Here is a 731,514-nt window from a genome sequence, read left to right on the forward strand (position 1 = left end):
GAGCGGCTGTCGCTCCGAATCGAATCGACAGATAAGGAATATAGGTTGACTTGTTCCGAGGACGGACAGAACTGGACAGCCTTGGGTTCAGGCTCGGCACGTGCCATATCACCGGAGGACTTTGTGCACAAAATGTGTTTTACCGGAGCTGTGGTCGGACTATATGCTACCGGCTATGGTAAGGCAAGTAGCACACCTGCCCATTTTGGTTGGTTCGAGTACTCGGTCTGATTCAGTTGCTAATAAATCAATGTGAAGAAGGAAATTTAGAGGAGGGAAATTATGGGTTCGTTTCGAGAAGAGGCTTCACTGAAGGAATTGTACAAGGATGCATTCCACATTGGAGCAGCAGTGAGTCCGAAGACGATTGACAGCCAGCGTTCATTGCTCTCCTATCACTTCAACAGTCTGACGGCAGAAAATGAAATGAAATTCTCCAGTGTGCATCCAAAGCAGGAACGGTATACGTTTGAGGATGCGGATGTCATCGCTTTCTTTGCCAGAGAGCAAGGCATGGCGCTTCGTGGTCACACGCTGGTCTGGCACAACCAGACTCCGGATTGGTTGTTTGAGAATGAAACTGGCGGACTGGTGGAGCGCAATGTATTGCTGGAGCGAATGAAGGCGCACATTGAGACCGTTGTTGGCAGATATAAGGACGTTATCTATGCTTGGGACGTTGTAAACGAGGTTATTTCCGATGATGCGGATGATGCAAATGCATTCCTGCGCCCATCCAAATGGCTGGATATCGCCGGAGAGGATTTTATTGCCAAAGCGTTTGAATTCGCGCATGAAGCAGATCCGCAAGCGTTGTTGTTCTACAACGATTATAACGAATCTGATCCACATAAGCGGGAACGCATCTATCGGCTCGTCCGTTCATTACTCGATCAAGGCGTGCCAATTCATGGCGTTGGTCTGCAGGCGCACTGGAATCTGTATGATCCGTCCTTGGATGATATGCGCGCAGCAATTGAGCGGTATGCGCAGCTTGGACTGCAGCTTCAGCTCACCGAACTGGATGTATCGGTATTTCGCTTTGAAGACAGACGTACAGATCTCGTTCAGCCATCGCAAGAGATGCTGGAATTGCAAGCCGAGCAATACGAATCCATCTTCCGCCTGCTCCACGAATATAAGGAGCATATTAGCGCTGTGACATTCTGGGGGGCTGCCGACGACTACACCTGGCTTGACAATTTCCCTGTTCGAGGGCGAAAAAACTGGCCATTCCTGTTCGATGAGTTGCATCGTCCAAAGGAAGCGTATCAGCGTGTTGCGCGAATCATTGTACCCAAGTGACATGAAACGGATCAATATCGATTCGTTTAACCCACAGCATCTCGAAGAGATACTTGGGAGTACATATCTATTGGAAGGAGCCATTTGTATGTCTGAATTACCTAAACCGCATCAACCTATAGTTACCCATATATTTACTGCTGATCCGTCAGCGCATGTATTCGAGGATCGTATTTATATTTATCCTTCCCATGATCTGGATCACGACGGTCCGGTGAATGACAATGGAGATCAGTACAAGATGGAGGATTATCATGTACTCTCTATGGCGGACATGAATTCAGCCGTGACGGACCATGGCGAAGCTCTGCATGTGAAGGATGTCCCTTGGGCGTCCAGTCAAATGTGGGCTCCGGATGCCGCATACAGAAAAGGCACCTATTATTTGTTTTTCCCGGCTCGGGACCATGATGGCATTTTCCGCATCGGCGTGGCTACATCGTCTTCACCGACAGGGCCGTTCAAACCGGAGGAGCAATATATTCAGGGCAGCTTCAGCATTGACCCCGCTGTGTTTGTAGACGATGATGAGCAGGCTTATATGTTCTTTGGCGGGTTGTGGGGGGGACAGTTGGAGAAATGGCAGACAGGAAGCTACGTGGAACATACGGAAGGCCCTGCTCCAGATGCTCCGGCGATCGGCCCAAAAGTTGTAAAGCTGAGTGAAGATATGCTCTCGATGGTGTCGGAGCCGCTGGAGTTATCCATCGTGGATCAGGATGGAAAGCTGCTGACCGCTGGGGATGAGGATCGCAGATATTTTGAAGGCCCTTGGATGCACAAATATAACGGGAAATATTATTTGTCCTACTCCACAGGAACAACGCACAAGCTGGTGTACGCCATTGGCGACAATCCGATGGGTCCGTTTACATTCCAAGGTACCATTTTGCCGCCAGTCATGGGCTGGACAACGCATCATTCGATTGTACAATTTCGGGAAAAGTGGTATTTGTTCTATCACGATTGTTCCCTTTCTGGCGGCGTCGATTACAAGCGCTGCGTAAAGTTTTCTGAGTTAACGTACAATCCGGATGGCACGATTCGCATGATTGATCCGTATCCAGACAAGTGAAATGGATGTGAATAGGACGGTAACCCGTATCCTTTTACCTATAACTGTAGATCCTGAAGAGCCCTAGAGTGAATACGCATTTCAGGGCAAGGATACGGTTTTCAAAGAGGAAAATGCTTAAAACTCCGTGCCAAAGCACGGAGTTTTCCAATATATGGGCAGATAGAATGGGATTAAACTAGCTGCTGCGAACCATTAAACCACACGGATTTGATCGACAAGGTATCCGAAATAGTAGTTGTTGGATCACCGTCCACGAGAATAAGATCTGCGCGCGCACCTTCGGTAATACGGCCGCGATCGTGGAGACCAAAGCAACGGGCTGGTTTCGAAGTAGCCGATTGAAGAGCTTCGATTGGAGTGAACCCGGCTTTCACCAGCAGTTGCATTTCGTGGTGGACACTTGCCCCATGAGCAAGGCCACCAAGGTTTGGAACGGGAACCGGCGCGACATCCGTCCCTACCAGAATATCAACTCCGGCTCGGTGAAGGTCCATCACATTTTTAAAGCTGTTCTCCATATTGCCTTGTGGGAACGTATTGAAGCTTGAGTTCAAAATATCAATCCAATCAGAATTTAATTTGGAATGAACACGCGGATCATTGGCCAATTCGGATGCCGGATTTCCGATAATCGACGAATTCAACACCAAGCACGGTGTAACAAAAGCGCCTGAAGCTGCTATGGATTTCACTAACTCGGAGGTGTACTCGGGTCTGTCGATAAACAAGTGGCCCAAACCGTCGACTCCAAAATCGATGGCTTGTTGCGATGAAAGAGCCGTCAAGACGTGGGCGATGACCAGCTTACCGGACTCGTGGGCTTCTGTCACGGCTGTTTTTAGAATCTCGTCACTTAATACAGGCAGTCCAGGTGCACCCATGACCGTACCTTCTTCAATCATGATCTTAATATAGTCGGCCCCATTCTCGACTTGGGTATGCACATGTTTAATCGCTTCTTCGACGGTTGTCACTTGCGGAATTTCATCGTGATCGTGAGCGTATGCGGCTAACATTGCTTCCCGATCTGCCTCCGATAACTTCTCTAGTTCCTTTAATACGAATTCGGGTATTTCATCTCCATCCGGCAATAATTCATCCGGATGGCCACCCGGAGCGGTGATTGCTGTGCCAGCAGAACGGACATCTGCGATGTCATTCACATTTTTTAACTGAATTTCGCGCCCTCGTTTAGTAAAATCACCGTTCATTTCGAGTTCAGTGGTAACACCGAATTTTAGAGCATCTCGTAATCCGCCGATGGAAGTGTGGACATGTGCATCAATCAGACCAGGCATTAGAGTCGCATTTTCTCCATCGATAATCGTTGCATCCGCCGGAAGGTCTCCACCGACTGAAACAATAGATTTCCCTTTAATGACAACATGTCTAGGCGCAATGATTTGCTCCCCATCAAAGATACGTACATTTGTAATCACTGTAACTTGTTCTAACGCAGCATTTTGAGTTACCTTCTCCATTTGAATTCCTCCCAAGTGTTTGTTTCTCGAACAATTCGAATCATAACTGTTAGTCTTCTAACTGTCAACGAGCTAATATTTTTTTGACAAGCCAATAGGATCGCTGTATAGTTTACTTACTTACAATTAGATTCCTAACAATCACAGGAGGAAAGATTATGAAATCCCGAAAGGAAACACCTTATCTGGATTTATTTCAGATTATCGGTCTTAAGTTAAAGAAAAGAGCGGACGAGAGTATAAAAGAGCTGGGCTTAAACGCTCAACAAGGAAAAGTAATCAATTATATTTACGAAAACCAAAATAGTCATATTATTCAAATGGATCTTGCAGATCGGTTTCATCTAAGTCGGGCCAGCATTACAAGTATGCTTCAAGCTCTAGAGCAAAAAGGGTTAATCGAGCGTAAAATCCCGGCCAATAATGAACGGCAAAAAAACATATACGTATTGCCAAAAGCGATTGAACTGATTGAAGACTTTCAAGACTCTTTCCAAAAGGTGGAGGAAGAAATCGTCCAAGTCCTTACCGACGAAGAGAAGCAAGTATTAAAGAAATTGTTGATCAAAATTAATGAGAATATATAAAGAAGGCACTTCCCTATGAAATGATGGCTGATTAAAAGGTTTTAGTCCCACTGAAAGTCCCTATTTAATTAGCCTAATTCCAAAAATCGCTTTATATGACTATCTATAACGAGTGAATCCGCTTCGTTTGCACCGATTCCAAAGCAGTGTCCCCACTTGGATTCTATGGGTTGAAAAACAGCATTCGACATATGTTGAACGTCATACCTACTATCCTCTGGAGTGAAAAACAAATCACTTGATCCCGGCATAACGAGTGCAGGAGAGGAGATTTTACGTAATGCCTGTTCGAAGTTGTAATCGTCCATGGGATTATCGCTAATGTCTCCACTTATCCCTGTACGTAACATGGCAATCAAGTCATTCGCATCAAAAGATAAAAATACTTGATCCCAGTATTCTTCTGCGTAATGTTTCAATGAGCTGTATCCCTCGGATTGATACAATTTCTCCAAATAGTATGAATTTGAAAATCCCCAAGGGGCATAAACTCTTCCCATCGCTGCGAGACCGTCAACAGGTGGTTGCTTGTAAAGTCCTCTTTCCCATTTTGAATCCGCTTGTAGTGCTGCGATCATACTCTGGAATACCAGTTGTGCAAGTGGCCTCGTTCTCGCCGTTCCACCAAATGGTGCAATACGTTCGACCATATCAGGATAACTTGTTCCCCATTGAAAAACTTGCATTGCGCCCAGAGACCAACCCACAACTAGCTTGATTTTGCTGATACCGAATTTTTCAGTCATGAGTTGATGTTGAGCACGTACATTGTCATACATAGAGATGAGAGGGAAATTGGATTTATCAAAAGGAGCGGGAGTATTACTGGGAGAGGACGATAATCCGTTACCCAACATATTGGGCACAATGATAAAATATCGATTGGGATCTAGTGCCTTGTTCTCTCCAATTAACCATTCATTATCGGTGTGAAGACCAGCAAACCAAGTCGGATACACAATAACATTGTTTTTTTCGGCATTTAAGGTACCGTAGGTCTTATATGCAATAAATGCTTGAGGGAGTTGCTGACCAGATTGAAGCAATATATCTCCAAGGGGATACGTTTCATAATCTTTCATTGATGGATGCTCCTTCATAACCAAATTAGTAATAACTTGATTTTCACTCTACAATACGCTTATCATCAATTCAACGAAACGTTTTTGAAGGTAACATTCAATTTTTTTGAACAAAGAAGGTGTTCGATTATGGAAATACGCCAACTAAAAACCTTTTGGACTCTGGCTTCTACATGCAGCTTTAGTCGGACTGCTGAACTATTGAGCTATGTACCATCTACCATAACCATGCAGATCAAATCCTTGGAAGAAGAGTTGGGCGTAAAATTGCTGGATCGACTAGGCAAAAATGTCATGTTAACGGATGCCGGCCAACAATTCTTGCCTTATGCTACTAAAATCCTGAACGATGTAGAAGAGGCCAAGTGTGTATCAAGTCAGCATGGGGAAACGACAGGAACAGTTACTATCGGGGCAGACGAAGTTCTTTGTGCATACTTTCTTCCTGCGTTGTTTAAACGTTTCCGTAAAGACTTTCCAGACGTTCGTCTTTTATTTCGTCCCTTGTCCGGACAAGAGCTTAAAAATAGCCTAAGAGAAGGACTTACAGATGTGATATTTGTATTGGACGAATTCGTTGGAGGCAGAGACCTTCATTCAGAATTTTTGAAAGATGAGTATTTTAAAATGGTGGTTTCTCCAGATCATATGTTAGTAACTCGCTCCTCATTGATCATTGATGACTTTCACAAACAGCATTTTTTATTGACTGAAAAAAACTGTTCTTATCGCACTCCTTTTAACCAGTCCTTATTGAAAAAAGGCGCCGATGCTTTGACAGAACTGGAGTTTCATAGTGTAGAAGCAATTAAACAATGTGCTGTGGCTGGTCTTGGTGTTGCATTGTTACCTGAGATGGCTTTGAAGGAAGAATTAAGAGAGGGAAGACTAGTTGCTTTACCATGGGATTTATCGGGTGTATCCTTTTCCGCACAGATGCTCTGGCATCGTGAGAAATGGATTTCTCCTTCAATGGCTGCCTTTATTGATATCGCAAAGAGTGAGTTAAAAACAGTGGGGTAAAAACATGGTCATCTAGAAAGTCGCTAAATTAGCGATTTTAGTTCCATGGCCCAACTTAACATGAGAAAAGCTGTATTTATTAGTAAGTGTTCATTTGGATCGTTTAACTAAGCCCGTGTATGGAACCGCTGATCAGTGGTTCCATACACGGGCTTTTGTTATCTTTAGTTACTGTTTTGAAATACAGATTAAGAATGAACTACAAAGATTAATTTTATCTCATTTTTTACTGGAAATGTTTGCGCTACCATTGAGAATACAAACGGAAGTTGAGTAAGGGAGAGGTGAGAATAGGTGGGAGGCATTACTTTTGATCATGTATTTAAGCGGTATAAAGGCGAATCCCGCCCTGCCGTCAACGACTTTCATTTAACGATTGATGAAGGGGAATTTCTTGTCCTGGTAGGACCATCTGGATGCGGAAAGTCAACAACGCTGCGGATGCTGGCCGGGTTAGAGGAAATCAGCAGCGGAGAGTTATACCTGGATGGGAAATTCATTAATTATGTCTCACCAAAAGACAGGGATATAGCCATGGTATTTCAGAATTATGCCCTCTATCCCAATCTGTCCGTGCTCGAGAACATTGCACTTGGTCTGAAATTGCGCAAGACTGCGAAACATGAGATTGATACCCGTGTTAAACGAGTAGCCTCGATACTGGAAATCTCGCACCTATTGGACCGCAAACCAAGTCAGTTATCTGGCGGCCAAAAGCAGCGTGTGGCCCTTGGTAGAGCTATTGCAAGAGAACCACAAGTATTTTTGATGGATGAACCCCTTTCCAATCTGGACGCCAAGCTTAGAGCACAGACACGTGCAGAGCTGATCAAGCTGCAGCAGGAACTAAGACGGACAACCGTTTATGTCACGCATGATCAGGTGGAAGCAATGACGATGGGATCACGTATTGTTGTGATGAAAGATGGTGTTATTCAACAAGTCGCCCCCCCAAGAAAGCTCTATGATGAACCTGCGAATGTTTTCGTAGCAGGCTTCATTGGTTCTCCGCAAATGAATTTCATTAAGGGCACGATCGAAGTGAGCGATGGGTTCTATTACTTCTCCAACAAACGGATGAGGCTACTGCTTCCAGAAAACTGTGTCTCTCGATTAGAACGAAAATTTGGAGCGGTTAGAAACGTTATTCTGGGCGTGAGGCCAGAACACATCTCTCTTCGCCGTGGACGTATCGATGATCCTTCATTCCTACCAGGTATTGTACAGATGACTGAGGAGACTGGAGCCGATTCTTATGTCTACATCCAGCTTGGACATATCAGGCTAATTGTTAGAACAGAACCAGTCACACGATATGAATCGGATGAGATCGTATCGGTTGGACTTCAAATGAACAAGATACATTTTTTTGATGAGACTACGGAACTTGTATTTGGGAGAGATGAAACATGAAGAAGCGTTCATTGCCCCGCTATCTTCGCTTTCCGATACAAATATTGATTGTTGCTGCCCTGGTTGTTGGCGTTATCCGGTGGATAACCTCCGAGGAACAGGTTGTTTACTCTGGTAGTGTGACAGCTGATCAGCTACTTCAATTCCAGCCAGCAGGCGATAAAATCCCTTATGCCATCCTGATGCAGGGAGTAAGCGAACTAGAACGTTCTGGAGAAAACGGGAATGAAATACGGATCAATCCTAGTCAATATGACACAGCAGAACCGATAACCAAACTCAGTCAATCGAAGGAAGACGGAAAAACCGTGCTCAACTGGCATAACGAAGCAGGATCAGTAGATTGGACGTTTCATGTACCGAAAGCTGGCTGGTATGAATTTCATTTGGATTACAAGCCCTTAATGGGCAGTAACAGTTCCGTGATTCGGGGAGTAATGATTGATGGCAGTTATCCCTTCGAGGAAGCGGAACGTGTTGAATTGGAACGGATGTGGAAGGATGCTAAGTATCCGTATGATCGCAACGAACTAGGTATGCAGGTAAGACCGCAACAGACGGAACTGAACGAATGGATAAGTAAAGCAGTATCAGATTATTCGGTTTCCTCCCGTCCGCTGTTGTTTCGACTGGAGCGAGGGGAACACACGCTAAGATTAGTGGGCGAACGGGGTGGAGTTGCATTGCAACAAATGTCATTCCAAAGTCAGGAGCATGTCATATCGTACGAGGAATATAAGGGGGCATATCCTTCAGTATCATCTGATGCTTCCGACTGGTACATGGTGAGGGAAACAGAGCAATTTGAACGCAAATCACATTTATCGATTCAAACAGATCATTGGGCAGAGCCCTACATATCACCAGATCCCAAGGGACGGATCACCTATAATGTGCTTGGTGGAAACCACTGGAACTTACCAGGTGAATGGGTAGAATGGGATATTGAAGTGCCAACAAACGGTTGGTACGAGATTGATCTAAAGAACTTCCAGAACTATCGTCCAGGATTTAAAGCTTATCGTACCATCTCCATTGACGGCAAGGTTCCTTTCGAGGAGATGCTGAACTACGCAATTGACTATCATAAGGAATTTGAAATTACGACCTTATCCAATGTTTCCAGGGAACCCTTTAAATTCTATCTTAAACAAGGAAAGCACTCTATACGCATGACCGCGGATTCAACAAAGATGCAGCCAATATTGATTGCACTTAAGGATACTTTGTTACAGATCGCCGCTTTTGACCGTGAGATGAGGTTGATTACCGGAAACTATAGCAAGAGCGCGTCCGATTCCAATATCGACTCAACGCGGACATGGGAAATGAAAAAGTACGATCCGGAAGTTGAGAACAAACTTCAAGCTATTACAGACCGGTTGAACATGATTCGCCTTTATACCAATTCGGTCAATGAGAGGGATTCGGATCTATCACAGGCTATTAAAGCTTCGGTTACCATTCTGGAGGAGATGCTGAGCGATGTGAACGAAATTCCAAGCAAAATCAAAGAATTCTCCACGATCCAGGCCAATATCGGGACATGGATGTCGACTCTGACCAAGCAACCGCTACTTCTCGATTATCTGGTTGTGCGGACACCGGATGCTAAGACAGGCCTCAAAGAGCCTACTGCACTCTCACGAATACCTTATTCGTTAGCGGACTTCTCACGTTCCTTCTATGTGGATTATGATCTCGGAGGGCAAGAAGAAGAAGGTGCGTTAACGATCTGGGTCGGACGAGGGCGGGATTATGTTGATTTATTGCGCGAACTGGTTAGCCAGGATTTCACGCCCAAGACAGGGATTGAAGTCAATATCAATCTTATGCCAAATCCAAACATGTTAATCCTTGGAAATGCAGCAGGAGAGGTTCCTGATATTGCACTTGGAGTAGGAGAATCAATACCGGCAGATTATGCCATGCGGAATGCTGTCGAGGATTTATCACAGTATCCAGGTTTTGATGACATGATGAATCAGTTCATACCGGGTGTTACCAGAGCTCTGATGTATGATGGTGGAACTTATGGATTGCCAGAAGTACAGAATTTTCAATTGTTGTTTTACCGCTCGGACATACTTGAAAGACTGGATTTAGAAGTGCCTGATACCTGGGACGATGTGTTTGATATCTTACCCACTCTGCAAGAGAATGGGATGACCATGAACGTACCAAAAGCTGATTATTCCACATTGTTTCTGGAACATGGTACCGACCCTTATACACAAGACGGTCTGAAATCTAATATATTCAGCGACACTGGACAACAAGCATTTAAATTATGGACCGAGATGTTTACAAAATACAATTTGCCAATTGATATCCCGGCTTTCTTTCAACACTTTCGGGATGGGGATATTCCGATTGGGATATCTGATTTTAACACCTATGTTCAGTTACAAGTAGCTGCGCCGGAAATTACAGGACATTGGAAGGTCGCTCCGTTACCTGGAATTAAGCAGGAAAATGGTGAGGTTGTGCGCTGGTCTCCTCAAGGCCTAACTGGTGCGATGATCATGAAAAAAAGCGAGCAGAAAGATAAAGCTTGGGAATTTCTGAAGTGGTGGACTTCAGGAGAAATACAATCTCGATATGCTGCGGATATGGAATCATTTTATGGTATTGAATATCGCTGGAATACAGCCAATGTAAAAGCGATGGACTCTCTAAACTGGCCTGCTGATGATTTGAAAGCTATTCGGGAACAAGCCAGTTGGGCGTTGAACATGCCGAATGTACCGGGATACTATTTCTTGGGCAGGGAGATGGATTTTGCATGGAATCGAACCGTATTTGACGGCATACCAGCGGATGAATCATTGGAAGAAGCGCATTTGTCCCTGCAGCGGGAGATGGACCGCAGACAGCGGAACTTCGGCATCATGGGCAGAAGTTTGAATATTCCACAGATTACAGAGCCCTACGTATGGGAGGACACAGAATCGTGAAAACAGAGGTTGTTCCAGTGTTACACCCAACTAAGCCACCTTCACCTTTTGTATCAAAGTGGATGCGTTTTCTAAGAGAGCTTAGAAAAGATGCTTTCTGTTATCTTTTTCTGGCACCGTTTCTAATTTGCTTTCTCGTATTTATCGTCATTCCTGTCGTGATGGCGGCCACACTTAGTTTTACATCTTATGATGGATTTGGAAGTTTGAATTTTATCGGTTTTGACAATTTCATCGCATTATTTACGCAAGATATTATTTTTTTGACCAAGGCACTTCCGAATACATTTCTGTTTGCATTAATTGTTGGGCCGGGTGGTTATATTCTATCGTTCTTCTTCGCTTGGCTGATACATCAACTGCCTCTGCGGGTCAGGGATTACTATACATTAGTGTTCTATGCACCCTCTATGGCTGGTGGGGTAGCATTGTCGGTCGTTTGGATTGCAGCGTTCAGTGGCGATAGGGTTGGGTATCTTAATAATTTTTTATTACAAATGGGCTGGATTGACTCTCAAATCACTTGGCTGCAAGATCCCAAGTATTTGCTTCCTATTATGATTATGGTCTCCTTATGGATGAGTTTCAGCGTAGGTTTTCTGGCGATGCTTGCCGGATTACAAACGGTCAATCGCGAGCTGTATGAAGCCGGCCGCATCGATGGCCTCTCCAATCGGCTTCAGGAAGTATTCTATATCACTATCCCTTCGATGAAGCCACAGATGTTGTTCAGTGCCGTCATGACCATCGTGTCTACACTGAAGGCAGGCAGTATTTCGACCCAGCTTACGGGTATGGCGGTGACTCCTCAGTATGCCGGTCATCTGATCATTAATCATGTCGATGATTATGCATTCATCCGGTTCGAACTTGGTTATGCTTCTGCAGTGTCGGTCATGCTGCTGTTGTTCAGCTATTTTGTGATGAGGTTTGCATATCGGCTGTTCAACTCGAAGGAGGAGCTGTAAGTATGATAGCCAAATTACGAAAGCTCCGCTCAGTATCATCTTTCGATGTCATTCTGATTTTGTTGTTTACTTGCCTGGCAGTATTTATGTCTCTGCCCATTGTATTTATTTTCAATCATGCCTTTAAACCACAAAATGAATTGTTTTTGTTTCCACCTCAATTCTTTGTACAACAGCCAACACTAAATAACTTTGAAACGTTGTTTCTTCACGCTACCAATGCCTTGGTACCGTTCACCCGTTACCTGTTTAACAGTATGGTTGTTGTGTCATTTACACTCATCAGTGTAATCATGGTCAGTACAATGGCAGGTTATGTATTGGCAAAATATCAGTTCCATTTCAAGAAACTCATTATGGGGATGATCACACTTTCCCTTATGTTCGCACCTGAAACTGTTTCCATTCCACGTTATCTGGTCATCAGCGCTCTTGGACTGAACAATACGTATTTCGGACACATCTTACCTTCACTTGCATCACCGGTGGCGGTGTTCATGCTGGTCGGATTTATTTCCCAAATTCCAAATGATCTGATGGAGGCTGCAAAGATTGACGGAGCCAGTCATTTCGGTATATTCAAACGAATTATTCTGCCTTTATCCGTTCCAGCCATTGCAACGATATCCATTCTTACTTTTCAAAATGTGTGGGGTGATGTCGAGACCTCAACTTTGTTCATGCAAAAAGAGGCGATGCGTACTTTACCGTTCTATGTGAATAGCCTGCTTAGTGGGCTGCAGAACAATGTCGCAGGACAGAATATGGCAGCAGCAGCCGGACTGCTCATTTTTATCCCGAATTTGATCATCTTCCTGCTCTTCCAACGCAAGGTATTGGAGACGATGGTCCATTCCGGTATTAAGTAAAGTCATCAGTAAAGGAAGTAGAGTCGCGATGAAAAAATGGTTATCAATGGCACTCATAGGCTTGATTGCGTTAACCGTTCTGCCGAAGGCAGCTTCAGCAAGTCTTCCGTACTGGACGGCTTATTATGACAGTAACCAGTCAAACTGGTTCCAGATTCAGCCGATTTACAGACCAGCAGGTGCCTATTCTGCCGACTTTGGGGAACCGGTAGACCTTGACGTAGCCTCAGACGACAAGGTCTACATCGCAGATAAGAAGCAGAACCGAATCGTAGTGTTAGATCAGGATGGTAGTCTGCTACGTACAATCGGTGAAGAAGAAGGATCAGGACAGTTGTCTTCACCTGAAGGTGTGTTTGTCACACCGGACAATGCAGTGTATGTTGCGGATTCAGGTAATCAGAGGATCGCGGTATTTGATCAAAACGGGGTGTTTCAGCGTGATTTCAAAAAACCGAATACACCATTAATGGGGTCCGAGCACTTTGTGCCCGTCAAGTTGATCGTTGATCGTCGTGGTGTCATGTACATACAACTGAATTCATCTTATCAAGGGCTTGTTCGGTTAAATCCCCAAGGTGAATTCATGGGTTACTTCGGTGCTAACAAAGCCGATCAATCCATGCTCAACTGGTTGAAGAAACTGGTTCTCAATAAAGATCAATTGGCCAAGGAAAAGGCTGCGCTTCCTAAACCGATTACGAATGTCTCGGTAGACAAAGACGGCTTTATCTATACTTCGACTGCTGGCGGTGAGGGGAAGGGAGCCATCCGTAAACTGAATGCAGGCGGCGTGGATATATTCAAGAATAAGACGTTAGAGAACGGTCACGGTATTGTTGATGCTGCGATTGATGCTGATGCATTTCTCTACAATATTGACCTTGACTCTATGCACATCAATATGTACGACCGTAATGGGGAAGCGATGTTTGAGTTTGGTCTTGTCAATAAAGATACGCAGCAGTATGGCATATTGGGTTATCCGACAGGCATTGGGGTGGACAGCAACCATGCGATCTGGATCTCGGACAGCGGTACGAATACCGTACACAAATATGTGCGTACTGATTTGGGAAGAGATGTGCTGAAAGCGCTAGCTTTGTATGCAGAAGGGAAATACGAGCAAAGCAAGCCTTACTGGGAAGCTGTCTACGCCCGTAACGATATGTATAACGGCACCTTTCAAGGTTTAGGAAAAGTGCTTCTACATGAAGGACGCAACGAGGATGCGTTGATGTTTATGAAGGCAGCCTTTGATACAGAAGGTTACTCCAAAGCTTTCTGGAAGCTGAGGTTAGACTGGTTGCAGAACCACTTTATGATCCTGATATATAGCCTAGTAGGGGGTGGACTCTTCCTCCATTTTGGTATACGCGGAATACGTTTATACCTGCGGAAGCGGCCGCTTTCTGAGCGCTTGCAGCAACCTTTCGCTGATTTGAAAAATTTCAGTTATGTGATGTTTCATCCATATGAAGGATTCTACCGGATCAAGGAAGCGAGAATTGCACCATGGATTACGATAGCCCTGCTGTCTCTCGTGCTGGCCATCAAATTATGCACAATCTACTGGACTGGGTTCCTCTTTCATCCAGTTGAACTCTCAGAAGTTAATTTACTAAAAGAGATGGGGTTCTTCATCCTACCATGGATCACCTGGATTGTTGCCAATTACTTAGTTTGCAGTGTCAAAGACGGTGAGGGTAAATTCAGAGAAGTAATTCAAGGAAGTGTGTATGCGCTATCACCATACGTATTCTTCTCAATTCCACTTCTGTTATTATCCAACATCGTCTCACTAGATGAATCGATCATCATTCATGCCATGAATATGGTGATGGTACTGTGGCTTCTCTCCATGTTCTTTGTGATGACACAAGTAATTCACAATTTTGAATTTGTGGAAACGATCAAAAACTCGGCCGTTACTGTGTTTGCGATTCTGACGATCTGGATGTTTGGCTTCATTATATTCGGATTGTCCTTTAATCTGTATGACTTTTTCTATGAGCTTTACAAAGAGGTGAACATCAATCTATAACACACTCAAACGAAAATGGAATAGGGTAGGATGGACCGCCGTTATTGTGCTGGTGCTTGGTCTGATGCTCATCGTGTTGGTTATAAAACCATGGCAGCAGAGTACAACGGAGATTTTTGCCGCTACTGGAATACAAGTGCTGATACCAGAGAAAGCTTCCCTCTATCAAGGTGAAAGATGGAAGCCTGCTGCACAAGCAGATGGTTATGCAATTGCGGTAGATAACGATCAGTACGCCCTGTATGTGAATCCGCTCAATACGCAAATCTACGTTCTGGACAAAAGAAGCGGATACCGTTGGACCAGCAATCCGACTGAAGTTGAGCTCGCGGATGAGAGCGTCAAGGGGCAACTGTTGGATAATTTGCAGTCTCCGTTTGTATTAACCCATGTACGTACGCAAGGAGCAGACCAAACGGTTAGGGAAACATTGAACAGTAAAGCGCCCGGTTTAGAGACGACGATGATCCGTGATATGAAAGGACTTCAAATTCAATACTGGTTTCCTGACAAACGCATTGGTTTTGCTATTCAATACGAATTAACGGAATCCGGATTAAAGGTCAAAGTGCCGGCAGCAGGAATCCGCGAAGAAGGAGATCACGTGTTGTTTTCAATGGATGTCCTGCCTCATTTCGGCGCTGCTATGGCTAATGAAGATGGATATTTATTTGTGCCTGATGGTCCAGGCGGACTGATCCGCTATGATACGGCAAAGGCAAGCCTTTCCAAAGGGTACATCCATCAGGTGTATGGCCAGGAACTGACCAATGCAGGGAATATCAATTTAATGGTTCAGAACAGAGAGAATATCGCTTATCCGGTATTTGGGTTGAAACGTGGAGATCATGCTTATGTCGCTGTCATGAGGAAGGGCGAGGATTCTGCTAATGTAGTCGCAATGGCACCTGGACAACGCTCATCCTTCTACAATGTGTACTCGAGTCAAATCTACCGAGAAGAGTATTTATACAGAATGAGTAGGTTGGCTACTCCAAGCAAGGCTATTCAGAAGCAAAAATTGGACCTGGACCGTGAGGTAGAGTACCGCTTTCTGAATGGGGAGCAAGCTTCTTATATCGGAATGGCGAGTGCTTACCGAGATTATTTACAAGAATCCGGCCAGTTGGGAGAAGCTTTGGAACCGGTAGAACATGTTCCCCTCTACCTGAAATTGATGGGCGGAAATTATGAAAAGGCTTTTGGAAGAGTGCAGTATGTTGCTACCACTACGTTTGATCAAGCGACTGAAATTGTAGAGCGGCTGCAACAGCAGGGTGTCGCTTCGCTTAAGACCATATTTTATGGCTGGCAGAACGAGGGCGATTACAACATGGAGAAGCGTTTCCCAATTGAGAGTTCGCTCGGAGGTGAGACTGGTGCTAAATCCTTTGTCGCCTCGATGAAGAAATCAGGTATTGATGTTGCTTTCCAAGAGGACTTTTTATGGGTGGACAGCGAGTCATCATTCTCTGGCAAAACAGACGCCATTCGCGGTATTGATGGTACGGCTTATAACATTGATGGGTGGTATCTTGCTAAACCAGTATATACGGCAGTAAGTGCAGCAAAAACAATTGACAAGTTAAAAGATATTGGAGTAAACGGGATCCATTACAGCGGATTGGGCGAGATTCTTGTGCATGACTATGAGTTGTCCGGCATCCGTACAAGAGAATATACGAAGACCGTATACAATGGTTTACTTGATTACACCCGTAAGGAGTTGGGATCGACCAGCGTTGAACGCGGCAATGCTTATGTGCTTGGCAGCACTGATTTCATTGACGGAATGGCATCCTCCTCTAGTTACGATTTCATGATCGATGAGACCGTTCCATTTTACCCAATCGCACTGCACGGCAACGTACCTTACACATTTGAAGCAGGAAATCTGCGCGATGATGAGGATACCGAATTTTTGAAGGCGATAGAATATGGAGCGCTGCCATCCTTTTTCGTCACTCATGATGATTCCCGGAAGTTGAAAAACACACCTGTATATGGTCTATACAGCAGCAGATTCGACAAGTGGGAAAGCCGCATTGTAGAGGAATACGGACGATTTGATAGCTTAAGTGATCTTTATTCGCTTAGGATTGTTGATCACGAACAAATAAGTGATGAACGTTATATGACCACGTATGAGAATGGAACTCGCGTCATTGTGGATTATGCAGCCAAGAGCTTCAAGGTGGAGAAAGGGGCTGCCCGATGAGCCAGTTGCAAGAACACAAGAAGAAGGCGCTTCAATACCAATTCAAGCGCTATGGCGTTGGTTTGCTTTTCATGCTGCCCTGGATGATCGGATTCAGTGTGTTCGTAGCTATACCCATCGGTTGGTCAATGTTCATGTCACTACACAAGGTGGCGGTGGTGCCGGGCGGATTTAAATATGACTGGATCGGCATTCAAAATTACCGGGATGCTTTCCTAAAGGACAATGTGTTCCCGATCGAGATGATCACCTATTTTCAGCAAATGTTGTTGATGGTTCCGATTATCGTTATCTTCGCTCTGCTTATTTCGCTGCTGCTGAATCAGAAGTTTCCCGGAAGATTCATCTATCGCGCTTTATTCTTTTTACCTGTCATCTTCGCCACTGGTCAGGTGTTGTCGGAGCTGTTTACGCAGGGGGCAGGCGATATCCCCTTTCTGGATCAATACAATCTGGAACCGTTAGTGAAGCAATATGTCGGAGGCGAAATGGCGAAGATGATCATGGAAGTGCTGGGTCGCGTTGTCCTAATTCTCTGGTATTCGGGGGTACAGATCTTGATCTTTATCGCCGGATTTCAGACGATATCTCCATCTATTTATGAAGCAGTACGGATTGACGGTGCATCGCCTTGGGACAGCTTCTGGAAAATAACGCTACCTGCCAGCATTCCGTTTATAAGCCTTAATGTACTCTATACCATCATAGATCTCTTCACCTTCCCTCTCAATCCAGTGCTGAAGCATATTCGCGACAATATGTTCAAAGTGGATACCGGATACGGATATGCAAGTGCATTGGCTTGGATCTATTTCGGATTCATTTTTGTCCTGATCGCGATAGTACTCGGAATGTTCAGCCGCAGCATGCGCCAGAGGGGGAGAAGATCATGAAAGAAGAACTATGGTTTGATCGGGCCAAAAATAATGTAAGAGATCTGCTGTGGCGGAGAGAGTCGCAAAAGCTTAAAGCTCTGCTTATGGGCAGGAATTTGTCAGACGGGTTGTTAGCTAAACTGATCATTTATGTGCTGCTGTCTATTGTGGCGTATTTGTATCTACAGCCACTTCTCTACATGATCACCACGATGTTAAAGACGGTCAGTGACCTGTTGGACCCATCTGTGAAATGGATTCCCCGCGTCGTTACATGGGAGAACTTGACAAAGGCTTACGAGGGCTTACAATACCCGGAAGCATTGCGGAATACGGCGGTGATTGCTCTTACTTGTTCACTTGTTCAGGTGCTGATCTGTTCTATGACCGGATACGCACTTGCACGGCTGGCTATTCCCTTCAAAGGACTAATTACAGCACTGGTACTATTGACCTTTCTTATACCTCCACAGGTCATCATTATTCCGCTGTATGTTATTTTCAGCAAGTTAGGACTGCTAAATTCGTTGTTTGTATTCCTGGTACCTGCGATCTTCGGCCAGGGTTTAAAGGGAGCACTGTTTATTCTCATATTCCGCCAATTCTTCAAATCCCAGCCCCCTAGCCTTGAAGAAGCGGCAAAGCTTGACGGTGCATCTGCAGCCCGACTTTACTTCCGAATTATGCTGCCACTGGCTCAGTCCGCCTGTCTCGTCGTCTTTCTCTTTTCCTTCATCTGGTATTGGAACATGTATTATGAACCATCCATGTTTTTGGCCAAGGGATTCACACCGTTGTCGATACGTCTGGACAATCTGGAAGAAGTATTGAATCCCTCTCTGCTCAGCAGCCAGGAGTCGGTTAATAACCCGGTTACGGAAGGAACCAAAATGGCAGCGGCATTCCTCATTATTTTCCCGCCGATGTTGATTTTCATGTTCCTCCAGCGCTGGTTCATCACCGGAATTGAACGAACTGGAATTGTAGAGTAGATCACTACTGGGGAGATAAAGTGATTTTTGACTTCATTGGAAAGGGGGAATGCTGGCCGCTAGTGGCTGTGGACGGTCTGTATCTCTGAAGAAAAGAACACAAATAAGATCACAATGGGGAGGGAAAAGCTTGAAAAAGAAGCGGTTAGGAACATCAATATTGGCTGCAGTCTTGTCTCTGACATTTATGTTGGCGGGATGCAGTGGAAATTCAGGGACTAGCGGGAATAAGGAGAGTTCACCTCCAGCAGGGAATGACACTGTAGTAACGGAGACGGGTCAGGATGGGGATAGGGAGCCGGTTACGTTGAAGTTCATTTCCTGGAAAGAGGGCACTTATGACGAGTTATATGAACTCTTCCATCAGAAATATCCTTGGATAACCATTGAGCAAATTCCGGTCAATAAGCAACCGATCATGGAAATCATTGCATCACTTGAAGCGGCCGGCACGCCTGCCGATGTGACCGAGATCGATACCGATTTGGTGGCTTTTGAGCAGGGGGGTCTCATTGAAGATTTAACACCTTACATTGAGGAAAGCGAAATATTCCAGAATGCGAAATTTCCTGAGGGTTTCTTGGACACCATGACGTTCAACAGCAAAAGGCTGGCGATACCGATGGTTGATGTACCGATGTGGATCTTGGTGAACAAAGATTTACTTGCCAAGCATGGCGTCGATATGCCCTCTAATGATTGGAACTACGATGATTTCCGGAATATTGCTAAGCAGATTACCGATTCGAATGCAGGCGAGTATGGCGTGACTAGCCAACCAGAAATTCAAATGCGCATGCTCTCCAGTAAATCGATTGCGGATGGTTATGCTGCGAACCACCAATACATGAACGAAGATATGACACAAAGTTTGCTGAATACACCAGAGATCATGAACGAAGTGAAGTGGTTTCAGGAGCTGGTTACCAAGGATGGTTCCATGCAGAGCAACGCAGCCGCAGAAGCAGACGGAAATGTGACTAAGGATTTCATAAACGGTAAAACAGGTTTTGCAATTGGTGGCGACTGGGTACTTCCGACATTGAAGGAGAAGGCGCCTTTTCAATGGGATGTGCTTCCGTTCCCCAAAGGGAAAGTGAGCCAGCCGGGTTATTCCATTTATGGACCACTTGCCATGCTTGCGGGCTCCAAACAAAAGGAGGCGGCGTTCCTGTGGCTAAGCTTCCAATTCACGCCAGAAGCGCAGAAATGGAAGATTGACCAAGGGGCAAATGCGTCGGTTAACGATCCGGAAATTACCGCTTATTACGATGAAGCTCCAATATGGGAGGGGAAGAACATTGAAGCGGTAAAAATTGCACAACAAAATGCTAGAATCCAGTCAGGATTGACTGTCGTCGGATGGAGAGATTACAACTACAATAACCTCTTGAACGATATTATTTTTGGAGATCGAGATATTAACGATATTATTCCGGAAACCGAAGCCTGGAACAAAAAAACGCTAGAGTTACGCGAAAGTCTGAAGTAACCCGAAGGGGGAGTAATAACCGTTGGTCTTATGATCAGCGGTTATTCTACTTGATGTGATATAAGATAAAAGAGAGAACGAGATCGTTGAATTGACAGGAATTACTCCGCTTATACTTGAAGTAAGAATGAATGCTAGCTTACCAAATCATGTTATGGAGGGTACTCATATGATGCCAGATAGACAATTAGAACGGATGCTCGGGAAGTTAGTTCGATTTACCAAGACCATTGAACCGCTTATGTTTACCAAAGTGGATGAAGTGCCAATGAAAAAATACCATACAACAGAATCTCTATATACGATTCCAGACGAATCGAATTTTAAGGATTGCAAGAAGGGGGATATATGGGAAGGGGAAAAAACATACTGTTGGTTTAAAGGAAGCTACAAAGTACTCAGTAGTCTCGCCGGACAAAATTTATATTTGTATCCTCACATCGGAGGATATGAAATGATGATGTGGGTCGACGGTGTACCGTCTGGCATTTTCTGCTCGAAAATCATTGTGAACAGCCATGGTAACCATTACTGTGACATGTTAAAACAACAGGTAACAGGTGGCGAGAATATAGAGATCGCTTTGGAAGTCTATGCTCATCATGATTTTCCGGGTGTGGCACCTCTGGAAACTGAGAGTCAGGGTAACTTTACTTATGTGTATGAGAGCGTTGACATTTGTACCAAGAATGATGAAATTTGCGCATTTTATTTTGACTTAAAAACACTTAATCAAGTTGTTGCTAGATTGGACTCTAACAACTTCGTGAGAAGCAATATCGTTTCCCAACTGATCGAAGTGCATAAAGTATTGTACTACGATTACGACAATGTAGATTACGATACTTTTATGGGCGCTATACGAAAAGCACATCCGATCCTGCAAAAGTTACTAAAAAATCAAAATTCTATATCCGCACCAAGTGCCGGAATTATTGGACACTCTCACATGGATACAGCGTGGTTGTGGCATAAAGACGAGACATTGAAGAAATGTACTCGAACCTATGCCAATCAATTAAATCTGATGAAACAATACGATGAATATAAGTTTGTACAAAGTTCCGCATACCATACGGCAATGGTTCAGCGGCATTACCCTGAAGTATTTGAAGGGATCAAAGAACAGGTTATAAACGGCAGGTATGAACCCAATGGAGGGGTATGGATCGAAAGTGACTGTAATTTGCCTAATGGGGAATATTTAATCCGCCAATTTATTTGGGGACAACGATACACGCAGGAGAATTTTAATTACCGTTCGGATTGTTTCTGGTTACCGGATACGTTCGGCTATAGCGCTTCTTTGCCTCAAATTATGAAGGGCTGCGGAATAAAATATTTTTTGACAACGAAAATGGACTGGAATGATACGAATGTATTCCCGTATGACACCTTTATTTGGAAAGGACTAGACGGGTCGAGAATATTCGTACATTTTAATCGAACTCATATATGGCCTGATGCTGCAAGCTTGGTAGATTATGTTGCCGGGGGAGAGATGAGGGGAATTAAGGAAAAATCCGTTACAAACAAAAGGTTAATAGCCTATGGTTTTGGTGACGGTGGGGGAGGTCCACAATTTGAAATGATTGAAATGGCACGTCGTGTTCGGGATTTAGAAGGGATTCCTAAAGCAAATCACACTACAGTAAGCGAGTTCATGAAAGAACTCGAAGAAACTGCAATAGATCCGTCCATTTATAGCGGAGAATTATATTTGGAACTACACCGTGGAACATTAACCAGTCAACATAATATCAAAAGAAATAACAGGTTAGCTGAAATTTCATTAAGGAACCTAGAATATGTAACAGTAAGGGAAGCTATTAGGAAAAATACTATAGCCAGTGACGAGAAAATTCGTCCGCTGATGGAAGATATGCTAGTTAATCAATTTCATGATATTTTGCCAGGTACAAGTATCGCTCGTGTCCATGATGAATCCTTAGCTGAAACATCTGCAATCATTGAAAAATCGGCCGAGTACATTCAAGAATTGATTAAACCTAAGAACAAATCACTATCTAGAACGGTTATCAATACCTTATCTTTTGACCGGTGTGAAGTAGTGTATCTAGATTATACTGAAGGTTTAAAGGTGCAAGGAGATTATCTTCAACAAGTGACTGCCGACATTCACGGTAACAAGAAGCTAGCCGTAGAAGTCATGATTCCTGCTTTCTCTAGCATCGTATTAACACTGGAGGAAGGTGAGCCTGGAGGTGAAGCAGCGTTCGGTTTGGATGGGAATCAATTAGAAACGCCATTAATTAAAGTTACTTTTAATGATCAAGGTTATATTGAATCATTCTTTGACAAAAAAGCCAAGAGGGAACTCCGCGGTGAAGGCTATGCATTCAACACCTTCCTTATAGCTGAAGATGTACCAACTGCATGGGATAATTGGGATCTGGATGTGGATAGCCAGTATAAATTCGCGGATTCTGCTGCAATGATTTCAAGAGAATTGATTTCTAATGGTCCTATTGAAATACGTATTCGAAGCAAGTATCAAGTTACAGTGAAAACAACCATCATTCAGGATATGGTTTTCTATAGTGACAGTCTGCAAGTGAGGTTCGATACTTTGATTGATTGGCAAGACGAGCATCGTTTCTTGAAAACAGCTTTTGATACATCTATTTTTACAAATACTGCAAAACAGGAAATACAGTTTGGATATATTGAACGTCCAACAACAAGAAATAATTCTATGGAAAAAGCTAAATTTGAAGTGGTGAATCATAAATTTACGGATCTGTCCGAAGCAAGGTATGGAGCCGCCTTATTGAATGATTGTAAGTATGGAATCAGTGTGGAAAATTCAAGCATGCAACTCTCACTACATAAGGGAGGTAATCGTCCAGATCCTCGAGGGGATAAAGGCTTACATGAATGCAGTTATTCTTTCTTACCTCATGATGGTAGCTTTTGTGCGAAAAATGTTGTGCATCCTGCATATCAATTCAATATGAAGCCGCTTATTTTGGAAGGGGAATTTCAGCAAAACAGTCTTTTATCGATAGAGGCTGATAATATTCTCGTGGAAGCCATCAAACCGTTAGAGAATAATGATAGAGGATTTGTCATTCGAATGTATGAGGCAGAAGGAGCATATACAATCACCTCTTGGGATGTAAATATCTCTTTTGACAAAATGGAAATAACTAATATGTTGGAAGAAACGCTCGAAAGCCTGGATTCTAATATGGACCTTGTTTTCAAACCGTTTGAAATCAAGACCATTAAGGTGAGTTATTAAAATTTAAATAGATTTACAGAACGATAAATCCATCACTTGAGAAGCATTGTATTTTGTTTGACAGAAGGTGCATAGCCGAGAACCTTTTTATAAGCGCGGAAGAAAGATGAATAATCATGAAAACCTACGGCTGATGCTGCGGAATTGGCTGTTTGGCCCTGTGATATCAAGTTTTGCGCCATAATGACCCGTTTATGAATGACATAATTGCCAACCGTTGTGCCTGTTGCTCTCCGGAACATTTTGTTCAAATGATGTTTGCTGATGTAGAATGCAGCAGACAAATCGTCCAGCTTAATAGATTCGGTAATATGATCGTTTAGATAAGCTATGATTTTTGATACGGATTTAGTGGATGATGAAGATTCAGATGCCCCTTTGAGTGAATAGCTGCTTATCAATATTTGTGATAAAAGAGCTTCGAGACGCACGCGAAGCGACAATTCACGAATAGTTTCGTCAGCAAGTCTGGCGTCGATCAATTGTTTAAAAAAAGGAAACATAACCTGATTCCCATTATCCATGTAATAGATGTCAGCCGAACCGAAATCAGGATGGAACGGAGATAATAAGACTGACTGGTTTTCAAGAGGCAGAAAGCCAGGTACAAAATGTAGCGATATTCTCTCATAGGGAATGTCGCTTTCAATTTTGACCCCATGAAAAACGTGGGGAGCAATAAGCAGGAGGCTGTGGGGCTTGGGAACATAATTTTTGCCTTCTACAAGATAGCTCACATCACCGGCAACGAAATAGAACACCTCGTAGAAATTGTGACAGTGAAGAGCATATTGTTCAGTCTTCTTATGGTCTACAGCATGGTGAAGAATTAACGAGTCGGTATGGATATTGACAGTATTCATTCAGTCACCTCCTCCAATCGGTGTAAAGTTAGTCTAATAGATCGACGCTATATTTGCAATGTAATTGCTCCGATTTACAATGGAAAATCTACATGTCAGAACTATAATTAATTAATGTAGACACATTCCAAACGTAGAGAGGGAGCTGTTTTATGTGATTTTAGGTGCACAGTTGTACACAGTACGTTCTTTTCTTCAAACTGAAAAAGACATTAAACGTACATTGCAAAAAATTGCGGAGATGGGTTACACATCAATCCAGGTTTCTGCAATCGGTAAAAATCAAGCCGGAAACACTTAGAGCTATGTGCGACGAGTTATCGCTCCAAATTGCTCTGACGCATACGAGCCCTGAGCGGATATTGTATGAAACCGATCAAGTGATTGAGGAGCATAACATTCTTGGTTGCGATTATATCGGTATCGGAGCTATGCCGGATAAATATCGGTCACGGGATTGGTACGGATATTTCGCGAGTGACTTCCGGGAAGCGGCTCGGCGGATCGCCAGATCCGGAAAGCTATTCATGTATCACAACCATCATTTTGAGTTTGAGAAAACGGATGGCAAGCGTATGATCGAACGTCTTATCGAGGATTTCTCACCCGAGGAACTGGGAATTACTCTGGATACGTATTGGGTACATGCTGCCGGAGCTGACGTATGCGAATGGAGCGATAAATTAAAGGACCGCCTTCATTGCGTGCATTTGAAGGACATGGGTTCGGATAAGCAAATGGAACCGGTGATGGAAGGTAACATGAATTTCACAGGAATTTTGAAAGCGCTTGAAAATGCGAATACGAAATATTTGCTCGTAGAGCAGGACGTTTGTCAAACGAGTCCGTTCGATTGTTTGCAGACGAGCTACAACAATTTGGCTTCTCTTGGCTATCGCTAGAGGAAAAGGAGATCGATCATGAAAAAATTACGTATCGGTATTATCGGAATGGGAAATATGGGGTCGGACCATGCGAAAAAATTGATTAATGGCACCGTAACGGAGGTGGAGCTCACCACCGTATCAGACATGGATGAAAAGCGGATTACGGCTTCCAAGATGTATTTGCCGGAGACATTAGGCTATTTTAATAGCCCGGAAGAACTGATAGACAGTGGTCTTTGCGATGCTGTTATTATCGCTACGCCGCATTATGATCATCCAAGACTTGCGATACAAGCTTTCAGCAAAAGATTGCATGTCTTGTGCGAGAAGCCGGCCGGAGTCTATACAAAGCAGGTAAGAGAGATGAACGAGAAGGCGCAGGAAAGTGGCGTCGTTTTCTGTATGATGTTTAATCAGCGCACAAATCCAATGTACCGGAAAATGCGCGAGTTGGTGCAAGGTGGCGAGCTTGGGGCCATCAAACGGGTGAACTGGATCATTACTGACTGGTACAGAACTCAGGCTTATTATGATTCCGGGAGCTGGCGCGCAACTTGGGCTGGCGAAGGCGGTGGTGTGCTCATCAACCAATGCCCTCATAACATCGACTTGCTCCAATGGATCTGCGGCATGCCTTCGAAAGTACGTGCTTTTTGCCATGAAGGAAAGTGGCATGATATTGAGGTTGAAGATGATGTGACGGCGTATTTGGAATTTCCGAACGGTTCCACAGGCGTATTTGTAACCACAACCGCGGATTTACCAGGAACAAATCGTCTTGAGATTACGCTGGAGATGGGTAAGCTGGTCTGTGAACACGGTAAACTGACGCTGCATAAGCTCAGCCAGAACGAACGTGAATATTGTTTCGAATCGAAAGAGGGCTTTACATCGCCGTCGGTTGAAGTAACGGTTGTTCCAGCGGAAGGGGATAATAGCCAGCATATGGGGATCATCGCTTCATTTGCGAACGCGATCCTGGACGGAACACCCCTCATTGCGGACGGTGAGGAAGGCATCCATAGCTTAATGCTTTCGAACGCCATGCATTTGTCCAGTTGGACTGGCGAAACCGTTGAATTTCCAATTGACGAAGATTTGTATTTATCCGAGTTGAAGAAGCGGATCTCGACATCCAAACGAAAGATAGGGGAATCGGTACTATTTGATACAACAGGAAGTTTTGGTACATGAAATGGATGGAGAAAGAAATCTGATCGTTCGTAAATGCAGATGGAGGGGAGAATAACCCCTCCTTTTATTTGGCTGAAGAAGTACATCGTTTAAACTGGATGAGATATATAATTTCCATTTTTTTTACTAAAAAGAAGTGGGTATATTTAAACAGTGAACACGGGTGAATGCTTTTTTTGATATAGAAATCTTGAATGGATGGCGATATCCGTATTTCAGAAATGGAAGGGGAATAAATGAAGAGTTCCGTTTTCAGATTCCAGAGGTGGCTGGCACCCTATCTACTATGCATAGCTTTGGCATTGTCTGGATGCATGGGCAGCCCGGGGGCAGATATCAATGATTTTTTCATATCATCTAATCCTCCCAGTGAGCCGGAAGTGACACTCAAGTTTTATTTTGGCGGAGAGAAAAAAGCAGCGACCGATGAAGTATGGACGGCAGTCAGCGAGTACGTAAAAGACAAAGGACTGAATGTAAAGTTTTCTATTCATTTCATTTCCTGGCCTGAATATCCGGAGAAACTTCTAGTTATGGCTGCCGCCGGTGATCGATGGGACCTTAATTTTGATTCGGATTCTTCATTCAGAGAGATGGCTTCGCGGGGCTCTTATATGCCCTTGGATAAACTTTTACCCGAGTATGCGCCAAACCTCTATAAGAAATATCAGATGAATGGTAACCTGCGATCTACTACGATGAACGGAGATATTGTCGGAATGCCATGGTCTATCAAAATGAATCAACGTCCATATGCCGGATGGCGGGTAGATCTCGCAGAGAAAGCGGGGATTTATCGGGAACCGGAATCGGTACAGACGGTTCAAGATGTGGACGTACTCTTACATGAACTAAAGCGCGCTTATCCGAACAATAAAGTGACTCGTATAACAGCACTTCCATTCTATCTCGTGCGGGAGGAGTGGCTGGATTTGGGGTTTCATGGACTAGGTATTAATCTGAATGACCCTAATCATAAAGTGCAGGCCATTGAGCAGCAACCCTTCTATGTGGAAGCCGCAGCGATGAGCAAGAAATGGTATGAAGACAAGATTTTGAGTCCAGAATCACTGATTGACCGAGCAGACAGTTCCGATCAATGGCGCAATGGTAAAGTGTTATTTACACTTACCTCGCATGAATGGGCACATGCTACTGATCAGGGTTTTGTTGATCCAAACTATCGCCAGCAAATGTCTCTTCTGTACCCGGATAAGAAACAGGTCAACCGCAGTCCAATTTCGAACGTTGTTGCCATTAACCGTAACTCGGAGCATGCCGAATTGGTGCTGCAATTTCTCGATATGATGGAGACCGATCGAAAACTGTATGACTTAGTGATCTACGGCATTAAAGGCAAGACGTATCAGATGGACGGGGAACAGGTGGTTTATCCGCACAACTTAAGTGATTCGACAAGCAACTATATGGGCTGGGGCGGACAATGGGCGCTTTGGAATTCGCGATTCATCAGGTCCACGGAGACATACCCTGGGGATTTCTGGGGCGAGGAAGCACGGTTTGCCAAAATACCAGTCAATTTGGATTCGCCGTTAGAAGGCTTGCTGCTTAGTGATTATGCGATCAGCAAGGAAGTTGAAGAACGGGTTCAGTTGTATGAAGATATGGGTCGGTCCATTGAATTCGGATTGGTATCTGATGTTAAGGAGGCGGTATCGAATTACCGAATAAAACAACAGAACATCGGGCTTGATAAAATCATTGGCGAGGTGCAGCGGCAAGTCGATCTGAATCTGGCGTCGAATCACCCTGACTAACTTCCGGGAGGCTTACTTCATGATTAATGTGTTAATTGTTGATGACGAGTATGAAATTCGTGAAGGTCTTCGTAAGCGCTTTCCTTGGCATGAATATGGGGTTGGAACAGTCCGCTCTGCCTCCGATGGCGACGAAGCACTACAGATTGCACAGGAGTACAAAACCGATTTGATCATTACGGATATCAAGATGAACCGGATGTCGGGACTTGAACTGCTCAGTGAATTGCAGATGAGGGAACCTAAGGATTGGAAAGCGATTTTAATTAGCGGATATGATGATTTTTCCCTGGTAAAGCAGGCGATTCATCTGGGTGCTATCGACTACATATTGAAACCCATCAACATGGATGAAATGGAACGGATTGTGCGCAAGGCAACGGATCACATCAGGCGTGAGAGGTTAGAGGAGCAAAATAAAACGAATATTGCGTACCAGGTTCAATTCGCTGTTCCCATATTGCAAGAAGAACTCCTGCGTGAAGTGGTAGAAAACGAATATAATCCGTATCGAGAAACCCGCATCACTCATCGGCTGAAGTCCTTGCATTTGGACTGGATGAAAGAATCTCCCTTGCTGCTGATGGTCGTTGAAGGAGATGATCTGAAGGCGCTGGTCAATATGCAAATGCTGACGGCTGAGAAAGATCTTGTACTCTTCGGGATTGGCAATGTGGTCAGCCAGACACTGGCTGAAGAATTGAATGTACCCGCAGCATTGTTCAAGGATACCACGGACCGTTGGGTGGCAGTGATCAGTTGTTCTGATCCAAAAATACTGGAGTTATGCAAATCAGTGGCTGAGATCTGTTTGCAACGGATCAATCAATTCGTAAAAGTGAAGGCCAGTATTGCAGTAAGTGCTTTCCCGAAGGAGCTAAAGCATCTTAATGCCTTGTACGTTGAATGCGTTGAATCGTTAGAGCAGAAAGTCATTTATGGGGGCAATCGATTGTTCACTGAATCCGTTGATGGGATGGACGATACTGAGAATGAGAAGATGTCCATTCGCGAACCGGCGGCAGTGCTGGATCTGGTCAGGTATGGTACAGAGAAGGATATTACTGAATCCATGAAAGGTTTCGAAGACATGGTTAAATCATGGGAGCTCTTAAGTCTGAAGGACATTCAACAGCAAATATTCCAGTGGTTAATGGGCATCTATCGAACCGCCGCATCCGCTGGTTGGCCAGACCGTTCATGGGAACGCGATCCTATTGGGTTGTGGGAACGCTTGGAACAATATGACACTTTGGAATCCCTAAAGAAGCATGTAGAAAAAAACTTGCATCTGTTAGCAATTGATTTTCATAAAATGGATAACTCATCCAGCAGAATTGTGCAGGAAGCTGCAAAATTGATCCGAACCCGTTACAACGAGAATCTGTCGTTGCAATACGTCGCATCAATGGTTCATGTTACACCGATTTGGCTCAGCAAGCTGTACAAAAAAGAACGGGGTCATACCTTTCTGGAGGATTTAACAAGTATTCGGATGATACGAGCCAAAGAATTGCTGGGGGATATAAAATATAAGATTTATCATGTTTCATATGAAGTTGGCTATAAGGATCCGGTTCACTTTTCAAAATTGTTCAAAAAGCATGTCGGGGTGACACCGAAAGAATTCCGTAGATTACGGGGGATTTTGGATGATTAATGCTTTTCTTCGCCTGGCATCTTCCTTTCGTAACCGTATGATTTTGATCTTTCTCTCGATAACGATCATCCCCTTCATCCTATTCTCTGCATATGCCCATACCAAATCAATAGAAGGCATTCAGCAAGCCAATATTACATTCTCGATGAGTTATCTGGAGCAAGCCAAGATAAACGTGGAAACTTATTTAGCTCAGTTAAACGAAGGTATCAATAGCTTGATCGGTGACAAAACATTGCAGTATTTATTGGAGAGGCCGCCGTTAAGTCCAAAGGAAGAAGAGACGAACTCCGTTGATATGCTGAGTATCGTGTATGAAAAGAAAAAACAGATGGATGCGCTGCGGATTCGAGTATATCCACTAATTCCAGCAGATTATCCAACCTATATGAGAGCTTTGGAGGAATCTGCCTCGGTTGGTGAAGAAGAATGGTTTCGGCAAGCAGCGGACAGTAACGTGCCATATTGGCAATTATCAGTAAGTGATGGTCCGAATCGGGGCCCGTTGTTGTCTTATATCAAGACGTTCACAAGTCTGCACAGCAGGACGCCTCGCGGCATTGTGGTAACGGATCTGGCTGACAATCATCTAAGCCGATTCTTTTCACCTACCAAACGGCTGCAAAGGCAAAAATTTCTGATCATTGATGATAAAGGGGCCATTCTTTTTGATTCGGCCGGGAACGAATGGACAGGTGATGTTTTACCTTCTCCACAACTGCTGGCCAAGCGCAATCTGTATAACGAAGGCGTTGAGAAATTGTCGATCTATGATCAAGAGCATTTGATCACTTTCGTCCGGATGGACAGCCTCCCCTGGACGATTATCAGTCTGACTCCGATGGATGCTCTAGTGGAGCCCGTTATGGAGATGAATCGGCTGCTCCTTGTCATTATTATTGTCTATTTACTTGTATCCATTGGCGTCGTTATTTATCTTACCCGAAATTTCACACAGCCTGTCCTTCGATTGGTACGTCTGATGAAAAAGCTTGAAGAAGGCGATTTTGGAATGTACATCCCGCATCAGGAACGCAAGGACGAGATAGGGTGGCTGTTTCGTGGATTCGGCAGCATCGTACGTAAAATCGAGGATTTGATTGCGCAATCCACCCGAGCCGAACGGAGCAAGAAAGAACTTGAATTTCAAGTGCTCAGTCATCAAATCAATCCGCATTTTCTGTACAACACGCTGGAATCGATCCGCTGGAAAGCGGAGAATCATGGACGAAATGATATTGGTGAAATGGTGTCCGCATTAGGCAATTTATTGCGTCTCAGTCTCAATCAGGGCAAGGATATTACGACAGTTGGTCGTGAGATCGATCAGGTGAAGGCTTACGTGCAAATCGAACAGGCTAGAATCGGCATGCCACTGCGGGTGGTGTACTTTTTTGATGAGGATATGCTGAATATAACGTTCATGCGCCTTTTACTGCAGCCTCTGGTTGAGAATGCGATTCATCACAGCATACGTGGGAATTTCGAGCATGGCAAAGTTATACTCTCCGGACGAATAGAAGAGAAGAATCTGGTCATTGAAATTACAGATAACGGGAAGGGAATACCCGATTCAGTTATACAGGCATTGGAGGAGGAATCTGAGGATCAGAAGATGAATGGGCGATCTGGTGTCGGCCTGCGCAATGTAAATGAGCGGTTAAAGATTTATTTCGGTTTAGAGTATAAATTACAAATCGAATCCAAGGAGGGGATAGGCACCCGAATTACGATCCGGCATCCAATTATGAAGGAGAAACTAGAGAATGAGAATGGAGCATAAATCGGTTTAATTCTCCGTTTTACTTAAGCCATTTATGGCGCTTTTTCGATATGCTAGCGGAACTAATCCTATGTGTTTGCGAAAAAGGGATGAGAAGTAGCTCAGACTTTGAAAGCCACAGGCAAGTGCGATTTCACTTACAGATCTTTTGGTTTCCCTCAACATCTCACAACTTTTATGAAGGCGGTATCGAGTTAGATAGTTGTTGGGAGTTTGACCCACGTATTTATTAAATAAAGTACAGCAGCGGCTTCGACAAACGGCTCCTGAGGACGCAATGTCTTCAAGAGTTATTTTTTGCTCGTAGTTTTGATGAATGAATCGAGTCATTTGCTGAATATTTGTCCATAATTGCACATCGTGGCTATCTCCCACCTTCGGTTGCAAGTGATCTCCAATACCAGCACATAAAGATAAAGCCTGAGAAGTTAAGCGGAACGGATTTGGAGCAAAGCTATTATGCATTTCAGCATAGATCGCTTGAATGGATAACAATATCTCGTGCTGCCAGGAGATCTGTTCTGCTAGTAATACAAAATCATCCATGTTTGGACCAAACTTCTCTTCCCAGTAAGCTCGTATGAACGAACCTTCCCCGATGAGAGAGGAATGGATCACTATAACGATAAATGAACAATTACAATGACTGTGAGAAAAACCAAAATGCAAACGATGGCTATTCACAAAAATCCCATTTCCTTGCTCTAATTTAATGGTCTGTCCGTTAACAGAATACTCCATGGAGCCTTCCAGAATGTAAATGAACTCAACATCCGAATGCCAATGAGCGGCAGCTGCAAAATTATCAAATTCATTCAAGCTTCCTCTCCGGACATACAAGGGTAGGTCAGGTAGATTATAATTCAATCTTTCCGATAAATCAGAAAATACCTCTAAATTTTTCATCCAACAAAGCGCCTCCAATAAATATACGATTTTGACAAAAGTATAGCCAATATTTATGGAAAGGACAATGAATTTATCCTATCTTGATAATATGGATACCAACAGAGAGGAGTGGATGTACGTTAAAAAGAAAAAGCGCATACAGTTAACTACTCCTATGACGCGAGATTTTAATAAGGAATTAATCACGCTTGTCATTCCCATTGCATTACAAAATCTAATCTCAGCCACAGTCATATCAGCTGATGTAGTTATGTTGGGAATGATTAGCCAATCTACAATGTCGGCCGTATCGCTAGCGGGACAAATCACCTTCGCATTAACATTGTTTTACATGGGAATGGCTACGGGAGCAGGGGTTTTGACTGCACAATATTGGGGGAAGAAGGATGTACAAACCATACAGCGTATTCTCAGCACTGCCTGCTTGTTCTCATTTAGTATCTCTATTTGGTTTTTTTTAGTATCTTTTTTATATCCTGAAACGTTAATGCGTTTTTTTACAAATGATAGTGAATTAATTCGATTTGGTTCAATATTTCTAAAGATGAATTCGTTTTCTTATCTTGCAATGGGCATTTCACAAATGTATCTTAGCGTGATTAGAAGTATGGAAAATGCAAAACTAAGCGCTTGGATTAGTTCACTATGTTTAATGTTAAACATTTTGTTTAATGCGTTATGTATCTTTGTCCTTTTCCCAGACAGACCTGAAATGGCAATCATGGCGGTAGCTCTTGCTACAGTTTTAGCTCGATTTATTGAGTTGGGCTGCTGTGTTATATATTCAGTGACGAGAGGATCGATTCGTTTTCGTTTTCCCATATGGGATGGAATTCAGCGCAATCTCCTAAAGGATTTCCTGAAATACACCATGCCTGTACAAGGCAATTACATTGTTTGGGGAGGGGCACTAACTGCGACTGCCGCAATTATTGGACATGTAAGTGCTGATATGGTTGCAGCGAATTCTGTTGCATCCGTGGTTAAGAATTTAACCATTGTCCTGTGTGGAGGTATTGCTAGTGGGGGATCTATATTGGTTGGGAAATATCTAGGTAAAGGGGAGATCGACAAAGCAAAACAGGTAGGAAGCAGAATGAATCTTTATGCTTTACTATTTGGAATAATAGCAGGATGTACAATTATCCTGATAAAACCGCTTGTTTTCTCCGTAGTAAATCTAAATGTCATTTCTCAAAACTACTTGGATGGAATGTTATATATCAGTGCATTTTATTGTATTGCTAAATCCATTAATGCAACTAATATCTCAGGAATATTTACTGCAGGTGGTGACTCTAAATTTGGCTTTTGGTGTGATTCGATTGTAATGTGGGGTATTATTTTGCCGCTTGGTTATCTCTGTGCTTTTGTCTGGCACGTATCACCCCTGGTATTATATATCGTCATTAGTTTGGATGAGATCATTAAGTTGCCATTGGCATTTTACCGTTATCGCCAATTCAAATGGCTAAATAATATTACAAGGACTTTTTCACCAGTAGGTTAAGAAATAGACGGTCAAAGAATGTAAGGTCAACTAAAATAAATAGATTAGATTAAATTCAGAGGAGACTAAGGCATGAATATTACAGAACGAATGGCAAGCCGACAACTGTTTACGGATCACGATGCGAATTATCCACAGGAAGCTTCTGATCTGGCTCGGGCGCGTCAACGAGGAAAGGCACTATGTTATGAGATCAATCGCTTACATCCCGATGATATTGAAATGCGTAAGACTCTGATGGAACAACTTTTCGGTAGTATTGGTGAAAATGTTTGGATGGAACCTCCTATTCGGATGTCGTATGGATCAAACACTACAGTAGGCAACAATGTCTATATCAACTTTAATTTAACTGTTGTTGATGACTATAAAGTCACGATTGGAAACGATGTCATGTTTGGTCCGAATGTCACGATTGCTGTAACCAATCATCCAGTACATCCAGAAAAGCGCAAAGAAGGTGGAATGTTCGCCCTACCGGTAGTCATCGAGGATGGCGCATGGATCGGTAGCTGCGCTGTGATTGTGCCAGGAGTTACTATTGGTGCGGGTAGTGTGATCGGTGCAGGAAGCGTGGTAACCAAGGATATTCCTAGTAATGTTATCGCTGTGGGTAATCCCTGCAGGGTCCTTCGTGAAATCACCGATCATGACAGAGAGTATTACTACAAAAACATGCGTTTCGACCAAGTCGAATGGTAGTGGATAACCAAGCAAATAATCAAATCTAACGTGGGCCGACTTAGACGTTACCTGGTAAGGAGAGAATATGGAAGAATGATGCCATTCATTGTTGAAATCATTATATCTGTATGTATTTTGATTGGATTATATTGTGTAGTAGGTAGGTTATTGGAATCCCCACGAGTTGTCAGTTACGCAGAGCATCTAGAAGAAGAATTTGAAAGAAATCTTAATCTTTATGAAGACAACACAAATTGAATATTAAAGTATAAGATCTATAGATATAAATTGCTTTTATCCCCTTTTCGTAGACAAGAAAAAAAAGACATCTGTTAAGATGGACTTAATCTTGTCTACGAAAAGGGGATTTTTTCATGGATAAAAAAGGAAAATATTATCAATGGTGTGGCCAAAAGAGTCGACTTGTATATGGATTGAACTAACGCATTGGATAGTTTAAGCTTATTCACACTGGTTTATCATAGATCGTATTTAAATACATTAAAGAGCCGATTCTTTTCTTATGAGGAAATCGACGTTTCATTAGCCAAAAACACGATGACATTCAAATCACATTGAAATAGGGTGGAAACATGGATAAAGGATTTACATTAGCTAATCAACTATTAACGCTGCTTGATACGGAACAAAGATGGTTTACCTTAGCCGAAGTTGAGAAAAGTTTAGGTATCTCCGATAAAACCATACGTAAGATGGTTGAGGAAATCAGTAAGCAATTACCCCCTACGGTAACCATAGAAGTTTCTAGAGGAAAGGGAATCGTTCTTCTGCGTGATGGACGAAGTGAGACGATGAGTGAAGTGATTTCTTCAATGTTCAGACAAACCATCTTTTATCGACTGATGAATGTATTGTTCACGAATGTGGATCGACTGTCCGTGGAGGAGCTTGCCGGAGTCATGTTTATGAGTACCTCGTCATTGAAGAAACTGATCGTGCAATTAAATAATAATGATCTAAAAGCGTATAAGTTACGCATTACATATTCAACCCCGATGATCAAAGGGAATGAAATGAATATCCGATATTTCTATTGGAAGTTATATTGTGATGCGTATGAGTTCACAGGATGGCCCTTTGCGAATGTCGATTTTGCATATATCAATCAGTTAATCACAAATACAGAGAATGAGAAAAATATTGTGTATTTTATCAATTCCAAACGGAGATTATCCTTTTTGTTGGCCATTGTTGTGGAAAGAGTAGCTAAAGGGAAATACGTAAAAATCGACGAAAGTGCTTACCCTTGGGAAAAGGGGATGTTTTATATGCCTGTGAAGACCCTTGCCAAGAGTCTTGGAGAGAAGCTTTCCATTGATTTTCCCCATAGTGAAATTTACTTTATGCAATCCCTGGTCAGTCTCAGCCAATATCATTATTATGAAGGATCAGAAATAACGCCGATGAAAGAAGTTGAATTGCATAAGGACAAAGAAGAATATCAAATGGGTAATCTGCTTCTAAGGCTACTAGCCAAAATATACCCTAACTTGGAGATGGAAGAACGATTTCTATTGGAGATATACGCGTTCTTTGACAAGTTATTAATCGATAATGCAATTCCTGAATGGATGATGATTTCACAAAGTAATTTAACGGCTTATGTTCAAAAGGAATGCCAGCAGCTTTATCAAGAACTGCAAACCTGCATGCAAACGTGGAGTAAAGCTTATCCTGCCGTCTTGTACAATAATTTTCATTTAACCAAGCTAACCTTAATTGTTCGTTCCAATTTACGTTATAAAAGGAAAAGGGCCTTCTTGGTAATTGGAGAAGAATTTTCAATTCGGCATTACATAGCGGATTTGATCAAGAAGGAAATTGGGGATCAACTGATCATCAATACTTCCATAATGAAAGGGCTCTCCGACGAAATGATGCAGCAACATCAGATTGATTTTGTCATTAGTAATATCCCTGTTGCATTGCAGACCGTGCCTGTTGTTATTATCTCTACGATCCCGTCTAAAAGAGATCTGGACAATATTCGTAAAGAATTACTTTTATAATTTGATCAATTATTTCCCGTATCCTTCGTAAGATTTTGGTCTAGTTTGTTATGCTGAAAAATCTTATGCTCAATGTACTTTCCGAACAGATTTTCTTGAAGGCAAGCGGAAGAGATTTCGGTAAGCCTGAGTTCAACATTGAGAGTAGGAGGCAGAAATATGAGTAGGCATTTAGGCGCGAAAAAAGGAGAAATAGCGGACATCGTTTTGCTTCCAGGAGATCCTTTACGTGCAAAATTTGTAGCAGAACACTTTTTAGATGAGGCCAATTGTTATAACGAAGTAAGAGGCATGTATGGGTACACTGGATTATACAAGGGGATACGGGTATCAGTTCAGGGGACAGGGATGGGAAATCCATCGATGAGCATCTATGCAACGGAATTGATTGTCGATTATGAAGTGAAGAAATTGATTCGTATTGGTACATGTGGCGCGATGCAGAAAGAAATTAATATCCGCGATATTGTAATAGCCCAATCCGTGTCTTCAGATAGTAATATGACGGATAAGATCTTCCATGGCTGTAATTATGCACCTACAGCAGATTTCTCATTGTTAATGAAAGCGTATCAACAAGCACAAGCTAAACAAGTAAATGTCTTTGTCGGCAACATCTATAACTCCGATGAATTCTACCGTGAGAGCTTAGATCGACTTCACAAGTTTATGGATTTTGGTGTATTAGGAGTTGAAATGGAAAGCACAGCCCTATATACGTTAGCCGCTAAATATGGCGTGAAAGCGCTATCTATTTTGACAGTAGGTAGTCAATTGTTAACACAGGAGCACTTAACTCATCAAGAAAGTGAACAATCATTTTATGAAATGGTCGAAATCGCTCTTAACACAGCCATTGAGAGCTAATCTACCGATAAGAGTAGTGTAGTAAGAAAAGAGAGTGAGAAAGAAATGAAGGTAGTACTGTCTGGATTGCAGTGGATGATTTTTATGATCGCAGGTGCAATTGCTGCGCCAATTGCTATCGCAGATTTATATAACCTAACACCCATGGAGGCTTCTGGACTTATCCAGAGCACACTAATTACTTTAGGAATAGCTGGATTTTTACAAGGCGTCATCGGCCATAAATTCCCTATTCATGAAGGTCCAGCAGGGTTATGGTGGAGCATTTTCACTATTTACGCAAGTTTAGTGGGGGTATTGTATTCTTCGAATATTGCTGCCCTGCAAGCTTTAAGTGGGGGAATGATCTGTAGTGGAGTTTTATTTATCCTAATCTCAGCATTTAAGCTGATGGATAAAATCGCTCGTCTATTTACGCCAACGGTCACTTTTATATATTTGCTCTTATTGATCTTTCAATTAAGCGGTTCTTTTATGAAAGGTATGATGGGGATCACGTCCAGCCACACCTTGTTAGATGTTAAAGTGTTCGTGCTGAGTGTGATTGTGATTTGCATTACCTTTGGGTTAGGGAACAGTCGCTTTGTTTTGCTGCGCCAATTTTCAGTAATAATCAGTATATCGATAGGCTGCTTATTGTTTATCATATGCGACAAGATGCCGGTGATTTCACCGGCGGATACACTATTTAAACTGCCAAAACTATTTCCTTTTGGAAGTCCAAGATTTGATAGCGGGACAGTCACAACTGCCTTTCTATTAACACTATTGTTAATAACCAATGCGCTTGCGTCTATTCGGTTGATGGAGACCGTTATGAAACAAAAGAAATTGGACCATAACCGTTATTTGCGTGCCGGATTTACTTCTGGCATTACCCATTTTATTGGTGGCAGTTTCGGAGCGATTGGCTCAGTGCCTATTTCGGGAGCGGCGGGATATGTTGAACAAACAGGAATGAGGGAACGGAAATCGTTTTTAATTGGATGCATCTTAGTCAGCTCTGTATCCTTGTTTCCGCCAATAATGAACGTAATATCCGGTATTCCAGCGCCTATAGGCTATGCCGTTACATTCGTTATCTTTGTGAAGATGGTTGGATTATCGCTGAAGGAATTGAAGAAGGTTCTGCATGAAGAACGAACATTTGTTGTTAGCGGAGTTTCTCTTTTAGTAGGTGTGGGTTTAATGTTTATTCCTACATCCGCTACGAGCCATTTATCTCCGATTGTAATAGCCATTTTGAATAATGGGTTAATTTGCGGAAGTCTATTGGCGATTATTTTGGAACAAGGGTTAATGTGGAAAGATGCAAATCGATATGAGGATTCCAAAAAAAAGTATCGATAATTTGGAGGGTTAATTATGCATTATCTAATTTCTGTTGTTGGTCTGGTTATTGTTCTATTACTAGCCTGGCTTGCGAGTAATAATAAACGGAAAATCAAATATCGTCCAATCATCATAATGATTGTTATTCAGTTAGGTTTGGGATTAATTATACTAAAAACGAGTATAGGCGAATTCTTAATTAAAGGGTTTGCCGATAGTTTTTCGAAATTACTTGGATATGCCAACGAAGGAACGAACTTTGTTTTTGGTGGGATTGCCAATGAAGGAGCTCATACCTTTTTCCTGTTTGTGTTGATGCCAATTGTTTTTATGTCAGCATTAATAGGAATCCTGCAACATTACAAAATACTGCCGTTCATTATCAAGTATATTGGTCTGGTGCTAAGTAAAGTAAATGGCATGGGGAAATTGGAATCTTATAATGCGGTTGCAGCCGCAATTGTAGGACAGAATGAAGTATTTATTTCTGTGAAAAATCAGCTTGGATTATTGCCAAAACATCGCTTGTATACATTATGTGCATCTGCAATGTCAACGGTATCCATGTCCATTGTTGGTTCATATATGACGATGCTGGAGCCTAAATATGTAGTAGCTGCATTAATTTTAAACCTATTTGGCGGCTTTATCATTACATCCATCATTAATCCGTATGAAGTTACAGCAGAAGAAGATATCGTTGAAGTTAAGGAAGAGGGCAAACAAACGTTTTTTGAAATGCTGGGCGAATATATTATGGATGGATTTAAAGTAGCCATCGTAGTTGGGGTAATGTTAGTTGGTTTTGTTGGAATCATTGCTTTAATTAACGGGGTCTTTAGTGGCATATTTGGAATATCATTTCAGGGAGTTCTAGGGTATGTCTTTGCACCAATTGCCTTTATGATCGGTGTGCCATGGCATGAAGCGGTTCATGCGGGGAGTATCATGGCAACGAAGCTGGTTGCGAATGAATTTGTTGCCATGCTAGACTTTGTTAAGATTCAAGACGGTTTAAGTGGGCGTACTACAGCTATTGTTTCCGTTTTTCTAATCTCATTTGCTAACTTTGGGTCCATTGGTACTATCGTGGGTGCAGTAAAAGGGCTGAATGAAAAACAGGGGAATATTGTTGCTCGCTTTGGATTGAAGCTGTTATATGGCGCAACACTTGTAAGCGTTTTATCCGCTATAATTATCGGAATTATATTTTAGTTGAATCATTTCTATTTTGAATACCATTGAACTCGAAATGGAGCTGTTCCAAAAAGACAGTTGATGTCAGAGGGACATAAAAATTATCACATTAAAAGTCGCTAATTTTAGCGGCTTTTTTTTTCGTCTGTTTGCTCATATTCGGGACGACGTACCGGTTGCTGTCATATAGTCACGAGCGGTCAGACCGGGGTTTTCAACCTGAACTGTACATTGAATAATTACAGACTGTCAGTCCAATACGTCCGATCGAGGGAATCGGCTCACTCACCGATCAACACATTAAATTTAAGAAAGTATATATTGACAGCAGAAAAAATGTGTATTACATTTAACTCCGTACTTTTTAAACATTTATATTTAAAAAGTATCTTTGAATGAAAATAGGTACCATATGTTGGTTATTCTTCACTTCACAATGGGTTAGATCAGCGTCTACGGAAGTTACATATTTAGCATACATATTCAATATTTGATTTAGGGAGGACAATTTAGATGGCTTTATTATTTAAAAATCGGGGCGCTCTGCTGCTTCTGATGTTTAACCTATTTTTAGTTTTTGCTGGTATCGGTTTGGTCATACCAGTGATACCGCAATATATTACTATTTTAGATATTAACGGTACGATTGCTGGCATGCTTACTGCTTCCTTTGCATTTACACAGTTGATTTTCTCACCACTGGCGGGACGATTATCCGATTCCTTAGGACGCAAGCGAATGATTGTCGCCGGAATGCTAGTTTTCGCCTGTGCCGAAGTGATATTTGGGTTAGCCGACTCAGCTTTGCTGCTTTTTGTATCCCGGATGATGGGTGGCGTTAGTGGAGCACTCATCATGCCAACGGTTATGGCTTATGTTGCGGATGTAACCTCCGAGGAAGATCGTGCGAAGGGAATGGGATTCATTAATGCCTCGATCTCGACAGGCTACATCATTGGCCCCGGCATCGGGGGCTATATTGCCGAATTCGGCATTCGTGTTCCGTTCTATGCTGCGGGGGTTGCTGGTCTAATCGCTGCGATCCTTACTATGATTGTCCTGCCGGAATCTCTTTCATCCCTTGTAAAGGGTAATGGGAATAGCGACAAAGCAATACCTAATCTGGAACCCAAAAGAAGTCTAATTCAACAGTTGCGGTTTACATACCGCGAGCCCTATTTTATCAGTTTAATTATTGTGTTCGTCATGTCCTTTGGACTTGCCAACTATGAAGCGGTATACGGTCTGTTCGTTGACCATAAGTTTGGTTTCACACCAAAGGATATTGCCTTCATTTTCACATTCGGCTCTATTGGGGGCGCGTTGATTCAGTTAACCATTTTCGGTTGGATTATAAGCCGTTATGGTGAGAAAACAGTCATTACAGTCTGCTTGATCCTTGCCGGGGTATTTGTTCTGTTGACGTTGTTCGTACACCAATACTGGCTGATCTTCGCCGTCACCTTTGTTGTCTTCTTGTCCATCGATATTTTGCGTCCGGCCATCAGCACTCAAATGTCCATGGTCGCAAAAGAACATCAAGGATATTTGGCTGGACTTAACTCCGCTTTTACCAGCCTTGGCAATATCATCGGGCCGGTAGTAGCTGGACTGATGTTTGATATCAATGTTAACTACCCTTATGTGGTTGCCGGAATCATCCTGATTCTTTGCTTTGGGCTTTCACTGCGCACAGGAATAAAGCGCGTACAGCGTGTACGAACTTAATGAATTGAGCGGACTGTGGAGGATGGTCCAGAGATTAAGATTCGAATGTAAGGTTCGTTTAGTTGTAAGCAGGGAAACGATAGCTCAATATAACCACAAAAAGCATCCGATCAATGTGATCGAATGCTTTTTGTTTACTGCAATTTCGTGTAGGTTCAGTTCATTTTGCCTATACCTCACGATGTATGGTGCCATCCTCGTCGACTAAGGTCCCTAGAATATCAAAAACTAAAGTTTCGATCACCATACATTGATTTTGTTCGGGAAATAAGCTTTAGCTGAGTTTAAGCCACTTTCAAGCATGTTCACAAAAGGAGGACAATTCAGGAGGGCTGTGGAATAAATATACAAATTTACTGAAATTGGAGGTTATGAAATGACGTTTCCGACACATATTGTCTCATCAGGTGGAATTGTAGAAGATGGAAATGGAAATATCCTATTAGTAAAAGCCCATGATGATGGTTGGGTGTATCCTGGTGGTATAACTGAAGTTGGAGAAAATCTGATTGATGGTGTGATTCGTGAAATAAAAGAGGAAAGTGGAATTGACGCTGAGGTTAACCATTTAATTAATGTTGTTTCGAATACAGCGATACATAAGTGGTATGACGGTGTGACGGATGTTCCCACAAAGGTTATGTTTGATTTCGTGTGCAAAGCTGTAGGTGGAGAGTTAGCGACTTCTGATGAAACGAGCGAATGTAGGTGGGTTCCAAAGGAAAATGTTCTGGATTGGATTACATTACCCGCCATCCGCATGCGTTATGAAGCATATTTGAACTTTAATGGCTCTGTGAATTATATCGAATACGTCACTGGGAATATGTCAGAATGTGATGTCAAGCTTCAAAAGCGTGTTTAATTGTACGAGGGTTTGCGTTTAAAAAACTTTGCACTAACGAGTAACGATAGATCAATAAAATCAAGAAGGCAGCTAATCAACGTGATTAGCTGCCTAAAATCATTAAAAAATAATTTAAATTACCTAGTTCTATATCATACTAATTAACCATGTGATTGATGTATTGCTGTGATAATATGTCTAAATGTACTTACAACTGAATAGGCAAACCTATGGAAACGTAGGGACGCAAAGCTACAGGGACTAAAGTTTCAAGTTTTATGACAATGTCAGCCAGTTGCCAAAGAGTATATGATGCTTTTTGTTCTTTGAAGTTTATAAAAGGTGAAGTCTTCATCTTTTAATAGCTTTGCGTGCAATAAAACTACTCTTATGGGTAGTTTTTTTTGCGCATTTTAGGTCAGTTGTCATAACTATCATTCATCAGGAGGAAACAATTATGAAAAAAATGATTGCAATCGCTACATCTGCAGCACTACTCGTTGGCCTGTCAAGTGAAGCAGGGTATGCTGCAGCAAGTCAACTATCCAGTGTTTCTAATGCTACTGTGACAAACCAGGCAGGGGATCGTGGCACTATTGTACCCACTGTGGCATCCGTTAAACTGTTTGATTTATACGGAAAAGACATTTTAAATGCTTATAATGATGTCTTTAAAATGAACACTACTCATATTAAGTCAATCACTAATAATGGGGGGAACTACTCAAGTTCTACCATAAATAAGGCGATTGATGGAGATATAAATACACACTGGGAAACAGGTAAACCCAATTCTTCAACATTTACAAATGAGGTCGTACTTCTTTTGGATGAATCGACTACATTAAATAGAATCGTGTACGCAGCTAGACAAACTGGAGCTAAAGGGAAAGGATTCGCTCAAGAGTTTGAGATTTACAGTTCAATGACGGATGCAGGCGATGATTTCACGTTAGTATCCACGGGGGAGTATAAAGGCTCCACAGGTGACGTAGTTGAAATGAAATTTGCGCCAACAGCATTTAAGCGAATCAAGTTTGTCTTCAAGAAGGCAAATCAAGATTGGGCGAGTGCGGCTGAGTTTGCTTTTTATAAAGAAGATGCTCTGTCGGATAAGATGAACAAACTGTTTACGGATAATACATATAGTCAGGTTAGCGGAGAGTTTAACACAGTAGAGAAAATAACTGCTTTGGAAAATGAGGCAAAGTCCCATCCTTTATATTCACAGTTTAAAGCTCAGCTTGATGTAGCCCAAAAGATCGTGAGCGGTGAACTGCAAACCGCAGGAATGATCATTACAGCTGAACAACATGGCGATATGAAGAAGCATGCGCAGCAAAACTTAAGATTTAGCATGGGCACCAATAACCAGCCTACCGGACTTGTAGCTATGCCGGGCGATACGATTAACGTATATGTGGATGTCGATTCTACTGATAAAGTGCCTTCATTAATCTTTTCGCAGCAAGAAGGTGCTTGGAATAGCTGGGCAAAAGGAGTGCAATTGCGTCTTGGAAAAAATACGATCGTGGTACCTGAAAACCCTACAACCAGTGCTTACGCCCATGATGTAACAAAAGGTGGACCTATCTACATCGTTAATCCTTATACGTCTGAAGAACAAGGTCAAGCGCCTCTTATTCGTTTTGAAGGTGTAGAACGGTTCCCGATGATGACGCAGGACTCTGATCCGGCCGAATTTAAAGCTTTCTTGAACGATTATAAACAAAGATTAGATGCAGAAAAAGCAGCCCATCCGAACATTAAAGACCGTGAAATGATCGACGTAGTTGAAATGGTGAGTGATCGTATTATTTTTACAGGTACGGCTACACAAGCCTACAATGAGTTTATTACGAAGAGTCAAAATCCTGTGGCTACCTTAACGGGTTATGATGTATGGATTAATAGATTATTTGATTACTTTGGTCTAGATGGCCGCAGTGAGAACCATGATCCTAAGCTTATTCGAGAGAATATTAGATTAATGCAGCCGTATGGTGCGATGTATGCAGCAGGTGACCATACTGGAATTCAGGCTGAAACCGTACCTTTGATGCTACAAGATTTCAGCAAGGTATATCCAGGTTGGGGTTTATCGCATGAGATCGGGCACCGCATGGCTGTAGGTGAACGGGAGTATGGTGAGGTCAGCAATAACATGTTACCTATGTTGATGTCAGTAGAGCGTAATTCCATAGATACACGCATCCCATTTGAATCGGATATTTATAAATATGTTATTCAAGAAAATAAAGTAGCGATGGAACAGCAGGGTCTTTTTGCGAGACTCGGCGCATTCTGGCAATTAGAATTGGCCCATCCAGGGTACTGGGCGGAGTTAAATAGTCTATATCGAGATCGTAAAGTATCCCTTCCTAATGGGGAAAGCTCCAGACAACAATATTTAGTAGAATTCTCGTCAGAAGTATTAGGTCAGGATTTGAGCAGCTTTTTTGCTAGACACGGTTTTACAGTTAATCCCGAGACCAAAGTGAAGGTAAGCAAATACCCGGCGTCCAACAAGTTATGGTATTTAAATAATTCAGTCGTCCACTATGAAGGAACAGGGATCGCTAATAAAAATGTTCCTATCAACATCAATATTAGCTCGAATGCAGTAGCAAAAACGAATACGTTGACCTTTAATATGGATAAAGCCTACAAGGAAGATTTGCTGGGTTATGAAATATACCGGGACAATGTCTTAGTTGGATTTACGGGTACGGACCAATTTGTAGACACCAATGTCAATATGGCTCAAAACTATACCTATAAGATCATTGGCTATGATAAAAAATTGAATGCCCTGAGCCCGGTAGAGGTTAAGGCATTCAAACCAATGCTATCGGTTGAAGAGCATATTACGCTCAAGCTGAATCAGGCTTTTGATCCAATCAGCTACGTTAAGGCAGCGAATTATCAAGGGAAAGATCTTACCGATACTATCGCTGTAAAATCAAATAACGTGGATATCACGACAAAAGGAAATTATGAGGTTGTCTTTGAAATCAAGAATGAAGGAACTACCGAAACCAAAACGGCGCACGTAACCGTAACAAGTGATTATGTGTACGCCTCCGATCTGGATACGGCATCAGCTAGTGTAGGCTGGGGCTCCTTGAAGAAGGACAAGGCACCATCAGGTAGCGCAATTACTTTAGTAAGACAAGGTCTAGCTGCAATGTATACTAAGGGGTTAGGTGTTCATGCCAACTCTGAAGTTGTGTACAACATTGAAGGCAAAGGGTATGACTTTTTCGAGAGTTATATTGGTATCGATCAGGCTGTGAAAGGTAATGCAGCTTCCTCTGCAACGTTCGAAATCTACGTCGATGGGGAACAGAAATTTAGCAGTGATGTGTTCAAATCGAGTACAGAACATGAATTTGTACAGATCCCTGTAACAGGCGCAAGAGAAGTGAAGCTCGTCACAACCGATGCGAACCACAATGGAAATACAGCGGATCACACGGTATGGGCAGATGCAAAGTTCACAAATAATGCTAGCCTACCTACGTTAACGGTTCCTGAAGAAATGGCTACAGTAAAGTTAAATAGTGAGTTTGATGTGCTGAAGGGCGTAGAAGCATTTGATGCCGAAGATGGTAATTTAACATCACAAGTTGAAGTGAACTTGAATGGTTTCGATCCAGGTAAGTCTGGAACGTATCAAGTCCAATTCAAAGTGACTGACAGCGATGGAAATGCCATTACAAAGACACGACAAATCGTTGTTTACAGCGCCAGCCCCTATGCAAGCGATTTGAACTGGGAGTCGGCTAAAACAGATTATAATGTGGTTAGAAAAGATAAAGCCAGTTCGAACAATCCAATCAAGTTACTCGTCAATGGTGCAATTCAAGAGTTTGAAAAGGGAATTGGAACACACGCCAATTCGGAAATCGTATATAATCTTGCCCATAATAACTACGCCTATTTTGAAACGATCGTAGGTGTCGATCGCAATATTCCGGAGCAGAATAACTCTAGCGTGAAGTTCAGTATTCTGGCAGATGGCCAAGAAGTGTATAACAGTGGATTGATGAAATATGGTACGGAAGCCAAATGGGTTCAAATCCCGCTTGCGGGTGTACAGCAATTGAAGCTAATCGTAGATAATGCAGGTAACGGAAATGCTTCTGATCATGCTGATTTTGCAGATGCAAAGTTCCTTGTACTAAATAGTGTGCCAACACTTACGATACCGAAATCGATATCGATGAAAGTAGGACAAACCCTCCAGATCGATGAAAATTATAAAGCCGTGGATGCTGAGGATGGGGATTTAACTTCTAGTGTAGTGGTTACGGGAAGAGAGCAAGTGAATTTCAATCGAGTTGGAGAATATCCAATCACTTACACTGTAGCGGATAGCGATGGTAATGTAGTGACGCAAACACGTACGATCGCTGTCGTTAACATGGAGGATTACAAGTATCTGACAGATGTTGATTGGACTTCTACCCAAAATAGCTATGCTGCTCCGCAAAAGGATATTTCGATTAGTAATCATGCTTTGAGATTAACGGATGAGAATAATCGTGAAGTAATCTATGACAGAGGCATTGGAGCACATTCGAACTCTACGATTGTGTATGATTTAAGCGATAAGAATTATGATTACTTCACGTCCTATGTGGGTGTAGATCGGCAAATGTATGGTTCTGTCGGCTCTGTAAGCTTTGAGGTTTATGTGGATGGAGATAAGAAATTCGACAGTGGAGTTATGAACTCTAGAGATCCGCAAAAATTCATTGAAGTAGACATTAACGGAGCGAAAGAGCTTAAATTAGTCGTAACAGACGGTGGAAATGGCAATGGATCTGACCATGCCACATGGGGAGATACAAAGCTACATTTTGTCAACGCGGCTAGACTATATACTGAAGATCTGGAACAAGTTGTTACAGATGCTAAAGTGATTAATCTTGATGGGTACACAGAGGAGAGTGCTGCGGCGTTCACCGCTAGCTTATCCGCCGCCGGGGAGATCCTGGCTAATAAGGAAGTTAAGCAAGAAGAAGTGGATACAGCACTAGCGGCATTACGGGCAGCAATAGCTGGATTAACCGAAGTTGATTTAACTGCGTCGATTGTCATACAAGATGAATATTTAAGAGATTCTATTAAGACAACGCTAGGAATAACGGGAGATCTAACCCTTGGCGATATGCTGAAGTTGACAACATTTAATAGTAAATCTGGAAGAGTTAAATCCCTAGAGGGGTTGCAGTACGCAAATAACTTGGTGACGTTAGATATCACAGGCAATGCAATTACGGATTTCTCGCCATTAAAAGGGTTAACCAAACTCGCTAACTTGTTGGCAAATCCTCAAATCATTGAAGTAGGAGAGCTAACGGGCCCTAGCATTGAAGTCACAAATTTGGTTACAGGAATAGATGGTAATAAAGTGATCCCCTATTCAGCAAGTGTTAGAAACAATAAAACGTTTAAAGAGACACTGATCAATGTGAGCGAATGGGAACAGAACCCCGACAAGTTCACTATAGATATGTCCAATGAAGAAAAAGGATATTACACCTTTAACTTGGTATACGAGGTAAAAGGTAATCTTATAGGATTGATCTATATGATAAATCACCAATAAACTTTGCATGCATCCATTGAAAACCGCTAATTTAGCGGTTTTTTTTGTTTGAGGAGTCAAGTTCTTGCCCCCAACTGAGGACAAGAACTTGATTCTAATCATTAAACTCAACAAATACACACTGAAAAAATACCCTCAAAGGATAGTCTTAATATCCTACAGATCGGTCCTTAGATGTCCTTGATGGATGCCGTTTGCGAAATTCTTTCGCGAATGTCTTCTTCAGTTCGTGGGACTAGAAAATCTACCATCATTTCTGCGTTTGCTTGAACTTCCTCGATGAAAGGACGGAAACTCTGATTATATTCTTGGAACGCAAGTTTATAATTCCCATGGTTTTTTTGGAAAGCATCAGCCAAGGCTGCCGCTCCATCTATTGCGAGTGATCCACCCATGCCAGCAGCCGGAGAGGCGCAGTATCCAGCATCACCGACTAGCGCTACCCTGCCTTTTGTCCACGACGGCATTTTCATTTGGCACAGCTTGTCAAAGTAAAAAGTTTTTGAGTTCTTCACTTCTTCCAGCAATTCTGGCGTTCGCCAGCCTAGTCCGGAAAATTGATTCAAAATGATATCCCGCTGCTGTTCCTCGTTTCGGTAGTCGTAAGGGAGCTCCTTCTCCGAAGAAAAGCAGAGCACGATATCGGTTTTATTGTTATAAGAGTTCAGCATGACCGCCTTGCCCGGCTCGTTGTACATCTGTGTCGTATTCTCCCGGATCAACAACTTATCCACGATCGTGATAGAGAAATACGTTTTAAGAAAATGCGAAAATTCCGCTTCCTCGCCGAAGTATAATTTTCTGACGGCCGAATGAATACCATCACAGCCGAATACCAGGTCATACGAGCGCTTTTGTCCTCCTTTGAAAACTACTTCAACGCCATTACTTTCTTCCTTTAATGACGTAATGCTATCTCCGAAAATAAACTCAACGTCATCTTGGACAGCCTCGAACATGATATCCAGCAATACATCTCGCTCGATTTCATATTCATCTTCTGCAAGCTGCTCACGGATTTCGACTCTTTCAGTGACATCATCGGAATTTTTGAATTCCATCAATTCCATGTCTATTTTGTTCGACTGGATTTGGTCTAGAAGCCCCATACGTTTCGCGATGTCGGCGGTATTTTCGCGGATATTTACAGGTGTGCCGCCTTTTTTAAGACCTCCAGCGATCTCAACAACGGTCACGTTGTAGCCAAACTGCTTCATCCAGTAGGCTGTTGAAATTCCGGCGAAACTCGCCCCGCTAACTAGAATATTTTTTTTCATATTCGTTCCTCCCATGATCCATAATATTTCTAATGATGTTGTATAGAATAAAATAGCTTTGTGAACTGAATATGAATGTAGTTATGCAAAAGCAGCCGCTAAGCGGCTGCTTTTGTTTTTCAACAGCGCGGGGTACCTTCTGAAAAGAAATTTCGATTAGAAAGTATTAATGAAATTATCGGCAATTCCGATAAAAATACCTATGTGGATTATAGAATATTGCTCTGGGCAGGCTAGGTGCAAAGCGATTCATATACAGTTCATAAATGCATTTTAAAATAAGATGACTTCTTGTTAGAAACCTGTTTTACGAAAAGCTGCTTATTGCAGATAAATATGGAGGTAAGATACGTTTGGAATTGTTTGAATTTATTTTGTTGATGCTGGCGGCAGTCTCTTTATCCAATTTAGTAAACCGGTTTATCCCTTCGGTCTCCGTGCCTATTATTCAAATTGCGCTGGGGATGTTAATTACTTTGCTGCCCTTGCATTATGAACTGAAATTAAATCCAGAGTTGTTTTTGCTTTTATTCATTGCCCCGTTGCTATTCAATGATGGCAGGCATGCGGATAAAGAAGCGCTTTGGAAGCTGAAGAAACCGATCCTTTTGCTAGCGCTGGGTCTGGTGTTTGTAACGGTAGCCGTGATGGGATATTTCCTGAATTGGCTACTTCCGGTCATCCCGCTGGCGGCAGCCTTCGCATTGGCAGCTGCACTAGCACCTACCGATGCTGTGGCCGTGGGTGCACTGGAGCAGAAAGTGAAGATCCCCCATCAGACGATGCAAATTCTTGAGGGAGAGTCGTTAATAAATGACGCATCAGGGCTGGTCTCCTTTCAATTTGCCGTAGCCGCAATGGTCACGGGTGTATTCTCTTTCAAAACGGCCAGTATCAGTTTTATTGCCATTTCACTTGGCGGTGTGGTGTTAGGCCTTCTGCTTACCTTAGTAAAGTATGGTGTGGTGAAGTGGTTGCGCAAATTAGGGATGGAGAATGTCACGCTCCACATGCTGATTGAGATCCTGACTCCTTTTTTGATTTTCATGGCTGCGGAGGAATTAGGGGTCAACGGTATCCTGGCTGTTGTCGCCGCAGGAATCGCCCATTCTTTTGGTTACAAGAAAATGAACCCCGAGTTAGCCAAGCTGAGTATTGTATCCAAAAGCACCTGGTCGGTCATTATCTTTGTATTGAACGGACTGGTTTTCCTACTACTTGGAACACAGCTTCCTGATATTATCCAGACGATTTGGAGTAACCCGGACATAGGGAATTTTAAAGTCATTATGTACACACTATTATTGACTTTAGCTGTACTCGGGCTGCGTCTCATTTGGGCAATGCTAATGGATAATCCTGAAGGTGCCAAACCGCGCGAACCTTGGCGGCTCCGGTTGAAGAATGCGCTTATCCTCAGTCTATCGGGAGTCCGGGGAACGATTACACTGGCGAGTACCTTGTCACTGCCGTTTTTTCTGAATAATGGAACTGCATTTCCAGCCAGAGATCTGATCATTTTCCTCGCGGCTGGAGTAATCTTGTGGACTCTTCTGGCATCCAACTATCTGTTGCCGCTTTTATTAGGTAAAGAAACACAAACGGAGCAGGAAGAGGACGAAATTCAGGCAAAAATTGAGATTCTGAGGAATGTGGTTACCGGATTAAATGAACTGACCACGAACCAGAACCGGCTTGCGACCGCCCATATTATCAATATGTATACTTCCAGAATCCGAACACTTAGGAAAGATGAAAAGAAAGATCAGACACAGCGGTCCTTGGGTCTGTCTGTCATGAAATGGGAAAGAGAGAATACGTTGCTTGCTCTTGAAAAGAAAGAAGTAAATCCATATACAGCGTACAATTACCTTAAAAGAATTAACCAACTGTTGTTTATGCGCACAAGAGATGTCCGCTATAAAAAAGAGGTTTTTCCCATTAAGCAATGGGTCGAAATGTTCGGGATGCTGAATCCTGCCCGACTAAGCATTCGAGAAAGACGCGCTGAATTGACCAGACTCAAAATTCAAAATATGGCTTATGTCATTGAGCAGCTAAAAGGTCTGCTTTCAGAAGGCGAATCGGATATAGAGGCAATCAGCTCACTGATCTTGCAATATGAAAGTATACTGCTGCGTATGACCAGAAACGAATCGGACACATACTCCCGACGAGAGTTCGACCTGTCGATGCAGGATCTGGGCCGGGTCGGAATTCAACTGGAGCGAGACAACATTCAATCTATGTTTGAGACAGGGCGGATTTCAAGACAGGGCATGAAAGAAATGAAACGTGATATTCTCTTCATGGAGCATGATCTGCGAGAAGAGGCAATGGCTTAGAATTTATGAGAAGAGCATATGGAACAACATGTTAACCCGTTGAAAAACAAGTAACATCTGTGACAAAATATTGTGGAACAAAACCATTAAAGTCGCTATTATAGCGGCTTTTTTGTTGTATCGGCACATGTTCTTGTTCGAAGTCGAGGATGCTGAAATGGAATTTTACTATCCTATAAGTCCACTAATAACGATCACAAGACAGTTATAAAACGATTCTTTACCAATCGTTCTAGATATGTTATATTGTTGGCGTAGGAGATATAAACGATTACGAAGCAGAGAGTGATGGGGCTCGGTGTAAGATCTTACTACGTAGTTTTATGCCTATATTAGAATGCTCGTTCTCGATATATCAATATGTAGAAGGGATGAATTGAACATGGAGTATCGTGTATTAGGAAATACAGGTCTTAAAGTAAGCAGTTTTGTATTAGGTACAGGCACATTTGGTTTTTGGGGAAATAATACGGAAAAAGAGGCTGCAGTCATGTTGGATTAGGCTTTGGCTGGAGGCATTAACCTGATTGATACGGCGGACGTGTACTCCAGTGGTCAATCCGAAGAAATTCTGGGTAAGCTCCTACAGGGCCGCAGACAGGATGTTATTCTAGCCACAAAAGGCGGAATGCCCATGGGCAGTGGACTTAATCAATCTGGTAACTCGAAGTATTGGATCAAGCGTGCAGTCGAGGGAAGCTTGAGAAGGCTGCAAACGGATCATATCGATGTGTATCAACTGCATCAGCCAGATCTCCATACCGATATTGAAGAGAGTCTTGACGCGTTGACGGATTTGGTTCGTGAAGGGAAGATTCGCTATATCGGTACATCCAATTTTCAAGCATGGCAGGTAACCGAAGCACAATGGGCTAGTGAACGTAAAAATATGGCACGCTTCGTATCTGAGCAAGCCCCTTATTCCATTTTGAATCGGAGTATCGAATTCGATTTGCTTGCCGCGACCGCGAAATATGGAATGGGTGTCCTGGTTTGGAGCCCGCTTTCGGGTGGCTTATTAACTGGAAAATACCGCTCGGGAGAAGCGGCTGCTCCAGATTCAAGAGCAGCGGGATCACTAGGGAAACTTTCGGTTGTTGTCGACCCGAATCGAGAAGGAAATCGTACCAAGTTCGAAGCCGTTGCCAAGCTCCAAACCCTTGCAAATGAAGCAGGATTAACGTTGCCTCATCTTGCCATGGCTTTTACACAAGCTCATTCGTCGATTACCTCTGCAATAGTGGGGGCAAGAACAATTGAGCAACTGCGTGAAACATTAAAAGGCAGCGATATCCGGTTAAGCACTGATATCCTGGATGCAATCGACCCCATCGTTCCGCCGGGTGTGACCCTGGATGCTATGGAAAAAGGTTGGACACCGGATTGGCTACAAGCAAACAAACGAAGAATCCAGGCTTAATTCGACATGTCTTATCACTGAGATATGTTCAATTTAACTATCTCAGTTTGCCGAACAATCACTTAATGTATAATGATTATTTGAGGTGATGACGATGGCAAGATCCAAAGAATTTGAAGTTAATGAAGTATTAGATAAAGCAATGCATCTCTTCTGGACACAAGGATATGAGAAAACTTCAATGCAAGACCTGGTTGAGTTTATGGGTATTCATAGAAGAAGTATCTATGATACCTTTGGGGATAAACATGCTTTATTTATGAAAGCTCTGGAACGATATGAAACGAAGCAGACCAGCAGAATGAAGATTCTGATTGAAAAACAAAAACCAATCAAACAATTAATCCGTGAGATGTTTGAGTTTACTGTAAGAAACGAAGGAGAACCTCTGGGGTGCTTTTTGGTGAATTCAGGTGTGGAGTTAGGTGTATTAGACACTGAAGTTTCATGCTTCGTGGGTGAGAGTTATGCGCGAACCGAGGAATGTTTGACTAACCTTGTTCTGGAGGGGCAACAAACGGGTGAGATTAATTCTGATCTTGACTCGGTCGTTATTTCTCATTATCTAATGAACGCTTGGCTAGGACTGCGTACGTTGGTTAAGACAACAACAGATCAACAAAAAATAATGAATATTATTGATATGACACTGTCTGCTTTAGATTAAACAGCAAGTTAGATCTAACTGTTTTTTTACACATTAGAGAACGATCATTCTAAAAAAATATGTAGGAACCTAAGGAGAGATTATGATGAAATACACAGTGATTACTGGAGCAAGTTCAGGGATTGGATATGAAACGGCATTAGCATTTGCAGCACGTGGAAAAAACTTGATTTTGGTAGCTAGAAGATTGGATAAATTGGAGGAGCTTAAATCAACCATTCAGAGTATAGATCCCCAAGTAAATGTTATTGTTCAGACAAGTGACCTATCTGTTACAGATCAGGCTTACACACTATATAACAATCTGAAGGAATACCAGATTGAGACCTGGATCAACAATGCAGGGCTCGGTGAAGGTTCATTTATAGCAGAACAGAAATTAGATAAAGTTGAAACGATGTTACGAGTGAACATTGAATCCCTGACCATCCTTTCTACACTGTATGTGCGAGATTATGCTGAGGTTGAAGGTACTCAGTTAATTAACGTCTCTTCCGCACTCGGATATGCCATTGCTGTTGGTAGTGTTGCTTATTCTGCATCGAAATATTATGTTAGTGCCTTCACAGAAGGTCTTGCCAAAGAACTGGAACTGAAAGGTGCAAAACTAAAAGCGAAAATCCTGGCACCCGCGATAACGGAAACGGAATTCGTGAAGAGATCCATAGATGCTGAAGAATTTGACTACAAAGCAAACATGCCTAAGTACCACACGGCTAAAGAAATGGCGGGCTTTATGGTGGAACTGTATGATCACAACGAAGTGGTAGGGATCGTAGATCAGAACTATAATTTCAATCTGAGAGGTCCGATCTATCCAGTTATTTCAGAATTATAAATTCAATTCACATAGCTGTGGAATACATCAAAACAGCAGTGAATACCATTGGTGAAATTATTGACTACAACGAAAATCGGTAAGATAGAATTGCCCCATCGACTCGCAATGGCACACATGACAGAGAGGATACACCTCTGGGTGGAGTCCAAGATGGTGAATAAGGTCCTGAACTTTATATCTACCTTGTAAAAGAATTAGCTCAATTAGATTTAGCTTTCAACAGAGGAGCTACACTAACATCAAGCGTGAAACGTGGCGTACAACTGAACATTGTACGCCATATTTTTAGTCTAATAGCAGAGGAAGAGGAAGATGATGAGAGCAGCTCAAATACAGAAGTATTCCAAAACCATTCATGTAGAATTAAACCGGATGGACATCCCTCATATCGATAGTCGAGAGGTCCTTGTCAAAGTAAAAGCTGCGGGTGTCAATCCACTGGATATCATGAATATGAACGGCAGCGTTCGGATGATTGCCAACTATAAGTTGCCTTTAACTCTAGGGAATGAACTATCTGGTGTGATTGAAGCTGTTGGTGAAGATGTTTTGAATTTTAAAGTAGGGGACCATGTGTACACAAGGTTGCCGCTGAATAAAATTGGTGCTTTTGCTGAATATGCAGCTGTGAATGAAGATGCTTTATCCATGATGCCCGAGAATCTATCTTTTATTGAAGCTGCTGCCGTGCCGCTTACTTCCTTAACTGCGTATCAAGCGTTACATGATGTACTTCAAGCCAAAACCAATAAAAAGCTGTTTATTCCTGGAGGAACCGGAGGATTCGGTGCGATGGCTATCCCCATTGCTAAGTCCATGGGATTAACGGTTATTACAAGTGGCAGTGAAAGAGGCAGATCACGTACATTATCAATCGGGGCAGATCAATTCATTAATTATAAGGAAGAACATTATGCTGACATCTTGTCCGATATCGATTATGTGATAGACACCTTGGGTGCCGAAGATATCAAAGCTGAACTGGGTATTCTAAAACCACATGGGAAATTGGTATCCTTGAAAGCTGGCCCTAATTATCGCTTTGCCGTTGATAATGATTTTCCGATGTGGAAAAAAGCATTGTTTGGTCTGGCAGGTGCTCGATTGGATTCTTTAGCGCGTAAGAATCAGAATGAATACCGCTTTTTATTTGTACAAGCCAGTGGAATTCAATTACAAGAGATCACAAGCCTAATAGAAAAAGATGATATTAAGCCATCTATAGACTCAACCTACACGTTTGATGATATCGAAAAGGCATTGAATAAAGTGTCGACGGGTCACTCTCAGGGAAAAGTGATTCTGACCTTCTAAAGGTATTACGAAACCTGAGTCCCGTTACTAAGGTTGATGTTATTAATGAAGATCCCCGTTCTTCTTTAGATATTAAAGAAAGAACGGGGATAGATACATATATGACTTAAACAACTCCAACTTTTTATTGTTATTAATTGACCTGAATTGTTTGAACGTGTTATTTTGACAATAGAATTTAATTGTGTAACTTACAAATGGAAGAATTCCTAAAGCTTTAGAAAAGGCAGTATCGCAGTAAATGGTTCAAAATTGAAATGATAAAATAAAGGTATGGTGACAAAATGGAAAAGCAAAACTTGGACTGGAGTAATCTCGGATTCAATTACAGAAAGACAGAAAAACGATATGTTTCAAATTTTATAGAAGGAAAATGGGATGATGGAATTTTAACAGAGGATACCAATGTAGTGCTCAATGAATCGGCAGGCGTTCTCCAATATGCGCAGACATGCTTTGAAGGTTTAAAAGCCTATACCACCCAAGACGGACAAATTGCTATTTTTCGTCCCGATTTAAATGCACAGCGCATGGAGGATTCCGCTATAAGACTTCATATGCAACCCTTTCCAAAGGATAGGTTTATAGATGCTATTGTCGAGACAGTAAAAGCAAATGCATCATATGTACCACCGTATGGCTCTGGTGCTACACTATACATACGACCTACTCTATTCGGAAGTGGTCCTGTTATTGGGATTAAACCTTCTGAAGAGTATCAGTTTAGAGTATTTACTACACCAGTAGGCCCTTATTTTAAAGGAGGAGCCAAGCCCCTTACCCTCTGTGTTAGTGATTATGATCGTGCTGCGCCTTATGGTACAGGACATATCAAAGCAGGATTGAATTATGCCATGAGTCTTCATGCGCTAAGGACAGCCCAAAAAAATGGATTTGATGAAAATATGTTTTTGGATGCTGCAACCAGAACCAAGGTTGAAGAAACAGGCGGGGCCAATTTTATCTTTATAACCAAAGACAATAAAGTTGTTACACCTAAGTCAGAAAGTATTCTTCCGTCCATCACCAGACGATCTTTAATGGTCGTTGCTGAGAAATATCTCGGCCTTGAAGTTGAGGAAAGGGAAGTTCTTTTCGAAGAGGTAAAAGATTTTGCAGAATGTGGTTTATGTGGAACTGCAGCTGTTATTTCTCCTGTGGGTAAAATAGATGACCATGGTAAAGAAATATATTTCCCAAGTGGTATGTCAGAAATGGGACCTATTTCAAAGAAACTACTAGAAACTCTTACTGGTATCCAGATGGGAGTTCTCCCAGCGCCTGAAGGCTGGATTACAAACATTACTATTGGCGGGGCTTAATGCCCCGCTTTTTTCTATTGAAATGTAAGGGTGCATAGAGGGAAAATCAAGATACCTATTCGATTTCATCCTTTTTTTCGACACACATAAACGTATGCGAAGGAAATAACCATGTTGAATAAACATTGCCCATGAGATTCATTAAGTTCTCAATCACTATCTAACGATGTATTAAAACTTCATAAATTCCTTCGTTTTTATAGCAGAGATTTTTCATGTAGATTGTGTATGATGGTCTGATGAAAAGAAAATGGAAAAATGTATTCGCTTTACATAACTGGTGCCTCCGCAGAAAGTATTGTAGAGTTGTAGGAGCAATTACGCGATGAAGGTGAGAAATATGGAGATCAATAATATTCTTGTTGTAGACGATGAACCGGAAATTCGAGAAGCTCTCGTTATTTACTTAAAAAGCAATGATGTAGACGTATTTACGGCCTCTAACGGAGTGGAGGCACTGGAGATCCTTGAACAAGAAACGATTCATCTTATTATCATGGACCTCATGATGCCGCAGCTTGATGGAATCAAGACGACATTTAAGATTCGTGAAGATAAAAATATACCGATCATTATGCTCTCCGCCAAATCGGAGGATAGTGACAAGATTTTGGGACTTAATGTTGGAGCTGACGATTATATAACGAAGCCGTTTAATCCCTTGGAACTGATCGCAAGAGTCCGATCCCAGCTACGCCGGTTTACGAATTTAGGTTCCTTTCACTCCATTGGAGAAGAGATCATTCAAGTAAAAGGACTTGTGCTGAACAAAAGCTCCAAGACTGTTGAAGTGGATGGAGAGGACGTTAGACTGACGGCGAAGGAATACAAAATTTTGGAGTTGTTAATGGAAAACAAGGGCAGAGTTTTCTCGATTGAAGAGATTTATGAGCGCGTGTGGAATGAGCCGGTCTTTGCTTCAGAGAATACGGTTGCCGTACATGTGAGAAACATTCGTGAGAAAATTGAGATCAATCCTAAAGACCCAAAATATTTGAAGGTGGTATGGGGAATTGGATACAAAATCGAGAAAAAGTAAAGAAGATCGAAAGATTGGAATCGACCTTCTTGTCATCATAATCGCAGTTATTATAGGGATCTTTATACTTATAAACGAGTATTCATACCTGGGGTTGAGTCTGAGATTTTCAACTTCACGTTTCATCTGGGAATTGCTTTCCAGTATTATCTTGGGTTTGTTGGTAGCCAGACTGTTTCGTTATTTTAAGGCGCCGCATAATAAACGTTCCTTCTGGGATGGCAGTGTGTTGATAGATTATTTTCATATTTGGAGAACCGGCTTTAGAGCCAGTCTGCAAAATGGGAGACTAACGTTTGGCCTCATTCTTATGTTTCAGCTGACCGCCTTAGCCGGCATTTGTTTTTGGGAAGCAGTCACATATTACGGACAGGGATGGCTCATCCTTTATTTGTTGCTATTTGTGCTGTTTCTGGTTCCTTATATGCTCTCCAAGCTTGGGCGATTCATGGCCATCATCAATGGAAGTAAAGAGATTGCCAAAGGGAATATTCAGAACTCAATTCAAGATAACGGAAACGATTCCCTATCTGAACTTGCCGGCTATATTAACAATATGAAAGCCGGGTATCAAAGCGCGTTGGAACATCAAATGAAAAGCGAGCGGTTAAAAACGGAACTGATTACCAACGTATCGCATGATTTGAAGACTCCGCTTACTTCAATTATCAACTATGTCGATTTATTAAAAAAAGAAAATCATCCTTCGGAAACAACCCGAGCCTATATTGAAACGCTGGAACGCAAGGCGCTTCGACTGAAACTATTAATTGAAGACCTGTTCGATATCTCTAAGATGGCTAGCGGTACAATAGAGCTGGATATGGAGTATGTCGATGTGGCAACGTTATTGACACAAGCGATAGCAGAATCAAACACCCATATGGGACAAGCGTCGCTCGAAATTCGGGAGAGGATTGCCAAGTTTCCGATCCATGCGAATTTGGATGGTAATAAAATATGGCGTGTATTCGAAAATTTAATTAGCAACGCACAGAAATATTCGCTTCCAGGAACCCGCATCTATATTTATCTGGACGAGACGGATGATCTGGTAAGGTTCAAAATTCAAAACACCTCTGCCTATGAGATTGATTTTGATGCGGAAGAACTGTTCGAACGTTTCAAAAGAGCAGACGAATCCCGCCAGACAGAAGGCTCGGGACTAGGGCTGGCTATTGTGAAAAGCATCGTTGAGTTGCATGGAGGCAAGATTAAGGTCGAGATTCACGGCGATCAATTCAACGTTATTGTGCATTTACCCAAGAAGGGCTGAATGAATAAAAGATCACCAACATGATACACATGTTGGTGATCTTATTTTTTTGACGAACTAAATTCAAAGGTACTAACTCAATAACCCCCAACGAAAAGCATAGGCAACGACCTGTGTTCGATTTTTTGCACGCAGCTTAGTCATCAAGCTGCTTACGTAATCTCTTACTGTATACTCGCTGAGGAACAACAAGGAAGCGATTTTCTTGTTATCATAACCTTCCGCCAGAAGTTCGAGCACGGTAGACTCCCTTTCTGTTAAAGCGATGGCCATCGTTTTGGCGGTGTTTTCCTTCTCTTTCCTGGATAAAAACAAACCAATTCTCTTTCCCACTTGTTCAAGCAAATCCAGCTCATCCTTTGTGCAATTAAATGATTCTCCCATTTGGTCAAAAGTGACCCAGCCGTACAATTGATGATCGTGGGCAATCGGTATAAAAATAATCGAAGACAACTGAAATAACTGGATATGCTCGTCCCTTAAATAAGGTTTTGGGTCTTTCAAATAGATCGGTCTTTTAGAGTTGAAGATTAGATTTTGCTCAGTCAATTGTCCTTTCATGCTCTGAATTTTCGGAAGTTCTTCGCCAATGACCCCATAGAACTGGTTGGACCAAGGTACATATGCATAGAAGACACAGCGTTTATAATTGAAATACTTCTCACATTTTTTCAGGATAAAGGCGAGATCTGAAGCTCCCGAAGAACTGACTAGGAGTTGGTTTAATTGGTCCAGCAAACGCAGTTTTTTTAATTCTTCATTTTCCTCCGTTTCATGATTACCAGACACCGTATCAGCCCACTTATGAAAGCTATGCATCAGATACGAAAAGACAGATAACAGGAACATGAGCGGGTCCATCATCCGTTGATGTTTCAGTTGTATTAATAGTGTTATTAAAGCTTTTTCCAATATAATTTGAAGCCATTGTAAGCTTGCCATATTTAAAATGGTTAGCTGGGATTGAACCCAGGTATCCAAATAAGAAGAATAATGATTATCCATATGATCCAAGTCTGAATAAGTAAACATCTGAAAAAAGGATCTCATCAGTACTCCCGTTTCGTTCCGATGTGTCTCAGAGATGTTAGCTTCCGAGATCAGGTAAATATTTGTGTTTTCTTCGAGCTGTTTGCTATGCGTTTTGAAAAATAATACAAATTCCTGAAAAGTCATTTCAGTATATGGATGAAAATTTTGTGTCATAATAAGCCGTTCCCTTCAAGTGAAATACCCTACAAATGGGGGGTATACAATCCATTATTACACAGAACTTTATAGGATAGTATTTCAAAATTAAAGGAGTAAGATTGAGGAGTACAAGATCATGAATCTTACTATGAAGAAATGGAGCGGTTGAATCTTATGAAATTAAATGAAAAAGTAGCTATTGTTACAGGTGGTGCTAGTGGAATTGGTGAAGCCACCGTTCGCCTTTTCGCAAAAGAAGGAGCAAAAGTGGTCATTGCTGACTTCTCTGAACATGGTAAAGAACTAGCTGCCGAACTCAATGGGGAAGGTCATGATACGTTATTTGTCAAAACAGATGTGACTAAAGAAGAAGATATTAAACACATGATTAATGAAACCGTTGAGAAATATGGTAAGTTGGATATTATGTATGCAAATGCAGGGGTTGCCGATGACGAAGCCGCTGATGTATTGTCATATGATAAATGGAAACGAACCATCGATATTAACTTGTCAGGTGTATTTCTTTCCGATAAATATGCTATTGAGCAGTTCCTTAAGCAAGGAAATGGCGGCGTTATTGTTAATGCTGGCTCAATCCACAGCTTTGTTGCATTGCCTAAAACGACAGCTTATGCCTCGGCAAAAGGAGGCGTTAAACTGTTAACTCAGAATTTATGTACTGCTTATGCCAGTAAGGGAATCCGTGTTAACGCCGTATGTCCTGGATACATTGAAACGCCTCTCTTGAAGAACGTAGATGCAAAAAGCAAAGAATATTTAACTTCACTTCATCCACAGGGCAGACTTGGACGACCAGAAGAAGTCGCAAAAGCTGTGTTGTTCTTAGCCAGCGATGATGCTAGTTTCGTGAATGGTACGACCTTGCTTGTTGATGGAGGCTATACCGCACATTAATTCAGGTCAGATAAAAGATAATTTACCTGAAAACCAATTTTCAAATCGAAATAAACCTCTATATCATTGAAGACTTCTTCATTGATGTAGAGGTTTTCTTTTACATACGGCGGAGGCTATAGAAGATTCCTTAATTACCCTTTGACAGAGCATTAAGGTTTGCTGCATACTGACTTTATAAAGTTGTTTTATAAAGAAGGTTACAAAAAGCGCTGGCTAGATTAGAAGGATCTACGGAAATACGGGAGGTGAGGGTGTTGGTATATATAATTTTAGCAGTTATCATTTGGATTGGGGCATATGCGGCTTTGAAATTGTCGAATCAGCCTATAGAAGTGAAGCCAATTCGATCAATTAATGATTTCTTTGAATAGATAAAGGTTTTGCCATGAATACTTAATAAGCTAACTTTATAAAGACGAATAATAAATCCAACTTGAACTCGGAGGATTTTAAATGATTAAACTCGTAGTAACTGATCTGGACGGAACATTTTTGAATAATCAAGGTTCGTTTGATATTGAACTTTTTAATGAAGTACATGATGAAATGCAAAAGAAAGGAATAACGTTTGTAGCCTGCACGGGAAAACAGTGTGAACGAGTAGAAAAGTTGTTTGGTGACCATGGAAAAGGGATTTGGATTCTTGGAGATAGCGCAGCCAGAATCAAGAAAGATGGAAAAGTCGTCAAAGAGTTTAGCATTGATCGCACACTCGTTCTGCGAGCCATTGAAGAAATTCAAGGTTTTGATCCCCACATGACAATCATTGTATGTGCAAGCGATGCAGCATACGTACATTCCTCTATCTCTGATGATATGTACAACGTAGTTAAAGGCTCTTATGAACAAGTCATAAAAATGGATTCCTTCTCCGAAATCGATAGTGATTTTATCAAAATAACCGTATTTGATACAGAAGGCAGAAGCACAATGCTTAGAAAACATGTGGAACAGACGTTAAATGGCCAAATCTACATTGTCGACTCTGAAGCCAGGTGGCTCGATATTACTGCTCTTCATACCCATAAAGGCGAAACGGTAAAAAAATTACAGGATATGCTGGGGGTAACTGCGGAGGAAACGATGTCGTTCGGTGATGGAGAGAACGATGTTGAACTGATGGCAATTGCTAAATACAGCTTTGCTGTTAGCAATGCTTGCGAGAACACCAAAAAAGCAGCAAGTTTCATCACAAAATCTAATGAAGAAAATGGTGTTCTTATAACCATTCAAAAAATGATGGATTTACAGTAGGACTGCTCTAATCATTCAAATAGAAATTACTATATGACGAAGCCTGTGAAAAGGAGCGTGGGATATTTGCGTAAAAATGTATATTTGTCAGGCTCTGTACTTACTTCTGGGGAACGACGAAAGTTGGAACGGTTAAATACGATTATGGAAGCACACTTCTTAACCACACATCTACCACATAGAGACATAGAAAATCAATCTATATACTCAAAAAGTGGAGATGAAATGTTCAAATCTGCAGTTAAGGCAATAGAAGAATGTGATATGTTTGTCGCTGTTTTAAACAACAATGGCTTGAATTTAAGTAATACCTGCTGGGAGCTAGGTTATGCTTATGCGCATAAGAAACCAATCTTTTGTCTACATGAAGGTGAATTCAATATCAATCAATGGGGACATCTGATGTTGATGAATTCTTCAGTTGTTTGTCATAATGTGGAAGAACTCAAAGAACAATTAGATCTTACATTACAAAATGATAAATCTAAAGGAAGTAGTTCATATAACAAGAAATGATGTCATCTCAGAAAATGAACTAGCTGAACAAATAGGTGAGATAGAAGTATCCTCAATGAATGAGAGTGATCATGAAGGTCATAACATGATTAGTTCCAACACATATAAAGTAGGTACAAAACTATTTAAAATCAAAAACAAATGCTATAATAAAAAAATCTTTTTCAATTTGATCGGAGGCAGACCATTGTAGAATCTCATTCCTTTTCCTGAATACAACTGAATATTGAAAAGGATGAGTACAATGCTTACAAAATCATTTCATAGACTCTGGCTTAGTCAGGCTCTATCTACTTTAGGAGACATCTGGTACATTTTGGCGCTTGTCGTCACGCTTTACCATCTATCTGGTTCTGCTACCGTAACGGCTTTGTATCCCCTACTTAGAGTTGCTGGTATGACAATCGGCAGCATCACGGCTCCTCTTATCATGCGTAAGTTGCGCTTGAACCGCTTACTTGCATCTAGTCTTGGAGGGCAAACTCTTGGTTTGGCATTGCTCACCATATATATGTTTCTAATGGGCAAAGACAATCCTAATATTGCTATATTGATCGGAATGGTTTTTGGGATATCAATTCTGGAGGGGGTAGCGGGCCCAGTAAGATCTTCTCTTGTTGCTCTAACCGTGCCTGAAGCATCGTTGCTTAAAGCGAACAGCGTGCTAGTGGGTATTGTACAGTCTTGTTCTCTGGCCGGATGGGCGTTCGGATCCATGACAGTCAGTTGGCTTGGTGCAAGTCAAGTGCTGCTCCTTTCTACAATGTTATTAGGCGGTGCTTGGTTATCATCCTCCATGATATACGAGACCAGAAACAGCACACACCAAACACCAGTGGGTTCTTGGAGACGATCGCTTCAAGATGGATGGCAGAATTATTTTAGGTTACCGCAGTTACGTGTTTTGTTATGGATGGATGTATGGGAAGGCTTATTTAGAGGTGCATTCGCAGGGGCGCTATTGCTCGTGTTCGTAGGAGAACGACTACATGTGGGTGAAGTATGGTGGGGATGGATGAATGGCGCCAATTTAGGTGGATTCGTTCTCATTAGCATTCTTATGAGCCGTTTATCGAACGGAAACTGGAATCTAGGGGGCATGCTAGCGGTGGGCAGTGGATGCGTTGCTGCGCTAACACTCGCATTCAGTTTTTCTACTAGCCCGTTAGTGACACTCTTTATCATGTTCGCAATCGGGGCTTCTCAAGCCATAAAGGATTTAGCGGAACGTACTTCTTACCAAACAAGCGTTCCCGCTTCAGAGCTTCCACCGTTATTTGCAGCCCAATCATCACTTACCTCAATTCTATATGGTGTATCATTATTATTATCTGGTTGGTTAGCGGATACTGTAGGTATTCAAACGCTCTACATCTACGCATCAATTGGATTTTCTCTTTCCTTTATCGGTGCTCTTACGTATCGGAGGAATGGACCAAAAATAAATAGATACATCGATACGGAAGAAACGGTGAGTTAAGTATTCATGAAGTGAGATTTATATTCTATTTTGTCAGCTAAAAATGTTGAATCCTATGACGAGGCTATCCAGAACTTATGGATAGTCTTTCTTTATATAACATAGTCCCTTGATTTTTGAACAACAAAGCTTTCAAAATCCCCCTCTATCTCGATTATTGAGCGTCTACTTCAGATTCATTTCTTTCAGCAAAAACCTATCAATATTCACTTTGTTACTTTTTAAATATAAAAGTGTAAAATGTATGACGTAACTTTAATACACAATTATTTCAGTGTCAATACGCACTTTTAAGATAATTTATTTACGATGTGAATTGAGCATTCAGAATCCAACACTTTTTAAACAAAAATGTTGACAAAGTAAAGGTCCGAAAATAAGATAGAAGCATTCTAAAAATAAAATTAGTAAAAAAAGGATTTTGTTTCGATATTTTTTATGGAGTTGATGACTATTCATTCTACAGAAAAATTAATATTGCAGCAGCAGCAGAAATGGGCGGAGAAGGATATCCTGTTCGAAATGACATGTGATCGTACGCCAGAGGGGAATTTTCTCGATACATACATAGCCTTGTCCCAGCATGAAATGCTTATTGCAACAAGTCTCAAGGAACCGGATCACGAAAAGACCTTTAAGGGCTATTCGATCCCTGTCAAAAGTTATCCACGTCAGGATCCGCAGGAGGAGGGGAAATGGTCGGTTCAAACGTTGAAAATCAGTGAAATTGAATCCGTTTTCATTGTGAACCTTGTTGCATCCGGGATGCTTGTAATGAAGGCTCCAGACGAGCGAATCATAGCGGCGTTCACGAATGGACTGATGAGCAAGGCATCCAGGCTGGCAACAATCTTTACGAAGCTGAAACAGCAGGAGGAGGTGGACAGCGAGCTACTGGAGGATGAGGAGGCAAATGCCTCTTGTCCCAAATGCGGGAGGATTTACCCGGAAGAAGGTCGAGAGATTTGCCCGAAATGCATGAAGAAAAGCGCATTGATCCTCCGGCTGTTATCGTTTGCCAAGCCCTATAGAGCCTCTTTGCTGCTCATTATTGTGTTGATGCTTTTAAATTCCGTGACTGGGCTTGTTATTCCATATTTGACGGGTACGGCCTTATTTGATCAGGCGCTAAAAGGCGAAGGATATTTTGGCGGACAGGTAGGGCTAGTCATCTTGCTAGTCATTATTTTTCGCACTTTATCTCTATTATTTGGTGTCTTCTTCGGAATCATCAATGCGAGGCTGGCCGCAAACATTGTTTTTGATATAAAATCTGTCATTTTTACTGCAATGCAGCGCTTATCACTAAACTTTTTCAAGCGGAAGCAGACCGGACAGCTGATGACCAGAGTTAATTACGACGCCGCTGAACTGCAAATATTTTTCATTGATGTACTGTCCTATTTTGTTGTGAATGTAATGAATATCATCGGCATTACCGTCATTTTGCTGGTATTGGACTGGAAGCTCACACTGCTATGTTTTTTGCCGATGCCGATTGTTATTTTTCTGGCACGCCAAGTATTCCCCAAGCTGTCGAGGCTATCATGGCGGATGAACCGCCAGGTATCATCATTGAACTCCATCATTAGTGACTCGATCAAAGGTGTCCGGGTCGTCAAGGCATTTGGCATGGAGCACAAAGAAATGCAGCGCTTCCAGCAGGCAAATGCGAACTTCTCCGGCTCGGAGCAAAATTATAACCGTTTGAGCGGTACGATCTTTCCAGTACTTAATGGGCTGACTCAAATGGGCGGTATGCTCATCTGGGGATTTGGAGGATGGATGATACTCAAGGGTGAAATTTCGTTCGGGCTTATGCTGACCTTTGTCAATTATATGTATATGTTATATGGGCCCATTGAGTTTATGAACAATATTGTAGGCTGGTGGTCGCGTTGCATGACGGCTTCGCAGCGATTATTTGAAATTGTGGACGCAAGCCCTGATGTGAAGGAGAAGGAGAATGCGATTCGGATTCCAGTCATGAAGGGAGATATTCAAGTATCAAATGTTGTATTTGGCTATGAGCCGAATAAATCGATTCTGAAGAATGTTACGCTGCAGGTGAAGGCAGGACAAATGATTGGCGTCGTCGGACAATCTGGAGCAGGAAAATCAACTCTCGTCAACCTCATTTCCCGGCTATACGATGTGAATGAAGGTGCAATTACGATCGACGGAGTAAATGTGAAGGATTTGGCTGCTGAATCGTTGCGCTCCAATATCGGAATCGTATCGCAGGATGTGTACGTGCTATCAGGCAGTATTGCTGAAAATATTGCCTATGCCAAGCCGGATTGCAGTGTCATGGATATCGTTCATGCGGCGAAAATAGCCAACGCCCATGATTTTATTGAGAAGCTGCCGGACGGCTACGATACGATCGTGGGTACGGGCGGATACAATCTGTCAGGTGGTGAAAAGCAACGCCTCTCCATTGCGAGGGCAATTCTGCATAACCCAATAATACTGATTCTAGATGAAGCGACAGCTTCTCTGGATACGGAGACCGAGCTGCAAATCCAAGAGGCGCTGGATAAACTTATCAAGGGACGTACAACGATTGCCATTGCGCACCGGCTCTCCACGCTTCGCAATGCCGACTATCTGGTCGTGATGGATCAGGGCAAGGTTGTGGAAGAAGGAGCACATGAATCGCTAATGAGTACCGAGGGCGCTTATTATCAATTGGTGAAAAAGCATGATGAAGCATTAAAAATAAGCGAGGTGATTTCAGCATGAGTTCGTCTGCATCACAGAAGAAGACAACTCCAACCCAGGATACAGAGCTACAGGAGGAAAAGGGCGTGGCCGGTTCGCTGTCCGATGCCGCCGACATTCACTATCTCACAGAGGATAATGCAACATTTCATAAAACGGAAGGTCGGATGTTATCCGTAACGGTGGGGGAAAAGACGCATCCAGTCGTGTATGTACATTGCTCTTTCCCTCATACGAATAGACGCATGTATTTGTCCATCAGGACGGTTGAAAACAAGGAAATTGGTATGATCCACAGTCTTGAGGATTTTACGGAAGAGACAGCGCAGCTGTTAGAGGAGCAGCTGCAAATCCGTTATTTCACTCCAGAAATTAGCAGGTTGATTAACGTGAAGGAGGAGTTTGGCTACTCCTACTGGGAAGCAGAGACGACAGGCGGACTATGCCGATTCACAGTCAGAGGTGGTGGTGGCAACGCCAAGCTGGTAACCCCAGACCGACTGCTCGTCACTGACGTGGACGGTAATCGGTTTGTCATCCCAAATATAAATAAGCTGACAGACAAGGAATACCGGATGGTAGAGCTATGTATGTATGGTTAATCAAGTTGACTAGAGCGGACATGAAGGATGGTGAATGCCTATGGATTTGAATTTTTCGCTTGCAGAGCCGGATGTGAAAGCTGCTGTGCAGGCTGTCGGAACTGACATTGAATATTGTGTGCCCGCTAATCTGTCGCTACTTGGCTATCGTACGGCCGGATTTCTGGTTATCGGGCAGAATAAATGGGCTTACATTGAGCATGGTCAAGCGAAGGAAACCGGTATTATTGCTGACTCAAGGGAGTACAAAGTCATTCCGCTTATCGGAAATATTGTGCTGGAGACCGAAGATGAGCAGGGAAAGCGTATCCTCGTCCGCTCCTCCATGGAGCATGCTCCACGCTTCGGTTATATTGCACAAGTGCTGAATGATAAATCAGCAGCCCGCAAAGTTCGGATTTTCAATAATGATGAGGAAAACGTCTGTGTTAAGTGCGGTGATCGACTAGTGCAAGGAACCCGTGTATGCCCCAGATGCATGAGCAAGTCCGCGGCGTTCAAAAAGCTGTTCGGTGTCTCGAAGCAGCATTGGAAGGCGCTGGCGATGGGTCTTATTGTCATGATAGCGGCTTCCGCTATTGCACTGGCAGGACCTTATTTTCAGGAAATTCTGATTAACGGTGTCTTGCAGCCGTCTGACGGACATAGTCCGAGCATGAAGCTGTTCTATTTCGCACTTGCCGCCATGATCGGAGGACTTGTGGCCGGAGAACTGCTGGCGATTATTCGGGCACGGGTCATGGCGAATGTCAGCTCCAATATTGCCGCCGATCTGCGCAAAATGGTGTATGAACGAGTACTGAGCCTGCCGCTTGGCTTCATGACCTCTCAACGGGCGGGAGATATAATGAACCGGGTAACGGCGGATACAGACCGGATTCGGCAATTGATTCAAGAGCTATGCACAACAGCAATCTATCAAATGATTTTGCTGGTTGCGGCTAGTAGCTTACTCTTCAGCGCTGACTGGCGCCTGGCATGTGTTGTGCTGTTGCCTGCCCCTATTGTCGCCTACATGAATATGTACATCTGGAAACATGTGCTCTGGAAACTGTATCAAAAACAGTGGGCAATCTACGACCGGGGGAGTTCTTTTCTGCATGATGTGTTGAGCGGAATCCGGGTTGTCAAGGCATTCGGCAAGGAAGCCACGGAGATCAAAAAATTCCGGTCCCATAACAGTGATTTTGCTGCCGCTACGATAAGAACCGAGAGTCTGTTCAACATGCTGGCCCCGATAACGAATTATTTAATTCAGCTTGGCCAATATGTTGTGTTGCTGCTTGGCTCTAACATGATTTTGAACAATCAGATGAATGTAGGCGAACTGATCAAGTTCAGCATGTATGCGTCCATGGTGTTTGGACCGATCGCCTGGATGATGTTCATGCCAAGATGGGTCTCCAATGCGATGATTTCCATTGACCGCGTTTTTTCGGTCATTGACGAGCAGCCAGAGGTAGTGGAGACTGATAAAACAGTGAGACATACGATTCATGGCGAGGTTTCGTTCCGCGGTGTGTACTTTGGCTATAACTCCTATGAGCCGGTGCTGAAGGATGTGTCTTTTGATATTCGTAATGGGGAAATGATTGGGTTGGTGGGTCATTCGGGATCGGGCAAGTCCACCCTGATTAATCTCGTCTCCCGCTTCTATGATGTGAATGAAGGTCAAATTAAAATTGATGGTGTAGACATTCGGGACATCCAGAAGGATGACATTCACTCCCAGATTGGTGTCGTGCTTCAGGAGACCTTCCTATTCACAGGCACGATACTTGATAATATCCGTTACTCTAAGCCGCAAGCGACGGAGGAAGAAGTCATCCGGGCGGCCAGGATTGCTAATGCGCATTCATTTATTATCAATCTGCCGGATGGGTACGACACGCTGCTTCAGGAGAACGGGAACAATATATCCGGTGGTGAGCGCCAGCGTCTGGCAATTGCAAGAGCGATTCTGAATGATCCGCCAATTCTTATTCTGGATGAAGCGACTTCTGCACTCGATATTGAGACGGAAAGTGTCATTCAGACGGCGCTCCAGCAGGTAATGAGAGGAAGGACAACGATTGCGATTGCCCACAGGCTGTCAACTCTCCGCAATGCCGACCGGCTGATGGTACTGGAGAAAGGCAAGATTGCAGAAATTGGCTCCCATGCCGAGCTAATAGAGAAAAAAGGCATTTACTACACACTGATTACAGCCCAGAGGGAGATGTCGAAGAAAGAGCAGACGGGGTAACTCATCCATCTCAATCCATTTTGTAGTTTGTTCGTCACATGTATGCTCCGGCAGCTGCGTTGTACTTAGAAATAGGAGGAACGCCGATGACCTTAAACAGGTAACCGGCGTTTTCACTTATTTTTTCGGCATTTTGCTCTCATCCATGTAAAGCAGGTTCCAGCGGTGACCGTCCAGGTCGGCAAATCCTGCGCCGTACATCCAGCCGTCGATTTCACTCGGTTTGCCAAAGATGCTTCCTCCGGCAGACTCTACTTTTTGAATAAAGGTATCTACTTTTTCTCTGCTTTCAGCGCCAATGGAAAATATTACTTCAGCGCTATGGGAAGTATCTGCTGTTTTTGAACCTGTGAATTTCTCAAACGCCGACTCCGGGAACAGCAAAATCGTTGTTTGACCTATGGAAAGCTGGGCTCTCTCGTTCCCAACGCTCACCGCATGGAATCCAATTTCATTGAAAAAGGCAGTTGACTTCTCAACATCTTTGACAGGCAGGTTAATCCAGATCTCCTGTGACATGGTTGTAGCCTCCTAGAATATAATTTTAACTACGCCTACTATACTCTACTTTTGGCAGCAGATGCGAATCTTATCAAAGAAATAAATGAATGTTATTATTATGAATATTGAACAAATGGAGGGATTAACATAGATAAGAAAAAGTACTTTATCCTGATGCCACCGATGTTAATAATTGGACTGTTTATAATGTATTTTCTTCCAGTAAATCAGAGAGCTTATGTATTCTTAGTTCCTATTGTATTTTGGTTGATATACTATATCTGGGTATTTGTTGAAAGAAAAAAATATAAAAAAACAGAATAGAAATTATAGTTTGCGAGGTGTTAAAATGGTTTCGCATCAATTGCTTACTCACGATACAATTCTTGAATTATTGCCCCACATTAATACAGAACAGAATTTGCTTTTTTATAGTTATTTAACGCAACGTAAGGATAAGGCTCAATATGTTGGTCAATTTACGAATAGTCAACTTACAGCCGTATTAGCTTATTTTAGCGAACTATCCTTTCCTGCATTTTCTTTCTTCCGAGTTGAAGATCGTGATATCTTTTTTCCAGAACTCATTACTTTTACAAGAGAAACGATCCAACTTGACGAAAGTGCTGTATGTGGCACGATACTCTGTCAACGGGACCTTGAACTTTTTCAATCCTTCGGTCTCATCAAAGGAATTCCTCAGCGTTTTCTAACGATGAAACATCAGGATGAATCGAAACTCCTTGAAGCTCACATTGCAAAAAGGATAAATGAAAATGAATATTCTAAGGTAATTGATTTTTTACATAGTGGGGAAATGAGGTTTTTCACAAGAAGTGAGTTAGAGAATTACCCTTTTCTTGGAATTAAGGAAGGGGAAGATTTCATAGCTGTTGGTGGCTACCATTTTTATGACTCTCAGCTAGTAGAGCTTGGGAATATTGTTACCAGGTTAGATTACAGAGGCAGAGGATTAGCTAAACGCCTAACAAGTGAATTGACACACCTCGGTAAAAAACTGTCACCAGATGTTTATCTGGGCGTATTGGCAAATAACTTGCCTGCTGTTCGCTTATATGAAGGCTTGGGGTATCAAACAACAATGGAACTTTCTATTGTGAATTTTACTTTATCCACGACAAAAATATGGTTCTAATTATAGTCGCTATTTTAGCGGCTTTTTTGTTTTATGGGTATAAGTATTTAAAGGAATGGGCTTCTTTTGCCGTATATCGGCTTTTTCTTTGATCGCCGTAATTAAAAACATTTAAGCAAATACATGCGAATTGGGAATTAAATTCAGTATAACTTATTCTAGAAAAACGAATGAATACTTAATGTCATCTCTATATAGTTCGTAAATAACTGTGAACAATACGTTAATTCATTGACAATGAGTGTTATATTTATTAAAATTCGAAAGGGCATCAGGGTAAAGCAGATATGAATATCCTTATCATTGGTTTAGAATCTTAGCTTTTTAATCCTAATGACGAATATAGGAGCGGTAATATTACAATCCTATTACGATGATTAGGATTTTTTTTGTTTTTGCTCTGGAGAATAATTTGAAAGTTGGAGGCTGGCTTTAATCATGGACAATTGGTTCAAACTAAAAGAAAGAGGTACGACTGTTTCAACAGAGATCATCGCAGGGATCACGACTTTCTTCACAATGGTATACATAGTTATCGTAAACCCAGGAATACTCAGCAGCACAGGAATGGACTTTAACGGAGTATTCATTGCTACGGTGTTGGCGAGTATTGTGGCGACGCTGATTATGGGAATCGGGTCCAATTATCCGATTGTCATAGCGCCTGGCATGGGTCTGAATGCATTCTTTGCCTATAGTGTAGTTGCTGGATATGGGGTGTCTTGGCAGGTTGCACTAGGAGCTGTATTTATAGCAGGGCTTTTGTTTATTATTTTATCGCTTACTTCATTTCGTTACATGCTGCTTGATGCCATTCCTGCGAGTCTTAAGCACGCAATAACAGCAGGGATCGGATTGTTTATTACAACGGTCGGCCTGCAAAATTCCGGGATTATTGCCGATTCAGAATCAAATTTGATTACGATCGGGAACTTGGCAGAGCCTATGACTTACCTGACCATTATCGGTTTGATTATCACTGTTGTGCTTATGGCTTACAATGTAAAAGGTTATCTGTTCATCGGAATGGTGGTAACAGCGGTTCTTGCCTGGATCATGGGACTATTTCAAATGCCGGAGTCAATTGTATCCTTGCCTCAAGGCCTCACGTCAACGGCTTTCCAACTGGATTTGGCAGGCGTATTCTCTAATGGTTTGTATACCATCATATTCACGTTCCTGTTGATCACGCTGTTTGATACGACGGGGACAATGCTCGGCGTTGCGGAACAAGCTGGACTGCTGAAGGAAGGTAAATTTCCGCGCTCACGCGGCGCCCTATTGGCAGATGCCGTAGGGACTACCACTGGCGCTTTGCTCGGAACGAGCCCAACATCGGCTTATATCGAGTCCAGCACAGGGGTGGCTGCAGGAGGAAGAACAGGACTGACGGCGGTCACGGTAAGTGTGCTGCTTGCTCTTACTTTGTTCTTTACACCTATCGTAAGTGTCATATCAGGTATCCCGGCGATCACTTCTCCGGCACTGATTATTGTTGGTTACTTTATGATTAGCGTAATCAGCAAAATCAATTGGAAGGATCTCGAAGAAACATTTCCTGCCTTCCTGATTATCATACTTACTCCGTTGACGCACAGTATTGCGACAGGCATCGGCGTAGGCTTCATTTTCTATCCGGTACTCAAGCTGCTTCGCGGAAAGGGCAAGGATGTTCATCCGATATTCTACATTTTTGCGGTATTGTTCTTCATCCAGCTTGTATTCCTGGACCACTAAGAAACTGTTTAATCCAAAAAAGGAGAACTGCTTATAAAGGCAGTTCTCCTTTTTTATATGTAACCCTCGGTTTAATCCTTTAGAGAAGAATTCTTCTTCGTATTTAATACCTCAAATGCTTCTATTAAAAAATCCATAGTATGCTTAGGCAACAACGACTCATAGGGTTTTACGTTTTTATACAGTTCTTCGTTATTTACCTCGTCATTGAAAATGAGATTACGTAATGGAGTATCTGCAAATATACCGTGCAACTGCTGCTGTATGAAAGGATGGTCTGGTTTAAGATCCTTTACGATAGCTCGATGGACAAGCAATAACAAATTGTAAAGTTGTCCATCCAAGTACGTTTGCTTAGAGATATCCTCTGGAAACACCTGATCAATAATATCTATAGAGACATATTATACGTTCAATTAATGCTAAAGAACAATCGATTGCTTCTCTCCGCTGTCGAAGTGACTCTTCTTGAACTCTAATTATTTCATTGAAAGAATATTTCGGATTATGTTTAAAAAAACAAAGTTCTTGTCCCAAACAGAGGGCAAGAGGGCAAGAACTTTGTCTCATAACTGATTAGGTGTAAAAAATAATGAATATAATTAAACTTACTGGCAATTCTAACCTCAAGAAATGAATAAAGAAGTATCCAGGATGAGGAGGGGATAGTTTTGATTTACAAGCCAGCTTTATTGATCATAGATATACAAATCGGATCATTTATGAATCCTCTCTTTATACATAACAGTGAAAAATTATTAGATAATATCAAACAACTTATTACGTGGGCCCACATAAGTAAGATTCCAGTCATACTTACGCAGCATAATGGGAAATTAGGGACGCTTACCTCAAAAAAATCCTCAGGGTGGAGTCTTCATCCCGCCTTACCCTTGATCGCTCAAGATATGAAAATTGAAAAGGACTTTCCAGATTCATTTCAAGATACCACCCTTGAATCACATTTAAATCAGCTAGACGTTAATCAACTGCTGGTCGCAGGAATTCAGACTGAGATATGTGTTGATGCGACATGTCGTAGAGCATTTAGCTTGGGATATGACGTTATTTTAGCCAAAGATGGTCACAGTACTGCGGACTCTTCCTTTTTAATTGCAGATCAAATCATTACACATCATAATATCCTTCTACAAAACTGGTTTGTTTCTTTAAGCGATACCCAGGATATCATAATGTCGATTTCACGATGAGACCCTTCGTGAACACCTTTGTGAGACGGATCTAAAACTTAAGGACTTAGAGCAGTTTCGTGGAGAAATCCAGTCCTTTATTCATTATTTTGAGCAGTGGTTGCCGCGTTGGATGCTGGAATTGCTCATTTAAATACGGCTGATTTTTATAGCAGCGGACATAACGAAATGCTTATTGGCGAGGCACTTAAAGGCAGCCAAAGAGAGAAGGCTTTTTTATCTGTAAAGTTTGGAGCATTAGTGGCGCCAGACGGATTCATGTACGGCCTGGATGTTAGGCCTAAACATATAAAAAATTATCTGGCCTACACGCTAAAACGGTTAAACGTAGAATATATCGATCTTTATCAGCCTGCCAGGTCCGATTTGGATATCCCTGTTGAAGAAGTAATTGAAGCCGTTTCCGATATGGTTCAGGCTGGATATGTCAAACATATCGGATTGACTCAAGTTGATGCGGAAACATTAAGAAAGGCGAATTCTGTTTATCCAATTAGGATGGTAGAGTATCAGTATTCTCTGTTCAATCGAAAGATTGAACAGGACATTTTGCCAATTGCTAAAGAATTAGGCATTGAAGTTGTAGCATTTGGAACCCTGGCCCATGGATTGCTTGGCCGCACTTTTTCAAAAGATAAAGTTGATCCCAGCAATGCCCATATCACACTATTCTCCGAAAACAATATAGATAAAAACCTTTCTCTTGTTGAAGCTTTACTTGAAATATCTAAGGATTATCAAATGACAGTGGCACAGCTTGCTATTGTGTGGGTTTTAGCTAAAGGCGATGAGATTATTCCACTAATTGGTGCCAGGACAGTAAATCAGCTTAAGTAATCAATCCGGTCTCTGGATGTCCAATTTATTAAAAGTGACCTGAAAAGAATTGAAGCCGCAATTCCAGAGAATGAAATAGCAGGTGGGAGTTTCCGCAGATGAATTTTAAAAATGGTGTTGTGGTTCGTCCGTAAGTTAATAGATAGTTCCAGACCTTGAGGGTGGTAAACTCTCAAGGTCTTTCTTATATTCTCTCACCCAGTATCGATGTTAAATATACTGAAACCTATTGTTTTTTGACTATTATCTAACGTTTTTGATCTAGGAATCATCTGGTGATTTACATAGAATTACAACTAATCGAGGATAGGTTCTACAAGAAGGGAAGAATGATATGGGAGCAAAAGTCACCCGCAAAAGAGTACGAACACGCTGGCGCAAGCATGATACCGAGCTCACGCTGCTCGTGCTTCCGACCACAATCTGGTACATTTTGTTCAGCTTCTTGCCGATGTTCGGTGTCATTATCGCTTTTAAGAATTTCAAGATTCACGGGAATTTTCTCAGTAATGTTATAAACAGCGACTGGATCGGGTTCAAAAACTTTGAATTCCTGTTCAGTTCGAACGACGTCTGGATCGTAATTCGCAATACAATCGGTTACAACATGATTTTTATTATTCTGGGTATCATCGTGCCTGTGTCACTTGCATTGATGGTTGGACAGCTGCACAGCCGCAAGGCAGCCAAGATCTATCAGACGATGATGTTTCTCCCGTATTTCCTATCTTGGGTTGTCATTTCCGCGGTGCTTTGGGCATTCTTGAGCTATGACAAGGGGATTGCCAATCAAGTTCTGACCCATTTCAACCAGGATCCAAAAAATTGGTACATGGAACCATCGTATTGGCCTTATCTCCTTGTGTTTATGAACATGTGGAAGGGCCTCGGCTACGGGATGGTTGTCTATTTGGCGACAATCACAAGCATGGATTCAACATATTACGAAGCGGCCGTTATTGATGGCGCTAGCAAGTGGCAGCAGACACGGTATATTACGCTGCCCTTGATGAAATTTGTTATTGTGCTGATGTTTATCCTGTCTGTCGGAGGCATCTTTTCCACGGATTTCGGTTTGTTCTTCCAAGTGCCACGGGACTCCAATTCTCTCTATAACGTGACCACGACGGTCGATGTGCTTGTGTACAAACAACTCAAAACCGCGACGGTCGGTATGGCGTCCGCTTCTGCCTTCATGCAATCTGTACTGGGCTGCGGAATGATCCTATTCGCGAACTGGATCGTTCGCAAAGTTGATCCAGAAAGCGCACTGATTTAGAGAGGAGGCAGGAAGATGTCAACACAATCAAGCTACGATTCCGGTCTTGAAAAGTTTAACCGAGTCGGCAAAGGAACGAACATTTTTTTTCACCTCATCTTTATCATTTTAGCTTTGTTATGCGTAGTCCCTATCGTCGTGGTGCTATCTATTTCACTGTCTAGCGAAGCATCCATTCGAGAGACCGGTTACCAACTCCTGCCGTCGGCATTCTCGGCTGAGTCCTACAACTATATCGTTAAGCAGGGCTCGATGATTGTACGTGCGCTCGGAGTCTCCGTATTCGTTACGGTAATAGGCACGCTGATCGGCGTACTGCTCACCACTACGATGGGTTATGCATTGTCCCGTCCCCAATTTAAGCTAAAAGGACTTTTGACATGGATTGTGTTCATCCCGATGGTTTTTAACGGCGGTCTTGTCTCCAGCTATTACATCAATTCGACGATGTTGGGATTAAGCAATACAATCTGGGCGCTGATTTTACCATTAGCCGTTTCTTCCTTTAATGTCATCATCTGCAAAACTTTTTTCAAGACGACCATTCCGGACGGGCTGATCGAATCGGCTGAAATTGACGGAGCAGGTCAATTCCGCATCTTCTTCACAATCGTGCTCCCGATCTCACTGCCAGTTCTAGCGACGATTGGTCTGTTTCTCTGCTTCTCGTACTGGAATGACTGGTTTCAATCGATGTTGTATATTGACGACCAAAGCTTGTATTCGCTGCAGGCGCTACTGAACAGCCTGATGAGCAACGTTGATGCGCTGGCTAAAAACGCCTCGACGATGGGCATAAGCTACGCCGAGCTTGTCGCCACCATGCCCAAAGAATCGGCACGTATGGCTGTTGCGATCATTATTGTACTGCCCGTTGCTCTGGCCTACCCCTTCTTCCAGAAATACTTTATCTCCGGTTTGACGGTGGGTGCAGTTAAGGGATAAATCGAAATAAATCTGGAAATTTCAGGTTTATCATAATTTTTTCGCAGGATCGGTGCGTGTTAACTTAAGGGAGGGAATAGAGGAATGAGGACAAGGTTTAAAGCATGGATGAAAACTCCGCTTTTGATTGGAGTGGTAACGCTGGCTATCTTTGGTTTAACAGGCTGTTCCGGCTCAGACAACAATAACGCTTCAAACAACACGTCAGGGGAAAACTCAGGATCGAATGCAGGCGAAGGTTCCGGCGAGGTACCTACGCTGGTGTGGTGGACGATCGGCGGACAAGTGCCAGCCAATTTTGATAAGGCAATTGAGAAGATAAACGAATATACGGCAGAGAAGATTGGTGTGAAAATCGATCTCCGCGTTGCCAGTTGGGGCGATTGGGACACGAAGATCAATACGATTGTAAACTCCGGTGAAGCTTTCGACATAATGTTTACGAATAACGGAAAATACAGTCAACAGGTCAACATGGGCGCATTCACGGATATTACCAACCTTGTGCCAAGTACGGTACCGGACTTGCACAGCTATATCCCAGAATTGGTGTGGGATGGAACGAAAGTCGGTGGCAAGATTTACGCTGTTCCAACGTACAAGGATTCTTCATTAACCCAGTACTGGGTGTTTGACGATGCGCTCGTGCAAAAGTACAATGTCGACCTCGGCAGCATCAAGACACTACAGGATCTGGACAAGCCATTCCGTGATATCAAGGCTGGTGAAGGCAAAGGGTTCTATCCACTGTCCTTGACTCAGGGAGAGGGCATTAACGGTTTCTTTAATGACTATGACGATATGACTCTCGGCTTTCAGCCGATCGGCGTCAAGGCCGAAGATGAATCCCGCACAGTCGTTTCTGTTCTAGAACAACCGGATATACAGGAAAAGCTGAAGCTCATGCATCAATGGTACAAGGACGGCATTATCAATCCGGATGCGCCGACCAAGATCGAGGCCGACCCTTATCGCCCGTTCTTCAGTGCGCAGGCGTTCCCTGGTGCAGAAGTGAATTGGCAGATCTCTGCGGGTATTGATAAATACGACATGGTTCAAATTCTAGGTCCGATCTATACAACCAGCACAATCCAGGGATCCATGAACGCAATCTCTGCCAACTCCAAGTACAAGGAAGAAGCGCTTAAATATCTGGAACTGGTAAACACCGACTCCAAGCTGCGCAATATGCTTGCCTATGGCGAAGAAGGTGTCGATTTCGATTATGTAAACGATAATACAGTTGAACGGAAAACGGACTCGTGGCCGCTGGCGGCCTATACGCAAGGAACGTTCTTCAACATGGCTGTCACGAAAGGCGCACCCGAAGATCAGTGGGATCAGGTCCGTAAGCTGAATGAAGCAGCCACCTCATCTTCGATCCTTGGCTTTGCACTGGATATTAGCGAACTCGGCACTGAAGTAGCCAATGTGAAGGCTGTATGGAACAAATACAATTATGAGCTGATCACTGGCGCATCCGATCCGGAAAAAAAGATACCGCAAATTATAGAAGAGTTGAAGAAAGCTGGATTGGATAAGATTATGGAAGCCGCACAAGAACAGATCAACGCATATTTCAAATCATAATCCTTGAGACTTGCGACAATAACCCGAACGGAGCCGTTGTGGCCGTTCGGGTTTTCCAATCTTACTGGAGACATTTGCATTTAATTTGAGTTTATAACGGATTGATTTGTCCGACAAATAGCTATATGGTAAAACTATAAGTCTCAATATAATCCAACTGCTAAGGAGAGCTGCATGTTTTCCTTCTTTCAAATCAAAATCTACCGCCGCAAATTTATTGCTTACGCGATTTTTACGTTATTCATGGGTCTGATTTTAAGCCTATTGACCACGCTTGTTTTGCTGCAGCAGTGGTTAGAGAATGCGCAGAATCAAGCGGCAGATGCATTCTCCCGGGTTGAAAGCATTCTTCAAAACGATGCTGAGCGGATCGAAGCCTATTTACAGCGAGTTTACTCCAATAACGGTCTGGTGGCAGACGTTCGTTATTTTCTCGCCAACAGCGCGGAAGGTTATCTGACGGGAAGACTCCAGAACAGCCGCTATGATCAGCCTCTCGCATCGTTTCCAGAGGATGTGAAAGCTTTTCTCGGCAGTGGGCAGGAAGATATTATCCAGGTGAGTCTGCATACCGAGGAACGAGGCAACGTAGTACGTTTCGCCAGTAACGGTGCGACGAGCTTTTTGTTTAATCTGCCTAACACGGATGATATATTTCGAGAGACAATCCAAAGAGGTTTCGTCATCCGTAAGCAGCTGCTGGACGAAAATCAAATCTCACGCCAGCTCGGTGAGTTTCGTTTTTTGGTCAGCAGTGATGTATTATTCAAAGGCGTGCAGAACAATCAATGGATCGAAAACGGAGTCGTCAGCGCGGCTGGGGATGTCTATCTCATGGACGTTGGAGGCAGAGCCACCCAGGAATTATTCATAAAGGCTGCTTCAAAAGAACGTAGCAAGGGCTTTCTGCAGTTAGGCAAGCTGGACCGCGTGTTTTATGTGACCCATTCGTCCAATGCTTACGACTACCAATTCATCAGTATTGTAGACATGGCAGTGCTTTTCCGGCAAAAAGCCGGCATGCTGATTACCGTGTTCTTGATCTTTTTGGCAGCTATGGTCAGTTTTCTCCTGTTAATCGGATACAATCTTCGTGAAGACGCAGGTTTTTTGCAACGAATCATCTATTCCATCCAACGTGTAAAATCCGCCAATTTTACGCCAATCAGTCCGACCCGCTATCGAAAGAATGAGTACGGAATGATCGCGAGGGAACTCGACGATATGACGCATCAGCTCAACCAACATATTCGAACCGAGTACTTGCTAAAACTGAAACAGAAGGAAACAGAAATGAAAGCGCTTCAAAATCAAATTAACCCTCATTTTTTGTACAATACACTTGAAATTATCCGATCGTTTGCGTTGGCGGGCCGCGCGGTTGATACGGCTGAAGCGGTAGCTACACTGGGCTCGTTATATCGTGAAATCGTGAAGAACGAAGATATTATTCTGTTGGGCAGTGAGCTAGCTTTGCTTGAAAAATACTTAAAGATCATGGAATTTAAATATCCGGACAAATTCTATTATCAAATCAATGTGGACCTGGGACTGCTGTCTCTACCTACCGTTAAGTTCTGGATGCAGCCGCTCGCCGAGAACTTTTTCGTACACGGCTTCCATTCGGACCACGAATTTAATCTGCTTGTTGTGAATGGATTGGAAAATGCCCACTCATACGTATTGGAGATTGTAGACAATGGGAACTCGATCTCGGAAGAACGATTAGCTGATATCCGCCGCAATCTGTCTTTTGTCGGGGACTCGGCATCGGAGAGCATCGGCCTACGCAACGTTTATACACGGCTTCATTTTTTCTATGGGAAAGGCTTTACCATGCAAATTGAAAATAATGTGGAAGCTGGTGTCAAAGTTACCTTAACCATAGCGAAGGAGGCATAACGTATGTACAAACTTCTAATCGTTGATGACGAGCCGCTAATCCTGGAAGGAATCAAGCGAACGCTGGATTGGGAAATGCTTGGCTTCAGACAGATCGAGACCAGCGAAACCTATGGGGATGCGCTAACAAAGGCCGTGGAGTTTTGGCCGGACCTAGCAATCTTTGACGTTTGCATTGGCAAGGATCGCGGCTATAACGCCATTCACAAGCTTAATGAACTCGGGCTCCCGACTACCTATATTATGATGAGCGGTTATGGTGAGTTCGAATACGCCCTGGAGGCTATTCATTGTGGGGTTAAGGATTATCTACTCAAACCCGTTGAGCGAGCAAAGCTTCAAGCTCTGATTGAACGAGTCATCGTCGAAAATTTGAACGGTACGCTGGAGGGAAGAAATCTGAGCCACCGTGATATAGACCCCATATTGGAAGTGCGCTACGACAGTTTATCCAAGCTAACCAACCGCATTTTGCTAATGGTTAAGGCTGAATACAATCAAAATCTTAATCTCAAAGAGTTGGCGAGCCGTTTTCGCATGAACGGAACCTATCTTGGACAGTTGTTTCTGAAGGAAACCAAGATGAAATTTTCGGAGTACCTTATGGCTTACCGGATGTTATGTGCGCGAGATCGTATTCAGGCTACAAACGAGAAGATATCGACGATTGCGCTTTCCGTCGGTTACGCCAATCTAAACTACTTTTACACGCATTTCCAAGCCTACTTCAGCAAATCGCCTTCCGATCTGCGGAGAAAGGAGTAGTTCAGAAATGATAAATTCATGTATCTGGAATAGATTTATCAAGTCTGTCCTGATTACAATGATGTTGACGCTGCCTCTGTCCGGGTGTATCTCCATATCGGGCAAGAACGAGGAATTCGACAAAAATATCAACACAGTGAATCTGATTTATTATACGCTTGGCAATTCTGATCCGGATCTGAAGATGGTAAACGATAAAATCAATGAAGTGTTGGCTCAAAAAATCGGAATCACTATTACATATATCAAGATTGGTTGGCAGGAGTACAATGACCGGATCAATACGCTAATTTCGACGGGAACTCCTTTTGATATCGCTTTTACCACGGATTACTCAAGCTATGTTCAACGGGGAGCATGGCTGAGACTGGACAGCTACTTATCCAACTTCGGCAAGGATATGTACGACGCGATCGACCCCGTTCTATGGCAGGGCGTTCGCATGGAAGACGGCGGCATCTACGGTGTGCCCACGAATAAGGAGCTTGCGGTCCGTATGCAATGGATGTATCCGGAGACGCTTGTCCAAAAGTATGACATCGATATTACAAAGTACAACACCCTGGAGTCTCTGGATCCGCTGTTCCAAATGATCAAGGAAAAGGAACCCTCCTATCAGTTGATGGAGATGGACAAGGATTCCCAGAACTTCTTCGCCATGTACGGTTACGAATATGTGCTGGACAAACCGCTACCGCTCATGGTGCGTTCTCTGGATCCCGACGCGCATGTGATCAATATATTTGAGACCAAGGAAGCAAGGCAGGTGCTGGATACACTCCGCAGCTATTACGTCAAGGGTTACATCAATGAAGACGCGGCCCTGCGGGAGAGCCAAAATCTCAAACGCGAAGAAAGGGTTTTCTGGAAATCTGCGGGAGGGGGACCACTTTCGGAAAACAGCTGGAGCAAGGATCGCGGCTATAAAGTTGTTGCTTATCCTGTGACCCCGCCACTAATCACGACGGAATCTGTTCGCGGCGGGATTATGGCAATAAACGCAAAGTCAGCGCACCCCGTTGAAAGCGTAAAGTTTTTGAATTTGCTCAACACGGACCCGGAGATCCGCAATCTGTTTAATTACGGTATTGAAGGTGTGCATTATACGTTGGACAAGAACGGGCAGGTGCTGCTGAAATCTTCCGGAGACAGCGGCAATGATCCGGTATCAGAAGTCGGCTATGAAGGTGTGCAGTATACACAAGGAAACTGGTTCATTCTCAAAACGATCGGTGGAAAATATCCCGATCCGTTGGATAAGTGGGATCAGTACCGAGCAGCAAACGCGGAATACGTTACATCGAAGTTGCTCGGATTTACGCCGAATTTAACCAGTATGTCCATTCAGGTCAACCTCATAAAAATGGTTTGGGAAAAGTACTATCCAAGCCTGATGACCGGCAGTGTGGATGTGGACAGGGTACTGCCCAAATTTAATGAGGAGCTGAAGCAGGCAGGTCTGGACGAGGTGCGGACAGAAGTGCAGAGGCAACTTGACGTTTGGCGTGTTGATCAGATGAAGGAAATGCCTTTCGGTAAACCATAACAGCAACAGACATGCCGGAGGCACCCTCAAAACTATGTTTCAGAAATTCTTTCTTTATGCTAAAAGTAATGGCATTCACAGTGTTCGTCACAAAGCTCACTAACTTATTTGCCAATTGAAAGGGTGTTCAGAATGTGGTATATACTCCTTTGTAATCGAACGCTTGTATTTGTCTTTCATTGTCGAGTAAGATGTAAGAGATTTTAAAATACCCAAATTGCATATCGGAAACAGGTGTCTGGTCGCAAACATTACTTGTCGGCCAAACTTAAAAGGGAAGTCGGTGCGATGCCGACGCGGTCCCGCCACTGTGACGGAGGAGCAGGCAGCCTACTTAGCCACTGATTGAGATCAATCGGGAAGGCCGCTGCCATGTGACGATTCCGGAGCCAGGAGACCTGCCTGTTTCGACAGCACTGCTGTACCTACGGGAGATAGGAAGGTGTTAGATGAACCGTCATAATTTGCATAATTATGGAGGCGTCTTTCCCTATGCTTTTTCAGGGGAAAGACGCCTTTTTTGGTTGTCTACAGATGTCATGAGTACAGATGTCCACAAGGATGTGGGTTATGAGGAGGGAGTCCATCAATGCGGCATGAATTAGTCCATTTTTTGTCTCACGTAGAAAATGAACAAACGATGATCAGAGTCATTAGAAATTTAAATGCCGATGCATATGGCGACCTGCTTCATCATCTGGAATATACATCTCCAGACACACAAGAGCGCTGGCAGAAGATACTACGAAAAGTACTATGTTAGATTTGCTAGAAGTAGGACATTACAGAACATTCTGGCTGGTAAAATCGATGAGACAACGTTCCAAAAACAGCAACAAGACATTCGTCTGAAACATAATCATCTGCGAAAGTAACAGGAAAAAGGAATTGAACTCATTCTAGTCAATGATTCTAGTCATATTCTAAAACGCCAAAGTTTTGGGGACTAATTTCGATGCATAAAGAACGTAAGAAAAATCAATTGTCGAGGGAGAAAACGATTGTTCCAATTCAAAGTCGCTATATTATAGCGGCTTTTTGTATTACTACGGTTAGAAAGTAATGTTAATGAAGGCTTATACGTTTAGGCTATCTGCTCCTTAAAAAGCACCCTTTTGAAGACTCTTAAATGATTCTTTTATAATCCATTTGTTAAATGAATAGCATTTCCATTGAAAACAGCTGAACACGATCCATAATTTACAAGTTTACTAGAAACTTTTTCCTAAATCTAGCGTCTAATAGTATGACTTTTTGAGAGGATAACAATTACTTGGGAGCAGAAGGAGCCAAAGACAAAGCATGAATATGAAGAAGAAATTGTCCATTTTTACCGCTTTAGCCGTTTTTCAAGCATTTGCAGTCGGTTCAGTGAGTGCGCAATCAGCATCGCAAGATGACACAGCATCAGTAAATACGGCCAAAGTAGAATCGGTTGAGGTATTGAAGCAGGAGCAGCAGATCGCTGAGCGTGAAGTAAAGACAGGGAGCAATAATGCATCCACCAATACTCCGTCCACTAAAGGAAAAGAAACCGAAACTTTGACAGGCACTGAGGTAACACCTAAAACAGATATCGATAAATCCGCCATTGATGGCGAAGAGTCGACTACAAACGAAACGAGTACGAAACCTGTAAATCAAGAGGGAACCCCTGAGGATGTTGAAACGCCAGCTACGCCTGCTCAAATAGAGCAACCATCTATTGGTGGAAATTCTGCCGTTGCAGCAGGCGGCAATCTGACGTTGTACATGAATAGCAACAAAATGGAGCAGGATGGCAAAACGTATCTGGCTGGCCAGCCTATGACTGTAAAAAACGGCGTATCCTATGTTGCGATCCGTGCACTGGTGGACCGTGTGGGATACGGGGTCAAATACGATAACAAAACCAAAGAAACGATCATCATTAGTGGTGATAATGAGCTCCGATTCAAAACCAACAGCACGGTCTATACCGTAAATGGAGAGTCCAGAACGATGAAAGGCCCTGCTTATCAGCAAAAAAATACGTTCATGGTGCCGTTAACTTCCATTACTCAAGCTCTGAACATCACCTATAAAGTGAATCAGTCGGCTAAAACGGTTGTGCTGAATCTCAATACTAAACCCGTTGCAAGCTTTGTGATTTCCCAAAAGGAAATTTTTGCGGGCGATAAAGTGGACTATGTGACTTCTTCCAGTTCTCCAAATGGTCTGGATATCCTAGATGAACGCTGGACAGGTCGTCAGGAATCATTTGATCAAGCGGGTACATATACGATTTCATATCAAGTACAGGATTCCAATGGTCAATGGAGCGATCCCTATTCGATGACGATTCAAGTACTGAGTCCTAATCTTCCTCCTGTAGCCATGTTCACTACAGACAAGGAACAATATAAAATGGGCGAAAAAATAACATACATCGACCAAAGTACAGATGATGAAAACAGTATTGAAAAAACGGTATGGGAAAACAATTCGCTGGCCTTCTTTGAACCCGGTCCAAAAACGGTAACACTCACCGTTACTGACAATCACGGCGCGACGAACATGTACTCCAAAGTTATAACCATAACCAATGAGACATTATATTCATTTTCCGATTTCAATTTACTCTTCACGCCGGTAGGACAGAAATTCACCTTCAACGGTGGCGAAGTGACTTCTATGGAAAAAGTACCTTATACGTACAGGGATGAGCCAAGTCTGCTGATCCGCAGCAACAGTCCTGAAACGGTTAATACGGAAGGCATCGTATATAAAGAATCATCTTCAGGGCAGACCCGTTTCATGATTCATCATGTTAACAATACAGGCAAAAGAGTAAAAATGTATGTTATTGCAACCAATAACAACCCCAATCCGGTCGTATTCGAACAACAAAATATGGGCTTTGCCGGGCCTACACCGTATGCTACCGTAGCTGGGAAACTGTCGATTGATAAATGGTTCAAATCGATTCAGACCGGAGCCGATCAGAAGAAAGAAGTTATTCAACCTGGAGAAAGCAAACTGATTTTGACCGAGCTAAATAAAACTCCGATGAAAGAAGGACAAGTGATCTCACTCTATTCGGATGCTTATAGTGATTATTCCCTGGACTATAACGTTATCCTCGTCGAAGAAAATAAAGATCCGTTCGAGACTTTACCAATGCTGCCTGTGCTTGATCGTGACGGTGTGCACAATCGTGGAACGTACCCGAATGCGACTCGTATCATTACGTATGATCAGCAAGTGGGAGCCAAAGCAGCTCGTCTGCCACTGGGTGATAACGCAAGCGATCCCAATCTGGTTGGAACAGATCCAATGGCTTACACAGACGCATCCAACGCGGGTAATTTTGGCGTATTGTACAAAATCACGTTGAACAATGTGGCTCCACGTACGTTAATCTCGTTTAACCCTCGTGGAGGGAAGTACTCAGGAGTTGCTCTAGTGAACAATCAGGTTGTATCCATTGCCGAAGGTAACGTTGCTGTTAGCAATTCAAGTGAACAAAGCGTTCTTTACCGCACAGGGGCAACTGGAGAGGGCGTAACGATTCTTTTCTCTGCCGCGCCAGGAAGCAACCTGCCGGTCAATCTGCTCTTTACACCGCTCCCATCGGAGAAATGATGTAGTTGTCTCTCATAAGCTAGAACGGGAATGAATGATTGGGTTGGCGTATTAACTATCGAAAGAAGGACTCCATAAGGAGTCTTTTCTTTTCACTGGGGATATGAGGATATACGGAATGGATGCTGCTTAAAAAGCCATATTTAAAACCGCTTATTTCTACTGAGGAGGAATCAAATTCCGATGAATGTAGTCGTCAAGTTGATACGTGAATTCAAGGAGCGCGATACCCGGCGTTTGTTGAAAGATTATCGAGACAAAGTGGAGCTTATCAGGAAACGGAATTTGGAAGCTTGGGAAGATCAGCGTCTACAAGTGGAATCCCTTCGGCTGCAAGAAGAAGCACGATCAGGCACGCATTTGGATGAGCTGCTTGTTGATGCTTATGCGTTAGTCTGCGAGGCTGCGAAGAGAACACTCGGATTACAGCCTTATGATGTCCAGATTATGGCTGCTATCGCTTTGCACGAGAGATTTTTGATCGAGCAGCATACCGGTGAAGGAAAAACACTCTCTGCTGTTATGCCTGCTTATCTCAACGCGTTGACAGGCGAAGGCGTTCATGTACTCACTTTTAACGACTACTTGGCAAATCGAGATGCGGAGTGGATGGGTCCGATCTACCGCTTCCTCGGATTAACGGTAAGCTCGGTTCAAGCGGGCATGAGCCTGTTGGAGAAACGGGAAGCGTACGCCAAGGATATAACCTATGTTACGGCTAAAGAAGCAGGGTTCGATTATTTGCGTGACACAATAGCATTAAATGAAGCTGATACCGTACACCGTCCTTTCCACTACGTCGTCGTCGACGAAGCGGATTCACTGCTTCTTGATGAAGCGCGGGTGCCGCTAGTCATTAGTGGCGATTCGAGTGCTTCCAAGAATGACGGTATTCTTTTCGCAGAAGTGGCCCGGCAACTGCAGCCAGCAGAGCATTACGATTTTGACGAGTTCCAGCGGAACGTTTACTTGAATGATGCCGGTGCTGCGAAAGCGGAGTTGCTGCTGGGATGCGGCAATTTGTACGATAGTCATAATAGTCATTTGTTAACGTCATTGAATTGTGCACTGCATGTGGAATCAATACTAAAAAAAGACGTCGATTACATCGTCCGGGACGGAGAGATCGAGCTAATCGAAGAACATACCGGCCGTGTGGCCGAGAACAGGTATTTGCCGGACGGGCTGCAAGCCGCACTGGTGGCGAAAGAAGGGTTGCAGTGGAAGGCCGGCGGGAGAATTCTCGGTACGATCACTATTCAACATTTCATTAGCCTGTATTCGGGAATTTGCGGAATGACGGCTACGGCGTACGCTTCAGCAATGGAATTCGAAGATATCTATGCGCTGCAGGTCGTGCAAATTCCGCCAAATAAGCCAAACATACGGAACGACCACCAGCACCGGATTTACACCCATAAAGAAGTCAAATATAAGGCGCTTATACAAGAAATCTCTTCCGTCCATAGGGTGGGGCGCCCCATTCTTATTGGTACGTCAAGCGTCGAGGAGTCTGACATGCTGGCGGAGGCGCTGGCGATTTCCGGCGTACCTTGCCAGGTTCTGAATGCAAAAAATGATGCGAAAGAAGCCGAAATCATAGCTAAAGCGGGAGAAATCGGGGCTGTAACGGTATCTACGAATATGGCAGGACGCGGCGTCGACATTCGTCTGGGCGGCGGTAATCCCGCTCAGGCAGAAATGGTTGCCAAACTGGGCGGATTATACGTGATAGGTACACATGTGAACGAAAGCATGCGGATAGATAACCAGCTGCGCGGGCGTTCTGGCCGCCAAGGTGACCCGGGAGCTTCCGTATTTTATATAAGCCTGGAAGACGAGTTGATGCTTCGCTTCGGCATTCATAGACTGTTTCGCGCTCCCAAGCAGGATGAGGCTCTTGATGATGCGGCGCTCCGCAGCAAAATCGAGCATATTCAGCGCGTTATCATAGGCCAAAACTTCGATATTCAGCGGGAATTGAACTGTTATTCGGATATGGTGGAGGATCAGAGGCGAATTCTATACGAGGAGCGGCTGGAAATATTGAAAGGTGAGAGGAAGATGAGTCCTTCAGAGCAGCGGGTACGGCTTTTTTATATCGACGAGTTCTGGGCTGACCATCTGGCATACGTTTCTTACATTCGGGAAAGCATCCATCTCCTGAGTATTACCAGTCGCAACCCGATCGACGAGTTTCATACGCAAATCACCCAAGCATTCGAGCAAATTCCGGCTAAAATAGATCATGAGTCGGCGAATATGCTTAGAAAACTCGGAGGTTCGAATGATCCGGCGAAATGGGAACAGTTCGGTCTGAAGAGTCCTATTTCGACTCGGACTTATATGATCAACGATCAATACAGCCAAGATAAGCGCAGCTCATGGACCGGAACGACCGTATTGGCTTTTTGGGGCAGTAAGATTTTGAAGATGGTACTGTGGCCGGTACATAGGATGTCAAAATATTGATGGAAGCGTGACGATCGATGAACAGTAGAGAACGGTTTACGTGCGAACAGCAACATAGCAGACATCGGTTCAGGTACTGGGATCATCTCAAAGCTACTTCTGGAACGCGAAAGCTATGTAATCGCGGTCGAGCCAAATCAGGCAATGCGGGAAGCCGCTGAGCAAATGTTAGAAAGTAATCCGAAATTTCAGAGTACATCACGTTCTGCAGAATCACTGGGTTACCTGATCAGTCGGTTGATTTTATTGTCTGCGCTCAGGCATTTCACTGGTTCGATCGCTCCGCTGCCCAAATCGAGTTTCGCAGAATTCGAATTTACGTCCATAAAGCTTTTTCACGATTGTAAGCCTAGATGTTGATTTTAAGTCGTAATTCGGCCATCATAGACTCAGCTTGTTGTGGATCTTCATTCAGCAGCTTCCTGTATGTCAGCATCCAATTCAGCGTTACAAGCATATGATCGTATTCTTCCTTCTTGCGCTCGATCTCATTGATCTTCTGAAGAATCCATTCAATTACTTCTTGGTTCGTGCGTGCGTTCGTATCGTGATCCTGCAAAATCGTCTTCAGCTCGGCTAACGAGCAGCCGATACCTTGAAATTTCTTAATCAGCCGTAACCGCTCAATTGCTTCGTCTGAATAGTTGCGGTAATTATTCTTCTCTCGCTGAATATGCCTGCTATCAAGCAAGCCTTCCTTCTCATAAAATCGAATGGTGTGGGGAGTTAAATTCATCAAGTCTGCTAATTCTTGAATTTTCATATGAAAAATCATACCTCCAAACGCTTGCCTTAGAGTTCACTTCATAGTTTAGACTGAAGTCATATCTTCGTCAAATGCTTAAGGAGGCGTTAAAATATTATGCGTATATTTGTTACTGGTGCAGCAGGTTATATTGGTACAGCCGTTGTCCGCGAACTCATCGGTGCGGGCCATCAGGTAGTTGGACTGACCCGTTCTGAGAGTGGTGCTCACGTATTAGAAAGCTTGGGAGCTGAGGTGGCTCGTGGGGTGTTAGAGGATCTGGATATACTGCGCAGCTGTGCTGCCACTTCAGACGGTGTTATTCATCTGGCATTTAATCATGATTTCTCTAATTTCGCCGCATCACTGGCAACTGATCTTCGTGCCATCGAAGCAATGGGTGAGGCGCTTGTCGGCTCCGATAAACCCCTTGTTATCACAGCACATGCGAATGGCAAACCATCGGAGGATGCAGCACTTGCGTTTATAGAACAAGGCGTGAGAGCATCAATCGTCTCGCTTGCACCTTCCGTTCATGGAGAAGGAGATAAAGGTTTCGTGCCGCAATTAATCCGGATTGCTCAGGAAAGAGGCTCTTCGGCTTACATTGGAGACGGCTCTAACCGTTGGCCAGCGATTCATCGCTTGGACGCGGCACTTTTGTTCCGCCTCGCTGTAGAATCTGCGCCTGCAGGCTCACAACTGGATGGCGTGCAGGATGAAGGCATTGCATTTAGAGACATTGCCGAAGCCATTGGTCGTCATGTGGGTGTGCCGGTAGTAAGCATCCCGCCTGAATAAGCGCAAGCCATCTTCGGTTTTCTAGGCATGGTCGCGTCGCTTGACTTAGCCAGATCAAGTGAAGGGACGAAGGAGCTTCTCGGCTGGAAGCCTGTCCAGCATAGACTTCTGGCAGATCTGGAACAAGGACATTATTTCACAAAATAGCGTTAGATAAATGAAGTTCACAAAAATAATGATTGTATCTTGGCGTTTCGCAAGGGAATTTGAAGGAAGGAGAAAGAGATAAAGTTTTTGTCATTTATGACATCGTCATCTGAAAATGTGAGACGACAAGAACGTATATATAAAGAGAGCGTATTAATAGTCATAACCCAATCAACTAAGCACGAAAAAAGACAACTTAAGCTACGACCGTTTCCTGGTATTCTCCCGGGGAAGGGTCGTTTAGCTTCTCCTGAAATCAATGCTGGTTATAAAACAAAATTTACTCTCTCATTTGCACAAGAATTTGTAGCGATTGCAGAAAAGGATAAGAACAAGTCGCATTCATTTTAGTAGTGGGTTGGCCAAATAAATCCTGTTCGCTTATGCCCCATTATATAGACGATTTCCTCTCCAATACGGACTTTTATATTTCTGACTTTCCACTAATTACCTGATTACCTTGTCCAAGCGCAATGAACCCTCAATTCATATAGTTATAGCAAACCAAAAAAAGAGGTGAAGCTCATGGCAACCACAACAGGTATCCTAACGAACACAGGGACTACCCCAGCATCCACCGTGATCGTTAACATCGACAATGACAACCTTAGTTTTTCATCAAACGTGGTCTATCACATTTACGTATGGAATACAATTTTTAGTAAGGCTTTAATCTACGCCAACTCATTGAATATTAATGCGAACACTAGTCAGATTCTCAGTTTTAATATAGCAGGCAATTCAGCTTATGAAGTCCAATTCCTTGTCACTGGAAGTGCACCGACAGACACAATTATTACAGTATTCGGAACGGATTCGTCAGGGAACGTTATCCCCCATCAAAGAGTACTGCAATCCGAACTTACCTTTATAGCGCAGCTGAACCCGTAGGTTTTGCAGTCTGAAAGGATTTTGAGATGGTTAATATTCAAATTTCGCCTAGCACTAGCACTCAATTCGAGCCGACTATCGCGGTAAATTGGCTTAATCCTTCGGTTATGGTTGTTGTAGCCGTAGATCTTCGATCAGGTCCGCCCAATATAGGTTTATACAAATCTATTGACGCAGGTGCTACTTGGACAACAACGCTATTACCGCTACCCACAGGATTTGCAGGCATTGAAGCCCCACATATTGATTATATTTTTCCGAACACGTTCGTAGTGTTGGCCCATGCCTTCGATTCAGACGGTCTCAGCGGTTCGATCGTTTCCTATACTTCTGTCGACAACGCCTCTTCATTCGGAACGCCAGTCGTCGTGAACCAAGGGTTTGGACAGTTTGTGAATGATGATCAGGTGGTTGTTGTCACGGACAAGGCTGGATCAAGTCCCTTTTTTGGGAATGTATATACTGGTTATACGCATGATTACAACACACAATTCATACCAGGCAATACGATATTTTTCAATCGTTCCCTAAATAGCGGTAATACCTATTCCAGTCCTTCTCTGCTATCTTCGGTCGAGGAATTTGAAGAATTCCCCGGTATAGCAATTACATTAAATGGGATTGTTGTCGTGGGCTGGATCAATCAACCTCCCGGTAATACTGATCTTAAAATTCGCACATCCCCAGACGGCGGGGTCACTTTTACTCCTGAAACCATGGTTGATTCCGTTGTGGTTCCGCCAGACCCATTACCGGGATACCAATTTAGATGTCTGACATATCCTTCCCTCGCAGCGGATATTTCCAATGCACAGGCGACGCAAGGTAATGTCTATGCTGTATATCAAGATTTTCGGGAAGGTTATTCCGATATTTTTCTTGCTACTTCCACTAACTTTGGTGTGGATTGGGGGACACCAATACCCATTACGGGTAGCCCCGTGGGCTCTCAGAGCTTTTTTCCAGTTATCACCGTATCCCCTACGGATGGAGCAATATTTGTTACCTATTACACTAATCGGGTTAATCCCCTTAACATTGATGTTTATCTAGCTACATCGAGAGATGGCGGGATGACTTTTACGAACACCCGTATAACGACAACTTCCTTTGATATCACCGGCGATGTCTTGATTGGGGACTATATTGGCAATGCGATTGTCCCTCAAACAGGCCGTCTAGTGAGCGTATGGACGGACACGCGGACTGGTACGGAGAACATCTGGTTTGGTGATAATCAATGAGCTATTACCGCATGTAAATTAAGAATACCCTCATGTAATAAAGGATGCCGAGCTAACAAATGGCATCCTTTATCATTTTATATATAAAACTTAGCATTCTCCATCTCAAAGAACCTGATCGGTTACGATGCCAAGGGCGTACACACAGGCAATCTGCAGGGAATGTAATAAACTAATTTTATGCTTGTAGAGAAAGGGTGGGGAAATTGCCGGATGTAGGGATTGTAATGCCTGTGTATACGCAAAAACCAGACTTTTTGCGACAAGCTCTGGAGTCTGTTTTACAGCAGATATTCACCGATTATGAACTAGTCATTGTAATAGACGGTGACCCACAGATGGAGCCCATTGTCAAAGGATATACCGTCAGTGATCCGCGGGTATCCGTGATCTCATATCCGACTAATCAAGGTGTAGCTCACGCGCTTAATACTGGATTTAATGTACTTTTAAGTAATCCTGACATCAAATATTTAACTTGGGTATCAAGCGACAATATATATGATCCACACTTTCTGGAAGTTCTTCGTGCATCCTTAATTAAGGGACCGCAGTCATTAGGCATTGTATATAGTTCTTTTCAAAGCATAGATAATGAGGGGAACCTTCTAAGTGACGAGCACCATTTGGCTGCTCTTCGACAATATCAAGGCCAGTCCAAAGAGAAGCTGCTCGATTCTTCAATTATCGGTGTTTCTTTTATGTACAAAGCCGAACTCGCTAAAATTGTTGGTGAATACCGGATGCAGCCTGTTGAAGATTATGAATATTGGCTGCGCCTGGTGGAACACTGTGAGATTCGCTTTCTTCCGGTGGAGCTTATGAAGTATCGTGTGAATTCCCCTTTCAGTGTTTCGGCACAACTGCACACAACAGAGCATCATCGGAGATGGAGATATACCTATCACTTAGCCCGTTTACAGGCCCGTTGCCGTAGAGAAATCGCTCCTGTTTTAACGATCCTATATCCGGTACAGACCGCAGAACTTTCCCACATTAAAGCTGTGGAGGATATGTATGAACAGACTTTTAGCAACTATATTTTTCGGGTAATGGATTTGTCGCATGATGGCCAACCTACATCCGTACTTGCAGAGATTTCACATCCAATAACCGAGTTTATATGGATGCCAGGCGCATCTGTTCAGCATGCCGTATACCGAATGCTCTTAAGTGTAACTACACCGTACACTATAATCTATGGTCCTGAACCGTTTACATCCTATATGGATATCCAGTATTTGATGGAGAACCTGATTAAAAATGATCATTTGGCTATAAGTAATTATTATACTGAGGATCATACTCTAATCGGTTATCGTAATAAGGGTGTACCAAATGTAAAAAAAACAAATACTAACGAACTCTTCAAGAGCGCGGAACTGCTGGAGCTGTATAGTCAGATTATGATTACAAATACAGATGAAAAAGAGTGATAATATGAAAGTATTATTTACGTTCTTTAATCCAAGCGGGGGGATGGAAACCTTAAACCGGGTCCGCTGCGCAGCTCTAACTACAAGGGGAATTGAATGTCATATGCTGTACACTCATAATGGTGAAGGTCGGAGGAATATCCGCAATTTTCCTGTTCATCTAATCCACAGCAACGAGGATATTTCCAATTTACTATTTTCACAAAAGTTTGATTTGATTGTAGTCAACTCGGATATTGACCTGGCAGAGCAAATCAGAAATCTTGGTTATAGGGGCTTGATAGTGTTCGAGCTGCAAGGTCTGGGTGAATTGGAGGAAGCTAGAGCGGTTATCGCTAACTTTGCTGGCCGGATCAGTCTGTATACAGATGCTCTGCTGTATCCAGAGACTGCCCATTTGCAGCAGTTACTAGGGGAGTACCTTCCTACAATGCCGCATTACTGTTTTGATAATCCTGTTGGTCTTCCTTACTTCGAATATACAGTATATCCACCAAAAAATTACCCGGTTCTGGCGTGGATTGGGCGAATTCAAGCCAATAAAAATTGGAAGGAGTTTCTACAGATCGGAATACAGTTGCTGAGTAGCAAGCCAGGAATGTATTTATGGATTTTTCAAGATGACACTTTAGCTGATCCAGAAGAGAAAGCTAGATTTGATCAATTTATCGCTGAAACAGGAATTGCTTCCAAACTGATTTTGTATTCAAACATTCCGCATGAGCATATGGCCGACTACTTAAGTATTATCGGCGACTCCGGAGGTTTGCTGTGTTCCACCTCCATACTTGAAGGATTTGGATATGCGGTGGCAGAAGCCATGTTATGTCGTTGTCCTGTGTTGTCCACTGATTCGGACGGAATCCGCAGGTTGGTTATTCATAATCAAACCGGAAAAATATACAGCAGAGGGAATATTGAGGAAGCCGTTTCGGAGGCATTGTTATTGATGAATAATCAGGTTTTTAGAACTTCTGTTAGACACGAAGCCGAGGAGCATGTCCGAGTTAATCTGAACCCCGAACTATATGTTAGTAGATTCCTTACGATGTACACATCAATGTTAGATAAGATTGCCCATTAGAATTTATGGTTTAACTCAAAAAAATACGATTATTTGCAGTGGTTTAGAATGTGAAGTAAATGATGAATGTTTGTTTGATTACCCTGATTGATGCAATGTTCACTGCGTTCCCTGACTGGAATGAATCAAACGTTTGCTATCAATGGTATACTCAACAAAAAAAACGTTGCCTAAGTACGAAGTAGGCAACGACTTTTTGTTTTTAAATGTCTAACACCATTAATCTAAACTATCCAAGAAGGCTAATTTTCTCTGAATATAAGTTCGAGTTGCTTTAGTATCAATCGTGTTCATATATCCATGAACTTCTTTGCTCTCATGGATATCAGGAATATATAAATCTGTCTTGACCCCTAATTCTTTTAAGCGGTTATAATAATCTTCAGCCTGATCTGTGAATGTCCCCGTGTTTCCATCCGTTATAAAAGTTGGAGGGAAATTACTCGTCGCTCTTGGTATTACATTTAAGGATTGTAAGATATCTTTATCAGCGCTAACCACCGGCTGACCAATGTATGCACTTCCTGATTGAGCGAAAATATAGTCAGTCACGATGTCTTCGGTTACGGTTCTATGGCCCCGACTAAAGTCAAGAATGGGTACTTCTAATACTAAAGCTTTGATATCCGTAAGCTCTATGACAGGATTAATGTCGATTTCACTCGCATACTCAGCATTAGCTTGAATTGTCACAAAGTCTGCAGCGATAAATCCACCTGCGCTTCCCCCGCCAAAGATTACATTGTTCATATTAATTCCGTACTGTTTGCCATTTTGCTGCATATATTGCACCGCTTCTGATAATTGTTTTATGGGTGTAGGGTGTATATATTCAGGAGCTAAAGCATAATTTATGGTCACCACATTATAACCATGATCAACCATTAATTCATAATGATATAACATTGTATTTGAAGCCGCTCCTGCGTTAGGATCACCTCCAATTGAATCTCCCGCTATAAAGCCACCGCCGTGCACATAAAAGTATGTTGGACGTTCTTCATCCAATTGACCATCGGGTGTAATGATATTTAAAAAACTTCTTGGATACTTATCTCCATATTGAATATTCGTTGTTAACTGATATTTACCATCAATAGTTGTGGTAGTAGATGGTTCTGCTGTATAAGTATTTTCTGCTCCAGAACTGCTTTGCAAATATAAAGCAACTGGTTTTGGCGTAGCTGTAAATAATATTAATATGGATGTCCCCAACATTAAAACAAGGACGAGAACCCATTTGCTAATTCTCAACGTTAATGATTTGAAACTTCGATTCATTTTCTTATGCATGCCTAATGCAAAAATAATTAATGCAAACCCGGTTACTGCAAATGAAACTTGTGCAACTACAAATAATCCGATTTTATCAAATATCATCCAGAAGATTTCAGTAGCTATAAATAAAGCCGAGATACCTAACCAGGCACGATAGATCTTTTCATTTAAGTGCTTCTTAACGACTAGAATATTAACTACAGACACAACCATGGCTACGATTCCTAATGGGATAAGATAATTGATAAAAAATGACTGTGACCAAGACAATAAGATCGTAATTAACCCTACAATAACTCCGTATAACCTCATACTAAATTTCATTTTTAACCATATCCTTCTTTATATTATTTAATTGTGTATCAATCACAGATAAATATTGGTTTAATTCCTCCAGCTCTTTAACAGTGAGCTTATTTCCTAAAGGCATCAATACAGCCAGTATTTTCTGTCTCTCTTCCAACACAATGTGCTGTCCTTTTTCTGTTAATTCAAGCCAGACCACGCGTTTATCTTTTTCATTGTACTCACGTTTAATTAATTCTTTATCCGTTAATCGATTCACGATAGCAGTAATAGAACTTTTTTTGACATTAAGTGCTTTAGCTAAAAAACTGGCTGTGCAATGATCAGTCGTATTAATGACATTCAATAAATTAAACTGGTCTGGAGTAACACTGCTATCTTTTGAAATATTCTTTTGAATAGATTGCATACTGATTGAAATTGATATTGCTCTCTGAGTATACAGATCAATATGTTGTTCTAATTGCTTTCTATCCATATCCATAGTTAATTGCTCCTTTACGAAATTAGTTTCATTGTCTAATGGTTAGACTGTGAAACTAATATTAACAGCATGTTTTTTGTAAGTCAACAATTGAAAAAAAGGCAAATGTTATTGTTGGTTAAGATTCTCCGTTCTAAACACTTGTCGAGAGACAAGAACATAGCCCCATTTGAAAGTCGCTATTTTAGCGGCTTTTTTTATTTAGCGATACAAGTTCTTATCCCGCTTTCCTGGATGAGCTGTTGGAACGAGCCAAGGCACACTTCCTTAATATCTTATAAGAAATTCTTGAAATTTCAGAAATTTATCCGATAGGGGGGTGCTAATATACAAATACAAACAAAGACGAGGTGATGATATGCAAGTGAAATTGGCAGCGGACGCCATTCCCCTCTCCAAAAAGCGGAAGTCATGGATAAGGACGATCCAAAAATATAAAGTGATGTATGCTCTCTTATTACCAGCCTTAATTTACTTTGCCGTATTCAAATACATTCCTATGGCGGGAATATTGATTGCTTTTAAAAACTACAACCTGGCTTTGGGCGTATGGGATAGCCCGTGGGTGGGATTCAAAAATTTTACGGATTTTATGAACGGCGTTTATTTCTGGGACATCATGAAAAATACGATTGTTATTTCGCTCTATAAGCTATTGTTCGGTTTTTCCGCTCCCATCTTACTTGCTTTACTGCTCAATGAAGTTCATACCCAATGGTTTAAGAAAATCGTACAAACCATTACTTATTTACCCCACTTTCTGTCTTGGGTCATTGTATATGGATTGATGGTAGCCTTATTAGCCCCAGGTGATGGCCTTTTTAATATGATTTTGAAGGAAAGTGGTTTTCAGCCCATTTCATTTCTAACGGAGCCTACTTGGGGGAGACTGCTGGTCATCGCATCTGAAATTTGGAAGGACATTGGATGGGGAGCGATTTTGTACCTCGCCGCATTAGCAGGTATTGATCCAAGCTTATATGAAGCGGCTCGAATGGATGGCGCTTCCAAATGGAGACAGCTCTGGCATATCACTTTACCCGGCATTCGAGGAGTCATTATTCTGATGCTGATTCTTAAATTAAGCCATATTCTGGATGCTGGCTTTGACCAAATATTCATGTTTGCCAACACCTTTAACCAGGAGAAGATCGACATTATCGACACATGGGTATACCGTGAAGGGTTGGAGCGTCTTAAGATTGGCTTGGCTACTGCTGTAGGATTGTTTAAAGCTGTCATTGGATTTGGTTTAGTTTTGGCAGCCAATAAGCTCGCCAAAAAATTCGATGGGCAAATTTGGTGAGGTGGTTTTTAAAATGATCAATTTGACAATCGGGGAAAAAGTCTGGCAATCCGTCGTTTATGTGATTCTTATTTTCTTATCACTACTTTGCTTACTACCCTTTCTGTATGTGATTGCTGTCTCCGTGACGCCAGAATCGGAAGTGTTAAGAAGAGGGATTGTGATTATACCAGAATCTTTTACCTTTCTAGCCTATAAAGAAGTATTCATTTCTCATGGGATCTGGCAGGCGTATAAAATTACGTTGTTTCGAACGATTGTAGGCACGGTGCTTAATGTGTTATTTACGGTCTTAGCAGCTTATCCGTTATCCAAAAAATATTTGCCGGGACGCAGTCCGTTTTTACTATTCATTGTGTTTACCATGATGTTCAGTGGGGGGTTAATTCCGACTTATCTACTAATTCGCTCTCTGGGGTTGCTAAACAGTCCGTGGGTATTGATTATTCCAAATCTCATTAGTGCATTTAATCTGGTAATCATTAAAGGCTTTTTCGAGCAATTGCCTGGTGAAATCGAGGAATCAGCGAGGGTTGACGGTGCAAGTGAACTTCAATCGTTATGGCGGATCATTTTACCACTGTCTTTGCCCGTCATTTCCACCATTTCTTTATTTTACGCAGTGGGGCATTGGAACAGTTATTTTGATGCTATTGTTTATATCAATGATTCCAACCTCATGCCGCTTCAAGTAGTCTTGCGCAACATCCTTCTTAACGTCGCAACACAAAGCGCTGAGTCGCTCGCCAATTCCGGAGCTGTAAGTACATTCGCTGTGCAGATGGCTACAGTTGTTGTGACTACGATTCCGATTTTGATCGTTTACCCATTTTTACAGAAGCATTTTACCAAAGGTGTGCTCTTGGGATCCGTTAAAGGTTAAAAGTGTTCCAACCTAACTTATTACGGGGAAACCGTGATAATATACAAATACAAGTAAAGGAGAGGTCAATATGCAGCGTAAGAAGATTTCATTTGCTATTCTGTCGGCAATCTTAGGATTGGGAACGCTACTGTCAGGATGTGGGGGAAATGAAGAAGTTACATCGACAGCTTCGGGTAATTCTCAAGGGCAGTCTGGCCAGTTTGCAACCAAAATGAAAATCTCAATGTTTAACCAAGGCACTTTCAACGCTGCTGCTCCGGTACCTCCACGTGATGAAGATGTTCAACGTCAAATGTTGGAAAAAGAGATGAACATCGACTTGGATATGATGATTCCTCAAGCTGGGCAAGCAACAACCAAACTGAATACACTCATTGCAGGCGGAGATATTCCAGATTTGATCTTCTTGAAGAGTCGGGCTGATCTCGCGCAATATTACGACCAAGGCGTTCTTTCGGATTTGACACCGTATCTGGATCAATTCCCTGAATTAAAGAAACGGTTTGGCAACGACTCATGGGATGCAATGTCCTATCAAGGAAAAACGATTGGAGTTCCAGGCTATGATAATGTTAACGGTATCAGTCGAAGCTTCTTCATCCGCAATGATTGGCTGAAAAAGCTGAATATGGAGGTACCAACGACACCGGATGAGTTGTTCGAAGTTATGAAAGCCTTTACAGAGAAAGATCCGGACGGGAATGGTAAAAACGATACGTACGGATTTATCGGCGGTATGAATAAAGAAGGTAATCTGCAAACCTATGGCTTCGATAGCTTGATGTGGATGTTTGGTGTCAATCCTCCTTCGGCCGTTGAGATAAAAGATAATGAACCGGTATTTCTGTTTATCGATCCCAAAATGAAAGAGGCGCTTGCTTACATTAACAAAATGATGGCCGCCAACGTGGTAGACCCAGACTGGGTGACGATGAATTCACCTGATCTGTTGGACCAAAAGATGTTTAAGGGTAAAGTTGGCTTCATGATCAGAGATGCCCGTAGGCTGGAGCCGGATTATCAGCAGAAAATGAAAGAGATTAGTGGCGAGGTGCCGGAATGGATCGTCATTCCTCCGATGAAAGGTCCTTACGGGGATCAAATTGTAGAAAGAAAATCATTCCAAGGTAATTCATGGGCCATTTCCGCGAAAGCGGATAAGGACAAAATCATTCGGATCTTGTCCATGCTGAATTATCTCTTTACAGACGAAGAAGCTTATCCTAACTTTGCATACGGAATTAAAGGTATTCATTGGGATGTGGTGGACGGCAAGATCAAAAATAAAACCTCCGAGTTATCGAAGGAAATGAAAGAGAAGTACCTGTGGGTCGATCATTATAGAATGCCGCGCCGTGGTGATGATGCGGAGTACTTCAGCTTCCAGAATCCTAAGACGACGGAGGCTTTCAAGGACAATCAGCAATATGTGGGGCCAACGTTACCCGGAAATTTATTGACTCCAGACCCCAACGATACTTTGGATGCTGACCGAACTCGTTTCATTAATGAAAGCTTAGTTAAATTTATGACGGGCAAAGAACCTCTTTCGAACTGGGACAATTTCCTCCAAACGTTGGATACTAAGTTTGACATGCAGAAATATAAGGAAACAGCAATCAAACAATTTAAAGAGGCCGGCCTTATCAAGTAAAATAAACAAAGAGAGTGGCTATTCGTAGCCCCTCTCTTTATTAGCATATGCTATTCTTAGTTTACTATAGAATTAAAAGGAAGATGATGGATGCGAAGAAGAATCAGCTTGCCTTTAAAATTATTTTTTCTCGTGTTTGCGTTTGTATTAGGTTGCATCATCTTGATAAGCCAATTGTCTTATCGCTATGTCCAAAAGGAAATAAGAACCAATGACATTTTTTACACCAACCAAATCCTTGACAAGGTAGACCAGTACTTCACTGTTAATTTTTCTTCCTTCCAGACGATTCTCTTCTCAGTCGAAACATCAGTGAAAGCCAATATTGACAATGCGGAAGTGATTAAAAAGCAATTAAGAGAACTGTATGAACTCAATAGTAGTTACGTCAGTAATATATATTTGATCAAAAGCGATTTATCCATTCTAGGCGGAAGTACAGCTACCCGAATATTCGATGAACCTTTATCTGAAAGAGAACCTTTGTTTGATGCGGCTGACAAGAACAGAAGGACTACCTTTGTTAGTGAACCTTACAAATCGAAGTATTCCGGCTGGACCGTTACGATGGTTCGATATCTGAACGGTGCTCCGTTTCCAATGGCCATTGCGGTTGACTTGGATCTAAATGCCATTGAAGAAACCTTGTTCAAGATTAATAAACAAGAACAAATGAATCTGGCTCTGATCACAGCGTCAGGTAAAATCATTGCCGGATTTTCTGAAAATAAAGGACTACTGAATATTCAAGATCATACGTTTTCGATCGGGGAAACGTCAGCGGAACAAATTCTGGATACGACAGAAACAAGTCTCCAACTGCATACCATGGATGGCATTCCGGTCTCCCTTCTAAAAAAACCGACGGAGAAATTCAACTGGACCATCATCTCAATTAATGATGAATCACGCTTGAAAGCAGCTTTGTCCAGATTGGAAACCTATTATATTGAGCTTCTAGCTGCAGGTCTTCTCTTAAGTTTGATCATTTCTTTTTTGGTTGCCAAATATATAAGGAAACCACTGTATACACTCAAAACAAAAATGAAGCAAGTGGAGCAAGGCTTACTCACAACGACAATTACGGTTAATCGAAACGATGAGTTTGGAGATCTTTCACGAGCATTCGATCGTATGCTGCAGCAAATTGTGGAACTGATTCGGCGAGCGGAACTTCATAATGAACTTGAGCGGAAGTTGGAAATCCAGGTGCTACAGTCTCAAATTAACCCTCATTTTCTGTATAACACACTTGGTTCGATCAGCAACGTTATACGTCTCGGACAAATAGAGAAAGTAGATGTAGTCATCGGATCGCTTATTTCATTATTGGAATACGGGATAGACGATGCTTCAGAGAAGGTTTCCTTAAGTCAGGAACTACGTAATGTAGCGGACTATATTGAGATCCAGAACATTCGGTATAACCGAAACTTCCACTTGATTGAAAATATCGAAGCAGGGTTAATGGATTTTCCTGTTTTTCGAATGCTGCTGCAGCCTCTTGTGGAGAATAGCATCTTCCATGGTTATAACGGAGGGGGAATTGAGGGGCCTATTACGATTCATGCGTACAGGGAGGACAGTATCGTCATCATAGAAGTTGTTGATCAAGGCGAGGGAATTCCAGCTGATAAAATAAAGCATATTTTAACCTCAGAACCGAGTGAAATGGAACTAAAAAGGAAAAGAATCGGGCTAAATAATATTCATAGCCGAATAAGACTTCACTACGGAGAACAATTCGGGCTGCAAATCATTAGCATACCTAAGGAAATAACCCGTATACGCGCTTTATTCCCGGCCGAATTGCAAAAAGGAGATGCATAATGGTGAGAGATTATACCTGCTTCATTGTTGATGATGAAGACCTGATCATTCAAAGATTGGAATTGTTTTTTAATGAACTCTCTCATAGGGATAAGCGATTTGTTCTAGTGGGCAAAGCGAATAATGGGCTGAATGGGATCGAGGAGATCATAAAAATTAAGCCGGACATCGTCATATCCGATATCGTTATGCCGCGAATGGACGGAATCTCCATGATTGAGCAGCTCAAGGCGGAGCTCCCCCATACGCAATACATACTTTTGACCGCCTATTCATCCTTTGAATACGCCCAGCGAGCGATTCAAGCCAACGTATTGGAGTACATTGTAAAGGTTCCGCTGAGGGAAGCGGATTTGAATCGAGCTTTGGATAAGGCAGCTGGAATTTTAAATGAGTTTAAGAAAAAAGAAGCGGAATTTCAATCGTTAAACGTATCCGTGCTTGAAAATAAATATAGAGTGCGCAAGCAATTTTTTAACGAACTGATCAGAGGCGAAATTCCTTCTCATCGGGCATCGGATTTTGCTAATCGCATGCAGTTTCATTTCTTTCAAGCGAACTATTGCTGCTTCATCGTTGAGATGAATACGTATGAAAGTTTCCGCAACGAATACGCTGCCGCAGATCAAAACATCTTGAAATATGCGATTACGAATATCATCGAAGAAACGGTAATGAATGGTGGCAGTGGGGTAGCTGCGGATCTGTCCGATAATCGTTTTATTGGCTTTCTATCCTGGGAAAATAACCGCAGTGATATGGAAACGGAATATGCTTGCCTATCCTTGGGAGGGCAGATCGTCTCTCATTTGCATCAATATCTGAATCAAAGGGTATCCGTCGCTTTTGGTGGTCCACACCGAGGCTGGGAATCGATCAAACAGGCATACACGGAAGCTAAAAATGTGAGTGAGGATTTCTATTATCATACCGAGAAAGTAGTAAAAACACCGATGCATCGGTTCCAATACGATAATGACAAAAAAGCAGACTTTCAGCAGAAGCTGGCTGATTTTCTTATACGGATGAAAAGGAAGATTTCCAAGGAAGAGCTGGAGAATGCACTTGTCGATCTGTCTCAATTTGTTTCGGACCATAAAATCCACAAGTCCATCATGGCACCAATGATTAGAGACTTGTACAGAGACATTACCGTAAAGTTTAAATCAGGGAACAAGATGGCCACGGAAGTCCCAGACTTCCCCATGGAATTTATGGCTTTTCAGGAGCAGCTCGCTTATATTGGTGACTTCACATTCGAATACGTACACGCGGGCCAACTATTACATCGTGCAGAAATCATGAGTGCTATGCATTTTATCGAGAAAAACCTGAAACAACGCTTAACATTGGAGGCAATTGCGGAGGAAGTGAATCTAGCGCCATCGTATTTTAGCAGCTTATTCAAAAAAACAATGAGCGAAGGCGTGATCAGCTACATCAACCGTAAAAAAATCCATCTCGCTCTCGAGTTGTTAAACGTCCGGGATTATTCTTTATTGGAATTGTGTGAGGAAGTAGGCATCGTCAATGAAGGTTACTTTTGCAAACTGTTCAAAGAATATACGGGTGATACACCTAAGCAATATCGGATAAAAATGACACGGTACGAATCCAAATAAGGATACAAAAAATGTATGATTTTTTCGTGAAATCCTGTAAAAAAAAAGAGGCCAAAACCATTACCATGATAGGAGCATCTAATCATGGAGGTTATCAAAATGGAGCTTATGAAAGCAGATGTAACCGTCGTAGGTGGAGGTATTGCAGGGATATGTGCTGCCATTGCAGCTGCACGCCAAGGTCTGCAGGTTTCACTTATTAATGATCGGCCGGTGCTTGGGGGAAATGCGAGCAGCGAGGTCAGAGTTCATATCAACGGGTCGGCATATCTCGGAAATAGTCCATCCTATTATGCCCGCGAGGGCGGGTTGGTAGAAGAACTCAAGCTGAAGATCTTTCATTATAATCCGTTATATAACAAGAAGCTTATGCTTTCGCTTTCGGATACGGTCTTGCTCGACATGGTTTATGATGAGCCTAACATTTCTCTGTTTCTGAATACATGTGTACATGAAACGGGCATGGAGAACGGCAGAATTCAATGGGTGGAGGGCCTTCAATTAGCTTCTGAAAGAAAATTCCGTTTTGAAAGCCCAACCTATATCGATTGCTCCGGTGATGGAATTGTTGGATACCAAGCAGGCGCTCACTTCCGATGGGGAAGAGAAGCGAAGCATGAATACAAGGAGGAGCTCGCTCCAGAAGTGGCGGATCATTACACGATGGGCGATACGATTCTGTTTCAAGCCCGAGACGTAAACTATGCCGTTCCTTACAAAAGGCCTGGCTTTGCGTATGATATCACGAAGCTGGAGTTTTTCGATAGTATCAGAAAAGGATTAAACCATCGGTCTTTTCCAAGGAAAATCAACGGGCTTGGCGGATTGTGGTGGCTGGAATACGGCGGTCATATGGATATTATCAAGAATAATGAAGACATCGCATTGGAACTGCGGAAATTGGTGTACGGGATATGGGATTATATCAAAAATAGCGGTGAGTTTGATGATGTAGACAATCTCATCTTGGATTATGTATGCCCGATTCCGGGAAAGCGGGAGTCAAGACGGTTTATCGGGGAGCACATGCTGTCTCAGAACGATCTTACAGCAAAGACTCACTTCGAAGATGCTGTATCCGTCGGAGGCTGGTATATGGATCTGCATGCGAATAAAGGCATTTACGATGAAGGGCCGGCTACAGCTTGGAATTTTGTGCCGGGGTTGTATAATATCCCTTTCCGCAGCTTATTTTCACGTAATATTCCCAATCTCATGTTCGCTGGCCGCAATATAAGCGCTACCCATGTGGCTTTCGGGTCTACAAGGGTGATGGCAACCTGTGGTTGTATGGGGCAGGCGGTAGGAACGGCTGCTGCGTTATGCGTAAAATATGATACAGACCCCGCGGACATCGTCAAAGCGCATATGGATGATCTTCAGACGCAGCTGCTTCGAGACGGGCAAACGATTGTAGGGTTTCAAGAGCAGTTGGATCCTTATTTTGCTGACGGCTTAACGATACGTGCCTCGTCTCAGCGAAGCTATGATCATCTGCATCCTACCGAAGAGATCTCCTTGGAAAAAGCGTTATGTTTGGTCTTACCGATTCAGACATCCTTGGCTGAAAGCGTGCAGATCAAAATAAAAAATAGATCCGAGCAATCGGAAACGTTGCAAGTGAAGCTGTTTGGCGGGGAGCGGAAGGAAAACTATATTCCCGCCAGTGAGCTGAAAAGCTACAACTTGTTGATTTCAGCGGGTCACGATGACTGGATTACACTGGACCTCAGCTGCAAGAAGCCAGCTGATGACAAAATCTACATCGTATTGGAAGGTGCGGCGAGCCTTGCCGTACACGGCAATGTAGAGAAAATGACTGGAGCGGTGAGCTTCTATTATAGACCAGAAGAGCCCTCCAGACTGAAGAAGCTTAATAAGAGTATTTGCTTCAAAGACCTATCGCCATCCCAAAATATGTATAGCCCTGAGAATGTCGTCAATGGCTTCTCCAGACCTTATGGTCTACCGAACAGCTGGATTTCTGAACGTTCAGAAGGACAGGAGTGGTTGGAATTTGCTTTTGCAAGCCCCAAGAATCTGGATGAAATCCATCTTGTTTTCAATTCGCAGCTGAATTTGGAGCATTTCGACGATCCGATCGAGCCGTTGATTCAAGATTATGATGTGATCTTAACCTTAGAAGACGGAACCGAGAGTGAAATGAATATCCGTGGGAATTATCTTTCGTTGAATAAACATCAGGTGCATGCAAAAGGTGTAACCCGAGTCCGACTTGATTTCTGTGCAACGTATGGTTCGCCTTATTATGAAGTGTTTGCTGTCAAATTTTTTGCTCCTAAAAACGCTAAGTGAGGGCGGGTGAAGTCACGATGAAGGAATTTTTCCCTCGAAGAGGGCTGCCTAATGTCATTCAAAAGTTGGAAAATGGGGAAACAGTAACAATTGTCTATTTTGGCGGCAGTAATACACGTTCTAAAGGATATAGGGTCATGACGGCGGATTGGCTGCGAGGGCAATATCCCAATGCAGATATCCGCTCTGTGAACGCAGGCATTGATGGGACAGGATCGGACCTCGGCTGCGCCCGTTTGGAGATAGATGTACTGCGTCATCAGCCTGATCTCGTGTTTGTTGAATTTGTTGGTAATGATGGCGGAGTTCCCGAATCCAAGGCTCGGATCGAAGGTATTGTCCGACAGATTCGCAAGCACAGCCGGTTTACCGATATCCTGTTTGTGTACACGGTTAAGGAACGGGATTTGACCTCATTTCAATCCGGCCAATACCAGAAGGGCGCTCGTATGCAAGAGGAAGTCGCTGACTATTACGGCATTCCTTCGATTCATCTGGGCGTAGCAGTCAGTCAATTGGTTTTGGATGGAAAGCTCATTTTCACCTTAAGAGCAGACGTATCTATTCCCGGAGCCGTTATTTTTACGCATGATTCGATCCATCCAACGATTCCCGAAGGACATCAGATTTACACGGATACAATCACCCGGTCGTTTGAGAAAATCAGAGAGCTTCGAGATCACGTAGGAAAAGTCGAACATCACTTGCCGCAGGAGCCTTTGGTCCCGGCCAACCCTTGGGAGTATGCAACCATGCTACCACTGGATAGTCTTACTCATTTTTCCGCGGGGTGGTCTTACATGACCCCTGATGATTTTGCTTTAGTGCGCGAGTATGATTGGTTGTTCCCCGGTCTATGGCGAGCAGTCGATCCCGGAGAGACGATCACAGTGGAGTTTGAGGGAACTCACATCGGATTATTCGATATTGGGGGGCCGGATTCTGGCAGATTGAAGGTGACGGTGGATGAGGGTGAACCTTTTCTTATCGATCGATTCACTTCATATAACGATCATAATCGAAATCAATATGTTTACTTACCGGAGCTACCGAATGGGAAACATACGGTTCGCTTCGAAATCGATCACAAGAAGACAGACAAAGCGGCCGTGTTTGAGGCAAGTGGCAATGAAAGAGGTATGGAACATGTTCGACAACATCCGGCTTGGTATGATCAAACGGTCATTCAGCTTGGGAAGTTGCTATTGGTGCAGCCGCCATTATAATTGATTGGTCTACTTGGAAGACCTATATTCTATCTGACTGCAATGAGCGCTCAATTAGGATGTAGGTTTCTTTTTTTACTTAAAATCGTATAAGAAATTCTTAAAATGAAAGAAATTTCACGGTGATGTGACATGCTAAGATAGAAACGACAGAGCGGGATTAGCCAGAATGTTAAGGTTAATTGCTTTTTTACGATCATTTGATTAAAGGGGTATTACTTTTTGGAAGCGTTATCATTAATAGGAGAGGCTGTGAGTTGTATGGTCAAAAGGAAGCTGTTTTTCTTCATCGTTTTCATGTTGACGATAGTAGTTCCTTCCAGCCTGATCGGAATAAGGGCTGCTTATGCGGAGACCTTACCTTATCAGACCATTATCATCGATGACGGGAGCATTAAGATTAATGATGTTGTGACACCTGATGCGGGTAACGAGAACAATGGATATTCGGCTCCAAATTGGACCACAAGCACAGGGGTGAAGGGATATGATCTTTCCAGCACCAAATATACGAGTACAGCAGGCAGAACGATAACATGGAACCCACGCTTGGAAGCAGGAACGGCGAAAATATCATTCTACAAGCTGGATTGGGCGGATAAGGCTGATAGCAATGTGAAAATCGAAATTGTTCATAATGGAACGACGGATGTAGTCTTTATGGATTTAAGACCCTCATCTGGCGCTCCACCTGGTTGGGTTGATTTGGGAGAGTACTATTTTTCCGGAGTTGGTGAAGAATTCGTTAAATTGACCCGGTCTACCGGCACCACGAACACGATCCTTACGCGTGCGGATGCGGTCAAGTTCGAAGGGAATATAAGGCAGAAAGAACCACATAAGACGATCATCATTGATGATGGAAGCCTCACAATTGATAATGTCGTCACTGTTGATTCAGGCAATGTCAATAACGGGTTCTCTGCTCCTTATTGGACCACAAGCGCAGGAGTAAAGGGATACAATAATTCCAGTTCCAAATATACGGATGCTGTAGGTAGAACTATCACATGGAATCCGCGCTTGGAAGCAGGGACGGCGAAAATATCGTTCTATAAGCTGGATTGGGCGGATAAAGCAGATAGTAATGTGAAGATTGAGATTGTTCATAACGGGATTACGGATGTTAAGTTTATGGATCTTAGACCTTCGTCAGGTCCATCGGTTGGATGGGTGGATATGGGGGAGTATGAGTTTAGTGGTAATGATAGCGAATTTGTCAGGCTGACTCGAACGCAACCTACGACGGGTACAATTATTACACGAGCCGATGCAGTCAAGTTCGAAGGAAATATCCGGCAGCAAGCACCACCCTTGCCCCCGCTGCGGAGCCGCACATTAGCGAATCTCAGTTATACGGAAAAAGGCAGCATCGAAAATGCTAACTATAAGGCGACCTTCTATGAGGCAGCATGGGATGGGGGTAAATCCATCGTTCGTGACATGTTCTATAAGAACACGGACACGGGAAACTGGACGCCAATCAATAATGTATCGGAAAGACTTGAGGAGCAATGGGTTTTATTAGATGGGAATGCGGGCAGCCGAACCAATTACTACGATACGATGAACAAACGCTGGATTACATTCGATGGGGTCCATTTTCCCGACAGCCAGACGGCGGTATTAACTGATTCAGCGCATAACAGTGATTACGATTTTGAAGTGAACTGGTCCATGGCAGGGGATAAACCAGATGTTTCCTTTGCCTTTACGCCTCGCCGGGACGGCAATTATGTGATTGGATATCAGTCCTTCACAACAGAGGCAGTCTCGGGCATCAATGAAGTGTTAAATGGATTCAGGTCACATGCCAAAATGGTAGGTACAGTGGAATCAACAAGCTTGAGAGAGCTGAGCGCTCCGATGAGCCTGGTTGAGAAAAATGATGGTTCGGGAAATCCATTAACGTATGGTGTATTTGTACCTTCGGCAGAGCTTCCGGTTGAATTTGAACCGACGGGAGGCGTTACGAAACAACGGCTTGGCATGAGCCTGGTCAACAACGAAGGCAGCGTGCAGCCAATCTTGTATGCGCCTCAATTAGGAACTTATTCGCAAATGACCGCAGAGAGCACTTATCAATTTCATATGGGGCTAATCGCTCAAAAAAGCAATCTGTATGAATCCTACGCGGATATTCTTCGCAATGAGTACGGTTATTCAGCATACCGCGAAAATGTGTCAGATCAGTCGCTTACTGACGCGATGTTTAATATGATCGATTTACTTAAGATTGAGCCGCAAGGGGACGACTCTGTTAATTATGTCCCGTCACCCAGCGGGTGGTGGAGCCGTGCCAAGGGCTTTATTGATATCGAAAACGAGGATAGCGTCCGAACAAGCTCGAATGCGGTTCTTTTGGGGGCTTACTATTTGACTGGGGATGACCAGCTTTACGATACGAGAGCACTGCCGTCCGTCCAGTATGGCGTATCGCGAAATGGTATCGGTTGGTCGCCTACGCAGAAGAAAGTATACGGTGTGCCTTCCTTATGGAAAATGGCTACTCTGCCGTTCGATGTTTCAAGCGTAGCCGCCGTCAATCAGATGATGGGCACTTCGGCAGGAATTGGGGCGCTGGCACAGGAAGAGTACCTCATGCGAGACCCGGACCAGAAAGACCGGGGGCCTGTCATTCAACCCCTGATGATGTATCGTATGACGGGAGAGGCGCAGTATTTGCAGGCTGCCAAGGATGCAGCCGATAGTTATATCTTGCAATATATCGATACGCCTGCATCCGTGGATGTGAGTAAAAATGAGTTCATTTATTATTATAGCAAGCTGTGGATGGAGATCTTGGAGCTATATGAGGAAACTCAGGATCCCAAATACTTGAATGCCGCTTATAAGGAAGCCAAACGGTATGCAACCATGTTCGTTGCTCGTCCAGTTCCTGAAGGTAACGTTACGATTCCTCAGCCTGAGACGTATAATTACGCGGAGTCGTTCCATTGGCCGGAAAGTGGTAAATTTCAATATCCTAGGCTCAAGCTTCCAGAAGATATAGCCGGAGGCGTTCAAGCGGATCGTTGGCTTGTTTCACCGAGCGGATTGACGTTTGAAGCAGGAAGTACAACCGGCTATTATCGGATGAATGCTCAGGAAGCTCCATTCATGCTGAGATTGTCGCTCTATACAGGGGATAAACTGCTGCAGGATATTGCTCATAATGCGGTTATTGGCCGATATTCCAGTTATCCAGGTTATTACTATAAAGGCTTCGCCGTTAGCCAACTTGAACCGGACTTTCCTCTGGAAGGCCCCAGCGGGGCTACATCCATCTATTATCACCATATTCCGGGGCAGCTCGGGCAAACGATGGATTATTTGATCAGCGAACAATCATTAAAATCGAACGGGAGCATTACATTTCCTTCCGTATTTGAAACGAATTTTTTATGGTTCAAATATCACCTCTATGGGAATAAACCAGGTCAATTTTATGGTAATTCCGACGTTTGGCTTTGGATGCCCAAGGGGATTATTAAGACCAACCATCCTCAATTGAATTGGATAACGGGTGAAAGCGAGGATAAATTCTACATCGGGCTAAGCAATGCATCGTCAGATGAAGTTCAGACTCCGATCGAATTGAATGAACAAATCATTGGATTCAACCCGGCACAAGATTATACCGTAACGATCATCCGCGACAATGGTACACCAGAGCAAGCAGTTATGAGTGGCGGAATCATTCAAGCCACGGTTTCAGGTAAGGGAATCACCGCGATCATTGTAGAGGGTCTCGATATTGATGTGCCGCTGCATCAGGTCAGAACGGCTGATACATCGGATGCAAGTTATTTCTTTGATACCCACAGTCCAATTGATGCGGTTAAAGGCATGCTAATGGTTAAACCCGACGAAACGGTCTATGATGCTTATGTGCAGGCCAAAACGACGAAACCCGCGACCATTCATTATTCCTTGGATGGAGGGGCTACGTATACGACCGTCCCAGATACGATATACCCAATGGAATGGTCGATACGGGTGAATGATTTATCCCAAACTTTCACGTATTACGTGGAATCGGAGGGGAAACAGACCCGTAAGCGGACACTCTATCTGCCTGATGAGGTAACGGAAACTCCAGTCCAACCCGATGGGCAGGAGAGTTCATCTATCATAGTGGATAATACGGAGGCGGAGACAGAAGGCGTCTGGATAAGGGATACGACGGCTGACAACTATTACTATGATAACTATGTGTATGCCAAATCTACGGCTGGCACAGCGACAAGCAAAATGAGATGGCGGCCTGAGCTGCCGGAAAGTGTCACTTACAGTGTGTATTACAAGATTCCGCAAATCACCGCTGCAAGTGAAAATTGGGCAACGAATGCCTCATTTACCGTGTATTACAGCGGAGGCTCCGAGACGGTTACTGTTGATGAGACAACGGCGAATGGTACTTGGGTGCACCTAGGGGATTATCCTTTTGCTGCAGGCGATAGTGGGTACGTGGAACTAACCAATAAAGCCAACAAGTCCAGGGTCATTGCCGATGCGATCATGTGGGTGGACCCGAACAGGGTACCGCAATTGGAGTCTGCTGTGATCCTGTCTGATCGGAACGAGCTGCAGATGACTCAAACCGCACAGCTGAGCGTAACCGGCTATTTGGATAACGGTTTGATCGCTGATCTAACACAGGCCAATGTGCAGTATTTCGTTGATCGTACGGATCTGGCCGAAGTGGATAGCAATGGGTTGTTGACCCTTCTCAATCTCGATGGGGACACGGACCACATTGAGGTATGGGCTACTGTCACGATTGACGGAGTGACCTTAACCACACCACCTTTGAACATCACGATCAAGGACCTAACGGTTATCGTGGACAGTACAAATACAACTGGGTTATATACGACAGAAGGGTCTTGGAGTCAAAGCAATTTAGCCGGATACAAAATTGGGGTTAAGTCCCGTTACTCAACAGTTCAAGGATCATCAGCAACGTGGAAAGGCCAGTTTCCAGAGGGGACATATACAGTCTCGATCTACAAGCTCGTCCATACGACAGGAAACGATAATAATGTCAAAGTGGAAGTGAAGCATAAGACGGGTACCGAGGTCACCTATATCGATGCAACGGTCGGCTCATCGGGTTGGGTTAATCTAGGAACGTTCGACTTTACGGGTGACGGTAGCGAGTATGTCCGGTTAACCAGAGTTACTCCTACAACAGTAGACCCGCCAACGCTTCCTGCCGATATGATCTATACGAGAGTTGACGCAGTTATGTTCGAACGGCATTCCGATGGTTCAGAGCTGCTTGCAAATGAGGCGCCAGATGAACCGACACTTTCTGAATAATAGCGGTATAGCTGCTATGTGAAATACCAAAAGATCTCTTCACTATTGAAGAGATCTTTTGGTGTACAACAACTGTTTAATGAGAATCAGATTACATTACATAATGATGACAGATGAGTGCGTGAATCCATTTGCAAGGTACTGTTATGGTGTTTAATGTCCACCTGTATCGGAAGCCCAGACAGGATACCAGCCCAAGGCCGGATTTTCATTGTTGTACAGTACCAGATTGCCGTCATTTTGCATGATCAGCACATTGCCTCTAAGATTGGCTGGCACATTGTCTGTTCCATAATATGTCTTAGACCACGCCAGGTTATCCGACGTCCAATAAGGTGTGTTTTGCGGATCTGATATAACCAACTTACCGCTGAAATAATTAATCTGGAGTTTATGTATTCTTGTGTCCTTGGTTTTGCTGTTCCATATCATCTTGCGTGACTTGACGTCCCAGATCTGCGCATCACCATAATTATCAAATTGAAACGAAAACCTGATATTATTTGACACTAACCCTCCACCAGCGACGTTATACATCGTGTCATAAATCAGACGATCTCCACTGGCGGCGGAAGTCACAGGGGAAAATGAAATCAAAAACAAGAGCATGGCAATACATGATAAAAAGACTTTTTTCATAGAACATCCTCTTTTCCTGAATATGTTTTAAGTGACTTATCAAATATACCATATATTTTTCTTTAATGGATAAAATTTCAATAAATTGGCCACCTATCAAGAGACTGTCATGCGCAAACGGCCTGTTCTCTGAATGACCAGAACGCGATTCACTAACTTTAGCAGAGCTTCTGGCAACAAGGCGATATGAGGATAAAATAATGAAAAATGCTCGAAAAACGATACTTCTTTTTACGTTTTCGTCGAGATTGGAGCGACGGGCTATTAGGCTTCATGGTCGAGTACCCAACAGACTTACAAGACTGAGGAGAACAATATCAAGCACCTTACTCCATGTTTCATGCCCGCTTGGATCGTTGGTGAGTGAAGGAGGGTTCTGCCAATTTGTATGAAATATCGGGTTAGGTCAACTCTGGAGTCAAGTGTAGGAAATTAGGGGTTGCTGTGTTAAACATTGTTATTTACAAATCTTATTTCGTATATTATAGTTATTGGGGATAATGAATATCTGTAATATGCTCAGAGATGTAATTTCGGTGGTTAGAATAATATATGAACTAAAAAGCCTATAGAAAATCTCCTAAGCAGAACTTGTTGACCCCTTAGTCCCACAGGCAGGACTGAGACCTATCCCGACGTCAGCTGGAAAAAAAACAATATTCTTACAAATACGATTATAAAAGGAGTATAAAATGAATCCAAAACTACAAAGAAAAATTGAGCACTTGGAGAATATTGAGAGGTTCCCAGCAGAGGAGTTATTTAAGTTTATACAGCTTAATAAAGAGGACGAACTATTAGATCTTGGAGCCGGTACAGGTTATATAAGCTTTTCTTTTGCTAAATATGTGAAAAAGGTAGTTGCGTTTGATTACGATAATGATATTTTACAGTATCTAGAGCTAAAAGCTAAGGAAAAAGGGATAACCAATATTGAAACCACCGCTGCAAACTTTAAAGAAATGCCATTAGAGAACGAAAGATTCGAAAAAGCTGTTGCTTCAATCTCGTTACACGAGGTTCAACCTCTTTCATTGGTGTTGGATGAAATCCACAGAGTTTTAAAAGACAAAGGGATCTTTTTATGCATTGAATTAGAGAAGACGGAGATGACTAATGCTCCAAGGGTTTCATCGAAGGAGATGGAGGAAGAAATCGTTAAAGCAGGTTTTTCAGTTATTGATACGCTTCATCCACCAACACAAGTTGCTAATCAACCCGTCTATATCATTATTGCGCAGAAGAAGGGTTACTAGTGAATCTGCTTTCAATTGTAGTTGCCATAAGGGACGGCGAAGCCGTCCTTTTTGCTACATAATATTAAGTTCTTATTATGAGACAAGACAAGAAACTTGGTTGTATCCGGAAATAACAGAGGAGCTGAGAAACTTATCGAATTGATTATACAGGGTTTAATTGTAGATTCCTTTCTCATAATCGGAAACTATTACGAATGTCTTTTATTCTTTAAGTGAAGATCTTAATTCACTTTCATAATCGTCAAAGAAATTCATATATGTTCTGCGAGGCATTTCGATCATTCCCAGTTTCGTTCCGAGTGTCATAACCTGATCCGTTTTTGAATGCCCCTCCATGGATGTACTTATACTATCTACTGGATGGGATACCTTCAGATTATGTAGAGTATGTAATGGCTGCGAATGTTGGTTCATCGATTGGTGTGCTGATCCATTGGATTAAGAATAACAAACGCGAATCCCCGAAGATATGGCCGAAATAGTCATGCATCAACTATTGTCCAACTCCAACAGATAGATTAATTTGAAGTTCGGAATAAAAGTAGTGGGGCCTTCTTTAACCTGTAATTAATTCTTAATCTATCTTAAGATAGCTGTATATGCAGTTTGAATAGGATCAAGATTTGCATATTGATCAAATTTGGCGATGTACTAAAGATGAGGAGGACGATGTAGAATGGAATTCAAGTTTGGGAACGCCGCTATTCTTCTACCCCCTTTACACATTACAATTATCGCAATAATTATTATTCTCTTTTTAATAAAGTGGAGCAAGCAATTAGAAACAAGACGTTTTACGGTTTTCTTTTACTTTTTAATTAGTACTTTCATTACTTCCATTTATTCTCGTGCTACAACAGAAGGTGTCTTTCAGTTATGGATTCCCTTAGGATTTATAGTGGTTTTCTTTTACTTGTTTCGTAGCGAAAGAAATCATCCTTCTAAGATGAAAGCGAGTATTTTAGGTCTTTCTATAGCAATGTACCAGTTAATTCTTCAATATTTCGGATAGATTTTGATAATTATTGAACATAGTTCCAATACACGGTATAAAAAAGCGATGAAGCCGGTGACAGTGAGATGGAGATTTGAACTAGTTGTTCGACTCGACCATGGCTCCCTTACTTTTCATTATCGAGCGGTTAAAGTAGAATGCATATAGGTTGGGCGAAAATACGAAAATGATCACATTAAACGAAGTAAAAGAGAGGTTTGTACTTATGACAATGACGTTTAGGAAACTAAGTGAGCTATCGATGGAGGAAAATGTACGTATTTGGAATCTAGGATTCGAGGGCTATTTTATACAGATGGTCATGACGATTGATGCTTTGATGACCAGGATTGTTAACGAAGGACTTTCCTTGGAGAATTCACTCGCTATTTATGTGGATGGTGAACCTGCAGGGTTTGTCTTGAATGGATTTCGTGACGTAGATGGAAAGAAAGTGGCATGGAACGGTGGGACAGGTATTGTGCCTGCATTTAGAGGGCAGGGCATTGGCAGAGCACTCATGTTAAGAAATCTAGAGTTGTACCGAGAACAAGGCGTGGAACTTGCGTTACTTGAAGCGCTCACCCAGAATGAGAGTGCGATCAAGCTATATCAGTATGTGGGGTATGAAATTACGGATCGATTAATGATTTTACAACATACGGGTACAATAGATCCCCAATTATTGAAGCGATCTGTTGAGCATCCCTTTTCTATCACCAAAGGATTGCCCCGTGATGTATATGCGCTAGACTTCTATCGAGGTTTATCCGCTTGGCAGACACAATGGCCTAGCATGAAGGAGGGTGAATCTATAATCATTAGACAAGATAGCGAGCCTGTATGCTATGCGTTGTATAAGCGAACATTTGATCAAGAGGGTAAAATGGTAACCATTTCGCTCTATCAATGTGAGGTCCTTCCAGGGCGGGAAGATGCAGAGGAAATTTATAAGCTTGCTCTCAGTGAACTGTTCGCCCCGTTAGACTATGTTTGCAGACGAGGGACATCTAACCTGCGTAAATCCAATCAACCTCTAAACGATCTATTGATAAAATTAGGTTTCACAACAAATGTTGAGCAAGTGTTCATGATGCGAAATATGGACCTTAACTAAGATAAAAGAGAAACACATAGATAATAGTAATGTTGACTTACAAATTTTTTTAGCATTCGTTAAATACATGATACAAGAAATAAAGCAACACACATCATTAAGCAAACGGGACAAGATAGCGCAAGAAATAAGAAGACAGCCGATCACGATCGGCTGTCTTCTTGTTTAACTAACCGACAGGAGAGTTCATTGGCAATAGCGTCACTATGGTGCTCCAATATGCACAGATTTCCGAGAATATTTGCAAAATAGTATCGCAGGTCGCTACCTAAGATTAGAGATAAGAAGGCTGAAGAAGACCGTAACAGGAAGGAACTATAGGCTGTTTGTAGCCTTTTGACTAATGGACTGATGCGAAAAACCGTTAAATAGTGCAGTTTAATCATTGAAATGATTGAGATTTACTACATTTTTACATGTAGTATGAAGATGATTCAGGATGGAATTATTCATTCCGGAATCCCAGAAGTGCATAACTTGTCGTGCTTATGTTTTCTTAATTACATTCCAAGGAAGAGGTGTTTTTCATGAAAAAGTTAATGGATTTTAGAAAGAAAATGTCGGCCGTGTTAATGGCAAGTGGCCTGATATGCGCGATGCTGTTGCCCATTCAAGCGTCGGCGGCAGACATTGCTTTTAACGAACCTTTAAACGGCGTCAATCCTAATTTGTTCTATACCTCAGATGGATGGGCTAATGGTCCAGATTTCGGAGTGGGCTGGAAGGCGGTTAATCAGGAATTCGTGAATGGAATTATGGCTCTGCGACTTGACAATACTGGGTGTCCGGCCAGTTGCTCGGGGAAAAATTATGCTTCCGCTGAATATTCGACCCATGTGAAGTATGGCTATGGCCGGGTTGAAGCACGTTTAAAAGCGGCTTCAGGAGTCGGTCTTGTCACAAGCCTCTTCACGTATTCCGGGCAAGGAACAGGTACATCCAATGACGAAATCGACATTGAAATTTTGGGCAAAGACACGACGAAGATGGAAACTAATTATTTTACGAATGGCGTAGGCCAGCATAGCACGATTATCAATCTGGGGTTTGATGCCTCGCTCGATTTTCATAATTATGCGTTCGAATGGTCGCCATCATCCATTAAGTGGTATGTAGACGGTAAACTGGTCCACACGGAGAATGGATCACGTGGAACACTTCCGACCAGTCCTGGCTATATTATGGTTAATCTGTGGTCGGGCTCGGGACCGGCTGAAATATGGACAGGAAAATTCAATTACCCAGGTATGCCGGTACGTGCCTATTTTGATTGGATCAAATTTAAACCGGCCAACTGACGTTCGAAAGATGGAATTTATAACGAAACTTACAAATAAGGTGAAATAATCTGAATATAACTCTGAACGATATGGCAGAAGTTGAAGTCCTGAAGAATTAGCAGCGATAAGGTGTATATGAAAGGCACTACAGAGTTTACTCTGTAGTGACCTTTTAAAAAGCTGTCCCGGGTCAGTAGTGGCTCTTGGGATAGCTTTTTTATTTACAACAATGGAATATAGGTGATAGAGTTTTTTACAAGATATGTATTTGGTAGCGCTTACAAGAAAAGTTGTGGGGGGAGTTATGAATGCCATCTATCATGAGGGAAGAAGTGGTTCCGAAGGAAAAGGTAAAAATGAATAAGAATTATCCAGTTTATATCGGCGACACGATTGGTGTGACTATCCATTATCAAAAGCTTCATTGGCATAATGTTCTGGAGATTAATTATATCAAATCCGGCACGGGCTACTACATCATCAACGGTCAAAAATTTGATTTCCAGCAGGGAGATGTGCTGCTCATCAATTCGAATGATCTTCACTGCGCTTACGAAACGAAGGATCTTGTCATGACTGTCATTACGTTCGATTCGACCTGGTTTATTCATAATCTCCGATTCGATCCGGAGCTATTCAGCCCGTTCCGCGACATAGACAAACATTACACGAATCTAATCCACCGTGATCATCCGGCCATGGACAGACTGCGGTCACTTCTTCTTGAACTCCAATTGGAGCATGAGAGGGAGCAGCGTTCCTACGCTACGGTTGTATATTCGCTTATACTCCAGTTTCTGACTATAGTAAATCGGGAGTGTCGAATAGAGGGGATTTGCGGTAGTCAACACCTCATCAGTGAGAGACAGTATGAGAAAATACGTCAGGTGATTATGGTTATGGAACAAAACTTCGCCCATCCATGGACGCTGGAGGAGCTGGCCTCTCTTGTCTATCTCAGTCCTTCAAGGTTCAGCGAAATATTCAAACGCGCGGTCGGCATGCCTCCGATGCTGTACCTGATCCATATTCGACTGGAGCAAGCTGTCACAATGCTGGAGGGAGGCCATATGAAGGTAATGGATATTGCTCTGGAATGTGGCTTCCGCACGCTGACCAACTTTAATCGGCTGTTTAAAAAGCACATCGGCATGACGCCAAAGACTTCACAAAAGCAAAATCCCTAGAAATCAGTAATATAGTGCTATATTTTACTGGTTTTAGCAGAGAAATGAACTGGTGCAGGAGATACAATGAAGTGGCAAGCATCTCATAATTATGTTAATAAATCTAACACTAAATTAAAAAGGGGAGATGCCAATGCCGCAAGTGGAGATGAGCAGCAAAACGAAGCCGCTTGTTAAGAAAAGTCACCTGCACCGCTTTCTGAAGCAATGGGATATTCAACTTATGGTGCTTCCGGCCATGATGTTTATCCTGGTCTTCAGCTACATTCCCATGTACGGAGTGCTGATGGCGTTTCAGGACTACAGTTTATTCAAAGGGTTTCTGAACAGTCCCTGGGTAGGCTTCAAGCATTTTGACGCGTTTTTTGGGACGCCGGAGTTTTGGACCATTATGCGGAATACTCTCGTCATTGGCATGCTTAAACTGTGCATCGGGTTTCCTGCCCCCATCCTGCTCGCGGTGATGCTCAATGAAGTAGGGAAACATTCTTTCAAAAGAATTGTTCAAACAATCAGCTATTTGCCTCACTTTTTGTCGTGGGTCATCGTATCGGGTTTAGTGATCTCCATATTGTCTGCGGACAACGGCAGCCTAAACATACTGCTGCAGAAGCTGAGTCTTATCGATGAGCCGATTAACTTTCTATCGGAGCCAAAGTACTTTTGGAGTATTTTGACGGTAACGAATGTGTGGAAGGAGATTGGTTTCTCCTCCATTGTGTATTTGGCGGCAATTGCGGGCATCAATCCCCAACTGTATGAAGCCGCTTCCATTGATGGTGCGAGCCGTCTGAAGCAGATTTTTTCCATCACTATTCCGTCCATTATGCCAATTATCGTTGTGTTCTCGATTCTGGCTATCGGTAATTTCCTAAATGCAGGATTTGAGGACATATTGCTGCTGGGAGTCAACCCGGTTTTGCGAGATGTCAGCGACGTGCTGGACACCTATGTATATCGAATTGGCATTCAGAACAGCCGATACTCATATGCAACGGCGGCGGGGCTGTTTAAGGCCATCATCAGCGTTGTGTTATTGTCTGGAGCCAACTATTGGGCTCGTCGATCGGGGAACAGCCTTTGGTAGGGGAGAAGGGGGAGAGATACATATGAGGCTGTCGAATGGGGATCGATGGTTTGTTGGCATAATTTACGTCTCATTGGCTTTGTTTACATTTATTGCGCTATATCCGTTCTGGAACGCTGCCGTCATCTCATTTAACTCGGGGACAGATACGATGCAGGGCGGCATTACATTCTGGCCACGTGAATTCACGCTTGAAAATTATCTTGTTGTGTTTAAGGATGAGCGACTGATTGACGGTTTCATCATCTCGGTGCTCCGAACGTTGCTGGGTACACTGCTCTCCATTGTGGCAACAGCCATATTAGCTTATGGCATTTCTAAACGCGAATTGATGGGTCGCAACTTTTATATGGTAACTTGCATCATAACGATGTACTTTAGCGGCGGACTTATACCCAACTACTTGCTCATTCGGGAGCTGGGTCTGATGAACTCTTTTTGGGTTATGGTCATACCAGGCATTATCAGCGTGTGGAATATGATCATATTCCGGACGTTCTTTAAGGGAATCCCGCCCGGGCTTGAGGAGTCCGCCCGTATCGACGGTTCCTCGAACTGGGGGGTATTCATCCGAATCGTACTTCCTTTATCGGGACCGGTCATTGCAACGCTGTCGCTGTTTACGGCAGTGTATCACTGGAATGATTGGTTTGCACCAAGTATCTACATATCTAACACGGATCTTCTACCCATTCAGACTAAGCTTCAGCAGATACTTAATGCCAATATCATGATGGAACAGATGCAGAACATGGATGCTGCTGCACAGAGCCGGATGAGCGCGATGAAAACCGTAACTACCAAATCGTTGTCCATGTCGACGATGATGGTGGCAACCATTCCGATCCTCTGCGTCTACCCATTCGTACAGAAATATTTTGTGAAGGGCGTATTAATCGGTTCTTTGAAGGAGTAATTCAAGCAAATCCCGGCCAAGGATTTAAGCAACCGCTTTGACCATAGATGAATTGTGAAGGGAGCACTCATAATGAAAAAAGGGAAAAAGAACCTTCTCTCTGGCTTGTCAGTCACACTTATCATTGTCATGGCTTTAATGGGATGTTCGGGTTCAGGAGGTAATACTGCAAGCCAAGAGAAGAATTACCCAGTCTCGGGGGATACCTTTGTACTGGGAGAGAAACCGCTGGAATTCTCATTCTACGGCCATTATGACTGGTACACAATGCCGGAATGGGGTAAAGATGCTGCGACGAAGTGGATCAAAGAGAATAAAAAGATCGACGTCGTTCCGGTCAGCTCCGGTGGCGTTGCCAAGAACAAGCTCAGTACCATGATCGTGGCCGGTGAACTGCCGGATGTTATATGGATGGATCGTGGTGCGGATGTCGAAAAGCTCCGTTCTGAGGGGATGTTGGTCCCCATCGATGATTATCTGAATAAATACCCCAATCTGAAAAAGTGGGCTGGGGAGTCTACGCTCGAATTGCTTCGCTCACCTGACGGTAAGCTATATCAGTTCCCTAACTGGTATACGACGCAGCCAAACGGCAACGCAGGATATCTCGTCAATAAGAAGATTTACGAGGAACTCGGCTCGCCGAGCCTGGAAACACCAGAGGATCTGTACGTCTATTTGAAGCAAGTGAAGTCAAAGTATCCAGATGTCGTTCCGCTGGAGGTTGGTCAAACTGCTGCAGGAGTGGACATCATGGTATCGGCGTTTGCAGAAAATCGCCCACATACATTCAACAGTATGATCGCCGTTCCACAAGGGGATCAACTCGTATCCCTGTTCACGGATCCTGTCTATCGTGAGCTGCTGCAGTATATGAGCCGTCTGTACCGTGAAAAACTTGTCACTCAGGATGCCTTCACACAGAAGCTGGAGCAGGTCGAGCAGAAGGTTATAAACGGCAAAGTAGCCGTTTATGTAGCGTCCAGTCCCACCGAGTTTGGCTCCAAGGGCAACAATCTGCTTAAAGCGCAAGACCCGGATGCTGGTTACATCATGGTATGGCCTGTACACAAAGCCGAGTTGGATCGCAACAAGATTTTCCCTGGCGATTATAAACAGCTGGGCTGGAATGTCAGCGTCATTACGAAATCGGCCAAAGATCCAGAAGCCATCTTCGCCTTCCTGGATTGGTTCACAGGTCCTGATGGCCAACGTACGATTATGTGGGGTCCTGAAGGATTATATTGGGATGGAACGGACGAGGAGGATATGCCGCTGTTCACCGACAAATTCACAAGCGACGCTAAAGGTCGTGATGAGTTAATGAACGCAACGGTCAACTTTCAATGGAACGGCAACACGGTCTATGTGGACAATTCTAAGATGAAATTCGAGTCTACTCTTCCGCCAGAGAAGCGGAATTTTGAAACGTACTGGCAATCGGAGATTACATGGAAGACGCAGATGAACACAACGGAGTTCGCCAATCTGGATCCTGCAAGCGATTCGGAAGAAGGCATTATTGCGCAGCGCGTGTTTGAGATTTATGAGCAAGTTAGAGCTAAAGCGATAAGCTCCACGACCTCGGATCAGGAAGTGCTTTCGCTTCTGGATAAGGCTGAGGCGGATGCGCAAAAATCCGGTTATGACAAGTTGTTGAAGTACAAAACAGCGAGATGGCAGGAGAATAAGGCGAAAATGGCAGCAGCGAAATAAAAGTCATGGCTGGAAGCAGTCCTTTCGTTAAGATTTTTGCGCGAAGCTTTCGCCCCAAAGTCTTGGCTGGCGGCTTCATTAGCCGGGCGACATAGGAGAGATCATACTTGAACTTTTACTTGGGAGTAGACGGTGGAGGAAGCAAGACATTGGCTGTCGTGACGGACGAAACGGGACGAATATTAGGAAGGGGAATCAGTGGCTGCGGCAATCATCAGCTTGGTGCTGCCTTTGCAGAAGGCAGTATAATCCAGGCCGTTGATGAAGCGCATGCACAAGCGGGGCTTGGAAGAGAGAATATCACTTACGCTACATTCGGACTTGCGGGAGCCGATCGTGAGGCAGATTTTCGCATATTGCGGCCAATAATAGGCGCAATGGGTTTCAAGAAATACCGTATCGTATGCGATACTGTCATTGCCATGAGAGCCGGCACAAGACAGACAGATGGGGTCGTCCTTATATGCGGAAGCGGGACGAATGGATACGGTGTTAACGTTGCAGGCGAGGAGGTTCAGATTGGAGGATTCGGTTATGAATTCGGCGATTTTGGTGGAGGTGGTGAACTGGCCGTCGAGGTGTTTCGGACAGTCATTCGTTCATGGGAAGGTAGGGAGCAGCCAACTACTTTGACGTCGCTTACATTGAAGGAGCTTACCTTCGAGACCGTGGAAGAGATGTACCACCGATTTTTGGACGATGGAAGAAGGGCACCACATACCCTGGCGAAACTGCTGTTTCAGGCTGCGCCTGGGGATGAAGTCGCAAGAAAAATATTGGAGAGGCAAGGTTTGGAGCTGGGGAAAGTCGCCAGTGCGGTTATTCACAAACTTGGGATGGGCAATGATTCCTTTGATGTTGTATTGGCTGGCAGCGTGCTAACTCGTGGAGAAGGAGATTATGTGGTTCGGTATATCGAGTCTCAGGTTACTACAGCAGCACCGAATTGCCGGTTGCGAATCTTGGCCCTTGAGCCAGCAGCGGGTGCCATCCTGCTCGCCATGGATGAGGACGGGGTGAAACCAGATTCCACTGTATATGACCAATTGCACCAAGGACTTGCCGTGAAGGAGAGGAATGTGAAATGGGCAGAGGATTAAAGGTTGCTGTTATTGGGGGAGGCTCTTCCTATACCCCTGAGCTGATTGAAGGTTTCATCCGTCATTATGATAGCTTTCCGGTTAAGGATATCGTGCTGGTGGATATTCCGGAAGGTCTTCATAAACTCACCGTTGTTGGCGGGCTGGCGAAGCGAATGGTTGAACAAAGCGGACTGCCGATTAGTATTACTTTAACTTTGGACCGCAAGGAAGGACTGCGGGATGCCCATTATGTATCGACACAGATGCGAGTAGGGTTGTTGGAGGCCAGAGCATGGGACGAAACGATCCCGTTGAAATATGGAATGCTCGGGCAGGAGACGACCGGAGCCGGGGGAATGATGAAGGCTCTGCGTACCATACCTGTACTCTTGGAGATATGCAAGGATATGGAGATGTTATGTCCTGACGCCTGGCTACTTAATTTCACGAATCCTTCCGGAATGGTAACGGAAGCCATCATGAAGCATTCCAGCATACGTTCCATCGGTTTATGCAATTCCCCGATCGCCGCCTACAAGTGGCTGTCTGCACTCTATCAGGTGCCTGAGGAACGCATCTTTTGCGAGTTTGTCGGGTTAAATCATCTGCACTGGATCAGCCGGATCGAGATTGATGGAGAGTCCAAGCTGGAGGAGTTGTTGGACACAGGAGGGAGCTACTCGGCCAGCAACGTGCCGCAGCTTGCTTGGAACGAGACGCTGATTCGCGCGATTGGCGCCATTCCGTCCTATTATCTGAAATATTATTACCTTCACCGTGAGATGTTGGCGGAGCAGCAGGCTGCGGCAGCCATAGGCGAGACGAGGGCTGAGATGGTCAAGCGTCTTGAGGATGAACTATTTGAGATTTACAAGCGACCAGAGCTAGTGGAGAAACCGAAGCAGCTGGAGCAGCGTGGAGGTGCCTATTATTCCGAGGCGGCTGTCAATCTGATGAAGGCGATTCATACGGATAGCGGAGAGGTTCTAACGCTAAACGTCATGAACGGCGATACCCTGGACTTTTTGCCACAGGATGTCAGTATCGAAGTGAATTGCCTGGTAACGAAGAAAGGAGCTGTTCCGGTACCTATTACACGAATACCGGATGCCGCAGTTGGCCTGATTCAAGCGGTGAAGACCTATGAGAGTCTGGCCATCGAAGCGGCGGTCTCGGGAAGCAGGGAGAAGGCACTGCTCGCCCTTAGCTCTCATCCGCTAACCGATTCCGTGTGTATATCAGAAGCAATGCTGAATGAAATGCTGGAGCAGAACCGCAAATATTTGCCGCAGTTCTTCCATGGGAGGTAAGGATCCCAAATAAAAAGTGATCATGTTTGGACGATCTCAACACTGAAAACCGGAGTGAAGAAACGAAGAAAGAGACTTTTCGTCTGCGAGTGGAAGTAGATAAAAGGAGCTGTCATTAGCACAGCTCCTTACTCAAAATCTAAATCTAAATTTCTTTAAGGGTTATTTTAGTTCTTGTGATATAAATACTGGTTTCGCTTTCAAATGCAGAATCCGTGCCAAGGATAATCCACAATTCTCCCTTCGCATCCGTTTTCACGAGAAAAGGTCGGTTTTTATTATTGAACGTTTTTACTTCATAGGTTTGATCTGTAGATGTACTCTTCGATAAATTACCGAGCACAAAAGCATCCTTTCCTTCTTGAGACTGCTGGCCCTTATCGATATTCATTTGATAGAAATAATCCTTATTTAGAATCGATTTGGGTTCTTGCTTAGTTACTCCAGCTTTTACATACACACTCTCTCCTGGAGAACCACCAGCACCCATACTATCCTTCGCTGCGTTAGTCGCAATATCAAAATCAAAGGTTACAAGATAGGTCTGATTTGGCTTTAACTTAGATGTCTTATCTATTTTTTTCTTCACGAACATGAATAAATCATCACTACGGTTAACACCACTCAGGTATAGTCCCTTTTGATTCATATTGATTTCTTTCGGTAGTGACTTAAACGAATAATTCAGTTTATAGATTGAACGATCCTTTTTGGGATAATCTGCGAATCCGGCGAACCAATGCTCGCTATTATTAACAAAATCCGATGTTATGGTAATTTCTTTACCCAACGAAATCTTTGAATCTAAATCAATTAAAGACACGAATGAGACATTATTTAAAAGCTCAATTTGTCTTTTTGTGAGATTTGCAGAGAATCCTTCAAGAACGTTGCTATACGTATTTTTGATGTGGAACTTACCAATCTTCTTCTCTAAATCCTTATATTCTTTATCACTGAGATGTTTGTTGAAAATAACGATACTCGGAATTTGATATGAGAGCTTGACATTTTTTAGTTTATTGTTCAGTTGCTCTGAAATCTTCATAGGAAGAATGTGGATTTCCTTAGTTGAATTAAGTTCTGCCGCATCGGAACTGTTAAAGTTAGTAAATGACAAAGCTCCTCCTGCTATAATCGTTGCGGCTAAAGTTAAGGCTATTTTTTTGTTACGAGTATTCATATGTTTTCCTCCTAGGATGTATTCAGCACCTCTAACGGAGCAACATGTCAAATTGTTGCAAAAGAGAAAATAAAGTTAATTTCATTACAATTTTAAAATAAATAGTGTTAGTTTCTTGAGTGCAAAATGGCAAGGAATGGGGGGCACTTATATGTGTCTATCCTAATGTCTTAGTGAATTACTAATAATATGAGATTATATCTATATATATTGTATTCAAAAAAACGCTATGCTACAGTGGCTTAACGAACGTTCGTTAGGGAAATTGGGTATGACGTCATGCCAGAGATTAATCAATTCATAAATACTGATAAATTAATAAATAACTAAATACGAGGTGTGTGTATTGTAATGAAAAAACTTTTATATCTCTCCATAATTAGCACAATATTAAGTAGTTTTCTTTTATCACCGTGTAATGTTTCAGCGAGTTCCAACTCCAAAATAGTTTTGGGATACTATGCTCAAGATGAAAATGCTTATGACTCTCTTATTACTAATTATTCTCACCTCACTCAAGTTTCTACAGACTCATTTACATTCGACTCGAAAGGGAAAATTCTTGGTTCTGCACCCAAGGAAGCTATTTCTTTTGCTAATAAGAAAAATATCGAAACGTTCGCAGCGGTTTCCAATTGGCAAGGAGATTATTTCAATGCGTCACTAGCTCACAAAATTGTAGGCGATTCGAAAGTAAGGAAAGAGGCTATCAGGAGTATTCTTAACCTAGTTAAAACGAATCAATATAAAGGTATTAATATTGACTTTGAGAATATTGATGCTAAGGATCGTAAAGCTTTCAGTAGCTTTATAGGAGAGATTTCTCAAACGTTACGACCTAAGGGATATCTCACAATGGTATCGGTTCCAGCTGAGTTTGAAAATGATCCTACTAATAGCTGGTCAGGTGCCTTCGATTACAAGGAATTAGGCAAGCATGCTGATTATATTCAAGTTATGACTTATGACCAGAATGGTCCATGGGGACCTTCTGGACCAGTAGCAGGTAAAGATTGGATGGAGGCTGCCATTCAGTACACTATATCTGAAATTCCTCTTCAAAAAGTAATTATTGGAGTACCAGCTTATGGATATAGTTGGAATGAAACGAAGAAGAATGGAGATATTATAGCTTTAAAAGATATCCCTGCTTTGATTGCTTCAACAGGCGCTAAACCAGAATGGGATGAGTCTTCGTCTTCAATGTCTCTCCGCTATCAAGCAGATGATGGTTCAAAACATGTGGTTTGGTACGAAAATGCAGCAAGTATCCAGGAAAAAACTCATTTAACAATAAAGTATAACCTCGCGGGTATCTCCATCTGGTCTATGGGAACTGAAGATTCAGGGTTCTGGCAAGCCATATCAGCTGGATTGAAAAAGTAAAGTATAAGATGAGTTGGTATTGATCATCTAAGCTAATAGATGAATAGATTTTGATCCTTGCATATTCGCAAGCATCAAAATCTATTTTTTTTATAAATCAATTGATGGAGCAGTATTTAAAACAATTAAAGTGAATTAAACCAACGTATGATGTGGTATTCATAAGGCTAACAACAATGATTTATACACGTTTAACAGACTGTGTTCAAAGGGGAAAGTCGAGGGACAAGAACATTGTTCCATCTAAAGTCGCTATATAGCGACTTTTTTGTTGAACTGAAGTACAGAGTGAACAACACTGGAGATATTTAGCTAAGAAGTAATTCGAGCAAAAAATTAGAATGAACAGTTTTACCAAACCATTTAACACTTTCAAGCAATGCAATTATATCTTCATTCCCTATCATTATAAGTAAACGAAGTGACGCAGGCAGCCGGCAAAAATCCACTTTTCTTATTAAATCTTTCGTTTTGTATCCTCTTAATTAACTTGACAAAAGGTAACTGGTTAGATATTTTAATACATAACCAGTTACCTATTTTGGAGGTGGAAATATTGGAATTTCCAATCGAAAAAAAAATCACACCTAAAGCCTATGTTTATGGATCAATTTTCACATTGTCTAACCGTTTGCAACTTTTAGGTGATAGAAGATATAAGGATCTTTCATTAAAACAAGCTTTTGTGTTGTGGAATATTTCTCTTTATGATGATTACTTTCTTAACCTAAAAGATATTGCTCAAATTGTCGGTACTTCGAGTCAGAATGTGAAAAAAATCATAGATATTCTTGAGAAAAAAGGTTTTGCTACAGTAGGAAAAGATGAAACTGATAGAAGGAGTTTACGTGTTGCTTTAACATCTGAGGGTAAAAAGTATTACTTGGAAAGAGGTAAGGAGGAAGAACAGTATATAGAGGAGTTATTTACTGACTTCGATGATGAGATGCTTATGGGATTGTATCAAGGTCTATATAAACTTATGGAAAAAACAGCTCAAGAACAAGGGGGAAAATAATATGGCAGTTTATCTGAATGAAGTATCGCGCACCTTTGGTGAGTATTTACTAATACCAGGTTACTCATCTGTAGAGTGTATACCGGCAAATGTTAGCTTACAAACACCCTTAGTGAAATTTAAAAAGGGAAATAAACCTCCTATGTCTTTGAAAATTCCTATGACATCAGCAATTATGCAGTCTGTTTCTGATGATACAATGGCAATATCTTTAGCAAAAGAAGGTGGACTTTCGTTTATTTACGGATCACAATCTATTGAAAGTCAGGCACAAATGGTTGCTCGTGTTAAAAGTTATAGAGCTGGATTTGTTGTTAGTGATTCAAATATATCTCCTGAAGCTACTTTAGACGAACTGTTAATGTTAAAGAAGAAAACAAATCATTCGACTGTAGCAGTAACAATTGATGGAAGTTCTAGAGGTGAATTAGTAGGCATTGTAACTAGCAGAGATTATCGAGTTAGTCGGATGACTTTAGACACTAAAGTTAAAGATTTTATGACACCGTTCGAAGAAATAATCTGTGGTAATAAAGATACCACATTAAAAGAAGCGAATAATATTATATGGGAACACAAATTAAATTGTCTTCCAATCATTGATGATGAACAAAGATTGATTTCGATGGTGTTTCGAAAAGATTACAATACTAATAAGAATAATGAGAATGAGTTGATTGATGAATCAAAAAGATATATGGTTGGTGCAGGCATTAATACTAGAGATTATGCTGAACGAATTCCAGCATTACTTCAAGCTGGAGTAGATGTTCTTTGTATTGACAGTTCCGAAGGATACACAGAATGGCAAAAGATTGTTCTTGAATACGTCCGGAAGAATTATGGTGATACCGTAAAAATTGGGGCAGGAAATATAGTTGATAAAGAAGGTTTCCGTTTCCTAGCCGAAGCTGGTGCTGATTTTGTAAAAGTAGGAATTGGCGGCGGTGCAATTTGTATTACACGAGAACAAAAAGGCATAGGGAGAGGTCAAGCTACCGCATTAATTGAGGTAGCGAAGGCTCGTGATGAATATTTTAATGAGACAGGAATCTATGTACCAATTTGTTCTGATGGAGGTACTGTACACGATTATCATATTACATTGGCGCTAGCTATGGGAGCAGATTTTCTAATGTTAGGCAGATATTTTGCCCGATTTGATGAGAGCCCCACTAAAAAAGTGAATATAAACGGTAATTATATGAAGGAGTATTGGGGAGAGGGAAGTACAAGGGCAAAAAATTGGCAAAGATATGACTTAGGCGGTGACGAAAAACTTTCTTTTGAAGAAGGAGTTGATTCGTTTGTACCCTATGCAGGAAGTTTAGAAGATAATGTTGGACTTTCTTTAAGCATAGTACGTTCAACAATGTGTAATTGTGGTTACCTGACAATTTCTGAACTACAAAAAAATGCTAAGATAACCTTAGTTTCTTCTACAAGTATTGTTGAGGGTAGTGCACACGATGTTCTACTTAAAGATAGTCGTCAGATATTGTAACACATCATTGTTAGCGAATCGTTCACTGAATAAATTAGATTTTTATATAAATGAGATGTAGCTTATATATGTTAGAGAACTGTGATCACAGTTCCTTAAAGTGTCGAGAAAGTCTTAGGGACTTTCTCGACACTTTATTTTTTATTTGGGGGACTCGAGAGACCGTAGAAGAGTAATTAATCCAGAACCCCAACCATTTCGTGTCACGGGACAAGAGCATTGTTTCGTTATTTGGCAACATCATATAGTTGTATTGCGTTCATTTAAGTGAGTACTTTAAAGGGGAGGATTATAATAAAAGTAAAATATTTATATTTTATTCTCAACATTATACTGATTATTCTAACATCAGCTTGCTCCAGCAGTTTGACTAGTTCAGGTTCACAGGAGGATCTTACTGAACCTTATAGCGTAGCGTTGGATGAAGTGATTTCAAATGATACAGCTCTTAATGCCGATATGGAGTACATTTCTCTGGTTTGGGAAGATGGAGTTATTTTGAAAAGTTCTGATAAACAAGTTATTGAAGAATACTTACAAAAAGAATATAACATGAAGATTTATAACTACACCTATGAACAATTAATAGAGCAAAAGTTATATGAGCAGGGGAAAACGATGCTTAAAGGCATTCTTCTAACCATTGAAAAGCAGAAGCAATCGATCAACGTAGATGAGATGACTATTGAGGTTGGGAAGTATCGTGCAAACGAGGGATCAATCTCTTTAGACATGAAACTTGCTTGCCGGCAAGGGCAATGGAACGTCGTTGAATATGCTATGATCAGAGAAAGTTAGGGAGCACCTTATGTAAAGAGCTGTTCTTTGGGCCGTATTTAAGAGTGGATATATCTTTCCTGTCTTTCAGGGAGGTAGTAGGGAACTTTATGTAAATGTACAAAATGTACATACTTCACGCCATCCGATCTGGGAAAAAAGGAGAATACCCCCTATGAAATCATCACCGAAGGAGTTTTATGTGTCTCATGACACTCGCCTTACCCGCTATGCTATCGTGTCCACAACCGTAACATTGCTCAGTGATGAACAGCTTCGAGAACGAGTAGAAGATGCTACGGGTCTTGATACTGGCATTGGTGGTGCAACGGCTTTGATGCAGATTGAGGAAACGCCCATCTTCGTGAAAATAATACCACTTACGGAAAAAGAAAGGCTCACTGAAAATGCCATGTCCACGGAAAACGTGTTCAAACTTCCTCCATATTGCCAGTATGGCATAGGTTCTCCAGGTTATAGTGTATGGCGCGAGGTTGCAGCCCATACCATGACCACCAACTGGGTGCTGGCAAATCACTGTGCGAGTTTTCCGTTAATGTACCACTGGCGGGTGTTAAAAAGTCCAGAACGACGAACTCCAATCTCTGATGAACTGAGCGATGTTTCCCGTATGGTTGAGTTTTGGGATACTTCAAAAATGCGTGACCGTATTGAGGCACTTGAACAATCCGAGTACAGTGTTGTACTGTTCTGTGAGTACATTCCCTACAACCTGCACGACTGGCTTTCCGAACAGATTGCTATTGGTGAGAGTAAAGCCGCTTCAGCACTATCCATGGTGGATTTGAATCTGCGATCCGCTGTCTCCTTTATGAATGCAAACAAGTTACATCATTTCGATCTTCATTTTAAGAATGTTTTAACCGACGGAAACCGTGTTTATATTTCGGACTTTGGTCTTGCGACCTCTTCTCGGTTTGAACTGTCCGATTCCGAATTGAATTTTCTTGAAGCGAACAAGACTCATGATGGGTGTTATGTGGTAACAACGTTAGTGAACTGGCTTGTAACGGCATTGGTTGGCATGGTAAACCGAACTGAACGTATAGACTACATACGCCGTTGTGCTGAGCGCGACGAGTTGCCAGAGCTGATGGATTCAGCAGCAAAGATTATCATGCGGTACGCTCCAATAGCCGTAGTGATGAATGATTTCTACACCAATCTTGTTTCGATGAGCAGAACTACGATTTTTCCAGTTGAGGAGATTGAACGAATCTGTAGTAGTAAGACTAACTAGACCCGACGGAATTCCAAGAAGAGGTAGAGATGATGAATACATTAAAATGGCTTCAAAACTGGTATTATGAAAACTGTAATGGGGATTGGGAACATTCATATGGTGTGAAAATTGATACAGTGGATAATCCCGGTTGGTCTGTTGAAATCAATTTGGCGGAAACTTATTTAGAGGATACGCCATTTGATTCGATAGAAGAAGAGAGAAGTGATGAAGATTGGTTCTACTGCATTGTGAGGGATGGAGTATTTCATGGTGCAGGCGGAGCAACGAATCTAGAAGAGATACTAGTTTACTTTAAAAATTGGGCTTCAAGCATAGAAAGATGATAATTACGGAAGTTATCGATGTGTTCTATCGAGCTGCCCTAATCTTGTTTTAGGACACTAGTGCCATAATAAAAAAACAATAACTTTAATGTCAAGGAACAAGACAAGTCCCATTGAAAGTCGCTTTTTTAGCGGCTTTTTTATTTTATCGCTACAAATTTGTGTCCCGAATCTTGGACAAGAACTTGTACCGATTTATTTCCGTAAAGGATACGAACGTGGTTTGATTACTGATTTGATGATTATTTAATAAAGTTTCGGCTGCATTACACCCATACGGCTTCTACTAATAAAATTAAACTGACCCCTCCGCTATTTTCAGCGAGAGAGGCCCGTTACTTGTCAATTGCAGTACTTATATGTTGTGCATGCCATCCAAAACAGCGATCAAGATGAAGAGTCGTTACTAGGCGATCTGTCAATTTTTTTGGTTCGTTCCGCCAGTTCAGTTATTGACTTAATATCTTGATCAGTTAATAGATCTAGAAAATACTTGCGTATTGCCTTTGAGACTATGGGAAGGGCTTCATCCAAGGCTGACTTTCCGACGGGAGTAATAATGACTTGCACACCGCGATCTGTGTCCAGTGGTTTCCTCAGAACTAGACCTCGTTTTTCCATACGCGTTAGATGATGAGATAGTCGGCTCTTATCCCAGTCCATCGAGTCAGCTAATTCCTGTTGGCGAAGTTTTCCATCCCCAAATTGGACTAAACGATCTAATACTCCAAAATCACCTTCTGATAGTCCTGTATATTCAGACATTTCTTTTACAACGTGACCAAAGACTCGTTTAAAGGAGCCTTTCCACGTATTCCATAGTCGCATTTCGTCTTCGTTTAGTTCATTAATATCCATGCCAATATAATACCATGGTTGACACATCAACCACAAGGTGGTACAGTTTGTTTTGTTAGTTGATACATCAACCAAGGGAATTGAATTTGTCTTTAGGTTGATATGTCAACCTATGAAAATTATTAAGTTCTGCAAAGGATGTAAAGAAGGAGTGAAAAATGCATAAACCTGTCGCCTTGGTCACTGGGGCAAACAAAGGAATCGGGCTTCAAATAGCGAAAGATCTCGCGTCACAAGGCTTTGCGGTACTCATCAACGTTCTCAAATGAGATACGCCAGTTCCTTTGGTGATTTAATCTCTAGTACTGACTCACCAGAAGATCTACAGATAATATAAGGCGTAACGCCTACAAATATAAGGAGTGTGTTATTAAATGGAATATGTGAAACTGGGACAAAGCGGTTTGGATGTTTCGAAATTAAGTCTTGGAACCATGAGCTTCGGCGTACCTGAACGCGGCAATACCCCATGGTCATTGGATGAAGAGGACAGCAGAGCGATCATTAAAGAAGCAGTCGAAATGGGCATTAATTTTTTTAGTACTGCTAATATGTATTCGGATGGAACAAGTGAAGAATTTCTTGGACGTGCATTAAAGGATTTCGCCCGTCGTGATGAAACCGTCATTGCTACAAAGGTATTTGTTCCGATGCGCAAAGGTCCGAATGCAATGGGACTTTCCCGTAAAGCCATCATGACCGAAATTGATAACAGTCTAAAACGGCTTGGAACGGACTACGTCGATTTGTACCAGATCCATCGGTGGGATCCTAATACACCAATCGAGGAGACAATGGAGGCTCTTCACGATTTAGTTAAGGCGGGAAAGGTTAGATATATCGGAGCATCCTCCATGTTGGCATGGCAATTTGCGAAAGCGCAGCATGTCGCGGAGCGCAATGGCTGGACACGTTTCGTTTCCATGGAAAATAGACTCAACTTGCTTTATCGGGAAGAAGAAAGAGAAATGCTCCCCCTTTGCAAAGATGAGGGCGTTGGCATCACTCCTTACCTGCCTTTGGCGGCAGGCCGGTTAACCCGGGACTGGAATGAGCAGACCTCGCGATCCGAGAACGACCAAATAGCAAAAGCGTTGTTTATTAAAACGGAAGAAGCTGATCGCAAAGTTGCTGAAAGAGTAGCGGAAGTTGCCGCTAACCGAGGGATTCCGCGCGCACAAGTTGCTCTTGCATGGTTGCTGCAAAAGGAAGAGGTCACAGCACCAATAATCGGTTCGACCAAAATCAGCCATCTTGAAGATGCGGTTTCGGCGTTATCGGTTAAATTAACGTCTGAAGAAATTACCCGTTTAGAAGAACTTTATATACCACATGCATTAGTATAAATTGGACATTTATCCTTTACTGATATACCGTCCTGAATCGAAATGCTCACCAACATTGATTCTATAAGTTAAATCTTTTGTAATAAACTCTTCTTGGATACGATCCTTGAAGAGTTTATTCGCTTTTTCGATGTGAAAAGTAGTTTGAAGACACTTGGGAGCCGACTAAAAAAAGGTAAACATGGTTTCAGGCACACCTTATAGTCAAAATTTCGGGGAACTTTCTGGAATAACCCCTAATCTATTGAACATGGATTGAATGATCGATAGCGCAAAAAATACGGTTAACAATTAACACGAGGTCAGCTGTATTAGAGAGGGTTTTCCATTTTGCGGAGATTAGAAGTGAAAAGGATTGTATCTTTCGGGCATAGAAGGCACGCAATTACTGAGTGCCTTTATTTTATGATTGGGTGTCAATCTAATTGATGTCCCTAAACCAAAAAGTACATCAATAATTTTAGAAATTAATATTTTAAATTTTCAAATAATTTAACTTTTTGGACTAAAGCAGCACCTAAGTTGATTTATAGATCAAGTATATTATTATCAAGACCGTAAATGTTCGCGGCGTAAAGTCCGTTTAGCCGACCACAGCCTCCAACCCGTAAGTACTGCAGCTACTAAGCATATTAAAGCGGATGTCATGAAAACCACGTGCATGCCCGATAGAAAAAGATCGGGGCGGCCCGGCACAAGTCCTGTAACCCTACGACCAGCCAAGTTGCTCATAACACCAAATAGGGTGGTAGTAGCAACCGTAATTCCCACGACCATGCCCATATTGCGGACGAGCGAGTTAATGCTCCCTGCAATTCCGAGCTGGGTTTTGGGCACTTTCGACATTACCAACGAGTTGTTCGGTGATTGAAACAAACCGCTGCCGAGACCGAGCATACCAATCCAACTCCCAACCAGAATGATAGAGCTGCCGCTATGAAGTCGTGCAAGTCCGACTTGAGCGATAACCATCACAATGAGTCCTGCGAAAGTGAGCAGCTCGGAACCAATTTTGTCCGATAGTGCGCCACTGAGTGGAGCTACGATTACCATGACAATCGGAAACAGCATTAGCAGGAGCCCAGCGTGGGAGGGTGTAAGATTCAAAATACTTTGCGTATAGAACGGTGCGATGATGTTAAAACAAAAGTTGGCCACAAATACCAGAAAGCCGCATAAAATGCTTAAGCTGAACAGCGGATTTTTAAACAGGGTGAGCTTTAGCATGGGTTCTGGTTTACGAATCTCAACGAAAAGGAAAATAACAAAAACAATGGCGGAGATGATTAATGCAGCGACGATACGCATATCTCCATAACCGACCTGCTGCCCGAGCAGTAGACCTGAAAATAAAGCTATGATAAATAGAGGGAATAGCAACCCCCCTGCCTTATCGATACGGACCTTCAGTTTGGTGCGATCAGCAGGAAGTACCTTCCACCCAATCGCAATTGCGATCAGCCCAACCGGAATATTTACCAAAAATATATACTCCCAACCCAGTCCGGATACGATAAAACCGCCCAGGCTCGGTCCAGCTATACTGCCAAGGGAGACAAATGTCCCGATCAACCCCAATGCTTTTCCACGTTCTGTTGTTGGGAAGATGTCTGTAATGATGCCCTGGCTGTTGGCCATCGTCATCGCTGCGCCCAGGGCTTGGAGTAGTCGTGAACCCAGGAGAAGCGGCAGGCTGAAGCTGAAACCACACAGAAGGGAACCAAGCGTGAAAATAATCATACCCCATTTGAACACTTTAATTTTACCAACAATGTCTCCGAGCTTGCCGAAAAAGAGGATCGCTGCACAAATGGTCATCAGGTAAGCGGTGACTATCCATTCCGCTTCAGCGACTGTCAGATCCATCCGCTTCGCGATAACGGGCAGAGCAATATTGACGATGCTGCCGTCGAGCGTCGACATAAATGTAAATAAATTCAGGACTATCAGGATGATCCAACGTCTTTTCTGGATAACTGGGTCATCTTGATAAGTGATGAAACGATTCTCGTCTTCCAGTTTCAGTTTCACTAAATAATCACTCCTTACTATCGTCAAAAACAATTAGTTGCATTAGCAACTAATTTGGTTTTGATTATACTTTAAGTTAGTTGCGTACGCAACTTGCATGAGGTAAAATTTTTGGATACAAAAGATTTTAAGGAGGTACTGGGTTGAAGAAACCTTCGATTGGCAAAATGTTGTCCTACGTTCATCGTATTAACCAAAAAGAATTGGCTGGTATATTAAAACCATTTGATATCGGCGGGGGCGGGCACCACAGTTATCTTAAGGCGATCTTGTCGAATCCCGGGCTCAACCAGGACCAGCTCACAAATGAAGTGAAGTTCGATAAAGCGACTACAACCCGTTGCGTCAAGCAGCTAGAAGAGGCTGGATACGTTTACCGTTCGGTGGATGCTCGGGATCGTCGTTCTTACCTGCTTTATCCAACGCAAAAGGCGAAAGATTTCGAACCTGTGCTGAAACGGATTTTGGATGAGTTCAGCCTTCAGATGACGAATTGTTTGTCCGAAAGCGATAAACAGCAGTTTGCCGACCTGCTGAAAAAAATTTACGACAGCAAACAGGGCTAGATTATCAAGTTCATAGCAAATGACGCGGATATTGCCGGAAAGAATGGATCATAACCACGACCGGGTATCTGGGAATTTCCCGAGTGATCGGATCATGATCCCGGCTCTGTCAGTTGTAGCCACGATTTGCCTGATCGTACTGCTTGTCGGCATGTTGCCGGCTTGATTGAATGGGCTTGTATAAAAGCTGGGTTCGTCCGTTATACCCAGATTGGGTTTGTGGGTATATTAACTGCAATAGAGATAGCCCAAAATCCGCCCACACTAAATCCTAAAATGACTATGCTTGAGCTGAGCTTTTGGCGAGAAGGTAATATTAATGATGAAAGTATTCCTCGATTTCAATAAAAATATTTTATTTTCAGTATCGTACTCAACATGAAATTCAAACACAGTGTTCCAATATGTTGATTGCTCCGTCTCTTTAATTCCCTTTACATAGCAGCAGTTGATTCAGCTACATTGTTTTTCTTTGTCAGCGGCTTTTTCCTCAGTGTTCGATCATATAAATAAGGTTTTCCGTGATATTCCCATGCATTCTTTTGCTTCTCCTTTTTATGTATATCAACTTTTATCTCCAAATTAGCAACATGACTCTGGAATTCAGAAGCAATTCGTTTACACCATTTTAGCCCACTTTCTTCAGATGCACTAAAATGAACGCGTAAAAGAAATCCGTTAACCGTTAATTCAAACTTATATAAATTCATATTATGTATCCTTTCTAAGTAGAAATATAATCCAGAACAAAAACACTATAATTACATCATAACAGGAACGTACGTTCTGTTAAAGCGGTATTTATATTAGCTGCTAATTGTTGGGAATAGGAGCATCGTTATTTCTAATACTCATAGACACAATGCAGAAGTCAAATCGCATATTGACTTTCCTTGTTCTTTATTACCGGGTACTCAAGCATGTCCGATTTTTGTAGCGGCTGGGAAGATTAGGGTTGGTGAAAGAAGAGAACGGTCAGGGGCAGGTTAGTATAAAAATGGCTGATTTCTCCAAATGACGTTAGAATGGTTATAAGCCAATATTAGAGGAGGAAATCCATGCTTGATATTAATCGAATTAAAGAGCTTATTCCCCATAGATATCCCTTTCTTTTGGTCGATAGAATCTTAGAAATTGTTGAGGGAAAGAAAGCTGTTGGAATCAAAAATGTGACTTTCAATGAACCTTATTTCCTTGGTCACTTTCCCGATTATCCTGTCATGCCTGAAGTCTTGATTGTAGAAGCACTGGCACAGGTGGGTGGTATCGCTATTTCCAACGTAGAGAGCAATAACCATAAGATAGGGTTACTGACTGGTATTGATAATTGTCGGTTCAAAAAGCAAGTAAAACCAGGGGATCAACTCCATCTGGAATTCGAAGTGACCCGAGCCAAGGGACAGATTGTCAAAGGAATAGGCATCGCAAAGGTAAACAATGAATTGGTTTGTGAAGCAGAAATAATGTTTGCATTTAATTCTATTGAGGCATTCAACTAACGGGCTGGTTAGCGCAAAGATATGATAAAATGAAGTTTAAAGATATTTAAAAGCAAGGTGGGATGTATGATGATAATTCGCTTGGCCACGTTGGAGGATGTGCCTCAGCTTGTTCAAATGCGTTGGGACTTCTCGGAAGAGGAAAGTGTGGATACTGCGGTCACATTTGAGGAATTTAACCAGGTTTGTAGTGAGTTCTTGGTGAAAGCTATCAAAAGTGGAGATTGGTATATTTGGTTTGCAGAGATTAGTGGAAGTCTTGTCTCACATATGTATATGCAATTAATACATAAAGTTCCGAGGCCAGGGAAATCACCAGATCCTTATTACGGTTACGTTACGAATGTTTATACTCGCCCTGCTTTCAGGAATCTAGGTATCGGCTCAGAAATTCATAAAGCTATGGAAAAATGGTCAAAAGAAAATGAGGTTGAGTTTCTTATACTTTGGCCAAGTAGTGAGAGTGTAAAGTTTTATTCAAAAAATGGTTTTTCTCGATGTGAAGAAGCCATGGAAAAGCACTGGGATTGAGCAGTAGGTAAGAAAAATGAATAACAGCTGATCAAAAGATAGAGAGAATCCCTGACTGATTTTATGGAGGTGTAAGTATGGGATATAAAATTGAATTTTTCCGAAAACATTGACATGTGCACACGAATGCATATAATGAATTCAGGGGGTATGACAATGGGATTAAATCTTGATCCAAATAAATGTAAAAAGCTGATAGAAGACAATATTGATATTGAGTTTTTTCGAGCGGTACTTGATCCAGTGCGGAGTGAGTTGTTAATTTTCCTTTCTGCAAATGGTGAAATGACAATCGGTGGTATTGCAGAATATTTTCCACAGAATCGTTCAGTTATTTCTCGGCACCTTGACTTCATGAGTCGTTTTGGTATCGTTCAAAGGAGAAAAGAAGGGCGAGAAGTTTATTACAAAACGAATAACAATTTCATTGTAGATAAATTTGAACAAACAGCTAACAATATGAAAGCACTCATGAATTTGCAATAATGCAGTGCTTTTTATATTAATTTATATATGCATTTGTACACACGTATACACGATGAAGATGTTTATTTTAATTCAATCAAAGATGCATGATCTGGATTATCGGAATATGAAGTGAACTTGCAGGGTACTTTTATAACTTTTCCTCTGTTGATATTCAGATAACAGCGAACGCTACTTAGCGATTCGAGAGTGGGTGGTTTGTATCCGCAGCAGTTATAGCAAACAGCTAACAATATGAAAGCACTCATGAATTCGAAATAATGTAGTGCTCTTCATTTTAATATATATATGCATTTGTACGCACGTATACATGAGAGGAGTTTTTATTTTGACACAATCAAAAAGAAAATGGTGGGTTCTAGCCACGGTTAGTTTAACCGTATTTATGGCCATGTTAGACATTACAATTGTCAATGTTGCATTACCAGATATACAACAAGCTTTTTCATCGAGTTTTTCAAATCTACAATGGGTGTTGAATGCCTATACTTTAGTTTATGCGGCAATGTTGTTGCCAGTTTCAAAATTAGGCGACATTATCGGACGTAAAAAAGTCTTTTTATTAGGATTGGGTATTTTTATGATTGGCTCTTTAGCCAGTGGATTGGCAAACAGTGATATTTGGTTAAACATCTTCCGTGGATTTCAAGGAATTGGTGGCGCAGCTATGATGTCATTATCATTAACGATAGTTACTTCTTCATTTCCAGAAAATCAAAGAGGACTTGCACTAGGTATTTGGAGTAGTGCCGTTGGGCTTGCTATTGCCGGTGGTCCTTTGGTCGGTGGAGCATTAGTCGATGCTTTTGGTTGGAGATCTATTTTTCTTGTTAACATTCCAGTTGCGATTGTAGCAATTATATTAGGAATGTTTGTGATTAAAGAAAGTGAATCAAACAAAAATGGACGAATTGATATTTGGGGACTGATTTTCAGTACAGCGATGATTTTTACGATGATTTTAGCCTTAATTCAAAAGTCAGTGAATGGAGACTACGCATGGACTGATTGGCACATTTTAAGTCTACTTGGATTATCACTTATTTTACTTATAGCTTTTATCCTTACCGAAAAAAAAGTAGAACAGCCGATGATTGAATTATCTATTTTTAGAAATTGGACATTTAATGGGGCTAATATCGCAGCTTTTGTATTAGGTGCTGGACTATACGGAGGCTTTACCTATTTAACCATTCTTATGCAAAATTACATGGGTTACTCGGCTTTTGATACAGGTGCAAAAATGTTACTCATTAGTGGTTTTACGATAGTTCTTGGTCCAATTGCAGGAATTATCTCGGGGAAAATTGGTAACCGTTGGTTAGTTAGTGGAGCACTATTTATCGGTGCAATCGGAATATTTGTTATGCGTTATATGATCAAAGCTCCGTTTGAGTGGAGCTATCTGATGCCTGGTTTTATTCTTTTAGGTATTAGCAATGCTCTAGTTAATCCACCTATTACTAATGCTGCTATGAGTTCAGTTGATAAAGAGTATGTAGGTATGGCTTCTGGTATTTTAAATGTTTTTAGACAAGTGGGTATCTCCTTTGGTGTTGTAATGCTTGGAATTAAATTAACGGAAGGTTATAACGCTTCATTGTACACAAGTATCATGAATTTAGCCAATATTCCTACCGAGTTTAAAAATCAAATGCTGGATGTTTTCCATAAAGCTGGAGCTTTTGGGGGTTCACAAGTTTTTGATAGCAAGCAAGCTGAAGCATTTAAAGCTATGCCAGCTTTTGATGAAATGAAGTCGCTCGTGTTTAATGCTTTTAATTCAGGTATGCAAAATGTAACACTATTGATTGGTATTTTCTTAATAATTGGTACATTGGCGAGTGCAATTTTGATTAAAAACAAAAAGAATACACAGAACGGGAATTAATTTTCCTTCGAGAGACTCGCAAAGGAAATGATGAATCCTTAATTTTACTATATTAAGAGGGAGATTAGAAATGAGAACAATACTGAAGTTTAGATGGCTGGTACTTGCGGTCTGGCTGATTGCAACGGTGGGACTGATGGTTACCGCACCGGGGATGCAGGATCTGGTACGAACAAAGGGGCAGATTAATGTTCCAGATGGGTACTCTTCGACCGTAGCCCGCGAATTAGAAAAAGCCATTGGAGAGAACGACAGCTCTGGCACCAGCAGCGGAATGCCAACTGTGCTTGTATTCCATAAGGATGGAGGGTTGTCAGCTGAAGACCTTGCAGAGGTGAAGGGCGGTATCAACAAGCTTAAGAGCGATGGGAAATCGATCGGCGTGTTGTCGGTCACGACCCACTTTGATACCAAAGGGCTGGCAGAGCAGATGGTATCAAAGGATGGCAACACCATCATTGCCCTCGTGAATGTCGAGGCCGGCGACCGTGAGATCTCTGAGCTTCGCAATGGCCTATACGAGGCGATCTCGGACGTAAAAGTGGAGCATTATTATACGGGTAACTGGCTGATTTCCGAGGACGTTCTCCAAAGCTCGCAAGATGGACTTAAGAAAACAGAATTCATTACACTTGGTTTTATTCTAGTTATTTTGTTCGTAGTATTCCGTTCGGCCATCGCACCGTTCGTGCCGCTTGTAGCGGTAGGATTTACTTATTTAATTTCGCAGTCCATTATTGCTTTTCTGGTCGAATACTTCGACTTCCCGTTGTCTAATTTTACGCAGATCTTTTTGGTCGCCGTATTGTTCGGTATAGGAACCGATTATTGCATTCTGCTCATCAGCCGCTTCAAGGAAGAGCTTAACCATAATGGCGGTGATACGACGGAAGCGATCGTCAATACGTACCGTACAGCAGGAAAAACCGTATTGTTTTCTGGATTAGCTGTATTGGTCGGTTTTTCGGCTATTGGCTTCTCTACGTTTATGCTTTATCGTTCGGCGGTTGCCGTTGCGGTCGGCGTAGCTATTTTGCTCATCGCATTATTTACGATTGTACCGTTCTTTATGGCGCTGCTCGGAAGCAAGCTGTTTTGGCCGGCAAAAGGTTCTTTGGAGCATAAGCCAAGCAAGCTATGGGGAGCGGTCGGCAAATTTTCCTTGAAACGTCCATTATGGGCGCTCATTATATTAGCTGTCATTATTGTCCCGTTCTTAACAGCTTATAAAGGCACGATCTCTTTTAATTCGTTAGACGAGATTGGCGATAAATACGATTCGGTTAAAGCTTTTAACATCATATCAGACAGCTTCGGCCCTGGGGATTCACTGCCTACAACTGTAATTGTCAAAACCGATAAGCCGCTGGATACACCTGAGGGGCTTGCTACGTTGGAGCAAGTAAGCCGAGAACTGGCAAATACGCAAGGCGTAAAAGCCGTGCGCAGCGCTACTCGCCCTACAGGCGAGGTTATGGATCAATTTCTTGTCTCCGATCAAGTGGTGTCTTTGGAGGATGGCCTTGGCCAAAGCGGCGAAGGCTTAGGTAAAATTGGGGATGGGCTGTCAGAAGCAAGCAGCGCCTTGAATGAAAATGCAGTAAAATTAAATGAGGCAGCAGATGGCCCCGGGCAGCTCGTTGTAGGTACCAATAAGCTGAAGGATGGCATTGTGCAGCTTGGTGATGGCTTGAAACGAATCCAGCAAGGCTTGAAGGACGGCACGGTTGGTGCGGGCGAGCTTAGCAAGGGCCTGAAGCAAGCGCAGGCTAGTGCCGAGCAGTTGGCTGGCGCAAGCAAGCAGCTGCAGGTCAGCTATGATAAGCTGGGCGGAGGTCTTGGAACATTGACAGGTGCTTACACTGCCATTGCATCGGACCAAGCGAAGCTTGCGAGTGGTTTGTCAGGGGTCGAGCAAGGGATTTCAGATCTTCAAGAGAGCTACCCAGAGCTGCAAAACGATGCAAATTACAAACAAGCGCTAAGCACACTGGCTCAACTGCAAGTGGGAGCTTCAAGCATTAGCGGCCAATTGAAACAGCTGAACGAGCAGCTTGCCGGCATTTCATCTGGCATGACGCAGGCCAATGCAGGCTTCTTACAGGCAGTAGAAGGACAGTCGTCACTGGCTGCGGGTCTTGGCAAGCTGGCAGCTGGACTGTCCGAGCTGCAAAAAGGGATTGCGCAGGCCGCTACAGGCCAAGGACAAATCGTCTCTCAGCTACCAAGCGTAACACAAGGATTTAACGAGCTGACCGATGGCCAGAAAGAGTTGCAAGCGGGCTTTGCTTCACTTAATGCTCAGCTTGGCGGGCTTATAACCGGCCTTGATCAGAGTGTAGATGGCTTGACTGAGGTAAAAGATGGGCTCGCTTCGGCAGGAGGCTACCTGAATGGCCTTGCCGGATCGCCGAATAAACAAATGACGGGCTGGTACATCCCGGAAGAAGCCATTGCGAACGAGGAATTCCAAACGGCGCTTGATGTGTATATGTCGGAGGATCGTCAAACAGCTAAGTTCGATGTTGTATTTGGCAGCAACCCCTACTCCCAAGAAACAATGGCGCAAATCGACGGTCTTGAAGCGGCTGTAAATCGCGCAATTCAAGGCTCTGCATATAGCGGCGCGCAGGTGGCGAGTGGCGGTATAACGAGCATGAACAACGATTTGAGCAACATATCGAAACAAGATTATTCGCGTACAGTTATTTTGATGTTGATCGGAATATCGATTATTTTGATCATTTTGTTCCGGTCGATCGTCATGCCATTGTATATGATAGCCTCACTGCTGATTACCTTTTATTCCTCGATGGCGATTGCAGAGGTCATATTTGTACGGCTGTTAGGCCAATCGGGCATCAGCTGGGCGGTTCCTTTCTTCGGCTTCGTCATGCTGGTAGCACTCGGCATCGATTATAGTATCTTCCTGATGGATCGGTTCAAGGAGTACCGCCATCTCTCCCCGCAGGAAGCTATTCTTGAAGCGATGAAAAACATGGGAACAGTCATTATGTCTGCAGCGGTTATTCTGGGCGGTACGTTTGCGGCGATGCTCCCTTCTGGCGTAATGTCACTCCTGCAAATTGCAACAATTGTGCTTTGTGGACTGTTTATATACGCTTTGCTCATGCTGCCGCTATTCATTCCCGTTATGGTCCGTACGTTCGGACCAGCGAACTGGTGGCCTTTCATGGGCCGCGGGACGAATGAGGAGCAAGAGACTCGTGCACGCGACGGGCATCAACTGAAGGAGCAGCATGTCTCCCATGATTCCATGTACTAAATAAATAGAAAAGGATTACCTAGGGCATGTATCAACGGCTCGGAGGTAATCCTTTTGTTTAACGCTGCTCCTCATAAAGCATTTAGAATTTTGACTAGTTCCTGTTTTCAATCTATACTATAGCTAGTTTCAATATAAGGGGGAAGTATCAAGTGTCTGCTGTTGTTCTTAGCTAGTTAATTGCATTAGGTTTATTTCATTTAATTTGCAGAAATCCGCTTATTTAAGTGGTTTATTTCTTCATGTAATAAAATGGAATAACCCCTGCATTAGTTAAGAACATGGGACATCGACTACTTCTAGTTGACTGCGGAACCGTGCTCTCATGCATGGTTTTTTTACATTAAGCCTATTTTGACAAGTGTCATTTGTTTGACATTCGGTTGAATTGGACATCATGTTATCCGTTAGTCAATTCTCTACAGGGGCAGAAGATGAACAATTTGTTCATTTTCTGCCCTTTTTTTGTTTTGAAAAATAATGAGGAAGGAAGTGAGATCGAAGGCACGTCGGACACCTGTTTGCTTGAGATTTCTTAGGAGTTCAAAAAATTGCTCTATTGAGTAACCTATATTAACTAGATTGGTAGGTAGATTAATTTGGAACATAATATGATCATAATTGCTCAAGGTTTAGCCGAAGAACTACAACGTGGAAAGATCCGTCATCTAGAGCAAGGGTATATGACGGATGATGAACGTGGGTGGTCTGGTGCGGATGTACGTCGTATAGAGGTTACTTATGAAAATGGTCAAAAGGAGAGCGTAATATTTAAAGAAGCTGCTCTAAAAGAACGCATGGCAATGAAAACGTTAACTGACCAGGGCCATCAGAACACGCCCGCCACTTTTTCACTAGATCTAGAAACAAATGAGCCTAGATGGATGGCGATAGAAGACTTGGGTAGTGTTAAATCTCCTCCGCCTGGCGTAGACTGGTCGCCAAGAGTTTCGGAGGCATTAGCCAGAATCCATGCCCTTAATATGCATAGAGGTTCGGAGATGCTGTGGCTCCCCCATGCTGACCGTCATTATTGGGAAAATTATTTAGTTACACAAGTGTCTGTGGACCATTTTCAAACGCTTATAGAGCAGAACCCCGAATTTTACAGGGAATTTGGCGCGTATCTGCCATTATTACGTGAAAAAGCCAACGCTTTTGCACGTGATATGGCGGCTTTGTACGATGAGAAGGAAAGCCTGACTCTTACGCATGGAGATTTGCAATCGGTAGACGGTTCCCACATCCATTATTACAATGGAAAACCCTATTTTATTGACTTCGGGTGGTGTTATTATGCGCCCTTTTATATTGACTTGGCTAGTTATTTTAACCTTGAGGATGCCAAAATTTATTACAAGGAATTAATTGCAAACGGTATATTACTTAGCTATGATGATTTTTATGAAAGATTGAGGGCAGCATTTCGTTACTCGGGGTTGATATACTTATATCCCAGTATTAGACAATGGTCTCTCGGACCTACTGAACTAACGGGTAAACGTCTACTTCATATGTTGAAGATTATACTTACAGGCGAGTTTCCAGAGCGTAGGATTGATTACTCTAGCAAGCTTTTCTCAAAGCTGCTCAATGAACATAAGAACGGTACACTTCATAAGCTCAATTAAATTGTTTCATCATGAGATTGCTATTTAGTAGTACGTTTTCGTCCCAACAAGCGGGGAACCTACGGCACTCTCATCAAGATGAAACTGGACCCGTCCGGAGAAGGAATTAAAAGCTTTTGCCAAAAACGAGCTTGAGCCGGGCGGAAACGCAGAATCGTCTTCGAGCTTGAAGAGAGAGACTTCTCATTTTTTTTCACATCACTTCGTATGGTTATGGTTAGTATACTGATTCCCTCGTTTCACTGTGTCCTTCATCTTTCTTTTTGCGACAAGTATAGACAAAAACAGGAGGGAAGCTGAGGGGCACAAATTTAATTCTCTCAATATCGAATAAATCAGCCAATCGTTTCTTCATATGAAGTGAGTACTGGTACAACACTAACATCCCTCCAGGTCGAAGCGCTGTATGCATCTGTGAAAGGATGTTTTGTTTCATTTCTCTGGAAAAATTAAAAAATGGTAGTCCGCAAATGATACTATCCAACTGATGCACATGTTCTTGATTGATCCTTTTCAAAAGATAGGATGCATTCGAATGGAACATGAATTCAGGATATGTGTTCTTCAGATTACTCCTCATTTTAGGGTCTCTCTCAAATAAAAACACATTTGCAGATTTCGGTAATTCTGCTCTCATAAGACGTGTGATGACACCTGTTCCTGGCCCCAGCTCTGCAATCGTTTTAACTTCATCCCATTGTACAGACTGGACGATTTTATGGGCTAGAAATTTGGAACTGGGCAGGACACTTCCTACTCGTTTGGGGTTCTTTAAGAATCCTTGCAGGAAAAGAAACGGTTCGGATGTTTTCAATGCGGTATCCTCCATTGTTGAATTCAATAATGTTTCACTGGATGTTGGAAGGCAAGCTTAACTGGAACGTAAATACGTTATGTGAATGTTGAAGCGTTAAGGTACCCTGATGTAACTCCGCAATATTTCTTGCAATCGAAAGACCCAAACCAGACCCCGTTTGAATACCTTCGCTGCTTCTTGAATAATCAACCTTATAAAATCGATCAAACAGCTTACTTTTTTGCTCTATTGTGAGCGGCTCACCTTTATTTTCGACTTTAATGATAATGTACTCATGACGCATACTCATTCGAATATGAATCGCACCAGGTTTCAAGGAATACTTCAGGGCGTTCATAAGAAGATTATCGATGGCCCGAGCAATCTTATCACTATCCACGCAGGCCATGATTGGGGAATCGCCAATCTCTTTCTCAATATGAATTCCATTCTCCTGAGCTAAAGGTTCAAATTCAAACAGCAACTGGTCCAATAGCTGATATAGGTCAACCTTTTTCAAATCCAATTGGGTGTCTACTGAGGTTAGACGTGTGTATTCAAATAAGTCATCGAGCAGCTTCTTTAAATGCGTTGCTTTGTTATGGGTGTTCTGGATGAAGCGGTCATACTCTGCTTTGTCTTGAAATGATTCTGTTCTTAGAAGCTCAATATAGCCGATGATGCTGGTAAGCGGTGTGCGCAGGTCATGTGAGATACCCGTGATCATGTCCATCTTGGATTTCTCTAGCTCGCGCTCCTTAACCATCTGCAGCTGCAACTGTTCAGTCATGTGATTAATGTTGGAAGCGACTCGCCCAAGTTCATCTTGTCGATTAACGGGCACCCGGTAGTCCAGATTTCCTTCTGAAATGAATTGCAATCCTTGCTCCAAGTGAATAATATCTTTAACCATTCGACGTGTTAAAAATAGGAAGGTTAAGATAAAAGTTAATATAAAAATTGGAGTAATGACATACGGAAGCGAATTGCGAAACCAAGCCTGCTCCCAAGCTTTAAAAACATCTATAGATAGGTAAATGAGCATATTATTAAAGACAGCTGCAGCAATGGTACTCAAAATAATTCGGATCAAAATGTTAATCTGTATTTTCTTCTTTCGAGTTCGATGAGAAGGGTTAGATCGTCTAATCAAGTTTATAACCCACTCCCCATACCGTTTTGATATACTGAGGTTCTCGTGGATTCACTTCCAGTTTCTCTCGCAGATTGCGAATATGGACCATAACCGTATTATCCGAATACCCGTAAGGTTCTTTCCATACGGTTTCGTAGATCTTCTCGGAGCTGAATACTTGTCCAGGATGGCTGGCAAGCAGCACCAGAATGGAAAACTCCAGTGGAGTTAGTGGAATGTCATTCTCCTTTAACTTCACGGAATGTTTACTTGTATCAATGACAAGGTCCTTGATCAGGATAAGTGAATTGAATTCTGCTTTGCCAATCAGTGTTTGGCGTCGTAGCTGAGCCTTAACGCGAGCTAGTAATTCTAACGGATTAAACGGTTTGACCATGTAATCGTCAGCCCCGGTAGTCAGGCCTGTAATTTTATCTATGTCCTCTTCTTTGGCGGATAGCATAATAATGGGAGAGGTTGATACTTCTCTTATTTTGAAGCAGGCTTTGATTCCGTCCATAATGGGCATCATGACATCCAGTATAACGAGCTGGACCGATGTAGTTTTGATAATATTTAGTGCTTCTTCACCATTGGTTGCTTCAATGACCTGATATCCTTCGTTACGTAAATAGACATGAATGACATCACGGATGTCGGGTTCATCATCAACAATGAGAACGGTACTCACAATCCAACACTCCTTTTAGACTGTTTTAAATAAAATTTTAAATCCTTATAGAGAGGATAATATCAGTGTAAACCATAGCCTGAGTTGTTTAAATTGTTTCCTTTTTGCGACAGACATAAACGAAGGCAGGAGGGACATTCAAGGGCGCTAATTCTATCTTTTCGATGATAAACTTTTCGGATAGTGTTTTTTTCATTTGAAGTGAATATTGAAAGGCGATAAATAACCCCTCGTGTTTGAGCGCCTTATGGATCTGGTCTACCAACGAATTCCTTAATTCAGACTCAAAGTTGAAGAAAGGCAACCCGCTAAATACACAGTCCAGTTGCTCAACGCCCTCTTGCTTCATGGATTCCAATAATCGAGAGGCATCTGGATAACAGGGGAATGAAGGGTATTCAGTCTTCAGATTATTCCTCATCGTCTCGTTCATCTCAAACAATAACACTTGAGTCGAATCTTGTGCCTGTTGATGAATATAACGAGTGATGGCACCTGTGCCCGATCCGAGTTCGGCGACTGCTTTTACCTCTAGCCAAGGCGCTTGGTTCACCATTTTGTTAGCGAGAAACCGGGAACTGGGTATGATGCTGCCAACATGTTTTGGGCTTTGAAGAAAGCTTTTCAGAAATAAAATAGGTTCATTGGAATTCATTGTTTGTGGTTCCTCCGTATACGTGATGGTATGTTATCAAAATCGATCAAAATTTTAATAAATGAAGTATTGATAGAATGGGAGCGCCGAAGTAGATTCCCGCTGTAAAATACGTTATGGTCCAAAGCAAAGCACTGGAATATGAAATGAGAGCAAATTTCCGATACTGAACGCCGCTCAGTCCAATGACCAGAGGGAGAACATATCGCACGATTGGAATGAATAAACCGATGCACATCGCCCAATTGCCACTCTTATTCAGAATCAGTTCAGCCTTAACGAAGTGTTTATTATGTTGAAATTTGTGTTTTATCTTGGGCCCAAATAACTTCCCTGCAAAATAAGCAAAGGTAATGGCAGTTAATAGTCCTGTTAAAATGCAGAAGTATGTGATACATGAGCTGATAACACCCGTGTGACTCAAAATAGCACCACTGATAATCGTGATCTCATTCGGAATTGGAATGCCAAATGGCCCTAATGAGAAGGCAAAATAAAAAATCAGATATCCATACTGATGTAGTAGCTCTAAGATCGTATTACTGATCATTGTTTTGCCTCCTCTCTTGTCGATATAGAAATCATAATGAAAAAAACTAAGGAATTAATAAGCATAATTCTGAAGAAAATCTAAAGATTACATAAGCAAAGCGATACAACTACGGTACGTTCAAGACAAAAAAGCCTTGCCAACTTACTAGCAAGACTTGATAAGGTGGATATATTCAGGAGTGGTGATCAAGTGGCACAGTCACAACAATAATGTTGTTCGCATGATTTAATGTTAACGTGCCACCTTGCAGCTTAATCATATTTCTGGCGATAGCTGAACTACTTGCGTTTCTTTTAAATTCAACTGAGTATCATGGGAAGAGAGCCACGCATACCGGGAATAAAAGCGAGCTCAGTTTGATTACCAATGTTGAGGATAACGCAACGAACAGAAGTTGCCTGCGTCTAATAGCTGGTTGGAAAAATATGAAAGGAGTTGAATGAGGAAGATGACAGCATCATTTTCACATGAGCCCAAGGGATACGAATGTCCATTCTGTTGTGTTTGGGGTATCGAGCGACCTAATCAGGGAACAAAACAAAGGGATATCATCTATCAGAATGAAATGGTAACGGCATTTATAGCGAGCAAATGGTGGCCAAACAATAAAGGACATGTTCTTGTTGTTCCGAATCAACATTTCGAGAACATCTTTGACCTCCCTGCGGATTACGCTGTTGAAATTCACCGCGCGGCTCAGCTTACAGCATTTGCAATGAAAAGTACATATGGATGTGATGGGATTTCTACGCGCCAACATAATGAGCCTGCTGGCAATCAAGACGTGTGGCATTATCATCTCCATGTTTACCCTAGATATATGAATGATCAACTTTATCTGTCAAAGGGTTCTCCATCCGATCCAGATGAACGCTCTTTCTATGCTGATAAGTTGCGTTCTTGGATAAAGAAAAACATTTAAGATTTAGGATAGGATGATAACTCTAGTGGGAAATGAATCTAAGATTACGTGGGCCCTACAAGAGAAAAATAAGGTTGATTCAGTAAGCTAACAGGAAACGACATCTCAATAAAACTAATGAGCAGTCTGCAGTTCTGCAGGCTGCTCATTTGATAAAAAAAGAAACGATGTATGACTTCGCTCCTGGAGAGGGGCTAGGCATAAATCGTTATAATGGGGGATTACTCCAGCCTACATATGCTACTCTAGAACGTATTTGGCAATGGTTTCACTCATGTGGATATAGAATGTATTTGCATCGTGAAAACGAACATCGGCTTGGTGAAAAAGTGCGTCATCGATTACAAAAGAGTTTTTTATTTTTAGTGTATTAGAGTCCAGAATATAGTAGGCGGCTTTCTTAGGCTCCGGTTTAGATGAATCATACCAAGCTTGTGTTTTGTCGACGGCTCCGAAGACAATGCTCTGATCATTTAGTCGTTGTAACAGTCCTTGTGCAGGTAAATCAGTAAACGTCTTGGTCGCAATCAATTGATTGTTAGTATTGTACAGACTAAGCTTATTTTTCTCTTGAATCAGAAAGTTATTTCCTAAGGATACGTAAAAAGAATCGTACATATTATGCGCATACGTTGTACCGAAAACGGCATACTGTGCTGGCTTAGGCAATGGTCTGATCCATTTTTGTTCCCCGTTAGGCTTGTAGCCGTGCAAGGTTTCCACTTCCATCTTTGCATCGTAAATGGGAACAATCACAGTTCCGCCACTTAGAACTTCAAAGTCAGCATGCACAATATTGACGTGATCCTGCGGTTGGACAGCGGAAATAATCTTCTTTCCTGTAGGAATGGAGTAAATATCAATTGTCGTCGTGTTTCTCGGAGCATCAGAATTTAACAATCCGACGTAGTTCCCCTGAATATGTCGTACGTGGCCAGGAAACTCCCTTTTGATAAGCGGCTTGCCTTCCTTTGTATAAAGAGTAATCACACTGGTGTCTTTTGTGAAAGTAACCACGGCTATGCGCCCATCTTCTAGGACATTGAATTGAAAGTGCTCTTTGAATGTTTTTACCCAGCGTGGCTTGTTATTTGAATCCAGAGAGATCAACTGGTATACCTTCTTGTTACCGGAATTTACCTCATCGAAGTAGTAGACGTCACCGCTCTGATCTATTTCAAACGAATTGTAGGGCATAGGCGATTTATGAATCCACTTCTGTTTTCCAGTTTTGTCGTCTATCGCTAATAAGGAGTGTACGGATTTAGTTTTGCCGGTAGAGCGATCTGACTGATACAAGAATGTATATGCAGTTTGAGAGTTAGTCTGTTCTGACACGATAGGGTAGACGATATTTCCTGTGAAATAATAGTTCTTACTATGTATTTGGGCTGTCGTATCGGTAGGTAGGTCATAGGTCCACTCTGGCTTTGGAAGTTGCTTGTAATCAGAAGCGAGAGTGGGGATAGGGGCTAAGGAAATAGTAAGGAACGCTGTTAGAGTAGTGATTAGAAAAGTACGTTTGGTGATCCTTTTCATGATATGAGGTCCTCCTAGTCACGATGTAATAGCTGATATTCTTCTGAAAATTGGATGATCTTGTCTGGTTTATAGCATGTCGCCACATCAATGGGAGATTTACCTCTTAAATCAGTGACATGGATATCTGCTCCGCGATCTATTAAGTACCTCTAAATATCTACTGGTTCTTTGCATGGAACAACCACCTGTTTGGAATAGTTCCATAATACAGCTAAAATCTTAAGCGAAAACTATAAACCCTACAATGTTTTTTTACATCCCTCCTTACTTTTGGTAAAATTAACCTTTCGATTATAACATATAATGTACATGCTTCCCAATCCGGAACAAAAAGTGGTGATGATTTAAAAGAGGAGGGCAATGCAAAATGGAATTCAAATTTGGGGACGTTTCTATTCTTCTCCCCCCTTTATACATTACAATTATCGGAATCATTATTTTTTTCTTTTTAGTAAGGTGGAGCAAGCAATTAGAAACAAGACGTTTTACAGTTTTCTTTTACTTTTTGATCAGTACTTCCATTATTCCAATTTTTTCTCGTTATACAACAGAAGGTGTCTTTCAGCTGTGGATTCCCTTAGGATTTATAGTGATCTTTCTGTACTTGTTTCGCAGCAAAAGATATCATCCATCTAAAATGAAAGCGAGTATTTTAGGACTTTCCGTAGCAATATACCAGTTAATTCTTCAATACTTCGGATAGATTTTGATAGTTCTCCTCCACTATTCAGGCTCAAAAAAGCAATTTTGTAGCAATAATTCATACATTTTAATGGGATGGAGCGGTTGGTTGCATGATTTCCGAATTGTGTATAAGTATATTGAAGAGAAAAAGGCATGGACTATCCTGTGTATGCTTGTCGCAGGACAAGAGCATTATTACATTCAAAGCCGCTAATTATAGCGGCTTTTTTTGATTTAAGTAACTAAGTTCCTATCCAAAGATGAGCACAGTTACAAGGTAGAATTACAAAATTGTAAGGTAGATGTAAGTTGAATCGATAGCTCAGGCCAACCTGCCAGGATAATATTGGAACAAACAAAAATAGAAATTTTATAAGGAGAATCGAGATGAGGCTGTTTGAACTGTTGCTTTTATTATCAAACATCGGCTTGTTTGCATTAACATTCCTATTAAAGAAAGGACGGCGTACAGTATTCATTGCAAGCGGGATCGCCACATTTTTACTGGTCATTCATTGGACGGTGGAAGGATATAGAGTTCAGCTATTTTTCTCATATTGCATAACGATCATTTTTTTAGCCATTTCAGGTTATAGCTATTTTAGAAAAAACGGCCCCCAAAAAATCCCGCGATTCTTGTTGGGTTCAGCTTATACCGCTATAGCGATAATGCTGGTCGTAACAGCGGGTCTCATGTATGCTTTTCCAGTATTTAATCTACCTGAACCGACAGGCGAATTTAAGGTGGGAACGCAAACTTTTCATCTCGTGGATACTAATAGGGAAGAGATTTTCGACAAAGCCAGAGATGGTAAGAGAGAGTTGATGGTTCAGGTATGGTATCCGGTTAAATTTGGCACCGGTAAGTACGCCCCCTTTATTCCCGATACTCCAATTTTACGTTATATGGCCGCGAACTATGGCCTTCCTGAGTTTACTCTTCAGCACTTGAAGTACGTGTCCAGTCATGCTTATTCGGGCGCCGAAGTCTCCTCGGCACAGACTTCATATCCGCTGGTCCTTGCGAATCCGGGCTTTGGCTCGTCCAGGTTCCTCCATACGTCGCAAGCTGAGAATCTCGCGAGTCACGGATATATCGTGGCAGTGATTGATCACACCTACAATACATTTGCAACCGAGTTTCCGGACGGTCTAATCACGACCAGCACAACCAACGACTTATTCTCTCCCGACGATGATTACCGAACGGGAAGAGAAAATCGCGACAAGTTGGGAAAAGTGTTAACCGCCGATGTGGCGTTTGTGCTAGACCAATTCGAGCTCATCCACTCGGGACAGATTCCAAGTCCTTTAAAAGGGAGGATTGATCTCGGTCATGTCGGGGTGTTCGGTCATTCCATCGGCGGAGCGACGGCCTACGACGCTTCTTACGATCCACGAATCACAGTCGGAATAGACTTGGATGGAGGGTTGTATCGACTGCGTGACAGCGAGGATCTGCGAAAGCCGTTTTTGTTCATCAACTCTGAAAGCTATTTCGAAGAATTAAACAGGGTGATAAATAATCGGGTCTACACAGATGCAGAGCTTAACCGGATGGGATCAACAAGAGAGTGGATGGATCAAGTAACGGAAGATAAAAAGTTGGAGCTTGAACGGATGCGCGAAACGGTCGACGAAGGAGGACAAATCCTCTATATCGAAAATACAGAGCATTTGAATTTTACCGACGTACAGTTCATTTCTCCGGTTTTCAATATGCTGGGCATTACAGGAAAGATTGCTCCTGAAAGAGCGAACTCCGTTATCAATGCCTATATGCTGGATTTCTTCGATATGTATCTGAAGAATCAAGGCGGAATCTTAATTAAAGGACCGGATAGCCGTTTTCCGGAGGTGAAGTTCGTAACCTCGCTATTATAAATTACAAACAGGCTACCGATTTTGATGAATACAACAAAAAAGATGACTTCGATTTCCCGATAGTTATCTTTTTTTTTGTATTCAAAGATTGATTCCGTTCATCACCGGAATCACGTTATCGGAGTACATGTCCTCAATTCGAAATGTATTATGGAATGCCAGGGCATACACAACGGACAGGTTAGATCAATGATTAAAATCAACAGAAAGAAACCAAGGAAGTTGACTAACTAGATAGTTAAACTTCAATATGATACTATTATTTTCGAGTTTTTGAGATCGAACAATCTTGTTAGGTTGGAGGGAAACATGGATATTATTGAATTTCAACAATGAGTCAAGGAGTATTATAAGCATCGCAACTGGTCAGATTTAGATATCTTTGTTCGTATTGGATTTCTTGCTGAGGAAACCGGAGAAGTAGCCCGCGCAATTCGTGCACTAGAGATTGGTAGGGATCGTCCGGATGAGGTTGCAGGCACAGTTCAAGAAAAAAAATCTGAATTAACAGAAGAACTTGGAGATGTTTTAGGAAACCTTATTGTAATTGCAAATAAATAAGATATATCGCTTGAAGATATCCTAATGTCGCATAAACAAAAGCTTCAGGAACGTTACTCAGAAAATTAAAGTAAACGGGAGTGCAAGAACATTGTCCTATTGAAAGTCGCTATTTTAGCGGCTTTTTTTTTGGTACAAGTTCTTGTCTCCTAACGGGCAGGTTAGTCCAATACCCATCATAATAAAATAAAATTGACTTCGTGTACACACGAAGCCTTAGACTACCATTTAAGGTCAAACATGAACTTTTGATGCTGATTTGATATGTTCCGGTATATCGTATTTTTCTCCGCATTCGGGATTATTGTTAACTGGATTCCAGGTATCATTCAATTGACCAGCCAAGACACTTTTGTAGTAAGCCTTCTTCTCCTTGATGTGCATTAATTGAAGGTTGTACTCATGGATCTTCGTTTCAAGTTCTTTCTCTTGCTTTGCAACAAGTTCAGCCCTTTCAGGAATCGTCTCATCACCTTGCAAACACATTGCAATGTAATATTTAACTTCTGAAATCCGCAATCCTGAAATACGAAAGGAGTGTACCATTCGCAACCAATCCAGATCATGGTCTGAGAATAAGCGATTGTTCCTACTGTCTCTTGAAACGAAAGGAATTAATTGTTGGTCATCATAATAACGGATCGTATGTTTTGTAAGTCCAGTTATTTCAGATACATCTTTTACCGTATATTTTGGTTCATGTAATGTCTGACTCAAAATTTCGCACCTCCATACTATTGACTTCGAGTTACTCGAATACTTTATGATGTCATTCTACCAATGTTGTGAGAGCTCATCAACTGGTAATCTCCTTTTTTATTTCCAGTTATCAAACAAGAGCAATGAGTATTACTTGGTTGAGTCATTTGAGAATAGAATAAATGCTTTAACGTTAGATAACAATTACTAAAGTTTATAAATAAATAATTAGAAAGAGGTTTGAAAATGAACGAAAACTATAAGCACTTGCTTGAATCCTACACATTCAGGAATGGAATTACCCTTAGAAATCGGGTTGTAATGTCGCCTATGACCACTTGGGCAAGTAATGACGATTACACGATCTCAGATGGTGAAGTGAAATATTATAGAAGAAGAGTGAAAGGCGTAGGTCTAGTTATAACAGGATGTACGCATGTCCAACCTAATGGAATAGGTTTTACAAATGAATTTGCAGCTTATGACGATAAATTCATCCCAAGTTTACGTAAATTGGCGGATGCAGCAAAAAGCGGGGGAGCTGCTGCGGTACTTCAAATTTTCCACGCAGGCAACAAAGCACTCCCGAACCTTATACCAAATGGAGAAGTAGTTAGTTCCAGTGCTGTAGAGACGGAAGCAACTGGATTTGCTCCTTCTGTTTTGCCGAGACAACTTTCGCACGATGAAATATTGGAAGTGATTCATGCGTTTGGAGAAACAACAAGAAGAGCCATTGAAGCAGGGTTTGATGGAGTTGAAATTCATGGGGCGCACGGATTTTTACTTCAAAACTTTTTCTCTCCTTTCTTTAACAGACGTGAGGATCAATGGGGAGGATCACTTGAGAACCGCCTTCGTTTCCCACTAGCCGTGATTAAGGAAATGAAAAACGTCATCGAAAACCATGCTACAGAACCATTTATTTTGGGCTACCGAATCTCTCCTGACGAACATCAAGAAGGCGGTTTAAGAATGAAAGATTCCTACGTATTGATTGACCGAATGATTGAAGCTGGTGTTGATTACGTTCACGCTTCACTAGCTGATGCTCTTTCTTCAAAGCCAGTCGATAGCCACAATGAAAAAACGTATCTTGAGTTAATCGTTGAACATGTAAATAGCCGGGTTCCCTTACTGGCTGCGGGTTCAATGGTAACGCCGGATGATGTGGCAAAAGGATTAGAGCAAGGTCTTAGCCTAGCTGTGATCGGACATGCGTTAATTACAGATCCAGACTGGGTTGAAAAGGTTCAAAGTGGACAAGAGTCCGAAATTCAAACTGCTATTGTGGCTTCTAAGGTTAGTGAGCTTGAGCTTCCGGAAAAACTTTGGGGTGTCATTCAAGCTTCAAGTCCATGGTTTAAGATCGAAGAATAACATTTTTTATCTCTATCACGTCAAGCAGGGTATTCTTGTTAGATGAAATCTAATGGTTGATAAATTACAGATATTGTAAATGAAGAAGAACATGGTCCCATTGAAAGTCGCTATTTTAGCGGCTTTTTTATTTTATAAATAATCAGTCTTCTCCTCATTTATTCACTAAGTAACGGGCAGGATAGCAGACACTCGGGTGGTATTTGACGAGAAAACTAGAATCTTCACTTCAGACGAAAAGCAACTAAAGAGGCAATTTGGAAGCGATTAAATACCAGAGTAAGTAAAATTATGGTTAATTTTCGTTTCCTAAATTTATACAATAAATAGTTTTAATTCTGATATAATAGAAACTTCATGATTTAGATGCTGAAGGGAATGATAGATAAGAATGAGTAGGTGGGATGTTTCGTTTTATTCCGTTGTATTTGTATGTGTGCTGGTGATGTTGTGGAATGAACAATCTGTTTTTCTTATCGTAGGAACGGTGCTGGTCGCCATAGTTATTGCGTTTACGATTCACGTTATCTACCCAATGGCTTGGGAAACCAGGATGGACCGTGTGGAAGTTTTTTTACGTAAAAATCATCATACGGCCTATATTTATATTTATTATGTGACTGCGAACAGACTGGATGATGAAGTCGATATCACGATGGAGAAACTAAGAAAACAGACGACGAAAAAATCGAGGCAAGCGATATATCAGGCAGCTTACGGTGCTTACCGCAAGGACATGACTGCGGTTCGGCAAGCGGTACTCCAGATGCGCAGATCAGATTACCGTACATATTACGAGACGTTTTTGCTTTTGGATGAAGAGAAGAGTGAGCAAGCAAGGGAGCATCTGAAATCGATTAGAAGACAATGGATGCGATCTGCGCTTCTTGCTGAAATAGAACGCAAATTGGGTCGGCGCGAACTGGCTATCCAGCACACTAAGGAAGCGATGAATGCGTGCAAAGGTGTACAGCGATACATGCTGTTTAAAGAATATGAAAGGTATTATGCAGATGAACAACAAGCACAATAAATGAACTACACTCGCGGAAGGCGTTGTAGTTATTAATAGAATGATGGTGTAATTTACTTTACGGTCGGGAATAAATATCGATGGATATGAAACTGATCAACTTTGAAAGTGGCAATATTGGTGTTATCCCCTTCGTTAGGCAAGATAAGTCCATCTTAAAGATGTCTTTGATCCCTTGTCGACTAAAAGGGGGTAATACCAAATTCAGCTGCTTTTTTTTGTTAACGGGCAGGTTGGAGATTAGCAATCCATAAGAAACAACCCAACTTAAATTATGGTAAAATGTAGTAAATGTAAAATGTAAATATCCCTCTTGAAAAAAGGAGAACTGAAAATGAGAAAACTCGTTCTATTTCTGCACGCATCGCTTGACGGTTTTGTAGAAGGGCCGAACGGTGAAATGGACATTGGCTGGGTTTCCTACGATGCTGATTTGGAGAAACACGCGAAAGAAATTCTGAGTACTGCCGACACTGTCATTTGGGGGCGTGGGACTTATCAGATGATGCACAGTTACTGGCCATCTGTGCCTTCAAACCCATCAGCTTCGCAGCATGAACGGAATCATGCCGAGTGGATCGAAAACACAGCCAAAATCGTTTTTTCCACGACGCTGGAGAAAGTTGAATGGAATAATTCCAGACTCGTGAAAGAAAATGTCGAGGAAGAGATCAATAGTCTCAAACAGCAGCCAGGCAAGGATATGGTCATCCTCGGCAGTCCTAGGTTCGCACACCACCTTATGCAGCTTGATTTAATTGATGAGTATAAAATTACGGTTTCTCCTGTCCTGATCGGTAAAGGATTGCCGTTATTCCAAGGTCTCAAGGAGAAGATCAATCTTAAGCTAATCGAAAACAAGACCTTTGATTCTGGAGCCATAGGCCTCGTTTACCAGACGGTAAGATGACCTTGTCACTGAAAGTGATTACGCTAACGGGAACGATAGTTGAAAATAACCAGTCTAGTTCAATTAGTGGAGACAATAAGGGAGGAAATACAAATGGAATTAGGGTTAAAGGATAAAATAGCACTAATTACAGGCGGCAGCAAAGGGATCGGGCTAGAGACAGCAATTGTTCTAGCAGCAGAAGGCGCAAAAGTAGCAATCGTTGCCCGCAACGAAGAGGCGCTTCAAGCTGCGGCGAAACGTATTAATCAAACGACAGGGACAGATGCACTAGTCATCTCTGCAGATATTTCAGTAGAAGAAGAGGTGCGAGGTGTGGTAGAGCAGACTGTACAGCATTTCGGTGGATTGGATATTTTGATTAACAATGCTGGAACGGCTGCGGCTAATCCGTTTGAAGAGGTTAGCAGCGAAAGCTGGTATTCAGATCTGGATTTGAAATTGTTAGGAGCAGTCCACAGTTCTAAGGCAGCAGTATCTCATATGCGTCAAAGAGGTGGCGGTTCCATCCTTAATGTGACGGCGACTGTAGGGAAGACACCATCTGCATCGTCTTTGCCAACATCAGTCAGTCGGGCGGCAGGACTTGCACTAACGAAGGCCATGAGCAAAGACCTCGCCAAGGACAATATTCGTGTTAACGCCGTATGCATCGGTCTAATTCGTAGCGATCAGATTGAGCGGATGTGGAAGGCTTCAGCACCAGAGCAGAGTTGGGAGGAATTCGCTTCTAACCCCATTCACGGTATCCCACTCAAGAGAATAGGCCAAACAGAAGAGGCGGCAAAAGTGATTGCTTTTCTTGTGTCGGGTGCAGCCTCCTATGTAACAGGAACTGCTGTGAACATAGATGGTGGTACATCCCCTGTATTATAAAAATGTAGGGGTATATGTTGAAAAGCGTGACTCAAAAAAAGCCCTAAATGAGGGCTTTTTTTGCTTGGGAATTAGTGGCGAGGGACAAGAACTTGTCCCGATTACCGTATTGGACAACAACATGGGTAAACGTTGTTTTTAATGGATCTTCATTATCGTAAGCAATGGTTGATTCTGAGAATCGTTCAACAAGTCACCATCCTAAAGAAAGTACTAGAATTTCTAAGTGAGGGTAAGGGCTACAAATAGATTGAACTTGGGGGTAAACAGTGTTACTCTAAAAGTCTGTGTTTGACAATACATTTAATAATAGTCACCATTTTAGTTGTAAAGAAAGGTAACACTATGATAAAAGTTGATAACTTATCCTTCTCATTTCCACAAAAGGAACTATATAATAACATTTCATTTACGTTTGAAGAGGCACAACATTGCGCTTTTATCGGAACAAGTGGCAGTGGGAAAAGTACACTGATAGATATACTGATGGATCCGGAAAGATATTTGTTCGATGGCAAGTTAGAGATAGACCCAACTTGCAGAATTGGGTATGTAAGTCAGTTCTTGCAAGTCGAAAAAACGAAAGAAATGACCGTTTTTGAATATATCGGAGAAGAATTCATCAAGATACAAGATGAAATCACAGCCATTTATGCTGAAATGGAAACCACATCGGATATGGATTCCCTGATGGAAAAGGTTCAATTGGCTTTGGATGCCTTCGAGGCGATGGATGGGGATAATTTCGAAAACACCATTAATAAGCAGCTAAACCTGGCCAACCTCATGAAGCTCAAAGATCTTAGTATAACCGATGTGAGTGGTGGGGAATTCAAACTTATTCAAGTGATGAAGGAAATGCTCAGTCGTCCAGACTTAATGATTATGGACGAACCCGATGTATTTTTAGACTTTGAAAACCTAAATGCGCTTAAAAAACTTATTAATTCCCACAAGGGAATGCTGCTAGTTGTTACGCACAACCGATATCTATTGAATCATTGTTTCAACAAAATTATACACCTTGAAAACACGGAGATCCAAGAGTTTGATGGGCGGTATATCGATTATAACTTCTCGTTGCTTCAGACTAAGATCGAGCTGCAAGAAATCGCAGTTGCTGAAGCTGAAGAAATTGAGAGATACGATCACATCATCGACAATCTTAGAGAGATCGCTACGTATAATTCGGAAGCCTCCAGAGGCAGAGCGTTAAAAGCCAGAGTCAAGTTTCAAGAGAGATTGGAAGCACGTCGAATAAAAGAGCCATTTGTCGATATCAAGCAGCCGAATATCAGTTTTGGTATCAATAAGGAAATGGAAGACACCGTTGTGGTTAACGTCAATAATTATAGCGTTTCCTTTGACGAGTTGCTTTTGGAAAATGTGAACTTCGAGATCAAATCGACAGATAAAGTAGCCCTGATCGGTTCAAACGGTACCGGGAAAACGACTTTACTCCGAGAAATCTTTAAAAATAATCAGGATTCCATTAAAATAAATGCTGACGTTAACGTGGCTTATTTATCTCAGGTTCAAGGCGAAATGCTAAAAGATTCGAATACTATACTAAATGAATTCATAGATGCCGGGTTTAAAACTTATGATGAGATTAGATCGTATCTTTCAAACTATGGCTTTGAAGGAGAAATCCTGGATCAAAAGATCGAATCGTTATCTGGCGGAGAAAAAAACATGCTTCAATTGGCTAAAGTTTCTGCCAGTCAAGCCAACTTACTGCTTCTTGATGAACCGACAAGCCATTTAGACATCTATACACAAATCGCATTGGAGAAAGCTATTGAGGACTACAAAGGTGCGATTCTCATGATTTCTCATGATTTCTATTCTGTTGTTAATGGTATGGATTATGTTTTAATTATTGAGGACAAGACGATTAGTAAAATGAGTATACTAGAATTTAGACAGATGATTTATGCGAGTCATTTCAATGAAGACTATCTAGAAACTGAACAAAAGAAAAAGTCTGTTGAAATGAAAATAGAATTGGCTTTAAAAGATACTAATTTTGAACTTGCAAAAGTATTGGTTGATGAGCTAGAAGAACTGATTAAGCTGCTATGATGAACACATTAAAATGGCTTCAGAACTGGTATCTTGAAAACTGTAATGGTGATTGGGAGCATTCATACGGTGTGAAAATTGATACTGTGGATAATCCCGGTTGGTCTGTCGAAATCGACTTGACAGATACTTATTTTAGAAGATGTGCCGTTTGAGTCAATTGAAGAAGAGAGAAATGAAGAAGATTGGTTCTATTGTGTTGTGAGAGATGGAGTGTTTCACGGTGCAGGGGGAGTAACAAATTTAGAAGAAATACTAGATTCCTTTAAAACTTGGGCTTCGAGTATGGAAAGAAGTTAATTATGCAGTAACCGAGGATGAGACCTTGAATGGCTAAATGCCTTTCAAGGTCTTTTTATATTTTTATTAAGATATATCCAGTTTACTTCTCTATGGTTTTTTGTTTACTATGCAATATGTGGAAGAGATCCCCGAATGCTTATAAAATAAATAAATGAACATCTCTTGGAAAGTAAGCATATTCTAAAGCTGCTACGAAGGAGTTTGGAAAACCATGAAAAATACAAAACTCAAACGCATTAAATTGGGAGATCTATATGCCATACCTCTGCCTAATGGTAAATTTGCATTCGGAAGAAGATTTAAAGATGCAAATATAGCCATCTATAACTATATGGGAAACACCTTTGAGGATAAGCCTCAGCAAGAGAATTATCAATTTATTGTTGAGGTTTATGATGATGTTTTAAAATCAGGTGACTGGCCTGTCGTAGAAAACCGACCTTTTGTAAATGAAGCAGAGGCTTGGCCACCTCCTGCATGTGTCATTGATAAGCTTACAGGTGAGCATTCAATTTATTATATGGGTGAGATTAAACCTGCTGACATAAAAGAATGCGAAGGATTAGAGATCGCAGCAGTTTGGGAAGCACAACATATTGTTGATAGTATAATGGGGAATAATACATGGCATAAGGATCTCTCTAAATAAGCTGATTCTAAAATAGGCTTACGACCGATTCCAATTATTTCTACCTGGGAATCGTTTGTATAAATTTAGGCTTGGTAATTTAGTGGACCATGAAGTCCATGGAGATAGTGAAAGGAGACACAGATGTATAGTTACGACGAATTCACCGAAGATTTAAATCTAGGACATGAAATAGAATTTATCTTGAATGATACCCATTTCTTAATTAGTTATAATGAAAGTGGTTGGTACTGTATTAAGGAAAATGAAGAAGCACAAATTAAGTACGAATCGGTTGAACAACTATTAAATCAAGTTAAGATTAAAGGTATAACATTAAAAAGTTTATGGGGCAATATAATTGTGAGTGACGTATTTTGACTGAAATTATTCAACAACGTTATTTGTTAAAAAGCCGCTTGTGTCGAGGACAAGAGCATAGTCCGCTTACCGATTAGGCATATATCTAATCGACTTTCGTCTGTTAATTCGTTAACCAGGCAGGTTAGTGTAACTTTCAACTTTTAGATAACATATAATTTAAACAGGATTCTAGACATGAATACATTCAATGGAGGGGCTAGATTGAACAAGTATGTGTTACATATTGTTGCAAGTGTAATTTGTATATTGACACCTGCTGTTGGTCTCTTATATGGTTTGTGGGATAGCCACCAACCCAAAATAGGACCTGTAGGAGACGGGAAACCGAATTGTCCTACAATACCTCAATGGATATCTATTGTCTTTTCTTTTATCTGTGGAATAGTTAATCTACCTCTAGCCATAATTCGATACAGACAAAACATAAAGCCTAATAAAGATATTAAAAGTTAATGCCTGTTACGCTAACGGGAAAATCCTCAATAAGCTATCAGGCGGGTACGTTATAGTGAATGAAGCAAAATTATATACTTGACTCTAGTGCATTATAGTGGATATTATTTCCATACATTGATGATTAGGAGAATAGACGATGTTAATTTTAGAATTAAAACAATCTCACCATCACGGAAAACGTTAATCCATTCCTTTAAAAATTTGGGATGGGTTAACGCTATTTGCGCTTACCATCCTACGATATGCAACGCGCAGGACTTAGGTCTAGCGCGTTTTTTAATTTTTTGTTACAAAAGAAATGGAGGAGTAAAAATGGCAATCATGACAGATTCAAGAGGTAATATTTTTTTTGAATTTATTAATATCGAGTATGATAAGGTCACAACAATTACACTGTATGCTCCACTAACACATGCTCTAATCGTGGCGAGGTACCAAGGAAAGTATCTCTTCATGCATAATAAGTGGAGAAAGAATTGGGAACTGCCGGGAGGTATTATTGAAGCTGGAGAGAATGTTTAACAATGTGTAATTAGAGAATTATTTGAGGAACAAATCAAAATATTGATACGGTTGAATTCAAAGGTTTAATGAAGTTTAGACTTCAGTCAAGTTTTCATGGACCTGAACGGACAGAGTATGGAGCTCTGTTTGTGGGTGAACTGTACCAACTTGATGATTTTGTTGAAAACGATGAAGCTTCTTCAATTATCCTTTGGGATGGTACATCAGAGATTGGTGATATCGCTGAAATAGATAGGAAGTTAATTGAATTCGTGTGATATGAACAGATTGAGGGCTCAATTCGAAATGTATTATGGAAAGGACTATCCCAAAAAGATGGCCTTAAACTTACCGTTACATGCAGAGCGGAGAACCAATCGGAATCTCAATGGAATTGCCAGCATCATGATGAATGTAATAAAGAAGTAATTTATTTCATGATTTCTTTTACATCTAAGCAAATCTCAATGTTGGTTATGAGCAACCCAGATAAAGAGAACATACAGCTGCAAAAGTCGGTTGATAAATATGTGTAAAAATTGAATCTCTAATGTCGAGGTACAAGAACATTGTTCCATTAAAAGTCGCTATTTTGCGGCTTTTTTATATTATCGGTACAACTGAAAATCGCATATCTAAATCCAATGATAAGGATATTTCCCAATTTATTATAGATGAATACCTAAAATTCCTTTCTTTATGCCTACTTCTGAACGAAGCCGAAGATTAAACGTTTGAAGAGCTTGAAAGACTCCTAACAAATCGAGTCTGGCTATTCATAATAAATGGCCTCATAAGGAAACTCTAACTTATTCATACGATATTCTTTGGGCGACATGGACATATATTGCCGAAAAACTTTGCCGAAATAGCTGGGACTCTCAAAGCCGCATTGTTGGCCAATTTGGGAAATCGGAAGTTCCGTCGTGCGGAGTAGTCTAATTGCAACCTCAATCCGTCTGTCTTTGAGATATGCTAGCGGTGATGTTTTCTCGGATTTCTGAAATAACCTGCACAAGTAGTGTTTATTGATATCGCAATGGCTGGCCAGCAGATCGAGCGTCAATGGAGATGCATAATTCTCTCGGATGAATTTTTTACATTTCTCAATCGTTGTTATTGAAAGGGCACCGATATCCTTCTCCGCATCCCGACTCGTCTGCACTAGGATAAGCAACCACCGATAGATTTGCATGGACAAGCGATACTTGTCCGTAATTTTCTCTTGATGAATCAAATGGATAATTTGCCATAACTCTTGAATCAAGGGAGAGTCCGCGTTTCGTCGAATGACATGTCCCTCATTATCATGAATCATATCCCAAATTCGGTTGGCTTCATCCCCACGAATGTTTATCCATATAAATTCCCATGGTTCGTTGTTCTCTTGCTTATAGTAATAGCAATGTTCTCCGGAGATTTTAACAAGTAGTGCATGTCCCTTTGGTAAAGGAATCGTTTGATTTTCAATATCCAGATAGCCCTGACCATTTAGCGTGTATTGAAAAACAACGTGCCCCGGGTCAGGTCTATTATCACTTGGACAGCGATATTCCTCGCTGGAGACGGTCTGCCATCCAATAGAGTCCAGTGTCATGATTGATGTATCGTCATTACGAAAAGCATAAGAGACCGTATGAACCATACTTTCATCTCCTGCCTAAAAAAGTCAATTATATTATATAATACGTCACATTTTTTAGATTGTCTGTCTTTTTTTAGACCTGTAAGATAAATGTAAGCGGTAACAGAAGAAGGGGGTGACTGTAGTTTGTGACCATTTGACAACCAGAAGGGCAGATCGAACTTGAGATTTCATGGGGCTGCCTTAATGACAAAAAGATATCTTTCCCCAGATTCTAAAATGAATTTTTAGATAAGGAGGAGTTAATCCGATGAACCGAAGAACTTTTTCCACCCAGAAATCAATGTTTGTATCTTTATTAGCACTCCTTATGGTTATTTCACTGGCTATCCCCCCGGCGCCGGTGCGTGCAGGGTCATCAGCAAGTCTGCCGGGTCGCCAGGCAGAATATCTTAACCGGGGTCTGGTTGCGGTTCTTGTAGACAACGGCGTTTTTTTAAGCTGGAGGTATTTAAACAATGATCCTGATGAGATCGCTTTCAATATATATAAAAACGGAACTAAAGTAAACGCATCGCCCATAAGCGATGTGACGAACTATCTGGACACAACTGGCTTCGACAGCTCCCAATATCAGATCTCCACCATCGTTGCGGGCAAGGAGCAAATGCTGCCAGAGGTTGTATCGGTCTGGCATAATGATTATTTGCCTATTCCCCTGGATAAACCGGCTGACGGCCGGACCAAAGACGGTGGAACTTATTCGTATTATGCAGGTGACGCTTCCGTTGCGGACTTGGACGGCGACGGCGAATATGAAATCGTCTTCCTATGGAGTCCGAGCAATTCCAAGGACAATTCGCAGGCAGGTTATACCGGCAATGTCTATATCGATGCCATCAAACTGGACGGCACGAAGTTGTGGAGGATTGACCTGGGCGTTAACATTCGTGCCGGAGCGCACTACACGCAATTAATGGTGTATGACCTGGATGGAAATGGAAAGGCCGAAGTTGTTGTCAAGACGTCGGACGGCACGAAAGACGGCCAAGGCACGGTCATTGGCGAAGGTACGAAAGATTACCGAAACGAGAGCGGATACATACTGTCAGGGCCGGAATATCTGACGTTGTTTGACGGTGAGACTGGCGCGGCCGTATCCACCGTGAATTATGATCCGCCAAGAGGCAATGTCAGCGATTGGGGCGACGGCTATGGCAACCGTGTAGACCGCTTCCTTGGCGCCATCGCTTATCTGGACGGCACGAAGCCAAGTGTCGTGATGAGCCGGGGTTATTATACCCGCACTGTGCTTGTTGCTTATGATTATGTTGGTGGGGAACTCGTCAAGCGCTGGACGTTCGACACAAACGAAGCAGGATCACAATATCAATCACAGGGCAATCATAATCTAAGTGTGCTGGATGTTGACAATGACGGCAAGGACGAAATCATGTTTGGCGCTCTAGCCATAGACGAAGACGGCAGCTTGATGTACAGCACCGGACTCGGCCACGGCGACGCTATGCACGCCGGCCAGCTCGATCCAAACCGTGAGGGCTATCAGGTCGTAAGCGTGCATGAGCATTCGGATGCTGCATACGGACTGGAGATGCGCGATGCGGCAACAGGTGAAATTCTCTGGGGGGAGAAAACAGGTTTTGACACCGGTCGCGGGATGTCGGCGGATATTGATCCGAACTATCCGGGATACGAATCATGGGCTACAACCATTACCAATGGGCAGAGCGTTTCCGTAACTAATACCTATTCGGCTGCCGGAGAGGCTATCTACACGGTGGAGGAAGGGCCCAAAACCGCCAATTTCGCCATTTGGTGGGACGGAGATCTTCAGCGGGAGCTGTTTGACCATGAATGGGATAACAGTACAGCCAAAGGTATCCCGCTCATTTATAAATGGGATTACGAAAACAAAAAGCTGAATGAAATCTTCCGGGCGACCGGTACGTTAACGAATAACCATACCAAAGGGAATCCGGCTCTTCAGGCGGACATTCTGGGAGATTGGCGAGAGGAAATTCTGCTGCGGAGCGAAGATAGCTCGGAGTATCGTCTCTACACGACGACCATTCTTTCAGATTATCGCATCCCTACGCTGATGCAGGACCCTGTATATCGACTTGGCGTAGCCTGGCAAAATGTAGCCTACAATCAGCCGCCTCATACCGGCTTTTATATTGGAGCGGAAGCTACAGCATTCCCTAAAGCCGATCTGGCATTAACACGCGAAGCAGAAATGCCGGAGCCGGTTTACCGCTTTGATTTTGGTACAGAGACAGCGTCAGGAAATACGGCTATACAGGACACGTTATACACACAAGAGACGGGATACGGCTTCAAGGATACAAGCGGTGTTACCGTAGGAGTAAACGAGGTTTCGGTTGCGACAGGTACGACATTTGCTGTTGACCTGCCAAATGCCAATTATAAGGTGACGCTACGGTTGGGCAATGATGCGCATGACTCGAACGCTGGAGTCAAATCCGAATTTGTCCAGAAGCTTGCCGTAACGAATGTGACAGCTGGAGCACCGTTGGAGTATTCCTATGATGTTGCATTGGTGGATGGACAGCTCGATTTCTTATTCACCGGTACAGCCATAGACATTCAGGACATCCTCATCGAGAAATATCCGAAGAAAACGGCCGGTGCGGCAACAACGATCTATATGGCTGGTGATTCAACCATGCAATCTTACAGTGAAATGCAGGCTCCTCAAGAAGGATGGGGTCAGCAGTTCGGACGTTATTTCTCCAATTGGGCAGTCGTCGTGAACGATGCAATCGGCGGCCGAAGCAGCAAATCCTTTATGGTAGACGGCCGTCTGGATACGATCCTGCAGCGAATCAAACCGGGGGACTTCTTCTTCATTTCCTTTGGTCATAACGACGCCAGTGTAGGGATACCGGATCGGTATGCATCACCGGAGGACTATAAGAGTTACTTGGCTCGTTATGTAAACGGTGCCAAACAGCGCGGCGCTACACCGGTATTGCTTACTCCGGTTGGACGCAGAGATTTCAATACGGTGACTCAGGAATTCAACATCAGCTTCCCGGCATACGTGCAGGCTGCCAAAGAAGTGGCGGAGGAGCTTGACGTGCCGCTAGTTGATCTCAGTAAGTTGAGTATTGCGTACTACGATAAAATTGGTAATACAGCTACGGAGAAAGTATTCCTTTATGCTAATCCGGGTGAATATCCAAAATACCCGAATGGGATCAATGATAATACCCATTTCAGCAGCTATGGTGCGCAGAAAATTGCCGGACTCGTTGCTGGTGCGGTCAAAGACATGGAGCTGAGCATTTCATCGCTGGTCATCGACCCGGATATTTCCGAACCCGAACCAGAGCCGGAAATCCAGCTATATGAGGAGAATTTTGAAGGCGATGCTGCCGACTACCAGTATGCGATGGTTAATGCCACTGGTATTGCAGGAACCATGACGGGTACGGTGGTTGAACAGTCTGGTAATAAGGTACTGTCCGTCACGGGGTCAGGATCGGGCAATCGGGCCAAGGTATTCCGTCTGTTCGATGCCGTAAACGGCGATCAGGTGAAAGTGAACTTTGACTGGCAATCCGGTAATGTGAGTGCCTATCCGTCAGAAGGTCATCTCACGGTCCAGGATTCCAACGAAAATGCCCTGTTCACGCTGTTTACCAAAACCGGAAGCACCAAAATTCATTATTATGTCGGTGCATATAATCCGGACTACGGCACAGGAGATACAGCTATACCCGAAGGGGGAACGGCTACTGAGATTTCCAAGAACCAGTGGGTCACTGTGGATGCAACCGTTAATTTTGCGAAGAAAACGCTAGATCTGACATTAACAAATCTGGCGAATCCGACAGTTACACAAACGATTAAAGATATCCCGCTGAGTTCTGGCGTATACGCTGACAACGTCAGAGCGATTCGATTCCTGGGCACGAGAAAAGGTGGTGGAGGCACGTTGAACTGGACTACCCAGATTGACAACGTGCGGATTGAAGGCACGAAGCTTCCTTCAGAGGGCGGCGATCAGACGGCCTTAATCGCTCTGTACGATGAGATCAAAGCACTTGATCTGTCGAATTATACAGAAGCATCGAAAGCCGTGGTGAATCGGGCTTTGGTAACTGCGGAAGCGATATTCAATACGGAAGCCACCCAAGCTCAAGTTGACCATGCGTTTAACATGTTAACTGTTGCAAAGGATTCATTGACAAGTGAACCGAGCGAAGAAATAAACGAATACAAATTTGATTTTGGTTCCGGCGGCGCTGCCGAAGGATACATCAAGGTAGATGCCAAAAGAGCGTACATCGAAGGCAATGGGTACGGCTTTGCCGATACTGCGCTGACCAAAGATGAAAACCGGGAGACCGGGGATGCGCTCAAAGAGGATTTCACACGGGTAAACGGCACCTCCTTCCTGGTGGAGATGGAGCCAGCCAATTACCGGGTAACGATGACCATCGGGGATGCGGAGGAATCAACCAGCGCAAATGTTGTTGTAGAGCAGATGACAAAGCTGCCGCTCACAACCATTGCCAAGGGCGAATTCAAAGAAATTACGTACGACATTGCCCTGATTGATGGAATCTTTAACTTCAACTTCACTGGAAATGCACCAAAGATCAATGCGCTGAAGCTGGAGCGTCTGCCAGATCACAGTGCAAGCGATAAACCTGTTATTTATTTGGCCAGCGATTCCACTGTGGCCAATTACGCGGAGAACTATCGTCCGCAAGCGGGCTGGGGCGAAACGTTGGGTCGATATTTTGATCCAAATGAAGTCAGTATTGATAACCGGGCAGTTGGAGGTTTGAGCAGCAAGACCTTCCTGGTCGGCGGATATCTTAACGATATTTTGCTCGACATTCACGAAGGTGATTATCTGTTCATGCAGTGGTCTCATAACGATTCCACGCCGTCCCGACCGGAGCGTTATCTTACGCCCGAGCAGTTTAAGGTATATTTGAAAGAATACATTAACGGTGCTCTGCAAAGAGGGGCGATCCCGGTTCTGGTTACGCCAGTGAATCGTCGTGATTTTACCGGAGAGGTGCTGAACAAAAGCTTCCCGGAATACGTACAGGCGATGAAAGAAACGGCGCAGGAAACAGAAACACTCATCATCGATCTGAACCAGGCCAGTTGGGAGCATTTCCAGGAGCTTGGCACAGAAGGAACCAAATCGATATTCATGTGGGTAGGCACTACGGAAGACAATACACATTTGCAAATGAACGGTGCAATCAAGGTGTCTCAACTCGTGGCAGGCCTTGTAAAAGATTTGAATATACCGTTATCTGATTTTGTAACGCTGGAAGGGGAGTCACCGGAGCAGGAAGCCCCGCATACTACGGCAACTGTGGAAGGAGAATCGCAGAACGACTGGTATACTTCTCCAGTACAAGTAACCTTCACAGCAAGCGATGAAGATTCCGAAATTGAAGGGACTTATTATCAAATCAATGGTGGCGAAACGGTGAGTGGCACACAGTTGACCCTAACTGAAGAAGGTACACATACCATCACCTACTGGAGCGTCGATGTTGACGGTAACAAAGAGAGCGAACAAACTTTGTCCATTTCCATTGATCTCATACCTCCAACCATTGAAATTCATGGTCAAACCGAATACACCATTGATCAGCACGTGGAAATTGGCTATACAGCTTCCGATACGGTATCCGGTTTGGTAGAACCGGAGGGTGTGATCCTGGACACTCCGGCGTATACACTCGAACCCGGCCTGAACCAGGTTACGGCAACCGTCTCCGATTTGGCAGGCTGGGAACAGACGGTAGAATATCGTTTTGGGGTTATTGCTACATTCGACAGCCTGATCAATCTGACCAACTCCTTTGCTGATGAATCGATAGATCCAAATGCCGGCGTTCTTGCTGATCAGCTTGCGAACAAGTTACAGCAGGCCAAACAGGCAGCAAACGATCGTGAAGGAGCAAAAGCGCGTCAACTGCTTGCATCCTACGGTAATGACGTTCAAGCAGCTAGAGAAACCGTATTTACGGATGAGCAAGCAAGTGTGCTAATGAAGTGGGAGGAATGGCTCCATCAGACGACACCACTAGCAAACGGGGCTCCTGGCACTCCGGTGTTATCTGACAATAATGGTTACGACACGGGGCTCAAAGACGGTGACTATACGGTCACGATGAATCTGTGGTGGGGAAATAACGGCAATCAGTTTAAGCTGTATGAGAATGGTGAATTGATTAAGGAAATTTCTCTGGTCGATCAATCCCCATCCGCCCAATCTGTTCAAGTTGATATTACTGGAAAGAAAAACGGCACCTATATCTATACTGGAGAATTGATCAATGCACTGGGTACAACCATGAGTGTTCCGCTTACAGTCGTCGTCATGGACGCTTCCCCGGGGCAAGCCGTTCTGTCGAACGACAACTGGGACGGTGACGGCAACTTTAATGTCACCATGAATCTGTGGTGGGGAACAAACGCAACCGAATACGAACTTTACGAAAATGGTGTGTTGGTTGACACACAATCTCTGCAATCTCATTCACCTGGTACACAGTCTGCGGTTACCGCAATCTCCGGAAGGGTACCTGGAATCTATGAGTACGAAGCTGTACTTCGTAATTCTTCAGGGGAAACCAGATCATACAAATTAAATGTGACGGTACGAGAGTAAGTCGAAATGTTTGAGGCATCTCCAAAAACGTTAAGTGATTAGAATCGAAGTAAGGTAAGTATATAAAAGTGCTACTCCTCATTATTTTGAGAAGTAGCACTTTTGTTTATTTTGAGAAATTGAATGGCTATGCATAGCCGTTCTTTTTGTTCTCAACATAGATGTAATAATAGAAAGCCAAATGCACGAAATTGACTAGCGACCATACAACAAGCCATATGATTGGAGATGACAGGGTAGTCCAGATGCCGAACCAAGGCAGCACACGTCCTCCTCCGATAAACGTCACCAGAGGGGAAAGGGAAAAGAGAATTAGAATCGGGATCAGCCTTCCGAAAGTTATTAGAATCAATTTGCTGATCGTTAGGTGTTTGTTCCTCCGACGGATGCGTAAATAAGCATATACGCCCCATATAAAGGTAGCCAGGATCAGCGCAATCATGATTGTTTCCATATTTCTGCCGTTCAGAAAAGAGATTGTGGGCTTCTCACCCCTCATTATATTCGCGATTCCATCGATAAAATCCGAGTAATTCACAAAAGCGTTTAATCCGGAATTAAACATCACCGTGATACCCATCTGATCGTCCAGATAAACCATTTCTTCCGACTTGTACGTCCAGAAAATGCCACTATGGGAGATCGTTTGGCCGCCGGACTCGTCCTGGTCAGCAAGCCACCCCATGCCGTATGGACCGATGGCTCCAGCTGTATGATATTGTTTCATCAACGCAGGGGAAAGCAAGCTGACGTGATATTGGGCAAGCATCCATAGGGACATGTCTTCCGCAGTTGAAACAATGCCGGCGGGGCCATCAATGAACCAAAGCGGTTCCGATTGACCTATGGAACGTCCCAAACTCAAGTAATGTCCTAGCGGAATTGTTTTATTTTCATAAATTTGCTGCGTCGTGGTGACGCTAAAGGTATGGTTCATTCCTAACGGTTCGAAAATATGTTTTTTCAGGTAATCCGAAAAGTATTCACCGCTGACGCTCTCCACGAGGTTCGCCAGCAATACGTAATTGGGATTATGATAGCTGTATGCTGTTCCTGGGTTATGGGCAAGTTGAACCTTGTTTAATAATCGGTTCGTCTCATTCAGCGATTGGAATTGCGGATTTCTCGTCATATCGGGATTTACTTTGTCATTGAGACCACTGGTCTGATTCAATAAATGACGGATCGTGATGTCATGAACACGGGGATCCTGAGGAGAAAGCTCGGGGAAATAGGAAGCGTAAGTCGCATCCAGATCAATCATGCCTTTGTCCGCCAGCTGCAGAACGGCCAAGGCGGTAAAGGACTTACTTAACGAAGCAATAGGAAAAGGGGTGTCTCCCGTAACGTTTTGACCATCCGCGAATGTCCCGTAGCCTTTTGCGTAGTAGACCTCATCATTATTGGCAATGGCGAGTGAAGCAGCCTTAATGTGATTGGCCTTCATGCTCCGATTCATATATTCGTCGATCTCCTGCAAGACTTCTGTCCTGTCTCTGGCTACATTGGCGGATACGAGGTTTCCACACATGGTAGATAACAACAATAAGCAGCTAATTGTGATATACATTCTATTTCTCAGTTTTAACATGATAACACTCCTTGAATTCAAGATAAGGAAATGCTATCAAATAATTTTCAACTATTTATCAACTTGGGTCCCAATGCTTACCGTCACGCTTCCGCCGCCGTGAGATCCGTTTGCGACCTGGAGACTTCCTTCATGTTTTTCGCAAAACACCTTGCAAATGTAAAGACCCAACCCGCGATGTTCGGACGAATCCCACACTTCGCCACGGTAAAAAGGGAGTACAGCCTTAACCAGGGCTTCGTCCGAGAAACCAGGACCGTCGTCTGAAACGGTAATTTTCATCGTGCCTTCCTGAAGGTCATAACGAACGTTCACTTGACTGGATGCGTATCTCACCCCATTGGCGACCACATTTTCGAAAATCTGCATGACAAGATAGGGATCCACATGTATTGAAGCATTATCATATTTCAAAGAAGAGACGAAGCGTATACCGAACTGCCTTGCTATTTGTTCGCCGCTGTTGTCCAGTAAAGTCGTCAATGAGATCGTATCCATCGACTTGAAGTTCAACAGGATATCCTCCAGTTTCTGAATCGAGTTCATGGCCTCGGCATAGCTCTCCAGACGCAAGATGTGAAGGTTCATGGTATGGATCAGGTCCAACACCTTTTCTTCCGATAACTTCTTCTCAGGCAGATAGGTGGCGAGAAACTCAGCGTTCCCTTTTAATACCGACAGGGGGGTTCTCAGATCATGGGCAAAAATCGCATTGAGCTGCTTCCGCTCCTCAACCGAACGCCAGAGCGTCTTGACGTTTTTCTCCAACTGTGAGCGCATGTTTTCAAATACCGCGATTAACTCGCCCATCTCGTCCCGGCTGTCATAGGATATTCTGAAGCTTAGATCGTTGGCCGAAATGCTTTCGGATGCTTGCTTTAATAGCTCCAGCGGACGTTTTAGTTTCCATCTGTAAAATAGAACTGCCATGGTGACAATTCCTGTGGCCACGGTTAGCAGCACAGCCGCGACGAGAGAGGGCAGCACCCAATCCGTTTCTCCAAAACGCTGCCGCAGGTTCTCTGCCCAGGAGAACTCCATGGTTATGACGACCAGCACAGTAATGAGCGTGATCACGCACAACAGGATAAAAGATTGCAATAAGGTAAATCGCTTTAGCAGCAGCCTATTTATGAGTTTAGCCATTTGTATCCGACTCCCCAAACTGTTTCGATTCGGTTATCGCAGCTGTATTCCTTTAATTTGGAGCGAATACGCCGGATATGCTCCGCGATCACGCTGCTGTCGCCTAGACTGTCCATGCCCCAAATAGTTTCGTACATGCGTTCTTTTTCGAACACCATGCCGGGATGCGTGGACAGCAATTCGATAATGTCGAACTCTTTTTTGGCCAGAGGAATTCGCTTCTCCCGGTAGTAGAGTCCCCGGGCTGTAAAGTCAATAACCAAGTCTTCGCTAAACCTTACCGAGGATTTGCTTTGGGTTCGCTGTTCCCTGCGCATATGCGCTTCGACCCTGGCTCCCAGTTCGCGAATGCTGAAAGGTTTCAGGATATAGTCATCGCCTCCGGCCCGAAATCCGGCTATTTTATCTGTGTCTTCGATTCGAGCCGTTAAAAATAAGATCGGGCAAGATACAAAGTCTCGAATTTTCTCGCATAATTGAAGGCCGTTCTGCTCAGGCATGTTGATATCTAGCAAAACGAGATCGGGTTGTTGTTCCACCTTCCGCAGCGCCTCCCGGCTGTCCTTGGCCGTTATGACGGAATATCCATTTATTTCAAAGTAATCGGTCAGCAACTTTCGAAGATCTGCTTCATCGTCCACGATCAGTATTTTAGGCATTAATGCTCCGTCTCCCATATCTAAATGTTTGCATTCAGCATAGCAAAAATCTTCAAGCAATGTAATCTCCATTGAAATCGGATTTTTCACCTGGAAATCAATAAGTATTCTAGGAATAAGATATTGAAAATTTTTTTATTTGGTAAATGTTCCAAGCATATGGTATAACTCTTCTTTCTATAAAAAAGAAATACAATAGATTTGATAAGGTACAACGTCTTGATGGAAAAGAAAAAGGTCCCATCAATAAATAACAAAATAGAATCTGCCAATACCCCATGTTAACGGTGAATCTTAACAGGGGGGAGTTAGGCCAGCTATGAAATTTCAAAGAAGAGGTATAGATGATGAATACATTAACATGGCTTCAGAACTGGTATTATGAAAACTGTAATGGGGATTGGGAACATTCATATGGTGTGAAAATTGATACAGTAGATAATCCCGGTTGGTCTGTTGAAATCAACTTGACAGATACTTATTTAGAAAAAGTACCGTTTGAGTCAATTGAAGAAGAGAGAAATGATCAAGATTGGTTTTACTGTATTGTGAGGGATGGAGTATTTCATGGTGCAGGAGGAGCAATGAATCTAGAAGAGATACTAATTTACTTTGAAAATTGGGCTTCAAGCATAGAAAGATGATAAAAATGGTAATGTTAAAAAATACATATTGATCATATTATGGAAATCTAAAGAAACACCCTAAATGTCCCACATGCACATGATTGGAAGCTTCATAGAAGTCTATGGAGATAGTGAAGGGAGACTCAAGATGTATAGTTACGATGAATTCACTGAAGACTTAAATCGTGGACAATAAATAGAATTTGTCTTGAATGATACTCATTTCTTAATCAGTTATAATGAAAGTGGTTGGTACTGTATTAAAGAAAATGAAGAATCGCAAATTAAGTATGAATCCGTTGAACAACTATTAAATGAATTTAAGATTAATGATAAAACATTAAAAAGTTTATGGGGAAATATCATTGTGAGTGACATATTTTGACTAACATCGTCAACAACGTTATCTGTTAAAAAGCCGTTATAGTATGGGAGGTCAGTAATGGTAGGAAAGAAAAGGGTTAAAGTGAAGTTAGGAGATGTCTTCGCGATAAGACTTGATCAGACTCGTTATTGTTATGGACAAGTTGTTTCTGAAGGAAGGATATCAGATTGTATGATTGTATATGATTTGATATCAACGGAACACCCAAAGGTCAGTGAAATCACGTCAAAACCAATCATTTTCTTAATACAGACTGTAAATTCTAGGGTTGAAGATGGTATCTGGAATGTGATTGGAAATGGGCCGATATCAAGCATGACATTTCCGTTGTACAAAGTGGAAACTGAAGATGGACATATGTTAGTAGATCATAAGGGTGATGTTGTAAATGAAGACCCCAGTACTTCAGAGATTGAAAATGTCCCCGAGTTGGAGTCCTGGTCACCTGTTAGTCTAGAAAAAGCAGTCAATGCTAGGTTTGTAACGGGAGAATGGGACCCATATTATAATGAGTTAATTTACAAATATTAGTTTATGTTTAATTTAACATTGATGCTGTTTGATCAGTACTTAATGGTTAATGAGGTACGAAATGGAGGCGGAGGCAAGGGTTCACAGAAACTAGTATTTATACATTCGATATTATAGAATCTTAAATAGAGGGAATTATTCCAAATATGGGTTTTAATATTCTTGGGTGGAAGATACAATGCTTTGAATTACTATGAATAAGAGGTGGAAAACAGCTATGAAAAATAGAAACATAACAGGTATTGTAGTCGCCATAATTTATTGTGTTGTTCTTTATGTTTTTTTAACTGATGCCCCCCCTGGTGAAGCTCCAAATAATCCGTTTTGGGTTTATTTAATGATTCCAATTGGATCTATTGTAATTACGTCTCTTTTTGATTATGTGATCAAGTTCGATTTCTTCAGAAAAAAGAAGAGTAGTAGAAAAAAGTAAAGAATAAATGGTGCCGCGGGACCTTCGATTGAAAAAATTATGCAACTACTTAAATTATGAATGAAAGAAGGTATAGAAGATGATACGAGAAATTAAAGAGCAGTTCACTGAAGAGATCCTTGCCGAAGCAATAAAGCGATATGACATTAATAATGACACCGTTCGTTTATTGGGCGGTTATGAAAGCTTTGTTTATGAATACCAGAAAAACAATGAATCTTTCATATTAAAAATCTCACATACAATTAGAAGATCAAAAAATAACATACGGGGTGAAATTGAATTTTTAAATTTTTTGGCGAATAAAGGACTGGCGGTTTCAAATGCTGTTCCATCGACCAGGGGTAATATGGTTGAAGAAATTGCTACAGAAAATGGTTCGTTCCTAGCCATCTCATACGAAATGTCTCTTGGAAAAGAAGTGTCGGATGAAGATTGGAATGAATCGCTTTACGAAAAATGGGGCGAATTTCTGGGGGGAATCCATCATGCCACTAAGAGTTATGAATGTAGTAATCAGGCGTTTAAACGACAATCCTGGGACCAAGAAGTTCAATTAAAAGCGGAGAAATACCTGCGACCTGATGATGTAATGATTTCAATTCTAAAAGAAAGATTAACGAAACTTACTTCTCTACCCAAGTCCAGAGATACATACGGTTTGACTCATACTGATTTTCATCAAAGTAATTTTTATCTGCATAACGGAGACATTTATTTGTTCGATTTTGATGATTGTGGTTATACGTATTTCGTAAACGATATTGGGATTACATTGTATTATGCACTTTCTTATCCGTTTAAGGAATTTGAAAATAAAACGGAATATTATAAATTGTTTTTCCGCCATTTTATGAAAGGATATCTGAAGGAAAATACAATCCAAGAAGAAGAAATAGTATATTTACAAGATTCTATTAAACTTCGTCATGCATTGCTGTATGTTTATTTTCATCAAGCAAACGATGTGTCAAATTTGAATGAAGAATCAATGAACTGGTTAAAGGAGCTTCAACGAGTAGCCGCTTCTGATGAACCTATGCTGCCGATTGATTTTGTTCAAGAATTTAAAAGCATTTATAATGGTATTCATTAGCCTGGGAGCCTCGCATTTTACTAACGTAGGGGCTGACTCAACACAGCTGGCTCATAGGGGCCAGCTGTGTTTTTAAACTTATATTTTTTTCGATTAAAAATGGTGCTACTTAGTGTATGATACAAGCATTTTCTTACTTACTAAAATATCGAGACTCACGGCAAAAGAATAAACAAATGTCAAATTGGAGGAGGGCCAGTCGACTAACGCTGCATCAGAGGCGCAAAATCAATAGTCCGGTGCGGCGTACTTCGTTACGTCCGGCTCGAATACCACTCCATTGGACAAGTCCAGCTCCACATGGGTGGTTCCGCGAACATTAGTCAGCACGAGTATGCGCGAGCCAACGACGGGGAACGCGGTCGGCGCTGGTGCGCATGTGCGCTGAGACGATAATAGGAGCATCGTTGACGATATAGCTTACCTCCACCGTGAACATCGGGAAATTGAAGAGCCAGCGGTTAGTGAAGTTCACGGGAGTCAATGTCCTGCGAATGACGAACCCTCCAAGCGGAGGCGCTGGATGTTCGCCTGACGTCGCGCGGCGTGGGCGATTAAGCCGGGTAACTGAAGGAGCACGATAGCCGCCATAAGGGCGAAGCCAGCTCCGACGATGGCGCCGAGCTCTGGCGGGATCGTCGGCGACGTCGCTATGGCCGCGCCGGATTGCTTGTCAGCGTCCAGAGCAGGAGGACTCCCGCCTCTGTAACCACCCCTCCTGCGATCGCTAGTGTCGCGAAAAGGCCGGCCACCCTGGTCTGTCCGAACTGCTCGACCGCTCGCGAGTACACTCCACCGGTTGCACCGATCGCGACGAGCAGCAGCACTACGGCGACGATCACCATGACCGGATGACCGAGGAAAATGCTGATCGCCGTTGTCGGCGCCAGGCCGAGCAGTGCTCCGAACGGCACGGAGCCTGTCAGTGCCCACAATGCAGCAGCTGTGAGCAGCCACGGTAGTATCGGAGCCGCACGTCCTACGCGATATCCTGGCCGGAGCATAGTCATTCTTCCGTTCCTGTCCATGGTGGAGAACAACGGTATCGTCTCAATATGTTTTTGCTGCCCGTGCTTCTGTTGACCCTCCGCAGCATCCCTCATTGGCATGGCCCTACCGAGGAAGATACTTTAATCGTATATATTTTATAAGGGAAAGATGAATAGTTGTGAGCGCTATCACAATCTAGGTGCCGTACTAAAAATTTCAAATTTCTATTAACTTTATATTTAGCCATACACACCTTCACCTCCAAAATTCTTGTCTATATTTTATCACCTATACGTTGTTTACTGTAGATACCCAATTCAAAACAAGGAGCAGACCAATAGTGGTATCTGACTGATAGAAGGTCAATGTGATGGATTAAAAGAATATCTCGAAGAAGCCTTCCTAGAAAATTGGACAAAATCTACATCAACCTATCGAAGAGCGATAGTTGTATAAGCGAGATAAAATCAGGGCCATCCGGCGATGGATGGCCTTTAACTTGCCGTCACAGACAGCGAGGAGAACCGTAGCACAAATAGAGGCAATTTCTCTGAAGAAAAATTTGCAGAAGTCTGTATATGCAGAATGCGGACCCTTAAGAGTAGATTAGGTCAGGAATATATTGTGTAAACAACTTATGCGCGATTTTTTTATTTTTATACAACATATGGATTTGGTTTGAATGACAGACTCATTCTTTAGAATAGGGCGTAATCCCTCTTGAATATAGGTTCTCCATTAACTTGAAAAATTCTTCTGACGATAAATCCTTTTGACGCTGGATCCAAAGACGAAATAAAGAAAGGGAAGTTGTCAGATAAAACTCAATGAAGTATGGCGTAAAGGAAGGGTTTTGCGGAACATTTAATTCCAATTGATCCAAAGTGATTTCTTTTTTTAAACGTTTTAAAAAACGTGCACTTCCATAATCACCCAAAAGGGCATTAAGAACCAGAAGGTGTTCTTTATTATCCAGACAATAGAGCGTATCTTGAACTGTATGCATCGATAGCTCTTTATTCGCCATTTCTTTTTTCATTTCATTGAATAAGTCATTTTCAACAGAGTCTAACAATTCGTAAATGTCAGTAAAGTATTGATAAAAGGTGCTGCGGTTATATCCTGACTTATTCGCAATTTCCTGAACTGAAATTTTCTCAATCGGCTTTTGGCTATATAACTCACAAAAAACTTCTACAAACTGTTGTCTTGTTTTCTCCGTTATTTGGGGTTGCTTTTTCATGTTTTCCTCCTACTAGCGAATAAGAATATCATCCGACAAATAATAAAAAACTGATGGTTGATCAAGGAATAATAAAGATTTACAATCACATCATACAACATGTTGTCGGATAATCAAAAAGTAAATGTTAATAAGTAGGGGTGGCTTAAATGTCAGTAAAACAAGATAGAATTTTAATTTTTGGTGCAGGTGTCATCGGGAGCATGTATGCCATTAAGCTTATTGAAGCAGGGTTTGACGTTACCCTGTTTGCACATTCTAATAGATTTAAATCATTAAGAGAAAATGGCCTGCAATATAAAGAAAAAGATAGAGTTAGATCGATACAAGTGAATGTCATTGATACGCTCGAAAATGACGATATATACGATTTTATTTTCGTTACCGTTCGTTATAATCGGTCCGAATCAGCGTTGTTAGCGCTAAAAGATAATCAAAGCAAAAATATAGTTACGATGACTAGTAATTCAATTGGATTTTCTTCGTGGCTGGATATCGTAGGGGATAGACTTTTACCCGCTTTTCCAGGCTTCGGCGGACAGATTAAAGATGGAGTATTGCATGCTCGATTTCTACCAAAGATTATAGCGGCAACTGCATTTGGAGAAATTAATGGTGTAGTGACAGAACGCATAGAAAACCTCGCAAAATTATTTAAAACAGCAAAACTTCCTTACGTTATTAAAAAGGATATGCAAGCGTATCTAATTACACATTCCGTATCAGACATTGCCATGTTAAGCTTTTTGCATTCTGAGAATAAGATCATTGACAAAAAAACAGCCAGAATCAGAAAGACGGCACGCAAAATAACAGTCACTTTAAAAGCGCATCTAAGGGCAATACAAAAAGCTGGCGTTTCAATTGACCCACCAATGCTTAGAATGGTGCTTAAATTTCCAAACTTATTTTTGGATCTTTTCTTTATGACATGGCTACGAACTAAAATGGTTAAGGATATGATGTTGCCGGATTATGCGAATAATGCTAACAATGAGATTGTGCAGCTAAGTAATGATTTAATGAAATTTTTAAGTCAAAATGATATCAAATCGGTAATCCTTGACTAAACTAACGGGAAACGATAATTGAACAACAACAGCGGCAGTCTAAGACTTTATTTATCAAGTCTTGTTCTGTCGCTGCTTTATTTATTGGAACCATTCTAAAACTTTATTTTCACAGTCTTGGAGGCAATCAATATAACGCTTATGCGACGCCAACTCGATCATATATAGAGCAATTTTTGACCACATCTAGGATACAGACCGAAATGATTTCATCCCTCTCTCGCTGTATACTATCCTTTAGGGTATAGACGTAAAGCAGATACGCTCCATTACCAGTAAGAGGTGGCTAAAGGAGTGTATCTAGCTCTTGTTAAAGTTTACTTGAATTCAATTCGACCGATTGGATTTGGATCTTCTGACAAAGCCTTTTGAACTGCCGACCAGCTGTCATGTTCAATATCGAGCGCATGACAAAGATAAGCCCATGAGACCAGCTGAATTAAGGCGACATGTTCTGGATTTTCATCTGTTGTTTCCGTAACTTCATAACCTAGAATTCCGCCAAGTGAGTGTTCTGCACCGAATAGGGTGAGCAGGCTCTCGGACCCTGGGCTTAAGAAGTAGGGGTCGGACATCCATTCCGGGCCGCGGACGGTCAACTGATACTTTTGCGGGGTGTAGTCCTGATCCCCGACGATCACAAGTGTGGGTGTGGTCATGTGCGTGAAGCTCACGTTCAAGTGCGGCATATTCTCGGCCGCGAACGTCGTCAGGCTGTCGCCACCTTGTCCAGCGGTGGCAAACAGCACGCCCGCTTTGATGCGCGAGTCAGACAGGTCCACGTCCTTCTTAGTTTCTGGGTCGAGGACTCGCAATCCCAAGAGATTGCCCGCCGTTTGGCCACCGAAGGAATGTCCAGCTGCTGCTATTCGGCTTCGATCCGCGCGTCCACTGAGACCTGGTACGGCAGATTCAATAAGGTCTAAATTATCTAGGATTCGCTTCATGTCCTCGACTCGGTAACGCCAAATCCGTGGTTTACGAGGATCGTCATGAGTAAGGCCAACCGTTCTCGAATCGAGGAACGTAGGTTGAATAACCACGAAACCGTGAGCAGCCCAGAAGTCCGTCAAAGGGCTATAGCCGTCAAGCGAAGATCCATTACCGTGTGCGAAAAGAATAATTGGCAAATTGCCTCCAGTTGTTGGGGCGGATATTTTCACTAACAAATCCTCACCGCGACCTGGGGCTTCTAGTGCGATCGACTTCACAGAGACGATGGTAGAGGGAGCGTTCATATTGATTTTCATACTGAATATTCCTTCCTTTCTCTTAAAACAATATTTATGATTTCGCCTTTGTTCTGTTATAACAGAACTTAAGTGGAACGTTGTTCCTATTATATACGGAACGATGTTCCACTTGCAAGGTGTTTATTAAACTCCCCTGTATATTGCAATAGACAGCTCCTGAAAGAGATGATGGACAATGAGCCTTTAACACCCAAAGTATTATTAGATTACATTGAATTATGTAATGATGGGATTCTACAGGCCCTGTTTCAATGTCCAATTTGAATATAGAATACTCTTTAGTTTGAAGCTATGATTATGTCTTGTTAATATGAAGAATAGGACAGTAGCTAAATTCCATTGACGTACTATAGAATTAACTTATGGGGGATATAACTTATATGAACGATAAAACGGAAGATCGCAGTGAAGGATTGGAGCCTCGTCAGCAGACAGTTCGAAGCGTGCGTGCCGATGCACAACGCAACATTAATGCCTTGCTCCAATCAGCAATGACAGTGTTCGCAACCTCGGGGGTAGACGCTCCAGTTCGTGAGATTGCGGATAAGGCTGGCGTAGGGGTTGGAACTGTTTACCGTCATTTTCCACAACGGTCAGACTTAATTGAAGCTGTTTTTCGTCAGGAGATCGATGCTTGTGCAGATGCTGCGGTAGACTTAGCTGATAAATATAAACCTGTTGAGGCACTAGAGCGATGGCTGTTGCGTTACTTGGAGTTCATAGCAACTAAACGCGGACTCGCTGCAGCTCTACATTCTAGCGATCCGGCATACGAAACCTTACCTATTTGCTTTGTAGAGGAATTAAGTCCAGCTCTGAAGACTTTGATTGAAACAGCAACAGCTGCAGATGAAGTACGTGCCAAGATTACACCAGATGAATTGTTGTGGGCGGTAGCAAGCCTAAGTACGGCAGTAGACAACGATGATATAGAGCATGCAAAAAATATTGTTTCTCTTCTTGTAGATGGGTTGCGTTACCGTGCTCAATGAAGGGGATATCGAAAGCTTCGGTATGTAGTAAAATGAAAATTACACATGGTACCAGCTCCATTACCTAAGCACTTAGGGGGATGTTATAAAATCAATATGTCGAGAGACATGAGCATGGCCCTGTAAAGCCGCTATTTTAGCGGCTTTTTTATTATAAGGAACCAAGTTCTTTTCCAAAGTTGAGCATCCTTCCCGATTAGATAATTATCTAAAAATTTTACGCTTATTTCTAACGAGGAGAAGTCAATAATATTTAAAAATGCTCTGGCCAACATACAGTTGAAATTTCGATAAGGTAAGGTTGTGCAGCGTGTCATGCGTGAGGGGATAATTAATTTGTTAAGTCCATCAAACGCTTTGGGAGGCACAAACGGTACTTCGTGTACCAATTGCAAGTTTTCTTGCTAGTACAGTTTCTTTTCAAGTATCAATGTCATTTTTTGCCTTAGTAAATGCTATTGTATTTATCGCTATATTGGTATTTTTCCCTTCCATGCCTGTTAAAGAAAGACAATCCTACGGAGCTCAATTATCGGTGTTAAAAAAACCAATGATTTGGCTTTCTATTGTTGCTGTTATTTCACTAAATTCAGCGGTATTTGGAGTGTATAGTTATCTTGCTGAGTATCTTAGAACCGTTACAAATATCTCTGGCAAATCAATTAGTTTTATGTTAGTCGTATTCGGAGGGGCAAATATTATAGGAAATATTGTAGCAGGGAAGTTGCTTACGAAGAATGCCATCAAGTCTGTAGTATCCTTTCCTTTTGCACTGGGGATTGTTTACATCATATTATTCTTATTAGGTCAATTTACTGTACCTATGGCTATTATTACTTTTGTTTGGGGAGTACTGGCCGGTATAGGATCTAATATTAATCAATTTTGGATTTCATCTGCAGCTCCTGAAGCACCTGATTTCGCTAATGGATTATTTTTATCATCCGTTAACTTAGGAACAACAATTGGTACAGCTGTAGGTGGACTAGTTATTTCAGGATTAGGTATACAATACGTTGTATTAGTGGGCGTATTATCGTTGGTATTAAGTATGTCATTTATTATGTTAAGAAAAAACATGTATACTTCTCCAAAGCAACTTTCTAAATAAGTGGTTATTCATTCATTAATGAAAAACTCATTGTAAAAATGTATGATAATCCGACAAGCCAAGATTTTTTTATTATTCCAGCAAAGATAGGCCAAACTTTTAATCAATACAGCGAAGAAATAAAGAAAGAGGCAGTTCGTTTGAGAGTGGAAGAAGTTTGGGTTTTGAAATACTTAAATAACAATTTAACAAGGAGTTGAGTTTATTGTGACTAAACAATATCAAAGGTTACTTGAGGGGAAATTATATAAAACGGACGATCAGATCCAAGAGATGAAAAATAAAGGGCGGTATCTGTCTAGATTATTTAATCAAACCTCAGAAGAGGAAAGTTCACTAAGAAAGGACTTAATTAAAGATCTATTTGGTAGAATAGGTGAGAATTATACAGTAAAGCCACCCTTTTATTGTAGTCATGGGTCCCATATTAATGTAGGAAACAATTTTTTCTGTAATTTCAATTGTATTTTCTTAGATCTTAATACGATTGATATAGGAAATAACGTATTCATTGGTCCAAGAGTTAGCATTTATACTGCTCTTCATCCCATTGATAAAGAAGTAAGGAATACAGGATTAGAATATGCCTTACCCGTAGTCATAGAGGATGATGTTTGGATAGCAGGAGATGTCGTAATTAATCCAGGTGTAACAATTGGCAAGGGGAGTATTGTTGGTTCTGGTTCTGTTGTTACCAAAAATATTCCTGAAAATGTTATAGCTCTTGGTAATCCCTGTAGAGTTCATAGAACGATCACAGACTCAGATAAAGAATACTGGGATATAATGTTAGCCGAGTACAAGAAGAGTGTAGAATAAAATAGCGAAGCAATCTTCATATAAAAGTTCAAAATTGTCGCGAGACAAGAACATTGTTCCTTTCAAAGTCGCTAAAATAGCGGCTTTTTTCGTTTTAAAGAACCAAATCCTTGTTATCTAAAGAGCATTATAATTTCGATCTTGGTAAATGAGGCATAGAAATACCGGAATGAATCGCAGTGTAGCATACAATCAAAAGTGATTCCTGGTAAGCAAGGGAAATTTTTCTTGGGCGAGTTGTACTTCTGACATTAATGTAACGGTAGTTAAAACAGTCAATAATCAATCTGAATTGATTATTTCTACGCAAATCGTTAACATAGGATTCGATGTCTTGAAGGTAAAAGACATAAGTAATCAGAGAGACGGGGATTATAATGAATAACGCAAAAATTTTGATCATTGAAGATGACGCACCCATTGCGGACTTACTCTCATATGGACTATCATTGGAAGGGTTTCAAACGCGAATTGCGACAAATGGAGCAGCGGGAATGAGTGAAATACGTTGGTTTCAACCTGATTTATTGCTTCTAGATTGGATGCTGCCTGATCAAAGTGGGCTAGATATATGTAAAAATGTCACCTCAGAGTTTAATATACCAATCTTCATGATTACTGCAAAGTCGGATATTACTGATAAAGTTCTTGGCCTTGAATTTGGCGCGGATGATTACATTACCAAACCTTTTGATCTTCGTGAGGTAGTAGCCCGGATCCGGACCATTCTTCGTCGCGTTGAGCAAGCAAATTACGGAGTTAAAAACGATTCAGATGAAGGTTTAATTCACTTTCAGGATGTTAAAATAAATGCTAATGAACGGGATGTGAAAAAAAACAATCAATCCGTTGATTTAACTCCTAAAGAATATGATCTGCTCATGACACTGGTCAGGAATCCAGGGAGAACCTTTACGCGTTCCGAATTGCTTGACGTGGTATGGGGATATCATTTTGCAGGGGATACCCGTACAGTCGATACACATATCCAGCGCCTTCGTAAAAAACTCGAAGCCATGGAATATATCGTGACGGTATTCGGGATCGGATACAAGTTCAAGAAGACAGGTGATTAAGCTTGATACGTAAAATCAGCCTTAAATTTCTGCTCGGATTTCTATTAATTTTCTCCTTTTCTTTTGTCGTATTGAATCAAACGGTGAAGGAGTTCATTCGAACAAGCAATCAAAGTTTGATTACGACCGAGTTGGTAGGGCTTAAAAACAACAGCAACGTTTACGTCCGTCAAGCGTTCCTGATTAATCACTTTTCAAATAATGAACTGTATTTCGGAGAGATGGCCGAGGAACTGGGAAAAAACCTGAAGCATGCCAGTGGAAACAGCGTTGGCGTATATACTGTGCAGGGCGAATTGCTATATGCTTCGGATAAGTCAACGTTTACTCTGCTGGAGAAAAACGATTTGGAAGAAGCAGTTGACGGCAAGACAGCATTTACCATTCGTTCCGGTGAGAACCAAACATCTGTATTGTTTTCGTATCCTGTGGTCATTGATGGGTCCAAAGTTGGCATTTTGCGATTTTCCAAAGATTTTACTCTAATGTTCCAACAAAGTAATCGAATTCTGGATATTACGCTCTACATTACGTTGGCGATTTTTGCAGCAGCCTTTCTCTTTTCATACATTCTATCCAGACATATCACGCTTCCGCTTGGTAAACTTACCCAAGCATCGTCCGAGGTGAAAAATGGGAATCTGGATATTCGCATCCGATTTAAACGCAAGGACGAAATTGGCCGGCTCGCCGAAAATTTCAATGATATGGTTTATCAAATCAGTCAGCAGATTAACATCATCCGAAAAGATCGAGATCAACTAATAGAACTGAATGAGCAGGAAAAACGTTTCTTCGACAACATTACTCATGAACTCAAAACCCCTTTAACGTCAATCTTGGGGTATGCCGAGTTAATCAAAGCAAACGGAGAGCGTGACCCAAAGTTTTTTGAAAAAGGCACCAATCACATCATCGAAGAGAGCAAGCGTCTACATACGATGGTATTGAAGCTCCTAGAGGTTTCGCGGGGTCAGGCGTATGAACTGGAAAAAGTTGAAGCGGGATCTGTACTTCGGGCTGTTTGTGATTCGATGGTTATTCGTGCTCAGCGCTATAAAAAAACAATTACATTCAATCTTGAGAACGAATTATATGTGATGGCACAGAAAGACAGAATGCGTCAACTCTTCATTAATCTGCTGGACAATGCAATCAAATATAGTTTGGACTTCTCGGAAATAGTGGTAAAAGGTCTTCATGTGGACGGGAAAGTCCGTTTTATTATTTACAATCCAAGTGATCCAATCGATGCCGAACAGCTCTCTAAGCTGTTTGAACCATTCTATCTGGCTTATCCCAAGGATTCAGAAGAGGGCAGCATCGGGCTGGGGTTAAGTATCGTCAAATCAATAGTGGATGAAATGGAAGGTTCAATTTCCATCGTCAGCCAGGATAACCATACCACAGTTACTGTAGAATTTAACCGTTTAAAATCGGCAAAGGAGAGGAACAGTCATGGCTAAATATGGTGGACGGGGGTTAATCATGATTGTTCTGTTTTTCCTTCTGATGTCAGGCTGCAGCACCGGAATACAAAGCGAAACTATTGTTATAAACGACAACGAAGAGATTGATCAAGCGCCTCAGGACTCAAGTCCGGTTCAAGTCAAAAATATCTATCGCTTGTCAGATGAAAATGCTGATACGGGGTATTGGATGGGCTGGACCTCAACCGACTCGCTTGTTGGTGCATTCAGGACTGCAGGCTCGCCTGAAAGTTTCTTGCTTAAACGATTGACCCATCCGTATGAACAAAGTGAAAAGATGACGGAGATCAAAATAAATAATACCCGAATGGCGCTTTCGCCGGACGGTAACCATGTGGCTGATATTCGCATGACGAGAACCGTTGCAAGTTTGAAATTACTTTCCATAAAGGATGGGAAAGAGACGGAGATCGATACATTCAACTCGAAAGGTCAGAAGTACTTGCAGGACATGTCCTGGTCTGACAACAGCAAATATATAAGTTATCTGATCTTGGACGCCGCTGAAAGAGAAAAAAACAGCCTGCGGATCTATGACACGAAATCTAGGGTAACCAAATCTTACGCACTAAATGAATTCAAAGAGGGTGAAACGCTTCTTGGCGTTCAAGTATCCAATGATGGCCGCAGTGGATTAATTACGCTGTATGATTCCAATCATTCGGGCAAGAAAACCATTGTACTTGGCAAACTGATAGATGATCACTTTGAGCCCAAGTACAAACGCCAAATTGGAGAAAATCAGATGACCTGGATCGGGAATGATCAGTTTTCTTTTCTGGGAAGTGACAGCACGCTGTACGAATACGATCTGCGAAACGGTGAGCTCTCCGTTATTCTGGAAAGAGTGACTGTATTTGAATTCTCTCCAGACAAAAAATTTATTGCATACTCGCTACAAGATGAAGATGTTGTTTATGTCGGCAAAATGCAAGGAAGAAATGTGCTGTACAATGAGCCCGTTTACCATGGTATTGTACCGGTGAATATGAAATGGAATTTGGAAAATACAAGTTTGTTTCTTCAAGGGCCCAAGATATTTGCGAATCCGAAAATCATTCAAAATGATTCCACAGAGGGCCCTTCATTCATTATCGAATTCGAGTAGCATCACTCCATTCAAAAACCCTTTTTACGGACCATTATCCGTAAGAAGGGTTTTTCTTTGTCAACAAGGATGTATCTGTTATGACAAATTGTTTACATCTTGATCAAACTTTGGCGACATCCACTGATTATATTAATTAAAGAGATATAGCCCATATACAGACAAGGAATGAAACATAATGAGTGGGAAACTGGATCAACCGAAGAAGCGTTATATGCCTGGAATCGATGGTTTACGAGCCATTTCTGTCCTGGCTGTCATTGCTTACCATTTTGATTTGAAATGGGCGCAAGGCGGATTACTGGGAGTAAGCGTATTTTTTGTCCTGTCCGGCTACCTGATCACGGATCAGCTACTAATGGAGTGGAAAGTGAATAAAAACGTAGCGATTTGGAACTTTTGGATGAGAAGGTTTCGTAGACTATTGCCTGCTATGTTAAGCATGTTCATTCTGGTTGCGTTGTGGTTAATGGCTACGAACCCTGATAGACTCCTGTCACTAAAAGGAGATTTTATCTCTTCTGTTTTTTACGTGAATAACTGGTATCTCATATTTCATAAAGTTTCCTATTTTGAGAGTTTTGGTCCTGCTTCGCCTTTTGGACATCTCTGGTCACTTTCCATCGAGGAACAGTTTTACGTCGCTTGGCCCATCTTACTGTTCATCGGCATAAGGTTTGCACCGCGGCGTGGGAAGCTGCTGTTGAGCATCTTGGTATTGGCTTCCATATCGGCGATGGCCATGACTCTAAAGTATGTGCCAGGAGAAGATCCTAGCAGAGTTTATTACGGGACAGACACCAGGGCCTTCGCCATACTGATTGGAGCCGCCTTGGCGGTTGGATGGTCGAGCTGGAAGCTGAACGAGAAGATTTCACCTGCAGCGCGTACAACGCTTGATATGATCGGCGCGTTAGGATTGCTCGTGTTAGTCATACTGATTCATCGTACGAATGAGTATGATGATTCGTTGTACCAGTTCGGTTTTCTCTATCTATCCTTGGTCACGGCGGTAATTATTGCAACGTTGGTACATCCGGCCAGCCGTCTGGGCAAAATCCTTGGATGTCGACCACTGACTTGGCTTGGTAAGCATTCTTATAGCCTCTATATCTGGCACTATCCCGTCATAATTTTAATGCGACCAGATGCGAGTAGTGAAGGGCTTGGATTTACACAGATCTTACTGCGTCTGACCATCATTGTAGTGTTGTCCATTTTATCGTACGAGTTCATTGAAGAACCGATTCGCAGGAGACATTTCCTTACGAAATGGCGTGATATTTGGCGTCATGATCGATTTAAACCAATGATCGGGTTGAGTGTAACGCTGATCGCCTTCTTCATCGCTCAATCCTGGATAACCAATGCAACCAAGGTTCAACCTGAGCTGGATCAACCTGTGAGCATTCAAAATACCGTGCAAAATGACGATCAGCCAAGCAACAATCATAATCAGCAATTCATTGATGACAATCAACAAACGAGCCATGACGATGCATTCGTCAATCCACCCAATGAAGGGGAGGGCATCACGCTTATTGGTGATTCCCTTACATTGGATGTGGATTCATATGTGAAATTGTTGCTTCCCGGCATCGTGGTTGACGGCAAGGTTGGTAGACAGATGTCGCGTGCTCAAGAAGTTGTGGATGAACTGCGAGCAAAAGGACAATTAGGAGACCACATCATCATAGAACTGGGAAGCAATGGAGTCTTTAACAAAAGTAAACTTCGATCTTTGCTGGATTCTTTACAGACCAAGCAGATTTATCTCGTAACCACAAGGGTGCCCAAAAGTTGGCAGAATACTGTCAATGATGCTTTGAAAGAAGTTGGAAATGAATATCAGAATGTAAAAATTATTGATTGGTATTCTGCCAGTGAGAACAGAAGTGAGTTATTTGCCCACGATGGTGTTCATCTAACTCCGGAAGGAGCTCGCTATTATGCCTCTCTACTGGTTGAACAGCTCAAACAAAACTCATAGTTAACCATACCAAGAGAAATGAAAGAAAGGATGAAATGAAAGATGAAACAAAGAAATATATGTATGGTGTCTGGGCTTGCTCTCCTGATCTTTGCCCTGGGATATTTGGGCTTTCACTCACAGGCCTCTTCCAAAAGTGAACAAGAAAAAACGAATACTCAATCCTTTGAATCATTCAAGGATGCCCCGAACTTAACTCAGTCTCAACCCAAGAACGACATGAATACGAAAGAGGCTGAACATTCGGAATCTGCGTCAATCAGCGGGGAAGGAGTTACGGTCATAGGAGACTCTGTGATTGTTGGAGTTGAGCCCTACCTGAAGGAAATGCTCCCGAAAATAACTGTTGAAGGAAAGGTCGGCAGACAGATGTCCCAGGCCAGAACAGTAATAGAAGAATTAAGTGCACAAGGAAAATTGGGAGACCACATCATTATAGAACTTGGAACCAACGGTCCGTTCTCAAAAGATCAACTTCGCAGTTTGTTGGCATCCCTTGCTGAAACAAAGCAGGTTCTAGTCATGACAACCCGAGTTCCAAAAAGATGGCAAGATACCGTGAATTCGAACATTAAGGATGTTGTTAGTGAATTTGATAATGCAAAAGTATTGGATTGGTATGCAGCGAGCGAAGGGGAAGAAGATTATTTTTACAAAGACGGGGTGCACCTAAAGCCGGATGGCAGCAGATTTTTTGCTTCACTTCTCATACAGGGCTTGCAGGAAAAGTAAGTTGAATTTTACAAACGAAGACGAAAAAAAGGAGTAACACATGTCGCTAAAAAAGAGAAAAATCGCAGCCATACTACTCATCATTCTGTTTGCATTTGTCGCTTTTGGGCTTTATTATTTCTTGTCTATTTATAAAGGGTTGGAAGGCTTAAGTAAAACTTCGGAAAACTCCCCCTTTTTTGAGGGGATGGAAAACGATGAGAAAGTCGTAGAACCTCCGAAGTGGTTAGGCACAGAGGCAGTCAATATTTTATTAATGGGAGTAGATGCTCGCGGAAACAAAAAAGGCGAGATCCCCAGATCTGATAGCATGATGGTAATTTCCTTAGATCCTGTGCATAAGCGTATCCATGTATTCTCTATTCTCCGTGACACTTATACCGATATCCCGGATTATGGCAAAAACCGCATTAACACTGCGATTACGCATGGACCTAAGGCGGCCATGAGTGCTGTAAGTGAGTTGCTTGGTATTCCGATCCAATTTTACGTGTACACAGACTTCCAGGGATTCATCAAACTTGTGGATGCTGTAGGAGGAGTTGATTTTCATGTCGAGAAGGACATGATCTATAAGAGTAACGCTGATAAGCATGAGTACGATATTAACCTGAAAGAAGGAGAGCAGCATTTAGACGGGAAGACAGCACTTCAGTATGTTCGTTTTCGTCATGATGCCCTGTCCGATTATTCTCGAACGAAGCGCCAGCGTGATTTCACCGATGCCATCGTCGAAAAAATGAAAAGCACAACGTCCATCATGAAGCTGCCGTCCATACTGGAAGAAATCAGTCCGTATATTGATACAAATCTGTCGGTTAACAACATGTGGCAATTGGCATCGGTCGGATATAAGTGCAAGGTGGAGGCAAGTGAACAAATCCCGCCAATGAAGTTGCTCAAGGAAACCTATGTTGGAAAAGCAGCGGTACTGAGTGTAACAAGCAGCGATGATCTAAAAGAGTATGTTCGGAATATTATTGAAGCCGATGAGCCAGATCCCGATGAAAAAGGGGACTCAGCACATCAATAATGAATTAGGGACCGGAGGCATGGGAAAAAGATAAGGTGCAGGCAGAAATCGTTTTGAGCCCAACCGCGCCATTGCGTAGTAAACCCCATTTGAATTCGAGTGGGGTTTACTGCATATTGCTCAAAAAGAAAAGCTAAAGCCCCCAGGAAAACTCCAATGTCTTCCAAAAGCGTATCACTGAGCGGACTCTCCCTGAGTGAGTACGTTGTATCACGGGACCTATGACGTTTTTAATGGGATCTAAAAAGATTTCCATGATATGCATCTCAAGTATAGCTCATTAATCCGTTTGCTGTTTCTGGATAGATCTGGCCCTTTCGCACGTTGACTTGAAGACTACAGGGTGGGAGGTAGGTACAGTCGTGGTTCAGAGTTTGACGCTATTTGAACATAATAAATAGCCCACCCAAGGGTGGACTTTTCGGACAGAATTTATGATAGATTCATTAGGGCTTTTATTTGGGTGTCGGTGCTGTTCCGGAGGAACTGAATATCTGGTCGAAACGTCGCATAAGTGATTCCAGTGGACCATTGGGTAAACGTGCAATAATCCAACCGATTCCCACTGTTATCACGATGACGAGCAGGTCACCAAATGGGATTTCACCTAGGCCGTAATCAATTTCCAAGAGGGTAAGTACCCAAACCACGACAAACTGTAAAGCATACATCGTGAGGGCCACGCGCCCGACTGCTGCAAAAGGAGTTAAGAGAACGGTCATTTTTTTCGGTACCAGAAACAAAAGTCCTACGACTAGAGATGCTATACCAAGTCCGATAAGCGTTTGGAACGTTGATGCGGTATGCGGAGCTGTTTGTAGAAGCATTAGCCAGAGCGGCGGATCTGCATTTAGCGGCCAGATGGCATATGGGTCAGGCGGGCTGGCGTTTGAACCTTGAACACTAAGGAGCCACGACTCAAAGGATAATCTTAGGTCTGGAAGAAGGTAAGCACCCAGTACTTTACCGATAACGAGCATAATGAAACCACAGATTGCAATTGACATTGCTGTTCGCTTGTTGGTGAGGTTGAAACGCGCAATCGCCATTCCTGCAACAAAAACAGGGGTAAGTGCGAGAGCAGACATCGGGCCACCAGCAATATCTTGAAGTAAAAATGCATCCGATATGACGCTCATTCCCATAAGCATGAGTGGAGGAGCCAAAAACATCAAGGCAAGCGTGGTGTACACAAGTACGCGAGTCGAACGGTAAACCAGTGTTAACGCCAGCACGAACAAGGCTGCGTAGGCAGGAAGAATGATACCATAAGGGGTGTTCAGGAGAATGAGCATATATCCGATCAGATCGATGAATACTGCCCGAGCAAGCATTTTTGACCGAAAAGCGGTTGCATCCGTTCCACGCTCCTGCACACGTTGAGCCATAATAGAGAAGGAGATACCGCCACAGAGAACAAACAACAGCGTCGTGTTACCAGACACGAAGGCATTCCTTTCATTTAAGGCAAAATGCTGCAAAAACATTCCGATAACAGCCAAACCTCTCGCTGCATCAAGCGCGATAAGACGTCCTACCCCACGCGAATGTTTAGGTGTTGGCTTTTCCTTGAGATCGGGCACGATTTTATTGTCGGATTCATCCGACGACTGCAAACTAACTGACAATTCCAATTCCTCCTTAATTGTTTTTAGGTGCAATAATTGCTTAACCTTGTATATCCATACTTTCCCACTATATCGAGCAGTTGTCGCGAAAGTTTGATCAACATGTAAACAAAATGTCACAAGAATATCCTGTTACTTTGCAACAGGAATGTATACTAGGCTTCTCCCTCATATTGCGGGTGCCTCCGAAATCACTGCCGTATACGTGGCGTGCCCAACAATCCGACTACGGAAATGGACCTTGCACTTTGGCAACTTGCAGCTGCTGTCCACAATGATGCAGCCGCACGTAGGCTGTTGTTCTCCATCTTCATTGCGACACGAACTTGCTGGTGGCTATTGAGGTTCTATCGGCCATGCTTCCTCGTCCGACGATTATACATTGTGCGGCAGGCAAGGATAGGACGGGAATCGTCGTTGCACTGACTCGATGTAATATCCAATCATTTGATGATTTCTGCGACGGCTATATTTTTAATGGCTTAACCCGAGAAATACTCAAAATTGTTTGGGATATCGTGGAGGTTTGAGTCCTCTCGCGGTACTTGCCAAGTCCCCATTTTGTAGACATTGAAAAAGAACCTAGACGGCAAACTGGCATCGGTACTCTACCGGCGTCAGTTTTTTTAGTTTCCGTTGCCTGCTCCCCCAATATCACTTAATGATGATATACTTACCTCATGAATTATGATATTGATAATCAATATCAATTAATGGCTGATATATAGAAAAAGTGTGATAAGGGAGCGCGGATAGATGCAAGAAGAAGCAGAAGCAAGCCAGGTATTTACACCGGAGATGATCGATACGATGGCCCGTATTTGGACACGTTCGATCATTACATTAATAGATGTACGCTTTCAGAATGTAGCGTCCCAAACCCCTTTGGAGCAGTATAAAATGCCTAGTAGCATGTTTATCTATGCATATGGAGGAGAAGCGCAAATTCAACTGAATGAAACCACATTTGGAATGGAACGCTTCGGTTTAGTTCACGGCGGGAAAGGGAGCCTGTTCAGTATTTCGCCTAAAGGGGAGATTGTGAAGACCTTTATGGTGTTCTATAAAGCAGAATCACCTCTTTTTTTCAAGAGGCACCTGCAGCAATTACTGGAGGAAGTGAATCCATTTGTTCAACAGTTTGGTTATACACCAAGTAATCCTATCTTGCTACTCGATTGGTTTCAACAGTTGATGAATGGCTGGAAACGCGGCAAGGCGATGGATCAGCTGCAGGCCAAAAGTTTTCTATATCAATTGGTTCATGGGGTATACAGAGATTTTGAGAGTGGTGAGATTCGGTATCTCCAGCCAGATCCAGCCTGTTCTACCAAGATATATCTCGATAAGCATTACATGCAGCCGATTATGTTTCAAGAAATTGCCGATATGTTTGGGATCAGTGGTGGGCAATTGACGCGGCTGTTCAAAAAGAAGGAAGGGATGAGCTTACAGGAGTACCTCATTCAGAAAAGGATTGAGGCTGCCTGTCATGACTTGAAGCATACAGAAGCAACCATTAAAGAGATTGCAACAGGAACTGGTTTTACAGATGAGAAAAATCTGTTTCGGATGTTTAAGAAGTATTACAAGATGACGCCAAGTGATTATCGGAAAATAAACGCACTATCCATGCAGGTTGATGGTATTGATAATGATTCTCATTTTACTTACTATGAGAGGGAACTAGCGGGTCTAGTCCAGTCTTATAGAGAAGGGGAATCAACTATGTTTGGAAAAGTAAGGAGTAAAGAAATGATCTTGGCGGCGGCAATGAGCTTGATGTTTTTATTGTCGGCATGTGCGTCGGGAACGCCATCGAATAACGGGGGAACGGTGAATCCAATCCCTGCGCAGACACAACAGACAACACAATCGGAAGTATCGGATACGAAAGCTTCAGAAGCAGTTTCGCAGACGAGAACGATATCCACAGTTAAGGGTGACGTCAAGGTGCCTAACAACCCTCAGCGTGTTGTAGTCGATTATTTAGTTGGTGATGTAGTGGCTCTAGGTGTAACTCCACTAGGTGTGGCGAGAGCGGCAAGGGACGGGAAAGAGGCTGTTTTTGCTAACCGGATTACAGACTCCATTAAAATAGCTATGGAGCCGGAAGATGTCATGACTCTTGAGCCTGATCTGATCATTTTAGCATGGGGCGATGAAAATTATGAAGATTTATCCAAAATTGCCCCGACAATTTATGTCCCTTATGGTGATATGACTACAGAAGAACGGATACATTTTATAGGCGATGTTTTGAACAAGCAGGAAGAGGCTAAGGCTGTTTTGAGTGCTTATGCCGGAAAAATCGAAGAAGCGAAGCTAGCCCTTCAGAATGCAGGTCTTTCAGACGTGACAATTACTATGGGGGAATTCAGTGATAAAAGTAACTACATCGCTGGAGCCAAGCATGCGGTTGGCGACCTTGTTTATAATGAACTTAAAATGAAGGCACCGTCGAAAGTTCAAACTGATATTATTGACCCAGATAAATATTGGGGAGATATCTCTATGGAGGTCTTGGCTGCTTACATAGGGGATTATCTAATCGCTATAGGAGATACGAAAGTTCCTACTGATAATACGGTCTGGAAATCGCTACCTGCTGTGCAACATAATCGGATCGTAACGGTGGGGACATCGTTATCTTGGTCCACGGATATAATGACTTCCAGTGCATTGATTGATCATATTGTAAATCAATTGCTGGCAATGGCTAAATAAGAGTTTTGACGAGGTATAAAGAAGTACTCCAATTTACAAATATCTGTCAGTAGGTAAGGAAAGGAAAACGTGATGAAAAACAAGCCTGAACAAAAACGCCGTGGGGCGGTGAACTTCACCATGTACATGGTGGTAGGGCTTGGATTAACGGTTCTCATGTCGGCGGCGTCGATTAGCTTCGGCGCCGCCGACATGAGGTTAGCGACTGCATGGGAGGCTATTTTCCGATTTGATCCAACGCTCACTGAGCATCACATTATTCAAACCCTACGTCTTCCGCGTACCGTAGCCGATCTGATCGTCGGGTGCAGCCTTGCGGTATGCGGGGCTATTATGCAGGGAACGACGCGCAATCCGCTGGCCGACTCCGGGCTGATGGGGATCAGCTCTGGGGCAGCATTCGCGATTGCTCTTTGCCTGGCCTTTCTGCCGGGTTATTCGTATGGGCAGATGATGCTGTTTGCTTGTCTGGGAGCAGCGCTCGCGACCGGAATCACTTACTTCATCGCGTCAATGGGCAAGCGCGGGATGACGCCTCAGCGGCTGGTACTGGCAGGACTGTCCATCTCCATGCTATTTGGTGCACTCAGTCAGTATTTAGCGATCAATTATAACTTGGGTCGAGCATTGACATTCTGGACAGCAGGCAGTACAGCAGGGGTCAAGTGGGGGGAATTGCTGATGATCTCACCGCTATTTGTTGGTGGTGTACTGCTGGCGCTGGCGCTATCTCCTTCTGTTACACTGCTCAGTTTGGGGGATGATGTGGCAAGTGGACTCGGTATTCGTAGCGGACTGGTCAAGGGATTATCGACGATTATTGTGCTCGTGCTGACTGGATTGGCAGTTGTCGTGGTTGGCCCGATCGGTTTTGTTGGTCTGATTACCCCACATATTGTGCGATACATGGTCGGTGTCGACTATCGTTACATTATTCCGGCGGCTGCGCTATATGGTGCGTTGCTGACCGTGTCAGCCGATCTGGCTGGACGCTTGATCAATAAGCCGTTCGAAACGCCGATTGGCATTATATTTTCTATCATTGGTGTCCCGTACTTTCTCTTCCTGGCTCGCAGACAAAGGAGGGAATCTGAATGATCAAGCAGCGTTATACGATTCAACGGGGCATCATCATCAATGTAGTGCTTATGGTGCTCATCCTTATGTTTGCTATCATTAGCATGAATTCTGGCAAGATGAATCTTTCACCGCTAGAAGTGTTGAATGTTCTCGTGGGAAACGGCACCGACAAGCAAAATCTGATCGTGTTTGATTTTCGGTTGCCACGAATCGCACTGTCGATCTTGGTAGGTCTGGGAATGGGAGCGGCTGGGGTCGTGATGCAGAGTTTGCTGCGCAATGACATGGCTAGTCCGGGGACACTGGGGATTAGTTCGGGATCAGGTTTGTTTGTATTGTTCTTTGTCGTATTTATCGCATCGACAGGAAAGGGCTCCTTTATTGCCCTGCCACTACTGGCCTTTGTTGGTGGATTGTTGGCGGCGGGATTGATCTTCTTATTATCCAATCGCCGTGGGCGAGATATCTCGTCAATCGGTTTGATCTTAACCGGGGTCGCGCTCGGTAGCGGGTATGAAGCGCTGACCACCTTCCTGACACTCAAGCTGAATGATTCGCAGATGGATTTCATGCTGCACTGGCTGGCGGGAAGCTTGTGGGGCGATGATTGGCGCTATATTTCCGTACTGGCACCATGGGTCATCATTTTACTCGGCTATATTTTCTACAAGTCTCGCATGCTCAACACCCTCCATCTGGGCAATCAGACGGCAGAAGGGCTGGGTCTTGCCGTGAAGCGGCAGTTTTTGGGGTTGTCGATCGCTGCTGTTGCTTTATCCTCTGGCAGTGTGGCCGTGGGAGGAAGCTTCTTCTTCGTTGGTTTGATCGCTCCGCATATGGCAAGAAAACTGGTCGGGCCCGATCACAAATTGCTCGTTCCGGCTGCCAGCCTGACCGGTGGATTAGTCGTGGTGCTGGCTGACACAATTACGCGCACGGTTAGCCTGGGGGGAGATGTGCCGACGGGAATCGTCATTACGGTCATCAGTGTTCCGTACTTTCTTTATTTACTATCGAAGGCCAATTAGGAGGACGTCATGGAGAGTATTACAGCGCAACAAATCGATATTGCCTATAATGACACGCTTATCGTAAAAGAACTGGATTTGCAGATTCCGCGTGGACAGATTACCTCGATTATTGGCCCCAATGGTTGCGGAAAATCAACCGTACTAAAGGCAGTCGGTCGGCTGCTCAAGACGAAAAATGGCACGGTTTATCTGAATGGTGCTGATATTTGCACACTGTCCACCAAAGAAGTGGCCAAGCAGATGGCAATTCTGCCGCAGACGCCTACTGCACCGAGCGGTTTGACGGTCGGTCAATTAGTGGCCTATGGGCGTTTTCCTCATCAACGGGGCTTCGGCAAGCTCTCCAAAGAGGATAAGCAAGTAGTTGCCTGGGCCCTATCAGTTACACAGCTTACAGCGTTTGAGCATCGCGAGGTCGATACGCTCTCTGGCGGTCAACGTCAGCGCGTATGGATTGCGATGGCACTCGCCCAGCAGACCGATCTGATCCTGCTGGATGAACCCACCACCTATCTGGACCTGGCACATCAGCTTGAAGTGCTGGAGCTGCTCTATGAACTGAATCGCAGTCAGCAGGTTACGATTGTGATGGTGCTGCATGACCTGAATCTGGCAGCACGCTTCTCCGACTATATGGTGGCGATTCGTGATGGTCAGGTGGTGGAGCATGGCTCGCCAGAGCACGTAATGACGGCACGGACGCTACGTGAGGTGTTTGCCATCGATGCCGAAATTATGCTGGAACCACGAACGGGGCGACCGGTGTATGTGACGTACGAGATATTGCGTGATAAGCGTAGAGACCAAGGGGCGGATCAAGGATTCTTAAATGATAAGGAGCAGAAGGAGAAGATAGCCACATGAAAATCGCATGGCGTGTCCTGCTGGGCGCACGAAAATACTGGATGCAGTTAGGCATTGGATTTGTCGGTGTCGTGCTGGCCACAATTGCCGGATTTTATTTGCCCTGGGCGCTCCGTTCGTTGACACAATTGGCAACCGAAGGTAGCAGTCAGTTTGCCGCAGAAGCATTGAAGATTGGTTTATTGCTACTTGGAGCCACCTGTTTGCAAGCCATCGGAACATCACTGGCAGGCTATATGAACCATTATGCCGCACTTCATTACGTGGCGGATTTACGAACAAGATTGTATAGCAAATATCAGCAGATGAGTTTGCGCTATTTCCATCGAAGCCGGACGGGTGACTTGACCGGGCGCGTTGTGAATGATGCGATGGAAGCGGAAATTTTCATTGCCCATGCTATACCTGACTTTATCGTTAACGGACTGACCTTTATCGGAGTAGGCATCCTGCTCTTGACGATCAATGTGAAGCTGGCACTGATCAGTCTGATCACGATTCCGTTGCTGCTTGTAATCACGGTATGGCAAAGCAAGCACTTGTCGCCGCTGTGGGGAGAGAGTTCCCAAGCTCGGGGAGATATCGCTGGAAAGGTGCAGGAAAATTTATCGGGCATGAAAGAAATCCAAATTTTCAATCGACAGGAGGAGGAGCGAGGCAACGTTTCTCGTCTGGCTATGAAATATTCGAAGACCTATTTACGCGCCAGTTTGTTCTATGAAACCTCTTTGCCTTTGTTGGCATTTGTGACCACACTGGGGACTGTATTTGTCGTGATACTGGGCGGCAGATTGATGGCAACAGGCGAGGTAAGCATTGCTGATATCATCGGATTCATCGCCTACCTGGGTATGTTTTATCAACCGATAAAGTCTTTTTCCGGCTTGGTGGAAATGGCCGGGCGAGCCTCCGCTGGCCTTAAACGGGTATATGATGTGCTGGAAGAAGAGGAAGACATAAAGGAGAAGCGAAACGCAGTCCATTTGCCGCGTGTACAAGGACAGATCTCCTTTCAAGATGTCACATTTCTTTATCAAGATGGTGCGCCTGTACTAGAGGGGCTGAACCTGACCATTGATCATGGAAAGACAGTAGCGCTTGTAGGCACCACAGGAGTAGGTAAGTCGACATTGGCCAGTCTCGTTAACCGATTCTACGACCCGCAGGCGGGATCGATTCGAGTGGATGGCATCGATATTCGTGATGTGACGCTTTCCAGCCTGCGTAACAATATTTCAATGGTGCTGCAGGATACGTTCCTGTTTGATGGCTCGGTGTATGACAATATTGCTTATGGATGGAAGGACGCGACCCGGAAAGATGTGATTGCCGCAGCTAAAGCAGCTAAAGCACATGAATTTATATCTCAGATGGAGCAAGGCTACGATACGGTAATTGGTGAACGCGGTGTGCGTTTGTCCGGAGGGCAGAAACAGCGCCTTTCGATAGCACGGGCGATTCTGCGCAATGCACCAATCCTCATTCTGGATGAAGCGACATCGGCGCTTGATACCAAGACCGAGCAAGAGATCCAACAGGCACTGGATGAAATATCGAAGGATCGCACAACACTGGTGATTGCCCATCGGCTATCGACGGTCCGTCATGCCGACCAGATCGTTGTGCTGGAGGGTACAGAGATCGCCGAGATGGGTACGCATGAGGAACTGCTGCATAGCGGAGGTATTTATGCACGATTGTATGCGACACAAGCCTCTTGAACGTAACCAATACAAACAAGACAAAACAGGAGAAGGACAGGACGAAGATGACTGTATTATATGATCTAACAATTGTGGGCGGCGGTCCGGTCCTGCAGGACTGTACACTGCGTTATTAGGGGAATGCACGATATGAAGGTTGGTACAAGTTCGTGTCCCGAGCCAAGGAGAAGAACTTGTACCGATTGCCTGAATGGACAAGAACATATTCCGATTACCGATCAGGCATGTATCTAAACGATTTTCGCCTGTCAATTCGTTAATCTAATGGGTGGGATTGCTCAATGTTGTTGATGAATACTTTTCATTGCAGGGGTTATAGAAGTGTTCGGTGCTGCTTTGTTACTCGTTTTCGGATGGAAAATTGAGCATTTTAAATGTCGAAGGAGGAAATAATAAGCGGAAATAGACCCCTATTGATAGTATCCTCATTTAGTAGATAAGAAACAAAGGCTATCTTATAAGATAGTCTTGATTTTGTTTAACGAAGGAGCTTTTTTCATGGCTAAAAAAGTTATGAAGCGACAACAATTGATCAGTTATATTGGGGCGCAATTTTTATCCTAGAGTGGATGTGCTATTTAAATCTGTCGATTAATTTTTGACCATCCTTTGCCGGGTTTAATGCTGCATAGTGTGCAAAGGATGGATCAGGAATATTTTGTGCTTGTCTGCTATATTTGCCCGGAGAGACTCCGGTAATTTTGGTGAAGGTTCGAATAAAATTGGCATAATCGCGAAACCCCGATTGGAAGCAGGCATCCGTAATGCTCATCCCGCCGGATAGGTAATATCTCGCCAATTCAATACGACGGTTCATGATGTAAGAGCGGATCGTTAGTCCGGTATGCTTTTTAAACTGGCGGCTGATATACGTGCTGTTCATATAAAATGCCTCGGCAAGCTTGGGAAGCGTAATCTCCTGGGAAATGTGCGCTTCAATATAATCCATTGTTTTACGTACCATTTCTGGCATGATATCGATTGGTATAGAGGACTTATTGTGGAACGAATTGTTAATGAGAACCAACAACTGTGCAATGACTGCATTGGTTTTAACATCCGTTCCATATGCATTTGAATCAAGCAATTCCTCCAGTTCGCTAGTTAAATGCAAAATCTGCTTCATATGGTAATCATCTAAGTGAACGATGTTCTGTTGTCCCTTTGGACGATGATCAAAACATGCGGATAGATTGGTTGATAAAGTCGACAACTGACAAAGATATGTTTTTTTTAGATTGATAGTAATTCGTTCATATTCGGTTCCATCCAAAATAAAGGCGCGATGCATTTCCTCCGGAGACATAATAAGCAAATCCCCCGGCTCCAGATGATAACATCGGTTCTCCACATAAAAGTTGACATTGCCGCGAATAAAAAGGTAGATCTCGTATGCATCATGTCGATGATAGATTGTTTCCAAAGGATACGTAGTTACGCGATGAAGATATAAAAGCTCGGACTGGATGGGATCGTAAAAATATTCAGTGGATCCGTTCATATAGCACCTCCTTGTCCTTTCGCGCAATAAATAGAGCGGAATACGCAATGAAAATGTAATCAGCTTTACCTTAAACTGTAATCAACCTAACATGCTGCATCTGCTATTGCAAGCGTTTCCCTGCATTTTAAACCTGGATCTGGCAAATCGCAGAGCGGCGATAAGATGTATATCAAACTCAAATGGAGGAACGACTGATGAACTACAATTCTGCTTCAAATGCGAGGGAACAAACGGAACAGAATCATGCATCTATAGCTGCTGTGAAGATCAGTAAGGCCATAGGGAAACTTCCACCAAATAAAAATCCTTTGGTTGCTCATAAATTTGGAGCCGATCCGTATGCTCTGGTGTTCGAGGGGCGTGTCTATCTGTACATGACGAGTGATAAGCTGGAATATGATTCTGAGGGCAATCCGCAGAAAAACAGTTTCCACTCGATCAACCGCATAACAGTCATCTCTTCAGACGACTTGGTTAACTGGACAGATCATGGGGAGATTCATGTGGCAGGGCCCCAAGGCGCAGCCACATGGGCCACTCAATCCTGGGCACCAGCCGCTGCCCATCAGATCATTGACGGGCAGCATCGATTCTTCCTTTATTTTTCAAACAATGCCAGCGGCATCGGCGTATTGTCAGCCCCGAGTCCGGTCGGGCCCTGGACAGATCCTATTGGAAAAGCGCTCATTACCAGAGAGACTCCGGGTGTTGAGGATGTGACGTGGCTGTTCGATCCGGCCGTGCTGGTAGATGATGATCACAGAGCTTATATCTATTTTGGGGGTGGCATACCGGAAGGGAGAGCAGAGAGGCCGGATACCGCAAGAGTTATGCCATTGGGTGAAGATATGACCAGTGTGGTGGGCCGGGCGAGGGTTATCCCTGCTCCGTACATGTTTGAGGATGCGGGGATTCACAAATTCAACAATATCTATTATTTTACCTACTGCTCTAACTTTGACGAGGGTATCCGTCCGGAGGGGAGTCCGCCACCCGGCGAGATTGCTTACATGACGAGCAGCCAGCCCATGGGGCCATGGACGTACAGAGGAACGATCCTGCGAAATCCGGGTCACTTTTTTGGCGTTGGCGGCAACAACCATCATGCCATATTTCAATTTGCGGATCACTGGTATATTGCTTATCACGCCCAGACGTTATCACAGGCGATGGAGGTTCCTGATGGTTATCGTTCGACACATCTGAACCAGATTAGCTTCAACGAAGCAGATGGTCGTATGAACGAGGTGGCCGCAGATTATGAAGGTGTTGAACAGATCAAGCTGTTCAATCCTTATCAGAGGGTAGCTGCTGCCACAATGGGATGGAGCGCAGGGGTGAAGACGGAGCGATTAAGTACATCAAAGCCTACGGCTGGTGCCGATTCTGAGGTTGTTGTTACCGAGATGGAAAGAGGCAGCTGGATTGCGTTATCGAAGGTTGATTTTGGCAATGAAGGGGCGGCATGCTTTACAGCTGCAATCTCTAATGAAGGCGCGGAGGCGGTGCTGGAGCTTCATCTGGATCGCCCTGATGGACTGCTGATTGGGCAGCTTGTGATTCCGGCATCGGGTGGATCACTTGAATCGGGCATATCACCTCGATGGAAAGAGCATTCAACCGGGATTACAGATGCACAGGGAGTTCATGACATCTATATGGTGGTTGGGGGAGCAGTGGGCAAGCAAGGCATCAGTATTAGGGAATGGAGTTTTGAATAAGCAAGGAACTAGACTTGGGCCTAATTTATCTGTTGAGATTGTGTGTCCTATAAAGCTAGAAAGGAAGAATGGGCAACATGCATGCAAATCCAATTATTTGGGCCGATTATCCGGATCTCGATGTGATTCGGGTTGAAGACACGTATTATATGGTCAGCACAACCATGCATATGATGCCAGGCTGCGTCATCCTGCGTTCCTATGACCTGATCCATTGGGAAGTGGCTACGCATGTGTACGACAGACTTGACGATACACCCGCGCAGCGGCTGGAGCAAGGCAGGCAGATTTACAGCAAAGGCATGTGGGCAGCGTCGCTTCGATATCACAAGCATAAGTTCTATGTCATTTTTGTGGCAAACGATACCCATAAGACATATTTGTACACGGCCGATACGATCTCGGGTCCATGGGCCAAGCAGTATGTGGAAGGCTTTTATCATGATTGCTCTCTGTTTTTCGACGAAGATGACCGAATTTACCTGGTCCATGGTAATGCCGAAATTCATTTGACCGAGTTAAGCTCTGATCTGTCCGGCCCCAAGCCCGGTGGAGTGCTGCGCATGATCGTAAAAGAAAAAGAGCCTTATTTCCTCGGTTACGAGGGGGCCCATTTTCACAAAATTAATGGAAAATACTATGTGTTTCTGATTCATATTTCACAAGCTACCGGCCGAAGAACACAGGCGTGTTACATGGCGGATTCCCTGGAAGGCGAATTTGTTGGCGGAGAAGTGTTTAACGACGATATGGGCTATTTTAATTCAGGTGTAGCCCAGGGCGGAATCGTGGATACACCGGATGGCGACTGGTACGCTATGCTGTTTCAGGATCACGGGGCGGTTGGCCGCATCCCTGTGCTGGTTCCGCTTCACTTTGAGAACGATATCCCGGTGTTCCCCACGGAAGCGCCAAAAGAGATCGTTGTGCCGAGTACGAGACCGGATCACGTCTACAAACCTCTAATTGGCAGCGATGATTTTCACTATGAAGCGAATGCAGAAGGAAAGGTACGGCTCAAGGATGTCTGGCAATGGAATCACACTCCGAATGATGCGCTCTGGTCGGTAACCGACCAGCCTGGGGTGTATCGGATTCAAACCGCACACATCAGCCCCAATCTGACCTTTGCGGTTAATACGCTGACGCAGCGTGCAATGGGCCCTGCCTGTGAAGCAATCGTTACGCTGGATGGCAGCAGGCTGGAGGATGGTGATTATGGAGGCTTGTGTTTCCTGATCGGTACATACGGTTTAATTGCGCTGACGAAGACTGAAGGGCAATTTTACCTGGTCATGCTGGCAAGAAACAGCGAGGACTCATCGATATTTGGCAATCTGGTTGATACGGAGCCTGCCACCGAGTATGCCAGGATACCTGTTTCAGGATCCGTAGTTACGCTCAAGGCTTTTGGCAACTTCGTGAATAATCAGGACGACTGTACGTTCTCCTATCTGGAGGGGATAGAGTGGAAGCCGCTTGGCATTTCCCACAAAATGATTTATAAGCTGGATCATTTTATGGGCTGCCGAATCGGGTTGTTTTTATATTCGACGAGAGTGACCGGGAGCAGCGCTGATTTTTCGAATTTTAAATATGATGTGATCGTGTCGGAGGACGAGAACAAACATGCATAGAAGTCGCCGAGCCGGCGGCTTTTTTTATAATATCAGAAAGGTTAAAATTCCTGATGTTGCCAAAAAACGTTGTCCATTACAGACGAATGGGGGTGCATGATGTGCGTATTTCTGCTTTAACCAAAACAAAGTGGGTTGTCATTCTGTTGCTCAGTGCATGTATACCAACAGACCATACGAGCGGATATTCAGGACAAAGCATGCCCGTGGTGGATGGGCAGCCATCCGAGGATCATTCCATTTTCGGAAAATACAGTTCTCCTGTAGAAGTATCTTTTGTCAGAGAGGCCGGGGATGATCTGGAGCGCATGATCAGCCAGATGCCGGGAGAGACACTGCTGGACAATCGCTGGACCCGGTTATATGAGCAAGAGCTTGGGATTAAGCTTCGCTATGACTGGATCGCCAAAGGAGATATGTACGGTCAGAAGCTGGGTGTTTCCCTCGCTGCAGGTCGAATTCCGGACGTTGTGAAGGTAAATCCATACCAATTAAGGCAGCTGAGCAATGCGGGGCTGATCCAGGATCTGTCCGAGGTGTACACAACGTATGCTTCGCCGCTTGCGAAGAGCATATTGGAGGCGGAAGGAAGCGGGCCTTTTGACGCGGCAACCATCGATGGCAAGCTGATGGCGATACCTGAAACGGCCTCCTCCATCGAGACAGCCCAGTACTTGTGGATCAGAACCGATTGGCTTGAACGTCTAGGACTTCAGCCGCCTGAGACGATGGAGGACGTACTTGAGATTTCGAAAGCGTTTACACAAGAAGACCCTGACGGCAACGGCCAACAGGATACCTACGGCCTTGCACTAACGAATCATCTGTGGGACCCGGTCATGGGGGTTGCCGGTCTGATGGCAGGGTATGGTGCATACCCGAATATATGGATTAAAGATGCACATGGCAAGCTCGTTTATGGCGGCATTCAGCCTGAAGTCCGGGAGGCGCTGCAGGTTCTGCAAACGATGTACCTGGAGGGGCAGCTTGACCCTGAATTCAGCTATAAGAAGGGAACACAGGCCGTACGACTGATCAAAAACGGAAAAATTGGCATGCTGTACGGAGAACAATGGACACCCTTCATGATTCAGTCGAGCCGAGAGAACGATGCAGCAGTGGACTGGCAGTCTTACCCCATTGCCGCAGAATCCGGCAGGCAGGTTAAAGTGCCACTTCGCACCAATACCTGGCAATATTTCGCCGTCAGGAAGGACTATGCTCATCCTGAAGTGGTGATGAAGCTTATGAATCTTCATTTGCAGACCAACTGGGGGGAGCAGGCGCAGTATGAAACGTACTACAATGACGATTCCAAGGCAGTGTGGATGCTATCGCCGGTGACCCCCTTTCCGGGAACCAAAAATCTGGATGCTTACCGGCAAATTCGGGAGGCGCAGCGTTCCGGCAATCTTGCTGTTCTTCAGGATGAAGCATCCGCTATTCAAAAAAGAATCGAAGCCTATGCGACAGAAGGTGTCGAAAGCGGCTGGGGCTGGAATCAAACCTACGGACCGACAGGCGCATTTAGCATAGCTGATGGTTACGAGCGGAACGGACAGCTTTTATATGACCAATTCACGGGGGGGATTACAGAAACGATGGTCGACCGTCAGATGATCCTGAACGATCTTCAGCTTGAGGCATACATGAACATTATTCTCGGCAGACCGATTGAAGAGTTCGACCAGTTTGTGGAGAGTTGGCTCAAGTTAGGCGGAGAACAGATCACAACGGAGGTTAATGCGTGGCTCAAAACCAAAACAGCACTGGAACGCTGACCGCTCCTCAATGGTGCCTTCATATGCAAAATGTGCAAAAAGACAATCCAGCCTGTAGCAATGGAGGGGAGTGAGTTGATTAAGTTTCCTGCCCAATCCTGGCGCAGCAGCATTTTCGCCCGGTTGGTTATCACCTATCTGATTTTTGTTCTTCCACTGATTCTCCTGGGCCTGTATCTGTACAATTGGAGCTATGACAATGCCAGCCAGGAAATTTCCTCGTCAACAGAAAGACGGCTTACCCGATATTTGGATGAATTGAATCGGGAAATTGAATGGCTGGAGTTGCAGCAGTTTGACATCGTTGAGGACAGGAAGCTGAACAGGCTCGCCATTCTGTGGGGAATGATGGATCAGGTAGAGCGCCGCGATACATTGAATTATTTGTCCGAGCGGCTGGCTACGTTCAAGAACAGCAGTGCTTACATCAAGAACGTTTATGTGCATATCCGCACGATTGGCAAGAGCATCTCCGCCACCCATGGCATCGATGATTATGACAAAGCCTCCTATGAATACTTTAGCTCCGGCATGCAGGGGAAAGGCGCGCGCTTTACGGTGAAGGAGGACACCATGAATCTGAGTGCCGTGCGCCTGACTGGCAAGAAGGGAGAAGAACCGCTGTTTGCGGTCCAGGTCGAGCTGGATACGGAGCAATTTCAAAATGCACTGACCCAGCTTAATCTGTACCCGGACAGTGGCTCCTTCCTCATTGAGGAAAAGACGGGCCATATTATCACAGACGTTTCCAAGCGTGACTTAATCCTCCCTTACTACCGTGATCACATCACCGATAGTGATCATGGCGGCTTTCAGGTGAAGGTCGAGGGTACACGCTATTATGTCAGCCAGAGCCATATGGGCCCATTGGGCTTATCGGTAGCAACGTATTTGCCAGAGGAAAGTGTGAAGAGGCCGCTAAGCAAGTTCTATCATTGGGCTTGGCTGTTTGCAATGACATCCTTCGTCGCGATATCGGCTTATCTCTATTCCAGCTACAAGCTGATTCACATTCCGCTGCTGCTGCTCGTCAAAAGATTCAAAAAAATGGAGACAGGTGTACTGGACATTCCCATCGTGCACAAGCGCAAGGATGAATTTGGCTTTCTCTACTCCCGGTTCAATCAGATGCTTGAGAAGCTTCAACTACTTATCGATCGGGATTTCAAAAAGACGATGATGATGCAGCGCGCCGAATTGAAGCAGCTTCAGTCGCAGATTAATCCTCATTTTTTGTATAACAGCTTTTTCATTATCAATTCGCTCGCAAGAACGGGGGATACAGCGCGGATTGAGCAATTTGCCAACATGCTTGGTGAATATTTCAGGTTCATTACCCGAAATGGGACAGATCATGTAAGACTGGAGGAGGAAGCTGCCCATTCGAGTGTGTATACGGAAATTCAGAAGCTGCGTTTTTCCAGACGAATACAGGCCGACTTCGGGGAGCTGCCACCGGATATGAAGCAGATTCGTGTTCCCCGGTTAATCATACAGCCAATCATTGAGAATGCTTACGAGCACAGTCTTGAAAAAATGACGGATCAGGGCATGCTTAGGGTCCGGTTCAGCATGAAGGGGAATATCGCTGAAATCAGTGTAGAGGACAACGGGCATGAGTTGACGGACCTGCACATTCATGCGCTTCAGGAGCGTCTGCTTGAAGATGGCAACTCGGATGAAATGACCGGACTCATGAATATTCATCGGCGCCTGGTGCTGACATTCGGGGAAGGAAGCGGCCTGTTTTTGGCCAGAAGCGAGCTGCAGGGATTGAAGGTCACGATTCGAATCCGAAGGGAAGGAAGGGAAAGCGAATGTATCGACTTTTGATTGTGGATGATGAGGAAATTATTACGGACAGCCTCTACGAAACCTTTGCAAGCCATATGCCGGAACGGCTTGATGTATGCAAGGCTTATTCAGCCACGGAGGCATTAACGTGGATGGAACGCACAAGGATCGATATCGTGTTGACAGACATTCGTATGCCTGGCATGAGCGGTCTTGAACTGACAGAACAGATCCAGGCTTACTGGTCGCACTGCCGCGTCATTTTTCTCACCGGCTACAGCGATTTTAATTATGCCTACAAGGCTTTTCAAATGCCCAATGTACGTTATTTACTCAAAACGGAAGGATATGACAAGATCATGGCTGTGGTTGAGGAGGTCATGCAAGAGATTCGGCAGAGTCACCGCATGCACGAATTGCTGGAGCAGTCCCAAGAGGCAACCTGTCAGCTGGAGGTGCTTCAGCAGGAAGAGTATTTGAGGAACGTGCTACAGAACTCCACACCATATGTGGCAGGTTGCTCCAGTGAGATTCAGGATGAATGGGCAAGGCGAGACATGAGTCTTCATCTCTCGGCCCCTGTTTACATTGTGATGGGTCGATTTGATTATAAGGATAAACCTCTGCACCTGGAGCGCGTACAGATTCAGGCATCAGCGCGAAGGATCGGTTCTTCCCTGATGGATGAGCACACCCTTCACGCCAGCGTAACAGACCATTATGGAGATGTGGTATGGCTGGTTCAGCCAAAACATCCGGAAGCAGAGCCAGGCCATTCACTGATCCGATATCTGGAGGGTATACTCGAATTGGTGCAGGAAGCCTGCATGGCTTCACTTGGCATATCGGTGGCTTTTGCGTTAAGCGGGAAAAGCTGCAACTGGTACGACATTACTCGGCAATACGAGCGATTGAGGCAACTGCATTGGATGAAGATTGGTGATGGCATTTCCATGGTGCTTACCGATCATGATGATGCTTTGCCGAATCAGGGCCAAAGGGAGCTCACACGGGTCAGCAGCCGAATTGAGGTCATGTCAGGGTATTTGGAAACGGGACGAATTCAGCAATTTTACGAAGTGTTTGAAGAGCTGGCCAATGAACTGCTTCAACAGGATGTGACGATGGAGAGGGCGATGGAAACCTATTATAATCTGGCGCTGTATCTGTATTCGACTATCAATCGATGGGGACTGTATCAGGATATTCCCGATCAGCGCAGATTGCTTCGTCTGAGCGAGTACGCATCTATGAAGGACGCGGTGCAGGTGCTGTATCAGGCAACCGACAAGCTCGTACGCTTCAAGGGCTCGGATGAGCAGGAGCGAGCGAATGCGGTCATTTATTCCCTGTGTACTTACGTCAAGGAGCACCTGGAAGAAGATCTTTCCCTAGTGAGGCTGGCAGAGCTTCATCATTTCAATCCATCCTATCTCTCCCGTTTCTTCAAACAGGAGATGGGCATCAACCTCTCCGAATTTATTGACGAGCTGCGAGTTAGAAGAGCAAAGGAACTGCTCAGGAATAGCGATCTCATGGTTCGGGAGGTTGCACTCCAGGTTGGTTATGAGGCAGCGCATTCCTTTACTCGTTTTTTCAAAAAGGTGACAGGCATGACTCCCCAGGAATTCCGGGAATCCCTTTTGGTCCGTTAAAATAGAAGTAGATATGAACAGAAGCAAGACCTCAGGTGAGATGAACCTGAGGTCTTGTTTCTGTTTTTGTTTGATGAAATCCTAAAGGGGTGGCTCCACAACTATGCGGTGAACGTTTTTTGCTTTCGATAGACATTGGGGGTCTCCCCGGTATATGCTCTGAATTTTTTATAAAACCAGTCTGTATCCGTATATCCAACCTCGCTGGCAATTTCGTAAATCCGCAAATTGGTGGATATCAACAGAAGTTTGGCTTTTTCCATCCGCTGCTGCATTAAATAATGATTAAAGGATATGCTCTCTTCCATTTTGAATTTTTGACCAAGATACGCACAATTAAAATGAAGCATGTCGGAAATCCTCTTTAGTGTAATGTCACTGCTCAGATGATCGAGCACATAAGCTTTTACCATCTTGATCACTTGGCTGGAATGCACGTGCTTGCCTTCCAAATGAACCAGCGATCTGAAGGCAGAAGGAAGTCTCTTCGCGGGCTCCGAATCAAGCCTGGACTTGAGCCGATCCAGACTGTTCAGGAGGGCGGAGGCATGGAACGGACCTGGCAAATAATCGCTAACCTGATATGCTAACGCTTTGCGTACAAGCCTGAAATGATCCCCTCCTCCCATGAAAAGGATCGGAATCTGGCTTTTCTTTCGAATATAGTGGCATAACCACAAACCTGCAGCAGCAAATCCCCCGGTGCTCACGAGCACGACAGAAAATTCTCGACCGGCCAAAGTTGACAAGGCGGCGCACGCAGAGACCACGCAGTCTCCGATGACGTGATCGGAGTTACTGCGCCGCAGCAACTTCTGCAATTCTCCGTGCGTGTGGCCGCTGAAGTCCACAAGCAAGATGTCATGCATGAAGCAAAACCTCACTTTCGCTTGATTTGAATCTCTCTGAACCACTCTAAAACCCTCGGTCCTTAGTATGACTCATGTCTTTATTTCATTATGGGAATAAAAGAAAGCGCATACAATGTGCATCTCTTTGCGGAGGGACCATTTGTTTACCAATTCAAGCCGAAAATGCTTCAACCTGGATTCAAATTGCCAAAACCAATAGTTTGACAGGGTAAGCCCCTTTACTTTAACGGGTTGTTTGCGCTTTCATTCAAGAGCTACACTTTGATAGAAAACTGTAAAACACATTCAGGGGGGACAACGATGAGAAAAAAAACGTACATGCTGATGAGCCTGGTCCTTGTAATCATGCTGTTGATTACCGCGTGCAGCACTGGCTCCAGCGCACAGACAGAGCCGGAAACGAAGGCGCCGCAGGCGGAGCAAACTACGAATGAAACAGAACCTAAGAATGAGACATCAACGCCGGAGATGGATTTTGACATGGGGGGAAGAAAAATCAAGGTGGTTGCCTGGTGGGACATGAAAATGACCGATAGCAACCCGGATAACATTCAGCGAATCGAGAACTTGGAAGCACTGAAGAAAAAGCACAACTTTGACATCGAATACATTTCGATTGATTTTGGCGAATACCAGGAGAAGGTTGTGGCTTCCCTGATGGCGGGAGAACCGCTGGGCGACATTGTCCGGCTGGGCAAAAGCTACGCTATTCCGGCACTGACCAAGCAAGACTTGTTATGGCCCGTGGATGAGTATACCAAGAACGAAAAGGTGTTCAACCAGAAAACGACCAACGAATACATGCAGTACGAAGGTAGGGGCTACGGATTTACCGAGGATCAATCTTCATTTATAAGTGGCATTTTTTATAATCGCACGCTCATGCAGGAGCTAGGAATGAAGCCGTTGCAGGAATATGTGGACGAAGATCAGTGGAACTGGGATACGTTCATTGAAGTAGCCAAAAAGGCAAACAAGGACCGCAATAACGACGGCAAGCTCGATACCTGGGGATTGGCCCAAAGGGGACTGCTTGAACCGGTGCTGTATTCCAACGAAGCCTCACTGACCAATGGTGACAAGCAAAATTTGGATGATCCAAAAACAAAAGAAGCACTGAGCTTCGTTTCCAAAATGGCTACCGAGCAAGTCGGCAGAGCCTCGGAAGGCGGGGATTGGACTGAACCGGCCACGTTCTTCCGTCAGGGCAATACGCTAATGTATTCGGGCGCCATGTACGAGATCGAAGGCATCAAAACAGATATGCAGGACTATGATATCGGCTTCCTGCCTTTCCCGAAAGGGCCAAGTGCAAGCGCGTACCACTCTGGCGAGTCGCAATATCAGGCGCTGACGATTCCAAAAGCAGTCGAGCATCCCGAGCAATTGATGTATATCTGGGAAAAAATCAATGAGATCGATTCAATCTACGATTACCCCGGACAATCGACCCTGGAGACTCACTTGGCGGACGAAGCTGACATCGAAAATGCCAGAACGGTTGCTGACGGCATGCTGGTGCTTGACCACAATACGTTCCCGTCACTGCCTTTCTGGGATTTCAACGGTGAGCTGGTCGATGGTGTTTCCGTTTCAACCGTCATTGAAAAATACAAGACGCCGTTCCAGGCAGCCATCGATGAGGTATACAAGCAAAAGAAATGATGCTGTCCTCTCCGGAACGGATGCAAAGCCCTACGCACTGTCCCCGGAGAGTGACACACCATAACCATGCTCCACGCCATAAGGAAGGGGGACATATTGGAACATGCGGTCACGAAAGAAAAAAGGATTGATTCTGCTGCTCGCCATTGCGTTGATCTTCTCCATATGGAGCATTTACCCTGCGCGGGATCGTAGTCCGGGCATCGTTCAGGCGCGCGAGGATTTTGAAGCCGTGTCGGGTACAGACGATCCACGCAGCTATGAACATTATCTCTCAACGCATACAAACGCAGACAAGCCGGAGCAGACCGTAAGAATCGAAGGAGAATCTTTCATTCAGGCTGCGGACGATGAGTTCGAGGTTGTCAATGAATATGCCGGACTGGATGGGAAAGCGGTCATCACCCCGGAAGTTGGCACTATCAGCTGGGAGGTCCCTGTACAGGCGAGCGGTTTATACCAGATCCGCGTTCATTATTATCCCGTCGCGGGCAAAAGCTCCGGCATTGAGCGGAAGCTGACCCTGAACGGAGAGGTTCCGTTCAGGGGAGCCGATGTGCTGCTATTTGACAGGGTATGGGGGAACCGCGAAGACAGCGTGCGAAGGGATGATCGTGGCAATGATCTCAGACCACGGCAGGTGGAGAAGCCCGTTTGGCAGCTTGCTGCATTCAAGGACAGCGCCGGTTACTTCGAGGAGCCGTACCAGTTTTATTTTGAAAAGGGAAACCAGAAGCTTTCGCTTACCTCGCTGCGCGAAAGCATGGCGATCGATTATATCGAGCTGTACAAGGAAGAGGACATTCCATCTTACGCAGAGCTGCAGGCCACTTATGAATCGGCAGGATTCAAGCCAGCGGAAGCTGTCATGCTCAAGGTACAGGGAGAACAGGCGGTGAGTAAATCGTCACCAACCCTTGCCCCCATTTCGGATCGGTCGAGTCCTTCACTTGAGCCCTATGATGTATCCAAAATTCGGATCAACGCCATTGGAGGCATCAACTGGAAGCTTCCCGGCGAATGGATCGAATGGGATGTAGACGTGCCGGAGGATGGCCTGTACCAGATTGCACTCAAGGTGAAACAGGATCAGCTTCGCGGCGTCTATGCCACACGAAGTCTGATGATTGACGGGAAGGTTCCATTCAAGGAAATGGAACGCATTCGCTTTAACTATAGCCCCGAATGGCAGACACGGGTTCTTGGTGAAAGCGAGCCTTACCTGTTCCAGCTCTCAAAAGGAACACATCGCTTGCGAATGACGGTTACGCTGGGCGATATCGCTCCGCTGCTGCGCACGGTGGAATCCAGCGTGCTGGATCTGAATGAGATGTACCGCAAAATTTTGATGATTACCTCTAACAATCCTGATCCTTTGAGGGATTACCAGCTTGAACAGCGCATTCCCGAGATGACCGAGGTATTCCAGCGGCAGGCCGACATTCTCCGTTCCGTTGCCGACTATTTGGAGAAGGCGACAGGTGAGCAGAGCGACAAGGTAGCCGTATTGCATGCGATGGTCGTGCAGCTGGAGGATATGGCGGCAAGACCGGAAACGGTGCCCAAACGTCTGGATACCTTCAAAATCAACGTGGGCGGGTTGGGAACATGGATTCTATCGGTTCGTGAACAGCCTATAGCACTGGATTACCTCCTGGTATCCTCACCGGATCAGAAGCTGCCCGAGGCTGAGGCAACTGTGCTGCAACAGATGAAGCATGAAGTGGGTGCCTACGTCGCTTCCTACACGGAGGATTATGACAGCATCGGCAACATGGAGCAGAAAAAGGATTCCATCACCGTATGGATTACAACCGGACGTGATCAGGCACAGGTGCTGAAAGCTCTGATTGATGAATCCTTTACACCGGAAACCGATATTTCGGTGCAGCTGCGCCTTGTTCCTCCCAACATCCTGCTGCCTGCAACGCTGGCCGGGGAAGGCCCGGATGTGGCGATGCAGATGGGCGAGGATATTCCGGTCAATTACGCGATGCGTAATGCGGCAGCCGACCTGAGCGGATTCCCGGACTTTGAGCAGGTTGCAAGTCGATTTCGCGAGAGCGGATTGACGCCTTACCGCTATAACAACGGGGTATATGCTCTTCCAGAGCAGCAGCATTTTCCGATGCTGTTCTATCGCAAGGATGTCCTCAACGAGTTTGGCTTGGAGCCGCCAAAAACGTGGCAGGACGTCTATAATGCCATCTCGGTGCTGCAAAAGCACAATATGGAGTTCTATTTGCCAATCGAGGATACAACAAACAATGCCAACATGATACCCAACGCCACCTTCGCCATGCTGCTATACCAGAACGATGGCGACTTCTATAAGGAAGATCAAAAGGAGAGCGCGCTGAATTCAGAAATTTCCATGGATGCGTTCAAGAGGTGGACCCAATTTTATACAAATTACAAATTCCCGCTTAAAGCTGATTTTCCAAACCGCTTCCGTACTGGGGAGATGCCGCTTGGTATCGCGGATTACACAACCTATAACATGTTGACCGTTATGGCGCCCGAGATCCGCAATCTGTGGGACTTCACCATCGTTCCGGGCACGCAGCTGGAGGATGGTTCCGTAAGGCATGAGGTGGCAAGCACGACGAGTGCAGTCATGATGCTGGAAAACGCAAAGAACAAGGAGGCTGCATGGTCGTTCATGAAATGGTGGACCGACAAGCAGACCCAGATTGAATATGGCAGGGAAATGGAGGGACTGATGGGAGCAGCGGCGCGTTATCCGACCGCCAACATCGAGGCATTAGAGCAGTTGCCCTGGCCGGTTAAGGATTATCAAAACCTGGAGCAGCAGTGGGAGTGGGTAGAGGGCATTCCCCAGGTTCCCGGTGGCTATTTCACGGGCCGACATCTCGACAACGCGTTCCGTAAGGTGGTCAATGCAAACGAGAATCCGCGTGAAGCCTTGTCCGATTATGTTCTGTACATCGACGATGAGATCGAGCTCAAGCGCAAGGAATTTAATCTGAAGTAGAAGGAAGGGAGGGTAACGGTTGCAGGCAGAAATCACCAAGACACCCGCTGCGCCTGCCATCAACGCCAGGCAAGCGAGCAGGTGGTCCCTTTTGAAAAGGGATTTGTACCTAAGCAGACACTATTACGTACTGATGGCACCGTTTATGCTGATCTTTTTCTTGTTTACGGTCATTCCGGTCGGACTCTCGCTGGGCCTCAGTTTTTTTCACTTCAATATGCTGGAGCTGCCCCGATTTGTCGGCTGGCAAAATTACTCGCGGCTGTTCCTGAACGACGATGTTTTTTTAATCGCCCTTAAAAATACGCTGCTATTTGCCGTTATTACGGGTCCTGTCAGCTATATTGCCTGCTTTTTGTTTGCGTGGATTATCAACGAGCTGTCGCCCAAAATTCGGGCCATCATGACGCTTGTGTTCTATGCACCTTCCATTTCAGGCAACGTTTTTTTCATCTGGCTGATCATTTTTTCGGGAGACAGCTATGGATATATGAACGGCTTTCTGATGCGCCTCGGCGTTATTCTGGAGCCGATCCTGTGGCTTGCAAACGAGAAGTACGTGCTGGCGATCGTCATCCTCGTACAGCTGTGGCTTAGCCTTGGCACGAGCTTTCTCGCCTTTATTGCGGGCCTCCAGACCATCGACCAATCGTTGGTTGAAGCGGGCACTGTGGATGGCATCAAAAACCGCTGGCAGGAGCTATGGTACATTACACTGCCTTCCATGAGACCGCAGCTTATGTTCGGCGCAGTGATGCAAATTACAGCCTCGTTCGCCGTCGCCGAAATCTCCATCGCGCTAGCTGGCTTTCCAAGCGTCAACTATGCGGCACATACCGTCGTAACACATCTGATGGACTACGGCACCATCCGTTTCGAGATGGGCTATGCGTCCGCCATTGCGACTGTTTTGTTCGCCATGATGCTCGGAACGAACATACTGACACAAAAAATGCTGAGAAAGATAGGTGAATGACATGACCAGCAAGGTACGCGCCGTCTTCGGCATGTCCAGAAAACTGAATCGGTCATTTACCGTCAGCCTGATGTTGTTTGCACTGCTGGCTCTGTTTGGTTCATTCATGGTATTGCCGCTGATCTACACGGTTAACAATGCCTTCAAACCGCTGGATGAGCTGTTTATTTTTCCACCGCGCTTTTGGGTGAACAATCCGACGACAGAAAATTTTGCAGACCTGATCAATCTGATGGGTAACTCCTGGGTTCCTTTAACCAGATACATTGCCAATACGCTGATTATTACGCTGCTCGGAACGGCAGGCCATATTCTGCTGGCTTCCGCAGCCGCGTACCCGCTGGCCAAATACCGGTTTCCCGGTTCAAAGGTGCTGTTTACCATCGTCATTCTGTCCCTGATGTTTTCACCACATGTCACGGCGATTCCGAACTACATGGTGATGTCCTGGCTAGGATGGATCAACACACATGCATCCATTATTGTGCCTTCGCTTGCCTTTTCCCTGGGACTCTTCCTGATGAAGCAGTTCATGGAGCAAATACCGGATGCGCTGTTGGAGGCCGCAAAAATCGACGGGGCTAACGAATACCGGATATTCTGGAGTATCGTGATGCCCAATGTGAAGCCAGCCTGGCTCACGCTTATGATTTTACAGTTTCCGGCGTTGTGGGGGACCGATGGCGGAAGCTTCATTTACAGTGAAAATCTGAAAACACTGCACTATGCGCTCAGTCAAATTATCCAGGGAGGAATTGCCCGTGCAGGCGTCGGCGCTGCGGTAGCGCTTCTGCTCATGATCGTGCCAATCGTCCTGTTCATCATCTCCCAGAGCAGTGTCATGCAGACGATGGCAACTTCCGGTATGAAAGAGTAGAAGGGGGGCAGCAACATATTGAAAAACATGTGGAAAAAATGCGGATGGCTCACGATGGGCCTTGCCTGCCTCCTGTGCTTGGGAAATGCGGCGGCAACGGCTTTTGCCGATGGTCAGACGGATGCGTACAACTACTCCTACTGGGGAGAAGCGGTTCGCTCTCCTGCCGCGTATGAGGCGACCCGAATAGTGACGGGCACCGAGCTGAAGATTGGCACATTCAAAGAACCAAACGACATGCATGTCACAGCCGATGAGCGAGTTTACGTGCTGGATTCGGGCAACAGCCGAATCGTCGAGCTGGATCGGGAATTGAAGCTGAGACGAGTTATCGATTCATTTGATCATGACGGACAGAAGGATTATTTCAAAAATCCGCAGGGAATGTATGTATCAGACAATGGGCAGCTGCTCGTTGCGGATTCGGATCATCAGCGGGTGGTTCATCTGGATGAGCAGGGGCAGTTGATCAAAATTGTGGAGCAGCCGCAATCCGACCTGCTGAAAGCGGACTTTCAATTCAAGCCGCTTCGGGTTGTTATGGATAAAGGCGAACGGATTTACGTCATGGCTGAAGGTGTTTTTGACGGCTTCATGGAGTTTAATTCCGACGGTTCCTTTGCCTCGTTTATCGGAGCCAACAGGGTATCGGTCGACCCGGTGGAGTATCTTTGGAAACGATTCGCAACCCGTCAACAGCGCAGCCAGATGGTCATGTTCACACCAACCGAGTTCACCAATATGGACATTGACGAAGAAGGATTCATCTATGCAACGAGCGGGGACCAGAAGGGATTACCGATTAAGAAACTGAATGCGCAGGGCGCGGACATCCTGAGAAGGGAAGGGTACTATCCGCCGCAGGGGGATTTGTTGTACACCAATGAGAAAGGGCCTTCCCGGCTGGTTGATGTGGACGTGGGGGACAGCGATATGTATTCCGTGCTTGATGCCAAGATGGGGCGAGTGTTTACCTATAACGGAGATGGATATTTGCTCCACATGTTCGGAGGCATCGGCAACCGGTTGGGACAATTCAACACTCCTGTTTCGCTGGAGCGTGCAGGAGACCGCATGCTTGTGCTGGACAAAGCGCTCGGCGAGATCACTGTATTTCAAACGACAGAATATGGACGCACACTGCATGAAGCGGTGCGAAGCTATTTCAATGGAGACGAGGAAGGATCTGCGGCAAGCTTTGCGAAAGCGGCAGATATGAATGCCAATCTTGAATACGCCTACGCAGGCATCGGAAAAGCGCTGCTGCGTCAGAAGGATTATGCAGAATCTGCGCAATATTTTAAGCGAAGCATGGAGCGGGAAGGGTATTCCAAAGCATTTCTTCTGTTTCGCAAAGAGCTGCTCCGCGAGCATTTCTCATGGATCATGTCGGGACTGTTTCTGATTGTTGCCGTGCTGGTAACCGTGACCATCGTTCGCAGACAGAGAAGGGGGACAACAAATGCAGGCATCAAGTAGACAGCTGATCCAATATCCGCTGCATCTCATATTTCATCCGTTTGACGGGTATTGGGAACTGAAATACGAGCGGAATCAGAGAACAACGCTGATGATCGCATTGGCCATTTTGGGTTTGTTGACAATAACAACGATCCTTCAGGCCCAATACAGTGGCTTCCTGGTTAATTTCAATAACCCGAAACGATTGAACAGCCTGCTGGAAATGGTCTATGTCATTGTTCCGGTGCTGTTCTGGTGTACAGCGAACTGGTCGCTCACCACACTTATGGACGGAGAGGGCAAATTCTCGGAAATTTTCATGTCCACGTGTTTTGCACTGGTTCCGCTGATTTTGATTCAGTTTCCTTGGATTTGGCTCAGCCTGATCATTTCCGGGCAGGAAACCGCCTTTTTTTATTTCTTTAACATGGCTGCCACGGCTTGGACGGTATACCTGTTATTTGTCGGCAATATGACGGTGCATCAATACTCACCCGCCAAAACGGTGCTGACCATGCTTCTGACGTTGGTTGCCATGGCCTTCATGGCATTTCTCTGCCTGCTGTTCTTCAGTCTGGTGCAGCAGATTGTGTCCTTTGCAGCCACCATCTATCAGGAACTTGTACTCCGGGGCTAAGGAAGGAGAATGGAGATGAATTTGTACGTGGCTAAAAAAATGATCGCGATCCTGCTCGTATTCGGCTTGCTTCTTGGCGGGTGTCAGCCCGCTTCCATGCCTGAACCCAGGATGTCTGCGAGCTCGGATGAACAAGCGGAAGTGCCTGCGCTGCCGCCCGGAGAGAAGCTGGCCTCATCCTTCAACGATACACGTCTTCCGGGCATGATCGGGCTTGCCCAGAATGAAGCGCTGCAGCTGTTCATCCAGGAAGAGACAGCCGAGATTGCGGTGATTCACAAGCAGAGCGGGCAGATCTGGCGCAGCAATCCGGAAAAGCGCAAATTGGATACGCTTGCGGCGGGCATCAACAAGGACCTGCTGTCTTCGCAGGCCAAGCTCAGCTTTTATAACAGTCTGGGACAGAGCAGCTCGGTTAACTCCTATACGGATAGTGTAGCCCACCAGCAGATAAGCTACGAAGTATTGCCAAATGGCGTTCGGGTGAACTACCAGTTTGGCAGTAATGAGAGCTCCATAGAGGATTTGCCTGTGAAAATCAGCAAGGAGCGCTTCGAGCAGAAGCTGCTTGCCGCGCTCGATAAGGCCGGGCAGCGTGCCTTAAAGGTCGGCTATGCCGAGGACAATGACGAAGGCGTCTACGTCCGAATCGACAAGGCGATGCAGGGACTTCAGCTAACGCGTGCCCTCAAGGCTTTTGAGACAGCCGGTTACACACCAGAGGACCTTGAACTGGACAATGTCGAGCATGGCATCGAGCAGGAAAAAAGCGGACCACGCATGTTTATGTTATCCATCGAATACGAGCTGGATGACGAAACACTGGTCTTACGCGTGCCGGCATCCGGCATTCATTTTCCCGAGCAATATCCGATCAATAGCATATCGGTGCTGGATTATTTCGGTGCTGGTGCAGCGGACGAAGAAGGTTCCCTGTTTGTACCCGACGGTTCGGGAGCACTCATTCATTTCAACAATGGCAAGGTTCAATATCCCGCCTATCAGCAGGACGTGTATGGACCGGACCTGACGATGAAGCTTCGTGAAGTGGACTCGACTGAGGAAAAGGCCAGGCTGCCGGTTTTCGGACTGATTCACTCGGGCGGTGCGTTCCTGGGCATCATCGAGGAAGGTGCGGCTACAGCCGTTGTTAATGCGGATATCAGCGGAAAACTGAATAGCTACAACAATGTGTATCCAAGCTTTTACGTTGTGAACAAAAGTGATGTGACGCTTCAGGCGAGCGACATGGTACGGACACTGCCCAAGTTCCAGAAGAAGCCGACGGCATCCGATTTTGTCGTTCGTTACGCCTTTGCCGGAGCAGAGGATGCGTCCTATTCCGGTCTTGCCTCTCTGTACCGGGATTATTTAACCCGGACGGACGGCCTTCCGGCGAAGCAAACGGCTGAGGGAGAAAAGGGCATTCCGTTTTACCTGAAGCTTGTCGGCAGTATGACCACCCAAAAACACCTGCTGGGTATACCTTACGAATCGAATGAGGCGTTGACCACGTTTGAAGAGGCGCAGCAAATCTTGTCCGAGCTCAAAGAAAAACACGTATCCAACATTCAGGTGCGCTACGCGGGCTGGTTCAACGGAGGACTCCTTCATCGTTTGCCGGATTCCATCAAGGTGGATGGGGCGGTGGGAGGACGTAAAGGCATGCAGGCATTTAGCGACTATACCCGTGAGGCCGGGATCGGCTTTTATCCTGATGTAGCGGTCCTAAACGTGCATGCGAAGAGCGGCTTCAAGCCTTCCTCGGAAGCTTCCCGAACACTCACGCAGGAGCCAGCGGTCCTATATCCGATGGACCCGGCAACACAGCGGCGTGACCGGGATCGACAACCGGCATATATCCTTTCTCCAAACCTGCTGGGTGATGTGACCGAAGACATGCTAAAAGCACTCCAGCCATATGAGACAGGCGGCTTGTCTATGCGTGATCTGGCCGAGCAGCTGAATAGCGATATGAATCCGAAAAAACTGCTGGACCGAACCGGAGCGCAAGTTGCTGTCACGGAGGCATTGAAGCAAATTACACAGCAGGGGATGCCTCTTGTGGCGGAGGGTGGGAATGCTTATGCGCTGCCATATGTGACGGGGTTGACGGATGCGCCGATGTCCAGCAGCCACTTCAAGCTGGCGGATGAAGAGATTCCGTTCTTCCAACTGGTTGTTCACGGTGGCATCAGCTACACCGGAGCAGCCTACAATCTGTCAACGTATACCGATGCAAGACAATATGTGTTGAAGCTTGTTGAGTATGGAGCAAGCCCCTACTTCACATGGTTCAACGCGCCGAACCATGTCGTGAAGGAAACGGATTACGACGATCTGTACGCCGCCCATTACGAGCAGTGGATGGACCTGGCAGCCGAGATGTATGAAGAGGTCAATCAGGCCAATCGTTCATTCGCCGGGCTGAACATGGTCGCACACGAGAAGCTGGCTGAAGGGGTATTTCAAACGACATACGAAAACGGAGGCTTCGCTCTGGTGAATTATAACGACTTCCCCGTGGAGGCAGCAGGCCGAACCGTAGAAGCCAAAAGTTACGTGACAGGTGGTGAGCAGCTCTGAAAGCGCTACTGAAAGGAAAGTGGGGACGCCGAACCTATGCTCAGCAGAAGGCGGCCTGGGGAGTGATCTATGTGCTTCCCTGGCTTATCGGCTTTGTCCTGTTCTTCTTTGTTCCGCTGCTGGCTTCCCTGCGCTACAGCCTGAGTTCAATTCAGGCGAACGCGCAGGGCATATCCATCCAGTTCACAGGTCTCGCCAACTATATTCAGGCGCTGACGGTCAATACCAGCTTCAACCGAGCGCTGATCGGATCCATAACGGATGTATTCGTCAATGTGCCGCTCATCGTTATATTCAGCCTGTTCCTTGCCGTCATTCTCAATCAGAAGTTTCCGGGGCGGGCCATAGCGCGGTCAATCTTTTTTCTGCCGGTGATTTTGGCATCAGGCGTCATCATGGCACTGGAAAGCACCAGTCTGATCGAGGCCGTTAACCAGAGCAGTATGGGTGGCAGTGCCCTGGGCACATTTGAGATCGAAAACCTGATGCTGGACGCGGGGCTGGGCGAGTGGGTTGTCATGTATCTGAGCGGCGCCGTAGATCGCATTTATCAGATCGTCAGTCAATCAGGCGTGCAGATTCTTATCTTTTTGGCAGGCATCCAAACCATATCGCCCCAGCTGTACGAGGCTTCCAAAATGGAAGGGGCTACGGGGTATGAAGCCTTTTGGAAAATTACGTTCCCCATGGTCAGCCCGCTTATTTTCGTTAACGTGATCTATACCATTGTCGATTCCTTTGCCAACAATGCTATGACTACCCTCATTCGCGATACAGGCTTTGTCAAATTTGATTTTGGACTGAGTTCAGCCATGGCGTGGGTGTACTTCGTGGCAATTGCCGTCATTCTGGTCATCGTATCACTTATTTTCTCCAAACGTGTCTTCTATCAAGATTAGAAAGGGGGTTGACCGGGTTGATGATATCAAGGTTGCTGTCACTTGAGCAGTGGAAGAGCTGGCTGTGGTCCGTTGTGCGGTTCACGCTGATTACCGGGCTCTCCTTCGTGATCCTGTTCCCGATCTTCCAGAAAATATCGACGTCCATCAAGGATAAGAGCGACCTGTATTCGGCCGTCGTGGTCTGGATTCCGCAAAATTTCTCCATCGACAATTTCAAGCAGGCCATTCGTGTCATGGATTATTGGGCCACGCTGCTCAATACGTTTGCACTGTCTGCAACAACGACCATTTTGACGACGCTTTCCTGCGCGCTCGCCGGATATGGGTTTGCCCGCTTGAAATTCAAAGGAAGCAATCTGTTGTTTGCTGGAGTCATCTTGACTATTCTGGTTCCGCCAACCACCATTCTTATTCCGGTGTACCTGAACTTGAAGAGCTTTGATCTGATGGGACTGATGACGCTGATCGCTGGCAAACCCGCAAATCTGCTGAATACGTACTGGCCGTTTATTCTGACTGCCATAACGGCCAATTCGCTCAAGGCAGGGCTGTATATTTTCATCTTCCGCCAGTTTTTCAGAGGCATTCCCAAGGAAGTGGAGGAAGCGGCTTACGTTGATGGTGCTGGCATCAGCCGCACTTTTGCACGCATCATGCTGCCCAATGCGATACCGTCGATTGTTACGGTGCTGTTATTTTCCTTCGTTTGGCAATGGAATGACAGCTTCTATACGACAACCTATCTGACGTCCAGCAAAGTGATGTCCACCCAGCTGTCCTCGCTACCGTATAATCTGGCCCAGCAGGTAAGCGATGGTGCATCCAAAGCCGATCCTTTTTATCTAAGCATGATACAGGATACCGGGATTTTACTGGCCATCTTGCCTTTGATCATCATCTACCTGTTTGTACAGCGTTATTTCGTGGAGAGTGTTGAACGCACGGGCATCGTTGGATGATGCTTCTCCATCAGAAGGGCTACGAAGGCGAGCCCAATATAGTTCAGTGAAGGAGGTGATGCCGTCTGTTTTCACGTTTGACCATTCAAGCTCAGGAGGGATTATGTTGAAGAAGATGTTGAATTACTGTAAATTTATGCTCATTCTGGCTTTGCTGCTGTCCATCACGCCACTCGGATCGGGTCGCGCGGACGCGTGGGTTGGCATGCCTATGGGCAAGCTTCACGTCAGTGGGAAAAATCTAGTGAACAGCAGTAACCAACCCGTCGTAATGAGTGGCTGGCATCAGCCCTCAGGAGCCTACTGGACCTACCAGAATAGCAACTATTATCTCACTCGAAACGGCAACAACCGCCATGCCGCTACATTGGCTTATCTGAAAGACATTACCGATACATTTACAAGTACAAGTCCTAAATACGGAAGCAGCCACGGCTGGAATATGAATCAGATTCGTCTGTTCATTGACCGCGAGGACATGGGAGACGTAGCAGCAGGCACTTATAATTTTGCTGGTGTACAAACTGTAACGCAGAACGTCATTATCCCTTATATCCAATATGCAAAAACGAAAGGTGTCTATGTTACACTCGGACTTGACTTCACATTGAAGGATGATCAAGCTACGACCGCAGCCAATCTGCAAAAGTTCAATCAAATCTGGGGTTATCTCGCTTCTCGCCCGGAAATTAAAAGCGCAGACAACGTACACTTTGAGCTGATCAATGAGCCAGTTAAATCGTACGCTAACGGACATTGGGGCGGCTACAACGGCGAGAACGACTTTGTGGATCACTGGAATGATCTGCGCAATTTTCAGAACTCCATCATCTCGACCATCCGCAGCCAAGGCGCGGATAATGTTATCTGGGCCGCTGGTTTGGGGTACAACCAATTCTATAGTCTGACAGCAAGCCATCCTTTAACAGATCCACTGAACAATTACGGTTATGCCGTTCACTGGTATCCGGGGTACGGAGCGCATGACAACATGTCCATTCTGCAAGATCAGTGGAATACGAATGTGAAGGCTGCGGCTGATAAATATCCGATTAACATCACCGAAGTCACGTGGTTCAAAACAAAAGCAGGCGATTCCGAATACTGGAATCTGTTCAATGGCAGCAATGAAGGCTTCGGCAACAATACGAAGACTATTTTCAACGCGGCAGGCAATGTCAGCATTGCAGCACATATGAACGGCTTCATTTTGGATGCTGGGGAACGAAGCTCCTTTGCCGATCCGACGGCAGGCCTAAAATGGGACGGTGATGCTTCACGGAGCGCGATGGGACGTTTCCTGTTCGAATGGTTCTATGAACGCGCACAGTCTTACCCGAACAGTGGCACTCCATCAACCGGATTGACGCCGGGGGCAACCTACAAGATCGTGGCTAGACATTCGAGTAAGGTTATTGATGTACCGGGTGGGGTAAATGAGAGCAATTTGCAGCTTCAGCAATGGTCTGATTTGGGTGGCAATCCTCAAAAGTGGGTCCTGACCCAGATTGCTAGTGGAATTTACAGTTTGACGAGTGTAAATTCGCCCGATAAGGTCATCGACATTCGTAATGGCACCAGTAACAACGGAGAGGCAGTACAGCTCATGAGCAATTTGAATACCACCGCGCAGCATTTTAAAATCAACGATCTGGGCAATGGCTATTGGAGTATTATAAACGTCAACAGCAATAAGGCCATAGAGGTCGCAGGCTCCTCAACTGCAGACGGTGCCAAATTACAGCAAAACGGTTTTACAAACGCAACCAATCAGCAATGGAAATTTGTCGCAGTTAACAATTAAGATGTATCTCCAAAAGCCCGGCTTAGCAAATTTAAGCAAGGCTTTTGGAGTATACCTGAAGTTTATTAGCGTGCTTCATAATATGCTTCAGTAACCCAATTAAACCCTTTGTTGATGGAAAGGATGATGGATGTCCATGCTCAACAATTCAGCGGATTCGGCAAATGAAAAGGAAGGTCCGACGGCACCGTGTGACCCTGTTGGGGTTGCTGAAGCTGGGAATGAGCCGCCGGTTAATCCCGAGTCACAGGCTTATCGTGATATGATCGGTAAATCTCTATTGAACAAAGGAAACAACACTAGATTGAAGGCTGCTATTGAAAAAGCAAAACGCGGCGAGCCGGTCACCATCGCTTACATTGGCGGCTCGATTACCCACGGCGCAGGCGCCGTTCCTCTTCATCTGAATTGTTACGCCTATCGCTCGCATGAAATTTTCAAGCATATGTTCGCTCCATCGGATGACAGTCCGATTCGTCTGATCAAGGCAGGCGTAGGCGGCACGCCCTCACAGCTGGGCATTGTCCGCTATGATCGGGATGTGCTGCGGGACGGGACAGTCCAGCCTGATATTGTCATTGTGGAGTTTGCCGTCAATGATGCAGACGATGAGACCCAAGGCATTTGTTACGAGAGCCTGGTGCTCAAGGCACTTGGCGCTAACAACAAACCAGCCGTCATTCTGCTGTTCAGTGTGTTTGAGAATGACTGGAATCTCCAGGATCGCCTGACTCCTGTTGGCTGGCATTATGATCTGCCTATGGTGAGTGTAAAAGATGCTGTGGTGGAGCAATTCCAGTGGACGAAGGAACAGGGCAATGTCATTACCAAAAAGCAGTTTTTCCATGACATCTACCATCCGACCAATGCCGGACATCATATTATGGCCGACTGTCTGGGCTGGTTGTTCGACGTAACGGATCGATCCGCCCCGGACGAGGAAGATAACGCGAATGAAAAGCCACCGCTGCTCGGAAATGCCTTTGTTGACACGAAGCTGCTTGACCGTCTGAATGGCGACAGGATCGCCCGGATTGAGGCGGGTGGGTTTCGGGAGACGGATACCGATCTGCAACTGACAGAGATGGATGATCATGCACACGGTACACCGCTATTTCCTAATAACTGGATGCATACGGGGCAGAACGTAGCGGGTAAAGACAGTTTTAAGCTGATCCTCCGGAGCAAGCGCCTTATTCTGGTGTTCAAGGATTCCGGAAGGGCGGATTTTGGAACCGCGAATATTAGAGTGGACGGAACACTGATGAAGACAGCCGATCCGCATCAAGTGAACTGGACACACTGCCATGCCGTAATCCTGTACGATGAAAAGCATTCCAGAGAGCACACGTTGGAGATTGAGATGGCTGAAGGCCACGAGGGCAAACGATTTACGATTCTGGGATTTGGTTATGTTGATTAGTCACAACATCCTGTTTAGCAGCAACGAAAGAAGCATGTTGGAAGGGGAGAATATGATGATAACTACAGCACCAGAAGGGTATGACCAGTACAGGGAAAACATACTACACGGCAACATGGAAATGGTGGAATATTTCTCGGCAACCGTTGGGAACTCGCGCAAAACAATGGTGTATACTCCACCCGGATATTCCATTGAGTATACGTATAACGTCCTCTACCTTTTGCATGGGATCGGTGGAGACGAAGCCGAGTGGCATAATCATGCCAATCCACAAGTGATTCTCGATAATCTGTACGACGATAAAAAGCTTGAGCCGATGATTGTCGTATTTCCTAATGGCCGAGCAATGCCAAACGACAGGGCTGAGGGAGATCTGTTTGATCCTGAGAAAATAAAAGCATTCGAGACGTTTGAATCCGATTTACTTCACGATTTAATTCCTTTTATTGAATCGAATTACCATGTTCGGACGAAAAGGGAGAACCGGGCAATTGCAGGTTTGTCCATGGGCGGAGGCCAGTCTTTAAATATCGGATTGAACAATCTGAACCATTTTGCCTGGATCGGTGCGTTCTCCGCAGCTCCAAACACCAAAGCCTCGGAGCTGCTCCTCCCGAATCCATCAGAAGCATCATCGCTTCTCCGTTTGCTCTGGTTGTCCTGCGGTGACCAAGATAACCTCAAGCAAATCAGCGAACAGTTGCACGGTTATTTGACACAACACGAAGTACCTCATATTTGGTATGAGGAAAGCGGTGGACATGATTGGCCTGTATGGAAGAACGATCTGTATCAATATTCCAAATTAATTTTTCAATATTAAAAGGAGTGGAAGGAAAAGCCTATAACGAGTTCATGTTCAAGAAATAGACAAGAACAAAAAGACAAGAGCACTCCTATTGTGTTTTAGACAGGGGAGCGCTTTTGTCTTTTATTCTGGTTTTGACCATTCATATGAAGACAACTCCCAATGAATATCATTGGAAGTTGTCTCAAGGGTTTTGCGTTTATTTGCGGTACGATTTTAATATGAGGACATCAACATTTATGCAAGGAAAAGTGTGGGGCGATTGGACATGTTACTATTTTAATGGAGCTGTGAATGTGGTAACACTCTGGGCAGGAAGTTGAGCAGTAAAGGAATTGCCAGTGACGTTTATCGAAGAGCCGGTTGCCAGATTTCTAGTGCTGTCCGTAATCCAGGAAGATACGGTTGAGGCATTCCCGTTCTGCAATACAAATTTTTGGTTTACGGCGGAAGTACCTCGGTTGATTGCTACGATAACCACCTTGTTGTCTCCTTTGTAAGCAGAGATAAACGTCTGGGTATCCGGATTTTTCGTCGCTTCAACTCTTACAAAGCCTGGTCGAACAAACTTGGAAAAATGGGCCATGTTATATCCCCGTTTGCTTATGGTGCCATCCTCTTTCATGGGACCGTACTGTCTACGAATATACCACCATACATACGCCTGGAAATCTGCCTCTACCATCGCATTATGGATGTGATAGGAGACATCCAGCGCCTCTGGCCAATTATCTGCTGAGTTTGCGTTACTATTAGGGTAATATACCTCTGACATCCAAAGTTCCTTTCCTGCACCTTTTTGTTTAAAAAGTGGGTAAGGGAAATTGTTAAATTGTGTACCATACGTATGTGCACCCAAAATGTCCATGTTTGCTAAAGCTTGAGGATCATTCAGTATGGGATCTGACATTTCTTTTAGGTAGGAGAAGGATTCTGGCGCCATTACTTTCGCTCCTGTAATGGAGCCCGCATAATCTTTCATGAATCGAAGCATTTCTTGAGGCGTCCACCACGTCCAATCATGCGCATAATCCGGTTCATTTTGTACGGAGATTGCATAGAGATTAACACCGTTGGATTTCATGTAAGAAACAAAGTCATTAAGATGCTGTGAATACGCAGCATATTTATCGTATTTAAGTCGCTTGGCCGTGGTGTCCCCATTACGATTGAATGTCTCCACCATATCACTTGGAGGATTCCATGGTGACGCAAAGACGATTGCCCCTTGTTCAATCGCTCGTTTTGCGGTAGGCAATTCTTTATACCAATTGTTTTTATTATCATCAATATAAACACGCAAAATTGAAAAACCCAGCTGATTTTGTCCATTACCAAATGCTGTATCTCTTTGCGATGGTGTCAAATCTCCTATCCAGGCCGGATGATTGATTCCCCCAAATCCCTTGATAAGCTGCTTTTGAGAGGACAAGTTTACAGTAACATCGCTGGCAGCCGAAGCCTGAATTGGAGTTAATATCAGCGGCAGGGCAGTCAGGAGGGCCAAAAGAATACTAATTGACTTCTTCAATTTGAATAACAACATGTACACTCTCCTCTAGAACTAAATTTTATCAACCTGAGTAAGCAAGCCTAGATCTTATTTTGGGCAAATAATTTTCTTGTATCACCCTCTTTCATACAAAAATATATAAATATATAGTATAATTTATATATTTTGTATTATTGTGTATTTAATTCTACGGGAATATATAAGGGATTTAAACCGGACAGATTCCAGTTTTTTGTGCATATAAGAGACTCACGGCCGTAGCATGAGTCTCTATCTGATAACTGATGAATTCATAATTTTGTTCATTTCACCAAAGAAGTTACGTCCATACGGTCGAGTCAATGGCAACTTATGTGATGCGAAGCGTAATCTGTACGACGATTTTTTAAGGATAAGGCCGGGGGCTATTTGGCTGAGCTGGTGTGTTCATCGTGAAGCTACAGCTAAATATATCCATTCTGGCTTGATGGCAGCGGAAGTACCAGGAGTTCGAGGGGATCTGGCAGCTTGTTATGGATTTTGTGCTACAGATACTTAGCTGGCTTACGGAAGATGATTCCATTAAGCAAACACAGGCTGAATGTTTTGCTAAAGCTAAAAAAAAGGAAAGCACTTGGGGCGGCCAAATGTCTGCCTCGTAAAAATTTGGTGGACGTTGAGCCTCATGCTCTGAACATGCTGGAAATGTTCCTGTCTCGAACGGGGAGAGTCAATAGAAAATTAAAAATTGAATTCGATCTATTGACCGATGGTTAACTTTTACATTATATTTCTAAATAAGCGTTTATATTGAAAATATTGGGTTTTTAATTTGGGAGGAGGTATATTTTGGAACTTTCAATTAAGACGATCCGATCAGAAATGTATAATTACATAAAAGATAATCAAATAGTCATTTCTCATTTTGCTGAGAGAGCAGGTATTAATCCAGGCTCTTTGAGTAAAATTATGAACGGGGTTATTCCGGTCCCTGTCCGGACCCTCGATCAAATTACTGAAGCTATGAAATTAGAACCTGGAGCATTATATGAAATATATATATATGAATTTTTTAATGAGAGTTCACCGGATTGGAGAAGGTGTAAACCTTTAATTAATAGATGTGCTGAACTGAATAAACTTGATTGTCTTGATCAGTTGGTTAGTATAGTGATGGACAATCTAAATTATTTACCTATGCTATTTGACGTGGCTGAAATTCTGAATAACAAGAACTATAGTGAAGCTGCTTTAATTATATATAAAAAGGTTGCAGAAAGTGAACGCTTCCAACATGCCGAGCGTTTGGCTACTTGCCAATACAGGATATTTAAAAATTCTTTAACTGATAATCAAGAGATCAATTTGGAATGCGCAACACTGTTTGAACCCTTTATTAAAAGGTTGGGCGAGGCAGAACAATTGGATGCATTAAAGGACCTTATAAATCTCCTCATGTCTTTGCATAGGTGGGATAAATCAAAATACTTAGCAGAAGAAATGGGTCGTATAGCAGAAAACCTTTATCAACAAAAACATAAAAGAACTCATAAAAATCCAAAATTAACTAAAACTGAAAAGCCTCTATTTGGTTACATTCTTTACTCTAATCTAATTCTAGGTACGATTTCCGAAGAAAAGAATGATTTTGAGAATGCCATAAATTATGTGACTCGCTATGAGGTTCACGATTGGATTGTAGAGACAGATGAATCCGCTGAGGCTACTAAATATCAATTTGCAGAGTGGGCGAAAGCTAATAGATACTTGTATAGGCTTATTTCTGGAGAAGTGAGTATACTTAAAGAGTATGTTGAATATATCTCTTCAAATGAAAATGAAATACTACGAGCTCTATTCAAAATTGTGAAAGCAGCTGAAATGTATAAACTTAATATAGACAGTATTCTTGAGCGTTTTGAACAGGTGATATTGAATCAAATTAAGGGAAATGGTCAAGTGGGAACGTACACGGCTGAGATTATAGACGATGGTTTAGCAAATTTTTTAGCTGATGTGGGTTCTTACTATACTAAAAAAGGTGCATATAGGATTGGAATTAATTACGTCCTAGAGAGTTTGGCAATATCAGCTAAAATTAACAATACCGCATGCATGGTGAGGTGTATATGCATGTTTGAGAAGTTTCGTTATTTTATTGATGAGACTTCGTTAAAAAGATATACGACAATCATGACGATTTACGAGGAGGGTTTAACATGAAAAAAAAGTTGTCCTTAGTTATGCTGATTTTGAGTTTAGTAATTACTTTAGTACCATTAAGTGCGTTTGCTTCTGACGAAATACCACCTGTTCCAATACCGCTATATTCTCCAAGCAGTCATGGTTCTGGAGGTTGGTAGCTATTACAATTTATAAATGTCTTGGGGCACCCAATGGGTGCCTTTTTCTGTTTTAGTAAGAAATATGATGTTCATTTTTTTCTCTAACTTTTTACATAAAAAGATAATATATAACAGTATAGGAGTGTGATACTGTGAATGATCGTTATTTAACAAATATAAAACTAGAAGTTGAAAGAGAAAAGTTACATAATCTCATCAAACACCACGGCTTAGCACATCCATTAGTGATCAAACAGTCTCAATTTCTTGATCAGATCATCAATGAGTACAATAATAAATCTAAAAAATGTAAGCATCCTCAGGTGAATGATGGTTTAAAGAGTCCAAAATGATACCCATATGAAGCAAGACAGGCAGAACAGAAACTAAGGTAAAAGTAACTCAAGTATACAATGATTCTACAAAACAGGAGATCAATTCAGAGCTTAGAATGAATTATGAAGATTACACACCAATGCAAGAAGGTAAAGAGTATATATTATTTCAGTGTGGAATGAAAAACTTGGCCGATATTGGGTTAATGCTCTGGAACAAGGTAAGCATGAGGCATCCGGAACGGATCTAGCAGAAAAAACCATGTAAGCTACGAATGACCAATACAATGAACTGAAGAAAGTTTATTAGAAAAATATACACAATGACTATATCGGGTTAACCAAAAGTAGTGCCTAGATTTCAGGCACTACTTTTATTGTTAGATTGAATAATCTGAACCATTTCGCATGAGTCGGTGCGTTCTCCGCAGCTCCAAACACCAAAGCTCGGAGCTGCTCCTCCCGAATCCATTAGATGCGTCATCGTTTCTCCTCTTGCTCTGGTTGTCATGCGGTGACCAAGTAACCTCAAGCAAATCAGCGAACAGCTGCACGGTTATTTGGAGCACACGAAGTACCTCATATTTGGTATGAGGAAAGCAGTGGACATGATTGGCCTGTATGGAAGAACGATCTGTACCAATATTCCAAATTAATTTTTCAATATTAAAAGGAGTGGAAGGAACAGCCTATAACGAGCTCATGTTAGGACCAAACAATGAAACCAGAAAAGAGGCTGTGCTTCCTGAGAAAACCACCGCTTCTGAATTCATTCATGTAATTAGCGCTTTCCCTTTTTTCTTAACACTACTATACAAGTAAATCTTCATAGTTTACTTGAAAATTCATCCAAGTGCTGTTTCAAAAAACAGACAAGAACCAAAAGACAGGATACGAAAAGGCAAATCGCGGCTCTAAAAGGGCTCCCCTTAAATAGCTTTCAACTGATGAAGGGAAAGGAAGCAAGAAGCATTACGAGGTTAAAAGTTGATCTTCCACAGCACTTACACAAAACAAGCCGGAATTCCTTAGCGTACGGAATTTCCAGCTTGTTTGATTTAGCGTACGTTTTTCGGACGACTAGAAATTATTTTCTAAAAGGGAGCTGCAAATACGAATCATACTGTCCGCCGCAGTGAATAATATGCTTACCATGATTTACCGGTGGTGCGGCAGGTGTACCCGGCATTATGCCACCGACTTCATCCTTGGCGCTTACAATAAAGCGAAGTTGCTCTCCCGGATAAAGGAGCATTCCAATTGGGAACATCTCAATTTCAATCTCTACAATCTCACCCTTGTGGAGTTTTTCTTCACGATCAAAAGTATAAGCAGGTACTTCATTTGTACTCTTTTCTTCATCAAGGTGTCTCATTGATACACGAAGACGACCATTGCTTCCTTTATATCTTAAAACACTTCCGCCGCGGTCTGTTAGATCATGCATCCTTGCAGTCATATTTGGAATTACAAACTGCTGAAGGTGATTTCCGAATTTATCAAGCTTATAGAGATATACAAGTATATCCATATCATCGCTTCCATCAACTTCAACATAAAGTTTTGCTTTAGGATAACCGACAAGTTCTGTCTTTTCCTCTGCTTTATAGAGGAAGGATGCCTGTGCAGGAGATGCCTCACTGTCATAAATTGTAGGTATATCTGTTTGGGCAAGTGTTTCTGAAAGAGTACGAGTAACTCCGTTAAGATACATCTTCTTGTAAACCGTTCCTTCTGGTGGGAACGTTTCAGCTTCTATACCTTCGTAATGACCGCCTTCAAAATCATGAAGCGCATACCGCACCACAGGTGTTTTCTTCCAGCCATTATCTATTCCCTTAAGGAAATGGTCGAAGAATTTAAGGCGATCTTCCTGCTGTTCTTCCTTGTAGAAATCCGGCCATTCCTGATTGTCATGGATACGAAGCCATTTGTTTTCCTTTGGCATATTTCTCCAAGCACGAAATGTGCCTGGTGTGTGCAATGTATTGCTGTAACTTGCTACAACATAAGCAGGGCAAGTTATATTCTCGAATCTAGCAATTTTATCCTCCCATAAGTCACAGTTGGAAAATGGATATTTAAGTCCTTCATCATGTACATCTTCTCTCCTAACAGCTTCACCGGCATGTACATGGTTAACCTGCAGACGAGATGCAAAGTTTACATCAAGTATACCACCGCGACGAATGAGGTCACGATAGGCATCTCCCAAGCCTTCCTCCGGATTTATTGCTGCAAGGTGGGGCGGCTGCTCAGCAGCAATAAACCACTGTGAAAATGCAAGATACGAAGTACCGCTTGTAGCGACCTTTCCGTTACACCATTCCTGTTCTGCAAGCCATTCAATAAGATCATAGCAGTCACGAGCCTCTTGTGTACCAATCATAAATATATCGCCTTCAGAATGAGCAACTCCTCTCGGATCAGGATTGCAAACTGCATAACCATGATTGCACCAGTAAGCGGGGTCACTGCCTTCGAACTTATGAAGACCCGAAAGTTCTGAATCAGGTATACCAATCATACCAAAAAGATTTGTGTATCTTGGGGCTGTGCCGGCTGCCTTTCCATAAGGACTCCAAGAAATAATAACAGGAACCTTTTCTGCTCCAGAGGGGCGGAAAACATCAGTGTAGATGGTAACACCATCTCTAAGTTTTACCGGTACATCTTTTTCAAAAATCACATCACACGGCAGTGGCATAAAACGTTGATCTACTTGATAGCCTTTCTTTAGCACCGTTGTACCCGGGTTAAATTGGCTCAGTATACCGTGCTCTACTCCATCATCGATATATTCGAATGATGGGTTGAATAACATCATTTCTTTTACTTTATCCATAGTTGCTTCCTCCTTAAAATTGAATTGCATTCTTTGATTTAAAAATCTTCTCTCGTTAGTTGATATCGTCCCCGTGCATCAAAACGTTATTCGCATTTTAGAAAACCTCGTTTGGGGTACGGAAGAAATTTACCAGGCTTGTCCGGATGTAACAAAATAACATATATGATATTATCAACCTTCATTTTGAGGGGAACATCCATGTTGATGATTATCTCTTGATTTCCATAAGTGAAGTAGTCACGACTATTTTGCTCAAACCTTATACAGTGTCATGGGGATGTGTTGGTTTCAACTTTGCATGAAAACTCCGATTATTTATATCGAATTTTGCTTAGCTTTTATATTCGTTTTAATTTTGCCTGTATCCCCTCCCAGATGATAAGTTATAATAAACGAACAACCTGTTGTTTATTACACTTCGAATTATAAAATTGGAGAAGTCTATGTTCAATAATTAAAAATGCCAAATGTGTTGGTTACGGAACACCTTTAATGATTGTGTTGGATAAAATTAAGGAGGAATTTACTTGCGCAATATTAACCCTGATTTACGTGTCATTCGGACAAAAGAATCCATTCGACAAGCACTAGTTGAACTAATAAATGAAAAAGGTTTTAAAGCAATTACGGTTAAAGACATAACAACGAAGGCGAACATTAATAGAGGTACGTTTTATGCTCACTATCAAGACAAATTTGATTTAATGACTAAATGTGAGGAAGAAATTATGCTTGATATGTCCAGAATTACAAAACAAAACTATCCAAGTGTTATTGCCGCACTTGAAAGTGACTCTGAAAAGTTAATTCCATTTTCCTTAACCGTTTCAATATTTGAGTATTTAAATTTGAATGGTGGATTTATGAAAGCTGTGTTAGGTCCAAACGGGGATTTAACATTTCAAACAAGATTGAAACAATTTATGTGGGAAACACTCTATGGAAATAATCCAAACTCATTTGTAAAAGAAGAAAATCTTCTTGTTCCGGGACAATATTTAGCTGCTTATATGGGGACTGCAATAATAGGGGTAATTCAGCAATGGTTGGAAAGTGGTACGAAAGAAACTCCTCAAGAAATGGCTCGTATTCTAACGACCATATCAGTTAATGGTCCATTCTATGCAGCTGGTTTAAAAAAATAATTCAGTACAAAATCATTCATTGTAGAGAACGCCGAAAACAGCCTGTGTTTATAAATGACCGCTAAATTTCATTTCAAACCGTTGGCAAAAGCACGTCTACGATGATGGAGGAACGATCAACCGGCATTATTACGAAATGGCCGTTCTGACAGAGCTGCGCAATTACGTTCGTTCCCATTGTCGGGAGCCGTCAGTATAAAGATTTCGAGAAATAACTTGTGCCGAAAGAGGATTGGAAAGGTTATAGAAACTCTGATGGAACTTTTCTTGAGTTTGTAAGATAAGAAGATGTAATTGAGGGGAAATCTTGATAATTATTATTCACATCTTATTTTTATTAGCATATCTTAAAGTAACACCTTTTTTTCTTCATTGGTATTCCAAAACCTCGCTATGGCGGTGTTTTTGTTTGTCGAATTGAAAAAGGGTGATACTCTTGTTCTAACATAACTCGTGAATACGATAACAAGACGAGATTGAACTAAACTCTCTTGTAGAAACCTTTCATTTTAGCCGTGTCAAATTAAACATTTCTGAATAGCTTAATATATATCGAAAATGAGGGGGAAGAAATATGAGTGAAGTTGGATATGAGTATGGCAATGGAAGTATCGGAGGGTTTGGTGGAGGTTATAGTAGCACAGGTGCAATATTGGTACTCTTCATCCTGTTAGTCATCATTTCTAAAGCATTCTTAGTTTAATATAGTAAACTTTAAAAAATTTCCGCTACATTTCCTTGGCGGATTTTTACATAGAACCAAGTAAAGGCTAAAAACTAACCCGGATAATTGGAGAAATGAATTATAACGATTGCCGGAATGGGTAAGAACATGTTCCCATTACCGATTAGATATCTATCTAATCTTTTTTTCCTCAGCGGAGGTGCTTATAAAACCTGCTTTTTATACCTTTAGTTAGGAAGCATGAACACTTTTACAATTTCACAAAAGGACTCACCAAAAAACGAGCGCATCCTGAACATGGATTCGCTCATTTTTCTACTATCCGTAATCCTATTCGTCTGTATCGGTCGAAGTATCCTCATTGAGCTTTTTATAATCCATTCCCCATGTTTCCATCACACTAATGATGGGTCTCAGCGTATTACCTAAATCGCTCAAGCTGTATTCGACTCTGGGCGGTACCTCCGCATAGACGGTGCGAATGACGATACCGTCTCCTTCCATGGAACGCAAATTTTCGGTCAATACCTTTTGGCTAATTTCCGGAATACTTTTGCGAAGCTCACCGAACCGTTGGGTTCCTTTCAGAAGATCTCTCATGATAAGTAATTTCCATTTGTTACCAATCAAACCGACAGTTGTTGCTACAGGGCATTCAGGCAACTCTTTTTTGGTAAACATTTAAGCTAATCCTCCAATAGTTACTTTTTGGTTCCTATCTAATAAAAAGGTGCCTACTTTCAAAACGATTATAATGCTTATATTATAAAGCTGTCGAGGGAAAAGCAACTTGAATGAAAGGAGGGAACATGTTGCAAGAAAGCTTGGGAATGCAATTGGCAACCTATTTCTCAGACAATTGGAGTGCTTTCTTCGCTCTGGGGCGAGAGCATATAGAGGTCAGTTTACTGGCATTGCTTTGTTCTGCATGGATCGGAATTACACTGGGATATCTGACCATCACATACAAACGCTCGGAAAAGTGGATTGTATCGCTGATTCAGATTCTGCGGGTTGTGCCTAGCCTGGCAGTTTTACTCCTATTAATTCCGTTGATGGGCACTGGCATGAAGCCAGCATTGGTTGCTTTAATCTTATTGGGGGTACCTCCCATATTGATGAATACCATTTCCGGTTTGAATCATATTCCTCTATCTGTTCTTGAATCTGCTAAAGGGGCGGGGATGTCTGATCGTCAAATGATGTGGAAGATCAAGTTCCCTCTTGCTGCACCACTCATTCTGACAGGAATCAAAACAGCTGCCATTGAAATTATCGCCAGTGCCACCTTGGCTGCCAAGATCGGAGCTGGTGGATTCGGTGAGATCATTTTCACCGGTCTAGGACTCAATCGAATCGATTTGCTTCTAATTGGCGGGGGATCTGTGGCGATATTGGCCATCTTAATCGGAGTCTTGCTTGATATATCCGAACGAATTTTATTTCGATATCAATTTTTGCAAAGGTAGGAAAACGACATGAAAAACAAAAAGAAAAAAATATATATCATAACTTCACTTATCATCGTATTATCGCTCCTGTTGAGCGCCTGTGGTGAGCAAAAAAATCAGCCTTTGGAAAATAAAGAGACATCGATTCGAATCGGCACCAAAGATTTCACTGAAAATCTGATTGTGGGATAACTTTATGCCTTGGCCTTGGAGGATACCGGCTACCAAGTAGAGCGTGTATCTAACATTGCGGGATCTGTGATCCATTCTTCCATTGTGAATCAAGATATTGATATGTATCCGGAATACACAGGCACCGGTTTGTTAGCCATCCTGAAGCTGGAGTTGTTGACTGATCCGGATGAAGTATATGCCAAAGTGAAGGAAGAATACAAAAAGCAATTCAACTTAACCTGGCTCGACTATTCCAAAGCCAATGATGGAGCAGGGCTCGTCATACGTGCAGAAGCCTCGGAACAATGGGGAATTAAGACGATTTCTGATTTGCAAAAGCATGCAACCGAGCTGCGATTTGCCTCTCAAGGAGAAGTGGATCAGCGTGCCGACGGTATTCCAGCATTGGAAAAAGTATATGGCAAGCTAAACTGGAAGTCCTCCAAAGTCTACGATAATAGTCTGAAATATGAAGTGCTTAAAAATAATGAGGCAGATGTTGCACCTGCATATACGACGGAAGGACAACTCGTAAATAAAGATCTGTACATCCTATTGGAAGATGACAAACAAGTATGGCCCCCTTATAACTTAGCTCCTGTCATCCGTGATGAAGTACTGTCTGCACATCCAGATATTGCTGAAGTCATCAATAAGATCAGTTCGGCACTGGATACAGACACGATCACGGCACTTAATGCCAAAGTCGATGTCGATCAAGAAGAATATGAAGACGTCGCAAAAGCCTTCTATGAATCCATCCAATAAACGTAGTGGTAACATGGGGCCACCAGCCATCAAATTTCATAATGTGTGCAAAACATATTCAAAATCCAATGAATACGCAGTGAATCATGTCAATTTGTCTATTGAAGAAGGGGAGTTTATTACCATACTGGGCTCCTCTGGATCTGGAAAAACGACGCTTTTGAAAATGGTAAACCGTTTGTACGAACCTTCTCAGGGGAACATTAAGCTGTTTGGAGAAGACATTGTATCCATAGATCCCGTGATGCTAAGAAGAAGAATCGGTTACGTCATTCAGCAGGTGGGGTTGTTCCCGCATATGACCATCGCGAAAAATATCGCTACCGTACCTCGTCTGTTGAAATGGGATAAAGAGAAAATCGAGGAGAGGGTCTCCGAACTACTGCATCTGGTGGGACTGGACCCTCGGACGTATGAACATCGCTATCCTTCACAATTATCGGGAGGGCAACAACAGCGAATTGGACTCGCCCGAGCTTTAGCGACCAATCCTGCGATCATGCTTCTGGACGAGCCTTTTGGTGCTTTGGACGCGATTACCCGTCTACATTTACAGGATGAATTATTGAAAATTCATGGAGGGTCGAATAAAACCTTCCTGTTCGTCACACATGACATTAATGAAGCGTTCAAGTTGGGCACCCGGGTCATAATTATGAATCAAGGGAAAGTGTGCCAGTTTGACACGCCTAAAGAAATCGTTAATCATCCTACAGATGAATTCGTAGCGTCGCTTATTCAATCTTCAAGGGAGCAAGAACGTTTCTGGGAGGCCTTAGAATGATCGATTATGCCATCAAACATCCAGATAAGTGGGGAAGCGCACTGTTCGAGCATGTGGAGATACTTGTCATAACCATGGTGATCTCAATTATTGTCGCCGTGCTTCTAACCATCGTAATCCTGACTTCCGACTGGGTGTCACGCATTTTCATTTATGTTTTTTCCATTTTGTATTCCATCCCCAGCTTGGCTTTGTTCACCATCATGATTCCTGTGACGGGACTGGGTACAACGACGGCAATCATCGTACTGATTCTATATAATCAATACATTCTTCTGCGCCACTTTATCGCAGGTTTGAATCATGTGGAACAACCTATTATTGAGGCAGCTACCGGGCTGGGCATGAGTCGTATGCAAATATTGATTCAGATTCGGGTACCCTTGGCGATTCAAACCCTTTTTACAGGACTGCGACTTGCCTCCGTATCTACGATTGGCATGGCGACCATTGCTGCATTCATCAATGCTGGCGGGTTAGGAACGATCTTATATGATGGTTTACGCACCATGAATATCGATAAAATTCTGTGGGGAAGCATCCTGTCCGCAGGACTTGCCTTGGCGACAAATACATTATTCATTCAGTTGGAAAAACGAATCTACATCGGAGCGGGGAGATGAATTTTGATGAAAGCAGTTGTACTGGAAGGTGCCTGTGCACCTGAAGAACTAAAAGTACGGGAGGTTCCCATTGCCGAAGTTAAACCAGGCTGGGTATTAATCAAGATCAGAGCATTTGGCATTAACCGCTCGGAAATGTATACAAGGCAGGGGCATTCATCATCCGTTCAATTTCCCCGGATCATTGGTATTGAGTGTGTGGGGGAGATCGAGGACGCATCCGATAGCACTTTCCAAAATGGACAGCATGTTGCCTCTCTGATGGGAGGGTTGGGACGAGAATTTGATGGAAGCTATGCCGAGTATGTTTTGATTCCTTCAGAGCAGGTGTATCTCATTCCTGGTGGAATGGAGTGGACTACGCTCGCTGCCATTCCAGAAATGTATTACACGGCATATGCATCTTTATTTGAAAGTCTTCAATTAACTAAAGGAGAAGTGCTTCTCATTCGAGGCGGGACCAGTTCCGTTGGTCTGGCTGCCCTCCAGCTTGCCAAAAGTGTAGGAGCCACCGTTATATCGACCACTCGTGACAGCGGAAAGCTGACATATCTTCAGCAGGCGGGTGCGGACCTCGCATTACTTGATGATGAACATTTTACGAATAAAGTAGTTGAAATTGCTCCAAATGGAGTGAACAAAGTGTTGGAATTGATCGGGACGGTGACCTTGAAGGAATCTTTGAAATTGGTCTCAGAACGAGGAATCTTATGTATGTCAGGCATATTAGGCAATGAATGGACCCTCGATTCCTTCGAACCATTGATTGATATACCAACAGGTGTTTTCTTTACGGCTTTTACAAGTGAAGTTATTAAAGAAACGGTGCTGGTCGATCTATTTATTCATATAAAGGACCATGCACTTATTCCGCCCATTGCTAAAGTGTTCAAACTAGAAGCAATAGCAGAGGCTCATCTGTTAATGGAGAGTAACTCAGCAAATGGCAAAATTGTAATCACGAATGAATAGGATGTGCCTAAAAGAAAGGAAGAATAAAAATGAATTTCAATCCTAAAAAAAACAGCATTATTAATTATTGATTTGGACCCAGAGATGGTGCGGATTATGGATATCAAGTGGTTATTGCAACGGATGGAACCTCAACTATTAGGGAGGAATGGCAATACTATGCAATGAACAATGTGGCCACTAAAATGACAACTGAAGAAATTGTAAACCGCATGAATTTAATTTAGTTCATTTTGAAAACGAAAGTACACAGGGTTATTCTAATGGAGGAAACGATTATGAACAAACAGAGCATCACTTACGACCTTGGGACGTTGCCAGAGGGAGCAAAACTTTATTCCGTGACTGCCAGCCCGACTATTATGGACGGGCGGCAGGCATTGCGTGTTACGCTGACTGATGAAGCTTCAAAAGGTGAACCCAACATTGATTTTATCGATATGCCAACATTTTTGAGGATTCCTGGAGATTTCAAGAATGGAACTATATCAGTGAATTTGTTCAGCAAGTTACGAGATGATGCTCCTCCATATGCACGTGGGTTCGCAGGCCTGGCGTATCGCATAGGCAACAGTGGGGATGTCTTTGAAGCGGTCTATCTTCGCCCGTTAAACGGTTTGAAGGTAAAGCCTGAGTCGCCTCGCGACAAACGTGCCGTTCAGTATTTTTCATACCCTAATTGGAAGTTCGACCGGCTGAGGCAGGAATACCCGGACGGTCGTTTCGAAGCGGGAGCGAACATCGGGCCTGCGGAATGGATTAATCTCACACTGGAAATTGCTGAGACCTATCTAACAGTATTTGTTGATGGAGCCGAGTGCATGTCATTAGATAAGACTAAGGCTGAGGTAACCACGGGGGATATCGGTTTGTTCGTAGACATAGGTACTGAGGCTTTCTTTTCTGAGCTTCGCATCACACAACGTTGAAGAATTTCGGAAAAATTGCCCGGGGACAAGAACTTGTTCCTATTCATAGGAAGGTTAATTGAATTTTGTCACATACTTCAAGTATGCGAACGATAAAAAAGTAAGGTTGACTTACAAGATTTAAGACAGGTTACAGTCTCTTTTTTTACAAAACCTAACATCATTCAATGTGGATAAAAACTAGAACTTCAGACTTCATTTAATTCGTTAAAGCTAGTAAAAACACAGAAAAAAAAGAAGAGGTCGAACCAGTAGGTTCTGGTGACCTCAAATACGTTAGATTAGGTTGTTAATTCATGAGAGAAATATACCGGCTAAAGAATAGGGATCTTGCTATGCCTGACAGACATTCAATACAGGTAACGATCTATTCTTTTGCGCTATGTGACAACAATTGCTTCAGATTGTCATCAATAAATTGATTATCGGCACTGTTGATTCCACGACCGGCAAAATGGCCCCATTTCGATTGTATTGGGTTAAAGGTAGCGTTGGGTATGCGCTCAGCTTCGTATTCATTGTCGTCCGCTGTGCAGAAGAGATCCGTGCTCCCCGGCATGATACAGGCAAGAGCTTTTATGCTCTTGAGCGCCTTATCAAAGTCTCCATTATAGGAGGGGTTTGCACTGATATCTGCATGTTGGCCTGTCCATAACATGGACAGAACATTGTGCGGATCCATATTCATAAAGCTCTCTTCCCAGACACCAGCTACAAAATCCTCCAATGTGTCAAATCCCATCTCACGATAAAGCTCCTCTCTATAAAACGCATGCGATAGTCCCCATCCTGCATAGACCCGGCCAACGGCGCGCATGTCAGTAGAAGTCAATTGGTTTAGTTTACTTGAGTCGAAGCGGACTGCAGATAGCAGGGAAGCTTTTACACCTTCCAGAACTACATATGTGTGAGGCCAAGGTTTGGCGATTCCCCCGAAAGGTGCAATTCGTTCGACCATCTCTGGATAACTTGCACCCCATTGAAATGCCTGAATGCCGCCCATGGACCACCCTACGACGAGAGCAATCTTTTGAATGCCAAATTTCTCGGTCAGCAGTTGCTGCTGAAATCTAACGTTGTCATAGATGGTTACCTGTGGAAAATGAGCCCCATCGAATGGATGAGGTGTGTTACTGGGAGATGAAGATAGTCCATTGCCCAGCAAATTTGGAACGATAATAAAATATTTCTCTGGATCCAATGCCATCCCGCTGCCAATTAGCCATTCATTTTGAACATGTTGATCCCCAAAAGCCGTTGGATAGACGATAACATTATCTTTCTGTCCATTTAATTTTCCGTAAGTTTTATAAGAAAGAAAAGCGTTTGGTAACGTCACTCCTGATTGTAAGATTGCATCACCCAAATTAAAAATTTCATAGTCCATCGTATGGTCGCTCCCTTCAAAATGAAAAACCACATGTTCACTGTGATCTCTTGTGCTCAGTATAAAGCCGTGATACCATCAATAAAAGTGAATAGAATTCAAGATAGTATTCAATATTATTGAAAGATGAAGGGGGAGCATCGGATGGAATTGCGTCAACTGAATACGTTTTGTACGGTTGCAACAACATTAAATTTTACGCGGGCAGCAGAAGTGCTGAGCTACGTTCCTTCCAACGTCACGATGCAAATTAAAGCATTGGAAGATGAGCTGGGTGTTCGCCTCTTTGATCGGTTGGGCAAGCAACTCGCGCTCACTACTGCGGGTAAACGCTTTTTAACACACGCCCAAGGTGTTCTTGAAAAAATGGAGGAAGCTCGTAGTGCTGTTCATGACAATGAAAATCTAAGTGGCACCCTAACGATAAGTGCCAATGAGGTTATTTGCTCCTATCGGCTTCCGCCTGTCTTTCAACGGTTTCGTTCGCAACATCCGGGAGTTCGTCTGATCTTTCGCTCAGTTCCAAATCAAGAGCTCAAGCAAACGCTTTTTGAGGGAACCACGGATATTGTTTATATGTTGGATGAACCCATTCGCTCGAGTGGACTTTCCGTGGAACCGCTGCTGGAAGAACATTTCAGATTGTTAGCTGCTCCAGATCACCCGCTCGCCAAACGAACTGTGCTGCAATTGGAAGATTTTCATGAAGAAGTGTTCCTGACCAATGAGAAGGGTTGTCCGTATCGAACTATGTTTGACCGGTCATTTGAGAAAGAAGGCGTTGATAGCATTACGTATTTAGAGTTTCAAAGTGCTGAAGCCATTAAAAAATGCGCAATTTCTGGAATCGGTATTGCCTTTCTTCCTGAAATCGTCGTGGAAGCTGAAATTGAACGCGGAGAACTTGTTGTCCTTCCATGGGAAATTCCGGATTTGCACGTGTATACACAGATGTTGTGGCATAAAGACAAGTGGCTTTCACCAATCATGTTATCTTTCATTGAAGCAGCAAGGGATGTTTTTCGTTTACAGAATGAGAATAAAACCATATAGCCTATGTATAAAAGAGGCATCAAGAAGTATTCTGATGAATTCTTTAATGTAAACAAATCCAAATTCCACTTCAGTTAATCCATTTTCTCTACATATTTTTAATAGTATATTGAGGTAAATAAAGTGATCATTCACTTTGATAAATCCGAAACTGCTTTGTCGGTATTATTTTATGGCTTCGTAAGAATTACAAAACCATCCAAATATGGGAGTTTAAAACAGATGTTGTGCCGTAATTAGTTTTATGAAAGGAAAGGAAGGTATAGGTGTGAGTATTTATTACGCTTCAAGCAAAGAGGATATCACTAAGGATGCACTCCAGGAGTTATTTCTTTCGGTAGGATGGGAGTCTGGCAAGTATCCAAACGAGCTTTTACAAGCAATCGGAGGGTCTCATTCAATTGTTACCGCTTGGGAGGGAGGAAAGCTTGTCGGTTTAATAAATGCTTTGTCAGATGGTGTTTTAACGGTATATTTTCATTATATGCTTATTAATCCGAGTTATCAGAGTATAGGTATAGGTAAGGAAATGATGAATATAATGCTAGATAGATATAAAGGGTGTAAAACAAAAGTATTAATTTCTTATCCTCATGCAGTAGATTTCTATAATAAATTGGGCTTTAATACAGAGGATGGAGCTACACCAATGTTTATCTCAGAATTGATATGATTGAAATAACGGGGAACGTTAACTCAATAAAACTAAGAAGAAGACATCAAAGTAATCAGAGAACGGGAATATTATATTAGAGTGATGATGTATCATTAAGCTATCGGGCAGGGTAACGTGGAAACATATTTCTCATATTCAATTCCATGTTATGGTAATATAGAGCTGGATTTAGAAAAGTGTACAAGGGTGTGTAAACGAAATGGCTGAAGAACTGTTCATCTTTCTAGCGTGTATAATATGTTTCTCGTTAAGAATGGATGAATATAAATAGTACATATGGAGGTAATTAAGTTTGAAATCTCACTACTATCTCAGTTGGTTTAATGATTTCTTTCCAGAGAAGCTGGTCAAGTTGTTGCATGAGGATATAACAGACAGAAAATCGCTTGTTATGATTAGCGCTGATCCGTCTGGTTATACAGGTGAGCAAATTAACTTTGATGATGTTTCTGAATGGACATGGTTGAATCAGGCTAATATTATTTTTGATGAATATCATTTCATTGATTACCGCATGCAGAAGGAAGATGCCCGGCGATTCATTCAAAATGCTTCTGTCATTTTTTTGTGCGGTGGATATCCTGCTTTGCAGAACGATTTTTTGGCGGAATATGAATTATCGAATGTTATTAAGAACAGCAATGCCGTTATAATGGGTGCCAGCGCCGGTGCGTTAAACATGGCTGCAAAATGGTTAAGCGTGAATAACACTGATGAAGTTGAAACAAGTACTATTTATGATGGTATTGGCTTTGATCATTTTGCCTATGAATCTCATTCTCAACGCGACTACGCCACGTTTGTTCAAGGCTACCTGTTCCCCTTGTCTGAAGAGATTGATGTTTACGCGGCAGAGCAGGAGAGCGCTATACTTGTAAAGGACGGCAAAATAGACATAATGGGTCCTGTATATTTAATTTCCCACTCAAAGATTCAGAAATTAGTTGATACGCTCTAATTAGCGTGAGTGGCCGTGAACTAACAGACTTAATTCCTTTTATGTATAAAATCAAGGCTTACAGCGAATCAGCTCAGATCTCCTCTCTATGCTCGGCGGATGCTATCTGCTCATTTTATTGAACTAGCGGGAAACTCTAGTTGAATAGCCCGAGTCTAATACTTTATTTTATTTGAATACAAGGAAAAAATCCTTTTACAATCATTGTCAGTACGTTATAATACAATCACCAGGTGGATTACCCAACATAAAAAGTGAAATATTGTAATTATTTAGTGAAGTCCACCATGTAAATTTAGGTTGGATTCTCTCCTTTTCACAGTCATGTAGTCACCCACAGCTCGTCATAGTCTTGATCCGCTTATTACATAATAGATATCGGAGGAGGTGTAGTTATGGTCAAGAAAAAAATTTCCAAAGCCCTCAGCGCAGCTTTAATCGTTTCTATGCTGGCTACTGGCGTAATAGTCGCTCTTCAAGGTCAAACAACGTTTGATGTAGCGAAGTCAGCTGGGGATAAAAAGGTTGAAGTTATTAAATAGTTAATTCATTTACCTCAGCTTGGTTAACTCAGCTGAGGTTTTTTCATTCCCATTATGCATTGAAAAAATGAAGATCTAGATGGAGTAAGAATAGAAAAATAAATTGTAGGGTGACAAAAACATTACACAAAATGCTTCAAAAAACTGTCGATAATCTAAAAATGAGATCGACGGTTTTTTTGTGTGACCGATTTTTAGATGGAATAAAAATGAAGGAAGCATAAAATACGAAGCAAAAGTAGTAAAAACCAACTTGCCGTAACAGGCTGGGAAGTCCTCGATTGGGAAAAGCGAATGCTATGAGACTATGGAAAAAAGGCAATTCAATGAGTATACATCAACAAGAACTCCATGGGGAAAATAGAGGGAGATGAGCGTATTGTATCTAAAAGCATTTGATCTAGATTTACTTATATAATTGATGATGAAAATGTTGAATCAATAATGAAAGAAGAAAAATGCGAATATGACGATGCGACAAAAAAGGATTACGAGTTAAATTGGAAATGGAAACGGCGTTCATTTAGTTTGGAGACGCGTTGTATAACTGCTATGTTTGAACGTTTATTCGGAAAACAAAAAACGAAAGATTGTTGGAAAATTCTTGTGGATTGCGTTGAAAATATTTCGGATGAGAGGATTATTAATGATTCAGGAGTCTGTGTAGTACAAATCAAATTTAATTTGGATGACTTCAGCGTAAAAAATGAGACGGAGAAAAAAAGAACAACGCTCCAATTGCTTATGAATGGAATAGAAAAACTGGTTTTGGATAAAAATTGGGATATTACACCATTTAAAGAGACTGCTCTGAAAATTGAAGAGTTAGGGTATGTAAATGAGTGGGTCTGGAAGAAAGTGTTCAAGAGTCCTAAAAAGAACTACAGTGCTAAGGTTATTTGTCAACACAATGTAGAAAGCATGGATATATATCTTTCTATTATGCACCGAGACGGGACACAAATACTGTTAGAAAAAGTAATTTCAGAATTTCCGGATGAATTTGCATATGCTAGACATCTAGGTGAGCTTAAATGGATATCTGATTCTGAAGTTGCTTTAATTGATGAAGATAATGATGGGATGGTTTCAATAAATCTAGAGAAAGCAAAATAAATTATTAAGGAATTTGCAACGCGATGGGGGGCAGGGAGACGGCACTGCTGTCGGGGGACAAAAACATAGTCCCATTGAAGTCGCTATTTTAGCGGCTTTTTTTATGTTATCGGTGCAAGTTCGTGTCCCAAGCCAAGGAGCTAATCCCTTTAACGAATGGTTGCTCATAATCTCGCTTCCTTCCTAATCCTGTTTTCAAAAGTTTTAAGCAGCGGGATATTACGTGAGTCAGTGGACTTAAATGAGCAACTCCAAAATACATCCCTTTAATGAAATTTGTTCATATATGAGAAACTGGAGTATGATGTGGGAAGGCAATTCTGATAATCACCATATAAATAATTTTATATTTATTGTTAACCATACAGGTAACGAGTTAGCAAAAACCCAATGTTTTTCTTTTTAGCTATGGTTCAAAAGGGTTGTCCTTTGAAATTTCCTGTAAAATTAATGCCACATAACTTCCTTGAAGGGGGACATCTGTTTTGGATGAGCAGTTTCTAGATTTATTGGCCCAGAAATATGATACGGAAGAAAAAATTATAACAGAGATCATCAATCTTGAAGCGATCTCCAATCTCCCGAAGGGAACCGAGCATTTTGTCAGTGATTTGCATGGGGAGTTCCAGGCTTTTCAGCATGTACTAAGAAACGGTTCGGGTACCGTCAAAGAGAAAATCAAAGAAATATTCCGGGAGGTTTGGACGGATCAAGAAATCAATGATTTTGCGGCGTTGGTTTATTATCCGGAAGAAAAAATACAGCTGGTTATAGGGGAACTGTGCAATAAACAGGCTTTGAACCAGTGGTATAGACAAACGATTGAACAAATGCTTAAGCTTATTTCTTATGCCTCTTCCAAGTATACGCGCTCGAAATTGCGTAAAGCTCTGCCGGAGCAGTATGTATATATTGTAGAAGAGCTTCTATACAAGACGGATTCGACCAACAATAAGGATCCTTATTATGAGGAAATATATCGGCAAATTATATCCTTGGGCCAGGCGGACAAGCTCATTATCGGCCTTGCTTATACAACCCAGCACCTGGTGGTTGACCATCTTCATGTGGTTGGAGATATCTATGACCGGGGGCCGGACCCCGATAAAATTATGGATACGTTAATCAACTACCATTCTGTAGACATTCAGTGGGGGAACCATGATGTCCTCTGGATTGGTGCCTACGCGGGTTCTCTGGTCTGCCTTGCGAATATTATCCGGATCTGTGCCAGATACGACAATCTGGACATTATTGAAGATGTATACGGAATCAATCTACGCCCACTGCTAAACTTGGCGGAGAAATACTATGAAGACAATTCGCCCTTCAGACCGAAGCTACAGGCAGGCCATACCGTATCGGAGCAGGAAATTCTGCAGATCACCAAAATTCACCAAGCCATTGCCATGATCCAGTTTAAACTTGAAATCCCGATTATCAAAAGACGTCCATACTTTAATATGTCTGAAAGACTTTTGCTGGAGCAGATTGATTACGACAAAAATGAAATTAATATCTGTGGTAAAACGCACCTGCTGAAAAACACCTGTTTCGCAACAGTAAATCCGCAGAATCCTGAACAATTGCTGGAGGAAGAACGCCAGGTGATGGAAAAGCTTCTGTTCTCCGTTCAGCATTCCGAAAAGCTGGCCAGACATATGAATTTTCTCATGAAAAAGGGAAGCCTTTATTTAAAATACAACGGGAATTTGTTAATCCATGGCTGTATTCCTTTGGATGAAGAAGGAAATATGGAAGAAATGCAGATTGAAGACAAGACATATGCAGGCCGTCAATTGCTTGATGTTTTTGAAGATTATTTGCGTTACGCCTATGCGCATCCGGAAGAGACAGAAGATCTGGCGACGGATATGGTATGGTACATCTGGACAGGGGAATGTTCCTCGCTCTTTGGAAAGAGAGAAATGACCACTTTTGAACGGTATTTTATCCAAGATAAAGAAGCACATAAGGAGAGAAAGAATCCTTACTACCATTTACGTGAAAATGAAGAGACCTGTCGAAAAATCTTGCTGGAGTTTGATTTGAATCCGGACCATGGACATGTCATTAACGGCCACACGCCAGTCAAAGAAATTCGTGGAGAGAACCCTGTTAAAGCAAACGGAAAAATGATCGTGATTGACGGCGGTTTTTCCAAAGCCTATCAATCCACAACGGGCATTGCCGGATACACCTTGTTGTACAATTCCTTTGGCATGCAGCTCGTCGCCCATAAGAAATTTAATTCAAAAGAAGATGTGTTATGTAACGGAATAGACGTGTTATCTGTAAAAAGATTAGTGGACAAAGAACTGGAGCGGAAGCTGGTGAGGGAAACCAATGTCGGGGAGAAGCTTCTGCAGAAAATCTCAAATTTGAAGGATCTACTAGAATATCGCTACATGAAATGAAACGATTACTAAAAGTACACATCCGGATCAATTGTTTGAGTGCAATCTGACGTAGACGCTCGTATGGGGCAGGGAAGTAATAATACCCTGCCTGTGGGAGCCTTTCTTTTTTCACAGAGCGATTTAACACGAGGCAGGGGATATTGAAGAATGTAATAAAGGTACCGATGGAAGAAATCGATGCGTTTTTTTAATTGGAATAGATTTTGTGAATACCCTCAATTCGTTTGGTTAACTCGCTTCTTACATGTTCAGGCTCGAGACATTCGCATTTGTCCCCAAAGCTAAGTAAATGAGTATATCCATGGTCATTTGCAATGAAGGGGAACTTTGCTATCCACTTAACACCTTCATAGAAGCGAATGTTGTTCTCTCCACAGTACTCGCTCATATAAGGAATAAGTGATTGGTCAAAAAGCAGAGTTAAATGTATAATTTCTTTCTCCGTTATATCTAAAACCTCGTCTTCGATTTGTCTTTTCCTAAATGTATCATGGTGAGTAACAAGAGAAGAAATGCGGGAAACCTTAAACATTCGGAATCCCCCTTTCTCTGTACAAAATCCTTGCATATACCACACTGAATTTTTCAATACTAGTCGGCAAGGCTCAATGGTGAGTTCCAAAGGAGTCATACCTTCAAAAGGATCTAGATATTCAAATGTAATTAAGCGGTCCGCTTCAATTGCGGTTCTAATTTGCCCCAATTCAGGTGGTTTGACATGAGTACTTCCGAACCAAGGTGAAGGATCAAGTGTTATTAGTTTATCTACCAGTCGATTTTCATCTTCCGAGATCAATGATTTCACTTTAGCAATAGCGTTCAAGACTTCATCGCTAGAAACAGTTGAATGGATGCTGTTTAATCCAAGTATTAAAACTAATATCTCCGCTTGCGTAAAGATCTTCTTCTCAAATTTGTAACGCTCCATAATACTGAAGCCACCATTCACACCAGGGGAAGAGGTGATTGGAATTCCGGCTTTGGTAATGGTTTCGATATCTCGAAAGATAGTACGAGGAGTGACCTCAAACATTTTCGCGAATTCAGAGGAACTCACTTTTTTACGTTCTAACAAAAGTAACACTATCGATAAAATCCTTTCAATTTTCACGGAGATCCCCCAAAATTTTTAATCTAATTATGACATAAAGATGTCATAGTTTCACCTGTAATATATAGAAAGTATGAGCATTTAACAAAAGAAATGGAGAAAATGTATCTATGAAATCAATTGCTGTATTCTGTGGTTCCAAAGAAGGAAAATCTGCAATATACAAAGAAGCTGCAATAGAACTGGGTCATGAACTAGCGAGTCGCGAAATCACCCTGATTTACGGAGGCGCTATTACTGGGCTCATGGGAGAAGTTGCTGATGCAGTGTTGGAAAAAGGGGGCCGTGTAATTGGAGTGCTTCCTCATTTTTTACAGACTCGTGAGATTGCGCATAAAGGTTTGACTGAACTTATTATGGTCGATTCTATGCATGAACGTAAAGCCAAAATGGCTGAATTAGCAGATGGATTTATTTCACTCCCAGGCGGGCCGGGGACATTAGAAGAATATTTTGAAATATTTACTTGGGGCCAGCTTGGTCTGCATCAAAAGCCTTGTGGTTTATTGAATGTTAATCAGTACTTCGATCCCATTGTATCCATGTTTAATGTTATGGACCGAGAACGTTTCATGCAACCGAACGTTCGGGATATGGTCTTAATAGATCAAACTCCGGAAGGGATACTTAATCAATTTTCAATGTATACTGCTCCTCCTGTCAGAACGTATCTCACGGAAAAACGTACTTGATTAACTATGCGTGTGAGGGATCGAGGGTTTCAGCTGCTGGGGAAATCCACAATTTGCTCCATGCAAAGTCTTTTCTATAAACAATGGCGGTTGTTTGTATGGTATGTCCCGACCACCTGAAAAATTGCACAAAAATCGGTCTTTCCTACGAAAGCATTAAGAAAATCATTTACTCTAAAAAATAGATTCACAGTTTGATTCTGAATCAAATTCAGTATATTTTTAATCAGCACCTTTTGTTACCATAAAAGTAAAGGGGTGAGGTTAAATATGGATAAAAAGATTAAACAACTATACACACAAGATATATTGAGACAGTCCGCGCAATGTTTTGGAATACGTGAAGACTCCATTTTCGAATTAAATGGGTTTCAAAATTTCGTTTATTCCGGGGTTATTGGAGATCGAGAAGTTATTTTAAGAATTGCCCATGTCACACATCGAAATGAATTATTAACAAGAGCGGAACTAGATTATATCATGTTCCTGGCTGATCGAGGAATGAAAGTAGCGAGGCCCATTCAGTCTTTATCCGGGGATTTTATTCATATCATTGACGAGTCCTTTGTTGTGACAGCTTTTGAGAAAGCACCCGGCAGAAATGCAGTAATAGCCGAGGAGAGCAATACGTTTTATGAGAATATCGGTCAAATGGTCGGGAAAATACATAAGTTTTCACTTCATTATTCGTCCCAACATTCACGCTTTGAATGGAATGATAATGCCCTATTAACCTCATTCAAGAAGTACTGTCCGTTAGAATTACACGATAACTTTGATCGTTTAATTACTGAAGTTAGCGCTCTACCCAAGGAAAAAGATACGTACGGTCTTATTCATGGGGATATCAGCCCTGGAAATTATCTTAATGATGGGGACAAAGCTATTATTATTGACTATGACGATGCGGAATATAGCTGGTTTGTTTCTGATATTGCTACACCATTACTTTATGAAATTCCTATTCCGTGGGTTGTGTCTGGAGATGTAAGGAGGGAGATTGCAAAGCGTTACTATTGCAACTTTTTAAACGGCTATTGTAAGGAAAATACTGTGAGTCAAAGTTGGTTAAACAAAATCCCATTATTTATTAATTTAAGGCAAGCTAGAGTATTAGCCGCGTTCTATAGAAGCAGAGATTTTAACGCTCCTGATTGGAGCGAATGGGATGAGCAAGCCCGACGCTTCTACTATGAAAATTTGTTAAATAACACTCCCTATATTGATATGGACTTTTTGTGTTAACGGGTACGATACTTTAACAAAGCCAGAAAAGGAAGGGCCATCCCATAAAGGATGGCCTTTAAACTTGCCGTTACAGACAGCACGGAGAAACCGTAATAAGTGTGATTCTAATTAACTGCATAGAACCTAAGAGTTATAGATTCTCAGCAAGAAGAATGTCTCTTATTAACTTTAAATGAACTGGTATGCAGATTTTTTGATTAAGCAGTCTAGATTTGATTATTGAAGTTATCTAACCCGATCTGACCTAGCATTTCCATTTTACCGCGACTAAGTAACTGGTTCACTATTCATCTTTTCGTCCTTAGCCAATTTACCTGTTCGCCTGAATTGGACATAATATAATGCAGCTACGGCAACGATAAGAATGGGAAGTGTCAGGAAAATATTGCTATATACGAAAGTTGCACTGTTTTGTGGTATCGGATTTAAGTTAATGGTCGATGTGTCCAAATCTAGTATCTTGCCGATAACAGCTGTTGATGTGGCCGTAGCAATAAAAGTGACCATCGAGAATAATCCCATCCCTACGCCGATATTCTCTTTTGAGAGTGTACGTGAAACCGTGTTTGACATTGCAATTTGCATGAACGATTGACCAAGAACACCAAAAATAAGAAAGATCGCTATAAATACTGGCGACATACCAACGACTGAAGACAAAGAGAGAAAACCGATAATAAGAAGTGCAGCTGCAGTAAACACAAGGAAACGATTTCCCTTATCATCTGCTAATTTACCGCCTTGTCGACCCAAAAGCGCTGCCATTAAAGACGACGGCAACATAACTATTCCGATGAAAACCGGTGACAAGTGGTTTACAGAAGAAAGTAGCTGAGGTGTAATGAATGGAAAGGCAAAGCCAATCCCGATCATGACGAAGGTAATAATTAGACCGAATGAAAACGGTTTGTTTCGAAATATGGCCGGGTTTATGAATGGGTTTGGAGTATAGCGTATACGTAGTACGAAAAAAATGAAAATAATAATCCCGCTTAAGGCAAGCCAAACACTTCCGTTTGTTAAAGCCAGTAACAAAATGGCTATGGTACCGGCCAGAAGTATTCCGCCAATATAATCCATTTTTCTGGAAACTCCCTTTTCATCATCTAAATATTTCCGATACATCGGCAAAGTAAGTAATGATAAAAGCGAGATTACAAATAGTACCCGCCAGTTCCATGTACTGCTTACCACGCCGGCAATGATGGGACCAATGGCCAAACCCAATGAAAATCCGATTGCAACGGTACCTAATGCACGACCGCGCCTTTCAGATGTAAAGTAACGAACGGGTACAATCATAGAAATCGCCGGAATGACTGATGCACCAGCTGCCTGTACAATTCGCCCCACAATGACCATCCAATATTCACTAGCCACTAAGCCGATGACAGACCCAATTGCAAAAAGTAGTAGGCCAAACGTCAATAAATTCTTCAAGCTGTATCTGTCTGTCAATTTACCGTAAGTTACCGAGCCAATTGCGTACACAATCATATAGCCTGTGATGATCCAACTCGCTTGCGATGAAGAAATTTGAAATTGTTTACTGATATTAGGGAGTACAATATTAAACATGGTTGCATTCATGACGGATATGATGAGTGTAAAGACAAGTAAACCAAGTAATAACTCTCCTTTATTTTTTTGAACGCTATGATTGGTTTGCATTGGAATGCCTCATTTCTATAGGATAAAACTGTATTGATGAAATAACGAACCTGTATTCCTTTGATGATAAAAGTTTCATCTGAATAAACCGACAATGTAATGTTTTAAATACTTGGCTGGCAGAGATGGTCAACGCTAATTTACTGAAAAGTCCTCAATGATGAGGACTTTTCAGTTTTTCTGGATATATTCTAAATTTCACTTTGTTTTTAATCTTGCTCCCACAGCCGCAAATGACGGTATGCTTCAAAATTATAATTGGCTGTTGGCAATTGGGGCATACATGATGATGTGGGTGATCGTTCAGCTTCACCACTTCCTCCGTACTTGACTCCGCATTGCATGGAGTACTTATTTTTCAAACCCTGTTGTGTGCAAAAAAAAAATCGTAAACACGCATAAGATACTCGGAATTTTTCATATCATTCTTTCCTATGCTTCAACATCTTGGTTTACTTGATTTCCCCTGTTGCCATGAGAACTGCTCTCCCCAGCGTATGACTCAGCATGGTGAATCCAAGGAGAGCTGGCGTGGAATTAGGGGCGACACTAATATTTTCGACGTCCAGCGCATGAACGACAAAATAATATCGATGCGGACCGTGTCCCGCTGGAGGCGCTGCACCGATAAAGCGTTCAAGTCTCAAATCATTCGGTAGTTGCAAGGAGCCTTGCGGCAAACCGCTGGAATACTCGTCACCTGCGCCTGTAGGTAGCTCGGTTACGCTGGCAGGGATGTTGATAACGGCCCAGTGCCACAACCCCGATCCAGTTGGGGCGTCCGGATCATATGCAGTTACGACAAAACTCTTTGTCCCGTCGGGTGCACCCGACCACTTCAAATGGGGCGAGAGATCTTTACTTCCCTCAAGTGTTGACATCTCCGAATAATGCTGGGTTGGTAGAGGATGTCCCTCCATAATGTCATTACTCTCCAATTGAAAGATTGCTACTTCTGGCAATTTGGAAAATGGATTGTTGTTCATTGTAAATTACCTCCTTTTATTTTCATTTTCGATAATACATTAAATAATCGATTCTGTAAATAATAATCGTTTTTATAATTCACTATCGAATTTAATGTTTGTTTTTTATTGATAACGGTGTAAACTATCTACATACAATTACGTAGAATTATAATGTGTATGAAGGAAGGTGCTGCTTCATGGCCAAAAGGAATGGTTCGTCCACCTTAAGCGAGAATGTCAGGAAGAAACTACAATCCGATATTTTGACTGGACAATATGAACCGGGTTCTCCATTAAAAGTTGCGGAATTAGCTAAAGGTTTCGAAGTCTCAGTTGCTGTTGTTCGCGAAGCGTTGACGCGATTGGCGACTCAGGGTCTGGTACAGCAAAATCCTAACCACGGATTTTCAGTAAAGACGGCGTCGGAAGAAGAACTGAACAACATCATACAAGCGAGGTTAATCAATGAATCCGAAGCTTTACGCCTATCCATCGCCCATGGTGATCTCACATGGGAATCCAATGTAATTGCCGTGCATCACAAGCTATCGCAAACGGCTGAGTACAAGGAAGTGAATGAAAAGCTTGTTGTCCGCGAAGAATGGTCCGAGATTCATCGTCAATTTCATTACGAGCTTATTGCCGCATGTCCGAATCCAGTTCTCTTGGATATCTGCAGTAACCTTTGGGATTTGAGCGAATTTTATCGACATTGTTCCCCCCCGCAACAGCAAGTCCGCGATGGGCTCGCTGAACATAAGGCATTAGCAGATGCAGTTCTTAGCCGCGATGGTGAACGTGCTACACAGATCTTTAGAGCACACATCCAACTAACCGCAGAGGTCTTATTCGACAACCAATAAGTTGTTTATAAGATTCAAAAGTTTAAATCAAAACTTATCGGTACCTGGGGAATTGGATAGAGACGGAGATACTTAATATTAGCATTAGCGATTTCTTGGTTAATCTAACTATTTTCTATGGAGGTGAGGCTATTGAAAACAATCGGGGTAGGGTTCTTATATGCATGGCTCTATGCAAAGCCAGTAAAGGATATGGCAATGCTTTGCATAGAGCTTAGGGACAATCACATTGCCAACGACAAATCGTAATATTCTACTAACTGGCTTTGCACCTTATTGATTTATTAAATAAGGAGTGAGGCTCATGAAATATTCAAATGCCGAGTTTGTTTTTCCCGAAGAACTGCTACGTATCATTCAAGAATACGTTCAAGGCGAATTGATTTATATCCCCAAACCCAAAGAGGCACACCTAAAATGGGGCGAGAAAACACAAAGCAAAAGTAGGGTCTCTGCTCGAAACGCTGAGATCAAATCCTTGTTTCGCAATGGAGTCAGCATAGAGGATTTGGCGGCTCAGTATTTCTTGTCCTACGAAAGCATAAAGAAAATTGTTTATAGTAAGAACTAATGAAACCCGCTAAATGGTCGTATCGACGGTTTAGCGGGTTTTGTGCAAAGTTGGATTAAATCAACTTATACATAGTAACCGCACCTCTACATCGATAAACTCAAGTTAAGGTTGTTGGGATGAAGAACGGCCTGCTTATACGAAGGGGTGTAACGAATGAACGAAATCATGAAGAAGAAGCTACTGGGCAAAAATGAACTGCTGATTAACATGGTTATCGAACGCGCAAAAAGAGATTTTCTAGACGATATCGCCATTATTGGGCTTACGGGTTCATTTAGCACCGGGGACTTTCACGAGAAGAGCGATCTTGATTTGATTATTATCAACAATACAGAAAGGGGATGGGGAATATCCGATTGCTTCATCTTGGATGACGTTGGATATGACATCTATTGCACGCCATGGGATTCAAGAATACAAGAGCAATCCACATTAGAGAGTCCCACCGTATCGAGCCTAACCGAGCTCAAAATACTCTACTATGTTAAACCTGAGGATTTGGAGAAATTGAATGACTTCAGGCAAAAAGCTCTTGATGCACTTGCGAGTCCGATAGGAGAAGAGTGTCTTAATCGAGCAAAAAAATGGATCGATCTGGCTAAGCAAGCATACAGCGATACGATGCTAGGTGAAGATATCGGTTCAGTGCGACATGCATCTGCCGACGTTCTGTACAATCTAGTTAATGCCTTGGTCAGTATGAATAACACGTGTATCAAACGAGGAATCAAGCGATATTTGGAAGAGATACGCTCGTTTCGCTATGTTCCTGATGATCTCGAATCCTTATACATGTCAGTCATCGAAGCTCATACCATTGAAGATATCCGAATAGCATCATTTCATATGTTGAATAGCGTTACAAGGTTACATAGTACGATGTGCGATAACTTCATTGTTAAACCTGCACCTAACTTTGATAATCTGAGGGGAACATACGAAGAATTGTGGTGCAACTACTACAATAAAATCTTGAACAGTGTTACAACAAATGATGCTTCCTACGTCTTTCTTTCGGCCTTTGGAGCACAAGGGTATCTTGATGAAATGGCTGTGGAGAAGGGGACCAAGAAATTTGATCTTATGCAGTACTTTGATGCAAGTGATTTACCAGTAATGAAAGAGAAGTTCATTGAAGTGATGGATGAATATCTAGACGAGTATGATAAGGTGGGCAGAGAAGTCAAACGCTTTACAACCTTCGAGCAACTATATGAATATTATTTAAATCATTGACCTACCTTATAAAGGGCCGTGGAGAATTAGTTTCTTTACGGTCTTTTTCATTTTGAGTTTATCTAGATGGATAACGAATCTGATGTTGAAGGTTTGTAATAAAATTCATAAAAAGTATAATAAGAGTATTACATATAAGGAGCGTGAATAGTATGCGAAAAAATACTATGACTATACAAAAGGAGAATAATATGAAAATAAAAAGGATGATAACGTTTGAAAAATATAAATATATGGATTCTTGCGCATGTAGACGCAGGAAAGACGAGTTTAACTGAAAGATTACTTTTTGAAACGGGTATCATATCTGAAATCGGCAGTGTTGATAAAGGAAATACGCAAACAGATTCTATGGAAATGGAACGACAACGAGGAATTACCATTCAATCTGCTGTCGTTTCCTTTACGGTTAATAATGTGAAAGTGAATTTGATTGATACACCAGGTCACCCAGAATTCATCTCTGAAGTTGAGAGGGCTTTGCGAGTATTAGATGGAGTCATCCTTGTCATTTCATCTGTCGAAGGTATTCAAACTCAGACACGAGTTTTGATGAAGACACTTGCTAAATTGAAAATCCCTACAATCTTTTTTATCAATAAAATAGATCGTATGGGTGCAAGGTACGAATCGTTACTAACTGAGATCCATGATAAATTGACACCCCATGCTTTATCAATGGGCTTTGTTAATAATATCGGTACATCAGCCGCGCATATGGAATTGTTCACGGAAAACAATCAGAAATTTATGGAGGGCCTAGCAAATCGTTTAGCTGATAATAATGAACGCTTTCTCGAACGATATCTTTACAGCGCTAAAGACTTAGCCCCCGATGACTTTGAATCAGAGTTTCTAGAGCAGTTCAAGCAAGCACAGCTTTATCCGGTGCTATTTGGTTCAGCAATTACTGGTGAGGGCATTCCCCATTTGATTACAGCCATACAGAATTGCCATTCTTCCGTTCATTATGAAAATACTCCTTTTACAAGAGGGAGAATTTTTAAAATTGAACGTGGAAAAAACGACGAAAAGATCGCTTACGTACGAGTTTTCTCTGGTGAAATCAAGATACGTGAGAGTCTTTCCTATTATCGGATGAATCAAACAGGAGAAATTATTAAATTTACCAACAAGGTCACGGGGTTGAAACACTTCTTTTCTGGAAAAACAACAGATGGAACAATTGCTGCAAGTGGAGATATCGTAAAGATTATGGGGTTAACAGACTGCCAGGTTGGCGATGATATCGGTGTTCCTTCCAATGAAACGACTGAAACTCTGTTCTCGCCGCCTAGTTTAGTAACAACGATCAAAGCCTCTGACGAAAACGAGACCATTCATTTATTCAGAGCATTGAAAAAATTAGCCGAACAGGATCCATTTATTCATATCAAGCAGAATTCTCTTCAAAGGGAGCTATCTATTCATCTTTATGGTGAAATTCAAAAAGAAGTGATTCGGGATCAACTGAAAAAAGACGCTCAAATCGATATCGAATTTCTTGTGACACAGCCTATTTATATTGAAAAGCCTATCTTTACAGGGGAGGCAGTTGAGAGAATGGGAGACAAGGGAAACCCATTTTATAGTACTATAGGCTTTCGTATTGATCCGAATCCTCGTTCAACCGGTATTGAATATCATCTAGAAGTAGAGCTTGGCTCCCTACCTTTATCGTTTCATAAGGCAATTGAAGAAACCGTCTATGAGACGCTTAAGCAAGGACTATATGGTTGGGAAGTTCGCGATCTAATCGTGACACTTACGGATACCGCCTATGCAAGTGCAGTTAGTACAGCTAGTGATTTTCGAAAATTAACGCCTCTTGTGCTAATGAGAGCACTAGCTGAGGCAACTACTCAAATTTATGAACCCATTCATCGGTTCGAATTAGAGGTTCCTGCTAATTATCTAAGTAGGATTTTATTTAAACTAACTCAAGCCTCTTCAACCTATCAGGATCCGATTCAGAATGACCAGGTATTTATGATATATGGCATGATCCCGATTAAGAATATTCAGTCATTCAAGAACCAACTTCCGGGTTGGACCCAAGGTGAAGGTGTATTGCTATCCGAATTTTATGGCTATGAGCCCTTCGATGGTGAAGTGCCATCATGTACAAGATACGATCATAATCCATTAAATCGGAAGGAATATCTCTTACATGTCTTGAATTCGGTGTAAGCTGATAAAGCGAGTAAAAAGCAGCGTACAAGTGGTGTACTCTGCTTTTTCTTTGATTCATTTATAAAAGAACTAGACAGTAGAGTACCTTCTACAAACGTTTAACAGTGTTATTAGCAGAGGCGGAAATTGTTATGATAGAAATCTGGAGGCGAATGAGATGCTGGAATTAGAGTTTACTACTATAGAGGAGTGGGATGAAGCATTGTGGGCGCGGATGGAGCGAATCTATCACGAGGCTTTTCAAAGCGGTGCTAAGACAAAAGCGATTCTGCGCAGTATGCTTGACCGGGGGATTGGTTATTTACACACGGGCGTGCATCATGGAGAAGTGGTTGCGATGGCTGTTACTGGACTGGAGGGGCAGGCTGCGGACCGCATCCTGATCATCGATTACCTCGCGGTTGATCAGAAGCTGCGCGGGTTGGGCATAGGGACCTGGATGCTAGAGCAGCTCAGAGCCTGGGCGTTAAGGGAACACGAGATCAAAGGTATGATTATCGAGGCGGAGTCCGGGACAACGGAGGCTCATCAGGAACGCATTCAGTTCTGGCAACGCAACGGGTTCATCCTGACCTCCTATGTCCATCAATATAGAATGGTGCCAGAGCCGTATCAGGCAATGATGTTTCCGCTGGATAAAAGCACGCATGTGCCTGATGATGGTGAAGCACTATTCCGTTATATCAATGCTTTTCACAAGGTTGCTTACCGGAAGAGTTAGACTGCATTCAAGGGACCTGCAGGAAATTTCCGTAGAGATTAGGATGGAAGATGATCAGTTATTGACTGCATGGTCAATAACTGATATATTAATCCCATGAGCAGACCAAGAGAATTTGATGTCGATCGTGTATTACACCAGTCTATGGAAGTGTTCTGGAATCAAGGCTTCAAAGCAACTTCTTATGAGGACCTTACGCGTACCACAGGAGTCAAAAAGCAAAGTTTGTACTGTGTTTTTAAAGACAAGCGATCGTTGTTCCTGAAGGCGCTGGCACTTTACCGTGAACAGGTTATAGCGAAACTGAAGGAGATTGAAGCCCTGGATTCGTCTCCCGGTGATAAACTGGATGCCTTACGATATTCCCTTTTAGACGATAAAACTAACTGCCAAGGGTGTCTAATTGTGAATGCATCACTCGAATTCGGAACAGATGACGAGCAGGTCACACGCGAAGCTGAACTCATGGTAGAAGAGATTCAACTGGTATTAGAGAAGATCATAAGTAGTGGCCAGAAACAACAGTTAATTTCCAACCGGTATACGAGTATAGAGCTTGCATCTTATCTAAATAACACCATCCTGGGTGTGAGAGTTATGGAGAAATCAGGTTCATCCCGTGAGCAGATCGAGATGGTTCTGCGTACTTCATTTGGCATGATCATGTCTTGATCTTTTTTTTGTGAAATTCTTGACTGCGAAGTCAAAAATAATTAAGGCGGATTAATACACCACGAAACCTTGAAGGAGGTGGGGCTTTTCGATAAAAATCGTGTATTGATTCATTTGGAAGTAACGTCTAGCTGTTAACCAGGCTGGTTGCTGTTTAACATCTCCTAGGTCAACTATATAAAACTAAATATGTGGAGGTTATTATGAATTTTTCTCAATCCGTAGAAGCATTGTTCCAACCTATAGAGTTAGGTCACTTGAAGTTATCCAATCGGATCGTGATGGCGCCGATGACGCGTCAGTTTTCTCCGGACGGTATCCCGGGTTCGAATGTTGCTGGCTATTACCGCCGCAGAGCAGAGAACGCAGTGGGGCTTATTGTGACGGAAGGGACGATAATTAATCACCCGGATGCATCTAATCAAGCCAATGTGCCGCACTTTTATGGGGAAGCTGCAATGAATGGGTGGGCACATGTTGTATCTGAAGTACATGAAGCTGGAGGTCGAATTATTCCACAGATCTGGCATATGGGAGCCAAGGGTCATGTTAATGATTATTCGGAAGCTGAGATTGCTACAATCGTTCAGGAATTCGCAAAAGCAGCCTCAGAAGCGAAACGCGTTGGGTTCGATGGTGTTGAAATCCATGGAGCACACGGCTACCTGATCGACCAATTCCTGTATGAGAAAACCAACTCTCGTACGGATCGTTACGGTGGAGATATGATGGCTCGCACACGTTTTGCAGTTGAAGTGATTGAGGCTTGCCGTGAAGTAGTGGGACCGGAATTCCCGATTGTACTGCGTTTATCTCAGTGGAAGACAGATGATTATCAGGCTAAATTGGCTGAAACACCGGAATTACTGGAGCAACTCCTCGCACCGTTGGTTCAAGCTGGAGTCGATATTTTCCACTGTTCCACACGCCGTTTCTGGGAGCCGGAATTCGAAGGGGCTGATCTGAATTTTGCTGGATGGACCAAAAAACTGACTGGCAAACCGACAATCACCGTTGGATCGATTGGTCTTGATGGTGACTTTACAAGTCTGTTCACAGAAGGTAAAGGCGCAAGTAACGTCGGTATTGATGGATTGGTACAACGACTTCAGAATGATGAGTTTGATCTGGTTGCGGTAGGACGTGCTCTTCTGGTCGACCCTGAATGGGCTAAGAAAATTCAAGAAGGACGTACCGATGATCTGCTTCCATTTACAAGAGAGGCGATGACCGTACTTACTTAATTGCAGTTATACTCATTAGGAATATGTATCTTATGAAGAATAGCAGTGACAGACCAACGTAGTGGTTGGACTGCCCCCATAACGTGAGACAAATCAAAACACCTTCGAATGAAACCTTATCGTAAGATAGGGAGATCATCTTGGAGGTGTTTTTGTAATGGCAATGTCGAGGGACACGGGCAGGATTGTTCAATAACTTCACGAATACTTTAAAATGGATAATTTTCGTTAAGTTTAGTGTTAGCTGAAAGGTACGCAAAAATAAAATGATGAAAGGCGGATTCTATTGAAGCCAGGGATTATAGTTCTTCTTAATGGTGCTTCAAGTTCTGGAAAGACAAGCATATCTAATGAATTATTAACTCAAAGTGATATCCCATTTCAACATTTATCATTTGATAATTTTATTAATGGGCTATTTCATAGTTATAAAGATTTTATTAACAACACATATCCGAGTATGGAAGCAAATGGTGCAGAGGATGGACAATTAGTAAATCAAATTCTTGCAGATCCGTTGATTTCATTATACTACTCGACAATAAAACTATTTTCTGCGATGGGAAACAACGTAGTTGTAGATTCTGTTATAGGTAATGACAAATGGTTCAATACTTGTATTGAATTATTATCAAATCACTCTGTCATGTTCGTAGAAGTTAAATGTTCAAAGGAAGAACTTGCTAGAAGAGAACAACTTAGAGGAGATAGGGAGATTGGTTTAGCAAGTTCACAATACGATAATGTGTATAGCTTTAATGAATATGATCTTGAATTTAATACTGAAATAATGAGATCGAGTGAGTGTGCCAATGAGATATTAAATTTTATAAGATCTAATGAAGAATACACTGCTTTTAAGAAGTTGATTAAGGGGAAAAGTGTAAGTAAGTAGTTCAAAGAAGGCATATCCATCAGCTAACATCATATTTACGCTTCGGGTCATTCGGCTCTCGGTCCTGCTAAGCTAACGGGACGAGAGCTCAATAAAATCATGGAAGCAGTCGGTCATTATGATCGACTGCTTTTGCAAAAAAACAGGCAGATTATAGGGGGATTTATTCCCATTTGATTTTGAAAAGGATAACTTATTGAAAACCTGAATACCTTACGGAGAGCAGATTTATGGAAGTTAGACAAATGGCAACAGCAGTCTTAATACATCAAGAGCATGTTTTGATGATGAAGAAGGCTAATAGTAAGATTTTTAATTTTGAATTTTGGAGCGGTCTAAGGACATCTTGAGTATGAGGAACTAAGCTTCCCGATGAGAGCAAGGGTGTAACAGAGGAAACGGTGGGTTGTGAAATAAAGAGGTGGACTTTGTGTAGACAGATAGTGATCGGAATATTAACAATACTACACAGAGTATTAATGCAGGGAATTGAAGCAAGAAAGTGTTCTGGAAAGTTCGTTTTCGTAACCTTGTGAAAGGCTCAAACGCGAACCAGAAGTGCTTGCTTCCAATTGAACGGTTTTACTATATAGGAAGCTGAATTCTGGCGAGAAAATATTCAACGAAAGTATGTGAAAATTTAACTTTATTAGGACTTTTGTTAATGGGAAAATCATTGACTTAAGCCCTGATGGGAGAAGGGAATGATGTTTGCGTGAACAGCAAGGAAACCAACGGTGCTTCGTACGAAAGTGTGACAGATCAGCAGCTTCAGGATCAGTTGAAATATTATAAAGAACGTGCTCCAGAGTACAATGACTGGTGGTACCGTCGAGGCACATTTAATCAAGGAGACGAAGCCAACCAAATCTGGTTCGATGAGATCAGTACGATTAAGAATGCTTTTAAAGCTGAACATTTTCATGGTGACTTTCTTGAACTTGCGGCGGGGACTGGCACTTGGAGTAGTCTGTTCTTAAAAGAAGCCCTTATATTGACCCTTGTAGACGGTTCCGAAGAAATGCTTTCGCATAATCCGGTAGTATCTGAACCCAATGTAAGAACGATCATTGCAGATCTTTTCAGTTGGTCTCCGGATCAGTTATACGATTCAGTTGCTTTTACTTTTTGGATATCTCATTTACCCAGAGAGAGACTGGCGAGCTTCTTCACCATGGTATCACGCTGTTTGAAGCCCGGAGGGAAAATGTTCTTTATCGATGATCGAGAAGTAGCAGGAACCCGTGAGTCTCATGTAGTGGGGACATCTGGGCAAACGATGGTTCGGAAGCTTAATAATGGTGATCATGCTACTATAGTGAAGAATTTCTTTGGCGATAAAGAGATTGAGCAAATTGCTGCTAGTGTGGGAATTGAATTGCATGTCCATTGCACCCCTAAGTACTTTCAGTATGGGATAGGGTCCAAAACTGTCTAAAGCAGTAATTATCCCATACTTAATGAAGTAATCACTGAACTAACGGAGCAATTTAGTCCAACAAATAAAGGAGCAGTATCGCCGGTGGCGACTGCTCCTTTATTTTTTACGCTAATCCAGTAGTGCTCATGCATACCAAATTGGCCAAAAGACCCAGCCCAGAGAACAAATTACCATCGATTGCCGTAGTTTGCCCTCTAAAGCCCTATCGTCGAGCAGATGGTTCCTCATAGCTTTGCAAGCCTACGTCGCGCAAAGTTCTTCCGACATAGCCTAACTCTCGACGTGCAGCGGCATCATTGACGGTGAACTCACGCCCAATCATGCGTATCATCGAGCGTGAGATCGGCGGATCGCCATCTTTCCGCGTGATGTCCCAGATCGTGTCGAACAGCCGGCCAATGGCAGAGACGAGCCAGTAGGACAGCGAACGCATCTTATCGATGGACAAGCCCTGCAAGTTCGCAAGCGAGGCGACGAACTCACGGAAAGTCTGCCCTTCCTGGTCCTTGATGAAGAAGGCATGACCGCCTTCTCCGTGTTCAAGAGCGCATTGTATGGCTTCAACCACATTGTCCACATGGCAGGTTGAAAAAGGGTAATCGCCCCGGTCGATGAACGCGAACTGTCCAGATCTGACTGCTTCGGGAAGCGCTCGGCTAAATGGATCACCAGGCCCCCAGATAGCCGGTGGGCGAAGTGCGATCGTGCGAAAGCCGGGTTTGTTGGCTGCCAGAACCAATGAATCTGCCCGTGCCTTGCTCGCCAGATAGGCGGAGAAGTGGTTTGGGAAAGTCTGCGCGCTTTCATCAGCGTCGCGGATGAGCGTACCGCCGTTATCCATATGGATCCCCGCCGCGCTGATGTAGACGAATGTCTTCGCACAGGCGGACTCGGCTGCCTTCAGCAATGCTGCAGTGCCATCAACGTTGGTACGGAAGAATGGTTCGCGAGGCCCTGAAAAGCGGAAAAGGGCGGCCGCATGCACAACCGCATCGATGGCCGGTAACACGAATGGCGTGCTGCTTTCGAGATCAGCATCGACTGGCGTCGCACCCATGGCCTTGAGTTTGGCGTGAGATGATACAGAGCGTGTGAGGGCGAAAATCTGGTGACCATCCTCCGCGAGCTTCGGAATCAGGCGGCCGCCGAGCAGGCCGGTGCCTCCCGTGACGAGAATTTTCAAAGTGATCATCCTTTCGGTTCGGAATTCAGGATAGTCCGCCTGGTGCCGCCACGGATTGAGGGTATAGCTCAACCGATGCGCATCCGGTCAAAACCAGACTAATACCGAACAATCGATCATCGAACTGTGGAGCGCATCCTTCATAGAATTTTACTTCTCTCCATCTTACGATTATTTATCTAGCGATATTAGCGAAGTGCTCCAGAGTACGAACCAATTGGGCTGTATAAGACATTTCGTTATCGTACCAAGCTGCGGTTTTCACCAATTGATGGTCACCGACAGTCAGAACTTTTGTCTGTGTGGCGTCGAAGAGCGAACCGAATGTGATGCCTTTGATATCGGAAGATACAATTTCGTCTTCCGTGTAGCCGAAAGTTTCTGGATCGGAAGCTTCTTTCATAGCAGCGTTAACTTGCTCAACCGTTACCTTGGTATTCAAAACGGCAACGAGTTCAGTCACAGAACCTGTTGGTACAGGTACACGTTGAGATGCACCATCCAGTTTACCCTTCAGTTCCGGAAGAACCAGACCAATGGCTTTTGCGGCACCGGTGGAGTAGGGAACGATGTTCTCCGCTGAGGCGCGCGCAGCTCGGAAATCTCCTTTTGGATCCGGAGCGTCAAGCGTGTTTTGGTTACCCGTGTAAGCGTGAACGGTCGTCATCAGCCCGGATTGAATACCAAACTTGTCGTGTAGAGCTTTAGCCATAGGGGCCAGGCAGTTGGTTGTGCAGGAAGCGCCGGAAATGACGGTTTCCGTTCCGTCCAGTGTGTCATGGTTCACGTTGTATACAATCGTTTTCATGTCTCCTGTAGCAGGGGCGGAAATGACGACTTTCTTCGCTCCGCCTTTCAGGTGTAGCTCGGCCTTTTCTTTTGTAGTGAAGAAGCCTGTACATTCGAGAACAATATCAACGCCAAGTTCTCCCCAAGGAAGCTCTTCAGGATTCCGCTTAGCCAAAACCTTGACCTCTTTGCCGTTTACTTTGAAGGTTCCGTCATGGACTTCAATGTCACCGTGAAAAGTGCCTTGCGTCGTATCATATTTGAGCAGATGAGCTAACATTTTAGCGTTCGTAAGGTCGTTAATCGCTACTACCTCGACGCCTTCCACATCTTGAATCCGGCGAAAAGCGAGTCGTCCAATTCGTCCAAAACCGTTTATACCTACTTTTACAGTCACTGAAAATCCCCCTATAAGTTTTATTTATTCCAACAAGCCACTGCCTGCAATGAAATAAAAATGACCCAGCGCTATTTCATTCTAGGATGGCATGTTGTATAATCTGAAAAGAGACCGTTAGGTATCTTTATATTAGCATGATATTAGTGAATTGCAAGGACGAATTGGATAATTCGTTTAAAGCAATTGCAATAAAATACGGTTCATACGGAGGAGATCATGAAAAAAGGGGACAGAACACGGAAACACATCATTATGAAATCGGCTGAAATTTTTAACCAGAGAGGATATGCCGGTACATCGCTAAACGATATTATTGCCGACACAGGAATTAAGAAGGGGGGCATTTATCGACATTTTGCTAGTAAAGACGAGATAGCGCTTGAAGCCTACAATTATGCTGCCAGTATGGTCGCCAGTAAATTTTCTGAAGCGGTCGATCAAGAGCAGTCTGCGTCAGGAAAGTTGGTTGCATTTTTTCGTGTCTATGAGAATGTCGTCAACGATCCCCCATTTATTGGTGGATGTCCCATGCAGAATACAGCTGTAGAAAGTGACGATACTCATTTGGAGCTTTGTGGTCAGGCAAGGCAAGGGATGCATAACTTCTTGGATATGATGAAAAGTATTATTCGTGACGGTATTCAAGCTGGAGAGTTAAAGGAGGATCTTGATGTGGATGCGCTAGCATCATTTGCATTTTCCTTGTTGGAGGGAGGGATTTTGCTCAGCAAGTTGGATGGGGATAACAAGCACATGCTGATGAACAAAAAAATTTTCTCTTCCTATTTGCAGGAATGCTGCTTAAAGATTAGTTAATCTGATGTACTGGCACATCGGAATAAAGCTGGGCATCATCGATGACAACTCAAGTTCAGAATCTAAACTTTCGATGGATCGTCTCTTTTAAGTATAAGCTGTCTTATGCAATAGCCCGAACGGGTGGTTTTTATATTTTTCACGCAGTTATAAGAAAGAATGTTTTTTTTGTTGCAGTAATGTCGAGGGACATGAACATCATTAAGCACCGAAATACATGAAAATGTTCACATTGTTGCGGGACAACTGACACGATAAAAGTAAAACATAAGTGTTTAGGTATAAAGAAAAATGTCGAATAAAGTGATTGCTAACTAAATTGTTATGTGATATTATGATCCAGTAAACGTTTACATCAATAAAGAATTGAATATTAGCAGTGTTTGGCTGTTACTGGTAAAGCAGGCATGACCAAAATGATTTTGCATTTTCCTTATGTGAGTAGGGGGACGCATATCGTTTTGGTCTTTTTTATATCCAAATTCAGAAATGAGGCAAAGGTATGGATTATCGCAAGTTGGGACAAGAGATTACGGAATTGGTTGGAAAGAAGGATAATATCGCTCGGCTTACGCACTGCGCAACCCGACTTCGGTTCGAACTGCACGATATCTCCAAAGCGGAGACAGAAAAACTCAAAGCTCTTCCAGGTGTCATTACCGTTGTGAACAATGGTGGACAATACCAGGTTGTCGTGGGCAATGAGGTGCAGCAGGTCTACCGAGTTATCACTCAGCAGATGGGTTCAGCAACCCAAAGTGCGGAGTCCAAATCAGATTCCGGCAAAAATAACGGACCAAAGCAGAAACAGAGCTGGATTTCCAGATTCATAAGCGTAATCTCGACGACATTTACTCCGGTAATACCGGCAATTATTGGCGCGGGTATGATCAAAGCGATATTAGCCGTACTTGTGCTGACAGGCCTCGTAACTACAGAAAGCCAAAACTATTATATCCTTAACACCATTGCGGATGCGGCGTTTTATTTCATGCCTATTCTGCTGGCTTATGGAGCTTCCATTAAGTTCGAAACAAGTCCAATTCTGGCGATGACAGTTGCCGGTGTTTTGTTACACCCGGGATGGAGCGCCCTGATGGCGGAAGGAAAAGACGTGTTTTTCATCGGTGTTCCAGTTCGACTAACCGATTACGCAGGCTCCGTGCTGCCAATTATTATTGTCGTTTGGCTCATGTCTTATATTGAACGTTTCGCGGATCGAGTATCGCCCTCAATGATCAAATTTTTCACGAAACCGATGATTGTGCTATTGATTACAGCACCTCTTGCATTGGTGGCGATCGGGCCTTTCGGAACGTACCTTAATGATCTGGTTGCGCTGGGTGCAGAAGCGATTAATGCCAGAGCCAGTTGGCTGATTCCTTTGTTAATGGGAACTTTGCAACCGTTCCTGATCGTGACAGGCACTGCATGGGCCATGACGCCGATTGCAACTAGCCAACTGACCAAAAATGGATATGAAATGATCAACGGTCCGGGAATGCTTGCGTCCAATATTGCTCAAGGTGGGGCTACGCTTGCTGTAGCATTAAAAACCAAAAACAAAAAACTGAAACAGCTCGCTGCTTCTTCCGGTTTCACCGCTGTGCTGGGCATCACGGAACCATCCTTGTACGGTGTAACACTGAAACTGAAAAAACCCTTGATTGCCGCAATGATTGGTGGTGGCGTAGCAGGGATATACGCTGGTCTGACTGGATTAGTGCGTTATGCCTTCGTTTCTCCTGGGCTTGCCGCGTTGCCTGCCTTCATTGGAAGCAATCCGATGAACATCGTTCATGCCATTGTGACTTGTCTGATTGCTTTTATCGTTACCTTTGCCCTGACATGGATCATTGGTTTTGAAGATCCAGTAGACGATGAAGAAGAAGGCAATTCCAATGTTAACGATGACAAGATGCTTTCCGGGCAGCCTGTTAAAGACAACACGGCCGGCACGCAGTCTGTTGCAACAACAAATGCAAATGTACCGAGCCAAAATGAATTACGCCCACTTACGATCGCCAGCCCGATGCAAGGGGAATTAGTCCATCTGGACCGTGTACCAGACGATGTCTTCTCTTTGGGATTATTGGGTAAGGGCGCTGCAATTATTCCTGCAAAAGGAGAACTGTATGCACCAATCACAGGTGAAGTTACGGCTTTCATGGACTCCAAACATGCGGTCAAATTAAATGGTTATGATGGAGAAGAGGTACTCATTCATATTGGAGTGGATACCGTCAACCTGAAGGGGAGACATTTCGACTCTTCCATTAAAGTGGGGGATCGGGTACAACGGGGTGACTTGTTGATCAGCTTCGATATCGATGCCATCAAGGCGGAAGGATATGAAGTTATAACCCCGATCATTATCGCCAATTCGGATCGTTTCCCGGATATTAAGCTGGAGAAGCAGAGTCCTGTGGAGGTTGGAGCGACTATTATCCACCTTTCATAACAAGCTTAATACGGTCCGTCATATATCTTGATCAATATTAAAATGAAGGAGTGCTTGAGATGTTATATCAACACATCAAACCATTCCCCAATGAATTTCTGTGGGGAGGCTCTACCTCTGCTTATCAAGTGGAGGGAGCCTGGAACGAAGATGGCAAAGGCCTGTCCGTCATCGATATGTGTGATCATCCTGCTGGAGCCGCCGATTTCACAGTTGCAAGCGATCACTATCACCGATTCAGAGAAGACGTGAAGCTTTTTGCAGAGCTGGGCCTCAAAGCATATCGTTTTTCGATTGCATGGACTCGAATCTTGCCTTCAGGCACAGGAGCTGTTAATGAAAAAGGACTCAATTACTATCACCAATTGATTGACGAATTGCTGCTCCATGGTATCGAACCCATTGTGACCATGTACCATTTCGACTTACCTTACGAGCTTGAGAAAACGGGAGGATGGAACAACCGGGAAACGATCGATGCTTTTGTCGAGTACGGGCGTATCTTGTTTGAGCATTACGGGCATAAAGTGAAATATTGGTTGACCATTAATGAGCAAAATACGATGATTCTTCATCCGGGTGCCATTGGCACACCGAAGGGCGGACGTTTGCTTTCCAGTAAGGAACTGTATCAGCAAAATCATCACATGTTTGTGGCTCAAGGCAGAACGATGCGACTATTTCATGACATGCTCCCGCAAGGCAAGATCGGTCCTGCATTGAACATGACTTCGATGTACCAGGCAACCTCCAGACCAGCAGATGCAATCGCTGCACATAACTGGGAGACGATTCGCGGATGGGGTTTTCTCGACTTATCGGTATGGGGACGGTATAACCCATTATTCTGGAGTTATTTACATGAACGTGGCATTGAGCCGGTTATTGAGCAGGGTGACATGGAAGATATCCGGTCTGGCCGCCCCGATCTGGTAGCAATCAATTATTATTCGACGGCAACCATTGCCGCCAGTACGGGCGATGCGTCGGATGTTACAGCTCGTGCGGGTGATCAGCAAATTATGCTTGGCGAGCAGGGAGTCTACCGTGCTGCGGAGAATCCTTATACGGAAAAAACAAAGTATGGCTGGGTCATTGACCCGGTTGGCCTGAGGCTAACATTGCGTAAGGTATGTGAACGATATGGTCTCCCGATTCTAATTACGGAAAATGGTATAGGAGCTCCGGATGTACTGGAGGCAGATTACACCATTAACGATACGTACCGGATTGATTTTATTGAGAAACACCTGGAACAGATCAGACTGGCTCTGACAGATGGGGTAGATGTGATTGGTTATTGCCCTTGGTCCGTGATTGACGTGGTAAGCACTCATCAAGGTTATGGGAAACGTTACGGCATGATCTATGTAAACCGCGGTGAACAGGATCTGAAAGACTTGAAGCGCTTGAAGAAGAAAAGCTTCTCGTGGTATCAGGAGGTCATTAAACAGAATGGCAGATGTATCGGAAACTCGGATCAGGCGGTCACGAAAGAATAAAGGATCGTGATGAATGCATGAGAGTAATCAAAATATTGAATAACAGCTTGCTTTTGACCAAAGATGAACAGGGACAAGAAATGATTGTCATGGGAAAAGGCTTGGCATTCAAAGGCAAAGTCGGCGAGCGACTCGATGAGGAGCACATCCAGAAACGATTCATTTTGCAAAATAATCCGTCTGCCCAGGCTTACGTACGAACCATCGAAAACATGCCAGAAAAACATGTGAATGTCATAAACAAACTGATTTCCAATGCCAAAGAAAAGCTGTCTCTTGATGATCAAATCTTCTTTACGCTTATGGATCACTTGTCGTTTGCTATTGAGCGATGGAAAAAAGGGGTAGCATTACAGAATCGCATGTTATGGGAGATCCAGAGGTTTCATCCTGTCGAGTTCGAACTGGGGGTTGAATCCGTTCAGATGCTGAATCTAGAACTGGGTATTGAACTGCCGGAAGAAGAAGCAGGGAATATCGCTTTTCATTTCGTGAATGCCCAAACACATGAGCAGAATATGGAGCGCACGATGCAATCCGTTAAGATGCTAAAAGATATTTTTAACCTGATTCAATACACCTTTGATATACAATTGAACAAAAATTCCATCCATTATGTGAGACTCGTCACACATTTGCAATTCTTCATCCAGCGTTTACAAGAAGGGCGTCTGGGCAATTCGGCGAAAGATTTTATATTTCAACACATGGCGAAGGAGCATCCGCTTGAATACAAATGCGCGGAGATGATCAAAACCTACGTGCAAAACATGCTGGATATCTCCATATCGAACGAGGAATTATTATATTTGATGATTCACATTGCTCGAATTGTGCAGGAGGAGCAAGGTGACGAGGGAGGATTATAAAACAAAGCTAAAGTTATATTCCCTTACTTAGGAGGAGCGATTCTCTGAACATCTGATGCCCTTGATTTCTGGCATGTTCATATGCCTTTTAGTACACAGGAGATAAGATACTTTCTAACTATGACCGTTTTCCCGTATTCTTTCGGGAAACGGTCTTTTATATTTGCAAAAATCTATTCGTATGGTGCCTGTCGATGATTGATTTATGAAAAAAATAGTTTTCTCCTACTTTTTTCATTGAAATTTGGGTTCACTTCAGACCGGATTTTATTTACGATTCATGAAGAAAAATATCCCAAAGGAAAGGAGAAGACAGCAGAAAATCCAGAGGCAATAATGATGAATTCTACATTTAAGCGAATCAGGAGGCAATAGAAATGAAGTAGTGCTATAACCTTGTTAAATGGATGGTTATTCGTGTGTTGGTCGTAAGCATCTGTGCGGTTATAAGTTACGTTCCCGGCAGGGTGGCCGCCGATGATTCGGTTATCCATACTCAGCCAGCAATCTTGGGGACGGTAAGCCCGTCAGGATTCGTACATCCTTCCGTGGGTTTCACTGGCGATGCGCTGAAGCTAATGCAGGAGAAGGTTGCCATTGGTGCAGAGCCATGGGCGAGCGCGTTCGAGGACTTCAGGAACTGTCCCAGTGGATCGCTGGATTATGATATTCGAAATCAGAGCAAGCTGGATAAAACGAAACCGGCATATGATCGCTTGCAGGTGTTTCCATTCAATATCATGAAGGAGTATTCAGATTATATGTGAATTGTTATAAAGGGGAAGGCAAAGGCATACACCAGATGGACAATGGTATTTTATGGGCGGATTACTGGTCTCTCGCTGAACGGCCGGGACATTTGCGACTGAAGGGATTCAGACCTATCAAGGAAGGTGGCTTTTTCCGGGCTGGCAATACGCTATCTCAACGTTACCTCATGACGACAGGGCTACAGGTGGATACCAAGCTTGATCTGGCGGGAATGTCGGATGGACTTCGAGCGGGCCTGGTTCATTTTAATGGGGGGGTGGATTATGCCATGGGTTCTGCGCAAGGGTATAGAGTCTGGTGTCCGTTGGGATATTTGTTGTAAATATGACTAGTTCCAAATTGACTTTGCTTGCCATGATGAACGAATTACGATTTCGAGGAATATAATCATATTGAATAGGCACGGATAAAACCTCTCTGCTAAACAGGCTCAGGCTGCCGAGAATGTCTCGACAGCCTGGAGTTGCTGAATTAGCAGCTTTTTTTGTTTCGTTTGATATCCCTTTTATACAACCCTCTCAAGTAAGGTCCCAACCTGGTTTGCCATGATATGAGGTGGATACGGCATCCCGTTCGTGATCCACCATTCCACTATTCCTACAAAAGCTGTTCCCATAAAGGAGCCCACAATCAATTCATCCAATCCCTGGTTTCTTTCTTCGTTCATATTTACTTCACCTTTATATTCTTCAATAAGAAACTCAAGGAACCGGGCACGAAAAGAAGGAGCTCCTTTACTCGCCAACATCGTTGAAAAGAATAAATAATTGCGCTCAAAGTATTCGAAATAGACCAGATTCGCTTCACTCCACTCCATTTCACATGCATATTGGTTGATGTCCTTCATGTTGTTAATATGCTCTTCAATCAGTTTATCCAGCAGATCAAATTTATCTGTGTAATGCAGGTAGATGGTTGCCCTGTGAACATTTGCCCTGTTGGAAATCTCCTGGATCGTAATGGAATCGAAATTCTTTTCTGACATCAATTCAATGACGGCTTTTTTTATCGCTTCCTGTGATTTGAGTATTCTTCGATCTATTTTAGGCACGTATTTCCACCAAGCTCTCTTAGTTAATAGTCAATTCAGGGGATTTTGTAGAGTAATCGACAAACACAGATCATTTAACGATTGTAAGTGCCTCGATTCAATATAATATTATACACATGTCGTGTAAACGATCAAAATCGCGTATGACTAAACGACTACATTTCGGCAGAGAGAACCCTGAACCGGTTCGAATGGAGAGGATTCGTAAAATCTGGAGGTAACGGCTGAAACAGTAGATCATGAGACGGAGGAAAACAGCGTGATTCCCATCCATATTATTGTTGGCGGCAGCACGTTTACAGCAACTTTAAATAACAATGAAACGACACAAGCCCTGATAGCGCAATTTCCGATGACCATCCAAATGAAAGAACTGAATGGGCTAGAAAAGTATAATGATCTGCCCGAGGAGCTTCCTGCTGCATCTACCGAACGCCCTGAAACCATTCATGCCGGTGAAATTATGTCCTGGTCCGGAAACACTTTGGTGCTTTTTTATCAGACTTTCTCCAATTCTTATGGCGGTTATGTACTACTCGGAAGTGTTGACGATCCGTCTAATTTGGCAGCTACGCTTGGTTCAGGGCATGTACAAGTCACCTGGTCGCTTGCAGAATAAACCGCAGGAATGTTTCCAGAGGTAAAGTTATCTAGAGAAGGAAGACTACTGATTAGTTTATCTATATGGAAAAGGAGCAAAGTGAAATGAAACCCAAAGACATTCTTGAACGAGATAAAAATGGCGAGTTAATTTCTTTAAATGACCCGGAGTATTATAAAATTCATGATCTTATTGTTGAAGCACAGAAAATTACAATGCAATTAAACAACTCATATCATGAAGCGAAAGAAGTCAGAGGATTGTTTTCGAAATTAACGGGAGTAGAGGTGGATGAATCGTTTGGACTTCTTCCTCCTTTTTACACGGATTTTGGCAAAAATATCAGAGTGGGAAGAAATGTGTTTATCAATCATGCTTGTACTTTTATGGACAGAGGTGGGATAACCCTCGAAGATAACGTATTGATAGGTCCAAAAGTTAACCTGATTACCATTAACCACCCGCTGGAACCAGCCGAAAGACGCTCCACGATATCTACTCCAATAGTCATCAAGAAAAACGCTTGGCTTGGGGCAGGCACGATGATCATGCCTGGGGTTACGATCGGAGAAAATTCTATCGTTGCTGCAGGTGCAGTGGTCACCAAGGACGTTCCACCCAATACGATTGCTGCAGGTGTTCCTGCGAAAATTATAAAGAATTTGGAATAGAAAGGCTCATGTAATCGGGAAAATATAGAAAAATGTAGAAAGACATAAAGTTACCAACCTGACTGAGGAGTGACATCAAGTAATGATGGTGTTCTGAACTGGGAAGCGTGAGGAAAAGCCAAACCCAATCTTCCGAAAAACACGACATTCGTGAGTATAAAGGGTGGTAACCATGGTCAATTTGTCTCCTACTGGATGCAAAAGGAAGACAGCGCGCCTAAGATTACAGGACAGGAACAGCTTCAGCAGGTTGTTCAGGCACTGAAAGAATGGATGTAATCAGTACAAAAATATAAAAAGGACCGTAAGTGTCATCTTCCATCGATGAATGCTTTCGGTCCTTTTATGTTTAACCTGTACCTTAATGCCTGGCAGCATCTTTATAAAAATATCTAATGAACGACGGTATCGGTTTACGCCTCTCTTTGTTAACGTCTTCGGAAGGCTCCGCCGCGTGCCAGAGCGAAGAAGATGAGCAGGGCAATAATTGAGCCAACGATGGCGGGAATAATATGAAATCCGCCAATCACCGGCCCCCTTGGTCCCAGCAATTCCGTACCTAACCAGGAACCGATAAAACCCGCAATAATGTTCCCAAGTACACCGCCTGGTACGTCCCGCCCAATCAAGTTGCCGCTTAACCAGCCAATAAGTCCACCAACAATGAGTACCCAGAGCAGATCCATGGATTGTTCTCCTTTCTTCGAGTTTATTACAAGTTATGTTGGACTCAGTGGAATATACCTCACCTTCCAGTTGGTGGAGGAATCTAAAGTGTCTGTGCTAAGATGAGGGTAAATTATGATTCAAGATGGGGAGCAAGGCTAAAAGGGGTGCACTTGAAGAAGATACTTGTCATTGACGATGAAGTCGCAATCAGAGATTTGAGCTCGTAATGAGAAGAGAAAACGACGTCGTTCAAACGGCTGAAAACGGTAAAAATAGCCTTGCAGCTGCTGGATGCGGTACACTATCATATAAAGGTAATATCATTAAAAACTGCTTTAAATTATGGATAGATCTTTGTGTTATTAAATTAACGGATAAAGAAGAGAGAAATACTTAACATCAAATTTTGGTTATATCGTTTTAGAAGAGTTCTACTAGCAAGTCATAAGTCCAACTCCATTTTTCTTCATAATCGGTTTTTAAGCACCCATTTTAATTCCGTGGAACAATTCAAAAAAACGGCCGCTGTTCGCATCGTTTGCGACAGGGCCGTTTTTTGTTTTTCGTAGGCTAGCATCAATTGCTATTCATTCTTGCCAAACACTCATAGGGTCCCATGGCTTGATTTGATTACCATATTTTCCGGCCAAAAAAACTTTCATGTCTTCCAGCTTAGCAGGCACCTCGTTCCAAATTGGAAGGGGTGGTAACCCTCGTTTGCTTTTCAATAGGATGTCCACTGTAACATACAAGCGTTCTGGCTGAATCCAATGAAGGAAGCGGGAAATATCAATTTGCTTGGTCAGGGACAAGGCATCAATTTCGTCATTGTAATGCTTGTTGAACTCGCTGATCAGGTTCAGGAGGTAGTCTCTCTGCTCCTTCACGAAGTCCAGGCCGCAGATGGCGCCATGTCCTGGAATAACGATTTCGGGTTTAATTTCATCAATAATGCGGTCAAGCACTTTAACCCAATTGAGGGTTCCCTCTTCGCTGTATGCCGTACACCCGTTAAACACCACATCGCCGGCGAACAGCACTTTTTCTTTTGGCATCCACAGCAGCAAGTCACTGTCAGAGTGGGCCGGAGCAACATTGTAAATCATTACTTCCGTATCGCCAAGACGGATGTTTATATCGTCCTTTATCTCAATATTCGGGAGCAACCATTCTACGCCTTCCAGGTCGAATCCTTCAAATTCCGCTGCAAAAAACCGCTCGCCCGAAGTAGATTCCGGAGAATCCTTTCCTCTTCTGATGACGCTGTCCATCCAGGAGATATTTTCGGTAAGACGCTCTCTGGACGCTTCCTTGTGCATAATAATGCAAGCATCTTCAAACACTTTGTTTCCCCAGGCATGGTCGCTATTATAGTGCGAGTTCACCACATATGCGGGAGAGCCGCCGTTGCTTACTTCCATAAAAGCCTCTCTCATTTCCCGCGCATGGAACAAATCGAAGAACGTGTCATACACCAGCCCTTCACCCTTGTTGATGAACCCGGCATTGGCCCAACTGATGCCGCGATACGGCGAAATACCGGCAAAGACGCCATCTGCGACTTCAAAAAATTTAACGCGAGGTTTTTGAATAATACGTCCATACTTCATGAAAATTCTCCTTTGCGTACATGTTTTGGGGTAAGGCATACTGACTATTCTTATTGTAGAGAATGGAATGCAGAAATGCAAGCATGCACTTGCACGCACACGTTCTATGCAATATGATAGTAACAGAACAACATCACACTACATGGATGGAGGCGCTTAACCATGAAACTAGTAACCTTTCAAACCAATACATCCCAGGAACCGTTGTTTGGGCTTGTAGTAAACGAGAAATTTGTCGTGTCTTTTGCCGCAATCATGAAAAAGCAGGGAACATTCGTTGACAGTCTTGAAAGTATGGACAGCTATCTTCATTATTTGCCGGCAAGTGATGATGCCGCTAAGGAAATGATGCAATATGTTATCGAACAGGTGCAACAATTCAATGAAAATGAAATCAGCCCGATTGCAGCAGTAACCCTGCTACCGCCAGTTCCAAATCCGGCTGCGCTTATCGATTTCGGGCTGACGCCAAGACATCTGAGAAATGCTGGCGTAAATCTGCTGCGAAGAGAATATACAGGGCCGGAAAGAGAAGAGCTTACACGTAAAATTGCTGAAAAATTCCAGCAAGATCTGAATAAAGTAACTTTCAGTTATTATAAGTGTAACCATAATGCATTAATTGGCGATGGGGATACGATTCATTGGCCTTCGTACTCTTCCTACCTGGATATCGAGCCGGAGCTGGCCTTTGTTACAGGGAAGGGGAACTGCATTGCAGGTTATGTTATTTTTAATGACAGTACTGTCCGCGATGTGCAGTGGCCGGATTTCCAGGCGATGACCGGACCGACGCGCTGCAAAGATTTCGATCGCAGCAAAGGAATAGGACCATTTCTGGTAACGCCGGATGAAATCGACAACCCGTTGGTATTGGATGTGGATGTACGCATCGGGGAGAGACTGCACTGGAAGGGAAGCACATCCGAGTATTCGGCACACCCTGCAAAAGTGATGGAGGAGGTTCTCAAAGTTTTCACGCCACTCCCGGGCACGATTATAGGAATGGGGACGATACCGGATTGCTGCGCAATCGAGACCGAAGAATGGCTGTTGCCCTCTGATCGAATCCAGATTACATTTGATAAATTAGGCACGCTCACGCAATTGGTACCTGATCATGTCAAGATTACGGAACCAAGCCGCTGGGAAAAAAGAAGCGAATTGCTTTAAATAAACGTTTATGAAAATGATGAACCCCGACCCTGCTGCATATGCAAAACTTGTAGTAGAATAGGTTTAACATATGCAAAAGGAGAAATACAATGCAAACTTCAGACAGAATCATTGAAGCCGCGACACAGCTCATCAAAAAGAATGGCTATCGGGGAGTAAGCACCAAAGCCATTGCAACGGAAGCTAAAGTCAATGAATCTACGATTTTCCGGCAATTTGGAAGTAAGCAAGGCATATTGGAAGCCATCATTGAAAGACATTCGGATATTCCGCAATTTGAGAAGCTGTTAAAAGAGGACGCGACCGATAATCCGGAAGTCGATTTGCTGAATGTAAGTCAGCAGTACCGATTGTTTTTCCATAAAAATGCGGACATCATTTTGATTGGCATCCGCGACAAAGGAATGTTTCCCGAATTGGACAGAGTGCTGGCCGATCCGCCGGTGAAGCTGCACTCCTTGCTGGTTGAATATTTTGAACGCCTGCAGAAGAAAAAAGTTATAGCCAGACAGGATGAGCGCCTTGCCGCCATGTCTTTTCTCTCGATGTGCTACGGATTTCAGATGAGCGAGCTGATTCACGGGCAATATCAGTCCCAACTCGTCACCGAGGAAGATTTCTACAAGCACAGTGTCTCATTGTTTGTAAAAGGAATTTTGTCTCAGTCATAAGCTTTGTTGATTTATTCAAATATGCCAAAGACTGCTTTTGCTCGACTAGCTTTACCATTCGTTTCACATTCACAACAAATGCTGTGAGGTATGTCTGTATTCGCATACGAAATAGACCTCGGTACTTGGCTGTTGCCATACCGTGTAACCTCTTCATCTCAGCATTTTTATACTCAATAACCAGTCTGTATTTATCAGTAGTTACTCAAAAAAGAATCACTTCCCAAAAGTTATACGGGAAATAGGAGTAAGAGTCCACCTAATTATTAGGCGGACTCTTTTAGTTATTCTTATTTGATGATGGATTTTTCTAAAGAGCAACATAAATGAGGTTGTTTATTTATAATTTCGGAGATGAATTTCGATCGGTACTCCCATGGAGGAGATCACCTTGGGATAAGCACTTATGTTCAGTATTATTTTGATGAAGATACATGTATCTTCATTCTTTTTAGGCAATGCTCTGTCAGATATTTTGCATCATATTAATATAGAATTTCCAATAAAACAGGAGGAGAGTAGGGAACTTGGAAAGAACTTAAACCGATTACCGTAATGGACAAGAACATGATCCGATTGCCGATTAGAAGTATATCTATTCTATCTCTGCCTGCTAATTCATTAAGCTAACGGGAAGATTAGCGTGGTATATTTAATTTAAAGTTCTAACAAGGAGGTCGCAAATGAATTCGATAACCTCGAAAGAGTTTGAAGCTGTTATTAAACTCCCTGCGAATATTCGATATGAATATTTTATAAAGAAGGTTACTGATTCAGAAGAAATTTGGGGGTTGTATGATGACGGTTGGGCAATGTCTTCAGATGATAAAGAGAGATTGCTTATTTCATTCTGGCCTAGGAAAGAGTTTGCAGAGTACTGTGCTTATGAAGAATGGTTAAATTATAAAGCACATTGTATCTCATTAGACGAGTTCATTAGTGACTGGTTACCCAATATGGTGGAGGATCAGCATAAGCTGTCGATCTTTTGGAACAGAGATGATTCTGCAGTTCTTGAGATTCAAGTGCTACTAAATGATTTAGAGAAGGAACTCGAAAAGTATTGATCCATCGTTACGCTAACGGGAAACGTTCCAGAGAGCTTGAAGGAAATGAACCGGAGAATGTTAGGCGAATCGATCAGATTGATGAGATGATCAAGGACATTAGTAAGATATTTGTGGTTAGAGCCGGACACAGCTCAATAGAAACAAACTCTATATATCTTAAAACAGAAGATTCTATTTTCTGGCATGGGTGCTTGTAGGGGAGAATGCATGTTGGAGGAAATATATTTCATTATTATCTGAAGATAAGCAGAAAAAAGGCATCTCCTGAAGGAGATGCTTTTTTTCTTGAGTAGAAACATTGTTAGGATTGCTACTGGGAATCATTCTTCCTAAATCGAGGAAGTATAAATATATTACTCTCTTTTTTCATTATCTAATCGCCGACGAAATACCAAAGCCGAAACAGCAAATATAATAAAAGATAATATTGAAGCAGCAGTAACCATCTTCAACACATTTCCTATTGGAGGGTTAAACAACAGAGCAATTGAGATGATTAAAACAGCACCTGTTAAACCCATTCCCAAAATCGAGATCGCTAAAATCTTGTTCATCAAATCACCTCACAAGGGATATTATACCATTTAAAGAGACTGCCCTGAAAATTAAAGAGTTAGGGTATGTAAATGAGTGGGGCTGGAAGAAAGTTGTCAAGAGTCCTAAAAAGAACTACAGTGCTAAGGTTATTTGTCTTTCCGATTTAATGAAAATCTAAGTGAGAGTGGTGATCTCTTTTGAGTGATTAAAGATAATGAGTGATATGGAAAGATCCTTTGATAAAATGAAGTTGTGGGGGCCTCATAGTAGGAGTATTAGCTGTTATTAAAATCAAATCCACATGAAATCTTTACATAGTGAAATCTTTCTTGTTGAGCAAAAAAACGATATTTTGAGATATTCTAATTGAAATTATGGTGTTACTGAGATTAAATACATTACGTGGCCAAGATATAAATTTTTATTCAAAATTATTTAAGCTGCGACCGTTTCTCAGATTTTACCGGGGAACGGTCGTTTTATTTATTACTAAAGTCGCAAACAAGGATCATCATGCTGCGTTTGGAACGCCTCTTAAGACTCCCCCTCCCTATAACCCCTGCCTGAAGGGCCGGTACGATATGACTGCGGTCGGAAAAACTGGTCAAAATGATGATTCGTGTATCCGGATACGCTTCCGATATGAAGCGACTGGCTTCAATGCCGTCCATTATTAGCATGTAGAGGTCCATCAGGATAACATCAGGTCGGAGTTTGCCATTCCATATTTAGAATGAGAAATAAAGTAGATGCGCAAATCGAGGGCGAAGTTAAACTAACGGGCAGGATAGTTTAACATGAAAGCTGGCTAGTATATAAATAGTATAAAATCATTTTGGCCTAATACCTACGATGAAAGAAGAAAATGAAAAAGTTTATTGCGTGTCGAGGGACAAGATCTTATACCGATTACCGTAATGGACAAGAACATGATCCGATTTCTGATTAGATAAATGTCTAAGTAGTGGTGGAGGATCTTATTTAGAACGCGCTATATTTTTGTGCGGATATTTTTATTTTTTGTCCGCCACATGTGTACAATAAATAAAAAAGATGATACATTGAAATTAGTTTAATCCCTTTTAAAACAGGTTTTTTTGGAGGATTCTTATGTCTCCTGTACGAGGACATACGTATATCGAGGAGGGAATGGGATGTCAAGTCAAGCCTTGGACCAATTTTTAAGTTCGAACATCGAAGATCTAAAGACTAAAGGTCTATATAACGTCATCGATACGCTGCAGGGTGCAAATGGTCCTGTTATTCGTATCGACGGAAAGTCCCTAATCAATTTGTCTTCCAATAACTATTTGGGACTGGCAACAGATTACCGCCTGATTGATGCTTCAGTTAAGGCGTCGCAGACATACGGGGCAGGCGCAGGGGCTGTGAGAACAATTAATGGTACGATGGATCTTCATATTGAGCTTGAAGAAAAACTGGCCCGTTTCAAAAAAACGGAAGCTGTTATCGTTTATCAATCGGGATTTAACTGCAATATGGCTGCTATATCCGCGGTAATGGACCAGCATGATGCGATTTTATCCGATGAGCTGAACCACGCTTCAATTATTGATGGCTGCCGCCTGTCGAGAGCCAAGGTGATTCGCTTTAAGCACTCGGATATGAATGATTTAAGACAAAAGGCGAAAGAGGCCAAGGAATCCGGTCAGTACCATAAAATTATGGTCATCACGGATGGGGTTTTCTCCATGGATGGTGATATAGCAAAGCTGCCCGAAATCGTGAAAATAGCTGAAGAATTCGATCTGATTACTTATGTGGATGATGCCCACGGTTCGGGCGTTCTCGGAGCGGGTGCGGGAACCGTGAAGCATTTTGGATTGTCCGACCGCATTGACTTTCAAATTGGTACTCTTTCCAAGGCGATCGGCGTTGTCGGCGGTTATGTGGCGGGTAAAAAGCAACTGATTGAATGGTTGAAGCTGAGAAGCCGTCCGTTTCTGTTCTCGACATCGCTACCTCCGGCTGCAATCGCTGCTTGCAGCGCTTCTGTCGACATTTTGATGAATGACAAAGAGCTGATCGAGAAGCTGTGGGAGAACGGCAATGATTTGAAAAACGGCTTGAGCCGGTTTGGATATGATGTAGGCCAAAGCGAAACGCCGATCACACCTTGTATCATTGGCGATGAAGTAACCACCCAACAGTTCAGCAAACGGCTCTATGAAGAAGGCGTTTACGCCAAGGCAATCGTGTTTCCGACGGTCCCGAAAGGAACCGGAAGAATACGCAACATGCCGACAGCTGCCCATACCAAGGAGATGCTCGACCAGGTGATTTCTGTTTATGAGAAAGTTGGCAAGGAAATGAAGCTGATTTAGCTGCATTCGCGGGAGTATATTTCGGGAGGAATGTCTTATGAACAAGATTTTGGTGACCGGAGCACTGGGCCAAATCGGTTCTGAGTTAGTTGTTAAATTACGTGAAATTTATGGTGCGGATCACGTCGTTGCTACGGATCTCAAGTCATCTGCCCACGAAATTACCCGATCCGGGCCATTCGAGCTGCTGGACGTGACGAATGATAAGGCGATGTTCGAAATCGCCAAGCGGTACGAAGTGGATACCGTCATCCATTTGGCTGCGCTGCTGTCGGCTACCGCAGAGGAGAAACCGCTGCTTGCCTGGAATTTGAATATGGGCGGATTGATGAATGCACTTGAAGTATCCAGGGAGCTCGGCTGTCAATTTTTCACTCCAAGCTCCATTGGATCTTTTGGTCCTTCGACTCCGAAAGTCAATACCCCGCAGGATACGATCCAGAGGCCCAATACGATGTACGGCGTGAACAAAGTGTCCGGCGAACTACTTTGTGATTATTATTTTTACAAATACGGCCTGGATACTAGGGGGCTGCGATTCCCGGGTTTGATATCTTATATGACGCCTCCCGGCGGAGGAACGACGGATTACGCCGTGGAAATTTATTACGCAGCCGTGACGGCTGGCCGGTATACATCTTATATCGCCAAGGACACAAACATGGACATGATGTATATGCCGGATGCCCTGAACGCTATCATCGAATTGATGGAAGCGGATTCTTCCCGGTTAATGCACCGAAATTCATTTAATGTCACCGCAATGAGCGTGGATCCGGAGGCGATCGCTGCAGCGATTCGGGATGAGTTTCCCGGCTTTATCCTCGATTATGACGTTGATCCGAAGAGACAGGCGATTGCCGATAGCTGGCCGCATTCCATTGATGCGACGGCAGCGAAAACAGAATGGGGATTTCATCCCCGCTACGACCTGAAGGCCATGACGAAGGATATGCTTTCACAGCTAAGCGAGAGACAAATGCTTCGCAAGGCTTAAAGTGATTATGAATTCGCTGTGCAAAGCGAGTTGAAATACAAAAGAAGCTGCATCAAGAGGTTTGGCGTTACTCGGACCTTTTGTTGCAGCTTCTTTTTTCATCCTCCAGCCCAGACATTTCCGTGGTCTGTGGCTTATCAGATAAAGAACACGGCATAAAGTTTGCAACAGGACGGACCGAGGTATGCAAAATAAAACACAGAAGTGAAAGAAAGGGAGCTGTTTATTTCGCGGGACAAGAACATGTTCTCATTGCGATAGGCGTTTATCTAATCGTTATTTTGCCTGTTAATTCATTTATAGATATAATGCAGATGTACAATGACACAAAGTTACCAAACAATAAACAAGAGAACCCTTTCAGCCACATTAATAAAAGAATAAAATGATAGTTTCATTAATCAAACAAGGAGTGTGCATATAATGGATTCGTTTTCGAAAGAAACAAAAGATAATTCTTACGTAGTAATTCCGTCAGAAAATGTAACTAAGATACAACTTGGAGATCCATGTTATATTGGTTATCAACTAGATGGGCAAGAATTCTGGGAATTAACGGGTGTCTCTTATACGACTGAAGTATCTTCGTTTAGAAGTTCGTAAATACCAATACCATATGGCAGGACATATGCATCATGCCTTATTACCGCTTAGCAAGCTGCTATAAGTTAATTTTCTATTTTGAAGAAGGAAGGGGATAACCTTGCAGGAGTACTAACTGACGCCTATAGAAATAGTAGCGATCCGTTGGGTTGTAGCACATTTTTCAAGGTAGTTCCTTTGTTTCGTGACAGTCTAATTGAAATCGGTATTAAAGAAGGTGTGACTCATATTACTGATGGTATAGTTTCAGATGATACGATTTCACACGTTGATCTAATAGCCTTTTACAAAAAAATAGGCTTTACGTTGATAATAGAAAGTTACATATGGTCTATATAGAAGCAATGATAAGATTAATTTCATTGAAGGAGGTTCGAGATGAGAAACGAAGAATGTTGTCCTGAATGTGGAGGAACAAAATTAGGGGAGGGCAAGTCGCACGGCGAAGCTAGGGTATATCCTATGAAAAAGATGCTAACATTAGGATCAGATGTTACTCATGTAATTTGTATAACGTGTGGATTTATTTTAAAAAGTTTTGTTAAAGAGCCACATAAATTTGAGGATAATAAATAAAATTGTACTGCAAGAAAGGGGACCAACAGATCAAGTTCTAACTCTGCTCAGTTAAATAAAGACTAAAGGGCATAATTGCATGAAAGTAGGGAACTTTAAAAAAATTCAGTCTTTGTTGTCGAGGGACAAAAACATGGTCCCATTGAAGTCGCTATTTTAGCGGCTTTTTTATGTTATCGGTACAAGTTCGTGTCCCGAGCCGAGGACATGAACTTGTACCGATTGCCGAAATGGACAAGAACATATTCCGATTACCTATTAGATGATTATCTTGATTTTGTAAGTCTTGTAGGACGCAATATAACGATTATGGCGGCTAACACCAACTCGATCATATATGGAGCAAATTTTGCTGCACATATGGGATTCAGAAAGAAATGATTTCATACCTCCCTTACTGTAAATTGTCCTTTGAGTATATACGTAAAAGCTCCTTTACCAGTGAGAGGTGGGTAAAGGAGCATATCTAGATCTTATGAAAGTTTACTTGGATTCAATTCGACCGATTGGATTTGGATCTTCTGATAAAGCCTTTTGAACTGCCGTCCAGCTGTCATGTTCAATATCGAGCGCATGACAAAGATAAGCCCATGAGACCAGCTGAATTAAGGCGACATGTTCTGGATTTTCATCTGTTGTTTCCGTAACTTCATAACCCGGGATTCCGCTAAGTGAGTGTTCTGCACCGAATAGGGTGAGCAGGCTCTCGGCCCCTGGGCTTAAGAAGTAGGGGTCGGACATCCATTCCGGGCCGCGGACGGTCAACTGATACTTTTGCGGGGTATAGTCCTGGTCCCCGACGATCACAAGTGTGGGTGTGATCATGTGCGTGAAGCTCACGTTCAAGTGCGGCATATTCTCGGCCGCGAACGTCGTCAGGCTGTCGCCACCTTGTCCAGCGGTGGCAAACAGCACGCCCGCTTTGATGCGCGAGTCAAACAGGTCCACGTCCTTCTTAGTTTCTGGGTCGAGGACTCGCAATCCCAAGAGATTGCCCGCCGTTTGGCCACCGAAGGAATGTCCAGCTGCTGCTATTCGGCTTCGATCAGTGCGTCCACTTTGTTTTGTAGAGGAATTAAGTCCAGCTCTGAAGACTTTGATTGAAACAGCAACAGCTGCAGATGAAGTACGTGCCAAGATTACACCAGATGAATTGTTGTGGGCGGTAGCAAGTCTCTGTACGGGAGTAGACAACGGTGATATAGCGCATGCGAAAAATATTGTTTCTCTTCTTGTAGATGGATTGCGTTACCGTGCAAAACGTTAACACTTCGACAGAATCCTTCTTTTTTACTGCGATGGTTTGATCAGAGACGCACTAGTGAAACTATGCTAAATATAACTTTTGTTGAAAAGTTTACTAGTGGGCTCTGTGATGGGGATCTTGAAAAGTAGTAAAATGTCGCAGGACAAGAACAGTGTGTCATTTCGGATTAGATGACTATTTAAACAGTTAGATGATGGAAATCAACGCGCGTGATAAAAGCAGATTACCATAGATAATAGCTAAATTAGATGAGTGTTATTGGCTAGTTTCGGCACAGTCATTTTTAAGATCCTAATTCACCTTTAACAAGAGCAGAGGCCGTTGTTATTCTAAATAAGCTTCTAGGTCGCGAGCCAATTGAGGGAAGTACCATTAAGTGGAACGACGTTGCCGAATGGTTCTGGACGTATGGCGATATTCAAGCCGCTTCCAACGTCAATGTAGAGGATTTACTTGCAACGCAATAGTGGTTACTAGAGAGCACCTAATCAGGTGCTCTTTATTTTTTCATTCTGTACAAGATGATTTAATTTATAGAGACAGCTATTCTTAAGCCGCAGCTCATCTCTATTTCTGTATATATGCGTAGAGGAAAAAAAACGACTTATATTTGCGGTTATTTATTCCACCATTTGCCATTCGCAAATATATAGCATATATATCGGTGGCTAGACTCTAAATGCATCATGGATTAAGATTATTTTAGGTTTATAAATCGATCTCATCCAGCCGAAATTATTATTAAATTCAAAAATATCCTTTTCACGAAACGCAAATATAACTCAGATAGGTGTGCATCATTATTAAGATTTTAAGAGAGTACATAACGCAGTCCCCTTTAGAGTTGGCGGTGTTCATTGAACTGTCTATTATACTTGCAGAAATGGTGCATCGTGAACACGAGCGGAATAGGATAATTGGATACCTTAGCCCTGACCATATCAGCGTACAGTGGGAGGGGAAAACAGCTCAAGTATCCTGGCATACGGAAAGTCATGCAGCTTATCGTTCTCCCGAGCAATTTGCACGATTCAATCTGGTGCCGAATGAACGCAGTGATCTTTACGCATTAGGGGTTATTCTCTATGAGCTGTTAACCGGACATTTGCCTTTTCATGCTGACAATGATGAAGACTGGGGTACCGTACATACCCGCAAGGTACCTCAATCTTTATCCGATATTCGACCGAGTTTAGACGAAACACTGCAAGCTATACTGATGAAATTACTTGCCAAATCACAGGTGGAGCGTTATCAGAGTATATATGGGGTGCTTGAAGATCTGAAATTGTATCAGAATATGATGATAGATAACGATGGAGCGTTTAAGCCATTGGAAGTGGGACGTTTAGATAAAATCCGTACGCTTTCCCTATCCGAATCGTGGTATGGACGTAGTGCCGAAGTGGTGCAAATGGAGGCTGGGCTGGAGCAGGCTTTTCAAGGAATGAATGCCTTTCGTTGGGTGATAGGCAAAGAAGGAACGGGTAAAACGGCGCTTGTCCATAGAATCGAACAAAACGTCGTTCGACATGGTGGCCGGATGATCGCTATGAAAGTGGAACTTTCCCAAAAAAATATTCGATGTGGGCCGATCCTTCAGGGAATGCGGGAATGGGTCTATCAACTGTGGAGTGAGCCGATTGAAATCATTACACGTCTGAAAGCCAAACTACAAGCCGGTTTCGGTCCAGAAATGCAGGTAATCGTATCCTGCTGGCCTGAGGCCAAGCTGTTGTTCGACAACGATGCGAAGGTAGCACATATCTCGGACGATGCGAAGGCCTGGGAACGGTTTGAAGAACTTCTGCCCGACTTGATCTGTTGTATGGCTGAATGCAAGCCACCGTTAGTTTTATTTATGGACAATCTGCAGTGGGTCGACAATGGTACACAAGAGGTAATTCGTGAACTTGCATTATCACAAAAAGCGCATGGGTTATTCCTAATAGGGGCTTATCGTACGGAGGAGTTGATCACTTCCACGGGGGATGTAGCGAATTTTAATCAAGAGGATTTGCTGGCTTGGTTAACCCATAGATGCCGTGCCAATCCAGAGGAACAAGTGACTCTGCCACCGCTGGCTTATGAGGATGTGAGGCAGCTGATCTCTGATGCTCTATATGAGAAATCCGGTCGCATTCAACTTCTGGCGCGGTCTGTCCACGATCAGACAGGTGGTAATCCTGGCTCGGTTCGTCTCTTGCTGGAGGGATGGATAAAGGAGAACAGACTACGTTTTGACGAAAGACGACGTCAGTGGGTATGGGACTCTGAAATAACCCGGCAACTAAGCAGATCGAAAGAACATCTGCGTTTGTTGGAGGTAGGCTTCTCCAAGCTCAAGGAAGATCGTAAGGAGTTCTTGGCTATGGCGGCCGCAATTGGTCCGGTATTTCAGTTAACACTCTTGGCCGAAGTGTGCGGCATATCAGTGGATATGGTATTCCTTAATCTTCAAGAGGCGGAAGCTGAAGGGTTTATTTATCGGGAAGACGAAGCAGAGCAAGAAGATGAACAGGATTTGATCTATGTGTTTGCCCATGAATTCATTCACCGAATGGTATATGCTTTCGATTCAGGACGCAATATCCACCGACACCGGGTAATTGGACGGTTCCTACTGGATCGCACTCAGGAGTCATACGATGACCTGTCAAGAACAGCGATTGATCATCTGAACTTGGCAGCTTCGGCATTATCAGACCAAGAAACGAAGCAATTGATTGAGTACAATCTTCAAGCGGGACAAGAGGCGTTGGCAGCGGCGCGCTATGCAAAAGGGAAGTATTATGCAGAAAATGGGCTTCATCTGCTGGCAATATGCAAGGCGGAAGTACCAGGTATACTCGATGTCGATTTGCAGTTGGTATTAGCTTGGACGGAGTATATGGGTGGCAATAGCGCACGGGCGAAAGAACTGTTGGTGGACTTGAACCAAAGCAGCGATCGACTGAGCCGATCGGAGCGACTCAAAATCTGGGCACCTTTGATACAATTTCATGCATTCGTGGACAATGAGACTGCGGTTCAATTTGGAATGGAGGCGCTAGGCTCGTACGGCTGGAAGCTTGGGAAGAAGAGTTCCCTGTTGTCTATCGCCAAGGAAATGGCCTCGACCGCGGTCCTCTTACATCGAAAACGGGAGAAGCACCTTCTGCTGTCCAACCCACTTGACGAGGATTATGAGGAATTATGCCATTTAATGGAGCTGTTGTTTCTTCCATTACTTACACACGATGCACGATCGCTACTGGAATTGTATGCCCCATTTATTCGTTATGGGTTGCATAAAGGGGTGAATGAGTCGTTAGCATCAATGATCGGAGGATATGAGCTGATTGTGCAAAGGACATTTCCGAGCTTTGCTCGAGCGACTTCGATTGCTGAGGGGGTGTTTCTGCAAATTGCGAACACCTCTACATTGAGGAAAAAGCATGTTTTTACTTTTCTGAGCGGAATGATCAAGCAAATGGACAGTCCTTTGGAATCTTCTGTTGTCTTGTTCAATGCGATGCGTCAAGGGATGGAAGCAGGCGATCATGACTTTGCTAATTCTGCCTTAATTTTTTGTGTTATGGGTAATCATGGGAATGCATATGTCATAAATGAATTGCTCCGATACTTTGAGGAGAACATGCGACAGATTGCCGACGACAAGATACTGGAAATGATGCTGCTGACGAGTAGTTACACAGCAGTGCTGCAAGACGATTCTTTGATCGACAGTTTTGTTTCTATTCCACTGGTGTCGACTGACAGTGAGTTGGATCACCGGGGCGAAGACAACTATAGTTGCGGTTGTCGGCTTGAGGTGGCGTTGCTGTCGGGCAGGTACAGGGAAGCGCTGTATTGGTCGCAACGAGGAAGGGTAAACGAATTTCATTTGGATTGGATGCGAGTTCGTAAACAACGTGTTTACGAGAGTTTGGCATTAGCTGGATTTTATTTTGAGACGAATAGGGAGGATCGTAAGCGGATTCGGAAGACCATACGCGCGCAATTGCGATTGATGAAGAGTTGGCGAGGATTTCTAGACAGTAAGTCCTCCGCATATTTGCTAATCAAAGCAGAAAGTGAACGAATTGCAGGGAATTCGTTTGTCGCCATGAATCAATATACGGCTGCAATTAAGCGAGCGAGAACAGAAAAATACGTATTGCTCGAAGCCATTGCTTGCGAACGGCTTGCTGTATGTTATCAAGATGATCTGCTTAGCCGATCCGGAGCGGCAATTACGATGATGGATGCTTGTGCGGCATACGCCGAATGGGGAATCACCTCCAAAGTAACTCAAATTAGAAGCAGACACGCTGAATTGCTGGACCCGGTTTACAAACGTTATGAGGGTCCAGTATTACAGGAGCGAGCACATATGACTCAAACCATCACAGAGGTAGCTTGGCAGAACGGCCCCAAGATAGGTGAAGGCTCGAAGAGCGAAGAGCAATTCGAGCTTTTACAACGAATCATCAATGGGTTAGCACAGACGAGTAAGGCAGACTGGAGGTTAAATCTCTTAAAAACGGCTCTAAGACAAACCGGAGCAGAGCGTGGTCTGTTGTTGAAGCGTCAAAATAATGAGTTCATTATTGAAGCTAACTCTTCTTACTGGATTGATAAGGAAAAAGAAGCCGACCTGTATGCGGAGAGCGTCTTACGTCATACAGCGATGACGGCGCAACCGCTAATTCTGCATGACGCGCTTCAGAGTTTTTGGGTGAGGGATGCTTATATTGCAGCAAAAAAACAGAGGTCGATTCTGTGCATGTCAATCGATGTTCCGGGAAAACAAGCTTCCTATCTACTATACTTGGAAAATCGACAGATGTCGGGTGTGTTTACAAAGAGGGATGTTCAGATGATGGAGCTTATTGCGACACGGATCATTTATCTCAAGATGCTGGAAGACGAAACTGCGGATACAACATTCCCGAAGGCTTTTGACAGTAACGCTTTGTCCGTGGTGCCTTGTCTCATACAACCAGGGCTGACTGAACCGCTGACTGAACGAGAAACGGAAATTATTAAAGCGATTGCAAAAGGCTTGTCGAACAGGGAGATTGCTAATCTCTTTGGTATAGCAGAGACGACGGTCAAGACACATAGTTCTAGAATATACGGCAAGTTGGGTGTAAAACGGCGGGGACAAGCTGTCGTACGTGCTAGAGAGTTGAAATTAATAGAGTGACAAACAAGGAAGCGAGCCTGAAAGGGCCGTTTCTTTGTTTGTTTTCAAGCAGACGACAACTCGAGTTCTTTGGTCATTTGTCGAGGGACATGAACATATTCCCATTGAAGTCGCTATTTAAGCGGCTTTTTTATTTTATTGGTACAAGTTCGTGTCCCGAGCCAAGGACAAGAACATAGTCCGATTACCGATTAGATGGATATATAAATGAAAAGCAATGTAATTAAAACCTCAATAAGCAGCATTATGCAGGACAGTTTTCGCATTTCAATTTAAATGAAGATCTGAGTAGAAGTGTTGTGTCTCTTTTGGGTGACAGAAACACTGAATGCTGTTTTTAGTCAAAGAAACCAGCTTCAATGATCGGAAGTACTTCAATTAAAACAGTGATCTCATTTGAATTAGATAAAACAAACTTGTAAAAGCACTTTAGCAAAGAAGTGAAGAGGCTGCTGGATGTGTCTTTTGGTTCATTTATTTTTCCATCTCCTCACATGTGACGTTTCGTTCGGTGATGTAGCAACCTTCAGTAAGCACGCAAGCCAGATCTGCTGGAATGCAATGATAATGAAGAAGGGATTGCTCAAAGCCTTGAGAGGTCATCTCAACTAGAGGTATAGTTCCGTCCGCCAAGATTTCTATGCGTTCAACGCAGCCTCGTCTAGAAAACACAGTATTATTGGTCATTCTATGGTAAAAGATATACCATTGATCTTTGATTTTACAAATTGAGCCGTGATTATTTCCACCAGGGTATTCAATGGCATTGTCTATAATTGTGCCTCGGTATTTAAAAGGGCCAGTGGGTGACTCGCTAGTAGCATAATCAATCCTACTGCCAACTCTCGGAGAATAAATTAAATAATACGTATCTCCTATTTTACGAGGTGAACAAGCTTCAAAAAAAGAGAATGGTTCTTCAGTGGGCAAAATGTCATCAATAAATGTATTTTGTAAAACTTCTATCATATTTTCGTTGTTGATTTCGGCCATAAACGAACAGCGACACAACCCTTAGAACCATGAATGTATGCATAAAGATAATATTTTCTATCCTTTTCAACAACATCCGGAGCATATAGTTAACAATAAATATTTTATAGGAAGAGCATGAACCGTTCCTTAATTATTGAGACCGAGATTAGCACTATTGAGCCGCTAAATTTTTTATTATTGCATCGTAGATTTATGTTTACGAAATGTCCTCGGAGTCATTCCATGTATTCTTTTAAACTGACGGGTGAGGTAGTTGCTGTCGTTAAAGCCACACTCATAAGAGATCTCGGTGATTGTAAGGTTAGTTTGCTTCAACAGTGTACAAGCTCGTTCTAGCCGGAGTCGCTGAAGGTAAGCGATTGGAGTGGTTTGATAATAAGACTGAAAGATCCGATTAAGATGTCGGACAGAAATCCCCGAACGAGCAGCTATTTCTTCCAAAGTTACTTGTTCAAGAAAGTGATCCTCAATATATGAAATGGCACTGGCGAGATGCATTAGACTGTTAGCAAAGCCTTTTTCCTGATGATCGTACTGTCTAGATAAGAACACGACAAGTTCCATAAATCGGGAAACGAGCATCGTTTGATGGCCAGGTTGTTTGAGTTCATATTCTGTCACCATGGTGGAAACCACTGCTGAGACATATTCTAAACTCGCAATGGACATGTTCAACTTACTTTTATATGAATTATTATTCCGATAGAATGGCTCCAAAATAAAAAGTGCCTGATAACCGTTTAAGGAGCGTAAGTCAGAACCGGCCGTGTTTAACATTTCTTGTTTATACATCACATTGCATATTTTGAAATCTTGAGGGGCTTTATACGCATGCTGAGTACCGCCATTCAGGACAAAAGCATCTCCTTTCTTAATAAAAGTTTCTTCATTATTAACAACATGTGTAGCATGACCTTTCAGGACAATGACAAGTTCGGAGAAATCGACATGTTGATGTAGCGACATTTCTTCCTCATGCCCTCCGTATTGAATAAAGAAGGGGAACTTTTCGTCTGTTGTAAACCAGTTTAAATATACATCACTCAATTTGAAACCCTCCAATCTTATGGGATTTTAGTCTATATTATGCTGTTAATAATCTGATAATCAAGTCTTTATCCGAAGTAGAAGTAAAAAAAATACTTAATCCAATAAATAGATATCCTTCGTTAGTGGGAAAAACTTTGATTCCGAGCATGTCTGGAAAACTTATAGGGGCTTTAATTCTACTAAACGCCAAAATTAGGATCTTGAAAATCGAAGAAGCCTAGTTCATTTATTTCTTTTACATGATGGATAAAAGATAATGTAAAGCTGATATAGTCTTCTCTCTATCATTTGCATAGATAATTTAATTGAAGTCTTGTAGTCTGTCTACAGCGAGAAATAATGTCCTGAAAATGCTACTTTCAGGCCGGAAAGTCAAGGAAAAAGGACATTGAATTGAATTATAATACGAACTGAATAATTTTTATAAGGAGTGATTCAGTTTTGTCGGTTAATACACAAATTAATTATTGCAATCCTATTATCAGTGGATTTCATCCAGACCCCAGTATCTGCCGGGTAGGGGATGACTATTTTCTTGTTACAAGTTCGTTTGAATATTTTCCAGGAGTACCGCTGTTTCATAGCAAAGACTTGGTAAACTGGGAGCAGATTGGCCATGTTTTAACAAGGGTAGAACAATTGAATCTCACAAAAGTGAGAAGCTCGGGTGGAATTTATGCTCCAACTATCCGGCATCACAAAGGGACATTTTACATGACTACTACAAACGTATCCGGCGGTGGCAACTTTTATGTGTACACTGATGATCCGTGGGGGGAGTGGTCTGATCCTGTTTATGTCGATCAGTTGGGGATTGATCCTGATCTATTCTTCGATGAGGATGGCACAGTTTATTACACGACCTCTTATGACGCCAATGGTCAGGGAGCATACCAGAGTCGTATTGATATAAAATCAGGAGAGCGCCTATCGGAAGTGAAATTGATATGGAAGGGAAGCGGAGGGCAATATCCGGAAGGCCCACATCTCTACCGGGTCGGCAGCTGGTATTATCTAATGATTTCTGAAGGCGGTACTGAATACGGACATATGGTCACAGTAGCGCGGAGTAAGAGTCCGCAGGGACCATTCGAGGGTTGCCCCCATAATCCGATCTTGTCCCATAGAAGTTTGCTTAAGCCTGTCCACGCAACTGGACATGCAGACCTGGTACAGTCACCAGACGGCGCCTGGTGGGCGGTATTCCTGGGGATCAGACCGATTGGCTACCCGATGCACCATCACCTTGGTCGTGAAACGTTCCTGGCACCGGTAAGCTGGACGTCAGAGGGTTATCCGATGATTGGCGACAATGGGACTATCAGCGATAGAATGACGGTAATAAACCTTCCGCAACAACAACTGTCAGAATCAATGATTACGGTACGCGATGATTTTGATGACGAGTTGCTGGCTCCATACTGGACATTTTTACGTACACCAGATCAGGAGAATTGGTCGCTATCAGAAAATAAAGGTTGCCTAACGCTTCACGGCTCCCCTGTTACGTTGAATGAAGCAGATTCACCGGCATTTATCGGTAGAAGACAGCAACATTTTGCTGCACGGTTTGCTGCACATCTGACGTTTGAGCCGCAGCAAGACGGTGAAGAAGCAGGTCTTACTGTATTTATGAATGAACGTTTTCATTATGAGCTTGCGTTGTTGCGCACTGAGGGCGAACGAAAGCTTATCTTCCGGAGAAGATTGGGTACGCTTTGGAAGATAGAGAACGAAATTCCATGGTTTTCTGATACAGTTATTCTCACAGTCCGTGCTGACAAAACACATTATGTTTTTGAATTTTCACAAGATAACGAGGAACCAGTTGTATTCGGCAGCGGAGAGTGTGGACTGCTGTCTACGGAAGTGGCTGGTGGATTTACAGGTGTGTTTATCGCTATGTACGCAACAGGGAACGGGGCACATTCTCTCTCCCCTGCTCATTTTGACTGGTTTGATTATCAAGCTTATTAATAGGATTGGAGTGTGTTTGAAAATGGCAATAGAAGAAACGTCTTCCCCCTACTGGAATCCTGATCTGCCGCTTGAAGAGCGAGTGAATGATTTAATTGGACGTCTTACTCTGGATGAAAAAATAGATCTCATGCCTCAATATCAGATTGCAGTCGAAAGACTTGGAATTCAAGCATATAAGCATGGTACAGAAGCTGCACACGGCATGGCTTGGCTGGGTGAAGCGACAACCTATCCGCAACCTATTGGTCTGGCGTGTACCTGGGATAAGAAACTACTAAAGCGTATTGGAAATGCAATTGGTGAAGAGGCGAGAGGATTCTATAAGCAAAACTCAACCCATAACGGCTTGACTTTATGGGCGCCGACGGTGGATATGGAGCGTGATCCGCGCTGGGGCCGGACGGAAGAAGCCTATGGAGAAGATCCAGTACTTGCTGGCAAATTAACTGCAGCGCTAACGCAGGGCATTCAAGGTGAGCACCCGTTTTATTTGAAGGCGGTTGCGACATTGAAGCATTTTATTGCTAACAACAATGAGGTGGGTAGGGGAGAGACCTCTATCAGTCTCGACCCGCGTAATCTACGTGAATATTATTTGAAGGCATTCGAGATTCCATTCAAAGAAGGTGGCGCCAAGTCTATGATGACTGCATACAATGCGATTAATGGCGTACCAGCGAATCTCAGCAATAGCGTAATCGATATCGTTAAACGTGAGTGGGGAATGGACGGGTTCGTGGTCAGCGATGCATTTGACGTAACCGGAACAGTCAGAGATCATCACTATATAGAATCTTTACAGGAAGCGGTAGCCCGTTCTATCCGTGAAGGCGGTATTGACAGCATTACTGATGAGGCCGGCGTGGTAACTGCGGCTATCCGTACGGCGCTTGCGGAAGGGCTGCTTAGTGAGAACGATCTCGATATCGCGTTGCGTAATACCTTCCGAGTCCGTTTCCGGCTTGGGGAGTTCGACCCGGCTGATCGGAATCCGTACGCAGGCATTGACGAAACAGCAATTCTTGGGACTGGGCATGCCGAACTTGCACTTGAAGCTGTACAAAAGGCAATAGTACTGTTGAAAAATGAGGATAATATACTGCCTCTTCAAGTGGACAAGTTGAACAAAGTTGCAGTAATTGGTCCATTGGCTGATATCGTGTACAGTGATTGGTATAGCGGTACTATGCCGTATACCGTGTCCCCACTGAAGGGTATTCGCGATCGGTTGGCGGAAGCAGGGAACAACGGCGAAGCGTTATTCACCCGAGGTACTGACCGCATACAGCTGAAGGCAGTAAGCAGCGGAAAATATGTTCGCTTAGGTGATGATGACAAAGCAACACTCGTAGCCGATGCAAACTCGGCAAAGGAAGGCGACGTATTTGAGGCAACCGATTGGGGCTGGGATAGCCATACAATCATAGCGGAGCGGAATGGACGTTACCTGAGTACAGATGATAAAACTATACAGGCTTCTTCTGGTCGGATTTGGGATTGGTTTACGAAGGAAGAGTTTAAGCTTCAAAAGTTTACTTCTGAAGATAACTTAACAACTATTAAAACCTGGAACGGGATGCCGGTGACTATTGGGGATAAGAACGGAACACTTCTTGTCGGAGATGGACAAGCTGCTGAAACCGCGAATGCCATTAACGTGGGCGGCTCTGCTGAAATCAGGCAGGTTTCTCCTGGGTCTACTGCTGAGAAGTTTGCGCTTAAATATGTAACAAACGGTATTGAGGAAGCCGCTGAAGCAGCGCGTGATGCAGATACAGCAATTGTATTTGTCGGTAACCACCCACTAATTAATGGTAAAGAGACAACAGATCGTCCAGATATTTCACTACCAGAATATCAAGAAAAACTAGTGCAAAAGGTGTTTGAAGCCAATCCAAATACCATAGTAGTGGTTGTAGGTAGTTATCCATTCTCCTTCAATTGGATACAAGATAAGGTTCCGGCCATTCTTTACACTTCCCATGCTGGTCAAGAACTTGGAAATGGTGTTGCTGATGCACTGTTTGGAGCCATCAATCCCTCCGGCCGATTAAATATGACTTGGTATAAGTCAGTTGATCAGTTACCACCTTTCATGGATTACGATATCATTCAGGGAGGACGAACGTATCAGTATTTTGAAGGCACGCCGCTGTATCCGTTCGGCCACGGTCTTTCTTATAGTAATTTCCAGTATGAGAATCTTCGGCTTTCTACAGATCGGATTAAGGCAGAAAAAGATTCAACTGTGGATATAACCTGCAGCATCACCAATACAAGCAAATATTTAGGTGAGGAAGTGGTACAGCTCTACGTGAAGTCGGGGAGTTCCCGGGTGAAACGCCCTCTTCTTCAGCTGGCAGATTTCCAGAAGATATTGCTTGCACCAGGCGAGACAGCGGAAGTAACATTCCATCTACCGACAGATTCGCTTTCGTTCTGGGATGTGACGCGTGAGCAGTTCTGTACCGAAAGCGGCGTTTACTCTATATTGCTTGGCTCCAGTTCAGCGGATTTGCGTCTGGAAGGCTCTATTATGGTTGATGGTGAAATAATTCCGCCTCGTGATTTGACACAATTGACACGGGCAACCAATTACGATGGTTATGATGGTATTTACCTTGGTGAATGTACTGAGGGCGGTAGTGCAGCTGTCGTAAGCGGTACAGCAGGATGGATAGCTTTCAAAGATGTAGAACTAAAAGAAGGAGTTTTTGCGGCAGAAATGAGAGCAGCGGCTTCAGAAGAAGGGATTGTGGAAATCAGACTCGATGGTCAGGATGGTGTACTTGCCGGTAGATATGTCATTCTCGCCGAAGGAACTCGAAACTGGCGAAGCTACACCTTTGCTCTAAATGGGGCTACCGGTCGCCATGATATATACTTTATTCTGCAAGGGCCAGTAGCACTTAGCTGGTTCCGTTTAATGAATTGAACAGAGGATTCATTTGGTAAATAAAAGCCCCGCAGAAGTTTGCGGGGCTTTGCATCGTGTAGCAGTATCTGCGTGAGATACGGCAAATGGAATATGTTTGCATCAAAGAGAAGAAATAATATAACTAAATTTTTAAGAGGTCTATTTTGTGCTATTATTTGGCGCGATTTTTAAGGTTTTGAGTCATTTTGTACTGTAAAATTTAAAAATGAAAGCTGAAACAATCAATATAATACAACTAAGTACTTATCGCTATATATTGATCACGCTTTCAAAAAAGCATACTTGATTTATTGAAATAGTGATCTGAAAAGGATCGGAACTTCGGTAAAAATTCACACGGAGGTGAAGTGACGGAGAGAGAAGAGGAGACAGTATTGATGCAAACAAAGTTTACTATGTACCGGTACTGCTAAGTATATTAGAAACTCTTGTTGAAATCGCTTACACCTAAAATATATCTAGGGGGATATTAAGTGAAAATCAAAAAAACACTAATTCTACTACAGAGTTTGCTGGTTGTTTTTACATTAAGCGCATGTTCCGGCGGTAACACAAGTGGAAATGTTAATGGTGGCACTAATGCTACTAATAACACACCTAACAATGAAACAGCGACACAAGCGCCTACTAATAATGCAACTGCTAATAATAGCCAAAAAGAAACGGATACTTCTGGGAGTAATGATCAGGCCACACCGGAGATGGATTTTGATTTGGGTGGCAAGTCTGTGAAGGTCGTAGCTTGGTGGGATATGACTATTCCAGAGGATAATCCGGACAATATTCAAAAGAAGAAAAACTTAGCGGAATTAGAGAAGAAACATAACTTCAAAATGGAGTATGTAGCCATCGATTTCGCTGAATATCAGAAAAAAGTCACTGCATCTCTTTTGTCCGGCGAACCTATCGGTGATATTGTGATGGCGAGCAAATCCTATACTATCCCTACGTTGGTGAAACAAGATCTGCTGTGGCCGGTTGATGAGTATACCAAGAATGCTAAGGTTTTTGATCAAAAAATCACAAACGAAGCCATGCTGTACAACGGTAGAGGATACGGCTTTGCGGGTGTAGCTGCTGGTGCCAATGGAATCTTCTATAATCGTACACTGATGAACAAGCTTGGAATGAAGCCTCTCCAGGAATATGTCGACGAAGGTAACTGGACTTGGGATACTTTTATCCAGGTAGCAAAAGAAGCAAATAAGGACACTAATAATGACGGGAAATTGGATTCATGGGGACTTGCCGGAGGCTCTTTGCTGGAGCCGGCACTGGCTTCTAACGAGACGGGATTGACTAAGGGGGACAAACAGAATCTTGATGATCCTAAGACGGTTGAGTCTTTAAAATTCATCTCTCAAATTGTAACCGATAAGGTGGCAAGGGCTACTGAGGGGGGCGATTGGACAGAGCCGGGGCAGTTCTTCCGTCAAGGCAATACACTGATGTTCTACGGGGGACTGTACGAGAAGGGCGGACTCAGTACTGATATGAAGGATGCAGATATCGGATTCCTCCCGTTCCCGAAAGGCCCGCAGGCATCAGCATATCATACACCTGAAGGCAATCCTGCACCGTTTGTAATTCCTAAGGCGGTTGCGAATCCAGAGCAGCTCGTATACATCTTGGAAAAAATTAATGATATTGAATCTATCTATGACTACCCGGATCAAGGCTGGTATGAGAGCATGTTTACAGACGTGAAAGACATCGATAATATCATCTCAGCTGTTGATAGATATTATCTCGAGCATAGTTCGTTCCCGAATCTTCCGTATTATCCTTTTGCCGATGATCTCAGTGCAGGTAATTCTGTATCAACTGTCGTAGAAAAATATAAAGTTCCGTTCCAGGCAGCAATTGATGAAGTCTATAAGAAATAATGATTCTGTTCACTCAAGCAGCCCACACGGTCTTTTCCTAGGCCGGGTGGACTGCTTAGAATTTATCTTCTAGCGGTAGGGGGAGAAGACTTGAGCTTTAACAAGCCAAAGAAAGTGACAATCATAGTATGTATTATCTTGTTGTTTTTGTCTGCAATCACCATGATTCCTTCAAGGGAGAGCGACAAAGGTCGTGTCCGAGCTATGGGCGGTTTTGAAGCAGTGACATCAACTGGTACCGAAAATAGTTACGATAGCTACTTGAGTCGTTACTCCTCCGAAAAGCATCCGGCGGAAATTATTCGTGTGGAAGGCGAAGACTATATTGATGTTAGCGGTAACGGATTCAAGAATGTTGATCAGTACGAAGGGTTGGACGGCAAGGCGGTAATCATGCCGGACAGCGGGGGTATAAGCTGGAATTTTAATGTGCACAATCCGGGGATATATAACATTCGAATTCATTATTTCCCGCTCGCAGGCAAAAGTTCGGCTATTGAGCGGAAATTAACGATAAATGATAGCGTGCCGTTTACAGGTGCAGATAACCTGTCGTTTGATCGGATTTGGGGCAATCAAGATCAGGAAATACAAAGAGATGACCGGGGAAATGATCTGCGGCCAAAACAGATTGAAAAACCAGAGTGGGTATTAACCTCTTTTAACGACAGTGAAGGTTATTACGAAGAGCCCTACTCCTTCTTCTTTGGAAAAGGTATTCAAAAACTGTCGTTGGAATCTTTGAGGGAACCAATGATCATCGACTATATCGAGCTCTACCAAGAAAAACCTGTGCAGACTTATGAAGAGGTGAAAAGTGAGTATGCAGCGGCAGGTATCCAAATTGCTGATGATCAAAATCTAGTGATTCAGGCAGAGGACGCAAAGCGTAAATCGTCACCTACCCTTGCACCTCTGTCAGATCGTTCCAGTCCAACTGTAATTCCATATGATATTTCCAAGATCCGGATGAACACAATTGGCGGAGTGAACTGGAAACTTCCAGGCCAATGGATTGAGTGGGAAGTTGATGCCAAAGAGGATGGTTTATATCAGCTTGCGCTAAAACGTAAGCAAGATCAGCTTAGAGGTGTGTATGCCACGAGAAGTATCACGATTGACGGGGAATATCCGTTTGCGGAGATGAAGAACATCCCTTTTAACTTCAGCATGGGCTGGCAGACGGACATTCTCGGCAACGGCGAAGAACCGTATTTATTTCATTTAACACCGGGGATACACCGGATCAGGATGACCGTTACACTTGGAGAAGTTGCGCCGTTGTTACAGACTATTGAATCCAGCGTCTTAGAGTTAAATGAGATGTATCGTAAGATTATTATGATTACGTCGAATACACCGGATTCCTACCGGGATTATCAACTTGATAAACGGCTTCCTGACATGATCGAAGTCTTTAAACGGCAGGAAGATACCATCAGAAGCGTTGCCGATTATCTGGAACAGTCGACAGGGGAGCGTAGCGATAAAGTTGCAGTGTTGTATACTATGGTCCATCAATTGGAAGAAATGGTAAAAGCGCCGGAAACCGTAGCCAGACACCTCTCTTCCTTCAAAACGAATGTTGGAGGACTAGGCACTTGGATTTTATCCATCCGGGAACAGCCGCTTACGCTGGACTACATGATCGTTTCCTCACCTGATGTCAAGTTACCAAGAGCTAACGCAACATGGTGGGAGAAAGTCAAGCACGAAGTCGGTTCGCTAATTTCTTCTTATACAGTGGATTATGACAGTATTGGGAATACAGGGAAGGCTGATCGTTCTGTTACAGTCTGGACTACGACCGGACGGGACCAGGCACAGATCATGAAGGGCTTAATTGACGACACCTTTACGCCTGAAACCGGAATCTCAGTCAACTTGAGATTAGTTCCAGGTAATATTCTTCTGCCGGCTACACTTTCTGGCGAAGGGCCTGATGTTGCCATGCAGATTGGGGAAGATATGCCTGTCAATTATGCCATGCGCGGGGCAGCTGCAGATCTGACAGCCTTTGATGACTATGATGAGATTGTTACTCGGTTCAGGGATAGTGCTCTAACTCCATATGAATATAATGGAGGGTTATATGCACTTCCAGAGCAGCAGACGTTTCCTATGCTCTTTTTTCGCAAAGATATCCTGAATGAATTAGGATTGACGCCGCCCAATACATGGCAGGATGTCTACAATATGATTTCGGTTCTCCAGAAGCATAATATGGAGTTTTATCTGCCAATTGAAAATCCGACAAACAATGCAACTCTCGTGCCTAATGCTACCTTCTCCATGCTGCTTTATCAGAACGGTGGGCAATTTTACGGTGAAGGGGGAGCAGACAGTGCATTGGATTCGGATATTTCCATGGAACAATTTAAAAAATGGACGCAGTTCTATTCAAACTACAAGTTCCCTTTGCAGGCGGACTTTTCCAACCGTTTCCGAACCGGAGAAATGCCGATAGGTATTGCCGATTATTCAATCTATAACATGCTGACAGTGCTGGCGCCGGAAATCAAAGGTCTATGGGACTTCAGCATGGTACCAGGCACGGAGCAAGCTGACGGTAGCATTAGCCATGAAGTAGCCAGTCACACCACTGGAGTGATGATGCTGAAGAACGCTGCGGACAAAGATGCAGCATGGACATTTATGAAATGGTGGACCTCCAAGGATTCACAGGTAATGTTCGGACGCGCAATGGAGGGACTACTGGGTGAGGCGGCACGTTATCCAACAGCCAATATCGAAGCACTTGAGGAACTGCCTTGGCCAATTAAAGATTATCGCAATCTGGAGAGCCAATGGGAATGGGTTCGGGGGATACCGCAGGTTCCCGGAGGATATTTTACAGGAAGACATTTGGATAATGCGTTCCGCAAAGTGGTAAACGAACATGAGAATCCGCGTGAAGCATTATCGGATTACATTCTTTATATAAACGATGAAATCGATGTGAAACGGAAGGAATTCAGGTTACCGAATGCGATGGAGGCAGAGAAAAATGGAAACTGAAACGAATAAACAAACTAGACCGAATCTCTACCGTGCCAGGCATTCCCGGTTATCCCATACATGGCAAGAGTTAAAGCGGAACAAGCACTACTATTTGCTAATGAGTCCTTATATGATTATCTTCTTTCTTTTTACAGTCATTCCTGTCGTGATTTCTATAGGACTTAGTTTCTTTAATTTCAACATGCTGGAAATGCCCAGATTCGTAGGCTGGCAGAATTATGCCCGACTACTGCTAGATGATGATGTCTTTATGATCGCTCTTAAAAACACTTTTTTATTTGCGGCAATCACTGGACCCGTGAGCTACATCGCCTGCTTCCTGTTTGCTTGGATCATAAATGAGTTGTCACCTAAAGTACGTGCACTCATGACTCTGGTGTTCTATGCACCTTCGATCTCTGGGAATGTGTACTTTATCTGGTTAATTTTTTTCTCGGGTGATAGCTATGGTTATTTGAATGGATTTTTGCAAAAATTCGGATTTATACTTGAGCCAATTCAGTGGCTTTCAAATGAGGAGTACATTCTACCCATTATCATTGTGGTTCAACTGTGGCTTAGTTTGGGGACCAGTTTTCTGGCATTTATCGCTGGGTTACAGACGTTGGATAGGTCGCTGATTGAAGCCGGTGCGATTGACGGGATCCGAAACCGCTGGCAAGAGTTGTGGTTCATCACTCTTCCCTCGATGAGGCCCCAATTATTATTCGGTGCTGTAATGCAGATTACCGCTTCTTTTGCAGTGGCAGACGTTTCCATCGCACTTGCTGGGTTTCCCAGTGTCAACTACGCAGGACATACTGTTGTGACCCACTTAATGGACTTCGGATCGATCAGGTTTGAAATGGGTTATGCATCAGCTATTGCTACCATTCTCTTCTGTATGATGATCGGTGCTAATAAACTGACCCAGAAGATGCTCAGAAAGGTAGGTGAGTGAGCAGAATGAGAACGATGCTGCTTTTCCGGCGGACCAAGAAATTGAACCGTTCCCTGACAGTAAGTGTTTTACTCTTTGCATTACTTGCTGTATTCGGCGCTTTTATGGCATTGCCACTTATCTATGCAGTAAGCAATGCGTTTAAGCCCTTAAACGAACTGTTTTTGTTCCCTCCTCGGTTTTTCGTGACCAACCCGACCACCGAGAATTTTAGTGATTTATTCAACTTAATGGGCAATTCTTGGATCCCGCTATCGCGATATATTACGAATACGTTGCTTATTACAGTTATTGGCACTGCCGGACATATCCTGCTTGCTTCTGCCGCAGCTTACCCGCTAGCCAAATACCGCTTTCCGGGTTCTCAAGTGTTGTTCTCAATTGTGGTATTGGCTTTAATGTTCTCAGGACAGGTGACCGCCATTCCCAACTACATCGTTATGTCATGGTTAGGCTGGATTAACACTCATGCTTCCATCATCGTTCCGTCGCTTGCCTTTCCGCTCGGACTCTTTCTTATGAAGCAGTTCATTGAGCAAATTCCCGATGCTCTGCTGGAAGCGGCGAAGATCGACGGAGCGAATGAATATCAAATTTACTGGAAAATTGTGATGCCTAATGTTAAGCCTGCATGGCTTACCCTTATGATTCTGCAATTTCCTGCGCTATGGGGCAGTGATGGGGGGAACTTCATTTACAGTGAAAATCTAAAAACGCTTCACTATGCTTTGGGACAAATCTCGCAGGGTGGGATTGCCCGCGCTGGGGTGGGGGCGGCTGTCGCGCTACTCCTGATGATCGTCCCAATTACACTCTTCATCATCTCACAAAGTAGCGTCATGCAGACGATGGCTACCTCAGGGATGAAGGAGTAGAAGGGATGAATACTCAATGCTGAAAAAATTGCTGAACAAAAAAATCTATCTGTTACCGCTACTGGTTTGTCTGATAAGCGCCAGTCTGGGAGGGACCACTGTAAGTGCTGATGAAGCTCCTTCTTCCTATAACTACTCTTACTGGGGAGATACAGCAGCCTCTCCAGATGCTTACCAGGCAACGATAATATTAAGAGGCGAAACTCTAAAAATAGGGGCCTTCAAAAATCCAAGTGATGTGTACGTTACCTCGGATAATCAAATTTATGTGCTGGACTCGGGCAATAACCGTATTGTGCTTATGGATTCTGCTTATAAGCTGATTCGAATTATTGATTCCTTCAACCATAATGGACAGCAAGATCATTTTTCGAATCCGCAAGGACTGTTTGTTACTGAAGATAAGCAATTGTATGTGGCGGATACGGGCAAACAGCGCATGGTCCATCTGGATGCCCATGATCAACTAGTAAAAGTGGTTGAGAATCCGCAATCTGAGCTACTGAATGATAATTTCTCGTTCCAGCCTACTCGGCTTGTCGTGGATAAAGCCCAGCGGATTTATGTTATGTCTAGTGGGATTTTTGACGGGTTTATGGAATTTTCTTCGGAAGGAACTTTTACTTCATTTATCGGGGCGAACCGGGTTACGTTCAGTCCATCAGAGTATCTGTGGAAAATGCTCTCGACACAGGCGCAGCGGAAGCAGATGGTCATGTTTACACCGGTAGAATTTACGAATATTGACATTGATGATGAAGGTTTTCTCTACGCCACAAATGGACAAAAAGCCGACAATGTTAGAAAGTTGAATGCACAAGGCAGCGATATCTTGCGCAGATTAGGCTATTATCCCCCTGAAGGTGATATTCGTTTTACTAAGGTGGACGGTCCTACACGCTTAATTGATATTGATGTAACCGACAGTGAAATCTACTCTATTTTGGATGCAAGCAGAGGGAGAATATTTACCTATAACGGGGACGGATATCTCATGTATGTGTTTGGTGGATTGGGAAATCAAATCGGTGAGTTTAATACGCCTGTAGCGATGGATCGGGTGGGGGACGATTTCATGGTTATTGATAAGGAACTCGGGGAGATTACCATTTTTCAAACCACGCAATACGGAAGAACGCTGAATGAAGCGGTTAGAAGTTATTACAGGGGTGAGGAAGAGAAGGCGCATCAGCTTTTCGAGCAGACAGTCAGTATGAATTCGAATTTGGAATTTGCTTATGCGGGGATTGGTAAAGCATTAGTTCGCCAAGGAGAATATGCTGAGGCGATGAAATACTTCAAGCGGAGTATGGACCGTGAAGGGTATTCCAAGGCTTTTTTACTCTACCGCAAGCAAGTACTGAGAGAGTATTTCCCTTCAATCATGTCCTTGCTTTTGGTACTCGTAATTAGTGGATTCATTTGGAGACAGTACCGCAAAATAAAGAGGAGAAAGAAGGTGGTCTCCGTTGAATAGAGAGCTTGTCAAGCACCCGTTCTATTTGATTATGCACCCCTATAACGGTTTCTGGGATTTAAAGTATGAACGCAGTCAGAAAACTAATCTAATCATTTCTTTTGTTATTTTGTTTCTAATGGTAATAACGAATGTAATGCAGCGGGAGTATAGTGGATTTCTCGTTAATTTTAGCAATCCGCAGGAAATGAATAGTCTACTGGAAGTCATTTACATTATGCTACCATTAGTGTACTGGTGTGTTGCGAATTGGTCACTCACCACGTTGATGGACGGCGAGGGGAAATTTGTTGAAATATTTATCTCTACTTGCTTCGCTCTGATCCCGATGGTGCTGATTAATCTTCCATGGGTTGGGCTTAGCAATTTAATCGCAAATCAGGAGACTGTATATTATCATTTCTCGGGCAGTATCGCTATTCTCTGGTCCCTATATTTACTGTTTGTGGGTAATATGACAGTCCATCAGTACTCACCGTCAAAGACTATAGGGACTTTGATATTATCTGTCGTTGCCATGGCATTCTTGGCCTTTTTAACCCTGCTATTTTTCAGTCTGATTCAGCAAATTATTTCATTTATATCAACAATATATCAAGAGATTGTCTTAAGAAGCTAAGGAGGGGCACAGATATGAACATGCTGAGAAATCTGCTGCTGGCAGCTGCGCTCCTGTGCGGATCGGTGCTGACAGGTTGTTCAGATTCCATTTCAAATGTTGAAACAGAAGCGGATACATCCGCTGTCCATGCAGTAGCTGCAAACAAACCTGTAATAGTCTCCTTTACAGACACGCGTGTCACTGGACTGGCGGGAGTCGCAGAAAATGATCGGCTGCGATTATTCCTAGAAGAGAAGACTGGAGTCGTAGCCGTACTTGATAAAAAAAGCGGCGAAGTGTGGTATAGCAACTCGCCGGAGCGCGATACGGATACATTAGCTGCTGGTGTGAATAAGGATTTATTGTCCGCCCAATTAAGTATTGATTTCTATAACAACTTCGGGCAGATCAATACGGTGAATTCTTACACGGACAGTGTCGCCCATAACCAAATGACGGTAGAGAATATCCCCAGAGGCATTAAAGTAACGTATCAGTTCGGGAAGGAGGAGCAGGGCATAGACGATCTTCCATTAAAGCTCAGCAAGGCACGTTATGAGGAGCTTACTGGGAAGCTGGATAAAGCAGGGAAGCGTAATATGATGATTGCCTACACTGAAGATGCAGAAAAATCCATCTATATTCGGAATGATACGATGCAGGGACTTCAACTGCAGCGGGCATTAGATACTTTCTCTGAATTAGGTTATACCCCGGAAGATCTGGAAAAGGACTTGAAGGAGTTTAATTTGCAACAGAACCGTTCAGAACCGAGAGTCTTCTTGGCTTCGATTGAGTATACCCTGGATGGGGATAGTCTCGTTGTAAAAGTGCCGGCCACTGATATCCATTATCCTGAAGAATACCCAATTCATAAAATCTCACTGTTAAGTTATTTTGGAGCACAAGGTAAGGATGCAAAAGGCTCCATGCTGGTTCCGGATGGATCGGGGGCGTTGATTCACTTCAACAATGGAAAAACGCAGTATCCGTCTTACGAGCAGCTTGTATATGGAATAGACAAGACGACGGATACGTTGAAAACTGGGACAGAAGAGAAGGTTAGATTGCCGGTCTTTGGAATGATGCGGAAAGATGGGGCTTTCCTCGGCATTATTGAAGAGGGAGGGCCGATTGCAAGTATCCGTGCTGATGTCAGCGGCAGGTTGAATAGCTATAATTTCATCTATTCCAGTATCACCTTAATAAATAAAGGTGAGGTCTCATTAAGTGCAAGCGGCCAGGAGCGTTCCTTACCAAGGTTCCAGGAGCATCCGCCGAAGACGGATTATACAGTCCGTTATGCTTTTCTGAACGGAGAAGACGCTTCTTATCCGGGAATGGCCGGGTACTATCAGCAATACCTGCTAAAGCAAGGTGGACTTCCTGAACTGAAGCCAGGCAGCAGTTCTGACGCGTCAGTGAATGTACCATTTTATCTAAACTTGGTCGGAAGCATCACCAAGGAGAAGCATTTCCTTGGGATTCCTTATAGTACGCTTGAACCGCTTACTACACTGGAACAGGCTAAGCTTGTAGTCGAGGGGAGTCAAGAGCGGAATATCCGAAATATCAGACTACAATATTCAGGCTGGTTCAACAACGGCATTGACCATGAAGTTCCGGACCGAGTCTCGGTGGACGGAGCTATTGGTGGAAGTAAGGCACTGCAGAATTTCATCGACTTTACCCGAGATAAAGAAGTAGCATTCTTTCCGGATGCCGCTATAGCTGAAGCTCACTCCAGCTCCGGTTTTAATTTAAGTAAAGAAGCTTCTCGAACGTTAAAAGGTGACCCAGCAACCATTTATCCGCTGGAGTTGGCCTTGAATCGACGTGATATTAATAAAACTCCTTCTTATGTGGTATCGCCCCGTTATATCACCAAATATGTCAACTCTCTGCTGGATGGTCTAGAGAGCTACAAGCCGGAGGGGATCTCCCTGCGTGATCTGGGAGAACAGTTAAACAGCGATTATCGGAAAGGTCAGCAGATCGATCGAACCGAATCACAAGGAATCTCAAGTCAAGCTTTGTCAGCAATCAGCGACCAAGACCTTAAGATTATGGCGGACGGCGGCAACGCCTACGCGTTACCTTATGTAACTGACATCACGAATGCGCCGATGTCAAGCAGCGGTTTTAAGATTGAAGACGAAACCATTCCGTTCTACCAGATGGTTATCCACGGATACGCCGGCTATACAGGTGCTCCCTATAATTTATCTACTTATACAGACATGCGGCAATACATGCTAAAGTGCCTGGAATATGGTTCTGGTATTTATTTCAAGTGGATGTATGAACCTAGCTATGCAGTAAAGGACACCGAGCACAGTGATTTGTATGCTATCAATTACAAGCAATGGCTGGATGAGGCTGCACAGATCTATTCAGAAGTGAACGGGGTTTTAAGCCGAGTTCAGAACAAGCGGATGATCTTCCATGAGAAGCTGGCCGAAGGTGTTTACCGGACCAATTACGAGAACGGCGTATTTGTTATTGTGAATTACAATCAAACAGCGGTACGTGCTGACGGCAGTGTTGTCGAAGCCGAAAGCTATATTACAGGTGGTGCATAAAAATGAAAACTATTTTAAAATTACGGATGCGTAACAAGACCTATGCGGAGAAAAAGGCGATCTGGGGCTTCTTCTACGTCTTGCCGTGGCTGCTTGGATTCCTTTTCTTTTTCTTTGTCCCTTTGCTATCTTCCATAAGATACAGCTTTAGTTCGATTGCCGCCAATACGTCAGGGATCACAATTAATTATATCGGCCTGCAAAATTATATCGAAGCATTAACGATTAATACTAGCTTCAACCGTACGTTAACGGAATCTATACTAACTATTGTTGTTAACGTGCCGTTGATCGTCATCTTCAGCTTGTTCCTTGCTGTATTGCTAAACCAGAAATTCATCGGGAGAACAGCAGCGCGGGCAATTTTCTTCCTGCCTGTCATTCTTGCTTCAGGAGTTATTTTGAATCTGGAAAGTAACAGTCTGGTACAGGCGATCAATGATGCGGGTTCAGGCGCCAAAGCAGTCGGTGCGTTGCGGAGCTTTGAGTTGGAGGAGATGATGCTCCAGGCGGGGGTAAACGAGTGGATTGTTAATTATCTGACCAGCTCAGTGAACCGGATATATCAGATCGTCAGCCAGTCAGGTGTGCAAATTCTCATCTTCCTGGCAGGTATTCAAACGATTTCCCCTCAATTATATGAAGCATCGAAGATGGAGGGTGCGACGGGGTATGAGGCCTTCTGGAAGATAACTTTTCCGATGGTCAGTCCACTTATCCTCGTCAATGTCATTTATACAATCGTAGATGCGGTATCCGTCAATGGCATGACCAATCTCATTCGCGATACAGGATTTAGTTCATTTAACTTTGGACTTAGCTCCGCTATGGCGATGATTTATTTTGTAGTAGTTTCTATAATATTGTTGATCAGCACATATCTGATTTCCAAGAGAGTCTTCTATTATGATTAAAGGAGTTGGGTGTATGCATGTTTCCCAATGGTTATCAATCGAATTCTGGAAGAAGCGGCTGTGGTCACTCGTCCGGCTAGTCCTGATTGTAGGGCTATCATTTGTGATTTTGTATCCCATTCTTCAAAAAATAGCGACATCGATGAAAGATAAAAGCGATCTCTATTCACCAATAGTCGTCTGGATTCCAGAGCATCTGACATTCGATAACTTTCGGATTGCAATAGATATTATGGATTACTGGAAGACATTACTGAATACATTCGCCCTTTCAGCAGGAACAACAATCCTTACAGCCATCTCCTGTGCTTTGGCAGCATACGGTTTCGCCCGGCTGAAATTTAAAGGGAGCAATTTGCTCTTTGCAGGCGTTATTCTAACGATTCTAGTACCCCCATCAACCATCCTGATTCCCATGTACCTTAATTTGAAAGGATTTACGTTAGCAGGTCTGATTCCGCTCATAACTGGCAAGTCAATAAACCTATTGAATTCATACTGGCCTTTTGTTTTGACCTCAATGACGGCAAGTTCTCTGAAAGCAGGACTATATATTTTTATACTCAGGCAATTCTTCCGGGGTATCCCAAAAGAAGTTGAGGAAGCGGCTTATATTGATGGTGCCGGTGTGGGCAAGACATTTACTCGAATCATGCTGCCCAATGCCATACCTCCACTTATTACCGTGTTACTCTTTTCGTTTGTATGGCAATGGAATGACAGCTTCTACACTACAACCTATCTGACTTCAAGTAAAGTCATGTCAATCCAACTTGCTTCCTTGCCGTTTAATTTGTCGAGCCTGACTGATGGAACCGCCTCTCAGGCAGATCCATTTTACTTAAGCATGGTACAGGACACGGGGATTTTGTTGGCTATTCTGCCGCTCATTATTATTTATATTTTCGTTCAGCGTCACTTTGTTGAGGGGATTGAGCGTTCAGGTATTGTTGGATAATTAAGTGAAATGAAGTAGCTATGATTTGGCTGATTTATATCGCAGATTAAAGGAGGTTGCCGATGAAAAAAAGCGAAAACAAATCAATACGGTGAAAAATGCCGGTTTTAACGCTGTACGTGTTCCTGTTACATGGAAAGATCATATGGATAACGAGGGAAATGTAAATAAGTCATGGGTGGACAGAGTGGAAGAGATTGTAGATTACGTACTAGACGCGGGTATGTATTGTATTCTGAACGTACACCATGACGGCGGAGAGGATGGCTGGATCCAAGCTTCAAGTGCTAATTGAAGCGTAGGTGAATACCAATTCTTAATTGCAATGTCTGTTACCCTCATTGCTAGCGTAGCGGTAGGGGGTGAGCTCGTTGTTTCAATCTGAAGTCGACAGATTTGATTTAATTAATAAATAATAGCGTGTTTGTATAAGGAGATACAATATTGAGTATTAGGCAGGTTGAAGGCTCTCTGGAAGGCTTTGCGGAGTTCAGTAGAAGGGTTGCCGCAGAAGGTGCAGTATTATTACAAAATGCAAGAAACATTCTTCCTCTTAAAGACGGTGAGGCAATCGCGATATTCGGTCGTGCCCAGATCGATTATTACCGCACGGGAACGGGTTCGGGCGGCAGTGCTAATGTACCCTATGTGACAGATTTATTGAATGGGCTTCGGAGCAAAGCAGAAGTAGACGTAGATGAACGGCTGGCTGCAATTTATGAGCATGGCGTCAACAGGAAATGCCATTGACCGATGTGATCGTATCCGAAGCACGAAAGAGTTGCGGAAAAGCTGTTGTTGTTATTGGTCGGACGGCTGGGGAAGACCAGGATAATGCGGGACGAGGCCAGGAATACCAGCTACAAGTCGAACTGATGTCACCAGACAACAACTGGGCGCAAAGCGCTTGTAATGTGATGATGAATGGTGAACTAATGCTCACTGTGTTGACCAGCGGCACAGAAGGCCGCTGGGTCCGACAGAAGTTTAAAAGAATCAGTTTGGAGCAAGGACTGTATGAGCTCAAGCTTAATCATGTAAAACCTGGCATGAGTATTAACTGGATTGAATTTAAGCCGTGTTAGGTAATCGCTCTTGAATTTATCATTTGATCTTAGCACATGATTGAATATGGCGTATTTTAGGATAATCGTACCTTAGACTATCGCTATTGTTTTAAAGAAACTGCTTTCCGCTTTGAAATAAAGGGGCTGTGTCTATAAGTAGAAATTCTACTTTGGGGCAGTCCCTTCGCATTTTTCGATAGTAGGTACTTCTGTGAGAATTATAATTAATTAAATGTTTAGCTTAGCATCAATATCATTAGCTGAAATTCTCCTGGATAACATTTACAAACGAAACACGTTATTCCTTTATTTTCTGTCTCAAATACGGAATGGAAGAATATACGACCGGGTTCAAAAAATACATATGTAGGATTGCTTAATACTTGTCCATATCATCCTGTTTTAAGTCTCTAGAATTAAGGTTTTAGGACCGAGAAGAAAAATATAATACTAGTTGGGAACAATATTACAGAGGAGTGGTGCTGGTTTGTCTGTTAAATTGAAACAAGTTCCGTCATTAAAGACGAAGAGGGGTCTCTGGTATCGGATGGTACAACATAGGCTCCTGTGGTTTATGTCAGTACCGTTCATTATATGGGTTTTTGTGTTTAGTTATTTGCCATTGTGGGGATGGACGATGGCCTTTCAAAAATTCCGTGTCGGAAAATCGTTTTTTGAGCAACAGTGGGTTGGTCTCGAAAATTTCCGAATGTTGCTTCAAGATGATCAATTCTTTAATGCTCTTCGCAATACACTCGCGATGAGTTTGATGGGGCTTATTGTAGGCTTTACAATTCCTATAATATTTGCAGTCCTTTTAAATGAAGTTCGTCACTCATTTCTGAAGCGGTTCGCACAGACAGTTTCATATCTACCGCACTTTGTCTCCTGGGTTGTTGTTGCAGGCATTGTAACGAAAATGCTTTCAGCGAATAACGGTGTTGTTAATGAAATTTTAATGAATATGCATCTCATAGACCAGCCTATTCAGTTCATGGCGAAAGAAAGTATGTTCTGGTACATAGTGACAAGTGCAGACATATGGAAAGAAACAGGGTGGAATGCAATCATTTACTTGGCGGCAATAGCAGGTATTGGGCCTGAACTGTACGAAGCAGCTCGCGTTGACGGTGCCAGCCGAATACGCCAGATCTGGCACATAACAATGCCTGGAATCCGTTCTACAATAATTATTTTGTTAATTATGTCTATTGGCCACTTGCTCAGTATCGGATTCGAGAAACAGTTCCTTCTTGGCAATAATTTAGTAAAGGAGAAATCAGAAGTGCTCGATCTCTATGCCCTTAATTATGGCCTGGGATTGGGGCGTTATTCCTTCGGTACAGCAATCAACATATTTAACTCTGTCGTAAGTTTATTCCTGCTCTTTGTGGCTAACGGCATTTTCAAAAAAGTGACCAAAGAGAGCATTATGTAAGGAGGGCTTTAGTTGGAAAAACGTAATCGATTAGTTGCTTCGTTTCCAGATCGGTTTTTAGACTTTATCGTCTACTTTGTAATTTTATTAGTTACGATCGGTACGATTTATCCATTTTTGAACGTGTTGGCCATTTCGTTAAATGACTCAACTGACACCGTTAGAGGTGGTATTACAATCTTTCCACGTCAATTTACACTTGAGAATTACTTGCAGATTCTCTCGTTTACAGGACTTATTACCGGTTTCAAAATATCCGTACTACGGACATTAATTGGAACTATACTCGGGCTCATAAGCTCATCCATGCTAGCCTATGTACTTAGTCGTTCTGAATTTGAAGGACGCAAATTTATATCCACTTACCTTGCATTGACGATGTATGTTTCAGGCGGGCTAATTCCCTTTTACCTTTTGATGCGAGATTTGAATCTCCTAGGAACATTCGCAGTGTATGTACTGCCTGGTATGGTAAGCGCCTTCAATGTATTCGTGATTCGTTCGTTTATTGACGGTCTCCCCTACGCATTGCAGGAATCTGCCAGGATTGATGGAGCCAATGATTTCACAATCTATTGGCGTATCATTCTTCCGCTAACTACACCAGCACTCGCAACAATTGCTCTGTTCTTGGCAGTCGGTCAATGGAACTCATGGTTTGACACATACCTATATAACGGATCGAACAAACATCTGACTACACTTCAGTATGAGTTAATGAAAGTATTACAGAGCACGCAGGCTGGCGGCGGTAGTGGTAGTGGTAATGTAAATGGGCGAACCATGAATGAAGTAATGAATCAGGTTTCGCCAGAATCCATCAAGATGGCTATAACTATCATCGTTACTGTGCCAATTCTGCTTATCTATCCGTTTCTCCAACGTTATTTTGTCAAGGGTATGACGCTTGGAGCAGTAAAAAGTTAGTGTTAATTAAGAGGTGTATTGACAGGCTAACCTGTTTATACAATATGTAGAAATTAAAAAGGGGGCAATGTATGTGAGGAAAAAGGGAACAGCAGGGAAAATCGCTATGACGCTTATGTTTACAATGACGCTGCTGGCAGGTTGCAGTGGAAACAATGCCAATCAAGGTAGCGGAAACGTCACGACGAATAATGCTGAAGGAAACGCAGTGAAAGAAAGCGATACATCACCTATTACCTTTTCTTTCTACAGTGTTGGCGCTAATTGGAACAATATGCAGGATGATGTCGGTAAAGAAATCACAAAAATGACTGGTGTTACATTAGATGCCGAGACTGAAGTAGGGGGTAGCGCGCAAAAGTTAGCCTTAATGGCAACTAGTGGTCAGTACCCGGATCTCCTCAGCGCAACAGGAGATTTAAACAAGTTTGTTGATGCCGGGGCTATGATTGATCTGACTGATTTGATTGATCAGTATGCTCCTAATATCAAAAAGTTGTTCGGCGACCAATTTAAACGTCTTCGTTACAACAATGAGGACAGAGCGATTTATGCTATTCCGACATATTCAGCAGTGGACGGTAAAAATTTCAATGCAGGAGGCGGCTTCGAACTTCAACACCGTGCTGTTAAGGAAGCCGGCTATCCTTCGATCAAAACACTTCAGGACTACGAGGATGTAATCAAATCTTATCTTGAAAAGCATCCAACCGATGATAAAGGTAACAAAAACATCGGACTCAGCCTCAATGGAGATGACTGGCATATGTATATCACGGTTACGAATCCGGCTGCTGAAACGACAGGCAAATCGGATGATGGTGAGTATTACATTAATCCCGAGACTAATGAAGCAATATATCACTTTCGAACGGAAGGTGAGAAAGAATATTTTAAATGGCTGAACCATATGAATAACGTTGGATTACTGGATAAAGATAGCTTTGTCCAGAAAAACGATGAATATTTGGCGAAGATTGCTTCTGGAAGAGTAATTGGGTTGACTGATGCTGACTGGGGTTATGCAGATGGTGAAAGAGCGCTTAAAAAGGATAGTAAGTTTGACCAAACATATGGACATTACCCTGTAATGCTGTCCGATGAGTATAAGGACAATCGTTTACAGTCTACTGGATTTATGGCTGGATGGGGTATAGGTATTACGAAGGAATGCAAAGATCCCGTTCGGGCGATTAAGTTCCTGGACTTCCTCGCTTCTGAGCAGGGTCAAATTTTGCTCAATTGGGGTATAGAGGGTAAGCATTACACTATGCAAGATGGCAAGCGTATTGTTCCTGAAGATGTTCAGAACCGTGTTGTAAACGACAATACGGCATTCACAAAGGATTCCGGAATAGGTCTATATACAAATATCGGCGCACATTACGGAGACGGAGTCAAAGATTCTAGTGGTAACTACTATACAAAAAGTTTCCCGGAATTAATTGTTAATAGTTATACTGAAGCTGATAAACAAACTCTTCAAGCATATGGCGTAACGACTTGGGCGGATTTGTTTACAAGTGAAGATGATTTACCGGTAAAAGCTTGGGGCGCTGCTTGGAATATTCCTGTACCGACTGATGATGAATCCAATATTCTGGCCGTCAAGATGAAGGACATCTCATGGAAAAGAATCCCTCAAGCTATTTTGGCTAAACCAGAAGAATTTGACCAAATTTGGGATGAGTATCAGCAGGAATTGATTGATGCCGGTGTTGAGAAAATGGAAGCTGGATTTACGAAATATGTCCAAGACCGTGTTAAGCTTTGGAATGAATAGCTCAGAAAGGCTTTCAAAATTCTTTGCTAAATGCTCTGGCAGTAAAATGGAAAAAGCATGTCTGCTATAACTGACTAATGCAAGTTTCTCCATCAGACGTACCAATTTATAAAAGTCGTGATATGCTGCCTTTGCCGCATCATCACGACTTTTCAATTCATAGCTTTTTCTTCGTTCCATAGAGAGAATCACATGTTGTTAGATCCAACGGAAAAAGAGCTCCATTTGCCAATAAAACAGTTGATGATTTTAAGATATCAGGGATCATTACATTGCTAATAATAGGGATATCGGCATGTTAAGAAAACCTGAGCCACTCCGGCAAAAAAGGCACTTATACGATTATGTTCATTAACAAATGATTGTTTAGTGTTTTCAATAACAATATCATCGAGAAGGGTTTCTTCTTGGTTTAACTCCGAGAAAGGCCCTACTTTTATTGCCTGGATTCCAAATTATAATACAAAATTCATGCTTGTATGTCCATTTGATGCTGATCTATGGCTGTATAATTAAGGTCTATTTTCGTACAGTGAAATATAATCAGTATGAAATTTAATATATCAAAAAGGAGGGATTTATAGTATCAACGAAAATCTTGTAAGCGGTTTTATAAATCTTGTTATCAATTAAACGGTTTGAATTGTTTTTTCGTGTTGTACTCCACCAATACTTAGGTTTTATCAAGGCTGTCTACTCCGTTTTCAGAATCATTCTACTTTTGACGAATTAGCACATAAAGGAGGTAATTCTTTTGAAAGCGAAAAAAATATTAACAGTATTACTATGTATATTGGCATTAGCGTCTACTTTGGCAATTCCAAACACTACGGTCTATGCAAATTACGGCGCTCCAGAGGGGTGGAGAAATCTTCCGGATTATTATGTATTTAAAGATAGTTTTAGCGGGTTCGCAGAGAGTAGTGGCGGTTTAGAAACTGTAAATGGTGGGTTACCTGTAGATTCACAAGAAACTTTTGAAAATCTACCTTCATTGAGATTTAGTATTACAAATAAAATAGATTGGATGGCGGCTAAAATTGTTATGGCCGGATGGAATACTCATGACATTCATAATTATATCCCTAACGGTTATCTCGAATTTAATGTTAAGGGTAAAGTAGGAGGAGAACAATTTAAAATCGGTGGCGACGATCTTGTTGCAAGGCGTGCATCGGGGGATGAAAGAAGTGTTTATAAATCAATAACCGATTATGTAACCGTTACCACGGAATGGCAACACGTAAAGATTCCTTTGAAGGATATATATAATGATCCATCCTTTGATTTGGATGAGTATAATACGAGATCTGTTGTATTGGACAGAGTGAACGACGATACATTTACTGTTTGGTTAAACCAAATAAAATTAACATCACCTGATAAAGAAAAAGCATTTCCAGCTATTAAGGTGAATCAGGTGGGCTTCAGAAATTCATCAGAAAAATATGCCTATGTTTCCGGATTTGAAGATGATTTCAATGCTACACCCGGAACGCAATTTCAGGTGAAGAGAGTGTCTGATGACACAGTTGCTTATAGTGGGCAATTGCTTCTCGTTAAGGATTATGATATCGATTCAGGAGAAAGAGTACTAAAAGCTGTATTTACAGACCTTACTGAACCTGGGGATTATTATATTACTGTTGACGCAAACGGAATAGCTAAATCACTTAATTTTAAAATAGGGTCAGAAGTATTCAAACCTCTATTGGCCGATGCGGCAAGATATTATTATTATCAACGTTCAGGAACTGCGCTTGATCCGGAATTTGCCCTGGGTTTTCCGAGGGCAGATAAAACACCTATGGACTCAGCGGCTCCTTTCGAATCCAATTCTGCAGTTACAAGAGATGTAACAAAAGGATGGTTTGATGCTGGAGATAAAGGTAAATATGTAAGTGACGGAGCACTGGCAGTAATGACTCTGTTATGGTCATCCGAGTTATATCCGGAGTCTTACACTGATAATCAATTTAATATTCCTGAAAGTGGAAATGGTGTTCCTGATATTCTTGATGAGGCTAGATGGGAAGTTGAATGGATACTAAAGATGCAAGATCCTGTTAGTGGAGGTTTTTACGCAAAAGTTGAGTCAACTAATGATGATGATAATATGAGAGTAATAAGAGACAAGAGTGGGAATGTCACAAATCTTAGACCAACAAACGATACTGCAATTGCAGTTGCTTCGCTAGCTCATGCTTCAATTGTTTATTCAAGCTATGATCCAGAGTTTGCTGATCAATGTTTAGAGGCGGCCAAGAGTGCCTGGACATATCTAGAGCAGAATCCCGACAATGTTAAAGGGCCAACACGTAGTTATGAAACAGACTCAGACAAGGAGTCGAGGCTGACTGCATCTGCATCATTGTTCAGAGCAACTGGTGAGGCACAATATAACGAATACTTTTTGAATAACTATACACAAAGTAAAAATATATTTGAAAATTCGGAAGCGGATTCTGCTGGGTTGTGGAATTATGCATTTTTCTATTATATGAAAGCGAGCCACCCTAACGTTGATGCTGCAAAATGGTATAAGGATGAGTTTACGATATGGTTAAACAAAGGACTGAATAGATATAAACAGAGTGCTTGGAACAACACTATATTTGAAGGTAATTATTACTGGGGCAGTAACAATATAATAATGGGTACGGGTACAGAAGCTTTGATTGGTTCCACGATTCTCGGAATCAATACTAAAACTGTTAATAATATGGCACTTTCAGCATTAAACTACATTCTAGGAGCTAACCCTTTACGAAAGAGTTTTGTAACGGGATATGGGGAAGATAGTCTAAAAACCGTATATGGAATATTTAACCACGATCTAAGGCCGGATGTACCAAAGGGTTTTATCCCGTTGGGACCTAATAGATACAATAATACAGGTATCTCAATCTTTCCTGCCAAAAACTATATGGATTCAGCAACTGAATGGACCACAAATGAGCACTCGATAGGTTCAGCTTCGAATTTGGTGTTTATCACTGCATTTGCTAACAGTAATCAAGCTACAGCTGTTAATCATGCTCCAGTGTTTGCGTACAGCAGTTACACTGAGGAGATTGAAAAAATTGCAAATGAGTATCTTCAATAATATAAATATATCTACAGATTCAATCTACTTGAATTTGCATGCTTCACAAACTTATCCAATATATTTATAACAAATCCGAAAGTATCGGTCGGAAGGAGTCAATGGGAAAGCATCCCTTGGCTCCTTTTGTTTTAAACTTGATAATTCTAGGGCCGACATCTTCCGAAAGCAGTTTGATGACCTGTTCCCGAGAGAATAAATCACATGAGAGTTACCACTTCGAGGTCAAGCCTCCCGGCACACGGGTCTATTTAGACCATGTGGTCACGTACGCTAGGGCAGAGGACCGCGATCGAACTGAAATACCTGAAGCGCAAACTGGAGGGAGAGTTCTTCCAATGACAGCCGCTGTTTCTACATCCTTTTAGCTGACGCTGAAGATGAATGGAGGGAGGACCTATCGACCATATGGTTGGGCCTTCCTATGCTACAGAGCTCAGATATATGTTGAAGGATGCGAATGCAAAAGGGTGCAGGTAATATTAGCTGGGCAACTGAACAATTAGTTAGCGAGCTGATTAAAAGAAAAGTAGGTTAGACGAAAGCTCCTGCATCAAAAGCTTGATCTTTGCAAAAATGAAGAGGCTGGCAATCACTGCTCCCTGTTTTGTAACCATTTAACCGTTCCAATGAGACCTAGGAGTCCGATTAAGAAAACCAGTAAATAACTAGTACCCAACAAGGGAAATAAAGATACTCCGCTTTCCTGCAAATGCAAAGCAGGTACAGACCAAGGCAGATAAGCTCCAATGGCGGTAGGACCAAACACCAATGCCAACATTAAAGTTGTAAATGCAAAGCCGATCGGTACCAGATAACCACGCGATATACAGGCCAATAGGGCAAGAGGAGCACTTAATAATAGGTGGAGAGCACCAATCATAAGTATTAAGAACAAATAATGTTGAACAATTGCAAACGAAAAGCCAGGAAGTCCGATTGAAAAACCAAGTATTAAGGCCGAGCAAATCCTTGAAGAACCAATCGTTAATGGGTACAAGTTCTTGTCCTTTAACGGTACAAGTTTTTGTCCTCCGATGTAGAATGACATAAAGTTACCAACCATGAAATCCCTTATATAATAAGGTTTTTTTATTTTTTGGTAGGGAATTTTGTGTCAATTTTTAGTGACATAAAGTTCCCTACCAGGCTGGAATTTGACACAAAGTTCCCTACTGCCCTGGAGAGAAGGTTTAAAAGATTAAATCTTTTTTTGTTCAATCGTATACGAAAACAAAAGTTACAGATAATTCTCCCCAGCCTGGGAATTCAACGTAAGGGAATGAAGGTATGCGGAAATTCCTATACAATGGGCTTAATCAACTATTTTTCTGAACAAAATCTCGATAGCTATGTTATTCGTATCTTGATTGAAGTTACAATTAACTAGGATCGGAAGTAAGCTTAGCGTTTTCAAATCATTGATGATACGAACAATGATAATTGGAGAAACACTTCCTTAGTATGAAATGCTCACTTTTGTGAGGAATAGCAAGCATGAAAAGTAAAATGATCTTCAGTAGCAGTAAGGATTGAAGTCATCATAACAATGGATAAAATAGTTTAAACAAGTAACCGAAATTGATAAGTAGCTATTAATCTGTCTTGACTATTTTTAAGAGCGATTGATATACTAAACGGAATTCAAACTTATTGTTTCAAGCAAATAAGAAACAAATCAATTACATACAACCGTTTGCGAGGGAGCCTTAACTGGCTGAGAGGGTGTTAAACCGACCTTACCTGATTTGGATAATGCCAACGTAGGGATGCAACGATGAAACACTGTAACTGGGTAGCTAATGCGTATCCCCTTATTTTAGTGTATTTGTCTGCGAAACATCCTAATGGATGTTTCTTTTTTTTATGTTATTAAATAGAGAAAGAGGTGCACTAGTTACGAAAACAGTTTTGACAATAGCTGGCTCTGATCCAGGTGGTGGTGCAGGAATACAAGCCGACCTAAAACGAAGACTTGTTTGGGCTTTTATGGGATGAGTGTCATTTACAGAAAAAATCCCAAAAAAAACGACAGGTGTGGTGGGTATCTTCGAATCTGACCCGCGGATTGTGGAACATCAAACAGATTGTGTATTTACAGACACAATACCGGATGCCGTCCAAAATTGGAATGGTGTCTAATGGAGCCATTATCAGAGCCATAGCAGGTAAAAGGTGCCTATGCCTTAAAAGGCGGGCATTAGCCTCAACGATGCGGATCACCTTCTTCTGATCCATGGAGAACCTTATTCGCACAGAGCAAACGATTAGATAATACAAATACTCATGCCACGGCCGTGTAGGGAATAATTCATAAAGAAAATTGAGAACGAATGAAAAAAATAAAACAGATATACGTAACTTTGGACTGGAGGAACAGATATTGACTATTTCAGAGCGACTCTACCAAGCAGCACAGCCTGTGTGGAAAGAATGTCTTGAGCATCCCTTTGTGAAAGGAATCGGGGATGGCTCCTTAACTGTTGAACGATTTCGTTATTATTTGCTACAAGATTACTTATACCTGTACGATTATGCCCGTGTATTTGCACTAGGCATCGTCAAGTCACAGGACCCCAAATTGATGCAGTTTTTTAGTAAAAACGTAGACAACATCCTAAATGGTGAGATGAAAATTCATCGTTCTTATATGGAGCGATTAGGAATTACAGAGGATCACGTTTTTCAGGTAAAACCTGCACTGAAAAATGTAGCCTATACTAACTATATGCTCTCTGTTTCCCATGCGGGCGGCATAGCAGAAGTACTTGTATCCATTCTGGCCTGCTCATGGAGCTATGCAGAGATTGGTCAAATCCTTGCCCAAAAACCAGGTGCAGCTGATCATCACTTTTATGGAGAGTGGATTACAGGATATGCTTCTTCTGAATACAACAGCAGCAATCAATCCCTTGTGACGTTAACGGATAAGTTATTAGAAGGCTGTAGCGAGGAAACGTACCAACGGATGGAAGATGTTTTTGTGATGTGCAGTCGCTTTGAGCTTGATTTTTGGGAGATGTCATGGAGGCTAGAGTCTTGAGTTCACTGACATTTCAGAATGTGTCCTATCATTATGATGGTGAGTCTGTAGACATTATTGACAGGTTGTCTTTTACGATTGAGTCAGGCTCCTTCCAGTGTATCGTTGGCGCCTCTGGTTGTGGTAAAAGTACGATATTCCATCTCATTAACGGGCTGCTTTCGCCAAAATCTGGTTCTATCCTGATTGATGGGTCACCAATCGGAACTAAAAAGCATTACTGTGGCTATATGCCACAAAAAGATCTGCTGTTCCCGTGGAGAACAGTAGGAGAGAATCTTGCGTTGCCCTTGGAAATTATAGGTGGATACACCAAGGCACAGTGCAGGGAGCTTATTGCTGAATCGTTGAATAACGTGGGCTTATATCATTGTCATGACAAGATGCCCCATGAACTTTCAGGTGGGATGCGCCAGCGGGCTGCTTTCGCCCGGACAATGCTGACGGGTTCCGACTTGCTACTGCTAGATGAGCCGTTCTCTGCCCTGGATTTCTTAACGGGTATTACGATGCAGGAATGGCTCCTTGAGCAATGGGAGCAGCACAAAAAAACAATTATCTTCATTACCCACAATGTGGATGAAGCTTTATATCTTTCGCAAAGAGTATTAGCTGTCACAAGCACTCCTATATATCAATTAACATCAATAGATGTTCCTAGTGGTTATCCCAGATCAAGAGAATCTATTGCTACACCAGAAATCGCAGCATTGCGAGAAAACTTGATCCAGACGTTAAGGAATAATGTGATCCTATGAAAAAATCATTCTATAATCATAATTTACCTGCAATTATTGTTGTATTTGCACTATTGATGATCTGGCAACTGGGAGCGATGGATCTGAATGCTGCTTATATTTTACCAAGCCCGGTTCAAATATTTCAAAAAATATGGGAGCTCCGTCAACCCTTATTCACGGTTCATCTGCCTGCTACTCTTCTAATTACGAGCTTAGGTCTCGTGTTGTCTATCATCCTGGGTGTCGCGCTAGCAATACTAATGGATGTCAGTGTGTTTTTGCGTAAATGTCTGTATCCGATTGTTGTAGGTTCTCAGACCATACCAACTACTGCGATTGCTCCATTATTTGTTCTATGGTTTGGTTATGGCATATGGAGCAAGGTGCTGGTCGCTATTTTAATAACATTCTTCCCAATTACGATTACGGTATATGATGGCTTACGCAGTGCCCGTACGGATATGAAGAAACTTCTCCTTACATATGGTGCCACGCAACGGGATATTTTTCTCAAACTCAAGATTCCTTTTGCACTGCCCTATTTCTTTTCAGCCATCAAAATGGCAATTCCGATTAGTGTCATTGGGGCAGCCATTGGAGAATGGCTAGGCGCGCAGAGTGGTCTGGGATATTTTTCGCGCCGAATGATGACTCAGCTTGACGGTGCTGGTGTGTTTGCACCCATTGTATTATTATCAGTCCTTGCTATGGTTTCGGTCGCACTAATTACATTGTTAGAGCGCCGTTTCGTTCGCTGGCGCGGTGAGTCATAAACAGATATGGAGGCACGAATTTATGAGAAAAACAGGGATCATTCTTACTTTAACATTTATCTTATTAGCAGTTACTGCTTGTACACCTCGAAACACAGCTCCACCTTTATCCTCATCTCTTCAGGAGTTACAGGAGGTTAATGTGGTCCTGGATTGGTATCCAAACGCTTTGCATGCGTTTCTCTATGTCGCCATGGAGAAGGGATACTTCGAACAAGAAGGCTTGAAGGTAAACCTGCAATTCCCTTCTAACAGCAATGATGCAATTTCACTTGTAGCAGCCGGAAAAGCGGATGTTGGACTGTATTATCAGCAGGATGTCATTATCACAAGAGCGAATCAGCAAGTGCCAGTTAAATCTATCGGCGCTGTTGTACAAGCTCCACTGAATGCAATAATTTCTTTAGCGGAGAAGAACATAACTTCTCCACAAGATTTAAAAGGCAAAACGATTGGTTATTCGGGTACTGAGTTATCTGAAGCTCTCATTCGTAGTATCATGAAACATGCAGGTACAGACAACAGTGATGTAAAAATGGTTGATGTCGGCTTTGAGCTTATGAGTTCGATGACCACAAATAATGTGGATGCTACCATTGGTGGCTTGATTAATCATGAGGTTCCTCAGCTTCAGGAGGAGGGCTTCGATGTTAATTGGTTTACGATGGAGAAATACGGTGTACCATCCTATTATGAAGGCATTTTTGTTGCAAATGATACCCTGATTGCATCTGATTCTGATATGCTGACTAAATTTCTGCGTGCTTCAAAAAAAGGATTTGAGGATGTGAAGGCCGATCCGGAGGCTGCATTACAAATCCTGTTAGATCATCAGAGTGCAGATCATTTTCCGTTATCCGAAGATGTTGAGCGTCAAAGCTTAGACATCCTTCTTCCTTTGATGGAGAATGATAAGGCTGAATTCCTGAGCCAGGATGATTCCCGCTGGCAGGAAAACATAGATTGGCTACAATCAGAGGGGCTAATCAAGACGAAGCCTGCATTAGACGATGTTCGTGTAGTAATCCCGTATGAATAGTATCTTCATAAGAAATCGACTCCTTATTCAGGACCGTTCTCTACTGTCGTGAGAAGAGGACACACAGTTAGTTTTATTAGAGAGCAGCGTCCATAAACCTAAACTGGATGTTGCTCTCTGTTTTCTAACAGTTGTGCTTTTTAAAGAATTTACCCGCTCTTTTATTGTGGAATTGGACATTTTTTCTTTTCATATCCTTTTTTTTATTGTCGAAATGAATCTTCCTAGTCCTAGCCGTTCCCGATTACAAAATCTTCAAGCGAACGTTGGTACTAGATATCATGTTGTTGCCAGCAGTAGAATTGACATTCATATTTGGTACATACTGAAGGGCAGACTGGTAATTCCTCTTCATGATTAGAGGCTCTGCCTTGAGTTTGCCAAATATTCATGCATTGGCTTAGAGTATTTCGAGTTCTTGTTCAGCATGCAAGAATATGTACAGGTGATCTGAAAACCCTGATTATTGCAGACCTGAAATGTCAAATGGCTGAGAAATTTATATTGGATTGGATCCTACTTTGAATGAATGTGTAAGCGGCTTAAGCTGATATATTTAAGTTAAACTCAATACGAGTTTAGGATTGGAAAATCAAGAGTTAATAAATAAAATGCAGAGAGGTGACCATCTCAAAGTGAATATTACTCCGTTTATTCATCGAGTTATTGAGACAATTGAAGCTCACAGTGTAAAAGAACCATGGGGGTATACCCGAGATCTTGTAAGCAATCAAACTCCAGACCTTTATGGAACGGCAGATGCCGCTATTATTTTGTATACACTAGGAGAATTACCAAAAGAAAAGTCAGCCTGCAAACAATGGGTGGAATCACTACAAAGCTTCCAGTCTAGTAATGACGGTTTATTTCATGGAATTGGCCATCACCCTATACATGGTACTGCCTTTGCTATCTCTGCTCTACAACTGTTTGATGCTAAACCGAAGTATCTCTTGACCGCATTAGAGTCTTTGAAGGATCGGAACAAACTTGAAGCATTTCTATGCGGATTGGATTGGCAGAATCAGCCATGGGGAGATTCCCAACAGGGGTCGGGTATCTTTGCTTCTATGGTATTAAGCGGAATGGTAGACGAAGAATGGGAGAATTGGTATTTTGACTGGCTCTGGGAGCATACTGACCCCGCGACCGGCTTATGGAAAAAAGAAGCTATTGTTGACCTGAATGGTCATCCTATTGGGGCACCGCTCTTTCACCATGTTGCGGGTTCGTTTCACTATTTATTCAACCTAGACTACCGGAAAAAGAAAGTCCGTTACCCTGAACAATTAATCAATACCTGTCTGGATATGTTTAATGGTCAACAATTCCCTTTGTCGGAGCAGGAGTTTTCCTTCAATGAACTGGACTGGCTGTATACCTTCATCAGTGCCAAGGAGCAAACAGAGCACCGAGCGGAGGAGGCAACGGCGATGATTAGCCAGGTCTCCGAACAATTTATTCAGTTCGTTTTGCGTAAATCCACTGAGGAAGGACCTTATGGAGATTTGCATAGTTTATGCGGTGCCGTATGTGCCTTGGCACTTGTTCAATCCGTGCTTTCCGAACGGGTAATCAGTGACCGACTCTTGAATAAAGTATTGGACCGTAGGCCCTTTATTTAAGGGTAATATAGAAATTATGATGAACTTAAGATAGAGACAGGTATTAGTTGATGCCTGTCTCTTTGTTTTTTTCGCCCGAGAGGGAAGCCGGTGACAGATGCAAAGGGTACCTTTATGTAATCATTCCATTATGGTGAGGAGGAACATATCCTTCGTGAGCATATGAAAATCATAGACGAGAGCGAAAATCAGGTCAGTTGGAAGTTTGTGTGGAATCGCGACCTCACCCGGATTTTGTTGGTCCACGTTAATGGAAATATCTGGATATCATTATGGGTGCGGCACGTAGCCGGAACATGAAAGTCTGGATTCTAGACGATTCTCATTTTCCCACAGGATATACGCGGCGGAAAGAATTAAGACGAATCATCCCCAGTACCAAAAGAAATTTCTGAAAGTAAATGAGCAGGATTTTGTCGGAGTCCAATTTCATAACAGACAACAGACTATTCGCTTTTGCTCGTTTCCAGAGAATTAATCTGCAAATTTGATGGATAACATGCACTCTATTCGCCATCAAATGTACGTCTCAAGTTGATGAATAGATAGTTTATGTCTCCGAACCAATTCTTCTCGGACGCATTGTGGACTGATTACTGTAACATTGGGACCAAATGACAAAAGATAGGAATATAACCATTCGTCAAATTCCAATTCGGCTGTTACCACAAGTCCATTCTGTTCCTGTGTGATAAGAGATTCTTGGAACACATCGTATACTCGGTAAGCAACTTCATTAGGAAATAACAGTTTAATGCTTGCTTTATTTTCAGTCCAATCATCATTAATAACATGGGGAGCAGTAGCCTTATTATCGTCCTGTTCAAATATCTTGGATTGAATATTTAATTGTGTAATTCTGGTTATCTTAAACAAACGGTGATCCCTTTTATCATGACAATATCCGTACAAATACCAATCTTTATGCTTATAACGTAATTTACTTGGATTAATAGTCCTATACTTTTTATCTCCAGAGGAGCTTATATATATAAATGACAGAGTTTTATTCTCTAGAATGGATTGTTTGATTTGGTTAAATTTAAGCTTATCAGAATCATGATTGCCCCATCGGGAAAAGTCGACATCAATCCAACTGTCGTTTAACTGAAATAGCTGGCTTATCTTCCTCATCACACCGCTATCCTCTATTATAGGAACAGCTTTAATCGTTTGAAGACCAAGTAATATTTCTTTTTGTTCAGACTCAGTTAATAGTAATTTATTCAATATAAAATTATCCATCAGATGTATCCCACCCTTTCGTCCGGTAGTAGCATAGATCGGTACGCCAGAAGCACTTAAGGCATCAACATCTCTATAAATAGTACGGACTGAGACATTGAAGTGTGTGGCTAATTGGGAAGCTGTTACTCGTTTCGTTTCCGTTAGCATAAACAATATTTCCAGTAATCTGCTGCTATACATTTTTGCCCCCTTGTACTAATGTAGTTAGTTTTTAAGGAATTTATAATCCTTGAAGTTCAGGTCAATAATTTGGTGAAGTATCCTGTCATTTACCTTAGAGCTAACAACCTTATTGACTAGTTTTTATTAATTTGTTCTTTCTAAATATCATGACACTCGATGTCAAGGTTTGTGTGCTACAATTTTCATATCAATATAAAGGAGGTTATTACAGTGACAAAAACAGATCAAGAGATTATCACTGGGATTACTAAAAAAATGGGAGAGGCACAGACGGGCGATGAAATCACAGAATTTTGGCACAAAAACGCAACATGGTTTGATCTGCAGTTCTATAGTAAAAAGGGATTTGAAAACTGCAGAAACGAATTTCGTGAACAATTTGCCAAAATTACAAATGTACGCACCGGATTTCTTGAAATTGAGGCATATGTTGATGGCAGTGTTGGCTTTGTCCAAAGTATCCAACACTTTCAATGTGACAATGTAGATGGGTCCTCCTCCACCGAATTTCTTACCCGACAAACAGATGGATATATAAAAGAAAATGGTGAATGGAAATTGATCCATCAACATGTATCATTACCGACAGATTTTCGAACAGGCAAAGCTATATTTAGTACTGAACTATAACCTTCTTGGTTTAGAAGAGCTCATTATATCATATAAACCTTGACATAATTAGTCAGGGTTTAACGGATTATTTGAAATGGTCGATTATTCCACTGATGTTATTCGCCACTGATTATGATAAACAATATTAAACTTTTGAACTTTCTGAATTCTGAAATTATGAATATTGTTCCATTGGAAGTCGTTAATTTGGCGACTTCTTTTGTTTAGAGGAGTTTTCTTAGGTTCTCGAGGTAAAAGTATATAAAAGATAATAACAATATTCTGAATATTTGATTATGTTCCGAGGCAAGATTATACCCTGACAACCATTGTCAGGGTATGGATGCTATACTTTGATTATAAAGTTTACCAAGAAAACAGATTTGCTTAACGAGGTGTCATGATTAGAGGAGGAACAGATTATGAAAATGAAAGACGGATTCTTTTGGGGCGGCGCGACTGCTGCTAATCAATTCGAAGGCGGTTGGAACCAAGGTGGCAAGGGGCCTAGTACATCGGATATGATGACAGGTGGAACCCACACGACACCGCGCAGGATTACACCTATATTGGAAGAGGACACATATTACCCGAGCCATGAAGCGGTTGATTTTTATGGACATTATAAGGAAGATATCGCAATGATGGCAGAGATGGGCTTCAAAATGTTTCGCATGTCCATCAACTGGTCCAGAATCTACCCGAATGGATACGATCTGGAGCCAAACGAAGAGGGATTGCAGTTTTACGATAATGTCTTTGCCGAGTTGAAAAAGTACAATATTGAGCCGCTCGTCACGATCTCCCATTACGAAACTCCGTTCGGCCTGACACAGAAGTACAATGGCTGGGCTTCCCGTGAAGTTATCGATTGTTATGTCCGATATTGTACAACCATCTTCAATCGGTACAAAGATAAGGTGAAATACTGGCTGACGTTTAACGAGATCAACTGTTTAACGATGCCACTGGGTGCTTATATGTCAGCAGGAATTTTGTTTGAAGGCAAAGAGACACTGGTTGATGGAGTGGATGATCCACAGACGCGCTTTCAGGCGCTGCATCACCAATTCGTAGCAAGTGCCAAAGCGGTTAAGGTTGGACATGAAATTAATCCCGATTTCCAGATTGGCTGTATGGTTGCTTTTTTGACCACATATCCAAATACTTGCAATCCGGATGATATATTGCTTGCACAGAAGAAAGACCAAATATCCAATATGATCTGCGGTGATGTACAGGTTCGGGGAGCATATCCTGGTTTTGCCAAACGTTTCTTCGCAGAGCAAGGGATCCAGATTGATATGAATCCCGAAGATGAAAAGACACTGCGTGAAGGGTGTGTTGACTTCTATTCCTTCAGTTACTATATGTCGATGGTCGAAAGTGCAGATAATTCGCTTGAAAAGGCAGATGGTGGTAATCTCATAGGCGGCCTTAAAAATCCATATCTGGATTCCTCCGACTGGGGCTGGCAGATTGATCCGAAAGGATTACGTTATACGCTGAACCATCTGTATGATCGTTACCAAGTACCATTGATGATTGTTGAGAATGGTCTCGGTGCAGTCGATGTGATAGAGAATGATGGCTCCATTCAAGATGACTATCGGATTGATTATCTTAGAAATCACATCGAACAAATGAAAGAAGCGGTGGCTGACGGCGTAGATCTCATTGCCTACACGATGTGGGGATGTATCGACCTAGTCAGCGCATCCACAGGAGAGATGAAGAAGCGTTATGGCTTCATTCATGTCAACAAAGACAATGATGGTAAAGGTGACCTGAGTAGAACACCGAAGAAGAGCTTTCACTGGTACAAAAAAGTCATTGAATCAAATGGTGAAGATTTATAATCAGGCGTAAGTAAATACCCGCTTGTCCTATAGATAGGGACAGGCGGGTATTTATATCTGGTGAATAAAAACTTTGACTTACTACGATTCGATGATTGAATCAGGATCTTATTCTTCAATAATTATTTCTTTATCCGTTACTACTGCTTAAATTTCTCGTCCGTATGCTTCGAACTGTGTAAGTGCTGGGAATAGTGCAGGATCATTAGATTGAATTAACTCGCTAAGTTTCACCCATTCCACTTGTCTTGGTTCCAAGAGAATAGCCTGTGCTTTTCCGGATTTCTCAAGAGATGAAGTTATAGAACTGCCATCAGAAAAAGACAAGGTAACCTGCTTCCAGTAATTATCATGGGGGAAGTCAGCTCTCAGGTACAATACGATCTTATCAATTTCAACAAGCCGTCCAAAATGAAGTGTGAATTCTGCATCTAGTCGTTGATTAATTCCCCATGATTCAAATGGCCACTCTCCATGTGAATAGGTTACCGTATTGCCATTGATTGCATTTCGGGCAGCAAAGACGGCCTCACCACGCGTCTCAACATTAGCCGAAGCATGGGGGTACAACGTTGAGTTGGTATGATGATCATGTGAATTTGCGGCAAGGTTTTTGTAGGAACTAATCTCCTCATTGGATGCAACCCGTACAGTCAGCAAATGTAGTTGACCCGTAAATGACTTGGGAGAATATGAGGTTTTCTTCTCATTAAAAGGGATGCTTAGACGGTACTCTTGCCCAGACAGATATACAAAATCCGGATTCAAAGCATCATCCAGCTTGAAATACAAATAGACGCCGTCCCTGGAGCTTCTGAGCACAATAGAATCTCCTGGTTGATACGGTTGATCATATACCAGATGAGTATGGTTCGTATCGGTATGTTCGGCAAGGATAGTTCCATCTTCACGCTGTACTTCAATCGTTAAATGAATCATAAATACACCTCGGTTTGTAAGATTAGGAATGACATTAACTTTAAGGATGTAAACAGCTTTCATGACACTATGGGACGGGTCCCAAATATCAGGATGCGTCTAACAAAAACAACGTTCTATTTACGCGAATTAAGTTGAGTAACCTCTATGGATTAAAGAGCTACCGAAGCATAAATACGGTGATTTCCTCCCGCGAAGATCCGCGATTCGTATGTACAATCTACTCATAATCCATATTTTTTCAAAATTGTAGCACTCGTCTCATAAACTCACAAGAGAAATTTCCCAATTTAACGGAGAATGTGAAAAAAATAGTATTTGCCCACTTTTATCATCGGATTTTGGGTACACTTCTAACCAATTTATCTATATCTTCATGAAGAAAACATTCTAAGGGAAGGAGATATCATTTTTATTTATGGAAGCGTTTACTTTTAATTCGACATTTTATTGAATCAGGAGGCTGTGAAATGAAGCAGTGCTGCAAAATTATAAAATGGATGGTTATTCGTGTGTTAGTAGTAAGTCTCTGTTTATTTATAACTACCGTTCCAAGCAGGGTATCCGCTGATGATTCGGTTATCCATACCCAGCCTGCAATCTTGGAGACGGTAAGCCAAGAGGGATTCGTTCATCCTTCTATAGGTTTCACTGGTGATGCACTGAAGCTGATGCAGGAGAAGGTTGCCATTGGCGCAGAGCCGTGGGCGAGTGCATTCGAGGACTTCAGGAACAGTCGCAGTGGATCACTGGATTATGATATTCGGAATCAAAGCAAGCTGGATAAAACGAAACCCGCATATACCAAGATTGACAATGATGCAAAAGCCAAGGAAGCCAAGGTGGATGCAGAAGCGGCATTTACCCACGCAGTTATATGGGCTGCTACAGGTGATGTTCGTTACCGTGAGAAAGCAATGACCATTGTTCGTCTTTGGTCCCAAATTGATCCGGGCAATCCAAAAGGATTTACAGATTCGCACATTAGTATCGGTGATGCCATGGTTAACATGGTTAGAGCTGCCGAATTGTTGCGGTATACGGAGGGCAGCGGGGAATGGGCGTGGACGGAAACGGATACGACGAATTTTACGCAGAACTATCTGATGGCCTTCTACGATGGCAACTTCTATCATAACAATGGTCGCTGGATGAACCAGCATGGTATTATCACTCAGGCCTATATGATGGCTGCTATTTTTTCGGATAATCAGCAATGGTACCAAGAGGCAGTGGAGTGGGCAACAGCCAACAAAACCGCAACGTTCAAGGGGCAATCCGGTGATATTTTTCATCAGATTCGCTATGTCACACAAAATGAAAGAACGGGTGCACCTGTCGAGCCCCATGTACAACTTGTGGAAATGTTCCGCGACATGGGCCACGCTTCAGGAAATACGTCCACATTATCCATGATTGCCTACATGACTGAAATCCAGGGTACTAAGGTCAACCCGGACCCGGCTTCACCAACATTCGGAGAAGTGACGGATGCTTCAGATGGTGTAGGAATTTTCGAATTCCTCGATAATCGGATATTGGCTGGAGCGAATGAACTTGCCAAATATAATCTGGGTTACGATATCTTGTATACACCAGTTAACATTAGCAATGCTGTTGTTGGCGATCCAACAGGCAATTACGCTGATACCGTCAGTGATAACGGCAGAGGATTGGGGTACGCGTCCGAGGTCACATACGGATACTACATGCATCATTTGACTCAGCCACTGGATCCTGGCGATGAACGGATTAAATATCTGGCACAAGCTATTGAAAAGCAAGGTGGATTAAAAGCGATTCCATCTTATGTTCTGTTACAGGGGACCAGTGACTTGGCGACAGGTGAGGTGGTTGGTCCACCAAAGCCACTAAGCAATCCCCCGTATATAGAAGTGACAGCAGCATATGACCGCTTGCAGGCGTTCGATTATATAGGTAGGAGCGAAACCACCAGCACGAGTACGTTTCAGGATATGGACGGCATGCGTTCCGTACTGTATGACGTTCGCTATGAGAATCAGTATACATGGTATGACCTTGATCTAGACGACAGTTACAACGAAATTACGATTCGGGCTGCAAGCAATTCGAGTGTGGGCACCAAGGTGGACGTAATCTTGTTGGATGGTGTAGACGGACTTGACCGCACTAATGTTACGACAGCTGATCTTGCCAAAGGTGAAGTACTAACTACCTTGCAGGTACCGAATACCGGATGGTGGACCAATTATGCGACGGTCTCAAGCAAGCTGAGTAAGCCTTTGTCAGGTAAGCATCTGATCGCATTCAAGTATTATGGCAGCGCAAACGCACTGTCATATCAGATTGCGTTTGACTGGTTCGCATTCTCGGATGGCTATGCAGGCGATGAACATCCAGCTCTGTCAGGTGTCCTCTCCGGAGAAGCTACTAAAGCTTCAGACGGTGTGAATCTGAGTGAAGGAGGGGCAGTCACATTCGGCAAAATGAATTTTGATAGTGGTAACAATAGTATTGAATTACAGGCCAAAACAACAGATCCGAATGGCAAACTGCTGTTATACAGCGGGGAAACGCTGGTAGCATCTTACAAACTGCCAAATACGAGCAATGCCATGGTCAAATTCACTTCTGAAGTTGCATCAGCAGACTTGGCTAAGATCAAGGGCATTCATGACATCACTCTAAGGTATAGAGGCAACTCGCCAATTACACTTAAGACATACCGGAATATTGAACGGAATCGCTTGGCGAACGTAGAGACAACTGGCAGTCAAGCCAACTTCATTGCCGATCAGGCTATTCCGATTTCCGGTACATTTGAGATAGGTAGCGAAGGCACCCGCTCTTATATTCTGACAAAGAACGAAAGCATTGTTTATTTGAGCAAGGCCGCGCTTCAAGTGGATCGTACCAAAGACAGCATTGTTTCCTTTACGGTCAGAACTAATGGAGTGGCCAAATTGCAGCTGCAAAGAGATTCATCCACTCCCCCTTTTGCTACAATCCGAGTACCGGATACTAAGGGCGATTGGCTTCGGGTAAGCACTAACATATCAAATAAATATGTGAAGTCGGATGACTACCCAACCTATTTGAAAAGTCTTTTTGTTTCCATCGAGACGGACAAGGAAGACACGGAAGTCAAGCTGGGCAGCTACACGCTTGATCCAGCCGATACCTCGCCAGTAATCAAGTTGACAAGTGAACAAGGGTTTGAACTTACAAGCGTAGCGGCCTACGAGAATGGCGCAGATATGAATTTGAAGGTATCCGTTGAAGATCTAGACTCTGTGAATGTATCTTTATCGACGGATAATCAGGATTATATTGACAGTAGTGGACTGAATGGCAAGGCAGGCGGAACGTTAATTGTTAAACCAGCCGGACTTGCGCCAGGTGAATATGTCTTCCATATCTATGCGGAGGATGATACATCCAATTACGTCGATAAGGAAGTGAAGTTGTCCATATACCCTGAAGAGGAGAATAAGGCCCCTGAAGGATTGACCGCAGCTTTAACGGGGCCGACTTCCGTACTTTTGAACTGGCAGGAAGTCAAAGGAGCAACTTACTACACCATCTATCGCAAGCAAGGAGCTGGGGGCACCTATACCAAGTGGAAAGAAACCACTTCGACTGATTTGAGCGATGCTGATCTGAAATCCGGTACGTTGTATGCTTACCAGGTAGCAGCTGGAGGCAATGCCGGAGAAACGGAAAAAAGCAGTCCTATAGATATAACAACCCTTTCTGCGATTCAGGTTACGCAATCGATGGTCAAGGCTTCATCCAAACAGTGGGATGCAAGTGACTCAACAGGAATTGGAACTCCCGAGAGTAATGGATGGCGGGCATTTGATGGCAATATAGAAACGGCACCTGATGCGTTGACCAACCCAAGCTGGATTCTGATTGATTTAGGTCAAAACAATGCACCGATCTTGGGCGGTGTGAAATTTTATCCGCGCAGTACACATCTTAATCGGATGAAGGATGCAGTGATTCAAGGCTCGAATGATGGTACAACATTTGAGAATCTGTACACTATTGGGACCATCTCTACTGCTAAGTGGTATTTTGTAGGAATGACGAAGGATAAGGGATATCGATATCTTCGGTATTACACACCTAAGGGCAATGCCAATGTAGCAGAGCTTGAATTCTACCAAAAAGCAGTAGACGTACCCGCGCCTAACCAAGCCCCCGTTTTTGCCGATTTGGCTCCAGTGACGGTGACGGCAGGTCAAGAGGTGAAGCAGACGCTTGTCGCTACGGACCCGGAAGGGGATTCCATCACGTATGCGGGTATAGATCTGCCAGAAAGAGCGCAGCTGGATGCAGCTACAGGTGAATTCAGCTGGATACCAGAAGCAGCAGGGAGCTATGTGCTCCAATTCAAAGCGACTGATGCTAAAGGAGCAGCAACCGTTGCTACATGGACCATCACGGTAAAAGAAATAGCAGAACCACAGCCAGGAACGGAAAATTCGGCTACGCTACACGGACCATTAACAGTTGCACCGGGACAACCGGTGGACTTGAACATCGGTGTACATGGCGTCACGGATGGTTTCACAACGGCACAATTGACCGTAACTTACGATACGTACAAGTTGCAATTTCCAACAACCGAGGACGAACAAGGACTTACTGTTCTGGCTGATGGAGCTGTGTCTTCTTCAGAAGAAGGCTTGCAAATCATCGGGACAGGGGTGAAACCGGAATCCGGTGAAATTCTCCTTATTGTGGCTAACACGAACCAGAATCAGATTACCGATTCGAGCAATCTTATCGCCCTGCATGGGCAAGTGAAGGTAGACGCTACCACTGGGAAAGCACAAGTCAGCTTAAGTAATTTCGAAGTTTCCGCAGACGGGAATTCTAACATGTTGGATACCTCGACAGCATCAATCGCTATTCAGATTCAAGTCGATAAGACACAGTTAACAGCTGCAATCAAGTCTGCACAATCCCTGCATGACAAGGCAGTGGAAGGCAGCGATACAGGAAAGTATCCGGTTGGATCCAAAGCAGTGCTCCTTACAGCCATCGAACATGCAAGTGCGGTAACGACGAATGAGGGGGCAACCCAAGCTGAAGTAGATGCCAAAGTTATAGAACTGAATCGGGCGGTTGAAGCATTTACAGAACTTGTAATCGGCGTAAGCAAAGCTGAATTACAACAGACGATCTTGCAAGCACAGCAATTGTCCGCAACGGCTGTTGTAGGATCATCACAGGGGCAGTACCCACTTGAGGCCAAAAATGTATTCGATGCGGCAATCCAAAGTGCGATGGTGGTTCGCGACAACACTGGAAGCACTCAGGCCGAAGTGAACACAGCAGTCACTGCTTTGAAAACGGCCATTACTACATTCAGGAGTAGTGTTTATACTGCAACGCCTCAGCCGACAGACCATACTGGGTTGGCAGTTCAGATCCAATCCGTTCAAAAACAACTGGACAAAGCTGTTGCTGGAACAAAGATTGGTCAGTATCCTCAACAAGCCATTTCCATCCTGAAAGCTGCTCTGAATACGGCAAATGAGGTAAAAAACAATGCTGCATCAACACAATCAAGTGTTGATGCAGCATTGGTAAATTTACAATCTGCTGCAAGTACATTTGCTGCTCAGATGATTACTCTTGTACCAGGCCAGACTCAAGTCAGTATCAAAGATCTCTCTATCATTGCGAAGTATTATGGAACAAAATCAACAGATGCAAGCTGGTCCGATATTGAGAAAGCAGATCTGTTCGATGGGGGTGAGATCACCATTCGTGAGTTGGCTGCTGTTGCTCAGATGATTGTTGGTGACTGGCTGCAAAATAAATAGGTATGAGCAAGGGAGGGCGCACCTTGTCGCCTTCCTTCTGATCATTCATGTGACAGGGAGGGTCTCTATTGAGATCGAAGACAAACGTGAAGAAAATGGAAATGAGGAAGGTATGGACAAGTTTCTTGGTGTTACTGACGATCTGTACAACGAGTGTGAATGCAGCCACAATAGAGCAGTTAGCGCGTCCAAGCTTTGAGTTAAAGCTGAAGTCTGTTAACAACAAACTCGTTGAAGTATCGGTCATCGGGCATGACCTTGAGGATCTGTACGCCTATGAAATGAATCTGGAGTTTGATGCAGATAGACTTATTTTTTCGAAAGCAAGCGCAGGAAGTGTTGGATATACGGTCGTGCCGAAAGCGGAGGGGAATTATCTCAAGATTGCCCATACCAAAGTGGGCAGCGTAAAAGGTGATAGTGGGGATCAACTATTGACGACCCTGCAGTTTAATGTGCAGCGTGCCGGTAACAGCAAGATTACACTTCAGAATATCAAGCTGGTGGACTCAAAGCTAAATATGTCTAACATGACACCTGCACTGCAGGAGACCATACAGGCGGAATCAGCGACCAGCTTTAGTGACATAACGGGGCATTGGGCAGAGGCTTCCATTCTAAAAGCGGTGGAGGCCGGATTTATCGACGGGTATACTGACGGCACGTTCCGTCCCAAGCATGAGGTCACGCGCGCCGAATTTGCTGTTATGTTTAGCAGAGCACTTAAACTTGATGTGAATGAATCAGATGCAACTTTTGCCGATGTGAACCAGATCCCGGCTTGGGCTTCCTCTCATGTGCAAGCAGCAGTGAAGAAGCAACTTATTACCGGTTATGTCGACCACACCTTCCGACCAAACGCGAAGATGAGTCGTGCCGAGATGGCATCGGTTGCTGTTCGCGCACTTGGTAAGACACAACATGATGTGACTTACGTGAATGAATTTACTGATGCGGGCGATTTTTCTTCTTGGGCGAAACCTTTCATTCATGAGGCTGTAGAATCAAGCATTATGCAGGGGATAGGGAACGATCGTTTCTCGCCAAACACGAATGTGACCCGCGCAGAGGCAGTTACCGTGATCTTAAATGTGTTAAGGAATTGAATTGGTCACAGGATAAAGGAAAAATGTGAAGAAAGTTGGATTTACCCTCTTATTTCATCGGATTTTGCCTGTTTTTATCTGGAAATTAACAAGTAGAATACATTTGTAAGCGATTACAATTTTATTTTTTCCACATCCAGATTAAAGGAGTGATTTTATGCCACAACGGTCTACAAAAGCAAAGCTCATTAGTATTATGCTAGTCATCATCATGCTTCTGATCCCTGCGTATAGTGTACTTTCATCGGAAACGGCAGAAGCAGCAACATTTACTCATCCTGGAATTATGCATAATGCTACGGATCTCACTAGAATGTCTGCCAATCAGAACACCGAACCTTGGAAGTCAGCATTAGCAAATTTCAAAACAGATAGCAAAGCATCCTCATCTTATGCAAAACAAGGACCTTATAGTACGGTTTGCAGGAACGATTCTACTTCAACATGTACGAGTACAAATTATGGAAATAGTGCCTTAGAGAACGATGCGAGAGCAGCTTATTATAACGCTCTCCTATGGAATGTGACCGGAACACAGGCGTATGCTAATAAAGCCATTGAGATTCTGAATGCTTGGTCGAGCACATTAACTAGCATTGCTGGAACAGATGCACAGCTTGCTGCAGGTGATAATGGCATTTTTCTTGCCAATGCAGGCGAATTGTTACGATATAGCAACTCAGGCTGGGCTGCAGCAAATATCACACAACTGGAAAATATGTTGACCAACGTTTTTTATCCTCATATTCAATCCCCCGGGGATGCAAACTGGGGTGGATCCGCAATGAAATCCATGATTTCAATCGCGATATTTACGAACAATCAGACGATGTTTGATTCTGCAATATCTAATTTCAGAACGAATGCTTGTGCTTCTGTGACGAGAAATGTTATGTCTACAGGGCAGATCTCCGAATCAGGCCGAGATCAGGTTCACGCTCTTGGTGGACTTGGCAACTTAACGGTTGTGGCAGAAATCGCCTGGAAGCAGGGTGTTGATTTGTTTGGAGATGGAGATAATCGACTCTTAGCTGGCTCGGAATATTGGTCCAATTATAATCTGGGCAATGAACCAACTTCATGGGATTCAACATACGGACGTTGTACCATGGGGCCTTGGAGTGGCATTAATGGAACGGGAAGAAGTGATACCATCGGATGGGCTCAAAATGAAATAATATATGCTCATTATGTAACACGCAAAGGATTGACTGCTCCGTTCACAACCAGTTACATGAATGGAATGCCTGCTACAAATACGGATGCAGCTCTGCTCACATTTGCGTACAGACTGGGTACCACTACCGATTCAACAAAGCCATCCGCACCGACGGGTTTAACTGTTAAACCGTTGTCTGACAAAGTCATTAATTTGAGCTGGACACCTTCAACGGATAATGTTGCTGTGAGTGGTTACAAAATTTACAGGAATGGGACCATTGTGGGATATTCACCAACTTCGGACTATACCGACGCTGGACTGACTGCTTCTACAGCTTACAACTATCAAGTAAGTGCTTATGATGCGAAGTCAAACACATCTACAACAAGCAGCACGGTAAGTGCTACAACACTGTCATCTGCGAATGCACAGATCCCATTTTCTTCTCAGGATATTGGTAGTGTAGGTGTCGCTGGAAGTTACAGTTATAGTGCCGGGACCTATACAATCAAAGGGGCCGGAAGTGATATCTGGGATAAATCAGATCAGTTTAGATTTGCTTATGTGCCGTTAAAGGGAGACCGGACGATTACAGCTCGCGTTGCCAGTTTGACGAATACCCATTCATCTGCAAAGGCAGGAGTCATGATTCGGGAATCTCTGTTTGAGGATGCCAGCAATGTGTATGCTGCTATGAAACCAGGACTCGCCGTATTCCAAAATCGGACGGCACCTGGCGCAATCACGAATTCTACGACGTCCGCAACCGTGAGTGCACCGTATTGGGTCAGAGCGACCAGATCGGGGAACACCGTAACGACCTACATTTCTGTGAATGGTGTGACATGGACTCAGACAGGTACGTCATCCATTTCTGCTGCAAGTACAGCCTATGTAGGACTTGCGGTGACGTCTCATGCAAACACGACGCTTACAACTGCTACATTTGACAATGTAAGTGTTCAGTAGGAACAGTTGATCTAAAACTAGCCAAATTCATTTCTCTAAATCTTATTTCAAATGAAAAACCTCCAAATTTCCGCTTTCGCTGCGGGTCTGGAGGTTTCTTCGTTGAGCAGGTTTTGAATGCTATATTTCATGGCTCTCCAATCCGCTGTTTTTTTGATTTAACTTATACTTCAAAGGTGTGACCTGATACGTTTTTTTGAAACACGAGATAAAATGTGAAACATTCTGGAAGCCTACGTGATGACTTATGTATTCCACCGACATAGTTGTCGTTTCCAGCATATGAGCTGCTACTTTAATTCGTTTGGCAGTAAGATACTCGCTCAAATTGCTTCCAGTTTCATTCTTGAAAAGCCGGGACACATAGGATCTTGTGAAATGCAGTTGGTCTGCCAGCTTGTTGAGAATGTTAGATTCCATATAATGTTCATCCAACCACTGCATAATAAGCTCAGAATGTTCTTTCTTGCGCCGAGTAAGACTGGGTTCCGATTGATCTATAGGGAAGATCCTTGCCATAGCACTAAGAAACTGAAGAACGAATACGGTAATTTCCTCCCGGGATTCACCTTGTTCCATGTGAGCAATTTGTCCGTAATCTTCCATACAGTAGCTAAAGAGATCCATATCTCTGCTTAAGTCAAATGCGCGCTCAATCCCACTGGAATAGCACAAACGGTCAAACCATTCTCTGCGACGTGGATAGTCTTTTAAATACTGATCTATAACCACATGATCTAAATGGATCACTGCTCTTTCGTAATGACTTTCATGAGTTACTTTAGCAAAGACTTTGTGTATTTCGAATGGCTGGAATACATAGAGCATCCCCGGCTTAATTGGATAGGTCTTGTTATTCATGACCACTGTGCCCTTACCTTCAAATACGATCAAAAACTCGCAGCACTGGTGCCAATGATAAAAACTGCTATTTGTTTTACTTGTTCGATGACGGTCTGTCCAGATCAAAGGTTGTCCATGAAATGGAACGGATTCAAAACCAACTTCCATGACAATCACTCCACACCATTTTTACTAAATTGTAGCATTGCTTTCTCGTTTGTCAAAAGTGCAACAGAACGTTATTTTCTTTAAACGCAGCAAAACTTTCACGGATTCTAGCATGTTACAATAATGTCGTTTTAACAAGATAAGAATTATAAATCCATAACAGGAAAGCGGGAATTGGAATGTTAAACATAGAACAGCAGAGTGTCTGGCTGCAAGATATTGAGCAACGGATTATTCAAAAATTAGATTGGGTGAGCGAAAAATCCAAAAATAAAATCCCATACACTACCGTAAATGGGGTTCATGATGACCGATCTGTCGAAAATCCTAGTGGTACACATGCCGACGGGATAAACTGGTGGACCAATGGTTTCTGGGGTGGAATGATGTGGCAGATGTACTACAATACGGGTCAAGAGAAATACAAAAATGTTGCAAATATCTCAGAAGACAAGCTCGATGCGGGCCTTCAGCAGTATTACGGTCTGCATCATGACGTGGGATTTATGTGGCTGCCAACTAGTGTCGCAAACTATAAACTGACCAAAAACCCTGAATCTCGCAAACGGGCGCTTCATGCTGCCAACTTGTTGGCAGGACGCTATAACCCGATGGGAGAGTTTATTCGCGCATGGAACGACATCAGCGGAGAAGATACTAGAGGATGGGCCATAATTGACTGTATGTTTAACATTCCCTTACTCTATTGGGCAACGGAAGAAACCGGAGATCCACGATTCATGCAGATTGCCCTCAAGCATGCGGATACGGTCATGAACACATTTGTACGTCCTGATGGTTCCGTCAATCATATTGTAGAATTCGACCCGTTTACAGGGGATGTTATAAAATCATATGGTGGGCAAGGGTATGGTGAAGGCTCTTCTTGGACGAGAGGTCAGACGTGGGGATTGTACGGTTTTATGATGAGTTACATTCATACAGGCAAAAAGGAATATCTTGATACGGCGAAGCGCATTGCTCACTACTTTATCGTCAACATTCCGGATAATGGAATTATTCCTGTTGACTTTAGACAACCGAAGGAGCCAGCATATGAAGATTCAACAGCTGCAGCAATTGCAGCTTGCGGACTTATTGAGGTTTCAAAGGCAGTCGAACTTCATGAGAAGGATCTATATCTGAAACCTGCCCTTAAATTGCTGAAAACATTGGATGAAGACAGAGCAGACTGGACCACAGATTGCGATTGTATCCTCAAAAATGGATCAGCTGCGTATCATGCCAAAGAGCATCATCAATCTATTATTTATGGAGATTATTACTTTATCGAAGCCATTTATAAGTTAAAAGGAACCGACTTGTATTTCTGGTGAACTGTTTAAATTATGCATTTAATTATATTCCGTTGAGAATGAAAACGAGGGCTTGCTTACATAGCGAGTCCTCGTTTTTGGTTAACATTTTTATTACAAAACAAAGTTGTTTTTCCGTACTAACGGCGTTGGATTTTACCTCATGGGTCATTTGGATTCCATGTTAAGATGATTTCACAACAAACAAACACATAGACGAGGATCTGGAGGAGGCCTTAGACAAGGTGACGACAAACACGAAAATTCAAACGTACAATGCCAAGAGCGTAAAGAGGACATCTACATTATGGGCTTTGATTAAACGAGACTGGTTCCTTTATCTGCTATTAGTTCCCTTTTTATTATGGTATGTCATGTTTGCATTCAAGCCGATGTACGGCATACAGATTGCATTCAAGGACTATAGCATATTCAGAGGAATTCAGGGTAGCGAATGGGTAGGTCTTCAACACTTTCAGGAATTTTTACAAAGTGAATATTTCTACAGGGTGTTAAAGAATACACTGATTATCAGCTTGTACGCATTGCTATTTGTATTTCCAGCACCAATTATTTTTGCTCTACTTCTCAATGAGGTCAAGAGTTCCAAATTCAAAAAAGTTGTGCAAACGTTTACTTATATGCCCCACTTTATATCGGTTGTTATCGTAGCGGGAATTGTTACTAATTTCCTGGCTCCCGGAAACGGTATAGTCAACCTCATTATTGAGAAGTTTGGTGGAGATAAAATTTACTTCCTGGCTGATGCGAGTTTCTTCCGAACCATACTGAACTCCATGAACATTTGGCAGGGTACCGGGTTTGCGGCCATCATTTATATTGCTGCGTTATCCGGTGTTAATTCGGAACTGTATGAAGCCGCTGTTATTGATGGAGCAAGCAAATGGAAACGTACACTTCACGTTACGATCCCAGGAATCCTTCCAACGATCATGATCATGCTCATACTGCAGATCGGTAGCTTGCTCGAAGTAGGGTATGAAGCCATAATTCTTCTCTACCAACCGGTAACTTACGCAACTGCGGATGTTATTAGTACCTATGTCTATCGTGAAGGTATCGTAAATGGAAGGTATGATATGGCTGCGGCAGTAGGATTATTTAACTCAGTCGTTGGATTTATTCTCATCATTGCTGCAAATAAACTGAGCAAGAAATATACAGAATCTGGACTATGGTAGGTGATAGCTTATGATGGAGAGTCGTGGAGAAAAAGTATTCTATGTATTCAACTATATTATTCTGGGGTTGTTCGCCTGTCTGACCCTGTATCCGTTCTTATATGTCCTGTCTGCGTCTATAAGTTCCCCACAGGCAGTAGTGTCAGGAGAGGTTCTTCTGTTTCCAAAAGGAATTACGTGGGAAGCTTACACTTCAGTGCTGGGTGAGAAAGGGATTTGGACCGGTTACGGCAATACGATTTTTTACACGGTTGTCGGCACATTAACAAGTATGATTTTGACGATCTGTGGTGCATATCCACTGGCGAAGAAAAGGTTGAAAGGCCGGACAACGATTAATTTGATCATTTCTTTCACACTGATTTTCAATGCTGGTATGATTCCGATGTACCTGAACTTCCAGAGTCTTGGTTTGCTGGATAATCGATTTGGCATAATTATCGGGTTTGCGATAAGTACATTTAACTTTGTTATTCTGCGTACATTCTTTCAATCTCTTCCTGAAGAGATCGAAGAGGCGGCACGCATTGATGGTGCGGGGGATATAGGTGTGATGATGCGTATTGTCATTCCACTTTCGAAAGCTCCGCTGGCTACAATTGGTTTGTTTTACGCCGTAAGTAGATGGAACGGTTACTTCTGGTCAATGATCATGCTGCGCGATGAAAGCAAGTTTCCGTTACAGGTTTTGCTGAACAGACTTGTTGTACAGATGAAACCATCGGAGAACATGATGAACGATGTATCCTTTACAACTGGAGAAACTGTCATATATGCTACTATCGTGGTTGCCATTATTCCGATTATTGCGGTGTATCCATTTATTCAGAAATATTTTGTTAAGGGTGTCATGATTGGCTCGTTAAAGGGATAAGGAATATCCGAATGTTGTCCCATCCGACTGCATTTTGATATAGAAGTTTGACTATCACAGAGGGGGCATTTGTGTGAAAAAGAAAGCAGCATTATTAATGGCATCTCTATTGTTGAGTGCATCCGTACTCGGAGCGTGTAGCTCAGACAAAACCGGGAGCAATACTCAAACTCCATCCCAAAGTTCATCAAGCCAAGAATCGGCAAATCTGAGCATCTTCTATTTTGATGATGCGGGTGTAGTCAAGATGGACTCACCTGTTCTGAAAAAAGCAGCTGAACTCACCGGGGTAACCTTGAACAACGTGGCTTCTGCTGGCGGAGAAGAGAAACAGGCCTATAACCTGATGCTAGCTTCTGGAACACTGCCGGATATCGTTAGTTATTACACGGCGGACCTGAACTCTATTGGAGCCGAGGGTGCATTGGAACCACTGAATGACTATATCGATAAACTGGCGCCGAACTTCAAGAAGTTCCTGGATGAACATGAAGAAGTGAGAAAAACAATTACCGCTGCTGACGGAAATATATATGCTATTCCTTTTGTTGCTGATGGTAGCGCTTCCACCGGTTGGTTTATCCGTCAGGATTGGCTGGACAAATTAAAGCTGGAAACACCGAAAACAGTGGACGAATATTACGAGGTATTGAAAGCCTTCCGTGATCAGGACCCGAACGGAAACGGGAAGAAGGATGAAGTACCTTTCATGCAGCGGGACAATGTAGTCGGAGCGTATAGCTTGTTACCTCTATGGGATGCCTATCATTCTTTCTACATTAAAGATGGAAAAATCGTATATGGCCCTTATGAGGATCAATTCAAAACAGGGATCGAGAACATTGCCAAGTGGTATAAAGAGGGCTTGATCGATAAGGAGATCTATACTCGCTCCAAAGCACGGGAGGTTTTGCTGGGCAACAATACCGCAGGTTCCACACATGACTGGTTTGCGAGTACAGCCAACTTTAATCAATCTCTGAGCAAAGATGTTCCAAATCTCGACTTTATCCCGTTTGCTCCGCCTGCAAGTATTTCTGGAAATGTGTATGAAGTAGGCAAGCGTGCTCAGCTTAGCGGATTCGGTTGGGGCGTTACGGCACAAAGCAAGCATATCGAAGATGCAGTAAAATATTTTGACTTTTGGTGGAGTGAAGAAGGACGTCGATTGTTCAACTTCGGGATTGAAGGCGAGTCCTACACCATGGTTGATGGCAAGCCGAAATTCACAGAGGAAGTCTTAAGCCAACCGGCGGTTAATGGCTATTTGGTAGAAGCCTTTGGCGCACAATTGCCGAAAATGGGGGCATGGCAGGACTTCTCTTATGAAGAACAATGGACGAATGAAATTGCTTTGAAAGGCATTAAGGAATACCAGGATAAAAAAATTATCTCTGATAACTATGTACTGCCAACATTGAACTTCACAAAAGAGGAGCAAAAACGTCTAGATGCGTTGAAAGGCCAGATTGATACGTATTTTGCAGAGAAAGCCCAGACCTGGGTCATGGGTGGTGAAAATGTGGAGGCCGGATTTGAGGCGTACAAAACTCAACTGAAAAATCTCGGTGTAGAAGAATATATCCAAATCTACAACGATGCTTACGCTCGTTACCTAAGTATCCAATAGTGACATAACAGTGTAGTAGCAGCAATGGAGAAGCCAAACGGCTTCTCTATTGCTATATATTCTTATGCGGTTAGTACGGTATACTATGAATTATTGATTATCGGGAGAATGAATATGAAAAAATGGCTATATTCAACTACATTCCGAGAGCGCATACAATTATCACTAATTTTGTTTACGATGATTGCTGTAGTTGTCTGCGGAGGAACATCTTATCTTATTGCCTCCCGGGTACTGGAGAACAAATCGTATTCCCTTAATCAGGGGATTATCGATAAATCAGCGCAATCTTTGGAGGAAAAACTGCGCAAAATTCGGCTTGCCGTGCTGACTTTTATGTCCAGCGATCAGTTTAATCAGTTGCTTAAGGAAACGGCAAAGGGCGGAGAACTCAGCTATTATGATCATTTCAAGTTGAATCAGTCACTGCAAACGCCTATTTTTCAAATGAAGCTCATTGAGCCAGGCATCACGTCTATCTTGGTTAACACTCCTGTTGGCGAGTACTTTTCTAACCCGGATAATCGCACTGGGGGAATTCCATTCTCAGAGAGCAACGTTTATCCTTTTTTAGAAAAGGGACATCTTCCAGGATGGGTGGAGTCACATCCAGATGATCTGTTTAGAACTGGTCAGAACGTACTCAGTTTGATGTTTGTGCCTATCGTACAGAATGCACCGGCAGATACACATATAGTCGTTGATGTGAGTGAGAGTGCCTTGAAGGAGTACTTGCTCAAAAACAGTGGAGATGCCATTCCTGTTGTATTTACCGAGAACGGAAAACTAGCATTTGAAGCCGATTCCCTCTCCAGTCAACTGGCCGCCGACTCTAATTTCAGAGGCCGATTGAAGGATAATAAGGGACATTTTGAATATACGGTCAACCATATTCGCTATCTGGTGAATTATTCCACGGTGGCTTTTCCGGATAACTGGTTAATTGTGCACCTTACTGAACGAAATGTACTTTTGAAAGATGTCCGTTTGATTCAACTCGTCACGATCAGTGTCATCGTTATATTCGGTCTATTGGCATTGCTGGTATCACGAAAATTAACAAGTTTACTGCTGCGTCCATTAAATCAATTACAATCCGTCATGAAAAAGGTCGAGCATAACGATTGGTCCGTTCGTTTTCAAGGGGAATACAAAGATGAGTTCACTCATGTCGGCTTCAGGTTTAACAGCATGCTGGATCAGATTGAACTTCTTACCAGGCAGCGACTGGATGCACAACATGCCGAGCGAATCGCCGAGATGAAGGCGTTGCAGGCTCAGATGAATCCGCATTTTTTGTATAATACGTTAAATACCATCCTGTGGAAATCTCACTCCAACAAACAAGAAGAAGTCCGAGAGATGATTATGTCCTTATCGGCTCTGTTCCGTGTCGGATTAAACAATGGGGAAGAGCTTACAACGGTGGGGAAGGAGCTGGAGCACGTAACTCAGTATTTGAAAATTCAAAAGCTATGTTATGCGAGCCTATTTGAATACACGATTGAATGTGATGAGGAGATTAAGCAGCTTTCCACGCTAAAATTGTTGTTGCAACCGTTGGTAGAAAACAGCATCCTGCATGGTTTCAAAGACTATCGAAATGAGGGACGGATTCATATTAGGGTTACGGTTGTCAATGAGTTCCTGCAGATGAAAGTGATTGATAATGGTCAAGGCTTCAACGTCCAGGAGCATGAGGCAGATAATCCGCATTTGGATGTGTCGGATTGTGAAGGTTTCGCGCTCAGAAATATTGGTAAACGGCTCTCCTTGTACTATGGAAGCAGAGCAGAATTCAATGTAACCAGTACACCATATATACAAACTAGCATCGAAATTCTCATTCCGCTTGAAATCGAGGGGGCATCTTAAGATGAAGCACACATTTTCATTGGTCATTGTCGATGATATTCCTGCTGTCGTTGATGGTATTGCACATGACTTGCCTTGGGACGATTATGCCATAGAAGTAGTGGGTACCGCGTATGATGGTCTGGATGGATTAAAGCTCATTCAAGAGAAACAACCCGATATTATCGTTACAGATATCCGGATGCCGAAACTGAGCGGCATTGAAATGATTGAGCAGGCGAAGCAATCGGGTGCAAAACTTATTTTCATCAGCGGATATTCAGACTTTAGCTACGCACAGCAAGTACTCAATCTAGGCGGGTTTGATTATATTTTGAAACCTTTTACACCGAATGAATTGTTGGAGACCATATGCAGAGCCAAGGTGCAGCTGGAAAAAGAAAAAGAAAGTCGTCATCATCTCATGGATGTGGAACGGAAATTGCGGGAGAGTATGCCCTTGTTGAGGCAGGAGTACCTGAATCTACTGGTGCGTTATTCTTCCCATCCGGAAACGGTGAAGGAGAAGTGGGATTTTCTGAATGTCAACATGAATGACCATTATTTCACGGTATTTACCGTGGAGATGGATAATTATTACACGAATAAGGCCGGTGTAAGTGATGTTGAATTACAGCGATTCTCATTACAGAATATTTTGGAGGAGACGATTCGTACATTTACCGGGGCTGTTGTGTTCAGGGACGATATTAACCGGTTCGTATGTATTGTGAACGATCGTGCGGATGACAATGAGGAAATGCTGAAAATCGCTGAAGCCTGCCGAGAGAATGTGGAGAGATACACGCGTTACTCTATATCCATTGGCGTCGGCACCAAGGTCGAGCATATTCACGAATTACCCATCACGTATCAGCAGGCCATGTATGCCTTGTCCTATAACTTCTACACTGGAGGTAACAGTGTATTCGCTTATCCAATCTATGCTGAGAATCACGCGACTTATGTGAAATTTTCGTCGGAAAAAGAGCGTGAGTTGGTATACTTGCTTCGTTCCGGGGCCACGAGCAAAATTAATGAGGTACTGGATGGCATTTTTAGTGAATGGAAAGACAGTCAGGCCATGCCTACACCCGATAAAGTCAAAATGTTCTGGATTGAGTTAATGGTCAACGTTCGTAATGCCATCAACGAAGATCTGGAGTTAGTTGAACCACATTTCTTCGATCGCAAGATTCATAAGCTGACATATGATACAGATTCACTGACCGAGTTACAGTCCATCGTGGCCGAAATTTGTCATATGTATTGTGAGAACATAGGCAAGAAGCAGAAAGAGACTGCACATGTGGTCATTAATGAGTCTATCGCCTATATTCGAGAACATCTGCACCTGAATGCATCCGTAGCGGATTATGCCAAACAGGTACACCTAAGTACCAGCTATTACTCCAACCTGTTCAAAAAAGTAACCAACCAATCGGTATTGCAATTTGTGGTGCAAGAACGAATTGAGAAGGCAAAAATTTTGATTTTACAGGGAATAACGCTTCAAGAAGTCGCCATGGAAGTTGGATACGAAGAACGATCGTATTTCAGCGACGTCTTTAAGAAAAAAGTAGGCATGACACCTTCCGAGTTTAAGAAGCAATATCAAAATTAATCATTGGAATCATATCATAAAAAGGCAGAACACTAGGGAGAAATTCCAACTCCTGGCGTTCTGCCTTTTTTGGAATTCAGTTGTTTTTGGGTACCATTGCAAGTGGATTTTGGCTTCTCATGCCACTGGAAAATATATAGGATACACATAGATAAGGTTTTTGCGAGGAAGTGAAAGATGCAAAATGCTGAGATACCCTAGTTTAGCTCAAGCATTTATAAAATTTTGTTGAAAACGCTTTACTTCTTAACTGAAATGTGAAATCGCTAGTTGATCCCATAGAACATATAGAGAGGAATGTTGATATGCTGAACATTACAAAACATTGGGAAGATCCAACTACTCTACACGTAAATCGGGAGACAGCAAGAGCCTACTACATCCCGTATCATGATGCTGTGAGTGCCAAGACACGAAAGAGGGGCAAGTCACCCTATTTCCAGACGTTGAACGGCCAATGGAAATTTCAGTTTCATGCCAGTGTCGCTCAGATCCATGAAGCTTTCTATCAAAAGAGCTATGATGCTAGCGGATGGGACAATCTAATAGTCCCCTCCTGTTGGCAAGTAAACGGATACGATCAGCTTCAGTATATTAATTATAACTATCCGATTTCATGTGATCCGCCATTCGTACCCGACGACAATCCTGCAGGCTTATATGTAAAGGATTTCGAGGTGCCATCGGAATGGGATGCCAAAGAACGATATGTCGTATTTGAAGGCGTGAATTCCTGTTTCTATCTCTGGGTCAACGGTCAATACGTAGGTTACAGTCAGGGCAGTCGGATACCGGCAGAATTTAATCTAACCGAATATCTTCAGCCTGGATTAAACCGTATGGCCTTGATGGTACTCAAATGGTGTGATGGAACCTATATTGAAGATCAGGATATGTGGCGTTATTCAGGGATATATCGGGATGTATACCTATTGGCACGGGACAAAGCACATATTCGTGATGTTTTTCATAAACAGCAATTTGCAGCAGCGGGTAATCAAGTCACGCTGGTGTCCGAGATTGAAACCACAGGCCGCTTGTACGTGAAGGCTGAACTTAAAGATGCCTCAGGCAGGCTGGTTGCAGCAGCCGATGGTGTAATTGAAGACAAAGGTGCGTTAAAACTGGACGTGGAGAAACCTGGGATGTGGAGTGCAGAGAATCCGGTCCTGTACGATTTATATTTGACAGCAGGGGATGAAGTGATTCTCTCTTCTGTAGGTTTTCGAACGGTAGATGTGCATGAAGGCGTATTCCGGATCAATGGCAAAGCAGTCAAGCTCAAGGGAGTCAATCGGCATGATTCCCACCCGGAGCTGGGGCAGACCATTCCGATGGAAGCGATGATCGAGGATATCAAATTAATGAAGCAATACAATATCAACACGATTCGGACAGCTCACTATCCCAATGACCCACGTTTCCTGGAATTATGCAATGAGTTCGGTATGTATGTCATTGATGAAGCGGATCTGGAGTGCCATGGCATTGGCCAAGCGGGTAATTTCAAAGATGGCTGTTACCAACAATTCTCAGCTGATCCAACATGGAAAGAAGCATTCCTAGAACGCGCGGTTCGCATGGTAGAGCGTGACAAGAATCAGGCCTCAGTCATCATGTGGTCACTGGGTAATGAATCAGGATATCACGATAATCATATCGCTATGGCCGAATGGATTCGAAGCCGCGATGAGTCCAGACTGGTGCATTACGAAGGAACCGCTGCGCAATTTGGAGGACATCCCAATACCCAATCACTGGATGTAGAAAGCAAGATGTACTTTACCTACGATGAAGTACGTAAGTATATCGAAGATGAGAACAGCCACAAGCCGTTGTTCCTATGTGAATACAGCCATGCCATGGGTAACAGCTGTGGGGATCTTGGGGACTATTGGGATCTCATCTATGCACACCCGCAGCTCACGGGCGGATGCATATGGGAATGGTCTGATCACGGAATTGCTTCCAAGACAGTGGATGGTCAATCCTACTATTCCTATGGTGGAGATTTCGGAGATTCTCCCCATGATAGCAACTTCTGTATTGATGGCCTGGTCTCGCCAGATCGAAAGCCACACTCAGGTCTGATCGAGCTGAAGCAGATTCATGCTCCAATTCGTGTAGAAGCTATAGATCTGACGCAGGGGTCATTCAGCGTGATCAATCGTCATGACTTTGTAGACCTGTCTCATATTGGACTACACTGGAAAATCACATCGGATGGCGTCACTGTAAAGCAGGGACAAATCTGGCAGCTTGAAGCACAAGCCGGAAGTGAGCAGCGTATTTCGCTTCCGTATGACTTTACCGCATTGAACGGTCAGGCGGCGGAGCTGACCCTGTCCTTCTGGAACAATCAGGAGACCACTTGGGCGAGTATGGGGTATGAGGTCGCTTTTGCCCAGTTCATCATTCATGAAACTCAATCCCTTGCCCGAATGCAGGAGGAGATTACGACCAAACCCATAGATTATCGCCATGTTCATGCGGATGAGCATCAAGGAACATTAGTGATGACAGGTCATGGATATCGGTATGAATTCAATCTGCATCTAGGAGCTTTTTCCAGTATTACACGGGAAGGGCTGGAGATGCTTGAGAAACCGCTTCGTTTCCACATTTGGCGTGCACCGATTGATAACGATACCTATATTCTGGGCAAATGGCGTGAAGAAGGGTATGACCGTGCCAAAACGAAAATATATGGAACAACTTGGGAGCAAACGGAAAACGGTGTGTCACTAAGTGTAAAGTACTCTATAGGCGCTTCAGATCGGTATCCGATTCTGCATGGTGAGGCGATCTGGAATGTGCAACACAACGGTGTAATCCAATTGCAAACCCGTGTGAATGTACGTGAGAATTTCCCTTATCTGCCGAGGTTCGGACTGGAATGGATCATGCCTGCCGGGAATGAGGAAGTTGAATATTACGGGTATGGACCACATGAAAGCTATCTGGATAAACATCGGAGCGCACGCAAAGGCAGATATCTTACACGCGTAAATGATCTCTTCGCGGATGATTATGTAATGCCACAGGAGAATGGGTCTCGCTTTGGAACGGAATGGGCGATGGTTACAAATTTGCTCGGTATGGGTATGAAATTTGCTTCTTCCCAGCCCTTCTCTTTCAATGCATCACACTATACACCTGAAGATCTAGCTACTGCTTCACATACGTATGATCTTGAACCGAGACAGGAAACGGTCGTTCAGCTGGATTATAAAATGAGTGGCGTGGGTTCATCGTCCGTTGGTCCGCAATTGCTGGATGTTTATCGATTGGATGACAAAGCATTCACCTTCGAACTGTGGCTGAAACCGATCTTCAAAGAAGATGAATAGGCATGATAGTCACAACATATGGAGAGGAGCTGGAAAATGAGCATGGTCATGGAAAACGCCTACAGTAATCAATCTGCGATATGGTTCGACGAGCCAGCGAAAGAATGGAACGAATGTCTGCCCATTGGTAACGGTACGTTGGGGGGAATGGTCTATGGTGGCATCACGAAGGAAGTTATTCAATTGAATGAGGATAGCTTATGGTATGGCGGGCCTACGGATCGGAACAATCCGGATGCTGCTGCACATCTGGGAAATATTCGTGACTTACTTATGGAGGGGCATCTTCAGGAAGCTGAACGTCTTGCATTGCTTTCCCTTTCGGGAGTTCCTGAATCCCAGCGTCACTATCTGCCTTTGGGTGAACTGACGTTAACCTTTCGAAATGCATTGCCAGGGAAGATTAATGCACCTCAGTCTTACCGCCGTGAGTTGAATCTGGAGGAAGGACATGTTGCGGTAACTTATATTCAGAACGGAATATCACATCGGCGGGAAATATTCACTAGTTATCCTGACAATGCAATGATGATTCATCTGACAGCTGAACAGCCAGGAAGCATCCATGTGGATGTGCAGCTGTCCGGAGGTGTACGCAAACGTCATATGGATGGAATGATTCGCCTAAGAGACAACTCTATGGCGATGCATGGAAGTACAGGCGGGGGCGGAGTCAACTACGCGGCAGCCATACAGGTACAGACGGTTGGAGGTTCAGTACAGATCCTGGGGGAAACCTTGCTGGTGAAAGACGCGGATGAAGTCTTCATATCACTTACCGCGGCAACATCATTTCGCTACGATCAACCGCTAGAGGAATGTGATACGCGTCTGCTACAGCTTACTAAGTATTCCATAGATACGTTAAAAGAACGGCATCGGAAGGATTATCAGGCATTATACCATCGGATGTCACTCCAGTTAGGTCCAGTAGATAAGGAATTGGAGCATCTGCCTGCCAACGCACGACTGGAACGTGTACAGGCGGGAGAATCGGATCATGGGTTGGTGGGTCTGTATTTTCAATTCGGTCGCTATCTTCTCGTAGCGAGCAGTCGGCCCGGATCATTGCCCGCCAACTTGCAGGGTATATGGAATGAACATCTTACGCCGCCATGGGATAGTAAGTATACGATAAATATCAATACCCAGATGAACTATTGGCCAGCCGAATTATGCAACCTGTCTGAATGCCACGAACCTCTGTTCGATCTGATTGAACGGATGCGAGAGCCTGGGCGACACACGGCCAAAGTCATGTATGGATGTGAAGGGTTCGTCGCTCATCATAATACGGACATCTGGGCAGACACCGCTCCACAGGATACGTATATGCCAGCTACACATTGGCCGATGGGCGCGGCCTGGCTATGTCTTCATATGTGGGAGCATTATCTGTACAGTGGCGATTTGCCATTTCTGGGACGGGCTTATGAAACGATGAAAGAGTCTGCTGTCTTTTTCCTCGACTATCTGAGTGAACTTCCGGATGGGAGACTGGTGACGAATCCGTCTGTTTCTCCGGAAAATACCTACATGCTACCGAGTGGGGAAAAGGGGACGTTATGTTACGGTCCGGCCATGGACAACCAGATTCTACACGAGTTATTTACAGGTTGTATCGAGGCATCGATTCAATTGAACAAGGATCAGGAGTTCCGAAATCAGCTGGTTTCGGTACGAGATCGCCTTCCCGGGATCGAGATCGGGAAGCATGGACAGATCATGGAATGGCTGGAGGATCACGAGGAAGCAGAACCGGGACACCGCCATATGTCTCATCTGTTTGCCCTGTATCCTGGTAATCGTATTACACCTACGAATACGCCGGAGCTAAGTCGTGCTGCACGTGTAACACTCGAACGTCGCTTGGAGAACGGAGGAGGTCACACCGGGTGGAGCCGAGCATGGTTGATTAATTTCTGGGCCCGGTTGCTTGATGGAGAACAAGTCTATCAAAACCTGATATCTCTGTTAAAACACTCTACGTTACCGAATCTGCTGGATAATCATCCGCCATTCCAGATTGATGGCAATTTTGGTGCGACAGCAGGTATTGCTGAAGCGTTATTGCAAAGTCACACCGGAACGTTGTCGATTCTCCCGGCTCTGCCTCCGGCGTGGTCTGAGGGGAAAGTAAAGGGGCTGAAGGCGCGTGGTGGCTACACCGTGAACATCGAATGGTTTGCAGACGGACGTCTAAACGGCAGCATTACAGCTACACAGACCGGGATGTGCAGTATTCAGGCACATCAGATTAACGAGATCAAGCAGCAGGGAGCTGGGGCTAACCTGTCCGACGATATAAACACAAACGGCGAGCCGATAACGTTGGAACTGGAAGCAGGATACACTTATGAGCTGTTCGGTAGATACCGTATCTGATTACACTGGACAATACGCATGATTACAATACGAAAACGAATAGATAACGGAGGGGTATGAATGAATATTAATTTTCAGGGAAAATCAAAACCACTGAATCATATATGGTCTGCGTGTGTTGGGGCAGGCAGAGCCAATGAAGGGCTTCGTGCAGACTGGCAGAGCCACTTGTTCAAGGCAGTGAAGCATGGGGGATTCCGATACTTACGATTCCATGGTTTGCTTCACGATGATATGCATGTATACAAGATCGTTGATGGACAGGAAGTGTTCAATTTCCAGTATGTTGACGCACTTTTTGATGCGATGCTGGATCAGGGGATTCGTCCTTTTGTTGAATTTGGCTTTATGCCAATAGATCTAGCGTCCACGGAACGAACTCAATTTTGGTGGAAAGGTAATATTTCACCTCCGAATGATTATGCCAAATGGGCAAATTTAATCTCAAAACTGGTTGAACATTGGACCCAGCGATATGGTCTTGAGGAAGTAAAGAACTGGTACTTCGAGGTCTGGAACGAGCCGAACCTGAGTGCATTCTGGGATGGAACGAAGGAGCAATATTTCAGGTTGTATCAAGTGTCTGTCGCAGCAATCAAGGCTATAGATGACCGTCTTCGTGTCGGTGGACCGGCTACGAGCAATTTTGTTCCGGATGCTAGATTCGATGGCGAATTAGAAGATATCTCCACCCATTTAACACTGGTGACGGAAGACCTGGACTCGCTTGAATGGAAAGGGGTCTGGATCGAGGATTTCCTCGCTTTTTGTGAGCGAAAGAAACTTCCGGTTGATTTTATATCAACTCATCCATACCCTACAGACTTTGCTCTGGATGGACATGGTGAGTTTCTAGGAAGGTCCCGACATGCCAGTTCCACCAGAGATGATATTGAATGGCTGAAACGTGTGATCGCAAGCAGCGCTTATCCAGATGTCGAAATCCATCTCACCGAATGGAGCAGCAGTCCTTCTTCGCGAGATTGCAGTCATGACTATTTGCCCGCAGCCGCGTATGTGGTCAAGACGAATCTTGAAGTGTCTAACCTGATCGACTCCTTGTCTTACTGGGTATTCACAGATGTCTTTGAAGAAGTTGGCGCAGGGCCGGCGGCTTTTCATGGCGGATTCGGAATGCTGAACCTGCAAGGTATACCGAAACCAACCTTCCATGCTTATTCATTTCTGAATCAACTTGGAGAGCATGAACTTGCACGAAGTGAAGGTACGGTGATTACTCGCACAGATAACGGAGAACTTCGCGGGTTGTTTTACAACTATCCCGAAGACTATAAAGGGACGGTACCCATGTCCGTATATCCTGATCAGACCGTAGCGCAAACAGCACAGTCTTTTGGGAGCAGCAGATCGTTTAATGTGGTCGTGGAGCAAGTTACTCCGGGGGCGCAATATGTATTGAGAACCGTCGATCGCGACCATGGCGTTGCTGTGCAGTTGTGGAATGAGATGGGTAGTCCAAATTCCCCGAGCAGAGAGCAGACCGAACAGCTGATTGCCTATGCAGATCAATTGAACGAGAGGCAATTTACGGCTGACAGCAACGGTAGACTAACACTCGATTTTAACATCGGGCCTTGGGCTATTGCCTTATTGTCCGAAGAGGTGTAACGGCAAATATGTTTAAGGGAAGGAATTAGTAATCATGGTGAAAACGCAGGAAACCGGCTCTGTGCTGACATTGGCCAAAGATTGGGTAGAACGCGCGGTGGTGGGAACTGAACCGGGACAATATGCTGAAAACGATTGGAAAACCATTGTCACACTGGTGGAGGCAGAAGAACAAACACAGCGAGAGAAGAATAACATCTACCATCTACTCGAAGGAATGGACCAATTCCTGAGCAGGGTACATTGTTCGAACCGAGTCATCAATGAAGAGAATAACCTGCTTGAATATTCAACGTATCGACGAGAGCTTACCCGTCTTGTATTCAAAGCCCGGGTGACACTGCTAATAGACGCAGAGCAATACACAGAAGGTGCAAAGGTAGCCCTGACGGATCAGATTACACTAGCAGAGGCGGCATTGAATGGGACGTATACGGCACCATTTGTCCGTAATCGCGCTTTTATTGAGCCACGACCGGATGAGGATATACAGGCCGTGACCGAACATTGTACGATGGCACCCAGCTATAACATGGGCACCTATGGGCTCAGACCTGCTATAGAATGGTACACCTATCAGCATATTATGGCAGACTGTTATGAGACGGAGAAGGTATACGCATCTTCCATTGGATGTGTAAACGAGAGTACAGCAGATCTGTCACAGGGTGACCTCCTAGCTGTAGAATTGGAGTCAGGCAGCATAGCCTATTTGACATTCGATTTGCCTTCTCTAGGTCAACGCAGGCTTCGTCATGCCCGTCTGCGACTTGTTAATCATCATACCGATGGGAAAAACGTAGATCTTTATGCCTTAGAACATTCAAATCATCACTTCCAGACACTGGAGCAGTTGACTTACCGCCAAATTGAACGACAACCGAAGATGCAGCCCTCTGCGGATCAGTATCTACGTTCGTTCCAACTAGGCTTCGCTGAAGGTTTCAGTTATGCCGATCTATCCGAGTATGTCATTCGTTCCATGGAGAAGGGAGGAAAGCTGCAGCTGGCACTGACCCTGGGAGAGGGAGAGCTACCTTGCGGATTCTACACCTGTAACCACCCGGAACAACAGAAAAGACCTCTGATTGAACTGTTCTGGGATGAGGTGCAGGAGGATGTTTGGCAGCAAAAAGTAAGAGAAATATGCCAGCGAGCTAAGCAAATCCTGGCGAATGAAAAGCCCGGTAGCGAACTGGGACAGGTTGACCCCGAAGCTTATCAGCAAGTACAGCAGGAATTGTCCAATGCGGAATGCTTAGCCCTCTCACAGCTAAAGACAGAAGAGGTGTCTGAGTCTGGCAGTGCACTGGTTCGTCTTCTCAACGCTATGCGTCATCTTAGGCACAGCCGGGTTTTACGAAGCGATTTGCACGGAAAGTGGAATTTATTTTTCACCACTCAGGGATTGACCGAACTTCGCGAAAAAACGGTACGCAACGACGAGCTCGAACGTGAATTTCAGAAGGTCAGAGAATGGTCTGAACGGAGAAGTCTGGCTGATCTGCAATCGTACGCTTCCGTGATGCAGGACGAACCGGACTGGACTTTGCTGAATAAACAATTCGGCTTGTGGACTCGCTCGCGACTGCTTACCTTCACCCCGCCAGAAAATGCAGCATCGGCATCTCTTGCCTTCGTTCTTCCTTCAGAAGACAACGAGGAGCATGACAAACTGGGTCATGTCTGGATTGATCGTGTAAGCATTCTGCCTGCACATGATGCCAATTTGGAAATTGAAAATAGTGGATTCAATGAAGGGAACCAGCTTCCGAACCACTGGACGCCCGTGGCAATCAAGGGAAAACCAGTATTGCACTGGGAAGACCGCGAGGAATATGTGCAGGATGGCAGTCATTCCATTTATCTGGAAAACCCGACGTCAGGAGACGAGGGGGCCTGGATTTATGACAAGGATATCCCGCTACAAGGGGGAGTGAACCATACACTCACGTATTTTGCAAAGGTCGAAGGAAAGTTTAAAGAGGGTGTTCAGGCTGTGCTCACATTCAAGGATGCAGTCGGCAGAGAAGTGGGTTCTTTCCACGGCATTCATAACAAGAAATCACTACCGGGCAATCCAGAGCTTAAGCTTACGGTATCTTTTCAGGCGGATGCGCTGATGTATGCCATGACTGGCGAGCGGAGTTATGCAGAAAAAGTAAAACTGCAGCTACTATGGTTGCTTAATGATTATTGTCAGGGAGTGGAGTCCTGGCTTGTTCATAATGTACGTCCTGACGGGCTGGATGCATACGGTGCAGTACAGATCGGACGTGTCACTACGCTGATTGCCACCTCGTATTCACTGATCCGGGATGCGAATGTATTCTTACAGGAGGAATACGACCGGATGATGGCTCAACTGGATTATCTGATCCGTGATCTGATGGATCTGCGTGATCGAACAGAACTTGGAGCTTATCGCGCCCAGCAGGGAACCAGTAACTGGCATACAGACATGGCGGCAGGAGCGGCGATGCTCGCACTGGCATTTCCGGAGATGCCACATGCAAGACAATGGCTGGATAATGCCAGGTTAATCCTGAAGGGCCAGCTGGACTATCACATTAACGAGGATGGCTCCTGGCCGGAGTCAATCCGTTATCTGTTCGCTGTCATCCAGCGTTATGGTACATTCGCCAAGACACTTCGCCATATGACCGGAGAGAACTGGTTTCAAGGTACTCGATTCAGCAGTACCTTCAAATATGCGTTGTCGGTACAAACGCCGCCCTATGTGTTTTTTGACAACAAAATCAGCACACCTAACTTCGGAGATCACACGCTCGATAACGGAGGCGGCTTCGCCGTTCTTGGGCTGTATGTGGATGAGATCATCTCATCTGATCCAGAACTTGGTGCACAGGTATATGAGACCTGGATAAGAGCTGGAAAGCCGTTATGCGAATTCGGCGTGGAATCGAATATGCTGGAAAACTTCTTCATGCCATCTAGCATCGATACTTTGGCCTCAGATTCAAAAACACTACATTTGATATCGCAAAGTTTCGAAGATATTGGCTTATATCTTTTCCGCCAGAACTTTAATTGTCCGGATGAAGGGTATCTGTCGGTGATCTCAAGCCGGACACCTGTAGGGCATGGACACCATGACCAAGCTTCCTTTATCTGGTATGTAAATGGGATTCCACTGGTGGTCGATCCGGGGGTAGAAAGTTATTTTGACAGTACATTCGTCTGGTATAAAGGCTCTTCATCCCATAGCGTAGTACAGTTCCGCCACAATGGATACTACGTGGATATGCCTCGGGTGAGCGAAGTCCAGCATCTACTCACATCAGATCTGCTGGATGAAATAACGATACGTATTCAGAGTCCAACAGGAGCAGGCAACCATACTCGTCATATTACATATATGAAAAATGGACTGGATGCTTTGATTTTATGGGATGTGATCCGGAATGCGGAAGAAGGGACGAGAATGAATCTGCCTTTAGCAGCTAAGTCAACGTCCATTAAAGGTCAGCGTGCCTTATCCAGCGGGCATTACGGTATGGATTTAGAAACAATCAGTCTGCTTCCTCAGTGTGCTGATATCATCCAAGAGTGGGGAAGAAGTTATCCCATTGCACCATTGGTGGAAGGAAAGTCACAGCTGAACTATCTGAGAATAAAAGCTGGACGCAATGAACCACTACTGACTGTTTTATTTGCTCATCCAACAGGTTGCGAAGGCCTGATAACTGAACCGATTCAGTGCTCGGAAAAGCATGCGTTAGCTTACCAGATCAGGAAAATGGATCGTGTAGAGGCCATATTAGTTGTTAACACGAGTGACGAATTTGTAACAACTGAGCTGAGGTATAAACACACGTTGATGGATACAAGAAATAAGGAGATCATTCCGGAAATAAAGAGCCAGATTAGGTTATCGCTCAATGGCGGACAACTGCGCGTATTGCTTCCACATTCTAACACGTAAATTACAATCGCTAAAAACTGAAGTCATGTTAGGCGTAATAAAGCAATCACACAAGAAAGCTATTTTGCAGGACTGAATGTGTCAATTCTGCAAAATAGCCCTATGTTATATATTTAAGGTGCATGATGGAAGGATGGATCACGCATGTGCTACAAATATCATATCGGGATTGTTTTCTCCTGATGATCCAGAGCACCTGTCTATTCCAGCAAAGTTTATTGCATTGTAAACATAAGGGCGTAATTCACTCCATTGAGGGCATGATTGCGTGAAAGTAGGGAACTTTGTGTCATTTTGGTAGGGAACTTTATGTCAATATATGTCGAGGGACAAGAACATGGTCTCATTGGAGTCGCTATTTTAGCGGCTTTTTTATTTTATCGGTACAAGTTCTTGTCCCAAGCTAAGGACAAGAACTTGTACCGATTGCCGGAATGGACAAGAACATAGTCCGATTCCCGATTAGGTGTATATCTAAATGTAATGACAGCAAAGGAAAAAAATTAAGCCAAGTAAAAGGATGGACCTGACCCAGCAGCAAATCGCCCATATCCTGGATATGCCATTAGATACTGTAAAAACACAATTACGGAAGGGACTAGAACATTTGCGCAACGAAATGGCTCAAGATTTTCTCGAATGAGACCTGGATACATTCCCCCTGCAGTTAAGACAACAAGCGGAGCACCAGTTTGCCGTTTCACCGGATTATGATCTAAACGTCAATGACTATCAAGAGAACACCATGAGGGGCACAGGGAAGGGAGAAGCGGTATTTTTATGGGTTAAAAGGGTTTAAAAGGGGAGTGATGACGCCGTTTCTACCACGCTCTCCAGGGACGGCAACTTGCTAGGCTATGCCATTTTCACTGGACAACGAGACACGGCTATCTGAGGAGAAGCTCAAACAGCAGGCTGAACAATTCCTGGAAGATCATTATCAAGGCGCACTGCGTGATTTTCTGTATAGTGAGATGGAGTGGATGGAAGCGATGTTTGGCTACACACGACAGCAGAAGGCGATGGGGCTGCAGCTTCCTGAGACGGGGGAATATTGCATATTAGACAAAGCCGTGTACACGGATGGTGACGATTAAGTCCATCTTTTTTTCGCCCCACGAAGTAGAGGACTAATTTATACTGCATCATCACAGGAGGAGGTTCCAACAGCCTACAGGGCAGAAGTTGTCCCCTCTGGCCGAAGAACTCTTGATGAGTGGCCAGGTGAGTTCCCGCTCGCACGAAACCTAGAATAGTGGGGACTTTCGAGTGTGATATTTAATTTGTTCCAGTAAGCTAACAAGCAGGGTTACTTTTAATACAGATGAAAAGGGACCAGAAAGTGTAGAAATTTTCTGGTCAGAAATCTAAATTCTGAACCTGAAGCTGCTGATCTTTTTCCATTCCATCGTACCGTAGCATAATCAAATTATTCTGATGAATTCAGAAATACTTCTTCCATGTAGAGCTTAGCGTAATCAAATACATACGTTCTTGATTTCTGATAAATAGAAAATAAACCATTAGTCATTATATAGAGTTAAAATTTTCATTGTAAAATTTTGAAAAATAAATATAATAGTAAATTGTTATATATTAAAATTGTCTTATAAGGGAGCGAGAAAGTGATTTCGAAAAAGGTAGCATTAAGTATGGTTTTTATTTTAGGTTTTCAACTGGTGTTTATTGGTTCCTATGTGAGCTTTGCAGAGGACAATGTCTCAAATGAACAAGAAATACAAGAACTAAAGGAAAATAATGAGATCCTTAGGGCTAAAGAAACAGCCCATGATGATTCGGAGATTCAAGATATATCGGATTCATATGCAGTTCAATTAAAAAAATGGAAGCAAGAATTCCCTGATTATGAACCTCAAAAGACTCCTAAAAATAAATCACTCCTTCAGTCAAAACTAGCCGTATCTTCTAAAATATCTTCCACTCATGATAATGAAGTTTATAAACTCCAACCCAAATATTTAACCAATAACTTCTCATTTTCAATGATGGCATCAACAATTACAAATGGAAATACAGTTACAACGATGGGGAACTTTCGTAAGCCTTCGGATCTTAGCGGGATGAGTTGGGAATCTATAGACCACTATAGTCACCCAAATTTAAAGTATCCAACCGATAGTGATTTTTCAGACGTCACTTTAAGTTACACTTACAATTTATACGGAAACGTACCGGACATGAATTCGACCCTTGCACCTGCACTAACAATAGAAACAAATGCTGGTGAGATTTACTATGCTCGGTTGTGGAATTATGTCACCAATCGACCTCAAGATGATTGGGAGCAAGAGAATAATATTATATTTCCGGCGGGAAGATCAGCTGGTGTAGCCACTGGTACACAAGGAAATATAAAGATTGATTTTAATAATCTTTATGCTGGCTGGCAACCGTATCAAAAAGAATACAAAGTCATAACTAATAAAGATGGAAAAAAAGAATATCTTGAAGAATGGGTTAAAAATCCAGACTGGAGAAAAATACCCGTTAATGACATTAAGAAAATCATGTGGGCTTATGTACCAACTCAATACGATGGTACAGCAGCCAATGAATATTTAAACGATTCTGAAAAGTTCATGGTTAAGATGACAAACTGGAACGTGTCCGGGAATGATTATCTAGGCGCGGAGCCAAAAACTAGACCGGCACAGGCTCTTCGCATTACTGATGATTACGATGACATTTACAATTTGACTCCCGAACGAGTCGTATCAGATTATCAAAAATTAGGATTTAACGGCTATGTGACCATGTATGTGGGTGCATCACATTACTACGACAAAAAGTATTCAAATGGTGCAATGGAAGTCATTACAGATTACCCATTCAATTCAGGATTTGAACAGTGGTATGACAACTATATTAAGAGATTGAGTGAGCATGATTTCAAGCTTATTAATTCTATCTCTATGGAAAGTGTTGATGCTCCTGCTGACTGGTGGCAACGTACATGGGACAATACACCAGCTACAAGTGGGTGGGTACCCGTTCCTCATCTATTAAGTTTTACAAATCCAGACGTACAGAGATTTTATAAAAAATACGTATTAGAGCTAGCAAGAATGTCTGTTAAAAATGGAATGGAGCCAATGATTCAGGAAGGGGAGCCTTGGTGGTGGTTTATGGAGGGTCTGAAGGATAAACCACCCACATTTTATGATAAAGCTACCAAAGATCTTTACCAAAAAGAGACAGGTAAACGAATGTATGAGTTTAAGTCTAGTTTGGAGTCAATTAAAGGTCACGAGGATATGCTGTATTGGTTGAGGAATAAAAACGGTGAGTTTACATTAATGCTCAGAGACGCAGTAAAAAAAGTGTACCCCGATGCAAAGTTTACCGTGTTGTTCTTTACTCCTTCTGTAGTTGACCGGGATAGAGTACCTCAAATGATGAGTATCGTTAATTTCCCTTATAAACAATGGAAGTATCCAAATCTAGATTTCTTCATGCTTGAAGATTACGATTATCTGATCTATGACCAAAAGGACAAACACATCAAATCGTTGACATATGTACAATCCCATCTTAAATATCCCGTTGAGCTCATTCATTATTTTGCAGGTTTTGTTAACGACGTTGAGCATTTAGGTGTTTGGGACAATATTAATCAAGCTATAAATGATGGTTTTAATCAAGGTTTTGGTGAAGTTTATGTTTGGGCTTATGCACAAGTAAAACGGGATGGTTGGACTTTGCCAGATTTGATTAAAGTCAATAAACCAACAGGTCTATACGAAAAACCATTTAACCTAACACTTTCAACAACGGCAGACAAGATCGTGTATACCAGTGATGGTTCGAAACCTACTTTAACCCATGGAACAGTTTATACTCAGCCCATTCATATTTCAGGCTCAACAAATATAAATGCTGCTGTCATTAAAAATGGACAGATCACACAAATCTACAATTTCACTTATGATATCGGGATAAAAAAATATGAATACGATGCATTTAATAGGATCATTTCTGAAAGAATTGCTAAAGACGATAAGCTTTATATCATAGACTATATTTTTGATGCACTTGGTAACATGATAAAACAAGATCGTATGATTATTGATAACAAATAGGTTAAATAGGAGATAATGAATTTGAAAAGAACAAATCTATTACAAACGATAATATCGTTTTTGGTGATAATCAGCTTAGTGTTGAACCCATTTGCAGATATCAAAGTTTTTGCTAATCCAATGGTAGGAGAAAACGTTCAGGAAAACTCATTTAAGAGTATCTCATCTTTTGCTAAATTTGATGAACAACAATTAAAAGAAATAGAGTCTTTATTTTCAAAAGATATGCTTTTAGTTGCTGCTTATTACTATTCGGATGTGATTTCTTTATTGGATACCGATTCACTAGTAGTACTATTAGACTTGAGTAAAGAAAAAGTTATTCAAATTATAAATGGATTATCTGAACCCGAAAAACAATTATTATCAAAGTACACACCAGTATCCATGCAAGTGTATAACTTTGAAAAGAATGAGAAAGCAACAACAGCATATTGGAATTCGATTCAAAGTCCTACTAAAGATTTTCCCACAGTAACCGATTCAGTCTACCAAAATAATACTGGAGATATAAAAGACGTTGAAGACACAAAGGACGTTAAAGACACAAAGGACGTTGAAGATTCAAAAGACGTTGAAGACACAAAGGACGTTAAAGACACAAAGGACGTTAAAGACACAAAAGACGTTGAAGACACAAAAGACGTTGAAGACACAAAAGACGTTGAAGATTCAAAAGACGTTGAAGACACAAAGGACGTTAAAGACACAAAGGACGTTAAAGACACAAAAGACGTTGAAGACACAAAAGACGTTGAAGACACAAAAGACGTTGAAGATTCCGTATCTCTGGATTCACAACCATTTATGATGCAATCGTTAGGCTCGTTACCAGATCGATTTAAGTTTACAGATCGTAACAGTTCGTTTGTGTATCAAAGTGACACTAGCTCAGATGTCAACTCCACTTATAAAACTTCGACGCAAAGTAAAGTCGATTTATACCTAAAAGGAAAAGCCAATTTGGATTTTTCCTTAATCCGTACCTATGATTCTATAAATGCAAAAACGACAAACCCATCGTATGAAGCGACGCAAGTTTGCGACCAAGGGAATAGTGATTTTGATACCACTTCTCCAGCTTCAGATTGCATGGGAAATACAGTAAGTCAGACAATTGATCAATTGACAAACACTGATTATTATATCGCGACAGGTTGGAGTATGTCTCTACCTGTCATGCACACAAGTTATATATTTGAGTCCATTCCAATCACTTTTCAACCGGGTGTAACTTATGATTCGTATAATCGGAGTTACAATTACGATCACGGCGTTCGCCGATTTTCGCTCGAAGATGGTACTACTTATGAATTTAATTTGAATTCGGAAGATGTGCAAAAGCATCCGGAAAACTATCCTTATGATAATGTTGTTTATCAATTAGATAATGACGGAAATCATGCACTAACTATAAATGATCAAGTTACGTACGCATTTAATGATGAAGGTGAGATATTATACAAGAAGAATCAATTCGGGGATCGAATTACGTATCATTATTCTAGCGATGGTATTAAGATTATTGATTCGGTTGGTAAACACATCGACATTAAAACTAACAACGGGGTCATTGAAGGTTACACAGTAGCCTCATCAAACGGAGATCAATTGTATAAGATGTTGTACGATACAACCCTAATTGATCATACCGCTTCTTTAAGGATAGCCGTACAAGATCAAGTAGACGAATATGAATTGCAAGAAGTTCCGGCTTCATATTATCAATTGAATGCAGTGAAAGATACACTAAATAATCGTACCATTGAATCTTATTCTTATTATTCACCAGATGTGAATTCCCATGCGGATTTCAATTTTGAAGATGATTACTATTATAACTTTGACGAGAATTATAAACCGATTCTCGACCAAGAAGAAGCAGAAGCGAGTCAAATCTTTAATCGTGATCGAGCAACGTACGGTGAGATTGAATACCTTCTTTTAAAACAAGTTGAAAATGATCAAGGGTTTAGAACGCATTACAGATATTCTTCCTATGATAAATCTTGGTCCCTTCAAGAAAAATGGAGTGATCAAGCAGAACTTCGCGGAACGATTCGTAACTATCTTGACGCCAACGTATTGACTTACATTGGTTATCATCCAGTCAGCTCGGTTTATTACACCTTTACAGACAACGAAGACAGCTTGAAATTCCTTCAAAAAACGATAAAAGGGAACACGAAGGATGCTCAAGAAGTATGGAATGTTTCGAGAATGGATGAGGAGCTTGCTTACTTCAGACTTTCAAATAGTTCGTTTCGTACTGGGGACAACATTACTACAAAAACAAGCTACAATTATGGTGACTATGTATCAACTACGACAAATCGTTATACTCCGAACACTTATGGAACATTAAAAGAAACTTATGCCACGACGGAATACTCAAATGTACAAAACGCACTAACACACTCTTTTGGCGACGCGGATACTGACTTTGCAAATACAGAAGTAACATCGACATTTTACAAAGACGGATTCAATCCATCCCTGGTTAAAATGTTTACCGATGGATTGTCTTCAGATCCACGCCCTGGTAATGTGAAAAATGAGCTCTATTGGGGAGATAACACGTCAGTTATAAAAAATTACGCAGCTATGCAATCATTCCAATATGACAGTTACGGCTATCCCAAAAGGGTCGTTGATATCTTAGGTAATGTAACGTCTTACTTATATAATGGCCCATTCCATCAGGTGAGCTATTTGGAAAAGACGGCTGCAGACACAGACAGTTCAACAAGACAATCTTTTGATTACAATGCAGATGGTACCGTTTATAAAAGTACTGAGATTAAAGTTTATTCTAATCAAGGAAAAAGTTCGAGAGATACACTCGTTACAGAATATCTCGATTACAATGCCGTTCACCAACCCACGCACATTAAACAATCAAGTTCAGGGGATGGATATGGAAAATACCGAGAAAGTAATCAGTTCCTTGTTTATGATGATAGTGGCTTAAATGTAACGAAGCAAACTGCATATTTAACTTTAAAAGATGGATCATCACCAGAACCGATCAGTTACTTGTATACGTATGATCCCTACGGGCGACAAACATCTATGACATATCCTGATAGCAGTAAAGTCCAGTTTAGTTACGATATTCAAAACCGAGTTATTGGAGAAAAGTATTTACCAGCCGACGGGAGTAAGGCCTTGGATTATACGTACTCATATAACAACCGTAACCGAGAGATTACCGCAACAGAGCCGAGCGGGATTAGTACTGTAACAGCTTATACTCCTTTTGGAGAAGTTGAAACTCAGACAGCTGTCTCAAATGGAAACACAAGAACATTGGTAGAGAATATCTTTAATAATAGTGGCGTTTTATTAACTTCTACTTTACCTTATGGAGATGAGAAACAGAAAACCATATATAAGTATGGTTCTAATGGAGATCTTGCTAAAGAAATTGATCCTGAAGGAAATATTACAAGCTACTCTTATGGTAATACCGTAAAGGAAGCTTCAACAATCCTCCCAAAAAATTCAGTTGAAATTGTGCATCCAAATGGTAAGGTAGAGGCTAAACTCGATACTCTATCTGGACAAACCACAAGGATTCAAGAAAAAAGTGCAACTAAGAATAGAGAGACCTTATTTACGTTTAACTCGCTAGATCAGAACACGAAAACAATTGTAAATATGGATGATGGACAGCAGATCACACACTTCAGCTATGAACCAAGTGGCAATCTGGTAGCTATGAAGGATGCTGAGGGAACAAATTATACGTACACGTATGACGTGAGTGGCGCACTTACAAAACAATTCATAAATGGTGAATTACAACAAGAAAGCACTTATAATGAGTCGGGTTGGCAGTTATCATCAAAAAAAATACAAAAAAGTGATACACCCGATCTAAAAGATACAATTAGAGAAAAACACTATGAATATACACCTATTGGGTTACTTGCTAATTATAAAAATGAACTCAATGAAACGCATTCTTTCCATTATAACGGATATGATCAGCCGGAGTTAATTGATATTAGAGATGCACAAGATCACACGATTTATAGTGTTAATAAAACGTATGATGCGAACAACCTCATGCTCACCTCGCTGAAATCAAGTAGCGAAAACGAGGCTATACAATATTCCTATGATACATGGAATCGTTTGAGCTCTCAAACGGTCGGAGGCCATAAGTATGATTTAACTTATAACAACTCCGATCAATTAGAAAGTCTAGCTTATCCAGATGGTAAGAGTGTCCAGTATGGATATGATACTTTAAATCGGATCTCTTCTGTCTCTTATCCAGATATGGGTACGGTAAAGATAAACTATACCATTGGTGAGGATTCCAGTCGTTTAACGACCGAGTTTCCGAATCATCAAAAGCAATCCTTTACACTTAATGCATTTGATGAAGTAGTTTCAAATCAGTTTGACGGTTATAATCAGCAAATTAACTATGACGGATTCAGTAATGTAACTCAGAAACTAACAAATTCTAAAATCACTTCATTTCAATATGATCAACTGAATCGTATTCAAATGGAAAAGGGTAATCTAGGAAATAAAACCTACAGGTATGATGTTAAAGGAAACATAGCATCCACTGAAGAGGATAATCCAGTCATCTTTAAAGAAGGAAGCACGGACTTACAGTATGATGGGCTGAATCAACTGGCTAAGGTAACTACAACGAATGGGCAAGATGTTGAAACTTCGACACGATACACCTATTATGGGGATGGACTCCGTGCGACTAAAACTGTTGAGAACAAGAAGACTCAGTATATTTACTTGAATGACCAAATTATTGAGGAATTAGATGGTCAGGGAAACACTAAGGCGAGAAATATATGGGGAAACACATTACTATTCCGTGTTAATGGTTCGCAAGGTGGCTATTATTACTACAACGATCATGGGGATGTCGTCGAGATTAAAGATTCGGCTGGAAACAAGCTGAATTCGTATGAATATGACATTTGGGGCAATTTAGTTTCAGAACAAGAAGCGTTCGAGAATTCATTTAAGTACGCGGGAGAAATGTACGATGAAGAAACTGGTTATTATTATTTAAGAGCTCGATATTATGATCCCCATGAAAAACGATTTATTACTGAGGATACGTATGAAGGCGAATTGAACAATCCACTATCTTTGAACCTATACACGTATGCATTAAACAATTCACTTAGATATGTAGATCCTAGTGGTCATATGGTAGAGCCTTATTATGCTTCAGAGCTCAGATATTTTCTGAAGGATACGAGGGGCAAAGGGTATAAAATAAATAGTTCCAATTATAAACTTTATAAAATTACGCTTCGAGATCGATATAACTTTAATGATTTTAAACGGTTTGATTTCTTGTACGATATGGCTGTAGGTGTAAGTCCTTATTCTAAAAAAGAGGGGGATATCGGCTGGGCAACTGAAGAGTTAGTCAATTCGCTCATTAAAGGGAAAGAAGCAGAATATATTTTAGCACTTGCCATGGGTTTTGCTGGTGGCAAAGTTAAAGAACAAAAGAAGTCAACCACCCAAAATACTACAACTCTGTGGGATATTAAAACGAATGCTAAAGCTAGCTTAACTTATAACTTCAACGGAGATAAAGTCAAAGCTTATCAAGACAGCCATGGATATTGGTGGGCAAAAGATACTACTGGCCATGCTGATTCTGCATTCAAAGTCTTCAAAAAGTCAGGCAAAGAACTTCATTGGGTTGCTGACGCAGATAAGTATGGTAACTGGATCAAAAATAAACACAAAAGTCAAACTGGTACCGTGATAAAACTTAAATAAAAAAGTTCTTCCAGTAAAGAGAAGAGAAAAAACTCTTCTCTTTACTGGAAGAATCCAAAAAAAGAGGTGTGTTAATTGGATCTTAATGACCAGTTAGATGAATTTTTAGATAATAATTTTATGAACTTAGAATTAAAAAAACCACTTTTCTATAACTCTCATATTGCAATTAGGTATGAATTAGGAGGAGATCTGGAAGGTAAAAAAAGGATTGATAGAGTAACTCTTAGGGCATTATCAATATTCAATGAAATTTGTGAAATAAACGATATGATTTATTTGACCCTTTTTGTGGATAGTTGGAGTGATAATCCTGTCTCATGTTTTGAGAAAAATGTATATGCTAATCTTAATTATTATTCCAGAACCAGAATAGAAGACATTGATAAACGAGAGTTAGAATATCGTTATAAAGATCCTGAAGATCACGATGATGAAACCATTACACTGCAATATTGCACGAAGACAGAGGTGAAAAATCTAAAGGTAAAAGATTTATTTGAGGCAGTTGCACACAGAGAATCAGAACCCGAATCACGAATAGAAGGGGATATTTATCTAATTAATGAAACTAAAAAATGCATATTCCACATTTATGACAGTAGGGGGATGGATATTGTAGCAACTGACACATTTACATTACGTTCAGTTTATGAAAAATACTACGAATGGATATTAGATTTTGATCGTAAAACAATCGATCAAATTTTCAATAATCAAATTTAAAACCATTAGTTACAACAATTTTTTTGCACAGTGGATGTAGAAGGATAAGATTCTTCTGATACAGGGTCAGCTTCGTCCGGTTCATCACCTTATTCTTTATCGCGATTCTTGTGCTGGAAACGATCCAGGCCCTTACCTTCCTGGGCAGCTTCGATATCAATGACGCTCTTCAGAATTTAGTAGGCGCAGCTCTCGGTTTCGGGGCGTATAAGCTTGGTTTCCGTTACCGGAGCATCGGGCGCAATCTGGTGGCCACGGCTATAGCGGGGTTGGTTCTGTTTATAGCTATATGGGGATTAGGGGCGGCGGTAAACAAAATAACAACTAAAGTAGAGGGTCCGTTTACAGCGATCACGGAATGGACTGACACCTCGGGCAATACATCCAGAGACAAACCGGACAGTATTCAAATCAACGGACAGAAGATACCCGGTCCGCGATGGTCAGGAGATTTTGAATTATGACGGAGATTATCAGCGTACTAATCCTGAACAGTACCCTATGGAATACGAGATGCCGGTTGAGCCAGGGCAAGAGCTGAAGATCACGCTTAAGGGCGAACTGAAAATATGGGATGTCGGGTATAAAAAGATGCAGTATATCTGGACGTTCATTTGAACGGCATTGAAATAGATCATGTTGGCAGTCGAATTATATTCTTTTTTCAATCGGTCGAGTATGGAGATTCGAGTGGTCCGGATAAATGGACATATGTACAAAATACGAGTTTTGTGAAACAGTTGTTATGATTTTGGTCTTGATCATTGCATTGTTGCATTGCATCCCATAATCAACTACTCAACTCGCTTACACTTACAACTCATGGATAAATGTGGCTTTTTCTTTTTATAACCCCCGAGATATTTTTAATTTCGTATGGATAAATATGCTATTCAAATATAATATGCGCCCATTACAGCTTTATAATGAGCGCATATTATACCGAATTTCTTTTGATTCTATCCTACGTCATTTTTAATTCTAGTGCACCCAAAGTTCAATTATGCTGTTCCAGGTATTAGATTCATTTCCTTGCCCGACAAATCGAATGAATTTGGCCTGAACCGGTTCAAATTCAAATGTTTCATAAGCCGCCTGTTTTTGACTGGCCACATTACTCAATACTTTTTGGTAATTAATACCATTAGCTGATATCTCCAAATCGAAATAATTGGATCGCGTATGTCCATTATAGAATTGAATGCTTACCTGCCCTACTTGAGTCTGTTGCTCAAGCTCCAACTGCAGGTATTGTCCTTTTCCATCTGCAGACCATCTGGAGTCTGGATCACGATCGATCGTATGAATCGGCAGATTGCCATCATCTGCACTTGCCGTAACTTTGGTTACGACAGCGAACGGTCCTTCCGGCTCGGCCATAGGCTCTTTGACTTCAAATTTCTCCCGTGCCTCGACCGTTACGCCATTAAAGACGCAGCTCACGATGATGTCGACCTTTCCTGCTTTTACCGCATGGAATGTAGTTCCTTCCGTATATCCGATCGTATCATCACTTGATGTGTACGTCACAGGAACATTCAATTCTGCGATGTTTACGATCTCTCCATTATCTAATGTTAGAAACGAGGATAATTCTCCGCTTCCGCCTGCGCTGATTGCATTACCTGCGACTCTCCAGCCGGGTACTGCTTTATTGGGACTTATAGAGATATTCTCTGGAAGTACGGGTGTATCAGCTACCTTAAACTTCACTCTTACGTTCTGGTTGTGACCCCGATAGGATACAGTGATCTCTCCAGTTCCAGTAGTTCCTTGCGGTTGCTTAATTTTAACCTTTGCCTCCTTCGCAAAAGCTTTTGCCGAGATGATCGGCGTTTCGGTAGTGCCATAAGGCAAAGTATGAACGTAATCCGTTCTTAAGAACTGCATACCCCCTATAGCTTCGCCATTCACCAACAGGGATTGAAGCCCCAGATGAATATCTTTGATTCGTTTCTTGCTCTGATCCTGATATAAACTTTGCGGGGATAAACGATCGCCCTGCCCAATGCCTTCCGCCATATCAAATGGCTGCGTATTCGCATCCGGAATGGAACCGACAATGTTGACGTTCACGCCGGTGTCCTTTCCTTTGGTTCCAATGACATATCCATTCCCGAATTGTTCTGATTCTACAATAACACCGGATTTACTAGGGTGTGCCGCCTGACCGGTCGTATTCCAGAACACACTTTCCGTGGTTACCACTCCATGACGATTCGTTTCGGATGATCCATAATCCCGTGTAATGGCAGAGATCCCGTCCCCGTTAACTACCAGGTTATCGATCAGGTTTGCCATGCTTAAATACATATGAAAATCAGTTAATAATGAAGGTTTCTCAGAATACGAACCTTGCAGGACATTCCCGTTCGCAGAGAAGTTGGCATATGTGAAGCTATGTCTAGCTCCTATTGCCTTACTATTCTTAATGAGATTATCATTGCCAATAAATTGATATAAATAACCATTTCCATTCGCTCCACGATACTGCGGGTACTGCATGGTTACATGATCCACAGTGACGTTCTTCGTACGATCCAGAATAATACCCTTGGATAACAGATGATAATCTGCATTGCCAGCTGGTTTATAGGTGTTAATATTTCGAATCCAGCTGTTGGCCACTGCAATCACATTGACAGCTTTAGCATTATCGGCTTCATATCCAGCAGTCCCAACGACTTTGAAGTCATCTTCACCAAGCCCCGACTTCGCATTTTGAATGTTTGCGATCGAGAAATCCTCCAAACCTACTTCGACAATCGGATCTGCGGTCTGACTAATCGTAATATCATCGCGGAGCTTCATTGGATAACGCGTCGGAATGTCTAGCGTAATCGTTTTGTTCTCTGAATCTACGCCCACGATTTGGCGATAGAATAGCGGTTCTACTTTCCCGAGACGGGACGACCACTTGTTTTGCATGCCAAGTTCCCGTAAGAAACCCGGCGTCGTTTCGAATGAAATGACCACGTAATCATTCACCGCAAACCCGCTTGTGTCCTCAACGGGTAGCAGGACGGTTGGATCAGTAACCGACTTGCGAAGTTTCGTAGAAATTCCGGTTTTCTTCCAATCTCCGTTACCGATCCGGATAATATCCTTGTTTTTCATATTTTGCTGTGCATTATAGATATGAGTCTTGTTCATCCCGTCACCTTTCAGGACTACACGACTTGCAGGAATGTTTAGTGAATAATCCTTGCCGTCCTGAGGGTTAACCTGATATGTACCCTTGGGAAGATACACGACACCCCCACCTAACGCAACAGCAGCATCAATTGCCTTTTGAATAGCATATGTTGCGTCACGGCCCCCTGAAGGATCGGCAAAATAAGGTGATTTGGTAACGTCAATACGTTTGTTTTTAGCCGTTTTAGGTAGTTCTGTTTCCCCACGCCGATAACCGGCATACGAAAAGTCATGCAGAAACCTTCCCTGTTCGTCTTTAAATCCTGGATACCAATCGTTTGGATAGAGCCTGCTTCTACCATCCGTACCCAGAGATAGATTATCACCAGCACGATCAATAGATGGCTGTGAGTCACCCTCTGACGCTCGAACCTCCTGGGTTCCAGGTACAGACAATCCAACAGTCAACGTAAATGCCAACAATAAAAAAGGCCACTTTCTACGCATGCTTTCGTTCTCCTCCTTTTGAATTTCAGAGTATGTGAGCGGTTTCAAGAAACCCTATAGTCACCTCCGATCCTGCTCAAGCAAGAGTCATGTGCATGCCAACTCAGCATGTCATATCCGATTGTAGAGCACGAGGGAACGAAATTACATCAACAAAAACGACACTCCAATGCCCATTTTATACAATATAAGGATTTATTTAGAGGATACAGCGCGATTATATCGCTCTAACGCCTGCTGCTGAATCTCAATCGCACGATCAATCTGCAATGACTTAATTTGCTCGACGTACGTATCGAAAGCATCCACCGGCTCAATACCAAAAATGATTTTCAGCGACATCTCGTCCACCACTTTGTTCACTTCCTGCATGATGACAGACATCTCCGTGCTTTCTTTCTCGGTTTTGGGCAGGGTTGGTACCTGATGGAGAACAGCATCCGTGCTGGACCATAACTGCACCGCCTCTTTCTGTTCCGGCAAAATATAATATTGCTCCATATATCGCGTATCCTGCACAAATGGACCGAAATAACTCGCTCTGGTGTACATCGCAAGCGCTTGCGCCGGCGACCACTTATCAGGGTTTTTCAAAATAGTCTCGGTATACGTCGGATACCCGTCCTTCATCTTAAAACTAACACCTTCAATACCAAAGTTGAACAGCAAATGTCCCTCAGGCCCATACCCGTAGTCCAACATTCGTGCTGCTTCTTCTACATGATGACTGTTGCTGGATATGGCGACTCCACTGGAACCGATCGCGGGAGCAAGTTGACCAAATTTCGGGCGATCTCCTTTGTTCATGACAGGATATGGCGCTGGCACAAGCTTTGCATGGGGATCTGTCTCCTGCAAGATGGGTAGCCATGTACCAATCCCTGCTCCTGCATTCCAGATACTCGCGCCGCTGCGTCCTGTTAACATGTTTGTATCCTGAGTCTCCGAATCGACGGTAGCCAGGTTCTTGTCAATGAGTCCCTCCGTATACCATTCACGAAATAAGGATAGGAAAGCCTTATATTCAGGTTCTTGTGCCCCAAACTTAATTTGGCCATCTTCCACGTAGAACCCCTTTTTTATGCCAAAAGCGCCAATAAAACCGCCGCCTTCGATACCAAACAACGGATTCGGGACACCTAGAAAAGTAAGCGGGGCGTCAGCCCCCTTTTTGTCCTTAAATGCCTGAAGCATCGTATGCCATTCATCAATCGTGGTTGGCACCTCAAGTCCAAGCTCATCCAGCCAATCCTTTCGGATAATCGGCCCTTGATAGGTTCGCAGCTTATCATCTCCCTGAATAAAAGGAAACGCGTAATAACTTCCGTTCGCTGTGCGAATCTGCATATCAATGTCTGGATGTTCGGACAGGTACTGCTTCAGATGAGGTGCGTATTGATCCATAACATCGTTTAATCGCAGAATATATCCGTCTTTGATTGCTTTCTCCGGCCCACCGGGGTAATTGCTCCACTCATATTCAATCATATCCGGCAGCTCTCCCGACGTAAGCAGCACATTAATTGCTTCTTTGGCCTGATTGGCGGGAGGCCGGATGAATTGAAGGTTGACTCCGGTTCTCCGCTGCCACTCCTGAAAAAAAGGAACTTCATTGAAGCTGGACTTTATGCTCGCTGCATTGCCATTCAATTCTGCCCAGTAAGTTAATTTTCCATCGTTATTGGGTGAAGCAATTGAGACGGTCTGGTACTCTGATGAGCCGGAACGTTCATCCAGCTTGGCATCTGAATCTGTTCCGTTCTGATCGCAAGCAGTCAGCATGCCAAGCAGTAGGATGAATCCTGTCACCTTTGCTATGAATGCCAACTTCCTCTTTACGTTCATGTTCCGGTCTCCTTTCAAATCAATCAACTGATTTCTTTATATTTACCTGGCGTAATGCCTTCGTATTTCTTGAATACCCGGATGAAAGTTGCTGCATCGTTATACCCGACCATTCGGGATATTTCTGTAATGGATTCCTGTTTATGCTCAATCATTTCTTTAGCCTGTCGGATACGGCACTTATGAATGCAGTCCAGCAGACCCTCACCTGTCTGATTCTTGAAGAGTTTGGACAAGTAACTGCCCTTCAGCTCAAAATGCTCACCAATGGCGTTGACGTTCAAATTCACGTCTGTATAGTTACTCTCAATATACTGTGTGACTTGGGTACTGAGATGACGCAGGGAATCCTCACGTTCTTGTGATACATTCGTTGCGCGCTTGTCAGCGGCATATGAACATACCTCCTCAAGCAAGTTCTGCAATGCCTCCTGCATCTCCTGAATGGTATCCCCGGCAATAATGTCCTCAATCCGATGCGGGTATTGGGTTAGCGTATGGTTATCCCTGTCCCCCAGATCATTAATAGCCTTGATCATTGTACCTACCAGGTTAAAAATCAGGCAACGTGCAAGTGTGAGCGACATAATCGGTTTATCAAAATTCCGCTCTGTAATCTCGTTCATATAAGCGCTGGCTTGGTCGGTATCTCCCGCTTTGATGAAATTAAGAAGCTGCTGTTCCACCTGAAGCGGATAGTAGTAGCCAAACGGGTCATCCGCCATCGCATCACTGCGTACATCACCATAGGTAATGATGCCTTTCTTGCCAAGCACCATTTTGTATTCCATCGCGTCTACTGCCTCCTGGTATGCTTCGGCGATGCCAATCCATGACGTATGGCGTCCACTGATGGAAATCGTCAATTCCATATCATAGCGCTCCAGGAAGCGCTGCGCTTCTGCCGCAATGTGATGAAGATCCTGGTTCCAATCCGAAGAATCCGCTTTCATATTTACAAGGCAAACCATCATATCATCAACTTCTGCTACATATCCGACGTGCTGACGCTCTGAAGCCAGTTCTTCAACCACATTGGAAATAATGAGATGGATTAGCTTGTTTCGTTCGTTGATATCAATACCTGGCAGCTTTCCATAGAGATTCTCTTCATTCTCGATAACAAATAGGATAACAGCAAATTCACTTGAATACAGCGGCATATGGAAGGAACGGAATGCATCTTCATAAGGCACAAGCGTATCCTGTTTGCCTTTGAGAAGCCGATTAATCATATTGGAGCGCAGCACCTGCTGATGTTTCTGCAACTGCTGGGCAATCTCATTCTTTTCTGAACGTGTGTTCATGATGACCTTCTGAATAAACCGAAGTTCGTTCCGATCAGCAGGTTCGTTCTGACTATTTTTGTCTTTTAGTGATTCCACGAGCTGTTGGATTGGGGAGTAATTCCGGCGCATGAAGAACCAGGTCAGTACACCCGCACTAATGAGACTCACCACGATGCTGATATACGTAAAATTGCGGACATACACTGCCTTTTCCCAATATAGGCTGCTGGGAATAATCAATGCGTACTTGAGATCGGACACCGCAGAGTCCATGTAGAACATCTCCGACTTGCCTACCTTGGCGTTATCCAATTGAACCTGATTGCCATTCATGAATGGCTTCAATTCCTCTGACCCCGGATGATTGCTCATCAGAATCTCGTTATTCTGGTTCAGAATCAGCAGCGTGGCATCACTAAAACCCGAAATGCTCTCAATTGCTTCCTGGAATCTTCGCGTATCCGCCATGACGACAACCGTACCGGTCTCCTGACCATTCAAATCATCAGGCAGACGTGTAATGTACGCAATGGAAGACTCGGCCGGAGCGGCATTCTGATGTGGCAGTATGACGAACTGATTCGTCTCTGCACCCAGGACCTGATCCCGCCACGCTTCGAAAGACATTGCACCTGTGTTATGTATGGTATGAAATGCCGTTCGCATATCCCGAATATTACCTGAACGGAGAATGGATTGATCTTTTTTCCACACGACGTAGAATTCATCGATGGATGCGTAGGATGTTTTATAGAGACGGAGTTCCTTTACCAGTTGGTATGCCGTATACGGCGCCTCTTTGGCCGGCTGATTGGAATACATCAACGTTTGCAGATTTGGGCTCCACGTCATCTCCATGTTTAACCGCTTCATCAGATCAACTTGTGTATCGATCGTATATCGCATCTGCTTTAATAAAGAATCGTTGGCCCGATGTATTTCACTCTTCAATGTCTCATTTGCTTGCATGTAAATAACCAAACTGATCAGAATCGGCACGATCAAAACAGCACTGTAAGAGACAAGCCAGGTTACAATTATGCTTTCTCGTTTTTGCCACAAGTATCGAATATTTAGCAACAACTCATCACCCAACTCTTCGTAGTTTATCTATGTTTGGATCAGGAATTTATTATAACGGTAAGAGCGCGATTGGGATATAGATAAAAAGTTCAATTCGATTGACAAAAAGGGTAGCCACCACCGATTTTCCCCGTCAAATCAAGCACAAATAGCCCGAATAGACTAATTTCGTCTATCGGGCATTCGGTATCAATTCGGTATCAAGTTGAGAATGTATTTTAAATATTCTTAGAATTTTTTTAGAAAATGCGATGCTTCCAACCGTTTAATTTGGCACTCGCTTCGACGTAGAAATAGTCACCGTAAATGAGTGAGACATTTACGTTCTGACCTGCCGGTTTATGACCGGTTCCCTCCAGAAGCATACCTTCGTGCTCAGAAAGATCCCAGGTTCCATAATGATCACGCAGGGAACTCAGGATACGTTTGGCAATAGTGGCATAGAGTCTGCCTTCCGGATCAGGAAGTATATCTGCAAGCTCAAGCAATCCGGAAGCAGCAATGGCACCAGCAGAGCTGTCCCGTGGAATCTCCTCCCCTTCTTCCGGCTCAGCACGGAAATCCCAATGCGGAACGCTATCCTCAGGCAGGCTGGAAATGAAGAAGTTCGCCACACGCTGTGCAGCATCCAGATATGCCGGGTCCTCTGTATAACGATACGTATTCGTTAATCCATATAAAGCCCATGCCGCTCCCCGACTCCATGCCGAATCCGGCGCCGCTCCTTGTCCACCTATCGCTTCTGCCCGTTCACCTGTCTCGGGATCAAATCGAATGATGTGATGCACAGAACCATCATCCCGCACAAATTGCTTCATGACCATATCCGCATGAGCTTTGGCGATATGGCTGAAACGAGGATCTCCACTTTCCTCAGACGCCCAGAAGAGCAAGGACAGGTTCATCATGGTGTCGATGATCGACCAGCCCAGCATGTCTCCATTCCAAGCACGGATGAAGCTGCCTTTAGTATTGAAGCGGCCAGCCAAGAAATTGGCGGCAAATAAGGCACGCCTTGCGGCATCGGCATCTCCAGTGAGTTTGTATTTGATGACAGCCGTAGGCAGGAAATGAAAGCCCACGTCGTGATCAAAGTAGTTATTTTCGAGAAACTGTTCCGATAGCCGTTCATCCCAATTCCATGCAGCCTCTTTATATTTCTCATCACCCGTCATGTCGTACACAATCCATAACATACCCGGCCAGAATCCCGAGGTCCACCAATCGATTCTCATGTCGTCATAGATGCCATTTGCTCCTGCGACATGCGGAGACTTTTCACCTATGGCTGCAAGCATCTGATCGGCTTTACTTTTAATCTGATCCCACACGTCTTTGTTCACTTCATTTAATACGCTCATGTAACCTCATACCTCCTTACCGTTATTAAATTCTCTGGATTAACCTTTCAATGAACCAACCATGACACCTTTCACGAAAAAGCGCTGCAAAAACGGATAGATGCAAAGGATTGGTATCGTCGCTACCATAATCGTCGCATACTTGATGGTTTCCCCGATCTGGAAACGATCCCCAGCCGAAGCACCGGCCGACATACTCTCCGTGGAATTGGCGATCAGAATCTCACGCAGCACCAATTGCAATGGGAACAGTTCTCGACTTTTGATAAATACAGACGCATAGAACCATCCGTTCCACTTATCGACTGCGTAATACAGAATCATCACGGCAATGACTGGCATGGACAACGGAATAATGATCCGGAACAAAATGGTGAAGTGATTCGCTCCATCAATCTTGGCCGACTCTTCCAGGCTGTCCGGTATGCCCATAAATGACGTTCGCATGATGATCAGGTTAAATGTGCTGATGGCAAAAGGCAGAATGGTTGACCACAATGTATCTAACAGGCCAACACCTTTTACGACCAGGTACAGTGGAATCAACCCGCCGCCAAAGAACATCGTGAACACGATAAAGAACATGAACACCTTGTTCCACATCACGTTTTTACGGGATAGCACATACGCACCAAGCGCAGTCATGAACAGGTTGACGATAACGCCGAACACAAGAATAAACAATGTATTACGGAAACCTGTGGCTATACCTGGATTGGCAAGTACACTTTTGTAAGCTTCCAGACTAAAGCCGACCGGCTTCCACAGGAGACCTTTGTTTGCTAACAGCTGCGCCGAATCACTTAAAGACGCAAATAACACGTAGAGCAGCGGATACAATGTGACGATGACAAGCAGGATTAGAAATGTATAATTGAAGATCGTAAAGATTCGGTCAAACCAACCACTTTCCTTAATCAAAGTTACCACCTCACCATAAGCTGTTTTGACTCACTCTGCGGCTGATATAGTTCGCCGAAATCAGAAGAACGAGATTGATCACCGAGTTAAATAGACCGACTGCCGAGCTGTAACTCCATCCGAACTCCAACAATCCCTTTCGATATACGAAGGAAGAGATTACGTCAGCCGTTTCATAGGTCACCGGATTATAAAGGAGAATGATTTTCTCGAACCCGACATTCAGCATATTACCCATCCGGAGAATGAACATGATCGTAATAATAGGCAGCAATCCGGGTAGCGTAATGTGAAACATTTGCTTGAGACGGCTCGCTCCGTCTATCTTCGCCGCTTCATACTGCTCCAGGTCGATGCTCATCAACGCAGCGATATAGATAATGGATTCCCAACCGATCCGCTGCCATATTTCAGACAGAACATAGATCGGACGGAACAGCTCCGGCTTTTGCAGCATCGCCTGACCGTCATATCCAAGCATCATGATAAGGCGGTTGATTAAACCATCCGCGTTCGTGAAGTCCGTAATAATACCGCATATGACGACGAGAGAGATGAAATAAGGCATATACGTTATCGTCTGAACGACCCGCTTGAACGCGCGCTTGCGTACTTCGTTAATAAGCAGCGCCAGAATAATCGGTGCGGGGAATTCAAAGACCAGCGTATATAAACTGATAAGAAGGGTGTTCTTCAGAACACGCAAGAAATAATAACTGTTGAAAAACTCTTCAAAGTGTTTCAGCCCAACCCAATCACTCCCCAAAATGCCCTTCATCGGAGAATAATCTTTAAAGGCAATAATTGCACCGTACATCGGACCGTAATGAAATATTAAATAATATCCAATAACGGGAATCATCATGATATATAAATACTTGTTCATCATGAAGTCCCGCACGAACCGGCTTCTAAAGGATTGACTATTGCTCATGATGTACCTTTTCACCTCTTTTCAATCGGGAGGGCTAGAGCCCTCCCCTTCTACAATTACCGGTTGTTGTAGCGTTCGAGTGCTGCTGTTTGGATTTCAATAGCTCGATCCAGATGTAATGATTTCATTTTCGCGACATAGCTCTCGAATTGATCCACTGGTTCGTTACCCAGAATGATCTTGATGGTCATCTCATCGACCAATGTGTTGATATCATTCATGATGGTCGCGTATTCGGAGCTTTCTTCAGGTGTAGGTGTGATTGAAGGCAGATTATACTTGGCGGCCTGTGTATTCTTCCATACATCAATGGCATCACGCTGAGTCTGTAATGCAAAGAACTGCTCGGCATAACGTTTGTCTTGAACGAATGGACCGTTATAGCTGCTGCGGGCATATAGTGAAATCGCTTGTGCAGGAGCGAGTTTATCCGGATTCTTCAGCAGCAAATCCGTGAATTTCGGATAATCGCCTTCCATGTTATAGCTGACACCCTCTTCACCAAAGTTGAAGAACATGTGCCCTTCCTCACTGTAGCCGTAATCCAACATACGAACGGCAAGTTCCGGGTCCTTGGCTGCCGTCGTGATGGCAACCGTACCTTCCGAGGCATAACCCTGATTAAGCTGGCCGAATTTAGGAATATCCCCTTTGTTAAGTACCGGATATGGTGCAGCGACCAGAACGGCATCCGGATCATTTGCTTCTACGAGCGGCTGCCATTTGCCGATACCTCCGCCTGCGTTACCAACACTAGCGCCAGTAGCACCCGAAGCGAGGTTACCGTCAACGGATTTGGTATCCGCTGTCGAGATGTTTTTATCAATCAAACCTTCTTTGTACCATTCCTGGAATAACGTCAAGTATTCTTTGAAACCTTCTTCCGCAGGACCAAATTTGACCTGTCCGTCTTCCTGATAGAACCCGCGGTTTACACCGAAGGCGCCAAGGAAAGCACCATTACCGGAATCGTTAAAGAAACGTGGTTTACTTACTACAGAGAACGGAGCGGCTGCGCCTTTCTTCTCTTTAAAAGCTCTCAGAGTTGTTGTCCACTCATCAATCGTTTCCGGAACCGGCAGTCCCAGCTCATCCAGCCAATCCTGACGAATGATAGGTCCTTGGAAGACACGTAGATACTCATCTCCCCGAACGAACGGGAATACATAGTAGCTGCCACTGTCCGTTTTGACCATCTTATCGATGTCCGGATTCTCCTGCAGGTATTTCTTCAGATTCGGAGCATATTGGTCAATCAGATCGTTCAGTTTGAGGATGTAACCATCATTGATGGCTTTCTCCGGTCCACCGGGGAAATCTCCGATGAAATTGTACTCCAGCATGTCTGGCAAATCCCCGGATGCCAGCATCACGTTAAAGGATTCTCTGACCTGACCTGTCGGTGGTGCCGTGAATTTGAGTGGCACGCCGGTTTTTTCCTGCCATTTTTGAAAGAATGGAATTTCGCTGTGCGAATTTTTGACCCCGATCAAGTTTCCGTTAATTTCACCCCAGTACGTAAGCGTCTTATCCGTTTGAATCGGATAGGTTGTTGCTTCCGTTGATCCGCTTGGTGTCCCTTTTTCAGCTTCGCCCGTTTTACTGTCTCCGGACGAACACCCCAGGATCGTTGTACCTAATAACAGGATCATCAAACTCGTAGATAACACTTTTCTTCTCATGGACCTTATCCTCCACCTTTTGGGAATGTCTGTGCTCTACCTCAGAGTAAGGGAGAGCGCATTGTAGCGATATTCGCAAAAGATGAAATGACATGTTGATTTCGTCAGAACCAAATGATCATTTAGCCAAAACGATAGACGAATTCTCTATATAATCTTCTTCAATGCCTTGATTTTGCAGTGTTGGCGCGGGATTGTGAGTGTACTTCTGACATCACAAAAAACAGACCATGAACACTGTTCATCGTCTGTAACGTGGGTGAATATGAGTGGATTGGATATAACGAATATATTACGCCAGGGATCGATTTCTCATTTTTAGTCCCAGACGACTTCGGTACCTGCGATAAAATCATGTATTGCACGTTTGTCTTCTCGTACAGCAACCATGATGACACTCGCAATGAAACCAATGCCAAATGTGATTCCATATACCAGTCCTGCAACAACAACTCGCATGAGCATGGTTCCAATTCCAGGGGGCTCATGTGTATCGTATTTTCGAATTCGAATTCCGCAAATACGTTTTCCTATCGTTCGGCCACTCCATAATACAGGTAATAAAATGGAATATAATCCACTCAGTAGTTTAGCTAAAGGCTCGTCATTATCAAAATTTCCTGTCAGTACACCTACAATAATGGCTAAAGGGATTGAAACGATAATTCCATCTAACAAGTTTGCTCCTAATCTAACCCAAAAACCTGCTTCTCTCAAATGAATGCCTCCTTTCATATGGATTTAGTTGAATGTATGTAGACACATATCCATGTAGTATAACAGAAAAATATTCCATTAAGTTCTTAATCATCCTTTTCAAGGAATGAAGATAGGCCCCTCAACTTTTGTTGAGAAGCCTATCCATGGCGAACCGTTTAACTTTTTAATCTTTCGTTATATTTCTGTTCAGAATTACTTTTGTCCTTCCAAAATCATGTTACCCAAACGATCCATAAGCTCCATACGTCCCATAGCCGTATAAGAATAATTGTAGTTATCTACGCTGGAGATTTTATAAATCTTCCCATCCTTGACGGCATTCATGTTATTCCACACCTTGCTGTCTTCCATTTTGTTCTCGCTATTCTCCATCAGCACCAGCTGGTCCGGATTGACGGAGATTAGCGCCTCTATACTAATCTGTTTTCCTCCCCAGCCTTCGGGCTCAGGAATACCTTCTGTACGTTTTAGTCCCCACTCGCCGTACAACATCTCTGCCGCACCTTTATTCGAATAGATCACCAGATTGTTAGGATAGGTTTCGATGACCGCAAAAGATTCACCGTTCACAGCCGATTCGAGTTTTTGCTTCCACTCAGCCGACTTTGCATCATATTTAGCCAGGAACTCATCCTTTTTGGTTTCTTCTCCGAACGTATCTGCCAGGAACGTCAGACGTTCTCTCCAATCATAATACGAGTAAGGCAAAACAATTGTCGGTGCAATCAAGGATAAGGTTTCATACTGATCTGTATTAAAATCCTTTCCCAGAATGATCAGATCCGGGTTCGATGCAGTCACCGCTTCTATACTGAATTTGCTACCCAACCACCCCAGAACCACAGTATTTGCATCCAACTTGTCTTTAAGGGGTGGAGTGATCTGATCCTGCTGCCCATAATCGGCGCTGGTTGTAGCGACAGGCGTTTTGCCAACGATCAATAATTCCTCTGTTGAGCCGGACAGATCCACAATCCGCTGCGGATTAAGGGGAATCGTAACTTCTTCTCCATTTGGATTGGTGATGACTTTCGTTGTCGCTTGCGCCGTTCCCTCTGACGAACTAACCTCCTGACTGCTTGTCTGTTCAGTTCCGCAAGCCGCAAGCATCAGCATTGAGCATAATGCAATCCATATATGAATTCGTTTTAACATTTGAACTATTCTCCTTTTGAGTCAAATCATCTATCTGGTCTGGACGACTGCGTGCGTCGCTATACCTTTACCTGCCATCCCTCGGCATCATGCTGTAATTGCCACAGACGCGAATAGATGCCCAAGCCTTGCACTAATTGCTCATGCGTTCCTTGTTCCACAAGCTGTCCTTGATCCAGAACAAGGATCTGATCCGCATTTTGGATCGTTTTCAAACGATGGGCGATCAGGATTACCGTTTTGTTCGCGACAAGCTCATTAATCGCTTGCTGTACTGCGGCTTCATTTTCCGGGTCGAGTGACGCCGTAGCTTCGTCCAGCAATACGATGGATGCATTTTTCAATAACGCACGTGCAATCGATATACGCTGTTTTTCCCCACCAGATAACGTCGAGCCGCCTTCGCCCACTAACGTGTCATATCCTTGAGGCAAACTTGCGATAAACTCATGACAGCAAGCCCGGCGTGCTACTTCTTCAATCTCTGCCTGAGTAGCCTCTTTCTTCCCTACACGTATGTTGTTACCGATTGTATCCTGGAACAGATAGACGTCCTGGAAGACAACAGAGATATCCTCCAACAGTTTTTCCGGGTCCATGCCGCTAATGGGCTGCCCGCCAATCGTAATGGAACCTGACTGCACATCCCAAAAACGCGCAATGAGACGGGTAACCGTACTTTTACCACTGCCGGAAGGCCCTACAAGTGCAGTAATCGTGTGCGGAGGGATGATAAACGACAAATCCTTCAGTACGGGAAGCTCATCATCATAACCAAAGGTTACTCGGTTAAACGAAATGGCCTGATTAGGCTTTACGCTGCCTGTTCCTGTCATTGGTGCCTCCTGCTGCACTTCCATAATGCGCCGTGCACTATATGCGGAGTACCGCATTTCGCCATAACTCATCAGCGCAACGGTCAGAGGTTCAAACACTTTCGTACCGACCAGCAAAAACAGCAGAAATATTGGCAATGTCAATTCCCCACCTGCAAGCAAATAACTCCCCGCCAAAATCATCCACGTCATGCCGGAACGCGCAAGCAGCATCGCCCCCATAATCATCGGACCCATAATGCCTTCCAACCGAATGGATGCCGACTTCAACTCGTCAAAAGAACGACGCAGTCGTTCAAATCGTTCTCCGCCCATATTGTGGGCTTTGATCTCACGAATACCGGTCAAATACTCTTGCAGCCGACTGGCCGCTTCGTTCTTGGCTCTCACATGATTCTCGCTTAAGCGAGCCTGAATGGAGTCTGTCATCCATAACAAGGCCACCCCCAGTGGAACAGCGATGAACATCGCAACTGCCATTCGCCAATCTACAAACAGCAGTCCAACAAAAGCCAGCACCGGCAGCACAATTGCGCTGATGAGCTGTGACAGATTGTGAGAGATCGTATGCTCTACCTGTCCGTAATCACTCAGAATCAGATTGGTTAGATCTCCCGGGTCTCTTTTGCCGAAGAAACCCAATGATAGATGACGAATATGTTCAGCCAGCTTCAAACGTCCCGTTGCGGCGAGGCTGTATGCTGCCCGATAGGTTTTATCATAGAGAGAAGAGTAAGCCGCATACTCCACCAACAGCCATGCAAACAGAATGCAGCACACCATCCACATTCGCTGGATGTCCAGTCCCTTATCCGGTTCAGCGAAGGATTTGTATATCGTATTGAAAATATCAACGAGCAGCGCAGCCGGAATGATCTTGGCAATCCCGTCCAGAATGGCGGCTATGATGGATGGAAGCAGACTGCGGGGGTTACCACCCGATATGTTGTATAAATAGTTCCTCATTGCTTCGCACCTCCAAGCTTCCAGGAAGCAGCATGAATATGGGCCTGCCACATCTTCTCATACAAACCGTCTGCCTCACGTAATTGATCATGTGTACCTCGCTCAACAATGGTACCCTGACGAATGACCAGGATCTGTTCAGCTGCCCGAATCGTTGTTAGACGATGAGCAATAATCAGTACCGTTTTACCTTGAACCAGTTGGGCCAGTCCTTGCTGGATCTTATGTTCATTCTCTGCATCCGCATATGCTGTCGCTTCATCCAAAACGAGAATGGGAGCATCCTTGAGTAAAGCTCTCGCAATGGCAATCCGTTGAGCTTCACCACCAGACAGGTACGTACCACCTTCTCCAATTTTGGTGTCATATCCCTCATCCAGCTTCTCAATAAACTCATGACAACAAGCTGTTCGAGCCGCAGCAATGACATCATCCCGCGATGCAGCTGTATTGCCCATGCGGATATTTTCCTCAATCGTATCGTAGAACAGATGTACGTCCTGGAATACAAACGAAACCGTCTCCATCAGCTTCTCTGTCCCCATTTCCTGAATGGGAACCCCACCAATCGTAATTTCGCCTTGCTGCACGTCCCAGAAACGCAGAAGCAGATTGGCAATGGTAGATTTTCCGCCACCCGAAGGTCCAACCAATGCCGTCATTTCTCCTGCTTTAGCTACAAAATCAACTTCTTGAAGCACAGGTTTGAACGCTTTGCTATCCTTTTGTTCATACGCAAAGGATACCTGCCGAAAAGCCACATCATATGTATCGGGCACTAGCGGAGTGAGAGGTTCCTGTACAACCGACTCAGCAAATACAGCCTTGATCCGATTCTGACCTTCTACGATCTCACGCATGCCACTACCCAGATACATCAGTTTCAAGAGTGGTGCGGACAAACTTGGTGTAATGATTAGAAATAGAATAAAGGTGATCGCGAAAGACTGATTGCCTGCGTTTTCGCTTGAAAGTAAAATGCCGATCGGAACAATAAAGGTCACCAGCGAAATAATGATGATGAAAAACATGCCATACGACGTCTTGCATAAATCGGTTATTCTCAACGAGATATCCCGATATCTCGTTACTGCCTGTTTAAAGGTGAGAAACGAGTCCGATGTAATACCGAATACTTTTACCGCCGGCATTCCTCTTACGTATTCAACCCCTGTTGAGTTCATTTCTTCAATCGCATACTGAAAATCACGATATGCCTGACGTCCCCGTTCACTTCGGAAGATGCTGCTTTGCAGCCAGAACCCGATAATCATGGGAACTAGCAAGACCAGTGCCATACGGTAATCTAGCCAGAACAAATAGCATAGTAGCACTAGTGGAATGACGATCGCACTCACCAGATCGGGAAGCTGATGCGCGATGAACTTCTCTATTTTCTCAACGCTAACTTCAATGATTTTTTTCAGCTCACCTGTCGCAGTTCGAGTGTGATACCCCATCGGCACTTTTGCCACATGATCGGCAAGCTTTACTCTGAGCTGGTACAGGATGTTGAATGCAGCGATATGCGAGCACATTCCTCCAATATAGAGCGCGATAAGACCCGCGATTAGCGCTCCAAAAGAGACGAATCCCCAATACATCAGCAAATCCCTGTCCAGGCCAGATGGCTCCCGAGCATGGATTAACAGTTCTTCGACGATTTTATACACTCCGATAAATGGAACCATTTGCAGCAGACTCGATAAAATCGAGAAGATACTTGCTGTAATCAGCAAACCTTTCCGCTCCTTGGTTACTTCCATTAAACCGGATACTTCAGATGTGGTGTTCATCCCGCTCCTCCTGACATTAATAATCATTCTCAATATCGCGTAGTGTTATATACGCCCAATTAATATCTCACAGCACAGCGATCAGCTACTACCTCAAAACGGAGCAAAAATACCTCTATACGGATAATAAATGGCATCATTCTGATTTATTTCATCTAAAAATTAAGGCAAACAAAAAAAGACCATATGTGACATATGGCCTCTTACCGATGAAGAATGGCTAACTGCGTGAGGAATAATCCGTGGCAGAAAATTGATCTTTTTGAGAGATCCTACCACCCCTCTGCTTCTCAAATCTTATTTGAAATTTCCATGTTCTCTGCTCGCATTTTATACCGTTGTATAACCCTATTTTCTACTACTGCGTAAATCACCCCCGCAAGAGCAAATAGCCAGATGGAAGTCGCTCGGTTCAGATAATACGACTCGATCATGTAGTCACTGAACATCTGATCAAATACCCACGAGCCTAGTAACCCACAACTGACACTATATATAAGCACCCTGGCGATAATAAAGGGGACATATTTACGCAGAAGCCATGAAATTGGACTTACAACTACAGTATAAAATGCGAATACATATGGACTAAAGGTGATAATAATCAGTAAAAAAAAGATGTGGCCCGCATTCCGCAAACCATAATACTCGCTCGTTCCAATTTTGAACCCTTCCAGAAATTCAAGTGCGACCACAGCGCTCAGCATCACGATAACAAACTCAATCCCCAAAACCAAAAAACGTTGAACCACATTCAGCAACAATCCAAATCCCCTCCCCTATCTAAACACCATTCGTAGGCATTAGGTTACGGGGTGACATGGATTGGTTACGGCTGCTCGTGAAAAGCTTTCCAGAATGAACCCTCTGTATTAATGATATCCTTGATCTGGGCAAAAGGAATTGTAAATGTCGGAAATCCCGCGACATAAGGAGCGATTTCATAAGGGCTAAAGTATAGATGTAGTGCATCCGCTGTGACAAAAAAAGGCTGATCCGGGCTGATTCCCTCATAGGTGTCCGGAAAAACATAAGAGTACTGTGGATCATTCTTGATCTGATCTCCTACGATTTTGCTAAGCACCTTCACATAATCACTGTTGGGTTTAAACAAATCCTTGAGTTCATACATCTGACCACTACTCAGATTAATGATTGCATAGATCATCGTTGGCATGCCATGTGCTGCACCAGCCGGATAGTTATAACCCGTAAGTTTGAGTTGAAGCAATTGCTGCTGGTAGAACGTAATATCAAAATCCCCTGTATACGTATAATCCAGCTTCTGATCCGCAGGGATGGGCTTCACTTGGGAAAGTGCCTTTAACTTCGCATTTAGTGCAAGTTGAGCAGCTTGATCGGTTAACCCTTCCACCTGCGGATAATACACGAGGTAATCAGGGTTTGGCTTATATTTCTCTTCCCTTACACGATAAGGTAGGTGAAGCGGAACAATCGTATTTTGCCGCCAAATGATCTGCCCGACCCGATTTACATAGGATACGCGTTGATCCACATACGCCTTGATCAGATCGGGAGCTACTAATTCAAGTGTGCCCGAGCCTTCAACACGGGGGTATCCTGATGCAGGTCGCCCATTTAGATCCAGAAAGAACGTTTGTGTTCCATTCGTGGCTGAAGCCAGGCCTCCCTTGTAATTCGATACATCCGTATATACAAAATCCGAAAGTTTTCTACCATTGACATCTGCAATTGCATAGACCGAACCTAGAAAAGACTGTTTGGGATCAATTGCTTGCCCCAGGGCAAACCGATGTTCTCCCAGATCTCGAATATCATTGTAGGCGGGTTGGATGGTAAATGTGCCCTGAGTATTAATAACGCCATAGATGGAGTTGTAATCCTCCGCTGTATTCACAATAGCGTACCCACCACTGAACGGAAATGCCGAGGTAAAGCTCGGCTGAATTCGGACATGACCACTTTCGTCGATATAACCGTATTTACCCGATGCTTCTTTCTGAAAAGGAAGTAATCCGTCACCCAGAGGTCCTACATAGGCATATGGATACGTCGCCAGCCGCTGACCATTTCGATTAATTAACGCATATTCATTATCTTTGATCTGCACAACGGCCTTGCCATCCTGAAAATCGTTCGCTGAAGCGAACTGCGCCCGAATGACCTCATTTCCAGAGGTGTCCAAATAACCGTAACGACTGACTTCCCCGCCTGCCTGACTGCTGTCTGAAAGGTAAAATAGCGCTCGGCCGTCCTTCACATCGGCAATAAACGGATATGCCCGTTTGGTCAATACTGCGCCTTGTTCATCAATCATCTTGAACCCTTGGGAATCAATGACAATGGCCCGACCTTCTGTGAAAGAATTAATGGAATCGTATACAGGTTGAACGACAAATTGCCCGTTAAGATTGATGATGCCAGTCTTCCCGTCTTTTACGACGACAGCCAGGCCATTTCGTTGAAAGTCTTGGGCATCGTCAAGTATCGGTTCAAGACGAATACGACCTTGGGCGTCCATATAACCCCACCGGGTTCCAGTTGTTGTTCTAACTGATATCGGAAATAACCACGTCGTTTCACGCGGAACCTCTGTGCCTATGGCTTGCCTAATCTTCTTTTCCAGCTCAAGCAGAACTTCCCGTGAAGGGTAGGGGTCACCGAAACTTAGCGCTTTTTGGACCGAAACGAGTGCAGCAGGAAATAATCCGGCTTTATACTGAGCGTCCGCAAGATAATACCAATAGAAAATATAATCTGGATGTTGTTCTGCCAATTGTTCGTAATACTTTACTACCTTAGGGAAGTAATACGGATATACATCTGTTGCGGGAACCCATTTACCATTCTGCCAGCGGATGATTTCGACCCGATAAGCTTCACCTGTATCATGAATCCAGAGTGCAATTTCTACTTTGCCATCTCTGCCGTGGTGACCCGGCATATCGATGATTTCCGCATGGCTATAATACAAATCTTCTGGCGCCTGATCTGTCAGTCCTGATTCCGTCCATTCGTATACAGCAAGCTTCGACCAGATCGCACCGATCTGCCAGCCGACAATGAGATTGTTCCTCGCCGTGGATGTCACCGATGCCGCTGTCAGCAAGGTAACACCATAACCCAAGCCTTTCGTCAAAGACATCTTGATCCAGTGACCCTGGTAAAATTTCAGAACTAGCAGCATCAGTTCTCCGCCCTGCTCATATACAGCAGCAATTTCCGGCATTCCGTCTCCGGTTAAATCTGAAGCATAAATGGCCGGATGTTTGACCGGTTTATCAATGGTGACGACAGTCGCGTCAGCCGGGATATGTTGATTGACAATTTGCGTTAACAGAGGTTCGCTCATGGACATGCCTGTTTCCTCCTTAAGACAGCATTCGCCTAATGGTATGGGTATGCATCATAAGCGGGGATATGACATCTCAGCGAATATAACCGTTAACTTTGAAAAGTTGAGAGCGAATAGCAAAATCTTATAAAAAAAGAGCAGTCGTGAAGACCGCCCATTTTATTTGTAACCATTTTTAAGGATCTTGCAATAACACTTTCTGTCCGTTCAACATCAGATAATTCACTTCATTTACCGGTATTGTTTGAGGTGATATCCACTTCATCAAATTGTCGTCAATGTTCAGGAACCCCGATTTGGGAAGAATGCTTGTGCCATCGTTGAGATAGAGTTCCATATGAAGATTCTCAGGTGTTATTCGATTGACGCCTTTGCCCATGAGCGTAACACCCAGGGAGGAGACTACAATCTCTGTACGTATTTCATCATCCAGCGTAAGAGTTGCTTTTCCAGTTTTGCTTAAAGAATCCTGTTTCAGATCAAAAGTTGTTTCCCATTTCCCCGTAACGAACTGATCATAACTAGTAAAATCTCCTTTAAGCTGAAGCTTTTTGAGTTGACTGATATCCGTTATATCAAAAATATACTCCTCATAATCCCCACCGTATCTAGTACCGCCTTTGATATAAGAGCCATAGGAGACACTATTCATGGGGATATCCTGCTTGTTCCCTTGATCATCAGTGAAGAAAAAATAACCATGATTGTATCTACCCATTTCGTCATCTGGATTAATCTGAATATGCAATTTCCCATCGACGAAACCAATATTGGATATATACATCCAATTGATCGCCGGCAACTTAATATGGGTTTGATCCTGACGAAGTACATGAATGGATTCCTGTTCACTTAATTCCAGAGCGGATTCACCTCCCCACCCGCTAATACTGTCTTTGAGTGGATCAAGAGTGTCATATTCGGTCTGCTGCTTCTTACTCAGGAGTTCTGAGAGATTGAGCCCAGAATCATAGTTCTCCTCTTTATTTGCACCTGATAAAAAAGAACTAATCTGGACACTCATTCGATTGCTGAGCCGTTTTCCCTGAACCAGAAATCGAATGATCGCAGTCTTCTCAGCAGGATCATACTGTACTAACTTTGCATTATGTGACCGACCACCTGATACATGAAAATCATATACATCAAGTGAAGAGTTAACCCGGTCTTCCTTTAGATCCTTGAGGGCCACATAAATTTCTGTTGTGCTGCCGTCTCGAACTGCACCGAGAGTCTGCATGCGTATGCCCTGATCTTCACTGGTCTTATTCACGGGACGAAGAATGTTGATTCGATCTCCACTCAAAAATTGCAGAATAGATGAAAGATCAATTACTCCCATGGCCGCTGCTGCGCCTGTAACAATAGTTAAAGACAGGATGGCTGCAATGGGAATATAAATTATTTTAGGGACTCTCCTTTTATACAGTTGTGTGCTATCATTCTGTGAATTACGTTGAGAATTTGCCTCAAGGCCCACTTTTTCATAGAATAATTTCTTGATATGGGTTAGATTCTGTTCCGTAAAATGATCTCCTGGATTCGATATTGGAATCACCTCCTCTATTTCTTCTTCAACCACCACTTACGCAACCACTGTTTCGAACGATAAATTTTGTTATTGACCTGTCTGACGTGCAAAGACAAAGCTTCTGAAATTTCTAATGGCTTCTGACCTTCGTAAAACCGACGTTTCAGGATTTCCCGGTCTGGTTCAGGAAATGATTCAATAGCCTGCTCCAATTCAAGTTGCCTTTCTTTACTGATTAATTTAGAGAGAGTGTCCTCAGTTTGAACAAAATGAATGCTCTCCTCATATGAAATCTCACTTCTGCGATTCCATTTCCGGTAACGATCAATGGCTTTGTGCTTCGCAATGGTTGCCAGATAATTTTTCAAACTACTGCGCTCGGGCTGGAAAGAAAGTGGATTTTGCCAAAATGAAAAAAAGGTGTCTGCTACGCATTCTTCGATTTCTTCTGTTGAGGCATTATGTAATATGGAATAAATAATTTTCCACAACAATCCAGCATAGTTATTCATCACCCATTCCATAGCTTCATGGTCACGTCTAGCGACTGCTTCCCTGATTTGTTCTTCCTTCATGCTCACCCTCCCTTCCATATTAGATTCGATTCAAAAACCTAATTTACTCAAATAAAATAAAAAGAATTGCAGAGGCTCATGCTTCCGCAATTCTTTATGTGTCATTCCGTTCAGGATGATTCCTGAGTGCTGAGCTGTACATACTGTGTGAGGCGGCAATAATGAAGCAACATAAGCTCCTCATTACCGCTCCCCAAAGCGATTTTTCGGCCCTCTTCGATCATGTGTTCCAAAATCTCACGAAGAAAAGTCATTTGAAATCTCGAGGTCTCTACAATTAATTGTTCCAACACATCAATATCTTTCAGTGTGAATTGGGATAATCCGCGGAGCAACAGCTCTTCTGACCAGCTGCTAATCTTCTGCATCAACTGATTATAGTCTTCCAACTCTTCCCGTCCTTCCATAACCCGTATCCAGTTTCAGACTGATCACTGTTGGACCCTTCAGGAAGCTGATCGGGTATATCCGTTGCTGTTCTATACGCACAAAAGCATAAAAGTGTTCGAGTGTTCCTGTCCCATAACCTGACTCCAACCTTTTGATCATGGTCTCCCATTCCGTTGAATAAGGAAGAGTCAGATCCAACGTCTCCCCATGGTCACTCTCCATCGTTAGAATAAGGTCCTGTGATTGCTTCTCGAAGCGATGCTCTACAATCCGGGCAACCTTGATCATCGCCAGTCGTTCTTTCGGAACGGAAAACAACTCAAATGAGCGTGCATCTTCAGCGAGTACGGAGGGTATATCTTGCATGTACTTGCCCAGATTCAGCTCTTCCACTGATGTTCGTGGCAACAGTGTAAGCTTTGCGCCTTCCCCGGAGGAGAGTCTATGCTCTTCATTTACTTTCACCGAGCGAAACTGAATCTCTTCCCCGGCAAATTGACGAAAAGTCAGATTGGGCAGCCATGGAGTGAAGGAACCATAATGCTCTGTATATGAGAATTGATTATCTTCATAGTATACAGCCCGCACATCGCTGTACGTATAGATTTCCGCATCATCAAAGCAATAGAAATAATAAGTGATTCCACGGTAACCGGAGCGTGTCTCCCATGCATCAGCACCCAGTCCATACAGATGCAGCTCTGGAACCGTATAGTATTTACTTCGGAAACTGCCAATGAGCTGACTCTGTTTGAATGCAGATACCTTCTCTTGTTCAAGCACCTGTAATGCAAGATACAACTTGCTTACCCGATCAAGCACCGATTGCATGGAGAACCGTACGTGTCGGTTAAAAAACAATTGCAGTTCCCCCTGAATCCCGCGTAAACTCCGCTCAACGTCAGGAAGATAACCACTATGGGCCGCAATCGCCAGTGTCTCCAATTGAGCCATATACGATTGCGGTAGACGAGCAAGTCCCGTCTTTAGCAGATCTGCCAGCATGGAACGGCATTCCCGCACCGTTTGAAGTGAAAACGTGGTATCATGGACTCTTCCACTTATGGCTTCCGTATCATCCAAACCTTGTTGCATCCGATACCGCAATAATGCTTCAAGTTTAGAGATATTACCGGCAGTTTGTTTTACTTTGCACAGGGCCTTAGCCAGACTAGCTTCCTCTGTAAACGAAACCTCAATTTCTTGTTTCACCAGACGCACCGTTAGAAGAGAATCTTCCAATACTTCAATCTGCTCGGGATATCTTAATCGGAACAGAATCTCCTCAATCAAGGAAGAACTATATGATTTAATCAAAGGAGCAAGATCGGATTCAACCATCCAGCGGAAGCGTGACTCCGTTACCAGACCAGACTCAGGTTCCAACTGTGCTGATGACGCTGCTTCACCCTGATTTAATGTATCCTCTGTCTGATGTTCCCGCTGATAATACAAAATCGAAATCAGTATATGTTTGCAAATATTGTCTGCCGGACAGGAACACTCCCAATGATCTAGCGTATTTTCAAGCGAACAATGTGTACCATCACTCAACTGACAACTCACAGAGGCTTCATTCCAAATGTATTGCACAGTCAAGCCATTATCCAACTCTTTCAGAGACCGTTTGTACAACCCTTTGTTGGCATTTCGAATCAAATAATCCTCCGTACACAGCTTCGAAAACATCCGAAATTTCAGTTCAAATCCGCTCACGTGATCAACGACCTGACGCTCTTAAAATATCATAGATCGTCTCACTGAACACACGACCTGCAATTTCACCCAAAGCAATGGACTTGTGATCGCTATAATAGTAGTGTTTCTGACTGCCAGGTTTAAAGAAGTGCAGAGATTCCAGCGTGATATCTTCCAATCCTTCATAATATGAAATGCTGGTACCACTGAAGCGCAGTTCTGCGATAAGATCTCCATACTCTTTGTAAAATTCATGATACCAGCCGCCATCCTGTGCTGGACCTTTGATCCATCCGTATTTCTCCAGTGCTTTGGGGAATGCGGTGGGAGAGAAATCCGACTCCGGCAAGCGGTCATATTCAACCTTGTTTTTGTCTTCATCCTCAGGCACATGAATTTGACGATTCAGCTGCTCAAACGGCTGCTTGATCTCATAATCTTCCAGCTGCGTTTTCCATCCTTCGAGCGTAGATTGGTCAAGTTCGAGTGGATGAATCAATCCCACTAGAGATCCCGAAGGCAGCTCGTATTCATCCTCATCGACGGTATTAAACGTTCCATCCTCCATATAACGGAACGTGGTGACCAACTGACCATCTTCATATGTGCCCCATATCAGACCTACAGCAAATTTCTGCATGATTACATTCTGTACAAACAATGCTGTCCACTCATCAGCAGACCACAGCCGTTGTTTTGACAAAGATTCTTCCAGACGTTGCTCCTGGATGTTAACCATTGTTTTGAGATCCTTCTTCAATTGTGTGAAACGCGCCTTAGATTGTGTTGCAAGTTCAGCATCATCTTTCTGTGCAGGAGCAGGTAGACTCTTCACAGATTTACCCGTTTCTTCATTTACAACAACGACCTGCAGATCTCCATTCACTTTAATCAGGAATGAACGCTCCCCGTAGCTCAGCTGCATCGTTCCATTCTTATCAAAACCAAGTGTGGTGACGAGTCGATCTTCCAGTTGTTCCGAGGTGAGTCCCAAATTTTCCGCTGCCAGCTGCAACGCTTCTTCAGCCGCACCCTTAACCTGGCGGTTCTTCACAGTGCGTTTAATCTTGTCAATCGCCATAAGAGCAGAAGGTTCCTTAAGATAGGCCAGTACTTTTACAGCATCAGCCGCAATGGCGCCTCGGCTGTTTTCTGTCCATTCCTTAATTTGGGGAGCCAATATATTCACAATTTGAGTATCGCCAAAGAGTGCCGAGAGGTACATTACCCACTTCTCCTTCGCAGAAGCACTCTCCTGAATCCACAACTGCAGCAGCTCGCTAGCAAAACGTGCGAGCGATTCCTCGCTTACATACTCACGGAGTTCATTCAGTCTTTCGTTCGGCGCAGATGTATGATCTATTGATTGGACGAAGATATATTGCTTGATTCGATCATCTAATGGTTGATTGTCCTCTGAACGTATCAGAGAAGGAAGATCGTTCAAGGAAAACCAACTTAGTCTGGTCAGCTTTTTGGCATCTGCCTGATCTGCAAGTGCCGCATGAGCATACTCTGGACTTTGATCCGCGGTATCCAGCAGAATTTGAATCAGGTTCTTCCATTCGGCAGACTTCTCACCCTTCAGAAGCTCAAGGTATATATCCTTGCTATTATCCAAACTGCGGATGGCGCTCAGAGCCATTTCTTTCACACCCGTTTTTTTCTCCGAACGATATATTGTCGTGTATAAGTCCTGGTCAGGAATCCGATTGAATTCAGATAATGCCACGCCATTTGCCTTTTTGGATGAATCCTGCAATCCGGCACGAATTGCTTCAGCTACCTGCTTAGTCGACAGCTCTTGACGTTGTTCAAAGGTGATTTCCAAAATTAAGATGCGCGTGTCCGTGGGTAGTTTCTTGTACTGTCCCAGAGCAAAGTCCAGATTTTGCTGAATGATCCGTCGATATTCATCCTGAGGCATCGATTTGTACTTATAATCGGTCATACCGTTGAGAGAAATCAGACTGGACAGCAATTTCTCTTGTTTTACCTCTGGATCTTGGCCGTAAAGTTCCAACAGCTTCTCACCGCTAAACGCGTAAGATTGATACATATCAGAAACAATATCCAGTGTCCACTCGGGATACGTGGTCAGAATCACGAACCGACGCATCGCCTCCGAATCCAAAGGCAGGAAACTAATGCTGATCAAGTTATGAACGCGCCTTTTGTCACGATTCAGGTTATTAAACAGTCCACGACTATTCGGATCTTCCCAGTAGTCCTCAAGGGAACTCTCCCCGTTTAAATATCGTGCAATCGCAAGCCCCTGTCTGCCTCCATCTAACGGATGCCGAAGAGCACTGAACACGGCTTGCTCAACAGTTTCATCCACTTCTGGTACTGCGATTCCATGGTCCTCCAGCACTTTTTGAATACACAATTTGAGGAATGGGGGTTTTAATATGTGGTATGCACGAATCGCTTGCTGCGGATCATTCACAATCGTTGATTGCAGAAATTGCCATGGTATGGTGTAAGCTTCGAGTTCATTACGCAACATTTCGATGAGATGATATGGTTCATCCAGGGGCACCAGCCCTGACAGCAATTCGTTGGCATTTTTCGTTCTTGTATCCATACTTAATAAATAGCGCCGAACTTCAAGTGGATAGATCTCATGTAATTGGTTTATGGCTTCGAGCAAAATAAGACCGGTCTCACTTTTGTCTTCAAGGAAACGTTGTTTGCCGCCACTGATGTTAACCAAATATAACAAAGCATTGCTCAAAAGGATCATCGTCTTGTCGAACTCACTGTAAGACAGTTGCTCCTTTTTGGAAAGAGAAGTGTTCGAATAGTTCTCAGCTATAACCTGATTATGCTTCTCCCGGAGAAATTCATCATTTAATTCATATGCAGATTTGTTATGTTTTGTTTGAAAATTGCAAACCACCAGTGGCTCAATCAATGTACGCAATTCGTTCCGCAGCTTACTTGTATCATGGGTCATCACGTGTTGAAATAATGCAGGCAGAGATTGAGTGAACTGTTGTACCTGGGCAAGATGAGAAGGGCTATCATTGAGATCTGAATAGAGTCGAAGGAGTATCATTCCATTGATTACATCATGGAAATTCCCCTTCAGTCTGCTCTTTAATTCATCCAGAATTTCCTTCTCTCCAGCATAGCGATTGATTTTCTCCAAACGGGACAGCAAACCGCCCATCCGATCATGGGTTTTGCTCTTTCCACTCAGTCCATAAGCTTCCGAGTCGTTTCCAAGGCAGAGCGTAAAACCATCGGTTCTCCACGAATTTCTTCTGGAATAATTGGATTCCATATGAATTACAATGGCTCCCGCTCGAAAAAAGATGTCTCCGTCATCTTTTTTGGCAATTTTCATGAGTACTTCTATCGTCTGGTACGCATAATGGCTGGAACCTCCCATCATATCAGGAAACTTATCCGTCGTTCCCATCACATAATCTATGATTTCCGGACTCCGATCCGTTTTCAACGAATATTCATTGGAACACACCTCTGCAAACTTCTCCACCAGAGCTTCTACTGCGCGATCTGCAGTTAACATTACACATTCCTCCTCGAATATGAGTTTATAAATGATCTTATATATAACCAATTAAGTAATAATTTCGCCAATCCAATCTGCCAACTCATTGGGTGTAATCGCAGCAACATGTGCACCCATATTGGATAACGTTTGCGCAGCATGTTTGTTGTACACGGTATCTCCGTTAAAGTCGAGTGCGGTCAGCACAAGCAATTTGCAGCCCGTATCCAGAATATCCTTACATGCCTTATACATGTGCTGGATCGGGTAACCCTCCTCCAAATCGCTAACGAGAATGTATATTGTTTTCCCAGGATTTTCGATTAACGTCTCACCATAACGGAGTGCCTTGGTAATATGCGTTCCCCCGCCAAGCTGCACATTCATAAGCACATCTACCGGATCTTCCAGCCTGTCACTCAAATCGACAACCTGTGTGTCAAAAATGAACAATTTTGTTCGCAGTGCATTCAGGCGATAGAAAATGCTTGCCATCACCGAACTGTATATCACTGAATCCAACATGCTTCCGCTCTCATCCACACCAATGATGATGTCCCACTTGTTGTGAGACTGGATATTCCCATCAAAATATAGACGATCAATTACAAATCTTCGATTGTTTTTGTCATAGTTCTTCAAGTTCTTGGTAATCGTCTGCTTGAAATTCAAATTGCGCAAGGAACGCACTGAACTGGATGCATAACGGCTGCGTTTCCCCATAATGCTCGCTTTGGTCTGAGATTCGAGTTTGCGTCGCAGCTCTTCAACCACGACTCGTACGATTTCCTTGGCGCTCTTTAATACGTCGCCTTTCATTCGTCCTTTAAATTGCATAATGTTCTTGAGTAGGTTCATATTGGGTTCGAGGGATTCCAGCAGCTTTTTGTCCGTTAACAATTCCGTTAGGCCATAACGGTCAAGCGCCTGTTTCTCCAAAATTTCTACCGTTGATTTCGGGAACAGTTCCCTGACCTTATGCAACCATTTGGGGACGGTAAGGTCCGAGGGGCCCCTTCCTCCCCCTTTTCTATAACCCTGCTCTTCACCGTATTCGCGATTATACAGATATCCGAGAATCTCATCGACTTCGGTATATTTAAAATCATCAGGGGAGTAGTCATCTGCATTGGACAGTCCTTCTTCGGAGGATTCACCCAGGATAAGGCGCCAACGGTTTAAGGTTTCTGCCCGGTTCAGCTCTGCATTGTCTTTCACCATTTCCTTGGTAGTATTGAGCTCATTCAGATCAGCTTCCATGCGTCAAACTCCTTCCGAAGGGCTTCATCCCATGTTTTCGTCTGGATCAGCAATCGCTCGTCAACGGAAGGCCATGACATCTCTTCGTTCTCTACCTGATGCAAGTTCGCAACCCGATCCGCAATCAGGCCTGTCTCCATTGGTGTGAAGTAAGTAAACGCCAAACGAAGTTCAGGGATCATACGAATAAACTCTTCATAATCAAGCTTCTCGATCATATAGTTCAATTCTGATAAAAGCTGATCTTCATACAGAAAAGCGTCCCGTGCTACAGAGAACACACCCTGTAGATAAAGTGCAGTCTGGCGAGTCTGTTCCTGCGATCCCCGGATATATGCACGTGCTCGATCCACGATCTCTTCTCTATGCCTATCGCCAAGTCCTGAAGATATGGCAATACACACCCCCTCCAGCTGTGCCGGAAGCTGGCTGTCTGACAGAAGTTCATCCAGATGTGCCCTGAATGGTTCATCCCGGAAATGCTCTTCGGACGATTCTGCCAGCATGGCAAGCAGCTTCAGTCCCTGGACAATCGCTTCATGTTCATCCGGATTCGTTCTTGAGAGCTGCATCAGTTTGTCCACGGCATTGTTATAGGCTTCGGACACGAGGTTGAGAAGCTGCTGTTCCTCAGACAACCCAAGAAGTCTGCGATGCTGCTGAATTCGATTCAACATATGCAGACTTCCGCACAGTGACAAGAAATTCCCATCCTTCCGGAGCGCTGACTTTACTTGTTCATACAGCTTCATTGCGCTATCCTGCAGGCCCATGAGCAGAGCCAGCAGCATGGATTTGGCGAGGTCACCGCTGTGATGATCCGGTATTCCCTGCATTTCCTCTTCCATCTTGCGCGTAGCGGCTTCCCGAATTGTGCCTCCATAGAGCGAGTTCTCGATTAATCGAGCCTCAATTCTGGAGGAATAGGAATATACCCACGTCTCCCGAACAAGGTTCATGGCACGCTGTGCAATCCAATCCGGGCCTGATTGTCGCTTCGCGAAATCCGGAACGAGATAGACCATACATTGAAACAATTGACTTTGCCGACGATGATCTGGTTTGGCATATAAATCAAGTATCTTCTTATGTTGGCCTGTAGTACGAATATGAAGTTTTGATTCTGTACAACGTTCTTTGAAATCCTCAACGATCGGAATACAGAATGGGTTGGGAGCCACTTTTCCGATGACATCCCCGGTTAGCAATCTGTGCAGTTCTTGTATTGGTTTGTCTGAAGCTAACGTAAGTTCACCCTTAACAAAGGAAGAAAGTGTTGCATCCATCAGCTCATAGACTCCACCTTCCCTTTTTCCTCTCAGTCCTGCGAGTCCTTGAACCATGCTGTATGCCTCAATAGCGTCGCTGGTTGATACATGTTCATGCCCTTCCCTCAGCTTGCGGGTTAGTCGTGATAACAAGTCCAAAGCGGTCAAATTGTACACGGAGTTCTTTTGCTGAAGCAGCTGAGTCCATATCTGTTCGTAATAATTCACGTAAGGCATGCCGCTTGCATACCCATTCAGCCGATCCGCTTCGGCAAACGTGTAGACCATGGGATACATCTGCTGATGCACCGAATTCTGAGCCTTCACAAGCTCTTGCATCGTCATCTCTTCTGAGTCCGTCTCATGATTCTCGGGCATCAGCAGTCCATACGTATGAAATCCGCCAGTAATGACAAGCACACGTTCATGCTCCTGCCCAGCCTGCTTAATACGACTTCTCATATGAGCTTCTCTTGCCAAATCACCTGTACTGTGCAAGCGCTCTGCTGAATAACACATCCGGGATAAGGTGCAGTACGTGAATACATCCTGTACAAATGCCTGTGTTGACTTCTCCAGACCACCAATTTCAAATACGCTCTCCCACAATTCATCGAAACTTCGACAGTTTGTTTTCTGGCATAAACGGTGGATAAACTCAGACCCTGCAAGCAATGTCTCGTCTTGAATGGATATCTCCCGCTGTTCTGCCTTGTTGGGCTTGGAGAAATGATGATAATCCAGGTCGATAAAAGTTGCAGGGATGCTCAGCCGAGCTGCTTCTTTCAGCGCTACATATTCAGGAGAATAACGAAGCATCGGATAATAACAGGCCGCTCTCTCCTCTTCACTCTCATAGGTGTAGTAAAGACTGACAGGAGGTACTGTCGCCTCATCAGACAGAACTTGAAGTAAGGGATTGCCGCTCTCAGGTCCTTCTATTAGAATGATATCCGGCTTGTATTCTTCAATTAATCGCAGCAAATGATAGGAACAGGCTGGACTATGATGGCGTATGGGAAAATAAAGCGTTCCGTTGTTCAGGTTATACACCTGGGACTCAAATAGCGTCTTTAACTGGGCAACATCCAGATCCGCTTTTCCTCTTAACCGATCCATTTCTTTTCCTCGTAGTAATCCTTCCAAATTCCCTCTTCTCTGGACCGCTCCTTCACGACCTTAGAGAAGTAGGTTTTGAGGATGGACAGATCCTTGTCGCTTTCTTTCGCTATCGTCCCCAACATGTTTTGCACCAGCCGATCCAATGCGATTCCCTTGTCTTCGTAATAATAGGAAGTCATTGCACTCTGTACATAAACAGATACGGCTTCAGCCGTACTCATGGACGCTTGGGGCGTATCCAACTTGTAACCTTCCCGCGTCATTCCTGTGCGAAGCTCCATAAATGTCGTGGCCAGCAATTCAACCACATCCGAATTAATCTCGGTGTCTATTCCGCTATGTAATAATAGGCTTCGCGCCTGGGATTCAATAATTTTGGCTTCCATTTTCACACTGCTAATCGGTTTGATCGTCTCAAAATTGAAACGGCGCTTCAGCGCACCACTCATTTCATTGACACCTTTATCGCGAATGTTCGCCGTAGCAATCACGTTAAACCCTGGTTTGGCAAACAGCACACCACCATCCAGCTCAGGTATACTCATCACCTTGTCACTCAGAATACTGATCAGGCTGTCCTGTGCTTCAGCGGGGCAACGTGTAATCTCCTCAAAACGAGTAAGAATTCCTTTCTTCATTCCGTTATACAAAGGTGAGGGCACAAGTGCGGCTTCGGACGGACCTTTATCCAGCAGCATGGCATAATTCCAGGAATATTTAATCATGTCTTCGGTTGTACCTGCCGTACCCTGAATCGTGTTCAGACTGGTACCAGAAATGGCCGCGGTTAGCAATTCACTTAACATAGTCTTGGCTGTCCCAGGCTCCCCTACCAGCATTAATCCCCGATTGCCTGCCAGTGTCACTACTGCACGTTCAATGAGAACATCGTTGCCATAAAATTTCCTGCTAATCGTGATCTCTTCTCCATCCAATATGGCTGGCTTATCCCTACCAATAATAAAATCACGCACATATGTAGGGGACAACAGCCAATTTGGCGGACGTTTTCCCGTGTCTTCTTCTCGTAATGCCTTTAATTCTGTCTCATATAGTGTCTCGGCGGGCGGCTTAAGCATCTCCATCGTCAAGGTTTCTCCTCTCGCATAAACAGATCGTATGTTCTTATTAAGCTTTATCTTATCACAGCAGCCTCTGAACGAACGTAGAAAACGCCAAAAATGGTTGAAACGTCCTTCTTATCGGCATTCTTCCTGAGCCAATGGACATAGTCCGTAGCGTAATTGTGAATTACTTATATCGCTGCATTATGGCGACTGCATTCAAAACTAATTTGAATCAACGTTGTTGTAGTAGAAAACTTCATATTATAGGCCATACGACCCTATAGTTCATTAAACGCCTCGTCATATGGTTCAAGCAGCTTAAGTCCAATCGCACAAAAAAACACAGCCAAGTAGTCTGTGTCTTTACTTCATTTCTTTTGATTTTATTTCTTATTCCATGTGATATTCTATCTAAAATAAGTAGGCTTTTCATACCATAATTGTTAGTCAAAAACAAGGTTTCAATCGCTCCAATATTGAATATATAGATGGTGCAGGCTTTTCGTATGAAGCCACCGAAATAAACATATGATCCCTTAGATAAGATGCGTAACATTACGAGCTTTTGATGAGAGGAGATTAACCATTTGAGTACTAATGAAACTTCACAGCCTGAGTTCTTCACCAGAGAATTTACTCAGAACCCTTACCCCGTATATGAAAAGCTGAGACAGAATGATCCCATTTACAGAATCCTGTTCCCTCAGGGTGATTTCGGTTGGATTATTAGCCGATATGAGGATGCAGTCGAAGTATTAAAAGACAACCGTTTCAGTAAGGATGTAGTCAAACGTTATGGACCCGATCAACAAAATATATTCGTGCATAACATGCTTTTTTCCGATCCACCTGATCATCGCCGGTTACGTGGACTCGTACAGAAGGCTTTTACTCCCAGATTGATTGAGGGCATGAGAAGCCATATTCAAGATATTGCTGACGATCTTCTGGATAATCTCAATTCTCAGGATAAAATGAATCTGATTGATGAGTTTGCTTTTCCATTACCGATCATTGTGATCAGCGAGATCCTGGGCGTACCTCTTGAAGATCAGGACAAATTTCGTCTGTGGTCCAATTCCATCATCGATGCGACAAGTGCAGAGCATTCCGAAGTGTTTGAGAAGCATGCCAAGGAATTCATTGATTACCTGAATGCTTGGTTTGCCAAAGTACGCGAGCAGCCGGGTGACGATCTGATCAGCCAGCTCGTTGTAGCAGAAGAATCTGGAGAACAACTCACTGAAAAGGAACTGCTCGGTGTAGTTGCTCTGCTGATCATCGCCGGACACGAAACAACCGTTAACCTGATCGGTAATGGTGTACTTGCTCTATTGGAGCACCCGGAGCAACGCGACCTGTTGATCAAGCAGCCTGAATTAATCCATAACGCCGTAGAAGAAATGCTGCGTTATAACGGACCGGTTGAGTTCAGCACATCCCGCTGGGCATCCGAGGACATTGAATTTCATGGACATCACATCGCTGAAGGCGAAATTGTTATTGTAGCGCTGGATTCAGCCAATCGGGATGAAGCGAAATTTAAGGATGCCGATGTTTTTGATATCACTCGCGAGAAGAGCGCACATTTGGCCTTTGGCAAAGGCATTCATCTCTGTCTGGGAGCCCCTCTCGCGCGACTGGAAGGCGAGATTGCCATTAATACGCTGCTTCGCCGCTTTCCTGATATGCAGCTGCAGACGGATGTTAATGAACTTGAATGGAGACCCGGCATGATTGTTCGAGGTGTTAAGGAGATCCCGGTACAGCTTAAATAGTTATGTATTTGAAGCAAGGAAAGCGAGGCACCTGACTGCATGGAAATAAACACCATTGTTTTAGTCGTTTTTTTATTTCTTATTCTTATCTTATTAGTTCGCGTCATCAGCTTGCAGACCCAGTTGAATGAATTGAAAAGGGATGTTGAACGTCTGGAAAATGGTTCAGGCAGTACCGCACACTCCCCTCTCAGTTATAACGAATCTGCAATGAACGTATCTCCACTTCCACCGGCACAGGCTGACCTGACTGAACTTGATAAAGAATTGCAGGCACTTGCACAACAGGGCAAGAAAATAATTGCAATCAAAAAGGCTCGTGAGGCGAGAAACCTGTCATTGAAAGATGCCAAAGATTACGTTGAGTCTCTTGAACGCCTGTAATAAGTGAGTTTAGATGGGCTTCCCAACTCCCCGCAAAGGTTTTTGCTTTCAGTTGTTTCATGTTCAACTGGAAACAACGATCTTCGCGGGGAGTTTACTTTTCTCAAAAGACATGATAAAGTTATTTCAATATTTATAGAAATAAGAAATAAAGACGAAAGGACCGATTTTGATGCAATCCAATCCGATTGATATTGAACAGGCTGTGAAAATTCACAAAGCTCTTGGAGAACAAACGCGATATAAAATCATTCAGATCCTTTCAGGTGAAAGTAACCTGTGCCCAGCTGATTTAGAGAATCGGCTTGTAACGGTAGCGCTCTCCACTTTATCTCATCACCTGAAACAACTTTCCGATTGTGGTTTGTTGACCTCACAAAAGAAAGGTACGTATATTTACTACAGTCTGAATACGGACACTGTACAGAGATTCGTTCCATATCTGTTGGAGAAGTAAAATTTTTGTTTTATGTTTCCATAATACTAGAAATATAAAATCATTATATTGGTAATGCTACCTGGTCCGCTGAGCCTCATCGTAGTCGTATAAATACCCTTTTGCCTTAACACCCGGTACATTTGATAGATTAAGTACTCGCTTTGCCTCATTGGTAGATTAGTTTTTTCTTAATCCTGTTCTCTCGTCTTTATTTCTATATTTCTAAAGATATAATAATTATAATCAGAAAGAGGTTATATACTCATGTCTAACATATGGCAAATCTATGTCCTAGCCTTGGTCAGCTTTCTTGTAGGGACCTCCGAATATGTCATTGCAGGCATTCTAGATCGGATCTCGGACACCATGAATATATCGTTGATTGCTGCGGGACAGCTGATCACAATTTTTTCGCTCATTTATGCACTCGGTACGCCCATCATTATCGCTTTAACATCCCGCATGGATCGACGAAAGCTGCTGCTCTACTTTCTGGGACTTTTTGTCGTTGGTAATGTCTTGGCCTACCTGTTACCTGGATATGGACTCTTTATCGCTGCACGTGTCCTCATGGCGCTGGGAGCCGGAGTCGTCGTTGTAACAGCCTTGACAGTCGCTGCCAAAATAGCGCCCTCAGGCAAACAGGCCAGCTCTATCGCAACGGTCATTACGGGGTTTACCGCATCCCTGATCGTGGGAGTTCCATTGGGAAGAATGGTTGCTGCAGCTTGGGATTGGAAACTTATTTTTGCAGGTATCGCGATTTTGGGTGTGATTGCCATGATTGTTATTGCATCTACGATCCCGCCATCTGAAGGCGAAGCACCCGTTCCTTTGAAAAAACAATTAGCGCTCCTCAAACAACCTCGTATTGGATTTGCGCTACTTGTCAGCTTTTTCTGGTTAGGAGGCTATTCTATTGCGTATACCTACATTTCACCCTACTTGGTATCTGTTGCAGGCATGAGCGAAACGTTGTTAAGTTCCGCTTTGCTGGCTTTTGGAATCGCAAGTCTGATTGGTTCCAAATCTGGAGGATACAGCGCCGATCGTATGGGAGTAAAGCGAACACTCATCCTGGGAATGGCCCTGCATGTCATAAGTCTGCTGGTGCTAAACATCACGGCTCATTCAGGTATGGCCATCTTCATTGTGTTGATCCTATGGTCCTTCTCCGCTTGGTCTTCCGGCCCAACACAGCAATATAATCTGGTTACAATGGCTCCAGAATCGTCTGGAATTATGTTAAGTCTGAACAGTTCCGTAATGCAACTAGCCATGGCTGCTGGTGCAGGTATTGGGGGAATCGCCGTCAGCTCAGTATCATTGTCATCCATCACCTGGATTGGAGCTGCAGGAGTGCTAATTGCAATGATCATCATCATTCTTGCCTATCGTCCGGCAATGGCCACAACAGCACAGAGCAAATCTTCCAATGTGGCATGATTGAGCTTAAGTTTAAGAATAAAAATGATAAAACGCAAAAAGAGAGGCACTGTGAAATTACAGTAGCCTCTCTTTCTTATTCCAGTCTGATTGGTGCCTTATTGTGCAGTTACAGCACCATCAATCGGATAAACAGCGCCATTAATATACGGAGCTTCGTCTCCTAGCAGGAAGGATACCAGATTGGCAATCTCTTCAGGCTTACCGAGACGACCGGACGGAATGCTGTCAAGGGTCGCTTTGAATACTTCAGGATTATCCTTACCAAACTGAACCACCATTGGAGTTTCAATCGTACCTGGGGCAATGGCATTCACGCGAATGTTTTCTTTACCATACTCAATGGCCGCTGTACGTGTTAGTCCAACTACGCCATGCTTCGTCGCTGCATATGGTGCAACTGCTTGAACACCCACAATACCTGCTGTAGATGCCGTATTGACGATTGAACCACCACCTGTTTTGAGCATTTCGGTAATCACATACTTCAATCCGTAAAATACACTTCTCAGGTTAATATCAATGATTTGGTCAAACTGCTCGATAGTATGCTCAATTAGTTTAATACCAGGACCAGCGATCCCGGCATTATTGAAGAACATGTCGATTCGGCCGAATTCCTCGATCGTTTTGTTAACATAATTCTCTACCTCGTTCGCCTTGCTTACATCCGTTTGTACAAAAATGGCTTTACCGCCCAGCTTCTCAATCTGTTTTACAGTTTCCTGACCCGTCTCTGCCACGAGATCAACGACCACAATAGACGCGCCCTTCTCTGCCAGCTTCAGTGCAGTCGCTTGGCCCAATCCACTTCCTGCTCCAGTGATAATTGCTACTTTTCCTTTGTGACTCATTTTGATCTCCTCCATGTGTGTTCGTCATCTGTCATCGGATCGGTTAATTCGATATGAAGCGGTCTTGCATCGGAATGCAACATATGTAGGGTGAAAAGCTTTGAATCCTGCCTGACTTTACCTATTTTAAAGGAGTTTCAATTTAAAAACAAACCATATAATATGAATGCATACTATAATATCTATCACAAACTAGACATCTCAAGAAGGGGAATTCCTTAATAAAAGCGTGTAACATTCCCCTTCTTTTTGGTGAGATGTACAGTTTAATTTCATGCATTTACATTGTCAGGTCGACGGTTGAACATGTTGGGATAATGCTAAGGAAAACCTAATACTTATCTTAGCAAATTGGTTTTGGCCAGCTCAATCAGCTCATCGCCACGCCCATTCAGCACCGCCTTCATCATCCATAAGGTGAAGCCTTCGGCCTGTTTTATATTAATCTTCGGAGGCAGGGACAGCTCCTGACGGTTCACCACAACATCAATCAGAACAGGGCCATCATGCTGCAATGCACGCTCTACAGCCTCTTCCAGATCAGCCGGATCTTCAACCCGTATCCCCTCGAGACCCATCGCTTGAGCTACCATGGCAAAGTTGGGATTTACGAGCTCGGTACCGGATTCAAGCAATCCGGCAGCTTTCATCTCCAGTTCAACAAAACTGAGTGCACCGTTGTTAAACACGACAACTTTAATCGGGAGATTATGCTGTTTAAGCGTCAGAAGGTCACCCATCAGCATGGCAATGCCGCCATCACCGGACAAGGAAATCACTTGTCTTCCCGGATCAGACACCTGTGCTCCAATTGCCTGTGGAAGAGCATTCGCCATAGTGCCATGACTGAATGAACCTAACAATCGACGATTGCGGCTCATTTCAATATAGCGAGCCGCCCATACCGTAGGTGTACCTACATCGCAGGTGAAGATTGCATTTTCAGCTGCAGCATCACTGATAACCTTGGTTAGATACTGTGGATGAATTGGTGTTTTTCCGGGTTTACCTACGGCAAGCTCATCCAATTCTTTACGAACTTTCTCGTAACGTTCCACACTTTTATGCAAATGTTTGTCGCTATGCTCTTCCGTCAGATAAGGTAATAATGTTTCAATGGTGGCCTTTATGTCTCCGCACACTCCATAATCGAGCTTTGTACGGCGACCAAGGTGTGAAGACTGAATATCCACTTGGAGTACAACCGCATCTTCCGGGAAGAATTGACGGTACGGAAAATCAGTTCCCAGCATCAGTAGCACATCACAGTCCATCATGGCATGATAACCAGACGAATATCCGATTAATCCTGTGAGGCCCACCGAATACGGGTTATCGTATTCCAGGTATTCCTTGCCTCGCAAAGCAATAACCATAGGGGATTTCAAGCGATCACAGAGCTGCATCAGAGGTTCACGCGCACCGGCGCAGCCTGCACCACACAGCAACGTAATTTTTTTGCCTTGATTCAGGAATTCCGCCAGTTTCCGCAGTTCAGGTTCGGAAGGGTGAACAACAGGCTGTGTCGCATGATATACATGCTCCGGCACAGGTAGGTCAGCCGCTTCTAAAGCCGCTACATCACCCGGAAGTATAATGACGGAAACGCCTGAACGCGCTACTGCGGTCTGCATTGCCATCGTAAAGGAACGCGGCATCTGTTTGGCTGTTGTGATGACTTCACAATAATGACTGCATTCCTGAAACAAATACTCTGGATGAGTCGCCTGAAAATACTCACTCCCGATCTCATCACTCGGAATATGAGCAGCGATGGCAAGTACCGGTACACGGTTCCGATGACAGTCATACAGACCGTTAATCAAGTGCATGTTTCCCGGTCCGCTACTGCCTGCACATACGGCGATACTTCCGCTCACTTGGGCATCTGCCCCGGCCGCAAAAGCAGCAACTTCCTCATGGCGGACATGAATCCATTCAATTTTACCCGAACGACGGATGGAATCGAGTACCGCATTCAAGGAGTCTCCAACGATACCATAGATGCGTTTGACGCCTGCGTTCAATAGTGCTTCGACCAGAACGTCTGCAATTGTTTTTTTCATGACAGGTCGGTCTCCTTTATTCGCTTATTTTGAGTTATGTTTCCACCGCGTTAAACTACCTATTCTTTTACCCCAATCTTTTGAAATTAGAAACAAAATCATATGTATTTATGGATATATACAAAAATCCGCTTGTCATGGACTGACAAGCGGATCATGGGTTGTTACGCTTTAAAAAGCGGTTCATTGCATATTTAGTAATTCATTCACATCCAAGAATCAGTATTAAATGGCAGGCATCACATTGCCGCCACTGACTGGGATATAAGCTCCTGTAATAAAAGAGGACAGGTCTGATGCCAAAAATGCTACCGCATTGGCAATTTCCTGATCTTCTCCCCTACGTTTCAACGGAACAGTTTGAATATAACCCTCATCATGTCCCGACTCATTGTTGCGATCACGCTCACTGATCGTCCATCCAGGCGCAACCTGGTTGACGGTAATCTGATATTCGCCTACCTCTTTCGCCAACACACGGTACAAACCGTCCATGCCGCGTTTTCCTGCTGTATATGCAGATTGAGTAGCAAAATTTTGCATCGCACATTCCGTATTGATACCAATGAATCGACCAGCTCTGGCTTCTTTCATATATGGGATGAATGCTTTGGCAAGATACACACTCTGCATCACACATGATTCGAACTGGCTTATATAATCATCCGGTGATTGTTCCAGCACCGTTGTCCAGGCATATTGGATGACTGCATTGGCAACCACGATATCGACATCGCCGAGGCTGGACTGAATTTCATCCCGCAACCGAAATGCCGTTTCCTGCTTCGTGATATCGCCCTGAACAATGACCGTTTTTCGACCGATGGCTTCAATCTCAGCTTGAAGCTCTTTAGCCTTCGTTTCATTATTTATGTAATGCAGCGCGAGATCAGCACCACAGTCTGCTAACGTACGAGCGATGACCCTTCCCAATTGACCAGTTGCGCCTGTCACCAGTGCCGTTTTACCTGTAAGATCCAATTTCATAGGGACAGTCCCCTCCTTTGAGCAACGTGTAATTATGAAATCTTGCGATGAAGAAAGAAGGATTTTAAAATGATGTAACCATCATTAATCAAACTGGAAAACGCTTTCGAAGTTCATGCTATTTTCGGTTTGGTTCAATGAGACTCATCATTTTATTAATTTCCGTGCTGAATGAGATCGATTTCCTGGAAGCGACTAACTTCTTTTTCCCACCGTTCTTCCACATATTTGCGGTGAACCGGGTGATCATTATATGCATCATATGCAGCCTGATTGGCGAATACCATCGAAAAACTGTAATCAAACTCGTTCTTTTCGCTCACCTGACGCAGGACCTGGAATTGCTCTACACCGGGAATATTCGCCAGTGCATCCGCACTTTCTTTCAAAAATGCCTCTGCTTCTGGTGTATCTTTACCTGCGTAAAGTGTAAACGTTACCATATGATTGATGTTGCTCATCTCTATTTCCTCCTCCAATATGTCTGACTCTGTTTCCTAGTGTACATCCGAAACTATTGTAAGCGCAATAATTGGTTGAATTAATTTTAGAGGAATTGAATATATATGGGTATTAGAATTACTTTTAAGTCGGAATTACATGGGTTTACCTATCGGCATGTATACAAAAAAACCTCAGGATTAATCCCGAGGTTTTCTTGTAATGGTTTGGACAACCTATTTGATGTTGTATTTACGGTTAAATTTATCAACACGACCACCGATGTCCACGTTTCTTTGTTTACCAGTGAAGAATGGGTGGGATGCGGAGCTAGTGTCCACACGAATTACTGGGTAAGAGTTACCATCTTCCCATTCCATTGTTTCGTTCGAGAATTTAGTCGAAGAACTCAGGAATTTGTAATCAGCACTTGCATCGAAGAAAATTACTGTTTGTGTCTTTGGATGGATATCAGCTTTTGGCATAATCTATTTACACTCCTTTAATATGGGTACTTCTTAGAATAGAACTAAATTTTATTATACTCTTTTTTTGGACGAAGTACCAGTCGGAATTGAAGAAACGATAAATATTTTATAATTCACTATGATTTGCACAGGTTTCAGAGTTCAAGTTAAGCCCTTCTCCAGCACATTTAGCATATATTCCAATGCTTCCAGTTCATCTCTTCCCCGTGTCTGCAATCTCACCACACTGCCATGTCGAATGGGGAGAAGCGCCATTCCGAGCAGGCTTTTGACATCTACACGATGCTCATGATTCGCATCCATAAATGACAATGAAATATCCGAGGCAAAACGCGACGCTTGCGAAGATACAGACATCAGATCATCTCGGTGGAAATCAGAGTGAATCATAAATTCATGTGTTCTCACAACCTTCAGTTCCTTTCGCTAGATGCTGATTAACCCATTTGGTGTGTATCATTTTATATATTAAAATCTTCAAGCATTATACCACGTTATGGAAGCTTGTTTAATCCTTTTATGGCGAAAAATACAAAAAAGAAGCCCTAAATATCAGGGCTCCTTTGAACTAGATTCATTTGCCGTTCGGATACACCATTACTTTCAGACTGCCACTTTTGTTGTGCAATGCCCGTTCCATGGCCTGCTGCGTCTCCTCAAGCGAATAACGGTCAGTAATCAGGGACATTACATCATGCTGGCCTGAACTCAGAAATTCAATTCCCGCCGGATACGTATTGGCGTAACGGAAGATTCCGTATATATCCACCTCGTTGTCCGCGATAAAAGGAACATTCAAGGCAATTTCGTCCTGTGCAGGCAGTCCTACAATAGCAAGCTTGCCTCCTCGCCGGAGCGAATATAATGCCGACTGAAGCGCCTTCGGATTCCCCGCAGTTTCCCAAGCCGTATCTACACCGACGCCGTTCGTTAAATCACGGATCACCGCCTGTGCATCCTCGTTCCGTACATTAATGGTATGGGTTGCGCCCATACGACGAGCAGCCTCTAACCGCACTTCCTCCAGATCGGTGACGATGATGCGTTCTACGCCAAACGATTTGGCAGCTGCAACGGCCATCAATCCAACAGGCCCCATGCCCATAATGGCAAGTGTAGTGCCCGGAGCCAGTTTACTGCGTCTTGCAGCATGAATGCCAACCGAGAAAGGTTCATTCATGGCTGCTTCTTCAAAAGACAGATGATCCGGGATCGAGAAAACCATATCCTCCCGAATGGTCATGTACTGTACAAATGCCCCATCCACCGGAGGCGTCGCCAGAAATTGCACATCGGGACACAGATTATAACGACCTTCTTTACATGCCGTGCATCGTCCGCAGGTTACCCCGGGCTCAATGGCTACCCGATCTCCTTCTTTCAACCGTGAAACTCTTGAGCCTACAGCCGCTACAATACCTGCACATTCATGTCCAAGTATAATCGGTTTCTCAACTACAAATCGGCCAATTCTACCATGTTCAAAATAATGCACATCCGATCCGCAGACGCCAACGGCCATCACCTGAATGAGCACCTCGTCTTCAGCCGGCTGTGGTACAGCCTGTTCCTCAATGATGATGTGCCCAGGCTCTGTCATGACAGCAGCCTTCATGGTTACGGGTAATTGATGATCTCCCATATGTTCCCTCCTTTTCGTGTATGTCAACGTTGTTCTTTCCTCTGAAGAAGATTCGACTGTTCTAGTTTTCGTATCCAGATTAATATATCGTTCTTCCTTGTTCATCGGCAATACCACTTTTGCGATAGAAGTACGTATTGATCATATCTCGCCATTCCTTGGCGTGCTCCGCCTGCCCTGCCTGTAACGCAGACACCTTATCAAATACATTTGGATCAATCTTGCCTTCCAGCTGTCTCCAGGTCTGTGCTAATGCTTTCGCCTGCTCTGCTCCATCAAAATGTGTATCATAAATGTGCTGAATGACCGTTTTGCCAGAATTCAGAACATGCGTATACGGGACATGGTGGAAAAATAATAGCAGCTCGTCCGGACAGGAGTCTACGGATTCATATCTTTCGGCATTTTCGCGGTGGTATTGGGAAGTGTATCCTGTTCCACTGCTCACTGTCCGGTCCACACCAATGCCATCACAATCGGCAAAATGATACGTGCCCCACTTGGAATATTCATAGCCATCCACATTAGGCCCATAATGGTGCTCCGGATTAACCATCCAGCCTACACCGAGTGGTGCCGTATAACTTTCGTAGATATCGAGCGAATTCAAAAGCATGCCAGAGATTAGACGAACGACCTCTTCGTCATGTCCGAATGTAAGTCTGACCCACTCCTCCGCAATCTCTTCCGATGACAGCTCTGGATTCCAAGCAAGTCTTCCATATCCATATAGATTCGCCTGAGCGAGCGGATGTCCTGTCCAGCAAGCATCTGCACCGATATTGGATACTGCGGCAAAGCCGCTGTAGGGCCTGTTGTACAGAGAACCGTCAGCAATGCGTTTGATTTCAGAACCCGGCCCCTTGGCGAACGTATCAAAATCCAATACTTCTTTCCACTGTGGAATCAGATAACACAGATGCCGCTGCTGACCCGTATACTCTTGCGTAATCTGGAACTCCAATACCTGATTTGTGTTCTCCATTGCTCCGAACAGTGGAGATACGGCCTCGCGAACCTGAAAGTCCATTGGCCCATTCTTGATCTGCAAAATGACGTTATCCGCAAATCGGCCATCCAGTGGTTTGAAGTGGTCATATGCCGCCCGTGCACGATCCGTGGAGCGGTCACGCCAGTCTTGTTTACAGTTATAGACGAAGCAGCGCCATATTACCAGTCCACCAAACGGGCGAAGTGCCTCGGCCAGCATGTTCGCTCCATCGGCATGATCACGGTTATATGTGAAGGGTCCTGGCCGATTTTCGGAATCCGCTTTGATCAGATAGCCGCCAAAATCCGGGATTGCCGCATACACCTTGGCTGTCTGAATGTTCCACCATTCACGGACCTGTTCATCCAGCGGATCTGCCGTAAGCAATCCACCAATCTCGATCGGACTAGCGTAGTTGGCGCTAAGGAACAATCGGATACCGTACGCTCTGAATTGGGCAGCAACCTTCGCAACATCGCCGAGGAAACGTTCTGTCAGGAACAGGCTCTCAACCTGATGAACGTTAACGTTATTGATTGAAATGGCGTTAAGGCCTGTAGAAGCGAGCAATCTGGCATAATCTCGAATACGCCCGAGGTCACGAGTGAATTCTCCATTGTCATAGAAAATGGATTTTCCAGCATAACCACGCTCAATGCTTCCGTCCACATTATCCCACTGATTGATCATGCGTAATGCATTAACAGGCTGCTCTGAAATGTAGCTTAATCTTACCTCAGCAGGATGCACTTCGTTTGAGTTTCCTTGCTCCAGAACAAGCTCTCTCAACAAATGAAAAGTACCATATAGAACACCTTGAGGGGTTTCAGAACCAATAAACAGCCTACCCTGCTCTTTATCTTCGCGGATAATATAACCTTCTCCCTGCACGGTAGAGCGTTCCGTGTCGCTGAAGGCCTGAGCCACGGCTTCTGAACCCGTCCATGTGCCAAGCCAGATCCCTTGTGCCTCCTGGTGGGCTGAATCCGACTTGCTCACTTGACTGACAGTTTCCTGAATAACTTTCGGTTTGATGCCAAACAGCTTATCCAGTCCCTGAGTCAGCTCGGCTGATGCTGTTGATATAATTTCCTGATCTTCCGCTACAGTCACGATATGACTCCAGATAGGGGCTGATTTTTTGACCGCTTCTTTTACTGCGGTTTGACTTTGAAGATATCCAAGCCACGCATCATATTGCGGGCCGGAGATATTGGATTGAACGGTTGTGTTGCTCATTGTACAGCCTCCTTGCTGGCATAGATCTGTTCCAGACGATTACCTTTGCCTTCGAGCAGCCATAGAATCGATGTTACACCGCGCGGGTAATACTTGCTTCCGACCGCCACACCGGCCAGGATCTGGTCACTCCAACACCAGTAGGATTCCTCTGGATGCAACAGCCAGTTTACATGAGCAGCGTCAGAAGCCTTCCCTATTTCATCCCATTCCACGCCCAGCAGTTCTCGTGCGATGAATTGGGATAGATATATTTTGCTGAGCCATGAGTTATTGCTCGTAGAGGATAGCTTCCAGCCTCCATCTTCAAACAGACAAGTACCAGGGACAAGAACTGTTTTAAAATGGGTCCGAAGCGCTTGCAGGTAAGGCCCGAAACGGCCATTTACATCCAGCGCGCCTTCACAGCCGGTGAAGTATGGGAACACCAAGCCTTCAATGGCTGGAATGATGCGGGAATCATTATTTTCGGCGATCACTGCCGGAATGTAGCCACCGTCGGTTAACTGGGCTGCTATACTGGCTGCACAGCGATCCGCCTGACGTCCTGCATGATGAGACAGTTCAGCCAGCTTCTCTGCAGCGAACAGCTTCTCCAGTGCAACATAGACGGCCCAGCATTTTCCTGCCAGATAGATGTTGTTGCGGGATTGTCCAAGTGACACATCCAGGCTGTCGTAAGTGGTAATCTCGGCTCCGCCCTTGGTACGACTGCTATCCAGCCCCATTAGACCATTGCGTTGGTGTTCATCCGGATGATCCCGGTTTAACATGCTTTCGAAGCAATCCCGAATGACGGGCAGCATCTCCTTAACAAATTCCCGATCCTGCGTCTGTTCAATATATACAGTTGCACAGCAGAGCCAGTTGACCAGTTCCTCGTGGCTCATTTGCGAGAAGCAGTCATCAATGCCCACGAGTTCATACGCCGAGTGCCCTGGACGTGAGAGTACATTGGCTACGCCGATATCATGCGTGAAAGTAATGCCGCCCGGATATTCTTTCTCTTCGCCCGGGAACCGCACTTGATCTGTATAACTGTAGCGTTTCACAAACCACTCTAACTCGTTACGCACGGTCCAAGGGTTTAAGGCAAGTTCAAAATACAACTGATCTGCGGTCAGATCAAGTGTGTTCATCATCCGGTATTCGCCTTCATTTACGATCCAGAACGGCTCTCCATCCGCATCCAGCAGTTGTGTACTTGCATAATAGCTGTGAATGGAATGGGCAAGCATAAATGACTGATCTTCACTCAAAGCAGCTACTCCGAGACGTTGCTCAATTTCCTTACAGGAAGCAGTCAGCTCGTTGAAACGGTTAAGCGCATATTTCCCGGCTTCCTGGATATCTGCAAAATAACGTGTATACCAATAGGTCGTGTCCATACCCGAAGTAACGATCCCGCCGCGATAAAAACAGACGGCAAATTGGTACGTACGCTTCTCTCCGGCGGGAACGTCCATCAACAACGCAGCTGTTTCACCTAGACCGAAGGCCAGATTCTCACGATGTTTCTCCTGCAATATCTTCTCCAATGTAAATCCTCGAGCAGGCCATAGACCCTCATCCGCAGATAAAATGGCAGTTAGGCGACCTTGTCCAACCCCGGTTAATGCCCCACCCTCAGGTCCTCCGATGATACGCATGGCTGAGTAAGGATCATTTCCCTGGTAGCCAAAATATGCTTTACGCGACTGGCGTCCTTGCGTGTTATCAATTGTTATCTCCACCAGCACCACAGGCACAAGCGCATCCATTATTGCTTCACGATCACCACTCAGCGGTTCGGGTACAGGACGCACAGGTGAGTAAATACGGAAAGTCAGATCACCCGCCGTCCACGTATCTGTTCCCGAAGTAAACTCGCGCGTAATCTCTTCATCGCGGAACGCTGAAATTAGCGGGCGTGTTCCCTGTGCTGCCGCTGGTGTGCTCGATCCTTTTTCTGTCGAGGCCGAAGACACCTGATCTGAATCCGAATTGTCCACTTTCTCTACATCATATCGAACACTTGCATCTTCAACGGCTTCGAAAAATGGTAAAGCTTCGTAGTTCTCACTGTCGCGAGATTGTAAACCAATATATACGTTCTGATCTGCTGGCTTGCCAAGCTCCAGGCCTAGTCCGCCTTTGGCTCCTTTGTATCCAAGCGTAAAGCTGGCAAAAGCCCCGATCGGTGAGTGATGGGCATTATAAAAAATGGATTTGGATGTGCTCATGAACGATGACCCCTCTCAAAATGGTTTGCATACGTTTTCATTAGCCCCATCCTACCATGGGCATTCCACCGTAGACCATGGTCATATCAATCGGATATTTACCCAAATCAAGCTAATAGACTATAATATATATAAAGCGGTTACACCTGTTTCTATTTTTATTAAGGGGGTCTTCCATGTCTTCCACCTATTTGCCTCCCGCTCTGGGAGAGAGTATGCATGAGGTGTTTTACCCAGATGTACAAACAACGGTGAATTTGTTCGCTATACATTTGCGAAGTGTCGGCGCGAATTGGGATTATCCAGCTCACGAACATCCACAATATGAGCTGAATTATGTAACAGAAGGCGAACAATATATGACCGTGAACGGCAATCTGTATATTCAAAAGGCTGGCGAATTGCTCCTGATTCCTCCAGGAAGCATTCATTCCAGCCTGAGCCATAACGGCAAGGGGTTTACGTATTTTTGCATGCATTTTGATATCGATGATCAGTTATTTCTCTCTTTGCTTGCACGAATCAAGCAGGTTTTGTTCGATGCAGATAGTCCGGTTACCCGCCAGATCGAGCCTGTACTTCGCAAATTAATGTCTTCTGCAGATAACCGGGCGGCGAGTACGATGGTGCAGCGCATGCAGTTGCAATCGGCGGTATTTGAGTTGTTCGGCCATTTGTGGGAGGCTGTCTCTCAGGAAGCAGCTCAAATGTTTACGGACGGATATGAAAAAATCGAACTGGCCCATCAAATTCGTAATCGGCTGCAAGGACTGGTGAGTCAGCAATTCAAGCAGGGACGTGAGTCCGACAGCCATTATGGCATTGATGATATTGCAGCAGAGCTGGGCATCAGTTCCTCACATTGTAACCGTGTATTTCGGCAGGTATATGGTCAGTCTCCGCGTGTATATTTATCTGAAATGGTTCTGCATGAAGCCAAAGTTCTGCTGGGTAACCCCAAGCTTTCGGTTCAGAACATCGCTGCCATGCTAGGGTACAAGGATATTGCCCATTTCAGTCGTCAATTCAAGCGCTGGTCAGGGATTTCACCCACACGCTACAGACAGGAACAGCCTGTTCCGGAATGAGCTTCATCCATTGAAGATCATTCCAGTATGGCCTCTACGTTGTATATGATTAAACGCCGGTTCTTTTATTTCAAAAGACGTTTAATCGTCTTCAGCTTGTTATCGTATGGCGGATATAAAATCGACAAGTTCAATCTGGTGCTCTTTTTGAGCACACTTTTCATATGAGAGAAGGTCTCCAGGCTATAACGCCCGTGATATGAACCAAGACCGGAATGTCCTACCCCTCCAAAAGGCAGACGTGGGTTGGCTACATGGGTAATCGTATCGTTAATGCATCCTCCCCCAAAAGAAACCTCGCGCATCACTTTATCTTGTAGTTGTGTATCTGATGTAAAGAGATATAGCGCCAGCGGTTTCGGCCGCTTCTCAATTCCTGCAATCGCCTCATCAATATGGGAATAACTGATAATCGGCAGAATCGGACCAAAAATTTCGTCTTCCATCGTTGCCGCTTCCCACGATTCAGCATCAATAAATGTCGGTTCAATAAAGCGGTCTTCCTCATCGGATTGACCACCATAGATGACGAGGGCTTGATCGCGTTCAATAAGGGTAGTGAGACGTTTGAAATGCGCCTTGTTGACGATTCGCCCATAATCTCGATTATGCTGAATATCTGTGCCAAAGAACATTTCCACTGCTGCTTTCATTTCGGAGATCAACGAATCTTTCACCTGTTCATGCACAAGCAGATAATCCGGAGCGATGCAGGTCTGACCCGTATTGAGCAGCTTTCCCCATATAATACGCTGTGCAGCCACTTTGATATCTGCATGCTTATCCACGATGACTGGACTTTTACCGCCAAGCTCCAGCGTCACTGGAACGAGATTTTTGGCAGCGGCCTCCATGACAATTTTGCCAACGGGTACACTTCCTGTAAAAAAGATATAGTCAAAAGGCGAATTAATAAGCGCCGTGGTGGTGTCTTTGGCTCCTTCGACCACGTGAACGTATGCTGGTTCGAATACCGAGCTAATCATCTCGCGAATAACAGCTGAGACGGCTGGTGTGTTCTCTGATGCTTTGAGGACTGCCGTATTGCCTGCTGCCAACGCACCAACCAGGGGTTCAATTAACAGCTGGAATGGATAGTTAAAAGGTCCAATAATCAATACCGCACCATAAGGCTCAGGAATGATATAACTTTTCGACCCGATCAGCGTGAATTGGGTTTTGACTTTGACCGGCTTGACCCATTTCTTCACTTGCCGAATGGTGTGCGTGATACTATCCAGCATGAATCCAATCTCTGTAGTATACGATTCGAACTCACTCTTGCCCAAATCCTGAAAGAGCGCCTCAGTAAGACGGGACTCATACTTCTGAATCGCCTGTTTCAACCGGGTTAAATGTGTAATGCGAGACTCGGCCGAACGAGTAGCCCCTGAGCGAAAAAACTGCCGTTGCTGCTGTAAAATTTCTTCGACTTCATGTGCGCTTAATTCCTGCATGACACTCATATAATACAACTCCTCTTCGAGTTAATGATGATTCGTTTAAACATACGAACATTTAGCCCACATGCCTAGGCATGTTAACAACTCTTGCTTATAAGCACTCTTCTTCCAACGCGCCAACCAGTTCCTTCAACAGCTCTACCGAGGACCTTAATGAAGCGGAATAATATCGTTGTGTGCCCTTCTGTTCTACGGAGATGAGCCCTTTTTCAAGCAATAACTTGAGATGATGAGATATAGCAGGCCGGGATAGGCTGAACTGCTCTGTAATTTCATTCACTGTCATGCTGCCCTTCTCACTAAGAGCAAGTAATATCGCCTGACGATGATTGTCGCTAAGTACCTGGAATAAGGGGATGCAGGTTTGAAAAATAGATATTGCTTTTTGTCCCATGGTTTCACCTCTATTATATGTCTACAGTTATCACAATTGTCATGTCTGTTGGTTTAAACATTTGAACCTAATGACTATAGTTTACTCCAGCATCCCGCTAACAGCAAGCCTTGTGCGATAAATTTTAGACTAACTTATATAAAGCGCTTCCATACTACCATACAAGTATGGTAGTATGTTCTTGAAGGAGTTGAGATTATGGAATATCCCCCTAGGTCTTCGTCCAAAGCCGAATTATTATCATCCTTAATTAACCCGTCTTCTCTGAACAAACAGGCATTCTCTTCTCGTGAGGCGGTCTATACGACGTTGAAGCAGTTGATTCTGAGTTTGAAGCTGCCTCCCGGTACCGCCATCTCGGAGAAAGAGATCTCGCTTGAGTTCAATGTAAGTCGGACCCCTGTTCGAGAAAGCTTTGTCCGATTAGCGCAGGAAGGTCTGCTGGAAGTCTATCCGCAGCGAGGTACCTATGTATCTCTGATTCAGGTTGATCTCGTGGAGGAAGCACGTTTCATGCGTGAGCAGCTTGAGCGTGCCGTCATACGGCTCGCGTGTGTCCAATTTCCAGATGAACACATGAAAATATTGGAGCAGAACCTTGCGCAGCAGCAGGAATGCATACTTGAACCGGATGATGAACGAATGTTCGGATTGGATGAGGAATTCCATAGTACTCTCTTTGCAGGCTGTAACAAAAAAAACACCTGGTCCGTGATCCAGCATATGAACGTGCATCTGAACCGGAGCCGAATGCTCCGTCTGTCTTCGGATCATCATTGGGATCATTTGCTCGAACAGCATCGATCCATGGTTCAGGCGATACAACAGCACGATGCCCAAACGGCAGAGCACATTATGCAGGAACATCTGCATTTGACCGTTACGGATCTGGCTGTCCTGCGGGATACATACCCTTCCTATTTTCAATGATGATGGATCTACCTGTTCTTTAAACTAATCTTGATGAGGTGAATGTGATGAGAATGGTTTTTCGCTGGTTTGGAGAAGGCAATGATACCGTGACACTTAACCACATCCGGCAGATTCCCGGAGTCGAAGGCATTGTATGGGCGCTGCATGATGTTCCGGCAGGTGAGGAATGGCCCATGGACAAAATTCTGGCAGTCAAAGCTGCTGCAGATCAGGCCGGGTTACATCTGGATGTCGTTGAGAGTGTTAACATTCATGAAGACATCAAGCTCGGTCTGCCTACACGTGATCAATATATTGAGAATTACAAAAAAACGATGGAAAAACTCGCCCAGGTAGGCGTTAAAGTGATCTGTTACAACTTCATGCCGATCTTTGATTGGCTGCGTACCGATTTGCATAAGGAGATGGAAGATGGCTCTACCGCCCTCTTCTACGAGAATAGCAAAATCGCCGATATTGAACCGCTGGAATTGGTTCGACGCATTACCGAAAATTCCGCATTGACGATGCCCGGCTGGGAACCGGAACGATTGCAGTATTTAACAGGTCTGTTCGAAGCCTATAAGGATGTAACAGAGGAAGATATGTGGGAACACGCTCGTTATTTCCTGCAGGAGATCATTCCTACTGCTGAACGGTTAGGTATTCGAATGGCCATTCATCCGGATGATCCGCCTTGGCCGATCTTTGGTCTGCCGAAAATTATTACGAGTCAAGACAATGTTCGCAGATATCTGAACTTGTATGATAGCCCTTACAATAGTGTAACGTTGTGCAGTGGCTCTCTTGGAGCTAATCCAAACAATGATATTATCGGTATGATCCACGAGTTCAAGGACCGTATTCCTTTTGCTCATATCCGTAATGTAAAAATCTATGATAATGGAGACTTTATCGAGACATCCCACCGCAGTCAGGATGGAAATGTCGATATTGCCGGTGTTGTGGAAGCCTATCACGATATTGGATTTGAAGGTTATGCACGACCGGATCATGGACGTCATCTCTGGGGAGAACAATGTAGACCGGGATATGGACTCTATGATCGGGCTCTGGGAATTATGTATCTGTGGGGCGTTTGGGACTCCCTGCAAAGGAGGTCAAAAGCATGAGTGAATTTACCAAAGAAAGATCAACTCGTCTGGAAGGCAGAACAGCTGTAATTACTGGCGGGGCAGGTGTTCTATGTCGTTCTATGGCTGAAGAGCTCGCGCGACATGGCGCAAGTGTAGCCATTCTGAACCGTACCGTATCCAAAGGGGAAGAAGTTGTTGCAGCAATTGAGTCTGCGGGTGGAAAAGCGATCGCTGTAGCTTGTGATGTGACCCAGACCGATAGTGTAATAGCGGCAGCAGCTGTTGTTCAGGAGAAGCTTGGACCTTGCGATATCCTTATTAACGGAGCGGGTGGCAACCATGCCAGCGCCAATACCACGAATGAAATTTTCAGACAGGAAGATTTGGAGCAGCCGGATATCACTACTTTTTTTGATGTAAGTGTCGAGGGATTCCGTCAGGTGATGGATCTGAACTTTGTTGGGTCCCTCATCCCTACCCAAATCTTCGCAAGACAAATGATAGAACGTGATGTTCCAGCTACCGTCATTAATATTTCGTCCATGAGTGCCCCTTCGCCCATGACCAAAGTTCCTGCGTACAGTGCAGCCAAAGCGGCGATTAACAATTTCACGCAATGGCTTGCGGTACATCTGGCCGAATCGGGAATCCGAGTAAACGCCATTGCACCAGGATTCTTCCTGACTGAACAAAACCGTAATCTGCTGCTTAAGCCGGATGGCTCGCCGACCGAACGTTCAAGTAAAATCATTGCGCACACGCCAATGCGCCGCTTCGGCAAACCGGAAGATCTTCTAGGCACGCTGATGTGGCTGGCAGATGAACGTCAGTCCGGTTTTGTTACAGGTACGGTTATTCCTGTAGATGGTGGGTTTATGGCTTACTCGGGTGTATGACCTCTATTCTATTTACTATTCCATGGATTTACCGAATTAAAGATATGTAACGAATGATTAACCGAAGCCTGGAGCACTTAGCCAGGTTTCGGTTTTTTGCGTTCAAGAATAAGATTATCCAGCCTAGGAAAAGCTTGTTATAGCCCACAAATATGCTGGGTGGAATTAAAGAATGGCTTCAAGCATTCACATTTTCAATCTGTAAGATGAAGCGAAGGAAGGTGATACATACATGATGGAAGAAACATGGGTTGTTGCTGTGCGATCGATTATCGCCTTTCTGACCCTGATCATCTATACCCGGGTGCTGGGCAAACAACAAATGGGCAACTTGACGTATTTTGATTACATTAACGGTATTACGATCGGTTCCATCGCAGGTACATTTGCGACCGATCTATCTTCCAAGGCGTGGATTCATTTTGTGGCCTTGACCATTTTCACCATTATCACGATTATTTTTCAGTATATTACGCTGAAAAATCGTACCATCTCCAAACTGATGGACTCTGACCCAACACTGATCATCCAGAATGGTAAAATTCTCGAACAAAACCTGAGTAAAATGCGTGTGAAATTTGACGAATTGACCATGATGCTGCGGCAAAAGGATGTATTTGACATCACTACGCTGGATTATGCCATTCTTGAACCAGACGGCAGTCTCTCTGTTGTGTTGAAACCAGAGAATCAACCGGTAACCGCGAAGGACATGCATATGCATCCTGCCAAGAGTAAGCTGATGACCGAGATTATCATTGATGGCGTGCTGATTAAGCAAAATCTGGAGGAACGAAATAAAGATACGAACTGGCTCAGCGAGCAGCTTAAGAAGCAAAAAGTGACGATACAGGATATTGCTTTTGCCGCCATATTGCCTAACGATAAATTGTATATTGATCTATTTAAAGATAAGATCACCGAAAAAATCGATATGGGCGATTATGAGGGGCCTTTCTAAATTTACATGAAGGAGGCGATTGAATGAAATCGCGTTTCTGGTTGCTGTATGTGCTTCCGATCTGCCTCATTCTTGTGTTCGTTGCGATAATGGCAAGCGGAGCCCTTCTCAAAAAGCCCTTTGGCTCTGATGATCGCTTGCTTGAATCTGTACAAACATTGCAGAAACAGGTTGAGGGCAAAAAATGGACTGAAGCCAAGTCCCAAATCGATTACGCGATGAAAGCCTGGGACAAGATCGTCAATCGCATACAGTTCAGTGTGGAGCGTGAGACGATTTACGATATTCTGGGTACCCTTGCACGGATGAAGGGCGGTATTGCCGCAGAAGATGATAAGGCGATTATGGAAGAAATTTATTACTTTTATGTGTTATGGGACAATCTTGGAGATTGACACGAAGACACGCAAAAAGGCACTCTCCTTTATAAAAAAAGGAAGTGCCTTCTCTGTTTTCTAAACATTACGCCCGCGTAATCCACGGGATTTTGACGTGCGGACCGTGCTTTCTTTTCGGAAAAAGAGCGTCAGTGCTCCCTTCGCACACCACAGTGCAAACAGTGCAAACAATGTTCCCCAGAACAGTGCCGGGAGAAATGTCTGCTGAGCCAGATTGGCTGCATCCCCTGCCCGGGACGGCTGTGTCCAAGACATTAGCCCAACATACATAGCACTAACTACGGACTCTTCCAGTGTGAGGAAAGCCAGTAACAAATAATAGAATTTCGCGATTTTGGCACCAAAGATCATAATCACAACATTCAGAGCACTAAAGCCTGTAAGCCAGAGCATGCCGAATTCTCCCCTTACGTAGAAGAGAAGCGACACAAGAGCTACACCCGTCATAATGCCGAGCCCCCACATGTGCCGTCCTTTCCGGTAAAGATAGAATAACAGCCAGGCAAAGAGAGATGCCGTGACATAGCCCGCCAAGGAAACCAATATAGATCTGCCTGGTGTCAGCATGGATGAATATGTAACGCCACTGTGATCAGCGTATAACTCAATGCGCAATACTTTGCCGGATAACAACAGTGTTACCAGTGCATGGCCAAATTCGTGTATCATCGTATCCAGGTTACGGAACAATGAAGAAAATGGTATAAAGCGGGTCAGTAGCGCTGAACCCACCAGAAACAGTATGGTTTTGAGCCATTTATTCAATCCGGTCCTACCTCCCTTGCCTCCGAGTAAAAATACCTATCACTATACTACGTGGCTACACTTAAATCGTTTCGATCCATGAAATGCGCGGCGCAATATTGCATCCACCAGCAGAAACTCCGGTTATGACCTATGAAAAAAGAAGACAGATCATATCGACCCGTTCCTGTCTCCAGTGTGGCAAGCAATCTATTGCGCATCTGCGACAGCGCATAAGTCACAAATCGATCGGCTGCCTCATTTTGTATAAGTGTAACATAGGCATAAAGGGAATGATCTATCGGCTCATCGAGCGGGCTCACACCAGCACAAGAAAACTCGGTACGTACGCCCGCTCTGTGAAGCAAAGTCAAGGCATCAACTAACTCAGCATCCACTTCGACATCGTTCCAAATCTCCGTTCTCTTCGCTGCCACGGTCTGCTTCTCGCGTTCCGTCCACTGCATTAACTCCAGCTTGCGTCTTCTCCAAAGATGGGCAGGCTGCTGGCTTAATAGTACTTCCTGTTCTTCATCTGAATCCATAAGGCGTTTCCTCCCGTTCCCCGCATGATCTCCGTCACCTTGAACAACGAAAAGAGCACATCCCTGTGCTCTCTGCGTGGCCAAAGGCAAAGGAATGGCTGTGCCATTCCTCAGCATGTTGTATTATTGTACCTTTTTCGATGACGGGCATCAAATGGGTTCTCTTTTTTCGTAAATTCAACTTGTTAAAGTAGCAAAACCGCTATTCATTCAGTGCCAGTTTCAGTGCCTCCAAATTCTGCCGCATTACGCCGATGTAATCCATTCCTGTAGCGATCTCCTCTTCCGTCAACCCTTCAATCGGGTTCAATACAGCTGTTTTGGCTCCTACTTCGTTGGCGATAGTCTCTGATACTTTGGATGAAACCAACGTTTCAAAGAAAATCGTCTTCACCTGATGCTCCTTGGCAAAATCAATAACGGATGCCATTTGCGCTGCGGAAGGCTCTTGTTCAGGAGACAGACCGGCAATCGATACTTGCTGCAGACCGTATTCCTGTGCAAGATAACCGAACGCAGCATGCTGTGTGATGAAATCTTTACGTTTGCTGTCTGCTACAGCTGCTTTGAAATCCTGATCCAGTGACTCCAGTTTGGCAATGTAGGCATCGGCATTTTGCTTGAATTGCTCTGCATGTTCAGGCGCAGCCTGTGCGAGTCCAGCCTCGATATTCCGCACTTCCTTCACGGCAAGTGCAGGTGACAACCATACGTGGGGATCAAGTCCACCGTGATCATGATCATGTGTATGTCCTTCTTCTGCCTCAGCGTCATGATCGTGATCATGCTCATCTTCTTCCGATCCTTCGAGCAGATCGATTCCATGACTCGCTTCCACTTGAAAGAGTTTGGCATTGCTCAGACTATCCGTAACTTGATCGATCCAGGATTCCATTCCTGCCCCATTATAGACAAGCACATCCGCTTTTTCGATGCTCGCAATATCCTGTGGTGTCGGCTCCCAATCATGCGGCTCCATACCCGCTGGAACGAGTGTATGAACATTAGCCAGATCACCTGCTACATTTTTGGTGAATTCGTACATCGGATAAAAGCTGACTTCAACGTTCAGTTTGGCTTCTTCGGTCTCTGCAGGTGCTGGCGTGTTAGCCGAGCTGGTACTGGAATCGGAAGCGGACTGATTTTGTCCACAACCGGCTACGATAAGTGTAAGACTGAACAATAGAGCGAGAGCAGATTTTTTATTGAATTTCATGTGGCGTATTCTCCCTTGAATGTATGAATAGAGTTGCACGTTGTTGTTTTCTCTCTTTACGATGACGTTTACGGTTATATCGTCCAATCAGCTTTTGTGCTGATATGCCAATCAATAGAAAGACCAACAGGATGAGAGCAATCGTTCCTCCCGGTGGTGTGTTTAGATGGTAAGAGGTTGTCAGTCCGCTAAAAATACCAATTAATCCGGTGACGACAGCAATAAAGATCGCTGCTGCAAAGCTGCGTGACAATCTCAGTGCCAGGGCAGCGGGCAGTACAATTAAAGCAGACACAAGCAATACGCCGACAATCGGCATGGCTGAAGCAACAGTCATTCCTGTCAGAATGGCAAATGCAAAGGATAAACCTTTAACCTGAATGCCTCCAATGGAAGCTGTCTCTTCATCAAACGTTAAATTGTACAGTGGCCTTCTGAGTACGATGAAAAAAATCAGTCCGATGACGCACACAGCCGCCATAATCCATAACTGCATATCACTAACGGCAACGATGGAACCGAACAGGTAAGAGCTGAATGTCTTGGACAGATTGGTTTTCAGACTCATGAGCACCACAGCAAGGGCCAGACCCGACGTCATAATGATCGCTACAGGCACCTCGCTATATGTCAGGTAATTTCGCCGGAGTTGTTCCACCAGCAATGCGCCGATAATCGCAATCGCAAATCCACAGATCACCGGATCAAGGTTCATCACAGAACCCAGGGCAACGCCTGCCAATGAAACATGGGATAACGTATCCGCCATCAGCACCTGCCGTCGCAGCATCAGATAAACTCCTAAAATTGGAGCAATAACTCCGATCAGTCCGCCTGCCCAGAAAGCACGCTGCATGAATTCGTACTCAAACACTGCCATTCCTCACTTTCTTGCCGCTCCAGGGTAATCGTCCGGTCCAACCGGTTGCCCATCTCTTCCAATCCATGGGTGACCATAATAATGGTCAGTCCATGGACGTCTGCATAATGGCGCATCAGATCATAGAACCCTTCACGGCTGCGCCGGTCCATGCCTGTAGTCGGCTCATCCAGTACAAGCACCTGCGGCTGGCCTGCCAAGGCTCTGGCAATGCAGATTCGCTGCTTTTGTCCACCAGACAGTTCGCCAACCCGGGCGTTGCGGTATTCCCACATGCCGACTTCCCGCAAGCTGCGTTCCACAATGGCTTCCTGCTCGATTGTGAATCTGCGGAACAAGCCGAGTTTGCGGTAACATCCGGATCGCACCAGTTCGATCACCGTACTGGGAAATCCACTGTTGAACGATGCGACCTGTTGGGGTACATATCCGATGTTCAGCTTACTGCCACGTACGGACTCCGCATTCATATGTACCGTGCCGCTCCAGGGCTGTAACAGCCCCAGCAGCAATTTCAGCATGGTTGTTTTCGCAGAACCATTCGGTCCTGTAATGCCGACAAACTCCCCCACATGGATATCCAGCGACAGTTGGTCAATGACTGGCTCTTTGCCGTATCCGAATACCACATCACGCATGGAAGATAAAATCATAGCTTTACCTCTTTTCGTAAATATTACGATTTAAAAATAACAAAAAAATTATCTTGTTTCCCGGTGAATGGTCATTTTCTTTAATCGTGGTGAATACTTCTTCAATTCGATCCGTTCCGGATGGTTACGCTTGTTCTTGGTTGTTGTATAGTTGCGATCTCCGCACTCGGTGCAGGCTAAGGTTACAATGACTCTCATGGATATGGCCTCCTTTTATCTAATTAATTCGTAATAATTACTATTTAATGAGTTTAGCCCATGCTTTTATGTTTGTCAACTCCACGCTGGAAATGGATCTTTCAGTTCTCGCCAGTTCATTTGCATCTCTTCTTCTGTAAGAAGCGTCTCATCTAGCGTCCGTTCGATCTCCGCTCGGTCCATGTCAATCCCGATAAACACCAGTTTCGTAACCCGATCGCCCCACTGCTCATCCCAATCCGGAATCGGCGGAAGAGTATCACCAAAATGCATTTGTCGCTCTTCGTCACTCATCGCGCCTACCCACAACCCGGCTGGTCCCAACTGCTTGGATGTTCCCGCATGACTGAACGATACCGCCATATGGTTACGTGTAGCCAGCCACATTAAACCTTTGGAACGTACAATACTATCAGGCCATTTCGCAATCCAACGCAGCAAACGCTCCGGATGAAACGGACGTTTCCGGTGGTACACAAATGAGTGAATGCCATACTCCTCTGTCTCGGGTGTGTGCTCTTCCTTCATTAATTCGCGGATCCAACCCGCAGACTGGCTTGCTTTTTCAAAATCAAACCGTCCGGTATTCAATATCTCCCTCGGGTCAATCTGTCCATGTGTGGTTCGAATAAGTCGGGCTTCCGGCTGCATCGCGTGTAGTGCTTTCTCAAGTTTGAGTAATTCATCTTCCGATACCAGATCACACTTGTTCAGAATCAGCACATCACAGAATTCAACCTGATCCGTCAGCAGATGAACGATCCCTCGTACATCGTCCTCTCCGGCTTCCTGGCCCCGATCCTTCAACGTTTCTTTGGAATAGAAGTCGCGCCAGAACTGGGCAGCATCCACTACTGTCACCATCGTATCGAGCCGCGTAAATTTCGTTAAATCGATCCCCAGCTCTTCATCGATATACGTAAATGTTTGGGCAACGGGGACTGGCTCTCCAATACCAGTCGATTCAATCAATATATAGTCAAAAGAACCATCCAGCGCAAGCCGCTCCACCTCTTTCAGCAAATCCTCACGCAGCGTGCAGCAGATGCAGCCATTGGACATCTCCACCAGCTTCTCATCAATACGTGACAATCCACCACCATCCCGGATTAAACCAGCGTCAATATTAACTTCACTCAGGTCATTCACAATGACAGCGACTCGCATATCCTCTCGATTATGAAGCACATGGTTAAGCAATGTCGTTTTGCCTGCGCCCAGATATCCACTTAAAACAGTCACCGGAACTCGGGGTAGTACTTGTTGTTGTTCTGTCATTTCAATTACTCCCTTCCATTTATCCTCTTAAAACTAAAAAAATCGGAATGCTATGTAGCTTACACTCGACCGATGGGCTGAAAAATAACCATTACTTAATAGTAATTATTACGATTAACAAAATAAACTATAACTGAACATCGTTTCTTTTGTCAACATTAGAAGTTTTTAAGGTCCAGATATGTAAATCGTAAAAATGTTGATTAATTACTGCGAACGAGTATGATGGCGACGGTACAAGCATATATTTTACCAAAGTCCCGGTTCTGGAGGTCTATCCCATGAAAATGGCAGCCAATCTTAAGCTCCTGTCATTCCTGATTCCCTGCGCATTTCTTGTTCCCGTGTTGATCACGATGGCTCCCAATCTGAAAGAAGCTTGGAACAGTGAAGCCTTACAAAATATGAAAACAGTATTCATCAGCATTTTCCTCGAAGCAGCTCCATTTCTGCTCATAGGGGTGCTGTTATCTTCGCTAATGCAATGGTTTGTATCTGAGGAAATGATTCGCAAACTAACGCCTAAGAACCCCGTCGGAGGCGTGCTGGTAGCGGGTCTGCTGGGAATCGTTTTCCCCATCTGCGAATGTGGCATGATTCCGGTCGTTCGACGGTTGATGCATAAAGGCATGCCCCCCTATATCGCGGTGACCTTTATTCTTAGCGGCCCTGTAGTAAATCCAATTGTCTTTACCGCGACCCTGCTCGCTTTTCCTTCCCATCCCGAAATTACGATCGCCCGTATGGGACTGGCCTTTGCTGTAGCAGCTGCGATCGGTGGTCTGGTGTATATGTTCGTCCGCCAGAATCCATTGCGTAAACCGAAGGCTACAGTGACGGAGGTCAAGACACATCCCGGATTTAAAATGGCACAGAATCATTCCCATTCTACCGATCATGATCACGTGCACGATAAAAACTGGCGCAGCTTTTTCATCCATGCGGGTGACGAATTTGTTGATATGAGCAAATATTTGGTGATTGGTGCTCTAATAACAGCCTGCATTCAAACCTTTATCAGCCGCAGTGATCTCATTTCTCTGGGTAACGGGCCTGTTGCCTCCTATGCCTTCATGATGGGTTTTGCGTATGTATTGTCTCTCTGTTCGACATCAGATGCATTCGTAGCCTCTGCCTTCTCTCACACATTTGCATTAGGACCGCTGTTATCCTTTCTCGTTCTCGGTCCAATGCTTGATTTTAAAAGCACATTGATGCTGCTCTCCACCTTCCGCACCCGGTTTGTTATTGGCCTGAGCTTGGCCATTATTGCTTTGGTTTTCGCAGGGTCGTGGTTGATTAACCTTTTGGCATGACAGTTTTGAGTATAATATCTGATCAAAAGAGGTGCTTACATGAACCATCCTGGTTATACAGTGACCAAAGCTCCGGTTACCAAATCTCATCCTATCCAATGGCATAACCTGATTCGTGCGCTGTGGATCGGCGGGCTCGCTGTATACATCATTCATTTGAATACAACGGATTCTCTTCATTATTACTTGGCGCCGACAATGCAGCGATTGCTTCTCTGCTGCCCTGTTCCCTTTTTATTTATTGCCGTCATCATGGCCTGGCACGGACTGTTTGGTAATAGCGAGATCCATTGCGATTGTGAGCATCCGCCTCCTTCAGGATGGGTACGCAGCTCGCTAATGTACGGATTGATTGCCATTCCATTAGTACTTGGTTTTCTTTTGCCGGATCAGGCACTAGGCAGTTCCATGGCCAGTCAAAAAGGCATGTCCCTAACCTATGGACCTCCGGAGATTCGTCGAAAAGAACCCTTACCAGATGCAGCAGAATTGGATATTAAAGATCTATCCAAAAAAACTGCAAATGTTGAATCATCTGTGCCTGCCACGAAAGTACAATTCGTTCCTCCGGATGAGTATAGTCGTGAATTTGCCGAACTGGCAGAGAAGTTATATGCGGAATCAGTCATAAAGGTATATCCTGAAATCTTCTCCGAGACATTAGGTTCGATCGATATGTTCCAACGACAATTTGCAGGCAAGGCTATCAGCCTTACCGGGTTTGTATATCGAGACAAAAGTATGGAGCATGAATCTCATTTTGCATTAGGGCGATTTCTCGTGATGTGCTGCCCAGCAGACGCGGCACCCTTTGGCGTGATGATTCATGTCCCGAATGCAGACAGCTATCCTACAGACAGCTGGGTACAAATCGATGGTACCATTGGTTCTGCTCAAGTGAATGGTGAGGACACCATTGAGATTCGGGCGTCGAAGGTAACTCCGGTCGATCAGCCATCTACCCCATACATTTATACCAGTGCAGATTCAGTTGTGACGTATGATGAATTGCAAAATAAATAAGAAAAGCCCCGAAGCTATGGAATGCATAACTTCGGGGCTTTAAATTTTATTCCGGCATCAGGTTAACCTTGTATACCTGATATATTATTCAGTTACGATATCATGCACCAATACAGGAGCATCCGCATGATCTGCAATAGTAATGTTCTCTTTGATCTTCGCGATTACGTCTGCTACGTCTTCACGATTCGCATGGATGGTTACGAGTGATTCACCAGCTTTAACCTGGTCACCCACTTTTTTGTTGAGCATCAAGCCCACAGCAAGATCGATCTCGGATTCTTTTGTTGCACGGCCTGCGCCGAGCAGCATTGCTGCAGTACCGATTTCGTCAGCGACGATACCAGCTACATATCCGTCTTTATCCGCTGGTACTTCAACCAGATATTTCGCTTGTGGCAAGCGATCTGGGTGATCTACAACTGAAGCGTCTCCACCTTGATTTGCCAGGAAGTCCTTGAATTTCTCCAGCGCTTTACCGTTCTGGATCACTTCTTTCAATTTCTCCTCAGCATGCTCCAGGGAGTCTGCTTTACCAGCAAGGAATACCATTTGACGTCCAAGCGCCAGACAGAGTTCTTCCAGATCCTTCGGTCCTTTACCTTGCAGCGTAAGAATGGCTTCTTTCACTTCAAGCGCGTTACCGATAGCGAGACCCAGTGGTTGGGACATATCGGAAATGACAGCCATTGTTTTACGTCCTACATTGTTACCGATGCTTACCATGGCATGTGCCAGTTCTTTCGCATCTTCTGTGGTCTTCATGAATGCACCAGCACCCGTTTTGACATCTAATACGATCGCATCGGCACCTGCTGCAATTTTCTTACTCATGATGGAGCTTGCGATCAGTGGGATGGAGTTAACGGTAGCTGTAACGTCACGCAATGCATAGAGCTTTTTGTCTGCCGGCGTGAGGTTGCCACTTTGACCGATAACGGCAACTTTATGTTCGTTAACGAGGCGGATGAACTCTTCTTTCTCAAGCTCCACGTGGAAACCTGCAACAGATTCCAGTTTGTCCGTTGTACCACCAGTGTGACCCAATCCACGTCCGGACATTTTGGCAACTGGAACATCCAGAGCAGCAACAAGCGGTGCCAGTACCAGCGTTGTAGTATCGCCAACGCCTCCTGTGGAGTGCTTGTCTACCTTGATACCTTCGATTGCGGACAGATCAATGGTCTCGCCCGAGTTCACCATGGACATGGTCAAATCTGCGCGTTCCTTATCAGTCATATCCTTGAAGAATACAGCCATCGCCCAAGCGCTGACTTGATAATCAGGGATTTCGCCTTGTGTGTATCCTTGAACAACAAAATCAATCTCAGCTGTTGTCAGTTCTTTTCCGTCGCGTTTCTTAGCAATAATGTCTACCATTCTCATGATGATCTCTCCTTCGTTGTGGGTGATTTGTATAGAACACTTTGTTGTTAGTCCGTTACGGACCCGGATCGTTCTTTCGATCGCTGTTGTCTCCAAATTTCTTTGAATAACCTTTTATAAGGTTGAAACTTGGAGACAAAGGCGAACGCTTCGCTTCTTCAGAATCGATTCCGGTTCCTCCACTACGCTCGTGGAACAAAAGTTTCGATTAAAATCAATTGATACTAATAAATTAAGTGATTTTTACAGCGTAATTGCTGTATCCAGTGCTACTACCATCATGTCGTTGAACGTTTTTTGGCGCTCTTCGGCGGAAGTCTCTTCACCTGTCAGCAAGTGGTCACTTACAGTCAGGATCGTGAGTGCATTTACGCCAAATTTGGCTGCGAGTGTGTACAGTGCAGTTGTTTCCATCTCAACGCCCAGTACGCCGTGCTGCATCAATTTCTCAGTCACGGAACGGTCATCACGATAGAAGGAATCGGAACTGAACACGTTACCGACATGGATTTTCATGCCTTTGGCAGTTGCGCGGTCATAGGCTTCTTTCAACAGGGAGAACGACGCGATCGGGGAGAAGTCATATCCACCAAATACGAGTTTGTTCATGCTGGAATCGGTACATGAAGCTTGAGCAAGGATAACATCACGAACACGTACATGTTCTTGCATACCTCCGCAAGTTCCGACACGAATCAGGTTTTTTACACCGTATTCGCTGATCAGTTCGTTAGCATAGATGCTGAACGATGGAATCCCCATGCCCGAGCCTTGCACCGAGATACGGTGTCCTTGATATGTACCCGTGAATCCGAGCATTCCTCGAACTTCGTTGTAACAAACAACATCTTCAAGGTACGTATCTGCAATAAATTTTGCACGCAATGGGTCTCCTGGCAAAAGGATTGTTTCTGCGATATCTCCGGGTTTAGCTCCAATATGTGTACTCATGATTAAATCTCCTCCAGTTATCCATATGATTGAATGAAGGCCAGGAACCGGAACAGCCGAAGCTGTCCCCGTGGTTATCCTGTCCAACTTTATGTTTCAAGAAAATAACAGCTTTCCCCAAGTTCAGTTAAAGATAAAAATGTTGACTATTTCAAATCCTTCAGGAAGCTTGTGCCATATTCAGGCAGTTTCACTCCGAAGTTCTCAGCTACTGTTGCTCCAACATCCGCAAACGTACTGCGCAGTTCAAGCTTTTTGCCCCCACTGAAGCGTGGAGAATACACAAGCAGTGGCACATACTCACGTGTATGGTCCGTTCCGCGGTAGGTTGGGTCATTACCATGGTCAGCTGTGATGAGCAGCAGATCATCGTCTGTCATTTTGCTGAAGATCTCTTGCAGACGAGCATCATACTCTTCAAGTGCTTGAGCATAACCTTGTGGATCACGACGGTGACCGAACAGGGCATCGAAGTCAACCAGGTTCAGGAAGCTGAGTCCAGTGAACGCCTCATCCATCGTTTCGGACAGTTTGTCCATGCCATCCATGTTGGAGACGGTACGTACAGACTTGGTTACACCTTCGCCATCGTAGATATCTGCGATTTTACCCAAAGCAATCACGTCAAATCCACCATCTTTAAGTTCATTCATCACGGTACGGCCAAAAGGTTTGAGCGCGTAATCATGACGGTTAGCTGTACGCTTCCAGTCACCCGCTTCACCTACAAATGGACGAGCAATAATGCGGCCCAGCATATACGGATCTTCAAGTGTAATTTCACGGCAGAACTCACAGATCTCATACAGTTCCTTCAATGGTACAACGTCCTCATGTGCCGCAATTTGCAAAACCGAATCCGCGGATGTGTATACGATGAGCGCGCCAGTTTCAACATGCTCTGCACCCAGCTCATCCAGAATTTCCGTGCCGCTGGCCGGTTTGTTACCGATCACTTTACGGCCTGTTTTTTCCTCAATGCGTTGAATCAACTCATCCGGGAATCCGTCTGCGAACACGCGGAATGGCGTATCAATGTACAGGCCCATCAGTTCCCAGTGACCCGTCATGGTGTCTTTTCCTCTGGATGCTTCCTGCATCTTGGTGTAAAAGGCTTTTGGTGCATCCGCTACAGGCACACCTTCAATTTCCTTAATATTGGACAGTCCAAGACTGGCCATATGCGGCATCTTCAATCCTCCGCGTTCACGTGCAATGTGACCAAAGGTATCGACATCGAAATCATCGAATTCCGCTGCATCCGGCGCTTCACCAATTCCCACTGAATCCATAACGATCAGATGTACTCTTTTGAATGTTGACATAACTTAAGCACTCCTTCCAATAAATCCGGCTTTTACAAGAACAGTCCGGCGATGATCGCAGACAGCACGCTGACAAGCGATGCACCGTAAAGCAGTTTCAGACCGAAGCGGGCCACCACATTACCTTGTTTCTCATGAAGTCCCTTCACCGCACCGGCAATAATACCGATAGAGGAGAAGTTGGCGAACGATACGAGGAAGACGGATACGATACCTGTTGTTCTGGCAGACAATGTAGTCTGTTTGGTCAGATCAAGCATGGCAACGAATTCGTTGGATACCATTTTGGTAGCCATAATACTTCCCGCTTGAATCGCTTCTTTCCACGGAACACCCATAATGAAGGCAAATGGTGCAAACACATAACCAAGCAGTTCCTGGAACGAAATGCCGAGCACTGCACTGAAGATCCCGTTAACCAGTGCGATCAAAGCAACAAAACCGATTAACATTGCTGCTACGACGATGGCAACTTTGAAACCATCCAAAATGTACTCGCCCAACATTTCGAAGAAGGATTGTTTTTCCTCTTCCTGTACTTCCAATATATCTTCTTCCTCGGAAACCTCATAAGGATTCACGATGGAAGCAATGATAAAACCGCCAAACAGATTCAGTACAAGTGCCGTAACCACATATTTCGGATCAATCATGGACATATAGGCACCGACAATCGACATCGATACCGTGGACATCGCCGAGGCACACAAGGTGTACAGCCGATGTTTCGGCAGCAACCCAATTTGTTTTTTCACAGAAATGAACACTTCAGATTGCCCCAATACAGCCGAAGCAACCGCGTTATATGATTCCAGTTTGCCCATTCCGTTGACTTTGCTTAATACCAGACCAATATATTTTATAACAAAAGGTAAGATTCGGATATACTGCAATATCCCAATGAGCGCTGAGATGACGACGATCGGCATCAATACACTGAGGAAAAACGGCGCGCCCCCACTGTCTGCACCAACGGTAGTCAAGCCACCGAATACAAATGAGATACCGTCATTTGCATAGCCAAGCAAACTTTCAAATACAGTCGCGAAACCGCCAATCAAAAACGTCCCGATTTCTGTGTTCAACAATGCGTATCCCAATATAACTTGCAAAACAATCATGATAATTAGTGGACGATATCGGATCTTCTTCTTACCGTTGCTGACCAGATAAGCTAGTCCAAAGACAACAAGTATACCAAGAAGGGCAATTAGGAATTTCATTCTATCTCTCCTTTGAAGGTAGTTAAGCCGGATGATCATTCAGCTCAAAGGTTTCCCATATATGTGATGAATTAACCTTTCAGAAAACGGTTGAAGCGCTTACAATAAATTCGGTTTTTTATGATTCTCTTTTAATTAAAAATATAAAAATTTGGATCAGCTTTAAAACTTGTTCTCCACATCCATTTATAGATATGAAGAACAAGTTAAACCCTTTTAAAGCATCCAAGCATTCCATCTAGTGGAATTTATCGAGCTAAGTTACTCACGATTTAATAATTAGATGTAGATTGTTCGCCTTGCATGATTTTCACACCGGAACTTGCGCCAATCCGAGTTGCTCCTGCATCGATCATTTTTTGCATGTCTTCCAGACTACGCACGCCGCCGGAAGCTTTAACGCCTACATCTGGACCTACGGTACGGCGCATCAAAGCGATGTCTTCTGGTGTTGCTCCACCCGTAGAGAAACCTGTGGACGTTTTGACAAAATCAGCTCCAGCTTTTACTGCTGCCTGACATGCACGTACTTTCTCTTCATCCGTCAACAGACAAGTTTCGATAATGACTTTCACCAAAGCTTTACCCGCTGCTGCTTCAACAACTGCACGGATATCCTGTTCAACAACGTCATCTTTACCATCTTTCAAAGCACTAATGTTGATGACCATATCCACCTCAGTAGCACCTTTAGCGATCGCGTCTTTAGTTTCGAATGCTTTGGTCTCGGAAGTGGAAGCTCCCAGAGGGAAACCAATAACGGTACAAATATCTACGCCAGTACCTTGAAGCTGTTCAGCAGCATAAGCAACCCAGCCTGGGTTAACACATACAGAAGCAAATTGATATTGTTTCGCTTCTTCGGTCAATTTGGCCATTTCACTTTGTGTTGCATCTGCACGAAGCAAGGTATGATCTATCATTTTGGCTAATTGTGGTGTAGTCAATTCAATCTCCCCTTATCTGAACTAGTTATTTTCTATATCCCTACCCTAACATGAACATATGTAAAAATCAATATGAACTTTTGTTCATCATTGAAATCTTAACACATTCCATGGAAACTTCATTAAACAAAAGGCTTCCCTCACCAAGATGAAATCGTACAGTATAGCTTCTGTCTAAGAAAGCAAAACATCCGCCCATGTCGCGTGGCAGATGTTGTCATCCATTGAATTATAATCGGAGCAAAGCCTGAGCTGTGTATTGATCTGTTACCAAAATGTTGGCGTAATGACCTTTGAGCGCAGCATGAATGGCTTCTATTTTACGTTTTCCCCCGGCCACGAGAATCGATTTTTCCTTATTTCGCAGCTCGGCCAGGTCAATTCCGACGGTTCTGTTGTTAATCTCATCACTGATCAAGCGGCCCTCGGCGTCAAAAAAACGTGAACAAATGTCACCTGCACCTGAATGCATCAGCAATTGCTGTTCTTCATCATTAAAGTACCCCAGTCTGAACAAAAGTGCATCTTCCTTCACTGTACCTACGGTAAACATGGCAATATTCGCCTGTCGGCCAAGTTCCACGATCCTGCCAATATGTCGGTCTGCTTCTACCATTTTTTTGACTTCAATGTTGTCGAAGATCACGGGCAAAGGCAAATATCGGGGAACCGTATGGAAAGCTTCCGCAAATAAATGAACAATTTCTGCCGCATACGTATTCACGTGGGAATGACTTACGCCTCCCTTAAGTTGAACCACTTCCACGCCTTTGACTTGCTTGGGACGAAGCTGACGGGCTACGGCGTTCATGGTTGTCCCCCAGGTTACCCCAATAATGTCCGCATCTTGCACCGTATCTTGTAAGTAATCTGCTGCTCTTTTGCTAATATGTTTCAAAATTTCTTCATCACTCTTCAACGGGGCAAAACATACAAGCGCAGTATCCAGATTATACTTGGCCTTGAGTTCCCCGGCGATAATGTCGATATCCTCCAGCGGGTCCATAATTTCAATGCGAACGTAACCGCGATCTTTCGCATACTGAAGTAACCGAGATACCGTTGGACGTGACACGCCCAGCCTGACCGCAATATCCTGCTGGCTGTAATCCGACTGATAATACAATTTCGCTGCTTCAATGCTTAATCGTTGCTTCTCCAGATCCATTCCCATATGCGCTCATCTCACTCATTCCTATTATCGTTCGATTCACCTTACACCAATGTATTATACATGATTGAGTACCAGGTCACTATCCAGGTATAAAACGTTATAAACGATGCATACTACATCGGTCGCTTATTAATGTCGGCCCTTTTTGGCAAAAAACATCATAGAGAGGAAGAACCGAATGTCTACATTATTGTATATTACTGCCCACCCTCATGACCATGAAACTTCCTTCAGCATGGCTGCAGGTAAAGCGTTTGTGGATGCATATCGTGAAAGCCATTCCTCGGATGAGGTTATTCATCTGGATTTGTATCGCTCGGATATTCCTCATATTGATGCAGATGTATTCAGTGGTTGGGGGAAACTTCAATCCGGCAGCGAATTGACTTCTGAAGAAAAGGCTAAGGTTCAACGTTTGAATGAATTATCGGATCAATTCGCCTCTGCTGACAAATATGTTTTTGTAACACCGATGTGGAACTTCTCTTTTCCTCCAATTATGAAGGCTTATATCGACTCCATCTGCGTGGCTGGTAAAACGTTCCGTTATACGGAACAAGGCCCGGTTGGATTGCTTTCCAACAAAAAGGCACTGCATATTCAGGCTCGTGGCGGCATTTATTCCGAAGGGCCTGCGGCTCAGATGGAATCTGGTCATCGTTACCTGAGCATTATCATGTCTTTCCTGGGTGTTCCAAAGCTTGAAGGCATTTTTGTGGAAGGACATAACCAATATAAGGAACGGGCAGATGAGATCAAACAGCAAGCCATTGAAGAGGCACGTACACTCGCTAAACAGTTTTAACCCTTAACTAAACAAATACAGCAACAAACACAAAACCCGCATGCCAACCCATGAATTATTAATTCCATAGGGCGGCATGCGGGTTTTTATTTTTTTATAATAAACGTTAGAGCTTTATTGATGTCCAGCGCTGGCACGGCTCATGGTTTCAAGTTTGCGAGTAATGGCATGGCGGTCCACTTTCAGTCCCCAAATGGCTTCAATAATCTGTTCTTTCTCTTTGGGACCCTCGGCATTTTTCAGTTGCATTAACAGATCATGCATCTGTTCGTTAATACCTTCAAATTGACTCCAAAGATCCTGTCTAACCTCGGTTGAATCCAGATGATGATTAGCATCCACTTCTTCTTTCAATGCTTGCAGAATGGCCTCTTTCCACTCCTCATCACCTAGCTGTTTCGCTATGTTCAGGAGATCCAGATAATCGTCAACAAGAAGTGAGTTCAGTTCAGCATGTGTTTTCATCGTTTATTGCATCCCCTTTGCATCTATTTACCCAGTATTATACTCGGTATTTCGGGATATGCAATACTTGTCGAAAAAAGTTAGTTATTGTATTAGGGACTATTGGATGATTATGGGTCAAAATGAGTGCTTTTTATTACCGAACTTTCGATCTATGTTTAGCTAAAAAGTAAGCTTATGTTCTTGTACCCTTTCTATAAGCAACCGACACAATATAAAGCCGATTACCACATACAGACCAATCATGCCCACAATGCCAATCCAACCCAGATGGCTGTAAAGTAGTCCCCCTCCAGTTCCGCTGACACTTGATCCCACGTAGTAGAAAAACAAATACAAGGCATTGGCCTGGGATTTATGCTGATCTGCCACGAGTCCAACCCAGCTGCTGGCGATGGAATGTCCGCCAAAGAAACCAAAGGCAAACAGGGCAAGTCCAATTATTTTGACCCAAAGTTCGGGGTGAATGGTACAGACTGCACCGGCCAGTATAATACCTAGCGCGATTCCAAGGACATTCGATCTTCCATACCGATCTGCAAGCCTACCCATCCAGGTGCTGCTCAACGTACCCATAAGGTACACAACAAAAAGGCTACCGACGATGGACTGGCTAAGATGATAAGGTTCTCCTGTCAATTCAAATCCAATGTAGTTGAATAACGTCACGAAGCCCCCCATCAGAAGAAATCCCAATCCGTAAAGGCAAAGTAGACGTGGATTCCGACACTGTGACCACAAAAGCGGAATGATCTTTTTGAATCCAGGAGTCGCTTTGACAAAATGGCGGGATGGCGGGATGACAAGCCAGAAAATAACAGCCGCACATAGGCCAAGAATACCGATAAAACCAATTGCAGCACGCCAACTGAACCAGTCTGTGATCACGCCGCTGATAAAACGACCAGCCATACCCCCGATCGAATTTCCGCTGATATAGAGGCCCATGGCATACCCTAGACTGGCAGGCTCAATCTCTTCGGACAGATATGTCATGGCTGTCGCGGGCAGCCCGGCAAGTGCAACTCCCTGGAGAATGCGAAGCAGAAGCAGCTCAGTAAATCCAGGGCTAAACGCGCTAATCATAGCAATAATAGATGAGACAACTAAAGCAGTCGTCATAATGAAACGTCTTCCCAATGAATCAGATAAGGAACCGATGAATAACATGGTCAGTGCCATGGCAATCGTCGTAACTGAGAGGGTAAGACTGGAATGTGCAGGCGAGATCGCAAATGCCTCGCTAATCTCGGGCATCAGGGGCTGGAGGCTGTATAGTAACGCAAAAGTTACAAAACCTCCGGCAAACAGCGCAAGACTAATGTTACGAAACGTCTTAGTTCCCTGCTGAATCATGATATTCCAACTTTCTCGGCAGGAAAGCTCCATGATCGGCTGCTGACTGATCGCTTGGCTGAAGCCTTCCATTAATCGTTATTTGATGAACAGTTTACGCTCCATATGAGTCAAAAACTCATATCCATCTGGAGTTACAACAACCGTGTCCTCGATTTGGAAGCCACCAGCGCCGAGCTCATAATATGGTACCTCCACACACAGCACCATGCCAGGCTCCAGTATGCGCTGGTCACCAGGAGAAAGAGTCATGTCGTCATACAGTTCCAAGCCAATGGCATGACCAACATGCTGTCGTCGGTAATGCGGAATTCCCTCACGCTGCACGCGAGACACAGCCGCATGAAAGACGTCGGAAGCCTTGACGCCAGGGCGTACGGTTTCAAGTGCCGTCTCCCATCCACTTTTTACTGCATTAAAATGTTTTTTCATCCAGGGAGTTGGCTCTCCTGCCACAACGGTACGCCCTGTATCTCCCCAGTATCCTTCCAGTTGCAAGCACAGATCAAAGCGGATCTGATCGCCTGACTCGATGGTATGAAAATAATTTTCGATGAGCGGCAGCGCACTGCGCGGACCCGCTCCTACCGCAGTCATTGCAGGAGTCCCACCTGCTTTCATCACAGATAGCCGATAATGGTCAGCAAGCTGCTTCTCATGAACACCGGCTGCGATCAGATCAATCAGCTCTTGCTCAATCCGTTCATTGACTTGGGCAGCCTGTCGGAGCTGCTCGATTTCGAAAGGCGTCTTAACCAAGCGGATTTGGCGAAATAGCTTGTACGCGTGAACAACTGCTCCTTGAGGCGCATCCTCCGTGATCCGTGCCAAAAGTTCAGGAGCGATTCGCATCTCATCGATTCCAATCGGTTGATTCTCGATGTCGAGTTGTTTCAGTGCAGCTTTAAGCGCTTCTATCGGCCCTGGATGAATGACTGTCGTTTGTAGCAGAGAGTAGAACAGATCAATGTCATCCGTAGAAGGTTTGCCTTCGATCGAACCTTCCACGAAGAAGTCACTGTAGGCAAATATATCTACTCCAGTGATACCGAATTGGGCCACAACGCCCAAACGATTCGTCGGAATGACGATACATGGCCGAGCGGATCGGTCGGCAGGTAGAATGGCGTAAATCTGCATGGTCCAGTTGCTTGCGCGTAGCTGGGAGCCGATGACATAGTGAATATTTTCCGGAGTTGTTGCGATCAGGGCACGAAGTCCCTGAGTTTTCATTACGTCTTCCGCCCGGTCCCGGTTGAGACCCGAGCTGTGGGATATATGATTTGAATTGTTCATGATTCAGACCTCCTTTTGTTTTTCCTGCCCCCAAACAAACTTTCAAGTCCAGGTACTGAGCGCAATACCAGCTTGATGATCATGAACAAGGCCAGTGCAAAAGCGATAAGTACGACAGATACAACAGCGATCGTCGGGTCCTGCCACTTTTCCATATAAAGAAACAGTTGTATCGGCAGAGTGTAGCTGTCCTGACGAAGCAGCAGTAGTGCAGCCTCTACCTGGTCAAAAGTGAAGACAAATGCGATTGACCCTGAAAGGAGCAGAGATAGTCTAAGCTGTGGCAATGTGATTGTAAAAAAGATACGCAGTGGCCCTGCTCCAAGGTCTGCTGCCGCCTCTCGGTGTGCGGGTTGCAGGTTGGCCAATGCACTGCCTACAAGTGTTAGCACGAATGGAAGCACGATGACCGCTTCACCCAAAATAAGAGCGAACAATCCGCCTGCAATATGCATTTTGGAGAACAAAATTAGATACGCAATACCAAGCGTAATTTTCGGCATAACCATTGGGGATACAAAAAAGGCTCTTAAGATGCCAGCACCCGGGAAAGGGTAATGTACGATAGCCAGCGCCGCAAGTGTTCCGGTAATCAGCGCCAGCAATACCGCTCCAGTGGAGGCAATCAGACTGTTCTTGAATGCAACGAGAAACTGAGTCTGCTCTCCCAGATTCGCATACCACTTCAGGGTAAGACCTTCCGGCGGGAATTTACTGGCCGATCCGGAACCTACTGATGTCAATAGGATCATGAGCAGTGGCAACAGTAAATAAACTGCTACAGCCCCTGCAAATATATAGAGCAGCAATTTAGTGAACCTTTTCGACTTAACCATAAGCCTGCTCTCCCTTCCGGGAACGACGGAACATCAGCATTTCGGCTCCTTTATTGACCAAAAGTGAAACGATGATGGAAGAAACGAGCAAGAATATACTTGCTACCGCAGCCATCGGCCAGTTGGTATCCAGTGTTCGCTGGTAAATAAATACCGGCAGTGTCATGACTCTGCCTCCGCCAATCAGTTGGGGCGTTGTAAAGGCCGTGAGGCATAGCGTGAATACAATCTGTACCCCGCTAGCAATACCTCTCGCTGATAAAGGCAGGGTAATCGTGAGGAATGTCCGCCAGCTTCCTGCTCCCAGATCCTGTGCAGCCGCTTTTAGCGAAGCGTCACTTTGCGACAATACATTCAGGATCGGAAAGACCATGAACGGCAGAAAAATATGAACAAGAGCGACGACCACACCAGTCTCGTTATATATCATACTGAAGCCATCATCCGTGATTCCAAGTCGTATAAACAGCCAGTTCATGAAACCCTGTTTGGATAGCAGCAGCTGCCAGCCATAGGATCGAACAACCGCGCTGACCAGCAGCGGAAGAAACGTAAGCAGCAGCAACAATTGCTTCATGCCCGGTTTCTTCAGGCCGGCAATACAATAAGCTAGCGGGTATGCAAGCAGCAGGCTCCATAGCGTGACCTTGAAGGCAACGCGAAATGTGGTGCCTATCAGCTTCCAATAGTACGGATCGGACAGAAAAGCACGATAGGCATCCCACTCCCAGCCCCGGATGAGCTTGCCATTTTCATAGATATCAAAGCTGTACCTGCCAAAGATGAGCAGGCCACCCAGATACACGATGCCCATCAGGGTCAGAGCGGGTAGCAGAAGAAGCAACTGGGTAATCCACCGGCGGTTTTTGGATGAATACAGATTCACGATCCGATCCGTAACCCGATTCATATCCCTTCCTCCTGTACCGGATTAAGCAGCAAAGGTTCGGATAACAAGAGCGCTTCCTCCGGATCAAAGCCAATCTGGATTGGCTCCCCCGGGCTAAAACGTGAGGCTCCCCGCTGATGCAGTACACTGGCCTGAACCAGAAACCCCTCAGCAATCTGGATCGTGTAACGAATATTTGCCCCGCCATACACTGCTTCTATGACACGTCCATCCAGCTTGTTCAGGCAAGGGTTCGCATCCTCTCCAAGTCGAATATATTCGTTGCGAATGGACAACGAGTGCCGGTCACCTATTAGGGCAACCGGGGTGTCCTCATTTGTCTTCACCAACAGCGAATACCCGAAGCATTCAACCCGGATTCCATTCGTATCCTGTCCAAGCACCGTTGTTGCCAGAAGATTGGTATCGCCGATGAACTTGGCCACGAAGCTGTCTGCCGGTCTTTCATAGATTTCATCAGGCGTAGCATATTGCAGCAGCTTGCCAGCGCGCATGACGCCGATCCGATCTGACATGTTCATGGCTTCATTCTGATCATGCGTTACAAAGATGAACGTACCGCCGAACTCTCGTTGTATGCGTTTCAGTTCGCGCTGCATATCCAGACGCAGCTGCATATCCAGTGCGGAAAGTGGCTCATCGAGCAGCAAAACTTCGGGTCTGTTGATTAACGCGCGAGCAATGGCTACGCGTTGAGCCTGCCCCCCGGATAACTGGGAAACAGCTCGTCTGCCATAATCTCCGAGCTGTACCAGCTCAAGCATTTCGTGTACCTGCTTCCTGATATCGGCTTTCGGTAACTTCTTCACCTTTAGCCCATAGGCGATGTTGTTGAATACGTCCATATGTGGGAATAGCGCAAGCTGCTGAAAAATCATGTTGCTGTTGCGTCCGTAGGCCGGGATGCCGGTTACATCCCGACCTCCCAGCATAATGCACCCCTGATCCGGCTGCTCAAGTCCGCCAAGCATCCGCAGCAGTGTTGTTTTGCCACAGCCACTCGGACCTAACAGGGAAACGAATTCTCCCTTCTTCACCTGTAGTGACACATGGTTAACCGCTGCTCGCTCTCCGTAGGTCTTTGTGACTTCTCTTGTTTCAATGGAAATGAGTTCTTGTTCACTGCTCATCTCTGTTTCCCTCCCGTCCATAACGGGTTCGAAATAGAACCCGTTATCATGGTTTGTCTGAAAACCATCATTTATTGAAGTTTGGTTTTGACGAGTCGGTCCCATAGATCCTTCCAGGAAGAGCTGTTTTGAGCAAGAACATCCCAGTCAGGACTAATCCCGTTGCTCTGTGTTTCCACGGAGAAGGAAGGATCGTCCTTGTATTTGTCCGGAACGGCAGCAGTCGTGCTGGTTACCGGTGTACCTGTTGCTTCTGCATATTGTGACAGCGCCTCTGCGCTCAGCAGCTCGTTGATAATTTCGTTGGCTACACGTGTCTGCTCAGGTGTTGACCCCTTCACAACCTGAAGTGTGTACGGGAAGGAAATGGCTCCTTCGCTCGGATACGCTACAGCGAGTGGAGAACCGCCGTCAATCCATGTCTGTGCAACCTGTGCACTGAAAGGAGCAATCAGAGCATCTCCCGACTCCAGAAGAGCCTTCAACTGGTCATTGGATGTAACCAATGTACCGATCTGGTCACTGTGATCTGCCCAGAACTGGAATGCTGGCTCCGGATTCTCATACGATGCGCCAAGCTCCTGTCCTTTGACTGCAACAAGTGGAGAGATATAGGAATAGAACATGTAGTCCCAAAGTGCCGTTTTCCCTTTGAATTCCTCGTTATCCCACAGATCATTCCAGCTAGTTGGCGGTGTTTTTACAAGGTCTTTGTTATAGATAAGCGCGAAGCTCGAAACTCCCCACACGACACCCTTGTTGTCAGGCTTGTGGAACTGCTCCGGGATATCCTTGATATTGGTCACGATGCTTGTATCCAGTGGCTCCCACATATCATCGTTCAAGCCTTTTGCCGTCGCATCTGCGTTGAAGTAACCAAAGTTGACAACTGGATTGTTGGGATCAGCCTGCTTGCCAGCGACCATTTTCGGATACATGACTGCATTGGATGATTCTTCAAAAGTAACTTCGACATTTGGATGCTCTTTGACGTAATTTGCAACCACTTCTTTTGGAACGACATCCTGATTGGAGCCAGCCCAGATAAACATGGTCAGTTTAACCTTGTCTCCGCTTCCTCCAGAAGAATCGGGCCCTCCTGCTGTATTGCTGGAGCTGCTTGCTCCACCGCATGCAGAGAGAACCAGTGTACCGGCCAGTGTCAGTGAGGCGAGGCTGAGAAAGCGTTTCTTGTTTGATTTAAACATGAGAATTTCCCCCATCGATTTAGTTGGTTTATAAATGTGACAAAAATTAATTCGTTTTTCCTTGATGTACCTTATCAATGCAATCCTATTTTCTGACGCAACCCTTCCATAATGCCTGATATCTCATGTGGAGATACGGATACGGTCGCAGTTTGCTTCTCCTCCACGGCTCCCATGGTCTGACGCTTCAGGTAGTCTCTGAGTGCCAGCGGAACATTCAGCAGCGCCTGATTCAGCGATACTTGCATCTCGTCAGTCCATATGGCCTCGAACTGTTTCCTTGTCCAGCCATAATCGAATTCTTCCTGCTGCCGTTCCCGCTTGGCCCGCAACTGTCTGGTCTCACTCACGTTCAGGTTCCGGCCTTCTATGACGACACCATACAGTTCAAGAGCTTTTTCCGTCGATACCAGTCCTCTTCTAACATCCTCCAGAACCAGCATTGGATCCCGATCAAATGGATCGCCATATCCACCTCCGCCCTGTGACAGGAACGTCACCGTCTCTCCGGGTTGGAGCAGCAACTCATCAATTCTTCCCAGATGGTGTTCACTTGCACGTCCAGCATTGAGAATCGCTTCCCCGTGGGTACCAACACCTCCGCCAAGCCTGCCCCACGGATGAAACTCCATACGCTCCATATTTCTGGCAGTCATTACGGTATCTGGTGTAAGAATTTTGACACACAGGTCGATTCCGCTTCCACCACGGAAGGTTCCAGCACCAGCAGAATCAGCACGAAGGCCATAATGCTCTATGAGCACAGGCATTTCGGATTCTACTGTTTCTGCAGGAATGTTTCGAAGATGACCCACGGCAAAATCCATGCCATCAATTCCGTCCTTCATCGGTCTTGCTCCTGAACCGCCACATATCGGCTGGATCACGCCAACCTTTTTTTTGCCATCTGACGCATCTGTCATCGCCATCATAACGATGCATGCCTGTCCGGCTCCTGCGGCGGGAACCTTACTTGCCTGAGCTTTTCCAAGAGCACCTGTGATGACATCCATTAGCCGAATAAAGGTAGCTGCTCGTGCGCCAACCGCCGCCATCGGCTCCGGGTTGAGAACTGAAGCCGGTGGTGCGTAATTTCGAACCATGCGAATCATGCCCGAATTCCATGGAATTGTTGGATCGAGCGTACGGAAATAACGAATGAGTGCGGGAACCAACATGTAATGCCCCTGTTGATTGTGGGTAGGAATATTGAACGATGCTCTGACCTGAGGGTCGGTTCCGCTAAAGTCCAGATGAATATCACTGCCCGCGATTGTCATTTTGCAGCGCAATCGGATGGGATAACCGCCAGGACCTTTCTCCAGATAGTCCCAAAACTCATACGAACCGTCCGGGATCTCCTGTACGATGGCGCGTGCCTTTAACTCAGCGTATTCCAGCAAATGCTCAATGCCCTGCTGAATTCGCTCTACTCCGTAGCGGCCGATAAGCTCTTCTAGTCGCTGCTCCCCCCGATTCAAGGCTGCCATCAGTGCCTTGAGATCACCGAGGTTTTGCTCCGGAATGCGGCTATTGTCCAGAAACATGCGCAGTATCTGCTCATTAAGAACGCCTGCTTCATACAGCTTGACTGGCGCAATTCGAATGCCTTCCATATGAATATCGTAGGCGCTTGGAGATACGCTCCCCGGTACCTTACCACCTACATCGGAAGAATGAACGAAGCACATGCCGTATGCGATAATTTCACCATTGTGAAAGTAGGGCTTGATCAGATGAACATCCGGTAGATGTGTCACCATGCCTTTGGTGGAATAAGGATCATTGCAGATGACCAGATCGCCTTCCTTCCAGTCTGTAATGCTGTTTATGGTCGCCGCGGCGGGGATGCCAAGGGACAGATTGTAACCCGTCTCCAATGGTGACCCAAACGTTTCCCCGGATGGTGACAAGAGGTAGGTTCCAAAATCGCCCGTTTCTTTAACAAAAGCGGTGAATCCCGTGCGCAGCACGACATTGGCCATTTCCTCCACCGCAGCCTGAATCCGGTTGTTGAAAATTTCAAGAAAAACCTTGTCGCCAATCATTGCTCCACCTCCCCAATCACATTACCGTTACCATCCCGGTATACCGTAAACCCAGGCGGGATGAAAATGGTTGTATCATATTCCTCCACAATAACGGGCCCAAGAATGGGCATATCCAGTGGGATCTGTCCCCTCTTTAGAACTTTTGCTATTCGCTGTTCGTGGTCAAAAGTGATGATCCGTTCTTCTGCTTCACTCTCATCGAATGGCAACTCTGCCGGAGATGCTGTGCTTTGGGTGGGCAGAATGCCAACAATGGTCGCTCTCAGACTAACGAACATCACATCAGCTTCCGGCTGGCTGATGCCAAACACATTTTGGTAGTACATATGGAATTTGATCCTTGCTTTCTCAGGATCGGCGATTTCTTCGGATGTGAGCGTAACCTCCAAATCAAAGGCCTGACCTTCGTAACGCATGTCGGCGCTGTATAAGCAATAGATATGTTCCAGTTTCACTCCGCCGCGGGCTTCCTCTTCAACCCAACTACGCCCTTGATGCTCCAGTCTGGTGTATAGATTCGCTAACTCACCAGGCTCAAGCGTGTGACTGTTTTTGTGCAAGGTATGAACGAAATCATTGCGAAGGTTTGCAACCGTGCAGCCCATGGCACAAAGTGTTCCTGGAGATGGCGGGATCAGCACTCGGCGGATGCCCACTTCACGCGCCATGAGAAAAGCATGCATCGGCCCAGCTCCACCATAGGCGAGCAGCGTAAAGTCCCGGGGATCAACCCCCTTGCGTGCCATGAGCGGAGAGAACTGGGCATACATATTGGCGGTGGCCACATCAAGAATGGCCTGTGCAGTTTGCGTGGGACTTAGTTCAAGCCGTTCGCCAAGATTGCCCAGAGCACGTTCTGCAAGCTCGGGGTAAAGATTCATCTGTCCGCCAAGGAATCGATCAGCCTGCAAAATGCCCAGTTGCAGATAAGCATCCGTTGTTGTTGGCTCTTCTCCCCCACGATGATAGGAGGCTGGACCCGGATTGGCTCCTGCGCTTCGTGGTCCCACCTTGAGTACGCCTACGGAATCGAGCCAGGCAATTGAGCCCCCACCCGCTCCAATCGCGGTTACATCCACAGCGGGAATGATGACTGGAAAATCCCCAACCTTATTCTCGGTAGAATAGGCAGGCTCTTTATCGATGAGGGCAACATCAACGCTTGTCCCGCCCATGTCGAACGTGATGACTTGATGAATACCGGCCTGCTCAGCAATATGGGTTGCGGCGATGACGCCGGAAGCAGGTCCGGACAGAAGAGTACGTACAGGCTCTTTGGCCGCTCTGGCCGCCGTCATGATTCCACCATTGGACATCGTGGACAGCAGATTGGCTTTCAGACCGTAAGCGCCAATTCCTTCTTGCAGACGCAGAAAGTATGATCCCATGCGTTCCCCAACATATGCATTCATAGCTGTGGCGAGTGTACGTTCGTATTCACGCTGCTGCGGCCAAATGGCACTGCTTCTGCAGAGAAACAGGTGCGGATGACGTTCCCTGATTAACTCTTCCGCGTGCTTCTCATGAGCAGGATTGACATAAGCGTGCAAGAAACTGATCGCCAAGGCAGTAACCCCCTCTTCCACCAGCTCGTCTACCGCTTGAAGCAGTTGCTTCTGATCCAGTGGTTGAAGTATGCTACCGCTCGCAAGTGCTCGCTCATCCACTTCCTTAACGAGATGTCTTGGAACAAGCGCATCGGTCTTGTCACCATACAGATTGGTTGTATCCTCGAGTCGTAGCCTCCGAATCTCGAGAATATCCCTGAACCCTTTGGTGACCAACAGACCTGTAACTGCGCCGTTACGCTCAATTAGGGTGTTAACCCCAAGTGTTGTTCCGTGCACAAACAGATCGATCTCATGAAGATCGACTCCGCTTTCCTTGAGCTGATCAAGTGCATTAAAAATCGCCTGTTCCGGAGCTACTGCAATCGATGGCGTTTTCAGTGCCGCAATCACCCTGCCATGATTGTCCATAACCAGGGCATCCGTGAATGTGCCTCCGATATCTATACCTAATCGATAAATTGTTTTCACAAGCTCAACTCCTTTATCACCGGGTCTCATCCGAAGTTATATTAAGGTTCTGCATGGCAAAATATCGTTTGACATCCTCAATCATCTGGTTAATATGATTCACCATTGCCGCTTCAGCCTGTTCCGGGGAGCCTGCTGCTACTGCCTCAAGAATCCGCTGGTGGTCCACGACCAGTTCGCTACCTACTCTTTGCCTAATATAAGCTGTTTCCAGGAAATCACGGCTTGTCTCCCAGACGAGTTCAACCGCATGCAGCAGAATCTGGTTTTGAGCCGCATAAGCCAGTAGCCTGTGAAATTCCCGGTCCTCCTCGTAAGGAATAATATTCTGGGAAAGCAACTGATGCTGGGTAGCAATAGAGGCTTCCAGTAGCACTATGTATTCTTTGGAGGCTCGTTGTGCTGCCAGGGAAGCAATTTCCCGTTCCAGAGCCCTTCTGGCTACAAGGACATCAAGCAGAGCCTTTTCACCGGAATGGTTCAGCATCTGAATGAGCTGGGAATTTACACTTTTTTGCTGTAAATCCTTCTCCAGAATCTTGATTCGTTCCAGCCCCTGTTCGGTCAGAACCCTTCCCCTCCGGCCCTCCAGTATCGTGAAACCTTCAACGTCCATCTCCATAAGTCTTCTTCCGATTGTAGCCTGACTTAGACCGTACGTTTTGCCCAGGGTATGAACCAACGTGCTGGCCCCGATGGGAGCGCTCGCGTCCCGAAGCTGCTTCAGCAGTTCGTATTCCAACTCCAATTCGTTTAGCTCAGGACCCACTAAATTCACTCCTCATATATAAATAATTGTAGTTTTTTGTTGTTACTCACTGATGATTAACGACAGTATACCTTCAATCGACAATAATTTCAATAATTCTTACCCAATTACTATGTATTATTTTTTCCACCATGTACTCCCCGTTTGATCCAAAATAAAAAAAGAGCAATTCACATCCTGTATTCCAGATTTTTTTCTGGAGGACGTAATCTGCTCTTTGTTGAGATAACCTTTAAATTTAGTTTAATTATAAATATTCATTTACGACTTGAGTTGTTGCAGTAGCTGTACGCGGTAGGCTTCACTTTCAAGAGATTGGATCTCCTTGTATTCTTCCGCAGTAAGCACTTTAGGCTCCCCTGCTGCCTTGGCGATCATGTACACCTTGGCGCTTTCCTCCACCACCTGGGTGCGGTAGTAGGCTTCGCGCAGGTTTTTACCTGTCGTGACCAATCCGTGGTTAACCAGAATAAGCGCTGTGTGCTCTTCAACCTTGGCAGCTACCGCATCAGCAAGAAGTTTGGTTGTGGGCAGAACATAAGGGACAAAGCCAATATCGCCTACCAGTGCCGACTGATCAGGGAACAAATGAGGCAATTCATCGAAAACGAGACTCAGGGCGATGGTGTATGCCGGATGTGTATGCACAATGGCTTGAATGTCAGGGTTGACCCGATAGCTATACAGATGCATCAACACCTCGGAGGAAGGGCGTGTTGATCCGGCACGTGTCTCTCCTGTCGCAATATCAATCGCGATCCATTCGTCAGGTTCCAGATCCTCTAGTGCGTAACCACTCGGCGAAAGAAGCATCGTTCCTTCGAAACGGGCGCTCAGATTTCCCCCAGGTCCAACCACCAGTCCATGAGCAACCGCTCTGCGGGCATATTTGGTCAATTCTTCCCTTACCTGTTGTTCAGACATGTTCTGCTCCACTCCTTTGACTTTTCTTTTTAAGCATTTTACAAAATGCTCATCTAATTGGATTTGCTCGCCAATGTTTGATTCAGGTGTTGGTATCTTACGTAGGCTTCCTGCCATCTTGCGGTGTCTTCTGGCTCATAGGTTTCGGGAGAAAAGGAAGAAGCCATAACTTCTCGCACCTCGGACAAGCTGCTCACTTCGCCATGTGCCAGCAATTGCAGCATGCAATTTCCGGCTGAAGTTGCCTCGGCAGGACCCGCTATCACCGGAATCCCTGCTGCATTCGCCGTAAATTGACACAATAAGCGATTATGCACACCGCCACCGACCATATGAATCAACCGTGGCCGAGTGCCTGTAATTAGCTCCAGTTCATCCAGAGTCTGTCTGAACTCCAGTGCCAAACTTTCGAGAATACAACGCACAATGGCTCCGGTCGATTCGGGTATTGCTTGCCCGCTGGCACTGCACTGTTGCCGGATTCGCTCTGGCATGTCGCCTGGTGCCAAATACACCCCATCACCGGGCGATACATAACATTGATGAGCGGTTGCCGAAGCAGCGAGCTGGACCAGTTCCTCATGAGTAAAACGTTGATTCTCCCGTTCCCACTGCCGTTTGCACTCCTGCAATAACCACAGGCCTGAGCGATTCTTCAAGGTTCGCACTTTGCCATTTACCGTGCCCTCATTGGTGAACCCTAGTTGACGGCTAAGATTATCCAATACAGGACTGTCGCGTTCCACCCCCATGAGTGACCAGGTGCCACAGCTAATAAAGGCAAATTCCGAATCGGTCGCAGGAATGGCTGCTAATGCAGATGCTGTATCATGTGAACCTACAGATATCACTTGCATCGGTCCAGTCTTCAACTCTGCACACAAGTCATCTGTTAACTGCCCCAGCACCGTGCTTGGCTGTACGAGAGGTGGGAATAACGTCTCCGGGATACCCAGTCGGCCAATCAATTGTTCATTCCAACGGGCCTCTCCTACATGCAATAATCCGCTTGTACTGGCAATTGTGTACTCGCTGGCCTGCTGACCAGATAGATAATAATTAAACAAATCCGGCATCAATAACATGCGCACATCTGGCCGCAGAGCTTCCGAGTGCTCGCGCACACTTCCAAGTAGTTGAAATACGGTATTTATCTGTTGTGGCAGGACACCGGACATGGAATATAGCTCTTCTTCATTCACCATCCGCAGGGCTTCTTCCATCCACTTCGCATTACGCGTTTCCCGGTAATGGCGGGGGTTGAAGCATAATCTTCCCTCCCCGTCCACTAATCCATAGTCGACTCCCCACGTATCCACAGCAATGGAACGGACCGGTTGGGAGATGCCTTGCATGCCCTTTACAATCCCTTGTTTCAGTTCGTGGAAAAGTCGCAGGAAATCCCAGTACAATCCGTCTCCCAGCTGTACAGGATCGTTACTGAATCGATGCACTTCCTCTAACGAGAGCTTACTCCCGTCAAAAGTCCCACGGACTACTCGGCCGCTTCCGGCGCCGTAATCGGCAGCAAGCACATGTGTTGCTTGAGTTCCCATCTCTCATGCCTCCTTTGCTTCCGCGACAAGCCTTTTGGATGTTAACGATACAACGGTCCAAAGACGCTGCATGCCCGGTAATCGGCACTTTCTGGTTCACTTGTGCCGAACAGTCCCCAGGCACGCGGACGGAAAATCTCGGATTCCGGTACATTATGCATACTCACCGGGATACGAAGCATGGAGGCCAGTGTCAGCAAATCCCCTCCGATATGTCCATATGAGATGGAGCCATGGTTCGCGCCCCATTGATTCATTACTTCATAGACCGAAGTAAAAGCCCCTGAGCCCGTCAGAACAGGTGCAAACCAGGTGGATGGCCAAGTCGGATCTGTCCGTTGATCCAGCGTATCATGCACAGCCTTAGGCAGGTCGACGGTGTAACCTTGAGCCACTTGCAGTACCGGACCAAGTCCTTTAACCAAATTGAGACGTGTCATCGTAACAGGCATACCGCCCTTGGTCAGGAAATCAGCCGAATAGCCGCCGCCCCGGAAATATTCGACGGATGCCGGCCGCCATGAGGTCGCTTTCAGGCAATCCTGAACCTCTTCGTCTGTAATTTCCCAGAAAGGCTTGAGCACAGGCTCACCCGCTCTTGATTGTTGCCCTGTACCATCCAATGCCGCAGAACCGGAGTTGATCAGATGGAGAATACCATCCTTTGCGTTTCCTTCCAGCTGATGCCCTGTCACGCGTTTAACCGAATCCGGGCTCCAATAGGTGCGTACATCTGCGAAGATCTGCGCGGTATGTGTAAGCAGGGAACCAAATAACATCGATACACCATTCAGGCTGTCATTCTCTGTTGCCACCAGATAAGGAGAGCGTTTGCCATTCCAGTCAAAGGAAGAATTCAGGATGGATTCCAGAAAATCTCCGTTGGGTGAATGATCCGTCCACTGTCGTTGTCCCTGAAACCCGGATACAATAGCGTGGTGACCCATGGATTCCTCAGTGAATCCCAGCTCCGCAAGCTTCGGATTTCCAGCCATCAGATCACGTACGATCTGCGTCATTTTCACAACCGTTTCCCATTCATACTCTTTGCGTTTGCGATCTGTCTGCAGATGGGCAGGATTGTTGTCCGCTCCTTCACTACAGTTCTCCTTCACCCAAGCTAGCGCCAACTTATACTCCTCAGGATCATAGATTTCTTCTTCTATACGACGAGTCAGTTCACTCATATCCACATATTCGTTCCGCATGCCCAGATACTCCTGGAAAAAGGAATCGTTCACGATGGAGCCGGCAATACCCATGGATACCGATCCGATGGACAGATAAGCACGTCCCTTCAAGGTTGCAGCGGCAAGACCCGCACGGCTGAAGCGCAGCAATTTCTCACGAACGTCATCAGGAATCGTCGTATCTCCTCCATCCTGTACATCCTCTCCATAGATACCAAAAGCCGGAATCCCCTTCTGTGCATGGGCAGAGAGTACTGCTGCCAGATATACTGCGCCCGGACGTTCGGTTCCGTTAAAACCCCAGATCGCCGTAGGAATGGAAGGAGACATATCCATCGTTTCTGTTCCATAACACCAGCAAGGTGTAACGGTAATGGTTACGCCCACGTTGGAGCGACTGAATAGTTCCGCTGCTGCCGCTGCCTCGTTCACGCCACCAATACAGGATTCGGCAACGACGCATTCTACCGGCGATCCATCGGGATACCGAAGTTCTGCTGCGAGCAGCTCGGCAACGGACGTCGCCATGCGCATCGTCTGCTCTTCCAATGATTCACGAACACCCTTGCGTCTTCCGTCAATCGTTGGACGAATACCAATCTTGGGAAATGCCTGCTTATAACGATAATCCTGATGTGTCATACTAAAACGTCCTCCTTCAATGGTTTCATAGAATAGGTACGAATTACTTGTGACTTGTCCGTGTGTAGTTTGATGGGGCATATTAGGGATTCTGTTCCTTCTCTTCACCGATACCCGAGGTAATACAGTACCGTTTCATGCCAACGGTCCATTCTTTATCTTGTTATGAATGCGTTTACAAATACTTGATTAAATAAACCGCTCTATATTATTGACTCCGTTATGCTGTCCTGTTATGGAGTGTGAAGGAAGCGATATGAGCAAAAATGAAGAGCGGTTAGACTGAAATAAATCAACTTTTTTATGATTAGGGTTATCGGTAACCCTAAGATAGCATGAGCCTATCTTGCTGTCAATCGGCATTATCCTATAGAATGGAAAGACTATGTTGCGGAAAGGTTAGATCCTATTGATTACCATTTATGATATTGCCAAAAAAGCCAACGTCTCCGCCATGACCGTCTCCAAAGTCATTAATCAAACAGGTCGTATTAGCCCGGCGACACGCGAGCGTGTACAACAGGTCATCGAAGAACTTGGTTACATACCCAACTCGAATGCGCGCAGTCTTGTGCTGCAACGGACTCAGATGCTGTCATTGTTGATTACTGATATTACTAATCCTTTCTATACAACGCTGGCCCGGGGGGCTGAGGATGCTGCCAATCTGCGTGGTTACCGCCTCCTGTTCAGCAATAGCGACGAGGATTACGACAAGGAGAAAAATTATGTGGAAACCATTCTGTCGACTCGCGTCGATGGTGTGCTGTTTGCACCTGCAGGGGACCGCTCGCTGAATCACTTGAAGCAGCTGCAGGAACGTAGCATTCCGTTTGTTATTTTGGACCGAACTGTTCCGGGAATCACATCTGACGTTATCGCTGGGGACAGCCGAGATGGGGCGCTTCAATTGATTCGATATCTGACGAATCTGGGTCATCGCTGCATTGCTCTGGTTAATGGTTCTTCCGAGGTTTCGACTGCGCGGCTGCGAGAAGAAGGATATATGGAGGGACTCCGGGAAGCCGAGCTGCCCTTTGACGAAGGCTTAATCCTTCGAACAGGCTACCGGGATTTCAGCGATGAAGTGGGTATAGACAGTTTACTTGCACATCAGTACAAACCTACAGCCATATTTGCAGCAAACAACATGCTCGCCATTGGCGTCATTCGACTTTTACGTAAACGGGGGCTGCGTGTGCCTGAAGATATCTCGGTCGTCTGTTTTGATGACCTCGATCTGGCTTCTGCCTTTGATCCCTTTCTCACGGTTGCTGCACAGCCTGCCTATGATTTTGGTGCCATCGGCATGCAGATGCTGATCGACCGAATTGAAGGTAAGGCTCCTGAGGAACCACAGACCGTCATTATGCCATCGGAGCTGCGTATTCGCGCTTCGGCCTCTGTACCTTGCGAATAAAGAGGAAAATCAGTCGTAGACCAACCCTGACTTGAGAGAAACTGTTTTGTTGAAGCAAATACAAACAGGACGCATCGGAGAATATTTCTCTGATTGCGTCCTGTTTTTTTATTGTACCTCGTATATTTGGATTCTATATAAATTGAACTAAGCATTTACACAAGAACGTAGAGGACAGAAATAACCTGAAGAAGCGGAGCGTTCGCCTAAAAGCTTTCTGAAAGAAAGCTGCATCGGAAGCATACGCTTATCCTCGGATTTTCCCCTTTGAAAAAGGGAATCCAAAAAATCTGGGGATAACAGCGATCGGAAGGTTGTTCTGGCATCGGAGTGGCAAGAGTAAATATTCTTAGTTAATTTATCCCTCGGATTGAAGAGCCAGAGCGACTTCCCGAACCAGACCCGGGAACCAATCCATTAATGCTTCGAATGTATATCCCGCCTGCTCTGCTTTGGATGTATCCATTGTCCAGGATTCCGAAATTCCAAAGGGTGACATGTCTTCTTTGATCGTTTCGGTCAATACCTGTGATTGCATGCCTGTTACCGTTTCGATCAAATGCATCATGGCGGAAAGTGTTATCGCCCCTTTGGACGCTGCATTCACAGGTCCAGTAATGGATGAATGTCCAAGCCAAGCGAGAAATCTCGCGGCTTCGGTGGAATTGATAAATCCAATCTCGGCGTTCGGATTGGGCATGCCGATAGGTTTTCCTTTTTGCACATGTTCAATATGAAAATGAAGTCTTCGCGTGTAATCATCAATCCCGAGTACAATTGGTATGCGCATCGCTGCCACCGGGAAATCCGCTTCCTGGAAAAACACAGCTTCCGCTAGACGTTTACCCTCGCCGTAGGAGAAATCTTCGTGGCTTCCGTATTGCACCGGGTAGGTGTATGGATCGAAATCGGCTTCGGTAAATCCAGGTTTGGGCTCTCCATATACCGAGAGCGTTGATGTCAAAATGTATCTTTGGGTACGTCCCGCAAAAGCTTCACAAGCCGACTTCGCGGCATCTGGCGAGTAGCAGATGTTGTCATAGACAATATCCCACATGTCGGTCTGGGCAACCTCGGCAAGAGATTTCGGGTCTTCACGATCCATTTTAATCCGGTTGACCTCAGGCCCAAAGTCTACATCCGTTTTGCCGCGAGTTGCGACTGTGATCTGAGACTTTCCTTCCCACAGCAAATGATCAACCAGACGTTTGCCGAAGAACCGTGTCCCACCAAGTATAAGTACTTTTTTCATCCGATAAAACCTCCTAACCTGTTCTGGTCATGCGTATCTTATTAAAACCTTCATATGAATGAAGTGCTGTCTGTGCTGTTGCAATTCAGGTATGTTTACCGGGATTTCACAATATGGAGCATCGTATGTGCTCCCCGCTGGAATTCGTATGAAGTTTTCTCTTCAGAAGTAATATATCCGCGTTCTTCCAGTATAGCCTTTAGTTCATCCATGTGCTCATAACGTTTGCCAGACAAGTCTACTGTAGGGAAGATACGCAGCTCCCGCTTGGTTACTCGCAACAGCTCAAGGATCGTCTGTAGATGGAATTCGGCATTCAGGCGATCTGCATACGTAAACAGGAAATGTGCTGACAATGTTAGGTCGAATTGTTCATCGGCAAAAGGTAACTCCGGCAGTACAGAAGCAACATAACGGTCAGGGAAACGTTTCATATCCGCTACACAGTCTCTGATTGCACGTCTACGTTCTTCTTTCAAGCCTTGAATAGAACCGAAATCATCCCATCTATATTTGTCTTGTACTTGTTCCATTTGTTTCATCGTATGTTCAATATCCTGAAGTCCCTTCACTTCCAGTTGGCTGATTTCATGTTCATAGGCGATATCCGCTGCCATGGGATCTGCACCCCACTCTCGCGCATGGCTACTGAATGAACAAGCCCCACCGGGACAATCGAGAATGGACTTACCTTTAATTTCTTCTACGGTCAGGTTGAACATCTTCATATATTCCTCGAAGGTTCGCCCGATAAAAATAATCTGTGCCAACTCCAGGCCGGCTACTCTGCTCTTCTGCTCATCTCTGCTCATCTCGTCTCAGCTCACTTTCCAGAATTAATCGTTAGGAAAAACAAGACCAATCTGCTGCCGGATCTGATCCATCACCTGCATGGTAACATAGGAACGTTCATACGTGTTCATGTCCGATTCCTTTTTGCCCTGCTGAATCAGCTTGACAAACTCCTCCACCTCATAATACATCGACGGATGAATTTGCTCGGCAGTGAGTTTTTCCACCGTACCATCATTGTAGCGTATCTCCGCATGTTCGGGTGAACCAATTTTGTCAATGAGGATGCTGCCGCGTTCGCCCATAATTTCACTTGGAACGTGAGAATTGGAGATTTTGGAGTACGTCACTACCGCTTCCATCTCATCATAATTCAGAATAACACTGCCTTGTCCATCTACCCCTGATTCCAGCATCAATGCCTGGGACTGAACTTGTTTAGGCTCGCCAAACAATGTAATCAGTGGATAGAGACAATACACACCAAGATCCATTAACGCTCCATTAGCAAGATCGGGTTTGAACGCATTCAGGACGATTCCTTCCTTATACTTGTCGTACCGGGAAGAGTACTGGCAATAGCTCGCTACATATTTACGTACCGGGCCAATTTTATGTAGGTGAGATTGAACCATTTTGAACGAGGGAACAAGGGTCGATTTCATGGCCTCCATGAGCAGAACTCCATGTTCTTTCGCTGTATCAATCATACGACGGACCTCTGCTCCATTGGCGGCCAAAGGCTTCTCGCACAGTACATGTTTGCCGTTTCTCAAAAACAACTCTGCCTGTTCCGCATGAAAGGTATTCGGTGTAGCAATGTACACGGCATCGAGCCCGTCACTCGCAGCCATCTCTTCGAGGCTAGTAAATCGAAGCGCAGCTTGATATTGATCTGCAAATGCATTAGCTTTATCTTCAGTTCTTGAGTACACGGCGGTCAATTCGAATCCTTCGACTTGTGCAGCGGCCTCAAGAAGTCTCTCTGTAATCCAGTTGGTACCTACCACTCCAAAACGAACCATTCAATCTACCTCTTTCGTAAATAAATTTCACGCTTAAACAGCTTGCCATCCTGTACATTGTAGCCTATATTTCAACCAGATTGAAGGGATGTCCATTTCCAACATATTGATATCTTGCTTTTTTGTTTGAAACTTCGTCGATCTCCATAAATCAGGGGTATAATGAAACTTGAGGTGATTCTTTTGGAAAGTCACAATTCCTATCAAACAGATTCAGTTCCTATAGATGACAAACAGTGGAATGCCATTATCCACAACGACAGCAACTTTGATGGGGAATTCTATTATGGTGTCAAAACAACAGGTATCTTTTGCCGACCTTCCTGCAAGTCGAAAGCACCCAAATATGAGAATGTCTCTATATTTAACAATCCCGAAGAAGCTTTGGCGCGACATTTCCGTCCATGCAAACGGTGCAAACCAACGGGCGAGCGAGTCCCCGACCAGGAATGGATTTCCGTTGTAACAGACTATATTGAACATCATTATGCCGAGCCCCTTACACTTGATATTCTTGCAAATGTGAGTCACGGTAGTCCGTATCATCTGCATCGGGTGTTCAAACGGATTACCGGCCTAACTCCGGTGGAGTATATTCAGGAAAAAAGAGTCACTGAAGCCCGGAAATTGCTTGAAAGCACCCGGCTTACCGTCACAGATATTGGTCGACAGGTTGGCATAGCCAATCCGGCGTATTTTATTACTGTATTTCGAAAACATACAGGATGCACACCTGCCAATTATCGTGAACAAAGGCGTGATCAATTATGAAGACCAGCTTAGTATACAAAGTACCCAAAACGTTGCTGAACAAAGGAACCGGGTTCCTTAATGGTTATACGCATACGCTGAATCCATACACAGGCTGCGCCTTTGGCTGTTCCTACTGTTATGTAAGGCAAATGCCCGTATCTTTATTTCGCAAAGAGCCATGGGGGAGCTGGGTTGATGTGAAACAGGAAGCCGCCAATGTGTTTTCCAAGGAGCTGAAGCGTGCGAAGTCGAAAGGTAAAGTCACTATTTTTATGTCATCCAGTACAGACCCGTATCAGCCCGTTGAATATAAGGAGCAAATCACGCGGTCTTTGCTAGAAGTCATGGCTGAGCATCAACCCGATTTTATATTGGTTCAAACCCGAAGTCCATTGGTGACCCGAGATATCGATCTGCTGAAAAAGTTGGGTGACCGGGTCCGGGTTAGCATGACCGTGGAAACGGATCTGGATGATATCCGCAAGCAGTTCAGTCCTTCAGCTCCGCCAATCGCTGGCAGATTGCGAGCCCTGGAACAACTGCGAGATGCCGGTATCCCCACACAGGCTGCTATTGCGCCAGTATTACCCAGCAGCGAGAATTTTGCAATCATTCTGAGGCCGCTTGTTGATCGTATATGCATTGATGATTACTTTATGGGAGATGGCAGTGAGGGCAAGCGAACCCGGAGACTTGGCATGAAGCCACTTTACGAACAAGTGGGCAAGGAAGATTGGTTCAGTCCTGAAGCATACAAAATGGTAGTCGAGCGAATGAAGGCGCATTTTGAGGAAGATAAAATCTGGATTAGCCAGGCTGGATTCGAACCCTAAGCATGCCTTGATATAAAGTGAAAATAGCCCTGCTTCCCTCGCATCGGGAGTCAGGGCTATACTTCTAACTTAATCGATTATTGATCAAGTGTGTATAATGGAAGATCTGCCGGCAGTGAAGCTGGGCGCTGACATGTGCTGTCCATTTTATAAAAAGTCTGCTCATCCGAAGAATCATGAAACGCCCACATCGCTTCAAGCACATGGTAGGCCAGCTCTCCACTTGCTCTATGAGCACGTCCGCTGCCCACGGCATAAGCCATATCTGCAACACCGATGCCACGTGTATTTTCCTGATATCCTGGCAGAAGCGGTACCTCAGTCCATTCCTCATCACCTAGCAAGCGGTAACGAACTGGACCACCGAATGTGTTTGGATCAGGAACCTGTAGGGTTCCATGCGTGCCGTATACTTCAATCGGTGGCAATACACTTCCGCCAAATACGTCAAAACTCGTAATCAGCGTGCCGATAGCTCCCTGCTCAAATTGCAACAATCCGGCTACATGCGTCGGAATTTCAACAGGGATGCTCTGACCCCGCTTTTTCTCACTCGTGATCGTCCGCTGTTCCATCGCTTTGCCCGTCATGCCAGCAATGGACTTGATTGGTCCCAGCAATTGTACGAGCGCAGTCAGGTAATAGGGCCCCATATCAAACATCGGCCCGCCACCGGCTGCATAGTAGAACTCCGGATCTGGATGCCAATGCTCATGCCCACGGCTCATCATGAATGCGGTAGCGGCCACAGGTTTGCCAATGACACCATTCTCTACCACTTTGAGTGCCGTCTGAATGCCTGAACCAAAGAACGTCTCTGGCGCACAGCCTACCAGCAGCCCTTTGCGCTTAGCCGTTTCCAGGACCGCCTGACCCTCTTCACGTGTGACTGCGAGTGGTTTTTCCACGTAGACATGTTTGCCTGCTTCGAGCGCTCTCAAGCATACATCCGCATGAACGGCAGGGATTGTCAGATTGATAATCAAGTCGATCTCAGGGTCTGCCAAAATTTCATCTACCGTGTATACGTTAGGAACATGATAAGCAGCCGCCTGCTCCTCTGCCCTGTTCCGATCTAGATCTGCAACCGCTACAAGATCAAGCACCTCAAATCGGTGACAGTTCTCCATATAAATACCACTGATTTTACCGCAGCCAATAATGCCTACTTTCATTGTTTTCATGCGTGGACTCCCTTCGTGTTCCCAATTGATATAGCGCTTCCAAAACAACTTAAGACCGCTGTTATGTGGGTCAATATATTTATCTCAACGGATATGAATTAGGTTTAAATTAAATTAGTGATTTTGGTTATCAGCCATTCCTGTGTAAACTTCAGCCACTGCTTCCTTGCGGCTTTGTGCAAGAGCTTTGCCTGCGGCAGTCCATTTGAAACCACTACGCATCATTTCAGTAACTTGTTTCATCTCCACGATATCTGCATGGTGTCCGAGCGAGTTGTAGAACACACGGCCTGCACCCCAGCGTTTGGTCCAAACGACGGGCATATCTACTGGGCCATTCGCTGCATGCGGACCGTTAACAATTGGGAAGCGTGTCGTTGCCAGCACTTCCACAGCAGGGTCCACGTGCAGGTAGTACTGTTCGCTTTTCACCTGGAAATCTTCAATATGATCCAAGAGCGGACTGGAACCGCGCTTCATGTTTACCGTGTACTCCACGCCGTCGTTCCCTGGATGCGCAACCCACTGCCCACCCGTCATGAACTGCCAATCGACGTTGTTGCGGAACGCATCACACATCCCGCCATGAAGACCCGCAAGACCCACGCCGCTCTGAACAGCCGCAGATACGTTATTGACGAGTTCCTGTTCAATCTGCCCCATCGTCCACAGCGGAACGATCAGATCCAGACCCAGTAGTTTCTCTGCATCCGCATATGCTTCCAGTGCATCTGAGACTTCAACCTCGAATTGTTCTTCCTTCAAAATGCGTTCAAAAATCGCTGCTACCTGCTCTGGTTCATGTCCATCCCAGCCGCCCCATACGATTAGTGCTTTGCTCATCACCCATCACTCGCTTTCCGGAAGTTAAGTTATTGTCATTCTCTATCGGACCTTATGCAAACTCAAGACCTCTCCGAGGCCAACATCCTAGCTTAAATCTAGCTTATTTATTTCAAATGAGTGCCAACATGATGTCCACTTCACAAATCAGTGGTTTAATGCTTACATTTCTTCTAGCGACACCCAGCGACGATCTGTAACGGAACGTTCAACAGCTTCTAATACCGCTTGACAGGCAACTCCATCGTGGAAACTTGGTTCAGGCTGCCGTCCTTCGGAGATCGCGGTCACCAGTTCCAGCATTTCATGTGTGAACGTGTGCTCGAATCCAATCGTATGTCCCGCAGGCCACCACGCCTCAGCATATTTGTGTGCCGGATCAGTCGCCAGAACACGGCGGAAGCCCTGCACATCTTCATCGTCCTTCGTAAAATACACTTCCAGTTCATTCATCCGTTCAAAATCAAACCGAACGCTGCCCAGACTGCCGTTGATCTCAAAGGAGTTGGTACTGCGATGACCTGCTGCAAAGCGTGTAGCCTCGAAGCTTCCGAGCGCACCATCTGCAAATCGTGCCAGGAACAACGTGGCATCATCTACCGTCACTTCGCCCTTCGGAGCATCTGCGTTCGAACTGCCTTTGGCACTAAGTCCGGTCATTTCCGAAGCCAGCGGCCGCTCTTTAATGAACGTTTCGCTCATCCCGATTACTTCCTTGAATTCACCCACCAGGAAACGTGCAAGATCAATTAGGTGTGCGCCAAGATCGCCATGTGAGCCGGAACCGGCTACTTCCTTTTGCAGACGCCATACCAGCGGGAACGAAGGGTCCATGATCCAATCCTGAAGGAAAAACGCACGGAAATGATAGATTTTGCCTAGGCGTCCGCTTTGCACCAACTCTTTAGCCAGCTGCACTGCTGGAGAGAAACGGTAGTTGAATCCGACCATGTGCGCAACTCCTGCTTCTTCAGCAGCCTGGAGCATTTCACGCGAATCAGCTAGCGACAAAGCCAGCGGCTTTTCACAGAACAGATGTTTACCCTGACGAGCGGCTTCCAGTGCGATTTCCTTATGGGCATCACTTGGAGCGTTAATATCGATCAGATCGATATCATCACGCCGCACCAGCTCGCGCCAGTCCGTTATACTTTCAGACCAGCCGAACTGACTGGCAGCCTCCTGAACTCCCTGCTCGTTCCGTCCACAGATTACAGACATCTCCGGCTGCAGCGGGGCAGACGGGAAAAACATCGGCAGACTGCGATAAGCGTTGCTGTGGGCTTTCCCCATAAATTTGTATCCAACCATTCCGACACGAAGACGCTTTGACATGGTCACTTCCTCCTTTGGGATAAAGCTATACAGGTTGAACTAAAGAGTATTTACACTTGCCACTCCGATGACAGAACAACCTTCCGATCGCTGTTACCCCCAGATTTTTTTGATATCCTTTTAGAAGGCAAAATCTGAGGATAAAGGCGAAGCGTATGCTTCCGATGCAGCTTTCTTTCAGAAAGCTTTTAGCTTCGCTTCTTCAGGTTTTTTCTGTCCTCTCCGTTCTCGTGTAAATGTTTAGTTCATTCTATATAGCCATGTATTAATTACGGATTGAAGAGGCACGGATGATCAGCTCTGTAGGCAACAACTGCCTTGCTGTTTCTGAGGGAACTTCGGAATTCACTGATGAAGCTGTTGCTCCCAGTGATCCGTGAATAAGTTTGGATGCGGCCAGTTCTCCCATTTCATAAAAGGGAACCCTGACGCTGCTCAGCGGCGGAACCGCCATCTCGGCCGCATCGGAGTCATCATAACCTACAAACGCAGGGAAATCCTGAACCTTGATCCCACGCTCACGCAAACCATGCATAACACCGATTGCCATCCGGTCATTCGCGGCAAATACAGCGTCAATCTCGTTAAGCCGGGCTGCAATGGTGGCAGCTGCCTCCACCCCGCTTCGTCTGCCATAGTTCCCCTCCAGCAACAGACTGGAATCCATATTCATTCCGGCCTCATTCAGTCCGATTTGAACGCCCTGAAGCCGCTCCTGACTGTTGGAATAACTATCCGGACCATTAAGAAAGGCGATATTCCGGTAGCCCTGCTCGGTAAGGTGACGGATTGCCAGCCTGCTGCCCTCCACATGGTCGGCATCCACTTCCATGAATGATTCACCTGCAAAGTGCTGGCTCATAATGCAAAAGGGGTGTCCTTCCTGCTGAAGCCTCTGCATGGCTGCCAGTTCCCCATGTTCATCTCGTGCGCCGAGAATAATGCAAGCATCCACTTTCTGACGGCGGAACAGATCCGTATAATTCATCACTTCACCCGGTGTCCTGAACATGACCAGCAGGTCCATGCCGTTGTCCCTGGCTTTGCTCCCAATGCCACTCAGCATTTCCGAGAAGAAATACGCCGAGAACAAGTGTGCTTTCGGGACGTAGGGCAACACCACGCCAAGGTTACCGCTTTTACTTCTCGCAAAGCTGCGGGCCAGTGCGCTGGGGACGTAACCCAACTGCTCGGAAGCTTCAATAACCTTACGACGGGTTTCCTCTTTAATAGGACCAACGCCATTAAGAACTCGGGATACTGTAGCTTCCGAAACACCGGCAAGATCAGCCACTTCTTTACGGGATGCCATGGATCTCACCTCCTTCATGTTTCCTGAACACCTGCCAAACCGATGCAGTGTATCAAATGATTATGTACGCGCGTACATCTTCTCATGTGTTGTAACCGTTGTCAATGCTTTTAACACAAAAAAAGATGAGGATTTGTGTAAACAAATTCCCCACCTCTTGCTTACTATATTTTCTTGTAACTTGTCCTATAGTACCTTCTGATTCACATGCTTTCACATGGACTCATGTTGGGGCAGACCAACTACAGTGCAGACCTATATCAGGTCGTCACACCGTTACCAACAGATGATTGACTGAACTCAGCCTGTTCCATAATAGTGACATGACTTTGAATGCGATCTGAAGGCTCAGGTGTAGATTGAAGCTGCCGCACTTTGTGCAGCACTTCCTTATTAGGAAGGAAATGCTGAGAACGGATGAAACGAATCGTTTTGGTTTTGGCACGCATGACGATGGAATCGGTCTCTGCCCGATCATCCGCGAGGTAACGCACTCCCCCAAGAATCTCACCAGGGGTAACACCAGTTGCTGCAAAAATAACATCTTCCGTGCCGATCATATCCTGCATCGTTAATACTTTGTAAGGATTGTCGATTCCCATTTGCAAGCAGCGCTGGAACTCGTCTGCGTTCGCAGGCATCAGGCGACCTTGAATCTCGCCTCCCAGGCAGGATAAGGCGGCTGCAGCAAGCACACCTTCCGGTGCTCCTCCTGATCCGACATACAGATCAATACCTGCCTCTGGGAACGCAGGTGCCATCGCGCCTGCAACATCACCATCGCTTAGGAACTTGATCCGCACACCAACCTTGCGCAATGTCTTGATTATGCTTTCATGGCGAACACGGTCCAGAATCATGACAGTTAGATCTGAGATGTTTTTGTTCAATGCTTCAGCGGCTTTCTCCAATGTCACCTCAACCGGATCTTCGATACTGACCTTGCCCACCAGAGCAGGCCCTACAGCCAACTTCTCCATGTACATATCCGGTGCGTGGAGCAGGTTGCCTTTTCCCGCCACTGCAATAACCGATAAAGCGTTGTTTAGGCCCTTGGCTACGATCTCTGTACCTTCCAAAGGATCTACAGCCACATCAACCTCGGGGCCCTCAGCGTTGCCGACTTCCTCGCCGATATACAACATGGGTGCTTCATCCATTTCTCCTTCACCGATTACCACCGTGCCGCGAATAGACACGGAATCGAACATGGCGCGCATAGCCAAAGTAGCCGCCTCATCTGCACTATTCTTGTCGCCCCGCCCCATCCAGGGTGCTGAAGCTAACGCAGCCAATTCTGTTACTCGGACAATTTCCAACGCCAGTTCGCGTTCCATTTTTCCCACTTCCTTTCCAGTTTCCAAAAGCATACATTGAAAGCGGTACTAAATCCATCGCAAATCCATATGAAATTGATCTAAAACGGGAGTAATAACCCGATTTTGAGAAATCACCCCATTCTGTCCCTCATCGATAAATGAACACATTTACACAGCTTTGAACATGCCATTTTACGAGTCTTATCCACCGGATTATATCTGGTTTGAAGCAGTATATTTCATCTTATATTTTTCGATATTCTATATTCATTGCGTTGAGTGTTTCACAGGAATAAATCAGAGTTAAAATTTCGTATAACAATGGTTTATGAACATATAAGTTGCAATTATAGAGAGGAATCTCATCCGTTCTCAAGTTCGTCGAAAACGATTTATAATAAGACCCCTACAACCGTCCTGTACTCTTAAAGGAACAATATTGAAGACCATTTAAAAGAGGTTTTTTATTCAAAGATTTGAACTGGAAATTCACCTAAATCCAGCTGTATCCGCCCCTTAAACATGGTTAGCAATATAGATACAGCTTATGGAGGTCATCGAAAATAATAAGTTTACATAATAATTATTATGTTGTTTAAAATTCGATTATTTTTATTTCCCCTCAAAAGGTCTATTTTTTCCTCAGCTTTGTGTCACATAAATAAGATCTGACTCTTTGCTCAAACTATGTAGGTTAGCAGGTTTCTGCCTCAGCCCCCAACATGGCAAGTGCAATTTTCAGAAAATCCTCTTTTTGAATCTGCAAATGACCATATCTAAAATGATATCCCCAACGTGTCTGTCCCCGAGTAAGGATCAGTTGGTCCAGCAAATCAGCGATTTTCACCTGCTGACAAGGATAATACTGAACATTCCTCCGATACGGTACAAAGGAATCTGACACATGGTACGTGTATACATGATCGTCTATTATGCGCCCTATGGCGGTGAATGCTTGAAGTACCTTGCCTCCTTGCATGCTTGTTCGCGGCGAATAATAGATCAGCCAGTCTCCTGCATTCATTTTGCGCAGAGAAGCTACCTTGCCGTGACAGAGCTGGGCGAAGCCCCCTTCCACTCCTTTTTCCACATGTGATGCAGACACAACGCCGATCCAGTATCGGTTTCCTTTTTCAGATTCAGCCTCAACATCTAACTGAGAAGCCAAGAGCGCATTCGTATGAATCTCCATAATTCCTTTGCTGCTAGCTATCAAACCATGCTTTTCCTGTTCATTCATCTCTGCACCAGTTCTTCCCATGCCTTCTTCAGACGCTCAAGCTGCAAGAAATGATGACGATAATGTATCTCGACCAATGCAAACCATTCCTCTGCATTCAAACCACCGAAGCTTGGATGTGCCAACGTACATTCCTGTGTTGTTTCTTCCAACAGCACTTCCAATCTCCGCATTTCATCCCTCACCTCATTAAATCCTTGAATTATTGATTCTCTTCCATCCGGTTGTAGTGGAGTATACTCAGGAGAATCAGGAACGTGGATACGTATTGGAGGAAAACTTGCTTGTGCAAAAACAGCTTTACCTGTTTCTGTCTTGCCCTGGTTTTGCTTCTTATCCATGTCCTCCTCTGCGCTTATACAAAGTTGAACATTGGCTAAATGCATTTTCATTGCAGACTGAATTAAATGCTGGAACATCTGGCCCACCGACCACTCAGTCTCACTGGGTTTGTAGCTTAACTGAGCATCGCTCATCAGCCCCAGTTCCTGCAAATAACGTTCCAACGTCAGTTCAAAATCACGTCGAATCTCTTCGTTGTTCCTTGTTATTGTCGTTTCCATACAAATACACAACTCCTTCAATCGGTTATAAACCGATCATACACAAACACTACTGACAACGTTATGTCAGTAGTGTTTAAGAAGATTGCATGCTTCTTCGCGAATACGGATTCTTAACGATTCAGGCTCCAAAACCAGAGCCGAAGCTCCCCAGCCAAGTATCCAACGCAGTACATCTTCTGGATGCCTTACACGAAAATCTGCGTATAATCCATCTGTTTGCAGTTCTGCTTTCTCCATATAGTAATTATTCGCTTCAATCACTCTATCTGCAATTCGACCATGAAACCATACACGGACATGAACATCACGGTTGTCAGCTGGTGAGTAACTATGAATATTAAAACCTGGAGGAAGATCGAATGGATCTGTACTAATCTCCAGGTCACTCATGCGGGATATACGAAAATGACGAATCTCCTGTCGCAAATCACATCGGGCAATCAGCATCCATGAGCCTTGCATCCAAAGCATCCCGTAAGGGGAGGCCATACGGATGGTCTTTTGCACGGTTTCATTAATAGTTCCAGGTTTATGATAATGAAAACGGATTTTGAGCTTTTGCTGCATTGCCTTTCGGATGATTCCCATATGTTCGATCTCTCGCTCGCGTGCATCACTGTCCGGTGAACGAAGTAAACGGATACCCTGTTGTATCTGTCCCACCTCTTCCCGAAGAGGCACGGGCAGGATAGCTTCAATTTTGGAGCGGGACGTAAGGGATGTACTTTTGTAGTAGTTATCGAAGCGTTGTTCCACAAAATCAAGTCCGATGAGAAGTGTTACCGCTTCTTCAGCTGTGAAGCTGATTGGAGGCAAAAAGTATCCTTCCATAAGTGAATATCCTACTCCGGGTTCTCCTACCACAGGAACTCCTGCCTCACATAACGCCTGAATGTCTCTATATATGGTTCGGACACTTGTTTCAAACAAGAGGGCTAAATCTTCCGCACGTTGAACCTTCCCCCGCTGCAGCTCAAGTACAATGGCCAGCATACGATCCGATTTGTTCACGAATCACCCCTCCTTGTGTGTAATATCAATTACACCATCTTCATAGGACATTTATTATAAGTAACATATGGACAAATGAAAAGTATACAGGCGAACAAGTTTTCGCAATGCCCGAATCGAACCATTTTCCTATGTTGTTTCATTAAACAACAACAAAGACCAACCTCAGAACATAGGTTGGTCTAATAAAAACTCTTATGATATTGAAATTCAGAGAAAGCTCTGACCTTACTACTTCCATGATCATTGGGTAGAACCCATTCTATCGTGCTCATCGATCACCTTGTTTACCGCTCGTATTATTCCTCCATACCCGGTGCAGCGGCACAGGTTGCCGCATAATCCCATTTCGATCTGTTCCTGACTAGGCTGCGGGTTGCGGTCCAAGAGAGCCTTGGTAGAAATCACCATTCCGGGTGTACAATACCCGCATTGGAAGCCGCCTTCTTCCACAAAAGCCTGCTGAATTGGGTGCAACTTCCCTTCCTCTTCACCATACAACCCTTCTATTGTTGTTATCTCGCTTCCAACACATTGATAAGCCATAACGAGACAGGAATTGACCGGCTCTCCATCCATCAGTACCATACATGCACCGCAACGACCAACCTCGCAGGAAACTTTCGTTCCGGTCAGATTCAGTTGCGTCCGTAGTACATCTACAAGACGGGTTGTCTGGGAAATGTGCAATTGTTTCTCCTCGCCATTCACAACGGCTGTCCAGAAATCGCCCAAAGGTTCAGTCATGATGAGCTCACTCCTTCCTGAAGCAAGACGCCAATTGGTTTGATCAGTTGATCGCGCGGAACCGGCAAACGATTAACCCACACCCCTGTAGCCTGATGAATCGCAGCGGTGATGGCCGGAGCAAGCGCCACCGAACCAATCTCGCCGATCCCCCGTGGTCCAAACGGATCGTCCTCTGGCAGATCTTCAATTGCCTCCACCTCCAGGTTGGTGTGAATGTCGCGAATCGTCGGAATCAGGTAGGTGTCCAAATTGGTTGTCATATAGCGACTGTCTTGCATCACGGCATCCTCGGTCAATGTAAAACCCAGAGCCATTACACTTCCGCCTTCGATCTGTCCGATGAATCCCATTGGATTGATAACAGGGCCAGCAGCCACCACATGCCTCGTATCTAGCAATTTGGCTTCTCCGGTTAGCGTGTTTACCTCCACTTCTGCCGCTACTGCCGCATACGTATATAGATAATGCCCACCCACAACATTGTCTGGCGTGGTCGGATATTCAAATTGAGTATCAAAAATCCAATCTTCTGCTTCTCCATGTTTTGCTAGATCAACGTAAGAAACAACAACTCGGGAATTCATCGCCGGTTCATTCGCTGTAACTTCTGAAGAAAGCTGTCCCTTTTGCCATACTCCCTCAATTCCAGTAATCAGTTCGTCAGTCGGAATTTCTGACAATGCAGAGGCCACCGATAAGATTTTGGAGCGGAATGGTGCCTGTAATCGCTGAAGAGCCATCCAGGCCATCGTCGTTGAACGTGAAGCGGTGCTTGAACCACTGTGCGGCACTCGATCCGTATCCCCAATAATAATACTCAGATCGGATGTTGAGCAGTAGAACAGATCGCAGAGCATCATTTCAAGCGTGGCAATAAGTCCCTGACCGAATTCTTCGTAGCTGAATGCCACTTCAATCTTACCTTCGGCATTCAGGGATAGACGGCCTCCCGCCGGATCGGGAATGCCATAACCCAGTCCTGCTCCGTGCATCGCGATGGCTGCCCCCACTCCACGTTTAATCCAGGGAGGCGAAGCAGGATTTGCCGGGGGATACTGATGCTTTTGCCATAACTCCGAACCATCCATCGCCTCCCATACTTGCGACAGTCCATCCGTGACCAGGATCCGTTGATTCAATGGCCCAGGATCGGTTTTTCCCCTCATGTTACGTCTCCGAAATTCCCAAGGGTCCATATCCATAATCTCGGCGAGTCGATCCATCTGACCCTCCATTGCAAAGATTGCCTGATTCCCGCCAAATCCACGAAACTCTCCCGACACTCCATTATTCGTGTACACCGAGACACCCTCCACATCTACATGGGGAATCGAATAAGGCCCGAGGCAGTGTTCTGTGCAAAAATTCAGGACAGGTGCCCCTAGCGTCGCATATGCTCCGGTGTCTGCGGTAATGCGGACTCGGTGAGCCTGGATCATGCCTTCACGGCTGATTCCGGTCTGCATTTCAATTTTCATCGGATGACGCTTCAAGCCTGCACGTACGGATTCTTTGCGTGAATTGTGCATTTTCACAGGACGTCCGGATCTTAATGCAAGCAGTGCCCCATAAGGCTGTACATTCAGCTCATCTTTCCCTCCAAAAGAACCGCCTATCGGGGACGAGACCACCCGGATATCTTCTTCGGAACAGCCAATGATTCGGGCAAGCTGCATCCTGTCCTTGTAACCATGCTGTGTCGCCGCGTAGACATGGAGTCTCCCACTTTCATCAGGAACAAATAACCCGCCTTCCGTCTCCATATAGGCATGCATCTGGCGAGGGGTATAATAAGTCTCACTCATAATATGTTCGCATGCAGCAAAACCCTCATCTACATTGCCTCGCTTGATTTCGGTACGGTGCAGCACATTGCCGGGACCATGTTCATGGAGCTCAGGTGCACCGGGTGCCAGTGCAGCCTCTGGGCTGTCCAGCGGAGTCCATTCTTCATACTCAACCCGGATGGCATCCAGCGCGAGCGCTGCACGTTCCGGGGAATCCGCAGAAACCGCGGCAATGGCATCACCCACATAACGAACGACATGCTCGCAAAATACAGGCTGATCCGGAGTTGCAATGCCAAACAGGTTCAAACCGGGCACATCTTTCGAGGTAAGTACGGCAAATACACCCTCCATAGCCTCCGCTCCGGTAATATCGATAGACAATATGCGGGCATAAGGGTAAGAGCTTCGAAGGACCCTTCCGTGGATCATATCGGGTCGCGTCATGTCTGTCAGATATTGAAGCTGTCCTGTTACTTTGCCTACCCCATCTGGCCGCAGATGCCAGCGTTTCCCACTATTATCCCGATTCAACAGCATGATCTCTCTCCCCTTTCTCTCCTCAGAAGCTGTTGGGCTTACGCTTTGGTTCTCCAAAATGGTTTTCATCTATGAGCGAAGTGCTTCCCAGAGTTCGGCACCGAGCATATTACCTGCCGTTTGCTTACGGTACTGTTCTGTAGCGAATGCATCGCTATAAGTCACGAATTCCCCCATAACCGAGGCAGCTAAAGATGAAGCTTGCATAACTGAAGTCTCCCCGCCAAGAAGCAGCTTTTCCGACTCCGTAAGTCGCATGGCCATGCCTGAACCTCCACCTGCAGCGATCGCTATCTTATTCCAGCGGCCATCTGCATCCACTTCTCCCTGAAATGCAATCGTCACCAGCGATGCTGTAAAGGTCTCCCGCCGACCCAGCTTACGGTAAAATGAAATTTCACGCGTCGCAGATGCCCGCTCGCTAGTGACATCAGGGAAAGGCGTATGTTTCATCGGAATATGAATGGAAATTAACACATCATTCGGATTGCGACTGCCGTCACGACCACCGTTCAGCCAGGACGAAAGACTGCGGAACTCCATGCCGTTGTCCGTCATCCAGTACAGCTGTGCATCGTAGACAAGCAGTGCGGGGATGGAATCGCCTACTCCCGATACAATGTTTCCGCCAATTGTCGCCACATTCCGAATAGAAGGAGCAGCTATGGCATTCATTGCAGACTGTAATAAGGGCAGCTGTTGCAGAAGAACGTCTGTGGCACAATGACTTAGTCGCGTCAGTGCTCCAATGACTAGTTCATCTCCATCCACATATACGCCGCTTGCACCTGGAATACGGGCAAGACTGATCATATGCTCAGGTACAGGAACAAGGCCGCCCTCCCACTGAGTACGCAATAATGTGGCCCCTGCTGCAAAACAATATTTCCCGGACAGTTCACTCTTTAAAGCTTGAAGCTCATCCAGATTAACGGGTTGCCAAACCGTTGGCTGAGCTCCAGACCCATATGCCGGCATGACCATCCTTCCATCTCCCTTCTCTACCTGGAATCTGTCTTCGGGACGTTGGATATGAACGAATGATCCAAATAATTCTTCAAATCATATGGGACTGCAACAATAAGGTCAATTATCTTCACATCATTTTGGATAAATGTATAAATAGACTCTTTGATTTGTGCCTGATGCATTATTAACTCTCAAAAGCTAACACAAGCCATTTCATAACCAATTAGATCAAAACAATAAAGAGGCCAACCAGATGGTCTGGCTGACCTCATTACTTCGATAAATAATACACAAGGATTCGCTCCTTCTGCCTTTATTTTCAATCATCTTATGCCATTCACATAATCCAAAATACGTTCCAGCTCTGGTTCGGTATCCGCATCCCAAAAGCTAAATTCAGACAACGATACATGCGTGCCTGCATATTTGGCATTGCGCATGATTTTTCGCGCCCCCTCATCTCCGCTAAGCGACAAGAGAGGCCCCAGCATATGCTCACGAAAGGCGACCGGCGGCTTGCCTCCACCGCCATCCGTAGCTGCTGCATAATCACACAGTTTGTTGACGGCTAACGCCTCAGCAACCCTGTTAATATCTTGTGCCTGCAATAGCGGTTGATCCGCCAAAATCATCATCACACCTTCTGGCTTGTATGCTATAGCAGACAGAATGCCACAGTGAAGGGACATGGCGATACCGTATGCATAATCGGTACAAATTGCAATCTGGAGCCTCATCCTCGTATCTGGAGTACAACCATATGATGCTGCATTGAGCCACATGGAGGGGATCCACGCTAATGAATCCTCGGGTTTGACCACACAGATAACTTTCTCCAAATCGGATTTCAAGGCAGCTTCCAATGTCCATGCGGCCAAACATCTTCCATCAGGCATGACGATAGACAGTTTATCCCGCCCCATTCGGCTGCTCTTACCTGCCGCTAGCACGATGCCCGTCAGTCGCATGTGCAATCCCCCTCTGTACGTTGCGACGCTCTGCGGCAACAGCTGCTCTTTTACAGGCAATAAGTTCTGCTGCGATGCTGATTGCGATCTCTTCCGGTCCATCGGCACCAATGGTCAAGCCGACGGGTGAATGCAACTGTTTTAATGGAGGGAGATCGTTCAGCAAACGTGCTGTCCTTGTTCTGGAGCCCATAATACCAAGGTACGCATAATTCCGATCCTCAAGTAATTCAAGAAACTCCCGTTCTCTCGGAAATTGATGACTCATCAATACGATATAATCCCCGCTTTGGATATCCAGTACAGGTATGATCTCACTTGGGAAACCGCGAACAAACTCAACACCCGGAAAGCGTTCAGCGTTGCACAAGGTTTCTCGCCAATCCGCTACAACCACACGAAATCCTGCTGATTTGCCCAGACGGGCGACCGGGATTACATCATTTTCGGCTCCAATGATAATCAGACGGGGTTTGGGCACATATTTTGCAGAGATCTGTAAAGGGATATCCCACTTCTCCACCTCAGTCAATCCATCCCTCTGAAGATCACTCTCTCCAGAATTAGATCTGAGATCATCAGCTTCGGACGATTGAATAACGACCAATGATAGTCGCGGTATGTCGTCAGTGATCATTGTATTTATTGGATTTAGAGAAGCTCCCTTGACAGCTGGAGAAGGGTATAATGATGTCTGCCTTTCTGCACCCTCAGCGAGCTGAATCACATAATGAATTCGCGTGTATTGATCGTAGAATGAACGGGTTAGCTCCACAGCTGATCCAGATTGAAAATACGTATGCATTTGAGACAAGATCGACCTGAGTTCAGCACATACCGGCTCTAGCAGCACTATAATTAACCCGCCGCAGCCAATCGTTTCCCCCCAGGACAGATCATCTTCCGGACGCATATCATACTCCACGAATTCCAACTGCTGTGTATCTAGCACACGGTCCACTCTAGCCTGTAGATCACTCTCCAGACAACCTGGACTGATACTTCCATACATCACACCTTCTTCGGTCAAAAGCATAGAGACTCCCTGCTTACGGTAAGCATGACCTTCTACCTTAACCGCTGTTGCGAGAACACAGCGCGGTTCCCGCGCTGCAATTGCACACAGATCATGCATTTCCATCGTGTCTCCATCCTTTCAGGGATTTGAATTCGAATCCGAAGAAGTGATTCTTGACCTTTTTAGCGAAGATTGAAAGTCCAACTTTTGCTCAGATAGTTCATTGGGTGAGTTTCATACGGCTGCGTTCGATTAGATGCGTTTCATCAATCTTGCAATACTTTTATCCGATTCACGAAGCACGATGCTACGATCAATCGTTTGAATCTTCCGGTTTTGGAGCACGATGCTTCCATCGATAATAACGGTGTCTACACAGCTGCGCGTTGCGGAATAGACCACTCGGGAGTACACATCGGTCTCATAGGAAGGGTAAGTATGAAAATCATCCAGATCCAGCAGTAACATATCTGCCTTTTTACCCACTTCCAGACTGCCGATTTCCTTGGACATTCCGAGCACTTCTGCTCCACCCATCGTCGCCATACGCAGCACCGTACGGGCGTCCATCACTGTTGGACCGTGAGGCACCTTTTGAATGAGCGCGGTCAGGCGCATTTCCTGGAACATATCTAGATTGTTGTTGCACGGCGCACCATCGGCACCAATCCCTACCGCAATCTGGCGATTCAGCAGATCAGGAATATCCGCTATACCTGAGGACAGTTTCATATTCGATCCAGGGCAGTGGGTGACTTTTACCCCGCGTTTGCGAATAATCTCCTTCTCTTCCTCACTCAGCCACACACAGTGGGCAAGCACCAGTCTTGGAGTAGCCAGACCGATATGATCCAGATAGACAATGTTGCGCATGCCACGTTCGTGTTCTACCAGTTCGATCTCGCCAAGATTTTCGGAGGCATGGGTGTGCACTTTCACATGGTACTTATTCGACAGGTCACGTACCTCAACCAATAATTCTTCGGTGCACGAGACGACAAAGCGTGGACAAAACGCATACTGAATGCGGCCACCGCCGAATCCGTTCCATTTCTCCAGCAAATCGACACTTTGTTGCAGCGAGGTAGCCGTATTTTCACGCAGCGGTTCAGGAACTTCATCCCCGTGATCCATCATCACTTTGCCGGAAATCACCCGAATGCCGCTCTGTGCCATCGCCTGAAAAGCCGAATCGGTATGATGCACGGTCTCCATATCCAAGATCGTCGTTGTCCCGCTGGAAATCAATTCGCCCAAGCCTAGCATCGCCGAGTAATAGACAGACTCTTCATCATGCGCTGCCTCAAGCGGCCAGATGCGTTGACGAAGCCAATCCATCAGTTCCAGGTCGTCCGCACGTCCGCGGAACAAGGTCTGACACAGATGAATATGCGTCTGGATAAAACCTGGAAGCAGTACTTTGCCTCGAGCATCAATGACCTGATCTGCCTGAACATCGATATGCTCTGCAATTTCTTTGATTTTATTGTCCTCGATCAGCAAATCTCCCGTAAATACATCCTCTTCTGCATTCATTGTGACGAGTTGTGCACCTTTTAGCAGGATCGTTCCCATGATAATCTCCCCTATCCGTATCTATCTGCGTAATTTTTATTAATTCTGATCCTGCATTTTAAAGAAAATCTTCTTTGGATCTATGCATGATGCTTTACATAAATCACGCTACCATCCGATAGCCATGCCATCTCCCCTGGGGTCTGCTGCCCCGCTGATCATGCCATCTTCACGGATGACAATCCCTTGTGACTGCCCCATAATTCCGTCCCACGGCGCTCTGGCTTCGACGTTATGTCCCCATCGGGCAAGCGTGTCACATACGTCGTCATGATAGCGGTTCTCTACTCTCAGCGTGTCACCCTCTTCACCCCAGGTACGCCCATACACCCAACGCGGTAGCCCAATGGCTTCCTGAATGTTCAGACCATAGTCCAGCACACCCGTAAGAACCGATAACTGTGTCTGGGGTTGGCCCTCACCACCTTGCGTGCCTACGAGCATATAAGGTTTCCCGTTACGAGTGACAAGACCCGGCATTAGGGTGTGGAATGAGCGTTTATTCGGTTCCAATACGTTGGCGTCCTTCGGATCAAGTGAGAAAAAGGAACCGCGGTTCTGCATGATCACACCCGTATCCCCAGGCACATAAGCAGCGCCAAAATCAAAGTACAGGCTCTGAATAAACGAGACGGCATTGCCTTCATTGTCCACAACCGCTGCGTAAGCCGTATCCTGACCCATCATTTTGGACAGAAAAGGCTGTGCCACAGCAGGTGTAGCGGACTGAATCTCGTTCCATAACTCATTTCCATAAACCTTGGATAACAGATTTTCCAGCGGAATATCCCTGAACTCCGGGTCTGTGAGATAACGATCACGGTCACGAAAAGCCTTTTTGACCACTTCAGCCATCAGATGATAAAACTCGGGGGACGTACGCGCCACGGAAGAGAGATCAATATGCTCCAGCATATTCAACATCATCAGCATCGAGAAGCCCTGTGAATTCGGCGGCATCTGGTGAACTTGATAGCCACGGTAATCGGTAGTGATCGGCTTCACCCACTCTCCCTTGTGAGCCGCGAAATCCGCTGGGGCAAGCATGCCGCCATCCTCACGAATAGCCGAAGTTAGCTGCTCCGCCAGTTCCCCGGTATAAAAAACATCGCGTCCACCTGCCTGAATCAGGCGAATGGAAGAGGCAAGATCAGGCTGCAAGAGTAGATCGCCTTCCTGCAAAAGTGTACCAAAAGGGGCAAATACCGCTCGCAGCGGTGTATGCCCCATAATGAAATCCTCATCACGTTCCAGCCACAGATGCAGATTTCGGGATACAGGACATCCCTTTTCCGCGTATTGCGCAGCTGGTTCAAGTAACTGTTCCCACTTTAACTTCCCGTAGCGGGACCAGACTTCCCACCATGCATCTACCATTCCAGGAACGGTAATCACACTAAGCACACCTCGCTGAGGAATGGTGCTCATCCCCATCGCTTTGAACGTGTCGGCATGAATGCCTGCTGCTGAACGACCACTTCCGTTGTAGGCCGTTATATCACCACTTGTTCCATCGTGAATTAGAAAAAAAGCATCTCCGCCAAGTCCTGTCATGTGCGGGTAGACTACGCCTAGTGCAGCACTAACCGCAATCGCTGCATCATAAGCGTTACCACCTTGCTGGAGAATTGAGCTGCCAACCGCACTCGCCAAATAATGCGGGGAGGTAACCATCACCTCCCTGGATATCGGCATCTGGTTCAACATAAGACGCCCTCCTTCCCAGCATACACATCCAACGCTGCCTGCACGGCCTCCCCTGCTGGCAAGGCGTGACGATGACGCAACAGTACAGCTTCCAATGCGCCCAGCACATGAAGTACATTTTTGCGCTGGCAGCTGAATCCCATCGTACCAATACGCCAAATCTTGCCTTTCAATGGTCCAAATGAGCTGGCAATCTCAATACTGAAATCGTTCAGAAGCATGCTGCGTACCGACTCTCCGTCTATGCCATTCGGAATTTCGATACAAGTGACCACTGGAAGTTTACTGGACATGTCTCCATACAGCTTGAGCCCCATACCCTGAATTCCCGCGACCAACGCTCGTTCATTGATCCGATGTCTCTGAAAACGGGCATCCAGACCTTCCTGAAGCAAAATTCGTAGTCCCTCGTGAAGACCGTAGAGCATCGAAGTTGCCTCTGTATGATGGTTCAACCGTGCTGAGCTCCAGTAGTCTTGTAATTGGCTTAGGTCAAAGTAATTACTGGCAATCGTGCGCCCTTCAGCCCGAGCACTTGTTGCATCCCGGAGCCCTCGTTCGACGGTTTTGCGGCTCATCAGTTTCTTCTCCACACGGCTGTTATACGTTAATGGCGCCATCCCGGATGGAACGGACAAACATTTCTGCGTTCCTCCCATGACTGCATCCAGATGCCAGGCATCTGTCTCGACAGGTGTTCCGCCAATTGTGGCAACCGCATCAACCACAAGTAAAATATCCAGTTCACGACAGGCTTTGCCAATCTCGGCGAGGGGCTGCATTTGCCCGGTTGATGTCTCGCCGTGAACCATCGCGACCAAACTTGGCTTATGTGCATGGATTGCCTTGATTACCTCTTCGGGATCAAATACCGTTCCCCATTCTGTTTCAAAAAAGATAACCTCGGCACCGCAGCGTTCCGAAATTTCAACCAACAGATGTCCGAAACGTCCATAGATGGGGATGAGCACCTTGTCCCCTGGCTGAATCAGACTGACCAGCACGGCTTCAATCCCAGAGCGGGATGTGCCATCAACCGGATAACACCACTCATTGTCTGTCATGTATAGTTCACGCAGCATGGCCATCGTCTCATTCATCAGGGAAGTGAACTCCGGATCAAACTGCCCCAGGATCGGGAAGGATAATGCCCTCAGAACTCTTGGGTCGACTTCAACTGGCCCCGGTGTCATGATCGTCCGCAAGGACGGGGACAATTCTTTATAGTTGGACATCTTCACTCAACTCCCGTAACCGTATTTATAGAGTAGCTGAACCAGAACCCGGAAACCTTTCACTAGGTCCTCTTCAGCTGTATATTCAAGGGGATTATGGCTAATTCCATCATGGCTAGGGACAAAGATCATCGCCGTGGGACAAGTCGGCTGAAATATCTGCGAATCATGTCCTGCGCCGCTTGGCATGTGTATATAGGATAACTGCTCCACTTCACAGATACCTCGAATGTCTGACGTAATCTGTTCATTCATCGGAATAGGTGTGACAGACAAGTGCTCCTCCCAGTTCAGTCCGAGCTGTTGCTCGGCTGCGATTCTGCTAAATTCCTGTAGCATATTGTGCCAGCATCGATCAATGCTCTCTTGCCTGATATGCCGGATATCGAGCGAGAATATGGCCCGGGATGCAACGACGTTACCCACGCCCGGATCAGCTTTTATTCGTCCCACTGTGGCTACAAGTGGTTCTCCCGCTTCAAGCGCAATGCTTCTTACGGCTGTAATCATCTCGGATGCACCTGCAAGTGCATCCTTGCGCCAGGCCATCGGTGTAGTTCCGGCGTGATTAGCTTCGCCACTTACTGTAATGCTAAAGCGTTTTTGGCCTACAATATCCGATACAATACCGATCGAATGGCCCAATCGTTCAAGTACCTGGCCTTGCTCGATATGAAGTTCGATAAACGCACCGTATGTGTGTGAAGCCGTTCTATAGCTGCTATCTGGACCAAAGCCTGCATCATGTATTGCCTGTGCAAAGGTAATGCCTTCTTGATCCTTCAAGTGCTGAACTTCTTCCAGCCCGCTTACCCCCGTTATACTTCGTGATCCCCAATAAGCGAAGGGGAATCGACTACCTTCTTCCTCACATAAGGACACGACTTGAAGCGTTCGTTTGGGTGCCCCGAAATGTTTCTGCAGATACTCTAGCGCGAGCACTCCCGCAACTACGCCATATGCACCGTCATACTTCCCACCATGCACTACAGTATCGATATGGGACCCCGTAACAATCGGCGCCTCTTCCATTCCTGTTCCTGAACCCATACCTCTACCGTGCAAAGTTCCATACAGGTTGCCCGATTGATCAAATTCAGGAGCCAAACCTTTCTCCTGCATTTTTTCTGCAAGCGCATGCTGTGCCTTACACCATGCTTGGTCGTACAACAGACGTGTCACACCTCCCCGGGCATCAGCGCCATAGGCGGATAACCAGTCAAGCATGCCTTTCAGCTCCACCTGCTCCAATTGCGGCAAAGGATGGGTGGGACGTTTCGTTCCAGACGATGTGTGTACTTCAAAGTCGTTCATGACACCTCCTCCGTTCCTTCAACAACAACTTGAACAGATGAGTTAGCACGGATAAACCGTCCCACAGGTTCATCCGATAATCCTGTTTTTGAACTGTATACTCGTGTGCCCCGGCAGAACACATCGGCAATGCTGGAGGAAAACGTGCGTCCCACATAAGGACTCTGTTTATGTGTGTAGTGCAGGTCATCCGCATTTAAGGTGGTATTCTTCTCCCAATCAATCAGTACCAGATCCGCGTCCTTGCCGATGGCGATCTCACCTTTGCTCTCTAATCCAAGTCTTCTGGCAGGTTGCAGAGCCAGAACTTTTCCGAGCAGCGGAAGGGCTACATTTCGCTGAAGATGTCCTTCCTCCAACATGAGCAGCAGCGTGCTTTGCGCACCCGAGATGCCACCCCAGATTTCAAAGAAATTATCAGATTGTTTCATCGATGGCGGACAGGGTGAGTGGTCGGATGCAATAACATCAATTAGACCTGCTTCCAGCGCATCCCATAACCGATCTTGTTCAGCCTGACTCCGCAATGGCGGCGCACACTTCGCTACAGCTCCCAACCGGACAATATCCTCATCTGTCAGAGTCAGGTAATGCGGACATGTTTCAGAAGTTATATCCAGCCCGCGCTGTTTTGCTTCTGCAATCAGATCAAGCGCTTCCCGTGTACTGATATGAACAAAATGCAGTGCACATCCGGTTTGCTCCCCATATTGCAGTGCTTGTGACACCGCCTGAACCTCTGCTCCTGCTGGGCGAGATTGCACGTAATCCATCGGGCCGATTCGTCCATCTGCAATACTTCTGGCCCCCAGTTCAGCAACCATCGTCTCGTCTTCGGCATGAAGCGCCAGCACACGGTTTAGTTTTGCGATCTCGTACATGCCATTCAAAAGTGTATCGTCATCCGCTCTGGCGAAGATGTCTTCCCCTTCTCCGCCAGGTTCGGACATAAATGCCTTGAATCCCGCCGCCCCCATATCAGCCAAAGGCGCAAGCTCACCCCGATTGCCGGGAACAAGTCCTCCCCAAAACGCATAATCAACATAGGATTGACCGTCGGCTGCTTTCATTTTCGACTCCCATGCCTCTGGTCTTATCGTTGGAGGGGCACCATTAAGCGGCATATCAACGTACGTCGTAATTCCGCCAGCAGCCAGTGATGCTGATCCAGATTTGAATCCCTCCCAGCTCGCGAGTCCAGGTTCATTGAAGTGAACATGAATGTCCACAGCCCCTGGCATCACTGTGAGGCCAATTCCTTCTATTATTTCAGTATCTTCATCACCCACCAGGTGTGAGGACAAAGCTGATATTTTTTCACCAGTAATCCCAATATCCAGTTCTTCCACGCTATCTCTCAACACAACCCGCGCCCCCCGGATGATCATGTCTAATCTTGTCATATAGATGACCCTCCCCTGATCAGAACCTGATTCGTATATTTCAGCTTCCCCGGTATGTACTGTAACCTCCTGGCGCAATCAACAAAGGAATGTGGTAGTGACTTGCAGCATCGGAAACGGCAAACCGAATCGGTACAACCGTCCATAATGCCTGCCCCAATTCTTCAAGAGATCGCTGTGCATAATAACCCTCAACGTTGAACTGAAGCTCGTAGACCGCTTGCTCAAGCTTCCCACCTTCAAGCAACGGTGCATCCAGACGCCCATCGGCATTGGTCAACGATTCAGCAACTTTCATTTTGTTTTCCTTCTCGCCATCCCTATGCAATACAAAAAGTTCAATCCGCACACCTGCGGCCGGAACACCCTTGGAAGTATCCAGCACGTGCGTAGTAATCCGTCCACCGGCCACCGACATCATGCCTCCCTTTCTTTCTTCAAGCCCCAATTGTCAACATCTAGATCATCCCTTGTCATTGAGAAGCCCTGAAACCCATAAGGAGGTTTGGCCTCGGTGAATACTTTGCCTTCTCCTTCTTTTACTTCCTCCAGCACCGTTTCCCATGTCCGATTGTTGGATTCGAATGAAACCTCACTGAGCTGTCCAAATCGACGCAATAGCCTTAGTCCAATCTGATAAATCAGATGCTGAATGGATGCCGAACGACACACATGGAATACGGCAGCAGCTACATCTCTCACCTGCTCCGCCGCTACATAACCTCCTCGCTGATCGTCCATACCATCTCTCGGGTCCTCGTAACGCCAATTGATATTCAGGAAAATGAACAGTGGACGGTCCCATGTCTCGGGTAAGGTAGTGTACTCATCCTTGACGAAACCGGCAAATTCACTGCCTTTGACCTTAATCAGCCTGATATCTGCGACACCACTGAAATGATTGCTCAGTTCAACCTGATTTCCTTTTCGCTGCGCTTCAATTGCAGCCGTCGCCCGATCATTCTGGGAATACCGGAATACCAGCTCGCTTGCACGAAGGCTTCCTTCTTTGCGAACAGGCACATCTTCAAAAGGAATCTGATCTGCCGTCATTTGCACTTTGATCATCTGTGGATATGTCTCCAGAAAACGTCGGCTGACGTAAGCGAGAAAACCTTCCACCGTAGCTCCGTAGTAATCCGCAGCATGTTTCAGGATGAAATTCTTCATTGAATCCGTTGCAACGACGCGAGAATTATCTCCTTCGATAAAAGAAGGCAGAAATTCGTCGCCTTGCACGGCTACTTTAATGTTTAATCCGAACAGGATATTATTACGTCCAGTAAATGGAGATTCCGGTATGGCCTGAATACCCGTCAACGGTTTGGCGTATGAGCGGTACATCCATACATCTCCTTTGCCGTAATACATGGTCCGTTGCTTTACTTCGGATGGCTTACATTCAAACTCATGTTCATGACCAATCTGCACCAGCCACTGCTCCAATCGAATGGAAGCAATCTTGAACACTTCCTTCAGGGCGGTCTGAAATTCCTCCTCTCTTCCTCTCCGATTGCGCTTCCGCATGGACTCCAGGATGGACTGAGCTGTGTGACCTTTCACGGCCAATATAAAAGGAAAGCCGAATTGGCTTGTATATTCTTTGTTTAATTTACTAAGTTCGTGATATTGCTCCGGCGAAAGTGAATTAAGCCCTGCACCAGCCTGTTCTTGAACAGAATTGCTGCTCATGCTGATCCGCGCACCGAGATCCGGGTGATTGCAAAGCAACTGCAACTTGACCTTCTCATCGGATGTCTGAACTGTGTTCTTCATGACATTCATCATGTGTTCAAAAGAGTCAAATGGCCGTGAAGGCCAGGAACGCTCCGCCACCCAAGGCGATTCTTCGAATAGTCCGCCAAACGTATGCACGAACTGTGTGATAGACCAGTTGTTAACGAGTTTAATGAAGTCGCCCATGTTAGAACCTCCGGTCTTCTGTGGATTGTTGTTCTTCATTTTAGTTGTCTCTTCGTACAGTGACAACAATATTTACGTAATTTTGTAATATAACATAACATCAGTTATGTGATTTGTTAGCAATGCACGGGATTTGGTTGTTCAAATGTAATGAAAAGCTAAAAAACCGCACTTCCTCAAGGAAAATACGGTTTTATCTGACATGCCTGTTTCATTGTCATGCTGCACAACACTTGTTCTGGATAATGATTATGATATAAAAATTGTATTAAAGGGGTCTACTCTTCAGATTAATGATGCTGCGAATACGGCCTTGCCGTAGTTTTGTCCCGCACAAACTTACGGAAGGTGAACACGAGCTTTAATTTCAGCAAATCATTAGTCTTCTTAAAGTCCATTTGCAGCAAACTTCCGACTTTCTCCATCCGATAGGTAACGGTATTCCGATGCACAAATAGTTGCTTCGCAGCTTCGTTAATGAGTCCGTCATTCTCGATAAAAGATTCCAACGTATTCATCAGTACCTGATTGGGATCGCCGTCCCTGGCCAGTAAAGGCTCAAGTACTTTATTGCAGTAATTCTCCATGATGTTATCTGGAACATGTTGGAACACATAGGCGAATTCCAGCATCTCAAACTGGAGAGCCCGATCCTTCATACCGAATCGGCGAGCCAGTTGGCGAGTATCCAGACATTCCTGATAGGCTTCGCGTAGCGACTTCGGCTCATGCTTCATTTTGCTGATCCAGAAACGCGGTGCAGATGCTCCCTTGGCTTCCTGTGCTGCAAGAACATCCCCGAATCGATTAAGCAGGAATGCTGATAATTCCTCTCCATAATCCCTCCCCGTTGGACAGGTATAGATGGATAGTATGCCATCTTCGATCTGAAAATGCTGTGAGGCCGTGAATTGCATAAGCGGATTGTACTGCAACTCACGGTGGATCTGCTTCAACAGCTTTCCTTCTGCAAAAACAGACGGTTCCAGTGTGATCAACACGCATTGGTAGGTCCCCTGAAATAGATGAACGCCTTTATTCTCGCTGAGCTTGGTGAGTTCATCTACCGTCATTTTGTTATCTAGATATTGGGTTAACAGCGTACGCATCTCATCCTGAACGGTGGGGTTAATGTGTTCTCGATAGGTCATATCCATATAGAATGCCAAGACATCCGCAGCCTGCTGAAACAATTCTTCCTCCGCTCTAAGTGACAGCGCCGAGTCTGTGAAGACAAGCAAAAATCCGTATTCTTCATCATTCTGCTTGATGGGTACCCGGTGGCAGCTTCCCTGATTCCATTTCACTCGGTGCATGACGGATTTCCAAGGCCAACCTTGTACTACAGCATCTCCCGCAATACCTTCGCTACCATAGAGCACATGTCCGCGGGAGCCAATAACCGCAAGTGGATAATTCAACACGGTAGCTAGTTCGGCAAATACATTCCGATGCTGTTGCTGCTGCAATGCAAACTGCATCAATTTTTTTTGTTTCTGCACCACCTCGTGCAGTAAACGATTGCTGCGTTCATGTTCAGCCTTGAATAACGCATTCATCTGGTCGGAAAATGTAAACTGAAACGGCAGTTCCAGCAGCGGTAACCGCAGTCGATCTGCTTCCTCGATAATACCTTGCGGAATGGCCTGCCAGAAGCGGCCCAATTTAATGCCAAGCCCAGCACAACCGCGTTCGTTCAGGCGGCGCATCAAACGAAGTGCATCGGTCTCGTTGTCTTTCATAATAAATGCGGTTGTGAACAGCAGTTCTCCGGATTTGATCCAATCCGCTATATCTGGAGCGTCCATGACGTTAACGGATTTCATCATCCGCGAAGTCCCTTCCCCACCTGCAACCAGTTTGGCCTCAGACAACGGGTATACCTGTAAAGCCTCTTTAACCGTGAGCTGCATGGACATTACCTCCCATATATATAACGCATGAAGCCATTTATATCCTTGATTTGGAATTGAACAAAGGTTGAACACTTGGTTTTAACCATTTTATTGAAATAAACCTTGATTGTTGTTAAGTATTATAACATCATTTTTATTTTAATAGCTTACATGAGAAAAAAATAAAACCCATGACACAATTGCAGCAATCGTTGCGCAACTGGCATAGGTTTTATTTTTAAGTTAATACATGTTGAATTACAAACGGAAAAGATCAGATTCCCAATGTTTCATGACTCAGCCATAATTTCATCCGGGACAGTACCTCTTTCATATTCAGCGGTTTGCTAATATAATCCGAGGCTCCTGCCGCGATACATTTATCACGATCTTCTTTCATGGCTTTGGCAGTCAGAGCAATAATAGGGAGCTTCTTGAGATTCAATCTCTCACGGATCTGGCGAGTGGTCTCATACCCATCCAACTCTGGCATCATGATATCCATCAAGATAATATCTGGATTCGCTTCTCCGCTCTCTAACATCTCCAGACACTCGTAACCATTCTGAGCTGTTATCACTTTCATGTCATACTGCTCAAGGGCATTTGCCAAGGCATAAACATTTCGAATATCATCATCGACAACGAGAACCTGACGACCATTCAATAATGATTCTTCAAGTGGAGTCAGCAACATCTCGATTTTGGTTGAATTCATTTCTGAAGCACTGTTTATTTCAGGAGCAGTCACAGCAACCTCATTCAAGAACAATCTGGAGTTCTGCATAACCTCAGGCTCTTCCCTTCTAAGCGGGAGGAATAGGGTGAAGACACTTCCTTGTCCTTCGCGGCTTGTTGCCGAGATTGATCCTCCCAACAGATTGGCAAGGGATTGAGAGATCGACAGTCCCAGTCCGGTTCCACCGTATTTTCGGGCTGTGGCTCCATCGGCCTGTTTGAATGCATCAAAGATCTGCAGCAGTTTGTTCTCCGAAATACCAATTCCGGTATCACTAACCGAGAAAGCTATAACATCCGTCTCTGCTCCGTTCCCTTCAGGATTGGACAGACTCACTCTGGAAATAGTTAAGGCCACTTCTCCTTCATTGGTGAATTTGAATGCGTTGGAAAGTAAATTTCTCAGAATCTGATGTAACCGCATCTCGTCGGAAAAAATCGTTTCCGGCAGAGGGCTTTGAAGCTGAATACGGAAATCAACTCCTTTTTGCTCAGCCGTTTTCAGGAAATATTGATTCATCGCTTCGGGCAGGCTTCCAAGATAGACATCATCCAAGTCCACTTCCATCTCCCCGGCCTCCACTTTGGAAAGATCGAGAATATCGTTAATCAGATTCAACAGGTCCTTGCCTGATGCATGGATCACCGAAGCATATTTCTGTTCTTCACTGTTTAAGTGCTGATGCTTGTTCTCAGCCAAAATCTCGGACAGAATCAGCATACTGTTCAGCGGAGTACGCAGTTCATGCGACATATTCGCCAGGAACTCAGACTTGTAACCAGAGCTTGTCCGTAACTGATCCGCTACTTCTGCAAGTTCACTGGCAGAGGTCTCAGCCGCATTTTTCTGCAGTTCCAGACGCTCGTTCAACATGTGCAGTTCTTCTGTCTGCATATGTAACTCTTCCGTCTGAGACACCATCTCTTCGGTCTGTGCCTGCAATTTCTCCGATTGTGTCTGCAATTCTTCATTCAGTACCTGGGATTCATCATACAAATGCTGTAATTCCATGCGTGTGACGGTGGAATGAAGCGAAACCCCGAAGATTTCGATCAGTTCGGTTAGCAGCTTTGTTTCCTTAGGTTCGATTGGCTTCATGGAAGCCAGTTCGATTACAGCTATCGTTTTACCTTCAAATACCACAGGGGCTACCGTGAGTGATGCAGCTGACGCATCACCAAGACCCGATGAGATACGAATATAATTTTGAGGCAAGTCGTTCATTTGCAGAACCCGCTTCTCAATTGCACTCTGACCAACTAATCCCTCACCGGGTGCAACGGACACTTTACCAAGGGAACGCTCTTTCTCGCCATCTGCTGCATACGCAGCTACACGAATGAGACGATTCTCTTTCATCGCATATAACACGCCATACGGGGCTTCCAACAGGATAGCGACCTGGTTTAAGAACAAGCGTGACAGTCCCTCCAGGCTCGTAGGGTTCTGCAGGAGCGTGGCGATGTTGGCAACCTGATCCTTAAGTCGATTCTGTTCCTGTACCGTGTCCAGCAATATATTGGTCTCTTGGCCCAAATCACCGACTTCATCATGTGTTCGGACAACAATACGCTGTGTAAGATTGCCGCCTTGGGATATGTCGGTGATGGTTTGTTTGACTTCACGCAGGGTTTTGACGATATTACCCGAAATGACAAGCGCTGCGGCAACAGATAGTCCAGCAACGACAGCCCATAAGGTGTACATAATTGTAAGCAGTGTGGAGCTTCGTTCGGCGAGCTCGGTCACCCGACTCTCCGTGAGGCCCATCTCTGTGTTGCGGAAGGTTTCAAACTGGGACCGTAACAGATCAATTTCGCTTTTACCCGGATCGGAATGGAAAAAATCAATAACTTTCTCCTGATCCCCTTGTCTTTTTAGGGCTACCGAGGCTGTTCCGGCAACATCAATCCAGCGGACAATATGTGATTTGATGTTCTCCAGGCTCTTCTGCTGGGATGGGTTATCGCTAACCAGCTCATACAGTTGGGCATAATTGGAGTTCCATTGGGTCATCGCTTGGGTGTATGGCTCCAAATAACTTTCTTCCCCGGTAATCATGAATCCCCGCTGTCCTGTTTCCATATTCAGAACATTTTTCTCAATTGCGTTGGTCAGGTTATGCACTTCCAGGTCGTGGTGGCTGATAAAATCGATTTCCTTCTGCGATGCATCAATTTGGGCAGATAACACCAGCAAAACAGCACCAAATAACAACACAACCACTAGATAGCCCAATAGAATTTTGGAGCGTATCGTGAATCTTCTCTTTTTCGACAACGCAGAAACCTCCAATGAAATAAACAATTCCGATCGATTAAAAAAACAGTCGCATATGTAGTTTATATGTATACGTATAGACTGACAAGTATTAGTTCACGAAACCTCACGAGCTAAAAAACGACCTGCGGATGCAGGTCGCTTGTTTATTAGAATGAAGTTCGCATGATAATGATTGATTAGGCTTTCGGAGCAATCATTTTCGCTGGATCAACATACTGATTGAATTGCTCTTCTGTAAGTAGACCTGTCTGCAATGTTGCTTCTTTCAGAGACAGTCCTTCCTTATGTGCAAGCTTGGCAATTTTGGCTGCATTCTCATAACCGATGTACGGATTTAGAGCGGTAACCAGCATAAGCGAGTTATTCAGATTATGTTCAATCTGACTGAGGTTAGGCTCAATACCCACCGCACATTTATCATTGAATGCAACGATGGAATCAGCAAGAAGCTGAACAGATTGCAGGAAGTTATAGATAATAACCGGTTTGAACACATTCAACTCGAAGTTACCCTGACTTGCCGCGAAGCCAATCGCCGCATCGTTCCCCATCACTTGCGTAACCACCATAGTCATCGCTTCGCTCTGGGTTGGATTCACTTTACCCGGCATAATGGAACTGCCCGGTTCGTTCTCTGGAATACGAATCTCTCCCAGACCACTTCGTGGGCCACTAGCCAGCCAGCGAACATCATTGGCAATTTTCATCAGGTCAGCTGCAAGCGCTTTAACTGCACCGTGAGCGTAGACCACTTCATCATGACTTGTAAGCGCGTGGAATTTGTTTGGCGCGGATACAAAATCCTTGCCGGTATGCTTGCCAATTTCCTTGGCTGTATAATCACCAAAGTCAGGATGTGCATTAATTCCGGTTCCCACAGCTGTACCACCAATTGCGAGTTCTTTCATATAATTAACACTATCCCGGATCATCCGTTCACTCTTATCGAGCATCGCTTCCCAGCCGCTGATCTCCTGACCGAGTGTAATTGGCGTTGCATCCTGAAGATGGGTACGTCCAATTTTGATAATATCTTTGAATTTTTCCGATTTGTCTGCAAAAGTGGCTTTTAGCACCGCGATTGCCGGCAAGAGCTGATCTTCAACAGCAAGTACACCTGCAACATGCAGAGCCGTTGGGAATGTATCATTGGAGCTCTGGGACATGTTCACATCATCATTCGGATGCAGACGTTCTTCCTTGCCCTTTTGTTCCAGCAGCTGGTTACCCAGATTGGCAATGACCTCGTTTACGTTCATGTTGGACTGTGTTCCGCTACCCGTCTGCCATACCACGAGCGGGAAATGATCATCAATCCGGCCTGCAATAATTTCATCAGCAGCATAAGCGATTGCATCCGATTTGGCAGCGGATAATTTACCTAATTTATGGTTACTGGCAGCAGCACTTTTTTTCAAAATGGCAAGAGCACGTACAACTTCCATCGGCATATGCTCGCGACCGATCGGAAAGTTCTCCTTGCTGCGCTGCGTTTGAGCTCCCCACAGCCTGTCGGCTGGTACTTTCATTTCACCTAACGTATCTCTCTCAATGCGGTATTCCACTTGCTTTTCCTCCTCCAAAAAGATGGTTTGGGTCTCTACAAAAATACGTATACATTCTTTTCTTCACAGCATCTTGCATCTGTTGATTCAAAAGTCATCTTTGGGATTTATGCAAAATGCTTTTATGAGCAAAGCTTGTGTATCTTGTCATATTATACATGATTGCCTGACCGGTTTTCACCTTTTCGACAAAAATGTAAGCGTGACGCAAAATGTCCGAGTATTTATTTTTGCGGTTTAATCGGATAAAGACGGCTGGTTTGCTCAAATAATTCGCCCGGCTCAAGACCAATCAGACCGATTTCTTCAGCAGGAATGCCTTGTACATTCGGGGCATTAACCAGGTTCATCTGTGGCTCAGGACAGAAGAATCCGCCAGTCATATTGTTATTCCAGATCATCCAGTGCTTGTATGACGTGCCTACATCGTATACCAGCTTGTCACCGGTACGATGATCGGTAAGCTCCATATAGTTTCGCCCATTCTGCGGTTCTGCAGTGTAATGGTTGTCCATGGCTGCAAAAAACGGACTAACACCCTCACCCTTTAATTGCTCTTCCTGTGGTGTAAGCGGTTGAAATTGTCCCGTAGGCAAAGAACGTTCATTTAATTCACGACGCTGACCAATCGTTATTTTGGCCGTGTAATCGGATGCATGGCTTTCCGGTGCAAAAGGTACGCTAATGGCTGTATGGAATGCGAACAAATTCGGCATACGTTCCTTCCCGTTATTGCGGACATTCAATTGCTGCTGAAGTCCCAGACTACTCAGCGAATAACGGAGTGTCACTGTAAAGGTGAATGGCAGGTATTTGTAGAACACATGTCCTTCTTTCACTTCCTGACTAAGCAAAACATAACTCTCTAGCTCGTTAGATCCGTAGCCCTCAACCTTCCACTCGGCATCATGCAGAAATCCATGCAGATGGTTGCCTGTAGCTGGTTCGTTTATAGGTAGTTGATAGACTTCGCCGTTCCAAGGGAATCGACCATCCTCATAGCGATTTGGTGGAGAAAGAATCGGTATACCGTAAACGGCAGGTGCAGCCATAAACTCGTCCATATGTTCCTGGTCTGGCTCACGCAAATAACGCAATCCCTGCTCTGTATCACGGAAAGCAACAAGGTTGGCACCCACGCTCGGAATAACAGCTGCTTCGAATTGATTAAAACGAAGCCAGACGGCTGGTATACCTCCAAATTGTTCTTCGAAAGCTGCATTTTGCTGTGTCATCGTTATATGTACCTCCTGCATACTAAGGTTATATTATACGGCTCGACTATATCATGACCGCGCACAAAATACCAATCTATGATAGAGAACAAATTCATGATAGAACGACAAAAAAGACAGCTACGATGCTCCGTGGCTGTCTCCATCCCCTTATGTTGCCGTACTGAAATCATTCAAGATTTCAAAGAAATGCCCATACATGGCATCGGCTCTATTAATCCACATATTTGCCGTGATCCGGGACGGCGGTCTGTTCAAAATCAAGATCGAGTCGCTCCAGCGAATCTCTCAGCATTTCTCCGGTTAAGGAATGACCGTGCCCGGTAACAGCAACTACGGGCTCCAGTCGTCGAATATGCTGAACTGATCGATGAGCCGCTTGCCAATCCGTCGTGAAATATGCGGGTGGACCGTGCAACTGTTTGTCCTGAAGCAGCACACTCCAGAGCGATTCCTGTTTCACAGTGACGATCGCGTCTCCCGCAATCAGGATACGGTCTTCTTTTCGAAATAGCGATACATGGCCCGGTGTGTGACCGGGAGTATGCAGCCATTCCCATCCAGAAACACCTGGGATGGAATGATCATCCGGCAGACTGAATATCCGATCATCGAGATTAATAGCTTCATTAGGATAAGCAAATGACAGCCGTGCCATCAAACCGCCACCTACAGTAGGGTCCGCCGGAGGGTAATCTTTCACACCTGTCAAATAAGGCAGTTCCAGCGGGTGTGCATACACCGGGACACCCCAGAATTGTTCGAGTTCGATGACGGTCCCTACATGATCAAAATGACCATGTGTCAAAATAATCGCAGACGGTGGACCAGGAAAGCGTTCAGTTGCAACATGAAGAATCTGATCAGTGAAACTGGCCATTCCAGTGTCCACGAGCACCCAGTTCCTGCTTCCAGGCTCCCCGATGAACACAACATTAACGAACAGTGTACGCAGACTGAGGATATCGTGCGCGACTTCTTCAAGTCCCGTCATTCCTGCTGTAATCAGATTGTCAGATGCCATTCACGGTTACCTCCCATTCAGGCGGATTGTCTCTCTGGTTCCATTCATCTGTCATAGACTTCCCTTTTCTGGAGTAACTATTCCTTATTCCCAATAAAATAGACGGTGGACGCCCTGTTTCAGGCATACACCGTCTAGTATAATCAACTACATTCCATATTAGAACAAGAACCTCTCGGTCCTATTATGCCGGGTAAGCATCCAGTGCCGCATCAAGCAGTTGATTGTACATATCATCATCGTTTTCAAGCAGCTCGTCCATACGCAGCAATTCATCTTCATCACCGGATTGTTCAGTGAAATGCAGACTATAGTCCCAATCCTTGCCGTTCTTGCTCATAAACGTAATCTCATAAACTGACTTTTCGCCTTCTGCACGAAAAACCGTATTTCCTACATAATTCTTCTCATCTTCACGACGCATCTCTGCACGAATAATCTCAATATTCACAATCGTTCTCTCCTTTAATCTATCTTCAGTTGCAGGTCTCCACAATTTATGGTAAACCTAGTTTGGTAATTATTATTGGTTAATTGTACAATATATATCGTAGCAACGTATACCTTATTCAATGAGGGAACCTTACTGACTCCTTACATACCTGTAATGAGGACTATAATAACAAACAGCTACGACATTATACCAAACAGGAGGAACAAATAGCATGAACAATTTTGAAACGAATTTACAACAATATGCCGAACTGGCAGTCAAAGTGGGTGTCAATGTCCATCCTGGGCAGACGCTCGTAGTAAACGCACCCATCTCGGCAGCGCATTTTGTGCGCTTGATCGTCAAAGCCGCTTATGGCACAGGTGCCAAGTTGGTCAAAGTAAACTGGAGTGATGAGGTAATTACACGTCTTCACTATGATCTCGCACCAGAGGAATCCTTCTCCATTGAACCAAAATGGTTTGCAGGGGAAATGACCGAACTCGTAGAAGAAGGTGCCGCCATTCTGCATGTTATTGCAGAAAATCCGGACCTGCTTGCCGGTGTTCCTCAAGAACGCATCGTGACTAGTCAGAAAGTTCGCGGTAAAGCGATGGAGAAATATCGCTCCTATCAGATGGCAGACAAATTCAGCTGGTCCATTGTGGCAGTTCCTTCCCCTGAATGGGCAGCCAAAGTATTCCCTGATCTTCCGGCTGAGCAGCAAATTGATAAGTTGTGGGATGTCATCTTCAAAACCGTTCGCATTGGTGAGCAGGATGCTGTCGCTGAATGGCAAACACATTTGCTGAATCTCGACTCCCGTGCTGATCTGCTTAACGAGAAGAAATACAAAAAACTTCACTATACTGCTCCTGGCACAGACCTGACTATCGAGCTTCCTGAAGGCCATCTGTGGGTATCTGGTGGCAGCATCAATGAGCAGGGACACGTCTTCGTTGCCAATATGCCTACAGAGGAAGTGTTCACCGCTCCACTGAAAACCGGAGTTAACGGTACAGTTCGCAGCACTAAGCCACTGAGTTATGGTGGCAATCTGATCGACGGCTTCTCCATCACTTTCGAAAATGGTCGAATTGTCGATTATACTGCTGAACAAGGACTTGATTCATTGAAAAGCTTGATTGAAATGGATGAAGGCGCACATTATCTGGGCGAGGTAGCTCTCGTTCCACATCAATCACCAATTTCGGATACGAATATTTTGTTCTACAACACCCTCTTTGATGAAAATGCATCCAACCATCTGGCTATCGGTAACGCCTATGCCTTCTGTCTAGAAGGCGGCAAAACGATGTCCAAGGATGAATTGATCAGCCATGGCATGAACTCCAGTCTCACTCATGTGGATTTCATGATTGGATCAGGAGAAATGAACATTCATGGTGTCACTTCCGAAGGTAGCGAAGAGCCAATCTTCCTGCAAGGCAACTGGGCTTTCTAATTTAGCCGATGTAAATTAAACGATGTAAATGAGAGAGAGGGTCACTCCTCTCTTTTCCTGCGTATGCGGGGCATTCATGATATGGAGGAACTTGATATGTTGAGTTTTGAACAAAAACTGGATCGTTATGCTGAACTGGCTGTAAAAGTTGGAGCCAACGTTTAGCCCGGACAAATCTTCGTTATCAGCGCGATGATTGATACAGCTGAATTCGTGCGTTTGTTGGTGCGCAAAGGCTACGAGGCCGGAGCAAAGAAAGTTATTGTCAAATATGGAGACGAAACTGTCAATCGGCTGCGCTTTGAAATGGCGCCTGAGGACTCTTTCCAAGATGCACCGAAATGGCATGCCGCTGAACTTGAGGAGTTGGCAGCGAACAATGCTGCGTTCTTGACCATATTGTCATCCAGCCCGGATCTGCTAAAAGGCATCGATCCAGAACGCATTTCCACCCATCAGCGTACATACGGACAGGCGATGTCCAAATACCGTCAGTATCAGCAGGCGGACAAAATGAGCTGGACAGGAGTAGCCTGTCCTTCGCCGGATTGGGCCGCCAAAGTCTTCCCTGACCTTCCCCCTGCCGAGCAGATGAAACAGCTCTGGGAAGCCATTTTTGCTGCTGTAAGAGCTGATCTCGAAGATCCTGTAGCGGCTTGGGAGCAGCATATTGAGCGTTTGGAGCACAAAGCAGTTGCCCTGAACAGCAAAAAATATAAAACGCTGCATTTTGTTTCTCCGGGAACCGACCTTACCGTTGATCTTCCTGAAGGGCACATTTGGGCGCAGGCTGGTAGCATTAACGAACAAGGTACACGTTTTGTCGCCAACATTCCGACAGAGGAAGTATTCACCGCGCCGGCTAAATATGGGGTAAACGGCAAAGTGTCCAGTACCAAACCACTCAGTTATGGCGGCAGTATCATTGATCGCTTCTCTCTTACGTTTGAAAAAGGACGCATCATTGATTTCCACGCCGAAGAAGGTCAAGATACACTGGAAAGACTCATTAATATGGATGAAGGTTCCCATTATCTCGGCGAAGTCGCTTTGGTGCCCTTCCATTCTCCAATATCGGAAAGCGGTATTCTCTATTACACAACGCTATATGATGAGAATGCTTCATGTCACCTCGCTATCGGCAGTTCATATGCTTTCAATATCGATGGTGGCAAAACCATGGCAACCGAAGAGCTTGCAGCTCGCGGCATGAACTCCAGCATTACTCACGTAGACTTCATGATGGGATCGCCGGAAACGAACATTTACGGTGTTACAGCGAATGGCGAGCGTGAAGCCATCTTCCTGAACGGCGATTGGGCTTTCTAAGCCATTTGTATCTGTTATTCTACGATTATTAAATAACACATAGAGGCTGTCCTACTGACCATAATTTACTGGTTAGTGAGGCGGCCTCTTTCTATTTCGGCTATACTTTTTCTGCTTCTGTCGGACTAACCTCCCATTGTATCGCTTCCATATAATGTTGTAAAATGAAATGATACCAATGTTTGTGGATTGTTCACCAGAAAGGAGAACATCATGGCCAATCGGCTCCAATTACTCTTAGCCTCAGATTTCCATAATTTGGGCCCCCAGCTTCAAGAGGAAGTGTACTACGAATACTATAATATGGTACATGGTCTCATCGTTTACATCATCAAAGAACGTGCTGCAGCAGAAGATATCATTCAGGAAGCTTTTATCAAAATCATTAAGAACAAACCTATCTTCGACAACGAAGTCAAACTGAAAGCCTGGTTGAAGGTTGTCACACGGAATACCGCCATTAATTATCTGAGAAAAAATAAAAATAACCGTAACCAACTGGATACGGATAGTGTTTTTATAGATATGGAGACGATTAATCAGACGGCAGCTTCCGTAGAGAGCACGGTGGAGACTCAAATGATGCAGGAATCCATCGAGTTCTATCTGGAACAGCTTAAGCCGGAATATCGTGTACTTGTGGAGCTGCGCTGGAAAGAGGGTCTTTCCTATCGGGAAATGGCCGATCTGCTTGATACATCCGAAGAAATTGTGAAGCAACGTTTGTTCAGAGCCCGCGGAAGTATTAAGAAGAAATTACATAAGGAATGGGGTGGAAGCATTGAGCAAAGGCAAGTCCGATAAGCATATTGATTCATTCGATTCAGAGCTGGAAGACGATTTTTTCGATGCCGCGTTTGATATGGCTTTTGACGAAGCCTTCCATCAGGCTGTATCTGCTCCCCTAGATCCAAAGAATACAAATTCCCAAATTATGCATGATTCCTGGCTTAAAGTTGAATATGAAATTAATAAGATTAACGCACGCAAAAAAAGAAGGCGGACCTTGCGGCTTTCTTTCGTTATCGCCGCTTCAGTCGCCTTAGGTGCAGTTTTATTCAGTGTTCCTACGGACACACAGGCAGTGTCCCCTTTTGTGCAAACGATCAAAGATTGGGGTAATGGAATGAAATCCATTATCATTAAAGACCGCACAAACGAAATTGTTGGATTGGATCCTTTAGCCGCAAAGACGTCTGTACCACCTGAGCGTGGTATTGAGGACGCTCCTCAAATTTCCCCTGAAAATTATGATGACAATCCCTATGAGTTCGATATAGATTCAACACAAATTTTGGTTCCTGTTGAAGTAACTGAAGAAGAAGCACGCTCAGGGTTTATTGGTGACTTTCTACTTTCAAATGTAATCCCCGAGCGATTTACCGACATCAAGTTCGAGCTGATGCTTGATGCAGAGTTGCCACTTCCTATAGACAGTAATATTAAATCAAACCATATGCGAGTACTCTACTCTGGTAAAATCAAAGATAGACAAGAAGAAATATTACAATTTGATTATGCCTGGATCCATCCTGGTGAAGTAGTTGAAGGTCCTTTACTTCGAGAGACAAGTGTCGTTAAACTGGGCGACGGTAGCGAGGCTTTTATGTCAATTGGCCCTCGCTATAACACTTTTCAATGGATGATGGGTTCAACCAACGTCAGCTTGTTCGGTACTCTCAGCGAAGAAGAGATGTTATCCATTGCCAATAACCTTCAGAATCAAAGGTTTCCTTGGAACAGTCATTAAAGTTGACTAGAAAAGCACATTTGATGATGTATGTGAGCTTGTTTCAGTTTTAGAGCCATTATTTACGCTGTGAATGCTCACCACACGGTAATAGTAACCAGTTATAACAGTCCAGCTGGAGCTTGCATCCAATGCCGAAACATTATTTTTCGTGACAGAATTCGATTGAAATGTGACCCAATCGGATCCTGTCCATCGTTGGAGACTATACTGTACCGTTATACTGTTCATTTTGGTGTAAGTTGTTGTCGTTGTACTTACCAATGCAGTGAGTCCTCCTATAGGAATAACATTGCCACTTGCTTGATAAATGTTCTCGTATTGAGCCAAGCTCTGAATGCTTTGGCTCTCCGGTGGTGGTGCGGTTAAGGCTACGGGGTTAAAACTCGAAATATCTGGAGTAGCTTCGACTTTTCCGTCAGGTATTGCTAAGATCATGGGTAAAGTTAATGCGGCTGCTAATGTCACCTTTAAGAAAGGCTTCAAACTCTTTGTCATCATTTAGTTCATTCCTCCAATTTCATATTTTGGATATTCATAGGTGTTTACGCAATATGAAACTATATGGTTTCAAAAAAATTCCTTTTTAAAATAGTAGTGTAGAGTTATGGAGAATTTTGGCTCAAAAGCGTTATAGAATTTAGAAGAAGATAATTCTCACATGAAAGATACACAAATCAGGAGAACCTCTTGCGTATACATCAACCCAAATAAATACACCGTCATTTTATGCCGATATCATCATTGCATGCTCCATTGTCGCAATAACGATGTTCAGACCAAATGACAGGCTACAAAATGATCCGCTCCAACGTTCCGATACGCTGGAATTTGCTGCTTGCAGATATCTTTTGCCCATGGACAACGTGTATGGAACTTGCAGCCAGTTGGCGGATTCACCGGACTGGGGATATCCCCTTTAAGCACAATTCGTTCCCGTTTCAATTTGGGAATCGGCACAGGTACTGCTGATAGCAAGGCTTTTGTATACGGGTGCAGTGGATTGCCGAACAACTCATCTCGGGAGGCCGTCTCGACCATGGAGCCCAGATACATCACTCCAATGCGGTCACACAGATGTTCTACCACACTCAGATCATGCGAAATAAACAAGTAAGCAAGGCCACGCTCTTGCTGAAGCCGTCTGAACAGGTTAATAATCTGAGCCTGAATGGACACGTCCAGTGCAGATACCGGTTCATCTGCAATGATCAGTTTTGGATTCAAGATCAAAGCTCGCGCAATCCCTATCCGCTGTCGCTGTCCACCAGAGAACTCATGGGGAAAACGATCAATATGATAAGATGATAATCCGCAGGCTCCGAGTACCTCCTTGACGAGATCACGAACCTCGCTTGCGTTAGCCAACCCGTGATCCAATACAGCCTCCCCGATCGCATCACCAATGCGAATGCGCGGGTTCAGTGAACTGTAGGGGTCCTGGAAAATAAGTTGAAGCTGCGGACGGATCTTCCGCACTTCCTGCATAGATAACTGATGCAAGTCAACACCTTGAAAACGAATCTGTCCTTCCGTTTTTTCCGTTAAGCGCACGATCGTTCTTCCAACGGTGCTCTTGCCACTTCCGGATTCACCCACTAATCCAAACGTCTCGCCTTCATGGATTGTGATGCTGATATCATCGACCGCTTTCACATGGGCTACTGTACGATTCAATAAGCCTTTGCGCACTGGAAAATAGGTTTTGAGATGTTCAATTTCCAATAGAGGTTCAGACATGACTCAATGCCTCCTCATACAGAAAGCATGCAGCCTTCTGTCCGGGTCCAAGCTGCTTCAGCGTCGGCATTTGCGTGGTGCATATCGACATACAGTGCTCACAACGATCAGCAAAATGACAGGAATCTTTTAAGGACAGTGGATCAGGTACATGTCCGGGTATTGAATACAATTCATCCTGCCGTTGATTGATAATGGGCTTGGAGCGTAGTAATCCCTGGGTATATGGATGTTTGGGAGATTCAAATAATTGCACCACTTTCCCCTCTTCCACTACTTTGCCTGCATACATTACAACGACATAATCCGCCAATTCAGCTACAACGCCAAGGTCATGCGTAATCATCAGAATGGAGGTTCCTGATTGGGACTTGATGTGCTGTAACATATCCAATATCTGCGCTTGAATGGTCACATCCAGTGCAGTTGTTGGTTCATCCGCGATTAACAGTTTCGGGTTACATGAGATGGCAATGGCAATCATAATGCGCTGCAGCATACCTCCACTCAGCTCATGCGGATAGCTGTTTGCAATCTGTTCAGGACGTGAAATGCCAACTTCGGCAATCAGCTCAACCGCTCTGGCACGAGCCTGCTTTTTACTCATTTTCAAGTGTACAATCAGCGGCTCCATTAATTGCTCACCGATCTTCAGCACGGGATTCAGAGAGGACATCGGTTCCTGAAAAATCATGGAGATGTCATTGCCCCGGATGGCGCGCAGTGAGGATTTACTTTCACGGAGCAGATCCCGTCCACCAAACCGGATCGCACCGCCAACCACCTTACCTGCCGGTTCCTCGATCAAACCCATAATTGACATGGCGGTTACACTTTTGCCACAGCCCGATTCACCAACGATGCACACCGTCTCCCCTTCACGCACATTCAGGCTTACGCCGTCGACGGCTTTGACATTGCCTTCTTCCGAGTAAAAATGAGTTTCAAGTTGTTCAATTTCAATCATATTTTGCATGAGGCGTGCTCACCTTCTCTTCTGTTTGGGATCTAATACATCTCGAAGACCATCACCAAAAATGTTAATCGCAATAACGGTCACGAAAATGGACAGCCCTGGTGGAATCCATAACCACGGATGCTGTTGAAAATCAATCATGTTGTTGGCCGCATCGATCATATTGCCCCATGTAGGCGTTGGCGGCATGACACCGAGTCCAAAAAAGCTGAGTACTGACTCGCTGAGAATGGACCCACCGATATTCAGAGTCGCCATGACGATGAGCAGCGGGACAATATTGGGCAGAAGATGGTGAAACAGTTTGCGACGGTCACGCAAGCCAAGAACAACAGCAGCCTGCATGAATTCACGCTCCCGCAAGCTTAACATCTGTCCCCGTACCATTCGGGCCATACCGGGCCAGTTGACAAAGCTGAGCATCAGCATGACGATATACATTCTGGAATCCGGTGGAACTTTCCAATCCGATAACAACGCGCCGAAAATGAACAGCAGCGGCAATCCCGGAATCGTAAGCAGCAAGTCGGCAATCCGCATAATGACCTGATCAACAATGCCACGATAATATCCGGCGATGGCTCCAAGCAAGGAGCCGATAAATACGGATAGAACCATGGAAGCCAAACCAACAGTGAGCGAGATACGACCAGCCATCAGCACACGGGTAAGCACATCCCTACCAAGCGCATCTGTACCAAGCCAATGATGAATGCCTGGACCTTGTTTCATCGCCGCCATATTGATCTTGTTATCGGTATAAGGTGAGAACAGCGGTCCAATGAAACAAGCCACAAACATCAACAAAACCACGATGAATCCGCCAACGGCAAGTTTGTTCTTGAGCAGTCTTCGGAGCGACAATTTCCATAAAGAAGACTTGGTAGGAACCTTTAAAGGTAAGGCAGCTTCTGCGGCATTTCTCGTTACAGACGATGAAGAGATTGTCATTTTCATAGCCCCCTATTGCAAACGGACACGCGGATCTGCGATGTGATAGAGCACATCAGACAGTAGCGTTCCAATGACGGTCAGGATGGCGATAAACATGGTAAAGCCCATCAGCAGCGGATAATCACGCAGTGAGAAGGACTGCATATATAACTGGCCGATACCGGGCCAGCTGAATATTTTCTCAATAATCAGTGAACCGCCGAATAAGGACGGCAGCTCGAATCCAATCAGTGTAATTGCAGGTAAAAGAGCATTGCGCAAGGCATGGGTATATAACACTTTGCTTTCTTTTAAACCCTTAGCTCGCGCTGTTCGAATATAATCCTGCTTGATCACATCAATCATGTTGCTGCGGAAGTAACGGGTAAGTGAGCCTACCCCGAGCAGGGTCATGACAATTACAGGCAAGGTCATGTGCTGAATCACCTCTTTGACATAGGCCAGACCGGTGGCATTACTTCCTGTAGTCATCATGCCGCCTGGAGGCAACCATTTTAAGTCAACCGCCAGCAGTTTAATCAAAAACAATCCGATAAAGAAGGATGGCACGGACATGGCTGCAAATATGCCTATCATCACGAAGGTATCGAACCACGAGTACTGCTTATAGGCAGCGATCACACCGATAATAACCGCGATGAACCAGGTCAGGAACGTGGTCACCGCAGCTAACAGGAATGAATTCCAGATATATTCGTTGAACAGCGTGAGTACTGGCTTTTGTTGTGCCAATGAATATCCGAAGTCCCCGTGTACAGCATTTTTCATCCAGATGAGATACCGTTCGATAACGGGCTTGTCCAGTCCATATAATTCGCGCAGTTCGGCCTTGCGCTCAGGACTCAGCTTAATGTTGCTGGAGATGTAATCTCCAGGAGTAAGTGCATACAGGCTGAAAATCAGAACGGAAGCGGCCAGCAAAATAAGAACCATGTATGTCATCCGTTTCACAATGTAAGTGCTCATATCAGGCTCCTTATCAATGCGTCCCCTGCATCTGCGACATCGCAAACACAAGGGACGTTTTGTTTATTTCGGTATGGATGTTTCTTGATTCATACCACCGCTTATTTCAGAGACCATTCCGGCAAGCTGGTTGCAATCCCGCGGTATGGACTGACAGAGAGCCCATCGATCCGACCGTTATAGGCATAGACTGTTTTTTTGTAACTAGTGAAAATGACAGGCAGCTCATCGTTGAGCAACTGGTACAGCTCTTTGTATACTGCCTTGCGCTCCTCAATGTCTGTCGTAGCCAGACCTTTGTTGTAAAGCTCTTTCACTTTGGGATTGTCGTACCCTTTCAGCTCACCATCCACAAATTGCAGTACCCCGTCTGAAGGATCCGTTAGCATCGGTGTGGAGAAGGAAGCCACGTCGTAATCGCCGCCCTCCACTTTGGAGACAAGTGAGTTGAAATCCGCGAAGACTTCAGGCTGGAACTGCACGCCAATCGCCTCGAAGTTTTCTTTGGCTACAGCAATGAAGATATCCGTGGCTGGACTTTTCGTTCCGAGGAAATGCAGGGATAACTTTTTCCCGTTTTTCTCACGGATGCCATCCGTTCCAGTCACCCAGCCTGCGTCGTCCAGCAATTGATTGGCTTTGTCCGGATCATAGCCGTATGGATTAATACCTTCTTCCGTATAAGACCATGAAATAGGTGAAGTCGGGATGTTGGCAACAGCTCCTGCCCCTTGGTTGGCGTCCACATAGATGGACTGTCGATCCAGGCCATAGGTGATGGCTTGCCGCACTTCTTTTTCCTGAAGCTGTTCATGTTCCAGATTGAGCTGTAAATATCCGTATGTACTTGGTGTGTAAGGCAGAAGGTTAAGGTATGGGATATTTTTCAGCTTATCGATATTCTCCTGGGTAGCCGTGAACGAAGTGAAGTCGATCTCTCCGGTCTCAATAAACTGCCAGGTGTCTCCTTCCGATGTTTTATATATGAAGTGCTCGGTTTTCGGTTTGCCCTTGTAGTAGAATTCGTTGGCAACGAATCGAACTTCCTGACCCGGAATGAACTTTTCGAGTTTATAAGGACCATTGCCTACAGGTGTTGCATGAAGATTTTTAATGTATTCAAGCTTGCCGAATTGATAGTCTTTGCCGTAGTAGGCTTTGGACAACACTTCTGAGCCCAATGTAAGCAAAGCAGTTGCGTTAGGCTGTTCCAGCGTGACCGAGATCGTTAACGGATCAATGACCTTAATACCCTCAATATGATCTGCCTTTCCTTCGGTATACGCTTTGCCGCCTTTTACCTTGGTGGAGAAAATATCGAATCCACCGTCATACGACTTGTCATGCAGAATGGTCCATGTAAAAGCAATATCATCTGCGGTGAGCGCGGAGCCGTCACTGAACTTGGAATCTTTTCTCAGATGAAACGTGTATGTACGCTGATCGTCGGACACATCCCAGCTTTCAGCAAGATCAGGAACAGGCAATCCCTTCTCATCTACGGTCACGAGCGAAGCAAAAAGCAATGAAGCAACGTTGCCATCATATCCGCTCTGATGGAAGTACGGTGTGAAAGCCCCGCTGGGATCCGTAAGTCCCACAATCACCGTATCCGTCCGTTTTTTTGCCGTCTCAGGTAATTGATTCAAGTCCGTCGCCTGAAATGGTGCATCCAGTGCTGCTGAAACCGGAGTGGCTTGTGTACCCGGATTCGTTGTCCCGCTTCCAGCAGTAGTGGTCTCTGCTCCCCCACCTCCAGCACATGCCGATAACACAATTGCACTACTGATAATTAACGATGCCACAGATAAACCTTTCACTCTCATAAAATCCTCCCCAATTCATAAATGATCCATATTTTTCTCGCTCAGCCGTTCCTAATTCCCGAAATAATCCAGAATATATATAATTCCTATGAAATTAGTAAGGTATAAGTTCGATAAGCCCTATTATAAGAACCTCATTTGGTTCTGTAAATAGAGAACCACAAAAAAATATTTATATTAAACCCATTAATATCCACTTTAAAGCGATAAAATAGCCGTATGTTTTGCGCGGATTTCCTGAATAAATTTCAGTTCGTCCACAACAAACATACGGCTGCATCAGAGGAATACTTTTTTTCTAAAAACCACATTTTGATAAACGTTATTGCTCCAAATAATTCATGACATTCGGTAAAATTTGCTCCAGTGCATGAAGACGAAGTGAATACTCAACCAGGCTCTCTCCTTCAAAATGAGCATAGACCAACCCTGCTCCACGAAGCTTGGAAAGATGGTCATGAGTAATTCCTTTGGAGAGCTTCAAGTGACGAACAATTTCTATGAACGAACGCGGTCCCTGATGCAGAAAACGCATGATTTTCAATCTATTCTTCTCTCCCAAGCTACGAATCACACGCAAATGATGGGTCGGAATATACTCATGGTCTCCCATATACAATCTGGAGGAATAGTGGCACAGCAGAGTATCCCCAAAATGCAGGATGACATTTAGCGGCTGAAAATGAAATTGTGGTACAAGCAGCAGTCTCTCCAGCCCCTTCATGTCCCGGAACATCAACCCGTTGGTCGCATCGTCGAGTACCTCTTTCTGAGGAGATTGACTTAACTGTTCCTTGCGGTTCAGAACCTCCTGGCGCAGATGTTGTAAGATTATGGGATCAAGCAAGCGAAAATATTGCTCATTCCACCCGGTTAAGACATAGGTCATCTTAGTCTGGAAAGCAGCGATATCATCTGTATACGGGAAGCTGTACTGACTAAAAATGTCATGGAGTTCAGGCACTGTTCGTTGGCTGAACCATTCAATAAAATCCTCCGGCTCCTCGGCTTCCACTTGCAAACAGACAAGCAGATACATCCATTTCCAATCATCATCCACGTTCATATTTTGCAAGACAGCAGCAAGCTCAGGGGTTAGTTGCCCTTCTGTCTCTTGCGCCCAGGCTATAGATAAATCAATCTTTTTATGCGATTTTCGGCAAATATATGTATGCAAACTAGCCATGAATTCAAATACAGGCGTAAATCCAACCTCAATGCGATAGCTCAATCTCAACCTCTCCTATCTTGCAAAGTCGTTCCATTATACCCTGTTTGCAGCCGTGCATGCTACGATTATAGGGTAAACAAAAAGCCGCACAGTGAAATATTCCACCGTACGGCTTCTCAATAGACCGGATCTCCTGTCTCCAAAAATAATACCTTGGATCAGGCTCCTTCGCCTTCAACCATCAGTTCCAGCTTAATGACATTCACACGTGAAATCCGCTTATGTTCGGTCTCTTGAATAACAAAGACATATCCACCATACTCTACCGATTGCCCCACTTCTGGTGGGATGGCCTCTACTCTGGAGTATAACCAGCCGCCAATCGTGTCATAATCCGCCCGGTCCATATCCAGCCCAAAGCGTTCACTAACTTCTTCAATCAGCATGAGGCCGTCAATGGAATATTCCATCTCATCCACTTTCTCAATTGATGGACGCTCTTGGTCAAATTCGTCCTGAATCTCGCCCACAATCTCTTCCATGATGTCTTCAAGCGTTACAAGGCCGGAGGTTCCTCCGTACTCATCAATCAGGATGGCAATCTGTGTCTTGCTACGTTGCATCCGCTTGAGCAGGTCACTGATCGGAGTGGAATCGGGTACTGCGAGAATCGGCCGAATCACCGAGATGGTATCTGTAAGCTGAGATCGCATCAGGTCTTTAATGTGAATAAAACCGATAATATGGTCTTTGTCACCGTTATAAACCGGATAACGGGTACGCATGCTTTCACTGGCGATTTCCAGATTTTCCAGCATGGACTGATTGGCATTCAGGCAGATCATTTCCGTCCGCGGAATCATAATTTCACGGGCGGTTGTTGCCGTAAAATCAAATATATTATCAACAAGTGCCAATTCAGTATTGTCAATTAAACCGCTCTTATTGCTTTCTTTCATCAGAATGCGTATTTCATCTTCACTATGCGCTGAGTCATGCTCCGAGGCCGGTGCCATGCGAAACACTCTCAGCAGGCTGTTCGCCATACCATTCAATGCCCATATAAAGGGATACATTAATTTGTAAAAGAACGTAAGCAACGCCGCAGACCATAACGTGATCGTCTCTGATTTGCGGATGGCCATCGTCTTGGGAGCAAGTTCCCCGAGTACAATATGCAAAATCGTAATAATAACAAAAGCAATCGCAATGGAAATTCCGTGTACGTATACCGGACCCATTCCAAACGCAGTAAACACGGGCTCTAACAGGTGAGCAATCGCTGGCTCTCCTAGCCAACCGAGTCCAAGTGAAGCAAGCGTTATGCCCAATTGACACGCGGATAGATAAGCATCCATGTTGCGTACAATATTGGAAGCATAAATCGCATTTTTATTGCCTGTTTCCACCAAAGCTTCAATCCGGCTACCACGAACTTTGACCATCGCGAATTCTGCCGAGACAAAGAAACCATTCATCAATACAAGCAAAGCAATTAAAAATAAATTTAATATACTCGGTAAGGGGTCACTCAAATTATCATCCTATTCGCCGTCATTCTTCGGCAAATAGGTCCACCTCCTTCGAAAATGTAGGATATTTGCCATTATGCCGCTCATATGCAGTTTCAACTTCCCAATGCGTTCACCTCCACCTTCTTCTGTCGATTAACAAGGATATGCTTCTTTTATTATATAATTCTACACTACACAGTCAATCCGTGTCCTATGACAACGAAATGATGCATACAGGCTATTTCGTTAACAAATGTACCGAATGCGCAGTTTTTTTTACGTTTTACTAACAAATATATGCATCTTCTTGCTTACGGTTTAACTTTTCTCTTACGCTCAGTTAATCATTCAGCGATATACTTCCAAATAGAACAACAATTTTTGATTCCGGAGGTATGTACATTGAAAAGCCATCATGCTATGAAATGGAATGCTCTACTACTCAGCGCGGCTGTTGCGATCACAGCCGTCCCCTGGCAGGTCAACGCTGAACCCGTATCTGCCCAGCAACAGACGGCCCAGGCCGCATTTACCATTTTACCTATCGACCGCGCTCAGATTCTCGCAGGCCAAAAGCTGGATTTCCGGGTTGAGCTGAACGGTGCCAAGCTGAATTCGAAAGACATTAAAATCCAAGTTAATGGCTTGTCACCGGACAAATACTTCGGCAAGTCCGGAACATGGACAACCAGCACCGACCTGAGTACAGAATACACCATACGGGATGTTGCCTTCAAAGAGAGCGATTCCATCGTGGTAACCGCCGAGACAACTGCTACAGGCAAGCGTACATATTCACGGGTCGTATACCAAGTGTTCGATCCTTCCAAAGACACAGCCACACTGACAAACGGTGAGCAAGCCAAAAATGTCGTTCTGATGATCGGCGATGGCATGAGTGCCAATATTCGTACCGCCGCACGTGTTGTATCCAAGGGTATTAACGAAGGCAAATTCAAGGGTTGGCTGGAGATGGAACAAATGGATGCCATGGGTATGGTCACCACGTCTGGCATGGATTCCATCGTCACCGATTCCGCCAATAGTGCTTCCGCTTATGCAACCGGTCACAAAACAGCTGTAAATGCCGAGGGTGTCTACCCCGACAATACACCAGACCCTTTTGACGATCCGAAGGTGGAAAACATCGTTGAGCTGGTGAAACGGACACGTGGCATGGCTACCGGCCTTGTAACGACTGCGGATGTGACAGATGCGACACCTGCTGCGATGGCTGTACATACACGTAAGCGCGGAGAACAAGAAGCGATCGCCGGCATGTATCTGAATGAAGCCAATCGACCGGATGTAATTCTGGGCGGTGGACTGGAGTGGTTCCTTCCAGCAGCTGACGGCGGAAAACGCAAAGATGGACGCAACATTGTGGAGGAGTTCAAAAAAGAAGGATATACCTATGTTACAGATGCAACGAATCTGGACAAGTCTGCCTCTACCAAATCATTGCTTGGATTATTCCGCAAAGGCAACATGAACGTATATTATGACCGGGAGTATACTCAACCTAACAATACAGAAATTGTAGGAAAGGATACAGATCAGCCAACGTTGATGGAAATGACCGACACAGCTCTTCAGGTACTGGAACAGAACAAAAACGGATTTTTCCTGATGGTCGAAGGTGCATCGATTGATAAACAGGCTCACACGATGGATTTTGAACGTTCCGTATGGGATGCAATTGAATTCGATCAAACGGTTGGTCGGGTTAAGGAATATGCGAAGAAACACCCAGATACGCTCGTTATCGTCACATCCGACCATGGTCATTCCCTTACCCTCAACGGAACGTATAACACGGAAGCCGCCAAAGGTAAATCGGGCGATGAACTCCGTGAATTGATCGGCACATATGCTGATTCCAAGTTCCCGACGTATGTGGATGCAAACGGAGATGGCTTCCCTGACAATCCGGATTCCGAGTGGAAGATTGCTGTTGGCTGGGGCAATATGCCGGATAACAATGAGGACTATCTTGCTAATCCGGTACCAATCAGCCCTACCATTCAGGACCCTAACGTGAAGGACAAAACATGGTATATCGCTAACCCGGACAAAGACCCGGACGGTGTTCACTACACGGGTAACCTGCCTCATGATGAAGGCCAGGAAGTCCACACATTCGACGATGTGCCAATCAATGCCTCGGGACCAGGGTCCCGTCTGTTCTCCGGATATCTCGATAATACGGATGTGTTCCGTAAGATGGTAACTGCATTGAAGTTGAATGCGTCCAAGTAGAATAACGGTTGAACTAACAAAAGAGTATCCTAGCTCATGCTCAGGCATGGCGGGATACTCTTTTTTCATAATTTTATGGATAATGAGGATTAGCTAGCACGTTTACTTAACGATTCGCTTTACTGCTTCTACTGATTTTATTCTCTTTCTGATGCCAACTTATTCTCTATAGGATCACTACGTTCCCATTAACGGTGTCCCAGCGCCACGGCGTGTCTTCCCCTTTGCCAATCTGAAGACCGCCAATCCAAGATGTATCATGTCTTAATAGTGCCCAATCTGCTTCTCCGTTCAGCACCTGAATACCGAGTTCGGTCAAAGAGAAGACACCGTGACGGAATTCATCATGATGCTGCTGGAAGTTAGGAAAAGCTTGTACACCGCTTAATTGAAGTAAAGCATGAGGTTCCTCCGTCATTCTCTTCAGATGAGCCCAGTACTCCAGATCACCCATTCCCAAGATATGCAGTTGATCTCCAACATGCTTGAATAATGGATAAGGGCTATCCACGCCCTCTCTTACGGCCTCCAGTGTGGATTGCTCAATTATGCCCAGTCCGTTCGATACAGAAGGCAGACGGGACAGGTGGGCCTTGAATGCAGCATGTGCAAAAGGGAGCACCGATGTATTTTTCAGTAAGTAGTCCTTGTGATCCTGAATGTCAGATGATACATACGCTCCCCAAAACTCGCTACCAGCCTTGATTTCCTCTGCCCCCATCACATGCCAGGTACCTGATAAACGTCCGATCTGTGAGGGTGTAAGTTGCCCAAGTCCCCGAAAATGTTCAATATCTGGATAGGCATCGATGCATAACAGATTCAGCTTTGTATTTTTCAGGTCCTGTTCCTTGAAATAGTGCAGCAAATACGATAACATCGCCTGATCATAGAGGTCATACTCAAACCACAGGACGATCTCTTCGTGCTGATGGAATGACTTAAGCGTCTGCTCAAGTTCCTTAATTTTCAAATATTCAGTCTGTGGGATACCCAAGTGCTGCTCCAAATATTGTGCACGTCCACTTCGATCTTTCTCATTCCTCATATTTCTTGTTATCGGTCCAAATGTATAGAGCTCTCGCCAGACCAGAATTTCACCTTGAATCCCGCTTTGTCTTAATCGATCTGCCGCATGGTCACCATTCATAATGTGAAGCATCCCTTTTCCTCCTTCGTATAGATCACTAAATACTGAAATCACATCCGCCACAGGCAATGAACGTCTGAGCCTGGATCTGGCATCATACAACCGTTTCTTTAGAGCCGGAACATTAACCCCGAGGAATTCCGACATTTCCTTGAGCGAGTAGCCCTGAAAATAAAACAGTTCAACAGCAAGCTGCATGGAAGTAGGCAAAATGGAAATCGAATCTCGCAGGAGACGATGCACCTCTCCTTTTAAAGCCTGTTCTTCAGGGTTATGAGTCTGATCCTCTTCTTGAATAACATCCTGAATCTCCAGGACCGGGACGGTGCCATGCTGCTTACGCCTCATTAGACGGTAACACTGTCTCTCCACGATGACTTTGAACCACCCGGGAAAAGCATCAGGGTTGTCCAGTTTGGACAAATTCGCAAAGGCCTCCGTGAACGCCTCTTGTACTACATCTTCGGCCAGGAATGTATCCCCTAATTTTTGATAGGCTACAGCCAGTGCCATCCCGCGAAATTGCGTCACCAGCTGTTCATATGCCTCGGCTTCGCCCTTGATTGCTCCATCGATCCATATCTTCAATATGTTTTGCTCCTTCCTGTGCGCTTGCTGCTTGATGTATTTATCTTTAAGTGCCCTGATTTGAGAAAAAGGTTACTTCTGCTTATGTTTAATTTTCTATTTGATTATGCTCTTTATCATCATATAGGAAAAGCTGCCCCGTTTGCGGAATAACATCCGCAATCGAGACAGCCTCTGTATGGCCGTATTATATTATGTTCTTTTTTTCCTACAGATTAACGTCTGCTCGGTTGTTGCGGATAGTTTCCGATCACACCTGGATATTGATACAACAACGGCTCATCGAATGTAGCGTAGTCGAAATTGACCATCAGAAGCATGATCCGTTTTCCGCTGTTCGGGTCACTGATGATGATATGGTCACGACCAGCGGCTTCCAGAATGCCTTGGAAAATGCGGGCATTCCACTCTTTGTTACCTTCGTATGTCATGTAGAATGTTCCACATTTGCCCAGGTTAAGCCGTAAAATATTTTCGATGTAGGATTGTTCAAACTGTGGCGCAGTTGTGGTTACAACTCCACCCGTAGGTGTCATTGGAGCACCGCTTGATACGAGCGGAGGTACGCCTGTGGAGCTAGGTGAAACCATGCCTGGTGTTGGGGACATCATCGGCATACCGTTACCGATTTTATATGATGTTCCTTGGACTTGCGAATTGGCCTGTTGGCCCATAACCTGTGTTGGTTGATAAGGCTGGTTAATCATAATGATTCCTCCCAAAATTTAATATACGGTTGGACAGTCTTCGCCTGTCGGACTGAAGAAACAATGCGCCTTGAAGCGGCCTGTATTTTGCTGGTCATACCAGGTTGGCGGACATTCTCCCACCGGACGGAAAAACCACAGGGAGTTGCTGGCTGGCCAGAAGCGTTCACCATTAATGACACGCTGTGCCAAGCGTATTTCCGATTGTCTTGCCCGTTGGTAGAAATATCCCTTTTGCGTAGATTCGAAGCCACCCGGGTTCTGAAACACCATTCGATTAATGTCCCGAATATCACCGAAATCCAAGCAATCGCCGAGCACCCGGTTGACACCCACATTGCCTACAAGCAGCATGCCTTGTTCGCCGTCACCTTCAGCCTCCGCTCTCATCAGTCTAGCGAGCAGCTTGACGTCTTCCGAGTTGGCTTTAATAACAGCCATATCCTGTTTCCTCCCTTGTTGAACCTCTTCATCACCGTATATCGTATTGTGCAGATGCCCATTCGGTGACACGATTTTATCTTTTTTCCATAAAAAAAGCCCGGAACCTCACCCTATGTGAAGTCCCGAGACATAACATTTCCTATATAACCCGCCTATTCAGGGCTTGGCTTGAATCCAGTAATCGTAAGCATGTACGATATTGCCTTTGTAGGCTTTATACTCACTTAACAGATCGGGAAGCAGTGCCAGCTGGCGTTCCATTTCCGCTGCTCCCTTATCATAAAATGAAATATGTCTACCTTCAAAATTCTCTTTCATCTCCACCGAGATCAACAGTGGTTTACCCAAACGATCCGCAATTTTCATTTCCTGACTGACGACGTCGGCAATTCCATTGGAGCCTTCAGCGATGTTACGGAATGCCATCAGAGATATGTGATCCAGCGTTGTGATCATGTATTCACTGACAGACATGTCTCTTCCTGGTAACGGGAACGTATCTAGCCAAACGGCCAGATCGGCACTCGTTTCGAGATCGCTGTCCTTTTTCGTCTCTTCATGGAAATAAGCAATATTGGCAGCCCATTCGGTCAGCAGCGTATCCCGATCATTTTCCCATTCAGGTAAGGTGTATGGTTCAATATCGAGATGGATTCCCTTAAAACGTTCATCCGGTTCAGATTCGGCGTTATAATTTTTCACATAATCGATCAAGCGCTGTATCCGTGACCGATTTTCCTTTTTACCCCAGATTGGATGGCCGCCCATGGCATGAACCTCAATACCTTGAGCCTGTGCGCGTTTCACAAAACTGCGATAACTGGAGTACGGTTGATCCAAATCAAGCCGGACGTATAACCAATTGATGTTTTGCTCTTTGGCGAACTCCAGAATGTGATCTCCACCGTCATTCGTAACTTGAGAAGCCTGCCAGATATAGGTTCCCCGGATTTCCGGTTGATTGGATGGATTCTCCGGTAATGGTACTTCCTCTGGCTCCAGCTGCCCCCAGTACACGATGTCATGCACAGCTGAACCTGCGTAGGAAGCATGATCCGTGAATGCAGATGCCACTTCCTTTATGACACTCTCCAATTGCGCAGCGCCTTTGCCAGCAAACGTCGTGAACTCTTCCCCAGGCATAGGCTTGGTATTTACCCCAACGGTAATAGAACCATTTCTGGCGTCCGCCCATATCATTTCCTGTTCTACCAAACGTATAATTCCATTGTTTCCTTGCGCGCTGTCACGGTAAGCGAGCAGCGTAATATGATCAAATTGTCCGATAAACCAGTGTGACAACGACTCGTTATCCGCATCGTCAGTAGTTCTGCTGCCCGTTACAGTATAAGAATCGAGCCAAAAAGGCAAGTCGACATTCACTTCAACCGCCCCAGCCTGCTTCACCTGTTCCAGCAAGAGCTTCATATTGACAACCCAGGATTGGACCAGCGGCTTAGCATCTTCTTTCCACTGTGGCAATACATAAGGTTTGATATCCAGGTGAATAGCGTCAAATCGCTCTTCCGGCTTTGCAGCGAGGTTATAATTACTTACCCAGGATGCCAGCTTGAGCATTGGACCTTCACGACCACTCACTGCCCATGACGGATCTCCGCCAAGAGCTTCAACTGCAATTCCAGCCTTGCTGGCTTTGGATATAAACGTATGATAGACATCCTCTGACAGATTCATATCCACATTCACATACAGTCTGTTAATCTTATGTTTAGCTGCATTGTCCAGCAGCTCGTTTCCTCCATCACTGACAGACTTGGCCTGCCATACCCAGGCTGCTCTTATATCTGCGTCAGCCTCAGCAGTGGATTCAAAGCCTGTCATTATAATCCCTCCAATCAGCAGTAATAGCCAAAACACTTTCCGGGATGAGTTCCCGAACATATTCTCCCTCCATTCCTGTACTGTGGTAAAATCACATTTATTATAGCAACCGAGTTACCAAAAACAAATAAGCCCAAGTGCTTAACTTGGGCTTATTTCTGCTATGTTTTCAAAAGTTTACAATTGACCGGAGAAATCCCGGTACTAGTCCTCATATATCATTTTTCGGGTCATGCCCCCGTCAATAATCAGGTTGGTCCCTGTGACAAAGGTATTGCTCGGATCGGACAAATATAAACAAGCGCGGGAGATATCCGAAGGAACACCTACACGCCCTGCCGGGTGCTGTTCATGGTCCTCTGGCTTCAATTTCTCCACATTTCCTGTCTCAATCCATCCCGGACTGATACAATTGACCCGAATTTTGTCTTTACCCAAGGATACGGCCATCGCATGTGTCAACGCCACGATAGCTCCCTTGGACGCAGCATAAGCCTCTGTTTCTGGCTCTGACATCAACGCACGTGTTGAGGCCATGTTCACAATTGCTCCACCATTTTCGTTGTGCTTCATATGTTTGGCCGCTTCCCGGCTTGCGAGAAAGCAACTTCGCACATTGGTATTGAGTATATCGTCCCACTCTTCCAGCGTTAGGTCATAGGGAGACTTCCATCTGGATACACCCGCATTGTTTATGAGCACATCAATCTGTTTGAATTCATCCATTGTCGTTTGAATGAGGTTTGTTATATCCTTCTCTTGACGTACATCACACTGGACAAAGATGGCTTCTCCGCCTTCATTGCGAATCGAAGCTGCCGCAGCAGCCCCTTCCGCTTCCTGATAGTCGGCAAGTACGACTTTAGCCCCTGCAACCGCATAGGCCTCAGCTACACTTCGACCGATTCCTTGGGCTGCTCCCGTCACAACCACAACTTGATCTGTAAATGACATCATCATTTCCTCCTCTATTGGGATGGTCCATTCATTACATAAGCCTACATCAACTCACCGAATATGGACCATAAATTGAATAAAGTCTCTTCTTATATAAAAACACGTTAGCCCCATTAAGAAACGCTTGTCCATAAAAGAAATTAAAAAAAGCTTACGCCACTTTGGCGCAAGCCAGCCGGTTTATCCGCGTACACGCTCTGAATACAAACGATTGTAGCGTTCAAAGCCTACATAACGCGTTCCCTTGAAAGAGAGTCGACCTTCATCTCCCTCGGCGCACAAGCCGTACTCATCACCATTCACTTTGAATTCGAGACGATCCCCGCTCTCCACTTCAAATGTGATGTAATAAAGCGTACGGGCTGTACTTCCTGGTTCGGAGTGCGACTGACTCATCTGCATTCTCCTGCTGGTAATACGGGAAGGTACGGTAAGCAGAGGCTCTGAGTTATTGCGACCCCATCTCCATACTTCTTTCCCTACCGACAGAAGAACAATACCTATAATCAGGACAAATACTACCGGAAAGACGGTTCCAAAAAAATCAAACATCCAGGATGATTCAATGCCCATGTCTCTCCCTCCGTTCATCAAACCTAGGACAGCCGGAGTCTTGACCCGTCTTCAGTAATATATATGCACGATAACACGGAACTTGTTATTCGGATCCAAATCCAATATGTATTAACATATCAATGCTGATCTTCCTAATGAATTCCTTGGCACCAACTGGGATAGCGCCTTGATGAATGAACGTTATCCCAGTTGAAGTACCTATCCCCTCTCTATGCTAATTGAGTAATAACCAGATGTGCCGATACAGGTCTTGTTCCGCCGGCAAGGGGGGGCATGGTTAGTGCCGTTGATTCTCCAGCTGGATTTCGTACAGTCAGTATGGAGTTAATTACTGTTGTTTGCACGATAGCCATCCCAGGCATTTGCGTTGTACCTGTTGCCCGACCGATTACGGTATAGGCGAGATCAGCGCCATTGAGTGTCAATATAAGTTGCCCAGCCTCGTTCATACTTCCTTGAAACAATACAAGATAGGAGCCTATTGCTGCTAGATTAAATGAGCTAGGTCCGGTACGAGTAATTGTAGTCCCGCTTGTAGGCCCATCTTGCGGAAAACTTACATCCGTGCCCGGAGCAACCGTTGCAGCATTGTCTGGAGGCATCAGCGCAAAGAAATCAGCAAATCCCAGAACGCCTCCGACTGCACCTGTAGCTCCAGTAACACCCGTTACTCCTGTGACGCCTGCTGGACCTGCAACACCAGCTGCGCCTGTCGCTCCGGTAGGCCCCGCTGGACCTGCCACTCCTGCAGTACCCGTGGCTCCGGTGGCACCTGCTGGACCTGCCAATCCTGCAGCACCTGTCACTCCGGTAGGCCCCGCTGGACCCGCCACTCCTGCAACACCCGTGGCTCCCGTGGCACCTGCTGGACCTGCAACACCAGCTGCGCCCGTGGCCCCAGTCGCACCGGGAAAGCCTTGCGGTCCAATAGCGCCAGCTGGGCCAGGCACACCCTGAGGTCCTTGTGGACCCACAAGTCCTTGTTCCCCAGGAATACCCTGCACGCCCATCGGTCCGGCTGGACCAGCCAGCCCCTGTGGACCCATGGCTCCCGCTGGTCCAGGTTGACCTTGAGGTCCTTGTGGACCTGGAGGGCCTCCGGCCGGACCCTGAGCTCCAGCTGGTCCTTGCACCCCTTGCTGTCCTTGAATTCCCTGTGCGCCCTGAGTACCTTGTGGTCCTGTTGGACCAGTGACCGTAGGCGTAATAATTTTCACTTTAGGCGGCGGACATTTTACCTGAACTAATTTTTTAGTCACCTTCACTTTGCAATTTTTTCTTTTAGATTTGCAGGGATATACCGTTACCTTTTTCCTCTTAGATCGCTTCTTCTCTTCTGAACTGCTCATCGTGTGGACACCTCCCTATAGACATAGTTTAACGTACGTATGTGGTTAGTTTGGTGTATGGACGAAAAACCATATTCAACTAAACTACAACCTATATTTAGGAAAAAGAGGCTATTAACATCGTAGATTAGCCCGATTATAGATGACTAAAATTAAAAAAAGGCTCTGATCGTAATAGTATATAGTTTTGATTTATTATGTTTTGGCCAATTATGTATCTTTCTCTTATAAATCTCTTTCGTGATTTTGATTCCATAATCAAGAGGAAATCCGCTCAAAAAAGAAACATCCCCGCTTGGAGATGTTTCCTAACAATCGGACTGTCATATTCAGAACATTTGACACTTTTTCTATGAGTCTAAGCGTACATCAGATCCATGAATCCGCGAGTGACTTCTTCACCATCCGCTTGCTCCGGTTCATCTGCCTGTGCGTGCTTCGCCATGCAGGCTTTGACTTCTTCCTCAGTGGTACAACGGTTGGCATCATCACATGTGTAGCATAATTGGAGCATGTATCTGGTTAACTCGTCCGCCTGCGTGAATTGAGCTTGTTCATTCGTTCTCATGTTCATCACTCCCATCTCTTCTTGAATTCAATATAACATCATTTGAAGGGATTTATTGTGATTTAATTCACAAAGTAATTAAAATGAAAAGAAACCCGTAGGTTCCCTTTCTTAAGACGTTTTATTCGAACTCAATTATAGTACTTTCCAACGCACACCGCCGTCTACGGTTTGCAGCAACAGTGATCTTTTGGCATCTGTATTTTCGACCAAAATCCAGCCTAGTTTCGAAGAAACCATTTGGAGCTTGACGATCTCAGGGTACTCTTTAAGAATGTTTTCCAGTACTTCACTTGTAGGAAGTGCTTTCCAAGTCTTGCCGGCATCTTTCGTGTAATAAGTCTTGCCTTTCTGCATGACCCAGCCTTCCAAGGGATTTAGAAATGTAGGAGTCAGACCGCGATTGATTCCGGTTTGTTTATTCAGACTGAACGTTGATAACTGCCAGCTCTCTCCGCCATTTGTTGTGAAAAACCCGTTGAATTTGGTGCTTTCCCCTTGAGAACAGGATATTGACATCCAGGCAGTTTGAGCTTCCCGTCCAAAAAACTGTGGCGAGCTGATGTTAAAATTACCACATCCGTTAAATTTGTTTCGGTCAAAGAATGACGGGCCCGACTTCCAATGTTGGCCACCGTCCGCTGTAACGTACAATTTCGGCGTACCGAACTCTAGAGCGGTCAAGAACCCGTGATCCGAGTCCGAGAACGTCATCCCAGTTGAATAACCCCGTGTAGGGATCTCTGCAGATGCTGGTTTACCATCTTCGTCACTCGAAGTCATCTGATTCCAGGTAATACCGCCATCTTCGGTAAGATACAATTTCTTGTCTTGCTTGCCAATGGAAGTATCCACTGTTGTCAGTATCCAGCCTTTCTCAGGAGAAACAAATGTAATGGCCGTCACTTTATCCGTCTTCGATAAGGAGGACAGACTCCAACTCGCTCCACCATTATTCGTGCGCAGCACCATCGTATCTGTTCCACCCATTCCTTCACGAACAATCCATCCATGTGTACTATCTACAAAATAAATGCTTTGTCCATATTGCGGATTAGCCGGAAACTGAACATTTTCCGAAGGTGAGATGTTGGTCCAGGTACTTCCCTGATCCTGAGTATAATACAGACGCAGGGCGTTCCGCGTCACTCCCCACGCTAATCCACCGTTACCATTAAGCAACTGGAAATCGGTTAAACGGGTCTGAATTTGATATTTGGCTGTATCCGAAGCTTGTGTACTGTTTGCGGGGGGAACAACAGTTAAGGTCTGGCCCATATTCCCGTTATCTTCTTGCTCCTGCGGCGGCTCTGCCACCGGGGTCTCTCCCGAATCGGTGCAAGCCGCCAGCAGAGCAGCTATACCGATAGACAGCAATGCTGTCTGCGCGATTTTGATCCATTGCGAACGCAAGTGGTTTCCACCTCTCTCATCCAATAAGCAGGCGCGCATGCCTGTCCATTCATGTTGTTTTTACGATTCATCTGAATCCACTGCTCCTATTCTAACACAAACGATGTCGAAAAGGTTCATCTCCACTCTCTGGAAGCAGACAGCGATCATTTTACTGCATCTGTTTCTTGTATAAAACATAAACCAGGTTTTCGACGAAATCCTCCGTAAAAAGACATGAAATGTGAAAAAGTTTATAGACATGGCTCGCTTTTCGCACGCTTATCCCTTAATATGGATGGAAGTATACCCCAAAAAGGAGAGGATATGAAAATGGTAAACAGTGCAGCGCTCAAACCAAGTCGTGTCGTTATTGTAGGCATGGGTGCGGTGGGAACAACAACGGGATACACGCTGATGTTAAGACAGCGTTCGTCCGAGTTGGTATTTGTGGATGTGAATCATGATAAGGCTACCGGCGAAATGCTGGATATGAACCACGGTCTCCCATTTACTGGAGGCGTTAAAGTATGGGCAGGCGATTACTCCGACTGCAAAGACGCAGACATCATTATTATTACTGCAGGTGCTTCCCAAAAACCAGGAGAGACTCGCATTGATCTACTGAAGAAAAATGCGAGCATTTTCAAAGAGATCATTGAACGTATAACTGAGGTTAATTCCCATGGTATTCTTTTGATTGCAACGAACCCTGTAGATATTTTGTCCTATACTTCTTGGAAACAAAGCGGTTGGCCCGCTTCACGCGTAATTGGTTCTGGTACTTTGCTGGACAGCGCACGTTTCCGTTACCTTATTGGTAAAAACAAAGGAATTGATCCACGCAGTATTCACGCTCATATTATCGGGGAGCATGGCGATTCAGAAGTACCGGTATGGAGTCTCGCCAACGTTGCAGGAACGAATCTGGATCTGGATGAAGAAACACAACAAGATATCTTCGACCGGACCAAAAATGCAGCTTATGAGATTATTAATGCCAAAGGTGCCACTTCCTATGCAATTGCGCTCGCTTTGGACCGTATTGTAGCTGCCATTCTGGGCAATGAAGGCTCCGTACTGAACGTTTCCACATTGCTGGAAGATTACAATGGCGTATCCGATGTATATCTGGGTGTTCCATGTGTAGTTGATCGCAACGGTGTGCGCGAGATTTTGCCACTTCCTTTGAATGAGACGGAGAAAGTCGCTTTCCAAGCCTCTGCTAACAAATTGAAGGAACAGATTGCCGGACTGGAGTAAATCCAATTCCAGGCCTGTGACTAATCACGTTATTTAATGAGTAAATAGCGTTAAGGTTGTATAACCGAAGGACCACCTGTATCTTCATTGCCAAGATGCGAGTGGTCCTTTGGTCTTATTAATAGCTTACACTGTTGTATATCGTTAAGTTTCAATTGAAGGTCAATGTCTGGGTAGTATATCACCCTATTTCATATGGAAAAGAAAAGTAAACATTGATTTCAATTTAAGTTTACATAATAATTATTCTGTAACAATAAAAAGGGAATTATTTTGTAATTTCAGATCGCCTCTCATTTTCCATTAAAAGTATTAATAATCCACTCCATCAAAATGCAAAAAAAACCTGTCGTTTTGGACAGGCTTCTCTATCATTACTTTCTTCTATTATATAAACAAAGCTTATCTTTTACATATCAGCCACAAACGCGGGAAGTTTTACATCCAGCAAGGCCATCGCTTCCTCCTTCTCCCGGCTAGTCACGTGGGTGTAAACTGTGGTGGTTTGAATGGAGGAATGACCCAGCAACTCCTGAACCGTTCGCAGATCTGCTCCACGTCTAAGCATCATGGTCGCGAAGGAGTGACGCAGTTTATGACTGGAATAGTGCACACGCTGATTGGAGGCTGATTCCTGCTGAAAACGTTCAAAGGTTTCAGTCGATATAAGCTGAATACTGCGTATCGACAATCGTTTCCCCTTTTGCGAAACGAATAATGCCTCTTCCTTCGCCCGCCATGGATCCAGCCGCTCCTGAAGAGCCTGGGATAACAGTTCGGCAACGGTCTCAGGCACAGGCAGTTTACGCCATTTCCGCCCCTTACCGAATACGTCCAGCGTGCGCCGTTCCGCATTATAGTCTTTGCAGTTCAAGGCATGAACCTCTCCAACCCGCAATCCCATGTATCCCATGAGCAGAAAAATAGCCAGGTTTCGTGTACGATACTTGCCTTCGACCGATTGCAAAAATCGTTCCAAACCGCTTTCATCAAGGAAGACGGGGGCACGATTTTGCTCGGTTTTGGATTTCTTGATTCCAAAAGCAGGGTTATTGGTCACCAATTCAAGCTCAATCAATGACTTATAAAAACAGTTCACCGCAGCGTGTTTCCGATTACGCGTCGAGTCACTTACCCCTCGTTCCCGAGCTCGGGACAAGAAGGATAACACATGAAGTTTTTTGACCTGCTCCAGTGACTTTCCATGAATAGAGACGAGAAATTCAGCAACGTCACCTGTGTATGATTTTACCGTATGTCCCGTGTAGCCCGCATCTTTCATCCATATATGAAAAGCTTCAAGCTCATCGGCGTATTGCTCCTGAATCTCTTCGGTCATCATCTGTGTTCGTCACCACACTTCTATTTATTAATCTACAATTACGACATCGATTAGTGGAATGATCGCTTCGGGTTGTCCCTCACTGCGGGTGAGTACAAATGAAGGTAGTGGATTTTCGTGCAGTCCATTCACTGATTCACAGATCTGAACATACAAGTCCAGACGCAACGTCTCGCCTTCACCCGCAACATCAATTACAGGCCATGCTTTCTCTGCACAGGATGGCCAGTATGCCAATTCGTTTACCGGCACGATACTTAATTGTTTAATTTCAGGATGCACACAGTATATTCCTGTGGTCTGAGGTTCATCACCCAGCTTGTCTACCGAAAGTATAGTTCTCGAATGTTCATCCGGAGCCGAATATATCGAATAACACCAAGGTGTTACTCCCCAGGCAATCGCCATGAGACCTTCCTCAAGCAAGGTGTCCGAAAGGTCACCCTCACTGAATTGTTCAATCAGATTATGGTTTCCAGAACCGATCAGATCTTCTACACGTTTCGCCATACGAGGCAGATCTGCGAGAATAAAGCCACCACTACCGTACGAGTCAAACACATGATTATCCCGTGTCCAGACCGTCTCGGGTACTTCGTTCATCTGCACAACTTCGGCTGGAAACAGACATATCGCAACAGTTACCACCTGAGCATATTTCACCATGGCATGCTGCTCGGGCTCCAGTGGTCCCTCTGCGATGCGGGGTGTTTTGACATGCAGTGAAATTCGCAGCTCGTACTCCCCTTCTGCAAAGTCACCCAAATTCAATACGATCGGATGATCTATTCCTTCAATGGGAGTGAGTGAGCATGTACTGTCTGGTCGCAGGGTAACTGCATATTGTACAAATCCCAGCTCCTCCCCATATATGATAATGGCATCTTGCCGATCCGGCGGTGCATCCATATACTGCGCAACAACCGATACCTTGCGTCCATCCTTCAAACGGCGCTGCGGATCAATATCCAATTGAAATTTGTTTGTGTCATCTGGATGTGAAAGGATTAGCTTTGTCTCGGCAAGTACGGCTGAGTCAGCCAATGCAAAACCGAAATTCGAATTATGGTGATGTTGATTGGTATGTAATGGTGTGTTCATGATACATCCCCTCTCCTATGTCTGATGGCATATCACACCCCCAAATATATGTCATATTTGCCCTGACCGCAACCCCGGTTCCGCTCACAAGGATAGATGTATTACTTATTAGATACCCAAATATAGCCTTATCTATCTCTGCTTTTTTTTGCATTTCATGAACTGCTCTCACAAAAAAAGCCCCATACCGCGCCGCTTTGGCGATGCAGTATGAGACAATGCAGTTGACTCTATTAACGTATAGTTTCAGTGTGACAAATTAATTTACTAACCTTTCAAGATATCTCTACAATGTAGGAATCAGCTATGACAGCTATTTCCCCTTTGTTGTTTTGAACGTGTCCGATATACGCCGTGCCGGATTCAAATGACTATGATGACGACCGTAGGCAAAGTAGATGATTAAACCAATAATTAACCAACCGAAGAACGTAATCCAGGTGAGAGCTGCAAGACGTGTCATGAGATACATACAACCAACAGCACTCAGAATAGGAATCAATGGGACGAAAGGCACGCGGAATCCCCTTTTGAGTTCCGGGTTGTTTTTACGCAATACGATAATTCCCAGACTTACAACCGCGAAAGCAAACAGTGTTCCGATGTTGGTCAACTCCGCCAGATGGCCAAGTGAGATGAAACCCGAGAATAAAGCGACGATGATCCCAGCAACCCAAGTACCTGTAGCAGGTGTTTGGCTTTTGCCACTGACTTTGGAGAACACCGGAGACAATAGTCCGTCTCGTGACATGGAATAAAGCAAACGTGTCTGGCCGTACATCATTACAAGTAATACAGTGGTAATTCCCGTAATCGCTCCAAGCGAAACAATCCAGGACAATCCTTTCAACTGTACAAATTCAAAGGCAAAGGCAACCGGATCACTCACATTCAGCATGTGATAAGGTACAATCCCTGTCAGGATCAACGATACAACGATGTAAAGCACCGTACAGATCGCAAGGGATGCAATAATACCGATTGGCAAGTCCCGTTGAGGACGTTTCACTTCTTCCGCAGCCGTAGAGACAGCATCGAACCCAATGTAAGCAAAAAATACCGTTGCCGCCCCTGCGGTTACTCCTGAAATACCGAACGGAAGGAACGGTTGCCAATTATCCGGCTGCACATAGAACACACCCACACCGATGAAGATCAGCACCACGATAATTTTAATCGCTACCATGATTCCGTTAGCGCGAGCAGCCTCTTTCACCCCTCGGGTGAGCAGGAATGTAATGATTAACGTGATCGCCGCTGCGGTGATATCAAAATAGGTTCCCTTTTCAGGACTAAATGCACTGGTGAGCGCATGGGGTAATTGCAACCCGAATCCGGACAATAACGTTTGAAAATATCCAGACCAACCGCTGGCAACAGCCGCACTCGCAAATCCATACTCCAGAATAAGATCCCATCCAAGAATCCAGGCAATGACTTCGCCAAAAGCGGTATAGCTATATGTATACGCACTTCCTGAAGCAGGCACACTGGATGCAAACTCCGAGTAACACAATGCAGCGAAGGCGCAGATAATACCTGCCAGCAGAAAAGACAGTACCAAACCGGGACCTGCATATTTTGCAGCAGCAACGCCTGTGAGTACAAAGATACCCGTACCGATGATCGCACCTACCCCGAGGGTCATCAGATCAAGCGGACCCAGGACCCTCTTCAACATGTTGCTTTGGTTCTCTCCGGTGGCAATCGGTTTTTTTCTAAACAGGGAAGATCGATTCTGGTTTTGGTTCATACACAGTTTCCTCTCGTATTGAAAATGATGAAAGTGTCTCTTTACTTCAAATATTTTGTTTGAGTCATCTGTTCTATGAAAAAGTCCTTTGTTCTATCTTACCGATCAACTACAAAAATCTATTGATTTCTACACTTTGTCGCGTTGCTTTGTTAAATTTATTTTTGGGTGAAGGTATATTTTGTGCGTTCTAGACGAAATTTATCATGATCTGTTGGACAGGGGCGAATATAAAAATCGATTTAAAAGAAAACTGCGTATAATTTATATTATGCGCAGTTTTTTAACAGCTTTTTTCTTTACCAAAACATCATAAACTCGTTGTTACATGCAACTATGCAAATACAGTGCCTTTTCGGCTCTTTTTGCGGTTTATTCCTTGCTCCCCCTGTCCTGTTGCACGATAAACACTACGCCAAAGAGCCGCATATCCGTATGCGGCCCATCACTTGTAACGCTATTAGATCTATAAACGAGATGAGAACATCCACTCTATTCATTCCGGAAGAGAATCACCTTTCACTCACATGGATCGTCTAACTTATGAAAATACAATTCGCTCTGCATCCGACATCCGATATTGAGATAGCAGATAACCCTTGCTGTCCAAAGCCTTCCGCCGGACCTCATTCAGATCGACATGCAGCAGCTTGCCTTCGCGCTTCACCGGCCGACCTGCTACAAACACGGTATCCACATTGGATGGATTGGCAAATTGAACGACGGCTCCAACCGGATCATGCACCGGGAACAAGTTAAGATCGGTGGTTCGGATCATAATCAGATCTGCTTCTTTACCTGGCGTAAGTGTACCGATCTTCCGCTCAAGTCCCAGAGCCTTCGCCCCAGCAGAAGTTGCAAATCTTAGAACTTGACTGGATTGAAGATTTAGCTCGCCAGGCATTTCACCCTGCAGCAAAAGTTGTTCATTTTCACGGGAACGTTCAGCTTGAAGTGCAAATTTCATCTGGGAGAACATATCCCCACCCGTCGATGTTACAACATCGACTCCGAGCGTTGGAGTTCCTCCATTTTCAAGGAAGTACCCCGTTGCCGGATACCCATGCCCCATCATCATCTCTACTTCTGGTGTGACGGACAGTGAGGCGCCGCTATCGGCCAACATTTTATACTCATCCGTATCCATCGTATTTCCGTGTACGACGTTCAGACCTGGGCTCAGTAAACCAGCCTCATACATTTTACTTATCGAACGATCTACGGATCCCCAGCTTCCAAAGCCAACATGCATTGAACATATCGCATCAAGCTCTTGAGCAAGCTGAATTTCCTTCACTGTGGTATCCCAATGGCTGAACTCCGGACCACGAATTGCAAGGCCGAACGTGAGAAGCTGATCCCGTGAAGAAAAATACTGTTCCTTGACTCTTCTCACATCATTCGAATACGTCATCTTGCTCTCTCTGTTCCAGTAGGGCGTCTCACCCGGTAGACCATAAGCGAAAACCGACCGAATACCCGCATCCTGAAGTCCGCGAATCAGTTCATCCGTATGCTCCGGGGAATACGGCATACTCCAGTCAAGCACCGTGGTCACTCCTGCATTAAGCGCTTCCAAAGAACCGAGCAAATTGGCGATATAGCTGTCTTGTGGCCGGAGTTTACTTCCCATCGCTCCATAGTAGAGATTCTGCAGATAGACCGGCAGTGACCAGTTGGTTCCCGCTGTTTTTACAAGTGATTCCCATACATGCCGGTGCGTATCTACAAGTCCAGGGAGTATGATCATCTCCGATGCATCTATTACTTCCGCTTCAATACAACTCAGGTCGGGCCGGATAGCAGTTATAAGAGAATCCTCAATAAGAACGTCCGCCCGTTTATACTGACCTACCGACGAATCCATAGACAATACACAACCATTTTTCAGTAGATAACTTGTCCCCACAAGACACATCTCCAATCATTGTTTTTTGTTGGATATACGCTTGAATCCCGGATGTTAATCTCTGATGATGAAATGACTAGCTGAAATATTTTAAGTATATAACCATTATATAGAAGAGGATGGAAACATTCAATTTTGATTACAAAAAAACCTATTGAACATTTCCCGGTTGTCGAAAAGTACCGCAAATCACTCTATGCATACTCCTTACTCTCATACACTTTACTCTTGCTGCTGATCCTTCTTCTGTTTTGCCCGAAATCTTCTAACCTTCATCAGATTACCACACATCTTGTCATCACAATACTTCTGGGTTCTACTGCGCGTATCGTCATAGAACATCCAACGACAATCCGTATTGTCACAGATACGAATCCTTCCCCCATCCCCTTCAACTAGGGTGATGGCAAAATCGGCTGCTACCTCAGCCATGACCTGCTTCCATTGAGTTCCTACAGGAATAAGTGAAAGCTTAAGTCCCTCATCTCCAACGTTCAGTTTTCTTATGACTTGACCTTCCTTCATCATGGAGTTAAGCCATTCCAGGTCTTGGTTCGATAATGCATTTCCGTCAGATAAACGAGTTGCAAGAGCCTGCAATTCATTTCTAAAGTTTCTCAAGGCTCCCTCCTCTTCCGGAGAAGCAGGTACAGGTGCAATCAGTTGCCATTGTTTGATAAATCCTTGCTGCCATTCGGTTTTGCCAAGCCTGTCCTCTGAACGATCCCCACCACGCCAGTCATGGTAATCACTGTTCACAAAATCAGTCCATAGTCTATCCATACGTACCTCCGATAAAATGTAACTACCTAAATTTAAAAAGATAGTTACAATTATTCATGTTTGGGCTATATTAATTGTAACCACATTTAAGCACTTTAGCTAGTTACCATGAATTCATTTTAGGGAGGAAAAATCAATGACTACAACAGCAACAGAACTATTGCTCATTCAGAAAGATGATACCTGGGATCAATGTAACTGGATTGTGCCTTTATCCAAGGCACTCGAAGGACTGACTGCTGAACAGGCAGCCTGGGTTCCATCATCCGGTGGATTAAGCATCTGGCAGTTGGTTAACCATATGTATTACTATAATCATCGTTTGTTGAGTTGTATTCAGGGCACAACACCCTCTGGTGCACCTGCCGAAAACAATGAATCCACCTTCGGAGATCCGGGCGACCCTTCTGATACTGCTGGCTGGAGTGTACTTATGCAAAATACAACGCAATTAGCCGGACAGCTTCGTGATCAGCTCGCTTCATTAGAAGAACCCGATCTTGAAGCCCCGTACATGGATACGGATGAAAAATGGGCACATGAGCTTGCCCGCTGGGTACTCCACGATGCGTATCATGCAGGACAGATTGTATTACTACGCAGACAACAGGGAAGCTGGAATATCATATTCTAAAAAAACACTTGAACTGCTAGCGCTTACACGAATAAGATGAACTTATTAATGTTACAGCTTGTTCAACACACTATATAATTGAATAGGATCTTCGGGGTAGGGTGCAATTCCCAACCGGCGGTGATGTTCTTCGGAACCAGCCCGCGACTCGCTGTTTGACCCGATGTAGGGATTCAGCGACTGACTTGGTGTGACTCCAAGGCCGACGGTACAGTCCGGATGAGAGAAGATCAACACATTGACATGCCGTTACGGAAAGGCTTATTTTCGTACGACATGTCAATGATTGAGCCCCCGTTTATTTGGTGTATACCAAAACGGGGGCTTTTGTCGATTTTGCCAACTGAAGATTCCGTGTTCTGACGAAGGAGTCCTGAATATGGAAAAGACACAACCTGCATCAACAGTTTACCGCAAGGAACGAAGTAATACCGGATTCTGGCTCGTCGTGCTCGGCGCCGCCCTTTGGGGTGTAGATCCACTGTTCCGTATTATTTTGCTCAAAACGATGACCTCCACACAGATTGTACTGGTGGAACATATTATTGTCAGCCTTGTGGCGATTCCCGTGTTATGGAAGTTCCGGGCCGATCTGAAAAACCTGCGTGCTCGCCACTGGATTGCCGTGATATTTATCTCCTGGGGAGGATCTGCTCTCGCCACGGTATTGTTCACCCTGGCACTTACGCATAACGATCCCAACACCGTTTTGTTATTGCAAAAGATGCAGCCGCTATTTGCGATTGTTCTGGCTAAGCTGCTGCTGAAAGAAACATTGCCTCGCCGCTTCGGTGGACTGTTTATCATTGCACTTGCAGGAACATACCTGCTCACGTTCGGATTTACCCTTCCCCTTGGCAACTGGGACAATTGGGTTCATGCAGGTAGCCTGTTATCACTGGGTGCAGCTGCATTGTGGGGCGGTTCAACAGTTATGGGGCGGCTGATGCTGGGGCAAACCCGTTATGAAACGGTCACCTCTCTGCGCTTTGTCGTAGCCTTGCCACTGCTGATCTTTATGACGTGGAACGAAGGTGCTGCCTGGACATTCCCTTCCGCTACAGGTGAACAGGCGGCTGTAGCACTTAATATTCTGGGTCAGGCATTACTGCCAGGGTTACTGAGTCTTCTGTTATATTACAAAGGGCTCTCCTCCACCAAGGCCTCAGTCGCAACGCTCGCAGAACTGAGCTTCCCGATGGCCGGTGTACTGGTAAACTGGATTGCATTCCGCACATTAATTACATGGGAGCAACTGGTGGGCTTCATCCTCATCTGGATTGCCCTATTCGCCATCTCCAAACAGCAAGAACGATCAGCGACTCCGGCTGACGGTGCACCAAAGCTCCGTACGGATTGAATTTTATATAAAAGCAAATCAATTAAGGCACTGGACATCCTTTGAGATGTTCAGTGCCTTTTGTCTTTTCGCTATTCCGGTGGTACGATGACTTATGGAATAGTAGATTAAGTCAATTTAGAGAGGAACGATCATCATGTCTTCGTCTTCATCATTTTCGTATACATCTTACGATGCTATAGGTTTGGCTGAATTGGTTCGCGCACGGGAGATATCTCCTGTCGAATTGTTGGAAGCGGCGTATGCACGCCTGGAAGAAGTGAACCCGCAGCTCAATGCAGTCATTCGAACATATGAAACACGTGCACGTCAAGAAGCGAGTATAGTTCGCCCGGGAGAGCAGCCCTTTGCCGGCGTGCCCTTGTTATTGAAAGATATCTCTCAATCCCTGGAAGGTGAAATTCTCACCTCGGGTTCTCGTCTTCTCAGTGAGCATCGTGCGCAGCGGAATTCTAATTTCGTTTCCCGTCTGCGCGATGCAGGCTTCATTAACATTGGACATACCAATACGCCGGAATTTGGCCTGAAAAACATTACCGAACCCCGTCTTCACGGTCCAACTCGAAATCCATGGAATACGAATCACTCACCCGGCGGTTCAAGTGGCGGTGCCGCTGCCGCAGTAGCCTCGGGTATTGTCCCCCTTGCAGGAGCAAGTGACGGTGGCGGTTCCATCCGAATTCCTGCTTCATTCAGCGGCTTGTTCGGACTCAAACCTACACGTGGACGGACACCTGTTGGACCAGGGGTTGGCCGTCAGTGGCAGGGTGCTTCGATTGATTTTGCCTTGTCCCGTTCCGTTCGCGACAGCGCTGCTTTACTGGATACATTGCAAGTGATTCAACCGGAAGCTGCGTTTCATGCTCCCCTCTTCCCAGGCAGCTATCTGGCTGATATGAACTACCCTCATCAACGCAAACTGAGAGTTGCTTACACGACAGCTTCGCCTGTAGGTACACCAGTGAGTGAAGAAGCCAAACAAGCTGTATATAAGACAGTCCGCTGGCTGGAAGAACAAGGTCATGAGGTTGAAGAAAAACTAAGTCCGGTTAATGGTGTCAAATTAATGGAGAACTATTACATGATGAACAGCGGCGAAATGGCGGCGATGATCTCTTCGATGGAACGTTCTATGGGTAGAGCATTAACCTCTGATGATATGGAGATCGAGTCCTGGGTTCTGGCTGAAGCCGGTAAAAAAGTATCCGCTGCTGAATTCGTACATAGTTTGGCCGAATGGGATGTTGCCGCAGCTCAGATGTCCACATTGTTTGAACGGTATGATTTTTATGTCACACCTGTCAATGCTTTTCCAGCACCCAAAATCGGCGAATTGACACCTCATGATGAACAAATTCAGCATCTGATGCGTATTAGCGATTTGGACAAGATCCAGCAGCAGCAGTTGATTTATGAGATGTTTGAACCAAGTCTTACCTACACTCCGTTCACTCAGCTCGCGAATCTGACGGGTCAACCCGCCATGAGTGTTCCTGTGCATCTGACTCCTGAAGGCCTGCCCATGGGTGTACAGATTATGGCAACCAAAGGCCGTGAAGACTGGTTGCTTCATCTGGCTGGTCAGCTGGAAACATCCGAACTATGGGTCGGCATGAAGGGTAATCCACTGTTTCCAGCATAAACGCTGAATACAACCTGTATCATTTTCAATGTGAGCCTTATGTTTGCCAATGTGCATGAAAGCCATGTCAGCTCCGCATACTGAAAGCAAAAACTGCGGAGGAATGTGACGAATGAATATGAATACAACGGAACGCCATAAACAGTCTGTTCGTATCCCGGCCAAAACGGGTTATGCCGTCAAGGTAAATAAAGGTTCATTAATTCGGGTGACCGATTTGGAGGGGCAGCAGGTCGTTGATTTTGTTGCATATGATGCTCAAAATGCCAATAATCGACTAGACCCAGGTGTAACGATGGACGTACTGCGGTCCTACCGGATCAAACCAGGACAGTCCGTGTATTCTAATCAATATCAGCCGTTGCTTAAGATCGTTCGTGACACAGTTGGTGTTCATGATTTTTTCAACTCCGCCTGTCGTCCGGAAATGTATGAAGTATTATATGACAAAAAGGATCATGCCAGCTGCTATCATAACCTAAATCAGGCTCTTGAACCGTTCGGGATCTTGCCACCGGATCAGCATTATCCATTTAATCTGTTTATGAAATCGGTTGTAGATGATCTGGGAAAGATTGATGTCGTAGCTCCAGACTCACGGGCTGGTGATTATGTTGAGATGGAGGCATTGACTGATTTGGTTATCGGTTTATCCGCCTGCCCATGTGAAGAAAGCTCATGCAACGGATATCATTGTACAGCCATTCAGCTGGATGTAGAGTCCATATCAGATTAAGCGACGCAAAGCTTGTTCTAATTTGCTCCAGACGGGAATACGATGACTTGTACCCATATGTGTGTGACTTACCGGTACAATTCGTCGAACCCGTTAAGGAGTGAACGCGTATATGTCTGTACTGTTTAGTTATATTATTCTGGGAATCTCACTATCCGCTCCAATTGGTCCGATTAATGCCGCTCAGTTGGATCGCGGAGCCCGCCACGGATTTATGCATGCCTGGATTCTGGGACTGGGAGCCATGTTTGCCGATTTGGTGTACATGCTTCTGATCTACTTTGGAGTTGCCCATTTTCTGGACACGCCTTTCATGCGCTCTTTTCTTTGGTCTTTTGGCAGTTTTATTCTGGTGTATACCGGTGTGGAAACACTATCTAAGTTAAAAGACGGCATTCAGGCCTCTTCTACAGCAGAAGCAAGGGTTGGGAAATCTTTTGTCTCTGGCTTTCTCATGGCCCTGTCCAATCCCCTGAATATTTTATTCTGGCTCGGCATTTACGGCTCTATCCTTGCTACAACCGTAAAGCATACCGACACCGCTCATCTGCTACTATACAGTTCTGGTATTTTCATAGGAATCCTTGTCTGGGATGTCATCATGGCTGGCATGGCTAGTCGATTTCATAAACGCAGCAACGAAACCGTTTTGCGCTGGATCTCCATTATCTCAGGGATCTGTCTGATCGGATTTGGCCTGTACTTCGGTTTTGAAGCTGTACGATCTATCTTTTTCTGACATAAAAACTACACTGGACAGTCACCCAACGCCATCCGCATTAATACGTTAACGGTATCATGTGGAATGGAGTTGGGGAATCCATGGCAGAGCTGTACAGTGCCGATGAAATAAATGCATCATTCAAAGGTCTGCCCGAATGGCAGCAGGACGCTTATTCAAAATTTTCCAATATGATTGCAGATGAGGATAATACGTATCCTTGTGTTCCCGGAAGGATCGGTTTTCTCTCAGGACATTTGAGATATGGATTCACCAGGGATCCGCGTACACAAGCTTCTGCTGAAGACATGGCGGAATTACTTCGTCAATATGGACCTGTTTCTCGGGATACGGGACATTACGCTTCTTTGGTTGTCATTTGCGAGACACCGGATGATTTGAGAAACAACACAACGGTGGAGCAGTATCAGTCCTTGTTCTGGGAGATGCTTAACCGGGTAAGCTCACTCGATACTGCCTCCTGGCCTGAACATATTTCGACTGATCCGCATGAAGCCACATGGGAATTTTGCTTTGGCGGGGAGCCTTACTTTTGTTTCTGTGCCACTCCCGCGCATGAGCTTAGAGCCAGTAGGCACTTCCCTTATCTTATGTTTGCTTTTCAACCAAGGTGGGTGTTTGAATCCATTAATGACAACACACCTCTTGGCCGGAAAATGAAAACCTTGATTCGTAAGCGTTTGGCAGCATATGATGCCGTTCCTGCTCATCCTTCGCTCATGTGGTATGGGGAGCAGGATAATCTGGAATGGAAACAATATTTCCTGCCCGATGACGAGCAGACCCCTTCCAAATGTCCCTTTTTGCGCATGAAGCAAGCCATTAGCAAATTGACGAAATAGCTGATACCAGTCACCCATTCAGGGGTTTGATGGCTCAGTAGATGGCGAAGGTTGCGGTTTGCGTACTTTGTTAACAATGTAAGTAATCAAGGCTATCAATACAACAAGACCTATACTTGCCAGCAGACCTCTTCTGCTGGCTTTTTCCATAGCCGTGCCAGCTACTGCTGCAAGTATAAGGACCATGGCGATCCATACTTTGATGCGATTCCAACTTGTTGGCTTCATTTTCTTGATATACGTGATGCAAATCAGAAGCCAGGTATACATTAATACCAAGCTGCCTGCGGTTGTTACATATTCGAATAGGCTCTTAGGCATCCATAATGCCAGGAGAGTAGAAAGGATTAATCCGGCCGCAGTGCATCCTAATGCATAAAGGGGCATGCTCTTTTTTCCCCAAGTCTTCGTAAACACCTTCGGTGCATCTCCGTCCTCACCCAATTTAACCAGCATGGATGTAATCGCATAGATTGAAGCGACCATCGTGGAGAACCCGGCGATTATCAAAATTCCATTGAGAATATGAACCACGACCGTAAATCCAATCGATGACATCGCTTTGACGAGAGGACTCTCGTCTGGTGTTAATTTAGCAGCAGGAACCAGAAGAAGGATTAAGGCAATTGCCACAACATACAGCGTACTGACGGTTAATAACATCACTCTGCCTGATTTCACTGCATCCTTAGGTTCTTTCAGCTTGGCTGCCATTAAACCCATGACCTCAATCCCGGCAAAGGCAAAAAAGGCATAAATAAACCCGGTCCACACGCCTTTTATTTTGTGAGGGAACCATTCATTCGTTATTTTCTGCGGCGTAATCTTTACATCTAACCAGCCCAGACAAGCCGCTGCTGCAATCGCGATAAAAGCAACCGTTGCAGCTAACTTGATTACTGCAAGCACATTTTCTGTTTGAGTTAACCCTTTGGCTCCCAATGCGGCGATGAACAATCCAATGCATGCATATACTGCCACAAACACCCACAATGGAAACTTTGGAAACCAAAATTGAGAGAATAATCCGAGCGCCGTTAATGAACTGCCCATGATCAGCATTTCGGAAGACCAATACATCCATCCGCTTCCGAAACCGGCCCATGGGCCGAACGCTTCACCGGCATATGTTCGAAAAGCCCCTTCTTTCGGATCTTCTGCCGTCATCTGAGCTAATGCTCCAAATACAAAATAGGTCCCCGCAGCAGCCAGCACCAAAAGTACAAGCACGGATAAACCGGACCAATGAATAGCCAGACTTGTTCCGAGGAAAAATCCGGTTCCCAGCGTACACCCTGCTCCAAATAAGGAAAGACTAATCCAGCTCAGTTTCTCTTCTTCTTTTTGATGCACATGACTTTTCATATGTATCCTCCTTCATGCGTACCCCATTACGGTTTACATATGATGGAGGTTTTATGTCATTAAGGTAAAAAGAAATGAAACTTACTTTTATTGAGTTTACATAATAATGTTTACGTTAACTAATTTTGTTGCTGTTGATGCGTCGATACTTTTGGTAACAGATCTTAAGTGATTCTTTAAGCACCTATAATTAAAGAAAAACCCTTCGAACTGTAAAAAAACAGTTCGAAGGGTTTCTTGTTAGTTTCTGAAAACAAACTTCTCGTTTAGTATGGCGAATCTGATCGGTGTATGTTCTTATCGGTAATAACCTGCATTATGCAGTTTCTATTTCTTGCCTAACAACTGTTGAAGCTCATCCAGTTCTATCTTGGCTTCCGGTCGGAAGCCCTCACTTTTTACATATTGTGCAAGGCTGTAAAGTAACTGGCGCCCTTCTGTGTGGTAAATCAATTTATCATAATTTAGTGCTCCGACCAGCAGCCTGCCTTTTCCAACTTGGCACTCAAACAGCAGCCCCAGCTTATGATTACGTTCAAAATTATCGATGGTTTGAACGAAAGGTTGAACATTCTCTGCGACCTTATCCAAAATAATAGACCGTGAATTCATAACGATATGCCACCAAGGATAAGTGGAATGGGTCTCACTTGGAAAGTGCTTCAATGCAGGGTGTGCGTTATTGATTAGAAGTCCGAGTGTACCGATGGGAACTTGCTTGTTCATGCTTTCCGAAATGGATCGGAACATCGGATAACACCAGAAATCGGTACAATATGTGCCTTCGACTGAACTGTCGTTATCTTCGAGTGTTGGGAGCAGCAGCACGCTCTCACCTTTTTCAAGTAAGGCAATTACTTCATCGGACAATTCCTTATAAATATAGTCTTGTTCAATAGCTGTCACATCATGATCAGGGTATACCCATAGGTCATATTGTTTCCGAATATCGGTACCTGGAATATGCAGGGATAGAGTGATTGGCGTCATCTTTTTCACATCAGGCAGCTTGAACTTTATTTGACTTATTTCAAACCAAGTTTCTCCAGAGATAAAGGAAATCTCGTCTTTTCCTTGTGCAATCCGCTGATCCGAATCACGCATTTCCCACTCCACAGTCTGACCCCTCAATGAATCTGTTCGGTAGTACCTTAATTGAATATAGGCATTGAAATCTTCTCCCGAATTGTAGTTAAATTTCTCGAATCGGGCCAGAAGGACTGCATCGGAGCAAAACGTTCTCCACTCCTCGGGAGTAACCACCCCTTTCGAATCCATGAAGGCATCCAAAATACCTACCAGTGCGGTCCCCTGTCCACTAAAATCCTGAAGATCGAGCAATTGAAATCCTGCCAGATGATTGGATCGAAATGCCGCCTCAAGCTCTTCCTTATAGCAGGCTACTGCAAGTTTTCCAGAACTTTTGAAAAAGGGTTCAGCCAGATGTCCCATTCCTTTGGATTGCAATCGTTCCCGAAACACCTCGAAGTTTTTTGCCTTCAGTGACCCGGTATACTTCTCGATCTCTTCATAATTCGGGTACATGGCATATTGTCCAATTTCATGGGAAATGACGGGTAGATGCGGAATGAGCTGTTCTTCAACAGAAGCGGCTTTCACGGTCTTGGCTTCCGTTCCATATTGAATTTGAATCTCCGATTCATCTGCTTGAATTCCCTCATTCTCCGAAACTGTCCTATCTGGCAAGATCATGTCGTTGTAGTCCTTCAGAGTACCAGGCACGTCGGTTTGAACATGACCCAACGGGGCATCACACATGGCATAGGAGCCGCGGAAAAGTCTATCTTTGGAAAAACGTACGCCACAGTAAAAATCTTCTTCCTCTAGAATCAGCGGAGTGAACTGAAAATTGTTTGAACCCTGGGTGTACAGAGGGCGTGGATCAAATGCTCTATACGCTTTGATAATGGCATTCAGTCTTTCTTTACTGCCCCAAAGTTCATTACCGAGTGACATCATTACAAAAGAAGGGTGATTCCCAAACGCCTTGAGCATGGCGAAGCCTTCACGAATGAGATAGTCCTGTTCAGCCTGATTATGCTGTGGGTCGAGTTCATCCGTGATTGTACCCCAGAATGGCAATTCAGGCTCCATATATATACCAAGCATATCTGCAGCGGTGAACGCTGCTTCAGGCGGACAACAGGTATGAAAACGATAATGATTTATACCATATGATTTGGAAATACTCAGGATTCGCAGCCATTCATCCACATCGGTTGGCGCGTAACCTGTAAGCGGGAAGATTAGACCATCATGTTTTCCGCGAAGAAAGGTCTTTCGACCGTTGATCGTAAAAGCATCTCCATTAGCTTCAAAATCTCGCAGTCCTGTTATGATTTCGGTTGTATCCAGCACATCGCCATGTTCCCCCAACAGAGTAAGGGTCAGCACATACAGATGTGGATCTGAATCACTCCAGAGCAATGCGTCGTCTCCCATCTTGTAAAGCACATTAACTTCGTTCTGGCTGCATGGATAGGTTTGCTCATTCACCACATGATTTCTGTCTGATGCCACATATCCATGAGTCTCTTTTAAAAGGGGCTTGAAGGTTCGCGCAGTAACGGACAATACAGTACCTGATATCGATTTGGACAATGTACTTGTGATTCTGAATGTTCGCTCTTTAGCATTGGGATAGATCTGTACCTCACCCATATGCACCTCGTGGTAAAATTGAATCTCCAGCTTCCCGGTAATTCCGTTCCAGTTGGTCTGAGTATCGACGGATGTAAGATGCCCGCCTTTCGTCGGATAGTCCGTATTATCGACCCGGATGATGAGGGTGTGTTTTCCCTCCGATAGCCCTTCCGGTAAGATATACACATGGGGGGTGTTGAGGCTATCCTGCACTCCAACTTCTTCACCATCGACCCATAACTTGGTTATGCGCGTGCGTTCCAGATACAAACTGCATTTCTTGCCAGCAAGCGTTGAAGGTATATCAATCTCCCTTTTCAGCCACACCCATCCTTCATATGCATATTCATCAGTCAAAGACCCGATGTGAGCCACATCATTCTTTCTTCCTTTGCGTGCATGAGAAGTCGAGTTCGGCAGCGTTATGGTATCGTCAAATGGGCCTTGAGCGCCTTGTTTATGTTCATCCAGTTGAAGCTCCCAGCTTCCCTGCAAGTTCATTTTGGTTAACATGATCTTAGCTCCTCTATACTTTATGTATGCAATCTATTCTTCTGTTTACGTATTTCTATTATATAACTGTAATCTTAGTCCACCCATATAATAAAATTTATGCTGAGTATAACAATATGGAAATAATCCAAAGGTTATCGCTGACAAGTTCGTCTCTATAATGACTTAGAAATTCAAAAAAAGTCGCCTAAAAGGCGACTAGTGCTACTTATTTGAGTAGTTCAATTCTCATACGCTGTTAGATCTGACAGTCCCGGCATGTTTACTTGGTTGTATAGGCCTCTGATTCCTCATACAAATCCGCTGGCAAGGGCTGTATGAAAGGCGACCAATCGCCCGTCGTGTACAGATGAAGGTGATGCATAGCGCGCGTACACGCCGTATAAAGAAGCTTGCGTTCATTGTCGCGGCCATAAGCTCCAGACGAAGCATCATAGACCAAGACTGCATCGAACTCGACACCTTTGGCAAGGTACACAGGAATGACCATTACACCTTTTTCAAAGTTGAACGTTTCCTTCGTAACGAGCTGCAACGCTTCGCCTCCTTGAATCTGTAACGATTCATGGGCCTTGTGGCTTTCGGCGGCGGTCTTCGTAATAATAGCGATGGAATCAAAGCCCTCGGCTCTTAGCGCAGCGATATCTGCCACCATTTGTGCATCCAGCTTCTCTCTGTCGTTGCTTCTCGTCAGCAGGGGCTTTAGGCCTTTTCTTTCAAAGGGTACAATTTCATCTCCGTCTGGAAGCATCGCTCTTGTAAATTCAACGATCTCCTTCGTTGAGCGATAACTGCGTACTAGGGAGAAAAGACTTGTTTTGGCTTCACCGTAGAGACGGACTAATGGTGAATCAGCTGCGGCCAAATTAGTAGCCTGCGTGAAGATCGCTTGCCCGAAATCGCCGAGCACGGTCATACGGGCACGGGGAAACAGCTTTTTGAGATATTCATATTGAAATGTTGAATAATCCTGACCTTCATCAACGAAGACATACTTGATTTCCGTGTTTGTCCGGACACCTTCTATCAGTTCTTTTACATACAAGTAGGGAGTCGCATCCTCATGGAACAACTCGTTCCGGAGCAGGCTTTCCTTGGTTTGACTGCATATCTCAGGCCATAGCGAGGGGATAACCGTAGCATTCGTTTTCTCCCGATAAGTGGCTTCGTCAACAAACAATTCGCCATATATACCTTTGATATCAACAAACGAGAATTTCTTGATACCTTTTCTTAGTGGGCTAAACCGTTCTTTCACGATCTTGCGGCCGAGCAGTTCCTCCTCCTTCTGGGCAAAGTCAAAATCACCTTCATCTTCTCGACGCTTCTTGCTTATTTTCTCACGAATTTGGGCGTACTGTTCCGCGATATCAAATACTTCCTTATCTTTATGCAGTACTTCGAAGATATCCGCATACTGATCGTTGTCGAGATAATTCAATTCTTCCTGTACCCATGATTCTTCACGTTCCATACGTTCCAGGGAAGCCAGCTCTTTCAGCAGCCACTCCTGCAAGAGTACAACGCGATTTAACAAGGGCAGGGAGCGATCATAACCGTAAAATTTGTCTCTCATTTGCTCCGCCGTAATCAAATTACGATTTCGAAACCGAATGCTGTTGAATCGCATGCCTTCCTGCCCCAACCAGTTTCCATAGTTCTGCAAGGCCTGCAAAAAAGCATCTGAAGCTTTATATTCGATTCCTTGAAGCCGTGCCTCATAGCCTGGAGCTTCATGCGCGGTCAGTACATATTCAATCTGATCAAAAACATCCTCCGGACGCAACGAAGAGCCGAGCCAATAGTCGAGAAATTGTTGAAAAGTGGTCTGCTGCATATTATCTTCACCGAGCTCCGGAAGGACAGTGGAAATATAACTGCCAAACATCGGATTCGGTGAGAAAAGAACGATCTGATCAGCACTGATCGTCTGGCGGTGTTTGTACAATAAGTACGCCACCCGCTGCAAGGCTGCGGAAGTTTTACCGCTACCAGCTGCTCCTTGTACGATAAGCATTCGGCTTGTGTCATTACGGATAATGGCGTTTTGTTCCTTCTGAATGGTTGCCACGATGCTTTTCATTTGTGAATCCGCACCTTTGCCGAGCACTTGCTGCAACAATTGGTCTCCAATCGTTTCATTTGCATCAAACATGTTGTTGATTTCTCCGTTATGGATCTGAAATTGCCGTTTGAGCTCTATTGTGCCATCGATTCTTCCGATCGGCGTCACATAGGACGCTACGCCGGGGGAAGAATCGTAGTACATGCTCGCGATCGGTGTACGCCAATCATAGATCAGAAAGCTCAATCCATCTTGGTCGACAAAAGAAGATACGCCGATATAGATCTGATCGATGTGGGCTAGACCTTTCTCCTGAAAGTCGATGCGGCCAAAATAGGGGGACGGGAGCAAACGTTTCATGTTATTCCATTGCTGCGTCAACCGCATGTGACCACGTTCCCGCTCGGCCAATACCGCAGACTGCTGGTTAATGGTGTAGAAGGTCTCTTCGAAATCTTCATGGGTGCTAGTGTTGATCGTAACTTCTTCCCAAAAGCGCTTGCGAATTTCCGAAGCCTGGTCACGCATTCCGGCAACCTCTGGCTCCAATTCTGTGATTCTGGCCTGCAGTTTGCTCCCTACAGACTCTAGACGTTCCTGTTCCAGCTGCCAATCTTTTGTTTGCATCTCTCTAACCACTCCTTTTCCTATTTTTGGGATGAAAAAGAGCATTGACAAATCAAAATTCCAGATGTAAAATTAGAGTAGGGATAAAAATAAGTACATACTTTAATTTTGTTTGCCAATGGCGCTAACGATTATATCATAGCGTTATTTTTCGTTCAATTCTTTTTTTCGTTTGCCAAAAGATGGCCTTTGAATTTATCAGGGGCCATCTTTTTTACGTGTTTATTGGGTTTCCCTCTTCCCCTTTCTCTAACCGGACAAATGAAAGCACATAATGACAGGTTCTTGAATCAGTCTTCATCTATTATAGGAATCAAGGAGTGGTTAACCGTATGAACTGGATCGAATCATTACAGCTAGCTATTGCATATATGGAAGAACATTTACTCGAAAATATGACTATGGAGAAAATTGCAGCTCAAGCTCATATTTCTCCCTTTCATTTTCAACGTACGTTTGCCTTATTAACTGATGTTACGGTAGCCGAATATATCAGACGAAGACGGTTAACCTTGGCAGCAAATGAACTTATACAGAGTGATCACAAAATCATTGATCTGGCGCTCAAGTATGGATATGACACTCCTGAATCTTTCTCCAAAGCTTTTCGGAGGCAGCACGGAATTGCCCCCAGTGAAGCACGTAAGAACAGTACTTCTATCAAATCGTATAATCGTTTGGTTATTCAATTAAGTCTAAAAGGAGCAGAACCAATGAATCACAGAATTGTTGAACAAGCTGCGTTTACATTAGTAGGGATAAAGCAGGCTTTCTCTTATATCGATGGGGAAAACTTACGAGGCATAGCCAAAATGTGGCAGGATGCGTATACGAGTGGTACAGAAGATCGTTTATTTGATTTGAATAATGGTGTAATTCAAGGATTGCTAGGCGTCTGTGTGGATCAGAACGAAATCCAGGAGAAGCAGATGGAATATTGGATTGCTACGGCTTATGATGGTGAAGTGCCTGAAGGATTATCATCCTTCACAATTCCAGCTTCTAAATGGAGTGTCTTTGAAGTTGAAGGTTCGATGCCAGAAAGTATGCAGCGTTTATGGAAGCAGATTATTTCTGAATGGTTTTCTTCCAACCCTTACGAGCATGCGGGTATACCTGAACTTGAAGTATATCCAGGACCTCACAAGCCGCCACAAATCTGGATACCGATAAAATAAAGAGAATGAGAATTATAGTATCCGTTCTTGCCCTCAATTCGGACAAGAACGGTATCCATCTCCATTGAACACTTCACTTCATTTTAACGATGACCTTTCCTTTGGCACTTCCACCTTCAAGATACTGAAATGCTTGCCCGACATCCTTGAAATCATAAACCTTATCAATCACCGGTTTAATGAGACCTTCCTCCAAGTAACCCTTTATTCGCTCTAATTGCAACCCGCTTGGTTTCATAAACAGAAAATGATATCTTGCTTGGTTTTTCTTCTCAAGAGTTGTAATCTTATGGCTCACAATCGATAACAGTGCTGTCTTTAACCAGCCTAATTTGGCTTCTCGCCCGAATCTCGCGTTCGGCAAACCGGAAATAGATACTATTTTCCCATTCGGCTTAAGTACTTGGAAGGATTTTTCCAGCACCTCGCCTCCTATCGTGTCATACACCGCATCATATCCCGACAGTATTTCTTCAAAATTTTCTTTACGATAATTGATAATACGATCGGCACCAAGGGATTGGACCAATGCGTAACCTCTATCGCTGGCAGTAGTGGCAACATAAGCTCCCATTAATTTGGCCAACTGGATGGCGAACGTGCCAACCCCTCCTGATCCTGCATGAATTAATATTTTTTGGCCTTTCTGGAGGTTCAAAATATCGTAAAAGGCTTGATATGTCGTAAGACCGACCAGTGGTATGGATGCTGCTTCTTCAAAGTTTAAGTTTTGGGGCTTCAGCGCGATGTCTTCTTCATGGACAGCAATGTATTCAGCCAAAGTTCCAATTCTGTCTTTACGAGGTCTGCCATATACCTCATCTCCAGGTTTATAAGCGTTCACCTGTTTACCAACCTTGACCACAACACCGGAAAAATCATTTCCAAGGATCAATGGCATCTTGTAATTCAGCAGGAGCTTTACCTTGCCCTCTTTTATTTTAAAATCAATCGGATTTAAGCTTGCTGCATGAATTGCCACCAATACATCATGATCTCCGATTTGAGGAATAGGCATTTCTTTCTGTATCAAGGGAACATTCTTCCCGTATTTCTCAATTACCATGGCTTGCATTTAAATCACTCCATTACGTTTAAGAGTTTAAACATACGAACATATTATATCTAACACGTTAACAAATCAAGCATAATATCGAGATCTCCAGACTGGAAGCTGGAATAAGGCTTACCTCTCTTCCAGTCTGAAGTCAAAATCCATCGTAATACGCGTTAAATAACATACCATAATCTTAGGAGACAAGGACCGCACAAATCTTTTTAATTAGGGTCAGTTAGCGGTAAACATCCTGCCAGAACTGCTCCACCGTCAGGGTGGTTACTTACCATAAGTTCGCCTCCATGTTGCTTCATCATTCGTTGTGAGATCGTTAATCCTAATCCACTGCCTCCAGTTGCACGACTTCGAGACGTTTCCCCACGATACAGAGGTTCAAAAACGCGCTCTAATTCTTCGAAAGAGAAGCCAGGTCCGGTATCACGGATAGTAAACCTAATTTTATTGCCGTCTTTAAAGCATTGGACTGTTATTGCGCCACCTGATGGCGTATATCTAACGGCATTCTCCAATATATTGTTCATCGCACGCTCCAATACATACGAATCTCCGTTAATACAACAACCGTCAGTTAATTGGTTTAAGATAGAAATATGTTTCTGCTCAGCTTGTGGACTCACACTCTCTATCGATCTTCGGAGGATCTGTGTTAAATCTAGCGTTCTCGTGTTAAGTTCACTTTCTAAGTACTCCATTTTTGTAAAAGTGAAGAGGTCCTCAACCAATCGATCCAATTGAGCGGATTTCTCTTTGCATACGGCAATATATCGGGTGACCTTCTCCGGTGACTGAGCTATTCCTTGTTCCAATCCATCCAAATACCCCCGCAAGGCAAACAACGGTGTGCGTAAATCATGTGCAACGGCTGCGGTGACAAATCTGCGTTCTTCCTCAAGCTCCACTTGTTTACGGTGGGATTGTTCAAGCCCCTTCACCATAACTTCGAATCCATCACGGACTTCGGCAATTTCCGCGATTCTGGATTTAGGTAATTGGACTTCCCAATGTCCTGCTGCAATTTGTCTGGCCGCCTCGCTCATTTTCTCAAGAGGTTTAAGGAGGAATCTTCTCATTTCAACTCCAACCACAAAGAAAGAAAGCAGCAGTCCGAAAAATGCCGCAATCGTTGGAACTCCGTTGGATTTAGGAAGATAAAGAACAACCCTCCCCAGCAATTCCCCCTCCTTTATGACAGAGAACTGTTCGGTCGACGAGAATCGACTGTGACGCTTCGGGCTGGAACGATATATTTCCGAATTAGACGCAGATTCAATCTCCACATCCATCTTTGCTTTGCTCAACTCAGTATGAAGTTCGTTTTGCCAACCGGTATCCGTCCATTTATCCGTACCAACTTCAATCATGTGGATCATCTCACTGAGCGTTTCATTTTGCTGTTGGCTTGAAGAGATGCTAAACGACTGAGTGTCCATAAAGTGAGCCGTGACAAAAAAGATCCAAGGCAATGTAAGCAAGAAGAATAAACAAAGCATAGTAAATGTACGAATACGGAGTTTTCTCATGTTACACTCCCTCAAAACGGTATCCTACTCCCCACACGTTGATGAGGAATTGTGGATGGTTTGGATCGGATTCAATTTTTTCGCGAAGCCGGCTAAGATGAACCCGAATGGTATGCCTGTCGCCTACACCTTCCCAAAACTTTGCAAGCAGTTGTTCGTAGGAGAAAACCTGCCTCGGGTGCTCCGCAAATAATCGCAACAACTCATATTCTTTAGGTGTAAGCTCGACTTTTCCTCCTTCGACTAGGACTTCTCTTGCAGTCAAATTTAACTGGATGCGTCCATAATCTAAGATCTTCCCTTCCATGGGTTTCCTGGAAGTAGTGCGCCGCAAAACAGCTTTCACTCTGGCAACAATTTCCCCAGGCGAAGCCGTTTTGACGATATAATCATCTCCTCCGAGCGTAAGGCCACGGATCTTGTCCACATCATCACTGCGAGCACTCAAGAAAAGAATTGGAACATTGCTGTCCCCTCGAATTCGACGGCATAGCTCAAATCCGTTTTGTCCGGGCATCATAATGTCCAGTACAATGCAATCTATGGAATGCTGTTGCAGTATGGCCCAAGCTTGTTCCGTATCACAAGCAGTCTTTACGTGAAATTGGTCATTCTCTAGAAAGTCCCTTAATAGCTCGACGATGCTCTGATCATCATCTACAACAAGTATCGTATGATACATACTCATGCTTATCCCACCTCTGCCATCTAGTTTATCATTTTTTCTTCCTTTACCAAGTCGAGACTAAATTCTGTGATGATTTGTTTATAGTTTTGTGACCTTTCTAGGACTTCCTTTGAGATATTCGTTTGTTACGATTCTAACTGTGAGTACGGACGACTTATATTCTAATTTGTCCAGTCGAATGGCAAAAGGCTAAATTGACAAGAAGAATATCACATGCTGAAGAATCTTTTGACGAAATAAAGATAAGGGGATGGATGAAATGTTAACTGTTCAAATCGTGTTATTTGATGGCTTCGACCTATTGGATGCCGTTGCACCTTACGAAGTATTTTGCGCCGCTTCCATGCATACCGACAACGCCGTAAGAGTAGAGATGGTCACGGCTGAAGGTCCAAGACCAGTGACTAGTGGTATGAATGGTTTGACAATTGAAGCGAACAACACTCTTGACCCGGAACGTGGGGGTATCATACTTGTGCCTGGTGCAGCCGGTAATGTTGCAGGAGATGGTCCAGACTCGATTCCTGCCATTCTTGGTAAAGCCATGAATACGGAATTGACTACAATGATCAAGACAGCTCTCGACCACAAAGACATCTTAGTCGCTACAGTCTGCGGTGGTTCCCTCTTGTTAGCTATGGGAGGACTCCTGGAAGGAAGATCTGCTGTAACACATCGTTTGGGTATGGATTTACTTGGTGCGACTGGGGCAATTCCTGTCCCGGCACGCGTAGTGGATGATGGTAATCTGGTTACTGGCGGCGGTGTGACCTCGGGGCTTGATGTTGCGTTGTATCTGGTCGAACGTGAACTGGGGCCACGTATCGCACACGAGATAGAGCAGTTGTTTGAGTATGAGCGAAGAGGAACCGTTTGGAGAGCAAAAGGCATTGCACCCAGCACTCACAAGTCGTTGACGGACAACGAACCGAACATTGTAATGAATCAAACGGTAGTGACCTCTGGCATATTGCTTAATGAGAAAACTCAGACAACCGTCTTTGATGGGAATTGGGACACAAAAATCGCTACACCTGTCGGTAAACTGGAGGTCAAACTCTACATAAAGACAATTTCCGATGTGATCCAGGGCACAGCAACACAAGGTAACGAAACAATCCCATTTTTGAACCCTGTACTCTGCGACAACAAGTTAACCTGGAGCCTGTCAATTACCAAACCTATGCGTTTGAATCTGAAATTCGAAGTTGCCGTGGATGGAGATCAAATGAATGGAATCGCTAAGGCTGGCCTTCTTCCTGCTTCCAAATTAACAGGAAAACGAATAAACTAGCCTGGTTAGCTATGCGCACAAAAAAGAGTTTCGGGGGTTGTAGTTTGATATGAAGAAACAAGGAACGTTATACGGATGGCTGGCCTGCGTCAGTATTTTATTTATTGTGTATGTTCTAGTGAAGAACTATTGGATAGACCCAGAAGCTTCAAGCTTTTTAAGCCATAAGACCGGTTCGAAGCGCGAGCTTCATCTTCCGATCTGGCTGAATGTCATGTACGTTCATGTTGCGTTTGCATGTTTGGCCATGGCGTCTGGATTACTCAACTTCTCTAATCGGATTTTTGAAAAGAGCCGTAGGTTCCACCGTATAAACGGTTATGTTTACATTGTGTCCGTAGCGCTTGTTGTACTGACTTCCGGTTATATGGCCCCTTACGCTACTGGAGGAAAAATAAGCAGTATCGGTTTCAATGCGCTTAATATCATCTGGCTATTCATTACAATTACCGCTCTCATTCAAATTAAACAGAAACGAATGGTTCAACACCGGAACTGGATGATTCGAAGTTATGCCTTTTGCTTCACGAACATGTTGATTCACCTCATCACTTTCCTTTTTCATCTGGGATTCGGGTTGGCTTATGTTACAAGCTACACTATAAGTATTTATGGCTCTATTGCTTTGCTGCTAGTTATTCCAGAATTCATCATCAGAATGAACTTCAAATTGAAAACAGCCTCCGAATAATTTTTCGGAGGCTGTTCTGCATTCTAGGTTGCATTTGCCATGAGTGGAGCTTTACTTAGTTAACATCAGCTTACTGTGGCAGTCAAACGGATCACGGTTAACTCCGGTTTTGCGAAGAAGCGAAGAGGCATTCGGGTGGTTCCAATTCCTCGGTTGACATATAGCTTTAGCGGCTTGCTTTTGCCTTGCAAAGAGTATAGTCCTGCGACATATTTGTGAGCTAATGCAGTTGTGATAAGCGGTTTGATCAAAGGAATTCTGACTTGCCCTCCATGGCTATGGCCGGACAGCTGCAGGTCAATCGGATATGCGCTCAATTGATCCGCAACATCCGGTTCATGAACGAGTAGCAGGTTGAAATCCTCTTTTCGGAGCGATTGCAGCGTACGCTTAACTTGCGGCTTTCCAAGCAAAAAATCATCAAGTCCGGCTATGTTTATTGTATCCCCTGTGGCGGTACGAATCGTGTGCACCTCATTGACCAATACGGTAAACCCCGCGTCCTCCATATACTGCTTATACTTTTGGCTGCCGCCGCCTCCCCTGTCGTGATTGCCGTAAACCGCATATTTTCCGAGAGGTGCATGTATTTCCGCTAACACTCGTTGTGCTTTCTTTCTATTAGCTGAGCCAAAGCGTGTGTAATGATCCATTAAATCTCCAGTAAACACCACGATATCTGGCTTCAGACGATTCATACGATTAACTAAGGATTGAAGCTGATCCACCGAATAATCGGGACCCAAGTGGGTGTCAGAGAATTGCACGATTTGAATTCCATTCATAGATATTGGCACGAATTCATTGACGATATCCAGGCGAGTTACTGCCAGAGCTTTAGGTTCAATCTCCCTTGCATAACAGCCGCTTCCTAATAGAACAAGCAATAATGCAATGGTGATCTTTCTCCATTTCACTTCGTCAGGCTTTCCTTAATCTCATTCCAAATCGGATTGTCTGCCGTACCGCGTACTGGCTGCTCTCCTTTTTCAATGGCATCCCAATACTTCCAGTTGGGCTTCTCACTGCCTAATTCATAGTCCATCCCATCCCATGTATCTTCACGAAATGCATAGAAAGCCCAATGCCATCCGTATTCATTAAAGATAGATATCAGATCCGCCATGTAGCGATCTGCACCTTGAACCATTCGGTTCGTTCCGAATTCCGAAGCTATAATCCGGTTCGCAGGTATGTTATGATCCGAAGCCCACTTGGCGACTGGCTCGACAAATTGTTTCAGAGTCTGACGGTTAAACTCTTTTTCCGTCTCATCATCTCCAACCTTTACGCTCCCCGGATAAGAATACGTAAATCCTTTTTTCTTGTTCTGGCTTGTCATCTCATAAGGCTCATACATATGAAAAGCATACAACACGTTAGGATCATTAATCGGTTTCAGATACGTAAAAGCCCAAGGTGTTGCGTAGAGCCCCGAATCCAGAATAATGGGAGTTGTCTGGTCTACCGTCCTGATCTCTTTGGTTATCGTGTCATAGAGTGAATTCAGATCAGCTGCGGTATGTTCCACTTTGGTATACCACTCTGAATAATCCTGCGTCCAGAAGTCATGAAAACCCGTACCCGTTTCCGGATGAGGCTCATTAATCAGGTTATAGCCGATGACGGCAGGATGATTCTTCAATCGTTGTGCAAGATCCTTCCAAAACTGAGCGGCCTGCTTGTGATATTCAGTATCATTCCAGATCCGATCATCATTTTTAGCCCCGTTGAACTGCCGCCAACGATCTCCCGGTAAGCTAAGCACCGTAATAATCACTTTCATCCCTTTAGCTTCCGCGGCGTCCAGATCCGCTTTGAGTCGGGCAAAATCCTCTTCCACGATACCTTCGTACTTATCCGAGCTGCCTATCAAAAAATCTGCGTTGATATTGGCATCTGGCTTGTCGTTAAACAAAAAATCTCGATCCTTACTCCACTTATCGGGCGCAAGCCGTACAAACTCTATGCCCTGTTCCTTGGCTGCTTCATAGTTGTCAGGGAGGGATGTGGAGTTCATAAAATTAGTCCCTTTTCGCTGTTCATTCCAATAGCTCATTTTCTCCGAAGGAACGGCCTCCTTCTCCTCCTGACTGCTGTTCATCCCTGAAATCTCCAATGGCTTTGGAGAAGCTGAATTAGAACTGCATCCAGCTAGTGCAATCAAAATGGCCGCTGAGAGTAAAACATTTTTTTTGATAGGCCAACTCGATTTGGTTGATATTTTCTTCAAAGTCACTCACCTCGATAGCCATCTTACCCGTTGTCTGTTACGCCAATATGACAAAACGAGCTATTATCCAATCGGAGTTCCATCGGGCAGTTTGATATCTGGTTTTAACAGAACGACATCCCCTTTTTCGGGTATTCCTCCCAGAACCAATACTTCTGATTTAAACCCGGCTATCCGGCGCGGTGGAAAGTTGACTACCCCTATGATTTGTTTCCCGATCAGTTCCTCGGCTGCATATCTTTTAGTAATTTGTGCACTAGAATTTTTTATTCCAATGTCTTGTCCAAAATCAATCTCAAGTTTGATCGCAGGCACTTTCGCTTCTGCAAAAAACTCAGCTTTTGTAACGGTTCCGACGCGAATATCCAGTTTCAAAAAATCATCAATGGTAGCCATATATATATTCTCCTCTTCTACTTGTCTAATGGTTAAAATAATTCCTGTAAATTCATGTCAAGTTCGATACTCAGAAACGTTAGAAGTGGTATAACGCAATGATTTTGCCCAAAAATACACCCCCATGCCGAGTACTGTCATCATCCCGCCTATAAACTGAAACAGAGAGATGATTTCTCCCAGAAATACAAAGGCGAGTATGATGGCAAGAACAGGCTCTCCAATAATACCCACAGATAAAGTCGTTGCGCCTAAAGATTTCAATAATAGATTAATTAGTAATTGTCCAAAGATGGTTGGAATTATGGCAAGCAACAAGAAATACATCCAATCTGAAGTGTTATATCCGGTCAGGGAGATATGATTGAATAGACTGTAGATAAGCAAGACACTTCCCGCAAGGAAGAAAACAATAACGCTGTACACATTTGCATCGATTTTATGACTTACTTTTTGTCCAGCAAGCATATATGCCGAAACCGCGATTGTACCTAATAAAGATAATCCATCTCCGATCAGTGCCTCTCTTGACACCCCGATGTCGCCCCATGCGATAATGACTGATCCTGCAAGAGCAGTGACCATGCATAGGATGGTAACCATATTTGCTCGTTCCTTGAAGATGAAATATGACCCGACCATTACAAATAAGGGCTGCAACGATAAAATGACCATGGAACTTGCAACAGAGGTATGCACCAATGACTCCATCCAGAATAAGAAATGTAACCCGAGAAAGAGTCCGGCTAACAACACAACACTCCAATCTTTTTTGCTCATCTTAAGGTTTCGAAGACTTTTCCAAGGTACAAAAGGAAGCATTAGTATTACAGTTATGAACAATCTGTACATCCCAGCTACAGAGGTTGGCGTCTCTGAGGACTTTATCAATATGGAAGAGATAGAGATGGACAAAATGCTGATAAAAAGCAGCATGTACGGATGAGGCGGATACAACGATTTATTCATTTCTAAACTTGCTCCTTCAACATGTTCTATCCAAATTCTGTGCACAGGATTATGGTGATAAAACAAAGATTGGATATAATAATATCATCGTTAATGTTTTAATTGTGTAATAATATCGCTATATTATATATAAATATCATCATTCGAAAGGACACATTTAAATGTCAAAGCAGCTTCACGAGACGATTCTTTTCCCTGATGCTTCATTTCCATACATTATGTACACAGCTAATTCCGAGAAAATTATTCCTGAAGGTAGGGGATTTAATGACCTGCATTGGCATGAAGAGCTACAGATTACATTGGTTACTCAAGGAAGGTTAGTTATACAGGTAAACGGTGTTGATCATGAGCTATTGGCTGGTCAAGCTATCCTAATTAATAAGGGAGTCCTGCATGTTACGACGCATCTGACTCCTAACGGACAATATGTGAGCTTTAATTTCCCTGAAAAGCTATTAGCCTTCTACGCGGATAGTGCCATGGAGAAAAATTATGTATTACCTTATACGGACTCTGCCCTGGTTTCGCTGGTAATCAAGGGCGATGCAGAATGGCAACAGATTGTGCTAGATATGTTATGGGATATGAAAAAGAGATTTGATATGAAAAAAAAATGGGGATGGGAATATGAGGTTTCCATCAAAACCGTACAATTGTGGCTAATATTGATTCATAATATTACGCTTTCCTCCGAGGAAGCGCCCAAATATGTAAAACTTCAGCAAGAGCGCCTTCAACTCATGCTCAGCTTTATCCATCAACAATATTCAACGAATATCACACTGCAAGAAATTGCTGATACAGCACATCTGAGCATCTCGGAGTGCACACGGAGTTTTAAGAAGACCATTCATATGACACCGTATGATTACTTAATTAAGTACCGGATCAAAAAGAGCATGGAGTTATTAATTTCAACCGATTATACAGTAACCGAAATAGCTCATAGGGTTGGTTTTAATCATGTAAATAACTTCATTCAGTCTTTCAAAAAACATCAAAACCAAACACCTAAGGGTTTTCGGAATTCGAGTAATGAGATCAAACATTAAAGAAAGAATTGATCTGGTGCAATTACTTCACTTTTCTTTTAACAGGAATATGCAGGCACAAGCAACAAAGGCAAGTATGCCGCTTGCGGCGCTTGAGATGGAAAAAGCTCTTACATAATCCCCAAGGCCGGCCTCGTCAAGAGGCGAGCGCAGTGCTTCAGAAAATAACATGCTGATCATTGCCACACCCAATGTGTTCGCCAAATACATAAAGGTTGTGAACAGCCCTGATCCGGTTCCTGCCGAGGCCGCTGGCACGCGATTCAAGATCGTATTGGCGAGTGGGGTTGTGGCCATGCCCAGACCAAGCCCGTACACCAAGAGAATCAATATATTGTGGTAATGGAATAAATGAACGGCATCCGTATGCAAAGACCACATCAGTAAAAATACACTTCCACCCATGGTAAGTGTACCTGCTTTCAATACCGCATCTCCCCACCTTTTCACCATCCGCGAGGACAATAATGAAGTGGCGAAAAATCCAAGGCCTAGCGGCAAAAAAACAAGACTGGTTGATTGAACATCCAATTGTAATCCCACCTGAACATAATAATTTAAGATGAAGAAAAAAGAGAACATGCTCAGATATACAACGATTTCTGTGATAATACCTATCCGAAACGAACCTATTTTGAAAATGGATAGCTCCATTAACGGCGTGCGTCCTGCCTCTTCCCTCCGTTTCTGCCGAAGCACGAATAGGAATAGCAGCAAGAGTGAGCCAAACACACAGCCCCAAGTCCATAACGGCCATCCTGATTTTTGCCCGATCGTTAACGGATAAATGAGCATAAGCAAGCCGAACATGACCACAGCCGTGCTGAGCCAGTCAATACTCTGCCTGTAATGTCCCCGAGATTCGGGAATGATACGGAGTCCTGCTAGTACAAGCAATCCTATTGGCACATTGCATAGAAAAACGATCCTCCAGCCAAGATTGAACAGGTTCCAGTCCACTAATATGCCGCCTAATATGATACCAAGTGTAAAACCTACACCGATAACAGCACCATAGATGGCAAAAACAAACCCTTTTACGCTCGCCGGAAAGCTGCTCTGTATAATCGACAAAACCTGGGGTTGGATCATCGCTGCAGATAGACCCTGGATGATACGAATGGCAATGAGTATCGTTGGATGAGAAGCCAGGCCACCGAGCAGACCCATCAGGGTGAAGCCTAATACGCCAATCCATAACATGCGTTTTCGACCATATATATCCCCAAGTTTCCCACCCAGAATCAATGCAACTGCAAGTCCTAACGAATATCCAGAAAAAATAAGCTGGGCCTCGCCAAAGCTTGCTTTTATGCTGGATTGCATCATTGGAAGAGCCACCTGTATCATATAATTGTTCAACGAAATCAGCAGTGTTGGCAACAAAATCAGAATTAGAGCCATCCAGCGGCGCGGGTCCACCTGTGGTGCTGTATATGCTTCACTTGTAACTGTAGCAGTTGATTTATGCATGATTATGATCCTCTCCTATCCTTGTCCAATTGATAATAATTATCAGTTATTGGTAAGAGAGGGTCTACCTGCAAAGGGATTTTCTATCCCTATAGAAGGAGCGTGGGCAAACAAAAAAAGGAATCTCAACATGATCCTCATGTCTGAAATTCCTTCTGAATTGCCCTAATCGGTTTTTATATCCCGTTGAGGTAACATTTTGAGGTGCTCACTGGGGTTATATCCATAAATCTTACGAAAGGCTGTCGCAAAATTACTGACATTACTATAGCCAACGGATACCGCCGCTTCTCCGACATTCATTCGCTGTACTTCCATATAATAAAGCGCCATTTCCATTCTTTGCTTGCGTACCAGCTCAAATACAGTCATGCCAAAGCGTTCGCGAAATCCCTTTTTAAGCTTGAATTCATTGATCCCGACCTTTCTGGACAGCTCCTGAATGGATAAGGGTTGTTCAAAATGGCGAATAACCAATTCCCTGGCATAATCAAGATTCGCCATATCATCACGGCTCAGGAAGCTTTTTTCATTTAGCACCTGATGCCCTTCTACTTCACCAAACAATGCTATCAATTCCATGGATTTGCTCTCCATGTACAACCTTTTCAAGGCTCCATTATACGTGCAACTCAACATATCCGAAACACATCGATGGATCTCCGGTGTATTGGGATAGTTATCAATGTTTCCTTTATAGCGCTGCAGCCAGGACTGCATTTTCTGTTCCTCGGTTATATCTGCCGCATAATGCAACAGTTCCTGCGGGGATAAGCGAATTTCAAGCATATGATGCCGGACGTCAGCTTTTTTCTCTTCATATACCAATTCATCCTCGAAAAATAACACGTTGCCTGTCCAATGATGGGTATAGCTTTCCTTCCCTTCCCACTCACAATAGATATCGCCATTAAGACAATAACTTATCTCAAATAACGGACAAGCCTCCTGAATACGAAGTTTCATATCCTGGACATAGGTCACATCCGTTATAACAATTTCCATACCCGGACGGATACGTGTTCTGTGTATGCCTCCTTGGCCCATCTCTAGCGGAATCGTAATATGTTGCTCCCATGTCTGAAGCCGGGATTGTGCTTGTATCAGACCAGTAAATTGATCAAAAAGGCTGTGTACCTCGCTGTTAACTATATATAGAGTCAAAAAGACACCTTCTTATACCCATTTAGAAATTCTCTGCGCTACTTCCTCTTTGCTAAATTCAATATTTCCCGAAGCCTATAGATAGGAATATATATATCACAAAAATGGAGTTTATCAAAGATAAACTCCATCACAATTATTTGAATTATGCAGAAATCAGGCATGTGCTAGAAACAACACCTGAGAACGCATGGGACCTTATGACTTAAATCCAACATTAAGTCCATATACCGGATGAGGTACATACGGCTCTTCCAAGCACGCCATTTCTTCTGATGTTAATGCAATCGACAGAGCTTCAGCTGCATTTTCGAGATGAGATGTCTTCGTAGCGCCAATAATCGGAGCTGTAACCGGATTCTTGTGCAGCAACCAGGCAAGAGCGATTTGTACCCGGGGAACGCCGCGTTTTTCGGCGATTTCTGCAACCCGCTCTACTACCAATTGATCGGTGCTGGCTGTTGCATCGTATTTTGCCCTTTGAACCTGATCCGTCTCGGAACGTTGTGTTGTTTCCTGCCAATCCCTGGTCAACCGGCCAGAAGCAAGTGGACTGTAAGGAATTACACCAATTTTCTCTTCCTGACAAAGAGGCATCATTTCCCTTTCCTCTTCACGGTAGATCAGGTTATAGTGGTTCTGCATCGATACAAAGCGGGTCCATCCATTTCTCTCGGCGACATATAAAGCCTTTTGGAATTGCCATGCTGACATGGCAGAAGCACCAATATATCTTGCCTTCCCTGCCTTCACCACATCATGTAATGCTTCCATGGTCTCTTCAATAGGGGTATGGTTGTCCCAGCGGTGAATTTGATACAAATCCACATAGTCCGTTGCCAGCCTCTTGAGGCTCTTGTCGATCTCACTCATAATTGCCTTTCGAGAAAGTCCGGCGCCATTCGGACCATCATGCATGCGGGAAAAGACTTTTGTTGCAAGGACAATTTCATCTCGATTAGCGTAGTCCTTGAGAGCCCGACCGAGGATCTCCTCACTTGTTCCGCCTGCATATACATTTGCTGTATCAAAGAAATTAATACCTAACTCCAAGGCTTTCTGAATGACGGGACGACTATTCTCTTCATCCAGCACCCATTGATGAAATCCACGCCCTGGTTCACCAAATCCCATGCAGCCAAGACAAAGTCGAGATACATCCATGCCTGTATTTCCTAATTTCACATATTCCATTGGTTAATCCTCCTCAGACATTTAGGTTGAGACAACGTTGTAACGCATGAGACAAGAATAACAAGAAAATAGATGCATTTCTTTGCTGCTAAGCTCATTGGATTTGTTTATTTAGCTCATTTGTCTCGAATAAGGAAAAAGCGTTTCACGATATTTTATCGCGAAGCGCTTTACTCAACAGTGGTACATAGTCACTTATGCTTAAAGTATGGACCGATTAAGCTGGCTTTATGTTGTTTTTCCCTCGCTTCGTTTGCATTGCTGTCTAAACTCCGAGGGTGGAAGCCCGACCTGAAGCTTAAACACTTTGGAAAAATGGGTAACGTTTTCGAAACCTGTTGAGAAACAGACATCGGTAACGGACAGAGACGTCTCGGCCAACAGTTTCTTGGCTTTATCCAGCCTCTGATTACGAATCCATTTCAAGGGTGAAGTGTGGTAGAGGGCCTGAAAATCCCTTTTGAAGGTAGACAGGCTTTTGCCGGACAAATAAGCCAGATCACTTATGGAGATGGGATTGGTGATATTCTCCTCCATTATTTTGCCGAAGTTACTGTTTTTATCATGATTCGGTTGCAGAAGTTGGTGTAAGAAATGATCATTGGCCTGTGCCAGATGAAACAGGAGTTCCATGAATTTGAGGCGGATCAGACCGTCCTTTACCTCATCTGGATTTTCGAAATAGGGTTTCAATGACGCTATATAAGAGCGAGTGAGTTCATTGACCGGAATAATGGACACCGGCATGATTTCATTCACGGTATCCGTCGGTTTGAAGCCAGAAAACTGAATAAACTCCGCAAGCATATTTTCGTTCAGGAAAAACATCATATAGTCCAGTATGAACTCTGATTCTTGTTCACCCGACTTTATGTAATCAATGCGAATTGATTTGTGAAGAAACACCATTTCATTACTGCGTACAGTGTACTCCTGATCCTTAAATCGAACCGTGTACATGCCTGATATAACGAACAACAACATATGATCTTTCAGAAAAAAGGAGCCTGTTGTCCCTTGTGTGTGTAAACAGAATTGAATGACGGATAACCCATTCTGTTTTAAGCTTCCTTGTTTGTCTGGTGCACGTTCCAGCTCTTGTGGTGCCTTGATTATCTTTCCGTTTCTCATGGACATGGATAGTCCCACCTTTTTAGCTTTTAATAATAGAATAACAGGAAACGGAAATCAATGTTTTTGGGCTTCTCTAACCTACGTTAGTGCTCTGACAACTTCTCCACTGGAGCCATTTTCCGTCAAGGTAGCAAGATTAACAATTTTATCAACAACTGAATCCGGTTCCTTCTCACCCCTTGGATTTTGTTCAGTTCTCAAATTGCCCGGATCGAACATATTAACCAATATTCCATGTTTGGCTTCCTCAATTGCTGTCGTTCTCATTAATGCCTCCAGCCCTGCTTTGGCAGCTGAATATGCCCCAAATCCCGGATAGTTCAGATTGGCCATTATGGAAGTAATGGATACAATGCGTCCATACTGCTGAGCTCTCATGATTGGAAGAAATGTTTTGGTCACCAAAAATGGACTATATAAATTGAGGCGGATGTTATCATCCCATGTTTCCAATGTCATATCATGAATGGGGATGTGCGCACCTGTACCCCCTGCGTTGTTGATCAATACGTCTATCCGTCCTGTCTGTTCCAGCACTTGGTCACGGAGGCGCTGAACGTCATCCTGATCCGTTATATCCGCAGGAATGATCAAAGATTGGCCTCCTGAGTTTTTTATGATCTGTGCCACGTCCTGCAATTTTTCTTTTCGACGTCCAACTAAAACAACTTGTGCTCCCTCTTCAGCCAGTTTTATCGCCACAGCTTTACCAAGGCCGGTTCCTGCACCTGTAACAATGACTACTTTATTCTTCATCAATACCATCTTCAATCCATCCTCTCAGATTGTTATTATGAAGCGAACAATTTGAATCATTTTCTAAAATGGCGTACTTAAAGGATAAGAGGAGAGTTCTCCACTTAACTTCTATTAAATATTAAACGGAGAGTTCTCCTCTTGTCAACATTGTGACTTTAAGACAAGTGTCAGATATGGCGAATGTGATGGATGGTTTCTACAAAAAGAAAAACAGCCCCGTGATTAGGGCTGTAGGGCTGTTCATTGAAAATGTGTGTGCACTCATCGTTCAGAAAGGATCATCTGCGAAACAGAGTCACGTTCGACACACTGTATATTGATCCTATAAGTAGACTCAACAGCCTCTCCTTTTAACATTTGAATGAGTACATGTCCAGCAAAGGAGCCTGCGTCTGTTTTGGGTTGTCGAAAAGTCGTAAGAGGTGGATTTAAGTATTCGGATACATGTATGTTATCAAATCCAATAATGGATAGATCTTCAGGTATGGAGACCTGATGTTCTTTAAAAGCCTCTAAGCCTCCAATGGCCATTTCATCATTTGCAAAAAAGACTGCCGTTGGAAGCTCTCCCTCCATTAGCAACTTGGCTGCGTTGTAGCCACCTGTTTTCAGAAATTGGCCGCCAAGTCTCCAATTCTCATTCTCTTCCACCCCTGCTTCATGCATAGCTCTCAGATAACCCTGATATCGCATCAGATTACAATCCGAACTTAAAGGTCCACTAATATAGGCTATTGCGCGATGACCTTTATCCAGAAGGAAACGGGTTGCCATATAACCACCCTGCTCATCATCCATCAGAACATTTACAATATGCTCACTTTGGAGTTCCCGGTCCATCACAACAATAGGAAAACCCGTTTCAGCAGCCTGCAACAACAACTCATCTTCAATATTTTCAGCGATTACAATCACGCCGTCCAGCCTTCTCTCTCTGATAAAGCGTGCGGCTGTCGATCGCTCTCCGCCTAAAGAACTGCATACGATCAGATCATATCCCTGACTTATGGCGCTGGATTCAATTCCACTCACCAAGTCGGAAAAATAGGGAACGGACATATCATGAACAATAACACCAATCGTTTGTGTGTTTTTTCGCTTTAATTCGGATGCGGCTCCGTGCTTGATGTAATTAAGCTCACTTGCTGCTGCAAGCACTTTCTGTCTTGTCTGCTCACTTACATGTTTTTTGCCGTTGAGTACATAGGATACGGTTGAACTCGCGACACCCGCTAACTTTGCTACATCTTTAATCGTTATCATTAAATACTCCCCAAGAAGACTGTTATTGGTTCACTGACAAATGAATTTTTATATCTTTCACCGCATTTTAACACAGTCATCTTGGGAAATGCACAAAAAGATACAATCATACTGGAATTTCAGAATATATTATCGATCAGGTCCAAATACAAGATTTGAGGACTGTTTGGCTTGTTCAATAACATCCATCACCTTCTCGCTATGCTCAAGCATAACTGTAACTTTCTCCAGATCTTGTTCACGAATCATACGCTCGAATTCAACAAACTCGTCATACATGCGATGAGGATGATCCTTATCATCTACCCGAATCGGCGTTTCCTTATGAAGCGCAAGATCAAAGGATTCACATTTGTTGGCCGAGCTCGTCATATGGATATATCCTTTATTACCCTGGATGTTCATTGCATTGGGGGCCGTGCTGTCTTTGGAGCCTATGCAAACACATTTGAACTCACCGTAGTCCAAAAGCAACATACCTGAAGTGTCAATCCCGCGTTCCATGTTGGCCCAGTATTCCACCTTCTTCGGGCTTCCGAAAAGCCCTACGACCAGATGAATATTATACAAATTAATATCCATCAAGGCTCCACCAGACATTTCCAGATTAAATGCCGGCAGCACTTCTCCAGCCTGAAAAGCCTCATAGCGGGATGAATATTGGGAATAGTTACACTCCACAATTTTGATGTCACCCAGTTTGACCAGATTCTCCTTCATAGACAAATAGTTCTTCAAATATTGGTTTGTGATGGCTTCGACCAACACTAGCTGTTTTTGCCGTGCAATCTCTTTAAGTTCAAGAAATTCTTGCAGGTTGGAAGTGAACGGCTTCTCACAGATAACATGTTTGCCGCCCAATAACGCTTCTTTGGCATATGCATAATGAAGATGATTCGGAAGTCCGATATAGATCGTATCCACTTCATCATTCGTAATCATTTCGCTATATTCTGAATGTATTCGAGCAATTCCATACTGCTCTTGCAGAGTCAGCAATTTATCCAGATGACTAGGTCTGGAACATATGGCCTCCAAGGTAATCGCAGGAATTTCATGAATAAAGCTCAATAGATCCTTTACAATCATTCCAGCTCCGACAATTCCGAGTTTCATATTAGCTACACTCCTCCATACCTTTTTCTAATATTTCCATAACCGCGATCGTTTCTTGGTCTTGAATCACTTTTTCTTTGCCATGGTTGATGGCTTCATAGATATCGTCGTACACTCTTGCATAATCGCCTTGTTCAGAAGTTACTTTTTCTTCATGGTATATTCCTGCGTCATCCAGATACGTCAGTACACCATAATGCTGAGGCAAATCCTTGCCAAAATCGGCATGTCCTTTGGGAAGGTAAAATAACTTTAGATGTTCCTCTTGACGATCCTCTGTTTGTTTTACGAATACCCCCTTTTTGCCGTATACTACAAAACTCGGGCGGGGCTTCAAACGGAAAAAGCTGGATTTGACTGATACTTTGAGTGAAGCGTAATAAAAGTCCAGATCGAAATAATCATTCATTCTGCCAGGACCCAGCAATTGACGAACATCGTAATGTATCTTGTCCGGTTGCCCGAAATAGGATAATACCTGATCAATGGTGTGAACACCGTGCCCGAATAAATAACTTTTGTATTTGGAAAAATGGGTGGTAGCATTCGGGATCTCCGGTCGATAATAATCGTAATGCATCTCCACTTCCAGCAAATCGCCAAGCTTTCCTGATTCAATCACTTTCTTGGTTGTCAGAAAATCCGAATCATACCGTCGGTTTTGATAACATTGAATCAAGAGATTTTTTTCTTTGGCGTATTGGAAAATGGATTCGGTTTCTTCTTTGGTCAGCATAAAAGGTTTTTCAACAAGTACATGTTTTCCGTGATCCAGTGCCATCTTTGCATACTCATAATGGGATTCGGTATGTGTACAGACCACGACCAACTGAATGTCATCGTCATTCATTAAAGCTGCAAGATCATCTGTATACAGAACACCAGGAGCTTTCTCCCATTCTGTTTTTTCAGGATGCCGAGCATATATCGTTTTTACTTTCAAATGATCTCGATTCAATGAAAAAGGAAGATGATAACGATTTGTACTTTTTCCATTGCCAATGTAACCGATAGTTAACATATGAATTCCCCCTTAGGCTCTTTTTCATTTATTATAGAAGAAGAAAATCCTCCGGAGGAGCTTTGGAGAAATTACGGTACATTTGACCAATGTTATGTATTTCTAATGCCCTCTCTTTAAACAAAATGTTTACTGGACGCTCTACATCAACGTTATTTCAATGAATCCGGGGTGAACCTGTTGAAAATATTGACCCAATTAACAGACATGAACAACTTTACACCAAATGAAAAAAGCATCGCTTCTTATATTTTGACTCATAAGGAGCTAATGCTTCACCTGAATATTCAAGAGCTTGCCAAAGCTACATACACGTCACATTCTGCCATCAATCGATTGACTCATAAGCTTGGACTTTCGGGGTTTAAGGAGTTCAGCATTAAGCTTGCTCGAGAGTTTCAACAAGATGCTCAGAACATCTCCAATATCGATCCCAATTATCCGTTCGCTCTCGGTGAATCTTCACTCCAGGTGGCAAAAGATATAGCTGAACTAATGAAAGAAACGATTGAGAAAAACTTTGCTTTTATGGATGAAGCCTCTCTAACAGAAGCAGCCGATTTGCTGGATCAGGCGAAACGAATCTTCATCTATGCGTTGGGGGATTCTCAAATCCGCGCGAAGAGCTTTCAGAATAAATTGATTAAGATCAATAAATACGTCGTGATCACAACAGAGCTATCCGAATGGGCCTATCACACCATAAATCTTACTCCAAAGGATTGTGCCATTTTTCTGACCTACCATGAAAAATCGCCGATTTTCCTAAAGGCAGCCCAACATTTCTCGCGTGAAAAAATTCCATTTATCACGATTACCGCGAATCATCAAAGTGAGTTGGCCAAGATGAGTACGATCTGTATCCAGGTGCCGAATGACGAAACAAAACATGCAAAGATCGGTACATTTTCATCACAAATTGCCTTTGATTACGTATTAAACGTGATTTATTCCTGTATTTTTCAAATTGACTACGGCAAAAACATGCAAATGACTACAGATTCGTTGAAGAATTTCCAGTTGGATGAGTGATATGCAAGGAGTTCCTCAGTAAAATAAAGACTAAACTCAATATCAAGAACAGGAGTCCGCCTAATACGACGTACTGTGTACCCATTCCTGAAATAACGAGTCCTCCAACAGATGTGCCTGTTGCTACCCCCAAATTACCGGATGCTAGAAACAATCCATTCGAAAATTCGGGGGCTTCCGGTGCTGCTGATGTGATCCAATATTGACTAATGTTATTTCCTACAGCAATCATTATTCCAAAAACAAAAACAATGAAAGCCATAGGTCCAGTGAACTCTCCCATTAAGAATAATACAATGTATACCGCTCCCAAGATGAATGGGAACAAGGCTACAGATTTCAAGGGATTCGTAGTAAGCACTTTGCCTGCGACAATGTTTCCTAATATACTTGCCCCGCCAAATATGAATAACATTAAACTAATTGTGCCCCCATTTACATTCGTAATGGTTTCAAGATACTCCGCCAGATAACTGCTCACACCATACATCGCTGCATTAATAAAAATGACACCAATAATGGAAAGCCATGTTATTGATTTTTTTAAAACACTTAATTGTGATCCATAAGAAAGCCTTTGCTGAACAGGCATTGAGGGTACAAAGAGAAGCACAGCAAAGAATGCGATAGCGTTCACGATCGTAAAAAATAGCATGGCCATCTGGATTGAAGTGCTGCTACCAATAAAACTTGAGATCGGTGCACCAAGTACCATTCCTCCCGTTACGCCCATAAATACTTTGGAAGTTGCTCTTGGAGCGTCTTCCCTGTTAACGGAGGCTGCTGCCGCTGTCAAAGCGATGGAGACATATACCGGGTGTAAAAAAGCAGGAATGACGCGGGCTATTAAGGCTACGTTGAAGTTTGTCGCAAATATGGACACCATATTCCCCAGCACAAAAACACCAAGTACCAGCAACATGACCTTCTTGCGATTAAAACCCGAGAACAATAACGGCAACGTAGGACCAGATATTGCAACAGCAATGGCAAAGAGACTAACGAGTAATCCTGCTTTGGATACACTGATATGAAAGTGATCAGCCACTAAAGGTAATATTCCCACGATACCCATTTCAGTATTTAAAATACCGAAGACACCTATGGTTAATATAAAGATGAATAATGTTTTCTGTTTTTCCATAAAAATTGATCTCCTGCTTCCTATTCGTAGTGCATTCATTTTGCTTAACTCGTTGAACTGGAAATGTACATCAACTAATTAATGATCATATGTATATTATTATAAACAAGATCATAACATCTACAATTATTAAATACGTCCGATTTGTTTAATAATGCACATGACTATTCAATCTGTTAATTAAATTTGAAGAGGTAAGGAATTGGACTAAACTATAGCATTCATTTGATATACGTGCGCTTCATCATATAGCACCTGGAAGTTCTCTTGTGTTGATTATTTTATTTCCTATTGCAAAATGAACCTCGTGTCATTATTATTAAAATGACACGAGGTTCATTTTGATGAAACGGGAAGGAAGTGTGAAATGTCACCCAGACTAACAGATACTCAAAAAGAACGGAGAAATCTGCAAATACTTGAAGCAGCCAAACGGGTGTTTACCGAAAAGGGTTATGGTGCAGCGACGTTAAAGGATATCATTCAGGAAACTGGAATGAGCCGGGGCTGGATTTACTTGTATTATCAGACCAAAGAGGATATTTTCGAGGCTTTACTGGATTATCAGGACGCAGATTATGAACAGTATATCAATCAGCTAATGGAGTCCTCTTCCTCCATATGGGAAACGGTGACTACACTTTATTCCCAGCAGTGGCAGGAGCTCCATCGCTCTCCCCACGGAGGATTGATGCCTGCGTTCTATGAGTACTTTCTGGTCGGGTGGCGGGATGTGCCACGCCGCGAGCTGCTTCTTGAACGATATGAAAAGGGAATCGCACAGTTTGCGGAGCTGCTTCGGATCGGTGTGGAACGTGAAGAGTTCTCACCTGTCATGGACATCATGGATATCTCCAGACTTGCTGCATCCTTTCAAGAGGGAATTATGACCCACTACATCACAATCGGTCCTGAAAAAGCGAACACTCGAATGCAGTATGAAGCCCTAATGCTTTATTTAAAGAGTCTGCTCCATCCAATATCGATCAAAGAGTCGTAACATTAGGGGGAAAAGGAATGAAGACGCTTTTTCGTAATCCAACGTTCTGCAAGCTGTTCATTGCGGCTTTTACGTCACAGCTAGGAACCGTGATTGGAAATATGGCATTCGCCTTTTATTTGGTAGACAGGTACAGTGAGCGCCCATCACTCGCTACGATGGCGGAGCTGATGTATTCATTGCCCACCTTGGCTGTGTTCTGGATCGTCGGAGTCATCGCTGACCGATTCGACCGTAAGCATATTGCTGCCTACAGTGACTGGATCAGGGCAGGACTTACCCTGCTGTTGTTATTATTTGTTCATTATGACTTGCTGTTCTTCTGTTTTTTAATGCTCTTTTTACGCAGTTCGATATCCAAATTTTTTGGTCCCGCTGAAATGGGATTACTGCAAGGCAGCATTGATCAGGACCAATACGTTCAGGCCTCTGGCCTCAATCAGATGATCATGGGTATGTTTATGCTCTTTGGTATGAGCTTGGGCGCAGCAGCCTATCATTTTATAGGCATTCAAGGTGCCTTTATCATCGACGGCGTTAGTTTCCTGATCTCCGGTCTTCTGTTAGCTTGGGGAGATTTCCCCGAACGTGCCCGTATTCCCAACGGAAGAACCTCTATTCGGGAACTACGACTATCACTTCTCTTTAACGATTTTTGGCAAGGCCTTCGATATATTGCCGGGAATCGATTGCTTATTGTACTGATTAGTGGGTTTCTATTTTTCGGTATTGTAAACGGTGTCTTCTCTGTACTCCCCATCTTCGCCATGAAATACAAGTTAAGCCCCGACAATTACGTTGTTCATTCTTCGCTCATTACTGTCTTTTTGGGGATCGGCTTTCTGATTGGAAGCATCATCGCTCCTCGCTTAATCCAGCGCTTCACAAGAACTCCGATTTTGATATCGGGGCTGTTCATTTCCAGCTTGCTGATCGGAGGACTTGGAACAACCGTGCGGATTGAAGTCTATCTTTTTCTCATCCTGTTGGCGGGAATTGCCATAGCTCCCATTAACATTGCGCTGGGCAGTTGGATGCCAGAGCTTGTTCCTCCGCAGAATATGGGCCGAGTTAATTCATTGATCGAGCCGATTATGATGCTTGGGCACTCATTGGCTTTGGGAGGTATCGCCCTCGCCTTTCCAGTCTGGTTATCGGTCACCTGGCTTCATTACACACTGGCATTCTGCACGATCGCCGTCAGCTTTTTCTATCTAAAATTCCTGCCCTCCCTGGTTCGTAACCGATTGGTTTATGCGACGGCTGAGAAGGCCAGCGCAAATGGAAAAGAAGCCTAAACAAGATTCACCTGAGTGAATACCTGCCAGCCTCTTTCTTTTGAAAATGGAAATGTAGCAATAAGAACTACACGGAGTGTCCTTCTGTTGGTTTGACTTTTGAATGAACCCTTGTCGCCCATAGGATCAACACAGAGAAAATCATGATAGCGATACACATCCAGTACACATGACGAAATCCGAAGATTTGGGCAAGAATACCTCCACCCATGTTTCCCACAAGACGACCAATAATAGAGCCATTGTAATAGAGGGTCGTGGACTGTCCCGGTGAATGAGGCAACAAATCCGTGAAATAGCTTAGTCCATTCCCCATCACAATGGCTACATATATTGCCTGCAGGAGCTGCGCCGCGATAAGCTGCCAGGAATGGGTGGATAGACTTAAGATGGCGTAATAAAAAAGCCCCACAGAACAACCGATGATCAACAAAGTGTGGTTTGATATCTTCTTGCCCAAGGAACCTAATACAAGCATGATAGGGATTTCCAAACAAGCAGAGATACTAACGACCAATCCAACTTCCATCGGTGTACCCTGAAGCTCATGAACAATAAATAACGGTGTGTTGATGGTGTTCATCGCATTTACTGCAAACAGGAAGATAAAGGCGATAAACGGCAGCATGATTTTTTTGTTTTTCAGCGATGAAGTGTGTACGCTTTTTACTTTATCCTTATTTTGCTGGACTAATTTTCGTCTTTGTAGAAAAAAGAAAACAAGAAATGCGATGGTAATATAGATAAAGGACGTGCCCAGAAAGAGACCCTTATATCCAAGTACACCCAATATAACTGTACCGACAAGTGGTCCAATCAGGAAGCCTAAGGACACAAGTGAACGTAATATAGACATCGCGAACGTTTTATCATTGTTTTGACTTGCTACTGCCGATTCCTGTGCATAGGCGTAAATTTGCGGCATCGCAGGTGCGCCTAATCCACTAAAAAAAGTTATGACAACCAACAGAATAATGAATTGATCAAACACCAAATATGAAGCGTATCCCAACGCAGACGATAGCATTGCCAAAATAATTAACCATTTCCGATCCAAACCGCGATCTGACCGTTTGGCAATAAGCGAGTTGACCAGTACTCCACCTAATGAACTTACTGCCATGAAAACGCCAAAGGTTCCCATGCTCATTCCCAAAACTTCGGTGGCATACAAGGACAGATATGGCTGAGTAATTGAAATACCTATTCCGACCAGCAGAATGCAAATGATGAATAAACGATATCCTTTTATCTCAAACAGATTTTTAATCCGTGTAAACAAATTCTCACCTCCAGTCAGAACGCATTTCGTTAATAGCGAGAGAACGATTTTTCATTCTGATTCTCCTCTCTAAAAAAGTAAGGCTGTTGCCGTGTCTCTGTCATCCAATTATGCACCAAATGAATTTAAGACCGATAACCAATTCATCGCAAAAGATTGCCTAATCTTCTCAAGACCATTTATATATGGGATCTTCATGGTTTATAATTGGGCTATTCCGTTGAAGGAGTAAGGAGGATATTATGTCTAAGCCCATATATAAGCAACAGGAAGATCTTGCCCGTGTTATTCAGCAATATTCAGAACACGAAGGTTTAAATGAAACTGCGATTCCTTCTTTATTTTTTATTCGTCGCTCAGCAGTGACCGGTCCGAAGCATGCTGTTTACAAACCGTCCTTGTGCATTATTGTTCAAGGTGCAAAAGATGTATGGCTTGCCGAGGAGCGCTTCAGATACAGTCCAGCCGATTATCTTGTGGCCTCCTTGGACCTTCCGGTTACCGCACAAGTGGTTGAGGCTTCCTCAGACGCTCCCTATTTGGCTCTAAATCTTGTATTTACGCCGGAGCAAGTGCTGGATGTATTACGCGATACCGAATTGCGAGGTAGGCGGAAGGAAAATGCCAAACGAGGCATATATGTCAGCCCGACGGAGTTAACGATGTTGGATGCCCTAATTCGATTAGTCCGGTTGCTGGATAAACCAAAGGATATCTCGATATTGGCCCCTCTCTATATCAAGGAAATTCTCTACAGAGTTCTTGAAGGTGAGCATGGAGGCATGTTAGAGCAGATTGCACTTGAAGGAAGTGCTACGTACCGCATCCGAGATGTGATTGAACGGATTGTTAGTAGTTATAATCAAACGTTTCGCATCGAGGAGCTTGCGGAGATTGGAAAAATGAGCGTGGCTTCACTGCATAGACACTTCAAAGAGGTTACCGCCATGAGTCCTATTCAGTTCCAAAAACAATTAAGACTGCAGGAAGCAAGGCGTCTGTTATTGTCTGAATCGACGGATGCTGCGGATGTTGCTTTCCAGGTCGGCTATGAAAGTCCTTCACAATTCAGTCGTGAATATTCTCGCATGTTTGGTTTTCCGCCAAGAGAAGATGTAAAACGTCTACGAGCAATGACCCATTCAAATTAAATGCACACCAAAAACCCCTCAAGAAATGATCTTGAAGGGGTTTTGATTTGGCTTTTTAGAGTACTTTCTCCAAGAAGCTGATCGTCCGTTCATTTTTTGGATTCCCGAATATTTCGACAGGTGTGCCCTGCTCTACAACATATCCACCGTCCATGAAGACAACCCGATCCGCAACTTCACGGGCAAAACCCATTTCATGGGTCACGATAATCATCGTCATACCTTCGCTCGCAAGATCCTTCATTACACCAAGGACTTCGCCTACCATCTCGGGGTCGAGCGCCGAAGTTGGTTCATCGAATAACATAACGTCCGGATTCATGGCAAGCGCACGAGCGATTGCTACGCGCTGTTTTTGTCCGCCCGAAAGTTGGTTGGGATAGCTGTCAGCTTTATCCGACAAACCAACCCGATCCAGCAAACGAAGTGCCGTATCGCGTGCTTCCTGTTCTTTTAAAATCCCAAGTTCTCTGGGGGCAAACATAATATTTTTGAGCACACTGAAATGAGGAAACAGGTTAAAGTGCTGAAATACCATACCTATGTTCTCGCGAGCTTTGTTAATGTTCGTTTTGGGATCATTTAAATCTCGATCATCTACGATAACCCGTCCTGCTGTGATCTCATCTAACTGGTTAATACAACGCAAAAACGTACTTTTACCTGAACCTGAAGGTCCAATGACACAGACAACTTCACCTTCGTTGACCGATATATCGATGCCTTTCAGCACATGATTCGTGCCAAAACTTTTCTTTAATCCTTCTACTTTAATTTTACCCACGACGAACCCTCACCTCCAGGTAGTCAGCAATTTTAGTCAATGTGATGATAACAATCAGGTACATAATCGCAACAGTCAACCAAATGTCGAAAGAGGCAAATGTTCTTGCGATGACAATCTTACCGGATTGCGTCAGCTCCACCAGGCCAATAACAGACAAGATCGACGTATCTTTCAATGTTATAACCATCTGATTAATAAATGAAGGAATCATAACCCGTATGGCCTGAGGGATTACAATCTTTATCATCGCTTTGCGATAAGGAAGCCCCAATGAACGGGCGGCCTCCATCTGTCCACGATCAATCGATTGAATACCCCCGCGAATAATTTCCGTTACGTACGCTCCTGCATTCAGACTCAACGTCAGAATGGCGGCCAGGAACAGTGGCATGGTGAAGCCCATCGCCTGAGGAATCCCGAAATAAATAAAGAATGCCAGGACGATCAACGGTATCCCGCGGAAAATATCCACAAATACAGTAGCAACACCACGAAGGAACTTATTTTGACCCACTTTCATAAAGCCAAAGATCAAGCCGATGATAAAAGCGAAAAACAGCGAAATAATCGTATATAAGAGGGTATTTCCCAGACCTTTGAACAGTGCCGGCAGAGATTTTTGGACTAATTCCCAACGACCTTGGTTTGCGACAACGGCATTTTCACCAAGATATTTCTCGGTAATGCGCTTAAATTCACCGTTAGCCTTGATATTCACTAATCCTTCATTAAACATTTTCAGAAGTTCCTGGTTTTGCCCTTTACTTACTGCAAATCCGTAGGAAGCCCCGTCTTCTTTCTTGGTCACGATTTTCAAACCGTTATTCTGATTTGTCCCGAATCTTAGAACTGGTTCATCTTCAAAACATGCAATCGAGTTTCCAGTTTTCACATCATCATACATTTGCGAAGAATCGTCGAATGGAACAATGGTAAAACCATATTTTGAGGCGATAGACTCAGCAAAGCTGTATCCTTCTGTGCCCGTTTTCACGGCGACCTTTTTTCCGCGAAGATCTTCGTAGCTTTTTACAGTATCATTATTGGCACTAATCCCCATAACAACGCCTGATTCATAGTAATGCTCTGAAAAATCAAACTTTTGTTTGCGTTCATCCGTGATACTCATCCCGGCAATGACGCCATCCACTTGATTTGACTCAAGAGCTTGCACTGCCGCATTAAATCCCAGGGCTTTGATTTGATAATTGAAGTTCTGGTCTTTGGCGATCGCATCCAGCAAATCCATGTCGATGCCTACATAATCCCCATTTTCATCTTGATATTCAAACGGTGCAAATGTGATGTCCGTGCCGATCACATAGGTTTTACCTGAATTAGAGTTTGCATTGGCATCCCCCGACCATCCGGATAACCCCGCCACTAGGAGCAGAATTAGTGATAGTAGAAAAAATGAGACCTTGGTTGTTTTCATATGTCCTCCTCATCTCGGTGTTCTCCGAATCTTAATCATTTTCTTGTCATTGATGTTACTGTCGTACATTTTTAGGTGTCTTTGCACATTATATTGTTATTATTTGCAGTATATTAACAATCAATGCTTTCCCTAACATTCTTCATGTTCCTCCGCAACGTTTTATTTTACATCCATTTAAAGATCCACGTTATATTTACCCTTCAGGACAGGTTTTAAAAACCTAAAATGAACTTAAATAAAAAAAGTCGCCATATAGGCGACTCAATAACAGACAATATGATGATCTTCCCATGACAATTGCCAAGGTATTTAATCTTTCTTTATAAGAATGGACACTTCGGGTTATTCTTCAGCGAAAAATTTCGAAAGTGGATTTTCCACTTTTTTATCCAATGTTACCTTGCCCGTCTTGTCCAACATATAATACTGATAATAAGCGCTGCTGAATCCAATGGATTCTTGCATCTTCATCATAAATGGTTCAAGACTCCCACTGCTCAGATGATCTTCATTCCAGAAATAGTGCAGCATCAAACGATTTTGATTATAAGGGTGTTTGATCACATAGGCTCCCGCAGCAGACGGTTGGTTCATAGTCGTTTTCCATTGAAACCCGATATGGCTAGCACGGTCCATAATGCTGGATTTTAATGCTTGTACAAAACCATTTGATTTGGCGTTACCAAGTACAATCAGGTTGCTGGTAGCTAGTTCTTTTTTCATTTTTTGCTTCAATTCCTGCCGGTCCTGGATCAGGTCATACTTCACTCCGGTTAAATCCAGAAGAGTTGTCAGTTGGTTTACCATAGCTTCCTGTTGTTTGTTCGCTGCCTTGCTCACCTGATCACTGAGCACAATGGCTAACCGCTCACCTTGAAGGGCTTTATCCATCACACGGCTCATCGTTTCAAAAGGTAAATTCGGAACCTGAGTTAACGCTGATCCATACAACGATTGAAACTGATCATGCAGGTATGCCGTTTTCTCCTCATTCGACAGTTGATATTCGGGCTTCAGCGTAAAATTAGGCTCATATAAAGCCGTCTTCATATCATTACGCGCCTCCTTCCCCAGTACATCTTCTATCGTTTGCAGAAGTCCGTCAATCGTAGCGTTTTGGTACACATAGCGTTTAAAATACTCTTTCATAAAGGCATCGAATTTCTCTTCCCCGACGGAACGGTACAATTGATATATCGCTTGACGGCCTTTATCGTAATAAACTGGGCTTGCCCAATCTCCAACCTCGTCATTAGTTGAAGCAATAGCCTTATCCACAGTGGAATCGTCAAATTGGATGGACTTGAACCCATTCATCGTATCCCCCTGCTTCTCAGAAAAATAAACTTTGGAGAAATCTGCAAAGCCTTCGTCCAGGAAAGACTCTGTCTCCGAATTATTCCCGATTAACGCATGAAACCACTGGTGCGCGATTTCATGCACAAATACTGTGTCTTGTTCTGGAGCAGAATTTATTCCGATTTGCCCCATTTGGATAACTCTTGAATATTCGATAGCTACACCTTCTACATACGATTCAACAATCCGGAACTCAGGATAAGGGTATTTACCGTATTTATCACTGAAAAAATCAATGGCTTTGAATGCTTGATCAACATACCCATCAACGATCTTTTTCTTACCTGGCTGGTTGTCAAAATAATAATACTCTACGGTAAGGCCATTCCGGGTTACGCTGTCCACTTTGAAGTTCGGGCTGGCAAAGAAAGCAAACTCCCTCGTATTCTCGGCTACGGTGGATACCACTTTGCGTCCAGTCTCTGCATCATCCCGTGTGGTTATCGTACCAGGCATAACTACCTGATATTGATCGGGAACATTGAACTGAACTTCATAATCCGCGGAAGTATAATAATCCGTTTCAAATGTTTTACTATAAGGTTTGCTATCCCATTCATGCTTGGCCTCATCATAGACTGACATTACAGGGAACCAATGAGCCCCATTGATAATATCTTTGTAATACGATAACCGCTGTGAGCCATAGGGAATCTTCAGATTAAAGTGGACATGAACCGACACGGATTCACCAGGCTGAAGGGGTTGCTCCAATTTCACCGACATAGCTTGGTCTTTATTACTGAAATCAAGGGCTTGCCCACCGATCGTCACCTTCTCAATATCAATTCCTCCAAGAAAGTCTTCCGGTTTCTTATCAGGATTATTTTTGCTAATCTCTTCATTGGAATGTTTAAACATGGTCGTCTGTGTCGATTCCGAAAGGTTGGCATCAGCATAAGTATGAAAAACCAGTTGCTTCAATGTATCTTTACTTGTATTTCGGTAAGTAATGGATTCACTCCCCTCTATGGTCATCTTCTTCTCATCCAGCCGGGCTTGAATTTGATATTGGATAGGCGCTTGAGCCTGAATATCTTTTGCGGCCTGTGAAATAGCAGATACAGGAGCTGCATTAGCGGCAGCACTACCCATACTTATGATCGGGCATGCGGTCAGAATCATAGCGAGTGCGCTGATGGCTGTTATTCTGATTCGATTTGATGTGAATGAACGTGAATGATTGATATAAATCTCTCCCTCGAATGATTTTTGAAGCTCAGAGGCAAGTATAGAAGATCAACCTTACACTGGTTTAATACGTATCTTAAATTTCGTTTAAAAAAAGTAGCTGTTTGCATTAAATGAGTCTGACCTTAAAAGCAAAAAGTCGCCATTTAGGCGACTTTTTTTTGCTTTGTGACTCTTTCCGATTTTCAATTAAAGGTGTCACATCCGAATTATATAATCAGGTACGAAGCCAAACATTCATCTCTCCGGCTTGTCGATTACCCCATAAATAATAAGGGATTGCTTGGAGTTGTACCGGTTTTAATTTTTTGTGCAGCGGCTGGTATGGCTGATTCTCCAACCAAGTTGATTCATCGACAAGTAGTCCATCAACTTCTACAGTAATGCAGCCACCAAGCAGTTCAGGCGCATTGTGTTCTCTCAACTTTGGCTCCTCGGCAAATGAGAGTGAAGACAGTGGAGATCCATTATCCACTTGCTCCAGACAATAAACGAGCGGTCCGCGTTGGATGGCAGCTTTGCCAGCGTCCGATCGAATCAGAGGATGTGCTGCAATCAATTGGGTTTCCAGTGGCAATATCCACTGTACTGTATCACCATCGGACCAATTACGTTCCATTTTCGCATAACCATTTTCCTTACGATAATGTTGAGGTTCCCCGTTGATCTTTAATATTGGATCTTGGCTTTGATACCACTGAGGAATTCGGAGTGCAATCTCAAATGGTGCGGCTTTAGCATGATTGGAAGCAATAGAAATCGAAAATTCCACCTTCCCCTGCCACGGTAATTCAGATTGTTGGTGTACTGTCAATTGCAAACCGTCTCCTGTCACCCATTGTAGCTCACTGCCAATAAACAAGTGAACATACACCGTTTTTCCGTCATCGGTTACGTCGTAAATGTAATCATGAAGTGAACTTAATAAACGTGCCACATTAGGCGGACAGCATGAACAACCAAACCATTTCTGACGTACGGGCTTTACGTGATGTTTATCTGGATTTTTCTCACTCGCATCCGGGTATACCTCTAGTGGGTTTACATAGAAGAAATGTTGTCCGTCCTTGGACATGCTGCCAAGTACATTATTGTATAGTGCTCTTTCCATGACGTCAGCATAATCACTTTTGGCTTCCAATTGCAGCATCCGACGTGCCCAGAAAATCAGCCCAATGGAAGCGCAGGTCTCCGCATATACCGTATCGTTAGGCAAATCATAGTCGAACGTGAATGCTTCCCCCAAATGTGTTGCACCTATGCCCCCGGTAATATACATTTGCTTGCGCGTTGTATTGATCCAGAGCCGTTCGCAGGCTTCTCGCAAGCTTGAATCATTCGTGAAGCGTGCCAAATCGGCCATGGCGGTGTACATATACACCGCACGAACTGAATGACCTACAGCCACAGATTGTTCTCTCACAGGAAGATGAGACTGATAGACCTCAAGATTGGGAGTTCCTTGCGACCAAATATTCTTCCTTCCCCGGCGTTCCCATTCTTCCACAAAATAACTGGGTTGGTTGCCGCGTTCATTAATGAAATAACTGCTCAGATCCAAGTAACGCTGTTCTCCCGTAACGTTGTACAGTTTAACTAGGGCTAACTCTATTTCCTGGTGCCCGCAATACGCCTGAATTTTACCTGGCTCGGTTCCAAACATGCTGTCAATGAGATCAGCGAATCGACATGCGATGTCAAGCAATCTGCGCTTCCCTGTCGCTTGATAATATGCAACTGCTGCTTCAATCATATGACCGGCACAATATAGCTCATGAGCTTCATACAGATTGGTCCATTGTCTTCCAGGCTCTTTAATGGTGAAGTAGGTATTTATATAGCCATTTTCATGTTGAGCTTTACCAATCAGGTCAATCACTTCATCAGCGATGCTCTCCAGCTTGGGATCAGGATGGTTATCAAGCGAATAAGCAACCGCTTCCAACCATTTGTAGAGATCACTATCCTGAAATACCCATCCCCCGAATTCACCTTTCTCCAAGCCAGCTGCAATTCGGAAATTACGGATGGCATAGCTCGGCTCCGCGCCTTCGATTCGGTCATTTAGCGCTTCCCATTGATAAGGAATGACAGTCTGACGGACTAATTCGGAGTATTCTTTCCAGAAGGTGTCTTGAATGGCTACTTTGGCTTCTCGCATTATGGAATTCCTCCTATAAAATTGACTCTTGTGGTTTTCAATTATAAGCTGTGATTACATGGGAAAATAGAATTGAATTGAACTTTTTTCTATAGAATTTAACACTAATAGGAGGGCTATCTTTCTTGAATGGAGATGGAATCATAGAGCTTAAAGTTCCCCAACTCCCCTATTATTTAGGAGCAGGACGTTCTGAATATGAAATTGGAGATCATCATCCGAACCGAAAAAAGCTTGGTATCTACGATGTATTGATTGTGGTCAAGGGAGAATTATATATTGGAGAGAATGATCAACAATGGACTTTGGAAAAAGGAGATTCACTAATCCTGCTGCCAGAAGGAGAACACTATTCGGTCAGGCCGTGTACACAGAAAACGCTGTTTTACTGGCTGCATTTCGAGCATGTTGAAAAATGTGAAAGCTTGCTAACCTCTTCTGATCATGAACCGGAGTTGCAAGATTCCTCCAGACCGTTTGGCAATCCTTATACGTTAAGGCTTCCTAAACATTCGAAATTAGCCAATCCACAAGCGGCTTTCAATCTTCTGGAGCAATTATTGACACTAGAAATGGACAGCTCCTTTTGGCAGGAGCAGCGCTTACTAGGTGAATTGCTTTCCATGCTGGAAGAAGGCAGCTTGCGGGCTATGGATTCCGTGCAGACACGATTAGCAGAACAAGCAGCAATATATATTCAACAGAATTACAAGACAAAGGTCACGAATGAAACGTTGGCAGCAGCTCTTCATTTTCATCCCAACTATGTTATCCGTTGCATGAAGATGAAGTATGGTAAAACGCCAATTGAATATTTAAATGAACTTCGTTTAGAACGTGCAAAGCGATTACTGGTTACTACAGACTGGTTGATCGACCGCATTGCGGAAGAAGTGGGCTTTCGTTATGCTCCATACTTCTCATCCTGTTTCAAACGGTATATCGGGTTGTCTCCGCTTCAATTTCGAAAGCAATATATGATTACTTAATGATGTGAATCCTGAGATTCGACACTATAATGTCTGCGTTGCCGATGTTTTCTGGCGTCGTAAGGTCATGATGATTAAAGATGCAGCTAATACCGCCAGGATGACTCCGAGCGTTTGAAATCCTATAAAACTGAATGTATCTCCCATGACAATGCCAATCAACAACGACGACAAAATGGTACCCAGATATCTCGATGTATTAAAAATACCTGAAGCGACACCGATCATATCTTTGGGTGTGCTCTTAAACAAAGCTGCCTGCATCCCGACACTGTTCAGCCCGTTACTTATGCCGAATACAGCTAAGGGCAAGATGACACTCACCACGGGTGAATTTTTATCCAATGCCACTATCAAGATGGAACCGAACGTCATTAACACCGCTGAAACGATCAAAGCTGGCCGCGTACCTGATTTGTCAATCCAACGTCCGGCGAGAGGAGAACTGATGAGTGAACATAAACCGAGGGTTAGCATCATTAGTCCTGTATGAACTTCGTTCAGATGGCGTACCTGCTGTAAATAAGATGGCACACCAAAAAACAGAGCGTAAAACAGAGTGTTAACCAGCATAAATTGTACATTAACCCAGGTCATTTCAGGATATTTGGAAAATACTTTCAGCGGAATAAAGGGGGACGCTGTTTTCAATTCATGTCGGATAAAACTTGCTAATGCAAGCAAACCGATTCCCCCTGCCATAAGGTGCCAGGTTGAAAGATGTCCGGTTGATTTAACGGAAAGCAAGCTCATTAGCAGAGTCACCAATGCTACGGTGAACAAAAGTATGCCGGGCGCATCAATCAGCAGGAACCATTTTCTGATGGACATGTCGCCATAGTTGGATTTAAGTGCCGCTTCTTTGGGAATGGTTTTCCAGGCGAATATAAAGCTTGCTATCACCAATGGAATATTCACTAGAAAAATACTTTGCCAGTCCCACCAATGAATCAATAAACCGCCAATAAAAGGGCCTACCGCGGCTGCACCAGACAGGAACATCGCAAGGATAGACAGGGCAGCTGCCTGCTTCTCAGTAACGTGGATTCTTACAATCGCCATTCCGACGGCTACCATCATGCTTGTTCCAACAGATTGAATGATCCGGAATACGATAAGCCAAGAAAAGTCTGGAGATAACGGAGCTAACATGGAGGAAACAAAGACAACAACCAGACCGATAAGGAATATCTTTCTGCGGCCGTACAGATCACTGCACTTGCCCATGACCGGTTGAGCCACAGCACTTGCAATGTAAAAGGAAAAAATAATCCATGACACGGCCGTAACATCAAGTGAAAACTCCTGTTGTAGTCTTGCAATTGCTATAGAGATCATGGAGGAATTGAGCGGATTCAGCATGATTCCCAAACCCACAGATATCATTAACCATATATTTCGAGCGTTCATTACGTATATCCCCCCTTCTTCTGTTGTCATCTTAATGGAATCCCGTTATTTATTCCAACGCATTTTATGTTATAATTTGATGAACCAAAAGGAATAAGAGAGTGGTGCGAAATGGAACTTCTTCAGCTACGCTATTTTCTAACGTTAGCCCGATGTGAACATGTTACGGAAGCTGCGGGCAAGCTACATGTCACTCAATCCTCACTGAGCAAAACGATACAACGTTTGGAGGATGACTTGGGTGCACCGTTATTTGATCGATTGGGCAGAAAGCTGCGGTTAAATGAATTTGGAAGAACATTCCTTCGACGGACAGAAAAAGCACTATTCGAATTGGAACAGGGAAAACAGGAAATTGCTGATCTCTCCAATCCGGATCACGGTACACTTAACTTGGCAGTCACTACAGCAAGCACATTACCAGGAATCTTGCGGGAATTCCGAAAAAATAAGCCGAATGTTCAGTTTCATGTACAAATGGTTACTTTGGAAGAGATGTCCATCCTTCTCCACCGAGGCGAAATTGATTTTTGCCTGTCTTCCCCTCCAATCCAGGGGGATGATATCGAATGTCAGATGCTGTTCCAGGACCCAATTGTAGTAGCTGTGCCTCTCGGTCATCGATATGCGGATCGAAGCAGCATCACATTAGAAGAGCTTAAGGATGAGTGGTTTGTGGGGGTGAAAAAAGGGTATGGTATTCGTGATCTGGTGGACTCCAAATGTCAATCCGTCGGATTCGTACCGAAGTATGTTTATGAAGGAGATGAGCCTGCAAGATTAACTGCACTTGTGGAGGCGGAGATTGGGCTTGCCTTTATACCCAATACAGCAAGAAACCCGCAGGAACGAATTGTATATCTCCGGATCGAGGATCAGAACCTTGTGCGGGAAATTGCTTTATTGTCGCATAAAAACAGATATATATCGAAAGCAGCTATCGCGTTTCGCAGCGTAGTCATAGATTATTTTAGTGCAATGGGCAAACCAATTGCTGAATGACCATTATAAAGACCCCGCTCACCAACGTAAGTGAGAGCGAGGTCTTTTGTTGTAAGATATCCGTCATGCCTATTTCCGCCAAAAGGTTGAACAGTCTGCCTTCTCTGTGATGTTGAAATCAATCATTCGTTCCAGTAATGAAAAATCAACCGGCCCATCCCACCGGATGCGCACCAACTCTTTCGTATGATCATAACCAGCTTTCGCAATTTCATCGGAAAAATGATTAATCCCTGCCTTTTCAGGCGCCATAGCCAAATGATGTTTGGATACACTAAATCCAATAATAAATGTGCCATGATCGGTAAACATGGGCTGATTCCACGCTATTTTAGGTACTAAATTGGGGTACTTCTTGATAATCCATTCTAAAACTTCTTCCGTACGATCCCGATGTCCCAGGTTATCAATTCGTGCTAGATATTCTGCAAAAACGTCCATATTATCTTCTCCTAACCCAGATTTATTTTGCATACTTCATCTCATATTATCATGAAAATGAAATTGAAAAACCCTTTGGTACAGATTCGCCAAAGGGTTGAAAAAATATACGGTTTATGACTCTATATAAGTCTCAGAAGTAACGATATTTATCATAACATATCAGCATATGAATAGGCTCTGAATTCATGCAAAACGTTTGGCAATTGCTACACATAACACGACACCGATATTTACTGCAAACATGGACCAACCAATGGACTCGTGGAGTACGAGCGCCGAAAGCACTAATCCGAAGAACGGTTGAAGCAGTTGTAGTTGTCCTACCGCAGCTATCCCTCCCTGAGCCAGGCCACGGTACCAGAACACAAAACCAATAAGCATGCTGAAGAGGGAAACGTAGACAAGACTTAACCATGAAGAACCATGAATATCCGACCATGAAGCAGGCATGTAATAAACTGAGAGCAACACTATAAAGGGAAGCGATAGCACAAGTGCCCAAGAGATTACTTGCCAGCCTCCTAATCTCCGTGATAGTCGTGCCCCTTCCGCATAACCGTAACCACATACGATTATCGAAGCAAGCATAAGCGTATCACCAATAGGCGACGATGTTGCTCCTTCTGTGAGCGCAAAGCCCACAACAAGACTGCTGCCCAGAACTGACAAGATCCAAAAAGCAGGTCTTGGACGCTCACCGCCCCGCAGCACCCCAAATATCGCTGTTGAAAGTGGTAACAGGCCGAGATAGAGAATTGCATGTGCAGATGTAACATACTGAAGAGCTATAGCTGTAAGCAGCGGAAAACCAACTACTACACATAGTGCTACTACGAATAAAGGAAAGATATCACCTCGAACTGGACGCTGTTGTCGGAAAAGCAGCAACAGAATTCCAGCCAACACCCCAGCAATAGCAGCTCGACATACAGTGAGGAATACCGGATCGAAGTCTATTACTGCTAATCGTGTTGCAGGAAGTGACCCACTGAAAATAAGTACGCCCAGAAAACCATTGATCCAACCGTTTCTCTTTTGGTTCATCAAATCAACTCCATATTATCCTAATTAACTGTACAGTTTAGAAATAATGCAAAAAATCAATTCATAAGTGCACTTTTATGATTGATTTGTATTATATTAGATACAAATCATCTCGTACATCGAATATTTATTGATCTGTATGGGTACAGATTAGAACAGTCATTAATAAAGTTAGGAGCATAGGAATGAGCAATAAAAAAGAATCTATTGTCGAAATCATCCGTTCTGAGATTGTTGATGGTTTGATTGGACCCGGTGAGAAGCTGCCTTCCATCCGCAAGCAAAGTGAACGATTTGGTTGTAGTCTTAATACCATTATTGGGGTATATCAAGAGCTTGAAGATCAATATCTTATTTATTCACGCCCAAAGAGCGGTTATTTTGTCGTAGCCAAGGAAGCCCTTCTCCCGTTATTGGAAACAAAACGAATCGATTTCGCATCTGCTGCTCCGGATTCATCTTCGATCCCTCAAGCTGAATTTCGTCAATGTATGAATAAAGCTCTGGAACTATTTGAAGCATCTATATTCACCTATGCAGACCCGCAGGGGCTGCTGTCTCTTAGGCAAGAGCTCATTAAACTTTTTCAAAAACAACAGGTGTTCCCTTCGCCGGAGCAGGTGTTTATCTATTCAGGTGCTCAACAGGCATTACATCTGCTAGCTGGCATGCCTTTCCCCAACGGCAAATCTAACATTCTGGTTGAACAGCCGACATATTGGGGCATGCTTGCAGCACTTAAGACACAAAACCAAACCGTCATTGGTATTGAGAGAACTCAAGCAGGAATGGACTGGGTAGCTTTGGAGCGGCATTTTCAAAGTAATATGATTAAATTTTTTTATACAATCCCCCGTTTCCACAATCCGTTAGGAACTTCATATACGGCGAAAGATAAGCAGCGGCTGGCCGAACTTGCCAAGGCCTATGATGTTTACATCGTTGAAGACGATTATCTAGCAGATCTTGAAACCAACAGCAAAGCTGATCCAATTCATGCATATCACGGTGCCAGCCATGTCATTTACCTCAGAAGTTTCTCCAAAGTGCTGTTGCCTGGATTAAGGATCGCTGCTGCCGTTGTGCCCGATTCGCTAATTCCATTAATGCAATGGCATAAACATGCAGCAGATTTAAGTACCTCAGTTTTGTCCCAAGGTTTTCTTGAAATTTATATGAAATCGGGTATGTATGATCATCATGCCAAACAGATGAAAGCCTTGTACCATGAGCGCATTAGGTATGTAAAGGAAGCTTCACAGCGATTACTTCCCAAGGAGTGCTTATATACTGTTCAATCTTGTGGAGGACTCTTCGCAACGATACGCCTTTCCGATTCCATTAACATAGAAGATTTAATCAAACGGTTGGAGAATCGTGGCGTTGACGTTCTGGCCACTGATAATCAGTTTCTCTCATCGTTTCGCAAGCTGAACTTGCTGCGTCTTAGTATCATTCGTACCGACGAAAAAGCGATTGAAGAGGGAATCAGCATCATTGCAGAAGAATTAAATCATATGCGTTTCACAAGCAACGCTCCCAAGCCATTTTTCCGGTTGTAAAATTCAAGACAAGGTGTCGAGTTATTGTCCCAATTGGAGAGCAATAACTTGATACCTTGAATCAAAAAAAAGCCGCTATGAAAGCGACTTCTGATGGCCTAAAGAAGAAATGACACGTGCAATCGTTTGCGGACTCTCCTTACTATTCGACTCAAGCCACTGGTTAATAACTCCCATCGAACCATAAACCATGTAAGTAAAAGAATAATCCATCGTAAAAAGGTCCTTCCTGTTTAATTCTTCTCCATGCCTTTGCAGATAATCTTCAAGCAAAATCTGTGATAAAAAACTATTTTCTCCTCTGTCCGACATTAGGATTTGATATATGGTTTTCTTGTCTTGAATGATCTTCAGCAAGTTAATCATGGATTCTTCTGTTGTACAGAGACTTTCTCCCTGGCGTAACGTTTCCATAATTTCTTGATTAAATTCATCCTGCATTACTTCAAACAGCTCATAGGGATCTTTATAGTGCAGATAGAAAGTGCCACGGTTGATCTCTGCCTGTTTACATATTTCAGTGACGGTGATATGTGACAATTTTTTTGTTTCTAATAGACCCAGAAAAGTCTCTTTAATGAGATCGATCGTATATCTAGTTCTTCTATTATTTTTGATTCCAACCATATACGCACCTCTTTTTTCATCTAATCAACAAACTCAAGCCGAACTGTTGAATTCATAACACTACCTCATGCATTGATTATTGAGATTGTAAAGATGAGTAGATTATACTTACACAGCGACATTAAATCAACACATGTTCATTGAATGAAATGATCAAGAAATTGAATTCCATTTTTAAGGAGTGTAAATAAAATGACAACCATCTCAAACCAACCCAAAATTCTAATTGTAGGCGCTGGGGCAGTTGGATTTTCTGTTGGATACCATCTTCACTTATCCGGTACTGACATTACCTTTCTTGTTCGTCAAGGTCGAAAATCCACCTTTGATCCTCCGCAAAAACTATATTGTTATGACGATGCGACATTGAAAAACTTTAGTCATTATAATGTCATTGAAGATGTAAAAGATATACAACCTCAACAATATCAATTTATCATTATTACACTAGATGGTAATGCCAGTCGTACTCCAGAAGGCATAGATCTCTTATCCAAGCTGGGTGATATTGTACGTGATTCTACAACGACTGTGATCATGTGTGGGTTTGGAAGTGGGATTCGTGAGCATTATCTTGAGGTTATGCAAATTCGGGAAAATCAACTGCTAAGAGGAATATTGGGCACGTTGAGTCATCAATCCACTGCTAATTTGCCTGTACATGAACCAACAGATCCCAAACAGATTGCCCAGTCTATTGTTTGTTACAAACACCCCTCAAACAGTGTCGGCTTCCAGATCGAAACGAATAATAAAACGGCTGCAAAGCAATTTATCGCATTATATAATCGCTCCAAAGTCTCACGATGTGGTCAAGTAAGCCCAGCGATGTTCAATATTTACTCAAGTATCGGCTTCCCCGTATATGCCGCTTGTGATATTTTAGGTTGGCCTAACTTCTCCACAGTTATAGCCAATAAAGAACTTTGGCGCCTCGCTTGTCGTGCCCAAGGTGAAATAGCAACCCTGCCCCAACATGGCTTAGTCGGTAAGATTATGGGTGTAGTGATGGGATCACGCATGACGGGAAACATCCATCTAAAAATGGAACGGGATATGCTACCATTAGATTATCAAGCATTCAATCGTTTCCATCATGGGGGTAAAGTGCGGACTCAAGATATAGAATCTATACGAAATTCAATTGTAGAAGGGCAACGTCAAGGTCGCCCAATGAAGGCTTTGAAGGAATTACTGCAACGAGTGATCGAACACGAGTCAGCAAATCAAAACAAGTAAAAATAAAGAGGTCCGTGCTAGTATGCACGGACCTCTTCAAACAATGAATCAAGGACTACTTCAACGAAAGCAGGCTGTCCGAGATAAACTTCAGTTGACCTTCAAGTGATACAGGGTCGTTGTAAGTATCAGAGGTCGGATCAAGCTGGAACACATGGCCCTCTTTGACCGCAGTTAGGTTTTTCCACACCGTATTATCATACACAATCTTCGGATCGGTTGTATCTCCTGACCACGGGCTGGTGAAAATGATGTCGCCTGCATATTCCGGTAACACTTCCATCGAGATTGAGGCCCAGCCTGTGCCACTGTCAATTGCCTCTGTCTGAGCCCTTTTTGGTGCCTTCAGGCCAAATTCGTCATAGAGTATTTCACCACCACGACCGTAATTATGCCCAAATACAAATAATCCTTTGGCGTATGGATTCAAAATGGAAACTGTACGATCTCCCACAGCGGCAAGTACTTTTGGCTTCAACTCATTGATCTTCGCTTCCCATTGCGAAATCCAGTCTTTTGCCTGGGCTTCTCTATTGGTTAGTTTACCCATCTCCAACATGAGATCCTTGAAATTGCGCTTACCATATTGTAACTGTACCACTGGTGCAATCTGCGACAACTTGTCGAGACCCTCCATACTGGTGTATGCGATGATCAGATCAGGCTTTAGGCTGATCAGTTGCTCGGCTGTTGGCTGCTCTCCCAGATCTGTTGTCCCCTCACTTTTGAGCTGATTCTTGATGTACTTGTTGTTTATGGCGCCTGACGTTGCACCGACGACTGGAGCATCAAGTGCAACAAAGTACCCTGTCGAAAATGCGGTCAGATCGATAATCCGCTTCGGATCCACAGGTACTTCCACTTCACCTGCATCTGACTGATATGTAACAGTCTCTCCCTCGGCACCTGTTGTGGTAGCGGCATCAGACGCAGAAGTGGAGTCGGTTGATGATTCCGTGTCCGCAGCTCTGGTTGTTGTGGTCTCCCTTGTATTGCTTGTCGTTGCGGCCTGACCGCATGCACTCAGTAAGAGCAATACAATCAATGCGGATATAATCCATATCGAATTTTTTCGTTTCAGCAAAATAAACCCACCTTTTTTCAAATGATATTGATAATCGTTATCAACGATACCATGCAATAGTACATTTGACAAGATGCTTTCATATTCGACAAAAGACAAAACAAAAAAACACCTACAAAGGCAGGTGCTTCGACGCATATAAATTAATTTTAAAACAGGCTGCTTCCCAAATACATTAACGGTTTAATCATTTAACCCTTTACCATCCAGAATTTGCTGTGTAGATTTCTCAACCCTTGACACGCGTGTTTTGGATTGCTTTGGTTGCGAAAAATAAAAAAGGTATGCCCGTTGACGTCCAGGCGTCAATGCTTCAAATGCCGTTTTCAAAGCAGGATTTTCATTCAGTTTAGTTTGAAACTCTTCTGGAACATCATATTCTGTATTTTTTTTGAGTTCCACTTTCAATCCGGCCTTTTCAACCTCAATGGCTTCAAGAATGTACTCTTTCAGGATAGTTTCCATGTCAACGATTTGTTGAAGATTGGTGAACCGGATCTGGCGAGCAGCTTGTACATTTTCTGTTTGTTGAATTAGAATACCCTGCTTATCCTTTAACAAGGCTCCTTTATGGAAAAGAAGCGCACAATACTCCTTAAATCCATGTATGATAACGATGTTTTTATTCTCCAACGTGTAACAAGGATGCATCCACTTATAGTCTTCTGTCAGGTTGCAGGAAAGAACGATCTCTCTTAGCTTCTCCGATTCTTCTTTCCACTTCTTTGCTTTGTTTAAATATTCATCCACCTTGGGATTTGTTTTATTAGTTGTCATCAGGGACCATCCTTCATCATGCTAGTCATATTATTGTGTTTTCTAAAATGATTCTTCTCCTACATATGATTGCCAAGAAAAAGCAGTTAATTTCATTCGAAACCATGTAGTGTCGCTTAAATATGATGACACCATTTGGCGTCTGGTCAACACTAACTATTATTTAACTCATATACATATGTCCTTTGTCCCACCTCTTATCCCTTACTAGGAAGCCAATATTAAAGAAACCAAAGTGAGAGAAGCCCCTAGGATTTGGCGTATTGTAAAATTGCCGCCGCTGCACGGATTCGCAGATCTTCTTCTTCGCTATGTAATGCTTTTTTTAGAACATTGAGCGCTTCTTGAATAGTGCCTTCATCTACTCTAACTGAAGAATCATTATCTCCTTCAGTGGTTTCAGAGGTGATCGAAACCCAAGGTTCCAGTTGAGCCTGAGAAATTGGATGTTCGAATTTCGCAATGATTGAATAATGACTTACAAGTGCAAGTACTTTGTCACTTAACTCTGCTAAGGGAATACGTCCCAGCCAGGTAACACCTCGTCGATGACATATGTATTCCTCTCCGGTTCCGTTGGAATCATCGTAAAAATAATCGCCCAAATCCCCAACATATGCCCATTCATCATCGTTTATTAAAACATAGTCCCCATCCTGCATGATGTAGACAAAAGTATGGAGCGTATCCAGGACATCACGAAGTTCTGCCTTTCCTATCCTGTAGCGTTGAACTAGTTGCGCTTTCCATTCTTCTGTAGGCTCGTGCTCCAAATCTCCTGTCGCCGGCCAACCAATGCCGATAAAGTTATTCTCCAGGAACGACGCGGTCCAGTCGACCTCTTGCAATGTAGATTGTATATGAAACAGATTCATATGATTTCTCCTCTATAGTGATTTCAAGATTTAAGACTAAGTATATACTCCAGACATTCGTCTCTGCATTAAAATCAATCAAAGATTGAACTTACTGCTAGTACAAAGCTGACTCTGGTTCCGTGGCATCATTCAATACTTGACTACCTACTACACGTTGTAGTAAATTGTATCTACTACGTAGTGTAGTAATAACCTTCGATATGGACGCATAACGAAGTTAAGGAGTGTTCACCGTGAACCATCTTCAAAAATTATCGGATACTGAAATGGAGCTGATGGAAGTGATCTGGGAGTGTGATCCACCTGTCACCTCCACCGAACTGCTGAACATGTTTTCCCAAAGGGGTAAAGCTTGGAAAGCGCAAACGATCTCCACCTTTCTCTCTAGGCTAGTAGACAAAGGGGCCCTTACAGCTACAAGGGATGGACGTACCAACAAGTATGTCCCCTGTATTTCGCCCGAAGACTACAAGCTATTGGAGGCACAACAAGTCCTGGATGGATTATATCAAGGCTCTGTAAAAAATTTGATTTCAGCTTTGTATGATGGCGACAAGCTTTCTGATCAAGACATTGCAGAGCTGAGACAATGGTTTTTAGAAAAGTAGGTGTAGTCTATGAATACCATTCTTGTATTACTGTCTACGCTGACTGTTGCCGGAAGTGTCGTTGTCGCTTTCATTCTGTCTTTGCGCCTTGCTCCCTTTCAAGTCGTTCCTGCAAAATGGCGTTTTGGAATTGGGAAAATGGCTTTAGTTTTGTATCTATTGCCCATCTTTCTGGTCTTTAATTGGATTTTTTCGTTGTTCACATCCAGTACTACAGTAAACGAGTTACCCTTAAATGTTCAACAAGTGTTACCTGGAGCATTCAATCCGACTCCTGCCATCCAGGTACAGACCATTTCAGCAAATGTAGCTCTCGCTTTAATATGCTTATGGGTAATCGGGGTCATAGCTTTTGCAGCATGGCAAACATATTGTTATCACAGGTTTCTCAAGACATTAAAACTTACGCGAACTATCGTTCCGAAGAACAGTGAAGTTGCGATGCTGCTCCCTGTAATCAAGGAGAATCTGGGTCTCAAGAGCGAGGTTCGGCTTGCTTACAGCGCTCTAATTCGCAGTCCTTTTCTAATTGGATTGAGCAAACCTACTATTTATCTGCCTCTGAAGAATTCTGAAAGTGTGGATATCGGTATGGTGTTCCATCATGAACTGATCCACTTGAAAAGGAAAGACCTATGGATCAAGGCGCTCATATTAGTAGCCCGTGCATTGCATTGGTTCAATCCATTGGTTCATATGCTTTCCAAAGATATTCATACATGGAGTGAACTGTCCTGCGATGAAGAAGTTGTAAAGGGAATGTCCCTTGCGGATCGTAAACGCTATGGGGAAACCATCCTGAACGTAGTGGCAGGATCAAGGAATTTACCTATACAATTCTGTTCCTCTTTATCCGGGGACGGCAAACAACTAAAAAGGAGATTAACTTTTATGCTTAACGTAAAGAATGTGAACAAGAAAACCTTTGTTATAGCGATATCGACGCTATTTGTTGTTGGTGCAATTAGTACAGTGACAACGGCTTGGGCTTCCAGCAATACTCCGAGGGTGGTTGCGAGTGAAGAAGATTCCGCAGTAATGCGCCCATCGCAGCAAACGGCTGTCCGTGAAGAAGCTCCTGCAGTAATAACACGTCCATCAGCTCAAGCGACAGCTCGTGAGGAAGTTCCAGTAGTAACACACCCATCAGCTCAAGCGGCAGCTCGCGAGGAAGTTTCTGTGGTACCACATTCGGATGACCAAGTGGTAGCCCGTCAAGAAGCTCCTATAGTAACGCGTCCATCAGCACAGGCGGTTGTGCCTGAAGAATCTCCTGTGGTAGCACGTTCAGCAGCACAACCCACAGTTCGTGATGAAGCAGCTGTAGTAGCTCGTCCATCGGCTCAAGCGGCAGTTCGTGAAGAGGCTTCTGTAGTACCCGCTCAAGAATCTTCCCGTCATTAAAACCATTTCCATGAAATCACAAAATAAATAGGCTTGATATAAAGATTCTAAGAAGCAGCCTTCGCTCAATTGTTGAACGAAGGCTGCTTCATTATTGTAGAAAAGATTAGTTTCGCTTGAGACTAACCGGCTACCTTCTCAAACGACAAAGACCAACAACATTTTGTTGTTGGTCTTCCCTGTCTTTTCTTCTCCGTTCAACTTGCCTCATCACCGATAACTATGGTGAATGGCCTCGACACGACCCCAATCGCGGAAACGGCTGTATTATTACTGTTCTTTATACACACGTACATAATCCACTTGCATAGTTGCCGGGATATCGGACGCGTTCGGAGTACGGCCACCGTCGAAGTTTCCGCCGACTGCCAAGTTCATAATGAGATAGAACGGCTCATCGAAAGGCGCGTTCGGGTTGTTCGGTGCAGCTGTGGAATACCACTGCTGGTTAGTGACTTTATAGAAAAACTTGCCGTCGACATACCATTTAATGTTGTCCTCTTCCCAGACAACCGAGTATACATGATAATCATTGGCAAAAGTTTGCCCTTCTGGGAAGTGATAATCGCCACCCGAAGACTGGTTCACCGGCCATTGTCCGCCAAAGTGTACGGTACCGCTTACAGATCCAGGCAGACGTCCTCTCGCTTCCATAACATCGATTTCACCTGATGCAGCCCATGTGCCGTATACAGAATCTTTTGGAAGCATCCAAAGTGCTGGCCAAACGCCATCACCTGTAGGAAGCTTAGCACGAAAATCTACTCTGCCGTACTTCAAGGAGAGTTTATCCTTGGTGTTAATCTTACCTGAAGAATACTGTGCATACCGATTCGGATCCTGCGGGAAAGATTTGCTATCGTTCATGGCTTTGATATTCAGTTTTCCGTCCTGTACATATACATTTTGGGTGCTATTGGTGTAGTGCTGCAGCTCTGCATTACCCCATCCCCAGGTAGCCGGATCGTTATTGAGATAATATCCTGTTTCATAGTTCCATTTACTTGTATCCAGCGTAGTTCCGTTGAATTCATCCTGCCAGATGAGATTCATGCCCGCGATAGCTGGGTCGGTTGGTGTTCCGATGGAGATATCCTCTTGATCGGATACATCCGGACGCGGAGCATTTGGATTACCGATGAAGGTATAGTTGACGAAGTTGTTGCCAATATTTCCACCCGCCTGTCCGTTCAGCGGATATCCGATACGGATTTGCATATTTTCCTGGATTGGCTGGAACCAAAGACCATAGATATAATCGGCCCAGTATCCCCACTGATTGGCATCAGACATATTGTTGTAGCCATTAGCGGAGTATGCAAACTTGCTCTGACTGGAGTTACTCAACTCCACCCATTGCCCATTGATGTTAATCTGGTATACAAAGTTGCCCAGTTCCTTGGCGATTGGCGCACCCCCATCAATTTTGGGAAGTGGAATTCCAATGGAACCATTCGCATCTGCTGTGAAGGTTGTTCCTTCGTATGGCGTAATGACATATGAATTTCTTGTAGGTTCATTAAACGTAATGGTATAAACAAGGTTAGCTGAAGAAGTCTTTGATTCCAATTTAACGTTGATCGACTCCGTTACGTTAAACCAGTACCCTCCACCACCGTCGGTGAATTGGCCGAAGTTATGATCATAAATCCAGCCGCTAGCTGCATTATTGTCAATATCAATCCATGTGCTACTGTTTACAGGTTTTACATACACCTTCAAATCATCCGCTACGGCTTCATAGGTTACCGCAGAATCATTGTTGAACGTTGGATATGTAAAGCCTGCACCGCCTGTGAAACTTGCTGTAATTTGCGGCCCTTGTGTTGGATTCATCGCTGTGATCGTTGTTTTGTTAATGTTTTGGAATACAAGTTGATATTCAAGCTTAACACCATTTGCTTTGGAGTACAGTTGAATTTCGGTTGTTGCGGAAAGGGTGAACCAATAGCCATTGAAACCACCATCGCTCCAGTGCCCCCAGTTTTGGTTATAGATATAACCTCCGGCTTGATCAATATCAACCCAGTTGTTACCTACTTTCACATTGACACCCACATCACTGTAGACATCATTCCACGTAGCGGAGCCTCCATTGAACTTAGGCATAACAAATCCGTAGCTGGCTTTGCCAACGCCAGATTTTGAAATAACAGGTCCATCTGCTGGTGAGAAGTACTCCATTGAGGTAACTGTCGTTCCAGCTGCTTGAACTTTTGAAGTTGGCAGCACGCCAACACTAGCCAGCATCACAACCACTAAGAACAAACCAAGTACCTTTTTCATAAACCGTTTCTCCGTAAAGTGAGATGGTTTCATAATTGCCCTCCTTTGATAGGATAATAGTTTCTCCCAATCTATGCGTATAAAGGTAATCGCTTACATCGGGGAATATCTTTATTCTATCGAATAGGATAATCTGCTGAAAAGGTACAATTATTTTTGTTATATCCCATTTTTTTGGGTTTTGATTTAATTTATATATTTGTACTGTGATATTGCACTTCACGTTCTACCTTTTGGCGCATCATTTGTCGATACTCTGTGGGTTGAATTTCCATCACAAGGCGGAACGCTCGCGTAAAGCTTTTGTAGCTTTCATAGCCTACCATAGCAGCCACTTCAACAATCTTATGATCGGTTTCGGCTAGGAGACGCCGTGCTTTATCCATGCGTACATCTCTCAGGTATTCGGCAAAACCTTTGCCAATGTTCTTCTTGAATAGATTTGAGAAATAGGCGTAATTAAGCGACACATGATTGGATACCATCGCGAGATCCAGCGGCTTATGATAGCTCTCGTGTATAAAACGGATGGCTTCATTTAGATCCTGAGAATTGCGATAACTGTGCTTATATTCAAAATAGAACTGATTCAGTCGAAGCAGCTGCTGTTGCAGCGCTTGAATATAATCGCGCATCCCCGGATAATCAAAGAGATTACGCAAAGATTCAAGATCCAGCGCTTCTTCACCCATGTAGGGACGAATAACTCGTTCGTATTCCTCCATCATCTGCACTGTGGCGCCGCAGAGCTGTTGGGTATAACGAATATGATAGCGTTGCAGCACATTTTTATGAAATATTGCGGAAATGCCCTGAGCAATTTTACCACTATCGTCGGTCCCAACAGACTGGAACAGTTCATACAGTTCTTCATAGGGAAGTTGCCACTGCTGCTCCATATGCTCAATAGCTGCTGGCAGGATGATATATTGATCTGGAAACAGATAACTATGTTGTAATAGCTCATGTACTTGTGTATAGCTGCCGGGCAACATCTTTAATCCTTGCTGCGAGTCAGTCATAACGGTTATGGCATCGATCATTCCTTCCTTGAGTGCCGCTGGCAAAGCATCCGGATCTATCGCTGCATCCACTGCAAGGATCAGATACGGGCTGTGTTGCAGGCAAACGCAACCTTGTCTACCGAACACACTATAAGCAATAGCTTCCATGCTATGGACGCTGCTGGAACCCGGCTGGTTGATCCAACATTTCTCTCGCAGCAAACATAAGCGATAATTGTGCCAAAGCGAAGGATTTTGTTCCTGGATTTGGAGGATCCAGGCCTCATCGTTTAACGCTCCCTGCATAAACATTCGTAATTCTTTACGATCTGTCTCTCGGGCGAGACGGGAGACATGCTGCATGTTGTACGTAAGCGTCTGCCGTGTCTGGATTTCTTGCCATACATGCTCTAGTGAAGTTTGCAGATCCTCTCGCTTCAGAGGTTTTAACAAGTATCCCTTTGCCCCAAGTTCGATGGCTTTTTGAGCATATGTAAAATCACTATAACCGCTAATAATGAGGTATTCCACCTCGATGCGCTCCTCTTTGGTCTTTGCCATCAGTGCGAGTCCGTCCATGTCCGGCATCATAATATCAGTAATAACGATGTGAATGTTATGCTGGCGCAAAAGGATTAGCGCCTCCATCCCACTTGCGGCAGAGTATATGTTGTTCAGCTCCAGAGGAAATTGATGCAGCATCGCCTGCAGACCGTCACGTATGTGCTTTTGATCGTCCACAACCAGAATATTGATCACTCCTACCACCCTCCAAGATTTACATTTTCCCAAGGCAAATGTATCGTTACACAGGTATAAGCGCCCTGAACACTATCAATCCAAAGACCATAATCCTCGCCATAATGAAGCTGCAGCCGCTTATTCACATTTTCCAAACCAAGTCCATTCTTGCTGGTAACAATCGGCGAATCCGAGTCTCCCCGCAGTGCCGCTTGCAGTCGAACTAACATCTCCGGGTCTAACCCCTCTCCATCATCTTGTATTTTAAAAAGCAAGCGTTCATTCTCCACTGAAACGGTGATCTGAATACACACACTCTCGCCTGATGGTGCAGCGTGATGAACTGCGTTTTCAACGATAGGCTGCATGCACATTTTAGGAATTGCATAGCGGAGCACCTCCTGCGGGAGATCTGCCGTCAACATGATGCTGCCGCCTTCCATTAAATTAATAAATTGAATATAACTTTGAATGTTGGCAAGTTCCTCGCGAAGCGCAACCGTATCGCTGCGCCACTGCATGCTGTAGCGAAGTTGCGAACCTAATGATACCAAGGAATTCGCAATAGCAGGTTGTCGTTGAACCTCCGCGAGCATTCGAATAGATTCCAGTGCGTTATACAAAAAATGAGAGTTGATCTGCGAATGCAGGGAATGCAGCTGTGCGTTTTTGGCGATTAATTGTTTATCCACGACCTGTGTCATCAGACGTTTAACCTCATGTAACATTTTGTTGTAGCTCACAGCCACCTCATCGATCTCATCCCCTCTTTCGTTCTCATCTAGGCCGGTATCAATCGTTGCATCCAGTTCTCCTTTTCGTACCTGACGCATTGAAGCCAGTACGCTGTCCAGTCGTCGGAAAATGCGCCGAGTTGTATGTGATACGAGCAGCATGATGAGCAGCAGAACACATAATGTAATCGTTACCACAAATGCATACCAGCTGCGTGGCCCCTTCATCAATGCCTGATGGGAGGCGATATCGACCACATAAGTGTTTAGCGGAGCGATGTAGCGGTACAGTGCATAGTAGCTCTGATCACCTACCTTAATCTTAACGGGACTTTCATGTGGCAGTACATCCAGCTGGCGATGAATACCGCCAAGGATTTCCTCCAGTCCTTCTCCGGCTTTTCGAGAAAACTCATGCTGGGGATTATAGACATATTGGGGAGGATCGCTTTCGTTCATCAAAACAGAAAAGAAGTCTCCCTTACTCTCCTGGAGAAGGTCGCTGAAAAACATACTGTGTGGAACGCGAATTTCCATAATACTAGGCCGTTTTTTCTCCTGACCCTGAAGGCGAACCAGCCGGTAGTATGATAGCGTATGTTCACCATCCTTAAAAGAAAATAAGCGGTAAGCCGCACCACCTTCATCCCGAAGCTTTGCCCAGTAATCCTGCGGCCAAAATTTTTGATAATGATAGATTTCTGGCCAGATTTCATACAAGTTCGGGTTATCCACGTAAAAGCTGAGCTCACTGATCATTGCATTACTTTGAATGATGTTTTGCATTTGCTCAAATTGGTTTTGCTTAAATTTCACCAGTCGTAGTCCATCCACAAGCATATTGGAATGAATAAAATCCACAAATGACTTTTGAGTGAGCGCCGTGTTGGAAGCGTTATCAATGATGTCCATTCTGCTGCGCAATTGTTCGTTTAACCATGAAACATGGCTGTTGCCCGCTGACATAGCGTCCTTGTATAGCTGGGTTTCCTGCATGCGAATATATAAAAAGGATACTAAAATAACGGGAATGGCAATCATCAGGCTAAACGCCAGAAACAGCTTTTGGGATATACGGGCATTGCGGTAAAGTTTCCTCAATCTAGTCAGTAGGTAATTCACTCTGAAATCCTCACCACCTTTGTTATACCATATATTACAAGTTAGCTAATAGAGAGCGAGGAGTTAGGGAATGATTACTCAGCCATCTTGGCTTTTCTCGCTTCCAGCTCGGTCTGACGGTATTCCATTACCTGATTAAAACCGTAATTCACACGGCGGGCCAAGAAATTCTCGAAAATTTTATCAAACGCAGCTTCATCTTTGGCAGTAATCAGTTCAGGTAGAACTTCTTCCCAATTCTGAGAAATACGCGACCAGGATAAGGCTATATCGGAATCTCCAACAGGATCTATTCCCTTATAGATGCCGCTGTCCATATCCGCCTGTTTGTTCGCGAACTCCTCCATTTGCTTAACGGATGCCGCCTTTTCTGGTCTCCACTGGTTAACGAAAGCAGGGTTGCGCAGCATCCAGTAGGTATCCATGATACCGTATTCCTTTTCCAGACGCTCCCTATCTGAGTCAAGCAATTGGACCATTTCCGCCGTCAACTGCGGTTTGCCATCCCTCATTGCCCATGTTTCGCCTTCTTTACCCAGAAATACATCCCTTTGGCCTTCTTCACTCGCTAAATAGCTCAAAAATCGGATGGCTCGTTCAGGACTCTTGGTGGATTTACTAATCATCGTAACCATCCAACCGTCCATGTTACCAGGGAACAATCTGGCGGAATCACCTTGACTGTTTTGCGGGCCATCCACAGCGATGTAGTATGAGTTTGGATATGCACCTGCCGCCAATATCGGATTGATAGCCGCCATGCCAGTCCACTCGCGAATCATCATAAAATAACGGGAATTACTGGTTTTTTCCTCTACCTGAGCATTCGAATCTACTAGAAAATCTACATTAATCAGGCCACGCTCATAAGCTGTACGGAAGGTTTTCAACCAGGTGATATAGTCTGGGTCGGTCATACGGTCGTTAAATTTGCCGCCCTTTTCATGCGGAATAGCCAGCAAGTTTTGCAGGTACTCGGTCATCCCATAAGAGACATTCCCCTGAGCAAAGAAGGGACTAATGAGCTGACCTTTATACACAGAATACTGATCTTTTAACAATTGTAATGCGTTCAGAAAGCCTTCCGGAGTGCTCAAATCGGGTCTACCCATAGCCTCATACAGATCTTTTCGCACCAAAAAGGTTTGGTTCGCAGCCGTCAAACCGGTTGTCTGCATTAGGCTGGGGCTGTATGAATCATTTGGAATGCCATATGTATTGCCGTTTTCCTGACGATACCACTTCAGTGTACCGTCCCCCGCGACCTTGAAAAAGTAGGGATCATAATGCTCCGCCAGTTCATTTAAGGCATATACCTGATCCCCTTCCCACAACTTATTAATCGCACTTTCCCACGAGCCTATTGTCATCAAATCAGACAGCTTACCGGAAGTCATCATGAGCGCAATTTGTTCGCTGGCTTCGCCGGATGGCACTTCGAATTTGATGTTAACACCTGTTTTCTCTGTTACAATTTTGGAGGTCATGCTCTCACCCCATGTGTGCCCATACCAGTTCGCACCTACAAACCAGGTTAAATCCACAGGCGTGGTATCAAGCTTCCATGCGGGTTCATCGGGGTTCGACTTGTATTCAATCGGCTGTTGTTTAGGATGAATGGGCTGTGGGAGTGATGGATTTTCAATTTGCTCTGATTGGGAACACGCGGCCAAAACCAGCATTAAGATTATGGTCCCATAGATGACCATGCTGTGCTTAATGGAACCGGGTTTCATTCCACATCCTCCTTTCTTGACTACAGTTGTGAATTAACCTTTGCATTAATCATCCTATCACCGATTTTACTATCCTTGGATCGAAATGGAAATGCCGCTGACTACCTAAATATTGGTTTAGATAAGTTCTAACTCAGGCACGGCTATTTAAAGAGGATTATTACTCTTTAAATAAAATAAAACAAAGGCAGCTGATTACTCAGCTACCTTTGTTTTATTGCCTTCGGGAGAGTCTTCCAGTTAGGTTATAAGTCTCACTCGTAAGCGCCGATATTCACAGCAGCCCCCTGTACTCTCGGTTTCCCCTCAATGTCCAGTGTTCCGATAATTGCGTTGTCCGTGTTCCCGGCATCAATCGCTGGAGATGTAGATTGAAGATGGAAATCGTATCCTGAAGCATTCACAAATTTGGGATCGATGAACAAGGAATGCGCGTCATTGCCAGTTCCCGTTTTATAAGCGGAGAATCCTGTGTAATCTTTATTTTTCCAAGTCCAGCTGGCTCCATTGCTTCCGGCAGGGGCGAAATAAAGATTATAATCCACAACGTTTCCGGAATTTTTGGTGTATTCATTGTAAATCAATACATCTGTAGAGCTGGCTACAAAAATGTTGTTCTTAATTACGTTATTTTGTGTGTCGTATTGAACGTAAAGCTGGCCGCTGCCATCGCCAAGCGTGTCATTTTTGTATACGGTATTGTTAACGATCTTACAGTTTACGGTGGAGCCGCGTTTGGTATCATACCCGCCCATGGCGATGCCAGTGAGTCGGTTGTTGTAGACTGCGTTGCTGCGAACAGTAATATTGCTGGTAGATTTACCGGCATGCTCGGACGCAATCTCGATACCGATATCATTGTTGTAGCTGTAGTTCTGTTCAATAATACTATCCTTGCCACCATCGACATAAATGCCATCGGCCGCATTACTGTTATTCGGAAGTGACTTCCCATACGAAGGATTATTGTTGGAAGTGATATTGTAGACTCTGTTGCCCTTCACGAGTCCGTTCCGTACCTGATCGTAAGTCGTATTCGGCGCTTTACCCTCATATCCGATGAGATCAATGCCGATGTTGTCGTTATCGTGGATGACATTATTCGTCACCGAGAAGGTGTCCACGTTACCGTTGAGAACCAGGGATTCGCTGGAGCCGAGCACAAGATTATACAGTTCATTACCATTAATCGTAATATCGTGAATGGATTCCGGTGCCTTTGTTCCATATACGGCGATCCCATGTGCGTCACGGCCAAGGAGATCACTGCCGGTTGGGGTGGCCGTGTTTTTGATATCATGGACTTTGTTACCAGACAAATTGATAAAGCTGCCTGATCCGTGAACATAAATGCCTACGGGCATGACGTCCTTGGTAGCTGTAGTATAATTGCGAATTTCAAATCCCTGAAGGGTAACGTAATTCACATCGGTCAGGTCAATCAACCCTTCAATCCCGCTAACCGAAAGTCCTGTACCGTCAATAATCGGAGTCTCCGTGCCATCGTTAGTGAATACAATCGGCCCCTGTGAAGCGGAGCCTGAGCGGGTGATCTTCAGCTTCTGGTTGTACACACCGCCACGAACATGCACCGTACTGCCTGCAGGAACAGCATCCGCTGCGTGCTGAAGCGTCTTCCATGGAGCGCTGCTCGTTCCCGCACTGGAGTCATTTCCGTTTGTCGCCACGTAGTAATCCGTACCTGCTGCGGCAGCAGATGAGGACCATTCAATGCCTGAAACCAGTCCTATCCCTACCGCCATACTTAATCCCACCAGCAATGTTTTACCGAATTTCAACATATTCTCAACTCCCTTTGATCAATTTGGTTGTGTTAGATTAAAATCAGGATTTATTGTTCATGCTCAGCCTGCAAAAGAAGAACAGCCTCCATCGTCGGCAGGCTTCCTGTGCCACCAATGCCAAGTGTGGACAATGCTCCACATGCATTGGCAAATCGCAGCAGTTCATCACTTCGCATCCCAAGCAAGTATCCATATATGATTCCTGCGTTGAAACAGTCTCCTGCTCCTGTCGTATCGACGGGAGTCAAGGTGTAAGATCCGGCCGATATTCTACTTTCGTCCAGTTGACGTAGTGTAGCACCTTTTGACCCTTGTTTGACCGCTACAATTCCTGCCACACCAGGAAGCATGGAATCAAGCACATGGCTTACCCCAGCGGCAGGGAAAATGTGCAGCAGTTCATCCTCGCTGGGAATAAACAAATCAGTTACCGTCAGTAGTGCACTTATGCCCTCGCGGTCCCATTGATTGGATACATCCCAACCGGTATCAAAAGACGTGCTGATTCCATCTGCCCGCAATCTTGTAAAGAGCTCTCGCCAATGAGGTCTCATTCCATCCTGCAAATAATAGGAACCAAAATGAAGATGTGCGGCCTGCTGTAGCAGGGACTCCGGGATATAATCCGGTGTTAACAATGGGATACTGCCAGCGTAAGTTAACAACCCGCGGTCATCGGGTGTGGAGAGCGACAGAGTTACACCTGTCTTGATGCCAGACAATCGGGTAACATGCTCTGTATTTACGCCCATACGCTGCAGCTCAGCTATACAGAATTTTCCGAAATCGTCATCTCCCACTACGCTAACGAATCTCACATCCGCTCCCAGGCTTGCCAGCGCACAGGCCGTAATTGCTGAAGAGGAACCAAGTACAATCTCGAAGCCATCAACCATTTTCTCCACATTCCATTCCGGCATGACATCCGTTCCCGATACAATGACGTCTACATTTAGCTCGCCAGCAATCACAACAACGGGACTTGTTTGTTGTCTCTGCATCATTTCAATACCGGAACAAATCCCTGTTCCGCCTCATACAGTTCATCGAACATACTTCCGATCTCCTCCAGGGAGCATACAGCAGCAGTTAGTGGATCGAGCATCAGTGCATGGCGAGCCATCTCCCTGTCACTCCTCCGCACAGCTTCCACTGCCAGGTCAAAAAAAGCCATGTTCGAGCGGCACAATGCGGCCAAATGCTCGGGCAGTCTTCCAAAGCGACAAGGCTGAATGCCTTTCCCATCAACGAGACAGGCCACTTCCACCACACCATCAGCCTGCAGATTTTCAATCAGCCCCCGGTTAGGAACGTTACCATAAATGACCTTCGGCTCATTCTTCAATACTGCTTCGATAATAATGGCTGCATATTCATTACTGGATTTCAGCTCAAGCGGTGCCGTTCCCTCAAGCTGTGAAACGATCTGCTCATCATTCTCTCTCCGCCAGATCGGCCAGTTGTCAGCGTAGAATCCCGTAGCTCCGTTATAACCTGAGTTGCAGTGCTGGTCGATAAGTGATTGGCGTTTACGGTAATACGGGATATATTCCGAGAAATGGCCGCTGGATTCGGAAACGAATGCACCCAGGTATTTCATCGTATCAAAGCGGACCGGGTCCTGCCGCAGCAGTTCAGGAGTTTGTATTTTCTCCAGTAATACTGGATACAGATCTCTCCCGGCGTGGGACAGCTCCACGAACCAGGACATGTGGTTAATACCTCCGGCTTTCCATGACATCTCTTCATATGGAACTCCTGCATATTCAGCCAGTTGAGCCGACGTGTTCTGGATAGAGTGGCATAGTCCCACCACCGGAATATCCGTAATGCGGGAAGTCAGGAGTGTAACCGCCGACATCGGGTTGGTATAGTTTAGAATGATGCAGTCTGGGCAGAGCGCTTCGATATCCCGCACGATCTCCATCCAGCTGGGAAGGGTACGGAGTGTCTTGAACAGTCCCCCTGGTCCCAGAGTATCGCCAATGCACTGCCTTACCCCATATTTCAGCGGAATTTCATATTCATAACGAACCGTCTCCAGCCCGCCTACTTCAATTTGATTAATCACGAACTGTGAACCGCCGATGACCTCTCTACGATCCGTAGAGGCAATCACCTCCCACGTCTTCCCTGTCTGTTCCACGATCTGAAGCACCAGCCTGCGTGCCAACTCAAGCCGCCGCTCGTCAATATCAACCAGGGCAATAGTTCCACCCTCCAAGCCTTCAATCAGCAGGATATCCATAGCGATCTCTCGTGTAAATGCACTGCCTGCTCCGATAATTGAGATTTTAGTCATAACTCTTCTCCTCACCCGTTATTTCATGCCCGTCATAGCTAGGCCTTTAATAAATTGCTTCTGGAAGATCAGGAACATTATAATAACCGGTATTGTAATCAATACCGCAGCTGACATGACGACGTTGTAATTGACCTGGTGCGTTCCGTTAAAATAGACCAATGCCAGCGGAACGGTCATCTTGCTCTCATCATTTAATACAATCAGTGGCCACAGATAGTTATTCCAGGAGTTCATAAACGTGAATATTCCCAACGCTGACAGCATCGGCAGAATAAGCGGCATAACGATGCGAAGCATCAGCCTGAATTCGCCAGAACCGTCCATCCTTGCTGCCTCCAGCAGCTCCTGTGGAATCTCTTCTATGAATTGTTTAGCCAGAAATACGCCGTAGGAGCTGACCAGATTGGGCAAAATAATCGCCAGCAAATGGTTAACTAGTCCAAGCTCAGCGGTGATCAGATACGTGGGAATCATAATAACCTGAAAGGGAATCATCATGGTTGCCAGGATCAGAATGAACAGCAGTTTCTTGCCTCTAAACTGATGCTTGGCAAAGACATATCCAGCTAGAGCGCTAGTAAACAAGGTCACCACCGTTATGATGACGGAAGTCACCAGACTGTTCAGCAGCCACGTGACAAACGGCGCCTCGCTAAAAACCGTTCGGTATCCGTCCAGACTCGGCTTACTTGGAAAAAAACCGGCGGAACCTGAGACGATGTCCATGTTACTTTTCAGAGATGAAAGTACCATCCAGACATAAGGCAAAAGCATAACACAAGCTATAACTGCAAGAACTGCAATAGTAAACCCTTCCCACAGGTTGAATTTACGCGGCATCGGCTTCTTCTCCCCTCTCCTCTCAATGTTCCCATTGCGTGCGTCCCCATCGAAGTTGCAGCAGCGTCACAAGCAGGATGATCATTAGAAATACGGTTGCCATAGCAGATGCGTACCCCATATTGGAGCTGGAGAAGGCCTGTTCATAGATTTGCAGTGACAGCACTCGTGTTTCGTTAAAGGGTCCGCCCTTGGTCATAATCTGAAATTGTGGGAAGGCCTGAAAATAGGAAACAACTGTCGTGATGGAGACAAACAGCAACGTTCTACGCAGCAATGGCAGTGTGATGTGAAGAAAGACATGCCAGCGGCCCGCCCCCTCCAGCGTCGCTGCTTCATAGTACATATCCGGGATAGAATCCAGTCCAGCAATGAAAAGAACGATATTATAGCCAATATCAGCCCATAAGGTCATCATAATGACGGAGTAGAGCGCATAATGCGGATCACTAAGCCACTGGATCGGCGCCATATTCAGCTTGGCGAGAATCATGTTAAACAAGCCATCATTGTAATTGAACATGGTATTCCAGACGATGGCCGTTCCCGCTAGCGGAGCGATCGTGGGAAGAAAGAATATAGTCCGAAAGCCATTTTTAAGCCAAGGGATGCGGACTCGCTGTATCGCTGAAGCAATCAAAAGCGTAATGACAATGTTGATCAATACGGCGATAAATACAAATTTGAAGGTTACCCACAGTGACTTCAGAAAGATGGAGTCCTGGAACATGCGAATATAGTTTTCCGCCCCCACGAATATCGCGTTTGAGCTGAGCGGGTCATACTTGAATGCGGATAAGCCCAGGCTCCATGCGATGGGAAGGAAAGCAAACACCCCGAACAGAAGCAAGATCGGTACGAGTGAGATGAAGATGAACCTTCGTTTTGCCCTGTAAGCTGTTGACTTTACCGCTGGGTTAACCTTGTCCGCCTTGTTGGTAGATATAGCAGTACTCATGCCCCAGCACCCCTATCACTTATGTTGATCCTGATTATCATTGATCGTCTGTTCGATGTTCGCTAACCCATCCTTGACACTCTGCTGTCCACTAGCCATCAGCTGGAAATTGTCGTTAACCTGTTTGAAGAAGAAATCCCGGTCTGCTATAGGGCCGATCCATTGACCTAACGCCAATATGTCCAGCGAAGGCTTTAGATGAGGATTGTTCTTCAGGAATTCCGAGTTTTCGGCAATTTCTTTTTTGGCTGGTACGGTAAAGGTGTCCGTATTCCATGTCGAGAGGTTGTCCTTCTCAGAGATGAATTGGATGAAATCAAGCGCAGCCTCCTGCTGTTTGCTTTTCTTGGATACCGCAAGCCCCCAACCGGATTCGGCAGCAAAAACGGGTGGATTTTCCGTAAAAGAAGGCACGGAAACGTATTCAAAATCATCAACCTTATAGTTGTTCTGTCCCGCAGCAATCGTCCAGGGACCACGATAGGTCATGGCTGATTTCCCCTGAAAAAAATAGTCAGAGGTATCCAGCTCACCGCCGAACGTGGTTAAATCCGCAACTTTGTCATCGGCCACTAGCGAGACCAAGGTGGACATCGCTTTCTCCGCCTCCGGTGAGTGGAAATTAACATGTTCGTCTTCACCCATAAAACTTGCACCTTGCTGCAAAATAAGGGATAAGAAAGTAAACGTAATATTGTCTGCTGATACAAAATCGAAGCCTTTGACTTTGATGACATTGTTCTCACGGACAGTCAATTTTTTGGCGTAATCCACAAGCTCTGTCCAGTTGGACGGTGCGTGATCGAAGCCTTGGTCTTTGAGCATTTGCGGGTGAATCAACATGCCGCCGTTCTCAATGTTGTACTCAAGTGGAAGTCCGTATAGCTTGTTATCTCGCAAATATCCCCCAAGGGGAGCATCATAGTACTCTTTTTTTACATTTTCACTATCAGGGATTTCGACAAGCAGATCGTTCTTGGAATATTCGGGCACCCATGTGCCGAAAAATTCGGCAATATCGGGTGGTTTCTTCGCGGAGAATGAGGCTTTCAGCTTCTGGCTGTATACATCATATGGAAAGGTCTGATACTCGATCGTTATATCGGGGTGTAAGGTCTGGTATTTGGATATTAATTTCTTGTATGCGCCCACAATGGCGTCTTCCTGATGACTCCAAAAGACCAGATTCACCTTACCTTGCGGGTCTGCGGATGTATCGCCGCCTGAAGAGGAGGAGCTGGAACAGCCCGCTTCAGCGAATACAACACAAACCATCGCAATGATCAGCATAAACTTGGAAAAATGCATTCGCATATCCTCCCTTGTCCTGCAAATTAGCCAGCATGTGAAGGGAAGGGCGTTTGAGTATTACGCGTATTTAAATAGAAGCAATGTGGTCTGTAGTTGTATGTATCGCAATCTGATGCTCCCGGCACGCCTGCTCAAACCATCCCTCCGGCTGTTTATTCGTAATTACTCCTGTCACCTGAGTTAAGGGAGCAATCGTAAACAAAGCACTTTTCTCAATCTTGCTTTGATCGAATACAGCAAAAACTTCGCTGGAACGTTCCATTGTTAATTGGGCAATACGAGCTTCAAGCTCGGAATGCATCGTAAAGCCGAAATTCTGCGTTACTCCGTCCACCCCGAGAAACATTTTCGTAATGTTAATTTTGTCGATCACACTTTCCGCCAGCGGACCGCATAATTCGTAGCTTTTAGACCGCATAACGCCGCCAATGACCACGACCTGAATATCTTCGGCATCAGCCAATTCATAAGCAATATTCACCGCGTTGGTGACAATCGTAATATTACGGTGCTTTTTGAGTGCTTTTGCAATAAAGAACGTCGTTGTACCTCCCGTCAGGCAGATAATGTCTCCCTCTTTAACAAGGGCTGCCGCCGTGGCCGCAATCCGTTCCTTATCCATCCGTCGGAAATCGCGTTTTGCTGCAAAAGGCAGCTCCGATACCGCCGACGTCAGGCCTCCTTCATATATGGCTCCCCCATTTGTTCGAATAATCTCGCCCGCTTTTTCAAGAGCGTCCAAGTCACGTCTTGCGGTTGCTTCCGAGCAGCCAACCGTCTGGACAATCTCTTGCAGCGATATTTTTCCATGCGATTTAATCAGTTCCAATGTTTGTGCTCTGCGCAGTTCACCCTTTGAATATTGCATAAGTCTCTCCTTTAATATGTCTGGGCCTGCATGATATCCGTTAACTTCAGCCCGTGCTAGCTCTATTGTGTAGGATGAAAGGATGGATTGCAATATGTCGACGTGAACTGCATCCCATAAGAAAAGTATCTCTCTAACGGTTATTCATGAGGGATATGAAGCTGATTTTCAAAACCTTTAACCATCATAAAGGTATAATTTGCACCTGATGTTCGTACTCCTCAAACAGAAAATAGTCGATGTCACCTGCTTTAGAAGACATTGCATTCGTAGCAGCAGCCGCGACAGCCGTACGCAGTCTGGACTCAGCCGAATCGCCGCGCTCTCCTGCATATGCCATGCCGGCAACAAAGGCGTCTCCGCAACCTACCGTATTCACAGGCTGAATGGTTGGCGGCTTCACCATATATGCTTTTCCGTTTAAAATAGCCAGAGCACCGTCACTGCCGAGTGTTATGCACACCTCGTCAATGTCTTGATCCGCCAACCTGTGCGCTGCACGGGCCCATTCGCTCACGTTTCTTGGCTTCTGCCCCAGCCATTCGGCCAGCTCCTGCTCATTCGGCTTCACGAAATGGGGTGTTGCACTCAGCCCAATGGTGAAACTTGTTCCACCTGTATCCAGAAAGGCTTTCGCGCCTGCTGAACGAACAATACAAATCAGTTCTGCGTACAATGTGTCCGGTGCACCTGGGGGTAAGCTTCCAGACATAATAACTGCACTAGACTGGATGGCGAGCTCCTGTACTTTTTTCTTGATCGCTTCAACTTCAGCTTCTGACATATTTGGACCCTGCCCAAGCAGCTCGGTAGAGCTACCACTGGAATCATCCACAATGTTGAGGCAGACTCGTGAGTCTCCCGCTGATTGGATAAAAGCAGTCCGTATCCCTCTTTCAGTCAGATTTCTCTCAATAAATACACCGTTATTGCCGGCAATAATGCCTGTAGCTGTGACTTCACCGCCGAGCTGCCGGATCACCTTGGCTACGTTATTGCCTTTGCCACCTGGCTCATTAACCTGTCTTGTCACCCGATGCACTTGACCTACGCCAAACTTGTCAACGTACAACGTCCGGTCGATGGCCGCATGGAGTGTGACCGTGGTAATCATCGGACTACGCCGGCTTTGCCAGTGCTTCCACATAACCGTATTTTCTCCATGGCAAGCCGTTTAACTGCTTCCTTCGCCGGAGCCATGTATTTACGTGGATCATTCTCTTCTGGATGGATTAAAAATACATCCTTGATAGCTTCGGAAAAAGCAATACGCAGCTCTGTGGCTATATTTACCTTGGACATCCCCAGTGCAACCGCTCTATGAATCTGTTCAGCTGGTATGCCCGAACCACCGTGCAGCACCAAAGGAACCGATACTCGATTCGCAATGGTTTCAATTCGTCCAAAATCTATGTTCGGCTGTCCCTTATAAATACCGTGTGCGGTACCGATTGCTGGAGCCAGTGTAGTTACACCAGTACGTTCAACAAACTGCACGCAATCTTCCGGATCTGCTAGGGAAGCATGCTGTTCCTCGACGACAATATCGTCCTCAACGCCGCCAACCTTACCAAGCTCAGCCTCCACGTTTACGCCAGATGCCTGAGCAACCTCCATCACTTTACGGGTTAGGTTCACATTTTCTTCAAAAGGATACATGGATGCATCGATCATAACGGAGGTATAACCTGCTCGTATGCATCGGATAATTGTTGAAAAATCAGTGCAGTGATCCAAATGAAGTGCGATGGGGATATCCGTCAAGTCCGCTGCGGTTTTAGCCGCATGAGCAATGTAATCTGGTCCCAAGTGGTTGACTGTGCCCACCGTGGTTTGAATAATGAGCGGTGACTCGGTTTCTACAGCCGCTTCAACGACAGCCTGAAGCATTTCCAGGGTATGAACGTTAAATGCAGCGATGGCGTATTGATCCCTGCGAGCTGTTTGCAGCATTTCAGTGGACGAGATCAGTGGCATATCCATTCCCCCTTTTAAGGTTTCGTCGTTACATAGCGACGATTTGAACGATCCTGCACCTCCCTTCACGGGTCAGATGAGTATGGGAAACATTTGATAATTTCTAGCTTGTGATCATAATAATCTTTTTATTTGATTAAATCAATCATTATTTTGGAAAACTATTGCAATTTAGAGGGATATAAAGGCATAATTATGATTAACACAATCATTTAACTATATATTTGATCGAAAAGATCACAAACTGAAGTTATCAATCTAAATCATTCCCGGGAGGTATTTTTATGAGTTTGACGTATCGTGAAGTAAAAGAACAATATAAGGCCCTACAGCAGACCTACAACTATTTACTGGCCAAGCGCACGGAATTTACTGCCTTTGTCCAAGCTCAAGCGATTACCTCCGTAACCTTTGTTGGCGCCGGGTCCAGCTATTGCTTGAGCGAAGCGGCCGCTTTTTCCTTCCGTTTGCGTGCTGGCCTGCCTGCAATGTCACTTGCCGCTGGTGATCTCATGCTCCATGCAGACCGCTATCATCCCATGCTGGAGGGTAGCCTGATCATAGCGCCGTCACGATCTGGCAGTACGAGTGAGGTCGTTGAAGCATTGCGTTTACTCCAGTCCGATCAACGTATTCCATTATTAACGATTTCTTGTGTAACGGACTCGCCGTTATCTAAAAGCGCTGATTTCCCTCTGGAACTGCCCTGGGCTTTTGACCATAGCGTTTGCCAGACCCGCACAGTAACCAATCTGTATGCAGCCAATCTGCTGCTTGCCGCTTTTCTTGTTGGTGATGAGGAGCTGATTATCGATATGCAGGAAGCGATTCATCAAGGTGAAGCCTACATGGCACGTGTAGAGGACAGCATCCGCCGTGTCTCCGACTTCAATTGGACGAATGCAGTCCTGCTTGCAGACGGTGAACTACAAGGCCTGGCAGCCGAGGGTGCCATCGCTTTGACCGAAATTGCCAAGACACAAGCCCACGCATACCATCTTCTTGACGTTCGGCACGGGCCGATGGTCACCGTGGGTTCGGATACTTTAGTGATTGCTGCCTTGTCGGACAGCGGTATTGAGCATCAACGCAATCTGTTGAGGGATATTAAGGAGCGTGGAGCCACCATTATCACGTTTGCCGATCGGGCGGCGATGGGCATCCCGAAGGAGTTCATCGACCTTGAAATCACAACTAGTCATCCGCTTAATACAGCGGTGCGGGGTATTCCTTTCATCTTCATCTCGCAAATCGCTGCTTTGGCTAATGCCGAACGTCATGGTATTAACCCGGATCAGCCCGATGGGCTGGTGGCCTGGGTCAAGCTATAAAAGATAGCTTAGTTCTTTCAATTGGCTTGGAAGGTTGGAAAAGGGGAATTTCAGAGGGAGATCCAAAGACTTCTATTCAGCAGAATAGAAGTCTTTTACTTGAAGGTCAAAAATCAATTTCATGCGTCCTGTGAGATAATTAGGCAAACATTTGATATGAATGATATAACGCTAGAATTATGATTTGGTACATAATAAACATATAAAAAGGAGGGCTTTAACATGGAAAATGTAATACTTAACAATGGTGTGGAGATGCCCATTATGGGGTTTGGTGTTTATCAAATTGCAGATCAAAATGAATGCGAACAAAGCGTTTACGATGCCATTATGGCAGGATATCGCTTGATTGATACAGCTGCCTCATATCTGAACGAAGAAGCCGTTGGTCGAGCCATTAAACGAAGTGGTGTCCCAAGAGAAGAATTATTTATTACTACAAAGCTTTGGGTTCAGGATACTGGATATGAAAACACTAAAAAAGCATTCCAAAAATCTCTGGATCGATTGCAATTGGATGTGTTGGATCTGTATTTAATTCATCAGCCTTTTGGCGATGTGTACGGCTCTTGGCGCGCTATGGAGGAATTGTATCGTGAAGGAAAGGTCCGTGCTATTGGAGTTAGCAACTTCCAGATGGATCGTCTGATCGATTTAATCATTCATAATGAGGTAGTTCCTGCAGTAAACCAGGTTGAAACACACCCTTTCAATCAACAAATCGAAAGTGCTGCTTTTATGAAAGAAAATAATGTTCAGATTCAATCCTGGGCGCCTTTTGCTGAAGGAAGAAATGATCTTTTCCAGAATGATGTATTGCTATCCATTGCGAAAAAGGTGAATAAATCTGTTGCACAGGTCGTTTTACGCTGGTTGACACAAAGAGAAGTCGTTGTCATTCCGAAGTCTGTTCGTAAAGAGAGAATTGTTGAGAACTTCAATATCTTTGACTTTGAATTAAGCCAAAATGATATGGAATCAATTACTGCATTAGATACGAAGCAAAGTCTGTTCTTTTCTCATAACGACCCAGAAATGGTGAAGTGGCTCGGTACACGTAAACTTGAAATCTGACCCTTTCTATCGATAAAAAAGTCGCCATTTCTGGCGACTTTTTGTGTTCATGCCCTATTGAACTGTTTACTACAACCCAATAAACATATTTCTACTGAACGGTCCCCAATTTCCACCAGTGAATCCGGATCTCCCCTCCAAATTGACAAAGCATGGAAGCAAAATATAAAGAACACCCATAGTCGCGTTAACATTGAAGGTTATAACAAATCTCGTTTTGGAATTATTAATAGGAGCGATCATCCCCCGATCAGCACGAATCGAATTTTCTTTCCCGATGGCTTCTCCCATTCCTAGACTGGCTATATCTGATGGACTAGCCATATTACTTCTTATCCAATAGTTCGATATGTTTGTTGCGGATGCTAAATCCGCTGGCTGATCGTAAGTCACTACAATCTGATTGGATGCGACTTGCCTAACCTCCACAACTACAGGATGAGGAGTCATAGCTTCCCTTTCTCTCCCGCCCACGTTCTCGATCCAATAAGGATGTGATGTATTCGAATGATGATTAATTGACATAAGATTAAAACCTCCATGACTGACTTCAATAGTCATTTGTCCTGAGATAATGTATGTAGGTGAATGACCAATGGTGTCTTACAATGCACCCCAAATCACCAGCCATAGCTTCAAATCCTCAGCACCAAAAAATACACTTCACACAATGATAAAGTGTTTAGTGTATTTGGTGTTAGCCTATTACTCTAATATAATAATAGGGTTGACGAGTATATTAAATTACATTATTTATTTAAAATCGGTATTTCCCCCAGCAGGTTTTTCAAGTTAATTGAATCCCATGGCAAATGCTCTGTAATACCCAATCCCACGACATCAGTTTCTTCCGATAGTTCTTTGAGCAAGTGAAGGAGCTGAGGGATTTGCAAGCTTCCTGCAGGAGAGAAAGTATACGGTCCTTCAGGATTAGCGAATAATAACGAGCGAAAAGCCTTAGGATCAAGCACATCTAGATCCAGGTGAATAGCCAGATGCTTAATGCCGCTTTCTTTGATCCACTGTTTGATGGATGCTGTACTTTTCGTTAATTCTTTGACTCCGGCAGTTTTAATGCCAAGTCTTTGAATCATTTCAGTATCTGATTCTGCAGTCGTTATACCTAATCGTTTAAAAGCTTCTGAGATCACTTCGTATTCCTGTTCTGTAGGTGTTGCCAACCCCGCGATAAAGACATTTTCAGGTTTTAGAGGGATTTTTACATGTTTTGCAAACTCTTCATCCCCTTCTCCCAAAAGATTACCCAGAGGTAGCGTATGTCCGTTATCATAACCCGCGTAACCAACCAAATCACTGTGCGCATCGATCCAGATCAAGCCTAATTCTCCATTATACCGTTCGTTTAAATAGGCAAACGGAGCTTGTTCGACCAAGCAGTCTCCACCAAACATGACGATGCGGTCAGGCTTGTGAGCATGAATAATATGCTGTGCTGCTTCCAATTGTTCAATGAGCTGTTTTCTCCCATTTACACCATTCTCGTTTTCCAGTGGAGTTCCATCATATGCTTGTACAGGAACTTGGATCAGGGGTTGATCATTATCAGGAGCCAGCCAGGCAAGCAGTTCCGCCCCAAAAGAGTAGTTAGGATTATTTCCCCCTTGCCATTGAGGCATTAACAGACGTATTGTTTTTTGATTCAAGTTTTTCTCTCCTTTACTTCAAAGTAAGGTTAGTATAAACTGAACGCAAATCAAAAAGTAGTACGCACTATTATGACAGGTACTACCCGAAAGGATAGCATAAATATGAGCATGGCTGAATATCAAGGTAAGGTTAAACATATTCAAGATACGCCTTTTGGCTATACATTGTCTGTCATTGGCGGCAAATGGAAGATGGTCATTATTTATCTTTTGGCAGAAAACCAACCGGTACGCTTTAATGAACTGAAAAGACAAATTGGAGCGATTACGTTTAAAACACTGAGTTCACAACTAAAAGAATTAGAAGCGGATGGTATGGTCGAACGGAAAGAGTATCCACAAGTCCCGCCTAAAGTCGAGTACAGACTGACCGATAAAGCGGAAACGTTATTGCCTGTTCTGGAAGGTCTATGTGAGTGGGGAGTACAAAATCAAAGTGAAAGAGATGTGTTGGAGGATGATTAACTTTAGAAATAAAACCTATCGCTGTACCTCGGAAATTGTCATGAGCTTACTTAGCGGTAAATGGAAAATTTCTATACTCAATCACTTAACTAAAGGTCCCATTCGGTTTAATGAGCTTCAGCGACTTCTTCCGGACGCAACTCAACGCATGATTACAATGCAGCTCAGAATGCTTGAAAGCGACGGCCTGATTATTCGCAAGGTCTATCCGGTTGCACCGCCAAAAGTAGAATATTATTTGTCCAATCTGGGTGAGGAATTGGCCCCCATGCTACAGATGTTGTGCAAGTTTGGCACGACTTATATCGAGAAATTCCCCGATGAAGTATCTTGCGACAATGATAACTCTCGCCGCGACATTGTTAATGTAAATTAAAGTAGTATAATTTGACGGCAGCAGCTCTGTACGAATACGCTGCCGCCGTCATTTCATCTGTCACGGATGGTTTAAGGCATTACAACACCAGAAATTGCGTTCCATACCCCTTCCCGGCAACCAAAGCTGCTTCCAGCTCCTCTTGATTTCCTTTAGCCAATAACACCACATTTTCAGGATACAGCTTGCCTAACAAAGCCCACTGTACAAGTTCATTTCTGCCTGTTGAAATGAAATGGACTCCATCATCCGTATTTGTCACCAATCCGGAATGCGACAGAATGTCTGCTACCTGATGAATGCTGGTCGATGTTCGCTTCACAGTAGCATCCTTGGAATGGTTGTTCTTTTCAGGCCGATATGAAAATCGATGTCCCCTGAAGAGCTGACCGAGATCCACACTAGATTCTACACTAGATGATACATGACCTTCCCTCTCCAGTCTGAAACGCAAGGTTGTTCGATCTGAATGTGTATTCGGAAGCAGCCGTGCGATGGATGGAAAATCACTATGATCCTCTGAAATGTGAAAGTGATCCTTGCTGCCAGGTATACCCGTTCCTGCTTCGTCGCGTGGTGCAGCATAATAATCGTCATATTCATATTCAAAAGAGATGGCAACTAAATCTTTTGTATCTTCAGTCTCAATGGTTTGTACCGGATGCCACTTCAGAAGATAACGTGCAGCCGTACCAGCCGACTCTCCCAATCCAGCGGGCAACACAGTTCCCAAAGGATATTGAAAGCCGTAACCAGCAGAGGTCAAACTCGAGCTAAGCACACTCTGTGCATATTGAACAATCGCCTTGTGAGTTAATTCCTTCCCGATCAATTGAGTTAAAAAAACCTTACGGGCAGGCTCCAGAAAACGTAATCCTTTGAATTGCGTGTGTTCCATGACTTCAAACGGTACTTGTTCCCAATTGGCAAAGGGAAGTAATGCATCCCGCAGCAATACAAATTGGTGCAAGTATTCATTATATAACTGCATAACTCTTGGTCCCCCAGCGGGACCCCAAACCTGAGCAATAGCTTCCTGTATCAGGGTATGACCATAGCAATGACTTCTAAATTCCAGCTCTCCTAGAGTTTCCGGTCCATATTGTGCCAGTGCCCTCTTTTCAGAATTAATCTCTCGTGCCCAGAGAACCAATTGTTCACCGATACGTGCCGCCTGTGCCGTAACTTCAACACCTGCCTTATCCTTCAAAGCCAAAGGTCCAAGCGGTAGTGATGAAAGATCACCGGAGATCGCCAAATTGGCCTGAAGGCTGTCCAATAACACCGAAGGATTACCGTCTATCGGTTCGCCCAGCTGAACCAGTATCGCCTCAAGCAGTTTATCCAGCTCTATGACGACCTCTTTTGCTCTATATATGCCATTAGGCAATTTCCAATCCAAAGCCGCATTCTCTCCTGGTCTAATTGAATCCTGTGGATATGTGCCAATGAGAGACTCCACATCTATTGCGTTTCCCCATACGATCCGTTTATCTTTCAAGTGAAGTTGATACGCTGGCATTTTTCCCACCCCTTCAGTACGATTTTTATATTGAACGACAATTCAATTTGCCCTTCGAATGTTAGATTATCAGGTGCCCTGATCGTTGAATAGTACGCACTTTTTTGTATGATCCGATCATTTTTGTGTCGTAGGATACTTTTTGATCCTGCAAAATAAAGGGTCGATTTGTACGACAAACAATGCATCACCTTTCCGATCCTGTGTATTAGAATGAAATACAAGCATTTCAAAAAGAGATGCCCCGGCTAATCTGCATTAGCGTGGGCATCTCTTTATGTTCAACGACCTACTTTGCAGCATATAGGGCCGTCTTAAACTATTTGGGTACTTTACAACGTTTCGACTATTCTCCGCGAACAACACGAAACCCCTGATCCGGACCAAAACCATTTGCATCAAATTTTCCTCGAAAAGCGATCTCGTTATTGTTGACACCACCGATCCAGCCCCCGCCTTTTATTACCCGAAATGAAGCCATTTGGCTCTCAGCATCGCTGTACCAGTCCCAGCACCATTCTCTTACATTGCCAGACATATCGTAGATTCCAAGCTCGTTGGGCTGTTGGGTACCAATCGATTTGGTTTTGGTTTTGTTGCTCTCTATGGCAGGCCAGTTCCAGTCTCCAGTTAAGATTTTGTCCCCGGCGTTCTTCCAATACCATGCGACTTTGTCGGCGTTGTTGCTGCCGCTGTATGTGTAATTCTTGCTCTCCTGACCTCCGCTTGCGGCATATTCCCATTCCGCTTCTGTAGGCAGTCGGTAACCGTTAGTTCCCTCATTAATCGTTACTGTCCATTTTATATTATCGTTATCATTCTTATTATTCAGGTCTTGGGTATCCTTATCGATGTTGTAATGCGGCTTCAAGCCCTCTTGTATACTTCTTTGATTGCAATATTCTACCGCGTCATACCAACTCACCATTTCTACTGGTAATTGATCTCCTTTGAATCCAGAGGGGTTGTTTCCCATGATCTCTTCCCACTCTTTTTGAGTTACCTCATATTTTCCGATATAAAAGTTCGAAAGAGTCGCATTTCTTCCAGAAAAATTGGACTTGTTGTTCTTAAACGTTCCACCTTGCACGAATACAAGGTTATCCTCCGGTTCGGGTTTATCCTGCGAACAAGCACTCATCACTACCATCGTTGCTATTAAAAAGAACATTAATAGCTTTCTCATTGAACAATCTCCTTTAAACTAATGGGAAAATAATTGGCTATGATACCTATCATTCGTATCCGGCAACGTCGAAGGCCATTTGTCTGACTTAAACGGCCTTCAACATATCCGGACTGATGGTAGATCTGAGGAAAAGGCATTGAGCCTGTCCCTAATGTATAAAAATCTGTTTTACTTACGTTAAATGGGGTTGCTTACCGTGGATTACTTACCACACCGTTACGTTGGAACTTCCGCTGCTTTGATATCCTTCTGTCGCTAACACCTGGTATGACCAACTGCTACCCAGATTCATTCCTTTACTTGCCCATGCGTTCACATGGTTGCTGAATGTAATAGCGGAGTTAACCCCGGTCGCTCTCTTCGATTGTCTTACGCTCCAGTACTGGGCAAAGGTTTGTGTACCGTCAATGGAAGGTGCATTGTATCGCATCGTTGTATAGATGTCATAGGTTCCTCCGTCACTGGTGACAGTACCTTTAAGCGTTCCTGTTGGTCGGTAAGTGCCCCAGCTATCTACAACGTAATATTCAATGAGTGCATTTCTTGTCCACCCGTAAAGTGTCAAATATCCATTACCGGATGGAGACCAAACGCCAGCATTATAATTAATTGTCCGGTTTGGAGATCCAACATTCCAGCCTTTACCGACGACAAAATTACCGCTATTCTGCCATGTCACACTGTAATTGCCGCCTGATCCATTCACGGCATTGACCGTACCGCCGCCATCGGTCCAATTTTGCCAATAATCTGTCGCTGCACTTGAGGTTGCTGCAAACACGCCAAAACTCATGGAAGCCGCAAGAATGACCGTCAACATTTTTTTGCTAAATTTAAACATACTCTACCTCCCAATATGATTGTATTTGCCCTATCGACTGCTTTCGTCTGATTCTCGGTTGAAGTTTTCAATTACCATTTGATGCAATTATTTTTTTACTTTCACCTCCTTTCTGACTAAATTATAGAATGATAGCGGTTACATAAAAACCTGACAAATTAAAGATTAATCTCTAATATGTTTAGATCTATATCTGCTTTCCTTCTAAAAATCGACTTGTACCTATAAGAAAACAAATATGCAAAAAGCCGCCCAGAAGGGCGGCTGTGAAAGTGATGCTGAGGATATTAGTGATGGATAGACTACACATTAATAAATTATTTTAGCATTACGGACCAGTCTGGGTCTTTGTACCTTTTATCCACTACACGTCTTACCAGGATAAGTTCCTCCGGGATGTGGTCTAACCCCATAATTCGATATTCATAAGGCTGTTGATGATTGCGATCCCCCATGCTAATAAACCCCTCTCTCCAATTATCGGTAAGCGTATTTTTTAAAGTTGACGCTCCCCTCTTATTAATGTCATACTGCTTGCCTGCTGAATCGTATGCTTTCCATTCTTCATTGTTTATTTCGTTATCCATTTCCCCGTAGAACGATACGGCTGTTTCAAATGTGGCATCAGGGTTTTGTGAGTCCTCAAGCGACGTCCCAACCAACTCTATGCGGTCTGTTAATATTTGAAAAGATTTGGGTTCTATCAGCTCCGATGGCCTAAAGGAAATTCTGCTACCGTCTGTTTCCGCGACCGAGTAACCATCCAAAATAAAACGATATGGTTCATGCTCTGGCAAGTACTTGAAAATATAACTCCAACGAATCTTCCCGTCTCCAATGACTGCATAATCAGTAGACATCAGACTAACCATGTCACCATTCTTTCTCGAATTTACCGAATGAATTTCTTCATTCTCTTTAGTTTCAAAGTGAAAGCTCAACATCTGCTTTTCCCATAAATCACCGGGTGACCTTGCCATTGCAGCATCATTAAGTTCAGTCTCCAGTTCAAAACGAACTCCTTGCACCATTCTCGTTAACCTCTTTAAAGTGACTGCCATTCCGTGTGGCGTTGTGTAGCTACCAGACAATTCTTCTATTTTCGTTTGCTGGTTAGCCTCTCTCATATCTATATCAAAGCTAAAGTTCCAATCTCCTTCAATGGAAGGCTCATTCTTGTTGCCAAGCGTCTCGATATTCCCTTCTATCGTAATCTTGTCTGTCTCCAATGGCTCATTGAAGAAAGCAACCATATAATAAAAATCATTTGTGTACCCCATATCGTACATGGTGTCCAAGTCTTTACCATCAGCATCTTTAATTGTAATGTTGTTCAGATCTCCAAGGAGTAACTTATGGCGATCGTGCTTACCTTTTTTATCAAAGAGTTGAAGAGCCATCGTCACTCGGGTAGGGTCTGCAACAGCTTCATCAATTACCAGCGTATAACCTTTGTCCTTTACTTTGATATGAGGATTATGAACTAGTCCCAATTCTTGTGCCCGCAATAGTCCAATATCTGGGTTATCCTTGGAAAATAAAGACCGAATCATCTCACCAAATGTTGGTACGGAATAAATCGATACCGCTCCCAAGATGAAAAAGAGGGCTATAACTGCTGCTGACCATCTCCATTTTTTATGGGGATATTTCTTTTTTACCTTCTGCTCAGAAATGGAGGAAAGTGCGTTCTCCATAGCAAGTTGTACTGTATCAGGAATGATCAGGTCTTTTCTTTTAGCATTTAATAATTGCTTGATCTCACGGTCAACCGGATCATGAAAATTCATATTTGCCCTCTCCTTCCCCTAGAACGAGTTCTGATAATTGTCGTCTGGCCCTGAATAACCTTGACTTTACTGTTCCTTCAGAAACTTCAAGCACTCTAGCTATTTCCTTGACCGATAAGTCCTCGATATAAAAAAGTGTCACGATGGTTTGAAGCTGTTCATCCAATTCGTCAATTACCTCAAACAGCTCAATTTGTTCAAAATCCCCCTTATAAGATGTCTTTCTCATATCATAAGGGACAAGGGATACTCGCTTTTTTTTCTTAATAATCCGATTACACTCATTAATTAAAATCCGAATGATCCAAGTTTTAAAATAAGTTGGCTCTTTCAGTGTATGTACATTAGAAAAAGCTTTAGCAATGGTCTCCTGTATCGCATCTGCACAATCTTCATCCGTTTTAACGATTGATCTTCCTATAACAAATAGGCTTTGTTGAACAGCACGTATTAAAAATACAAAAGCTTCCTTATCTCCTTGTCTTGCAAGTTCGGCTTTTTCTGATAAATCCACCAATGCTCCCCCTTTCCTTCATTTCTTCTATTCATTAGATCATCCTATACTTGGTTTGGTTCACGAGAAAACAATAATCTTTTTTTTCCAATTCTACCCCGTATCTTTTTAATGACTTGATTCGTTTACAAAGAGATACTTTATTTATAAATTTCTTTCTACGGAGGATTAATATTATGGAAATTTCAAAGGGAGTCGAAATGCTCCATCTGGACTATCATGGGAATGTGATACACCCTATTCTTTTAAAGGATCAAGAAATGACTATTCTAATAGACACTGGTTTTCCAGGTCAATTTGAGGATTTACGTGTGGCAATGGAGAAGGCTGGCGTTTCAATAGACCAATTAAATGCAGTTATTTTGACCCATCAGGATGTAGATCATATAGGGAATCTACCGGAGATTTTACAGACGCGTGGCAAAGCTATTAATGTATATGCACACGAATTGGATAAGCCGTACATCCAAGGGGAACTGCCTCTGATAAAGGATGGTCACCTGGAGAATCCCCCGAAGGGCACAGTAAACCATACTTTAATAGATGGTCAGGAACTGCCGTTTTGCGGCGGGATTCGCGTTATTCACACGCCTGGGCATACACCCGGTCATATCAGTCTTTATTTGAAGGAAAGTAAAACTCTCATTGCCGGGGACTCCATGTACAGTGTAGACGGTATGCTTGGTGGAATTCACGCCCCGACCACACCGGATATGATTGCAGCAAAGCTCTCGTTGAGAAAATATGCAGATTTCGACATTACATCTGTCATTTGTTACCACGGGGGATTAAGTGATGTAAATGTGAAAGATCAGATAGCAGAACTCATCCAAGATTAAAGTTTCAATATACACTTTTGGAGAGTATTATTCGGTTATATTAAAACCAGACTGCTCATTTTGCTGTCATTATAAATCGTAAAGACGATTCTTCAGGTGCTCGCCACCCGTGGAACGTCTTTTTTCGTTGAAGAGAATAAGTAAATCATTGGACATTTTTGTTGCAAACCCATTATTGTTCGTATACAATAAAACAAATTAGTTGTTCTATAAATATAGAACAAGAAAGACCAGGGGGAAATTCGAGCTATGAACTACAAAGTGGAAGTTGATTTCGCGCCCATTTATGAATGTGTAAGTAGCCTGACGGTTTTCATGAGCAAACAGAATCATAATGCTCTGGATGCTGGAAAACTATGGGTCAGAGAAGTACAAGATCGGTTCGCACCTTCCAAACTACAACAAATGCGGGAGACGATGAAACTTGTAGATGATTTTAGCCTTGCACCTTATATTTGGAGTTGTCCCGGTGAACGCTCAGTGAGTGGTTTTTTGGATTGGCTTGAAGACCTAACCACGGGCCAGCTATATGACATCGCTGCTAATGTGAAGTTGTCCGTTCCCTCCAATCTCCCGGAACTGCGCAGCCGGACATCCGAAGCGCTGCGTGAATGGGATACCCACTATTTCAGCCAAATTGATTCGGCGATTATCGAAGGTCTCGCCTTAGAAGCTGAAACCAGACGGTCCAGTTTAAACGGAACCAATGACTTAGAGGTCTATGAGGAGGCAACAGAAGGTATGCGTCTATACCCCACCCCTCTGCTCAAACAAGTGATTCTAATCCCTCAATATCATGCTCGTCCCTTTGTCACCTCAGCCATCTTTGATGAAGTGATTTTCACAAGTTACTCTGCCGATATTCTCCCACCAGCAACGGGTCGGCCTGAACATCGGTTGTTGCGTCTAACACGAGCTTTGTCCGACGAGACCAGATTATATATCCTCCGCCTGTTGGCTGGAAGGCAGTTAACATTCACTGAGATCGTTAGCAAGGTTAAACTTTCTAAAAGTACGGTTCACTACCACCTGATTTCATTAAGGGCAGCGGGGCTTGTCATCGTGCATTATAACCAGAAAACGACCTCTTACAGCTTGCGTTTAGAAGCTCTCAACAAGCTTTCGGAACAGATTTCAGCTTATATTGAAGAATGATGATCATGCCCTTTAACCTACGCACACGGAGGAACACTCATGCTTAAGCGCAGTTATTATGGTTTACTAGCGACTGTCACTCTGAGTTCATTTGGTGACGTATTTGGTCTTCTGGCTATGGAATGGCTTGTCTATGAAATAACTGCATCTAAGATGGCCATGGGTGCGATGGCACTAAGCTTTAGCATTCCAGAAGTGGCCATTCGGTTGCTCGGCTCGCCGTTAGCCGATCGGTTACACCGAGGGCGGTTCATGGCAGTGCTTGCTTCTGTTAGGTTGCTTGCTCTCTTATTACCGCTGAGTCTGGGACTCGCAGGCCACTTGCAATTATGGCATCTTTTCCTGGCCGCAGGACTAAGCGGGGCATGTTCTGCCCTATTCATGCCCACCGCAATGGCAATTATTCCCGGAGTATCAGATAAACACAAATTGGTGCGTGCATTCGCGGTAATCGACGGCTGCCGTAATGCAGCTGCTTTGTTGGGCCCAGCCTTAGCCGGAGCTCTTACTGCCGTAGCTGGGGCGTTGCCAACGCTGGGCATCAACGCCGTTTGTTACACCGCCGCCATTGCCACGTTGCTCTATCTGCCCACAATGCAGAAGCCAGTAGCAGCTAAGTCCTCATTTTCAATTAAGGCTTATTTCAGAGATATCCATGAAGGTTTCTCCTTTTATCGTAGTTTCCCGGCCATGCTTTCGATTATGGGAATGGTTTCGATCAGCAACATGTCTTCTGTAGCGATCTGGACGATGATGATTCCTTTTGTTCGTGAAGTGTTAAATCGGGATGCCGCTGCTATGGGTACACTCACCACTGCTTCAGCATGTGGCACATTAATAGGACTTTTGGTCATCTCGTGGATGGGTGAAATCAAAAGACGACGGACAGTTATGTTGTGCAGCCTAGCCGCCATCGGGCTTTTTAACGCCTTACTGGGCCTATTCCCGAGTTATCCGTTTGCGCTCGTTGCCTTATGTGCCGCTGGTGCAGCAGGACCTTTCTTTGGTTCTCTCAGTTCAGCTTTGCATGGTACACTTGTCCCCGGACCTCTTCAAGGCCGAGTCAACTCAATACGGGTCCTCATTGGTGGCGGACTACAGCCTGTAGGTGCTTTTGCAGGTGCAGCGGTTGCAGAACTCTATGGTCTGCCTTTCTTATTCTTGTCTTTGGGTCTGCTCCCCTTGCTTTGTTCGGTCGCCGCAGCTTTCCTTCCCAACCTGAAGAATTTAGATGGTGATTTATCTACTTTACAGAATAGAACACAATTAAATTCTTATAACAAGGTAATTAACACATTATAGGAATATCATTTTTTTAAAATAGGTGAATCTCTGGATTAGTTGTGTGTATCCGCTATAGCTGACTTGTAATCTACAAATCGGATACACACCGCACAAAAAAGAACGACAATCCCGATCAAGGTTTTGTCGTTCCTCATTCATTTAAATTTTCTTTCCTATATCTTCTCCGCTACAGCAGTTCGAACTGAAGCTGAGGTTCTGTTATCTCAGTTTTCCCTTCCAGCTGTACAGCGCCATATCCCAATTCCAGAACCGCAGCAATTCGCTCGTTGCCTAACACGCCAAACTTTTCAGCACGACTCCGGTCGTACATCCAGTCATGCAACGTACTGCGCACACCCAGGCCCTGTTCATGGGCAAGCAAACGAAAATTTTGGATCAGACAGCAGACAGCTGCAAAGTCCTCTTCCCGCTTATGATGATCCGCCTCTTCCTTCACCAGAACCAGAAGATACGCTGGAGCGTGCTCCTGCATTCCCTGCATGAGTTTCCCATTACGATTATCGGCAAAAATAAATCGCCACGGCTCACGAAGTCCATCATTTGGCGCCCACACGGCGTGATTGAGCAATTCAAGGATTAGCTCCTGTGATACCGGTCGATCCAAAAAATATTTCGGACTGTGTATGCCCCCTTGCAGATCGGACAATTCCATATTTACATCCTCCCCTTCTACGTAGTCTGACCCTGAAATACAGTCCACTTTTGCTCAGCTGGTGTTCTTTTCCGGCTTCTTGGCGCTTTGTCGTAATATCCCATATGAAGAATGCCAACAAATCTTTCATCCTCACGCAGTCCAATTCCTTTGAAAAAGCCTTCATTCTGAATCATGGACTCTGTATCCCACAGCATTCCTAACCCTTGTTCCCATCCCAGCAGTTGGAAGCTCTGCATCATCCCGCAGGCAGCCGCATAATTGCGGTCATTGGTCAGACGATCCGGTCCTACAGTCGACATAACAATGACATGAGCAGGAATATCGGTAAACCTCTTTTTAAACACATCCAGCAGTTTTCCCGGAATCAACTTGCCGAACTTGCTCTGCGACATCTGTTCCAGCATGCAGTCCACCAACCGTTTGCGTGCTTCGGGAGTTCCGGCATAAACAACACGCCATGAGCCAGATTCAACAGATGGTTGAAGCCGTGTAGCCTTGTGCAGCAATTCAACAACCAACTCCTGTTCCACCGGTGTAGAATTACATTTACGAATACTTCTCCGTTCCCTGATCAATTCTGCAAGACTCAAGTGTTTCACTCTCCTTCAGTTTATCTGGATTCCATATCCATGCTGCTGTCTTGAAGAAATTGAAGTATTATTTTCAGCTCCGGTTCCGAATATTTGTCCAAAGAACGATAGAACCGTTCAGCCTCAAGTACATGTAAACGTTCATGTAGTTCAAAGATCTTCTTGCCTTGTGGTGACAACCGGAAATAGCTCTCCTTTTTGTTGTCATTCATTTTCGTACGTTTAACGAATCCTTCCTCCAGCAGTTTGTTGCCGATCTTGGTAATGCTTGCTTTGGACAAATTCATCGCCTCGGCAATACCCGTGTTGTTAATAGGCTCATGCTTGCCAATGCAATCTATCATATGAATCGCGGTCAAATGCTGAGGGATTTTGTCCATGCTTTCCCGCTGGGCGATACTTAGAAAATGTTCAATTTCCGTATCCTTGTGATTCTCATATACATGTAAAAAGCGGATAAATTGGTCATACAGTAACTGTTTTGATCGATCGTTTGAATCCATTCTTCAATCGCTCCTTATTTACCTATAAATAATAAAAAAACCTTAAATAATGAATCTAATGCACTAATTCAACCGCAAATAGTTTACTTGTTAACAATAATATATCATAAGTGAGAACAGTTATCAACTATTTCCTCTGGTAAAAGAAAAAAATTAGAATTAAGCCCTTTTCTCAACTGTGGAACAAAGAACTAAAAAATATCACCATGACCAAAGGTGAAACGACAATACTTTTGACCATTAACTCTAAAAAGATACTGGTTAACCAAGAGGCAGTTTCTCTGGATGTTCCTGCGGAATTAAACGATAACACCACCTATGTCCCGGCGCGGTTTATCAGTCAAACTTTAGGCGCTGACGTGCAATGGAATCAACAAACCAGCCAAGCAACTATTACTCTTGATGGTAAGCAACTACAGGTAACGATGGCAAAACCCAAAGTGCAAGTGCCCAATACAAAGAGAATAACGGCCAAACAACAGCAAATCTTCGTTGACAAATTAAATGAAGCGACAAATCTGTCGTCCATTAAGCAAATTCGGACATACTTTAGCGCCTATTTTACAGATCGTTTTATCAATCAAATTATTCAGGATAAAGGGCTGGAAAGTAGATCATGTTGAATTTTCATTAATAGACGAGATACTTAATCCTTAAGATCATCTCTCTTGATAAGAGAAATCCATTAACTATTGAACAATTTTGCTTTTTCAAGTACTATCAATCTAAACAATCTAAACAATTTAAACGATCATATGTAACTGGCGAACACGGTGAACCGTGAGGGAGCATATGGTTTTGTAATAAGCCGTACGCCTGGGCAGAGGTAAGGAATATTTATTTCCTTGCCTCTTTTTTTATGTTGAAAGGGCGATGTGAAAATGAGAACTGACACACTGATCTTAAATGGACAAACGGTAGCGGATTTTATGAAAGAAGACATGGCCTCGAAGGTTGCCATTCTGAAGGAAAAAGGTATTCAGCCTTGTCTCGCAACAATTCTCGTCGGAGATGATCCTTCTTCAGCGACTTATGTGCGAATGAAAGGAAATGCTTGTGCTCGATTAGGCGTGCATTCTATTAAGGTCGTTCTTTCTGCGGATACCACCACGGATGAATTAATTCAAGAAATTAACAAGCTAAATGATGACCCTTCCGTACACGGTATTTTGCTTCAGCACCCTGTCCCGAATCACATCGATGAAAGAGCAGCTTTTGATGCCATTAGCATCGAGAAGGACGTTGACGGTGTTACGACTCTCGGTTTTGCACTTAATGCTTTTGGAGACGCAGAATTCCCTTCGTGTACACCACAGGCTATTATGCGCATTTTGGATTTCTACAATATTCAGATCGAGGGCAAACATGCAGTTGTCATCGGAAGAAGTCCAATTCTGGGCAAACCTGTCTCAGCCATGCTGCTCAACCGGAATGCAACGGTGACGACTTGCCACTCTAAAACCGTGAATCTGGAAGAAATCGTGAAGCTTGGCGATATCATAATTGCAGCCGTGGGCAAACCGCTCTTTATTAAAGGAGACTGGATTAAACCAGGTGCTGTCGTTATTGATGCAGGTTATAACAAAGGCAACGTCGGAGATGTGGACTACGAAGCTTGCTTTGTTCCTTCTTCAGCAATTACACCTGTACCGGGCGGTGTTGGTCCTGTAACGATTGCGACGCTCATTGAACATACGATTAAATCTGCCTACAAGCTGTCTGAAAATGCATAATTGAATTAGCCAAAAAACAAGGTCCCTCCAGTTGACGAGGGGCCTGTTTTGTTTTTGAATAAGCTCGAATTGAAAATAAGAAAATATATAGATCTTTTTTTCTCTTTTTACAAACGGACCATATCTATATTATTATGAACAAGGCTTAGGAAGGAGATAAACATAACTTGAAACCTTTAGTACAGCTCCTGCATTTTGGTTATCATCAGGCGATGAGTTGCATTTTTCCTGTGGCGATCTTTGGAACGTTGGCCCTTTCTAGCGTAATTCAGATACCCTTTCTTTATCGCTATGATGCCATTCTGCTTGTTTTATTAGCAGTACAATACCTTATGTACCGGAGCGGATTGGAAACACGTGATGAAATCAAAGTCATATGTATATTTCACGTGATTGGATTGGTACTGGAGATGTATAAGGTGTGGATGGGATCCTGGTCATACCCTGAGCCTGGTTATACCAAGCTCTTTGGCGTTCCCCTTTATAGCGGATTTATGTATGCAAGTGTAGCAAGCTTTATGTGCCAAATATGGCGCAGATTGCGTATGGACATGACAGGCTGGCCTGGGTTTGCATCTTCGGTTCTGTTAGGAGGAGCCATCTATATCAACTTTTTCACACATCATTTTATTCCCGATTTCCGTTGGTGGTTGACCGCTCTGGTATTTATTGTTTTTCGTAAAACATGGATTATCTATCGGGTACGATTAACTACCTATCGAATGCCGTTAACGCTCGCTTTTGTCATCGTAGGTTTTTTCATCTGGACTGCTGAAAATATAGCTACATTTTTTAACGGCTGGAAATACCCTGACCAGCATGACTCCTGGCAACTGGTCAGTTTTAGCAAGATCAGTTCGTGGTTCCTTTTGGTGATTATTAGTGTCATCATTGTGGCCCAACTGAAATATGTCAAAGCTAGTCGAAAATAATGAGTAGGAGGATACAATGGAAGACTTTATTTTGTGGTTGAAATATGTGTTATTAGGTATCGTACAAGGGGCTACAGAGCCTATTCCGGTTTCTTCAAGCGGACATTTGATTATCGTTCAACGACTGCTTGGCATGCAGCAGAACGGATTATCCTTTGAAATTTTGACAAACACAGCCTCACTGATTGCCATTATGTTTATTTTTCGGGAAGATATCAAAAAACTTATTGTAGGAGGCTGGCGATTTCTAGTCTCTCGCAATGCGGAGTACAGAGCAGATTTTATGTTTTGTCTATACATAATCATTGGTACTCTGCCTGCTGCGATTGGGGCTGTGCTATTCAAGGATAAAATTGAAGAAATATTCACTTCTGTCTATACGGTTGCGATTAGTTTACTGATCACAGGGGTTGCGCTGTGGCTTATTCGAAACCTTCGCGGGCGCAAAAGAGATGGGGATTTGTCTGCGAAAGACGCAGTACTGGTGGGTCTGGCTCAAGCGGTGGCTCTTATTCCGGGAATAAGCCGCTCTGGTGCAACAGTGATTGCATCTATTGCTGTCGGGATGAAACAAGAAACGGCGTTGAAATTTTCTTTTATGCTCTACATTCCGATCAGCATTGGCGGGGTAATATTAGGGGCTTCTGACATTGTAACCGATCCGCACCGAGCGCAGTTAGCTATACCTTACATTTTAGCGTTCATTACGACCCTTATCGTAACCTACTTTTCAATGAGATGGTTCATGGGAATTATGGCAAGAGGGAACTTGATTTACTTTTCATACTATTGCTTCGTAGTCGGAATTCTTTTACTTATTTTTTTGTAAACCCGAATTTTCCTTGTAACGTATAAGGGAACAACCCTAAACAATGGGTTGTTCCCTTTTTATTGTCTTCCAGACTTGACGATCCCGCCCTACTCGCAGGTTCCGTACGAACACTCTTTAACGTTCTCCCAGAACCATGGCACCCATGCCATTCGGATCATCAATTTGTTTATGGGTTACGAGTTCTCCTTTATCGTTGAATCCCTTCATTTCATACGGAATTGTTGCAGACGAGGGCAGTGATACAAACCAGATAATGCTTTCCGGCCCCACCTCAACCAACTTGGCTTCGGCAACTACTGGTTTCTCATTTCCCTCAAACTCGACTGTTACACGCTGAATAGCCGGGTCTAATATATGTCCAAACAGCATAGGGAAAGGTGTCGATATGTGACTCAATTCAGGTATGCTCATGTAATCCAGTGCAGACGTGAATTGAGATGATTCACCAATGGAATATCCGCCACCCCATGCCCACTTCCATCCGAATATTATTTTCCGAGCATACTCCATCTGAAGATTGCTGTTATTTTCCTGACCCGTTTTTTGTTTGAACAAAATTATGCCGCCGTCTACCGGTTCTTGATGAATGATTTGTAATGAATCATCATTATTTCTAAACTTTCGGATCGCTTCTTCAGCTGTTTTTCCTATAGGAATATGCATGGTTTCACTCATTCCCATTGCTTTGGACATGCGCCGATCGGCTAGTCCGCCAGGTCTGTCATTAACATAAAAAAATGCGATGCACGTTATGAGCAAAAGTAAAATGACTATCGCAGTAATTCGAATGATTCGTTTGCTTCGCATTTTTGGCATTACGATGTCCATTCACTCCTTAAGATGACGATGACGACTATTCGCCCTGAACCGTAGATAAGGAAACAAGGACCGGACTAGCGAAATCGGAGGCTTCTTCCCCTTTGGGATTGTGAAGACGGAATAAAAAAGCGTCACCTTTTTCTGATTTCCAGACCATATAATCGTTTATCCCTTTTTCACCTGAAGCTTGAAGATAAAGCTCGGCGAAACCAAGCGGGTGCTCAATCAACTCGCCACTATAATCAGTCACCGCACCGAATTTTTCCAAGTTCTCCTGCCCAGTTGTCTTAAGCTTTTCCAGATCATAATCCGAGGGCAGTGGTTCAATATCCACATAGTAGTCCGGATTGCTTGTCAGCGACAAGCGGCCTTTGGCAGCATCAAAAGAAAACTTCTCGAACACGTACAATGTAAAACCTTCCCCTTGATGCAAGGTGGCCGTTTGTGATGAATTCCCCTCCCCTGTCATCAAATCAAAACTTTCTGTTTGCGGTCGTGTCGTTTCAGATGTTTCCTCATTTTCTGTGGTTGGAGCTGTAACCGACTCATTTGTTGGTGCTGATGGTTCAGAGATTGCAGGCAGCTCTGTTTCTCCAGAGCAAGCTGTAAGTGCAAGAGACATGACAAACATCGGGATTATAATCAAAACAGAACGAAGTTCTTTCAATTGTATCACTCCTTACAAGTTTAATGGTCAATATGTTATTACCCGTGGAAGCGAATGGAAACCATATGATTGCCCCTTCCACCTCTGAACAATAAGTTATGTTTAAAACGAAAAAAAGTCGCCATAATGGCGACTTTTTACGTAAATTAGATTTTACAAACTGTAAAATTAATCGAACTTATAGGTCCAAAACGCTTCTCTTCCAAACCGATTTCGGATTTGTTCATCATCCAATTTCCCCTTGCCAACAAGTTCCGGCGCTTGGAATTGTGAACGGTGAGCTCGAATCGAAGCCATTTTCTTGGCAAGGAATCCGCTCACGTCTTCAATCACATCCGCTTTCCCGATGCTCTCTTCGTGATTGTTCGAGAATGCGCAGCAGTACACAATAGGTCTCTCCTCTGCGGGCAATCGACCAATCGTTCGCGTAACCGCGGCTCCGGTTGCATCATGATCGGGATGCACACTATACCCCGGATAGAAAGTAATGACCAGTGAAGGGTTAAGCTCCTTGATCAGGGCCAAGATGTGGCCATCTAGCAGCTCAGGGTCTTCAAACTCGATCATTTTATCATGAAAACCGAGCATCCTTAAGTCTTGAATACCAATCGCATTGGAGGACTCTATGAGTTCATCCTTACGGATTATTGGCAAGGTGACCCGGTTGGCAAATGGAGGGATGCCCATATTACGTCCCATCTCCCCTAGAGTCAGGCAAGCATAAGTGACTTGAGCACCGCCTTCTATGTACTTCGCCAACGTTCCCGAAGCAGTGAATGCTTCATCATCGGGATGGGGAAACACAACTAAAATGCGCTGATGTTCAATCTGTTTGTTATTCATGCTTATTTGATCCTCCGCTTTCATCAGAACAATTCCCGACTAAGTTGTAAAGCTACAACCAGCTTTCCTTGACTATCGTGACCAGCCAGAATGAGTCGTTCTTTTTCCAGCTCGTCAATGTGTGTAAGTCCCTCAGCGTATATCCAGCCGTGAGTGGTTTTTAAACCAACTCGGTATGGGCCTGTGCCCGAGATAGATCCTTGCGTATATCGTATGACCGCATTGGAAATGAATGCCGACCCCGGATGCCTTGTGCTATCGAAGTGACTGGCGTAAGCACCTGACGTGAGTTCGAGGTGTAAATATAGGTCCTGATCGAGAAGTTGATTGATCCGGTGTTGGATGTCTTGAGGCTCTATTGGCTGCATGGCGGCCTCCTTTTTAGTAAAAAGTAACGTTCTACATCCATTTTAACATATGTCCCGTGAGAATAAACATGGAATGAGTAAGCGAATGTTTGGAATACTCTCTATTTACTGTTTTCTAAAGAATCCTCTTCCTTCTGCACGGGTTCGGAGCACTCTCTTCTTAACAGGGCAATTTCATGTCGATAAGGTGCACTTTTATATTTTATTTTGCCAATCGACGGCGTCTCAAGCAGTTTCGGAATTGACACGAGTTGGGGATGATGTACGATATAATCCAAAGTCTGAAGTCCGATATGTCCGTGCCCAATGTTTTCATGGCGATCTTTCCTCGATCCCCGCACATTCTTGGAGTCATTGATATGCAGTACTTTTAATCGATCAAGGCCAAGCACCTTATCAAACTGCTCAAGTACCCCATCAAAATTATGAACAATATCGTATCCGGCATCATGAACATGACAAGTATCCAGACATATGGAAATCCGTTCATTCCGTTGCACGCCATCGACAATCTGTGCCAGTTCTTCAAAGCTTGTTCCGCACTCTGTTCCTTTTCCCGCCATCGTCTCCAACGAAATCTGTACCTCCGGGTGATTATCGTCTTGTAATACTTCATTTAATCCCCGGATTATTTGTCGAATACCGATGTCCAATCCAGCATTTACGTGGGCCCCGGGGTGAAGAACAAGCTGATTTGATCCAAGTGATGCCGTTCGTTCGATCTCGTCTCGCATGAATTGTACGCTAAAATCAAACACCTCTCGTTTGCAACTATTCGCCAGATTAATCAGGAATGGAGCATGCACGACAATATTGGAAATGCCATGCTGCTTCATGTGCAAATGACCTGCTTCTATATTATATTGCGAAATAGATTTTCGTTTCGAATTCTGCGGTGCGCCAGTGTACATCAGAAAAGTAGATGCACCGTAAGAAGCGGCTTCTTTACTAGCCTGGAGAAGCATCTCTTTTCCTCCAAAGGATACATGCGATCCAATCAGCAGATCACTACTTTTCATCATTACCAACCACCCTCTCCTGTTGAAACCATCATTCAATTATCAATGAAATGGGTTGGATTGGCTAATGGGAAATGACGGTGGTGAAGGAGATCAGAGGAAGGCATCATTTGGTCGCAATAACTTACATGTTTAAGGCAAAAAAGCCGCCAATTGGCGGCTTGATATGCATTTCAGTTCTCGTTACAACCATTTTCATTCTCAACGCTTGGCTTCCGGTTCAGGGAGTAACCGATACGTTATCGAAGTGTGTATGCTTGTTTGCCGTTCTAACACCGATTTTGCCATGCGTGAACGGATTCAAGCTGTTGTCCGTATAATCGATCTTCGGAGTGACCATATCATCCACATAAACTTTGATGTTTGTACCATTAACGGCAACTTTCATATGATACCAGGTATTGGTGGAATATGATTGCGCGTTGCTCTTGAGGAGCGCCCAATTATAATTCATCTTGCCCAGACTGACTCCGCTTGTGGTCAGATAAGCATAATATCCTTGTAAAGCATCATAATTGTTCTGGCCTCGCTCTGTGCCGTGGGATGGATTGGACACTCTGACAAGTAACCCCCCGTCTCCCCCTGAGTCAATCATCTTAATATCCGCCTCGACCGTATAATCTGCCCATCCTGAATCTCCAAATGTAGATTTGGCAGGTCCGGTGCTCGCTGCACTGTATTCACCGTTCTCTACAGCCCAGGTTCCTTCAAACCGTGTCCATCCATTATCGTCGCCGTCGTTAAAATTATCACTTACACTTGTCACATCAACATTCTTCTGAAACGTCATTCTTGAGAAATCAGCCTCGCCTGTTACGAATTCAACCTTTAATTCTCGTTGTCCAGCATTTAAATAAACTTTTTTCTTCGATATGTTTTTCCAATTATCCCATCCACCCGTATTAGGTACATTGACGATACCCGTTAAGTCGGTCGAACCATCCCACACTCGGATCTGAGCCCCGTCCAACGAGGTAGCCATGCGAAAATCAATATCGTAATATCCACTTGACTCCACGTTTACTTTGTATTTATACCATTCTCCCGTCTGATTCCAGCCTAAGTTGAACAGTCCTTCGTTATTCAGGCGAATATCACCAGCATCGGTCCGATAGGCCCCGCCCAGGTTCCCAGCCGTTGTATCGTGATAAGCGACACCTTCGCCTCCTTTCATATAATGAACGGCCTCGATTGTTCCTGGAATCGGCTTGGAGGCATTCCATGCACTGCTTCCGTTCACATCATTGTTAAAAGCAGTATAGCCGAAGTCCGCATGTGTATCCTCTGTCAGAACACCAATTTTGCCTGCTCCTACATTGGCGGTACGCGTTGCTTTGAACATACCATCTACGTAGTATTTAAACGTTGATCCCGATTTTTCTATCCGTATGTTATGCCATTTCGAATAATTGAAGTCGGCAGGCAGATCGAATGTTTGCCAAGCCTGATCCACACCGTTAATTCGGAAAAATGTCTCAAGTCTTTTGTTTTTCGAACTGATCAGCGCAACACCGTAGTTGTTCTCATTCGTATAGGAGAATGTAGCGCCGTATCTCGGATTGGTGGACGTTCCCCGATTCATTTCCTTCATGTTAAATTCAGCCGTATAATCCGATGCGCTGCTCAAAGCCGTCACTTGTTTATACCAAGTTGAGCTGCCCATTGAATTTTGCCACATGAGTTCCTGATTGTAGATGCCCCAATTACCACCGTTCACGTTTGACCAATTACTTCCGATTGCAGAACGATCGAAGTAGTCATAGAAAACAGGCATTTCTGGATTGGGTTGATCCGTTGAAGTCGGACCTTGCACGATCATCTTGTCGTTGTTCCATACAATTCGGTCCATGTTCAGATGCCGCAGCGGTCCAATGATTCCGTTACCTTCCAAATTGTGATACATCATATAGTGAGTGTCCAGATTAGGTCCTGTTACTACAGTGTTGTGTCCCAATCCCACGGTTGGGCCCTCTGTACGAATTAATACCGGGTTTGTGCTATCGGTAACATATCCGGACCTCGGACCTGTGGTGCTAACAGCCACATCGACCCGATATCCTTTGCTAAATACATGGTTACCTGTATAGGTCATATAGTATTTTCCATTTCGTTTGAAGACGGTTGAACCCTCAGTCCAGCCTCCCATCCCCACTCCTGTTGACGCACTCACTCCGATCTCAGTTGGACTGCTCATCGGTGCTGCGTCTATGCGGCCCTGTGCGGCATGATAGAAGCTGAACGAACCATCATCGTCAATGAACACATTACCGTCAATCGACTTTCCAAGGTTGCCCGTTACTACATTGAAGGGTCCGGTGGGACTTGTGCTGCTCAGCACGTAATGACCTTTACCGGCAGGTGATGTATACATATAGAACATGCCATTCCAGTAAACGACTTCAGGAGCATAAGCTCCGTGCGTAATGGGATCTGTTGCAGCTAATCCACGGTACGACCAATTCACCAGGTCTTTGGAGCTCCAGACTTTGACACCGTCGTCCGTATCTCTTGTGCTTACATACAGGTAATAGTATCCATTAAATTTCAATACATAGGGGTCCCCGAGTCCATATTGTCCCCATTCATCCGGTAACGTTTGCGGATTTTGATAGGCTGTGGCAGGGAGTGGCACCGACGAAACCATTAATAAAATGACCAATATCGTGAACATGAATCGACGACTCTTCCTCACATGATTTCCTCCTAGTCTGTTTTTTGTTATCGCTTACAAATACATCAGGGTTCTCTACTTGCGCTTCTGTCTTACATCTGAAGAACTTGTTTTCTTCTGCACAACGGCTAACCGTTATAACCGTATGTACAGACATAATCGAATCTCTTCAGCGGGTGTTGAAATCTAGCATAAAGTAAGCAGTTACAAATAGAAATAACATTTCGTTGTCATTTATTTGGCATTTTGTTGGAAAAAAGTGCTTATCTTTTTTTAGAACTCACTCGTTCATATAAACAAGAAAAAACCTCAGGAAAACTCTCCTGAGGTTTAGATATCTATCCCGTTTCTTACGTATTAATTCAACAGCGGGATAACGGTGAGGCATAAAAGATTGATCTCGCCATGTCCACCTGAAATTTGGATTGTGTTAACATTGCCTGGCTCCAAAGGAACGGTGATATTGGTGATCCCACCGAATTTCTGCAAACCGCCAGTAGATAGCGCATTCAGCAAGGAATAGTCCTGGTCATTAATCGTCAGATGCAATTTGGCCAGTCGTTCACCTGTCGCATAATGAAGCTCAATCGATGCTCTGCCACCTTCGCCTCCATCTATATTCTTAAACAAGGCGTACGCTTCTGAGGATTGAAGATTCCCGACCACGGTTTGACCGGATTGCATTGTCCTGATTTCAGCTCCTCCAAAAACCTGACTTGCTGCACCTGCATAAACCTTCTGTTGCCGTGCAGGAACCGGGGCTGGACCAACGGACGATACACCTTCTCTTGTCTGAACCACAGGTCTGATGGAACCATCTTCATCGAACTCCAGATAGTCGATACATACGCTGCGCAGCGTACCTTCTCCAGAGATTGCTTGATTGTGATAAAAAAGGTACCATTGTCCTTTGAATTCCACTACAGAGCCATGGGTCGTGGAACAGCCGGTCGGTTCCAGGAAAATGCCTCGGTACGTCCATGGGCCAAGCGGATTCTCGCTTGTTGCGTATCTCATACGGTTGTTGTCTTCCAGATTGTCCGCATAGCTAAGATAATAAAGATTGTTTCTTTTGAACACCCAGGCCGCTTCATGAAAATCCTCAAGTCCTTGCATTTCTGTCATACCGTTCTCCAGTGACATCATATCTTCATTGAGCTTGCCTCCCAGACAGACACTGCCGCCACCATAGTAGATATAGGCGCTATTGTCATCGTCTACAATTACACACGGATCAATCAATGCAAACCCGCCAAGCCCCTCGATATACCCTTGATCCGTAAAGCCATGCGCTGGATAGCGACTGGTGGCAACCCCGATCTTCCAGGAATCATTCCAGTTCGAATCACTTGGATGCGGATAATAGAAGTAATAGGTCCCATTCTTGTATGCACAGTCAGGCGCCCACATGAACCCGCCCTCCGGTCTGCCCCAGGAAACGTCGTCTGAACGGAGTATTTCCCCTTCGTCCAACCAGTGAACCATATCCTCCGAGGAGAAAACATGATATCTGTCCATGAGATCGCAACCTCTGGCTGGGTCCATATCATGAGATGCGTAAATGTAAATTTTACCGTCGTTCCATACATGGGCCGAAGGATCTGCTGTATATATAGATGTGATTGCTGGATTCATGGATGTAGTCTTTTGGCGTGTGGTTTCGAAGCCAATATCATTAGTAGTCATTTTTAATCCTCCTGAACGTATACGAACTTGTTAAAATCATGCCATTTGGGCTCTATTGATGACTTGTTGGATGGTTTGCCGTCACTGGAATCTGGTTTTTGAACATGCGATTGATATCCCCTGCAAGTCGGAGATAAAAGTCTGAAGATACGGCAACACCGTCGGCATCCAGCGTTAGAAAATATTGATTGGTTGGAATCATGGAGCTGTTCTCTGCCATCTTGGCAATAGCCGTACCTTCATCGTACTCGTCAAACATCGCGATATATCCGGTATTGATACCGATGCTCTTCAGATTGTAAGCCTGCCTCCACATGAAGTCTCCATGCAGACGCGGATTCTCGTTTCTTGGGCCACCAGTCATGTTCGACCAAGCCGAACCCGGCCAGATCACTGGCTGATAGTCAATTCCATTTTGCTGTGTGAAAGCCAGATCAGGTTGAAGCTGATTCGTTTTGAAGCTGTCCGCTTGCTGAATATTGCCGAAGCGGGCAACGGACCAAGGCGAGATCATATCCAACGATTTGTAGACGTTCATAAAATCAGATCGAGAGTCGTTATTTCCCGTTCTCCAATACGTAGGTACGCCACCGATGACATAGATCCCCTGGTTTTTGAACCAACCGATCAAATCGGCCGCCTCTGCTGCAGTACCCGGCCGATCCGTGAAGCCAATACCCCAGATGCAGACAACCATTTTGCCATTCTGCTTCGCATAGGCCGAAGATGATGGCAGGTGCATGTTGTTCACAACGTTGGTCGTCCAGTCATGCTTAACTGCCTGTACCCAATTGCTCGCATTCATGCCCGTAATGTCATACATGACATAGAACTTGCGATTATAAGATTCCGCGGCATTTTTAACCTTGACGGCTACGCTGTCCCGGTTGCTTTTCCAGTTGTTAGGTGTGTCACTCTCATCTGCGCCGAACCGTTGCAATGCTGCACCGTCGATATTGTATGTTTGCATCCACTCAAAATGTTTGTTGACCGTCTCCTGATCGTATGAGGAGAACAATTTGGCAGGAGAACCATTACCGAGGTTCGCCAAACTTGTCTGATACAGCTTGGAATATTCGCGAAGGTCTGGATATAATTCGAAATTCACGTTGCCATTTGCTGATGGCGCATTGCTATTTTTGGACCAGTGCACCCAGCCCCCGTTCGGTGAACCGTCTCCGGCTGCGTTGAACCAGCCTTGATACCCGGCATACAATTTGCCTACGACATCGCCTCCGCTGCCTGCGGCGGAAGCACTGAACTTGAACCAGAGTAGATTGAACAAATTTCCGGTTCCGCCCGTGAATTTAAGGTAGACTGTGTGTACACCAGTGGCACCACTGATTGACCCGGACTTCGTTTGCCAGGATTGCCACCCGCCCGTACCTGGAACAGCAACAGTTCCCGCGAGTGTCCCGTTTAGGCTATCCAGACGAACCTCAATGGTACCGCCACTGTTATTGCTGGCTACTCTCACGTCGATTGAATTGGCACCGCTGCCAAAATCCACATTGTTGAATACAATATAATCGCCGTTGTCGATAAATGCGACATTTTGCCCGCCCTCGCTGGAACTTTCCAGCTGGACTCCGGATTGACTGTTATAACTGGAGGCCTGCGTTTGATTAAACGCGGAAGCTGCCGATACGATGGAAGGAGACATAGACAAACACAACGTAAGAATCAATAATGCCGCACTTGCAAAAGCCAAAACCTTCTTGTTTTTTTGCATGAAATTTAGCATAGTATCCCCCTATTCATTTTAGTTGCGCGTGAGCTACTCCTGTTCTTCATCCGTCCACGAATGCTTCGGGCCCCAGGACAGAAGCTCTTTCACCATTCCATTACTAACAATGGCTTCTCGATTAGAGAAAGGTGTACGTAGATCTTTTACATCGGGATAAAAGGTGGCGAGCAATTCTGTCGTTGGGCGATCACTTAACGTATCATTAGCAGTAACATTAACGTGAACAGCCCCATCATAATCGGCGTGCAGAGCAGCCAAACAAGCATCCACGGCATCCCTGATATCAATGTAGCTCCAACATATGTGCTTGAACGTTTCTGCCTTCGCAATAGCCAGATGTCTGTACTCTCCCGGTCCCACAATCATTGAAAAACGGAGGGAAATCACCTGCATCCCGCTTCTCCGATGAAACATCTCTGCAGTGACCTCATTAACAATCTTAGACAGGCCGTAACATTCCTGTGGCTGTTGCGGATGCTGTTCATCCACCGGGAAATAATCGGGAGAGAAGGGTTTGTTGGCCCAGGCAAATCCGTAGGATGATTCACTGGAGCCCATGACCACCTTTTTTATACCGAGCAAAGAGGCTGCTTCCAGCACATGGTATCCGGAAAGTGTATTATTAGCGAAAATGTAGCTGTGAGGGTAGTGAAGCGGCGCAGGAATTGCGGCCAGATGGATGATCGCATCCACTCCGGCAAGTGCTCCCACGACTTGACCATAATCGTTCAGATCGACAATAATCTGTCTGCAACGCACCCGGTCAGACAGGTGTTTATCCAGCGATACGACATCATGACCTTGTAATTGCAGCTTCTCAATGACCTGTGAACCCAGCTTTCCGCCTCCGCCTGTAACTGCAATCGTCTTCATTCCTATATCTCTCCTGTCTGTTCTAGTCACTTCGTTAGGGTCGCACCAATGTCCCATCCGCTTTGCGGTCTAGAGGATACGGCCGATGATATTTGTTGTGATCCCATGAGTCACTTAGTAATGATCTGGCCTTCACTTCATCCAGTTCAATGCCCAGTCCCGGTTTGTTGGAAGGATATAGATATCCGCCCTCTCTGACGATATGTCCCGGAAATGCCTGCAACTCATGAGGTTTAAAATGATTGATTTCCTGGATACCAAAGTTCCACAGGGCCATATCCAGATGGACAGCAGCTGCCTGGTTAACAGGATCATTCTCCCCACCCTCCTGCCAGGCTGTTCGTACTCCGTAGGCTTCGCCCAGCGTAGCGATCTTGCGACAAGCGCTGATTCCGCCTGCTTTCGATACCCGAACTCTGATAAAATCGATCAACTTCTCTTGAATCAGACCCGTCCACTCCTGAGGATTAACAAATAATTCTCCCACTGCCTGCGGCGTAGCACTCTGTTGACGAAGCTGTCGATACCATCCGATCTGTTCCGGAGCAAGTGCATCTTCCAGAAAGAAAAGATGATAAGGTTCAAGCCGCTTCGACAGCTGAATGGCATGAATGGGGGATAAATGCTCATGCACATCGTGAGTAAACTGAATCCCATTACCAAATTCCAGGCGCAACTTCTCGAACATGTCAGGGATGGCATGCAGATACGCATGTTCATCGAATACAGGACCGCTGCTCCAGGGCTCGCGTGGCAAATTCGCGTCCTTGCCGCTGACAAATCCCCCGCCACCGTAACCCCCCATCTGCACTCGAATGACCGTGTACCCTTCTTCCATAAAACGAGAAACATCTTCTTTCAGCTCGCTGATATCAGCACCTCCGGCATGGCCGTAACAGGGAACTGCCGAACGGCAGGCCCCTCCTAACAATTGATATACCGGCAGATTCGCTTCCTTGCCCTTGATATCCCACAGGGCCATGTCAATTCCACCAATGGCCGTATGAAGTATTGCCCCATTTCTCCAATATCCGCTCATATGCATGAGATGCCACAAATCTTCAATCTGGGATGCATCCCTCCCTATGAGTAATGGTGCCAGCAGTTGTTCGATGACCTGAACCACCGCTTCGGGATTATAAAGATCGGAAGCAGAACCCAATCCGTAAAGACCATCCTGATCCGTCGAAATCTTCACAATGGTCCAGCTTCCGTCGTGCCTTGTACGTATGCATTCTATCCGTGTAATTTTAGCCATGCGTTCACTCTCCTCATCTGCTCCATTTCAATCCTATCGGAAGGTTTAAGGCAAACGGTTGTATAAACGATACAGCAGCACTGCGGTCTCAGCACGTGTCATTGTATCTTCCGGATGGAAGCTGCCATTGCTTCCTTCCATCATTGTTGATCTGGTTAATGAATCAATGGCATCGCGGGCATATGCCTTAATCAAATGAGTATCTTTATAGTCATTCAGACCGGATTCACCTTCAGGAAGAGGCTGCATCCCTATAACTTGCATAGCTCGGTAGATCATAACCGCTGCTTCTTCCCGGGTAATTGGAGACGCTGGCGAGAATCGATCCGCGCCTGCCCCTTGAATGACGCCCAGCGTTCTTGCGGTATTCACGGACTGTTCGTAATAAACATGCTCAGGTACATCCGCGAAGCGTTCCACCTTGCTTCCCTGATCAGGTTGTAATTCTAAGGCATTGGTAAGCAGAGTTACGAAATCCGCTCGGCGGATCATGGATTGAGGCTGATATTCTGTCGGTGTCATTCCACGAATAACCCCTTTGGACACTAGAACTTCGATGGCATGGCGGGCCCATGATAGCTGCTGTATATCCTGGAATGTTCGATTATCCTGAGTAATTGCATAAACTCCGTTTTGCCATGTTTTGAAAATCATTTGTTCCGATTTTTTATTGAACTTCCCATTTGGAACGGAGATCATTTGCCCGTCATCCGAGATACGTCGTACTGCAAGTTTTTCCGGGTCCAGCGGTTCAGTTACATTAGGCTGATAAGGTAAACTTACTGTGATTGACGTAATGGAATTTTGCCATGCAACGGAGTTGCCATCCGACATCACAGATAATGAAATCGCAGGCCGCCCCCCTAAGTCTGATTTCATCTTGGCACTCCAAGTGCTTCGGTCAGCCTTACTTAATACCAAGGTAATACGCTCTCCAATCGTTCCTTGGGTATTGGCCAGCAAATTGCTCGGAACCAGCAGCACTCCCCATGCTGTTCGAATCTCCAACCAATGGGTAGATGGTGTTTCCTGTAAAAAGCTGGATGGAAGTGTCAGAGCATACCCTTCAGCACCATCCACGGATTCGATGTCTACAATCAGCTTCTTTTTCCCGTCCTGATCAGAGGTGATGCGGTTGAATGCATCCTCCATCATCTTGTTGGTGAGCTCGGCTGTTGCCAATGCAGCAGCTTTATCCAGCTTGGGCTGAAGCTGCATTGTAGCCCCAGGAGCGGCAGATATTGCTTCATTCTCCCCTCCAGTCGGAGAGCCCCCTCCAGCACTTGGCTGCGAACCCGAGCCTGGCCGTGGATTGGGTCCCCCAGGATTCGAATTGGAACCTGATGTAAGAGCAGCGAGTCTTACGAGTAATGAGGACTTCAACGTACCGCCCGGTAGCAGAGTGACAAAGTTGGTTGCTGTATCTATAGAGGTAACATCTTTCTTTTGCTCCGCAGTACGAACACTCGACTCGGCCGATTGCTCCAACAATGTCACGTAATCACCCGTAAGCAGATACAAGTTTCCGAATAAACGTGCATCTTTACTTGTACCGATCCCTCCATTAAACTCCATAAATCCTGATCGACCTTCGCCATCGTTTTCATTGACAAGTAATGCAAAACCGATAGGTTTGTCAGGTTGGAACGAATATCCTTCCTGATGAAGCGCTGCAAAAGGCAGCGTAATTTGATAATGAGTAATATGGGTCGTCTCGTCCCGGGTAATGTTTGCTGAAGCGGATTCCAATAATCCTGTAGCAACCCCTTCCGGAGCTCGCCATCTCCATTTCGTGATGACACCTTCCTGATTCAGTGCAAAACCAAGCTCATTCACCTGTTTGCTGGCCGCACCATCCTCTTTGCCAAGGTCAATACCGAGCTGTAAACTGTCTCCTTGCCATATATCGCCATTGGTATTGGATTGATGGTGAATATCGTCCTTGACGTCCACCTTGAGAAGCAAATTTTCCGCATCCCAACTTGCTTTAGCTTGAATGCTGAGATCATTCGGACCTCCCCAGCTTCCACCGACGCTGTTATAATGCTCCGGACTGGAAACCTCAATGAATGGCAGCGTTCCAACAGCATCTTTTTGTGCCGCAAAGGATTGTGACAGTTTGACTGAAGTTTCGTAGCGGAACCCGTTCTCAAGCGTTACTCTGAATTTGAGCAAGTCACTTGATATATAAGGAAGCGCCACATCCATGCTTTTCCCAATACCCAGCCCCTGAAATCGTACTGGCTTAAACATCGCCTGATACACACTCGGTTCAATCAGTTCGATCTGCCCTTTAAGCAAAGCCTCACCTGCAACATTAGTCAAAGTCAGCATGCTTCCGGGATCACCTGGTCTGGATGGATCATACCCAAGCTGGTTCAGTTTGAGTGCCAAAGGAAACAGATTAGTACCCGTCACTTTTCCAGGAGGTGCCTCATTCTCCATCTGAAAACCGCCATTAAACAGGTTGTTGGATATCACCATCTTCTCTACGTTTGGACCTGCAACCACATGATTTGTACGTGGCTGTTGAAAATAGGAATTGTAGAGGGTAATATCACCACCGATTGCGTTAATGCCGATTTCACCAACGTTCGTGAAGTTTCCCTGCTGTATGCGGATATCTCCTCCATGTATATCAAAGGACCTTGTTGTGTCTCCCCACATGGACGTATTGAAGAACACCGCTTTGGAACCAAAGTCTGGCCCAACCTCCACGTATACCTTGTCTGTTGTACTCATGGAAACAAGCTCTGTATTGATAAACGAAAGACCAGCTGTTCCCGCATGTTGTAATACGGCTCCCTTTTTACTGCCATCCGTGCCATGACCAATAACGACGGCTTCAGGCCCTCTTCCATTCTGTTCTTCAAAATGAATACCGTACTTTGATCCGTATACAAATGTATTGAAAATAACCTGATTCGTGACATCCCCAATACGGAAGGCGTCAAGATTCTCTTTTTGATAATTCCAAATTTGATTAAATTCTTCATCATTCGATGGATGATTCGGATAATTGTTCCGACCATAATAATGCGGATTGAACTGCACATTCCGCATGTATCCTCCGTCTGACCCGCCACCAAGATATATGCCTTCCTTGAGCGGTGATCCCGCTACATAATCGATATAATGACCACTTGTATCATAGGTGCCGAAGTCGACAGCCTGATAGGGATTAACCAAAGTTGTATCGATCAGGTATACGTTCTTCCCTTGACCTTGCACAGTCCAGGCATAAGGCTTCACCGGATTGGTATCAGACCATGTTTGTTGATCGTAATAGACGGATAATCCGCGTAACCCCGATGCTTGCTTCAGCTGAATGAAGGCATCGGCATCCGGAGCATTTTCGCCATAGTTCGTAAAAATAACGGTTCCATTCCCGATCGTATGATGAGGTACATCATAATTGCCCCGCAGTTCTACGGCAGTCGGGACCACCAAAGCCTGCTCAACGCGGTATATGCCAGCAGGCATATAGACCGTTCCTCCACCTGCAGCTTCGGCATCATTCAATGCCTGTTGAATGGCTTGCGATGAATCCGTATTCCCTGTGTTATCAGCCAAATAGGGCTGGCTCACTACGTTAAACAACTCGCGAGTACCCGGCTTGGGCTGCACAGCAATATCCACTGAAGGAACATTAGGGATCGTTTCCAACACCAAATTTTCTTCCTGGTGGATGTTCAGTTCCGCCGAGGTACTTTCATCGTTCACTGCAAGGTTTCCTTCGTGTCCGGAATGTATGGCATTGATTGTGGCCACATCTCCCTGAAGAAGCAGGTGCCGATCCGGCTTGGCGAAGGTAGAACTACCCAGTATAAGCGAACCACTTTTGGCAACAATGGCATAATCTCCGCTTCCTTCACCCCAATTCTCGAAAGAGCTGCTCTCAAAGGACAACGTTCCACGCCCTTTATTCACCACCGCATGTTTGGGCTCCCCGCCCACCGTTACGCTGTTAAACTGGGCAATGGAGTGAAAGCCTTCCGTTGCATAAATGGCAACAGGATTCGGACCAGCACTCGCTTCGAATTGGCTATCTGTCACCAGCAATCCATAATCATTGACGCCTTCAATCTTCAGCGCTACGTTGCAGTCGTCGATCTGAATTTTGTACAGCTGCGCATTGGCTGTTTCAAGGCTTCCTGTTCTTGTCGTGATTCGTATCCCTGTCTTATAACCCGAGATATGAATATTCGACATATACTCCCAATCCGAGCGCCCCATTACGATACCTTCTGATTGCTGTATCATATATTCACGCAATTGAGATTGCTCAGGTGCTCCTGGTAAACCAGAGTTCGCCCATACATTCGGGGAAAGGTGAAGCTCTTCCAGTCTCCCAATGTCTGTTGTGAAATCCAGAAAGATACCGGTTTTCAGTGTGGTGCCGTATACATCCTTCACATAATGAAGTTCGTTCCATTCCGGGCCAATCTTAATCCCCTGGTACGCATTGACGAGTGTTACATTTTTCACCGTGGCACTGTCACCTGGAAGCTGTTCCATCGTCCATGGATAGGCCACCGGGTTATTCATATTCTGTTCGGGATACCAGATCGACACATGTGTTACCCCACTAGAAGGTTCCATCTTTATGAAGCTGTTCCCGTTAGCTTGACCTTTGCCGCCGTATACAGCAAGGATCGTACCTTTGACTAACCCGCCATGCTCGTCGGGATTCCCCCAATCGCCGCGAAGCGTAACGCCTGTTGGAATAACCAGCTCTCCGGTTAATTTATAGGTTCCAGATGGTACGAACACAACTCCCCCACCTTGATTTCCGGCTACTGCCAGCGATTCTTTGAATGCTTGAGTATCGTCTGAGACCCCGTCCCCTATTGCTCCATAATCGGTTACGCTTCGATCTGCAATGACGATATCTGATGTAGGGAATTCCGTATCATAGACCTTGGTCTGAATACCCGACTGCTGCTGAGGTTGCTTATGGACGGTTACTTTCGCCAGATGAAGTTCCGGATTGTTGGCTGGTGCCCCTGCGCCGCTAACCCCGATTCGGAAATCCGCATCATGGGTGCGGTTACCGAAATTGGCATCGCTGAGCTTGAAGGTATGTGTCTTCCAGGTTCCCGTATTTTCATACCGGAACAAAGGGGCATCCTTGAAATTGGATTGCTTCGAATCGTATTGCAGAGACAACGCTCCACTATCGCTATCGTAATATTCAACAGTGACGAACACGTCCTGATCGGTATTTTCAAACAAATATTCATCCGCAACATTAAAGTAAAAATACAGGATGTTATCGGCCGGATTTGTTGGATTCACCGTCTGATTGGTTTTCCAATAATCCTTGCCGTCAAACGTCCCCACTTGAAGACCTGCTGGAGGTCCATCGCCGGGACGAGCCGTTATGCCCTGCTGCACAGGAGTTTCCCCCAACGTAATACTTACCGAGTCAGGTGACACATCATTTAGATGGACGTCTCCCTGTTCAGTAACATCTTCCCCCTCTGCTGCCGCGTGTGTGGTTGCTGGTGTGATGTATAGCCCTGAACATAACATGACAATAGTCAACAGCACTGAAATGGTACACCTGGCACCTAACCATAATCGTTTGTTCACAATCGTACCTCCCATTAACTTGATCATGTAATCAAGCTGCACGAAAACAGGGTTGTCGTATGTGGAACATGATGCATCCGTTTTCAATTCGCAGCAGTGGAGAGAACTCCAAGACTGAATTGTTTATTTTAAACGTGTTGTGGGTTGAATGCCGATCGTCTGAATTTTTGCTGATCCCACATTCAAAGCATAACTTCCCTCATCCGCTACTTTCATGGCTTCACCTTGATCTTCAACAATTGTACTTTCGTACACCTCCTTAGCCTCAAACGAAGGCGTTACCTTCAGTGAAGTCGTCTCCGATGACACATTGAACACCCTGAACAGCATGTCATCATTTGCCTCGCCCCGTTTAAGCGCACTAAAAGCGAGATGATCACCCTCCCATTGCAAAAACTCGTGGGCAGCGGGTAACGTACCACCATGTACCCCTGTCTGTTGAACAGTCCAGGGAACCGGGAACTGATACGCTTGCACATAAGCATCGGACTCAATAACATCCAGATCATGTGAGATGAGCTCCATTTCCAGAATGTGCTGTCCGAGACATTGGGCCTCCGGCGTTGCAAATACTCCCCAATCCCCAAGCTCACGTACCCCACGCAGCAGTGTCACAGCAATGGTATTCTGATTAGCCAATACTTCGTACTCATTAAGACCTTTATTCGCAATCGTCAGCCCTTCACGACCATTGCTGATACTGACAAATGCATTTTGATGCTGCGCATTGCTGGGATTTCTCCATTCCGCTTCCGGCTGTATCGGGCGTTGGGCCAGTTCGTAAATAGAGTCAACGGTAACATGACTTGCTTCGAGTCCCGTTTGGAACAACATGCGAATTCGATGATCCTGAACCGTGTTATCGATATAGCTTTTAATGCCAACCGAACGAGCCGTTTTTTCAAGGATCAGCTCTGTACGAATGCTCACTTCTCTAGTTTCGTCCAGCCGTTGGGATTTCCGGTAACGAAATGGAACCATGGAGCGGATCTCTTCATCCAGCAGTTCATCTGCGGAGGCCGGAAGCTTCCAGTTATGCACGATCTCATAAACGGCTTTCAGTGGTGTATGATGTACCAGCTTAATCTGGGCAGGCAGTCCCTGCGTAGTCAGCGGAGCTTCCTGATCCGGTTGTCTGTACATATACTCATTTCCGATATCCCCCGTATCCTCATAAATACCAAGCCCTGTATAATTACGACCGTTCACTTTATCCAACATGGTAAACGATCCATCCCCCGCAATCTCGATCCGCACATAATCGTTCTCCATCACTTGCTCTTCTGTAACAAGTTCAGTGGTAGTCAGTTCGCTAAGCGTATTCTCTCCAGAAACACTCTTAGGCACAAGAGCAAAAGTATGATATCCAAAACCCGGGATGTCCTGGACATGAAGCTCTACATCCACTTGATATGCCCAGTAAGGTTGACGGAATCGATTATCCGGCAAATCATATCCAAATGTCGGTCCAACGAGTGTGATCACGGCTTCCACTTGCATGCCTTCCGCGTTCAATACAACCCAATCGTTCGGGTCAAAGGCTTCATATTCGCGCTTAAATTCCTGATACTTTTCATGCGGAGGCTGGTGGTCAAAGTAACGTCGCTCAACGTCCATCCTAGTTACAATTACATTGGATCGACGATGTCCCGAAGTGTTAAACACTACAAAAGGCAACGCACAATCTGCGTCAAAACCAGATGTATCCACGGATTCAGCTATTGTACGAGCACTCTGAACCGATATGGCTTCAGCCACTTCTTGCGATTTGGCAAATCGGGTCATCATTTCCCTATGAACCTCGTCAACACTGCACCCGCAGATGCTGTCATGAGGATGATTCTTCAGTAACGTCTTCCATGCATATAACAGCTCATGCCGTGGATAAATGCCTGTGTACAGAGAGGCCATGACTGCCAGCGGCTCAGCCACTTTCTCCAGTAACGTCTGGCTTTTTACATTTTGCTGTTTGATATACACCCTTGCTGAAGCAGTATTTACAAGTGTGATCCAGCCGTCGGTCCATTGGCTTCGAAGTTCACCGCGAATGACGTCCAATGATTGTGGTTTCGCTTTTTGCAAAGCCTGAATGTACTCGGGAAAGCTGGAATGGCGAAACGTCACATCTGGCATAATCTCGGTAGCCATCTTTAATGCTTGTGTCAGATCCTTCTGGAGCGGCTGATGATCGCATCCGTTCATGAACAGGAGTTCCGAACTTGAAGCAAACTCTTCTGCTGCAGCCAGCTTTTTGGCCCAGTAAGCTTTGGCCTTCTCTGGTTCCACTGGAATCTCCATGCCATTGTTGTACCAATTGGCGAACAGGATCGCCAGTACACGAGTACCATCGGGTGATTCCCAATACATCTCCGAGTATTTGGAGGTATGCTCATTGCCAGACTGAATTTCGTTATTGAATCCAACTGGCTTCACTCCACGTCCATATACAGCTACCTCAATGCCTGCTTGGCTAATGAGCTGTGGTGCCTGACCCATATTGCCGAAGGAATCGGGGAAATATCCGATTTTCGCATATCCTCCCATTTGTTCTGAGGCTTGAATCCCAATTAACAGATTACGTGCATTGGCTTCACTGCTGACGAGGAATTCATCTTGAAGGATGTACCATGGACCAACGATCAGCTTGCCCTGCTCAATTAACTTGCGAACCTGATTCGACCTGTGCGGCATGATTTCCAGGTAATCCTCCAGCACAATAAACTGCCCATCCAGATGGAAATTCGTAAATTCTGGGTCATTTTCAAACGTCTCGATTAAATCCTCCATGAGCTGAACAAGCAACATTCGGTGCTTCTCGAAGGATAGATACCACTCCCTGTCCCAGTGAGAATGTGCGACAATATGTGCGGTTTTTGTAGTCATTCATTTCATTCCAATCTTGTATGATTTAGTTGTTGTGTATTTACATTTTCACTGAACCTACCGTCATGCCCTTGACATACATCTTCTGCATGAACGGGAAGGCAAGCAGGATTGGAATGACCGTAATTAAAGCCCCTGCCATGAGTTCATTCCATTTCTTAAATGAAGATGAATCCAAATACATGAGTCCCATTGGTAACGTAAACATATCCCGGCTATCCACGATGATCATCGGCCACAAAATATTGTTCCAGCTTCCGATAAAGTTCAGAATCGCAATGGTTCCGATAGCGGGCAACGCCAATGGCAGATAGATTCTGTAGTAGATTTTGAAATTGTTGCATCCATCCAGGACGGCGCTTTCGTATAACTCATGTGAGATTGTGCGGAAGTAGCTGGTGAATAGAAAAATGGCGAAGGGTGCAGCACCATTAATCATGGGCAGGATCATGCCAATATACGTGTTTTGCAGCCCCAGATTGGTCATGTTGATATAAAGCGGAATCAATGTGGTTACCCCTGGAACGAGCAGCAAGGCAATAAACGTGTAGTAGATGAATTTTTTGCCCCGATAAACAAATTTGGCAAACGAATAGGCCATCATGGTATAGATGAGAATGACGCCTATAATCACGACTGCACTTACGATCACGCTGTTGATGAAAAACTGATAGAAGTTCAATTTGTTCCATACGTCACCAAATGTGGACCACAATGGTGCAGCTTGTGGAAACGGACTCTGTGGATTGGCTAGTGCATCCTGTGATGTCTTCAGCGAAGTGCCGATCATCCAGACAAAAGGATACAGGCAGGTCAATCCGTACAAGATTAGAATGATATGCTTAATATATTTGACCATGTGCTCCTCCTTTTAGATGTCTGCCTTGAATGAGCGAATACTGAATATGGCAATGGCACCTGTAATCAGAAATGATACCCATCCGATAGCGCTGGCCAGACCATAATCATTGTTTAGAAAAGCTGTACGGTACACGAGCGTACCAATAACCTCCGAACTGCCAGCCGGTCCGCCGCCCGTCATGATGAACACATTCTCAAAGGCCTGAAAGGCTCCGTTCACCATCTGAATGACGGCAATAAGCGTAATTGGCTTCAGCAACGGCCAGGTAATTTTCAATATCATGGTTGTTTTCTTGGCACCATCCACACTTGCTGCTTCATACAGCGTCGGATCAATGGAAGTCAGACCAGCGTAATACAGAATCAGCGTACCAGGCAGACCGCCCCAGATTGATGTCAAAATAATACCGAGTAAAGAAGTAGATGAACTCCCCAGCATTCCACCAGGTACTGCAAGGAAATCCAAGCCCATCCATAAGAAGAGTGAGTTGAATGCTCCACTAGGTTCAAACAAGCCTTTCCATACATAAAAGATAGCTACGCCAGATGCGATCATCGGCAGAAAATAAATCGTCCGGTACCAAGTTGCTGCCTTCGTATTTTGCAGCACAAAAGCCAGCACAAGTGCGATTGGAACGACGACCACAACCTGTGAAACCGCAATAATCAGATTGTGCAGAACGGCATTATAGAAATTCCGGGTTACAATCGGATCATCACCGAGCAGGAACTGACGAAAATTCGCCAGACCTTCAAACCTTGCGGTGGAAAAATCGATACCGGACCAGTTATAAAAGCTAAGCATGATCGAGAATCCGACCGAATACACGCCGATGGCAAGAAACAAAAGTACGCCCGGCAGTAAAAAGAGATACGGCATCCACTTATTTCGACTTTTTATCATGATCAATCACCTTTTGCTCTCAATTTGGCAATCGCCAGCCCCTTACGGGGCTTGCCGATTGCTTTGGTGTTCTAGTTCCCGCTCGCTTTCAGACTTTCCATGGTGTCGTCGAACTTCTTGGCGACTTGTTCAGCAGTCATCTTTTTCTCGATCATGGATTGCATGGACTGGGCATACACTTCCCACTCTTTGTGCTTGCCACGATACGTATTGATCGCTGGTGAAGCTTGACTGTAAGGACCAGGCTCGGCAGCGAATGCATCTGAAATGGATTTCAGGTTCGGGTCCAGATCATTTGCACGATCGCCCAGATTCAGCGCAGGTACTGTATACGCCGCATTAGCAAAAGCAACAGCAGCATCCGGATCCCCTGTCAGGAATTTAATGAAATCAAGCGCTTCAGCCTTGTTCTGCGAATCTTTATTCACTGACAACATCGTTAACGTGAACGGATCAGTCGTCCAGCTGTTAATTTTCGATCCTTCAAGCGGTGGTACCGGGAAGGTGAATATATCGTCAGGACTCATTCCCATAGCCAGTAACGTAGACATCGTGAAGGAACCACCGAGATCGAAAGCGGCTTTGCCAGCAGCAAACGCCTGGTCTGCTCCATCAATATCCGTTGACAAAATTCCCGGCATAAGCAGATCTTTGTTTGCCAGTGTCTCCATCGCTTTCACTACCGGCAGATTTGAAGGGTCGCTTAGTTTAGACTTTCTTTCGAGCAGATCAATATAACCTTGAGGTTCGTTCAGCATGATGGACAGTGCCGAACCGGCCCAGTTCTCCCACAGATCAGGCAGCTTTGCACCAAACACAAGCCCAGGAGTACCTGTTTTCTCTTTGACAGTCTCCATCATGGTGACAAACTCTTCCCATGTTTTTGGCGCTTCGGCTGTCAGCCCTGCTTCTTCGATCAGCTTCTTGTTACCATAGAAAGTAAAGAATCCTCCGATATCAAGCGGCAGTCCGTAGAACTGGCCAGTCTTCAGTGACTTTTGAATTGTGGTGGCGTTCTTGTCTTCTTTCCAGGAATCAACCTGGCTCTGTGTGACAATGATCGGGTCCATTGCAGCACTGTAGTAGCTGTTCAACAGATCATCGTCGACTTCACCTGACAGTTCGAGCACTGAGTTCTCGATAGAATCGCCTGCCGTTGCCCACCAGTTCACAATATCCGGCAAATTTTTGGAGTTGGCTGCCGCCTGGAATTTTTGGCGATACGTATCATCTGGTGTAAAGGTCTCGAGTTTGACTTTGATTCCTGTTTTCTCTTCATACAATTTCGCAGCTGCTTCAATCCCTGGCGTGTAAGCAACCTTCCACGTCCACATCGTCAGCTCTTTACTCGCTTTGGGTTCCGTCCCCCCGGACTGCGCATCACCGCAAGCGCTTACAATGAGTGAGAAAACAGTTAACAAAGTAACGATCATGCCTGCTCTTTTTTTCATCCCGCAACCACCCTTATCTTTAATTTTGGATCGTTTCTGGCTTAATGAATATTCCACGACAACAAATTGGCGTTAAAAACCGCTGCACCCCCTTTTTCGAATTAAGGAACACTTGAGAAAAAATTTGTGGCATAGATAAGATTGTCAAGGCTCATTGGAAACGCTTTATCCAACGAACTTTAAAAACAATATAAACAACATACTTTTACTTGTAAATGTTTATTTTTAGATACAACTTAACAAATTGTATTTCTAATAAATTGTTTATTCATAAGGTTTTTTTATCATATTTGTTCGTAATTTCAATCTTCTTGTCTTACTCACTTGTTATTGATTTTTAGCACTTGTATATGTTGTATTAATATAATATATTTAGAACGAACTAATAGTGAATGGAGATAAAATGCGATGGTGAGAACCTTCAAGCCAATGTACAAGAAAATCGAGACTTATATCATTGACCAGATTCGAAGCGGAAATTGGAAACCGGGCAGCCGAATTCCTTCCGAAAATGAACTGGCTGAACAATTCAGTGTGAGCCGTATCACGGTGAAAAATGCCCTTACTGCTCTAGTTGATAAAGGAGTGGTCTACCGACTTCAAGGCAAAGGCACCTTTGTTAACGATCACAGTCCAGAGGAAATTCATAACATCACTTCAGCGGTAAAAGAGCAGCTCACAGTACCAACAATCGGGTTCCTTCTCCCCCGTCTTGACAATAGGTTCACCGCCAATCTGCTGAGCGGAATTGAGGACACCCTTTCAGAGAATGGCTATCAATTGTTATTTGCCAAGACGAATGATTCACAAGAGACAGAGATTCTCAAAATTCAGGAAATGAAACAGGCAGGCGTCAGAGGACTAATTATCTATCCCGTTGAGGGTGAGCACTATAACAATGAGATTCTTGCGCTTACGCTAAATCGCTTTCCCCTTGTCCTTCTGGACCGCAATCTAAAAGGGGTGGAGACCAACTCCATCAGCTCGGACAACCATGAGGCAGCTATTCAGGCGGTTAAGCATCTTCATGAGCTTGGGCACAATCGAATTGGCTTTATTTCCACTCTTGCTGAGGGAACATCAAGTATTGAGGACAGATTGCATGGGTATGAGAAAGCCTTGGAGGACCGTCATATTCTGATTGATCGCAGTATACAGATGACACGTCTGGCCATGAGTGCCAGCGATGAAGAGGTTATCATGATGATTCAGAAGTTTTTACAGGCAAATCCGCAGATGACGGCCCTTCTATCCTCCAATTTCAGCCCTCATGTTATTCAAGCGGCGATGCAGATGGGAATCTCTGTACCAGAAGATTTATCTGTCGTGTTCTTCGATGATGTCGAATTTCCGGAGTTCTGTATCATTCCGCCCACGGCTGTTGTACAGCAGGAACTTGAACTCGGACGAGAAGCGGGCAGAGTCATCCTGAAACAAGTGGAGAATCCAAACAGTGAGTACCTTCAAGTTAAATTACCTACGATGCTTATTCCCAGACAATCAACAGCAAAGGCGAAATCATAGCTACCGTTACTTGGTGTTCAACAGGATGAATTTTCTGAAAACGTTTATAGTGGCATTAGATAAAGCCATTTCAATGCCTCAAATTGTTTTCCACATAAATCGAAGGACCCTTCCATTTCAGAAGGGTCCTTCGATTTATGTGAACCATGACTATTGTAAATTTGCGGAAGTAACATTCTTCCAATGATTATTCGTTCCTATTTCAGCATGCTTTCCAACAAAGGCCATGCTTGCCTCCGAATCATTCATTAATTGATATCTCATCCAAGCTGTCAAATAACCTCTATGCTGCCCGCCATCCTGCTCTATCGCTGTATGTGCAGCGCCCTTAGCCATGGCCATCAAGACCGGAAGATCCGGACTGGTATTGTTCAAGGCCAATTTGTTGGAGTCTGACGGGGAGATGATGAAATCTCGGGTTCCTCCTATAACAAAAAACGGAACCTTCAGCGCTGATGTATCATACACGTCCTCTGGATCACAATATTTCAGCTCAGGCAGAGCAATCGATACAACCGTTTTGATGAGATCCCCGTTCTCAAAATTCGTGTGAGCGTTAATCACACCCGTTGATCCCTGCGAATGCCCTGCCGCACCGACCTGATCTTTTTGAATCCTGTGATAGAACGGGCTGACCGTCGCTTCATTTTCACTGAGCATATATTGAATCGCAGCCATAATTTCTTTTCCTGTACCCGTGGTTTGACTGTATGTATCAATGACAATAAATCCCCAACTGGCCAGGTGTCTTAACAACTGATCATAATTGTCAGGTAATGCCCCGGTTCCGTTGCCCCAAGCGATGAGTGGGTGCAAAACATCCGTTGATTGCGGAGAATAAATCCTGTACAGCTTCTCGCCTTGCTCGTCCTTGATTTCCAGCGTATCTACCTCGTACGTGCCGGGTAGAGCATATTTTTCTTCAACACTTCCGGCTTCAAAAGTAGCAGATACCGAATTTACGAGGATGAAGGATAGTACGCAAAATGCAGCGATCAAAATACCGACAACACCCGTTATCCATAAAAACCACTTGCTCCGAATTACTCTTTTCACTTGTGGCATACAATCTCCTCTCACATTAAAGCGGTATTCGTACGTAAAACATACCACAGGTATAGCGCTTTTTGTTTAGAGATATTTTTGTTACATCAACCTTTTCGCATTTCATAATAAAACACCCACGAAAAACTGAACATGTCTTCATGAAAAGCCTTCGATATGATGTTTCTTAGTTAATGGTCAATACTCCAAATGTATGACTTGCAAAATTAGGAAAACGTGCTAATATAAATTCAAACACCGTTTTAAACATTGTTTAAATAACTTTATTGGAGGTTTTACATATGGAACCAGACAAGAAAAGTGAAACAAAAGAAAAGATTATGCAAGCCACACTAGAGTTCACCAAACAAAGTGGATTTGAAGGCATCACCATACGAAAAATTGCCGAAGCCTCTGGCACAAATGTATCCCTGGTTAATTATTACTTCGGCTCCAAAGAAAATTTGATCAGTGAATCTATTAAAATGATTCTGAGTGGCTTTCAGCATACCTTTGTTATACTCGATGAATTATCCATTCCCGCCCGAGATCGATTAAAGCAATTCTTAATGGATTATTTACAAGTCATCCGTGAATATCCCGAATTGTTATCCAGAATTATTCTTATGGGTTCAGCAGATTTCTCATCTCAACAGGAATACGGTTCATTCTTAAATTTATTGGGGTTCCCCAAAGTTCAAAATACGTTAAAAGAGATAACCGGAGAGCAACAACCGGAACGACTGACCACAATGATGACGCAAATTTTTGGGGCGCTTTTTCTTCCGGCACTTATGAGTCCTATTCTGGAAAAAGGAGCTTCTGTGAAGATTGCTCCGATAGAAGCACAAATTGACTTGCTCTTTGAAAGATACTTTCATTAAACGACATTGATGGAGGCGATTCAGTTGAACATGTTAAGAAAACATTGGCAGGACTTGGGATTGATCATTGCATTCTTTGTATGCATTTATCTCATCTTGGATTGGGGAACACTTCCGCGCATTAAAAGCATTTTATGGTTAAGCTTTATTGCCATACTCCTGCATCAATTTGAAGAATACCGATGGCCGGGTTACTTTGCAGGCTTGTTTAATAAAGTATTGTTCCAAAGTAAGACACCTGAGAGATATCCGTTAAATCAGCAGTCAGCGATGATTATTAATCTGATTATCGCCTATGTGTTTTATTTGCCGCCTGTACTCTTCCCTTCCGTTGTATGGCTGGGTCTGGCACCTATATTCATGGGATTTTTCCAGATTATCTGGCATGGCATCTTCGCTAATATAAAAGCAAAAAGCATATATAATCCCGGATTATTTTCAGCGATATTTCTGCATTTGCCAATTGGAATCTGGTACATTAAAAGTGCCTATGAACAGAATATGTTAACACCAACAGACTGGCTTTGGAGCATGATTTACTTTGTCGTAGCTGTCTATGTTTTAATTGTTAAAGGCAATATGTGGCTAAGAAACAAAAACTCCGTTCATCCTTTTTCACAGAAACAATTAGGATCTTATACTAAAAAATAAACCTGTGACTTTAATATAAAATAAACGCATCGCGTCTATGGATTCGATGCGTTTTACGTTTCTCTTTTGAAATGATTGAATTTCTAAATGTTGAACTTTTCCGTAACTTCCTGCACTTCTATCTCATTGAAAAGAAATGGAGTATTCATTAAATATTCTCTGATACACGCTTGTGCGTACGGCTGCTCATCAATTAATCGTGATGCTTCTCTAGGATCGGAAGAGTGGTGGCTGTAATTCTCAATTATGCACATGATAAAGAAACTTTCCAGAACCTCAACATAATCTCTTGGCAGTGTCCTTACACTTTCATAACCTCTGATGAACTCCAAACGTTGTGCGGGGAAAAGCCCTAATATTGTGTTTGCTATATCGTAAAGATAATATCCGTAGCCACATCGGCCAAAATCAATTGGATTAGGTTGTTCATCGTTGAATACGATGTTACCAATATGTAAATCTCCGTGGATGATTCCGTAATGCTGTGGATTCTGATCCAAGTTTGCAAGTTGGGATAATATTTTATGGGATGCTCTCTGATATGTCTTCCATGCCTGATTGGATAAAAACCTTGTGTAATAGCGGCTCAGCTTGGACATATCCACTTTAAAACTCTCTTCGCCCCATTCAGGCCGATCAAAATCAACAGAAGGCACAAAACGGGTAGTTGCTTCATGGAGTTTTGCGGCCATAGAGCCCATACGGTATGCACAACGTTTATTAACCTCATTTCCATCCATATGCTCTCCGTCCACCCAATTCATCATCGTGATATAAAAGTACATCCCCGCTTCTTCTGCCTCCATGGACAAAACATACGAGCCGTCGCGACTCGCCACACCCTGAGGTACGTGGAGATCATCAGATGTGCCCAATGATTGGAGCAAAGTAAGTTCTGAACGGATAGCTTCTTTACTTAGCCGATTGGAATGAATGCGAAGCAAATAGCTTTTCAATCGAGATGTATCGATTTTGTACGTGATGGTATCTGACAACTGAATGAAATGTATACAATCCCATGCTAATTCATACTGATCTAATGCCCTTAGACATACACTTCTCGCCTGAACGAGCAAACATTCAAGTTCTTCATGCGTCCCACTTTGAAAAAAAGTCATCATTGTCCTCCTCATTCATCATCCGCAAGCGAATCTAGATGTACAACGAATTATACAGAACAGACCATTGGGGGCGAATATAACAAACGATTTTAAAACATTTTTTACATAGAATGCTGTTCACGAAGAGCATTTCCAACACAAAAAAAGCCGCCATTTCAGGCGACTTTCCTAAGGTGCAAGTAAGCTATACCATGATGGAGGTTAACGTCTGTGTCTACAAAATCTCGAAATCCAAGCCGGCTTATACTGGCGAATGAGTATACGATTTTCTAAGGAACTCCGGACATCTTATTTCGCCTTCAATTGCTCTTTCTGAAAAGTAAGGAACTTCAGACACCTTATTTCCTGAAATAGCTGACAAAAACGTGCAAACGGCTGTTTTATTATGTTATAGCGCGTCTCAGGTTCCTTAGATTTCTATGATCACTTCGAACCCTTGAATAAGACGCCTCAGATTCGTTAGCTTTAGCGTTCCCTCCATGCTCTGCACCAACCACTCTTTATTTCCTCGTGAACAGAAAAAAGATCCTAAGATTTCGGTAGATCCGTTTGAGTCAACTGGGCTGAAACTTCCCATAGACGACGGGCTTGCTCTGGGTCGATGGCATAGTCCTTGACTCCAAAGAAGGCTCCGTCCGCAGGAGCTGGCTCACTGATGTCACAATCTTCGCAATACACGCCACCTTTTCCATCAAGTTGCGGAGATGTCGCTGCCCATACTTGCGTTGCTGCCCCTTGCTCAGGCGTTTTAAAGTTTGGATTAGCGACTTGACCAGACTCATCAATCCAACCCAATGAGATCATTTCCTCTTTCGGCATATGTCGTTGCAGCGGCGTCAGAATTCCACCCGGATGTACAGAGAACGCACGCACTCCCTGATCTGCACCGCGTCTATCCAGTTCGACGCTAAACAGAATGGTTGCTGTTTTGGACTGTCCATAAGCAGGGAACTTTTCATAGCCATTCTCAAATTGCATATCGTCCCAGCGAATTGGTGAGAAATGATGCCCTGTTGAGGCAACGGATACAACCCGTGCTCCTTCATGGCTGACGAGTGCCGGCCATAATAAGTTCGTCAGGGTGAAGTGTCCAAGATGGTTCGTAGCAAATTGAGCTTCCCAACCCGGGCCTACGCGAGTCTCTGGACAAGCCATAATTCCCGCATTCAGGATCAACATGTCGATACTCCGGTGGCTTGCCAGAAAACGCTCGGCAAAAGCACGGACGCTAGTGAGATCTGCGAGGTCCAGTTCATCAATCTCTACATTATCTAGCCCTGCAAGAGCCTCTTTGGCGATGGCTGGCCGACGTGCGGTCACAACAACCTTGGCTCCAGCACGAACGAGTGCACGTGTAGTTTCCAGTCCCAATCCGGAATATCCACCCGTGACAATGGCAAGTTTTCCGGATAAATCCGTGTTATTCAATACTTCCTCAGCTGTCGTGCGATGGTTGAATCCGGAACCGATTTTATGTTGTGAGGTTTTTGAATTATTATCCTGGTTCATCAAAACAATCTCCTTCCAGATGTATCTTCTTCAAGTTTACAGCTTAGAGTGTACTCTAAGTCAAATATAACGAATTCCCCTACTTCAATGCTCCAAACCTTTACTAATACAAAAAAAGCCCGGTTCATCACCGGGCCTACAATCAAAAGTATAAGGTTGTATTTCAATTATATTTTTATATACTTCACCCATTGCTCATACAGTTCAGTCTCACTGCATTGAAAGATCCCTTCGAAATCTTGAGGACTGCGGATTAGTTTGTTCAATGCATCTACTCCGTATCGCTCAACCACAAATTCCACCATCATATAAGAGAACTGAAAACCTTTCATCGTTTCAAAATCCCACGTATCGTTATTTAATTCATCAAAAGATGGAATCGAATGATTGCGTATGCTATCTTCCGTTGATCCTTTAATGAAATCTTGGGACATCTGTTTCGCCTCATATCCATCAATGCCCTGTCTGATCCATTTGGGAGCTGCAGGATTAATATCGCTGATTAGCCACATGGCAAACAAGTGGACTGTGCCTTTCAGAATGGATTGATACGTATGCTCCGGTCCCGGCTCCAATGGAGAGACAATTTTCAGAGTACGCCCTTCATATGTGCCCATAAACCAATTCGGGGCATCTGTTTCGCCGACAGCTTGATGGAACGTTGGCAGATCAGGATAAATTTCAATAACTACCTTTTGTGATGGATGATGTTTATATTTGGTCGACACTCGTTCAACACTATTGTTGAGCTCATCGAACAAATCTTGATGCACTTTTGACGTACGATCATTCGTATCTTGGTTTTCACCTTTATTTACAATGGAAATCAGTTCATGAATAGACATGATGGCAATATCCCCCCACTCTTTCAGTTCTTTTCTTAATTTCTCCAAAGCCCGGTACAGTCTGTTCTTTACTGCGTTTTCCCGTCGTCCAACAATCTTGGATATTTCGGGCAAGGTGCAGTCAACGAAAAAGCGTAATGCAATAATCTCCTGATCAATCTCATCCAACTTTTGTAACGCAGAGCCAATATCAATTCGAATATCAACATGTTTCGTAAATTCAAGAGAGATCGATTGCGATTCATAATCTGTAAAATCATAAGGAGATTCTTTTTGTCGTGATAACCTGCGATATTCGTTCTTCACCGTGTTCTGAGCAATCTTAAAGATCCAGGTGAATAAATTTGAGCTTCCTTTAAAGCTGTGAATATTTTCGACTGCTTTCAAAAATACCTGTTGGGTCAAATCATCTGCAACCAACGAGTTCAATTTCAGTGAGAAGTATTTGCTGATTCGTTGACGATATTGCTCATACGTGTTCTCAAAGATGGTGATGCTTTCCTGTTCATCCGGATAAACAGGTTTCGTGTCACGAGCTCCTGACATGGTGGGGAACCTCCTCTTGATTTACATATAATTAGACACCGGAGGAAGCAAAAAAGCCACGCATGAGAAAAAATAATTTTGACTCCCTCACCTCTTTGATATGAATTCTGCTAACTTTTGAAGTAGAAAACAAACAAAGGCAGCCGATCGCACTGACCGGCTACCTTTGTTCTTTAATGAAACATAAATTTTAATCCTTGCTTATTTCAGCTCGATGAAGCTTTTAATTGAGTCTGCATGAAGACCAGTTCCTCAGCTAATTTTTCTAGCCGACTTAAGGCTTCAGTATCTTTAATGTTATTCTCAGCATCAAAATGATCACTATTCAGATATACATAGCTTGGGGCGACATAGGAGCGGAAAAAGCCGGCAATCGGTTTTAATTGATTTTCCACTACCAAATAATGCTGATAGGTGCCCCCGGTTGCTATAAAACCCATCACTTTATTGTAAATGCTCTGCACGGGCAGAAGGTCGAATACATTCTTCAGTACGCCTGTCAGAGAGGATTGATATATTGGTGTGCCGATAACGTAAAAGTCAGCATCAATCAATTTTTGGACCACCAACTGGGTGTCTTCATTGTAATCCTCCAACTTGCGACCATCGCAAAATTCGATCCCTTTATAATCTCTTAAATCTATGAGTTCCACTTCAATTTCTGGATGATTATTTTTTACGAATTGGAGTACAGCATCCACACCCACTGGTGTCTTTGATCCAATCAGTGACCCGGATAATCCGATTAATTTCACAACATTAACCTCCTATGATTTCTTCTTCATCATCAAACTATTCCATGGTTTCCAACGCACATTCCTTCATCACATGAAGCATGCTGCCTAGGGTGATTTTTTCTAACTGCTGCATTAACTGCTGTTCACTTTCTATGAAAATGTTTGCGAGCTGAATATCTACCTCTGCTGTTATATTCCCTTTTTTCATAATGGATGGTTTGGGGATCTGAAGCGGCTTGGAAGACACCAGGGTGTACACATCTTTCAAGGTTATCTCATACGGGTCTTTAGACAAAACATAACCACCGTCAATACCTTCTTTTGACTTAACGTATCCCACTTTTTTGATCGAGCTAAGGACTCGGCGTATCCTCGCCGGGTTCACCCGAATCCTTTCAGAGATCTGAGTACTGGTTAGTTTCTCATTTTCATGTGAACTAAGGAGAACCAGAATATAGATGACAACACTTAGCTCACTGTTCATAGCTGCCTACTCTCCCAAAATAATGACTTCCGTCTCCAATTCAATATTAAATTGATTACGTACTGTTTTTTTAATTAATTTGATTAATTCTAAATAATCCTCAGCAGTGGCGTCATCTGCATTAATGATAAAACCAGCATGCTTCTTGGAAATTTCCGCTCCCCCAATGCGAGTGCCTTGTAAATTACACTCTTGAATGAGTTTTCCGACATAATGTCCCTCTGGACGTTTGAATACACTTCCGCAAGAGGGAAATTCAAGCGGTTGTTTGGATTCCCGTTTAAACGTTAAATCCTGCATGATACTCGAAATGACATCCTTATTCCCTGGTTTAAGCTTAAATTCCACTTCAAGTATGATGTATTGATCCGTTCGAAAGATACTGTTTCGATAACCAAGCTGCATCTCATCTCGGACCATGTTTATCAGCTCTCCGTTTTTAGTAACCACTAGCGCTCGCTCAACGACCTCATCCATCTGACCACCGTAAGCCCCCGCATTCATATATAAGGCGCCACCTGTACTTCCGGGTATTCCACATGCAAACTCCAGACCTGTTAAGCTGTTGTGTAAAGCAGTACGTGACACATCAATAATGTTGGAACCGCTCTGCGCGACAATCTTGTCACCATAGACTTTAATCTGATCAAATTCGCTCAGAGAGAGCGTTATTCCACGCACGCCCTGATCTTTGATAATGACATTTGATCCTTTTCCAATAATCGTTAGAGGTATTTGATGTGTTTTTGCAATGTTAACCACGTTAATAATTTCTTCTTTCGTTGTGGGATGGATAAGTATGTCTGCTTTACCACCCAGCTTTATATACGTGTGGTCTTTTAATGGCTCATTCCATTTCAATTTTTCCAAAGGTATGTGATTCTCAAAAATATTCATGACATTCTCTCCCTGAGTTGAAAAGACATGATTGCACGATCGGCAAATAGAAAGCTCCTTCATTGTATGTTTAATATGAGATATTGGTTGAAAATATTCCGTCATCCTGACAATTAATCACATTTTTTGACCTCACCACGGTAATTCGCCATTCGGAAACTGGCCCCGCATCCACATGAAACTTTTGCATTAGGGTTATTCATGGTGAATCCCCCTAACATTCCACTTTCTTCGTAATCAATCTCAAGTCCTTCAATATATGGAACCGTATTGGTGTGAACCAATATACGAAATACACCTTTATCTAATAAGATATCCCCTTCTGCTTGCTGTTCATCTACGATAAGGCTATAGGATAAACCACTGCATCCCCCCTCATCCACCCCGACCCGAAGGAAAGAATTCTGGGTATCCGCAATTGCCAGGATTTCAACGATTTTTTCTGCTGCTGCTTCACTGACCTGAATCATTGTTATACCTCCTTGGAGCGTATTTTTTGGCTAGCCGGTTGTTTTTCAAACGCAGCCCATTAAAATCTTAATGATTTCTTCAGGACTCGTATATGCATTAAAATAACGACAACCTGTTGATTGCAGATGGATAGGAATATCCATAAGTTCCAGCGACCCGCTATACAATATCACTCGATATTTCTCGGGAAATTGTTCTATAAGCAGCTCAATATTGTCCACATTCATATCTACGATGATCACAGAATTATCCGGAAGTTGATCCATGTTACTACCGATCACATCACGAGTAGCGTCCAGTACATGTAACGACGCCTCGGTTTGAATCAACAAACTTAAACTTTTAACAATGTGATGCGTATCGGATAGGATTAACACATGGTTCATTCAGAAAACCTCCGGATAAAATGATGGCAATCGCAGGATATTCCTTTGCGTTAATTCATGTTTGTAGTAAACCATTCCATCAAGCAAGGTATGAAAGCAGCTAGAGCGACCCCTTTGGGTGTAAGTTCATACATGATCTGTATGGGATGTGTTAGGGCTTTTCTCTTCACCAACTGATCATTCTGAAGATCTTTTAATCGTTTAGAGAGGATCGCTTCTGAGATGGAAGGCACATTTTCGTAAATTTCGCTGAATTTCTTAGGACCTTGCGAAAGAGTACATAGGATATGGATCGTCCATTTCGTTCCGATAATACGATAGGCTGTGAAAAGTTTCTCGGTATCCGAAGTCAACATCGCATGAACACACCTTCCTTGGCTTACCCCCGTTTATTTGTTTTTCAAGCCTAACGATTGCAGTCCCGTTCTTATTTGGTCTGTTATTGGTGCAATTCGAGTACTGGCAATCAAGCTCAAGACGATTAACACCAGATGAAAGCCCATCGTTACGATTAATCCTGATTGCAATGACATCCCGCCAGCTTGACACACCACCAGGATAGAACCACCGATCCCGATGACTACGCCCGGTGTAAATGAATCTGCAAATTGCAGATTTGCCGAGGTTTTGCCAACGCCTTCCTCTCCTGTTTGGGCAAACGCAACAACACCACTAATCGGATGTGCCAATCCAATTCCTATTCCAGCTATGATTTGGCCTATAACCGCTACGGTAACGGTCACAACAGGAACCCAAAATACGATGGTAATTCCGATGGCAAGCAGGAGTACACCAATAATAATTCGTGTATGACGTCCACGACCCTGATCTGCCGAGTCCCAACGCCCTTGCATATAAGCAATGACACACCAGCTCAGTGCAGCGCTTGCTACAATTAAACCAGCCTGAGAAGGTGTAATGCCTTTCACCTCAATTAAAGCTAATACCAAGAAATTTTGTGTACTGGTATAAGCAGCGAAGAACAATCCACGCGTAGCGAGTATAGCGGGCATACCTCTTCGCAAAGCAAGGGTTCCCTCCGGCAGCAGTTTGCGCAGTGGGTATACCATCAGAACTCCCCCAATAAAGACGATAACAAATCCAATAATTGACGGAAGCTTTCCAAGTCCCACTAATAAAGTTCCCGTACCTATCGTTAATAGCAGCGCCATCCAAGTAGCGGCAGATCCTTGCTCCCCTTGTGAAGGCTGTGATTTTAATTTCGTAAAGGCAGGTAAGCTAAGGAGCGCTGAAATTAACAGGATCGGTAGAATCCCCCAGAACACAAAGCGCCATGACCACTGATCTGCAATAAGCCCTGCAACGTATGGACCAAGCATGGACGGAAGAACGTAGGCTGTACCGAATGCGCCCAGTATTTTGGCACGTAATTCATCAGGATAACTTAAGGAAATCGCCGTGTACACGCAAGTCATCATAGCTCCGGCCCCCAAACCCTGCATGGCGCGTGACGCGATCATGGTATACATATCTCCTGCAGTTGCGGCTGCGACCAGCCCGACAATAAACAATAGAAGTGCGAGCGTAAATGGTACTGCGGGTCCCCTTCTATCAATAATCCGACCAACAACCAAGGTGCCTATAATCTGTGCAAGCAGATATGTACTGAATATCCAGCCAAACAGGTTAAGACCGTTCAGGTCTCCAGCAATGGAAGGAGCAATTGTCGTTACCGACAAACCTTCAAATCCAACAGCCATCACTGACAATATAATTCCTATGGATAATGCAAAATAACGCGGACTGAAAATACTTCGAGAATGGGACGACATGATATAGGACCTCCAAGAGAATTTTATGTATACACCGTATCCGGATACTTAGTAAACATTTTACTTTACAAAGTTTAAACTACAGTTCGCCTTTGACTTTGTCAATGTATTTGTTTAAAATGTATGAAATAATGAAGATTCAGTTGCTTAAAAAGGAGGTTCACCATGAGCCGGGATCAAACGAAAAAGGATGCCTCAACCAGTACCCGAAAAGCAATCATTAACCTGCTTAAACAGCAAGGTGGAATGGATGTTGTGGCACTCTCCTCCCAATTTGCGTTATCTGGAATGGCTATCAGGCAGCATTTAAATGCACTGAAAGAAGAAGGATTGGTTACTTTCGAAGAAGAAGCTCGTCCCATGGGTCGACCAACCAAGCTATGGAGATTAACCCCCGCTGCTGATCGTTTTTTCCCTAGTGGATATTCGGAGTTATCCGTCAGTCTGATCAATTCCATGAAAGAAGCTTTCGGAAATGAAGGACTGGACAAGCTGCTCAGTGTTCGGAATAAAAATATGCAAGAACAATATCTTCAGTACATTGGTGATGCATCCGGCGTGAAGGAAAGGCTGGAGAAACTGGCTGAAATTCGAACAAATGAAGGCTATATGGCCGAGGTTAAGGATCAAGGCGATGGTAGCCTGTTGTTTATAGAGAAGCATTGTCCAATCTGTGAAGCTGCGGCAGTATGTACCGGGTTATGTAAGAATGAACTGCATTTATTCAAAACGATTCTTGGAGATCAAGTTCATATTGAACGGGGAGAGTATATTATGGCAGGAGGAAGAAACTGTATATATACGGTTAGAGAACATCATTCATTGTAAGTCATTCCGAACATTTTGAGCCCATTTACTCCCACATGCTGCTTAATGAAAAAAGAACCTTGGGCTCAGCTCAAGGTTCTTTACGTTCACTTGTATAGTGAAAAACAAGTTTAGAAGATGGTTGGCACCATTCCCCCATCCATACGGATTGGAGAACCTTTGAATGCCGATGCATACGGACTGCATACAAATGTGGCCAATCTGCCTATTTCAACAGGCTTGATAAATCGTTGGATTTCGGATTGAGGCAGGTTTTTGCGCATAAAATCCTTCTCTTTTTCTAAAAAAGTCATCGATTCATCAGGGTAGATGCTCTCAATGATTTGTTGCACATTTTCAGAGAGGGTTGGTCCTGGCATGATTGTATTGACGGTAACTTCTGTTCCTACCGTTAATTTCGATAAACTTTTGGACAACGATAATAACATGGATTTGGTCATGCAATACTGAGGCATTTGTCCTGAAGGCATAATGGCTTCTTCACTCGCAATAAAGATCATGCGGCCATAATCATTTTGCAACATTTTTGGCATGTAAAATTTGGACAATGCATTTGCAGCGAGCACATTCGTACGGAAGTATTTCTCCCAAACCTCATCGCTGATATCCTCATATTGCATCATTTCATAAATCCCCATATTGTTCACTAGGATATCAATTTGGGGGTATTTTTCAAATAAGGCTTCTCTTTGACCAATGTCCACCAGATCAGCTGTAGCTTTTTGAGGTGAGGTAGCAGGAAAATCGGACTTTATTTCATGAACCATGCGCTCAACCTCTGCATCATTTCGTCCATTGATGAGCACATTAACCCCTTCTTTGGCAAGTTCAATGGCAATGGCTTTCCCTATCCCCTTCGTCGATCCTGTAACCAAAGCTGTTTTACCGTATAAACCCATATCCATATTACACTACTCCTTTTGTTCTCTTGTAGCGGCAAGCTGAATTGTTATCATGTTAAAAACAGTCTTGTGCTCCGGATAGGATTTATATTACCTTGTCTACATTGTCCAGTAACTAGCGTGTTGCGCCAAAGTTCTTGCATAACACGCCAAATGGTATAAAGCATTCAGTTAATGAAGCCTTGATGATTCTGGCGGTCCTTCGGATAGCGAATTCGTTCCTAAATATTCCGTACGCCAATTCGTTGGCGTATCCCCTTCCCATGAGCGGAAGGCACGGTAGAACGAATTCTGGTCTTCATATCCAATTAAGAAAGCTACTTCTTTAATATCCAGTGTAGGGTCTGCCAAGTAGGCTCGTGCCTGCTCATGTCTGGCTTGCGTCAATAGATGCTTGAAACTTGTATTCTCTTCTGTAAGCCGGCGCTGCAAGGTCCGATCGCTCATACCCAATTCCTTGGCAACGACTTGAATGTCGGGGCGACCTCCTGTGAGACTGCGTTTCATAATCCATTTGACCATTTCTGTAATAGAACGACTGCCCTGCTGTTCATCCAGCGATCGGTCCAGGGCGGGAGTAAGGATCTCCAGTAACTCTTCGTTGTATGAAAGAAACGGACGGTCCAAATCTTTACGATGTAAGGTAAGCCGGTTACAAGTTGCACCAATCCGAATTGGGCAGCCAAAATAAGTCTCAAGGGTTCGAACATCGCCCATGGTGCGCGAAAATTCGACAAGCCGCGCAGTCAAAGGTTGACCTGTTCCCCGGCGCCCGAGTTCGAGGAGAAATGCCAGTGTGACTCCAACCAGCAATGACGGACCTGGTTGTTCGTTAGACCATTTCAGTTCAATTGAACAATCATCGCCCACCTCAGTAATACGTAAGCTTTCAGGGGGACAAAGTTGTTTGTAGCGAGCCATTCGGTGTAATGCATCACGGTAGTCACGCGCATGGTAGGTTGCTAAGACACTCGGCGGGTATTTCCCCGTTTCAAAGACGGTCGCAAGCTTGATGATTCCTTCGGCAGTGTCACCGACGAGATCAGAATATGCCTGCCAGATCGCGAAATATTGAGTGGTCGTAACAGCTGATTCAGTTATAATCGTGAGCGGCAGTTGTGCTTTGCGAGCTACATCGTGGGCCGCAATCCCTAATTGATGCAAGCCTGTCCAAAACCCTGCCGGGAATTTAATACGCTCAGAGGTGTGGGACTTCATAGATACTCTCCTTCTTGGAGTCATTGTTGCTTAATGATTCATCCACTGTACAGGGACTCTGATTCTTTTGCAATGTCTCTAATATTTCCCGGTCTCTAGAATAAAACAAGAAACCAATGCGGGAACGTCCCGCATTGGTTTCTTGGAAATTAGGTTTAGCGTTATTTCGATTGTTCAAGAAGCCCAACAATAAGTGTCACTGCTTCAGCACGGGTAGCTGTCTGCATCGGAGCAAATCGATTGCCACCTACACCGCCCACCAGACCTGCTTCCACAGCAGAAGCTACATAGGATACTGCCCATGCTGGGACATCTTTTGCATCTTTGAAATCCAGTTTCGCATTGGAATCCGTTTGGATTCCGCCAGCGCGTGCAATCATAGTTACCATCTCCGCCCGGCTCAGCGTCTTGCTAGGGCCGAACGAGCCATTCTCGTAACCATTGACAATGCCAGCGGATGCAGCTGCTGTAATATAAGGCTTCGCCCATGAAGGAATCTTGTTATCATCCGTGTAGTGAATACTCTCGCTTACGGTATTCAGATTCAAGGCACGGCCCAGCATCGTAATGAACTCGGCACGTGTGACTTTCTGATTTGGACGGAAGGTCTGATCGCCATAGCCATTGACGAATCCAGCCGCCAGGGCTTTATCAATTGCAGATTTTGCCCAGTGTCCGGCTGTATCTTTCAACGCTGGCGCAGTGCCTCCGTTTCCGTTATTGCCTGATCCAGTATCCGGTTTGTTGCCGGAATCAGTTCCGCTACCACTACCGCTGTTCGAACCGTTACCGGTAGTTGTATCGCCACCGCTTCCTGAGGAGCCATTACCGCTGCCAGATCCATTACCTGAACCTGAACCCGTGCCGGGATTCGATGTTCCCGGATTGGAGGTTCCTGGTCCCGGATTCGAAGGTTCTGTCTTCTTCACGATACCGAACTGATCAACAATGAACGGGTCTGTTCCCTTCAGATTTTGGTCAATTTCATATGTTACAGCTGTCAGTTTGCTGCCGTCAATCGTAATGCCCACAAAATTCTGGACCTGACTGCGCATTGGACGACGGCTGTCATTCGGATCAGGACCATATTTGGCTGCATGATTCTCATCTGCAAGTTCAAAAAGACCGTAATAAGCATCACCGAGACTTGTGCTCGGATTTTTGTAATACACTTTTGGACCAGCTGTTGCCGGAATTAGATAGATCGAGCCATCCGGATTCACAGAGTACTCGATTTTCTGTCCGTTTTGCATCTCCGTGATCATTTCTGGCTGACGCGCTTTCCCCTTCTGATCAATCGGTTTTGTGCGCGCATAGATGTGATCATGTCCCTGGAGTACAAAATCAATGCCTAGCTCCGCCATGATCGGTGCAATCTTGGTACGTACCCCGTTTGCTCCCATGATGTCGGAATCCGTTGCGTGATTTGACGTCGTGTACGGTCCCTTGTGAATGTTGACGATTATCCACTGGGATCCATTCTTCTTGGCAGCCTGAACATCTTTCTTCAGCCACTCGACTTGCTCTAATGAGAAGTTGTCATACTCATCCGAATCCTCATTGGAGTTCAACACAACAAAATGCGCATTGCTGTAATCATAAGAATAGTAAGCTCCCGTCTCCGTAGCGGAATTTACCGGTGACTGGATGTTGAAATGATCGATAAACGCATAATTTTCGTCCTCGTGGTTCCCTGCGGATGGAACGATGGTTGTATTTAAGAGGCTTTCCTGCGAATGCCCAAGCAGCCAGTTCCACTGCTCCTCTTTCACACCATTATCCACGATATCCCCGTTATGAACGACAAATTGTGCATCCGGTACTGTAGCCAATGCTTTGGCCAATGTCTCAGAGGACAGAATTGCCTCATCCTCTTCCTTCGCTTGTGTATCCGCCAGATCAATGAAAGTGAATTTGCCTTTTTCCGGTGCTGTACGGAAGGTACCTGTCTCGCTCCATACTTGTTGGGAAGCATCCCCTACACGGAAATAATAGGTTGTATTAGCTTTCAGATCTGTCACTTCTGCTTTGTGCATCAGTTCTGTAGGAGCATTCGCAGGTTTTGCAGAGCGCCCTTGAACCGATTTGGCTTGCGTGAAATCAGGTGTTGTAGCTGTTTTCTCCACAACTTGAAGGTCGCTATTCGTTACTTGATCGGAAGTGTACCACGTGAACCCCTTGCTCTTGGTAGGATCTCCATGGAACGTTACCGTTACCTTGTTTACCTGTTCTGGAACAGGAACTGTATCCGATTCCTTGATAATCCCGAAAGTATCCACGACAAATGGTTCTGCATTCTTATTTTGGTCAATCTCATACGTTACGGCGGACAGCTTGTCTCCGTCAATAGTCAATGAAACGAAGTTCTGAACCTGCCCTCTGGCTGCGCTCGTGGTGTCGCCATATTGCCGAGCGTGGTTTTCCTCCGCACGATCGAACAAATTAAAATATGCATCTCCTAATTCAGTTTTCTGGTTTTTGAAATATACTTTGGCCCCGGCGGTAGCAGGAATCATATAAATGGTTCCATCCGGTTTGACCGCGTATTCGATACTCTGTCCATTGAAGGTCTCCGTTATTTTGGACACATCTTCAGCAGTACCATCGCTCTTGATTGGTTTCGTCCGTGCATAGATATGGTCATGTCCCTGAAGGACTAGATCAATCCCCAGTTCGTTCATGAGTGGAGCGATTTTTTTTCGTTCACCGTTCGCACCAATAATGTCGCTATCCGTGGCGTGATTGGATGTCGTGTACGGACCTTTATGGATGTTCACGATAATCCACTTGGCTCCTGCGGCTTTTGCTTCCGCTACATCCTGCTTCATCCATGCGACTTGCTCATTCGAGAAGTTGGCGTAATCCGATGAATCCTCGTTGGAGTTCAATACGATAAAATGAGCTTTGCTGTAATTATACGAATAATATGCGCCTGTTACCGTTGCAGCACCGTCTGGCTGCTTCACATTAAAATGCTCGTAGAACGCATAATTTTTATTCTCATGATTGCCAGCAGACGGTGCAATGGTCGTGTTCATAAGACTGGCTTGCGAATGACCAAGCAGCCAATTCCATTCTTGCTCTGAAGTGCCATTCTCCACAACGTCTCCGTTATGGACGACAAATTCAGCATTCGGAACAGTCGCGAGTGCTTTGGACAGAGTAGAGCCGGACAGGATCGCCTCATCCTCTTCCTTCGCTTGTGTATCCGTCAGGTCAATAAAGGTAAATGCTCCGTCAACCGGAGCTGTTTTGAACGTTCCAACCTCACTCCATATACCCAGATCTTGATCACCAACACGGAAAGAATAAGAAGTGTCAGGGGAAAGGCCTGTCGCTTCCGCCTTATGCACCATTTCTCCCGGGGAGTTGGAAGCGACGGTTGCACGCCCATTGAAAATTTGGGCCTGACTGAAGTCGGCAACGCCTCCTCCTTGTTTCGGCACCACTTGAACAGTACTCTGTGCAGATGCAAGAGGAGTATACCAAGTGAAGCCTTTGCTACTTGTTGCATCTCCATAGAAGGTAACCGTTATTTTGCTGATATCCAGCGATGGCGCATTAGCCAAGGCTTTAAGCTCCATGTCAAAATACAGGTCCGAGCTGCTGTCGCTCTGTTGATGCACTTCGACCGCAATTTCGTTTGAGCCTTCATGCAAATTGGCTTTCATTGGCTCAGTCAGGTCGATATTCTCATACATTACCGGCAAATCCTTATTTGAGGATGCTTGAGTAGAATACACAATCTCTCCATCCGGCATGCCAAAACGAATGACTTCCACACCATTCACATAGATCACTGCACCGTCATCAATACCGAATGTGCCGAGAATTTGCCCGTAACCGTCAATCTGATCCTTGTTAACGTTAATGTTTGTCCGGAAATAGGTTGTGCGGGGTTTATTTTTTTTGTCCAGACCGTAGCTGACTTCCGTTTTGAGTGATCCAAAATAGGAAGTGCTTACGCCATTACCGTTGTCTTTGTAACCAAATGGAGCCTGTCCCGAATTCCAGGACGAATCATCGTAAGAAGCACGCCAATCCAATTGCAAATCCTGGCCCTGATCGAAATAATGCCAATTGGCATTACGCTCTAACAGCAGCTCAGGCTCAGACAATGATGCGGCTTGGGCTGAATTAACTCCCCCAAATCCCGCAAGCCATCCGAATACCAAAGCAATCGATAACAGGATGGATAACACTTTTTTGTAGAGGTGACTGATCATAATTCTCTCCCTTTGTATGTATGATTGGTTGGCTTATGTAAATCCAAACAGGCCTAGCATAACAAGAGAAGATCAGCATTCAGTTAGCGGGAAGTAAAACTTATGTAAACTCTTACATTTATTTGACTAATAATATGGATAAGGTTTTTAGTTAACATATAATTAATATGGTTTTCACTTCTATTTGGACGAAAATATACCGAAATAAAGAACTATTTTTAAAGGTTTGATGAATTGGCTTTTAGGAAGTAGACTAATGAGGATAGACTATACAAAAGTTAACATGTTCTGGGAAAGGGGATTCATAATGTCATCCAGTGTCATCGACATGCTGCAGCTTGAGTATCAACGTTTTTCAGCGAAAGAAAAGGAAATCGCTGATTATGTGATGCGCAATAAAACATCCATCAATAACATCAATATTAGGGATTTGGCTGCTTACACCAATGCTTCCATGTCAACCATAACTCGATTTTGTAAAAAAGTAGGTTGTTCTACCTTTGTAGATTTTAAAATTCGACTTAACCGTGAAGTGGATCAACCCCGCAATCAAACGGATTTCTTTATCAGAACACAGCAGATCCACAATGATATCATCAACGCAACCGCAGAAATGCTGGATACCGACAGAATCGAACAAGTGGTCCAGTACATAAAAAAAGCTCGCAGAATCTATGTTTATGGTTTGGGAAGTTCAGGTTTATCTGCTCTGGAGTTCAAATACAGACTAATGCGGATGGATATCGTCATTGATGCGGTGACGGATTCACACATGATGATCATGAGTGCTTCTCTTTTGGGCGAAGATGATCTGGTCATTGGTTTATCCAATTCAGGACGAACCTTAGAAGTCAGTGACGCATTAAACGCAGCCAAAAAAAGAGGAAGCAAAGTTGTTGGAATTACTAATTTTGATCATACACCCCTGTCTGAAGTCTCGGATTTGTGCATTTTCACACCGGATATCGGGCGAACCGGAGATGTGAGCTTCATCAACAGCCAATTAGCCATTATTTACATCCTGGATGTGATTTCTCTTCTATTACTTGAGGATGAACATTTACTCCATGCGCGGCAGCAAACGTTAAAAGCTCTTTATTCTGCTGAATAAATAAACAGCCAACCTATTTCGTTGGCTGTTTTGTTGATTTCTTCTTTTTTTATTGGACAGAAGGAGAAGGCTTTTTCAATTTAGCAATTTCTGAGACAAAACGTTCCGTAATTTGTTGAGGACGCGTAATGGCTCCACCAACAACAACACAATAGACTCCAGCTTCCAGACACGTTGCTGCCATCTCCGGTGTCATGATATTCCCTTCCGCAACAACAGGCGTTTGTACGCTAGTCAGAATTTCTTTCAAGGCTGCAAATTGATTATCATACAGCTTAAGCCCTGCTGTCTCTTCTGTGTATCCGACCAATGTAGAGGAAATCAGATCAAAACCAAGTCGTTCTGCATTGATGGCTTCCTCTTTGGTTGAAATATCCCCCATTAATAGAAGTTGAGGATGTTTGGTGCGAATTTCATGTACAAATACATCCAGTGATTTACCGTCCGGCCGTGCACGCAAAGTGGCATCAACCGCAACAATCTCTGCGTGGACCTCGGCAAGTTCATCTACTTCCAAGATCGTTGGTGTAATAAATACGGGATTGGTTCCGTAGTTTCTTTTCACTATACCTATGACGGGCAGATCAACCTGTTCTTTGATCTCTTTCACATCTACAGCAGTATTCGCACGAATACCGATCGCTCCTCCCTCTTTTGCTGCGACTGCCATGCGTCCCATAATCAGCGAACTATGAAGTGGCTCGTGCTCCAAAGCCTGACATGATACAACGAGACCACCTTGTAAACCTAATTTATCTAAATTCATTGCAATTACTCCGTTTCCATAATTTCTTCGATTTCATTTTTGATCACGGTAACCTGAGGGCCATAAATAACCTGCACTCCGTTACCGACAAGTACTACCCCTTTGGCTCCAGTAGCTGTAAGCGCATCCTTTTGAACCTTCTCGATATCCTTCACGGATACACGAAGCCGTGTTGCACAGCAATCCAATTCGTTTATATTGTCTGCACCGCCAAGTCCATTCAGGATAGCGATGGAGCGTTCTTCACCTTTCGTTGATGCGGGTGTATTGGAGGGCTGACTTTGCGTTTTGGTGTCTGGCTCTGATGTTACCTCTTCCTCACGTCCCGAAGTTTTTAAATTGAGCTTCACGATCAAGATTCGGAAGGTGAAGTAATAAAGGAAGAACCAGACCACACCGATGATGGGAACGATAATCCAGTTCGTTTTGGCATTACCCTGAAGTACCCCGAATAAGATAAAGTCGATTAATCCACCTGAAAAAGTCTGACCGATTGTAATCTCAAAAATATGTGAAAGCATAAATGCCAATCCATCAAATACGGCGTGAATGACATACAGGATTGGAGCAACAAACAGGAATGAGAATTCCAGAGGCTCCGTAATTCCTGTCAAGAACGAAGTGAGTGCCGCAGACAACATCAATCCGCCAACTACTTTTTTACGTTCAGGCTTGGCCGTATGATAAATAGCGAGTGCCGCACCGAGTAAACCAAACATCATCGTGATAAAACGTCCTGACATAAATCGGGATGTACCCGAGAAAAACTTCTCGGTTGCAGGGTCTCCCAGTTGAGCAAAGAAAATATTCTGTGTTCCTTCGTAAACTTTTCCAGCAACCTCCATTGTTCCGCCGACTCCCGTCTGCCAGAAAGGTAGATAAAAGATGTGGTGCAACCCAAGTGGACCCAGCATCCGTAAAACAAATCCGTATAACAGTGTTCCGATATACCCAGTTCTATCGACCAAACCTCCAAGCTGCGTTATGCCGAGCTGGATGGTTGGCCAGATCAAGAACAAAGCAATACCAATAAAGATGGCAGCAAAAGATGAAACGATAGGAATGAAACGTGAACCTCCAAAGAACCCTAAGAATTGAGGAAGTTCTATTTTGTTGTATCGATTATGAAGCCATGCGGTAACCAATCCGACGACGATCCCTCCGAGTACACCAGTTTGCAGGGTTTGAATTCCGAGTACCATACCTTGACCGGCACTAGCCAAATGATCTGCGGCAAGTTTCCCCGAATTGACCAGCATCGCATTGATCGATGCATTCATGACTAGATAAGCCAGTCCTGCTGCCAATCCTGCTGTACCTTTGTCCGCTCTAGCGAGTCCAACAGCTACCCCAATGGCAAAGATCAAAGCCAGATTATCAAACACTATACTTCCTGCACTGCTCATCACCGTAAATATTTGCTGCAACCATGTGATTTGCAAAAATGGATACGAGTTAATCGTATTGGCGTTGGACAAAGCCCCTCCGATCCCCAGTAATAGACCCGCCGCTGGTAAAACAGCAATAGGAAGCATAAACGATTTACCAAACTTCTGAGCCTTCTCAAAATATTGCTTCACAGTGATATCCACCTCTCTAAAACTATTTTCATTTACATAATAATTATGAAAATGGTTTTCGTCAACACATTTTTAAATCGCTTTCATTACGTGTGAGGTCTAATCATTTGATAAATAACTCGGTTCAAATATAATTATTTCCAGCGAAGTAAAGCTCAGTCTTTTTGTTCCAATGCAAAAAAAGCCGCCAGTTTGGCGACTTTATCGTGTTCATATTCTTCCCCCGCGAATCCAAAACCTAAACCTGAATCATGCATTATTTCAATATTTTAGTTACAAGTTTTACCTGCCCATTCATGCCCGAAGGTAGTGAAGACTTTCCATATAGATTCTCCAGTGTATTAGCCACATGAATGTCGATTACATTATTACCTCGCAGCATGTAAGACGTGACGTTCCAATGATAGGGTGGCCATAATCGGATGCCAACCTGCTCCCCATTCACATACAGGCAAGCCGTCTCTCTAATATCTTCCGCTTCCAGCCAAATTTCATTTGCCGAATTCAAGCTGACATCAGACAAATCCAGTTGCTGCGAGTACACTCCTGCTCCCGAATAGAAAGGGTAACCTTCAACATTCCAAACCCCAGTCATTTGTTCAGGTTCAATGGTTAATGTAGTCTGATTTTGTATAGCAAATGAACCAACCAGATAAGCAGGAAAAGAAATGGCTGGCATAGGTTCGAGCAATGAAACCGTGAGAACTTCAAGCTCATTCTCGCCTTTCACCAGATGTTCGGTAATATCCACACCAGCGTAATGAGTATCTTGCCACAGGGAAGGCCGGAGTGCTTCCATCCGTACTCCATTAACAAAGATTTCAACATTACGTCTGCGTTGGAGGAAACCAATATGGGATGGAATTTTTTGCTCGATATCGTCAAGGATTAGCTCAATCGTGAAGATCCGCTCATTTCCAGCTTCGTTTAAATGGACTGCATCTTGCTGTAATTTCGTAAACTCGATCCATTCTTCAGTTACGACAAACGTCGTCCGGTACGTGTTGACTTGGCCTGGCATCGTTGCATTCATTCTGGACTGACGGTCATTCAATGTGACCTTCCACTGATTTAACACAAGCACATTGGGTTCGACGGTCTGAAACTGCCAAGGATCACCTAGTACCAACACATCGGAGGTATGTTGCACTTTATGATTTATAGGCTCTTGCGGTTTGGGATGCGTCGAATCTTCAGTGTGAAGCGGATCAGGTACAAGATCCGGTCTAACGGATAGAACCCGAAGCTCTCCCGGTACAAATGTTAGAACAGCATCTTGACTCAACGAGTTTATATTCCCGTTTTCCAAGTTCCATTCTTCCATCTGTTCTTCTATGTGTTCTTTCACAGGTTTCTGATGGAGTTGAATGGTCACGGGCTGCTCCGACCAGTTCATCAGCCATGTATGCACATGATCTTCAATTTTGCGTTCAACGCTAATGAGATCCTCAGCTTGCCCCTCGATCTGTTTCCAGGCAATCGCTGGTGATGATGTCGTTAACTCTCTTAACCGAACACAAAAGGTCATAAGTGTGTCGTTATGAGCGGTGTTTTTCATGGAATAGAATAAGCTGTACCCTTTGCCAACCGCTTGTAATTTCCCGTCTTGAGGATTGGAACCATATAGTTCGTTCATACACTTCCGTAATTCCGGATCTTGGCGCTGTCGCTTACTATCACAAGGAATTGCCCCAACCGCTATAAGCGTTCCACCACGGTTTACAAAGGTAACAAGCTGTTTTGCGATATCTACAGACATGACCGTAATTTCCGGCAAAATCAAAATCGAATATTCGTTTCGTTCTCCGTTAAACTGATATCCTCCAGCTTGAGTAATCTTTGCCTGCCTGAGCTGACACTCATCCGCATAATCGTAATCAATGGAGTTGCGCAGCATGCGGTCTGACAATAACGAAAACAGTTGATCCGCAGCTGGATGCTGGTTCGATTCACCGGATAAGAACATCTGCTCATATACCGTGTGGATAGGTGACAACAGAAGTACTTCAGGTGTACGCTTCATGGAAGAACCCAGTACACTCAACCGACCAAGATAATCGGCAAAAGTCCGATAATGTGGCCAATGCGGTGCATGCTTGAATTCCGTAGGTGGAAAGTCTGTTTTCCGATACCCTGCAAACGAATAGTAAAATGCATGCGGGATAAACAAATTAACGCCCAAAAATGCCATAAAATTAGCATCAAGCCGCCTTTGTCGCATGGCATAGGCATGACCGCTTGCACCAAATGACTCGCAAATAACTCTTTTTTTCCCGTCCAACTGTGCGACAGACGCGGCCGTCTTTACGGATACGATACGATGTGGATTCTCCTTTGTACCGATTCCATGTGTCAGGTAGTCCACACCTGCATAATGGAACTGCTGCAATACACGGGTTTGATTACCCTGCGACCGAGCCTGCCCCCAGACGGGCTCTTCCAGCGTATGGCCGATGTACAGTAAGCTGTGTGATTCACACCACGAACGAATAGCTTCGTGATAACCTTCTACATACCAACGGGTAATCGTATCATAATAGTCCTGCCTCGCAGAACTACTGCCATCGGCCATCCTATATAACAACGCACCTAATCTTGGAATCAGATCATATCCGTTCTCCTGTTGATAGCGCTCCACCATCCCATGTGTCCAAGCGAACACGATTCCGGGCAGAGTTGCATTCACATCCTGAACCGACGTTCGGATGGCTTCGACTCCGAAAAAACCGTCATGGATCATGAGCCCGGGTTCATCCGTGAATACACCTTGAATGGTCACTCCGAAATGAGACTGAAATTGCTGAAACGGCTCGTATGCCGACTGAATGAAAGCCTGCACGGCTTCCGGGTTCAACGTATCCAGATAATACCCTTTTGCAAACGTGATCCCTTCAGCAATTTCACAGGACCAACAGGCAAGTATAATATAATCCTCGTCGGTTTCAGGCTTCCATTCCTGTCCGTATAACTCTGTAATATCCTCAGGTTGATCATATATCAGCCATTCCCCTTCTTGCTGGATGGCACGATAAGCGAGAATTGCGATGAGTTCATTGTTAGCGTAGGTGGCAAAATCGAGAGATAACATTTCCTGCTGTGCATCGTGTAAATATCTTCGTTCCTCAACCCTCAAGTATCTCATCCGATATTCGGGATACTGCCTGGTCAGTTTACCTCCCAGTGTTCCGCTCGGCCAATTGTCCTCATCATACAGCCAGACAACCATATCACGCTTCTGGCACTCTTTTGTGCAGAAATCCAGCGTATCCATGAACTCCTCTGACAGGTACGAGGCCTGCATCCCGTGACGCGCATGTAATACAACGCCGCCAACACCGGCTTCAACCATGGATTGAATTTGGCTTTCTAACTCTGGCTTGCTAAAACTGTGGTTCAGAAACCAAAAGGGCTGTGGACGATACGTCGCCTCAGGATTCTTGAACTGCTGGTGTAATTTATGAATATCCGTGATTTTCAACTCCAATTCATCACCTGATCTCATTATGATTTTGATACAGATGTCTTTCTCAGCAAAGGAATGAAAAATCCACCGACAACCGACCGATTTTGAAAATTTAACTGCTTTCCGGTGATGGTGTCATACCAGTCTGTTACAGGTACACGGCTCGATGTTTCATTCATAAAGTCCCACAGAGGTGAAATCATCTGTTCGAACTGAGGCTGCGTTTCGCTCATGGAGGCACACCATACGAGCCAATCGGACTTGGTGTATGTCTCACGGCTATCCAGCGGTACGCCATATCGATTCTGTTTTAGCTGATAATACGCCAACTCTTTGGCAGCCACTTCTTTTGGGAAAAGGTTGAAGTCCAACAGACGATCCCACACCAGATTGTATTTCATGCTCCATGACTCATCCGAGCTGTCAAAAGTCAGCTTGTAGTGATCACCTGCTGTCGCCATGGATGACCACTCCTCTGCCATTTTCGCAACCGCTTCACGATAAACGGCACCATCCGGCAAACCAAGTTCATCACACATATACGCATAGGCGGCAATGCCTAATATCGCTTTAATCGATAAGTTCGCATTGTGCGCCAGATGTCCGGCGAAGTCGTCCGTGCACAGTTGATTGTCAGGGTCCAGTCCATGTTGCAGCAAATATGAAGCCCATGTTGTGAGAAGTCCCCAGTGCTCACGTGCAAATTCCGCGTTCTTCTCATATTTGCATACCGTTGCTGCCATCAGGAGCATATTGCCACATTCCTCGATAGGCATCTGGTATTCAAGTTTGTTCTCACCGTAAACCTGGCCGTTAGCTTGGGGATAAGTCCCCGCGTCATGTGGAGCAAAATCAAACGTCCAATCCGTGCTTTCGGCATACTTATAGATTGGACGCATCATACCTTTGACCAATTCGGTGTTATACCTCAGGAACAACGGAATCGAGGGGTAGCTCACATCCACCGTAGCGATGCAGCCGTTACTAAAATTCTCTTTGGAGAAAAATAATACTTCTCCTGCTTCATCAGCAACCAATTTATGTGCAGCAATCGCTTGCCGATAGGTCAATGCCAGAATGTCTCTATATTGGTTCCCGCCTGTAGCCTGACTCTCCGTTAAGAGTTCCCGATTAAAGCGGTCGCATCGTTGTACTACCTCTTCATATTGATCCGCTGCTTTTACCAGCATCTCCTCAAATGTCATACTATTTTTCTTCCAATACGCATTCAGCGGTTTGTGAAAATATTCAATCGCATGAATATCATCATAGGCGAGCATCAGGTAGCGGGATGCTGGCTCTTCATGGATAAGACCCAAATCCATTTCAGTTGCCATAATAGCCATATCGCCAGATATGGACTTTGGCTGGATAGAATCATCTCCTGTCTTAAAAAGACCTGACCGGGCATACTCCTCACGCTTGGATACCGCATGGATGACCGATTGAGATTGATGAGATCGCTGAACCACCAGATACATATAACCCCAGTCTATTCTCGTATCATCTCCGGCACGTTTTAATATAGGTTGTTCCACCGTTCCTATAGACATGGCGTGTAACTGTTCATTAATTACATGAGACTCCCAGGTGACTTGCTGATCAGGAGTATGTACACACCATTCACCTGTCACATCAAAATAGATTTTCACTTGATGGCCTTGACCATCTATCGCTCGAACATGGAACGTAACATACGTCACTGGTCTGGATAACAGTTCAAGATCATCGAGCAATAGCGGTGTGGTAAAATGAACCTCAAGTTCGATGCCTTCTCCTTCAAAGGTGTAACGGGTAGTTACAGGCTCAACGGTTAGATTCGTCTGATTGAGCACATCAGGCTCCTCAATGGTTGAATTTTCGTGAACGCCTACTTTCCCCATAAACCTTCTGATTTTGCCGTCAATGACAATCATGCCAACCATCCCTTGAGTTTTATTCGTCCAGTGCCTGGTGTGATCATCATAGAGATGGTCAGCAGCAGACCATACGCTGAAATAAGGGTCTACCGTAATTAAAGGTACGGATGGTGGTCTAAATGTCGTCATTTGTTTCAACTCCTTCAATTCATTTTTCCAACGAAAACGGTACATCCTGATTCAAAAGGGAAAGGCTTCGCTCGCCTTGTTGACCAAGGCGCTGCAAAGCCTATTTGATTTCCGTGATAATCGTTAACCTAACTCTTCAGCATCAGTTCGGCATTTGAACAGTTACGATATCTTTTCCTTTCAGGTTCTCATTGGTGAACTGCATCGCTTGGTCGTATCCGGTCTTCCGAAGCTGTTCCCTGAGGTCGTTGATAATGCTAAGGGCTGCTTCATCCGATTTTGCGAAAATGGCTTCCTTCCAGGCATCTCCCATCCGGTCCATGGAAGGCTTCAACATTTCCCATTCCGGTGATTTGGTGATCACATCGCCCGGGTTATAGGCTGTGATTACATGAATACCGTTTGGACGTAAGATTTTCCGGGCATTTTCCATGGCATCGAGTCTTTCCTGGTCTGCCCAGATGTCGCCGCCTGCTGCCGAATTGATCCGGTCAAGCCCCGTGATCGATTCCAGCCCAATGGAAATGCCCTCGTTTTTGCGGACTTTACCGGATTGATCTGCTGTAAACTTATCGAACCATTCTTGATTCGGTACTGGTTTGCCATCCTTCATATCCCAGTGAACCCCTTGAACTCCGTACCGGGCCAGCATGAAGCCTTCGTCAGAAGCCATGTAATCGAGAAACTTGAGCGCTGCATCTACACACGCACCCTTGCAGCTACTGGTGATAGCCGTTACGTTGTTTCCTTGAATGCCAAGATCAACAGGCCGGCTCGGGTCAACATCTGCCCGCTCCAATGGTCCGATTGGGATGTAATCGCTTCCAGGATGTGAAGTAACATATTCTTTGGAGGCGTCCAAAATGGCCGGATAATGTGCGGCAAGGATAGCAATGCGTCCTTGATTAATTTTTTCCTTGGCAATAGGATCCGTCTGAGTAAAGGCTTCAGGGTCCATCAGCCCTTCCTCAACCAGTTTACGATAGAACAGCGTGTATTCTTCGTATCCTTTGGTGAAAAAGTTATGTTCTACCGTTCCGTCACCTTTGTCTACATAGCCTGCTCCCGAATAGAACATCGTGTTTCCGATGCCTACGGACCATCCGTTACTAAAGCCTCCCAGTGGAAACACGGGCTGACCGCTCTCCTTCAGGTTGACATCTTTGATTTTTTGGAGGAAGTTATAGAAGTCTTCCTTCGTCACGACAGACTGAGGATCCACGCCGACTTTCTCGGCTATGTCTTTGCGAACATAGAAGCCATACAGCCAATCCATGCCGTCTTCGTTCGTTGCGGGCTGATTTTGTAAAAGTAAATATTTCTTGCCGTCATACGCATCTATCGCTTTTTCATACAATGCTGGCGGCACATTCTCTTTAGCAATGGATTTCGCCAGGTTTGGGTAATCCCCCAATTTATCGGATATATCTACCAGCTGTCCTTCTTTGGCAGCCTTGATGATCCCGTCCAGCTCGCCGCCCCATGCAGGTCCGGTGTAAATGTCCGGCAAATCCTGTGTGGCGAAAATCTGGTTTACTTTCTCCGTCTCGCTGCCTTTCGTATATTCCCACTCTAATGTGACGCCAGTTTTCTCTTTGATGACTTCCTCGACAGGGGTTATCCCATTATCCGATCCGCCTGAGCCATTCCAATTGTGCAAGATTTTGAGTTTATTTCCGTTCTCGCCTTCTGCGCCTTCCCCGTTCCCTGATGAATTCGTGCAACCGCTCAGCAAACCTCCAACCATGATGGACACGAGCAAGATGGATACGCCTTTCGACCAAATCCTGTTCAAACCAATCGCCTCCTTGATTAAATGATCTCGGTAAAGCTCTAGCAAATTCAGGTCAGGATGATCTACCCTTTAACCGAACCAATCATAACCCCCTTCACGAAATATCGTTGTAGAAACGGATATATACATAAGATCGGGAAAACCGTAATGACAAGTAATGCCATTCGAAGTGATTCAGGTGTTGCTCCTGCTCCACCGACTCCACCAACCGTCTGACCACCCTGCTGAGCTGCACGCTGCATCGAATTGGATAATGCCTCTGCTTCCGTCAGCATTTCTTGCAGTAGGGTCTGCACCGGTATCAAATCTTTGTTCGAGACGTAATAAGCGCCCGAGAACCAGTCATTCCAGTGGGCTACCCCAATAAACAGCGAGATCGTTGCAAGTACCGGCCCGGAAAGAGGCAGAATGATTCGTACGAAGATTTGAAAATCTCCATACCCATCAATACGCGCCGATTCCTCCAGTTCCTCTGGTATGCCTTGCAGGAATGTCCGAATAATGATGATGTGCATGAAGTTGAACAACAAGGGCAAAACGTACACCCAGAAACTATTAATCAGATGCAGTTTTTGAAGTGTAATGAAGAACGGGATGAATCCCGCACTGAAAATCGTAGGCAAAAAGATGTAAAAGGTAAAAAAGGAGCGACCTGGCAATGTTTTTTTGGAAAGTGCATAGGCCATGAGTGTACACAATACAACGTGGAGAAAAGTACCCAGCACGGTGCGCATAATCGTAATTTGATATGCCTTCCAGATCCGTGCGTTATCGAATACCTGAGCATAGTTATCCAACGTGAATTGGCGGGGAAGAAAATAAATCGCGCCTTGCATCGAATCCTTACCGTCGTTCAGTGAATAAGCCAAGATATATATAAACGGGTAAATCATCGAGAATCCAACCAAAGCAAGAAAAATATAGTTAAGTACCGAGAATAAGGACCATTTTCGTTCCATAAGGTCACCTCCTTAGAACAGGGATACATCACTGACTTTGCGGGCGATGCGATTAACGGTTACAACCAGAATGAGTGCGATAACACTTTGGAATAGTCCTACAGCTGCAGCGTAACTGAGACGTCCTTCTCGAATCCCGGAGTTAATGGCATGCACGTCCAGTACACTGCCAAGACTTGCGGTTGCCGGTCCATTCAGGAGAAGCAGTTGTTCATAACCTGCGCTCATCAGACTGCCCACAGCGAGTATGAATAATATGATAGCTACATTGCGGATACCTGGAAGCGATACATGCCACATCTGTCTGAAGCGTCCCGCACCATCCATTTTGGCAGCTTCGTAAAGTTGCTGATCAATACCCGCAATCGCGGCCATAAAGATGATGGAATTCCAACCGATATTCTTCCAGATGTCTGAACCGACGATCATCTGATAGAACCATGTTGGATTGTTCAGGAACTGGATCGACTCCGCTCCAAATGAACCCAATAAGTCATTGACTGGCCCCCCATACGGCGTTAGGAGCCGTTGCATCAGCGTAACCACAACGATCCAGGATACGAAATAAGGTAAGTAGGAAAGGGTCTGAACCGTCTTTTTGAATTTAATCATTCTGACTTCATTTAAGAGGAGTGCAAGAATGATTGGCATCGGGAAGCCAATAAGCAGTTTCATGAGACTGATGATGATCGTGTTACGGATGATGTCACCGGATTGGTAGTAATTGAAGAACTGTTGAAAGTACTTAAGGCCTGCCCATGGACTTCCGGTAAATCCGCCTACGAAATTGTAATCCCTAAAAGCAACCTGAATTCCATATAGCGGTACATAGGAGAACAGGAAAAACCAGACGATTCCGGGCAGCATAAACAAATAAAAGAGTTTATGCTGCCAGATTCGCTTCATCAATCGATTGTTGCTCACTCGTGTCTTGATCACATTCCAACCTCTCCTTTCTCATGATGGACGGTCAACCATCCCAGCTATAGCTGTCCTTGCTTCAATCGTAACGTGATGATTTCAAATGGCGTGAAGGATAAAGCCATCTCGGATGCTCCTGCAAATGAAACGGGTGAAATGATATTTTCCATAAGATCAGTCGTCCACGCTTCTGCTATATGGAATCCAAGATGTAATGCCGTGGTGGCATGTGTTCCCGAAGTTTCATATAGACGGACGATGATGTCGTCTCCATCCTCGGCTTTTTTGACGGATTCCACCATGATGTGCGGATGATCCGGCTGAAGAAATGTTTTCGAATATGGGAGCTTACCGTTCTGCTTACCAGATACAGATGATAAGGAAACTGTACGAAGCGGGATGTTCAGTTCATTACCTCTTCGATAGATCTCAGCCTGAACATGGTTGCCTTGATGCGGATATAACGAATAGGTGAACGTATGCTCCGCACGATCCGCTTCCGGATCAGGATACGAGCTGCTGCGCAGCAAATTCAGACCAAGCACATTATCGATGGCTCTATGACCATATTTACAATCATTAAGCAATGCGACTCCATAATCCGGCTCCGATAAGTCAATCCACTGATGAGCACATATCTCATCCTTGGCGAAGTCCCACATGGTATTCCGATGAGTTGGTCTGGTCAAACTGCCAAATTGGATCTCACAGTGAACCTGATCTGTACGGATATTCACCGGGAATGAAGTACGAAGCATTTTACCATTCTCTCTCCAATCCACGGTCGTCTCGAAATCAATTCGTCTGCTGCCTTCTGTCAGAACCACCGTCTGGATCAGAGTGGATTCTCCATAGTTATATTCGAAGACCAACCCGACTTTTGGTCCTTCACGAAGCTCGCGAATGTCATGAAGCGTTAATGGCATACCTGTATGTGCGGAATAGTCATGACTGAAATCCCAAGCATCTCCTTCGTCGTGATACACACAAAGTGCATTTCCCGGATGACCTTGCGGAATGACTTCCCGCGCTTCAGCCTTGTCCTGGATGGAGATAATGGCTCCATTCCGATCAAACTTCACGATGAATGTGTCGTTCTCCACACAGCGTTCTTCAGCGGAAACGTGAAATTCCGACTCTTGTATTCCCGGAACTAACTGGGCGCATGATGCGATTTCATCTATAGCACCCTGGTCCACATGATCTGATACCATTGTGTATCCCATGGATGGAACCTGAACCTTGCGCCAGTTTCCATTCGTGTGAATCCATTCCTGACGCTCCCAAGGCAATGAATTGAATATCACCACGGAGCAGCTGGATGAGGATTCGATATTTGAAGAGATCTGGTCTGCCATATGGCTGTAGGTTTCGTTGATCATATTTTCTGTCTGATCTAAAAGTTCTTCATATCGTATGAGTGACTCATCGTACACACGCTTGATGGAAGACCCCGGAAGGATATCATGGAACTGATACAAGAGGACTTCCTTCCATATCGTTTCCAGTGACTCGGACGGATAAGACTTGCCTAGCTGTGAAGCCACAAGTACTGAGGCGAACTCCAATTCGCGCAGTGCTTTCTCCATCTTCCGGTTATACCACTTACTTCGCGCCTGACTGGTCAGGGTTCCTTGATGTTTCTCCAGGTAAAGCTCACCGCGCCATGTCTGGAACCGTTCACGTTCTTCATTAAGTCGTTCGAAAAATTTCCAAGAAGGTTCCTGTATAACAGGGGACAAGCCAAGCAGGTTTTTCTCCCGTGTCAGCCGCTCCAAATGCTCTTCGCCAGGCCCTCCGCCTCCGTCTCCTATACCAAAGAGCATTAGCGCATGGTTTGATACATTTTTATCCAGATACCCCTGTTCAGCACTGATGATCGAACGCGGAGCTGCAGGACTGTTGTAAGTATCCTCTGGTGGCATATGTGTTAATACAGCTGAACCATCAATTCCCTCCCATAGAAAGGAATGATGAGGATGTCGGTTATACTCACTCCAGGAGAGCTTCTGGGTCATCATGTAATCCACACCGGATTTCTTTAATAACTGGGGCAAACTTGCCGAGTAGCCGAATACATCAGGCATCCAGAGCGATTTCATTTCCAGACCAAATTCCTGCTGGAAATAACGCTTGCCATACAAAATCTGGCGTACGAGTGATTCACCACCAGGCACATTGGTATCCGATTCTACCCACATGGCGCCTTGCGGTTCCCATCTGCCTTCACGTACACGTTCCTTGATCTGCTCATACAGCTTGGGATAATGCTGCTTCATCCAATCGTACAGCTGCGGTTGGCTCGCTCCGAACACATAATCAGGATAACGCTCCATCATGCGAAGCACAGTTGAGAACGTTCTAGCTCCTTTACGGATCGTTTCACGGATCGGCCATAACCAGGCCAAATCTATATGAGCATGACCCACAGCGCTTAGGGTTAAGACCGGATCGCCCCCCTGCAGGGTTAGCTGTTCATGTAGTCGATTCTTCGCTTGCTCGACACTCTCTTTCGAGAAATCGATCAACTGTACTGAAATATCATAGAGCGTCTGATAGATTCTCTCCTTCCGAGCGGAACCGTCATGGAGCTGCTCTGCGGTCTCCAAGAGCACCTCGGTATCGTAATATAGTTCCCGAATATCTTCCCTACAGTAGGCGATAAGTGCTTCTTTCAACGTCCCTCCCCGATACTTGCCGAACAGATCGTTATTGCCTGCATCTGCCCACACTTCAACTTCCTGTCCATTTACAGATGTCTCATGGAGCTGCACGACTCGTTTCCCAGGCAGACCTAATGAAAAATCAAATTCGGAGTTAATCGTCGTCAACCCTTGGATAGGTGACCCTTCATGGTCAACCAGACACAGCTCACCGTTGACATCCAGCAAGAGGACCGTGGTTTGGTTACCTGTGACTGCCGGAAGATTACCTGCAAAACGGAACCAGGCACAATCCCATAACTCTCCCCATTGTTCTCCTTGCTTGAGTGTCACTTTCGTGCCGGTCATCCGTTCCTCGTAAGGTACGGGCTCTGGTGTAATCCAAGCCGTCACTTCTAATTCGGCAATCGGCCCATATATGGCTTCCCGAAGTTTGTTTAACATCTGTTTTAACCGTTCTGGCCTTATCGGTTCGTAGGGCATGCTAGTATACTCCTCTCTGTTACATCAATCAGGTTGTATTGTGAATTCAGCAAGTCCAGCGGACATGAACCTCTGCATTGTTCTCATTGCCATGTTCGTACTGAAGAAGCACTGTCTTTGAATCCGGGTCCCATTCCCATACCACGGGGACCATCTGCTCTTGAATGACATACTGGGCAGATAATGGTCTGGCCTTGCAATACAACCTTGCTGTTGCCTTCATGTTGGAAGGTCCTCTTGCAATGAATCGAAAACCTGTGGCCGACTGAGATAGACCTTCTATTCGGGAAGAAGCAGCAATGACGGATACTTCTCCATCCGTTGGACGACTCGCTTCAATATCATAGAGCAAGGCTTGCTCTCCCGGATTTAGGGTCACCTGGCTCAGCACTGAGAGCTTTGAATTGAACAAATCCACAATCGGACCTGGAATGACTACTGCCTCTTCGCTGACCGATTCATCGAGCACCGATACGATTAGATAGGGACCTCGTCTAATTTTGAAATATGGTTTCGATTCCCACTGTAGTTCTGGTCCGTGGACAGCTTCCATCGTTTCTTTGACAGATTGGCGCAGCCGATCAGCCCCTGCCTTCGATAAAGTGAAGTCAGCCGGATGTTCATCCAGCCAGTAAACCACCCCTTTTCCTACCTTATTGACACCTTGCCTCTTATCTTTTAGACCTAGTTGTTCAAACAAATGTGCTCGAGGGGAGTTATACGTCTGATCTGACTGCTCATGCTTGCGGTCATGGTTCCACCATGCACGAATATCGTGATACGGGTCGCTGTCATCGCCTACATAGATTAACGCTCCACCATCCTGTACCCACTGTGCAAGGGCATAATGAATGTCCGGATATTCCGGTTTGATAAATTCATAGCTCAGTATGAGCACACGATAAGTTGCCAAGTAACCCGGATACCGCCTTACATTATCCAGTTGAAGTGGACGGACAGGAATACCATGTTTCAATAACGGCAGTGTCAGACCGTAAAAAGGAGAAAAATCGAGTAGTTCTGTATCGCCATCCTCCTGGAATCCTTCAGGATCTGTTCCATCGTATTTACCGGCATGAGCTGCATTGGGATCTGACTTCATTCGTTGAAACATCGCTGAGTCTGCAATAAAAACGCCAACTTGGAATGTCTCCTCTGCTGTTTCAATCACATCCTGATTCATGTTACCAAGAGTGTGCATGACCTGAAGCAAAGTTGTGGCATAGTCTGACGGAATTTGCTCCTTGCCAGAGCCATCCTCGGATGGATAAGTGCCTTGAAAGATTCGTCGAGGCCAAGGTGCGACTTCATAATGGGCGACCCCGGGATGCAGCAGTGAGGCAACCACCGTTTTTAAATAGTTCTGGCGGTAATCAGCCCAGGTATAATTCGGGTTATCTTCGATCGGATCATGCAGGAACCACATTCGTCTGTCGGTCCCACGAACCAGTTCCTGCATGACGCCATATTCAAGGTAAGCGGTTTCAAACGTACGTTCCTTACGCAACCCTTCATACACATTGGGGGTTCGGGATGTCCCGGTCCAGATCTGTGCAATATACCCATCGATGGAGGGTAGCTCTAGAAGCTGAGATTGTGGACTGACAATACGCCACTGTGTGTAATTAATCAGACTATGAGTCGGAACATAAAAGCGAAGGACACGACCATAACGTTTTAACGCGTAGTCCTTCATCTCGGCACATAATCGGTCCAGGACACGTGTATATAAATACGCTTTTAATTTGGAAGCTCGAAATTGGGCATCAGGTGAAGCATGTGGCGGAATCCAAGGCTCTTTGTAATACAACTGCCATTCCCGTTTAAAAGCTTCCGAATAGCCTCCATTTACCCAGAATTCAGGTTCCTCCAGATGGATGGCTTCCACACCGGCGTCAACAGCAATACGTATTCGATCCGCTATGTAATGACCAAAGGAAATGGTAGGCACCATGTATGGAATGACTGGCTCGCTCCCATGAAGAATCATGTTGCCTTCCCGGTCCATTTGAGCTTCATCCCAATGTGTTGCTCCATCGACCTCACCATCCAAATAGCTGTTGTAGGTCCCCCAAGCAACTCCTGTCATCAAATGAACCACATATCCTTTTTCTTTCCACTTCAGAATGCGTTCCTGCATCGACTCATCAATCCCGTAAACCATCACAAAGTCTGTCTGTAAATCATAATCCGGATGGTAAGCAGCAGATTCTTGAAATCCCGTACGCTCTTCCTTTCGATCTCGTGCCATTTTCTTAACCTCCCCAAGCTCGTATTTGATTTGGGTTGCAATGTATGACTATCCATCTTTTTCTAGACTATAATATATGATATGAATATATTCAATATGTTTTTTATGCAAACATAAAAAAACCTTCTCCGCTTCTCTACGGAAAAGGTTTTCTTTTCTTGTGAACTTTAAGTTCGAGGAACCGTTCCGGTGGTTTGACGTACGACCAGCTCGGGTTCAATCAGCATTTTGCTATAACTTTTCGCTTCCCCATGACCACGTAATACTTCCAGTAATTTAGCAGCCGCCCGATACCCCATATCCCGCTCAAATTGCTTAACATGGGTAAATATACTGAATTCCTCCACGATTGAGGTGGGATCATCGAAGCTTACTATCGATACATCTTCAGGCACTTGAAGCCCTGCTTGCTTGGCCATTTGATAGATTTGCACACCCAACCTGCCGTTAAGCGAAACATAGGCTGTGACCATTCGATTTTGGATATATCGATACAAAGGGTGGGCCTCCGCTTCCTTAAGTTCAGTTAACGGTTGGAAATCTGTGATCATATGAGCAGGATTAATTAACGCGCCTTTGCCTTTTAAAGCCTCAATATAACCTTCGATCCGCTCCTGAACCGTAACTGTCTGAAGGGGAGAATCCGAGCAAATAGCGATATCCCGGTGTCCCAGCTCCCATAGATGCTCCACAGCTAGCCTTGTGCCCCGTCTGCCATCTGCCGCAATATAATGTGTCTCGACCCCTGGCAAATAACGGTCCATCAGTACAAAAGGAAAACCCGAGAGCTTCATGCCAAGGATCTCCTCGTTGTAGTTCTCTTCATCGACAGGAAAGATTAACAGACCTTCTGCCCCAAGAGCCTTCATTTCCTTGATGACATCCTTCTCTTTATCCACCTTGCCATGCGTAAACATGATCATGCTGCGATATCCTTCGTCACGCAAGGCTTGCTCAATTCCCTCAACGAGCCTGATGGCAAAATAATCATGGATGGAGGGCACAATGATGCCAATCATACCAGTAGATAGCGTTCCCTCTCTGCCTTTCATTGTGTTCGCTTGTGTTAATGTCACAGAAGCATTATCCGCTTCTTCAGCTACAAAACTACCTTTCCCCGGCACACGCGCAATTAACTTTTCATTTGCTAATCCGGTCAAGGCATTGGCAACTGTAATTTTACTGACCTGAAACTGATCCATCAGTTCCTTCTCTGTTGGTATGCGATCACCGGGTTTCATATTTTCTGAAGTTATGACATGTCTGATATAGTCCTGGATTTGTTGATACAGTGGAATTCGATCATTTGTACTCATTTTGATCACATCACCAATTCATTCATAATATTTGAGATATATAATATATCCTTTCACCTGCAAGTGCAATAAACAAGCTGATCTTATCTGCAGTTGCAAAGAACATCTCCTTGATATCATCGCATTTAATATGCCTGATTTCCAGGAATAATGGGAAGTTTTGTCGAACCCCTTGTAAAATTATATATGAATATATTTAATATGTGTTGGATAGAGATGTGTGGATTGGCTTTTGACCAAAAAAGGAGGGTGGGTATTACGAAGGCACAGCTCTAATTCTTGACTATAACAAGGAGTGAATTCGCCATGGCTCGTAGATTCACGATGCTCTGTTTAGCTCTCATATGCGCTTTTTCATTAACCGCCGGCGCTGCTTCAGCTACGGAAACGGATGTACAGACAGCCAAACCTGATGGGTCCAAACACCGTGAACTACCAAGTTTCAAAAAGCCGAAACATTTGGATGCAGCCGACATCTATGATGCGCCAGGTGATATCAAATTATTGCTGGGAACATTACAGGGAATCGTTAACAGAGAGCAACCCCGAATCTATCTGATTGAGTCCCAGGAAGAAGGAAAATTGACCTGGCTTAAGGACATCAAGGTGCCTTACACGCTTCATCAAGATTATTGGGAAGTGTTCTCTGCTTATCGCAGCGAAGTCAAAGGCATGGTTGTATATGATCCCCAAGTACCTGATACAATCAACGTAGCAACCACGCTCGCAGGACTGAAGAATGCTGTGGTTGCCAGTCCCGAGTTAGCAGTCAAATTGTCCAAAGCCCCTTACAAATTGAAAATTGTAGATGACCTGCGGGGTAAATTCAATAGTCGGATAGATGCCTATACTTGGCAATATGAGAATCTGTGGAAGAAAACGAACCACCAGATGTTAATTGGACTTGATCCGGATACGGCGATTCGCATTCCATCCGGCATGCCTGAATCCTTTGTTACGATTGCGGAGGAAAAACAACAGATTCGAGATGCAAGCAACCGTGACACGTATTCCCTGGACCTTTCTTCACTCTTGGGAAAATCTTCAGTATATCTCCGATTTGATGACGCTTTCACTCAGGATGGCTGGGGACCGGCTGTACATGAGATTACGGTCAAGGCGGATGGAAAAGAGATCGCTAACTTTATCGCAGGAACATCGGAAGAAGAACAATTCCTCTATGACAGACAGAATTCCAAGGTTGCTGAAGGAGAAGGCGGCCATCGTTTCGCTGATAATGGCAATTATTTTGTGTATGAATTCACTCCTCCTGCGGGTACTCAGAACCTGACGGCTGAAGTGGACATGTGGAATCAGTATAAAGTATCCGCGGGTAATATCCGCCCTCTCTCCGCTGAGCAACGGGAGCCCTATGCATATTTAAGGGATTATGCAGTCGCTAATAAAGCGATGGTATTCTGGCTGGATTCCAATATACCTGAGCAAAAAGCACTCTTCGAGAAGATCATGTCTGATGTAAAACCCGGAACTCCCTACCTTGGCTGGTTTAGCAATGATGTCGAAGGTGAGTTCAGCTCCGTTGAGATCGCATCTCGATATGGCGTCTATGTTCTTGCAGCCGATTGGTTCAGCAACCTGACTGTTTTCTCGGGGACAAAACCGAATCTCACCCCGGTGAAAAAATCTCCGCGACCTGCGCTGGAGAACAAAATCTATGTAACGTATACCTTTACGGAAGGCGATAATTTTCAGTATAACCAGCATCGCATGCGTGTGATGTGGGATGATCCGGCCAGGGGTAAGGTTCCGATTAACTGGACTTCAAGCCCGCTTCTCTACGAAGGTGCACCAGCAATATTGAATTATTATGTGAACACCGCAACCCCAAATGATCTGCTGATCGCAGGACCATCCGGTGCAGGATACTTCTATCCAGAGGCATGGCCCGACTCAAGCTTCCGGCAATTTTTGCAGCAAACTGAAAAATATATGAAAAAGACTGGCATGACCATTCCTTATGTGTTGAACCGTGTAGACAGCGAGAATGTACCTCTCACGCCATTTAAAGCCAAGGCTTATGCACAGGATTATCATGCACCCGGCTTATTCATCAGCTATGAAGACAACTATGGTGTGGAAATCGTTGATGATAGCCTGCCCGTATCCACAATTCGTGGGATAAGTACCGTGCAGGATGGATTACAGGTGCTGAAGGAAGCGAAAGCGAATTGGGATGGTAAATCGCCATTGTTCGTTTCCCTTGGATTGCTTGCATGGAGTACGACTCCATCCGATGCACTGGCGATCACCGAAGAACTCGGAACAGAATTCAAGGTTGTCCGTGCTGATGACTATTTCTCCTTAATCCGAGAAAGCTACAACTTACCCGCTAGCAAGTAATCACCATACTTACAATGAATTTGCAGACGCATCAAAGCATCGTACCCTGAGTAATGGGGTACGATGCTTTTTTCGAATGAAGCCTCACCGCTGATTTACCATTTAACAGTGACACCGGAACATAACAGCACCGCATGATCTTTCTCTTGGAAAGACTTATGCAGGCGCTGACCTCTAATAATTACTATCCTATTAACCTATCTTCCACTCAAATGGCTACTTCTTCACTGGTCTATCCGGTTTACCTGGCTTATCCGCTTTGCCGTCTTCCAGCTTAGCAGCTCCTTCCAGCAGAAATACGCCGCTGAGCTGAGCCGTAAGGTCGAGTGGGTTCTGGGCTGCTTTACCCCATGCCTGACCGAATAATCCAGTGTCCCGGCTACCTTTCAGTAAGGCATCGGCATTGCGATAGACTGCCTTTTTCAGGCTCTTGTTATGCCCGACTTCATACAACTCAACCATGTAGCGGATCAGGATGCCTTTGAACAACGCACCGTCCCCGTCGCCGTCCTCTTTAAATATGCCCGTCTTCTCATCCGTTAAGGTTTTCAAAGAACCAGCTGCGGTTTTCTCGGCATCTTTCAAATACGTCTTCTTTCCTGTAATCCGGTAGAGTTCAACACCCGCTCCGATAAACGTGCCTTGATTGTACGTAAAGATCCATGCTTCATTCACATCCAGTGTGCCATCCTCCTTCAGTACCAAACCATCCGCTACCAGGCCCGTTTTCGGATTAACCAGATGTTGTTTCTCCCAATCATATATTTTTTTGGCCCATTCCAGATCCCGCTCATCGCCAAAACGTTCATACAACCTTGCAGCCAAGATAGCGGCAGGTCCATTGGAACATGCATTTCGGTTATAACGCTGATCCTTTTTCCAAGCCATACCGCCAAGCTCATCTTCCCACCAGGCGGTCTTGATGTCATCCCACAACTCCATTACGTATCCCTTCATCTCTTCACTGCCTGTTGCATCATACAGACGAAGCCCGGCGAGCGCGAGCCATTCCATATCATCGTAGAATTCATTGTGAAGTGAACCATTTCGTGCAATGATACTGCGAACGAGTTCTTCCGCACGCTCAGTGTAGGCCTTGTCTCCTGTACGTTCGTATCCGTCCACCAATGCATCGACCGCATGAGCCTTCCACCAGTAATTTAAGGCCTGTTCACCTTCTGGTGTTGATGGGTAAGCATTATTCATCATTTTTGATGCATCGTTCCAGTAGTATTCATACAGCTTCTCTTGCGACCACTGCGCCTGATCTGCATAGCGATTCTTGCCACCGCTTGTTGCCCCCATGGTGGTGACCAGAATAATGCTGAGTACCAGCGTGAGGCTCACCATTTTCCTTTTGCTCATCAGATCCCTTCCCTTCTCCAATCGACTTATAACTAACAGTTTTACCCGTAAAGCAGTGTCAATCCCTTGCTCCAGCTCTGTTCACGCCTGTCCCTGACGGTGTTCCTTCACCCCCTTCCATATTTCTCAGGCAGAACTGCAGATGATGCTGATAACCAGAACTATTCTTTTACGGCTCCAAGTACGATTCCGTGGATTAGATAACGTTGCAGAAAAGGATATATCATCAGAATGGGAATCATGGATACCAGAATTTTGGCAGAATTCAACGTTGTATTGGAGATTTTATTGAACTGCTGCAGCTGTTCGACCGAAAGATTCTGCATCTGATCACGTGTGAGGCTGAGCTGCTGCAGATAGGTCTGGAGCGGGATTTTGGAGCTGTCGTTAATCAGAATGATGCCGTCAAAGAAATTGTTCCAGTGCCCAACAATAACAAACAGCATGATCGTTGCCAGACTCGGCATGGAAATGGGGATGAAGATTTTGAGCAGAATTTTAAGCGGACTGGCACCGTCAATGAATGCGGCCTCCTCTAATTCCTTTGGAATTCCCTTGAAGAAGTTCATGAGGAGAATCACATTAAAGACAGGAACTGCCCCCGGCAGAACCAGCGCCCAAATGCTGTTAATTAACCCCAGCTTGCTGATGACCATATACCATGGAACGATTCCGCCGCTGAAAAGCATTGTAAACACAATAATCCACATATATGTGTTTCTCGATCTGAATTGTGTGACGCTTCGTGACAACGGATAGGCCATGAGAATGGTCAAAAACATGTTGATTGCTCCCCCAAGCACCACCCGCTCGACCGAGATGAAAAAAGCCTTCCAAAACTTCGTATCATTCAGAATCTGGCCATACGATGAGAAATTCAGCTCCACTGGAAAAAAATAGACCCGACCTGCATTAACAGCTGTACTGCTGCTGACGGACACCATAATGGTATTGACAATCGGCGCCAAGGACATGAACGTAATCAGAATTAACGCAAACATAATCAACAGGCGGGATAGCCTGGAGCCGAGCGATTTGGATTGAATCATGCTAACCCTCCTAGAAAATTCTGTACCCCGCATACCTCGAAGCCAGTCTGTAGGAAATCACGATCAGAACAAAGCTGATCACCGATTTCATCAGTCCAATCGCTGTTGCAAATGAATATTGCATGTTGATCAGACCCATACGGTATACAAAAGTATCGATAATATCGCCCGTTTCATATACCAGCGGATTATACAGGTTAAACACCTGATCAAAACCCGCATTCAGTACATTACCAAGACTCAGCGTACCCAGCAGGATAATCGTTGGGAACATACCCGGCAGCGTGATATTCAGCGTCTGTTTCCAGCGACTTGCGCCGTCCATTGCGGCAGATTCGTACAATGCAGGGTTGATTGCCGTTAATGCAGCCAGATAGACAATCGTCCCGTAGCCAAATTCCTTCCACGTATCCGTCACAATGAGCAGCGGCCTAAACCAGTCATTACTTGCCAAGAACATAATTCGCTCCAGTCCGAGAAACTCAAGGAAGTTGTTCACCATGCCATCGAAGGAAAAGATCATGGTCAGCATGGTGCCCAAAACCACCCAGGACATAAAATGCGGCAAATAGACGATGGTTTGAATTGTACTCTTGAATACTTTCAGACGCACCTCATTTAACAGCAGAGCGAATACGATGGGTACAATCAACCCTAGAGCAATCTTTCCAACTGCGATGACTAATGTATTAATGAAAATCTGCTTCGCGTCCGGCAGTTGAAACATATATGTGAAATTGGAAAGCCCTGCCCACTTTGACCCGAATATTCCTTTGGCAGGAATGAACTTTTGGAATGCCATCACGACCCCGAACATCGGTACAATTGAGAAAATGAACAGCATGATCATGCCAGGAAGCAGCATAAAATGATAAGTCATTTCATCAAAAGTTTTACGTTTCTTTTTCCTCCCGTAACGCACTTCCCGCTCTTGATTAACGGTTGTTTCCATTAGCGGCATTGTCCTTTCCACCTCCATCATGTGCTTAATTGGACAGGCTTTATCGACGAAAGCCCGTGCGGAAGTCCACCATCAGGCTTCCACACCTAAGCTCACGCGATCCTTATCTGTTGCTCATCTCGTTGACTTCTTCTGTAATCTCGTCACCACCCGTACGTTTCCAAGTGTCGACAAACTTATCGAATTCATCTACAGGGGCTTCCCCCATAATGATCTTGAGCATGGTTTCCTCTTCGAGCTTCTGCAGATTCGCCCACTTCAGCTTCATGGTCTCGGTTGTTCCATAGAAGCCTGCGGGAATCACTTCCAAATTCGGATTATTCGCCTCACGCTGTCCCTCGATCCGGGAGAGATATTCACCATAAGTGTTTGCATCGATCGCATTACCTTTCTCTTTGAATTCCTGATAGGCCTTGAAAGAAACCATTCGATCTTCCTGAACAGCGGAAGCATCTCCGGCCTCATCCGCCTTGATCAGATCATCGTAATACCGCTTCAGCACATCGTCATAATCCACTTGCATCGGAATCTGGGTAGGATCATTGTTCCAGCGGCTTGCATCGGTGAGCAACTCGTCAGCATGCTCTTTCTTGTAATTGATTGCGTCCTCCGTTAAGGAGTACAGGAAATCCGTTGTTAAATTGACTGATTTCATAATCGCTTCAGGATGAGCAAAATCCTTCTTCACAACGACGATACCACCGCCCACCGGATCTTGCCGGATCGTCTTGAACTTGCCATTTTCATCCACTGGTGCAGATACGGCAACCCAGACTGCTTCAGGATCTTGTTTGATGGAATCCTTGTAGTTGGTGTAGCCGATCCACCATGGATTAAACACCATTCCGGCCTGTCCGTTGATGACGAGAGCTTCCTTCTCTTCACTCGACCGGACAGCAAACTGTTTATCAATCAAACCTTCTTTATACATGGCGCTCAGCTCTGTCAGCGCTTGCTTCACTTCGGGTTGAACAGATCCATATTCAACCTGACCGTTCTTCTGAATCCAGTTCATCGGAAAGGCACCGTGCGCAGCAAAGATCGGCGTAAAGTTCATCGCATTGGAATCCATGACCATACCTACCGTCTTGCCTGTTCCCGAAACGTCCTTCTCCACAAACGTTCTCGCGAGATTCCATACATCCTCGACGGATTCCGGCAGCTTCGCGCCTACTTTATCCACCCAATCCTTCCGGACCCACAGCAATTGGTGCTGGTTTCCGATATTCGTCATAGGCAGACCCATGATTTTACCGTCCACCTTTACCTGATTCAGCAGCAAATCTCCGTAGGAACCATAAATATTTTTAACACCCTCGGATGCTGTCTTCTCATAAACCTCTGTCATGTCGGCAATGAGATCGTTATCCACCAGTTGATTAAATATTTCGCGGCTGACAAGCATTACATCCGGGAGGTCGCCTGTCGTCATCGAGAGTGACAGCTTCTGATCCATATCATCTGTTTCCCAAGCCACCTTGGCTTTGACGTTCACCCGGTCTTCTACATAGCGTGTAGCCAAATTGTTTTCAATGGTATCGCCGGCAGGCAGATTGTTCACATGATTAGTATTTCGGCCAATCGTAAATTCCACGGGTGTCTCATATTTACCATAAGGTTCATAGTCCTGTTGTGAAATTTGCGGTTGTGCACTCTCGTTATTGCCCCCGGTACAACCACTGACTACAGCTATCATCATGCTTCCGATCAGCAGCGTAGCCATCTTACTGCGCTTCTTCATTCTGTCATCCCCTTTATCTGATTTGCTTTTGATAACCAAATTGTATGCGTTTTCAAAATTGGCGTATATGCCACATTTTTCGGATATGTAACACTTTTTTTATGACCTCCAATTTACTTTATTTCTCTGTATTAAAAGTTTATAACAGTAACAAATAAGCGGTCGCAACAGCAACCGCTTCCGTACTAGCACTATGTTTTTAATGTAACTATACACTCTATCATGTTGCAGGAAGGACGATTGACACTTCCGTTCCGCTGCCTGGCTCACTATGAATAACGAGCCCGTAATCCCGACCATAATACAGCTTGATTCGGTCATTAACGTTCCGAACACCACATCCGCCGTTCTCTCCTGTTAACAACCCTGCCGTCTGCACTGGCGTCATGCCAACACCGTTATCACGAACGGTTAATTTAATCCCCTCTTCCACCCCGCTAACCGCAATGTGAATGCGATAATCTATCGCATCTGCCTCCACAAAACCATGCTTGATGGCATTTTCTACAATCGGCTGCAAAATAAAATGAATCACCTCGGTATGTAATACCTCGTCATTGATATGGTAATCCACATCAAATCGACCATCGTTCATGATGAGCTGCAAATCCAGATACGCCTTAATATGCTGCACCTCAGCCTCAATGGTGGCCATATTCTTCCCCTGGTTTAGTGTTGTTCTATAGAAACGGGCTAATGCGGATACCATATAACTCGTTTCTATATCCGCCTTTTTCTCGGCCCTCCAGCGTATAAATGAGAGGGTATTGTACAGGAAGTGAGGGTTGATCTGACTAATCAACTTGTTATATTCACTTTCCTTCTTGGCAATTTCGGCGTGATACACCTGAGAGATCAGGCTGTTGATCCTTGTCAGCATTTTACCGATACCGTTAGTCAGCTCACCAAATTCATCCCTGGATGAACTCCGGATAACCACATCCAGATTGTTCCGCTCTACCTTGTCCACCTTGTTCTTGATATGGATAATTCTTTGCGTAAAGTTATTAGAAATGACATAAATGAGCAGGAAGGTAATGAGCAGGCTGAGGATGATGACAAACAGCGTAATTTGAAAAATACTCATTGCATTGGCGTACGCATTGGTATTCAGCAGATTATAGTGAATGGTCCAGCCGTTGTTGGCGAGTGAGCGGCTAAGACTTAGATCGCCAGACTCCCCAACTTTCGAACCTGCGGCCACAGCAACACGCTTTTGGTTTTCCTGAAATATCACATGCTGCTTCGCGTCCTCAATATGAACAGCTACATGTTCCGACAGATTGTCCAGATCTGCAAAGATGCTATCATGCTGAATGGAGATCACCATAAAATTGCTGTCTTTCGGATTGCTGATCAGTTCCTGAACGAGATAAAGCTTCTCCCCATCCACAATCCAGCGCCTGCCTCGAAATCCGTCATACCAAGCCTTACTCTTGAGATCCCCAATTGGCAAAATATTATTGCGGATCCCCAATAACTCCCCGGATGTATAAAAGGTAATGCCTTCAATATCATCATCCATCAGCCGGATGTTCGAGATCAATGGCTCCAGAATGTCCCGGAAATCCAGGTACATATTATAATAATTATCTTCGTAGTCTTTCGTAAATATTTGCGATAAGTCCCGATTAAGCACCATGAACTCACTTAGCGTATTGTAGCGATTAATCTTATAATCCATAATGTTAGCCACCTGCTCCAGACTCGCTTCAGCTTCGCTCCGCAACTCCTTCATTTGAATACGGTAAGACTGTATGAAGGAGAGCAGTCCAAGCAGAAGGATCGGAATGAGTGCAATCACCAAATGGGATAACAGCAGCTTGTTTCGGAACCTGATATCATTGAATTTGCTCTTGATCCATCCGATCATGAAGCACCCCGCACTCTCTGAACTGTAACGGACTGACGCCAAACCTGTTTCTGAACAGCTTGGCAAAATAAGAATGATTGTCGATGCCAACGGCCCCTGCAATATCATTGATTTTCATATTCGAATGAGCCAGCAGATGGCTTGCACGCCGCAAACGATAATCGGTCAAATATTTCGAGAAGTTCTCCCCAGTCTCTTTTTTAAACAAAATGCTCAAATACCCTGGAGATAGATAAACATCGTGGGCTGCCTCGGATAATGAAATATCTCTCTGATGGTTATCCTTCACATAATCCTTCACCTGTCGAATGACCTTCGATTCCACGGATTCCGGTTCGGGACCTCCGCCATAAGCACGGATCTGCGTGATATCCTCCATCACCTGTAGAAACTCTTCCCTAACCAGTGGCTTGAGCAAATAATTAACCACACCCAGTCGAATGGCACTGCGGGCATATTCAAATTCATCATAACCGCTGCAGATCACAATCTTTATATTCTGCTGCGTTTTCCTGGCTTGTTTGCTAAGCTCTAGTCCGTCCATAAGAGGCATTTTGACGTCGGTGATGAGGATATCAATCGCGTTCTCTACCAGAATTCGCTCTGCGCTCTTTCCGTTCTCGGCTTCCAATACTTGAAAGGGAAAGCCGTAGTGAGAGATCAAATCCTTAATGCCTTCTCTTTGCACGCACTCATCGTCAACAACAAGAACATTAAACATCATGACATCTCCTTTGCAAGTAAAGTGAAGGCAAACTATAAGGGGACTATCTTGGTGTACATAGTATTCAGTCATATCGTAGTATATCATAGATTTAGGAAAGGGCTTTCAAAAAGGTAATCCACCAATTTTCAGGCATCGATGTCCGTGATTTAAGTGCCCAGCGACATAGAAATATCATGTAAAACAACAAAAAAAGCCGCCAAAAAGGCGACTATTTCCGTACACGTGCTATCCCTTAACCGCACCTAATGCAACGCTGCCTATAATTTGTCTGGAGAATATCGCAAAGACAATGATAATAGGCAAGATCGAGATCGCAACACCCAAATACAACAGTCCGTAATCCATTCCATAATATCCTTGTACCAGCGCAACGAGTACCGGAAGCGGATATTTATCCAGGGAGAAAAACAGGACCAGCGGCGTGAGAAAATTATTCCACGAACCGATAAAGGTGAATATACCAAGGGCCGATATGGCCGGGCCCAGAATGGGCAAGACAATCTGATTGAACGTGCGGAACTCCCCTGCACCATCTACACGTGCAGATTCAATAATCTCGTCTGGAATGCTGCTCTCCATAAATTGTTTGATAAAAAACACATTAAATGCATTCGCCGCTGCCGGCAAAATGATCGCTGCATAGCTGTCCAGCAAACCTAACGTACTGAACAGACGATACATCCCGATCAGCGCGAGCTGCCCAGGCACCATCATGGTGGCAAGCAAGAACAGGAATAGCCAGTTGCGACCTTTGAACTTGAACTTGGCGAAGCCATAAGCCGTTAGTGAACCGATATACAAAGATAGCACCGTAGACGTTCCGGCAATGAAAAAGCTGTTGGCAAACCCGCGCCAGATATTGATTTTGGAAGCCATGTTCGTATAATTATCCAGCAAGAAGGGGCCTGGCAGAAACGTAAATGTCGATGCAATCGTCGCATTATTATGTGTGGAATAGATGAGCATGAGATAAAATGGAATGATACAGAGCACGGCAAGGCTAATCAAACACAGATAAATAATGACTTTGCCCAGTGTCAGACGCCTCACAGTATCGTACTGCTGTAGAGTAACTTTTTGTTGTTCGACTGGTTTGACGGTTGGCATTTCATTTCCCCCTCCCTATGCACGGCTCTTGCGCTTCGTCATCATGAAGGATACGACCGATAGCAGGATAATGATGATGAACAGACAGAATGCAATGGCCGCCCCATAACCAAAACGTGTACTTTGGAATGCCACATTATACAGATACATAATACTCGTCATGGCTGCACGATCCGGACCACCCGTTCCATTCGTCAATGTAAACGGCTGATCGAAAATCTGAATACCCCCAATAATGGACGTGATCATCTGAAATAGAATGATGGGGCGGAGCATTGGAACGATGATATGAATGAAAATATGTTTCTTTTTCGCCCCATCCATTTGAGCGGCTTCCTGCAGTGCCGGATCAATACCCTGAAGCCCTGCCAGATAGATGACCATGGAGTAACCAAAGTATTGAAAGAACAGAATGGATGAAACAATCAGTCGCATAAACCAGGGATCATTTTTCCAGTTAATTGGATCATCGATAAGTCCAACTTGAACCAGAAAATGATTCAAACCGCCGGATTGCCAATCAAAGATCAGACTCACAAGCAGACCCAATGATGCAGCAGTAACGATGTTGGGAAAGAAATAAATCGCTCTGAAAAAGTCTCTTCCCTTAAGTAGCTTGTCGTTGAGGATAAAGGCGAGTACAAGCGAAACAGTAAGTTGTGGGACTACAGAGACACCCCAGATAAAAAGGGTATTAAATAATGTCTTGTAGAACAAAGGATCTTGCAGAACAGCAATATAGTTACCGAGTCCGACGAAGTCCGGCGTGGTAATCCCATCAAAGTTGGTGAAGCTGATATAGAGAGAATACAGAATGGGGTATAGCCCAAATATGGCGAAAAGAATGAAAAACGGAGCAATGAAATAGTATCCGTAATGATCTTTGCGGATTGACTTGGCAAACATGATTTGTACCCCCAGTCATCGGATGATTAAAAGGCATTCGCTTACTTCTAAGCTAATCCACTTCCAGCTCCGGAAATCTCAATTTGACATCACGATTGATTCGTTTTACGGCTTCTTCTTTGGTCTGAATGTCATTATTGAGATACAACTGGAGAACATTTTTGAAGATGTCATTGTTAATGGTTGAATCATATTTGGTTCGCTCATATACAGGAACCTGCTTGGCTGCTTCCGAGAAAAACTCAAAATGCTTCTGTCCTCCCAAGTACGCTGAAGATACAGATCCCGCAAGCTGATCATTCACGACCATGTTGCTTGTGAAATAGTCCTGTTCCTTCGCCAGCCCAGACAGAAAATCATGATCAAAGTTATAAAACTCAATAAACTTCCAGGCCAGATCCTTTTTGTCACTTTTGCTATACATTGCAATATAAGTTCCTCCGGCACTAAAAGCGGATGGCCCCGGCGCGAGACCCCACAATCCTTCGGTATCCGGAGCGTTCGCCTTAAAGGTGTATTGCAACGCCCAGGTTGCTCCTGGATAGAACATCACTTGGCCTTTTTGCATCGAAGCCGCATATCCGGCACTACCATCATCCAACTCTGCAAGCACATGCCGCTGACGGGCTTCACGAACAAGGTCAAGCACCTTCATATAAGTGGGATCGATGACTAACTTCCCATCCTTAACCCAAGGGATACCATCATATGAATTGGATATCGCATTCCAGTTGGCAAGGGCATGAACTTTATTTCCACTCTCCTGCTCAACTCTCTCTCCAATCTCGAATATCTTCTCCCATGTATCAATTTGCGGCGCTACCTTCTCCGGATCGTCCGTACCCAAATATTCTTTGGCCAGATCTCTCCGATAATAAATACCTCCAGGCGTTCCCTGATAACCGATCGCTTTAATATTTCCTTCGCTATCCTTCTCATTAGCCTGCACAAAAGCATATTGCTCTGGAATTAATTCATTGGCGTTATACGGTGCTGCCGATAAATTCTCCAGATAAGGCACATCAATTAGCTCTCTTATATTTGCATTCTCGATCATAAACACATCCGGAGCCTTGGACGTTGTCTGTAGTGCAGACTTAAGCTTGGTGATGTAGAAATTACCCGGAATATTGACAAAGTTCACCTTAATGTCCGGATATTTCTCCTCGAATTTCTCAATCGCATAACCTGCTTCATCCGTAAAACTCCAGACGGTGATTTCCTCCTGCTTGGACTGGTTGGCTCCACTTGGTTGGCAGCCGGACACCATTATCACTGCGCTTACGAGTGCAATCATGGAGATATATTTAAGCTTAAACTTCTTCATGGGCCCCCTCCTTCAAAAAGGAAACGCTTACAATTTATTAGAGTATATGGATTTTGGAGAAGGCTTTCTCCCCAAATATTGTGAATCATCCTTCATATGTTGTGATATTTGTACGATGCTTCTTGCGAAATTCGGAAGGGGTACAATCATTATATTTTTTGAACAGACGGTTGTATGAGTTCACATTGTTGAACCCATGACCAATGGCAATATCCAGAATGGATTCTTCGCGGAACAATAACGCCCATTCCGATTTGATTATTCGAAAATGATTCAGGTATTCCATCAGTGTGATTCCTTTGATCTCTTTAAACAATTTACATACGTGAAACTTGCTGAATTTAATGTGCTCCGCGACTTGATCCAGTTTGACGGGTTCAGCGTAGTGCTCCTCGAGGTATTCACAGACCGATTCGAGAAATTCAAATTTTTTGGAAGGCGTACAGGGCCATCCTGAAGTTAATTCATCTGTAATCGGTGCCTTTGTGCGCAGCATATGAACGATGAGATCATATAATCTGGCAACCATTAACCAGCGATACCCCGCCTGTTGATCTTTCTCTTCATTCGCTAAAGCATCTATATATTTCCCAAGATTTTTCTCATTACAAAGGTTGGACGGGATGACCGTCGTTTTGTTGAAAAGCTCCCCCAGGTCATGGGTTTCTTTTTCGGTTGTGAAGCTTCCCGTTAATAACTCCAGCCGAAACAGGATAATAGTTAAATGATCTGTACCTGGCAAGAAACAGTGAATGTCTCCCGGTTTAATAATCAGCACGTCTCCGTTTTCAAGGTCAAATACATGGTTATTAACGCCAATTCTCGCGCTTTTCCCATTGACTACAACCAATTCAACCTCTTCATGCCAGTGTGCGGCAAAATTAAACTGTTCCTCGGTATGAATTACCTTGATTGGAAAACCTTCAGTCATATGACCTGTTTCAAGAAAAGTAGGTACACCCATCAAATCACCCTTTCCACATTTTCCAGTTCAACAATGATCTAGTTATCATTATTATGCATCAAGTATAGCTGTCCCTTCTAATCGAGATAAAAAAACGATTAAAAAAACGAAAAAAATCTCCCCAACATTTGTTAAGGAGCCCTAAAATTGATTTAATTTCTTTATAACCGGCTGCACAAGTGACCGCAATACAGTGGTAGGGTGTCAGATTCAATTTTTACCACTTTTCTTGATCCACTCATGGATGCTTTGCAAATTGGACTTGAAATACGTAGTAAAGAACCATTCCTGATAGGCTGATGGTACAGTAATTCCGTCCAAGCTTTGGTTTCTTTGAGCCGCATCGGTCACGATTTCCAATAGATCCGTTATGTAGGCTTTGACTTCATGTAGTGCGTTCAATGAGCATATTTCTCCATGCCCCGGTACGATGATTTCTATATCCAGCTGTTCGACTTCGTTCAAAATATCCAGCCATTGCTGAGGATTAGCATACATGAGAACCGGATGATGTTTAGATAACACCAGATCCCCCATTATCGCAATTCTGTCTTTCGGAATAAACACCAGGGCATCGCTTTGAGTATGACCTCCGCCAAAAGTAATAAGTTCAACACTGCGCTTACTGCCATGAATAGTCATCTGCTGATCAAAAGTTAAGTTCGGTAATGAATATACCAGATCGGGGAGCATCTTCATATATTCACGATCACTGGCATTATCCCATTGCATTTCCTGTCTTAACTTTTCGTTTGTCTCTCGTTGTATTTGCTCATCGAGTTCGTCTATAGCATCATATATCGCTTCAGGTTTTGCCAACTGCTGCGTTATCCTGTTCCTTACAAAAGTATCCATAATTTCGCGAGTAATCGATGTGGAAATAATCTGAGCTGAAGGGTCAAATACTTGATTGCCACATGTGTGGTCACTATGCCAATGTGTGTTGATTACATAAGAAGCCTTTCTACCCGTGAGGTACTCAGCGGCTGCCTGCAAATCCTCTGCAGCCTGTATCGTCGTGAATGTGTCTACAACTAGCGTTTCATCGCCTAAATCAACGATTGTGGCATTGCCCAATGAACCTGTACCAGGAACTGCAATCGCAGCAAACACACCCTCAGTAACCTCATTCAATCGGAAATGCCTTGAACCTGTGAATGCCCCTATTCCACGCATTATGGATACCTCTCCTTTCTGATTTCAACTATGAAAAAAAGAGTTGATACGAGCATTCTCATTTTGCTTCGAAAGACATCTTCATTAGTCTTTCTTCTACTTGATCTCGAATATCCTGATCCAAGATTCCAACTCCGAAAATCTCTGAAAACCATAACCCATCTGTTGCTAACTTGATAATAGCAGCATTCACCGGATCAATGCCATCGTTTAAAATTTCTTCTTGAAGAACATTATTTTTTTTATTGTACACTGCAAGTAATTCGGGCTTCGAGAATAACACGGCCAAAAGCGCCGTACTCAAAGCTGCAGTCGTTTGGGGATCATGGAAGGTCGTTTCGATATAAGCCCTGCTCCATTTCCCGACTTCGTTGCTTTCGCTTGATTTCTGCTGTAGTTCAGAGAAAAACGTATCCCCGAATTCCTCGATCATGGCAGTAACGATGGCTTCCTTATTGGGAAAATGATGAAGCAATCCGCCCTTGCTTACTCCCGCATGTTTAGCAACAGCTTCCAACGTCAATTTCTCCATGCCCAAATGTTCGACAATATGTGATGCTGATGCCAAAAGCTCATGACGTCTTGAATTACTTCTCAAACAGATGACCCCCTTCATGTACGTTTATTTAAAACGGACTTGCGTTTGATGATTTGGATGGACTTTTGGAAAAGTTTAAAAGTACTACACCCCCGATAACCATCATAAGTCCGATTCCCGAGAGCATGTTGAAAGGATCTTTCCATAAAATGACGCCCAACAAGGCGGTTATTGCTGTCCCTACACCTGCCCATATGGCGTAAGCCGTGCTCAAAGGAATGGTTTTCAAACACATTGTCAAAAAATAAAACGATAACGACATGCCAACAACAAGTCCAATGGAAGGTAACAGATTCGTGAATCCATCCGACAATTTTAACATGGTAGTACCGAAAACCTCAGCAATGATGGCAATGCCCAGTGCAAAATAACCTTTCATTATTCATTCCTCCATTCTTGCTCAGCTATGAGCCAATTTCATAATCACAACCCCAGCAATGATTAGAATTAATGCTGAGATTTTTCTGACGTTCACGCTCTCTTTATAAAACACTATGCCAACGAGTGCTGTAAGGGCAGTTCCTACACCCGACCACGTTGCATATGCGGTACCAAGCGGAATGGTTTTTAAAGCCAGAGAAAGACAAAAGAACGCTGTACCCATACCCAAAATCAATCCTACTATCGGAAGTTTCTTTTGGAAGCCGTTTGATAATTTCATCATGGAACTACCAAAAACTTCAGATACAATCGCTAAACCTAATAAAAAATATGCAACCATCTCTCATTCCTCCTCGCACATACATAACGTTATTCAACTTCCAGTTAACTATACCGTCTGGACGGTTTTTTGTAAAGTTTTATAATAACTTGATGTTTGCCAATATTAATTACTTTCATGCCATACCGGTATAGCCATAGGCTATAGCTAGATATAACTTAATGGAATTACATTATAACTCCGGATATGTGATAACTTTTTGGTAACATATTGTAGAGGAGTTTTACGTCATGGCAAAAAGCAGTGTATTGGGATATCCACGAATTGGTGCGGATCGGGAATGGAAGAAAGCCTTGGAGGCATTCTGGTCAGGTAAGCTCGAAGAAACAGATTTTCAAGCAAAATTGCAGGAGATTCGGTTAGATCACCTGCGCAAGCAGCAAGAAAAAGGTATCGATCTTATTCCTGTCAATGATTTCAGTTACTATGATCACATTCTGGATACTGCCGTTATGTTCGGAATTGTTCCAAAACGGTTTGCATATGACGGTGGCGCTGTACCTTTGTCCGTCTATTACGGAATTGCACGGGGAACGAAAGATGCAGCAGCAAGTGAAATGACAAAATGGTTTAACACGAACTATCACTATATCGTGCCTGAACTGGACGGTGCTTCCCCTGCCCTTACGGAAAATAAACCACTTATTGCTTATCGCGAAGCTAAAGAGAAGCTCGGTATTGAAGGAAAACCGGTTCTTGTTGGACCGTTAACTTTCCTGAAGCTGTCCAAAGGATATGATAAATCCGAAACGAACGCTTGGCTGGACCGCTTGCTTCCGCTCTATGTACAGGTGCTTCAAGAGCTTGCAAATGAAGGAGTTCAGTGGGTACAGATTGACGAGCCAATCCTCGTTACCAAAACAAGTGATGCTGACCTAGAGCTGCTGAGTAAAATTTATGAGACGTTTGCATCTGCTGTACCAGGTCTGAACATTATGCTGCAAACCTACTTTGAATCCGTAGAGAACTATAACAACATTGTTGCCCTACCGGTTCAAGGTATCGGACTTGATTTTGTACATGGAGCTACGGGTAACATTCAGTCCATTCAAGCGTCCGGTTTCCCAGCGGATAAAGTTTTGGGTGCTGGGGTTATTGACGGCCGTGGTATCTGGAAAGCCTCTTTGCCAGGAAAACTGAAGCTGTTGGATGAACTGGCTGAACTCGTGACACCTGAACGTTTAATCGTGCAATCCTCATGCAGTTTGCTTCATGTTCCGGTAACGACAGAGCGTGAAACTAAACTCACATCCGAACTGAAAAATGCTCTGGCATTTGCAGATGAAAAATTGGACGAGATCGTTCTGTTGACGAAAGCATTGACTTCAAGAAATGCTGGAATCATCGCTGAAATTGAAAATTCCGATCGTACGATCCAGGCTCTCCAGCAATCCGAAGAGCGCAATCGTGTTGCTGTTCAAGAAGCCGTGGCAACACTCAGCGTTCAACAGCCGGAACGTTCCCGACCGTTTGCCGAGCGTCATATCGCGCAGCAGAACAAATGGAAATTGCCACTTTTCCCGACAACGACTATCGGCAGCTTCCCACAATCCGCAGAAGTGCGTAAAGCACGTCAATTGTGGCGTAAGGGTGAGTTGAACAATGAGCAGTATGCTGCCTTCATCCGGGATCAAATTGATATCTGGATCAAAATTCAGGAAGAGATCGAGATCGATGTTCTCGTACATGGTGAGTTTGAGCGTACCGACATGGTAGAGTTCTTTGGCGAAAAACTTGCAGGGTTTGCCTTTACACAATTCGGATGGGTTCAATCATACGGTTCCCGTTGCGTAAAACCACCAATTATTTTCGGAGACGTTGCATTTACCGGAGAAATGACCGTTGAAGAAACCAAATATGCACAGTCCCAGACACAACGTCCTGTAAAAGGTATGCTGACTGGACCGATCACCATCATGAACTGGTCATTTGTACGGGAAGACATTCCGCGCGAGCATATCGCATATCAATTGGCGTATGCACTGAGACAAGAAGTCGAAGCACTGGAGCAGGCAGGTATTGGCATGATCCAGGTCGACGAGCCTGCAGTTCGCGAAGGACTGCCGTTGAAGGAAAACGAGCAAGCCGATTATCTGGCTTGGGCTGTCAAAGCTTTCCGTATCTCTACTTGCACGGTTCAAGAGACAACTCAAATTCACACACATATGTGCTATTGCGAATTCCATGACATGATTGATTCCATCGAAGCGATGGATGCCGATGTTATTTCGATCGAGACATCCCGCAGTCACGGTGAACTGATTCACAGCTTTGAGTTGAACACTTATAAACTGGGCATTGGACTTGGCGTATACGATATCCATAGCCCACGTGTTCCAAGTGTGGATGAAATGACAAGCATGATCGAACGCGCCTTGCGTGTATTGGACCCTAAACTGTTCTGGATTAATCCGGATTGCGGTCTCAAAACTCGTGGACTCGAAGAAACCGTTGCTTCCTTGCGCAACATGGTTGATGCAACCAAGATTGCTCGTGAAAAGCACGTTGCAGCAACGGTTTAAGTTGAATAGATAAATAATTCAAGAATTCGTTTATAAAAGGCGGACATTCCTATGCTATGGAATGTCCGCCTTTTAATATCATCTTTTCGCTGTCTGCTCAGCAAAATAATGATCCACTGCATATTTAAATGATTGAATAAAAACTGAAACTGCCTTTTTACTCACTTCTGCATTGGGTTGAATGATATCAAAGCCATGATAGCAGCCTTTGTAGAGTTCGAAATCAACAGGTACACCTGCTTTTCTTAAGTTTTCTACATACTGAATCGTTTCGTCTCGAAATGGTTCCAAATCACCAACAAAAGTGACTGTCGGAGGAAGATTGCTGTAGTCGGTAGCTCGGGCAGCAGCCGCATAGGGAGGTACATCCTTCCCTACCAATTCGCCAAGATACAATTTCCAAGCCCACTGATTATAATCAGAGTTCCAAATGGGGGCATTATTGTCCTTAGCGGATTCAGTAATCATTCTATCATCGATCATGGGATACAGCGGCATTTGAAATGCAATGTTTACTTCTCCCTTATCTCTGGCGTAAAGAGTAAGTGCAGCGGTTAGACCCCCTCCAGCGCTCTCTCCGCCTACCATGAGTTGATCCTCTCTAATCCCAAGTTCTTTCACATGGCTTTTCATCCATAAAAGGGTATCATAACAATCATTTAAAGCTGCTGGATAGGGAGTATCAATCGATAATTGATAATCTGGTGCAAAGACTACACAGTTCCCTGCATCAATTAATTTTTTGTAGGTTGCCCCGAATTGCTCCGGGTTTCCCATGGCATATCCCCCTCCATGTATCCAAAGAACACCTGGCGCATTACCTTTGGCATGTAGAGGTTTATAAATTCGAACACGTATCTTGGAGCCATTACTTGTACGTGGTATCCATTCTTCACTACACTGTAAACCGTCGATGTCTTTCCCCGCTGTTGAATCCGATCTTTTTTTGATTTTCCTCATCGAGTTAAGCCACTTTTCTTCATGAGAAGATTTCATTAATAAATCAATAAGTTTGCCTTTCAATCTTAATTGTTTATCAATCATTTTAGTTGTAACTCTTATCATGTTCCCCATCCTTTCAGGAGTTTTCTAAAATCCGGTTCGCAAGTAGTTGAACATGTCATCCAAATATTGATCCAGCGTCATCTCCCCAGGAGAATCCGTTGCCCCTTGCCCTGGAAGCAGCACGTTGATACTTCCGTCGAATATCGCGAGGACAGCGCCATATACAGCCCCCGAAAGAAGATGAGAGTATCCTTGGGGATACCGTCCCTGGGATAAATCGGTTAGTGTTTCCTGAGCCGTAGCTTGCAAACGAGAAAGCACGCTGAGAAGATAGGGTTCTAGCGTCGGGTACTGTTTGGAAAGCGATACGAGTTGACGCATTTTAGAAACATACTCTGCGGTTAGTGATCTCTTTATCAATACATATAGAGCATCCAACGGCAGTATGTTTTCTTGTGTAATTTCATTGAATGGCTCGTCATCGTAATGGTCTGTTGTAAGTATTGCCGCCATGGCTATCGCTTCTTCTTTACAAGAGAAATGGTTGGCAAACGTTTTTCTGGAGTACCCAGCCCTTTGAACGAGATCATCGATAATGAATCCGTCCAATCCCCGCTCAACCGCAAGTTCAAACGCTGCGCTGGCCAGCGCTTTGGTGGTTGCCTCTCTTTTGATATCACGCAAACTTGGTTTATTCATCGCTAAATAATGCCCGCCCTTCTGTTAGGGTAGATTTAGTCTTCATTCCTTCATGATAATACTATTACCCATTGTGTATTATTACACAATGGGTAATCAAATATTTCTTTTCAGTTTTATGTTCCATTTGGCCGCTCTCAGTTCTCATCAATGGCGAGCTCTATGAGCTGGTTAAGAATATTCGCATAAGTCATACCACTAGCTTGGAGCATATTAGGATAGCGGGAATTCGATGTGAAACCAGGTATCGTGTTGACCTCATTGAACACCATTCTTCCGTCAGTGGAAAGGAACATATCTACTCGCGCAAACCCTCTGCACCCAAGCGTTTTATAAATAGTCAGGGCGCTCTCTTTAACATTCATTGCAGTGTCCTCATCAATGCGGGCTGGCAAGTGAATCTTCGAACTGATCAAGGAGTACTTTTCTGAGAAGTCAAAAAAGTGCCCTTGTAGTTCAATCTCATCAATCATGCCGATTATGGGATCAGAATTGCCCAATACAGCACACCCCACTTCAAAACCATTAATATTTTGCTCAATGACAACTTTGCTGTCGTGTATGAAGGCGTGTTCAATTCCAGTAATCAACTCTTGCCTATTGTTCACCTTCGATATGCCTAATGATGATCCTGATCTAGCCGGCTTAACAAAGAGTGGGTAACCCAGTGCTTCTGCTTCTGATAACACTTCTTCCTTCCGTTCACTCCTATGTATTGTAAGGGAACGCGGCGTATCTATGCCTGCTGCCTGCACCAGTTTATGAGCCAGTTCCTTGTCCATACACAAAGCAGAGGATAACATGCCACATCCAACAAACGGTATGCCCGACAGTTCCAATAAGCCTTGCAAGGTTCCATCCTCACCGTATTTGCCGTGAAGCACTGGAAACACAACATCAATCGTTGTTACATGATATTCCGTATGAACTAGCTCAATGAGTCCTTTGACTTCTCTGCTAGGCGAGAAAAAGGATGGGATACAACTCGGATGCAAATGCCACCGATCATTGCGAATATCCTCAACCGTTCCACTATATCTGAGCCAAGAACCTTGTTCTGTAATTCCAATTAACACAAGATTGTATTTTTCGGTATCCAAATTTTCAATCACTGAAGCGGCTGAGCTCAAAGAAACGTTATACTCCCCTGAACATCCGCCAAACAATACCGCAATCGACTTCTTCTGCATCGTAAAAGCCTCCTAAAATGTGATATGAATCTAAATCATCCTTATTGCTATAACTTAATTTTTGGAGAAAGTCGTAACAATGAATCCTTCACGATTCGTCCCTGATATGCGATAAGAATCACAGCTCAAGATCGGGATATGGCTAGATGTCCCTTTATCCGCGGAAACATAATATATCTGGATTGTCATGTCCTTTTCTTTAATCGTAAGCTGCTCTCCAGAGTACCGATATTGCTGTACAAAATCGATGTACTCCTCTAAACATAGATTGTTTTCTTCCATGATTTTGGAATGGGGATATCCTACATATCTAAAATGCCAGGGCTCATAAGCAATACGAGTGATCGATTCTTTTTCTTGTTTATATCGAAGGATAAAACCGAATTGTATGGCATGTTGTCTGAAGGACTTGTAAATGCCCGTGTCCGGAAAGGAAGGAGCAATAAAATCGATATTCGATTTCAATTTACCCACATCGATAGCCAACCCCGTTTGGTGTTACTATGGTCAGGCAAGGCTACGTATTTGGAAGTATATTCCGAACCCTGTTCTATCAAACAATCTTGATAGATCTGGACTTGATCTTCTTTTGTTCGATATGCGCTGACGGCGACAATTTCATCCGTCCCCCCACAGGCTTTAAGCAGAGCATGAAATTGATTGAAACACTGCTTCTCCAGAAGCATCTCCTTATTTAACTTCTTTATTGAAGGCAAGGAATCCAATGACTCTAGTTGTTGGACTTGTACTTGCCTTCTGATTGGGTTTTGATCATTTATTAACACTAAGTGCCCTTGAAATCGTTCTTCGTTACTTATGCTGATTTCAATATGTTTTTGTACGACTTCCCGTGATTTCATGATGAACTTCCCCACCTTCTTTATAAATTCGCAATACTCTGTCCGTGATGGAACTTGTTATTTCTTGAGATACACCACCGATATGATTGGCCAGTGCTTGAATCGGAATTTCCTCCTCACCTGAATAGCCAATGAAGGTCACCTTTGATCCTTCCGGAAAATATATGGGAAGCTTGACCATCAATTGATCCATGGAGATTTTTCCTATAATTTCTGCACGAACCCCTTCCACCAACACCTCCGTATTTTGCATTCTCTGCGACCATCCATCGGCATAGCCGATAGGCACTGTTCCGATCCATTGATCTGAGTCTGTTTGATAAGCATTGTTGTAACCCACATATTCGCCTTTTTTTAATCTTTTCGTTTGCAAGAGTCTACTGTGTAAACTGAATGCTGGCTTTAGTTGGATGTTAGGCACTAATTTTTCCGGATAAAAGCCATAGATTGCAGCTCCTATTCGAGCCATATCCATGCACAATTCCGGGAATCGAAGTGCTGCTACACTTCCCGCACAGTGATAATGATTGATCGGAATCCGCGATATACTGCTCCACTCTTTCATTTCCAGGAAGCGTTGAATCTGAAGCTGTAGATAACAGTTGTCTGCCTCACCTGCAGTCGCGAAGTGGGTATAGAACCCGTCGACTACTACATCTGATGCTCTGAGCCAAGGAACCATTTCTTGCCACTCTTCTTGCGTGCGTATACCGATTCGCCCAAGTCCAGTATCCATTTTCACATGCACAGATAACTTATGCGGGGTATGAACAGGCTTGTATTTTCTCATCTCCTGAAACCAAGACGCTTGTGTAACGGTAAGCATCAAATCATGTTCCAGAGCCAAAGGTACAAGTTCAGGACGAATCGGAGTCAAAATAAGAATCGGTTGTTTTAAGCCCGCATCCCTTAGACGGATGGCTTCTTCAATGAAGGCACACGCTAAATAATCCGCGCCTGCCTCTACTGCTTCTTTGGCTGTCTCGATATCTCCATGCCCGTATGCATTTGCTTTAACAACGGCCATTAGTTTGGTCGAACGTGGTAGAAATTTGCGGATCTCTATGATATTTTTGCGAATTTGCGTTAAATCTATTTCAGCCCAAGTATCTCGGTAAATCCGAATGATCTCCTCAACCGAATAGATAGCTTGTTTTTACTTAATATTTTCAGTAGATCCGCATATGCACTTTTCATTGTTTGGCCTCCTAAAGGTGTGAATGTAGTGCGTTGAATTGTTTTAAGTGTATATTAAGGCCACTTCAGCTCCTATCGATCAAACTTACACAAAACTGACAACGATGTAAGATTACACATCTCCACATCTCATAGTTACAACAAAAAAAGCCTGCGCTAGGGCAGGCTTCTTCCATTATTGAGGATTTTCATTACTCATCCAGCTGTCGACATGCAGTGGTTCGCTATAGTCTTCCCGGTCAGTAAATTCTTTAAGGTGTTTCTCTGCATCTGCACGGTTATCGAAGGCACCCATAACGACGGTGAATGTTCCATTTTGGGTCTGCACAACGCTGCTCCCATCTGCAGAATACTGCTCAGCCAACATGGCCAGTGCTTCACCCTGCTCCATGTCTTCGCTTCGCACGAAGAAAAGTTCATGCGCTTGTGTTGACTTCCCGTCGGAAGAAAGCTTCAACTGAATATATCCAGGTTGCTGATACTCTGACACGGAATAATCCACATCATCCTTAAGTTCAACCACAAAGCCAATCGCGGAATCATCCAAAATGATATTTTGATAGACATCTTTTACATTCTTAAGTGCTTTAATATCCTTCTCCAGCTTGTCATAATCCAGATGACGTACCCCGTTGAAGGTGAAGATCAAGCGATTCGGCCCTTCTTTGTGATCCACAGTATACGATGGAGCAGAGGTGATCTGTTCACCATCGATCTGAAAATTAATGTTTAGTGTATCCGATTCTTTGGTCGTTGTAACCGAAACCCCATCTGTGCGCTCCCCGCCACCACCAACTTGCAAAATTTTGACAACAGAACCTATTACAGGTACATCGGATAATGCCTTGGCTACACCTGGTACGTTAGCTGTTATCATCACCGCAGCACAGGCAGCAACCAGGGAGGAACTACGCCAGATCATCATTTTTCTTCGCTTTTGGTTTCGTGCGCGCTGACGGGCTTGCTGAATAACTCCGGAAAGGCCGGATGGGATATTGATCTGTTCATATCGTTCTTTTCCTGTCATGTAAAATCAACCTCTTCCTTGGTCAGATGTTTTTTGAGTTTGTTTAAGATCTTATAGAACCTGGTCTTCACCGTGCTTTCCGGCAGGGACAGTACCTCCGCCATATCCTTGAATCGCTGATCTTGGAAAAATTTCAAAATGATAAATGCCCTATCTTCGGGATGCAGATGATCAAGTGCTTCGTATAAATCCCATTGCTCTTCAAGCCCCATGGGACTCTCCTCGGCTGCAAACGGTATTGTACTGTCTTCCATATACGTGTATTTCTTCTTTCGTCTGATGTGATCCAGAGAACAGTTGATGACGATCCGGGTCATCCAGGTTTCGAAATAATCAGGACTTTTCACTTTTTCATAAGATAGAAAACCTTTATAAGATGCCTCAGATATAATTTCCAAGGCTTCCTGTTCATTTTTCACATAAGAGAACGCGAAGCGATAAAGCTTTTCTTTACATGCCTCCAGACGATCACTGAACTGCTGTTCAGTTAGTGCTGTACTTTCCTTACTCAGTTTGTCCACCCCCATTGCGACTGTATATTTTGATTATTGCCGCATTTTTAATAAAGCTTACTTTGTATGTTGTTTCGCATGTTAGACAGCTGAGAGTCGAAAATAGTTTTAAAAGAAGATGAATTTTTAATTTTTTTTATCTGGGAACAAGAACTTATAACGTCCCAAACGAAAAAAGCCGCCAATAGGCGACTTCTTTTCTCTTTCTTCATTAGGAAGACCAGCAATTGAAAACAGACTGAAACAGGTGTTTTCATATTGTTATGGAGGTCTTATCTAACGTGTTCTCTTTTTGAAAATGACTTATACCCGGGCGATCCAGCCCAAGATGATCACGAAGCGTGCTGCCCGTATAATCCGTGCGGAAGAGTCCACGTGCTTGAAGAATTGGAACCACATGATCCACAAATTCATTCAAATCTCCCGGCAGAACGGGTGGCATGATGTTAAATCCGTCGCAACCATATTCTTCAAACCATTGTTGCATCAAATCAGCCAGTTGTTCATAGGTGCCGACAAACTGCATGTGCCCTCTTGCCCCTATCAGCCTCCGACCCAGCTCGAGAATGGACAACTTATCTTTTCGTGCCATGTCCATAATCAGCTGTACCCGGCTTTTCATGCCATTGGAAGCTTCCACCGGATCAGGAATGTTGGGCAGTTGGCCCTCAACAGGATATTCCGAAAGGTCAAACTTAAGCATCCCGGATAACATCCCTACTGCGGCTGCCGGAGGGATCAACTCCTGCAGTTCTTGATATTTTCGCTGAGCTTCCTGCTCCGTCTTAGCCAAAATCGGTGATAAACCAGGCATTATTTTCATGCTGCCTTGTTCGCGCCCATAAAGTGCGAGTTTGGATTTGACGTTATTATAGAACTCTTTCGCAGCATTCAGAGACTGTTGGGCCGTGAAAATCACTTCACCATAGTTGGCAGCAAAATCCTGTCCCGGTCCGGATGATCCAGCTTGGATGAGTACAGGGTATCCTTGCGGCGAACGAGGTACATTGATCGTACCTTGGGTAGAATACCACTGTCCTTTATATGAAACTTCTTTTAATTTAGATGGGTCTGCAAATAGTCCAGCCTGTCGATCCACAATTAAGGATTGATCTTCCCAACTATCCCAGAGCAGAGTGGCTACTTCGACAAATTCCCGGGCCATTTTATATCGAAGCCCATGCTCGGGATGCTCTGTTCGTCCATAGTTATTTGCTTCAACATCCAATTGGGAGGTCACGATATTCCATCCTGCGCGTCCTTCACTGATATGGTCCAATGTGGCAAATTTTCGAGCTACGTTATACGGCTCGTTATAGGTAGTCGACACCGTGGCGGTCAAACCCAGCTTTTCTGTATCCGTAGCCAATGCCGACAGGAGCGTTAGCGGGTCCAGCATCCCTGCAGCCGATTGATCAGCGCCCATTACATAGAGAAGATCAGCCAGAAACATCATATCAAACTTCCCACGTTCAGCCGTCTGTGCGATGGATCGGTAAAACTTATAGTCAAAAATCTTTTCAGCTCCTGAATCCGAGCGGCGCCAGCCATAGTGATGATGACCTGTATAATAAATGAATGCCCCTAGATGAAGCTGCTCTTGTCTAGTCCCCATATATATCTTCCCTTCTTGTTTCCATTTTTGGATTATCCCTTGAACGTATCTCGCCAGCTTAGCCATCTGTCTTCAAGCAGTCGCACAGCCGAATCCGAGAGCTTGCCTACAACCGCAAAGACTAAAATACCGACAAATACAATATCCGTTTGTGAGTAAGCACGAGCATCCTGTATCATGTAACCGACGCCTGCACTGGTTCCCATCATTTCAGCAACAACAAGGACTAGCCACGCCGCGCCCAAAGACAGTCTCACTCCTAGCAGAATATTAGGAAGTGCCGCAGGGATAATGAGCTTGCCAAGTAGCTCCCATCTTGAATACTGGTAAATCCGGGAGACTTCAATCAGCTTCATATCAACATTTCGTATACCGAGAAATGTATTCACATAAACAGGAAAAAACGCGCCTAGCGAAATCATTAGAATTTTTGAAAACTCTCCTACACCAAACCATAAAATGAATAATGGAATGAGGGAAAGGAGCGGGATCATCCGCAGCATCTGTAATGAAGGGTCAAGTGTGCGCTCCGCCAATTTTCCAAGCCCTGTGGATAGGCCTAGCATGAGCCCCGTAGCTGTTCCAAGCAGAAAACCCAAGCCCGCTCGATAGGAG

General features: G+C 44.1%; 574 protein-coding genes, 9 pseudogenes and 5 riboswitches (1 of these 588 only partly in view). Of the genes and pseudogenes, 303 read left to right on the top strand and 280 right to left on the bottom strand.

Annotation, left to right across the window (positions count from 1 at the left end; translation table 11 throughout):
* The 3 genes from gpAD87_RS08800 to gpAD87_RS08810 form a co-directional block, all read left to right on the top strand.
* A protein-coding gene (locus gpAD87_RS08800; RefSeq protein WP_064637587.1) for a glycoside hydrolase family 43 protein crosses the window boundary here: on the top strand, positions 1-231 show its final stretch. Its footprint begins 1,326 nt before the window's first position; 231 of the gene's 1,557 nt are visible here — the last part of the coding sequence; its start codon lies beyond the left edge, outside the window; its stop codon occupies positions 229-231.
* A 51-nt stretch (positions 232-282) separates the two neighbouring features.
* Complete coding sequence (locus gpAD87_RS08805) at positions 283-1,305, top strand: endo-1,4-beta-xylanase (RefSeq protein WP_064637588.1); 1,023 nt, start codon at positions 283-285, stop codon at positions 1,303-1,305.
* Between the two features lie 88 nt (positions 1,306-1,393).
* A complete protein-coding gene (locus tag gpAD87_RS08810; RefSeq protein ID WP_064637590.1) occupies positions 1,394-2,380 on the top strand; it encodes a glycoside hydrolase family 43 protein in 987 nt (328 codons plus the stop codon).
* 173 nt (positions 2,381-2,553) lie between these two features.
* Here gpAD87_RS08810 and gpAD87_RS08815 read toward each other — a convergent pair whose 3' ends face one another.
* Positions 2,554-3,864, bottom strand: a complete 1,311-nt coding sequence (locus tag gpAD87_RS08815; protein WP_064637592.1) for an amidohydrolase family protein — start codon at positions 3,862-3,864, stop codon at positions 2,554-2,556.
* A 158-nt stretch (positions 3,865-4,022) separates the two neighbouring features.
* Between gpAD87_RS08815 and gpAD87_RS08820 the strand changes: the two genes are divergently transcribed.
* On the top strand, positions 4,023-4,451 hold the full coding sequence (locus tag gpAD87_RS08820; protein ID WP_064637594.1) for a MarR family winged helix-turn-helix transcriptional regulator: 429 nt from the start codon (positions 4,023-4,025) through the stop codon (positions 4,449-4,451).
* Between the two features lie 68 nt (positions 4,452-4,519).
* Here the strand turns inward: gpAD87_RS08820 and gpAD87_RS08825 are convergent, their stop codons facing one another.
* On the bottom strand, positions 4,520-5,533 hold the full coding sequence (locus gpAD87_RS08825) for an alpha/beta fold hydrolase (RefSeq protein WP_064637596.1): 1,014 nt from the start codon (positions 5,531-5,533) through the stop codon (positions 4,520-4,522).
* Positions 5,534-5,662: 129 nt separating this feature from the next.
* Between gpAD87_RS08825 and gpAD87_RS08830 the strand changes: the two genes are divergently transcribed.
* The 11 genes from gpAD87_RS08830 to gpAD87_RS08880 all read left to right on the top strand — a co-directional run bounded on the left by gpAD87_RS08830 (position 5,663) and on the right by gpAD87_RS08880 (position 23,649).
* On the top strand, positions 5,663-6,556 hold the full coding sequence (locus gpAD87_RS08830) for a LysR family transcriptional regulator (RefSeq protein ID WP_064637598.1): 894 nt from the start codon (positions 5,663-5,665) through the stop codon (positions 6,554-6,556).
* A gap of 294 nt (positions 6,557-6,850) precedes the next feature.
* Positions 6,851-7,969 carry an ABC transporter ATP-binding protein gene (locus gpAD87_RS08835; RefSeq protein WP_064637600.1) on the top strand — a complete coding sequence of 373 codons (1,119 nt, stop codon included), beginning with the start codon at positions 6,851-6,853 and terminating at the stop codon, positions 7,967-7,969.
* Positions 7,966-10,926 carry an extracellular solute-binding protein gene (locus gpAD87_RS08840; RefSeq protein ID WP_064637601.1) on the top strand — a complete coding sequence of 987 codons (2,961 nt, stop codon included), beginning with the start codon at positions 7,966-7,968 and terminating at the stop codon, positions 10,924-10,926. Before gpAD87_RS08835 ends, gpAD87_RS08840 begins: the two co-directional genes overlap by 4 nt.
* The gene (locus gpAD87_RS08845; protein ID WP_231952477.1) at positions 10,923-11,894 is read left to right on the top strand and encodes a carbohydrate ABC transporter permease; all 972 of its coding nucleotides are present in this window, start codon (positions 10,923-10,925) and stop codon (positions 11,892-11,894) included. Before gpAD87_RS08840 ends, gpAD87_RS08845 begins: the two co-directional genes overlap by 4 nt.
* Before the next feature lie 2 nt (positions 11,895-11,896).
* Positions 11,897-12,763, top strand: coding sequence for a carbohydrate ABC transporter permease (locus gpAD87_RS08850; RefSeq protein WP_064637603.1), 867 nt, complete (start codon positions 11,897-11,899; stop codon positions 12,761-12,763).
* Positions 12,764-12,791: 28 nt separating this feature from the next.
* Entirely contained in the window at positions 12,792-14,807 is a 2,016-nt protein-coding gene (locus tag gpAD87_RS08855; RefSeq protein ID WP_064637605.1) for a YIP1 family protein, read from the top strand.
* A gap of 46 nt (positions 14,808-14,853) precedes the next feature.
* On the top strand, positions 14,854-17,025 hold the full coding sequence (locus gpAD87_RS08860; protein WP_064637607.1) for a DUF5696 domain-containing protein: 2,172 nt from the start codon (positions 14,854-14,856) through the stop codon (positions 17,023-17,025).
* The gene (locus gpAD87_RS08865; protein WP_157258433.1) at positions 17,022-17,918 is read left to right on the top strand and encodes a carbohydrate ABC transporter permease; all 897 of its coding nucleotides are present in this window, start codon (positions 17,022-17,024) and stop codon (positions 17,916-17,918) included. Before gpAD87_RS08860 ends, gpAD87_RS08865 begins: the two co-directional genes overlap by 4 nt.
* On the top strand, positions 17,915-18,892 hold the full coding sequence (locus gpAD87_RS08870) for a carbohydrate ABC transporter permease (RefSeq protein ID WP_064637608.1): 978 nt from the start codon (positions 17,915-17,917) through the stop codon (positions 18,890-18,892). The genes gpAD87_RS08865 and gpAD87_RS08870 overlap by 4 nt, the downstream gene beginning before the upstream one ends.
* Before the next feature lie 130 nt (positions 18,893-19,022).
* Positions 19,023-20,384, top strand: a complete 1,362-nt coding sequence (locus tag gpAD87_RS08875; protein ID WP_064637610.1) for an ABC transporter substrate-binding protein — start codon at positions 19,023-19,025, stop codon at positions 20,382-20,384.
* A gap of 169 nt (positions 20,385-20,553) precedes the next feature.
* The gene (locus gpAD87_RS08880) at positions 20,554-23,649 is read left to right on the top strand and encodes an alpha-mannosidase (RefSeq protein WP_064637612.1); all 3,096 of its coding nucleotides are present in this window, start codon (positions 20,554-20,556) and stop codon (positions 23,647-23,649) included.
* A 32-nt stretch (positions 23,650-23,681) separates the two neighbouring features.
* Here gpAD87_RS08880 and gpAD87_RS08885 read toward each other — a convergent pair whose 3' ends face one another.
* On the bottom strand, positions 23,682-24,512 hold the full coding sequence (locus gpAD87_RS08885; RefSeq protein WP_064637613.1) for a helix-turn-helix transcriptional regulator: 831 nt from the start codon (positions 24,510-24,512) through the stop codon (positions 23,682-23,684).
* A 233-nt stretch (positions 24,513-24,745) separates the two neighbouring features.
* Here gpAD87_RS08885 and gpAD87_RS08890 point away from each other — a divergent pair, with 233 nt between their 5' ends.
* From gpAD87_RS08890 to gpAD87_RS08910, 5 genes are all read left to right on the top strand, one after another.
* The gene (locus tag gpAD87_RS08890; protein WP_231952478.1) at positions 24,746-25,414 is read left to right on the top strand and encodes a sugar phosphate isomerase/epimerase family protein; all 669 of its coding nucleotides are present in this window, start codon (positions 24,746-24,748) and stop codon (positions 25,412-25,414) included.
* An 18-nt stretch (positions 25,415-25,432) separates the two neighbouring features.
* A complete protein-coding gene (locus tag gpAD87_RS08895; RefSeq protein ID WP_064637615.1) occupies positions 25,433-26,593 on the top strand; it encodes a Gfo/Idh/MocA family protein in 1,161 nt (386 codons plus the stop codon).
* Between the two features lie 296 nt (positions 26,594-26,889).
* Positions 26,890-28,371 carry an extracellular solute-binding protein gene (locus tag gpAD87_RS08900; protein WP_231952479.1) on the top strand — a complete coding sequence of 494 codons (1,482 nt, stop codon included), beginning with the start codon at positions 26,890-26,892 and terminating at the stop codon, positions 28,369-28,371.
* 19 nt (positions 28,372-28,390) lie between these two features.
* Entirely contained in the window at positions 28,391-30,031 is a 1,641-nt protein-coding gene (locus tag gpAD87_RS08905; RefSeq protein ID WP_064637619.1) for a response regulator, read from the top strand.
* Positions 30,024-31,814, top strand: coding sequence for a sensor histidine kinase (locus gpAD87_RS08910; protein ID WP_064637620.1), 1,791 nt, complete (start codon positions 30,024-30,026; stop codon positions 31,812-31,814). Before gpAD87_RS08905 ends, gpAD87_RS08910 begins: the two co-directional genes overlap by 8 nt.
* A 6-nt stretch (positions 31,815-31,820) precedes the next feature.
* Here the strand turns inward: gpAD87_RS08910 and gpAD87_RS08915 are convergent, their stop codons facing one another.
* Positions 31,821-32,720 carry an AraC family transcriptional regulator gene (locus tag gpAD87_RS08915; protein WP_064637622.1) on the bottom strand — a complete coding sequence of 300 codons (900 nt, stop codon included), beginning with the start codon at positions 32,718-32,720 and terminating at the stop codon, positions 31,821-31,823.
* 91 nt (positions 32,721-32,811) lie between these two features.
* On the opposite strand from gpAD87_RS08915, the gene gpAD87_RS08920 reads away from it, so the two are divergent.
* From gpAD87_RS08920 to gpAD87_RS08960, 9 genes are all read left to right on the top strand, one after another.
* Positions 32,812-34,233, top strand: a complete 1,422-nt coding sequence (locus gpAD87_RS08920) for an MATE family efflux transporter (protein ID WP_231952480.1) — start codon at positions 32,812-32,814, stop codon at positions 34,231-34,233.
* Positions 34,234-34,305: 72 nt separating this feature from the next.
* Positions 34,306-34,935 carry a DapH/DapD/GlmU-related protein gene (locus tag gpAD87_RS08925; protein ID WP_064637624.1) on the top strand — a complete coding sequence of 210 codons (630 nt, stop codon included), beginning with the start codon at positions 34,306-34,308 and terminating at the stop codon, positions 34,933-34,935.
* A gap of 575 nt (positions 34,936-35,510) precedes the next feature.
* The gene (locus gpAD87_RS08930) at positions 35,511-36,947 is read left to right on the top strand and encodes a helix-turn-helix domain-containing protein (protein WP_064637626.1); all 1,437 of its coding nucleotides are present in this window, start codon (positions 35,511-35,513) and stop codon (positions 36,945-36,947) included.
* A 159-nt stretch (positions 36,948-37,106) separates the two neighbouring features.
* The gene (deoD, locus tag gpAD87_RS08935; RefSeq protein ID WP_064637627.1) at positions 37,107-37,814 is read left to right on the top strand and encodes a purine-nucleoside phosphorylase; all 708 of its coding nucleotides are present in this window, start codon (positions 37,107-37,109) and stop codon (positions 37,812-37,814) included.
* A 45-nt stretch (positions 37,815-37,859) separates the two neighbouring features.
* Positions 37,860-39,164, top strand: a complete 1,305-nt coding sequence (locus gpAD87_RS08940) for a purine/pyrimidine permease (protein ID WP_064637629.1) — start codon at positions 37,860-37,862, stop codon at positions 39,162-39,164.
* 15 nt (positions 39,165-39,179) lie between these two features.
* Positions 39,180-40,361, top strand: coding sequence for a NupC/NupG family nucleoside CNT transporter (locus tag gpAD87_RS08945; protein ID WP_063563670.1), 1,182 nt, complete (start codon positions 39,180-39,182; stop codon positions 40,359-40,361).
* A gap of 495 nt (positions 40,362-40,856) precedes the next feature.
* A complete protein-coding gene (locus gpAD87_RS08950) occupies positions 40,857-42,071 on the top strand; it encodes an MFS transporter (RefSeq protein ID WP_064637631.1) in 1,215 nt (404 codons plus the stop codon).
* A gap of 376 nt (positions 42,072-42,447) precedes the next feature.
* The gene (locus gpAD87_RS08955; RefSeq protein WP_064637633.1) at positions 42,448-42,936 is read left to right on the top strand and encodes an NUDIX hydrolase; all 489 of its coding nucleotides are present in this window, start codon (positions 42,448-42,450) and stop codon (positions 42,934-42,936) included.
* A 193-nt stretch (positions 42,937-43,129) separates the two neighbouring features.
* Positions 43,130-43,221: riboswitch (cyclic di-GMP riboswitch) on the top strand.
* A 154-nt stretch (positions 43,222-43,375) separates the two neighbouring features.
* Positions 43,376-48,535, top strand: a complete 5,160-nt coding sequence (locus gpAD87_RS08960; protein ID WP_064637635.1) for an NPCBM/NEW2 domain-containing protein — start codon at positions 43,376-43,378, stop codon at positions 48,533-48,535.
* Positions 48,536-48,705: 170 nt separating this feature from the next.
* Here gpAD87_RS08960 and gpAD87_RS08965 read toward each other — a convergent pair whose 3' ends face one another.
* Positions 48,706-49,812 (bottom strand): FAD-dependent monooxygenase, encoded by a 1,107-nt coding sequence (locus gpAD87_RS08965; protein ID WP_064637637.1) that lies wholly within the window; start codon positions 49,810-49,812, stop codon positions 48,706-48,708.
* A 353-nt stretch (positions 49,813-50,165) separates the two neighbouring features.
* Here gpAD87_RS08965 and gpAD87_RS08970 point away from each other — a divergent pair, with 353 nt between their 5' ends.
* From gpAD87_RS08970 to gpAD87_RS09005, 8 genes are all read left to right on the top strand, one after another.
* Positions 50,166-52,157, top strand: a complete 1,992-nt coding sequence (locus gpAD87_RS08970) for a Na+/H+ antiporter (protein ID WP_064637638.1) — start codon at positions 50,166-50,168, stop codon at positions 52,155-52,157.
* A 505-nt stretch (positions 52,158-52,662) separates the two neighbouring features.
* On the top strand, positions 52,663-53,577 hold the full coding sequence (locus gpAD87_RS08975; RefSeq protein WP_231952481.1) for an aldo/keto reductase: 915 nt from the start codon (positions 52,663-52,665) through the stop codon (positions 53,575-53,577).
* 94 nt (positions 53,578-53,671) lie between these two features.
* Entirely contained in the window at positions 53,672-54,244 is a 573-nt protein-coding gene (locus gpAD87_RS08980; RefSeq protein WP_064637640.1) for a TetR/AcrR family transcriptional regulator, read from the top strand.
* An 85-nt stretch (positions 54,245-54,329) separates the two neighbouring features.
* Positions 54,330-55,082 carry an SDR family NAD(P)-dependent oxidoreductase gene (locus tag gpAD87_RS08985; protein WP_064637642.1) on the top strand — a complete coding sequence of 251 codons (753 nt, stop codon included), beginning with the start codon at positions 54,330-54,332 and terminating at the stop codon, positions 55,080-55,082.
* A 318-nt stretch (positions 55,083-55,400) separates the two neighbouring features.
* The gene (locus gpAD87_RS08990; RefSeq protein ID WP_064637644.1) at positions 55,401-56,399 is read left to right on the top strand and encodes an NADP-dependent oxidoreductase; all 999 of its coding nucleotides are present in this window, start codon (positions 55,401-55,403) and stop codon (positions 56,397-56,399) included.
* Between the two features lie 284 nt (positions 56,400-56,683).
* Positions 56,684-57,721 (top strand): branched-chain amino acid aminotransferase, encoded by a 1,038-nt coding sequence (locus tag gpAD87_RS08995; protein ID WP_063563680.1) that lies wholly within the window; start codon positions 56,684-56,686, stop codon positions 57,719-57,721.
* Between the two features lie 340 nt (positions 57,722-58,061).
* Positions 58,062-58,760, top strand: coding sequence for a response regulator transcription factor (locus gpAD87_RS09000; RefSeq protein ID WP_064640817.1), 699 nt, complete (start codon positions 58,062-58,064; stop codon positions 58,758-58,760).
* A complete protein-coding gene (locus gpAD87_RS09005; RefSeq protein WP_064637646.1) occupies positions 58,735-60,036 on the top strand; it encodes a sensor histidine kinase in 1,302 nt (433 codons plus the stop codon). Before gpAD87_RS09000 ends, gpAD87_RS09005 begins: the two co-directional genes overlap by 26 nt.
* 72 nt (positions 60,037-60,108) lie before the next feature.
* Here gpAD87_RS09005 and gpAD87_RS09010 read toward each other — a convergent pair whose 3' ends face one another.
* Positions 60,109-61,242 (bottom strand): LuxR C-terminal-related transcriptional regulator, encoded by a 1,134-nt coding sequence (locus gpAD87_RS09010; RefSeq protein ID WP_064637648.1) that lies wholly within the window; start codon positions 61,240-61,242, stop codon positions 60,109-60,111.
* 159 nt (positions 61,243-61,401) lie between these two features.
* On the opposite strand from gpAD87_RS09010, the gene gpAD87_RS09015 reads away from it, so the two are divergent.
* From gpAD87_RS09015 to gpAD87_RS09045, 7 genes are all read left to right on the top strand, one after another.
* Positions 61,402-62,145 (top strand): SDR family NAD(P)-dependent oxidoreductase, encoded by a 744-nt coding sequence (locus gpAD87_RS09015; protein WP_064640818.1) that lies wholly within the window; start codon positions 61,402-61,404, stop codon positions 62,143-62,145.
* Between the two features lie 456 nt (positions 62,146-62,601).
* On the top strand, positions 62,602-63,402 hold the full coding sequence (locus gpAD87_RS09020; RefSeq protein WP_063563683.1) for an HAD-IIB family hydrolase: 801 nt from the start codon (positions 62,602-62,604) through the stop codon (positions 63,400-63,402).
* Positions 63,403-63,468: 66 nt separating this feature from the next.
* Positions 63,469-63,918, top strand: coding sequence for a nucleoside 2-deoxyribosyltransferase (locus gpAD87_RS09025; RefSeq protein ID WP_064637650.1), 450 nt, complete (start codon positions 63,469-63,471; stop codon positions 63,916-63,918).
* A gap of 244 nt (positions 63,919-64,162) precedes the next feature.
* Positions 64,163-65,398, top strand: coding sequence for an MFS transporter (locus tag gpAD87_RS09030; protein WP_064637651.1), 1,236 nt, complete (start codon positions 64,163-64,165; stop codon positions 65,396-65,398).
* Positions 65,399-65,845: 447 nt separating this feature from the next.
* Entirely contained in the window at positions 65,846-68,143 is a 2,298-nt protein-coding gene (locus gpAD87_RS09035; protein WP_064640819.1) for an ABC transporter ATP-binding protein, read from the top strand.
* On the top strand, positions 68,140-68,724 hold the full coding sequence (locus tag gpAD87_RS09040; RefSeq protein ID WP_064637653.1) for a DUF1854 domain-containing protein: 585 nt from the start codon (positions 68,140-68,142) through the stop codon (positions 68,722-68,724). Before gpAD87_RS09035 ends, gpAD87_RS09040 begins: the two co-directional genes overlap by 4 nt.
* 40 nt (positions 68,725-68,764) lie before the next feature.
* Positions 68,765-70,969 carry an ABC transporter ATP-binding protein gene (locus gpAD87_RS09045; RefSeq protein ID WP_064637655.1) on the top strand — a complete coding sequence of 735 codons (2,205 nt, stop codon included), beginning with the start codon at positions 68,765-68,767 and terminating at the stop codon, positions 70,967-70,969.
* 117 nt (positions 70,970-71,086) lie between these two features.
* Here the strand turns inward: gpAD87_RS09045 and gpAD87_RS09050 are convergent, their stop codons facing one another.
* Positions 71,087-71,488, bottom strand: coding sequence for a VOC family protein (locus gpAD87_RS09050; protein WP_064637657.1), 402 nt, complete (start codon positions 71,486-71,488; stop codon positions 71,087-71,089).
* A gap of 331 nt (positions 71,489-71,819) precedes the next feature.
* Between gpAD87_RS09050 and gpAD87_RS09055 the strand changes: the two genes are divergently transcribed.
* The 14 genes and pseudogenes from gpAD87_RS09055 to gpAD87_RS32510 form a co-directional block, all read left to right on the top strand.
* Positions 71,820-72,626 carry a GNAT family N-acetyltransferase gene (locus gpAD87_RS09055; protein ID WP_064637658.1) on the top strand — a complete coding sequence of 269 codons (807 nt, stop codon included), beginning with the start codon at positions 71,820-71,822 and terminating at the stop codon, positions 72,624-72,626.
* Positions 72,627-73,064: 438 nt separating this feature from the next.
* Positions 73,065-74,363 carry an NCS2 family permease gene (locus tag gpAD87_RS09060; protein WP_063563691.1) on the top strand — a complete coding sequence of 433 codons (1,299 nt, stop codon included), beginning with the start codon at positions 73,065-73,067 and terminating at the stop codon, positions 74,361-74,363.
* Positions 74,364-75,034: 671 nt separating this feature from the next.
* Positions 75,035-75,574: a cysteine hydrolase family protein gene (locus gpAD87_RS09070; protein ID WP_082935048.1), complete on the top strand. Its 540-nt coding sequence runs from the start codon at positions 75,035-75,037 to the stop codon at positions 75,572-75,574.
* A gap of 108 nt (positions 75,575-75,682) precedes the next feature.
* Entirely contained in the window at positions 75,683-76,411 is a 729-nt protein-coding gene (locus gpAD87_RS09075) for an aldo/keto reductase (protein WP_231952482.1), read from the top strand.
* 334 nt (positions 76,412-76,745) lie between these two features.
* Entirely contained in the window at positions 76,746-77,690 is a 945-nt protein-coding gene (locus gpAD87_RS09080; RefSeq protein ID WP_064637664.1) for an ABC transporter permease, read from the top strand.
* A gap of 15 nt (positions 77,691-77,705) precedes the next feature.
* Positions 77,706-78,635, top strand: a complete 930-nt coding sequence (locus gpAD87_RS09085) for a carbohydrate ABC transporter permease (protein ID WP_063563695.1) — start codon at positions 77,706-77,708, stop codon at positions 78,633-78,635.
* 108 nt (positions 78,636-78,743) lie between these two features.
* Entirely contained in the window at positions 78,744-80,225 is a 1,482-nt protein-coding gene (locus gpAD87_RS09090; protein ID WP_157258522.1) for an ABC transporter substrate-binding protein, read from the top strand.
* Between the two features lie 174 nt (positions 80,226-80,399).
* Complete coding sequence (locus tag gpAD87_RS09095; protein ID WP_064637668.1) at positions 80,400-82,127, top strand: sensor histidine kinase; 1,728 nt, start codon at positions 80,400-80,402, stop codon at positions 82,125-82,127.
* Positions 82,128-82,130: 3 nt separating this feature from the next.
* The gene (locus gpAD87_RS09100) at positions 82,131-82,892 is read left to right on the top strand and encodes a response regulator transcription factor (RefSeq protein WP_064637670.1); all 762 of its coding nucleotides are present in this window, start codon (positions 82,131-82,133) and stop codon (positions 82,890-82,892) included.
* Positions 82,893-82,899: 7 nt separating this feature from the next.
* On the top strand, positions 82,900-84,438 hold the full coding sequence (locus gpAD87_RS09105) for an ABC transporter substrate-binding protein (protein WP_064637672.1): 1,539 nt from the start codon (positions 82,900-82,902) through the stop codon (positions 84,436-84,438).
* 215 nt (positions 84,439-84,653) lie between these two features.
* Positions 84,654-84,858, top strand: a riboswitch (cobalamin riboswitch).
* Positions 84,859-85,027: 169 nt separating this feature from the next.
* Positions 85,028-85,201: a hypothetical protein gene (locus gpAD87_RS31770; RefSeq protein WP_157258434.1), complete on the top strand. Its 174-nt coding sequence runs from the start codon at positions 85,028-85,030 to the stop codon at positions 85,199-85,201.
* A gap of 539 nt (positions 85,202-85,740) precedes the next feature.
* Positions 85,741-88,041 (top strand): copper amine oxidase N-terminal domain-containing protein, encoded by a 2,301-nt coding sequence (locus gpAD87_RS09110; protein ID WP_064637674.1) that lies wholly within the window; start codon positions 85,741-85,743, stop codon positions 88,039-88,041.
* A 183-nt stretch (positions 88,042-88,224) separates the two neighbouring features.
* Positions 88,225-90,513, top strand: coding sequence for a preprotein translocase subunit SecA (locus gpAD87_RS09115; RefSeq protein WP_064637676.1), 2,289 nt, complete (start codon positions 88,225-88,227; stop codon positions 90,511-90,513).
* Positions 90,514-90,546: 33 nt separating this feature from the next.
* A pseudogene (locus gpAD87_RS32510) lies at positions 90,547-90,824 on the top strand (class I SAM-dependent methyltransferase); the annotation flags it as partial.
* A gap of 38 nt (positions 90,825-90,862) precedes the next feature.
* On the opposite strand, the gene gpAD87_RS09120 reads toward gpAD87_RS32510, so the two are convergent.
* Positions 90,863-91,276 carry a MerR family transcriptional regulator gene (locus tag gpAD87_RS09120; RefSeq protein WP_064637678.1) on the bottom strand — a complete coding sequence of 138 codons (414 nt, stop codon included), beginning with the start codon at positions 91,274-91,276 and terminating at the stop codon, positions 90,863-90,865.
* Positions 91,277-91,375: 99 nt separating this feature from the next.
* Between gpAD87_RS09120 and gpAD87_RS09125 the strand changes: the two are divergent.
* From gpAD87_RS09125 to gpAD87_RS09150, 5 genes and pseudogenes are all read left to right on the top strand, one after another.
* A pseudogene (locus gpAD87_RS09125) lies at positions 91,376-92,206 on the top strand (SDR family oxidoreductase).
* A gap of 525 nt (positions 92,207-92,731) precedes the next feature.
* Positions 92,732-93,097, top strand: coding sequence for a hypothetical protein (locus tag gpAD87_RS32125; protein ID WP_063563701.1), 366 nt, complete (start codon positions 92,732-92,734; stop codon positions 93,095-93,097).
* A 107-nt stretch (positions 93,098-93,204) separates the two neighbouring features.
* Positions 93,205-94,341: a sialidase family protein gene (locus gpAD87_RS09140; protein ID WP_231952483.1), complete on the top strand. Its 1,137-nt coding sequence runs from the start codon at positions 93,205-93,207 to the stop codon at positions 94,339-94,341.
* A 197-nt stretch (positions 94,342-94,538) separates the two neighbouring features.
* Positions 94,539-95,777, top strand: coding sequence for a glycosyltransferase family 2 protein (locus gpAD87_RS09145; RefSeq protein ID WP_231952484.1), 1,239 nt, complete (start codon positions 94,539-94,541; stop codon positions 95,775-95,777).
* Positions 95,764-96,861: a glycosyltransferase family 4 protein gene (locus gpAD87_RS09150; protein ID WP_231952485.1), complete on the top strand. Its 1,098-nt coding sequence runs from the start codon at positions 95,764-95,766 to the stop codon at positions 96,859-96,861. The genes gpAD87_RS09145 and gpAD87_RS09150 overlap by 14 nt, the downstream gene beginning before the upstream one ends.
* Before the next feature lie 219 nt (positions 96,862-97,080).
* Here gpAD87_RS09150 and gpAD87_RS09155 read toward each other — a convergent pair whose 3' ends face one another.
* Together gpAD87_RS09155 and gpAD87_RS09160 are read right to left on the bottom strand one after the other, a co-directional pair.
* The gene (locus tag gpAD87_RS09155) at positions 97,081-98,463 is read right to left on the bottom strand and encodes an alpha/beta hydrolase (protein WP_064637685.1); all 1,383 of its coding nucleotides are present in this window, start codon (positions 98,461-98,463) and stop codon (positions 97,081-97,083) included.
* A complete protein-coding gene (locus gpAD87_RS09160) occupies positions 98,453-98,929 on the bottom strand; it encodes a MarR family winged helix-turn-helix transcriptional regulator (RefSeq protein WP_063563706.1) in 477 nt (158 codons plus the stop codon). Before gpAD87_RS09160 ends, gpAD87_RS09155 begins: the two co-directional genes overlap by 11 nt.
* Before the next feature lie 358 nt (positions 98,930-99,287).
* Here gpAD87_RS09160 and gpAD87_RS09165 point away from each other — a divergent pair, with 358 nt between their 5' ends.
* From gpAD87_RS09165 to gpAD87_RS09200, 8 genes are all read left to right on the top strand, one after another.
* On the top strand, positions 99,288-100,235 hold the full coding sequence (locus gpAD87_RS09165; protein ID WP_064637687.1) for an ABC transporter permease: 948 nt from the start codon (positions 99,288-99,290) through the stop codon (positions 100,233-100,235).
* A 13-nt stretch (positions 100,236-100,248) separates the two neighbouring features.
* Positions 100,249-101,118 (top strand): carbohydrate ABC transporter permease, encoded by an 870-nt coding sequence (locus tag gpAD87_RS09170; RefSeq protein ID WP_063563707.1) that lies wholly within the window; start codon positions 100,249-100,251, stop codon positions 101,116-101,118.
* A gap of 70 nt (positions 101,119-101,188) precedes the next feature.
* Positions 101,189-102,775, top strand: coding sequence for an extracellular solute-binding protein (locus gpAD87_RS09175; RefSeq protein ID WP_064637689.1), 1,587 nt, complete (start codon positions 101,189-101,191; stop codon positions 102,773-102,775).
* A gap of 312 nt (positions 102,776-103,087) precedes the next feature.
* Positions 103,088-104,605 carry a sensor histidine kinase gene (locus tag gpAD87_RS09180; RefSeq protein WP_231952486.1) on the top strand — a complete coding sequence of 506 codons (1,518 nt, stop codon included), beginning with the start codon at positions 103,088-103,090 and terminating at the stop codon, positions 104,603-104,605.
* Complete coding sequence (locus tag gpAD87_RS09185; protein ID WP_064637693.1) at positions 104,605-106,227, top strand: response regulator transcription factor; 1,623 nt, start codon at positions 104,605-104,607, stop codon at positions 106,225-106,227. Before gpAD87_RS09180 ends, gpAD87_RS09185 begins: the two co-directional genes overlap by 1 nt.
* Positions 106,228-106,311: 84 nt before the next feature.
* Positions 106,312-108,543, top strand: coding sequence for an FAD-dependent oxidoreductase (locus tag gpAD87_RS09190; RefSeq protein WP_064637695.1), 2,232 nt, complete (start codon positions 106,312-106,314; stop codon positions 108,541-108,543).
* A 17-nt stretch (positions 108,544-108,560) separates the two neighbouring features.
* On the top strand, positions 108,561-109,769 hold the full coding sequence (locus gpAD87_RS09195; RefSeq protein WP_064637697.1) for an SGNH/GDSL hydrolase family protein: 1,209 nt from the start codon (positions 108,561-108,563) through the stop codon (positions 109,767-109,769).
* 297 nt (positions 109,770-110,066) lie between these two features.
* Positions 110,067-115,094 (top strand): golvesin C-terminal-like domain-containing protein, encoded by a 5,028-nt coding sequence (locus gpAD87_RS09200; protein WP_197521389.1) that lies wholly within the window; start codon positions 110,067-110,069, stop codon positions 115,092-115,094.
* Positions 115,095-115,247: 153 nt separating this feature from the next.
* Here the strand turns inward: gpAD87_RS09200 and gpAD87_RS09205 are convergent, their stop codons facing one another.
* Positions 115,248-115,733 (bottom strand): hypothetical protein, encoded by a 486-nt coding sequence (locus gpAD87_RS09205; RefSeq protein ID WP_064637701.1) that lies wholly within the window; start codon positions 115,731-115,733, stop codon positions 115,248-115,250.
* Positions 115,734-116,425: 692 nt separating this feature from the next.
* On the opposite strand from gpAD87_RS09205, the gene gpAD87_RS09210 reads away from it, so the two are divergent.
* From gpAD87_RS09210 to gpAD87_RS09255, 10 genes are all read left to right on the top strand, one after another.
* Positions 116,426-116,989, top strand: a complete 564-nt coding sequence (locus gpAD87_RS09210; protein ID WP_064637702.1) for a class I SAM-dependent methyltransferase — start codon at positions 116,426-116,428, stop codon at positions 116,987-116,989.
* Positions 116,990-117,668: 679 nt separating this feature from the next.
* The gene (locus tag gpAD87_RS09215) at positions 117,669-118,004 is read left to right on the top strand and encodes a hypothetical protein (RefSeq protein WP_064637704.1); all 336 of its coding nucleotides are present in this window, start codon (positions 117,669-117,671) and stop codon (positions 118,002-118,004) included.
* A 208-nt stretch (positions 118,005-118,212) separates the two neighbouring features.
* Positions 118,213-119,103 (top strand): GNAT family N-acetyltransferase, encoded by an 891-nt coding sequence (locus tag gpAD87_RS09220; protein WP_197521390.1) that lies wholly within the window; start codon positions 118,213-118,215, stop codon positions 119,101-119,103.
* Positions 119,104-119,630: 527 nt separating this feature from the next.
* The gene (gene bglS / locus gpAD87_RS09225; RefSeq protein WP_064637706.1) at positions 119,631-120,401 is read left to right on the top strand and encodes a beta-glucanase; all 771 of its coding nucleotides are present in this window, start codon (positions 119,631-119,633) and stop codon (positions 120,399-120,401) included.
* Between the two features lie 290 nt (positions 120,402-120,691).
* Positions 120,692-121,570 (top strand): AraC family transcriptional regulator, encoded by an 879-nt coding sequence (locus gpAD87_RS09230; RefSeq protein ID WP_064637708.1) that lies wholly within the window; start codon positions 120,692-120,694, stop codon positions 121,568-121,570.
* Positions 121,571-121,703: 133 nt separating this feature from the next.
* Positions 121,704-122,657, top strand: a complete 954-nt coding sequence (locus tag gpAD87_RS09235; protein ID WP_064637710.1) for an ABC transporter permease — start codon at positions 121,704-121,706, stop codon at positions 122,655-122,657.
* 22 nt (positions 122,658-122,679) lie between these two features.
* The gene (locus gpAD87_RS09240; protein WP_064637712.1) at positions 122,680-123,573 is read left to right on the top strand and encodes a carbohydrate ABC transporter permease; all 894 of its coding nucleotides are present in this window, start codon (positions 122,680-122,682) and stop codon (positions 123,571-123,573) included.
* Between the two features lie 72 nt (positions 123,574-123,645).
* Entirely contained in the window at positions 123,646-125,289 is a 1,644-nt protein-coding gene (locus gpAD87_RS09245; protein WP_064637713.1) for an extracellular solute-binding protein, read from the top strand.
* A 107-nt stretch (positions 125,290-125,396) separates the two neighbouring features.
* The gene (locus gpAD87_RS09250) at positions 125,397-126,389 is read left to right on the top strand and encodes an N-acetylglucosamine kinase (protein WP_064637715.1); all 993 of its coding nucleotides are present in this window, start codon (positions 125,397-125,399) and stop codon (positions 126,387-126,389) included.
* Positions 126,374-127,681: a 6-phospho-beta-glucosidase gene (locus gpAD87_RS09255; protein WP_064637717.1), complete on the top strand. Its 1,308-nt coding sequence runs from the start codon at positions 126,374-126,376 to the stop codon at positions 127,679-127,681. Before gpAD87_RS09250 ends, gpAD87_RS09255 begins: the two co-directional genes overlap by 16 nt.
* A gap of 145 nt (positions 127,682-127,826) precedes the next feature.
* On the opposite strand, the gene gpAD87_RS09260 is transcribed toward gpAD87_RS09255, so the two are convergent.
* A complete protein-coding gene (locus gpAD87_RS09260; RefSeq protein WP_082935050.1) occupies positions 127,827-128,864 on the bottom strand; it encodes a hypothetical protein in 1,038 nt (345 codons plus the stop codon).
* A 351-nt stretch (positions 128,865-129,215) separates the two neighbouring features.
* On the opposite strand from gpAD87_RS09260, the gene gpAD87_RS09265 reads away from it, so the two are divergent.
* From gpAD87_RS09265 to gpAD87_RS09290, 6 genes are all read left to right on the top strand, one after another.
* Positions 129,216-130,250 carry a glycosyl hydrolase family 18 protein gene (locus gpAD87_RS09265; protein WP_064637718.1) on the top strand — a complete coding sequence of 345 codons (1,035 nt, stop codon included), beginning with the start codon at positions 129,216-129,218 and terminating at the stop codon, positions 130,248-130,250.
* Between the two features lie 556 nt (positions 130,251-130,806).
* Entirely contained in the window at positions 130,807-131,268 is a 462-nt protein-coding gene (locus tag gpAD87_RS09270; protein ID WP_163760983.1) for a MarR family winged helix-turn-helix transcriptional regulator, read from the top strand.
* 1 nt (position 131,269) lies between these two features.
* Positions 131,270-132,772: an IMP dehydrogenase gene (locus gpAD87_RS09275; protein ID WP_064637720.1), complete on the top strand. Its 1,503-nt coding sequence runs from the start codon at positions 131,270-131,272 to the stop codon at positions 132,770-132,772.
* A 417-nt stretch (positions 132,773-133,189) separates the two neighbouring features.
* Positions 133,190-133,570 (top strand): hypothetical protein, encoded by a 381-nt coding sequence (locus gpAD87_RS09280; protein ID WP_064637721.1) that lies wholly within the window; start codon positions 133,190-133,192, stop codon positions 133,568-133,570.
* Between the two features lie 154 nt (positions 133,571-133,724).
* The gene (locus gpAD87_RS09285) at positions 133,725-134,810 is read left to right on the top strand and encodes a protein kinase (RefSeq protein ID WP_064637723.1); all 1,086 of its coding nucleotides are present in this window, start codon (positions 133,725-133,727) and stop codon (positions 134,808-134,810) included.
* Positions 134,811-134,839: 29 nt separating this feature from the next.
* A complete protein-coding gene (locus tag gpAD87_RS09290; RefSeq protein WP_231952487.1) occupies positions 134,840-135,139 on the top strand; it encodes an immunity 53 family protein in 300 nt (99 codons plus the stop codon).
* 387 nt (positions 135,140-135,526) lie between these two features.
* On the opposite strand, the gene gpAD87_RS09295 is transcribed toward gpAD87_RS09290, so the two are convergent.
* Positions 135,527-135,997 (bottom strand): MarR family winged helix-turn-helix transcriptional regulator, encoded by a 471-nt coding sequence (locus gpAD87_RS09295; RefSeq protein WP_064637727.1) that lies wholly within the window; start codon positions 135,995-135,997, stop codon positions 135,527-135,529.
* 158 nt (positions 135,998-136,155) lie between these two features.
* Between gpAD87_RS09295 and gpAD87_RS31405 the strand changes: the two genes are divergently transcribed.
* Positions 136,156-136,266: an SDR family NAD(P)-dependent oxidoreductase gene (locus gpAD87_RS31405; protein WP_197521391.1), complete on the top strand. Its 111-nt coding sequence runs from the start codon at positions 136,156-136,158 to the stop codon at positions 136,264-136,266.
* A gap of 105 nt (positions 136,267-136,371) precedes the next feature.
* Positions 136,372-137,343 carry an aldo/keto reductase gene (locus tag gpAD87_RS09300; RefSeq protein ID WP_064637728.1) on the top strand — a complete coding sequence of 324 codons (972 nt, stop codon included), beginning with the start codon at positions 136,372-136,374 and terminating at the stop codon, positions 137,341-137,343.
* A 549-nt stretch (positions 137,344-137,892) separates the two neighbouring features.
* On the opposite strand, the gene gpAD87_RS09305 is transcribed toward gpAD87_RS09300, so the two are convergent.
* A complete protein-coding gene (locus tag gpAD87_RS09305) occupies positions 137,893-139,374 on the bottom strand; it encodes an MFS transporter (RefSeq protein ID WP_231952488.1) in 1,482 nt (493 codons plus the stop codon).
* 143 nt (positions 139,375-139,517) lie between these two features.
* On the opposite strand from gpAD87_RS09305, the gene gpAD87_RS09310 reads away from it, so the two are divergent.
* Positions 139,518-139,940: a MarR family winged helix-turn-helix transcriptional regulator gene (locus gpAD87_RS09310; protein WP_063563734.1), complete on the top strand. Its 423-nt coding sequence runs from the start codon at positions 139,518-139,520 to the stop codon at positions 139,938-139,940.
* Between the two features lie 43 nt (positions 139,941-139,983).
* Positions 139,984-140,106, top strand: coding sequence for a hypothetical protein (locus gpAD87_RS32785; protein ID WP_269453499.1), 123 nt, complete (start codon positions 139,984-139,986; stop codon positions 140,104-140,106).
* A 268-nt stretch (positions 140,107-140,374) separates the two neighbouring features.
* On the opposite strand, the gene gpAD87_RS09315 is transcribed toward gpAD87_RS32785, so the two are convergent.
* The gene (locus tag gpAD87_RS09315; protein ID WP_063563735.1) at positions 140,375-140,650 is read right to left on the bottom strand and encodes a hypothetical protein; all 276 of its coding nucleotides are present in this window, start codon (positions 140,648-140,650) and stop codon (positions 140,375-140,377) included.
* Positions 140,651-140,998: 348 nt separating this feature from the next.
* Here gpAD87_RS09315 and fabZ point away from each other — a divergent pair, with 348 nt between their 5' ends.
* The 7 genes and pseudogenes from fabZ to gpAD87_RS32960 form a co-directional block, all read left to right on the top strand.
* The gene (gene fabZ, locus gpAD87_RS09320) at positions 140,999-141,439 is read left to right on the top strand and encodes a 3-hydroxyacyl-ACP dehydratase FabZ (RefSeq protein WP_064637730.1); all 441 of its coding nucleotides are present in this window, start codon (positions 140,999-141,001) and stop codon (positions 141,437-141,439) included.
* Positions 141,440-141,505: 66 nt separating this feature from the next.
* Positions 141,506-141,970: a GNAT family N-acetyltransferase gene (locus gpAD87_RS09325; protein WP_082935052.1), complete on the top strand. Its 465-nt coding sequence runs from the start codon at positions 141,506-141,508 to the stop codon at positions 141,968-141,970.
* A gap of 156 nt (positions 141,971-142,126) precedes the next feature.
* Positions 142,127-142,456, top strand: a complete 330-nt coding sequence (locus gpAD87_RS09330; RefSeq protein ID WP_064637734.1) for an ArsR/SmtB family transcription factor — start codon at positions 142,127-142,129, stop codon at positions 142,454-142,456.
* A 328-nt stretch (positions 142,457-142,784) separates the two neighbouring features.
* Entirely contained in the window at positions 142,785-144,347 is a 1,563-nt protein-coding gene (locus gpAD87_RS09335) for an MFS transporter (protein WP_082935053.1), read from the top strand.
* A gap of 70 nt (positions 144,348-144,417) precedes the next feature.
* Positions 144,418-147,633: an MMPL family transporter gene (locus tag gpAD87_RS09340; RefSeq protein WP_064637738.1), complete on the top strand. Its 3,216-nt coding sequence runs from the start codon at positions 144,418-144,420 to the stop codon at positions 147,631-147,633.
* A 599-nt stretch (positions 147,634-148,232) separates the two neighbouring features.
* The gene (locus tag gpAD87_RS09345; RefSeq protein ID WP_064637740.1) at positions 148,233-149,264 is read left to right on the top strand and encodes a hypothetical protein; all 1,032 of its coding nucleotides are present in this window, start codon (positions 148,233-148,235) and stop codon (positions 149,262-149,264) included.
* Positions 149,265-149,403: 139 nt separating this feature from the next.
* Positions 149,404-149,493, top strand: a pseudogene (locus gpAD87_RS32960) (hypothetical protein); the annotation flags it as partial.
* Here gpAD87_RS32960 and gpAD87_RS09350 read toward each other — a convergent pair.
* The 5 genes from gpAD87_RS09350 to gpAD87_RS09370 form a co-directional block, all read right to left on the bottom strand.
* Positions 149,482-150,078 (bottom strand): class I SAM-dependent methyltransferase, encoded by a 597-nt coding sequence (locus tag gpAD87_RS09350; protein ID WP_231952489.1) that lies wholly within the window; start codon positions 150,076-150,078, stop codon positions 149,482-149,484. The pseudogene gpAD87_RS32960 and the gene gpAD87_RS09350 overlap by 12 nt on opposite strands.
* A 34-nt stretch (positions 150,079-150,112) precedes the next feature.
* A complete protein-coding gene (locus tag gpAD87_RS09355) occupies positions 150,113-151,144 on the bottom strand; it encodes a sensor histidine kinase (protein ID WP_231952746.1) in 1,032 nt (343 codons plus the stop codon).
* Positions 151,145-151,205: 61 nt separating this feature from the next.
* Positions 151,206-151,886 carry a response regulator transcription factor gene (locus tag gpAD87_RS09360; protein WP_082935054.1) on the bottom strand — a complete coding sequence of 227 codons (681 nt, stop codon included), beginning with the start codon at positions 151,884-151,886 and terminating at the stop codon, positions 151,206-151,208.
* 88 nt (positions 151,887-151,974) lie between these two features.
* Positions 151,975-152,541, bottom strand: coding sequence for a class I SAM-dependent methyltransferase (locus gpAD87_RS09365; protein ID WP_064637746.1), 567 nt, complete (start codon positions 152,539-152,541; stop codon positions 151,975-151,977).
* Positions 152,542-152,587: 46 nt separating this feature from the next.
* The gene (locus gpAD87_RS09370) at positions 152,588-153,091 is read right to left on the bottom strand and encodes a DedA family protein (protein ID WP_064637748.1); all 504 of its coding nucleotides are present in this window, start codon (positions 153,089-153,091) and stop codon (positions 152,588-152,590) included.
* A 451-nt stretch (positions 153,092-153,542) separates the two neighbouring features.
* On the opposite strand from gpAD87_RS09370, the gene gpAD87_RS09375 reads away from it, so the two are divergent.
* Positions 153,543-154,016, top strand: coding sequence for an HIT family protein (locus gpAD87_RS09375; protein ID WP_064637749.1), 474 nt, complete (start codon positions 153,543-153,545; stop codon positions 154,014-154,016).
* Between the two features lie 240 nt (positions 154,017-154,256).
* Here gpAD87_RS09375 and gpAD87_RS09380 read toward each other — a convergent pair whose 3' ends face one another.
* A complete protein-coding gene (locus gpAD87_RS09380) occupies positions 154,257-155,555 on the bottom strand; it encodes a hypothetical protein (RefSeq protein WP_064637751.1) in 1,299 nt (432 codons plus the stop codon).
* A gap of 1,074 nt (positions 155,556-156,629) precedes the next feature.
* Between gpAD87_RS09380 and gpAD87_RS09390 the strand changes: the two genes are divergently transcribed.
* Positions 156,630-158,126, top strand: a complete 1,497-nt coding sequence (locus gpAD87_RS09390; protein WP_064637755.1) for an alpha/beta hydrolase family protein — start codon at positions 156,630-156,632, stop codon at positions 158,124-158,126.
* A 309-nt stretch (positions 158,127-158,435) separates the two neighbouring features.
* Positions 158,436-158,756: pseudogene (locus gpAD87_RS31410) on the top strand (MazG nucleotide pyrophosphohydrolase domain-containing protein).
* Between the two features lie 165 nt (positions 158,757-158,921).
* On the opposite strand, the gene gpAD87_RS09395 reads toward gpAD87_RS31410, so the two are convergent.
* The gene (locus gpAD87_RS09395) at positions 158,922-159,404 is read right to left on the bottom strand and encodes a MerR family transcriptional regulator (RefSeq protein ID WP_064637756.1); all 483 of its coding nucleotides are present in this window, start codon (positions 159,402-159,404) and stop codon (positions 158,922-158,924) included.
* 228 nt (positions 159,405-159,632) lie between these two features.
* Between gpAD87_RS09395 and gpAD87_RS09400 the strand changes: the two genes are divergently transcribed.
* From gpAD87_RS09400 to gpAD87_RS32800, 11 genes are all read left to right on the top strand, one after another.
* Positions 159,633-160,766 carry an NADH-dependent flavin oxidoreductase gene (locus gpAD87_RS09400; protein ID WP_064637758.1) on the top strand — a complete coding sequence of 378 codons (1,134 nt, stop codon included), beginning with the start codon at positions 159,633-159,635 and terminating at the stop codon, positions 160,764-160,766.
* 391 nt (positions 160,767-161,157) lie between these two features.
* Positions 161,158-161,799 carry a hypothetical protein gene (locus gpAD87_RS09405; protein WP_064637760.1) on the top strand — a complete coding sequence of 214 codons (642 nt, stop codon included), beginning with the start codon at positions 161,158-161,160 and terminating at the stop codon, positions 161,797-161,799.
* A 334-nt stretch (positions 161,800-162,133) separates the two neighbouring features.
* Complete coding sequence (locus tag gpAD87_RS09410; RefSeq protein ID WP_064637762.1) at positions 162,134-162,709, top strand: dihydrofolate reductase family protein; 576 nt, start codon at positions 162,134-162,136, stop codon at positions 162,707-162,709.
* 93 nt (positions 162,710-162,802) lie between these two features.
* On the top strand, positions 162,803-163,585 hold the full coding sequence (locus gpAD87_RS09415; protein WP_064637764.1) for an SDR family NAD(P)-dependent oxidoreductase: 783 nt from the start codon (positions 162,803-162,805) through the stop codon (positions 163,583-163,585).
* Between the two features lie 345 nt (positions 163,586-163,930).
* The gene (locus gpAD87_RS09420) at positions 163,931-165,670 is read left to right on the top strand and encodes an ABC-F family ATP-binding cassette domain-containing protein (protein WP_064637766.1); all 1,740 of its coding nucleotides are present in this window, start codon (positions 163,931-163,933) and stop codon (positions 165,668-165,670) included.
* Positions 165,670-165,825 (top strand): Imm53 family immunity protein, encoded by a 156-nt coding sequence (locus tag gpAD87_RS32790; RefSeq protein ID WP_269453521.1) that lies wholly within the window; start codon positions 165,670-165,672, stop codon positions 165,823-165,825. The genes gpAD87_RS09420 and gpAD87_RS32790 overlap by 1 nt, the downstream gene beginning before the upstream one ends.
* Entirely contained in the window at positions 165,815-165,970 is a 156-nt protein-coding gene (locus tag gpAD87_RS32795) for an Imm53 family immunity protein (RefSeq protein ID WP_269453500.1), read from the top strand. The genes gpAD87_RS32790 and gpAD87_RS32795 overlap by 11 nt, the downstream gene beginning before the upstream one ends.
* A gap of 214 nt (positions 165,971-166,184) precedes the next feature.
* Positions 166,185-166,622 carry an Imm26 family immunity protein gene (locus tag gpAD87_RS09425; protein ID WP_064637767.1) on the top strand — a complete coding sequence of 146 codons (438 nt, stop codon included), beginning with the start codon at positions 166,185-166,187 and terminating at the stop codon, positions 166,620-166,622.
* A 123-nt stretch (positions 166,623-166,745) separates the two neighbouring features.
* Positions 166,746-166,982: a hypothetical protein gene (locus tag gpAD87_RS09430; protein ID WP_064637769.1), complete on the top strand. Its 237-nt coding sequence runs from the start codon at positions 166,746-166,748 to the stop codon at positions 166,980-166,982.
* A gap of 771 nt (positions 166,983-167,753) precedes the next feature.
* Entirely contained in the window at positions 167,754-167,963 is a 210-nt protein-coding gene (locus gpAD87_RS09435) for a hypothetical protein (RefSeq protein ID WP_064637771.1), read from the top strand.
* A 131-nt stretch (positions 167,964-168,094) separates the two neighbouring features.
* On the top strand, positions 168,095-168,223 hold the full coding sequence (locus tag gpAD87_RS32800) for a hypothetical protein (RefSeq protein ID WP_269453501.1): 129 nt from the start codon (positions 168,095-168,097) through the stop codon (positions 168,221-168,223).
* 494 nt (positions 168,224-168,717) lie between these two features.
* Here gpAD87_RS32800 and gpAD87_RS09440 read toward each other — a convergent pair whose 3' ends face one another.
* Positions 168,718-169,590 (bottom strand): helix-turn-helix transcriptional regulator, encoded by an 873-nt coding sequence (locus gpAD87_RS09440; protein ID WP_064637772.1) that lies wholly within the window; start codon positions 169,588-169,590, stop codon positions 168,718-168,720.
* A 250-nt stretch (positions 169,591-169,840) separates the two neighbouring features.
* Here gpAD87_RS09440 and gpAD87_RS09445 point away from each other — a divergent pair, with 250 nt between their 5' ends.
* The gene (locus tag gpAD87_RS09445) at positions 169,841-176,224 is read left to right on the top strand and encodes a rhamnogalacturonan lyase family protein (protein WP_064637774.1); all 6,384 of its coding nucleotides are present in this window, start codon (positions 169,841-169,843) and stop codon (positions 176,222-176,224) included.
* A gap of 127 nt (positions 176,225-176,351) precedes the next feature.
* On the opposite strand, the gene gpAD87_RS09450 is transcribed toward gpAD87_RS09445, so the two are convergent.
* Genes gpAD87_RS09450 through gpAD87_RS09460 form a run of 3 tightly spaced genes read right to left on the bottom strand, consistent with a single transcriptional unit; the run spans position 176,352 to position 179,620 of the window.
* Positions 176,352-177,815 carry a serine hydrolase domain-containing protein gene (locus gpAD87_RS09450; protein WP_064637776.1) on the bottom strand — a complete coding sequence of 488 codons (1,464 nt, stop codon included), beginning with the start codon at positions 177,813-177,815 and terminating at the stop codon, positions 176,352-176,354.
* 51 nt (positions 177,816-177,866) lie between these two features.
* Complete coding sequence (locus gpAD87_RS09455) at positions 177,867-178,961, bottom strand: HAMP domain-containing sensor histidine kinase (RefSeq protein ID WP_064637777.1); 1,095 nt, start codon at positions 178,959-178,961, stop codon at positions 177,867-177,869.
* Positions 178,946-179,620, bottom strand: a complete 675-nt coding sequence (locus tag gpAD87_RS09460; RefSeq protein ID WP_064640826.1) for a response regulator transcription factor — start codon at positions 179,618-179,620, stop codon at positions 178,946-178,948. The genes gpAD87_RS09455 and gpAD87_RS09460 overlap by 16 nt, the downstream gene beginning before the upstream one ends.
* 344 nt (positions 179,621-179,964) lie before the next feature.
* Between gpAD87_RS09460 and gpAD87_RS09465 the strand changes: the two genes are divergently transcribed.
* The 4 genes from gpAD87_RS09465 (at position 179,965) to gpAD87_RS09480 (ending at position 182,691) form a co-directional block, all read left to right on the top strand.
* Positions 179,965-180,264: an immunity 53 family protein gene (locus gpAD87_RS09465; RefSeq protein WP_231952490.1), complete on the top strand. Its 300-nt coding sequence runs from the start codon at positions 179,965-179,967 to the stop codon at positions 180,262-180,264.
* 424 nt (positions 180,265-180,688) lie between these two features.
* Complete coding sequence (locus tag gpAD87_RS09470; RefSeq protein ID WP_064637780.1) at positions 180,689-181,162, top strand: Imm26 family immunity protein; 474 nt, start codon at positions 180,689-180,691, stop codon at positions 181,160-181,162.
* Between the two features lie 217 nt (positions 181,163-181,379).
* The gene (locus tag gpAD87_RS09475) at positions 181,380-181,595 is read left to right on the top strand and encodes a hypothetical protein (protein ID WP_064637782.1); all 216 of its coding nucleotides are present in this window, start codon (positions 181,380-181,382) and stop codon (positions 181,593-181,595) included.
* A gap of 79 nt (positions 181,596-181,674) precedes the next feature.
* Positions 181,675-182,691, top strand: coding sequence for a phosphotransferase enzyme family protein (locus tag gpAD87_RS09480; RefSeq protein WP_064637784.1), 1,017 nt, complete (start codon positions 181,675-181,677; stop codon positions 182,689-182,691).
* Between the two features lie 228 nt (positions 182,692-182,919).
* Here the strand turns inward: gpAD87_RS09480 and gpAD87_RS32520 are convergent, their stop codons facing one another.
* From gpAD87_RS32520 to gpAD87_RS09490, 3 genes are all read right to left on the bottom strand, one after another.
* Positions 182,920-183,096, bottom strand: a complete 177-nt coding sequence (locus gpAD87_RS32520; RefSeq protein ID WP_231952491.1) for a hypothetical protein — start codon at positions 183,094-183,096, stop codon at positions 182,920-182,922.
* Positions 183,097-183,341: 245 nt separating this feature from the next.
* The gene (locus gpAD87_RS32525; protein WP_231952492.1) at positions 183,342-183,626 is read right to left on the bottom strand and encodes a hypothetical protein; all 285 of its coding nucleotides are present in this window, start codon (positions 183,624-183,626) and stop codon (positions 183,342-183,344) included.
* Positions 183,627-184,372: 746 nt separating this feature from the next.
* On the bottom strand, positions 184,373-184,924 hold the full coding sequence (locus gpAD87_RS09490) for a TetR/AcrR family transcriptional regulator (RefSeq protein WP_064637786.1): 552 nt from the start codon (positions 184,922-184,924) through the stop codon (positions 184,373-184,375).
* 149 nt (positions 184,925-185,073) lie between these two features.
* Here gpAD87_RS09490 and gpAD87_RS09495 point away from each other — a divergent pair, with 149 nt between their 5' ends.
* Positions 185,074-185,994 (top strand): ketopantoate reductase family protein, encoded by a 921-nt coding sequence (locus gpAD87_RS09495; protein ID WP_064637788.1) that lies wholly within the window; start codon positions 185,074-185,076, stop codon positions 185,992-185,994.
* Between the two features lie 317 nt (positions 185,995-186,311).
* On the opposite strand, the gene gpAD87_RS09500 is transcribed toward gpAD87_RS09495, so the two are convergent.
* Positions 186,312-187,244 carry an alpha/beta hydrolase family protein gene (locus gpAD87_RS09500; RefSeq protein ID WP_064637790.1) on the bottom strand — a complete coding sequence of 311 codons (933 nt, stop codon included), beginning with the start codon at positions 187,242-187,244 and terminating at the stop codon, positions 186,312-186,314.
* A gap of 383 nt (positions 187,245-187,627) precedes the next feature.
* On the opposite strand from gpAD87_RS09500, the gene gpAD87_RS09505 reads away from it, so the two are divergent.
* The 9 genes and pseudogenes from gpAD87_RS09505 (at position 187,628) to gpAD87_RS09545 (ending at position 197,598) form a co-directional block, all read left to right on the top strand.
* Entirely contained in the window at positions 187,628-188,239 is a 612-nt protein-coding gene (locus gpAD87_RS09505) for a TetR/AcrR family transcriptional regulator (RefSeq protein WP_064637792.1), read from the top strand.
* Positions 188,240-188,603: 364 nt separating this feature from the next.
* Positions 188,604-189,350, top strand: a pseudogene (locus gpAD87_RS09510) (MFS transporter); the annotation flags it as partial.
* 207 nt (positions 189,351-189,557) lie between these two features.
* A complete protein-coding gene (locus gpAD87_RS09515) occupies positions 189,558-190,169 on the top strand; it encodes a sugar O-acetyltransferase (protein ID WP_064637794.1) in 612 nt (203 codons plus the stop codon).
* 377 nt (positions 190,170-190,546) lie between these two features.
* A complete protein-coding gene (locus gpAD87_RS09520) occupies positions 190,547-191,245 on the top strand; it encodes a response regulator transcription factor (RefSeq protein WP_064637796.1) in 699 nt (232 codons plus the stop codon).
* A gap of 2 nt (positions 191,246-191,247) precedes the next feature.
* Positions 191,248-192,711: a sensor histidine kinase gene (locus gpAD87_RS09525; protein WP_064637798.1), complete on the top strand. Its 1,464-nt coding sequence runs from the start codon at positions 191,248-191,250 to the stop codon at positions 192,709-192,711.
* Positions 192,704-193,843, top strand: coding sequence for a hypothetical protein (locus gpAD87_RS09530; protein WP_064637800.1), 1,140 nt, complete (start codon positions 192,704-192,706; stop codon positions 193,841-193,843). The genes gpAD87_RS09525 and gpAD87_RS09530 overlap by 8 nt, the downstream gene beginning before the upstream one ends.
* Before the next feature lie 178 nt (positions 193,844-194,021).
* The gene (locus gpAD87_RS09535) at positions 194,022-195,833 is read left to right on the top strand and encodes an acyltransferase family protein (RefSeq protein WP_064637802.1); all 1,812 of its coding nucleotides are present in this window, start codon (positions 194,022-194,024) and stop codon (positions 195,831-195,833) included.
* A gap of 42 nt (positions 195,834-195,875) precedes the next feature.
* Positions 195,876-196,565, top strand: a complete 690-nt coding sequence (locus gpAD87_RS09540; protein WP_064637803.1) for an SGNH/GDSL hydrolase family protein — start codon at positions 195,876-195,878, stop codon at positions 196,563-196,565.
* A gap of 40 nt (positions 196,566-196,605) precedes the next feature.
* On the top strand, positions 196,606-197,598 hold the full coding sequence (locus gpAD87_RS09545; RefSeq protein ID WP_064637804.1) for an LCP family protein: 993 nt from the start codon (positions 196,606-196,608) through the stop codon (positions 197,596-197,598).
* A 455-nt stretch (positions 197,599-198,053) separates the two neighbouring features.
* On the opposite strand, the gene gpAD87_RS09550 is transcribed toward gpAD87_RS09545, so the two are convergent.
* Positions 198,054-199,184, bottom strand: a complete 1,131-nt coding sequence (locus gpAD87_RS09550; protein WP_231952747.1) for a DUF418 domain-containing protein — start codon at positions 199,182-199,184, stop codon at positions 198,054-198,056.
* Between the two features lie 398 nt (positions 199,185-199,582).
* On the opposite strand from gpAD87_RS09550, the gene gpAD87_RS32965 reads away from it, so the two are divergent.
* The 6 genes from gpAD87_RS32965 to gpAD87_RS09575 all read left to right on the top strand — a co-directional run bounded on the left by gpAD87_RS32965 (position 199,583) and on the right by gpAD87_RS09575 (position 206,649).
* Positions 199,583-199,756 carry a tyrosine-protein phosphatase gene (locus tag gpAD87_RS32965; protein WP_082935057.1) on the top strand — a complete coding sequence of 58 codons (174 nt, stop codon included), beginning with the start codon at positions 199,583-199,585 and terminating at the stop codon, positions 199,754-199,756.
* 226 nt (positions 199,757-199,982) lie between these two features.
* A complete protein-coding gene (locus tag gpAD87_RS09555; RefSeq protein WP_064637807.1) occupies positions 199,983-201,953 on the top strand; it encodes an AraC family transcriptional regulator in 1,971 nt (656 codons plus the stop codon).
* Positions 201,954-202,025: 72 nt separating this feature from the next.
* Positions 202,026-203,051 carry a FecCD family ABC transporter permease gene (locus gpAD87_RS09560; protein WP_064637809.1) on the top strand — a complete coding sequence of 342 codons (1,026 nt, stop codon included), beginning with the start codon at positions 202,026-202,028 and terminating at the stop codon, positions 203,049-203,051.
* Positions 203,048-204,061 (top strand): FecCD family ABC transporter permease, encoded by a 1,014-nt coding sequence (locus gpAD87_RS09565; protein ID WP_064637811.1) that lies wholly within the window; start codon positions 203,048-203,050, stop codon positions 204,059-204,061. Before gpAD87_RS09560 ends, gpAD87_RS09565 begins: the two co-directional genes overlap by 4 nt.
* 9 nt (positions 204,062-204,070) lie before the next feature.
* Positions 204,071-204,928 (top strand): ABC transporter ATP-binding protein, encoded by an 858-nt coding sequence (locus gpAD87_RS09570; protein ID WP_064637812.1) that lies wholly within the window; start codon positions 204,071-204,073, stop codon positions 204,926-204,928.
* Positions 204,925-206,649, top strand: coding sequence for an ABC transporter ATP-binding protein (locus tag gpAD87_RS09575; protein WP_064637814.1), 1,725 nt, complete (start codon positions 204,925-204,927; stop codon positions 206,647-206,649). The genes gpAD87_RS09570 and gpAD87_RS09575 overlap by 4 nt, the downstream gene beginning before the upstream one ends.
* A gap of 577 nt (positions 206,650-207,226) precedes the next feature.
* Here the strand turns inward: gpAD87_RS09575 and gpAD87_RS09580 are convergent.
* The gene (locus gpAD87_RS09580; RefSeq protein WP_082935058.1) at positions 207,227-208,153 is read right to left on the bottom strand and encodes a helix-turn-helix domain-containing protein; all 927 of its coding nucleotides are present in this window, start codon (positions 208,151-208,153) and stop codon (positions 207,227-207,229) included.
* A gap of 197 nt (positions 208,154-208,350) precedes the next feature.
* Between gpAD87_RS09580 and gpAD87_RS09585 the strand changes: the two genes are divergently transcribed.
* The 5 genes from gpAD87_RS09585 to gpAD87_RS09605 all read left to right on the top strand — a co-directional run bounded on the left by gpAD87_RS09585 (position 208,351) and on the right by gpAD87_RS09605 (position 216,744).
* A complete protein-coding gene (locus gpAD87_RS09585; protein WP_064637816.1) occupies positions 208,351-209,877 on the top strand; it encodes a glycoside hydrolase family 43 protein in 1,527 nt (508 codons plus the stop codon).
* 77 nt (positions 209,878-209,954) lie between these two features.
* Positions 209,955-211,514, top strand: coding sequence for a glycoside hydrolase family 43 protein (locus tag gpAD87_RS09590; RefSeq protein WP_064637818.1), 1,560 nt, complete (start codon positions 209,955-209,957; stop codon positions 211,512-211,514).
* Positions 211,515-211,714: 200 nt separating this feature from the next.
* On the top strand, positions 211,715-213,295 hold the full coding sequence (locus gpAD87_RS09595) for an extracellular solute-binding protein (protein WP_064640827.1): 1,581 nt from the start codon (positions 211,715-211,717) through the stop codon (positions 213,293-213,295).
* 75 nt (positions 213,296-213,370) lie between these two features.
* Complete coding sequence (locus tag gpAD87_RS09600) at positions 213,371-215,128, top strand: sensor histidine kinase (RefSeq protein WP_157258436.1); 1,758 nt, start codon at positions 213,371-213,373, stop codon at positions 215,126-215,128.
* Positions 215,113-216,744 carry a response regulator gene (locus tag gpAD87_RS09605; protein ID WP_064637820.1) on the top strand — a complete coding sequence of 544 codons (1,632 nt, stop codon included), beginning with the start codon at positions 215,113-215,115 and terminating at the stop codon, positions 216,742-216,744. Before gpAD87_RS09600 ends, gpAD87_RS09605 begins: the two co-directional genes overlap by 16 nt.
* Positions 216,745-216,845: 101 nt before the next feature.
* Here gpAD87_RS09605 and gpAD87_RS09610 read toward each other — a convergent pair whose 3' ends face one another.
* Positions 216,846-217,613 carry a helix-turn-helix domain-containing protein gene (locus tag gpAD87_RS09610; protein WP_064637821.1) on the bottom strand — a complete coding sequence of 256 codons (768 nt, stop codon included), beginning with the start codon at positions 217,611-217,613 and terminating at the stop codon, positions 216,846-216,848.
* A gap of 303 nt (positions 217,614-217,916) precedes the next feature.
* Between gpAD87_RS09610 and gpAD87_RS09615 the strand changes: the two genes are divergently transcribed.
* From gpAD87_RS09615 to gpAD87_RS09670, 12 genes are all read left to right on the top strand, one after another.
* Positions 217,917-219,281, top strand: coding sequence for an extracellular solute-binding protein (locus gpAD87_RS09615; protein WP_064637823.1), 1,365 nt, complete (start codon positions 217,917-217,919; stop codon positions 219,279-219,281).
* Between the two features lie 103 nt (positions 219,282-219,384).
* Positions 219,385-222,276, top strand: a complete 2,892-nt coding sequence (locus gpAD87_RS09620; protein ID WP_064637825.1) for an extracellular solute-binding protein — start codon at positions 219,385-219,387, stop codon at positions 222,274-222,276.
* A gap of 19 nt (positions 222,277-222,295) precedes the next feature.
* Positions 222,296-223,252 (top strand): carbohydrate ABC transporter permease, encoded by a 957-nt coding sequence (locus gpAD87_RS09625; protein WP_063567965.1) that lies wholly within the window; start codon positions 222,296-222,298, stop codon positions 223,250-223,252.
* A gap of 1 nt (position 223,253) precedes the next feature.
* Entirely contained in the window at positions 223,254-224,129 is an 876-nt protein-coding gene (locus tag gpAD87_RS09630) for a carbohydrate ABC transporter permease (RefSeq protein ID WP_063567966.1), read from the top strand.
* A gap of 27 nt (positions 224,130-224,156) precedes the next feature.
* Positions 224,157-225,608: an SMP-30/gluconolactonase/LRE family protein gene (locus tag gpAD87_RS31775; RefSeq protein WP_064640828.1), complete on the top strand. Its 1,452-nt coding sequence runs from the start codon at positions 224,157-224,159 to the stop codon at positions 225,606-225,608.
* Positions 225,592-226,227, top strand: coding sequence for a Yip1 family protein (locus tag gpAD87_RS31780; RefSeq protein ID WP_064637827.1), 636 nt, complete (start codon positions 225,592-225,594; stop codon positions 226,225-226,227). The genes gpAD87_RS31775 and gpAD87_RS31780 overlap by 17 nt, the downstream gene beginning before the upstream one ends.
* Positions 226,228-226,254: 27 nt before the next feature.
* The gene (locus gpAD87_RS09645; protein WP_331710875.1) at positions 226,255-228,813 is read left to right on the top strand and encodes a DUF5696 domain-containing protein; all 2,559 of its coding nucleotides are present in this window, start codon (positions 226,255-226,257) and stop codon (positions 228,811-228,813) included.
* On the top strand, positions 228,810-229,712 hold the full coding sequence (locus tag gpAD87_RS09650) for a carbohydrate ABC transporter permease (protein ID WP_063567969.1): 903 nt from the start codon (positions 228,810-228,812) through the stop codon (positions 229,710-229,712). Before gpAD87_RS09645 ends, gpAD87_RS09650 begins: the two co-directional genes overlap by 4 nt.
* Positions 229,713-229,729: 17 nt before the next feature.
* Positions 229,730-230,674, top strand: coding sequence for a carbohydrate ABC transporter permease (locus gpAD87_RS09655; protein WP_090995381.1), 945 nt, complete (start codon positions 229,730-229,732; stop codon positions 230,672-230,674).
* Positions 230,675-230,777: 103 nt separating this feature from the next.
* On the top strand, positions 230,778-232,478 hold the full coding sequence (locus gpAD87_RS09660) for an RICIN domain-containing protein (RefSeq protein WP_231952494.1): 1,701 nt from the start codon (positions 230,778-230,780) through the stop codon (positions 232,476-232,478).
* A gap of 136 nt (positions 232,479-232,614) precedes the next feature.
* Positions 232,615-233,901 carry an SGNH/GDSL hydrolase family protein gene (locus tag gpAD87_RS09665; protein ID WP_064637832.1) on the top strand — a complete coding sequence of 429 codons (1,287 nt, stop codon included), beginning with the start codon at positions 232,615-232,617 and terminating at the stop codon, positions 233,899-233,901.
* A gap of 52 nt (positions 233,902-233,953) precedes the next feature.
* Positions 233,954-234,727, top strand: coding sequence for an alpha/beta hydrolase (locus tag gpAD87_RS09670; protein WP_331710876.1), 774 nt, complete (start codon positions 233,954-233,956; stop codon positions 234,725-234,727).
* 259 nt (positions 234,728-234,986) lie between these two features.
* On the opposite strand, the gene gpAD87_RS09675 is transcribed toward gpAD87_RS09670, so the two are convergent.
* Positions 234,987-236,258, bottom strand: coding sequence for a glucuronoxylanase (locus gpAD87_RS09675; RefSeq protein ID WP_442950713.1), 1,272 nt, complete (start codon positions 236,256-236,258; stop codon positions 234,987-234,989).
* 795 nt (positions 236,259-237,053) lie between these two features.
* On the opposite strand from gpAD87_RS09675, the gene gpAD87_RS09685 reads away from it, so the two are divergent.
* The 4 genes from gpAD87_RS09685 to gpAD87_RS32140 all read left to right on the top strand — a co-directional run bounded on the left by gpAD87_RS09685 (position 237,054) and on the right by gpAD87_RS32140 (position 239,706).
* The gene (locus gpAD87_RS09685) at positions 237,054-238,427 is read left to right on the top strand and encodes an XRE family transcriptional regulator (RefSeq protein WP_231952495.1); all 1,374 of its coding nucleotides are present in this window, start codon (positions 237,054-237,056) and stop codon (positions 238,425-238,427) included.
* Positions 238,424-238,567, top strand: coding sequence for a hypothetical protein (locus tag gpAD87_RS31785; RefSeq protein ID WP_157258438.1), 144 nt, complete (start codon positions 238,424-238,426; stop codon positions 238,565-238,567). The genes gpAD87_RS09685 and gpAD87_RS31785 overlap by 4 nt, the downstream gene beginning before the upstream one ends.
* 134 nt (positions 238,568-238,701) lie before the next feature.
* Positions 238,702-238,902: an aspartyl-phosphate phosphatase Spo0E family protein gene (locus tag gpAD87_RS09690; protein WP_064637835.1), complete on the top strand. Its 201-nt coding sequence runs from the start codon at positions 238,702-238,704 to the stop codon at positions 238,900-238,902.
* 603 nt (positions 238,903-239,505) lie between these two features.
* Positions 239,506-239,706, top strand: coding sequence for a hypothetical protein (locus tag gpAD87_RS32140; RefSeq protein WP_064637837.1), 201 nt, complete (start codon positions 239,506-239,508; stop codon positions 239,704-239,706).
* A gap of 265 nt (positions 239,707-239,971) precedes the next feature.
* Here the strand turns inward: gpAD87_RS32140 and gpAD87_RS09700 are convergent, their stop codons facing one another.
* Positions 239,972-241,729, bottom strand: a complete 1,758-nt coding sequence (locus gpAD87_RS09700) for a CocE/NonD family hydrolase (protein WP_064637839.1) — start codon at positions 241,727-241,729, stop codon at positions 239,972-239,974.
* A gap of 530 nt (positions 241,730-242,259) precedes the next feature.
* On the opposite strand from gpAD87_RS09700, the gene gpAD87_RS09705 reads away from it, so the two are divergent.
* Both gpAD87_RS09705 and gpAD87_RS31440 read left to right on the top strand, forming a co-directional pair.
* The gene (locus tag gpAD87_RS09705; protein WP_063567489.1) at positions 242,260-242,877 is read left to right on the top strand and encodes a TetR/AcrR family transcriptional regulator; all 618 of its coding nucleotides are present in this window, start codon (positions 242,260-242,262) and stop codon (positions 242,875-242,877) included.
* 574 nt (positions 242,878-243,451) lie between these two features.
* A complete protein-coding gene (locus tag gpAD87_RS31440; protein WP_082935059.1) occupies positions 243,452-243,580 on the top strand; it encodes a sporulation protein YjcZ in 129 nt (42 codons plus the stop codon).
* A gap of 312 nt (positions 243,581-243,892) precedes the next feature.
* On the opposite strand, the gene gpAD87_RS09710 is transcribed toward gpAD87_RS31440, so the two are convergent.
* Positions 243,893-244,243: a winged helix-turn-helix transcriptional regulator gene (locus gpAD87_RS09710; RefSeq protein WP_063567488.1), complete on the bottom strand. Its 351-nt coding sequence runs from the start codon at positions 244,241-244,243 to the stop codon at positions 243,893-243,895.
* Positions 244,244-244,371: 128 nt separating this feature from the next.
* Between gpAD87_RS09710 and gpAD87_RS09715 the strand changes: the two genes are divergently transcribed.
* The 7 genes from gpAD87_RS09715 to gpAD87_RS09740 all read left to right on the top strand — a co-directional run bounded on the left by gpAD87_RS09715 (position 244,372) and on the right by gpAD87_RS09740 (position 249,263).
* On the top strand, positions 244,372-245,031 hold the full coding sequence (locus tag gpAD87_RS09715) for an ABC transporter permease (protein WP_064637840.1): 660 nt from the start codon (positions 244,372-244,374) through the stop codon (positions 245,029-245,031).
* A gap of 9 nt (positions 245,032-245,040) precedes the next feature.
* Positions 245,041-245,205: a hypothetical protein gene (locus tag gpAD87_RS32530; protein ID WP_231952496.1), complete on the top strand. Its 165-nt coding sequence runs from the start codon at positions 245,041-245,043 to the stop codon at positions 245,203-245,205.
* A gap of 9 nt (positions 245,206-245,214) precedes the next feature.
* Positions 245,215-245,955 (top strand): glycine betaine ABC transporter substrate-binding protein, encoded by a 741-nt coding sequence (locus gpAD87_RS09720; RefSeq protein ID WP_231952497.1) that lies wholly within the window; start codon positions 245,215-245,217, stop codon positions 245,953-245,955.
* On the top strand, positions 245,939-246,739 hold the full coding sequence (locus gpAD87_RS09725; RefSeq protein WP_231952498.1) for an ABC transporter ATP-binding protein: 801 nt from the start codon (positions 245,939-245,941) through the stop codon (positions 246,737-246,739). The genes gpAD87_RS09720 and gpAD87_RS09725 overlap by 17 nt, the downstream gene beginning before the upstream one ends.
* Positions 246,736-247,362 (top strand): ABC transporter permease, encoded by a 627-nt coding sequence (locus gpAD87_RS09730; protein WP_064637842.1) that lies wholly within the window; start codon positions 246,736-246,738, stop codon positions 247,360-247,362. Before gpAD87_RS09725 ends, gpAD87_RS09730 begins: the two co-directional genes overlap by 4 nt.
* A 6-nt stretch (positions 247,363-247,368) precedes the next feature.
* Entirely contained in the window at positions 247,369-248,334 is a 966-nt protein-coding gene (locus gpAD87_RS09735) for a zinc-binding alcohol dehydrogenase family protein (protein WP_064637844.1), read from the top strand.
* Positions 248,335-248,612: 278 nt separating this feature from the next.
* The gene (locus tag gpAD87_RS09740; RefSeq protein WP_064637846.1) at positions 248,613-249,263 is read left to right on the top strand and encodes a hypothetical protein; all 651 of its coding nucleotides are present in this window, start codon (positions 248,613-248,615) and stop codon (positions 249,261-249,263) included.
* 367 nt (positions 249,264-249,630) lie between these two features.
* Here the strand turns inward: gpAD87_RS09740 and gpAD87_RS09745 are convergent, their stop codons facing one another.
* Complete coding sequence (locus gpAD87_RS09745) at positions 249,631-250,650, bottom strand: alpha/beta fold hydrolase (RefSeq protein ID WP_064637848.1); 1,020 nt, start codon at positions 250,648-250,650, stop codon at positions 249,631-249,633.
* 144 nt (positions 250,651-250,794) lie between these two features.
* Here gpAD87_RS09745 and gpAD87_RS09750 point away from each other — a divergent pair, with 144 nt between their 5' ends.
* The 6 genes from gpAD87_RS09750 to gpAD87_RS09770 all read left to right on the top strand — a co-directional run bounded on the left by gpAD87_RS09750 (position 250,795) and on the right by gpAD87_RS09770 (position 257,412).
* Positions 250,795-251,703 (top strand): LysR family transcriptional regulator, encoded by a 909-nt coding sequence (locus tag gpAD87_RS09750; RefSeq protein ID WP_064637850.1) that lies wholly within the window; start codon positions 250,795-250,797, stop codon positions 251,701-251,703.
* 244 nt (positions 251,704-251,947) lie between these two features.
* The gene (locus gpAD87_RS09755) at positions 251,948-252,376 is read left to right on the top strand and encodes a GNAT family N-acetyltransferase (RefSeq protein WP_231952499.1); all 429 of its coding nucleotides are present in this window, start codon (positions 251,948-251,950) and stop codon (positions 252,374-252,376) included.
* 295 nt (positions 252,377-252,671) lie between these two features.
* On the top strand, positions 252,672-253,337 hold the full coding sequence (locus gpAD87_RS09760) for a Type 1 glutamine amidotransferase-like domain-containing protein (RefSeq protein WP_064637852.1): 666 nt from the start codon (positions 252,672-252,674) through the stop codon (positions 253,335-253,337).
* A gap of 395 nt (positions 253,338-253,732) precedes the next feature.
* Positions 253,733-253,879, top strand: a complete 147-nt coding sequence (locus gpAD87_RS32145; protein WP_162842462.1) for a hypothetical protein — start codon at positions 253,733-253,735, stop codon at positions 253,877-253,879.
* A gap of 444 nt (positions 253,880-254,323) precedes the next feature.
* A complete protein-coding gene (locus gpAD87_RS09765; RefSeq protein ID WP_064637854.1) occupies positions 254,324-254,995 on the top strand; it encodes a hypothetical protein in 672 nt (223 codons plus the stop codon).
* Between the two features lie 485 nt (positions 254,996-255,480).
* Complete coding sequence (locus tag gpAD87_RS09770) at positions 255,481-257,412, top strand: fructose-bisphosphatase class III (RefSeq protein ID WP_064637856.1); 1,932 nt, start codon at positions 255,481-255,483, stop codon at positions 257,410-257,412.
* Between the two features lie 190 nt (positions 257,413-257,602).
* Here gpAD87_RS09770 and gpAD87_RS09775 read toward each other — a convergent pair whose 3' ends face one another.
* Positions 257,603-258,526, bottom strand: coding sequence for a helix-turn-helix transcriptional regulator (locus gpAD87_RS09775; protein WP_064637858.1), 924 nt, complete (start codon positions 258,524-258,526; stop codon positions 257,603-257,605).
* Between the two features lie 110 nt (positions 258,527-258,636).
* On the opposite strand from gpAD87_RS09775, the gene gpAD87_RS09780 reads away from it, so the two are divergent.
* Both gpAD87_RS09780 and gpAD87_RS09785 read left to right on the top strand, forming a co-directional pair.
* A complete protein-coding gene (locus gpAD87_RS09780) occupies positions 258,637-259,218 on the top strand; it encodes a TIGR00730 family Rossman fold protein (protein WP_064637860.1) in 582 nt (193 codons plus the stop codon).
* A gap of 270 nt (positions 259,219-259,488) precedes the next feature.
* Positions 259,489-260,463, top strand: coding sequence for a phosphotransferase enzyme family protein (locus gpAD87_RS09785; RefSeq protein WP_064637862.1), 975 nt, complete (start codon positions 259,489-259,491; stop codon positions 260,461-260,463).
* Positions 260,464-260,733: 270 nt separating this feature from the next.
* On the opposite strand, the gene gpAD87_RS09790 is transcribed toward gpAD87_RS09785, so the two are convergent.
* Together gpAD87_RS09790 and gpAD87_RS09795 are read right to left on the bottom strand one after the other, a co-directional pair.
* Positions 260,734-262,137, bottom strand: coding sequence for an MFS transporter (locus gpAD87_RS09790; RefSeq protein WP_064637864.1), 1,404 nt, complete (start codon positions 262,135-262,137; stop codon positions 260,734-260,736).
* A gap of 452 nt (positions 262,138-262,589) precedes the next feature.
* Complete coding sequence (locus gpAD87_RS09795; protein ID WP_063567472.1) at positions 262,590-263,123, bottom strand: YbhB/YbcL family Raf kinase inhibitor-like protein; 534 nt, start codon at positions 263,121-263,123, stop codon at positions 262,590-262,592.
* 179 nt (positions 263,124-263,302) lie between these two features.
* Between gpAD87_RS09795 and gpAD87_RS09800 the strand changes: the two genes are divergently transcribed.
* From gpAD87_RS09800 to gpAD87_RS09840, 9 genes are all read left to right on the top strand, one after another.
* The gene (locus gpAD87_RS09800; protein WP_063567471.1) at positions 263,303-263,968 is read left to right on the top strand and encodes a GntR family transcriptional regulator; all 666 of its coding nucleotides are present in this window, start codon (positions 263,303-263,305) and stop codon (positions 263,966-263,968) included.
* A gap of 304 nt (positions 263,969-264,272) precedes the next feature.
* On the top strand, positions 264,273-264,539 hold the full coding sequence (locus gpAD87_RS09805; protein WP_064637866.1) for a CD3324 family protein: 267 nt from the start codon (positions 264,273-264,275) through the stop codon (positions 264,537-264,539).
* Between the two features lie 156 nt (positions 264,540-264,695).
* Complete coding sequence (locus gpAD87_RS09810; protein ID WP_064637868.1) at positions 264,696-265,778, top strand: nucleotidyltransferase domain-containing protein; 1,083 nt, start codon at positions 264,696-264,698, stop codon at positions 265,776-265,778.
* A gap of 216 nt (positions 265,779-265,994) precedes the next feature.
* Positions 265,995-267,968 (top strand): elongation factor G, encoded by a 1,974-nt coding sequence (locus gpAD87_RS09815; protein ID WP_064637870.1) that lies wholly within the window; start codon positions 265,995-265,997, stop codon positions 267,966-267,968.
* Positions 267,969-268,128: 160 nt separating this feature from the next.
* Entirely contained in the window at positions 268,129-268,692 is a 564-nt protein-coding gene (locus tag gpAD87_RS09820; RefSeq protein ID WP_064637872.1) for a GNAT family N-acetyltransferase, read from the top strand.
* A 96-nt stretch (positions 268,693-268,788) separates the two neighbouring features.
* A complete protein-coding gene (locus gpAD87_RS09825; protein ID WP_063567466.1) occupies positions 268,789-269,364 on the top strand; it encodes a TetR/AcrR family transcriptional regulator in 576 nt (191 codons plus the stop codon).
* A gap of 203 nt (positions 269,365-269,567) precedes the next feature.
* Entirely contained in the window at positions 269,568-270,608 is a 1,041-nt protein-coding gene (locus gpAD87_RS09830; RefSeq protein WP_197521394.1) for an NADH:flavin oxidoreductase, read from the top strand.
* A 286-nt stretch (positions 270,609-270,894) separates the two neighbouring features.
* Positions 270,895-271,503 carry a chloramphenicol phosphotransferase CPT family protein gene (locus gpAD87_RS09835; protein WP_064637874.1) on the top strand — a complete coding sequence of 203 codons (609 nt, stop codon included), beginning with the start codon at positions 270,895-270,897 and terminating at the stop codon, positions 271,501-271,503.
* Positions 271,504-272,218: 715 nt separating this feature from the next.
* Entirely contained in the window at positions 272,219-272,941 is a 723-nt protein-coding gene (locus tag gpAD87_RS09840) for a class I SAM-dependent methyltransferase (protein WP_197521395.1), read from the top strand.
* 205 nt (positions 272,942-273,146) lie between these two features.
* On the opposite strand, the gene gpAD87_RS09845 is transcribed toward gpAD87_RS09840, so the two are convergent.
* Both gpAD87_RS09845 and gap read right to left on the bottom strand, forming a co-directional pair.
* Complete coding sequence (locus gpAD87_RS09845; protein WP_231952500.1) at positions 273,147-274,136, bottom strand: NAD-dependent epimerase/dehydratase family protein; 990 nt, start codon at positions 274,134-274,136, stop codon at positions 273,147-273,149.
* Between the two features lie 166 nt (positions 274,137-274,302).
* Positions 274,303-275,313, bottom strand: coding sequence for a type I glyceraldehyde-3-phosphate dehydrogenase (gene gap, locus gpAD87_RS09850; RefSeq protein ID WP_064637878.1), 1,011 nt, complete (start codon positions 275,311-275,313; stop codon positions 274,303-274,305).
* A gap of 255 nt (positions 275,314-275,568) precedes the next feature.
* On the opposite strand from gap, the gene gpAD87_RS09855 reads away from it, so the two are divergent.
* The 6 genes from gpAD87_RS09855 (at position 275,569) to gpAD87_RS09880 (ending at position 282,057) form a co-directional block, all read left to right on the top strand.
* On the top strand, positions 275,569-276,132 hold the full coding sequence (locus gpAD87_RS09855) for a TetR/AcrR family transcriptional regulator (protein ID WP_442950714.1): 564 nt from the start codon (positions 275,569-275,571) through the stop codon (positions 276,130-276,132).
* 502 nt (positions 276,133-276,634) lie between these two features.
* Positions 276,635-278,593 (top strand): beta-glucoside-specific PTS transporter subunit IIABC, encoded by a 1,959-nt coding sequence (locus gpAD87_RS09860; RefSeq protein ID WP_064637880.1) that lies wholly within the window; start codon positions 276,635-276,637, stop codon positions 278,591-278,593.
* A 59-nt stretch (positions 278,594-278,652) separates the two neighbouring features.
* Positions 278,653-280,095 (top strand): glycoside hydrolase family 1 protein, encoded by a 1,443-nt coding sequence (locus tag gpAD87_RS09865; protein WP_064637882.1) that lies wholly within the window; start codon positions 278,653-278,655, stop codon positions 280,093-280,095.
* Between the two features lie 17 nt (positions 280,096-280,112).
* The gene (gene licT, locus gpAD87_RS09870) at positions 280,113-280,964 is read left to right on the top strand and encodes a BglG family transcription antiterminator LicT (protein WP_064640837.1); all 852 of its coding nucleotides are present in this window, start codon (positions 280,113-280,115) and stop codon (positions 280,962-280,964) included.
* Positions 280,965-281,371: 407 nt separating this feature from the next.
* The gene (locus gpAD87_RS09875; protein WP_197521396.1) at positions 281,372-281,731 is read left to right on the top strand and encodes a hypothetical protein; all 360 of its coding nucleotides are present in this window, start codon (positions 281,372-281,374) and stop codon (positions 281,729-281,731) included.
* A 35-nt stretch (positions 281,732-281,766) separates the two neighbouring features.
* Positions 281,767-282,057 carry a hypothetical protein gene (locus gpAD87_RS09880; RefSeq protein ID WP_197521397.1) on the top strand — a complete coding sequence of 97 codons (291 nt, stop codon included), beginning with the start codon at positions 281,767-281,769 and terminating at the stop codon, positions 282,055-282,057.
* 183 nt (positions 282,058-282,240) lie between these two features.
* Here gpAD87_RS09880 and gpAD87_RS09885 read toward each other — a convergent pair whose 3' ends face one another.
* Complete coding sequence (locus gpAD87_RS09885; RefSeq protein ID WP_064637887.1) at positions 282,241-282,786, bottom strand: TetR/AcrR family transcriptional regulator; 546 nt, start codon at positions 282,784-282,786, stop codon at positions 282,241-282,243.
* A 259-nt stretch (positions 282,787-283,045) separates the two neighbouring features.
* Here gpAD87_RS09885 and gpAD87_RS09890 point away from each other — a divergent pair, with 259 nt between their 5' ends.
* From gpAD87_RS09890 to gpAD87_RS31445, 3 genes and pseudogenes are all read left to right on the top strand, one after another.
* Entirely contained in the window at positions 283,046-283,405 is a 360-nt protein-coding gene (locus tag gpAD87_RS09890) for a cyclophilin-like fold protein (RefSeq protein WP_079693627.1), read from the top strand.
* A gap of 65 nt (positions 283,406-283,470) precedes the next feature.
* Positions 283,471-284,058, top strand: a complete 588-nt coding sequence (locus gpAD87_RS09895) for a sugar O-acetyltransferase (RefSeq protein WP_231952501.1) — start codon at positions 283,471-283,473, stop codon at positions 284,056-284,058.
* A 126-nt stretch (positions 284,059-284,184) separates the two neighbouring features.
* Positions 284,185-284,337 (top strand): annotated as a pseudogene (locus gpAD87_RS31445) (alpha/beta hydrolase); the annotation flags it as partial.
* Positions 284,338-284,486: 149 nt separating this feature from the next.
* On the opposite strand, the gene gpAD87_RS09900 reads toward gpAD87_RS31445, so the two are convergent.
* Positions 284,487-284,744, bottom strand: coding sequence for a GlsB/YeaQ/YmgE family stress response membrane protein (locus gpAD87_RS09900; RefSeq protein WP_024630063.1), 258 nt, complete (start codon positions 284,742-284,744; stop codon positions 284,487-284,489).
* A gap of 209 nt (positions 284,745-284,953) precedes the next feature.
* Here gpAD87_RS09900 and gpAD87_RS32150 point away from each other — a divergent pair, with 209 nt between their 5' ends.
* Positions 284,954-285,124, top strand: a complete 171-nt coding sequence (locus tag gpAD87_RS32150) for a hypothetical protein (protein WP_197521398.1) — start codon at positions 284,954-284,956, stop codon at positions 285,122-285,124.
* A gap of 190 nt (positions 285,125-285,314) precedes the next feature.
* Here gpAD87_RS32150 and gpAD87_RS09905 read toward each other — a convergent pair whose 3' ends face one another.
* On the bottom strand, positions 285,315-286,337 hold the full coding sequence (locus tag gpAD87_RS09905) for an MBL fold metallo-hydrolase (RefSeq protein ID WP_064637889.1): 1,023 nt from the start codon (positions 286,335-286,337) through the stop codon (positions 285,315-285,317).
* Between the two features lie 162 nt (positions 286,338-286,499).
* Between gpAD87_RS09905 and gpAD87_RS09910 the strand changes: the two genes are divergently transcribed.
* Positions 286,500-287,510, top strand: a complete 1,011-nt coding sequence (locus gpAD87_RS09910) for a fumarylacetoacetate hydrolase family protein (RefSeq protein ID WP_064637891.1) — start codon at positions 286,500-286,502, stop codon at positions 287,508-287,510.
* A gap of 92 nt (positions 287,511-287,602) precedes the next feature.
* Positions 287,603-288,184, top strand: a complete 582-nt coding sequence (locus tag gpAD87_RS09915; RefSeq protein WP_064637893.1) for a TetR/AcrR family transcriptional regulator — start codon at positions 287,603-287,605, stop codon at positions 288,182-288,184.
* Between the two features lie 46 nt (positions 288,185-288,230).
* On the opposite strand, the pseudogene gpAD87_RS32535 reads toward gpAD87_RS09915, so the two are convergent.
* Positions 288,231-288,371: pseudogene (locus gpAD87_RS32535) on the bottom strand (transposase); the annotation flags it as partial.
* A 496-nt stretch (positions 288,372-288,867) separates the two neighbouring features.
* Between gpAD87_RS32535 and gpAD87_RS09920 the strand changes: the two are divergent.
* Positions 288,868-289,251 carry a DUF2750 domain-containing protein gene (locus gpAD87_RS09920; protein WP_064637894.1) on the top strand — a complete coding sequence of 128 codons (384 nt, stop codon included), beginning with the start codon at positions 288,868-288,870 and terminating at the stop codon, positions 289,249-289,251.
* 356 nt (positions 289,252-289,607) lie between these two features.
* Here gpAD87_RS09920 and gpAD87_RS09930 read toward each other — a convergent pair whose 3' ends face one another.
* A complete protein-coding gene (locus gpAD87_RS09930) occupies positions 289,608-289,808 on the bottom strand; it encodes a hypothetical protein (protein WP_064637898.1) in 201 nt (66 codons plus the stop codon).
* Positions 289,809-290,270: 462 nt separating this feature from the next.
* Positions 290,271-290,519 carry a response regulator gene (locus tag gpAD87_RS31455; RefSeq protein ID WP_269453522.1) on the bottom strand — a complete coding sequence of 83 codons (249 nt, stop codon included), beginning with the start codon at positions 290,517-290,519 and terminating at the stop codon, positions 290,271-290,273.
* Positions 290,520-290,945: 426 nt separating this feature from the next.
* On the opposite strand from gpAD87_RS31455, the gene gpAD87_RS09935 reads away from it, so the two are divergent.
* From gpAD87_RS09935 to gpAD87_RS09955, 3 genes are all read left to right on the top strand, one after another.
* On the top strand, positions 290,946-292,136 hold the full coding sequence (locus gpAD87_RS09935; protein ID WP_064637899.1) for a glycine C-acetyltransferase: 1,191 nt from the start codon (positions 290,946-290,948) through the stop codon (positions 292,134-292,136).
* A 37-nt stretch (positions 292,137-292,173) separates the two neighbouring features.
* Entirely contained in the window at positions 292,174-293,133 is a 960-nt protein-coding gene (locus tag gpAD87_RS09940; protein ID WP_064637901.1) for an NAD-dependent epimerase/dehydratase family protein, read from the top strand.
* Between the two features lie 981 nt (positions 293,134-294,114).
* Complete coding sequence (locus gpAD87_RS09955) at positions 294,115-294,312, top strand: hypothetical protein (protein ID WP_063567440.1); 198 nt, start codon at positions 294,115-294,117, stop codon at positions 294,310-294,312.
* Positions 294,313-294,795: 483 nt separating this feature from the next.
* Here gpAD87_RS09955 and gpAD87_RS09960 read toward each other — a convergent pair whose 3' ends face one another.
* Entirely contained in the window at positions 294,796-295,299 is a 504-nt protein-coding gene (locus gpAD87_RS09960; protein WP_197521399.1) for a hypothetical protein, read from the bottom strand.
* Positions 295,300-295,360: 61 nt separating this feature from the next.
* Between gpAD87_RS09960 and gpAD87_RS32155 the strand changes: the two genes are divergently transcribed.
* Complete coding sequence (locus gpAD87_RS32155) at positions 295,361-295,579, top strand: hypothetical protein (protein ID WP_179132057.1); 219 nt, start codon at positions 295,361-295,363, stop codon at positions 295,577-295,579.
* 850 nt (positions 295,580-296,429) lie between these two features.
* On the top strand, positions 296,430-300,770 hold the full coding sequence (locus gpAD87_RS09965; protein ID WP_157258440.1) for a LuxR C-terminal-related transcriptional regulator: 4,341 nt from the start codon (positions 296,430-296,432) through the stop codon (positions 300,768-300,770).
* 474 nt (positions 300,771-301,244) lie between these two features.
* On the opposite strand, the gene gpAD87_RS09970 is transcribed toward gpAD87_RS09965, so the two are convergent.
* Together gpAD87_RS09970 and gpAD87_RS09975 are read right to left on the bottom strand one after the other, a co-directional pair.
* Positions 301,245-301,763, bottom strand: a complete 519-nt coding sequence (locus gpAD87_RS09970; protein WP_064637907.1) for a family 43 glycosylhydrolase — start codon at positions 301,761-301,763, stop codon at positions 301,245-301,247.
* Positions 301,764-301,940: 177 nt separating this feature from the next.
* The gene (locus tag gpAD87_RS09975) at positions 301,941-302,813 is read right to left on the bottom strand and encodes a helix-turn-helix domain-containing protein (RefSeq protein WP_064637909.1); all 873 of its coding nucleotides are present in this window, start codon (positions 302,811-302,813) and stop codon (positions 301,941-301,943) included.
* Between the two features lie 462 nt (positions 302,814-303,275).
* On the opposite strand from gpAD87_RS09975, the gene gpAD87_RS09980 reads away from it, so the two are divergent.
* From gpAD87_RS09980 to gpAD87_RS10065, 18 genes are all read left to right on the top strand, one after another.
* Positions 303,276-304,793: a glycoside hydrolase family 43 protein gene (locus gpAD87_RS09980; protein WP_064640838.1), complete on the top strand. Its 1,518-nt coding sequence runs from the start codon at positions 303,276-303,278 to the stop codon at positions 304,791-304,793.
* A 22-nt stretch (positions 304,794-304,815) separates the two neighbouring features.
* Positions 304,816-307,731: a glycoside hydrolase family 3 protein gene (locus gpAD87_RS09985; RefSeq protein ID WP_064637911.1), complete on the top strand. Its 2,916-nt coding sequence runs from the start codon at positions 304,816-304,818 to the stop codon at positions 307,729-307,731.
* 476 nt (positions 307,732-308,207) lie between these two features.
* On the top strand, positions 308,208-309,620 hold the full coding sequence (locus gpAD87_RS09990; RefSeq protein ID WP_064637913.1) for an ABC transporter substrate-binding protein: 1,413 nt from the start codon (positions 308,208-308,210) through the stop codon (positions 309,618-309,620).
* A gap of 162 nt (positions 309,621-309,782) precedes the next feature.
* A complete protein-coding gene (locus gpAD87_RS09995) occupies positions 309,783-312,638 on the top strand; it encodes an extracellular solute-binding protein (protein ID WP_082935268.1) in 2,856 nt (951 codons plus the stop codon).
* Positions 312,628-313,581: a carbohydrate ABC transporter permease gene (locus gpAD87_RS10000; RefSeq protein WP_064637917.1), complete on the top strand. Its 954-nt coding sequence runs from the start codon at positions 312,628-312,630 to the stop codon at positions 313,579-313,581. Before gpAD87_RS09995 ends, gpAD87_RS10000 begins: the two co-directional genes overlap by 11 nt.
* Before the next feature lie 5 nt (positions 313,582-313,586).
* Positions 313,587-314,456, top strand: a complete 870-nt coding sequence (locus gpAD87_RS10005; protein ID WP_064637919.1) for a carbohydrate ABC transporter permease — start codon at positions 313,587-313,589, stop codon at positions 314,454-314,456.
* Positions 314,457-314,472: 16 nt separating this feature from the next.
* A complete protein-coding gene (locus tag gpAD87_RS10010; protein ID WP_064637921.1) occupies positions 314,473-315,933 on the top strand; it encodes an NHL repeat-containing protein in 1,461 nt (486 codons plus the stop codon).
* A complete protein-coding gene (locus gpAD87_RS10015) occupies positions 315,926-316,552 on the top strand; it encodes a Yip1 family protein (RefSeq protein ID WP_064637923.1) in 627 nt (208 codons plus the stop codon). Before gpAD87_RS10010 ends, gpAD87_RS10015 begins: the two co-directional genes overlap by 8 nt.
* A gap of 14 nt (positions 316,553-316,566) precedes the next feature.
* A complete protein-coding gene (locus tag gpAD87_RS10020; RefSeq protein ID WP_064637925.1) occupies positions 316,567-319,116 on the top strand; it encodes a DUF5696 domain-containing protein in 2,550 nt (849 codons plus the stop codon).
* 2 nt (positions 319,117-319,118) lie between these two features.
* Positions 319,119-320,030: a carbohydrate ABC transporter permease gene (locus gpAD87_RS10025; protein WP_064637927.1), complete on the top strand. Its 912-nt coding sequence runs from the start codon at positions 319,119-319,121 to the stop codon at positions 320,028-320,030.
* A gap of 13 nt (positions 320,031-320,043) precedes the next feature.
* Positions 320,044-320,988 carry a carbohydrate ABC transporter permease gene (locus gpAD87_RS10030; RefSeq protein ID WP_064637929.1) on the top strand — a complete coding sequence of 315 codons (945 nt, stop codon included), beginning with the start codon at positions 320,044-320,046 and terminating at the stop codon, positions 320,986-320,988.
* 25 nt (positions 320,989-321,013) lie between these two features.
* The gene (locus gpAD87_RS10035) at positions 321,014-321,283 is read left to right on the top strand and encodes a cellulase family glycosylhydrolase (protein ID WP_064637931.1); all 270 of its coding nucleotides are present in this window, start codon (positions 321,014-321,016) and stop codon (positions 321,281-321,283) included.
* Between the two features lie 149 nt (positions 321,284-321,432).
* Positions 321,433-321,738 carry a glycoside hydrolase family 3 C-terminal domain-containing protein gene (locus tag gpAD87_RS32540; protein WP_064637933.1) on the top strand — a complete coding sequence of 102 codons (306 nt, stop codon included), beginning with the start codon at positions 321,433-321,435 and terminating at the stop codon, positions 321,736-321,738.
* Positions 321,729-322,073, top strand: coding sequence for a hypothetical protein (locus gpAD87_RS32970; RefSeq protein WP_442950715.1), 345 nt, complete (start codon positions 321,729-321,731; stop codon positions 322,071-322,073). Before gpAD87_RS32540 ends, gpAD87_RS32970 begins: the two co-directional genes overlap by 10 nt.
* A 529-nt stretch (positions 322,074-322,602) precedes the next feature.
* A complete protein-coding gene (locus tag gpAD87_RS10050; protein WP_082935270.1) occupies positions 322,603-323,493 on the top strand; it encodes an ABC transporter permease in 891 nt (296 codons plus the stop codon).
* 12 nt (positions 323,494-323,505) lie between these two features.
* A complete protein-coding gene (locus tag gpAD87_RS10055) occupies positions 323,506-324,420 on the top strand; it encodes a carbohydrate ABC transporter permease (protein WP_064637943.1) in 915 nt (304 codons plus the stop codon).
* A 67-nt stretch (positions 324,421-324,487) separates the two neighbouring features.
* The gene (locus gpAD87_RS10060) at positions 324,488-326,203 is read left to right on the top strand and encodes an ABC transporter substrate-binding protein (protein ID WP_064637945.1); all 1,716 of its coding nucleotides are present in this window, start codon (positions 324,488-324,490) and stop codon (positions 326,201-326,203) included.
* A gap of 754 nt (positions 326,204-326,957) precedes the next feature.
* The gene (locus tag gpAD87_RS10065) at positions 326,958-329,309 is read left to right on the top strand and encodes a glycoside hydrolase family 9 protein (RefSeq protein ID WP_064637947.1); all 2,352 of its coding nucleotides are present in this window, start codon (positions 326,958-326,960) and stop codon (positions 329,307-329,309) included.
* A 592-nt stretch (positions 329,310-329,901) separates the two neighbouring features.
* On the opposite strand, the gene gpAD87_RS10070 is transcribed toward gpAD87_RS10065, so the two are convergent.
* Complete coding sequence (locus gpAD87_RS10070; RefSeq protein ID WP_231952502.1) at positions 329,902-330,375, bottom strand: hypothetical protein; 474 nt, start codon at positions 330,373-330,375, stop codon at positions 329,902-329,904.
* 624 nt (positions 330,376-330,999) lie between these two features.
* A riboswitch (TPP riboswitch) is annotated at positions 331,000-331,097 on the top strand.
* A gap of 595 nt (positions 331,098-331,692) precedes the next feature.
* On the opposite strand from gpAD87_RS10070, the gene tenA reads away from it, so the two are divergent.
* From tenA to gpAD87_RS10100, 5 genes are all read left to right on the top strand, one after another.
* Positions 331,693-332,352, top strand: a complete 660-nt coding sequence (gene tenA / locus gpAD87_RS10080) for a thiaminase II (RefSeq protein ID WP_064637951.1) — start codon at positions 331,693-331,695, stop codon at positions 332,350-332,352.
* The gene (locus tag gpAD87_RS10085) at positions 332,349-333,110 is read left to right on the top strand and encodes an ABC transporter ATP-binding protein (protein WP_197521400.1); all 762 of its coding nucleotides are present in this window, start codon (positions 332,349-332,351) and stop codon (positions 333,108-333,110) included. Before tenA ends, gpAD87_RS10085 begins: the two co-directional genes overlap by 4 nt.
* On the top strand, positions 333,107-333,865 hold the full coding sequence (locus gpAD87_RS10090; protein ID WP_064637954.1) for an ABC transporter permease: 759 nt from the start codon (positions 333,107-333,109) through the stop codon (positions 333,863-333,865). Before gpAD87_RS10085 ends, gpAD87_RS10090 begins: the two co-directional genes overlap by 4 nt.
* A 22-nt stretch (positions 333,866-333,887) precedes the next feature.
* Positions 333,888-334,904, top strand: coding sequence for an ABC transporter substrate-binding protein (locus tag gpAD87_RS10095; protein ID WP_064637956.1), 1,017 nt, complete (start codon positions 333,888-333,890; stop codon positions 334,902-334,904).
* 584 nt (positions 334,905-335,488) lie between these two features.
* Positions 335,489-336,529, top strand: a complete 1,041-nt coding sequence (locus gpAD87_RS10100) for a hypothetical protein (protein WP_157258441.1) — start codon at positions 335,489-335,491, stop codon at positions 336,527-336,529.
* 516 nt (positions 336,530-337,045) lie between these two features.
* Here gpAD87_RS10100 and gpAD87_RS10110 read toward each other — a convergent pair.
* Positions 337,046-337,957, bottom strand: coding sequence for a helix-turn-helix transcriptional regulator (locus gpAD87_RS10110; protein ID WP_064637962.1), 912 nt, complete (start codon positions 337,955-337,957; stop codon positions 337,046-337,048).
* A 213-nt stretch (positions 337,958-338,170) separates the two neighbouring features.
* Between gpAD87_RS10110 and gpAD87_RS10115 the strand changes: the two genes are divergently transcribed.
* Entirely contained in the window at positions 338,171-338,590 is a 420-nt protein-coding gene (locus tag gpAD87_RS10115; RefSeq protein WP_064637964.1) for a nuclear transport factor 2 family protein, read from the top strand.
* Positions 338,591-338,994: 404 nt separating this feature from the next.
* Entirely contained in the window at positions 338,995-340,431 is a 1,437-nt protein-coding gene (locus gpAD87_RS10120; RefSeq protein ID WP_064637966.1) for a glycoside hydrolase family 1 protein, read from the top strand.
* A gap of 147 nt (positions 340,432-340,578) precedes the next feature.
* On the opposite strand, the gene gpAD87_RS10125 is transcribed toward gpAD87_RS10120, so the two are convergent.
* Positions 340,579-341,370, bottom strand: a complete 792-nt coding sequence (locus gpAD87_RS10125) for a DUF7402 domain-containing protein (protein ID WP_064637968.1) — start codon at positions 341,368-341,370, stop codon at positions 340,579-340,581.
* A 470-nt stretch (positions 341,371-341,840) separates the two neighbouring features.
* Here gpAD87_RS10125 and gpAD87_RS10130 point away from each other — a divergent pair, with 470 nt between their 5' ends.
* From gpAD87_RS10130 to gpAD87_RS10140, 3 genes are all read left to right on the top strand, one after another.
* Entirely contained in the window at positions 341,841-347,192 is a 5,352-nt protein-coding gene (locus gpAD87_RS10130; RefSeq protein ID WP_064637970.1) for a carbohydrate-binding protein, read from the top strand.
* 68 nt (positions 347,193-347,260) lie between these two features.
* A complete protein-coding gene (locus tag gpAD87_RS10135; protein ID WP_064637972.1) occupies positions 347,261-348,298 on the top strand; it encodes an S-layer homology domain-containing protein in 1,038 nt (345 codons plus the stop codon).
* A 157-nt stretch (positions 348,299-348,455) separates the two neighbouring features.
* Positions 348,456-350,429, top strand: a complete 1,974-nt coding sequence (locus tag gpAD87_RS10140; RefSeq protein WP_064637974.1) for an alginate lyase family protein — start codon at positions 348,456-348,458, stop codon at positions 350,427-350,429.
* A gap of 120 nt (positions 350,430-350,549) precedes the next feature.
* Here gpAD87_RS10140 and gpAD87_RS10145 read toward each other — a convergent pair whose 3' ends face one another.
* Complete coding sequence (locus gpAD87_RS10145; protein ID WP_064637976.1) at positions 350,550-351,440, bottom strand: AraC family transcriptional regulator; 891 nt, start codon at positions 351,438-351,440, stop codon at positions 350,550-350,552.
* A 179-nt stretch (positions 351,441-351,619) separates the two neighbouring features.
* On the opposite strand from gpAD87_RS10145, the gene gpAD87_RS10150 reads away from it, so the two are divergent.
* The 17 genes from gpAD87_RS10150 to gpAD87_RS32555 all read left to right on the top strand — a co-directional run bounded on the left by gpAD87_RS10150 (position 351,620) and on the right by gpAD87_RS32555 (position 382,478).
* Positions 351,620-352,777, top strand: a complete 1,158-nt coding sequence (locus gpAD87_RS10150; RefSeq protein ID WP_064637978.1) for a glycoside hydrolase family 88 protein — start codon at positions 351,620-351,622, stop codon at positions 352,775-352,777.
* A 224-nt stretch (positions 352,778-353,001) separates the two neighbouring features.
* Positions 353,002-353,958 (top strand): ABC transporter permease, encoded by a 957-nt coding sequence (locus gpAD87_RS10155; protein ID WP_082935064.1) that lies wholly within the window; start codon positions 353,002-353,004, stop codon positions 353,956-353,958.
* A gap of 10 nt (positions 353,959-353,968) precedes the next feature.
* Positions 353,969-354,832, top strand: a complete 864-nt coding sequence (locus gpAD87_RS10160) for a carbohydrate ABC transporter permease (RefSeq protein ID WP_064637980.1) — start codon at positions 353,969-353,971, stop codon at positions 354,830-354,832.
* Between the two features lie 73 nt (positions 354,833-354,905).
* Entirely contained in the window at positions 354,906-356,462 is a 1,557-nt protein-coding gene (locus gpAD87_RS10165) for an extracellular solute-binding protein (protein WP_082935065.1), read from the top strand.
* A gap of 114 nt (positions 356,463-356,576) precedes the next feature.
* Entirely contained in the window at positions 356,577-358,337 is a 1,761-nt protein-coding gene (locus gpAD87_RS10170) for a sensor histidine kinase (RefSeq protein WP_064637981.1), read from the top strand.
* 1 nt (position 358,338) lies between these two features.
* Positions 358,339-359,940: a response regulator gene (locus gpAD87_RS10175; protein WP_064637983.1), complete on the top strand. Its 1,602-nt coding sequence runs from the start codon at positions 358,339-358,341 to the stop codon at positions 359,938-359,940.
* Positions 359,941-360,245: 305 nt separating this feature from the next.
* Positions 360,246-363,290 (top strand): glycoside hydrolase family 2 TIM barrel-domain containing protein, encoded by a 3,045-nt coding sequence (locus gpAD87_RS10180; RefSeq protein ID WP_064637985.1) that lies wholly within the window; start codon positions 360,246-360,248, stop codon positions 363,288-363,290.
* 18 nt (positions 363,291-363,308) lie between these two features.
* Positions 363,309-365,675 carry a glycoside hydrolase family 95 protein gene (locus tag gpAD87_RS10185; RefSeq protein WP_231952503.1) on the top strand — a complete coding sequence of 789 codons (2,367 nt, stop codon included), beginning with the start codon at positions 363,309-363,311 and terminating at the stop codon, positions 365,673-365,675.
* Between the two features lie 60 nt (positions 365,676-365,735).
* The gene (locus gpAD87_RS10190) at positions 365,736-367,304 is read left to right on the top strand and encodes a GH39 family glycosyl hydrolase (protein ID WP_064637988.1); all 1,569 of its coding nucleotides are present in this window, start codon (positions 365,736-365,738) and stop codon (positions 367,302-367,304) included.
* 34 nt (positions 367,305-367,338) lie between these two features.
* Positions 367,339-371,250 (top strand): heparinase II/III domain-containing protein, encoded by a 3,912-nt coding sequence (locus gpAD87_RS10195; RefSeq protein WP_064637992.1) that lies wholly within the window; start codon positions 367,339-367,341, stop codon positions 371,248-371,250.
* A 559-nt stretch (positions 371,251-371,809) separates the two neighbouring features.
* Positions 371,810-371,893, top strand: a complete 84-nt coding sequence (locus gpAD87_RS32545; protein ID WP_231952749.1) for a hypothetical protein — start codon at positions 371,810-371,812, stop codon at positions 371,891-371,893.
* A 214-nt stretch (positions 371,894-372,107) separates the two neighbouring features.
* A complete protein-coding gene (locus gpAD87_RS32550; protein ID WP_064637994.1) occupies positions 372,108-372,347 on the top strand; it encodes a YcdB/YcdC domain-containing protein in 240 nt (79 codons plus the stop codon).
* A gap of 528 nt (positions 372,348-372,875) precedes the next feature.
* Complete coding sequence (locus gpAD87_RS10205; protein ID WP_064637997.1) at positions 372,876-375,350, top strand: chitobiase/beta-hexosaminidase C-terminal domain-containing protein; 2,475 nt, start codon at positions 372,876-372,878, stop codon at positions 375,348-375,350.
* Positions 375,351-375,371: 21 nt separating this feature from the next.
* The gene (locus tag gpAD87_RS10210) at positions 375,372-381,134 is read left to right on the top strand and encodes an RHS repeat-associated core domain-containing protein (RefSeq protein ID WP_064638000.1); all 5,763 of its coding nucleotides are present in this window, start codon (positions 375,372-375,374) and stop codon (positions 381,132-381,134) included.
* Positions 381,135-381,209: 75 nt separating this feature from the next.
* Complete coding sequence (locus tag gpAD87_RS10215) at positions 381,210-381,860, top strand: DUF3885 domain-containing protein (RefSeq protein WP_157258444.1); 651 nt, start codon at positions 381,210-381,212, stop codon at positions 381,858-381,860.
* A gap of 110 nt (positions 381,861-381,970) precedes the next feature.
* Positions 381,971-382,324 carry a VanZ family protein gene (locus gpAD87_RS31470; protein ID WP_064638003.1) on the top strand — a complete coding sequence of 118 codons (354 nt, stop codon included), beginning with the start codon at positions 381,971-381,973 and terminating at the stop codon, positions 382,322-382,324.
* Positions 382,314-382,478 (top strand): hypothetical protein, encoded by a 165-nt coding sequence (locus gpAD87_RS32555; RefSeq protein ID WP_231952504.1) that lies wholly within the window; start codon positions 382,314-382,316, stop codon positions 382,476-382,478. Before gpAD87_RS31470 ends, gpAD87_RS32555 begins: the two co-directional genes overlap by 11 nt.
* 363 nt (positions 382,479-382,841) lie before the next feature.
* On the opposite strand, the gene gpAD87_RS10225 is transcribed toward gpAD87_RS32555, so the two are convergent.
* The 21 genes from gpAD87_RS10225 to gpAD87_RS10325 form a co-directional block, all read right to left on the bottom strand.
* Positions 382,842-385,502, bottom strand: a complete 2,661-nt coding sequence (locus gpAD87_RS10225) for a discoidin domain-containing protein (RefSeq protein ID WP_064638005.1) — start codon at positions 385,500-385,502, stop codon at positions 382,842-382,844.
* Between the two features lie 195 nt (positions 385,503-385,697).
* A complete protein-coding gene (locus gpAD87_RS10230) occupies positions 385,698-387,347 on the bottom strand; it encodes an extracellular solute-binding protein (RefSeq protein ID WP_064638007.1) in 1,650 nt (549 codons plus the stop codon).
* A 23-nt stretch (positions 387,348-387,370) separates the two neighbouring features.
* A complete protein-coding gene (locus tag gpAD87_RS10235; protein ID WP_231952505.1) occupies positions 387,371-389,698 on the bottom strand; it encodes a helix-turn-helix domain-containing protein in 2,328 nt (775 codons plus the stop codon).
* Positions 389,699-389,958: 260 nt separating this feature from the next.
* On the bottom strand, positions 389,959-391,017 hold the full coding sequence (locus tag gpAD87_RS10240) for a glycoside hydrolase family 88 protein (RefSeq protein ID WP_442950734.1): 1,059 nt from the start codon (positions 391,015-391,017) through the stop codon (positions 389,959-389,961).
* A 102-nt stretch (positions 391,018-391,119) separates the two neighbouring features.
* The gene (locus tag gpAD87_RS10245) at positions 391,120-392,001 is read right to left on the bottom strand and encodes a carbohydrate ABC transporter permease (protein WP_063563855.1); all 882 of its coding nucleotides are present in this window, start codon (positions 391,999-392,001) and stop codon (positions 391,120-391,122) included.
* A gap of 10 nt (positions 392,002-392,011) precedes the next feature.
* Positions 392,012-392,935, bottom strand: coding sequence for an ABC transporter permease (locus gpAD87_RS10250; protein WP_064638012.1), 924 nt, complete (start codon positions 392,933-392,935; stop codon positions 392,012-392,014).
* Between the two features lie 56 nt (positions 392,936-392,991).
* Positions 392,992-394,617: an extracellular solute-binding protein gene (locus gpAD87_RS10255; RefSeq protein WP_064638015.1), complete on the bottom strand. Its 1,626-nt coding sequence runs from the start codon at positions 394,615-394,617 to the stop codon at positions 392,992-392,994.
* 318 nt (positions 394,618-394,935) lie between these two features.
* The gene (locus gpAD87_RS10260; RefSeq protein ID WP_442950716.1) at positions 394,936-395,334 is read right to left on the bottom strand and encodes an RDD family protein; all 399 of its coding nucleotides are present in this window, start codon (positions 395,332-395,334) and stop codon (positions 394,936-394,938) included.
* Positions 395,335-395,529: 195 nt separating this feature from the next.
* On the bottom strand, positions 395,530-396,492 hold the full coding sequence (locus gpAD87_RS10265; protein WP_231952506.1) for an ABC transporter substrate-binding protein: 963 nt from the start codon (positions 396,490-396,492) through the stop codon (positions 395,530-395,532).
* Between the two features lie 59 nt (positions 396,493-396,551).
* Entirely contained in the window at positions 396,552-398,294 is a 1,743-nt protein-coding gene (locus tag gpAD87_RS10270; protein WP_064638020.1) for an ABC transporter ATP-binding protein, read from the bottom strand.
* Positions 398,291-400,090 carry an ABC transporter ATP-binding protein gene (locus gpAD87_RS10275; protein WP_064638023.1) on the bottom strand — a complete coding sequence of 600 codons (1,800 nt, stop codon included), beginning with the start codon at positions 400,088-400,090 and terminating at the stop codon, positions 398,291-398,293. Before gpAD87_RS10275 ends, gpAD87_RS10270 begins: the two co-directional genes overlap by 4 nt.
* Positions 400,091-400,380: 290 nt before the next feature.
* Entirely contained in the window at positions 400,381-400,854 is a 474-nt protein-coding gene (locus gpAD87_RS10280; RefSeq protein WP_064638026.1) for a hypothetical protein, read from the bottom strand.
* A gap of 65 nt (positions 400,855-400,919) precedes the next feature.
* Positions 400,920-403,430, bottom strand: coding sequence for a WG repeat-containing protein (locus gpAD87_RS10285; protein WP_064638029.1), 2,511 nt, complete (start codon positions 403,428-403,430; stop codon positions 400,920-400,922).
* 172 nt (positions 403,431-403,602) lie between these two features.
* A complete protein-coding gene (locus gpAD87_RS10290; protein WP_157258445.1) occupies positions 403,603-404,769 on the bottom strand; it encodes a hypothetical protein in 1,167 nt (388 codons plus the stop codon).
* A gap of 221 nt (positions 404,770-404,990) precedes the next feature.
* Positions 404,991-405,533, bottom strand: a complete 543-nt coding sequence (locus gpAD87_RS10295; protein WP_064638034.1) for a sigma-70 family RNA polymerase sigma factor — start codon at positions 405,531-405,533, stop codon at positions 404,991-404,993.
* 110 nt (positions 405,534-405,643) lie between these two features.
* Complete coding sequence (locus gpAD87_RS10300; RefSeq protein ID WP_064638037.1) at positions 405,644-405,940, bottom strand: hypothetical protein; 297 nt, start codon at positions 405,938-405,940, stop codon at positions 405,644-405,646.
* Positions 405,909-407,639: a hypothetical protein gene (locus gpAD87_RS10305; RefSeq protein ID WP_064638040.1), complete on the bottom strand. Its 1,731-nt coding sequence runs from the start codon at positions 407,637-407,639 to the stop codon at positions 405,909-405,911. The genes gpAD87_RS10300 and gpAD87_RS10305 overlap by 32 nt, the downstream gene beginning before the upstream one ends.
* A gap of 4 nt (positions 407,640-407,643) precedes the next feature.
* Positions 407,644-411,159: a DUF4132 domain-containing protein gene (locus gpAD87_RS10310; RefSeq protein WP_064638043.1), complete on the bottom strand. Its 3,516-nt coding sequence runs from the start codon at positions 411,157-411,159 to the stop codon at positions 407,644-407,646.
* Between the two features lie 51 nt (positions 411,160-411,210).
* A complete protein-coding gene (locus gpAD87_RS10315; RefSeq protein WP_064640846.1) occupies positions 411,211-412,362 on the bottom strand; it encodes a VWA domain-containing protein in 1,152 nt (383 codons plus the stop codon).
* Positions 412,363-412,385: 23 nt separating this feature from the next.
* Positions 412,386-414,788 (bottom strand): DUF5682 family protein, encoded by a 2,403-nt coding sequence (locus gpAD87_RS10320; protein WP_064638046.1) that lies wholly within the window; start codon positions 414,786-414,788, stop codon positions 412,386-412,388.
* Complete coding sequence (locus gpAD87_RS10325; RefSeq protein ID WP_064638048.1) at positions 414,776-415,876, bottom strand: ATP-binding protein; 1,101 nt, start codon at positions 415,874-415,876, stop codon at positions 414,776-414,778. The genes gpAD87_RS10320 and gpAD87_RS10325 overlap by 13 nt, the downstream gene beginning before the upstream one ends.
* Before the next feature lie 569 nt (positions 415,877-416,445).
* On the opposite strand from gpAD87_RS10325, the gene gpAD87_RS10330 reads away from it, so the two are divergent.
* From gpAD87_RS10330 to gpAD87_RS10345, 4 genes are all read left to right on the top strand, one after another.
* Positions 416,446-417,636: a cytochrome P450 family protein gene (locus tag gpAD87_RS10330; RefSeq protein WP_064638050.1), complete on the top strand. Its 1,191-nt coding sequence runs from the start codon at positions 416,446-416,448 to the stop codon at positions 417,634-417,636.
* Positions 417,637-417,675: 39 nt separating this feature from the next.
* Positions 417,676-418,020: a hypothetical protein gene (locus gpAD87_RS10335; protein ID WP_064638052.1), complete on the top strand. Its 345-nt coding sequence runs from the start codon at positions 417,676-417,678 to the stop codon at positions 418,018-418,020.
* A gap of 172 nt (positions 418,021-418,192) precedes the next feature.
* Entirely contained in the window at positions 418,193-418,477 is a 285-nt protein-coding gene (locus gpAD87_RS10340; protein ID WP_064638055.1) for an ArsR/SmtB family transcription factor, read from the top strand.
* Positions 418,478-418,723: 246 nt separating this feature from the next.
* The gene (locus gpAD87_RS10345) at positions 418,724-419,905 is read left to right on the top strand and encodes an MFS transporter (protein WP_064638058.1); all 1,182 of its coding nucleotides are present in this window, start codon (positions 418,724-418,726) and stop codon (positions 419,903-419,905) included.
* A 98-nt stretch (positions 419,906-420,003) separates the two neighbouring features.
* Here gpAD87_RS10345 and gpAD87_RS10350 read toward each other — a convergent pair whose 3' ends face one another.
* From gpAD87_RS10350 to gpAD87_RS10390, 9 genes are all read right to left on the bottom strand, one after another.
* Positions 420,004-420,759, bottom strand: a complete 756-nt coding sequence (locus tag gpAD87_RS10350) for an SDR family NAD(P)-dependent oxidoreductase (RefSeq protein WP_063563872.1) — start codon at positions 420,757-420,759, stop codon at positions 420,004-420,006.
* A gap of 338 nt (positions 420,760-421,097) precedes the next feature.
* A complete protein-coding gene (gene poxB, locus gpAD87_RS10355) occupies positions 421,098-422,825 on the bottom strand; it encodes a ubiquinone-dependent pyruvate dehydrogenase (protein ID WP_064638060.1) in 1,728 nt (575 codons plus the stop codon).
* Between the two features lie 225 nt (positions 422,826-423,050).
* On the bottom strand, positions 423,051-423,812 hold the full coding sequence (locus tag gpAD87_RS10360; RefSeq protein ID WP_064638063.1) for an SDR family NAD(P)-dependent oxidoreductase: 762 nt from the start codon (positions 423,810-423,812) through the stop codon (positions 423,051-423,053).
* 155 nt (positions 423,813-423,967) lie between these two features.
* Positions 423,968-424,273, bottom strand: coding sequence for a Dabb family protein (locus gpAD87_RS10365; protein ID WP_063563875.1), 306 nt, complete (start codon positions 424,271-424,273; stop codon positions 423,968-423,970).
* 216 nt (positions 424,274-424,489) lie between these two features.
* The gene (locus gpAD87_RS10370) at positions 424,490-424,738 is read right to left on the bottom strand and encodes a type B 50S ribosomal protein L31 (RefSeq protein WP_063563876.1); all 249 of its coding nucleotides are present in this window, start codon (positions 424,736-424,738) and stop codon (positions 424,490-424,492) included.
* Positions 424,739-424,882: 144 nt separating this feature from the next.
* Entirely contained in the window at positions 424,883-425,131 is a 249-nt protein-coding gene (locus gpAD87_RS10375; RefSeq protein WP_079696156.1) for an HPr family phosphocarrier protein, read from the bottom strand.
* A gap of 184 nt (positions 425,132-425,315) precedes the next feature.
* Positions 425,316-426,383: an NAD(P)-dependent alcohol dehydrogenase gene (locus gpAD87_RS10380; protein WP_064638066.1), complete on the bottom strand. Its 1,068-nt coding sequence runs from the start codon at positions 426,381-426,383 to the stop codon at positions 425,316-425,318.
* A 79-nt stretch (positions 426,384-426,462) separates the two neighbouring features.
* The gene (locus gpAD87_RS10385; protein ID WP_064638068.1) at positions 426,463-428,613 is read right to left on the bottom strand and encodes an alpha-glucuronidase family glycosyl hydrolase; all 2,151 of its coding nucleotides are present in this window, start codon (positions 428,611-428,613) and stop codon (positions 426,463-426,465) included.
* Positions 428,610-430,835, bottom strand: a complete 2,226-nt coding sequence (locus tag gpAD87_RS10390; protein ID WP_064638071.1) for a glycoside hydrolase family 52 protein — start codon at positions 430,833-430,835, stop codon at positions 428,610-428,612. The genes gpAD87_RS10385 and gpAD87_RS10390 overlap by 4 nt, the downstream gene beginning before the upstream one ends.
* Positions 430,836-431,011: 176 nt before the next feature.
* On the opposite strand from gpAD87_RS10390, the gene gpAD87_RS10395 reads away from it, so the two are divergent.
* Complete coding sequence (locus gpAD87_RS10395; protein WP_064638073.1) at positions 431,012-431,923, top strand: helix-turn-helix domain-containing protein; 912 nt, start codon at positions 431,012-431,014, stop codon at positions 431,921-431,923.
* Positions 431,924-431,988: 65 nt separating this feature from the next.
* On the opposite strand, the gene gpAD87_RS10400 is transcribed toward gpAD87_RS10395, so the two are convergent.
* Together gpAD87_RS10400 and gpAD87_RS10405 are read right to left on the bottom strand one after the other, a co-directional pair.
* On the bottom strand, positions 431,989-433,380 hold the full coding sequence (locus gpAD87_RS10400) for an aldehyde dehydrogenase (RefSeq protein ID WP_064640847.1): 1,392 nt from the start codon (positions 433,378-433,380) through the stop codon (positions 431,989-431,991).
* A gap of 97 nt (positions 433,381-433,477) precedes the next feature.
* The gene (locus gpAD87_RS10405; protein ID WP_063563882.1) at positions 433,478-433,780 is read right to left on the bottom strand and encodes an ArsR/SmtB family transcription factor; all 303 of its coding nucleotides are present in this window, start codon (positions 433,778-433,780) and stop codon (positions 433,478-433,480) included.
* Between the two features lie 198 nt (positions 433,781-433,978).
* Here gpAD87_RS10405 and gpAD87_RS10410 point away from each other — a divergent pair, with 198 nt between their 5' ends.
* The 5 genes from gpAD87_RS10410 (at position 433,979) to gpAD87_RS10430 (ending at position 438,041) form a co-directional block, all read left to right on the top strand.
* A complete protein-coding gene (locus gpAD87_RS10410; protein ID WP_082935071.1) occupies positions 433,979-434,710 on the top strand; it encodes a GntR family transcriptional regulator in 732 nt (243 codons plus the stop codon).
* 47 nt (positions 434,711-434,757) lie between these two features.
* Positions 434,758-435,825 (top strand): mannonate dehydratase, encoded by a 1,068-nt coding sequence (gene uxuA / locus gpAD87_RS10415; RefSeq protein WP_064638075.1) that lies wholly within the window; start codon positions 434,758-434,760, stop codon positions 435,823-435,825.
* Positions 435,822-436,685, top strand: a complete 864-nt coding sequence (locus tag gpAD87_RS10420) for an SDR family oxidoreductase (RefSeq protein WP_063563884.1) — start codon at positions 435,822-435,824, stop codon at positions 436,683-436,685. The genes uxuA and gpAD87_RS10420 overlap by 4 nt, the downstream gene beginning before the upstream one ends.
* A 232-nt stretch (positions 436,686-436,917) precedes the next feature.
* Positions 436,918-437,646 (top strand): DUF421 domain-containing protein, encoded by a 729-nt coding sequence (locus gpAD87_RS10425; RefSeq protein WP_079695960.1) that lies wholly within the window; start codon positions 436,918-436,920, stop codon positions 437,644-437,646.
* 23 nt (positions 437,647-437,669) lie between these two features.
* Complete coding sequence (locus gpAD87_RS10430) at positions 437,670-438,041, top strand: DUF4363 family protein (protein ID WP_064638078.1); 372 nt, start codon at positions 437,670-437,672, stop codon at positions 438,039-438,041.
* Positions 438,042-438,101: 60 nt separating this feature from the next.
* On the opposite strand, the gene gpAD87_RS10435 is transcribed toward gpAD87_RS10430, so the two are convergent.
* From gpAD87_RS10435 to gpAD87_RS10465, 7 genes are all read right to left on the bottom strand, one after another.
* Complete coding sequence (locus gpAD87_RS10435; RefSeq protein ID WP_064638081.1) at positions 438,102-438,809, bottom strand: M50 family metallopeptidase; 708 nt, start codon at positions 438,807-438,809, stop codon at positions 438,102-438,104.
* Positions 438,810-438,856: 47 nt separating this feature from the next.
* Entirely contained in the window at positions 438,857-439,333 is a 477-nt protein-coding gene (locus gpAD87_RS10440; RefSeq protein ID WP_064638083.1) for a hypothetical protein, read from the bottom strand.
* A 202-nt stretch (positions 439,334-439,535) separates the two neighbouring features.
* Complete coding sequence (locus gpAD87_RS10445) at positions 439,536-440,549, bottom strand: metal ABC transporter substrate-binding protein (protein ID WP_064638086.1); 1,014 nt, start codon at positions 440,547-440,549, stop codon at positions 439,536-439,538.
* Positions 440,536-441,429, bottom strand: coding sequence for a metal ABC transporter permease (locus gpAD87_RS10450; protein WP_064638088.1), 894 nt, complete (start codon positions 441,427-441,429; stop codon positions 440,536-440,538). Before gpAD87_RS10450 ends, gpAD87_RS10445 begins: the two co-directional genes overlap by 14 nt.
* The gene (locus gpAD87_RS10455) at positions 441,375-442,082 is read right to left on the bottom strand and encodes a metal ABC transporter ATP-binding protein (protein ID WP_064638091.1); all 708 of its coding nucleotides are present in this window, start codon (positions 442,080-442,082) and stop codon (positions 441,375-441,377) included. Before gpAD87_RS10455 ends, gpAD87_RS10450 begins: the two co-directional genes overlap by 55 nt.
* Positions 442,083-442,130: 48 nt before the next feature.
* The gene (rpmG, locus tag gpAD87_RS10460; RefSeq protein ID WP_024631975.1) at positions 442,131-442,280 is read right to left on the bottom strand and encodes a 50S ribosomal protein L33; all 150 of its coding nucleotides are present in this window, start codon (positions 442,278-442,280) and stop codon (positions 442,131-442,133) included.
* A gap of 75 nt (positions 442,281-442,355) precedes the next feature.
* Positions 442,356-443,558 carry a GTP-binding protein gene (locus gpAD87_RS10465; RefSeq protein ID WP_064638092.1) on the bottom strand — a complete coding sequence of 401 codons (1,203 nt, stop codon included), beginning with the start codon at positions 443,556-443,558 and terminating at the stop codon, positions 442,356-442,358.
* Positions 443,559-443,839: 281 nt separating this feature from the next.
* Between gpAD87_RS10465 and gpAD87_RS10470 the strand changes: the two genes are divergently transcribed.
* Together gpAD87_RS10470 and gpAD87_RS10475 are read left to right on the top strand one after the other, a co-directional pair.
* Positions 443,840-444,874 (top strand): permease, encoded by a 1,035-nt coding sequence (locus gpAD87_RS10470; RefSeq protein WP_064638095.1) that lies wholly within the window; start codon positions 443,840-443,842, stop codon positions 444,872-444,874.
* Between the two features lie 39 nt (positions 444,875-444,913).
* A complete protein-coding gene (locus gpAD87_RS10475) occupies positions 444,914-445,897 on the top strand; it encodes a TIGR03943 family putative permease subunit (RefSeq protein ID WP_082935072.1) in 984 nt (327 codons plus the stop codon).
* Positions 445,898-445,981: 84 nt separating this feature from the next.
* Here gpAD87_RS10475 and gpAD87_RS10480 read toward each other — a convergent pair whose 3' ends face one another.
* The 6 genes from gpAD87_RS10480 to gpAD87_RS10505 all read right to left on the bottom strand — a co-directional run bounded on the left by gpAD87_RS10480 (position 445,982) and on the right by gpAD87_RS10505 (position 452,897).
* A complete protein-coding gene (locus tag gpAD87_RS10480; RefSeq protein ID WP_064638097.1) occupies positions 445,982-447,283 on the bottom strand; it encodes a pyrimidine-nucleoside phosphorylase in 1,302 nt (433 codons plus the stop codon).
* A gap of 243 nt (positions 447,284-447,526) precedes the next feature.
* Positions 447,527-448,234 carry a purine-nucleoside phosphorylase gene (gene deoD / locus gpAD87_RS10485; RefSeq protein ID WP_063563894.1) on the bottom strand — a complete coding sequence of 236 codons (708 nt, stop codon included), beginning with the start codon at positions 448,232-448,234 and terminating at the stop codon, positions 447,527-447,529.
* Between the two features lie 146 nt (positions 448,235-448,380).
* Positions 448,381-449,559 (bottom strand): phosphopentomutase, encoded by a 1,179-nt coding sequence (gene deoB / locus gpAD87_RS10490; RefSeq protein WP_064638100.1) that lies wholly within the window; start codon positions 449,557-449,559, stop codon positions 448,381-448,383.
* Positions 449,560-449,591: 32 nt separating this feature from the next.
* On the bottom strand, positions 449,592-450,782 hold the full coding sequence (locus gpAD87_RS10495; protein ID WP_053780590.1) for a NupC/NupG family nucleoside CNT transporter: 1,191 nt from the start codon (positions 450,780-450,782) through the stop codon (positions 449,592-449,594).
* A 272-nt stretch (positions 450,783-451,054) separates the two neighbouring features.
* Positions 451,055-451,705 (bottom strand): deoxyribose-phosphate aldolase, encoded by a 651-nt coding sequence (deoC, locus tag gpAD87_RS10500; protein ID WP_063563980.1) that lies wholly within the window; start codon positions 451,703-451,705, stop codon positions 451,055-451,057.
* A gap of 253 nt (positions 451,706-451,958) precedes the next feature.
* Entirely contained in the window at positions 451,959-452,897 is a 939-nt protein-coding gene (locus gpAD87_RS10505; protein WP_063563981.1) for a sugar-binding transcriptional regulator, read from the bottom strand.
* A 184-nt stretch (positions 452,898-453,081) separates the two neighbouring features.
* Here gpAD87_RS10505 and gpAD87_RS10510 point away from each other — a divergent pair, with 184 nt between their 5' ends.
* Positions 453,082-453,708, top strand: coding sequence for an FMN-dependent NADH-azoreductase (locus gpAD87_RS10510; protein WP_063563896.1), 627 nt, complete (start codon positions 453,082-453,084; stop codon positions 453,706-453,708).
* Positions 453,709-453,822: 114 nt separating this feature from the next.
* Here gpAD87_RS10510 and gpAD87_RS10515 read toward each other — a convergent pair whose 3' ends face one another.
* The 13 genes from gpAD87_RS10515 to gpAD87_RS10575 form a co-directional block, all read right to left on the bottom strand.
* Complete coding sequence (locus gpAD87_RS10515) at positions 453,823-454,173, bottom strand: hypothetical protein (RefSeq protein WP_064638102.1); 351 nt, start codon at positions 454,171-454,173, stop codon at positions 453,823-453,825.
* Between the two features lie 162 nt (positions 454,174-454,335).
* The gene (locus gpAD87_RS10520) at positions 454,336-455,529 is read right to left on the bottom strand and encodes an MFS transporter (RefSeq protein WP_064640849.1); all 1,194 of its coding nucleotides are present in this window, start codon (positions 455,527-455,529) and stop codon (positions 454,336-454,338) included.
* A 78-nt stretch (positions 455,530-455,607) separates the two neighbouring features.
* The gene (locus tag gpAD87_RS10525; RefSeq protein ID WP_064638105.1) at positions 455,608-456,825 is read right to left on the bottom strand and encodes a M24 family metallopeptidase; all 1,218 of its coding nucleotides are present in this window, start codon (positions 456,823-456,825) and stop codon (positions 455,608-455,610) included.
* Entirely contained in the window at positions 456,822-457,661 is an 840-nt protein-coding gene (locus tag gpAD87_RS10530; RefSeq protein WP_064638110.1) for an ABC transporter permease, read from the bottom strand. Before gpAD87_RS10530 ends, gpAD87_RS10525 begins: the two co-directional genes overlap by 4 nt.
* A complete protein-coding gene (locus gpAD87_RS10535) occupies positions 457,654-458,571 on the bottom strand; it encodes an ABC transporter permease (protein ID WP_064638111.1) in 918 nt (305 codons plus the stop codon). Before gpAD87_RS10535 ends, gpAD87_RS10530 begins: the two co-directional genes overlap by 8 nt.
* Positions 458,568-459,701, bottom strand: a complete 1,134-nt coding sequence (locus tag gpAD87_RS10540; RefSeq protein WP_082935073.1) for an ABC transporter ATP-binding protein — start codon at positions 459,699-459,701, stop codon at positions 458,568-458,570. Before gpAD87_RS10540 ends, gpAD87_RS10535 begins: the two co-directional genes overlap by 4 nt.
* A gap of 71 nt (positions 459,702-459,772) precedes the next feature.
* Positions 459,773-460,909 (bottom strand): ABC transporter substrate-binding protein, encoded by a 1,137-nt coding sequence (locus gpAD87_RS10545; protein WP_064638114.1) that lies wholly within the window; start codon positions 460,907-460,909, stop codon positions 459,773-459,775.
* A gap of 74 nt (positions 460,910-460,983) precedes the next feature.
* On the bottom strand, positions 460,984-462,957 hold the full coding sequence (locus tag gpAD87_RS10550) for a hydantoinase B/oxoprolinase family protein (RefSeq protein WP_064638117.1): 1,974 nt from the start codon (positions 462,955-462,957) through the stop codon (positions 460,984-460,986).
* Positions 462,954-464,999, bottom strand: coding sequence for a hydantoinase/oxoprolinase family protein (locus gpAD87_RS10555; RefSeq protein ID WP_082935074.1), 2,046 nt, complete (start codon positions 464,997-464,999; stop codon positions 462,954-462,956). The genes gpAD87_RS10550 and gpAD87_RS10555 overlap by 4 nt, the downstream gene beginning before the upstream one ends.
* Before the next feature lie 16 nt (positions 465,000-465,015).
* Complete coding sequence (locus tag gpAD87_RS10560; protein WP_090950051.1) at positions 465,016-465,768, bottom strand: FadR/GntR family transcriptional regulator; 753 nt, start codon at positions 465,766-465,768, stop codon at positions 465,016-465,018.
* 261 nt (positions 465,769-466,029) lie between these two features.
* Positions 466,030-466,692 (bottom strand): class II aldolase/adducin family protein, encoded by a 663-nt coding sequence (locus gpAD87_RS10565; RefSeq protein ID WP_064638129.1) that lies wholly within the window; start codon positions 466,690-466,692, stop codon positions 466,030-466,032.
* Positions 466,693-466,745: 53 nt separating this feature from the next.
* A complete protein-coding gene (locus gpAD87_RS10570; protein ID WP_064638131.1) occupies positions 466,746-468,248 on the bottom strand; it encodes a rhamnulokinase in 1,503 nt (500 codons plus the stop codon).
* A 41-nt stretch (positions 468,249-468,289) separates the two neighbouring features.
* Positions 468,290-470,080, bottom strand: coding sequence for an L-fucose isomerase (locus tag gpAD87_RS10575; protein WP_064638133.1), 1,791 nt, complete (start codon positions 470,078-470,080; stop codon positions 468,290-468,292).
* Between the two features lie 409 nt (positions 470,081-470,489).
* Between gpAD87_RS10575 and gpAD87_RS10580 the strand changes: the two genes are divergently transcribed.
* Positions 470,490-471,500 (top strand): LacI family DNA-binding transcriptional regulator, encoded by a 1,011-nt coding sequence (locus tag gpAD87_RS10580; protein ID WP_064638139.1) that lies wholly within the window; start codon positions 470,490-470,492, stop codon positions 471,498-471,500.
* Between the two features lie 358 nt (positions 471,501-471,858).
* On the opposite strand, the gene gpAD87_RS10585 is transcribed toward gpAD87_RS10580, so the two are convergent.
* The 3 genes from gpAD87_RS10585 to gpAD87_RS10595 form a co-directional block, all read right to left on the bottom strand.
* Complete coding sequence (locus gpAD87_RS10585; RefSeq protein WP_064638142.1) at positions 471,859-472,752, bottom strand: NAD-dependent epimerase/dehydratase family protein; 894 nt, start codon at positions 472,750-472,752, stop codon at positions 471,859-471,861.
* Between the two features lie 95 nt (positions 472,753-472,847).
* A complete protein-coding gene (locus gpAD87_RS10590) occupies positions 472,848-473,564 on the bottom strand; it encodes a hypothetical protein (protein WP_064638145.1) in 717 nt (238 codons plus the stop codon).
* Between the two features lie 24 nt (positions 473,565-473,588).
* Complete coding sequence (locus tag gpAD87_RS10595) at positions 473,589-474,569, bottom strand: Gfo/Idh/MocA family protein (RefSeq protein ID WP_064638148.1); 981 nt, start codon at positions 474,567-474,569, stop codon at positions 473,589-473,591.
* A gap of 174 nt (positions 474,570-474,743) precedes the next feature.
* Here gpAD87_RS10595 and gpAD87_RS10600 point away from each other — a divergent pair, with 174 nt between their 5' ends.
* Together gpAD87_RS10600 and gpAD87_RS10605 are read left to right on the top strand one after the other, a co-directional pair.
* Positions 474,744-475,340 carry a bifunctional transcriptional activator/DNA repair enzyme AdaA gene (locus gpAD87_RS10600; protein WP_331710911.1) on the top strand — a complete coding sequence of 199 codons (597 nt, stop codon included), beginning with the start codon at positions 474,744-474,746 and terminating at the stop codon, positions 475,338-475,340.
* Positions 475,337-476,155 (top strand): SPL family radical SAM protein, encoded by an 819-nt coding sequence (locus gpAD87_RS10605; RefSeq protein WP_064638151.1) that lies wholly within the window; start codon positions 475,337-475,339, stop codon positions 476,153-476,155. The genes gpAD87_RS10600 and gpAD87_RS10605 overlap by 4 nt, the downstream gene beginning before the upstream one ends.
* Positions 476,156-476,232: 77 nt before the next feature.
* Here the strand turns inward: gpAD87_RS10605 and gpAD87_RS10610 are convergent, their stop codons facing one another.
* The 26 genes from gpAD87_RS10610 to gpAD87_RS10735 form a co-directional block, all read right to left on the bottom strand.
* Positions 476,233-477,339, bottom strand: coding sequence for a Gfo/Idh/MocA family protein (locus tag gpAD87_RS10610; protein WP_064638154.1), 1,107 nt, complete (start codon positions 477,337-477,339; stop codon positions 476,233-476,235).
* Positions 477,340-477,453: 114 nt separating this feature from the next.
* Positions 477,454-478,182 (bottom strand): ThuA domain-containing protein, encoded by a 729-nt coding sequence (locus gpAD87_RS10615; RefSeq protein WP_064638157.1) that lies wholly within the window; start codon positions 478,180-478,182, stop codon positions 477,454-477,456.
* Between the two features lie 162 nt (positions 478,183-478,344).
* The gene (locus gpAD87_RS10620; RefSeq protein ID WP_064638159.1) at positions 478,345-479,517 is read right to left on the bottom strand and encodes a Gfo/Idh/MocA family protein; all 1,173 of its coding nucleotides are present in this window, start codon (positions 479,515-479,517) and stop codon (positions 478,345-478,347) included.
* 265 nt (positions 479,518-479,782) lie between these two features.
* Entirely contained in the window at positions 479,783-480,829 is a 1,047-nt protein-coding gene (locus tag gpAD87_RS10625) for a LacI family DNA-binding transcriptional regulator (protein ID WP_082935076.1), read from the bottom strand.
* A 260-nt stretch (positions 480,830-481,089) separates the two neighbouring features.
* Positions 481,090-482,166: a class II fructose-bisphosphatase gene (gene glpX, locus gpAD87_RS10630; protein ID WP_064638164.1), complete on the bottom strand. Its 1,077-nt coding sequence runs from the start codon at positions 482,164-482,166 to the stop codon at positions 481,090-481,092.
* A gap of 676 nt (positions 482,167-482,842) precedes the next feature.
* Entirely contained in the window at positions 482,843-483,388 is a 546-nt protein-coding gene (locus gpAD87_RS10635; protein WP_442950717.1) for an EVE domain-containing protein, read from the bottom strand.
* Positions 483,385-483,951: a DinB family protein gene (locus gpAD87_RS10640; protein ID WP_064638167.1), complete on the bottom strand. Its 567-nt coding sequence runs from the start codon at positions 483,949-483,951 to the stop codon at positions 483,385-483,387. Before gpAD87_RS10640 ends, gpAD87_RS10635 begins: the two co-directional genes overlap by 4 nt.
* Positions 483,952-484,017: 66 nt before the next feature.
* Positions 484,018-484,965, bottom strand: coding sequence for a helix-turn-helix transcriptional regulator (locus tag gpAD87_RS10645; RefSeq protein ID WP_064638170.1), 948 nt, complete (start codon positions 484,963-484,965; stop codon positions 484,018-484,020).
* Between the two features lie 243 nt (positions 484,966-485,208).
* Positions 485,209-485,712 carry a (2Fe-2S)-binding protein gene (locus gpAD87_RS10650; RefSeq protein WP_064638173.1) on the bottom strand — a complete coding sequence of 168 codons (504 nt, stop codon included), beginning with the start codon at positions 485,710-485,712 and terminating at the stop codon, positions 485,209-485,211.
* Positions 485,709-488,042 carry a xanthine dehydrogenase subunit D gene (pucD, locus tag gpAD87_RS10655; protein WP_064640853.1) on the bottom strand — a complete coding sequence of 778 codons (2,334 nt, stop codon included), beginning with the start codon at positions 488,040-488,042 and terminating at the stop codon, positions 485,709-485,711. Before pucD ends, gpAD87_RS10650 begins: the two co-directional genes overlap by 4 nt.
* Before the next feature lie 69 nt (positions 488,043-488,111).
* Complete coding sequence (locus gpAD87_RS10660; protein WP_064638176.1) at positions 488,112-489,026, bottom strand: FAD binding domain-containing protein; 915 nt, start codon at positions 489,024-489,026, stop codon at positions 488,112-488,114.
* Between the two features lie 308 nt (positions 489,027-489,334).
* Positions 489,335-489,979, bottom strand: a complete 645-nt coding sequence (locus tag gpAD87_RS10665; protein WP_064638183.1) for a nucleotidyltransferase family protein — start codon at positions 489,977-489,979, stop codon at positions 489,335-489,337.
* Positions 489,945-491,120, bottom strand: a complete 1,176-nt coding sequence (locus gpAD87_RS10670) for an XdhC family protein (RefSeq protein WP_064638186.1) — start codon at positions 491,118-491,120, stop codon at positions 489,945-489,947. The genes gpAD87_RS10665 and gpAD87_RS10670 overlap by 35 nt, the downstream gene beginning before the upstream one ends.
* 129 nt (positions 491,121-491,249) lie before the next feature.
* Positions 491,250-492,572: a 5'-deoxyadenosine deaminase gene (locus gpAD87_RS10675; RefSeq protein ID WP_064638188.1), complete on the bottom strand. Its 1,323-nt coding sequence runs from the start codon at positions 492,570-492,572 to the stop codon at positions 491,250-491,252.
* Positions 492,573-492,680: 108 nt separating this feature from the next.
* Positions 492,681-494,279, bottom strand: coding sequence for a gamma-glutamyltransferase (gene ggt / locus gpAD87_RS10680; protein WP_064638189.1), 1,599 nt, complete (start codon positions 494,277-494,279; stop codon positions 492,681-492,683).
* The gene (locus gpAD87_RS10685; protein WP_064638192.1) at positions 494,273-495,514 is read right to left on the bottom strand and encodes a pyridoxal-phosphate-dependent aminotransferase family protein; all 1,242 of its coding nucleotides are present in this window, start codon (positions 495,512-495,514) and stop codon (positions 494,273-494,275) included. Before gpAD87_RS10685 ends, ggt begins: the two co-directional genes overlap by 7 nt.
* A 6-nt stretch (positions 495,515-495,520) precedes the next feature.
* A complete protein-coding gene (locus gpAD87_RS10690; protein ID WP_064638195.1) occupies positions 495,521-496,828 on the bottom strand; it encodes a Zn-dependent hydrolase in 1,308 nt (435 codons plus the stop codon).
* The gene (gene allB, locus gpAD87_RS10695) at positions 496,825-498,231 is read right to left on the bottom strand and encodes an allantoinase AllB (RefSeq protein ID WP_064638197.1); all 1,407 of its coding nucleotides are present in this window, start codon (positions 498,229-498,231) and stop codon (positions 496,825-496,827) included. Before allB ends, gpAD87_RS10690 begins: the two co-directional genes overlap by 4 nt.
* A 40-nt stretch (positions 498,232-498,271) precedes the next feature.
* Positions 498,272-498,649 carry a hydroxyisourate hydrolase gene (gene uraH, locus gpAD87_RS10700; RefSeq protein ID WP_064638198.1) on the bottom strand — a complete coding sequence of 126 codons (378 nt, stop codon included), beginning with the start codon at positions 498,647-498,649 and terminating at the stop codon, positions 498,272-498,274.
* Positions 498,649-500,193 carry a factor-independent urate hydroxylase gene (gene pucL, locus gpAD87_RS10705; RefSeq protein WP_231952508.1) on the bottom strand — a complete coding sequence of 515 codons (1,545 nt, stop codon included), beginning with the start codon at positions 500,191-500,193 and terminating at the stop codon, positions 498,649-498,651. The genes uraH and pucL overlap by 1 nt, the downstream gene beginning before the upstream one ends.
* Before the next feature lie 251 nt (positions 500,194-500,444).
* Positions 500,445-502,067: a PucR family transcriptional regulator gene (locus gpAD87_RS10710; RefSeq protein ID WP_064638201.1), complete on the bottom strand. Its 1,623-nt coding sequence runs from the start codon at positions 502,065-502,067 to the stop codon at positions 500,445-500,447.
* A gap of 256 nt (positions 502,068-502,323) precedes the next feature.
* Complete coding sequence (locus gpAD87_RS10715; RefSeq protein WP_064638202.1) at positions 502,324-505,068, bottom strand: CHASE3 domain-containing protein; 2,745 nt, start codon at positions 505,066-505,068, stop codon at positions 502,324-502,326.
* A 179-nt stretch (positions 505,069-505,247) separates the two neighbouring features.
* A complete protein-coding gene (gene fumC, locus gpAD87_RS10720) occupies positions 505,248-506,636 on the bottom strand; it encodes a class II fumarate hydratase (protein ID WP_064638205.1) in 1,389 nt (462 codons plus the stop codon).
* A 224-nt stretch (positions 506,637-506,860) separates the two neighbouring features.
* Positions 506,861-507,871 (bottom strand): aldose 1-epimerase, encoded by a 1,011-nt coding sequence (locus tag gpAD87_RS10725; RefSeq protein WP_064638208.1) that lies wholly within the window; start codon positions 507,869-507,871, stop codon positions 506,861-506,863.
* Positions 507,872-508,085: 214 nt separating this feature from the next.
* Complete coding sequence (locus gpAD87_RS10730) at positions 508,086-508,895, bottom strand: MBL fold metallo-hydrolase (RefSeq protein WP_064638210.1); 810 nt, start codon at positions 508,893-508,895, stop codon at positions 508,086-508,088.
* A gap of 184 nt (positions 508,896-509,079) precedes the next feature.
* Positions 509,080-509,346 (bottom strand): hypothetical protein, encoded by a 267-nt coding sequence (locus gpAD87_RS10735; protein WP_079696002.1) that lies wholly within the window; start codon positions 509,344-509,346, stop codon positions 509,080-509,082.
* Positions 509,347-509,560: 214 nt separating this feature from the next.
* Here gpAD87_RS10735 and gpAD87_RS10740 point away from each other — a divergent pair, with 214 nt between their 5' ends.
* From gpAD87_RS10740 to gpAD87_RS10755, 4 genes and pseudogenes are all read left to right on the top strand, one after another.
* Complete coding sequence (locus gpAD87_RS10740) at positions 509,561-510,793, top strand: aminopeptidase (protein WP_064638212.1); 1,233 nt, start codon at positions 509,561-509,563, stop codon at positions 510,791-510,793.
* A 96-nt stretch (positions 510,794-510,889) separates the two neighbouring features.
* Positions 510,890-512,122: pseudogene (locus gpAD87_RS10745) on the top strand (aminopeptidase).
* 213 nt (positions 512,123-512,335) lie between these two features.
* Positions 512,336-512,926: an RNA polymerase sigma factor gene (locus gpAD87_RS10750; protein WP_024632024.1), complete on the top strand. Its 591-nt coding sequence runs from the start codon at positions 512,336-512,338 to the stop codon at positions 512,924-512,926.
* Complete coding sequence (locus tag gpAD87_RS10755) at positions 512,904-513,872, top strand: hypothetical protein (protein WP_064638215.1); 969 nt, start codon at positions 512,904-512,906, stop codon at positions 513,870-513,872. Before gpAD87_RS10750 ends, gpAD87_RS10755 begins: the two co-directional genes overlap by 23 nt.
* 6 nt (positions 513,873-513,878) lie before the next feature.
* On the opposite strand, the gene gpAD87_RS10760 is transcribed toward gpAD87_RS10755, so the two are convergent.
* The 8 genes from gpAD87_RS10760 to gpAD87_RS10795 form a co-directional block, all read right to left on the bottom strand.
* Positions 513,879-514,373, bottom strand: coding sequence for a hypothetical protein (locus gpAD87_RS10760; RefSeq protein WP_064638217.1), 495 nt, complete (start codon positions 514,371-514,373; stop codon positions 513,879-513,881).
* A gap of 273 nt (positions 514,374-514,646) precedes the next feature.
* On the bottom strand, positions 514,647-515,612 hold the full coding sequence (locus tag gpAD87_RS10765) for an ABC transporter ATP-binding protein (protein ID WP_064638218.1): 966 nt from the start codon (positions 515,610-515,612) through the stop codon (positions 514,647-514,649).
* A complete protein-coding gene (locus tag gpAD87_RS10770) occupies positions 515,605-516,588 on the bottom strand; it encodes an ABC transporter ATP-binding protein (protein WP_064638219.1) in 984 nt (327 codons plus the stop codon). The genes gpAD87_RS10765 and gpAD87_RS10770 overlap by 8 nt, the downstream gene beginning before the upstream one ends.
* Positions 516,589-516,597: 9 nt before the next feature.
* On the bottom strand, positions 516,598-517,539 hold the full coding sequence (gene opp4C, locus gpAD87_RS10775) for an oligopeptide ABC transporter permease (RefSeq protein WP_063563945.1): 942 nt from the start codon (positions 517,537-517,539) through the stop codon (positions 516,598-516,600).
* Positions 517,540-517,551: 12 nt separating this feature from the next.
* On the bottom strand, positions 517,552-518,508 hold the full coding sequence (locus gpAD87_RS10780) for an ABC transporter permease (protein WP_064638220.1): 957 nt from the start codon (positions 518,506-518,508) through the stop codon (positions 517,552-517,554).
* 101 nt (positions 518,509-518,609) lie between these two features.
* The gene (locus gpAD87_RS10785) at positions 518,610-520,334 is read right to left on the bottom strand and encodes an ABC transporter substrate-binding protein (RefSeq protein ID WP_064638222.1); all 1,725 of its coding nucleotides are present in this window, start codon (positions 520,332-520,334) and stop codon (positions 518,610-518,612) included.
* Between the two features lie 322 nt (positions 520,335-520,656).
* Complete coding sequence (locus gpAD87_RS10790; protein ID WP_231952509.1) at positions 520,657-521,565, bottom strand: ArsR/SmtB family transcription factor; 909 nt, start codon at positions 521,563-521,565, stop codon at positions 520,657-520,659.
* Positions 521,566-521,723: 158 nt separating this feature from the next.
* Positions 521,724-523,040 carry a hemolysin family protein gene (locus gpAD87_RS10795; RefSeq protein ID WP_064638226.1) on the bottom strand — a complete coding sequence of 439 codons (1,317 nt, stop codon included), beginning with the start codon at positions 523,038-523,040 and terminating at the stop codon, positions 521,724-521,726.
* Positions 523,041-523,421: 381 nt separating this feature from the next.
* Between gpAD87_RS10795 and gpAD87_RS10800 the strand changes: the two genes are divergently transcribed.
* Positions 523,422-525,278 carry an alkaline phosphatase gene (locus tag gpAD87_RS10800; protein ID WP_197521402.1) on the top strand — a complete coding sequence of 619 codons (1,857 nt, stop codon included), beginning with the start codon at positions 523,422-523,424 and terminating at the stop codon, positions 525,276-525,278.
* A gap of 166 nt (positions 525,279-525,444) precedes the next feature.
* Here the strand turns inward: gpAD87_RS10800 and gpAD87_RS10805 are convergent, their stop codons facing one another.
* From gpAD87_RS10805 to gpAD87_RS10845, 9 genes are all read right to left on the bottom strand, one after another.
* Positions 525,445-527,016 (bottom strand): sigma-70 family RNA polymerase sigma factor, encoded by a 1,572-nt coding sequence (locus gpAD87_RS10805; RefSeq protein WP_064638229.1) that lies wholly within the window; start codon positions 527,014-527,016, stop codon positions 525,445-525,447.
* Positions 527,017-527,231: 215 nt separating this feature from the next.
* Positions 527,232-527,723: a spore coat protein GerQ gene (gerQ, locus tag gpAD87_RS10810; RefSeq protein WP_063563951.1), complete on the bottom strand. Its 492-nt coding sequence runs from the start codon at positions 527,721-527,723 to the stop codon at positions 527,232-527,234.
* Positions 527,724-527,741: 18 nt separating this feature from the next.
* A complete protein-coding gene (locus gpAD87_RS10815) occupies positions 527,742-528,164 on the bottom strand; it encodes a cell wall hydrolase (protein WP_063563952.1) in 423 nt (140 codons plus the stop codon).
* Positions 528,165-528,323: 159 nt separating this feature from the next.
* Entirely contained in the window at positions 528,324-530,009 is a 1,686-nt protein-coding gene (locus gpAD87_RS10820; protein WP_231952510.1) for a hypothetical protein, read from the bottom strand.
* A gap of 204 nt (positions 530,010-530,213) precedes the next feature.
* Positions 530,214-530,963 carry an SDR family NAD(P)-dependent oxidoreductase gene (locus tag gpAD87_RS10825; protein ID WP_063563954.1) on the bottom strand — a complete coding sequence of 250 codons (750 nt, stop codon included), beginning with the start codon at positions 530,961-530,963 and terminating at the stop codon, positions 530,214-530,216.
* A gap of 183 nt (positions 530,964-531,146) precedes the next feature.
* On the bottom strand, positions 531,147-531,539 hold the full coding sequence (locus gpAD87_RS10830) for a DUF2500 domain-containing protein (protein ID WP_062319566.1): 393 nt from the start codon (positions 531,537-531,539) through the stop codon (positions 531,147-531,149).
* Between the two features lie 212 nt (positions 531,540-531,751).
* On the bottom strand, positions 531,752-532,801 hold the full coding sequence (locus tag gpAD87_RS10835) for a collagen-like protein (protein ID WP_231952511.1): 1,050 nt from the start codon (positions 532,799-532,801) through the stop codon (positions 531,752-531,754).
* 448 nt (positions 532,802-533,249) lie between these two features.
* Complete coding sequence (locus gpAD87_RS10840) at positions 533,250-533,459, bottom strand: hypothetical protein (protein WP_063564961.1); 210 nt, start codon at positions 533,457-533,459, stop codon at positions 533,250-533,252.
* A gap of 135 nt (positions 533,460-533,594) precedes the next feature.
* Positions 533,595-534,872 (bottom strand): VPS10 domain-containing protein, encoded by a 1,278-nt coding sequence (locus gpAD87_RS10845; RefSeq protein ID WP_064638236.1) that lies wholly within the window; start codon positions 534,870-534,872, stop codon positions 533,595-533,597.
* Positions 534,873-535,184: 312 nt separating this feature from the next.
* Here gpAD87_RS10845 and gpAD87_RS10850 point away from each other — a divergent pair, with 312 nt between their 5' ends.
* Positions 535,185-536,114 (top strand): L-lactate dehydrogenase, encoded by a 930-nt coding sequence (locus gpAD87_RS10850; RefSeq protein WP_063564963.1) that lies wholly within the window; start codon positions 535,185-535,187, stop codon positions 536,112-536,114.
* Positions 536,115-536,523: 409 nt separating this feature from the next.
* Here gpAD87_RS10850 and gpAD87_RS10855 read toward each other — a convergent pair whose 3' ends face one another.
* The 5 genes from gpAD87_RS10855 to gpAD87_RS10875 all read right to left on the bottom strand — a co-directional run bounded on the left by gpAD87_RS10855 (position 536,524) and on the right by gpAD87_RS10875 (position 543,002).
* On the bottom strand, positions 536,524-537,456 hold the full coding sequence (locus tag gpAD87_RS10855; protein WP_064638238.1) for a tyrosine-type recombinase/integrase: 933 nt from the start codon (positions 537,454-537,456) through the stop codon (positions 536,524-536,526).
* A gap of 27 nt (positions 537,457-537,483) precedes the next feature.
* Positions 537,484-538,557 (bottom strand): hypothetical protein, encoded by a 1,074-nt coding sequence (locus gpAD87_RS10860; protein ID WP_064638240.1) that lies wholly within the window; start codon positions 538,555-538,557, stop codon positions 537,484-537,486.
* Between the two features lie 313 nt (positions 538,558-538,870).
* Complete coding sequence (locus gpAD87_RS10865; protein WP_064638243.1) at positions 538,871-540,310, bottom strand: amino acid permease; 1,440 nt, start codon at positions 540,308-540,310, stop codon at positions 538,871-538,873.
* 541 nt (positions 540,311-540,851) lie between these two features.
* Complete coding sequence (locus gpAD87_RS10870) at positions 540,852-542,219, bottom strand: amidohydrolase family protein (RefSeq protein ID WP_269453504.1); 1,368 nt, start codon at positions 542,217-542,219, stop codon at positions 540,852-540,854.
* A 222-nt stretch (positions 542,220-542,441) separates the two neighbouring features.
* Complete coding sequence (locus gpAD87_RS10875; protein ID WP_064638247.1) at positions 542,442-543,002, bottom strand: CGNR zinc finger domain-containing protein; 561 nt, start codon at positions 543,000-543,002, stop codon at positions 542,442-542,444.
* Between the two features lie 136 nt (positions 543,003-543,138).
* Between gpAD87_RS10875 and gpAD87_RS10880 the strand changes: the two genes are divergently transcribed.
* From gpAD87_RS10880 to gpAD87_RS10905, 6 genes are all read left to right on the top strand, one after another.
* Positions 543,139-543,636: a DinB family protein gene (locus tag gpAD87_RS10880; RefSeq protein WP_064638250.1), complete on the top strand. Its 498-nt coding sequence runs from the start codon at positions 543,139-543,141 to the stop codon at positions 543,634-543,636.
* 83 nt (positions 543,637-543,719) lie between these two features.
* Positions 543,720-543,871, top strand: a riboswitch (FMN riboswitch).
* A 144-nt stretch (positions 543,872-544,015) separates the two neighbouring features.
* Complete coding sequence (locus gpAD87_RS10885; RefSeq protein WP_063564970.1) at positions 544,016-544,996, top strand: DMT family transporter; 981 nt, start codon at positions 544,016-544,018, stop codon at positions 544,994-544,996.
* Between the two features lie 136 nt (positions 544,997-545,132).
* Positions 545,133-546,638 (top strand): amidase, encoded by a 1,506-nt coding sequence (locus tag gpAD87_RS10890; RefSeq protein ID WP_064638253.1) that lies wholly within the window; start codon positions 545,133-545,135, stop codon positions 546,636-546,638.
* 112 nt (positions 546,639-546,750) lie between these two features.
* Positions 546,751-547,374, top strand: a complete 624-nt coding sequence (locus tag gpAD87_RS10895; RefSeq protein ID WP_231952512.1) for a DUF1989 domain-containing protein — start codon at positions 546,751-546,753, stop codon at positions 547,372-547,374.
* Positions 547,375-547,486: 112 nt separating this feature from the next.
* Positions 547,487-548,113: a LysE family transporter gene (locus gpAD87_RS10900; RefSeq protein ID WP_064638255.1), complete on the top strand. Its 627-nt coding sequence runs from the start codon at positions 547,487-547,489 to the stop codon at positions 548,111-548,113.
* An 83-nt stretch (positions 548,114-548,196) separates the two neighbouring features.
* On the top strand, positions 548,197-548,958 hold the full coding sequence (locus gpAD87_RS10905; RefSeq protein WP_064638258.1) for a YqcI/YcgG family protein: 762 nt from the start codon (positions 548,197-548,199) through the stop codon (positions 548,956-548,958).
* A gap of 18 nt (positions 548,959-548,976) precedes the next feature.
* Here gpAD87_RS10905 and gpAD87_RS10910 read toward each other — a convergent pair whose 3' ends face one another.
* From gpAD87_RS10910 to helD, 3 genes are all read right to left on the bottom strand, one after another.
* The gene (locus gpAD87_RS10910; protein ID WP_064638260.1) at positions 548,977-550,323 is read right to left on the bottom strand and encodes an amino acid permease; all 1,347 of its coding nucleotides are present in this window, start codon (positions 550,321-550,323) and stop codon (positions 548,977-548,979) included.
* A 327-nt stretch (positions 550,324-550,650) separates the two neighbouring features.
* Positions 550,651-553,500 (bottom strand): glycoside hydrolase family 2 TIM barrel-domain containing protein, encoded by a 2,850-nt coding sequence (locus gpAD87_RS10915; RefSeq protein WP_064638263.1) that lies wholly within the window; start codon positions 553,498-553,500, stop codon positions 550,651-550,653.
* Positions 553,501-553,762: 262 nt separating this feature from the next.
* Positions 553,763-556,192 (bottom strand): RNA polymerase recycling motor HelD, encoded by a 2,430-nt coding sequence (gene helD / locus gpAD87_RS10920; protein WP_064638266.1) that lies wholly within the window; start codon positions 556,190-556,192, stop codon positions 553,763-553,765.
* 332 nt (positions 556,193-556,524) lie between these two features.
* Between helD and gpAD87_RS10925 the strand changes: the two genes are divergently transcribed.
* Positions 556,525-557,370: an AraC family transcriptional regulator gene (locus tag gpAD87_RS10925; RefSeq protein WP_064638269.1), complete on the top strand. Its 846-nt coding sequence runs from the start codon at positions 556,525-556,527 to the stop codon at positions 557,368-557,370.
* Positions 557,371-557,443: 73 nt separating this feature from the next.
* Here the strand turns inward: gpAD87_RS10925 and gpAD87_RS10930 are convergent, their stop codons facing one another.
* The 3 genes from gpAD87_RS10930 to gpAD87_RS10940 all read right to left on the bottom strand — a co-directional run bounded on the left by gpAD87_RS10930 (position 557,444) and on the right by gpAD87_RS10940 (position 560,656).
* Complete coding sequence (locus tag gpAD87_RS10930) at positions 557,444-558,445, bottom strand: NADP-dependent oxidoreductase (protein WP_064638272.1); 1,002 nt, start codon at positions 558,443-558,445, stop codon at positions 557,444-557,446.
* A gap of 203 nt (positions 558,446-558,648) precedes the next feature.
* Positions 558,649-559,968 carry a sensor histidine kinase gene (locus tag gpAD87_RS10935; RefSeq protein ID WP_064638274.1) on the bottom strand — a complete coding sequence of 440 codons (1,320 nt, stop codon included), beginning with the start codon at positions 559,966-559,968 and terminating at the stop codon, positions 558,649-558,651.
* Position 559,969: 1 nt separating this feature from the next.
* Complete coding sequence (locus tag gpAD87_RS10940; protein WP_064638276.1) at positions 559,970-560,656, bottom strand: response regulator transcription factor; 687 nt, start codon at positions 560,654-560,656, stop codon at positions 559,970-559,972.
* Positions 560,657-560,915: 259 nt separating this feature from the next.
* Between gpAD87_RS10940 and gpAD87_RS10945 the strand changes: the two genes are divergently transcribed.
* Together gpAD87_RS10945 and gpAD87_RS10950 are read left to right on the top strand one after the other, a co-directional pair.
* The gene (locus gpAD87_RS10945) at positions 560,916-561,950 is read left to right on the top strand and encodes a DJ-1/PfpI family protein (RefSeq protein WP_064638278.1); all 1,035 of its coding nucleotides are present in this window, start codon (positions 560,916-560,918) and stop codon (positions 561,948-561,950) included.
* Between the two features lie 49 nt (positions 561,951-561,999).
* On the top strand, positions 562,000-562,641 hold the full coding sequence (locus gpAD87_RS10950) for a DUF2306 domain-containing protein (protein WP_064638281.1): 642 nt from the start codon (positions 562,000-562,002) through the stop codon (positions 562,639-562,641).
* Between the two features lie 65 nt (positions 562,642-562,706).
* Here the strand turns inward: gpAD87_RS10950 and gpAD87_RS10955 are convergent, their stop codons facing one another.
* The 4 genes from gpAD87_RS10955 to gpAD87_RS10970 all read right to left on the bottom strand — a co-directional run bounded on the left by gpAD87_RS10955 (position 562,707) and on the right by gpAD87_RS10970 (position 566,239).
* Positions 562,707-563,558: a metallophosphoesterase gene (locus gpAD87_RS10955; RefSeq protein WP_064638284.1), complete on the bottom strand. Its 852-nt coding sequence runs from the start codon at positions 563,556-563,558 to the stop codon at positions 562,707-562,709.
* Positions 563,555-564,745 carry a glycoside hydrolase family 5 protein gene (locus tag gpAD87_RS10960; protein ID WP_082935078.1) on the bottom strand — a complete coding sequence of 397 codons (1,191 nt, stop codon included), beginning with the start codon at positions 564,743-564,745 and terminating at the stop codon, positions 563,555-563,557. Before gpAD87_RS10960 ends, gpAD87_RS10955 begins: the two co-directional genes overlap by 4 nt.
* A gap of 192 nt (positions 564,746-564,937) precedes the next feature.
* Positions 564,938-565,270, bottom strand: coding sequence for a chaperone CsaA (gene csaA / locus gpAD87_RS10965; RefSeq protein ID WP_063564985.1), 333 nt, complete (start codon positions 565,268-565,270; stop codon positions 564,938-564,940).
* 57 nt (positions 565,271-565,327) lie between these two features.
* A complete protein-coding gene (locus gpAD87_RS10970; RefSeq protein WP_064638289.1) occupies positions 565,328-566,239 on the bottom strand; it encodes a DMT family transporter in 912 nt (303 codons plus the stop codon).
* 161 nt (positions 566,240-566,400) lie between these two features.
* Here gpAD87_RS10970 and gpAD87_RS10975 point away from each other — a divergent pair, with 161 nt between their 5' ends.
* Complete coding sequence (locus gpAD87_RS10975) at positions 566,401-567,294, top strand: AraC family transcriptional regulator (RefSeq protein ID WP_064638291.1); 894 nt, start codon at positions 566,401-566,403, stop codon at positions 567,292-567,294.
* A gap of 27 nt (positions 567,295-567,321) precedes the next feature.
* Here the strand turns inward: gpAD87_RS10975 and gpAD87_RS10980 are convergent, their stop codons facing one another.
* From gpAD87_RS10980 to gpAD87_RS11015, 8 genes are all read right to left on the bottom strand, one after another.
* A complete protein-coding gene (locus gpAD87_RS10980; RefSeq protein WP_064638294.1) occupies positions 567,322-568,767 on the bottom strand; it encodes an MFS transporter in 1,446 nt (481 codons plus the stop codon).
* Positions 568,768-568,932: 165 nt separating this feature from the next.
* The gene (locus gpAD87_RS10985; RefSeq protein ID WP_064638298.1) at positions 568,933-569,931 is read right to left on the bottom strand and encodes a helix-turn-helix transcriptional regulator; all 999 of its coding nucleotides are present in this window, start codon (positions 569,929-569,931) and stop codon (positions 568,933-568,935) included.
* 198 nt (positions 569,932-570,129) lie between these two features.
* Positions 570,130-571,125 (bottom strand): aldo/keto reductase, encoded by a 996-nt coding sequence (locus gpAD87_RS10990; RefSeq protein ID WP_064638300.1) that lies wholly within the window; start codon positions 571,123-571,125, stop codon positions 570,130-570,132.
* A 228-nt stretch (positions 571,126-571,353) separates the two neighbouring features.
* Positions 571,354-572,262: an AraC family transcriptional regulator gene (locus gpAD87_RS10995; protein WP_064638303.1), complete on the bottom strand. Its 909-nt coding sequence runs from the start codon at positions 572,260-572,262 to the stop codon at positions 571,354-571,356.
* A 75-nt stretch (positions 572,263-572,337) separates the two neighbouring features.
* Positions 572,338-573,015 (bottom strand): SDR family NAD(P)-dependent oxidoreductase, encoded by a 678-nt coding sequence (locus tag gpAD87_RS11000; RefSeq protein WP_231952513.1) that lies wholly within the window; start codon positions 573,013-573,015, stop codon positions 572,338-572,340.
* Positions 573,016-573,279: 264 nt separating this feature from the next.
* Entirely contained in the window at positions 573,280-574,281 is a 1,002-nt protein-coding gene (locus gpAD87_RS11005; protein ID WP_064638309.1) for a LacI family DNA-binding transcriptional regulator, read from the bottom strand.
* 129 nt (positions 574,282-574,410) lie between these two features.
* Positions 574,411-575,397 carry a Gfo/Idh/MocA family protein gene (locus gpAD87_RS11010; RefSeq protein ID WP_064638311.1) on the bottom strand — a complete coding sequence of 329 codons (987 nt, stop codon included), beginning with the start codon at positions 575,395-575,397 and terminating at the stop codon, positions 574,411-574,413.
* Between the two features lies 1 nt (position 575,398).
* Positions 575,399-576,418 (bottom strand): Gfo/Idh/MocA family oxidoreductase, encoded by a 1,020-nt coding sequence (locus tag gpAD87_RS11015; protein WP_064638313.1) that lies wholly within the window; start codon positions 576,416-576,418, stop codon positions 575,399-575,401.
* Positions 576,419-576,598: 180 nt separating this feature from the next.
* On the opposite strand from gpAD87_RS11015, the gene gpAD87_RS11020 reads away from it, so the two are divergent.
* Complete coding sequence (locus gpAD87_RS11020; RefSeq protein ID WP_064638315.1) at positions 576,599-577,450, top strand: MurR/RpiR family transcriptional regulator; 852 nt, start codon at positions 576,599-576,601, stop codon at positions 577,448-577,450.
* Here the strand turns inward: gpAD87_RS11020 and gpAD87_RS11025 are convergent.
* Entirely contained in the window at positions 577,413-578,594 is a 1,182-nt protein-coding gene (locus gpAD87_RS11025; protein ID WP_064638317.1) for an MFS transporter, read from the bottom strand. The genes gpAD87_RS11020 and gpAD87_RS11025 overlap by 38 nt on opposite strands.
* Positions 578,595-578,961: 367 nt before the next feature.
* On the opposite strand from gpAD87_RS11025, the gene gpAD87_RS11030 reads away from it, so the two are divergent.
* A complete protein-coding gene (locus gpAD87_RS11030) occupies positions 578,962-579,594 on the top strand; it encodes a TetR family transcriptional regulator (protein ID WP_064638320.1) in 633 nt (210 codons plus the stop codon).
* A 17-nt stretch (positions 579,595-579,611) separates the two neighbouring features.
* Positions 579,612-580,892, top strand: a complete 1,281-nt coding sequence (locus tag gpAD87_RS11035; protein ID WP_064638321.1) for an MFS transporter — start codon at positions 579,612-579,614, stop codon at positions 580,890-580,892.
* Positions 580,893-580,959: 67 nt separating this feature from the next.
* On the opposite strand, the gene gpAD87_RS11040 is transcribed toward gpAD87_RS11035, so the two are convergent.
* On the bottom strand, positions 580,960-582,174 hold the full coding sequence (locus tag gpAD87_RS11040; RefSeq protein ID WP_064638324.1) for a sugar efflux transporter: 1,215 nt from the start codon (positions 582,172-582,174) through the stop codon (positions 580,960-580,962).
* A 242-nt stretch (positions 582,175-582,416) separates the two neighbouring features.
* Between gpAD87_RS11040 and gpAD87_RS11045 the strand changes: the two genes are divergently transcribed.
* On the top strand, positions 582,417-583,325 hold the full coding sequence (locus gpAD87_RS11045; protein WP_064638327.1) for an AraC family transcriptional regulator: 909 nt from the start codon (positions 582,417-582,419) through the stop codon (positions 583,323-583,325).
* 55 nt (positions 583,326-583,380) lie between these two features.
* Here the strand turns inward: gpAD87_RS11045 and gpAD87_RS11050 are convergent, their stop codons facing one another.
* From gpAD87_RS11050 to gpAD87_RS11065, 4 genes are all read right to left on the bottom strand, one after another.
* Complete coding sequence (locus tag gpAD87_RS11050) at positions 583,381-584,109, bottom strand: amino acid ABC transporter ATP-binding protein (protein WP_064638330.1); 729 nt, start codon at positions 584,107-584,109, stop codon at positions 583,381-583,383.
* Positions 584,102-585,547, bottom strand: a complete 1,446-nt coding sequence (locus gpAD87_RS11055; protein WP_064638332.1) for an amino acid ABC transporter substrate-binding protein/permease — start codon at positions 585,545-585,547, stop codon at positions 584,102-584,104. Before gpAD87_RS11055 ends, gpAD87_RS11050 begins: the two co-directional genes overlap by 8 nt.
* Before the next feature lie 345 nt (positions 585,548-585,892).
* Positions 585,893-588,034, bottom strand: a complete 2,142-nt coding sequence (locus gpAD87_RS11060) for a M1 family metallopeptidase (protein WP_157258448.1) — start codon at positions 588,032-588,034, stop codon at positions 585,893-585,895.
* A gap of 283 nt (positions 588,035-588,317) precedes the next feature.
* Entirely contained in the window at positions 588,318-590,261 is a 1,944-nt protein-coding gene (locus tag gpAD87_RS11065; RefSeq protein ID WP_064638336.1) for a glycoside hydrolase family 127 protein, read from the bottom strand.
* A gap of 125 nt (positions 590,262-590,386) precedes the next feature.
* On the opposite strand from gpAD87_RS11065, the gene gpAD87_RS11070 reads away from it, so the two are divergent.
* Positions 590,387-591,250: a helix-turn-helix domain-containing protein gene (locus gpAD87_RS11070; RefSeq protein ID WP_064638338.1), complete on the top strand. Its 864-nt coding sequence runs from the start codon at positions 590,387-590,389 to the stop codon at positions 591,248-591,250.
* 24 nt (positions 591,251-591,274) lie between these two features.
* On the opposite strand, the gene gpAD87_RS11075 is transcribed toward gpAD87_RS11070, so the two are convergent.
* On the bottom strand, positions 591,275-592,660 hold the full coding sequence (locus gpAD87_RS11075; RefSeq protein WP_064638341.1) for an MFS transporter: 1,386 nt from the start codon (positions 592,658-592,660) through the stop codon (positions 591,275-591,277).
* Between the two features lie 111 nt (positions 592,661-592,771).
* Here gpAD87_RS11075 and gpAD87_RS11080 point away from each other — a divergent pair, with 111 nt between their 5' ends.
* Positions 592,772-593,662: a LysR family transcriptional regulator gene (locus gpAD87_RS11080; RefSeq protein ID WP_064638343.1), complete on the top strand. Its 891-nt coding sequence runs from the start codon at positions 592,772-592,774 to the stop codon at positions 593,660-593,662.
* A gap of 69 nt (positions 593,663-593,731) precedes the next feature.
* On the opposite strand, the gene gpAD87_RS11085 is transcribed toward gpAD87_RS11080, so the two are convergent.
* Together gpAD87_RS11085 and gpAD87_RS11090 are read right to left on the bottom strand one after the other, a co-directional pair.
* Complete coding sequence (locus gpAD87_RS11085) at positions 593,732-594,103, bottom strand: iron chaperone (protein ID WP_064638346.1); 372 nt, start codon at positions 594,101-594,103, stop codon at positions 593,732-593,734.
* 186 nt (positions 594,104-594,289) lie between these two features.
* Entirely contained in the window at positions 594,290-595,150 is an 861-nt protein-coding gene (locus gpAD87_RS11090) for a DMT family transporter (protein ID WP_064638349.1), read from the bottom strand.
* 185 nt (positions 595,151-595,335) lie between these two features.
* Between gpAD87_RS11090 and gpAD87_RS11095 the strand changes: the two genes are divergently transcribed.
* Positions 595,336-596,712, top strand: a complete 1,377-nt coding sequence (locus tag gpAD87_RS11095) for an aminotransferase-like domain-containing protein (RefSeq protein WP_064638351.1) — start codon at positions 595,336-595,338, stop codon at positions 596,710-596,712.
* A gap of 75 nt (positions 596,713-596,787) precedes the next feature.
* On the opposite strand, the gene gpAD87_RS11100 is transcribed toward gpAD87_RS11095, so the two are convergent.
* A complete protein-coding gene (locus tag gpAD87_RS11100) occupies positions 596,788-597,339 on the bottom strand; it encodes a TetR/AcrR family transcriptional regulator (protein ID WP_064638354.1) in 552 nt (183 codons plus the stop codon).
* A gap of 192 nt (positions 597,340-597,531) precedes the next feature.
* Here gpAD87_RS11100 and gpAD87_RS11105 point away from each other — a divergent pair, with 192 nt between their 5' ends.
* Positions 597,532-598,578 carry a ketopantoate reductase family protein gene (locus gpAD87_RS11105; RefSeq protein WP_064638356.1) on the top strand — a complete coding sequence of 349 codons (1,047 nt, stop codon included), beginning with the start codon at positions 597,532-597,534 and terminating at the stop codon, positions 598,576-598,578.
* Positions 598,579-598,633: 55 nt separating this feature from the next.
* On the opposite strand, the gene gpAD87_RS11110 is transcribed toward gpAD87_RS11105, so the two are convergent.
* The 3 genes from gpAD87_RS11110 to gpAD87_RS11120 all read right to left on the bottom strand — a co-directional run bounded on the left by gpAD87_RS11110 (position 598,634) and on the right by gpAD87_RS11120 (position 601,314).
* Positions 598,634-599,662 carry an ABC transporter substrate-binding protein gene (locus tag gpAD87_RS11110; protein WP_064640857.1) on the bottom strand — a complete coding sequence of 343 codons (1,029 nt, stop codon included), beginning with the start codon at positions 599,660-599,662 and terminating at the stop codon, positions 598,634-598,636.
* Between the two features lie 183 nt (positions 599,663-599,845).
* Positions 599,846-600,439, bottom strand: coding sequence for a YdeI/OmpD-associated family protein (locus gpAD87_RS11115; protein WP_064638358.1), 594 nt, complete (start codon positions 600,437-600,439; stop codon positions 599,846-599,848).
* Between the two features lie 248 nt (positions 600,440-600,687).
* Positions 600,688-601,314, bottom strand: coding sequence for a hypothetical protein (locus gpAD87_RS11120; protein ID WP_064638359.1), 627 nt, complete (start codon positions 601,312-601,314; stop codon positions 600,688-600,690).
* A 236-nt stretch (positions 601,315-601,550) separates the two neighbouring features.
* Here gpAD87_RS11120 and gpAD87_RS11125 point away from each other — a divergent pair, with 236 nt between their 5' ends.
* Both gpAD87_RS11125 and gpAD87_RS11130 read left to right on the top strand, forming a co-directional pair.
* The gene (locus gpAD87_RS11125; RefSeq protein ID WP_064638362.1) at positions 601,551-601,925 is read left to right on the top strand and encodes a BlaI/MecI/CopY family transcriptional regulator; all 375 of its coding nucleotides are present in this window, start codon (positions 601,551-601,553) and stop codon (positions 601,923-601,925) included.
* Positions 601,926-601,934: 9 nt separating this feature from the next.
* Entirely contained in the window at positions 601,935-603,329 is a 1,395-nt protein-coding gene (locus tag gpAD87_RS11130; RefSeq protein ID WP_064638364.1) for a M56 family metallopeptidase, read from the top strand.
* A gap of 270 nt (positions 603,330-603,599) precedes the next feature.
* Here the strand turns inward: gpAD87_RS11130 and gpAD87_RS11135 are convergent, their stop codons facing one another.
* From gpAD87_RS11135 to fba, 13 genes are all read right to left on the bottom strand, one after another.
* Positions 603,600-605,648 carry a glycoside hydrolase family 16 protein gene (locus tag gpAD87_RS11135; RefSeq protein ID WP_064638366.1) on the bottom strand — a complete coding sequence of 683 codons (2,049 nt, stop codon included), beginning with the start codon at positions 605,646-605,648 and terminating at the stop codon, positions 603,600-603,602.
* A 158-nt stretch (positions 605,649-605,806) separates the two neighbouring features.
* Positions 605,807-607,378 carry a response regulator gene (locus tag gpAD87_RS11140; RefSeq protein WP_064638369.1) on the bottom strand — a complete coding sequence of 524 codons (1,572 nt, stop codon included), beginning with the start codon at positions 607,376-607,378 and terminating at the stop codon, positions 605,807-605,809.
* 2 nt (positions 607,379-607,380) lie between these two features.
* Positions 607,381-609,195: a sensor histidine kinase gene (locus gpAD87_RS11145; protein ID WP_064638372.1), complete on the bottom strand. Its 1,815-nt coding sequence runs from the start codon at positions 609,193-609,195 to the stop codon at positions 607,381-607,383.
* A 95-nt stretch (positions 609,196-609,290) separates the two neighbouring features.
* The gene (locus gpAD87_RS11150; protein ID WP_064638374.1) at positions 609,291-610,952 is read right to left on the bottom strand and encodes an extracellular solute-binding protein; all 1,662 of its coding nucleotides are present in this window, start codon (positions 610,950-610,952) and stop codon (positions 609,291-609,293) included.
* Between the two features lie 254 nt (positions 610,953-611,206).
* On the bottom strand, positions 611,207-612,754 hold the full coding sequence (locus tag gpAD87_RS11155; protein ID WP_063565009.1) for a right-handed parallel beta-helix repeat-containing protein: 1,548 nt from the start codon (positions 612,752-612,754) through the stop codon (positions 611,207-611,209).
* A 50-nt stretch (positions 612,755-612,804) separates the two neighbouring features.
* Positions 612,805-613,761, bottom strand: a complete 957-nt coding sequence (locus tag gpAD87_RS11160; RefSeq protein WP_064638377.1) for a carbohydrate kinase family protein — start codon at positions 613,759-613,761, stop codon at positions 612,805-612,807.
* Positions 613,758-615,059 (bottom strand): alpha-galactosidase, encoded by a 1,302-nt coding sequence (gene melA / locus gpAD87_RS11165; RefSeq protein ID WP_064638378.1) that lies wholly within the window; start codon positions 615,057-615,059, stop codon positions 613,758-613,760. Before melA ends, gpAD87_RS11160 begins: the two co-directional genes overlap by 4 nt.
* A gap of 18 nt (positions 615,060-615,077) precedes the next feature.
* Complete coding sequence (locus tag gpAD87_RS11170) at positions 615,078-615,902, bottom strand: carbohydrate ABC transporter permease (RefSeq protein ID WP_064638381.1); 825 nt, start codon at positions 615,900-615,902, stop codon at positions 615,078-615,080.
* A 22-nt stretch (positions 615,903-615,924) separates the two neighbouring features.
* Positions 615,925-616,860 (bottom strand): carbohydrate ABC transporter permease, encoded by a 936-nt coding sequence (locus tag gpAD87_RS11175; protein WP_064638384.1) that lies wholly within the window; start codon positions 616,858-616,860, stop codon positions 615,925-615,927.
* A 15-nt stretch (positions 616,861-616,875) separates the two neighbouring features.
* Positions 616,876-618,168, bottom strand: coding sequence for an ABC transporter substrate-binding protein (locus gpAD87_RS11180; protein ID WP_064638386.1), 1,293 nt, complete (start codon positions 618,166-618,168; stop codon positions 616,876-616,878).
* 70 nt (positions 618,169-618,238) lie between these two features.
* Complete coding sequence (locus tag gpAD87_RS11185) at positions 618,239-619,039, bottom strand: DeoR/GlpR family DNA-binding transcription regulator (protein WP_064638388.1); 801 nt, start codon at positions 619,037-619,039, stop codon at positions 618,239-618,241.
* A 184-nt stretch (positions 619,040-619,223) separates the two neighbouring features.
* Positions 619,224-620,186: a 1-phosphofructokinase family hexose kinase gene (locus gpAD87_RS11190; RefSeq protein WP_082935080.1), complete on the bottom strand. Its 963-nt coding sequence runs from the start codon at positions 620,184-620,186 to the stop codon at positions 619,224-619,226.
* Complete coding sequence (gene fba, locus gpAD87_RS11195; protein WP_064638391.1) at positions 620,150-621,016, bottom strand: class II fructose-1,6-bisphosphate aldolase; 867 nt, start codon at positions 621,014-621,016, stop codon at positions 620,150-620,152. Before fba ends, gpAD87_RS11190 begins: the two co-directional genes overlap by 37 nt.
* A gap of 284 nt (positions 621,017-621,300) precedes the next feature.
* Here fba and gpAD87_RS11200 point away from each other — a divergent pair, with 284 nt between their 5' ends.
* Both gpAD87_RS11200 and gpAD87_RS11205 read left to right on the top strand, forming a co-directional pair.
* Complete coding sequence (locus tag gpAD87_RS11200; protein WP_064638393.1) at positions 621,301-622,347, top strand: SIS domain-containing protein; 1,047 nt, start codon at positions 621,301-621,303, stop codon at positions 622,345-622,347.
* 222 nt (positions 622,348-622,569) lie between these two features.
* Positions 622,570-623,421 carry an aldo/keto reductase gene (locus gpAD87_RS11205; RefSeq protein WP_064638395.1) on the top strand — a complete coding sequence of 284 codons (852 nt, stop codon included), beginning with the start codon at positions 622,570-622,572 and terminating at the stop codon, positions 623,419-623,421.
* 69 nt (positions 623,422-623,490) lie between these two features.
* On the opposite strand, the gene gpAD87_RS11210 is transcribed toward gpAD87_RS11205, so the two are convergent.
* Together gpAD87_RS11210 and gpAD87_RS11215 are read right to left on the bottom strand one after the other, a co-directional pair.
* Positions 623,491-623,946, bottom strand: a complete 456-nt coding sequence (locus gpAD87_RS11210) for a hypothetical protein (RefSeq protein WP_306291819.1) — start codon at positions 623,944-623,946, stop codon at positions 623,491-623,493.
* A 224-nt stretch (positions 623,947-624,170) separates the two neighbouring features.
* Positions 624,171-625,085, bottom strand: coding sequence for an arginase family protein (locus gpAD87_RS11215; protein WP_064638398.1), 915 nt, complete (start codon positions 625,083-625,085; stop codon positions 624,171-624,173).
* A 105-nt stretch (positions 625,086-625,190) separates the two neighbouring features.
* On the opposite strand from gpAD87_RS11215, the gene gpAD87_RS11220 reads away from it, so the two are divergent.
* On the top strand, positions 625,191-625,553 hold the full coding sequence (locus gpAD87_RS11220; RefSeq protein WP_063565019.1) for a winged helix-turn-helix transcriptional regulator: 363 nt from the start codon (positions 625,191-625,193) through the stop codon (positions 625,551-625,553).
* The gene (locus gpAD87_RS11225) at positions 625,546-625,929 is read left to right on the top strand and encodes a winged helix-turn-helix transcriptional regulator (RefSeq protein ID WP_064638401.1); all 384 of its coding nucleotides are present in this window, start codon (positions 625,546-625,548) and stop codon (positions 625,927-625,929) included. The genes gpAD87_RS11220 and gpAD87_RS11225 overlap by 8 nt, the downstream gene beginning before the upstream one ends.
* 79 nt (positions 625,930-626,008) lie before the next feature.
* Here gpAD87_RS11225 and gpAD87_RS11230 read toward each other — a convergent pair whose 3' ends face one another.
* The 5 genes from gpAD87_RS11230 to gpAD87_RS11250 all read right to left on the bottom strand — a co-directional run bounded on the left by gpAD87_RS11230 (position 626,009) and on the right by gpAD87_RS11250 (position 631,785).
* Entirely contained in the window at positions 626,009-627,451 is a 1,443-nt protein-coding gene (locus gpAD87_RS11230; RefSeq protein ID WP_064638403.1) for a hypothetical protein, read from the bottom strand.
* A 346-nt stretch (positions 627,452-627,797) separates the two neighbouring features.
* Entirely contained in the window at positions 627,798-628,637 is an 840-nt protein-coding gene (locus gpAD87_RS11235) for a formylglycine-generating enzyme family protein (RefSeq protein ID WP_064638406.1), read from the bottom strand.
* A 208-nt stretch (positions 628,638-628,845) separates the two neighbouring features.
* Complete coding sequence (locus gpAD87_RS11240; RefSeq protein WP_064638409.1) at positions 628,846-629,481, bottom strand: glycoside hydrolase family 11 protein; 636 nt, start codon at positions 629,479-629,481, stop codon at positions 628,846-628,848.
* A gap of 317 nt (positions 629,482-629,798) precedes the next feature.
* The gene (locus tag gpAD87_RS31475; RefSeq protein ID WP_082935081.1) at positions 629,799-631,271 is read right to left on the bottom strand and encodes a DUF4179 domain-containing protein; all 1,473 of its coding nucleotides are present in this window, start codon (positions 631,269-631,271) and stop codon (positions 629,799-629,801) included.
* Positions 631,258-631,785, bottom strand: a complete 528-nt coding sequence (locus gpAD87_RS11250) for a sigma-70 family RNA polymerase sigma factor (RefSeq protein WP_064638412.1) — start codon at positions 631,783-631,785, stop codon at positions 631,258-631,260. The genes gpAD87_RS31475 and gpAD87_RS11250 overlap by 14 nt, the downstream gene beginning before the upstream one ends.
* A gap of 176 nt (positions 631,786-631,961) precedes the next feature.
* On the opposite strand from gpAD87_RS11250, the gene gpAD87_RS11255 reads away from it, so the two are divergent.
* The 3 genes from gpAD87_RS11255 (at position 631,962) to gpAD87_RS11265 (ending at position 635,081) form a co-directional block, all read left to right on the top strand.
* On the top strand, positions 631,962-632,624 hold the full coding sequence (locus tag gpAD87_RS11255; protein ID WP_064638415.1) for an MBL fold metallo-hydrolase: 663 nt from the start codon (positions 631,962-631,964) through the stop codon (positions 632,622-632,624).
* Between the two features lie 249 nt (positions 632,625-632,873).
* The gene (locus tag gpAD87_RS11260; RefSeq protein ID WP_064638417.1) at positions 632,874-633,779 is read left to right on the top strand and encodes an ArsR/SmtB family transcription factor; all 906 of its coding nucleotides are present in this window, start codon (positions 632,874-632,876) and stop codon (positions 633,777-633,779) included.
* A 39-nt stretch (positions 633,780-633,818) separates the two neighbouring features.
* Complete coding sequence (locus gpAD87_RS11265) at positions 633,819-635,081, top strand: MFS transporter (protein ID WP_064638419.1); 1,263 nt, start codon at positions 633,819-633,821, stop codon at positions 635,079-635,081.
* Positions 635,082-635,250: 169 nt separating this feature from the next.
* Here gpAD87_RS11265 and gpAD87_RS11270 read toward each other — a convergent pair whose 3' ends face one another.
* The 3 genes from gpAD87_RS11270 to gpAD87_RS11280 are packed head-to-tail and all read right to left on the bottom strand — an operon-like array spanning position 635,251 to position 636,832.
* On the bottom strand, positions 635,251-635,736 hold the full coding sequence (locus gpAD87_RS11270; protein WP_063565029.1) for a nitroreductase family protein: 486 nt from the start codon (positions 635,734-635,736) through the stop codon (positions 635,251-635,253).
* A 17-nt stretch (positions 635,737-635,753) separates the two neighbouring features.
* Entirely contained in the window at positions 635,754-636,329 is a 576-nt protein-coding gene (locus gpAD87_RS11275; RefSeq protein ID WP_082935082.1) for a nitroreductase family protein, read from the bottom strand.
* Between the two features lie 20 nt (positions 636,330-636,349).
* The gene (locus gpAD87_RS11280; protein ID WP_064638424.1) at positions 636,350-636,832 is read right to left on the bottom strand and encodes a MarR family transcriptional regulator; all 483 of its coding nucleotides are present in this window, start codon (positions 636,830-636,832) and stop codon (positions 636,350-636,352) included.
* Positions 636,833-637,008: 176 nt separating this feature from the next.
* Here gpAD87_RS11280 and gpAD87_RS11285 point away from each other — a divergent pair, with 176 nt between their 5' ends.
* From gpAD87_RS11285 to gpAD87_RS11300, 4 genes are all read left to right on the top strand, one after another.
* Complete coding sequence (locus tag gpAD87_RS11285) at positions 637,009-637,455, top strand: copper amine oxidase N-terminal domain-containing protein (RefSeq protein WP_269453523.1); 447 nt, start codon at positions 637,009-637,011, stop codon at positions 637,453-637,455.
* A gap of 124 nt (positions 637,456-637,579) precedes the next feature.
* Positions 637,580-637,661, top strand: a riboswitch (ZMP/ZTP riboswitch).
* A gap of 52 nt (positions 637,662-637,713) precedes the next feature.
* Complete coding sequence (locus gpAD87_RS11290; RefSeq protein WP_064638428.1) at positions 637,714-638,565, top strand: bifunctional 5,10-methylenetetrahydrofolate dehydrogenase/5,10-methenyltetrahydrofolate cyclohydrolase; 852 nt, start codon at positions 637,714-637,716, stop codon at positions 638,563-638,565.
* Positions 638,566-638,732: 167 nt separating this feature from the next.
* Positions 638,733-639,497 carry a DUF817 domain-containing protein gene (locus tag gpAD87_RS11295; protein WP_082935084.1) on the top strand — a complete coding sequence of 255 codons (765 nt, stop codon included), beginning with the start codon at positions 638,733-638,735 and terminating at the stop codon, positions 639,495-639,497.
* A 16-nt stretch (positions 639,498-639,513) separates the two neighbouring features.
* Positions 639,514-640,326, top strand: coding sequence for an undecaprenyl-diphosphate phosphatase (locus gpAD87_RS11300; RefSeq protein ID WP_063565034.1), 813 nt, complete (start codon positions 639,514-639,516; stop codon positions 640,324-640,326).
* Positions 640,327-640,443: 117 nt separating this feature from the next.
* Here gpAD87_RS11300 and gpAD87_RS11305 read toward each other — a convergent pair whose 3' ends face one another.
* From gpAD87_RS11305 to gpAD87_RS11375, 15 genes are all read right to left on the bottom strand, one after another.
* Positions 640,444-641,157, bottom strand: a complete 714-nt coding sequence (locus gpAD87_RS11305) for a hypothetical protein (RefSeq protein WP_231952514.1) — start codon at positions 641,155-641,157, stop codon at positions 640,444-640,446.
* Between the two features lie 25 nt (positions 641,158-641,182).
* Positions 641,183-641,824 (bottom strand): hypothetical protein, encoded by a 642-nt coding sequence (locus gpAD87_RS11310; RefSeq protein ID WP_442950718.1) that lies wholly within the window; start codon positions 641,822-641,824, stop codon positions 641,183-641,185.
* Between the two features lie 159 nt (positions 641,825-641,983).
* Positions 641,984-642,658, bottom strand: a complete 675-nt coding sequence (bshB2, locus tag gpAD87_RS11315) for a bacillithiol biosynthesis deacetylase BshB2 (RefSeq protein ID WP_064640862.1) — start codon at positions 642,656-642,658, stop codon at positions 641,984-641,986.
* Positions 642,659-642,681: 23 nt separating this feature from the next.
* Complete coding sequence (locus tag gpAD87_RS11320) at positions 642,682-643,026, bottom strand: YojF family protein (RefSeq protein ID WP_064638434.1); 345 nt, start codon at positions 643,024-643,026, stop codon at positions 642,682-642,684.
* Between the two features lie 101 nt (positions 643,027-643,127).
* Positions 643,128-644,048: a deoxyribonuclease IV gene (locus gpAD87_RS11325; protein WP_231952515.1), complete on the bottom strand. Its 921-nt coding sequence runs from the start codon at positions 644,046-644,048 to the stop codon at positions 643,128-643,130.
* A gap of 217 nt (positions 644,049-644,265) precedes the next feature.
* Complete coding sequence (locus gpAD87_RS11330) at positions 644,266-646,737, bottom strand: family 43 glycosylhydrolase (RefSeq protein WP_231952516.1); 2,472 nt, start codon at positions 646,735-646,737, stop codon at positions 644,266-644,268.
* A 336-nt stretch (positions 646,738-647,073) separates the two neighbouring features.
* The gene (locus tag gpAD87_RS11335; protein WP_064638437.1) at positions 647,074-648,402 is read right to left on the bottom strand and encodes a family 43 glycosylhydrolase; all 1,329 of its coding nucleotides are present in this window, start codon (positions 648,400-648,402) and stop codon (positions 647,074-647,076) included.
* 52 nt (positions 648,403-648,454) lie between these two features.
* Positions 648,455-650,146: a carbohydrate-binding protein gene (locus tag gpAD87_RS11340; RefSeq protein ID WP_082935085.1), complete on the bottom strand. Its 1,692-nt coding sequence runs from the start codon at positions 650,144-650,146 to the stop codon at positions 648,455-648,457.
* A gap of 33 nt (positions 650,147-650,179) precedes the next feature.
* Positions 650,180-651,022, bottom strand: a complete 843-nt coding sequence (locus gpAD87_RS11345) for an NAD-dependent epimerase/dehydratase family protein (RefSeq protein WP_064638439.1) — start codon at positions 651,020-651,022, stop codon at positions 650,180-650,182.
* Between the two features lie 34 nt (positions 651,023-651,056).
* Entirely contained in the window at positions 651,057-652,280 is a 1,224-nt protein-coding gene (locus gpAD87_RS11350) for an enolase C-terminal domain-like protein (RefSeq protein WP_064638441.1), read from the bottom strand.
* Positions 652,281-652,325: 45 nt separating this feature from the next.
* Complete coding sequence (locus gpAD87_RS11355; RefSeq protein ID WP_197521404.1) at positions 652,326-657,875, bottom strand: glycosyl hydrolase family 28-related protein; 5,550 nt, start codon at positions 657,873-657,875, stop codon at positions 652,326-652,328.
* A 123-nt stretch (positions 657,876-657,998) separates the two neighbouring features.
* Entirely contained in the window at positions 657,999-660,758 is a 2,760-nt protein-coding gene (locus gpAD87_RS11360) for an alpha-mannosidase (protein WP_064638445.1), read from the bottom strand.
* 40 nt (positions 660,759-660,798) lie between these two features.
* Complete coding sequence (locus tag gpAD87_RS11365; protein WP_062319098.1) at positions 660,799-661,617, bottom strand: carbohydrate ABC transporter permease; 819 nt, start codon at positions 661,615-661,617, stop codon at positions 660,799-660,801.
* A gap of 12 nt (positions 661,618-661,629) precedes the next feature.
* Complete coding sequence (locus tag gpAD87_RS11370) at positions 661,630-662,523, bottom strand: carbohydrate ABC transporter permease (protein ID WP_024631712.1); 894 nt, start codon at positions 662,521-662,523, stop codon at positions 661,630-661,632.
* Positions 662,524-662,594: 71 nt separating this feature from the next.
* Positions 662,595-663,974, bottom strand: coding sequence for an ABC transporter substrate-binding protein (locus gpAD87_RS11375; RefSeq protein WP_064638446.1), 1,380 nt, complete (start codon positions 663,972-663,974; stop codon positions 662,595-662,597).
* 429 nt (positions 663,975-664,403) lie between these two features.
* Between gpAD87_RS11375 and gpAD87_RS11380 the strand changes: the two genes are divergently transcribed.
* Positions 664,404-665,498, top strand: a complete 1,095-nt coding sequence (locus gpAD87_RS11380) for a GntR family transcriptional regulator (protein ID WP_161490581.1) — start codon at positions 664,404-664,406, stop codon at positions 665,496-665,498.
* 150 nt (positions 665,499-665,648) lie between these two features.
* Here the strand turns inward: gpAD87_RS11380 and gpAD87_RS11385 are convergent, their stop codons facing one another.
* A complete protein-coding gene (locus tag gpAD87_RS11385; RefSeq protein ID WP_064638448.1) occupies positions 665,649-666,563 on the bottom strand; it encodes a poly(ethylene terephthalate) hydrolase family protein in 915 nt (304 codons plus the stop codon).
* A gap of 281 nt (positions 666,564-666,844) precedes the next feature.
* Here gpAD87_RS11385 and gpAD87_RS11390 point away from each other — a divergent pair, with 281 nt between their 5' ends.
* Positions 666,845-667,426: a TetR/AcrR family transcriptional regulator gene (locus gpAD87_RS11390; RefSeq protein ID WP_064638450.1), complete on the top strand. Its 582-nt coding sequence runs from the start codon at positions 666,845-666,847 to the stop codon at positions 667,424-667,426.
* 24 nt (positions 667,427-667,450) lie between these two features.
* Positions 667,451-668,077, top strand: a complete 627-nt coding sequence (locus gpAD87_RS11395; RefSeq protein ID WP_157258451.1) for an HXXEE domain-containing protein — start codon at positions 667,451-667,453, stop codon at positions 668,075-668,077.
* A gap of 83 nt (positions 668,078-668,160) precedes the next feature.
* Here the strand turns inward: gpAD87_RS11395 and gpAD87_RS11400 are convergent, their stop codons facing one another.
* From gpAD87_RS11400 to gpAD87_RS11445, 10 genes are all read right to left on the bottom strand, one after another.
* Entirely contained in the window at positions 668,161-669,210 is a 1,050-nt protein-coding gene (locus gpAD87_RS11400) for a phosphotransferase enzyme family protein (protein ID WP_331710881.1), read from the bottom strand.
* 516 nt (positions 669,211-669,726) lie between these two features.
* Entirely contained in the window at positions 669,727-670,707 is a 981-nt protein-coding gene (locus gpAD87_RS11405) for an SDR family NAD(P)-dependent oxidoreductase (protein ID WP_064638453.1), read from the bottom strand.
* 167 nt (positions 670,708-670,874) lie between these two features.
* Positions 670,875-672,098 (bottom strand): RNA polymerase sigma factor, encoded by a 1,224-nt coding sequence (locus gpAD87_RS11410; protein ID WP_064638455.1) that lies wholly within the window; start codon positions 672,096-672,098, stop codon positions 670,875-670,877.
* 206 nt (positions 672,099-672,304) lie between these two features.
* Positions 672,305-672,853 (bottom strand): NADPH-dependent FMN reductase, encoded by a 549-nt coding sequence (locus tag gpAD87_RS11415; protein ID WP_064638456.1) that lies wholly within the window; start codon positions 672,851-672,853, stop codon positions 672,305-672,307.
* Between the two features lie 37 nt (positions 672,854-672,890).
* Positions 672,891-673,319, bottom strand: coding sequence for an Rrf2 family transcriptional regulator (locus tag gpAD87_RS11420; RefSeq protein ID WP_064638458.1), 429 nt, complete (start codon positions 673,317-673,319; stop codon positions 672,891-672,893).
* A gap of 6 nt (positions 673,320-673,325) precedes the next feature.
* Positions 673,326-674,216: a UDP-N-acetylmuramate dehydrogenase gene (gene murB / locus gpAD87_RS11425; RefSeq protein WP_064638460.1), complete on the bottom strand. Its 891-nt coding sequence runs from the start codon at positions 674,214-674,216 to the stop codon at positions 673,326-673,328.
* Between the two features lie 113 nt (positions 674,217-674,329).
* Positions 674,330-674,686, bottom strand: a complete 357-nt coding sequence (locus tag gpAD87_RS11430; RefSeq protein WP_064638461.1) for a HesB/IscA family protein — start codon at positions 674,684-674,686, stop codon at positions 674,330-674,332.
* A 45-nt stretch (positions 674,687-674,731) separates the two neighbouring features.
* Positions 674,732-675,073, bottom strand: a complete 342-nt coding sequence (locus gpAD87_RS11435) for a hypothetical protein (protein ID WP_063565055.1) — start codon at positions 675,071-675,073, stop codon at positions 674,732-674,734.
* A 50-nt stretch (positions 675,074-675,123) separates the two neighbouring features.
* Positions 675,124-675,429 (bottom strand): winged helix-turn-helix transcriptional regulator, encoded by a 306-nt coding sequence (locus gpAD87_RS11440; protein ID WP_063565056.1) that lies wholly within the window; start codon positions 675,427-675,429, stop codon positions 675,124-675,126.
* A 33-nt stretch (positions 675,430-675,462) separates the two neighbouring features.
* Positions 675,463-676,866, bottom strand: a complete 1,404-nt coding sequence (locus tag gpAD87_RS11445) for an MFS transporter (RefSeq protein ID WP_064638463.1) — start codon at positions 676,864-676,866, stop codon at positions 675,463-675,465.
* Positions 676,867-677,031: 165 nt separating this feature from the next.
* Here gpAD87_RS11445 and gpAD87_RS11450 point away from each other — a divergent pair, with 165 nt between their 5' ends.
* Entirely contained in the window at positions 677,032-677,694 is a 663-nt protein-coding gene (locus gpAD87_RS11450; protein WP_064638465.1) for a helix-turn-helix transcriptional regulator, read from the top strand.
* A 110-nt stretch (positions 677,695-677,804) separates the two neighbouring features.
* Here the strand turns inward: gpAD87_RS11450 and gpAD87_RS11455 are convergent, their stop codons facing one another.
* From gpAD87_RS11455 to gpAD87_RS11465, 3 genes are all read right to left on the bottom strand, one after another.
* A complete protein-coding gene (locus tag gpAD87_RS11455) occupies positions 677,805-678,599 on the bottom strand; it encodes an SDR family NAD(P)-dependent oxidoreductase (protein WP_064638467.1) in 795 nt (264 codons plus the stop codon).
* Between the two features lie 168 nt (positions 678,600-678,767).
* On the bottom strand, positions 678,768-679,814 hold the full coding sequence (locus tag gpAD87_RS11460) for an AraC family transcriptional regulator (protein ID WP_064638468.1): 1,047 nt from the start codon (positions 679,812-679,814) through the stop codon (positions 678,768-678,770).
* 161 nt (positions 679,815-679,975) lie between these two features.
* Positions 679,976-684,040, bottom strand: a complete 4,065-nt coding sequence (locus gpAD87_RS11465; RefSeq protein WP_064638470.1) for an S-layer homology domain-containing protein — start codon at positions 684,038-684,040, stop codon at positions 679,976-679,978.
* A gap of 328 nt (positions 684,041-684,368) precedes the next feature.
* Here gpAD87_RS11465 and gpAD87_RS11470 point away from each other — a divergent pair, with 328 nt between their 5' ends.
* Positions 684,369-685,151, top strand: coding sequence for a MurR/RpiR family transcriptional regulator (locus gpAD87_RS11470; protein ID WP_197521405.1), 783 nt, complete (start codon positions 684,369-684,371; stop codon positions 685,149-685,151).
* A gap of 49 nt (positions 685,152-685,200) precedes the next feature.
* Here the strand turns inward: gpAD87_RS11470 and gpAD87_RS11475 are convergent, their stop codons facing one another.
* From gpAD87_RS11475 to gpAD87_RS11520, 10 genes are all read right to left on the bottom strand, one after another.
* A complete protein-coding gene (locus gpAD87_RS11475; RefSeq protein WP_064638472.1) occupies positions 685,201-685,917 on the bottom strand; it encodes an N-acetylmannosamine-6-phosphate 2-epimerase in 717 nt (238 codons plus the stop codon).
* A gap of 5 nt (positions 685,918-685,922) precedes the next feature.
* On the bottom strand, positions 685,923-687,497 hold the full coding sequence (gene ptsG / locus gpAD87_RS11480) for a glucose-specific PTS transporter subunit IIBC (protein WP_082935087.1): 1,575 nt from the start codon (positions 687,495-687,497) through the stop codon (positions 685,923-685,925).
* Between the two features lie 256 nt (positions 687,498-687,753).
* Positions 687,754-690,999, bottom strand: coding sequence for a glycosyl hydrolase (locus gpAD87_RS11485; protein ID WP_064638473.1), 3,246 nt, complete (start codon positions 690,997-690,999; stop codon positions 687,754-687,756).
* Entirely contained in the window at positions 690,999-693,008 is a 2,010-nt protein-coding gene (locus tag gpAD87_RS11490; RefSeq protein ID WP_064638474.1) for a glutaminase family protein, read from the bottom strand. The genes gpAD87_RS11485 and gpAD87_RS11490 overlap by 1 nt, the downstream gene beginning before the upstream one ends.
* A gap of 142 nt (positions 693,009-693,150) precedes the next feature.
* Positions 693,151-694,803: an extracellular solute-binding protein gene (locus tag gpAD87_RS11495; RefSeq protein WP_064638475.1), complete on the bottom strand. Its 1,653-nt coding sequence runs from the start codon at positions 694,801-694,803 to the stop codon at positions 693,151-693,153.
* A gap of 62 nt (positions 694,804-694,865) precedes the next feature.
* Positions 694,866-695,762, bottom strand: coding sequence for a carbohydrate ABC transporter permease (locus tag gpAD87_RS11500; protein ID WP_063565068.1), 897 nt, complete (start codon positions 695,760-695,762; stop codon positions 694,866-694,868).
* A gap of 12 nt (positions 695,763-695,774) precedes the next feature.
* Entirely contained in the window at positions 695,775-696,701 is a 927-nt protein-coding gene (locus gpAD87_RS11505; RefSeq protein ID WP_082935088.1) for an ABC transporter permease, read from the bottom strand.
* 44 nt (positions 696,702-696,745) lie between these two features.
* On the bottom strand, positions 696,746-699,829 hold the full coding sequence (locus tag gpAD87_RS11510; RefSeq protein ID WP_064638476.1) for an alpha-mannosidase: 3,084 nt from the start codon (positions 699,827-699,829) through the stop codon (positions 696,746-696,748).
* 46 nt (positions 699,830-699,875) lie between these two features.
* Positions 699,876-702,080, bottom strand: coding sequence for a hypothetical protein (locus gpAD87_RS11515; protein WP_064638477.1), 2,205 nt, complete (start codon positions 702,078-702,080; stop codon positions 699,876-699,878).
* A 167-nt stretch (positions 702,081-702,247) separates the two neighbouring features.
* Positions 702,248-703,396 carry a GntR family transcriptional regulator gene (locus gpAD87_RS11520; protein ID WP_064638478.1) on the bottom strand — a complete coding sequence of 383 codons (1,149 nt, stop codon included), beginning with the start codon at positions 703,394-703,396 and terminating at the stop codon, positions 702,248-702,250.
* 306 nt (positions 703,397-703,702) lie between these two features.
* Here gpAD87_RS11520 and gpAD87_RS11525 point away from each other — a divergent pair, with 306 nt between their 5' ends.
* Complete coding sequence (locus gpAD87_RS11525) at positions 703,703-705,757, top strand: GxGYxYP domain-containing protein (protein ID WP_064638479.1); 2,055 nt, start codon at positions 703,703-703,705, stop codon at positions 705,755-705,757.
* Positions 705,758-705,973: 216 nt separating this feature from the next.
* Here the strand turns inward: gpAD87_RS11525 and gpAD87_RS11530 are convergent, their stop codons facing one another.
* The 14 genes from gpAD87_RS11530 to gpAD87_RS11595 all read right to left on the bottom strand — a co-directional run bounded on the left by gpAD87_RS11530 (position 705,974) and on the right by gpAD87_RS11595 (position 720,272).
* Positions 705,974-707,122: a glycoside hydrolase family 76 protein gene (locus tag gpAD87_RS11530; RefSeq protein ID WP_082935089.1), complete on the bottom strand. Its 1,149-nt coding sequence runs from the start codon at positions 707,120-707,122 to the stop codon at positions 705,974-705,976.
* A gap of 161 nt (positions 707,123-707,283) precedes the next feature.
* Positions 707,284-708,171 (bottom strand): carbohydrate ABC transporter permease, encoded by an 888-nt coding sequence (locus gpAD87_RS11535; RefSeq protein WP_063565073.1) that lies wholly within the window; start codon positions 708,169-708,171, stop codon positions 707,284-707,286.
* Positions 708,172-708,181: 10 nt separating this feature from the next.
* Positions 708,182-709,123, bottom strand: a complete 942-nt coding sequence (locus tag gpAD87_RS11540) for an ABC transporter permease (protein WP_082935277.1) — start codon at positions 709,121-709,123, stop codon at positions 708,182-708,184.
* 112 nt (positions 709,124-709,235) lie between these two features.
* Positions 709,236-710,873 carry an extracellular solute-binding protein gene (locus gpAD87_RS11545; protein ID WP_064638480.1) on the bottom strand — a complete coding sequence of 546 codons (1,638 nt, stop codon included), beginning with the start codon at positions 710,871-710,873 and terminating at the stop codon, positions 709,236-709,238.
* Between the two features lie 220 nt (positions 710,874-711,093).
* Positions 711,094-712,746, bottom strand: coding sequence for a sensor histidine kinase (locus tag gpAD87_RS11550; protein ID WP_064638481.1), 1,653 nt, complete (start codon positions 712,744-712,746; stop codon positions 711,094-711,096).
* The gene (locus gpAD87_RS11555) at positions 712,715-713,470 is read right to left on the bottom strand and encodes a response regulator transcription factor (protein WP_079696107.1); all 756 of its coding nucleotides are present in this window, start codon (positions 713,468-713,470) and stop codon (positions 712,715-712,717) included. The genes gpAD87_RS11550 and gpAD87_RS11555 overlap by 32 nt, the downstream gene beginning before the upstream one ends.
* Before the next feature lie 228 nt (positions 713,471-713,698).
* Complete coding sequence (locus tag gpAD87_RS11560; protein ID WP_064638483.1) at positions 713,699-714,580, bottom strand: carbohydrate ABC transporter permease; 882 nt, start codon at positions 714,578-714,580, stop codon at positions 713,699-713,701.
* Positions 714,581-714,595: 15 nt separating this feature from the next.
* The gene (locus tag gpAD87_RS11565; RefSeq protein ID WP_064638484.1) at positions 714,596-715,486 is read right to left on the bottom strand and encodes a carbohydrate ABC transporter permease; all 891 of its coding nucleotides are present in this window, start codon (positions 715,484-715,486) and stop codon (positions 714,596-714,598) included.
* A gap of 52 nt (positions 715,487-715,538) precedes the next feature.
* Positions 715,539-716,813, bottom strand: coding sequence for an ABC transporter substrate-binding protein (locus gpAD87_RS11570; protein ID WP_064638485.1), 1,275 nt, complete (start codon positions 716,811-716,813; stop codon positions 715,539-715,541).
* Between the two features lie 85 nt (positions 716,814-716,898).
* Complete coding sequence (locus gpAD87_RS11575) at positions 716,899-717,744, bottom strand: AraC family transcriptional regulator (protein WP_197521406.1); 846 nt, start codon at positions 717,742-717,744, stop codon at positions 716,899-716,901.
* A gap of 243 nt (positions 717,745-717,987) precedes the next feature.
* Complete coding sequence (locus gpAD87_RS11580; protein WP_064638487.1) at positions 717,988-718,953, bottom strand: MBL fold metallo-hydrolase; 966 nt, start codon at positions 718,951-718,953, stop codon at positions 717,988-717,990.
* Positions 718,954-719,011: 58 nt separating this feature from the next.
* The gene (locus gpAD87_RS11585) at positions 719,012-719,551 is read right to left on the bottom strand and encodes a TetR/AcrR family transcriptional regulator (protein ID WP_157258452.1); all 540 of its coding nucleotides are present in this window, start codon (positions 719,549-719,551) and stop codon (positions 719,012-719,014) included.
* A gap of 28 nt (positions 719,552-719,579) precedes the next feature.
* A complete protein-coding gene (locus gpAD87_RS11590; protein WP_064638489.1) occupies positions 719,580-719,930 on the bottom strand; it encodes a DMT family transporter in 351 nt (116 codons plus the stop codon).
* Positions 719,931-719,951: 21 nt separating this feature from the next.
* Complete coding sequence (locus gpAD87_RS11595) at positions 719,952-720,272, bottom strand: DMT family transporter (protein ID WP_064638490.1); 321 nt, start codon at positions 720,270-720,272, stop codon at positions 719,952-719,954.
* A 230-nt stretch (positions 720,273-720,502) separates the two neighbouring features.
* Here gpAD87_RS11595 and metE point away from each other — a divergent pair, with 230 nt between their 5' ends.
* Positions 720,503-722,794: a 5-methyltetrahydropteroyltriglutamate--homocysteine S-methyltransferase gene (gene metE, locus gpAD87_RS11600; protein WP_064638491.1), complete on the top strand. Its 2,292-nt coding sequence runs from the start codon at positions 720,503-720,505 to the stop codon at positions 722,792-722,794.
* Positions 722,795-722,872: 78 nt separating this feature from the next.
* On the opposite strand, the gene gpAD87_RS11605 is transcribed toward metE, so the two are convergent.
* The 9 genes and pseudogenes from gpAD87_RS11605 to gpAD87_RS32160 all read right to left on the bottom strand — a co-directional run.
* Positions 722,873-723,838 carry an alpha/beta hydrolase gene (locus gpAD87_RS11605; RefSeq protein WP_064640868.1) on the bottom strand — a complete coding sequence of 322 codons (966 nt, stop codon included), beginning with the start codon at positions 723,836-723,838 and terminating at the stop codon, positions 722,873-722,875.
* 45 nt (positions 723,839-723,883) lie between these two features.
* Positions 723,884-724,498 carry a TetR/AcrR family transcriptional regulator gene (locus gpAD87_RS11610; protein WP_064638493.1) on the bottom strand — a complete coding sequence of 205 codons (615 nt, stop codon included), beginning with the start codon at positions 724,496-724,498 and terminating at the stop codon, positions 723,884-723,886.
* Between the two features lie 137 nt (positions 724,499-724,635).
* Positions 724,636-725,688, bottom strand: coding sequence for a D-alanine--D-serine ligase VanG (gene vanG, locus gpAD87_RS11615; protein WP_064638494.1), 1,053 nt, complete (start codon positions 725,686-725,688; stop codon positions 724,636-724,638).
* A gap of 54 nt (positions 725,689-725,742) precedes the next feature.
* A pseudogene (locus gpAD87_RS32975) lies at positions 725,743-726,548 on the bottom strand (D-alanyl-D-alanine carboxypeptidase family protein).
* The gene (gene alr, locus gpAD87_RS11625; RefSeq protein WP_064638496.1) at positions 726,514-727,695 is read right to left on the bottom strand and encodes an alanine racemase; all 1,182 of its coding nucleotides are present in this window, start codon (positions 727,693-727,695) and stop codon (positions 726,514-726,516) included. The pseudogene gpAD87_RS32975 and the gene alr overlap by 35 nt, the downstream one beginning before the upstream one ends.
* A 225-nt stretch (positions 727,696-727,920) precedes the next feature.
* A complete protein-coding gene (locus gpAD87_RS11630) occupies positions 727,921-728,772 on the bottom strand; it encodes a hypothetical protein (RefSeq protein WP_064638498.1) in 852 nt (283 codons plus the stop codon).
* Complete coding sequence (locus tag gpAD87_RS11635) at positions 728,769-729,299, bottom strand: sigma-70 family RNA polymerase sigma factor (protein WP_064638500.1); 531 nt, start codon at positions 729,297-729,299, stop codon at positions 728,769-728,771. Before gpAD87_RS11635 ends, gpAD87_RS11630 begins: the two co-directional genes overlap by 4 nt.
* A 238-nt stretch (positions 729,300-729,537) precedes the next feature.
* A complete protein-coding gene (locus gpAD87_RS11640; protein ID WP_064638501.1) occupies positions 729,538-730,899 on the bottom strand; it encodes an LLM class flavin-dependent oxidoreductase in 1,362 nt (453 codons plus the stop codon).
* Positions 730,900-730,931: 32 nt separating this feature from the next.
* On the bottom strand, positions 730,932-731,514 hold a 583-nt coding region (locus gpAD87_RS32160; RefSeq protein WP_197521409.1), incomplete at its 5' end, for an ABC transporter permease.

The organism is Paenibacillus sp. AD87, from assembly GCF_001659845.1.
GTDB classification, from domain to species: Bacteria; Bacillota; Bacilli; order Paenibacillales; family Paenibacillaceae; genus Paenibacillus; species Paenibacillus marchantiae.

Coding starts and splice junctions, on each gene's coding strand:
- gpAD87_RS08805 (WP_064637588.1), top strand. CDS start 283: ATGGGTTCGTTTCGAGAAGAGGCTTCACTGAAGGAATTGTACAAGGAT.
- gpAD87_RS08810 (WP_064637590.1), top strand. CDS start 1,394: ATGTCTGAATTACCTAAACCGCATCAACCTATAGTTACCCATATATTT.
- gpAD87_RS08815 (WP_064637592.1), bottom strand. CDS start 3,864: ATGGAGAAGGTAACTCAAAATGCTGCGTTAGAACAAGTTACAGTGATT.
- gpAD87_RS08820 (WP_064637594.1), top strand. CDS start 4,023: ATGAAATCCCGAAAGGAAACACCTTATCTGGATTTATTTCAGATTATC.
- gpAD87_RS08825 (WP_064637596.1), bottom strand. CDS start 5,533: ATGAAAGATTATGAAACGTATCCCCTTGGAGATATATTGCTTCAATCT.
- gpAD87_RS08830 (WP_064637598.1), top strand. CDS start 5,663: ATGGAAATACGCCAACTAAAAACCTTTTGGACTCTGGCTTCTACATGC.
- gpAD87_RS08840 (WP_064637601.1), top strand. CDS start 7,966: ATGAAGAAGCGTTCATTGCCCCGCTATCTTCGCTTTCCGATACAAATA.
- gpAD87_RS08850 (WP_064637603.1), top strand. CDS start 11,897: ATGATAGCCAAATTACGAAAGCTCCGCTCAGTATCATCTTTCGATGTC.
- gpAD87_RS08855 (WP_064637605.1), top strand. CDS start 12,792: ATGAAAAAATGGTTATCAATGGCACTCATAGGCTTGATTGCGTTAACC.
- gpAD87_RS08865 (WP_157258433.1), top strand. CDS start 17,022: ATGAGCCAGTTGCAAGAACACAAGAAGAAGGCGCTTCAATACCAATTC.
- gpAD87_RS08870 (WP_064637608.1), top strand. CDS start 17,915: ATGAAAGAAGAACTATGGTTTGATCGGGCCAAAAATAATGTAAGAGAT.
- gpAD87_RS08880 (WP_064637612.1), top strand. CDS start 20,554: ATGATGCCAGATAGACAATTAGAACGGATGCTCGGGAAGTTAGTTCGA.
- gpAD87_RS08885 (WP_064637613.1), bottom strand. CDS start 24,512: ATGAATACTGTCAATATCCATACCGACTCGTTAATTCTTCACCATGCT.
- gpAD87_RS08895 (WP_064637615.1), top strand. CDS start 25,433: ATGAAAAAATTACGTATCGGTATTATCGGAATGGGAAATATGGGGTCG.
- gpAD87_RS08905 (WP_064637619.1), top strand. CDS start 28,391: ATGATTAATGTGTTAATTGTTGATGACGAGTATGAAATTCGTGAAGGT.
- gpAD87_RS08910 (WP_064637620.1), top strand. CDS start 30,024: ATGATTAATGCTTTTCTTCGCCTGGCATCTTCCTTTCGTAACCGTATG.
- gpAD87_RS08915 (WP_064637622.1), bottom strand. CDS start 32,720: ATGAAAAATTTAGAGGTATTTTCTGATTTATCGGAAAGATTGAATTAT.
- gpAD87_RS08920 (WP_231952480.1), top strand. CDS start 32,812: ATGGATACCAACAGAGAGGAGTGGATGTACGTTAAAAAGAAAAAGCGC.
- gpAD87_RS08925 (WP_064637624.1), top strand. CDS start 34,306: ATGAATATTACAGAACGAATGGCAAGCCGACAACTGTTTACGGATCAC.
- gpAD87_RS08930 (WP_064637626.1), top strand. CDS start 35,511: ATGGATAAAGGATTTACATTAGCTAATCAACTATTAACGCTGCTTGAT.
- deoD (WP_064637627.1), top strand. CDS start 37,107: ATGAGTAGGCATTTAGGCGCGAAAAAAGGAGAAATAGCGGACATCGTT.
- gpAD87_RS08940 (WP_064637629.1), top strand. CDS start 37,860: ATGAAGGTAGTACTGTCTGGATTGCAGTGGATGATTTTTATGATCGCA.
- gpAD87_RS08945 (WP_063563670.1), top strand. CDS start 39,180: ATGCATTATCTAATTTCTGTTGTTGGTCTGGTTATTGTTCTATTACTA.
- gpAD87_RS08950 (WP_064637631.1), top strand. CDS start 40,857: ATGGCTTTATTATTTAAAAATCGGGGCGCTCTGCTGCTTCTGATGTTT.
- gpAD87_RS08955 (WP_064637633.1), top strand. CDS start 42,448: ATGACGTTTCCGACACATATTGTCTCATCAGGTGGAATTGTAGAAGAT.
- gpAD87_RS08960 (WP_064637635.1), top strand. CDS start 43,376: ATGAAAAAAATGATTGCAATCGCTACATCTGCAGCACTACTCGTTGGC.
- gpAD87_RS08965 (WP_064637637.1), bottom strand. CDS start 49,812: ATGAAAAAAAATATTCTAGTTAGCGGGGCGAGTTTCGCCGGAATTTCA.
- gpAD87_RS08980 (WP_064637640.1), top strand. CDS start 53,672: ATGGCAAGATCCAAAGAATTTGAAGTTAATGAAGTATTAGATAAAGCA.
- gpAD87_RS08985 (WP_064637642.1), top strand. CDS start 54,330: ATGAAATACACAGTGATTACTGGAGCAAGTTCAGGGATTGGATATGAA.
- gpAD87_RS08990 (WP_064637644.1), top strand. CDS start 55,401: ATGAGAGCAGCTCAAATACAGAAGTATTCCAAAACCATTCATGTAGAA.
- gpAD87_RS08995 (WP_063563680.1), top strand. CDS start 56,684: ATGGAAAAGCAAAACTTGGACTGGAGTAATCTCGGATTCAATTACAGA.
- gpAD87_RS09000 (WP_064640817.1), top strand. CDS start 58,062: ATGGAGATCAATAATATTCTTGTTGTAGACGATGAACCGGAAATTCGA.
- gpAD87_RS09010 (WP_064637648.1), bottom strand. CDS start 61,242: ATGACACAAAATTTTCATCCATATACTGAAATGACTTTTCAGGAATTT.
- gpAD87_RS09015 (WP_064640818.1), top strand. CDS start 61,402: ATGAAATTAAATGAAAAAGTAGCTATTGTTACAGGTGGTGCTAGTGGA.
- gpAD87_RS09020 (WP_063563683.1), top strand. CDS start 62,602: ATGATTAAACTCGTAGTAACTGATCTGGACGGAACATTTTTGAATAAT.
- gpAD87_RS09030 (WP_064637651.1), top strand. CDS start 64,163: ATGCTTACAAAATCATTTCATAGACTCTGGCTTAGTCAGGCTCTATCT.
- gpAD87_RS09035 (WP_064640819.1), top strand. CDS start 65,846: ATGACTATTCATTCTACAGAAAAATTAATATTGCAGCAGCAGCAGAAA.
- gpAD87_RS09040 (WP_064637653.1), top strand. CDS start 68,140: ATGAGTTCGTCTGCATCACAGAAGAAGACAACTCCAACCCAGGATACA.
- gpAD87_RS09045 (WP_064637655.1), top strand. CDS start 68,765: ATGGATTTGAATTTTTCGCTTGCAGAGCCGGATGTGAAAGCTGCTGTG.
- gpAD87_RS09050 (WP_064637657.1), bottom strand. CDS start 71,488: ATGTCACAGGAGATCTGGATTAACCTGCCTGTCAAAGATGTTGAGAAG.
- gpAD87_RS09055 (WP_064637658.1), top strand. CDS start 71,820: ATGGTTTCGCATCAATTGCTTACTCACGATACAATTCTTGAATTATTG.
- gpAD87_RS09060 (WP_063563691.1), top strand. CDS start 73,065: ATGGACAATTGGTTCAAACTAAAAGAAAGAGGTACGACTGTTTCAACA.
- gpAD87_RS09080 (WP_064637664.1), top strand. CDS start 76,746: ATGGGAGCAAAAGTCACCCGCAAAAGAGTACGAACACGCTGGCGCAAG.
- gpAD87_RS09085 (WP_063563695.1), top strand. CDS start 77,706: ATGTCAACACAATCAAGCTACGATTCCGGTCTTGAAAAGTTTAACCGA.
- gpAD87_RS09090 (WP_157258522.1), top strand. CDS start 78,744: ATGAAAACTCCGCTTTTGATTGGAGTGGTAACGCTGGCTATCTTTGGT.
- gpAD87_RS09095 (WP_064637668.1), top strand. CDS start 80,400: ATGTTTTCCTTCTTTCAAATCAAAATCTACCGCCGCAAATTTATTGCT.
- gpAD87_RS09100 (WP_064637670.1), top strand. CDS start 82,131: ATGTACAAACTTCTAATCGTTGATGACGAGCCGCTAATCCTGGAAGGA.
- gpAD87_RS09105 (WP_064637672.1), top strand. CDS start 82,900: ATGATAAATTCATGTATCTGGAATAGATTTATCAAGTCTGTCCTGATT.
- gpAD87_RS31770 (WP_157258434.1), top strand. CDS start 85,028: ATGCGGCATGAATTAGTCCATTTTTTGTCTCACGTAGAAAATGAACAA.
- gpAD87_RS09110 (WP_064637674.1), top strand. CDS start 85,741: ATGAATATGAAGAAGAAATTGTCCATTTTTACCGCTTTAGCCGTTTTT.
- gpAD87_RS09115 (WP_064637676.1), top strand. CDS start 88,225: ATGAATGTAGTCGTCAAGTTGATACGTGAATTCAAGGAGCGCGATACC.
- gpAD87_RS09120 (WP_064637678.1), bottom strand. CDS start 91,276: ATGAAAATTCAAGAATTAGCAGACTTGATGAATTTAACTCCCCACACC.
- gpAD87_RS32125 (WP_063563701.1), top strand. CDS start 92,732: ATGGCAACCACAACAGGTATCCTAACGAACACAGGGACTACCCCAGCA.
- gpAD87_RS09140 (WP_231952483.1), top strand. CDS start 93,205: ATGGTTGTTGTAGCCGTAGATCTTCGATCAGGTCCGCCCAATATAGGT.
- gpAD87_RS09150 (WP_231952485.1), top strand. CDS start 95,764: ATGAAAAAGAGTGATAATATGAAAGTATTATTTACGTTCTTTAATCCA.
- gpAD87_RS09155 (WP_064637685.1), bottom strand. CDS start 98,463: ATGAAATTTAGTATGAGGTTATACGGAGTTATTGTAGGGTTAATTACG.
- gpAD87_RS09160 (WP_063563706.1), bottom strand. CDS start 98,929: ATGGATATGGATAGAAAGCAATTAGAACAACATATTGATCTGTATACT.
- gpAD87_RS09165 (WP_064637687.1), top strand. CDS start 99,288: ATGCAAGTGAAATTGGCAGCGGACGCCATTCCCCTCTCCAAAAAGCGG.
- gpAD87_RS09170 (WP_063563707.1), top strand. CDS start 100,249: ATGATCAATTTGACAATCGGGGAAAAAGTCTGGCAATCCGTCGTTTAT.
- gpAD87_RS09175 (WP_064637689.1), top strand. CDS start 101,189: ATGCAGCGTAAGAAGATTTCATTTGCTATTCTGTCGGCAATCTTAGGA.
- gpAD87_RS09185 (WP_064637693.1), top strand. CDS start 104,605: ATGGTGAGAGATTATACCTGCTTCATTGTTGATGATGAAGACCTGATC.
- gpAD87_RS09190 (WP_064637695.1), top strand. CDS start 106,312: ATGGAGGTTATCAAAATGGAGCTTATGAAAGCAGATGTAACCGTCGTA.
- gpAD87_RS09195 (WP_064637697.1), top strand. CDS start 108,561: ATGAAGGAATTTTTCCCTCGAAGAGGGCTGCCTAATGTCATTCAAAAG.
- gpAD87_RS09200 (WP_197521389.1), top strand. CDS start 110,067: ATGTTGACGATAGTAGTTCCTTCCAGCCTGATCGGAATAAGGGCTGCT.
- gpAD87_RS09205 (WP_064637701.1), bottom strand. CDS start 115,733: ATGAAAAAAGTCTTTTTATCATGTATTGCCATGCTCTTGTTTTTGATT.
- gpAD87_RS09210 (WP_064637702.1), top strand. CDS start 116,426: ATGAATCCAAAACTACAAAGAAAAATTGAGCACTTGGAGAATATTGAG.
- gpAD87_RS09215 (WP_064637704.1), top strand. CDS start 117,669: ATGGAATTCAAGTTTGGGAACGCCGCTATTCTTCTACCCCCTTTACAC.
- gpAD87_RS09220 (WP_197521390.1), top strand. CDS start 118,213: ATGACAATGACGTTTAGGAAACTAAGTGAGCTATCGATGGAGGAAAAT.
- bglS (WP_064637706.1), top strand. CDS start 119,631: ATGAAAAAGTTAATGGATTTTAGAAAGAAAATGTCGGCCGTGTTAATG.
- gpAD87_RS09230 (WP_064637708.1), top strand. CDS start 120,692: ATGCCATCTATCATGAGGGAAGAAGTGGTTCCGAAGGAAAAGGTAAAA.
- gpAD87_RS09235 (WP_064637710.1), top strand. CDS start 121,704: ATGCCGCAAGTGGAGATGAGCAGCAAAACGAAGCCGCTTGTTAAGAAA.
- gpAD87_RS09240 (WP_064637712.1), top strand. CDS start 122,680: ATGAGGCTGTCGAATGGGGATCGATGGTTTGTTGGCATAATTTACGTC.
- gpAD87_RS09245 (WP_064637713.1), top strand. CDS start 123,646: ATGAAAAAAGGGAAAAAGAACCTTCTCTCTGGCTTGTCAGTCACACTT.
- gpAD87_RS09255 (WP_064637717.1), top strand. CDS start 126,374: ATGGGCAGAGGATTAAAGGTTGCTGTTATTGGGGGAGGCTCTTCCTAT.
- gpAD87_RS09260 (WP_082935050.1), bottom strand. CDS start 128,864: ATGAATACTCGTAACAAAAAAATAGCCTTAACTTTAGCCGCAACGATT.
- gpAD87_RS09265 (WP_064637718.1), top strand. CDS start 129,216: ATGAAAAAACTTTTATATCTCTCCATAATTAGCACAATATTAAGTAGT.
- gpAD87_RS09275 (WP_064637720.1), top strand. CDS start 131,270: ATGGCAGTTTATCTGAATGAAGTATCGCGCACCTTTGGTGAGTATTTA.
- gpAD87_RS09285 (WP_064637723.1), top strand. CDS start 133,725: ATGAAATCATCACCGAAGGAGTTTTATGTGTCTCATGACACTCGCCTT.
- gpAD87_RS09290 (WP_231952487.1), top strand. CDS start 134,840: ATGATGAATACATTAAAATGGCTTCAAAACTGGTATTATGAAAACTGT.
- gpAD87_RS09295 (WP_064637727.1), bottom strand. CDS start 135,997: ATGGATATTAATGAACTAAACGAAGACGAAATGCGACTATGGAATACG.
- gpAD87_RS31405 (WP_197521391.1), top strand. CDS start 136,156: ATGCATAAACCTGTCGCCTTGGTCACTGGGGCAAACAAAGGAATCGGG.
- gpAD87_RS09300 (WP_064637728.1), top strand. CDS start 136,372: ATGGAATATGTGAAACTGGGACAAAGCGGTTTGGATGTTTCGAAATTA.
- gpAD87_RS32785 (WP_269453499.1), top strand. CDS start 139,984: ATGGATCATAACCACGACCGGGTATCTGGGAATTTCCCGAGTGATCGG.
- gpAD87_RS09315 (WP_063563735.1), bottom strand. CDS start 140,650: ATGAATTTATATAAGTTTGAATTAACGGTTAACGGATTTCTTTTACGC.
- fabZ (WP_064637730.1), top strand. CDS start 140,999: ATGCTTGATATTAATCGAATTAAAGAGCTTATTCCCCATAGATATCCC.
- gpAD87_RS09325 (WP_082935052.1), top strand. CDS start 141,506: ATGATGATAATTCGCTTGGCCACGTTGGAGGATGTGCCTCAGCTTGTT.
- gpAD87_RS09330 (WP_064637734.1), top strand. CDS start 142,127: ATGGGATTAAATCTTGATCCAAATAAATGTAAAAAGCTGATAGAAGAC.
- gpAD87_RS09340 (WP_064637738.1), top strand. CDS start 144,418: ATGAGAACAATACTGAAGTTTAGATGGCTGGTACTTGCGGTCTGGCTG.
- gpAD87_RS09365 (WP_064637746.1), bottom strand. CDS start 152,541: ATGAATTCCAATGAACCTATTTTATTTCTGAAAAGCTTTCTTCAAAGC.
- gpAD87_RS09370 (WP_064637748.1), bottom strand. CDS start 153,091: ATGATCAGTAATACGATCTTAGAGCTACTACATCAGTATGGATATCTG.
- gpAD87_RS09375 (WP_064637749.1), top strand. CDS start 153,543: ATGACAGCATCATTTTCACATGAGCCCAAGGGATACGAATGTCCATTC.
- gpAD87_RS09380 (WP_064637751.1), bottom strand. CDS start 155,555: ATGAAAAGGATCACCAAACGTACTTTTCTAATCACTACTCTAACAGCG.
- gpAD87_RS09390 (WP_064637755.1), top strand. CDS start 156,630: ATGAGGCTGTTTGAACTGTTGCTTTTATTATCAAACATCGGCTTGTTT.
- gpAD87_RS09400 (WP_064637758.1), top strand. CDS start 159,633: ATGAACGAAAACTATAAGCACTTGCTTGAATCCTACACATTCAGGAAT.
- gpAD87_RS09405 (WP_064637760.1), top strand. CDS start 161,158: ATGAGTAGGTGGGATGTTTCGTTTTATTCCGTTGTATTTGTATGTGTG.
- gpAD87_RS09410 (WP_064637762.1), top strand. CDS start 162,134: ATGAGAAAACTCGTTCTATTTCTGCACGCATCGCTTGACGGTTTTGTA.
- gpAD87_RS09415 (WP_064637764.1), top strand. CDS start 162,803: ATGGAATTAGGGTTAAAGGATAAAATAGCACTAATTACAGGCGGCAGC.
- gpAD87_RS09420 (WP_064637766.1), top strand. CDS start 163,931: ATGATAAAAGTTGATAACTTATCCTTCTCATTTCCACAAAAGGAACTA.
- gpAD87_RS32790 (WP_269453521.1), top strand. CDS start 165,670: ATGAACACATTAAAATGGCTTCAGAACTGGTATCTTGAAAACTGTAAT.
- gpAD87_RS09425 (WP_064637767.1), top strand. CDS start 166,185: ATGAAAAATACAAAACTCAAACGCATTAAATTGGGAGATCTATATGCC.
- gpAD87_RS09430 (WP_064637769.1), top strand. CDS start 166,746: ATGTATAGTTACGACGAATTCACCGAAGATTTAAATCTAGGACATGAA.
- gpAD87_RS09435 (WP_064637771.1), top strand. CDS start 167,754: ATGGCAATCATGACAGATTCAAGAGGTAATATTTTTTTTGAATTTATT.
- gpAD87_RS09440 (WP_064637772.1), bottom strand. CDS start 169,590: ATGGTTCATACGGTCTCTTATGCTTTTCGTAATGACGATACATCAATC.
- gpAD87_RS09445 (WP_064637774.1), top strand. CDS start 169,841: ATGAACCGAAGAACTTTTTCCACCCAGAAATCAATGTTTGTATCTTTA.
- gpAD87_RS09450 (WP_064637776.1), bottom strand. CDS start 177,815: ATGTTAAAACTGAGAAATAGAATGTATATCACAATTAGCTGCTTATTG.
- gpAD87_RS09455 (WP_064637777.1), bottom strand. CDS start 178,961: ATGGCTAAACTCATAAATAGGCTGCTGCTAAAGCGATTTACCTTATTG.
- gpAD87_RS09460 (WP_064640826.1), bottom strand. CDS start 179,620: ATGCCTAAAATACTGATCGTGGACGATGAAGCAGATCTTCGAAAGTTG.
- gpAD87_RS09465 (WP_231952490.1), top strand. CDS start 179,965: ATGATGAATACATTAACATGGCTTCAGAACTGGTATTATGAAAACTGT.
- gpAD87_RS09470 (WP_064637780.1), top strand. CDS start 180,689: ATGGTAGGAAAGAAAAGGGTTAAAGTGAAGTTAGGAGATGTCTTCGCG.
- gpAD87_RS09475 (WP_064637782.1), top strand. CDS start 181,380: ATGAAAAATAGAAACATAACAGGTATTGTAGTCGCCATAATTTATTGT.
- gpAD87_RS09480 (WP_064637784.1), top strand. CDS start 181,675: ATGATACGAGAAATTAAAGAGCAGTTCACTGAAGAGATCCTTGCCGAA.
- gpAD87_RS32520 (WP_231952491.1), bottom strand. CDS start 183,096: ATGCTCCTATTATCGTCTCAGCGCACATGCGCACCAGCGCCGACCGCG.
- gpAD87_RS09490 (WP_064637786.1), bottom strand. CDS start 184,924: ATGAAAAAGCAACCCCAAATAACGGAGAAAACAAGACAACAGTTTGTA.
- gpAD87_RS09495 (WP_064637788.1), top strand. CDS start 185,074: ATGTCAGTAAAACAAGATAGAATTTTAATTTTTGGTGCAGGTGTCATC.
- gpAD87_RS09500 (WP_064637790.1), bottom strand. CDS start 187,244: ATGAAAATCAATATGAACGCTCCCTCTACCATCGTCTCTGTGAAGTCG.
- gpAD87_RS09505 (WP_064637792.1), top strand. CDS start 187,628: ATGAACGATAAAACGGAAGATCGCAGTGAAGGATTGGAGCCTCGTCAG.
- gpAD87_RS09520 (WP_064637796.1), top strand. CDS start 190,547: ATGAATAACGCAAAAATTTTGATCATTGAAGATGACGCACCCATTGCG.
- gpAD87_RS09530 (WP_064637800.1), top strand. CDS start 192,704: ATGGCTAAATATGGTGGACGGGGGTTAATCATGATTGTTCTGTTTTTC.
- gpAD87_RS09535 (WP_064637802.1), top strand. CDS start 194,022: ATGAGTGGGAAACTGGATCAACCGAAGAAGCGTTATATGCCTGGAATC.
- gpAD87_RS09540 (WP_064637803.1), top strand. CDS start 195,876: ATGAAACAAAGAAATATATGTATGGTGTCTGGGCTTGCTCTCCTGATC.
- gpAD87_RS09545 (WP_064637804.1), top strand. CDS start 196,606: ATGTCGCTAAAAAAGAGAAAAATCGCAGCCATACTACTCATCATTCTG.
- gpAD87_RS32965 (WP_082935057.1), top strand. CDS start 199,583: ATGCTTCCTCGTCCGACGATTATACATTGTGCGGCAGGCAAGGATAGG.
- gpAD87_RS09555 (WP_064637807.1), top strand. CDS start 199,983: ATGCAAGAAGAAGCAGAAGCAAGCCAGGTATTTACACCGGAGATGATC.
- gpAD87_RS09560 (WP_064637809.1), top strand. CDS start 202,026: ATGAAAAACAAGCCTGAACAAAAACGCCGTGGGGCGGTGAACTTCACC.
- gpAD87_RS09565 (WP_064637811.1), top strand. CDS start 203,048: ATGATCAAGCAGCGTTATACGATTCAACGGGGCATCATCATCAATGTA.
- gpAD87_RS09570 (WP_064637812.1), top strand. CDS start 204,071: ATGGAGAGTATTACAGCGCAACAAATCGATATTGCCTATAATGACACG.
- gpAD87_RS09575 (WP_064637814.1), top strand. CDS start 204,925: ATGAAAATCGCATGGCGTGTCCTGCTGGGCGCACGAAAATACTGGATG.
- gpAD87_RS09580 (WP_082935058.1), bottom strand. CDS start 208,153: ATGAACGGATCCACTGAATATTTTTACGATCCCATCCAGTCCGAGCTT.
- gpAD87_RS09585 (WP_064637816.1), top strand. CDS start 208,351: ATGAACTACAATTCTGCTTCAAATGCGAGGGAACAAACGGAACAGAAT.
- gpAD87_RS09590 (WP_064637818.1), top strand. CDS start 209,955: ATGCATGCAAATCCAATTATTTGGGCCGATTATCCGGATCTCGATGTG.
- gpAD87_RS09595 (WP_064640827.1), top strand. CDS start 211,715: ATGCCCGTGGTGGATGGGCAGCCATCCGAGGATCATTCCATTTTCGGA.
- gpAD87_RS09605 (WP_064637820.1), top strand. CDS start 215,113: ATGTATCGACTTTTGATTGTGGATGATGAGGAAATTATTACGGACAGC.
- gpAD87_RS09610 (WP_064637821.1), bottom strand. CDS start 217,613: ATGCATGACATCTTGCTTGTGGACTTCAGCGGCCACACGCACGGAGAA.
- gpAD87_RS09615 (WP_064637823.1), top strand. CDS start 217,917: ATGAGAAAAAAAACGTACATGCTGATGAGCCTGGTCCTTGTAATCATG.
- gpAD87_RS09620 (WP_064637825.1), top strand. CDS start 219,385: ATGCGGTCACGAAAGAAAAAAGGATTGATTCTGCTGCTCGCCATTGCG.
- gpAD87_RS09630 (WP_063567966.1), top strand. CDS start 223,254: ATGACCAGCAAGGTACGCGCCGTCTTCGGCATGTCCAGAAAACTGAAT.
- gpAD87_RS31775 (WP_064640828.1), top strand. CDS start 224,157: ATGTGGAAAAAATGCGGATGGCTCACGATGGGCCTTGCCTGCCTCCTG.
- gpAD87_RS31780 (WP_064637827.1), top strand. CDS start 225,592: ATGCAGGCATCAAGTAGACAGCTGATCCAATATCCGCTGCATCTCATA.
- gpAD87_RS09660 (WP_231952494.1), top strand. CDS start 230,778: ATGTTGAAGAAGATGTTGAATTACTGTAAATTTATGCTCATTCTGGCT.
- gpAD87_RS09665 (WP_064637832.1), top strand. CDS start 232,615: ATGCTCAACAATTCAGCGGATTCGGCAAATGAAAAGGAAGGTCCGACG.
- gpAD87_RS09670 (WP_331710876.1), top strand. CDS start 233,954: ATGATGATAACTACAGCACCAGAAGGGTATGACCAGTACAGGGAAAAC.
- gpAD87_RS09675 (WP_442950713.1), bottom strand. CDS start 236,258: ATGTTGTTATTCAAATTGAAGAAGTCAATTAGTATTCTTTTGGCCCTC.
- gpAD87_RS31785 (WP_157258438.1), top strand. CDS start 238,424: ATGAAAAAAAAGTTGTCCTTAGTTATGCTGATTTTGAGTTTAGTAATT.
- gpAD87_RS32140 (WP_064637837.1), top strand. CDS start 239,506: ATGGAAGAACGATCTGTACCAATATTCCAAATTAATTTTTCAATATTA.
- gpAD87_RS09700 (WP_064637839.1), bottom strand. CDS start 241,729: ATGGATAAAGTAAAAGAAATGATGTTATTCAACCCATCATTCGAATAT.
- gpAD87_RS31440 (WP_082935059.1), top strand. CDS start 243,452: ATGAGTGAAGTTGGATATGAGTATGGCAATGGAAGTATCGGAGGGTTT.
- gpAD87_RS09710 (WP_063567488.1), bottom strand. CDS start 244,243: ATGTTTACCAAAAAAGAGTTGCCTGAATGCCCTGTAGCAACAACTGTC.
- gpAD87_RS09715 (WP_064637840.1), top strand. CDS start 244,372: ATGTTGCAAGAAAGCTTGGGAATGCAATTGGCAACCTATTTCTCAGAC.
- gpAD87_RS32530 (WP_231952496.1), top strand. CDS start 245,041: ATGAAAAACAAAAAGAAAAAAATATATATCATAACTTCACTTATCATC.
- gpAD87_RS09725 (WP_231952498.1), top strand. CDS start 245,939: ATGAATCCATCCAATAAACGTAGTGGTAACATGGGGCCACCAGCCATC.
- gpAD87_RS09730 (WP_064637842.1), top strand. CDS start 246,736: ATGATCGATTATGCCATCAAACATCCAGATAAGTGGGGAAGCGCACTG.
- gpAD87_RS09735 (WP_064637844.1), top strand. CDS start 247,369: ATGAAAGCAGTTGTACTGGAAGGTGCCTGTGCACCTGAAGAACTAAAA.
- gpAD87_RS09740 (WP_064637846.1), top strand. CDS start 248,613: ATGAACAAACAGAGCATCACTTACGACCTTGGGACGTTGCCAGAGGGA.
- gpAD87_RS09745 (WP_064637848.1), bottom strand. CDS start 250,650: ATGGACTATGAAATTTTTAATTTGGGTGATGCAATCTTACAATCAGGA.
- gpAD87_RS09750 (WP_064637850.1), top strand. CDS start 250,795: ATGGAATTGCGTCAACTGAATACGTTTTGTACGGTTGCAACAACATTA.
- gpAD87_RS09755 (WP_231952499.1), top strand. CDS start 251,948: ATGAAAGGAAAGGAAGGTATAGGTGTGAGTATTTATTACGCTTCAAGC.
- gpAD87_RS32145 (WP_162842462.1), top strand. CDS start 253,733: ATGGTCAAGAAAAAAATTTCCAAAGCCCTCAGCGCAGCTTTAATCGTT.
- gpAD87_RS09765 (WP_064637854.1), top strand. CDS start 254,324: ATGAAAGAAGAAAAATGCGAATATGACGATGCGACAAAAAAGGATTAC.
- gpAD87_RS09780 (WP_064637860.1), top strand. CDS start 258,637: ATGAAATCAATTGCTGTATTCTGTGGTTCCAAAGAAGGAAAATCTGCA.
- gpAD87_RS09785 (WP_064637862.1), top strand. CDS start 259,489: ATGGATAAAAAGATTAAACAACTATACACACAAGATATATTGAGACAG.
- gpAD87_RS09790 (WP_064637864.1), bottom strand. CDS start 262,137: ATGCAAACCAATCATAGCGTTCAAAAAAATAAAGGAGAGTTATTACTT.
- gpAD87_RS09795 (WP_063567472.1), bottom strand. CDS start 263,123: ATGAACAACAATCCATTTTCCAAATTGCCAGAAGTAGCAATCTTTCAA.
- gpAD87_RS09800 (WP_063567471.1), top strand. CDS start 263,303: ATGGCCAAAAGGAATGGTTCGTCCACCTTAAGCGAGAATGTCAGGAAG.
- gpAD87_RS09805 (WP_064637866.1), top strand. CDS start 264,273: ATGAAATATTCAAATGCCGAGTTTGTTTTTCCCGAAGAACTGCTACGT.
- gpAD87_RS09810 (WP_064637868.1), top strand. CDS start 264,696: ATGAACGAAATCATGAAGAAGAAGCTACTGGGCAAAAATGAACTGCTG.
- gpAD87_RS09820 (WP_064637872.1), top strand. CDS start 268,129: ATGCTGGAATTAGAGTTTACTACTATAGAGGAGTGGGATGAAGCATTG.
- gpAD87_RS09825 (WP_063567466.1), top strand. CDS start 268,789: ATGAGCAGACCAAGAGAATTTGATGTCGATCGTGTATTACACCAGTCT.
- gpAD87_RS09830 (WP_197521394.1), top strand. CDS start 269,568: ATGAATTTTTCTCAATCCGTAGAAGCATTGTTCCAACCTATAGAGTTA.
- gpAD87_RS09845 (WP_231952500.1), bottom strand. CDS start 274,136: ATGATCACTTTGAAAATTCTCGTCACGGGAGGCACCGGCCTGCTCGGC.
- gpAD87_RS09855 (WP_442950714.1), top strand. CDS start 275,569: ATGAAATCGGCTGAAATTTTTAACCAGAGAGGATATGCCGGTACATCG.
- gpAD87_RS09860 (WP_064637880.1), top strand. CDS start 276,635: ATGGATTATCGCAAGTTGGGACAAGAGATTACGGAATTGGTTGGAAAG.
- gpAD87_RS09865 (WP_064637882.1), top strand. CDS start 278,653: ATGTTATATCAACACATCAAACCATTCCCCAATGAATTTCTGTGGGGA.
- licT (WP_064640837.1), top strand. CDS start 280,113: ATGAGAGTAATCAAAATATTGAATAACAGCTTGCTTTTGACCAAAGAT.
- gpAD87_RS09875 (WP_197521396.1), top strand. CDS start 281,372: ATGGTTATTCGTGTGTTGGTCGTAAGCATCTGTGCGGTTATAAGTTAC.
- gpAD87_RS09880 (WP_197521397.1), top strand. CDS start 281,767: ATGGACAATGGTATTTTATGGGCGGATTACTGGTCTCTCGCTGAACGG.
- gpAD87_RS09895 (WP_231952501.1), top strand. CDS start 283,471: ATGGAAAAGGAGCAAAGTGAAATGAAACCCAAAGACATTCTTGAACGA.
- gpAD87_RS09900 (WP_024630063.1), bottom strand. CDS start 284,744: ATGGATCTGCTCTGGGTACTCATTGTTGGTGGACTTATTGGCTGGTTA.
- gpAD87_RS32150 (WP_197521398.1), top strand. CDS start 284,954: ATGAGAAGAGAAAACGACGTCGTTCAAACGGCTGAAAACGGTAAAAAT.
- gpAD87_RS09905 (WP_064637889.1), bottom strand. CDS start 286,337: ATGAAGTATGGACGTATTATTCAAAAACCTCGCGTTAAATTTTTTGAA.
- gpAD87_RS09910 (WP_064637891.1), top strand. CDS start 286,500: ATGAAACTAGTAACCTTTCAAACCAATACATCCCAGGAACCGTTGTTT.
- gpAD87_RS09915 (WP_064637893.1), top strand. CDS start 287,603: ATGCAAACTTCAGACAGAATCATTGAAGCCGCGACACAGCTCATCAAA.
- gpAD87_RS09920 (WP_064637894.1), top strand. CDS start 288,868: ATGAATTCGATAACCTCGAAAGAGTTTGAAGCTGTTATTAAACTCCCT.
- gpAD87_RS09930 (WP_064637898.1), bottom strand. CDS start 289,808: ATGAACAAGATTTTAGCGATCTCGATTTTGGGAATGGGTTTAACAGGT.
- gpAD87_RS09935 (WP_064637899.1), top strand. CDS start 290,946: ATGTCAAGTCAAGCCTTGGACCAATTTTTAAGTTCGAACATCGAAGAT.
- gpAD87_RS09940 (WP_064637901.1), top strand. CDS start 292,174: ATGAACAAGATTTTGGTGACCGGAGCACTGGGCCAAATCGGTTCTGAG.
- gpAD87_RS09955 (WP_063567440.1), top strand. CDS start 294,115: ATGAGAAACGAAGAATGTTGTCCTGAATGTGGAGGAACAAAATTAGGG.
- gpAD87_RS09970 (WP_064637907.1), bottom strand. CDS start 301,763: ATGGCCGAAATCAACAACGAAAATATGATAGAAGTTTTACAAAATACA.
- gpAD87_RS09985 (WP_064637911.1), top strand. CDS start 304,816: ATGGCAATAGAAGAAACGTCTTCCCCCTACTGGAATCCTGATCTGCCG.
- gpAD87_RS09995 (WP_082935268.1), top strand. CDS start 309,783: ATGATTCCTTCAAGGGAGAGCGACAAAGGTCGTGTCCGAGCTATGGGC.
- gpAD87_RS10000 (WP_064637917.1), top strand. CDS start 312,628: ATGGAAACTGAAACGAATAAACAAACTAGACCGAATCTCTACCGTGCC.
- gpAD87_RS10005 (WP_064637919.1), top strand. CDS start 313,587: ATGAGAACGATGCTGCTTTTCCGGCGGACCAAGAAATTGAACCGTTCC.
- gpAD87_RS10010 (WP_064637921.1), top strand. CDS start 314,473: ATGCTGAAAAAATTGCTGAACAAAAAAATCTATCTGTTACCGCTACTG.
- gpAD87_RS10020 (WP_064637925.1), top strand. CDS start 316,567: ATGAACATGCTGAGAAATCTGCTGCTGGCAGCTGCGCTCCTGTGCGGA.
- gpAD87_RS10025 (WP_064637927.1), top strand. CDS start 319,119: ATGAAAACTATTTTAAAATTACGGATGCGTAACAAGACCTATGCGGAG.
- gpAD87_RS10030 (WP_064637929.1), top strand. CDS start 320,044: ATGCATGTTTCCCAATGGTTATCAATCGAATTCTGGAAGAAGCGGCTG.
- gpAD87_RS32970 (WP_442950715.1), top strand. CDS start 321,729: ATGCCATTGACCGATGTGATCGTATCCGAAGCACGAAAGAGTTGCGGA.
- gpAD87_RS10050 (WP_082935270.1), top strand. CDS start 322,603: ATGGTACAACATAGGCTCCTGTGGTTTATGTCAGTACCGTTCATTATA.
- gpAD87_RS10060 (WP_064637945.1), top strand. CDS start 324,488: ATGTATGTGAGGAAAAAGGGAACAGCAGGGAAAATCGCTATGACGCTT.
- gpAD87_RS10070 (WP_231952502.1), bottom strand. CDS start 330,375: ATGGTTGGTAACTTTATGTCATTCTACATCGGAGGACAAAAACTTGTA.
- gpAD87_RS10090 (WP_064637954.1), top strand. CDS start 333,107: ATGAAAAAATCATTCTATAATCATAATTTACCTGCAATTATTGTTGTA.
- gpAD87_RS10095 (WP_064637956.1), top strand. CDS start 333,888: ATGAGAAAAACAGGGATCATTCTTACTTTAACATTTATCTTATTAGCA.
- gpAD87_RS10110 (WP_064637962.1), bottom strand. CDS start 337,957: ATGTATAGCAGCAGATTACTGGAAATATTGTTTATGCTAACGGAAACG.
- gpAD87_RS10120 (WP_064637966.1), top strand. CDS start 338,995: ATGAAAATGAAAGACGGATTCTTTTGGGGCGGCGCGACTGCTGCTAAT.
- gpAD87_RS10125 (WP_064637968.1), bottom strand. CDS start 341,370: ATGATTCATTTAACGATTGAAGTACAGCGTGAAGATGGAACTATCCTT.
- gpAD87_RS10130 (WP_064637970.1), top strand. CDS start 341,841: ATGAAGCAGTGCTGCAAAATTATAAAATGGATGGTTATTCGTGTGTTA.
- gpAD87_RS10140 (WP_064637974.1), top strand. CDS start 348,456: ATGCCACAACGGTCTACAAAAGCAAAGCTCATTAGTATTATGCTAGTC.
- gpAD87_RS10145 (WP_064637976.1), bottom strand. CDS start 351,440: ATGGAAGTTGGTTTTGAATCCGTTCCATTTCATGGACAACCTTTGATC.
- gpAD87_RS10150 (WP_064637978.1), top strand. CDS start 351,620: ATGTTAAACATAGAACAGCAGAGTGTCTGGCTGCAAGATATTGAGCAA.
- gpAD87_RS10160 (WP_064637980.1), top strand. CDS start 353,969: ATGATGGAGAGTCGTGGAGAAAAAGTATTCTATGTATTCAACTATATT.
- gpAD87_RS10170 (WP_064637981.1), top strand. CDS start 356,577: ATGAAAAAATGGCTATATTCAACTACATTCCGAGAGCGCATACAATTA.
- gpAD87_RS10175 (WP_064637983.1), top strand. CDS start 358,339: ATGAAGCACACATTTTCATTGGTCATTGTCGATGATATTCCTGCTGTC.
- gpAD87_RS10180 (WP_064637985.1), top strand. CDS start 360,246: ATGCTGAACATTACAAAACATTGGGAAGATCCAACTACTCTACACGTA.
- gpAD87_RS10185 (WP_231952503.1), top strand. CDS start 363,309: ATGGAGAGGAGCTGGAAAATGAGCATGGTCATGGAAAACGCCTACAGT.
- gpAD87_RS10190 (WP_064637988.1), top strand. CDS start 365,736: ATGAATATTAATTTTCAGGGAAAATCAAAACCACTGAATCATATATGG.
- gpAD87_RS10195 (WP_064637992.1), top strand. CDS start 367,339: ATGGTGAAAACGCAGGAAACCGGCTCTGTGCTGACATTGGCCAAAGAT.
- gpAD87_RS32545 (WP_231952749.1), top strand. CDS start 371,810: ATGCCATTAGATACTGTAAAAACACAATTACGGAAGGGACTAGAACAT.
- gpAD87_RS32550 (WP_064637994.1), top strand. CDS start 372,108: ATGCCATTTTCACTGGACAACGAGACACGGCTATCTGAGGAGAAGCTC.
- gpAD87_RS10225 (WP_064638005.1), bottom strand. CDS start 385,502: ATGCGTAGAAAGTGGCCTTTTTTATTGTTGGCATTTACGTTGACTGTT.
- gpAD87_RS10230 (WP_064638007.1), bottom strand. CDS start 387,347: ATGAACGTAAAGAGGAAGTTGGCATTCATAGCAAAGGTGACAGGATTC.
- gpAD87_RS10240 (WP_442950734.1), bottom strand. CDS start 391,017: ATGCTTGCAGCCATAGGTGAAAAGTCTCCGCATGTCGCAGGAGCAAAT.
- gpAD87_RS10250 (WP_064638012.1), bottom strand. CDS start 392,935: ATGAGCAATAGTCAATCCTTTAGAAGCCGGTTCGTGCGGGACTTCATG.
- gpAD87_RS10255 (WP_064638015.1), bottom strand. CDS start 394,617: ATGAGAAGAAAAGTGTTATCTACGAGTTTGATGATCCTGTTATTAGGT.
- gpAD87_RS10265 (WP_231952506.1), bottom strand. CDS start 396,492: ATGTTAAAACGAATTCATATATGGATTGCATTATGCTCAATGCTGATG.
- gpAD87_RS10270 (WP_064638020.1), bottom strand. CDS start 398,294: ATGAGGAACTATTTATACAACATATCGGGTGGTAACCCCCGCAGTCTG.
- gpAD87_RS10275 (WP_064638023.1), bottom strand. CDS start 400,090: ATGAACACCACATCTGAAGTATCCGGTTTAATGGAAGTAACCAAGGAG.
- gpAD87_RS10285 (WP_064638029.1), bottom strand. CDS start 403,430: ATGTCCATGAGCGAACCTCTGTTAACGCAAATTGTCAATCAACATATC.
- gpAD87_RS10290 (WP_157258445.1), bottom strand. CDS start 404,769: ATGGGAGTAATTGATCTTTCATCTATTCTGCAATTTTTGAGTGGAGAT.
- gpAD87_RS10295 (WP_064638034.1), bottom strand. CDS start 405,533: ATGAAGGAAGAACAAATCAGGGAAGCAGTCGCTAGACGTGACCATGAA.
- gpAD87_RS10300 (WP_064638037.1), bottom strand. CDS start 405,940: ATGGAAGGACGGGAAGAGTTGGAAGACTATAATCAGTTGATGCAGAAG.
- gpAD87_RS10310 (WP_064638043.1), bottom strand. CDS start 411,159: ATGTTAACTGCAGATCGCGCAGTAGAAGCTCTGGTGGAGAAGTTTGCA.
- gpAD87_RS10315 (WP_064640846.1), bottom strand. CDS start 412,362: ATGGTGAAAGACAATGCAGAGCTGAACCGGGCAGAAACCTTAAACCGT.
- gpAD87_RS10320 (WP_064638046.1), bottom strand. CDS start 414,788: ATGGATCGGTTAAGAGGAAAAGCGGATCTGGATGTTGCCCAGTTAAAG.
- gpAD87_RS10325 (WP_064638048.1), bottom strand. CDS start 415,876: ATGGAGATGCTTAAGCCGCCCGCCGAGACACTATATGAGACAGAATTA.
- gpAD87_RS10335 (WP_064638052.1), top strand. CDS start 417,676: ATGGAAATAAACACCATTGTTTTAGTCGTTTTTTTATTTCTTATTCTT.
- gpAD87_RS10340 (WP_064638055.1), top strand. CDS start 418,193: ATGCAATCCAATCCGATTGATATTGAACAGGCTGTGAAAATTCACAAA.
- gpAD87_RS10345 (WP_064638058.1), top strand. CDS start 418,724: ATGTCTAACATATGGCAAATCTATGTCCTAGCCTTGGTCAGCTTTCTT.
- gpAD87_RS10350 (WP_063563872.1), bottom strand. CDS start 420,759: ATGAGTCACAAAGGAAAAGTAGCAATTATCACTGGAGCAGGAAGTGGA.
- poxB (WP_064638060.1), bottom strand. CDS start 422,825: ATGAAAAAAACAATTGCAGACGTTCTGGTCGAAGCACTATTGAACGCA.
- gpAD87_RS10360 (WP_064638063.1), bottom strand. CDS start 423,812: ATGAAATTGGATCTTACAGGTAAAACGGCACTGGTGACAGGCGCAACT.
- gpAD87_RS10365 (WP_063563875.1), bottom strand. CDS start 424,273: ATGAGCAACATCAATCATATGGTAACGTTTACACTTTACGCAGGTAAA.
- gpAD87_RS10370 (WP_063563876.1), bottom strand. CDS start 424,738: ATGCCAAAAGCTGATATCCATCCAAAGACACAAACAGTAATTTTCTTC.
- gpAD87_RS10375 (WP_079696156.1), bottom strand. CDS start 425,131: ATGATTCACTCTGATTTCCACCGAGATGATCTGATGTCTGTATCTTCG.
- gpAD87_RS10380 (WP_064638066.1), bottom strand. CDS start 426,383: ATGGGAGATCATCAATTACCCGTAACCATGAAGGCTGCTGTCATGACA.
- gpAD87_RS10385 (WP_064638068.1), bottom strand. CDS start 428,613: ATGAGCAACACAACCGTTCAATCCAATATCTCCGGCCCGCAATATGAT.
- gpAD87_RS10390 (WP_064638071.1), bottom strand. CDS start 430,835: ATGAGCACATCCAAATCCATTTTTTATAATGCCCATCACTCACCGATC.
- gpAD87_RS10395 (WP_064638073.1), top strand. CDS start 431,012: ATGTCTTCCACCTATTTGCCTCCCGCTCTGGGAGAGAGTATGCATGAG.
- gpAD87_RS10400 (WP_064640847.1), bottom strand. CDS start 433,380: ATGCAGGAATTAAGCGCACATGAAGTCGAAGAAATTTTACAGCAGCAA.
- gpAD87_RS10405 (WP_063563882.1), bottom strand. CDS start 433,780: ATGGGACAAAAAGCAATATCTATTTTTCAAACCTGCATCCCCTTATTC.
- gpAD87_RS10410 (WP_082935071.1), top strand. CDS start 433,979: ATGGAATATCCCCCTAGGTCTTCGTCCAAAGCCGAATTATTATCATCC.
- uxuA (WP_064638075.1), top strand. CDS start 434,758: ATGAGAATGGTTTTTCGCTGGTTTGGAGAAGGCAATGATACCGTGACA.
- gpAD87_RS10420 (WP_063563884.1), top strand. CDS start 435,822: ATGAGTGAATTTACCAAAGAAAGATCAACTCGTCTGGAAGGCAGAACA.
- gpAD87_RS10425 (WP_079695960.1), top strand. CDS start 436,918: ATGATGGAAGAAACATGGGTTGTTGCTGTGCGATCGATTATCGCCTTT.
- gpAD87_RS10430 (WP_064638078.1), top strand. CDS start 437,670: ATGAAATCGCGTTTCTGGTTGCTGTATGTGCTTCCGATCTGCCTCATT.
- gpAD87_RS10440 (WP_064638083.1), bottom strand. CDS start 439,333: ATGGATTCAGATGAAGAACAGGAAGTACTATTAAGCCAGCAGCCTGCC.
- gpAD87_RS10445 (WP_064638086.1), bottom strand. CDS start 440,549: ATGAAATTCAATAAAAAATCTGCTCTCGCTCTATTGTTCAGTCTTACA.
- gpAD87_RS10450 (WP_064638088.1), bottom strand. CDS start 441,429: ATGGCAGTGTTTGAGTACGAATTCATGCAGCGTGCTTTCTGGGCAGGC.
- gpAD87_RS10455 (WP_064638091.1), bottom strand. CDS start 442,082: ATGATTTTATCTTCCATGCGTGATGTGGTATTCGGATACGGCAAAGAG.
- rpmG (WP_024631975.1), bottom strand. CDS start 442,280: ATGAGAGTCATTGTAACCTTAGCCTGCACCGAGTGCGGAGATCGCAAC.
- gpAD87_RS10465 (WP_064638092.1), bottom strand. CDS start 443,558: ATGACAGAACAACAACAAGTACTACCCCGAGTTCCGGTGACTGTTTTA.
- gpAD87_RS10470 (WP_064638095.1), top strand. CDS start 443,840: ATGAAAATGGCAGCCAATCTTAAGCTCCTGTCATTCCTGATTCCCTGC.
- gpAD87_RS10475 (WP_082935072.1), top strand. CDS start 444,914: ATGAACCATCCTGGTTATACAGTGACCAAAGCTCCGGTTACCAAATCT.
- gpAD87_RS10480 (WP_064638097.1), bottom strand. CDS start 447,283: ATGAGAATGGTAGACATTATTGCTAAGAAACGCGACGGAAAAGAACTG.
- deoD (WP_063563894.1), bottom strand. CDS start 448,234: ATGAGTACACATATTGGAGCTAAACCCGGAGATATCGCAGAAACAATC.
- deoB (WP_064638100.1), bottom strand. CDS start 449,559: ATGTCAACATTCAAAAGAGTACATCTGATCGTTATGGATTCAGTGGGA.
- gpAD87_RS10495 (WP_053780590.1), bottom strand. CDS start 450,782: ATGAAATTCCTAATTGCCCTTCTTGGTATACTTGTTGTCTTTGGACTA.
- deoC (WP_063563980.1), bottom strand. CDS start 451,705: ATGATAGATCATACCTTGCTTCGTGCAGATGCAACACAAAGTGAAATG.
- gpAD87_RS10505 (WP_063563981.1), bottom strand. CDS start 452,897: ATGGATCTGGAGAAGCAACGATTAAGCATTGAAGCAGCGAAATTGTAT.
- gpAD87_RS10510 (WP_063563896.1), top strand. CDS start 453,082: ATGTCTACATTATTGTATATTACTGCCCACCCTCATGACCATGAAACT.
- gpAD87_RS10515 (WP_064638102.1), bottom strand. CDS start 454,173: ATGAAAACACATGCTGAACTGAACTCACTTCTTGTTGACGATTATCTG.
- gpAD87_RS10520 (WP_064640849.1), bottom strand. CDS start 455,529: ATGATTCAGCAGGGAACTAAGACGTTTCGTAACATTAGTCTTGCGCTG.
- gpAD87_RS10525 (WP_064638105.1), bottom strand. CDS start 456,825: ATGAACAATTCAAATCATATATCCCACAGCTCGGGTCTCAACCGGGAC.
- gpAD87_RS10530 (WP_064638110.1), bottom strand. CDS start 457,661: ATGGTTAAGTCGAAAAGGTTCACTAAATTGCTGCTCTATATATTTGCA.
- gpAD87_RS10535 (WP_064638111.1), bottom strand. CDS start 458,571: ATGAATCGGGTTACGGATCGGATCGTGAATCTGTATTCATCCAAAAAC.
- gpAD87_RS10540 (WP_082935073.1), bottom strand. CDS start 459,701: ATGAGCAGTGAACAAGAACTCATTTCCATTGAAACAAGAGAAGTCACA.
- gpAD87_RS10545 (WP_064638114.1), bottom strand. CDS start 460,909: ATGTTTAAATCAAACAAGAAACGCTTTCTCAGCCTCGCCTCACTGACA.
- gpAD87_RS10550 (WP_064638117.1), bottom strand. CDS start 462,957: ATGATTGGCGACAAGGTTTTTCTTGAAATTTTCAACAACCGGATTCAG.
- gpAD87_RS10565 (WP_064638129.1), bottom strand. CDS start 466,692: ATGTCTGAACAACAGGTAAGGGAAGAATTGACCAAATATGCCCGCAGA.
- gpAD87_RS10570 (WP_064638131.1), bottom strand. CDS start 468,248: ATGGGAACTCAAGCAACACATGTGCTTGCTGCCGATTACGGCGCCGGA.
- gpAD87_RS10575 (WP_064638133.1), bottom strand. CDS start 470,080: ATGACACATCAGGATTATCGTTATAAGCAGGCATTTCCCAAGATTGGT.
- gpAD87_RS10585 (WP_064638142.1), bottom strand. CDS start 472,752: ATGAAAAAAGTACTTATACTTGGTGGGACACGGTTCTTCGGCAAACGT.
- gpAD87_RS10590 (WP_064638145.1), bottom strand. CDS start 473,564: ATGAGCAGAGATGAGCAGAAGAGCAGAGTAGCCGGCCTGGAGTTGGCA.
- gpAD87_RS10595 (WP_064638148.1), bottom strand. CDS start 474,569: ATGGTTCGTTTTGGAGTGGTAGGTACCAACTGGATTACAGAGAGACTT.
- gpAD87_RS10605 (WP_064638151.1), top strand. CDS start 475,337: ATGAAGACCAGCTTAGTATACAAAGTACCCAAAACGTTGCTGAACAAA.
- gpAD87_RS10610 (WP_064638154.1), bottom strand. CDS start 477,339: ATGAAAACAATGAAAGTAGGCATTATTGGCTGCGGTAAAATCAGTGGT.
- gpAD87_RS10615 (WP_064638157.1), bottom strand. CDS start 478,182: ATGAGCAAAGCACTAATCGTATGGGGCGGCTGGGATGGACATGAACCA.
- gpAD87_RS10620 (WP_064638159.1), bottom strand. CDS start 479,517: ATGTCAAAGCGTCTTCGTGTCGGAATGGTTGGATACAAATTTATGGGG.
- gpAD87_RS10625 (WP_082935076.1), bottom strand. CDS start 480,829: ATGGCATCCCGTAAAGAAGTGGCTGATCTTGCCGGTGTTTCGGAAGCT.
- glpX (WP_064638164.1), bottom strand. CDS start 482,166: ATGGAACGCGAACTGGCGTTGGAAATTGTCCGAGTAACAGAATTGGCT.
- gpAD87_RS10635 (WP_442950717.1), bottom strand. CDS start 483,388: ATGAATGAACAGGAAAAGCATGGTTTGATAGCTAGCAGCAAAGGAATT.
- gpAD87_RS10640 (WP_064638167.1), bottom strand. CDS start 483,951: ATGGAAACGACAATAACAAGGAACAACGAAGAGATTCGACGTGATTTT.
- gpAD87_RS10650 (WP_064638173.1), bottom strand. CDS start 485,712: ATGACTGAACCTTTGGGCGATTTCTGGACAGCCGTTGTGAATGGCGAG.
- pucD (WP_064640853.1), bottom strand. CDS start 488,042: ATGCTGTTGAATCGGGATAATAGTGGGAAACGCTGGCATCTGCGGCCA.
- gpAD87_RS10660 (WP_064638176.1), bottom strand. CDS start 489,026: ATGGTCATGCCGGCATATGGGTCTGGAGCTCAGCCAACGGTTTGGCAA.
- gpAD87_RS10665 (WP_064638183.1), bottom strand. CDS start 489,979: ATGCGACTGACGGGCATCGTGCTAGCGGCAGGTAAGAGCAGCCGAATG.
- gpAD87_RS10670 (WP_064638186.1), bottom strand. CDS start 491,120: ATGGAAATGCATGATCTGTGTGCAATTGCAGCGCGGGAACCGCGCTGT.
- gpAD87_RS10675 (WP_064638188.1), bottom strand. CDS start 492,572: ATGGGAACGATCCTGCTAAAAGGTGCACAACTCGTCACAATGAATGCA.
- ggt (WP_064638189.1), bottom strand. CDS start 494,279: ATGTTGAACCAGATGCCGATATCCAGGGAGGTGATGGTTACCTCCCCG.
- gpAD87_RS10685 (WP_064638192.1), bottom strand. CDS start 495,514: ATGTCCAACTATAAAGAATTGTCCCCGTCCTTGCGGACGATCATGACA.
- gpAD87_RS10690 (WP_064638195.1), bottom strand. CDS start 496,828: ATGAACGACTTTGAAGTACACACATCGTCTGGAACGAAACGTCCCACC.
- allB (WP_064638197.1), bottom strand. CDS start 498,231: ATGACAAGATTAGACATGATCATCCGGGGGGCGCGGGTTGTGTTGAGA.
- uraH (WP_064638198.1), bottom strand. CDS start 498,649: ATGTCGGTGGCCGGTGGACGGATTACTACGCACGTGCTGGATACTTCC.
- pucL (WP_231952508.1), bottom strand. CDS start 500,193: ATGAAGAACAACAATCCACAGAAGACCGGAGGTTCTAACATGGGCGAC.
- gpAD87_RS10710 (WP_064638201.1), bottom strand. CDS start 502,067: ATGCAGCTCACGGTTAAAGAGGCTTTACAGGTATACCCGTTGTCTGAG.
- gpAD87_RS10725 (WP_064638208.1), bottom strand. CDS start 507,871: ATGACACAGCAAAATGCAGCTTTCGAAGAACAATTTGGAGGTATACCA.
- gpAD87_RS10730 (WP_064638210.1), bottom strand. CDS start 508,895: ATGGCATCTGACAATCTGATTACAGCAGGAATGACGGGACTTGAAGAA.
- gpAD87_RS10740 (WP_064638212.1), top strand. CDS start 509,561: ATGAACAATTTTGAAACGAATTTACAACAATATGCCGAACTGGCAGTC.
- gpAD87_RS10750 (WP_024632024.1), top strand. CDS start 512,336: ATGGCCAATCGGCTCCAATTACTCTTAGCCTCAGATTTCCATAATTTG.
- gpAD87_RS10760 (WP_064638217.1), bottom strand. CDS start 514,373: ATGATGACAAAGAGTTTGAAGCCTTTCTTAAAGGTGACATTAGCAGCC.
- gpAD87_RS10765 (WP_064638218.1), bottom strand. CDS start 515,612: ATGTCTGAACCTCTATTGGAAATTGAACATCTCAAAACCTATTTTCCA.
- gpAD87_RS10770 (WP_064638219.1), bottom strand. CDS start 516,588: ATGCAAAATATGATTGAAATTGAACAACTTGAAACTCATTTTTACTCG.
- opp4C (WP_063563945.1), bottom strand. CDS start 517,539: ATGACAATCTCTTCATCGTCTGTAACGAGAAATGCCGCAGAAGCTGCC.
- gpAD87_RS10780 (WP_064638220.1), bottom strand. CDS start 518,508: ATGAGCACTTACATTGTGAAACGGATGACATACATGGTTCTTATTTTG.
- gpAD87_RS10785 (WP_064638222.1), bottom strand. CDS start 520,334: ATGAGAGTGAAAGGTTTATCTGTGGCATCGTTAATTATCAGTAGTGCA.
- gerQ (WP_063563951.1), bottom strand. CDS start 527,723: ATGATTAACCAGCCTTATCAACCAACACAGGTTATGGGCCAACAGGCC.
- gpAD87_RS10815 (WP_063563952.1), bottom strand. CDS start 528,164: ATGGCTGTTATTAAAGCCAACTCGGAAGACGTCAAGCTGCTCGCTAGA.
- gpAD87_RS10820 (WP_231952510.1), bottom strand. CDS start 530,009: ATGACAGGCTTTGAATCCACTGCTGAGGCTGACGCAGATATAAGAGCA.
- gpAD87_RS10825 (WP_063563954.1), bottom strand. CDS start 530,963: ATGTCATTTACAGATCAAGTTGTGGTTGTGACGGGAGCAGCCCAAGGA.
- gpAD87_RS10830 (WP_062319566.1), bottom strand. CDS start 531,539: ATGGGCATTGAATCATCCTGGATGTTTGATTTTTTTGGAACCGTCTTT.
- gpAD87_RS10840 (WP_063564961.1), bottom strand. CDS start 533,459: ATGAGAACGAATGAACAAGCTCAATTCACGCAGGCGGACGAGTTAACC.
- gpAD87_RS10850 (WP_063564963.1), top strand. CDS start 535,185: ATGGTAAACAGTGCAGCGCTCAAACCAAGTCGTGTCGTTATTGTAGGC.
- gpAD87_RS10855 (WP_064638238.1), bottom strand. CDS start 537,456: ATGATGACCGAAGAGATTCAGGAGCAATACGCCGATGAGCTTGAAGCT.
- gpAD87_RS10860 (WP_064638240.1), bottom strand. CDS start 538,557: ATGAACACACCATTACATACCAATCAACATCACCATAATTCGAATTTC.
- gpAD87_RS10865 (WP_064638243.1), bottom strand. CDS start 540,310: ATGAACCAAAACCAGAATCGATCTTCCCTGTTTAGAAAAAAACCGATT.
- gpAD87_RS10875 (WP_064638247.1), bottom strand. CDS start 543,002: ATGGATAGACTATGGACTGATTTTGTGAACAGTGATTACCATGACTGG.
- gpAD87_RS10880 (WP_064638250.1), top strand. CDS start 543,139: ATGACTACAACAGCAACAGAACTATTGCTCATTCAGAAAGATGATACC.
- gpAD87_RS10885 (WP_063564970.1), top strand. CDS start 544,016: ATGGAAAAGACACAACCTGCATCAACAGTTTACCGCAAGGAACGAAGT.
- gpAD87_RS10890 (WP_064638253.1), top strand. CDS start 545,133: ATGTCTTCGTCTTCATCATTTTCGTATACATCTTACGATGCTATAGGT.
- gpAD87_RS10895 (WP_231952512.1), top strand. CDS start 546,751: ATGAATATGAATACAACGGAACGCCATAAACAGTCTGTTCGTATCCCG.
- gpAD87_RS10900 (WP_064638255.1), top strand. CDS start 547,487: ATGTCTGTACTGTTTAGTTATATTATTCTGGGAATCTCACTATCCGCT.
- gpAD87_RS10905 (WP_064638258.1), top strand. CDS start 548,197: ATGGCAGAGCTGTACAGTGCCGATGAAATAAATGCATCATTCAAAGGT.
- gpAD87_RS10910 (WP_064638260.1), bottom strand. CDS start 550,323: ATGAAAAGTCATGTGCATCAAAAAGAAGAAGAGAAACTGAGCTGGATT.
- gpAD87_RS10915 (WP_064638263.1), bottom strand. CDS start 553,500: ATGTTAACCAAAATGAACTTGCAGGGAAGCTGGGAGCTTCAACTGGAT.
- helD (WP_064638266.1), bottom strand. CDS start 556,192: ATGCAAACAAAAGATTGGCAGCTGGAACAGGAACGTCTAGAGTCTGTA.
- gpAD87_RS10925 (WP_064638269.1), top strand. CDS start 556,525: ATGAACTGGATCGAATCATTACAGCTAGCTATTGCATATATGGAAGAA.
- gpAD87_RS10930 (WP_064638272.1), bottom strand. CDS start 558,445: ATGCAAGCCATGGTAATTGAGAAATACGGGAAGAATGTTCCCTTGATA.
- gpAD87_RS10935 (WP_064638274.1), bottom strand. CDS start 559,968: ATGAGAAAACTCCGTATTCGTACATTTACTATGCTTTGTTTATTCTTC.
- gpAD87_RS10940 (WP_064638276.1), bottom strand. CDS start 560,656: ATGAGTATGTATCATACGATACTTGTTGTAGATGATGATCAGAGCATC.
- gpAD87_RS10945 (WP_064638278.1), top strand. CDS start 560,916: ATGTTAACTGTTCAAATCGTGTTATTTGATGGCTTCGACCTATTGGAT.
- gpAD87_RS10950 (WP_064638281.1), top strand. CDS start 562,000: ATGAAGAAACAAGGAACGTTATACGGATGGCTGGCCTGCGTCAGTATT.
- gpAD87_RS10960 (WP_082935078.1), bottom strand. CDS start 564,745: ATGAACAGCAGTCAGGAGGAGAAGGAGGCCGTTCCTTCGGAGAAAATG.
- csaA (WP_063564985.1), bottom strand. CDS start 565,270: ATGGCTACCATTGATGATTTTTTGAAACTGGATATTCGCGTCGGAACC.
- gpAD87_RS10970 (WP_064638289.1), bottom strand. CDS start 566,239: ATGAATAAATCGTTGTATCCGCCTCATCCGTACATGCTGCTTTTTATC.
- gpAD87_RS10975 (WP_064638291.1), top strand. CDS start 566,401: ATGTCAAAGCAGCTTCACGAGACGATTCTTTTCCCTGATGCTTCATTT.
- gpAD87_RS10980 (WP_064638294.1), bottom strand. CDS start 568,767: ATGCATAAATCAACTGCTACAGTTACAAGTGAAGCATATACAGCACCA.
- gpAD87_RS10990 (WP_064638300.1), bottom strand. CDS start 571,125: ATGGAATATGTGAAATTAGGAAATACAGGCATGGATGTATCTCGACTT.
- gpAD87_RS10995 (WP_064638303.1), bottom strand. CDS start 572,262: ATGTCCATGAGAAACGGAAAGATAATCAAGGCACCACAAGAGCTGGAA.
- gpAD87_RS11000 (WP_231952513.1), bottom strand. CDS start 573,015: ATGAAGAATAAAGTAGTCATTGTTACAGGTGCAGGAACCGGCCTTGGT.
- gpAD87_RS11005 (WP_064638309.1), bottom strand. CDS start 574,281: ATGATAACGATTAAAGATGTAGCAAAGTTAGCGGGTGTCGCGAGTTCA.
- gpAD87_RS11010 (WP_064638311.1), bottom strand. CDS start 575,397: ATGAAACTCGGAATTGTCGGAGCTGGAATGATTGTAAAGGATCTATTG.
- gpAD87_RS11015 (WP_064638313.1), bottom strand. CDS start 576,418: ATGTTAACTATCGGTTACATTGGCAATGGAAAAAGTACAAATCGTTAT.
- gpAD87_RS11025 (WP_064638317.1), bottom strand. CDS start 578,594: ATGGAAAAACAGAAAACATTATTCATCTTTATATTAACCATAGGTGTC.
- gpAD87_RS11030 (WP_064638320.1), top strand. CDS start 578,962: ATGTCACCCAGACTAACAGATACTCAAAAAGAACGGAGAAATCTGCAA.
- gpAD87_RS11035 (WP_064638321.1), top strand. CDS start 579,612: ATGAAGACGCTTTTTCGTAATCCAACGTTCTGCAAGCTGTTCATTGCG.
- gpAD87_RS11045 (WP_064638327.1), top strand. CDS start 582,417: ATGTCTAAGCCCATATATAAGCAACAGGAAGATCTTGCCCGTGTTATT.
- gpAD87_RS11055 (WP_064638332.1), bottom strand. CDS start 585,547: ATGAAAACAACCAAGGTCTCATTTTTTCTACTATCACTAATTCTGCTC.
- gpAD87_RS11060 (WP_157258448.1), bottom strand. CDS start 588,034: ATGATTCTGACCGCATGCCCGATCATAAGTATGGGTAGTGCTGCCGCT.
- gpAD87_RS11065 (WP_064638336.1), bottom strand. CDS start 590,261: ATGCGAGAAGCCAAAGTAGCCATTCAAGACACCTTCTGGAAAGAATAC.
- gpAD87_RS11075 (WP_064638341.1), bottom strand. CDS start 592,660: ATGAACGCTCGAAATATATGGTTAATGATATCTGTGGGTTTGGGAATC.
- gpAD87_RS11080 (WP_064638343.1), top strand. CDS start 592,772: ATGGAACTTCTTCAGCTACGCTATTTTCTAACGTTAGCCCGATGTGAA.
- gpAD87_RS11085 (WP_064638346.1), bottom strand. CDS start 594,103: ATGGACGTTTTTGCAGAATATCTAGCACGAATTGATAACCTGGGACAT.
- gpAD87_RS11090 (WP_064638349.1), bottom strand. CDS start 595,150: ATGAACCAAAAGAGAAACGGTTGGATCAATGGTTTTCTGGGCGTACTT.
- gpAD87_RS11095 (WP_064638351.1), top strand. CDS start 595,336: ATGAGCAATAAAAAAGAATCTATTGTCGAAATCATCCGTTCTGAGATT.
- gpAD87_RS11100 (WP_064638354.1), bottom strand. CDS start 597,339: ATGGTTGGAATCAAAAATAATAGAAGAACTAGATATACGATCGATCTC.
- gpAD87_RS11105 (WP_064638356.1), top strand. CDS start 597,532: ATGACAACCATCTCAAACCAACCCAAAATTCTAATTGTAGGCGCTGGG.
- gpAD87_RS11115 (WP_064638358.1), bottom strand. CDS start 600,439: ATGACAACTAATAAAACAAATCCCAAGGTGGATGAATATTTAAACAAA.
- gpAD87_RS11120 (WP_064638359.1), bottom strand. CDS start 601,314: ATGAATCTGTTTCATATACAATCTACATTGCAAGAGGTCGACTGGACC.
- gpAD87_RS11130 (WP_064638364.1), top strand. CDS start 601,935: ATGAATACCATTCTTGTATTACTGTCTACGCTGACTGTTGCCGGAAGT.
- gpAD87_RS11135 (WP_064638366.1), bottom strand. CDS start 605,648: ATGAAACCATCTCACTTTACGGAGAAACGGTTTATGAAAAAGGTACTT.
- gpAD87_RS11150 (WP_064638374.1), bottom strand. CDS start 610,952: ATGAAACCCGGTTCCATTAAGCACAGCATGGTCATCTATGGGACCATA.
- gpAD87_RS11155 (WP_063565009.1), bottom strand. CDS start 612,754: ATGTTGAAATTCGGTAAAACATTGCTGGTGGGATTAAGTATGGCGGTA.
- gpAD87_RS11160 (WP_064638377.1), bottom strand. CDS start 613,761: ATGATGCAGAGACAACAAACAAGTCCCGTTGTTGTGATTGCTGGCGAG.
- melA (WP_064638378.1), bottom strand. CDS start 615,059: ATGACTAAAATCTCAATTATCGGAGCAGGCAGTGCATTTACACGAGAG.
- gpAD87_RS11170 (WP_064638381.1), bottom strand. CDS start 615,902: ATGCCGCGTAAATTCAACCTGTGGGAAGGGTTTACTATTGCAGTTCTT.
- gpAD87_RS11175 (WP_064638384.1), bottom strand. CDS start 616,860: ATGAGTACTGCTATATCTACCAACAAGGCGGACAAGGTTAACCCAGCG.
- gpAD87_RS11180 (WP_064638386.1), bottom strand. CDS start 618,168: ATGCATTTTTCCAAGTTTATGCTGATCATTGCGATGGTTTGTGTTGTA.
- gpAD87_RS11185 (WP_064638388.1), bottom strand. CDS start 619,039: ATGCAATATTCAAAGGGTGAACTGCGCAGAGCACAAACATTGGAACTG.
- gpAD87_RS11190 (WP_082935080.1), bottom strand. CDS start 620,186: ATGTGGAAGCACTGGCAAAGCCGGCGTAGTCCGATGATTACCACGGTC.
- fba (WP_064638391.1), bottom strand. CDS start 621,016: ATGCCACTGATCTCGTCCACTGAAATGCTGCAAACAGCTCGCAGGGAT.
- gpAD87_RS11200 (WP_064638393.1), top strand. CDS start 621,301: ATGAGTTTGACGTATCGTGAAGTAAAAGAACAATATAAGGCCCTACAG.
- gpAD87_RS11205 (WP_064638395.1), top strand. CDS start 622,570: ATGGAAAATGTAATACTTAACAATGGTGTGGAGATGCCCATTATGGGG.
- gpAD87_RS11210 (WP_306291819.1), bottom strand. CDS start 623,946: ATGTCAATTAATCATCATTCGAATACATCACATCCTTATTGGATCGAG.
- gpAD87_RS11220 (WP_063565019.1), top strand. CDS start 625,191: ATGAGCATGGCTGAATATCAAGGTAAGGTTAAACATATTCAAGATACG.
- gpAD87_RS11225 (WP_064638401.1), top strand. CDS start 625,546: ATGATTAACTTTAGAAATAAAACCTATCGCTGTACCTCGGAAATTGTC.
- gpAD87_RS11230 (WP_064638403.1), bottom strand. CDS start 627,451: ATGCCAGCGTATCAACTTCACTTGAAAGATAAACGGATCGTATGGGGA.
- gpAD87_RS11235 (WP_064638406.1), bottom strand. CDS start 628,637: ATGAGAAAGCTATTAATGTTCTTTTTAATAGCAACGATGGTAGTGATG.
- gpAD87_RS11240 (WP_064638409.1), bottom strand. CDS start 629,481: ATGTTTAAATTTAGCAAAAAAATGTTGACGGTCATTCTTGCGGCTTCC.
- gpAD87_RS31475 (WP_082935081.1), bottom strand. CDS start 631,271: ATGAATTTTCATGATCCGGTTGACCGTGAGATCAAGCAATTATTAAAT.
- gpAD87_RS11255 (WP_064638415.1), top strand. CDS start 631,962: ATGGAAATTTCAAAGGGAGTCGAAATGCTCCATCTGGACTATCATGGG.
- gpAD87_RS11260 (WP_064638417.1), top strand. CDS start 632,874: ATGAACTACAAAGTGGAAGTTGATTTCGCGCCCATTTATGAATGTGTA.
- gpAD87_RS11265 (WP_064638419.1), top strand. CDS start 633,819: ATGCTTAAGCGCAGTTATTATGGTTTACTAGCGACTGTCACTCTGAGT.
- gpAD87_RS11270 (WP_063565029.1), bottom strand. CDS start 635,736: ATGGAATTGTCCGATCTGCAAGGGGGCATACACAGTCCGAAATATTTT.
- gpAD87_RS11280 (WP_064638424.1), bottom strand. CDS start 636,832: ATGGATTCAAACGATCGATCAAAACAGTTACTGTATGACCAATTTATC.
- gpAD87_RS11290 (WP_064638428.1), top strand. CDS start 637,714: ATGAGAACTGACACACTGATCTTAAATGGACAAACGGTAGCGGATTTT.
- gpAD87_RS11300 (WP_063565034.1), top strand. CDS start 639,514: ATGGAAGACTTTATTTTGTGGTTGAAATATGTGTTATTAGGTATCGTA.
- gpAD87_RS11305 (WP_231952514.1), bottom strand. CDS start 641,157: ATGGACATCGTAATGCCAAAAATGCGAAGCAAACGAATCATTCGAATT.
- bshB2 (WP_064640862.1), bottom strand. CDS start 642,658: ATGAATAACAAACAGATTGAACATCAGCGCATTTTAGTTGTGTTTCCC.
- gpAD87_RS11320 (WP_064638434.1), bottom strand. CDS start 643,026: ATGCAGCCAATAGAGCCTCAAGACATCCAACACCGGATCAATCAACTT.
- gpAD87_RS11325 (WP_231952515.1), bottom strand. CDS start 644,048: ATGATGAAAAGTAGTGATCTGCTGATTGGATCGCATGTATCCTTTGGA.
- gpAD87_RS11335 (WP_064638437.1), bottom strand. CDS start 648,402: ATGACTACTAATGATATTGGCTTCGAAACCACACGCCAAAAGACTACA.
- gpAD87_RS11340 (WP_082935085.1), bottom strand. CDS start 650,146: ATGCTAAATTTCATGCAAAAAAACAAGAAGGTTTTGGCTTTTGCAAGT.
- gpAD87_RS11345 (WP_064638439.1), bottom strand. CDS start 651,022: ATGAAGACGATTGCAGTTACAGGCGGAGGCGGAAAGCTGGGTTCACAG.
- gpAD87_RS11350 (WP_064638441.1), bottom strand. CDS start 652,280: ATGGCTAAAATTACACGGATAGAATGCATACGTACAAGGCACGACGGA.
- gpAD87_RS11360 (WP_064638445.1), bottom strand. CDS start 660,758: ATGACTACAAAAACCGCACATATTGTCGCACATTCTCACTGGGACAGG.
- gpAD87_RS11365 (WP_062319098.1), bottom strand. CDS start 661,617: ATGGTCAAATATATTAAGCATATCATTCTAATCTTGTACGGATTGACC.
- gpAD87_RS11370 (WP_024631712.1), bottom strand. CDS start 662,523: ATGATAAAAAGTCGAAATAAGTGGATGCCGTATCTCTTTTTACTGCCG.
- gpAD87_RS11375 (WP_064638446.1), bottom strand. CDS start 663,974: ATGAAAAAAAGAGCAGGCATGATCGTTACTTTGTTAACTGTTTTCTCA.
- gpAD87_RS11380 (WP_161490581.1), top strand. CDS start 664,404: ATGTACAAGAAAATCGAGACTTATATCATTGACCAGATTCGAAGCGGA.
- gpAD87_RS11385 (WP_064638448.1), bottom strand. CDS start 666,563: ATGCCACAAGTGAAAAGAGTAATTCGGAGCAAGTGGTTTTTATGGATA.
- gpAD87_RS11390 (WP_064638450.1), top strand. CDS start 666,845: ATGGAACCAGACAAGAAAAGTGAAACAAAAGAAAAGATTATGCAAGCC.
- gpAD87_RS11400 (WP_331710881.1), bottom strand. CDS start 669,210: ATGAGGAGGACAATGATGACTTTTTTTCAAAGTGGGACGCATGAAGAA.
- gpAD87_RS11405 (WP_064638453.1), bottom strand. CDS start 670,707: ATGAACCAGGATAATAATTCAAAAACCTCACAACATAAAATCGGTTCC.
- gpAD87_RS11410 (WP_064638455.1), bottom strand. CDS start 672,098: ATGTCAGGAGCTCGTGACACGAAACCTGTTTATCCGGATGAACAGGAA.
- gpAD87_RS11420 (WP_064638458.1), bottom strand. CDS start 673,319: ATGAACAGTGAGCTAAGTGTTGTCATCTATATTCTGGTTCTCCTTAGT.
- murB (WP_064638460.1), bottom strand. CDS start 674,216: ATGAATATTTTTGAGAATCACATACCTTTGGAAAAATTGAAATGGAAT.
- gpAD87_RS11430 (WP_064638461.1), bottom strand. CDS start 674,686: ATGATTCAGGTCAGTGAAGCAGCAGCAGAAAAAATCGTTGAAATCCTG.
- gpAD87_RS11435 (WP_063565055.1), bottom strand. CDS start 675,073: ATGAACCATGTGTTAATCCTATCCGATACGCATCACATTGTTAAAAGT.
- gpAD87_RS11440 (WP_063565056.1), bottom strand. CDS start 675,429: ATGTTGACTTCGGATACCGAGAAACTTTTCACAGCCTATCGTATTATC.
- gpAD87_RS11445 (WP_064638463.1), bottom strand. CDS start 676,866: ATGTCGTCCCATTCTCGAAGTATTTTCAGTCCGCGTTATTTTGCATTA.
- gpAD87_RS11450 (WP_064638465.1), top strand. CDS start 677,032: ATGAGCCGGGATCAAACGAAAAAGGATGCCTCAACCAGTACCCGAAAA.
- gpAD87_RS11455 (WP_064638467.1), bottom strand. CDS start 678,599: ATGGATATGGGTTTATACGGTAAAACAGCTTTGGTTACAGGATCGACG.
- gpAD87_RS11460 (WP_064638468.1), bottom strand. CDS start 679,814: ATGAAGTCCCACACCTCTGAGCGTATTAAATTCCCGGCAGGGTTTTGG.
- gpAD87_RS11465 (WP_064638470.1), bottom strand. CDS start 684,040: ATGATCAGTCACCTCTACAAAAAAGTGTTATCCATCCTGTTATCGATT.
- gpAD87_RS11470 (WP_197521405.1), top strand. CDS start 684,369: ATGCTGCAGCTTGAGTATCAACGTTTTTCAGCGAAAGAAAAGGAAATC.
- gpAD87_RS11475 (WP_064638472.1), bottom strand. CDS start 685,917: ATGAATTTAGATAAATTAGGTTTACAAGGTGGTCTCGTTGTATCATGT.
- gpAD87_RS11485 (WP_064638473.1), bottom strand. CDS start 690,999: ATGAGATCAGGTGATGAATTGGAGTTGAAAATCACGGATATTCATAAA.
- gpAD87_RS11490 (WP_064638474.1), bottom strand. CDS start 693,008: ATGACGACATTTAGACCACCATCCGTACCTTTAATTACGGTAGACCCT.
- gpAD87_RS11500 (WP_063565068.1), bottom strand. CDS start 695,762: ATGGAACGAAAATGGTCCTTATTCTCGGTACTTAACTATATTTTTCTT.
- gpAD87_RS11510 (WP_064638476.1), bottom strand. CDS start 699,829: ATGCCCTACGAACCGATAAGGCCAGAACGGTTAAAACAGATGTTAAAC.
- gpAD87_RS11515 (WP_064638477.1), bottom strand. CDS start 702,080: ATGGCACGAGATCGAAAGGAAGAGCGTACGGGATTTCAAGAATCTGCT.
- gpAD87_RS11520 (WP_064638478.1), bottom strand. CDS start 703,396: ATGAGTACAAATGATCGAATTCCACTGTATCAACAAATCCAGGACTAT.
- gpAD87_RS11525 (WP_064638479.1), top strand. CDS start 703,703: ATGGCTCGTAGATTCACGATGCTCTGTTTAGCTCTCATATGCGCTTTT.
- gpAD87_RS11530 (WP_082935089.1), bottom strand. CDS start 707,122: ATGAGCAAAAGGAAAATGGTGAGCCTCACGCTGGTACTCAGCATTATT.
- gpAD87_RS11535 (WP_063565073.1), bottom strand. CDS start 708,171: ATGATTCAATCCAAATCGCTCGGCTCCAGGCTATCCCGCCTGTTGATT.
- gpAD87_RS11540 (WP_082935277.1), bottom strand. CDS start 709,123: ATGGAAACAACCGTTAATCAAGAGCGGGAAGTGCGTTACGGGAGGAAA.
- gpAD87_RS11545 (WP_064638480.1), bottom strand. CDS start 710,873: ATGAAGAAGCGCAGTAAGATGGCTACGCTGCTGATCGGAAGCATGATG.
- gpAD87_RS11550 (WP_064638481.1), bottom strand. CDS start 712,746: ATGATCGGATGGATCAAGAGCAAATTCAATGATATCAGGTTCCGAAAC.
- gpAD87_RS11555 (WP_079696107.1), bottom strand. CDS start 713,470: ATGATGTTTAATGTTCTTGTTGTTGACGATGAGTGCGTGCAAAGAGAA.
- gpAD87_RS11560 (WP_064638483.1), bottom strand. CDS start 714,580: ATGCCAACCGTCAAACCAGTCGAACAACAAAAAGTTACTCTACAGCAG.
- gpAD87_RS11565 (WP_064638484.1), bottom strand. CDS start 715,486: ATGTTTGCCAAGTCAATCCGCAAAGATCATTACGGATACTATTTCATT.
- gpAD87_RS11570 (WP_064638485.1), bottom strand. CDS start 716,813: ATGAAGAAGTTTAAGCTTAAATATATCTCCATGATTGCACTCGTAAGC.
- gpAD87_RS11575 (WP_197521406.1), bottom strand. CDS start 717,744: ATGACTGAAGGTTTTCCAATCAAGGTAATTCATACCGAGGAACAGTTT.
- gpAD87_RS11580 (WP_064638487.1), bottom strand. CDS start 718,953: ATGCGTGGAATAGGGGCATTCACAGGTTCAAGGCATTTCCGATTGAAT.
- gpAD87_RS11590 (WP_064638489.1), bottom strand. CDS start 719,930: ATGAAAGGTTATTTTGCACTGGGCATTGCCATCATTGCTGAGGTTTTC.
- gpAD87_RS11595 (WP_064638490.1), bottom strand. CDS start 720,272: ATGGTTGCATATTTTTTATTAGGTTTAGCGATTGTATCTGAAGTTTTT.
- metE (WP_064638491.1), top strand. CDS start 720,503: ATGGCAAAAAGCAGTGTATTGGGATATCCACGAATTGGTGCGGATCGG.
- gpAD87_RS11605 (WP_064640868.1), bottom strand. CDS start 723,838: ATGATTGATAAACAATTAAGATTGAAAGGCAAACTTATTGATTTATTA.
- gpAD87_RS11610 (WP_064638493.1), bottom strand. CDS start 724,498: ATGAATAAACCAAGTTTGCGTGATATCAAAAGAGAGGCAACCACCAAA.
- vanG (WP_064638494.1), bottom strand. CDS start 725,688: ATGCAGAAGAAGTCGATTGCGGTATTGTTTGGCGGATGTTCAGGGGAG.
- gpAD87_RS11630 (WP_064638498.1), bottom strand. CDS start 728,772: ATGACAGGAAAAGAACGATATGAACAGATCAATATCCCATCCGGCCTT.
- gpAD87_RS11635 (WP_064638500.1), bottom strand. CDS start 729,299: ATGGGGGTGGACAAACTGAGTAAGGAAAGTACAGCACTAACTGAACAG.
- gpAD87_RS11640 (WP_064638501.1), bottom strand. CDS start 730,899: ATGGGGACTAGACAAGAGCAGCTTCATCTAGGGGCATTCATTTATTAT.